The organism is Phyllobacterium endophyticum (assembly GCF_003010935.1).
Classification (GTDB): Bacteria; Pseudomonadota; Alphaproteobacteria; order Rhizobiales; family Rhizobiaceae; genus Phyllobacterium; species Phyllobacterium endophyticum.
The window spans coordinates 797,373-1,685,424 of the sequence record NZ_PGGN01000001.1 but is presented as its reverse complement, the minus strand read 5'-3'; the positions used below and the strand labels follow the sequence as shown (position 1 = coordinate 1,685,424).

Annotated in this window: 798 protein-coding genes, 8 tRNA genes, 1 other RNA gene, 9 pseudogenes and 2 riboswitches; of the genes and pseudogenes, 312 read left to right on the top strand and 504 right to left on the bottom strand. The window is 56.8% G+C overall.

The window, feature by feature from the left end:
• Both CU100_RS07875 and CU100_RS07870 read right to left on the bottom strand, forming a co-directional pair.
• Positions 1-905 (bottom strand): hypothetical protein (locus CU100_RS07875; RefSeq protein ID WP_106715896.1); only part of this gene is annotated, 905 nt, incomplete at its 3' end.
• A gap of 11 nt (positions 906-916) precedes the next feature.
• A complete protein-coding gene (locus tag CU100_RS07870; RefSeq protein WP_245418940.1) occupies positions 917-1,420 on the bottom strand; it encodes a hypothetical protein in 504 nt (167 codons plus the stop codon).
• Here CU100_RS07870 and CU100_RS07865 point away from each other — a divergent pair.
• The 5 genes from CU100_RS07865 to CU100_RS07845 all read left to right on the top strand — a co-directional run bounded on the left by CU100_RS07865 (position 1,412) and on the right by CU100_RS07845 (position 7,904).
• The gene (locus CU100_RS07865; protein WP_342588297.1) at positions 1,412-2,212 is read left to right on the top strand and encodes a TetR/AcrR family transcriptional regulator; all 801 of its coding nucleotides are present in this window, start codon (positions 1,412-1,414) and stop codon (positions 2,210-2,212) included. The genes CU100_RS07870 and CU100_RS07865 overlap by 9 nt on opposite strands.
• Positions 2,178-3,341: an isovaleryl-CoA dehydrogenase gene (locus CU100_RS07860; protein ID WP_106715894.1), complete on the top strand. Its 1,164-nt coding sequence runs from the start codon at positions 2,178-2,180 to the stop codon at positions 3,339-3,341. The genes CU100_RS07865 and CU100_RS07860 overlap by 35 nt, the downstream gene beginning before the upstream one ends.
• 158 nt (positions 3,342-3,499) lie before the next feature.
• On the top strand, positions 3,500-5,107 hold the full coding sequence (locus CU100_RS07855; protein ID WP_106715893.1) for a carboxyl transferase domain-containing protein: 1,608 nt from the start codon (positions 3,500-3,502) through the stop codon (positions 5,105-5,107).
• A gap of 162 nt (positions 5,108-5,269) precedes the next feature.
• Positions 5,270-7,276, top strand: a complete 2,007-nt coding sequence (locus CU100_RS07850; protein WP_106715892.1) for an acetyl/propionyl/methylcrotonyl-CoA carboxylase subunit alpha — start codon at positions 5,270-5,272, stop codon at positions 7,274-7,276.
• Positions 7,277-7,376: 100 nt separating this feature from the next.
• Positions 7,377-7,904 (top strand): Dps family protein, encoded by a 528-nt coding sequence (locus CU100_RS07845; RefSeq protein ID WP_106715891.1) that lies wholly within the window; start codon positions 7,377-7,379, stop codon positions 7,902-7,904.
• Between the two features lie 39 nt (positions 7,905-7,943).
• Here the strand turns inward: CU100_RS07845 and CU100_RS07840 are convergent, their stop codons facing one another.
• Together CU100_RS07840 and CU100_RS07835 are read right to left on the bottom strand one after the other, a co-directional pair.
• A complete protein-coding gene (locus CU100_RS07840; RefSeq protein WP_146141816.1) occupies positions 7,944-8,174 on the bottom strand; it encodes a hypothetical protein in 231 nt (76 codons plus the stop codon).
• Between the two features lie 245 nt (positions 8,175-8,419).
• Positions 8,420-8,686 carry an SEL1-like repeat protein gene (locus tag CU100_RS07835; RefSeq protein WP_106715889.1) on the bottom strand — a complete coding sequence of 89 codons (267 nt, stop codon included), beginning with the start codon at positions 8,684-8,686 and terminating at the stop codon, positions 8,420-8,422.
• Between the two features lie 455 nt (positions 8,687-9,141).
• Here CU100_RS07835 and CU100_RS07830 point away from each other — a divergent pair, with 455 nt between their 5' ends.
• Positions 9,142-9,489, top strand: a complete 348-nt coding sequence (locus CU100_RS07830; RefSeq protein WP_106715888.1) for a DUF2147 domain-containing protein — start codon at positions 9,142-9,144, stop codon at positions 9,487-9,489.
• Positions 9,490-9,752: 263 nt separating this feature from the next.
• Positions 9,753-10,154 (top strand): GFA family protein, encoded by a 402-nt coding sequence (locus CU100_RS07820; protein WP_106715886.1) that lies wholly within the window; start codon positions 9,753-9,755, stop codon positions 10,152-10,154.
• Between the two features lie 417 nt (positions 10,155-10,571).
• On the opposite strand, the gene CU100_RS07815 is transcribed toward CU100_RS07820, so the two are convergent.
• Positions 10,572-11,273 carry a glutathione S-transferase N-terminal domain-containing protein gene (locus tag CU100_RS07815; protein WP_106715885.1) on the bottom strand — a complete coding sequence of 234 codons (702 nt, stop codon included), beginning with the start codon at positions 11,271-11,273 and terminating at the stop codon, positions 10,572-10,574.
• Positions 11,274-11,452: 179 nt separating this feature from the next.
• Between CU100_RS07815 and CU100_RS26780 the strand changes: the two genes are divergently transcribed.
• Both CU100_RS26780 and CU100_RS07810 read left to right on the top strand, forming a co-directional pair.
• The gene (locus CU100_RS26780; protein ID WP_170113757.1) at positions 11,453-11,617 is read left to right on the top strand and encodes a hypothetical protein; all 165 of its coding nucleotides are present in this window, start codon (positions 11,453-11,455) and stop codon (positions 11,615-11,617) included.
• A gap of 182 nt (positions 11,618-11,799) precedes the next feature.
• A complete protein-coding gene (locus tag CU100_RS07810) occupies positions 11,800-13,266 on the top strand; it encodes an AMP nucleosidase (protein ID WP_245418965.1) in 1,467 nt (488 codons plus the stop codon).
• 64 nt (positions 13,267-13,330) lie between these two features.
• Here the strand turns inward: CU100_RS07810 and CU100_RS07805 are convergent, their stop codons facing one another.
• Positions 13,331-14,098 (bottom strand): VOC family protein, encoded by a 768-nt coding sequence (locus tag CU100_RS07805; RefSeq protein WP_106715883.1) that lies wholly within the window; start codon positions 14,096-14,098, stop codon positions 13,331-13,333.
• 77 nt (positions 14,099-14,175) lie between these two features.
• Here CU100_RS07805 and CU100_RS07800 point away from each other — a divergent pair, with 77 nt between their 5' ends.
• Positions 14,176-14,622, top strand: coding sequence for a MarR family winged helix-turn-helix transcriptional regulator (locus CU100_RS07800; protein ID WP_106715882.1), 447 nt, complete (start codon positions 14,176-14,178; stop codon positions 14,620-14,622).
• Between the two features lie 167 nt (positions 14,623-14,789).
• Complete coding sequence (locus tag CU100_RS07795) at positions 14,790-15,788, top strand: endonuclease/exonuclease/phosphatase family protein (protein ID WP_170113756.1); 999 nt, start codon at positions 14,790-14,792, stop codon at positions 15,786-15,788.
• Positions 15,789-15,820: 32 nt separating this feature from the next.
• On the opposite strand, the gene CU100_RS07790 is transcribed toward CU100_RS07795, so the two are convergent.
• Complete coding sequence (locus CU100_RS07790) at positions 15,821-17,488, bottom strand: electron transfer flavoprotein-ubiquinone oxidoreductase (protein ID WP_106715880.1); 1,668 nt, start codon at positions 17,486-17,488, stop codon at positions 15,821-15,823.
• Between the two features lie 256 nt (positions 17,489-17,744).
• Between CU100_RS07790 and CU100_RS07785 the strand changes: the two genes are divergently transcribed.
• The 3 genes from CU100_RS07785 (at position 17,745) to CU100_RS07775 (ending at position 20,579) form a co-directional block, all read left to right on the top strand.
• Positions 17,745-18,356, top strand: a complete 612-nt coding sequence (locus tag CU100_RS07785) for a hypothetical protein (RefSeq protein ID WP_106715879.1) — start codon at positions 17,745-17,747, stop codon at positions 18,354-18,356.
• 52 nt (positions 18,357-18,408) lie between these two features.
• Positions 18,409-19,236, top strand: coding sequence for a uracil-DNA glycosylase (locus CU100_RS07780; protein ID WP_106715878.1), 828 nt, complete (start codon positions 18,409-18,411; stop codon positions 19,234-19,236).
• A gap of 95 nt (positions 19,237-19,331) precedes the next feature.
• Entirely contained in the window at positions 19,332-20,579 is a 1,248-nt protein-coding gene (locus tag CU100_RS07775) for an MFS transporter (RefSeq protein WP_106715877.1), read from the top strand.
• 3 nt (positions 20,580-20,582) lie between these two features.
• Here CU100_RS07775 and CU100_RS07770 read toward each other — a convergent pair whose 3' ends face one another.
• Entirely contained in the window at positions 20,583-21,497 is a 915-nt protein-coding gene (locus CU100_RS07770) for a DMT family transporter (RefSeq protein ID WP_170113770.1), read from the bottom strand.
• A gap of 265 nt (positions 21,498-21,762) precedes the next feature.
• Here CU100_RS07770 and pepN point away from each other — a divergent pair, with 265 nt between their 5' ends.
• The 3 genes from pepN (at position 21,763) to CU100_RS07755 (ending at position 27,822) form a co-directional block, all read left to right on the top strand.
• Complete coding sequence (gene pepN / locus CU100_RS07765) at positions 21,763-24,408, top strand: aminopeptidase N (protein WP_106715875.1); 2,646 nt, start codon at positions 21,763-21,765, stop codon at positions 24,406-24,408.
• Positions 24,409-24,659: 251 nt separating this feature from the next.
• Entirely contained in the window at positions 24,660-26,981 is a 2,322-nt protein-coding gene (locus CU100_RS07760; RefSeq protein ID WP_106715874.1) for a PAS domain-containing sensor histidine kinase, read from the top strand.
• Positions 26,982-27,072: 91 nt separating this feature from the next.
• Positions 27,073-27,822, top strand: coding sequence for a hypothetical protein (locus CU100_RS07755; RefSeq protein ID WP_106715873.1), 750 nt, complete (start codon positions 27,073-27,075; stop codon positions 27,820-27,822).
• 40 nt (positions 27,823-27,862) lie between these two features.
• Here the strand turns inward: CU100_RS07755 and CU100_RS07750 are convergent, their stop codons facing one another.
• The 6 genes from CU100_RS07750 to CU100_RS07725 all read right to left on the bottom strand — a co-directional run bounded on the left by CU100_RS07750 (position 27,863) and on the right by CU100_RS07725 (position 39,081).
• Positions 27,863-30,826, bottom strand: a complete 2,964-nt coding sequence (locus CU100_RS07750; RefSeq protein ID WP_106715872.1) for a bifunctional [glutamine synthetase] adenylyltransferase/[glutamine synthetase]-adenylyl-L-tyrosine phosphorylase — start codon at positions 30,824-30,826, stop codon at positions 27,863-27,865.
• On the bottom strand, positions 30,823-32,223 hold the full coding sequence (locus tag CU100_RS07745) for a sensor histidine kinase (RefSeq protein WP_106715871.1): 1,401 nt from the start codon (positions 32,221-32,223) through the stop codon (positions 30,823-30,825). Before CU100_RS07745 ends, CU100_RS07750 begins: the two co-directional genes overlap by 4 nt.
• A complete protein-coding gene (locus tag CU100_RS07740) occupies positions 32,220-32,909 on the bottom strand; it encodes a response regulator transcription factor (protein WP_106715870.1) in 690 nt (229 codons plus the stop codon). Before CU100_RS07740 ends, CU100_RS07745 begins: the two co-directional genes overlap by 4 nt.
• Positions 32,910-33,056: 147 nt before the next feature.
• The gene (locus CU100_RS07735; RefSeq protein ID WP_106715869.1) at positions 33,057-34,586 is read right to left on the bottom strand and encodes a Do family serine endopeptidase; all 1,530 of its coding nucleotides are present in this window, start codon (positions 34,584-34,586) and stop codon (positions 33,057-33,059) included.
• 138 nt (positions 34,587-34,724) lie between these two features.
• Positions 34,725-35,306 (bottom strand): invasion associated locus B family protein, encoded by a 582-nt coding sequence (locus CU100_RS07730; protein ID WP_106715868.1) that lies wholly within the window; start codon positions 35,304-35,306, stop codon positions 34,725-34,727.
• Positions 35,307-35,322: 16 nt separating this feature from the next.
• Positions 35,323-39,081, bottom strand: a complete 3,759-nt coding sequence (locus tag CU100_RS07725; protein WP_146141815.1) for a YadA-like family protein — start codon at positions 39,079-39,081, stop codon at positions 35,323-35,325.
• 363 nt (positions 39,082-39,444) lie between these two features.
• Between CU100_RS07725 and CU100_RS07720 the strand changes: the two genes are divergently transcribed.
• Entirely contained in the window at positions 39,445-40,335 is an 891-nt protein-coding gene (locus CU100_RS07720) for an MBL fold metallo-hydrolase (protein WP_106715866.1), read from the top strand.
• 2 nt (positions 40,336-40,337) lie between these two features.
• Here CU100_RS07720 and CU100_RS07715 read toward each other — a convergent pair whose 3' ends face one another.
• The 42 genes and pseudogenes from CU100_RS07715 to CU100_RS07510 all read right to left on the bottom strand — a co-directional run bounded on the left by CU100_RS07715 (position 40,338) and on the right by CU100_RS07510 (position 71,695).
• Positions 40,338-40,814, bottom strand: a complete 477-nt coding sequence (locus CU100_RS07715; protein WP_106715865.1) for a cytochrome c-type biogenesis protein — start codon at positions 40,812-40,814, stop codon at positions 40,338-40,340.
• Positions 40,811-42,799, bottom strand: a complete 1,989-nt coding sequence (locus tag CU100_RS07710; RefSeq protein ID WP_106715864.1) for a heme lyase CcmF/NrfE family subunit — start codon at positions 42,797-42,799, stop codon at positions 40,811-40,813. Before CU100_RS07710 ends, CU100_RS07715 begins: the two co-directional genes overlap by 4 nt.
• Positions 42,796-43,242, bottom strand: coding sequence for a cytochrome c maturation protein CcmE (ccmE, locus tag CU100_RS07705; protein WP_106715863.1), 447 nt, complete (start codon positions 43,240-43,242; stop codon positions 42,796-42,798). Before ccmE ends, CU100_RS07710 begins: the two co-directional genes overlap by 4 nt.
• The gene (gene ccmI / locus CU100_RS07700; RefSeq protein ID WP_106715862.1) at positions 43,239-44,411 is read right to left on the bottom strand and encodes a c-type cytochrome biogenesis protein CcmI; all 1,173 of its coding nucleotides are present in this window, start codon (positions 44,409-44,411) and stop codon (positions 43,239-43,241) included. The genes ccmE and ccmI overlap by 4 nt, the downstream gene beginning before the upstream one ends.
• An 82-nt stretch (positions 44,412-44,493) precedes the next feature.
• The gene (locus CU100_RS07695; RefSeq protein WP_106715861.1) at positions 44,494-45,138 is read right to left on the bottom strand and encodes a hypothetical protein; all 645 of its coding nucleotides are present in this window, start codon (positions 45,136-45,138) and stop codon (positions 44,494-44,496) included.
• Positions 45,135-46,058 carry a hypothetical protein gene (locus CU100_RS07690; protein WP_106715860.1) on the bottom strand — a complete coding sequence of 308 codons (924 nt, stop codon included), beginning with the start codon at positions 46,056-46,058 and terminating at the stop codon, positions 45,135-45,137. The genes CU100_RS07695 and CU100_RS07690 overlap by 4 nt, the downstream gene beginning before the upstream one ends.
• A gap of 257 nt (positions 46,059-46,315) precedes the next feature.
• Positions 46,316-46,744, bottom strand: a complete 429-nt coding sequence (locus CU100_RS07685; protein WP_106716065.1) for a hypothetical protein — start codon at positions 46,742-46,744, stop codon at positions 46,316-46,318.
• 73 nt (positions 46,745-46,817) lie between these two features.
• On the bottom strand, positions 46,818-48,119 hold the full coding sequence (locus CU100_RS07680; RefSeq protein ID WP_106716064.1) for a sensor histidine kinase: 1,302 nt from the start codon (positions 48,117-48,119) through the stop codon (positions 46,818-46,820).
• A 151-nt stretch (positions 48,120-48,270) separates the two neighbouring features.
• Entirely contained in the window at positions 48,271-48,942 is a 672-nt protein-coding gene (locus CU100_RS07675) for a response regulator transcription factor (RefSeq protein WP_106715859.1), read from the bottom strand.
• A gap of 28 nt (positions 48,943-48,970) precedes the next feature.
• Complete coding sequence (locus tag CU100_RS07670) at positions 48,971-49,225, bottom strand: hypothetical protein (RefSeq protein ID WP_106715858.1); 255 nt, start codon at positions 49,223-49,225, stop codon at positions 48,971-48,973.
• A 90-nt stretch (positions 49,226-49,315) separates the two neighbouring features.
• On the bottom strand, positions 49,316-49,534 hold the full coding sequence (locus tag CU100_RS07665) for a hypothetical protein (protein ID WP_106715857.1): 219 nt from the start codon (positions 49,532-49,534) through the stop codon (positions 49,316-49,318).
• A gap of 33 nt (positions 49,535-49,567) precedes the next feature.
• Positions 49,568-53,410, bottom strand: coding sequence for a baseplate multidomain protein megatron (locus tag CU100_RS07660; RefSeq protein WP_106715856.1), 3,843 nt, complete (start codon positions 53,408-53,410; stop codon positions 49,568-49,570).
• Between the two features lie 20 nt (positions 53,411-53,430).
• On the bottom strand, positions 53,431-53,889 hold the full coding sequence (locus CU100_RS07655) for an NlpC/P60 family protein (protein WP_106715855.1): 459 nt from the start codon (positions 53,887-53,889) through the stop codon (positions 53,431-53,433).
• Entirely contained in the window at positions 53,886-54,764 is an 879-nt protein-coding gene (locus tag CU100_RS07650) for a DUF2163 domain-containing protein (RefSeq protein WP_106715854.1), read from the bottom strand. Before CU100_RS07650 ends, CU100_RS07655 begins: the two co-directional genes overlap by 4 nt.
• Positions 54,761-55,390, bottom strand: a complete 630-nt coding sequence (locus tag CU100_RS07645) for a DUF2460 domain-containing protein (RefSeq protein WP_106715853.1) — start codon at positions 55,388-55,390, stop codon at positions 54,761-54,763. Before CU100_RS07645 ends, CU100_RS07650 begins: the two co-directional genes overlap by 4 nt.
• Before the next feature lie 10 nt (positions 55,391-55,400).
• A complete protein-coding gene (locus CU100_RS07640; protein WP_106715852.1) occupies positions 55,401-55,991 on the bottom strand; it encodes a phage tail tape measure protein in 591 nt (196 codons plus the stop codon).
• Complete coding sequence (locus CU100_RS07635; protein WP_280951587.1) at positions 55,958-56,206, bottom strand: rcc01693 family protein; 249 nt, start codon at positions 56,204-56,206, stop codon at positions 55,958-55,960. Before CU100_RS07635 ends, CU100_RS07640 begins: the two co-directional genes overlap by 34 nt.
• Positions 56,203-56,541 (bottom strand): gene transfer agent family protein, encoded by a 339-nt coding sequence (locus tag CU100_RS07630; protein ID WP_106715851.1) that lies wholly within the window; start codon positions 56,539-56,541, stop codon positions 56,203-56,205. The genes CU100_RS07635 and CU100_RS07630 overlap by 4 nt, the downstream gene beginning before the upstream one ends.
• Positions 56,541-56,954: a phage major tail protein, TP901-1 family gene (locus CU100_RS07625; protein WP_106715850.1), complete on the bottom strand. Its 414-nt coding sequence runs from the start codon at positions 56,952-56,954 to the stop codon at positions 56,541-56,543. The genes CU100_RS07630 and CU100_RS07625 overlap by 1 nt, the downstream gene beginning before the upstream one ends.
• Positions 56,955-57,038: 84 nt before the next feature.
• On the bottom strand, positions 57,039-57,452 hold the full coding sequence (locus CU100_RS07620) for a DUF3168 domain-containing protein (protein WP_106715849.1): 414 nt from the start codon (positions 57,450-57,452) through the stop codon (positions 57,039-57,041).
• On the bottom strand, positions 57,449-57,604 hold the full coding sequence (locus CU100_RS26775; RefSeq protein ID WP_170113755.1) for a hypothetical protein: 156 nt from the start codon (positions 57,602-57,604) through the stop codon (positions 57,449-57,451). The genes CU100_RS07620 and CU100_RS26775 overlap by 4 nt, the downstream gene beginning before the upstream one ends.
• Positions 57,605-57,937 (bottom strand): phage head closure protein, encoded by a 333-nt coding sequence (locus CU100_RS07615; RefSeq protein WP_245418939.1) that lies wholly within the window; start codon positions 57,935-57,937, stop codon positions 57,605-57,607. It lies immediately after the preceding gene.
• The gene (locus CU100_RS07610) at positions 57,937-58,506 is read right to left on the bottom strand and encodes a head-tail connector protein (RefSeq protein WP_106715848.1); all 570 of its coding nucleotides are present in this window, start codon (positions 58,504-58,506) and stop codon (positions 57,937-57,939) included. Before CU100_RS07610 ends, CU100_RS07615 begins: the two co-directional genes overlap by 1 nt.
• 950 nt (positions 58,507-59,456) lie before the next feature.
• Positions 59,457-59,822 carry a hypothetical protein gene (locus CU100_RS07600; protein ID WP_106715846.1) on the bottom strand — a complete coding sequence of 122 codons (366 nt, stop codon included), beginning with the start codon at positions 59,820-59,822 and terminating at the stop codon, positions 59,457-59,459.
• A 16-nt stretch (positions 59,823-59,838) separates the two neighbouring features.
• A complete protein-coding gene (locus CU100_RS07595; RefSeq protein WP_106715845.1) occupies positions 59,839-60,369 on the bottom strand; it encodes a hypothetical protein in 531 nt (176 codons plus the stop codon).
• Positions 60,370-60,636: 267 nt separating this feature from the next.
• Positions 60,637-61,872, bottom strand: coding sequence for a phage major capsid protein (locus CU100_RS07585; protein ID WP_106715843.1), 1,236 nt, complete (start codon positions 61,870-61,872; stop codon positions 60,637-60,639).
• 159 nt (positions 61,873-62,031) lie between these two features.
• Positions 62,032-62,343, bottom strand: coding sequence for an HK97 family phage prohead protease (locus tag CU100_RS27635; RefSeq protein ID WP_407070299.1), 312 nt, complete (start codon positions 62,341-62,343; stop codon positions 62,032-62,034).
• 111 nt (positions 62,344-62,454) lie between these two features.
• A complete protein-coding gene (locus CU100_RS07570; RefSeq protein ID WP_106715842.1) occupies positions 62,455-62,688 on the bottom strand; it encodes a DUF7683 domain-containing protein in 234 nt (77 codons plus the stop codon).
• A gap of 71 nt (positions 62,689-62,759) precedes the next feature.
• Entirely contained in the window at positions 62,760-63,095 is a 336-nt protein-coding gene (locus CU100_RS07565) for a colicin E3/pyocin S6 family cytotoxin (RefSeq protein ID WP_210204079.1), read from the bottom strand.
• A 162-nt stretch (positions 63,096-63,257) separates the two neighbouring features.
• Positions 63,258-63,497 carry a hypothetical protein gene (locus tag CU100_RS07560; RefSeq protein WP_106715840.1) on the bottom strand — a complete coding sequence of 80 codons (240 nt, stop codon included), beginning with the start codon at positions 63,495-63,497 and terminating at the stop codon, positions 63,258-63,260.
• A gap of 11 nt (positions 63,498-63,508) precedes the next feature.
• A complete protein-coding gene (locus CU100_RS07555) occupies positions 63,509-64,087 on the bottom strand; it encodes a hypothetical protein (protein ID WP_106715839.1) in 579 nt (192 codons plus the stop codon).
• A 161-nt stretch (positions 64,088-64,248) separates the two neighbouring features.
• Positions 64,249-64,479: a DUF7683 domain-containing protein gene (locus CU100_RS07550; RefSeq protein WP_106715838.1), complete on the bottom strand. Its 231-nt coding sequence runs from the start codon at positions 64,477-64,479 to the stop codon at positions 64,249-64,251.
• A 53-nt stretch (positions 64,480-64,532) separates the two neighbouring features.
• Positions 64,533-65,615: a colicin E3/pyocin S6 family cytotoxin gene (locus CU100_RS27060; RefSeq protein ID WP_210204078.1), complete on the bottom strand. Its 1,083-nt coding sequence runs from the start codon at positions 65,613-65,615 to the stop codon at positions 64,533-64,535.
• Positions 65,616-65,621: 6 nt separating this feature from the next.
• Positions 65,622-65,884: pseudogene (locus CU100_RS07540) on the bottom strand (HK97 family phage prohead protease); the annotation flags it as partial.
• Positions 65,885-65,891: 7 nt separating this feature from the next.
• The gene (locus tag CU100_RS07535) at positions 65,892-66,383 is read right to left on the bottom strand and encodes a hypothetical protein (RefSeq protein WP_106715836.1); all 492 of its coding nucleotides are present in this window, start codon (positions 66,381-66,383) and stop codon (positions 65,892-65,894) included.
• Positions 66,380-67,471 (bottom strand): hypothetical protein, encoded by a 1,092-nt coding sequence (locus CU100_RS27175; RefSeq protein WP_245418964.1) that lies wholly within the window; start codon positions 67,469-67,471, stop codon positions 66,380-66,382. The genes CU100_RS07535 and CU100_RS27175 overlap by 4 nt, the downstream gene beginning before the upstream one ends.
• Positions 67,472-67,486: 15 nt before the next feature.
• A pseudogene (locus CU100_RS07530) lies at positions 67,487-67,980 on the bottom strand (HK97 family phage prohead protease); the annotation flags it as partial.
• Positions 67,970-68,338: a DUF6107 family protein gene (locus CU100_RS07525; protein ID WP_106715835.1), complete on the bottom strand. Its 369-nt coding sequence runs from the start codon at positions 68,336-68,338 to the stop codon at positions 67,970-67,972. The gene CU100_RS07525 and the pseudogene CU100_RS07530, both read right to left, overlap by 11 nt.
• A gap of 1 nt (position 68,339) precedes the next feature.
• Positions 68,340-69,503: a phage portal protein gene (locus CU100_RS07520; protein WP_106715834.1), complete on the bottom strand. Its 1,164-nt coding sequence runs from the start codon at positions 69,501-69,503 to the stop codon at positions 68,340-68,342.
• A 38-nt stretch (positions 69,504-69,541) separates the two neighbouring features.
• The gene (locus tag CU100_RS07515; protein ID WP_106715833.1) at positions 69,542-70,834 is read right to left on the bottom strand and encodes a DNA-packaging protein; all 1,293 of its coding nucleotides are present in this window, start codon (positions 70,832-70,834) and stop codon (positions 69,542-69,544) included.
• Positions 70,716-71,252 carry a hypothetical protein gene (locus CU100_RS26550; RefSeq protein WP_146141814.1) on the bottom strand — a complete coding sequence of 179 codons (537 nt, stop codon included), beginning with the start codon at positions 71,250-71,252 and terminating at the stop codon, positions 70,716-70,718. Before CU100_RS26550 ends, CU100_RS07515 begins: the two co-directional genes overlap by 119 nt.
• A gap of 71 nt (positions 71,253-71,323) precedes the next feature.
• Positions 71,324-71,695: a type II toxin-antitoxin system PemK/MazF family toxin gene (locus tag CU100_RS07510; protein WP_106715832.1), complete on the bottom strand. Its 372-nt coding sequence runs from the start codon at positions 71,693-71,695 to the stop codon at positions 71,324-71,326.
• 371 nt (positions 71,696-72,066) lie between these two features.
• Here CU100_RS07510 and CU100_RS07505 point away from each other — a divergent pair, with 371 nt between their 5' ends.
• From CU100_RS07505 to CU100_RS07495, 3 genes are read left to right on the top strand one after another with little or no spacing between them, the layout of a single operon-like run.
• On the top strand, positions 72,067-74,220 hold the full coding sequence (locus CU100_RS07505; protein WP_106715831.1) for a transglycosylase domain-containing protein: 2,154 nt from the start codon (positions 72,067-72,069) through the stop codon (positions 74,218-74,220).
• Between the two features lie 36 nt (positions 74,221-74,256).
• On the top strand, positions 74,257-74,841 hold the full coding sequence (locus CU100_RS07500) for a DUF1214 domain-containing protein (protein ID WP_106715830.1): 585 nt from the start codon (positions 74,257-74,259) through the stop codon (positions 74,839-74,841).
• Positions 74,834-75,379, top strand: a complete 546-nt coding sequence (locus CU100_RS07495) for a DUF1254 domain-containing protein (RefSeq protein ID WP_106715829.1) — start codon at positions 74,834-74,836, stop codon at positions 75,377-75,379. Before CU100_RS07500 ends, CU100_RS07495 begins: the two co-directional genes overlap by 8 nt.
• A gap of 24 nt (positions 75,380-75,403) precedes the next feature.
• Here the strand turns inward: CU100_RS07495 and CU100_RS07490 are convergent, their stop codons facing one another.
• Positions 75,404-75,595: a hypothetical protein gene (locus tag CU100_RS07490; RefSeq protein WP_106715828.1), complete on the bottom strand. Its 192-nt coding sequence runs from the start codon at positions 75,593-75,595 to the stop codon at positions 75,404-75,406.
• A 309-nt stretch (positions 75,596-75,904) separates the two neighbouring features.
• Between CU100_RS07490 and CU100_RS07480 the strand changes: the two genes are divergently transcribed.
• Positions 75,905-76,864, top strand: a complete 960-nt coding sequence (locus CU100_RS07480) for a DUF2336 domain-containing protein (RefSeq protein ID WP_106715826.1) — start codon at positions 75,905-75,907, stop codon at positions 76,862-76,864.
• A gap of 2 nt (positions 76,865-76,866) precedes the next feature.
• Here the strand turns inward: CU100_RS07480 and CU100_RS07475 are convergent, their stop codons facing one another.
• The 3 genes from CU100_RS07475 to CU100_RS07465 all read right to left on the bottom strand — a co-directional run bounded on the left by CU100_RS07475 (position 76,867) and on the right by CU100_RS07465 (position 80,105).
• Positions 76,867-77,214, bottom strand: coding sequence for a DUF1491 family protein (locus tag CU100_RS07475; RefSeq protein ID WP_106715825.1), 348 nt, complete (start codon positions 77,212-77,214; stop codon positions 76,867-76,869).
• A 151-nt stretch (positions 77,215-77,365) separates the two neighbouring features.
• Positions 77,366-78,244 (bottom strand): peptidoglycan-binding domain-containing protein, encoded by an 879-nt coding sequence (locus CU100_RS07470; protein WP_170113754.1) that lies wholly within the window; start codon positions 78,242-78,244, stop codon positions 77,366-77,368.
• Positions 78,219-80,105 (bottom strand): PAS domain-containing sensor histidine kinase, encoded by a 1,887-nt coding sequence (locus CU100_RS07465; RefSeq protein WP_106715823.1) that lies wholly within the window; start codon positions 80,103-80,105, stop codon positions 78,219-78,221. Before CU100_RS07465 ends, CU100_RS07470 begins: the two co-directional genes overlap by 26 nt.
• A gap of 284 nt (positions 80,106-80,389) precedes the next feature.
• On the opposite strand from CU100_RS07465, the gene CU100_RS07460 reads away from it, so the two are divergent.
• Both CU100_RS07460 and CU100_RS07455 read left to right on the top strand, forming a co-directional pair.
• Entirely contained in the window at positions 80,390-80,848 is a 459-nt protein-coding gene (locus tag CU100_RS07460) for a DUF5330 domain-containing protein (RefSeq protein ID WP_106715822.1), read from the top strand.
• A gap of 189 nt (positions 80,849-81,037) precedes the next feature.
• Positions 81,038-81,478: a SufE family protein gene (locus tag CU100_RS07455; RefSeq protein WP_106715821.1), complete on the top strand. Its 441-nt coding sequence runs from the start codon at positions 81,038-81,040 to the stop codon at positions 81,476-81,478.
• 70 nt (positions 81,479-81,548) lie between these two features.
• On the opposite strand, the gene CU100_RS07450 is transcribed toward CU100_RS07455, so the two are convergent.
• Together CU100_RS07450 and CU100_RS07445 are read right to left on the bottom strand one after the other, a co-directional pair.
• Positions 81,549-82,340, bottom strand: a complete 792-nt coding sequence (locus CU100_RS07450; protein WP_106715820.1) for a DUF6456 domain-containing protein — start codon at positions 82,338-82,340, stop codon at positions 81,549-81,551.
• A complete protein-coding gene (locus CU100_RS07445; RefSeq protein WP_106715819.1) occupies positions 82,337-82,792 on the bottom strand; it encodes a helix-turn-helix domain-containing protein in 456 nt (151 codons plus the stop codon). Before CU100_RS07445 ends, CU100_RS07450 begins: the two co-directional genes overlap by 4 nt.
• Before the next feature lie 195 nt (positions 82,793-82,987).
• On the opposite strand from CU100_RS07445, the gene CU100_RS07440 reads away from it, so the two are divergent.
• A complete protein-coding gene (locus CU100_RS07440; RefSeq protein WP_106715818.1) occupies positions 82,988-83,311 on the top strand; it encodes a cytoplasmic protein in 324 nt (107 codons plus the stop codon).
• Between the two features lie 142 nt (positions 83,312-83,453).
• Here CU100_RS07440 and CU100_RS07435 read toward each other — a convergent pair whose 3' ends face one another.
• Positions 83,454-83,891, bottom strand: coding sequence for a MucR family transcriptional regulator (locus CU100_RS07435; protein ID WP_106715817.1), 438 nt, complete (start codon positions 83,889-83,891; stop codon positions 83,454-83,456).
• A gap of 394 nt (positions 83,892-84,285) precedes the next feature.
• Between CU100_RS07435 and msrB (CU100_RS07430) the strand changes: the two genes are divergently transcribed.
• Both msrB (CU100_RS07430) and CU100_RS07425 read left to right on the top strand, forming a co-directional pair.
• Positions 84,286-84,690: a peptide-methionine (R)-S-oxide reductase MsrB gene (gene msrB / locus CU100_RS07430; protein ID WP_106715816.1), complete on the top strand. Its 405-nt coding sequence runs from the start codon at positions 84,286-84,288 to the stop codon at positions 84,688-84,690.
• 86 nt (positions 84,691-84,776) lie between these two features.
• Positions 84,777-86,882 (top strand): S9 family peptidase, encoded by a 2,106-nt coding sequence (locus CU100_RS07425; protein ID WP_106715815.1) that lies wholly within the window; start codon positions 84,777-84,779, stop codon positions 86,880-86,882.
• Between the two features lie 39 nt (positions 86,883-86,921).
• On the opposite strand, the gene CU100_RS07420 is transcribed toward CU100_RS07425, so the two are convergent.
• On the bottom strand, positions 86,922-87,851 hold the full coding sequence (locus CU100_RS07420; RefSeq protein ID WP_106715814.1) for a DUF2182 domain-containing protein: 930 nt from the start codon (positions 87,849-87,851) through the stop codon (positions 86,922-86,924).
• Between the two features lie 15 nt (positions 87,852-87,866).
• Positions 87,867-88,502 carry a DUF1326 domain-containing protein gene (locus CU100_RS07415; RefSeq protein WP_106715813.1) on the bottom strand — a complete coding sequence of 212 codons (636 nt, stop codon included), beginning with the start codon at positions 88,500-88,502 and terminating at the stop codon, positions 87,867-87,869.
• Between the two features lie 335 nt (positions 88,503-88,837).
• On the opposite strand from CU100_RS07415, the pseudogene CU100_RS07410 reads away from it, so the two are divergent.
• Both CU100_RS07410 and CU100_RS07405 read left to right on the top strand, forming a co-directional pair.
• Positions 88,838-89,275 (top strand): annotated as a pseudogene (locus tag CU100_RS07410) (cysteine rich repeat-containing protein); the annotation flags it as partial.
• A 146-nt stretch (positions 89,276-89,421) separates the two neighbouring features.
• The gene (locus CU100_RS07405; RefSeq protein ID WP_106715811.1) at positions 89,422-89,760 is read left to right on the top strand and encodes a metallophosphoesterase; all 339 of its coding nucleotides are present in this window, start codon (positions 89,422-89,424) and stop codon (positions 89,758-89,760) included.
• A gap of 79 nt (positions 89,761-89,839) precedes the next feature.
• Here CU100_RS07405 and CU100_RS07400 read toward each other — a convergent pair whose 3' ends face one another.
• The 3 genes from CU100_RS07400 to CU100_RS07390 all read right to left on the bottom strand — a co-directional run bounded on the left by CU100_RS07400 (position 89,840) and on the right by CU100_RS07390 (position 97,498).
• Entirely contained in the window at positions 89,840-93,019 is a 3,180-nt protein-coding gene (locus tag CU100_RS07400) for a GH92 family glycosyl hydrolase (RefSeq protein WP_210204077.1), read from the bottom strand.
• 125 nt (positions 93,020-93,144) lie between these two features.
• Complete coding sequence (locus tag CU100_RS07395) at positions 93,145-96,513, bottom strand: GH92 family glycosyl hydrolase (protein ID WP_106715810.1); 3,369 nt, start codon at positions 96,511-96,513, stop codon at positions 93,145-93,147.
• Between the two features lie 271 nt (positions 96,514-96,784).
• Entirely contained in the window at positions 96,785-97,498 is a 714-nt protein-coding gene (locus CU100_RS07390; protein WP_106716060.1) for a L,D-transpeptidase, read from the bottom strand.
• A 413-nt stretch (positions 97,499-97,911) separates the two neighbouring features.
• Here CU100_RS07390 and CU100_RS07385 point away from each other — a divergent pair, with 413 nt between their 5' ends.
• A complete protein-coding gene (locus tag CU100_RS07385) occupies positions 97,912-98,790 on the top strand; it encodes a branched-chain amino acid aminotransferase (RefSeq protein WP_106715809.1) in 879 nt (292 codons plus the stop codon).
• Positions 98,791-98,956: 166 nt separating this feature from the next.
• Entirely contained in the window at positions 98,957-99,556 is a 600-nt protein-coding gene (locus CU100_RS07380; RefSeq protein ID WP_106715808.1) for a superoxide dismutase, read from the top strand.
• Between the two features lie 79 nt (positions 99,557-99,635).
• Here the strand turns inward: CU100_RS07380 and CU100_RS07375 are convergent, their stop codons facing one another.
• The 4 genes from CU100_RS07375 to CU100_RS07360 form a co-directional block, all read right to left on the bottom strand.
• Positions 99,636-99,911, bottom strand: a complete 276-nt coding sequence (locus CU100_RS07375; protein ID WP_210204076.1) for a BrnA antitoxin family protein — start codon at positions 99,909-99,911, stop codon at positions 99,636-99,638.
• Positions 99,874-100,149 carry a BrnT family toxin gene (locus CU100_RS07370; protein WP_106715807.1) on the bottom strand — a complete coding sequence of 92 codons (276 nt, stop codon included), beginning with the start codon at positions 100,147-100,149 and terminating at the stop codon, positions 99,874-99,876. Before CU100_RS07370 ends, CU100_RS07375 begins: the two co-directional genes overlap by 38 nt.
• 221 nt (positions 100,150-100,370) lie before the next feature.
• Positions 100,371-101,615: an ATP-binding protein gene (locus tag CU100_RS07365; RefSeq protein WP_170113753.1), complete on the bottom strand. Its 1,245-nt coding sequence runs from the start codon at positions 101,613-101,615 to the stop codon at positions 100,371-100,373.
• Entirely contained in the window at positions 101,612-102,136 is a 525-nt protein-coding gene (locus CU100_RS07360; protein WP_106715805.1) for a hypothetical protein, read from the bottom strand. Before CU100_RS07360 ends, CU100_RS07365 begins: the two co-directional genes overlap by 4 nt.
• Positions 102,137-102,390: 254 nt before the next feature.
• Here CU100_RS07360 and CU100_RS07355 point away from each other — a divergent pair, with 254 nt between their 5' ends.
• Positions 102,391-103,143 carry a sulfotransferase-like domain-containing protein gene (locus CU100_RS07355; protein ID WP_146141813.1) on the top strand — a complete coding sequence of 251 codons (753 nt, stop codon included), beginning with the start codon at positions 102,391-102,393 and terminating at the stop codon, positions 103,141-103,143.
• Here CU100_RS07355 and CU100_RS07350 read toward each other — a convergent pair.
• Positions 103,140-103,781, bottom strand: a complete 642-nt coding sequence (locus tag CU100_RS07350) for a response regulator transcription factor (RefSeq protein WP_106715803.1) — start codon at positions 103,779-103,781, stop codon at positions 103,140-103,142. The genes CU100_RS07355 and CU100_RS07350 overlap by 4 nt on opposite strands.
• 201 nt (positions 103,782-103,982) lie before the next feature.
• Between CU100_RS07350 and CU100_RS07345 the strand changes: the two genes are divergently transcribed.
• From CU100_RS07345 to xth, 8 genes are all read left to right on the top strand, one after another.
• Complete coding sequence (locus CU100_RS07345) at positions 103,983-104,255, top strand: hypothetical protein (protein ID WP_106715802.1); 273 nt, start codon at positions 103,983-103,985, stop codon at positions 104,253-104,255.
• 307 nt (positions 104,256-104,562) lie between these two features.
• The gene (locus CU100_RS26545; protein ID WP_146141812.1) at positions 104,563-104,772 is read left to right on the top strand and encodes a hypothetical protein; all 210 of its coding nucleotides are present in this window, start codon (positions 104,563-104,565) and stop codon (positions 104,770-104,772) included.
• A 211-nt stretch (positions 104,773-104,983) separates the two neighbouring features.
• Complete coding sequence (locus tag CU100_RS07335; protein ID WP_146141811.1) at positions 104,984-105,187, top strand: hypothetical protein; 204 nt, start codon at positions 104,984-104,986, stop codon at positions 105,185-105,187.
• Between the two features lie 158 nt (positions 105,188-105,345).
• The gene (locus CU100_RS07330) at positions 105,346-105,699 is read left to right on the top strand and encodes a hypothetical protein (RefSeq protein WP_106715799.1); all 354 of its coding nucleotides are present in this window, start codon (positions 105,346-105,348) and stop codon (positions 105,697-105,699) included.
• 171 nt (positions 105,700-105,870) lie between these two features.
• Complete coding sequence (locus tag CU100_RS07325) at positions 105,871-106,320, top strand: c-type cytochrome (RefSeq protein ID WP_106715798.1); 450 nt, start codon at positions 105,871-105,873, stop codon at positions 106,318-106,320.
• A gap of 6 nt (positions 106,321-106,326) precedes the next feature.
• Positions 106,327-107,256, top strand: a complete 930-nt coding sequence (locus CU100_RS07320) for a cytochrome c (protein ID WP_106715797.1) — start codon at positions 106,327-106,329, stop codon at positions 107,254-107,256.
• 131 nt (positions 107,257-107,387) lie between these two features.
• Entirely contained in the window at positions 107,388-108,353 is a 966-nt protein-coding gene (locus tag CU100_RS07315; protein WP_106715796.1) for an aliphatic sulfonate ABC transporter substrate-binding protein, read from the top strand.
• A gap of 96 nt (positions 108,354-108,449) precedes the next feature.
• Positions 108,450-109,220 carry an exodeoxyribonuclease III gene (gene xth, locus CU100_RS07310; RefSeq protein WP_106715795.1) on the top strand — a complete coding sequence of 257 codons (771 nt, stop codon included), beginning with the start codon at positions 108,450-108,452 and terminating at the stop codon, positions 109,218-109,220.
• Between the two features lie 174 nt (positions 109,221-109,394).
• Here the strand turns inward: xth and CU100_RS07305 are convergent, their stop codons facing one another.
• Positions 109,395-109,973, bottom strand: coding sequence for a type I secretion C-terminal target domain-containing protein (locus CU100_RS07305; protein ID WP_170113752.1), 579 nt, complete (start codon positions 109,971-109,973; stop codon positions 109,395-109,397).
• A 154-nt stretch (positions 109,974-110,127) separates the two neighbouring features.
• On the opposite strand from CU100_RS07305, the gene CU100_RS26765 reads away from it, so the two are divergent.
• From CU100_RS26765 to CU100_RS27625, 3 genes and pseudogenes are all read left to right on the top strand, one after another.
• The gene (locus CU100_RS26765; RefSeq protein ID WP_170113751.1) at positions 110,128-110,274 is read left to right on the top strand and encodes a hypothetical protein; all 147 of its coding nucleotides are present in this window, start codon (positions 110,128-110,130) and stop codon (positions 110,272-110,274) included.
• 1,385 nt (positions 110,275-111,659) lie between these two features.
• Positions 111,660-112,283 (top strand): annotated as a pseudogene (locus CU100_RS27630) (M10 family metallopeptidase C-terminal domain-containing protein); the annotation flags it as partial.
• A gap of 63 nt (positions 112,284-112,346) precedes the next feature.
• A complete protein-coding gene (locus tag CU100_RS27625; RefSeq protein WP_407070314.1) occupies positions 112,347-113,066 on the top strand; it encodes a calcium-binding protein in 720 nt (239 codons plus the stop codon).
• A 198-nt stretch (positions 113,067-113,264) separates the two neighbouring features.
• On the opposite strand, the gene CU100_RS07290 is transcribed toward CU100_RS27625, so the two are convergent.
• The 15 genes and pseudogenes from CU100_RS07290 to CU100_RS07210 form a co-directional block, all read right to left on the bottom strand.
• Complete coding sequence (locus tag CU100_RS07290; RefSeq protein WP_106715792.1) at positions 113,265-115,358, bottom strand: prolyl oligopeptidase family serine peptidase; 2,094 nt, start codon at positions 115,356-115,358, stop codon at positions 113,265-113,267.
• A 919-nt stretch (positions 115,359-116,277) separates the two neighbouring features.
• Positions 116,278-116,577 (bottom strand): annotated as a pseudogene (trxA, locus tag CU100_RS27620) (thioredoxin); the annotation flags it as partial.
• A gap of 59 nt (positions 116,578-116,636) precedes the next feature.
• Positions 116,637-118,409 (bottom strand): ABC transporter ATP-binding protein/permease, encoded by a 1,773-nt coding sequence (locus tag CU100_RS07280; RefSeq protein ID WP_106715790.1) that lies wholly within the window; start codon positions 118,407-118,409, stop codon positions 116,637-116,639.
• Positions 118,410-119,181: 772 nt separating this feature from the next.
• Positions 119,182-119,607, bottom strand: a complete 426-nt coding sequence (locus CU100_RS07265) for an ExbD/TolR family protein (RefSeq protein WP_106715787.1) — start codon at positions 119,605-119,607, stop codon at positions 119,182-119,184.
• A 10-nt stretch (positions 119,608-119,617) separates the two neighbouring features.
• A complete protein-coding gene (locus CU100_RS07260; RefSeq protein ID WP_106715786.1) occupies positions 119,618-120,358 on the bottom strand; it encodes a MotA/TolQ/ExbB proton channel family protein in 741 nt (246 codons plus the stop codon).
• A gap of 15 nt (positions 120,359-120,373) precedes the next feature.
• The gene (locus CU100_RS07255) at positions 120,374-121,276 is read right to left on the bottom strand and encodes a TonB family protein (RefSeq protein ID WP_106715785.1); all 903 of its coding nucleotides are present in this window, start codon (positions 121,274-121,276) and stop codon (positions 120,374-120,376) included.
• Between the two features lie 3 nt (positions 121,277-121,279).
• Positions 121,280-123,424 (bottom strand): TonB-dependent siderophore receptor, encoded by a 2,145-nt coding sequence (locus CU100_RS07250; protein WP_106715784.1) that lies wholly within the window; start codon positions 123,422-123,424, stop codon positions 121,280-121,282.
• A 543-nt stretch (positions 123,425-123,967) separates the two neighbouring features.
• Positions 123,968-124,900, bottom strand: coding sequence for a Csu type fimbrial protein (locus CU100_RS07245; protein ID WP_170113750.1), 933 nt, complete (start codon positions 124,898-124,900; stop codon positions 123,968-123,970).
• A gap of 8 nt (positions 124,901-124,908) precedes the next feature.
• On the bottom strand, positions 124,909-127,215 hold the full coding sequence (locus tag CU100_RS07240) for a fimbria/pilus outer membrane usher protein (protein WP_245418938.1): 2,307 nt from the start codon (positions 127,213-127,215) through the stop codon (positions 124,909-124,911).
• A 64-nt stretch (positions 127,216-127,279) separates the two neighbouring features.
• Complete coding sequence (locus tag CU100_RS07235) at positions 127,280-127,999, bottom strand: fimbrial biogenesis chaperone (RefSeq protein WP_106715781.1); 720 nt, start codon at positions 127,997-127,999, stop codon at positions 127,280-127,282.
• A 22-nt stretch (positions 128,000-128,021) separates the two neighbouring features.
• A complete protein-coding gene (locus tag CU100_RS07230) occupies positions 128,022-128,495 on the bottom strand; it encodes a Csu type fimbrial protein (protein ID WP_106716058.1) in 474 nt (157 codons plus the stop codon).
• Between the two features lie 371 nt (positions 128,496-128,866).
• Positions 128,867-129,823, bottom strand: a complete 957-nt coding sequence (locus CU100_RS07225; RefSeq protein ID WP_106715780.1) for a calcium-binding protein — start codon at positions 129,821-129,823, stop codon at positions 128,867-128,869.
• On the bottom strand, positions 129,820-131,223 hold the full coding sequence (locus tag CU100_RS07220; RefSeq protein ID WP_146141808.1) for a hypothetical protein: 1,404 nt from the start codon (positions 131,221-131,223) through the stop codon (positions 129,820-129,822). Before CU100_RS07220 ends, CU100_RS07225 begins: the two co-directional genes overlap by 4 nt.
• Positions 131,224-131,340: 117 nt before the next feature.
• Positions 131,341-136,728: a M10 family metallopeptidase C-terminal domain-containing protein gene (locus CU100_RS07215; protein WP_106715778.1), complete on the bottom strand. Its 5,388-nt coding sequence runs from the start codon at positions 136,726-136,728 to the stop codon at positions 131,341-131,343.
• 226 nt (positions 136,729-136,954) lie between these two features.
• Positions 136,955-137,860 carry a LysR family transcriptional regulator gene (locus CU100_RS07210; protein WP_245418936.1) on the bottom strand — a complete coding sequence of 302 codons (906 nt, stop codon included), beginning with the start codon at positions 137,858-137,860 and terminating at the stop codon, positions 136,955-136,957.
• A 769-nt stretch (positions 137,861-138,629) separates the two neighbouring features.
• Here CU100_RS07210 and CU100_RS07205 point away from each other — a divergent pair.
• The 7 genes from CU100_RS07205 (at position 138,630) to CU100_RS07175 (ending at position 147,952) form a co-directional block, all read left to right on the top strand.
• Positions 138,630-140,783, top strand: coding sequence for a TonB-dependent receptor family protein (locus CU100_RS07205; protein WP_210280711.1), 2,154 nt, complete (start codon positions 138,630-138,632; stop codon positions 140,781-140,783).
• A gap of 32 nt (positions 140,784-140,815) precedes the next feature.
• Positions 140,816-141,745, top strand: coding sequence for an ABC transporter substrate-binding protein (locus CU100_RS07200; RefSeq protein ID WP_106715775.1), 930 nt, complete (start codon positions 140,816-140,818; stop codon positions 141,743-141,745).
• A gap of 6 nt (positions 141,746-141,751) precedes the next feature.
• Positions 141,752-142,765: a FecCD family ABC transporter permease gene (locus CU100_RS07195; protein ID WP_106715774.1), complete on the top strand. Its 1,014-nt coding sequence runs from the start codon at positions 141,752-141,754 to the stop codon at positions 142,763-142,765.
• Positions 142,762-143,763, top strand: coding sequence for a FecCD family ABC transporter permease (locus CU100_RS07190; RefSeq protein WP_106715773.1), 1,002 nt, complete (start codon positions 142,762-142,764; stop codon positions 143,761-143,763). The genes CU100_RS07195 and CU100_RS07190 overlap by 4 nt, the downstream gene beginning before the upstream one ends.
• Positions 143,756-144,562: an ABC transporter ATP-binding protein gene (locus CU100_RS07185; protein ID WP_106715772.1), complete on the top strand. Its 807-nt coding sequence runs from the start codon at positions 143,756-143,758 to the stop codon at positions 144,560-144,562. The genes CU100_RS07190 and CU100_RS07185 overlap by 8 nt, the downstream gene beginning before the upstream one ends.
• A gap of 105 nt (positions 144,563-144,667) precedes the next feature.
• Positions 144,668-144,835: a shikimate kinase gene (locus CU100_RS07180; RefSeq protein ID WP_106715771.1), complete on the top strand. Its 168-nt coding sequence runs from the start codon at positions 144,668-144,670 to the stop codon at positions 144,833-144,835.
• Positions 144,836-145,483: 648 nt separating this feature from the next.
• The gene (locus tag CU100_RS07175) at positions 145,484-147,952 is read left to right on the top strand and encodes a phosphocholine-specific phospholipase C (protein ID WP_106715770.1); all 2,469 of its coding nucleotides are present in this window, start codon (positions 145,484-145,486) and stop codon (positions 147,950-147,952) included.
• A 521-nt stretch (positions 147,953-148,473) separates the two neighbouring features.
• Here the strand turns inward: CU100_RS07175 and CU100_RS07170 are convergent.
• The 7 genes from CU100_RS07170 to CU100_RS07140 form a co-directional block, all read right to left on the bottom strand.
• A complete protein-coding gene (locus tag CU100_RS07170) occupies positions 148,474-150,792 on the bottom strand; it encodes a glycerophosphodiester phosphodiesterase family protein (protein WP_146141807.1) in 2,319 nt (772 codons plus the stop codon).
• A gap of 172 nt (positions 150,793-150,964) precedes the next feature.
• Entirely contained in the window at positions 150,965-151,738 is a 774-nt protein-coding gene (locus CU100_RS07165) for an inositol monophosphatase family protein (RefSeq protein ID WP_106715768.1), read from the bottom strand.
• Complete coding sequence (locus CU100_RS07160; protein ID WP_170113749.1) at positions 151,719-152,471, bottom strand: DUF1868 domain-containing protein; 753 nt, start codon at positions 152,469-152,471, stop codon at positions 151,719-151,721. Before CU100_RS07160 ends, CU100_RS07165 begins: the two co-directional genes overlap by 20 nt.
• Positions 152,461-153,534, bottom strand: a complete 1,074-nt coding sequence (locus CU100_RS07155) for an ABC transporter substrate-binding protein (RefSeq protein ID WP_106715766.1) — start codon at positions 153,532-153,534, stop codon at positions 152,461-152,463. The genes CU100_RS07160 and CU100_RS07155 overlap by 11 nt, the downstream gene beginning before the upstream one ends.
• 32 nt (positions 153,535-153,566) lie before the next feature.
• Complete coding sequence (locus tag CU100_RS07150) at positions 153,567-154,385, bottom strand: ABC transporter permease (protein ID WP_106715765.1); 819 nt, start codon at positions 154,383-154,385, stop codon at positions 153,567-153,569.
• On the bottom strand, positions 154,385-155,260 hold the full coding sequence (locus tag CU100_RS07145) for an ABC transporter permease (RefSeq protein ID WP_245418935.1): 876 nt from the start codon (positions 155,258-155,260) through the stop codon (positions 154,385-154,387). Before CU100_RS07145 ends, CU100_RS07150 begins: the two co-directional genes overlap by 1 nt.
• Entirely contained in the window at positions 155,257-156,324 is a 1,068-nt protein-coding gene (locus CU100_RS07140; RefSeq protein ID WP_106715763.1) for an ABC transporter ATP-binding protein, read from the bottom strand. The genes CU100_RS07145 and CU100_RS07140 overlap by 4 nt, the downstream gene beginning before the upstream one ends.
• Positions 156,325-156,471: 147 nt before the next feature.
• Here CU100_RS07140 and CU100_RS07135 point away from each other — a divergent pair, with 147 nt between their 5' ends.
• Positions 156,472-157,608, top strand: a complete 1,137-nt coding sequence (locus CU100_RS07135) for an ROK family transcriptional regulator (RefSeq protein ID WP_146141806.1) — start codon at positions 156,472-156,474, stop codon at positions 157,606-157,608.
• Between the two features lie 342 nt (positions 157,609-157,950).
• Here CU100_RS07135 and CU100_RS07130 read toward each other — a convergent pair whose 3' ends face one another.
• Both CU100_RS07130 and CU100_RS07125 read right to left on the bottom strand, forming a co-directional pair.
• Complete coding sequence (locus CU100_RS07130; RefSeq protein WP_170113748.1) at positions 157,951-161,460, bottom strand: autotransporter domain-containing protein; 3,510 nt, start codon at positions 161,458-161,460, stop codon at positions 157,951-157,953.
• A gap of 515 nt (positions 161,461-161,975) precedes the next feature.
• Positions 161,976-163,502, bottom strand: a complete 1,527-nt coding sequence (locus CU100_RS07125; protein ID WP_106715760.1) for a helicase HerA-like C-terminal domain-containing protein — start codon at positions 163,500-163,502, stop codon at positions 161,976-161,978.
• 327 nt (positions 163,503-163,829) lie between these two features.
• Between CU100_RS07125 and CU100_RS07120 the strand changes: the two genes are divergently transcribed.
• Entirely contained in the window at positions 163,830-164,195 is a 366-nt protein-coding gene (locus CU100_RS07120) for a DUF2267 domain-containing protein (protein WP_106715759.1), read from the top strand.
• A gap of 176 nt (positions 164,196-164,371) precedes the next feature.
• On the opposite strand, the gene CU100_RS07115 is transcribed toward CU100_RS07120, so the two are convergent.
• Positions 164,372-165,136 carry an SDR family oxidoreductase gene (locus CU100_RS07115; protein WP_106716057.1) on the bottom strand — a complete coding sequence of 255 codons (765 nt, stop codon included), beginning with the start codon at positions 165,134-165,136 and terminating at the stop codon, positions 164,372-164,374.
• 185 nt (positions 165,137-165,321) lie between these two features.
• Here CU100_RS07115 and CU100_RS07110 point away from each other — a divergent pair, with 185 nt between their 5' ends.
• The 5 genes from CU100_RS07110 to CU100_RS07090 all read left to right on the top strand — a co-directional run bounded on the left by CU100_RS07110 (position 165,322) and on the right by CU100_RS07090 (position 170,560).
• Positions 165,322-166,764, top strand: coding sequence for a methylmalonyl-CoA mutase subunit beta (locus CU100_RS07110; protein ID WP_106715758.1), 1,443 nt, complete (start codon positions 165,322-165,324; stop codon positions 166,762-166,764).
• A 1-nt stretch (position 166,765) separates the two neighbouring features.
• Positions 166,766-168,898: a methylmalonyl-CoA mutase gene (scpA, locus tag CU100_RS07105; RefSeq protein ID WP_106715757.1), complete on the top strand. Its 2,133-nt coding sequence runs from the start codon at positions 166,766-166,768 to the stop codon at positions 168,896-168,898.
• Position 168,899: 1 nt separating this feature from the next.
• A complete protein-coding gene (locus tag CU100_RS07100) occupies positions 168,900-169,892 on the top strand; it encodes a magnesium transporter CorA family protein (protein WP_106715756.1) in 993 nt (330 codons plus the stop codon).
• Positions 169,893-169,964: 72 nt separating this feature from the next.
• The gene (locus CU100_RS07095) at positions 169,965-170,186 is read left to right on the top strand and encodes an AbrB/MazE/SpoVT family DNA-binding domain-containing protein (RefSeq protein ID WP_106715755.1); all 222 of its coding nucleotides are present in this window, start codon (positions 169,965-169,967) and stop codon (positions 170,184-170,186) included.
• Positions 170,183-170,560 (top strand): type II toxin-antitoxin system death-on-curing family toxin, encoded by a 378-nt coding sequence (locus CU100_RS07090; RefSeq protein ID WP_106715754.1) that lies wholly within the window; start codon positions 170,183-170,185, stop codon positions 170,558-170,560. The genes CU100_RS07095 and CU100_RS07090 overlap by 4 nt, the downstream gene beginning before the upstream one ends.
• A 50-nt stretch (positions 170,561-170,610) precedes the next feature.
• On the opposite strand, the gene greA is transcribed toward CU100_RS07090, so the two are convergent.
• The gene (gene greA, locus CU100_RS07085; RefSeq protein ID WP_106715753.1) at positions 170,611-171,084 is read right to left on the bottom strand and encodes a transcription elongation factor GreA; all 474 of its coding nucleotides are present in this window, start codon (positions 171,082-171,084) and stop codon (positions 170,611-170,613) included.
• Positions 171,085-171,165: 81 nt separating this feature from the next.
• Between greA and CU100_RS07080 the strand changes: the two genes are divergently transcribed.
• A complete protein-coding gene (locus CU100_RS07080; RefSeq protein WP_106715752.1) occupies positions 171,166-172,509 on the top strand; it encodes a TIGR03808 family TAT-translocated repetitive protein in 1,344 nt (447 codons plus the stop codon).
• Here CU100_RS07080 and CU100_RS07075 read toward each other — a convergent pair.
• On the bottom strand, positions 172,502-173,521 hold the full coding sequence (locus CU100_RS07075; RefSeq protein ID WP_106715751.1) for an asparaginase: 1,020 nt from the start codon (positions 173,519-173,521) through the stop codon (positions 172,502-172,504). The genes CU100_RS07080 and CU100_RS07075 overlap by 8 nt on opposite strands.
• Before the next feature lie 93 nt (positions 173,522-173,614).
• On the opposite strand from CU100_RS07075, the gene CU100_RS07070 reads away from it, so the two are divergent.
• On the top strand, positions 173,615-174,355 hold the full coding sequence (locus CU100_RS07070; protein WP_245418934.1) for a DUF3750 domain-containing protein: 741 nt from the start codon (positions 173,615-173,617) through the stop codon (positions 174,353-174,355).
• A gap of 1 nt (position 174,356) precedes the next feature.
• On the opposite strand, the gene CU100_RS07065 is transcribed toward CU100_RS07070, so the two are convergent.
• Positions 174,357-175,523, bottom strand: coding sequence for an acetyl-CoA acetyltransferase (locus CU100_RS07065; RefSeq protein ID WP_106716055.1), 1,167 nt, complete (start codon positions 175,521-175,523; stop codon positions 174,357-174,359).
• A gap of 212 nt (positions 175,524-175,735) precedes the next feature.
• Between CU100_RS07065 and betC the strand changes: the two genes are divergently transcribed.
• From betC to betB, 3 genes are read left to right on the top strand one after another with little or no spacing between them, the layout of a single operon-like run.
• Entirely contained in the window at positions 175,736-177,256 is a 1,521-nt protein-coding gene (gene betC / locus CU100_RS07060) for a choline-sulfatase (RefSeq protein WP_106715750.1), read from the top strand.
• A gap of 14 nt (positions 177,257-177,270) precedes the next feature.
• Positions 177,271-178,920: a choline dehydrogenase gene (gene betA, locus CU100_RS07055; RefSeq protein ID WP_106715749.1), complete on the top strand. Its 1,650-nt coding sequence runs from the start codon at positions 177,271-177,273 to the stop codon at positions 178,918-178,920.
• 52 nt (positions 178,921-178,972) lie between these two features.
• Entirely contained in the window at positions 178,973-180,436 is a 1,464-nt protein-coding gene (gene betB / locus CU100_RS07050; RefSeq protein WP_106715748.1) for a betaine-aldehyde dehydrogenase, read from the top strand.
• 1 nt (position 180,437) lies between these two features.
• Here the strand turns inward: betB and CU100_RS07045 are convergent, their stop codons facing one another.
• From CU100_RS07045 to CU100_RS07035, 3 genes are all read right to left on the bottom strand, one after another.
• Positions 180,438-180,875: a type II toxin-antitoxin system VapC family toxin gene (locus CU100_RS07045; protein ID WP_106715747.1), complete on the bottom strand. Its 438-nt coding sequence runs from the start codon at positions 180,873-180,875 to the stop codon at positions 180,438-180,440.
• Positions 180,875-181,120 carry a type II toxin-antitoxin system VapB family antitoxin gene (locus tag CU100_RS07040; protein WP_106715746.1) on the bottom strand — a complete coding sequence of 82 codons (246 nt, stop codon included), beginning with the start codon at positions 181,118-181,120 and terminating at the stop codon, positions 180,875-180,877. The genes CU100_RS07045 and CU100_RS07040 overlap by 1 nt, the downstream gene beginning before the upstream one ends.
• A gap of 78 nt (positions 181,121-181,198) precedes the next feature.
• Positions 181,199-183,460: an AGE family epimerase/isomerase gene (locus CU100_RS07035; protein ID WP_170113747.1), complete on the bottom strand. Its 2,262-nt coding sequence runs from the start codon at positions 183,458-183,460 to the stop codon at positions 181,199-181,201.
• A gap of 186 nt (positions 183,461-183,646) precedes the next feature.
• On the opposite strand from CU100_RS07035, the gene CU100_RS07030 reads away from it, so the two are divergent.
• Together CU100_RS07030 and CU100_RS07025 are read left to right on the top strand one after the other, a co-directional pair.
• Positions 183,647-183,723, top strand: a tRNA-Pro gene (locus CU100_RS07030).
• 26 nt (positions 183,724-183,749) lie between these two features.
• A complete protein-coding gene (locus CU100_RS07025; RefSeq protein WP_106715745.1) occupies positions 183,750-184,391 on the top strand; it encodes an alpha/beta hydrolase family protein in 642 nt (213 codons plus the stop codon).
• Between the two features lie 983 nt (positions 184,392-185,374).
• Here CU100_RS07025 and CU100_RS07015 read toward each other — a convergent pair.
• The 20 genes from CU100_RS07015 to CU100_RS06920 form a co-directional block, all read right to left on the bottom strand.
• Positions 185,375-186,157: an ATP-binding cassette domain-containing protein gene (locus CU100_RS07015; protein ID WP_106715743.1), complete on the bottom strand. Its 783-nt coding sequence runs from the start codon at positions 186,155-186,157 to the stop codon at positions 185,375-185,377.
• Positions 186,154-186,969, bottom strand: coding sequence for an ABC transporter ATP-binding protein (locus tag CU100_RS07010; RefSeq protein WP_106715742.1), 816 nt, complete (start codon positions 186,967-186,969; stop codon positions 186,154-186,156). Before CU100_RS07010 ends, CU100_RS07015 begins: the two co-directional genes overlap by 4 nt.
• A complete protein-coding gene (locus CU100_RS07005) occupies positions 186,966-187,781 on the bottom strand; it encodes an ABC transporter permease (protein ID WP_106715741.1) in 816 nt (271 codons plus the stop codon). The genes CU100_RS07010 and CU100_RS07005 overlap by 4 nt, the downstream gene beginning before the upstream one ends.
• Positions 187,778-188,758, bottom strand: coding sequence for an ABC transporter permease (locus CU100_RS07000; protein ID WP_106715740.1), 981 nt, complete (start codon positions 188,756-188,758; stop codon positions 187,778-187,780). The genes CU100_RS07005 and CU100_RS07000 overlap by 4 nt, the downstream gene beginning before the upstream one ends.
• Before the next feature lie 76 nt (positions 188,759-188,834).
• Positions 188,835-190,451 (bottom strand): ABC transporter substrate-binding protein, encoded by a 1,617-nt coding sequence (locus tag CU100_RS06995; RefSeq protein ID WP_106715739.1) that lies wholly within the window; start codon positions 190,449-190,451, stop codon positions 188,835-188,837.
• A 14-nt stretch (positions 190,452-190,465) separates the two neighbouring features.
• Entirely contained in the window at positions 190,466-191,593 is a 1,128-nt protein-coding gene (gene ppaT / locus CU100_RS06990; RefSeq protein ID WP_245418933.1) for a pyridoxamine--pyruvate transaminase, read from the bottom strand.
• 207 nt (positions 191,594-191,800) lie between these two features.
• Entirely contained in the window at positions 191,801-192,679 is an 879-nt protein-coding gene (locus tag CU100_RS06985) for a transglutaminase family protein (RefSeq protein ID WP_106715738.1), read from the bottom strand.
• A 76-nt stretch (positions 192,680-192,755) separates the two neighbouring features.
• Positions 192,756-195,158, bottom strand: a complete 2,403-nt coding sequence (locus CU100_RS06980; RefSeq protein ID WP_106715737.1) for a circularly permuted type 2 ATP-grasp protein — start codon at positions 195,156-195,158, stop codon at positions 192,756-192,758.
• A gap of 88 nt (positions 195,159-195,246) precedes the next feature.
• Positions 195,247-198,588: a transglutaminase family protein gene (locus CU100_RS06975; RefSeq protein WP_106715736.1), complete on the bottom strand. Its 3,342-nt coding sequence runs from the start codon at positions 198,586-198,588 to the stop codon at positions 195,247-195,249.
• A 239-nt stretch (positions 198,589-198,827) separates the two neighbouring features.
• Positions 198,828-199,964 carry an ABC transporter ATP-binding protein gene (locus tag CU100_RS06970; protein WP_106715735.1) on the bottom strand — a complete coding sequence of 379 codons (1,137 nt, stop codon included), beginning with the start codon at positions 199,962-199,964 and terminating at the stop codon, positions 198,828-198,830.
• 37 nt (positions 199,965-200,001) lie between these two features.
• On the bottom strand, positions 200,002-201,390 hold the full coding sequence (locus tag CU100_RS06965; protein WP_245418932.1) for an NAD(P)/FAD-dependent oxidoreductase: 1,389 nt from the start codon (positions 201,388-201,390) through the stop codon (positions 200,002-200,004).
• Positions 201,391-201,407: 17 nt separating this feature from the next.
• Positions 201,408-202,268 (bottom strand): PfkB family carbohydrate kinase, encoded by an 861-nt coding sequence (locus tag CU100_RS06960; RefSeq protein WP_170113746.1) that lies wholly within the window; start codon positions 202,266-202,268, stop codon positions 201,408-201,410.
• Positions 202,268-203,110: a sugar phosphate isomerase/epimerase family protein gene (locus tag CU100_RS06955; RefSeq protein ID WP_106715732.1), complete on the bottom strand. Its 843-nt coding sequence runs from the start codon at positions 203,108-203,110 to the stop codon at positions 202,268-202,270. Before CU100_RS06955 ends, CU100_RS06960 begins: the two co-directional genes overlap by 1 nt.
• A gap of 13 nt (positions 203,111-203,123) precedes the next feature.
• On the bottom strand, positions 203,124-203,984 hold the full coding sequence (locus CU100_RS06950; protein WP_106715731.1) for a carbohydrate ABC transporter permease: 861 nt from the start codon (positions 203,982-203,984) through the stop codon (positions 203,124-203,126).
• The gene (locus CU100_RS06945) at positions 203,981-204,937 is read right to left on the bottom strand and encodes a carbohydrate ABC transporter permease (protein WP_245418931.1); all 957 of its coding nucleotides are present in this window, start codon (positions 204,935-204,937) and stop codon (positions 203,981-203,983) included. Before CU100_RS06945 ends, CU100_RS06950 begins: the two co-directional genes overlap by 4 nt.
• 24 nt (positions 204,938-204,961) lie before the next feature.
• Positions 204,962-206,287, bottom strand: a complete 1,326-nt coding sequence (locus CU100_RS06940; protein WP_106715729.1) for an ABC transporter substrate-binding protein — start codon at positions 206,285-206,287, stop codon at positions 204,962-204,964.
• 82 nt (positions 206,288-206,369) lie between these two features.
• A complete protein-coding gene (locus CU100_RS06935) occupies positions 206,370-207,383 on the bottom strand; it encodes an SIS domain-containing protein (protein ID WP_106715728.1) in 1,014 nt (337 codons plus the stop codon).
• 169 nt (positions 207,384-207,552) lie between these two features.
• Complete coding sequence (locus CU100_RS06930) at positions 207,553-208,575, bottom strand: LacI family DNA-binding transcriptional regulator (RefSeq protein WP_106715727.1); 1,023 nt, start codon at positions 208,573-208,575, stop codon at positions 207,553-207,555.
• Between the two features lie 268 nt (positions 208,576-208,843).
• Positions 208,844-209,722: a proline iminopeptidase-family hydrolase gene (locus CU100_RS06925; protein WP_210280724.1), complete on the bottom strand. Its 879-nt coding sequence runs from the start codon at positions 209,720-209,722 to the stop codon at positions 208,844-208,846.
• A gap of 125 nt (positions 209,723-209,847) precedes the next feature.
• The gene (locus tag CU100_RS06920) at positions 209,848-210,609 is read right to left on the bottom strand and encodes a helix-turn-helix transcriptional regulator (RefSeq protein ID WP_106715725.1); all 762 of its coding nucleotides are present in this window, start codon (positions 210,607-210,609) and stop codon (positions 209,848-209,850) included.
• A 135-nt stretch (positions 210,610-210,744) separates the two neighbouring features.
• Here CU100_RS06920 and CU100_RS06915 point away from each other — a divergent pair, with 135 nt between their 5' ends.
• The 12 genes from CU100_RS06915 to CU100_RS06855 all read left to right on the top strand — a co-directional run bounded on the left by CU100_RS06915 (position 210,745) and on the right by CU100_RS06855 (position 223,340).
• On the top strand, positions 210,745-211,638 hold the full coding sequence (locus CU100_RS06915) for a proline iminopeptidase-family hydrolase (RefSeq protein WP_106715724.1): 894 nt from the start codon (positions 210,745-210,747) through the stop codon (positions 211,636-211,638).
• Between the two features lie 57 nt (positions 211,639-211,695).
• Positions 211,696-212,634, top strand: coding sequence for an ABC transporter permease (locus tag CU100_RS06910; RefSeq protein ID WP_106715723.1), 939 nt, complete (start codon positions 211,696-211,698; stop codon positions 212,632-212,634).
• 26 nt (positions 212,635-212,660) lie between these two features.
• Positions 212,661-213,482: an ABC transporter permease gene (locus CU100_RS06905; RefSeq protein WP_210280723.1), complete on the top strand. Its 822-nt coding sequence runs from the start codon at positions 212,661-212,663 to the stop codon at positions 213,480-213,482.
• Positions 213,479-215,239, top strand: a complete 1,761-nt coding sequence (locus tag CU100_RS06900; RefSeq protein ID WP_106715721.1) for a dipeptide ABC transporter ATP-binding protein — start codon at positions 213,479-213,481, stop codon at positions 215,237-215,239. Before CU100_RS06905 ends, CU100_RS06900 begins: the two co-directional genes overlap by 4 nt.
• The gene (locus CU100_RS06895) at positions 215,236-216,750 is read left to right on the top strand and encodes an ABC transporter substrate-binding protein (protein WP_106715720.1); all 1,515 of its coding nucleotides are present in this window, start codon (positions 215,236-215,238) and stop codon (positions 216,748-216,750) included. Before CU100_RS06900 ends, CU100_RS06895 begins: the two co-directional genes overlap by 4 nt.
• Positions 216,751-217,117: 367 nt before the next feature.
• Entirely contained in the window at positions 217,118-217,555 is a 438-nt protein-coding gene (locus tag CU100_RS06890; RefSeq protein WP_106716052.1) for a DoxX family protein, read from the top strand.
• Between the two features lie 167 nt (positions 217,556-217,722).
• Positions 217,723-219,270 carry an MFS transporter gene (locus CU100_RS06885; protein WP_106716051.1) on the top strand — a complete coding sequence of 516 codons (1,548 nt, stop codon included), beginning with the start codon at positions 217,723-217,725 and terminating at the stop codon, positions 219,268-219,270.
• Between the two features lie 75 nt (positions 219,271-219,345).
• Positions 219,346-219,558: riboswitch (cobalamin riboswitch) on the top strand.
• 246 nt (positions 219,559-219,804) lie between these two features.
• Entirely contained in the window at positions 219,805-220,611 is an 807-nt protein-coding gene (locus CU100_RS06875) for an ABC transporter ATP-binding protein (RefSeq protein WP_106715718.1), read from the top strand.
• A complete protein-coding gene (locus CU100_RS06870; RefSeq protein ID WP_106715717.1) occupies positions 220,611-221,558 on the top strand; it encodes an ABC transporter substrate-binding protein in 948 nt (315 codons plus the stop codon). Before CU100_RS06875 ends, CU100_RS06870 begins: the two co-directional genes overlap by 1 nt.
• Positions 221,559-221,626: 68 nt before the next feature.
• Positions 221,627-222,637 (top strand): FecCD family ABC transporter permease, encoded by a 1,011-nt coding sequence (locus tag CU100_RS06865; protein ID WP_106715716.1) that lies wholly within the window; start codon positions 221,627-221,629, stop codon positions 222,635-222,637.
• A 65-nt stretch (positions 222,638-222,702) separates the two neighbouring features.
• Positions 222,703-222,942 carry an antitoxin gene (locus CU100_RS06860; RefSeq protein WP_106715715.1) on the top strand — a complete coding sequence of 80 codons (240 nt, stop codon included), beginning with the start codon at positions 222,703-222,705 and terminating at the stop codon, positions 222,940-222,942.
• The gene (locus CU100_RS06855) at positions 222,939-223,340 is read left to right on the top strand and encodes a type II toxin-antitoxin system VapC family toxin (RefSeq protein ID WP_106715714.1); all 402 of its coding nucleotides are present in this window, start codon (positions 222,939-222,941) and stop codon (positions 223,338-223,340) included. Before CU100_RS06860 ends, CU100_RS06855 begins: the two co-directional genes overlap by 4 nt.
• Here the strand turns inward: CU100_RS06855 and cysQ are convergent.
• The 6 genes from cysQ to CU100_RS06825 form a co-directional block, all read right to left on the bottom strand.
• A complete protein-coding gene (gene cysQ / locus CU100_RS06850; protein WP_106715713.1) occupies positions 223,335-224,144 on the bottom strand; it encodes a 3'(2'),5'-bisphosphate nucleotidase CysQ in 810 nt (269 codons plus the stop codon). The genes CU100_RS06855 and cysQ overlap by 6 nt on opposite strands.
• Before the next feature lie 188 nt (positions 224,145-224,332).
• Complete coding sequence (gene cysN, locus CU100_RS06845; RefSeq protein WP_106715712.1) at positions 224,333-226,282, bottom strand: sulfate adenylyltransferase subunit CysN; 1,950 nt, start codon at positions 226,280-226,282, stop codon at positions 224,333-224,335.
• On the bottom strand, positions 226,282-227,187 hold the full coding sequence (gene cysD, locus CU100_RS06840) for a sulfate adenylyltransferase subunit CysD (protein WP_106715711.1): 906 nt from the start codon (positions 227,185-227,187) through the stop codon (positions 226,282-226,284). The genes cysN and cysD overlap by 1 nt, the downstream gene beginning before the upstream one ends.
• 270 nt (positions 227,188-227,457) lie before the next feature.
• Positions 227,458-227,916 (bottom strand): RbsD/FucU family protein, encoded by a 459-nt coding sequence (locus tag CU100_RS06835; RefSeq protein ID WP_106715710.1) that lies wholly within the window; start codon positions 227,914-227,916, stop codon positions 227,458-227,460.
• Between the two features lie 20 nt (positions 227,917-227,936).
• On the bottom strand, positions 227,937-228,863 hold the full coding sequence (gene rbsK / locus CU100_RS06830; protein ID WP_106715709.1) for a ribokinase: 927 nt from the start codon (positions 228,861-228,863) through the stop codon (positions 227,937-227,939).
• A gap of 153 nt (positions 228,864-229,016) precedes the next feature.
• Positions 229,017-229,091 (bottom strand) — tRNA-Gln (locus CU100_RS06825).
• A 517-nt stretch (positions 229,092-229,608) separates the two neighbouring features.
• On the opposite strand from CU100_RS06825, the gene CU100_RS06820 reads away from it, so the two are divergent.
• Complete coding sequence (locus CU100_RS06820) at positions 229,609-230,601, top strand: MraY family glycosyltransferase (RefSeq protein ID WP_245418930.1); 993 nt, start codon at positions 229,609-229,611, stop codon at positions 230,599-230,601.
• Here CU100_RS06820 and CU100_RS06815 read toward each other — a convergent pair.
• Complete coding sequence (locus CU100_RS06815; RefSeq protein WP_106715708.1) at positions 230,598-232,466, bottom strand: polysaccharide biosynthesis protein; 1,869 nt, start codon at positions 232,464-232,466, stop codon at positions 230,598-230,600. The genes CU100_RS06820 and CU100_RS06815 overlap by 4 nt on opposite strands.
• A gap of 559 nt (positions 232,467-233,025) precedes the next feature.
• Between CU100_RS06815 and CU100_RS06810 the strand changes: the two genes are divergently transcribed.
• Entirely contained in the window at positions 233,026-234,213 is a 1,188-nt protein-coding gene (locus CU100_RS06810; RefSeq protein ID WP_170113745.1) for a DUF2793 domain-containing protein, read from the top strand.
• A 786-nt stretch (positions 234,214-234,999) separates the two neighbouring features.
• Here CU100_RS06810 and uraH read toward each other — a convergent pair.
• The 7 genes from uraH to CU100_RS06770 all read right to left on the bottom strand — a co-directional run bounded on the left by uraH (position 235,000) and on the right by CU100_RS06770 (position 242,456).
• On the bottom strand, positions 235,000-235,353 hold the full coding sequence (uraH, locus tag CU100_RS06805; RefSeq protein WP_106715706.1) for a hydroxyisourate hydrolase: 354 nt from the start codon (positions 235,351-235,353) through the stop codon (positions 235,000-235,002).
• Between the two features lie 9 nt (positions 235,354-235,362).
• On the bottom strand, positions 235,363-235,875 hold the full coding sequence (gene uraD, locus CU100_RS06800) for a 2-oxo-4-hydroxy-4-carboxy-5-ureidoimidazoline decarboxylase (protein ID WP_245418929.1): 513 nt from the start codon (positions 235,873-235,875) through the stop codon (positions 235,363-235,365).
• Between the two features lie 164 nt (positions 235,876-236,039).
• Positions 236,040-238,358: a xanthine dehydrogenase molybdopterin binding subunit gene (gene xdhB, locus CU100_RS06795; protein ID WP_106715705.1), complete on the bottom strand. Its 2,319-nt coding sequence runs from the start codon at positions 238,356-238,358 to the stop codon at positions 236,040-236,042.
• Positions 238,355-239,908: a xanthine dehydrogenase small subunit gene (xdhA, locus tag CU100_RS06790; RefSeq protein WP_106715704.1), complete on the bottom strand. Its 1,554-nt coding sequence runs from the start codon at positions 239,906-239,908 to the stop codon at positions 238,355-238,357. Before xdhA ends, xdhB begins: the two co-directional genes overlap by 4 nt.
• Positions 239,909-239,996: 88 nt before the next feature.
• Positions 239,997-240,497, bottom strand: a complete 501-nt coding sequence (locus tag CU100_RS06785; protein ID WP_106715703.1) for an ureidoglycolate lyase — start codon at positions 240,495-240,497, stop codon at positions 239,997-239,999.
• Entirely contained in the window at positions 240,494-241,411 is a 918-nt protein-coding gene (gene puuE, locus CU100_RS06780) for an allantoinase PuuE (RefSeq protein ID WP_106715702.1), read from the bottom strand. The genes CU100_RS06785 and puuE overlap by 4 nt, the downstream gene beginning before the upstream one ends.
• A 457-nt stretch (positions 241,412-241,868) precedes the next feature.
• The gene (locus CU100_RS06770) at positions 241,869-242,456 is read right to left on the bottom strand and encodes a biotin transporter BioY (protein ID WP_106716048.1); all 588 of its coding nucleotides are present in this window, start codon (positions 242,454-242,456) and stop codon (positions 241,869-241,871) included.
• A gap of 106 nt (positions 242,457-242,562) precedes the next feature.
• Between CU100_RS06770 and CU100_RS06765 the strand changes: the two genes are divergently transcribed.
• Positions 242,563-243,462, top strand: coding sequence for an MBL fold metallo-hydrolase (locus CU100_RS06765; RefSeq protein WP_106715700.1), 900 nt, complete (start codon positions 242,563-242,565; stop codon positions 243,460-243,462).
• A gap of 16 nt (positions 243,463-243,478) precedes the next feature.
• Here CU100_RS06765 and CU100_RS06760 read toward each other — a convergent pair whose 3' ends face one another.
• Entirely contained in the window at positions 243,479-243,742 is a 264-nt protein-coding gene (locus CU100_RS06760) for a hypothetical protein (protein WP_106715699.1), read from the bottom strand.
• Positions 243,743-243,958: 216 nt separating this feature from the next.
• On the opposite strand from CU100_RS06760, the gene CU100_RS06755 reads away from it, so the two are divergent.
• Both CU100_RS06755 and CU100_RS06750 read left to right on the top strand, forming a co-directional pair.
• Complete coding sequence (locus CU100_RS06755) at positions 243,959-245,614, top strand: family 20 glycosylhydrolase (protein WP_106715698.1); 1,656 nt, start codon at positions 243,959-243,961, stop codon at positions 245,612-245,614.
• 2 nt (positions 245,615-245,616) lie between these two features.
• Entirely contained in the window at positions 245,617-246,252 is a 636-nt protein-coding gene (locus CU100_RS06750; RefSeq protein ID WP_106715697.1) for a hypothetical protein, read from the top strand.
• 135 nt (positions 246,253-246,387) lie between these two features.
• Here CU100_RS06750 and CU100_RS06745 read toward each other — a convergent pair whose 3' ends face one another.
• The 4 genes from CU100_RS06745 to CU100_RS06730 form a co-directional block, all read right to left on the bottom strand.
• Entirely contained in the window at positions 246,388-247,185 is a 798-nt protein-coding gene (locus CU100_RS06745; RefSeq protein WP_106715696.1) for a DUF1499 domain-containing protein, read from the bottom strand.
• A gap of 175 nt (positions 247,186-247,360) precedes the next feature.
• Positions 247,361-249,715, bottom strand: coding sequence for a phosphocholine-specific phospholipase C (locus CU100_RS06740; protein ID WP_170113744.1), 2,355 nt, complete (start codon positions 249,713-249,715; stop codon positions 247,361-247,363).
• 76 nt (positions 249,716-249,791) lie between these two features.
• Positions 249,792-252,992 carry an alkaline phosphatase family protein gene (locus CU100_RS06735; RefSeq protein WP_106715694.1) on the bottom strand — a complete coding sequence of 1,067 codons (3,201 nt, stop codon included), beginning with the start codon at positions 252,990-252,992 and terminating at the stop codon, positions 249,792-249,794.
• A gap of 65 nt (positions 252,993-253,057) precedes the next feature.
• Positions 253,058-254,053 carry a coiled-coil domain-containing protein gene (locus CU100_RS06730; RefSeq protein WP_146141803.1) on the bottom strand — a complete coding sequence of 332 codons (996 nt, stop codon included), beginning with the start codon at positions 254,051-254,053 and terminating at the stop codon, positions 253,058-253,060.
• Positions 254,054-254,363: 310 nt separating this feature from the next.
• Here CU100_RS06730 and CU100_RS06725 point away from each other — a divergent pair, with 310 nt between their 5' ends.
• Entirely contained in the window at positions 254,364-254,726 is a 363-nt protein-coding gene (locus tag CU100_RS06725; protein WP_106715692.1) for a hypothetical protein, read from the top strand.
• A gap of 224 nt (positions 254,727-254,950) precedes the next feature.
• Positions 254,951-256,345 (top strand): aminotransferase, encoded by a 1,395-nt coding sequence (locus CU100_RS06720; RefSeq protein ID WP_106715691.1) that lies wholly within the window; start codon positions 254,951-254,953, stop codon positions 256,343-256,345.
• Between the two features lie 43 nt (positions 256,346-256,388).
• On the opposite strand, the gene CU100_RS06715 is transcribed toward CU100_RS06720, so the two are convergent.
• The 8 genes from CU100_RS06715 to CU100_RS06680 all read right to left on the bottom strand — a co-directional run bounded on the left by CU100_RS06715 (position 256,389) and on the right by CU100_RS06680 (position 270,290).
• On the bottom strand, positions 256,389-259,067 hold the full coding sequence (locus tag CU100_RS06715; RefSeq protein ID WP_106715690.1) for a TIM-barrel domain-containing protein: 2,679 nt from the start codon (positions 259,065-259,067) through the stop codon (positions 256,389-256,391).
• A gap of 330 nt (positions 259,068-259,397) precedes the next feature.
• Positions 259,398-260,126, bottom strand: a complete 729-nt coding sequence (locus CU100_RS06710) for a polysaccharide deacetylase family protein (RefSeq protein ID WP_407070313.1) — start codon at positions 260,124-260,126, stop codon at positions 259,398-259,400.
• Between the two features lie 92 nt (positions 260,127-260,218).
• Positions 260,219-262,888, bottom strand: coding sequence for a pyruvate, phosphate dikinase (ppdK, locus tag CU100_RS06705; protein WP_106715688.1), 2,670 nt, complete (start codon positions 262,886-262,888; stop codon positions 260,219-260,221).
• A 148-nt stretch (positions 262,889-263,036) separates the two neighbouring features.
• Complete coding sequence (smc, locus tag CU100_RS06700; protein WP_106715687.1) at positions 263,037-266,495, bottom strand: chromosome segregation protein SMC; 3,459 nt, start codon at positions 266,493-266,495, stop codon at positions 263,037-263,039.
• Positions 266,496-266,576: 81 nt separating this feature from the next.
• On the bottom strand, positions 266,577-267,287 hold the full coding sequence (locus CU100_RS06695) for a DsbA family protein (RefSeq protein WP_106715686.1): 711 nt from the start codon (positions 267,285-267,287) through the stop codon (positions 266,577-266,579).
• Positions 267,288-267,428: 141 nt separating this feature from the next.
• On the bottom strand, positions 267,429-267,929 hold the full coding sequence (locus CU100_RS06690; RefSeq protein WP_106715685.1) for a DUF721 domain-containing protein: 501 nt from the start codon (positions 267,927-267,929) through the stop codon (positions 267,429-267,431).
• Positions 267,930-267,955: 26 nt separating this feature from the next.
• Positions 267,956-268,930, bottom strand: a complete 975-nt coding sequence (locus CU100_RS06685) for an SDR family NAD(P)-dependent oxidoreductase (RefSeq protein ID WP_106715684.1) — start codon at positions 268,928-268,930, stop codon at positions 267,956-267,958.
• A 49-nt stretch (positions 268,931-268,979) separates the two neighbouring features.
• Positions 268,980-270,290: an O-antigen ligase family protein gene (locus CU100_RS06680; protein ID WP_106715683.1), complete on the bottom strand. Its 1,311-nt coding sequence runs from the start codon at positions 270,288-270,290 to the stop codon at positions 268,980-268,982.
• 86 nt (positions 270,291-270,376) lie between these two features.
• On the opposite strand from CU100_RS06680, the gene mutY reads away from it, so the two are divergent.
• Both mutY and CU100_RS06670 read left to right on the top strand, forming a co-directional pair.
• On the top strand, positions 270,377-271,453 hold the full coding sequence (gene mutY / locus CU100_RS06675) for an A/G-specific adenine glycosylase (protein ID WP_106715682.1): 1,077 nt from the start codon (positions 270,377-270,379) through the stop codon (positions 271,451-271,453).
• The gene (locus CU100_RS06670; protein ID WP_106715681.1) at positions 271,450-272,061 is read left to right on the top strand and encodes an HAD family hydrolase; all 612 of its coding nucleotides are present in this window, start codon (positions 271,450-271,452) and stop codon (positions 272,059-272,061) included. The genes mutY and CU100_RS06670 overlap by 4 nt, the downstream gene beginning before the upstream one ends.
• A gap of 9 nt (positions 272,062-272,070) precedes the next feature.
• Here the strand turns inward: CU100_RS06670 and CU100_RS06665 are convergent, their stop codons facing one another.
• Positions 272,071-273,204: a site-specific DNA-methyltransferase gene (locus tag CU100_RS06665; RefSeq protein WP_106715680.1), complete on the bottom strand. Its 1,134-nt coding sequence runs from the start codon at positions 273,202-273,204 to the stop codon at positions 272,071-272,073.
• 205 nt (positions 273,205-273,409) lie between these two features.
• Here CU100_RS06665 and CU100_RS06660 point away from each other — a divergent pair, with 205 nt between their 5' ends.
• On the top strand, positions 273,410-274,096 hold the full coding sequence (locus CU100_RS06660) for an HAD family hydrolase (RefSeq protein ID WP_106715679.1): 687 nt from the start codon (positions 273,410-273,412) through the stop codon (positions 274,094-274,096).
• Positions 274,097-274,133: 37 nt separating this feature from the next.
• Here the strand turns inward: CU100_RS06660 and CU100_RS06655 are convergent, their stop codons facing one another.
• Positions 274,134-274,745 (bottom strand): hypothetical protein, encoded by a 612-nt coding sequence (locus tag CU100_RS06655; RefSeq protein ID WP_245418928.1) that lies wholly within the window; start codon positions 274,743-274,745, stop codon positions 274,134-274,136.
• A 143-nt stretch (positions 274,746-274,888) separates the two neighbouring features.
• Between CU100_RS06655 and thrC the strand changes: the two genes are divergently transcribed.
• Genes thrC through CU100_RS06635 form a run of 4 tightly spaced genes read left to right on the top strand, consistent with a single transcriptional unit; the run spans position 274,889 to position 281,112 of the window.
• Positions 274,889-276,295, top strand: coding sequence for a threonine synthase (gene thrC / locus CU100_RS06650; RefSeq protein WP_106716046.1), 1,407 nt, complete (start codon positions 274,889-274,891; stop codon positions 276,293-276,295).
• Complete coding sequence (locus CU100_RS06645) at positions 276,296-277,591, top strand: M16 family metallopeptidase (RefSeq protein ID WP_106715678.1); 1,296 nt, start codon at positions 276,296-276,298, stop codon at positions 277,589-277,591.
• 20 nt (positions 277,592-277,611) lie between these two features.
• Positions 277,612-278,196, top strand: coding sequence for a GNAT family N-acetyltransferase (locus CU100_RS06640; RefSeq protein WP_106715677.1), 585 nt, complete (start codon positions 277,612-277,614; stop codon positions 278,194-278,196).
• 36 nt (positions 278,197-278,232) lie between these two features.
• Positions 278,233-281,112, top strand: a complete 2,880-nt coding sequence (locus tag CU100_RS06635) for a putative bifunctional diguanylate cyclase/phosphodiesterase (protein WP_106715676.1) — start codon at positions 278,233-278,235, stop codon at positions 281,110-281,112.
• 29 nt (positions 281,113-281,141) lie between these two features.
• Here the strand turns inward: CU100_RS06635 and CU100_RS06630 are convergent, their stop codons facing one another.
• Positions 281,142-281,744: a YqgE/AlgH family protein gene (locus CU100_RS06630; protein WP_106716045.1), complete on the bottom strand. Its 603-nt coding sequence runs from the start codon at positions 281,742-281,744 to the stop codon at positions 281,142-281,144.
• 173 nt (positions 281,745-281,917) lie between these two features.
• Here CU100_RS06630 and CU100_RS06625 point away from each other — a divergent pair, with 173 nt between their 5' ends.
• Positions 281,918-282,718: a protein-disulfide reductase DsbD domain-containing protein gene (locus CU100_RS06625; RefSeq protein ID WP_170113743.1), complete on the top strand. Its 801-nt coding sequence runs from the start codon at positions 281,918-281,920 to the stop codon at positions 282,716-282,718.
• Between the two features lie 70 nt (positions 282,719-282,788).
• The gene (locus CU100_RS06620; protein WP_106715674.1) at positions 282,789-283,274 is read left to right on the top strand and encodes a peroxiredoxin; all 486 of its coding nucleotides are present in this window, start codon (positions 282,789-282,791) and stop codon (positions 283,272-283,274) included.
• 96 nt (positions 283,275-283,370) lie between these two features.
• On the opposite strand, the gene rnhA is transcribed toward CU100_RS06620, so the two are convergent.
• The 10 genes from rnhA to coxB form a co-directional block, all read right to left on the bottom strand.
• Positions 283,371-283,826 (bottom strand): ribonuclease HI, encoded by a 456-nt coding sequence (gene rnhA, locus CU100_RS06615; protein WP_106715673.1) that lies wholly within the window; start codon positions 283,824-283,826, stop codon positions 283,371-283,373.
• Complete coding sequence (locus CU100_RS06610; RefSeq protein ID WP_106715672.1) at positions 283,823-284,803, bottom strand: homoserine kinase; 981 nt, start codon at positions 284,801-284,803, stop codon at positions 283,823-283,825. Before CU100_RS06610 ends, rnhA begins: the two co-directional genes overlap by 4 nt.
• Before the next feature lie 8 nt (positions 284,804-284,811).
• Positions 284,812-285,813 carry a 4-hydroxy-3-methylbut-2-enyl diphosphate reductase gene (ispH, locus tag CU100_RS06605; protein ID WP_183635561.1) on the bottom strand — a complete coding sequence of 334 codons (1,002 nt, stop codon included), beginning with the start codon at positions 285,811-285,813 and terminating at the stop codon, positions 284,812-284,814.
• 50 nt (positions 285,814-285,863) lie between these two features.
• The gene (locus CU100_RS06600) at positions 285,864-286,664 is read right to left on the bottom strand and encodes an SURF1 family protein (RefSeq protein WP_106715670.1); all 801 of its coding nucleotides are present in this window, start codon (positions 286,662-286,664) and stop codon (positions 285,864-285,866) included.
• Entirely contained in the window at positions 286,657-287,052 is a 396-nt protein-coding gene (locus tag CU100_RS06595; protein ID WP_106716044.1) for a DUF983 domain-containing protein, read from the bottom strand. Before CU100_RS06595 ends, CU100_RS06600 begins: the two co-directional genes overlap by 8 nt.
• Before the next feature lie 133 nt (positions 287,053-287,185).
• On the bottom strand, positions 287,186-288,064 hold the full coding sequence (locus tag CU100_RS06590; protein WP_106715669.1) for a cytochrome c oxidase subunit 3: 879 nt from the start codon (positions 288,062-288,064) through the stop codon (positions 287,186-287,188).
• A 56-nt stretch (positions 288,065-288,120) separates the two neighbouring features.
• Positions 288,121-288,723 (bottom strand): cytochrome c oxidase assembly protein, encoded by a 603-nt coding sequence (locus tag CU100_RS06585; RefSeq protein ID WP_106715668.1) that lies wholly within the window; start codon positions 288,721-288,723, stop codon positions 288,121-288,123.
• Between the two features lie 172 nt (positions 288,724-288,895).
• Positions 288,896-289,840 (bottom strand): heme o synthase, encoded by a 945-nt coding sequence (cyoE, locus tag CU100_RS06575; protein WP_106716043.1) that lies wholly within the window; start codon positions 289,838-289,840, stop codon positions 288,896-288,898.
• A gap of 62 nt (positions 289,841-289,902) precedes the next feature.
• Positions 289,903-291,555, bottom strand: a complete 1,653-nt coding sequence (gene ctaD / locus CU100_RS06570; protein ID WP_106715666.1) for a cytochrome c oxidase subunit I — start codon at positions 291,553-291,555, stop codon at positions 289,903-289,905.
• A gap of 39 nt (positions 291,556-291,594) precedes the next feature.
• On the bottom strand, positions 291,595-292,440 hold the full coding sequence (gene coxB / locus CU100_RS06565) for a cytochrome c oxidase subunit II (protein WP_106716042.1): 846 nt from the start codon (positions 292,438-292,440) through the stop codon (positions 291,595-291,597).
• A 431-nt stretch (positions 292,441-292,871) separates the two neighbouring features.
• Here coxB and CU100_RS06560 point away from each other — a divergent pair, with 431 nt between their 5' ends.
• Positions 292,872-293,339 carry an invasion associated locus B family protein gene (locus tag CU100_RS06560; RefSeq protein ID WP_407070312.1) on the top strand — a complete coding sequence of 156 codons (468 nt, stop codon included), beginning with the start codon at positions 292,872-292,874 and terminating at the stop codon, positions 293,337-293,339.
• Between the two features lie 82 nt (positions 293,340-293,421).
• On the top strand, positions 293,422-294,834 hold the full coding sequence (gene tldD, locus CU100_RS06555; protein WP_106715664.1) for a metalloprotease TldD: 1,413 nt from the start codon (positions 293,422-293,424) through the stop codon (positions 294,832-294,834).
• Here tldD and CU100_RS06550 read toward each other — a convergent pair whose 3' ends face one another.
• From CU100_RS06550 to aroC, 9 genes are all read right to left on the bottom strand, one after another.
• Entirely contained in the window at positions 294,835-296,064 is a 1,230-nt protein-coding gene (locus CU100_RS06550) for a class I SAM-dependent RNA methyltransferase (protein WP_106715663.1), read from the bottom strand.
• Positions 296,065-296,076: 12 nt separating this feature from the next.
• A complete protein-coding gene (locus CU100_RS06545; RefSeq protein ID WP_106715662.1) occupies positions 296,077-296,814 on the bottom strand; it encodes a TlyA family RNA methyltransferase in 738 nt (245 codons plus the stop codon).
• A 9-nt stretch (positions 296,815-296,823) separates the two neighbouring features.
• Positions 296,824-298,743 carry a 1-deoxy-D-xylulose-5-phosphate synthase gene (gene dxs / locus CU100_RS06540; RefSeq protein WP_106715661.1) on the bottom strand — a complete coding sequence of 640 codons (1,920 nt, stop codon included), beginning with the start codon at positions 298,741-298,743 and terminating at the stop codon, positions 296,824-296,826.
• Between the two features lie 75 nt (positions 298,744-298,818).
• Complete coding sequence (locus CU100_RS06535) at positions 298,819-299,757, bottom strand: pirin family protein (RefSeq protein WP_106715660.1); 939 nt, start codon at positions 299,755-299,757, stop codon at positions 298,819-298,821.
• 70 nt (positions 299,758-299,827) lie between these two features.
• Positions 299,828-300,082, bottom strand: a complete 255-nt coding sequence (locus tag CU100_RS06530; protein WP_106715659.1) for an exodeoxyribonuclease VII small subunit — start codon at positions 300,080-300,082, stop codon at positions 299,828-299,830.
• A gap of 3 nt (positions 300,083-300,085) precedes the next feature.
• Positions 300,086-301,012 (bottom strand): histone deacetylase family protein, encoded by a 927-nt coding sequence (locus CU100_RS06525; protein WP_106715658.1) that lies wholly within the window; start codon positions 301,010-301,012, stop codon positions 300,086-300,088.
• A 106-nt stretch (positions 301,013-301,118) separates the two neighbouring features.
• On the bottom strand, positions 301,119-302,402 hold the full coding sequence (locus CU100_RS06520) for a cystathionine gamma-synthase family protein (protein ID WP_106715657.1): 1,284 nt from the start codon (positions 302,400-302,402) through the stop codon (positions 301,119-301,121).
• A gap of 104 nt (positions 302,403-302,506) precedes the next feature.
• A complete protein-coding gene (ribB, locus tag CU100_RS06515; protein WP_106715656.1) occupies positions 302,507-303,610 on the bottom strand; it encodes a 3,4-dihydroxy-2-butanone-4-phosphate synthase in 1,104 nt (367 codons plus the stop codon).
• Between the two features lie 16 nt (positions 303,611-303,626).
• The gene (aroC, locus tag CU100_RS06510) at positions 303,627-304,721 is read right to left on the bottom strand and encodes a chorismate synthase (RefSeq protein ID WP_106715655.1); all 1,095 of its coding nucleotides are present in this window, start codon (positions 304,719-304,721) and stop codon (positions 303,627-303,629) included.
• Between the two features lie 168 nt (positions 304,722-304,889).
• Between aroC and CU100_RS06505 the strand changes: the two genes are divergently transcribed.
• Positions 304,890-305,144, top strand: a complete 255-nt coding sequence (locus CU100_RS06505; protein ID WP_106715654.1) for a DUF1344 domain-containing protein — start codon at positions 304,890-304,892, stop codon at positions 305,142-305,144.
• Here CU100_RS06505 and CU100_RS06500 read toward each other — a convergent pair whose 3' ends face one another.
• The 4 genes from CU100_RS06500 to CU100_RS06485 form a co-directional block, all read right to left on the bottom strand.
• Positions 305,145-305,774, bottom strand: a complete 630-nt coding sequence (locus CU100_RS06500) for a histidine phosphatase family protein (protein WP_407070298.1) — start codon at positions 305,772-305,774, stop codon at positions 305,145-305,147. It lies immediately after the preceding gene.
• Positions 305,743-306,561, bottom strand: coding sequence for an enoyl-ACP reductase FabI (fabI, locus tag CU100_RS06495; RefSeq protein WP_106715653.1), 819 nt, complete (start codon positions 306,559-306,561; stop codon positions 305,743-305,745). Before fabI (CU100_RS06495) ends, CU100_RS06500 begins: the two co-directional genes overlap by 32 nt.
• A gap of 92 nt (positions 306,562-306,653) precedes the next feature.
• Positions 306,654-307,574, bottom strand: a complete 921-nt coding sequence (locus tag CU100_RS06490; RefSeq protein WP_106715652.1) for a DnaJ C-terminal domain-containing protein — start codon at positions 307,572-307,574, stop codon at positions 306,654-306,656.
• Between the two features lie 122 nt (positions 307,575-307,696).
• The gene (locus CU100_RS06485; protein ID WP_342588296.1) at positions 307,697-308,167 is read right to left on the bottom strand and encodes an RT0821/Lpp0805 family surface protein; all 471 of its coding nucleotides are present in this window, start codon (positions 308,165-308,167) and stop codon (positions 307,697-307,699) included.
• A 50-nt stretch (positions 308,168-308,217) separates the two neighbouring features.
• On the opposite strand from CU100_RS06485, the gene pdxH reads away from it, so the two are divergent.
• Positions 308,218-308,829 (top strand): pyridoxamine 5'-phosphate oxidase, encoded by a 612-nt coding sequence (gene pdxH, locus CU100_RS06480; RefSeq protein WP_106715651.1) that lies wholly within the window; start codon positions 308,218-308,220, stop codon positions 308,827-308,829.
• Here pdxH and CU100_RS06475 read toward each other — a convergent pair whose 3' ends face one another.
• Together CU100_RS06475 and CU100_RS06470 are read right to left on the bottom strand one after the other, a co-directional pair.
• Positions 308,830-309,582, bottom strand: coding sequence for a crotonase/enoyl-CoA hydratase family protein (locus tag CU100_RS06475; protein WP_106715650.1), 753 nt, complete (start codon positions 309,580-309,582; stop codon positions 308,830-308,832). It abuts the gene before it with no gap.
• A 9-nt stretch (positions 309,583-309,591) separates the two neighbouring features.
• Positions 309,592-311,367 (bottom strand): acyl-CoA dehydrogenase family protein, encoded by a 1,776-nt coding sequence (locus tag CU100_RS06470; RefSeq protein WP_106715649.1) that lies wholly within the window; start codon positions 311,365-311,367, stop codon positions 309,592-309,594.
• Between the two features lie 229 nt (positions 311,368-311,596).
• Between CU100_RS06470 and CU100_RS06465 the strand changes: the two genes are divergently transcribed.
• Positions 311,597-312,766, top strand: a complete 1,170-nt coding sequence (locus tag CU100_RS06465) for a glycoside hydrolase family 25 protein (RefSeq protein WP_245418926.1) — start codon at positions 311,597-311,599, stop codon at positions 312,764-312,766.
• A 3-nt stretch (positions 312,767-312,769) separates the two neighbouring features.
• On the opposite strand, the gene purD is transcribed toward CU100_RS06465, so the two are convergent.
• Positions 312,770-314,041, bottom strand: coding sequence for a phosphoribosylamine--glycine ligase (gene purD, locus CU100_RS06460; protein WP_106715647.1), 1,272 nt, complete (start codon positions 314,039-314,041; stop codon positions 312,770-312,772).
• A gap of 139 nt (positions 314,042-314,180) precedes the next feature.
• Here purD and ubiA point away from each other — a divergent pair, with 139 nt between their 5' ends.
• Positions 314,181-315,176: a 4-hydroxybenzoate octaprenyltransferase gene (gene ubiA, locus CU100_RS06455; protein WP_106715646.1), complete on the top strand. Its 996-nt coding sequence runs from the start codon at positions 314,181-314,183 to the stop codon at positions 315,174-315,176.
• Positions 315,177-315,210: 34 nt separating this feature from the next.
• On the opposite strand, the gene CU100_RS06450 is transcribed toward ubiA, so the two are convergent.
• From CU100_RS06450 to CU100_RS06440, 3 genes are all read right to left on the bottom strand, one after another.
• The gene (locus tag CU100_RS06450; protein WP_106715645.1) at positions 315,211-315,783 is read right to left on the bottom strand and encodes a DUF6101 family protein; all 573 of its coding nucleotides are present in this window, start codon (positions 315,781-315,783) and stop codon (positions 315,211-315,213) included.
• Positions 315,784-316,003: 220 nt separating this feature from the next.
• Complete coding sequence (locus CU100_RS06445) at positions 316,004-317,419, bottom strand: FAD-binding oxidoreductase (protein WP_106715644.1); 1,416 nt, start codon at positions 317,417-317,419, stop codon at positions 316,004-316,006.
• Positions 317,416-318,414, bottom strand: coding sequence for an L-threonylcarbamoyladenylate synthase (locus tag CU100_RS06440; protein WP_170113742.1), 999 nt, complete (start codon positions 318,412-318,414; stop codon positions 317,416-317,418). Before CU100_RS06440 ends, CU100_RS06445 begins: the two co-directional genes overlap by 4 nt.
• 165 nt (positions 318,415-318,579) lie before the next feature.
• Between CU100_RS06440 and CU100_RS06435 the strand changes: the two genes are divergently transcribed.
• Complete coding sequence (locus tag CU100_RS06435) at positions 318,580-318,960, top strand: hypothetical protein (protein WP_106715642.1); 381 nt, start codon at positions 318,580-318,582, stop codon at positions 318,958-318,960.
• Between the two features lie 31 nt (positions 318,961-318,991).
• Here CU100_RS06435 and glyS read toward each other — a convergent pair whose 3' ends face one another.
• From glyS to CU100_RS06415, 4 genes are all read right to left on the bottom strand, one after another.
• Positions 318,992-321,286: a glycine--tRNA ligase subunit beta gene (gene glyS / locus CU100_RS06430; protein ID WP_106715641.1), complete on the bottom strand. Its 2,295-nt coding sequence runs from the start codon at positions 321,284-321,286 to the stop codon at positions 318,992-318,994.
• A complete protein-coding gene (locus CU100_RS06425) occupies positions 321,286-322,281 on the bottom strand; it encodes a glycine--tRNA ligase subunit alpha (protein ID WP_210280722.1) in 996 nt (331 codons plus the stop codon). The genes glyS and CU100_RS06425 overlap by 1 nt, the downstream gene beginning before the upstream one ends.
• Before the next feature lie 91 nt (positions 322,282-322,372).
• Positions 322,373-324,175 carry a tetratricopeptide repeat protein gene (locus CU100_RS06420; RefSeq protein ID WP_106715640.1) on the bottom strand — a complete coding sequence of 601 codons (1,803 nt, stop codon included), beginning with the start codon at positions 324,173-324,175 and terminating at the stop codon, positions 322,373-322,375.
• A 129-nt stretch (positions 324,176-324,304) separates the two neighbouring features.
• The gene (locus CU100_RS06415) at positions 324,305-325,321 is read right to left on the bottom strand and encodes a polyprenyl synthetase family protein (protein ID WP_106715639.1); all 1,017 of its coding nucleotides are present in this window, start codon (positions 325,319-325,321) and stop codon (positions 324,305-324,307) included.
• Positions 325,322-325,496: 175 nt separating this feature from the next.
• Here CU100_RS06415 and CU100_RS06410 point away from each other — a divergent pair, with 175 nt between their 5' ends.
• The 6 genes from CU100_RS06410 (at position 325,497) to moaB (ending at position 329,130) form a co-directional block, all read left to right on the top strand.
• Positions 325,497-325,718: a putative signal transducing protein gene (locus tag CU100_RS06410; protein ID WP_106715638.1), complete on the top strand. Its 222-nt coding sequence runs from the start codon at positions 325,497-325,499 to the stop codon at positions 325,716-325,718.
• Between the two features lie 3 nt (positions 325,719-325,721).
• A complete protein-coding gene (locus CU100_RS06405) occupies positions 325,722-326,495 on the top strand; it encodes a tRNA1(Val) (adenine(37)-N6)-methyltransferase (protein WP_106715637.1) in 774 nt (257 codons plus the stop codon).
• A 74-nt stretch (positions 326,496-326,569) separates the two neighbouring features.
• On the top strand, positions 326,570-327,427 hold the full coding sequence (locus CU100_RS06400; RefSeq protein ID WP_106715636.1) for a S49 family peptidase: 858 nt from the start codon (positions 326,570-326,572) through the stop codon (positions 327,425-327,427).
• A 79-nt stretch (positions 327,428-327,506) separates the two neighbouring features.
• Positions 327,507-327,692, top strand: coding sequence for a hypothetical protein (locus CU100_RS06395; RefSeq protein WP_106715635.1), 186 nt, complete (start codon positions 327,507-327,509; stop codon positions 327,690-327,692).
• Between the two features lie 5 nt (positions 327,693-327,697).
• Entirely contained in the window at positions 327,698-328,576 is an 879-nt protein-coding gene (locus tag CU100_RS06390) for a 4-(cytidine 5'-diphospho)-2-C-methyl-D-erythritol kinase (protein ID WP_106715634.1), read from the top strand.
• A gap of 2 nt (positions 328,577-328,578) precedes the next feature.
• Positions 328,579-329,130 carry a molybdenum cofactor biosynthesis protein B gene (gene moaB, locus CU100_RS06385; RefSeq protein ID WP_106715633.1) on the top strand — a complete coding sequence of 184 codons (552 nt, stop codon included), beginning with the start codon at positions 328,579-328,581 and terminating at the stop codon, positions 329,128-329,130.
• On the opposite strand, the gene CU100_RS06380 is transcribed toward moaB, so the two are convergent.
• Positions 329,127-329,675 carry a glycosyltransferase family protein gene (locus CU100_RS06380; protein WP_106715632.1) on the bottom strand — a complete coding sequence of 183 codons (549 nt, stop codon included), beginning with the start codon at positions 329,673-329,675 and terminating at the stop codon, positions 329,127-329,129. The genes moaB and CU100_RS06380 overlap by 4 nt on opposite strands.
• Positions 329,676-329,783: 108 nt before the next feature.
• Here CU100_RS06380 and CU100_RS06375 point away from each other — a divergent pair, with 108 nt between their 5' ends.
• Together CU100_RS06375 and CU100_RS06370 are read left to right on the top strand one after the other, a co-directional pair.
• Positions 329,784-330,935 carry a PA0069 family radical SAM protein gene (locus CU100_RS06375; protein WP_106715631.1) on the top strand — a complete coding sequence of 384 codons (1,152 nt, stop codon included), beginning with the start codon at positions 329,784-329,786 and terminating at the stop codon, positions 330,933-330,935.
• Between the two features lie 164 nt (positions 330,936-331,099).
• Complete coding sequence (locus CU100_RS06370) at positions 331,100-331,759, top strand: ribonuclease HII (RefSeq protein WP_106715630.1); 660 nt, start codon at positions 331,100-331,102, stop codon at positions 331,757-331,759.
• A gap of 191 nt (positions 331,760-331,950) precedes the next feature.
• Here the strand turns inward: CU100_RS06370 and CU100_RS06365 are convergent, their stop codons facing one another.
• The 9 genes from CU100_RS06365 to CU100_RS06325 form a co-directional block, all read right to left on the bottom strand.
• Complete coding sequence (locus CU100_RS06365) at positions 331,951-332,436, bottom strand: F0F1 ATP synthase subunit B (RefSeq protein ID WP_106715629.1); 486 nt, start codon at positions 332,434-332,436, stop codon at positions 331,951-331,953.
• A gap of 11 nt (positions 332,437-332,447) precedes the next feature.
• On the bottom strand, positions 332,448-333,086 hold the full coding sequence (locus CU100_RS06360) for a F0F1 ATP synthase subunit B (protein ID WP_106715628.1): 639 nt from the start codon (positions 333,084-333,086) through the stop codon (positions 332,448-332,450).
• Between the two features lie 104 nt (positions 333,087-333,190).
• Positions 333,191-333,418: a F0F1 ATP synthase subunit C gene (locus CU100_RS06355; protein ID WP_008125314.1), complete on the bottom strand. Its 228-nt coding sequence runs from the start codon at positions 333,416-333,418 to the stop codon at positions 333,191-333,193.
• Between the two features lie 114 nt (positions 333,419-333,532).
• Complete coding sequence (locus CU100_RS06350) at positions 333,533-334,285, bottom strand: F0F1 ATP synthase subunit A (RefSeq protein WP_106715627.1); 753 nt, start codon at positions 334,283-334,285, stop codon at positions 333,533-333,535.
• 49 nt (positions 334,286-334,334) lie between these two features.
• Positions 334,335-334,745 carry an AtpZ/AtpI family protein gene (locus tag CU100_RS06345; RefSeq protein WP_183635560.1) on the bottom strand — a complete coding sequence of 137 codons (411 nt, stop codon included), beginning with the start codon at positions 334,743-334,745 and terminating at the stop codon, positions 334,335-334,337.
• Between the two features lie 602 nt (positions 334,746-335,347).
• Positions 335,348-336,580: a cell wall hydrolase gene (locus CU100_RS06340; protein ID WP_106715625.1), complete on the bottom strand. Its 1,233-nt coding sequence runs from the start codon at positions 336,578-336,580 to the stop codon at positions 335,348-335,350.
• Positions 336,581-336,919: 339 nt separating this feature from the next.
• Positions 336,920-338,389, bottom strand: coding sequence for a ribosome biogenesis GTPase Der (gene der / locus CU100_RS06335; RefSeq protein ID WP_106715624.1), 1,470 nt, complete (start codon positions 338,387-338,389; stop codon positions 336,920-336,922).
• 19 nt (positions 338,390-338,408) lie between these two features.
• On the bottom strand, positions 338,409-339,089 hold the full coding sequence (locus CU100_RS06330; RefSeq protein WP_106715623.1) for a tetratricopeptide repeat protein: 681 nt from the start codon (positions 339,087-339,089) through the stop codon (positions 338,409-338,411).
• Between the two features lie 152 nt (positions 339,090-339,241).
• A complete protein-coding gene (locus CU100_RS06325; RefSeq protein WP_106715622.1) occupies positions 339,242-339,823 on the bottom strand; it encodes an NnrU family protein in 582 nt (193 codons plus the stop codon).
• A gap of 152 nt (positions 339,824-339,975) precedes the next feature.
• On the opposite strand from CU100_RS06325, the gene CU100_RS06320 reads away from it, so the two are divergent.
• A complete protein-coding gene (locus tag CU100_RS06320) occupies positions 339,976-341,010 on the top strand; it encodes a polysaccharide deacetylase family protein (RefSeq protein ID WP_106715621.1) in 1,035 nt (344 codons plus the stop codon).
• A gap of 19 nt (positions 341,011-341,029) precedes the next feature.
• On the opposite strand, the gene sbmA is transcribed toward CU100_RS06320, so the two are convergent.
• The 5 genes from sbmA to CU100_RS06285 form a co-directional block, all read right to left on the bottom strand.
• Positions 341,030-342,283 carry a peptide antibiotic transporter SbmA gene (gene sbmA / locus CU100_RS06315; RefSeq protein WP_106715620.1) on the bottom strand — a complete coding sequence of 418 codons (1,254 nt, stop codon included), beginning with the start codon at positions 342,281-342,283 and terminating at the stop codon, positions 341,030-341,032.
• Positions 342,284-342,541: 258 nt separating this feature from the next.
• On the bottom strand, positions 342,542-342,805 hold the full coding sequence (locus CU100_RS06310; protein ID WP_106715619.1) for a DUF1127 domain-containing protein: 264 nt from the start codon (positions 342,803-342,805) through the stop codon (positions 342,542-342,544).
• An 11-nt stretch (positions 342,806-342,816) separates the two neighbouring features.
• Positions 342,817-343,407: a TetR/AcrR family transcriptional regulator gene (locus CU100_RS06305; RefSeq protein WP_106715618.1), complete on the bottom strand. Its 591-nt coding sequence runs from the start codon at positions 343,405-343,407 to the stop codon at positions 342,817-342,819.
• A gap of 1,306 nt (positions 343,408-344,713) precedes the next feature.
• The gene (locus CU100_RS06290) at positions 344,714-345,874 is read right to left on the bottom strand and encodes a YbfB/YjiJ family MFS transporter (protein ID WP_106715615.1); all 1,161 of its coding nucleotides are present in this window, start codon (positions 345,872-345,874) and stop codon (positions 344,714-344,716) included.
• Positions 345,875-346,061: 187 nt separating this feature from the next.
• Positions 346,062-346,652, bottom strand: a complete 591-nt coding sequence (locus CU100_RS06285; protein ID WP_106715614.1) for a class I SAM-dependent methyltransferase — start codon at positions 346,650-346,652, stop codon at positions 346,062-346,064.
• 182 nt (positions 346,653-346,834) lie between these two features.
• Here CU100_RS06285 and CU100_RS06280 point away from each other — a divergent pair, with 182 nt between their 5' ends.
• Both CU100_RS06280 and CU100_RS06275 read left to right on the top strand, forming a co-directional pair.
• The gene (locus tag CU100_RS06280) at positions 346,835-347,194 is read left to right on the top strand and encodes an ArsR/SmtB family transcription factor (RefSeq protein WP_106715613.1); all 360 of its coding nucleotides are present in this window, start codon (positions 346,835-346,837) and stop codon (positions 347,192-347,194) included.
• Positions 347,191-347,673, top strand: a complete 483-nt coding sequence (locus CU100_RS06275) for an SRPBCC family protein (RefSeq protein WP_106715612.1) — start codon at positions 347,191-347,193, stop codon at positions 347,671-347,673. Before CU100_RS06280 ends, CU100_RS06275 begins: the two co-directional genes overlap by 4 nt.
• Before the next feature lie 6 nt (positions 347,674-347,679).
• Here the strand turns inward: CU100_RS06275 and CU100_RS06270 are convergent, their stop codons facing one another.
• From CU100_RS06270 to CU100_RS06245, 6 genes are all read right to left on the bottom strand, one after another.
• Positions 347,680-348,696, bottom strand: coding sequence for a phosphoglycerate dehydrogenase (locus tag CU100_RS06270; protein WP_106716038.1), 1,017 nt, complete (start codon positions 348,694-348,696; stop codon positions 347,680-347,682).
• A 102-nt stretch (positions 348,697-348,798) separates the two neighbouring features.
• On the bottom strand, positions 348,799-349,215 hold the full coding sequence (locus CU100_RS06265; RefSeq protein WP_106715611.1) for a GFA family protein: 417 nt from the start codon (positions 349,213-349,215) through the stop codon (positions 348,799-348,801).
• A 29-nt stretch (positions 349,216-349,244) separates the two neighbouring features.
• Positions 349,245-349,994 carry a DUF899 domain-containing protein gene (locus CU100_RS06260; RefSeq protein ID WP_106715610.1) on the bottom strand — a complete coding sequence of 250 codons (750 nt, stop codon included), beginning with the start codon at positions 349,992-349,994 and terminating at the stop codon, positions 349,245-349,247.
• Between the two features lie 28 nt (positions 349,995-350,022).
• Positions 350,023-350,508: an SRPBCC family protein gene (locus CU100_RS06255; protein WP_106715609.1), complete on the bottom strand. Its 486-nt coding sequence runs from the start codon at positions 350,506-350,508 to the stop codon at positions 350,023-350,025.
• Entirely contained in the window at positions 350,505-350,834 is a 330-nt protein-coding gene (locus CU100_RS06250; protein ID WP_106715608.1) for an ArsR/SmtB family transcription factor, read from the bottom strand. The genes CU100_RS06255 and CU100_RS06250 overlap by 4 nt, the downstream gene beginning before the upstream one ends.
• A gap of 69 nt (positions 350,835-350,903) precedes the next feature.
• Positions 350,904-353,756 (bottom strand): ATP-binding protein, encoded by a 2,853-nt coding sequence (locus CU100_RS06245; RefSeq protein ID WP_106715607.1) that lies wholly within the window; start codon positions 353,754-353,756, stop codon positions 350,904-350,906.
• Between the two features lie 284 nt (positions 353,757-354,040).
• On the opposite strand from CU100_RS06245, the gene CU100_RS06240 reads away from it, so the two are divergent.
• Both CU100_RS06240 and CU100_RS06235 read left to right on the top strand, forming a co-directional pair.
• Positions 354,041-354,565, top strand: a complete 525-nt coding sequence (locus CU100_RS06240) for a hypothetical protein (protein ID WP_106715606.1) — start codon at positions 354,041-354,043, stop codon at positions 354,563-354,565.
• Positions 354,566-354,604: 39 nt separating this feature from the next.
• Positions 354,605-355,243 (top strand): isochorismatase family cysteine hydrolase, encoded by a 639-nt coding sequence (locus tag CU100_RS06235; RefSeq protein ID WP_106715605.1) that lies wholly within the window; start codon positions 354,605-354,607, stop codon positions 355,241-355,243.
• A 99-nt stretch (positions 355,244-355,342) separates the two neighbouring features.
• On the opposite strand, the gene CU100_RS06230 is transcribed toward CU100_RS06235, so the two are convergent.
• The 7 genes and pseudogenes from CU100_RS06230 to CU100_RS06200 all read right to left on the bottom strand — a co-directional run bounded on the left by CU100_RS06230 (position 355,343) and on the right by CU100_RS06200 (position 360,552).
• Positions 355,343-355,825, bottom strand: coding sequence for a YybH family protein (locus CU100_RS06230; RefSeq protein ID WP_106715604.1), 483 nt, complete (start codon positions 355,823-355,825; stop codon positions 355,343-355,345).
• Between the two features lie 64 nt (positions 355,826-355,889).
• Positions 355,890-356,783 carry an enoyl-CoA hydratase/isomerase family protein gene (locus tag CU100_RS06225; RefSeq protein WP_106715603.1) on the bottom strand — a complete coding sequence of 298 codons (894 nt, stop codon included), beginning with the start codon at positions 356,781-356,783 and terminating at the stop codon, positions 355,890-355,892.
• Positions 356,777-357,501, bottom strand: a pseudogene (locus CU100_RS06220) (SDR family NAD(P)-dependent oxidoreductase). Before CU100_RS06220 ends, CU100_RS06225 begins: the two are co-directional and overlap by 7 nt.
• Positions 357,502-357,562: 61 nt before the next feature.
• Entirely contained in the window at positions 357,563-358,843 is a 1,281-nt protein-coding gene (locus tag CU100_RS06215; protein ID WP_106715602.1) for an epoxide hydrolase family protein, read from the bottom strand.
• Between the two features lie 213 nt (positions 358,844-359,056).
• On the bottom strand, positions 359,057-359,458 hold the full coding sequence (locus CU100_RS06210) for a cupin domain-containing protein (protein ID WP_106715601.1): 402 nt from the start codon (positions 359,456-359,458) through the stop codon (positions 359,057-359,059).
• Between the two features lie 242 nt (positions 359,459-359,700).
• Positions 359,701-360,036, bottom strand: coding sequence for a four-helix bundle copper-binding protein (locus tag CU100_RS27155; protein WP_106715600.1), 336 nt, complete (start codon positions 360,034-360,036; stop codon positions 359,701-359,703).
• 177 nt (positions 360,037-360,213) lie between these two features.
• On the bottom strand, positions 360,214-360,552 hold the full coding sequence (locus tag CU100_RS06200) for a hypothetical protein (RefSeq protein ID WP_146141802.1): 339 nt from the start codon (positions 360,550-360,552) through the stop codon (positions 360,214-360,216).
• A 233-nt stretch (positions 360,553-360,785) separates the two neighbouring features.
• On the opposite strand from CU100_RS06200, the gene CU100_RS06195 reads away from it, so the two are divergent.
• Complete coding sequence (locus tag CU100_RS06195) at positions 360,786-361,115, top strand: ArsR/SmtB family transcription factor (RefSeq protein ID WP_106716037.1); 330 nt, start codon at positions 360,786-360,788, stop codon at positions 361,113-361,115.
• Positions 361,112-362,341 carry an arsenite efflux MFS transporter ArsK gene (gene arsK, locus CU100_RS06190; protein ID WP_106715598.1) on the top strand — a complete coding sequence of 410 codons (1,230 nt, stop codon included), beginning with the start codon at positions 361,112-361,114 and terminating at the stop codon, positions 362,339-362,341. Before CU100_RS06195 ends, arsK begins: the two co-directional genes overlap by 4 nt.
• Positions 362,342-362,407: 66 nt before the next feature.
• Here arsK and CU100_RS06185 read toward each other — a convergent pair whose 3' ends face one another.
• From CU100_RS06185 to CU100_RS06125, 13 genes are all read right to left on the bottom strand, one after another.
• Entirely contained in the window at positions 362,408-362,863 is a 456-nt protein-coding gene (locus CU100_RS06185) for a DUF6766 family protein (RefSeq protein WP_245418925.1), read from the bottom strand.
• 109 nt (positions 362,864-362,972) lie between these two features.
• Positions 362,973-363,518: a Holotricin-3 precursor gene (locus tag CU100_RS06180; protein WP_106715597.1), complete on the bottom strand. Its 546-nt coding sequence runs from the start codon at positions 363,516-363,518 to the stop codon at positions 362,973-362,975.
• A gap of 162 nt (positions 363,519-363,680) precedes the next feature.
• Entirely contained in the window at positions 363,681-365,306 is a 1,626-nt protein-coding gene (locus CU100_RS06175) for a GMC family oxidoreductase (RefSeq protein ID WP_106715596.1), read from the bottom strand.
• The gene (locus tag CU100_RS06170; RefSeq protein ID WP_106715595.1) at positions 365,303-366,832 is read right to left on the bottom strand and encodes an FGGY-family carbohydrate kinase; all 1,530 of its coding nucleotides are present in this window, start codon (positions 366,830-366,832) and stop codon (positions 365,303-365,305) included. The genes CU100_RS06175 and CU100_RS06170 overlap by 4 nt, the downstream gene beginning before the upstream one ends.
• Before the next feature lie 28 nt (positions 366,833-366,860).
• A complete protein-coding gene (locus CU100_RS06165) occupies positions 366,861-367,703 on the bottom strand; it encodes a class I fructose-bisphosphate aldolase (RefSeq protein ID WP_106715594.1) in 843 nt (280 codons plus the stop codon).
• Positions 367,615-369,420: a glycerol-3-phosphate dehydrogenase/oxidase gene (locus CU100_RS06160; RefSeq protein WP_106715593.1), complete on the bottom strand. Its 1,806-nt coding sequence runs from the start codon at positions 369,418-369,420 to the stop codon at positions 367,615-367,617. The genes CU100_RS06165 and CU100_RS06160 overlap by 89 nt, the downstream gene beginning before the upstream one ends.
• Positions 369,421-369,431: 11 nt before the next feature.
• The gene (locus CU100_RS06155) at positions 369,432-370,427 is read right to left on the bottom strand and encodes an aldo/keto reductase (RefSeq protein ID WP_106715592.1); all 996 of its coding nucleotides are present in this window, start codon (positions 370,425-370,427) and stop codon (positions 369,432-369,434) included.
• Positions 370,424-371,434, bottom strand: coding sequence for a sugar-binding transcriptional regulator (locus tag CU100_RS06150; protein ID WP_106715591.1), 1,011 nt, complete (start codon positions 371,432-371,434; stop codon positions 370,424-370,426). Before CU100_RS06150 ends, CU100_RS06155 begins: the two co-directional genes overlap by 4 nt.
• Before the next feature lies 1 nt (position 371,435).
• Complete coding sequence (locus CU100_RS06145) at positions 371,436-372,425, bottom strand: ABC transporter permease (protein ID WP_106716035.1); 990 nt, start codon at positions 372,423-372,425, stop codon at positions 371,436-371,438.
• Positions 372,426-372,447: 22 nt separating this feature from the next.
• Positions 372,448-373,989: a sugar ABC transporter ATP-binding protein gene (locus CU100_RS06140; protein WP_106715590.1), complete on the bottom strand. Its 1,542-nt coding sequence runs from the start codon at positions 373,987-373,989 to the stop codon at positions 372,448-372,450.
• Positions 373,990-374,062: 73 nt separating this feature from the next.
• Positions 374,063-375,091 carry a substrate-binding domain-containing protein gene (locus CU100_RS06135; RefSeq protein ID WP_106715589.1) on the bottom strand — a complete coding sequence of 343 codons (1,029 nt, stop codon included), beginning with the start codon at positions 375,089-375,091 and terminating at the stop codon, positions 374,063-374,065.
• A 230-nt stretch (positions 375,092-375,321) separates the two neighbouring features.
• Entirely contained in the window at positions 375,322-375,690 is a 369-nt protein-coding gene (locus CU100_RS06130; protein ID WP_106715588.1) for a YciI family protein, read from the bottom strand.
• 166 nt (positions 375,691-375,856) lie between these two features.
• Positions 375,857-376,918 carry an alkene reductase gene (locus tag CU100_RS06125; RefSeq protein WP_106715587.1) on the bottom strand — a complete coding sequence of 354 codons (1,062 nt, stop codon included), beginning with the start codon at positions 376,916-376,918 and terminating at the stop codon, positions 375,857-375,859.
• Positions 376,919-377,015: 97 nt separating this feature from the next.
• Here CU100_RS06125 and CU100_RS06120 point away from each other — a divergent pair, with 97 nt between their 5' ends.
• Positions 377,016-377,891 (top strand): LysR family transcriptional regulator, encoded by an 876-nt coding sequence (locus CU100_RS06120; protein ID WP_106715586.1) that lies wholly within the window; start codon positions 377,016-377,018, stop codon positions 377,889-377,891.
• A gap of 64 nt (positions 377,892-377,955) precedes the next feature.
• On the opposite strand, the gene guaA is transcribed toward CU100_RS06120, so the two are convergent.
• From guaA to CU100_RS06100, 4 genes are all read right to left on the bottom strand, one after another.
• Positions 377,956-379,530: a glutamine-hydrolyzing GMP synthase gene (gene guaA, locus CU100_RS06115; RefSeq protein ID WP_106716034.1), complete on the bottom strand. Its 1,575-nt coding sequence runs from the start codon at positions 379,528-379,530 to the stop codon at positions 377,956-377,958.
• 166 nt (positions 379,531-379,696) lie between these two features.
• Positions 379,697-380,347, bottom strand: a complete 651-nt coding sequence (locus CU100_RS06110; RefSeq protein ID WP_407070297.1) for a 5'-methylthioadenosine/S-adenosylhomocysteine nucleosidase — start codon at positions 380,345-380,347, stop codon at positions 379,697-379,699.
• A complete protein-coding gene (locus tag CU100_RS06105) occupies positions 380,337-380,792 on the bottom strand; it encodes a TspO/MBR family protein (RefSeq protein WP_106715584.1) in 456 nt (151 codons plus the stop codon). Before CU100_RS06105 ends, CU100_RS06110 begins: the two co-directional genes overlap by 11 nt.
• Positions 380,793-380,829: 37 nt before the next feature.
• Positions 380,830-382,119 (bottom strand): RsmB/NOP family class I SAM-dependent RNA methyltransferase, encoded by a 1,290-nt coding sequence (locus CU100_RS06100; RefSeq protein ID WP_106715583.1) that lies wholly within the window; start codon positions 382,117-382,119, stop codon positions 380,830-380,832.
• A gap of 119 nt (positions 382,120-382,238) precedes the next feature.
• Between CU100_RS06100 and CU100_RS06095 the strand changes: the two genes are divergently transcribed.
• Both CU100_RS06095 and CU100_RS06090 read left to right on the top strand, forming a co-directional pair.
• On the top strand, positions 382,239-382,505 hold the full coding sequence (locus tag CU100_RS06095; protein WP_106715582.1) for a type II toxin-antitoxin system Phd/YefM family antitoxin: 267 nt from the start codon (positions 382,239-382,241) through the stop codon (positions 382,503-382,505).
• On the top strand, positions 382,505-382,891 hold the full coding sequence (locus CU100_RS06090) for a type II toxin-antitoxin system VapC family toxin (RefSeq protein ID WP_106715581.1): 387 nt from the start codon (positions 382,505-382,507) through the stop codon (positions 382,889-382,891). The genes CU100_RS06095 and CU100_RS06090 overlap by 1 nt, the downstream gene beginning before the upstream one ends.
• Positions 382,892-382,954: 63 nt before the next feature.
• Here CU100_RS06090 and katA read toward each other — a convergent pair whose 3' ends face one another.
• Positions 382,955-384,451 carry a catalase KatA gene (katA, locus tag CU100_RS06085; RefSeq protein ID WP_106715580.1) on the bottom strand — a complete coding sequence of 499 codons (1,497 nt, stop codon included), beginning with the start codon at positions 384,449-384,451 and terminating at the stop codon, positions 382,955-382,957.
• Between the two features lie 142 nt (positions 384,452-384,593).
• Here katA and CU100_RS06080 point away from each other — a divergent pair, with 142 nt between their 5' ends.
• Positions 384,594-385,523, top strand: coding sequence for a hydrogen peroxide-inducible genes activator (locus tag CU100_RS06080; RefSeq protein WP_106715579.1), 930 nt, complete (start codon positions 384,594-384,596; stop codon positions 385,521-385,523).
• Between the two features lie 17 nt (positions 385,524-385,540).
• Here the strand turns inward: CU100_RS06080 and CU100_RS06075 are convergent, their stop codons facing one another.
• Both CU100_RS06075 and CU100_RS06070 read right to left on the bottom strand, forming a co-directional pair.
• Positions 385,541-385,966 carry an MAPEG family protein gene (locus CU100_RS06075; RefSeq protein ID WP_106715578.1) on the bottom strand — a complete coding sequence of 142 codons (426 nt, stop codon included), beginning with the start codon at positions 385,964-385,966 and terminating at the stop codon, positions 385,541-385,543.
• 20 nt (positions 385,967-385,986) lie between these two features.
• On the bottom strand, positions 385,987-386,913 hold the full coding sequence (locus CU100_RS06070) for a LysR family transcriptional regulator (protein ID WP_106715577.1): 927 nt from the start codon (positions 386,911-386,913) through the stop codon (positions 385,987-385,989).
• 104 nt (positions 386,914-387,017) lie between these two features.
• Here CU100_RS06070 and CU100_RS06065 point away from each other — a divergent pair, with 104 nt between their 5' ends.
• Entirely contained in the window at positions 387,018-388,064 is a 1,047-nt protein-coding gene (locus CU100_RS06065; RefSeq protein ID WP_106715576.1) for an SDR family oxidoreductase, read from the top strand.
• A gap of 7 nt (positions 388,065-388,071) precedes the next feature.
• Here CU100_RS06065 and CU100_RS06060 read toward each other — a convergent pair whose 3' ends face one another.
• The 3 genes from CU100_RS06060 to CU100_RS06050 all read right to left on the bottom strand — a co-directional run bounded on the left by CU100_RS06060 (position 388,072) and on the right by CU100_RS06050 (position 391,318).
• Positions 388,072-388,611, bottom strand: a complete 540-nt coding sequence (locus CU100_RS06060; protein WP_106715575.1) for a DinB family protein — start codon at positions 388,609-388,611, stop codon at positions 388,072-388,074.
• Between the two features lie 17 nt (positions 388,612-388,628).
• Complete coding sequence (guaB, locus tag CU100_RS06055; RefSeq protein ID WP_106715574.1) at positions 388,629-390,134, bottom strand: IMP dehydrogenase; 1,506 nt, start codon at positions 390,132-390,134, stop codon at positions 388,629-388,631.
• Between the two features lie 200 nt (positions 390,135-390,334).
• Complete coding sequence (locus CU100_RS06050; protein WP_106715573.1) at positions 390,335-391,318, bottom strand: MBL fold metallo-hydrolase; 984 nt, start codon at positions 391,316-391,318, stop codon at positions 390,335-390,337.
• A 235-nt stretch (positions 391,319-391,553) separates the two neighbouring features.
• Between CU100_RS06050 and CU100_RS06045 the strand changes: the two genes are divergently transcribed.
• Both CU100_RS06045 and CU100_RS06040 read left to right on the top strand, forming a co-directional pair.
• Entirely contained in the window at positions 391,554-392,957 is a 1,404-nt protein-coding gene (locus CU100_RS06045; protein ID WP_106715572.1) for an MFS transporter, read from the top strand.
• An 80-nt stretch (positions 392,958-393,037) separates the two neighbouring features.
• Positions 393,038-393,736, top strand: coding sequence for a class I SAM-dependent methyltransferase (locus tag CU100_RS06040; protein WP_106715571.1), 699 nt, complete (start codon positions 393,038-393,040; stop codon positions 393,734-393,736).
• Between the two features lie 51 nt (positions 393,737-393,787).
• Here CU100_RS06040 and CU100_RS06035 read toward each other — a convergent pair whose 3' ends face one another.
• The 3 genes from CU100_RS06035 to CU100_RS06025 all read right to left on the bottom strand — a co-directional run bounded on the left by CU100_RS06035 (position 393,788) and on the right by CU100_RS06025 (position 397,089).
• Positions 393,788-394,534 carry an RlmE family RNA methyltransferase gene (locus tag CU100_RS06035; RefSeq protein WP_106715570.1) on the bottom strand — a complete coding sequence of 249 codons (747 nt, stop codon included), beginning with the start codon at positions 394,532-394,534 and terminating at the stop codon, positions 393,788-393,790.
• Positions 394,535-394,553: 19 nt separating this feature from the next.
• Positions 394,554-396,008, bottom strand: a complete 1,455-nt coding sequence (locus tag CU100_RS06030) for a Ppx/GppA phosphatase family protein (protein ID WP_106716033.1) — start codon at positions 396,006-396,008, stop codon at positions 394,554-394,556.
• A gap of 148 nt (positions 396,009-396,156) precedes the next feature.
• A complete protein-coding gene (locus CU100_RS06025; protein WP_106715569.1) occupies positions 396,157-397,089 on the bottom strand; it encodes an NAD-dependent epimerase/dehydratase family protein in 933 nt (310 codons plus the stop codon).
• Between the two features lie 227 nt (positions 397,090-397,316).
• On the opposite strand from CU100_RS06025, the gene CU100_RS26755 reads away from it, so the two are divergent.
• Complete coding sequence (locus CU100_RS26755) at positions 397,317-397,490, top strand: hypothetical protein (RefSeq protein ID WP_170113741.1); 174 nt, start codon at positions 397,317-397,319, stop codon at positions 397,488-397,490.
• 204 nt (positions 397,491-397,694) lie between these two features.
• Here CU100_RS26755 and CU100_RS26535 read toward each other — a convergent pair whose 3' ends face one another.
• Positions 397,695-397,991, bottom strand: a complete 297-nt coding sequence (locus CU100_RS26535; RefSeq protein ID WP_146141801.1) for a hypothetical protein — start codon at positions 397,989-397,991, stop codon at positions 397,695-397,697.
• 250 nt (positions 397,992-398,241) lie between these two features.
• Between CU100_RS26535 and CU100_RS26750 the strand changes: the two genes are divergently transcribed.
• The 6 genes from CU100_RS26750 (at position 398,242) to CU100_RS05995 (ending at position 401,661) form a co-directional block, all read left to right on the top strand.
• On the top strand, positions 398,242-398,382 hold the full coding sequence (locus CU100_RS26750) for a hypothetical protein (protein WP_170113740.1): 141 nt from the start codon (positions 398,242-398,244) through the stop codon (positions 398,380-398,382).
• Between the two features lie 236 nt (positions 398,383-398,618).
• A complete protein-coding gene (locus tag CU100_RS06015; RefSeq protein ID WP_106716032.1) occupies positions 398,619-398,828 on the top strand; it encodes a hypothetical protein in 210 nt (69 codons plus the stop codon).
• Positions 398,829-398,879: 51 nt separating this feature from the next.
• Positions 398,880-399,143 carry a hypothetical protein gene (locus CU100_RS06010; RefSeq protein ID WP_245418924.1) on the top strand — a complete coding sequence of 88 codons (264 nt, stop codon included), beginning with the start codon at positions 398,880-398,882 and terminating at the stop codon, positions 399,141-399,143.
• A 330-nt stretch (positions 399,144-399,473) separates the two neighbouring features.
• Positions 399,474-399,683, top strand: coding sequence for a cold-shock protein (locus tag CU100_RS06005; protein ID WP_091881096.1), 210 nt, complete (start codon positions 399,474-399,476; stop codon positions 399,681-399,683).
• Between the two features lie 237 nt (positions 399,684-399,920).
• Positions 399,921-401,177, top strand: coding sequence for a D-amino acid dehydrogenase (locus CU100_RS06000; protein ID WP_106715567.1), 1,257 nt, complete (start codon positions 399,921-399,923; stop codon positions 401,175-401,177).
• 160 nt (positions 401,178-401,337) lie between these two features.
• The gene (locus CU100_RS05995; RefSeq protein ID WP_106715566.1) at positions 401,338-401,661 is read left to right on the top strand and encodes an RcnB family protein; all 324 of its coding nucleotides are present in this window, start codon (positions 401,338-401,340) and stop codon (positions 401,659-401,661) included.
• A gap of 50 nt (positions 401,662-401,711) precedes the next feature.
• Here the strand turns inward: CU100_RS05995 and pbpC are convergent, their stop codons facing one another.
• From pbpC to CU100_RS05980, 3 genes are all read right to left on the bottom strand, one after another.
• Complete coding sequence (gene pbpC, locus CU100_RS05990) at positions 401,712-403,796, bottom strand: penicillin-binding protein 1C (RefSeq protein WP_106715565.1); 2,085 nt, start codon at positions 403,794-403,796, stop codon at positions 401,712-401,714.
• On the bottom strand, positions 403,796-409,249 hold the full coding sequence (locus CU100_RS05985) for an alpha-2-macroglobulin family protein (RefSeq protein WP_455363805.1): 5,454 nt from the start codon (positions 409,247-409,249) through the stop codon (positions 403,796-403,798). Before CU100_RS05985 ends, pbpC begins: the two co-directional genes overlap by 1 nt.
• An 87-nt stretch (positions 409,250-409,336) precedes the next feature.
• Positions 409,337-410,212, bottom strand: a complete 876-nt coding sequence (locus tag CU100_RS05980; protein ID WP_106716030.1) for a LysR substrate-binding domain-containing protein — start codon at positions 410,210-410,212, stop codon at positions 409,337-409,339.
• 95 nt (positions 410,213-410,307) lie between these two features.
• On the opposite strand from CU100_RS05980, the gene CU100_RS05975 reads away from it, so the two are divergent.
• A complete protein-coding gene (locus tag CU100_RS05975; protein ID WP_106715563.1) occupies positions 410,308-410,490 on the top strand; it encodes a hypothetical protein in 183 nt (60 codons plus the stop codon).
• Positions 410,491-411,016: 526 nt separating this feature from the next.
• On the top strand, positions 411,017-411,148 hold the full coding sequence (locus CU100_RS27470; protein WP_280951581.1) for a hypothetical protein: 132 nt from the start codon (positions 411,017-411,019) through the stop codon (positions 411,146-411,148).
• A gap of 68 nt (positions 411,149-411,216) precedes the next feature.
• Here the strand turns inward: CU100_RS27470 and CU100_RS05965 are convergent, their stop codons facing one another.
• From CU100_RS05965 to urtA, 11 genes are all read right to left on the bottom strand, one after another.
• Positions 411,217-411,426, bottom strand: coding sequence for a formate dehydrogenase subunit delta (locus CU100_RS05965; protein ID WP_407070296.1), 210 nt, complete (start codon positions 411,424-411,426; stop codon positions 411,217-411,219).
• A 37-nt stretch (positions 411,427-411,463) separates the two neighbouring features.
• Complete coding sequence (gene fdhD, locus CU100_RS05960; protein ID WP_106715561.1) at positions 411,464-412,396, bottom strand: formate dehydrogenase accessory sulfurtransferase FdhD; 933 nt, start codon at positions 412,394-412,396, stop codon at positions 411,464-411,466.
• Between the two features lie 2 nt (positions 412,397-412,398).
• Positions 412,399-415,278 carry a formate dehydrogenase subunit alpha gene (gene fdhF / locus CU100_RS05955; protein WP_106715560.1) on the bottom strand — a complete coding sequence of 960 codons (2,880 nt, stop codon included), beginning with the start codon at positions 415,276-415,278 and terminating at the stop codon, positions 412,399-412,401.
• Positions 415,279-415,288: 10 nt separating this feature from the next.
• A complete protein-coding gene (locus CU100_RS05950) occupies positions 415,289-416,845 on the bottom strand; it encodes a formate dehydrogenase beta subunit (RefSeq protein ID WP_106715559.1) in 1,557 nt (518 codons plus the stop codon).
• The gene (locus CU100_RS05945) at positions 416,842-417,315 is read right to left on the bottom strand and encodes a formate dehydrogenase subunit gamma (protein ID WP_106715558.1); all 474 of its coding nucleotides are present in this window, start codon (positions 417,313-417,315) and stop codon (positions 416,842-416,844) included. Before CU100_RS05945 ends, CU100_RS05950 begins: the two co-directional genes overlap by 4 nt.
• Before the next feature lie 102 nt (positions 417,316-417,417).
• On the bottom strand, positions 417,418-418,314 hold the full coding sequence (locus CU100_RS05940; RefSeq protein ID WP_106715557.1) for a LysR family transcriptional regulator: 897 nt from the start codon (positions 418,312-418,314) through the stop codon (positions 417,418-417,420).
• Positions 418,315-418,376: 62 nt separating this feature from the next.
• A complete protein-coding gene (gene urtE, locus CU100_RS05935) occupies positions 418,377-419,072 on the bottom strand; it encodes an urea ABC transporter ATP-binding subunit UrtE (RefSeq protein ID WP_106715556.1) in 696 nt (231 codons plus the stop codon).
• A gap of 59 nt (positions 419,073-419,131) precedes the next feature.
• Positions 419,132-419,878, bottom strand: a complete 747-nt coding sequence (gene urtD / locus CU100_RS05930) for an urea ABC transporter ATP-binding protein UrtD (protein ID WP_106715555.1) — start codon at positions 419,876-419,878, stop codon at positions 419,132-419,134.
• A 3-nt stretch (positions 419,879-419,881) separates the two neighbouring features.
• Positions 419,882-421,063 carry an urea ABC transporter permease subunit UrtC gene (urtC, locus tag CU100_RS05925; protein ID WP_106715554.1) on the bottom strand — a complete coding sequence of 394 codons (1,182 nt, stop codon included), beginning with the start codon at positions 421,061-421,063 and terminating at the stop codon, positions 419,882-419,884.
• Complete coding sequence (gene urtB / locus CU100_RS05920) at positions 421,060-422,685, bottom strand: urea ABC transporter permease subunit UrtB (RefSeq protein ID WP_106715553.1); 1,626 nt, start codon at positions 422,683-422,685, stop codon at positions 421,060-421,062. Before urtB ends, urtC begins: the two co-directional genes overlap by 4 nt.
• Before the next feature lie 96 nt (positions 422,686-422,781).
• Complete coding sequence (gene urtA / locus CU100_RS05915; RefSeq protein ID WP_106715552.1) at positions 422,782-424,080, bottom strand: urea ABC transporter substrate-binding protein; 1,299 nt, start codon at positions 424,078-424,080, stop codon at positions 422,782-422,784.
• Between the two features lie 309 nt (positions 424,081-424,389).
• Here urtA and CU100_RS05910 point away from each other — a divergent pair, with 309 nt between their 5' ends.
• On the top strand, positions 424,390-424,728 hold the full coding sequence (locus CU100_RS05910; protein ID WP_106715551.1) for a TIGR01244 family sulfur transferase: 339 nt from the start codon (positions 424,390-424,392) through the stop codon (positions 424,726-424,728).
• 3 nt (positions 424,729-424,731) lie between these two features.
• Here CU100_RS05910 and CU100_RS05905 read toward each other — a convergent pair whose 3' ends face one another.
• On the bottom strand, positions 424,732-425,922 hold the full coding sequence (locus tag CU100_RS05905) for an acyl-CoA dehydrogenase (protein ID WP_106715550.1): 1,191 nt from the start codon (positions 425,920-425,922) through the stop codon (positions 424,732-424,734).
• Between the two features lie 135 nt (positions 425,923-426,057).
• Between CU100_RS05905 and mutL the strand changes: the two genes are divergently transcribed.
• The 3 genes from mutL to CU100_RS05890 are packed head-to-tail and all read left to right on the top strand — an operon-like array spanning position 426,058 to position 428,665.
• Complete coding sequence (gene mutL, locus CU100_RS05900) at positions 426,058-427,914, top strand: DNA mismatch repair endonuclease MutL (RefSeq protein ID WP_106715549.1); 1,857 nt, start codon at positions 426,058-426,060, stop codon at positions 427,912-427,914.
• Positions 427,915-427,971: 57 nt separating this feature from the next.
• Positions 427,972-428,208 carry a DUF2093 domain-containing protein gene (locus CU100_RS05895; RefSeq protein WP_106715548.1) on the top strand — a complete coding sequence of 79 codons (237 nt, stop codon included), beginning with the start codon at positions 427,972-427,974 and terminating at the stop codon, positions 428,206-428,208.
• A gap of 1 nt (position 428,209) precedes the next feature.
• Complete coding sequence (locus CU100_RS05890) at positions 428,210-428,665, top strand: hypothetical protein (protein ID WP_106715547.1); 456 nt, start codon at positions 428,210-428,212, stop codon at positions 428,663-428,665.
• Here CU100_RS05890 and lpxK read toward each other — a convergent pair.
• From lpxK to CU100_RS05835, 11 genes are all read right to left on the bottom strand, one after another.
• Complete coding sequence (gene lpxK / locus CU100_RS05885; RefSeq protein WP_106715546.1) at positions 428,660-429,691, bottom strand: tetraacyldisaccharide 4'-kinase; 1,032 nt, start codon at positions 429,689-429,691, stop codon at positions 428,660-428,662. The two genes, CU100_RS05890 and lpxK, sit on opposite strands and share 6 nt — an antisense overlap.
• On the bottom strand, positions 429,688-431,010 hold the full coding sequence (waaA, locus tag CU100_RS05880; protein ID WP_106715545.1) for a lipid IV(A) 3-deoxy-D-manno-octulosonic acid transferase: 1,323 nt from the start codon (positions 431,008-431,010) through the stop codon (positions 429,688-429,690). The genes lpxK and waaA overlap by 4 nt, the downstream gene beginning before the upstream one ends.
• Positions 431,007-431,780, bottom strand: a complete 774-nt coding sequence (locus CU100_RS05875; RefSeq protein ID WP_106715544.1) for a lysophospholipid acyltransferase family protein — start codon at positions 431,778-431,780, stop codon at positions 431,007-431,009. The genes waaA and CU100_RS05875 overlap by 4 nt, the downstream gene beginning before the upstream one ends.
• 31 nt (positions 431,781-431,811) lie before the next feature.
• Complete coding sequence (locus CU100_RS05870; RefSeq protein ID WP_106715543.1) at positions 431,812-432,060, bottom strand: DUF4170 domain-containing protein; 249 nt, start codon at positions 432,058-432,060, stop codon at positions 431,812-431,814.
• Positions 432,061-432,099: 39 nt separating this feature from the next.
• Entirely contained in the window at positions 432,100-432,909 is an 810-nt protein-coding gene (locus CU100_RS05865) for a 3'(2'),5'-bisphosphate nucleotidase CysQ (protein WP_106715542.1), read from the bottom strand.
• Positions 432,896-434,239 (bottom strand): TldD/PmbA family protein, encoded by a 1,344-nt coding sequence (locus tag CU100_RS05860; protein ID WP_106716029.1) that lies wholly within the window; start codon positions 434,237-434,239, stop codon positions 432,896-432,898. Before CU100_RS05860 ends, CU100_RS05865 begins: the two co-directional genes overlap by 14 nt.
• 133 nt (positions 434,240-434,372) lie before the next feature.
• Positions 434,373-435,275 carry a patatin-like phospholipase family protein gene (locus CU100_RS05855; protein WP_106715541.1) on the bottom strand — a complete coding sequence of 301 codons (903 nt, stop codon included), beginning with the start codon at positions 435,273-435,275 and terminating at the stop codon, positions 434,373-434,375.
• A 14-nt stretch (positions 435,276-435,289) separates the two neighbouring features.
• Complete coding sequence (locus CU100_RS05850) at positions 435,290-436,594, bottom strand: M16 family metallopeptidase (RefSeq protein ID WP_106715540.1); 1,305 nt, start codon at positions 436,592-436,594, stop codon at positions 435,290-435,292.
• Positions 436,591-438,063 (bottom strand): M16 family metallopeptidase, encoded by a 1,473-nt coding sequence (locus CU100_RS05845; protein ID WP_106715539.1) that lies wholly within the window; start codon positions 438,061-438,063, stop codon positions 436,591-436,593. Before CU100_RS05845 ends, CU100_RS05850 begins: the two co-directional genes overlap by 4 nt.
• Before the next feature lie 49 nt (positions 438,064-438,112).
• Positions 438,113-438,670: a 16S rRNA (guanine(966)-N(2))-methyltransferase RsmD gene (rsmD, locus tag CU100_RS05840; protein ID WP_106715538.1), complete on the bottom strand. Its 558-nt coding sequence runs from the start codon at positions 438,668-438,670 to the stop codon at positions 438,113-438,115.
• Positions 438,671-438,684: 14 nt separating this feature from the next.
• Positions 438,685-440,502, bottom strand: coding sequence for a pseudouridine synthase (locus CU100_RS05835; RefSeq protein ID WP_106715537.1), 1,818 nt, complete (start codon positions 440,500-440,502; stop codon positions 438,685-438,687).
• Between the two features lie 119 nt (positions 440,503-440,621).
• Here CU100_RS05835 and CU100_RS05830 point away from each other — a divergent pair, with 119 nt between their 5' ends.
• Positions 440,622-441,053: a nucleoside deaminase gene (locus tag CU100_RS05830; RefSeq protein WP_106715536.1), complete on the top strand. Its 432-nt coding sequence runs from the start codon at positions 440,622-440,624 to the stop codon at positions 441,051-441,053.
• 24 nt (positions 441,054-441,077) lie between these two features.
• Here the strand turns inward: CU100_RS05830 and CU100_RS05825 are convergent, their stop codons facing one another.
• From CU100_RS05825 to CU100_RS05800, 6 genes are all read right to left on the bottom strand, one after another.
• Positions 441,078-443,978 (bottom strand): autotransporter family protein, encoded by a 2,901-nt coding sequence (locus tag CU100_RS05825; protein ID WP_106715535.1) that lies wholly within the window; start codon positions 443,976-443,978, stop codon positions 441,078-441,080.
• A 154-nt stretch (positions 443,979-444,132) separates the two neighbouring features.
• Complete coding sequence (locus tag CU100_RS05820; RefSeq protein WP_106715534.1) at positions 444,133-444,801, bottom strand: hypothetical protein; 669 nt, start codon at positions 444,799-444,801, stop codon at positions 444,133-444,135.
• 186 nt (positions 444,802-444,987) lie between these two features.
• On the bottom strand, positions 444,988-447,906 hold the full coding sequence (gene ileS, locus CU100_RS05815) for an isoleucine--tRNA ligase (RefSeq protein WP_106715533.1): 2,919 nt from the start codon (positions 447,904-447,906) through the stop codon (positions 444,988-444,990).
• Between the two features lie 272 nt (positions 447,907-448,178).
• Positions 448,179-449,021: a MipA/OmpV family protein gene (locus tag CU100_RS05810; protein ID WP_106715532.1), complete on the bottom strand. Its 843-nt coding sequence runs from the start codon at positions 449,019-449,021 to the stop codon at positions 448,179-448,181.
• Positions 449,022-449,127: 106 nt separating this feature from the next.
• Positions 449,128-450,108, bottom strand: coding sequence for a bifunctional riboflavin kinase/FAD synthetase (locus tag CU100_RS05805; protein ID WP_106715531.1), 981 nt, complete (start codon positions 450,106-450,108; stop codon positions 449,128-449,130).
• Positions 450,109-450,120: 12 nt separating this feature from the next.
• A complete protein-coding gene (locus CU100_RS05800; protein ID WP_106716028.1) occupies positions 450,121-450,969 on the bottom strand; it encodes a TIGR01459 family HAD-type hydrolase in 849 nt (282 codons plus the stop codon).
• Positions 450,970-451,128: 159 nt separating this feature from the next.
• On the opposite strand from CU100_RS05800, the gene CU100_RS05795 reads away from it, so the two are divergent.
• The 4 genes from CU100_RS05795 (at position 451,129) to groL (CU100_RS05780) (ending at position 454,681) form a co-directional block, all read left to right on the top strand.
• Entirely contained in the window at positions 451,129-452,133 is a 1,005-nt protein-coding gene (locus CU100_RS05795; RefSeq protein WP_106716027.1) for a cation diffusion facilitator family transporter, read from the top strand.
• On the top strand, positions 452,130-452,441 hold the full coding sequence (locus CU100_RS05790; protein ID WP_106715530.1) for an ArsR/SmtB family transcription factor: 312 nt from the start codon (positions 452,130-452,132) through the stop codon (positions 452,439-452,441). The genes CU100_RS05795 and CU100_RS05790 overlap by 4 nt, the downstream gene beginning before the upstream one ends.
• Positions 452,442-452,680: 239 nt before the next feature.
• Entirely contained in the window at positions 452,681-452,977 is a 297-nt protein-coding gene (groES, locus tag CU100_RS05785; RefSeq protein ID WP_106715529.1) for a co-chaperone GroES, read from the top strand.
• A gap of 57 nt (positions 452,978-453,034) precedes the next feature.
• Positions 453,035-454,681 carry a chaperonin GroEL gene (gene groL, locus CU100_RS05780; RefSeq protein ID WP_106715528.1) on the top strand — a complete coding sequence of 549 codons (1,647 nt, stop codon included), beginning with the start codon at positions 453,035-453,037 and terminating at the stop codon, positions 454,679-454,681.
• Between the two features lie 90 nt (positions 454,682-454,771).
• Here the strand turns inward: groL (CU100_RS05780) and CU100_RS05775 are convergent, their stop codons facing one another.
• Positions 454,772-455,176 carry a winged helix-turn-helix transcriptional regulator gene (locus CU100_RS05775; RefSeq protein WP_106715527.1) on the bottom strand — a complete coding sequence of 135 codons (405 nt, stop codon included), beginning with the start codon at positions 455,174-455,176 and terminating at the stop codon, positions 454,772-454,774.
• Between the two features lie 86 nt (positions 455,177-455,262).
• On the opposite strand from CU100_RS05775, the gene CU100_RS05770 reads away from it, so the two are divergent.
• Complete coding sequence (locus tag CU100_RS05770; RefSeq protein WP_106715526.1) at positions 455,263-455,823, top strand: NADPH-dependent FMN reductase; 561 nt, start codon at positions 455,263-455,265, stop codon at positions 455,821-455,823.
• A gap of 31 nt (positions 455,824-455,854) precedes the next feature.
• Here the strand turns inward: CU100_RS05770 and CU100_RS05765 are convergent, their stop codons facing one another.
• Together CU100_RS05765 and CU100_RS05760 are read right to left on the bottom strand one after the other, a co-directional pair.
• Positions 455,855-456,208, bottom strand: a complete 354-nt coding sequence (locus CU100_RS05765; protein ID WP_106715525.1) for a VOC family protein — start codon at positions 456,206-456,208, stop codon at positions 455,855-455,857.
• 9 nt (positions 456,209-456,217) lie between these two features.
• Complete coding sequence (locus tag CU100_RS05760; protein WP_106715524.1) at positions 456,218-456,628, bottom strand: SRPBCC family protein; 411 nt, start codon at positions 456,626-456,628, stop codon at positions 456,218-456,220.
• A gap of 138 nt (positions 456,629-456,766) precedes the next feature.
• Between CU100_RS05760 and fumC the strand changes: the two genes are divergently transcribed.
• Both fumC and CU100_RS05750 read left to right on the top strand, forming a co-directional pair.
• Positions 456,767-458,158 carry a class II fumarate hydratase gene (gene fumC / locus CU100_RS05755; protein WP_106715523.1) on the top strand — a complete coding sequence of 464 codons (1,392 nt, stop codon included), beginning with the start codon at positions 456,767-456,769 and terminating at the stop codon, positions 458,156-458,158.
• Positions 458,159-458,264: 106 nt separating this feature from the next.
• Complete coding sequence (locus CU100_RS05750) at positions 458,265-458,651, top strand: DoxX family protein (protein WP_106715522.1); 387 nt, start codon at positions 458,265-458,267, stop codon at positions 458,649-458,651.
• Between the two features lie 60 nt (positions 458,652-458,711).
• Here the strand turns inward: CU100_RS05750 and msrA are convergent, their stop codons facing one another.
• The 6 genes from msrA to CU100_RS05720 all read right to left on the bottom strand — a co-directional run bounded on the left by msrA (position 458,712) and on the right by CU100_RS05720 (position 464,131).
• Entirely contained in the window at positions 458,712-459,401 is a 690-nt protein-coding gene (gene msrA, locus CU100_RS05745; protein ID WP_106715521.1) for a peptide-methionine (S)-S-oxide reductase MsrA, read from the bottom strand.
• Between the two features lie 17 nt (positions 459,402-459,418).
• Entirely contained in the window at positions 459,419-459,913 is a 495-nt protein-coding gene (gene msrB, locus CU100_RS05740) for a peptide-methionine (R)-S-oxide reductase MsrB (protein ID WP_106715520.1), read from the bottom strand.
• 114 nt (positions 459,914-460,027) lie between these two features.
• Positions 460,028-460,726, bottom strand: a complete 699-nt coding sequence (hisG, locus tag CU100_RS05735; RefSeq protein ID WP_106715519.1) for an ATP phosphoribosyltransferase — start codon at positions 460,724-460,726, stop codon at positions 460,028-460,030.
• Positions 460,723-461,853: an ATP phosphoribosyltransferase regulatory subunit gene (locus CU100_RS05730; protein WP_106715518.1), complete on the bottom strand. Its 1,131-nt coding sequence runs from the start codon at positions 461,851-461,853 to the stop codon at positions 460,723-460,725. The genes hisG and CU100_RS05730 overlap by 4 nt, the downstream gene beginning before the upstream one ends.
• Before the next feature lie 5 nt (positions 461,854-461,858).
• On the bottom strand, positions 461,859-463,373 hold the full coding sequence (gene hisS, locus CU100_RS05725; protein WP_106715517.1) for a histidine--tRNA ligase: 1,515 nt from the start codon (positions 463,371-463,373) through the stop codon (positions 461,859-461,861).
• A 101-nt stretch (positions 463,374-463,474) separates the two neighbouring features.
• Entirely contained in the window at positions 463,475-464,131 is a 657-nt protein-coding gene (locus tag CU100_RS05720; RefSeq protein ID WP_106715516.1) for a DNA-3-methyladenine glycosylase I, read from the bottom strand.
• Between the two features lie 186 nt (positions 464,132-464,317).
• Here CU100_RS05720 and CU100_RS05715 point away from each other — a divergent pair, with 186 nt between their 5' ends.
• A complete protein-coding gene (locus tag CU100_RS05715; protein ID WP_106716026.1) occupies positions 464,318-465,106 on the top strand; it encodes a L,D-transpeptidase in 789 nt (262 codons plus the stop codon).
• An 85-nt stretch (positions 465,107-465,191) separates the two neighbouring features.
• Here CU100_RS05715 and glcF read toward each other — a convergent pair whose 3' ends face one another.
• Genes glcF through CU100_RS05700 form a run of 3 tightly spaced genes read right to left on the bottom strand, consistent with a single transcriptional unit; the run spans position 465,192 to position 469,237 of the window.
• Positions 465,192-466,523 carry a glycolate oxidase subunit GlcF gene (gene glcF, locus CU100_RS05710; RefSeq protein ID WP_106715515.1) on the bottom strand — a complete coding sequence of 444 codons (1,332 nt, stop codon included), beginning with the start codon at positions 466,521-466,523 and terminating at the stop codon, positions 465,192-465,194.
• A gap of 2 nt (positions 466,524-466,525) precedes the next feature.
• The gene (gene glcE / locus CU100_RS05705; protein WP_106715514.1) at positions 466,526-467,737 is read right to left on the bottom strand and encodes a glycolate oxidase subunit GlcE; all 1,212 of its coding nucleotides are present in this window, start codon (positions 467,735-467,737) and stop codon (positions 466,526-466,528) included.
• Positions 467,738-467,740: 3 nt separating this feature from the next.
• Positions 467,741-469,237 carry an FAD-linked oxidase C-terminal domain-containing protein gene (locus tag CU100_RS05700; RefSeq protein WP_106715513.1) on the bottom strand — a complete coding sequence of 499 codons (1,497 nt, stop codon included), beginning with the start codon at positions 469,235-469,237 and terminating at the stop codon, positions 467,741-467,743.
• Between the two features lie 97 nt (positions 469,238-469,334).
• On the opposite strand from CU100_RS05700, the gene CU100_RS05695 reads away from it, so the two are divergent.
• Positions 469,335-470,069: a metallophosphoesterase gene (locus CU100_RS05695; RefSeq protein WP_106715512.1), complete on the top strand. Its 735-nt coding sequence runs from the start codon at positions 469,335-469,337 to the stop codon at positions 470,067-470,069.
• A 10-nt stretch (positions 470,070-470,079) separates the two neighbouring features.
• Here CU100_RS05695 and CU100_RS26745 read toward each other — a convergent pair whose 3' ends face one another.
• Positions 470,080-470,220: a hypothetical protein gene (locus CU100_RS26745; RefSeq protein ID WP_170113739.1), complete on the bottom strand. Its 141-nt coding sequence runs from the start codon at positions 470,218-470,220 to the stop codon at positions 470,080-470,082.
• Positions 470,221-470,398: 178 nt separating this feature from the next.
• Positions 470,399-471,097, bottom strand: a complete 699-nt coding sequence (locus CU100_RS05690; RefSeq protein ID WP_106715511.1) for a type 1 glutamine amidotransferase — start codon at positions 471,095-471,097, stop codon at positions 470,399-470,401.
• A 72-nt stretch (positions 471,098-471,169) separates the two neighbouring features.
• On the opposite strand from CU100_RS05690, the gene CU100_RS05685 reads away from it, so the two are divergent.
• Positions 471,170-471,790: a hypothetical protein gene (locus CU100_RS05685; protein WP_106715510.1), complete on the top strand. Its 621-nt coding sequence runs from the start codon at positions 471,170-471,172 to the stop codon at positions 471,788-471,790.
• On the opposite strand, the gene CU100_RS05680 is transcribed toward CU100_RS05685, so the two are convergent.
• Positions 471,780-472,679, bottom strand: a complete 900-nt coding sequence (locus CU100_RS05680) for a DMT family transporter (protein ID WP_106715509.1) — start codon at positions 472,677-472,679, stop codon at positions 471,780-471,782. The genes CU100_RS05685 and CU100_RS05680 overlap by 11 nt on opposite strands.
• A gap of 132 nt (positions 472,680-472,811) precedes the next feature.
• Here CU100_RS05680 and CU100_RS05675 point away from each other — a divergent pair, with 132 nt between their 5' ends.
• The 6 genes from CU100_RS05675 to CU100_RS05650 all read left to right on the top strand — a co-directional run bounded on the left by CU100_RS05675 (position 472,812) and on the right by CU100_RS05650 (position 478,611).
• The gene (locus CU100_RS05675; protein ID WP_106715508.1) at positions 472,812-473,249 is read left to right on the top strand and encodes an Lrp/AsnC family transcriptional regulator; all 438 of its coding nucleotides are present in this window, start codon (positions 472,812-472,814) and stop codon (positions 473,247-473,249) included.
• Positions 473,250-473,269: 20 nt separating this feature from the next.
• Positions 473,270-474,004, top strand: a complete 735-nt coding sequence (locus tag CU100_RS05670) for a 16S rRNA (uracil(1498)-N(3))-methyltransferase (RefSeq protein ID WP_106715507.1) — start codon at positions 473,270-473,272, stop codon at positions 474,002-474,004.
• Positions 474,005-474,156: 152 nt separating this feature from the next.
• A complete protein-coding gene (locus CU100_RS05665; protein WP_106715506.1) occupies positions 474,157-475,530 on the top strand; it encodes a glutamate--cysteine ligase in 1,374 nt (457 codons plus the stop codon).
• Between the two features lie 111 nt (positions 475,531-475,641).
• A complete protein-coding gene (locus tag CU100_RS05660) occupies positions 475,642-476,385 on the top strand; it encodes an SDR family oxidoreductase (RefSeq protein WP_106716025.1) in 744 nt (247 codons plus the stop codon).
• 77 nt (positions 476,386-476,462) lie between these two features.
• Entirely contained in the window at positions 476,463-477,407 is a 945-nt protein-coding gene (locus tag CU100_RS05655) for a phosphoribosylaminoimidazolesuccinocarboxamide synthase (protein ID WP_106715505.1), read from the top strand.
• A gap of 70 nt (positions 477,408-477,477) precedes the next feature.
• Entirely contained in the window at positions 477,478-478,611 is a 1,134-nt protein-coding gene (locus tag CU100_RS05650) for a DUF937 domain-containing protein (RefSeq protein WP_106715504.1), read from the top strand.
• 121 nt (positions 478,612-478,732) lie between these two features.
• Here the strand turns inward: CU100_RS05650 and CU100_RS05645 are convergent, their stop codons facing one another.
• Positions 478,733-479,020, bottom strand: coding sequence for a DUF1127 domain-containing protein (locus tag CU100_RS05645; protein WP_170113738.1), 288 nt, complete (start codon positions 479,018-479,020; stop codon positions 478,733-478,735).
• Between the two features lie 203 nt (positions 479,021-479,223).
• Between CU100_RS05645 and CU100_RS05640 the strand changes: the two genes are divergently transcribed.
• Positions 479,224-480,180, top strand: coding sequence for a LysR substrate-binding domain-containing protein (locus tag CU100_RS05640; RefSeq protein ID WP_106715502.1), 957 nt, complete (start codon positions 479,224-479,226; stop codon positions 480,178-480,180).
• 1 nt (position 480,181) lies between these two features.
• Here CU100_RS05640 and CU100_RS05635 read toward each other — a convergent pair whose 3' ends face one another.
• Positions 480,182-480,769: a DUF2585 domain-containing protein gene (locus CU100_RS05635; protein WP_210204075.1), complete on the bottom strand. Its 588-nt coding sequence runs from the start codon at positions 480,767-480,769 to the stop codon at positions 480,182-480,184.
• A 118-nt stretch (positions 480,770-480,887) separates the two neighbouring features.
• Between CU100_RS05635 and xseA the strand changes: the two genes are divergently transcribed.
• Entirely contained in the window at positions 480,888-482,471 is a 1,584-nt protein-coding gene (xseA, locus tag CU100_RS05630; protein ID WP_106715500.1) for an exodeoxyribonuclease VII large subunit, read from the top strand.
• A 160-nt stretch (positions 482,472-482,631) separates the two neighbouring features.
• Here xseA and CU100_RS05625 read toward each other — a convergent pair whose 3' ends face one another.
• The 3 genes from CU100_RS05625 to CU100_RS05615 are packed head-to-tail and all read right to left on the bottom strand — an operon-like array spanning position 482,632 to position 485,793.
• Positions 482,632-483,729, bottom strand: coding sequence for an ABC transporter substrate-binding protein (locus tag CU100_RS05625; protein ID WP_106715499.1), 1,098 nt, complete (start codon positions 483,727-483,729; stop codon positions 482,632-482,634).
• Positions 483,726-485,126, bottom strand: a complete 1,401-nt coding sequence (locus tag CU100_RS05620) for a sensor histidine kinase (protein ID WP_106715498.1) — start codon at positions 485,124-485,126, stop codon at positions 483,726-483,728. Before CU100_RS05620 ends, CU100_RS05625 begins: the two co-directional genes overlap by 4 nt.
• Positions 485,116-485,793, bottom strand: coding sequence for a response regulator transcription factor (locus CU100_RS05615; RefSeq protein ID WP_106715497.1), 678 nt, complete (start codon positions 485,791-485,793; stop codon positions 485,116-485,118). Before CU100_RS05615 ends, CU100_RS05620 begins: the two co-directional genes overlap by 11 nt.
• Before the next feature lie 466 nt (positions 485,794-486,259).
• Between CU100_RS05615 and CU100_RS05610 the strand changes: the two genes are divergently transcribed.
• Positions 486,260-487,357, top strand: a complete 1,098-nt coding sequence (locus tag CU100_RS05610) for an AbrB family transcriptional regulator (protein ID WP_407070295.1) — start codon at positions 486,260-486,262, stop codon at positions 487,355-487,357.
• A gap of 23 nt (positions 487,358-487,380) precedes the next feature.
• Here the strand turns inward: CU100_RS05610 and CU100_RS05605 are convergent.
• Positions 487,381-487,457, bottom strand: a tRNA-His gene (locus CU100_RS05605).
• A gap of 221 nt (positions 487,458-487,678) precedes the next feature.
• Complete coding sequence (locus CU100_RS05600) at positions 487,679-488,134, bottom strand: phasin (RefSeq protein ID WP_106716024.1); 456 nt, start codon at positions 488,132-488,134, stop codon at positions 487,679-487,681.
• A gap of 303 nt (positions 488,135-488,437) precedes the next feature.
• Between CU100_RS05600 and CU100_RS05595 the strand changes: the two genes are divergently transcribed.
• Both CU100_RS05595 and CU100_RS05590 read left to right on the top strand, forming a co-directional pair.
• Positions 488,438-491,587 (top strand): PAS domain S-box protein, encoded by a 3,150-nt coding sequence (locus CU100_RS05595; RefSeq protein ID WP_106715495.1) that lies wholly within the window; start codon positions 488,438-488,440, stop codon positions 491,585-491,587.
• Between the two features lie 264 nt (positions 491,588-491,851).
• The gene (locus CU100_RS05590; RefSeq protein WP_106715494.1) at positions 491,852-493,735 is read left to right on the top strand and encodes an AsmA family protein; all 1,884 of its coding nucleotides are present in this window, start codon (positions 491,852-491,854) and stop codon (positions 493,733-493,735) included.
• Between the two features lie 97 nt (positions 493,736-493,832).
• Here CU100_RS05590 and CU100_RS05585 read toward each other — a convergent pair whose 3' ends face one another.
• From CU100_RS05585 to CU100_RS05555, 7 genes are all read right to left on the bottom strand, one after another.
• Positions 493,833-494,195 (bottom strand): endonuclease domain-containing protein, encoded by a 363-nt coding sequence (locus CU100_RS05585; RefSeq protein ID WP_245418957.1) that lies wholly within the window; start codon positions 494,193-494,195, stop codon positions 493,833-493,835.
• Between the two features lie 229 nt (positions 494,196-494,424).
• Positions 494,425-495,243 (bottom strand): ABC transporter permease, encoded by an 819-nt coding sequence (locus tag CU100_RS05580; protein ID WP_106715493.1) that lies wholly within the window; start codon positions 495,241-495,243, stop codon positions 494,425-494,427.
• 1 nt (position 495,244) lies between these two features.
• Positions 495,245-496,156: an ABC transporter permease subunit gene (locus CU100_RS05575; protein WP_106715492.1), complete on the bottom strand. Its 912-nt coding sequence runs from the start codon at positions 496,154-496,156 to the stop codon at positions 495,245-495,247.
• Positions 496,157-496,169: 13 nt separating this feature from the next.
• Entirely contained in the window at positions 496,170-497,318 is a 1,149-nt protein-coding gene (locus CU100_RS05570; protein WP_106715491.1) for an ABC transporter ATP-binding protein, read from the bottom strand.
• 69 nt (positions 497,319-497,387) lie between these two features.
• Positions 497,388-498,479, bottom strand: coding sequence for a polyamine ABC transporter substrate-binding protein (locus CU100_RS05565; RefSeq protein WP_106715490.1), 1,092 nt, complete (start codon positions 498,477-498,479; stop codon positions 497,388-497,390).
• Between the two features lie 169 nt (positions 498,480-498,648).
• Positions 498,649-499,590 (bottom strand): DMT family transporter, encoded by a 942-nt coding sequence (locus CU100_RS05560; RefSeq protein WP_106715489.1) that lies wholly within the window; start codon positions 499,588-499,590, stop codon positions 498,649-498,651.
• A gap of 144 nt (positions 499,591-499,734) precedes the next feature.
• Positions 499,735-501,177: a helix-turn-helix domain-containing protein gene (locus CU100_RS05555; RefSeq protein ID WP_106715488.1), complete on the bottom strand. Its 1,443-nt coding sequence runs from the start codon at positions 501,175-501,177 to the stop codon at positions 499,735-499,737.
• 258 nt (positions 501,178-501,435) lie between these two features.
• On the opposite strand from CU100_RS05555, the gene aceA reads away from it, so the two are divergent.
• Both aceA and CU100_RS05545 read left to right on the top strand, forming a co-directional pair.
• Complete coding sequence (gene aceA / locus CU100_RS05550; protein WP_106715487.1) at positions 501,436-502,725, top strand: isocitrate lyase; 1,290 nt, start codon at positions 501,436-501,438, stop codon at positions 502,723-502,725.
• Positions 502,726-502,754: 29 nt separating this feature from the next.
• On the top strand, positions 502,755-502,988 hold the full coding sequence (locus CU100_RS05545) for an SMc00767 family acetate metabolism repressor (protein ID WP_100000043.1): 234 nt from the start codon (positions 502,755-502,757) through the stop codon (positions 502,986-502,988).
• A 191-nt stretch (positions 502,989-503,179) separates the two neighbouring features.
• On the opposite strand, the gene CU100_RS05540 is transcribed toward CU100_RS05545, so the two are convergent.
• Positions 503,180-503,425, bottom strand: a complete 246-nt coding sequence (locus CU100_RS05540) for a hypothetical protein (protein ID WP_106715486.1) — start codon at positions 503,423-503,425, stop codon at positions 503,180-503,182.
• A gap of 747 nt (positions 503,426-504,172) precedes the next feature.
• Between CU100_RS05540 and CU100_RS05530 the strand changes: the two genes are divergently transcribed.
• From CU100_RS05530 to CU100_RS26530, 4 genes are all read left to right on the top strand, one after another.
• Complete coding sequence (locus CU100_RS05530) at positions 504,173-504,892, top strand: Crp/Fnr family transcriptional regulator (protein ID WP_106715484.1); 720 nt, start codon at positions 504,173-504,175, stop codon at positions 504,890-504,892.
• A 345-nt stretch (positions 504,893-505,237) separates the two neighbouring features.
• Positions 505,238-506,671, top strand: a complete 1,434-nt coding sequence (locus tag CU100_RS05525; RefSeq protein WP_106715483.1) for a glutamine synthetase family protein — start codon at positions 505,238-505,240, stop codon at positions 506,669-506,671.
• Positions 506,672-506,845: 174 nt separating this feature from the next.
• A complete protein-coding gene (locus tag CU100_RS05520) occupies positions 506,846-508,132 on the top strand; it encodes an NAD(P)/FAD-dependent oxidoreductase (RefSeq protein WP_106715482.1) in 1,287 nt (428 codons plus the stop codon).
• Between the two features lie 231 nt (positions 508,133-508,363).
• The gene (locus CU100_RS26530) at positions 508,364-509,470 is read left to right on the top strand and encodes a calcium-binding protein (RefSeq protein WP_146141800.1); all 1,107 of its coding nucleotides are present in this window, start codon (positions 508,364-508,366) and stop codon (positions 509,468-509,470) included.
• Between the two features lie 86 nt (positions 509,471-509,556).
• Here the strand turns inward: CU100_RS26530 and CU100_RS05510 are convergent, their stop codons facing one another.
• From CU100_RS05510 to CU100_RS05495, 4 genes are all read right to left on the bottom strand, one after another.
• Positions 509,557-510,681 (bottom strand): beta-ketoacyl-ACP synthase III, encoded by a 1,125-nt coding sequence (locus tag CU100_RS05510; RefSeq protein WP_106715480.1) that lies wholly within the window; start codon positions 510,679-510,681, stop codon positions 509,557-509,559.
• 123 nt (positions 510,682-510,804) lie between these two features.
• The gene (locus CU100_RS05505; protein WP_106715479.1) at positions 510,805-511,647 is read right to left on the bottom strand and encodes an oxidoreductase; all 843 of its coding nucleotides are present in this window, start codon (positions 511,645-511,647) and stop codon (positions 510,805-510,807) included.
• Positions 511,648-511,862: 215 nt separating this feature from the next.
• Positions 511,863-512,612 carry an SDR family oxidoreductase gene (locus tag CU100_RS05500; protein ID WP_106715478.1) on the bottom strand — a complete coding sequence of 250 codons (750 nt, stop codon included), beginning with the start codon at positions 512,610-512,612 and terminating at the stop codon, positions 511,863-511,865.
• A 38-nt stretch (positions 512,613-512,650) separates the two neighbouring features.
• Positions 512,651-514,126, bottom strand: coding sequence for an aldehyde dehydrogenase family protein (locus CU100_RS05495; RefSeq protein ID WP_106715477.1), 1,476 nt, complete (start codon positions 514,124-514,126; stop codon positions 512,651-512,653).
• A 446-nt stretch (positions 514,127-514,572) separates the two neighbouring features.
• Between CU100_RS05495 and zwf the strand changes: the two genes are divergently transcribed.
• The 3 genes from zwf to edd all read left to right on the top strand — a co-directional run bounded on the left by zwf (position 514,573) and on the right by edd (position 518,641).
• Complete coding sequence (gene zwf, locus CU100_RS05490; RefSeq protein ID WP_106715476.1) at positions 514,573-516,042, top strand: glucose-6-phosphate dehydrogenase; 1,470 nt, start codon at positions 514,573-514,575, stop codon at positions 516,040-516,042.
• A gap of 12 nt (positions 516,043-516,054) precedes the next feature.
• Positions 516,055-516,753 carry a 6-phosphogluconolactonase gene (gene pgl, locus CU100_RS05485; protein WP_106715475.1) on the top strand — a complete coding sequence of 233 codons (699 nt, stop codon included), beginning with the start codon at positions 516,055-516,057 and terminating at the stop codon, positions 516,751-516,753.
• Between the two features lie 61 nt (positions 516,754-516,814).
• Complete coding sequence (edd, locus tag CU100_RS05480; RefSeq protein WP_106715474.1) at positions 516,815-518,641, top strand: phosphogluconate dehydratase; 1,827 nt, start codon at positions 516,815-516,817, stop codon at positions 518,639-518,641.
• Between the two features lie 164 nt (positions 518,642-518,805).
• Here edd and CU100_RS05475 read toward each other — a convergent pair whose 3' ends face one another.
• Together CU100_RS05475 and CU100_RS05470 are read right to left on the bottom strand one after the other, a co-directional pair.
• Complete coding sequence (locus CU100_RS05475; protein ID WP_106715473.1) at positions 518,806-519,768, bottom strand: GlxA family transcriptional regulator; 963 nt, start codon at positions 519,766-519,768, stop codon at positions 518,806-518,808.
• Positions 519,769-519,937: 169 nt separating this feature from the next.
• Positions 519,938-520,837: a bifunctional methylenetetrahydrofolate dehydrogenase/methenyltetrahydrofolate cyclohydrolase gene (locus CU100_RS05470; protein WP_106716023.1), complete on the bottom strand. Its 900-nt coding sequence runs from the start codon at positions 520,835-520,837 to the stop codon at positions 519,938-519,940.
• Positions 520,838-521,032: 195 nt separating this feature from the next.
• On the opposite strand from CU100_RS05470, the gene CU100_RS05465 reads away from it, so the two are divergent.
• Entirely contained in the window at positions 521,033-522,286 is a 1,254-nt protein-coding gene (locus CU100_RS05465; RefSeq protein WP_106715472.1) for a sarcosine oxidase subunit beta family protein, read from the top strand.
• Positions 522,287-522,291: 5 nt separating this feature from the next.
• Here the strand turns inward: CU100_RS05465 and CU100_RS05460 are convergent, their stop codons facing one another.
• Complete coding sequence (locus tag CU100_RS05460) at positions 522,292-524,538, bottom strand: GumC family protein (RefSeq protein WP_106715471.1); 2,247 nt, start codon at positions 524,536-524,538, stop codon at positions 522,292-522,294.
• A 297-nt stretch (positions 524,539-524,835) separates the two neighbouring features.
• Between CU100_RS05460 and CU100_RS05455 the strand changes: the two genes are divergently transcribed.
• Positions 524,836-526,089, top strand: a complete 1,254-nt coding sequence (locus CU100_RS05455; protein ID WP_106715470.1) for a lipopolysaccharide biosynthesis protein — start codon at positions 524,836-524,838, stop codon at positions 526,087-526,089.
• Position 526,090: 1 nt separating this feature from the next.
• Here CU100_RS05455 and CU100_RS05450 read toward each other — a convergent pair whose 3' ends face one another.
• From CU100_RS05450 to CU100_RS05440, 3 genes are read right to left on the bottom strand one after another with little or no spacing between them, the layout of a single operon-like run.
• Positions 526,091-526,951 (bottom strand): DUF6492 family protein, encoded by an 861-nt coding sequence (locus tag CU100_RS05450; RefSeq protein ID WP_106715469.1) that lies wholly within the window; start codon positions 526,949-526,951, stop codon positions 526,091-526,093.
• Complete coding sequence (locus CU100_RS05445; protein WP_245418923.1) at positions 526,948-527,712, bottom strand: WecB/TagA/CpsF family glycosyltransferase; 765 nt, start codon at positions 527,710-527,712, stop codon at positions 526,948-526,950. The genes CU100_RS05450 and CU100_RS05445 overlap by 4 nt, the downstream gene beginning before the upstream one ends.
• The gene (locus CU100_RS05440; protein WP_106715467.1) at positions 527,709-528,899 is read right to left on the bottom strand and encodes a glycosyltransferase; all 1,191 of its coding nucleotides are present in this window, start codon (positions 528,897-528,899) and stop codon (positions 527,709-527,711) included. The genes CU100_RS05445 and CU100_RS05440 overlap by 4 nt, the downstream gene beginning before the upstream one ends.
• A gap of 144 nt (positions 528,900-529,043) precedes the next feature.
• On the opposite strand from CU100_RS05440, the gene CU100_RS05435 reads away from it, so the two are divergent.
• From CU100_RS05435 to CU100_RS05410, 6 genes are all read left to right on the top strand, one after another.
• Entirely contained in the window at positions 529,044-530,015 is a 972-nt protein-coding gene (locus tag CU100_RS05435) for a glycosyltransferase family 2 protein (RefSeq protein WP_407070311.1), read from the top strand.
• On the top strand, positions 529,984-531,291 hold the full coding sequence (locus CU100_RS05430; RefSeq protein ID WP_106715465.1) for an O-antigen ligase family protein: 1,308 nt from the start codon (positions 529,984-529,986) through the stop codon (positions 531,289-531,291). The genes CU100_RS05435 and CU100_RS05430 overlap by 32 nt, the downstream gene beginning before the upstream one ends.
• A 69-nt stretch (positions 531,292-531,360) precedes the next feature.
• Positions 531,361-532,176 (top strand): pyrroline-5-carboxylate reductase, encoded by an 816-nt coding sequence (gene proC / locus CU100_RS05425; protein WP_106715464.1) that lies wholly within the window; start codon positions 531,361-531,363, stop codon positions 532,174-532,176.
• A gap of 37 nt (positions 532,177-532,213) precedes the next feature.
• Positions 532,214-533,047, top strand: coding sequence for an urease accessory protein UreD (locus CU100_RS05420; protein ID WP_106715463.1), 834 nt, complete (start codon positions 532,214-532,216; stop codon positions 533,045-533,047).
• Between the two features lie 30 nt (positions 533,048-533,077).
• Positions 533,078-533,380 (top strand): urease subunit gamma, encoded by a 303-nt coding sequence (locus CU100_RS05415; protein WP_106715462.1) that lies wholly within the window; start codon positions 533,078-533,080, stop codon positions 533,378-533,380.
• Positions 533,381-533,389: 9 nt separating this feature from the next.
• Positions 533,390-533,695, top strand: coding sequence for an urease subunit beta (locus tag CU100_RS05410; RefSeq protein WP_106715461.1), 306 nt, complete (start codon positions 533,390-533,392; stop codon positions 533,693-533,695).
• 92 nt (positions 533,696-533,787) lie between these two features.
• Here CU100_RS05410 and CU100_RS05405 read toward each other — a convergent pair whose 3' ends face one another.
• Both CU100_RS05405 and CU100_RS27465 read right to left on the bottom strand, forming a co-directional pair.
• Positions 533,788-534,171 (bottom strand): hypothetical protein, encoded by a 384-nt coding sequence (locus CU100_RS05405; protein ID WP_106715460.1) that lies wholly within the window; start codon positions 534,169-534,171, stop codon positions 533,788-533,790.
• Positions 534,172-534,225: 54 nt separating this feature from the next.
• The gene (locus CU100_RS27465; RefSeq protein WP_280951579.1) at positions 534,226-534,348 is read right to left on the bottom strand and encodes a hypothetical protein; all 123 of its coding nucleotides are present in this window, start codon (positions 534,346-534,348) and stop codon (positions 534,226-534,228) included.
• On the opposite strand from CU100_RS27465, the gene ureC reads away from it, so the two are divergent.
• The 5 genes from ureC to ureG are packed head-to-tail and all read left to right on the top strand — an operon-like array spanning position 534,347 to position 538,324.
• Positions 534,347-536,059 carry an urease subunit alpha gene (gene ureC / locus CU100_RS05400; protein WP_106715459.1) on the top strand — a complete coding sequence of 571 codons (1,713 nt, stop codon included), beginning with the start codon at positions 534,347-534,349 and terminating at the stop codon, positions 536,057-536,059. The two genes, CU100_RS27465 and ureC, sit on opposite strands and share 2 nt — an antisense overlap.
• A 10-nt stretch (positions 536,060-536,069) precedes the next feature.
• On the top strand, positions 536,070-536,585 hold the full coding sequence (locus tag CU100_RS05395; protein WP_106715458.1) for a DinB family protein: 516 nt from the start codon (positions 536,070-536,072) through the stop codon (positions 536,583-536,585).
• Positions 536,582-537,052 (top strand): urease accessory protein UreE, encoded by a 471-nt coding sequence (ureE, locus tag CU100_RS05390; protein WP_106715457.1) that lies wholly within the window; start codon positions 536,582-536,584, stop codon positions 537,050-537,052. The genes CU100_RS05395 and ureE overlap by 4 nt, the downstream gene beginning before the upstream one ends.
• On the top strand, positions 537,015-537,704 hold the full coding sequence (locus CU100_RS05385; RefSeq protein ID WP_106715456.1) for an urease accessory protein UreF: 690 nt from the start codon (positions 537,015-537,017) through the stop codon (positions 537,702-537,704). The genes ureE and CU100_RS05385 overlap by 38 nt, the downstream gene beginning before the upstream one ends.
• Positions 537,701-538,324 carry an urease accessory protein UreG gene (gene ureG, locus CU100_RS05380; RefSeq protein ID WP_106715455.1) on the top strand — a complete coding sequence of 208 codons (624 nt, stop codon included), beginning with the start codon at positions 537,701-537,703 and terminating at the stop codon, positions 538,322-538,324. Before CU100_RS05385 ends, ureG begins: the two co-directional genes overlap by 4 nt.
• Here the strand turns inward: ureG and CU100_RS05375 are convergent.
• The 6 genes from CU100_RS05375 to CU100_RS05350 all read right to left on the bottom strand — a co-directional run bounded on the left by CU100_RS05375 (position 538,307) and on the right by CU100_RS05350 (position 544,062).
• Positions 538,307-539,326: an LLM class flavin-dependent oxidoreductase gene (locus CU100_RS05375; protein WP_106715454.1), complete on the bottom strand. Its 1,020-nt coding sequence runs from the start codon at positions 539,324-539,326 to the stop codon at positions 538,307-538,309. The two genes, ureG and CU100_RS05375, sit on opposite strands and share 18 nt — an antisense overlap.
• Positions 539,327-539,422: 96 nt before the next feature.
• On the bottom strand, positions 539,423-539,626 hold the full coding sequence (locus tag CU100_RS05370; protein ID WP_106715453.1) for a hypothetical protein: 204 nt from the start codon (positions 539,624-539,626) through the stop codon (positions 539,423-539,425).
• Between the two features lie 337 nt (positions 539,627-539,963).
• Positions 539,964-540,323, bottom strand: a complete 360-nt coding sequence (locus CU100_RS05365) for a hypothetical protein (protein WP_106715452.1) — start codon at positions 540,321-540,323, stop codon at positions 539,964-539,966.
• A 790-nt stretch (positions 540,324-541,113) separates the two neighbouring features.
• Positions 541,114-542,385, bottom strand: a complete 1,272-nt coding sequence (locus CU100_RS05360) for a glycerate kinase type-2 family protein (RefSeq protein ID WP_106715451.1) — start codon at positions 542,383-542,385, stop codon at positions 541,114-541,116.
• Between the two features lie 4 nt (positions 542,386-542,389).
• Positions 542,390-542,701 carry a Dabb family protein gene (locus CU100_RS05355; RefSeq protein WP_106715450.1) on the bottom strand — a complete coding sequence of 104 codons (312 nt, stop codon included), beginning with the start codon at positions 542,699-542,701 and terminating at the stop codon, positions 542,390-542,392.
• A 62-nt stretch (positions 542,702-542,763) separates the two neighbouring features.
• On the bottom strand, positions 542,764-544,062 hold the full coding sequence (locus tag CU100_RS05350; protein ID WP_106716022.1) for an amidase: 1,299 nt from the start codon (positions 544,060-544,062) through the stop codon (positions 542,764-542,766).
• Positions 544,063-544,281: 219 nt separating this feature from the next.
• Between CU100_RS05350 and CU100_RS05345 the strand changes: the two genes are divergently transcribed.
• The 3 genes from CU100_RS05345 to CU100_RS05335 all read left to right on the top strand — a co-directional run bounded on the left by CU100_RS05345 (position 544,282) and on the right by CU100_RS05335 (position 546,968).
• Positions 544,282-544,425 (top strand): DUF1127 domain-containing protein, encoded by a 144-nt coding sequence (locus tag CU100_RS05345; RefSeq protein WP_106715449.1) that lies wholly within the window; start codon positions 544,282-544,284, stop codon positions 544,423-544,425.
• A 404-nt stretch (positions 544,426-544,829) separates the two neighbouring features.
• Positions 544,830-545,651 carry a helix-turn-helix transcriptional regulator gene (locus tag CU100_RS05340; RefSeq protein WP_106715448.1) on the top strand — a complete coding sequence of 274 codons (822 nt, stop codon included), beginning with the start codon at positions 544,830-544,832 and terminating at the stop codon, positions 545,649-545,651.
• Positions 545,652-546,710: 1,059 nt separating this feature from the next.
• On the top strand, positions 546,711-546,968 hold the full coding sequence (locus CU100_RS05335) for a hypothetical protein (RefSeq protein WP_146141799.1): 258 nt from the start codon (positions 546,711-546,713) through the stop codon (positions 546,966-546,968).
• Positions 546,969-547,340: 372 nt separating this feature from the next.
• Here CU100_RS05335 and CU100_RS05330 read toward each other — a convergent pair whose 3' ends face one another.
• From CU100_RS05330 to CU100_RS05300, 7 genes are all read right to left on the bottom strand, one after another.
• Complete coding sequence (locus tag CU100_RS05330; RefSeq protein WP_106715446.1) at positions 547,341-548,081, bottom strand: TfuA-like protein; 741 nt, start codon at positions 548,079-548,081, stop codon at positions 547,341-547,343.
• Between the two features lie 9 nt (positions 548,082-548,090).
• Positions 548,091-549,347, bottom strand: coding sequence for a YcaO-like family protein (locus tag CU100_RS05325; RefSeq protein WP_170113736.1), 1,257 nt, complete (start codon positions 549,345-549,347; stop codon positions 548,091-548,093).
• 76 nt (positions 549,348-549,423) lie between these two features.
• Positions 549,424-549,963, bottom strand: a complete 540-nt coding sequence (locus tag CU100_RS26740; protein ID WP_106715444.1) for a hypothetical protein — start codon at positions 549,961-549,963, stop codon at positions 549,424-549,426.
• A gap of 112 nt (positions 549,964-550,075) precedes the next feature.
• On the bottom strand, positions 550,076-550,318 hold the full coding sequence (locus tag CU100_RS05315) for a hypothetical protein (RefSeq protein ID WP_106715443.1): 243 nt from the start codon (positions 550,316-550,318) through the stop codon (positions 550,076-550,078).
• Between the two features lie 35 nt (positions 550,319-550,353).
• Complete coding sequence (locus CU100_RS05310; protein WP_170113735.1) at positions 550,354-552,327, bottom strand: BTAD domain-containing putative transcriptional regulator; 1,974 nt, start codon at positions 552,325-552,327, stop codon at positions 550,354-550,356.
• 462 nt (positions 552,328-552,789) lie between these two features.
• Positions 552,790-553,038, bottom strand: coding sequence for a hypothetical protein (locus CU100_RS05305; RefSeq protein WP_106715441.1), 249 nt, complete (start codon positions 553,036-553,038; stop codon positions 552,790-552,792).
• Positions 553,039-553,124: 86 nt separating this feature from the next.
• Complete coding sequence (locus CU100_RS05300) at positions 553,125-553,913, bottom strand: helix-turn-helix domain-containing protein (protein ID WP_106715440.1); 789 nt, start codon at positions 553,911-553,913, stop codon at positions 553,125-553,127.
• A 400-nt stretch (positions 553,914-554,313) separates the two neighbouring features.
• Between CU100_RS05300 and CU100_RS05295 the strand changes: the two genes are divergently transcribed.
• From CU100_RS05295 to CU100_RS05275, 5 genes are all read left to right on the top strand, one after another.
• The gene (locus tag CU100_RS05295) at positions 554,314-555,486 is read left to right on the top strand and encodes an MraY family glycosyltransferase (protein WP_170113734.1); all 1,173 of its coding nucleotides are present in this window, start codon (positions 554,314-554,316) and stop codon (positions 555,484-555,486) included.
• 26 nt (positions 555,487-555,512) lie between these two features.
• On the top strand, positions 555,513-556,346 hold the full coding sequence (locus CU100_RS05290) for a glycosyltransferase family 2 protein (RefSeq protein WP_106715438.1): 834 nt from the start codon (positions 555,513-555,515) through the stop codon (positions 556,344-556,346).
• Between the two features lie 62 nt (positions 556,347-556,408).
• Positions 556,409-557,017: a YdcF family protein gene (locus CU100_RS05285; protein ID WP_106716021.1), complete on the top strand. Its 609-nt coding sequence runs from the start codon at positions 556,409-556,411 to the stop codon at positions 557,015-557,017.
• Entirely contained in the window at positions 557,014-558,297 is a 1,284-nt protein-coding gene (locus tag CU100_RS26735) for a hypothetical protein (protein ID WP_245418922.1), read from the top strand. The genes CU100_RS05285 and CU100_RS26735 overlap by 4 nt, the downstream gene beginning before the upstream one ends.
• A gap of 12 nt (positions 558,298-558,309) precedes the next feature.
• A complete protein-coding gene (locus CU100_RS05275; RefSeq protein WP_106715437.1) occupies positions 558,310-558,903 on the top strand; it encodes an LbetaH domain-containing protein in 594 nt (197 codons plus the stop codon).
• Here the strand turns inward: CU100_RS05275 and CU100_RS05270 are convergent.
• The 3 genes from CU100_RS05270 to CU100_RS05260 are packed head-to-tail and all read right to left on the bottom strand — an operon-like array spanning position 558,897 to position 562,611.
• Positions 558,897-560,111: a glycosyltransferase gene (locus CU100_RS05270; RefSeq protein WP_106715436.1), complete on the bottom strand. Its 1,215-nt coding sequence runs from the start codon at positions 560,109-560,111 to the stop codon at positions 558,897-558,899. The genes CU100_RS05275 and CU100_RS05270 overlap by 7 nt on opposite strands.
• Complete coding sequence (locus CU100_RS05265; protein ID WP_106715435.1) at positions 560,108-561,361, bottom strand: glycosyltransferase family 4 protein; 1,254 nt, start codon at positions 561,359-561,361, stop codon at positions 560,108-560,110. Before CU100_RS05265 ends, CU100_RS05270 begins: the two co-directional genes overlap by 4 nt.
• On the bottom strand, positions 561,358-562,611 hold the full coding sequence (locus tag CU100_RS05260) for a glycosyltransferase family 4 protein (protein WP_210280709.1): 1,254 nt from the start codon (positions 562,609-562,611) through the stop codon (positions 561,358-561,360). Before CU100_RS05260 ends, CU100_RS05265 begins: the two co-directional genes overlap by 4 nt.
• Positions 562,612-562,971: 360 nt before the next feature.
• On the opposite strand from CU100_RS05260, the gene gmd reads away from it, so the two are divergent.
• Together gmd and CU100_RS05250 are read left to right on the top strand one after the other, a co-directional pair.
• The gene (gene gmd / locus CU100_RS05255; RefSeq protein WP_106715434.1) at positions 562,972-564,042 is read left to right on the top strand and encodes a GDP-mannose 4,6-dehydratase; all 1,071 of its coding nucleotides are present in this window, start codon (positions 562,972-562,974) and stop codon (positions 564,040-564,042) included.
• Positions 564,026-565,027, top strand: a complete 1,002-nt coding sequence (locus tag CU100_RS05250; protein ID WP_245418921.1) for a GDP-L-fucose synthase family protein — start codon at positions 564,026-564,028, stop codon at positions 565,025-565,027. Before gmd ends, CU100_RS05250 begins: the two co-directional genes overlap by 17 nt.
• A gap of 80 nt (positions 565,028-565,107) precedes the next feature.
• On the opposite strand, the gene CU100_RS05245 is transcribed toward CU100_RS05250, so the two are convergent.
• From CU100_RS05245 to CU100_RS05220, 6 genes are all read right to left on the bottom strand, one after another.
• Positions 565,108-566,388 carry a polysaccharide biosynthesis/export family protein gene (locus tag CU100_RS05245; protein ID WP_245418920.1) on the bottom strand — a complete coding sequence of 427 codons (1,281 nt, stop codon included), beginning with the start codon at positions 566,386-566,388 and terminating at the stop codon, positions 565,108-565,110.
• Positions 566,389-566,396: 8 nt separating this feature from the next.
• Positions 566,397-568,565 (bottom strand): GumC family protein, encoded by a 2,169-nt coding sequence (locus tag CU100_RS05240; RefSeq protein WP_106715432.1) that lies wholly within the window; start codon positions 568,563-568,565, stop codon positions 566,397-566,399.
• A gap of 48 nt (positions 568,566-568,613) precedes the next feature.
• A complete protein-coding gene (locus tag CU100_RS05235; protein WP_106715431.1) occupies positions 568,614-569,405 on the bottom strand; it encodes a response regulator transcription factor in 792 nt (263 codons plus the stop codon).
• 401 nt (positions 569,406-569,806) lie between these two features.
• On the bottom strand, positions 569,807-570,466 hold the full coding sequence (locus CU100_RS05230) for a PIG-L deacetylase family protein (RefSeq protein ID WP_106715430.1): 660 nt from the start codon (positions 570,464-570,466) through the stop codon (positions 569,807-569,809).
• Positions 570,463-571,275 (bottom strand): sugar phosphate nucleotidyltransferase, encoded by an 813-nt coding sequence (locus CU100_RS05225; RefSeq protein ID WP_106715429.1) that lies wholly within the window; start codon positions 571,273-571,275, stop codon positions 570,463-570,465. The genes CU100_RS05230 and CU100_RS05225 overlap by 4 nt, the downstream gene beginning before the upstream one ends.
• Positions 571,272-572,567 (bottom strand): class I SAM-dependent methyltransferase, encoded by a 1,296-nt coding sequence (locus CU100_RS05220; RefSeq protein WP_106715428.1) that lies wholly within the window; start codon positions 572,565-572,567, stop codon positions 571,272-571,274. Before CU100_RS05220 ends, CU100_RS05225 begins: the two co-directional genes overlap by 4 nt.
• 324 nt (positions 572,568-572,891) lie before the next feature.
• On the opposite strand from CU100_RS05220, the gene rfbC reads away from it, so the two are divergent.
• Entirely contained in the window at positions 572,892-573,431 is a 540-nt protein-coding gene (gene rfbC, locus CU100_RS05210; protein WP_106715426.1) for a dTDP-4-dehydrorhamnose 3,5-epimerase, read from the top strand.
• Here rfbC and CU100_RS05205 read toward each other — a convergent pair.
• From CU100_RS05205 to CU100_RS05180, 6 genes are all read right to left on the bottom strand, one after another.
• Positions 573,395-574,759 carry a DUF4910 domain-containing protein gene (locus CU100_RS05205; protein ID WP_106715425.1) on the bottom strand — a complete coding sequence of 455 codons (1,365 nt, stop codon included), beginning with the start codon at positions 574,757-574,759 and terminating at the stop codon, positions 573,395-573,397. The two genes, rfbC and CU100_RS05205, sit on opposite strands and share 37 nt — an antisense overlap.
• 28 nt (positions 574,760-574,787) lie before the next feature.
• A complete protein-coding gene (locus CU100_RS05200; RefSeq protein WP_106715424.1) occupies positions 574,788-575,858 on the bottom strand; it encodes an NAD-dependent epimerase/dehydratase family protein in 1,071 nt (356 codons plus the stop codon).
• A gap of 137 nt (positions 575,859-575,995) precedes the next feature.
• On the bottom strand, positions 575,996-577,339 hold the full coding sequence (locus CU100_RS05195; protein ID WP_106715423.1) for an apiosidase-like domain-containing protein: 1,344 nt from the start codon (positions 577,337-577,339) through the stop codon (positions 575,996-575,998).
• The gene (locus tag CU100_RS05190) at positions 577,332-578,702 is read right to left on the bottom strand and encodes a glutamate-1-semialdehyde 2,1-aminomutase (RefSeq protein WP_106715422.1); all 1,371 of its coding nucleotides are present in this window, start codon (positions 578,700-578,702) and stop codon (positions 577,332-577,334) included. The genes CU100_RS05195 and CU100_RS05190 overlap by 8 nt, the downstream gene beginning before the upstream one ends.
• 135 nt (positions 578,703-578,837) lie before the next feature.
• Entirely contained in the window at positions 578,838-580,034 is a 1,197-nt protein-coding gene (locus CU100_RS05185) for a glycosyltransferase family 4 protein (RefSeq protein ID WP_106715421.1), read from the bottom strand.
• 126 nt (positions 580,035-580,160) lie between these two features.
• Positions 580,161-581,414: a polysaccharide pyruvyl transferase family protein gene (locus CU100_RS05180; RefSeq protein WP_106715420.1), complete on the bottom strand. Its 1,254-nt coding sequence runs from the start codon at positions 581,412-581,414 to the stop codon at positions 580,161-580,163.
• Between the two features lie 331 nt (positions 581,415-581,745).
• On the opposite strand from CU100_RS05180, the gene CU100_RS05175 reads away from it, so the two are divergent.
• The 4 genes from CU100_RS05175 to CU100_RS05160 all read left to right on the top strand — a co-directional run bounded on the left by CU100_RS05175 (position 581,746) and on the right by CU100_RS05160 (position 585,860).
• On the top strand, positions 581,746-583,227 hold the full coding sequence (locus CU100_RS05175; RefSeq protein ID WP_106715419.1) for an oligosaccharide flippase family protein: 1,482 nt from the start codon (positions 581,746-581,748) through the stop codon (positions 583,225-583,227).
• Between the two features lie 31 nt (positions 583,228-583,258).
• Complete coding sequence (locus CU100_RS05170; RefSeq protein WP_106715418.1) at positions 583,259-584,245, top strand: glycosyltransferase family 2 protein; 987 nt, start codon at positions 583,259-583,261, stop codon at positions 584,243-584,245.
• A 208-nt stretch (positions 584,246-584,453) separates the two neighbouring features.
• Entirely contained in the window at positions 584,454-584,750 is a 297-nt protein-coding gene (locus tag CU100_RS05165) for a hypothetical protein (RefSeq protein WP_106715417.1), read from the top strand.
• 3 nt (positions 584,751-584,753) lie between these two features.
• A complete protein-coding gene (locus CU100_RS05160; protein WP_106715416.1) occupies positions 584,754-585,860 on the top strand; it encodes an NAD(P)/FAD-dependent oxidoreductase in 1,107 nt (368 codons plus the stop codon).
• Positions 585,861-586,117: 257 nt separating this feature from the next.
• Here the strand turns inward: CU100_RS05160 and CU100_RS05155 are convergent.
• A tRNA-Phe gene (locus CU100_RS05155) sits at positions 586,118-586,193 on the bottom strand.
• A gap of 192 nt (positions 586,194-586,385) precedes the next feature.
• Here CU100_RS05155 and CU100_RS05150 point away from each other — a divergent pair.
• Complete coding sequence (locus CU100_RS05150; protein ID WP_106715415.1) at positions 586,386-587,474, top strand: Gfo/Idh/MocA family protein; 1,089 nt, start codon at positions 586,386-586,388, stop codon at positions 587,472-587,474.
• Here CU100_RS05150 and CU100_RS05145 read toward each other — a convergent pair.
• From CU100_RS05145 to CU100_RS05110, 8 genes are all read right to left on the bottom strand, one after another.
• Positions 587,471-588,610 (bottom strand): Gfo/Idh/MocA family protein, encoded by a 1,140-nt coding sequence (locus CU100_RS05145; protein WP_106715414.1) that lies wholly within the window; start codon positions 588,608-588,610, stop codon positions 587,471-587,473. The genes CU100_RS05150 and CU100_RS05145 overlap by 4 nt on opposite strands.
• Positions 588,611-588,674: 64 nt before the next feature.
• Positions 588,675-588,884 (bottom strand): DNA gyrase inhibitor YacG, encoded by a 210-nt coding sequence (gene yacG / locus CU100_RS05140; protein WP_245418919.1) that lies wholly within the window; start codon positions 588,882-588,884, stop codon positions 588,675-588,677.
• A gap of 13 nt (positions 588,885-588,897) precedes the next feature.
• Positions 588,898-589,524 carry a Maf-like protein gene (locus CU100_RS05135; RefSeq protein ID WP_106715412.1) on the bottom strand — a complete coding sequence of 209 codons (627 nt, stop codon included), beginning with the start codon at positions 589,522-589,524 and terminating at the stop codon, positions 588,898-588,900.
• Positions 589,525-589,558: 34 nt separating this feature from the next.
• A complete protein-coding gene (infA, locus tag CU100_RS05130) occupies positions 589,559-589,777 on the bottom strand; it encodes a translation initiation factor IF-1 (protein WP_008122731.1) in 219 nt (72 codons plus the stop codon).
• A gap of 129 nt (positions 589,778-589,906) precedes the next feature.
• On the bottom strand, positions 589,907-590,383 hold the full coding sequence (locus CU100_RS05125) for an arsenate-mycothiol transferase ArsC (protein WP_106715411.1): 477 nt from the start codon (positions 590,381-590,383) through the stop codon (positions 589,907-589,909).
• A gap of 8 nt (positions 590,384-590,391) precedes the next feature.
• On the bottom strand, positions 590,392-590,874 hold the full coding sequence (locus CU100_RS05120) for a UPF0262 family protein (protein ID WP_106715410.1): 483 nt from the start codon (positions 590,872-590,874) through the stop codon (positions 590,392-590,394).
• 4 nt (positions 590,875-590,878) lie between these two features.
• Complete coding sequence (hisD, locus tag CU100_RS05115) at positions 590,879-592,171, bottom strand: histidinol dehydrogenase (protein WP_106715409.1); 1,293 nt, start codon at positions 592,169-592,171, stop codon at positions 590,879-590,881.
• Between the two features lie 10 nt (positions 592,172-592,181).
• Positions 592,182-592,619: a DUF2948 family protein gene (locus tag CU100_RS05110; protein WP_106715408.1), complete on the bottom strand. Its 438-nt coding sequence runs from the start codon at positions 592,617-592,619 to the stop codon at positions 592,182-592,184.
• A 112-nt stretch (positions 592,620-592,731) separates the two neighbouring features.
• Between CU100_RS05110 and CU100_RS05105 the strand changes: the two genes are divergently transcribed.
• The gene (locus tag CU100_RS05105) at positions 592,732-593,073 is read left to right on the top strand and encodes a hypothetical protein (RefSeq protein WP_106715407.1); all 342 of its coding nucleotides are present in this window, start codon (positions 592,732-592,734) and stop codon (positions 593,071-593,073) included.
• 11 nt (positions 593,074-593,084) lie between these two features.
• On the opposite strand, the gene murA is transcribed toward CU100_RS05105, so the two are convergent.
• Entirely contained in the window at positions 593,085-594,374 is a 1,290-nt protein-coding gene (gene murA, locus CU100_RS05100; protein WP_106715406.1) for a UDP-N-acetylglucosamine 1-carboxyvinyltransferase, read from the bottom strand.
• Positions 594,375-594,921: 547 nt separating this feature from the next.
• Here murA and CU100_RS05085 point away from each other — a divergent pair.
• A tRNA-Thr gene (locus CU100_RS05085) sits at positions 594,922-594,996 on the top strand.
• A gap of 26 nt (positions 594,997-595,022) precedes the next feature.
• On the opposite strand, the gene CU100_RS05080 is transcribed toward CU100_RS05085, so the two are convergent.
• Genes CU100_RS05080 through CU100_RS05065 form a run of 4 tightly spaced genes read right to left on the bottom strand, consistent with a single transcriptional unit; the run spans position 595,023 to position 598,522 of the window.
• Positions 595,023-595,922 carry a PfkB family carbohydrate kinase gene (locus CU100_RS05080; RefSeq protein ID WP_170113733.1) on the bottom strand — a complete coding sequence of 300 codons (900 nt, stop codon included), beginning with the start codon at positions 595,920-595,922 and terminating at the stop codon, positions 595,023-595,025.
• A gap of 4 nt (positions 595,923-595,926) precedes the next feature.
• On the bottom strand, positions 595,927-596,778 hold the full coding sequence (locus CU100_RS05075; protein ID WP_106715402.1) for a BtpA/SgcQ family protein: 852 nt from the start codon (positions 596,776-596,778) through the stop codon (positions 595,927-595,929).
• Positions 596,779-596,820: 42 nt separating this feature from the next.
• Positions 596,821-597,570, bottom strand: coding sequence for a GntR family transcriptional regulator (locus tag CU100_RS05070; protein WP_170113732.1), 750 nt, complete (start codon positions 597,568-597,570; stop codon positions 596,821-596,823).
• A gap of 49 nt (positions 597,571-597,619) precedes the next feature.
• Positions 597,620-598,522, bottom strand: a complete 903-nt coding sequence (locus CU100_RS05065; protein ID WP_106715400.1) for a LysR family transcriptional regulator — start codon at positions 598,520-598,522, stop codon at positions 597,620-597,622.
• A gap of 131 nt (positions 598,523-598,653) precedes the next feature.
• Here CU100_RS05065 and CU100_RS05060 point away from each other — a divergent pair, with 131 nt between their 5' ends.
• Both CU100_RS05060 and CU100_RS05050 read left to right on the top strand, forming a co-directional pair.
• Positions 598,654-599,271, top strand: a complete 618-nt coding sequence (locus CU100_RS05060) for an FMN-dependent NADH-azoreductase (RefSeq protein ID WP_106715399.1) — start codon at positions 598,654-598,656, stop codon at positions 599,269-599,271.
• Between the two features lie 462 nt (positions 599,272-599,733).
• Positions 599,734-600,180, top strand: a complete 447-nt coding sequence (locus CU100_RS05050; protein ID WP_106715397.1) for an MgtC/SapB family protein — start codon at positions 599,734-599,736, stop codon at positions 600,178-600,180.
• 4 nt (positions 600,181-600,184) lie between these two features.
• Here CU100_RS05050 and galE read toward each other — a convergent pair whose 3' ends face one another.
• Positions 600,185-601,177, bottom strand: coding sequence for a UDP-glucose 4-epimerase GalE (gene galE / locus CU100_RS05045; RefSeq protein ID WP_106715396.1), 993 nt, complete (start codon positions 601,175-601,177; stop codon positions 600,185-600,187).
• Between the two features lie 121 nt (positions 601,178-601,298).
• Between galE and alc the strand changes: the two genes are divergently transcribed.
• Both alc and hemA read left to right on the top strand, forming a co-directional pair.
• Positions 601,299-602,309 (top strand): allantoicase, encoded by a 1,011-nt coding sequence (gene alc / locus CU100_RS05040; RefSeq protein WP_106715395.1) that lies wholly within the window; start codon positions 601,299-601,301, stop codon positions 602,307-602,309.
• Positions 602,310-602,437: 128 nt separating this feature from the next.
• Positions 602,438-603,715 (top strand): 5-aminolevulinate synthase, encoded by a 1,278-nt coding sequence (gene hemA / locus CU100_RS05035; RefSeq protein WP_106715394.1) that lies wholly within the window; start codon positions 602,438-602,440, stop codon positions 603,713-603,715.
• 7 nt (positions 603,716-603,722) lie between these two features.
• Here hemA and CU100_RS05030 read toward each other — a convergent pair whose 3' ends face one another.
• Both CU100_RS05030 and mscL read right to left on the bottom strand, forming a co-directional pair.
• Positions 603,723-604,889, bottom strand: a complete 1,167-nt coding sequence (locus tag CU100_RS05030) for a pyridoxal phosphate-dependent aminotransferase (RefSeq protein WP_106715393.1) — start codon at positions 604,887-604,889, stop codon at positions 603,723-603,725.
• 114 nt (positions 604,890-605,003) lie between these two features.
• Positions 605,004-605,408, bottom strand: a complete 405-nt coding sequence (gene mscL / locus CU100_RS05025) for a large conductance mechanosensitive channel protein MscL (RefSeq protein WP_106715392.1) — start codon at positions 605,406-605,408, stop codon at positions 605,004-605,006.
• Positions 605,409-605,616: 208 nt separating this feature from the next.
• On the opposite strand from mscL, the gene CU100_RS05020 reads away from it, so the two are divergent.
• Positions 605,617-609,105 (top strand): hybrid sensor histidine kinase/response regulator, encoded by a 3,489-nt coding sequence (locus tag CU100_RS05020; RefSeq protein WP_106715391.1) that lies wholly within the window; start codon positions 605,617-605,619, stop codon positions 609,103-609,105.
• A gap of 26 nt (positions 609,106-609,131) precedes the next feature.
• Here the strand turns inward: CU100_RS05020 and CU100_RS05015 are convergent, their stop codons facing one another.
• Positions 609,132-609,776, bottom strand: coding sequence for a response regulator transcription factor (locus tag CU100_RS05015; RefSeq protein WP_106715390.1), 645 nt, complete (start codon positions 609,774-609,776; stop codon positions 609,132-609,134).
• 224 nt (positions 609,777-610,000) lie between these two features.
• On the opposite strand from CU100_RS05015, the gene pip reads away from it, so the two are divergent.
• Positions 610,001-610,954, top strand: coding sequence for a prolyl aminopeptidase (pip, locus tag CU100_RS05010; protein WP_106715389.1), 954 nt, complete (start codon positions 610,001-610,003; stop codon positions 610,952-610,954).
• A gap of 2 nt (positions 610,955-610,956) precedes the next feature.
• On the opposite strand, the gene CU100_RS05005 is transcribed toward pip, so the two are convergent.
• Positions 610,957-611,400, bottom strand: coding sequence for a VOC family protein (locus tag CU100_RS05005; RefSeq protein WP_106715388.1), 444 nt, complete (start codon positions 611,398-611,400; stop codon positions 610,957-610,959).
• 120 nt (positions 611,401-611,520) lie between these two features.
• Complete coding sequence (locus CU100_RS05000; RefSeq protein WP_106716018.1) at positions 611,521-611,937, bottom strand: hypothetical protein; 417 nt, start codon at positions 611,935-611,937, stop codon at positions 611,521-611,523.
• 146 nt (positions 611,938-612,083) lie between these two features.
• Between CU100_RS05000 and CU100_RS04995 the strand changes: the two genes are divergently transcribed.
• Positions 612,084-612,431, top strand: a complete 348-nt coding sequence (locus tag CU100_RS04995; protein ID WP_106715387.1) for a DUF952 domain-containing protein — start codon at positions 612,084-612,086, stop codon at positions 612,429-612,431.
• Complete coding sequence (locus CU100_RS04990; protein WP_106715386.1) at positions 612,428-613,516, top strand: quinone-dependent dihydroorotate dehydrogenase; 1,089 nt, start codon at positions 612,428-612,430, stop codon at positions 613,514-613,516. The genes CU100_RS04995 and CU100_RS04990 overlap by 4 nt, the downstream gene beginning before the upstream one ends.
• On the opposite strand, the gene CU100_RS04985 is transcribed toward CU100_RS04990, so the two are convergent.
• The 5 genes from CU100_RS04985 to CU100_RS04965 all read right to left on the bottom strand — a co-directional run bounded on the left by CU100_RS04985 (position 613,513) and on the right by CU100_RS04965 (position 617,041).
• Positions 613,513-614,868 (bottom strand): MATE family efflux transporter, encoded by a 1,356-nt coding sequence (locus CU100_RS04985; RefSeq protein ID WP_106715385.1) that lies wholly within the window; start codon positions 614,866-614,868, stop codon positions 613,513-613,515. The genes CU100_RS04990 and CU100_RS04985 overlap by 4 nt on opposite strands.
• Positions 614,869-614,956: 88 nt before the next feature.
• Positions 614,957-615,454 (bottom strand): CAP domain-containing protein, encoded by a 498-nt coding sequence (locus CU100_RS04980; protein ID WP_245418918.1) that lies wholly within the window; start codon positions 615,452-615,454, stop codon positions 614,957-614,959.
• An 81-nt stretch (positions 615,455-615,535) separates the two neighbouring features.
• Positions 615,536-615,802, bottom strand: coding sequence for a DUF6460 domain-containing protein (locus CU100_RS04975; RefSeq protein WP_106715384.1), 267 nt, complete (start codon positions 615,800-615,802; stop codon positions 615,536-615,538).
• Between the two features lie 20 nt (positions 615,803-615,822).
• Positions 615,823-615,896, bottom strand: a tRNA-Gly gene (locus CU100_RS04970).
• A gap of 53 nt (positions 615,897-615,949) precedes the next feature.
• Positions 615,950-617,041 carry a 2'-deoxycytidine 5'-triphosphate deaminase gene (locus CU100_RS04965; protein ID WP_106715383.1) on the bottom strand — a complete coding sequence of 364 codons (1,092 nt, stop codon included), beginning with the start codon at positions 617,039-617,041 and terminating at the stop codon, positions 615,950-615,952.
• A gap of 83 nt (positions 617,042-617,124) precedes the next feature.
• Positions 617,125-617,204, top strand: a riboswitch (SAM riboswitch).
• Positions 617,205-617,266: 62 nt separating this feature from the next.
• Between CU100_RS04965 and CU100_RS04960 the strand changes: the two genes are divergently transcribed.
• The 3 genes from CU100_RS04960 (at position 617,267) to CU100_RS04945 (ending at position 619,479) form a co-directional block, all read left to right on the top strand.
• Positions 617,267-618,460, top strand: coding sequence for an O-succinylhomoserine sulfhydrylase (locus tag CU100_RS04960; protein ID WP_106716016.1), 1,194 nt, complete (start codon positions 617,267-617,269; stop codon positions 618,458-618,460).
• Positions 618,461-618,790: 330 nt separating this feature from the next.
• The gene (apaG, locus tag CU100_RS04950; protein WP_106715381.1) at positions 618,791-619,183 is read left to right on the top strand and encodes a Co2+/Mg2+ efflux protein ApaG; all 393 of its coding nucleotides are present in this window, start codon (positions 618,791-618,793) and stop codon (positions 619,181-619,183) included.
• Positions 619,183-619,479 (top strand): hypothetical protein, encoded by a 297-nt coding sequence (locus CU100_RS04945; protein WP_106715380.1) that lies wholly within the window; start codon positions 619,183-619,185, stop codon positions 619,477-619,479. Before apaG ends, CU100_RS04945 begins: the two co-directional genes overlap by 1 nt.
• A 76-nt stretch (positions 619,480-619,555) precedes the next feature.
• Here CU100_RS04945 and CU100_RS04940 read toward each other — a convergent pair whose 3' ends face one another.
• Genes CU100_RS04940 through CU100_RS04930 form a run of 3 tightly spaced genes read right to left on the bottom strand, consistent with a single transcriptional unit; the run spans position 619,556 to position 622,708 of the window.
• Complete coding sequence (locus CU100_RS04940) at positions 619,556-620,560, bottom strand: Hsp33 family molecular chaperone (protein ID WP_407070294.1); 1,005 nt, start codon at positions 620,558-620,560, stop codon at positions 619,556-619,558.
• On the bottom strand, positions 620,553-621,491 hold the full coding sequence (argF, locus tag CU100_RS04935; protein WP_170113731.1) for an ornithine carbamoyltransferase: 939 nt from the start codon (positions 621,489-621,491) through the stop codon (positions 620,553-620,555). The genes CU100_RS04940 and argF overlap by 8 nt, the downstream gene beginning before the upstream one ends.
• Before the next feature lie 11 nt (positions 621,492-621,502).
• Positions 621,503-622,708 (bottom strand): aspartate aminotransferase family protein, encoded by a 1,206-nt coding sequence (locus tag CU100_RS04930; RefSeq protein ID WP_106716014.1) that lies wholly within the window; start codon positions 622,706-622,708, stop codon positions 621,503-621,505.
• 486 nt (positions 622,709-623,194) lie between these two features.
• On the opposite strand from CU100_RS04930, the gene CU100_RS04925 reads away from it, so the two are divergent.
• Positions 623,195-623,719: a GcrA family cell cycle regulator gene (locus CU100_RS04925; protein WP_106715378.1), complete on the top strand. Its 525-nt coding sequence runs from the start codon at positions 623,195-623,197 to the stop codon at positions 623,717-623,719.
• Positions 623,720-623,770: 51 nt separating this feature from the next.
• Here CU100_RS04925 and phoR read toward each other — a convergent pair whose 3' ends face one another.
• Positions 623,771-625,048 (bottom strand): phosphate regulon sensor histidine kinase PhoR, encoded by a 1,278-nt coding sequence (gene phoR / locus CU100_RS04920; RefSeq protein WP_106715377.1) that lies wholly within the window; start codon positions 625,046-625,048, stop codon positions 623,771-623,773.
• Between the two features lie 83 nt (positions 625,049-625,131).
• On the opposite strand from phoR, the gene ppk2 reads away from it, so the two are divergent.
• Complete coding sequence (gene ppk2 / locus CU100_RS04915) at positions 625,132-626,046, top strand: polyphosphate kinase 2 (protein WP_106715376.1); 915 nt, start codon at positions 625,132-625,134, stop codon at positions 626,044-626,046.
• On the opposite strand, the gene CU100_RS04910 is transcribed toward ppk2, so the two are convergent.
• Positions 626,018-627,850 carry a glycosyltransferase gene (locus CU100_RS04910; RefSeq protein ID WP_106715375.1) on the bottom strand — a complete coding sequence of 611 codons (1,833 nt, stop codon included), beginning with the start codon at positions 627,848-627,850 and terminating at the stop codon, positions 626,018-626,020. The two genes, ppk2 and CU100_RS04910, sit on opposite strands and share 29 nt — an antisense overlap.
• A gap of 303 nt (positions 627,851-628,153) precedes the next feature.
• On the opposite strand from CU100_RS04910, the gene CU100_RS04905 reads away from it, so the two are divergent.
• From CU100_RS04905 to CU100_RS04895, 3 genes are all read left to right on the top strand, one after another.
• Positions 628,154-628,993: a transporter substrate-binding domain-containing protein gene (locus CU100_RS04905; protein WP_106715374.1), complete on the top strand. Its 840-nt coding sequence runs from the start codon at positions 628,154-628,156 to the stop codon at positions 628,991-628,993.
• Positions 628,994-629,117: 124 nt separating this feature from the next.
• A complete protein-coding gene (locus tag CU100_RS04900; RefSeq protein ID WP_106715373.1) occupies positions 629,118-630,773 on the top strand; it encodes a lysine--tRNA ligase in 1,656 nt (551 codons plus the stop codon).
• Between the two features lie 33 nt (positions 630,774-630,806).
• Positions 630,807-631,190: a VOC family protein gene (locus CU100_RS04895; RefSeq protein WP_106715372.1), complete on the top strand. Its 384-nt coding sequence runs from the start codon at positions 630,807-630,809 to the stop codon at positions 631,188-631,190.
• Here CU100_RS04895 and CU100_RS04890 read toward each other — a convergent pair whose 3' ends face one another.
• The 6 genes from CU100_RS04890 to CU100_RS04865 all read right to left on the bottom strand — a co-directional run bounded on the left by CU100_RS04890 (position 631,191) and on the right by CU100_RS04865 (position 639,388).
• Entirely contained in the window at positions 631,191-632,081 is an 891-nt protein-coding gene (locus tag CU100_RS04890; protein ID WP_106715371.1) for a thermonuclease family protein, read from the bottom strand.
• A gap of 13 nt (positions 632,082-632,094) precedes the next feature.
• Positions 632,095-632,736 (bottom strand): S24 family peptidase, encoded by a 642-nt coding sequence (locus CU100_RS04885; protein WP_106715370.1) that lies wholly within the window; start codon positions 632,734-632,736, stop codon positions 632,095-632,097.
• A gap of 148 nt (positions 632,737-632,884) precedes the next feature.
• The gene (locus CU100_RS04880; protein WP_106715369.1) at positions 632,885-635,104 is read right to left on the bottom strand and encodes a 3-hydroxyacyl-CoA dehydrogenase NAD-binding domain-containing protein; all 2,220 of its coding nucleotides are present in this window, start codon (positions 635,102-635,104) and stop codon (positions 632,885-632,887) included.
• An 11-nt stretch (positions 635,105-635,115) separates the two neighbouring features.
• Positions 635,116-636,324 carry an acetyl-CoA C-acetyltransferase gene (locus CU100_RS04875; RefSeq protein ID WP_106715368.1) on the bottom strand — a complete coding sequence of 403 codons (1,209 nt, stop codon included), beginning with the start codon at positions 636,322-636,324 and terminating at the stop codon, positions 635,116-635,118.
• 27 nt (positions 636,325-636,351) lie between these two features.
• Positions 636,352-637,524: an acyl-CoA dehydrogenase family protein gene (locus tag CU100_RS04870; protein ID WP_106715367.1), complete on the bottom strand. Its 1,173-nt coding sequence runs from the start codon at positions 637,522-637,524 to the stop codon at positions 636,352-636,354.
• A gap of 70 nt (positions 637,525-637,594) precedes the next feature.
• Complete coding sequence (locus CU100_RS04865) at positions 637,595-639,388, bottom strand: acyl-CoA dehydrogenase C-terminal domain-containing protein (protein ID WP_106715366.1); 1,794 nt, start codon at positions 639,386-639,388, stop codon at positions 637,595-637,597.
• 436 nt (positions 639,389-639,824) lie between these two features.
• Here CU100_RS04865 and CU100_RS04860 point away from each other — a divergent pair, with 436 nt between their 5' ends.
• The 3 genes from CU100_RS04860 (at position 639,825) to CU100_RS04850 (ending at position 645,022) form a co-directional block, all read left to right on the top strand.
• Entirely contained in the window at positions 639,825-643,121 is a 3,297-nt protein-coding gene (locus tag CU100_RS04860) for a peptidoglycan-binding protein (RefSeq protein WP_245418916.1), read from the top strand.
• 174 nt (positions 643,122-643,295) lie between these two features.
• Positions 643,296-644,228: a sulfite exporter TauE/SafE family protein gene (locus tag CU100_RS04855; protein WP_106716013.1), complete on the top strand. Its 933-nt coding sequence runs from the start codon at positions 643,296-643,298 to the stop codon at positions 644,226-644,228.
• A complete protein-coding gene (locus tag CU100_RS04850) occupies positions 644,225-645,022 on the top strand; it encodes a TIGR02186 family protein (protein ID WP_106715364.1) in 798 nt (265 codons plus the stop codon). The genes CU100_RS04855 and CU100_RS04850 overlap by 4 nt, the downstream gene beginning before the upstream one ends.
• On the opposite strand, the gene CU100_RS04845 is transcribed toward CU100_RS04850, so the two are convergent.
• Positions 645,019-645,936 (bottom strand): methyltransferase domain-containing protein, encoded by a 918-nt coding sequence (locus CU100_RS04845; RefSeq protein WP_106715363.1) that lies wholly within the window; start codon positions 645,934-645,936, stop codon positions 645,019-645,021. The genes CU100_RS04850 and CU100_RS04845 overlap by 4 nt on opposite strands.
• A 5-nt stretch (positions 645,937-645,941) precedes the next feature.
• Positions 645,942-646,997 (bottom strand): hypothetical protein, encoded by a 1,056-nt coding sequence (locus CU100_RS04840; RefSeq protein ID WP_106715362.1) that lies wholly within the window; start codon positions 646,995-646,997, stop codon positions 645,942-645,944.
• Between the two features lie 238 nt (positions 646,998-647,235).
• Here CU100_RS04840 and CU100_RS04835 point away from each other — a divergent pair, with 238 nt between their 5' ends.
• Complete coding sequence (locus CU100_RS04835) at positions 647,236-648,198, top strand: NAD(P)H-dependent flavin oxidoreductase (protein ID WP_106715361.1); 963 nt, start codon at positions 647,236-647,238, stop codon at positions 648,196-648,198.
• A 6-nt stretch (positions 648,199-648,204) separates the two neighbouring features.
• Here the strand turns inward: CU100_RS04835 and CU100_RS04830 are convergent, their stop codons facing one another.
• The 3 genes from CU100_RS04830 to CU100_RS04820 form a co-directional block, all read right to left on the bottom strand.
• A complete protein-coding gene (locus CU100_RS04830; RefSeq protein ID WP_106715360.1) occupies positions 648,205-649,014 on the bottom strand; it encodes an FAD binding domain-containing protein in 810 nt (269 codons plus the stop codon).
• A 13-nt stretch (positions 649,015-649,027) separates the two neighbouring features.
• Positions 649,028-651,373, bottom strand: a complete 2,346-nt coding sequence (locus tag CU100_RS04825) for a xanthine dehydrogenase family protein molybdopterin-binding subunit (protein ID WP_106715359.1) — start codon at positions 651,371-651,373, stop codon at positions 649,028-649,030.
• Positions 651,374-651,457: 84 nt separating this feature from the next.
• Positions 651,458-651,946 (bottom strand): (2Fe-2S)-binding protein, encoded by a 489-nt coding sequence (locus tag CU100_RS04820; protein WP_106715358.1) that lies wholly within the window; start codon positions 651,944-651,946, stop codon positions 651,458-651,460.
• A gap of 269 nt (positions 651,947-652,215) precedes the next feature.
• On the opposite strand from CU100_RS04820, the gene CU100_RS04815 reads away from it, so the two are divergent.
• A tRNA-Thr gene (locus tag CU100_RS04815) sits at positions 652,216-652,291 on the top strand.
• Between the two features lie 563 nt (positions 652,292-652,854).
• On the opposite strand, the gene CU100_RS04810 is transcribed toward CU100_RS04815, so the two are convergent.
• The 4 genes from CU100_RS04810 to CU100_RS04795 all read right to left on the bottom strand — a co-directional run bounded on the left by CU100_RS04810 (position 652,855) and on the right by CU100_RS04795 (position 657,901).
• Positions 652,855-655,176, bottom strand: a complete 2,322-nt coding sequence (locus CU100_RS04810; protein WP_106715357.1) for an FdhF/YdeP family oxidoreductase — start codon at positions 655,174-655,176, stop codon at positions 652,855-652,857.
• A gap of 37 nt (positions 655,177-655,213) precedes the next feature.
• Positions 655,214-656,038: a formate/nitrite transporter family protein gene (locus CU100_RS04805; protein WP_106715356.1), complete on the bottom strand. Its 825-nt coding sequence runs from the start codon at positions 656,036-656,038 to the stop codon at positions 655,214-655,216.
• 73 nt (positions 656,039-656,111) lie between these two features.
• Positions 656,112-657,335, bottom strand: coding sequence for an oxalate decarboxylase family bicupin (locus CU100_RS04800; protein WP_106715355.1), 1,224 nt, complete (start codon positions 657,333-657,335; stop codon positions 656,112-656,114).
• Positions 657,332-657,901, bottom strand: coding sequence for a Dps family protein (locus CU100_RS04795; RefSeq protein WP_106715354.1), 570 nt, complete (start codon positions 657,899-657,901; stop codon positions 657,332-657,334). Before CU100_RS04795 ends, CU100_RS04800 begins: the two co-directional genes overlap by 4 nt.
• 278 nt (positions 657,902-658,179) lie before the next feature.
• Between CU100_RS04795 and CU100_RS04790 the strand changes: the two genes are divergently transcribed.
• The 3 genes from CU100_RS04790 (at position 658,180) to CU100_RS04780 (ending at position 660,784) form a co-directional block, all read left to right on the top strand.
• Positions 658,180-659,691 carry a sensor histidine kinase gene (locus CU100_RS04790; RefSeq protein WP_106715353.1) on the top strand — a complete coding sequence of 504 codons (1,512 nt, stop codon included), beginning with the start codon at positions 658,180-658,182 and terminating at the stop codon, positions 659,689-659,691.
• On the top strand, positions 659,688-660,332 hold the full coding sequence (locus tag CU100_RS04785) for a response regulator transcription factor (protein WP_210204074.1): 645 nt from the start codon (positions 659,688-659,690) through the stop codon (positions 660,330-660,332). The genes CU100_RS04790 and CU100_RS04785 overlap by 4 nt, the downstream gene beginning before the upstream one ends.
• 83 nt (positions 660,333-660,415) lie before the next feature.
• A complete protein-coding gene (locus CU100_RS04780; RefSeq protein ID WP_106715351.1) occupies positions 660,416-660,784 on the top strand; it encodes a response regulator transcription factor in 369 nt (122 codons plus the stop codon).
• Positions 660,785-661,454: 670 nt separating this feature from the next.
• Here the strand turns inward: CU100_RS04780 and CU100_RS04770 are convergent.
• Together CU100_RS04770 and CU100_RS04765 are read right to left on the bottom strand one after the other, a co-directional pair.
• Positions 661,455-662,702 carry an efflux RND transporter periplasmic adaptor subunit gene (locus tag CU100_RS04770; protein WP_106715349.1) on the bottom strand — a complete coding sequence of 416 codons (1,248 nt, stop codon included), beginning with the start codon at positions 662,700-662,702 and terminating at the stop codon, positions 661,455-661,457.
• Positions 662,699-665,873: pseudogene (locus tag CU100_RS04765) on the bottom strand (efflux RND transporter permease subunit). Before CU100_RS04765 ends, CU100_RS04770 begins: the two are co-directional and overlap by 4 nt.
• Positions 665,874-666,677: 804 nt before the next feature.
• Between CU100_RS04765 and CU100_RS04755 the strand changes: the two are divergent.
• Positions 666,678-667,847, top strand: a complete 1,170-nt coding sequence (locus CU100_RS04755) for an efflux RND transporter periplasmic adaptor subunit (protein ID WP_106715347.1) — start codon at positions 666,678-666,680, stop codon at positions 667,845-667,847.
• Positions 667,847-670,951, top strand: a complete 3,105-nt coding sequence (locus tag CU100_RS04750; protein WP_106715346.1) for an efflux RND transporter permease subunit — start codon at positions 667,847-667,849, stop codon at positions 670,949-670,951. Before CU100_RS04755 ends, CU100_RS04750 begins: the two co-directional genes overlap by 1 nt.
• A gap of 1,101 nt (positions 670,952-672,052) precedes the next feature.
• On the opposite strand, the gene CU100_RS04745 is transcribed toward CU100_RS04750, so the two are convergent.
• Positions 672,053-672,418, bottom strand: a complete 366-nt coding sequence (locus CU100_RS04745) for a hypothetical protein (RefSeq protein WP_146141797.1) — start codon at positions 672,416-672,418, stop codon at positions 672,053-672,055.
• A 740-nt stretch (positions 672,419-673,158) separates the two neighbouring features.
• Between CU100_RS04745 and CU100_RS04740 the strand changes: the two genes are divergently transcribed.
• From CU100_RS04740 to CU100_RS04730, 3 genes are all read left to right on the top strand, one after another.
• Positions 673,159-673,419 carry a hypothetical protein gene (locus CU100_RS04740; protein WP_106715344.1) on the top strand — a complete coding sequence of 87 codons (261 nt, stop codon included), beginning with the start codon at positions 673,159-673,161 and terminating at the stop codon, positions 673,417-673,419.
• 237 nt (positions 673,420-673,656) lie between these two features.
• A complete protein-coding gene (locus CU100_RS04735; RefSeq protein ID WP_245418915.1) occupies positions 673,657-674,232 on the top strand; it encodes a DUF5666 domain-containing protein in 576 nt (191 codons plus the stop codon).
• A gap of 82 nt (positions 674,233-674,314) precedes the next feature.
• Complete coding sequence (locus tag CU100_RS04730; protein ID WP_106715342.1) at positions 674,315-674,851, top strand: RNA polymerase sigma factor; 537 nt, start codon at positions 674,315-674,317, stop codon at positions 674,849-674,851.
• 35 nt (positions 674,852-674,886) lie between these two features.
• On the opposite strand, the gene CU100_RS04725 is transcribed toward CU100_RS04730, so the two are convergent.
• Positions 674,887-675,444, bottom strand: coding sequence for a winged helix-turn-helix domain-containing protein (locus tag CU100_RS04725; protein WP_106715341.1), 558 nt, complete (start codon positions 675,442-675,444; stop codon positions 674,887-674,889).
• Positions 675,445-675,739: 295 nt separating this feature from the next.
• Here CU100_RS04725 and CU100_RS04720 point away from each other — a divergent pair, with 295 nt between their 5' ends.
• The 6 genes from CU100_RS04720 to CU100_RS04695 all read left to right on the top strand — a co-directional run bounded on the left by CU100_RS04720 (position 675,740) and on the right by CU100_RS04695 (position 682,486).
• Positions 675,740-676,744, top strand: coding sequence for a LacI family DNA-binding transcriptional regulator (locus tag CU100_RS04720; RefSeq protein ID WP_106715340.1), 1,005 nt, complete (start codon positions 675,740-675,742; stop codon positions 676,742-676,744).
• 150 nt (positions 676,745-676,894) lie between these two features.
• On the top strand, positions 676,895-677,830 hold the full coding sequence (locus CU100_RS04715) for a carbohydrate ABC transporter permease (protein WP_106715339.1): 936 nt from the start codon (positions 676,895-676,897) through the stop codon (positions 677,828-677,830).
• The gene (locus tag CU100_RS04710) at positions 677,830-678,687 is read left to right on the top strand and encodes a carbohydrate ABC transporter permease (RefSeq protein WP_106715338.1); all 858 of its coding nucleotides are present in this window, start codon (positions 677,830-677,832) and stop codon (positions 678,685-678,687) included. The genes CU100_RS04715 and CU100_RS04710 overlap by 1 nt, the downstream gene beginning before the upstream one ends.
• Positions 678,688-678,705: 18 nt before the next feature.
• Positions 678,706-680,043 (top strand): ABC transporter substrate-binding protein, encoded by a 1,338-nt coding sequence (locus tag CU100_RS04705; RefSeq protein ID WP_170113730.1) that lies wholly within the window; start codon positions 678,706-678,708, stop codon positions 680,041-680,043.
• Between the two features lie 191 nt (positions 680,044-680,234).
• Positions 680,235-681,857 carry a sensor histidine kinase gene (locus tag CU100_RS04700; RefSeq protein ID WP_106715336.1) on the top strand — a complete coding sequence of 541 codons (1,623 nt, stop codon included), beginning with the start codon at positions 680,235-680,237 and terminating at the stop codon, positions 681,855-681,857.
• Positions 681,857-682,486 (top strand): response regulator transcription factor, encoded by a 630-nt coding sequence (locus tag CU100_RS04695; protein WP_106715335.1) that lies wholly within the window; start codon positions 681,857-681,859, stop codon positions 682,484-682,486. The genes CU100_RS04700 and CU100_RS04695 overlap by 1 nt, the downstream gene beginning before the upstream one ends.
• A 91-nt stretch (positions 682,487-682,577) precedes the next feature.
• Here the strand turns inward: CU100_RS04695 and CU100_RS04690 are convergent, their stop codons facing one another.
• The gene (locus CU100_RS04690; protein WP_146141796.1) at positions 682,578-682,781 is read right to left on the bottom strand and encodes a hypothetical protein; all 204 of its coding nucleotides are present in this window, start codon (positions 682,779-682,781) and stop codon (positions 682,578-682,580) included.
• Positions 682,782-683,621: 840 nt separating this feature from the next.
• On the opposite strand from CU100_RS04690, the gene CU100_RS04680 reads away from it, so the two are divergent.
• The 4 genes from CU100_RS04680 to CU100_RS04665 all read left to right on the top strand — a co-directional run bounded on the left by CU100_RS04680 (position 683,622) and on the right by CU100_RS04665 (position 687,595).
• Positions 683,622-684,674, top strand: coding sequence for a type III polyketide synthase (locus tag CU100_RS04680; RefSeq protein WP_106715332.1), 1,053 nt, complete (start codon positions 683,622-683,624; stop codon positions 684,672-684,674).
• Positions 684,671-685,177 carry an isoprenylcysteine carboxyl methyltransferase family protein gene (locus CU100_RS04675; RefSeq protein WP_106715331.1) on the top strand — a complete coding sequence of 169 codons (507 nt, stop codon included), beginning with the start codon at positions 684,671-684,673 and terminating at the stop codon, positions 685,175-685,177. The genes CU100_RS04680 and CU100_RS04675 overlap by 4 nt, the downstream gene beginning before the upstream one ends.
• Positions 685,178-685,226: 49 nt before the next feature.
• Positions 685,227-686,708: a DHA2 family efflux MFS transporter permease subunit gene (locus tag CU100_RS04670; protein WP_106716012.1), complete on the top strand. Its 1,482-nt coding sequence runs from the start codon at positions 685,227-685,229 to the stop codon at positions 686,706-686,708.
• A gap of 113 nt (positions 686,709-686,821) precedes the next feature.
• Positions 686,822-687,595, top strand: a complete 774-nt coding sequence (locus CU100_RS04665; RefSeq protein ID WP_106715330.1) for an alpha/beta fold hydrolase — start codon at positions 686,822-686,824, stop codon at positions 687,593-687,595.
• A 104-nt stretch (positions 687,596-687,699) separates the two neighbouring features.
• Here the strand turns inward: CU100_RS04665 and CU100_RS04660 are convergent, their stop codons facing one another.
• From CU100_RS04660 to CU100_RS04635, 6 genes are all read right to left on the bottom strand, one after another.
• Positions 687,700-688,161, bottom strand: coding sequence for a hypothetical protein (locus CU100_RS04660; RefSeq protein ID WP_245418913.1), 462 nt, complete (start codon positions 688,159-688,161; stop codon positions 687,700-687,702).
• Positions 688,162-688,813: 652 nt separating this feature from the next.
• Positions 688,814-689,812, bottom strand: a complete 999-nt coding sequence (locus CU100_RS04655) for a bile acid:sodium symporter family protein (RefSeq protein ID WP_106716010.1) — start codon at positions 689,810-689,812, stop codon at positions 688,814-688,816.
• 170 nt (positions 689,813-689,982) lie between these two features.
• The gene (locus CU100_RS04650) at positions 689,983-690,780 is read right to left on the bottom strand and encodes an inositol monophosphatase family protein (protein ID WP_106715329.1); all 798 of its coding nucleotides are present in this window, start codon (positions 690,778-690,780) and stop codon (positions 689,983-689,985) included.
• Positions 690,781-690,808: 28 nt separating this feature from the next.
• Positions 690,809-691,870 (bottom strand): ABC transporter ATP-binding protein, encoded by a 1,062-nt coding sequence (locus CU100_RS04645; protein ID WP_106715328.1) that lies wholly within the window; start codon positions 691,868-691,870, stop codon positions 690,809-690,811.
• Positions 691,867-694,095: an ABC transporter permease gene (locus CU100_RS04640; RefSeq protein WP_106715327.1), complete on the bottom strand. Its 2,229-nt coding sequence runs from the start codon at positions 694,093-694,095 to the stop codon at positions 691,867-691,869. The genes CU100_RS04645 and CU100_RS04640 overlap by 4 nt, the downstream gene beginning before the upstream one ends.
• 98 nt (positions 694,096-694,193) lie before the next feature.
• Complete coding sequence (locus tag CU100_RS04635; RefSeq protein WP_245418912.1) at positions 694,194-695,222, bottom strand: ABC transporter substrate-binding protein; 1,029 nt, start codon at positions 695,220-695,222, stop codon at positions 694,194-694,196.
• 195 nt (positions 695,223-695,417) lie between these two features.
• Here CU100_RS04635 and CU100_RS04630 point away from each other — a divergent pair, with 195 nt between their 5' ends.
• Complete coding sequence (locus tag CU100_RS04630; protein ID WP_106715325.1) at positions 695,418-696,425, top strand: LacI family DNA-binding transcriptional regulator; 1,008 nt, start codon at positions 695,418-695,420, stop codon at positions 696,423-696,425.
• Between the two features lie 10 nt (positions 696,426-696,435).
• Here the strand turns inward: CU100_RS04630 and CU100_RS04625 are convergent, their stop codons facing one another.
• The 3 genes from CU100_RS04625 to CU100_RS04615 form a co-directional block, all read right to left on the bottom strand.
• Entirely contained in the window at positions 696,436-697,440 is a 1,005-nt protein-coding gene (locus CU100_RS04625) for an inorganic phosphate transporter (protein ID WP_106715324.1), read from the bottom strand.
• On the bottom strand, positions 697,440-698,084 hold the full coding sequence (locus tag CU100_RS04620; RefSeq protein WP_106715323.1) for a DUF47 domain-containing protein: 645 nt from the start codon (positions 698,082-698,084) through the stop codon (positions 697,440-697,442). Before CU100_RS04620 ends, CU100_RS04625 begins: the two co-directional genes overlap by 1 nt.
• 94 nt (positions 698,085-698,178) lie before the next feature.
• The gene (locus tag CU100_RS04615) at positions 698,179-699,693 is read right to left on the bottom strand and encodes an MDR family MFS transporter (protein WP_106715322.1); all 1,515 of its coding nucleotides are present in this window, start codon (positions 699,691-699,693) and stop codon (positions 698,179-698,181) included.
• A 130-nt stretch (positions 699,694-699,823) separates the two neighbouring features.
• On the opposite strand from CU100_RS04615, the gene CU100_RS04610 reads away from it, so the two are divergent.
• The 4 genes from CU100_RS04610 (at position 699,824) to CU100_RS04595 (ending at position 703,688) form a co-directional block, all read left to right on the top strand.
• Positions 699,824-700,324, top strand: a complete 501-nt coding sequence (locus CU100_RS04610; protein ID WP_245418911.1) for a MarR family winged helix-turn-helix transcriptional regulator — start codon at positions 699,824-699,826, stop codon at positions 700,322-700,324.
• 149 nt (positions 700,325-700,473) lie between these two features.
• Positions 700,474-700,914, top strand: coding sequence for a MarR family winged helix-turn-helix transcriptional regulator (locus tag CU100_RS04605; protein ID WP_106715321.1), 441 nt, complete (start codon positions 700,474-700,476; stop codon positions 700,912-700,914).
• Positions 700,915-700,930: 16 nt separating this feature from the next.
• The gene (locus tag CU100_RS04600; RefSeq protein WP_106715320.1) at positions 700,931-702,142 is read left to right on the top strand and encodes an HlyD family secretion protein; all 1,212 of its coding nucleotides are present in this window, start codon (positions 700,931-700,933) and stop codon (positions 702,140-702,142) included.
• Positions 702,135-703,688 carry an MDR family MFS transporter gene (locus CU100_RS04595; RefSeq protein WP_106715319.1) on the top strand — a complete coding sequence of 518 codons (1,554 nt, stop codon included), beginning with the start codon at positions 702,135-702,137 and terminating at the stop codon, positions 703,686-703,688. Before CU100_RS04600 ends, CU100_RS04595 begins: the two co-directional genes overlap by 8 nt.
• A gap of 229 nt (positions 703,689-703,917) precedes the next feature.
• Here the strand turns inward: CU100_RS04595 and CU100_RS04590 are convergent, their stop codons facing one another.
• The 12 genes and pseudogenes from CU100_RS04590 to CU100_RS04545 form a co-directional block, all read right to left on the bottom strand.
• On the bottom strand, positions 703,918-704,484 hold the full coding sequence (locus CU100_RS04590; RefSeq protein ID WP_146141795.1) for a DUF6990 domain-containing protein: 567 nt from the start codon (positions 704,482-704,484) through the stop codon (positions 703,918-703,920).
• A pseudogene (locus tag CU100_RS04585) lies at positions 704,484-706,388 on the bottom strand (hemagglutinin repeat-containing protein); the annotation flags it as partial. The pseudogene CU100_RS04585 and the gene CU100_RS04590, both read right to left, overlap by 1 nt.
• Positions 706,389-706,460: 72 nt before the next feature.
• Positions 706,461-707,036: a DUF6990 domain-containing protein gene (locus tag CU100_RS04580; protein WP_106715316.1), complete on the bottom strand. Its 576-nt coding sequence runs from the start codon at positions 707,034-707,036 to the stop codon at positions 706,461-706,463.
• A complete protein-coding gene (locus CU100_RS04575; RefSeq protein ID WP_146141793.1) occupies positions 707,036-708,568 on the bottom strand; it encodes a hypothetical protein in 1,533 nt (510 codons plus the stop codon). The genes CU100_RS04580 and CU100_RS04575 overlap by 1 nt, the downstream gene beginning before the upstream one ends.
• Before the next feature lie 465 nt (positions 708,569-709,033).
• The gene (locus tag CU100_RS26725; protein ID WP_170113728.1) at positions 709,034-709,192 is read right to left on the bottom strand and encodes a hypothetical protein; all 159 of its coding nucleotides are present in this window, start codon (positions 709,190-709,192) and stop codon (positions 709,034-709,036) included.
• A 52-nt stretch (positions 709,193-709,244) separates the two neighbouring features.
• A complete protein-coding gene (locus tag CU100_RS04570) occupies positions 709,245-710,165 on the bottom strand; it encodes a hypothetical protein (protein WP_106715314.1) in 921 nt (306 codons plus the stop codon).
• A gap of 49 nt (positions 710,166-710,214) precedes the next feature.
• Positions 710,215-710,364 (bottom strand): hypothetical protein, encoded by a 150-nt coding sequence (locus tag CU100_RS26720; protein WP_170113727.1) that lies wholly within the window; start codon positions 710,362-710,364, stop codon positions 710,215-710,217.
• Between the two features lie 131 nt (positions 710,365-710,495).
• Positions 710,496-711,095, bottom strand: a complete 600-nt coding sequence (locus tag CU100_RS04565) for an imm11 family protein (RefSeq protein WP_146141792.1) — start codon at positions 711,093-711,095, stop codon at positions 710,496-710,498.
• 1 nt (position 711,096) lies between these two features.
• Entirely contained in the window at positions 711,097-720,189 is a 9,093-nt protein-coding gene (locus CU100_RS04560) for a hemagglutinin repeat-containing protein (protein WP_106715312.1), read from the bottom strand.
• A 57-nt stretch (positions 720,190-720,246) separates the two neighbouring features.
• Positions 720,247-721,968: a ShlB/FhaC/HecB family hemolysin secretion/activation protein gene (locus tag CU100_RS04555; protein ID WP_106715311.1), complete on the bottom strand. Its 1,722-nt coding sequence runs from the start codon at positions 721,966-721,968 to the stop codon at positions 720,247-720,249.
• A 15-nt stretch (positions 721,969-721,983) separates the two neighbouring features.
• Entirely contained in the window at positions 721,984-722,592 is a 609-nt protein-coding gene (locus tag CU100_RS04550; RefSeq protein ID WP_106715310.1) for an invasion associated locus B family protein, read from the bottom strand.
• Positions 722,593-722,760: 168 nt separating this feature from the next.
• Positions 722,761-724,140 (bottom strand): FAD-containing oxidoreductase, encoded by a 1,380-nt coding sequence (locus tag CU100_RS04545; RefSeq protein ID WP_106716008.1) that lies wholly within the window; start codon positions 724,138-724,140, stop codon positions 722,761-722,763.
• Between the two features lie 147 nt (positions 724,141-724,287).
• Between CU100_RS04545 and CU100_RS27460 the strand changes: the two genes are divergently transcribed.
• Entirely contained in the window at positions 724,288-724,422 is a 135-nt protein-coding gene (locus CU100_RS27460; RefSeq protein ID WP_280951578.1) for a hypothetical protein, read from the top strand.
• On the opposite strand, the gene CU100_RS04540 is transcribed toward CU100_RS27460, so the two are convergent.
• Positions 724,419-724,616, bottom strand: a complete 198-nt coding sequence (locus CU100_RS04540; RefSeq protein WP_106715309.1) for a hypothetical protein — start codon at positions 724,614-724,616, stop codon at positions 724,419-724,421. The genes CU100_RS27460 and CU100_RS04540 overlap by 4 nt on opposite strands.
• Positions 724,617-724,822: 206 nt before the next feature.
• On the opposite strand from CU100_RS04540, the gene CU100_RS04535 reads away from it, so the two are divergent.
• The gene (locus CU100_RS04535; protein ID WP_106715308.1) at positions 724,823-725,749 is read left to right on the top strand and encodes a transglutaminase-like domain-containing protein; all 927 of its coding nucleotides are present in this window, start codon (positions 724,823-724,825) and stop codon (positions 725,747-725,749) included.
• A 218-nt stretch (positions 725,750-725,967) separates the two neighbouring features.
• Entirely contained in the window at positions 725,968-726,183 is a 216-nt protein-coding gene (locus CU100_RS04530) for a hypothetical protein (RefSeq protein ID WP_146141791.1), read from the top strand.
• 250 nt (positions 726,184-726,433) lie between these two features.
• Here CU100_RS04530 and CU100_RS04525 read toward each other — a convergent pair whose 3' ends face one another.
• The 8 genes and pseudogenes from CU100_RS04525 to ffs form a co-directional block, all read right to left on the bottom strand.
• Complete coding sequence (locus tag CU100_RS04525) at positions 726,434-727,579, bottom strand: ABC transporter substrate-binding protein (protein WP_183635484.1); 1,146 nt, start codon at positions 727,577-727,579, stop codon at positions 726,434-726,436.
• Positions 727,576-728,736, bottom strand: a complete 1,161-nt coding sequence (locus CU100_RS04520) for a CaiB/BaiF CoA transferase family protein (RefSeq protein WP_106715306.1) — start codon at positions 728,734-728,736, stop codon at positions 727,576-727,578. Before CU100_RS04520 ends, CU100_RS04525 begins: the two co-directional genes overlap by 4 nt.
• Positions 728,733-728,834 (bottom strand): annotated as a pseudogene (locus CU100_RS27140) (amine oxidase); the annotation flags it as partial. The pseudogene CU100_RS27140 and the gene CU100_RS04520, both read right to left, overlap by 4 nt.
• Positions 728,835-728,998: 164 nt before the next feature.
• Positions 728,999-730,243: a lytic murein transglycosylase gene (locus CU100_RS04510; RefSeq protein WP_407070310.1), complete on the bottom strand. Its 1,245-nt coding sequence runs from the start codon at positions 730,241-730,243 to the stop codon at positions 728,999-729,001.
• Between the two features lie 13 nt (positions 730,244-730,256).
• Positions 730,257-730,862: a recombination mediator RecR gene (recR, locus tag CU100_RS04505; RefSeq protein WP_106715304.1), complete on the bottom strand. Its 606-nt coding sequence runs from the start codon at positions 730,860-730,862 to the stop codon at positions 730,257-730,259.
• A 169-nt stretch (positions 730,863-731,031) separates the two neighbouring features.
• Entirely contained in the window at positions 731,032-731,355 is a 324-nt protein-coding gene (locus CU100_RS04500) for a YbaB/EbfC family nucleoid-associated protein (RefSeq protein WP_106715303.1), read from the bottom strand.
• A gap of 17 nt (positions 731,356-731,372) precedes the next feature.
• Positions 731,373-733,181, bottom strand: a complete 1,809-nt coding sequence (locus CU100_RS04495; RefSeq protein ID WP_106715302.1) for a DNA polymerase III subunit gamma/tau — start codon at positions 733,179-733,181, stop codon at positions 731,373-731,375.
• A 105-nt stretch (positions 733,182-733,286) separates the two neighbouring features.
• Positions 733,287-733,383, bottom strand: an RNA gene (gene ffs / locus CU100_RS04490) — signal recognition particle sRNA small type.
• 68 nt (positions 733,384-733,451) lie between these two features.
• Between ffs and CU100_RS04485 the strand changes: the two genes are divergently transcribed.
• Positions 733,452-733,856: an HIT family protein gene (locus tag CU100_RS04485; RefSeq protein ID WP_106716006.1), complete on the top strand. Its 405-nt coding sequence runs from the start codon at positions 733,452-733,454 to the stop codon at positions 733,854-733,856.
• A gap of 51 nt (positions 733,857-733,907) precedes the next feature.
• Positions 733,908-734,849 (top strand): NAD(+) diphosphatase, encoded by a 942-nt coding sequence (gene nudC / locus CU100_RS04480; protein WP_106715301.1) that lies wholly within the window; start codon positions 733,908-733,910, stop codon positions 734,847-734,849.
• Between the two features lie 3 nt (positions 734,850-734,852).
• Here the strand turns inward: nudC and CU100_RS04475 are convergent, their stop codons facing one another.
• Together CU100_RS04475 and CU100_RS04470 are read right to left on the bottom strand one after the other, a co-directional pair.
• Complete coding sequence (locus CU100_RS04475) at positions 734,853-735,716, bottom strand: prephenate dehydratase (RefSeq protein ID WP_183635485.1); 864 nt, start codon at positions 735,714-735,716, stop codon at positions 734,853-734,855.
• 12 nt (positions 735,717-735,728) lie between these two features.
• The gene (locus CU100_RS04470) at positions 735,729-736,460 is read right to left on the bottom strand and encodes a 3-deoxy-manno-octulosonate cytidylyltransferase (RefSeq protein WP_210280638.1); all 732 of its coding nucleotides are present in this window, start codon (positions 736,458-736,460) and stop codon (positions 735,729-735,731) included.
• Positions 736,461-736,720: 260 nt separating this feature from the next.
• Here CU100_RS04470 and CU100_RS04465 point away from each other — a divergent pair, with 260 nt between their 5' ends.
• The 8 genes from CU100_RS04465 to CU100_RS04430 all read left to right on the top strand — a co-directional run bounded on the left by CU100_RS04465 (position 736,721) and on the right by CU100_RS04430 (position 747,654).
• Positions 736,721-737,425, top strand: a complete 705-nt coding sequence (locus CU100_RS04465) for a c-type cytochrome (RefSeq protein ID WP_106715298.1) — start codon at positions 736,721-736,723, stop codon at positions 737,423-737,425.
• 139 nt (positions 737,426-737,564) lie between these two features.
• On the top strand, positions 737,565-739,454 hold the full coding sequence (locus CU100_RS04460; protein WP_106715297.1) for an extracellular solute-binding protein: 1,890 nt from the start codon (positions 737,565-737,567) through the stop codon (positions 739,452-739,454).
• Complete coding sequence (locus tag CU100_RS04455; RefSeq protein ID WP_106715296.1) at positions 739,451-741,322, top strand: extracellular solute-binding protein; 1,872 nt, start codon at positions 739,451-739,453, stop codon at positions 741,320-741,322. The genes CU100_RS04460 and CU100_RS04455 overlap by 4 nt, the downstream gene beginning before the upstream one ends.
• Positions 741,323-741,352: 30 nt before the next feature.
• Complete coding sequence (locus CU100_RS04450; RefSeq protein ID WP_106715295.1) at positions 741,353-742,456, top strand: microcin C ABC transporter permease YejB; 1,104 nt, start codon at positions 741,353-741,355, stop codon at positions 742,454-742,456.
• Positions 742,456-743,595, top strand: coding sequence for an ABC transporter permease (locus CU100_RS04445; protein ID WP_106715294.1), 1,140 nt, complete (start codon positions 742,456-742,458; stop codon positions 743,593-743,595). The genes CU100_RS04450 and CU100_RS04445 overlap by 1 nt, the downstream gene beginning before the upstream one ends.
• On the top strand, positions 743,592-745,223 hold the full coding sequence (locus CU100_RS04440) for an ABC transporter ATP-binding protein (RefSeq protein WP_106715293.1): 1,632 nt from the start codon (positions 743,592-743,594) through the stop codon (positions 745,221-745,223). Before CU100_RS04445 ends, CU100_RS04440 begins: the two co-directional genes overlap by 4 nt.
• Positions 745,220-746,176 (top strand): 2-hydroxyacid dehydrogenase, encoded by a 957-nt coding sequence (locus CU100_RS04435; protein ID WP_106715292.1) that lies wholly within the window; start codon positions 745,220-745,222, stop codon positions 746,174-746,176. Before CU100_RS04440 ends, CU100_RS04435 begins: the two co-directional genes overlap by 4 nt.
• A gap of 101 nt (positions 746,177-746,277) precedes the next feature.
• The gene (locus CU100_RS04430) at positions 746,278-747,654 is read left to right on the top strand and encodes a serine hydrolase domain-containing protein (RefSeq protein WP_106715291.1); all 1,377 of its coding nucleotides are present in this window, start codon (positions 746,278-746,280) and stop codon (positions 747,652-747,654) included.
• A 9-nt stretch (positions 747,655-747,663) separates the two neighbouring features.
• On the opposite strand, the gene CU100_RS04425 is transcribed toward CU100_RS04430, so the two are convergent.
• The 3 genes from CU100_RS04425 to CU100_RS04415 form a co-directional block, all read right to left on the bottom strand.
• Entirely contained in the window at positions 747,664-748,536 is an 873-nt protein-coding gene (locus CU100_RS04425; RefSeq protein ID WP_106715290.1) for a C40 family peptidase, read from the bottom strand.
• Positions 748,533-748,883 carry a MarR family transcriptional regulator gene (locus CU100_RS04420; protein ID WP_106715289.1) on the bottom strand — a complete coding sequence of 117 codons (351 nt, stop codon included), beginning with the start codon at positions 748,881-748,883 and terminating at the stop codon, positions 748,533-748,535. Before CU100_RS04420 ends, CU100_RS04425 begins: the two co-directional genes overlap by 4 nt.
• 100 nt (positions 748,884-748,983) lie before the next feature.
• The gene (locus CU100_RS04415) at positions 748,984-750,354 is read right to left on the bottom strand and encodes a leucyl aminopeptidase family protein (protein WP_106715288.1); all 1,371 of its coding nucleotides are present in this window, start codon (positions 750,352-750,354) and stop codon (positions 748,984-748,986) included.
• A 132-nt stretch (positions 750,355-750,486) separates the two neighbouring features.
• On the opposite strand from CU100_RS04415, the gene CU100_RS04410 reads away from it, so the two are divergent.
• A complete protein-coding gene (locus CU100_RS04410) occupies positions 750,487-751,320 on the top strand; it encodes a tetratricopeptide repeat protein (protein ID WP_106715287.1) in 834 nt (277 codons plus the stop codon).
• A gap of 68 nt (positions 751,321-751,388) precedes the next feature.
• Here CU100_RS04410 and CU100_RS04405 read toward each other — a convergent pair whose 3' ends face one another.
• The 9 genes from CU100_RS04405 to CU100_RS04365 form a co-directional block, all read right to left on the bottom strand.
• Positions 751,389-752,417 (bottom strand): type II secretion system F family protein, encoded by a 1,029-nt coding sequence (locus CU100_RS04405; RefSeq protein ID WP_106715286.1) that lies wholly within the window; start codon positions 752,415-752,417, stop codon positions 751,389-751,391.
• A gap of 10 nt (positions 752,418-752,427) precedes the next feature.
• On the bottom strand, positions 752,428-753,441 hold the full coding sequence (locus tag CU100_RS04400) for a type II secretion system F family protein (protein WP_106715285.1): 1,014 nt from the start codon (positions 753,439-753,441) through the stop codon (positions 752,428-752,430).
• Positions 753,442-753,462: 21 nt separating this feature from the next.
• Complete coding sequence (locus tag CU100_RS04395) at positions 753,463-754,944, bottom strand: CpaF family protein (RefSeq protein WP_106715284.1); 1,482 nt, start codon at positions 754,942-754,944, stop codon at positions 753,463-753,465.
• A gap of 16 nt (positions 754,945-754,960) precedes the next feature.
• A complete protein-coding gene (locus tag CU100_RS04390) occupies positions 754,961-756,250 on the bottom strand; it encodes an AAA family ATPase (RefSeq protein WP_106715283.1) in 1,290 nt (429 codons plus the stop codon).
• Between the two features lie 43 nt (positions 756,251-756,293).
• Positions 756,294-756,974, bottom strand: coding sequence for a CpaD family pilus assembly protein (locus CU100_RS04385; protein ID WP_106715282.1), 681 nt, complete (start codon positions 756,972-756,974; stop codon positions 756,294-756,296).
• Positions 756,975-756,988: 14 nt separating this feature from the next.
• Positions 756,989-758,593, bottom strand: coding sequence for a type II and III secretion system protein family protein (locus CU100_RS04380; protein ID WP_245418910.1), 1,605 nt, complete (start codon positions 758,591-758,593; stop codon positions 756,989-756,991).
• A gap of 3 nt (positions 758,594-758,596) precedes the next feature.
• Complete coding sequence (gene cpaB, locus CU100_RS04375; RefSeq protein ID WP_106715281.1) at positions 758,597-759,391, bottom strand: Flp pilus assembly protein CpaB; 795 nt, start codon at positions 759,389-759,391, stop codon at positions 758,597-758,599.
• A gap of 147 nt (positions 759,392-759,538) precedes the next feature.
• Positions 759,539-760,063, bottom strand: a complete 525-nt coding sequence (locus CU100_RS04370) for an A24 family peptidase (protein ID WP_106715280.1) — start codon at positions 760,061-760,063, stop codon at positions 759,539-759,541.
• A gap of 36 nt (positions 760,064-760,099) precedes the next feature.
• Positions 760,100-760,315 carry a Flp family type IVb pilin gene (locus CU100_RS04365; protein ID WP_245418909.1) on the bottom strand — a complete coding sequence of 72 codons (216 nt, stop codon included), beginning with the start codon at positions 760,313-760,315 and terminating at the stop codon, positions 760,100-760,102.
• A 327-nt stretch (positions 760,316-760,642) separates the two neighbouring features.
• Here CU100_RS04365 and CU100_RS04360 point away from each other — a divergent pair, with 327 nt between their 5' ends.
• The 15 genes from CU100_RS04360 to CU100_RS04290 all read left to right on the top strand — a co-directional run bounded on the left by CU100_RS04360 (position 760,643) and on the right by CU100_RS04290 (position 774,860).
• Positions 760,643-761,032: a pilus assembly protein N-terminal domain-containing protein gene (locus CU100_RS04360; protein ID WP_245418908.1), complete on the top strand. Its 390-nt coding sequence runs from the start codon at positions 760,643-760,645 to the stop codon at positions 761,030-761,032.
• 121 nt (positions 761,033-761,153) lie between these two features.
• Positions 761,154-761,747, top strand: coding sequence for a TadE/TadG family type IV pilus assembly protein (locus CU100_RS04355; RefSeq protein WP_106715278.1), 594 nt, complete (start codon positions 761,154-761,156; stop codon positions 761,745-761,747).
• A gap of 62 nt (positions 761,748-761,809) precedes the next feature.
• Positions 761,810-762,403, top strand: coding sequence for a TadE/TadG family type IV pilus assembly protein (locus CU100_RS04350; protein WP_170113726.1), 594 nt, complete (start codon positions 761,810-761,812; stop codon positions 762,401-762,403).
• A gap of 86 nt (positions 762,404-762,489) precedes the next feature.
• Entirely contained in the window at positions 762,490-763,734 is a 1,245-nt protein-coding gene (locus CU100_RS04345; protein ID WP_106715276.1) for a phosphopentomutase, read from the top strand.
• Positions 763,727-764,617: a bifunctional DNA-formamidopyrimidine glycosylase/DNA-(apurinic or apyrimidinic site) lyase gene (mutM, locus tag CU100_RS04340; RefSeq protein WP_106715275.1), complete on the top strand. Its 891-nt coding sequence runs from the start codon at positions 763,727-763,729 to the stop codon at positions 764,615-764,617. Before CU100_RS04345 ends, mutM begins: the two co-directional genes overlap by 8 nt.
• A gap of 16 nt (positions 764,618-764,633) precedes the next feature.
• On the top strand, positions 764,634-765,407 hold the full coding sequence (locus CU100_RS04335; RefSeq protein ID WP_106715274.1) for an enoyl-CoA hydratase: 774 nt from the start codon (positions 764,634-764,636) through the stop codon (positions 765,405-765,407).
• A 231-nt stretch (positions 765,408-765,638) separates the two neighbouring features.
• Positions 765,639-765,905: a 30S ribosomal protein S20 gene (rpsT, locus tag CU100_RS04330; protein WP_106715273.1), complete on the top strand. Its 267-nt coding sequence runs from the start codon at positions 765,639-765,641 to the stop codon at positions 765,903-765,905.
• Positions 765,906-766,804: 899 nt separating this feature from the next.
• A complete protein-coding gene (gene dnaA, locus CU100_RS04325; RefSeq protein WP_407070309.1) occupies positions 766,805-768,298 on the top strand; it encodes a chromosomal replication initiator protein DnaA in 1,494 nt (497 codons plus the stop codon).
• Positions 768,299-768,472: 174 nt separating this feature from the next.
• Positions 768,473-769,591 carry a DNA polymerase III subunit beta gene (dnaN, locus tag CU100_RS04320; RefSeq protein ID WP_106715272.1) on the top strand — a complete coding sequence of 373 codons (1,119 nt, stop codon included), beginning with the start codon at positions 768,473-768,475 and terminating at the stop codon, positions 769,589-769,591.
• Between the two features lie 20 nt (positions 769,592-769,611).
• The gene (gene recF / locus CU100_RS04315) at positions 769,612-770,775 is read left to right on the top strand and encodes a DNA replication/repair protein RecF (protein ID WP_106715271.1); all 1,164 of its coding nucleotides are present in this window, start codon (positions 769,612-769,614) and stop codon (positions 770,773-770,775) included.
• Positions 770,776-771,018: 243 nt separating this feature from the next.
• Complete coding sequence (locus CU100_RS04310; RefSeq protein ID WP_106716002.1) at positions 771,019-771,723, top strand: glutathione S-transferase family protein; 705 nt, start codon at positions 771,019-771,021, stop codon at positions 771,721-771,723.
• Positions 771,724-771,936: 213 nt separating this feature from the next.
• Positions 771,937-773,565 carry a chaperonin GroEL gene (groL, locus tag CU100_RS04305; RefSeq protein ID WP_106715270.1) on the top strand — a complete coding sequence of 543 codons (1,629 nt, stop codon included), beginning with the start codon at positions 771,937-771,939 and terminating at the stop codon, positions 773,563-773,565.
• A 107-nt stretch (positions 773,566-773,672) separates the two neighbouring features.
• Positions 773,673-774,116 (top strand): SRPBCC family protein, encoded by a 444-nt coding sequence (locus CU100_RS04300; protein WP_106715269.1) that lies wholly within the window; start codon positions 773,673-773,675, stop codon positions 774,114-774,116.
• Positions 774,106-774,435: an ArsR/SmtB family transcription factor gene (locus CU100_RS04295; protein ID WP_183635486.1), complete on the top strand. Its 330-nt coding sequence runs from the start codon at positions 774,106-774,108 to the stop codon at positions 774,433-774,435. The genes CU100_RS04300 and CU100_RS04295 overlap by 11 nt, the downstream gene beginning before the upstream one ends.
• A gap of 131 nt (positions 774,436-774,566) precedes the next feature.
• Positions 774,567-774,860 (top strand): GYD domain-containing protein, encoded by a 294-nt coding sequence (locus tag CU100_RS04290; protein WP_106715268.1) that lies wholly within the window; start codon positions 774,567-774,569, stop codon positions 774,858-774,860.
• A gap of 10 nt (positions 774,861-774,870) precedes the next feature.
• Here CU100_RS04290 and CU100_RS04285 read toward each other — a convergent pair whose 3' ends face one another.
• The 4 genes from CU100_RS04285 to CU100_RS04270 all read right to left on the bottom strand — a co-directional run bounded on the left by CU100_RS04285 (position 774,871) and on the right by CU100_RS04270 (position 777,483).
• Entirely contained in the window at positions 774,871-775,089 is a 219-nt protein-coding gene (locus CU100_RS04285; protein ID WP_106715267.1) for a hypothetical protein, read from the bottom strand.
• Positions 775,090-775,153: 64 nt separating this feature from the next.
• Positions 775,154-775,573, bottom strand: a complete 420-nt coding sequence (locus CU100_RS04280) for a pyridoxamine 5'-phosphate oxidase family protein (RefSeq protein ID WP_106715266.1) — start codon at positions 775,571-775,573, stop codon at positions 775,154-775,156.
• Positions 775,574-775,676: 103 nt separating this feature from the next.
• Positions 775,677-776,945 (bottom strand): DUF2778 domain-containing protein, encoded by a 1,269-nt coding sequence (locus CU100_RS04275; RefSeq protein WP_106715265.1) that lies wholly within the window; start codon positions 776,943-776,945, stop codon positions 775,677-775,679.
• Positions 776,946-777,246: 301 nt separating this feature from the next.
• A complete protein-coding gene (locus tag CU100_RS04270) occupies positions 777,247-777,483 on the bottom strand; it encodes a hypervirulence associated TUDOR domain-containing protein (protein ID WP_245418907.1) in 237 nt (78 codons plus the stop codon).
• A 198-nt stretch (positions 777,484-777,681) separates the two neighbouring features.
• Between CU100_RS04270 and sugE the strand changes: the two genes are divergently transcribed.
• From sugE to CU100_RS04250, 4 genes are all read left to right on the top strand, one after another.
• Positions 777,682-777,996: a quaternary ammonium compound efflux SMR transporter SugE gene (sugE, locus tag CU100_RS04265; RefSeq protein ID WP_106715999.1), complete on the top strand. Its 315-nt coding sequence runs from the start codon at positions 777,682-777,684 to the stop codon at positions 777,994-777,996.
• Between the two features lie 65 nt (positions 777,997-778,061).
• A complete protein-coding gene (locus CU100_RS04260) occupies positions 778,062-778,832 on the top strand; it encodes a molybdopterin-synthase adenylyltransferase MoeB (protein ID WP_106715264.1) in 771 nt (256 codons plus the stop codon).
• Between the two features lie 3 nt (positions 778,833-778,835).
• Entirely contained in the window at positions 778,836-780,092 is a 1,257-nt protein-coding gene (locus tag CU100_RS04255; protein ID WP_106715263.1) for an aconitase X, read from the top strand.
• On the top strand, positions 780,089-780,493 hold the full coding sequence (locus CU100_RS04250; protein ID WP_106715262.1) for an aconitase X swivel domain-containing protein: 405 nt from the start codon (positions 780,089-780,091) through the stop codon (positions 780,491-780,493). The genes CU100_RS04255 and CU100_RS04250 overlap by 4 nt, the downstream gene beginning before the upstream one ends.
• A 157-nt stretch (positions 780,494-780,650) precedes the next feature.
• Here the strand turns inward: CU100_RS04250 and CU100_RS04245 are convergent, their stop codons facing one another.
• Complete coding sequence (locus CU100_RS04245) at positions 780,651-781,652, bottom strand: 2-hydroxyacid dehydrogenase (protein ID WP_106715261.1); 1,002 nt, start codon at positions 781,650-781,652, stop codon at positions 780,651-780,653.
• Between the two features lie 185 nt (positions 781,653-781,837).
• On the opposite strand from CU100_RS04245, the gene CU100_RS04240 reads away from it, so the two are divergent.
• From CU100_RS04240 to CU100_RS04220, 5 genes are all read left to right on the top strand, one after another.
• The gene (locus tag CU100_RS04240; protein WP_210280622.1) at positions 781,838-782,386 is read left to right on the top strand and encodes an SH3 domain-containing protein; all 549 of its coding nucleotides are present in this window, start codon (positions 781,838-781,840) and stop codon (positions 782,384-782,386) included.
• 124 nt (positions 782,387-782,510) lie between these two features.
• Positions 782,511-782,843, top strand: coding sequence for a hypothetical protein (locus tag CU100_RS04235; RefSeq protein ID WP_106715260.1), 333 nt, complete (start codon positions 782,511-782,513; stop codon positions 782,841-782,843).
• A 139-nt stretch (positions 782,844-782,982) separates the two neighbouring features.
• Complete coding sequence (locus CU100_RS04230; protein WP_106715259.1) at positions 782,983-783,714, top strand: TylF/MycF/NovP-related O-methyltransferase; 732 nt, start codon at positions 782,983-782,985, stop codon at positions 783,712-783,714.
• A gap of 116 nt (positions 783,715-783,830) precedes the next feature.
• Positions 783,831-785,873 (top strand): acyltransferase family protein, encoded by a 2,043-nt coding sequence (locus tag CU100_RS04225; protein ID WP_106715258.1) that lies wholly within the window; start codon positions 783,831-783,833, stop codon positions 785,871-785,873.
• A gap of 304 nt (positions 785,874-786,177) precedes the next feature.
• On the top strand, positions 786,178-786,954 hold the full coding sequence (locus CU100_RS04220; RefSeq protein WP_106715257.1) for a metallophosphoesterase: 777 nt from the start codon (positions 786,178-786,180) through the stop codon (positions 786,952-786,954).
• A 21-nt stretch (positions 786,955-786,975) separates the two neighbouring features.
• On the opposite strand, the gene CU100_RS04215 is transcribed toward CU100_RS04220, so the two are convergent.
• From CU100_RS04215 to CU100_RS04190, 7 genes are all read right to left on the bottom strand, one after another.
• Positions 786,976-789,300 (bottom strand): polysaccharide biosynthesis tyrosine autokinase, encoded by a 2,325-nt coding sequence (locus tag CU100_RS04215; RefSeq protein ID WP_106715256.1) that lies wholly within the window; start codon positions 789,298-789,300, stop codon positions 786,976-786,978.
• An 81-nt stretch (positions 789,301-789,381) separates the two neighbouring features.
• On the bottom strand, positions 789,382-790,326 hold the full coding sequence (locus CU100_RS04210; protein ID WP_106715255.1) for a glycosyltransferase family 2 protein: 945 nt from the start codon (positions 790,324-790,326) through the stop codon (positions 789,382-789,384).
• Positions 790,316-791,299: a glycosyltransferase gene (locus tag CU100_RS04205; protein ID WP_106715254.1), complete on the bottom strand. Its 984-nt coding sequence runs from the start codon at positions 791,297-791,299 to the stop codon at positions 790,316-790,318. The genes CU100_RS04210 and CU100_RS04205 overlap by 11 nt, the downstream gene beginning before the upstream one ends.
• Positions 791,296-792,303, bottom strand: a complete 1,008-nt coding sequence (locus CU100_RS26715) for a glycosyltransferase family 2 protein (protein WP_170113725.1) — start codon at positions 792,301-792,303, stop codon at positions 791,296-791,298. Before CU100_RS26715 ends, CU100_RS04205 begins: the two co-directional genes overlap by 4 nt.
• Before the next feature lie 45 nt (positions 792,304-792,348).
• Positions 792,349-793,521, bottom strand: a complete 1,173-nt coding sequence (locus CU100_RS26710; RefSeq protein ID WP_170113724.1) for a glycosyltransferase — start codon at positions 793,519-793,521, stop codon at positions 792,349-792,351.
• 148 nt (positions 793,522-793,669) lie between these two features.
• Positions 793,670-794,458 (bottom strand): endo-1,3-1,4-beta-glycanase ExoK, encoded by a 789-nt coding sequence (exoK, locus tag CU100_RS04195; RefSeq protein ID WP_106715253.1) that lies wholly within the window; start codon positions 794,456-794,458, stop codon positions 793,670-793,672.
• 250 nt (positions 794,459-794,708) lie between these two features.
• The gene (locus CU100_RS04190) at positions 794,709-795,077 is read right to left on the bottom strand and encodes a hypothetical protein (protein WP_106715252.1); all 369 of its coding nucleotides are present in this window, start codon (positions 795,075-795,077) and stop codon (positions 794,709-794,711) included.
• Positions 795,078-795,330: 253 nt separating this feature from the next.
• On the opposite strand from CU100_RS04190, the gene CU100_RS04185 reads away from it, so the two are divergent.
• From CU100_RS04185 to CU100_RS04160, 6 genes are all read left to right on the top strand, one after another.
• Positions 795,331-796,581, top strand: a complete 1,251-nt coding sequence (locus tag CU100_RS04185; RefSeq protein ID WP_106715251.1) for an O-antigen ligase family protein — start codon at positions 795,331-795,333, stop codon at positions 796,579-796,581.
• Positions 796,582-797,075: 494 nt separating this feature from the next.
• Complete coding sequence (locus CU100_RS04180; protein WP_106715250.1) at positions 797,076-797,753, top strand: sugar transferase; 678 nt, start codon at positions 797,076-797,078, stop codon at positions 797,751-797,753.
• 122 nt (positions 797,754-797,875) lie between these two features.
• Positions 797,876-799,207, top strand: a complete 1,332-nt coding sequence (locus tag CU100_RS04175) for a UDP-glucose dehydrogenase family protein (protein WP_106715249.1) — start codon at positions 797,876-797,878, stop codon at positions 799,205-799,207.
• A 40-nt stretch (positions 799,208-799,247) separates the two neighbouring features.
• Complete coding sequence (locus CU100_RS04170; protein ID WP_106715248.1) at positions 799,248-800,327, top strand: glycosyltransferase; 1,080 nt, start codon at positions 799,248-799,250, stop codon at positions 800,325-800,327.
• Positions 800,328-800,373: 46 nt separating this feature from the next.
• Positions 800,374-801,552: a glycosyltransferase gene (locus CU100_RS04165; RefSeq protein ID WP_106715247.1), complete on the top strand. Its 1,179-nt coding sequence runs from the start codon at positions 800,374-800,376 to the stop codon at positions 801,550-801,552.
• Positions 801,549-803,009: a lipopolysaccharide biosynthesis protein gene (locus CU100_RS04160; protein WP_106715246.1), complete on the top strand. Its 1,461-nt coding sequence runs from the start codon at positions 801,549-801,551 to the stop codon at positions 803,007-803,009. Before CU100_RS04165 ends, CU100_RS04160 begins: the two co-directional genes overlap by 4 nt.
• On the opposite strand, the gene CU100_RS04155 is transcribed toward CU100_RS04160, so the two are convergent.
• The 4 genes from CU100_RS04155 to CU100_RS27455 form a co-directional block, all read right to left on the bottom strand.
• Entirely contained in the window at positions 802,911-804,290 is a 1,380-nt protein-coding gene (locus CU100_RS04155) for a polysaccharide pyruvyl transferase family protein (RefSeq protein WP_106715245.1), read from the bottom strand. The two genes, CU100_RS04160 and CU100_RS04155, sit on opposite strands and share 99 nt — an antisense overlap.
• Before the next feature lie 49 nt (positions 804,291-804,339).
• Positions 804,340-805,314, bottom strand: a complete 975-nt coding sequence (locus CU100_RS04150) for a hypothetical protein (protein ID WP_106715244.1) — start codon at positions 805,312-805,314, stop codon at positions 804,340-804,342.
• Between the two features lie 158 nt (positions 805,315-805,472).
• The gene (locus CU100_RS04145) at positions 805,473-806,516 is read right to left on the bottom strand and encodes a glycosyltransferase family 2 protein (RefSeq protein WP_106715997.1); all 1,044 of its coding nucleotides are present in this window, start codon (positions 806,514-806,516) and stop codon (positions 805,473-805,475) included.
• Between the two features lie 167 nt (positions 806,517-806,683).
• Complete coding sequence (locus tag CU100_RS27455) at positions 806,684-807,073, bottom strand: exopolysaccharide production repressor protein (RefSeq protein WP_280951576.1); 390 nt, start codon at positions 807,071-807,073, stop codon at positions 806,684-806,686.
• Positions 807,074-807,835: 762 nt separating this feature from the next.
• Between CU100_RS27455 and CU100_RS04135 the strand changes: the two genes are divergently transcribed.
• Entirely contained in the window at positions 807,836-809,110 is a 1,275-nt protein-coding gene (locus CU100_RS04135; protein ID WP_106715243.1) for a polysaccharide biosynthesis/export family protein, read from the top strand.
• A gap of 26 nt (positions 809,111-809,136) precedes the next feature.
• On the opposite strand, the gene CU100_RS04130 is transcribed toward CU100_RS04135, so the two are convergent.
• Positions 809,137-809,976 carry an aspartyl/asparaginyl beta-hydroxylase domain-containing protein gene (locus CU100_RS04130; RefSeq protein ID WP_106715242.1) on the bottom strand — a complete coding sequence of 280 codons (840 nt, stop codon included), beginning with the start codon at positions 809,974-809,976 and terminating at the stop codon, positions 809,137-809,139.
• 125 nt (positions 809,977-810,101) lie between these two features.
• Entirely contained in the window at positions 810,102-810,731 is a 630-nt protein-coding gene (locus CU100_RS04125) for a 2-phosphoglycerate kinase (RefSeq protein WP_106715241.1), read from the bottom strand.
• A gap of 165 nt (positions 810,732-810,896) precedes the next feature.
• On the opposite strand from CU100_RS04125, the gene CU100_RS04120 reads away from it, so the two are divergent.
• From CU100_RS04120 to CU100_RS04105, 4 genes are all read left to right on the top strand, one after another.
• Positions 810,897-811,787, top strand: coding sequence for an NAD(P)/FAD-dependent oxidoreductase (locus CU100_RS04120; RefSeq protein ID WP_106715240.1), 891 nt, complete (start codon positions 810,897-810,899; stop codon positions 811,785-811,787).
• A 124-nt stretch (positions 811,788-811,911) separates the two neighbouring features.
• A complete protein-coding gene (locus CU100_RS04115; RefSeq protein WP_106715239.1) occupies positions 811,912-812,664 on the top strand; it encodes a COG4280 domain-containing protein in 753 nt (250 codons plus the stop codon).
• Positions 812,664-812,903 carry a hypothetical protein gene (locus CU100_RS04110; protein WP_342588291.1) on the top strand — a complete coding sequence of 80 codons (240 nt, stop codon included), beginning with the start codon at positions 812,664-812,666 and terminating at the stop codon, positions 812,901-812,903. The genes CU100_RS04115 and CU100_RS04110 overlap by 1 nt, the downstream gene beginning before the upstream one ends.
• A 46-nt stretch (positions 812,904-812,949) precedes the next feature.
• Entirely contained in the window at positions 812,950-815,070 is a 2,121-nt protein-coding gene (locus tag CU100_RS04105) for an acyltransferase family protein (RefSeq protein WP_245418906.1), read from the top strand.
• Between the two features lie 54 nt (positions 815,071-815,124).
• On the opposite strand, the gene CU100_RS04100 is transcribed toward CU100_RS04105, so the two are convergent.
• Complete coding sequence (locus CU100_RS04100; protein WP_106715994.1) at positions 815,125-815,835, bottom strand: DNA helicase; 711 nt, start codon at positions 815,833-815,835, stop codon at positions 815,125-815,127.
• Between the two features lie 379 nt (positions 815,836-816,214).
• A complete protein-coding gene (gene irrA, locus CU100_RS04095) occupies positions 816,215-816,646 on the bottom strand; it encodes an iron response transcriptional regulator IrrA (RefSeq protein WP_106715237.1) in 432 nt (143 codons plus the stop codon).
• Between the two features lie 420 nt (positions 816,647-817,066).
• Between irrA and fabA the strand changes: the two genes are divergently transcribed.
• The 3 genes from fabA to fabI (CU100_RS04080) are packed head-to-tail and all read left to right on the top strand — an operon-like array spanning position 817,067 to position 819,662.
• Entirely contained in the window at positions 817,067-817,582 is a 516-nt protein-coding gene (gene fabA, locus CU100_RS04090; RefSeq protein ID WP_106715236.1) for a 3-hydroxyacyl-[acyl-carrier-protein] dehydratase FabA, read from the top strand.
• A gap of 34 nt (positions 817,583-817,616) precedes the next feature.
• Positions 817,617-818,843 (top strand): beta-ketoacyl-ACP synthase I, encoded by a 1,227-nt coding sequence (gene fabB, locus CU100_RS04085; protein ID WP_106715235.1) that lies wholly within the window; start codon positions 817,617-817,619, stop codon positions 818,841-818,843.
• A 3-nt stretch (positions 818,844-818,846) separates the two neighbouring features.
• Positions 818,847-819,662, top strand: coding sequence for an enoyl-ACP reductase FabI (gene fabI / locus CU100_RS04080; protein WP_106715234.1), 816 nt, complete (start codon positions 818,847-818,849; stop codon positions 819,660-819,662).
• A 149-nt stretch (positions 819,663-819,811) separates the two neighbouring features.
• Here fabI (CU100_RS04080) and CU100_RS04075 read toward each other — a convergent pair whose 3' ends face one another.
• The 9 genes from CU100_RS04075 to rimP form a co-directional block, all read right to left on the bottom strand.
• On the bottom strand, positions 819,812-820,828 hold the full coding sequence (locus tag CU100_RS04075; protein ID WP_106715993.1) for a class I SAM-dependent methyltransferase: 1,017 nt from the start codon (positions 820,826-820,828) through the stop codon (positions 819,812-819,814).
• 80 nt (positions 820,829-820,908) lie between these two features.
• Complete coding sequence (pnp, locus tag CU100_RS04070) at positions 820,909-823,050, bottom strand: polyribonucleotide nucleotidyltransferase (protein WP_106715992.1); 2,142 nt, start codon at positions 823,048-823,050, stop codon at positions 820,909-820,911.
• A gap of 214 nt (positions 823,051-823,264) precedes the next feature.
• The gene (gene rpsO / locus CU100_RS04065) at positions 823,265-823,636 is read right to left on the bottom strand and encodes a 30S ribosomal protein S15 (RefSeq protein WP_106715991.1); all 372 of its coding nucleotides are present in this window, start codon (positions 823,634-823,636) and stop codon (positions 823,265-823,267) included.
• A gap of 48 nt (positions 823,637-823,684) precedes the next feature.
• Positions 823,685-824,656, bottom strand: a complete 972-nt coding sequence (truB, locus tag CU100_RS04060) for a tRNA pseudouridine(55) synthase TruB (protein ID WP_106715233.1) — start codon at positions 824,654-824,656, stop codon at positions 823,685-823,687.
• A gap of 1 nt (position 824,657) precedes the next feature.
• Positions 824,658-825,116 (bottom strand): 30S ribosome-binding factor RbfA, encoded by a 459-nt coding sequence (gene rbfA / locus CU100_RS04055; RefSeq protein ID WP_106715232.1) that lies wholly within the window; start codon positions 825,114-825,116, stop codon positions 824,658-824,660.
• A 96-nt stretch (positions 825,117-825,212) separates the two neighbouring features.
• Complete coding sequence (infB, locus tag CU100_RS04050; protein WP_106715231.1) at positions 825,213-827,924, bottom strand: translation initiation factor IF-2; 2,712 nt, start codon at positions 827,922-827,924, stop codon at positions 825,213-825,215.
• Positions 827,921-828,586: an RNA-binding protein gene (locus tag CU100_RS04045; RefSeq protein ID WP_280951575.1), complete on the bottom strand. Its 666-nt coding sequence runs from the start codon at positions 828,584-828,586 to the stop codon at positions 827,921-827,923. Before CU100_RS04045 ends, infB begins: the two co-directional genes overlap by 4 nt.
• A gap of 1 nt (position 828,587) precedes the next feature.
• A complete protein-coding gene (gene nusA, locus CU100_RS04040) occupies positions 828,588-830,189 on the bottom strand; it encodes a transcription termination factor NusA (RefSeq protein ID WP_106715230.1) in 1,602 nt (533 codons plus the stop codon).
• Positions 830,190-830,255: 66 nt separating this feature from the next.
• Positions 830,256-830,924: a ribosome maturation factor RimP gene (gene rimP / locus CU100_RS04035; protein WP_106715229.1), complete on the bottom strand. Its 669-nt coding sequence runs from the start codon at positions 830,922-830,924 to the stop codon at positions 830,256-830,258.
• 268 nt (positions 830,925-831,192) lie between these two features.
• Here rimP and CU100_RS26705 point away from each other — a divergent pair, with 268 nt between their 5' ends.
• Complete coding sequence (locus CU100_RS26705; RefSeq protein ID WP_170113723.1) at positions 831,193-831,357, top strand: hypothetical protein; 165 nt, start codon at positions 831,193-831,195, stop codon at positions 831,355-831,357.
• Between the two features lie 26 nt (positions 831,358-831,383).
• Here CU100_RS26705 and CU100_RS04030 read toward each other — a convergent pair whose 3' ends face one another.
• The 17 genes from CU100_RS04030 to CU100_RS03950 all read right to left on the bottom strand — a co-directional run bounded on the left by CU100_RS04030 (position 831,384) and on the right by CU100_RS03950 (position 850,007).
• A complete protein-coding gene (locus CU100_RS04030; protein WP_106715228.1) occupies positions 831,384-832,901 on the bottom strand; it encodes a tripartite tricarboxylate transporter permease in 1,518 nt (505 codons plus the stop codon).
• A 9-nt stretch (positions 832,902-832,910) separates the two neighbouring features.
• Positions 832,911-833,393, bottom strand: coding sequence for a tripartite tricarboxylate transporter TctB family protein (locus CU100_RS04025; protein ID WP_106715227.1), 483 nt, complete (start codon positions 833,391-833,393; stop codon positions 832,911-832,913).
• On the bottom strand, positions 833,390-834,340 hold the full coding sequence (locus CU100_RS04020) for a Bug family tripartite tricarboxylate transporter substrate binding protein (RefSeq protein ID WP_106715989.1): 951 nt from the start codon (positions 834,338-834,340) through the stop codon (positions 833,390-833,392). The genes CU100_RS04025 and CU100_RS04020 overlap by 4 nt, the downstream gene beginning before the upstream one ends.
• 229 nt (positions 834,341-834,569) lie before the next feature.
• Entirely contained in the window at positions 834,570-835,268 is a 699-nt protein-coding gene (gene trmB, locus CU100_RS04015) for a tRNA (guanine(46)-N(7))-methyltransferase TrmB (RefSeq protein ID WP_106715988.1), read from the bottom strand.
• Between the two features lie 19 nt (positions 835,269-835,287).
• On the bottom strand, positions 835,288-836,553 hold the full coding sequence (gene metK, locus CU100_RS04010; RefSeq protein WP_106715987.1) for a methionine adenosyltransferase: 1,266 nt from the start codon (positions 836,551-836,553) through the stop codon (positions 835,288-835,290).
• Between the two features lie 181 nt (positions 836,554-836,734).
• Complete coding sequence (locus tag CU100_RS04005) at positions 836,735-837,148, bottom strand: helix-turn-helix domain-containing protein (RefSeq protein WP_106715986.1); 414 nt, start codon at positions 837,146-837,148, stop codon at positions 836,735-836,737.
• A 98-nt stretch (positions 837,149-837,246) separates the two neighbouring features.
• Complete coding sequence (gene lnt, locus CU100_RS04000) at positions 837,247-838,833, bottom strand: apolipoprotein N-acyltransferase (protein WP_106715985.1); 1,587 nt, start codon at positions 838,831-838,833, stop codon at positions 837,247-837,249.
• Positions 838,834-838,897: 64 nt separating this feature from the next.
• Positions 838,898-839,995 (bottom strand): hemolysin family protein, encoded by a 1,098-nt coding sequence (locus tag CU100_RS03995; RefSeq protein WP_106715226.1) that lies wholly within the window; start codon positions 839,993-839,995, stop codon positions 838,898-838,900.
• A gap of 5 nt (positions 839,996-840,000) precedes the next feature.
• Entirely contained in the window at positions 840,001-840,498 is a 498-nt protein-coding gene (ybeY, locus tag CU100_RS03990) for an rRNA maturation RNase YbeY (protein WP_106715225.1), read from the bottom strand.
• A gap of 17 nt (positions 840,499-840,515) precedes the next feature.
• The gene (locus tag CU100_RS03985; protein WP_183635487.1) at positions 840,516-841,547 is read right to left on the bottom strand and encodes a PhoH family protein; all 1,032 of its coding nucleotides are present in this window, start codon (positions 841,545-841,547) and stop codon (positions 840,516-840,518) included.
• A 28-nt stretch (positions 841,548-841,575) separates the two neighbouring features.
• Entirely contained in the window at positions 841,576-843,015 is a 1,440-nt protein-coding gene (gene miaB, locus CU100_RS03980) for a tRNA (N6-isopentenyl adenosine(37)-C2)-methylthiotransferase MiaB (RefSeq protein WP_407070293.1), read from the bottom strand.
• A 10-nt stretch (positions 843,016-843,025) separates the two neighbouring features.
• Complete coding sequence (locus CU100_RS03975; RefSeq protein WP_106715224.1) at positions 843,026-843,874, bottom strand: lysophospholipid acyltransferase family protein; 849 nt, start codon at positions 843,872-843,874, stop codon at positions 843,026-843,028.
• A gap of 1 nt (position 843,875) precedes the next feature.
• Entirely contained in the window at positions 843,876-844,379 is a 504-nt protein-coding gene (gene rimI, locus CU100_RS03970; RefSeq protein ID WP_106715223.1) for a ribosomal protein S18-alanine N-acetyltransferase, read from the bottom strand.
• A complete protein-coding gene (gene tsaB, locus CU100_RS03965) occupies positions 844,376-845,059 on the bottom strand; it encodes a tRNA (adenosine(37)-N6)-threonylcarbamoyltransferase complex dimerization subunit type 1 TsaB (RefSeq protein ID WP_106715222.1) in 684 nt (227 codons plus the stop codon). Before tsaB ends, rimI begins: the two co-directional genes overlap by 4 nt.
• Positions 845,060-845,191: 132 nt before the next feature.
• Entirely contained in the window at positions 845,192-845,704 is a 513-nt protein-coding gene (locus CU100_RS03960) for a DUF3859 domain-containing protein (RefSeq protein WP_106715221.1), read from the bottom strand.
• Positions 845,705-845,709: 5 nt separating this feature from the next.
• Entirely contained in the window at positions 845,710-847,887 is a 2,178-nt protein-coding gene (locus tag CU100_RS03955; protein WP_106715982.1) for a malate synthase G, read from the bottom strand.
• Between the two features lie 104 nt (positions 847,888-847,991).
• Positions 847,992-850,007: a hydantoinase/oxoprolinase N-terminal domain-containing protein gene (locus tag CU100_RS03950; RefSeq protein ID WP_106715981.1), complete on the bottom strand. Its 2,016-nt coding sequence runs from the start codon at positions 850,005-850,007 to the stop codon at positions 847,992-847,994.
• Between the two features lie 159 nt (positions 850,008-850,166).
• Here CU100_RS03950 and CU100_RS03945 point away from each other — a divergent pair, with 159 nt between their 5' ends.
• Positions 850,167-851,129 carry a cation diffusion facilitator family transporter gene (locus CU100_RS03945; RefSeq protein ID WP_106715220.1) on the top strand — a complete coding sequence of 321 codons (963 nt, stop codon included), beginning with the start codon at positions 850,167-850,169 and terminating at the stop codon, positions 851,127-851,129.
• 28 nt (positions 851,130-851,157) lie between these two features.
• Here CU100_RS03945 and CU100_RS03940 read toward each other — a convergent pair whose 3' ends face one another.
• Entirely contained in the window at positions 851,158-852,396 is a 1,239-nt protein-coding gene (locus CU100_RS03940; RefSeq protein WP_106715219.1) for a DNA recombination protein RmuC, read from the bottom strand.
• A 113-nt stretch (positions 852,397-852,509) separates the two neighbouring features.
• Between CU100_RS03940 and def the strand changes: the two genes are divergently transcribed.
• Genes def through truA form a run of 3 tightly spaced genes read left to right on the top strand, consistent with a single transcriptional unit; the run spans position 852,510 to position 854,780 of the window.
• Positions 852,510-853,040: a peptide deformylase gene (gene def, locus CU100_RS03935; RefSeq protein WP_106715980.1), complete on the top strand. Its 531-nt coding sequence runs from the start codon at positions 852,510-852,512 to the stop codon at positions 853,038-853,040.
• 10 nt (positions 853,041-853,050) lie between these two features.
• Positions 853,051-853,980: a methionyl-tRNA formyltransferase gene (fmt, locus tag CU100_RS03930; protein ID WP_106715979.1), complete on the top strand. Its 930-nt coding sequence runs from the start codon at positions 853,051-853,053 to the stop codon at positions 853,978-853,980.
• Positions 853,981-853,994: 14 nt separating this feature from the next.
• Positions 853,995-854,780 carry a tRNA pseudouridine(38-40) synthase TruA gene (truA, locus tag CU100_RS03925; protein WP_106715218.1) on the top strand — a complete coding sequence of 262 codons (786 nt, stop codon included), beginning with the start codon at positions 853,995-853,997 and terminating at the stop codon, positions 854,778-854,780.
• Here truA and CU100_RS03920 read toward each other — a convergent pair.
• Together CU100_RS03920 and dapE are read right to left on the bottom strand one after the other, a co-directional pair.
• Entirely contained in the window at positions 854,732-855,343 is a 612-nt protein-coding gene (locus tag CU100_RS03920; RefSeq protein WP_106715978.1) for a hypothetical protein, read from the bottom strand. The two genes, truA and CU100_RS03920, sit on opposite strands and share 49 nt — an antisense overlap.
• An 11-nt stretch (positions 855,344-855,354) precedes the next feature.
• On the bottom strand, positions 855,355-856,542 hold the full coding sequence (gene dapE / locus CU100_RS03915; RefSeq protein ID WP_106715217.1) for a succinyl-diaminopimelate desuccinylase: 1,188 nt from the start codon (positions 856,540-856,542) through the stop codon (positions 855,355-855,357).
• 102 nt (positions 856,543-856,644) lie between these two features.
• Between dapE and CU100_RS03910 the strand changes: the two genes are divergently transcribed.
• The gene (locus CU100_RS03910) at positions 856,645-857,670 is read left to right on the top strand and encodes a 2-dehydropantoate 2-reductase (RefSeq protein WP_106715216.1); all 1,026 of its coding nucleotides are present in this window, start codon (positions 856,645-856,647) and stop codon (positions 857,668-857,670) included.
• 110 nt (positions 857,671-857,780) lie between these two features.
• Here the strand turns inward: CU100_RS03910 and CU100_RS03905 are convergent, their stop codons facing one another.
• The 3 genes from CU100_RS03905 to dapD form a co-directional block, all read right to left on the bottom strand.
• Entirely contained in the window at positions 857,781-858,155 is a 375-nt protein-coding gene (locus tag CU100_RS03905; RefSeq protein ID WP_106715215.1) for a hypothetical protein, read from the bottom strand.
• Positions 858,155-858,694 carry a lipid II-degrading bacteriocin gene (locus CU100_RS03900; protein ID WP_170113722.1) on the bottom strand — a complete coding sequence of 180 codons (540 nt, stop codon included), beginning with the start codon at positions 858,692-858,694 and terminating at the stop codon, positions 858,155-858,157. Before CU100_RS03900 ends, CU100_RS03905 begins: the two co-directional genes overlap by 1 nt.
• 392 nt (positions 858,695-859,086) lie before the next feature.
• The gene (dapD, locus tag CU100_RS03895; RefSeq protein ID WP_106715213.1) at positions 859,087-859,941 is read right to left on the bottom strand and encodes a 2,3,4,5-tetrahydropyridine-2,6-dicarboxylate N-succinyltransferase; all 855 of its coding nucleotides are present in this window, start codon (positions 859,939-859,941) and stop codon (positions 859,087-859,089) included.
• Between the two features lie 150 nt (positions 859,942-860,091).
• Between dapD and CU100_RS03890 the strand changes: the two genes are divergently transcribed.
• Positions 860,092-860,934, top strand: coding sequence for an LOG family protein (locus CU100_RS03890; protein WP_106715212.1), 843 nt, complete (start codon positions 860,092-860,094; stop codon positions 860,932-860,934).
• An 81-nt stretch (positions 860,935-861,015) separates the two neighbouring features.
• On the opposite strand, the gene CU100_RS03885 is transcribed toward CU100_RS03890, so the two are convergent.
• Entirely contained in the window at positions 861,016-861,741 is a 726-nt protein-coding gene (locus CU100_RS03885) for a pyrimidine 5'-nucleotidase (RefSeq protein WP_106715211.1), read from the bottom strand.
• Positions 861,742-861,990: 249 nt separating this feature from the next.
• On the opposite strand from CU100_RS03885, the gene CU100_RS03880 reads away from it, so the two are divergent.
• Positions 861,991-862,668, top strand: coding sequence for a GGDEF domain-containing protein (locus CU100_RS03880; protein ID WP_170113721.1), 678 nt, complete (start codon positions 861,991-861,993; stop codon positions 862,666-862,668).
• An 8-nt stretch (positions 862,669-862,676) separates the two neighbouring features.
• On the opposite strand, the gene phhA is transcribed toward CU100_RS03880, so the two are convergent.
• Positions 862,677-863,510, bottom strand: coding sequence for a phenylalanine 4-monooxygenase (gene phhA, locus CU100_RS03875; RefSeq protein WP_106715209.1), 834 nt, complete (start codon positions 863,508-863,510; stop codon positions 862,677-862,679).
• Positions 863,511-863,628: 118 nt separating this feature from the next.
• On the opposite strand from phhA, the gene CU100_RS03870 reads away from it, so the two are divergent.
• Complete coding sequence (locus tag CU100_RS03870) at positions 863,629-864,111, top strand: Lrp/AsnC family transcriptional regulator (protein ID WP_280951573.1); 483 nt, start codon at positions 863,629-863,631, stop codon at positions 864,109-864,111.
• Here the strand turns inward: CU100_RS03870 and argB are convergent, their stop codons facing one another.
• Positions 864,112-865,014, bottom strand: a complete 903-nt coding sequence (gene argB / locus CU100_RS03865) for an acetylglutamate kinase (protein ID WP_106715208.1) — start codon at positions 865,012-865,014, stop codon at positions 864,112-864,114.
• A 160-nt stretch (positions 865,015-865,174) separates the two neighbouring features.
• Here argB and CU100_RS03860 point away from each other — a divergent pair, with 160 nt between their 5' ends.
• The 3 genes from CU100_RS03860 to CU100_RS03850 all read left to right on the top strand — a co-directional run bounded on the left by CU100_RS03860 (position 865,175) and on the right by CU100_RS03850 (position 867,067).
• A complete protein-coding gene (locus tag CU100_RS03860; protein ID WP_106715207.1) occupies positions 865,175-865,714 on the top strand; it encodes a sigma-70 family RNA polymerase sigma factor in 540 nt (179 codons plus the stop codon).
• Positions 865,711-866,421 carry an anti-sigma factor gene (locus CU100_RS03855; RefSeq protein ID WP_106715206.1) on the top strand — a complete coding sequence of 237 codons (711 nt, stop codon included), beginning with the start codon at positions 865,711-865,713 and terminating at the stop codon, positions 866,419-866,421. Before CU100_RS03860 ends, CU100_RS03855 begins: the two co-directional genes overlap by 4 nt.
• 94 nt (positions 866,422-866,515) lie before the next feature.
• Positions 866,516-867,067 (top strand): fasciclin domain-containing protein, encoded by a 552-nt coding sequence (locus tag CU100_RS03850; RefSeq protein WP_106715205.1) that lies wholly within the window; start codon positions 866,516-866,518, stop codon positions 867,065-867,067.
• Between the two features lie 88 nt (positions 867,068-867,155).
• Here CU100_RS03850 and yihA read toward each other — a convergent pair whose 3' ends face one another.
• The 4 genes from yihA to rpmH all read right to left on the bottom strand — a co-directional run bounded on the left by yihA (position 867,156) and on the right by rpmH (position 870,392).
• Complete coding sequence (yihA, locus tag CU100_RS03845) at positions 867,156-867,788, bottom strand: ribosome biogenesis GTP-binding protein YihA/YsxC (RefSeq protein ID WP_245418951.1); 633 nt, start codon at positions 867,786-867,788, stop codon at positions 867,156-867,158.
• A 173-nt stretch (positions 867,789-867,961) separates the two neighbouring features.
• Positions 867,962-869,815: a membrane protein insertase YidC gene (gene yidC, locus CU100_RS03840; protein WP_106715203.1), complete on the bottom strand. Its 1,854-nt coding sequence runs from the start codon at positions 869,813-869,815 to the stop codon at positions 867,962-867,964.
• A gap of 32 nt (positions 869,816-869,847) precedes the next feature.
• Positions 869,848-870,210, bottom strand: coding sequence for a ribonuclease P protein component (gene rnpA / locus CU100_RS03835; RefSeq protein WP_106715202.1), 363 nt, complete (start codon positions 870,208-870,210; stop codon positions 869,848-869,850).
• Between the two features lie 47 nt (positions 870,211-870,257).
• Positions 870,258-870,392 (bottom strand): 50S ribosomal protein L34, encoded by a 135-nt coding sequence (gene rpmH, locus CU100_RS03830; protein ID WP_040853797.1) that lies wholly within the window; start codon positions 870,390-870,392, stop codon positions 870,258-870,260.
• Positions 870,393-870,643: 251 nt separating this feature from the next.
• On the opposite strand from rpmH, the gene CU100_RS03825 reads away from it, so the two are divergent.
• Together CU100_RS03825 and CU100_RS03820 are read left to right on the top strand one after the other, a co-directional pair.
• Positions 870,644-872,143, top strand: coding sequence for a sensor histidine kinase (locus tag CU100_RS03825; RefSeq protein WP_106715201.1), 1,500 nt, complete (start codon positions 870,644-870,646; stop codon positions 872,141-872,143).
• A 14-nt stretch (positions 872,144-872,157) separates the two neighbouring features.
• On the top strand, positions 872,158-873,618 hold the full coding sequence (locus CU100_RS03820) for a phospholipase D-like domain-containing protein (RefSeq protein WP_106715200.1): 1,461 nt from the start codon (positions 872,158-872,160) through the stop codon (positions 873,616-873,618).
• Here the strand turns inward: CU100_RS03820 and CU100_RS03815 are convergent.
• On the bottom strand, positions 873,590-874,435 hold the full coding sequence (locus tag CU100_RS03815; protein ID WP_106715199.1) for an endonuclease/exonuclease/phosphatase family protein: 846 nt from the start codon (positions 874,433-874,435) through the stop codon (positions 873,590-873,592). The two genes, CU100_RS03820 and CU100_RS03815, sit on opposite strands and share 29 nt — an antisense overlap.
• 178 nt (positions 874,436-874,613) lie before the next feature.
• On the opposite strand from CU100_RS03815, the gene CU100_RS03810 reads away from it, so the two are divergent.
• On the top strand, positions 874,614-874,886 hold the full coding sequence (locus CU100_RS03810; RefSeq protein WP_106715198.1) for a hypothetical protein: 273 nt from the start codon (positions 874,614-874,616) through the stop codon (positions 874,884-874,886).
• A 10-nt stretch (positions 874,887-874,896) separates the two neighbouring features.
• Here the strand turns inward: CU100_RS03810 and CU100_RS03805 are convergent, their stop codons facing one another.
• Both CU100_RS03805 and CU100_RS03800 read right to left on the bottom strand, forming a co-directional pair.
• Positions 874,897-876,180, bottom strand: a complete 1,284-nt coding sequence (locus CU100_RS03805; RefSeq protein ID WP_106715197.1) for an NAD(P)/FAD-dependent oxidoreductase — start codon at positions 876,178-876,180, stop codon at positions 874,897-874,899.
• 101 nt (positions 876,181-876,281) lie between these two features.
• Positions 876,282-877,208: a LysR family transcriptional regulator gene (locus tag CU100_RS03800; RefSeq protein WP_106715196.1), complete on the bottom strand. Its 927-nt coding sequence runs from the start codon at positions 877,206-877,208 to the stop codon at positions 876,282-876,284.
• Between the two features lie 123 nt (positions 877,209-877,331).
• On the opposite strand from CU100_RS03800, the gene hglS reads away from it, so the two are divergent.
• The 3 genes from hglS (at position 877,332) to CU100_RS03785 (ending at position 883,018) form a co-directional block, all read left to right on the top strand.
• A complete protein-coding gene (gene hglS / locus CU100_RS03795; protein WP_106715195.1) occupies positions 877,332-878,738 on the top strand; it encodes a 2-oxoadipate dioxygenase/decarboxylase HglS in 1,407 nt (468 codons plus the stop codon).
• Between the two features lie 80 nt (positions 878,739-878,818).
• A complete protein-coding gene (gene amaB, locus CU100_RS03790) occupies positions 878,819-880,330 on the top strand; it encodes an L-piperidine-6-carboxylate dehydrogenase (protein ID WP_106715194.1) in 1,512 nt (503 codons plus the stop codon).
• A 264-nt stretch (positions 880,331-880,594) separates the two neighbouring features.
• Positions 880,595-883,018 carry a bifunctional diguanylate cyclase/phosphodiesterase gene (locus CU100_RS03785; RefSeq protein WP_106715193.1) on the top strand — a complete coding sequence of 808 codons (2,424 nt, stop codon included), beginning with the start codon at positions 880,595-880,597 and terminating at the stop codon, positions 883,016-883,018.
• Here the strand turns inward: CU100_RS03785 and CU100_RS03780 are convergent.
• Positions 882,981-883,661 (bottom strand): superoxide dismutase, encoded by a 681-nt coding sequence (locus CU100_RS03780; protein WP_106715192.1) that lies wholly within the window; start codon positions 883,659-883,661, stop codon positions 882,981-882,983. The two genes, CU100_RS03785 and CU100_RS03780, sit on opposite strands and share 38 nt — an antisense overlap.
• Positions 883,662-884,186: 525 nt before the next feature.
• Complete coding sequence (locus tag CU100_RS03775) at positions 884,187-885,050, bottom strand: LysR family transcriptional regulator (protein WP_106715191.1); 864 nt, start codon at positions 885,048-885,050, stop codon at positions 884,187-884,189.
• 91 nt (positions 885,051-885,141) lie between these two features.
• Between CU100_RS03775 and CU100_RS03770 the strand changes: the two genes are divergently transcribed.
• Entirely contained in the window at positions 885,142-886,032 is an 891-nt protein-coding gene (locus CU100_RS03770) for a DMT family transporter (RefSeq protein ID WP_106715190.1), read from the top strand.
• A 504-nt stretch (positions 886,033-886,536) separates the two neighbouring features.
• A tRNA-Arg gene (locus tag CU100_RS03765) sits at positions 886,537-886,613 on the top strand.
• Between the two features lie 48 nt (positions 886,614-886,661).
• On the opposite strand, the gene CU100_RS03760 is transcribed toward CU100_RS03765, so the two are convergent.
• Positions 886,662-887,888: a glycosyltransferase family 4 protein gene (locus tag CU100_RS03760; protein WP_106715189.1), complete on the bottom strand. Its 1,227-nt coding sequence runs from the start codon at positions 887,886-887,888 to the stop codon at positions 886,662-886,664.
• Between the last annotated feature and the right edge of the window lie 164 nt (positions 887,889-888,052).

Below are 888,052 nucleotides of genomic sequence, written 5' to 3'. Positions count from 1 at the left end.
ACGATAACATCATCCTTCAAGGTCGAAACGTCGCCCTGGACAGTGGAAACGTCTCCCTTGAGGGTCGAGACGTCTCCTCTCACCACGATAACATCATCCTTCAAGGTCGAAACGTCGCCCTGGACAGTGGAAACGTCTCCCTTGAGGGTCGAGACGTCTCCTCTCACAACGATAACATCATCCTTCAAGGTCGAAACGTCGCCCTGGACAGTGGAAACGTCTCCCTTGAGGGTCGAGACGTCTCCTCTCACAACGATAACATCATCCTTCAAGGTCGAAACGTCGCCCTGGACAGTGGAAACGTCTCCCTTGAGGGTCGAGACGTCTCCTCTCACAACGATAACATCATCCTTCAAGGTCGAAACGTCGCCCTGGACAGTGGAAACGTCTCCCTTGAGGGTCGAGACGTCTCCTCTCACAACGATAACATCATCCTTCAAGGTCGAAACGTCGCCCTGGACAGTGGAAACGTCTCCCTTGAGGGTCGAGACGTCTCCTCTCACCACGATAACATCATCCTTCAAGGTCGAAACGTCGCCCTGGACAGTGGAAACGTCTCCCTTGAGGGTCGAGACGTCTCCTCTCACCACGATAACATCATCCTTCAAGGTCGAAACGTCGCCCCGGACGGTGGAAACATCTCCCTTGAGGATCGAGACGTCTCCTCTCACAACGGAAACATCGACTTTCAAAGTCGAGACGTCGCTCTGTACGGTCGACACGTCTCCCTTCAAGCCTGAGATTCCGCTGAGGATGGCCTCCAGCTTGCCGTCCATCTTCTCAAAAGTTCTCTCCAAGAATGCGACGCGCTGTTCCATAGGATCAAAGGTGCCACTTCCGCCACCGGACTTCAAGGTTTCTCTGGCTCGCCGCGCTTCGTTCAGGTCGAGTCTGGACTTTGTCATTTTCGCAGGTTTCAGCCATTGCCCTTGAGCCTGGCATTGCAAAGCTTGTAATAGCCGCCGCCTTTTTCAATCCAGCGCATGCCGCCAAGCGTTTTTGCTGCCTTGTTGACATGGTATTGCGCCACGCAGGTATGCATGCGTGCCCGAGAAGGCTTTTCGTTAGCGAATTTAGCGGCGATCGATGTCGGGAAAGTCGTTTGCGAGGAACCGGTCTTGACCTCGGGCTCAGCTTGTCTGACCTCCGTTTGCGGTTTCGCATCGACAGCCTTGGCTTTTTTAGCGTCTTCGGGACTAGAGAAAGCGGATGCATCTCCTGCGGCAGCCGGGTCCGTACATTTCGTTTTGCGGAACTCGCTCCATGAAATCCCTTCTGCTTCGCCGGCACCTTGTGCCGCTTTATATTTGATGCTGCATTCTTTCATGCTCAAGGCGCTCGCAGGCGAGACAATGAAGAAGGAGAATAGGGCAAATGCGAGCATGGGAAGTGTCTGGTGGGAGAATGATTTGTGGGTCATGAAATCAGTCCTGAAACAATGATAAAATTGCCTGTAATAGCTGACCCTACATGCATCCCTTCGCCGCCTCTATCCATACCTTCGTCTAGCAACAGCACCCTTGAATTAATTGAACGTTCGTTTTATTATCTGGCCATGGCACGCACGACCGGATCAGATGGAGAAAGAACACGCAGCGCAATCGACACGGCGGCCAAGCGTCTGATTGCCCGCGTCGGCTATGAGGCGATGTCGATGCGACAGCTCGCTGATGAGGTGGGCGTGCAGTCCGCTGCTTTCTATCGCTATTACCCCAACAAACAGGAACTGCTGTTTTCGGTCATGCGCAACCACATGGATTGTGTACTGAGCGCCTGGGACGCCGAGAACGGGAAAGGCCAGACAGCGCTCAAGAGGCTTTCCACCTTTATTCGCTTCCACATTCGCTTTCATGTGGAGCGCCGCGACGACGTGCACATAGCTAATATGGAGTTACGCAGCCTCAATCCAGAAAACCGGGCAATTATCGTCGAACTGCGCGCGCGATACGAGAACAGTCTTCGCGATATACTCGACGATGGCGTGGATGCCCGCGAGTTTGCGATCGATGATATCGCGCTCACAACGCGGGCCATTATCGCGATGATCACAGGCGTGACAGCGTGGTTCAAACCTGGCGATCGCCTCAGCGTGGATCAAGTCGCCGAAAAATATGTGTCGATGGGACTGCGCCTTGTTGGTGCCAAGAACATCGCGACAACTAAAGCGGGAGGACAAAATGTATCAGTCGGGCCTAAAATTCGGACTCTCTGAGGAGATCGAGGCACTGCGCGAAACGGTGCATCGCTTTGCACAGTCAAACATTGCGCCTCTGGCAGCAGAGACGGACAGGAACAATCAATTCCCCGTGCATCTCTGGCAAGAAATGGGAGCGCTCGGCCTGCTCGGCATGACCGCCGACCCCGAATATGGCGGCTCCGGCCTCGGCTATTTGGCTCACGCTATCGCCATGGAAGAAATATCGCGCGCGTCGGCGTCGATCGGCCTGTCCTACGGCGCGCACTCCAACCTGTGCGTCAACCAGATCAACCGCTGGGGTACCGACGAGCAAAAGACCAGATATCTGCCAAGGCTCTGCTCCGGCGAACATATCGGTGCACTGGCCATGTCGGAACCGGGCGCCGGTTCGGACGTGGTGTCAATGAAGCTGCGGGCCGACAAGAAAAACGACCGCTATGTGCTTAACGGCAACAAGATGTGGATCACCAATGGACCCGATGCCAGCACGCTCGTCGTCTATGCGAAGACGGACCCAGCAGCCGGATCGCGCGGCATGACGGCATTTCTCATCGAAAAGGACTTCAAGGGTTTCACTACCGCGCAGAAACTCGACAAGCTTGGCATGCGCGGCTCGAATACCTGTGAGCTCGTGTTCGAAGACTGCGAAGTACCGTTCGAAAACGTACTTGGCGAAGAGGGCCAGGGCGTCAAGATCCTCATGTCCGGTCTCGATTATGAGCGCGTGGTCCTGGCGGGCGGGCCACTTGGCATCATGGCCGCATGTCTTGACGTGGTCGTGCCATATGTGCATGAGCGCAAGCAATTCGGACAGGCGATAGGCGAGTTCCAGCTGATGCAGGGCAAGCTTGCCGACATGTATACGACGATGAACGCCTCGCGTGCCTATGTCTATGCGGTCGCAGCGTCATGCGACCGGGGTGAGACCACGCGCAAGGACGCCGCCGGCTGTATCCTCTACGCGGCTGAAAAGGCCACATGGTGTGCGCTCGAGGCAATTCAGGCGCTGGGCGGCAATGGCTATATCAATGACTATCCAACAGGACGGCTCCTGCGCGACGCCAAGCTTTATGAAATCGGAGCGGGAACAAGTGAAATCAGGCGGATGCTCATCGGGCGCGAGATGTTTGCTGAGAGTTTGTGACGTAAAAGGGGATGAATGGCAAAGCCGCGATTTATTGCCATTTAATGAGCCTGTCTTGCTCTTGCCATTCGTGGGAATGGTTATGTTCTTACCGCGGACCAGGCTTGGGTAGGCCTGGAGCTCGGTTGCAATATCAAGTTGATCCGGCAGGAGACCGCATGACCCTGATTCAATCTCAGATCGATACTGCATCGGAAGTTTTTGCCGCCAATGCGCAGAGGATGCGCGGGCTGGTTGAAGATATCCGCGCCAAGGCGGAACTGGTCGTGAAAGGCGGCAGCGACGAGGCGCGTGCGCGGCACACTTCACGCGGCAAACTCCTGCCCCGAGAGAGGCTCGCGCAATTACTGGACCCGGGCTCGCCCTTTCTGGAGATCGGGCAATTCGCGGCATGGGGCATGTATGACGACAATATTTCGTCTGCCGGCATGATCGCGGGGATAGGCCGCGTATCGGGCAAGGAAGTGATGATTGTCATCAACGATGCCACGGTCAAGGGCGGCACCTATTTTCCACTTACCGTCAAGAAGCATTTGCGCGCGCAGGAAATTGCGAGCCAGAACAATCTGCCATGCATCTATCTCGTGGATAGCGGCGGGGCAAACCTTCCAAACCAGGACGAAGTGTTCCCGGACCGGGACCATTTTGGCCGAATATTCTACAATCAGGCCAATATGTCGGCGGCGGGTATCCCGCAGATTGCCGTCGTCATGGGGTCCTGCACGGCAGGCGGCGCCTATGTGCCGGCCATGTCCGAAGAGACAATCATGGTCAAAGGTCAGGCGACCATCTTTCTTGCCGGACCGCAACTGGTGAAGGCAGCCACGGGCGAAGAGGTTTCGGCCGAGGACTTGGGCGGCGCCGAGGTGCACACGCGGCAGTCCGGTGTTGCAGATCACTATGCGGCTGATGACGCCCATGCACTCGCCATTGCCCGCCGTATCGTTGCAAACCTGAATCGAAAGAAAGAGATAAGCCTTGATCTTCGCAAAGTGATTCCGCCGCTTTACGATCCACATGAACTCTACGGTGTGGTTCCTGCCGATATACGCCAGCCCTATGATGCGCGCGAGTTGATCGCGCGTATTGTCGATGGGTCGCAGTTCGATGAGTTCAAGCAGAACTACGGTACTACCCTGGTGACCGGCTTTGCCCATCTGTATGGAATACCGGTCGGCATCATTGCCAACAATGGCGTCCTGTTTTCCGAAAGTGCACTGAAGGGCACGCATTTCATCGAACTTTGCACGCAGCGCGGCATCCCTTTGATCTTCCTGCAGAACATCACCGGCTTCATGGTCGGACGTTCCTATGAGGCCGGGGGCATCGCAAAGGATGGTGCGAAACTCGTCACCGCCGTTGCGACTGCCCGCGTGCCAAAGGTAACGATGATCGTCGGTGGCTCCTATGGCGCAGGCAATTACGGGATGTGCGGCCGTGCTTTTTCACCCCGTTTCATGTGGATGTGGCCAAATGCGCGCATTTCCGTAATGGGCGGCGAACAAGCGGCCACTGTTCTGGCTCTCGTCAAACGTGAAGGCATCGAGCGCAAGGGCGGCGAATGGCCCGCGGCGGAAGAGGCCGCTTTTCGCGCGCCGATCCTGGAGAAATACGAGCGCGAGGGTCACCCTCTCTATTCGTCGGCGCGGCTCTGGGATGACGGCATCATCGATCCGGCGAGAAGCCGCGAAGTATTGGCGCTATCGCTCTCCGCCGCACTTAACGCTCCGGTGGAGGATACACGCTTTGGCATGTTCCGGATGTAGGAGACCGTATGCAAATACATAAGATGAACGTCTGATGCGATTTTGTTCGCTTGCGCTGCCCAGGGACCAGTAGGTCCGCTGCGTCCGGTTCTCGAAAACCTCACCAGCTGGCTCATCAGGCCGAATTTTCGAACGATCTCCAAGGAGTGAGTGATGACTAGAATGTTTTCAAGAATCCTGATTGCCAATCGCGGGGAAATCGCCTGCCGGGTTATTCGCACGGCGCAGCGCATGGGTATAGGCACCGTCGCCGTGTATTCCGATGCGGATGCGCATGCGTTGCATGTTGCCATGGCCGACGAGGCCGTCAATATCGGGCCGGCGCCGGTTACCGACAGTTACCTGCGTGCCGATCATATCATAGCGTCGGCGCTCAAGACCGGCGCTGAGGCTATCCATCCCGGATATGGCTTTCTTTCCGAAAATCCAGGTTTCGTCGATGCGGTTGTCAAGGCAGGGCTGGTCTTCATCGGCCCGTCGGCAGATTCGATCCGGGCCATGGGCCTCAAGGACGCAGCGAAGCGCCTGATGGAAAAGGCCGGCGTGCCCGTGGTTCCCGGCTATCACGGCGAAGCGCAGGAACTGGTGGTGCTTGCTTCGAAGGCGCGCGAGATCGGCTATCCGGTTCTCATCAAGGCACGCGCAGGCGGTGGCGGCAAAGGCATGCGCAAAGTGGACAATCCTGACGATTTCGCCGAGGCGCTGGGCAGCGCGCGGCGTGAGGCCAAGAGCGCCTTCGGCGATGACCGCGTGTTGGTGGAAAAATATATCTCCAAGCCCCGCCACATCGAGGTGCAGGTCTTTGGCGACAATCATGGCAATGTGGTGCATCTCTACGAGCGCGATTGTTCGCTGCAACGTCGGCATCAGAAGGTGATCGAGGAGGCCCCTGCCCCCGGGATTACCGAGGAAATGCGGGCGGCGATGACCAGTGCGGCAGTCAAGGCAGCGCAGGCGATAAACTATTCAGGCGCGGGAACGATAGAATTTATCGTCGATGCCACGGAAGGGCTTCAACCTGACCGCTTCTGGTTCATGGAAATGAATACGCGCTTGCAGGTGGAGCATCCGGTGACCGAGATGATTACCGGGCTCGACCTTGTAGAGTGGCAATTGCGTGTTGCGGCAGGCGAGAGGCTGCCGTTAGCCCAGGAGCACATCCCGCTGAACGGACATGCCATGGAGGTGCGGCTTTATGCGGAAGATCCAGCCAAAGGTTTTCTGCCGGCCATCGGCACGCTGCATCACCTGTCGTTTCCTACCGCCGTGCAGGAGGGCGACGTTCGCATCGAAACCGGTGTCCGGGCCGGCGATACGATCTCACCCTATTACGATCCAATGATCGCGAAAATTGTTGTGCATGGCGCCGATCGTTCGTTTGCGCTTGCTGCGATGGGAAGTGCGCTCAACCAGACCGAAATAGCCGGGACAACGACGAATGCGCCATTCCTCTCGGCGTTGATCGATCATCAAAGTTTTGCGACCGGCGACGTCGATACGGGTCTGATCGACCGCCAGCTAGCGCAATTGACTGTTCCCGCGACCATCCAGGCCGGCATGAAGGAACTTGCCATCCTCTCCGCCAGCGGATTGCTCAAGCGACCGGTCCACGGCGATCCGTGGACTGCCCTGCGCGGCTACGCCCATCATGGCGGGCTCGCTTATCCCGTGACCCTCGAAGAGGGCGGCCAAACCACCCGGTACGATGTCACTGTTCGAGAAGACGAGCGCTATGCGATTTTCGGGCCAGACTTTTCCGTCGAGGTCCGTGTACGGCACGATAGGCCCAACTGGCACATCACCGGTCGAAACATAAATTTGCGGGCGAAGATCGTGACTATACCCCATGGCATCGCAGTGCTGGCGGGTCGCACAGCAGCAGCCTTCAAAATTGCAGATCCCTTCCTGATGGCTGAGCAGGCGGGAAGCGCGGGCGACCGGCTTACTGCACCCATGCCGGGTCTGGTAAAATCGGTGCGGGCGGCAGCGGGCGATCTGGTCAGGAAAGGCCAGATATTGCTGGTGCTCGAGGCCATGAAAATGGAGCATTCCATCACCGCACCGCATGATGGGAAGATTGCCGAGATCGTCGCGGAAAACGCACAGGTGAAGGAGCAATCATCGCTGGTGCGGTTTGAGGAAGCACCTCTCAATACAACCACGAATTGAGAAGCAATGGTAACAAGCGCGTGCTAGTAATCGTTGCGGCGCTTGATCGATCGGGCGTCCACGTCGAAAACTTTTCCCTCCACTGTCAGAGAGATCGACCATGCCAACAAAATCCCTACAGACAATCAGGCGCGCGCCAACTGCCACTCCCACAGACCTTGGTGCCGATGCGACGCGTGACATTGCGCCTGCACTGAACGCGCTGCTCGCCGATACCTTTGCTTTGTATTTGAAGACGAAGAACTTTCACTGGCATATGAGCGGGCCGCACTTTCGCGATTTCCATCTGATGCTCGATGAACAGGCAGCGCAGATTTTTGCCATGACAGACGTTCTGGCTGAACGCGTGCGCAAAATTGGCGGCACGACGCTGAAGTCGATAGGACAGATTGCCGGGCAGCAGCGCATTGCGGATAACGATGCCAATTTCGTCACCCCGGAAGATATGCTGGCAGAGCTTCGCGACGATACGAAAAGCTTCATCGGCTATCTGCGCCAGGTCCACGAACTTTGCAGCGAGTACCGCGACAGCGCGACAACCAGCATCGTCGAGAACTACATCGACGAAGCCGAGCAAAGACACTGGTTTCTGTTTGAAGCAACGCGCGTGGGACCGGCGGCCGTCTGATACATTTGCGATTCAGCTCCAGCTGCAATGCAGCTGGAGTCAGTCATTGGCCTTGGCCGGCCGCATTTTCCTGCTTTGTCCATCGGAGATGAGCGCTTCGACCGCGGAAATGTTGAGGGCCAGTGCGGCAATCTTTTGGAGCGTATTGTTATCCGGAAACGTCCTGGATTTGGCGGACATGAGGATCAGCCTTTTCTGCGCATCCGCCAGTCTCGACAATAATTCCTCGAGATCGCCAAGCATATCTCCCTGGTCTTCATCAAGATTCATGCGTTCGCCCCAGACCATTACCCAATCGCATCGCCGCTCGCGCAGGATTCACGATGTTCTGCAAGTGCACGGATGCCATGAATACATCCCGTTCACTTGAGACCATCTCCCTATGCCTGCAAGCGAGCCTCTCGCCGCGCAGCGCCCGCATATTACCCGCTGCCTAAGCATACCTCCGGTTGCACGTCGGACGATATCGCGTTCTGATTGAGTTCACAATATCGGATTGTGGACGAGGCAAACTGTTAGTGGGATGTCATCCATTCGCGTGCCGCCCGCAAAGCCGAGGCGATGTCGGGCTTGGACATTGATTGGGCAACTTCCGCCCGCAGCTCCGCTGCCCGATCGCTGCCCTTGATAGCGGCGATGTTGAACCATTTGTGAGCTGCAACAAGATCGATGGGGCAGTCGCGACCGGTCGCATACATGATTCCCATTTCAAAGAGGATGTCTGTCTTCGCCGAACCACCGGCATGTCCACTATCTGAAATTTGAAGATCAAACCGCGCCATTTTACCCAACCCTTTGTTGAACCCGCATTGTTACTTGACAAAAGCCCTGTTAGACTTCCGAGAACCGTTCTGTTTGTTTATGAACGTGCTCTTCTGATGCTTTCGAGAATGCAGCAGAGGCTTGAAATTGCTGTTAAGGGGCATGATTAACTGAGACCAAACAAAATAAAAACAAGTCGTAAACTTTGGATTCCGTTAAATATAAGACTTCAGCAAGTACGGGGTTTTCCCAAAAATTCGGCTAAAATTCAAAGCCCGAAATTCAAGCATTCAGTAACCAACTTTCAGTTTCGTGAGCGAGTGACCACTGGAAACTTCTCACCTGATGGGCGTTCGGGAAGCCATTCTATGCGATGCGGCCAGCCAAACCTTTTAATGCAAGCCACTTGTTTTACGTTTACGTTTGCGTAAACTACGCAGGCATTAGCGACGTTTTGAGTATTTGGGAGGTAAGTATGAAGCACAAATTATTGCTGGCCTGCACAGGCCTTGTTCTTATGATGGGCCCTGCCGTGGCCGATGAGCCGATCGTTGGCTCGTGGAAGCGGCCCAACGGTACAATCATCCAGTATTCGTCCTGCGGGGCTGATGCCTATTGCGGCACAGTTTTGACTGGGGAATACAAGGGCAAGTCGATCGGCTCGATGTCGGGCAAGGACGGGACCTACAAGGGCACGGTCAACAAGCTCGATGAAGGCAAGACCTATAATGGCAAAGCAGTCGCCAGTGGCAGCAAACTGTCGCTCTCGGGTTGCGTTATGGGCGGATTGATCTGCAAGAGCGAGAGTCTGACGCGTCAGTAGCTTTCGCGTATGGGCTCGCCAGGTATGGATCGACAGGTGCCGGCGGACAGGCACCTGTCTCCAGTCTCCAGTCTCCAGTCTCCAGTCTCCAGTCTCCAGTCTCCAGTCTCCAAACAGCATCCCCTTGCCGCTTGGGCTGGCGCAACAAAAAGATCGTACGCGCTTGACTTGACCCGGCAGTCATTGTTATTTCACCATATGGTTATTTATCCTGTTAGTTGATTGTGGACCAGCTCGCGCCTGGTCGCAGCGGGAGGACACCGGTGAAAAAGACGTATCACGGAAGTTGCCATTGCGGCGCCGTCCGCTTCGAGGCAGATATCGATCTCGACAAGGGTACGAGCAAATGCAACTGCAGTTTTTGTTCGAAAACCCGCTTCTGGAAGGCGTTCGTCGAAGAAAATGACGTCCGGATGACCGACGGACAAGAAAATTTGACCGAATACCAGTTTGGCAGTTTGACGATCGTCCACTCGTTCTGCCGGACGTGCGGCATCAAACCTTTCGGACGTGGAGAAACGCCGGACCTCGGTGTTTTCTACGCAGTAAACCTCGCCTGCCTTGAGGATTTGGCGGTTGAGGACCTGCTGAGTGCGCCGCTTGAGTATCAGGATGGCAAACACGATTCGTGGGGCGAAACACCCTCAGAATTCAGGCATTTGTGAAAAAAGAAGCAATACCAGTTGGGCGTTTTGAAATATTCATGGCAGCTTATTCAGGCGTTTTAGACTAAGGTATAATTGCCTACTTCCATGCTTTGGCGTATCTATCAGCTTTCAGCGTGTAGTTGTTTCGAAATGCCAAATATTGCTACTCTTTATCCTGCATTGTTGAGCTAAGTAACTGTCACTTGCATGCTCCTCCCTCATGCAAAGCTGATCGAAAGACCGGGAGGCAAGAATAGATTGCAGGCCCCTTCTGCTTTATTCTCTGGTATATATCGCCCGCTTGGGCTCAGTAATGCAGGACCAAGGTGCCCGAACAGATCCTTCGCTGGTTACGGGCAAACAGGCAGTCATGGGTGTCCCTCCATGACTGCCTTTTTGTTTTTGTCTGATGTGATGGTGTGGGGATTTCGCGGTCTAGCGCGCCGTCTGACCGAACAGGATCTTCTTGGCTTCCTCATCGTCGGCAATGTTGCGACGTTCGGCCTTGCCGACTTCTACCCCGCGCTGAACGGCAGGCCGGGAACCGATCGCTTCGAACCAGCGCTTGAGATTGGGAAAGTCATTCAAGTCCTGACCTTGGTTGGCGTGTGAAATCGTCCAGCCGTAGGAAGCCATGTCGGCAATGGAGTAATCTCCTGCGAGATAGTCCCTGCTCTCGAGACGTCGGTTCATCACGCCATAAAGACGGTTTACCTCATTCGTGTAACGGTTGATGCCATACTCGATCTTCTCTGGCGCATATTGGCGGAAGTGGTGAGCCTGACCTGCCATTGGACCCAGACCGCCGACCTGCCAGAACAGCCATTCTTCAACCTGAACGCGCACACGTTCATCCTGCGGGTAGAACCTGCCGAACTTGCGGCCGAGATATTGCATGATCGCTCCCGATTCGAAGACCGAGATTGGTGTTCCGCCCGGACCTTCAGGATCGACTATGGCTGGCATGCGGTTGTTGGGGGCGATCTTGAGAAACGATGGCTCGAACTGGTCGCCCTTGCCGATATTGACGAGCTTCAAATCATACGGAACGCCCAGTTCCTCAAGCATGATGGAGATTTTCCAGCCATTGGGCGTCGGCCAGTAATGGAGTTCTATCGGCTTTGTCTGTGTTGTCATGTCAGTCTCCGGGAGAAATGAAAAGCTCATGGCAGAACATATGGTTCTGTCCGCCGATCACAAGTGCGGGAAATCAATTCTGGTTGAACGCGCGATGAATGAATGCATCAGCTTTCATTCAGCCCGGCTGCGGCAATATCGCGAAATAGCCCATTCACAAGGATCCGGGAACCGACCAGATGATACAGTCTACGGCAAATCTATCGCTGCTTTTTCTGCGGGCGCTGATATTCTCTGCCATCCTGGTTGGCCCGGTGGTGGCTTTTGCCGCAAGCTATGAAGGGCGCAATCCATCAAACGGCGGTATCGGACTTGTTCTCCTCGTCAGCCTGCAAAGAGTTTGACGTTTCCCTGCACTTCAACGGTCACGCGCTGGTCGTTCCACCCCGCCACTTCACGGCAAGGTCGAAAACCTCTCTGCTCCTTGTATCCGAATGAAAAGCCCCATACCATTCCGGGCTAAAATTGGTGTACGACCTAGAGCATGGACAAACGAATCGGAACCAGGAAGCCCGCCGCCATCAGCATGCCGGACCATGTCCAGGCGCGGGAATTTACAGACGCCAAGGCAGCCGTTCAGGCATTGGGCGCCCTATATGAACGCAACACCAAGTTTTTGCGCGACGCATTCGACATGGTGGCACGGGGCGAAGCCAGAGATGCGCTGCATTTTCGTGCCTTCTACCCGGAAGTGCGCCTTTCCACGTCGAGCTATGCCCAGATCGATTCACGCCTGGCATTCGGACATGTATCGGCTCCCGGCCAATATGCGGCAACGATCACACGTCCCGATCTTTTCGAGAGTTACCTCGAAGAGCAGATACGACTGCTGATCCGCAACCATGGCGGACCGGTAACGGTGCAGGAATCGACAACTCCGATTCCAATCCATTTTGCTTTTCTCGAGGGCACGCATGTGGATTCGTCGATCGCCGACGCCTTCACCCGTCCGTTGCGAGACTTGTTCGACGTGCCGGATCTTGCGGCGACCGACGACCGTATCGTCAATGGAGAATATGAGAACGACGATCTCGACAGTATCATGCCGCTTTCGCCCTTTACGGCGCAGCGCGTGGATTATTCCCTGCACCGGCTCTCGCACTATACGGCAACGCGGCCCGTGCATTTCCAGAACTATGTGCTCTTCACCAATTATCAGTTTTACATCGACGAGTTCTGCGCCTTGGCTCGTGGCCTGATGGCGAAAGGTGGCAGCAGCTATGAACGCTTCATCGAACCCGGCAATCTGATTACCGAAGCGGGCGATGACACCCCGACATCTGGCGTGCCCATTGGACGGCTGCCGCAAATGCCCGCCTATCATCTCGTGCGCAGCAATGGATCCGGTATCACCATGGTGAATATCGGCGTCGGCCCGTCCAACGCCAAGACGATCACAGATCACATCGCCGTCCTTCGCCCGCATGCCTGGCTGATGCTTGGACACTGTGCAGGCCTGCGCAACACGCAGGCTCTCGGCGATTACGTGCTGGCACATGCATATGTGCGTGAAGACCACGTGCTGGATGACGATCTGCCGGTCTGGGTGCCCATTCCAGCGCTTGCCGAAGTTCAGGTGGCGCTCGAGCAGGCAGTCGCCGAAATCACCGGGCTCGAAGGATATGATCTGAAGCGCATCATGCGCACGGGCACGGTTGCCACGATCGACAATCGCAATTGGGAGCTTCGTGATCAACGCGGCCCGGTCAAGCGGCTATCACAGTCACGGGCGATTGCGCTGGACATGGAATCCGCCACCATCGCGGCGAACGGGTTTCGCTTCCGCGTGCCCTACGGGACGCTATTATGCGTTTCCGACAAGCCGCTGCACGGCGAATTGAAGCTGCCTGGAATGGCGACCGAATTCTACAAACGGCAGGTGGCGCAGCATTTGCAGATCGGAATTCGTGCGCTGGAAAAGCTGGCCGAGATGCCCCCGGAGAAACTGCACTCAAGAAAGTTGCGCAGTTTCTACGAGATGGCCTTTCAGTAGCTGGTTGGTGGTGCCGTCTGAACCACCAACCATGAAAATCGTGAGACCATTCGCTGGCTGTCCCTCAGGCGCGAGGTCCAAGAAGCGCGAATGACACGCCTTGAGGATCGACCGCCTGCAGGACCCACTGGTCCCCTGGGACCTGGACCGGTCCGAAGACGACCTTTCCGCCCTTGTCGTTGATGCGCGATTCAGCGGCGGCGATGTCGTCGACGCAAATGTAATAGCACCAGGCCGGCCGGGACGAGGGCTCCGGATTGTTCATCATGGCACCGAACATCTGCCCATCGCGCTCGACGAGCTGGTAGGTACCCATCGCCCCCATGTCCATGGCTTCGCCTTTGGTCCAGCCGAACAGGGCGGAGTAAAATTCGAAAGCACTTTCCCAGTCGTTTGTGTTCAATTCGTGCCAGCCGACCGTCCCCGGTGTCGGCGGCGTGGGTACATTCGGGCGATCATCCATCAACGGCTTGAACAGCTGGAAGGAGGCGCCCTGCGGATCGGCGACTATGGCAAATCTTCCCGTATGGGGAATGTCCGTGGGCTCCACGTGAACCTTGCCACCCGCAGCCTTGATGCGGGCAACCATCGCATCGACATCATCGACAAGAATGTGGCCGGACCACATTGCGTCGACGCCAGTTACACATGCATCATTGGTGGCCATGAGCCCGGCAACATGCGTGCCATCAATGGTCAGCAGAGTGTATTTGACGCTTGGATTGCCGGAATCCTTGGCTCCCCACCCAACGACATGCTTGTAAAAATCTTCCGCAGCCTGCGGGTCCGCAGTCAGCAGTTCATACCAGATGAATGTTCCTGAATAGCTCATGCTAATCTCCCAATTTCCATATCCGGGGGTTCCGCCAAATGACTTGACTTTTACGTTGATATCAACATATATGGGCTATGTCAAAGCCGATTTCAGTTCCTTACGAAACAACCATCCATGTCCGCGACACGTGCCTGTGCCTTGCGGTCCAGCGGGCTGCGCGTGCCCTCGCGCGCCGCTTCGATGAAGCTTTGCGGCCGTATGACCTGACTAATGGGCAGTTTTCGCTGCTGATGTCGCTGAACCGCCCCTCGCCTCCCAATCTGAGTTCGGTCGCGTCCCTGCTGGCGATGGATCGGACCACACTGACCGCCGCGCTCAAGCCTCTTGAGCGCCGTGGTTTGATTTCGGTCGCGGTCGACCCTCAAGACAAGCGCAGCCGCCGCATGGCGTTGACACCGGCCGGCATGCAGCTGCTATCGTTGGTCCTGCCGATCTGGAAGGATTCGCATGGGAGACTTGAAGGACTGCTCACAGGCGGTGAGCACGATCAACTATTGAACGGCCTCAAGAAGCTGCTGTAGATCGATCTGGACCTAGAGACCAAGACAGCACTCAGTGGCGCTCGAGTTCATATTTGAAATATGGGCAGCCATCTCCTCGATGCACCGGTCTGCGGCGCTGCAGGTTCACCAAGTGTGCATCCGCGATCCATCTTGATTGCGTCGCAATTGCCGGTTTAATGCAGTGCATGACGACAAAGAACAAATCGTGGGTGGCACTGGCAGCCGTTTTGGTACCGGTCATGTTCTCAGTACCGCTGGTGCTCGGATTTTTCGGCGCGGCACATCCGTTCTTCGACGCCTTCGCCCATTTTCGCATGCACCTTGCAATCCTCATGGCTATTGCGGCTGTTCCGGCTTTGATCCTGGGATTGTGGCGCGAAGGCCTCATGGCAATGGTGCTGGCGCTGACAGCACTTGGCACGGTGCTTATACCCTCTCCGGCCCCGCCGGCCGAAGCCGGAACGGCTCAGCCACAATACAAGCTGATGCAGTTGAACCTGCGCTATGACAATCGCCGGCAGGCCGATGTTCTCAGGTTGATCGCCCGCGAAGCGCCTGACGTCATAACCCTGCAGGAGGTTTCCACGGCCTGGCGGCCACGACTCAAAGGAATAGAGGAGCGATATCCCTACAACCTCTACTGCTCCAACCGCAGCCATATTGGCGGCGTTGCAATCCTGTCCCGCCGGCCATTCGCCCTTGGAACGACACCACAATGTGTCGATAGTCTGATCGGTCTTGCACGCATCGATTTCGGCGGGCGTAGCGTCATTGTCACGGCGCTTCACCTGGACTGGCCTTGGCCCTATTCGCAAGCTGCAAATGTCGCAACCATCAACCCGTACCTGGAGCGGCTGCAAGGTCCATTGATCATCGCTGGCGATTTCAACGCTACGTCTTGGAGCCAGACGCTCAAGAGCATCGGCGACGCCAGCAGGACGACCTCAGCCGAGGGGCTGCGCCCGAGCTGGCTTATCAACGGAACATTGGCACGGGGGGCGCGCTGGATTGGCTTGCCAATCGATCACATTCTCGTTTCGAACCGCATTATCCAAACGCGAGTCGAAACACTCCCACCTGTCGGCTCGGACCATTTGCCGTTAATGTTACGCTTTTCGATCAGCGGCGTCGATGACGCCGGTCCGGACCAGCAAACTGTGATGCTGGAGAAGCCCAAGCAATAATCTCTCGCAGCTGCATTGTTCGTGCAATCACATCACATGTTTTGGTACACCGGGCCTTCGCCGCCTTGTGGCGGTACCCAATTGATGTTCTGATTTGGATCCTTGATATCGCACGTCTTGCAGTGGACGCAGTTCTGCGCATTGATCACGAATTTCGGGCCCGTCGTCTCTTCCACCCACTCATAGACGCCGGCAGGACAATAGCGCGCCGAAGGACCCGAGTAGACGTCTAGCTCCGATGATTTCTGCAGGCCCATATCCTTGACGATCAGGTGTACAGGCTCATTCTCCTCGTGATTGGTGTTCGACAGGAACACGGAGGACAAGCGGTCGAAAGTCAGGACGCCGTCGGCCTTTGGATAGGCGATCGGGGCGTATTTACTAGCTGGTTCAAGGGAAGCCGCGTCGTTCTTGCCGTGTTTCCAGGTGCCGAACGGCGACCAGCCGCCGAATATCGTGTTGAGCCACATATCGATGCCCCCGAGCATGACGCCGCCTATCGTGCCGAGCTTCGACCACATGGGCTTCACGTTGCGCACGCGCTTGAGATCCTTGCCGATCTCGCTCGAGCGCCAGGCATTCTCATAAGCGACGAGTTCGTCATTGTTGCGGCCCGCAGCAATTGCTTCCGCGACATGTTCAGCCGCAAGCATGCCGGACAGCATCGCATTATGCGAACCCTTGATGCGCGGCACATTGACGAAGCCGGCCGAGCAACCAAGCAGCGCGCCGCCGGGAAACGAGAGTTTCGGTACCGATTGCCAGCCACCTTCGGTGATCGCACGCGCACCGTAGCCCAAGCGCTTGCCACCTTCGAAGATGCCGCGAATGGCGGGATGGGTCTTGAAGCGCTGAAACTCCTCGAAGGGGGAAAGGTACGGGTTCTTGTAATTGAGATGCATCACGAAGCCGACCGCGACCGTATTATCCTCCAGGTGATAGAGGAAAGAGCCGCCACCCGTTTTCATATCCAGCGGCCAGCCGAAAGAATGCTGCACGAGCCCAAGCTTGTGCTTCGCCGGATCGACCTGCCACAGTTCTTTCAGTCCGATACCGTATTTCGCAGGCTCCTTGCCCTCGTCCAACTGAAATTTGTTGATCAACTGCTTGGCAAGCGAGCCGCGAGCGCCTTCTGCGATCAGCGTGTACTTGCCGAGCAAGGCCATTCCTCGTGTGTAGGCCGGACCGTGGCTGCCATCCTTTTCGATACCCATGTCGCCAGTTGCGACGCCCACAACCGCGCCATTTTCGTTGTAAAGCACTTCCGAACCGGCAAAGCCCGGATAAATCTCGACGCCAAGTTCTTCTGCCTTGGTCCCGAGCCAACGGCACACATTGCCGAGCGACACGATGAAATTGCCATGGTTGTTCATCAAGGGCGGCATGGCGAAATTTGGCAGGCGCAGCGAGCCGGAGGGACCGAGAACCAGAAAATGATCCGCCGTCACGGGCGTCTTGAAAGGATGGCCGTCCTCGTCACGCCAACCCGGCAGCAGCTTGTCGACACCGATTGGATCGACAACCGCGCCCGAGAGGATATGAGCGCCGATCTCGCCACCTTTTTCAAGCACGACCACCGACAGTTCCGGGTTGATCTGCTTGAGTCTGATCGCTGCGGACAGACCCGCCGGCCCACCCCCCACAATGACGACATCAAACTCCATGCTCTCGCGCTCTGGAAGTTCGGTTGTCTCGCTCATGCAATCCTCCTGATAATCATTCCCGGCGCACTTTTCGTGCAGTGTTTTGACGCGTTGTAGCGCAACAATAGCTGTAAGTTATAGCCAGTCACGCGCTCCAGATGCGGCCAATTGCCCTCATTCCACGACGAATCGTGAAATCTATAATTACTCTAACGTAAACGTCAATATTTATCCGTTTGCGCAAGAGTTGCGTGGCCTCTCGATTCAGTCATAATTCAGGCGTCGTCTCGCATACCGACCAAAGGGAGGCCTGATGAAATCGTTCCGCACGATCCGGGGGCTTGGTGGTACGCTCGCCAGGTGCATGCTTGTCGCCGTTTATGCGGCAAGAGCCTCGGCGCAGGAGGACCCGAGAATCTGGATTGCCGGTCCCTATTCATTCTCGGATGAACTTGGAGGTTTCATCATTCGCTCCATCAGTGGCACGGGAACGCTGCAGGATCCCGTCATCCTGACTGAGGAATTTCCTTCCGTGGTGCCGACGACACTCGTCATACGTACCGAAAAGGTCACGCAGCTCAACCCGAGCGAAGATGCGGGAATTCTGTTCTATCTGCGTGTCCGGGCAACCAATAGCAGCGGTCATCCCTGGGTCGAATTCGAGTTTGAATTGCAGGAACAGATGCACGTGCCGAGCGATTATGGCGACGGCCTCTCTTTTTACCAGCCGGGCGACAAGCGAGGCATTATTCGCTCCACCGGTTATGGCACTTACAACGATAATTTCGAGCCATATGATCGCATGGTGTTTCGGGACGGCAAAATCGATCCCGGCTTCGGTGCAAGCTTTGATTTCCCGATAGCTGATTTTACACCCAAGCGAGTGTTCTACCTGGTGCAGGAGCCGCGTATCCCATCCTCCTAGGTCTTGCATTGACGCGCGCAATTTGCGAGTTCAAAGGCAGAAGGATTACACATTGGCCGATATACGCGAACTATTGCACTTCTTTGCAGAAGCAGGCGTTGATACACCGCTGGTAGACGTACCTGTGGACCGGTTTTCGCAAGCCGCCGCAAGGCGCGCACCAGCGGCTGCCCCTGCTCCGCGCATACCTGATCCGCAATCGAACCCTGAAGGGACTGCAGCGCGCCCGCCTGCACCGACCACGCTTGCCAAAGCTTCGGTACCCGACGACGCGAAGATCGCCATGGCCCGGCAGCTTGCTTCGAGTGCGGCAACGTTGGAAGAATTGCGCGAGCAACTTGCAGCGTTCGATGGATGCAACCTCAAGTTCACCGCCAAGAATCTTGTGTTCGCTGACGGCAACCCTGCTGCGCCGATCATGTTCGTGGGCGAAGCTCCGGGCCGCGAAGAAGACCTTGAAGGTGTGCCGTTCATCGGCCGCTCGGGACAGCTGCTGGATCGCATGTTTGCTTCCATCGGTCTTGACCGGACCAGCGTCTATATCGCCAACAGCATTCCATGGCGTCCACCTGGCAACCGCACGCCGACGCCGCTTGAAACGGAGATTTGCCGCCCGTTCTTCGAACGCCAGATCGAACTCGCCAATCCCAAGCTGCTTGTTGCCCTCGGTGGCCCAGCCGCCAAGGCGCTTACCAATGCGACGGAAGGTATCTTGCGACTGCGCGGAAACTGGAAAACCCACCTGACCGCATCCGGAATCCAGATTCCCGTGATGCCAACGCTTCATCCAGCCTACCTTTTGCGAAATCCCGCCCAGAAACGCTTTGCGTGGCGTGATTTCGTCAACGTGAAGTTGCGGCTGCGTGCGCTAACGGATTAGACCTTGGCGCAAAACTGGAATGGCTGTGTCGTATTTTCAAGCTCGCCGATCGCTTGAAGCCTGTAGTTTCGAACGCTGAAACGCAGGAAAATCATATGTTTCGCCAGCTCTTGCCGATTGCGGCGCTATTGACCAGCACATTTCTGATGCTGACGGCAGGGGGTCTGGCGGGAATCCTGCTCCCCCTGCGCGCCGGCATGGAAGGCTGGTCGCCGACCACGGTCGGCTGGCTTGGAACCGGCTACGCACTCGCATTCACCGGCGGCTGCATCATCGTCCCGCGTCTTGTGCGGCGCGTTGGCCATGTACGGGTCTTTGCAGTGCTCCTCACTCTTCTGAGCATGTCGATGCTGATGCATGGCCTGATAATCGACCCCTGGGCCTGGACCCTGTTCCGGGCACTGGCCGGGTTTTCGCTCGCAGGCAGCTACATGGTGATCGAGAGCTGGTTGAACGAACGCGTTACGAACTCGACGCGCGGCATGGTCTTTTCGATCTACATGATAGTATCGATGATAGGTCTGCTCGTCGGCCAATATATCCTGCCGTTTGGCGACCCGTCGACACAGGTCCTGTTCATGATTGGAGCCTTGATCTATGCGAGCGCCCTGGTGCCGACAGGTCTTTCAAATGCCCAATCGCCTCGCCCGCTGACACAGGTGTCGCTTGATCTACCCGGACTTTACCGAAAATCGCCAGCCGCGTTGATCGGCTCGCTCCTGGCGGGGATCATCGCCGGCGCATGGAACTTCCTTTCAGCGATTTACGGGCGGGAGATCGGCCTCTCTACCTTTGGCATTGCGACTATGATCGCGAGTTCGATGATCGGCGGAGCAATCTTCCAATATCCGATCGGTCGCATCTCGGACTTTGTCGACCGGCGTTACGTGATGGTTGTGGCCGGGATCGGTGGCGTGGCGATCTCGCTGACCATGATAATGGTACAGCCCACCACGCCTTGGGTGATCTACACGCTGATGTTCGCCTTCGGCACGGTGCTGTTTCCCATCTATTCGCTCAACGTAGCACACGCCAATGACTTCGCCGAGCCAAGCGAATTCGTCAAGATATCGAGTGGCCTGCTGATTGTTTACGGCGTTGGCAGCATGATCGGTCCGCAAATCGCAGGACGGCTGATGGACTTGAACGGGCCGACAGGATTCTTCATTACGATGGCGATCAGCTACGCGGCTTATGGAAGCTACGCGTTCTGGCGCAGCCTGCGCCGCGCGTCGCAAGCCCCCTCGGAACGGCCCGATTTTGCCATCCGCCCGCATGACCGGCCGCAGACGCCCGAGACATTCCAACTGCATCCGCTCAGCGAGGCCACGCAGGAGGATTGATCCCTATCCCTGTGGTGTGGAAACTTTGCGAGCGCGTGCCCGCGCAAGGCCCAGCCGATGCTCGCGATAGATGATAAAGATGCCGGCGCTGATGACGATTGCCGCTCCGGTCACCATTTCAGCAGTCGGGATATCCCCGAAGAGCAGATAGCCAAGCGCAAGGCCGAGCAGCATGGACGTGTATTCGAATGGCGCGATCGCCGACATGTCTGCATGGCGATAACTCTCGGTCAGAAGAATTTGGGCGACGCCTCCGGCTATCCCGGCAAGGATAAGGCACACGGCCTGGAAAGTCGTCGGCCAGACCCAGCCAAACGGCAGGCTGACCAGCGCAATGATGCTCGATGCTATGGAGAAGTAGACCACGATGGTGGGGGTTCTTTCGGTCTGCACGAGTTTGCGCACCAGCAGCATGGCTATGGCCGCAAGCCCTGCCCCGCCCAAGGTCGCCAGGGCGCCGACGGCCTGATCGGCGCCAAACTCTGTTTCGCCGGTGAAGAACGACATGCGCGGCCATAATATGATGACCACGCCAATAAGACCGACACAAACCGCTGACCAGCGATACAGGCGCACCGTCTCGCGCAGGAAAATGGCACTGCAGACCACGGTCAACAGCGGCGTCGCGTAGCTGATGGCGATCGATTCGGGCAGAGGAAGCTTTGTCAGGCCATAAAAGCTGAGGCTCATGGCGCTGACGCCGACCAAGCCGCGCCAGAAATGGCTGAAAGGCTCGTTCGTCTTGAATGCGACGCCAAGTTGACCCTGCCACGCTATGAAGGCAATGACCGGGAAGATCGCGAAGAACGAGCGAAAGAACACGAGCTGGCCCGCCGGTATTCCATCCGACGCCTTCAGCAGGCTCGACATGCAGACAAATACACACACTGACGCCACCTTCAGGCCGATGCCCAGCATGACATTGGTGCTGCGCACGCGATCTGTAATCAGTGGTTCACCTTTTGGAGGGTGAACGAGAGTAGACAAAGCTGGTTATCCTTGAGGAAAGTGCATTTGGTGTGGCTGATATAAAACCGCATCTGATATATCTTTAGGACGATTCAAGTGACCCTGTCAGTAGGCAATCATTCACATTGCGTTTGTAACCCAAACAAATCGGCATTTGTTGTGCGCCACACGAAAGATGGATAGGGTCGCCGCCATCAATAAGGACAATTAGACAATGCGCACTGATACTGGCCAGGTATTTCATCTGGAAGATTACAAGCCCACCGATTTTCTCGTTCCCGAAACCCATCTCGATTTTCGCCTCCATTCCGAGCGCACGATCGTCAAGTCCACATTGCAGATCAAGCGCCGGGAAGGCGTCGCCGCCGGAATTCCCCTCATCCTCGATGGGGATGAGCTCAAGCTTGTTGAAGTCAGAATCGACGGTGCTGTTCTCGGCGACAATGCCTATGTGGCTACGCCGGATCGTCTGGAGATTCGCGGCTTGCCTGACAATGGCGTTTTCACACTCGAGATAACAACTGAGGTGGATCCGACGGCAAACCGCCAATTGACCGGACTGTACCGGTCGAGCAACGTTTATTGCACCCAGTGCGAGGCGGAAGGGTTTCGCCGCATAACATATTTTCTCGATCGCCCGGATCTGCTCTCTGTGTACACGGTGCGTGTCGAAGCCGCGCAAAGCGAGGCACCTCTGCTTCTATCGAATGGCAATCCTGGAGATAAAGGAATACTTGCAGATGGCCGGCATTTTGCCATCTGGCACGACCCGCATCCGAAACCTTCCTATCTCTTCGCACTCGTTGCGGGCGATCTGGGCGTAATCACCGATACATTCACCACCGCCTCCGGCCGTCATGTGGACCTCGGCATCTATGTGGAACACGGCAAGGAGGCACGCGCCTTATATGCCATGGATGCGCTGAAACGTTCGATGAAATGGGACGAGGAGGTTTTTGGCCGCGAGTATGATCTTGACGTGTTCAATATCGTTGCCGTGTCCGATTTCAACATGGGCGCGATGGAAAACAAGGGGCTAAACGTCTTCAATGACAAGTATGTTCTGGCGGATCCCGATACTGCGACAGATTCCGATTATGCGGGTATCGAGGCGGTCATTGCCCATGAGTATTTCCACAATTGGACTGGAAACAGAATCACTTGCCGCGATTGGTTCCAGCTTTGCCTCAAGGAAGGGCTGACCGTTTACCGCGATCACGAATTTTCCGCCGACATGCGTTCACGTGCCGTCAAGCGCATCGCCGAAGTGAAAGGCCTGAAGGCGCATCAATTTCCCGAAGATGCCGGGCCGCTCGCTCACGCGGTGCGTCCGCGCCAGTATCGTGAAATCAACAATTTCTACACGTCGACTGTCTACGAGAAGGGATCTGAGGTCGTACGCATGATCCGTACCATTCTTGGGCCGGACCTCTTCCGCAAGGGCATGGATCTTTATTTCGAACGCCACGATGGCGATGCGGCAACCATCGAAGACTTCATCAAGGTCTTCGAAGATGCGTCCGGCGAGGACCTGAGCCAGTTTGCGCTATGGTACGATCAGGCCGGTACACCCAATCTCGCCATTACCTATGACTACGATCAGGCAACCAGGAGCTTCGAGATCGAAATCGAACAGTCTTTGAAGCCGACACCGGGACAGCAGTCGAAAAAGCCCATGCATATCCCCGTGCAATTTGCGCTTCTCGGAGCCAAGGGGCGTGAACTAAAGCCTCGCTCGGTAAAGGGCGGGCTGGTCAGGGATGATGTCATTCATCTGCGCAAGCGCAAGGAACGTTTCAGCTTTTCCGGTATCTCGGAACGGCCGGTTCCTTCACTGCTGCGCGGCTTTTCAGCCCCCGTGACCCTGACGAGCGAGTTGACCCGGACTGACCTCGCCTTCCTTGCTCGTAACGACAGTGATGAAGTGACGCGCTGGCAAGCCCTCACCCAATTGCTGAACGCCAAGCTGACGAGCAATGCGAAACGCGTGCGCGGGGGAAAGCCCGCGACGATCGAAAACTCATCCATCAAGCTGCTTGGCGAGATCGCCTTCAATATTAGTCTGGATGAGGCGTTCCGGGCTTTGTGCCTCAGCATCCCGTCCGAGAGCGACATCGCACGTGAACTCGGTGCGAATATAGATCCCGACGCCATTCTTGGCAGCCGCGATGCGCTTATCGGTGCGGTCGCAGAGGCGCATGCAGCAAAGTTCGAACAAGCCTATGACGAACTGGAGCAGAGGGGCTCGTTCAAGCCGGATGCGGCTGGAGCCGGGCGGCGGGCTCTGCGCAATGTGCTGCTCGACTATCTCAGCATCGCCGAAGGCAGTTCAAAGCGGGCCGCGGCGCAGTTCAAGAACGCGGACAACATGACGGATCGGGCTGCGGCACTTGGCGTTCTCGTCCAACGCTTTGGCGACAGCGATGCAACAAACCACGCGCTGCAGGCGTTCGAGGCGCGTTTCGGCAACGATCCGCTGGTCATGGACAAATGGTTCGTGGTGCAGGCTATGCAGCCCGGGAAAGGTGCATTGGACAAGGTTCGTGAGCTGATGACTCACAAGCTGTTCTCCCTCGATAATCCCAATCGAACGCGTGCCCTGATCGGCGCATTTTCCAGCGGCAATCAGACAGGCTTCAATCGTGCCGATGGCGCGGGCTATGCATTCTTTGCAGAGACAATTCTAACGATCGACAAAAAGAACCCGCAGCTTGCCGCTCGGCTTCTGACGGCGATGCGTTCATGGCGATCCTTTGAACCGGTGCGGCGCGAACATGCCCGTCATTCGCTGGCGACCATTGCCACTGAGACCGGACTTTCGACCGACGTGCGGGATATCGTGGAGAGAACGCTCGCCTAAGTCGTCGTCTCGAGGGTTATCCACTGCCTCTGTCGTGTGCATCCTCGGGCATCGCCCGGGGGTATTGCGAGTCAATTCAACGAGTTACAGCTCGCGGTTTATTAATAGTTTCTGGACGCCACAAGTATTGATAAATATTTAACAAAAGGACTAGACACGCAGAATCAGTTTTGATTCACTACAGGTGCTTCGGATGTGCGGCGTGCCGAAGCAAATCACTGATCATAAAGGTAAAATGAGGGGGCCATTCAATGGCAAATGCGGACGCGTATCGCGCGCCGACGGGGAAGAATTATGCCAGAAGCCGGAGCAATGCGCGGGGGCGCAACCGGATTTCGGGGCACATAAAGCTTCTTGCCGATCCTGCCTATGGCAAATTGCTCGCCGCAGAACCGTATCTTCGCCGGTCCATTCCGCCCCTCATCATCGTGTTCCTGTTCGCGCTTGCCGTGGCGCGTTCCATGTCGCTCCTTGACTGGCGTGACGATACGGAGCGCACAGCCCGTGCCACATTGTCGATGGCTGCCAGTCATGTTGCGAGCGTCATAGACAATCGCATGAATGGCAATCAGAAATTGAGCGCCGGCGATCTGCAGAACATCATCAGCGAAATGCGTGCGAGCGAGCTTGTGCCCTCGGCCATGTGGTTCGCGGTGACCAACGCCGAAGCCAGCATCGTTGCTTCATCCGATAGCAGCGATCACTGGCGCAACAGGAATCTTGAAAGTCTCGTAACCGAGGGGCAACCGCTTTTCCTCTTCGGCGACCGGGCCGGGGCGATGCCGGTGAAGGTCGAAGGTACCCCTGCCCTCGCCGCCTTCGCCCGTTCCGGCAATGGCGCCTATTCTGTGTTCGTCATGCATCCGGTCGGCGCCGTCTTCGCTGAGTGGCGCCGCATCGTTTCCGTCAACGTCACGATGTTTGCGGGTACGGCAACTATCATGCTCATCGTGCTTTACGCCTATTTCAGCCAGGCGGCTCGTGCCCAGGATGCCGATGAACTCTACCAGCACACTCAGGCGCGGGTCGACACGGCGCTGGCTCGTGGCCGCTGTGGTTTGTGGGACTGGGATATGGCGCGCGGCCGGGTGTACTGGTCGCGGTCCATGTATGAAATGCTGGGTTATGAAGCCCACGATGCTATTCTTTCGCTCGGTGATATTTCATCCATCATCCATCCGGACGACGATAAGCTCTATAGCCTTGCGGCGCAGGTAGCCGCGGGCGAAATCAGCCAGATGGACCGTGTCTTCCGCATGCGCCATGCGGAAGGTCAATGGGTATGGATGCGCGTGCGTGCGCAGGTCGCGGATGCCAATGTCGGCGACCTGCATCTCGTTGGGGTGGCTGTCGACGTCAGCGAGCAGCACCGTTTCGTGCAGGCGACGGCCCAGGCGGATCAACGCATCCGGGAAGCGATAGAAAGCATCTCCGAAACGTTCGTCCTTTGGGACGCGGACAATCGCCTTGTCATGTCGAACAGCAAGTTCAACGAATATTCAGGGCTGGCCAACGAGTGCCTGCTGCCGGGCATCGGCCGCGAGGAGCTCGAGCCTCGCATCCGTGCCGTCGCGCTTGAAAAGCGCATGGCAAACGCAAATGGGCGCAATGGCGCGCTGACGTTCGAGCGGCAACTGGCCGATGGCCGATGGCTGCAGGTCAACGAGCGGCGAACCCAGGATGGCGGGCTCGTGTCGGTTGGCACTGATATCACGCAATTGAAAGTCCATGAAGAACGGCTGGTCGAGAGCGAGCGCCGCCTCATGGCGACGATTCACGATCTCAGTCTCGCCCGCAAGTCCGAGATCGAGCGTACGCTGGAGCTTACCGAACTCAACAGCAAATATGCCGTCGAGAAGGAACGTGCCGAAGCGGCGAACCGGGCAAAGTCCGAGTTCCTCGCCAATATGTCACACGAATTGCGCACCCCGCTCAACGCCATCATCGGCTTCTCGGAGATCATGCATTCGGGCACATTCGGCGCGCTCGGTTCGGACCGCTACGTGGAATATGTCCATGATATTCATACCAGCGGCAATTATCTTCTGAACGTGATCAACGACATACTCGACATGTCTAAGATCGAGGCCGGGCATTTCTCGCTGGACCGCGAGGAGATCGACCTTTGCCCGCTGATCCGCGAGACGGTGCGCGTTGTGTCGCTGCAGGCTCAGGAAAAAGATGTGAAGGTGGAGACAAGGATCGCGGAAACCGTGACACTGAATGCCGACCGCCGCGCCATCAAGCAAATCCTGATCAATCTCTTGTCGAACGCGGTGAAGTTCACCGACAAAGGTGGGCGTATCTCGGTTCGCGCGCGAAAAGTATCGGATGCACTTGTCTTTACCATAGAGGACACCGGCTGCGGTATACCCAAAGAAGCGCTCAAGAAAATTGGGCAACCTTTCGAACAGGTCGAAAATCAGTTTACAAAGTCTCATGCAGGTTCTGGACTAGGTCTCGCAATTTCTCGCTCCTTGACGCAACTTCATGGCGGAGCTTTGAAAATACGCTCTACAGAAGGCGTCGGTACAATTGTTTCTGTTCGTATACCAACCAAAATATCTTTATAGCGGACAACCAATGAATTATTTCTTGAATATCTAACTATCAAATAGCTCATTTTTACTGTATAGTCCTCCTTTCTACACGGGGAGAACTGTCATGTTGAAGAAATTCTCATGCCTGCTGCTTTTGAGTTGTGCCGTTGCCATACCACCTCCAGCCTCTTTGAAAGCACAGCAAGTCGCACCCACGAACATCACCGAGGGGACTTGTGACGTCGAGGTTCCGATTACTGGTGATTGGGACGTGTGGTATGAGATCACTGCGGTGAAAGGAAACGGCCTGTTTCCAACTCATGTCCATGACGGGATCGAGTGCGTGACCACTATCAAGGGCACTGGCTTCTGGTGGATGGCGGAAAAGGGTGGCACGACGACGAAAGTCCCCACGAACGCAACTTTCCTGGTGCCCGATCTCACCGTCCATACAGGTGGAAACACTGACGGGGGCGAGATGCACTATCTCTCGACTCATGTCATGCGGGCCGGAGCGCCCTTCCGAGATATCTGCACAGCATTGGGGGCTCCAACCAGCATGATCGCAAATGTTGCATCATCTAACCCGTTCAAGGTCATATTTCGGAATCAGAAGGTGACGGAACGACCTTTCAAGGCGAAGCAGTATATCAAGACCCTGGGCTCAGGAGCCAGCGATACGGTTTTAAATGAGCAGGGCCCGAGCTACATTGCAGCGGTTGACGGTCCGTTGACACTGAAGTCAAGCGGGGCAACGCGAACGCTGCAGCCCGGCGAAGGATTTCTTCTACTCGCCGGTGTGACTGAAATGATCGGCAACGCCGGCGAGGCCCCTGCGAGAATGGCCGTTCTGCAGATCAGCGAATTGAAGTAGTTGAATCGGCCACAACAGGCCCGCCCGCATCTGCAAGGCGCTATGATTTTTGCATGCTCCTAAGCAGGGCATTGAATGTCTTCCGCACCGATCGTGCGGTCTCCGACAGCTGGCTTTCGACACGCTTCATATCGGGCAGATCGCAGGCGCGGCAAAGCAATTCGCCAAGACCGGGCGGAAAGTCTTCGGGCCTGGTGTCATCGTCGAGGCAGAGACGGATGAGTTGGGTCACACTGGTATAAAGGTTGGCGGCTTGAACCAGATCGTCGGCCATCGCCGGGTCTACGAGGGCTGGATTGAGTTTGCCCAGCACCTCGGCCGTCGATTGCGCGATAACCGGCCCCTCCACATTGCCGGTAAGCACGGCGAACTGCGCGATGAATTCAAGGTCGATGATACCGCCAGGTACCAGCTTCAAATCCCATGCGTCTCGCGGCGGCTTCTCTGTCTCTATCAGCGCCCGCATGTCGATGACATCTTTGGCGATCCTTGCAGTGTCACGCTTCAACGCCAGGATGTTGGTAACTTCCTGCTCGATTTCACCGAAGAAGGCCGCATCCCCCGCAACCGGCCGGGCGCGCGTCAGCGCCATGTGCTCCCAGGTCCAGGCGTCCGTTCGCTGGTACTTGCGAAACGCATCGATATGGGTGGCGACAGGACCTTTGTTGCCTGAGGGACGCAAGCGGAAATCCACCTCGTAGAGAACGCCCTCGGCGGTCGGCGCGGAAAGCGCGGCGATCAATCGCTGGGTCAGTCGCATGTAATATTGCGACGCCGGGAGCGGCTTTCCGCCATCCGATTCTTCGGCGTTGGCGTCATGGTCGTAGAGCAGGATGAGATCGACGTCGGAGCCCGCTGTCAGTTCGCGGCTGCCAAGCTTTCCCATGCCGAGAACGGCGATGCGACCGCCTGCGATCTTCCCATGCTTGCTGGCAAATTCGTCGATGACAGCGCGCAAAGAACGATCGATGACCAGATCGGCAAGATCCGAGAAGGCCTTGCCCGCGCGTGCGCCGTCTATTGCCCCTGTCAGTAGCCGTATTCCTATTAGAAAGCGGTGCTCGGAGGCGAATATGCGCAGGCGATCGAGGACGTCCTCGAATACCTTCGAGGGGCCGAGAAAGCCCTCAAGGCGTTCGGCCAGATAGGCCCGCGTCGGTACATCGGCGAAGATCGCAGGGTCGAGCATTCCGTCGAATATATGCGGCTTGCGTGTGATGATACTTGCAAGCCGCGGCGCAGCGCCCATGATTAGCACCAGCAAGTCGAGTAGACGGGGATTGGATTGCAGCAGACTGAACAACTGGATACCCGCCGGCAGGCCCTTGATCATCTCGTCGAAGCGCATCAACGCCTCGTCCGCCCGGCTGGTCACGCCGAATGCCCTGAGCAGGACCGGTGTCAATTCTGTCAGGCGTTCGCGCGATTCGGCTGACTGCGTGGCGCGGTAGCGGCCAAAATGCCAGGTTCGGATCACTCGGCAAATGTCGCTCGGGCGTTTGAAGCCAAATTTTTCCAGCGTTTTGAGCGTATCGGGATCATCCACATCTCCGGTGAAAACCAGATTGCCGGTCTCACCAGTCAGGTCCTGCGCCTGCTCGAACAGCGCAGCGTAATGCATTTCGACGGCCTGTAGCGCGTGCCTGAAATCCTCGGCGAAGGTCTCGCCGTCCTGGTAACCCATCATATGGGCCACCCGCAGAAAATTCTCGTCATCCTCCGGCAGCGTATGCGTCTGCTCGTCGGCGATCATCTGTATGCGGTGCTCGACGTCACGCAGGAAGCCATAATGTTGCACCAGAGTATCGCGTGCCTCGATGCTGATCCAACCCAATCCATGCAGCGCCGCAAGCATATCGACGGTGCGCGATCCGCGCAGCTGTGGGAAACGGCCCCCGGCGATCAATTGCTGCGTCTGCACGAAAAACTCGATCTCGCGAATACCTCCGCGGCCGAGTTTCACATTGTGGCCGCGCACTGCAACTTCGCCGTGGCCTTTATGTGCATGGATTTGCCGCTTGATAGAGTGGACGTCGGCGATTGCTGCATAGTCTAGGTACTTACGCCAGACATATGGCGCGAGCTCGGCCAGAACACGCTTTCCCGCATCGATATCGCCTGCCACCGGACGCGCTTTAATCATGGCAGCACGTTCCCAATTTTGCCCTCGGCCCTCGTAATAGTTGAGCGCAGCAACAACGGGTATGGCAAGCGGAGTTGAACCTGGATCTGGCCGCAGCCGTAAGTCGGTGCGAAAAACATAACCATCCGCCGTGCGGTCCTGCAGAATGCGGACGAGGCGGCGCGTCAGGCGCGAAAAGGTCTCTACATTCTCATAGGGGTCGATAATGGCGGGGCTCCGTTCGTCGATAAAGACGATGAGGTCAATATCGGACGAATAGTTCAGTTCGAAAGCACCGAGTTTACCCATGGCCAGAATGATCCAGCCGGAGTCCTTTGTCGGGTGTGTCGGATCGGGCAATTTGAGCTTGCCGGCTTCATGTGCATCGCGCAGCAGAAATCGCACAGCTGCACCGACGCATTCCTCGGCAAGCCGGGACAGCCACAGCGTTGTCTCGCTGATCGAGAACAATCCGGAGAGATCGCCGAGTGCGATCAGCACGTGGCTTTCCAGCTTCAGTTGCCTGAGCTCCGTCATGATGCCGGCTTCCGTGACCTTGTCACCCCGGGAACATGAAGCGATCTCCTGCATCAGTTTTTCGAGACGTGTGGAAAGTGGCTCTTCCAGCAATGGCTCGATAATTGCCGGGCGGCGCAGCAGGACGTTTCGTAGATAGGGCGAGAGATCGAGGACGACGGAAAGGAAGCCCGCAGCGGACTTGTTGTCGTTCAGAGAACCAATTCCGGAGCACTGTTTCTGGGAGGCACTTTCGATAAGCTCCTGCAAAAGTGCTGCAGCATTCTCACTGTCGAGTGGCGTCAGCTTACGCATCTCGCTGGAAAAGAAAGGCTTACCCTCAAGATCAGCCGCCCCTGCCCTCATGCATGTTCCTCTCCCACCGGAAACACAAGCGCAGCTCGCAAACCCGGCGCATTATCCGTCAGCTTCAGCGTACCACCGTGCAATTTCATCACAGCCTTGGCAAGGCTCAATCCCAAGCCAGATCCCGGTTGCGAGCGGCTTTCCTCGAGACGAACAAACCGCTCTGTGGCGCGTCCCATTTGATCCGCCGGAATGCCGGGCCCGTTGTCGGCAACAACGACCTCGATCTTTTCGCCCTCTTTCTTGACGCTGAGCGTTACTTCGACGGGAGTTTCACTGGCGCCCGCATACTTGATTGCGTTGTCGACCAGATTGGAAATGGTCTGGCCGATCAGTTCGCGGTTGCCCCTGACTGGTGTCTGATCCAGCGATCCGAGTATCAGTTTCACGCCGGCTTCCTCGGCCGACGGCTCGTATAGCTCAAACACGTCTTCGGCGATCGTCGATAGCGCAACAGGCTCCATCGTCTCGGTCGAATAACCGGACTCTAGTCGCGAGATCATCAAGATGGCATTGAATGTCCTGATCAATTGGTCGGAGTCGCTGATCATGCCTTCCATGGCTGCGCGATAGGCCTTCGTGGTCTTGGCGCCAGCCAGTGCGGATTCGGCGCGATTATGCATCCTGGTCAGCGGCGTCTTCAGATCATGGGCAATATTGTCGGAAACATGCCTGACTCCCTCGTTCAATTCCTGGATACGCGCCAGCATGCCATTGAGATTTTCCGCCAGACGATCGAACTCATCTCCGGATCCGCTCACCGGAAGCCGGCCTGCCAGATCGCCGCCCATGATGCGCTGCGACGCGACGGATACCTCATCGATACGCTGTAGCGCTCGGCGGCCAACAAAGAACCATATCAGGAAAGCACCGACGCCCATGATGCCGAGGGCCGCCATGAGGGCACGGCGCACGACAAGCCGCACCTGCTCCGGTTCACCGAGATCACGGCCCACCATGACCCTGATGCCATTCGACATGACGATGACGCGGGCAATGGCCGTGTGCACCTCCGGGTCGTTGCCTTCGTTATAACGTTCGTAGGTGATCGGTCGCTTGATCCAGCCTTCAGTCTGCAGCACACCGGTTTCGATGCTCCGGACATTGCCGGCAACGATGCGCCCCACCGGGTCCGTCACGAGGTATAGATAGGCTCCTGGTTGCCGCCCGCGCCGGTCAATCGTGCGCACAAGGCCAACGATACCACCGCGCTGATAGGCTTGGCCGATGCTTTCGATTTCCTCATTGATTGCCGTTTCCGTCTGAGCGGTCAAAAGACGCACGGACGAGCTGGTGATGTAGAACACCAATACCAGCGCGCAGATCGTAAACAATATCAGGTAAAGGGCTGACAGCCGCACAGCTGTCATCTTCATCATGGTTCGGAAGCGGCTCATGCATCGGTACCGGCGGCGGCTTTCAGCATATAGCCGGCTCCACGCACGGTGTGCAGCAGGGGCGTATCGAAGCCCTTTTCGATCTTGCCCCGCAAGCGGGAAACATGCACGTCGATGACATTGGTCTGTGGATCGAAATGATAGTCCCAGACGTGCTCCAGCAGCATTGTTCGCGTCACGACCTGTCCGGAATGGCGCATAAGATATTCCAGCAGGCGGAATTCGCGCGGCTGGAGAACAATGACCCTTCCTGCCCGTTTGGCCGTATGCGACAGCCGGTCGAGTTCGAGATCGCCGACACGATAAACAGTCTCGGCCTCCTTGGGGCTCGATCGCCTTTGCAGCACTTCGATGCGCGCCAGAAGTTCGGAGAAGGCATAGGGCTTCGTCAGATAGTCGTCGCCTCCCGCCCTCAGGCCGGTGACGCGATCGTCTACCTGGCCGAGAGCAGAAAGTATCAGCGCCGGGGTATCATTGCCCTGGGCCCGCAAAGCAGCAATCACGGAGAGGCCATCGCGGCGGGGCAGCATGCGGTCGACAACAAGCGCATCATAGGAGCCGTGTTCGGCGAGCGCGTAACCCGTTTCACCATCGCCTGCAATGTCCGCCGAGTGGCCCGCCTCGGCGAAGGCCTTTTCCAGATAGCGGGCAGCTTCGCGATCATCTTCGATTACGAGTATCTTCATGGCGTCACATTAAGCCGGAATTGATGAATGAGTTAAGTGTCTGCGAAAGAAAAGGGGCGGCAGATTATCGAAGGATCTGCCGCCCTTGTGCTTTGGCGCCAACGGGGGTGGGGATGCAGCGCCGCCGCAACCTTTATCGGAGCAAGATCAGCCCTGATTGATCGGCAGGGCAACAAACCGCGACTGGTCGTTTGTCTGCACCTGAAGAAGGACGGCTTTGCGGCCCGTCTTCGACGCATCGGCAATCGCTGTATTGATGTCCGCTCCGGTCTTCACAGGCTTGTTGTTGACAGAGACGATGATGTCACCTGTCGTGATGCCCTTGTCGGCAGCGTCGCCCTGGCGGTCGACGTCCGTCACCACAACGCCCTTGCCATCGTCGGATGGCATGACCGTAAGGCCGTAATCGTCCAGTGCCGAAGGTGTCGCCTGATCCTCCGACTGCGGAGCGGCGTTGGCCTGCTGTTCGTCTTGCGGATAAGGCTGGACCGCGACACTGATGGTCTTGGCTGCGCCCTTGTGCCATACGGTCAGTTCCGCATTCTTGCCAGCGCTGATCGCGGCGACTTTCTTGGCGAGGTCGCGCGGGTCACTGACGGTCTCGCCATTGACCGCCGTGATGACATCACCGGCCTGAACGCCTGCCTTGGCCGCTGGGCCGTCCGGCTGTGGCTCTGAAACAAGTGCGCCCTTCTCTTCGGCAAGGCCAAGAGATTCGGCGATCTCCTTGCTGACAGGCTGAATCTGTACGCCAATCCAGCCGCGAGAGACAGTACCGGTCTTGATCAACTGGTCGACGACGTTCTTGGCAGTGGTCGCGGGTATAGCGAAAGCGATACCGACACTGCCGCCGGAAGGCGAGAAGATCGCGGTGTTGATGCCGACGACTTCACCGTTCAGATTGAATGCCGGACCGCCGGAATTGCCCCGGTTGACGGCCGCGTCGATCTGCAGGAAGTCATCATACGGGCCTGCTCCAATATCACGGCCGCGGGCCGAGACAATACCAGCCGTCACAGTACCGCCAAGCCCGAAGGGATTGCCGACTGCAACCACCCACTGCCCTACGCGGATCTGGTTGTCGTCACCGAATGTCACATAGGTGAATTTGCGCTTGTCATCGACCTTGAGCACAGCAAGATCGGTGCGCTTGTCCTTGCCGACCAGCTTGGCGTCAAGTTCGGTGCCGTCATTCAGCACGACCGTATAGGCACTGCCATCCTCGACCACGTGATTATTGGTCACGAGGTAACCGTCTTCAGAGATGAAGAACCCTGAGCCCTGAGCGGTCGGGCGAACGCGGTCCGGACGATTGTGATCGCGCGGCGATTTGCGCGGCTCCATGCCACGCGGGCCGGGACGCTGACCGAACTCGTAGAAGAAGCGCTTCATGGGGTTGTCGTCGGGCAACTGGTCGAGCCCGGGGATGCCAGAACCATCGTCGGCGGTGTCGTGGATAGCGCTCTTGACGCGAACGCTGACGACAGCGGGGCTGACCTTCTCGACAACATCGGCAAAGCCTGGCTGTTGCGGAGCATCTACACGCACAGCCTCGGCCTGTGCAGGGCCGATCGCGCTAAGCGGGCCGGTTGCCAGAAAGCCCCCGGCGAGAGCTGAAGACAACAGGGCTGCTGCAATGCCCGTGCGGTAAACAGAGGACTTACGTTTGTTCGACATGTATGTATCTCCTTGGATATCTGGTCGACCTTTGGATCGACTTGTAACACCAGTGATACAGATAGGAACCTTACGCTGCTATTTCCGCATCATGACAAATTTGTAAGGTTTGCCGCGTGTTTTTCCGCAAACTTCCCGTTACTTGATCGCCGCCAGCGCGGCCGACAAGCCCGCCAGTGGCGCATCGAGGACAATGGCCGTCCCTGCTGCATTATCATATGAAATCCTTACATCTGCCTCTTTGGCGATTTGCTCACGCAAGAGCGGGCCGACAGGCAGGTACGCCACGCAGACCTTGCCATCGCAGCCTTCGGCAGGGATCGTCACCGGCTCGTTCCGTCCGGACAACTCCAAATGCAGATACCTGCTGGCACCCGGTTCATACCGCGTGCGCAAGATCATCAATGGCTTGCCGCCTTCGCTCGCCGCCAGCGACCAGCTGAAAGCAAACTGGCCATCGGCGTCCAGGATTGTTTGGGTAACGTTGCAAATCTTCTTCCTGGTCTTGAGGTTTTCATCGCAGCGCAGTTCCCAATTTTGAAATGGGTGGATGATACGGCGGTATTTGCCGAGTTCCGCTCCATCGGGAATGGATACTTCCGATGGCTTGATCGAGAATGCTGACGAGATAGCCTCCTGTCCGGCAGCGGGAGGGGACGACCAACCGGACAGGAGCAGACAAGCCAGAAAGAAGGGGCGTTTCACAGCTTGTCTGAACACGATAACGGTCCTGCCCCTAGTTGAGAGTGAAGCTGACACCTGCACCAACACCGACTTGACCATCGCTGGCTGCACCAGTGACATTGGCGCGGACCTTGCCTGATTCGCTGGTGTAACCCGCGCCGAAGGCCATGGCAGCCTGATCTCTCCAGACACCGCCGCCCATGGCAACACTCAACTTTCCGGGCGTACTGTCATAGCGCAGGGACGAGGCAGCCAGACCGATCGCGGCAGCCTGGTAGGCTTCCTTTCGTGCCACACCGATATCCGATGAAAGGCGCGCAAATCCGTCATTCACATCAGTTGTAAGCTTATCGATCCTGCCGTTGACATTGGTGATCTTGCTATCGGTGTAGCTGGTCGACTGGTTCAGCGTGCTAGCTGTCACAGTATTGGTGTAAGCCTTCGATTGATCGAGATACACATTGCCGAGGTTGGCGGTCTCGGCCTTGAGCTGCCTGACATTGACAGCATCATTGTCCGCCTTGCCCGCTTGAAGATTGCTGATCAGGACCGGCGCATTCGGATCTGCACCCTGCAATGAAACTTCATTGGTCTTGCTGCCATCGGGATTGAGCTTGTATTTGACCGCATTCTCGTCCAGCACTGCGATCTTCTGGTTGGTATCGTGCAATTGCGAACCATTCACTGCATCTGTGGATGTCGGATTCACGTCACCTGCCTGGAGATCGGTAATCTTGTTGGTACCGCTCGCAACCGGATTGACGGGCGCAATCTTGGTTCCGCCGCCACCGCCGCCGTGAACTGCGGTGAAGCTCTTCTTGCCCTCGTCCCAGCGCAAGGCGTCGAGCCGCGAAGCTTCGAACCGAGTGTTGAGGTTTGTGACCAGATCATTGACGTTGGTGATATTGCTGTTCAGGCCGCCAAGGGCATCGCCGACATTGGTGAACACGTTGACTGCGCCCGTCGTACCATCCCCGGCGATACTTGCAATATTGTAAGTCGGACCCTTGAGGAGACCGCCGCCGCTGATGGCCGTACCGCCGCCAAGGAAGGTCGCGAAGCTGTTCGACGTGGACCAAAGCTGCGAGCCGTTGACCGCATCCAGAGAATCGATTGCCACCCTGCCATTGGCGAGATTGGAGATGACTGTACCAGTTGCCCCTGCACCGGCCAGCTTGATCTTGCTATAGTCCACGATCTCTCCGGGGTCGAGTTCGCCATTTCCGTTCTTGTCGTCCCAGGCATATTTCACGGCAACATCGCCAAGTGACTTCCCGGTCGTCGCCAGCCCCCTGAGTTGCCCGAAATTGACTGCATCGGTGTCGTTCTCGCCGTCCTTGACATTGGCGATCTTGTTCGGCCCCGATCCGCCATGATTTGCCGAGAACGCGTTGGTAGTCGCATCCCACAGCAGCGCATCGTTTTTCAAGTTGCCGATGTTCGTGTTGATCGTGGTGATGGCACCCGTATTCGTCGTAACCTGGGTATCCAAGTGCCCAAGAGCCTCCGCGACCGTGTGCACGTCCTTGGTCTGGATGGTATAGGTTGGCGACTTGATTGTGCCGTCTGGATTTACTGCAGCCCCACCGCCGAGGATCGTGGCAGTCGAATTGCTCACACCAAAAAGCTGCGAACCGTTGACCGCTTCAAGTGAATCGATCGCGATTTTGCCATTGGCGAGATTGCCGATGGTCGTGCCCACGTCTTTGCCGGAGCTATCCTGGCCCCTCAGCTTCGACTTTGTGTAGTCCACCTCACCCTGATCGACCAGGCTATTATTGTTGGTGTCGGTCCAGGAATATTGCAGCGACCGGTCGGCCAACGATTTCACCGCCGCTGTTCCGACATCCTTGAGGCCGCTTAACTGACCGACATTCACTGCGTCCGTGTCGTTCTCGCCGGCCTTGACATTGGCGATCTTGTTCGGCCCTGCCCCGCCATGATTTGCCGAGAACGCGTTGGTAGTCGCATCCCAAAGCAGCGCATCGTTTTTCAAGTTGCCGATGTTCGTATTGATCGTATTGATGGCACCCGTATTCGTCGTCACCTGGGTGTCCAGGCCCCTCAAAGCCGCCTCGACCGTGTTCACCGTCGTGTTCTGGATGGTATAGGTTGGCGACTTGACTGTGCCGTCTGGATTTACTGCAGCCCCACCGCCGAGGATCGTGGCAGTCGAATTGCTCACACCGTAAAGCTGCGAGCCGTTGACCGCTTCAAGTGAATCGATCGCAATCTTGCCATTGGCGAGATTGCCGATGGTCGTGCCACCTGCCCCCAGCAGCGTGATGCGAGTCTTTGGGTCGCCGATCTTGCCGTCATATTGCACGGCGCGGTCGGTCAAATTGCCGACATTGTTGGTTATACTGGTGATATTACCTTCATTCTTCGTAATGCGCGTCTCATGCCCGGTCACCTTGTTGTCGACCGTCGTCAGTTGCCCCACATTGACTGCATCCGTAGCATCAACGCCAGCATCAAGATTGATCAACCTGCGCGGCCCTTTCTTGCCGGCGGTCGTTCCGGCAATATCGACGGCCGCGCCATCGAGTCCCTCAGCAACAGTGATGTTTGCCCCCGGCAGTGCCTGTTGCACGAGTCCGGCCTTGCCGTTCGTAATATTGGCGATATTGCTTGTGTTCGTAGTGATATCGCCTGTGTTCTTGTTAATAGCCGTCTCATTGGCGGTCACCCTATCGCCCAAGGTGCCAACCGCCGAATTCGTTGCAAAGAGCTGCGAACCGTTGATGCCGTCCGTGCTCGTCTTACTAATTCGGCCAGCAGCCATATTGGTCAGTTGGCGTCTCTGATCAAACCGTCCGATGCTGACCGTGCCTGGCACAGCAGTACCAGTCCCGGCCCCGGCTGGATCCGCCTTATCGGCGATGCCCGCAAAAGTGTATGGTTTTCCATTGATAGTTACGTCGCCAACAGCGACCGCTTCTTCTGACACGGCACCCGCGCCGAGGGCCACGCCGCCCCCAACCTTGACAATGGAATTGGCTCCAAGAGCCGTTGCGAAGCTCTTCTTATCCTCGGTAACTGCATAGCGGCCGAGGGCGACGCTAAACTCTTCAATGGCTTGTGCGTTTGCACCAATTGCTATCGACTCCAGAAGCGTATCGTCCTTATCCGTTGGCAGGCTCGGTCCGGTCGAGATATAACCGGTCTGCGCATTCCGACCGATGGAGATATTTCCTTGTGATGTGCTGCGCGCATTGTTGCCAAACGCGATTGAGCCGTATCCCAGTGCCTGGGTTGCCGCGTCACCGATCGCCATGCTCTTTGTCGTCTGATTGTTCAGCCCGATAAAGCCCCCATTGACGTAAAGCTCGCCGCCAAGTGTGAGAGAGTTGGAGGAGAGGCCATTGGGGGTCGAATTAAAGAACAATACGTGGTCTATTTGCGTATTCTTCGTATCCGGCGAACAGTTCGACGTAACGCCTGCGACATTCGTCAATACGGGAGGTGATACGAAAACCGTCCCGATCAGCGGGACAGGGGTGGGTCGCATACTGATAAGTCCACAAGTCAAACCTGAGCCAGGGTTGATGAATATCCCGTCGCCATCGGCTGCATTGGCCTGTTGCGCTAGTCCAACCCCCATCGCAAGCGCGGCAGCCGCGAGGCCCGGCAATCCCGGTCCCTTGTTGCGTTTCAAACCAAGCAAGCGGCAGGCCATGCGCAGCATCGCCATGAGGCGGCGACGCGCCGAGCGTCCACGCGGGGCGGCCCCAAAACCGGTCTTGCCGATATTCGCCGCTAGTTGAGGTATTACGCTTAATCGATTTAATAATAATATAACATTTCTCATAATCGCTCCGCCGAATATATATTTTAGGTAATATGCACACGTCAATGGTGTAGGTATGTTATTTATACTACCATGGGACGAAAAACTGAATACTGATGCTCACAATAATCGAGCGTGTTAAGTACATTCTGGCACATATAGCCAGAATCACAACGACATCGTCAAATATTATTACGCTCAGATATACCAGACTGATATATGACACAATGAAAAAAATTAGTTTACGCGTGTAACTTTAGTTTAATTAGTAGCTGTGCACCGGGACTGCCGATATCTGCACGTTCTCTACACCACTCCGTATATTCCAGGTTGAATTCTTCGACTTTTACCTGAACATTCGAAACACAGCTTTTGGAGTTCATCATGTCAGCTCTCGGATCGACCTTGCGCGTTCACCGGCCTTATCCCCGGGTTCTCGCCTTCTATGATGGCCGCGTAGACGGGGTGCGCGCTTACTCGGATGAGCCGAACTGGCTCGACGATGGCGCCTACTCACTTGGGGTTTGTTCCTACGCGGTGGTGTCCGGTCATGAGGCGCTGGTCTATGACACGAGCATTTCGCTGCCCCATGCGAGGATCATCCGCAAAACGCTGGAAGATGCCGGGGTTCGCAATATAAGGGTCGTGCTCAGCCACTGGCACACGGACCACATCGCCGGGAACGAGGTTTTTGCCGATTGCGAAATCATCGCCAATGATCTGACCGAGCAGGCGATGCGTAACAACCGCATCAATCTGGCAAATCGAACACCGCCGATTCACCCGCTGATCATGCCGAACCGCATTTTTCATGAGACGTTGCAACTGAGAATTGGGGAGGTCGAGGTGGAATTGCGCCATGCCGATATTCACAGCCATGACGGGACGATCATGATCCTGCCGCACCTCAAGCTGATGTTCGCCGGCGACACGCTCGAAGATCCTGTCACCTATGTCGCTGAACCAAAGCGACTTGAACACCATCTGCGTGATCTTGATCGCATTGCCACCTGGAACTTCGAAAAGATCCTGCCCAACCACGGTGCGGAGGAGGTTATCGTCGCGGGTGGTTATGAGCCAGGCCTGATCGGAGCGACACGCAGTTACGTGCAAAAACTCCTGCGGCTGAGGCACGAGCCCGAGCTTGCCAACATGGAGCTTCCTGCCTTCATCGCCGACGATCTGCGCTCAGGTTCAATCCGGTATTTTGCGCCCTACGAGGCGGTTCACCGAGAGAACGTGAAGGCCGTTCTGTCTGGCTACGCCGACGAATAGGCTCAATCTCCGGTCCCGGTGAAGAGCTTGTGCAGCTGTTGATTCTCTTTCTCGGAAAGCGGCGCCGTATCAACTGAAGTCGCGCGGCGCCGGCGGATCGAAATAATGATCGCAACGCCGCCCGCAAGCAGAACCACGATGGGGAACCCCCAGAGCAGCAGCGTGCTCGTCTGCAAGCGCGGCCGGAGCAGGACGAATTCACCATAGCGCGCCACGAGGAATTCGAGCACCTGCTCGTCCGTATCGCCGGCGACCAGCCTTTCGCGAACGAGCACGCGCAGATCCCGGGCAAGATCGGCATTGGAATCGTCGATTGATTCGTTCTGGCACACCATGCAGCGCAATTCCGCTGAGATGTTGCGGGCGCGTTTTTCAAGCACGGGGTTGGACAGCATCTCGTCCGGCGACAGGGCTTGCGCGCCAGTTGCAGCAAAGCAAAGCGCGAGGCCGAGGGCCAGGGCTGCAACCAGCCGTCTCATGCGACGGTCCGTGCTGGCTGTGGCTTTCGCTTCGCCCTGTTTGGCGCGCCAATGCGCAGCCGGCGGTCGAGCAGTGACATGCAGCCGCCAATCATCATGACCATCCCGCCGAGCCAGATCAGGGTAACCAGCGGCTTCCACCATATCCTGACCACGATCCCGCCATCCTTGGCCGCATCGCCGAGCGAAACATAAAGCTGACTGAACATGAATGTCTTGATGCCAGCCTCGGTCGTCTGCATCTTGCGAACAGGGAAGAAACGCTTGGCCGAGAGAAGATCGGTCACCGGCTGCCCTTCGTCGTTCATGATTGTGAACCTGCCCTGGTCCTCGGTGTAGTTCGAACCTTTCACAGCATCGACACGATCGAACCGCAGCGTATACCCACCCGCGCGAATGCCATCGCCAGGCTTCATCACCAGCACGCTTTCAGTTGCGAATGTCGTTGTGGCAACGATGCCAAGAAGGGTGACCCCGAGGCCAAAATGGGCAAATGCGGTGCCGAAAACCGAGCGCGGCAGACCGATGATACGTTGAAAAGTGGCACGGGCCGACGCCTTGCCAAGGCCGGCTTTCAGCCAGATATCGGTCACGGCGCCCAGCATGAGCCAGGCAGCGAGGCCGATGCCGAAGGCCGCCAGCACGCCAGATGCGGAGGTTTTGTAAAGAACCAGTGCCACGACAAGCAGTGCGAGGAAAAAAGCCGTCATCAACCGTTGCGCCACGGCGAGGATATCGCCGCGCTTCCATGCCAAAAGCGGCCCGAATGGAACGGCGGCCAGCAGCGGGATCATCAACGGCCCGAAAGTCAGATTGAAGAATGGTGCACCAACGGAAATCTTCTCGCCGGTCAGCGATTCCAGCAGCAAGGGATAAAGCGTGCCGATCAGCACGGTCGCGGCCGCGGTGGTCAAAAACAGATTGTTGAAAACCAGCGCACCCTCGCGCGAAATAGGCTGAAACAGGCCACCCGGAGCCAGCGTCTGCGCTCGCCAGGCGAACAGCGCAAGCGAACCGCCGATGAAGAGCACGAGGATCGCCAGGATGAACAGCCCACGGCCGGGATCTGTGGCAAATGTATGCACCGACGTCAGCACGCCCGAGCGCACAAGGAATGTGCCGAGCAGCGAGAGTGAGAAAGTCAGAATCGCAAGGAGAATTGTCCAGATTTTCAATGCCGATCGCTTTTCCATGACCAGCGCCGAATGCAGCAGCGCCGTTCCTGCAAGCCAGGGCATGAACGATGCGTTTTCGACAGGATCCCAGAACCACCAACCACCCCAGCCGAGCTCATAATAGGCCCAGTAGGAGCCCATTGCGATACCGCCGGTCAGGAATATCCAGGCAGTCAGTGTCCAGGGCCGCACCCAGCGCGCCCAGGCGGCGTCGATGCGGCCGTCGATCAGCGCCGCAACCGCAAAGGAGAAGCACACGGAAAAGCCGACATAGCCGAGGTAAAGCATGGGCGGGTGAATGGCGAGGCCGATATCCTGGAGGATCGGGTTGAGGTCCCGCCCTTCCACCGGGGCAGGATTGAGCCGCGCGAAGGGATTGGACGTGCCGACGATGAAGAGCAGGAAGGCACTGCCGATCCAGGCTTGTACGCCGAGGACATTGGCCTTCAGCGCCGGCGGCAGATTATTGCCGAAATAGGCGACGAGAGCGGTGAAGAAGCTCAGGATCAAAACCCAGAGCAGCATCGAGCCTTCGTGGTTGCCCCAGACTCCCGTGAACTTGTAGAGCATCGGCTTTTGCGAGTGCGAGTTTTCAAAGACATTCTGCACCGAAAAGTCCGATAGAACGTGGGCAGAGGTGAGCGCCGCAAAAGAAAGCGCGATCAGGGCAAACACAGTGAATGAAGCGGGGACCGCGACAGCCATCATGCGGTCATCGTTGCGACGTGCGCCAAGCACAGGCAACACAGCCTGGATGATCGATAGCGCCAGCGCCAATACCAGCGCGAAATGTCCGAGTTCGACGGTCACGGCTGCTTGGCCTCCCCCTGCCAGACGCCCTTGGCCTTCAGGCTGTCGGCAACTTCCTTCGGCATGTAATTCTCGTCGTGTTTGGCTAGAACGCTGTCGGCCACGAAAGCACCGCCAGGCATGAACTTGCCTTCGATAACGACGCCTTGATCCTCGCGGAACAAATCCGGCAGAATGCCATCATAGGTCACCGGAACACTTTTTACATGGTCCGTGACCGAGAACCTGATCTTCGTGCCATCGCCGCGTACGACACTGCCCTTTTCTACGAGACCGCCGAGACGGAAACGCGACTCCGATTCCACATCGGACGACTGAATATCGGAAGGCATGCGAAAAAACGCGATCTTCTGCTGCAGCGCGAATAGCACCAGGGCCGCCGCAACCGCCAGAACAAGCAGTCCGCCGCCGATTACCGAGAGCCGCTTCTGTTTGCGCGTCATCGATTGGTCTCCGGTTGGTCCGGTTCGTCCGCAAGGCCGAGTTCGCTCGCCACCGCGTCCAGTCTTGCGATCTTGTCCGCAGCCAGCGCTTTTCTCGCCCGCGCCAATGCGTCAAGCGCGTCGTTGGGCCGGTTGAGAACCACATAGGACCGGACGAGCCGTTCCCAGCCTTCGATATCGTCAGGCGATTGTTTCAATTTCTCGGCAAGGTTCGCCACCATGCCTTCGATCATCGCGGCGGGATCCTGGTTGTTCATGCCCGCTGCGGCCTCGACCTGCGAAGCATCGGGACCCGTTTTCTCCACGTCGCTGACGTCGGGCGCATCACCTGCAATCTCTTGATCAAGCCTCGTCAAGGCGGCCTGCGCCTGATCGCGCCAGGGAACATCCGCAGGCGCCTCCGCCAGGAGCTTACGGATAAGATCCCGCGCCTCCGGCAGGCGGCCCTGCTGCATCCAGCCATCGATGATGTAGAATTGCGGCCGCATATCGCTCGGATCGAGTTCAAGAGCATGCTTCAACACCGCCTCGGCTTCAGGAGTGATCTTTCCATCGGCAGCGGCTGCCATCGCCTGACCCAGTCCGAGCTGGCGCGCTGCGCTGTCGCCATTGAGGCGGATCGCGTGCCTGTAGGCGGTCACGGCATCGGCCGGGCGGCCAAGCCGCAAATATATTGGCGCAAGCACCTCCCAGCCTTGACCATCGTCCGGGTTGAGCGTGAGGTGGGCTTCGGCGCGCGCGATCAGTTCTGCGGGCGTGCTCTGGTCCGCCGGCTTCGCGAGGCGTTCAGCCAAGGGTTGCGCCGGCAAGTCAGGCGAGCCCGTCTTCGCGTATATCCCCCAGGAAATCAACGGGATGGCGAGAACTGTTGCGAGCGTGAGCCACTCGCGCGTTGCGCTTTTCGTCGGCCGGACGAGCGCCTTGTCCTCCTCGACAGCCTTGGCTGATTTAAGAAGGCGGCGTCCGATTTCGGCGCGTGCCTGCTCGCTGCTGGCAGGGTCGATGAGACCGCGCTTTTCATCGGCATCGAGTTCGCGCAGCTGATCGCGGTAGACCTCGACATCATATTGATTGTCCGAGACGGGCGCATGGATGCGCCGCGTCAACGGCAGAAGCACAAGCAGCGTCGCAACTACGGTAAGAACAGCAGCGGAAATCCAGAAAACCATGGGTGAGACATACCCCCACCCCCGCGTAAAATCCAAATGGATTTAAATTGATAGGGCAATTCGCCGCAAAGGTTGGAACAGTTCAAAGCTCCAGCGGGAACGGCGTGGGCTCCCAGATATGCTCCATCTTGTGTGCCTTGACGGTGGCCTCCTCCCATTGGTGGAGGGTTTTTGCAATAAACTCCCTGTCGCTCGCCTCCAATGCCGGAAAAAAATCAGGTGCAACCTTGGTAAAATATGGCTCTATTCTCGTGTCCTGCGGCCGCAACTGCAAAGCCTTGCTGAAATCGCCGAGAGCTGCGGCCACGAATATGTTGGTGAATACGCGATCATCAAAATGACCATCAAACGTCGTCGACTTCGAGCGCTCGTGTGCGATGTAGTCATCGAACGTCTTCATTGCCCGAAGCCGTGGCAAGGCAATTCCTTCAATATGGTTCCTCATGGCCGTAACGGTATCTGGTTTGGTTACATCCCACATGCCCACAGATTGGTCGAAGAGCCATACAGGATTCCATCCCAGCATTATGTCCTTTTGTGCAGGCACAAGCGGATAAGTAACAATGTGCGGTTCGAACGATCGTTTGTCGCTACTCCGATCAACAAAGACGCCGCGCAATATGTGGTGAACCGGCTTGACAATGAGAAATCGCCCAATGAGCACCAGATCCGAATGACGGGCAACAAGAGGCATCAACGCCTCGTTGACTTGGGCGGTTGTGGTCATTTCCAGTACTCATCAAAATTGATTTCGACAATGATAATATCTGTAAGCTTGTTGTGAATCTTGTGAACAGCGTTTCGCATCTCGATTGCTCGGGGAACGCTGACGCCCGCTCGCCCCGTTTTGAAATCATGGACACATACACGATTATCCCGTTCAGGACCCAGTATATCAATTCGAACAGTATTCTTGAGGCCGTACTTGGCAAGATAATCAGGGTTTTTATCTGCTGCAATCTCCTCCGCAAACTTTAAATACGATCGTTCGGTGCGCAAGATGTTGGGATAATTTGCGTTGGCGAGCTTCTTCAAATTCGCATGCGCAGCTGTGCCAAACAACCACGGCGTCTCGTAGTCAGACGGCGGTTCAGCCCTTTTGACCGCCTCGTTTGCTAGCGACTGGACGATGCCGATTTCCGGGCAATATCTTTTGACCTCATTCTTCGTCAACAGTTTGACAGTTGCCTTCACTCGCCTTCCTGGCTGGAGTTGATCGTCCTCACCCCAGTCCTTCGGACGAAACAGCAGGACCGGCTTGAGGCTCGGATCCCGCTGATTGGAGAGCCGGTTATATTCGGCAATGGCATCTTCTGCGGGTAACAGCCCGGTGGAACGTCCTCCCTCGCGCAAAAGGTGAGGTGCAAGCAGGATGCCAGAACCCGTTCCTCCGCCGGCTATGCCGCCGCTTCCACCGCCACTCAAGGCCATGGGGGATGAAAGCGGGTCTTCACGACGCATGTATACCGGCTGCACCAAGCCTGAGGATCCACCACTCTCACCGGTCCATTGCCCGCCGTCTGGATTTCCCGCGGGAACACGGGGCTGGTCGGGATGGAAATTCGCCTTGCGTCCGAGAAAATATGAATCGACGATATCCAGGAAACCCTCGTTCATCCTGATCTCGGCCCTGATCAGGGCCAGCATTGCGGCATCCGATTGAGGGGTGTGAATTCTCATTTTCGCAGCAAGGATCCGCTGCTTAGTGGAAATTCTCAGCAATAGCTCTTCTAACATACTATGTCCGTTTCTATGAAAATATTCCTATTACCACTCGCAATTTGACTGCTGTGCGATAATTATCCGCTGAAAAGGAAAAGATGTCCGGAGCACTGTCAGCCGCGAGGGTTGCTCGCGGCTGACTTCGTCCGATTAAAAAGAGATTGCCTAGCTGCGTCCGGACCTTAGGTCAAAGGCGTCCAGCTGCCGTCCTCGTTCCGGCAAGCTGTGCCTCGCGAGGATTGCGGTGTACCGTCGATGCGCACGGTGTGCGTGTATTGGCGGCAATTTTGCGAGCCGACCTGATAAGGCTGCGCCGCAACGACTTCGCCACTGCGGCTGCCGCTGCTGTTTTTCCATTCGATGGTCTTGCCTGCTGGAGAATATTCCAGCGCCTGATATTCGGCTTGCAAGGCCCGCTTGCGATCCGATGCGTCCAGAGATGGGTTGTTTCCGATCAAACCATTGCCGAGCGCTGCGAGAACCCCCGTCGTAGCCGATTTCGAGCCACCCGTCAGTTTGCTCAGCGTACTTCCGCCGTTGTTTTTTGGAGCTGTGGAGCAGCCGGCCAAAACAACAACGACAAGCAGGGAAATGACTATATGAAATTTCATCATTGGTCCGTTTTAGGGTATCCTTTGCAGTGGCCTTTTATGGCCCGATAAGCCGCTCGCTTGCAAGCTCGATTCAGGTGCCCGCGACCGGAAGTGTCAGCCTCGCCGCCAGACCGCCAAGCTCGGCGCTTCGTTCCAGCCGGAGCGTGCCGCCATATTCGCGCACCGTATCATGAACGATCGAGAGGCCGAGACCCGTTCCCGGCTTGGTCTCGTCGAGACGTTTGCCGCGTGTCAGCGCATCCTTTATCTGCTCTGGCGCCAGACCATCGCCGTCATCCTCGACGCTGATTTCAAGTCCGCTATCGACTTTCGCAAGTGTAAGCCGAATGACCTTGCGGCCCCATTTTCCCGCGTTTTCCAGGAGGTTCCCGACCACCTCCTCCAGGTCTTCCTGCTCTCCGGCAAAGATGGCGTCATCCATGTAGTTGTTGAATTGGACCTCCATCTCTGGGTTGAGCTTTCTCGTTACCCGCACCAGCCGCCCGAGGATCGGCGTGACCGGCGCGCGAAACACCACGCTGTCGCGCTGTGCGGCTACCCGGGCGCGTTGCAGATAATGCTGCACCTGAACCTGCATGGCTTCGCTCTGCTCGGCAATAAGCCGTCCTTCCGTTCCGCCGATGGTGCGGCTTTCATTCACGAGCACCGACAGGGGCGTCTTGAGCGAGTGTGCAAGATTGCCGACCTGCGTGCGTGATCGTTCCATTATGCGGCGATTGTTTTCGATGAGGGCGTTCATCTCGCGCGCCAGCGGTGCGATCTCGTCGGGCAAACGTTCATCGAGCCTTGAGACTTTGCCCTCGCGGATGTCAGCGAGGGAACGGCGAACACGATCGAGTGGCCGCAAACCGAAGAGGATCACGGCGGCGTTGATCAACGTGCCGCCGAGACCGAACACACCGAGATAAAAGTAAAGCGTATTGCGGAAATGAGCGATCTCGCCTTCGACCTCGCTCAGATTGCCCATGACCCTGAACCTGGCAACGCGATTTTCCGCATCGAGCACGACTTCGGTTTCGACCACGGAAAGCTGCTGGCCGTTGGGGCCCGGTTCCACGTAGGAACGCTGGAAGGACGTGTCGAAGGGAACATTGAGGGTCGAGGGAGAGTCGATTTCACGATCGCCGAGCGAGACCGATTTCAACGAACCCTTCAAATTGTCCGCAACAGGTTCGACGGACCAGTACCAACCGGAAAGCGGGCTTGAATAGCGTACCTCTCCGGGGTCTGGACGGCCCGCAAGCGTACCGTCATTGACGCTGACTGATGCGATCACACTGAAGAGATGGGCGGACAGCAATTGCTTGAAGCTTTGCAGGCGCGATTCGCCATAGATGGTCGAGATGATGGTGGCGATGGCGACGAAGGAGATTACAGTCCACAACGTCGAGAGCATGATGACGCGAAGCGATAGGGAACGCAGGCTGGGAAGATAGCCGGTCAGCGGGATTTTCACGCGTCGTCCTGCCTTTTTCTCGAATCCAGGCCTGATAAAGCGCCCGCCAGGCCGGGATCAAACGCCTCTATGACCTGTTGTCCTGCGATTTGATCCGGTACCCCATGCCACGGATGGTTTCGATGAGATCCATGCCCATTTTCTTGCGCAACCTGCCAACAAATACTTCGATCGTGTTGGAATCCCGATCGAAATCCTGGTCGTACAGATGCTCGACGAGTTCTGTCCGGGATACTACCTCGTCCATGTGGTGCATGAGATAGGACAGGAGCCGGAACTCGTGTGACGTGAGTTTAAGTGCGGTACCATTGACCGTTGCCTTCGAGGTCTTCGTGTCGAGGCGCAGCGGTCCGCAGGTGATCTCCGATGAGGCGTGGCCGGCGGCACGCCGGATCAGCGCACGCAGGCGTGCCAGGACCTCCTCGATATGGAAAGGTTTGGCGACATAATCATCGGCACCGGCGTCGATGCCGGCAACCTTGTCGCTCCAGCGATCGCGCGCAGTCAACAGGAGGACCGGCATGACCCGCCCGTCCCGGCGCCATTTTTCAAGAACGGTAAGCCCGTCCATCTGCGGCAGGCCGATATCGAGGATCACCGCATCATAGGGCTCGGTGTCGCCAAGAAAATGCCCCTCCTCGCCGTCGGAAGCCTTGTCCACCACATAGCCGGCATCGGTCAAAGCTTCGACCAACTGACGGTTGAGGTCGCGATCATCTTCTACGACGAGTATTCTCATTCAGGATTTCCTTGCCGGAGGAAGGCGATCAATTCGCGGGTACAGCGACTTCCACGCGGCGTGGACGTTCGCCATCCTTGCCGGGGATGAGCACGACCACGACACAGACTTCTTTGCCGTTCTGCACGACAGAGGTTGCCCGTGCAAGTGTACCGCCCTGCGAGTCCGCCACCCGTTGACCGACCGAAGAACAATCCGCCGCAAAGGCAGGCCCGGCGTTGAGAACGCCGGTGACCAAGATCAGAGCCGCTATGGGCAAGGAGATAGAAAGGTGTTTCATCATGGGATCATTAGTAACGGTTGCTGTCTGAACGATGAATGAACAATCGGTAATGTGGCTGTCAGAAATGCCACAAGTTCACGACTTTTAACATCATATTTCTTTACGTGTAATGAGCGTCGTGGCGCTCACACGTCCAAAAAGTGCGACAATCCCGCTGAGCGCCGTTATGAACTGGGTTATTATATCTGACAAAGACCCTTGATCGATACCCGTGGCAGGCACCTGGACGAAGCTCGAACATGAAAGCAGGATCGTTACAATTGACGCCCAGATGGTCTTCGACAGGTACCAGGGTTTTTCGATGCTCATGATAAATTCCTTTTTCAGATGTTATATTTGAAATCAATCGATTGGTAATTTGCGGCGGGCAGCGCGCCCGGGTCCGACAATGGCTGAAATCATTGCAACGCTGAAATCGATCTCGGACGTCAACCCACCATGATCGGATTGTCGCTGGGCGAGACCATACGTCCAGTTGGGCTTTTCCACTTCGAGGGATCGAACCAGTTTCTCGTCTTTGCGTATTTCCACGCGATAGAGTTCACGCTCTTCGCCCAAGGGGAGATCAGGTGCGAACCAACTGTCGGCATCGATCCGTCCACGCCTCACCCAGCTGATGTGGACGTCACCGTTCGCCTCCGTCCGCGAGCGGATGTGAACAGGTTCGAGCGGCTGCAATGCGCGAAGTCCCCCGGCCCGTTTCACGGTGGTGAAGTACTGGTCGGTAAAGTCCTCCCCTGAGGCCCCGATACGCCAGGTAAGATCGAGACCGGTCTCCTCCGGCTTTAAGCCGGCCGGGGAGACAGCGTTGTTGATAAGGACGAAAGGCGTTCCTGAAGGCCTCGACTGTGTGGCCTCGCGTTCCGTACCGCATTGACCCCGCAGCAGCCCGCTCAATCGCCATACATCGCTTTCGACTTCTTCGGCATCGAGAAACTGCAAGACCTCCCAGCTACCCTCCGGAGCGGCCAGCAGCGCGGAGTTGGCACCGTTCAGAACTTGCGACAGGGAAGCTGAACTCAGTTCACCGTCGTAGAGCCGCACGGTAAGTGATCGAGCCTTAAGCACCCTGCCACTTGGCCCGGCGGCCAGCGGCGCAGTTAGTTCGCCCATCACCCCACGATGGGGTACCAGAGTTCTTTGCTTGAAATCGGTTGCTTCGGGTGAAGCATAAACGCTTGTCCCACCCCAGGGCTCGGCAAAAGCCGCGATGCGAAACTGATCGGACGGTCTTTCGACGCCCGGCCACATCGGCAAGTCCAGAAGCTCGAAATGCGGCCTGCCGCGAACCGAAAGGCGGCCGCCGTCCGGGGGAGACGGCAATACTCCCCGAACCGGGTATCTTATCTGTTGCGGCAATGCTCGTGCCTCGACGCGGCGCGTCAAGCCATCCTCGATGGACGTGACCACGAAATCCGGTGCAGACGTGTTTCCGGAAATTCTCACCCGATCCCCCGGCTTCAGCGCAATCTGCTTCCACGGCAGCTCGAACGACGCTGTTCGCCGCGTCGCCCGGCGCGTCTGCAGCGCCTCCTCGACCAGCGATTTCGCCTGCGCGGTATCTATCATGCCTGGGAGCCCTATGTTCTCCGTGCCTCTGCCGTCGAGGCGTTCGGCAAAAGTCATCGCCGCCTGATAGTCCAGCATGGGATCCCTATAGGCCATTTCGATGCGGGCCGGTTGTTCTGCAAGCTCCTGCATGCGCCAAACGACAGGTCCATTCTCCTCCTGCTCGACAAACTCTTCGATGAGCGGGGCCTTTACCTCCATGTGCACGGCGCTGCGAAAAGCCAGGCTGTTGCCGCTCTCGAAACTGTCCACACCATAGAGAGCTAACAAAGGCTCGATAGCCGCCCGGGCGCTTGTCGGCTCCTCGATGACATAGCCGCTGACAAATCCATCCACGCGGCCTGTATCGATCTGGGCCGCGCCGAAATCGCCAAGAATCGCTTCCAGAAGTTCGTCGAGCGGGACACCCGAAAGTCTTCCGTTCAACCAATGTCCTGTCATCCAGTTGTCGCCATCGGACCATAGCGTCCGGTTCAGCGGAAACTCCGGATATGGGCGTGTATCCCAAGCCCACGCATAGATGCGGTCAGGATCAATCATGCCGTCGGCGTCAGCCGTCTTCCAGTGGTTGAAGTGCGCACGCAGGAAGCGGTTTTGCGCAAGATCGCTGCGGCCGTGGTCGGAGAAATAGGGATACGCGCCTTCCGAGGATTTCATATCGGGGAAAACATTTGGCTGATTGGGACCCTTGTCGGCGGCGGGGCAGCCCAATTCCGTTAGCCATATTGGCTTTCCCCGCGGTTGCCATGCGGTCGGCACCGCGCTTTCCACGCCGCCTTGCCTGTTATGATGTCTGTTGCTCCACCATGAGTTCAGATCCTTGTAGCGATAAACCCAGGCTTTGCCTGCACCATCGGTGATGGGCGTTCGGGTTCGTAGGGTGCGATCAAGGACCGATCTGTAGTACCAGTCGAAGCCCTCGCCCGAGGCAATCTGACTCTGCAATCCGCTCAGGTCGTACGGCGAGTTGAAGCCGTCGGGATTTGGAACGCTGTAATCTCCATCGCGCCAGTCGCTCAGCGGCATGTAATTGTCGATGCCGATTGCATCGATCGCCGGATGCGCCCACAGCGGATCAAGATGGAAAAACACATCTCCTGATCCATCTTGAGGGTGGTGGCCGAAATATTCCGTCCAATCGGCACCATAGGTCAGCTTGCAGCCTGGTCCGAGAACATGCCGGAGATCGCCTGCAAGCTCGCACAAGCCATCAACGAACGGAAAACCGTTTGTCTGGTCCCGGACCATCGTCAGGCCGAACAACTCGGAGCCGACGATGAATGTGTCTACACCGCCGGCACATAGAGCGAGATGCGCTAGATGCAGCATGAATCTGCGATAACCCCAGTCGTCCCGGTTTCCTGAAAAGCGAACCTTGTTGTTTCTGGTTTCAAAATCACGGGACTTGGCGGTGCCGAGGAACGTAGCGATCTCGGCACTGGCAGCTGGGGTCGTGTTCGGACTACCCGGCCTGTACGGCGCCGGATGACAGGTGATGCGTCCGCGCCACGGATAAGCTCCCTGCCTCGGTCCACCATAGGGATCAGGCAGGTTGTTGTCTGATCGGATATCCATCATGACGAATGGATATAGCGTGACGCTCAGGCCACGAGCCTTGGCGTCAAGAATGGCATCTATGACGCTTTCATCGGAGGGTGTACCGCCATAGGCGGCGCCCTTGTCTGCGCGGGAGATCAGATGAGCCTGTAATCGCGAAACGCCGCCCGCCCGCCAGGTACTGCTTTCCCTATGGCCTGCCCTGTCCATAACACCCGGCTTGATTGCGCATTCGGCTGCACGCAAGTCGGCGCCAAACCACGGCACCACGATTGCTACGTGTTCCAGCGAAGGACAAAGCCGCTGGAGTTCATACATCGAGGCGTTCCAATCGGTAGCGCCCCTCAGGCAATTGCGGTTCAGGCCCTTCGTCTTGCCCTTCGACGGCTCGCTCGTAACGAGATGCGGCGAAAGCCCGAACTCTGTTGCACCCGGAACGAGGGCCACCGCTTTGAGGTCGCGCGCCACGCTGTTCACGCTCCGCACCACTTCGAACTGGAATTGCGGAATTCGGTTGCCATAATCGTCAAGTGGAAAGCGATCGAATACGACATAAGCCGTGTCGCGATAGGCCGGCGCGTTGCCCTGACCCTGCTTCGCTTCAATCAGCGGATCAATGGGCTGGCTTGTTGTTCCGTTGTAAACGCGAGTGGTACAACGCGTCTGGTCAAGCTCCTTCCCGTCGACCCATATGCGGCGGATCATGCTGATCTGACCTTCGGCTACAGCGATAGCAAAATTTGCGAAGTAATTATACTCGGTGACTTTTTGCCTGCCCTTGCCGCCCTGACGCGACGTGGTTTTCGCTTCTTCGAAGCGGGTAGCCCAAATGAGCGTGCCGGATATCCTTACCGAGCCGTAGACTCGGGGCAGCGCCGCGCCTTCCTCGGCCGACATAGGGCGCATCGACGACATGCGTGGGCCTTCGATAGTCCGGCCGAACAGCGCCTGGTCGATGAGATATCCGCCGACCGATGCGACAGCGGAGCCGATAGCTGCGGCCACCGTTCCCGACGTCGTAAGAGCGCCAACTGCGGCTGTCAGAACAAGTGTTGCCATGTGCTGAATTCTTTCTGGAACTATTGGTAAGTGGTGGCTTGCGTTGCTGCTGCGCGATCGGGAAACGTGAATACGCCGGCGATACGCTTGCGCCATTGCGGAACCAGGGCTGAGTCCATCACACTGTGGCCCTCATAGGCGTGAATGAACCGATCCTCGTCCGAGAGAATTCCGAGGTGTTTTGCAGCCATACCATCGCGCCATCGAAACACCAGAAGATCGCCGGGCTGCGCATTGGCCAATGGCTTTTCATTCATGTGCATGCGCCCTGCCTCAAGCAGCGGATCGCCTATGTTCGTCTCGGCCCAATCGGCGGAATAGGCAGCAACCACTTGCGGCTCCTGCCCGTAAAGCGCACGCCAGATGCCGCGCACCAGTCCGAGACAATCGCTGCCAACCTGACATCTCGAGCCGCCATGCCGGTAAGGCGTGCCGATCCACCGCCGGGCTTCTGCCATAACGTCCTCGGTTATGCTCATGGTACCAACGGCTTGCCGTCGAAAATGCCTTGGCCATCGGCATAATTATAGGCAGCATCATTGCCGGGCAGATGCGGGAAGCCGCGAAAGTTCGCGCTATTGGAAAACTTCGCCTTGCACTGCGCAAAGCTCTTGTCGCATCCAGGTTTCAGGGAAAAAACCTCCCCAATCTTCATGTCGGGTATCGATGCGTCACGCAGGCAGAGCCGTGTGCCGTTCTCAGCCGCGACCTGATTGAGGACGACGTTACTGCGCCGGACATCAACTCCTGATATCCACGTCAAGACGCCATTGTCGAACCAGCCGCCGCTCGGAGGTTGAAGCCCGGTTGCTATCATCTCGCGGTCGGACAGGATGGCCGCCACTGTTCCTGTCTGACTTCCCGCAACATAACCGCAGCGGTGGTCGCCAAGCTGGGCATCGCACTGTCTGGTAATGCGCCGGCCCTTGACCTTGTCGAGATCGGCGGAACTGCTTTTCGTTTCCGCCACGAACTTCCTGCCCGATCGCGTGATCGTGCCGATGCGTGCGCTTCGCAGCAGGGCTATCTGATCCGGCGATGCCCAGTTGACCAGGAAGGTCTCGACCACGGCTCCGTCAAACGCCCCGCCTTCGATGTCGGCGTCGGTGATACTGACGGAAGACAGCGCACCCTCGATTTCGGCACTGTCCACTGCGAGCCCGAGCGAGCTTGTCGCTTCGCTGGCGCTGAACCCTGTTTGCGGCCCGCACGAGACACCGGCGACAATCAAATCCCGGTCGTGATCGGTGAAGCCGTGGATAACCCCATCTTGCCTGCGAACAATCCAGCAAAAACAGTGGGTTGTCACTTCACCTGCAAGATGTGATTCAAGTGCCGGCGGAATCTTGCTCATGCCTTTACCTCGACGATCGGTATGGTTGGTATTTCCCCGGCCGCGAACGATTTTATGCTGATAGTCAGCCGGTCCGTGTCGAAACGCGATGGGACGTCAAAGTTGAATCCCGCCGTCACTCTTGCGCCGGTAGGCGGTATTCTATCCTTTCCAAAGATAATTTGGCCGGTGATCAGCTCCACCGTGAAATCCCGCGCCTCCAGCTTCTCGACACCATTTACGGCGACACGCACGCTACCCCCCTGCGCCTTGGTAATCGTCCGGACATACTCGCCATAGTGCTTGACCAGTTGGAACCTGCCATTGATCCCATCCCCCTTGCCGAGATTTTGGTCGCCCGCCGCCGGCTTCTGGCCGGACCGGCACGAAAGATGGTCGAACGGATCGCGGAAACGGAACGCATGAAGCGATCCTCGCCGCGCCTCGAAGAATGTCATGACTTCGTCCAGATCAGCCAAGGAGCGGACGCCTGTCCCCGCATCGTAATGGCGTCGCGACTGAGCCCAGCGTGCATTGCGCTGTTCGAAGCCGGACGTCAGCGGGACAATCTCGTTGCGCCACTCCGGACCCCCGGTCGCGCCAAAGGAAACGCCGGCGGGAAAGCGCACGTCGTGAAAAACTACCATGGGAAAGTTCCTAAAAAGTTCTGGCGCCCTTGCGTGCCGCGCGGGCAAGCATGCCAGTGAGTTGCGCCTCCGATTTGCGGAAGGATGTTGCGTCGGGTGTCGATACGTTGAAGACCACCTGCACCGGCGCTCCCCCGCCTTGCGCCGCGACGCCAAGGCGTCCGTCCGCGCCCCGTGTCAACGGCATGACCGCTTCGGTCCCCGCTTCGCCCATCAGGCCGAGTGAACCGTCCGCGTTGAAATAGGTAGGACTGGAGACAATTCCGCCCTTGGCAAAAAAGGTCGGCCTTTCGGCTGGTATGGGGGATGTACCGTAAAACGCTCCGGGCTCCCGTTTCAGCCCTCCAACAAAGCTGGAAAACAGACCCGAAGCCAGATCCTGCAGCGGTTTCAACCCTGCACTCAAACTCATGCTCGCGATATTCAATGCCAGCTGTTTAAGAACATCGCCGAGGTCCTGGCCGCCGATCGCCGCAGCTTTGAGCGAGTTCGTCAAGGTGCGCCCGAAAAGCTCGGATTTTTTCTGCAAAGCATCAAGGGCGTCATCTATACCCTTGGTATCGCCTTTTATCTCAAGCTTGAGCTCAGAATTGTCGGGCATTGCATCTCCTGTTCTCTATCCGGGAAGGCTTGCATCAATTGCGCAAGGTCATTGCGGGTCGGTGCGGTATGGCTTGCAGACCTGCGAAAGGCCGCATTGAGTTCGCGGGGTGTCATCGCCCAGAACTCGGTGGAGGACAGCCGCAACACACCCAATCCCGCCGCCATCATCTCCAGCCAGGGGAACGGCTCGAGGTGATTTTCCTCGAGTTTCAACGGTTTGACCCGGTTTGCTCCAAATTGGAGTCACCGAAGGTCGCGCTCAAAAGCTCACCAACGATGCGAGCGAAGCCGGTAATTCCTCCTTCGGCGCGCATCTGGGCAATCTCCTCGGGCGTCACCTGGTTTCCTCCTCCGCGCAGTCCCGCCGCGACGATTTTGAGGATATCGGCCGCCGAGAGTGCGCTTGTCGAAAAGCGTTTCAGCAAGACGGCGAGGTCTTGCGCGCCGAATGCATCTTCCAGCTCCGCAAGAGCGCCAAGCGTCAGGCACAATGTCCACTCACGGCCATCCAGTGTGGCGCTGATTTCGCCCCTATGCCGGTTCACCATCATCCGATCTCCTTGAAATTGATCGGCCCGGCAGATTCGAGCGCAATCTCGAAAGTGACCTCGCCATTATATGCGCCGCCATATTCCAGCGCCGTGATCTGGAACAGCCCTTGCAACGTGCCGAAATCGGGCAAAATAATTTGCCATGCAGGAATGTCTCCATTGAAAAACGCCTGACGGAACAACGCATCCGACTGGGCATCCTTGAAGAGGCCGGAGCCGCTGACCGAGGCACGCTGCACTGCGCTGCCTCCGAGCAATTCCCGCCAGCGCCCGACTGCGTCAGCGTCGGTTACGTCCACCGTCTCGGTGTTGAAGGCAACGCGTTTCGACTTCAAGCCGGCACAGGTTACATAATTGCCGCTGGCATCGGCGACCTTCAACAGAATATCCTTGCCTCTCTGGGCGCCCATTTGACATCCTTTCAAAATGTATGCGGTGCACGGCTTCGCTCATCGAGAGCTTGTCGAACCACGCGTGGGTTGTTGTTAACTTGTTCAGGGGGTCGTGATTTCTTCGGTCACCGCACGGTAGCGCAGGATCCCGAGATAACCGTCCCGGTTGTCTTCCGCGCGCCCCTGCGAATACTGTAGTCCGAGGTTCACCAGCCGGTGTCCGGCAAGCGTAAGCGCGGATCGTTCCAGCAGCCGGTCGATAATGTTCATGATGGCGAACACCGATTTGCGGCCGCTCGCCCGGTTCCAGACATTGAGCGTAAACAAGTGTTCGCTGCCGCGCTCGGTCGCCGTACTCCAATCATAGATATTGGAGTTACCGAGCGTGACGTAAGGGAAGTCCGTCCCGTCGGGCACACGATCAAAGACGCGATTTTCGATGAGTTTCTCCAGCGCCACATCGCCCCTCAACAGCGCGAGCAACGCCTTTTGCAGTTCCAGCCCGGCACTGGTCATGACTTGATCCTTTCGGCAGGCATGCGCGTGCTTTGCGAAATCCGGGTCTGATCTTTTTCAGTGCTGACAGGCGCATCCTCCGCCAGTTCTATCGCCTTCCAGCGCAGCGTCTGGATCAAATCTGCGACGGTCATCTGCATGGTGATTTTCATTCAAAGCTCCTCGCGCGCACGACAGACCAGATAGCGGCCGCTATCGTCGGGGTCGTGCATTGTCACTATTCGAAATTTGCGCAGGCCTTTGCGCAGCCGCATGGCGGTCCCGATATCTCTTCGCATCCGTAGTGTGATGCGGTGCGTAACTTCTGGCATATCCTGGTCGCCCAACATCCGGAGGCCGGATCCCATCGGCTCGATCTGCGCCCAGATACTGGCAATCTCGACCCAGTTCTCCACGAGCTCGCCGGCTTCGTCACTGGTGACTTCGGGTTTCTCGAGCAGAAGCTCCCGCGAGAGGCTGCCCGGATCGATGAATAGCGTCGCCATCAGAGTGACACCCTGCGCCAGAGGCCGACGGCCCGTTCGAAGGCCGAGGGGTAGGAAACTGGCTGCTGTGCCGAGCCATAGACGCCGCGAAACTCGTACCAATGGGCAACGAGCGTCGATATCGCATGGCGCAAGGCTTCCGGGACGTCGGCGCCCGTTTCGCCGAACCCGGCCACGAAATCGATCTCCAGCCCGCTGAGCGGCAGGGCCGGCCGGCTACGTGCCGCAAGATAGAGCCGCGCCGGCCTCGCATAGCCGCTCAGATGCAGATCGTCCCCGGCAATCGGAACCGGCGTACCATCCTCGATATATGCAGTCACAGCGACCACGGAACGAACCGGATATTTCGCAATCCGCACGATGCCGTTCTTCGGCCAGCTGTCGGGGTAGAGACGCCATTCCTGGCTGATCAGCGCGAGACCCGTCTGCATTTCCAGCGTTTCCCGCGCTGCCTTGATCAGTCCGCCGAGAAGTACATCTTCGCTATCATTGTCGAGGCGTAAAAATTGGCGCACCTCCGCCAGCGTCACCGGCTCGACAGCCGGCGGCTTGATCATTGTCATGGTCATGTTTGGGGGTCCTGAATTTTCGGCAAAAATGTTTCACCACGGCCTACACAGCAGCGATGCCTGCAGACCGCAATGTCGACTACGATGTATAAAAACTGGCGGGCAATGGCTTGCCCCAAATGCCTCGATTAGCCGCTTGGCAGATTATCGCAGGTTTCTATCTTCCGTTGCCTATCGTGCGCCATGTTGACGATGATCGTCGATTCAAAGGACGCATCGTGCACTTGATAAAGTGCAGTCAGCAAGAAGTCCGCAACCTTTCGAAAGCTTTCCGGTCCCGGGCTTTCGAAAGTGGTTCGATAGTTTCCTTGCGAGCCATCGGTTGAAAACCCTAGCTTTGCCAAGGCAGCAACGCCCTCCGTCCACACGCGGTAATAACCGGGCCTGCGCTCCTTAGGCCCATAGAACCCGAGGAAGCCTCACACAACATGCGCTTATCGTTGTCAATGAAGCGACATTGAACGTAACGTTTGACTTGCCGGCAACTGAAAGGACCAAATAACGATCAAGCTCCGTCTCACGACTGCTGCTGGAATGTATCTGCGCCAGTCTTGCAATCACAGGACATCGATGAAGTTCCAAAAAGCCTGGCAGCCCCTCGCCAACAAGCCTGTTGCCCGTAGAACTCACCGATGTCGGCAAAAATCCCGATAGATATTACGAGCGCCGTAATGAGCATGGCTCGCAGCGTCAAAACTGCTCAGTATAGAGATCGGGTGCAGTGCCGTTTATCCCGAACAAAACGCTGGTCATTGATTTATCTCAGTCGCACTATCAACTCGTTCCATAGTCTCAAGCTAATACGTTCGACAGCGCCGTCAATTCGGCAATGGTCTTAGAAATATCCGATTGAAAACGACAAGCTCACATGCGTCCCGTCGAGCATGCACGTAGTGTGAATCAAGAGTCCGGGCTTGATAGATATTCTTGCGTGCACGCCTTAAATGAGTTTACCCAATTCGCTTTCTATTGATGCTCAAATCAGAGAATACGATAATAAAGTCTCCGCCAGCTATAACGGAGAATAAACATAATTTATAACCAAAAAAATCATTCCGAATTTTTACATCAATATTTCTATCTTCCGCAAACATTTTGAAATCTTCATGTGAGAACGCTTCATCCGCACTGTTAAACAAGATTATACTTCCAACAACATTTTGAACGCTGCCGGACTCAATGATGAAGTAGGCACAGCCTAGAAATTCTAACGCAAAGAAATCACTAATATTGGGATCAAACAATTTAACAATTACGTCCGGATGCTCAAACGAAATCGCACGTATCTCGCAATCTCCAAAATCAATACTCTCCATCCAACAACTCCTCTTTTCATCGCAGTCGTATTGCGGGGCCTCTAACTCCGTTCGTCCACAAATGATACTCCCCTTCCTTAAAATGATGGCCAGGAAAATCCAAATCATAAATCGGTATTCCGGAACGGTCGAAAAATCGTGTAGTTCTCCCATTCGTCCATGTTCCCCAAGGCTCACCTACTGTCGGTGAGCCAGCCAAAATAATCTCGCTTTCGCTACCGAAAGTTTGACCTGCATCTAATCGCCGGGGAAGATTTACACTACCACCGAAACGTCCGTGGCCGGCATCAGTACGTGCGCTGGTTGTTGGCCTCTTAGTTGAACCAACAACAATTCCATCAATCCCTCCTCCACCATCCGTCCATTGCCCGCCATCCAAATTTCCGGCGGGCACACGCGGTTGGTCTGGATTGTATTTTTTGACCCAGATCTGGAAAGGCTCATAGAGTAATGAACGGCTTTTCAGTTCACTGTTCTCTTGAGCCAGACTTCCCAGCCACAGAAGGTTATGTTCCCGCGGCGGACTACGCTTCAACGCCTCGATCAAGACCTCGTTGGCCTTGATATTCCAGAGTATTCTCAGCTGATGCGAATTGTGTGGCGCTGCCGTTGGATGTGCGCTCCGGAAACTACTGGATTGGGTGAAATGAGCAATTCGACAAGGTGCCTAGGAAGATTTAGCGTGTGCCATTCTGGCCAGGACTCGCCTGAATAATGGTTTTCGAGGACCGGAGCGCAGCGTACATATGGATACGTGAGCACCGGACCGCAGAAAACGCCATTTGCCGGCCGTCCCGGCCAGAATGGTTGAGGATCAGGCCGCGAACTTCAACAGCTTGATCGCATCAAAATCCTGCACGCCGCCGCCGACACGTTTGGTCGTGTAGAACAGTACGTACGGCTTGGCGGAATAAGGATCGCGCAGCACGCGCACGCCGGTGCGATCCACCACCAGATAGCCTCTTGCAAAATCACCAAAAGCAATCGGCGTCGCCTTGTCGGCGATGTCCGGCATGTCCTCTGCTTCGACGAGCCCGAAGCCAAGCAGCGAAGCCTGGGTACCCGGCGTTGCGGGCGGCGTCCAGAGATAATTGCCGTCCCTGTCCTTGAGCTTGCGGATTTCGGCCTGCGTCTTGCGGTTCATCACCCATTTGCCGTTCTGGCGATATCCGGCTTTGAGCGCATAGATCGTATCGAGCAGGACATCGGAAGCATCGGCGACAGGAAACTTGCCTGCAACGCCGGTGGAAAGCGAACCGAGCTTGCCCCATGCCCACGCACTTTCGTCTACGACGTCATAGGTCAGGAAGCCGCGAGGCTTGTTGATGCCGTCGCCCGTGATGAAAGCCTTGCCCTCCTGTTCCGCAAAGGCCGTCTCCACTTCCGTCGATATCCACTGCTCCACATCGACAGCACCATCATCGAGCAAGGAAGATGTTGCCGCCGGCATGGCATAGAGTTCCATGGTGGGGAACTGTAGCTCCGCCAATTTGGAGCCGTCGGTCTGCGGGCGGATTTCCGCTTCGCTCACCCAGCCAACCGAGGGGCCTTTGATGGAGTAGGGTTTTTTCAGCACCGAACCGGATACCTGTCGCACCGAAGCAATATTCCGGATCGGCGATATCTGCGCCAGGCGTTGCCCTATTTCCCTCTCCAGTTCCGGCGGCACCAGATAGCCGCCATCGCTTGCCGAACCGATCGTATGTGCCTTGGTCTCGATGACACGCAGGGCGCTTTCATCGCCGCGCCGCACATAGGTTTCGAACGCGTTCTTGTGCTCGGGTGAGGACACCTGGCGAACACCGCCATCCAGCGCCGGGCGCGCCTGTTTCAATTCCAGCCGATCCATGGCGCGCTTTCGCGCATCCAACTCAGTGTCCAGGCGCTGCATTTTCTCGGTCGTCAGAACATCGACTTTTCCACCTTTTTCGAGCGTACCGAGGCGAAGATCGTTCGTTGCCTTGTATTCGTGAAATGTGCGGGAGAAACCTTCAAAATCTTCAGGGCTGCTTAAGGTCTTGGTTTCGAGCACGTGGTTGAGATCACTCATTGGTCTTCCTTTTCGTTGTTGGACTCAGGGTAAGAAATGCGCACAACCCCGCCGCCCCGCTCCGGCAGTCCGGGCGAAGTTTGAAAGGTTGCTATGCGGGGAAATCCTGTTTTCAGGATGGGTGTCGTGTCAGATTTTGCTGCGGCGGAGTATTGCGGGCTAGTGGCTTCGGCGGTTCGTATTCCGATATGTCGACGCGTCTGAGGACTCTATCGAGACACATGCGAATGCCGTCTCTTGCGAGAACCAATGCCGGCGCGCCATCAGTCCTGGCCTTGGTGGTCTTGCGCGAACAGAGAGCCCGTCGATGGCGCCGGAGCGCATCAGTTCCAGCACTTCGGACGCCTTGGCGACACCCTTGGCGAGCTTGCCCTCGACATAGAGCCCGCGCCTGTCTTCGCGAATGTCCGGCATGGCGTCGGCGGGCAGCGCCAGGCCCTTCACCTGCCCCACCCGCGCCGATGGCAGCATCGGAAAGGTCACCACCGAGATTTCGAATGCGGATGCCAGCGCCGCTGATAATATACATTACGTACAAATGGAAATATTTTATGAAAATATCAAATCCTCATCATATGATACCTATTCATAATACTCTATCGAACAGTCGAACTTTTCAATATCGACCATGATGCCAAATTTTTCAAATATTTTTTTATTAATCTCGTTATCTACTCTATATACATCATACAAAAGCGGATCGTCGTCCGGATGGTCAAGAATACTTAGAAAAAACTCGACATCATCGTGCAAAAACTCAAAACGATTAACAAGGGCGTCCCCTTCTTTCTCAAATAATGCTATCGCTCTTGGCATATGGATTCTCCTTCAAACTTGCGCTCGCGCTTGCACGACGCGTCCATTCATCAAATCTATAAAATGCAATGTCACTCAGGCGTCGTCCTACCTGGTTTAGCCTTTCCCTTTTTACCTGGCGTCCGCTGCCCCGTTTGGGGATCATATTCGCCCAGATGTTTACCCTTCTTGTCGTATTTTTCAAGCGTTCCGTGCTGACGGTCCCACTCATAAATATTGCCGTCGTTGTCTTTAAATCGCCGTCTTCCTGCTTTGTCCTTAGCCTGTTCCAACCCTCGAATCCCTTTAATTTGATCCGCTGATTTGGGTGCAGGAAAATATTTGTGATCAGGGTTTTTCCTGCCCTCGCTCAGCACCACATTATTCATGCCGCCGGAGTGCATAGTGGCGGCGGCATCCTCCAGCATACGGCTATCCATGGGCTCGCCGTTTATCGTGCCGTGGTCCAGTTCAAGCGAGCCGTTATCGCCAGGGCTCAGCTTGAACGTAACCGTGTCGCCACCTGGCGTGTCGATCGCTACATATAGTCTTCAAAGTCCAAGGGTTATCACCCTTGCGTTATGACAGGGTCACTCACCTTGCAGATCATCAAGTCGGTCCATGATATCTGGATATTGCCGAGCTACCACCTCGAGCACTTCGAAATATTGAGCAGCCATAAGCTTACCTACCAAATTTCGTAAAGTATCGAGTGCCTCAGCATTTCGATCAGCCTGCCTATCAATCAAAAACCCATTAAAATCTTTGGCATGCAGGAGTATGATCTTAGCGATTGCATCAGCATCTTCCCGGCTAATTGGGTTCACCACGTATTTTCTCCTCAATATCCGAATATTGACATACACTCAGCAAGGCATCTGTGAAATGGTGCCCCATCCAATGTGCGGGTGGGCAATGTACTAATGCATTTTTCAATACAAATTTTTTTCGCGTCGGGGTATAACAATCCCGTCAGTTGAGTTGAGCGTCTTAAAGAGTTTGCCACTTGGCGAGTTGTAGGCCTTGTAGTTTTGCCTTGTTTTGGTCGGCTTTCTGAACTGCCACCTCTGTTGCTTGCAAGCCGATCATTTCGGTTATCGCTGCCCCATCTTCGATCGAACGCCTCCTGCGTGAGCGGCTGGCCACTCGCGCCGCCACCCCCGCCATCCGTCCACTGCCCGCCATCGGGGCTTCCCGCTGAAACGCGCGGCTGGTCGGGATTGTACTTGCGGTACCAGATCTGGAACGGCTCATAGAATGTCGAGTGGCTTTGCAACTCGGCGTTCTCGTCTCTCAGCCGCGCCAGCCAGCGGCAGTTGTAATCGCTTTGCGGCGAACGTTTCAGCGCCTCGATCAGGACCTCATTGGCCTTGATGTTCCACAAAAGCCGGTGCTGGTTGGAATAGTCCCTGTCCGGCATGGCGTCGGCCGGCGATCTTGAAATATATTTATCCCATCAGTTTCCAAGGTTCACTAAGGTGCTAGTTCGTCCGCAACACCTTAATCCGCCTCACCTTCGCCTTGATAGTCTTAAGAGATAAAAAGCCCATCGTCGCAAACAATCATAATAGGGGTTAATTTTTATTCAGAATATTCCACGTAGCAATTGTATTTGTTGATATCAACCATGATGCCAAACCGCTCAAATATTATTTTATTACTTCTTTCATCGATTTTGTACACGCCGTAAAGGAGCGGATCATCTTTGGGATGATTAAAGAGCTTCAAGAAGAAATCCAAATCATCATGTAAAAACTCAAATTCATTGATCAATAGACCTTCTTTTTCATACAATGCAATTGCTCTCGGCATTCATTATTTCTCCTCTTTATAAATTAATTCGATCGATTTTTACGTTTTAATTTTCAAGGCTCTGTCGTTCTCGGCTTAGCCTTCCCCTTTTTCCCTGGAGTCTTCTCTCCAGTCTGTGGGTCATATTCACCGAGATGTTTGCCCCGTTTGTTGAATTTTTCAAGCGTGCCATGCTGGTAATCCCACTCGTATATATTGCCGTCTTTATCCTTAAATCGCTTTCGGTCATTTTTGGGGTCAGTCTTGGTTAAGTCTGGAATCCCTTTAATTTGATCCGCTGATTTGGGTGCAGGAAAATATTTGTGATCAGGGTTTTTCCTGCCCTCGCTCAGCACCACATTATTCATGCCGCCGTAGTGCATAGTGGCGGCGGCATCCTCCAGCATGCCGTCGTCCATCGGCTCGCCGTTGAACGTGCCCTGGTTCAGTTCAAGCGTGCCCCAGTCGCCGGGGCTCAGCTTGAACGTAACCGTGTCGCCATCCGGGGTTTCGATGGCGACGTCCCTTGAAAAGCTGTCACTGTGACCGGTGACGCGCACCGACGAGCCGTCGGGTGCGTTGAACGTCTGATCAATCGCTGCCCCGCCTGCCGGACTCGTCATGGCGAAATAGAATCCGCCTGTGCCCAGCGCGGTTCGCACGGCCCCACGTGCAGCGGCTGCTGCGGCCTCCTTGCCGAGCTTGCGGAGCGTATAGTCGCGCGCGGGTGCCGCAGCACTTACTGCAGCTTGCGCGGGTGTTTTTGCCGTATTTGCTGTCGATGCCGCAGCGTTCTCCGGTTTTTCCCTGGCCCCGCCCGATCTTCGATCGAACGCCTCCTGCGAGAGCGGCTGGCCACCCCCGCCTCCCCCACCTCCATCCGTCCACTGCCCGCCATCGGGGTTGCCCGCTGAAACGCGCGGCTGGTCGGGATTGTACTTGCGGTACCAGATCTGGAACGGCTCATAGAGCGTCGAGTGGCCTTTCAGCTCGGCGTTCTCGTCTCTCAGCCGCGCCAGCCAGCGGCAGTTGTAATCGCTCTGCGGCGAACGTTTCAGCGCCTCGATCAGGACCTCGTTGGCCTTGATGTTCCACAAGAGCCGGTGCTGGTTGGAATAGTCCCTGTCCGGCATGGCGTCGGCGGGCAGGCTCTTCACCTACCCCACCCGCGCGACAAGCAGCATCGGAAACGTCACCACCGAGATTTCCCAAAGGTCGGCTTCGTGGATATGGCGGATGCCGCCGCCATCCGCCTTGGCCTTGATTGTCTTGCGCGAACAGAGAGCCCGTCGATGGCGCCGGAACGCATCAGTTCCAGCACTTCCGCGGCCTTGGCGACACCCTTGGTCAGCTTACCCTCGACATAGAGCCCGCGCCTGTCTTCGCGAATGTCCGTCCAGGTGCCGATCGGCTGGTTCGGATCGTGCGGGCGGTTAATTTAGAACGTGAAGTCCCGCTTCTTCGACCGCATGATAGATGTTCTGGATTTTCCCTTGATCCTTCGGCAAAAAAATGTCAGTCCTGTCAAACCCTCCAAACACTCTGACTTCATACGCGATGAAATACATATCAAACCTGTGCTTTTCTCTCAGGCTGTTTTTAATCACCTTTTCCAATACTTGATTGTAGCTATCAAACTTCCTCATTGGGCTTGGGTAGTTGCAGATTACCCCTCCCGAGGACAAGGTTTGATAAAGCTTGAGAAACCTCTTTTCTCCGACATTGTACTCATCTAATTTGCCGCTCGAACGCGCGAGAGCATAAAACATGATCTCGCTGTCAGCAGCCTCGTCGCCACCCATCCAATGATCAAATACTGAGACGATAAAAGAAGGAATGCCCTGTGCAATAAGGCCATTAATACCCTCGTCCCTTTCAAACTCCGGAAACAGGCCAGCATACGGCGATAGCGCTTCGTCTCTCACTCAAGCATCCTCATTTTCCGCAAGAACCGACCGTCCTCAGTTATCGTTCCGATACGGTTGCCAAGGCGATCTAACAGTTTCCATACACCATCGTGCGCGTCAGTTGCAGCTTTATCTCTTGAAATGAAATAACTGGATTTCGGATCCCGAAATGCAGTTTCACCCTCTATCTTCACTCGTTCATTAAATCTTGAAAGATCAATTCGGTCATGCTTTTGCAGCTTATCGTTTGGTCGCTTGAATGCCATTTCATCGCCCGGATCGGGCGCACCTGCAGCGACCGGAGGTATTTGTGGCCGATTGGGCCGCGGTAGCGGCACTTCCAGAAGCTCGCGATGTCTGCTTGGCGGCGCATTATTCAACGCGGGGCCGCCATTGTGTCCGAATACTTCGCGGTTTAGCTCCTGTATTCTCCCTTCCGCTTCCCGGGCTCTGAACTCGTTGTAACGTATTGCGCCTTCGACGCCTTCATATGCTCCAGGTCGTGGTTGCCAGTTCGGATCGCGTTGTCGCACCCGGCCGATTGCGTTATCTGCTTCTCTCCCAGAGCGGTCCAGCCGCACCGCCTGCTCAGGCGTTATTTCCACATTGCGGCCAGCAATATTTCGGATTATCGCGCCGCCGCCGCGACGCCCGCCTCCCCGGCCTTGCACTGGTTGCACCGGTGTGCCATCCGGCGCCTTCGCGCCGGTATCCGGCGTCTTCGCTGGCAGAGCTCCGCCAAAACGCCCGCCTCTTGAACCAGTGCCATCAGGCTTTTCCTTGGGCCCGCCTGATCTTTGGTCAAACGCCTCCTGCGTGAGCGGCTGGCCACCCCCGCCGCCGCCCCCGCCATCCGTCCACTGCCCGCCATCGGGGTTGCCCGCCGAGACACGCGGCTGGTCGGGATTGTACTTGCGGTACCAGATCTGGAACGGCTCATAGAGCGTCGAAGGGCCTTTCAGCTCGGCGTTCTCGTCTCTCAGCCGCGCCAGCCAGCGGCAGTTGTAATCGCTCTGCGGCGAACGTTTCAGCGCCTCGATCAGGACCTCGTTGGCCTTGATGTTCCACAAAAGCCGGTGCTGGTTGGAATAGTCCTTGTCCGGCATGGCGTCGGCGGGCAGGCTCTTCACCTGCCCCACCCGCGCCGATGGCAGCATCGGAAACGTCACCACGGAGATTTCCCAAAGGTCGGCCTCGTGGATATGGCGGATGCCGCCGCCATCCGCCTTGGCCTTGATCGTCTTGCGCGAACAGAGAGCCCGTCGATGGCGCCGGAACGCATCAGTTGCAGCACTTCCGCGGCCTTGGCGACACCCTTGGTCAGCTTGCCCTCGACATAGAGCCCGCGCCTGTCTTCGCGAATGTCCGTCCAGGTGCCGATCGGCTGGTTCGGATCGTGCTGCCACAGCATGCGGATGCCGGCAGCACCACGTGTCCGGATCGATTTCAGAAACGCCCCGGCTTCAATCGCGTCCTTGCCGAGGTCGACCTCGCCGAACAGGCTGGCATAGCCGGAAAACCTGCCATCCTCCGCGACGGTTTCGACGGTCAATCCCGTGTATTTCTTCTCAAGGCGCGGCAGAAATTGCCTGTTTGTTCTCGTATTAACGGACATTGGCGATATCCCTCTTGCCGGAGGCATCGCTATCGATTTGCGGAAGCCTGGTTTCACCCATCCGCGCGGCGATGCGCGCGAAAATACCGAGTGCCGTCCAGGCGGCGAGACTTGCTGCGGCGGCGCCCATCAGCATCAGTTCGCCTTTGCCGAGTTCGCCGCCGATATCGAGTTCGGCCGCTATCTTGACCCCGGCTGCGCCGCCGAAAGCCAGGCCGCAGACAATGCCGACGAGAAAGCGGATAGCCGCTTCGCTCTTGTCTTTCGGCAGCATGTAAGCGAGGGAAACGGCGGAGCCTGCAATGGCTCCCGCCGCCTTTGCCGCCAGGATTAAGGCGGCATCGGACCAGTGTGTCATGTCATTCTCCCTTCGAGGTGTATCCGACGGCTTCGCGCTTTTCGTCGTCGGTCAGGAACGGCGCCGCACCGATCCGCTGCCAGAGGGCGTCCCGCTCCTGCGACAGGCCATCGACACGGTCGAGGTCCGGTTCCAGCCGCAGGTCCTCGCCATAGACCGGACCGAGCCAGTTGCTGATCGCCTTCGCCGTGCGGGTCACCAGCGGGATGACAGTCAGGCGGTAAAAGGCGCGGTTTGCTTCTGCGTAATTGGCGTAGGTGTTGTCTCCCGGGATGCCGAGCAGCATCGGCGGAATGCCGAATGCCAGCGCGATATCGCGGCTCGCGGTGTTCTTTGCAGCGATGAAGTCCATGTCGAGGGGTGACAAGCCCATGCTTTTCCAGTCGAGCCCACCTTCCAGCAGCAGCGGACGCCCGGCCTTCGCGGCGCCCGTATAACCTTCTTCGAGTTCGCCCTTCAGCCGCTCGAACTGGTCTTCCGTCAGGTGGCTGGTTTCGCCCGGCGCATAGACGAGCGCCCCGGAGGGCCGCGCCGAATTATCCAGCAGCGCCTTGTTCCACGAGCCCGACGCGTTGTGGATGTCGAGTGCCATCAGCGCCGCTTCCAGCGGAGCAAAACCATAATGATCGTCGAGCGGATGGAAGAGCTTCAGATGCAGCCCGTGTCCTTCCTCGAGCGGGATCGTGCGCTTCTGCGCCCCTACGCCGTAGTTCAGCGCAACCGGCCAGCCATTGTCATCGGCAAGGATACGGACGCGGTCCGGCCGCAACAGGTGCAGTTCGCTTGCGTCGCCACTGCCTTGGACGCGTTCCAGATAGGCGTTTCCCGACAGGAGGATATGACCGTAAAGGCCCTCGAAGAAGCTCGCGCCGTCGGTGCCGCGATGCGGGCTGGTCAACAAGTCGAGCAGCGGGTGTTCACTGTGCTCGGCTTTGCGCTCATAGAGCAGCCAGGGCGTTGCGGCCGCCGCCTCAGCCAGGTGCCTGACACAGCGGTAGGCTACGGGATTACGCATGAAGCCTTGCCGCGACAGCCCGACATAACCGCTTTGCGACCAGCGCGCCTCGCGGTCGAATTGCAGGGCGACGAAGCCCTGAGCCGACTTCTGCTGCAGATACGGGTTCTCGTTCGCAGCGCGTCTGCGCCACGGCCAGTTAAGTGCCATGAAGGTCTTCTTTCTATCTTTGTGAAAATTTGGAGGGTCTAGCCCACCACCCGGACCCTCGGCCCGGTCTCGCGCCTGCCGAATAGATCGCTTAGTGCCCAGACCAGCGCGTCCACGCGGTCCGGCGAGCGTCCGCTGGACAAACCATTATGTGTGAAGTCGCACATCTCGTCTTCGAGCATGGCAAGCCGCGCAGCGTGGCGCACCCTGCCCTGCTCGTATAGCGCAGCGATCGGTTCGGCCCGCAGGGCCTTGCCGCGGTTGGCCCTCACCTTGCGCACCGGAACGTGTGGATCCTCCGCCGCGATGACGGCAGCAACCATGTCGCCGCCCTGGTTGACCTCGGCGACGATCAGGTCGGCTTTCAGCCGGTGATAAAGCGCGATAGCGCGCCGCGCCCATTCATGCGGCTTGGCTGGTGCAAAACTGTCATCTGCCAGCACCCATCCCATTCCATGTTCATCGATGCCGGCAGCCACGATACCGCAGGCGTCGGATTTCTTCGTCGCGCTCGCCGGCGGATCGATCGCTATGACGACCCGCTTCAATTCGGGAACGTCTGGCGAGAAGACGCTTTCCATCAATATTCTCGACCAGAGCGCCCCCTCTCGTTCTTCGATCAGTTCGCCGTCCAGTTCCTGCCTTCCGAGGCGGGATCCGCCGTAGAGATTGTTGACATGGCTGACAAAGCCCGGGGCCAGATTCGCCGCATTCTCCTGCATCCTCATACGCCTCACCTGCACCGCCGGATCAGCGAGCATGTGCTTGAGCAGCGGCAGAGGTCTTGGCGTCGTTGTCACAACCTGTTTCGGGCTCAGTCCCAGGCGCAGGCCGAATTGCAACATATCCCAGGTTTCCTGGACGTTTTTCCATTTGCACAATTCGTCGCACCAGGCGGCATCGAACTGCGGGCCGCGCAAACTGTCGGGGTCTTCGGATGAAAACATCGAGGCGGTGGCGCCGTTTGCCCAGAGGAGGCGCCGCCTTGTCATCTCGTAGCGCGGTCTCTCCGCGCGGGACACTTTCATGATGCCCGACGGACCATCGATCATCACCTCCCGCACATCCCCCAGTGTTTCGCCCACAAGAGCAATATTGCAGGAGGCTCTGGTGGCGAATGGCCTGTAGGCCTGCGCCACGCCGTTGACCCATTCGGCGCCCATTCGGGTCTTGCCGGAACCGCGCCCGCCAAGGATCAGCCAGGTCTGCCACTCACTGCGCGGCGGTAGTTGCGTCACCCTGCCCTGGCAGATCCATTCCGGATAAACCGCCTCCGCTTCCTGCAGGCTCAGATTCGTTGTCGACCAGCTCTCTTGCGCGGTTTTGAGCAAGCTCCTCGATCCTCTCGTCAATGCGCTTCAGGACGGCGCGAAGATCATCGGCCGAAAGAGCGCTGCTGCTTTTTGCCCGCCCCGCCGCGAAGCGATCCTGCAGGTCGGTAACCTTGTCGATGGTTCGGGCAAGCAGGGCCAGGGCATCGAGCCGCGCCTTGCTCGTGATATCACCCTCGAGCCGCGATAGCGTTTCAAGCTCTCTGCGCAGGAGGTCCATGATCTTGCGCGCATCCCGCAATTGCCGGTTGTCGCGCTGCATGTCCATGAAGGAGAGTCCGTCATGGAACAGCCCCTTGAGAAACTGCTCTTTCGTCAGTCCCATCACGGTCGCGATTTCGCCGGCCGAAATGCCGTATTCGCGGCACAGGGCAAAAGCGCTGCGCCGGCGCATGGCCATCACAAACTGAACTGTCATGAATTGTTCCTGAAGTGAAAAATGCCGGATCGGACAGGTCTTGCAGTCACAATTCCGACGATGACCAATTCCTATAGGACAACCGTCACGCAGTCAAGGACTATTTTCCTATTTTTGGCGTTAATTATCGCCGTTATTTGGGCGGCAACATGGTCGACGACGGATGGATCAACTTTATCAACAATCTGGCCAGCACCCGCCTTTATGTCGAGCACGCGAACCTGCCCGCTCAATGCACGTCCGGTAATCTTTTTCGTGCCTGTTATCTCGACGGATATGCCCAAGTTTCTGGAGAAATTTCCATCGCTTCTGATGGGAACAACGATCATCGTTCCGGTTGCGCGGTTGAACATGAATGATGAAATCGCCAATGCGGGGCGTCGCTGTTGTTCGTGGCCCTTGGTGGGTTCGAAATCTACCATGTAGATATCACCACGATTCACTCAGATATTCCCTCCCCGGCAGATGGCATGTCCAGCCAGGCTTGTTCTTCGTCTGAGCGTGAACCGAGAAATCACACTGTGCCAGCATGTCATCCAGATCATATCTTGGATATTCAATATGTCTGGTCACAATTATTCTGTCTCCCTCAATGGTAAGGTCGATCTCTCATTGCGTAACAACTGTTTTCCTGCGGTCGATGGACAATGCGACCGCTGCCCCTTTTGCACTATGAAAAAAGGCGCTACTCTTCTTCTGGGACGGAAAGGCCGAATAAACGCGTCAGCAGCCGCCTTCAGAAGCTGTTAAGCGTAATCGGCTACACCATATCTCTCTGGAGATATGGCTGACGACAGGGCAGGCAAAGAAGTTTATGGATGAGCCAGGGCCAGACAAAGAACGCAAGCGATTCAAGGTCTCGCCGCTGCTGGGGCTTGATGCCTGGATCGACTCTACCCTCTACGAAACCCGGTTCCGGCTAGCGGAATTCTGGGAAGATACCACCATTTTCTTTCGGCGCTTCCATGTCACGGGCTGGCGGAGGGCGATCTTCGAAGTTCTTGGTGAAGGCTTCACATGGGGCACCGCGGGATCGGTCGTGATGCTTACGCTGGCGATTCCGGCCTTTCACGAGACTGACAAGAACTGGCGTACTCGCGACGATTTCGCCGTCACCTTTCTTGATCGCTATGGCAACGAAATCGGCCAGCGCGGCATCCTGCATCGCAGCGCCGTGCCAATCGATGAATTGCCTGACCACGTCATCAAAGCGGTTCTCGCGACGGAAGACCGGCGTTTCTTCGACCATTTCGGCATTGATTTCCTCGGTCTGTCACGCGCGATGACCGAGAACCTTCGCGCCAATTCCGTCGTCCAGGGTGGCTCGACCATTACACAGCAGTTGGCGAAGAACCTGTTTCTCACCAATGAACGCAGCATCGACCGCAAGATCAAGGAAGCATTTCTCGCGCTCTGGCTCGAAAGCAATCTGAGCAAGAAGGAAATTCTCCAGACATATCTCGACCGGGCGTACATGGGCGGCGGAACATTCGGCATCGCTGCTGCCTCCGAATTCTACTTCGGCAAGAGCGTCAAGGACGTCAACCTCGCCGAAGCCGCGATGCTGGCGGGCCTCTTCAAGGCTCCGGCGAAATATGCACCGCACGTCAATCTGCCGGCGGCGCGCGCACGCGCCAACGTGGTTCTGTCCAATCTCGTCCAGGGCGGATTGATGACCGAGGGCCAGGTCGTTGGCGCACGCCGCAACCCGGCCACGGTGGTTGACCGCGGCCGTTCGGAAAGTCCGGACTATTTCCTCGACTGGACGTTCGACGAGGTCAAGAAAGTTGCGCAGAAAATGCCGACGCACACGCTCGTCGTCCGCACCACGCTCGACACCGGCATACAGAAGGCAGCCGAAGAATCGGCGGAATACCATCTTCGCCAGTTCGGCAAGGAATATCACGTCACGCAGGCTGCTATCGTCGTTCTGGAAAACAACGGCGCCGTACGGGCGATCGTTGGCGGTCGTGATTATGGCGAAAGCCAGTTCAACCGCGCCACGGCGGCGCTCAGGCAGGCAGGCTCGTCTTTCAAGCCCTATGTCTATGCCGCCGCCATGGAAAAAGGCATGACCCCGAAGACGCTGGTTTCTGGCGGGGCCGTTTCCTGGGGCAACTGGTCACCGCAGAATTATTCGCGCCAATATCTTGGAAAGATCGACCTGACCACGGCGCTCGTCAAATCCATCAACACCGTGCCGGTGCGTCTTGCCAAGGACTATCTGACGACAGCGCCGATCGTGGCCCTGACCAAGGCGTTCGGCGTCGAGTCGCCGATCAGCTCGCACAAAACCATGGTTCTCGGGACATCGGGCATGACCGTCATGGACCAGGCAACCGGTTACAACGTCTTCGCCACTGGCGGTATCGCGGGCCTGCGCCATCCTTTTACGCAGATCCTCAACCAGAACGGCGATCTTCTCTGGGATTGGAAGAAGGACGGCGCCAAGCCGCACCGGGTTCTCTCAGCGGCGGCCGCCGACAATATGAACATCATGCTGTCGCAGGTGCCGGAATGGGGCACAGGCCGACGGGCAGCGCTGCCGATGACCCGTGCGGCCGGCAAGACAGGCACCACGCAAAGCTATCGCGACGCGTGGTTCGTCGGCTTCACCGGCAATTTCACGGCAGCCGTCTGGTTCGGCAATGACAACTTTACGCCGACCAAGGAACTGACCGGCGGCACTCTTCCGGCCATGACGTGGCAGCGGTTCATGAACTACGCACATCAGAATATCGACCTGAAGGCCATTCCGGGCATCGACCCGGCCTTGCCCAAACAGGACAAGGTCGCGGCAGCAAAGGCCGATACCACGGCAGTTGACGACGATGTATTGAAGGCGGAAGAGCGGCCGCGGCCACTCTCTGGGGCCACCGCTGCGGCAGTGCGCGACATCGGCCAGGCACTCAAAGCGGCTCCGCAGCTCAAACTGCCGATCCTCCCCGCCAAAGTGTCCGCGCTTTGATTGCGTGCAACGGTACTCGCGTGTACTCCTGATTCCATGCTTCGAAATGTTCTCCTCGCTTGTCTTGCGCTTGTGATTGCCGTCGGCGGTGGCACGCTGAGCGCCTGGTATGCGGTAAACCGTTTCGATGGGTTCGGCGCTCTGACTGTCGGCCAATGGACCGGCCATCCAGAGGCTGGAACACCGCTTTCCGATCCCTATGCCAAGGCGCGCGCGGCGCGCGAGGGTGCCTTTCCGCTCGGTTCAGCCGAGGGCCTCGCCTTCTACGCCTATAGCGATGAACAAGGACGGGCGCTCGACAGGCGTTGTTCCTACACCATCAAGGGGAACAGCCCGAATTCCCGTTTCTGGACCCTCTATGCGGCCGACCGATCCCTCATCCCGCTCACCCCCGGCATGAACAGGCTGCCTGCGCTGCATTCAAGGCAGATATTCCGCCAGGGCGACGGACAGTTCGTGGTTCTAGTTTCACCCAAGGCACAACCGGGAAATTGGTTGGCCACTGCGGGTGCTGGACGGATGGTTCTGGTCTTGACGCTCTACGACACACCCGTCGGCAGCAATTCTGGCCTCGTCGACATGACCTTTCCGGCGATCATGAGGACCGGCTGCGATGGCTAAGCTCTTTCGCGCCCTGTTGGTCGGTCTCATCGGTGCGGGCCTCGTTCACATCGCGGTCGTGCTGCTGGTACCCTATTATTCGGATCGCAACGCGTGGTCGCGAATCTCAGCCTATGGCGAGGACTGGCGGTTCCATCGAGTGACGCCGCAGGCGGTTCCCGGCACGGTTCCGCTCGCCCTTGACCCGCTGTTCCGGGCGACCGCCTGCCGGTTCGACATCGAGGACCTGCCTGCGCATATTACCGGCATCGGCACCACGCCATACTGGTCTGTCTCCGTCTATAACCGGCAAGGCGAGAACCTCTATTCCATCAACGACCGCACGGCGATAGCCGATCAACTCGATCTGGTCATCGCGACACCTCTGCAGATGATCGAACTCAACAAGACCAAACCGGCCGCGGCAGCCAATTCCGTCCTCATCGAAGCGGACTTGACGGAGGGCTTTGTCGTCATCCGCAGTTTCGTGCCGGACGCTTCCTGGGAAGAGCAGGTCGATGGCTTCCTGAAGAGCGCGAGCTGTACTCCGCTGCTCTGAAAAAGCGCGCCTTGGGCAAGCGGATCAGCCGGGCTGCGGCACCCTGTCAAAGTATCGGTGCTGGGATTTTGGCTTGTTGCGCTTTGGAGCTTCCTGCGCATAGCGCTCGTAACGTACGCCGGTGAATATCATGATTTCGGCACTTGTCTGCCGCTTGGCATCTGAAACGGGGCGGCGCCTGGTTGCGCTGCCTGGAAATGTGATGACAAACCCCATATCGTCCATCCGTTTTAGGATGTGTCGAAATTCGCGATCATGACGAGGCGTAAACGGTGGTTTTCGGGAACCGGAGCGTACTTGAAGTACTTGAGCACCGGAAGCACAGAAAAGTGCCGTTTGCAGGCCGCCATGGCGTGAATATCAACGCATCCGAGTTCGTTGATTTCCTTGATACGCCGATGCTTACGCGCGCACGATTTGCGCCATAATTTCATTAGACATGCCGATGGTTAACGGGTTGCTAACGCTTCGCGGCTAATTTTAGTCGTCGCTTAATGTCGTACTGCGTCTCGTGGAGTTGTGTTCGTGAAGTATCCTGAGTTTCGGGCGCTTGAAGACCGCAGTAGCGGCAGCAAGGCTGACGATCTCCTGACCGCGTCGATTACCGCCTTCTGCTGTGTCGCAAGACCGGCAAAGAGCGATGCGCAGCAGCTTGAGGATCTCGCGGTTCCCCTGCTCGCTCTGGCATCGCAGCGCGTGCGGCGCCATGCAGCAGCCGCACTTTCCGAATTTTCGCATGCGCCGAAACGGCTCATCGTCGCGCTTGCCGAAGACGAAGTGGATATATCCGCGCCATTGTTGTTGCGCTCGCCCGTCCTTGATCCCTCAGACCTGATCGGCATTATCGACCGTAAGGGACTTGGCCACGCCCGGGCCATCGCACGGCGCGATATCGACGATCCAGAACTTCTGCGCGTCCTGCACGGGTTTAACGATCCGGCGATTGAACGTGCACTGGCGCTTCGATCGAATTCCGTCCACAGCGGAGAGACTGACATGCAAGATGCCCTCCCCACACAGGAATCGCCTCGTTTGCGTGAAACGCGTGAGGCGCTCAAGGCTTTGATGCGCGATAGCGATAAAGGCTTCTCCGGTGATCAGGCGCTGGCCGAACATCTCGTCGATGCGGCTCTTCTCGACCAGACCGCATTGTTCGAGCAGGAGTTTGCGAGAGCGCTCGCGCTTGATCCCGACAGCGCGAAACGCATCATCGGCCACGGCCTCAATGCCGAATTGACGATAGCGCTGGCGTCACTTGGTCTGTCTGCCGAAGCTGCACATCTTGTCCTCACAGGCCTGTTTGGCCTCGTGCACAAGGATCTGCACTCATTGCGGCTCTTCGTGCAATCCTATCGGCAAATCGACAAGGATAAGGCGCAAGCGACCGTCGAGCGCTGGAAAGTACGGGAGAATTCGCAGAAATTGCGGCAGAAACTGCGCGAGATGGCAGCCGATTTCGAAAAAGGAGCCCGCAAGGTTTCCTAGGTTCAATCGTCAGCCACCGGGAACAACTCCGAACGATCCCCGCGATAGTCCTCGATCTCGACGATCCACAAATCCCGATCCCAGCGCTTCTGCTTTTCCAGATCGTCATTGATCTCCATTTCGGCCACGCCAGCCTTCAAGGGCGTGAAAAGCCGCTCGCCCGGTTTCGTCTCGTCATAGGCCATCTGCGGCGCCGGGCCGAACAGATCATAGCTCCCGTCGCCATTGCGGAACTTGATAAAGATGGCACCGGCCTCCGCCGCACCCTTGTTGCTCAGCGCTGCAAACGCGCCGGTGCCGTTGACACGACGCATCAACGCGGAGACCCAGAACTCAGATGTCAGGCGCATGCGGTTTCTCTCTCTGGGAGATTCAGTCGATGCCGATTATCTCCCTGGTAGGAGAAAAAGGATTATCCTGAATTTAGCGTCTTTGCCAAATTCATGGTTTTAAACACCGGAGCGCAGAAAAACGCCATTTGCAGGCCATCATGGGCCGAATTCAGTTTATTAAACCTATTTCCTGCATCTTGGCGAGCAACTTTTGGTCCGGCTCGCCTGTTACGGGCAGGCGGAACAGCTTCTGGAACTCGCTTACGGCGCTCTTGGTGGAGGTGCCCACCTTGCCGTCGATCTCGACCATGTCATTGCCGAAGGCACGCAGCCCGGCCTGAACCCGCACGATGTCAGCCGGTTGCAACTGGCCAGCGCTTGGCGAAGAGATATCGGCCTGCGACGGGCTGGTCGAGACCTTTTGGATAGTCGCCTTTTCGGCGGAGGGCTCCGGCTTCTTCTCCGGCACGGCAATGCTTGCGGTGGTTTCGCTGGCATTGTCGACAGCCTGCTCAGGTTCGATGCCCATGGCAGCGGTTGCCTTGCGATAGGCGTCGATGGCGGCTCGCGTGCCCTTGCCCGATATCCCGTCGACAGTGCCGCTATAGAACCCAAGCGCCAGCAGTTTTTGCTGCAACTTGGCCACTTCCGGATCGCCGCCGGGCGCGAGGACCGGATCGCCATTGATTGCGGCAGCTATCGGATCCGGGTTCGGCTGCGGGACGGGAACTGATTTTACCTTGCGAATGGGTGCATCGGCTGGCTGTGCCTTCGGCGCGTTCCCCTGCAGCGAGGCGCTGTCCTGCCTGACCGGCTTGAAGACGAGTTCCGGGCGGGTGCGAAAGAACACGCCCTCGTGCACGTGCGGTTGATACCACAATGCGTTGGCGGATATGAAACCGACCGTGACCACGAAGGCCGTCGTGCCGCCGGCAATGCCGGGGTTGCTGACGATAAGCGCGGCCGTGGCGAAGAAAGCCGCAGCGAACCTGCCGCGTCTCGGAGCACGCCGTCTGCTGGTGCTAGGCCGACTTACGGGCTTCCGCATGGGAACCTCCCTCGATACCGCTCTCGATTTTGAATTCAACGACGTTCTCTTGTTCATCGGAAAAAAGCTCGATCACCGGGCCATCCAGCGGAATACGCACGACGACAACCGTTCCCTGGCCTGGAACACTATTGATCTTGAGGTCGCCGTCATGCAGCCCGACAAGTCCCTTGACCGTCGCAAGGCCGAGCCCCGTACCTTCGTGGTTGCGGGTATAATCGTTCTGCACCTGCCGGAAGGGCTGGCCCAATGTCTTCAGGTCTTTTTCGGCTATGCCGATACCCGTATCGCTGACGGAGAACGCCAGCATGTTGTCTTCGATCAGTGCATCGATGGTGACGACGCCGCCGCTCTCGGTGAACTTGATTGCATTCGAAACAAGGTTGATCAGCACCTGATTGATCGCGCGGCTGTCGGCGACGACATTGCCGATGCGGGGGCTGACGCGGTCGCAAAGTGTCACGCCTTTTTGCAAGGCCTGGTGCGCCATCATGTCGTGCACCATGGAGACCGCATTCTTGAAGGCGAAGCTCTCGGTGAAGATCGGATAGGTACCGGCCTCGATCTTCGAAACGTCAAGGATAGCGTTGACGACGGAAAGCAGGTGATTGCCCGACTGGTTGACAAGCTCCACGTATTCGCGCTGGCGGCCGTCGGGCAGCTTGCCGCAAATCTCCTGCAGCAGCACATCGGAAAAACCGATGATCGAGTTGAGCGGCGTGCGCAGTTCGTGGCTGACCGAGGCAAGGAAGCGCCCCTTGGCAATCTCGGCGGTTTCAACCTCCCGGCGTGCGATCACCAGCGCGTTGCGGTCTGCAACGGCCTGCGAGATGTCCGTGGCGACGACGACGAAGCCCTCGCCGGCACTGTGGGGAACCGCGTGCAGGCGATAAGTGGCGTACCGGACGCTATGGGCGTGTTTGGCTGTCGCGCCGGGGCCGACGCAGCGCAATTTGATCTCGGCGGCCGCACTGGAAGCGCCGTTCTTCATGTCCGACAGGAGGCTTAGGAACTGCACGCGATCGGAAACGTGCACGCGTTCGAGCAGCGGCGTGCCGATCAGAAGATTGCGGGCGATTCCGAACTGGTCCTGCGCCTTGGCCGAAAGCGAAAGAATGGCCCCGTTCGTTCCCAGGTTGAATACAACGCCGTCGATAGCGCTCTCAAGATCGGCGACGCGATCATCGCGGCGGATGGCGGCGGCGCGTGCCATGAACGGGCTGTTTGTCCTGACGACGAGTGTCGCCACATAGAACAATGAAGCAAGGAGCGCGATAGGCGACAGGCCAACGCTTTCGCCCGCTGGCAATGCGGCGGTCAGCAGTGCCGCCAGCACCGCAATTGCGCTACCGCCAGCCACGCGAAGGGATTTTTCACTGCGGCAGACGAACCAGGCTTCAAGGGGAACGGCCGCTGCCATGATCCATAGCAGCAAATTGGTGGATGGTGCGGTGACGCCGATTGCGGCAATAGACAGGCAATAGGCCAGCAGTGCGCTCATGCCCACCGATGTGCTGTTCTTCGAAACTGAAAGTGCGCCGCAAAAAATCATCGGAAGCGCAAGGGCACCGGCGATGGCGCTCAAGGTAACGTCAAGTTCGCCGGCAAGCGAATGACTGCTGATCAAGGCGATCGCAAGCATGAGCGGCATGCCGAGAAAGGCGCCGGCCATGCGCGCGTCACGCCCGGTGGCAGCACCAGAGACGGACGGACTGACCCAGCGCCTGCACAGGCTTGTGTAGCCCGCCGCAATTTTCGATTGTGTGTCGGAGTTGATCGGCACCAATTTCTTCCTGCTTTCCGCAAAGTACCGGCCGTGGCCAGGTGCGTCGCGGTCATTTCCGGATGTTCTTTGCAACATTCCTGTCGCCGTTAACTTTTGCAGATGAGGCTTTAAGGAAAGGATAAAGCCGGTGCCCGCGACGTCGTGCGGACCCGCTTTCGAGCGATTGTGACGGTCATGGTAAATGAAGGGTTTCGGCTTCGGGCGGCTTTGCCGTTCGAAACGCGAAACCTCGGTCTGTGCCCTCAACGAATGTTAATCCTTCGTTTCTATGATCACTCAAATGCAGCAATGCGTTTCAACGGGTTTTTGCCGCGTCTATGCCAGTGTCTCATCACAGGGCACTATAGAGGACTGCTGAAATGTTCTTTCTGATCAGGTTTGCGATCAAGTTCTGTTTCTGGATGATGTTGATCTCCTTGTTCATTCCGGTAAGCCCGGAGAACCGGCCGCAAGGCGCTGCCCAGCCCGGTCCGATAGAGGCCTTCCTCGCAGCTCAGGAGACGATCAGCGATCTGAGCGATTTCTGCACCCGCAAACCGCAGGCATGCGAGACCGGCAAGGCCGCACTTTCCAGCGCCAGCGCCCGCGCGGGCGAGGTCGCCAAGGTCGGCTATGATTATCTCGATGCACGCCTCGGCGAGAACGCGAAAAAGCCCGGCACGCAGGAGTCCGATGCACAATCCGCCGAGGGCGACGCCATAAAAGCCAAACTGCGCGAAATGGCCCTGCGCGAGATTCTCGACGCGGCCACCCGCCAGCGCGAACAGGCGAACGAGATTGACGACAAGACCCGAACCGGAACAGTTTCCCGGAATTGATACCGCTTTTTCGATTCATACCGTGACGCTGGCAATCCGGATCACTATATGTGACTGAGGAGCCGTTGGAAGTCGCTGCAGCGAAATGGCGTGGTTACAGGGTCAAGTGGCTTCGCAAAGCCGCAGGACTTTAACGCCAGATGATCGCGTGGTGGAGTTTCAAGGACGGGCTCTGGAAGGAAGTGATGCATGGCCCAGACTATTGATGATATTTTTGCCGATTTCGATTTTCTCGACGATTGGGAAGACCGCTATCGCTATGTCATCGATCTCGGCCGTGACCTGAAGCCCTATCCGGAAGACGCACGGGATGCCGCGCACAAGGTCAGGGGCTGTGTCAGCCAGGTTTGGCTGAAGAGCACCCTCAACGATGACGCCGATCCGGTCATTGAACTCGTCGGCGATTCCGACGCTCATATCGTACGCGGTCTCGTCGCGATAATGATGGTGCTTTACTCCGGCAAACGCGCGTCCGAGATCATGGCGATCGATCCGGAAGCCGTGCTGAAGAAGCTCGGTCTTGACGAACATTTGACGCCGCAGCGGTCAAACGGATTGCGCGCCATGATCGGGCGCATCCGCAACGAAGCGCAAAACGCGCTTGCCCCTGCCGCAGTCACCCAGCACTAGGCTGGTATTGTTACCCGCCGGTTTCAAGCCAGATCGGTTGCAACAAAATCATATCTGCGCCAATTCTCCCCTAGTTCATGATCGGACGGTAGTCTTCGCTGCCCCAGTGGATGATGCGGGGCCTGCTGCGAGACGGCGCGGCCGGGTGATAATGCCGGTCAAGCACTGCCAATGCGGTTCGCAGGATCAGCTTTGCCGAACGAACCGGCCACTGGCGTTCGCGCTCCACCAGTTCAAGCCCTTTCAAGAAACAGCACACGTCTATCAACACACCAGACAGTTCCGGGCCGACCGCGTCCAATGCCCGCTCGACCCTCAGGCGAGCCGCGAGAGCAGCATCGGTGATCTCGAGCACGCCATTGCCGCGGGAGCCGGAACCCGTCAGTTCCCAATTGACGCCTATCGACGGCATCAAATTGCCGAGAGTGAAATCGGACCGCAGTCGCTCGCCCGCCTTGAATGCCTCTTCATCGATAAATGGCCGGCCTTTGGCGTCCTTTCGCTTGCGCAACATCGTGAGCGGCGACTCCGCGTCATGTCCTGGGGCCGATAATGAACCACTCCTGTCGGTCACCGTAATCACTGCGTCGCGCCGGTGCTGACCGGCATAGGGATCGTCAGGCCGCTCCAGGCGCCGCAACCATGCACGCCCTTCCGGGTTGATATACGCCCTGCCCTTGCACAAGCGCGCCAGCCCTTCGTTCAACACAACTTTCAAGCAATCGCGTGCGGCCGAAATCGTCCCGTGCGCTCCACTTTCGAGCATTATTTTCCCGCCATCCTGCGTTTCGCCAACCGCCGCGTCACCCTTGGCAATGAAGCGCAACAGCCGCGCCATCTCCCTGTCGCCTGGTCCCATCATGCGCGCAACCTTCCGCTTTCCACAAAAGCAACCCTGATGATATTCTCAATCGTCTGAATGATCCGGTCGAACTCCAGATCCTCGCGCATGTCCTCGATCAGGTGACAGGCATGATTGACGGTGCTGCGGTCCCGGCCGAATGCGCGCCCTACCTCGGCCATGGTCAATGCCAAGGTGACATGCGCGACATACATCCCGACCTGACGCACGCGCGCTACCGACCGCTCACAGCGCGAGTGGGATCGCAGGTCGCGTCCGTCCACATTGAAAAAGGCCGACAGAATATCGAGGACACCGTCGCATAAGCGAAAAAGGCGCTCGTCGGCCGGCGCTTCTTCATTGACGACTACCAAAACGGGCCGTGTACACCGGCGGCGTCTGGCCTTCAGCGTATCGACGATAGCCTGCGCTTCGGCTCCGGAGCGGATCAGACGGGGCAAACTGGAAGACATACTCACTCCACTTCAATGTAGGAATATCTTCTTATAGATGTCCGATCAAGAACGTGGATAAGTTTTCTACCATCTGCGCGTCAAGCCTCTGTTCCCCCACAGTATTTTCTTTTCCGGCATAAGTTAATAGGACTTTTATCCTGCCATGGCGGTCTCGAGTCATACTCCATTCATCCCCAAACAAGGAATGGACACATGGATGTGAGTGATTGGTATGAACAACGTGGCGCGTTCCTCGTCGAAAGGGAAAAACGGGCGAGCGAGGCCAGACAACGCCTGGTCCTGCAAATCCTCTGCAATACTGATCTGGATCAACTGATCGGCAGCGACGACAAATCGAAGTGTCACATGTGCAGGCGTCTGAGACGTTTAGTCGAGCGCGAGCGCCTCAAAGGCGTATCCGGTCACTGGAGCTACGATCTCAATCGTCACATTGGCTTGAAGCAGGCGCTCGATACGTTGAAAAGTTCTATGCGCCAAAACATCCCGGCAGACGCAGCCACCTCGCGTGGCGCATAGGTTCGCAGTGACAGGCCTGCCGGTTTTCGATCTCTCGGCACTACACCGCCATTAGCATCGTCACGCTTTTTAAACGAAGCCCACCCGCCAAAAGCAGAACGGCGCCTGATGGCGCCGCTCTGTCATTATAGTGGACTTGGCTTCAAGCGGCCTTTTTGCGCTTGCGGCCCAGGCCCATGTTCTTTGCCAGGCGCGAACGTGCGGCTGCATAATTCGGAGCGACCATCGGATAGGAAGGATCGAGATCCCACTTCTCGCGATATTGTTCAGGAGTCAGATTGTAGTGCGTCATCAGGTGGCGCTTCAACGACTTGAACTTCTTGCCGTCTTCGAGGCAGACAATAAAATCATCCGCGACAGACTTCTTGGGATTGATAGCCGGCTTTGGCTTTTCCTGCACGGCAGCTACTGTTTCCAGACCGCCGCCAACCCGGCCAAGCGCCGCATGAACATCGGCGATAAGGCCAGGCAGATCGCCAGCCGGCACCGAGTTATTGCTCACATAGGCAGCAACCAATTCTGCTGTAAGTTCCAGCAGCACGTCACTACCAGTTGTGTTTGAATTGTCGAACGTGGTCATCTAAGTCCAATTCCTTCGTCTAATTTGAAATTCGGATAGGTAGATTAAAATCACCAATATAAAGTTCAGGAGCAGCGAACTCTCCTGCGTCATTGGCAACAATCTATTCCGTATTTCGTGAATTTGTCAAATCAATACTTCGGTTACATAAGAAATATTTCAACTATTTCCACAGGCGGAGAGTATCAGGAGACAGCGGGAAATAGACTCAAGAAAGCCGAAATCTGTATGCATGTGCATTAACAAGGATACGCATGCAAAAGGATTTGCGGCATACAACTAAGACAAAAAATGGCAAAAATGAGGAAAGAAGGGCGAGGCCGAAGCATTCTACAATAACGGATATTGCTATGTGTAGTGTTCGTGCCTACATCTGCGTCAAAAGGAACCAACGATGAACACAAGAACATTCAAGGTCGTCAAGACGGATGCGGAATGGCGCGAGCAGCTGACGCCGGAACAATACCAGATCACGCGGAACCACGGGACGGAACGCGCTTTTTCCAGTCCGAATTTCGATAGCAAGCTCAAGGGCCTGTACAAATGCGTCTGCTGTGATCGTCCGCTCTATCGCTCTGAAAACAAATATGAATCCGGCACAGGCTGGCCTAGTTTCACCTCGCCGGTAGAGCCCGATGCCGTCATTGCTGTTGAGGATCGCTCCTATGGCATGCTGCGAACCGAAATAAAGTGCGCCGATTGTGATGCGCATCTCGGGCACGTCTTTCCCGACGGCCCTCCCCCGACCGGCCTGCGCTATTGCATGAATGGCAACGCCTTGGTCTTCGATCAGGATTGATCATCCTGCAAGTTGCTTTAACCTGTGCTGACCTCATTCTTTCCGGCGGATTTTTCTGTCCGCCTTCTATCAATTGAAAGTTTTCCATGACCCATACGCCACGTTTTGCGAGCATCCCAGCGCCTCGATCCGAAAAAAAGCCCGTGTCCGATACGCGACATGGAATCACTCGCACGGACAATTATGCCTGGATGCGAGCCGACAACTGGCAGGATGTCTTTCGCGATCCCACGACGCTCGACCCCGCGATTCGCACGCATCTGGAGGCGGAAAATGTCTATCAATCCTCGCTGATGGCGGACACGAAAGACCTCCAGACCAGACTTTTCGAGGAAATGAAGGGCCGGATCAAGGAAGACGATTCGTCTGTGCCTTCCAAGGATGGCCCCTACGCCTATGGAACATCCTACAAGACCGGTGGTCAGCAGCCGCGCTTTTTCCGTACCCCGCGTGATGGCGGCGCAGAGACGATGCTGCTGGATGGCGATCTCGAAGGGGAAGGCAAGGCCTATTTCCGCCTGGCGTCCGCCGATCATTCGCCCGATCACAGCAAGATGATCTGGGGTTTCGATGACAAGGGCTCCGAATTCTTCACGTTGAAAATACGTGATCTCGGAACATTGCAGGATGGTGCCGAGACTGTCAGCGATACGACAGGCGGCGGCGTCTGGAACGCCCGGTCGAATGGCTTTTACTATACACGCGTCGATGCCAATCACCGGCCATCCCGCCTGTTCTATCATCAACTCGGCCAGGCGGAGAGCGAAGATCGCCTCATCCACGAGGAGAAGGATCCGGGATTCTTTCTCGGCGTCGGCGGCAGCACGCTCAACGACTTCGTTTTCATCGACATTCACGATCACGAGACATCGGAGATCTGGCTCATTCCCGCGAACGACGCCTTCGCCGAGCCAAGGCTCGTCGCAGAGCGGCAGGCAGGCGTTGAGTATAATCTTACGGAAGGCGGCGACGTTTTTTACATTCTCACCAATGCCGATGGCGCCAAGGATTTCAAGATCATGAGCGCCCCGGTTGGCGCGCCGGGAAAGTCCAACTGGACCGAGGTCGTTCCGCACCAGGCGGGGCGGCTGCTCCTCGGCCATTCGGCCTATACCAACCATCTCGTCTGGCTGGAGCGTGAAAACGGCCTGCCGCGCATCATGATCCGCGATCGCCATTCGGGGGAGCAACATTCGATCTCGTTCGACGAAGAGGCCTATGCGCTCGGTCTGCAGGGCAGCGCCGAATATGACACGGAGATTATCCGTTTCTCCTATTCGTCCATGACCACGCCTTCGCAACTCTATGACTATAATATGCGCACGCGCGAGCGCACGCTCCTGAAAACGCAGGAGGTTCCTTCCGGCCACGACCCGGACGATTACGTCACGCGCCGCCTGCTTGCGCCGGCCCCCGACGGCGAGATCGTGCCCGTCTCGATCGTCTACCACCGGGATACGAAGATCGATGGGTCAGCGCCATGCCTGCTATACGGCTATGGCTCCTATGGCATTACCATTCCGGCGAGCTTCAATACCAATTGCCTGTCTTTGGCGGATCGCGGCTTCATCTATGCCATCGCCCATGTCCGTGGCGGCAAGGACAAAGGCTACGACTGGTATGAAAACGGCAAGCGTCTGAAGAAGAAGAACAGTTTCAGCGATTTCATCGCCGCCTCGGAACACCTCGTCGCGCAAGGCTTCACCAGCCATGACCGCATCGTCGCGCAGGGCGGGTCCGCAGGCGGCCTTCTCATGGGCGCGGTGGCCAATATGGCGCCGGCAAACTTCGGCGGCATCATTGCCGAGGTGCCCTTCGTCGATGTGATCAATACGATGCTCGATGACACGCTGCCGCTGACGCCTCCGGAATGGACGGAATGGGGCAATCCCATCACCTCCGCCACCGACTACGCCTACATGGCCTCCTATTCGCCCTATGACAACATCTCGGCGCAAGACTATCCGCCGATCCTGGCTGTCGCTGGCCTCACCGACCCGCGCGTGACTTATTGGGAGCCGGCAAAATGGGTGGCGAAGCTGCGTGAGATCAAGACAGACGATAATCCTGTTCTCTTCCGCATCAACATGGACGCAGGCCATGCCGGCGCGTCAGGCCGCTTCTCGCGGCTGGAAGAAGTCGCCTATGTCTATGCATATGCGCTGAAACTCGTCGGCAAGACTGGAGCCTGAGCACCCGCCCGCAAGTCGCTGCGCCTGGGGTGGAAGGCTCTAGGACAGCCGTAGCAGCAGGGTTTCCGACAATGAACCGGCGATGGTCGTCGCCAGGATCCATAATCCTGCCAGGCCCAGCGCTGCACCGGCCAAACGCGACAGCGTGCGGCCGATCGGGACGATTTTCTCCGCCAGCACGTAGATGGCTATGAGTGCGATCCAGAAGACATTCATCACGCCGCCGACAAAAAGCAGCGCCATCAGCGCCCAGCAACAGCCAACGCAGTATACTCCATGGCGCAATCCCAGCATCAGTGAGCCCCTGGGCTCGCGCCGAAATCCGCCATGCCGCTGGATGAACTGCAGCGGTGCCTGGCATTGACGCAGGCACGCATCCTTCAATGGCGTCCACTGATATAGCCCGATCACCACGAGCAGCACGCCGCTGAACAAGCCGCTCGCGCTCGACATCATAGGCGTCAGCAGCAGAGCTTTTTCGAGCGCCCATTGTCCGAGCGTCGCCAGCAGGGCGAAGCCCACCCATGCCAGCACATAGCCGGCGAAGAAATATCCGGTGGCCGCCAGCGGCTTGCCCTGCAAGGCGCTTTGCCGCCCCACCCTTGCATAGAGCAGCACCATCGGGGCAGCGGATGGTGTCATCATACCCACCATCATGACGATCCACATGGAAAGCATGACGGCAAAGTCCGTCGGGCTCCAGGGCCGGAAAGCCGGCGTCAGCGCCATTCCGGTCTCACCCGCGCCCATGTTGATTCCCGGCATGTCCTCCATTTCCGAATGGTCCATTGCCATTCCGGGCATCGCCATTTCCGGCATCGCCATGCCGCTGGCGTCCATGCCGCTGACGTCCATGCCACGGGCCAGCCAGAGGATGTATAGCCACGCGATCGCTGTCAGCATCGCAATGGAGAGTGCAACAATGGTGCGATCGCGTCGCAGAATGGCTTCGAGCGCCGTGTCAGCCATGGCCAGCCTCTCAACCTAATGCACGACGCCGCTTTCCGTGATGTGCAGATGAGCGAACTGCGCGTGAGAATCCGGAATGGAAAGCTTCAGCGGACCTTGCGTTTCGGCCCATCCACGTCCGACTTCGCAGGTATCATATTCGAAGCCGTTGGGCAGGTTTATGCGCGCGCGATGCTGCTGTCCCGTGACGGGATTGAGGATCGGTTCGCCATGCGCTTCGATCCACCCGGGTACAGCCAGCCGCGCATTACGGCCGTCGACATCGACTTCGAAATCTATCTTCGTGAATACGGGATCGTGAAATGTCTCGAAAGTCGTCGAGAATACCTGGAAGAAAGTCGCGCCCGGCTCGGTATCCAGTCCGCTCATGATGCGAAGCAGCGCTTCCCGCTGTTGTGGAGAGGCACCCTCGTCGACAATCGGAACAACTTCACCCCGCCCCTCGTGAATGGCGCCTGGCCACGCCACGATGATGGCGCATCTCAAACCGTCGAGCTTCGTTTCACCGTGGTGGCCCTGGTCGATTTCTACACCGAGGACGGCGCAGCAGTTTCCATGCGTGGGCAGCGCGTTGAACTGGCAAGGGCAACCGTAAGCACAGTTGCAATGAACGAATTCGCGTCCCACAAGTGTCCATTTGATATCAGCCATGTTTTCCTCCCAAGATCGATGCCTGATGCTCTTGAATACCTCCTGCTCCTGTAGGCGATTAGGCGCTCGAACTTGTCGTTTGTCCAGCTTCTTGCCATTCCGCCCGCATGATGTAGTGGGTAGCCCACGCGCTGCGAGCGGAAGCCGGGCCTGCCGGTGCCGCGCATTCGCGTTACTGTAACGTACTGTCCTTTGCCTCCTGATGCGTGGCAGGTTCTTGCCGGGATCGCGTTCAAGGGAGAGGTTCGATGGCCCGTGAAATCAACAATCATCGAGGCGGGCACGTTGGCCTTCTCGTCAAAGCCATGTGCATGGCAGGTTTTCTGGCCGGTACAGCCGCCGCCCAGCAGCCCACGGCCGCACAGCAAAGCGCCATCAAATCCGCCTGCCGCTCCGATTTCATGGCGCAGTGCTCGGGCGTAACGCCCGGTGGTCAGGCCGCGCTTTCCTGTCTCCAGCAACACAATTCGTCCCTGTCGGCAGCATGCCAGGCCGCCATCGGTGCGCTTGGGCCGGCTAAATCCGCACCGGCAGCATCTGCCACATCGCCCGCCACGGCACCGGCGACGGCTCCCGCTGCGGCTGCCGCGCCCGCAGTTCCGGCCTTTACCCCGCGCGAGGAGATCGCCATCGTGCGCCAGTCCTGCGGCCCGGATTTCCGCAGATTGTGCAGTTCGGTCGCTCTGGGCGGCGGGCGCGCCATCGCCTGCCTCAGGAACAATCTCGCCAGTCTCTCCCCTACGTGCCAGAAGGTGCTGAGCGCGGGACGCTGACAACCTCACGCCACGTTCACTTCGGCGTGGCTTGAGCTTTCGCGCAGTTACGCGCACTTGGAAAAGAGCTATAATGCCAGGTCACACCATTTTGGTTTTGGCTACCATTGTCGTTCCCTAGGTATTTGCGCTCCGGAGGTTGTTGAATGAAGAAAAGCACGTTCGCTTTGATGCTTGGCTTGAGTTTTCTGGCGCAGCCCTTCTTCTTCCTAGGCGACATGTCACAGGTGCAGGCCGCCGTGCGCAAGAATGTCAGCGAATATGCCGGTCAGCGTTGCAATACGCCGCCGCGCGGCTCCGGCATCATCCTCGGCCAATATACCGGCACCACCGACAACCCGATCCTTTCCATGGGCGGCGACGACGTGACGGTCTCCTTCTTTCGTTGCTTCACCTCCATGGCAGAGTGCCAGGGCTGGCTCTACACCCTGCGCAGCAAATACACCGACGGAAATTCGGTTCTGATCAGTTGCAGGAAAAGATAGGTCTCACGCGTCACTCCGAAGCCCACGGAACCCGCAGCGCCATTCGCGGCGATGCGGGCCATTTGCTGTCGCCCCTGGTTCAAACGGGCGGGCATCTGTCGCCCTTGCCCTTTGGCACGCAGGGCGGGACGTCCGGCTTGACTTCGACTGGCTCCAGTTTCGCTTCCGTTGTGCCGGTTTTGACCTCGGGTTTGACATCTGGAACGATCGGCGCATCGATGATCTGCACGCTTGATGCCTCCTTTGCGGTTGACTTGCTATAGTCGGCAGCGGGCCCAGATGGAGGTGTGAGTTCAGGCGCCGAGCCCCATTCCGTCGGCTTGTCGGAAAGCTTGAAGCTCAATTTGCCTCCGTGTCTGATCTTGTCGAGCGGCAGCCAGGTCCCCTTGTATTCCGCATCGCCGAGTTTCATCTCGGAGATGTAACGCATATCGTCGAGCATTGCCTGTTTGTCGGTTTCGATGCGCAGCTTCTTGCCATTGCCGAGCCAGACGGTCGCGCCGGAGAACTGCGGCGTGGATACCGCCATGCCCGGCGCGGAGGGGATGACCGGATAAAGGCCGAGCGCCGACCAGACATACCAGCCGGAGGTTGCGCCCATGTCATCATTGCCGGGTAGACCACCCGGTTTTAGCGAGAAGTTCTTCCGCATGATGACCGGGATGATGTACTGCGCGTGCTTCGGCGAACCTGCCCAATTGTAAGCCCAGGGTGTCTGGAAGGCCGGTTCATTGCCGATGTAGTATCCGGACGAACCCTCGCCGCCGTTCAGGTCAATTCCGGACGGCTCATCGGCCAAGCTGAACGACTTGTAGGAAAACAGGGTGTTCAGCCGCTCTATACCTTTCTGCTTGCCACCGAGCTTGTCGATTAGCGCCGTCCAGTCATGGCCAAAAGCCCAGATGTAGTTCTCCTCTGTTGATTCGTGAAATTCGCCGGATGCCCAGTTTCCCTCGTCATCTTTGGCACGCAGCCGCATTTGATCTGCGCTGTCGTCAAATATGTTCTTCCAGTTGGAAGCACGATTGAACAGCGTGGTAATATCCGCCTGATCGCCCCCCGCTGACGGAAGGCCAGCAAGAAAACTACCGATCGATTGGTCTGTCGTAATCATTTCGATCGTGTTTGAGGACGCGTGATCCGAGTTCCTCGCGGATAGATAGTTTTTTGCAAGATAGGCCGCCAGTCGTCCGCTGCCGGCGCTCGACTTGTCATTGCACTTGCTGTCCGCATCGAACGCCGATCGCTTCATGAATTTACGGGCGTTCTCCAGATCGAAATTTTTCGCTCCGAACACGTAGGAACCGGCAACGACATTCGGTGCATGATCGCCCTCCATGGGCGTCGTGTCTTCGCTGCCATCGACCCAATGGGGAAATGCGCCGCATTGCTGCGCATCGGCAACCAACGATTGCATCATATCGCTGGCCTCATCGGGCGCTATCCAAGCCAGCAGCTGCGCCTGGGAACGATAGCTATCCCACATGGATAAGCCTGAGTAATGCGTCTTGTAGCCGGCATCCTTGCCGTCGACCTTGAACTTGTAGTTTGCCACGTTTTCGGTGGCACGCACGGGCAGATCGCCGCCGCTGACCTGCTTCATGCTGCGATACTCGCCGTTAACGTCACTGAAGACGGTCGGGCCGCTATAGACACGATATAGAGCCGTGTAGAACTGCGTCAGCTTGTTGGTGGCGTCGGCCTGTTTGTCCTGCGGCACCTTCTTGAATTCTTCTGGCCTGGCGAGATCGAGCTGGATTGTATTGAGCCGCTGGTTCCAGATATCCAAAGACCGCTCTTTAACAGCATCAAATGACCACCCAGCATTTTCCGTCTCAAGATTGAGTTTGGCATTGGCCGCACTGACCGAAGAAATACCGATCTTCACCTGAACGCTCTTGTCCGCATCTGCCAGATCGAACTGGAGTGTCGCAGCATCGTTGTCAACGGAGGATGTCCTGAGAGGCTTGTCGAAAGCGGCATGAAAATAGACGGGCTGTTTCCATGTTCCGCCACAGAAAGCAGGCGCGATGGCCTGACCCGAGACCGATTTCTTGTCGTCAGCAAGTTTGACTGTGACCGGGCTGGAACCGCCATCTTTGCTCGTATTGTTGCGGCTTGAGTCGATGATCAGGAAAGCCTTGTCCTTGTCGGCAAAGGTGAACCGCGTCATGCCGGTGCGTGTCGTCGCTGTGAACTCGCTGTTGATGCCATTGTCAAATTTCACCTGATAGTAACCGGGCTCAGCTTTCTCGTTGGCATGATTGTAGGATATGCCGCTCGTGGATATTGCAGAACCCGAATCCTTCGGCAGCATGGCAACAGCACCCTGCCCGCGGCAACCGGGTCCGTTTAGATGTGTCATGCTAAAGAACTGTATCGACTTATCGTCATAGTAGTAACCGCCTGAGCCCTTTCCCCAGCCCTGGCCACTTCCCTTCGTGTCAGGTCCGAAACTCACCATGCCGAACGGCGTCTGCGCGCCGGGGTTGAGATTGCCGGAGTGCCCGCCGCCGGTTTCGGTATCCGTTGTTCCAACAAACGCATTGACGAACTGCGTCAGGGCCATGTCCACGCGCGGGTTCCTTAGCCCGTCCATCTCCGCCTCCAGTTCCGCAAAGCGCTTGGTGAACTCCTGCGCCAAGGCCGCGCTGAGTTTACTGGCGGTCTCGAGCTTCTGTGCAAATTCGGCGATCCTGGCAGTCAAGGTCTCGATCATTGCCGCATTCGTGGTCTTCGTCAGGGCTAGGCGATGGTTCTCAATGTCACCTTTGATCGCCCCTATGTCTTTTTGCGACGTGGCAATCGCGGCCACGAGATCCGTGCGCAGCGCGATGACCTCAATGGACATTTTTTCCAGACCGGCGATGCGGGTGGCATCTTCCTTGCTGATCTTTGGTTCAGCTTGCAGCTGGGCAACCTGAACCTGCAGCTTTTCCACCTGCGGCAGTAATGCTTCAAGTGCCTTTTGCGCCGTTTCAAGACCGCTCACCCGCGTCTCGACGCCGTCCAGCCTGGCACCCTGTCCGGCAATGCGCTTGTCAAGCTCTGCTCGGAATTGTGCCAAACTATCGCGCAGCTCGGCGATCGTTGCGCCATCAGCTTTTCTGCCTGTCTCAAGAGAGGCGACGCGCTCCGTCAGCGCCTCGAATGCGCCATTGGATTGGGTATCGGCTGGCGGGCTCTTGTCGTCGCCGTCGCAGCCCGTGAGCATGGTCGAGGCGAGAAGTCCAGCCACGAATATCCGTCGTAATGTCATTGTTTCCTCCAAATGAATTTCTTGAAAATTTGTGAGACAGCCGCGATATCCTTCCGCGCATCACAGGGCCGCCGACGGCGGCCCTGTGATCTCTATCTCAGCAGCGGGGTTCACTTACCCCGCGTTCACGGCTTGACGGGCGCGGCGGCCGTTGGCACAGCAGCGGCGACCTTGCCGGGAGCTGTTTTCCCGAGCAGTTCGAACTCGGCAATTTCAACGGCGCCGGTACCAAGCTCCAGCCGGTAACGTGCATAGGTCGCCGGTGTCTTCAGGGCGAAGGGACGCGTCTGGCGCGGCCACAGGAACGCCTCATCCTTGCGCTCATCGAGAGTATCCCATTTCGTGCCGTCATCGGAACCCTTGAGTATCCAGCTCCTGGGGCTGGTTGCCAGGTCTACCATGCTGGTCAAGGTGTAGATGCTGACTGGCGTCGGCGTTTCGTCCTTCTTCAGGGCGACGTCGATCTGCGCCGCTCCAGAAGCACTCGTCCAGGAGGTAGCGGACGTGCGGTCGACCAGATTACCAGAACCTGCCGGCGTGCTGGCAGTCAGCTCGTAGCTGCCCTGCGGCAGCAGCGATTGCAGCGGGGCGGGTTTGATAGACCCTAGCGTGATCGAGGTCGGAACGTCGTCTTCCCCGGTTCCCCATTGTGACGGATTGGGACCCATGTCGAATTCGAGCGTCCCGCCTTTGGCGATCTGGGAATGCAGGAGATAATTATGGCGGACAGGCCTGCCGTTCAGGCGCACCGCCTGCACATAGCGATTGCTGGAACTGACATTGGGGGCCTTGATGACCAGCTTGCGTGAAATATTGTCGAGGCCTTTGAGCCAGATGGTCATTTTCGGGAAGTAAGGTGCCCCGATGGCATATTCCGGCCGGCCCATGCTGACGGGATAAAGCCCCGTGGCGCTCAGAACGTACCAGGCCGACATTTCGCCGTTGTCCTCATCGCCGATATAGCCGGTACCGTCGGAAACGCCGTTCTTATCGAAGCCGGTGAAATACAGCTTGTCCATCACGTCGCGCAGATATTTCTGACCACTGGAAGGCGACCCCGCATAATTATACATGTAGATGGAATGATGCACGGTCTGATTGGAGTGCTGGTATTCGCCGACATTGGCGAGTTCATGGACTTTCGCGGCTTCGTAAATTTCGTGGATGATACTGCCATAGCTGCCCCCATCAAGAATAGGTGCGGTCGTGAAGAATGCATCAAGCTTTTCCCTGAGCTTGTCGCGCCCGCCATAGAGATTGGCGAGACCTTGACCGTCCTGGGGGGCCAGGAACGCGTAAGACCACGCGTTGCCTTCTGTATAGCCATAGCCCCAGGTCTGCGGCGTATCGGGGCCGCTCGCCCAATCCCCATCTGTTTCCTTCGTGCGAAACCAGCCGCCCGCCCAGGTACCGGCAGAGGTTGCATCGAAGATATTGGGATAGCTGATCGCCCTATTCGCAAGGTAAGCGGCATCATCCGGCTTGTCGAGTTGCCCTGCCAATTGAGAGATGCCGAAATCGTTCAGATAGGCTTCAAGAGACCACGCGACAGATTGGCCATCTCCCGGCTTGTAGCCATAGAAAGGCATTTGAAGCATGCCTTTGCGGCCCCTGCCGTGTTCGTCACCAACACTGGTGGCATTACGCAGCATGGACTTGTAAGCAGCGTCGATATCGAAATTCCGCACACCCTTCATGTATGCATCAGCCAGGACCACATCCAGACTGGTTGCGACCATGGAATCCTCGTAACCGGGATTGGACCAGCGTGTCGTCCAGCCGCCATCCTTGTAGCCATTGACGAACCCGTCGAGCATCTCGCCGGCTTCATTAGGGTTAAGCAACGTATAGAGTGGCCAGGTTGTGCGGTAAGTGTCCCAAAAGCCGTTATTGACCCAGATCTTGCCTTTCTTGATTTTATCGGTGTCCGTGTAAGGGCTGGAATATTTCGCTTCATATTTGCCGTCGGCGCCCTTGACCCTCTCCCAGGCGGAATTCGGATAGAGGAACGAGCGATACATGTTCGAATAGAGGATGATCTTCTGGTCTTCGCTTGCGCCCTCGACCTGTATTGTGTTCAGCCTTTCATTCCATGCGGCTTCCGCCAATGCCTTCACATCGTCAAAGGAATTTGCGGCAATTTCCTGGTTGAGATTGTCTTCGGCCTGTGCCTCGCTGATGAACGAGGTTGCTATGCGCATGCCAATGACCTTGGAACCAGCGGGGGTTGCGAATTCCACCCACGAGTTGTTTTGGGAACTGATGATTTTGTTGTCAAATTTCATGAAAACGTACATGGTCGGGGTCATGCTGGGTGCTTCGTATTTGGTAACGCCCGACGCTGTGCCCTTATCGCGGTCGACTGTAAGCGTGCCGCCATAGGTATTGAACCTAACACCGGTTTTTTCCGAAGCATCGGGTGCCGTGATGCGGAAATAGGCGGCGTGATCGGTTGGCGTGATTTCTGTCTTCATGCCGTTGTCGTAGGTCACACTATAATAATGCGCTGTAGCGATCTGGTTCTTGCGTTGAAACGCATGATCTGTGGCATTGGCGGCATCTATATCCGGCGTAATCAGCATGGCCTGACGATTGCCAAGATGCCGGCTTGCCTCATGCGTCACCATGAAGCCTTCCATCGTATAATCCTTGTCACCGTGGTAGAAAATACTGCTCCACACTCCGGTATTGACCGGCGACCACATATTGAAGCCGAAAGGCATGGCCGTTGCGGGAAAAGTCGAGCCCTTTGCAAGATCGCCGGGATCAGCCGAGCCGCGCGTGGTATTGACATATTGCGCAAGCTTTTCGGGATTGAACGTCAGCAACTTGACCTCCGCCCCCAGTTCCGCAAAGCGCTTGGTGAACTCCTGCGCCAAGGCCGCGCTGAGTTTACTGGCGGTCTCGAGCTTCTGTTCAAACTCGGCGATCCTGGCAGTCAAGGTCTCGACCATTGCCGCATCCGAGGTCTTGCTCAGCGCCAGGCGATGGTTCTCAATATCACCTTTGATCGCACCTATGTCTTTTTGCGACGTGGCAATCGCGGCATTCAGATCGGAGCGCAGCGTGGTCACGTCATCAGACAGCTGCTTGAGACCGGCGATGCGGGTGGCATCTTCCTTGCTGATCTTTGGTTCAGCTTGCAGCTGGGCAACCTGAACCTGCAGCTTTTCCACCTGCGGCAGTAATGCTTCAAGTGCCTTTTGCGCCGTTTCAAGACCGCTCACCCGCGTCTCGACGCCGTCCAGCCTGGCACCCTGTCCGGCAATGCGCTTGTCAAGCTCTGCTCGGAATTGTGCCAAACTATCGCGCAGCTCGGCGATCGTTGCGCCATCAGCTTTTCTGCCTGTCTCAAGAGAGGCGACGCGCTCCGTCAGCGCTTCGAATGCGCCATTGGATTGGGTGTCGGCTGGCGGGCTCTTGTCATCGCCGTCGCAGCCGGCAAGCATGGTCGAGGCGAGAAGTCCAGCCACGAATATCCGTCGTAATGTCATTGTTTCCTCCAAATGATTTCTTGAAATTGGTTTGTTCTTCAAAAAGCGGCGCGCCTTGCGCGTGAGGCTGCAATCAGCCCCGCTTGATAGTCCGCGCTCCTCCCAAGCCGGTTTCAAACGATTAAAACGAGTTTTCGACCTAATTCTGTTACTGCGAGTGTGTCAATTCACCTTAAGTCCAAGAGAATGATTTAATTCACGGCATAAGACATGTAAAAAATAAGGGCCGGCGGATTTCTCCACCGGCCCTTCGCGCTGCTTCTCGAAGCGCCTATGCCACCAGAACCGGGGTCTTGTTCGGCACGCGGTCGTAGAGGTCGATTATGTCCTGGTTGATCAGGCGAACGCAGCCCGAGGACACGGCCTTGCCGATCGACCACCATTCGGGCGAGCCATGCAGGCGATAGAGCGTATCGACGCCATCCTTGAAGAGATAAAGCGCGCGGGCGCCGAGCGGGTTCTTCAGCCCGGGCTCCATGCCGCCGTTCCTGGCACTGTACTGCACCAGTTCCGGCTGGCGGGCGACCATCTCATCCGGCGGCGTCCACTTGGGCCAGTGGCGCTTCCACTGGACCACGGCACGGCCGGACCAGGCGAAACCGTCCTTGCCGATGCCGACGCCATAGCGGATCGCCTGCCCGTCTTCGCGCACCAGATACAGGAATTTGTCGGCCGTATCGACGACGATCGTGCCCGGCTGCTCGCCCGTCGGATCCTGTACGATCTGACGCAGATAGCGCTTGTCCATCTTGTCGATCGGGATAGCCGGCAGCATGAAACCGCCATCCTCGCGGGCTGAATACATGGCCTGGAACGAGGCGAACGCCGGGTCGACATCCATCTGCGGCGTCGCCAGCGGGTTGCCGTAATCGTCGACCTGAATGACCGGCATGTCATTGCGGATCTGGGCACAGCCTGCCAGACCGGCAGCGGCTGTGGCGGCCATGGCCGTTAGAAAACCGCGACGGGATAGTGTATTTTGCATCATTTAACCAAAATTGTGACGGGATGGGTGAACAGGAAGCTCGTTCGCCTAAACGCACAATGAATATGGCGGCTAACCGATTACAATAGGGCGCAAACAAGGCGGCCCCGAGACTGTTGCCGCGCCGCAACAAAAACGGCGCGGGCAACGGAATTCTTCAGTCAACTGCGGATAAACACTTTGTGAGAACGCCGGGTATCTCTCCCCTTTGCGGGAGAGAAAGGATTGTCCTCGGTTCAGCCTCTCCGGTAAATCCCTGGAAAATACGAGTGAGGTGGTAGTACGATGATTGCAGATCGCCTCTCTTGCGATTTCTGCCACTTGGCGAAATGGCTAAGATGCTGAAATCGCTTTCTCCCCCGCAAGGGGGGAGATAAGGTGGCAAAAACTACCAGCAGGACGGAATCAGAATCATGGCGGTCAATACTCAAGCCCAAACAGCGACATGGACCTATGTCGACGGCGACTGGTACGAAGGAAACGTGCCGCTCATCGGCCCGCGCAGCCATGCGATGTGGCTGGCCTCGACGGTCTTCGATGGCGGGCGCTGGTTCGAAGGCGTCGCGCCCGATCTCGACAGACACTCGGCCCGCGTAAATGCGTCCGCAATTGCGCTTGGCCTCATGCCGACGATGAGCACCGAGGAAATCATCGGCCTCGCCAAGGATGGCCTGAAGAAATTCGACGGCGATACGGCCGTTTATATCAGGCCGATGTACTGGGGCGAGCATGGCGGCTACATGGGCGTCCCGGCCGATCCGGATTCGACGCGTTTCTGCCTATGCCTCTATGAAGCCCCGATGATCAAGCCGAGCGGCTTCTCGCTCACCGTCTCGCCTTTCCGCAGGCCTACATTCGAGACCATGCCGACCAATGCCAAGGCCGGCTGCCTCTACCCGAACAATGCCCGGGCGATTCTCGAGGCGCGCTCGCGCGGCTTCGACAATGCGCTGGTGCTCGACATGCTCGGCAATGTCGCCGAGACGGGTACGTCGAACATTTTCATGGTCAAGGAGGGTCACATCTTCACGCCGGCGCCAAACGGCACGTTCCTTTCAGGCATCACCCGCTCTCGTACCATCGATGTGCTCGCCGATTATGGTTTCCGCACGACGCAGACGACCTTGAGCGTGCAGGATTTCCTCGATGCCGACGAGATATTCTCCACGGGGAACCATTCGAAGGTCGTGCCCGTTGTTCGCATTGAAGATCGTGTTCTTCAGCCGGGCCCAATCGCCAGGAAAGCACGGGAGCTCTACTGGGAATTTGCTCATTCCACCCCGAAGATTTAATCTCAGAACGCGGCCGGACCGGAAATATTGATCCGCGTCGCATTGCTCCTGAAGAAATACGGCCCTATGTAACAAGCGCAGGTTTTGTCAGGATTGGCGTCCATTCCCAAAAAGGGCCCGCCCGGGCCAGCCAATCCCGGCACAGATTACCGAAGAGGAGACTTCCATGGCTTTCGAATTGCCCGCACTGCCGTATGATTACGACGCACTCGCACCCTATATGTCGCGCGAAACCCTCGAATATCACCACGACAAGCACCACAAGGCCTATGTTGACAACGGCAACAAGCTGGCTGCCGAAGCCGGCCTCGAGAATCTTTCGCTCGAAGAGGTCGTCAAGCAATCCTATGGCAAGAACGCCGGCCTCTTCAACAATGCCGGCCAGCATTACAACCACGTGCATTTCTGGCAGTGGATGAAAAAGGGCGGCGGCGGCAAGAAGCTTCCGGGCTCGCTCGAGAAGGCTTTCGAATCGGATCTCGGCGGCTATGACAAGTTCCGCACCGATTTCATCGCAGCCGGCACCACGCAGTTCGGCTCCGGCTGGGCATGGCTCGCCGTCAAGAACGGCAAGCTTGAAATCTCCAAGACGCCCAACGGCGAAAACCCGCTGGTTCATGGCGCATCGCCAATCCTCGGCGTCGATGTCTGGGAGCATTCCTATTACATCGACTATCGCAATGCGCGTCCGAAATATCTCGAGGCATTCGTCGATAATCTGATCAACTGGGATCATGTGGCGGAAATGTACGAAAAGGCCAGGTAAGCGGCGCCTTACAAAGCACTACGGCCCCGTCACCGGCGGGGCCTTTCTGTTTTAAACGCTTGCCAGACACCGGATTGTTTCAGGAACGGTCATGGGCTTTGACATACGCTTTCAAGATCTCTTGCATACGCGTAAGGTGTCCCTTTCCCTGACTTTTGAAAAACTCGAACACATCCGGATCAAGTTTCAGGTGAACGGATCGAGGCTCTTTCGGCTCGACCACGCGGGCATTCGCCCAAAAGTCCGGCCCGAGGTCTTCACCTTCGAGGGGTGTAGGATTGCGGGATAGCTTCCCCTCCTTGTTAAAGTTTTGCAGGTCATCGAGTGATGCGCGCTTGATATTGGTCCTCGTCAAGTTGACCTCCTTTCCAAGCTGTGATGAGGCGGGTAACCTCGTTTCGACTCGCGTGGACAACGATGAAACAGTCGTCCTCAACCATACCTAATGAAATAAACCGTTCTTCCCCATAGTCTGCCCTATCATCTCTTTTGGTCAGCACGGGGCCTCTAAAAATCAAAGCCGCATACAAAAGGTCAACTCCATGCTTTTGTTTCACTTGTCGGCGCTTGTCTTCATCCCATTCGAACTCCAATGCGGCCGCTCCTTAATCAATGGGTAATCAAATCTACTTCGCAGAACACAAACATGAAATGTGGGATAAGTGTACACTATTTTTGTACACTCCGCAAGGCTCGCCCATGGATACAAGGACCCTTTGACAGCCGTAAAGACGCTGCTTCTTTGCATTGAACGTGCCGAAACGATAAAGCTACGACGCCGCAATTGCATTGATCAAATGATCGATAAGAGCTTTCATCGGACCGAATACGTGATGCGCACCGATGTCCCCGCCCCTGGCTTCGAGCTTATCTCCAGTTTGCCTGCCATCGTTTTCATCAGTTCGACGCAATTCGTCAGGCCAAGCCCGACATGTTTGCCTGCCTTTGTCGAAAAGAATGGTTCGCGCACCTTGGCCAAGAGTTCCTGGGTCATGCCCGAGCCGTTGTCGCTGACAGTCAGGATCAATAACGGTCGGCGCAGAAACCTTTGATGGATGACAGCGCTGATCGTGATGACCTGGTCTTCGCGCCCGGCGACAGCGTTGGTCGCGTTGCGCACGAGTTCATCGATCAGCAGATGAAATTGCGAGGCGGGCACGAGGGTCTCACGGGCCTCGATATCCGCCTCGACTGCCAGGGTGTTTTGGCAACCCCGCGCGATATCACTGATGATCCGGCCAAGGGGCGAGAGTTTTGCCTGATGTCTCGCATGTCCGATGATCATCAAGCCTTCATTGATCGAATCAAGCTCGACCACTGTGCGCATCGCCGCGTCTGTCATCTCCAGCGGCGGAGGTATCGGGCCGTCGAGATAGCCGAGGAAAAGGCGCAAGGCTGCGATCCGGGTGCGGGTCATGTGGGCGAACAGCAGCGAAAAGGACTTGATGTGCTGGTCCTTCTCCCGCGTCGTCTTGTTGTACTGATGTATGGCGATGACGCTCAGCAGCAGGGCGGAGAGTGCCGCGAAAAGACGCAACCGATTGCGTGCCGCGTCATTGGCGATCTGTACCGCTACACTGAGACCCTGGCTCGAATTGACGGTCGTGCTGGACAATCGCACGAGATAGCGATCGGTAGAGATGATGGACTGCAGCGCTTCCTGATAGTTCCGGCCGCTGACGGCGGCGGGCAGAAGCACAGCATCGATCCCGGCAATCAGCCCTTCGAGTTCAGCCTGGTTTTCCGGACCGAGAAAAAACTTGACGTATTCCAGACGCGACAGCAACGACAGATTGAATCGCAACAATCGAGAGGACATCGCTAGTTGGGGCACGCTCTTTCCGGTCTGCCGTGCAAGTTCGAGAGCCCCTGCAATCCGCGCCACGTGTTCCCGGGCTTGCCAGACGCGTGAGCGAATCTCCAGCGCTTGGCTGGCGATGATCTCGCTCCTCTGCCTGTAGGTCTCAGTGCGCGCCAATGACCAGACACTCAGCCCGAGTGAAAGCAACAACCCGGCGTAAAGTACCATTGGCAGCAGCGTGCTAATCGGACGTTTCATTGGGCAGATTGTACCGCCACGACAAACCAGACCCATATCGACTTACGCCCGAGCACATAGGCTTCGGGTAATTCCTGCAGCGGCCAGATCAGGTAGAGAGGCCCCCCGTCATCAACTGACAATGGCCGGTAGGTTTGATCGGCCGAACAAAGCCCGCTGCTCCGGTCCTCGTCGACGCATTTCTGTTCGAGGGCAAGAATAGGCGAATAGGTGTCGATCTCGGCGGCGGTCACCCGGGCCATGAAATCGTTGTATGCCTGCACTTCGAATTCCGTTGCGCCGGAAGCATTGGTTCTCGCCAGAATGTCCTTGAGCAGCGGGCCACGAAAACTGATCGTCTTCTGTCCACTCCAGGGTGTAGCAGTCACTCGTTCGCGCAAGGTGAATTCGTTTCGCAATTGATCGATGGAATACATCGTCTGCGCCTTTCCCATTCCTCGAATGGTCAACGAGTCGGGATCAGGCGCTTGGGCCGCTGCCGAACCCGTGAAAAGCAAGCCAGTGATCAACAGGGCGGCCATCCTCGATACCAGATGACCAGAAAACTTGCGCCCGCCGAAAATATTCCCAGAACGAGATTGCGGAATAATTATTATCAAAGTAAATCTCACAATGGCGATTTAAAAACTGAACCATTATACTTTAGTATAAGACATTTATAAATTTAGCAGCGAGACTTTTGATAATTGCCGCAATATTCCTCCGTTCATAAATGCATAAATGAGAACGATCATCAACAACTATTTATATATGATATATCAAAGAATTTTTTCGTTTGAGAATTACCGATGATAAGTGCGATCCGGGTTTGTACACGCCAATGTTATTAAAACTCTGGTGTGTTCCAAGATCATTATCAACGGCTTACGAGAAAATGATGGAAAAGCGAGGGGATTTCATCGTCTTCGGAGAGCCTTATTGCAATTGTTACCTGGATACTGCCGTCTTTAGTTCCGGCGATGACAACAGCGCCCGGCCTTTTTCACAAGTGACGGATGACCTCCTGAAACTAAGTTCTACAAGTCGGGTATTCGTCAAAGAAATGGCCCACCACGTCGTGGGGTATATCGGAGATGAGGTTTTCGAGAGAGGTGAGAATACTTTCCTTATAAGAGACCCTCGACTTTCCATTCCTTCGCTATACACGATCCTGAACGACTACTCGGAGAGAGACACCGGATTCGACAGCCAACTCGAACTTTTCGAGAAGACAAGAATCAGAACTGGTCGGGTTCCCGTCGTCATCGATGGCGAGGCGCTCAGACAAGATCCTGTGCGCGTCGTCACTGCTTATTTCGGCGCACTGGGACTTGACCCAATGCTCGATGCACTCAACTGGCAAAAGGGCGGACGGTCAGATTGGGCAGGACGCGAGGAATGGCATACGGCCGCCGGCAATAGTACTGGTTTCGCGCCGCCGGCGTGTGAACCTGATCTCGACCGGTTTCCACTGCGTGTTCGGCAAACGATTGAACGGTGTTTACCGATCTACGAGCACCTGCTTGGTTTCGCCGTCCACGGCGGTTAAATGCTGTTCGGCAACTGCCCGAACTTCAAAAGTTTTGCTCGTGCACGCTTGTAATATCGTTCGGCTGAGGCCGCGTCTATTTCGAGATGCTCGCCCAGCTGGTCGAAAATCACCTTGCGGCTGATATCGGCCGGTCTTTGCATCATCCATTGCACCGCCTCCTGCTCGCGCGGCGAAAGAACCGCGTGGTAAAGTTCCGGCGCAACGCTTGTTTCATGCATCAGTCCGACGCAACGCCCGTGATCAGCTATGGTCTGGAGGACCGCTCCCATCGTGCCGGGCTTGAGACTGTTCTTGGCGATATAGCCGGCGACGCCAAGCCGCTGGGCGTCTTCCCATTCCTGCGCGCTTTCCGAACCGGTGATGACCACATGGATCGCCGTCGGCGTCCGGCTCACAATCGCGCTGATCGTCTGGATGCGGTCTACCTCCGATCCCGGGTCGTAGCCGGGCAGGCCAGGATCTATGAGGATGAGCGCAAACTGATTGGTGCGGATCAGTTCCAGCGCCGTCTCCATAGTGGCGGCAGCGTGGATGACGCACGCCGGAATTGCAGCCTGCATTTCGCGCACGAGTGCGAGACGCATCAGATGCTGGTCCTCGACGATCAAGATATCCTGCAAGGAATCGGGGGGCATTCTTAAAACCAGTCTTCAACAATCAATGAATTCAAAAGCCTGCTTATATCCCGATTCGACCAATCGCTTATAGGGACAGCGTTGTCACTTTCGCGCGATCATGATTCGCTCCATTACGGCGATATGAAAGCCACTCACATATATCAGGCGCCGCAGATATCAGCGCCCTTTGCCAACAACGATAATTCTGCGAGAGCCAGGATGGAAACCATACTCTTGATGATCGCCATGAATTATCATGAACTGGCATGGAACGAGGTCGTGAAGCTTTCCAGGTTAAGCGATGAATACAAGAGACTTGGCATAAAGCATCATCTGATAGACAAGCGCCTTGTCATAGCCAAGGAAATCGAGCAGCGGCTGAGAAACGATCTGCTCCGCTGCCCCACGAAAGATATAAAGAACGCTGCCGCCAAGGTCGTGCATCTACGCCGGACCTTTCAGCAGGAAGATGCAACAAAGCGAGGCGAGTGAGCGCCTGACTTCTCACGACTATCCCGGCGGCATTGTCGCTTGTTGCACATGGAAGCGGCCCCGCCATTGGCGGGGCCTCTTTACTTCATAGAGCACGGAAATCACGTTGTCCGGTCGTAAAGCGTTCATGTCCGGCTAAAGCCTGATGCGCCCCTTTTGCTGCCTCATTCCGGAAACAGTGCAGAAACGAAACACCACCGGCCGGAAATAGGGCCGAAACATCCATGTCGGATAAGTGGTGCGTGGATAGTTTCACCCCTGCATCTGCAGGTCTCCCCTCTGCACCTACCCAAGGAAACCCAAGGACATGAAAACTTCTCTCTATACGGCTCTCGGCCTCGCTGTTGCCCTCGCGGTCTCGGTTCCCGCACTTGCCACCAGCGCAAGCGCTGCTGAACCGATCCATCACCGGCATCATGTGGTCCGCCATCACCATTATCATCGCCACCATGTCGTGCACTCAAGGCATCACGTATGGCACAAGCATCACGGCAAGACCGTCTACAAGCACGTATAAGGCGCGCTACGGCAGTTGCAGCGTCCTGCGTGGCCATTGATGGCGCCATTGCCGGTTGTCGCGCCGATGACCGGCATGGTCCGTTTCCGTCACCTGGATTATCTGCCAGCCAAACTCCATCGACCTAAAAAATCAATAGCTTATCCTTTAGTCTATGATACTTTAGGCCTGCATTTATCGGCACGCCGGGTGCCGGGATTTGGGGGACATCGTGAAAAGAAATTCATTCGCGCTCTCGTTTGTCATTGCCGCCGTCATAGCCGCCTCTCCTGCCGCAGCAGAAACCGCAAACCTGCGTATAGGACTGAGGATAGTTTCTCCCGCCGAGCGCGCTCCGATCATCGAATATCGCTCACCCAATTACGTGAAATTCCAGAAGAAGCGCGTCGGTTCGCGTCTGGCTTCACGCATTTGAACAACCGGTTCTGAAAAGTGAACGCCTCCTGTTGATCTCACCTTCATTGACGCCGGATTATTCACTTGGCGTTCATGGAAAAAGTCATAGCTTTTGAACTTCAAGGGACAAGACCGTGGAAAACCTTTGCGAAAGGAAGGTTCTCACTGGAGGAAAGAATGAAAAAGCTAATCTCAACGCTAAGCGCGGTGCTCATATCTGTCGGAACACTCGGATCCATCGAAACGGCAAGCGCCGCACCGATGACAATTCAGCAGCCCGTCGAAATTTCGAGCACCGCACAGAACCCGAACGTGCAGACTGTTCATTATCGCGACCGGTGGGAGCGACGGCATCATCGCTGGCACAGGCGGCATCATGGATGGGACCGCCGGCACTATGGCTGGCGCCGTCATCATCGCTGGGAACGTCCGCGCTATTATAGTGACCGGCCCTATTATCGCAGCCGCGACGAATGGCGGGATCGCCCGTACCGCTCGCGTTATCGCAGCGGTATCTATTTCGAGTTCTGAGATTGAACTGAGCCCCGGTGACCTCCGGGGCTTTTTTCGAAGCGTTTAGCAACGTCCTGCAAACGAAAATGTGATCGCGAGGCCCGCGTGCATTTCACGATGCATGATCTAAAGTGCCAGCCGGAAACCCTTGAAGCCACACCACTTTAGCCACAAGAGTCGGAGATCCCCATGACGAGACTGATTTCTTTTGCCGCGGCGCCCCTGCTTGCCATCGCGGTCCTGTCGGCATCGGCCAGCGCCGACCCGATTGCCGACCGCCAGGCGCTCATGAAGGATCAGGGCAAGACCATCGGCAGTATCACGCCGATTATCAAGGGCGAAAAGCCGTTCGATGCCGACGCGGTGAAGGCCGCATTGACACACCTCAACGAGGACGCGCAAAAGATCGACGTGGCGACACTGTTTCCTGCCGGATCGGACAAGGGCAAGACAACCGCTTCGCCGAAGATATGGGAAGACAATGCCGGCTTCGTGGCTGCCGTCGGAAAGTACAAGAAGGATGCAGCCGCCGCGGCCGAAGCCAACCCGGCGGACCTCGAAAGCTTCAAGGTCGTTTTCAATCAGGTTGGCGAAAACTGCGCCTCCTGTCACAAGGCATTCCGCATCAAGAAAGACTAGCCAGGAATGGTGCGCAAGCTCGCATTGCTCGTCATCATTCTGGCGCTGGTGGGCGGGGCTGCGTTCTGGTTCCTCTCGGCGCCCGCCCGCGTCGATCCGGCAAAGCTTGCCGCGGCGGCTCCGGGTGATCCGCAGCGCGGCAGCCTCGTCTTCTGGCAGGGCGGTTGTTCGTCGTGCCATGCGGCACCGGGCGCCAAGGGCGACGCGCGGCTCGTGCTGGCCGGCGGCCTCAACCTTGTCACGCCGTTCGGCACGTTCGTGGCGCCCAATATTTCACCCTCGACCCAAGGTATCGGCGACTGGTCCTTCGCGGATCTCGCTAATGCAATGATGGAAGGCGTCTCGCCGGATGGCAGGCACTTCTACCCCGCCTTCCCTTACACATCCTACGCACGCATGCAGGTGCAGGATATTGCCGATCTCTACGCCTTCATGAAGACCCTGCCTCCGTCCGGCAATGTCGCCGGGCCGCACAAGCTGAATTTTCCTTTCACCATCAGGCGCGGCATAGGCCTGTGGAAGCGGCTTTATCTTTCGCCCCAGCCGGTCCTGGCCATCGCCAATGCCACCGATGCGGTCAAGCGCGGTCAATATCTGGTGGAAGGCCCCGGCCATTGCGGCGAATGTCACACCCCTCGCGACGCGCTCGGCGGGCTGGACAAGACGCGGTGGCTCGCAGGCGCCAGATCGCCCGAAGGCAAGGGCGTCGTTCCCAACATCACCGGCGGCGAAGGCGGCATCGATTCCTGGTCTGAAAAGGACATTTCCTACGCGCTCGAAAGCGGCTTCACGCCGGATTTCGATTCGCTCGGCGGCTCGATGGCCGATGTCGCCCTCAATACCGCGCATCTCGATCCTGCCGATCGTGACGCCATCGCCGCCTACCTGAAAGCCGTCCCCGCACATCCGAACGGGTATCCCGCGACGGCGAAGTGATTTCGCCGCTTCCCGTAAAAACAGGCATTATTTTTCCGTTGCGGGCAATTGTTCGCACGTTGTGACGTCGCTGCCGCCGATCCTTTGCGCCATCCTTTCAAGGAAGATCAACCTTTGAAAGGACGCCCCATATGTTCAATCGCAGACAGACCCTTGTCCTCATGGGAGCCGCCGCCGCAGCTGCCCTGCCCCTTGCTGCCCAAGCGGCTCCCGAGCAGTTGAAGACACTGCGCATCGGCTGGCAGAAAAATGGTGTTCTGGCGCTGGCAAAGGGCAATGGTGCGCTGGAGAAGCGCTTTGCGACGCGCGGCATCGATATAAGATGGTCCGAGTTCTCGTCCGGTCCGCCGCTGCTCGAAGCGCTTGGCGCAGGCGCCATCGATTTCGGCCCGACTGGCGATGTGCCTCCCCTTTTCGCGCAGGCGGCAGGCGGGAACCTCGTCTATGCCGGAACCTATCGCGGCCCGCCGGACGGATCGGCCATTCTGGTCCACAAGGACGCGCCCATACGGTCCATCGCCGATCTGAAGGACAAGCGGATCGCCTTCAAGCGAGGGTCGAGCGCCCATAATTTCACGGTCAAGGCTTTGCGGACTGCCGGCTTGACGCTGGCTGACATCAGCGCATCCGACCTTGCGCCTTCCGATGCGGCCGCGGCCTTTACCTCGGGCCAGGTCGATGCCTGGGCGATCTGGGATCCCTATCTCGCCGTCGCCGAAAAGCGCCCCGAAGCGCGGGTTTTGGCGAGCGGAAAAGGCATCGTCGAGTCCTGGTCGTTCTTTCTCGCCAACGGAGGCTTTGCGGAATCTGACGGCGATATATTGGCGGATCTTCTCGATGAACTTCGTCTCGTCGGCAAGTCGGCGCAGGACAATCTCGATGAAACGGTGCGAAACCTCGCAAGTATTACCGGCGTGCCGGAGGATATACAGAGGGTCGTCCTGACGCGCGAAGGAGCGGATCTCGGCAAGGTCGCCGCCGTTTCGCCCGAAGCGATAGCCTATCAGCAGGAACTGGCAGACGAGTTCTTCAAACTCGGGATCGTGCCGAAGCAGCTTGATGTCAGCCGGATCGTGTGGCGCCGCAAGCAGGCCTGAATGCAAATCGGCGATGAAGCCTTGCGACAAGGCTTCCATTGCGACCGGCTTTATCCCATGATGCAACGACACACCGTCAACGCATCACCGGCTTAAATGAAGATCGCTACATTCAACGTGAACGGTATCAATGGCCGGCTCTCCGTGCTGCTGCGATGGCTTGCAGAAGCCGAGCCGGACGTCGTCTGCCTGCAGGAACTCAAGGCGCCGCAGGAAAAGTTTCCGCTGCAGGCAATCCGCGCCGCCGGCTATGGCGCAATCTGGCATGGGCAGAAAAGCTGGAATGGCGTTGCCATTCTGGCAAGGGATGCAGAACCGATCGAGACGATGCGCGGACTTCCGGGAGATGCCGAGGATACGCACAGCCGCTATATAGAGGCGGCCGTGAACGGCGTGCTGATCGGATGCATGTATGTGCCGAACGGAAACCCGGCGCCCGGTCCCAAATTCGACTACAAGTTGCGCTGGTACGAACGCCTGTCGCAGCGGGCACAGGACCTCATCGCGACCGGCGCGCCTGTTGTCCTTGCGGGCGATTACAACGTCATGCCGACCGAGCTCGATGTCTACAAGCCCGAGCGCTGGACCGACGATGCGCTTTTTCGGCCCGAAGTCCGCCAGGCATTCGCGCAGCTTGCCAGCCAAGGCTGGACCGACGCCATTCGCCACCTGCATCCCGACGAAAAGATCTACACCTTCTGGGACTATTTCAGGAATGCATGGGGACGCAATGCCGGGCTGCGGCTCGATCACCTCCTGCTCAGCCCCTCGATCGCCAGCCGGTTGAGCAGCGCCGGCGTCGATCGGCACGTCAGGGGCTGGGACCATGCCAGCGACCACGCGCCGGCATGGATCGTGCTTGATTGACCTGTGCGGCGGCAAGCGCCGAGGAAGCCGGCATAGCAGCGACCCGCAGGCCCAATCGGCGCCAGGCGCGTGGCTGACCGCCGCGCGGGCCCGGCTTGCTCTCCGAGAAAATCCGGCAGCCTCCTCCACCGGTGCTGTCGGCGCTGGCAGCGTGAATCCGATCGGCGCGGGTACTTAAAGAAATGCCGGCGGCGAAACCACAAGGGTTGATGAAGTCTCTGAATGTACGTGCGGCACTTGCGACCTTTCAATGATCCCGATTGGTGAATCATGACTGTGCGGGAACACCGTATCGGCGAAAATCGTAGTCGTAAGAAGAAAATCCGACGCATCGAGCGACGAAACACCAAGCAACCCGATCCAGAAATCGCTGGTTTTGTCGCCATTGGTGTCCACGAATATTTTGACTCCATAATCCTCGACAAAGTCGTAGCGTATCTCGCCGGCCGTTCCTGAAAAAGCCTCCTTGCCAATGTAGTGCACGTGGTTGCCCTTGTCGGTGGCGCCGTTGGTCAGTATCCCCGACAAATCGATGTGATCGCCTTCCGCATGGCTGAAATCACAGATTTCGTCGCCGCCCCTTTGCGTAGCGCTGCCATTGTCGCCGCCAGATATACTGTCGATGAATCCAAAGAAGTCTCCCCCGGATCCACCGTACAGACGGTCGTGTCCTGGGCCGCCCCATAGGAAGTCGTCCCCATCCATGCCATAAAGCACATCATCGCCGGGACCACCAACTACGATTTCGGGCATTGGGCCTCCGATTGCAATACTTCTGGTCGGTTTTCCTGTCGCAGGATCGATACCAGGTTTGCCCCAGATTCGTTTCAATTCGCCCATGTCATTCCCCTTCGTTGCACGGTTGAAGTTTAACCGGTGTATCGGCCAAAATCCTGGATCGAATGCAGTGAACCTGTCCGTTCTCGAGGTAAGGGTCAATCACGACTTTCGAATGATGATGCTTGAACTGCTGGTGCCGCCGCTAATCCCTCGGACGCCATCGATGTTGACCTTCAACATTGGCATCACTGCCGAGGCGCTCAAGTTCGGGTAACAAGTTTCGACACTGATCTTATAAGCGAGCAAAAGCTGCATACGTGTTGAACTCATGTCGGATGTTACCCGGCGCCACCCCGCGTACAAGCCCGTCTATTGCACGACGGGAGCGAAGCCCTTTAGACCTCACGATCACGGATGATTTTAACAAACCGGCCGCTAGTAGCCAGATTTTACTTTTTTGGATTAAGTATAGAAAAAACTAACTCACATAATCCGGTGATTTGTCTCACAATACATTGCTATCTTTCAATAATTAATTTCATCAGTGTATTAAAGGAAATCATTGTGAGCCTCACACCTGAACTTTCCACGTCAGTCAGCACAACGCCGGATCGCGTGGACCATAATAAGCTGGATCACGATCACCCGGGTCGTGATCACAGCCACGTCGTCTCATTCAAGTCCGATGACGGTCTGGGCGAAGGCGATCGTCCCAAGAGCACATCCTTCGATGATTTGATCAAGGTCATGGTCAATCCGGGATATAAAGGGGTGGTCCACGACAATCCGCTGGAAACGATCAAGGTAGATGGTTCAACCCTCGGGCCCCTTTGGAAGGCGACTCTTCAAGCAGCCTTGAGTGCATGGGAAGCTGTTGTGCCGGTGGCATTTTCAGTGGAGGATGGTGGAAAGGCGGATTTGCGTGTCGTTGATGATCAGGGGAATTTGTTCAACATAGCTAAAAAGTTCGTAAGTGTCCAAAGAGGAATTGCTTTGCGGGATTATGATCAGGCCACCCGCGGCCGTGCCATATATCATGTCTACCTTCATGAACTAGGGCATGCTCTTGGGCTCGGGCATCCCGGACATTATAACACAGCTGTTACCTTCAAGGCGGCAGCTGGAAATGTTCACGATAACTGGCAGAACGCCGTTATGTCCTATTTTAACCAAGGCATTGCTGAAACTGGCCGCGACTCTTGGCTTCCCGTAACGCCGATGCGAGCAGACGTTGAGGCATTCATTCAGCTCTACCATTCTCATGTCGATGGAAATGGCAAGAGAAGCTATAATGAAGTTTTACTCAATACCGGCAATGATAATTATGGCTTTGGAGCTAATGCGCGGAAAGGATATCGCCTTAGCAATACCGATGAGTATATTGACCTTGAGCCTGACTTGTTAGCATCGGCGGATCGATTCAAAGCTAATATGCTCAGAGAGATGCCGTCAACACTTGCTGGTCTTACCGACGACCAAATAGAACAACTCACATTCGCCTTGACTGAATATCAGTCAATCGACGTCGCGGCTTGGGAAATCATTTTTAAGATCACCTTCTCCGAAAAAGATCGAGAGTTTATCGCAAGGGAACGGCTGCTTTTAGAACCTTCCCGTGTGAAAGTGCTCGATAAGGCGTTGCCACAACTCCTAAACCCCTTGCGCCGGGATATCGGCTTCACAATTCACGACACCGGCGGCAGGGATACCATTGATTTCTCAGGCTCCACGCATGGTACGGTGCTTGACTTGCGTGCCGGGCATTTCTCCTCGGTCAACGGGCTGACCAACAATGTGTTTATATTCGCTGGGCACAATGCCGATCAGTCGGATTATTATATCGAGACCGGCATTGGTAGCAGCCATGATGACCGGATTACTGGCAATGATGGAGATAATACCCTCTCCGGTAATGAAGGAGACGATACGCTCGACGGCGGCGGCGGCAATGACATTCTTTATGGCGGTAAAGGCAAGGACAGGCTGACCGGCGGAGCCGGCGCGGACACGTTCGCTTTTACCGACATTCTCGATAGCAGACCGGACAACAGCGACACCATCAGCGATTTCAACCGGTCGCAGCATGACAAGATCGACCTGTCGCGGATCGATGCCGATGGCGACGCCAGCAATGGATTGACCGCGTTTCGTCTTAGCCACACAGGTCCCGGGCGACCTGGAACAAACCGAAAAGGCTTGCTGTGGCTGGTTCACACAATCAAGAAAACGTTCATCAATGGCGACATTGACGGCGACGGCAATGCCGACTTCACCATCAATCTCGGGGGAAGGGTCAGTCTTCGCGAAGAGGACTTCAATCTGACCGATCCGGCCAGCGCAGGATTATTGCCAAAGGGCGCAGGCCCCGATTTCGATGCTCCGGCAAATCATATCGAAATTGGTACGGATGGCGCCGACAATTTTAGAACTCTTCGTGGCCCTACTCATTTCGTAGGGGGAGCTGGTATCGATACAATTGACTACGCTGGCGATGATGCTCTATCCGTCAACCTCGCATTGAATCGCGGGTTGGGCGGTGGTGCCAACGGAGATACGTTCGACAGTATCGAAAATCTTATTGGCGGCGCGGGAGCGGATTTTTTTGTTGGTAACCAGCTAGATAATGAATTCTGGGGCAATGACGGTGGTGACAGGCTGCTTGGCGGCGGCGGGAAGGACAGGCTGCACGGTGGCGCCGAACAGGATACGCTGGAAGGCGACGATGGCGATGACACACTTTTCGGCGACGACGGCGACGATAAGATCGTCGGCGGCTTGGGCCGGGATATTCTGATTGGAGGAAGCGGCACCGACAATTTCTACGGCAGGTTCTCCGAGTTCGCAGGCGATATTATCACCGATCTGTCGGCGGGCGAGAGCCTGCATATCTCCGATGTGCTGGCCAATGAACTTTCATTTGCCGTCAATGGGAATTTGCTGACACTCAAGACTGGCAGTTCCTCAGCGACACTGACGCTTGGAAACGAGTTTTCTGGAACTTTCGTCAAAACAGTGGGACATTATGGTGGGGTGGACCTCACTTTGACGGCGCCCGCACTGGCCTGAGGCTCTCTTTGCCGGCATTGGTTCTGGAACGCTGTTTCGGGATCGATGCCGGGAACCCTATAAATCGATTTGTAACACACGGCGGTCTGAACAGCATCTACGCTGCCGTCGTGCTGACGACAAAGGGAAATCCAATCTCGTGAGCTGGAAAAACTAAGCGACGGCCGGTATCTTCCGGCCGTCGCATGGCCTATTTGACTAGGGCGTCCAGCCAATGGCATCGCGTAGAAATGCGTAGCCTAAGGCGATAAAACTTGCCGTTTCCTGATTATCCTTGCCGCTGCCGTGCCCGCCCGTTGCCTGCTCGTAGTAATGGGCAGGGTAGCCAAGATGCTGCAGCTTGGCCGCCATCTTTCGCGCGTGGCCCGGGTGAACCCGGTCATCCTTCAATGTCGTCGCAATCAGGATAGGTGGATAGGGATGTCCTGCTTCAGCGGTATGGTAAGCGGAGATTTGCTGCATGAATGCCCAGTCATCAGGATTGTCCGGATCGCCAAATTCGTCGATCCAGCTTGCCCCCGCCAGCAACTTGCTGAAGCGGCGAAGGTCAAGCACTGGTACAGTACAGAGCAGAGCGCCAAAATGTTCCGGATAGCGCGTAAGCATGTTGGCGATGAGCAAGCCGCCGTTGGAGCCGCCTTGTGCCGCGATACGCTGAGGAATTGTGACGCCGCGACGCACCAGGTCTGCGGCAACTGCCGCGAAATCGTCGTGCGAGAGTTTTTTGCCCGCTCGCCGTCCCGCTTCATGCCAGGGCACGCCGAACTCACCGCCGCCGCGGATATTGGCAATGACATGAGTTCCACCCTGTTCGAGCCAGAGTTTGCCAACGCCTATATTATAACCCGATTCCATTACAACGCCGAAACCGCCATAACCGTAAAGATGAACCGGTGCGTTGCCGGTCTCGCCCGCGGGTCCGACCTGCGTATAGGGTATTTTCACGCCGTCGACCGAGATCGCCTCATGGCGGGTAACGACAAGACCTGACGCGTCGAATCCCGCCGGGCTGCTCTTGAGGAGAACCGGCGCAGCAAGATTGGCGGGATCAGCGATATTCAATAATTGTAACTGCGCCGGCGTAAGCGGATCCTGTACGGAGACGAGAATATCGCCGTTGCTTTCTTTGAAATCGGTGTCGAGCGGGCCGATATGGACGGTGCCGTGGCAAGGCAATACATCAATGGGTCTGCGCTTCCATCCGATCGCCGAAGGTATCAGAATCTCATATCGGTGGATGAGATTATCAAGGACGGCGAGGATGAGATTGCCCTTGTTCCAAAAATGGCCCAGCAATATTTTGCGTTCCTCAGGCTCAAACAAAAGCTCGAAATTGCCGCGCCCTTCAAGGAACGCCGACAGTGAGATACTGATCAGACTATCACCGGAGAAGACAACATCGCCTGCTGCGTAAGGCCGGCGCGGATTTAGCAGTAACCTGTCGCCGAATGCCGACATCCCTGCATCCGTCGGAATGTCGATTTTTTGTTGCGGACCGGAAAGGTCGCCAAGCCAGATATCTCCATCGAGCATCGACCGGTACTCGGAAAACCATATACGCGGTTCCTCGACCGTGCGGTCGATGTGCGCTCCGGCACCAAGACTTGCGGCATCGGCCCCAAAGATCACAGGTGCGACAAGCGGATCCGTTCCGCGCCGCCACAACCGCACGCTACGCGGATATCCGGCACGTGTTGCCATTCCTTCGCCAAGTGTGCTCTGCAGCAGAACGGTGTCGCGATCGATCCAGGAAACGCCCCCCTTGGCTTCAGGCAATATAAAACCATCAGCCACAAAGCTGCGGGTGACAAGATCATATTCCCGGTTGACCGAAGCATCGCTGCCACCCCGTGACAGGCTGATTATGACGCGTTCGCGTCCTGCATCTCTCGGTTCGATGCTGGCGCCCGCCCAGACCCAATCTTCACCTTCGGCGCCGGCAAGCGCATCAAGGTCGAGCAGAACATCCCAGACGGGCTCCTCCGTCCGGTAGGATTCCAAAGTGGTGCGCCGCCATAAGCCGCGTGGGTTGTCAGCATCGTTCCAGACATTATAGACGTAACCACCCAGTCTCGAAATGCCCGGCACTTTGTCCGGTCGGTCCAGCAAAGCGGCGAGCGTGTCTCGCTCGCCCTCAAATCGCGGCGTGGCAAAGCGGGCGATGGTTTCGGCCGAACGCGCATTCGCCCAGTGAAGTGCTTTTTCGCCGTGAATCTCCTCCAGCCACAGGTAGGGATCATCATCCGGTTGGGCGATAGTCGGGAGGTTTCCAAGAAGGGTTGCGTCAAGCATGTGGCAAGCCTTTCTGCGCTGCGGCGGCTTGGATAAGGTCTATGAGGAAATCGGTTTTCTGACCGTAAAGGCGCAAGGCCTCATCCTCCCGTTGCTCCTGCTTGGCAAAATGTTCAGGATATCTGCTTCGATGCTCCTCTTGCACAGATTCGATTATGGAGTTCGCCCGAGCCTCAAAAGCATCGTGTTGCGGTCCAGGTTCATCAGGCCATTCACCGAGTTCCTTCAACCGCTCCGCATAGTCTTGATGCATCGCTTTTTCCCTCTCCTCCTGCATCACGACATCTTCCGGTGTCATGGCCAAAGAGATTGCAACGCGCCCTATCCAATACAATTCCGCCAACGTTGACGCCTCGATCTCTTCGAGCGGAGACATCGCGCCTTCGGCCAGTACTGCCAGCCTTACCAATGCCGAGTAGCCGTGCTCGGCAGCGATCGCATCGGTAGCAGCAACCACATCTTTCCTCAGCTTCCGCCAGTCGGTCCCATCCACCAGTTCCAGGCCGTTGTGGAAGGCCGCCAGCCGCTCGATAAGCGGTGTTAGCGGCCCTTCTGGCGTGGTGAATTGCAGACCCTCTTCACCATACAAGAGATGCAGGATGAATTTTCTGGTGACCTCGGCAAGGTCAGCGCCGGGGATAATGGCCTCCACAATTTTCAGGGCATGCTCGTCATTGGAAAGGAAGGCGTCCCACTGCCGGGGCAAGCCGTGTTGTTCAGCGACTTCCGGACCGTTCTGCAGGAAAAGCGGGGCAACGCGCCGTCCCTGTTCCGCCGCCGCAGCCATATTGGCACGCAGTTTGTCAAGAAGCTGCTGTTTCAAAGCGGCGTCGTTGTTGAAACATGGCGATGTGGTCAATGTGGCCAATGTGGTCAGATCGGGTTCCGTTGTTTCAGTGAGATCGTCGAGAAGCACGCGCAAGCGTGTTCGTGTCGTGGCATGGTCGCGATAGGCAATTTCACCGCCCGGCTTGAAAAGGATCAGCGTAGGAATACCCTGCACACCGTATTGTTCGGCATATTGCTTGTTATCGTCGACATTGACTTTGACGACCTTCGCACGGCCGGCATATTCAGCGGCAATATCCTCAAGCAGCGGTGCAATGGCGAGGCAGGGCCCGCACCATGGCGCCCAGAAATCGAGCAGCACGGGAATTTCCGATTGAAGCACATCGGCTTCAAATGCCGCATCGCTTGTATCAATGATGTAATCGCTCATGATAGAGCATCTCCTTTTGGTTGTTAGGGATCGGTTAAGGATAAGGATAAGGATAAGGATCAGGCGGCGTCGATCTCGCCGGACGTGGGCCGCACCAGGTGCGCCGGCAAAAGCTCGAAAGCGCCGCCCGGCAAAAGACGCAAGGCATCGGTGTGGTAGGCCAGCAGGTCCTGTCTGTGGCCGACGCTGACGAGCGTTGAACCTGAGCGCTGCAGCGCAGCGTAAAGGGCCTTTTCGGTCGCGCTATCCACGGCGCTCGTCGCCTCGTCGAGAAAAACGAAGCGTGGGCGCGCAATCAGAACCCGGGCGATGGCGATGCGCTGCTGTTCGCCAAGCGAGAGGATACGGCTCCAGTCCTTGATGGCGTCGAAGCCACCATGACGCGTTGCGACATTCGAGAGTTGAACCTCGTCAAGTATGGCCTGAAGTTCTGCATCATCGAGGCTCGAAGCGATGGCTGGGTAAACGAGCTGGCTGCGCAGATCGCCCAAAAACATGTAGGGCCGTTGCGGAAGGAACAGCGTCTCGCCTGAAGGAGGCAGGGCAACAGCCCCGCTGCCCCGGTTCCACAAGCCGGCGATCGCCCGCAATAGCGCACTCTTGCCGAGGCCGGTCTGCCCGATGATTATCAGGTGGTGCCCAGGACGCACTTGCAGCGACAGATCACGGACCAAGACCCGCTCGCCGCCCGGGGTTGCGAGCGTCATCTTGTCGATGACGATCAGTGCGCTTTCCATGCGCAGGATACGGCCGCCCGCAATGCTTTGATCAACTCCGAGGGACTCGACCTTTTCATCGATCTGCGCAAGACGCGCGATTCCTGGAAAGCTACTCGACAAGTGAGGCAGGAGATCAACAAAAATCGTCAACGCGCCGAGCAAGGAAGTTGCTGCAAAAGTGGATTGTGCAATCGTGCCATAGTCGATCGCGCCGGCCAAATATTGAGGGACAAGGCACAGGACAGGCACGATCGCCCACGCCACGCTCATTCCCCCGTTGGAAAGCGTGACCCACGTGCCATAGACAAGGCTGATCAGTCTCTTGTGTGTGGCAAGCCCAAGCCGCCGCAAAATATGCTGCTGTTCAGCATGTTCGCCTTGGTAAAAGGCAATCGTTTCAGCATTGTCGCGGACATTCAAAAGCCCGTAGCGTAGATCGGCCTCGGCAACGGTAATGTCGAATTGCTGCTTGATGGTGGGCTGAAAAAGCTTGAAAGTTACGATAGATTGAAAAATCGCGAAAGACACGACCGACATGCTCAGGACAGTGGAGATCGAGCCCATGATCGACATCTGTGTGATCATCGTGGCAATGGCCCCTATAGCAATGAATGGCAGACTCAGCATGGTTGAGCAGAACGCTATCGTTTCCTGCTGGATCCGCTGATCGGGATTATCGATGGAATTGTCTTGCGTGATCGCATAATAGGTCCGCCGCGCCAGATAGCGCTCGGAAAGATGAGCGGCAAGCCACTGCCGCCATTGCAGCTCGACACGGCCGGTCAGGTATCTCATCCCGACCGACAATAACAGCAGAAGGGCCGTCAGTGCCGTTTCGAGGATTAACAGCGGCCAATATTCGGCAGCGTTCTTTGCGATAAGAGCGTTGGTCAGGTCTTTAGCAGTGTAGGATTGCCAGATTTGCAAGGGAATACCAACGGCGATGGTCAAGACGGCAACAGCAATGATCAGCCACGATTTCCTTGCTTCAGGCCGCTTCCAGTACGGAGACCACAATCTCCAGAGCCGAAGGAAAAACAGCCGGTTCAGTCGGTACTCGGCAGGATTGTCCGCCAGTTTTTTTGTTTCTGCCGCTGCGGTATCAATGAGCATTGTTACTCCTCGGCACTCCTTCTGAACAGTGATGCTCGGGATTTAGATCCGTAGATCTGGAGTGCGTGCAATTGTTAGCGGCACAAGAGGTGCCAAAAAATCATTACAATACTTGGTAACTCGTTATGAACAGCGCCAAATAGCTTATGGTGTGCTTAGCGCAGCAAAATATTTCACATACAACAAATAGAAATAGTCGATGCGTTGCTTAATCACCGCCTCTATGAAGAGTATGATGATGGCTGTTATTCACTCAATAACAGGATGGTAGCCCCGATAATTGTTATAAATTATACCGTTCTAAAATTTAAACACTGGCAAATAGTTTTTCCTTTTAGCTCTTCGGTTTCGATCTCCACGTTTCTCAGCCAGAGTCGCAACTTACTCGAGCCGTACTTTGCCGAAAATCATGCCGAGAATGAGGCAGAAAACACCCGCTACGATTAAAGTTCGAAAAGACGCACAGGTGCGGGCAACCTTGAGCAATAACCTGGAACATACAAACCTCGGTTGGCCGGCAGGTCGGTCCAGATGGCATTCATCCCGACCGTCAGTACCAACAGAAGGACCGTCAGTGCCGTAACGAATGTCAATAGCGGCCAATATTGGGCAGCGTTCTTTGCGATAAGAGCGTTGGTCTGGTCTCTCGTGATGTAGGATTGCCAGATTTGCAAGGGAATACCGACGGCGATGGTCCAGACCGCAACAGCAATGATCAGCCCCGATTTCTCTGCCTCGGGCCCCGTCGGGTTTGTTCATGCTGATCTCATTTTCATTGCGCGCTGCCATTTTCCAACTTCGCCTCGGTGACGAAATTGATCTTGCCGAGCCCTGCGCGCCTCGCCGCCGAAAGTACGACCGCCACGCTCTCATAACGCGCGGACTTGTCGGCAAAGAGCTGGAGCGCCGGTTTATCGGTACGCGCCGCAGTTTCGGCCAGCTTCTGTTCAAACACCGCCTCGTCGACGACGGATTTGTTCCAGAGAATCGAACCGTCCGGGCCTATATCGACAGCAATCGGATCGGGTTGCGGATCCAGCCTCTCGTTCGTCTCCCGGGGCAATTGGATGGAGACGGCATGGTGGACGACCGGCAAAGTCACCATGAAGACAATCAGAAGAACAAGCATCACATCGATCAGCGGGGTCATGTTGATTTCGGTCAACATCTCATCGTCGGGATCATTGGAAAAAGCCATCTTCTCTCCTTTACGCGGTAGCGCGCGGGATCGACACCACGGCAGCCGGTTGCGGATGGCGCGGATCGACTCTCGGCTTGCGGGCTTGCTTTGGTCTGTATTGGCTACCGGTCAGAAAGTAGATTTCGATGTCGTGACTGAAACGGTGGAGTTTACGCGCCACCCCCCGGTTGCCGCGGGTCAGTATATTGTAGCCGAGCACCGCAGGGATCGCCACCGCGAGACCGAAGGCAGTCATGACCAGCGATTCGCCCACTGGTCCGGCGATCTTGCCGATGCTGGGCTGACCTTCCGTGCCCATGGCAAGCAAGGCGTGGTAGATGCCCCAAACCGTGCCGAAAAGACCGACAAAGGGCGCCGTGGTCCCGATCGAGGCAAGGATGGCGAGACCGTTTTGCAATCGTGCCAATTGCTCATCGAGCGCGGTGCGTAAAGAGCGTTGCAGCCATTCCTCCGTGCTGAAGCTGCTCGCCAGACGCGGACGGGTGTCTGCGTCCTGCGTCTCGCGCGCCGCATCCACCAAAGCGGCATAAGGGCTGCCGCTGCCAAGCAGATGTTCCGCCTTGTCGATGGAGGTCGCCTGCCAGAACAGGGTCGCCTCGCGGCCTCGCCGGTGCAGGAGAGCCAACTGGACCGACTTATGAAGGATCACGGCCCATGAGAGGACAGACATTGCCGACATGATGCTGGCGATTGCCTTGGTGACCCCGTCGCCTTCTGTCCAAAGGTGAATAAAACCATATTCTTGCATGATCACTTCTTTCAATTATTCGAGATTGAAAACAACAGGCTGCGTCTTTGTCACGTTCGGGGGTCCGGAACCCTGTAGAGCCGCCCTGACCGCCGCGGCGTCAAAAAAATCATAACCGCTGCTGACCACAACGACCGCACTCACGATGCGTCCAGACGCGCCGGTCGTAAGCCGTAATTTCAGGCTGCCTTCAAGCCCGAGACGTCTGGCCTTGGGCGGGTAATTTGCCCTGATCGGCATGCTCCAGGCGGCGATGCGGCGGCTCTGTTCGACATTCGCGCCCTCATTCTGTGCCGGAGCGATGTTTGCAGCGGCCGCGGCCGCCGCCTGTCGTTGCGGCCTCACCGGTCGCTTTGGCAGCGGTTTCTTCACCTTGGGTTTTTGAACCGCAATCTTTTCGGCTTGCGGCTTCTCCAGCCTGACCTGCTTCACCGGTTCGGGTGCCGGCTCGGGCAGGGCCAGAACCGGAACAACCGGTGGATCCGGAACCGGCTCCTCGACGGCAATTTCAGGCAAAGGCGGCGTCTCGGCAACCGGCTCGGGCGGCGGCATCTCGACCGGAGGCGCTTCGGCAACCGGCTCGGGCGGCGGCGTCTCGGCCGGAGGTGCTTCGACAACCGGTTCGGGTGGAGCCGGTTCCGCAACTGGCTCAGGCAAGGGTTCCGGTTCGGGCGGAGCAGCAGGCGGCGCAACCAGCATAGCTTCGATTGACTCGCCGCTGACAAGCATGCCCCCGGCGATTGCCGCCGTGTCGATCCGGGACGCATTCTGCACCACGCCGGCAACTCCAGCCACGTGCAAAAGCGTTGCAACAACCATTGCGGCAACCGGCCCGGCACTGCCGCTCGACAGTTTCGGCATCGGCGCGATGGCCGGCATGGGCACCGGCTTTTCTATGGCGGCGGCGAGACCTGGCATCTCCTAAAACTGGACCGTTCCAGTCAGAAGGATAGTGCGTGCGGGCTCAAGGTTGACGAAATTACTAGCCACGTCGGTACTATAAAGGCGGCTGTTCAAAAGGTTTTTTACGCCGAGGGTCAGTGACGCCTTGTCGCTTTTCCAGTGGATATTTGCGTCAACGCCAGCTTGGGCAGGAACGACATATTTTAAGTGATTGGGTACTTCACTACGCGCCGTTACCCCGAGGGCAGCACCGAGGCCCTGCCATCTTCCATCCTGGATGTCGTAGCTCACCCACGCGCTGCCAAGATGCACGTCGTATTCTTTCAGAGAAGAATCGCCTTCCCCACCCCTATTGATTTTGGAAAAGCTGTAATTTGCTGAAACATTCCATCCGGCAGCAAACTCGCCGGATACGTCGAGTTCTACACCTTGCGACACAACTGTCTTATTCGTAAGGATAACCTTGGTAGGATCCTCACCTTCACTATCGGTTGTCCAACCGCCTTCGCTCTCGGTCCTGAAGACTGCGCCGGTCAAAAAGAGCCTGTCATCAAGAAGATTGACCTTTACCCCTGCCTCGATCGTCTCCCCTGTCTCGGGCGGCAGCGCTCCGTCAAAATGGTAGAGAGGGTTAAGATCCTGCGGTCGAAAACTATGCTGCCAGCTCGAATAGACAGCAACATCGTCGGTGACTTGTACTGAAACACCGAGATTGGGTGTCCATGCTTTCGATGGATCCTCATTTATCGTGACGCCGTTGTGCGCTATGCTCGCCAAAAGCGTGATCTTACCCCATTTTATCTGGTCCTGAATAAAAAACCTGGTCGCCTCTTTTTCGGTCGATTGCTCTGTTCGAATGGGCAGGCTACTCGGGACCGGGGGCAATTGCGGGTCGGTATAGAACAGAGGGGCTGCTCTTGCACTTCGTATGTCTTCATTGCTTTTTGCATATCGCCCCCCCATCGTAATCGTATGTCCGAGGGGCCCGGTATCCAGTTCGCCGGTTAACTTGCTATCGATACTCCATTGACTGGATTCAATCTGCGATCGAAAGGGGAAGTACAGAGGTAGAGCAACGAAACGATAGGTAGCTATATCGAGGTTCATTTGCTGATAATCAGCCTTGGCACTGAAAATCAGACCATTGTCAAAATGATGCTCGACATCGGCATAGACATGCCCGCCTTGAATGTCGCTACCCTCCTGCCTGTTTCCGACAAAGCCGGTCGGGGCCACCACGCCGTCCGGACCCAGAAAGGCCGTAGGGCTTATCGGTGCACGCATTTTGTATAGTTCTCCGCCAACCAACACGTCCGTGCCGCCATTGCTCCAGTCGAGCGACGGTGCAATATAACCCCCGGCCGTGCCATCATAGCCGCCGAAATTTTCCCTGTCCCGCTCCCCGGAAAGGACCATGCGGTAAGTCAGGTTTTTGTCATCGGTGACTGGCCCGGTCATGTCGATACTTGATTTCAGATGACCGAACGATCCGCCTTCAATGGTAAATTCCCGCAAGGGCTCCTTCTGCGGCCGTTTGAGAATGACGTTGACAATGCCGCTCGGGGCCATTGGCCCGCCAATCAGCGCGTCGGCACCCTTCAGGACTTCAACTCGAGCAACACCAGCCATCGGTCGAATCGTTCCCGCCATTGTCCCCGTGAGGCTCAGTGGCGCATCACCATTCGTCAGAACCGAAGCAGTAAAGTTTCTGATCTGGATGCTTTGATTCGAATCAACGAAAACACCGCTGACATTCCGCACTGCCTCGACGACCGACCGCGCTTGCTGGCTTTTGATCAAATCCTTCGTGACAATTTGCACCGATTTTGGGATTTCGCTGAGCGGCGTATTCGTGAAGGTCGCCGAGCTTGTGCCCTCGGCTACAAACCCCTTGTCATTTTGACCGGCGTTTACATCACCACCGCCAGCCTTGTCGGTAACGGTGATCGTCGGCAATTCATCGGCGCTTGTCGTGCTGGCCTTTCGCACCTTGTTTTTTGTGGGCGATGCCGTTGTCTTGGCGGGCTTTGCCACCTCCTGCGAGTTGGCCGCGCCACCAGCAAGGGCGAGCGCGAGAGCCGAGACGGAAATAACGGCTGATTTTCTGAATGTTCTGAACTTTTTGAATATGTCTGTATGTACCGCTGCAGTATTAATAGGCATTATTACTCCTCGGCGCACTCTTTTGATCTGTAAGATCTGGAGTGCGTTAAATTGTTAGCGGCACTCGAAGCGCCAAAATTAGAAACTTGCTTATATAATATGAAATACAATATGAGAAAAAAGCTTATTCCGTAATATTCGTAAAAAACCTTTCATATACAACATATCGAATAAGTCGAAGCGGTGTGCTTGTCACCGTCTCGATCATGATCTGTTTCTTTTGACCGATATTTTCTCGGTAACAGAAAGGTAGCTTTCCGGGAGCGCTGTAAAAAGATATCGTGTTCTAGAGTTTTCAGGCGGTTAGAAAATTTTTACCTTTGGCGTTTCGGATTCGATCGCCGTTGCGACTTAGGTATTGAGTATTGCGGCCGCAACGAAGAAATAAGTGTTTTTGAAATGTTATCAGACTATGAACGGCCGTCGCCATGATCCGACAGACATGTCAGAAACAAAATCAGCCTCTCGGCGCTGCTCGCGCAAGTCGTCCAACACACTTGATGCATGTCAGATTGCGTCGAGGCCCCGCCGACCTCATATCAATCAATACGTAACCGTCACTATGACCGTATCGCTGTATACACCCGGCGTTGGCGTCGTTTGCGGTAGAATGCGCGCATATATCGGAAGGTTCTGTGCGGTGCCAGCACCCGTGCCACTAACGGTATCCGCACCATCCGTCGCTCCCCACGGCAAGCTTCTTGCCGCGTTTCTATAGAGCCCATAGGTGACAAACTCACTTCCCTTGGTCATGCGCCGCGCCGTCGGCCCCGCATTCGCGCCGCCAGAACCAAGCGCCACGACATAGGGCGTCGATGGCGAGCAATTGACGGTTACCTGTCCGTCCTCGTCGATAGTCGAATCCAAAATGCCATGTTTGCCAAAGTCGATGTCGTATGCTGAGACGAAACACTGCTTTGTGTTCTGAAAGCTGACGGTAAAATCCGTTGTTGCCTGAGTGCCTACAGAGCTTGAGCAACCTGCTCCGTCATCCCAACGATAACGAAACTGCGTCTGCGCGCCGGAAAACTGCGAAGAATAGCTGCCTGGCGGAGCCGTCTTCTGGTTGGCCAGAACCTGGCCATAAATTGTCACGGTCGCCGATCCCCTGCCGAGCAAGGCAGGAATGTCAACCATGAATTCCGGCGGCGCGGAAGCCCAGGACCAGGAGCCCCAGACCACTTGCCGCGCAGGCTCCTGATAAAGATTGTAAACGATCGGTATCGGGCCTGTCATCGTTCGGCCCAAAGCCGTGCTGCCGCTGCTTCCAGCATTCAGATTTGGGCAGACCAGAATGCGCCGGAAAGCGCCGGCAATTGCAGAACAGTTTACGGCCAAGGTGGCGGTGCTGTTGATGGGAGCGCCGGAGAGTGTATTTCCCGAAAATACCATGCTGGTCGTGTTGAACGTACATGATTGCGCTAGGGCTGTGGTGGGCATCATATTCACGCCGAGAAAGAACAGAAAGCCGATCACGCAAGTTCTCATGAGCAGACTGCCTTTCCAATCTTGACCTGCGTCCCAGGCTGCGGCTTATAGGCAAATTGTGCCCGGCAGCTTTTTCCGTCGAGAAGGTCAACCACAACGCTGTTTTGTGCAGCAAGGACCTGGATATAGGCGTCGCCCCCATACCCAACCACGAACTCTTTGGCTGAACCCTCCACATGTCCGCGAAGGCCCGTTTCCAGTGCTTTGCCGCCGGAATCAACTAAGCTGACCAAGGCTCCCGGCGTATTGGCGACATTGAAATCAACGACGACGCCACTGTGGCCGGCAGGCACGACGATGTCCCGGGTCGAATCGATGCTGGCATCGATTGGCAGGCTGCGCGGGTCGATAGCCACAGTATTAGGCTCGTAGGATCGAAGATTTGGCACCAGCAGCCGTCCACTGCCGTTAGTGCGGCCCGCCGGCCTGTTCTCATAAAGCACATCCACACCGGGTTCCCCTACATCGACGACAGCAAAGGCGTCATCAATGCGGTTCGTTGCGAAAACCCCTCCTGCAGCAACCGCAATCGCACCGTCCACCTGTCCGTTGGCATGGACGCCGCCATCGACTTGCTGGACACTTCCTTCAACCCGGGCATAGCGGCCGCGATAGCTCACCGCCGCGGACCGGTCGGGCTTGCTCCCTTCGCTCGTCCGCAAGTGCCAGCCATAGCTGCCAACTTCCTGCTGTTCCGATTTTGCGATGTCCACGAAGCCTGTGGGGCCATCTGACGTCTGCTCATAACCGGTCGATATATTGATATCGTGATCCAGCGGTATGGTCACACCGGCGAAAACGCCGAAACTGTCCCGGCCTTCCAGATCGGCGAAAGCAGTTGCGTAAAGGGAACTGCTTTGGAAGAATGACTGTCCGTAGGAGACACCGACAATTTTGCTGTTGCCGCCGCTATCGAGGCTTTGTTGCGCATAGGAGAAGCTCAAATTGCTGCGATCGAACGGTCCGGGCATGAAAACGCTCATTTGTGCCAGCGTTCGCGGCACGCGAGCACCGAGGGAGGCAGCGCCGAACGTGGGCACTTCGGCGGAGACAGATGCGATATCGTCATAATCGCCAAACGCATGCTGCAGCCGGGCGACTAGCGTATAGCTGCCTTGGGCAAGTTCCACCGATCCGTCAAGGAGTGCGCCCCTGCTGCCATCATGACTGCTCCCCGAAGCCGCGACGGAAGCAACGCCATAGGCGCTTGAAGGAAATACCGTGCCGATTCCTCCATTGAGGAGATCGGCTCCGCCTTCGAAATGACCTTCGAGCGTCAGCCAGTTGGTGATACCGTACCGCGCCGTAACCTCGCCCATAAAACCGCCATCGTAGTCATTGGCTTGGGAGGCATAGTTGCGGCGCGGAAATCCGATCTCGGTTGAAAAATCGAGCAAGCCCTGCCTGATCAGGCGGCTGGACGAATAGAAGGGCAGTTCCGTCCGGGTCTCGCGTCCGAGCGCGTCTTTCAGCACAATTTCTGCCTTACCCTGCCCGGAAAATACAGGGAAATTCGTCACTTCGAACGGGCCCGAGGGAACGGTCCCGCTATAGGATTTGACGTTCTGCGTGTAGACCTCGAGGGTCGAGGGCACGGCCGCTGTCCCGGCAAGAATGGGTATGGGTAATGTCACCAGGTCGGATCGTAGCGAGAAGTTTCGCTGGATTTGCATTCCACCCAGGAAAATCGGGCGTGTCCAGGGCAGGCCGCCCGTGACGAAATCACCCGCCCGGTAGGTCATGAGACGCTCGGGATCGGAATAGCCCCAGGTCGTGTTCAATCTGCGTACTCCCTCGATGTCGTCCTCCGATGTATTCGCGGCGAATGATTGATTGAGGGTGCCAAAAGGACTGAAGAAACGCGCGTCGAAGTCGCCGGAAATGCCTTGGAATACTTTGATGTTCCTTTCCACGAGATTGGGAGTGCTGGCGAAGAGGGAGTAATTCAGCACAACTCCGTAGCTCGACTGGGGTTTTTGGAGGTCCGCGCGGGGTTTCGGACCGATATCGATGATTTTTGCTGCGCGCGCCTTGTCAATTGTCGAGATATAAAGACGCTGCGTCTCATTATCGACCCGGTATTGCACGTTCGGTAAACGGTTCACCCTGATCGAACCGTCGGTTCCCAATGCTCCCGGATCGGGCGCCATGCCTACTTCGCGCAGTTCCTCTGGTCTGACTGACAATCCGCCATCCGGCATTTGTTTGAAAGCACCGATCATTCCCGTCGACACATTGTTTATGAAGACTTCCAGATAAAGATCCTGCGCCTTGATATTCTGCGGCATGACTTTACCGCTCATATCTTGCCCCAGTGCCCGTCCAGCGATCAGCGAACAAGAGCTGATGCACAGACTCGCTGCGAATTTAACGGCCACTGATCGCAATGTTGGCATCGAATGGACCCGACTCGCTTTGAACCTTGAGTGTGACCGGGCCCGGATTGATAGATTTCTCAGCCTGAATCGGCCAATGTGTGCTAGCTCCGCCGAGTACGTAGCCGACCAGGCCCTTATGGCCAGCAACGAAGTGGCTTCCCTGCAACAACCGTACATCCGCGAGCCTTAGCCTGGTGTCGCCGGTATTGTGTGCGGTCAGCACAAGCCCGCCTTTGGATTTGACGACACCCCAAGCCACCTTGGGGGGCGACGCGTCTTCGCTCTTGAAGAAAACTGGAATTGAATAGCGAACGACAAGACTGACCGTGCCGGCTCGCTTGCGCGAGGGATCCGGCAATTCATCAACAACGACGCGATAGGCTTCCTCTTTTGCAACCGGCTGTCGTGTCAGACGCAGGACGCGTGCCGCGTAGTCCTTGTTGGCCGGAAGGCTGGTAAAAGGAGGACTGACGACGACGTCCCCGGTTGGCTCAAGGTGATCCTCCCCATCGCTCTGTGTCCAGCGGAATACCCGAATCTGCACATTCAAGGGGCGCTGGGCTTCATTTGTCAGGGTGATGACGCCGGCAGTTTCCGGCGCAACCAACTCAAGACTGGTCGGAGAGACGCGTAACGAGGCAGCGTATGCACTTGCAGTATAGGGCACGAGTAGGCTCATGGCGCCGATGCCATACAGCATGGATCGCATTTCTTTTTCCCTTTTGAATTGCTCAGTAGTTAACGGTGATTGCTACTGTGTCGGTATAGTCACCCGGCGCGGGCGTTACCTGTGGTAAAACAAGTCCGTAGACATTGATGGACTGGGTCGCGCCGTCTCCCGTTGCCGATAAAGTATCCTTACCGATGGTTGTTCCCCACACGTCGTTGTGGTTGGCGTCCCGGTAGAGATTATAATCAATCGTGCCGGTCTTCGTGCCGGTCATCTTGCGGGCGGCAACCGTCGCACCAGCCCCGATTCCCGCATCCAGGCCCACATTGTAAGGCGTACCCGTTGTACACTGCACATTGATCTGGCCGGTCTTTTCAACATTCGTGTCAAGAACCCCATGCGAACCAAAATAGAGCTCGCTAGCGGCTGCCAGTTTGCATTCGCTGGTTATGGTTATTCTGACACCTAATTTTTCAGCTACAGCCGCTGCCGCTGGCGACTGCGACCACAAACATGAAGCAAGAATGGCTGCGATGCATCGGAAAGAACTTGTTGTGTTCACAGGTCAACTCCATTTTGAACTTTTAAAAAACGTGAATTGATGCCGGGAGGACCAGCTCGGCGCCTGGCAAAGGCCTCCATTCATCGAAACAACGATCCCATGAAATGCCTTTTGCAAGAAGGCCGACAATGGCAATTCACTGTTTGGCAAAGGCATACAATAGGGGGCAATTTCCATAAGCCGAACCAGCGGAATCCAGCACGAATCCTGTCGCGGGCCGGCCACTATGAAATAATCAGTGCGCAAGCTGGCTTCTTCAGGCGGCCTCACAGGGCTGGCAACGTGACTCAACTGAGGCACGTCTCGCCATTTCCGGATGTCCGGGCGGCGGCGCGATCTCAACCCTAAGCGAGCCGGACATCACCATTTTGTTTTACGTCCACCGTGAACGCAGCGTAACTTTTATCGAGCAAGGTCAATGTCGAGTTTCCATCGGTGATGATGGTGGTGCTCGGGTCGATGCCGGACTTAGTGTGGTGGAGAAGATCATCCAATGAGCTGAACATCCCCTTGGCGAAGGTAAGGACATCCTTGTCCCCGGCATGAATATTGAAGTCGGTTATGACGTCATTACCCCAATCGGCTGTGTTGAGAACAAATGTATCATTACCAAAGCCGCCGGACAGGGTGTCGTTTCCCTTGTCGCCGTACAGAGTGTCATTGCCCAGTCCGCCGTAGAGCGCGTCGTTGCCATCGCCTCCCCACAGCGTATCGTTACCGCCAGCACCAATCAGAACATCGCTGCCTGCGTGTCCGTGCAACGTATCGTCGCCATTCGCGCCAAGCTGGTAGGCTGGTGATGCGCCTGTGGTGACAGACTTCACCTGCTTCGTCAGGTCGATATTACCAGACCGCGATTCCGAGAATTTGACTGTCTCTATATCGTGCAGTTCCTTCAAACCGTTTGCGCCGGTCCTGTCATAAAAATAAAATGTGTCGGGAGCCCCACGAATGATGTCATAGTCTGCCTGCCTACCGGCCAGCTGAACGGTATCCGATCCGGGATCGCCAAATACGATATCCGTTCCATTACTCAGCTGAAATTGATCATTACCGCCAAAGCCTTCAAGAACATCATCGCTGGAGCCGTCTCGCAGCAGGTCCGTTTCATTGTCCTCATAGCCAAGAATAAAAGCTGGTTGACCAAAATGGTCACTAGTAGCGGTCTTTTTATCCTCCACCCAGTCAGACTTGCGAGTGTCGCTGTCCAGCATTGAAAGTACAACCACGCTGTCCGGGTCCATCTGCTCATAAAGAGCCGAGCCATGGATACGCTCAATCGCATCACTGCCTGCCGTCAAACCATGCGTGATCCATCCGACGCTAAGAAGACTTTCATTGTCGAGAGGAATTCCAACAATCTTCCGATCTTCATCGTAGGTATTATCAAAATAACGAGATTGTTATTGCCAGATGTTACATATGGTTTTATATTGTCAAATATATTTCTGTATTTTGTGACAATATTTTCGAGGTTTTTGTTGTATTGCGCAATAACAGTCTTGTCGGTCTCCCCATACCTTGAAATATCCAGCATTTCTCTGAAAGCATCTGCCATCAAACCTGGAAATACTCCGGTAAATACACTTTTAATCAGCAATGCGATGGCCGTGCCGACAAACCCTATTCCTTTGAACGTGGTGTCAGTTCTTAGATGAGCAAGCGCACTGAATGTGGCGCTAAGCCCGCCCTCATCCACCAACTTCCCGATATTTTCTTTTTTCGAATCTCCATCGAATATTTTGGCGCGTTCGGCGTCGCTTACCTTTGGCAATTCTTTCTTGAGCATCGGAATAATCCTGCCGAAGATTTGCTTGAAATCGTCCGACGGCGGCAGGTTCGTTTCATGGGAAAATAGACCATAAACGGGATCATTCTCGGCACCGAAATTCAGCAGATTCTTGTCGCTTGCATTTGGGGAGATAGAACTTGCATCGAACCCGACGAAATGGGCGTCTTTGAAGAAACCGTCAGCGAGATCCTTCACGTGATATTCAATGCTATTGGTGATCGCTCCTCCCAGACTGTAGCCGGCGAAAATGATGTGATCCGGGCTGATTGACGGTTGCGCAACAGAACGCACGGCTTTCATGAGATAGTTCAGGCCGAGCGCAACGGACATATTTGCTTCGCCATCAATCTCCGCCAAATCCGCCGCCCGGTTGGTACCGAGCGCTATCATTGCCAAATCAGTGATGGCACCGTCATGATCATATCTGGCAAGAACCTGCACTTGCGTGCCGCCCTCTGGCGATATCCTTCGGATAATGCTGCCAGCGGTGTCGCCAACGGCGTTAAAGCCTCGAAAAAACCCGCGATTGTCTATAGGTTGCGTCAAGTCGCTTGCGATAGGCTGGCCGTTGTCTCCGAGATAGCTATTGTCCAGACCAAGTGCCGAAAGGTTGGCTGCCGTTATGTGAAGCGCGTCCAGCACATGCTGTTTTTGATCCCTGGTTATTGCGCCGTTGCCTGCGTTGAAACCTGGCGCATCGCCGCCAATCTGCTTCCAGCCTGCAAATTCGCCGGATAGTTCGAGCTGTCCCTTTGTCGGATCGGCCTTCATGCCCGCCGGCAGCAAAAAAGTCTTGAAATATGGCTTGGCCTCGTCCGCCGTCATGAATGTCAGTTCGGCCAGATTCATCAAGCCCCATGCAGTCTTTCTCGTCTGATAAGATTGCTCATCATTGAAATAACTCATCATCAAGTCCTCTTCTGGAGATTTGGAGAGCGCCCCGCTTTTGCGGTCCATAGGCCCGCGCGAAAACACCCCGCCCTCGGCGGTTCGCGCGTAAAGGGTTTCTAAGGATGAATGGCAGTGTCAGCCGATGTGGAAGTTGCTGGCCGACAGTTGGAGGCCCCTGCTAAGAGTGGCGAACCGCACCGCTGCATCTCCTCCAACACCATCATGATCATAGAAAAGAGCACCATTCTTCTGATCATAGATAATCCGGTTGGATGGGGAGTCTGCGGCACTGCCGGTATGGAAGGCCTCGGCGGATAAGGGTCCGCCTGGCGCAAGCGCGGCAAAGATCGCCGGATCAAGCTGGATCATATCCTCGCTGGTGGAAAAATCGGTAATGGTATCGATATTATTGGGTGCGAGCAGACTATTAAAGACGAAAGTGTCTTGCCCTGCCCCGCCCGTCAGCCGATTATTGCCGGAATTGCCGGTGATCACATTGTCAAACGTGTTGCCTGTTCCATTGATCGCGGCCGAACCCGTCAAGGTAAGAGCCTCGACATCGCCCTCCGTCTGCGAATTCATATTGTAACTTACCGAACTGAGCACCAGATCATGGCCATTTGTCCCGCTTTCGATGACGCTGTCCTGGGAATCATCGACAATATAGGTGTCATCGCCGTCGCCGCCGGTCATGGTGTCGGCATTCGCCCCGCCGTCCAGAACGTTATTGCCGGAATTGCCCCTCAGAATATCCGGCTGTTTATAACCCGTAGCGTTGATATTGGCAGAACCGGTCAGCGTCACATGATAGAGATACGCGGCAATTCTGACCTGATGTTCTTTGGCGAGGCTGAAATCAACCGATGATTCGACGATATCCTTGTTGATGTAGTGACCATCTTTAGAATCAGCTGGCCCTGCATCAACGTAATCATCTTCATTATCGACGATAAATGTGTCGGAGCCGCTGCCGCCATACATTTTGTCAGCGCCCTTGCCGCCATCCAGTATATCGTCGCCATTGCCGCCATTGAGAATGTCATCGCCATCGCCGCCATAGATCGTGTCATTGCCATTGCCGCCATAGAGCGTGTCCTCGCCATCGCCGCCAAAAAGCCTGTTATTACCCGAATTACCGGTGATCACATTGCCGAACTCATTGCCGGTGCCCATAAGATCGGCACTGCTGGTCAGCGTCAGATTCTCGACCTGCCCCAGCACCGTTTTCTTCGAACCGAGATCGAAATCAATTGACGACCGGACCTCGTCGATACCATTGCCATTGGTATCGTCAACCACGTCGCCCGCGTCATCGACAAAATAAATGTCATTGCCGATGCCGCCGCGCATGATATCCGCCCCGAGCCCGCCATCAAGCTGATTATTGCCGGAATTGCCGGTGATCACATTGGCTAATCTGTTGCCCGTTCCATTGATCGCGTCTGACCCGGTCAAGGTAAGATCCTCGACATCGCCCTCCGCCTGCTTATTCATATTGAAACTGACCGAAGAAAGCACCAGATCATGGCCATTTGTCCCGCTTTCGATGACACTGTCACGGGAATCATCGACAATATAGGTGTCATCGCCATCGCCGCCGGTCATGGTATCGGCGCTTTGTCCACCGTCCAGAATGTTATTGCCAGAATTGCCCTTCAAAATATCCTTCTGGTGATAACCCGTAGCGTTGATATTGGCAGAACCGGTCAGCGTCAGAATATGGAGATATGCATCGCTGGCCTGCTTCGCATTGGCGAAGCTGAAATCGACGGAGGATTCGACGATATCCTGATTATAACCGGGCCCTGCATCAACAGAGTCACCTTCATTGTCGACGATAAAGGTGTCTCTCCCGGCACCGCCATACATTTTGTCAGCGCCCTTGCCGCCATCCAGTATGTCGTCGCCATTGCCGCCATTGAGAATGTCATTGCCATCGCCGCCATAGATCGTGTCATTGCCGTCGTTGCCGATGAGCGTATTATTACCGGAATTACCGGAGATCATATTTCCAAGCTCATTGCCGGTGCCCTTAAGATCGGCACTACCTAGCAGCGTCAGATTCTCGACCTCCCCGCGCACCGTTTTCTTCGAACCGAGATCGAAATCGATTGAAGACCGGACCTCGTCAATACCGTCGCCATTGGCCTCATCGACCACATCACGCGCATTATCGACGACATAGATGTCATTGCCGCTTCCGCCGCGCATGGTATCGGCCCCGAGCCCGCCATCAAGCGTGTCATTGCCAGCCTGACCCTCAAGAACATTATTGCCCGAATTGCCGGTGATCACATTTCCGAGCTCATTGCCGGTGCCGGTGAGATCAGTACTGCCGGTCAGCGTCAGATTTTCGACCTTCCCGAGCACCGCTTTTGCCGGAGCAAGGTCGAAATCGATCGAAGACCGGACCTCATCGATGCCGTCGCCACTGGCCTCATCGACCACATCACGCGCATTATCGACAACATAGATGTCATTGCCGCTGCCACCACGCATGGTATCGGCGCCCAGCCCGCCATCAAGCGTGTCATCGCCAGCCCGACCGTCGAGAACATTATCGCCGGAATTGCCGATGATCACATTTCCGAGCTCATTGCCGGTGCCCGTGAGTTCAGCACTGCCGGTCAGCGTCAGATTTTCGACCTTCCCGCGTGCCTGGGCAGAACCCAGGTCAAAACTGATCGAAGACCGGACCTCATCGATGTCGTCGCCATCGGCCTCATCGACAACGTCGCCTGCATTGTCGACGATATAAATGTCATTGCCGATGCCACCACGCATCGTATCGGCGCCGAACCCGCCATGAAGCGTGTCATCGCCAGCCCGACCATCGAGAACATTATCGCCGGAATTGCCGATGATCACATTCCCGAGCTCGTTGCCCGTGCCGGTGAGATCATCACCGCCGGTCAGCGTCAGATTCTCGACCTGCCCGCGTGCCTGGGCAGAACCGAGGTCAAAACTGATCGACGAGCGGACGCCATCGATACCGTTGCCGCCCTCCTCATTGACAACATCGCCAATCGAATTGATCACATAGATGTCGTTACCGCCCAAACCGGTGAGAACATTGTCGCCGGAATTGCCGGTCAGCACATTCTCGGACCCATTGCCGGTGCCATTGATGTTGGCGCTACCCGTCAGGGTCAGGTTCTCGATCTGCCCGTGCACCTGGGCTGAGGTCGCAAGATCGAAATCAGTCGACGAAACGATCGTGTCATTGCCGTCGGTGCCGGTCTCGTCAATCGTGTCGTCGGCGCTATTGATGATATATGTGTCATCACCATCGCCGCCGCGCAGGATATTCTTTCCCTTGCCGCCGTCGAGGATATTATTGCCGGAATTGCCGGTCAGCACATTGTCCAGCGCATTACCGGTCGCATCGATGTTTGTAGTTCCGGTGAGGGCAAGATTTTCGACATCACCCCCGGTATCGGCAAGGCTGTAGCTGACCGAGGATTTGACGAGATCGTTACCATTGCCGCCGGCTTCATCGACCTTATCGCCGCTATTGTCGACGATATAAGTATCGTTGCCTGTACCGCCACGCATCGTGTCGGCACCTGCGCCGCCATCAAGAATATCGTTGCCGCCTCTGCCGAAGAGAATATTATTGCCCGCATTGCCGGTGATCACATTATCAAGTTCATTGCCAGAGCCATCGATATCAGCCTTGCCCGTCAACAGCAGTTTATCGACATCGCCGACCGCCTGTTGTTGATTACCGAGATCGAAACTCACCGATGCCTCGACCAGATCGATGCCATCAGTGCCGCTTTCAACGACCTTGTCGCCAATGTTATCGACGATAAAGATATCGTCGCCATTGCCGCCAATCATGGTGTCGGCACCAGCACCGCCGTCAAGCACATCGTTTCCATCGCGGCCATCAAGGATATTATTGCCGGAATTGCCGGTAATGACATTGCCACGCCCGTTGCCGCTGCCATTCACATCGCCATTGCCGGTCAAGGCAAGGTTTTCGACCGAACCCTTCACATGGTTCGTATCGGTCAGATCAACGGTTACCGATGAATTGATGACATCCGTTCCAGATGTGCCCGTCTCATCCACTATGTCGCCCGCGTTATCGACGGCATAGCTGTCATCGCCATTGCCGCCGACCATCAAATCAGCGCCCCCGGCCCCGTCGATCAAATCATTGCCGGCGCCGCCACGCAGCACATTGTGCACAGCGTTACCGGTGATCACATTATCGCCGCTGCCGCCAATGGCATTTTCGATAACAGCGCCGTAGGCAATCGTCACATTGTTCTTCAATGTCCCGATATTGGAAAAATGGCCCTCGCGCAGATCGATTGCCTGCTTGGTCGAAAAGCCGGAAACGTCGAGTGTGTCGATGCCTCCGGCATCCCAAAGGGACATTATGGGAGCCGGATTTTTGGCAAAATCATAAATATCAAGGCCGGTATTGGTGTGAAAGCCATAGGTCGTATCGCCAAGTCTTGTCTTGGTGTTTGCTCCGTAAATGTGTTGAAGCGCAATGACATCATAAAGCAATGGCGTGTTGGCGCGGGCATCCCTGCCATTGTATTGCATTGCATAAGTGTTAAAATTAGTTACGGAAACAGGAAGATCGTTGCGTGTGCTATAGTCGGTTGGATCCACAAGACTGCCCCGCATGTGAGCAAAGCCAACCGTGTGGCCAACTTCATGAAATAATGTGCCGAACGCCTTTTGACCGTTGCGGATATTGTCATCGGTATAACCGTGCACGGTAATTAACCCGTGTCCGCGACCGATGGTGCCTGTGCCGCCGCCGCCCTGATCATCCAGTATCTGGATTTTAAAGTCGGCATCGTCCGTTTGTTTTCCAGGGGTGAGTTCTGTAAACGTTATGTTTGCGACGTCTGCGATTGACGCCAGCATCTGACGTACCGAATCGTAGTAGGTCGCGGTGGGAACAGCGAGAGCGGGCCCGCCCGAAGTTTTGTTCGTTTTACGGATGCCCCAAGTGACGTGCTCAGGCCTGTTATCCCAAGGGACACCTCTCTTTATGGCGCCGAGTGCCATGTCCATGTCCATGGCTGCATTATTATCGGTGGTATTGCTATTCGCAATTGCCGAAAGTCCATACTGGCCTTTCAGACCACTGCTATCGAGATAGAACACCCCGCTTCTCGGTGCTGTATATGTGATTGAAGTAATGCCCGGATCGCCGCCCGGTACCATTTGATTGATCGTTTGCTGAGGCTTTCCGTCAACCATGATATTATTTTGGTGCCAAGCGGCGTCTGTTTCGGGGATAAGATTTCCCTCGGAATCCCGCAGCTTAACGACCGTTTGTGTCGCCAGATCCGATTTTTTATCGCCAATGCCAACCACAGTGAAAGTATAAATCTTTCCCCTTTCAAGCGTGACCTTGTACCAGTCATGGTCTCCCGCATTTTCGAATTTTCCATGAACAAACTCGCCCCCGGTTGTTAGCGCGTTGGCAGGCACTTCGTAACTCGTATCCACGCCGGCAGCGGCATCGTTGGTTTCAATCATTGTCGGCATTTCGGGCCTCCCGGGATGATACTAATGTTGCAATCATCCCGCAGATTTTCACGAAATCCCATTTGAGAGTATGCCAACAATCTTGATTCACCGTATGGAGAAACCAGACAATGGGTCCGATATCCTCACGGATACAGACGCCATTGAATGCCGGTGTTCACGCCAGGTGCACAAAGATGAAAGGGCTGCCGATTGGCCACCCCAATTCGGCTATCGGAACTGACGGTCATGCCCCCGTGCGAATACCGTGCTCCGATTGCATCTTGATAAGCAGGTCGATAAAAGCTCGAACTTTGGTGGCGCGGTAGCGCGTCGCCGGAAAGACGGCGTGGATGCCAGCTGTCGGCACGCTCCATTCGGGTAAGATTTGTAAAAGACGGCCCTTCGAAATGTCCTCTGATACAAGATATTCGGGCAAGATTGCGAGCCCGCCCCCTGCCAACACCGCTCCGTAGACGGCGGGCATGGCGTCCACCATAATCGATGCAGAGGCATGCAAAGTCTTCACTTCGCCGTTCTGATTGGTCAATTCCCAGACATAAGGCTCTTCCAGAGCCGTATTTGCCACAAATGGCAATATACCCAAATCTTCCGGTTGCAGGATTTCAGCAGTCCTAGCGGCAAAGCCTGGTGAGCAAACCAGATAGCGGTGAATCGAGCCAATCCTGCGCGTCCGATGGCTGGAGTCCGCAAGGTCCCCGATGCGAATAGCAATGTCGATCTGTTCCGCGATAAGATCGTGACCTTTGTCGCTCAAGGTCACTGCGGCCCTGCAAGTAGGGTAGAGCTCCGTGAACTTTGCGACCGCCGGCACGATCAGGCAGTGCCCGTAGGCGACTGGTGCAACGATCCGCAGCAAACCCATGGGCATTTCAGTACCTTCGGCCAGTTCGTCAAATGCGAATTCGACTTCGCGAAGTATACTGCTGCAGCGGCTGTGAAACGCCCGTCCCGCATCGGTAAGATAGATCCGGCGGGTATTGCGCACCAACAGGGCCGTCCCTGCTTCCTCTTCCAGTTTCGCGACCTGCTGGCTCACGACCGCCTTCGTAATACCCAACTTATCGGCCGCAGCCGTAAACGAACCGGTGTCAACGACGGCGGCAAAATATGCCATCCGGTTAAAATTCATATGAAGTCTCATGATACGCAATGCCGTTTCAGTTTTAGTTTCCTAGTCTGTCGAGCCGATCCGCATCGCTTGCGCTGCAAAAATCCCGCTGACTGAGACGGCGAGCGTTCGTCTAAATTGAAGTTCTGGGATCGCATTCCTGAAAGCAGTCCAGTTATCATTCCGCGTCGCGCGAGCAAATCCAGACTTTAGGTGCATAGTTGCACGGCCGACCAGGGACCACGGCCTGCAGGCGTCGTCGACTGGAGGAACCCGCTTCCCGCATCCGCAGTGAACTGCCTCAGGTTTCCCGGGAACTTGCGGAGATGACTTCGGGAACAAGTGTGCTTGAACGTAAGCCGCGTAGGAGATGTGCTCTTGTGTCAACGCTCGACCGACTTACTCGCCTGTCAGCCATCTGCACTTACATGCGAGGCTGAGAAGTTGCTCCGGATCGGCGTATGGCATGCCACGTCAGATGGCTTTGAAGCCGGCGTTGCCGGAAACGATCGTGGGTATGCGTGCCTTTCATGCCAGGTTATATGCATTGTAATATTTGCACCTCCGTTGTAGTAAGCGCATATTGACGAATATTGAATATTTTTGAGGTACTTATGAATTGCCTGATAAATCAAATCGAATTGGCTGGTTCAGCACTTTCTGAACGTCGATAATCCCTCTCGTTATTAAAACTGCCAACCCGCGCTATCGGGAGAGCGATATTTCGCCTCCACGTGCAGGTTTCTCCTAAATTTCCTGAATTCACCAATTTTATACAGGATATTCCATTTTGCATAAGACGTACTTAGCCATTGCTCTCGCCCTTTTTTCCTCGACCACATCCAGTCACGCACAGGAATCCGCTCTTGAGGGAACGTCGATCCTACTGGACACCATCACGATCACCGGCAACTGGTTAGACCAGCCGAATGCCGAAAAGGTCCTGAAACATCCCGGCGCTCGCACAATCATTGACCGCAAGCAATTCGAAGAAGGCGGCGCTAGCAACATACGCGACGTACTCAGGATGGTCCCTGGAGTGCAGGTACAAGACAGCAATGGTACGGGGGGAAGTGACGTGTCGCTCAATCTGGGCGTGCGTGGACTGGCCTCGCGTCTGTCACCAAGATCCACCGTATTAATGGACGGCGTTCCGCTCTCCTATGCACCCTACGGCCAGCCGCAGTTGTCGCTCTTCCCGCTTACATCCGGGAACATCGAAGCGGTCGATGTCGTACGCGGAGCAGGTTCTGTACGCTACGGACCGCAAAATGTCGGCGGTATCATCAATTTCGTCACCCGTCCGATTCCTGAGGATTTCAGCGCGGAAGTCTCATCGGGTGCTGACATCGTCGGAGGCAATGGCAACGTCAAGGCAACGCCGAATTTCTTCATCGGCGGCACACATGATAGCGGCTACGGCGGTGCTATACTTTATTCCGGCATCCACGGAAAAGGTTATCGGGATGGTAACGACAAGTCCGACATCGACGACATCATCCTGAAGGGTGCCTATGAGTTTTCCGATACGGACAAGCTGGCTATCCAGTTCCATCACTATGAAGGCGGAGGCAGGATGCCGGGCGGCCTGACAGCGAAGGAATATGCAGAGGACCCATACCAGTCCAAGCGCCGTTATGACGAATTCACCGGCCGGCGCGACGACATTTCCCTGCGTTATCAACATGACGATGGAGAGAACAATTTCGAGCTGTTGACTTATTATGTCGACTCTTTCCGCGGCAGCCATGTGGAACAACAAGGCACGGGCGCCAACGCCAATCGGTATCGCCTTAACGCCGCTCCACGCGACTATGAATATTTTGGCATAGAACCACGCTATTCCCGGCTGTTTGAAACTGGCCCTGTAACTCAGGAGGTGACGATCGGTTATCGCTATTTACGGGAGGAAAGCTCCGAGACTGCTTCCCGCACTGCATTTTATGACCGGTCGTCCGGCATCGATCCGAACGATCTTGCCCAAGGCATCTATCAAACAAGCAAAGGCGGAACGACCGCGCATGCCGTCTATATCGACGACAAGATCGAAATTGGAAAATGGACGGTTACACCCGGCATTCGCTACGAAATGATCGATACGCATAATAACGTTACGGATTTCAATAATGGCAATGTGACCAGGGCAATCACTCCGGAGATAGATGCAAGCGAGGCGCTGCCGACGATATCGCTGGCCTACAAAGTCGACGGTTCATGGACACTGTTTGCCAATGCCGGTGTTTCCTTTGGTCCGCAACAATACAGCCACCTCGCATCAACAACCGAAGGTCTGCATCCGGAAAAGGCCACAACCTACGAAGTTGGCACCCACTACCTCGGCGAAAATTGGAGCGCCGAGCTGACCGTTTTCAACATTGATTTCGACGAAGAACTCTTTCTTGGAAGGTCTGTTTTCGGTGAGGGCGTTTGGACGAATCTTGGAGCCACGCAACATCGTGGTGTGGAATTCGCAGGCCGTTATGATCTGAGCGACCTTTCTCCTGCACTCGATGGCCTGTCCTTGTCGGCGACCTACACATATACGGACGCTACTTATGAGGCAGGCGCATTCGAAGGTCGTGATCTTCCATTATATTCCCACCACGTCGGTTCGATAGGTGCGCGCTATCAATACGACGATTGGGTCCTCAACGCCGACATTCTCGCTCAGTCAAAACAGCATGCCCCCGGGAATGCCGTTGAGGGGGCAACCTACGTGACGGAGGAGGATTCGACGGGGCGGTATGGCGATATTCCTGGCTATGCAACGGTGAATATGCGTTTGGCATATCAGCCTGAGGGTAAAAAGCATGCCCCGAAATTGGCATTTGGGGTGAAGAACCTGTTTGACAAGGAATATTTCACACGTGCGATCGACAACAATGGCGGCAAGTTCGTCGGCCAAGCGCGCACCTTCTTTGTTAGTGCATCAGTGGCGTTTTGATAACGGGCCGTAAGAAACCGAGCAGGGCTAAAATGATCGATCTCACCCGGCGCAGGATAAATTTTGCCCTGGCAGCAGCTACGCTGACCAGGCTTCTTCCGGCGGTCAGCACCGCCAACGCACATGACGGGGTTCGCGTCATCGCACATCGATTGGGCTCCACCGAGATCACGGGCACGCCAATCCGCGCGGTCGCGCTCGAGTTTTCCTTTGTCCAAGCAATGGATGCACTCGGTTTGGCTCCGATCGGCATCGCTGACGATAATCAACCACTGCGTATTCAGCAGTTGCTCGGCAAAAAAGTCGACTATAGCTCTGTTGGGACCCGACTTGAGCCAAATCTCGAACTGGTCAGCGCATTGGCTCCGGATCTGATTATCGCCGACGAAGTGCGCCATACGGCTATCTACGGGCAGCTCAGCGCAATCGCGCCAACGATTGTGCTCAATAGCTGGGAAGGAGGTTACCAGACGATAAAGGACAATGTCCTGGTCATCGCCTATGCATTGGGGGATAAATCAGAAGGCGGTAAGGCAATTGCCGAACATGAGGCAGTCATCGCCAGCCTAGTGGCACAAATTCCTGCAGGCGAGAAGCGGCGATTCCTGCTCGCCGTTGCCGGTACCGGTTCCATGAGCCTCCATACGTCGTCCTCGTTCACCGGTTCAGTCTTCAAGGCCATTGGGTTGATCCCGGCCATTGAGTCACTTGATGCCGTTGAAAGTGGCGCCGGACTGGAGCGGCTGATCGCCGTCAATCCCGACGTTCTGCTGATTGCAACCGATCCCGGTGGCACCGTCTTTGATCAGTGGAAGGACAATGAAGCCTTCGTAAATATTTCCGCGGTCAAGGAGGGGAAAGTCTTCGAGGTCGACCGCAATCAGTTCTCCCGCTTCCGCGGGCTGAAGACGGCGGAGATGATTGCAAGGGAAGTTCTTGCAAAGGTCTATAGTGACAGTTGAACCGCAATGAGCCGGGAACGTGCGCACCCGATGGCGCGCAACAGCAGCAAGCCAGTCCTTATCGGGTGTTTGCTCGCTATTGGGCTCGCAGCCATAATGATTACATCGGTTTCGGTTGGCGTTTCCAAATTGCCGATACATCGTGCGCTTGCCCTGCTTGCCTCGCCGGATGGTACACCGGACAGCGCGCTGATCTGGAATGTGCGTATGCCGCGTATTGTCCTTGCGCTACTTGTCGGCGCGAACTTGGCAATGGCGGGTGTTCTTATCCAGACACTGACACGCAATCCACTGGCATCGCCTCAGACATTCGGTATCAATGCCGGAGCGTCGCTGGCTATTGTCCTCTGCCTCATTGCTCTGCCACAAATGGGAGGTGCCAGCACCGTCTGGCCCGCATTTGCGGGTGCTGCGGCAGTTGGACTGGCCATGTGGGCACTTTCCGTCTCGGGGACCATCACCGACATGAAACTGGCACTTGCCGGCATCTCCATACAACTGGTGCTTGCTGCCCTCGTGCAGGCAATCCTGATTGCGAACAACGCCGCACAGGATATCCTCTACTGGCTGGCAGGGTCGATCAACGGAGCGCAGTGGGGAGAGGTTCGAATCATTCTGCCGTTCACCGTCATGGGCGGTGGGGCCGCGCTCCTCGCCGGACGGCATTTCGGGGTTTTGGAGCTTGATGAAACAACGGGGCTTTCGCTCGGCCAGAATGCGAAGCGCGTTGGTGGCCTTGCAGCCTTTCTCATCGTCGTTCTTGCGGGTTCCGCCGTCGCGGTCAGCGGTCCAATCGGTTTTATCGGTCTTCTGGTGCCACACTTTGTGCGGCGTCTTGCTGGCGGTGATCAACTTACATTGATCGTACTCAGCGCCATAGCCGGCCCCCTCTTGCTCAATTCGGCTGATCTTCTCGGGCGCATCGCGGCATTCCCTGCAGAAATGCCGGTCGGCATTGTCACCGCTCTCCTTGGCGCGCCGGCATTTCTCTTGATTCTGTGGAGGCAAAGGGCGAAATGAGCACCATGACCGGAACCGACATGCGTGCATTGGTGGTCTGCATTGCTGTCGCCGTTCTCATCGCGGCAATTGCAATGCTCGCGATGGCGGTCGGCGCGGTGCCCTTGAGTATCGGACAGGTGCTTGATGGCATTGGCGGCGGCAAGAACGCATTCATCGTCACTCAGTACCGCGCACCACGCGTGGTGATTTCAATCCTCTCGGGAGCGTCGTTTGGGATTGCTGGCGTTCTTCTACAAGGCGCGCTTCGCAATCCGCTTGCGTCACCCGACGTCGTTGGTATCACGAAATGGGCAGGGCTAGGCGCTTTTCTGGCGGGGCTTATGACACCTGCGGCCTGGGCCATCTGGGCGATACCGGCAGGCGTCATGCTGGGCGCCATCAGTGGTGCAGCACTCCTGCTGGCATTAGGTCGCAGTTTTGGTGGGGGCATGACAGCGCTCGCGCTTGTGGGAGTTGCGCTCGGTATGCTGGCACAGGCGCTGATGCAATATGTGATGATACTTTATCCGAGCAGGACAGACCAATCCATGGTCTGGCTCGCAGGCAGCGTCTATGGGAGTACAGTGGTAGACGTCCTTGCCCTGACCCTCTGGTTGCTGGCGTGCCTTCCGTTGGTGTTGCTGGCTGCCGCTCGCCTTGACGCTGGCGGCTTTGGTGACGACACGCTGATCAGCCTCGGGATGTCGCCGGGGCTAATGCGGAGCGGGCTTATACTCACATCGATTGCACTGTGCGCGGGCAGTGTCGCAAGCGTCGGCAGTATGGGCTTTCTGGGCCTGCTTGCACCGCACGCCGCGCGCCTGCTGGTTGGTTCGCGCGCAAAGCATCTATTGCCTGCGAGTGGGCTGATTGGAGCCTTGACGCTTTCTGTAGCTGATCTTATCGGACGGTTGATCGCGTTACCGAACGAAATTCCAGCGGGGATCGTAGCTGCTGTGATCGGCGGTCCTTATCTCATTTTTCTCCTCGTAAAGGAGGCCGGACGTCATGACTAGAACGATGCAATTCCGGCTATCGGGAGAACAGCTCACACTCGGCTATGCCGAAACCCAGGTACTTCGGGACATCGACGTTTCTATTCCGGATGGTCGGATCACCGCAATGATCGGGCCTAATGGCAGCGGCAAATCAACCTTACTAAAAGCACTCGGACGTTTTATACAACCCTTCAAAGGTGTGGTTTATCTTGACGGCAAGGAAATCTCGCAAATGTCTAGCCGGCAGGTAGCGCGAAAGCTCGCGCTTCTGCCACAGAGTCCGATATCGCCGGATGGATTGACCGTGCGGCAGCTCTGCCGTTTCGGTCGCCATCCTCATAAGGGATTATTTTCCCGCTTCAGCGGACATGATGAGGAGATGGTGGAAACAGCTCTTGCAGCGACCAGCATGACTGAGTTGGGCGAGCGTCCGCTTGATCGCCTTTCCGGCGGTCAACGTCAACGGGCGTGGATTGCTATGGCACTGGCCCAGGAAACCGCGATCCTGCTGCTTGACGAGCCCACGACCTATCTGGATATTGCCCACCAGTTCGATGTGCTTGAACTTCTAAAGGAGCTCAACCAGAAGCATGCCCGCACCGTGGTTATGGTCGTTCATGACCTCAATCACGCTGCTCAATATGCCGATCACATTATCGCAGTCGCGGACCGCCGTATTTATGCAGTCGGAAGTCCTGCCGACCTCTTGACGCAAAGCTTGATAAAATCCGTTTTTGGCGTCGAGGCGCATGTCATTCCGCACCCGATCAATGGAACACCCTTTTGCCTGCCTTATGCCTCGGTCAGCCACGCTTAATGCATTGTTTATATCGATCAGGATACCAGATCTAACTGGCTTTTAGCTTCCCCTTTTCGGACTAGTCTCTAACTCAAGCGGCTCATATAGGGGGTCGTTGCGGATATCAGATTTAGAGACTGCGGCGAGCCGTATTTTCGTGACGGCGAGCGGCTGGTGCTCGCGCGGCTCCTTGCCGGACAACCGAAAGTGGTGGCGACCGGCGGCGGCGCCTTCACGAATGCCGAGACCCGCGCACGGATCGCTGAGCAGGGAATCTCGATATGGCTATAGCGGCATCGGCCTGGCGCTCGCTCGAGGGTTTCATTCGGAGAGGATTTGCCTTGTCGCAAGCGGCCATCGCGAGCGGCAGCTCTATTGCCCGCTGGTCCTGAGTGTATGGGACGGGCCAGCGGGCAACCCAAAAGGCAGATCAGAAGATGCCAGGTCCTCCGGCCGCAAGATAATTATTGGGTATCTTTGCCCAATGCTGCCATTTCTTGGTCTCGGGATCATATTGATAGGGGAAAATCATTTGCCGTGCCTGTTGCTGGACGGACAGCCGGTTCTAGTGATCCGTTCTTCGACAAAGCGGCAAGACAAAGCGGACAAATGCGCTGATCCGGTCGCCGGAGTTCATCAAGACCGACATGGCCGCCACGCACCATGACTGATCCCGAACGGGCCGGCCGGCTCGCAACGCGAGGTCTTCGCGCCGGTGGCGGGCCATCCGGCACGTGCCTCAGTCCAAATCCGTTCGGCCTAGACTTTCGTTGAATTGACCGGTGGTCCTTTCCACTACACAAATTTGCACTCCCATCTCTGGACAATTTTATGTCGAGGAATTCTACCTTGAGGATTTTTCCACCTCCCGCAATTCGCTGTATTTGAAAATATCTCTGGCGCTTTGGCGCCTTTTCCCATTTGAGGATCTATAGAATTATGACTGCTATCGACCGCCGTGAATTTATGAAGATGATGGGTGTGACCGCAGCGGGCACAGCGGGCCTCAGCGCAATGCCTCCAGCTATCCAGCAGGCCCTCGCCATCGAGCCCAACAGGGTCACTGGAACTATACTCGACGTCGAGCACGTGGTGATCCTTATGCAGGAAAACCGATCGTTCGATCATTATTTTGGCACCTATAACGGCGTACGCGGCTATACGGACCCTCGCCCGGTCGTATTGCCATCGACAGGTAAGGCAACGTGGTTTCAGCCGAATTCCAACAAAGCCATCGCAAGCATGACGGCCGAAAAGCGTTGCGGTGTAGATCCAAAGGCGGAATTCGTTGCTCCATTCCATATTGATTACGGCAAGAATGGAGAAAACATACGTGGCACCCATCACGGGATGGATTCGGGGATAAAGGCTTGGAACAAGGGAAGCTATGACCGGTGGCTTGAAGCGAAAAAAGATGTGCTGGTGATGGGGCATCTCAAACACCAGGACGTGAGCTACCACCGGCATCTTGCCAATTCATTCACGATTTGCGACCATTACCACTCCTCGGTGCATGGCGACACATATCCAAATCGGTTGCATTTGATGTCGGGCACAGCGTCTGACCCGAATGGGGGGTTTCTGAAAAGGATCTCGGGTGGCCATGCCTGGAAGACCTATCCCGAGCGAATAGAAGAATTCAACGCACTGCCAGCCAACAAGACGAAAAAAATCAGCTGGCGAACCTATCAGGGTGGAACCGGCCAAGCTTTAGACTTTGCAACTGATAACTTCACCGATAATGCGCTGGAAACCTTCAATGCCTATCGCAATAAACCGGTCAAAGGTTGCTTTTGGACGAATGGACGCTGCTATTTACCCGATCCGATTCATGAAACTCCATTATTCAAGGAAACATTTCTTAAGTTTTTGAAAGATTTTTGCGTAGGAAAGGAAGTCAAAGTTGATCATGGCAAGCTGGACGCGCTGACAAAAAAAGGCGTAACAAACCGTACGCTTTACGAATTTGAGTTCGATGTCTGGCGTAATAAGCTTCCAAATATTTCGTGGATAGTTGCACCACAATGCTACTCCGAGCACTCTGGAGGAAGCACCAGGGGCGCTTATTACATAAACAAAGTTTTGAGTGGCCTCGTTGCCAATCCGAAAGTGTGGAGCAAGACTGTCCTTATCCTCAACTATGATGAAAACGATGGATATTTTGACCATATCGTGCCGCCCATGCCGCCCGTGACCGGTGCGGATGGTGAAGTGTCCTCCTCTTTGCAAGACAGCCTCAAGCATGAAATAGATGGGCGGAATCCCCTTGGCTTCGGGCCGCGCGTACCCTGTATAGTGATATCGCCTTGGTCAAAGGGCGGTTGGGTGTGTTCACAGGTTTTCGACCACACATCCGTGCTCCAATTCCTTGAGGCACGATTTGGCATTGCGGAACCCAATATTTCCGACTGGCGGCGCGCGGTCGCAGGTGATCTGACTTCGGCCCTTGATTTCGGCAAGCCTGATGCAAAGACGACAGGCCTTGTCAAAAAGGAATTTAACCGCCGCGGTCCATTATTTTCCAAGTCGCCCACTGTACCTGCAGACAACACCAAGAATCTTCCTAAAGTGGACAATCCGCTCACATGGTTTGCCTCAAACCAGACATCGAACCTTGACGGCACGCGCAAAGCGCGACCGTTGCCCTATTACTTTAGCGTCAACGGCACTATCGATGCGCAAAACAGCAAGCTCAATCTCTGCTTGTCCACGAGCTCCGCAGGCGTCTCTTTCTATGCCTACGATAACGTTTCCGCCGGTGCTCCGAAGAGATATACAGTTGTGAAGGAAGAACCTTTGAACCCTGAACTACCCATATCCGACAAGTATGGGTTTTCTATCCATGGTCCGAACGGCTATCTTTATGAACTGGAGGGCAACAATGACGCAAATATCGATGCCAAGATCACCGTCTATGTTGGTGAAACTGCCATCGACCCCTGGCAGGACCTTGAGCTTTATCTCGATATAACCGGTTGTTGGAAAGAAGGCCGCTTTCTCAAGATATCCAACAAATATTCGCCAATATGGGGTGCCGATGGTACGCCGCAAGACTTCATCATGGTACCACTCCCGATGGATCAGACAGGCTATACCAGGAAGGTCGTTCAGATTCCCACAAGAGAAGCTTGGTACGATGTGACAGTCGAATTTACCGACAAGCATGGAAAAACAGCCGCTCCATTCAAGCGGCGCATCGCCGGACACATCGAAAATGGTGAGCCCAGCCGAACTGATCCGTTCTTAACAATAGACGATCTTCCCGTAGCAACGGTCGACAAAAGGCCGCCCGTCGAAACCGCCGGCAGCCCTGCTATACCTGCCACCTCACTATCGGCCCATCCGAAATCATCAGGGCAGTTTTTCATCGAAGAAAGTTCGACACCTTCCATTCGGTTCATCGAATAAGATGGGAGGATCTCGTCCATGCCCGGATGGCTCCACGAGGAGCGTACTTTAGAGTCGGACCGTGAGGGTGGAAGAAACCGGGATCGAAGCCAGCGCGATGGCTACCTTTTTATCGTGGATTTGTTCCTCTGATCTCCACAAGCCATGTTACGAGCCTCATAACGCCTATTCCGTCCTTTTCGTCACCGACGCTATGGCCTTGGTGACGGTCTCCCTTTTTCATGACTGCTGTTTGCCGGGTTGTGCCTGAGCCTATCCAAACACGCTTCGCAGGCTCGTACGTCTTGGCGCGAAGTCCCAGGCGCGGTTTTCGCCAGATCCCGGGGGCAGGGCAAGTAGCAAAAACGCGCGACGCTCCCGCATCGTCATCGACCAGGCATGGCAGTCGCGTCATCCCTGCACAGCCCGGACAGGAATGATGCGGCCGTTCAAGGCTCGCCGATGAGGAAGCCGGAACCGAGTCGAACGCGCTCGCAAGGGGGGTGTTTGCGCAACGACAAAATTGTGAGGGCCCGTGTCTTTCATTGAAGTGCAACCGGCGCGGTGTGCAATAGTACGGGCCCTGGAACTTCCGAATTGCCTGACCATTCGCCATTGCATGAGGGTGCTTGACCGTCGGGAAAGCTCAGCGAGTTATGCATCAGCCGGTTTTTACCATCAGCAGAGCGAGTATAGAGTACAATGTGCGATCGTTCGATCGCCACTGCCGGAAGCCCATACGAAGTAGTATTGGGAACCCAGGTGAGTTCGCTCCATCCCGTTCCATTAAATGTCATACACATAATGGATTCCTCGGCGAATTGAAAACCTGACAGGAAAACAAACAATCTTCCGTTAAACGGGATGGATGTAAATTCCGTACCTCGTACCAGTTGCGCCACTGCATGCTTCGCGCCGATCTTTACTGCCCAAGGAACTCTCATTTGGTAGCCATCATAGAGAGAATATAGTAGTCTATTCTCAAAATCCTTGAACAGCACAACAACACTTCCGCCAAATGCAGATGCCGCGGGTGACCCGCCTATCTTGTAACCCGTTTGAACCGGCTTCACTTCAGCTCGAAGGCCCCCATGGCCAAGGGTCCGTCCACGGCTTAATTGCCCCCAATATCCAAGGCGACCAAGCGTCAATGTTTCAAGTACATTGAAGTTATTGCCAAAGTAATGCAGGTAACCATCTGATGTGGCGATCGCAGGACGGCCGCGACTGTAGAGGTTTTGCCCTGGAGACAATGCCCATTCACCGTCCGACATAGTAGATCCGTTGAAATTCTTGAAGAGCAACTCATGGTAGTTTGATCCCGCCCGCTCAAAGAAAAGATAGCCTTGACCATTGAATTGGGAAAACGCAGCGCTGCTTGAATTTGAATCCGTCTGCCAAGTGAGCGGGGTGCTTCCGATGGTTGCAGTAACGACCTTACCGTTGTCGCGGATGATGCTATGGTAAGGCTTCATCTGGTAATCAAATGCAAGTACGGTCCTCAGAAGGGGGGAGTAAGGCCAAAGCGCCGATCGCCCATGAGTTTTAGCGATGGCTTGGGCGACCGCATCTTCGTCATCGGTTGTAATTATGGTGTTGGTCGGCTTGCCCTTGTCTGTTCCGACGATGAAATTGACATCAAGGCGTCTGTCAATCTTGTCGCCTCCTGTCAGCTTATCGGACAGTTCATAGCAGCACGCGCCGATTGAGCCGATATAGAAGCCGTCTTTCGCTGCAATTGTCTGGCCCTTTGTTCCTTCTTTGACATGCGGTATCCGGTATCCCGGACTTGTCCCCGGATGCACACGGGGATAATCCGGGACTGCATGGAGAGATCCCAGCGCTACTTTACCTTTTGCCCTCTCATATTCTGGCTGCAGCAGGTGTGCTGGATCTTTCACGTTGAGTTCAACACCGATCCTTACATCTTCGGCTTTGATCCAAAGTTCGATGGATTGCGTGTAAGGGTCTGTAATCTTGCCTATGGTCTTGTTTTTGGTATTATCAATGAGCTCTTGCAAGGTTTGAGGACCATAGTAGGGATAGGCTAGGGGATCGGGAGCCGATTCATCAACGCCAGCTGCTTTCTTGGCTTTTCTTAGCGTCTCCCGGTATTCGTCAGGCGTTGGAAACGACCATGCGGGGAATTTGATGATCGTGAATTCTGCCGCTCGCAACCGGGCGCCATACCCCTGATTATAGTCGCGTTGGTCCTTGTAAATTTCTTGAAGAACATATTCGGTGGCAGCAGGATCAACTATGTGAAAAAATACGACCGTTGACATCCGGTTGTCCAGATATTGATCATAAAAGGTCTTGACACTTTCGACATAGTAATTGGTTACGTTGCCTGTGTCGCTGCGATTTGACGAATTGGGATTATCCAGCAACTTCAGGAAACGAGCCCCCTTGTCAGTTGCCGGATTGCCTTTTTCATCGTTGTCAACCCAATTAAGGTCAACCACTTTAGGATTATAGCCCGTTGGATTGGGCTCGTCGGGATAGAATTTATTAGGATTACCGGTGTTACCGGGCTCCTGCCTAAAAACGTCGGTCAAGCGCCCATAGGTTGCATCGTGCATCAGCACAGGGACACGATCCTTTGTCAGCCGCACATCTAATTCGATCCCCGGAATACAGGTTTGATCGGCCGCCAAGGCCGCGCCGATACTATTTTCCGGCAGACGGTTGTCATTGGAAAGCCATAGACCACGATGCATGACGGTCATAATCGTGGTATTGCGAGGATTTTTGGTCTGTCTGATTACCTCTCGCGGATCATAACAGGCCGCATCGGCGGGAGCCGTATGGCCGATGCACAAGGCAAGGGCAGCTAGTAAAAGACAAATCCTAGATCGCAATTGAGCCTCCTGAACAATTTGTAAAAATATTAATTGAAATATTTGTATTCAGCTCTGGACAATTAATATTTGTTAACTCATATCCCTTACTGACATCCACTAACGTTTAATGCACAACGCGCGTCATTAAAATACTACTAACGTATCAATTGAGAATATACTTCCCGTTATACTATACTAAGACAAGCTTTTGTTTCGCCTGCTCAATCCAGGGATGCATTCCGCAGGTGAAATTGAAGGGTGCACCATCCGCCGCCGTCTCCCAATCCAATGAATGCATCAAGCCCAGCTCATCGGCTATGATCGCGCCGGTGCAAACATCCCAAAGGTTTTCACCGAAACCAAGATAAAGGTGCGCATGACCGGACAGGACCTGCAGGAGGCTTGCGGTCGCACTGCCAAGATTGCGCTCGACACCTGACAGATGATCGCGAATGAACTGGCTTGCCTCGGTGTCGAGGCCGCCTGCGCGCAATCCCGGCGCGCACCCGGTAAAAACAATTGGCGCGACCGGGCTTGTCTTGCACGGTGGCAAAGTGAACACTTGACCGTTGAGCCTTACGCCCTGCCCCACAACAGCCGAGAGGGTGATGCCCATAGCTGGCGCATGCACAATGCCAGCTGCAGGCTTGCCGTCCTGCAACAGACCGATCGATATGGCCCACCACGGTAGATCATGCATATAGTTGGCGGTGCCATCAATCGGATCAATGACCCAGAGCCGTCCCGAGCTGCCGCTTCGTTGCGCGCCTTCCTCACCCAGAAATGCGTCGCTCGGAAATGCCTGGTGAATGGTCGACACGATCAACGCTTCGACGGCGCGGTCGGCCGCGGTCACGATATCAAGCGGCGCCTTGGCCTCAACGACCAGTCTGTCTGGCGTTTGCTGGAAGTGCTTGGCCAATTCTCCAGCCTTGCTTGCGACGTCACCCAGAAATGCAAACATGATGATTATGCCCCTTTGCCTTTCGCAGATAGAAACGCCGGTGGAAGGCAAACATGTCGTTGAAAATACAGAATTCCGGAGCGCCGAGAACTATTTCTGCGCTTGCGGAGGGCAAGACGTTTTCGATCAGCCGCATCAATTCTTCCTGTTGCGTTTCCGAAAGGAACCGGATCGCATAGGCGATGCTGAGATGGAACTCATAGGTCTCATGACGTGGGTGGCGGATGTTGAGGAGTCTGGACAGCCGATCGCGCAATTCACGCATTTCTGCCTCGATAGGGGCCCGCGCGGGAACGAGACGAAGCGTGATGCCATTGAGAAGCGGCCTTATCCCGCTCAATTGCATCTGCAGCGGCAATTCGCAACCAAGGTCGAAGTGAACCAATTTCCTGTCGAACAAATCGTTGCATTCGGCAAGCGTTGCATCCAGCGGTAAGTCGTATGGCCACAATCCGGGCTGCCGCACCTGGTCGCAAACGCCTTCGAATATGGTCATGTGCCAGCTTGCGGGCGGCAGTAGAGCAAGAAAGGCGGCGAATTCCGATTGTGCCAATGCATCATACAGTGCCTCAAGCGGTACGCGCAGCGCGCTGTCCGCTGGCAGGTGGCAAATGATCGTATTGCCGGGAAATGGCCGCACGCTCCCATCGGGATTGAATTTTGTTCCGACGCCTGAAGGCGCAATAGAGCTTTCCGTCCTGTTTGACAGGATTTTTTCGGTATTAATGGGCAAGAACGACCTCTTTGATGAATTCCGACTTGATCGCTTCAGTTTGTTTTACTGGAAGCCAATCGGTTGAATGTGTTTGCTGTGCTGTGGGAGCGCCACTTACGGAAAGAGCGCCCATCTCGTTGTGAAGCCGCTTCTGTGTAGCCGCCGAAGTAAGCCAATCGATGAATAACAGGGCCGCAGCCTTGTGTTTTGCATTGGCCGCAATACCGACGACATTGCCGCCGCCCGGCATGCCAAACCTGGGTATATAGAATTGCATCCGCTTATCGATTTCGCCCTTCTGCTGCAGCGCAGCGAGGTGATCGGCCCAAGCGGCGACTATCTGGAATTCTCCACCGTTCAGCCGCGTCAGGCTGTCGGCATTCGATGCCGTGAAACCGTAACTTTCCTTGTTCGAGGTGAACCAGTCCCAAGCCGCGTGATAGTTGCCACGTTCAAGATCCCCATTTGCTACAGTGACGCGAACCACTGCCTGAATAAGGGCGTTACCAGCACCACCACCGCGGGGATCATTGAAGGCAAAATCAAGCGGGTTCTGTTTGATCCACTCGGTAAATTCCGCGAAACTTTGCGGCAAAGCGGCAGCGCTGATGCGGGAAGGGTCATAGGCTAAACCGGTCTGATTGCCCCAGAACGCCACGGCATAGCCCTTGCCGTCCCCTCCATTGATCTTCGTGCGCAACTCGCTGTAATTGGGCAGCCCGGTCAGCGGGCCGGCAAACATTGCCGTGACATCGATTTTTGGCAATTGGTCGCCCCCGATGGAAATCACGTCTATATCGCCCTGCGGCCTGTCACGCTCGGCCAAGAATTTACTCAGATTGCCATCTGGTGTCCCATCGGGAATGGTGACCTTGATGGAGTAGGCCTTCTCGAATTCGCGCACCAGCTCGCGAAATTTCGGCTGCGTGTACCATTGATACCAGACTACCTGACCTTCCGCTTTGGCTTCCGCCACAATGTCTTCCCAAGGCCTGGAGGCAAGCTCGCTCGCATCGGCCGGGAGAGTTCCCGAGAGGCTAACCATAGCGACGGCGGCAATTGAAATAAGGTGCTTGAACATAATATGACCTTTCTATTGATTGCGTTCCGGATTTACCCCTTGCCACCGGAAATGATAGCGCCTTCGCTCTTGAGCATACGTTCAAGCAAAAGCATGAGGACGACGTTGGGAATGACGAGGACAAGCGAGACGACCGCTGCGTTTGGCCGGATAAAATTATAACCGAGATAAGAATAGAGGATCGTTGGGACAGTCGTGAAATCCGGTGACCCAAGAACGAACGACAGTGCGAATTCTTCAATGCTCTGGATGAAGACGATAATCAAGGCGGCAAGAATGCCGGGTTTGAGGACCGGGAGATAGGCCGTTGAGAAGCACTTCAATGAACTTGCGCCAAGGTCGCGGGCAGCATCGACAAGATCTTGCCGCACTTGGGAAAAAGAGGTCGTGAGGATGCGGATTGCATAGGGCAAAAAGAGAACGCTGTGGCCAATGGCAATGCCGGTGAATTTGGAATAGAGCCCAAGTCTGAACAACATGGCAGTGAAGAAAAGCGCGATCACGAAGCCTGGCAGAACCAGCGGAAGCAGTGAAACAAGCTGGACTAACGGCTTGAGCCTGAACTCCAGCCGGCCAAGCGCATAGGCTGTTGGCATGGCGAGCACCAGGGTTATCACCGCGACGGTTGGCGCGAGCAGATAACTGTTAACGAGCGCTCCGGCAAGATTGGTTGTTTGCCACATATCCACCCATCGTTGGAAGGAAAGCTTCGGCGGAAACAGGTCCGGGTAGCTCCATGGATAATCAGGATCGACCAGCGACCAGAGAATGGCCATGCCGAATGGTATACACAGCCAGACAATCAAAATCGGTACGAGGAAAAGTGCAAACCATCTGTTCAGCTTCTGCATCACAGCCACCTGCGCGCAATGGCCAGTTTGCTGATGGCGACTAGCAGAAATGAACCGGTAAGCGCCACGATCATGAGTATGACTGCCACGACCGCGGCCTCGTTCCATGAGCCGAATTCATGCTGGACGGTATACATGTGCTGAGCGAGCGAACTGACACCTGTCGGGCCAGCAATGACCTGAAACGAATAATCTCCTGCCGCACCAATAAAGACAAGACACAAGGCAGCCTGCAATGCCGGCAGCGTCAAAGGCAAAATTACCTTGAAGAACCTTGAAAAAGTACCCGCACCAAGGTCACGGGCGGCATCCAGAAGATCGCCGTGGATGGCACGAACAGATGACGACAGGAGCAGAAGCGCAAACGGCATATTCTTCCACACTTGTAAGAAAATGACGCCGAGTCCGTACCGGTCGTTTTGCATGCGTAGTGGCTTGTCGATCAGGCCAAGGCCAATGAGGGCTTCGTTGAGAAAACCATGAAATGAGATGACGTTGACGAAGAGAAAGGCGGCTACAAGGCCGGGAACCAGCAAGGGCGCGCGGAACAACGCGCTTACGCTCGCCGAACCCGGAAAAGGTGTACGCAGCCACAATGCTACCGGATAGGCGAGCGCCGTTGAAAGCAACGCCGATGCAAAGGCAATTCTCAAGGAATAGACAACGGAACTACCCAGAATCGGGCTCGCAGTCTGTTTTGCCCAGAACTCGAGCGAAAAGCCGCTCGCACCTGAGAAGTTGAAATAGCCAACGGATTGGGCAACGGCCATAGCAAGGACGCTTCCCACGAGAAGGACGATCGGGCCTATCCCCGGCAGGAGCAGCATGATGAGCAACATCCTCCGTCGCGATGCGGGATTCCGAGCTTCCATCATGCCGCCTCAAGAAACGCGATATGGGTGGGATCGACGTGAAAATCCTGGATAGAACCGATTGTCAGGGGGCCACGGGTCTGAACCCGATATCGCGGCCCGCCCATCGCTCCTTCCACGAAAACGTCCGTCACATTCCCCTGGAAGGCTTGTGCAAGCACGCGCACCGAAAATGTGTTGTTCGGCGTGGACGAACTGTTGGCCACAAACCGGGCATCCTCCGGTCGCCAGCAGACATAGATACTTGAGGCGGCAGGTTCAGTGGCGGAACTGACTGCCAAGCGACCCAGGCCAGTATCGATCAGCCACTTGCCGTCGCCGTCGCGGCCCACAACGTCCGCTTTCAGTATATTGGCAGCGCCAATAAAATCGGCGACGAAACGGTTGACCGGCCGGTGATAAAGGTCCAATGGCGTTCCGATTTGTTCGACTCTGCCAGTGTTGAGCACAACTATACGGTCGGACATGGCCAATGCTTCCGCCTGATCATGGGTAACATAGATGGCAGTGAAGCCTTGCTCCGACTGCAGCGCCCGTATCTCGAAACGCACTTGCTCGCGCAATTTCGCATCAAGGTTCGACAGCGGTTCATCAAACAGGATCACGCCAGGTCGCATCGCGACGGCGCGGCCGAGCGCGACGCGTTGCTGCTGTCCGCCCGAGAGCGCCGAGGGCAACTTCGCCGCCTGCGATTCAAGGTCAACCTGCCGAAGTGTCGTCGCCAGCCGTGCAGCACAATCAGCTTTGCTGACTTGCTTCTGTCTTGGACCGAACAGTATATTTTCGCTCACGGTCAGGTGGGGGAAAAGGGCATAGGATTGGAAACACATGGCCGTGTTGCGCTGCTCCGGTGAGAGCTGCGTAATGTCCTTGCCATCAATCAGGAATTGACCCGATGTGATCGGGTGAAAACCCGCAATGGCTTTGAGCAAAGTCGTTTTGCCGCATCCGGAAGGGCCAAGCAGGGTAACGAATTCCCCTGAGGAAATATCAACATTGATTCCATCAAGTACGCACATGCCATTAGCGAAAGTCTTCGAAACACTTTTAATGGAAAGAGATGCCATATCACCTCGCTGACGCCGAAAAATGATTTTGAGTATCGGGTTCTAAAAAAGAACGGTTCAATGTTTTATGTGGTGGTGATACATTAAATTCATGACGTGAATATAACAAGTAGTTTCTTTGTTGGCTCGCAATATCGAGGAGTGACGTTGACCAAGCATTTGCGCCCGGAGGGCATTCGACTAACGGACGTCGAATTTGCTGTGCTCCGCCACATTCGTAGATATCCCGGCCAGAGCCGCACGCAAATTGCCCGCCACCTCGGGGTTTCGAAGTCATTGCTGACGAAGGCTGCCGGCAATTTCCGGGCGATCGGCCTGGTAAGAGAGGAGCGTTCCGTCCCTCAAAGCGGGGAACGAGGCCAGCCTGCGGTTCGGATGTGGTTGATGAAGGATGCGTATCATACCATTGGTATTCATCTAAGTGGCACGCAATACTCGCTTGTGCGCACCGACCTCGACGGAAATGTGGTCGAGGTCAGATTGCCCTCCATCGAGGGTGAGATAGACGCTATCGTCGAAACGATATTGCACAATGTCCGGGATCTCCTGGAAACATCGCAAGTCCCGGTTCTTGGGATCGGCATGGCGATTCCGGCGATTGTAAACGAGGACGGCGCCTTGTTCGAGGTGACGCCGACACAGGCGAAGCTGCCATTTCAGCGTCTTGCCAATGCCATGACTGACCACTTCGACCTGCCGGTCTATTGGGATAATGGCGCATACTGTATTGCAAGTTTTGAAGCGCAACGGTCGGGTACTTCCAGCAAATGTCTATTCTACATCACGCTCGATTTCGGCATCGGCGGAGGAGCGGTGTACGAGAGCAGATTACTCCGTGGAGGCTTCAATCAGGCAGCAAATATAGGCGCGCTTCTTCCTGAGACCGGTCCGCGGCCGAATCTTGTCGATTTGGCTCATTACCTTGACGTGTCCCTGGAGGTCCTCAATGAACCGTATCTGACGGGACTGTTAAAACAAAATGACCGCAAGCTGGGTGATTGGATCTGCGAACGGGGAAGACTGCTTTCCTCACCTCTTGCCAGTGTCGTTCAACTGATCAATCCCGATACGATCATTCTGGGTGGGTTCTTTCCCCGGGAAATATTGGAATTGATGCTTGCGCAGATCGACCTCGGAATTCTTGACACCGAGGGACGTAAGCCCCTGACCAAACCTGATCTTCGTGTAGCCACATTGCTTGGATCTTCGGGATTGGCACAAGCATCTGCCCTGCTCCCCATTTCGGCCCGGCTTCTGGGACAACGTATGATTAGTGCATGCTAAACCGTCCTCTTCGCAAGCAGAGCGCGGCGCAGCCGTTAGCATCGGCGGATCGATTCAAAGCACGCAATGCCTCGACGACCGACCGCGCTTGCACTGAGGGGAAATGCCTAAACCGGGCACTTTTCTCAGTCGCTGGCTAACTCGTCAGAAAACGGGATTCGCTTATCCTTTCGAAAGAGGTGATGAATAGCGTTGTGCGGATATTACAGGCTTGCTTCGAACTATTGGCGCAAAGCCGCTGCAACATCATCAATGTCGCGCCGATGCTCAGCTGCTTCGAAGCTCTGCATCGGCGTGGATATAAATCGGACTTTATTCCTGGCTTTAGCCACCCAACACCCCTCAGAACCTTACCGTCAGATCAGCCTTGAGCGCATTGTTGCTGGCACTCTCGGAGAACTGCCCGCTATAGGTCAGGCCGAGCGTCGTCACGTTGCCAGAAATCCCTTTCGATGGGCTCAGCGTGAAGTCGAACCCCGCCTCGACAATGCCGGTATCCCGCGCGACGGCCAAGCCTTTGACGTCGAAGGGCTGGCCGCCGGCGAAGGCAAGCTTTGCGGCCGGCGTCACGTCACCAAAGGCATGGCTCCAGCCGAGGAGCCCCCGCGCCGTCAGGCTGACCCGGTCGCTCAGCGCAAACTCGCGCGATGCGCGAAGCCCAAGCGTCGTGGTGGTGAGATCGGTCGTTCCGCCCAGCCCGCTCAGGTTGCTGATCCCGCCGTTCTCCTGGAAGCCGCCGGTCTTCAGATGCACATAGCTTGCCGCGGCGAAGGGCTCGAAATCGGCATAGGCGGATCTCACCGCATAGCCGAGCTCGCCGAAAACCTGCACGCTCTTCGCATCATAGGAAGCGCTGTGGCGATTGACGAGATCGCCAAAGACCGCCGTGCGGTCCGCGTCGATCTCGTTCTGGCTGAGCGCCGTGCCGAGGCTCAAGCGCAGATTGTCCCACGCGGTGCCGCCATAAAGCCCGACAGAATAGCTATCCACCGAGGCTTTCGAAGTGCCGCTGTCGAGCGAGGTGTTGCCATAGCCGGCCAGCACACCCATGCGCCACGTCTCGGCCACCACGCCGTCGAGCCCGGTGACGAAGCCGCCGGTGTCGCGGCTGTAGCCCGCCGCATTACCGTCGCCTGCCGCATGCGCGAAAGCGCCATAGGCCTCGCCCCACAGGGCAGTCGTGGCTGGCGGCGGCGTTACCGCGTCGAAGGCGTCGCCAGTCTTCGTGCCTTGCGCCGGAGCAAATGCCAGCGGCGCAGTGGTTGCCTGCTCCTTGACGGTCACCCCATTGAAGGCCGCGCGCATGCGGTTCTGCGCCGCATTGCCGATCGCGCTTGCATCCCTGGCAAGCACGCCGGCCAGTGTCGGGGCAATGAGCCCTTCATTGATCGCCAAAGCGACAGCAGCGGGCATTTCCTTATTTTCGGCAACGACAATCATGTCATGCAGCGGATTGCCAAATCCGCTGTTGTCGATCCCGCCGAGCAGCGCCCGTTCGTTGTAGGTCGAACCAAGCGAGGCAAAGGCGACATCGTTGCGGCCAAGCGTGGCCTTGACGCTGATCGCGTCGTAGCCAAGGCTTGCGCCGATGAACACATAGCGTGGTTCGACCGCATCGAACATGCCGGTTACTCCGTCACCGGCGGTCAGAATCGTATAGGGACGGTCGCGCAACGCAACCAGATCAGAAGGCGACAGGGCTTTCCCTCCGGCTTCAGGTCTGATGCTGACAATGCCGCCGAGCAGATAGGCCTTGCCTTCTGCATCGATGCGGTCACTTCCTCCGCCGGCCACCTCAACCTCGTAGACACTGCCAGGTTTGAAGGTTGCATCTCCATCCACACGCAATATGCCGATCGAATGGCCTGGCGCAACCGCACCGCCAGCATTGGCGGAAAGCTCCGCAAGTTTACCAGTGCCGGCAAGCCTGCCGCCGGAATTGACAGCGACCCTGCCGCTCGAACCATCGAGGCTGGCGAGGCCACCATTCAGCACAAGATCGCCCGTCGTGCCGGTCCCGCTGACCCGCAGCTGCCCGCCTTTGTTGACGCTCACATTCGCCGCCGTCCCATCGACGGAAAACCGGCCCGTATCATTGACGAAGGCGTTCGAGATGATCGAAGCTTGCTCGGCAATGGCAAGCTCCCCGCCATCGATGATCGTATCGCCGCGATAGGTGTTCTTGCCAGCAAGCGTCAGCGAACCCAAACCGGATTTGGTGAGCCCGGCTTCGTAGGTTTTGGTCGAGAGATAGCCGGTGCGGGATTCGCTGGACAAATATTCGGACGCATTCTCGATCAATTCCGCCATACTTGGATCTGCACTAGCTATCGCCATCGCCAACGAACGCTCGTCCTTATAGGCGGAAAGGAAATTGGTGTAATCCGTTGCTGTACTAAAGGGGCCAGTCCAGTCAGGGTGCTGCTTCTCGTAGAGCGCAAGCAGAGCCGATGCCACCGGATCGGCTTCGGCAGAAGCCAGAGCGGCCCGCAGCTTTTGGCCTGAGAAACCCACCGGAAGGTTGGCCGCAATCGCGTCTTCCAGCAGTTTCTTGGCGGCGGGAGATACGTTCATGTAGCGCTCGGTCAGGCGGATGAAGGTCTCGGATTTTTGCGGATCTGGAGCTCCGGTCTCCCAACGCTTTTCGCCTTTGCGTTTGGCCCAGGCGGTGATCTCAGCCTTCTCCTCCTTTTGCCGCTGGTCGAGCGCCACCTGGCTGATGTCGTTAGACCAGGTGTCAGAAACCCCCGCACCCAGATTGGCGTTGAACCGCGACAGGAACTGGGCTGGACCGTTCATGGCTTTGGCAATATCGATGCGACCCCAACCAAACTTGGCGTCGGCACCCGCCTCGCCTATATCCGTTGCCGTGGTCAGCATGATCTGACGAATTTCGTTGTTGCCGAGGCCAGGAAAGCGCTGCATCAGCAAAGCCAGCGTCGCGGAAGCATGGGGCGTCGCGGACGATGTCCCGCCGGCACTAGCATAACCATCATCAAGACTTGTGCTTGTGGAGCCATCACCGGGAGCGGAAATACACCAGTATTTTGCTGCTCCGCATTTATTGCTATAGCCCAACTCTTCAGGAGCATTCAGATTGGCAACGGCGACCCAGTTCTTCTCAAGTTCTGGCCTGTAATGCGGCAATATCGGCGTAATTGCAGGATTGGCCGTTCGCTCATTATAGCCAGCGACAACCTGGATCACGCCGGCATTTGCAGCATCGGCCATCGCATCCAGATAGGAAGGCTTGGGCGCACGGGCATAAAACCCGTTGAGATAGTTCAAGCTGCCTGTAACTCCCGGTGATTGGCCCCAGCTATTACTGATGATGCGCACACCGGATTCGACCAGCGCCTCCTGCACAAGCTTGAAATACTCGTATGGCCTCGTCGCAAATTCGAGATCATGGCTGTCGTTGAGCCCGGTGCTGCCGATTACCAGATCCGCGCCATAGGCCAGGCCCATCATAGGAATTCCATTACGGGCAGCGCCAAGAAGCCCTGCCATTTTTGTGCCATGCCCATCCTTTGGATCGTCGCCGCGAATATCGAACGGTGTTCCGTCGGCATAGGCGCCGGTAAAGCTCAAGACCTTGATGTTCTTGTCCTTGAATTCAGGGTGGCTCACTTTCGTGCCGCTATCAAGGAGACCGATGGTAACGCCCTTGCCGGTGATACCTCGAGCAAATGCCGCTTCAGCATTGATGGCTGCAAAACCCCATGTTCCCTTGAATTCCGGATCGTCGCGCCAACTCTGCATAGCCGTATCGAGATTATCCGTTCGGCTGCCATCCGCGTTGAAATATTTCCCCAGCTCCTGCGCCACCGCGGGAACTGCAGTCATGGCCATGGCGATCGCAGCTGCTGACACAAACGAAAGCAGCTTGCACCGGGTGCGTTGGAATGATGGTGAGAACGGAGAACGGGCGGAATCCGCCCCTGAAAATGCATACATGAAAAGCGTCCTTTGAAAATATCGGGCAATATGAATTACAAAAATGGCTGGTACAGCCTTGCGGTTGTATACCGTTGTGTCAACTGCCTGAATTCGAGGCACGATTATTTAATATGCATGTTGCAAGAAAACACACACTTTCAAGTTGTTAGATAGATACCTTAATCGCTAAAGTTGCCCTGGTCGCACTTGGCAGTACGGCGTACTCGCCAGCATCGGTGCCCTGCGTGGTTCGACAAGCTAACCATGACAGAACTGCGTTGATTGCAGCAAGCCAGGCTCTGCAACGTTGACGGATAACATGCAGCCCACCAACCTTTCCTCATGGTGAGCTTCATCCTGAGCCTGTCGAAGAGCGAACCACGCACAGGGCAGCTGCAAATTACGGCAGGGTTTTCGTCAGATATTGGCTATCGCCGGCTGAGGCTGCCCAATATCCCGCGCACCAGAGCCCGCCCGAGCGAACTCCCGACTGATCGCACGACCGATTTCATTGCGGCTTCGGCGACCGTCTGGCGGGCGCGCGGCTGACCGCCGCGCGGGCCGGGCTTGCTCTCGCCTCCGAGAAAATCCGGCAGCTTCCACCCGCCGGTGCTGTCGGCGCTGGCTTCCTGCACCTCGGGCTCGGCCTTTGCCTGTTCCGCCTTCTTCTGCAAAAGCTCATAGGCGGATTCGCGGTCGACCATCTCGTCGTATATTCCGGCCACGGGACTGGCATTGATCAGGGTCTGGCGTTCGTCGCTGGTCAGGGGTCCGATGCGCCCCGCCGGCGGGCGGATCAATGTCCTCTGCACCATGGACGGCACGCCCTTGTCGGCGAGCGTCGATACCAGCGCCTCGCCCGTTGCAAGATTCGTGATGGCTTCGAACGTGTTGAATGCGGGATTGGCGCGGAATGTGTCGGCGGCGGTCTTCACCGCGTTCTGCTCCCGGGGCGTATAGGCCCGGAGCGCATGCTGCAGGCGGTTGCCGAGCTGCGCCAGCACCGTCTCCGGCACGTCAAGTGGATTCTGCGAAATAAAGAATACGCCGACGCCCTTGGAACGGATCAGGCGCACCACCTGTTCGACGCGGGTCAACAGCGCTTTCGGGGCTTCGTTGAAGAGCAGGTGCGCCTCGTCGAAGAAGAATACGAGGCGCGGCTTTTCCGGATCGCCGATTTCCGGCAATTCCTCGAACAGCTCGGATAGAAGCCAGAGCAGGAAGGTCGAATAAAGCCGCGGGTTCATCATCAGCTTGTCGGCGGCAAGCACGCTGACAAGGCCGCGGCCATTGGTGTCGGTGCGCATGATGTCGGCGATCTTCAATGCGGGTTCGCCAAAGAATTTGGTGCCGCCCTGCTGTTCCAGTACCAGCAGCGAACGCTGGATCGCACCGACCGATGGTTTGGTGACATTGCCGTAGCGCGCCGAAATTTCTTCGGCGCGCTCCGCGATGTTGACGAGAAGAGCCTGCAGGTCCTTCATGTCAAGCAAGAGCAGCCCCTCCTCATCCGCGATCTTGAACGCGATGTTGAGAACGCCTTCCTGGGCTTCGGTCAGGTTCATCAGGCGCGATAGAAGCAACGGGCCCATCTCGGAAACCGTGGCGCGGATCGGGTGCCCCTGCTCGCCGAAAATGTCCCAGAAGATGACCGGCGAAGCGGAAAGCTCATAAGGGTCGAGCTTGATGTCGGCAGCGCGCTTGACGAGGAAGTCCTTGTCTTCGCCCTTGGCTCCGATGCCAGACAGATCGCCCTTGATGTCGGCACAGAAAACCGGAACACCGGCTTTTGAGAATCCCTCAGCCAGAACTTGCAGAGTAACAGTCTTGCCCGTCCCGGTTGCGCCCGTCACCAGACCATGCCGGTTGCCGAATTTCAGCAGCAGAGATTCGGCCTGGTTGTAGGTGTCGTCGGGCTTGCGGCTTGCGCCAAGGAAAATACTGTCATCGGCCATGTCGTTCCATCCTCGTCACGAAGTCACTCACCAAGGGTATAACCAGCCAATTTCCGCGCGACAATGCCTCGGAATTTTATCACGTCGGATTATTGCAGACGTTGCGCCATTTCTGAAATGCGAACCGACTGGAAATCTGGTGCTCTTGCGCAGGATCATGCGTGCTTCGCGCGAGAAAGCGTCTTTTTGGCACTGAAATTTCGCCCTCCAGCTGTATTTTGATTGTAGGAGGTTGAGCGGTGATCCAGATTGACAACAGGACCTTGTGCGAAAGAAAATTCGCGCATATTACGTAAACGTAATTATATCAGACGGGAGATTGGACTTATGGACGAACTTATCGCGCGCATTTCCGCCAATGTCGGCACCGATCCGGAAACGGCTCGCAAGGCTGTCGGCCTCATCCTGGCGTTCCTGCAAAAAGAGGCTCCGGCCGACAAGGTTGACCAGTTGATCGCCGGCGTTCCCGGTGCGGAAGCGGCCATTGCCGAAGCCAACAATAGTGGTGGCGGTCTTTCCGGCCTGATGCCAGGCGTCATGGGCCTTGGTTCCAAGCTGATGGGCATTGGTCTCGGCATGGGCGAAATCACTGGCATCTCCAAGGAAACCATTGCTTTTGCTCGTGAAAAGGCTGGCAGCGGTCCGGTCGACGATGTGGTGAACTCGATCCCCGGCCTGAGCCAGTTCGTTTGAACCCGTTCCATCGGCAGACCCGAAGACGCGCGCTTTTCGGCGCGCGTTTTTGTTTTGCAGGCAGTTGGAAAAACCTGGTATCAAGCTGAATATTTTAGATAATTCGATCACCAGAGACATTATGAGCAGAGCGAAGGTTTTCCTGATGGCCAAGGGATTGGCTCTAGCCATTTCTTTCAGGTCCGGTTGATCGACACACCGCCATCCACTAGCAAGGCCGAGCCAGTGGTAAAACTCGACGCGTCGGACGCAAGGTAGAGCACTGACCTGGCGATTTCTTCAGGCATTGCCCGTCGCTTAAGTGCATGCAATCCCTCGACAAATGCCAGTTTCTCCGGCGTGTCGACCCAAGCCTCGGCGAGGCTCGTTGCGGTTCCGCCGGGCAATATGGCATTAACTCTGATCCCCTGCGGCCCGAGCTCTGCGGCAAGTGTCTTCATCAGGCCGATGACCCCTGCCTTGCTCGCGGCATAGGCCGCGGTACCCGGCATTCCCACCGTGTAGCCGACAAAGGTCGACGTGAAGATAAGCGAGCCGCCGCCGCGTCTTTGCAGCGCGGGGATCTGGTATTTAGCCCCGAGGAAAGCTCCCGTCAGATTGACGTTCAGGGCCTCTTGCCAGCCAGCAAGCGAAACGTCCGGCGTCGGTCCCATTTCCCCATTTGTGCCGGCATTATTGAAGGCGATGTCCAGACCGCCAAAAGTGCTTTCCGCCAGTTCAACCAATGACTTGGCATAGGCTTCGTCACGAACGTCGCCTGCCAGAGCGATAGCTTTCCCACCATCCCACTCGATGAGCGCCGCCAATTTGTCGAGCTCCTGCTGGCGTCGTGCTGCCAGGACAACATTGGCGCCTTCGCCGGCAAAAAGCCTTGCAGTCTCATAGCCGATTCCGGAACTCGCGCCGGTGACGATGGCCGTCTTTCCAATCAGTGTGTTCATTCTTTCGACCTTTCGAGGTTGGAGAGGCATCAGCCTTTCACGCCTCCGTCTCCCCAGCCACCCGAAACCTGATCGAACGAAGAATGTCCCGCTCCAGTAAGTTGAGCCAGCGGCGCTTTGCTTTATTGCGAAGCAGCATGGTTCCCCCTAAAGTCGCGAAAAGAATACCGTAACCGGGAGAAAGCATGGACGCGTCACTGCTCAAGGAAATTGAATTTGCGTCGATTGACCGGCAGGCCTGGGTTAAACTTGCGCAAAAAGCCCTTAAAGGCGCGGAATTCAATGAATCGCTCATTTCGAAGACAGACGACGATATCTCCGTCGAACCCCTTTATGAGCGGCGGCGCACGGCCCAGCTGACCCCGCGAAGAAATCCTCTGAAACCATGGCATGTCGTTCAGCGCATCGACGATCCGGACCCGGTACGGGCCAATAGGCAATTGTTGGAAGAACTGGAGAACGGAGCAACTGGGATCGCCCTGGTCTTCGAGGGCGCGCCCAATGCGTTCGGCTATGGACTTCCTTCCACACGCGAAGCGGTCGACAAGGTGCTCTACGGCGTTCATCTCGACATGGTGCATCTGCGCATGGACGTGCATCCGAAAAGCCGTGCCTGCGCCGATTGGTTCGTGGATTACATGCGCCCGCGTGACGTGAACCCGAGCACGCTTAGCTTTTCCCTGGGGATCGATCCCGCCGCCACGCTCGCCGGGACAGGCCGCTTGCGTATGAGCCTTGCCGCGCTCAAAGCCTCTCTGCCGCAGTCGTTGTCGGGCTTCTTTTCATCTGACCTGCCCGGAATCGTGCTGGAGGCGGACGGCCGTGTCTACCACAATGCCGGGGCGACGGAAGCGCAGGAACTCGGCGCCATGCTTTCCATCACCACGGGGCATTTCCGTTTGTTCGAAGAGGCCCGCCAGCCCATCGTCTATGCGGCTCCGCATATCGGCTTTGCTCTGTCGGTCGATCAGGATCAGCTCCTTTCGATGGCCAAGATCCGGGCTTTGCGGCGGCTGTGGGCGCGGTTACAAGAAGCCTGTGGCAGCATGCGTCCTTCGCAGGCAACCATTCACGCCGAGACTTCGTATCGGATGATGACGAAACTCGATCCCGAAACGAATATCCTGCGAACGACGATCGCCGGGTTTGCCGCTGCCACAGGCGGCGCAGATTCGCTAACCATACTGCCGCACACGATAGCCCATGGATTGCCGGATGCGCCCGCGCGGCGCCTTGCCCGCAACACCCAGCTAATCCTTGCTGACGAAAGCAACCTCGCTTTTGTTGCGGATCCTGCACGTGGGTCAGGTGCGATCGAAAGTCTGACGGAAAAGCTTTGTGAGGCCGCCTGGAGGGAATTCCAGACGCTGGAGCGCGACGGGGGCATCTTGCAAAGCCTCGTCGATGGCAAGTTTCAGGCCCGTATCGTGGAAGCACGCAGGAAGCGGTCGAAGGCGTTTCTCGCGGGCAAACGAACGATCATAGGCACCACGCTTTTTCCCGCGAAGCAGGAGCGCCCGGTCAAAGTACTCGATGCTCCCATCATGCCATTGCCGACGGACGGCGTCGTTCATTGCGAACCGCTGACCTTCCCGCGTCTCGACGAAACTTTGCAGGCTCCTGAATAAAATGAAGATTCCGGATTTCACCACGATCGATTGGCAAGAGCCGAAAACCGTCGCCCCCACGCCGGAAGGCACGGCATGGCGAACTCCAGAGGGTATCGACGTCGAACGCATGTATGATGAACCTGCGCTTGCAGGCTTGCCGCATCTGGACACTTATCCCGGTGCCGCGCCATTCATCCGCGGGCCCTACCCGACCATGTATGTGCAGCAGCCGTGGACGATCCGGCAGTATGCCGGATTCTCGACCGCCGAGGAATCCAATGCCTTTTACCGACGCAACCTTGGCGCGGGCCAGAAAGGCCTCTCCGTTGCCTTCGATCTCGCCACCCATCGCGGTTACGACAGTGATCATCCCCGTGTTGCAGGCGACGTCGGCATGGCTGGCGTTGCCATCGATTCGATCCTCGATATGCAGCAGCTATTCGACGGTATTCCGCTTGGCGAAATGACCGTCTCAATGACCATGAACGGCGCGGTGCTGCCAATCCTGGCGCTCTACATCGTTGCTGCCGAAGAACAGGGAGTGAGCCAGAATCAGCTCGCCGGAACCATTCAGAACGACATTCTGAAGGAGTTCATGGTTCGCAACACCTATATCTATCCGCCGCAGCCCTCGATGCGCATCGTTTCGGACATCTTTTCCTATACGTCGGAAAACATGCCGAAGTTCAACTCGATCTCGATCTCGGGTTACCACATGCAGGAAGCGGGCGCGACCGCTGATCTTGAACTTGCCTACACGATCGCCGATGGCATCGAATATGCACGGGCCGGCGTCGCGGCGGGTCAGGACATTGACAGTTTCGCACCGCGTCTTTCCTTCTTCTGGGCCATCGGCATGAATTTCTTCATGGAAGTGGCGAAGCTACGCGCGGCGCGCCTGCTCTGGGCGGTGCTGATGAAGAAGAACTTCAATCCCAAGGACGAACGTTCGCTCTCCTTGCGCACCCATTCGCAAACGTCCGGTTGGTCGCTGACAGCTCAGGATCCTCACAATAATATCGTTCGCACCATGATCGAGGCCATGGCTTCGACACAGGGGCATACTCAGTCGCTGCACACCAATTCCTTCGACGAGGCTCTGGCTCTCCCAACAGATCACTCGGCTCACATTGCCCGCAGTACGCAACTGGTATTGCAAAAAGAGTCCGGTACGACCCGCACCATAGATCCGTGGGGTGGTTCGTTTTACGTCGAGCGGCTTACGCATGACCTGGCTGCCCGTGCCCTCGCCCACATCGAGGAGATCGAAGCGCTGGGCGGCATGGCCAAGGCCATAGAACAGGGTATTCCAAAGATGCGGATTGAAGCCGCCGCCGCGCGAACCCAGGCACGCATAGACAGCGGGCAGCAACCCGTCATCGGCGTCAACTCTTACCGGCCATCCGAGGAAACGGAAGTGGACGTACTCAAGGTAGACAATGCCGAAGTGCGTGCGCGTCAGCTCTCCAAACTACAGCAGTTGAAGGGGACGCGCGATGTTGCCGCTGTGGATGCTGCTCTAGCCGCCCTGACGGGCGCCGCTGAAACCGGTTCGGGAAACCTTCTGGATTTTGCAATCAGAGCCGCGCGAGCCCGCGCGACGGTTGGCGAGATTTCTCTCGCCCTTGAAAAGGTTTACGGGCGGCATGTCGCTGAAATGCATACAATTTCCGGCGTCTATCGCAAGGAGGCCGGCAAGAGCGAGATCATCGATCGCGTGGAGGCCAAGGCGGCAACTTTTGAAAGACGCAACGGCGGGAAGCCCCGCATTCTTGTTGCCAAGATGGGTCAGGATGGTCATGACCGCGGTCAAAAGGTAATTGCCACTGCTTTTGGCGACCTCGGCTTTGATGTCATCGTCGGCGCAATGTTCCAGACCCCGGACGAAGTTGCGGAGCTCGCCGTTGAAAGCAATGTCAACATTATCGGCGTATCATCGCTGGCGGCGGGGCATCTGACCCTTGTACCGGAGCTTAAGCAGGCGCTGAGACGGCACGAACGCGACGATATACTCATCGTCGTTGGAGGTGTCATACCGCCACAGGATCATGAAGCTGTGCTGAAGGGCGGCGCCACTGCCATTTTCCCGCCCGGAACCGTGATCGGTGAAGCAGCCGAGAAACTGATCGATACCTTGCTGGATTCGCTTTGAAATGATTTATGTCTATACGCTGGAAGACGACTATCTCATGCCGAGTGCCGCTCTCCCGGGTGCTGCACTGCCCGCGAAGGCGGTCTGGATCGATCTCATAAATCCAACGCGCGAAGAAGATGACCAAGCCGAGGCTTGGACCAAGGCGGCCATACCAACGCACGAGGACATGATTGAAATCGAAGAGTCCAGTCGCTTCTACGCCGAGAACGGTGCGCAATATCTGACAGCTTCGATCCTGCACTCTACCGAGTTGAAACATCACGGCATCGCCCCGGTCTCTTTCATATTGACCGGGAAAATGCTCGTGACCGTGCGTTACACGGATCCCAAGGCGTTCACCCTGTTCATCGGTCGTGCGACCAAGCCGGGAAACGGTCTCATTACTCCTGGATGCGGCGGCATCAGCGTCCTCTTGGGCTTGATCGAGGCGGTGACCGACCGTATCGCAGACATTCTTGAAGGTGTAGCCGGCGAAATCGACGTTAATTCCCATGCGATTTTTCGGCGATCGGAAAACGACAAGCCGATGACAACCAAGAACTTCAGGGACAGTCTCAACAGTATCGGTATCCAGGGTGCGTTTCTGTCCAAGATTCGCGAGAGCATTGCGGGCGTCAGCCGACTCCTCGTCTACCTGGCGGCCATTCCGAACGAGAACCTCAACAAGAGGGATACGCGCGCTACGATCAAATCGCTGGAGCGAGACACCCAATCATTGAGCACCTATGTCGACTTCCTGTCCAACAAGGTGACCTTCCTGCTCGATACGGTCGTCGGACTGATTTCGATCGAGCAAAACGCCATCATCAAGATTTTCTCCGTCGCCGCTGTCGCTTTCATGCCGCCGACGCTGGTGGCATCCATCTACGGCATGAATTTTCATTTCATGCCGGAACTCGATGAAGTCTGGGGCTATCCTATGGCCATCGGCGTAATGGTCGCCTCGGCGGTAATCCCCCTGCTGATCTTCCGCAAAAAGGGCTGGTTGTGAGACCACGATCTCCAGCTTGTATGTGCCATACACTTACGTTATACCTCTCGTTATAACATCGGAGTTAGGGCCATGAATGTAACCGTGAGGAAAATCGGAAATTCGGAAGGGGTTATCCTCCCGAAGGATGTGCTTGAGAGGAACCATCTGAAGGCTGGAGATCAGCTGGAAGTCATTCAAACTGCCGACGGCATAATTTTGAAGCCTACTGACGATTCGTTCGAACGTCAGATGGAAGCCGCACGCAAAATGATGGACAAGTACAAGACCGTTTTTCAAAAGCTTGCTGAATGAGTTGGGAATTCCTTTCCCGCTTGTCAGTGGAAGCAATGCATGCGGAGCAGTTGCACCGTCATGGCGGGGCTCACGGTTTGAGAGACGAAAATGCCCTCGAATCGGCTTTGGCTCGCGCCGAAAACAAATCTAACGATGGCGATCCAGCAGCGCTAGCCGGAGCTTACATGTTTGGCTTGGCCAGAAACCATGCCTTTGTCGATGGAAACAAGCGTACGGCGCTCGCCGCAACCCTCGCCTTCCTCGTGATCAACGGCTATGTGCCGACTGCCGATCCCGGTACACTTTACACGTTTGTGATGAACGTCGCCGCTGGCGAAATTGACGAAACAGGCGCGGCAGCTTTCTTCCGCGATCATACCGAGCCCGTGTGAAAATGCCTTAATTGGACCGTTTGCACTTCGCTGCATGACTGACAATCAACTCAGGGCGCTGTGTTGATCGCCGTAATTTCCCACTCGTGATCATTCAGCACAAAACTATCACCAACGGATTTACCGAACATCGCCTTCGCCATGGGCGACACGTGCGAGATCTTGCCATGGCTGGCGTCCGCTTCGTCCTCTCCGACAATCGCCCAGGTTTGCGTCTTGTCGTCCTCATCGGCAATCGTGACTGTCATGCCGAACCGGACGACCTTGCTATGCGGATCGGGGCGGGAGATTTCGGCTGATTCCCTGCGGGCGTTCCAGTAGCGCAGATCGCGCGAAGCTCGCGCTATCGAATCGCGGTCAGCCTCCGCGTTACCTTTTGCCAACGCCTCGTGCGCGGCGGCAAGTTCGGCATCTATCAAAGCCAGACCCTTCTCGGTCACCAGATTCCTGTGCGGGCTTAGTGGGCGCTCGCCGAGATCGATCGAAGAGTTGCTGTCGTCTTCCTTCGTGAAAGCTCTGCTCATCGAACGAAGGTATGCCTTGCTAGGCCCTACAGCAAGTGCAATCCTCCGTCGCGCCTCTCATTGTCTTCCGCGGATAATTCCATGATCGACCGACGCATATTCCTGACTGGTCTGGCCGCGCTTGCCGGGACCGGCATTCTGCCACAAAGGACGGAAGCGCAGGCTTCGTCGGGAATGATCAACGCCGCCGAATTCGGCTTGAAACCGGGGGCCCCTGATGATCAGACGGTCGAGCTGAATGCCCTGCTGGTCAAGGCGAGCTCGTCGGGTCAGCAGATATTCCTGCCACCCGGCACCTACATTGTCTCCGGCGTCCAGGCTCCAGGTTATGTCAATCTCAGTGGCGTTCCCGGGAAGTCACGGCTTCTGTTCGGAGGCAGGTCAGCGTTGATGACGGCCAGCGGTTCCACCTATATCCAGCTCAGCGGTCTTGTCATCGACGGCGATGGGCGGCCTCTGGGCGAAAGTGTTCGGGGGCTGTTGGAAGCCAGCAACGTGCCTCGTCTTGCGCTGGACGATTGCCAGATTGTCGGCGCGCGCAGGAATGCCGTCGATCTGTTCAAATGCGGCGGACGCATCGAGCATTCGCGCATCTCCGGCGCCAGCGATGCGGCCATTTTTGCGGCGGACTCTACGGGACTTTCGATCAGCGGCAACGAGATCAACGATTGCGGCAATGGAGGCATCATCGTCCAGCGTTACGACCAGGGGCGGGACGGCACGATCATCAGCGGCAACCGCATTGGCGGGATCAGGGCGGATGCGGGCGGTACCGGCCAGAACGGCAACGCCATCAATGTCTTCCGCGCGAATAATGTAGTTGTTTCCAATAATATCATCAACGACAGCGCTTTTTCCGCCATCCGTGGCAATAGCGCCAGCAATCTCCAGGTTAGCGGCAACAACTGCACCGCGAGCGGCGAGACTGCGATTTATTCGGAGTTCGCCTTCGAGGGAGCAATCATAGCCAACAATCTCGTCGATGGCGCCGCCAACGGCATTTCCATGGTCAACTTCGACAATGGCGGGCGGCTTGGCACATGCAACGGGAACGTTGTCCGCAATCTGGCATCGAAAGGCCCCTATCCCGGCACGTTCGGCATCGGCATAAGCGCAGAAGCAGACATCTCGATTGCGGGCAACGTCGTCGAAAATGCTCCGCTTTACGGCATTCAGCTTGGCTGGGGCGCCTATATGCGCAATGTCATTGCAACAGGCAATATTGTCCGAACCTCGGGCGAAGGCATCTATGTCAGCGTCGTCCCGGGAGCGGGCTCGGCTATTATCTGCGATAACATCATCCAGGGTTCCCGCAATGGCGGCATCGTCGGCCATAGCTGGAGTGATATCACCGCGAGAGACCTGACCGCAAAGGGCGCACAGATCTATCCGAACCTTACCGTGGAACGGAATATCGTCAGTTGATGTCCGCGTCTGTCAGTGCCTCCGTCGGGCTAATCACACCGTAGGTAATTCCGTTCCAGTTGCGCATTTCGCGGTCGGCGAACCTATCGAGCTTCGACTCCAGCTCATCCTCGTTGCGATAAATGCGTGCCAGGACCGTGGCGATTATTGCCTCGGACCCCCGCGCGCTCCCGTCATCGCACTTGATTGCTATGCCGAGCCCGAGCTCCGGCAAGGCGCCGGCGTAGACCCCTTCAGCGCCACCCTTCACGAATATGCGCTTTGGAGCCATCTCCATTAGAAGCGTACAGGCGCGGTTGGTGCCGGCAACATAGAACGGTGCCGCCATTGCGGCTTCGAGAAGGCGCCGTGCCGCCGCGGCACGGCCCGGCTCGAGACCTGCTCCCGTCGCCATGCGGGCGAAACCATGTGCGAGGTTCCTCAAGGGAATGGCGTAAGTCGGGATAGAGCAACCATCGGTGCCGCAACGATCCAGCGCGTGTGGTGCGCCGGTGACGCTCTCCATCACATCGCGCACCAAATCCTGTTCGGGCGAGCCCAGGGCAGAATAGCCGCGCGTCTCCTTGCCCAGATGGCGGCAGGTGCACAGGAACCCTGCATGCTTGCCCGAGCAGTTATTGTGCAGCGGCGTCGGCTCCTGGCCGCTTCTGGCCAGCGCGATGAGCACAGGCTGTTGCGCTGGCCAATGCGTTCCGCATTCGAGCGCCGAAACATCCAGCCCGGCACGAGCCAGCATGTCAGCGGCCTTCGCCACGTGCTGCGGTTCGCCGGAATGCGAGGCGCAGGCCATGGCAAGTTCCTCATTCCCGAAGCCATAGGCATCCGCTGCACCGCTCTCCAGCAGCGGCAATGCCTGGATCGCCTTGATCGCGGAGCGTGGAAAGGTCGGCCGCTCGATGTCGCCGAGCGAAAAGACGATCTTGCCGTCGCCGTCGGTCACGATCACCGCGCCACGATGGCGGCTCTCGACCGTCTCGCCGCGAAAAACTTCAACCAGTACCGGATTGCTCATCGTGCCCCACATTCCCTGGGATGTTGACCTAAATCAGCCGGAATCCATGGTGTTATAAGGTGGTCCGTTCCCCTTTCCAATGGAGAAAGCCGCGTGCTCAAATTATTCCTTCGTCTGGTGCTCGTTGTTTTCATTGTCTTCATTCTTCCTTCTCTGGCCGCAATTGGTTGGTGGATGACCCAACATCATGAGGACAATTGGCGAAGCGCTGACTGGAGCTCCAGCGGTGTTATTCGTACCAAGCCAGAAATTAACGAGTCGGCGATCTACATTCTCGCCGCTCGAACCGGAGGTTTAAAAGGTGCTCTGTCTCTGCATTCGTGGTTGGTCATAAAGCGGGCTGGTACGACAAGCTATGACCGTTATGATGTTGTCGGCTGGGGAATACCGGTGCGCAAGAATGCCTATGATGCCGACGGGCGCTGGTATTCCAATAAGCCGTTTGTCGTGCGTGAATTTCATGGCGCCGAAGCGGAAACTTTAATTCCGAAGATCCAAGCTGTAATCGATGAATATCCTTACGGAAAGCCAGGTAACTACACGATCTGGCCAGGCCCAAACTCAAACAGTTTCGTTGCACATGTTCTCCGTTCCGTTCCCAAGATGGGAATCGTGCTGCCATCAAATGCAGTCGGGCGCGATTTTCCAACGGCTGGCAAGTTATTTGAAATTGACGACGATTGGCAGAACTTTCACGCTACGTTTTTCGGATATGCGGGCATTTCCGCCGGTTCTCGCAGCGGATTCGAGATCAATTTGCTGGGCTTGGTAGCGGGTGTGGATATTTTGAATCCGGGACTGAAGGTTCCCGGATTCGGCAGGATCGGCTTTTAGATCACTTGATACGCTCAAGCACGGACACGTAATTCGCCACAGCCGCGCCACCCATGTTGAATATCCCGGCGAGTTTGGCGTTTGGCACCTGTATGCCACCTGCTTCCCCCATCAATTGCATTGACGAAAGCACGTGCATTGAAACGCCGCTGGCGCCAATTGGATGACCCTTGGCCTTGAGGCCGCCAGAGGGGTTGACGGGCAAGCGTCCGCCCATTTCCGTCTGGCCCTCGAGTGCTATCTTGGCCCCCTCGCCGGGCTTTGCCAGTCCCATTGCCTCATACTCGATCAATTCGGCAATGGTGAAGCAGTCGTGCGTTTCGACGAATGACAGATCGTCTACGGTCACGCCCGCCTGATCGAGCGCACGCTTCCAGCCCTCCGAACAACCCTCGAACAGCAAAATGTCGCGCTTTGAAATTGGCAGGAAATCCTGCACGTGCGCGGCTCCGCGGAACGCGACGGCACGCTTCATCTTCAGGGCGGTTTGCGTATCGGTAAGAACCAGTGCCGCTGCGCCGTCGGAAACCAACGAGCAATCAGTCCGTTTCAGCGGCCCGGCGACGAAAGGGTTCTTCTCGCTCTCCTGGCGGCAGAAATCATAGCCAAGATCCTTGCGCATCTGCGCATAGGGATTGTTGACGCCGTTCCTGTGGTTCTTGGCGGCGATCATCGCGAGCGCATCGGACTGGTCGCCATGCTTCTGGAAATAGGCAGCCGCAATCTGGCCGAAAACACCAGCGAAACCGGCAGGAATCTCCCCCTCTTCCCGAAGATACGATGCTTTCAGCAGATTTTTGCCGATCTCGGGTCCCGGCGTCGACGTCATCTTTTCGACACCCACGACCAGCACCACCCTCGCGGCGCCTGCACGGATTGTCTTGATACCCTGATGCACGGCTGCCGATCCGGTCGCACAAGCGTTCTCCACCCGCGTGGCCGGCTTGAAGCGGAATGCATCGCTGGCCTGAAGAACCAGACTGGCGGTAAAATCCTGTGGTGAGAAACCGGCGTTGAAATGCCCGAGCACGATCTCATCAACATCGCCGGGGCCGATGCCCGCGTGATCGAGAGCACCGACAGCGGCCTTTACGATCAGGCTTTCAACGGTTTCCCCCTCAAGTTTCCCAAACGGCAAATGCGACCATCCGACGATACACGCTGTCATTTCCATTCCTCCAAAATCTCTCCGTTCACGTAGACACGAATCGCCGCCGCTTCAAGGCGAACCTTCATGTGCCGATTGTTTCATTCTGCGTCTGGTATCGACAGTCTGAAATATCGGTCGTCATGCGCTGCACAATGGCGTAACTGAAACAGCGAGCGCCATTGCCATATGGAAAATGCCATACAGACGAATTAGTCGCTGCCGGAGCCTGCATGAAGCCCAATATTCTCATCCTGATGGTCGATCAGCTGAACGGAACCCTATTTCCGAATGGTCCTGCGGATTTCATCCATGCACCCCACCTGAAAGCTCTGGCGCAGCGCTCGGCCCGCTTTGCCAATACCTACACCGCTTCGCCGCTCTGCGCTCCGGCCCGCGCTTCGCTCATGTCGGGACAACTCCCGTCGCGTACTCGCGTCTATGACAACGCCGCCGAGTTCGTGTCGGATATTCCGACATACGCACATCATCTTCGCCGCGCCGGCTACTATACCGGACTTTCCGGCAAGATGCATTTTGTCGGACCGGACCAACTGCACGGGCTTGAAGAGCGGCTGACCACGGATATCTATCCGGCGGATTTTGGCTGGACGCCCGATTACCGCAAGCCCGGCGAGCGCATCGACTGGTGGTATCACAATCTTGGGTCCGTCACCGGCGCAGGGGTGGCCGAGATCACCAACCAGATGGAATATGACGACGAGGTGGCGTTTCACGCCCGGCAGAAGCTCTATCAGTTGTCCCGCGAGGCGGACGATGCATCGCGGCGCCCGTGGTGCCTCACCGTCTCGTTCACCCACCCGCACGATCCGTATGTAGCGCGGCGGAAATATTGGGACCTTTATGAGGGTTCGCCTGCACTCGATCCGCAGATCGGCGCCATGGCGTTCGAGAACCACGACCCGCACTCGCAACGGCTTCTGGAGGCGTGCGAGCATACGGCTTTCGATATTACCGCCGAACAGGTGCGCCGGGCGCGCCGGGGCTATCTTGCAAACATCTCCTATATAGACGACAAGATCGGCGAAATCCTTGAAGTCCTGCAGGCGACGCGCATGCTCGACGACACGATCATCCTGTTCACGTCGGATCATGGCGACATGCTGGGCGAGCGCGGCCTGTGGTTCAAGATGAACTTTTTCGAAGGCTCGGCGCGTGTTCCATTGATGATCGCGGGCAAGGGCATCGATCCGCAACTGATCTCCCAGTCAGTTTCCACGCTCGACATAAATCCAACGCTCGGCGCCCTTGCCGGTATCGACATCGCCGAAATTCTTCCGTGGACGGACGGCGAAGACTTGACACCCCTCATGCAGGGCAAGGGGCGTCACTCGCCTGTTCTGATGGAATATGCGGCGGAAGGCTCCAGCGCCCCGCTCGTTTGCATCAGAGACGGCAAGTACAAGTTCGTGCATTGCGAGATCGATCCGCCGCAACTCTATGATCTTGAATCGGATCCGCGCGAATTGGCCAATCTCGCCAGCGACCCGGCGCACGCTGAACTGCTCGGCAATCTCATGGCAAAGGCCCGGCAGCGCTGGGATATGGCTCAGTTCGATACTGACGTGCGGGAAAGCCAGGCGCGGCGTTGGGTTGTCTACGAAGCGTTGCGGAATGGCTCCTACTATCCGTGGGACTATCAGCCGTTGCAGAAGGCATCGGAGCGCTACATGCGCAATCATATGGACCTGAACGTTTTGGAAGAGAATGCCCGCTATCCGCGTGGCGAGTGAGCAAGAAAAGCACTATGGAAGCAGATTTTGTCATCATCGGTTCTGGGTCTGCGGGGTCTGCCATGGCCTACCGCCTGTCGGAGGACGGCAAGCATTCGGTGATCGTCGTTGAATTCGGCGGTACCGATATCGGGCCGTTCATCCAGATGCCGGCTGCTCTCTCCTTCCCGATGAACATGAGTACCTATGACTGGGGCTTTACGTCTGAACCCGAACCGCATCTCGGCGGGCGCAGGCTGGTAACCCCGCGCGGCAAAGTCATAGGCGGATCATCCTCGATCAACGGCATGGTGTATGTGCGCGGACATGCGCACGACTTCGACCATTGGGCGGAAAGTGGCGCGGCCGGCTGGTCCTACGCGGATGTGCTGCCCTATTTCAAACGTATGGAGCATTCGCATGGCGGCGAAGCCGGATGGCGCGGCACCAACGGCCCTATGCATGTGCAGCGCGGGCGGAGGGACAATCCGTTGTTCCACGCCTTCGTCGATGCTGGCAAGCAAGCCGGCTTCGAAATCACCGAAGACTACAATGGCTCGAAGCAGGAAGGCTTTGGGGCCATGGAGCAGACGATCTATAAAGGACGTCGCTGGTCCACGGCCAATGCCTATCTTCGACCCGCGTTGAAGCGACAAAACGTGAATCTCGTCAATGGCTTCGCGCGGCGTATTGTCGTCGAGAATCAACGCGCCGTCGGTGTCGAAATCACGCGTCGCGGCAAGATGGAAACCATTCTGGCCCGCCGCGAGGTAATCGTGGCTGCGTCGTCCATCAACTCGCCCAAGCTCTTGATGCTGTCGGGCATTGGCCCGGCTGCTCACCTCAGAGAGCATGGAATCGAAGTCGTCGCCGACCGCGCCGGTGTCGGCCAGAACCTCCAGGACCACATGGAGGTCTATATCCAGCAGGAGAGCCTGAAGCCGATCACGCTGAACTCCAGGCTCGGGCTCATCTCCAAGGCAATGATCGGCGCGCAGTGGCTACTCTTCAAGACCGGACACGGCGCTACCAACCATTTCGAATCCGCGGCATTCGTCCGGTCGAAGCCAGGCGTCGATTATCCTGATATCCAGTATCATTTTCTCCCCGCGGCTATTCGCTACGATGGCAAGGCGGCGGTGAAGGGCCATGGCTTTCAGGCCCATGTCGGACCGATGCGCTCAAAGTCCCGCGGCAGCGTTACACTTCGCTCCGCCGATCCATTCGAAAAGCCCAGGATCGTTTTCAACTACATGTCACATCCGGACGACTGGACGGATTTTCGCCACGCCGTGCGCCTGACACGCGAGATATTCGGACAGGCAGCGCTCGATCCTTATCGCGGTCGCGAGATTTCGCCGGGTGACCATGTGCAGTCGGATGAAGAAATCGACGCCTTCATCCGCGAACACGCGGAAAGTGCCTTCCATCCCTGCGGCACCTGCAAGATGGGTTCGGCCAACGATCCGGCGGCGGTAGTGGACCCGCAGTGCCGGGTGATCGGCGTCGAGGGATTGCGCGTCGCCGACAGCTCGATCTTTCCGCGCGTCACAAACGGCAATCTCAACGCTCCTTCGATCATGACCGGGGAAAAAGCCGCCGACCATATTCTTGGGCGCGATCCCCTGCCTCGTTCCAACCAGGAGCCGTGGATCAATTCGCGGTGGCGGGAGAGTGACAGATGAATGGCGATGCTGCACTTCCGCTCGATATGAATTTGAACTCAGGAGAACTCCCATGCGCGCACAGCCCAAGGCATCACACTTCATCAATGGGCGCTTCGTCGAAGACAAGGAAGGCAAGCCGCTCGATGTGATCTATCCGGCAACGGGCGAGATCATTGCCAGGCTCTTTGGTGCAACGCCGGCGCTTGTCGAACAGGCCGTGCAGGCCGCAGCAGCTGCTCAACCGGCTTGGGCCGCGTTGAAACCCGTCGAGCGTGGCCGCATCCTGCGTCGCGCTGCCGATATCCTGCGTGCCCGAAATGCAGAGCTGGCCGAGCTTGAAACGCTCGATACGGGCAAGGCCATTCAGGAAACGCTCGTTGCCGACCCCGCCTCCGCCGCAGACGCGCTGGAATTCTATGGCGGCATCATTGCGGGGTTCAACGGTGAGATGATCGAGCTTGGCGGTTCCTATGCCTATACGCGCCGCGAAGCCTTGGGCGTATGTGTTGGCATTGGTGCATGGAACTACCCGATCCAGGGTGCGGGCTGGAAATCTGCCCCAGCGCTCGCAGCGGGCAACGCCATGATATTCAAGCCTTCCGAAAACACGCCGCTCTCCGCCCTTGCCCTTGCCGAGATCTACAAGGAAGCCGGTCTGCCCGATGGGCTTTTCAATGTCTTGCAGGGTTTTGGCGATGTCGGCTCGCAACTGGTCGATCATCCGCTGGTGGCCAAGGTTTCGCTCACAGGTTCGGTCCCTACGGGCAGGCGCGTTCTGGCACAGGCCGGGTCGCACATGAAGCACGCCACCATGGAGCTCGGCGGCAAGTCGCCGCTGATCATCTTCGATGATGCGGATGTGGAAAATGCCGTGGGCGGCGCGCTGCTGGGTAACTTTTATTCGACCGGCCAGGTTTGTTCCAATGGCACTCGGGTTTTCTTGCAAGGCGGCATAAAGGATCGGTTTCTCGACCGCCTGACGACGCGCACGAAAGCCATCCGACTTGGCGATCCCCTCGACCCCGATATCCATCTCGGTCCGCTGGTAAACGCGTCGCAGCGCGACAAGGTCGTGTCTTACATCGAAAAGGGCAAGGCCGAGGGCGCAACGCTGCATTTCGGCGGCGGCGTTCCAAAAATGCAAGGCTTCGAGGGCGGGTGTTTCGTTGAACCTACCATTTTCACCGACGTGACTGACGATATGGTCATCGCACGCGAGGAGATATTCGGCCCCGTTGTGGCCGTTCTCGACTTCCAGGACGAGCAGGAAGTGATTGCCCGCGCGAACGATACGGAGTTTGGCCTCTCGGCCGGCGTGTTTACCAAGGATTTGTCGCGCGCCCACCGCGTGATCGGCCAGCTCAAGGCCGGCACCTGCTGGATAAACACCTATAATCTCGCGCCGGTCGAAATGCCGTTTGGCGGCTTCAAGCAATCCGGCGTCGGCCGTGAAAACGGGCTGGCGGCGCTTTATCACTACAGCCAGATCAAGTCGGTCTATGTGGAGACGGGCGACGTGGAAAGTCCCTATTGATTCAGGCGGAGACGATATCCGTCAAAGGAAAGTCATCGCCCTTATATAATAGCGAGACATTGTGAGCCTTGGCGCATGCATAGGCAAAGCAATCGCCAAAGTTCAATCGAGCAGGATGGGCCACGGCACGTCCATAGTTTCGGCTGGCTTCAATCGCTATGCGATGCATGGCTGCGCCAATGGGAATTTCTGTAGCATCGATGGCTTCAATAAATCTTGCTACGTGGATTTGTGCCTGCTGGATAAAAGAAGGCAACGTTGGTAATTGATCTCCGTGTGCGCCAATGAATTTTTTTCGCGCCAATCCTATGACCGCCTCATATATTGACAATGATGAATAGATTACGGGGCTATTCGCTTGTTGGATTTTGGAAAGAAGGAATTCCGCATCCTCCTCATCCCCCAAAATGGCGACAATAGCCGAGGCATCCAGAAACATCAAAGACCATCCCAGCCTTCATCCATAAAGGCCTTCATATCGAAATTCGGATCGTCCGGTCCCATGGCTTTAACATCATCCTGAATCTTCCTTATGCGTTCACGCAAAGGTATGCTTTTGCGTGCGTTTTCGAGCTCGTGCTGCAATGCAATCTTGACGGCCGCCGTCTTGGTCGGCGCCTTTATCGCCTGCTGCACTCGTTTTGCCAACGCATCGACTTCGCTGTCTCTGATATAAAGCGACATGTTACGCTTCCCACGTCCATTTTCCGTATATTCGAATAGATGTAAGTGTATATTCCTACGAAAGCAAGGCAGCAGGGCCTACCGAGCCTCCTTGCCGACATAGTCGAGATATTGCGTCAGCGCGCTCACCAAATGATAGAAGATCGAGGCTGGCACATCTTCAGCCCTGGCGCGGCCGGTTTCGTCGATGAGATCGATCCACAGCCCCTTCGGCGCCGGCTCGATGTGCCAGCGGAAGAGGCGGCCGACGCGCGCCTCCACTTCCGGCTTCAGGTCGGGACCGCCATTGCCGTCAAGCGCCATTGCCGCCTTGACCGCTTCAGTCTGCGGCCAGCTTCGGGAGTTCGTGTCCAGCGGCAGGCCATGGCGGGATACGGCGCCATAGGCAAGGCCCGTCGCCCGGTTCAATCCATTGGCGATCGCTGATGAATAGAGCTTGCGGGCAAAGCGGATCACGTCCTTCTGCCCGGATGCGGCTGCGAAAGTGATCAGAAGCGAGGCCCATTCGAAATGGTGCCCCGGTTCGGTCCATTCTCCCTGCTCACCCGGTGCGCGTTCCCAGTCATTGCTGAAATACTCACCCAGCGTCCAGGTTTCCGCATCGAACATGTGGTGGCGGAAAAGATCGACGATGCGCGCCGCCCGCTGCAGGAAGTCGCGATTGCCGGTAACCGCGTGCCACGCAAGAAATGCCTCGAGCAGGTGCATATGCGGATTGGAGCGCCGCAGTCCTTTATCTTCCGGCGTTTCCAAAAATCCCGTCAGCCGGGCGTCAGCCAGATATTCGTCGATGAACGCGAATGTCTCGGTACCAAGCGCCAGCGCCTTCTTGTGACCAGCCTTATGAGCGTGAGCGAGCGCCAGCAGCACAAATGACTGATCGTAGGCGTCCTCGGTAGCATCAAGAACCCCACCCTCTGGACTGAACGTTCTGATCCAGCCACCGCGGTCCGTGCGCCCATTGGCACAAATAAACTCGAGTCCGTGGTCGATCAGCGCGTGTGCAGGTCCATCCCATCCCATTTCGTGTGCCACGGCAAAGGCGTAGATTTGCCGAGCCATGGTGCGCATTCGCTTGGGTTTGACGATCGGTGTTGCGTCAAAGGACATTACCTCGTGAAATCCGCCATGGCGCTCATCGACGCCGGCGGTAGACCACAGCGGCAAAGTTTCCTCGAAAAGCCAGTGGCGGACCCGGTTGCCATAGGCCCCAACGTGGGGAAGGCGATCCTGCGCGGGCGTGAATTTGGCCTCAAGGCGTCCAGTTTTTTCCAGTTGCTCGACAACCTTGCGAACATTCTGGCTTTCGCTGACCGGCGCAACGAATGTGGCGTCGGCGGTTGCAACCACGGCGGTGTCCCGAAGGCCCACTGCAGACAGCAACCGGCCATCACTGCGCAGGTAACTGTGCTCGCAATCGATTGCCACGACGTCGCCCACGATCACATTGCCGTTGCCATCGACCGAGCCGGCCTCCAGCAGCGATTGCCACGAGCCGAGATCATTCCAGCGGAATTTCGCCGGTACGAGAGCAATGTCCGAAGCTCGTTCCATAATTGCATAGTCGACCGAGATCGACGGGACCGCCTGGTAGAGATCATGGGGCAGATATGTGCCAGATATATTCGTATCGGCCTGATCCAGCGCGGCGACTGCACTTTCCCAGATGTCTGCGGCGTGCCTCTTGAACGCGTCGCGCATGACGCTGGCACGGAAAAGGAAAATACCTGCGTTCCAGAGGAAGTTCTCCGATTCGAGATATTGTTTTGCAATCTCTTCGCTGGGTTTCTCGACAAACCGCACGACGTCGCGAATGCCCTCGATCTCTGGCCCAACCTCAATATAGCCGTAGCCCGTTTCGGGCCGGTCCGGATGAATACCGAAGACGACAATCCGTCCGGCTTCGGCCGCTTTCACGCCGTTGTCTACAGTTTTCCAGAATTCCCGGTCCGTGGTGATCTCGTGATCTGACGGCACCACAAGCACAAGGTCATCGCCGTGTTCCCGGAGCGTCACCTCCGTGGCAATCACCACGGCCGACGCCGTATTGCGGCCCATCGGTTCGAGGATTGCTCGGCCACCGGCAAGGTCGATGCCTGCCAGATCCTGGCTGATGCGGTCTGCGTGGCGTTCAGAGGCCAGCAGATAGACAGGGACGGAAATACCGGACGATCGGGCCGCCATGCGCTTGACGGTGCGCTGCACCATTGAGCCGAGGCCAGAGAAATTGTGGAACTGTTTCGGGAAGTCCTCGCGTGACAATGGCCACAGCCGGGAGCCCACACCGCCGCTCATGACGAAGCTGATGATCTTGTGCTTTTCCGTCGCTATCAATTGCATTCCCGCGTTCCGAGCGTCCCCAATAAATGCTTTTCCAACCGATACAAGACTTTGGCCGCTGATTACAGTAGGCAAATCGGTTGTTTGGAGAGTGAACTCAACTTACCACTCGCACAATTGAGAATGTGCGCAGGAAACAGCTTGCGAGCGTGGGAACCGGACGTTATATACCCGCAATACTGGTCACGGAGTGTAGCGCAGCCTGGTAGCGCACGTCGTTCGGGACGACGGGGTCGGAGGTTCGAATCCTCTCACTCCGACCAGTCGTTGAAACAATGAAATCTCTGACATGCGCGAAAGATTTCTGTTCGACGGCGCTGAAGATGCCGCCGTTACCATCCTTCTTGCCCACGGGGCGGGCGCGCCAATGGATTCTGCATCGATGGAAGCCAGTACGAAGGCACTTGCCTCAGCAGGTTTTCGCGTTGCCCGTTTCGAATTTGGCTACATGGCGGAGCGCCGCATATCGGGTGCGCGCAAGCCTCCGCCCCGCGCCGAAACACTCCAACCCGAATATATTGCCGCGGTCACCGAATTAGGGGCAACTGGCTCGCTGATCATCGGCGGCAAGTCGATGGGCGGCCGGGTCGCCAGCATGATCGCGGATGATCTCTATTCATCTGGCGGGATTACCGGGCTTGTCTGCCTTGGTTATCCTTTTCACCCGCCGGGAAAGCCCGGGCAGCTCCGTACCAAACATCTTCTCGAGCTAAAGACACCGACCCTGATTTGCCAGGGAACGCGTGACGAGTTCGGCACAAGGGAGCAAATCACGAATTATCCGCTCTCCAGCAGCATTGAGTTTTTCTGGCTAGAGGATGGCGATCATGATCTGAAGCCGCGCAAGAACGTCTCCGGCTTCACCGCTGCCGATCACCTCAGATCGATGGCGGGCACAGTCGGGGCATGGGCAAAGCGCCTGCGAGCTTAAAAAAGAGCCGGGCTGAAGAGCCCGGCCTAATTGTGAAGGTCATAAACCTCCAGAGGGGAACAGCCAGCACGGAAATGGGAGGAGGACCGCGCTGACTGAGCTTGATGTAGTACCGGAATTACCGGATTTCAATGACCGGATTGACGCAGGCAAGGGATCGGTCCGGGCTTCCGAAGTAACCCGCCCGACCCTGTGAACAAGGAACGAACAGCCGTGTTGTGAGTTGACAGCTAAGCAGTACAAAAAGACAATCGAACGAGTCGCCGGCGATATTCGGCAACAAGGCTCCGGTACCGCGTGCGGGTTGCCCGCGAAAAATCGAGCCTTCCAATGAAGAGGGACTAGTGTGTCCATGAACAGTCACTACGCACTCATTTTGGCGATGCTCACGGCCGTCGCCTGGACCGGAACGCTTGTATATTTGTTCAAGAAATGGAGTCACGGCCAAAAGTGACCTTGGGCTCACGCAGCGTCGAAGCGGATCTGTCGGGAACCAACCTCATACCCTGGACGTTTGGCTGCATCGGGTAGGCGTTGAGCGAGATCGACCTGCATCCCGATAGAGGCCCAAGATTGTCCACCGGTTTCAACGGTGAGTAATCTGGGCCTCACTTGTGAAAGAAAGTACGTGCGCGCCTTAGGGCGCCCTGTCCTCGGCCGAAAACCAAGGCTCTGTTCGCTGACATTCCGGCGCGGGTCGTTTGTCCAGATCGGCGAAGGTCCCAAGAAAATTGCCGCAGCGGCTACAGATGATGGCACTTGAATCCGACAGGTTCCGCCGCACGGCGACCATCACCGCTGTGCATTTCGCACATTCAAATTCCGGATATGAAGAGTTTGCCATATACTCGTTTATTCCAATTTTATGGAAAATTGGATTCAGGAATTCGGGGTACGAAGGATTAAGCCGCAGCCTAGACCTCAGGGGCCCGGCCTATCAATATGATCGAAAAGCCCGAGAAACCGGGCATTGGGGGACAATCTCAGTCTGCCAGCCGCGGCACAGCCTGAATCAACGAGCGAGTAGTCTCCGACAGGGGGCTGACCAAAATGGCCTCTGTTCCGCCGCTTTCGACGATCCGCCCCTCGTCCATAACGATCATCCTGTCGGCAAAGGCCCGCACGACAGCAAGATCATGTGAGATAAAAAGGTAGGCGACGCCCCTCTCCTCCTGAAGATCGAGCAACAGGTTGAGAATTTGCGCGCGTACCGAAACGTCCAGCGCCGATACCGGTTCATCGAGTACGACGAGATCCGGACGGGTAAGGATAGCGCGAGCGATGGCAATGCGCTGGCGTTGTCCCCCCGAGAGTTCGAGCGGCAAACGCTGCCGGAATTCACTGCCGAGCCCAACGCGTTCGAGAATGGCATCAACGGCGGCGTCGAAATCTCTCGGTTCTGCAAGCGCGTGTATTCGCAGCGGATCTTCCAGGATGCGGCGAACGGTGGCACGCGGATTGAATGCCGCCAGCGCGTCCTGAAATATCATCTGGAACCGGGGCCGCAGACGCCGGAGGGACTCGCCGCCAAGCGCGGTAATATCCCTTCCTTGAAAGATGATTGAACCATTGTCAGGCTTCGCAAGCCGCATGATCAGCCTTGCCAGCGTGGTCTTGCCGGAACCGGAAGCGCCCACGACGGCAAGGGTCTCACCCTGCGCAATCGAGAAGGTGACGTCCTTCAGCCCCCCCGACCCGCGATCTCCAAACCGCCTGGCAAGATTCTTGACCTCCAGGACCGGCAACGCCACTGCGCCTTCTGTCATCGCAGTCCGCTCATGTCGATTTCAGCCATATCGACTTCAGCAAGCCGCTTCCTCCGCGGTGTTGCGAGCGAGACATGCGTGCTGATCAGCGCTTTGGTATAGGGATGCTCGGGTTGGCGTAGCACCTTTGTAGTCTCGCCGATTTCTACAAGTCTGCCTTTGTAAAGCACGGCAATCCGATCGGCGCGCTGCGATGCAAGCGCGATGTCGTGGGTGACGAACAGCAGCGTCAGCCCACTCTCCCGCACCAGTACATCAAGCAGATCGACGATATGCTGCTGCACGAGCGTGTCGAGCGCACTGGTGGGTTCATCGGCGATGAGCAGCGAGGGTCTGCCGGCCAAGGCAGCGGCAAGCGCGATGCGCTGCCTTTGACCCCCGGAGAATTCATGCGGATAGCTGTTGAGCCGGGACAACGCCTTGGGAATGCGGACCCGGTCGAGCAGTTCCACCGCCCTTACCCGCGCTGAGATCCAGCCGGTGCCCTGATGGGTCATGACCACTTCGGCGATCTGGTCGCCTACACTCATCACAGGATCGAGGCTGCCGTTCGGATCCTGAAACACGACGCCGATGTCCTTGCCCGGCCTTGGCTTCTGCGGGAGAGCTGGAAATTCGATCGCCCCCAGCGTCGTTGCCGATGTTGGCAAGAGACCCGCGATGGCCATGGCGAGCGTTGACTTGCCCGAGCCACTCTCGCCGATTAGCGCTAACCTGCCGCCTTTGGCCAGGTCGAGAGACACTCCCCTCAAGGCGGCAGTCCTGCCATAGCTGACATCCAGATTCCGGACATGGACGTAAGTATCTGTCATGGTTGCAATCTTTCCCTGTGCGACAGCCCTCGTCCGAGCAAATGAATGCCGAGCACCGTAACCACCAGCGCAATGCCCGGAACAATCGACAGATAAGGCGCGGAACGCAGGACGGTTCGTCCTTCGGCGATCATGCTTCCCCAGGTCACGCGGTTGGGATCGCCAAAACCAAGGAAAGACAGGGCAGCTTCAATCAGGATTGCAGCAGCGACCGAAATGGCGGCCAGCGATGCCGTGGGGCCAAAAGCATTGGGAAGTATCTCACGGAACGCAATTTCCAGCGGGCGCATGCCAAGCGTGCGGGCTGCCGCAACAAAGTCCCGCTCGCGCAGAGACAATACCTGCGCGCGTGTGACACGGGCGGCTTGGGTCCAGGTGCCGAGGCTGATGGCGAATATCAGCGTTGGAACACTTGGGCCGGTGGCGCTGATTGCTGCCAGGGCAAGCAGAAAGGCCGGCACGGTCTGAAACGCCTCCGTGATGCGCATCAATACCATATCGGCGATACCACCGAGGAAACCGGCGAGCGTGCCAACAATACTGCCGGCACTCAACGCAACAGCGGCCGAGAAGAGCGCAACCAGCAGTGTCGTTCGCGTGCCATGCAATAGCCCTGCAAGAACATCGCGGCCGAGCCTGTCCGTCCCAAGCATATGCGCTTCGGAAGAAAACGGCCGCAGCATGGGCTCGCCGGTAATCGCCAGCGGATCGCCTGGCGCGATTAACGGCGCCAGCAAAGCCATCAGCACAAGAGCGACCAGCAGAACGCAGCCTGCACGCCCTTCGAGGTTCAACTGCCGCCACCGTTTCATCGTCCCACCCGCACACGAGGATCAAGCTTTCCATAGGCAAGGTCCACCAGGAGATTGACTGTTATCACAGTGATAGCGCTGCACAGGATCACGCCAAGCAAGAGCGGCGTATCGCGGCGGGCCACCGCCTCCGCGGCCAGCCGGCCGAAGCCGGGTATTGCGAATACGCTTTCCACTACCACGCTGCCACCGAGCATCGCGGCTGCCTGCAATCCAAGCATTGTCACCACCGGAAGGACCGCGTTGCGCGCTACATGCCGCCACACGATACGGTTGCGGCTCAGGCCTCGCGCTTTCAATGCCTGTACGAAAGGATCGCGCCAGACCTCGTTCATCCGGTCGCGCATGAGCCTGAGATAGAGCGCGAGGTAGACCATGGCGAGCGAGGCGACCGGCAGGATCAGGTGCCTACCGATATCTCCCATGCGCGAGAACCCGGTCTTGCCTGACGCAATCGATTCAATTCCCCCGATCGGCAGCCAGCGCAGGTCGACGGCGAAGATCACGATGAGTACCAGACCAAGCCAGAAACCCGGCACGGCATAGAGCGCCAGCGATGTGGTTGACAGAAAGCGGTCGCGAAACGATCCGGGATTTGCTCCAGCAATCACTCCCAGAAGCGATCCGAGAAAGAACGCCAGCGCCGTGGCGACACCCATCAATAGCAGCGTAATCGGCAGGCGTTCCAGTATTACCGAAGCAACGCGCCGCTCGAAAGCGCTAGACCAGCCAAGATCGCCTTGTACCAGTGCCGACGCATAGGCCCTGAAGCGGTGAAGCGGTCCCTCGTCGAGTTGCCATTCCTGACGAAGTTGCGCCAACTGATCCGCATCCATGGCGCCGGATCGGGCGACGTAGGCATCCACCGCATCGCCGGGAGCCGCCTCGAGCAGGAGAAAGCTCCCGACCAGCACCACGGCGAGAACCGGAAGCGCAGTCACTATACGTCTCAGGAAGAAGGCAAGGAGAGGCGGCAAGGAGAACTCCGGTGGACGCGCTTACGGGTCGAGTCTAAAGGGACAGCTGGACAACCAGCAGTCAACTCCAATTGCATCACTCCCTCAACCAGACATCTGCCCAATTCGAAACGGCCCAGCGAGGATTGTTCGAGACATTCTGCACGCTGTCATGCGCTACGGAGATGAAGGAAAATTCAGCGACATTGATGAGCGGAAGGTCATCCGCCACCTTTCTCTGCAACTCCTTGTACAGGTCGGCGCGCTTGGCGGCATCGATCTCCGAGGCTGCATCCTTGATCAGCCTGTCCACTTCCGCATTGGCATAACCATACTGATTGGAAAATGGCACGCCCGCAGGAAGACCGCTTTCGAACAGGATCGTTGTCGAAATTGCCGGATCGGAGCGGTAGACCGGCGTCGCAACCGTGATGTCGAAATCGTGATCTGTGTAAACGGCCTTCAAGTGTGCCGGCGTGTCGTTGCTGACCACCCGCGCGTCGATACCAATCTTTGCGAGCGCCTGGCGAAGATAATCGCCGAACTGCTTTGTTTCGTTGAAGAAAGGTGCCGGGCGCAATTTCAGGGTGAAGCGATTTCCGTCGGCACCGCGCTTGTAGCCCGCCTCGTCCAGCAATGCTTCGGCCTTGGCCGGATCGAACGCGTATGTCGCGGTGTCCGGCTCGTAGAACGTCTTGTCATAAGCCGGGATCGGCCCAGTCGCAGATTTGGCATAGCCAAGGAAGATCGTCTTGACCACGAACGCATGATCGATCGAGTGAGCAAGAGCGCGACGCACTCTGACGTCTGCGAGTTCCTTGCGCCGATGGTTGATTTCGACGATGAGCTGATACGTCAGCGCTTCATAGCCGTTTGGATATACTTTCAGTCCAGGCACTTTGGAGATCCGCTCAAGATCGGCGAGCGGCACGGCGGAAAAAGCGGCGAGCTGGATTTCCCCGGCTTCCAGCGCATTGCCCGCCGCCGCGCGGTCCGGCAGGATTTGATAGACGATCTCATCGAGTAGCGGCGCGTCCTTCTGCCAATAGGCGTCGTTGCGCTTCAGCAGGTAGTATTCCCCCGGCTTGTACTCGCCGAATTTGAAAGGGCCGGTGCCGACCAACTTCTGGTTCGCCGGGTTCTTGGCAATGTCCGTGCCCTCGTAGAGGTGCTTCGGCAGGACCGAAGTTACCACCGGCAGCGCGTTTCGGATCAACTGGAATGGCGTCGGTTGTGAAAACTTGAAAACAGCCGTGTGGTCGTCCGGCGTTTCGACGCTTTCGAGATTCTTGAACACCACGCGTCCGAGGTTCTGCAGCTTCCTCCAGACTTCCAGCGCGGAGAATGCCACATCCGCCGAGGTGAATGGCTTGCCGTCATGCCAGGTCACGCCGTCGCGCAGCTTGAAGGTCGCGGTATGCCCGTCGGCCGATCCTTCCCAGGATATGGCAAGACGCGGTGCAAGCCCGTCGCTGCCCTCGTATGATTGTTCGGCCAGAGGCTCGATCACCTTGCTGGCGACGAAGAACACACCATTGGAGGCGACGATGGCGGGGTTGAGATTTGCCGGCTCGCTGTCCCCGGCCACGACCAGACGTCCACCTTTGACAGGTGCCGCAGCCAGCGCGCCCGCCCGATTGGGCAAGATCACCATCGCTCCGGCACTCGCGGTTGTTGCGAGAAAACTGCGCCTGTTCAACAAGATACGGGACATTGTTGCAAATCCTCTCAGTCGGCGGAAAAGGGTTCGGCCAGAATGGCGGTCAACGCGGCAATGAACTGCCGGGCAAAGTCCGGCTCTGCCGAAGCGCCCATGTGGCCGACGCGGAGCACCTTGCCCGTCGTCTCGCCGCGACCAAGCGAGACAAGAATGCCGTGATCGTGCAACAGGCGATCGCGCAGGGCGACGTCGCTGACGCCCTGCGGCACCTTGAAGACAGTCGCGGTGGGCGAGCAAAAGGCTTCCTGCTTGGGCCATAGGGGCAATCCAAGTTCAAACAGGCCCTTGCGCGTGATCGCCGCCGTCACCGCGTGGCGGGCCCACACGTTTTCGGGTCCCTCTTGTGCATGTCGGTCCAGCGCCGCGTCCAGCGCATAGATCTCGCTGACGGAAGGGGTGACGGGAAATGGCTTGCCGGGTTCCGATGCGTTCCTCCAGGCCAGAAGGCTGAGGAAAGAATTCCGCGGAGCGTCCGGGTTGGCTTGGATCTTGGCCCAGGCACGTTCGCTCAGGGCGATCAGGCTCAGACCGGGCGTGCTGCCAAGGCATTTCGACGGCGACGTGATGAAAATATCGGCGTGAGCCTCCTCGGGATGCACGCTCATCCCTCCGAAGGACGACACGGCATCGACGATCAGGCAGGCGCCATGTGACGCGACGATCGCACCTATTTCGTTCAGGGGATTCAGCGTGCCGCATGGCGTTTCGTGATGGCAGAGGGATACAACGGAGATGTCGGGCCGCCTCGCCAATGCCTCGCGCACGACCTGCGGATCGATAACATCATCATAAGGAACCGCTTGTTCGATGACCTCCTTGCCATAGCGGCCTGCCCAGGTGTCAAATTCTCTGCCGTAGGGCCCGGAAACGAGGTTCAGAACCACATCGTCGGCAGCGATCAGAGCCGCCGCAGCGGCTTCGATCCCGAGGATGGCCTCACCTTGCATGATGACCGGAGTGGTTTCGGTTCGAAGAGCCTTGCGCAGCTTTTCGGTAACTTCGGCATAAAAGGTCTGGAACGCGGGATGATAATCGTAAAGTACCGGCGACCCGAGCGCTTCAAGCACTTCCGGATAAGCAGGAACGGGACCGGTGGTGAGCATCAAAGGCGGAATGGCAAGCATGGTGCCGACCATATTCCCGGGAATTCCAGAAACCAAGAAAAACCGTTTTAAGATTCCATCCGGCCGGCAAATTCATTCAGCGTGGTTCGACAAGCTCACCATGAGGGATGCTGCGTTCGCAGGGAGAACTAATCCGCAACGTTGCCGATTGCTTGCAAACCAGCTCACCTCCCTTAAGGTCAGCTTGTCGAACCACGCACAGCAGCATTGCGCTTAATTTCACTCCAGCGGAATCACGTCGACCGATTGCTTGCCCTCTTGCGAGCCGCTCGTCTTCAAAATGCCAACGATGGGCGAAACGTCCGCATAGTCCCGACCGTAACCGATGGTGATGTGATCGTTCCCCGCCGCCATGTCGTTGGTGGGGTCGAACTCCTGCCATCCCGCCTCGCGTCCGCACCATGCGCGCACCCAGGCGTGCATGGCATCCGCTCCTTCCAGCCGCTCCTTGCCGGGTCGGGGAATCGTTCGCAGGAAACCGCTGACATAGCCTGCGGGAATGCCAAGCCCGCGGAGCCCGGCGATCATGATGTGGCTGAAATCCTGGCAAACACCGGCCTTCAGATCGAAAGCCTGACGCGCCTTGGTCCGCACGTCCGTCGCATCTCCATCATAGGTAAAATCCGCATGGATGCGCCGGTTGAGATCGTGGACCAGTTCCGTCACGGTTCGCGCATTCACGCGGCTTTGCGCGGCGTAGGCGGTTATGTCAGGGTCGATTGCTGCATGGGTGCTCGTGGCGAGGAAATGATGCGGCGCATCGGCGGCGACCGACCAGACGCTGCGAATCTCTTTCTGCAGACCGGCCAGATCAGGGGAAACATCCAGCATCGTCTGCGGTCGCGTGACATTCACACGGGCCGTCATGGTCACGTCGAGCGTCTCATGCGGGTTGCGATAGACGATCGAGGTCACGTTGGTTGAGAAGAAATCCGTGAACTCGGAGCGTTCCGCAGAAACCGGATCGACCGAAAGGCTCGATGCGATAATGCGTTGCACGCCGGGAATCGCCTGCGGCATGACGCGAATGTGGTGCCGCCCGCCCGCAGCGGACCGCTCGTAATCGTAGTGAAGATGAAGGCGAATATTGTAAAGCATGCAACCGTTTTCTGTTCTGCCGCAATGGAAGGCGCCGATCTATCGTCCCCTCAACGGGAGAAAACCGGCCCCGACTTCACGCGAAATAGGTGTCGGAGATCATATCGTAAAGATTTCCCATTTCGAAAGCGATCGTCTCGAGCTTTTCAGGCGTGAGTTCATGCGCCTCCATGATCGCGAGCTCCGTATGCAGACGCAGTACCTCCTTGGAAAACAATGGCATGTGGGTGTTGGCGTCGCGCGACGGGAGCAGGCTGAACTCTGTCTTGAGCGCATCGAGCTGAAAGATGATGGACCGCGGGTTGAGCGGATCGAGCGCCAAAAGGTCGAGCACACTCAAACGGCCCGAATAGACGCTGTACTGGCGCCTATGGGTCATGACGCTGTCGCCGATCTCCAGCAGCATCTCCAGCGAACCTTCCGCCGCATCATGCCGCGACAGCGTTGCCAATACGCGCGCCATCTGAATCCCACGCTCGAGCCGCCTGCCGATTTCGAGGAAGCGCCATCCTGTGAACCGATACATGTTCTCATGCACGAGCCCAGAAAACCCGGCGAGCTTGCGCAGGATGATCGTCATGGCGCGCGTTGCATCATCGCCAGGCGAAACTGCATCCGTGAAGCGGTGGATCGTCTTGGACAGGTCGCGCAATGCAAGCCAGCCGTCGGGCGAAAAACGGTCGCGGATACGGCCGGCGCTTAGCATCGCACCGTCGATGGAACGCTGCAGTCCCTTTGGAATCGCCGCATCGAGATTGACACCAAGCGGCTTTAAATAGGCACGCATCTCGTCGAGCAACGGAGTTTCCATATTCGCAGCTTCGGCATAGCGGGCATGGCAGGCGCGCAGAATACGGGCAGTTCCCTCGGCCCGTTCTATATAACGGCCCATCCACATCAGGTTTTCGGCGGCGCGACTCGGCAACGTTCCCGGGACATTGCGCCGGAATGTGTCGTCTTCGCGCGGCAGCAATGTATCCCTCGCTACAGGTCCGCTCGAGGTGATCCAGACATCGGCGGCCTGCCCGCCCCGCTGCATGGCAATGGCCGCCGTATCCATGGTGCGCCCGACGCGGGCAAACCCGCCCGGCATGAAGCTCCAGCCGTCCTTGTGGCGTGCCGCAAAGACGCGCAGCACGAAAGGCCGGGGTTCCAGCTTGCCGTCGACGTAAACCGGCGTGGTCGAGAGCTTGACTTTCTCCTGGCCGACCAGCCCGCGCCCGTCCTTCTCCAACCGCGCGAGAAGCGCCGCCCTCGCCCCGGCATCGAGCGTGGATCCAAGCACGGTGGCATCGACGTCCTCGAACGGCAGCCGTGTCGACAGCGCCGGGCCAACCATCATATGGTCGAGGCGATCCATGACGTACTTGCGCTCCTTGTCCTGACCACACCACCATGTGGCGATGCTCGGCAGCGCCAGTTCGCGATTGTGCAGCGCCTTCGAAATTGCGGGCAGAAAAGCCAAAAGCGCGCGCGTCTCGAGAATTCCCGAGCCAAGCGCATTGACCAGCGAGACCGATTGCTGGCGCAACGCGCTGACAATGCCCGGCGTGCCGATCCAGGAGTCCGGCTTCAGTTCCAGCGGGTCCATATAGGCAGCATCCATTCGCCGCCACAGAACGTCCACGGGCTTGAGGCCCGATACGGTCCGCACCATCGTCCTGCCCTTGCTGACGGTCAGGTCATCGCCCTCAAGAAGCATGAAGCCCAGATAGCGCGCGATATAGGCGTGCTCGAAATAAGTCTCGTTGTTGGGTCCAGGTGTCAGGATCGCGGCACGTCCCTGCGGATCTGTGACCAGGCCCTGCATGGCGTCGCGGAAATCCTTGAAGAAACCCGCAAGCCGATGAACATTCATGGCGTTGGAAACGTCGGACAATGCGCGCGTCGTCGCAACCCTGTTTTCGAGCGCGAATCCGGCTCCGGAGGCCGCTTGAGTGCGGTCACCCAGTACCCACCACTGGCCATTCGGCGCTCGCCCGAGCTCGAATGCGCAAAAATGCAGGAAATGGCCGCTAGCCGGTTTTACGCCTGCCAGCGGGTGCAGGAACTCCGGGTTGGAGGCAATCAGGTCTGGTGGCAATATCCCGTCGCGAACGAGTTTGGTCTCGCCATAGATATCCGCAACGATGTCTTCAAGAAGATCGGCGCGCTGGGTCAGGCCCTTGGTGATCGATTGCCAGTCCGCCTCATTGATCAGGATTGGGATATGGGCCAGCGGCCATTCGCGTTCCTGTGTGCCGTTCTCGTCATAGACGCGGTAGAACACGCCGGCGTCCAGCAGGTACTGGTTCGCCCGGGCAAAACGCGTCGCCAGCTTCTCGGGACCGATCTGGTCGAGGGTGTGAAGCAGAACCTCCCAGCCCGGACGCACTTTTCCGGACGGGTCGATCATCTCGTCGGCTACGCCTGCCAGCGGCGTATAGCTTGCAAGCAAGCCTGGGATGGAAAGTGGTTGAACTTTATTCACTTGTGACATTTCATTTATGTGGGATCTACATTAATTCTAGGCGAAACATTCGACGAGGATTAACGCTTCCTCGGAAAGATAAGCGGCTTCGGCAATACTAGCCCTGCCTCGGACGCCTCAAATCCAGCGTCAGCGGGAACTCGCCCGAAGGTTGCTCCCGCCTTAATTCATAGGCGCCAGCCGTGTGTCCGCGCGGCTCGAAACGCGTCAGGCGCCGCGCCTCGGCCTCGTTCGAATTCACGGGGAACGTATCATAGCTGCGGCCGCCCGGATGTGCGACGTGATAGACACAGCCGCCGATGGCGCGTCCCGACCATTGATCATAGATGTCGAAAACCAATGGCGTGTTGACCGGGATCATAGGATGCAAACCTGATCGCGGCTGCCACGCTTTATATCGGACGCCGGCGACGGCGGTACCCTGCGTATCGGTCATTTTCAGCGGAACTTCGCGGCCATTGCAGGCAACGCTGTGCCGGGCCGGATTGAACCCCTCCACCCTTACCTGCAGCCGCTCGACCGAACTGTCGACGAAGCGGACGGTTCCGCCTATCGCGCCCTGCTCGCCCATGACATGCCAAGGCTCCAGCGCCTGCCGGAGTTCGAGCTTGACGCCTTCATTTTCAATCTCGCCGCAGAACGGAAAGCGAAACTCCAGCTGCGCCTCAAACCATTCCGGGCGGAAGTCGAAGCCGTTCTGCCGCAAATCGGCCAGTACGTCCAGAAAGTCGTGCCAGACGAAGGCGGGCAGCATGAAGCGGTCATGCAGCGTGGTACCCCAGCGCACAAAGCTACCTTCAATGGGCTTGTTCCAGAACCGCGCGATGAGTGCCCGGACCAGCAGTTGCTGCGCGAGACTCATCCGCGCATTGGGTGGCATCTCGAAGCCGCGAAACTCGACAAGGCCCAGACGCCCTGTCGGGCCATCCGGCGAAAACAGCTTGTCGATGCAAATCTCGGAGCGGTGCGTATTGCCCGTTACGTCCACGAGCAGATTGCGGAACAGCCGGTCAACGAGCCAGGGCAGCGGCGGCGTGCCTTTGCCCGGCAGCGGAACCTGCGCCATGGCGATTTCCAGCTCGTAGAGACTGTCGTGGCGTGCCTCGTCGAAACGTGGCGCCTGGCTGGTCGGTCCGATGAACATGCCCGAAAAAAGATAGGATAGCGAAGGATGGCGCTGCCAGTGCACGACAAGGCTTTTCAAAAGATCGGGCCGGCGCAGGAATGGGCTGTTGTTCGGTGTCTCGCCGCCAACGACGACGTGATTGCCACCGCCGGTTCCCGTATGGCGGCCATCGATCATGAACTTGTCGGCGCCGAGACGCGTCTGCCGCGCTTCCTCGTAGATCGCAGTCGTCGTTTCGACGCATTCCCGCCAGTTCGATGCCGGATGGATGTTCACCTCGATGACACCGGGGTCAGGCGCAACGCGAATGACATTGATGCGAGAATCCTGCGGTGGACCATAACCTTCGATATGGACAGGAAGACCCAGTCTTGCTGCTGCCGCTTCCGCCGCGCCGACGAGTTCGAGATAATCTTCCAGCGCTTCGACCGGCGGCATGAATACGCTCAGCCGTCCGTTGCGCGGTTCAACCGAGATGGCTGTGCGCACCGCGCCGCCGATTTCACCGAGTTCCTGTTCAACCCGCTCCTGTTGATTGCCTTCGGCCGCCGTGAACGAGGCTACAGCCTGCGGTGCATCCCGCGCAGCTGCTGCTTCGGTCTCGACGCCTGCATCCGGCAGAGGACCCCGCTCAACAGATGGATCGACCTGAACGATGAAGGGATATTGCGAAGGCGGCACATGCGGCAAGGAACCGAGTGGCAGGCGATAGCCGACGGGACTATCGCCCGGCACCAGAAAAAGCTTGCCACGCCGTGTTGTCCATTTTTCGCTGCGCCAGCGCGGACCCGCAGCCGCCTGGCTGTTCCAGCGCTGCACGGGCAGGACAAAGCCCGTCGGCTCGGTTAGTCCCCGCTCGAAGACGCGTGCCATGCGGCTGCGCTCTTCCGGGTCCTTGAGCTTTGAATTGGATGGGTCGACATTGGCCGGGAGATTGCCTTCCTTGACGATCCACTCCGCGGGATCCTCATAGGCGGGAGCCACCATCTCGTGTTCGATGCCAAGCACCTCGGCCATGCCGGTGAGAAGCTTGCCTGCATCATCCGGCTCGATCCTGACCTCGCTGTTTTCGGTAGCAATCAGATCCGGATTGACCCAGATAGGCTTCCCATCCTTGCGCCAGTAGAGCGAGAAGGTCCAGCGCGGCAGGCTTTCTCCCGGATACCACTTCCCCTGCCCATAGTGCAGGAAACCACCCGGAGCGAAGCGTTCTCGCAGGCGGCGGATCAGCGTGTCGGCTTTCTCGCGCTTCGTCGGGCCGACAGCGTCCGTGTTCCACTCACCGGATTCGAAGTCGTCGATCGATACGAATGTCGGTTCGCCGCCCATTGTCAGGCGCACGTCGCGCTCGTTTAAAAGCGCATCGACCTTCTCACCGAGAGCGTCCAGTGCAGTCCACGATTCATCGGAGAACGGCTTGGTGATGCGCGGGTGTTCGGAGACACGGGTAACGCGCATGTCGAAGCCAAACTCGACATTTGCGGGTTCCGCCATGCCGGAGATGGGCGCAGCGTTGCGATAATGTGGTGTCGCGGCAAGCGGTACGTGACTTTCACCGGTCAAGAGACCTGACGTCGGGTCGAGACCTATCCATCCTGCACCCGGCAGATAAACTTCGCACCAGGCATGGAGATCGGTGAAATCCTGGCTGGTGCCGGCCGGTCCGTCCAGCGAAACAAGGTCGGGCTTCAACTGGATCAGATAGCCGGATACGAAGCGCGCGGCGAGCCCGAGGTGGCGAAGCGCCTGGACGAGCAGCCAGCTCGAATCGCGGCACGAGCCCGTGCGCACGCCAAGAGTAATTTCGGGCTCCTGCACGCCGGTTTCCATGCGGATGACATAGCCGACTTCGCGCTGGATACGCGCGTTGAGGTCTACCACGAAATTCACCGTATTGGTCGGCGTGCGATCGACTGTCGCGAGGAAGTTCGACAGAAGCGGGCCAATCGGCTCCGGCTTGAGATAGATCGACAGGTCGTCACTTATGTCTTCGGGATAGGCAAATGGCCACGTTTCGGCCACCGGCTCGACGAAGAAGTCGAACGGATTGTAGACAGTCATATCGGCAATAAGGTCGACTTCGATCTTCAATTCCGTGACGGGATCCGGAAAGACGAAGCGGGCAAGGAAATTGCCATAAGGGTCCTGCTGCAGATTGACGAAATGGTTAGCTGGACTGACCTTCAGTGAATGACTGAGTACCTTTGTGCGTGAATGAGGGGCAGGCTGCAGGCGGATCACTTGCGGCCCGAGCATGATCGGGCGGTCATATTTATAGTGGGTCAGGTGATAGACTGCTGCGTGGATTGCCATGTCGCCTCAAATTTTTTTGTGAAATGCTTGTCTTGAGGGACCGTAGCCTACTCCATGTCTTTGTTAAATGTCCTGTGCCAATAAATTTAGCACATCAGGCCCGTGCCGCATTAACGGGCTTGCAATTCGGGCTCCATGAGACCCAGACCAAGCTCCATGTATGGTTATGCTGAAGGTCGTCTCCAGAACGCGATCACTCTCCGGCCAGCAGTGGTTTCGCGCTCAATCACCGGACCAAATCACATCACTTCCAAGACGTGTGGTTTGATTTGCGCTACGCACCTCGTGGTCGCGGAGCCATTGGCATCGAAGACGTGGATGTCCTGCGCGCGGGCGGTAAAGCGGATTGTGTCGCCCCTTGCGTAGGAGCCGCTGCCGTCAACCTTGATCAGGTATTTTCGCTCGGAGGCCTTCATATCGACATAGAGAATTTGCACTTCTCCGAGGTGCTCTACGAAATCGATGATACCTGTAAACACCGGGCCATCCGTTGTTGCATCAGCGATCCGGGTATTCTCAGGACGAACACCGATGCTGATCCGGTCTCCAGCGGAAATGCCATCGGGCAGTTGCCCAAAATCAAGAGCGACACCGCAATCCAATGAGCATTTTGCTGCGCCGTTCGCCTCCCTTTCCACCTTGCCGTCCAGTATGTTCATCGATGGGGATCCTATGAACTGGGCGACAAAAAGGTTGGCCGGGTTCTTGTAGAGTTCGATGGGCGTTCCAACCTGCTCGATATATCCGTCCTTGAATACAACAATGCGATCGGCCAGCGTCATGGCTTCGACCTGATCATGGGTCACGTAGATCATCGTCACCTCGGGCATGCTTTGCTTCAGCTTTGCAATCTCGATCCGAGTGGCAACCCGCAAGGCGGCATCAAGGTTGGACAATGGTTCGTCAAACAGAAAGACGCGCGGATCGCGAACGATTGCGCGGCCAATAGCAACCCGCTGCCTTTGTCCCCCGGAGAGCGCCTTTGGCAACCTTTGCAAATAGTTCTCCAATTGCAGAATTGCCGCCGCATTGCGCACCCGTTTGTCGATTTCAGCCTTCGACAAGCCGGCTATTCGCAACCCAAACGCCATGTTTTCAAAAACCGTCATGTGCGGATAGAGAGCATATGACTGGAACACCATGGAGATGCCGCGCTTGGACGGCGCCACATTATTGATACGCTCGCCGTCAATGATCAGATCGCCTGACGTGATGGTTTCCAAACCCGCAATAGAGCGGAGCAGTGTGGATTTCCCGCAGCCCGAAGGGCCGACAAAGACGATGAATTCACCCGATCGTATGTCGAGGTCTATCCCGTGGAGAACCTCGAGGTTCGCGTAGGATTTGCGTATGCTTCTCAGTGACAAGTCGGCCATGGTTCCGTTCCTATAATTGCTTTCAACCGCGCGACGTTCAGGGAGCCAGGCTGGCCAGGAACCGCGTAATGAAGTCTGGCTTTCGGTTGATGATTTCTGCATCGTTCTTGCGTCGAATGGCCCGGCGGACAATTTTGGCGCCCACATAGCGCAAGGGCTCCGGGGGCAGCTTCGTGCGACGCTCGATGCCGACAAGTCCGCACCTGCTCCATCTGTCATCCTTTGCCAGCACAAGGCTCGCCATGATGCGTCCGGCGACAGGCGCCTGGGCAATTCCCGTACCGTTGAACCCTACAGCGTAGAAAATGTTCGGCTCGTTTCTCAAATGGCCGAAAACCGGAAGATGCTCAGCCGTGCAGTCGATCGGCCCGCTCCAATCGTAATGGACCGGGATTTTCTTGAGCTGAGGATATACCCGATGCAGCTCACGAATATTGTCGAGACCATTGTCTCCACTGCGGTTGAAGCTTGAATCTATGCGGTCCCGATAGGAGATGCCGCCCGTCCCCCGACCGAAGATGACCTGACCTGACGGTGTGCGCTGATAGTACAGTACATGCTGCTGTGCATCGCAGATGGATGCGCCGCCAACCCAGCCGATCTCGTTCAGTATGTCGGCGGCGGGTGCCGTAGCGATGACCTGACTGCTGACCACATAGAGATAGGGGTGCAATTCCGGTATGGCCGAAAGCCATGCATTGGCGGCGAGAACGACCTTGTTGGCGGACAATGTGCCTTGGGCTGTCCGCAACCTGGCTGTCTGCCCCGGGGTAATTTCGAGAACGGGGCTGCGTTCATGGATCACAACCCCTTTTGAAAGTGCGAGTTGACGCAGACCTACCGCAAGCTTGGCGGGCTGGACGGTACCTGCTCTGTCCTCGATGATACCGGTATAGGATGCTGATGACCCTGTGCGCTGCAGAATGTCCGCGCTATCAAGCTTCCGAAAATGCCCCTCGCCCAATGACCGGCAAAGGTCGTAGGCTTTCGACCAGGCTCCCTCCTGAGCAGTCGAGCTTGCGGTCCACAACCAGCCATCGAGCCGCAAATCCATGTCGATAATGCCGGTATCCTGCAGGGACTTGAGTTCCTCGATGGCGTCGGCCGTGGCGCGGCATAGCATCAGTGCATCATCTTTACCCACCAGATCCCGCATCATATCGATCTCTGCGAACCAGCTATGGACCTGACCTCCGTTTCGGCCTGAAGCACCGGAACCGCAAAAATCGGCTTCAAGAATTGTTATGCGCGCGTCCGGGGTTTGCTCCTTTATGCGCAGTGCCGTCCAGAGCCCAGCGTAACCTCCGCCGACGATTGCGACGTCGCACGCCTGGGTTCCTTGAAGAGGAGGAGTAACGGCATCCGCGCCTATACTCTGCAGCCAAAAAGAGCGGTCTCCTTGTGCTGCCACAACAGGTGGTCTCATTTTGATGCTATTCATGCTCAAGCCCTTTGCGCCGTGCGGATGACGCTGTCGTATTTTTCCAGAAGCCATTGCGGAATTGGCAGGATCTCTTGCGGGAACCCGCCAAGATGCGTGCATGTCTCCGACGCTCGCATGGCCGAGCGATGCAGTGAGGCTGCCTCGGCTTGTCCTTCAACAAAACGCGACGCGAGAAATGTCGCGATAAAGCTGTCACCCGCACCGCATGTGTCGACGACGGCTACCGGCACCGAGCCCGCGGAAAATAACTCGCTGCCATTGTCATAGAACGAACCGCGCTTGCCGCAGGTAATCACCACCTGCTGCGCACCTGCCCGCTTGAAGGTTTGGACCAGCGGTTCGACCGGTTCCGCCGGATCGTCAGGCCCGGATGCAAAAACGAGCGGAACGTCGTCGAGGGGCAAGTCAAGATGCCGTGTCGAGAGGTCGACGCTGAATCTCACGCCGTCCGCCACGAGCTTGCGCACCAGATTTTCGTTTGAATTCGTACCGAGATGAACCCAATCCGCACTGAGAAGTTCGTCGTAGTATTCGCTTCTTGGATAGAAGTTCGCGCCGACACCGAGCGACTCGAGCAGGAAACGCCGCTCACCCGCGTCATCCGCCAGCAATGTCACCGCTGAACTGCCGTCGGCTATCTCCACGTCGCTTCGCTCCAGGCCCGCATGCTCGATCGCCTCAAGCATGATCTGCGCTTCCTCATCACGCCCCAAGGCACCGAAATAACGGGCATTGTAACCCTGTCGCTTCCACTGGACCGCAACATTGAGGGCATTTCCTCCGACCGTGACAAATCCTTTGGTCAGATAGGCATCAAGACAATTATCGCCGACAGCGATCAGGGTGGGACTAGCGCTCATTATTGGTCCGCACGATCGAGAAGAGGGGCAATTGCTTTCAAGGAGCGTTGCCAGGCTGGAACGGGATCGAGTGCATATGAGCCATTGCCAAAGGGCTCGAACGTCAGTGTCCCCGCAAAGGAACTCGCATCGAGTTGGGCCAGATAGTCGTGCAGAGGCAGGTTGCCGTCGCCCCAGACCAGATGACCTGCCGGCGTCCCGTCGACAATGTGTACATGGGTAAGGCGCTTGCCGAACCTGTCGATATAAGCAGCGACATCGTCCTTCGCCGTTGCCATCGCAACCAGATCGAGGACCACGTCGATATTGTCGGCGTCGATCTCACGCCAGAAGGTCGAGAGTTCATCGGCGTTGTTGACGATGTTGCTTTCGGTGCGCTGCAAGGGTTCGAGAAGACAGGATATTCCAAGGCGCTTGGCGTGAGCGGCGATCTTGCTGACGGACTCAATCGAATTGGCCCATGCATGCTCACGGCTCTCGCATTCAAAACCGCGACCAGGCGTGAGAAACAGATATTTTGCCTGCAGTTCCGCACAGATTTCCGCGGCTCGGAGGAAGCGCTCTACGCTCTCCTCGCGATAGGCCCTGTCACCCGAGGCAATGTTGATGGGATAGAGCACCTGCTCCGGCGTGAAGCAATGAACCGTCAGCTGATTGTCTTCGAGAATGGATCTTACCTCCAAGAGGCGCGACCGGCTGTCGTGGAAGAGATCGAGATGAGGCGCAATTCCCCAAAGTTCCATTCGCTTGAAGCCCATGTGGTGAATCTGCTCCGCCACCCATCGAAACGGATGGTGCTGAAAAGAGAAATTCGCTCCGATAAGCTGTTCATGTCTTAACATTCCGGCTGCTCCATTATTTCCCGATGCCTTCGGCGAGGCCTCGAATGAAGAAGCGTTGCGCGGCAAAAAATACGATGACGATGGGAAGTGCCGACAAGGTCATAGCGGCAAAAACCACGGCGTAGTTTGTTCCGTGTTTCGACATGATCGATGTCAGGCCGACAGGCAGTGTCTGAAGATCGGCACCGCTCGTGAATATCATCGCGAAGAGATATTCGTTCCATGCAAACAGAACGTGCAGAATGACACAGGACACCAGTATCGGCTTGCACAGCGGCAAGATCACGCGCCAGAATATCTGTCCTTCGCTCGCACCATCCATGACGGCTGCCTCGTCGAGATCACGTGGCAGGCCGAGCATATAGGCGCGGATGAGAAAGGTCGTGAATGGTATGCGGAAGGCAGTATAAAGGATGATCAGTGCCCAATAGGTATTATAGAGGCCCAGATCCTGCATCATGCGCACAAGCGGAATGACGGCCACCGTCGGGCTCAGCATGAGGCCGCCGAGCACGATGCCGACGAAATACGGCTTTCCCGGAAGCTTCGAGCGCGTCAGGCCATAGGCAGTCCAGGCGCTGATCAGCACCGTGCAGACCGCCGACCCAAGAGTGACGATTATGCTCGTTGCAATGTAATTGCGTATGCCCTGGTTCCACGCGGATATGTAGTTGCCAAGCGTGAAGTTCGTCGGGAGCGCGAAAGGATTTCCGAAAATCTCCGAGTTGCTCTTGAAGCCGTTCAGCGCCATCCAGATAAGAGGATAAATGACGACGACGCCGAGACTGACAAGAAAGGTGACGAGGCAGGCTTTCGCCAGCACCTGAACAAAATCGGTGCGCTCCGTCTCGAGGGATCTAAGGTCAACGCTCATAGATGAACCCTCCGCCGCTTCGTGTACCAAAGCTGTCCGAAGCCGGTCAGCAGAGTTATGACAAAAATGAGGGATGCAACGGCCGCGCCATAACCGAAGTCATTCTCGATGAAGCCCTGTTGATACAGCCATGTTCCCAGTACCTGGCTGCTATTGTTGGGCCCGCCAGCCGTCATGACCATGACTTCGTTGAAGACCTGGAAGGCGCCGGTAATCGTGACGATCACCATAAGCGCCGTCATTTCTCGGGTAAGAGGCATGGTGATGCTCCACAGCCGGCGCCAGGTGCCTGCTCCGTCCATGATCGCTGCATCGTATAGTTCCCGCGGTATTTTCTGGATCGCAATCCCGAACAGCAGCGTCGAATAGCCGAAACCCTGCCATTGGCTCATGGCTATGATCGCATAGATCGCCGTTTGCTCTTCGCCCAGCCACGCACGTGACCAGTTCTCCAATCCAATTTGCGTAAGAGCCGAGTCGAGCAGACCGATGTCCGGCTGATAGATGAAATAGAACAAAAGGCCCGTGACGGTGATCGAAATCGCAGAGGGTATGAAGTAGACGGCCCTCCAGAACCGACGCCATTTTTCGTTGTCTAGCCCCTCGATTATCGCTGCCAGTACGAATGCTCCGAACACCTGGAATATGATCGATATGACGGCATAAAGCGTATTATTGAGCATCGCCGTCCAGACGATCGGGTCGTCCTGCAGACGCCGGTAATTGTCCAGACCGATGAATGCCGTCTCGCCGGTGAAAATATCCTGGCTCTTGGTGCTTACCACGAAATTATCGATGATCGGATAATAGACGAACCAAAGGATGAGCACGAAGGCTATGAATACCCAGCGCAACGACAGCAACGTCGCCAGCATGCCCGCGTGATCCGGATCGGCCTTACCTCGCAAGGTGAAGCCGGCCTTTGCGGCTTCACCCTTATAGTCCTGCTTCATGACAGTCATTGCCTGGCAGCTTTCTTACTTTGAAGAGGCCGCAGCTTTCTTCACCTGTTCCATGACCTGCTCGGGAGTCTGCGAGCCGCCAATGAGTGCCTGCAGACCCGAAAGCCAAGCAGCCGCCACCCGCGGTGGATTGGCGGTATCCAGCCATGGCATCAGATACGAAGAGTCGGCGATGATCTTCAGGCCGCCAACGACCGCCGGGTTCATCGTGTCCGCAGAATAGCCCCCGACTGTCGCACTTGGCTGACCGTAGGGCGGAGCCGAAAGGATTTTGCCGTTTTCAGCCGAAGTGGCGAACTTCATGAAATCGATGGCGAGCGGAATGTTCTTGGATGCGGCATTGATCATGTATCCTTCCGGCGCGCCTTCGATCGACTTCACGTCGCCTTTGGCATCCTTCGGAGCTGGCAATTTGAAGTAGCCGAAATCCTCTCTCTTCAAAGCACCATCAGCAGTACTCTGATCGAATTCGATGATTTCCTGATAGTACATCGCAGACTTGGCATTGCTGAATTGCTGCAACGCCGATGCATATGACGAGCCATTTGTCCCTGCTCCGTCCGAGCATTCGTCGATCAGCTGCTTGAATTGCGTCAGACTGACGATATAGCCCGGGTCGGTATAATCGGCTGTGGCTGGTTTGAAGTCCTTCTCGAGAGTCGCCTGTGGCACGTTATAGGCCAGAAGCTGCCCCGCATAATGGACGGCCGGCCAGCCTTCCTTGTTGCCGAACGAAATCGGCGTGACGCCTGACTTGCGCAAGGTTGCGCAGGCGCTGAGCAATTCATCGAAACTCTTCGGCTCCGAAACCCCTGCCTTTTCGAAGAGCGGCTTGCTATAGCCCATGAACTTGGCGTCAAGGTATAGTGGAATGCCAAAGAGCTTGCCATTGTACTGGAAGGCGGAAACCGCGGCCGTCGCGAGTTCCTTGCCCCATGCGGTGTTCGGACCGATCACCTCTGTCAGGTCGACAGCGCGATTGCCACGCACGAAGTTTTCGCCCCAGCTCCCAGTCCACGTGAAGTAAATGTCTGGCAGGGAATTGGAAGCCACAAGCGCCTTTGTCTTGCCCTTCACACTGTCGTCGCTCTCCTGGATGAGCTCGACTTTTACTCCCGGGTGCAGCTTTTCATATTCCTTCGCCACATTCACGAAAAACGGGGAAAGTTGCTGTAGACCGAACTTGGTCAAAATGCTGACAGTCCCCGAATATTCGACTTTTGCATCGGGATCCGCAACAACCGGATCCTTTGCCCATGCGGCGCTGGCGCCCCCGGCAATCAGCCCGGCTGCCACGAAAGAAGCCAGACTTGTGGTGCTCAAAAACGTGTTGCTTTTCATTTCGCAGTTCCTCTCTTTGGTCTTTCGTTTTCTTTGATTGCATGTGCGATCCCCGATCCGGGATTGCCGGATCGGGAACAGCTCAATATTCGACGCGCTTGTAATAGCGGCGCGTCGTGAGTGGATGGTCGCGCAGGACTTCCAGGTGGGCGCTCAAGCGCTCCAGCATGGTGGCAAGTATGACGGGAGAGATCAGCTTGCGCGTCTGGTCGGAGACGCCTGGCAGCTGCACTGAGGCTGCATCCAGAACACGCACCTTGTCCGTGTAGCGTTTTGCGAAGTTTTCGACGCGGTCGGCCAACGGGCGGCAGGCATCCTCGCCTTTGAAAATGAACAGGCTCACGCCGGGCTCAACCAGTTCGAGCGTGCCATGGAAAAAATCGGACGCATGCACCGGACGCGTGCGTATCCACTGCATCTCCTCGAGAATGCACATTCCATAATAGTGCGCCTGAGGCCAGACCGAACCGGCACCCGTGAAAATGTGATAATTCTCGTCCTTGATCTCTTTCGCCAGCGTCGCAGCGCTCGCCTCATAGTTCTCTTTCACAGAGACCAGCAGTTCCGGCAGCAGCTTGAGTTCCGCCACGGTCTTGTCGAAATCGGCGTATTCGCCACGTTCAGCAAGGAGCGCGAGAACGATCAACAACGTTTGCAGGTAGAAGGACTCCGAGGACGTATCGTCTTCGGCAAAATTGGTGAAGTTGTAATCGGCATCGAGACCCAGCGGCGTGTTCTTGTGCCCGGTAAGCGATAGTGTCTTGACGCCCCTCTCCTTCAGGAACGACAGAAGCTGAACGCTTTCCTTGGTCGTTCCGGATAGAGACGGTAAAATGACCAGGGCTTTTTCGTCCAGACCGGCGGGGGCTTCAAGAACGACCTGAGCAGGAAACGCTGCCGCTACCGGAAAGACTGTCGAGGCACGCGCAAGCTCGATCGCTGGCTGTGTCAGAAATTGCACACCGCCCGTTCCCATGAAGAACACGCGTTCCAGACCATCATCAAGCAATTTGCGCATCAAGACGCGTACGTCTTCCGCAACTGCAACTGCGCCACGTTGTATGTTCACAAAGCGATCTTTATCGAAGTTGAGCATTAAAACCTTCCCGTTTGCGCATTTCAAGATCCGCCCCCAAGGGCATGATCCGGTCTTGTGCGAATGTTCGTTAAACCGTGTGAGATCGATCTCACATATATTTAACGCACAAGATTTTATGGCTGACAAGTGGCTTTCTTGGATTTTTTTCGTGTCGACTGGACGTGCCTTAACCCTCGGGTCTGCGGCTGACCGACCCTCGTACTAACAGCCTGGTTTCAAACCGAATTTGTTCGGATGGACGGCTTTGTCCAGAGAGCTTTTCGAACAGGAGCCGAGCTGCTGCAAGGCCGATTTCCGAAACAGGCTGTGCCACGACTGTAATTTGGGGATCGGTAAACGTCGCCAGATTGAAGTCATCGAAACCGACGAGCGATACGTCATGCGGTATCGAAATTCCCATCGCGCGAAAGGCCAGCAGAGCACCTTGGGTCATCAAACTGTCGACGGTGAAAAGCGCGGTTGGCGGAACCTTCTGGCTGAACAAACGAATGGTTGCATCGATCGCGTGTTCCACAGTTGACTGAGATACGGAAATCATCCTGTCATCGGGAGTGATACCACCGGCCACGAGCGCGTGCTGATACCCGCTCAAGCGCTCGCGGGAGGTGAAGATGCGCGTGTCGTCCTGCAAAAGGCCGATGCGGCGATGCCCCATCGAGATCAAATATTCTATGGCCTTGCGCGCGCCCCCTTCGTTGTCGACCAGGACACTATCGCATTCGATGCCTTGCACCACGCGGTCGATCAGGACAAGCGGTACGTTTTCTTCTATGAGGCGCCTTAGATGGAAATTGTTCTCGTCAGAGGTGGGCGCGACGATAAAACCCCGAATGCTGAGCGACTGGAGGCTCGCCAGCAAAGAGACTTCTTGTTCCAATTGTTCTTCGCTGCTGCCGATAATGAGATTGTATCGATTGCCACGAGCCAGCACCTCGATATCGTGCGCAATCCGGGCAAAGAAAGGGTTCTGTATATCTCCCAGAATGCAGCCAATGATCGGCAATTGGCCGTTACGCAGGGCCTGCGCCAGGCGATTGCCCCGATAGCCGAGCTTTTCCGCTGCGTCACGAACTCTCTGAGCCGTCTCATCACCGACATAACCATAGCTGTTAAGAGCACGAGCAGCCGTCGCGCGTGAGACGTTTGCAAAGGCTGCCACATCCTTCAATGTCGCCGGTTTTTGAGCCATTTCACCCTTCTCGAAAGCAAGCACATTCCGCTACTTTCGATTCTTTATCCTTGGCTTGCCGGTTAGCATAGGCCGAGCACAAATGGAATTCGGTACCGCAAGTGCGTGAGCCGCGCCGGCGTTGCCCAGCAGACTGTGTGAATAGGCATGGCTCGGATTGCCGAAGATCGTCGAGGTCGGTCCCTCCTCGATAATGCGGATGGGCAGGAACGTACAAGTTGTATTTACACGGCCTTGTGGCCAAGTGCGATATCATCTTGCAACGGCTCTACGGAAGATCATTCGAATTCAGAAATTCCCCTACTGTGCCAAGACACAATTCCTTTTCCTCGACATGCGGCATATGACTGGATTGCTCGAAGACGACCCACCTTGCACCGGAGATCTTTTCCACATAAGGGCGTACAACTTCCGGCGTCGCTTCGTCATGGCGGCCGGAAATGACAAGCGTCGGCGCCGTAATAAGAGGCAAACGATCTACGATGCTCCAATCTTTCATTGTTCCGATGACATGGAACTCGGTCGGACCGTTCATGTTGCGGTAGACCGTGGAGTCCTCGTCCATGATCGCAAATGTCCGGGCGACTTCTGGTGGCCAGGGCACAATCCGGCAAACATGCCGATTATAAAAGGCACGGGACGCTGCAAGATATTCCGGATCGGTCAGCGTTCCTGCTTGTTCATGTCGCAAAAGAGCAGACTGAATCTCGTTCGGCAGCTCGCGGCGCAGTCGATTGGCCTCCGAAACCCACGTGTGCATGGAGGCCGGAGAGTTAGCGATAACGAGTGCTTTCAAGCCATCCGGTTGACGCACCGCGTGTTCAGCGCTGAGCATACCACCCCAGGATTGACCAAGAAGCGCGTAGCGATGGTGAATGCCAAGATGGTGCAACAGCGCGTCAAGTTCCTCCAGGAAAAGAGAGACGGTCCAAAAGTCCGCTCCCTTCTCCGGCAAGCGCGTCGAGTTGCCGTTGCCGAGTTGATCGTAGTGAATGACTGCGCGACCCGTCGCCAAGGCTATGCCTTTGAAGGAATCGACATAATCATGGGTACAGCCCGGTCCGCCATGTATAACGACAAGCGGCAGTTTGGGGGAGTCGAGCGATCCCGTTACACGGTACCAGGTCTGGTAGTCGCGAAAGGGCATGTAGGCTTCTGTTGAACTGACCGCTTCCACGTTCTCTTCTCCATCCGATCTGATCCAGTGGAGAAAATGATAGCGGGCAAGGCCTACGGACGGCAGCTATCAATAGTTATAGGATAGGTCACCGGTCAATCCAGCAACCGGTAATGGGCAGCGCGAACAACTGCCTGGACCCGGTTTTTTGCTCCGAGTTTCTTTGCAGCGGCATTCAGATGCATGACGACCGTGGGCACGGACCGCTGGATTTGCCGTGCGATCTCCTTGGCCGACAGACCATCGGCAGAATAGCGCATGCATTCGCGCTCCCTTGCGGTCAGACGAATGGCAGCGCAACTTCGCGCCTCCTCGCCGAACAATGAAAATGCTGCCTCATGAAATATATTTGCCAGTAGGCCGAAATCGGCAAGGTAACGTGTGGCGTCCCGCTCGAAGCCCTTGTCCGCGCCAAAGCGTACGCCTGTCACCGTCGCATAATCCCCGCGAAGCAGGTGGATCGGTACGGTCGTGCCGCAAAGCATGTTCCGTTCACGCAGATAATGCGCCACGGGCGCATGATCGTCGTTCATGAACCGGTTGATGACAGTATCCGCTTCAACGCTATAGTTCCAGAAAAACGGCGTGGTTGTTCCAACCGCCTGTTGCTGAACCGGATCGATGCGGAAATACTCTCTTTCGCACCAATATTCGCGCATTTCGTCCGGAATATTTCGCAATTCGAGCAGCGACGGTATCATCAATGCGCCCGTGTGGTCGAAAGGAACTGGCGTATAGTCGTAGATCAGCGCATCAAAGCCAAAGACCTTTATCGCTTCGAAAGCTCTGTCAATTCTGCCCTCCAGCGTCTCCGGCGCATCGAAACGAACTTTGATGTCATGAATGTCATTTAGCATTCTGCGTCCCACGCTCAGAAAATCCGCCCGGGTTCGACCCTATCACTTCTTATAGCTGGTGTTGAGAGCAGATATATCTAAAATTTAACCATGCTTATTTCTTGAGCAAGCGTGGGCCGTGCGGGGGACAGGACGATGTGGCGTGAAATTCCGCCGGACGATCGGTTCGAGGTACAGGTTGATGGCTATCGCGTCGTCGCCTACAGCTTTGGCAGCGGTGATGAAGTGGTCTTCTGTCTCAACGGGGGGCCGGGATTGCCTTGCGATTATCTGCGTGAAGCCCACTCCTGCCTCATCGATCGCGGCTACAGGGTCGTCGCATTCGATCAGCTTGGCACTGGCGCTTCCGACCGGCCGCATGACGACACGCTGTGGACAATCAGCCGATATGTCGAAGAGACCGAAACCGTGCGCAAGGCGCTTGGCCTCGGGAAAGTGCATCTGCTGGGACACTCCTGGGGCGGCTGGCTTGGCATCGACTACGCTCTGGCCTACCCGCAAAATCTGAAGTCCCTGGTTCTGGCGGACACCGTAGCCGACATGCCCCATCTGATCTCCGAGCTTGACCGGTTACGATCAGCCCTCGGCTCGGAAACGGTAGCCATGATGCAAAAGCACGAAGCGCAAGGCACGCTCGATCATCCGGAATACCAGGCGGCAGTCACCATTCTCAATTATCGTCACGTCTGCCGGCTGCCAGACTGGCCGGCTCCCGTGCGCCGTTCGCTGGAAGATTGGAACATGGGCCCTTATGGCACCATGCAGGGACCGAACGAGTTCCTTTACACTGGCAATCTGAAGGATTGGAACAGAATACCCGATCTCGCCGACATGCACGTTCCAACACTTATCATTGTCGGAGAACATGACGAGCTTACACCTGCCTGTGCCCTGCGCATGAAACTTGCGCTTCCCGACGCAGAGTTGAAAGTCTTTGCCAATGCCAGTCATATGCCATTCTATGAACAGCCGCAGGACTATTATCCTGTTCTGTTGGATTTCCTCTCGCGACACGGGACTGTACAATGAGTCCGGCAAGACCGTTTGAGACCAGAAACAGCAGACGAAACAGCTGGATGCCTATCGATGCATCGCTATAAGTTCATCCTTCATCGGCCGGTGCAGTTTTTGCCCGTCATTTTCGGTGTCAGCCTGATCACGTTCATCCTCGTGAGACTCATTCCAGGCGATCCGGCACGCGTACTGCTCGGCGCACGTTCGACACCGGCAGCGCTTGCGAATATTCGCGCTCAGTACGGTTTGGATGAGCCCCTGTGGCTCCAGTATTTTTACTTTCTCAAAAACCTGGTCAATGGCGAGATGGGGAAGTCCATCCTCTACAAAATCGACGTTTTGCCGTTGATCGCCACCAGAATAGAGCCGACCGTCACTCTCATACTGTGCAGCGTTATATTGTCTATTCTCATAGCCCTACCCCTTGCCGCGATAGCATCACGCAATCAAGGCAGTTTACCGGACCATACGGTACGCATCTTCTCCACCTTGGGTATCGGCTTCCCGCCGTTCTGGCTGGGCCTGATGCTCATGATCCTTTTCAGCGTCAAGCTCGGTATCTTGCCGGTCTCGGGTTACGGGGAAACCTTCGGCGACAAGCTGGCACATCTTGTACTTCCCTGCCTGACGATCGCGCTCTCGCTTTCGTCGGTTCTCACGCGCAGCCTGCGTGCAAGCATGATTACCGAGTTGCAATCGGATTTTGCAACGGCGGCGCGCGCCCGTGGCATGCCGGAGAGTATCGTCTTCTGGCGCCACGTGCTGCCGAATTCGCTTGCTCCCGCCGTCAACCTCCTGGCGGTCAACATCGGCTGGCTGATCGGCGGAACAGTCGTTGTCGAGAGTGTATTCGCCATTCCGGGCATGGGTCAGTTGCTCGTGCGGGCGATTTTCTCGCGCGACTACATGGTGGTTCAAGGCGTGGCGATGATCTTTGCCTGCGGCACGATGCTGGTGAATTTTATCGCAGACATCCTGACGGTCGCCATCGATCCGAGGGTGAAACTGTGAGCACTGTCCATGTTTCCGATTGGAACTTGCGCTGGAGCCGGTGGCTGGGCCAACGCGTGACGCTTGCCGCTGGAGTGTCCATCCTGGCATTGTTCATCTTTGCCGCCATCGCTGCACCATTGATCGCGCCCTATGATCCTATCGTGCACAATAGTGAACTGCGCCTCGTGCCTCCGTCCCTGTTTCACCCCTTCGGCACAGATAATTTCGGGCGTGATATCCTGTCACGCGTCATATGGGCGACCCGCATCGATCTGCAGATCGCCTTTCTCGGGGTCATCTTTCCTTTCCTCATCGGCACCATCCTTGGAACGATCTCCGGCTATTTCGGTGGTATGGTCGATATCATCTTCATGCGGCTGATCGATGTCGTACTGGCCTTCCCTTTCCTCGTCCTGATGCTTTCGATCATTGCCATCCTCGGACCTGGCCTCAGCAGTTTCTACATCGCCATGGCGCTCGTCGGCTGGGTATCTTATGCGCGATTGATCCGGACGCAGATGCTCGTCCTCAAGAACAGCGATTATGCTGTCGCGGCAGTAAGCCTCGGCTTCAGCAATTCACGCATCATGTTCCGGCACCTGTTGCCGAACGCGATAGCCGGCTCGATCGTATTCTCGATGTCGGACGCTGTTCTTGTTCTCTTGAACGGCGCTGCGATCAGTTATCTCGGACTTGGTGTACAGCCTCCTCTTGCCGAATGGGGCGTGATGGTGGCGGAAGGTCAAAGCTTCATCAGCACAGCTTGGTGGATCACCTTTTTCCCGGGCCTGTCCATTGTCGTTCTCGCCTTCGGCCTCAGCCTGTTGGGCGACGGACTCAGCGAAACACTGGGTGCGCGCCAATGACATCTCCCTTGCTGTCGATCCAGGACCTGACTATCACCGCGCAACTCGCAGGTGAAACGCGCACTCTCATCGACCATGTTTCTCTCGATCTCGCCCAAGGGGAAATTCTGGGTCTCGTCGGTGAAAGCGGTTCCGGCAAGAGCATGATTTGCCGCTCCCTGGTGCAACTCCTGCCCTCGCGCGCCATCAAGATCTCAGGCGGCGCTGTCATGTTCGAGGGGCGCGACCTGACTACACTCGACGAGGCCACGATGAGCACGATCCGCGGCAGCGAGATAGGCATGATCTTTCAGAATCCGACGAGCCATCTCGACCCGGTGATGCGGGTCGGAGACCAGATCGCTGAAGGCATCCGCTATCATCAGGGGGCTTCGAGAGCGGAGGCGAAGAAGGCTGCCATCCAGATTTTACAGCAAGTCGGCTTACCGGATCCCACAAGGCAACACGACAATTATGCGCATGAGTTTTCAGGCGGCATGCGTCAACGCGTAATGATTGGAGTTGCTCTATCCTGCAACCCGAAAATCCTTATCGCTGACGAACCAACCACGGCACTTGACGTAACGGTCCAGGCGCAAATCCTGCGCCTGCTTCTGGACATACGTGATCAGCGGGGCTTGTCGATTATCCTCATCACGCACGATCTCGGCATCGTCGCACAGACATGCGATTCCATAGCTGTGCTGCGTGGCGGAAAACTGCTGGAACATGGACCGAAACGCTCGCTTCTGGCAGCGCCGAAAGATCCATACACGATAGACCTTATAGCAAGCCATCCTTCCATGCCGGCACCTGGCGGCGACGCTCCCGAGGAGAAGCCGCAGGCGGCGCCACCTATCCGCACGCCTTCTGCGCCCTTGCTCGAGATTGATGATCTCGTTGTCCGGTTCCCAGCATCCGGTAACGGTCTTTTCAGTGGTACCGGGAAGTTTGTCACTGCGGTCAACGGCGCCAGCCTCCAAGTCATGCATGGCGATACGATTGGCATCGTCGGCGAATCCGGTAGCGGCAAAAGCACGCTTGCCCGCGCAATCCTCGGCCTCACGCCACTCACTTCAGGACATGTCACTTTCGATGGTATCGACCTTGCGCTGCACCGTGCCAAGGCGCTGGCGCACTTGCGCAGGGAAACAGCGATGGTGTTTCAGGATCCATACAACGCGCTCAATCCGCGGTTGACGGTTGGCGACATGCTGGCGGAAGTGCTCAAGGTCCAGAACAAAACCACCGGCGACAAGCTCCAGAGCAGGATCAACGAACTGCTTGACCTCGTCGGTCTGGAGCGCGCATTCGCCGGCCGGAAACCATCCACCATGAGTGGGGGACAATGCCAGCGTGCAGGCATCGCGCGCGCATTGGCGGTGGACCCAAGGCTGATCGTCGCCGATGAATGCGTTGCTGCGCTTGACGTTACAATTCAGGCGCAAATCATTGATCTGTTCCGCGACCTGAAACAGAAAATGAACCTGACCCTGATTTTCATCGCCCATGACCTCGCCATCGTGCGCAATCTTTGTGAGCGGGTGGTGGTGATGCATCGCGGGACGATCGTCGAACAAGGCAGATCCGACGAGATCTTCGCAAATCCAGGTCATCCCTATACCGCCGCGCTGATCAGCGCGATTCCGGATATCAACCCCGACAAGCGGTTGGCGCGTCTGGATCAAGTTCTGCAGGCTGAGCAGGTCGTCTTTTCCATGGGGGACGAATTCCCCGCCACGATCAATAAAATAACAACGAGGGAACTATCATTATGAACAGGAAATGGATGAGGATTGAAATCGCGGCAGCCTTGGCGATGCTGACATTTGGCGCCAGTATTGCCGAAGCTCAAGGCGTTCTTACCATCGGCAGGCGCGAAGACAGTACGACGTTCGATCCAATCAAGTCGGCACAGAACGTCGACAATTGGGTGTTCTCGAATGTCTTTGACGTTCTCGTGCGCGTCGACAAGACCGGAACGAAACTGGAACCGGGTCTTGCAGAAAGCTGGACGATCTCCGAAGACGGATTGACCTACACATTCACGATGCGCGACGCAAAGTTCTCCGATGGTTCGCCGATAACGGCCAAGGATGCTGCATTCACGTTGCTGCGCATCCGCGACAACCAAGGTTCGCTCTGGAGTGATTCCTTCAAAGTCATCGAAACCGCTGAGGCCAAGGACGACAAGACACTTGTCGTCAAGCTGAAGACTCCATCGGCACCATTCCTCTCCACCTTGGCGCTGCCAAACGTGTCCGTCATACCGCAGAAGGGTATGGAAGCGCTCGGCGAGGAAGCTTTCGCTGAAAAGCCGATCGCTTCCGGAGCATTTGTGGTCAAGGAATGGCGTCGCGGCGACCGCGTCATCCTTGAGAAAAACCCGAACTTCTGGCAGGCTGATCGCGTCAAGCTCGATGGGGTCGAATGGATTTCTGTTCCCGATGACAACACACGAATGTTGAACGTTCAGGCTGGTCAGCTCGATACGGCGATTTTCGTTCCTTTTTCCCGCGTGGAAGAGTTGAAGAAGGACCCGAATCTCAACGTCGAGATCGACACATCGACCCGCGAAGATCATCTTCTGATCAATCACGAACATGGTGCGTTGGCCAAGAAGGAGGTTCGCCAGGCGCTCGATATGGCGATCGACAAGAAAGCCATCGTCGACACGGTGACCTTCAATCTCGGTGAGGTCGCATACTCCTATGTTCCAAAAGGGTCGCTCTATCACTACGCCGACAATCTTCAGCGGCCTTACGATCCGGAAAAGGCCAAGCAGATGCTCGCAGATGCGGGCGCCAGCGGCTTGTCGCTGAACTACGTCGTCAATGCAGGCAACGAAACCGACGAGCAAATCGCCGTATTGTTGCAACAGCAATTGCTGAAGGCCGGCGTGACGGTGAACCTGCAAAAGGTGGACCCGAGCCAAAGCTGGGATATGCTGATTGCCGGCGATTACGACATCTCGGTGATGTACTGGACGAACGATATCCTGGATCCGGACCAGAAGACAACATTCGTTCTCGGCCACGACACCAACATGAACTACATGACCCGCTACAAGAACGATCAGGTCAAGGATCTCGTCGCGGCCGCCCGTCTCGAACAGGACCCGGCAAAACGTGAGGCGATGTATGTTGATTTGCAAAAGATGGCGAAAGCCGACGTCAACTGGATCGATCTTTACTACAGCCCCTACATCAATGTGACACGCAAGAACATCGAGAACTTCTACCAAAACCCCTTGGGAAGATTCTTCCTGGAGGACACGGTGAAAAACTAAGAGCTATGACGGCGGCCAGTTCTATCTCTGGCCGTCGTCTTCCTGTCTCCGTAGAACGGGAAGCATGACCTTCGGTGTGATCGAGGTTGCTTCGCAGCCAGTCGTTCTAGCCCTCAGCGGGAGACTTGAAGGTCGCCGTGGTTGACAGGGTCCGCCTGCATATTTGCCCGGATAACAGAACTGGCAGCTTGGTGCGAAGTCTTTCAATTCGCGCATCGGTGAAAAAAATACTCTCCACATTGTAGGATTGGCGCGGCGTTCGCCGTCCTTGTTGCAGGACGAAGGCTTGAAGGCAGAATCGACTGCCAAAGCTGATCGGCAGGTCGTCGGCTTGACCGTTCATCCGCTTGGACAAGGAGAGTAGATGATGAATAGATCCGCCATGTTATGGTCAGGCCGCGCGCTTACGTCATTGTTTGCGCTTTTTATGCTGCTGGCATCGATATCCCCGAAATTGTTGGGCCTGCCGGTGGCCGAAGAAACGATGGCACAATTGGGCTGGCCCGCAGGCTACTCTCATCTCATCGGCCTCATAGAATTGGGCTGCCTCGTTCTTTACCTTTTGCCGCGAACAAGCGTCCTCGGCGCAATCTTGATGATGGGCCTGCTTGGTGGAGCGATGGCAACCCAGATAAGAGCCGAGAGCCCCCTCTTCAGTCACGTCTTTTTTAGCCTCTATCTTGGCTTGTTCATGTGGGGCGGCCTCTGGCTGCGTGATGCACGGCTAAGGGCGGTATTCCCTTTCCGCCCCGCTACACATGTGGCACAAGATGCGGGGCCAGCCGCCCTCGAAGCAACCGCATAGGGGACCTCGCCCCCGCAGCAATAAATTTTAGTCACCACGGCGATTGACGGTCGGGGCAAAATCAGTCCATGCGGGCGCCGGTTTTCGAAGGCCGGCACCAGCGGATCTCCCGACGTGCCCGTCATGGACGTTCTGAACCAAACATCTTCCAGATGGGGAGGCATTTCATGCATGAAGAATTTCCGAAAGGCGGGCAGCTCGCCGGGCGTCGCGAATGGATCGGGCTGTGCGTGCTATCCATTGCCTGCCTGATCTACTCCATGGACCTGTCAGTGCTGTTTCTTGCAATGCCGGCGATCATGGCGGATCTTGATCCATCTGCTTCGGAGCTCCTGTGGATCAACGACATATACGGATTCATGGTCTCCGGCTTTCTCGTTACGATGGGCACGCTTGGAGACAGGATTGGCAGAAGACGCGTTCTGCTGTTCGGCGCCTTCGCGTTCGGTGTGGCATCGGCCTTGGCCGCATTCTCAAGCACATCACAGCAACTGATCATCTCGCGAGCCCTCCTCGGCATTGCGGGAGCAACGATCGCTCCTTCAACTCTTTCTCTCGTCGTCAACCTTTTCCAGAATGAGGCCGAGCGAACCCGCGCCATCGGCATCTGGGGTACGGCCTTCGCATTGGGTGGCCTTGTCGGGCCGTTGATCGGCGGGGGCCTGTTGCAGTATTTCCATTGGGGATCTGTATTCCTGATCAACATCCCGGTCATGGCAGCGCTTCTCATCGCGGCACCGTTCCTGCTACCGGAATACAAGAACGATGAAGGGGGCAAGCTCGACCTTCTAAGTGTTCTTCTTTCCCTGGCGACAGTGCTTCCGGTCATCTACGGCTTCAAGCACATGGCCGCCTATGGGTTCGAGGTCAGCCAATTGGTACCAATCGCGATTGGAATCCTGGTGGGCGCATGGTTTGTACGCCGGCAGAAAAAGCTTGAGCATCCCTTGATCGATCTCGCGCTCTTCCGCATCCCGGCTTTCACCGCCTCGTTGATGGTCAATCTTGCCGGCGTATTCTTCGTTTTCGGCGTGTTTCTTTTCCAGAACCTGTTTCTTCAGCTCGTGCTTGGCCTTTCGCCGCTCGAAGCGGCGCTCTGGTCCATACCGTCAGCTTTGATCTTCACGATCATGTCCCTTCAATCCTACCGGGTCATTAATCGCTTTGGCCAGGTTAAAACCATTCTTCTGGGCTTGCTGGTCAATGCCATTGGAACGGCCGCCATGGCGATTGCGGCTTATATGGAGAGCCTCCTCGGCGTACTGGGCTCAAGCATGCTGGTCGGCCTGGGATTCGTTCCGGTCATACTGACCACGACCGGCCTGATCGTCGGTACCGCTCCGCCGGAGCGGGCAGGCTCCGCCTCGGCCCTGTCCGAGACCGGCGCGGAATTCGGCGGGGCGCTGGGTGTCGCGCTGCTTGGCAGCATTGGAACCATCGTCTATCGCATGTCGATGCAGGACGTTGACCTTTCGGGGCTTAGCGATGCGCAGGCGCTCGCTGTTTCAACCACCCTTACCGGTGCAGTCGAAGTTGCCAAGACCTTGGGCAATGAAGTCTCGCCGGTTTGGCTGGACACCGCGCGCAGCGGTTTCTCGCTCGGATTCGCCGTCTGCTGTGCCTTGGCAACTGTTACATTGGTTCTGTTGGCTGTCATTGCGCGCAAGGTTTATGCAACGTCACATATAGACGAGTCTGCCGTAGCGGCACATTGACCAGCGGCTCCATGAGCCGCGACCGCTCTCCAATGTGTGTTTCACCAAAAGAGGTTCCATTCGGGCGTTCTTTCATCTACTGATTATCGCGATGGTTTCTCCGGCATGACTAATCCGGGGATGAAAAGGGAACACGGTGAGGCGTACCCATAAGGGACCGAAACCGTGGCTGCCCCCGCAACTGTAAGCGGCGAGCGATGCCCGACTATGCCACTGATCGCAGATCGGGAAGGCAAGGCAAAGCTGAGACCCGCGAGCCAGGAGACCTGCCATCGCCAATTGAAATTCGAACCGGACGGGGTGTGCCGGGAGCGATGCGATGTTTCTCGCTTCAGGCCCGACCCCGGGTCTCTATGCCTCGATGGCGGCGATGCATCGTGCGTTCCTGATCCTGTCCCTGGAAAGGACGGGAATGAACGCCTCAAGAATCCCCTCGCTATGCTCATGTACTGCCCTCCAGTTATATCTGCCCTTTACAAATGTTATAACGTTACGTAAAAGCCGCAGTGTTTCACCTTCCGGAGAGTTTCGCTCATGGGCCATGTAGTACTCAACGCCGATGGCGCGACCTATCGTATCGCCGGGGAAACCTTGGTCGCCGAGGCCTCCCTGACCGTCCAATGCGGGACCCGCCTTGCGATTATCGGTCCCAATGGCGCCGGCAAATCGACTTTGTTGCGGATGCTTGCGGGACTTCTGGCACCCACGTCAGGCGCCATATATTTCAATGGCGCCAGCTCAGTTCGCCTGACGGCACGCGAGCGCGCCCGGATGTTTGCCTTTGTCGGCCAGAGCGATGCGCCCGAACTGCGGCTTCTCGTTGAAGACTACGTCTCGCTTGGACGCATCCCGCATGCGGGTGCTTTCTCCAGGGCCATGGACCGCGAGATCGTTGCGGAAGCGTTGCACTGCGCGAAGGTTTCCCAGTTTGCGCGACGGGCCATCGGCTCGCTCTCGGGTGGTGAGCGTCAGCGGGTGCAATTGGCGCGGGCAATTGCCCAGCAGCCGGCCGTGCTGTTTCTCGATGAACCAACCAATCATCTTGACCCAGGGGCGCGCAGTGAACTGCTGTCGCTGGTTGCAGGGCTGAACGTCACGACCATCGCAGTCCTGCACGACCTGCCCTTGGTCGCGCCCTTCGCCACCCAGGTCGCAGTCATGCATCGGTCGCGGGTGGTAGCCACTGGCACCCCCGACGAGACGCTCACCCCGTTGATCGTAGGGGACGTCTTCAACCTCGAAATCCTGCGCCTGCGCCATCCCTCGCACGATCGCGACCTCATGGTCTTCGAGACGCAGGTACCATCTTTGTTGTCCCATCCCCACGCACGGAGCGCTTGATGAAAAAGATCGTTCTCGCCTTGGCGCTGAGCCTCGTGCCGGCGCCCGCCCTGGCCTTTCCGGTTACGGTCGACAGCTGCGGAAAGCCCCTGACTTTCGATGCCGCTCCCAGGCGAGCCGTTATCCAGGATCTCAATATGAGCGAAATGGCCTTCGCGCTTGGTCTGCAATCTTCGATGGTCGGAGTAACAGGTATCACCGGCTGGTACAAAGTGGACGACACTTTCAAGAGCAAGCTTGGTGCGATCCCGGAGCTCGCGTCGAAAGAGCCGACGCTGGAAAACCTCGTTGCGGCTGACCCCGATTTCTTCTTCGCCGGCTGGTACTACGGGATGAAACCGGGCGGTGATGTGACGCCCGATACACTCGCACCTTACGGCATAAAGACGCTTGTCCTGACGGAAAGCTGCGTCCATCTCGACAAAACCCGCCCGCCGGCCTCCATGGACCTGCTCTATGGCGACATGGCGAAGCTCGGCAAGATATTCGGCAAGGAACAGCAGGCGGAGGCGCTGATTTCCGGTTGGAAGGCCGAGCTTGCCGAAATCGGGAAGAAAATCGGCGGCAATGGTCAGACCAGGGTTTTTCTTTACGATTCCGGCGAGGACAAGCCGTTCACGGCTGGCAAGTTTGCGATGCCGACGGCCCTGATCCATGAGGCAAGCGGCATGAACATAATGTCTGACATGGAGACGAGCTGGGGCACCACCTCATGGGAGACAGTTGCAACGCGCAACCCGCAGTTTCTCATCCTGCTCGATTATCAGGACGGCGCAGGCTATAAAAAACTGCTCGACTTTCTTCACGCGCACCCGGTGATGAAAGAAACGGACGCCGTGAAGAACAACCGCTTTGTCGCGCTTCGCTATGCCGAACTCACACCCGGACCAGCCAATATCGAAGCCATAGCGAAGATCGCCAAAGCCCTGCATCCGGAAGCCTTCTGAGAGTTCGCTCCTCTCGCAAGGGGAGAGGACCGGCATCTGACATCCCTACGATATGAGAACTTGTTCCAATGGATCGTTTCCACAAACGCATGATACTTGCCGCAGGTGCGATCCTCGTCGTCATCCTGGCGTTGCTGTCCATTGCCTATGGTTCCACGGTCGTGCCCCTGCCGGACGTTCTGAATGCCCTCGCCCATGCGGCTGGGCTTGCCGATCTGACGGCCACGACGCCGGTCGAGCGTATCATCGTAGATCTGCGCCTGCCCCGCGTCATATTGGGCATCTGCGTGGGCGCCGGTCTCGGCATTGTCGGCGCAATGTTGCAGACTGTCACACGCAACGATCTGGCCGACCCGTTCCTGTTCGGCCTGTCCTCGGGTGCCGCGGCCGGCGCCGTCTCGGTGATAAGCCTGTTCGGTGACCGGTTCGGCATCTGGACGCTACCGGTCGCAGCGTTCAGCGGCGGCATGCTCGCGGCCACGATTGTGCTGCTGCTGGTGCGGCGAGTACTTGGCCAAGGCCCGGAACGGATGATCCTGGCAGGACTTGCCGTATCCTTCCTGTTTGCAGCTCTGACCAATTACATGGTGTTTTCCGGTGATCAGCGGGCCGCGCACTCGGTCATGTTCTGGACGCTTGGCGGGCTCGGTCTCGCGCGCTGGGAAAACCTGCCGCTGGCAGCGTTTGGTCTGGCCGTCATCCTCGCCTACGCGCTTCGGAACCACCGCAACCTCGACGCATTCCTCGCGGGAGAAAACACGGCCGAAAGCCTTGGCGTACGCGTCCACCACACGCGCAACATCGTGTTCATCATCTGCGCGTTCTCGACGGCAATCTTCGTCTCCGTCGCAGGCGTGATCGGCTTTGTCGGACTGATGATCCCGCATATCGCACGGCATCTTGGCGGACAGCTGCACGCCGGTCTTGTCGTAACCTGCGCACTGCTGGGTGCAATGCTGATCCTCCTGAGCGATCTGGCAGCACGCCTGCTGCTTGCCCCGCAGGAACTGCCTATTGGTATCGTTACCAGTTCCGTCGGAGCTTTCTTCGTCGTGACGCTGCTGCTGCGCAGGCGGTAGGTCTTGCAAAGGCCCGAACTGCGGCATATGTTCAGGCATATGCCAACAAGTGGTGAGGTGCAGCCATGCGAGAACGCCAGGTGAAATTGTTTCGCAACGGCCGCAACCAGGCCGTTCGAATTCCGGTCGAATTTGAAATGCCCGGTGACACCGCGATCATGCATCGCGAGGGTAACCGCTTGATCATCGAACCTGTGAAGCGGCAGACGTTGAGTGAAGTGTTGGCAAGCCTCGAGCCTTTAGACGAAGATTTCCCTGACATTAGTGACGACGATCTGCTCCCACTTGATGATGTTGACCTATGAGTCACATCTATATGCTCGATGCCAACATCATTTCAGAATTCGTTCGTAGTCCCCATGGCGACGTCGCCAGTAAAGTGAACGACAACGAAGGGCCACGATTCTGCACAAGCATCATAGTGGCTGCTGAAATTCGCTATGGAGTGGCCAAGAAGAAATCGGACAAACTACGCGTGAGGATTGAGGCGATCTTTTCTGCAATCGATATCTTGCCGTTTGATCACCCGGCGGATCATCACTACGGTAGAATACGGGCCGAGTTGCAGGCGTTAGGGACACCCATCGGCGCCAACGATCTCCTGATAGCTGCGCATGCCTGCGCCACAGGAACAATACTCGTCACCGACAATCTGCGGGAGTTCAGCAGGGTTCCGGGCCTTCGAACCGAGAATTGGTTATAGCTTGCCGCGCGCGACAAAACTCGGATTGGCGAAGTCGGCGTCATTGGCCTGGTTACGGCGGCCATAGGTCAGCGGCTTCCCGTCGAGTGTCATTGTCATTCCGCCCGCGGCCCGCAACACTGCATCACCCGCCGCGGTGTCCCATTCCATCGTACGGCTGAGCCGTGGATATATATCCGCCTCGCCCCGTGCGAGCAGGCCGAACTTGATGGAAGAACCCACCGACACGCAATCGGCGACGGGATGATCATTTAGATAATCATCGGTCTCGGTCGTACGATGCGAGCGGCTGGCGACAGCGACCATTTCCTTGGGCGCTGCCCGGCACGCAATATTCTTGCGCGTGATGATGCGTCCGGCATGATCGACGATCACTTCCTGCGCACCCTCCGGTCCGCCAGTAAACAGCCAACCCCGCACTGGAGCATAGACGACCCCCATAACCGGAGCCCCATGTTCGATCAGCGCGATATTGACAGTAAAGTCGCCATTGCGATTGACGAATTCGCGGGTGCCATCAAGCGGATCGACCAGATAAAAGCGAGCGCCGAGATCGCCGGGAACGTGCCCACCGGATATTTCCTCCTCCGCCACGATAGGAATTTCGGGCGTTGCATCGCGCAGTGCTTTGGTAATGATGACTTCCGCCGCCCGGTCAGCTGCCGTTACCGGCGACCTGTCGTCCTTGAGTTCGACATCACATCCCTCTTCATAGATGCGCAGAATTTCGCGTCCGGCGGCGATCGCTGTGGATTCGAAGGTCGTGAGAAGATTGGAGTGGTCAAGAAGCTGAGGAGATTTCATAAACGGGTCCAGATTATGCTGCGAGAATTGCCGCCTGACCCTCCGCCTTGTGGGGAGGGAGGCTGCGAAACAGCAGGGAGGGGTTCTCTGCAACTGTCAACCAGTGCATCCACCTTAGTTTTCGAGAAAAGCCCCTCCCCGGACCTGCGGTCCGTCCCTCCCCACAAGGGGAGGGTAAAGAGCAGAGCTCAAATCGACCACGAACTCTGATCGTAGTTGAAGATGATGCCGTGCTCTACAAGAAGCTTTTCAACCTCGGAAGCAAGCTCTTCTGTCGTCCGGCCAACGGTCTCCAAGTGCAGTTCCGGATCGTCCGGCGCCTCATAGGGCGAATCCACTCCGGTAAAATTCTTGATCTCGCCGCGAAGCGCCTTGGCATACAAACCTTTCGGGTCTCGTTTCGCGCACTCTTCGAACGGCGTATCGACAAAGATCTCCAGGAATTCGCCCTCGCAGAGAAGCTCCCGCACCATGCGGCGCTCGGCGGCAAATGGCGAGATGAATGAGACCAGAACAATCAGCCCGGCATCCACCATCAGCTTGGCAACCTCGCCGACGCGGCGGATATTTTCGACCCGGTCCTCTTCGGTGAAGCCAAGATCGCGGTTGAGACCGTGACGGACATTATCTCCGTCAAGAATGTAGGTGTGCTTGCCAAGCGACGACAGGCGCTTCTCGACAAGGTTGGCTATGGTTGATTTACCTGAGCCCGAGAGTCCGGTGAACCACACGACAGCCGGTTTCTGGTCCTTTTGCGCGGCGCGCGAAGCCTTGTCGACATCGAGCGCCTGCCAATGCACGTTAGAGGCGCGGCGCAAGGCGAAATCGATCATTCCAGCGCCGACTGTCGCATTGGTCAGCCGGTCGATCAGGATGAACGAACCCGTCGAGCGGTTCGATTTGTAAGGGTCGAAAGCGACAGGCTCCTGTGTCGAGATATTGACCACGCCCACTTCGTTCAGATCAAGCGATTTCGCCGGAACCTCGGCAAAACTATTGATATCGATTCTATATTTGAGATCGGTGATTGTCACGGTGACCTGATCGGTCTCTGTGCGCAGGATATAGGAACGACCGGGAATAAGCGCGTGCTCGGCGAACCAGACAACGCTGGCGGCGAACTGGTCCGCGACTTCGGGCCTCGCCTCCGGTGCCACCAGCATGTTGCCACGCGAAACCTCGATCTCGTCATCGAGAACGATCGTAACCGCCTCGCCCTCGCCAGCACTTTCAAGATCCCCATCCCATGTGACGATACGCTTGACCCGCGAGGATTTGCCCGACTTGGCAACCACGACCTCATCGCCCGCCGAAACGGTCCCCGATGCTATGGTACCCGAGAAACCGCGGAAATCCAGATTGGGCCGGTTGACGAACTGCACCGGAAAACGGAACGGGCGCGCAGTGTCGGCGCTATCCAGAGGGACAGTTTCCAGATGCTGCAAGAGCGCCGGTCCCTTGTACCAGTCGAGGTTTTCCGAAGGACCAATGACATTATCCCCGAAGCGCGCCGATAGAGGAATCGCCTGTATCGTATTGAATCCGAGTCTGCTCGCAAACGTTTGATAATCCGCGACAATTTCATCGAACACCTCCTGCGAATAACCAACGAGATCGATCTTGTTTACGGCGAGGACGATATTGCGGATGCCCAGCAGCGACGCGATGAAACTGTGGCGTCGCGTCTGGCGTAGTATGCCCTGGCGCGCGTCGACCAGCACGATGGCGAGGTCAGCCGTCGAAGCGCCAGTGGCCATGTTGCGCGTATACTGCTCGTGACCCGGCGTATCGGCAACGATGAACTTCCGCTTTGGCGTCGAGAAAAAGCGATAGGCGACATCGATGGTGATGCCTTGTTCGCGCTCGGCTTCCAGCCCGTCCACCAGTAATGCCAAATCGATGTCTTCGCCATTGGTGCCGTGCTTGCGGCTGTCCTTGGTGAGCGCCGCCAGCTGGTCCTCGAAGATCAGCTTGGTGTCATAGAGCAAGCGTCCGATGAGCGTGGATTTGCCATCATCGACCGAGCCGCAAGTGAGGAAACGCAGCAGCGATTTCTTTTCCTGTTCGGCCATATAGGCGCTGATTTCCTCGGCAGCCGAATTTGGCGGCGACAGGTCGATTTGGGCCAGCTTGCTCATCAGAAATAGCCCTCGCGCTTCTTCTTTTCCATTGAGCCCGCCTCGTCCTTGTCGATCATCCGGCCCTGTCGTTCCGATGTCCGCGAAACCAGCATTTCGCTGACGATTTCCGGCAAGGTCGTAGCGCCGGATTCGACTGCGCCGGTCAGCGGATAGCAGCCAAGCGTGCGAAACCTCACCATCTTCTGTTGCAGCACTTCCCCTGGAAGCATTTCCATCCGTTCATCGTCACGCATGATCAGCATGCCATCGCGTTCGACGACCGGACGGCTTGCAGCAAAATACAATGGTACGATCGGAATTTCCTCCTGCATGATGTACTGCCAGATATCGAGTTCGGTCCAGTTGGAGATCGGAAACACCCGTATCGACTCACCCTTGGCGACGCGGGTATTGTAAATCTTCCACATTTCCGGCCGCTGGTTCTTCGGGTCCCAGGAATGCTGGGGGTTGCGGAACGAAAAAATCCGCTCCTTGGCGCGCGACTTTTCCTCGTCGCGCCGGGCGCCGCCAAAGGCTGCGTCGAAGCCATATTTGTCGAGCGCCTGGCGCAGCGCGACGGTTTTCATGATGTGGGTATGGGTGTTGGACCCATGCGTGAAGGGACCAATCCCCTGTTCTATGCCTTCTTGATTGCTATGGACAAGCAGATCAAAGCCCAGCCGCTGAGCTTCTGAATCGCGAAACGCGATCATCTCCTTGAATTTCCACGTACTATCGACATGCAGGAAGGGAAATGGCGGCTTGGCAGGATAGAACGCCTTCATCGCCAGATGCAGCATGACGGACGAATCCTTGCCGATCGAATAGAGCATCACAGGATTGGAGAAAGTCGCCGCGACCTCACGAAAAATATGGATTGCTTCGGCTTCAAGACGCTGGAGATGCGTCAGGTACTTGGTCATGAAAACTACTATCCACTTTCGATGCCGGAAAATCGGACGCAATAAAATTCCGTCTGACTCATGCGGCGTTTGGTATGGCGCCATTACTGCGCGCAACATAGTGGAACGGCCCTGACATAGGAAAGGATGGTTTAACAACGGACACAAAATCCGCGCCAATTTATTGCCGCGAACGACATTTTATCAGAATGCAATTCCAGTGCAAGGCAAGGCCGGAACTCGGTAATTCTGAAACCGGCAATCAGCGGAAAATCAATCCCGCCGCTCGCATTATCGGGCCTCTTCCGGAGGAATCACGCCCTTCGTCAGTATGAAGCAGCCATAAAATCGCCGTTCGCCGGTCGCGATGACGCAGTAGGCGTTCTTGGCATGCTCATAGAAATCCATCCGGTCGATCGAGACCATAGGCCAGTGCTTGCCTTCTGCCTGGTCGATCTCGGCCTGCATCTCCACCTGGACATCGGGGATCTCATCGGGACTACCGACGATTTCCATGCGCGCTGCAGCGTCATCGATGAACGTATCAAGCGGCATCACCGAGAGAATGGCACGCGCGGCCCTTGGCGCTGTAACAGCGTCGATGCGCAACAATCGGCCGAGTCGTGTCTGCCGCGCGATGGAATCGCCAGGGAAATTGGTATCGCATATGACCAGCCGGTCGCCGTGTCCCATTGCCCTGAGAGCATAGAGTACGTCCGCATTCAGCAATGGATCGAGGTTCTTGAGCATGTTTCCTCCCGATGAACTGGTTATCTTGTCTGTGTCACGGACCGGTCGAATTCTTCGGCCGTCGCATAGGATTTCTGCGTTCCCTCGCGAGTGATAGAGTCGGCGGCATAGAGCGCCGCTTTCTTCAGCGAGGCTTCGAGTTCGCGGCTCTCGACATAATAGCGCGCAAAGCTGCCGATGAAAGCGTCGCCGGCCCCCGTCGTGTCCTTCGGCTTGACCTTGACAGGCTCAATCAAGGTCGAGGATTCCGCTGTGATCAGGCGCGCGCCGCGCGAGCCAAGCGTGACGATAACCCTGCGAATGCCTTTGCCGATCAGGTATCGCGCCGCAGCCTCGATCTCTGCATCGCTCCCGGTGGGCATGCCGGTCAGCAATGCCAGTTCGGTTTCGTTGGGGACGAGGAAGGTAGCCTTGGTGACCTGCGTCGGGTCGAGGTCAGGTGCAGCCGGCGCGGGATTGAGGATAGTTTCTATGCCATGCCGATCGGCGAAATCGATTGTGTAATAGACGGTCTCGAGCGGCACTTCCAGTTGCATCAGGATCAGGTCGCACTGCTTCAGGTCCTCGGCCGCTGCATCGATATCGGCGGGCTTCAGGTCATTATTCGCGCCCTTGATGATAAAGATCGAGTTCTCGCCGCTCGCGTCGACGAAGATTGGTGCGACACCGCTCGACTTGCCAATGACAGTCCCGACATGGGAAATGTCGATGCCGTTGCTCTTGAGGTTGTCGATGGTGCTTTGGCCAAAAACGTCATCACCAACCTTGGAGACCATCATCACCTTGGCGCCAAGCCTCGCCGCGGCGACCGCCTGGTTGGCACCCTTGCCGCCGAAGCCCATCGAAAATGCCGGCGCCTCCAGGGTTTCCCCGGGGGCAGGCATACGGATGATCGAGGTGACGAGGTCAGTCATATTGCTGCCGACGACCGCTATGCGACGCACCATGTGTGATTCCTCTACGGGCAATAGTCTTTCTGCACCCGTTCTATAGCAATGATTGGCGGGAAGGGAACAGGTCTTGCTGCGGTCGGTTGTGAAATGTAGCCGTCAAAGCCGCTTTCGGTACGCGTATCGATGCGGTGTGCGCGACAGGATCACTGGCTGGGGCGGGAGGGTTCGAACCTCCGAATGGCGGTACCAAAAACCGCTGCCTTACCACTTGGCTACGCCCCAAAGTATCAGCGCCGATTTTGATTATCCGCGTGACAGCGCGGCCTTATAACCTCTGCTTCCCGCTTGTGCAATGTGAATGATCGGAGAGTTTGTACCTTCTGGCACTTGTTTCCAGATATTTTCCATGCCGGCACGGCGGGGCTTTGAACTTAAGTCGGGGTTCTGTTCAGAAATACATATCGATAGGCTGGAGCGATATTGTGTTTTGACGGCAAAGCAGCAGCACCGTGCCAGCCGTGCAATCAGGGGGATGGGCCTCCCTGGCTGAGGCATACGGCCAATATGCTGTCAAAACTTGGAGTGAAGCGAATGTGGTATCGACCGCTGCGCATCACCCTAGAAGTGCGAAAGACCCGTACGAGCTGGCTACTCATAGTACGGGTCTCATTCACACTAACCTAGGAATGGGAGGTGGGCTTCTGCCTGCCTCCTATCCAAGCTGGAATATAACACTTCTCAAGAATTTTCCAAGAGTGCTAAGTGACCACTCCGAGGTCGTATATTACGGGAATCAGCATTGGCTGCCATCATCACTACTTTTCTTGTCGCTGCCGTTTCGAGTGCGGTCTTGCTGGCGATCATCATGCGGGCGCTTCCTGCAGATTTCCTTGGTGCGGCGGTCACCGAACGTTCGAATCACACGCAGCCGGCGCAGCAACTGGGCGGGCTCGCCATTGTTCCCGTGATTATTGCATCACTATGGGTCTTTGGCTCCGCAGCCGGCCTTGACCGGCAGTTCCTTTATGCGACAACCCTTGCGTCTGCCTTGTTGTGGATCGTGGGTTTCCTTGATGACCGCCATCATCTGCCGGAGACAATCCGGCTCGCTTCGCAACTCGTTGCTTCGGCGATTGCCGTGTATGGGCTCGGGGAAGACTTTCAATTGCTGCCGGAATTTTTGCCGTTCCTGGTCGAGCGCGGGCTTCTCATTCTCGCCCTCGTCTATTTCATCAACCTGACGAACTTCATGGACGGGCTCGATCTCATGGTCGTCTCGGGCCTCGGCATACCCCTCGCCCTGCTTGCCGGTTTCGTCATACTCGGGTTCGCCTCGCTTCCGACCGGTAGTCTCGCCGCTTCGATTGCCGGGGGACTTGCGGGGTTCGCACTTTTCAACCGGCCGAAAGCGAGCGTTTTTCTCGGCGACAGCGGCAGCCTGCCCCTTGGCCTTCTCGGCGGCCTCGCCTTCTTTCGGCTTGGTCATGATCTGTCCATCTGGGCCGGGATCATTCTGCCGCTGTTCTTCATCGCCGATGCCACGTCCACACTCTTGATGCGGCTGGCGGCCGGCGACAATATCTTCGCCGCCCATTCCAAACACGCCTACCAGGTTGCCAAACGAGCGGGCTGGCACGTGTGGAGCATCATCTTCGGCGTCAGCCTGCTCAATCTCGTTCTCGGCGTCAGCGCTATTGGCGGAGCACAGGAGGGCGCGCTTCGCGCCGCTTCTATCGTTGCGGCACTCGCGGCCGTTGTGCTTGTCATTTGCAGATTTCGGGGAAGACTTTAGGAACTGGCGCAGTCGAACAGCAGCTTGCGAACGGCATCCGCATCCTGCCTCTCGATCAGTTCCTTCAATTCAGCCACGGCGCCGGGCAGATGACCCACGGAATTGACGTTGCGCTTGGCGCGTAGAATCTTCGAATGAATAGTCGGCGAGACTGAAACCGGGTCGTAAAAGAGCTCTTCATGCAGCTTCTCCCCGTCGCGGATGCCGACGGTGACGATCTCGATATCCCCCTCGGGATTTTTGTTGTCCTTGATCGTGAGGCCCGCCAGCAGGATCATGTTTTCCGCAAGATCGCGGATACGCACGGCCTCGCCCATTTCCAATAGGAGGATATCGCCTCCTTCCGAAATCGCGCCCGCCTGAATAATCAGTTCCGCGGCTTCGCGCACCGACATGAAGTAACGCGTCATTTCATCATGCGTAACGGTCAACGGTCCGCCGTGGGCAATCTGTTCGCGGAACAATGGGACGACCGAGCCGCTTGAACCGATCACGTTGCCGAAGCGAACGGAGACGAATATCTGACCGCTCCCCTGCTTGCTCGCTTCGTCGCCATGATAGCGGACGATGAGCTCGGCCCAACGCTTGGTGGCGCCCATGACATTCGAGGGCCGAACCGCCTTGTCCGACGAGATAAGCACGAAGTTCCGTACTCCCGCCTCGCGCGACAGTCTGGCGAGTACTTCCGTGCCGATCACGTTGTTGCGGGCACCTTCGACAACGTTTTCTTCCACCAGAGGCACATGCTTGTAGGCCGCGCAGTGATAGACATTCTCGATGCCGTGCGTCGCAAGCACGGTCCTGATTAGCGGCGCATCGGCGATCGAGCCAAGCACCGGAATGACAGTGCAATCGCTGACCGCGGCGAGTTCCCGATGCAACTGATAGATACTGTGCTCGTTGACGTCGAAGATCACCAGCTTTGCCGGGGCAAGCTTTACGATGGTACGGCAAAGTTCCGAGCCGATCGACCCGCCGGCGCCGGTAACGAGAACGGAGCGGTTTTCCACGGTCTTGTCGAGCAGGGCAGGATCAGCCGGTACGGGCGAGCGGCCAAGCAGATCATCGATATCGATGTCGCGCAAATGACTGATCAGGTATTTTCCTGCGGTCAGATCGGAGATCGCAGGAAGAATCCGGACCTTTACGTCCAGCAGCTTCAACCTGCCGATCAAACGACGGCGCTCTATTCCACTCAAGGCCGAGGTCGTCACGATCAACTCGTTGATGCCAAAATTATCGATCAGGGTTTCGAGCTGCGATGTCGGGTAAACGCGTATGCCAAGAATATCCATGCCATGCAGGCTCTTGTCATCGTCGATGAAACCCGCAACGAAAACCTCATTCTGTGATCTCAACGCATTGGCAAGCTGCCTCCCCGCATCGCCCGCACCAAAGATGAGACACTGCCGCGCCAGGAGTTTTTCACGCATCGGGCTCCACAAGAGCCACTTGGCGGCAAACCGGCTGCCACAGATGAGCGCGATGCTCAGTACCCAGTAAAGGAACGGTATGGCCCGGGGCACACCCTCGGCACCGGTCATCAGCGTCAGGAAGGCGAGGCAGACCCAGAGAATAACCGATATTGTCACTGCCTGGATCATCGTCCAGATCGCCTTGTCCGGCAGATATCGGATGACGGAGCGGTAGAGCCCGAATCGCACGAACACCGGCACCCCGATCAGCGGTGCAGCTATCATGAGGAGAGCCTGTTCGCTATTGGGCACGAAAAACTCGCTGAACCTCAGCAGATAGCTGAGCCAAACGGCGAAAGTCAGCGTGACCATGTCGAAACCGACAAGGAGTACCTGCTTGTAACGACGCGGCATCATCGAGATGCTTTGCCGATAGTTTTCCAATTTCATTGATCCTCGGCTTTGGAGAATAAAGGCATGTCGGTTCGGTGAGTCCTCACCTAATACAAATGCAAGACCAGTAACATAGGGCGTTATAAATGCAATGGCGGTTTCGCCCCTCAACCAGGGCGTGCTTGGAAATCAACAGAAACCGAGATATGATACGGTCTGGAGTAAGCGGCAGACTTTCGTCCACCCCTCCCTTCCTAGGTTATGAAATGGACCCGGATCACGAGAGACCAGCTCGTCCGGGTCTTTTTCAATTCTAGGGTGATGCTAAATGGTAAATACCACACAGTTCACCTCCGTTCACCGGCGAGGCCCTCGCCTCGGTCGGAGCGGCCAATCCCCTCCAAATGCCTCGCTGGCTCGATGCTGCTGCTTTCGCCTGTAACCCTTGAAGCATGAGTTGAATGCACGTTCTGCACAGCGAATGCATGGTTGTATCCATCGGCCCGAAACACCTTGCGGGTTGTTGTCCCGCGCCTTCCCTCGCTGGCGGTTTATCCAACAATTCTTCGGCGGCATTAAACTCGGCGCTCCCGATAGTGACTGGAAGGACAGCCTGATGGACCAGACAACGAACCTTAATTTGCCCTATATTGCGCCGGCGCAGGCGCAGAAGCATGTCACCCACAATGAAGCCCTCCGCGCGCTCGATGCGCTGGTTCAGCTTTCGGTGCGAAGCCGCCGCGTCGCCGCGCCGCCGCAGGAACCTGTCGAAGGCGATCGTTATGTCGTGGCGCCAGAGGCATCGGCACCCTGGGCAGGCAGGAACGGCCAGATCGCCTCATGGCAGGATGGCGCCTGGGCGTTCTTCCAGCCGCAGGAGGGGTGGCATGCCTTCGTCATCGACGAACACAGGTTCGTGGTGTTCGATCGCGCGTCCTGGCGTGAAGTGGCGGGCGGTACCAATCCCGTGGAAGCCGTCGGTATCAACATGGTCGCCGGCGAGGACAATCGGCTGGCGGTGAGGAGCCCCGCTTCGCTGTTCGACCATGTTGACGGCAGCCATCAAATGAAGATCAACAAGGCTGATGACACGCAAGTCGCCTCCCTGCTTTTCCAGTCAAACTACGAGGGCCGGGCCGAGATGGGTACGATGTGGGGGCGCGAGTTCCGCATCAAGACCAGTGCAGACGGCGTTCAGTGGCATGAAGTCATGGTCGCGGACAGTTCGACCGGGGCAGCGCGCTTTCCATCCGGCATCATTCATGCAGCAACGGGCAAACGGCAGTCCGGGCTCATGCTCCTTCCCGGAGCCCCAATGGGCACCGCAATATTCCAGCCTCGCAGCCAAGGCACGGGTGCGGCCAAACTCGCCTCGATCGGCGCAGATATCGTGACTTTCACGACCAATGCCGCCGGAGAATTCTTCAGCCCTGCAATGCGCGGCCGGTCGATGGTGCGTATCTGGAATGTGACAAAGACACCCGCGCAATCAGCCTTCGCCAAATGGGATAGTGCGGCCAACCAGTTGCAGGTGAGCAGCGCCGGCGATGTCGCGGCATGGTCTGCGGGCGATACGATCCAGCTTGGCGATCCGCTTGCCAGCCTCATCGCCGTTGATGTTTCGCCCGTCATGCAGAACATCTTGGGCAGTGCTTTTGGGCAGGATGCACTTCTGCTTGATACGGGCGATGGGGGGAATATCACCCTCGCCTGCAGTGATCCGTCGCCCGCGTCCGCTTGCAACCTCGTCTATTTCAAGATCGATGAGACCCGCAGCTTCAGCGTGATCGGATTTTACGGGTGAAAGTTGCTGCAGTGCGTGGTTCGACAAGCTCACCATGAGGGCGCTTTCGCATATTGTCACCCTCATCATTGGTGTCATGTGTGTCCAAAACCCCAGCATTTACTGGGCTTTTCCTTGTCAGTAGTGTCGTTAGTGTTGTATGCATAAAAAAACGGATCAGGTCAGGAACAAAAACAAGCCGGAACTCAATCACCACAAATGGTGAATGAAAACGGTCAGCAGCAAACGGCTTGGCGGAAAAGCTGTGATCTAAATTTGCGACGGTCGGTCGCTGTTGCGAATCCCTGCTTTGGGTGACACAGTGGCAAAGCAAGAGGGGCAACCGATTTGCGTCGATCACCCCTCCAGTCCCCGGACAAGTGGGGGAGCCAACTGAGGCGAGGGCCTGCGGTTTTTATAGTCTTTTGCAAGGAGACGCCGCAGGTCTCGTTCAGCACGGTCACTCTCGGTGACTCACGCTGATGAAGCAATGCCTCAAAGGACCTATCCAACGGCAATTACCGATATTCACCGATCTGTGGATAACCCGTGCGCAAAGGCGGTCAAACAAAAAATATCCCACTAGGACAGGCAGTGGGACGAAAAACCAAAACATTTATTTTCGGTGTGATATCATGTTAGGAAGGTGGAAAACGCCCCATGAGGGAGGTGGGCTGATTGCAGAGGGAGGTGGGCTGATTGCACGATAGTCACTCGCCTCGGTGTTCGTGGCTCCTGCAAAACCACAAACAACCCTCATGGTAAGCTTGTCGAACCACGCACAGTAGTAATGCAGGAAAAATCCTCTCAACTTCCGCGGTAGGTCGAATATCCCCACGGCGTCACCAGCAGCGGCACGTGATAGTTGCCGTCTGCATTCGCTATCGAAAACCGGATAGGGATGTCGTTAAGGAACGGCGGATTGTCTCGCGCAATTTGCGATGCCTTGAAATAATCTTCGACGAAAAACGTGAGTTCGTACTGTCCAGCCGTCATCTCATCCGGTGATAGCAGCAGGTCATCGGTCCTGCCGTCAGCATTGGTGACAAGGGTCTTGAGCAGGTGGCGGCCGTTCCTGTCGATCCGGTGCAGCGTCAACGCCATGCCGGCAGCCGGTTTTCCCGCCGCCGTATCGAGCACATGTGTGGATAACTTTCCCATTAAAGCCTCTCATGCAATTAAATCATCGAGGCGAAAGCGTGCGATCAAAGCGATCTGTCGCAGCGCTTCGCTCACTTCCTCGCCCGAATTGTTGTTCAGGCGCTGGCGGAAGGCCGCCATTATGGAATGCTTGTCATGGCCCCGCACGGCAAGAATGAACGGAAAACCAAAACGGCTCTGGTAGGCATTGTTCAGGCGGTGAAACTCCTCGAACTCGGCGGCGGACAGACGGTCCAGGCCTGCGCTCTTCTGTTCGCTCGTCGATTCCACTGTCAGGTCACCCTGGCGTGCTGCCTTGCCCGCAAGGTCCGGGTGCACGCGAATAAGCCTGAGTTGCGCCACCTGCCCCGCCGCGTTCACAGCAGCGGCCATCGCCCTGTGCAGATCGTCGATACTTGCAAAGGGCCGCAACCGCGCGGCGGCCTCCGCCACCCAGGGCGAATGCTCGAATACGCCGCCAAGCGCCGCAACGAAGCGCGTGGCGTCAAGGGAGTTGAGTTTGTCCAATGTCATATGCTGCATAGACGTTCCAATATCGCAGGATAGCGATGCTGCTGTGCGTGGTTCGACAAGCTCACCATGGGGAAGTGGTAGATTGCACAACCATCGTCGAACTGACTCCCTGCAACGCACTTACCTCCCTCATGGTGAGCGTGTCGAACCAAGCACGACATCATTGCTGTTGATCATACTCGGATTGCTCCCTTTGCATGACTTACCGCCCGCAAGACCGCTTCCGGCGTCGCCGGTGCATCCAGCTGCGGCACCCGGCCATGGATCGAGGCGATGGCGTCGCGAATGGCCAGCCAGACAGAAATACCCAGCATCAGCGGCGGTTCGCCGATCGCCTTGGAGCGAAAAACAGTCTCCTCGCGGTTCGGCATATTGTCGAGAATACGCACATTGAACTGAGGCGGCACGTCGCGCGATCCTGGAATCTTGTACGTCGAAGGCCCCACGGTCCGCAGTTTTCCAGCCTTGTCCCACCAAAGTTCCTCGCAAGTCACCCATCCCATGCCCTGCACGAAAGCGCCTTCGATCTGGCCAAGATCGATGGCCGGGTTGAGCGGGGAACCGACATCCTGCAGGACGTCGGCGCGCAGGCAGCGGGTTTCGCCTGTCAGCGTGTCGACAGCAACTTCCGCCACGGCAGCACCATAGCTGAAATAGAAGAACGGCCGCCCCTTCATCGTCTTGCCATCCCAATGGATCTTCGGCGTCGCGTAGTGTCCGGCTTCGGAAAGCTGAACGCGCTTGGCCCAGGCCATCTTGGCCAGCTCACCGAACGATATCGATCGATTGCCAGCGTGAACACGGCCTTCGCGATAGATGATGACCTCCTCTTCGACGTCGAAATATTCGGCCGCCACACGTGTCATGCGCGACTTTATTGCCGTCGCTGCCTTGAAGGCAGCCATGCCGTTGAGATCGGACCCAGTGGAGGCCGCCGTTGCGCTTGTGTTGGGCACCTTGCCTGTCGCGGTGGACGAAATGCGCACCATGTCGAGCTCGACCTGGAACACTTCGGCCACCACCTGCGCGACCTTCACAAAAAGGCCCTGCCCCATTTCGGTGCCGCCATGATTGAGGAAGATCGACCCGTCGAGATATACATGGACAAGGGCACCTGCCTGGTTGAGCGAGGTCAGATTGAACGAGATACCGAATTTGATCGGCATCATCGCGAGGCCGCGCCGGATAAGCGGATTGGTGGCATTGTGCCCGTCGATCTCGGCGCGGCGGTAGTGCCACTCCGCCGAACTCAGCACCGCGTCCGTCACTTCGGCAAGGCGATTATCCTCCACCTGCTGGCCATAGGGCGTCATGTCGCCCGTCCCCTCGCCATAATAGTTGACCGCACGGACGATATTGGGATCGAGCCTCAGTTCCCGGGCAATCGTATCGATAACCGCCTCGATGGTGATTATCCCCTGCGGTCCGCCAAAGCCTCGGAATGCCGTGTTCGATACCGTATTGGTCTTGCAGGCATGGCCGATGAAGCGGGCATTCGGGATAAAATAGGAATTGTCCGTATGGGTCAGTGTACGCGTGATCACCGGTCCCGTCAGGTCCGGAAGATTGCCGGCGCGAGCCAGGTATTCAACGTCAAGACCGAGAATTTGGCCTCTTTCATTCACGCCGACTTTCCAGTTGGCGACATAGTCGTGGCGCTTGCCGGTCGCGATCATGTCATCGCGGCGTTTCAGGCGCATCTTGCATGGCCTGCCGGTCTTTGCAGCTACCAGCGCGGCCGCCCCGGCAATGATCGTCGGCTGACTTTCCTTACCGCCAAATCCGCCGCCCATGCGCCGTACCTGGCATTCGACCGCGTTGGCATGCACACCGAGAATACCCGCAACGTGATGCTGCACCTCGGTCGGGTGCTGGGTCGAGGAATGCACCAGCATTTCCCCGTTTTCGCCGGGAATGGCATAGGCAATATGGGTTTCCAGATAAAAATGATCCTGTCCGCCTATCCGCAATGTGCCGGATAAGACATGCGGCGCACTCGCCAGCGCCTTGTCTACATCACCCTCGACGACTTCCTGCGGCGGCAGCACATAAGACTTGCGCCTGTGTGCCTCCTCGATATCGAGAATGGGCTCGAGCGCTTCGATATCGAGCTTTACCTTTTTTGCGGCGCGATAGGCGGTTTCAAAATCGCGGGCCGCGACGACCGCGATTACCCGTCCTTCGTGATCGACGACACCTTCGGCAAAAAGCGTCTCCCCATGAAGGATCGGGCCGACTTCATTGTGGCCGGGGACATCCTTCGCGGCCCAGACACCGGCAACACCTTCCATCGCCAGCGCGTCGGAGGCATCAAAGCCGTTCAGCCTGCCATGGGCGACCGGCGACAGGACGAAAGCCGCATGCAACGTCCCAGGCAATTCCGGCATATCGTCGATGTAATTTGCCTCGCCCGCCACATGACGCGCCGCGGAATCATGGGCGATGCCTTTGCCGACTATGCTGCGCTGGACAATCTTGGCATCAATGTTCATAGCGCGATGACCTCCACTGTCTCTCCGTTTACATCGCGCCAGAAGCGCTCGGCGAGGTTCGCTGCGACCCGCAATCGATACTCGGCGCTGCCGCGCCAGTCACTAAGCGGCTGGAATCGCGCGGTGATGGCAGCGGCGCAGGCTTCTATCGCATTCTGGTCGAAGTTCGTGCCGACCAGCGCAAGTTCGGCGCGTGCAGCACGCTGCGGCGTCGCGGCCATTCCTCCGAAAGCGATGCGCGCGCTGCGAACCTGCCCCTCTTCCCGTATGATGGAAAAGGCGCCGCAGACGGTCGAAATATCCTGGTCGTAACGCTTGGAGATCTTGTAGACGCGAAACTCCTGCCCCTCGACAGGCTTCGGGATAGACACGGACGCGATCACCTCGTCGTTTCGCAGTTCAGTCTTGCGATAATCCAGAAAGAAATCTTCGAGCGCCATAAAGCGATGACCGCTCGAGGAGGCAAGCTCGACTTCGGCTCCGAGCGCTATCAGCGCGGGCGGTCCATCGCCGATCGGGCTTGCCGTGCCTATATTGCCGCCAATCGTTCCCATGGAGCGTATCTGGGTCGAACCGAAACGGCGAATCAACGTCGCGAAGGAAGGATAATAATCGGCGATGCTGGAGAGAATCTCTTCCCACGTTACCGCCGCACCGAAGCTCAGATGATTTTCAGTTTCGCGAATGGCGCGCAACTCACGTACATGGGCAAGCGAAATGACTTCGTCCCAGTCGGAATGGTAGTCCGCAAGGGCAACGCCGAGATCCGTTCCGCCGCCGAGCAGGATGGCACCCGGTTTCTCCTGGCGCAGTTCAAGCAGGTCATTGAGTGTCTGGGGCTGGTGAAACGTCGAACCGGAGGCGGAAATCGTCTTGCGGGGCTCGATTTTCGCGAAGGCAGCGGCGTGCGGACCGTCTATCGCCGTAATCCCGGCCTTGCGCGCTGCTTCGACGATCGGTCGATACCCGGTACAGCGGCACAGATTGCCGGCCAGCGCATCGTGGATATCTGCGTCATTGACCTCCGCCATGGTTGCAGGACCTGACGCTGCAATCTCTGGCTCTGCGGCGCTCTTCCCGGCGGCAAGACCTGCCCCCGCAGCGCTTTTTCGCGCTGCAAGACCTGCCCCCGCAGCGCTTTTTCGCGCTGCAAGACCTGCCAGTGAAATCACGATGCCGGGCGTGCAGAAGCCGCATTGCGAAGAGCCGTTTTCGGCCATGGCTGCCTGGACCGGGTGCAAATGTTCGGATTTCAATCCTTCGACAGTCACCAGCGCGCGGCCGTCGATCTGTCCCATGGCGAGAATGCAGCTGTTGGCCGCCTGGTACTGTACCTCGCCGTCCCCATCGTCCTCACCCCGGGCTTGCTGAAGGGTAGACCGGGGATCACCGATCAGCACCGAGCAGGCACCGCAATCACCTTCTGCGCAGCCCTCCTTCGTGCCGGTCAGTCGCGGCCCGCTCCGCAGCCAGTCAAGCACTGTCGTATCCGGCCGAACCGAAGCTTCCTGCTTTTGACCATTTAGAAAAAAACGTATCGTTTGTGACATAGCTCCAGCTTCAACCGGCCGGGCTTGGGCGTCAAGGGAAATGCCATCTATCTCCCCTCTTGTGGGGGAGAAAGCGATTGCGGGCTATCTATAACTTCGCAATCCTGTAAACCACATCGCCGAAGACGTGCTCTTCGAGATTGTCACCTTCGCCGCCACGATCGACAATGAGAAAATCCGAGGTTTCCTCAAGGGAAATCAGTGGGTGATGCCAGGTGTTGCGGGCATAGTTGACGCCCTGATGGCCTTGGCACAGAAAGGCGGATGGCGTACCCGGCCTGCCGCCTTCGTCCTTGGCCACCACCACAAGGAACGGGCGCCCGCTCAATGGAAAAAACGCCTGGCTGCCAAGTGGATGACGCTCCAGCATTTTAATGTCGATGGGAGGCGCAAAAGACTTGCCTCGAAAGATATTCACGAGCACCCGCGCGCTTTCGCCCGTAATATCGACATGAGCGAGATCGTGATAACGCTCGGTGGTGCCGCCGTTGATCAGGCGCATGTCAGCCCCTGCCGTCTCGATCACATCACCGAAGGGTGCAAACGCTGCCCTGGTCAGTGGCCGGGCCTCGAGGGTGACGGTTCTCATGCGCCGCCGTCAAAAGGCTGATGTTCGTGCCAATGATTGGCGATATCGATCCGCCGCGTTATCCACACATCTTCGTGGTGCTGCACATAATCAAGGAAACGCTCCAGCGCTGCTGCCCGGCCTGGACGCCCGGCCAGGCGGCAGTGCAACCCGACCGACATCATCTTCGGCGCCCCATCTTTGCCCTCGCGATGCAGCACGTCGAACGTGTCCTTCAGGTAGGTGAAGAACTGGTCGCCGGAGTTGAATCCCTGAGGCGTCGCAAAGCGCATGTCGTTTGCGTCGAGCGTATAGGGCACGATCAGGTGCGGTCCCTTTGGCCCCTCGACCCAATAGGGCAGTTCATCGGCGTAGCTGTCCGAGGAATAGACAAAGCCACCCTCTTCCATGACGATCTTCAGCGTATTGTCGGAGGGCTTGCCCTGATAAATCCCGAGCGGACGCGACCCGGTGATCTCCGTGTGCAGCCGCACCGCCTCAAGGATATGTCGGCGCTCCAGTTCCTCAGGGAAATCCTTGTACTCCAGCCAGCGCAACCCATGGCTGGCGATTTCCCAATTGGCCTCCTTCATCGCGGCAACAGCTTCCGCATTGCGGGCCATGGCGAGTGTAACGCCATAGACGGTCACGGGCAGATTGCGGTGGGTAAACATGCGCCACAGCCGCCAGAAACCGGCGCGCGATCCGAATTCATAGATCGATTCCATGTTGAGATTGCGCTGGCCCGCCCAGGGTTGCGCGCCGACAATCTCCGACAGCAGCGATTCGGATGCGGGATCATCGTCGAGGATCGAGCTTTCTCCCCCCTCCTCGTAATTGATCACGAACTGCAGGGCGAGCTTGGCGCCACCCGGCCATTTCGGGTCGGGCGGATTACGGCCATAGCCAATCAGATTGCGGGGATAGTCTGGCATTGAGGGAGTGGTGTTACTTGGAATGCTTTGGCTTGTCGTCGCGACGTTCATCGCGTGTGACGAACATCACAAAGGCCACCATAAGCAGCCCGCTTACCGGCATTATCATGAAGAGCATAAACTGTTCCACTGTCACGGTTTTAACCCTTTCAATGTCTGTCTTGCGCATAAATGTAGTGCAGTCGCGGCCATAACACAAATGGCTGCGCCGATTACGATCAAAGCACTTGGCCCATTTGCATTATAGATACTTGAAGCCAGCGGCGCCAAACCGCCCACGGCCCACAAGGCAACAGATAATCCATTGAGCCAAGTCGCCGTGAGCTTTCTCTGCTCATTATAAACCGTCGCCAAACGTCCAATATAACACCAGTCAAAAGCGACAATTATAAAAAATACATAGTGAAAAAACGGCGGATTATAAACAAAGCGCCGGTCTAGCCGGCGCTCTGCTGTATCACCGGCGCTTGAGCAAGGAGCCCACCGCCGGAACGGTCGCAGCAGCCAGCGCGAGCTTCAGCATATCTCCAACGATGAAAATGCCGACACCATAGGCCAGCGCCTTGTCGAAGCCGAACAGATAGGCCATCCACAGGAAGCCCATGCCGAGGATAACCAGTTCCGCGGCGAACATGGCCGCGCCGAGCATCAGCGGACTGCGCGCAAAACCCTTGTCGGCAGCACGGCCGACGATCCAGGCGGCGGCAATATAGGACAAGAGGTAACCGCCAGTCGGGCCGACCATATAAGCAAGACCAATGCCCTTTTCCGGCGTTCCGGTGAATACGGGCATGCCGAGTGCCCCCTCGAGGAGGTAGAGCGCCATGGTCGCCACGGCAAGGCGCGAGCCATAGGCTGCCGATATTGCGAAGACCGCGAAAGTCTGCATCGTCACGTTGACGAAGACCATGTCCACTTTGGTCTTGGCGGCAAGGGTCATCAGCGCAGTGCCGGCGAGGGCCAGAGAGACAAACCATACTGCTTTCGCAAGTTGGCCTTCCGGCTGGAACGTTTCGGCGAGCGAGCGGGTCCGGGCAGCAATCATTTTCTTAACCTCCACAATGGCTTTCGCCAGTTCATGAAAATGTATATTGAGGATCATGCCGCGCTGCAATACGTCGAAAGCCGCATAACCAGGTGTATTCGAAAAAATGAATCTCGTTTTCGACAAGGTATTTGCGCCGCACTACGGCGAAGCCATTGATATCGCGCCGAATGTCAAACGTATCACGGTCAACAATCCGAGCCCCTTCACCTTCCACGGCACGAATTCCTACCTGATCGGAAAAAATTCCCTCGCGCTGATCGATCCGGGCCCGATCGATGAAGCGCACAAGGCCGTTCTTCTGCGGGCGATCGGCGGGCGCCCGGTCAGCCACATTTTCGTCAGCCACACCCATCGCGATCATTCACCCTTGGCCAGCGTTCTGAAAGATGAACTCGGCGCTCTCGTCGTTGCCGAAGGGCCGCATCGGCCCTCCCGTGCGTTGCACCTCGGCGAAGTCAATCTTCTGGATGCAAGCGGCGACACCGGTTTCATGCCGGACATACGCGTCGACGACGATGCGCTGATCGAAGGCGATGGCTGGGCGCTTCGATCCATTCACACGCCTGGCCACACGGCAAATCACGTGGTCTTCGCGCTTGAAGGCTCGGGCATCCTTTTCTCGGCAGACCATGTCATGGCATGGGCAACATCCATCGTCGCGCCGCCCGATGGCTCGATGTCCGACTACATGGCCTCGCTGGACCGGCTGCTCGCACGCCAGGACCGCGTCTTCCTTCCTGGTCATGGCGGCCCGGTCACCAGGCCGAAAACATTCATGCGCGGCTTGAAAGCACACCGGAAAATGCGCGAGCGTGCCGTGCTGGAGCGGGTGAAACGAGGCGACCGCACCATCGCCGAGATGGTCAGGGTAATCTATCGCGAAACCGATCCTCGCCTGCACGGCGCCGCCGCCCTGTCCGTACTCGCCCACCTTGAAGATCTGGTTGCGCGCGGCCTCGTGCAGACCGAAGGTAACCCGGCGGTCGACGGCATCTATTGGTAGTTGCCCGCAGCGAACATTATGGGCCGTAATATTGAGCGGAAAAGTGTTTGAGCCGCGACCAACCCTTGAAGATCTGGTTGAGCGCGGCCTCAGACCCTGGGCCTCCCTCATGGTGAGCTTGTGAACCACGCACAGCAATCTGCCCAACTGCAGAGCGAAGCCAACCCAGCTGTTGACGGGGATTATTGGCTCCAGCCAGCACCAAGATTTGATTGGTATTGCTTTTTAGCCAATTGGTCTGCTGCATGAACAGCACGCGGGAAGACGATTTTTCAAACATTGTCGAAAATCGCAATATCCGCGACTTTCGTCGGATTGCGTGCGGTTGTCCAAAAATCCAATCTAAGACCAATCCGCACGCTTAGGCCGGGCAATTTTGATTTCGGTTATTCAAGACTGTCATGGTTCAGGCAGCACACCACAAGGCCGATTTGCGGCCATTCAATTTATACGAAGCGATGTTTCACAATGGTAATTAAGTAAGAGGTTTCATTTGATGAAGAGAAAATTCAAAGGTGCAATAGAATACCCCGCCCGGTTCGTCATTCACATTTGTCTTGCGTTGGCGTTATTGGTTCAGCCGGCATTTGCGGGTAAAGCGCCCCCTAACAAGCGGTTCCATTTGCCGACCTTTCAGCAAATAAAGTCGCTTGATGGCGAATTCACTCTCAAGGATGAAAGCCGCATCGTTCTGAAAAAGGATGATGCGCAGCTTGTTGCTGTTCTAAACGCCCCGCGCGGTTGGGCCGAGAAGCTACGCTACGCAACGGGTTTCCCGCTTAAGATAATCGTTGATTCTGCTCCCGTGGCCGGTGACATCGTTCTCGACAAGGACTCAGGCGGAAAACTCGCGGAAATGGCCAAATCTGCAGTGTTGTCGACGCAGCCAGGCAATAGCAAAGCCACGAAAAAAAACATCGGCAGCAATGTACTGCAAGAAGGCTACTTGCTTGCCATCGGCAAGGATCGCGCCGATGTGACCTATGTTGAAACCATGGGAGCCCTGCGCGCGCTGCAATCCCTGACATTGATGCTGATGACCGATGGCAAAACCGCCGGCAACCACCGGACTATCGGGGCGGCGGATGTATTCGATTATCCGCTTTATGAAAACCGACGCATCATGCTCGACGTTGCGCGCTTTTACCTCCCTACGGATCAGCTCATTGGCATCATGGACAAGATGAGTATGCACAAGTTGAACGAGCTCCATCTGCACTTGAACGACAGTGTGCGAGAAATGGGGCTTGCCGACTTGCTCAATCCAGGTGGCAACCCGCCAAAAGCTGGATTTTTCCGGCTTTACAATGAGGACAAACCCAGACCGAAACTTTGGCCCTCTGACGGGCTCGTCTACACCAAGAAAGATTGGGCAAAACTTGAGGCGGCCGCCCTCCGCTACGGTATAAAGATCATACCGGAATTTGACGCGCCAGGCCACGCGATGGCATTTGCTAAAGACGAACCCAAATTACGATACGCCGCGAACAAAGACACTATCGATACCAGCGATTCAAAAGTAGCTGTGGATTATTTCACGACGCTCATTATGGAGTTCCGGCCATGGTTTAAATCGGACACAATCCATATTGGCGGCGACGAAGCTTGGGGAAACAAGCACGTTTCGACTGTAAACTACATCAACGAGCTATACACCAACCTACTCAAACCAACGGGAAATCTTGAGGGATTCAAGCATGTCTGGATATGGTATGAAGCCAAGCTTGCCAACGGTAAATTCACCGAGTCCATCAACGACATCAATCCAAATATCAATATCGCCTATTGGGCGACCGTGGACCCTTTGCCGACCAAAAACAGCAGGCTCGAAGAAATCAAGAAACGACCAGCCAAGTGGATCGACGGTGAGGGCCTATCGTTTTATGTCGTTCCGAAAATGCCCGCCGGGTTCTCACCGGATGGCATTGATCCCGGCGAGGCCTATGCCTATTACGGGGAAAGGCTGAAGCGATACCAAAACCAGGGAACCATCCCTGATGGTATTCAACTATCGCTATGGAACGATGTATCCAAGCTAAATGGGCTGACCTCGGATGAAATCACGCCACATTGGGGAAGAGCATCGCCGCCATGGGATTCGTCTCCTGGCGGGGTCTCATTTACGATGGCAGCAATAAGGTTGTTCCCATAAGCATGTCGGGTTTCGGTAATTTGATATCGGTTTCCCAGGAACTGTCATCTTATTGGGTGCGTGATCGTTTTCCCTACGTTGACGGCGGTCAGGCGTTGCAGGTCTTGTTGGATGCTTCGCGGCATCTGAAGTTGCAGACGCCCATCCAGATCAACATACCCTTTACCGATCTTAGGTTGAGCCTTTTTACGCAGACGACCTACGAAAAATCCGCTTGGGACTGGATGGCCTGGGATATGGAAGATATGACCCGTGCTTTCCGCGGACCAAAGCGACTTGATGGTGCTTGGATTACCAGGAACCCACAATCTTCATCCGGCGGGTTCGTTGCTCTTGAACTGCCAGGCGAAGGTAATGGGTCTTATTACCGCCCAGGGTTTATTTGTCGCGATATTGGTTTTGCACTGGGTGAACGGAAACAATCCGCCTGCGACACCGATACATGGACCGAGCCGCTAGAGGTCAAGAATCTGACCGCCATAGAAAAGAGTGGCGCTGGAACGCTTAAATTAGTCAAGCCGAAGGCTTTCAACGGGTATTTCGGCCTGTATGACGGTAAGCTCCTTTTGCCGCGCAGCAGCGATTTCAACAAGCGTGGCCCGACTTTTGCCGGCGGCACAGTTGAATATTATGATTGATGGCGTGACAGCTTTCCTTGGCAGACGCATTCGCGGCCGGTCGTGGATAGAACAGTGACTTGATCATCTCCTCCCCTTCGTGGGGGGATAATCACAATCCAGGCATTTGACGGGGTGTAAAGCGCCCCTTCAAGTTCACTGCGCCGGCTCGGCTGTTTCCTCTTCCGGCTGGACGCTCTGAACCTCGGCGTCGAGCGCGGTCATGAATGCGGTGATCCGGTCGGCATTTTCGCCGAGATCGTGAATACCGTAGCGGGAGACAGAGCGCATATCGACATAGGTCGTGTCGCCCTCGTCGGAGAGGCGGATAACCACGTCGCTGGTGAAGCCCAGGAGCCAGGTTCTCGCGACCACTTCGAGCAAGATTTCCTCATCGACACCGGGCTCGCCCTTCTGGCTCGCGATCTTCCAGTCATTATTGCCGATGACCTTGGTTACTGCCGAAAGAATTCGGTCGGGCGAACCGTCATAGCGGCGCCCCGTCACTTGTGGATAGGCGGTCGATTGAAGCGCGCGGCTCCCCCGGTCATTGACCAGCGGGTTCATGCGCTCGGTTCGCTGCCCCGCGGCAAACAAGTCAGGCGGATCGGTGATATCAGTGGACACGTCATAGATCGTCGGCAGTGCCAGCGCCTGATAGAGCGTCGTTGCGAAGGGCGCGAGGACGATGAGCGCGATCACCACCCCCCAGAAGGCACTCGGAAAACCGCGATCGCCGCGGCGCCAGACGCTGGTGAAACCGTTGAATGCGAGAAGAAGCGCAAGCAGGGCGAGGCCGGCGACAATGGCGAGGAGCCAGAGAAACTCCGGCGTTTCGATACGTTCGAAGCGGTGGCCAAGCCCTGAAAGCACGAAGAGTATCGCGCTGAGGAATGCGATGCGCACCGACCATGTGGCGGAGATCGATCGGCGGCGTCGAATGTGCGGTCGCATGAGTTCCTGGCATTGCTGATAACAATATAACAGCTACAAGCAAACGCATCGGGAGACAAGCAATCGAACCGGATGTGCATTATTGCGCGGCATGCCGCGAGGAGGCTGGCCTCGTCCGCACGCCCTTGCGCGAGAGTAGAACCAGCAAATCCGTGTCGTCTCGGCCAACAGCGTTCTATGCACCCACCCAGTCGTATAGCCGGCTTGCCGCGTCATATCGCGTACCGATGGCGGGATCAGTCTTGCTCATGACGCCGTTTTCCAGATGCCCGGCATAGCGGCGCAGATAGTTCGTGCCAGCCTTGTCGATGAATGCCACGTCGTACCAGCCGTCCCTGGTGGCGGTGCTGATCGACGCGGTTTTGGCCGCAACCGTCACGGTGTCACCCGTATAGGCGTTGATCATGGTCAGATCGCTATTGCCTTTCGGCCAGGCGCCGAAATCGAAGCGGACTTTTGTGGCATTGGCCTCCGCCCGCACGTCAACGATATCGGCGATCAATCTCTGGTTGGCATCGTGAAATTCGCTGAGATACCCGTTCGGGGCGTGAACGGCGAATTCGTATTTGCCGCCGCGATCTTTCACAAGATCGTACTCGTCCGATAGCGCGACCGGCGCGTCCGGCTTCGCGGCCTTCGTCAGTGCATAGAACCATGCGCCGCGCCCCTCGTCCGCCTTTACATAGGAATAGACGTTGAGCGCCACACCGATGCTGCCCCTGTTGCGGAACGTCAGCTGGAGTTTGTCGGCTTTTCCGTCATTCTCCGTGATCGAGGCGAAGACATTGAAATCATAGCCGAGCGGCAGGAGGGCCACCTGATCCCACGCCTGTTTACGCCGCGTATCATTTTCAAGGTCGATGGAAACATCGGCGTTCCGGCTCTTCGTTGTATAACGGGCGAGTTTGGCCTTCAGTTCATCCTGTTCTGCCTTGGTCAGATAGGCCGGGATGGGTTTTGCCGCAGCCACTGCCGCGTCCAGCCGTTCTTTGCCCGCCTTTGCCGCCGTGTCGAGCTTGGGGGTAAAATCGAAAGCGCTGGTCAAGTCGCCACAAATTGCGCGGCGCCAGGAAGAAATGTTGGCAAAATTCGAGCCCTCCGTGTGCAATCCCCTGGCGCCAAGCCAGGCATCAAGAAAGCGCAATGTAGAGGTATGGTCGAAGAGCTCGGAGCAGACCCGCCCGCCCACCGTCCAGGGCGAAACGATGACACATGGTACGCGCGTGCCAAGACCCATTGGCTTGCTCTGATCCGTTATCGCTGCCCCCCTGCCATCCGTACTCCGCACAACGCATTCCGCATCGACATTCGTCACGTCATCCGTCTTGGGAATGGAGATGCCAACGGAAACCTTGCCAACCCCCTCGGTCCCGCCAACCTTACCGGGAGCAGGCGCAAGCGCCGGCAGCGGTGGCATGGGCGGTGGAACGTGGTCGAAAAAGCCGTCATTCTCGTCATAATTGAGAATGAAAACCGTCTTTTTCCACACGTCCGGATGGGCGGCGAGCACCTTCAATATTTCATTGGTATAATATTCCCCGAAATGCGGTGAGATGCTGTCGGGATGCTCGCTGAATGCAGTCGGCGCGACAATCCATGAGACCGCCGGCAATGTTCCGGAGGCGACATCTAGCTCGAAATCCGATGGCTTGTCCGGATCGGTGCGCAGGATCGTATTGGGGCTGGCGCAGCGCTTGAAAATCTCGTTCGTCCGGTCATTCCAATATTGCTTGAAATAAATGACGGTATTGTCCCCGAAATCCCCGGTGAACTCGCCCGGGTTGATGCCAAGATCATCGATGCCGTTCTGATAGAATTTCCAGTCGATCTTCAAATCCTGCAGATGTTCCGGATAGGTTTTCCAGTCGGGTTTGATCGCAGAATTCTTGCTCCCGGTAAAATATGGATTGACCGGAAGGCCTTTTGCGGTCCCGGACCAGAAATGCGAGCGGTTCGGGTCTGTGCCGGCAGGCACGGAGCAATGATAGCCATCGCAGATCGTGAACGCCTCGATAAGTTTATGATAGTAGGAAAGGTCCTTGGCTGCATCGAGATGGGCCATTGTCGTGAGATTCTTCTTGGCGGCGATCCAATTGTCGTTCCAGCCGGATCCAACGGCCTTCAACCCGTCGTCGTAGCTGTGGGGCAAGCCGAAATCCTTGGATGCATAGTCCCCCGCTGACTCCTCGCCGCGCCGCACCTGGAAGGGCTTGATGACTTTCCTTGTTCCATTGGGCTGGGTGAAAACGGGATTGCCGTTGCGAAGCCGCAGCGGCCGCGGGTCGCCGAAGCCGCGCACCCCGCGCATCGTGCCATAATAATGATCGAAGGAGCGGTTTTCCTGCATGAGGAAAATGACGTGTTCGATATCCTTGAGAGAGCCGAGCTTGCAATGGGCTGCCGCGCTCAAGAGATCGTCGATCACCGTGGATTGCGCCAGCGCTTCCTGCATGTAGGAGGAGCAAGCCGCGAAAGCCGAAGCACTTGTGCCGGCAAGACCCAGCATCTTGATGAACTCGCGTCTGTCCATAATCCATCCGTTGAAAAATGCATTGAACATGGGAAAGCCGGGCGGCCTCTTGCCGTCCGGCTGAACGCAGCTGAGGTCAGCTTGTCGCTGCCTCGTAAATCCTCGTAATCCGATTGTATTTCATACCGATTGCCGGATCTGTCTTGCTGATCTTGCCGTTTTCGATATGCCCTGCAAAGCGGCGCAGATAACCGGTCGAGACTGGCTCCAGGATATTTTCGGAAGTATTGTCGACAAACGAAACATCATACCAGCCATCTTTTGTGGTGATGGTGATGGACTTGGCACCCTTATCCAGCGTTACGTTATGTTTCGTATAGGCATTGGTCATCACCAGTTTGCCCTCGGCGTTCTCCGGCCAGACTAAATCGAAGCGCACGTGCTTGCCATCGTCCAGCGATGTCATGTTCACGATCTCCGCAATGAGATTGTGCGTGTAGTCACGTGCGTCCCCCTGGAATTCGCTCAGGAAGCCGTTCGGACCGTGCACCGCAAGTTTATAATTGCCGTCACGCTTAAGGTTTTGTGCACCCAGATCATAGTCGTCGAACAGCGTAACGGGCACGCCGTCTTTTCCTGCCTTTGCCAGCGCATAGAACCAGGCTCCGCGGCCTAGTTCGAACCGGTTATAGGAATAAACATTCAGCGCAACGCCGCTGCTCCCCCTGTTGCTGAAGGAAAGGCGGAGTGTGTCCGGCTGCTCGCCGCCTGCGGACGTGACGAGGGAGGAGAATACACCGAAATCGTAGCCAAGTGGCAAGAGCTCGGCCTGTCCCTCATCCTGTTTCTTGCCGGTTTCGCCGGCATTGTCCCTGGCAATATCGGTGCTGGCATCTTCATACTTTGGCTGACTCAATTTGAGTTCATCCCGCTCGATCTTTGTCAGGCCGAGATATTCCGGAACCGGGTTGGCCGCGATAACCTTGGCCGCGGCATCCAGCCCTTCCTTACCTTCCTTTGCAAGCGTATCGAGCTTGCGGGTGAAATCGAATGCACTGGTAAGATCGCCGCAAATGGCACGGCGCCATGACGAGACGTTTGCAAAATCCGTGCCAGCCGGTTGCAGGTTTTTGGCGGCCAACCAGGCATCGAGAAAGCGCAAGGTCGATGTGTGGTCGAATAGTTCCGAGCACACCCTTCCGCCAACGGTCCAGGGAGAGATGATCAGGCACGGCACGCGATTGCCGAGCCCCATGGTCAATTGATCCCTCGGCGTATCGGGTAAGAAACGCTTGTCCTGGGGTTCCGAATCCTGCACCAGCTTGACGGCGTGCTCGGCATCGGGGTTTTTCGGATCATTTGAAAATACGATTCCCTTCGAGACCTTGCCCGCACCCGTCATGGCCGGAAGCGGTGGCAAGGGCGGCGGGACATGATCAAAGAAACCATCATTCTCATCATAGTTGATGATGAATACGGTCTTCTGGAAAACCTTCGGGTTGGCAGCGAGCACCCTTAAAATCTCGCTGACATAATACTCGCCAAAATGCGGCGAGATACCCATTGGGTGTTCGCAAAAGGCTTGCGGCGCGTTGATCCATGACACCGCCGGCAGCGTGCCGTTTTTTACATCCTGTTCGAACTGCGAAGGAACATTGGCAACAGTGCGCAGCACAGCATTGACGCTCAGACCTCGCTTGCGGATTTCTGTTGTCTCGTCTTTGTATTGCTTGAAGTAAAGCAGTATATTATCGCCAAAATTACCGAAAAACAGGTCGCCGCTAATGCCGTTTTGGTAACATTTCCAATCGACCTTCAAATCCTGCAGTTTTTCCGGATAGGTTTTCCAATCCGGGCGCTCCCCAATCATGCTGCTGAAGAAATCGTTGGTCGTCCAGCCACCGGCCGTTCCGGTGACGAAATGTGCACGATTAGGGTCAGTTCCTGCGTGGGAAGAACAATGGTAGCCATCACAGATGGTGAAGGCCTGTGCGAGCTTGTGATAGAAGGAAATGTCCTTGGCGGTATCAAGATGAGCCATGGAATCTTGCCCTTTGGCGAGCATCCATTGATCGTTCCAGCCACCATTGATGGCGTCTCTCCCGTCTTCATAAGAGTGCGCGAGTCCGAAGGCTTGATATTCGCCAGCCGACTTGTCCCCACGCCTGATCTGGAATGGCTTGATGTAACCGGCATTGGCGAGCCAATCGACAATCTTGGGAACGTATGCCTTGATCTCCTCTCGCTCGATGAATTTGAAGGGAGTCTTGGCGAGAAGATCGGCAACGAGATTAGGAGAACTCAAATATGGCAGCAGCGAATAGATGCTCTTTAGCGGCAGGGCAGCCAAATCCGGGATGAATGCGATCTCCTTGGGTAACGGATTGACGACGTCTCCTATCTTCGTTGTCTCGTGCCAGCGTGCGAAGGATTGTACCAGGTGAAAAATTTCCGCTGGCTTCGGCAGCCCTGTCGCCAGTGACGGCAGGGTTTTTACGGCGGCCGGCCAGGCTTTTTTCACTTCGTCAACATTGATCAGATTGGCCAGCATCTTCAACAGCATGTCAAGAATTTGCTGGCCTGAAAATTTCGCTATCAATCCCTTGATTGTAGTAACGTCGAAGGAACTGCCAGGCATTTTCTTCAATTGCTCGGCAATGAACTCCGCTACAGCAGCATTGTCCAGCAAGGAGAGGACATAGGCTTTTACCAGGCCCGCCAATGTTTCATCGATGTCTTTCGTTTCGAACAATGAAAGGCCGCTCTTCAAATCCTCGAGCAGTTCGGGAATAGCTTTTCCAACCATCTCCCGCGGGAGAATATTGTTCCATTGACCCTTGATGACGTGAGCGAAGAAATCGTCGCGCAAGCTGTCGATTTGCGGATTTATCTGTCCGGCATAGTTTGGCAGAACTTCGCTGATCTTTTGTTTCAGTTCGTGCTTAATGGTTTTGGCATCTGCGCCCGCGATTGAAGATTCGAGCTGAGCCCAATTGGCGTGAACGATCTTATAGATCGCAGCTGAAATCGGCGGCACTTTCTTCTGCTCGAAAACGGAACTGCCATCCCTCAGCTGCAAGGGCCGCGGGTCGCCAAAGCCGCGCACGCCGCGCAACGTGCCGTAGTAATGATCGAACGAACGGTTCTCCTGCATGAGGAAAATCACGTGATCAATGTCCTTCAGCGATCCGTTCTGGCAATGGGCCGCGGCACTCAGCAAGTCGTCGATTGCGGTGGATTGTGCCAGCGCTTCGTGCATGTAGTTGGAACAGGCGGCGTAGGCAGCGGCGCTCGTGCCGGCAAGACCCATCATCTTGATAAAATTACGTCTATCCATGGATATTCTATCACCTTATAAAATAATACTAATAAAAATTCTTGGCAAATCTTTGAGATAAAATATTACTTGCAAGACCTTTCGGCAAGCTTGGCCAGCGCGTCTGTGACCTTCTTCAGCGTTTCATCCGATATTTTCAGCCGATCCTCCGTCGCAGCGAGCTTTTCGCCGGTCTCCTTGAGCGCCACTTCGGATGCCGTCAGCTTCTCGCTGGTCACCCTCAGCGTCTCTTCGGTTGTCGCCAGCTTCTCGCTGGTCTCCGTCAGCTTTCCTTCGGTTGCAGTCAGCTTCTCGCTGGTCTCCGTCAGCTTTCCTTCGGTTGTCGCCAGCTTCTCGCTGGTCTCCGTCAGCTTTCCTTCAGCTGTCGCAAGGTCCTTTTTGGCTGTTGTCAGTTCGGTATCGGACTTCGTCTTGGCCGCGTCGAAGTTCAGCTTCGCGCTATCCCGTTCCGCCGTAAGGGACGACTTTTCTTTGAGGAGACCATCGCGTTCTTTGATCAAACTCGTCTTGTCGGAGACAAGGCCGTCGCGTTCTTCGATCAGCTTCGATTTGTCTGAGGCAAGGCCGTCGCGTTCTTCGACCAGCTTCGACTTGCCTGAGGCAAGGCCGTCGCGTTCTTCGATCAGCTTCGACTTGTCTGAGGCAAGGCCGTCGCGTTCTTCGACCAGCTTCGTCTTGTCGGAGACAAGGTCGTCGTGTTCTTTGATCAGCTTCGTCTTGTCTGAGGCAAGGCCGTCGCGTTCTTCCATCAGCTTCGACTTGTCTTCGATCAGTTTCGTCTTGTCTGAGGCAAGGCCGTCGCGGTCCTTTGATATCGCCTTACTCGTTTCATCGGATTGCTTGAGTTTCTTCTCACCCACCTCGATCTGAGTGTTAGCGTCGCCGACCTGTCCCTTCAATTCTGCATTCTTCTTTTCAAGCGCTGCCTTGGCTGCCTCGGACTTCGCCAGTTCAGCCTTTAGTTCGTCATATGTGGATTGGGCAACCTGGTTTGAGTTCTCCGAGGCGTTGCATGCGGAAACCAACACGAGCGGCAACAATAAATAAAATCGATATCTCAAAATTCTTCTCCGGAAATAAAACAAAAAATCGCTTGATTAAAAATCTATGCTTGAAAGTGTACCATCCTGTTCTGCGAGGTCAACAACAAGGATGCCCACGCGGGGGGATAATTCATCGTAGGACCCGTTTATTAAGGTCTGATGACATTTCCGCGGGTCAGGCCAACTTTCGCGCCCCTTGCCGCAACCTTTTGGCACCATTTACACTTTATGAGGGTATCCGGTGTCACAGTGATGACATGATCACCGTCCTGATTCGGACACTTGTTTTCGGGAAACCAGAGGGCGGCGTGCAGACCGCGTTGCGATAATGAAGATACCAGGACCGGACGACCTGCCTGAGGCTGGCAAAGCGGTTTCGCTCGAAGTCGTGGAGATCGAGCTTGCGCTCGGCGCCCAGGATATCGTCGCCGACGGTTTCGAGGGCGCTTTGCACAAAGCGGCCGAACTGGTCAATGGCGAGGTGATTTTCAATGTCCGGGCGCCGGAGCATGGCGACCAGCAACGTATCGCCGCCATCTCCGTATCCGATGGCACCTCCGACCAGCTCGTCTATGTGATGCTCGGCAACGACGGAACGAGCCTGACCGTGACCCCGGACCAGCCCGAGATTGCTTCGCCAACGAAACTCGGAATGGACTTTGCCGCGCTGATCAGACGGTTCCGAAGTTAGATCGATTTCAGGCCTTCCCGGAAGGTGTCTGAACATAAATAAGCACAATTGACACGGGATTCGACAGCTTTGACGCCAAATCGGTCTGATTTGGCGCAAGAATCTACACCTTGAGTTGAATTTTTGGTGTTAAAAGTTGCAACCGCTCTTTCTTGCCGACCCGCTTTGCGCTTTCAATCGCAACTGGCTAAGCTCGGGCATCTTCTCAAAGCCGGAGTTTTCAAATGGCGAATGGCCACCCCCTCACCAATGTCCAGCAGCGCGATATGAACGCGGTTCTGCACCCCTATACGCCCCTGCACAAGCTGCACGAACTCGGCCCGCTGGTGATGGGTCACGGCAAGGGCGTCTATCTCTACGACACGCAGGGCAAGGAATATATCGAGGGCATGTCAGGCCTCTGGTGTGCGGGGTTGGGCTTCGGCGATGAAGAGATGATCGACGCCGCTACCGAGCAGATGCGTACCCTGCCCTACTACCATCTGTTCGGCGGCAAGGGCATTGAGCCTGCGATCGAACTTGCTGAAAAACTTAAGGAAATCGCGCCAGTGCCGATTTCGAAAGTGTTCTACACGTCTTCCGGCTCCGAGGCCAACGATACGCAGGTCAAGCTCGCCTGGTATTACAATAATGCGCTTGGCAGGCCGCAAAAGAAGAAGATCATCTCGCGCGTCAAGGCCTATCACGGGGTGACCGTGATGGCCGCGTCGCTGACCGGCCTGCCCGGCAACCACAAGGGGTGGGACCTGCCGGTGGACCGCGTTCTGCACACCGATTGTCCGCATTACTACCGCTTCGGCCTCGAAGGCGAAAGCGAAGCGGAATTTGTGGCCCGAATCGCCAAGTCATTGAAAGATATGATCGAACGGGAAGGTCCGGATACGATTGCCGCCTTCATCGCCGAGCCGGTCATGGGTGCCGGGGGCGTACTGGTTCCGCCGTCCGCCTACTTTGCGGCGATCGAGCCGATCCTCCGCGAACACGATATTCTCATCATCGCCGATGAGGTCATCAATGGTTTCGGCCGTACGGGCAACTGGTGGGGCAGCCAGAGTGTCGGCATGACGCCGACGACGATTTCCGCAGCAAAACAACTTACGGCGGCCTATGCACCACTTGGCGCGGTTCTCGTCCCCGAGGAGGTGTACCAGGCCTATGTCGACCACAGCTCCCAGCTCGGGAGCTTCGGCCACGGCTTCACCTACGGCGGTCATCCGGTTGGCTGCGCGCTCGGCGTCAAGGCCATAGAGATCTATCAGCGCCGCAATATTGTCGAACAAGTACGGGCACTTACGCCTACTTTCGAGGCAAGGCTGGCGCAGGTGAAGGATCATCCGCTGGTTGGCGAAGTGCGCAATTCCGGTCTGATGGGCGCGGTCGAACTCGTCGCCGACAAGAAGACGAAACGTTCGTTCGATCCGGCGCATGGGGTGGCCCCGCAGCTTGCGCGCTTCCTCGAGGGACACGGCGCTGTGCTGCGCGCCATTGGCGACAGCATCGCCTTTTGTCCTCCAATGATCATTACGAAGGACGAATTGAACGAGTTGTTCAACCGTTTCGAAAAGGCGCTTGCCGACACGGAAGCCCATGTTTCGAAAAACGGCCTGCGGGCGGTTTAAAAATAAAAGGGGCGGGTTTTTTCACCGCCCCTTTTTCGTGTTGTCACCGGGTCGTTAGTACGACGTTCTGCTTTTCACCAGCTTTTATCCTTATATAGGTCACGGGGTCTTTAAGGCCTTCTCTCGTGCTAGGCGCCGTCTCATTGCCCGCAGCCCAGCCCGGGCCGGCGGCGTGCTTGAGCGCATCCAGCGTTCCCAGTGAAGTCGCAGGCTGACCATTGACCGAGACTGCGCTCGCCGTCGAACCATATATTTTCACAAGATAATATTCGGTCTCCGGTTTGTACCTACCTTCCGGCGCTGCCGTTTCAAACTCGACCTTGTTGTCCGATTTCTGTGCCGAGAAAAGCTGGCTGAAATAGACGCCGTTTTCGTAGTCATAGGTTTTGCCATCGTCGTTATAATATTCGAACGACGTCCGCTTGGTATCGGGATAGACCTCGATATCGAGCTGTGTCAGCGGCTTTTCGCCGACATACTGCATATCCGGCTGCATCGGGATGATAGCGCCCTGGCGGATGAAAAGCGGAAGATCGGTCCAACCATTATTGAGGCCGTACTTTTCACCCTTCCCACCCTCATGGATGGCTCCCCAACGCCAGTCGATCCATTTACCTTCAGGATAGTAGATCCATTTATCCTTTTGTCCCTGTTGTACCACGGGAGAAACCATCAGCCATTCGCCAAACATCCAGCTGTCGACATGATTGCGCACATTTTCATCGTTTGGCCAGTCGAACAGCAGCGGTCGCACGAGGCCAACGCCATTCTTCCGGCGCTGATGTTCATAGCTATAAATGTAGGGAATCAACTTGTAGCGCAGCCGGATCGCCGCAACGGCGGGTGCCTCTCCCTCACTATAATACCAGGGTTGACGCTGCACTGCGTTGTCGCCATGAACACGGAATATCGGCGTGAAGGCTGCAAATTGCACCCAGCGGGCGTAATCTTCATAGCCGGTGCCGCCGCCAGGCAACGTTCCCTTGCCATTCCTGAAACCACCCCCATCCATTGTCCATTGCTGGGCGCCGGCATTGATTGCGCTCAACATGCGCTGGCGCTGCAAGGCCATGCTTTCGAAGCCATTGTCGATGTCGCCCGACCACAGACCATGGGCATGCCGCTGCGCGCCAAGGTAGAAGTTGCGGTTGATTGACCAGACCCGCTCATTCGAAATAGCGCGTTGACCGTCATAGAGACCGCGCTGCATATCGAGGCCTTCGGTCTCGTTGCCTTCGTCGGTCGCTTCACTCGAATCTGCCTCGTCGTTCCACCAGCCCTTGATTCCGCCGTCGAAGACGTTCTTGAGCTGTCCGAAATACCAGGAGCGGACGGCCGGCTTGGCGAAGTCCACGTGCCGCATCTGAGTGCTGGTGAAGTAGTCCTTGAATATCGGGGCTGTCGGCATCCAGTAGTCGTTCTGCTTGAGGAAATTGCCTTCTTCGGAATCGACCGCCACACGCGGTTTCAAGATAGCGGTCAGCTTGATACCTTGCTGCTCGGCAAAGAGCCGCATATTGTCATCAGCATTCTGTGGCCTATTGGGACCCATACCGGGAAACCGCTCGGTGTTCCATTGGAACTGTGCGTTTGGAACCTTCGTCCCGCTGCTATCCATACCTCCCCAGTACGTCCAATCCAGATCGAACGTGAAGGCATCAATCGGAATATTCCGTTCGCGATATCCTTTGATAATATTGCGGAATTTGGGTTCGGTCATTCCTTGCAACTGGCCCGAGCCGTTTCTTTTGTCATTCCATGCATCGTCGGCACCCCACTGGCTATTGGTAAAGCCCATGGCCCACTTGGGAAAAAGTGGCGTGCGACCACTTATCTTTGCCATAGCTCCGAATATTTCAAAAGGCGTTCCAACCATGAGGTAGGCATCGACGTCGGGCTTTGAATTCCGGGTAAAATCAATATATCGCTTGTTGGCGAGATTGACCGTGCTCTTGCGGCTGCCCATCGTATCGACGAGGACACCGTATCCCGCCGTGCTCCAGACGAACGGTGCCCCGGCGTGGCCCTGTCTGCCTGCTTTCAGGTCCTGTGCCCGATCCCGGTACAGATTTTCGGATCTTTCCTCTGCCCCATCGGAGTTGACGCCGTAAAGCGTGTCCTCGGGGTCATGCCTGACAATCACATCACGATTTTTCAAATCTTCCGTTTTGAGCGACATCAATACCTTTTTGGTGCCATTGATTATCTCGATCGTGGAAGTCCTGGGGATCCAGCGGGCGGTATTCTGCCCAGCGATCAAATCCGCGCCTTTGCCCGGCAACGACTTGACTTCATAGGGCACACCAAACTTTATTGAAGGGTCTATTACCCTGGTGGCGGACGTTGCTACTCCATCGGGCAGAAAATGGACACGAAACGCGTTTGATGCGACAGCGCGCACCTCAAGCACATCGTTCTGCAGTTGAACATCGAAACCGCCCGGCCTCGGCGTAATGGTGTCCTCATTGATGGGCCGGACTGCCGTGAGCTCGGCTGGCGTTTCCCCCTTGTCTCCTGTCGCACCTTTGTCGCCCGCAGGGCCTTTGTCGCCGGCGATGCCCTTGTCCCCGGCTTGACCCTTTTCACCAGGTTCACCCTTCTGAAGTTCGAAACTTCCGCCTATCTGGCTGGTATTCTGTGGTGCATGCGAATCCTTGCCGTTGCAATTTGCCAGGCCAGGCAACAGCAGCAACCCAAGCGCGGTGATATGAATCCTGTTCAAAATTTGTCCTCCTAAAAACCGCGCCGGAACATGATCTGCAAAAGCTGATTCAAGTCGAACGAAACGGATGACAGCTGGCGCATAGCCCCGCTGACCCGGTTGACCCTTGCAATGAATATCTGTTTGGAGCGTGTTGGAAATGAATGGTGCGGCAGCGATACTGCGTAAAACAGCCGGCGAAACATGGCATTAAAAATCAGATCTTTTTCTCGAAGCCCTCCCAAGCCGTATAGCGCAACCGAGCGCAACGCCAAACTGCACAGACTGTGCCAGAGCTGTCAATTAGACCAAAGGCTATTTATTTCGCTGGTCGCATAAACTATTCTGGGTTCAGGCGCCGGGCAGGATCGGCCGTTCGCTCGTTTGCACATCGCCCAAGCGGACAAATCGAAAACCCTTGAGTTTCAGCGCAAGTATGCCTTGTACCACGCCGGACCCGGAGGAATGGGTCGGTTGATTGATATGGGCGATGATCACATCCCCATCCTTGGCGGCTGAGATGCGCTTCTCGACCTGAGCGGTCATCAGCGAAGCCCCTATGTCGGCATTCAGTGAATAGCCGGCGACACGATAACCCATATCGTGAACCAACGTCACCGCATCGTCACTGTAGCGAGCGGTGGCATCCCGGTACCAAAAAGGTTTGGCCAGCGAGATGGCAGACATCGCATCTACCCCGCCTTGAATCTCCGCGCGGATTGCGGGCAATGAACCAGCCGTTTTGAGGCCGAACATCGTCGGCTGGTTGTCGATAGCTGGTATATGGTCACGCCCATGGTTTTCCAGCTCGAAAAGTTCGGGGTGGGACTTCATGACGGCAACCGCTGACGCATTTTGCCTTAGCCAGCGGCCGGTTACGAAAATTGTCGCCGGAATCCGGTTATTAACAAGCGCATCCAGAATGCGGTGGTCAGTTTGCCCGGAACAGGCATCCAAGGTCAAAGCGACTTGAGGCGCGGCATCGCCGCCCTTCGCAATGAAGAGCTTGGGTTCGACGAAGTGAGGATGTTCACTTGCCGACGCCGTGAGGACGAAAGCACACATGAAGATTGACGTCATGACCAATATAGTTGAACGCATTTTTCACCGCCGCACTGTGGGTTCGCGCGACTAGCGCGCGGAACAGAGCGAATTTGTGGCGGATGTGCGGGTCAGCCGGTCTTCGCTTTTGCCGACGCCTGTGCAGCCGCAAGCCGCGCAATCGGCACGCGGAACGGCGAGCATGACACATAGTCCAGCCCGACGTCCTCGCAGAAATGAATGGAAGCGGGATCGCCGCCATGCTCCCCGCAGATGCCAAGCTTGATTCCCGGCCGCGAAGTCCTGCCCTTGTCAGCGGCAATCCGCACCAGTTCACCAACTCCATCGATGTCGATCGACACGAATGGGTCTTGCTCGATGATTCCCTTCACCTGGTAGGTCATCAGGAACGAAGAGGCGTCATCGCGAGAGATACCAAAGGTCGTCTGGGTCAAATCGTTGGTTCCAAAAGAGAAAAACTCGGCAACTTCGGCGATTGAATGCGCTCGCACAGCTGCACGCGGCAGTTCGATCATGGTTCCAACCAGATAGTTGATCTTGATATCGGTTTCCTTCATCACATCGGCGGCAATTGCATCGATGCGTGCCTTGACGAAATCGAGTTCAGCACGGAGCCCGACAAGCGGCACCATTATTTCCGGCTCGACAGGAGCACCCGTCGACTTCGCCGCCTCGACAGCAGCCTCGAAAATCGCCCGCGCCTGCATTTCAGCGATTTCCGGATAGGAAATAGCAAGGCGGCAGCCGCGATGACCCAGCATCGGATTCGTTTCGTGCAGACTATCGGTCCGCTCGCGCAGCTTATCGGCACTAACGCCCATGGCGGCGGCGACTTCCGCGATTTCCTCGCCGGTTTTCGGCAGGAACTCATGCAGAGGCGGATCCAGCAACCGAATTGTAACCGGCAGACCATTCATGATTTCGAACAATTCCACGAAGTCGGAGCGCTGCATTGGCAAGAGCTTGTCGAGCGCGGCACGGCGGCCCTTTTCGTCTGCGGCGAGAATCATTTCGCGCATTGCAACAATGCGCTCACCCTCGAAAAACATATGTTCGGTACGGCAAAGCCCAATGCCTTCAGCTCCAAAGGAACGGGCTGTGCGCGCATCGACTGGGGTTTCAGCGTTCGCGCGCACTTTCATGCGACGCGTCTTGTCCGCCCATTCCATGATCTTGCCAAAATCGCCGGAAAGCTCGGGCTGCAACATGGGCACTGCGCCCTTCAGCACCTGGCCAATGCCACCGTCGACTGTGATGATGTCGCCCTTCTTGAGCACGACGCCCATCGCAATCAGAGTTTCGTTGCGGTAGTCGACGCGCAGCGAGCCGGCGCCGGAGACGCAAGGTTTTCCCATGCCGCGCGCCACAACCGCCGCATGGCTGGTCATGCCACCACGCGTGGTCAGGATCGCTTCGGCGGCATGCATGCCGTGAATGTCTTCCGGACTCGTTTCGATACGCACCAGAATGGCCTTGCGTCCATCGGATTTCAGTTGTTCAGCGTCTTCCGACGAGAATACAATTTCACCTGTGGCTGCACCGGGGGATGCTGGAAGACCTGTTCCGATCACGTCTCTCTCAGCGCCAGGATCAATGGTCGGGTGCAACAGCTGATCAAGGGAGGCCGGGTCGATCCGAAGGACCGCGTCCTCGCGTGAAATCAACCCTTCTTCAGCCATCTCGACGGCAATCCTGAGGGCCGCCTTGGCAGTGCGCTTGCCAGAGCGCGTCTGAAGCATCCAAAGCTTGCCGTTCTCGATCGTGAATTCGAGATCCTGCATGTCGGCATAGTGTTTCTCAAGCCGTTCCGAAACAGCCACAAATTCGGCAAACGCCGCCGGCATGATCTTTTCGAGTGAAGGCTTGTCCGAACCCGCGGCTATGCGCGCTTCCTCGGTGATATTCTGTGGCGTGCGGATACCGGCGACAACGTCCTCGCCCTGTGCATTCACCAGGAACTCGCCATAAAGTTTTTTCTCGCCGGTAGATGGGTTGCGGGTAAAGGCAACGCCCGTCGCCGAACGATCGCCCATATTGCCAAAGACCATCGCCTGGACGCTGACGGCCGTACCCCAGCTCTCCGGGATGTTGTGCAGACGGCGATAGGTGATGGCCCGGGCGTTCATCCAACTCGAAAACACAGCGCTTATTGCGCCCCAAAGCTGCTTTTCCGGGTCCTGCGGAAACGGCTCTTCGAGTTCTTCCTCGATCTTGGCCTTGTACAGCGCAATGATATTCTTCCAATCATCAGCCCCCAAAGCCGTATCGACGTCATGGCCGAGATTGGCTTTCGTGTCTTCGAGGATTTCCTCGAACACCGAATGATCGAGCCCCATCACCACATCGGAATACATCTGTATGAAGCGCCGATAACTGTCGTAGGCAAAGCGTGCATCGCCGGTTTCGCGGGCTATGGCCTCCACGGTCTCATCGTTTAGCCCAAGGTTCAGTACCGTATCCATCATGCCGGGCATGGAAGCCCGCGCTCCGGAGCGCACGGAGACCAGCAGTGGCTTCGCCCCGTCGCCAAAGCTGCGCCCCGTAATGGCCGCAATATGGGCAAGTGCTTGTTTCACTTCCGCTTCGAGCGTGTCAGGATATTTTCGCCCGTTGGCATAGTACCAGCCGCAAACGTCGGTCGTGATGGTGAAACCAGGAGGAACCGGCAAACCCAGTGCGCACATCTCGGCGAGATTTGCACCTTTTCCACCAAGAAGGTTTCGATCACTGGCGGAACCTTCCGCCTTGCCATCACCGAACGTGTAAACGCATTTTACCATCTGCAGCCTCCCTGCCGCCAAAGCACAAGAGAGGTCTACGCGATGAATTCGTCAAGCACCATCGAAAAATGCTGCAATGCAGCATTCAAATCGATTAATAGGGTAAATCAGCGTTAAGTGTTGAAATCCTTTGTCATTTGCCGAAGGATCAGCTCGCCTCACGCAATTGCTCTGCCGTCTGCAAATCGACAGACACCAGCTGGCTCACGCCTTGTTCGGCCATGGTCACGCCAAACAGCCGGTTCATCCGGGCCATGGTGATAGGATTATGGGTTATGACGACGAACCGGGTATCCGTGGAGGCGGCCATTTCATCCATAAGATTGCAGAACCGCTCGACATTGTGATCATCGAGCGGTGCATCCACTTCGTCGAGGACGCAAATGGGAGCCGGATTGGTCAGGAACACCGCAAAGATCAGCGCCATTGCAGTCAAGGCCTGTTCGCCGCCTGAAAGAAGCGTCATGGTCTGGGGTTTCTTGCCGGGCGGTCGGGCAAGAATTTCGAGGCCCGCTTCCAGCGGATCGTCGGATTCGATCAACTGCAATTCCGCGGTACCGCCGCCAAAAAGATGCGTAAACAGACGCTGGAACTGGACATTGACCACTTCAAAAGCAGCCAGCAGCCGCTCGCGTCCCTCGCGGTTCAAGCTCTGGATAGCCTGGCGCAATTTCTTGACCGCCTCGATGATATCCTCACGTTCGCTGATGATCGCCTCCAGACGAGCCGATAGCTCTTCCTGCTCCTCTTCGGCACGAAGGTTGACAGCGCCAAGGCGCTCGCGTTCCAGCTTCAGCCGTTCAAGGTTGCGTTCGATGGCGTCGACATCCGGCACGGGGTCATCCGGTCCCAGCCCAGTCAGCTTCATCGCCTCATGCGGCGCGCAATTCAGCGCCTCGACAATACGAGTTTCGGCTTCCTTGCGCCGCTCCTGCGCAGCGGCCAGCCGTTCTTCAGCGCGGGCCCTGCCCTCGCGGGCGGTTGCCAAAGCCTGGATCGCCTCAGTCGCCGCACGGTCCAACTCGCGCTGCCTGTTCTCTGCAATGGCAAGCTTGTCGGCAGCATCGCTGCGAAGCGTCTCTGCCTCGGCCAGCTGTGAAAGCAGCCTCCTGTTGCGTTCGGCAAGCTCGTCAGGAGCCTCAGCGAGGTTTTGGGCCTCACGCTCCGCTTCCAGGCGCCTCTCGCTCAGCGATCTGATCTGGCGGTCTGCATTGTCGGCGCGGGTCACCCAAGTCTTGCGCTCGTCGCCGATGGCTTCGAGCCGGCGCGTGCGATTTTCCGCCTCACGGCGCAGACCATCATAAACGGCGCGCGCCTCCGCCAGCCCAGCGCGGTCAAGCGCGACCTCGCTCATCAGATTAGCGAGGCGGTTATTGATCTCCTCGATGTCGGCAGCGCCTGCCAGGCGTGTTTCCGCCTCGACAAATTGCTCCTGAGCTTCCTCCAGGCTTTCTGCAAGACGTGCCTTGCCTTCTTCCAGCGCAGCACGGCGGCTGGACAACTGTCCCGCAGCGCGTTCGGCAGTGGCAAGCGCTTCACGCGCATCAGTCACAGAACGCTGTCTGCCACGCCACCCATCGCGGGCAGTCCGCTCCGCCTCAACAGCTTGCCGCACGCCTGCTTCGGCGGCCTCTATCCCCGCTTCCGCAGCGCGCAACGCCTTCGTTGCCTCGACAACTTCGAAATCGAGCTCGGCGAGGCGGTTCTTCTGGGCGAGGCGCTGCGCGGCCGGCGTTGGAGCATCAGCGCTCGCCGTATAACCGTCCCAACGCCATAGCCCTCCGTGCAGACTGACCAGTCGCTGGCCCGGTTTCAAGTCAGATTGCAGCCGGGCGCCTTCCGTTTCGCCCACGACGCCGATCTGCGCGAGACGGCGTGCCAGTTGACGCGGCGCGCGGACGAATTCCGCGAGGGACCGTAGCCCTGCCGGTAAAGCAGGGTCCTGTCCAGGATCGCCGATTTCACCCCAAAAAACCGGCGCGCTCTTGTCGATCGGCGCATCAAGATCTTCCCCCAGGGCAGCACCGAGCGCGATTTCGTAACCCTTATCGACCTTCAAGGCCTCGACTACTGCCGGAAAAAGGTCTGATCCGCCAATATTGATCATCCTGGCAAGCGTATTCGCTTCCGTCTCGATGCGGCCAAGATTGCTCCTCGCATCCTGGAGCGGCTGGCGTAGTTCTGCCTCGAACCGGCGGGCGGTCTCCACGGCTGCTTCAGCCGCGAGCGCGGAGTCTTCTGCCTGCTCAAGCGCAGCTTCCGCCGTGTCTACCACGGCTTGCTTTTCGGCTGGATCAGCCAGCGCGGCGATCTGCGCTGCGACAGCCGACAGATCGCGATCCACATCGCTCAATTGGCGCATCAAGCGGTCGCGCCGCTCTACACTCTCTCGCAAATTCCGCTCGACCTGCGCACGTTCGGCGGACGCCTCTGCCCGCTCGGCAGTTACCTTAGCCAGGGCGGTTTCGCTTTCCCTCAACTTCGCATCGGCCCGCTCGAATTCAGCCCGTGTTTCTATTTCGCGAGCACCCGCGTTGGCGTTTTCTTGGATGAGCGACCGTTCCTCCGCCTCAAGACGTGCAAGAACATCGGCATTGTCGCGCACCATCTGCTCTTCACGTGCGATGTCGGCAGTGAACTGAAGCAGGCGTTTTTCCAGTTCGCTCTGCCGGGCGCGAACACGTTCAGCCTCCTCGTTCAACTGTGAGCGAGCAATGGTCAATCTCTGGACTATGGCAGCGGCCTTGGCTTCCGCTTCACGTAGATCGGGCAATTTGTGGGCGCCAACCGCCTGCTCCTTGGCGGCATTCATCTGCCTTTGCGCCTGGTCCCCAACACCGGATGTAGCTACAGAAAGGATCGACTGCGCTTCGCCTTCCTGTACCTTGGCGACGGACCACTTGAGGTGCAGAAGGATTGCTTCCGATCGGCGGATATCGGCGGACAGGCTCTTGAAACGGTTTGCCTGGCGCGATTGGCGCTTCAGGCTTTCGATCTGCGTCTCAAGTTCGCCTACGACGTCCTCGAGCCGTTCGAGATTCTGCTCCGCTGCACGCAATCGCAGTTCGGCCTCGTGGCGGCGGGTATGCAGGCCGGATATGCCTGCTGCCTCCTCAAGCAAGGCCCTGCGGGCCTGAGGTTTTGCCTGGATAAGTTCGCCAATGCGCCCCTGGCCCACCATCGACGGCGAACGTGCGCCCGTCGACTGATCTGCGAACAGCAATTGCACGTCCTTGGCCCGCGCATCCTTGCCGTTGATACGATAGACCGACCCTGACTCGCGCTCTATGCGCCGCGAAACTTGGAGCTCATCCGCGTTGTTGAACGCCGAGGGCGCACTTCGGTCCTGGTTGTCGAGAAAGAGCGTGACTTCCGCAGTGTTGCGAGAGGGCCGAGTGCCTGACCCGGAGAAGATGACATCGTCCATTCCGGAAGCGCGCATGTTCTTGTACGAGCTTTCGCCCATTACCCAGCGCAATGCTTCTACAAGGTTGGATTTGCCGCAGCCGTTAGGACCCACAACGCCGGTCAGGCCGCTTTCGATGACAAACTCGGCAGGCTCAACAAAGGACTTGAAGCCGAGGAGGCGAAGTTTGGTGAAGCGCATCAGATGCCCTTTCCATCAAACACCGCCATCCCACATGACGGGGCGGACACGACAAGGCGCCCCCCGGAAATCCGATGGCGGTTACTTAAGCAGTCCGTCGATAATCGCTGACATTTCGTCAACCGAAAGGGCTCCCGAGTACCTTGCTCCATTGATGAAGAAAGTCGGAGTGGAATTCACTCCAAATTCATTTGCGCCGCGCTCACGTACAGCATTCACATCATCCAGAAGTTTTTGGTTCGTCAAGCAAGCCTTGAAGGACTCCTGTGTAAAACCGGCCAATTTGGAGATTTGCAGCAAAGGTTCTTCTGCGTTGGCGGCCCCGGCCCACTGTTCCTGCTGTTTGAAGAGGACTTCTACCAAGGGATAGTAGCGCTCTTCAGGCGCGCAACGCGCAAGCATGAAGGCAGCCGCCGCGCGCGGATCAAAGGGAAATTCGCGCAGGATAAGCTTGGCCTTGCCCGTATCGATGTACTTTTCCTTGATCGTTGGCAGCGTGGTCGTCGAAAAATGTGCGCAGTGAGGACAAGTCATCGATGCATATTCAATGATCGTTATCGGCGCATCCGCCTTGCCCATGACGATATCTTTCAACGTGCCAGGAGCAAGCAACTTGGCCTGGTCCACCGTGCCCGCCGAAGGCGGGACCTTTACATCCGATTTATTCGGCTCAGGAGCGGCGGCAGGTGCAGTGTCTTGTGCCCGGGCCTCAGTGCCAGCGGCCAAGGCGATGGCAGCTGTTGATACGGCAGCAAGCGCCAAAAGGTTTCTGCGGGTCAGCAATTCACTCATTGATTTCACCTGTCTCCGGTATTGACCAAGGTATTCGAAGGGACTCGTATAGCCCGATGCCAGTTTCTTTAAGGCACCTTATGGGTTCTGTCTTTGAATTTTTCGTGATGCAACATCAATGACTTCATGCTGCCTGAGGATTCACCGCTTGATTTTTTCAGCGTGGACGCTTTGACCGAGCCGTTGCAGAGCCTCCCGCAGACTGTCATCCTCGATGGGAGCAACCGAACGACTGATCTTTTCGGCGGTTGCTGTATCGACCGGCGGCAGCGTTCGGCGTTTCGCGACAGGTTGTTCGACCGGCTTTTGCTCGATCTTTAGCCGCCCGACTGCTGCAAAACCGAGAAAGGCGTTCACACGGCTGATTATTTCGCCGGTTTCATGTTGGATCCTCATGGCTGTGAAACCCTGGCAGGCAACCACGAGCGTTGCCGGCTGGAACGGGTCGTCCTCATGCGCTCGGCGCGGCCAAATGAGCTTGAGCGGCCTTGATTGCGTGCCCAGTCCTTCCCCGACAACCTCTTCCCAAGCCTGGACAAGCTCAATCGTGATGCCTGCACGTTTGCGCAACACAGGGTCAAGAATTCCAGCGGCCGGATCAGCAAGCGGGCGAAAGCCCTTTTTACTGCGATCATCGCTCATGCGTCGCGCCTGCTTCAAGGGAAGTGTCAACGGCCATTATACCCGCGGAACCATTCAACAAACAAAGGGATACCTTCTTCAAGCGCAGTAGAAGGCGAAAAACCGAGATCACGAGCAGCCAGATCGATGTCTGCATAGGTACATTTTACGTCAGCGGGCGGCATGGGTTCAAATCGCTTGATGGCACTGCGACCACAGGCTTCTTCGATGATCTCGATAAAGCGCATCAGGGCGACGGGCTTATTGTTGCCGAGATTGTAGATCGGCGCTGTTCCTCCGGGATTGGTGAGGATACGATTCACGGCACCAAATACCCCGTCCACAATGTCATCGATGAACGTGAAATCACGCTGCATGTCGCCGTGATTGTAGACCTTGATCGGCTCACCTTGGAAAATGGCGTCTGTAAAAAGCCATGGAGCCATATCCGGACGGCCGTAGGGTCCGTAGACCGTGAAGAAACGCAGCCCTGTCGAGGCCAAATTGTGAACATGGCGGTAAGAATGAGCAAGAAGCTCGGCCGAGCGCTTGGTTGCGGCATAGACCGACACCGGATGATCCACGGGGTCGCTTTCGCTGAAGGGCACCTTCTTGTTGGCACCATAGACCGATGAGGAACTGGCATAGACAACGGGCGGCCGCTTCCGCATCTTCAGCGCCCGTTCGAAAATCGCCACCTGACCATGCACGTTGGCGTCGACATAGGCTGCCGGGTTTTCAACTGAATAACGCACGCCCGCCTGTGCTGCCAGATGAACGATAACATCAGCATCGGCGCCATGTTCGATCGCGTCGGAAAGTTGCTCCGGATCGGCAATGTTTGCCCTATGGAACTGCACGTTGGCGTCACCGGTCAGCGCTGAAAGTCGAGCCTCCTTAAGTGCCACGGGATAATAATCATTGAGATTGTCGACCGCAATCACGTCGAAGCCTTCGCTCGCAAGCCGCTTCGCGACATGAAAACCGATAAAACCCGCTGCTCCAGTAACAATAGCTTTCATAAACCAGCCACATCATCCAAAATTCATCTTGCCAACGGCATTTCTATCTTCAGGCGATCAAAGCCTGCTTGTCCGCTTCAGCCCGAGCCGCAACTTCAGGTATGGACAGGTAGGGCGAAGTTCCAGATATCCAACAGATCATGATAGTCAGGTAAATGAAGACTGCGTCCGTTGCATCGTGACCAAACATAATACCGAACATGCCTGTGATCACATAACTGCTTACCAGCAAGAGGGAAATAGCCGTTGCGAGATCGCGCCCTGGCCCCGGTTCTTTTCTTCGCGCGGCGACCACCGGAGCCGCAAGGAGCGCAAGCACTGCAAGCACGCCCAATAATCCCGCATCAACGGCGGCATTCAAAAAGCCGTTGTGAACATGCGTGAAGGTCATCTGCTTCTCAGGGGGCAAGTCCAGGATCTCATTGACCAGCGTCATTCGATTTTGCGGGCCATGGCCAATAAACGGCGAAGCCAGAAGTGCCTGCCGGGCGGCCGACCAGAGCATCAGACGAGCGTTGAGGGAACTTATATCGTCCGGCTGATGATCAAGTTGAACGATATCGTTTTCGAGTGCGTGGAAGCGCTCGGTGACCTTGATTGCTCCTACGGCGACGATGCCGACGATCAGCACAGTTCCAACGACTTTTGCTGCGTTTGTAACCGTTGGCAGTGTTTGGCCGCGCAAGTACCAGTACAGAATCACAAAGTGAACCGGCATGACCAGCCATGCGGAGCGTGTCGCTGACAGGAAGGCGCAGACCAGCCCGCAGGCAAAGCCGGCGATCGCGATGAAGCGCTCGATCTTACTTTCGGAATGAGCATTGAGTAGCGAAATGCTGCCGAACAGCACTGCAAACAACCCGAATACAGCAGCGTTTCCCGCACCGCCCTCGGCTCTGGCGGACAGGACCGTTGTCTGAACGATGCTGAACAGGAGCGAACCCATCATTCCCACGCCAGCACCTATAATCAGGAACGGAAGCAATCGGCCGGGAAGGCTGACACGCAGCCTCGGCAGAACTGCCCATATCGCGAGGAACGGAATCATCTTGAGGATGAAAGCACCACCCTTTGCCGGGTTGGGATGGAGCAGCACCGAAAGGATGGTCACCAGCACGTAGAATGTGAGACAAAAGGCGACAATCTTGTCCGTTCGGTTCATCTTGAAGGCAAATCGCCTGGCCGCAAGCGAGACGAGCGCCCACATGAAGGCGCAGACCAGCGTTACAGATGTTCCGCTTGCCAAAAGACCCGGGAACAGCGCGAAAACGAAGGTAAAAAGACGATTATTTCTGTCAATGCCAATGAAATGCCCCTTCGTGGGAAGCATTATCGCCTTGGTTAGTTGATCTGAAAGCATTTAAATTTCCGGAGGAATATGACATTCATGCTGGCAACCGATTTGTAACACCCCGACAGAGACCCGTGTAGCGTAGTTTGGAACTGATGCAACCAATAACCGCCCGCTCGCTCGTCTGGTATGATTCTTATCACAGAACTCTACCATGGCGCATTTCGCCGCGCGAGCGCCGCTTGGGTGCACCGATTGATCCCTACCGCATCTGGCTCTCCGAGATCATGTTGCAGCAGACCACGGTAGAAGCCGTCAAATCCTACTTCCTTGCCTTCACCAAGCGGTGGCCAACGGTTGGCGATCTCGGGGCAGCCAGTCAGGACGACGTCCTGCGCGCCTGGGCCGGCCTTGGTTATTACTCACGCGCGCGAAATCTGAAAAAATGTGCCGATATCATCGTTTCAGAGCACGGCGGACGCTTTCCGTCCGATCTTCCCGGCCTTAAATCCCTCCCGGGGATCGGGGACTACACGGCGGCCGCAATTGCCTCGATCGCGTTTGATGTGCCGGCAGCGGTTGTCGACGGTAATGTGGAGCGCGTCGTAACGCGGCTTTATGCTATCGCTACGCCCCTACCACTTGCAAAAACTGAAATCCGCATGCGTATGCAGGCGCTTACACCTCAGGAGAGATCAGGGGATTTTGCGCAGGCAATGATGGATTTAGGCGCAACGATCTGTACTCCAAGACGGCCTGCATGCGCTATATGCCCCTTGAATGACAATTGTCAGGCGCTACAAAGCACCGACCCGGAGTTATTTCCGGTGAAGGCGCCCAAAAAAGAGAAGCCCATTCGAGTCGGTGCGGCTTTCGTTGCACTTGCCGATGATGAGATTCACCTTCGCAGCCGTGTTGAAACAGGCCTGCTCGGGGGCATGTCGGAAGTTCCAACGACGCAATGGACGGCACGCGTCGACGGGGAAACAGGGCTGGATGCTGCTCCTTTTGCGGCAAACTGGATTGCCGCCGGCAGTATCAGCCATGTGTTCACCCATTTCGAACTGCGTCTTAATATCTACAAGGCCGATGAGGTAGAGAAAGCGCATGTATCAGGTGGCTGGTGGGTGAAAGTCGCAAATCTGGGAGATGAAGCCTTGCCCACGGTCATGAAAAAGGCCATTGCAGCCGCCGTTCCAGATGCGTTCGCCAGGAGAAGAAAAGCAGGATGACACAGGTCAAGCATATCGTTTTCGACATCGGCATGGTTCTTATCCACTATGATCCGGACGCAGCGTTCCGGGATATCATTCCGGATGCCACCGAGCGCAAGTGGTTCTTCGACAATGTCTGCACCCATGATTGGAACATCGAGCAAGACCGCGGACGGAATTGGGCGGAGGCGGAAGCGCTGCTCATTGCAGATTTTCCTGACCGCGAACATCACATACGCGCATTCCGCCGGAACTGGCACATGATGGTTCCCCATTCTATCGATGGAAGCGTTGAGATAATGCGCAAGCTGATTGCCGACGGGCAGGACGTCACGATGCTTACCAACTTCGCCTCGGATACGTTACGGGAGGCTTGGGAGCGCTACCCGTTTCTGACCGAGAGCCGCGGCGTTACGATTTCGGGGGATGTCGGCCTGCTCAAGCCGGATAAGGCGATCTACGACCACCACGTCGCCACCTTCGGTCTTGAACCATCCGCAACGCTTTTCATCGACGACAGCCCGAAGAACGTTGCCGGCGCTCAGGCGGCCGGTTGGCAGTCGATACGATTCATTGATCCGGAAACGCTCAAGTCCGATCTTGGTAACCTCGGAATTCGCGTCTGATCCTGGAGTTTATCCGCCAGCGGAGATGAGCCCGGTGCGTACCAGTTTGCGCAGTTCGTCAATCGGCTTCAGCACGCCAGCATCTTCGAAGTGCCAGAACGTCCAGCCATTGCAAGCGTCGAGCCCCTGCGCTTTGGCGCCCATGCGATGGATCGATCCGGCATCGCCACCATTGGTTACCGAACCATCGGCGCGGACAATTGCAGCATGACGCCTGCGCGCGTCGCTCAGGACCACACCAGGCTTCAGCATGCCGGATTCGACAATGCTGCCAAATGCTACGCGCGGCTCGGCCCGTTTGCTGGTCATCACGGTGAGATCGGCACCCGCTAGTGTATCCACCGCAGCGATGCGAGCCGTCGCAGCATCGATATATTTCTGTTCCCGCTCGATACCGACAAAATGCCGTCCGAGCCGTTTGGCGACGGCACCGGTTGTTCCCGATCCGAAGAACGGATCGAGAATGATATCCCCTGGTTTCGATGAAGCCATGAGAATCCGCGCCAGCAAGGCTTCGGGTTTTTGGGTTGGGTGTATCTTGTCGCCATTCTCATCTTTAAGACGTTCCCCGCCTGTGCAAATCGGAAAAAGCCAATCCGAGCGCATCTGAAGATCGTCGTTGGCAGCCTTCATGGCCTCGTAGTTAAAAGTGTAGCCCTTTGATTTCTGATCGCGCGACGCCCATATCATTGTCTCGTGGGCGTTCTGGAACCGGCGGCCGCGAAAATTCGGCATTGGATTGTTCTTGCGCCAGATGATGTCATTGAGCATCCAGAATCCGAGATCCTGCATAGTCGCGCCGACGCGGAAGATGTTGTGGTAGGAGCCAATGACCCAAATCGTTCCGTTTGGCTTCAACACGCGGCGGCATGCGAGAAGCCAGGCGCGTGTAAAGGCATCATAGGCCTGGAAGCTTTCAAACTGGTCCCAGTGATCGTTGACCGCATCAACCTTTGACTGGTCAGGCCGATGCAGATCGCCCTCGAGCTGAAGATTATACGGCGGGTCTGCAAAGATAATATCGATCGAATGATCGGGCAAACGGTTGAGAGCGGCGACGCAATCGCCTTTGAGAATAGTGTCGACCCAGGATGTTTGCGGCGCTGCCTGAGGCAGATCATTCAAGAGACGTACTAAGGACATATGATACTCGATTACTGGAGACGCGTTACACAAGGTATGGTTACCGCACACGGTAAATATCGCGTTAAGCGCAAACGGATCGCATCGATAAGACGCAGGGACCAGCTTTGACGCAACGGCCATATGAGTGTACTCGATGCCCGACATCCCCCAACGAACTTCGCCGCACCTGTTGCGGCAACTTTTCACGAACAGGTATGACTAAATGGAACCCCAACTGATTATTTTCGACTGCGACGGCGTGCTCGTCGACTCTGAAGTTCTTGCTGCGCAAGTGGAATCTGAACTTCTGACGCAGTCCGGTTATCCTATCGAGCCGGAGGATATTGCAGAGCGTTTTGCTGGCCTGACCTGGACGGATATTCTGCTTCAAGTAGAAAAAGAGTCTGGCATCCCGATCTCTGCCTCCCTGATCGAGGAGTCTGCGCGGCAGATGGACCACAAATTGCGTGACGAGCTCAACGTGATCGAGGGCGCCGAACAAGTGATCGCCGCCTTGACTTATCCCAAATGCATCGCTTCGAACTCGATCAGTTCTTCATTGAAGATGATGCTTGAGCAAAGCACGCTCTACGATCTCTTTGCACCGCATATTTTCTCAGCGCGCGAGGTCGGAGCACAAAAGCCAAAGCCAGCTCCAGACGTTTACCTTTTTGCAGCAAAGCAATTCGATGTAGACCCAGCCCGCTGCATTGTCATCGAAGACTCAAGCCATGGCGTCCACGCTGCCCGAGCTGCCGGTATGCGGGTGATCGGTTTTACAGGCGGCGCCCACACTTATCCGGGACACGCGGACAAGCTCACCGATGCCGGAGCAGAGACGGTGATCAGCCGTCATCGCGATCTGCCAGCCGTCATCGAGGCGATGTCCGTTTGGTCCGAAGCGGTCTGAAGCAAAGAGCTGAATGGCTGGCGTGAGCCAGCCAGCCTCACTTGGGCTTCGATTTGCCCTTGGACGCCGTTTCCGGGCCTTCATCAAATCCGATGAACACCTGAATATTTTGTGCTGTGGGTTTGGGGAAGCTCACAGCGGAATCGTTAAAAACGAACTGTGTCGCAGCGTTCGCATCACTGGCCGAAACAGCCTGTTTGTGTAAGGTGGAATAAAGAACATCGGTGCCCTGGATGACTGCGACACGAATGGGCACAGTGATCGTGCCAGGCGCGAACTTTGGACCGGGAACGATCTTGCCTGCAACGGCTACATTCATGGTCATGGTCGTATCGTTAGACTGACATGAACGGGTCTGGTTGGAGATCGAGGCCTGAAAAACGAGGTTCTCGGGCGTCTTGTCGGCTTTGCCGTAGCTTGTCAGGACGGAGGTACCCTCGCGGATCGTCACGGTAGGACAGAACGCAGTCAGTTCAGATGCTGTTATACGTTTTTGTGCTTCCGCAGTCTGTTGCGCTCGCTCGCTGTTCGGATCGTCTGCGTTACTCCCGCTGGTGGAGCAACCGGCAAGACCCAGAGCAAAAATCATTGCGCAGATAGGGGCGCAAAGTTGATAGAAGGGCAGAGATTTTTGTGCTTCTGACTTCATGAACTGAACTTTCCTTGAAGAACGAACCTTGACGAACGAGCGTGTTCTATACCAACGGTAGGGAAATAATGCGACCGGGCATTGCGGCCTTTTTTGACAAGGGTTGCGACCGCACATTCCAGCGAAAACATGAGGCGAGCGAGATGAAATATGTGAGTACCCGTGGAGAGGCGCCGGTTCTAGGCTTTTCCGATGCGCTTTTGTCCGGCCTTGCGCGCGATGGCGGGCTTTATCTTCCGGAGCAATTTCCACAGTTTTCGCCAGCCGAAATCCGCTCCATGCGTGGCAAGAGCTACGCGGAAGTTGCCATTGAGGTGCTGACGCCCTTCGTTACCGGCGATCTGGATCAAGCTGATTTCGAAGAGATGGTACATGAAGCCTACGGTACTTTCCGTCACGAAGCGGTCTGCCCCTTGGTCCAGACAGGGCATAACGAGTTTGTACTTGAACTCTTTCATGGCCCGACCCTCGCCTTCAAGGATGTCGCCATGCAGTTGCTGGCGCGACTGATGGACCGCATCCTTTCCGAGCGCAATGAGCGTGCTACGATTGTTGGAGCCACTTCCGGTGACACGGGGGGCGCGGCAATCGAAGCATTTGCCAACCGCGACCGCACCGATATCTTTATCCTGTTTCCGCATAATCGCGTTTCGCAGGTACAGCAGCGACAGATGACGACATCGGCGGCAGCGAATGTCCACGCACTGGCCATTGACGGGAATTTCGACGATTGCCAGTCCCTGGTCAAAGGCATGTTCAACGATCTTGTCTTCCGTGATTCCCTTTCTTTGTCCGGCGTGAATTCAATCAACTGGGCAAGGATCATGCCGCAGATCGTCTACTATTTCACGGCTGCGGTGTCGCTCGGGAGCCCTGAGCGGCCGATCTCTTTCACCGTTCCGACGGGCAACTTCGGCGATATTTTCGCAGGCTACGTCGCAAAACGCATGGGCCTTCCGATCGATCGTTTGGTGATCGCGACCAATGATAACGATATTTTGTCCCGAACGATCGAAACCGGGATCTATGAAACTCGCGGCGTGTTACACACAACATCACCTTCGATGGACATACAGGTTTCTTCCAATTTCGAACGCCTGCTCTTCGAAGCGCATGGCAGGGATGCCGCCGCGGTCCGGCGATTGATGAGCGGTTTGAACCAATCAGGCAGCTTTACGATTGCCGACACTGTGCTTGCTGCAATCCGTGCCGAGTTCGATGCGGGGAGCTCCACGACAGCTGAAACAGACCAGGCGATTGCAAATGTATTGAAGCAATCGGGTTATCTGCTTGATCCACATTCGGCAATCGGTTTGAAAATCGCTCGGGAGAAGGCCGGGAAGGAAACCCCAAGCGTGGTACTCGCCACAGCACATCCGGCAAAGTTTCCCGATGCAGTCGAGGCTGCAAGCGGTATTCGTCCTGCTCTTCCCCTATGGCTGGGTGATCTCATGCAACGAAAAGAACAGTACACGGTACTTCCCAACGACCTTAAAAGTGTGGAAGAGTATGTCCGCCGACATTCAAGAGCGGCGGGTAAGGAGCATTGAATGGGCGTTGAAATCAGTCGCCTCTCCAACGGTTTGACGATTGCGACAGAGACAATGCCGCATGTGGAGAGTGTAGCCCTTGGCGTCTGGGTCAAGGCGGGATCGCGAAATGAGGCGAAGAACCAACACGGTATAGCTCATCTCCTCGAGCATATGGCGTTCAAAGGGACCGAAAATCGTTCTGCGTGGAAAATCGCAGCCGATATCGAAGATGTAGGCGGTGAGATCAATGCCGCCACCAGTGTCGAGACAACGTCGTACTACGCTCGTGTGCTGCGCGATGACATGCCTCTGGCTATCGATATCCTTACCGACATCATGACCAGTTCAAAGTTCGATGCGGACGAGCTGGAGCGCGAAAAGAACGTCGTGATGCAGGAAATCGGAGCAGCGCACGACACGCCCGATGATGTCGTCTTCGACCGCTTCACCGAAGCGGCGTTCCAAGAGCAGACCATCGGCCGAACGATCCTTGGTACACCGGAAACCGTACAATCGTTCTCTTCCGCGGACCTTCGCGGCTATATGGATGAGCAATATAGCGCCGAGCGCATGGTCGTTGTTGCAGCTGGCGGTGTGAGACACGATGAATTCGTGCGGGAAGTCGAAAAACGTCTCGGTTCCTTCCGCTCCAAATCAACCGCACCGGAACCAGATCTCTCGCAATATGTTGGCGGCGATTTCCGCGAGCAACGTGACTTGATGGACGCGCAAGTGGTGATCGGCTTTGAAGGACGCGCTTATCACGTCCGCGACTTCTACGCATCGCAGCTGCTCGCCATGATCCTTGGCGGCGGCATGTCCTCCCGGCTTTTTCAGGAAGTACGCGAAAAGCGTGGTCTGTGTTATTCCGTCTATGCCTTCCATTGGGGTTTCTCCGATACCGGCATTTTTGGGATTCATGCCGCAACCGGTCGCAACCATCTTAAGAAGCTCGTCCCTGTCATTCTCAATGAGTTGCACGAAGCTGCCCGGAACATAAGTCAGGAAGAGTTGAACCGCGCACGTGCTCAATATCGAGCCAGTCTCTTGATGTCGCATGAGAGTGCCGCTAGCAGGGCCGGGCAAATTGCGCGACAGATGCTGCTCTACGGGCATGCAGTCTCGACTGAGGAACTCGTCGAGCGTTTGTCGAAGATTACCACTGAGCGTCTTACGGATCTTGCGGGCCGCCTCTTCCTGGATACAACGCCGACCGTAGCCGCCGTGGGTCCGGTCGGTTCGCTGATGAAATTCGCCGACGTCCGCCAGGGGCTTACTACTGCAACAGCAAGTCCCCGAAAAATCGCGGTCTGACGGCTAGAGCCTCGAAGGCCATGATCGCCCTGCCCTTCCTGAAAAGCGCTGCGCCGCCCCTGCAGGGCGAGCGGCTCTATTTGCGTCCCCCGCAACTTTCCGATTACCGCGCATGGTCAAGCCTGCGTGCACAGAGCCGGGAGTTCCTCTCGCCGTGGGAACCTCTATGGGCGGCCGACGATCTGGAGCGAGGAGCCTTCAGGCATAGAATCCGTCACTATGACGAAGAAGCGGCAGCTGGAACGGCGCATCCCTTCTTTCTTTTCCGCAATAAGGATTCGCGCCTGCTTGGCGGTATCACGCTCGGCAATATCCGCCGCGGCGTCGGGCAGAATGGCATGATCGGGTACTGGATCGGCGAACCCTTTGCCGGACAGGGTTTCATGCATGAAGCGCTGAAACTGCTCATACCCTACGCTTTTACCAAGGTACGGTTGCACCGGCTGGAGGCTGCCTGTATCCCGAGTAATGAAAGATCAATCCGGCTTCTCGAAAAAGCCGGATTTCAGAGGGAAGGACTGCTACGCTCCTACCTTAAGATAAATGGTACGTGGCAAGATCATCTGCTCTTCTCGATGATCGAAGACGATTTGCGGCGCAAGTGAATAAAGGTTGTATCGGTGGGATTATCGACGGGACGAATGCTGAAAGGCTTATCGCGGATTTTTGCGCTCGTCATTGTGCTGATTTCCATGCAGTCGGCAGCAAGTGCATTCGAGACGATCAAAATCACCAAGGAAAGCACGGCGCTCGATCTTTCCAAAGCCGTCGAGGTCTACCGGAACCAGGGCGAAACCTTCCAGGTTTCCACCGCACCCGGCACTAACGGGATCGTCAGGCGCATCGAGGTGCCTGCGAATGACAAACGCTCGACCGGAGACTGGGCGGCTTTCGCTCTCGCCAATCCGACGGACGAGCAGATCGACCGGTTGATTGTCGCGCCGCATTTCCGACTGGTCGGCTCCGGTTTTATCTGGCCGGATCTCGGTTCAACCCGAATTGCGGCCATCACACCGAGTGAAGGGTTCGCGCTGGACCGGCAGGCGAGCGAGGATGCCGATATTTTCTTGATCACACTCAATCCAGGAGCGGTGATCACCCTGGTTGCCGAACTCGCTTCGCCCAACCTGCCGCAGGTCTATGTCTGGGAGCCCAACGCTTACAAGGACACGGTCAATTCCTATACCCTGTACCGTGGCATTCTGCTCGGCATTGCCGGCCTGCTGGCGCTGTTTCTTACCATTCTGTTCGTCGTCAAGGGCACCTCGCTTTTTCCCGCAACGGCCGCATTGGCATGGGCGGTGCTCGCTTACATCTGCGTCGATTTCGGCTTTTGGAACAAACTGATAGAGATAACGCCTGGCAACGAACAAATGTGGCGCGCTGGAACCGAGGTGGCTTTGGCAGCCACGCTGGTGATCTTCCTCTTCACCTATCTCAATCTCAACCGCTGGCACGATAATTTCAGCTATGGTGCTCTGACCTGGATTCTCGGGCTGGGCATCGTCTCTGGGGTCGCAATCTTCGATCCACCGATTGCCGCCGGTATCGCCCGTTTCTCCTTCGCGCTGACAATCATTTCCGGCATCGTTCTGATCGGTTTCTTCTCGTTCCGCAGCTATGATCGCGCGATCATGTTGATACCGACGTGGATACTTTTGCTCGTATGGTTGATGGGCAGTTGGCTCACCGTTTCCGGAATTCTCGCCAATGATATTATCCAGCCAGCGCTTGCGGGAGGGCTCGTTCTCATCGTTCTCCTGATTGGCTTCACTGTCATGCAGCACGCGTTTTCCGGTGGCGCGCTGCAACAGGGCCTGTTCTCGGACGTGGAGCGCCAAGCGCTCGCAATTATCGGGTCCGGCGACATCGTCTGGGACTGGGATGTGCCGCGAGATCGCGTAGTCACCACTCCGGACCTCACCAACTTTCTTGGAGCCTCTGCCAGTTCGCTGCACGGAGCAGTCCGCAACTGGCTGCCGAGCTTGCACGCCGATGACCGCGATCGTTTTCGCACGACGCTAGACGTTATCCTGGAGAATAGACGCGGCCGAATTTCGCAAACATTCCGGCTAAGGGCCAATGATGGTCACTATTACTGGTACTCACTAAAGGCGCGGCCTGTAATAGGATCGGACGGCGAAATCGTCCGTTGTGTCGGTACGCTGATTGATGTGACCGAACAAAAGAAGGCCGAAGAGCGTCTTCTTCACGACGCTGTTCATGACAATCTGACGGGCCTTCCTAACCGCGAGCTTTTCCTTGATCGCCTGGGCTCCGTCATCACCATGGCGCAGACCGAAAGCAAGATTCGCCCGACTGTTTTCATAATCGACATTGACCGCTTCAAACAGGTCAATGACGGCCTCGGCATGTCTGCTGGCGACACGTTCCTTCTGACCATCTCACGCCGCCTGCATCGCCTGTTGCGGCCGCAGGATACACTCAGTCGGCTGTCAGCGGATCAGTTTGGTCTCATTCTGGTTTCCGAGAGCGAACCTGCCAAGATTGCTGCATTCGCTGAAGCGGTGAAGCAAGCTATTCGTGCCCCCATTGCCTTCTCCAAGCGCGAAATTGTCCTGACTGCATCGCTAGGCCTGATTACATGGACGAGCGGCAGCGCCGCCTCACCAGAGGACCTGGTCAAGGATGCAGAATTGGCAATGTTCCAGGCCAAACGATTTGGCGGCGACCGCATCGAGCCGTTCCGGCCCGCCTTCCGCGCCGTTGGCAGCGACCGGCTCCAGCTGGAATCGGATTTGCGCCGCGCCCTCGAACGCCGCGAGATCCACATGGCATATCAGCCAATCGTCCGACTGGAAGACAACAGCATCGCCGGATTCGAGGCTTTGATGCGCTGGGATCATCCGCGCCGCGGTTCCATTCCACCTTCGGAGTTCATTCCGATTGCAGAAAGCTCCGGGCTGATCGTGCAACTAGGTCTGTTTGCCATGCAGCGCGCAGCGGAGGATCTCGTCACCTGGCAGCGCAATCTTGGAGCTTCGCCGCTTTTCGTATCGGTCAACATTTCCAGCGGTCAGTTGATCCGTCAGGATTTGATAGATGACGTAAGGTCGGTGCTGCTGCAAACACAGATCGATCCCGCGAGCCTAAAACTCGAACTGACGGAGTCGTTGATGATGGAGAATCCCGAGCGCTCCAATTACGTGCTCTCCAGCATCAGGGCCATGGGTGTCGGTGTTTCCCTTGATGATTTCGGAACAGGATATTCCTCCCTCTCCTACCTCACCTCGTTCCCGTTCGACATGATCAAGATCGACCGTTCATTCCTAAAGGCCGACCAGCCACAAAAGGTAACGTTGCTGCGTTCGATGATCAGTATGGCCCATGATCTCGGCCTGTCCGTTGTAACGGAAGGCATCGAGAACGAAAGCGATGCTCTGCAACTCCGTCAGATGGGCTGCGAGTATGCACAAAGTTTCATGTTCAGCCCGCCATTGACTCTCGACGTTGCCACTAAACTGCTGCGCGAACAGTTCCAGCAATCGAAGGCATCCTAGAGAACAAACCGTCTGAGGACTTAGCTGATCTAGGCGTGACCGGCGACGCTGGCCAGCCTTGATGGGTCAACGCCCATATATGCGAGGATGCGGTCATACTTGCTGTCAATATCCGTGTCGAACAGCAGTTCCTGCGGTGCCTTGCACGTCAGCCAGCCATTATTGGCAATTTCGGTTTCGAGCTGGCCCGAGGCCCACCCAGAATAGCCCAGGGTCATCAGCGCTTTCCGCGGCCCGCGTCCGCCGGAGATAGCGCGGAGGATATCAACAGTTCCCGTCAGGCAAATCTCCTCCGCCACCGGCATGGTCGAGTCCGTGAGGTAGTCGTCGGAATGGAGTACAAACCCGCGCCGCATTTCGACAGGGCCGCCGTTGCGCACGAGAAAATCCCGTGTGCGTTCGGGCATCATGATTGCCTGCTGCTCGTCGAGTACGCCAAGTTGAACAAGAATATCTGAAAACTCCATGTCCTGAACACGATTGATGATCAATCCCATGGCGCCTTTTTCCGAGTGCGCGCAGATGTAGATTACCGAGCGCGCAAAACGGCTGTCATCCATCCCCGGCATGGCAAGGAGGAACTGACCATTCAGAAATCCCGTCTCTTTGTTGGCGTCTCTGAAAATATCCATGACAATAAGGGTACCAAGGATTCTGTAAATGACAACGGCTTTAGGTAACGAATTGTAAATGATGCTGAATTGGAGAAGCAGGCACACCCCTGCGCGCAATTTCTCACACAGAAATGATGAGCAAACTCAGTCGCATCCTTGATCGCGCCCAAAAGGCCTGCAATGGTCTGAACATGAGAATACAACTGCTACTTTTTGCCGCTACGCTCGCGTTTGCGACGCCTGGCCATACCGCCAGTTCCGATTGGACCAAAACGCCCGGCGGCAACGTCAGACTTATCGTTGACAATCCTGGGCAGCCCGCGCCGGAAATGCGCGGAGCTATAGAAATCCAGCTTGATCCTGGCTGGAAGACTTATTGGCGGGAACCGGGCGACGCGGGTGTGCCGCCGGAACTGGACCTCGCCGGGAGCACCAATATCAAAAGCTACGTCCTGTCGTTTCCCACGCCGCACCGCTTCGAGGAAGGGCGCACTCGCTGGGCCGGATACAAGAAGCCGGTTTCTCTGCCAGTCACTTTTACATTGATCGATCCTGGCAAGCCCGCTTACCTGAAAGGCCACGCATTTCTCGGGATTTGCGAGACAATCTGCATTCCCGTCAAAGCGGAGTTTGACTTTGCAGTCGACAACACCAGAGAAACCAATGCGCTAACTAGAACGCTGATCGATTCTGCATTCGAGCAATTGCCGGGCGAAGCGTCAGCGACATTCGGCGCATTAAATGCGATACGTCAAGACGATCGCGTGCGCATAGCAGTTGCTCTGCCTCCTGAAGATGGCGATGTGGATCTTTTCGTTGCAGGCGATGGTACGGTCACGCTGGGAATGTCCAAACTAAAGACGCGTGAGGCAAGCAAGGCTGTGTTCTCGGTGCCTGTCATATCGGGAAAAAACAAGAGAACACCTCCACTGAACTACACGCTTGTTCAGGGACAGAATGCGGTCTCAGGAACAATAAGCGTGGAGGAATAGTGTTCTCGACTTTACGAGACAATCGTCCTATGCGCCATCAGACACATCACCCCGATAAGGAAGCAAATACATGACGATCCAGGTAGGCGAGCGTTTGCCCGAAGCAATATTCAAGATGAAATCAGACGACGGTGTCAGAGAAGTCCGCTCTGACGCTTTGTTCGGGGGCAAGAGAGTTGTTCTGTTCGCGGTGCCCGGCGCATTCACACCAACTTGCAGCATGAATCATTTGCCCGGCTACCTCGAGAATCGCGATGCCATCCTGGCAAAAGGGGTGGACACGATCGTCGTGGTCTCCGTCAATGATCCACACGTCATGGGCGCTTGGGCGAAAGCGACAAATGGTGAAGGCAAGATACAGTATTTGTCGGACGGGAATGCCACCTTCACCAAAGCCGTAGGCCTCGATGTCGATCTGGCGGCTGGCTATATGGGCGTACGCTCCAGGCGCTATTCGATGCTTGTCGAGGACGGGGTGCTCAAGCAGCTAAACATCGAAGAGACAACCGGTCAGGCGACAACCTCCAGCGCCGCGACCATCCTGCAGCAACTTTGACATAAAGTTGCTCATGGGGGCGAATCCATTTGGTTCTGCCCCCGCCACCCAGACCACGCCTCCCACTCAAGCGGAACTGAGTTCTCCAGTGGTCAATCAAGCTTGCGGTATTCGCTTCTGCTTGAACGGAGCCATCCCTGCGCGAGCCAATTCATCGGCTCGTTCGTTCTCGGGGTGTCCAGCATGACCCTTGACCCAATGCCAGACGACCTTGTGACGCTTGCGCGCTTCATCCAATGCTTGCCAGAGTTCAGCATTTTTGACCGGTTTTTTTGCAGCGGTTTTCCAGCCATTGCGTTTCCAGCCGTCGATCCATCCCGATATCCCATCGCGGACATAGACGGAGTCCGTGTAAAGGTCGACGTGGCAAGGCTCTTTCAACGCATTCAGCGCAGAGATCGCGGCCATCAATTCCATGCGATTATTGGTTGTGTCAGCCTCCCCGCCGGAAAGCTCTTTCTCGTTGTCGTTCCAGCGCAATACGGCGCCCCAGCCCCCCGGGCCGGGATTTCCCGAACAGGCTCCATCGGTGAAAGCTTGTATTTCCTTCACGTCCTCGCTCCCTCCAGGGCAAGACCGTATTCCTCAGGGGATTTGATCTGGCGGTGAAAGCGCATTCTCCTGATGTACTCCATCGGATCTTTCTTGACGACCAGACTACCTTCCGGCGTATTCAGCCAATCGTAGAGCCTCGTCAACATGAACCGCAGCGCCGAACCACGTGCTAGAATAGGCAGGCTCGCCGCCTCGTCATCAGAGAGAGACCGCACGGAAGTATATCCACGAAGCAAAGCGGCACCCTTCGTTAGATTGAAGGAATGATCCTTCTCGAAGCACCAGGCATTCAGGCAGACAGCGACGTCATAGGCGAGTAGGTCGGTACAGGCGAAATAGAAATCGATGAGCCCGGACAGCCTGTTCCCAAGGAAGAATACATTGTCTGGAAATAGATCGGCATGGATTACGCCCGAAGGCAAGTGTGAGGGCCAATTGGCCTCAAAGAACGCGAGATCGGCTTCTGTTTCGTTTGCAAGGCCGAACTCCACCCGATCCGCCCCAGCCTTGGAATTGTCCCATAGCGGCCGCCAGCCATCGACCGAGAGCGCGTTTCGACGACGCATCGGGAAATCCTCGCCCGCCAAGTGCATCCGCGCCATGGCCTCACCCAAAGCATGGCAATGGTGCACGGTCGGACGGCGCATCCACATCCCTTCGAGGAACGTGACGATTGCGGCGGGACGCCCGGCTAGCTCGCCAATGCTCGAACCGGACTTCCGGTTGACCGGCAGAGGACAGTTGATACCCTTGCCCGCCAAATGACGCATCAGACCCAGAAAGAACGGCAAATCATTGCTGTTCACCCGTTTCTCATACAACGTCAGAATATAAGACCCAGTGCTCGTGTGCAGCAGATAATTGGAGTTCTCGACGCCTTCGGCAATGCCCTTGTAGGAAAGCAAGTCACCGATGTCGTATTCCTTGAGGAAATACGCGAGCTCGATTTCGTTGATGTCAGTGTAAACGGCCATATGGGTTCTTACCGGCTGCCGTTGACGAAAGCCATGTCGGCGCTCGTCAGTTCCACATCGCGCAAATCGCGCATTACATGGAAGTTCTCGGTTTCGATGGTTGTTTCCGCTAGTTCGATGGACACAAGATACCGGTCCGAGAATGACTGGATGATTTCATCGACAATAATTTCAGGCGCGGATGCCCCGGCGGAGAGCCCAACCACCGAAACGTCGCCGACTCTTGACCAATCGATGTCGCTGGCTCTTTGGACCAGCAGCGATTGCAAGGCTCCTGAACGCTCGGCTACCTCGACCAGTCGCTTCGAATTGGAAGAATTCGGCGCACCGACAACGAGGAAAAGATCGCAGCCCGGTGCCGCCGCCTTGACGGCATCCTGGCGGTTTGTGGTTGCGTAGCAGATCGATTCCGCGGCTGGAGCGGTCAAGGCTGGAAAACGCCGCTGCAAAGTCGCAATGATTCCCGCGGTATCGTCGACGGAGAGTGTCGTCTGTGTGACGAAGCCGAGATTGTCCGGATCCTGCGGAACATAGACTTCCGCGTCATCGATGGTTTCGATCAAAGTCACCGCCCCGTCCGGTAACTGGCCCATGGTGCCGATCACCTCAGGATGGCCGGAGTGGCCAACGAGAATGACGTGCCGTCCGAGTCGCTGATGACGCATGGCCTGTTTATGAACTTTGGATACCAATGGGCAGGTCGCATCAAGATAAAAGAGGTTCTTGCTCTCGGCGTCGGTTGGAACAGATTTCGGTACACCATGTGCGGAAAAAACGACGGGCTGACTGCGATGCTCCGCAGGTATTTCGTCGAGCTCTTCTACGAAAACGGCACCCCGGGCTTGCAGGCCTTCGACGACATAGCGGTTGTGTACAATTTCATGTCGAACGTAGACAGGCGCGCCATACTTTTTCAAGGCCAGCACCACGATCTGGATGGCACGATCCACACCGGCGCAAAACCCGCGCGGCCCGCACAGGCGGATTGTCAGTGGTTTCTTTTGAGCCATCGATTCAAGTCTCATGGAAGAGTTGCGGTGTCGTTGGAATTGGGCGGCATTTAGCGGGAAGTCAAGTCCGAAGCTTGAGATTGATCGGCTTCCGGGCCGCTTGGATCCTTAGGATGGTATCGTTGCCAAAGGGAAACGCCGGCCACCGCGAGGAGCGTCATTGCGAGACCATACCAGGTGATCGCATATTGCAGGTGGCTGTTTGGCAAGTCGATAATCGTGACACCGCCAACTGGCAGCCCGCCCGGATTGGAGGTCTTGTCAGCATCGATGAAGAACGGGATCAGTTTATCATCGGCGATTCCTGATTGCCCCGCCATCACCGGGAGGTCCTTCCAATAATAGACATTTCTCACGAGGTCGTTGTTCGGCACAACGGAAGAAGGCTTCTCAGCCAGCGGATTGCGGGCGAGTCCGGTGATCGTCACCTGTCCCTCGATCTGGCCAGCAGGCCGAGTAACCGAGTTCTTCCGATCATAAGGCACAAAGCCGCGATTAATGAATACCGCACGACCATCATCAAGCAAAAGCGGCGTATAAATGTAAAAGCCGGAGGTACCGTCATAGGTTGCGAAATAGTGGCGCTCGCGGTCGTTGAGCAGCCGTCCTGTGACAGTAACGGTGCGATAATCGACGTCCCTCTGGGTTGCCCAGATAGTCTCGACATCGGCAAGAGATACCGGTTTCGCGTGGGTTCTGGCTTCTATCTCAGCCAGCAAGCTTTCTTTCCAGAACAGGCGTTCGACCTGCCACGTACCAAGGGCAATCAGAATTGCGAAAACAATCGCTCCCAGAATGAACTTCATCCAAGGGAAACCCTCACTTCGCAGTGCCTTAGTTATCTCAGTCATGGCAGGCCGATAGATCAAGCCGCCCCTCGGCGGCTTTGTGTTTGTATTGCAAAGCGATCAGGACACCCTTCATCCAGCGCAAGCTCAACAAAGAGAGGGCAAGCGCCAGGGGTATCCACAAAATGAAGTGCAACCACAAGGGCGGATCAAACGTCACCTCCATCCACAGAGCAAGGCCCACGACGATAAACCCGACCAGGAGCATCACCAGAACCGCGGGCCCTTCCCCGGTGTCTATAAATGAGTAGTCAAGTCCACAGCTCGAACAACCCTTGGCCGGCTCAAGAAAGCCATTGAACAAGTTCCCCTGCCCGCATCGCGGGCAGCGCGCCTTTAGACCGGCAGTGACCGGGTAGACTGTCGGATACAGTGCCGAATCTTCGTTCATTGTCATTCGCTCTCGAAGCTGGAAAGGAAGTTCTGGCTTTGCGGTCTTCCTTCGATAGTTGCCCAGAAATGTGCTGAAAAAGAGAGAGCGGCCGTGTTCCCACGACCGCCCGCAAGAATTTAGACGAATTCGCCTATTCCACTGCTATCGGAGCACCCCATGATGCCCAGACATAAATCGAGAAGAACAGGAACAGCCAGACCACGTCCACAAAGTGCCAATACCAAGCGGCCGCCTCGAAGCCGAAATGCTTTGATGGTGTAAAGTCACCGCGGAGAGAACGAAGCAAGCATACGGCCAGGAAAATCGTTCCGACGATGACGTGGAAACCGTGGAATCCCGTGGCCATGAAGAACGTCGCACCGTAGATCGAATCCTTGAACGCAAACGGAGCGTGAATGTATTCGTAAGCCTGCACTGAGGAAAAGAGCAGACCAAGCAGCACTGTGAGTGTCAGGCCAGTGATCAAGCCCTTGCGATCACTGTGGATCAGCGCATGGTGCGCCCATGTGACCGTCGTGCCAGACAAAAGCAGGATAACCGTATTATAAAGCGGCAGGTGCAGGGGGTCGAGAACCTCAATACCCTTTGGGGGCCATACACCGCCGGTGAAGGCCGTCCGCGCTACTTGCGCTGCTTCTCCTGGAAATAGACTGGCATCGAAGAACGCCCAGAACCAGGCGACGAAGAACATCACTTCTGACGCGATGAACATGATCATGCCGTAGCGCAGATGCAACGACACGACGCGAGTGTGATGACCTTCCTTGCTTTCCTTTATCGTGTCGGACCACCACCCATACATCGTGTAAAGTACGATCGCGACACCTATCAGCAATATCCAGGGGCTTGTCAGGTTGGCGTTGAAAAGGACAAGTTCGCCACCGCTGTGATAACGCATGTAAGCAATGCCACCGATGGCGAGAACGAACGCGCCTACCGAGCCAAGGAAGGGCCACGGGCTGGGATCGATAATATGGTAGTCATGGTTCTTTTGGTGCGTATCGGCCATTCTAACCCCCGCAAGGTCTGTTTATTGGTTGGGCGCCGGCAATGAACCAGCGCTGTTTAGAGCTGTCCTGAATTGTCATTCTTCTTGGCCCCGGCGTTAGCAGCAACTGGTGCCGGCATTGGGATTGGAAAGAATGTGTAGGACAGGGTGATTGTGTTGACGCCCTTCAATTCGGGGGCATTTACAATGTCCGGATCGACAAAGAAGACGACTGGCATCTCGAGATCTTCGCCCGGCTGCAGGACAGTGTCGGTGAAGCAGAAGCACTCGACCTTGTTGAAATAGGCTCCTGCCGCCTGCGGCGTCACATTGAATGAGGCTCGTCCCGCAGTCGGTCTTTCAACAATGTTTCTGGCGTCATATTTGATCAGCTTCGTCTCGCCGATATTCATGGTGACCTCACGCTGCACTGGTTCGAAACTCCACGGCAGACCACCAGATGTATTAGCGTCGAAGCGGACGGTGATTTTCTTGTCGAGTATTGTATCGGACATCTGATCGACCCGCTGGGTCGTACCGCCATAACCTGTGACCTGACAGAACATCGCGTAGAGAGGAACGGCAGCAAACGCCATGCCAACCATGCCGAAGAAAAAGGCAAGACACGCGATCGCAATAGTCCGGTCCGAAACCTTTCGCTTCTGTACAGCGGCGCTCATTGCAAAGGCCTCGTTACAGGCGCTGTCTGAGAGTGGTTGGCACCAATCTTCGCCCACGTGCCGACATAAACAACAATCACAAACGCAGCCAAGGCCAACGCCAATGCCAGGGAACGGCTGCGCTGTGCTTTCTTCTGCTTGTCCGTGAGAGTTACGAGATCGTTACTCATGTTCATAAGCCCGCTACCAATAATGCTTTGCTCACCAGAATTTCGCCGAGAAGTACCGCGTAAAGGCTGAACAGATAAAAGATGGAAAAAGCAAACATCTTCTTTGCGGGCTTAATCATCGCGTCACCGACCGGAGCCTGCCAAACCGTCCAGGCTGCAGAGAGGAATGCAACTCCCATTGCCGCAGAAAAAACGCCGTAGACTGGACCCGCGAATCCCATCACCCAAGGGAGAATCCCGACAGGTGCAACGAGAAGCGTATAAAGAAAAATCTGGAACTTTGTCGATGCCGGACCTGCAACGTTAGGCATCATCGGTATCTTCGCCTTTTCATAATCATCCGACATGAACAGCGACAATGCCCAGAAGTGCGGCGGCGTCCAAAGGAAGATGATCAGAAAAAGCACGACGCTTTCCATGCTGATCGAATTGGTCACCGCGGCCCAGCCTATCATGGGCGGGAATGCACCCGCCGCACCACCGATGACGATGTTCTGCGGCGTCGTACGCTTCAGCCACATCGTGTAGATAACCGCATAGAAGAAAATGGTGAAGGCGAGGAGAAAGGCCGACAGGTGATTGACGAAAAGGCCCAGCGTCACAACGGAGAAGGCCGAGAGCAGAAGGCCAAACGTCAGCACTTCCTGGCGTGAGATACGACCGGCAGGAATCGGCCGCCGGGAGGTACGCTTCATCACGGCGTCGATGTCGGAATCGTACCACATGTTGAGTGCGCCGGAAGCACCTGCGCCCACGGCGATACACAATATGGCGATGGCCGCCAAAACCGGGTTGATCTGCCCCGGAGCCGCCATCATCCCGACGAAGCCGGTGAAAACAACTAGCGACATCACGCGCGGCTTGAGCAGCGCGACATAATCCGATGCACTGGCTTCCGAGAGGCCAGTGCTCGAACTGATATCTGCGTTCTTCTCAATAAAAGCCATTCGATCTGTCTTGTCTTTTGGCGGACGCCGGGACCCTCTGAAATCAGTCCCGGCACCCATCGTTACTTGATCCGCGGAAGCTGCTCCCACTGGTGGAACGGCGGAGGTGAAGAGAGCTGCCATTCAAGCGTCGTCGCACCCGCACCCCAAGGATTGGCACCTGCCTCGCGCTTCTTGGCGAAGGCCTCGAACACGCCAAACAGGAAGATCAGAACGCCAACGCCGGAGATGTACGAACCAATCGACGACACCTCATTCCAGCCTGCGAATGCATCCGGGTAGTCGATGTAGCGACGTGGCATGCCGGCGAGACCGAGGAAATGCTGCGGGAAGAACACGAGATTGACGCCAATGAACATTACCCAGAAATGCGTGTGCGCAATCTTGTGGTTGTACATGTAGCCGGTCATTTTCGGGAACCAGTAGTACCAGCCAGCGAAGATGCCGAACACAGCGCCCAACGAGAGCACGTAGTGAAAGTGCGCGATCACGTAATAGGTGTCGTGCAACGACCGATCGAGACCTGCATTGGCGAGCTGAACGCCGGTAACACCGCCGACGGTGAACAGGAAGATGAAGCCGATCGCCCAGACCATTGGCGGCTTGAACTCGATGGAACCACCCCACATCGTAGCGATCCACGAGAAGATCTTGACGCCCGTCGGTACCGCGATGACCATCGTTGCAAAAACGAAATAGCGCTGGGTGTCGAGGGAAAGCCCGACAGTGTACATGTGATGCGCCCAGACGATGAAGCCGACAACACCAATGGCAACCATGGCGTAAGCCATCCCTAGGTAGCCGAAGATCGGCTTTCTAGAGAAGGTCGATACGATGTGGCTGATGATGCCGAACGCGGGAAGGATCATGATGTAAACTTCCGGGTGGCCGAAAAACCAGAAGAGATGCTGGAACAGAATGGGATCGCCGCCGCCTTCAGGCGCGAAGAAAGCGGTTCCGAAATTGCGGTCTGTCAGCAGCATCGTAATGCCACCGGCTAGGACAGGAAGCGCCAGCAACAGCAGGAACGCAGTGATCAGGACCGACCAGGCAAACAGCGGCATCTTGTGCAACGTCATGCCGGGCGCGCGCATGTTGAAGATGGTCGTGATGAAGTTGATGGCGCCAAGGATCGAGGATGCACCGGCAATATGAAGCGCGAGGATGGCGAAATCCATCGCTGGGCCAGGCTGACCGGATGTCGAGTATGGCGGATAAATCGTCCAGCCGCCGCCTGTACCGAACCCGCCGGCAGGGCCAGGTACGAACATCGACAGGATCAACAATAGGAGAGCGGGCGGAAGCAGCCAGAACGAGATATTGTTCATCCGTGGGAATGCCATGTCGGGCGCGCCGATCATGATCGGAACCATCCAGTTGGCAAATCCGCCAATGAGTGCCGGCATGACCATGAAGAAGATCATGATCAAGCCATGTGCGGTGGAGAACACGTTGTACATCTGCTTGCCGGCATCGATAGCGGCGTCGCCTTCGTAGCCGTATACCATGGATGCAAGACCATGGAATATCTGGATGCCAGGCTGTTGCAGCTCGGCACGCATAGCGATCGAGATCGACCCGCCGATGATACCGGCGATGATCGCGAAGATCAGGTAAAGCGTGCCTATGTCCTTGTGATTTGTCGAATTGACCCAACGCGTCCAGCCAGTCGGCTTGTGAGCGTCGTGTGCTTCGTGAGCTGCAGAACCTGCCATCAAAGTGCTCCCGTTCCTAATTTAATCGCGTGAAGCGGCTTAGTTGCCAGCTACGCTTACATTCTTGTCTGCGTCGATCGCCGCGGCCAGTGTCTTGTACGCGCCAGGAAGGTCTTTCCCCGCAGCTGTGAACCATGCGTCGTACTTATCCTGGGAAACGACGTGGATGGCGATCGGCATGAAGGCATGATCCTTGCCGCATATCTGCGAACACTGACCGTAATACATGCCTTCCTTGTCCGCCTTGAACCATGTCTCATTGCTGCGGCCGGCAACTGCATCCATCTTCACGCCGAAAGCAGGCATGGAGAACGAGTGGATGACATCTGCGCCAGTCACCAGCAGCCGCACAGTCGTGTTAACTGGAACAACCATTTCATTGTCGACGGCCAACAGACGCGGATAGGCCTTTTTGTCTTCCTTCCCCGTCGCCGCGCGATCGGTCTCCTTCAACATGACGGAGTCGAACGACACGGGAGCCTCGCCAGCCTGATATTCGTAACCCCAATACCACTGATAGCCAGTTGCCTTGATCGTGAGCTTCGGGTCTTCAGGCGAATATTGAGCCGTCAGCAACTGAAAGGACGGGATCGCGAGAAATAAAAGGACGACGACAGGACCTACCGTCCAGATAATCTCAACCGCCGTATTGTGACTTGTCTTTGACGGAACCGGATTCGCGCTGGCGCGATAGCGGAACATAACCCAAGCAAGCAGAACCATCACAAAGAGCGTAATCGGAACGATAAACCACAGCGTGTAGCGCTCGAACCAGATGATTTGCTCCATGATTGCCGAAGCTGCTGGCTGGAACGTCATCTGCCAAGGCTCCGGCTGCGCTGCATGAGCGGTTCCGGCACTCAACAGGCCACTCAGGACACCCATCAGTGTGACAATATTCTTCTTCACCTAGAAATCTCCCGAATGAAGCATTGATTCCATACACTAGGACCGGGCAGCATGTTGGCCCGGTATATGCCGCGTTCAAACCACACATTAGCTTACATCGCAAGGAAGGCGAACGTGATCTCATGCGGCATTTTTGCGCGCGGGTTTTCTGCTGGCGGCCCCTAACTGCCCGAACACACAGTTTTTTCTTTTCTTGCAGGCATTTTGCGGTGCGACGGCCCATCTGGCTCACAATCCGGCCATTTTTCGGCTACACGACATCTTGCCGGGCCCGCTATGCTGGGGAGCATTCGCGCGGCATTCTTTCCATCCCGGGCGCAGCAGTCTAACGTCTGGATGATTCGTTTGGAGCCTACATGTTCTCTTTCGCGCTACGTAGCATCGCCGCCGGTCTGCTTGCCCTGTCAATGGCTGTTGTTGCGGGTGCCGCAATGGCGGCCCAGCAAAGCGGCACGGTGAAATCCACTCATGGGGCTTGGTCGATCCTTTGCGACACGCCGGCAGGCGCGAAATCGGAACAATGCGCGCTGATTCAGAACGTCGTTGCGGCGGATCGTCCGGAAATGGGCCTCTCCGTGGTTGTATTGAAGACTGCGGACAACAAGGCGAAAATCTTGCGTGTCCTTGCTCCTCTCGGTGTGCTCCTGCCCAATGGCCTTGGACTCAATGTGGACGGCAAAGATATTGGCCGCGCCTATTTCGTTCGCTGCTTTGAAGATGGTTGCTATGCCGAGGTTATTCTGGAGGATCAGCTAGTCCAGACGTTGAAGACCGGCAAGGCTGCGACATTCATCGTCTTCCAGACACCGGAAGAAGGTATCGGCATTCCGGTAGAACTCAACGGATTTGGCGAGGGCTTCGACGCTCTCCCGTGATTTTCAAACAAGATTGCGGTTGTCGTAGGCGTCTGGAAGGCCTACATCCGGTTCATACGATATAGTTGAACCGGACCCATCCATGAAAAGCCTCATCGACAGTTTTGACGCGCCCCGCGAAAAAGTCCTCGAAACCGTCCAGCGAAGCCTTGACGGGGCTGACGACGGCGAACTCTTCATTGAGTACAGGGAGTCAGAGGGACTTGCCTTCGACAATGGCCGTCTAAAAAACGGTTCATTCAATCAGGATCAGGGTTTTGGCCTGCGTGCTGTCGCCGGCGATTCGGTGGGATACGCTCACGCAGGTGAGTTGTCGCTCGGCGCGCTGAAGCGTGCTTCGGATGCGGCTTCAGCTGTACGAAGCGGATATGCCGGAACTTATACTGCGGCTCCTCCCGGAACCAATCGCAGCCTTTACAGCGACGAAAATCCACTTGGCTCGCCAAGTTTCGAGGCGAAGGTAAAACTTCTTCAGGAGATCGATGCCTATCTCCGGGCAAAGGATGCGAAGGTGCGGCAGGTTTCCGTTTCGCTCGCAGCTTCCTGGCAGCAGGTAGAAATCCTGCGTGCAGACGGGCACTTCGTGCGTGACGTTCGCCCCATGGTGCGCCTTAATGTATCCGTTGTGGTCGGCGATGGCGAGCGGCAGGAAAGTGGCACTTACGGAGCGGGTGGTCGCAAGGGCTTTGGCGAATTTATCGTCGCAGATAAGTGGCAATACGCTGCCGATGAGGCGTTGCGTCAGGCCTTGGTCAATCTAGAGGCCATACCCGCACCGGCTGGTACATTCGACATCGTGCTTTCCAGCGGCTGGCCGGGCGTGATGCTTCACGAGGCGGTAGGTCACGGTTTGGAAGGCGATTTCAACCGTAAGAAAACGTCGGCTTTTGCAGGATTGCTTGGCCAGAAGGTCGCATCGAAGGGCGTGACTGTCGTCGACGACGGCACAATCTCCGAACGGCGTGGCTCGCTTACTGTCGACGACGAAGGCATGCCGACCAACAAGACTGTCTTGATCGATGACGGCATTCTTGTTGGCTATATGCAGGATCGGCAAAACGCGCGACTTATGGGAATGGAACCCACCGGCAACGGGCGTCGCGAATCCTATGCACATGCGCCGATGCCTCGCATGACGAACACGTATATGCTTGGGGGGGATAAGACCCCGGAAGAAATCATCGCCTCTGTCAAGAACGGCATCTATGCCGTTTCTTTCGGTGGCGGACAAGTGGACATCACCTCCGGCAAATTCGTGTTTGGCTGTACCGAGGCGTACATGATCGAGAACGGCAAGCTCGGCGCACCCGTCAAGGGCGCGATGCTGATCGGTAATGGACCCGATGCGATGCAACGTATTTCCATGATCGGCAATGACCTGCAACTTGATACGGGTATCGGCAATTGCGGCAAGGGCGGCCAATGGGTTCCGGTTGGCGTCGGTCAGCCGCATTTGCGTATGGATCAGATGACCGTAGGCGGTACGGCAGTTTGATTACTTCTTGCTGAGCAGTGCTACGGCTTCGACGTGCGATGACCATAGAAATTGGTCGATTGGTACAACGCGGTCAATTCTGTATCCACCCTTGACGAGGATGCTCAAGTCGCGGCCGAGTGTGACGGGGTTGCACGATATGGCAACCACTTTCGGTATCGTGGATTTAGCGATCTCCATTGCCTGCGCTTCCGCGCCCGCACGAGGCGGATCGAATACGAGGCCGGAATAAGGCTTCAACTCCCGTGCCAAAAATGGCCGCCTGAACAAGTCACGGCGCTCCACCGTAACGGGTTTCAGACCCTGGACATAACGGATGCTACGGTCCATCGCATCAACGGATGGCTGCTCGCCCTCAACAGCATGTACCGCCGAATTCTCCGCCATTCTGAATGTAAAGGTGCCTGAGCCACTAAAAAGATCGATCGTCCTTTTGACCTTGGCCAGATGAGCAGTCACCAACTCAGACATGGCCAATTCGGCTTGCATCGTCGCCTGGAGAAAACCTCCGGCGGGCAGAAACACCGGAACTTTGCCGAATTGGACGATGGGCTTTCGCGGCTCCACGATGATTTCGCCTTCAAAGCTCAGCCTGGCAAAATCCTTCTTGATAACCAATGCCGTTAGAGCCTGGCGCTTCGCGGCGTCGGGCGCGCCGCACCCCGTGGCCATGATATCCAGACCTGAAGCCGTCGACGTCACTGTCAGCTTGAAGGCTTTCATACCGCCACCAAGTACAGCAACCACCTCGCGTAGATCATCAAGACGCGAAACGATCTCGGGCACCGTTACCGAACATTCGACGATATCGATTAGTTCGTGACTGAGATGTCTGTTGAAACCGAAAACGGCACCGCGCTCACTCGTGCGGACCGCAAAAACCGCACGGCGCCTCGTCTGCGGCGCACAGGCCACGAGCGGATCGAGAGTGAAATCCAAGCCCCTGGCTGCAAGTGCATCCTGAACGAGCGATCGTTTCCACTTTCTGTAGGCGCCGTCTTGCCAGTGCTGCAGGGTGCAACTGCCGCACTCTTCAAAGTGCCTGCATGCGGGTGCGATGCGCTCAGGCGAAGGTTCCAGCAGCGCCATTAGTGTGGCGCGCCCATTTTCCAGTGCCACATTGGCGACCTCGCCAGGCAACGAAAACGGCACATAGGCGCTTCCTGTCGAAGTAATGGCAATGCCGTCACCGCCGGCGCCCATCCGTTCGATTGTTACGCGCGTACTCATAGAATTGTCTTCTCAATCTCGGCTTTTCAAGCCAGCCAGCAGAAATTCGCGATTGCCATCGCCGCCCTCGATGGGCGAAGGGCACTGCCCGAGGGCTTTCCAGCCCGGCAATCCATCCAGCCAGTTCCTTAGATCATTTACGACACGTTCGCCATCCTTTGGATCGCGCAAAATGCCTCCCTTGCCGATTGCTTCGCGTCCCGCCTCAAATTGCGGCTTCACCAGAAGTACACAGTGACTGCCCGGCCTTGCCAGATCTAACGCGGGTGGCAACGCGAGTTTCAGTGAAATAAAGCTAACGTCGGATACGACAAGATCTATCGCGCGACCTCCAAGATGCTCCCGAAGGAGTTCCCGCGCATTCAACATTTCGAGGTTGGTGACGTGGATGTCGGCCCTCAGGCTCTCATGCAGCTGACCATGGCCAACATCTACCGCAAACACGTGATCCACACCACGTTCGAGTAGAACCTGTGTGAACCCACCTGTCGACGCACCGATGTCAAGGGCCACCCTTCCTTTGACGTTGATGGAGAAAGTATCGAGGCCCGCAATAAGCTTGAGCGCCGCGCGAGATACATAGGTGCTGGCCGGGTCATCAACGCTGATTGCGACGGTCCCGCCGAATGTCGCACCGGGTTTGGTGATCACAGCACCGTCGACCTGCACAGTACCGCGCATAATGGCGTCCCGTGCTCGCGAGCGGCTGGCAAAAAGCCCCTTTGCCACCAGAAGCTGATCAAGGCGCATCAACCTGTCTTACGCACGGGCGGGAGCGGCCATATGGTGGCGTCCGAGCGCGGCAAATACTGCTTGGACGATGCCGACGCTATCGAGACCCGCACACGCGTAGAGATTTTCCGGTTTGGCATGATCGAGATAGAGGTCCGGCAGGACAAGCGTGCGGACACGAAGGCCATTGTCTAACAATCCGTCGCGGCTCAAAAAATGCAGAACGTGCGATGCAAAGCCGCCGACTGCGCCTTCCTCTACTGTAACCAGGACCTCGTGCTCCCGGGCAAGGCGACGGATCAAACCCTCGTCGAGAGGCTTGGCGAATCGAGCGTCGGCTACGGTTGTCGATAGTCCCGAGGCATCTAGCTCATCCGCTGCGGCCAGACACTCTTGCATGCGGGTTCCAAACGAGAGGAGGGCGATCTTCGATCCTTCGCGCACAATTCGGCCCCGGCCGATCTCTAGCACCTGCCCCCGCTCGGGCAGATCGACACCAACACCGTCCCCGCGCGGATAACGAAAGGAAATCGGACCCTCGTTATACTCTGCTGCCGTACGCACCATGTGGCGCAATTCGGCCTCGTCGGACGCGGCCATCACGACGAAGCCGGGCAATGCCGCAAGGAAGCCCGTGTCGAATGATCCTGCATGGGTTGCGCCGTCAGCGCCGACCAGCCCGGCCCTATCTATAGGAAACCGTACCGGCAAGTTTTGCAACGAGACATCATGCACCACCTGGTCATAGCCACGCTGCAGAAAGGTCGAATAAATTGCGGCAAAAGGCTTATAGCCTTCACTCGCCAGACCGGCCGCGAACGTTACTGCGTGCTGTTCCGCGATACCAACATCGAAAGTACGCCCGGGGAACGCCTCGCCAAAGAGGTCTAGTCCGGTTCCGCCCGGCATAGCCGCTGTTATTGCAACGATCCTATCGTCGTGCCGCGCCTCCTCGATCAGGCTGGTAGCAAAAACCTTTGTATAGCTTGGCGCATTGGCGGGGGGCTTCGCCTGAGCGCCCGTAATGACGTCAAACTTGTTGACGCCATGATACTTATCCGCAGCCGCCTCGGCCGGTGCATAGCCTTTGCCCTTTTGTGTAACGACATGGATCAAGACCGGGCCATCCATCGTGTCGCGGACATTCTTCAGCACCGGAAGAAGATGATCGAGATTGTGACCGTCGATCGGCCCGACATAGTAGAAGCCGAGCTCTTCGAACAGGGTTCCGCCCGTCCAGAAGCCACGCGCATACTCTTCCGAAAGGCGCGCCTTTTCCTGCAGGAATTTGGGAAGTTTCCTGGCTAGCTGCTTGGCAGTTTCGCGGAAGGAACGATAAGCGCGGCCCGAGACGAGGCGTGCCAGGTACGCGCTCATTGCACCTGCAGGCGGCGCAATCGACATATCATTGTCGTTGAGAACAACGATCAGCCGCGCGTCGAGCGCCCCGGCATTATTCATAGCCTCGTAGGCCATGCCCGCGGACATCGCGCCGTCGCCGATAACCGAAATCACATTGCGCTTAGTGCCGGACAAATCGCTGGCCACTGCCATTCCAAGTCCTGCGGAGATGGACGTGGATGAATGCGCAGCGCCGAAGGGATCGTACTCGCTTTCACTGCGCTTGGTAAATCCGGAAAGGCCTCCCTCCTGCCGAAGCGTGCGGATACGGTCCCGCCGTCCCGTCAAAATCTTGTGCGGATAGGCCTGATGCCCGACATCCCAGATTATACGGTCGTGCGGCGTATCAAAGACATGGTGGAGTGCAACTGTCAGTTCGACGACACCCAGGCCCGCGCCAAGGTGCCCTCCTGTGGTAGACACCGCGTCGATCAGCTCTGTGCGGAGTTCCTGCGCCAATTGTGGCAGTTCCGACTCTGGCAATCGGCGTAAATCCAGAGGAACTTTAACGCGGTCCAGCAGGGGTGTTTCGAAGTTTTTGGCCAAAGCGCAGGTTCCGGTTACAAGCTCAATTGCTGCCGTTCCCTAAAGGAAAACCCGCCGACCGGCAAGGAGCGGTGTTTATTGCTCCATGGGTCGGTTTTCAGGCAACGGTATGAATTCTTCCTCGTCGCCAGGAACGATATCGAAACGACCTGTTCGCCATTCTTCTTTTGCCTGCTCGATCCGCTCGTGGGATGAAGACACAAAATTCCACCAGATGTAGCGTTTGGACGGTAGAGCAGCGCCTCCAAACAACATGAAATGGGCTCCTTGTGGAGCACGCACGATGATCTCGTCGCCAGGGCGGAACACCAATAAACGGTCTGCGGCAAAGGATTGCCCTGCCACTTCCACCGAACCGTCCAGCGTATAGATTGCCCGCTCTTCGGCAATGTTGCCTGGCAATTGGATGTGGCTCCCGGGATCGAGACGAATGTCCACGTAAAGTGTTTCGGCGTGCTGTTTGACTGGCGAACCTGCGCCGTGGAAGCGGCCCATGACGATACGTGCTTCCATACCTTGTTCGCGCAGCATCGGCAGTTCACTCACTCCTGTATTGGCAAAGGCGGGATCAATCTCCTCAAGATGATCTGGCAGCGCCAGCCAGGTCTGTAGCCCGGAAATGGGCAGTGGCTCTGTCCGCAACTCCTCCGGCGATCGTTCCGAATGAACGATTCCCCGCCCTGCAGTCATCAGATTGACGTCACCCGGTTTGATGACCATCTCCGTGCCGAGGCTGTCGCGGTGGCGTATGTTCCCATCGAAAAGATAGGTTACAGTCGACAGACCTATATGCGGATGCGGCCGCACGTCGAGAGCATCGGTCGGGCGAAGGATTGCGGGCCCCATCCGGTCGAAGAAAATGAAGGGTCCCACAAGCCGGCGCTTGGCGCTTGGCAAGGCCCGCCGGACCTCAAGTCCACCGATATCGCTGGTGCGCGGTATGATCAGCGTTTCGATTGCGTCGATCGCTGCTATGTCACCTATCTTGGGATCTGGGCAGGGGGAAAAACTCATTCGCGCTACTCCGGATGGGTCAATGTCCTAGCATAACGGTTCGTCACAGCGCTGAACAGCGTGCCCAATTTCATTCGGGATCAAGCGGCTCCGTGCCGACGGGTTCACCGTTCCGGCCAAGACGGATCTTCTGAACCTTGTCCTCAGCAGCACTCAAAAGCATATCGCAATGCTTCTTGAGGGCTTCGCCGCGTTCATATATCCGGATAGACTGTTCCAGCGGGACATCACCACGTTCCAGATCATCAACTATTTTTTCCAGCTGATCGAGAGCCTGTTCGAAGCTCATGGCAGCGATATCGGTATTGTTCTGTACATCGGCCATGCTTCATCCTCCCATCAAGCGTCTGATATGCGCGCCCGCCGAGAGCGACATACCTTTGAGGTCGTAGCCGCCTTCCAGAAGGCTGACAAGGCGGTTTGACGCATAGCTCCCAGCTCTTTCCATCAGGGCGCCAGTCGCCCAGTCGAAATCATCCTCGTTCAGATTTATTTCCGCCAACGGGTCCCGGTGATGGGCATCGAAGCCGGCAGAAATAATAATCAGCTCCGGCCGAAACGCGTCGATAGCGGGCAGGATGCGCGTGTTGAATGCCTCTCTGAAATGGTCGCTACCGGTCTGCGGACTGAGAGGCGCATTGATGATATTGCCAGCGCCCGTCTCGTCTTTGGCTCCGGTGCCGGGATAAAGCGGCATCTGATGCGTCGAGCAATAGAGAACCGACGGGTCCTCCCAAAAGATGTCTTGAGTGCCATTGCCGTGGTGCACATCCCAATCGACGATCGCAACACGTTCAATCCCATGGGCCTTTTGGGCGTGCCTGGCTGCAATTGCGGCGCTGTTGAACAGACAAAAACCCATCGCTTTGTCGCGCTCGGCGTGATGGCCGGGTGGCCGCGAAGCTACGAAAACATTATCTGCGCTGCCGTCGAATACATCGTCCACCGCGGCATTGGCTGCACCAATTGCCGTCAAAGCGGCCTGCCAGCTCTTAGGGCTGACGGTGGTGTCCGAATCGACCCGAGTCATACCTTCCTCGGGGATCATGATGCGCACGCGCTCGCGGAAGGTTTCAGGATGTGCATATAGAATTGTCGACTCGTCGCCCATTGGCGATTGAACTCTGTCCAGCGCGTCGAATGCGCTGTCTTCAAGAACCTTGCTCAATGCCCGCAGTCGATCCGGGCGTTCCGGATGACCAGCCGGGGTCAAATGTTCCAGATAAATCGGGTGCGTATAAAGGCGGGTTACCATGAAGTCTTTCTGTAACAGCAAAACGGCACGAGCATGACAGGTTGTCGGGTGATTTCCTTTAGACAATAGGCAAGTCAGGAGGTTTTACGCCACGTGAACTGACTGTTCAGGCTACACTGAGGGCTTGCGTCAAATCAGCGATCAAATCGTCAGGATGTTCAATGCCGATTGATAGCCTGATGGTTGAATCGAGCACTCCTATGCGCTGGCGCACGTCAACGGGCACACCCGAATGCGTCATCGTTGCCGGATGACTGGCGAGCGATTCGGTGCCTCCGAGGCTTACCGCGAGTTTCAATATCTGCAGCGCGTTCAGGAACTTGAACGCTGCCGGCTGGCCACCCACGATGTCGAAAGAGAATGTCGATCCCGCGCCGGTGCACTGAGCGGCAAATGTTTTCCCAAGGGTAGACAAGGGGTCGTGGTACGGCAGATAGTGTATTTTCTCGACCTTAGGATGATCGCGGAGGAAGTTCGCGATCGCCAAGGCGTTATTGTCGGCCTTTTCCATGCGGATACTGAGCGTCTCGAGCGAACGACCGAGCATCCAGCATGAATGTGGATCGAGCTGTGTACCAATTGCGCCGCGCAGCGCCTTGACCTGTTTCATTACAGCTTTCGAGCCTAGTGCTGCACCGGCAATCAGATCGGAATGGCCACCAACATATTTTGTCAGGGAGTATAGGGAGATATCCGCGCCGTGCTCGATTGGCCGTTGAAACACCGGCCCCAGCAAGGTGTTGTCGCAAGCGATTATCGGTCGGTGCCCCTGCTTTTCTTCAATAGAATTCGCGATACGGCGGATCATTGCCACATCTACAAGGCTGTTTGTCGGATTGGCGGGCGTTTCGATAAGAATAACCGAGACACGGCCCTTTTGCATCGCCTCTTCGGCCGCAGCATGGACGGAGCTTTCGTTTACGCCATCCGCAAAGCCAACGGCAGCGATACCCATATTGAGAAACGTCTTGGCGAGCAGCGTTTCCGTACCGCCATAGAGTGGCTGCGAGTGGAGGATTGAATCCCCCGGACGAACGAATGCAAATAATGTGGTGGCAATCGCCGACATGCCCGATGAAAACACCGCGCAACTTTCCGTACGCTCGTAGACCGCCAGCCTGTCCTCGACTATCTCGCTGTTTGGATGATTGAAACGCGAGTAGACCAGCCCCGCCCCTGTACCTGCAGGCGGCTCGCGCCGTCCGGAAACAAAGTCAAAAAAATCGCGACCTTCTTCCGCTGATTTGAATACGAACGTCGAGGTCAAGAACACAGGTGGTTTAACGGCTCCCTCCGATAGTTCCGGGTCATAGCCGTAGTTCAGCATCAGCGTCTCAGGATGCAGTTCGTGATTGCCGATATGCGTTTTGGAGGGGTGGGGAGCAGTCATGGCGGTCTCCTCGCTGAATGAGCCTTCCGCGAGAATATATTAAATCCGGCGACTGTTCCTTGCTATTTTCAACCAGCCTTCGCAAGAAGATGGAGCGCAGGTCTTCAAATAATGTCGGTTTTTGTGATCTGGATACCAAAGCCTTCAAGCCCGACATAGTGCCGTTCGCGCGACGACAACAGACGGATCGACGTGATACCAAGATCCTTCAATATTTGAGCGCCGAGGCCGATTTGACGCCATTCCTCTTCGCGCACGCGCGCTTCTGCGTGAGCTTCGCGCTCCTGCAGCGCCGCACGGTTGCGGTCATCATCCCGGCCAACACCAACCGATCCTTCGCGCAGATATACGATGACGCCCCGCTTTTCCTCGGCTATGCGTTTCATGATACTGTCGAGCGTGTTGCGGGCGCCGAAGACGTCGCTCAGCACATCCTCACGCTGCAGACGAACCGGAACATCCTCGCCATCTCGGATGTCTCCATAAACGATGGCGGCGTGGTGCATAGGCTCCCAGGGAAGTGCGTAAGTTATGGCCTTTGCCCGACCGGCGCATGTATCGATCTCGTACTCTCCAATCCGCTCGATCAGGGTTTCCTTGCGCTGGCGATATGCGATGAGATCGGCAACTGTCACTTGCTGCAGGTTGTGAGTTTCGGCAAAGCCTGCGACCTGGGGACCACGCATGACCGTCCCGTCGTCATTCACCAACTCGCAAATGACGCCGACTGGCGGCAGCCCTGCGAGCTTGCAAAGGTCCACAGCGGCTTCCGTATGGCCGGAGCGCATCAATACGCCCCCTTCGCGCGCTACCAGCGGAAAGATATGGCCGGGTCGCACGAAATCAACAGCGCCTGCATTTGGATTGGCAAGATTTCTGGCGGTCAATGTGCGATCTTCAGCCGATATCCCGGTCGTGGTGCCGTGTTTGTAGTCGACAGTTACTGTGAATGCAGTGGAGTGGGGAGCATCATTGTCCGCCACCATTGGCGCAAGATTCAAACGTTTGGCATGTTCGCGTGTCATCGGCGTGCAGACAATGCCCGAAGTATGGCGAACGATGAAGGCCATCTTCTCGGGCGTGCAGTGAACTGCCGCGACGATGAGATCGCCCTCGTTCTCCCGGCCATCGTCATCCATGACGACAACGATTTCGCCGCGCTCGAAAGCGCGTAGGGCATCGACGACCCGTTTTTGATTGTAGGCCATATGAGTGTCCCCTCGATTAGATACGGCCAGTCTGGCCGCGATGTCTGAGATAATGATCCGCAATGGCACAGGCAACCATTGCTTCGCCGATCGGCACGGCACGTATACCAACGCAGGGATCATGCCTCCCCCTGGTCATGACCTCGACTTGGTTTCCGTCCGCATCGATGCTGCGACGCGGCGTCAAAATCGATGATGTCGGCTTTACGGCGAAGCGCGCTACAACCGGCGCACCGCTTGAAATGCCGCCCAGGATGCCACCTGCATGATTGGACAGGAAGATTGGCTTGCCGTCGTTGCCCATGCGCATCTCGTCGGCGTTCTCTTCGCCGGTAAGCCTCGCAGTATCAAAACCATCGCCAATCTCTACGCCTTTGACGGCATTGATCGACATCAGATTGCTCGCGATATCCTGATCAAGCTTGCCATATACCGGTGCACCGAGCCCTGCGGGAACGTTTTCCGCCACTACTTCAACAACAGCACCGATGGACGATCCGGCTTTGCGGATGCCATCGAGATAAGAGGCGAAGACATCCACAGACTGGAGATCCGGAGTAAAGAATGGATTGTTGCCCACCTCATCCCAGTCCCAGCGGCTGCGATCGATGGAATGGATGCCCATACCAACCAGTGCGCCACGCACAAGGAGACCGGGCACCACTTTTCGCGCTATCGCACCGGCGGCGACGCGTGCAGCGGTTTCGCGCGCCGACGAGCGGCCACCGCCGCGATAATCGCGAATGCCATACTTCACGTCGTAAGTGTAGTCGGCGTGACCCGGCCGATACTGGCGGGCGATGTCGCCATAGTCCTTTGAGCGCTGATCGGTGTTCTCGATCATCATCGAAATCGGCGTACCCGTCGAAATCATCGTCATGCCGTCGTCCTGCAGCATGAAACCGGACAGAACCTTGACCTGATCCGGTTCGCGGCGCTGCGTTGTATATCTCGACTGACCCGGTTTGCGCTTGTCCAGATAGGACTGGATTTCCGCTTCCGAGAACGAGATGCCGGGAGGGCAACCATCTACGACGCAACCAAGTGCAAGGCCATGGCTTTCACCCCATGTAGTGACGCGAAAAAGATGACCGAACGTATTGTGCGACATGAGGGCTACCTGCTTTTATGAAGGCGTTTTATGAGCGTTTACTCCTGTGGTCAAACCCGCCGTTGAAATTCCTTCTTCCGACACGAAAAAAGCAATTCTTTCGCCACAAATAGACGATCTAACTCCCAAGATCGGTCGCATCCGAGTTTTACAAAGAGGGAAATTATTATGCGCTTCATCGTCGCGGCATTCATGTTCGTTGCCTCCATTCTTCCCGTTGGCGCGCTTGCTGATGATGCACAGGGCACAATCACCAAAATCGATGAAGACAATTCGACAATCACGCTTGATGACGGCAAGGTCTACAAATTACCGGGCGAATTCGATCTGAGCGTCATTGAGCAGGGAATGAAGGTGACGCTGATGTTTGATGTCGTGAACAAGGAGCGCTTCATCACCGACATCGAGGAGACGACTGAATAGCTATACCCAGGTAAGCTGACCGTTCTCCAGACGTAGAATGCGGTCCTGGGTGATGACCAAATTTGCAGCATCGTGTCCGTCGAGCTTGTTCACCATCTGAAAGATTGTTCGTAGGCAACCGCCGTGGCATACGCACACGGTGGGCCCCGTCACTTCCGAGAGCCAGCTTGCGACCCTCACGCCCAACATCGCGTAACTTTCTCCTCCGGGCGGTACGAAGTTCCACTTGTCTCTCGCCCGCTCTTCCACGAGTTCTGGCGTTTTGGCAGCGATATCTTCGATGAAAAGCCCCTGCCAGTCGCCGAAACTCACTTCCATCAACCGACGATCGAGTCGATAGGCCGCTGGATCAAGTCCCATGCGCGTTCTTATGCGCTCCATGGTCTCTCTCGTACGCCGAAGAGGGCTTGCAACAAAATCGAACTCGGCGCCGGCGCCGATCAACGATTTCATCAAGTCGCCATTGCGGTCGGCCTGGGCGCGGCCCCGGGCGTTGATATCAACGTCTGCCTGCCCTTGGATACGCTCCGTCACGTTCCAGTCCGTCTCGCCATGACGCGAAAAATAGATCACCGAGTCAGGCAAAATCACGGGAACTTCAATCCTTGACGACAGAGATATCCGGCGCATCGACCGCTTTCATGCCAACGACGTGATAACCACTATCAGCATGATGTATCTCGCCCGTGACAGAGCGCGACAGGTCGGAGAGAAAATAGAGTCCGGCATCTCCAACTTCTTCTATGGTGACCGTGCGGCGCAAAGGTGCGTTGTATTCGTTCCATTTGAGAATATAGCGGAAGTCACCAATGCCCGATGCTGCAAGCGTCTTGATGGGACCTGCAGATATTGCATTTACCCGAATATTGTCCGGGCCAAGATCGACAGCCAAATATTTGACGCTCGCCTCAAGCGCTGCCTTGGCAACACCCATGACATTATAATTCGGCATGACCTTTTCCGCGCCGTAATATGTCAGCGTCAGGATTGACCCGCCTTCAGTCATTAGTTTTTCCGCCCGCTTCGCCACAGCCGTCAGGGAGAATACGGAAATCAACATTGTTTTGGTAAAGTTGGCTTCCGAAGTATCGACATAGCGGCCAGTAAGTTCGTCCTTGTCGGAAAAACCAATTGCATGCACGAGAAAGTCTATCTTGCCCCAATGAGCTTCGAGATTAGCAAAACACGCGTCAATCGTCGAAGCATCCGAAACATCGCAATGACCGCATAAAAAAGCGCCGAGCTCCTGTGCCAAGGGCTCGACGCGCTTTTTCAACGCGTCACCCTGGTAGGTGAATGCAAGTTCGGCACCAGCATCGTGAGCTGCCTTGGCAATGCCCCAGGCGATCGAACGATTGTTGGCGACACCCATTATGAGCCCGCGTTTACCCTGCATCAAACCAGCTTTGGCGGTCATATACCAACCCTTCATGAGACTTATGATTGATGTGGGGTATCGCACAGCAAGCGCCGGGCTTCAAGCGCGGTATCCAATCTGGTTTTGGATTTTCAATGATCGGAATCGCGCAAAAAGGCCTCCAAAGCGGGATCTCCATGTTCAGGCAACATGATGCGAACGTGGGCTAACAGATCGCCGTGACCATCCGGCTTCTTGGGCAAACCCTTGCCTTTCAGCCGTAAAACCCTGTCGGAACTGGTCCACGGCGCAACTTTGACTGCTACACGGCCATTGAGGGTTTCGACTTCCTGCCGTGATCCGAGGGCGGCCTCACGCAACGAAACAGGAAGTTCCACGTGAAGGTCCCTCCCCTCGACGCGGAATTTTGGATGCGGTTTGAAACGGATTGTGACCAAAGCATCACCGGCCGTGCCGCCAGCAACAGCTTCACCCTGGCCCTTGAGGCGAATCGTTTGGCCGTTTTCAACCTGTGCGGGCAGTTTGATCGCCAGCCGCTTGCCATTCGGAAATATGGCCTCGACCTTTTCGGCGCCTGCAGCCTGCTCAAGCGTGATGTCGATCGTTGCCTGGAGATCGGCGCCCTTTCGAGGAGCAGTGCGACGAGCGCCGCTACCGAAGCCAGCCATGCCGGACTCGCCGAATAGACTGCTCAGAATGTCCTCAGCGCCCAAGCCCGATGTCCCGCCGCTACGGAACTCAAAGTTCCCTGGCCGACGCCCCCCGCCGAAACCAGCAAACGGGTCGCCGCCCGCGCTCGAGAATCCTTCGAAACCCTGCGGCGCGCGCTGCTTGCCTTCTGCGTCGATTTCCCCGCGATCAAACTGGCCGCGACGCTCCTTGTCGCCGATAATTTCATACGCCTGGTTGATCTCGGAGAATTTCGCCTGCGCCTTCGGATCATTCTGATTTTGATCAGGATGATATTTCTTGGCGAGCTTGCGAAACGCCGACTTTATTTCCTCGGGCTTCGCCGTCTTGGCGACGCCCAGCACGCTATAGGGATCGCGCATGTGTCTGCCTTTCTTCGCAAAAGAAGCGAGATATCTTGGGATTCCGCCGCTATATGCTCACGAATAGGAAGAAATTCCAGAGATCAAGTTGAAAAAGTCGAAAAACTTGACGGTTTATACCGCTACATAGGCGCGAAGGATTTCAATGTCCACTGACCACCATTTTGCATGCAGGTTTCGCCCTTGTAGATCATAACGCCATCAAAGGATTCGCGTGAAGTCTGGAATTCGCGACAAAGACCGGCATCATCCTTCTTCTCGGCGATCGCCGTGATCGTACCTTGGCTGCCTGTCTCGGGATTGGACCACGGTACAGGTTTGTTGCCCCACTGCGTGAAGTTCAGCGCCGAGACTATATTGCGTACTGTCAGTTGATCCGACGACCCTTTGTTGTCGGCCGGCTGTGCGGCGGCAACCGAACCAGTCACCGTCGCCTGATCCGGTACAGCCTTCTCCATGCTGAAATCCTTCATGGCGCATCCAGATAGCAAGCATAGCGAAACGGCTGCGGACAAGCCCTTGAAGGCGTCGCGCCAATGATGTTCTTTTACACCGAATTTCTTGCTATCAGATCGTAGAAACGCCAAACACATACCTCTTCATAACAAGGTCAACCCGAAATGACTATGGGACTATGGATTAAATGAAGTTAACAACAGATGACTTCACGGAGAAATCCGAGCCTTTCGCGCTCTTCGATGATTGGTTGAAAGAAGCCAGCGCAACCGAACCGAACGACCCGAACGCCGTTGCCCTGGCAACTGTGGACGAGGAGGGCTTGCCTGATGTACGCATGGTCCTTCTGAAGGGGTTTGATAGCAAAGGATTTGTTTTCTACACGAATTTCGAGAGCAGAAAGGGACGCGAGATTCTCACGTCAATGAAAGCGGCAATGTGCTTTCACTGGAAATCCTTGCGGCGTCAGGTTCGCATACGCGGCCCTGTTGAGATTGTCAGCGATGAAGAGGCCGATGCATATTATGAAACGCGTCCCCGCGGCAGCCGAATAGGTGCATGGGCTTCGAAGCAGTCGCGACCACTCGAAAGCCGTTTCGCTCTCGAAAAGGCGGTGGCCGAATTTACTGCCCGCTATGCAATCGGCGAAATACCCCGCCCGGAATACTGGTCTGGCTTCCGTATACGTCCGACTTCCATTGAGTTCTGGCATGATCGACCATTTCGCTTGCATGACCGGGTGGTCTTTGAACGGGAGTCAACCAACGACGACTGGAGAAAGACGCGCCTTTACCCCTGATCAGGTCTTTTTGCGCGTGAGAAATGCCATCAGGGCATTTCTTGCCTCATCCGACTGCAGGCGCTCGGTGAAATGACTTGCCTCCAGTTTGATACGCTCGACCACCTCTTCTCTCGGCTTGCGCAGAAGGTCACGCGAGATTTGCATGGCCTCTGGTGGCTTGGCGGCGATTTCTGCCGCCACCCTTAGAACAGTGGTTTCCAGCTCCTCAGCTTCTACCAGCTTGTAAATCATTCCGCACTCTTTGGCTTGTGCCGCATCCAATCCTTCGCCCATCGCAAGGAAAGCAAACGCTTTTTGATGCCCCATCAGCGCCGGAGCGAGCAGGCTTGAACCGGCTTCCGGAACCAAACCAAGATCAACGAAAGGTGTTTTGAAGAACGATTGCGGTGTGGCGAAAGTCAGGTCGCAGTGGAAATGGATTGTTGTGCCGATACCGATTGCGAGTCCATCCACACCTGCGAGCATAGGCTTCTTCGCCCCTGCCAAAGCTATGAGAAAATCAAAGACTTCAGTGCCCATTTTGCCCGTGCTGGCAAAGGCCATGAAGTCCTGCAAATCATTGCCGGACGAGAAGGCGCCCGGCAGCCCGAGGAACACATGAGATCGGATCGAGCTGTCGGCGTCGCCGTCCAGTATGGCCTCCGTCATCATCGTGTACATGGCTCGCGTGAGAGCGTTTTTCTTCTCTGGCCTGTTCATCCGGATGATCTGAACAGCGCCAGTTCGCTCTACTAGAATATGGTCAGACATTGATTTTCCTCATGAGCCAAGAGCCATACGCGCATCGAGCAGGCTAGGTGCGCCATGTATGATGCGGTCTTTCAAGGTTGAAGTTTCGGACAGTAGATTTTCCGCGAAGAAACGTGCCAGAGCAGTTCGCCCGGGGTTCTGCCCCGCCAAAGCTCCTTTTGCGAGATAGGTCGCGCCCGCCGCAAGGCCGAAGAGCCGCAAATACGGCGTCGCGCCCGCATAGGCCTCTCTGATCTGTCCAGCCGTGATTGCCCGCTGAAGCCAAAGGCTGGCCTGTTCCAGATCGTTAAGACCCGTTTGGAGACGTGTTGCCGTTTGCCGCAAATCAGTGGTGTTCAGTGCCCCTACGGCATCTGCAACGTTCCGAAGTTCGGCGATATAATCCTTTACATGCTCGCCCCCGCCCAACTGTAACTTGCGCTGGACAAGATCAATTGCCTGGATACCATTGGTCCCTTCGTAGATCGGGGCGATGCGTGCATCTCGCAGAAACTGCGCAGCGCCCGTCTCTTCGATGTACCCCATGCCGCCATGAATCTGGATACCAATCGAGGCTACATCGACGCCGACATCGGTGCAAAATGCCTTCGCTACCGGCGTCAGCAAATTCGCCCGATCAGCCCACCACCGTGCGTCGTCTCCGGTGCCTGTCTTTGCCATGTCAAGCGCATGGGCGCACGCGTAAGCGATAGAACGGGCTGCTCCTGTGAGACCCTTCATTGTCAGCAGATCGCGCTGGACATCCTGGTGTTCAATGATCGGGCTCATCCCCTCTCCAACCCAACCTGGAGCGCGCATCTGCCGGCGCTCTTGCGCATAGGCCAGAGACTTCTGGTATGCCGCTTCCGCTACGGCAACGCCTTGGATGCCGACTGCGAGACGGGCATTGTTCATCATCGTGAACATGCAGGCGAGCCCGCGATTTTCTTCGCCTATCAGCCAACCGACGGCCCCCGCCTCCCGATCATTCGCAAAACCGTCGCCATAAATCATGGTACAGGTTGGAGAGCCATGTATCCCCATCTTGTGCTCGATGCCGCCACAAAAGACATCATTGCGGGCGCCAAGAGTGCCATCCTCGTTCACCAGAAATTTGGGCACCAAGAACAATGAAATGCCCTTCGTACCCGCCGGTGCATCTGGAAGCCGCGCCAACACCATATGGATGATATTCTCCGTGAGGTCATGTTCGCCGTAGGTAATGAAGATCTTTGTACCGAATATTCGGTAGGTACCATCGTCAGACCGCTCTGCTCTTGTCCTCAGGGCGCCTACGTCCGAGCCCGCCTGCGGCTCGGTAAGGTTCATCGTGCCCATCCATTCACCCGATATGAGCTTTGGCAGATAGATTTGCTTTAGCTCGTGCGTCGCATGCGCTTCCAGCGCCTCGATTGCGCCTAGCGTCAAGGTCGGCCCGATTCCAAAAGCCATCGACCCCGAATTCCACATCTCGAACGTGGCGATCGCCAACATCATCGGCAGGCCTTGCCCCCCATATTCCTCCTCGCCGGTCAAGCCATTCCAGCCACCTGCGATCCAGTCCCGATAAACGTCTTTCCACCCGGGCGGCATGGTGACTTCCGCATCCTTCAAGGGGGTCCCATGCCTGTCACCAACCTGGAGGAGCGGGGCCACGCGAGTGGATGCGAATTTACCCGCTTCTTCAAGAATGGCATCGATCAAATCATCCGACAGATCGCCGAAGCGGCCTTGTGCGATGGCATCTTCCAGGCCAGCAATTTTCTTCAAGGTGTGGGCCATCTCGTCGACAGGCGGGCGGTACATCGATCACAATCTCCTCATCTGGTGATACGGCACATTGCAACTTCGAGCCCTTCCCAGGCAAGCGTATTTTTACGTAAACGTAAGATATCTGAATATCAGCCGGTAAATGCCAAGTCGAAGGTGTCCTTCAATTAACGGTGGCTAACTGTTTTTTAACCGCGAAGGGGCGAGCATCGTTCGGTAGTATCGGAGTTGGAGAGTTGTTCGCGATATGTGAGGGAAACCCCATTTGACGGTCCGCGTATGTGCTTTTGCGATGTTAGTTGCCGCCCTGCTGACCGGCGGCCCCGCCAGTGCGACTTCAGAGTTTCGCTCGGCATGGGAAAACCAGCAGCGGGCGATCATTCTTGACGGGTACGAACAGAATTCATTCAACCTCGTCGAGATCGTTAAAGATCCACGTATCGCGGCGTTTATCCACAAGGGCTCGGACGGGCTTCCTGCCAACTACCATTGCAACCGCATTGCCGACCAGATGCAGCAAGAACTCTGCAAACGCATATGGCGCAATTATTCGGTGTCGCGCGAGCTTTATCAGACGCGCCGCCAACTCGCCAAGGCACTCGGATTGAAATGGGGAGCCTATCATCTCGGCCGTCCCGGCAAACCCATCGATCAAGCCAATCACTTTATCGATTACACCGATCCGGCCGCCGATGAATTGATGGCGATCGATATCGAGGACAATGATCCTGAAAAGTTCATGTCCTTGCAAGACGCTCAAATCTTTGCCGAACATGTGAAGTTCCGCACAGGGCGCTACCCTGTTCTGTATACAAACGGGATGACGGCCAGATATATCGCCGACCATCGACTTGAGTTCCCCATCTTGTCGCGCCTGCCGCTCTGGTATGCTCGTTACAAATCGGATATCGCGCCGCATTTTCCAAAAGGCAACTGGCAGGATTATGCCCTTTGGCAATTCACTTCCCAGAACAATTGCAGCGAGCGAAACTGCCCCTACCGTCCGCCCGGGACCAGCCGCGACATCGACGTCAACATCGCCGACATGACTGTGACCGAGCTTAAAAGGACATGGCCATTCGGTGGGCTCGTCGACGCGGTGCCACCTGATAATCTGCCGACACCACGCGACAAGCCATCCTATCAGCAACCCGTACTCGTCGCTTCGGCCGAGCCCTTGCCCCCGATGGCGAAGCAGGCCGTTGACAAAACAATCACGGCTTCGGTCGCGGACAAGTCATCGGGAAAGCTGGGCGCCAGATATCTTAGCGTGGACGCATTGTCCCTCGCGCTCAGCAAGTCGGTTTCGCGTCAGTTCGATCATTCCTACGAAACCTTGCTCTTCAGAATCACGACGGCATGCTTGAAGAAAACCAACGTGGCAGTGGACGTGTCAGACCGCATCCGGCACCCTGCCCTGCTCCCGTTTCTTTAGAAGCTATTCACGCTCGATTGCCCGCCAGCCTATGTCGTGGCGGTAAAACCCCTCCGGCCAATCAACCTTCGCGACCACGGCATAAGCCGCCTGCTGCGCTTCCCGAACGGTCTTCCCGGACGCCGTCACGTTCAGCACACGGCCGCCGTTTGCTATCAGTTCGCCATTCTTCTTCGCAGTTCCCGCATGGAAGATCTCGACGTTGGCCTGGTCCCCGGCCTCTTCGAGCCCTCTGATCACGCTACCTTTTTCCGGTGCCGCGGGATAACCCCTGGCGGCCATGACCACCGTCAGCGCCGGATCGTCGTTCCATCGCGCGGACATTTGATGAAGCCCGCCATCGGCGGCAGCCTTCAGCAGCAGCAGCAAATCGTCCTTCAGCCGCAACATCAATACTTGCGTCTCCGGATCGCCGAAGCGCGTGTTGTATTCGATAAGTTTCGGCCCATTCCTGGTGATCATCAGACCCGCAAACAACACGCCGCTAAAGGGCGCACCAATCTCGGCCATGCCACGCATCGTCGGCTCTATGAGATCGCGCATAGTGAGGTCGACCATTGCTTGCGTCATCACCGGTGCCGGAGAATAGGCCCCCATGCCACCAGTGTTGACGCCGGTATCGCCGTCGCCAACGCGCTTGTGGTCCTGCGCCGTACCGAAGGGCAGCGCTGTCTTGCCATCGCAGAGACAAAAAAAACTGGCCTCTTCGCCCTCGAGATATTCCTCGACCACGACTTCCGCGCCTGCTCCGCCAAATGCCCCCTCGAAGCAGGCATCCACGGCATCGAGCGCTTGCTGAAGTTCGAACGCGACGGCCACACCCTTTCCTGCTGCCAGCCCGTCGGCTTTGACGACGATCGGCACGCCTTGCTGTTTTATGTAGGCCTTGGCCGATTCAGCTTGGGTGAAACGTTGATACGCCCCCGTCGGAATATCGAATTGAGTGCATAGGTCTTTGGTGAACCCTTTTGAGCCTTCCAGCCTTGCCGCCGCCTTGGAAGGGCCGAATACTGAAATCCCCGCAGTGCGCAGATCGTCGGCGATTCCTGCGACCAGTGGCGCTTCGGGGCCTACCACGACAAAATCGATCGACTTCCGGCGGCACAAGGCGATGATCGCGTCATGGTCGGCGGGATCTACTGCAATGCATTCCGCTACATTTGCGATACCTGGATTGCCGGGCGCACAATAGAGCTTCGACAAAATCGGCGAGGCAGCTATCTTCCACGCGAGCGCATGCTCGCGGCCACCTGAACCTATCAGCAAGACGTTCATCGAATTCAGCTCCGCATTAGTGAGTATGTGGGTTTCGGTATGGTGTCACGCCTCAGGGGTCAAGCACACACCGCAGATTTTGCCGAGAAAAACTGCCTATTGCGCTTGACTGGGGCGATGACCGCTGCAAGGTCAGATCATGACATCAGAAAAAGACGTTATCCAATCTGCACAAGGCCGTGGCCGCGTCTTCGACGCGCCATCGGGCCATTGGGTTTACCGGACGCTCCCCAACTGGCTCTGGCCCTATGCGCAGTTGGCCCGCTGGGACCGTCCGATAGGATGGTGGCTCCTGCTATGGCCGTGCTGGTGGGCGACAGCGCTCGCCGCAGCTGCCGGTGCAAAGGTTGGTGGTCCGCTCTGGTCGGTACTGCCTTCGCCCTATCATCTGGCGCTCTTTCTGATCGGCGCTATTGCCATGCGTGGCGCCGGCTGCACCTATAATGATCTCGCTGACGAAGACATAGACAACAGGGTCGCAAGAACGCGCTCGCGCCCGCTTCCGTCAGGGCAGGTTACGCGCAAGCAGGCGAAGATTTTTCTCGTTCTGCAAGCCTTGATTGGATTAGCGGTCGTGCTTCAGTTCAACCGGTTCACTGTGTTGCTCGCCGTCGGATCTCTGGTGATCGTGGCAATTTATCCATTCATGAAACGAATCACCAATTGGCCCCAACTTGTTCTGGGCCTTGCATTTTCTTGGGGTGCACTGGTGGGTTGGTCCGCGCATTTCGGCTCACTCGACTGGCCGGCGGCGCTTCTCTATGCGGGATCAATCCTGTGGGTGATCGGCTATGACACGATATATGCCCATCAGGACAAGGAAGATGATGCACTCGTTGGCGTACATTCAACCGCCAGGCTGTTCGGCAACCGCACGCGCGAAGCGCTGATCGTGCTCTATGGAGGAGCGCTCGCGTTGTTTCTCGGTGCCTTCGCCGTAGCGGAGGTCCCGATGCCTGCGGTCGCCGGTCTGCTCGCGGCAGGCGCGCACATGTACCGGCAGATAATGACGCTCGATATCGACAACCCCAACGAGTGCCTGCGGCTGTTCAAGTCCAATACCATCGTCGGCTGGCTGATCTTTTTAGGCCTAGTATTTGGCGGCTTGTGGACTGTCGTCAAACCGCTGTTCTGAAGGCGAACCCCACGTTCCCACGACCAGCTCAAACCTATTTTCCGCCTTGGGCGATGATCTCCTCGCCGCCGATCACGAGACGCATTCCAAGATCCCCCATCTTGCGACGGGCAAGAAAACGGGGACGACGCCGGCGGGGTTCGCGGCCCTGACGCCGCTCCTTCGGCGCTGCAACGGCAACCGGTCCGATACTCTGGTCAAGCTGCCGCGCGACGCCATCTTCCTCGACGAGCATCATGGGCAGTTTGAACAACGTTGACCAGGAACGCCAATCAGCGGCGATGTCATTGAGGTCATGGGCCACCAGCAGCGGCACCGACAAAAGCGGGTCCGTGTGCATAAGTTCCAGTGTCACCGTGATATCGCCGAGTTCGTCCTCGGCAGCGCGCGCCGTCACACCTAGAAAGGCGCAGGCTGGCAAGGCAAGCGAGACGGGCAGGTGACTTGCCGGAAGCATTCGTTTCACCACTGCGCCTCGTTCGTGCAGCGTGAAAGTAACGTCATCCCGGTCATCGCGCGTGGCGTAAGTGACCGTCTGTGGCAGGTGGAATGGGTCAAGCCGGAATTCCCGGCCTGCCCAAACCGGTTTGGCTCCGGTTTTCTTCATGTGACGCCTTCTGTCGATCCTGAGAGCCGGTTTTCCGGTCTTCTCTGTACTTCCCTGTAGAGCGGACCATTTTCCGGTCTCGTTAGGGCAACAATAGGCGCCGACTCTCCCAATCCCGCTTAACGAACTGGGTTAACTCTTTCTGATTAGGTGGGATGGTTATCGAAACGCAACCAGCAGCAAGGTTCCGGTAATGGGTATGAATAGATGATTGACGAAATCAGATGACTTTTCCGGGATTCATGATCCCCGCAGGGTCGAAGGAATTCTTGATCCGGCGCATGAGGTCGAGAGCCACGGGAGACTTCGTCTCCGAAAGCTCCTTGCGCTTCAATTGACCGATGCCGTGTTCTGCCGAGATCGAACCTTCATAGGCACGAACGATATCGTGGACGCGCTTGTTGACTTCGACCCAGCGATCGAGAAACGCCTGCTTGTCGGCGCCTACCGGCTGGGAAATATTGTAGTGCAAGTTACCATCGCCCATATGCCCGAAGGAAACGATGCGTGCGCCCGGTACAAGATCGAGAACCGCAGCATCGGCTTCGGCAATGAAATCCGGGATGCGGGCTACGGGAATTGATATATCATGTTTGATCGAGCCGCCCTCCGGCTTCTGCGCCTCGGACATCGCCTCGCGCATGTGCCAGAAGGATCTCTCCTGCGCCGTACTCTCGGCGATCGTTGCATCTTCAACGAGGCCGGTTTCGAATGCCTCGGTCAAGATCGCTTCGATGGTTTCACGCGCATCCTCAGCGGAGCGCGACGAGGAAATATCAATCAGAACATACCAGTTGTGCGGCTCCTGCAGCGGATCGCGCACGCCGTCCGTGTGCGCCACAGAAAATTCGACGCCGATACGTGGCATGAGTTCGAACCCGGTCAACGATTGGCCAGCATGGCTCTGCGCGAGGCCCAAAAGCTTCAGTGCATGATCTGGACTAGCGAGACCGGCATAGGCAACGCCCTTGCCCTTCGGCAGCGGGAAAAGCTTCATGACGGCCGCGGTAATCACGCCGAGCGTACCTTCAGCGCCAATGAAGAGATCCTTGAGATCATAGCCGGTATTGTCTTTTTTCACAGTTCTAAGATCGTTCAGGATCTCGCCTGTGGGCAGCACCACTTCGACACCAAGACAAAGTTCGCGCGTATTTCCATATGCCAATACAGCAGTACCACCCGCATTGGACGATAGATTGCCACCAATTTGGCAGGAACCTTCCGAGCCAAGAGATAGGGGAAACAACAGGCCGGCCTGTTCGGCCGCCTCCTGCAACTTCTGCAGGACCACGCCCGCTTCGACGGTGGCGAGGTTCCCCGACGTGTCGATGGAACGGATCCTGTTCAACCGTGATAGTGAGAGGATGACCTGGTTCCCGCTTTCGTCCGGCACTTGTCCACCCACGAGGCCCGTGTTGCCGCCTTGGGGAATGATGGGCGTGCCAGTTTCAGACGCAAGCTTGAGGATTGCGGCAACCTCCTCAACCTGCGCCGGGCGCAACACCAATGGTGCCTTGCCAAGGAACTTATCTCTCGGTTCGATGAGATACGGCCCGATGTCCTGCTCAGCGCTCAACGCATAATTCTCACCGACAATCTCAGTAAAGCGTCCGATCAGCTCCGGTGTCAGTGTCATTTTATCTGTTCCATCTCGTTGATCGAGAGTCCGCGGGGCGCGGCAGCACGGGCGAGCCTGTCATTGATCGCCTCCCCAAGACCATCGAAGGGAATAGGTTCTACTGCAATCACGCCGCCGCCGGGGCTGTCCAGGCGTTTCATGAAATCGAAGAGGTTGGCTGCAGCTTCGCGCAAATTCCCCGCCTCGCTGAGGTTGAGACAAGCCGCGGCATGCTCGGCACGGCTCACGCGCCGCGGGCCAAAGGCGAGCAAGGCCTCGCCCTGCCGCACATCTTGTACATTGAGCCGCAGGTGTGCTGATGGCGCATAGTGAGATGCCATCATTCCAGGGGCCAAAATGGCGGCACGCTGGTCAAGCCGATGAACTTTTCTCCCAAGAACTGCCTCGATATCTTCCGCGGCAAGACCACCGGGACGCAACAGCAAGACATCATCTCCCTGCACTTTGACAATCGTCGACTCCAGCCCGACCTCTGAAGGACCCGCATCGAGGATGAGGGCGATCCTGTCACCAAGATCATCAGCGACGGCTTCCGCACTCGTGCCGCTGATCTTTCCGGAAATATTGGCACTCGGCGCCGCTAGAGGCTTGTCTACCGCCGCAATGATTCTTCCGGCAATCCCGCGTGGCATCCGCAAGGCGATCGTATCGAGCCCGGCCGCTACGAGTGGGTGAATTCCGGAGTCTGGTTTCAAGGGGACGACCAGCGAGAGCGGACCGGGCCAGAACATGTCCATCAACTCTCGCGACAGTGGATCGATCACGGCATAACGTTCCGCCATGACGATATCCGACACGTGGCAAATCAGCGGATTGAAATGCGGTCTTCCCTTTGCTTCGAAAATCTTGGCTACCGCGTCGCCATTGGTCGCGTCGGCTGCGAGCCCATATACGGTCTCGGTCGGAATGGCGACGAGTTCACCCCCGGCGAGCGCAGAGACTGCCGTCAGGATTGCTTCCTCATCCGCTGCAAGAACTAGTGCCAAAGCCATCTCCGATCGGGTGCAATGCCTACACGAAGGTGATCAGTTTCTGCAAGTGTCACCTCATGAACAAGCCGGATGACATAATGCATAAAATTGAGTGCATCTTGAACAAAGCTTGGCAACAAATGGCTGCTAACGATCACCCAGCAAAAAAGAACAGGGACAGGTGTAATGCTTCGCCAAATCATCGTCGCAGCGACTATCGTGCTGAATACAGCTGCGGCCGAAGCGGGCAGTTCCATTGACTACGCCGATGGCTCCGCCAAGCCCAATTCCGTCTCCTATATCGGCTATGACAGCTTTGACGCAGATGGCAATCCGATCTGCACGCCCTGCTTGGTTCAGAAGGCCAAAGAGGCGGCTCGGCTGAAGGCCTATGCGGAGCGCCGCCAACGGTCCCGCGAATATATGGCCCGACTGCAGGGCAACGGCACACAGCCCGGGTCTGTAATGGCCGCCAACGCGTCACCGGTTGTGCAGCCCGGCCAACCAGCTCCAGCGAAAGTTATTGCCGATGTCGGCGAAACGCCGTTGCGGGCCGGTGTGCAATAGACAGACGCTAACAACAGCTTCTATCTGCTTGTCATCCCGCAATTTTCGAGAAATCCGCCACCGTGTTTGTCGCCGCCCGAATACGGGCGAGCAGTGCCAGGCGATTGGCCCGTATATCGGGGTTGTCGTCGTTAACCAGCACTTTCTCAAAGAATGAATCAACTGGTTCACGTAACGCGCTAAGAGCAATCATGGCGCCGGAAAAGTCTTCGTTTTGAATCGCTTGTGCCGCTCGGTTCTCAGCTTGATTCACGGCTGAAGAAAGCTCCCGCTCCTCTTCCTGCGTGAAGAGCGCGGCATCGACGACCGGAGAAATCGGCGTACCCTTCTTTTCCTCTGCACTTAGAATGTTCGCCGCACGCTTGGTACCCGCCAGAAGATTCTTGCCGTCTTCTGTGTTGAGCAAGACCACCAGTGCCTCGACCCGGCGCGTTATCAGTAAGAGGTTATCAGCGCCTTCAGTCAGTACGGCATCGATCAGGTCATGTCGCGCGCCAAGATCGCGAAGGTGCACCTTCAGTCGTTCATGCAAAAAACTAAGGAGATCAAGGAGAATCGGCTGTGACCTCTCGGAGAGCTGTCCTCGTATCCGCTTTTCGAAACCGGAGATGGCATTGGTGACATCCTCCTCCCCGTCGACATCACCCGAATTCTGTGCCGCCTGGTCTTCCTCAAAATGTTCGATCCGCTGTTCAATCTTCTCTTCGCGCATCTGAATGAACGCGGATTGAAATAATGGCAGCAGCTCGACTTTCCATTCGCTTGAAAGCAGCAGACGGATTACACCAAGCGCCGCGCGCCGGAGAGCGAAAGGATCTTTCGATCCCGTTGGCTTTTCGTCGATAGACCAGAAGCCGACGAGCGTGTCCAGCTTGTCGGCAAGGGCAACGGCGACTGAGACCGGGTCGCTTGGCACAAAATCCGAAGGCCCCTGCGGCTTGTAATGTTCCTCTATGGCCGCCGCAACAGAAGGGTTTTCCCCCTGCAACAGCGCATATTTACGGCCCATGCCACCTTGTAGTTCCGGAAACTCTCCGACGATTTCGGTTGTAAGATCGGCTTTCGCCAGAACCGCGGCCCGCATGGCCAGGACAGGATCGGCACCGACCAGCGGGGCGATTTCACGCGCGAGGCCCTTGATCCTGGTGACACGTTCGCCCTGTGTACCGAGCTTGGCATGAAAAGTAACGTTCAGTGCATCGAGCCGCGCCATGCGTTGGTCCAGCGGTTTCTCGAGATCAAGATCGAACTTGATTGCGGCCGGGGCGAGCGTGTGCATGTCGGGCAAATCATGCTGGTCCGTGTTCCAGAAATACAGCGCGTCAGAAAGGCGCGCACGCACGACTTTACCATTGCCGTGCGCGATTTCCCGGCCGCCATCCGACGCTTCGATATTCGAAACGAGAATGAACTTGTTGGATAGTTTGTCGGTCTCGCCCTGCTTGCGTGTGACGAAGCATTTCTGGTTGGTCTTGATGGTCAGGCGAATGACTTCCGGGGGGATCGCCAGGAATTCCTCCTCGAATTCCCCCATAAGCACCACCGGCCACTCAACGAGTCCGGATACTTCTTCGAGAAGCGCGTCATCTTCGACCAACTCAAGACCGGACGCGAATGCAACGTTCTGCGCATCGGACAGGATTATTTCCTTGCGGCGATCCGCGTCGAGTACAACCTTGGCCTTTTCGAGCTTGGCGACATAATCGTCGAAACGGCGCACGATTATCGGTTGACCGTCGCTCAAGAAGCGATGGCCATAGGTGACGTTGCTTGCCCGTAGGCCATCGACTTCGAACTCGACAACGACGGGCTCTTCGGTTTCGGGACCAAATGTGCAGACGATCGACTGTAGTGGACGCACCCAGCGCAGACTTCCGGGCTTGGACGAAGCTCTGCCCCAGCGCATCGATTTTGGCCAAGGAAATGCGGTTACGATCTTCGGTATGACTTCTGCGATGATCTCTTCTGCGTTGCGACCGGGCCTTGTCAGATGAGCGACGTAAAAATCACCCTTCTTCGGATCAGTGTGTACGTGCGCTTCCGAGATATCGGCGAGACCGGCTGAACGAAGAAAGCCCAAAATGGCCTGCTCCGGGGCGTTGACGCTCGGCCCCTTGCGATCCTCATGCACGTCCTTGGACCGAGCTGTCAGCCCGCGTATGTCCAGCGTAAGGCGGCGCGGCGTCCAGTAGTGCCCAGCAGCCTCGTAAGTAAGACCGGCCTCGACCAGCGCGTCGGTCACGAGTTTCTTTAGATCGCCGGCTGCCTTGCGCTGCATACGGGCAGGAATTTCTTCCGAGCGAAGCTCAAGCAAAAGATCAGGCATCACACAGACTCGCTTCTAAGATTGGCGCCGCCGGCCTCCGTCAGCAGGAAGGCCTCGCCACATTGCCGAGCGAGATTGCGCACGCGCAAGATATAGCTCTGGCGTTCGGTCACGGAAATAACACCGCGAGCGTCCAGGAGATTGAAGGCATGCGAAGCCTTGATGCATTGATCGTAGGCGGGCAGCACCATCTTGTGCAGCGGAGCGTTATCTCCGCTTTTGGGCGCTCCCGCACGCAAGAGCGCCTCGCACTCGGCCTCTGCATCCTCGAAATGCCGCAGGAGGACCGCTGTGTTGGCGTGTTCGAAATTGTGCCGTGAATATTCCTGCTCAGCCTGAAGAAACACATCGCCGTAAGTGACTTTCTCGTCGCCTTCCAGACCATTGAAGTTCAGGTCATAGACATTGTCGACACCTTGCACATACATGGCGAGGCGTTCGAGGCCGTAGGTCAACTCGCCGGAAACGGGAGCGCATTCAATGCCACATACCTGCTGGAAATAGGTGAACTGCGAGACCTCCATCCCATCGCACCAGCACTCCCAACCGAGCCCCCAGGCCCCCAGCGTCGGACTTTCCCAGTCATCCTCAACAAAGCGGATATCGTGCAGGCGAGGATCAAGGCCTATTGCGCGCAGAGAGCCGAGGTATAATTCCTGCAGATCAGGCGGTGAAGGCTTCATGATCACCTGATATTGATAATAATGCTGCAATCGGTTGGGGTTTTCGCCGTAACGTCCGTCCTTGGGCCGACGGGAAGGCTGCACATAAGCCGCCTTCCATGGCTTTGGTCCGAGCGAACGCAGGGTGGTCGCCGGATGAAAGGTGCCAGCACCAACCTCCATGTCGTAGGGTTGCAGAATGATGCAGCCGTTCTCCGCCCAATAGTTGTGAAGCGTGAGTATCAGACCCTGAAATGAACGGGTTGGATGCAAATTTTCAGGAAGTGAAGCGGTCACAGGACGGCCTTTTCGACGACAGGAAACAGAGGGCATGATTTCGTTTTCGAGCATGACCTTATCCGGAAAGTCATGCGGGATCATGCTCTAAGACCTGCACAACAGCCGGTCAAGCGAAACGAACCGCTCAGCCCTTCTTGTCGGGAGCAGGCGCCGGTGCGGGTTCGGCAGGCGGTTTTACGACATCGTTGCCATTTCTGGCGACGCCGGGATCCTTCTCATCAGGAAGGCCGTTCTTGAGTTTTTCCTCGATCTTCACCAAATCTTCCGGCTCGGGCTTGGAATCGCGTGCATGCGCCCACTGGAACGTTGCTTCCAGCTTGCGGCCCGCGCGCCAGTAGGCGTCTCCCAGGTGATCGTTGATCGTCGCATCTTCGGCGCGCAATTTCACTGCCTGCTCGAGCTGTGTAACGGCCTCGTCATAGCGGCCAAGCCGATAATATGCCCATCCAAGGGAATCAACGATATAGCCATCCTGGGGACGGGCTTCCACCGCCTTCTTGATAAGTCCAAGGCCCTGCTCGAGCTTGATATTCATGTCGATCCAGGAATAGCCGAGATAATTCAGCACCTGCGGCTGGTCAGGATAGAGTTCAAGCGCCTTGAGGAAATTCGGCTCGGCCTTGTCCCACTGCTTCAGACGCTCATAAGCGATCCCGCGCTGATAAAAAATCGTCCAGTCGTTGCGGTTAGGCTCCTTCAACATGCTGACAGCCTGATCGTAGGTTTCCGCTGCCATCTTATAGTTCTTGGCCTGCGAATATATGCTTCCTTTCGCAAGATAGGTGCGCATATCGCCTGGCTCGCTCTTGAGCAGGCCGTCGAGGTGCTCAATCGCCTTATCATTGCGCTTCATGATCGCCAGATTGATGGCGAGCTGCATTTGCGCGTCGCGGCTATAGGCAGAATCAGCTGAAATCTTGCCGAAATAATCGATAGCTTTTTCCTGCTGTTCAAGCTTGGCGCTGATGTCGCCGAGCTGGTACAGCGTAGCGTCGTGGTCGGGTCTGAGCGGCAATGACATTTGCAGATAGAGTTTCGAGAACGCTTCACCACCATTGCGATTGATGGCCGTCGCTACCGTATAGAGCACTTCGGCAGCACCCTGCTGCGGCGTTTGTATCAGTGGCTTGATTGCTTTCGCAACGGCAAGTTGCTTGCCGAATTCGGTCAGCACCATGCGGCCAGAAAGCACTTCCGAAGCTTGCTTGACCAGCGCCTGGGCGCCGTCCCTGTCACCCGAGCGCATCTTGAACGATGCATAGGCTTCGACGAGACGTTCGTACGTGTCTGGGGCAGCAGCAACATTTGCCTTGTCGTCGATTGCGCTCTGGTAGAATTTCTCGGCCTTGTTTTTCTGACCCGCCATGTCGGCAATCAGTGCAGAATTGTAGGTCTTGAAGAGCGTGAATCCTTCAGGACCCTGCAGCTTGTCGATCATCGCAAGCGCTTCGTTCGGCTTTCCGGTGCCCGCCTTGGCCCAGGCGGCAATGAGGCCGGTTATCATGCGGTCGAGATCAGATTGCAGCGACAGCATCATCAACGTGTCGACCTGACGGTACTGCTTCCTGTTGAGGGCGTCGATACCCAGCGCCAGCCGTGAAAACCGCTCGATCTCAGGCACCGACTTGAGCTGCTCGGCAAGCGGCAACGCCTGCTTGAACTGGCCGTTGGTCAGGAGAACCAGCATCAGGCTCTGGCGCAGCTCGGTATTCTTGGGATCATAGGCCAGTGCCTGCCGGTAGAACGAGGTGGCGCTATCGAAGTCATTGCTGCGCTCGGCGGTGCGCGCCGAGAGAAACGCGCCGGATAGCGTCCCGGCATTCAAGGTCGGCGTGCTGTTGGTTGCCGCATGCGCCGGCACGGCCCCGGCGACAAACGCAGCGAGCGTTGCGCCCATAACCGAGCCAAGCAATTTACTACGCTGCATAACAAAACCTCTTTATTCTCAAATCGAGATGATTGTACGAATCCTCAAGAAAACCATGGCCTTTTTACGGTTTTCGCTCAAGATCGATCCAAAGTTCCCGGATTATGGCTCTCTCCCTCGGGAGTTCCGTCAATTGACCCGGCTGATGCAGAAATCGATGACTTCAAGCAGCGCATCCTTCTGCGGCGACTGATCGAGTGGAGCGAGCGCATCCCGGGCAATGCCGCCAAAATGCCGGGCCCGCTGGATAGTATCACTTAATGCACCGTAACGAGTCATCAATCCTTTGGCTTTTTCCAGACCCTTGTCGTCATTGGCGCCATTTTCCAGTGCCTCCTTCCAGAAGAGGCGCTCATCGGGTGTTCCGCGCCGGTAGGTGAGCACAACCGGCAGGGTGATTTTGCCCTCACGGAAATCGTCGCCGGTATTCTTTCCAAGGTCCCGGGCATTGCCGCCATAGTCAAGTGCATCGTCCACGAGTTGGAAGGCAAGTCCCAGATTGAGGCCATAGGAACGAAGCGCCTGTCGGTCCGTACGCGACGCGGAAGCTATGATCGGTCCGACTTCAGCTGCGGCTGAGAAAAGCGCTGCGGTCTTGGCCTTGATTACTGCGAGATATTCGTCTTCGGTGGTTTCGAGATTTTTTGCGGCCGCAAGCTGCATGACCTCGCCTTCCGCAATGACGGACGCGGACGTCGCGAGCACATCGAGCGCCTCCAGCGAGCCGACATCCACCATCATCTTGAATGCCTGGCCAAGTAAAAAGTCGCCGACAAGAACGCTGGCCTGATTGCCCCAGATCATGCGGGCTGTGCGTTTTCCGCGGCGCAGATCGCTTTCGTCAACCACATCGTCGTGCAGCAACGTAGCGGTGTGCATGAATTCCACGCTGGTCGCCAGCTTGACATGACCGTCGCCCCTGTAGCCGAACATGCGTGCTGCCGCGAGGGTGATCATCGGACGCAGGCGCTTGCCGCCCGAAGAGATCAGATGGTTTGCAACCTCCGGAATCATCTCGACGTCTGATCCGGCTTTGGACAGGATCAGTTCGTTGACACGGCTCATATCGGCGGTAGTCAGATCGATCAGCGGCTGAACCGATCCGTTATTGTTTTTCTTATCGTCAAGACTGACAACGACGCCCAAAACGAAACTCCTGCGGTTCGGCCATGATGCGGCGACACCTTATTTTGACAGGCTTTATCCCGCAAGCGGCGAATTGGCGCGCAAATTTTACGTGATCGCTGTAAATTCGTGATAAGCCAACCCAGCCCTACAAATAGGCCGTGGCGCAGTGCGTCACCCCAAAATGGTAGTCAAAATGATCGAAATCCTGCGCACCAATGACCCGGTTCTAATCTCTTTTGTCGAATCGCTGTTGAAAGAAGCCAATATCAATCACTTTATTGCAGACTCCAATATGAGCGTTCTTGAAGGCTCGCTGGGCATTCTCGGCCGCCGTGTCATGGTCGATAGCAATCGCGAGAATGAAGTCCGGCAATTGCTGATAGATGCCGGCATCGAGCAGGAGCTTCGCAACTAACCTATGAGTGTAACAGACGCTCCGCATACCAAGGACGCATTTCATCGCGGCAGATTTTATCTGTTGCAACCCGCAGCCAAGGGTCACCGCTCGGGCGTCGATGCAATGATCCTTGCCAGTGTGGTGCCGAATGATTTTGCCGGTCGTATTGCCGATCTTGGCGCCGGCGCTGGCGCTGCGGGCCTTGCGGTCCTCTCACGCTGCCCGGCCTCCACCGCGGTCTTGATTGAACGTTCCAATTTCATGGCCGAATTTGCGCGGAGTTCACTTGCACTGCCCGAAAACAACGCTTTCTTGGATCGTACGCAAGTCGTCCAGGCAGATGTTGCCTTGACGGGCAAGGCGCGTGGGGAGGCGGGCCTTGTCGACAACAGCTTCGATTTTGCCATCATGAACCCGCCATTCAATATGCCAACTGACCGCGCGACCCCGGACCCTGTTAAGGCCGAGGCTCATGTGATGACGAAAGACATGATGGAGCAATGGATAAGGACAGCCGCTGCTATCGTCAGGCCTGGCGGATTTATCGGGATTATAGCCCGCCCAACATCGATCACCGATCTGCTTGACGCCCTTGAGGGTCGTTTTGGCGGCCTGATTATCGTCCCGGTTCAGCCAAGGCCACAGGATGCCGCCATTCGTATTGTCGTCAAAGGTATCATGGGCAGCCGCGCGGGGCTGTCCTTGTATCCTGCACTTGTTCTGCACCATGAGACCGGAAACGAATTTACCGACAGGGCTATTGCTATCAATAATGGGCTGACGTCGCTGATTTAGACTTTGTTACCATTGTGATTTCCTGCGCACGGCCTACATGGTCCTGACGACTATTCTCAAGAGAGGAGACACGCTTGGCTCGATTCATCCGGAAATTATTGCCCCGTCGCTGGCGTCCCGACTATCAGGAAATTCCGGTTGTTCGATTGCACGGTACGATCATGTCCGGCGGCGGTCCCTTCCGGCAGAATCTTTGCCTGTCATCGACGGCAGCCGTACTTGAAAAAGCCTTCGACGAAAAAGACGCACCTGCCGTGGCAATCTCCATTAATTCCCCAGGCGGCTCGCCAGTGCAATCGCGGCTGATCTACAGGCGCATTCGCGATCTGGCGACGGAGAAGAACAAAAAGGTTTACATGTTTGTCGAGGACGTCGCGGCGTCGGGCGGCTACATGATCGCTGTGGCGGGTGATGAAATTATTGCCGACCCGTCGTCGATCGTCGGCTCTATCGGCGTGGTCACGGCAAGTTTCGGATTTACTGAACTCATCAAGAAAATCGGCGTCGAGCGCCGAGTGCATACAGCCGGCAGGAACAAGGCCACGCTCGACCCGTTCCGCCCCGAGAACAAGGAGGATATCGAGCATCTGAAGGCGCTTCAGCTCGAGATTCACGAGACGTTCATCGATCTTGTCAAGGAGAGGCGCGGCGAGAAGCTGAGCGACAATCCAGATCTGTTCACTGGGCTTTTCTGGACTGGAACCCGGGGTCTAGAGCTCGGACTGGTTGATGGCCTTGGCGATATCAGGTCGTATCTCAAGGCACAGTACGGACCTAAAACCCGTTTGAAACTGATCACGCAACCGCGCGGCATCTTTGGACGCAAGCTGCCTTCCACAGAAACCAGAGTTGAGTCGCTCGCCTCCAATCTGGCCGACGGCGTAGTTACCGCTGCCGAGGAACGCGCACTTTGGGCGCGGTTCGGATTATGATCTGAGCATTGCCAGTTTTGGCAAGCTCTTCGCGCCGTGCTATTGATAGGCGGAACATCTGGTTTTCGAGGTTGGGACGATGCCACAGCTAATCTTTTTTGCCCTTGTCGGCTTTGCTGCCTTCTACGGGTACCGCTCGTTCAAGAAAGAAGCGCAACGCGTTTCGGAGCGCGTGCGCGAGGCTGAGAAGGAAGTGCAGAACCGTGCGCAGGGAACTTTGGTACAGGATCCCGAGACCGGCGAATACCGCCTGCGCGAAGACTGATTGCAATGCTGGACAGTGTGGAGCGTACGACCAGCCTGATTGCACCCGCCAAGATCAATCTGGCGCTGCACGTGACCGGGCGCAGACATGACGGCTATCATCTTCTTGAAAGCCTCGTCGTGTTTGCCAATTTCGGCGACCGGGTAAGCGTCAAACGATCGCTGGTCGACAGGTTCGAAATATCAGGTCCATTTCGCGGCGACCTGCCCGAAGACGAGACAAATCTTGTGATCAGGGCCAGGAACGCGCTTCGTGCCCGCTTTCCCGACAAGGCTGATCCTGTTTCCATTCACCTCGAGAAACATCTTCCGATCAGTTCCGGCATTGGCGGCGGATCGAGTGATGCGGCTGCGGCCTTGCGAGCGCTGGCGGCACATTGGAACATCGAACCGGATGGTTTGAGCGAAATCGGCCTGCGCCTTGGCGCAGACGTGCCCATGTGCCTTGAGGGCAAGCCGCTGATCGCGCGCGGTATTGGAGACGAGATCGAACCGATCGCCGCCTTTCCCCACCTTCCAATGGTGCTCGTCAACTTCGGCATTTCTATTTCGACACCACAGGTGTTTGCAGCCCTGGACAGAAGGGACAATCCGCCCCTGCCCCCGCTGAGGTCAAGCCCCTGCGCCGATGACGTTTGTGCCTATCTAGCAGCGACTGAGAACCACCTTTTTTCCGCTGCCGAAAAGCTCTGCCCGAGCATCGGCATTACGCTGGTTGCGCTGCAAGGCACCGGCGCACGCCTTGTCCGCATGTCGGGATCGGGCGGTACATGTTTTGCGATTTATCACAGCGATGAAGATGCGAAGCGTGCGGCTGCGGCACTCCGGCAGCGCCACCCGGACTGGTTCGTCGCCGCCACATATTGCGCTGCGGAAGGAGGTTGACCTTGGCCCGGATCGATGAGACACGCCCTTTCCTGCCTGTAAATATCGCGGTATTGACCATTTCCGATACGCGCACATTGGAAGACGACAAGTCGGGGAGCACCTTGGCTGAACGGCTTCTCGCCGCAGGTCATACACTGGCCGACCGGGCCATTGTCACTGACGACCGCGATAAAATTCGCAACCGAGTTGTCTCCTGGTCTAAAGACCCGGCAATCGATGTAATCATTACCACCGGCGGCACCGGCTTTACGGGCCGCGATGTGACGCCGGAAGCATTGGAGCCCATCTTCGAAAAACGCATGGACGGCTTTTCCGAAGTTTTTCACCGTGTGTCATACGACAAGATCGGCACGTCCACCATCCAGTCACGGGCAACGGGCGGCGTCGTCAACGCTACCTTCGTCTTCGTGTTGCCGGGCTCACCAGGCGCCTGCAAGGACGCCTGGGACAATATCCTGCAATACCAGCTGGACTACCGCCATATGCCATGTAATTTCGTTGAGATCATGCCGCGACTGGACGAACATTTGGCGCGCGGCGGCAAAGACTAACTTTTCTTCAGCGGGGCCGGTATGATTTCCGCGCGAAGCCGCTTCATGGCAAGGCCGCGAGCAATATCGGACGTTTTTTTACCTGGGCTGAACAAAGCCATCGACTGACGCTTTGAGATGAGCAACCCGTCAGCGAGGGGACTGCCCGGAGAGAACACGCGGCTGAGAAAAGGCCTGCGATGGGTATGGGAGCGGGTGAAACAGGCTGGCCCTTGCATCCGCTCGGCGTGAACGGCCACCGGCTCGATCCACCCGTCCAGAAGCCTCGCCCCCGGCTCGAGAAACAGGAACCACTCGCTTCTCGCGCGCCTGAAGCCATCGATAAGCGTCTGATCCTGGAGGAAGATACAGCCAGCAGCATCGGCCACACGGTGGGTCTGATCGACGGAGCCGTGATCGATGATGATCACATCGCTCAAAACACCCTCGACAGCGCCTCCGACCAGGCCGCCAAGCGTCCTCGCCAAAGCCTCATCCGAATTATGGGTTTCAATCAGGACGGAAATCATGAGGAGCCAATATCCCATAATCAGAACAAATTCCATCACTCCTTTCGGCGCAGATTGTTCTTGCTTTGTTCCATAAGTTTGCTAGGAATACATTCATGTTTCGGCCAATCGCGACTCGCTCGCACTTTGCCAAGGAGAACACGGATGAACATCGTGATGCAGGCGGACAAGGCGGCCTTTGGGCAAGGCCGCGCACAGCATGCCAATTCACTGATCGAAGAAGCTGGGATGCGGGTAGGTCAGGAACGCCGGCGCGGACGAGGAGCAGGCATCAATCCAACCGGCAGGTTCGAAGCTGAAACCCGCCATGTCTACGATGATGGTTGGGAAACCATCGAAGATTTACCGCCGTTCAAGACCGAGGTTCAGATCGAGAAGCCACGCACGATCATTACCCGCAATGACTCGCCCGACATTAGCTTTGACCGCTCAATCAATCCCTATCGCGGCTGCGAACATGGCTGTGTCTATTGTTTTGCGCGTCCAACCCATACTTACATGGGACTTTCTGCGGGGCTCGATTTTGAAGCGAAACTCTTTGCCAAGCCGGACGCGGCGAAGATGCTGGACAAGGAACTCTCGAAGCCCGGCTATACGGCGAAGTCGATCGCCATTGGCACCAACACCGATCCCTACCAGCCCGTGGAGAAAAAATGGCGAATCATGCGGGATATCCTTCAGGTACTGGAGGCACATCAGCATCCCGTTGGAATTGTTACGAAATCTGCACTTGTCATGCGCGACCAGGATATATTGGCCCGCATGGCGGAGAAAGGTCTCGCCAAGGTAGCACTGTCCATCACCACACTGGACGGGAAACTTGCGCGCACTATGGAGCCCCGCGCTTCTACACCGACGCGGCGTTTGCAAGCACTGCGCAGTTTGTCGGACGCTGGGATCCCGGTCAGCGTGATGGTCGCACCGGTCATCCCGGGTCTCAACGACCACGAGATCGAACGAATTCTCGACAGCGCTCATGCCATGGGCGCGCTGGAGGCGGGCTATGTGCTTTTGCGCCTGCCGCTGGAGGTCAGCCCGATATTCAAGGACTGGTTGCTGCGCAACTATCCGGACCGTTATCGTCATGTGCTCTCGCTCGTTCGCTCGATGCGTGGCGGGAAGGACTACGACGCGGAATGGGGCAAGCGCATGCGCGGTGAAGGTCCCTACGCCTGGCAGATCGGCAGACGGTTTGAAATAGCGGCCAAGCGGCTCGGCATCAATGTGAACAAGCGGCGGCTGCGGACTGATCTTTTTGCCGCAACGCCTGGGACCGAACAATTGTCGCTGTTCTAGGCAAGGTGCATGACCGAAGAAAACATACGAGGAAGCAGCAACAATAACAGTAACTTACCTCCGTCAGGCATTGCCCCCCTAGCCTGACGTGACCTTGGGTAGCAGACCCCATCCCTGCCCAAGGACTTGCAGAGAATCAGAACGAATGCGAGGCTCGTCGCAACATGGCTCGATTGCGTTCTGATTCTCTGCTTATTCCTCATGAACCTGGCAAACCGGATTTTGCCAGTGAGCGGAAGCTTATCCGCAGCGGAATCGAATTTGTGGCGGGAATCGACGAAGCCGGACGGGGTCCGCTGGCAGGTCCTGTTGTCGCCGCCGCTGTCATTCTGAACCCGAGAAAAGTCCCCGACGGGCTCGACGATTCGAAACGGCTGACACCGCAACGGCGAGCAGAACTCTTTGATATCATTGTAGATAAGGCACTTGCCTGCGCCGTCGCGAGTGTGTCTGCGCCGATGATCGATGCATCCGACATATTGAAAGCTGCGCTTGAGGCTATGCGCCGGGCAGTATGCGGGCTGGCGATCCAGCCTGGTCATGCACTCATAGACGGCCGCGACGTGGCTCCGGGGCTGCCCTGTCCGGCGACGGCCCTGATCAAGGGCGATCAACGTTCAGTTTCGATCGCTGCGGCGTCGATTCTCGCCAAGGTGACACGCGATCGAATGATGGCGCAGACCGGCAAGTATTTCCCTCTTTACGGTTTGGAAACGCACGTCGGTTATGCAACGGAGTTCCATCGCAATGCCATGGAGACGCACGGACCAGTCGTCGGACTACACCGGTTCAGCTTCTCGCCTCTGAAAGAGCGTCAGGTCTGATATTCAACCTGATACACGCAAACTTCCCGCGCCGGTTGATTTTTTAGAGCCAAAACCTGGCCTTTTGCTGCCAAAACCTTCGATTCTGATTCTAAGAAGGCGTTTTCCGCGTCAGAACCTGTGCGAGATCAAGCCATAGCAAAAGAAAAGCCGCCTTTCGGCGGCCTGGTCCAAGTTCAATTTTCCCGTTCTCAGTTAAGGCGGGATTTTACTTCAGTCAGTGATGACTTGAAGAAGTCGGCGGACGTCTTGGCATCCACCTTGTCGGCCAGAATACGGCTAGCCGCGGCGACTGCGATATCGACGGCCGAAGCCCGAACTTCGTTGACTGCCTCGGTCTCGGCCTGGGCGATCTTCTGCTCGGCGAGCTTGTTGCGGCGGGCAACGTATTCTTCGGTTTTCTGTTTGGCTTCCTGAAGAAGGCCCTGCGCTTCGCGTTCGGCAGCGGCGACGATCTCGCCCGCTTCCTTTTCGGCTTCCTTGCGCTTGCGCTGGAATTCGGCGAGCAGGGATTGTGCTTCCTCGCGAAGGCGGCGAGCTTCTTCCAGTTCATCCCGGATCTTTTCGGCGCGGCCATCGAGAGACTTGCTGACGACAGCGGGAACCTTGAGGTAGACCAGCAGCGCGAGGAAGATGACGAGGCCTACGAGGGCATAGAATGTTGCGTCGAGTTCCATTGTGATTCTCCTCAGCCCCGGACAGCTTTGACCGCAGCGGAAATGCTCGCCTTGTCGATGCTTCCGCCAAGGATCTTTCTGATGATCTCGGAAGCGGTATCTTCGGCGATCGTTCCGACTTCGTTCATCGCCTTGTCCTTGATGGCGGCAATGCTGGCCTCGGCGTCGCTCAGTTTCTTTTCGAGAGCCGCAGAGACTTCTGCCTGTTCAGCGTCGGCTTTCGCCTTGGCTTCATCGCGGGCTGTCTGGGCAATGCCGCCCGCCTTCTTCTTGGCGTCGGCCAATTCCTGCTCGTAGGCAGCAAATGCCTCGTCCGATTCCTGCTTCATGCGAGCAGCCTGATCAAGATCGGTGGCGATGCGATCACGCCGCGTCTCGATGATGCCGCCAATTCGAGGCAGAATCACGCGCGACAGGAACAGATAGAAGACAGCAAATGTCAGTGCCAGCCACAGAATCTGCGATGCAAAATGGCTGGAATCGAATGGCGGGAAAACGCCTTGCTGATGCGGCACACCGGTTTCAGTATGCGTATCGGTAGCATGAGCATCAGGCGTCGCGCCCGGAACGGCCGTTTCGGCTGCCCCATGCGTGTCGGTCTGAGCGATGGTTTCCGTTGTGGATGCGGCGTAGGCCGAAGACACAAACATTATGTAATCCCCTTGAAATCGGGCGTTTCCCAGAATCAGCAGTGTAGCCTGCTGCAAATAAGAAACTGGCCGCGCCAGGCGCAGCCAGTATCAAGCCGTCGTGATCAAACAGCGAAGAGAAGCAGAAGAGCGATGAGCAGCGAGAAGATGCCCAGAGCTTCGGTAACGGCAAAGCCGAATACCAGACGGCCGAACTGGCCATCGGCTGCTGATGGGTTGCGCAACGCACCGGAGAGATAGCTGCCGAAAATGTTGCCGAGGCCGAGGGCCGTTCCGGCCATACCAAAACAGGCAAGACCTGCACCGATGTACTTTGCTGCTACCGGATCCATATTAAACTCCTTTTAGATCGATTCATCATTGATAGATTGCATTTGGCGGAAACCGCCGGTGAAGTCTTTGGTCCATGCCAGGCTATCGGAGTCGGGCAAGAACCAATTCTGAAGTCAGTGGCCGCCAGGATGAACTGCGTCGTTCAAATACATGCAGGTAAGCACTGTGAAGACGTAGGCCTGAAGGAAAGCCACCAGGAATTCGAGACCGGTCAACGCCACGGTCATCGCAAGCGGCAGAATCGCGCCGCCTATGCCGAGCGCGCCGAACGCGCTGAGCGAGGCAACGAAGCCGGCAAACACCTTGAGCGTGATGTGACCAGCAAGCATATTGGCGAAGAGACGAACCGAAAGGCTGATTGGACGGGAGAGAAACGAGATGATCTCGATGGGCACCACCAGAAGCAGCAGCGGCGCGGGCACGCCTGACGGGATGAACACGCCAAGGAACTTGAAGCCATGCTTTGCAAAACCATAGGCAAGCACGGTCCCGATAACGAGGACGGCGAGCGCAAAGGTGACGATGATCTGGCTGGTGACCGTGAAGAAGTAGGGAAACATGCCGAGCATGTTGGCAACGAGCACGAACATGAACAGCGAAAACACGAACGGGAAAAACTTCATTCCGGCGTTGCCTGCCGATTCGCGCAATGTCGAAGCGACGAATTCATAGGCCATTTCAGAAATGGACTGTAGACGGGTTGGAATGAGGCCACGATTGGACGAGGTCATATAGAGGAAGGCGGAAGCGACACCGATCGTCGCAACCATGAAAGCCGACGAGTTGGTAAAGGATAGATCAATTCCGCCCACGTTGATGGGAATCCACTTGGCGATATGGAATTGATGAATCGGATCGTTGGACACGCTAACCTCGTCTCTCTTGCATCATTCCCGCAGGCATCGCCCGCAAGATCTATTCCGGTTTGTCGCGCTCTGAGTCCTTTATGGACTGCAAACCACGGTTCTCCGCCACCCGTCCTGCGGAGCGCAGGATATTCAGCGTCCCAGCACAAAAACCCAGGAGGAGCAGAATGATCAGCCCCCAAGGTGAAGTACCCAAAAATCGGTCAGCTAACCAGCCCAACCCCGCACCAACCAGAACACCGGCGATAAACTCGCTCGACAATTTCATGGCCTGCGCGACACCGGAGGCGGTTTCCGTCCCCTTGTCGTTTGAACCGGACTTTCGCGCTGCATGGCTGGAAACAAGTTTTGCTTCCAGCGAGCGGCGACGGCTCTCCAGTTCCTCCGAAGTCAGCATCTTCCCGGCATCCGGCGTGCTACCGACAGAACCTGACTTATCGGGATCCTTACCCGTGGCCAATGGCATGTCCTTTACACGCTGATGCGAGGCTTCACCCCCGCTTCGAAGTCGCGCGCAACATATTGTTACGATCCGCGCTAGTCAAGGCGCAGACCCGAGAGTCTGGAGGGTAATTTAACCGGGAAAATTCAATATATTAGCCAAATATGACTATATGTCTCACCTCTTGATCGAAGTTTTGCACCCGAATCCCTGCCGATCATGCCGATATGGAGCATTTGAACGCCGCCCGGCCACGACACTTTCCGATGTCGCGCAGTCTGGTTCAACCCTGCGTTTCTTGCAGGTCGCACCGAACCAACCGTAAATGAAAACGGACGGCATGAAGGAGTTTGGGGGTTAGAGCAGAAAGCACCGAGCCAGCCGGTGCATCGAAGGGATGGCCACTTCGACCTTTGGGCAGGCCCTGCCCTCAAATCTGGAGGTGAGTGATGTGGTATAAACCGCTGAGCGTCACCCTGATAATGAAAAGAACCCGGACAGGCTGGCAAGTCGTGTCCCGGGTTCAATTCAGATAATCAGGAACGGGGGACGCGCGAAAGCTCGTTCCCCACTCCAGAAGCAATATAGCAGCTTTGCCGTTGTTTCCAAGCGTCCGAAAATCAAATCCAGCCGCCACCGTAAGTGCGGTAGAATATGTGCTGGCCGATCTTGTCGATACGCTTCATCGTATGAGCCCACATCGCCCGCACGTAGACTGCGTGATAGTGCGTGGCTGAACCGATCTCGGGCAGGAATATTCGTCCTGAGGTGACGGCCATGGCAACTTCCTGCGCCACTTTCCATTGTTTGGGTTCGGTTACGTTCAGCTTTCGCCCTTCGCAGGCAAAGGAAAACTGGCACCGGTTGATCCAGTCATCGTTCTGATAAACGACCTTGCAGATGGTTTTCGGATAGGCGGGATTGCGCACGCGATTGAGAATGACCTGCGCGACGGCCGCCTGACCTTTGACACTCTCGCTTCTCGCTTCAAAATAGATGGCGGTTGCCAGGCACTTCTGTTCTTCCTTGCTGAACACGACGGCAGGCAAGGGCGTCGCCAGCCAGTCATGATCGCCCGCGCCGAGTTGCGGAATGAAGCGGCCCGTGGTTTTCGGTTCGTTCAGGATCGTATCAAAGGGAGATGTCTTGGAATAATCCGGAGCCGCCGGCGCATAACCGAGGGCGAGTATGTCCGGCTGGTTGTTGGTGACGAGGCTCGCCAGCATCGGCGGGAGATCCTGCTCCAGCTTCTCCGGGGCGCGATTGTGAAACGCGAGTGCAATCTCGATTTCCTTGCCCGCGATCTTCGGCTTGGCGAAGGCCATCTCGACCTCCACGCCGTGAGTGGGACGCATCAGCATGCTCTGCCGCTGCAGAATCGAACCGGCGCTGAAGGCCTTGGGCGGAGCTTTCTTGCTGATCGAGACAATGCGTCCCTGCTTTTCAGCACGATTGATGCGATCTTCGTCCGGCGTGGCGCCCGGTGCCTTGTGCGAGCCATTGATGACGATCGGGCCAATACCGGGAGCATTGATACCACTCGCGGGAATGCTGGACGTGATCGCCTTTTCATCAACGAAGGACATATTGGCCTTCTGGATCGATCCGGCGGGAGACTTTTCGAGATAGGCCGTCCACCGGCCCTTACCGGATTCTGCCCCGGACAACATACTCGCCATGTCCTGATAAGCGGTGACGGTCGGCGACAGAAGGTAAATTGCGGCTCCGATGACCAGTGGCCCGATGATCTTGCGGTCCGTATGCTTCTTCCGAGCCCAACCGCGGGCTTGAATTTCCGTTAGAGCTTTCAGCCGGGAACCCGCCCGCAACAACCCAGACAAACGCACGCCCATACCCCACTCGCAACCGAATAATTCTGGTTGTAAAAATGAAGCATTAACCTTGATGGAGGGTTAACGAAGTGGGGAGAATTCGATCGAAGCGACAGTTCAACCTGGGGCTCAATGGTCCATGCCAATTATCTCTCCCCTTGTGGGCGAGAAAGGATTTTCTTGGATTTAGCCTCTTCCTAGATCCTTGGAAAATCCAAGTGAGGGGATAATTCCGGGGGGCAAATCCCCTCTCTGGCGATTTCTAGCACTGAGCAAGTGCCAAGATGCCGAAATCGCTACCTGGGCGAGCCACGGATCTCGCCCGCCTTCGGCCCCAAAGGGGGAGATAGGGGCGCCGCCCTAACGCTTCTTCTTCGCCCGTCCGGCAAAAGGATTGTCCGAGGTGCGGAGCACAAGGCGGATGGGCACGCCCTGGATATCGAACGTTTCCCGTATCCCGTTGGACAGATAGCGCACATAGGATGTTGGAAACGCGTCCGGACGCGAGCAGGAAATGACGAAGCCCGGGGGTCTGGTCTTGACCTGCGTTATATACTTGATCTTGAGACGGCGGCCAGCGACGGCGGGAGGCGGATGATGCGCCAGAACGCCTTCCAGCCAGCGGTTAAGGCGGCCGGTGGAAATGCGGCGGTTCCAAATCTCGTCCGTCGAGGCAACAGCGGCCATGAGCTTGTCGATGCCCTGGTTGCGCTCGCCTGAAATCGGTACGGCACGGATGCCCCGGATCTGCGGCAACAGACGTTCGGTCTTCTCGCGCAGATCGGCGAGGACCATCTGGCGGTTTTCGACGAGATCCCACTTGTTGAACGCTATGACCGGAGCGCGGCCTTCGCGAATGATGAGATCGGCGATCTGCAGGTCCTGCTTCTCGAAGGGTATGGTCGCGTCAAGCACAATAATGACGACTTCGGCAAAGCGAATGGCACGCAGCGCATCGCCCACCGACAGCTTTTCCAACTTGCCCTGAACGCGCGACTTGCGCCGCAAACCGGCAGTATCGAAAAGCTTGATCTTGCGGCCGTTCCATTCCCAATCGACAGAGATGGAGTCGCGGGTGATACCGGCTTCCGGCCCCGTCAGCAGCCGGTCTTCGCCGAGCATCGTATTGACAAGGGTGGACTTGCCGGCATTGGGACGGCCGACAATCGCAATGCGCAGCGGCTTGGACGCATCATAGGCCGGGATATCCTCAGCGTCAGGATCGTCGATATCGTCGCCGATCAGTTCATCGAGGGCGCGGGGAACGGCAGGTATGTTGACGGCGACGCTGTCGTCTGCTTCGTCCTTCCTGTGCTCATCGGGGAAGACGCGCTCTTCGCCCATGATCTCGACGATTGCATCGCGCAGGTCTGGAAAGCCCTGGCCGTGCTCCGCCGAAATCGGCGTAGGCTCGCCGAGACCGAGCGCATAGGAATCATACATGCCGGATTCTGCACCGCGCGCTTCGGCCTTGTTGGCGACGAGGATCACCTTTTTGCCCGAGCGGCGCACGAGATCGGCAAAGGTGACGTCGGTCGGCGTGATACCTGCCTTGGCATCGACAAGGAAGAGGATGAGATCGGCTTCGCCAATGGCAAGCTCGGTCTGGGCGCGCATGCGGCCTTCGAGCGATTCGCTGTCCACTTCTTCGAGCCCCGCCGTATCGATGACATCGAACTTCAGGTCATAAAGCTTGGCGCCATGGACGCGGCGGTCGCGCGTGACACCGGGAAGATCGTCGACGAGCGCAATCTTGCGGCCGACGAGCCGGTTGAACAGGGTCGATTTACCGACATTCGGACGGCCGATTATTGCGACACTAAAGCTCATCGGCTCTCAAATTCCTATCTTAGCCCGCCGCAGCGGCAGGTGTGGCGCCGGTGCTCTTCAACAGATCGAGCATCGTTTCGGCAAACTGGCGCACATTGGCCGGTGCAGCCTGATCGTCCGAAATCTGCTGGAACAGCTTGGTCGCATCTGCACCGCGCCCGGCCTTCCAGGCGGCGAGGCCCAGCACTTCGCGAGCGGAATGGCGCATCGGATTGCTGTCTACCGCGAGCGCCTCGGCGCGGGACGCCACGTCATCATAGGAGCCGGTGTCGACGAGGATGAGGGCGGCGCGCAGCTTGGCAAGATCGCGAATGGACTGCGGGACGGACGTATCTGCGGAGACCTTGTCGAACGCCGCGACGGCACCGGCAAGATCACCCTTCTGGGCGATGACGCCGGCAGCGCGCATGCGCGCCAGCACCGGATAAGCGCCGTAGCCATCCTTTTCCAATTGATCGAGCGTCTTCAACGCTTCGTCGTTCTTGCCGTCGCGCACAAGGTTCAAGGCAGCGAGAAACTGGTCACCGGACTGCGAGGCCTGCTTTTCGGTCCAGTATTCGTAAAAGGCAAAGACCGCCGTGCCGACAACGAGAGCCACGACCGCACCGATCAGCAGCGAGCCATAGCGGCTCCAGATCGCCTTTGCCTTGTCGGAGCGCAGTTCTTCATTTACCTCACGGAAAAAGCCGTCGTCAGTCATGGTGCCTCTGGATGGCCTTGCGCCACCTTGTCAATTGCTAGACGCGCGAAAGCAATGCTGCCCCGCGCATGGAATAGGCGCTTTTAGTCGGAAACTTCGCAGGATGTAAGTGGCAAACGCAAATTACGCAAATATCGACGCAGCCCTGATCATCATAGTGGCGGAACGCCGATCAGAAGCTCATGCAATCTCCACACGAAGAGCACGTAGAGCACGAGGCCGATGGCGATGGCGATAACGTCGTTCGAGACCGGACCTGGAACGATGTAAGGCGCCGCAAGCCCTGCCCGCTCCTGCCGCTTGATGGCGATGCGATCGACCACTGCCCAGGCGAGAACCGACAGGAACAGGATGAGGGAGGCGAGATCGCCATTGGCGAGGAGATGCGCCAGCGCCCATGTCTTGATGGCGATCAGCATCGGGTGCTTGAGCGCCGGTTTCATGCGTCCCGGCCTGGCGATGAAGATGCCGAGGAAAATAAAGGCAAAGAGCATGAGCAGCGCGGTGATATGCTTCATCCAGACCGGCGGCTCGTACAGCACCGGCGCGTCGGGCCGTGCCATTCCATAGCCCCACACGAGAAGGACGAAACCGATGAGCGAGATGACCGAGTAGAGGCCCTTCCACGTATTGTCGCCCCATTGTTCGATCTTCGCGAGACGCCATTCAGGCGCGGCGATACGCACCGAATGAACACCAAGAAAAACAATGATCCCAAGGATGAATATGAGCATGGCCGTCCTCCCCCAATGTAACGACCGGAAGATAAACCCATGCGGGTCCGGTTAGAAGCAATATTGCTTGCGGTGCATCGCCGCGTCCGATCATCGCCACATTTGACCTTTAGCCAACATGCTCCCTCCCCGGAGCCTTCGTCTTCCCCATCATGCGTTCGATCTGCACCGTCCTCGCCGCGTCCGCCGCGTTCCTGTCCCTGTCCGCCCTGGCGAATGGCGGCGCGGAATTGCGCGGTTCAATCGGCGTCAGGCCGCAATATGTGCTGATCTCATTCGACAATTCGGGCAACAATGACTTGTGGGACCGCAGCCGCGCGCTGGCGCAGCGCTCCAATGCGAAGTTCACCTATTTCCTCTCCTGCGTATTCCTGATCGACCGCAACGACCGCAAATCCTACAAAGCGCCGAACGAACCTGCCGGGCGCTCCAATATCGGCTTTGCCGCCTCGAAGGAGGATATTGCCCGGCGGCTCGACAATATCTGGCGTGCCCGCAACGAGGGCAACGAGATCGCAAGCCATGCCTGTGGGCATTTCGACGGCAAGGTATGGTCGAAGGCGGACTGGGAAGAAGAATTGACGACATACAAACAGGTGCTTGGCGATGCCTGGAGCAAGTATGGCGACGGGCCGGAACCCGAAGGCTGGAGAAAATTCGTCGACACGGAAATACGCGGGTTCCGCGCGCCTTACCTTTCGGAAAGTCCAGCGCTGCTTTCAGCCTTGAGGGACAAGGGATATGTGTTCGACGGCAGCGGCGTATCGCGCGGCCCGGCCCTGCCGCTGCATGCCGGCGGGCTCTACCAGTTCGGATTGCCGACGATAGACGAGGGGCCGAAGAACAAGCCGGTGATCGCCATGGACTATAATCTCTTCGTACGCCATTCGGGCGCGGTGGAGCGCCCCGATCACACGGATGAATTCGAGAACCGCGCCTACCACGCCTTCCGGGGCGCCTTCGAGCGCCAGTACGATGACAAGCGCATTCCGTTGCAGATCGGCCTGCATTTCACGCTGATGAACGGCGACGCCTATTGGCGCGCGCTGGAGCGATTCACCAGCGAGGTTTGCGTGAGAACGGATGTGCGCTGCACGACCTATAGCGAATATCTCAAGGAGACCGGCGGCTTAACGCCGGTGGCGGGAGCGGAACTCGTGAAACCGGCAGCGAGCGGCGGGATCTGACCGCCGCCGCAATCAAAGGTCAGGCCTCTTCGGTCTGCGTTCGCAGATAGTGCTGGTCGATCTCAGGCAGCGGCTCATCGTAAATCACCGCTTCAAAAGCGCGTAGACGCTTATAGATAGAGATAAGTTCGACGATCGTCGTCCAGGAATTCACAAGATACTGGAATGAAGACGTAACTTGTGAAAACGCACCGCTGATCTGGTTCATGGTGCCAAGAGTGATCTTGCCTGCGACGATCGACGGGATCAGAACGATCAGCGAGAAGATATTGTCGGTCTGCAGATAGAGATATCGAGCGACGTTGAAGTACATGTAGTGGAAATAGAGCCGGAAGTAATTGCGACGAACATTGGCAAAAAGATCCGCCACAACAGGTGGCTGAGCCCTGTCTTCGTGGTCTTCGCCGTAGACGAGTTCCTTGCGGTATGCTGCTTCCACACGCTGGTTGCGAAACTGCAAGCCCGGCAATTTCACGCCGACACCAGCAAGCACCACCGTTCCGAATATCGACCAGAAGACCGCGGCGAAAACAAGCGGGTGCGGTACTTCCCCGACAATGGGCAACTCAGTGATATTTGCAGACAGGGCGATCAGGACGGGTACGAAAGCAATGAGGGTCATGAACGAGTCGATGAGCCTTACGCCGAGGCCCTCCATCGTTTCGGCAAAGCGCATCGTATCTTCCTGAACGCGCTGTGACGCTCCCTCGATGTGCCGCAATTGGCTCCAGTGCGACATGTAGAATTCGTTCATGGCCGTGCGCCAGCGGAAGATATAGTGGCTGACAAAAAACGCCAGCAACACGCTGACGGTGACGCCGACAAGAGCAACGCCGAGGAACTGGCGTACACCCTCATAGAACTGTTCGTAGGTTACAGGTGCCGACTTGGACACTGCAGCCTGGATGAGATTATAAAACGGCCCATACCAATTGTTGACGGCAACGCTGACCTGAACCTGGAAGTAGGTGACGAAAAGGATGAACGCCGATCCTAGGACCGACCAGTGCTGCCATCTGTGCGGCGAGTACCACGCCCAGAAAGCAGCGAAGATTGCGACGACGATTGCAAAATAGATGTAGAACCAGATGAATGCCGGCGACCAAAAGCTGGTTATGCCGATGATGGGCGGGGCGTCGGGGGCTGCGGGTGGCAAACCGAAATGGGCACCTAGACCTTCGCCTACGAAGAACCAGAAGAGAACAGCCGCTAGCGCCCAAAGCACGGCGGAGGTGAAGAATAGCTTTGGCCTGGGGAAAAATGAGACAAACACGGTGGATTCCTCGAATGAAAGTCATGCAATAGCTCGTGTTACGACTTGCACGAACCTAACAGCATGAATAGGGCAAAGAAGAAGCCACGGTAATTAAATTGCTGTAATGATCAGAGATCGTTGCGGAATAACCGGGATGAACACCAGCGGCGATGTCTACAATGCCGGGTGCTCATGGGCCCATTGCGATAGAATTTCTGCGATGACTGCGTCTAAAGAGAACTTGGGTTGACGCTGCGGCATTGCTGCCGCGCGGCATCATTCACCGGCTTTACTACGGCGCCCATCCAGCTCAATCGCCTGCGCACGCGAAATGCCGATATCCTCAAGCATGCGGTCGCTCAAGTTCGCCAGCGGGGCGTCTTTTGTGCGGGCCGAAAGCCTGGTTGCGAAGACGCTGCGTATGTAGTCCGCAACCCCTTGCAGCAGGACTGTCCGGCTTCTGTCGCGGGAGGAGAGGCCGCGGCGGGCCCAATAATTGCGGTCGAACTCTAGTAGACCAGTCGTCTCTGAATGGGCCATGATAATAGCTCCTATCTTTGGGCCAGGAGACCATCGAATATCGTGGTCTTGAAGCGTTGAAGAGGCTTGATACTTCCTTCCCCCTTCATTCTGACCAAGGCGCCCTCATAGGCGTCGATCAGGAAGGCGGCAGTCTCGTCCGGATCAAGATGCTCCGGCAATTCTCCGGTGTCGCGGGCCTCGCGCAGCACCGCCGTGAAATCATTCTGCCAGGCAGTGAACGAGCGATGCAACTCCCGCTGGAGAACCTCGCTATGGGCGGCGATGGACTGGGACAGGTTGCCCAGCAGGCAACCGCAGGTTGGATCGCCAGTCCCATATTCCGCTTCATAATATTCGAAATAGTCGCGCAAACGGCGAAGCGGCGACTTTGTTTTGTCGGCAAGCAGAAGTCTCGTCCTGATTTTCTGATTGTCGCTGCAATAGGAGGCGAGCACCGCCGAGGCGAACTCCTCCTTGCTTGCAAAGAAATGATAGAACGAACCCTTCGGCACGCCCGCCGACTTGAGGATGGGTCCTATACCCGCCCCCTCATAGCCATGGGACAGAAGCGCCGTCAGCCCCTCGGCAATCAGAACCTCGCGTGTGTCAATCTTGCTCATGGGTATATAGTAGACCAGTCGTCTCGCCAATGCAAGAGGGGAAATGCGGGTTGGGGCAACTTGGCCAAGGGGGTTACGGCGCTGGTCTGGTGTGGGGGCAGTAATTGTTGCATTGCCGATGTGCGTGGTTCGACAGGCTCACCATGAGGGAGGTCGAGCTGAGGTTAGATGGGATGGGTGATTGCAGGAGCCAGGATGCTATGATTGGGGAGCCGCAAATAGGTCACGCGTGGAAGGAATTGTTGCATCGCCGTTGTGCGTGGTTCGACAGGTTCACCATGAGGGAGGTTGAGCTGGGGTTAGATGGGATGATGATTGAGATGAGTTAAGTTCATTGCTGGAGTCAGGATGCCATGACTACGGGACGGTCTCGCGAGGCGCCAGCAATCATTGCATCGCTGTTGTGCGTGGTTCGACAGGCTCACCATGAGGGAGGTTGAGCTGGGGTGAATAGAGATGGTTGGGTTGGGTTGGGTTGGGTTGAGCTGAATCGAGTTGTTGAAGAAGCCGGATTGCCATGGACAAGGGTCCGAAATGGTCTCGCGTGGGGCCAAGCGATCGCTGCATCGCCGATGTGCGTGGTTCGACAGGCTTACCATGAGGGAGGTGGGTGGGTTGGGTTGAGGTTGCGAAATGCCGTCCTGTGGCGTGGGCTGAATGTGGCCCATTCCTTGCAATTTTGCATATCGGTAAAATGCTCGGCATTTTCGCAAGGCCTTTTGGAAACGACCGCTTTAAGCTGGCCACGCTCAACGGAGTTTGAAGAATGGTTCGCTATCTATTGATGTCCTTCGCATATATCGCATTGCAAACAGGTCCCGCCCACGCGGGCGGCACGTCATTCGAAGGGACGTGGCACCAGATTGCTTCCAACGCCGGCGCATGCCGTACATGCGCAGTTGAATTCAAATTCGCGGGCACATTGCTCAGCGTGAATGCGAACAATGGATGGAAGGCCACTGCCCAAAATGTTTCAGAGTCGTCCAGGTCGGCATCTGCGAACGGCCATTGGAGCAAGGACGCTGGTCATCTGGCGGCTTCGCCGTTCAGGGCATTCTTCGAGATTGTGGATTCCCGCTTGTTCATGAAAATGCTTGTTCGGAAGAAGGACGGATCGGTGATGGCTATAAAAGCCATTTTCGAGCGACCGTCTCAACCAACGGCATGATAGCTGTTTGCATTCAGCTGCCGCACAGCCGTTGAGGATCGATTATCCGCCCTTGCCCACAGGGCGGCTCGCTTTGGTGAGCTTGTCGAACAAGCACACGTGTCATGCGATGTGAACAACCAAAACACACGCCAATCATCAACGCTTTTGCCGGCCAGCCGAATAGGCAAACAGAGCGGCGATCACCAGACCCGCCGCGGCTGCGAGTGTGGCAAGGGTGAAGTCGCCGGTGATATTGGCGACATACCCCCCGATCAAGGGGCCGATGATCTGGCCGACGCCGAAGGCGGCGGTCATCACCGCCATGACGCGGCGGGGCGAATGGGGAAGCAGCACACGCCCGGCCTGAAAGCCGAAGGCCGTGATGACGATGAAGGTGACGCCGAGCAGAAGGCCGCCGATGAGAGGCCCTCCAGGCGACGGCAGGACGACGCTTGCCGCGACACCTATGGCCTGGACGGCGCAGCCGAGCGCCAGCGACACGAACGGGCCGGCGCGCCGCAAGAGCGGTGCCCACAAAAAGACGGATATTGCGCCCGTTGCTCCCGTCACGAACCAGACCAATGCTTCCAGCAATGGGCCGCCATGGCTCGAGCGCACGATAGCGATGATGAATGTCGCCGTGATGATGTAGCCAAAGCCAAAAAGGCCATAGGCGATGTTGATCTTGATGAATTCCGGCGTCCAGGCGACAGGCGGTTCCGCCCTCGCCGCTCCCTCGCGCACCGGGCCTTCGCGGATCAGCGCGAAAACCGCGACAAGTCCGACAAGTGAAAGAATGGCCGCGCCAACCCAGTCTTCGCGCCAGCCATGACCGCTGGCGGAACTTGCGGCAACAAGCACGGAGGAAACGGCTATCCCCGTGCCAACGCCGCCGAAATGCACCGCCTGCAGGTCCTGACGGTTCGCGGCAGCGAGGTGGCTGAAGACAATGGTGGCGGTAAACACCAGCATGAATGCACTGGCGATGCCAGCGAGGAAGCGGATGACGGAAAAGAGCATCACGCCATCGGCGACACTCATGGCGAGGCAAAGCGCAGCGCTTGCGGTCACGGATGCATAGACCAGCGGGCGCTCGATGCCGGACGCCCAGCCGAAGCCTGCGATGACTGCACCGAGGAGATAGCCGCCATAGTTGGCCGACGCGATCACTCCCGCATCGCCGGGCGTGAGCCCAAGATCGCTCATCATGCCGGGCAAGATAGGCGTGAAGATAAACCGGCCGATGCCCATGCCGACCGCCATGGCAACGAGCCCCCCAAGAGCGAAGCGAACGGGAGATGGAGCGGCTGGATTCATGCGCCGGACATTATCGCCGCACCGCCTGCTGACAAGCCAATAAATTTGATCGATTGGCAATTTCAAGTGATCGGTCGAGTAAGGATTGGCTGTGCGCGGTACGCCTTCCGCTCGCGATGACCGATGTCGCAGTCGCTGCGCTATCGGATCAAACCGCGTCTCTCATGCTGTTGCCACCCTGGGATGGTCATCCAAGCGTTTGCCTGATTTCCGCGCCGCGACGGGTGATCCGATAGACCGCTGCCGGTGGCAGATTGCAGAAGGCGCGGCCAATGCACACGGCTTCAAGGTCCAGATCCTCCAGCACGGCTTTAGGCACCGGACAGCGGAAGCCGTAGGTGAACTGATAGAACGCGCCATCGCCGCGCAGAATGCTGAACGCTCCGCCGAGGATCGAAGCGACCTTGTCGGGCATGCTGAGGAATGGCAAGCCGCTGACGACAGCACCCGCGGGCTCAGCCTTGAACAAGTCCCGTCCGCCGAGCTGACATGCATCCATCTGCAGGACTCGCATGCCCGGGAAGCGCCTCTGCAGCAATCGCGCGAACTCGGCGCCGTATTCAACCAGCGTCAGGTTGCCGGGGGTCACGCCGCGCGCCAGCAAGGCATCGGTAAAGACGCCGGTGCCCGGCCCGAGTTCGAGCACGGGACCTGATGCAGCGCCGATCTCGCTGGTGATGAGCCTTGCCAATGCCGCGCCCGACGGCGCGATCGCGCTGACCCTGGACGGATTGGTGACCAGAGCACGAATAAAGGTCCACACATCGTTTGTCGTCATGAAACTGTTCCAACCCGTGTTCGCTGCCTGATTCGCCCGGCGGCGCGGGCATCAGCGGCCTCAATTGCGCAAACATTGCGGCCTTTTGCAACCGGCGACGAAATTTTGCCCGCCGCTTGCCATTACTTAGGAATTATCCTAAGTGTTATGACGACCGAACCTCGCGACACAGGGAACGACCAATGAGCGGCCCCGCAACTGGAGCATTATCTCAAGTACCGCCACTGGACGGAATTTTCCGCGCTTTGTCGGACCCTACCCGGCGCCATGTCCTGGAACGTCTTGGCAACAGCCCCGCCTCCGTCAGCGAGCTTGCCGAGCCTTTCGACATGGCCCTGCCCTCTTTTGTCGCACACCTGAAAATCCTCGAGGGATGCGGGCTCGTCATCTCCAGAAAGAAAGGAAGGGTGCGGACATACAGGCTCGCGCCGGAACCGCTGAAACCGGTGGAAGACTGGCTGGCGAAGCAACGTCAGCTATGGGAACGCCGCCTCGACCAACTCGACGACTATCTCATGACCTTGAAGGAGCAGAACACATGAACACGACTTCGATCATCCAGCCCGATCCCAAGCTTGATCTCGTCCTCGAACGGGTCATCGATGTGCCGCGCGATCTCGTGTGGAAGGCATGGACCACGCCCGAACATATCGTCAAATGGTTCACCCCTGCACCCTGGTCGACGAAGGAATGCGAGATCGACCTGCGGCCCGGCGGGATGTTTCGCACGATCATGGTTTCGCCGGAGGGACAGGAGTTTCCCAACCTCGGCTGCTATCTGGAGGTGGTGCCGAATGAAAGGCTGGTGTTTACCGACGCGCTGCTGCCCGGCTACAGGCCCTCGGACAACCCGTTCTTCACGGGCGTCGTCTCATTTGCGACCGAGGGAAGCGGCACCCGTTACACCGCCATCGCCATCCACCGCGACGAAGCGGGAAGGAAGCAGCACGAGGAAATGGGTTTTCACGACGGCTGGGGAAAAGCGCTCGACCAGCTGGTGGCTCACGTGAAGACGATGTGAGCCAACTCAGCGTACCGAAACCGAGCGCCGTCCATCGGCGATGACGCAGGCAGCGGGCAGATCGCCGCCGTCGAAGACGGAGACGACTGTTCGTGCCGCGACCATGTTGGTTCGCGCCAGTGCCTCGGCGGACGATCCCGCCGAGTGGGGCGTGGCGACGACGTTCGGCAGTGCGATAAGTTCGTCCGACACGGGTTTGAACCCGGGATCACTTTCGCTGACATAGACGTCGAGACCAGCTCCGGCGATCCGGCCGGATTTTAGCGCATGCAGCAAATCGCTGTCATTGACCAGCCCGCCGCGCGCGGTATTGATCAGCACTGAGGTGGGTTTCATGAGCGCGAGCGCAGCTTTGTCGATCAGAAAGCGCGTTTCGGGCGTCAGGGGCGCGTGAACGCTGACATAGTCGCTCTGGCGCAGCAACGTCTCCATATCCACATAGGTAATGCCATTGGCCTCACCATATTCCCGGTCGGGACGTGGATGGCAGACAAGAATGCGCGTTTCGAAACCCTTCAGGCGTTGCACCAGACTTTTGCCGATGCGGCCAAGGCCGATGATGCCGACGGTTTTTTCCGAGAGATCGGAGCTGATCAGAATGGACCAGTTGCCTGACAGCATGCGGTTCTGCGATTCGCGCAGGCGGCGCGCGACTGCGAGGATCAGGCCGATCGTGTGGTCGGCGACCGAGGCGTCATTGCCGCCGGCACCAATCGTCAGGACACGCCCAAGGTCTTTCACCGCGCTGACATCCACGCGCTCATAGCCCACCCCGCGCCGGGCGAGCACCTGAAGAGCGGGGAGCGCAGCCAGCAATTCACGCGTGACGTAAGCCTGTCCGACGATCCAGCCACTCGCGCCCTGGAGCAGGTCTACCAGCTGCGGCGTTGCAAGGCCGCCATCGCCCTGGCCTTTGTGCCATTGGACGACTTCGACCTCGCACCCGTGCTCCTTCAGATAAGCGACGGCGCCATCATCAAAGAATGGGGACGTAACAACAACGCGTCGATGGGAATTTTTCATGATCGTCATTCGATTGGTGGAGACAGAATCATACTGGCGATACATCACACCTGCACGATTATCAAATCGGAATCCTGATCATGATTGTGCCGGGCCCTGTCTCTACCTCGGCGGCATTTTCTCGAAATGTTGCAGCGAGGGATCGACGCGGTCCCATGCGTGGCCGCGCACCGTATAGGTCACGGCGTGCGGCACGTACCGGCCCGGGTCATCGAGACTGGCGGCATGCACGGTAAAGAAATCAGGGTTCGCGACGGAGGTCAGATAGACCGGCGAACCGCAGGTGGGGCAGAAGGAATGGGTCTTGACGTTGCCATTGTCGCCGGCGACTTTCCAATGGCTGGCTTCGCCCTCCACCATCACATTCTGCCTGCCGGCAAAGGTCAGGTACGAACCATGACCCGTGCCGCTCTTGTGCTGGCAGTCGAGGCACTGGCAGTCGTTCATGAAGATCGGATCTGCGGAAATTTCGTAACGGATCGCGCCACAAGCACATCCGCCCCTGTAGGGCTCACTCATTTTTCATCTCCCGTTTGAAGGATAGCTGTTCAGGTTCTGCTGTATTCGTCGTGGCGGCGCCACCAGACACCATCTTCGTTGCGTCCCCTCGGAGCACGATCGAGCCACTGGTACATGCCCCAGAGGCCATCGAGACCACGCGCATAAGCGGAATAGGTGTGGTAAATCACGCCATCCTCCAGCACGAAGGCGCTCATGCCCGGCCGCTCGCGCGCATACTCGTCGGCACCTGTTCCCGACATGGCAGCGAAAGCGATCTCGTCGGGGGTTGCGGGTTCCAGCTTCGGCTCGCGGACATAATTATATTCGATGCCTTCGCGCTGTTGCTTCTCGGTAAACGTGACACTGAAATCCGCATTGAAGTCGCTGCCGAACGAGGATGCCCAGGGGAAAGTCCATCCCATCCGCTTCTTGTAGGCCTGAAGTTTTGCCATAGGTGCCCGCGAAACAGGACCGAGCGTCACATCATGATTGGCGAGGTGGACGACGGAACGGTCAAAGCCGTCGGCTATTGCCGAGCAGGATGGACACCCGGCGGTGTAGTCCGGCCCGAACATGAAATGGTAGATGAGGAGCTGCGAGCGGCCCTGGAAGAGATCGGGGAGCGAAGCGCTTCCCTCGTCGGTCTCGAAGCGGTACTGCTTGTCGATCCTGACCCAGGGCAGTTCCTGCCTTCGCTGCGCCAGCTCGTCGCTGCGGCGTGTCAGGTCTTTTTCCTCCTCGAGCAGCTTGAGCCTCGCGTCGAGCCACTCTTCACGCGAAACGACCTTGTGTTGCATGGCAAACCTCCTCGTTGTCGTGTCTCCGCTAGTTCAATTTTTTGGATGAAACCTCGTCAGTGACGAGAGCGCCGATACCAGGAACCACCTTCTTCCAGCCCGCGCTCATATTCCTGAAAGCGGTATCGTTGTTCGGGAGCACGAATCCCGAATGGACAAGGCCAAGGCGCGTGCCGTTCTCCACCCGGGCAAGAACCCACGTGACGACGGTGTCCAACGGCGAGCCATATCCGACATTGTCCGCATGGCCGCTCTGCCAGGAATAGACGAGCCGCTCGTTTGGCACCACTTCCAACACCTCGCATCGTATGAGGCCGTCCCATTTGCCGGCCGGCGTCGTCTGGAACGTGAAGCGTTTGCCTTGTACCGCCTCAAAACCCGTTGTCGGCATTCCCAGCCAACGGGTGATCAAATCGCCGGTCGTCAACGCCTTCCAGATGGTCTCGGGCGAATGCGGAAGAACTTCTTCGACCGCAATTTCCCGAGTGCCCGACTTCACAGCGGCATCGTTCATGGATCCATCTCCTTCAATAGTGTTCTGAGGTCGGCAAAGCGCTCGCGCCAGAAGAGACCGTAGTGGCTCATCCAGTCGACGAGCGGCTCCAGACCTTCGGGCTCGGCGCGGTAGTAGACATTGCGCCCCTCCGGACGCTCGGCGACCAACCCGGCCTGTTTCAACGATTTAAGATGCTGGGAGATGGCGCCCTGCGTCACGCCGCTGCCCCGCGTCAGCTCGGCAACCGTTATCTCACGGGAGGTGACGATCCGTTCGAAGACGGCGCGTCGTGTCGGATCGCCCAAAGTTCGCATAACGGCATCTATGGCGGTTGTTTGTGTCATGCCATTACATTAGCCGTCACTAATTCATTAGTCAACACTAATTTATAGGAGCGTCTGCGACCTCAACGATCAGCTCAACTGGTCCAGTATGCTCTTGGCCCGCTTCACACTCGGAGCGGCGAAGCCTTCAGTCATTCGCCCATAGACCGGAGCAAGGACCGCGAGCGCCTCGGCATCTTTACGTTGCCTCTGCAAATGCCCGGCGAGACTGGTCGCCGCGGAGAGTTCCCAATAGAGCGCTTTCTGGTCATTCGCCTGTTGCATCGAACGACGGTACATATCCTCTATGACCGATGGATGATCCGTATCACGCAGTGCCAAAAGATCGCCCTTTGTCCTCAACATTTCCGGCACGAACCACCGGTAATCCGTCTCTATCGCGAAGCGAAGTGACGCCTCGATTTCGCAAAGCCCATCATCGACGCGGCCCATCGCGCCGAGTGCCGCGGCGAGTTCTGCCCGGAAAAACGGATAGAACAGCAGGTACACCGCTTCCTGCATTTCGGCGAGACCGGAGCGCAAGGGCCCGACGCCTGCTTCCGGCTGGCCACGCCTCGCCAGGAGACTACCCCTTACACAAAGGCCAGCAGCATAGAACGGGCGCAGCGCGTGCTTGTAGGCATGATCGACAAGCTCCTCGCCATATTCCCTCGCCCTGTCCAGCTCACCCAGACCAAGGGAAACGAACCCCGCCGCCCAGGCGAGAGCGACACACAGGACGAAGGGTTGATTGGTGGCGCGGGCCTCTTCGATGGCGCTTTGCGATGCGCGGGACGCGGCGTCCAGACGGCCTTGCGACATGAGGTTGACTGTGTCGTGAGCCAGGGCCGAGGCACGTACGTCAGCCCCGAGCCGCATCATATCGATACGCCGTCTTACGACAGGATATTGTCCAACAGCCCATTGAAGCCGCTCGCTGGCCTCGTTGTGCTCCGCCAGATAGGTCTGCGGTATCCCGACCAGCCAGGCAGCCGTCGCCCGGAACTGAAGATCGCGACCCCGGGTGACTTCTTCATATTCGCGGGCGAAGGCCAGCGCGTCATTCAAGGCCATCGAGCGGGCAGAAAAGAGCCACAGGCCGCAAGTCAGGCGCTGCTGATAGTCGAAATCCTGAAACTGGCGCGCGAGTGCCAGCGCACGTGTCAAAGTATCGCGAGCGTGGGCGCTCATTCCTTTCGTATAGATCAATGCAAAACCGAGACTGCATCTCAGAACCATTTCCGAGCGTGTACCAGCGGCGTCACCGATCTGCGCCAATGCCGTGTCGGCCCACTCGCTGGATTCCGCAACGAGCGACAGGGCTACCCAGAAGTCACTTGCGATAGCGGCGAGTTCGACCCCGAGGGCAGCGTCACCACCCGGGGAAAACGCCCAGTTCAGGGCGGCGCGAAGATTGTCGACTTCCCGGCGATAGCGGCCAAGTTCATCTATGGCGGACTGAAGCTGATCATCGGTCGCGAAGGGCGCGAACAAGGCCACACAGAATCGCGCGAGGCGGCGCACGACCTGTTCATGTTCGCCGCTCTCTGCCAGTTTCTCGAGCGAGTAGGCGCGGACGGTCTCGAGGAGCCGCCAGCGCTGGGCGGCTTCCGTTCCATCCAGCGCCACCAGCGACTTCGACACAAGGTTTGAAATGCCAAGTGCGACCCATGATTCCGTCTGGTTCGCGATGGCAGTTGCAGCTTCGAGCGTGAAACCGGCGGGAAAGATTGCAAGTTGCCGCAGCAGGCGCCGTTCCGTCTCGGGCAGCAGCTCATAACTCCAGTCCAGCGTGGCGCGCAGCGTCTGGTGCCGTGGCAGCGCGGTGCGCCGTCCGCCGGTCAGCAATGCAAAACGGTCGTCGAGGCGTCCGGCAACCTGCTGAATGCCAAGGCTGGCGGCTCTTGCCGCGGCGAATTCTATCGCGAGCGGAATGCCATCGAGCTGCCGGCAAATCGCCGCGATGAGGGGAAGCTTTTCAGCCTGCGGTCCGAAATCCGCCTGCAGCGACCGCGTCCTCGCTATGAACAGCTGTACAGAGCTATGTTCGAGCACATTGCCCTCTGCCTCGACCTGCTGTGCCGGAACGTCCAGCGCCGGCACGCGGTAGACATATTCGCCCTCTATGCGCAAAACTTCCCGGCTGGTCGCAAGGACTGTCGCATGCGGGCACAGGCGCACAAGGGCTTCTGCCATTCTCGCGGCCGCATCGATTACGTGCTCGCAATTGTCTAGGACAAGCAGGACCTTGCGGTCACCTACGACACGTGCCACCGATTCCGGTGACATTTCATCGCCGCCGCGCAGCTGCAGGTTGAGCACACTTGCGACCGTGGATGGCACCAGATCCGGATCCGACAGAGAAACCAGCTCGACGAACAGAACGTCGCTCTCGACGGTCGGAAAGACCCTGCGAGCCACCTCGGATGCCAGGACAGTCTTGCCTATGCCGCCTGGACCGGTCAGGGTCACCACCCGGTAGGCCGAAACCAGATCACACAGATGCTGAACGGCCATTTCCCGGCCGATAAGAGCGGAAGCCGCAACGGGCACATTGGTGAGAAACGGATGGATTGCGGCCCGCGGTCTGTTGACCGGCTCGACATGCCGGGGTTGGTTCTCCTGCCGGATTACCCAATCGCCGAGCAGGCGATAGCCCCGTCCGGAGTCCGTTTTCAGCATGCCACGATCCGGGCCTAATGCCTTGCGGATGGCCGATATGTGAACCTGGATAGTATTGTCCTCAACGTTGAGACCCGGCCAGACGCGCCGCATGAGATCGTCTTTGGTTACCAGCTCGCCCCCTGACTGGACGAGAATTTCGACGATTTCGAAAGCACGGCTACCGAGTGGAACGGTCAATCCGCGCGCACGGAGCTCCCGCTGAGCGAGATCAACCTCCCATCCGCTGGACTCGAATACGAGTGGATTGTTCTGCTGCATTGCAATTAGCGATCTCACCCCTGGGTCTTTTTATTTTTAGTTGAGAAGACTTTTATGGGCAAGCGCACAAAGGAGTTATCGACTGCCCAATACCGCCCGATCCAGGCTGGCATTTACCTGGCTGCTTCAGGATATTTCAGCAATCGCAATAGTGCTTAAGTCGACCGCCAATTCATCGCGCCATACCCTTGATTTTGCCAACTTGGCCGACGCGCCTGGAGAACATCCGGCCAGCGTCGTTCCCATGGCACGCAGTAACCCTCTTCGAGATCAAGGAGCACGACATGAGCGAATATGAAGTCGTTGATTCAAGTTTCACAGCACTCATCAACGCGCCAATCGAAAAGATCGACATTCCAAAATGGTGCTTCTCGCTGTCCGAGAAAGAATATCAGGGCTGCTCGCCGGCCCATATCGCCGCCGGCTTCACCACTGCGCCGGATGGCAGGCGGATGTCGATCAACGTGGAAATCATCGGTGGCAGCCTGATGGTCCAGCACTATGTCGAAACGCTTGGACAAAAGGACCACCTGATCCTGGAGTCCGTATCCGACATCTTCACCCCGACGGGCAGAACGACGCTCGACATCCTCTGGGAACTGAGCGTCAGGCCAATCGACAGTCGCACGTGTGAATTCACGAATCACGTTCGCTCGAAGGCGACCGACGAGTTCAAGGACTTCCTCGATCGCCAGGGCATCCCGTTCGATATTTTCCGTGCCCAGCGCCAGCCGATGTCCATAGCGCACAACAAAGGCGAGACGCCGTTCTTCGCCGCCAGCATCGAACGCGCCGCGCTCAGGAATTGAGTGCGGTCCATGATCAAGAAACAATGACAGGAGTCAAGAATGTCACAGGCAACTTATAGCAAGCAATCGACGGCTCTCCTCTTTGTCGACCCGTACAATGACTTTCTTTCCGAGGGTGGCAAGATTTGGCCGCGCGTGAAAGAGGTCGCCGAGGAGGTAGGGCTCATCGAGAACCTGAAGACCATCAATCGCACCGTGCGGGAGTCAGGAATGCGGGTCTTCATCGTGCCCCACCGCCGCTGGGAGCCAGGGGACTATGAATGCTGGTGCCACCCCAATCCGACCCAGTTGGGAATCATGAAAAGGCATTCCTTTGCGCGGGGAGAATGGGGCGGCGACTGGCACCCCGATTTCGCGCCGAGACCGGGCGATATCGTCGTCAAGGAACACTGGGCGCAAAGCGGGTTCGCCAATACAGACCTCGACCAGCAATTGCGGCAGCACGGCATTACGCATGTCATCGTCGTGGGACTTCTTGCCAACACCTGCATCGAGTCCACGGGACGCTACGCGATGGAGCTGGGTTTTCACGTCACATTGGTGCGGGACGCAACAGCTGCTTTCACCCATGAAATGATGCATGCCGCGCACGAACTGAACGGTCCCACCTATGCGCACGCCATATTGACGACCGCCGAACTGGTCGCAGCCTTGCCCACTGCTGTCGATGCGCAATAGGCGCACAATGGTATTCATGGAAGAGGCGGTCCCCGAATGGAGACCGCCTCTCATTTGTTTGCGGCGCCGCAAACCTTGGACTGCCTCGCCTGATGCGGCTCAAGCCGGCGCCGACAAAGGCGCGCCGAATATCATGCGCTGGTACTCGGCCAGAAGTGCCGGCTCCTCGATGGAACCGTGATGGTGAAACTGCCGCCAGTTGCCATCGACCCGGATGAAGAGCCTTGAGGTTCTGATGCGAAGCTCGAGATTAGCCTCCGGAGTTCTGCAAAAACCCCTTTCGCGCCCGACGAACAGATGCCAATCTTGGCCGCCCTGGGTCGAATGGGCCTCGAAGGCCACCTTTACCTCTGCCTTGCCCTCGAACAGGATCGAATAACCTTCCCTGATGGCATTCCAGCCCAGACGTATGCCACCGATCGGATTGTCCATGCTGGCTCTTTCGTCGTCGAGCCAGCTGGTGGCAAGCGCATTCATATCGCGAGCGTTGAACGCCCGGTAAAATCCTGTGATGGCATCCAACGGACTGCCGTCCCCGGCCTGCGGCTCGTCGCCGGAAATTTGAAGAAGATGTTCTGTCATCGGTTCAGACCTCCTGTCATCAAATGGGAAGAGTGGCCGCGGTGGCGGCCTTCTCCAGATCTGGTTACCTCGGAGCCAACGTCCCCGTGTAGTAACCCAGTTTCGCTTCGATTTCCCGGTTGGTTTGCAGTCCGAGCTGCATCAGCTGCGAAATCTTTTCCTGCGCCTCGGGACGTTGTACCGAGGTTATGAATGCATCCCACCCCGCTCCGATCTCCGTGTCGGATGGCAGGCTTGCCACGTCGACAAGACGTTTCGTCTCTGCGATCGCATGACGATCGAACCTCGAAATTCTTGTGGCGAGCGCATCAACAAATCCATCGAGTTCCGCATCGGCAAGCGACCGGTTGACGTAGCCATACTTCTCCGCCAGATCGCCACCAATGTCTTCCGCGCCCAGAAGCACCTCAAGCGCCCTGCCGCGGCCGATCAGCGTCGGAAGGCGGGCCATCGGACCGCCGCCGGGAACAAGAGCGGCGCCGACCTCCCATTGGGAAAGGACAGCGTTCTCACGGCTGGCGAAACGCATGTCGCTAGCCAATGCGAGTTCGCTTCCAACGCCTGTCGCCCGCCCGCGGATGAGGCTGATCGAGACCACTGGCGAGCGGCTCAACCTTACCAGCATGTCCGGTAGCGGATGCAGGCCCGTGGGCCCCGACGGCAAGCCCGTGGATTCGGACAGAGGCGGGACGAAGTCATAGTGGGTGATGAAGAAACCCGGCACGGCACTGTCAAACACGACCACCCTTACATGCGGATCCGTCTCGATTGCCGTAATGACTTCATTGAGCTGGGGTATCGTGTCCGGGCCGAAAATGTTGAACGGCGGATTGTCGAACGTTACGCGCCAGTATTCGGGCGTGCGGCGATCCACGCGGACCTGCCGTCTGGCCGACAGCATTTCTTGTTTGACGCCTGCCTCGACGGTTTTCGCCGATTGATCCGCGGCGCTTACCATTTGCCCAGATGTGCGCCGCCATCGACGTGCAGCACCTCCCCGGTCACATGTGGCGCTTCGGTCAGGAAAACGACGGCGTCGACGATTTCCTGCACGGAGGATATGGCACCCATCGGAGATAGACCTTGCAGGAATTCCTTCGGGTCATTGTCGTGCAAGGGCGTGTCGACGATACCCGGAGCAACGGCGTTTACCCGTATCTTCTCCTTGACGAACTCCATCGCAAGGCTCTTCGAGATGGCGTTGATGCCGCCTTCGTCACCATGGACAATGAAGCGTTGACGCCTGCTATCGGGTGGTCCGCCAGCGATGTCGTAATGCTTACGATACTGCCGCCGGATTTCTGTGCCAGCATCTGTTTTATGGCCAGTTGCGTGAGATGGATGAACCCGTCGATATTCGTCGACGAGAGCTTGCGCATATCGTCCGGCGTGAATTCCAGAAACGGTTTCGTCAGAAACAGTCCGGCATTGTTGACCAGCGCATCGATAGAGCCGAAACGACTGATCGCCGTCTGTGCGACCTTGGCGGCGGTTGCCGCTTCGCCGATATCGCCATCGACCAGGGCGAGATGCCCCGCCTCCCGGAAACGTCCTGACCCGGTTATTCTGCGGGAGGTCGCAACAACGTTGTAACCACGTTCGAGAAAGGTGTTCACGAGCCCAGCGCCAATGCCCTGGGATGCACCCGTAATGAGAATTGTTTTCTGAGTAGCCATTTTAGCCTCCTCTAGAGTTGCGGGGGGAGGACGCGCACCCGTCGGGCGCGTCCCTGATCGATCAGATCGACTGGCGCAGCGGCCTGAATGCGGCCCTGAGCTCGGCGCTGAAAAGCTGCGGCTGTTCCCACGCCGCGAAATGACCGCCTTTGTCGACCTCGTTGAAATAGATGAGGTTGTGATAGGCGCGCTCGGCCCAGCTCTTCGGCGCCTGGTAGATTTCACCCGGGAACACCGTCACGGCAGCGGGGATGGAAATGTCGACGGCATTGAAGTTATTGGCGTTGTTTTCCCAATAGAGGCGAGCGCCGGACGTCGCCGTTCCCGTAAACCAGTAAAGGGAAATATCGTCGAGCATCTCGTCCTTGGTGAGCACGCGTTCGGGATCGCCGCCGCTGTCTGTCCAGTCCGCGAACTTGTCGTAAAACCATGCGGCGAGGCCAACGGGCGAGTCGTTCAGCGCATAGCCAAGGGTCTGCGGGCGGGTGACCATCATGAGCGCGTAGCCGGACCCCTTCTTGTAGAGGTTGTCCATCTGCTCGTAGGCGGCTTTCTCTTCGGCGGAAAGTCCGGCAGGCGCCGGCTCACCATCGGCGAGTGCCTTGGCAATGTCGGGCGGAACAGTTGCCGGCATGTTGACATGAATGCCGAGCAGCCCCTTCGGAGCCTGCCGTGCCATCACGTCCGAGATGACCGAACCCCAATCGCCGCCCTGCGAGACGTAACGGTCGTAACCCAGGCGGCGCATCAGTTCGTCCCATGCGCGGGCGATGCGGTCGGGACCCCATCCCGTCTCTCTCGGGATGCCCGAGAAGCCGTAGCCCGGCATGGACGGGAGCACCAGATGGAAGGCGTCATCCGCGCTTCCGCCGTGCGCTGTCGGATCGGTCAGCGGACCGATCGTCTTGAGCAACTCGAACACCGACCCCGGCCATCCATGGGTCATGATCAAAGGCATGGCATTGGCATGCCGGGAACGGACATGGATGAAGTGGATGTCGAGCCCGTCGATCTCGGTGATGAACTGCGGGTGAGCATTCAACTTTGCCTCGGCCTTGCGCCAGTCATAGGCCGTTCCCCAGTGGCGAACGAGATCCTGGACTTTGGCCAATTGCGCGCCCTGGGACCGGTCAGTGACCGTTTCGCGATCAGGCCAGCGGGTCGCCGCCACGCGCTGGCGAAGTTCGACGATCTCTTTTTCGGGGATTTGGGCGGTAAAAGGACGGATATTAGTGTCCGGGGTGGCTGCCTGCAGTGACTTTGGAAGCAGGCTGAGGGTTGCGGCAGCTGCCATCGAGGCAAGCAGTTCCCGCCGTGTGGAGGATAGTGATATTGCTGACATGATTTTCTCCTTTGGCATCGGAATAGAAATCGGCAAGCAAAGGGTATGGCGCGGGGTTCTCAGCGTCGACTTAAGCGATATTAGGATATCTGAAATATTCTGAAGCGAACCGATGCCGAAGCCGGGAGAGGTCCCCCGACCGACCTGGCCAAGACTTTGCAAATGCCGAAAGCGATGCCCCGTCCGCGATCGCGATGGGGCTGAATGTGGGACCTACTTGGCAGGCACCACGGTGGGCTTTCCTTTTTCGAGGATGTAGGTGGCAAGCTCCGACGATTTTCCGTTGCTGACGTTCTTCGCCAGGTGAACGGTTCCCGCCGGAATGAACAAGGTTTCGCCGGCCTTGAGGGTTACCGGTTGCCTGCCCTCGAGCTGATATTCGAGCGAGCCCTCGATAACATAGGCGACCTCTTCACCGGGGTGAGAGTGCTTTATCGAGACTGCTCCCGGTTCGAAGTCGACGCGAACCTGACTGACCTCCCGCCCAGGTATGCTGATATCGCTTTGTAGCAGATCGGTTCGCTGAACTTGCTGTTGCTGCGCGGATGAATGATCCAGCGATAGTCCACTGCCGGCGATCATCAAGGCGGCAGCGATAATGCGGGTAACTCTCATGCGATCGTCCTTCCATGCGTTAAAGTGGCGAATCCACTGATCACGGCGCACTTAAAACGAGGAAATGTATGGCTGATGTGTCGGGCGAGCCGGACCATTGTAACTTCATGTACGCAGGCAGCGCCGGATACAGGAAGGTACAATTCGGATTTCAGCGATTGCGCTGTTTGGGACTATTTGGACGATCGGAATTCAAGTAGAGAAACGCACGGGCGGCGCCACCCGTGCGGTTCTCTCTCAGGTCAGGCGGCCATCCTTCTGCAGGACTCAGCGCAGCGGCGGCAGGCGTCGACACATTCCTGCATGTCGCCTATCCTCTCGCAATCGTCGGAGCATTCGGAACATATCTCAGCGCATTCGCGGCAGACGTGCGTATGATGCGGGGAGCCGATGAGCATGAAGTGCGCCGAAGTCCGGCAGATTTCCGCGCAGGCGAGCATCAAAGTGAAGTGCTCCTTCTGTGTGTGTTCGCCGCCCATCTCAAGGCAGTATCCGGTTGCCGTGGAAAGGCAAGTTGCATAGCAGGACAGGCACTCGTCGATGCAAGCCTTCATCTCAGCGTTCAAATGATGTGTCATGACAGTTCTCCTTGTGTTTCCAGTGTGCCTGCTTGTCCAGCCCCGCCGTCAGTGCCTGCGGGGCAGCAGTCCGGCTTGCTGGCGCGAGCATGTGCATATTGGATAATCATTGCGTAATTTCCGTTGAAGCGTGCCATCGCCAGAGAGGTGGCGCGCAGGTTTGAATCCGTCTACCGATCAGATTACCTGCGGGGGCCGATCGAGCCGGTTTGTCGCCGGGCCGACGTTCAACGTGTTGGTAAGGTCACCAACCCGCAGGCCTGCCGCGGCAATAACAAATGGCGGCGCATCGATTTCTGCCGCAACCCAGCAGTGGGCGATCGAACAGCAATGGATCTGGTAATTGGAAGGATGCTTGTGCCCGCCATCAATCCGCTGTTGGCTCACGCAATCGGCAACAGTATTGCGCGAAGCCGCATCGTGGCCATCGGCCCGCACCGTCACCGCGCCGGCAGATAGCGCAACTGCCATAAGGCAGGCGATGAGGATGCGAGTAAAGCGCGCTAGAACAGTCATGGTCGGCGGCCTCCGCCTGCCAAACGGCGGCAGGCGCATATGGTTCCAACCTGACTTCGCCCCTGATACAGCCCTTGCGCGTCTAGGAGCAGCAGCCGGCCTTATCAACAGCAGGAAGGCAGCAGGACGAAGGAGCCGCGGCCTCGTTGCGGAAATCCGTGCGCGAAGGGATGGTCATCCTCTTCATGATCGGCTACCAGTATTTCAACATCTTTTGAGATATTGAGGTAATGATGAACGAATTGCAAGCCCTCGCCGCCTTTGGGTCGCTTTCGCAGGAAACCCGGCTTCGAATTGTTCGCTTGCTCGTCAAAGCGGGACCGGATGGAATGGCCGCTGGCGCGGTCGGCGAGGCCATGGGCGCGTCGTCGTCGAAAACTTCTTTCCATCTCAGCCATCTCGAACGGGCGGGACTGATCCGGTCAAGGCGCGAGGCACGCTCGATCATCTACAGCGCCGCCTACCCTGCCCTCTCCGGCCTGATCGAATTTCTCATGAAGGATTGCTGTCAGGGACGGTGCGATCCTGCAGGCAATGCCTGTGCCGAAACCTGCGAAGCATGAACGCACGAACGGCGTTTCATGGTATCTTCAGGCTTTTCACCCAAAGCCGGCTCGCCGTAGCGGGACTAGGAGTGACGCAAATCATCGGCTATGGCACGCTCTATTACAGCTTCAGCGTTCTCGCACCGTCCATGGGGGCGGACTACGGCCTTGCCTCCGACTGGGTGTTCGGAGCGTTCTCCGCATCGCTGCTTGTCAGCGGCCTGGCCTCTCCGTGGGCCGGACGGTGGATCGACAGGTACGGCGCCGGCGCCATCATGGCACCTGGATCGGTGGCTGCCGCCGCCGCCCTTGTGCTGTGCGCCCATTCGGCGAACATACCAAGCTTTTTCATCGGCCTTGTGGCGATCCATCTCGCATCGACCTTCGTTCTTTACAACGCAGCCTTTGCCCTGCTGGTGCAGATGGACCCGGAAACGGCGCGGATTCGCATTACTCACCTCACGCTGATCGCCGGGTTCGCGTCAACTATCCTGTGGCCCGTGACGACCGAACTTCATGCCTACCTCTCATGGCGCGAGGTCTACGATGTCTTTGCAGCCGCCCATATCGTCGTTTGCCTGCCGGTGCATTCATGGCTGGCAATGCTATCACGCAGCCAAAGAAGGCTCGCGAACAGAACAATGGCGTCGACAGTCGAACCCATGCTCTCAAGCGAGCATATTCGCGCCGGGTTCATCCTTATGGTCTGTGGCTTTGCGTTCCTCGGATTTGTCAACGCGGCAATCCTTATCCACATGCTGCCCATTCTGGCGGCGCTGGGACTTGGGGGCGTCAGTGTCCTGGTAGGCACCCTGTTCGGTCCGGCACAGGTGGCAAGCCGGCTGATCAGCCTTCTGAGTGGCAATAAGTTGCGCCCTCTTGCCCTGGCGCTCATCTCCACGGGTTTGATGTCGGGGGCAGTTGCACTTCTGCTATGGACCGGAAGCGCGCTGACTGGAGCGGTGGCTTTTGCCATTCTGTTCGGCCTCGGCAGCGGCCTCTCGAGTATCGCGCAGGGAACACTTCCGCTCGCCCTGTTCGGCAGTCACGGCTATGGCGAACGCATCGGCAAATCCACTGCAGTCAGGCTCATTGCATCGTCGGCCGCGCCCTTTGTCTTCGCATTCATCCTGCATCGGGCCGGTATCAGCCTATCCCTGACAATATGCGTCGGATTCGGAATAATGGCTGCCGTGTCATTCGCGCTGATCGCCCGGCTCCAGCGACGGCAAGATGAGCGGTAAGGGTGCAGCAATAACGTTCCTGCAGATTGCGGCACCTGAACTTCTGCGGTGCCGCGGCGCGCCGTCTCAAGCGGACTCAGGATGGGGCTGTGCGTGACCATGTTTTCGCAAATATGTCTCATCGATCTCAGCCAGCAGCTTTTCTGCCTTTTCTCCACCATTCAGACGGATGAGAGCGTCGATCTTTGCTTCCATGCGGTCGTCATTTTCTTTCGATGCCGGCGAGCCGAGGTAAAGAAAGTATGCCAGGCCGACGACCTGCCATAGCAATTGAAGGAATTCCGATTGCCAATTCTCGAATGTGTCGCGCAGCATCGTGACCAGATAGTCCGATACGATCGGGCTTTGGCCGTGCTCGGCAGTTTCCGAAACGTAAGCGTACCAGCCGAATAGCCAATGAAGGAATATGCTGACCCCGAAGAAAAGCAGGGTCAGCCAAGCGTAAGCATAGCGGTGGAATACATTGGGACGTGTCATGCGGATCGGGTCCTTATCGTAGGCTTGGTAAACCCGCAGCTCCATTCAAGGTTCCACAAAGCTGGGGCGAGCAGCACCCTTTGCTACCCGCTCCGGCTTCAGCCGGAATGCTTCCCGGCCGCGATCCGCCACATGGATTGTTCAGGGGGATGCCCTACTGCCTCGCATCCAGAAGGGCATCGATACGATCGACCTGATCGTCCGTAAGGGTGCGGCCAAACGCTGATTCAAGGTCCGCAACAGCGTCGTCAAGCGCCTGTTCGCGCAGTGCCGGATCGGTCAGAGCCATGGCTTCATCCCGGCTGCGCTCGTACGTCGCGATCTTGCCGACCGCGGAGTTTGGCGCAGCTCGGTCCCTGGCCCGCGCCGACGCATGGGCAGCGTTCAGCGCGCCAAGGCCGTTATCATCGCCATCGTCGTCATCGTCGACATCGACAGAGGCCTTGTCGACTTTTGACTTGTCATGAGCCTTGGCTGATTTGCCACGGTCGGACGACTTGCCGTGATCTCCAGCGCTCTTGCCCTGTCCACCGCCTTTGCCATTACCCTCGCCGCCGCCGCTGCCGCCCTTGCCATTGCCGCCACCATCCTTGGCCAAGGCCGCACCCATGGAACCGGGATGATCGATCGGGAAAGCTACGCCTGCAACGAACAAGCCCAGGCAGGCTGCTGTGACGAGACTTCTCTTGATTATAATCATTTTCAATCTCCTTCCATGCCCCTAGTTGACACGCGGCAACTTACAATTGTCGGGGGAGCGGGAAATCGGACCAAAGTCTGAACATCGCAACGCAACGGGCCCTGATTGACATTTTCGCCGCAAGGGAAGTTCCAAACCAGAGTCAGTTCTCCGCGCGGCGTCTTATTTATCGGCGAGAATGAGGTTGGCTGCTTTTTCGGCGATCATGATAACAGGTGAATTCGTGTTTCCTGAAACGATCGACGGCATTATGGAAGCGTCGACCACACGCAGCTTTTCCAGACCGCGAACCTTCAGATTACTATCGACTACGGCGAGGTCGTCGCTGCCCATCCTGCATGTTCCGACGGGATGAAAGATCGTCGTTGCGATATCGCCAGCGCGGTGGATCAATTCCTCATCGCTTTGATATTCGCGACCAGGCAGCATCTCTTCGGGCCGGTACCTCATGACGGCCTTTGCCGCCATGAGATTGCGGGCGTGACGGATGGACCTTGCGGCGAGCAGCCTGTCACCGACCGTCGAGAGGTAATTTGGCTGGATGTCCGGCGCAACACACGGCTCCGGCCCTGAAATATGGACGGTGCCCCGGCTTTCCGGACGCAGATTGCACACCGAAACAGTCACTGCAGGATAGCGATGCAAGGGCTCGCCAAGGCGATCGGTGCTGAGCGGCTGTATGTGGTACTCGAGGTCAGCCGTCGCCAGCGCCGGATCGCTTCTTGCGAAAATACCGAGCTGGCTGGGCGCCATCGATAGCGGACCGGAGCGCCGGAGAACATATTCGAGGCCCATGGCGGCTCTCGAAAAAAGATTGTGATAAAGCTGGTTCAGCGTCTTCGCACCTTCGATGCGGAACACGGTACGTATCTGCAAATGATCCTGCAGATTTCCTCCGACGCCGCGCAGCTCATGGTTCGGCTCGACGCCTGCACGCGCCAGAATGCCGGGATCTCCGACCCCTGAAAGTTCGAGAATCTTGGGCGAGTTGATGGCTCCTGCCGAAAGGATGATTTCTCCCGCTGCCGTCGCAATGCGGGTTCTGCCCTGCAGGCGGTAGCGGACACGTACCGCGCGCTTGCCATCGAACTCGAGCCGTTCGACCTCGGCCCCGGTGACAACGCGAAGGTTGCGCCGCTTGAGCGCCGGTCGCAGAAACGCCCTCGTCGTGTTCCAGCGGAATCCGCCGCGTTGGTTCACCTCGAAATATCCCGAGCCCTCATTGTCGCCTGCATTGAAATCGTCGGTCTTGCGAATGCCGAGCTCTTCCGCGGCATCGCGGAAGGCGTCGAGAATGGGCCAGGAAAGCCGTTGCCTCTCCACCCGCCATTCCCCACCCGCCCCATGCATGGAAGAACGCCCGCGATAATTGTCCTCGGACTTCAGGAAATACGGCAGGACGTCATCCCAGCCCCAGCCTGTATTTCCCGCCTGCCGCCAATTGTCGTAATCGGCGGCTTGCCCACGCATGTAGATCATTCCGTTGATCGAAGAGCATCCGCCAAGGACCTTGCCGCGGGGATAGGGCAAGGAGCGGCCGTTGAGACCAGGCTCCACCGCCGTCCTCATCATCCAGTCGGTGCGGGGATTACCCATGCAGAAGAGATAGCCGATCGGCACATGAATCCAGTGGTAGCGGTCGCTGCCTCCAGCCTCGAGGAGGAGTACTCGATTTTTCGGATCGGCGGACAGCCGGTTAGCAAGGACGCAGCCCGCCGATCCCGCTCCTATGATGATGAAGTCGTAGACCCCTTCGTCGCGCGCGTCATCTTGGGCACGCGAATTCACGCTGCCACCTCCGTTGCGGATGCTCCGCTCCCTGCCATGCGCCGCCAGATCGGTGCCATTGCATCGGCGATATCGAGGTAGAGCCGGTAGCGATAGTCGTAGTGCGCCGAGCGCCGTGCGTCGGGCTTGTAATGGCGGTCAGTTGAAACCATCGCATTGGCGCCAGCCTCAAAATCGGCAAACATGCCAACGGCGGCTCCTGCGGCGATCGCCGCACCGAGGGCGCCGGTCTGGCTCGAGCGGGCGACCGTGACGGGTACACCCAGCACATCCGCAAAAATCTGCGGCCAGAGCAGGCTGCGCGAACCGCCTCCCGACAGCACAGCCCCGTCGAACCCGGCACCCGCGGCGCGCAGGGTTTCGATATGTTGGCGATGGCCGAAGGCGACACCTTCCAAGAGAGCACGGATCAGATGCGCCTTCGTGTGCCAGCCGGCAATTCCATAGAACGCGGCTCGCGCATTGCCATCCTGCTGCGCTCCATAGAGGAACGGATGATAGATCGGATCATTGATCGCCGGCTCAACCGAGGAGGCAAGTTCGCAGCACACATCGAATGGCGAGCGTCCATCCGGCTGCTTGCCTGGAAAGAATTCGCGCACGAACCATTCGAGATTGGCGGCGGATGTAGCGCTGGATTCAATTGCCATGTAGCGATCGCGATCGAAGGTCGATGACATGAAGACTGGCCCCTCCAGCCGGGGCTGGCCGATGATCACCTGATTGATGCTCCAGGTTCCGGCAATGATGGAAGCCGCGCCCGTGCGTGTGACGCCCGAGCCGATAGCCGAAGCGACCACGTCGAAGAACCCGCCGATGACCGGCGTGCCCGCGGAGAGACCTGTTTCTGCCGCCGCCGCTTCCGTCACCCTTCCGGCTATGTCAGCACTTTCGATCAGTGGCGGCAGCATATCCATGCAGTCACCAAGCCCGAAGGCGGCCATCAGGTCACGATCATAGTCGCGCCCCGAGACGTTCAGCAGCCCGCAACCCGCCATGTCGGACACTTCGCTGACGCGCTGGCCGGTGAGCCGGTTGACGATGAAGTCCTTGCAGAGGAAGACCGTACCGATTCTCCCGAATGTTTCCGGCCGATGCCGTTTGATCCAGGCGAGCAATGTTGGTGTCTGGGAAGGCCAGGGGCGCTGCAGACCGATGGGATATGTACGATCGCCGACGCCTTCGGCCTGCCATTCCTCGACAAGACCGGCTGCCCTTGTATCGAGCGACTGGATGGCGAGCAGCGGCTCCCCCTGCCGGTCAAGCGCATAGAGCCCGTTGCCATGGCCCGCGCACCCGATGGCCGCGATTTCCCCAGGCTTAATGCCGGCCTGTTCGATACATGTGCGAATGACCAGCTTCGCATTAGTCCAGAGTTCATCAAGGCCCCGTTCGACATGGCCCGGGTAGGGCATGTTGCTATGCCCCTCCTCGGCAACCGAGGCGATCTCATTGCCCTGCCGGTCGAAGATCACCGCCTTGATAATCGTATTGCCGGCATCCAGCCCCAGAAGATATTTTCCCATTCCGAACCCCTCCTCAGGTCCTTGTTTATCAGCCTTGCTGATAGCGCGCGTAGGCGTCCTCGCCTGTGGCATCGTCATGAATGATTGCCATGAGTCCACGCACCACGGCACCCGGGTTGGAGTGCTGGTAGATGTTGCGACCGTAAACCATTCCCATCGCGCCTTGCCGCATCAAGGCTGCCGATTTGTCGAAGACGGCTCGCAAATCTTCCTTTCCGCCGCCCCGCACCAGTACCGGGCAACGCGCCGCCTCGACAACCCGGTGAAAATCCTCGGCGTTCGTCGTCGGATCCGCCTTGACGATATCTGCGCCCATCTCGCGGGCAAGCCGGGTCAGCGTGACGATCTTGTCCGCGTCGCCATCCACCATATAGCCTCCGCGTTCGGTAACCGGCTGCATGACGAGGGGTTCAATCATCAAAGGCATGCCATATTTCTCGCAATCGGCACGCACACGCGAAATGTTCTCGACGCACTGACGGAACAGGTCTGGCTCGTCCGGCAGCATAAACAGGTTCACCACCACGCAGGCCGCGTCGAGTTCGATAGCACCGACCAGCGGCTCGGCCTGATTTTGCAGAACGGCCCACATGTCGCGATGGCGGACAGGATTATAGGGGTTGCCCATGTCGATGCGCATGACGAGAGCCGGCTTTTCCTTGCCTTCGACGTCCTGGAGAAGATCGGCCTGGCCATAGTTCATCTGGATCGCATCCGGAGCGGCGGCAACCAGCGTCCCGACAACATCTTGCATATCCTCAAGACCATTCAGGAAAGATGGTTCATTGCACACGCCGTGATCGATCGCCACGTCGAGGCAGCGCCCGTTGCCGAACAGCCGGTTCATCCGGGCCTTGCGGTTGTTTCGCATATCGTACTCCTTGTTCATTGCGTGCTGTAAGTGTTTCGAGGTCTATGCCGTGTCGGGTGGCGAGAAGATCGAGGAACCGAGACCGTTCTTCAGCCTTGCGTGCCGCTGGCCAGTGCTTCTCATCGGCGATCAGGTCGAGGGCCACATCCGTCGTGGCGAGCGATAATTGTCCGCTGATGGCGAGGGTTGTTCGTCTCAGCAGGAGATCATCGAGATGTTCGACGCATTCATGGCGTATCAGGAAAAGCATCTCCCGGGTGGAGTAACCGGAGCCTGGCATTGGCTCGTCCGGTCCGCTGGCGATGAAGCCGGCAATCAATGCGGCGGCGGTGCCATATCGTTCGAAGAGTTCGATCGTTCGCGCTGGCGCAAGGCCCGTTGCGGAAGACGTGCGCGCTATCCAGTCTCCGGTATCAGCCGGGAAATTGCGCCCGCCGCCAATGGAACGGTCTGCCGTGGTCAGATGGCGGGTTTTCCGCAGGCGCTCCAATGCCATGTCCGCAGCGAGCTCTCCAAAGGAGCGGAACGTTGTCCATTTGCCGCCAATCATGCACAGGACCGCGCGACCGCCATCCGATTCGATGAAGGTGCAGAAATGATCGCGCGGGATTCGCCCGGTGAATTTGTCCTTGCTGGCGGGAAGCGGCCTGACACCGGAGAACTGATAGACGATTTCCTCCGGCCGAATCCGGATATCAGGCAACACGAAGGCGAGCGATTGCAGGATATAGTCCCGTTCCTCGGGAGTGCAGACCACAGTTGCGGGGTCATCGATACGGATATCGGTGGAGCCGACCAGCACCTTGCCGAGATAGGGAAACAGGATGCAGACGCGGCCATCCTCATTCTCGTAATAGATCATATGGCCATCGAGCGCCTTGGCGAGTTCGGCATTGTCGATAATCAGGTGCGAGCCCTTGGTTCCGCCCATCAGCGGCGCGGGCCGGGTTTCCGGCGAGAACAGGCTGGCATTGGCGATGTCGATCCAGCCGCCCGTCGCATTGATGATGAGTGCCGGCTCCACAGCCGTTGTCGTGCCGCCAACATGGTCCCGGACAACAAAGCCCCCGGCAGGATTGTGCTGGAGCTCGGCATAGTTCAGGGCATGAGCGCCCGGTGCTCCGGACAGTCCGTCCTGCAGCAATTCAATTCCGATACGTTCCGGGTGCCTGACCCACGCATCGTAGTAGGTTGCAGAACTCTTTACCGCAGGGTTGAGCTCGGGCCATTTGGCAAGTGTTGCCTGCCGTCCGCGAAACCGATGACGAGGCATCAGGGCACGCTTGCGCGTCAGGAAATCATAGATGCTCAACCCTGTCTTGATGGCGATAGCGCCACGGCGGCTCGGTTCGCGGCCGAGCCCAAGGAAGCGAACCAGCCCATTTGCAAGACCGGAGAAGATATCGAAAACAGGAACCATCGTTGGCAGGGGCGCGATAAGATGCGGCGCGTTTCTCAATAGCCGATCGCGCTCGACAAGCGATTCCCTCACCAGATTGAACTCGCCGTTTTCAAGATAACGCAGGCCGCCATGCACCATCCGGGACAAGGCGGAACTGGCACCGGAACAATAGTCGTTCTTCTCCACGAGCAATACGTCGAGACCCTGAAGGGCAAGCTCACGGAACACACTGATACCGTTGATACCGCCGCCCACGACACACACGTCCACCTTCGGACTCCGGCGAAGCCCGTTGAATATCTCTTCACGATTCATGATGCAGCCCGTTACCTGTCCATATCTGCAAGTTTCACTGCGATGGCCGCGTCGATGGCCGAAAGGTCTTCTCTGCCGAGCCGAATTGTCCCGGCTTTTGCATTCTCCAGCGCCTGCTCCGGATTGCGCGCGCCGCACAGCGCAAACGTCACCCCTTCCTGCGCCAGGGTCCAGGCGATCACCGTCTGTGCAATGCTCGCATCGTGCCTGCTGGCTACCGGCTGAATCGCTTCAGCGAACTCGCGGGCCTTCAACCTGTTATTGACCGAGAAGCGGGCATTGTCTTTCCGCTGATCGTCGCCGGAAAATGTGCGGTCAGGATCCACCGTTCCCGAGAGCAGGCCCAGCGCGAGCGAGGAATAGCTCAAGGTCGAGACATCGTTCTGGCGGGCCGTTGGCAACAAGTCCTTGGCCATCTCCCGGTCAATCATGCTGAACCTTTCCTGGATAGCATCAAGGGAGCCGGTTGCAATGTAGGCGTCCAGTTCGGCCGCGCTGAGATTGCTTGCTCCAATTGCGCGGATCTTGCCTGAACTGCGCAGGTCCTCCAGCGCCCGAACGGTTTCCTCGATCGGGGTTGTGGGGTCCTGCCAATGGGTGATGTAAAGATCGATATAGTCCGTGCCCAGCCTGGCCAGGCTGGTTTCGACCTCATGGAAAATCGCGTCGCGTCCAAGATAGCGGTGGACGGGCTTTTCATCCTGGTCGAAGAAGTGCCGGCCTTTATCCGTATGCCAGACGAGACCGCATTTTGTGGCAATGACCGCTTTGTCGCGCCGGCCCTGAAGGGCTTTACCCACGATCTCCTCAGACCGTCCCAGCCCGTAAGCGGGTGCAGTATCGATCAGAGTAACGCCCGCGTCCAGTGATGCGTGAATGGCCGAGATTGACTGCTTTTCATCGGTTCCGCCCCACATCCAGCCACCGATGGCCCATGTCCCGAGCCCGACCGCAGAGGCTTGCACGCCTGATCTGCCTATCGAACGCACCAATTGATCACCACTCATGCCAAGGCTCCTTCGGCCGCCGCAATATCCAGAATACGCTGTCCAGTCGCTTCATCTGTGACCAGCGTATCCAGATGGTTGCCACGCATGATGCTGAGGATCGGTCGTGCCTTGTTTGGTCCGCTTGCAACGCCGATCTTGCTTGGGATCGAGGCGAACTCCCGTAATGTCAGGGAGACAAGGCAATCATTGAGGCTATAGGCGCAGACCTCGCCCCGATCGTCGAGCAGATGGGCCAGGAGTTCGCAACTCGCGCCTGACTGCTCTATCGACTGCCTGTCGGTGCTGGAGGATGGATGCAGGTCGTAATAGCTTGAATCGTCGGTCAGGATCGAGCCGATGCCGACAAGCGCCACCTTCGCCTCTCGCGCCCGTTTGAATACATCGGAAACCGAGCGCATGTTGATCAGCATCGCCCGTTCTGCGGCGCTGTCAGCAAAGAGCGGCGCGTGAATCTGATAGGCGCGACCACCGAGCTTGTCCGCCATGGATGTCGAGACATGGTTCACGTCGGTATAATGCTTGCCTTGGACGCATCCCGTAGCCGGGACAACTTCCACGTTGAATGAACGTGGTGCGCGCAGGCCGGCGACGACGGCGCTGACGCCCTTGCCGCCGGTGATGCAGATCGTGTCACCATCGGCGATCTCGTCGAGAAGCAGGCGTGCTGCGGCCTCGCCCACGGCCTGAAGCGCGGTCTGCGGATTGCCCGAAACCGTCGGCACGACGATGGCCCGGTTGATCCCGCCGAGTGCCAGCAAGCGCTCCTCCAGATCAATCAATGGTTCGACGGGGGATTTGATCTTGATTTCCACTAAACCAAGCTGCCGGCCACGCTTGATGAGGCGGTTCACTGTCGGTTGCGAAACGCCGAGCTGGTCCGCAATCTGCGCCTGGGTGAGACCCTCCAGGAAATGCAGTACCAGTGCCTGATGCATCTGCCGCGCGATAACGATTTCTTCGCGGGGCGCCGAGGACGGTTTTGTGTTTAGTCTGACGATCGTCATGTCAGGAAGCCTTGCGCTTGTGCAGAAAATGATCGATTGAGACGGCACCAAGCAGAATGCACCCCTTTATCATGTCCTGCCAGTAGACCGATACATTGAGCAGGACCAGAGAACTGGTCACGACCGACAGCAATGCTATCCCAAGAATGGCGCCAAGTATCGTCCCCGAGCCACCGTTGAGCGATGCGCCGCCGATGACCGCAGCGGCGATGATGTTGAGTTCCATCCCGACGCCGAATGTCGGCGTCGCGGCGCCAAAGCGCGACATGTAAATCACCCCGGCAAAACCCGCGAGCGTCGAACAGAGCACGGTCACCCAGAATTTCACGTGGTTTGTCCTGATGCCGGAATAGAGCGCGGCTTTCTCGTTGCTGCCCGTGTAGAACACCTTGCGCAGCGCCGTTGCACGCCTGAGCAGAAAATCGAAGAGAACGACAACGGCGACGAATATGATGATGACATAGGGCAGACCGTGGAAACTGCCCTGGCCGACTGCCTTGAATGCCGGGGGCAGCGTAAAGAGCGAGAGCGGCGTTCCCTTGGTGATGATCAGGCACAGGCCGCGCACGATGACCATGCCGGCGAGCGACGTGATAAAATGATTGAGCCCGACTACGGTGACGAAAAAGCCCATGACGGCGCCAATCAGCGCGCTTGCGAGAATACCGATGAGTGAAGCACTCCATGGATCGAGCCCCGCGAGGAACAGCGAGCCCGACAGGACCATCGCGAAACAAACCACGGACCCGACGGCAAGGTCGATGCCGCCTACGATAAGCAGGATCGTCATTCCGACGACCACGATCCCTTCCACGGAAAAGCTCATCAGCATCGCGCGGAAATTTCCGAGTGTCAGAAAATGCGGCGATGCAAAGCTCATGGCTATGCAAAGAGCCAGGATGATCGCGATCAGCCCTGCCTCCCGCATCGAACCCAGTCTTTTCCAGGACGGAGCCCGCACGGCCTTTGTCCCCATCGTCTCAGCCAGCATTTGCTTGTCTCCCATACTGTTCTCAGGCGGCATGTTCTGATGCCCGCCGGTTTTGTGCATTTTGCGCATTCACGCCCGACGCGAGCCGGATGACCGCTTCTTCGTTCATCGCTTCCGCATCCAATTCACCAGCCACCGTGCCCTCGCGGATGACAATCACCCGGTCACACAGCCCGAGCAGTTCCGGGAGTTCGGAAGAAATGACGATAATTCCAATTCCCGACATGGCAAGTTCTCGCAGCAGCGAGTGGATTTCGGATTTTGCGCCGACGTCTATGCCACGCGTCGGCTCGTCCATCACTATGACCTTGGGCTGGACCGCGAGCTGCTTGGCAATTGCAACCTTCTGCTGGTTACCGCCGCTCAGCGAGGACACCGGTGCATCGACGCTGCCCATTCGGATGTTCAGTTTCCTGGCAAAGTCGCTGGCGAGCGCTGCTTCAGCACCGGCGTCGATCAACCCAAGGCGCCCGGTAAGCGCGTCGAGGTCAAGAACCGAGATATTCCGGGCAATCGACAGATCCAGGAATACACCGGAGCCCTTGCGATCTTCCGACAAGTACACGAGGCCGGCCTTCACCGCGTCCGCATAGTTTCTTATCGCCTGCGGCTTGCCATGGAGCAGGATTTCGCCGCTCGTAATGGCTCGCAGGCCGCAGATACCTTCGGCGATTTCCGTGCGGCCGGAGCCAATGAGACCACCGATGCCAAGGATTTCGCCCTTTGTCAGGTCGATGTTCACACCCTGGAAGCGCTGGCCGTCGCCCAGAGCGCGAACAGAAAGAACCATCTCGTGCGATCGCTCCCCTTCTGCCTGCTTGGATGGATAGAGTTGGGTGATCTCGCGACCGACCATGAGACGGACCACGTCATCAGGCGTAAGATCGGCGACGGGCCCGGTCGCCACATAGCGGCCGTCACGCAGAACGGTCACCCGATCGCAAAGTTCGAATATTTCGGCCATGCGGTGGCTGATATAGATGACCGATATGCCGTTGGCCTTCAAACCGCGGATGATCTCGAAAAGTATGCGCGTTTCCGCTTCTGTCAGCGCGGCGGTCGGCTCATCGAAGATGAGGACACGGCAATCGAGCGTCAGAGCCTTGGCGATCTCCACCAGCTGCTGGCTGGAGATCGGCAAGTCGCCGACCTTGCGCCGAACGTCGATTGGTGCGAGCCGGTTCATGACGTCTTGTGCCTCGCGCTCCAGCTTGCGGTAGTTCATGAGCAGCGAGCGCTGCCTGCTGGTGGTTGCCATGAAGATGTTTTCCGCAACGCTCGCGTCCGGACAGAGCGCGATCTCCTGGTGGACCAGTCCCAGACCAAGCGCCTGCGCAGCCGAAGGTGAAGCGATCTTGACCGGATTGCCCTCGACAAAAATCTCTCCATCATCCGGCTGCAACACGCCGGCGATGATGTTCATGAGCGTTGACTTTCCTGCGCCGTTCTCGCCACAAATCGCATGAATCTCGCCCTGATCGAGGCTGAAACTCACACCCGTCAGTGCTTTCACCGCACCGAAATGTTTTGTGACGTTGCGGATATCGAGAACCGGATTTCGCATGGCGCACTTCTTCCAACTGGCTCGGGCAAGGATGGCTACCCGGACTTGCCGTCCGGATAGCCGGTTGCAATGCCTATTCCTCGATACCCTTGGTGCCCCGACGCTTGAGGTATTTGTCCCAGAAGAAGTCGTCCGCATTTTCGGCGGTGACAATGGAAAGCCCGTTGTCCACGAAAGGAATGCTCATCGGATTGAACCCTGCACGCTTGGCGTCGTTCATGGGATCGATCAGTTCCGGATGCTTGGCCAGCCAGAGCAGTATGAAGCCCATGTAGCCCTGCATGCCCTGATTGGGATTGATCGAGCCGAAGACTTCACCGGCCTTGATCATGTCCAGAATGTTGGCGTTGACGTCCGCACACATGACGAGAATCTTGCCGCCGCTTTCCTTGTTTGCCTGGGCGGCGCCGATGGCCGAGTTCGCCTCCGGCATGAACACGGCCGCGAGGTTGGGATTTGCCTGGATGATACTCATCAGGCCCTGATAGGCCTTCGTCGGATCCTGGTTCGATGCCGCTCTGCCAACGAGCTTCATGTCGGGCCACTTCGCCTTTATACGGTCGATGAACGCCGTGACGCGCTTGTCGTGATTGTCCTGGCCGGGATTTTCGAGAACGGCGTATTCGCCCTTGCCTCCGAGCTTCTCGGCAATGGCATCGGCGGCATAGGTACCCTCACGTATATTGTCGGACGTGATGAAGGAAATCCGCTTGGATAGCGGCGAATCGGCCGCAAATGTCACCACCGCCGTACCTTGGCCGATCGCGCGGTTGATCGGTTCAATGAATGGATCCGAGTTCATCGGGTGCACGAGAATGCCAGCGGGATTCTGCGCAAGCGCCTGGTCGAAGCTGGCGATCTGCTTGTTGACGTCATATTCCGGTGTTCCGGTATAGGCCGTTTCGCAACCAAGCTGCTTGCCCGCCTGCTTGAACATTTCGTAGACGGGGAACCAGTATTCGACGCCAGAAACCATGACGTTCATGACGTATTTTTCGCCGGGCTCGCAGCGAAACGGCGATTCTTCGGCAGCTCGCACTGGAGCAGCGGAATACGCCATGACCAAAACTGCCATGGCAGTTGTGCTTAAAAAAGTGCGCAAGTGTCCTCCTCGAGGCCGAAGCCCCTCCCGTTGGTTCCGTGGTGCCATCAAAGGCGGCCACTATTTGTGATGACGACCGGCAATCCTCCTCGAATGCCGTCAACGATCAATCAAACCCAAAGGGAGGTAGTTGTCAATATAATTCAAGCAATGAATTTTAATTCATGCGGTGGCCTGACCGGGCATCTGGCGCGTCACCATTGGATATGCGCGAGCCCGGCGTCAGAACCTCACTGGAAATCAGCCATCTCGTATAGCGGCCGGATTTCAATCTCGCTCGGACCGGGCATCGGATTGGGGCAACGCTTCACCCAGGCAACCGCCTCGTCCATGTCCTTGACTTCCCAGAGCCAGAAGCCGGCGACCAGTTCGCTTGTCGCGGCAAAGGGCCCGTCGATCACGGTACGCCCGGGCCCGTCGAAGGCGACACGCTTGCCCTCCGACGAGGGCTTGAGACCGTCACCGGCGAGCAGAACGCCGTCATTTCGCAGCTCATCGTTGAACGTGCCCATCGCCTCCATCATCGCCATCGTCTCCGGCGTCGGGAAAAACCCCTTCTCGCTGTCGACTGTCGCTTTTACCAACACCATTACACGCATCACCTGTCTCCTGTTTAAGCCGTCTTCCCGGCTGCCATTGGAACGACGAATGGAGTCCACACAAACCGACATCGTCGTGCAAAATTTCTCCGACATTGGGCGCAAGGAGACGCGAGTTGTCCAGCTCCAGATCGCATGAGCTGGAGCTGGATGGGCTGGCGAAATACTAATCGTTCAGGGCGGGGTAGTCGGTGTAGCCACGTGCGGTGCCACCGAAGTACGTGTTGTGGTCTGCTTCGTTCATTGCTGCATTGGTCTTCAGCCGCAAGACGAAGTCGGGATTGGCCAAGACCATCTGGCCATAGGCTTCGAGATCGGCCAGACCGGAAGCCACGTCTGCTCCGATCTGGTCGCGCGGACGACCTGGCCGGTTCAGGATCAGCGTTTGGTGCCAGAGCTTGCGAATATCGGCCAGCAATGGCTCGTTGCCCTGATGCATGATGTGCACATAGGCGAGCCCGAGCTTGTCGAGTTCAGCAGCGAGATACCGGTAGAGGTCCGGCCCTTCGGCGCCTTCGTCAATACCCCATGTCGTCGTGCCGGGGGAAAGACGGATCGCGGTGCGATCGGCGCCGATCTCCCCGGCGATCGCCGAGGCGACTTCGATGGCGAAACGGGCGCGGTTCTCGATGGAACCGCCATATTCGTCCGTGCGCGCGTTGGCGCTCGGCGCGAAGAACTGCTGCACGAGATAGGCATTTGCCCCGTGTATCTCCACGCCATCGGCGCCCGCTTCGATCGCCGAGCGTGCCGCACGGCGGAAATCGGCGACGGTCTGGCGCACTTCTTCCGTCGTCAATTCGCGCGGAGCTGGAATGTCCTGCATCCCGGTCGCGGTGAACATGCCTGTCCCCGGAGCGATCGCGGATGGCGCGACGCCCTGGCGGTGATGCGGCGTGTTGTCGGGATGCGACATGCGTCCGGCGTGCATGAGCTGGACGAAGATGTGGCCGCCTTTGTCGTGTACGGCGGACGTGATCTTCCGCCAGCCGGCGATGTGCGCGGGAGTGTAGATGCCAGGGGTGGTGAGATAGCCCTGGGCGTCATCCGAGGGCTGTGTGCCCTCCGTGACGATCAGGCCGACACCGGCGCGCTGGGCATAATATTCGGCAGCCAGCTCTCCCGGCGTACCGTCGTAGGACGCACGGCTGCGGGTCATGGCCGCCATGACAAGCCGGTTGGCAAGCATGTAGCGGCCCATGCGGATCGGATTCAAAACTGGATTCATGGGGGTTCTCCATTCGTTGGAAGCCTCTTGTCCACCATTCCGTTATCGGGATAAATATAGCAAAACTGAAATCATCTTTCCATTGATGGAGCAATCAATGAGTCACCTGAATGACATGGCGCTGTTCGTGGAGGTGGCGAGAGCAAGAAGCTTCCGGAAGGCGGCCGAGGCTCTCGGCATGCCAAACTCCACCCTGTCGCGGCGTATCAGCGAACTGGAGAAGGCGATCGGCTTGAGACTGCTGCATCGCACGACGCGCAGGATTGAGCTCACCGAGGCGGGCCAGCTTTATTATGAACGAAGCAAGCGAATCGTCGAGGAGGCGCGGCTCGCGCACGAGCAGCTCGGGGCAATGTTGGAACAGCCAAGCGGTGTCCTGCGGGTTTCGCTCCCGGTCGATTTCGCTATTTTCTATCTCACGCCGATCATTGCCGATTTCGCCCAGCACTATCCCGGCATCACGTTTGAATTCGACCTCACTCCACGCCGCGTCGATTTGATAGCCGAGCCGTTCGACGTGGCGATCCGCATGGGAAAACTGGAGGATTCCGGTCTGATCGCTCGCCTGATCGGGCGGCATTCCCGCTATCTCTATGCGTCGCCAGCCTATCTGCAAGCGACAGGCGAGACTGCAACACCGGCGGATCTCGCGGAGCGTGAATGCATCTGCATGCCGCGAGCCGCGACGTGGAATCTACATCAGGGGACGGACAGAATGGATGTCGGCGTTCGCGGCCGCTTCACAGTCAACAGCGTTGGAATGATCCGGGCATTGGCGGTCAACCACCAGGGCATTGCCCTGCTTCCCGAGAGGATCGTTGCCGATGACCTCGCCTCCGGCAAGCTCCAGCGTATCCTGCCCGAATGGGAGGGGTCGCCGGTCAGCATTTACGCGGTCACCGAAACTCGCCTTATCCCGGCCAAGACGCAGCGCTTTATCGAATTCCTGTCTTCAAGACTGGTGGAAACTTGAGGAGCAGATTTGAACGCCAATCACTCGATGTGGACTTCGTTGCAGATAACTGCCGCGGCTCCACTCATTCCCACTCGATTGTGCCCGGCGGCTTTGAAGTGACGTCATAAACAACCCGGTTGATGCCCTTGACTTCATTGATGATACGGGTCGCGGCCTGGCCGAGGAAACTCATGTCATAGTGGTAGAAATCAGCAGTCATGCCATCCACCGACGTCACGGCACGTAGTGCACAGACGAATTCATAGGTGCGGCCATCGCCCATGACACCGACGGTCTGTACCGGCAACAATACGGCAAACGCCTGCCAGATGACGTCGTAAAGACCGGCCTTGCGAATCTCATCCAGATAGACCGCATCCGCCTCCCGCAGGATATCCAGCTTCTCGCGCGTGATGCCGCCGGGGCAGCGGATCGCCAGACCTGGTCCCGGGAACGGATGACGCCCGATGAAATGGTCGGGCAGGCCAAGCTCCTTGCCGAGCGCACGTACCTCGTCCTTGAAGAGTTCACGGAGGGGTTCGACCAGCTTCATGTTCATGCGCTCTGGAAGTCCGCCGACATTGTGATGCGACTTGATCGTCACCGACGGCCCGCCGGTGAAGGAGACACTCTCGATCACGTCGGGATAGAGCGTACCCTGTGCCAGGAAATCTGCCGTCACCCCATCCTTGGCAAGCTTTTTAGCTTCTTCCTCAAAGACTTCGATAAAGAGCCTGCCAATCGTCTTGCGCTTCTTTTCCGGATCGGCTTCGCCTTCGAGCGCATCAATGAACCGATCCTGCGCATTCACGAGAATAAGCGGCAGGTTATAATGTTCGCGGAACATCTGAACGACGTCCGCTGCCTCATTCTTGCGCATCAGGCCGTGATCGACGAGGATGCATGTCAGCTGGTCGCCCACCGCTTCATGGATAAGCAAGGCTGCAACGGATGAGTCGACGCCCCCCGACAGGGCGCAGATAACCTTTTTGTCGCCGACCTGCTTGCGGATGAGGTCTACAGCTTTTTCACGGTAAGCCGACATCGACCAGTCGCCCTTGATCCCGGCAATGCGGTGGACGAAGTTCTCAAGCAGCTTCGCCCCATCCGGTGTGTGCACGACCTCCGGGTGAAACTGTACCGCGTAATATTTCTTCGCTTCGTTGGCGATCGCAGCGTACGGCGCCCCGGTGGACGTGCCGACGACCTTGAAGCCATCGGGTATCTGCATCACCTTGTCGCCGTGGCTCATCCAAACCTGATGGCGCGTGCCCTTGGCCCAAACGCCATCGAACAGCGCGCATTCCTCCTGAATATCGAGAAATGCACGGCCGAATTCGCGGTGGTGTCCTGCTTCCACCTTGCCGCCAAGCTGGGCGCACATGGTTTGTTCGCCGTAGCATATCCCGAGAACGGGAATGTTCGCATCGAAAATATCCTGCGGCGCACGCGGGCTGCCGATGTCAACCGTGGAGTGCGGGCTGCCGGAGAGGATGACGGCTTTCGGATCGATGCGATGGAAAGCTTCGCCTGCGGACTGGAAGGGAACGATCTCGGAGTAGACGCCGGCTTCACGCACGCGCCTTGCAATCAGCTGCGTTACCTGGCTGCCGAAATCGACGATGAGAACTGTATCTGGATGAGTGGGAGTGTTCATGGCGGGCATTTAAAGCAAATGACGAGTCGGCGCAATGGGTTACTGGCGCCTGTGACGAAAGTGATTCCGATCGTTCACGAGATGGATGAGGCGACTGCAATTCTGGTGCGGTGACGCAGATTTCAGGAGATCGAACGTTCCAGCGTTGTGATATATAGAAGAACGGTTAGACAATTATGTCCTGCGCCTCAATTGCTGCCGCCATTGCCTCGACAGCGCCCGCCAGCTTTTCATCGATCACATGCAGATACTCCTTCCAGTCGTCAACATGACGAAGGTCTGCCGAGCCGTCGGAAATGCCGCGCAGGCCGATGAGCGGAAGCTCGAAGCGCTGGCAGGCGCGCAGCACGGCGAATGTTTCCATCTCGACCATGTCGGCGCTGATGTGGTCATAGGTGCTGCCGGAAACGATATTGGCGCCGGTCGAAAGCGACGCTTCCTTGACGCCTGGTATGCGCAGGGGAAGCGGTATGGTGACGGGGATATCGAGGAATGGAGTAGCGCCCTTCTGGAATCCGAGAGCCGATGCATCCATGTCGCGGTAGGAAACGCTGGTCGCCTGGTAGACTTCCGTCTGCTCGAGCGTGCGGGAGCCAGCCGAACCCAGCGATACGACGAGGTGCGGCAGCGACCCGTTCGCCGCCAGGCTTGCCAATGTCGCCGAGACGCTTACCGCTGCCTCTACCGGGCCGACACCAGTTATCAGCGGCGTAAACAACCGCTGCAAATGCGGGCCATACTCGGCATCGACAGCCATGACGAAGAGGATGCGTTTGCCAGCGATCATGACCATGTCCTCGAACATATCAGCTGGCATTGAGCCACCACAGCGAGGCATTGAGCAGCGTCGCGAACGCGACCCAAAGCAGGTAGGGAATGAACAGGACCGCCGAGATCCGCTCGGCGTTCCACGTCGCTTTGATGAAGCCCGCAATGGTGACAAGCAGAAGAACGATGACGAGGAGCGCAAGGCCCATCTGCTGGAACCCGAAAAATGTCGGAGACCAGAGGAAATTCAGTGCCAACTGCGCCCACCACAAGGCCTGCGGAAAGCTCAACCCCCGGTCCCACACCCGCCACCCGGCGATGGCGATGAGGACGTACAGTATCGTCCATACCGGGGCAAAAACCCAGTTTGGAGGATTGAAGGCAGGCTTGGCGAGGCCGGCATACCATTCACCGGGAAGCGTGACGTAGCCAATGGCGAGACCGCCGCCGACTACCAATACCAGAAACAACGGAAGCGCCTGGGAGCGGGACATGCGTAGCCTCTCTTCTAGATCGTCAACTCATGTAGCTTTATTTTTCGCGTCTGAGAACCGAAATGAAAAACCCGTCTGTCGACGTGGACAGTGGGGAAAGAATCGCTGTTCCGTCCTTGAACAAGGGTCGGAATCGTGACTTTGCTGAAACCGCCTGCTCCCACAGTGGCTGCGTATCGATGACGCTGTAGCTGCTGTTTGCTGCAAGAAATGCCGCAACCTGATCGCCATTCTCGGGCGCGAAGAGCGAGCAGGTGATATAGACCAGCCGGCCGCCGGGCTTCACGTAAGCTTTTGCCGCGTCAAGTACCTCGCGCTGCTCCACCTCGCGCCGCTCAAGTTGCTGATCACTGAGGCGCCACTTCGCATCGGGCCTGCGCCGCCAAGTGCCGGAACCGGTGCAAGGTGCGTCGACAAGAACCATATCCATCTGCGCTTCGAGTGGCAGAAGATCGCCGACATTGGCATGCGCCTGCGCATTGCGAACCCCTGCCCGCTTCAACCGGTCGAATATGGGGGCAAGGCGCGCGCGTTCGGCGTCATAGGCGTGGATCTGCCCCTTGTTTTCCATTTCCGCGGCCAACGCGAGAGTTTTTCCGCCTGCTCCGGCGCAATAGTCCAGAACCTGTTCGCCGGCCTTGGCGTTGCCAAGCTTTGCCGCCAATTGGGAGCCCAGATCCTGGACTTCGAACAGTCCGCGCTGGAAGGCCGGTTCTGCCTGGACATTTGGATGGCGACCCATGGCACGCAATGGCGGCACGCGCACTGCGGTTTCAAGCAGCGGCGCAGGGTTGGCACCGGCTCTCGCGAGTTCCTTGAGAACTTTGTCGCGGTCGGCCTTCAAAGTATTTACGCGCAGGTCCACGGGCGGGCGGTCGCTGAGTGCCGCAGCCTCGTCTGCCCATTTGTCTCCAAAGACAGCCTGAAAATGCGGAATGCACCATTCGGGTACGTCGGCGCGGATATTATCCGGGGCGGACGCCGGATCACGTTCGCCCCAAAGCGCCACGCGGTCGGCCTCCAGCGGTTCAGGCGCAAATTTGTCGCCTTCCAAAGCCGTGTTGACGTCTTCAATGTCGAGTTCAGCATCGGAAAGCAGGACCCCAAAGGCGATGTGTCGCGCCGCGTCGCTATCCATGCGCCAGCCAAGCGACAATTTCCGCCGAAGCGCGTCATAGACGATATTGCCGATGACCGCACGGTCTCCAGCACCGGCAAAGCGGTGCGACAATCCCCAATCCTTCAGCGCATCGGAAGCCGGGCGCTTACGGTTCTCGATATCTTCCAGAACTTCGATTGCCGCCTGCAGGCGTCCACCAAGTCGCATGTGCATTCCTTTGTTTAATCAAGAGTGTCGCATACATGGCCGTAACAAGAAAAGAAAGCCGGAGCATGAAGCCCCGGCTTTTCATTGACTAAGTGGCTACATGCAGCTACTTTCCGGTCATGAAGATAGTCTCCATCCGCGACGCCAAAAATCACTTGACCGAACTTGCGCGAGAAGTCGAAGCGGGCGAGACGATAGTTGTTACCCGCAATGGACGCCCTATCGTTGATCTGGTGCCGCATCAAAAACGCGGCGGCATCGATCTGGCCTCCGGCGAGGCTTATCTCCGTTCCAAGGGTGTTACGAATCCGGTACCTTTCATTGCCGAAGACTTCGACGCACCGCTTCCCGAAGACTTCCTGCTGAAAAGTCAGTCCGGCAGCTGATGCGCGTCCTTCTAGATACGCATATCGTGCTGAGCCTACTTCAGCGAAGCTTGGCCAGGCAACATCCCAAAATTGCGTCCCGCTTGACCGACCCATCGAGCGAGGGCTTCGTCAGTGCCGCAAGTCTTTGGGAAACAGCCATCAAGACACGCTTGGGGAAGCTTGATCCCGGCATGCCACTGGAACTCATCGCAGGCTATATCGAAGCGACCGGACTTTCCATCCTGCCCATCCAGGCAGGTCATGTAATCGCCGCTGCCGACCCCGAACCTCCGACGCGCGATCCATTCGATCGATTGCTGCTGGCGCAATGCTCTGTCGAAAACCTGGTCCTTGCTACGATAGACCGGGCGCTTGCTGGCCATCCATTGGCCATGAAGATCTGATGACAAAGCCGGAGCATGAAGCCCCGGCTTTGTGATTGTTACGAGAATGGATTTCAGTGTCGATTACTCGGCAGCGACGCCTTTTTCTTCCTGCGAGATAGCGCTCGCCTCATAGCCATGCGCTACTTTCAGCGCCGCACGGACACCCGCTTCGTATTCCGGGTGGATACGGGCAAAATGAACGAGCTGCCGCTCGATGATCTCGCCCGGAACGCCATCCATCGCCGCAGCAATGTTGGAGAACAGACGCGACCGCTGACCGGCGTCGAAGAGGTTGAACAAGGCAGTCACCTGGCCGTAGTCGTCATTGCCGAGGCGATGATTGTAACGATCGGCATCTCCGGAAAGCTTCAGCGGCGGCTCTTTCGCCGATGGCTGTTCTGCTGCGCCGGAGAAGCTGTTCGGCTCGTAATACGCATCCACATTGCCGGTCTTCTGGCCGAAGAAATTCATCTGGCCATCCTTGTGGTAATGGTGCACGGGGCATTTCGGCTGGTTGACCGGAAGCGCTTCGTAATGCGTGCCGAGCCGATAACGGTGGGCATCCGCATAGGAGAAAACGCGGGCCTGCAGCATCTTGTCCGGCGAGTGGCCGATGCCCGGGACGACGTTGGAGGGAGAAAATGCCGCCTGTTCAATCTCGGCGAAGTAGTTGTCGGCATTGCGATTGAGCTCCATGACGCCGATCTCGATCGGGGGAAATTCGCCATGCGGCCAGACCTTGGTGAGATCGAACGGATTGTACGAGGTGCGTTCAGCTTCGGCTTCGGTCATGACCTGGACCTGCACCGTCCATTTCGAGAACTCGCCACGTTCGATACCACCGAACAGCTCTTCCTGATAGGTTTCGCGCGACTTGCCAATCAGGGCTTCGGCCTCGGCATTGGTGTAGAACCTGTGGCCCTGCTGGGTCTTGAAGTGGAACTTGACCCAGAAGCGCTCGCCACTGTCATTCCAGAACGAATAGGTGTGCGAGCCGTAGCCGTTCATGTACATCGGTGCGACCGGCAGCCCGCGATCGGACATGAGGATCGTGACCTGATGCAGGCTTTCCGGCGACAGCGACCAGAAATCCCACATGGCTGTGGCGGAGCGCATATTCGTGCGAGGATGGCGCTTTTGCGTGTGGATAAAATCGGGGAACTTCAGCGGATCGCGGACGAAGAAGACCGGGGTGTTGTTGCCAACGAGATCCCAATTGCCTTCGCTTGTATAGAACTTGAGTGCGAAACCACGTACGTCGCGCTCGGCGTCAGCTGCGCCAAGCTCACCGGCAACAGTGGAGAAACGCAGGAGCAGCGGCGTTTCCGCACCTGGCTGCAGGACCTTCGCCTTGGTATACCGGGAAATGTCTCCGGTGATCTTCAGCGTACCATATGCGCCCCAGCCCTTGGCATGGACAACGCGCTCCGGAATGCGTTCGCGGTTCTGATGCGCCAGCTTTTCCAGCAGCTGATAATCGTCCAGGAGAACAGGACCGCGCTCACCGGCAGTTCTCGAATTCTGATTGTCGGATATTGGTGCACCGGCAGTTGTCGTCAATGTCGGACGGTCAGCCATTGGGCTTCTCCCCTTTGATCTCGCAGTTGGACTAGTTTGCAATCGCGGGCGCATCGCACCGTGATTTGGATCGCACCATAGAACCATTCCAATCATAGTTTCCAATTGTTTTTAGAATGATTATTGATAGGATAACCTTATCATGTTTTCCGTTCGTCAGATGCGCTACTTCGACATTCTCGCCAACACGCTGCACTTTCGCAAAGCTGCGGAAATGGCGCGAATATCCCAGCCGGCGCTTTCAGCCCAGATCGCAGAAATGGAACTGCTTCTTGGTGCGCCGCTGTTTGAGCGCACAAGGCGTACCGTTGTGCTAACGGACATGGGCCGCCGGCTTCTGCCGCGCATACGCAGCATCCTCGATGAAATTCGCTCGCTCGAAGAACTAGCCGGACAAAGGCGCGGCATCTTGCGGGGCCGTCTGCGGCTCGGCATCATTCCGACAATCGCTCCTTACCTGCTGCCGCTGTTGGTGCCGGATCTTCGCGAGACATATCCCGACCTCACCATCGAACTGCGCGAGGCGGTCACCTCCAAGCTCGTCGAGGATTTGCGGCTTGGCGATCTGGACGCCATCGTCGCCGCCCTGCCAGTCGAGGGAGAAGGCACTGTCGCAAGGCCGCTGTTTCGCGACCGTTTTCTGATCGCAACCTCAACCAATGATATCGACGTTCTCACTTCGCCCATGACGCAGGAGGACGTCGCGCTGCAGAGGCTGCTGCTGCTGGAAGAAGGTCACTGCCTGCGCGAACAGGCGCTGGCGGTGTGCAGCAATGTGAAGCAACGGCAATTGGTCAACTATGGTGCGACCAGCATGACGACGCTGCTGCAAATGGTCAGCCATGGCATGGGACTGACGCTGATCCCGGAGATCGCCGTACGCACCGAAGCAAGCCGCAACAATGTCCGCATCGTCGCCTTTGCGGACCCGGAACCATCACGTGAGATCGGGCTGATCTGGCGAAAGCAGAGCGAACGGCGCGATGACTTCGAGGCGCTGGCTGTTACCATCGTCGATTGCAGCCGCCGCTTGATGATGTCTGCCAGCGAAATGAACGATCTCGCAGCTTAGGTCGCGTTCTGGGCCGTCTAAACGACAGGCGGAACAGCGAGGTGGAGGGCAAGCATCACCCACAACGCCCCGTTGAGGATGAAGCTCAGGACGAAAATCGGCTGACGTAAGGCAAGCCGGTTGGACGTGAGGTGTACGAACGTATGGATTGCACGCGTTGCCACAAAACACCATGCAATGACGACAGCGAGCAAAGTGGCGCCATTGACGGCATAGAGCGCCAGGCAGACCACGAAGAAGAGCATGGGCAATTCGTAGAGATTAGTCAGATTGCGGACGGTCGCCACGCTGACCTCCGGCTCCTTCAGGGGGAGCTTGAAATCTCGCGCACTCGCCTGACCAGTGAGGACTGCCTGCCTGCGGCGAAGGAAAAGGACGGCGTAAACACAATAGATCAGGAAAGTGAGCGCGATCATTGGCCAGAAAATTGCGGTCTGTGACATGCGGTGCTCCGTTGGTTGATCTATGCGTTCATTTCAGGGACGCGCATCGAACGCAAGCCCGGGACCTGCCTGAAATTCGATGCCAGATGATCAATGAAAGCCCGGACCTTGCGCGGCAGGAACCGAGCGCTGGCATAAACCACGTGGATATCCATCGGCGCATAGCTGTATTGCGGCAAAATCCGCACCAGCCTGCCTGAATCGAGCATTGATTGCACAAGCGGCGCCTGTACCCCGCCGATACCCAGACCGGCGCACAGGACTTCATTGAGGACGAAAGCATTGTTGGCAAGGAAGGTAGAGCGGACAATCGCCGTCACCGGGCCACGAGGGCCAATCAACGGGACCGATTCGCCCTGCGGCGACCATGAGAACCTGACATAGCGGTGACGAATCAAATCGTCTGGTGTTTCGGGTTGGCCATGGTCGGCGATGTAAGCTGGCGAGGCCACGAGAATTCGCTCGAACGTTGCGACCTTTCGGGCAATCAGATCAGAGGATTTCAGGTCTCCCAGCCTAACTGCAACATCGACGCCCTCCGCTATCAGATCAGCCAGCCGATCGTCGAGGACAAGCTCGATCGTCAAGTCCGGATGCAGGCGCTGAAAAGCGATGATAATGGGGGCGAGGTGCATCTGACCGAAGCCAACAGGGCCATGGACCCGCAGATTGCCTTGCAATGCCGATGACCGCGCATTGGCACTCTCTTCCGCTTCGTCCACTGCCTGCAGGATCTGGCGTGCGTGCTGATAGTATGACTCGCCGCCTTCCGTAAGCGCGAGCCGGCGCGTCGACCGGTGCAACAGTCGCACATCCAGGTGCTTCTCAAGTGCCGCTATTTGCTGACTCACCGCTGGCTGCGTCAAACCCAGCGCACGTGCGGCAGCGGACAGTGTCCCTAGTTCCGCAACGCGAACAAAGGTCTTCATAGCCCCGAATCGATCCATGGCATCCTCAAAGTTTGACTTATGAATGCTATCACTTCTTGTGCAGTACGCAAACTTTTCCGCATGTTTCATACTCCGTTGGAAATCGAACTGGAGTAACGAACATGACCAAAAAGGCAGTAATTGTCGGTGCCAACGGGATCATCGGCAGCAATTTGACGGCCCATCTCGCGGCACTGGATTGGGAGGTGGTTGGCCTGTCACGGAGCGGTGGAAATACGAGCGGCAATGTCAGCCACATTGCGGTCGACTTGCTTGATGCGACCGAGGCCAAAGCGAAGCTCGCGCACCTGACCGACGTGACGCACATCTTTTATGCGGCGTATCAGGACCGGCCCAGCTGGGCTGAGCTCGTGCCGCCAAATCTCGCCATGCTAGTGAACGTGGTGAACGCAATCGAGCCGGTTGCGCCACGTCTGGAGCACATCAGCCTGATGCAGGGTTACAAGGTGTATGGCGCTCATCTCGGCCCGTTCAAGACACCGGCACGCGAATCTGACGCCAACCACATGCCGCCGGAATTCAACATCGACCAGCAGGATTTTCTGGAAGCGCTACAGAAAGGAAAGCGCTGGACATGGTCGGCGCTGCGACCTTCGGTCGTGATCGGCTTCGCGCTCGGCAACCCCATGAACCTTGCTTCGGTCATCGCCGTCTATGCCTCGATGTCAAAGGAGCTCGGTATTCCGCTGCGGTTTCCGGGCAAGCCCGGCGCCTATGACAGCTTGCTGGAGATGACGGATGCAGGCCTTTTGGCACGTGCGACCGTTTTCATCGCGACAAACCCACGATGCGGCAATCAGGCGTTCAACATCAACAATGGCGACCTCTTCCGCTGGAGCGAGATGTGGCCGAAGATTGCGCGGTTTTTCGACCTGGAGGTGGCGCCGCCTCTGCCAATGTCATTGAATGTAATCATGGCCGACAAGGAAGATTTGTGGAAACAAATGATCGAGAAGCATGACCTCGCCAAAACACCGTACAACGATGTGTCGTCCTGGAGTTTCGGCGACGCGGTCTTTGGCTGGGATTATGACTTCTTTGCCGACGGCACGAAGCTGCGCCGCGCCGGATTTCACGACTATGTCGATACAGAAGAAATGTTCATGCGCGTGTTCAGCGACCTTCGTGAAAGAGGGATCATCCCGTGACAATAGATCACTCGGTGAATGGCTCGCCCTGACGACGCACCTTATCAGCATTCAGAAAGAACTCGTCGAGCTGAGGCGGCGGGACACTGGTTCCGGCCAGCATGGCATGGGCCTGCCCACGATGGTGGATCTGATGCACGAACAGGTGCGAGAGCAGGAGATAGACCGGCTCTTGTGAACTATCGCCGTTGCCCCAGCTGATCGACACGATGCGATCGAGATCTTCGGGTTGGAAATCGTCACACAGCCCGATAAGACTATTATCGAACTCTATCTGCGCACGTTTGAGGTCCGGTGCTCTGGGATAGGGAACATCGCCGATGAGGTCGATATTGCTGCGCCCTTTGCCGATCATATCCGCCATATACATATGGTCGACGATGAGATTGTGATTGAGCGTCAGCTGGATGGACGGAAAGAAGCTGGTACGCTCTTGAGCAAATTCTTCGTCAGTGAGCTGTTCACAGGCACTCAATAGCCGGTAATTCGACCAGGCGCTGTTACGCGCCATGGCCGAAAAATGTTCGCGAAGGGCGGTATCAGACATCGCCCTTCACCGTGGGATCAGTTGCCGCCGGGGTAGTTGGGACTTTCGCGGGTGATCGTGACATCATGGGTGTGGCTTTCGCGCAGACCTGCATTGGTGATGCGAACGAATGTAGCCTTTTCGCGGAATTCTTCCAGATTTTTTGCACCAACGTAACCCATCGATGCTCTGAGGCCGCCTGCAAGCTGATGCAGAACGCCTGAGACCGGGCCTTTATAGGCGACCTGACCTTCGATGCCCTCTGGCACGAGCTTCAGTTCGTCGCGCACTTCAGCCTGGAAATAGCGGTCAGCCGAGCCCCGCGCCATTGCCCCAACCGATCCCATGCCGCGATAGGCCTTGAAGGAACGTCCCTGGTACAGGTAGACCTCGCCAGGGCTCTCCTCCGTACCGGCGAGCGCAGAACCTGCCATGGCAGCGGAAGCGCCGGCGGCAAGCGCCTTGGCGAAATCGCCGGAATACTTGATCCCGCCATCGGCGATGACCGGTACGTTGGACTTGTGTGCTGCTTCGACGGCCGACATGATCGCCGAAAGCTGCGGCACGCCAACACCGGCGACGATGCGCGTGGTGCAGATCGATCCCGGTCCGATACCGACCTTGACCGCATCGGCGCCCGCATCGATCAGCGCCTGCGTACCTGCGGCAGTGGCGACATTGCCGGCGATGATGCGCACCGCATTCGACATCTTCTTGGCCCGGGTGACGGCGTCGAGAACGCGCTGCGAATGGCCATGCGCAGTATCGATGACGAGGACGTCGACACCGGCAGCAATCAGCCGCTCGGCGCGCTCGAAACCATCTTCGCCGACACTCGATGCCGCAGCAACGCGGAGCCGCCCTTGCGAATCCTTGGCTGCGTTTGGATTGAGCTGCGACTTTTCCATGTCCTTGACCGTGATCAGGCCAACGCAATAGCCCTTGTCATCTACGACCAGCAGTTTTTCGATGCGGTGCTGATGCAAGAGCCGCTTTGCCTCTTCGTGCTGAACGTTGTTTTCCCGCACCGTAATGAGATTTTCGCGCGTCATAAGTTCGTAGATCTTCTGCGCAGGATCGGAGGCAAACCTTACATCGCGGTTGGTGAGGATACCGACGAGGCGGCCCGGTTTGCGGCTGCCCTCACCCGAATTTTCAACCACCGGAATGCCGGAGATACCATGCGCCCGCATCAGCGCCTGCGCGTCGGCAAGCGTTGCGTCGGGTCCGATGGTAACAGGATTGACGACCATGCCGGATTCGAACTTCTTGACCTGCCGGACTTCCTCGGCCTGCAACTCGGGGGCGAGATTGCGATGGATGACGCCCATGCCACCGGCCTGCGCCATGGCAATGGCGAGGCGCGACTCAGTGACCGTGTCCATAGCCGCCGAAAGCAGGGGCAGGTTCAGCTCGATATCGGGAGCGATGCGGGTGCGGATGTCCGTCTGGCCCGGCATGACCTCGGAATGACCGGGCTGGAGCAGGACATCATCAAATGTCAGTGCCAGCGCGCCTGTCGCGGATTCAACGATTTTTGCCATGACCAATTTCCTTGCAATCTCGGTAATACGACTAAAGGGCGCCACTGTGGTGGAGCGCCGATCAAGTTCTGTTCAAGTGAATTGGCACGGGCTGGTAACACGAATATGTCGCTTTGAAAAGCTCAAAACGCAATTACTGGCGTTGTAACCGCAACGCTAGCGCATAATGTTGTGCCTACCTCACGGATCCACCGGTCAGGTCAAACATCGAACTGATAGGTGACCGGAACGAACCGATAGCCAACTTCCTGTTTTTCTACAAAGCCGACCCCGGGGAACGGCATATGGTAGCCAATGAACGGCACCTTGTCCGCCGCAATCATGTCGAAGACCTTCTTGCGCGTCGCCGCGCCCATAGCCTTGTCTGTATCAAAAGCGACTTCCCAGTCCGGCCTCTGCAATGATGCGACGTAATGATTGGCCGTATCAGCTGTCAGAACAAGGCGCTTGCCTGCTGATTCTACATGGAAAATCATGTGCCCCGGCGTGTGGCCGTAGGCCGCCTCGCTGGTGATTCCGGGAACCACGGCGTCGCCAGCCTTGATGAACGTGAACTTCTCGGCAAGCGGCTTGACCTTGGCATTGACGGCTTTGGCATTGCCCTCGGCCGACGTGCCTGTTCGGGCAGTGTCAGTCCAGAGATCATACTCGATCTGGCCACCGACATAGCGGGCGTTCGGGAAGCCAGGCGTCTCCCCATTTATCAGGCCGCCGATATGATCGCCGTGCATATGCGTGATGACGACAAGTGTGACCTGGTCCGGTGTGTAGCCGGCTCCCTTCATATTGGCTTCAAGCTGGCCAAGGCCATTCTGGCGGCCACCTTCACCAAAGCCCGTATCGACAAGCACCAGATCAGAGCCGGTATTGATCAGAACCGGAGTGAAGCCATTGACTATTTTCGTTTCGGGCAGGAAATTTGCGCGCATCAATTCGGCGACAGCCTCCTGACTTTGATTGGCGCCGAACGTCGGAAAAGGACCGTCGCCGGGTCGAAGCCCGTCGAGGAGGGTCGTGATCTCGAAATCGCCCAGCTTGAACCGCTTGAACCCGGGAGACTTTACATCGGATTGGGGAACGGCTGCTTGCGCATCGCCGGAAATGACCTGGGACATGGCCAATCCGCCAGCCATGGCGCTTGACGCTAGAAAGAGGTTGCGACGGGAAATCTCGTATGCAGACATGGGATCATCTCCTGGAGGCATTTGAGTTAGGCAACAGGCGCCGCGGCAACATCGGCAGCTGTTGCTCCGTTCCTGCTGAATAGCCCAAAAATGACCTTGGCTGGATCACTTCTGATTGATCGCCGCTTGAGCGCACCTGTCGCGAGTGGTATCGGACACGCATCATGGCGAACCGAGTCCCCCTCCCCACGATTTGCCGCCTGCTTTCTCATATTCTTGAGAACTGGAATTCAGCTTGAACCGTGTCGTTCCCCTTGTCCTTGCCGTCGCCCTGTTCATGGAGAATATGGATTCGACCGTCATCGCAACATCGTTACCGGCCATCGCCGCCGATATCGGCACCAGCCCGATCGCGCTGAAGCTCGCGTTGACGGCCTACCTCGTATCGCTGGCGGTCTTCATACCCGTCAGCGGCTGGATGGCCGACAGGTTTGGCGCAAAGAATGTGTTTCGCGCCGCCATTGTCGTCTTCGTTCTCGGATCGATAGCCTGCGCCGTTTCTGGCTCGCTGCTCGCCTTCGTGGTAGCGCGCTTTCTACAAGGTATTGGCGGTGCGATGATGACGCCCGTTGGCCGCCTCGTGCTGGTGCGTTCGACGCCTCGCAACGAACTTGTGGGAGCGATGGCATGGCTGACCATGCCTGCACTCATCGGGCCACTCATCGGCCCGCCGGTCGGAGGTTTTCTGACGACCTATTTCAGCTGGCACTGGATATTTCTGATCAATGTTCCGATCGGCATCATCGGCATCATCGTCGCCACGCGCTATCTACCGTCCATCGAGACGCTGGTGCAGCGTCCCCTCGACGTTCCGGGCTTCTTTTTGAGCGGTATTGCTGCTTCGGGCATCGTCTTTGGCCTGTCGGTCGTCAGCCTGCCAGCCCTGCCGACATGGGTGGGATTGGCGACGCTCGCTACTGGGATCGTCTCTGCGGCACTTTATCTTTTCCATGCTCGCAGAACCGCCGAGCCGCTGCTCGCACTCAATCTCCTGGACAATCAAATCTTCCGGGCGGCAATCGTTGGCGGCAGCCTTTTTCGGATCGGGGTCGGCGCCATACCCTTCCTCCTGCCGCTGATGTTTCAGATCGGCTTCGGACTGACGCCCTTCCAATCCGGAATGATCACATTCGTGTCGGCGCTGGGAGCGATGAGCATGAAGCTCGTCACCAAGTGGTTTTACCGAAAAACCGGCTTCCGCAACTCGCTGATGTATGGCTCGTTCGTCGCCGCCATATTCGTTGCCATCAACGGGTTTTTCACGCCGGAGACGCCTTACTGGATAATGATCCTGCTGCTTCTTGCGGGCGGGTTTTTCCGTTCACTGTTCTTTACGGGGACGAATGCTCTCGCCTATGCGGATATTCCGAATGAACAGACGAGCCAGGCAACGCCGATCAGTTCCGTTGCCCAGCAGATTTCCATAGCGCTAGGCGTCGCCGTCGCGGGCGGTCTCCTCGAAGTTACGACCAAGATTCACGGCGGGCCGCTACAGCTCTCTGATTTCCACATCGCCTTCTTTGTCGTGGCGGCGATATCGGGACTGGCATGCCTGTCGTTCCGAACGTTGGGCCCGGACGCGGGTTCGGAAGTATCGGGGCACCGGCCGCTGATGAAAGCGGCGACACCCGCGGAATAGACTCCATATGCCGCGCGCCAATATGGCTGCGCTTGCTTATGTACTTTGCATCGATATGCCAGACGGAGCGATGATCTAACATGACGGACGAAGACCATTTGCCGAATGTGCCCGACAGCGGAGGCGCCTTCAACAGCGCCCATGCGCGAACTTACGCTGAGGGCCCACCGAGACAAGTACCAGGCTTTGCTGGCCTTCACCGCATGTCCTCTATGCTGCTCGCGGAGCGTGTCCCGTTGCAAGGAAGCCTTCTCGTTCTGGGCGCAGGGGGCGGGTTGGAATTGAAGTCTTTTGCCGACGATCATGCCGGTTGGACGTTTGACGGCGTCGACCCTTCGGCCGATATGCTTCGGGTAGCTGAACAGAATGTGGAGCTGCACTCTGCGCGTGTGCGCCTCCACGAGGGTTTCATCGATTCAGCACCAATGGGACCGTTCGACGGCGCTGCCTGCCTGTTGACGCTGCACTTCGTTCCACGCGAGCAACGCCTCGATACGCTCTGTCAGATCCAACGCCGTCTGGCACCGGGTGCACCATTTGTCGTCGCTCACATCAGCTTTCCGCAAACGGAGCCGGAGCGGTCACTTTGGATTGCCCGTCACGTCGCATTCGCTGGAATCAACCCCGCCAACGAGGAAAGGGCCAAGCGGGCCATCGCTACCAAGCTGACGATTCTGTCGCCTGAAGAAGACGAGGCTTTGCTGCGCGGAGCAGGTTTCTCAAACGTCAGCCTGTTCTATGCCGGCCTCAGTTTCAGGGGTTGGGTGGCATACGCATAATTGTTCTAGTTGCATCGCCGGACCCTCGATTTCGTATTGTCTACGGCCAAACTACAGACCGCGATGATCTTCATCTGGTTGATCCCGATCGTCCGGCAACCCCTTGAAGTCCCTTGCCAGCAAGTAGAGCTCGACCGATTCTGCACGGGACGCCGGAGGCTTGACGTGATGGACGGATTTGAAGTGCTTCTTGAGGAGTGTGAGCACTTCATTCTCGGTTCCGCCCTGGAACGTCTTCGTCAGGAAGTGCCCGCCGGGGCGCAGCACCGAAACCGCAAAGTCGGCGGCTACTTCGCATAAGTGCGTGGTGCGGATATGGTCGGTGCGCCGGTGGCCGGTCGTGGGTGCGGCCATGTCGGACAGGACGATGTCCGGTTGGCCGCCCAGCGCTTCCATGAGCCTGTCCGGTGCGGCGTCATCGAGAAAATCCATCTCGAGCAAGGTAACGCCCGGCAGTGGATCTATGTGGAGATAGTCAATGCCGACGACCGTCGGCACGTCTTGCGGAGAACCGACGATCGACGCCGCAATCTGGCTCCAGCCACCGGGAGCCGCACCAAGGTCGATGATGCGCTGTCCTTTTTTCAGGATCTTGTAGCGATCATTGATCTCGATCAGCTTGTAAGCTGCGCGCGAACGATAGCCATCCGCCTTCGAGCGTTGCACATAGGGATCGTTGATGTGACGCTCCAGCCAGCGGCGCGACGATTCCTTGATCGTGCCCGCCTTCTTCTTGATCTTGGTGTGCAGTCCGCGCGTGCCTGTGCCGCCTCGTCCCCCTGTCGTTGTCTTAGCCATAAGGGCCCCTATTCCCGGGTCATGCGGTTGCACGCAACCAGCGATTGCGCCACGCGCCATCACGCGACATGAGTTCAGTCAAAATACCTTCGCGCAGGCCCCGGTCCGCCACCCGCAGTTTCTGGCTGGGCCACACATTGCGGATCGCGTCGAGAATGGCACAACCGGCAAGTACGAGATCGGCCCGGTCAGCACCGATGCAGGGATTGGCGACGCGTTCATCGAAGCTCCACGACAAGAGCTTGCTGGTCATTTCCGTGACATCATCATTCTGCATCCAGATACCATCGATGCGCCGACGGTCATAGCGCTCAAGGCCGAGGTGAATGCCCGCGAGAGTGGTGACAGTGCCGGATGTTCCGAGCAGATGAAAGTTCTGGCTCTTGACGAGATCTCCGAGCTTGTGGCGCTCGGAGAACTCCTCGATCAATCCCGCAACATGATCGACCATGACCGCGAAATTGTCGGAGGTCACGTCCCGCCCGCCGAAACGCTCGGCCAAGGTGACGACGCCAACGGGAAGGGACGTCCAGGCGATAATGTGCTCGGCAAGACGCGGCGAGCGGCGTTCGGAAACATCAATCAGCGCGATCTCCGAGGATCCGCCGCCAATATCGAACAGAACGACCGCGTCAGTCTCCCGCTCGACCAGCGTTCCGCAGCCCGATACCGCCAACCGGGCTTCGGTCTGCCGGTTGATGATCTCGAGTTCGAGGCCGGTTTCGCGCTTGACCCGGTCCAGAAACTCTTCGCCGTTCGAAGCCTGGCGGCAAGCTTCGGTGGCGATAAGCCGCGCCCGGCGGACGTCGTGACTGTCAAGCTTGTCCCGGCAAATCTTGAGAGCTTCAACAGCTCGGTCCATGGCGTTGTCGTTCAAACGCCCGGTGGCGCCAAGCCCTTCGCCAAGACGAACTATGCGGGAAAAGGCATCGATAACGCGAAATTGCCCCGGTCGCGTCGGAGAGGCTACGAGAAGGCGGCAATTGTTGGTACCAAGGTCCAGCGCTGCATAGAGGGGCGCCCCCGCATATCTGGATTGAACACGCTGGACTTCCCGCGCCGGCGCAGGCTGGCTTGGTTGCACGGCTACGGTTGGGGATGCCGCAGTGGCAACTTTGACGCTGGACCGGCCGCGGCGGCGAAAGCGGTTGGGCCGCCGCTTCTTGCCTGTCCTGGCTGGAACGACTGTCGAAGCGTCTGCCGCGCCAGGCTGAACTTGCGCTACAACAGGTTCATCCGGCGAAACAGGTGTCTGTTTCGACTTCCCGCGCTTTCTGCGGCGCGCACGTTTCTTGTGGTTCTTGTCGAAGCGTCCTTCGCGGGAATCGGACGGATTTTCCTGCCTGTTCTGGGCAGGGTTGCCGTGGGGCCCGGTTCCTTCCTTGGCGAGACTTCCGGTGCCGTTGAGCACCTCGCCATCACCAGACGCCCCTCCATTCGACGCGGCGAGCGCATCTCTCTCGGGGTCTTTCAAATTCTTATCCTTCAAGCGCCGCGCGAACCACAAGGACGCAAGCAGGACGCTTTTCAATTAACGTTGGATATAATGTAACATCATTTGCCGATTATCCAAGAGACCATTTGACTTCTATCCGGAGGGCAGTCCAACCGGCGCTCCTATATCAACGAGCGCGAGCTATCCGGTATACTTCCTCAAGTTGCGAAGGTGTATCCTCAACGGCGTCCCAGCCTGTTTCCCGGAGCTTGGCCGAACTTGCCACGAGATCTTCATTCAACTTCTCCCAGCGTTCGCCCTGCCGTGTCACGCGAGCCGCGAGGTTAAGCAACCAAGGCGGGCAGGAAAAAATCCCGGGACTACGACCCAGCCCGCGTCGCATGGCGCAAAGTATCTGCGGAACCGTAACCGGCAGCTTGTCGGAAACGATGAAAGTGCCCGCATCGGTTGTGGGTTCGTTGAGGCAGTGAATAATTGCCCTGCATAGCGCAGAACGATCGACCAGGGACCGGCGTCCCGACAGCGCCCCCAGAGGCAAAGGCAGTGGTAGTGCTGCAAGCTTCAGGAGCATGGCAAGATTGCCCTTGGCACCCGCTCCATAAACGAGAACAGGCCGCAGGATCGTATAATTGCCCTTTGGCATCGCGGTCGCGATCTCGGCCTCGGCAGCCAGTTTGGCCTGCCCGTAATCGTTCGACGGCGCCGGCAGGTCGGTTTCTTTGACGATACCTTTGTGAGCGCTCGCACACTGCGCGCGAATCGATGAGACAAAGATAAACTTGCCGGAAATTACCTTGTGGGCGGCTTTCGCAAGTTTCGCAGCCAAAACGCAGTTGACTGCCCGGTAGGCATCAGCGGCGCCGGAAAGCTGGGTATGCGCAATTGCCGCGAGGTGCACGACATGCTCGACGTCCTCGAGCAAATGTCGAAACATTTCATCGGGATCTCCGGGCGAAAGCAATTGCCTGCTTTGCCCATTCGAGCCATCAGCGGAACGTGTGGCGCTAATCACTCGATATCCGGACGCTTCCAGCTGGCTAACCAGTTCCACGCCGATGAAACCTGAGGCTCCTGTTACAAGGACCACGCTCCCCGTCATTTCTACCCTTCCAAGCGTCGCAACAGGACGTTTTCATATTATTGCGCTTAACGGAATTAGATCGAAAGGGCTAGCCGCCGCCAATAGGGGCCCACGACGTGATTGTGGTAACCTCAGAGGTACAAAGGATATCGTGATCTTTTGCTCCCTGCTTCTCACACATGTTCTCGTTGATAATTCGCGCCCAAGTTGTATTAAAGCGCCTGCACAATCTTGAGTCGTCTCCTATGTCCGAGAATGATCGTCAGCCAGTAAAATTCGTTGGTGTCTTGCTACTCGCCGCTATTCTATTGGCGTTTCTTGTTCTTGTCTGGCTGATCGGCGCCGCATTCGCAGGGTCAGGCGTTCCGAGTGGAAACCTGGTGGAACGAATGATTTACACCAGCGTTTTGGTGGGCTGACAGCGTTGTCCGTCAGCGGAGGCTTGGCACCGGCTTAGCTTTTGCCCTCCCCGGGGCGGTGCCAAGCCTCACCTTCAGAGGAGTAACATGGAGGTTTCGATGAACTCGCGCGTTGCCAGCTTCTGGATGAACTTTGCAATGTTCGCCACATTCATAACGCTTCTGCTTCTCCTAAATCCCTGACGATTCTTCGGCCAAATTTGGCTAGACCGACCACGCCACCCTGGCGCAGAACTGCTGCGCAGAGATGGCAAACGGGATTTGATTCAAAGAGGCGCTGCCGGAGCAGCGCCTTTTTTTCAGATCAGGCGGTTTTGTTCGATGAGCTGGCGTGTGCGCCGCAACTTCCCGTCGCTGTCCAACACCTCGCGCCGAGGAGGCTTCCTCGCCGGAGGTATCGTTATTTTCACGGGTGTTTCCTGAGATGAGGCGACCGGTTTCTTGATCTTCTTGAGCAAGTTCAAAGCATGGATCAACATCTTCTGGGTCCTCCAATGCCATAAAGCCTGTACCGGATCGATGATGCGGTGAGGGTCTTTCGGCTATGTGGCTGATGTCGATAATTCTAGCATAAATCCGCCCCTTCCGATAGGTATCCAGGGAGCCGCAATTAAACCGCAAATGACAGTGAACACTGTTGCTCGTCTTTTGGCCAGGCTTGGCACTTCGCGGCGTCAGAGGTTCTCGACCCGCCAATCTCACTCCAAATTGTCGAAGCACGCCCACTCGTATCAAGCCGCAGGAGAGTACCATGGCCAAAGGTCAGCAGCGCAGCAATCGCGAAGTACGCAAACCCAAGAAGGAGAAGGTCGCTCCCAAAGCCGATGTTCCCTTCAGCTCCATGATCAAGAAGGCGGAAAGTGCGGCGCCGAAAGCGAAATCCAAGGCCTGACTTTTCCCTATAGCCCAGCCGCGATAGGCAGACCGGAGACGTTGGAACGCAGATGGGATGACCATCTGCCACAGAACCGGTTTTGCCCAGCGTCTGCTCGCACAACATCGGAACAAGGCCCGCACAATGACGGACCGGGCCAATTACAAGTACCATCGCGAATGTGAACAAAACAGGAACAAATTCCTTTCCATATATGCACGGTTGTGGCAATCTTCGTGAAAAAGGAGATTCTGATGAACGCCATATCCAGACAACCGGACGACGAAATTGAAGAGGCTCTTGCCTATCACCAGGGCGATGCACGCGCCACAATTGCGGCCCTACTGGCGGAGCGGGATTTCCTTTTGCGTGAGATAGAATATGCCTCTCTGGCCATGTCCTACGGCTTCGCCCGGGGTTGGAAGCCTGGAACAGGCTCGGCACGCCAAAGCACTGCACGATAGACTTGAGGGACTTCACGTGCGATGGTTGCATATCCAATAATGCGAGATGCGATGAAACATAGTCCGAAACAGATGCCTGAAGTTGGCGTACACCCAAAACGGGTCCTGAGCCCTTCAGAGCAGAAAAGTCTGGCAACCACTGCTGCCGCTTCAGCAATCATCAATGATGAAACACATAAGTGGGAAAGCAAGACGGCGCGCCTCAAGGCATTACGGCTTGCCAAGGAAGCTGAAGAGCAGGCTGAGATCGCTGCACGTCCACCGGCTGCTCCCAAAGCAAAGAAAACCACCCGGGCCGCTGCCAAGGCCAAGTAGCAGCAGCGCAGACACCTGACGTCTTCCGATCATGCGTCCTAAGGCGTACCGGCTGCGCGCCAGTGCCTGCCGGCGAAAATATTTCCAAATAAAAAGAGCCCGAAAAGACTGGAGAATAGACTTTAGTCGATCGATCCGAAATTATTTCTGGGGTCTTGGCATTGACGAAACAGGCACTTGGCACTATGTATGCCCTATCGGTATTTGGTAGTTAGTAATAAGTTTTATTGCGCCACAGGCGCTCTGAAAGATCCTTCTTCAAAAATCGAGCTAAAAACTGCATGGCGCGTCGTGCCCTGTATTAAAATATTTCCATTGAAAGGGTTCATCATGAGCACTGGAACAGTAAAGTGGTTCAATTCCACAAAGGGCTTCGGCTTCATTCAACCAGATGACGGTTCAGCAGACGTATTCGTACACATCTCTGCCGTTGAGCGCGCTGGCATGCGCAGCCTCAATGACGGTCAGAAGATCAGCTTCGAATTGGTCCGTGACAACAAGTCCGGCAAGATGACTGCTGATCAGCTTCAGGCTGGCTGATAAATAATTCGTCTTTCGCGGTCTTTGACCACGGATGTACTGGCACTGATAGCAAAGATGAATTTGAGAAAGGTCGGGTTTTCCCGGCCTTTTATTTTGCCCGGACTTTACTTCGGTGCCGCAAAGCAAGACATTTCGGCGCATGGAACAGAAATGACTGGAAAGAAGCAATTCCGCGTCAGTAGAGTGCGGGTCATGAGCCCTTCCAAGGGTCTTGTGTGAAGGAGCCTCCCGGTTATGAAAGTACTCGTCCTTGGCAGCGGCGTCGTCGGCGTCACATCGGCGTGGTATCTGGCGCAGGCCGGCCACGAGGTTACAGTCATCGACCGCCAGCCCGGACCTGCGCGGGAGACGAGCTTCGCCAATGCCGGGGAAATCTCGCCAGGCTATTCCTCGCCGTGGGCAGGGCCAGGCGTGCCGCTGAAGGCCATCAAATGGATGCTGATGCATTTCGGCCCGCTTGTCGTCCGGCCGAAGTTCGATCCCTACATGGCGCTTTGGCTCGCCAAGATGCTGCGCAATTGCACCTCCATGCGTTATGCCCGCAACAAGGCGCGAATGGTCCCGATCGCGGAATACAGCCGGGATTCCCTCAAGGCGCTGCGCTCCGAGGTCAGCATCTCATATGATGAACGGACGCAGGGAACCCTGCAGCTCTTCCGCACGCAGAAACAACTTGAGGGAAGCGCCGGGGATATCGAGGTCCTCAAAAACTTCGGTGTTCCCTATGAACTGCTCGATCCAGCTGGATGCATCGCGGCTGAGCCGGCCTTGGCCAATGTCAAAGGCAAGTTTACAGGAGGTTTGCGGCTTCCAAACGATGAAACCGGCGACTGCCAGATGTTCACCGAAAAGCTTGCCGCGCTTTGTGTCGACGCCGGTGTCACGTTCCGGTTCAACACGACGATCACGTCGATCAATACCAGCGTGAGCCGTATCGCCAGCGTATCGACCGAGACAGAAGAACTGACAGCCGACGCCTATTTGGTGGCTTTCGGCAGCTATTCGCCCTTTCTCTTGCGCCGCATCGGAGTGTACATCCCTGTATACCCGGTGAAGGGCTACTCGATCACCGTGCCGATCACCAACGAAGATGCCGCTCCGGTTTCAACTGTCATGGATGAGACCTACAAGGTTGCGATCACGCGCCTCGGCGATCGCATACGCGCCGGCGGCACCGCTGAAATCTCCGGTTATGATCTCACCCTGCGCGAGAAGCGTCAGGCAACCCTCATGCACTCGGTCGGCGACCTGTTCCCGAAGGGCGGAGATCTGAGCGAAGCAAGCTTCTGGACGGGCCTGCGGCCCATGACGCCCGACGGTCCCCCGATCATAGGCGGCGGCACGAAATATTCGAACCTATACCTCAACACGGGCCATGGAACCCTCGGTTGGACAATGGCATGTGGATCGGGCCGTGTTCTGGCCGATCTAATCTCCGGAAAATTACCGGACGTGGACCCCCAGCCGCTCAACATCAGCCGGTATGACTGACGTCACCCTATCGAACTCCGAGTTCGACTAAGCTATTAGAAACATTACGAAATATTTCGATTTCCATTCAGTTCTCGTTCACCTCGACAGGCATAGAACCGGGATGTCCCAGGACAACCCGTGGTTTCAGTCAACACCACGCAACTGACGAGGAAACGAAATGAAAAAGATTGCTTTGGCAGCGATTGCCATCTCCCTGCTTGCGACTCCTGCCGCCTTTGCCCAGCAGCAGTATCATAAGGATCGCCATCATGGACACCAGCAAAGGGAAGTCACCGTCAAGAAAAAGATCGTGGTCAAGAAGACCCGCTGGTCGCGTGGGCATGCGATTCCCTACAATTACCGGCGCAATGTCGTACGCGACTATCATCGCTACCATTTGAAGACCCCGCCGCGCGGGTACCAGTGGGTCAGGGCGGACAATGATTACGCATTGATCAGCATTACCTCGGGAATCATCTCGGCGCTCGTTCACGCGCGCTGATCGAAGCCGCGATTTAAGGGTGGCGCCGCGTGGCGCCGCCTTTTCAAGCCTCAATCGACGAATACACGGACACTTGCCGCCCGTCCGACAGCATCGATAACAGTCAATGTCGAATAGCCACCGCCGTCAGGCTTCCACTCGTTGGTGCGGCGGCGCGACATGTCTGGCAGCGGCCTTCCATTGGCCAGCCAGCGGAACGGCGCGCGTCCGCCCTGCAGCTTCAGCGCGAGAGGCATGATTTCGCCACCAGCTTTTGCTCCGAGCTCAACGCGGGCGCCTTCCGGCGGATAGACGATCTGCGGAGCGGGTTCGCGGGTGAACGAAGCAGGCAAGCCACTGGAACTGACCGAAAACCGCCGCTGACTGATCGGCAACTGTGCCTGCGCGATCCGGGTTGCGCCCGCTGGGGCAGCTGGCAGAGGCGTGATGGCGATCCCGGATTTTGCGAATCCTTCAAACAGAATGGGTGCAGCCGATCCGTAGCCCGTCAGGCCAGGCACCGCGCCGTTGTCCGGCCGCCCGACCCAGACGCCCAGCACATAATTGCCGTCGAAGCCAATGGACCAGGCATCGCGATATCCATAACTTGTGCCGGTCTTGTAGGCGATGCCACGCTGGCCGGAACCGACCGGCGGCATAACACCCGCCAATATATCGGCAACGGTCCAGGCGGCAACGGGTTCAAGCAGCGGCTCGCCCTCGATGGGGCCGGGCATATCCCGGATCCCGTCGCCGAGTTGCATCGGCCTGCCTCGGTTTCCGAGCCCCGCATAGAGTTGCACGAGGTCCTTCAGCGTAATCCCGACACCGCCAAGGCCGATGGCGAGGCCCGGGGCTTCATTTGGCGGCAACACGGGTCTCACATCAGAACGGCGAAAGCGCACCATCAACCGGCTCGGGCCGACAGCGTCAAGCAGGCGGACGGCCGGGACATTGAGCGACAATTGCAGCGCCTGCCTTACACTGACATCGCCCTGATAGCTCATATCGAAATTGCGCGGCCTGTAGCCGAAGAAATCGGCGGGCCGATCCTCTATGATCGTCTCCTGACTGACCAGCCCATTCTCGAAAGCCAGGCCATAGATAAAAGGTTTGAGAGTTGAACCGGGCGAGCGATTGATCCGCGACATGTCAATCCAGCCTGAGCGGCTTGCATCGAAATAATCGGCGGATCCAACATCCCCGACAATTTCCCCGGTGCGAATGTCGGCCATGACCATGGCGACGGAAACCTTCGGCCCCAGCTTGCCTGCTGCGTTCCTCGCGACTGCTTCAAGTTCCTGCTGGATCGAGCGCCGCAGAGTTGTCAGATGCTGGCTGACCGATGGCTGCCTGCGCCGGGCGGCTTCCGCCAGATGCGCAGCGTGGGCCGGCAGTTGCAGACGGCGCGCCGGGATCGGCGCAAGCGCCGCGCGCTCTGCCTCACCTTCGCCGACAACCTGTTCAACCGCCATCCGGTGCAGCACGCGGCCACGCGCCGCTTCGGCCAGGGCGAGATTGCGGTCTGGCCTTCGTCTTTCGGGCAATTGCGGCAGGGCGACGAGCAGTGCGGACTCCGCCACGGTTAGTCGGCGTGGCTCTTTGCCGAAATAGGCAAGACTTGCAGCACGAACGCCCTCAAGATTACCGCCATAGGGAGCGAGCGACAGATAGAGGTCCAGGATTTCCGCCTTGCCAAGCCTTCGCTCTATTTGCAGGGCGCGAACCAATTGCTGGAACTTCGCGGTGAACGAGCGCCCCTCGCGCGGTTCGATCAGCCTTGCCACCTGCATTGACAGGGTAGATGCGCCCGAGACAACGCGGCCATTGCCGACGAGTTGCAAGGCTGCGCGTGCAAGCGCAAGAGTATCTACGCCCCCATGCCGCAAGAAGCGCTGATCCTCATAGGCGATGAGCATGCGAACGAATTGCGGATCGACATCCTTTGCCTTCGTACCGAGTCGCCAGCGGCCTTCTGACGTCGCAAAAGCCCGGAGCAATTGTCCATTCGCATCGAGAACTTCGGTTGAAACCTCCCTCGCCTTTTCCAGAGGTGGAGGAAAGGCTCCATCGGCCAGGTCCAGGCCAAACGCCAGCAGCGTGGCCAACACCAGATTGGCCGAAATGCCGATGCAAAGTTTACGCGTGGACCACATTATTGTGCTGCGACGACCTCCATGCGACCGGTTGCCGTGCGCGCGGAGAACTGCGGGCGGTACATGTCCTCCACACTGGCTGCAGGATGATCGTAGGTACCCGGTGTCACCGCGCGGACCACATAGGCCAGCGTGATTTCACCATTATTCCCCGTTACCCGATCGAATGCCGCCACGAAGCGATCGCTGCGGAACTCCGTATGCGCGGCCTCCACTTCACCGATCCAGTCGAAGTTGGACAGGCCGGCGCTGTTGACCAGGCCGGGATTATCGATCTCAAACCCGGCAGGCAGGAGATCGGTGATGAGCACGCGTGATGGCCAGCTGTTGGTCTCCGTCACTTTCAGGACAACCACATAGCGCTCGTTTTGTCTGGCTTCGGTGACATTCGCCTCCTTGCCATCAAGCGTGTAGTAGGTGCGCTCGATGTTGAACCCATTGCCGCCTGCAGGAAGGGGCTGCGATGGGGACGCCAGTGTCGTCACCACGGCGGACACGGGTTCAGCGGTAGCATTGGTGATTGTAACCGGCTGGGTCAGCAGCTCATCGCCGGTCAACCGTGCGGCATAGCCACCGCTATGAGCAGCGCCGTTGATATCGAGCTGCAGGTCCTTGTCGCCGTCCTGGACAGAACGGGCTGCAAGCAGCATCCATGCTTGTTCCTGCGTGCTCGTATAGACCTTATGTTCCCATTCGTTGGCAACGATCCTCGACAGTTGCGGGATAATTGGCGGGACCGGCCAGCTCTCGGCGGCAAGCGCCAGCACCGCAGCATCATCGCGGAGCGACGAACCGTAGTCCGAGCGCACGAGACTGACATTGGTCACGGTGGTCGCCTGATGCAGCGCATTGGTGAAGATGCTCTGCGAACGCTGGGAGTCGCCGTAAAGCGACAATGCGGCGGCAAGGTGCGCGCGTGACAAGGGCGTCGGGAACTCGCCAAGCTTCGTGTCGGCATAGTAACGCAGGTCACTGATGGCAGCCTTGCGATTGCGGGCCAGCACGTAGAGCGAGTAGGCGATCTCGTTGCCCTGATCCTTGACATTCACGTCGTAGCTCAAGGAATTCTGCAGGTTTTCAAGCGCCTGTACGAGGGCTTGATCCGGCACATCATACTTCTGCTCGCGGGCGCGCGTGAGGAAATCCGTGACATAGGCGTCAAGCCAGAGGTCACCGGTGCCTGGAGCCCACAGCCCAAAGCTGCCCGAGGAGGCCTGGTAGGACAAGACACGGTAGATTGCCTCCTGCACGCGCTTCTGAACCTCGCCATCTTCAGTAATTCCGGACTGCTTGGCGAGTTCGCTCATATAGAGTAGCGGCAGGGCGCGGCTGGTCGTCTGCTCGGCGCAGCCATAGGGGTAGCGATCGAGCGTCATTAACAAGGCCGGAATATCGAAAGCAGCCGAGCGGGTGACGCTAAGGCTGACTGATGCCCCCTGCAAGACGCTGCCGGCCAGCAACTCACTGTCCACCTTGAGGCTGCCATTGGGTGCAAGATTGATTGGCCTGCGAACGGTCATCGGCAAAGTCGCGGGCCGGACAGGGACATAAAGGGTTTGTTCGAGCGACAGACCCGCGGCATTCGACAGTTTCACCGACACAACACCGTCTCCCGGCTGATTGCCTGTCAGTGGCAGCGTGAGATTAGCCTTGCCGCCGGTAGCCAGAGCGACGGTCTGCGAGGCGCCCGGCTGGTCGACCTTTACCGGAGGGTTGCTCGTGATCTGCACTTGATAATCGCCGGCAGGCGCATCCGTATTCGCGATATCGAGCCGCAGGGCTGCCTTGTCGCCCGGTGCAAGGAATTTTGGAAGGCTGGCTGTGACGACCACCGGATCGCGGATAACCACGTCGGAGGTTGCGTGGCCGACACCCGACTTCGACCATGCGACAGCCATGACCCGCGCAGTTCCGTTGAATTGCGGAATATCGAAGCTGACACTGGCCCTGCCCTCCGCATCCAGCCTGACCGGCCCGGAGAAGAAGGCAATCAGCTTTTCGGTGGGGGGGTTTCCCTGCATCGGCATCTGCGCACCGTCGCCGCCGGTGCGGAGCTTGCCTGTCGCGCCCTGCGAACCATCTATCAGGCGGCCGTAAAGATCGCGTATCTCGAGGCCTAGCTGCCGCTGGCCGAAGTACCAGCCGTCTGGATTTGGCGGTTCATAGCGGGTCAGATTGAGGATACCGACGTCCACTGCCGCAACCGTGACAAAGGCTGTCTCGTCTGCCCCGGCACCAGTGACCTGAAGGGCGATGTTCAGCGGTTTGCGCGGCTCGGTCTTCGCCGGCATATCCATATTCAGCGTCAGTTTGCGATCGCCCGGGTTGACGTTGAGCCATTTGACGCCGATGGCGCGCATCGGCATATGGGTTTCCTGTGCATCGCCCGGCCGGAACAGAGTGGCCGTAACGTAAGCGCCTGCACCCCAATCGGCGGTGACCGGAATCTCGATTTCACCACCTTCCGCGGGGATGCTCGCCCGCTTCGTCACGAGCAAGCTCTCGGCACCAACTGTTACCAGGAGCTCCCCGGCGAATCGCGGCGATACTTTCAGCTTTGCCGTGTCGCCCGGGGCGTAATTATCCCTGTCGAGGGCGATCTGAAGGCCATCCGGCGTTTCGGTGGAGGTGGCCGCGACGTAGTAGCCTGCATCGAACTCGACGCTGGACGCCGGACCGTCGACGGCCGCCGTCTCAACTTCCAGGCGGAACTGGCCCCAGGTGATGGGAACCGAAATCTCGGCACCGTCCGCCGTGGCATTCACGACACCATTTGCGACCTGTTTCGTCGAAAGGATCGGTTCGTATTTCCATGAATTGCCATCGCGATACCATTGGTAGTTGCGCTCGACGCCGACCAGTTTCCACTGAAGCCCCTGCAGGGGCTGTTTCTGACCATTTTCGTCGACGGCGACAACATGGAACTTACCCACGGAGTTTTCAGCGAGAGCACCGGAGAATTCCGGTTTGATGCCGATCATCGGCCCCTGCTGCCTCACCGGCAGCGTCAGGATGCGTTCAACCGCCCGTCCGCCCGCTTCCTGCATGCGCACGACAATATTGGCATTGAGCAACTGCGTCGTTGACGGGACATCCGCCAGCGAGACATCGAACGTCGCTTTACCGGCATCGTCCAGCGGCTGCAAATCCTCAAGCGGAACGCTGGTGCTTTCATTCGCCTCCTCATCGGCAAGGCCGAAGAAATAACCCTTGAACGCTTCGCTTTCATGCGTTGGCTTCAGTGCAACCTCGCCTTCAAGTTCAAGACCGGCCGCGGGCGCGCCATAAAGAAAACGGCCGTCGACCTTGATCGGATTTGGCTTGCCGACTTCGATGAACCTGGCGTCGCTGGTCAGATCGAATTCGACGCGGTCCGGCACGAAGTCTTCGACCAGAAACTGCTTTTCTGCAATCGGCGAGCCCTTCGGATCGGTAAATATCTGCATTGTCCATGTGCCGCGCATCGAGTTGGCCTGCAGCTCCAGGTCGAGCGTGTGGCCGCCAAGGTTGGCGCCGTCGCTGACCATGCGGCGATCTTCGACGCCATCAGGCCGTTTGAACACGAATGTCAGGGGCAGTTTTTCAACCGCGTTTGCGGCGTTGTCCCGGGCGAGCGCGGACGCATGCACCGTTTCACCGGCGCGATAGATGCCGCGTTCGGTCCACGCCAGTATGTCGATGGCGCCCGGCGCGGCGCGGCCCGTAACGCCGCGATCCGAGAGGTCGAAACCGGCGCGCGTCATATCGAGGAAAACGTAGTCCGCATCGCCATTTTTTGCCGTGATGACGGCGGGGGCAGTCGATGCGGTGCCGCGCATCAATCCCGCAGTAAAGGTGGCGCGGCCTTCGGTATCGGTGACGGCAGTACCGAGGATCTCGTTGTTTTTGGCAAGAAGCTGAAGCTCGACGCCGATGAGCGGCTGTGCCGAGGCGAGTGAGCGGGCAAACACATTGAGCCCGTCATTTCCCGCATAGGTGCTGAGCCCGATATCGGAAACCACAAACCACTGGGTAGCCTGCGCGTCCCATTCGTCATTCTTCGCGTCGGGCGACACTGCCGTCAGGACGTAGACGCCGGGCTTGCGCTGCGGCAGGGCTTCATCGACGGGAAAGCTGGTGACAACGTCCCTGTTCAGTTCCGATTGAAGGTCGATGGTTCCCTGCCAGACGAGTTCGCCCGATTCATCCTGCAGGCGCTGGGCACTATATCCATCCATCTGTGTCAGGAACTGGGAACTGGTCAGGAGTGGGGCGATGCCGCGGTCACCGATGCGATAGAGCTTCAGATTGGCGCTTGCCGTATTGACCGACACGATGGGAATACCGCGACGTGCCGTGCTCGGCAGCACGAAACTGTCGCCTGTAAAGCGCACCATGGCCGAGCGGTCCTTGATGTAAATATCCAGGTCGACCTGTGCTTCAAGGGATTCGCCCACCGCCGATGGCAGGCCGGGACGAAGTGCCAGCTTGTATCGCTGGCCGTGATCAAGGCCCTCGACGCAAATCTCGCTGTCCTTGGCCTCCATAGCCTTCGGCGCTGCTCCGTTCAATGTCACGAAGGGTGCGTAATCCGTGCCCGTTTTTACCAGCGGATCGGAGAACTGGACACAAGCGCGCGGACTGGCGCTATCGGCGTCAATGGTGTGATTGGTGACGCGAAATCCCTGCCGCGACCTCAGATCGAGGTAAGCCGCCTCGACCGGCCCGGCCTTTACGAGCGCGAGGCTGGCCTTGTAGGCGTCAAGTGCGGCACGGTAGTTTTCCGAATCTTGCAGCGCCTCGGCCAAAACCGCCAGCGCGTCGGCGCGGCTCTGTACCGTGCGCGTCAACTGATAGCCATTGAGCGCGGCGAGAGCAGCTTGACCCGCCATATAGGTATTCTTGTCGGCGCGATTGGCAGCGCGCGCCGTCTCCAGCCAAAGCGCACCATCGTCGGGAGTAACCGCCAGAGCGCCCTTGAAGGCGTAGAGTGCGGTTTCGATACTTCCCTTGGCGAGTTCGGCACGTCCGGTGGCAATCAGGCCGTCGACGCCTTGCGTCTTCTGCTCGTCGGTCAGGGTCAAACTTGCCTTCACCTGCCGCGCGTCCTGCAGCAATTGGTCCGACACGAACTGCAGCTTCGGCGGGGCGCCGATATCCGGCTCGTCAGCGGTCTCCACGACTTTTCCGGCGATCGAACCCGGAGCCGGTTTAAGCTGGTTGAAATCAGATTTCAGAAAGCACCATTTCACCTTAGGGTTGTAGGTGAAAGCCTTGCAGGAATTGTCGGCGAGACAGACGAGTTCGCATTGATCCTGCGTGACATTTTGCTCCGTCCGCAGGTCGAAACCGAAATAATCGCTATCCTTGGTCGTTGCGACGTCGCGATTCATTTCCGCGGCGCCGGCCGGCGCGGAAAGTGCAAAGAGAGTGAGAAGAATGGCCGAAAACCCGACAATTGCGCGCATAGACATCATGTCCTCCCACCGCTACTCGCATTGAAGTCGGCACTCTTCAAACTTCGGTATAACTTGTCAACAGACATGCGGAGCAAGGCGAGCCTAGTGTTTGATTTCGCTTCGTATCCAGCGCTGGAATTGCCGCACTTGCAAGCTCGGCACGCGGCTGTTTGGCGAGACCAGCCAGTAACCGACAGAGGAAGGCACCCGCATGGGAAACGGCGCGACCAACCGGCCGTCGGCCAGTGCGTCTTCGACAAGAAGATCCCATGCAAGCATGATTCCCTGCCCGCTGATTGCCGCATCGAGCCCGAGCCATGGGTCCGAGAACGTCGGTCCATCAAACGCCAGTTCCCCGGAAATACCCGTCGCCAGCTGCCATTCATCCCAGCTGAACATCGGGTTCTCGTAACAAATGATCGGCTGGTCGAGAATATCGGCAGGCCCGCTTAAACGTTCTGCGAAGCTGCGTGTGCAAACTGGAAACATATTCTGCGGCAACAAGCGCTCCGGTTCACCGTCCTGCCAGTCACCGCTGCCAAGCCGGATGGCCAGATCGATGTCCGAATTTTTCAGGTCAACAATGCCAGGAGATGGATCAATACGTATTTTGAGATCAGGATAGGCCGCACGCAGGCGTCCAAGGCGAGGCACAAGCCATTTGGAGGCAAATGTGGGAGCGACCGAGAGCAATAGGGTCTGGTCAGTGCCATCGGCCATGGCAACAGCTCGCGAAAGGGACTGAAAACCCTCCTCCAACCGGGCAAGAAAACCTCTGCCGAAGGAGGTAGCGATCAGCCCGCCTCGCGTCCGTTCGAAGATGACGTGGCCGATTTGTGCTTCGGTGCGGATCAATTGCTGACTGACCGCGCTCGGCGAGACGGCGAGTTCCTCAGCGGCCTTGGACAGGGAGCCGAGCCTGCCGATCGCTTCCACTGCTTTCAAGCCGTTAAGATGAACTTTGTTCAGGTTCTTCATGAAGATTTTCTTGATCATGGTATCGACAATCTGGATTGCAGATGAACCATTTTCCCATCAAATATCGTGCGTGTGGAGCACATGGGAGATGATAGATGAAGATTTTCTTTCTTCCAAGAGCATTCGCCAAATGGCTACGCGCCAGTCGGACAAGGCTCGGCGATACAGACTGTGGCAACTGGAAAAGCGATCCGCTTGCACATCCGGTACTTCAGGCCATGGATCTTGATCAACTGGCGGATCTGCCGTTCAATCCATGCGAAGTGCGCCGGCAATAGGAGCTGACTAGCCCGTCAAGCGCCGTGCCGCCACCGCGATGTGCCACTCCCACCAAACGAAGCATAGACTGGACGCAACGATGAGAATAGCGCCTAGGAAGACGTTTAGTTGCGGCACTTCATGCCAGATGAGGTATCCATAAAGGAACGCCCAGATGAGGCCAGTGTATTCAATGGGCGCGAGAGCTGACGCCGGTGAGCGGGCTGGGTTCTTGCCCGATCAGTCGACGAAGCATGGAGAATCTGCGGGGATGACTGGAATAATTGCTGCTGGGGGTAGCAAGAAGACGTGCCGATTCCAGCTTGCTAACTGTAATAAATCGGAGCGTGTTTTCATTAAAACTCTAATGACTTCGAGCAGCCTCACACCTTCTGCACCCTGACTTAACGCTTTGTTCCATAATGAATTTTGGCGAACGTGCGAGCTATTGTTGCGCGTGCGTCGTTGCTGCATAGTCATGTCATCCAACGAAAACAATGGCCGGCAAACGATTAGGCGCATAAAGGTTATGGGTCAGGAGCGCAGATGCTGAGGGATGACAGGAACACCAAGGCGGACTACGAGCCCTATATGACGCGCTCAGCACCTTACGTCGTCATTCTCCTTGTGTGGCTTCCCCTCGTCCTTGTTCTCGGCAGGCTCTTTGGTAGCCATTGAACCACGGCGAAATCTTCGCAAACGCCGAAACATTCGTAGGTCAACGCCATCCGAAACTGGCTCAACCGTTAACTCGCGCCGGAAACGAGCCCAGGTTTGCGTATGTGTTTCGCCGCCTCGATGACGAGAGGATCAAAGCCGTCACCACCCTGCTCGAGGATCGCGAAGAACTGCTCCCGCATGCGAGGCTCCCAGAAATGATTGATGTGATCTGCAACGCCCGCCACAGCCTCATCTTTGGGTTGGGTATGGAAGAACGTCGCTATCTGATTTGCCATGTAGACAAGCTTCGTTGCTGTCGACTTGTGACTTTCACTATCCATATTGCACCAGTCTAACAGTTGGACTTTGTACGAGGGTCGACGCCGCCGGGTCAGCATTGGCGTTGGGCATCGCATCGATTGCCTTGGTTTTGACCTGCTCAACTGCGGAAGGTACGCGCTCGGGACATGTAAAAACGTCGAATTCGTCTCCGCGCACCAGTGCAACAAGGGTCATGCCGGCGGCCTGCGCCGTTCGTATGGCAAGTGCTGTCGGAGCTGACACCGCAATCAGAACGGGAGCCCCGATGATAGCGGCTTTTTGCACCATCTCTATGGACACACGGCTGGTGATGACGACCGCGCCGGTTTTGCCAGCGATGCCGGCCCGGCAGAGCGTTCCGGCAAGTTTATCCAGCGCATTGTGGCGGCCGACGTCTTCGCGTGCAGCGACGATGCCTTTGCCCGGAACATAAAACCCGGCCGCGTGAACGGCGCCGGTATCGCTGTGCAGCGGCTGAACCTGCGACAGCAACTTTACCGCTTCGGCTATTTCGTCCGGCGTCAGCTTGAGTTTGGCCCGAGCCACCGAAGCGACAGGTTTCAGCGCCTGCTCAATCGATTCGATCCCGCAAAGGCCACAGCCGACGGGACCAGCCATTCGCCTGCGGCGATCGGTTAATCCCTGGCCAGCTTCGCCGGCCAAACCTATCTGAACATCGATGCCCTCGTCATGCTCTTCAACTGCAATCTCGTCGATTTCGGCAAGCTTGGAAACAATGCCTTCCGACAGACTGAAGCCGACTGCAAAATCTTCCATATCGGCCGGACTTGCCATCATGACGGCATGGGTCGTGCCATTGTAGCTAAAGGCGACCGGAGTCTCCTCAGGTACCATCCGGCTGTCGGTCTCATAAACCTCATTCCCGCCCTTCACGCGGCGAGTAATGCGGGGCACGATGAGCCGTGTTGGCCGCTGCTCGGGCATCGTTATTCCGCCGCGTCGAGCACAGGAGCAATCCGGCGGCTCTGTCGCGCCTGCTCGTCATACTCAATCTGCCACTCGCTCGGACCATTCGAGGCACCAACCTGTACAGCCGTTACCTTGTATTCAGGACAGTTGGTTGCCCAGTCCGAGAAATCGGTGGTGATGACGTTTGCCTGTGTCGTCGGATGGTGGAAGGTCGTATAGACGACGCCGGGCGAGACGCGATCTGTGATGAGCGCCCGCAGAGTCGTCTCGCCCGCGCGGCTCGTTATCTTGACCCAATCACCATCGCGAATTCCCCGCTGTTCGGCATCGTGCGCGTGAATCTCCAGCCGATCCTCTTCGTGCCAGACGACGTTATGCGTGCGGCGGGTTTGCGCTCCGACATTGTACTGCGAAAGAATGCGTCCCGTGGTCAGCAGCAGCGGGAAGCGCGGACCTGTGCGTTCGTCCGTCGCGACATATTCGGTGCGGATGAACTTGCCCTTGCCACGTGCAAAGCTGTCGATGTGCATGATGGGTGTTCCCAAAGGCGCCTTTTCGTTGCATGGCCACTGCACCGAGCCTTCCCTGTCAAGCAGATCGAACGACACACCGGCGAAACTTGGCGTCGTCAGCGCGACTTCATCCATGATTTCGGACGGATGACCGTAGTTCCAGTCAAGCCCCATCGCCCTGGCAAGGTTCTGGGTGACCTCCCAATCTGCGTAGCCGTTGAGCGGGCTCATGACCTTGCGCACGCGGTTGATGCGGCGTTCGGCATTGGTGAAGGTCCCTTCCTTTTCTAGGAAGGTCGAACCCGGCAGGAAGACATGGGCGTAATTGGCAGTTTCGTTGAGGAAGAGATCGTGCACGACGACGCATTCCATGGCGGCGAGACCGGCAGCGACATGTTTTGTATCGGGATCGGACTGGAGAATATCCTCTCCCTGTATGTAGATGCCCTTGAACGTACCGTCGACGGCCGCGTCCAGCATGTTAGGGATACGAAGACCAGGCTCGTCCTGAAGCTTGACGCCCCAGAGCTTGTCGAAAATATCCCGAGTAGACTCGTCGGATATGTGCCGGTAACCCGGCAACTCATGCGGGAAGGAACCCATGTCGCAGGAGCCTTGCACATTATTCTGACCACGGAGCGGATTCACGCCCACGCCTTTTCGGCCGATATTGCCGGTCACCATCGCAAGGTTGGCGATGGCCATGACCGTCGTCGAACCCTGGCTATGCTCGGTGACACCGAGGCCATAATAGATCGCGCCGTTGCCGCCGGTGGCGAACAAACGTGCGGCCTCGCGCAGGGCCTGCGGATCAACGCCAGAAAGCTGGTGGATGGCTTCCGGACTATGTTCCGGCGAAGAGACGAAGGCCGCCCAATCCTGGAACTCGTCCCAATCGCAGCGCTCGCGGATGAACTTCTCGTTGAAGAGGCCTTCCGTGACGATCACGTGTGCCATCGAGGTTACGACGGCCACGTTCGTTCCGGGACGCAATGGAAGATGCTGTGCCGCCTCGACGTGAGGCGAACGCACCAGATCGATGCGGCGGGGATCGACCACGATCAACTTGGCGCCCTTGCGCAAACGCTTTTTCAACCGCGAAGCAAAGACAGGATGCCCATCGGTCGGATTGGCACCGATGATCATAACGACGTCGGTATGTTCGACACTGTCGAAATCCTGCGTCCCGGCTGAGGTACCGAAAGTCTGCTTCAGGCCATAGCCCGTGGGCGAATGGCAAACGCGGGCGCAGGTATCGACATTATTGTTGCCGAAACCGGCGCGTACCAGCTTCTGGACGAGGTATGTCTCCTCATTGGTGCAGCGGGAGGAGGTGATACCGCCGATCGAGTTGCGACCGTACTGATACTGGATGCGGCGGAACTCGTTTGCAACGTGCTTGTAAGCTTCTTCCCAACTGACTTCACGCCATGGATCGGAGATCTTCTCGCGGATCATCGGATTGAGAATGCGGTCCTTGTGAGTCGAATAGCCGTAGGCGAAGCGGCCCTTGACGCAGGAATGGCCCCGATTGGCCTTGCCATCTTTCCAGGGCACCATGCGAACCAATTCTTCACCGCGCATTTCCGCCTTGAAGGAACAGCCGACACCACAATAGGCGCAAGTCGTCACCTTCGAATGTTCCGGCTGGCCGATCTCGATAACCGATTTTTCGGTCAACGTTGCCGTAGGGCAAGCCTGCACGCAGGCGCCACATGAAACGCACTCGCTATCGATGAAATTTTCATGCATGCCTGGCGAAACGCGGCTGGAGAAACCGCGGCCTTCGATGGTCAGAGCGAATGTACCCTGGACTTCTTCGCAGGCGCGCACACAGCGCGAGCAGACAATGCACTTGGCAGGATCGTAGGTGAAATAGGGATTGGAATCGTCCTTCGGCATCCAACGATCATTGGCCACGTCATGCGCCTTGGCGAAGACGTGATTATCGCCCTCATAGCCGTAGCGCACATCACGAAGGCCGACGGCGCCCGCCATGTCCTGCAATTCGCAATCGCCATTGGCGGCGCAGGTGAGGCAGTCCAGCGGGTGATCGGAGATATAAAGCTCCATGACACCCTTGCGGATATTCTTCAGGCGCTGCGTTTGCGTGTGGACAACCAACCCTTCCATTGCCGGCGTCGTGCAGGAGGCTGGCGTGCCATTGCGGCCTTCGATCTCGATCAGGCAGAGGCGGCAAGAGCCGAACGCATCGACCATATCGGTGGCGCAAAGCTTGGGAACCTTGATGCCGGCTTCCATGGAGGCACGCATGATCGAGGTGCCCTCCGGCACGGTAACCTCATTGCCGTCAATGGTCAGCGTGATCATCTTTTCGGAAGGAGATTTCGGCGTACCGTAGTCGATTTCTTCGATGAGAGACATGAAACAGCTCCTATTCCGCCGCTACAGCGATTGGCGCGGGGCGGAAATCTTCAGGAAAATGGGTAAGTGCGCTCATGACCGGATATGGCGTGAAACCGCCAAGCGCACAAAGTGAGCCAAATTTCATCGTATTGCACAGGTCCGTCAGCACCTCGATCTGCTTTTCCGGCTCGATATTGGCGGAGATGCGATCGACAACCTCGACGCCGCGCGTCGAACCGATGCGGCAGGGAGTGCACTTGCCGCAAGACTCGACCGCGCAGAACTCCATGGCAAAACGCGCCTGCTTGAGCATGTCCACACTATCATCGAAGACAACCAGCCCGGCATGACCGATGAGACCGTCCCTGGCGGCAAAAGCCTCGTAATCGAACGGTGTATCGAAAAGTTCACGCGGGAAATAGGCACCGAGCGGACCACCGACCTGGACTGCCTTCACGGGACGTCCGGTTGCCGTGCCGCCGCCAATATCTTCGACGATCTCACCGAGCGTCAGACCAAAGGCCGCTTCGAAGAGACCACCATGCTTTACATTGCCTGCGATCTGCAACGGGATGGTGCCGCGAGAACGGCCCATGCCAAAATCCTTGTAAAAAGGAGCTCCCCTATCAAGAATGACGGGCACCGAAGCGAGCGAAATGACATTGTTGATGACGGTCGGTTTACCGAAGAGCCCTTTGTGAGCCGGGAGCGGCGGCTTGGCGCGGACAATGCCGCGCCGGCCTTCGAGGCTTTCGAGCAGCGCGGTTTCCTCGCCGCAAACATAGGCACCAGCGCCAACGCGCACCTCAATATCGAAAGAATAGGCGGAGCCCAGCACCGAAGCCCCGAGAACGCCTGCCCTGCGCGCTACTTCAAGCGCTTCGTTCATGACAGAGATCGCGTGCGGATATTCGGAGCGGGTATAGATATAACCTTTGGTTGCACCGACGGCGATGCCCGCAATGGCCATGCCTTCGATCAGCACGAAGGGATCGCCTTCCATGATCATGCGGTCGGCGAAAGTGCCGCTATCGCCTTCATCGGCGTTGCAGACGATATATTTCTGTGTTCCTGCGGTATCGAGGACTGTCTTCCACTTGATGCCGGTCGGAAAGCCTGCACCGCCGCGACCGCGCAATCCGGATTCCGTCACCTGTGCGACGATCTCGGCCGGGGTCAACTTGAGTGCATTCTCAAGACCCTTCAGGCCATCATGTGCCCGATAGTCCTCCATGGAAACCGGATCTGTGATGCCGCAGCGCGCAAAGGTCAGACGCGTCTGTCTTGCCAGGAAGGGATGATGATCCGTAAGGCCGAGCCAGAGAGGATGAACCCTGCCCTCGGCCATGCCATTGTCGAGGAGAGACGCGACGTCGGAAGCCTTTACAGGACCGTAAGCAACGCGGCCGTTCGGCGTTTCGACCTCGACCATGGGCTCCAGCCAATACATGCCGCGCGAACCATTGCGGACAATTCGCGCGTCCAGGTTACGGGCCTGAAACTCGTTTTCAAGAGTCTTGGCCACCTTCTCGGCGCCGAGAGCCAAAGCACCGGAGTCACGCGGAACGTAAAAGGTAATGGTCATAGCCGGACCTCCGCCGCGATTTCGTCGAGTTGCACTGCGTCAAGGCGTCCGATTACATCGCCATCCAGCATTGCGGCAGGTGCGCAGGCACAAAGGCCGAGGCAATAGACCGGTTCAAGCGTCACCGCACCGTCGGCAGTCGTGCCATGCCAATCAATTCCGAGTAGCTGGCGCGCCCTGTCGGCCAGCGCATCGCCGCCCATCGATTGGCAGGCCTCCGCGCGGCAGAGCTTCAGCACATGCCTGCCTGAAGGATGATCACGATAGTCATGATAGAATGTGAAAACGCCATGCACTTCGGCGCGGGAAATATTCAAGGCTTGCGCAATTAACGGAAGCGTTTCCGGCGGAACATAGCCGAATTCGCCCTGCAACTCGTGCAGAATCGGCAGAAGCGGGCCTTCCTTGCCTTTAAGTTGATCGATAATGCCTATCGCTCTGCTGGCGATATCGGTACTTGCGCTCTGCATATCTGTGCAAGGCCCTCCCTTGTTTCTCCCACTTCTTAGAACAGATCAAAATTAGCCGCAGAAATCAATATCGCAGACCCGTTGCTCGATAGGAGATTTCTATCATACTGCATCCATGCTGAGCGCCAGCGCACGCGCTTCGTGCAGCAAGGCGGACACAAGAGGCGTATGTGGCTCACGATCAGCTGCGACAAGACCAACGAGATGGCGTGCATCCGGCTTTACGATCGGTATCGCGCGGATCGGCTCTGCGAAGCCCAAGGTCTCGGCCAAATTGAGCGGCATGATGCTTGCCCATTTTCCGGTCCTGATATGGGAGAATAGCACAATCATGGAGTTGGATTCCAGTGTCGGATGAACCTCGACGCCTGCCTCCTGCAAATGCTTGTTTATGAGGCGGCGATTTTGCATATCCATGGTGAGAAGGCAAAGCGGCAATTGTCCAACTTCCGACCATGTGACGGACTTCCGGTCGGAATAGCTGTTACCCGAAGAGGTGATCAGTTGGTAACGCTCCGTATAGAGCGGTACGGACGTCACTCGTCCGAGCGGCTCATTGTCCAGATAGCTGATCCCGATATCGATCTCGAAATTGCTGAGCAGCGTCAACACTTCGAGCGATGTTCGTGAGGTTACCGAGAATGTGACGTCGGGGTGCTTCTCGCGGAATGGCGTCGTCAGCCGCGAGACCATGGCAAGTGCCGTGGGTATGGCGGCGATTTTCACGTGCCCGGCAAGACCGAAGCGGGCTGCCCGGATTTCCTCGCGCATCGTGCGGGTATCACCAACGATACGGCGTGCCCATTCGAGAACGCGCTGACCTTCCGATGTCAGGCCCTTGAAGCGGGAGGCGCGCTGAACGAGGACCACCCCGAGCGTGTCTTCAAGCTGGCGGATGGCCGCAGAAAGCGTCGGCTGCGTGACGCCGCATTCCTCCGCCGCCCGGCCAAAATGTTTGTGGTGCGCCAAAGCAATGAAAAATTCCAGCTTGTCGATCATGCGGGGTTGCTCCTCTGAAGCGACCCTAACGATGACCTCGCGCAATCAGCAAGCCAAGTTTTTCAAACGGTCAGAAACTTGCGCACTTCCGGCCTGTCGAGGCTGGCAGCATCGCCGGAATGGACAATCTCACCCCGGTCCATAATGTAAACGTGGTCTGCAAGTTCGCGGCAGAAGTCGAGATACTGCTCCACCAGCAGGATTGCCAGACCGGCCTGGTCGCGCAGGAACTCGATGGCGCGACCGATATCCTTGATAATGGAAGGCTGAATCCCTTCAGTGGGCTCATCCAAAACCAGCAGCTTCGGCCGGGTCACCAGAGCTCGGCCTATTGCGAGCTGTTGCTGCTGACCACCGGAAAGATCGCCACCACGCCGGCCGAGCATCGTCTTGAGCACCGGAAACAGCTCGAAAACTTCCGTGGGGACGTTGCGATTGCCACGGCTGGCGGCGGCGAAGCCGGTGGCGAGGTTTTCGCGCACGGTGAGCAGCGGGAAAATCTCGCGGCCCTGGGGTACGAAGGCAATGCCGGCGCGCGCGCGATCATAGGGTGCTTTCTTGCCGAGCGCCGATCCTTCGAAACTGATCGAACCGGAGGAAAGCGGGTGCTGGCCGACAATAGCCCTGAGCATGCTGGTCTTGCCAACGCCGTTACGCCCCAGAACACAGGTGATCGATCTTGGCTTCACTTCCAATGAAACGCCGCGCAATGCCTGTGCGGCGCCATAGTGGAGGGATGCATTTTCAACCATCAGCATGGTAGAGTTCCTTGCTCATTTGGCGCAATTCCGGACGCCACTTTTCCTTGAAATGGGCCTTAGCGGCCCAGATAGACCTCGATCACACGCTGATCGTTACTGACGAAATCCAGCGACCCTTCGGCCAGCACCGATCCTTCGTGCAGGCAGGTTACCTTGACGTCGAGTTCGCGGACAAAATGCATGTCGTGCTCCACGACCAGAACGGAGCGGGTCTTGGCGATCTCACGCAGTAGCTTGGCCGTTTCCGCGGTCTCGGCATCTGTCATACCCGCCACCGGCTCGTCGACCAGCAGGAGCTTCGGATCCTGTGCCAGGAGCATGCCGATCTCGAGCCATTGCTTTTGCCCATGGGAGAGATTAGCCGCCAACCAGTCGCGTTTGCCGTTCAGACGGATTGTATAAAGGATATCTTCGATTCGCTCGGCCTCATTGGCGCTCTGGCGGTGAAACAGTGCTGAAAATGCCGAACGCGGGCCGGAGAGAGCCAGAACCAGATTGTCTTCGACGGTGTGGCTTTCGAAAACTGTCGGCTTCTGGAACTTGCGACCGATCCCGAGCAAGGCGATCTCGGCCTCGTCGTGCTTCGTCAAATCCACTTCGCCGTTGAAGTTGACTTCGCCGCAATCGGGCCTTGTCTTGCCGGTGATGATGTCCATCATCGTGGTCTTCCCGGCGCCATTCGGACCGATAATCGCGCGCATTTCTCCCGCCTGCAGCACCAGCGACAGATTATTGATCGCGCGGAACCCGTCGAACGAAACCGACACGCCATCGAGATAGAGTAAAGTGTCCTGCGCTTTCATCGTCTACTCCGCAGCCTGAGGTTCGGTAAGCTGCACGTTTTCGTTGGCAACCGGAGACTGGGACGTGCTGTCCCTCTTTTGCGCGGCGCGATCAGCCAGTCTGGTCCTCCAGGAGCCGTAGAGGCCAAGGATGCCCTTCGGCAGGAACAGGGTGACGACTATGAACAGGGCTCCGAGGGCAAACAGCCAGATTTCGGGAAACGCGGCAGTAAAATAGGTCTTGCCGAAATTCACCAGCACTGCGCCAATGATGGGTCCGACGATCGTGCCACGTCCGCCGACGGCGACCCAGATGACCGCTTCGATGGAGTTGGCAGGTTCGAACTCCGACGGATTGATGATGCCGACCTGCGGTACATACAGTGCGCCGGCGATGCCGGCCATCATGGCGGAAATGGTCCAGACAAACAGCTTGTAGCGATCCACGCGATAGCCAAGGAAACGCATGCGGTTTTCCGCATCGCGGACACCCACGAGAACCTTGCCGAGCTTGGATCGAATGATGAAGCTCGATACAAAAACGGCAAGCGCCAGAAAGAGGGCTGTTGCGGCAAACAGGATCGAACGGGTGGAGCCTGCCTGGACATTGAAGCCGAGTATATCCTTGAAATCGGTCAAGCCGTTGTTACCACCGAAGCCCATGTCGTTGCGGAAAAAGGCGAGTAGCAGCGCATAGGTAAGCGCTTGGGTGATTATCGACAGGTAAACACCGGTGACGCGGGAGCGAAATGCCAGCCAGCCAAAGCCAAAGGCGAGCACACCTGGAACGAGAACGACCATAAGCGCGGCGAACCAGAAATTATCGAAACCATACCAGAACCATGGCAGTTCCTTCCAGTTGAGGAAGACCATGAAATCCGGAAGCACGGGATCGGCGTAGACGCCGCGCGGACCGATCTGACGCATCAGGTACATGCCCATGGCATAGCCCCCCAGCGCAAAGAACGCGCCGTGGCCGAGCGAAAGTATTCCGCAGAAACCCCAAACGAGATCAAGTGCTACCGCCAGCAACGCATAGGTCAGATATTTGCCGATCAAGGAAACGAGATAGGTCGGGATATGAAGCGGTGAGCTTTCCGGGAGCAGCAGATTCGACAATGGCACCAGGAAGGCAATTGCGACGAGCAGCGCGATCGCCACACCGCCACGCCGGTCCACATGCGTGAAAAACCATTGGGTGATCATGCCTCTATCGCCCTTCCCTTGAGTGCGAAGAGACCACGCGGGCGCTTCTGGATGAACAGGATGATGAGCACGAGCACCACGATCTTGCCGAGGACAGCTCCAGCGAATGGCTCGAGGAACTTGTTGGCGATGCCGAGCGACATGGCGCCGACCAGGGTTCCCCAAAGGTTACCGACACCACCGAAAACAACAACCATAAAGCTGTCGATGATATATCCCTGACCGAGATTGGGGCTGACATTGTCAATCTGGCTAAGTGCGACACCGGCTATACCGGCGATGCCAGATCCAAGGCCGAAGGTGAGCGCATCGACCCAAGGGGTGCGGATGCCCATGGACGAGGCCATGCGGCGGTTTTGGGTGACTGCACGCATGCGCAAGCCGAGCATGGTCTTCTTCAGAACCAGCTGCAGAATGGCGAATACGGATAGCGAGAAGACAATGATCCACAGGCGCGACCATGTCAGCGTCAAAAGCCCCAGATCGAACGATCCGGCCATCCAGGAAGGATTGCCAACCTGGACGTTGGATGCGCCGAACCAGGACCGGATCGCCTGCTGCAGCACGAGCGAAATGCCCCACGTAGCGAGCAATGTTTCAAGTGGGCGTCCATAGAGAAAGCGGATGACGCCGCGCTCTATGACCACGCCAACTGCGCCGGAAACGAGGAATGCGGCGGGAAGAGCAATAAGCAGCGAGTAGTCGAACAGGCCTGGAGCCGATGTGCGAATGATCTGCTGGACCACGAAGGTCGTATAAGCGCCGATCATGACCATCTCGCCATGTGCCATGTTGATGACGCCCATGACACCGAACGTGATCGCAAGCCCTATGGCCGCAAGCAACAGCACCGAACCCAGCGAAAGACCATAGACGATGTTCTGGATACCGTTCCACAGAGCGAGCTTGCTGTTGATACTGGCTATGGCGGCCTTCGCCGCTTCGCCAACCGGTCCCCCGACGCTTTCGAGGGGAGTAAGCAGGCCTAGTGCATCGCGACTGTTGCCGGCGCTGACTTCAGCTATGGCGGCGACCTTTACCTCGTCAGTCGCTTCGGAATTCAATACCGCCGCAGCTTTTGCCTGCTGCATGAGTGCTTTGACGCCTGCATCCTTCTCCGCTGCGATCGCCTGATCCAGGAGCGGGATCGACCCCGGATCGCGGGTCTTCAGGATGGCTTCGGCAGCCGAACGGCGCTCGGCGATGTCATCGCTCATCAGTGTCAGACCACCGATTGCAGCGGCAATATCGCGGCGCAACCGATTGTTGACCTTGATCTTTTCAGCGGCCGAGCGCGGTACCGGATCGAGCTTTGCACCCGTCAGCGGATCGCTCGCCGCATAATCCGCACCCTCACGTTTGCCGAGAAAGACAGTCTGGTCGGCTTTCGTCACGTAAAGATCGCCCGCGCCAAGCGCATTGAGGATCATGGATACGCGCGGATCGCCTGTCCTGACCAAATCAGAGACGGCTTTCGTCGTATCGTCGAAATTGTCGCCGGCAAGCGCCTGGATTAGCGGCCGCAGCTTCTCGTCACCGCTGGATTGCGCACTGGCCCCGGCAGCGTGGAAACACAATCCCAGCATCAAAAGGAGTACGGACAGCGAACGATTCAATTGCATCAGTCGATCCTGTGTGTTGGCGTTCGGCGAGGAAGCTCCATCCCCGCCGCAGCGGAGATGAAGCCAGTCTCAGGTGACCGGAAGGGTGTCGCCGGTTCAGTTCGTAACGCCGCCGCACTTACCGCTGGCGATATTGAAATTGCCGCAGGACATGGGCTTGCGCCAGTCGGAGATCAGCTCTTTCGATCCAGGAAGATAATCCGACCATTCGTCGCCAACGACGAGGCCGGGCGTTTGATAAACGATGTCGAACTGACCATCGTCCTGGACTTCGCCGATCAGCACGGGCTTGGTGATGTGGTGGTTGGGCATCATGGTCGCGTAGCCACCGGAAAGATTTGGAACCGACGTTCCCACGATCGTATCGATCACGGCGTTGGAGTCCGTGGTTCCGGCGGCCTCGACCGCCTTTACCCACATGTTGAAGCCGATATACGTCGCTTCCATAGGGTCATTGGTGACGCGCTTATCGTTCTTGGTATAAGCGTGCCACTCCTTGATGAACTCGGCGTTCGCATCCGCATCGACCGACTGGAAGTAGTTCCAGGCGGCAAGGTGACCGACGAGCGGCTTCGTATCGAGACCAGCCAATTCTTCTTCACCGACGGAGAAGGCGACGACAGGAATGTCTTCGGCCTTGATCCCCTGGTTGGCCAATTCCTTGTAGAATGGCACGTTGGCATCACCATTGATGGTCGAGACCACCGCAGTTTTCTTGCCTGTGGAGCCAAACTTCTTGATGTCGGAGACGATCGTCTGCCAATCGGACTGGCCGAATGGCGTGTAGTTGATCATGATGTCCTCGTCCTTGACGCCCTTGGCGTTGAGATAGGCTTTCAGGATCTTGTTCGTGGTCTGTGGATAGACATAATCGGTGCCGGCGAGTACCCAGCGCTCGACACCCTCTTCCTTGGCGAGGTAATCGACAGCGGGAATAGCTTGCTGGTTCGGGGCTGCGCCGGTGTAGAACACATTGCGCGAGCTTTCCTCGCCCTCGTATTGAACAGGGTAGAACAGCATCGAGTTCAGCTCTTCGAAAACCGGAAGGACCGATTTGCGCGAGGAAGACGTCCAGCAGCCGAATACGGCAGCGACTTTATCCTGCTCGATCAACTGGCGCGCCTTCTCAGCAAATAGCGGCCAATCAGATGCCGGATCGACCACGACGGCCTCGAGCTTCTTGCCGAGAACTCCGCCTTTCTTGTTCTGCTCGTCGATCAGAAACAACATCGTATCCTTGAGCGTCGTCTCGGAAATCGCCATCGTCCCCGATAGCGAGTGCAGAATGCCGACCTTGATCGTGTCGTCCGCCGCTTTGGCGGGCGGCAGAGCCAGCGACGCGCCCATGGCGGCGGCTGTCAAAGTCCCGATAAATCTGGCTGGTAAATTGAACATTAACGCAATCCCCTTTTTTGGTTGTATGTACCAAGGGAGTGAAAGCAATGACCGTGCCAATTGTGAAGGGGCACGTCAGGCTTGTAATTTTCTCATGTTTTTCAGTGAGTTGTGGAGAGCGCGGCTGAATTTGCGCCGCTCAGTTTTCTGTCGCCCAATTACGACCAGGTTCAATCAGCTTATACTTTCGTCATATAGATTAATCTGCTTAATTTATAGGCGCACGACTAGGCATGTTCGGTTTGCATGTGGCATTGCCCATCGTTTGATGTATGCTGGCGGTAACATCCACGCTTCCAAGGACATAAAATGGATATCCGTCAAATTGACGAAGGCTTCGCCGTGACCGGCCAGATTTCACCGGACGATGTGCGCGACATCGCCGCCGCGGGCTATCGAGCCCTTATTTGCAATCGTCCCGACGGTGAATCCCCCGACCAGCCGGACTTCGCCGAGATCTCGCGGGTTGCCCAAAAAAAAGGCATTCCGATCTATTACGTTCCCGTCGTTTCCGGCCAGCTGACGCAGGACGATGTTGACGCGATGGCTGCTGCCCTCGACGAGGCCGACGGCCCCGTTCTCGCCTATTGCCGTTCGGGAGCGCGCTCGACGAACATCTATGGCATCGTCCAGCAGCAAAAAGGCTGACGTTCAGAAGAACGCCTGAATGCCGGTTTGTGCCCGGCCGAGTATGAGGGCGTGCACGTCATGCGTGCCCTCATAGGTGTTAACGGTCTCAAGGTTCTGCGCATGACGCATGACATGATAGCCGATCTGGATGCCGTTTCCCCCATGCATGTCGCGGGCCACCCGGGCGATATCGAGCGCCTTGCCGCAATTGTTGCGCTTGATCAGGCTGATCATCTCAGGGGCCACTTTGTCTTCGTCCATCAAGCGTCCAACACGCAGCGAAGCTTGCAACCCGAGTGCGATTTCCGTCTGCATGTCGGCGAATTTCTTCTGGAAGAGCTGGGTCGCTGCCAGGGGCCTGCCGAACTGCTTGCGGTCAAGCCCGTACTGCACAGTGCGCTGCCAGCAATCCTCCGCGGCCCCCATGACACCCCATGAAATGCCATAGCGTGCGCGATTGAGACAACCGAACGGGCCTTTCAGACCGGAAACGTTCGGCAGTAAATGCTCCTCACCCACCACCACACCGTCCATGACGATCTCGCCGGTGATCGAGGCGCGCAGGGAAAGCTTTCCACCGATCTTCGGCGCCGAAAGCCCTGCCATACCTTTTTCCAGCACGAATCCACGAATCTGTCCCTCATGCGCATCGGACTTGGCCCAGACGACGAAAACATCGGCGATAGGTGAATTGGATATCCACATCTTGGAGCCGGACAGGCGATAACCATCCGCAACCTTTTCGGCGCGCGTCTTCATGCCCGCAGGGTCCGAGCCGGCATCGGGTTCCGTCAGGCCGAAACAGCCGATCCATTCGCCGGAGGCCAATTTCGGCAGATATTTCCGGCGCTGTACTTCGGAGCCATAAGCGTAGATCGGATACATCACCAAGGAAGACTGGACGCTCATCATGGAGCGATAGCCGCTGTCGACCCGCTCGACTTCACGCGCGACCAGGCCGTACGCCACATAGGATGCGCCCGCCGTACCGTATTTTTCCGGCAGTGTCACGCCGAGAAGGCCGGCTTCGCCCATCAGCCTGAAAAGATCAGGGTCGGTCTTCTCTTCCAGATAGGCCTCTTCGATACGCGGCAAAAGTTCCCCTTGCGCGAAGGCGCGGGCACTGTCGCGGATCATACGCTCGTCTTCCGTCAATTGATCTTCCAAGAGAAAGGGATCGGTCCAGACAAAGGACGGCTTCGAATTGGCCATGCGTTTCCTCCTTGATGTGCAGGAAAGACCTATCATCAAATTTATGACCAAAGCCAGACAGACGTTCCAAATGTTTCCTGAGGACATTCAATCCTCCGGATTTCCGCAGAAGGGCGAATCCGGTATAGGTTTTCGATGGCCATCAGACAGCTCACCGAAACAATCATCAACCAGATCGCCGCGGGTGAAGTCATCGAACGACCGGCGAGCGTCGTGAAGGAGCTAGTCGAAAACGCCATCGACGCCGGTGCGACACGCATAGACATCGTAACTGCCGGCGGCGGCAAAAACCTGATCCGCATCACGGACAATGGATCGGGTATTTCCTCCAGCGAGCTGTCCCTTGCGGTTTCACGACATTGTACGTCGAAGCTTACCGACAACGTCAATGACATACGCGCGCTGGGGTTTCGCGGCGAGGCGCTACCATCGATCGGCTCAGTATCGCGCCTCTCTGTCAAATCACGCGTTGCGGATGCGGACTCCGGCTTTGAGATCAATGTTCACGGCGGGCGAACGGATGGACCACGACCGACGCCAATGAATAACGGAACCATTGCCGAAGTGCGCGACCTTTTCTTCGCGACGCCCGCCCGGTTGAAATTCCTGAAGACAGACCGTGCCGAGGCAACAGCCATCAGTGACGTGGTCAAACGCGTTGCCATCGCCTTTCCGCACATCCGTTTTTCCATTGCCGGGAGCGACCGCACACCCCTCGACCTTGCCGCAACCGGCGCCGGTTCCACCGGTATGCTGGAGCGCATTTCGCAGGTGCTGGGCCGGGAATTTCCCGACAATGCTATTGCTATCGACGCCTTTCACGATGGTGTGCGGCTGACTGGTTTTGCAGGAATTCCAGCATTCAACCGCGCCAACAGCCTCCAGCAATTCGCCTATGTGAACGGGCGTCCCGTTCGCGATAAACAGATCTGGGGTGCGATACGCGGTGCCTATGCGGACGTGATGTCACGCGACAGGCACCCGGTCGTCGTGCTTTTTCTCAACCTTGATCCGGCCCTTGTCGACGTAAACGTCCATCCGGCAAAAGCCGATGTGCGGTTTCGTGATCCCGGTCTCGTACGGGGTCTGATTGTTGGCGCTATCCGTCAAGCGCTTGGCCAATCGGGTATCCGCGCGGCGAGCAGCGGCGCTGCGGCAATGCTGGATGCTTTCCGACTTGGCGGTATCGATGCTTTCCCGGCCGCTAACCCCCAGCGCTGGCAGAGCCCTGCTGCCGTCAACCAGAACTACAATGTCCGGCAATCGCCTTATCGGCCACTCGAGACTGAGCAAGCCGCCCCACATGGCGGCGGATTCGCAGAAACGGCTCAAACCTTCCTCTATGATGGTGCGACGGCTCTTGCCGCGGACACGCGTGCCGGGATGGCCGAGCCTGCACAAGAACTGCTATCGGCGCCGCTCGGTGCTGCACGGGCGCAGATCCATGAAAATTACATCGTGTCACAGACTGCAAACAGTCTTGTGATAGTCGATCAGCACGCGGCCCACGAGAGACTGGTGTACGAGGCACTGAAGAACGCGCTTCATTCGAAGCCTTTGGCCGCGCAGATGCTGCTCATTCCCGAGATCGTTGATTTACCTGAAGACGACGTCGGACGGCTTCTTGCTCACGCGGAAACCCTGGCACGCTTCGGTCTTGGAATTGAGTCCTTCGGACCAGGCGCCGTCGCCGTGCGTGAAACTCCCGCCATGCTAGGGGAAATCGACGCGCAGAAACTTATCCGCGACCTCGCGGATGAGATCGCAGAACATGACACGTCCGATGGCCTCAAAGCTATCCTCGACCACGTCGCCGCGACCATGGCGTGTCATGGCTCCGTTCGCGCAGGACGGCGCTTGAAACCTGACGAAATGAATGCCTTGCTGCGCCAGATGGAGGAAACTCCGGGCTCAGGTACCTGCAATCACGGTCGCCCCACCTATATTGAACTGAAATTGACAGACATCGAGCGCCTGTTTGGCCGCAGGTGAGTCTTGACCCGCATGACCGGGCACGCCTAAATGAACAGATGAAAGCGGAACGCACTAATGAACAGATTTGAAGGCCCTGGCTCGCGCGAAGCCAAGATTCGCTATCTTGACGGCGACTTTCAGGTCCTGTCGCCGGGTGCCTTCGTCCTGTGTTCCGTTACTTCGGAAAAGATCCCGCTCGATGAATTGAAGTATTGGAGCGTCGGACGGCAGGAAGCCTACGCCGACGCGCGGATTTCGCTCGAACGCGAGATCGAGATGAATCCGGCCTTGCGCCAACGTAGCAAGGCCTGACATGCTAACCCGGCGCGGCGCGGTCTTGTCGCTTCTCGCATCCGTGATGTTGACGAACGGTTGCACGACACAAAGTACGGGGCCGGAGCCCGCCTATGGTGGGCCGACGAAGACAATACGCGGCTACCTGCGGGGACCGCCCTACGCTGTGCTTACGCCGAGCTCCGTGGTGTCAGTAACCGCTTACGATGCGACCGGCGGCAATTCTTCGCACATGGCGAAGATCGGCGGGACCAGCTTCACGCTAAACCGCACCGGTTACTTTCCGGTTGAATACGAGATCGAAATCCCGGCGAGTACGTCAGTACCGCGCGTTGCGCTTGCCGTCGAGATTCGGCGCGCCGGGAGTGTTCTGTTTTCGAACGACCGCAACTTCAGTCAGACGACCGGGCGCAACCTGGACATTCCGATGCGCGAAGCACCACCCAGGATACGCAACTTCCGCGGTCGGCTATAAGCGCTTGAGCGCGCGTGTTCTGGCTCTGTCCCGCGTCTCCTTGATAATGCGTGATGCGGTGTTCGGGTGGCCGAAAACAAGGTCCACCTCGAGGACCAGCACTTGGGACGTAAACGCCCTTACGGCAGGACTTCCATCCAGTAACCGCACCTGGTCTTTTGCTGTCGTGATCAATGTCAGGCCGTCCCTATCGGCGTCCTTCAACAGATCGGAGACTTCCTCATCCTTGTAAGGATGGTGATCGGGAAACGATCTTGTCTGCACGACATTGGCACCGGTTTCCTCAAGTGTCCTGAAGAACTTAGACGGATCGCCTATACCGGCAAAAGCGAGAAGAGGTTTATCAGAGATCGCCTCGGGCGTTCTGGGCTTGAGAATAGCCTCATAGACGGGCTTTGCGGCACGTGCGGCATTGCGTACCAGTTTGTCAGCGCCATTGGCCGTGCCGATCTTCAACAACGCATCGGTTCGGACCAACTGGTCAGTCAAAGGCGCACGCAACGGGCCACCAGGAAAGACGTGACCATTGCCGATGCCACGCCCCGCATCTACGACCATCAAGGCGAAATCGAAGTGGAGGCGCGCACTTTGAAAGCCATCGTCCATAATGATGAAGTCACATCCGGCTCCCTGAAGTGCCCTTGCTCCGGCAAGACGGTCAGTGCAGACGACGACCGGAGCATGGCGTGCCAGCAGCAGGGGCTCGTCTCCCACGTGGCGCGCGCTATCTTTGTCCGGGTCTACACGGTGCAGGCCCGAGAAAGCTCCGCCGTAGCCGCGCGAGACGATACCGGGTTTAAGGCCGGCCGCAACCGCAGCCTTGGCGAATGAAATCGAGGTTGGCGTTTTGCCGGCACCTCCGAGGGTGAAGTTGCCGATGCAAAGCACCGGCAGCTCTATGCTGGGCGGCTTCGCGCGGCGAATTCGCCGCCCGGCGATTTCGCCGTAGATCTTCGATACAGGACTCAAGACCCGAGCGCGCCAATCCGGTCTTTCCCACCAGAATGGAGGCGCCTCACTGGTCATTTCCAGCCGCCTTCCCGATTGCTCAGGCGCGCTTGCAGGACCAGAGGCTGAATGAAGGGCTCGAGTGCCGCGATGGTGCGTGTCAGCGAACCGCGCATATCCTCGACAGTTTTCAGACCCGCCTCGATCATGATCTGGCGTTCGGCCGGATTATTGAAGAGATAATTGACCGCGCCCGCCAGCATGTCTTTGTCGCGGACCAGTTTGGCGCCGCCATTCTTGATGAGACGCTGGTAGGAGTCGCGGAAGTTCTGAACATTACGTCCCGATAAGATCGCCGATTTCAGCATTGCCGGTTCGAGAGGGTTTTGCCCGCCTTGAGCCGTCAAGGATCGACCAACAAAGGCGATTTCGGTGAGGCGGAGATAGAGTCCCATGTCGCCTATCGTATCCCCAAGATAGATGTCGGTATCGGGCGCGATTTCCTCGCCGCGGCTGCGCAACGCCACTTTCAGGCCCATTTTTTCTATGTCCGCCGCAATTTCCAGTGCGCGATCCGGGTGGCGTGGCACAATGATGGTCAACAAGTCGCGATGCCGCGCCTTGAGCATGTGGTGTACCTGTGCAACCACTTCCTCCTCGCCCTTATGCGTGGAGATTGCCGCCCATGTCTTGCGCGAACCAATCATTCGCTGAAGTGCCGCGAGTTCCGCTTCATTCACCGGCGGAACGGCCGTATCGACCTTCAAATTTCCGGAGACCGTTACGGGTCTCGCGCCCAAGGCGCGGAACCGTTCGCCATCGACTTCGGATTGGGCGACGACATGGGCAAGATTTTCAAACAGCGCTTCGGCGATGGACGCACGCTTGTGCCATGACGCGAAGGAGCGGTCCGACAGACGGCCATTGACCAGCACCTGAGGAACGCGCCGCGTGCCGAGCTCAAGTATGGTCATCGGCCAAATCTCGGATTCGCAAATGACAGCGAGATCCGGCTGCCAGTGCGTCAGGAAGCGATCCACCGCAGGCTTCAAATCAAGCGGAACATACTGATGAATAACGCGGTCGCCGAGCCGCTCCTGAACCATCCTGGCGGAGGTGACAGTACCGGTCGTCAGCACAACGTGGATCCCGGTATCGATAATTGCTTCCACCAGCGGGGTGACGGCCGAGGTTTCCCCCACACTCGCCGCATGAACCCAGACCAGCGGGCCGGAGGGACGGGCAACGCTGGCATTGCCGTACCGCTCCCCGTGGCGGCCGCGCTCTTCCTTGCCCTTGCTGGCACGGAAGGCCACGTAAGCGCCGACAATCGGGAAGGCTGCTGCGCCGACCCATCGATAGGTGCTCAGGACGAAGCGGGCCCAGCGTTCACTCATGCCTTGCCATCCACGAGCTCGTGCACCCGAACGGTGTTTGCATTCAAGCTGTCGGTCAATTCAACGCGCTTGGCTTCGAGCATCGCATCGTCAGCGTCCTCGGGTACGAAGATGGGGTCACCGATAATCAGCCCCGACTTGCCGAATGGCAAGGGAATGGTAGTCTTGTCCCAGCTCTTTTCAAGCACCTTGCGGCGAGACGTCAGATAGCAGATCGGCACAATTGGACGGCCGGACAATTTGGCAAGAAGGACGACGCCGATGCCGGATTCGCGTGGCGTACCATGGGGAATATCAGCGATCATTGCTGCGGTCTTACCCTCCTTGAGAGCTTTCTTCAATGCAAGCAGCGCTCGTGCACCGCCTTTCTCCGTGCCTCGCGCGCGCTCTCGCCCGCCCGAGCCGCGCACGATTTCAACGCCGAACCGTTCGGCAACACGTGCGTTGAGCTCGGCATCCTTGCTCTTTGAAAACATCGCGACAAAGCGCACACCGCGCGGCATGAGAAATGGCGCCATCAGGTGCTGGCCATGCCAGGCAACAGTGATGAACGGCTCGCCGCCGCGCTTCATGTCCTCAAGATCGGAAGAGCCGGGAAGCCTGGGATTCGTGGCATTGACCAGCCGGAAAAACTGCGTGATCAGAAAAACGATCATGGAGCGGACCAGGGGTGAATTCGCCAGCGGGCCGCGTATCCTCCGCCAAAAACGTTTCAGCATGCCGCTTTTGCGCCGGGGACTTTTCGTCGTCGCTGAGCTGTGTTCAATCATGCCGTTATGAACTCGTGATAGCACGAGGCGATCAACCCGACTTCCCCGTCACGGGATCCAGCAATTTGTGCATATGGACGATGAAATATCGCATGTGAGCATTGTCGACCGTCTGCTGCGCCTTGGACTTCCAGGCACGCTGTGCGCTCTCGAAATTGGGATAGATGCCCACGATATCGAGCTTGTCGAGATCGCGGAATTCCACTCCGCCCAATTTCTTGAGCTCGCCGCCGAAAACGAGATGAAGCAGTTGTTTCTCATCCGATGTCTTGTCGCTCATGGGGCCCATCCAACTGATCGATCTTAAGGTTATGTCTGTTTATCCGAAGGTGCTTTCGGCGACAACGGCCAACATGTTATCCATTAGTAGACCGCTGGCGGCAACCAGAGCACCGTGCTTGTAGTCACCGATACTGCTATTGCGAACGCCGTAGGTGAGTGGCTGACCCTTGGTTGTCAAGACATTGCCGCCTGCCTCAGAAAGGATGAGATCTGCGGCTGCGAGATCCCAATCATGCGAGTTCGGACGCACGAAAGTACCAGCAAGATCGCCGCGCGCCACCATGGCGATGCGGTATGCGAGCGACGCCACATGTGGAGAATGTTCGATCGAAGCCAGGAAGTGCTGGGGCAATTTTTTCAGGAAGCCCCCGGGCCCGGCGACCTTGAATGGCTGGCTTTCGGCTTGAACGCGTATTGTCGTACCATTCTGTTGCGATCCGAAACCGGGCAACGCCGTCAGTGTCTCGTCACGGGCAGGACATTCGAGAACACCGGCAACCGGCCGTCCTTTCTCGATGACGGCCACACTGACGCACCAGACGTCCAGTCCTTCGATGAACGCGCGCGTTCCGTCGATTGGATCAACGACGAAAAACCTCTGCCTTGGTGAGGCAACCCGCTCATCGAGCGTCTCTTCGGAAATCCAGCCATAGTCCGGCCTGGCTGTCAGCAACATGTCCTTGAGGTATTTGTCGGCAGCGAGATCGGCTTCGGTGACGGGCGAATTGCCGGTCTTCATCCATGTTTGGGGCGCCTGCTTGAAATAGGACAGCGCTATCCGTCCAGCGCCTCCGGCCGCCTCGCGTATGAGTTCAAGATCGTCGCGATTTTGCTTAGTTGCCGGCAAGAGTCATGCCTTCGATCAGGAGTGTCGGACTGGCGATGCCAAAATCGCGGTCGATATCATTGGCCGCAGTGAGATTAAGGAACATCTCCTTGAGATTGGATGCAATGGTGACTTCGCTCACCGGATAGGCGATTTCCCCGCCATCGATCCAGAAGCCCGATGCACCGCGGCTATACTCCCCGGTGACCATATCGACGCCATGACCAAACAATTCAGTGACATAGAAGCCTGTCCCGACCGCCTGGATCAATTCTTCCGGCGTGCGATCACCGGGTTCGATGGCGAAATTGGTCGATGATGGTACTACTGTCGAGCCAGAACGAACGCCGCGGCCATTGGTGGTCAGGCCCAGTTCCTTGGCCGTCGACGTGGACAGGAACCAATGCTTGAGCACACCATTCTCGATCATGGTGAGCGGGACACCTTCCAGACCCTCGCCATCGAACGGGCGTGACGACGGCCCGCGAACCCGTAATGGGTCGTCGGTGACATTGATCGACTCGGCAAGAATTTTTGTCCCCATGCGGTCCTTCAGGAAGCTCGTCTTGCGCGCGACGGACGCGCCGTTGATAGCGCTGGCGATATGGCTGGCAATGCCGCGCGCAACGCGCGGATCGAACACGACATTGACACGACCAGTCTTTGCCTGACGCGCGCCCAGCCGCTTGACGGCGCGCTCGCCCGCAGTCCGGCCAATAGATGCGGCGTCTTCCAGCGCATCGTAATAGATGCGCGATGAAAAATCATAGTCGCGTTCCATGGCCGTGCCGCTTCCCGCAATGGCGCTGACCGAGCGCGAGAACCGGGACCCCATATATTGCCCGGCGAAGCCCCCCGAGGTGACAAGCACAAGCCCTCCCATCCCAGCTGAAGCCGATCCGCCGCCGGAATTCGTGACGCCCTCGACAGCGAGGGCTGCTTCTTCGGTGGCTAGAGCCGCCTGCGTCAGTTGCGCTGCATCGACGGTAGTTGCGTCATATAGTTCGAGATCGCGAATGTTGCGCACGAGATTTTCAGAAGCCGCAAGACCTTCAAAGGCATCGTCCGGAGACACCTTTGCCATGGCAACAGCGCGTTCGGCCAAGACTTTCGGATCCGCGCTTGCGTTGGCGGAGATACTTGCCACCTTCCTACCAACGAAGACTCGCAATGAAAACTCGTCACTCTCCGAGGATTCGGTCGACTCGACTTTTCCAAGCCGGACACTCACGCCCGTCGAGCGCGAACGCACTACAACCGCATCGGCAGCATCCGCGCCTGCTCTCTTTGCGGCCTCGACAAGCGCCGCTGCATTGTCGACGAATTCGCGAGAATTGACTGGCTCGAGCATTTTCATCCTTGAGGGTTGATTGCATGACAGGATGCAAGGATTTCACCAATGGAAATCAAATCTATCCCTCCTATATGGTGCAAATCAGGGCCGATCAAGGCAAGGTACGGCATGATTTCCCAGATCCGGCCCACTATTCGAGTTCACGGTGCTCGACATAGGTGATAGCCGCGTCCACAGCGCGTTTCAGTTCGTCCTTGATGGCGACAGACTCGTTCAGCACCTGCTCGACACGCATAAAGTCCAACACGCCAAAACGGGCAACGCTCGGACGCAGAAAAATAGCGGGCGGATCGTTGCGTAATCTTGTCGCGATAATCGACTGCATCATCAATTGGCTTGCGCCGAACATCGCCTCTATCGACGAGGGTTGCTTGCCAATGTCACCTTCGGGACCACCGATGACATCGATTGCAATGACGAAGTCAGCTTTGCCCTTCAGATGATCGAAGGGAATCGGATTATAGATCCCGCCATCGATGAGAATACGCTCGTCGCGCAGCACTGGCCGAAAGAGTGCGGGTAACGCGGCTGACGCCGCAATCGCGCTGTAGAGATCACCCTCGTCAATCCTGACTTCTCGCTGGCCATAGAAGTCGGTAGCGGTGACGCTCAGCGGGATTTGCAGTTCTTCGAATGTCTGCGGGATGGCGACCGGGAGAAAACCCTTGAGCACCCTTTCGATGTTGAACTGACTGAAACGAATGCCGCCACCCAGCATTTCGCCGAAAGAGGCGGGACGAAGCCGCCAGAGTCGCGCCGCTATTTCGCCCCGGCGTGACAGGGTAGCCACTGCATATTCACGCATCTGACGGCCCGACATGCCTGCCGCCATGCCCGCGCCCATGATGGCGCCTATGGAAGAACCGGAGATAGCCGTCGGCTTGACCCCGAGTTCATCAAGCGCCTCGATGATATTGATATGCGCTATCCCTCTCGCCCCGCCGCCTCCTAAAGCTATGGCGAAGGTTGGACCAGCAACAGCGCTGTCACCTCGGGTTGTTCCTTCCGTATCTGCCAGATCGCCTGCGATCATGACGGTGCAGCCTCTCAGGTTTGTGGCGGTCCTACGATCAGAATGGCCGGTTCGGTCTCGAGCAGTTTCTTTGCTGCCGCCTTGATCTGGTCCAGTGTAACGGCATTGATCAACTCGGCGCGCTTGTCGATATAATCTCGTCCGAGTTTTTGATCCTGGAGACCGACAAGCGTGCTGGCGACTGCGGAAGAGGAGTCAAGATTGTTAACCGCATAGGATCCGACGAGGTATTTCTTGGCTTCAATGAGTTCTTCCCGCGTCGGACCATCTTTGGCCATCCGCGCGACTTCGGTTTTCAGAATCTGCAACGTTTCGCCGGCACGATCGGCTCGCGTTGCCGTATTTACCATCAACGCCGCCATATGGTCCCGTGTCACCAGATTTGAACCGGCCGAATAGGCAAGACCGCGCTTTTCCCGCACTTCATTGTAGATGCGCGAGGAGAATGTTCCGCCGCCCAAGATGTGGTTCATGATATAGGCGGGAAAGAAATCCGGATCTTGGCGACGAACCCCGGGATAAACCATGGAGATGGACGTCTGAGGCAGAGCGTAATCCACGCGTGTCGTCTGGCCAAAAGTAAGCTTCGCCTCGGCGATTGGCACAAGCTGCGCTTTCTCGGGAAGACTGCCGAAGACCTTGTCCAGAAGTGGAGCGAGTTCCTCCGGACTGATTGAGCCCACAACGGCAACAATCAGATTATCCCTGCCAAAATTGCGCTTGTGGAAGGACTTGAGGTCGTCATGCGTTATTGAAGAGAGGCTGGCCTCCGTACCCTCCGAACGGCGTCCATAGGGGTGATCGCCGTATAGTGCTTCTGCGAATTTACGCCCGGCAATCGCGTTTGGGTCGCGCTCGGAGGACTTGATGCCGGCGATAACCTGCTGGCGAATTCGATCGATGGGTGCCTGGTCGAAACGAGGTGCGTTGACCGCGAGTGCAAGCAGATCCACGGCCTCGTCGCGCTTGTCCGCCAGCATCCGAATGGAGCCGCTGATGTTGTCATCGTCGGCATTAAAGCCCATCTCCGCACCGACATCGTCAAGCTTTTGCTGAAACGTATCGGAAGTGAGATCACCCGCGCCTTCATCGAAGAGGCCTGTCATCAAATTGGCCAGGCCCTCCTTGCCGTCGGGATCCTGGCTGCTTCCGCCCTTGAAGGTAAAACGCATAGAAATCAGCGGAACAAAATCGTCTTGAACGAGCCAGGCTTTGATCCCTTTCGGCGAAACGACTTCCTTGATTTCCACTGCGTACCCTGGCGCAACACCGAACAAAACCAGGACAACGGCGGCGGCAACTCGCTTCATGATGGTCATTGTACGATCCCCTGTGCCGGCGTCTCTGGTTGTTCCTGTGTTTCGCCGGACGCAGGTGCTTCCGCTCGCACCTTCTCGTCCGGCTTGCCATCCTCCGGCATCAGGTAACTGGTGACGGAGCGGCTATCAACGAGATAACGTTTGGCCACGTCCTGTATGTCTTGAACCTTTACCTTGCGAATCCGGTCCGGCCACTCCTGAATATCTCGTATCGTCTGACCTGTTGAGAGGGTCGAGCCATAGATGCGCGCCATACCAGCCTGACTGTCGCGAGCAAAGATCACACTCTTGAGGAAGCGATTGCGCGCTTTCTCCAATTCGCCCTCAGTTACGCCATCCTTGATGATCCTGGCGATCTGCGCGTCAATGCCTGCTTCAACCTCGGTCAATGTCCCTGCGCCGCGCGGCGCGCCGTAGACGGCAAAACTACCCTCATCAAGCGAACCGCCCTGATAATACGCGCCGGCGTTGGCCGCACTTCCCTCGCTCACGACCAGCGCTTGATAGATGCGGCTGCGGTTTGAACCGCCGAGAATTTCGCTCAGGAGGTCAAGCGCCTCCGCCTCTCCCGGTTTGGCACTTGCGTATGACGGAGCCAGCCACATCTTCTGGAAACTCGGTTGGGAAACGCGCTGATCGGCCAGAGAAACCGTGCGCTTTGTGTTTTGTTCAGGCTCCTGCGGGCGCTCGCGTTTTCCAACCTCTGCGCGACGAGGCACCTTGCCATAGGTTTTCTCTGCCAACGCCTTGACCGTAGCCAGATCGACATCTCCCGAGACGACAAGCGTAGCGTTATTGGGCGTGTAATACTTTACGTAGAATGCAAGCGCATCCGCGAGATTCAACTGCTGCATCTCGTGCAGCCACCCGATGACCGGTGTTCGGTACGGATGGTTCTGATAGAGCGTCGCATTGACCTCTTCTGCGAGCAAAGCGGAGGGATTGCTGTCCGTGCGCGAGCGTCGCTCCTCAAGCACGACGTCGCGCTCGGTCTTGACCACATCCTCATTGAGAATGAGGTTTTCCATACGATCGGCCTCGTAGGTCATGACCATTTCAAGAGCTGATGGCGCGACCTGCTGATAATATGCCGTATAGTCGTATGAGGTAAATGCATTCTCCTGCCCGCCAATTTCGGCAACCTTGCGCGAGAACTCACCTGCAGGATAGTTCTTGGTGGCCTTGAACATCAGATGTTCAAAGAAGTGAGCGATCCCGGATTTGCCTGGTTCTTCATCCGCCGACCCCACGTGGTACCAAACCATATGGGTAACAACCGGCGCCCGGTGATCCGGGATCACGACGACCTCGAGACCGTTGTCCAGGTAGAACGACGATACATCATCCTTGCTGGTCGTCTCGAAAGCCTTGGCCGATTCTGCATTTGCTGGAACGAAGGAGTAAAACGGGAGGGCGAGGGCGCCGGTCAGGACGACAGCCGCAACGATGCGGCCAAGGGCGGAGGACATTCAAATCGATCCAGTTCTGTTTTGACGGATAGCGATACAAACGCAGTCTTTACGACTTCAATGTGACAAGTCTAATGATTGTTCCGCCATAAGGGCGTTCTTCGACAACGGCAAAGCGCCCATCGAGTTCGACAACGGCGTCGGCTTCCTCTTCCAGCACCAACAGTGATTCCGGATGGAGCCATCCACCCTCAAGCGCGGCCCTAAACGCCATTTCTCCCAAGCCTTTGCCATAGGGCGGATCAGCAAATACGAGGTCGAAAGGTTCTATGGTACCGGCATCTCCTAGCTTTGTCGCATCCCGCCGGAATATCTTCGTGCTACCGAGCAGACCGAAAGCTTCGACATTGGTGCGGATCAGTCCACGCCCTTGAGCCGATTCTTCGATGAAGACTCCATAACGCGCACCGCGAGACATTGCTTCGAGCCCCAGGGCGCCTGTCCCAGCAAAAAGGTCTAGAACACGCGTCGCCTCGAACTTTCCCGGATAATTATGCACCAGAATATTGAAGAGGCTTTCGCGTGTTCGATCAGTCGTCGGCCGTATCGTATTGGTAGCCGGCGCCGCCAATGCGCGACCGCGAAATTTCCCGCCAACGATGCGCATCGCTTCCGGCCCTGCTATTTAGGTTTGCCGCTGCGAGGCGGGCGGGCTGAGCCACCGCCGGAACCACCTCTCGATGGTCCCTTCGGACCACCATATGGCCGGTCTCCACTCCGGCTATCCTGCCGGCCGGGCGAGCGCACCGGTTTGCCACCTGCACCATATGGTCGTTCTGAACGGGCCGGACGATCTCCTGCCGCAGGATTGTCTCGCCTTGCCTCGCGTTCCTTCAGTTCGGCGCGCTCGCGCTTGCCGACCCGGGGCGGACGATCCGGGCGGGCTCCATCGCGCGAACCTTCAGGCCGAGAGGAAGCAAAGGCGCGTTTCGGACGTTCAGCATTGTCCCCTTCGCTACGTGGAGGACGCGCCGAAAAACTGCGTGGCTTTTCACCGGCAGTTGACGAACGATTACTGCCGTGACGCTCGCCGGCGGGGCGCTCGCCCGCAGCCCTGGCGGAACCTTCACCAAAACGTTTCGGCTTGTCGGCACGCGAATTCTCCGACCGGCTTCGCTCATCTCGCGCTGCCACGGCCTTGATCCTTGCCTTTCCCATGGGGCGGGCGCCCGGCGCCATCCAGACATTGGCACCGCGGGATTTGCGAGGAGCGGCAGCTTCGTCCTCCTTGCGCTCCCGATCAGCCTTCGACGAGACACCATGCGGGGAGCGCGGCTTTCGATCGTCTTCGCGCGGTGCACGGGCCGGGCGATCATCGCGACCGCTGCGAGGCACCGCCGGCCGCTCATTGCGATCCGTGGTCCAGCGTGAAAGAGACTCCTCGCGCTTATCGTCCTTGGATTTGCGCGGACCGCGCGCTTTTGCAACCGGCGCGCTCGATATCCATTCGGATGTGCGACGTTCGGGACGCTCACTTGGTTGTTGTACTGCCTCGCCCTTTACCGCATCGTTGGAGAAGACGTTGATGATCGGAGCGTCGAAATCCGCGCCGGATTCTTCGATCAGCCGCTCGCCGAGCTGATCGCGCAAGGTCCGGCCATTCATTTCGCGGACCGAGCCTTCCGGCAGATCGCTGAGCTGGAACGGACCATAGGAAATGCGGATCAGCCGGTTGACCGAAAGCCCGAGCGCACCAAGCACATTCTTGACCTCGCGGTTCTTGCCTTCGCGCAAGCCGACCATGATCCAGACATTCGAGCCCTGCTCGCGCTCCAGATGAGCTTCGATAGCGCCGTAGAACACGCCATCGACGGCTATGCCATCTTTCAGCGTATCGAGCTTTTCCTGCGTGATGCTGCCATGGGCACGGACGCGGTACCGGCGCAGCCAACCAGTCGATGGCAATTCAAGCGCACGCGAGAGTCCGCCATCATTGGTGAGAAGCAGCAGCCCCTCGGTGTTGATATCGAGACGGCCGACGGAAAGCACTCGCGGCATATCCTTGGGCAAGGATTCGAACACGGTCTGGCGCCCTTCCGGATCGCGGTTCGTGGTCACCAGGCCCGCCGGCTTGTGATAGAGCCAAAGACGCGTGCGTTCTTTTTGCGGCAAAGGCTTGCCATCAACTTCAATGCGGTCCGCGGCAACTACGTTGATTGCCGGGCTTTCGAGCCGCTTGCCGTTAACCGAAATCCGGCCTGCAGCGATCATGGTTTCGGCTTCACGGCGTGAGGCGATGCCGGCACGCGCCAGCCGCTTGGCTATACGTTCGCCTTCTTCGACCGGTGCTTCTTCCTGCAAGGGCTTTCGCGGGCCGAGGCCGCGCTTGGCGGGAGCAGCATCATCGAACTTGCGCGGACTCCTGGCGCGATCGCCGGTATCGCTTCGCTTTTCGAAGGAGCGTTTGCCGCCCTTCCCGTCATCTTTTGAATTTGTCATGGAATGTTTGCCTTTCAGCGGGGCTAACTAACAGCTAAGACGTTTTCTTGCGAGTAAATTCTAAGGGACTCTTCGATTACTCCAACGAGGAGCGCTACGTGACCCAAAAAAACGATCCAATGAGTATAGCGCTGACGGAAGCCCATTGTGCTGCGACACGAGGCGAGGTGCCTATCGGTGCAGTCGTGGTCAAAGACGGGCAAATTATCGCGCGGGCTGGCAATCGGACGCGCGAACTCAACGATCCAACGGCACATGCGGAAGTTCTTGTCATTCGTGAGGCCTGCCACAAGCTCGATGACGAGCGCCTTACCGGATGCGATCTTTATGCCACACTGGAGCCCTGCACCATGTGCGCGGCGGCGATTTCGTTCGCGCGTATCAGGCGTCTCTATTACGGGGCGCAGGACATCAAGGGCGGAGGTGTGGAGAACGGCGCGCGATTTTTTGCTCAGCCTACCTGCCATCACGCACCTGAGGTTTATTCCGGATTCCAGGAGCAGCAGGCGGAGATCATGCTGAAAGAGTTCTTTCGCTTGAAACGGCTGTAGAAGTGGCTTGATCGAGTGCGAGTGCTAGAAGCGAACCGTCAGGTCCGCGCGAAAACCGTGATCCTGGACATCGCTGGCAATCTCACCCTGATAAGACAAACCGAACGTGGTCGCGGGTGCCAAAGCCATATCGAGTCCAAACTCCAACAGAGCGGCATTCCGCGAGATGGGGAGACCGGAAATTCCGAAATCATCCATGCCGGCAAAGGCAAGCTGCGACGATGGAGTGACATCGCCAAAGGCATGGCGCCACCCGGCCATGCCACGCAATGTGACGTCCGCCGCGCCAAGCGGTAGTTGCGTCGACACGCGCAGCCCCAGAACAGCAGATGTAACGTCATCGTCGGACGCGGTACCGGCAAGCGCCGCTGAACCACCCGTTTCTGTGAAGCTATCAAGGTGAAGATCGGCATAGGACAAATTTACAAAGGGCTCTAGTGCTGCGCTTTCCAACTGGATGGCATAGGCAAGTTCTCCGAATACCTGCGTCGTTCCGCCCTCATAATCTGCAGTCAATATCTCACTTGTTCCGGTGAAGGGAACCGATCGGTCCGTTTCCACGTCGTGCCACGTATACATTGCACCGGAGCGGAAATGCAGCGCGCCGACGGAAGCACCGCCATAGACGCCAAGATGAAAATTATCGATGTCGGCCGAAGCTTCAAGGCTCGCCTGGTCGATGCTGGTGCGGCTGTAGCCGGCCAGCGCTCCAACACGTGCGGTGTGGTTGATCTCGACATCGCCGCCAACCAGAAAACCTCCGAGGGAGCGCTCAAGGCCTGGTACCTGCTCATTGGTGTTCCAGTCAGCCCAAGAGCCGAAGCCCTGTCCCCAAACAGATAACCTGTCCCCGGCAACCGGGGGCTCGGCGCCATCTGGTCCATAGGCCATGACCGGAATCGCGGGCGCGGCAACGCCGTCCAGTGCAGCGCGGAGCCTGTTATTGGCAGCCTCGCGTATAAAACGGCTGTCTTCAAGCAGCACAGACTTGAGGGAGACGTGAATCTCTCCGGGCAACCGGGCGAATGTCAACGGTGCCATTTCCTGGTCGAGACCCAGCAAATTTCCAATGAGGGTATTATCATCCAGCGCAGGGGTGTTCGCCACAAAATCGTCCAGAGATCGCGCCGCGCTGCGCTGGTTGGGTGTTTTGGCAAGCGCGGCAAAATCGATATCGTTTCGGCGCAGTGTCAGCACCACGTTGTTCATATCGTAGGCAAGCGAGGGATCGAGAAACTGAAGGTTAGATGACACGCCCGTGAACCGGGTGCCACTTAATCCGCCCGCAGCCGAAAGAATTGTATAGGGCGTCTGAACTCGCCATAGGCCCGCCGACGCGATGACATCAACTTGGCCCCCGCTCAGATTTGCGTTCCCCGCCACCAATGTCCTGTCGCCAGTTCCGGCCGCGTCGGTCTCGACCTGATAGATCGACCCGGTATTGAAGGTCAGATCGCCGCCAATCCGCAGCGTGCCGACAGAATTACCTGGGGCAAGAAAGCCGCCATTATCGATTGCAACACCACCGGCGGTACCTGTTCCGCCAAGCAGACCCTGACGAACATTGATCACGCCGCCGAGCACGCCATTGACGATAAGGGCGCCGTTGCGAAGATTCGTGGTGCCCGTGAAGGCGCTGCTATCGCCGGTCTGAACCGTCGTACCCGACAGCACGTTGAATGTGCCTGAACCGCTCATTTCCGCCGAGAGCGTATAACTTCTCGCGAGATCAAGGTTGAATGTACCAGCACCAGCACCGAAGGAGATGCTATTTGTTTCGAGCGCGCCTCCCAAAATGTTGAGTACGCCGGTCGATCCGGCCGTGGAAGCGATGCGGATGACAGGGGCTGTCACTCTAGAGCCCTTGGTTGCAGTCAAGGTTCCCGCACCGGACTCTCCGACAATCAATTCCGACGCGGCGGAAACTGCGGACCCTTCGTCCGAAATGTTGATCGTTCCAGTTCCTGTATCCGAACCGATGCGGATAAACGGACTTTCAGCAGCAGCACCGCTGCCGACGTTCAAGGTTCCGGTGCCGGAATTGCCGACCACGATTTCCGATGCGGCGGAGATTGCTGTCCCCTCCCCGACAATGTTGACATGTCCGGTCCCAGCGCCGGCAGCTATATTGCTGGCAGGAACGCCAGCGCCCCCTCCTACGTCGATTCTGCCGAGACTGTGGAGCGAGCCGCCATCCGCCACTTCCAGCACGCCCGAGCCGCCGAGTCCGACAAATAGATAACGGCCCGGTTCGAACACCGACTTCGCACCCTGGATAGTTACCGTGCCATTGCCTCCGGCCGAACGTCCAATAATCGTGACCGTGTCAACTGAAACGCGACCACCATTCACGACAGCAAGTGAACCTGTACCTCGGAGGCCAACAGACATCCGGTCTCCAGCCTCCCAGAGTGAACCAGCGCCATCTACTCTAACCTCGCCCGAGGCACCCGCCTCTACGCCTAAAGCTGTTGCTGGGGCGGCGCCGGTACGATCCGGACCCGAGTCGAAAACCCGAGCACCTCTCTCGATGACAAGAGAGCCTGTTCCCGCATCGCCGATCAGGAGGTAATTGCCATACTCAAAGGATGAACCTTCACCCCTGACCGTTATGCTGCCGATGCCGCCCAAATAACGGCCGATTTTCGTCTCCAGGTAAGGAGGAATGAATTCGACATGTGAGAGATAGGCGTCACCGCCATCGCTTATGATTACTGCGCCTGTGGCATTGCCACCGACGTAAAGTGCAAATCCGACGTTCCAGGGGCTGGATTGCGGCCCTGGATCAGACCGAATTCCGCTTTCCACTTGACCGCTCGTGATGATTTGCTGCGCGAGAACTGGCTGGGCAAAAAAACAGACGCCAAGACTGAGGCTCCGACCGAGGGAGCGAATGCTGCTACGCTGTGACTTGGCCTCCGCCATGTGAACACCCAAACATTCGCGGGCGATCCCGACCTCTGGTCGAAAAGCATAGCACTTTAGTAGTATAATCTACAACGAACGTTTTAGATGTAATTAGTTGTATCGCGGGCACCAGCGGCGTCACGCATGCCATCCCAATCTGGCGAGCAGGCTTTTAGTTCCAGGGGATGAGGTTTTTCAGGCTGAAGCCTTTGTCCTTGCGGGCGGCGGCCTTGCGTTCGCGCTCCTTCTTCGCCTCATCCTCGCCCAGTTCATTGGCTGCGGCGGTCGCGGCGGGCGCGCGATATTCCAGCGGAGGCTCGCTCAAATAACGCCGGGTGGTCGGTGATCCCGCTGTCGAAGCCAGTTTGCGCGCGCGAAAATCAGCGCCTGCAGTGCTCTTCGAGCCCTGATTGGCGGGCGTATTATCATTGAAGAACCCGTATTCAGACTTGGCTGCGGGCTTCTGAGCGACGGGCATATCGTTCTCAACTTCGGGCACGAAGTTTGGGTTGTTCTGATTGGCTGTTGCTGTATCCCGGATACGCTTGCGGCGTGCCTCAGGCGATTCCGGCCAATTGGCGCTACCGCTTGTGACGACATCATTCTGCGGCGCCGGCAATTGCGCTATCTTGCCCTCAGCCGGGCGAACAAGTTCCGGCCTCGGATTATAAGCAATCTGGTTCTTCTTCTTGGGACCGAACGATGCGAGGTTCGACACGTCGTCGAGGAGTTGACTGCCGGCAGTCTTGTCCGTGCCATAGGTGGGCGACGACACGCAACCGCCAAGCGCCAGCGACGCAACCAGTACACCGAAAACCGTAATGCGTCCGTTCAAATCCATACTCACTTCCGACCCATGTCCGGGCAGTTCTGACTGCCGATCAATTATGCTTGATCTATGCCCTGCCTCTAAAATCAGGCAACTCAATGGCAAGCCTTTTACATGAGGCCAATTACATTAAGCAAGTCTGTGGACAGGTTTACCAAAAATATGGGGATCACTTGTCCAGCAAATCCCCATTCTTCGCTAAATAGCCAGTCTCCCAAGTTTTTCCAATTCGTGCAGTGCGGCGGCATCGCGCGCGGAAACATCCGGATAGACCGGGTCCAGGCCGACATCATGCGTGTAACGCCATGACCGCGCGCATTTCATGCCCGTTGCACGCTGCGATACAACAGCAACGCCCTTCACATCATCGGCAACGAATGCATCCAACGGACCCTTGTCGCCTTTGATCGTGATATCGCTGGTGATGCAGATCTCGGCCATGTCAAGACCGCTGACGGCAGCAAGCAATTCTGGATCCGTTATATAGACCAATGGTGCCGCCTCCAGCGACGAACCGATGGTTTTCTTTGCTCGCTCCAGTTCAAGCGCGCCAGTGACGACACGACGAACATCTTTCACCTTGCGCCACTTCTCGGCAAGCAGGTCGTTCTTCCATGCACCAGGCGTTTCACGGAATTGTTCAAGGTGCACCGACACGGCTTCCTTGTGGAGATCCAGCCACGCCTCCTCCATGGTGAACGGCAGCATCGGCGCAAGCCATGTGACGATACGATCAAAAAGATGGCGCACAACCTGCAACGCAGCTTTGCGCTTGAGGCTCGACGGAGCATCGCAATAAAGTGCGTCCTTGCGGATATCGAAGTAGAACGCCGAAAGCTCGACATTCATGAAATCGATAAGCGCGCGAGTGATACGCTTGAACTCGAACGAGTCATAGCCGGAGCGTACGACCTCATCCAGTTCGACAAGCCGGTGCAGCATCAGCTTTTCGAGCTCCGGCATGTCGGCATAGGCAATTTCGTCACCTTGATCATGAGCGAGCGTGCCAAGCATCCAGCGTATCGTGTTGCGCAATTTGCGATATGCATCGATATTGGTCTGGATGATGTTCTTGCCGAGACGCTGGTCTTCCCAGTAATCGGTGGTCATGACCCAGAGGCGGAGAATATCCGCACCGGAATCCTTGATGACGTCCTGCGGCGTGACCGTATTGCCGAGAGATTTCGACATTTTCCGCCCTTCCTCGTCCATGGTGAAACCATGGGTCACGAGGGTGTCGTAAGGCGCACAGCCACGGGTTCCGCAGCTTTCCAATAGGGACGAATGGAACCAGCCGCGATGCTGGTCCGAGCCCTCCAGATAGACATCGGCAGGCCATTTGAGATCCGGCCGGTCTTCCAGCGTGAAGACGTGGGTCGAACCAGAGTCAAACCAGACGTCGAGAATATCGCGAACCTGCGTCCACGGTTCATTGGCCTTGTCGCCAAGAAAGCGTTCCCTCGCACCTTCGGCAAACCATGCGTCGGCACCTTCCTGCTCGAAGGCCGCCAGAATGCGCGCGTTGACCGCATCGTCCTTGAGAACGTTACCATTGTCGTCAGCGAACACACAGATCGGCACGCCCCAGGCACGCTGGCGTGAGAGCACCCAATCCGGCCGGTCCTCGATCATGGCGCGCAGGCGGTTCTGACCACCCGCGGGAACAAAGCGTGTCTCGTCGATTGCGGCAAGGGCACGGGAACGCAGCGTGGTCTGATCGCCGAGGTCCTTGTCCATGTGGACGAACCATTGCGGCGTGTTGCGGAAGATGACCGGCTTCTTCGAGCGCCAGGAATGTGGGTACGAGTGCTTGAGGCGGCCTCGCGCAAAGAGCATGTTACGCGCGATGAGTTCGTCGATGACCGCCTTGTTGGCATCGCCCTTCTTGCCATTATCGTCCATGACGCGAGCTGGCCCACCTTCGCGATCGGGACCAAACCCCGGCGCATCCTTGGTGTAGTAGCCTGCATCATCGACAGTGAACGGGATTGCCGAAGAAATGCCGCGAGCTTCAAGGTCGCGAGCAGCATCGGTCCATGCATCGAAATCTTCGCGGCCATGACCCGGTGCCGTGTGGACGAATCCAGTACCTGCGTCATCGGTAACGTGATCCCCCGCCAGCAGAGGAACGGGGAACTCGTAACCGCCTGCGAGGCCTTCGAAAGGATGCGCCAAGGTCATTCCGGCGAGTTCCTCAGCCGAAACGGTCCGCAAACGCTTGAAAGTCAGCTTGGCTTTCGTTGCGGATTCTTCGGCAAGCGCATCGGCAAAGATCAGCTTTTCACCCGGACGTGGACCGAAATCATTCTCCGCCGTCTGAACTTCATACAGGCCGTAACCGACGCGTGGGGAATAGCTGACCGCACGATTGCCGGGTATGGTCCAAGGGGTTGTCGTCCAGATGACGACGTGAGCCGACGCTAAATCGTCTGGTCCCTGGGCAAACGGAAACTTCACCCAGATCGTGTCGCTTTCGACATCGGCATATTCGACCTCGGCTTCGGCCAGCGCCGTACGCTCGACCACTGACCACATGACAGGCTTGGAGCCGCGATAAAGCTGACCAGACATGGCGAATTTCAATAGTTCGCCGGCGATGCGGCTTTCCGCATGGAAGGCCATCGTCGTATAAGGGTTTTCGAAATCGCCTTCAATGCCGAGGCGCTTGAACTCCGCGGACTGGATCTTTATCCAATTGGCAGCGAACTCACGGCATTCCTTGCGGAATTCGTTGATCGGCACCTCGTCCTTATCCTTGCCCTTGGCGCGGTATTGTTCCTCGATCTTCCACTCGATCGGCAAGCCATGGCAATCCCAACCCGGTACATAGTTGGAATTGTAGCCGCGCATCTGAAACGAGCGGGTGATGACGTCCTTGAGGATCTTGTTCAGTGCGTGGCCGATATGGATATTGCCATTGGCATAGGGTGGGCCGTCATGCAGAACGTAAAGCGGACGCTCCCTGGCATCCTCGCGCAGCCTCTTGTAAAGGTTCATGTCCTGCCAGCGGGCAACGAATTCAGGCTCTTTGGCGGGCAGGCCAGCGCGCATGGGAAAGTCCGTCTGCGGCAAGTAGAGAGTTTTCGAATAGTCGAGTTTCGTGGACGTGTCGGTCATATTTCCAGCTTGTGATAGGGCCCGCGCGTTATCGCGGCGGGCAAAATTGGGAGAAATCATCTAAGCGCAAAGGCGCCGCCCCGGACCCTTCCGCACCGCGAAGCCGAAGCTTCACGAATGCGCCAGGGCCGGGCCACTAATTCGTAGTATTCGAACAGGTATGGGCTGTGCGCCAACCCAGCAAACGTTTTTCATGCCGCGCTTTTAGCAATCACTGCTGTCAGAATAAAGGGGCAGGCGCAATAAACTTCGCGTGCGCGGTTACCTGTCGACTATAGAGCGAAGTCGAAGCGGTAGGTTGCCTGTACACCCAGCGTTGCCTGATTGGCCGAACCGCGCTCCCTTACAAGGCTTGAATCCGCCGCCGGACCCATCAACCTGTTATATTCGGCATAGGCGCTCGTGGTAATCTTGTCCGTTGTCTGCCAAGTGATCTGGCCACCAACGCCGAGCGATTTGAGCCCGCCGCCGGGCGAATAGCGGGCAAGACCCGACGCAACGGACTCGCTGGCGGAAACGCCATAGAACTCCTCGAAATAGTCCTTGGAAGCCACCGTCGCACGCGGACCGGCAGAAACACGCACTGTGGGTGTTATGTCCTTGAATGCATCAATCGCAAAATCCGCTACCACGCCATCATGCGCGCCGATACCCCGCCGCACCTCGACACGCCCGCGGATATTGTCTGTCGGATAGAATTCGGCGAAGCCGCCGACCTCCACGCCCCAATCGACATCGTGGAGACCTTTTAGATCATCAGAATCACCACTGTCGCGGCCGGTGATCAACTTGCCTGTGAGACCGGCGCGGAAAACGCCCGTATCGATGAAGCCGAACGAGGCATTGTCGTTGAGCGAGGAAAAGCGCACCGAACGTCCGGCTCGGCCAAGAGAAATGACGGGGGCTGCGCGGAGCATATAATCTTTCGCACCCTCGTAGCGCGGAGCAACGAAACCCTTTGCGCCAAGCGTCAGGTACCAATCGCCCGACCACCAATGTTCGCCGCGCGGTGTGCTGGCTGTCTGGTTTTCAGGATAATACTCATCAGCGAGAATGGGTGTGGAAGTTGCAAAGGCGAGCGCTGCCGAAAGCACCGCGATAAAACGAATGGACATGAAAAAAACTCCGAAAGATCCTGCCGTGGGAGGCGGCAAGCCTGAGACCAGACTACGAAATGATAGATAAAATTGGATTGATTTCTATGGTAAACGATTTACGAAATCAGTCGAAATTGATCCTTTGGTCGAGAGGCGAGAGCGGCTTGACACCCTTCAACAAGGCACGCGCTTCCTCTTCGTCACGCCTGATCTGCTGCAACATCGGCTCGAGGCCCTCAAACTTTTCTTCGCCGCGAAGATAGCCGAAGAACGACACGGCGCAGACCTCGCCGTAAAGACTTGCTGCGAAATCGAAAACATATGTTTCGAGCAGCGGCTCGCCATCGATGTCAACTGTAGGACGGCGGCCGAAACTTGCCACACCATCGTAGAGTGTGCCGTCAGCCCTGCGAAAGCGCACGGCGTAAATGCCGTGTTTCAAATGGGTCTCGGGTGGCAGAACCATATTGGCCGTTGGAAAGCCGATGGTGCGGCCCAACTGCTTGCCGGCGATGACTTCGGCCCTGATCCGGTGTCGATAACCGAGAAGGCCTGCGGCCTCTACTACTTTTCCGTCGCCGAAGAGCTCGCGAATCCGGCTGGACGAAACGGCCTGGCCGCCTTCGTCGCGGAAGGCATCAACCAGGGTGACATGAAAACCGCGCCTCTCACCGGCGTCCATCAGGAAGGCCGGACCACCCTGGCGATTCTTGCCGAAGTGAAAATCGAAGCCGGTGACGATGCGGCTCGCACCCAGCGCAGCAACGAGAATCTGATCGACAAAATTATCCGCCGTCAATTGTGAAAACTCGCGGGTAAACGTGCATTCCACCACAGCATCGAAGCCGAGTGCCTCGAGAATCAATGCCTTCTCGGCCGCCGGTGTCAGTCTGTCGACTGGCTGGTCCGGCACGAACACGTTGCGCGGATGTGGTTCGAAAGTCAGGACGAGAGATGGTTTTCCCGCTTCACGAGCGGCTTCGAGAGCGCGCTCGAGCACCGCCTGATGGCCGCGATGCACTCCATCGAAATTGCCGATCGCGACCACGGCACCCTTTAGATGCTCGGGCACATGGTTTGGATCGCTCAGACGCAGGATCGACATGAACTTCTGACCTCAGGCCAACATGGGCATCGTGGCTACGGGATTGCTGCCGTGCTTTTTCAGGAATGCCTGCAGCTTTTCCAGATCGTGGACACCTCCCATGACATAATCACCCGCATGAATCCCACCTGAGATATAAAGAGCATCGATCCCGAAAAGGTCCGCGCCCTTGATATCGGTCAACATGCCGTCGCCGATGGCAATGACGCGGGCCCGATCGACCCTTTCGCCGCGCGACTCCTCAGCCGCAGCGACGGCGGCCTCGTAGATCGGCCGATGCGGCTTACCAGCGATCAGAGTCCGTCCGCCAAGCTGACCGTAATCGCGGGCGAGCGCTCCTGCGCACCAGATGAGCCGGTGACCGCGCTCGACGACAATATCGGGATTGGCGCAGATGAAAGGCAAGTCGCGTGAGCGAAAACGGGTCAGCATCTCCGCATAATCTTCAGGTGTCTCCGTCTCATCATCAAAGAGCCCGGTGCAGACGACAACGTCAGCTTCGCGTTCTTCGACGAGCTCGACGTCCAGCCCCTCGTAAAGCGTCTCATCACGCTCGGGACCAAGGTGAAAGACACGGCGCGGCGCAGCGCGGATCAGTTCACGCGTCACGTCACCAGACGTGACGATACGGTCATAGGACGATTCAGGGACGCCCAGCGAGTGGATCTGTTGCGCGACGCTGTCAAAGCGGCGCGGAGCATTGGTAATGAGCACGACCGTCAGACCAGCTTGCCGGGCCGCAACCAGGGCGCCGGACGCAGACGCGAACGAGTCGACGCCGTTATGCAGAACGCCCCATACATCGCATAGCAACACATGATAGCGATTGGTAAGTTCATCGAGGCGCTGCAAGTGTATCATGTCGGTCATGCCGATCCTTTCCGAGAACCCAAAGCCCGTCATCGCTTACCCGATTGCATGAAATGTGTCACCCATGATCGTCGGCGATTGTTTGGCCGCAGCATCATTGACTGCATACATATGAACATGTATTTATATGTTATCAACGCAGGGCAAGCCATGTCGCATTCACACGAAGGTCACGATCACGCACCGAAAATCACAGCAGATAATCAGCGCAAGGTGCTGATCGCGTTTTTCATTACGTTTGCTTTCATGATCGTCGAAGTCATCGGCGGTCTGTTGTCCGGATCGCTGGCGCTCATTGCCGATGCAGGGCACATGGTGACCGATGCAGCGGCGTTGGCGCTTTCCTACGCAGCATTTCATTTCGGCAAGCGCGCCGCCGATGAACGGCGCACATTCGGTTATTTGCGCTTTGAAGTCATTGCCGGGCTGATGAATGCCATCGCGCTCTTCGCCATTCTCATCTGGATCACCTATGAGGCCATCGAGCGGTTCCGCAACCCGGGCGAGGTTCTGGCGGGACCCATGCTTATCGTGGCTACCATAGGCTTGGCCATCAACATTGCTGTATTCTGGATACTGACGCGCGGTGACAGCGAACATGTGAATATCAAAGGAGCCATTTTGCACGTGTTGGGCGATCTCCTCGGTTCCGTTGGAACGATCATCGCCGCGGTCGTCATTTATTATACTGACTGGACGCCGATTGATCCCATCCTTTCGGTATTTGTCTGCCTGCTGATCCTGCGCAGCGCTTGGGCACTCTTACGCAACTCGATGCATATCCTGTTAGAGGGTGCACCGGCGAATGCCAGCCCGGAAGAGATTGAACAGCATCTGAAACAGACCGTTCCTGGCCTCGCCAATGTCCGCCATGTGCATGTCTGGATGATCACGTCCGGCAAGGCGCTTTGTACATTACACGTCTTGCCCGCCGCGAACGCGGACCCAAGGCTGCTGGTCAAACATGTCGAAGTCGAGCTCAGGACAAAATTCGACATCGAGCATTCCACAGTCGCAATTGATTGGCCGGATACGACCACCGACGATTGTTGCCTGGGCGCCGAGATAGGCGGCGATCATGGGCACGAAGAACATGACCATGCGGATCATGACCATGCAGCGCATGACCATGATCATGAGGGACATAAACATTGAACAAACTGGCGATCCCATCGCAGCTAGATACGATAATCCTCGCCGAAACATTCCGGCTGCTCGGCGATCCGACGCGCCTGCGCATCCTGTTCTTCTGCCTCGACGAGCCAAGATCTGTCGGCGACATAGCGGCGAGCCTCGACCTGTCGCAATCGCTGGTCAGCCACCACTTGCGGCTATTGCGCGGCGCACGGCTGGTACGCGGCAACCGGCAGGCCAAGCAGATATTCTACGAGCTTGCCGACAGGCATGTCAGCGACATGCTCGTCGACATGGCGCACCACGTATGCGAAGACAGCGATGAATGAGCGTCCTATTGGAGGCTGCCTTTTGTCCCTGCCACGTGAATCCTGTATCGCTTGGCCCAAAAAATCAGCTGCCTTGAAAACTGTTGTCATGAATATTTCGCATGGCTTTCCCTTGACTCTTTTTCCCCTTCCCACTATCTCCGAGCGCAGTTAGCACTCACCCATGTCGAGTGCTAATAACGCGGATGGCGCTGCCGTCCGCGACATCGTTTTGTCACCAACCATCAAGGGTTCTAACCATGGCCAAGACCAAGTTCCGCCCGCTTCATGACCGCGTCGTAGTACGCCGCGTCGAATCCGAAGCGAAGACCGCAGGCGGCATCATCATTCCGGATACTGCCAAGGAAAAGCCACAGGAAGGCGAAATCGTCTCCGTAGGCACCGGCGCTCGTGACGAAGCAGGCAAGCTCGTACCATTGGACGTCAAGGCAGGCGATCTTATCCTGTTCGGCAAGTGGTCCGGTACGGAAGTCAAGATCGGCGGCGAAGACCTGCTGATCATGAAGGAATCCGACATTCTGGGTATCCTCGGCTAATCACCGTCATTTCAACAAAATTTCGATCAAACCGGGTTCAATCCCAGGAGAGATAAAATGGCTTCTAAAGAAGTAAAATTCGGCCGCGACGCGCGTGAGCGCATGCTGCGCGGTGTCAATATCCTTGCAGACGCTGTCAAGGTAACGCTCGGCCCCAAGGGTCGTAACGTTGTCATCGACAAGTCCTTCGGCGCTCCGCGCATCACCAAGGACGGCGTAACCGTTGCCAAGGAAATCGAACTTGAAGACAAGTTCGAGAACATGGGCGCACAGATGGTTCGTGAAGTCGCTTCGAAGACGAACGACATTGCCGGCGATGGCACCACGACGGCTACTGTTCTCGCCCAGGCTATCGTTCAGGAAGGCGGCAAGGCCGTCGCTGCCGGCATGAACCCGATGGATCTGAAGCGCGGCATCGATCTTGCTGTTGCTGAAGTCGTCAAGCAGCTCGGCAAGAGCGCCAAGAAGATCAAGACTTCGGAAGAAGTTGCGCAGGTTGGCACGATCTCTGCCAATGGCGAGACTGAAATCGGCGAAATGATCGCCAAGGCAATGCAGAAGGTCGGCAACGAGGGCGTTATCACCGTCGAGGAAGCCAAGACCGCTGACACCGAGCTCGAAGTCGTCGAAGGCATGCAGTTCGACCGCGGCTATCTCAGCCCTTACTTCGTCACCAACCCTGAAAAGATGGTTGCTGATCTCGAAGACGCTTATATCCTTCTGCACGAGAAGAAGCTTTCGAACCTCCAGGCTCTTCTGCCGGTTCTTGAAGCTGTTGTTCAGACCTCCAAGCCACTCGTCATCATCTCTGAAGACGTTGAAGGCGAAGCTCTTGCTACGCTCGTCGTCAACAAGCTGCGTGGCGGCCTGAAGATTGCTGCTGTCAAGGCTCCTGGCTTCGGCGACCGCCGCAAGGCCATGCTGGAAGACATCGCGATCCTCACCGGCGGTCAGGTCATTTCCGAAGATCTCGGCATCAAGCTCGAAAGCGTCACGCTCGACATGCTCGGCCGCGCCAAGAAGGTGTCGATCACCAAGGAAAATACCACGATCGTTGACGGTCATGGCAAGAAGGGCGAAATCAACGCTCGCGTCGGCCAGATCAAGCAGCAGATCGACGAAACCACTTCCGACTATGACCGCGAGAAGCTGCAGGAACGCCTTGCCAAGCTCGCTGGCGGTGTTGCCGTTATCCGCGTTGGCGGTGCAACGGAAGTAGAAGTGAAGGAAAAGAAGGACCGTGTTGACGACGCTCTCAACGCAACACGTGCTGCTGTTGAAGAAGGTATCGTTGCTGGTGGCGGCGTTGCTCTCCTGCGCGCTTCGGCTGGTCTCACCCTCAAGGGTGCAAATGCCGACCAGGACGCTGGCATCAACATCGTTCGTCGCGCTTTGCAGGCTCCGGCTCGCCAGATCGCAACGAACGCAGGCGATGAAGCATCGATTGTCGTCGGCAAGATCCTTGAGAACAAGAAGGACACCTACGGCTACAATGCGGCCAATGGCGAGTACGGCGATCTGATCGCTCTCGGCATCGTCGATCCGGTCAAGGTTGTTCGTACTGCTCTGCAGGATGCTGCATCGGTTGCTGGTCTCCTCGTCACGACGGAAGCCATGATCGCCGAAGCTCCGAAGAAGGACAATGGCGGCGCTCCCCAGATGCCAGGCGGCGGAATGGGCGGCATGGGCGGTATGGACTTCTAAGAAGTTCACCTCTGAAACATATGAAGAAGGCGGGTTTCGACCCGCCTTTTTTATGTCGCTACCGTGCCAGAGGCACAGATGATGGATGTCTTACTCTGCCGCGTCAGCAAATCCGGGCCGTACGCCGGCATCATGAGCTGCGTCGAAACGGGCTCTTGCCTCGCTGACGCGTTGCTCGTTCTTGATTGCCCAGTCGCCCAGTCCCCGAAGCGGCACCAGCAGATCACGGCCAAGATCGGTCAATTCGTAATCCACACGTGGCGGAATGGTCGGATAAACCGTCCTTGTGACGAAACCGTCACGCTCGAGGCCCCGTAGCGTACTCGTCAGCATCTTCTGAGAAATCCCGTTGATGGCCCGCTTCAACTCATTGAAACGCATCGAACGATTGCCAAGATAATTGACGACCAGCACCGTCCACTTGTCGCCCACCCGCGTCAGGATGTGATGAACCGCCGTGCAGGCGGGAGTTACTTCAAAGTGGCTCGGTTTCAAAAAAGTGCCTCCTTGCGGCTTTCAGGCAGTCACTTATATAGCGCCGGTCACAATTAGTTACCATCCCAAGACAAGGATTTCTCGACATGGCTAAAGCAAAGATCGGCATCATCGTTGGCAGCACGCGCATCGGCCGTTTCGCCGAAACTCCTGCCAAATGGATTGCTGGACTAGCGGACAAGCGCGACGATATCGAGGTTGAGATCCTCGATCTGCTCAACTACCCAATGCACTTCTTCGGCGAAGAGCGCACGACGACTGCTCAAACCGAAACGGCAGAGCGCTGGAAAAAGAAATTACGAGAGTTTGACGGCTACATTTTTACCGTCGCTGAATACAACCACGGACCGACGGCTGTTCTGAAGAATGCGATCGACCTTGGAGAATTCGTCCACAAGCCGGTTGGATTCGTCGGTTATGGTGGCGTTGGCGGTGCCCGCGCGGTCGAACAGCTTCGTCTCATCTTCGTGGAAATGAGCGCCGCTTCGGTCAAGACCGGCGTTCACATCGCCTTCCAGGAATATCTGAGCGTGATCAAGGGCGAGAAAAAGCTTGATGACTATGCTCACCTCAACGAAGCGGCAACCAACCAGCTCGATCAGCTTGTGTGGTGGGCAAACGCCCTCAAGGCGGCACGAGCCGCCTGATCAGGCTGTGAGCGGCTGCGCTGGCGGCCGCTCACTTGTCCGACCAGACCGCAAGTTCATAACCCTCCGGATCTGTGAAATGGAACCGGCGCCCCCCGGGGAAATCGAATATCGGTTTGACGATTTTACCCCCGGCGCTTTCGACGCGCTTCAGCGTGTCGCCAAGATCATCGGCAAACAGGATCACCAGCGGACCACCTGGCTTGCCCCCTGCCGACCTTGCGAAACCACCTTTGAGATTACCATCGGAGAATTCGCAATAGTCAGCGCCATAATCCGTGAAAGTCCAGCCAAACGCATCGCCGTAAAAACCGCGTGCACGTGCAATATCCTTCACGTTGAATTCGACATAATCGATTTGCTTGTCCTTGCCGGAAGTGCCCATTGTTTCACCTCATGCTATCAGTTGCGCCTCAAGCAGATCCTTGAGCCTTTGCAAATCCCGCATCACCCAGGCTGCATCGGCCGTAAATTTCTCGTCATCCATTCCGGGCAGGCGGAACAGAGTGAAGATCACCTCGGAGCTTTCGCCGTTGGCGACCACCCGCAACGGAATATAGACTTCCTCGCCTGTTTCAGTCGTTACCCAGTGATCAAGCACGCCGACATTGTTCGGGGGGGCAAAGCGAAGCCTAAGCTTGCCGGCGGGGCCATCCCCTACCCACTCGTCCCCTGACTTTTGCAAGCCAGACGATAGGCCGGACGCCCATTCGGGTAGGTTTTCCGGTGTGCTTACATAGTCATAGACGTCGTTCCAGTTTCTCTGAATCGAAACCTGAAGGGTCCGCGCTTCATGTGTCGCCATCGGTTGGTCCTCCCGAAGTGCTCTAATCGATTTTAACTTAGCACGGCATCGATTCCAGACCAACATTCACCCTTCGAACCTTGCCTCACGTGGAGCTTCGCAGTAGTGCTTGCGCGAATCCCACAGGAACAGTGAACGATGAGCCCTACGCGCACCGAAACAGACACTTTTGGCCCGATTGAAGTTGCCTCAGACCGATATTGGGGCGCTCAAACAGAACGTTCGTTGCATAATTTCAAGATCGGTGGCGAGAGAATGCCAATTCCACTCGTACGCGCCCTCGGTATCGCCAAGCGTGCCGCCGCCGAGACCAACATGGCACTTGGCAAGCTCGACGAAGTAATCGGCCGGGCAATCACAGTTGCGGCCGAGGAAGTCATCGAAGGCAAGCTCGACGATCATTTCCCGCTCGTTGTCTGGCAGACGGGTTCCGGCACCCAGTCGAACATGAATGCGAATGAAGTCATATCCAACCGGGCGATCGAGATGCTCGGCGGCACCAAGGGTTCGAAAAAGCCGGTGCATCCCAATGATCACGTCAACATGAGCCAGTCATCGAACGACACGTTCCCGACAGCGATACACATTGCCACCGCCGTTGAGGCCACTGAACGTCTCTACCCTGCGCTTGATCACCTGACAGAGGCTCTTGCCAAAAAGGAGAAGGCGTTTGCCGATATAATCAAGATCGGTCGCACCCATACGCAGGATGCGACGCCGGTCACACTCGGACAGGAGTTCTCCGGTTACCGGGCTGCGCTCGAATTCGCCCGCAAGCGCATCGAACAGAGCCTTGCCGACGTCTTTCTGCTAGCGCAGGGTGGTACAGCCGTCGGCACCGGGCTCAACGCGCCGGTCGGTTTCGATACGGGCTTTGCCGAAGCCGTTTCCGACATTACTGGGCTACCCTTCAAAACGGCTCCGAACAAGTTCGAAGCATTGGCAAGCCATGGTGCATTGGCGAACTTCCACGGCAGCCTCAATGCGCTTGCGGCGGACCTTTTCAAGATTGCGAACGACATCCGCTTTCTCGGCTCTGGTCCGCGTTCGGGCCTCGGCGAACTGAAACTGCCGGAAAACGAGCCTGGCTCGTCGATCATGCCCGGCAAGGTCAACCCGACACAGGCCGAAGCCTTGACCATGGTCGCCGCACAGGTGTTCGGCAACCACACAACAGTAACGGTCGCTGCGAGCCAGGGCCACTTCGAGCTAAACGTGTTCAAGCCGGTCATAGCACTGAATGTGCTTCAGTCCATCCGCCTGCTCGCAGACTCAATGGTGTCCTTCGCTGACAATTGCGTCGAAGGAATTGAGGCCGATGAGGTCCGCATCAAGGACTTGCTGGAACGCTCACTGATGCTGGTTACCGCATTGGCTCCCGCAATCGGCTATGACAATGCAGCCAAGATCGCCAAGACTGCGCACAAGAACGGCACGACATTGCGCGAGGAAGCGCTTGCCAGTGGACACGTATCAGCTGAGGATTATGACCGGCTCGTGCGTGCAGAACGGATGATTGCACCCGAGTGAGTTGGGAAAACACAGGACAGTGAACAATCTGTAGAGAAAATAGTGGCTTTGTTTGACAATCGAATTTAGCTATGGGAGGTCAACGCCAACCCGGAGAAAATCTCGCATGTCAAACAATGCTCTAGTCACGCTAATCAGCCGAATACTGCTTTCGATTTTGTTTATTCCGGCCGGTTTCGGCAAGCTCACCGCTATCGCGGGCACTGCGGGATATTTCGCCTCCAAAGGCCTGCCACTGCCAACAGTCACAGCTGTCATCGTTGGGCTCGTCGAACTTCTTGGCGGTCTGGCAGTTCTTGTCGGCTTTCAGACCCGCTATGCTGCAATCCTACTTGGCCTATTTACCATTGCCGCTGCATTTGTCGGTCATTTGGTGCCATGGGACATGGCGAACCAGATCAATTTCTACAAGAATCTTGCTATAGCCGGTGGTTTCTTCGTTCTCGCCCAGTATGGCGCCGGTGCACTTTCGGTTGACGCCAAGCGCGGCTGATCACCCTACACCGATGACATAAAGGCCGCGTCATGCGGCCTTTATTCTTGCCGGTGCGTTTTAGTTCGACGCCTTGGCGTCGCTTACCAGAACAGGCTTGTCCCGGTAAACTTGGGGGAACAGCTTGCTCAGGTTTTCAATCTTCGGCAAATCATAGTAGGCGATATAGGGCTGCGTCGGATTAATCGTGGCATAATCCTGATGGTAGGCTTCAGCCGGATAGAACTTTTCCAGCGACGAGACCTTCGTGACGATCGGGTCCGAATATACTTTCGCCTTGTCGAGTTGAGCGATGTAGGCCTTTGCGATCTTCTCCTGGTCGGCGCTTGTCGTGAAGATGGCAGAGCGATATTGCGTCCCGGAATCCGGTCCCTGACGGTTCAATTCTGTCGGATTGTGCACCACCGAGAAGTAAACCTGCAGGATCTTGCCAAGGCTGACGGCATCAGGATCGAAGGTCACCTCCACCGCTTCAGCGTGCCCGGTATCGCCGCCACTGACGGCCTCGTAACTGGCAGTCTCTTTCTTGCCGCCTGAATAGCCGGAGACGGCACTGGTGACGCCCTTCATGTGCTGATAGACGCCCTGCACGCCCCAGAAGCAGCCGCCGGCGAGAACAATCGTCTGGCTCTTGGCCGACGTCGTTTGATCGAGCGCAGGCGGTGGAACCATTGTGACGCTCTCACCGGCAAGAGCGTGACCTGGCGCCAGCAGGATCGCCGTCGCGAAAAGTAGTTGATGAAGTTTCATGGGATCTATCCTCCGGCTCAGGCGGCTGCGGGTTTGAATTTCAAGGCGACACCATTCATGCAGTAACGCAGACCAGTCGGCTTGGGACCGTCGTCAAACACATGTCCGAGATGGCCGCCGCACCGATGGCAGGAAACCGCTGTTCGAGACATGCCGAATGAACTATCGGAGTGCTCGTCGACCGCGCCCTTCATCGGCATCCAAAAGCTCGGCCATCCGGTGCCGCTATCGAATTTCGTTTCGGAATTGAAGAGTGGCAGATCGCAGCCGGCGCAGGCGAAAACGCCCTTGCGTTTCTCCTGGTCGAGCGGGCTGGAAAATGCTCGCTCCGTACCGTCCTGACGCAAGACCTCATACTGCTCCGGCGTCAGACGCTTTCTCCATTCGGCATCCGTATGCTCGACTTCGAACTTGCCTGCAGCGTTGGCATTGCGCGCTCTCGCGAGGCGCGCAGCTGCAAACGCACCAAGGCCTGCGATAGCACCGCCAAAAAGCGTTCGACGTGTCATCATGGCTGAACTCCCTGTGCCAGTGATACCGATTATAACCGGTCTCTGCAGGGAGATACGTAAGGATGGCCGCAAAGGTTACACAACCGGACCGGAATCACGGAGAGTTGATGAAAGTTAGATTTTCAATAAAGAACTCTCGATACGCCGCGACAATTCTTCGACCGAATTTTTCTCGGCTGTGCCACGGGAGGAAACGAGGCAAGCTTCCGATTTCAATATGATCCCGTCTTCAAGAATCTTGAGATGATTTGCGCGAAGCGTTGAGCCTGTCGTTGTAATATCCACAATGATATCCGCGGATCCCGATGCCGGAGCTCCCTCGGTCGCCCCAAGGCTTTCGACGATGCGATAAACCTGAATGCCATGCATCTGCGAGAAGAATTGCTGTGTCAGGCGCCAATACTTGGTAGCGATGCGCAGGCGGCGGCCGTGGCGCTGGCGAAAGTCAGCGGCGACATCATCAAGATCTGCCATGGTGGAGACGTCGTACCAGACGCCAGGCACTGCGACCACGACATCCGCCTGGCCAAAGCCCAGCCGGGCTTCGATCCGAACGCGTTCGTCGGCAGACGACAATGTCTCGCGGATCAGATCTTCACCTGTTATGCCAAGGTCAACACTGCCATAGCCGAGCTCACGTGCGATTTCAGAAGCGGAGAGAAACAGGATATCGAGATTGCTTTGACCCTTCACCTGCGCCCGGTAGTTCCGTTGGTCATTGGGCAGGATCACACTAAGCCCGGCGCTTTCAAGCACACCAAGCGCCTGATCCTTGAGCCGGCCTTTGGATGGAAGCGCCAATGTAATCGTCATTGCGCATCTCCCGCGATCTTCTCAAGACGATCGAGCCAGATCGAGAAACCGACGCCTGGAATCGATCCAACGGCGCCCAGCATAGTTAGAAGACGATCGTATCGCCCGCCACCGACGACCGCGCCGAGATCAGCATTTTTTACCGCGCGGGTCTCATAGACGAGACCCGTATAGTAGTCGAGCGGGCGGCCAAAAGCAGCGTCATAGATGATCGTCTCTTTTCCAAGGCCCGCCTCGACTATTGACGCGGCACGTGCTTCGAACTGCTCAAGCGCCGGACCGAGGTCGAACTCGTTGGCACGGGCGAAGGTCAGCAAATAACCGGCGGCAGATTGAAGCGGCACCCGGATAGCAAGAAAGTTCTGAAGAGCGGAAAAGGCCGCTGCAGGCAGGCGTATTGAAGCCAGCGTTGTTTTTTCGATCAGCCGTCGGGCGATCTCTGCGGGCGCGCGGCCTGCCGCCGGCGAGAGACCGGCGATCCGCATGTCCTGTTCGAGCTCTGTTGCCAGTCCGGCTTCGTCGCCTTGCTCCACAAGGAGGGCCAGGCGATCAGGCAGGGCGTCGTTCTGACGATCAGACGAAAGGCCGGCCAGCAAGCTCCTCAACTGACCTGGATTGCCAAAGGCACGCGCCAGTTTTTTCTGCCAACCCCGCGGCAGACCAAGCGCTGCCAGCACAGCCTCGAAAATGGCCTGGTCACCCAGTAAAGTTTCAAGCTGAGCCTTGGGGACGACGAGACGGACTGCAGCTATGGCATCGGCTAGCGACCGCGCATCGGCACGGGCACGATTGGCGTCGCCGAGGTCTTCGATGCCGGCCTGGAAGAATTCGTTTCCTCCCTCGCGGCGCTGCCGGAAGACTTCGCCCAGATAGGCGTAGCGTTTGGGGGTCGCGGCATTGCGTTCGATGTGGTTGCGGCAGACGGGAATCGTAAACTCCGGTCGCAGGCAGAGGCTTTGGCCGTTCTCGTTCTCGGTGAGAAATATACGGCGCCGCAGGTCCTCGCCTGCCATATCCAGAAACTGGTCAGCAGGCTGGATGACAGGAATATCGACAAGTTCCGCATTGCGGCTTGAGATCAATGCGGCAAGTTCACCGGAAAAAGCTGGGGCGCGCGAAGCGATCATCGCCGTTAAAGAGCCTTCATGGCGTTGACACGATCTTCCGCCTGCGCATCGAGTATCTTTCGGACCTCGACGACGAGATCGGTCTCCTTGGCGGTGATCTGCGCCGGGCGGCTCTCGCGCCAGGTCACATTATCCTCGATGTCAGCGGCGAGGCGCGCGCCCTCGACCAGATCCTTGATCTGTACTTCACCCAAATCTCGCTCTTGCGAACCCTGGATGATGACGCAAGGCGCGCCGCGACGATCGGCGTATTTCATCTGCGGCTTCATGCCGGACCCACCAAGATACATTTCGGCTCGGATTCCGGCCTGCCGCAGGTCCGATACCATTTTCTGATAGCGGCCAAGACTGGCTGTATCCCTGTCCATCACCAGCACGACAACTGGGCCGATATTGTCGGACGTATCAAGCTTGCCGAGGTTCTTCAGCGCTGTCATCAGCCGCGAAACGCCAATCGAGAAACCGGTTGCTGGGACCGGCTCGCTGCGAAAGCGGGATACAAGCCCGTCATAGCGACCGCCGCCGCCGACGGAGCCGAAAACAACCTTCTCGCCCTTTTCGTTGGTAACGTCGAATAACAGCTCTGCTTCAAAGACGGGGCCGGTATAATATTCCAGACCGCGCACAACGGATGGATCAATCTTGACGCGGCCTTCATACCCCGCGGCAGAGCAGAGAGCCTCTATGGTTGAAAGTTCGGCAACACCTTCCGCACCCTTGACGTTGCCGGTAACCACGCGTTCGAGACTGGCGATCGTTTCGCCGCCAGTTGCAGCGCCGGCTGATATGAAGGCTAGAACCTTCGAGATGGAGGTCTCATCAAGACCGGCGCCCTTGGTGTAATCTCCGCTTTCGTCCAGGCGACCTTTTCCGAGTAGTTCGGAAACGCCCGCGGCGCCGAACTTGTCCAGTTTGTCGATCGCGCGCAGTACAACGAGGCGCTTTCCGGCGCTTTCGTCGCCGCCAAGTCCGATTGCCTCGAGCACGCCGTCCAGCACCTTGCGATTATTGACGCGTATGACGTAATCGCCGCGCTGGATGCCCAGCGCCTCCATGACGTCAGCCATCATCATGCACATTTCCGCATCCGCCGAAACGGACGGCGCGCCGACCGTATCGGCGTCGAACTGCATGAACTGGCGGAACCGGCCGGGACCTGGTTTTTCGTTGCGGAAAACCCACCCGGCGCGGTAGCTGCGATAGGGTTTCGGGATACTCTCGTAATTCTCTGCCACGTAACGAGCCAGGGGGGCTGTCAGATCATAACGCAGCGACAGCCATTGTTCGTCGTCGTCCTGAAACGAAAACACGCCTTCGTTGGGACGATCCTGATCGGGGAGGAACTTGCCAAGCGCATCGGTATATTCGATCAGCGGTGTTTCAACCGGCTCGAAACCATAGAGTTCATAGACTTTGCGGATGTCTGCCATCATCTTTTCAGCAGCGCGCAGATCATCGGGCACACGATCCACGAATCCTCGTGGCAATCGTGCCTTAACTCTATCTGCCTTGGTTGCCATGATGCTGATCCGAACCTGAAATGTCTTGATTGCTGAAGCGGGTTTGCTCTAGCCGATCAGTGCATCAAGGGCAAGGATTGATGACGCCGCGCAAGGACCGACTATGATGGCAGCGCGGGACGTTTGAAGTCTTTACGGAGCTTTTCGATTTCGGTACGGCACTTGCAACCTTCGATGTGGTCGTTGACGAGGCCCATCGCCTGCATATGTGCGTACATCGTCGTTGGACCGACGAAACTCCAGCCACGCTTCTTCAAATCCTTGGACAGGCGGGTCGATGTCGGTGAGATGGGGTTTGCAACAAGCGTCTTGTAGTCGATTACCTTGGGCCGTTCCTCCGCCGATGGCTCGAAGGACCAGAAATAGGCGGCAAGCGAGCCCGTTTCCCCTACTAGTTCGATCGCCCGTTTGGCATTGTTGATCGCCGAGTTGATCTTGCCGCGATGGCGGATGATGCCCGCATTGGCAAGCAGCCGGTCGACATCGTTCTCGTCATAACGGGCGATGCGGCGATAATCAAAATTGTCGAAAGCATCACGAAAATTCTGGCGCTTGCGCAAAATGGTCAGCCACGAAAGGCCCGATTGAAATCCTTCGAGGCAGATCTTCTCGAACAAACGCGTGTCATCGGTAACCGGCCTGCCCCATTCATGATCATGATAGTGAACATATTCCGGAAGAGTGCCCGGCCAGAAGCAGCGGGTAACGCCATCCTCACCAGTGAGCAGGCCTGTCTTCACTGGAACATCATCTTGCATTTCGCCCTCCCTTTGCGCTTCATTCGTCGTTAACCAGTTTTGAAAACCGGCCGGTAACCAAAACAAATAGTTTCGGCGATCAATCGCATTTTATTGCCCGCGATTCACTTTTCTCTACCCCAGCGCAGGCAAACTCAATCCGAAAACTGACAAATCCTGTCAGCAGTGTTTTTCGAGAACATCCAGATGAGAACTGCCTTACTGCTTCTGACATCCTGCCTGGCGCTGGTCGCTGTTGCGGATGCGATAGCAAGCGAGCGATATGCAACAAGACCGCCCGTCGTCATGAGCCCAGACCTCACGGCGCCCTGGGTGATGCAATTGCGCCAGAGGCCTGTCGGAACGCCGGTCAACCAGCGGGGCTATGTTGTCTTCAGCGAGCCGTCGGCACGGGCAATCAAGCCGCGAGATCGCCGCGCAGTGCGCCGCTCCGTCGATGCAAATCCTTCACTTCGTGAAGTTTCATTTCAACGGCCCGAGGAGCCGACCGGTGATCCTCAACCAAAAAAGCGGGGGATGGACCCAAGATTCCTGCCCCAAACGGTCTCATATGAGGGGCCGGAGCAGCCGGGCACGATTGTAATCGATACGGCGCAACGGTTTCTATATCTGGTCGAGCCCGGCGGGACTGCACAACGCTATGGAGTCGGGGTTGGCAAGGAGGGCTTTGGCTGGTCCGGCACCAACACCATTACTCGCAAGGCAGAATGGCCTGACTGGTATCCGCCCGCGCAGATGATCGAGCGCGAGCGAAGAAAGGGACGCATCATACCGGCGCACATGGAGGGCGGCGTTGCCAATCCGCTTGGAGCGCGAGCACTGTATCTTGGCTCCACGCTTTATCGCATCCACGGCACCAACGCGCCATGGACGATAGGTCAATCTGTATCGAGCGGCTGTATTCGCATGCGCAACGAAGATGTCACCGATCTCTACGAGCGGGTGAACGTCGGCACCAAGGTCATTGTCAGATAGGCAACTTGGTCAGGTTTTGGGGGCCGGCACCGGGGGCGGTGCCGGGAACTGGGCAGGGGTTCGGTCGAATCCCTGCCCTCTTTACCTATTCAGCTGCCTCCCGGCATGATCTTGGCGCCAGCACATTTTCGGGCCTTGGGCCGCCATAGGCCCAGTCAAGCAGTTCCACCGTGTGAACAATCGGCAAGTTGGAACCGCTTGCGATCTGGGTGATGCAGCCGATATTGCCCGTTGCGATCAGGCTGGCACCCGTCGCTTCAATGTTCCTTACCTTGCGGTCACGCAGGGTCAGGGCAATATCCGGCTGCATGATGTTATAGGTTCCAGCGGAACCGCAGCAAAGGTGTCCTTCGGCAGGTTCCTTGACGATGAACCCCGCCGATTTCAGCAAGTCCTTGGGCTGGCGGGTGAGCTTCTGCCCGTGCTGCATAGAACAGGCTGAATGATAGGCAACGGCAAGGCCGGCAGGCTCTTTGGGCTTGGGAAGCTCCAGTGTGGTCAGGTATTCGGTGATGTCCTTGGCGATGGCCGAGACACGTGCAGCCTTGTCCTTGTAAGCCGGATCCATCCGGAGCATATAGCCATAATCCTTGATCGTGGTGCCACAGCCGGAAGCGGTGATCACGATTGCATCAAGCCCGCCCGCATCAAGCTCGCGGGTCCAGGCGTCAACATTCCGGCGGGCATCTTGAAGTGCCTCTTCTTCACGGCCCATGTGGTGCACAAGCGAGCCGCAACACCCCTCGCCGTTCGGCACTACGACTTCGATGCCAAGCCGCGTCAGCAGCCGGATCGTCGATTCGTTGATGCCGGGTTTCAGAACAGGCTGGGCGCAGCCAGTGAGGATGGCTACCCTGCCCCTCTTTGCCGCCGCTGGCGCGTGTGAACCTGGCTTGGCAAAGCGCGACTTCGGCGCTGTGATTTTAGGTGCGAGTTCAAGCATAGCGCCTATTGGCTTCAGTGCTGGCAAGGATTTGAACAGCGGCGCCAGAGGGCGGCCAAGCCTCGCGGCAGCGAGGGCAAAACGAAAGCGCCCGGGATTTGGCAGGACGAATGCCAGCAAAGCCCGCGTCAGCCGATTGATCACCGGGCGCTTGTAGGTTTTCTCAATATGAGCGCGGGCATTGTCGACAAGGTGCATGTAGTTGACGCCCGATGGGCACGTGGTCATGCAGGCAAGGCAAGACAGGCACCGGTCAATGTGCTTGACGACCTGTTCATCCGCAGCACGTCCGTTTTCCAGCATATCCTTGATCAGGTAAATGCGGCCACGCGGGCTATCGAGTTCATTGCCGAGCGTCACGTAGGTTGGACACGTAGCAGTGCAAAAACCACAATGCACGCATTTGCGCAGTATCTTTTCGGATTCCGCGACGCCTGGTTCGAGCAATTGTTCGGGGGTAAAGTTCGTCTGCACCTCTATACTCCTGCGACCATGCGGCCGGGGTTCAGTATCCCGCTCGGATCGAATTGCTGCTTGAGCCGCTTCGACAGCGCTGCCAGCGGCGCAGGCTGCGGTTCGAAGACTGGCAATGCGGCACGCACGCTCACCGACGCCCGGACGAGAGTGGCATGACCTCCGCCGTATTTGCGGATCAGTGCACGCACAGCTTCGGCTTCGGGTTCGCCCTCCATGCGCAGCCACACGAGTCCACCTTGCCAGTCATAGAACGCATCGACCGCAGCACCCATGCGCAAGGATGCGACGAGCTTATAAGCTTCCATCGGTACCATCGAAACGCGCCAAACCGGCCGCTCGGTGCCGTCGGCAAAGGGAATGACATCCCTGACTTCCCGCCAGAGCCTGCGCGACGTTTTGCGGGAAATCTCATGAATGGTTCCGGCCGACGCCAAAAGGCCTTTCAGCATGATAGCACGATCATTGACTGACGGAGCAAACCCCTCAAGGCGGAGCAAAGTTGCGGCTTCCCCCGTGAGTTGACCTTCGATGACGCGTGGGGCGACATTTGCAGGAAGATGAGCGGCGGAGGCGACTTCGCCACTTGAGCCCATTGCCATTGCCATGGCACGCGCCGCTTCATCATCGGTGAGTCCGCGCACCACGAGCGTGGTTTCGGTTTCCGGCGCCGGCAGGACCTTGACCGTGATTTCAGTGGCAATACCGAGCGTGCCCCAGGAACTGGCCATGCCCTTGGACAAATCGTAGCCCGTCACGTTCTTGACGACCCGGCCGCCGGATTTGAATAATTCTCCTCGCCCCGAGACGACACGCACCCCCAACACATGATCGCGTGCCGAGCCATATTTCAGCCGGCGCGGTCCGCACAGATTGGTTGCAAGCAAGCCGCCGAGACTTCCCTTGCCCGAAGGCTGCGCCAGAAGCGGACCGTAGTCCATCGGCTCGAACTGGAACGCCTGACCGTTGGCCGCGAGCAAGCTCTCAAGTTCAGCGATGGGCGTGCCCGCTTTTGCGCTCAGAACAAGTTCATCCGGCTCGTAGAGCGTCACACCGGAATAGCTTGACAGCGCAATCGTATGCTCCGTCTGCAATGGCCGGCCCAGAAGGCGCTTGGAACCATGGCCTATCACTTCAACCGGCGCATTTTCGGAGAGCGCCCATTGGACAGCATCGACAATCTCGCCCTCGGTTTGTGGAGAAAATATCGTCAAAGTCTAGAATCTCGGAATGTCAGGGAATGGCAATTTCCCGCGATGGACATGCATGCGGCCAAGCTCGGCACAGCGATGCAATTGCGGAAAAACTTTGCCAGGGTTGAGCAGGTGTTTCTCATCGAAGGCGCACTTGACGCGTATCTGCTGATTGAGATCGACGTCATTGAACATCACCGGCATGAGATCCCGCTTTTCCACGCCGACTCCGTGCTCGCCTGTCAAAACGCCGCCAACCTCAACGCAAAGTCGCAGAATGTCGGCGCCGAATGCCTCGGCCTTTGCTAATTCTTCCGGCACATTCGCATCATAGAGAATGAGCGGATGCAGATTCCCATCGCCAGCATGGAATACATTCGCCACCCGCAGACCGTATGTTTCCGACAGGCGCCGCATGCCTGCCAATACCTTCGGCAGTTCCTTGCGCGGGATCGTGCCGTCCATACAGAGATAGTCCGGTGAAATGCGTCCGACGGCAGGGAAAGCAGCCTTGCGACCTGCCCAAAACACCATGCGCTCTTCTTCGTTCTGCGAGACCACGCACGTCGACGCTCCGTTCTCGCGCGCGATAGTCTCCACCATGTTGATCAAGTGATCGACCTCGACCGATGGGCCGTCGAGCTCGATAATCAGCAGCGCCTCCACTTCCAGCGGATAGCCTGCATGCACGAAATCCTCGGCCGCGTGTATCGCGGGGCGATCCATCATTTCCATGCCACCAGGAATGATACCGGCTGCAATGATATCTGCGACGCACTTGCCGGCCTGCTCACTTGTAGGAAACCCGACCATCAGTGCACGGGCGGTGGTTGGCTTCTGCAGTATGCGCACGGTCACCTCGGTGACGACGCCAAGCAATCCCTCTGAACCCGTCATCAGGCCAAGAAGATCATAGCCTTCGGTGTCGAGATGCTTGCCGCCGAGCCGGATCACTTCACCGCTGATCAACACCATCTCGAGACCAAGCACATTGTTGGCCGTAAGACCGTATTTCAAACAGTGAACGCCTCCGGAATTTTCCGCGACATTGCCGCCAATCGAACAGGCGATCTGAGAGGAAGGATCAGGCGCATAATAGAACCCCTCATGCTCGACCGCCTTGGTGATGCCGAGATTGGTTACACCGGGCTGCACGACCGCGACACGATTGGGATAGTCGATCTCCAGTATCTGATTGAAGCGCGACATGACCAGCAGTACCGCGTCTTCGAGCGGCAACGCACCCCCGGACAGGGAAGTGCCGGAGCCGCGCGGCACAACCTTCACATTGTTTTCATGACAATATTTGAGGACTTGCGAAACCTGCGCAACAGTTTGCGGCAGAACCACCACGAGGGGCAATTGTCGATAGGCGGTCAGAGCATCGGATTCAAACACCCGCATTGCATTGGTGGCGTCAACGACACCCTCGCCGGGGACGATCGTCTTCAAAGCCGCAATGATGGCCTCGCGGCGTGCCATGGTTGCGTCGTCGGCCTTAGGCATCAGTAGTCCGGACATGAACCTTCCCGTACGCTGCTAGTCCAACCTCTGGTGGTATGACATTATCAAAGGACATATCGCACAATTGGCATCGCAATTGAAAGACAATTAGGCAATGAGGACCGTAGAGTTCAAACATGCACGCGGACCAGAGCGTCTTCGAATTTTCGCTATTGGCGATGTGCATGGCCGGCTTGATCTGTTGCAGGAGATGCACAGGCGCATCCAGGCGGAGAATGAGAAATCGCCACCATTCGACTGGGCAATCGTCCATCTCGGCGACTATGTGGATCGCGGCCCGGATTCGAAAGGCGTGCTTGATCTCCTTGTCAGCGCACAAAGGAAGACGCACCGGATGCTCGCGCTTGCCGGGAACCACGACATCGGCTTTCTGGAGTTCCTTGCGACCGGCGCGCCCGACGGAATCTTCGCTCACAATGGCGGTCGACAGACGGCGCTCTCCTATGGCATTTCCATCGATTTCGGCGATCTTCGATCTATAGCAGGGGGGCGGGACGCGCTGCTACGCGCGGTTCCCTCTGGCCACGTAGAATTTCTGCGCGGGCTGAAGCGTTCAATGGCGTTCGGAGACTTTTTCTTCTGCCATGCGGGCATACGGCCGGGCGTTGATCTTGATTACCAGGATCCGGAAGATCTCGTGTGGATCAGGCAGCAATTCCTTGCCGACTCCCGGCTTTATTCGAAGGTTGTCATCCACGGCCACACGCCGGTCACGGGTATAGAGGTCAGGCCAAACCGCATCAACCTCGACACAGGAGCTGTATTCAGCGGTCGTCTCAGCGCGATTGCGATCGACGCCGGCGAAAAGTGGTTCCTAGAAGTGATGTAAACCAGGAGGATCAGCGGAACGATGTGCTGACGCCGTAGCCGTCGCTGGATACCCTATGGCCGCCTGCGTCGACCGAGAACAGACCTGCGCCCACAAACAGGATCGCCGAGAGCATCACGGCAGTTAAAAGTGCGGCACTCTTGGTGGTCATTTGAGCGTTTCCATCGGTTTCTATTGGCCTGGCTTCATGCCAGTTAACCAGCGTGGCCAATAAAGGACACAAGGATTACCAACTAGTGAATCAAAGACACGCTCCGCATGAATCGCGACATGCCACTTCATTCGGAATTTGGCTGTTGCAGAGTTGCAACTGGGACGTGATCGAATGCTTAGATGAGGGCTACCCAAGCGCGCGCAAGCGCCAGACCGGCGGCATCGGCAGCAGCTCCATGGCGCTCTGCATGCGTGTGGTAATCTGTGAGCCAATCCGCTTGCATATCCACGATCTGATCGTGAAAAACACGTGTCCAGTGGTCGACGAGACCGGTGTCGGCCTCAAAGTGAAACTGGATGCCATAGACCGCCCGGGCGAGACGGAATGCCTGGTAAGGAGTTTTGGCGCTCCTGGCGAGGTGCACCGCGCCTTCAGGAAGCGTGAAAGTATCGCTGTGCCAGTGAAAAATCGGAAACTGCCGGGGTACAGCGGAAAAGACTGGATCGGAGGAAGCCTCATCAGTGCCGGTCACTTCGTGCCAGCCGAATTCGACCGGACGACCCAGAATATTTTCGGCGCCGTAGCCGCGGGCGACAAGCTGACTGCCGAGACAAACCCCGAGCACAGCCTTGCCGGAATCGCCGAAGCGCTTGATAAGTCGTGCCAATGTAGGAAGATAGGGGTGGGTATCGTCGGCAAGGGCATTTTGATCGCCGCCAAGTACGACCAGCGCATGATGACCCGAATCGCCCTCCGGCAGGATTTCGCCAAGGTAGGGCTGACGCAGGTCTATTGTAGCGGCTGCTTCTTCCAATGCGCGGCCGACCTGGCCGAGACCCGTATCCTGATAATTCTGAACGACGAGAACCCGCATACAGCCTGCCTGATGATCGCAACAATCGGAGTTCTCCGATAGCATGCGACCTAGAGAGTCGGAAGCTGCCAAATGACCCTGCAAAACCGCGTGACACCTTTTGGCGATATTGTCGCTGTGCCCCATCGTGGAGCGCTGATGGGAAATCGTGGCATCATCCACGATCCTGCGACGCGTACCTTGCTGAAAAGGCGCTGGGCGACGCGGGCATGGATCATCTGTGTGTGCGAATTCAAAGGTGTTCGGCGCGAGGTCATGGCTCGCCGAAGCTGGACCGAGTTGTTCTTTCTGGATGAAGCGACAGCGCTCGCTGCGGGACACAGGCCATGCTTTTACTGCCAGCGGCGACGGGCGAAGGAATTCCAGGCCGCCTGGGCTAACGGGAATGAAACATCGATCCAGACTGCGCCGGCGATGGACGCGGTCCTGCACAGGGAGCGGCTTGACGCAAAGGGCGGCAAGCGACGGCATTCCATCGAGGGTCAAGCGGGAAATCTTCCAAACGGAACGATGATCGCCTGTGGTGAGGACACCTACGTCATAAAGGACGGCATTACCTATCTCTGGTCGTGGGAAGGGTATTCGCGTTCCGATCCACCGACCCGCGATGTCAAGCTTCTCACGCCGCCTTCAACCGTACGGTCGCTGCGTGCGGGATATCTCCCGTTCATTAGCTTGACCTTCAAGCGCTGATGTTTGCAGGAATCGGCCTGCGAAGCGACCAGCCAAGGCTCGTGCCGGCTGCAGCAATAAGAATGGCAGCCGAACCGACGAGCTGACTTGGTTGCAATGCATGTCCGAAGGCGATGTAGTCCACCAGTATCGCGGCTACCGGATAGATAAATGACAGAGATCCGGTGATGTGCGTCGGCAGCCTCTGTATGGCGCTATAGAGCAGAATGTACATGAGGCCGGTATGAACCACGCCTATCGTTACGATACTGCCCCATTGTCCCATTCCTTGCGGCAAGCGAGTGAAATCTGCAAAGGGCGCAAGCATGACAATGCCGACGCAAACCTGAATGAGCGCGATGAGATGCGGCGAGGTTCCCTTCAGGCGTTTCGCAACGATCGAGGCGACCGCATAGAGGAAGGCCGCGCCGAGCGACAGGGCAATCCCCGCCATATAATCCGAACCGCTATAGACACCACCAGGCTTGGCCTGCACGATCAGCAGCATTCCCGCGAAGGCAAAACCCAACCAGAATAGCTTGGTCCCCGTCAGCTTTTCCTTGAAGATCAAAGCGCCCAGGGCAACCAGCATGAATGGCTGAACGTTGTAGACTGTCGTCGCGATGGCAATGGATGCACGTGGATAGGCGGCGAATAACAGCACCCAGTTCAGGACGATCGCGACACCGCCGATCGCTGCCAACCCGAACAGCTTCGGCGAAACCGCGTCACGCCTGAGCAGACCGAGCAACATGCAGACCGCGAGCAATGTTACGGCGCCGATGGCACAGCGCCAAAATACGACTGACAATACTGGCTGACCTGACATCAGGACGAACCAGCCGATGGTCCCTGATATGACCATCGCGGCAGTCATTTCGGCCCCGCCTCTGAAAATGTCCCTGTCCATGGTTCCCGTCCCTTGATTTGATTGCGCTAGACTATGGGAGAGAGCCGGGTTTAGATATAAGTTCGATAAGGATGAAATGAGCAAAACCCTATTTAATGAAGGCAAACTCTCCTCCGTGCCTTAGGAAACACCATGCTTGACGATCTGGACAGGACTATCATTGGAATTCTGGTGGAAGACGCGCGTATCTCGCTGAAAGACCTTGCCAATCAGGTTGGATTGTCTTCGCCCAGCACGGCGGAGCGGTTGCGCCGCCTTGAAGAAAGAAAGGTGATCCGGTCTTTTACCGTCGATGTCGATCCCGTAGCGCTCGGTTACAATCTCACGGCAGTCGTACGGGTAAGGCCCTTGCCCGGCATGCTGCACATTGTCGAAAAGCTGATTCAGGAAACGCCCGAAATCACCGAGTGCGACAAGGTCACAGGAGACGATTGCTTTATCGGCAAGCTTCAATTTCGAACGATGGAACAACTCGATATGATACTTGACCGGCTTGCGGAAAGAGCCGAGACAAACACCTCCATCGTCAAGTCTTCGCCTGTCAGACGCCGTTTGCCGCCGCTGTCGTGACAAGCTGATCAGGATACCAAATGCGCGCGAACTACAAGATGCAGAGGCTCTACATTGAAGGGGATCTCGTTGCCGGAACCTCCGTGGCAGCAGGCCCGGACGCGGTCAACTATCTCTGCAATGTGCTGCGAATGAAGGATGGCGATGAAATCCTCGTCTTCAACGGGCGACAGGGCGAATGGCGCGCCTCGCTGCGATTGGAAGGAAAAAGGAAGCTTACAGTCCAGCCGCTGGAGCAGACACGCGAGCAACCGGCGAGCCCTGATCTGCTTTATTGTTTCGCGCCCTTGAAGCAGGGCCGGCTCGACTACCTTGTTCAAAAAGCGGTCGAAATGGGTGCGGGAGTTTTGCAGCCTGTCATAACACAACACACGCAGGTCACACGCGTTGGCATCGAGCGAATCGAGGCAAACGCAATCGAGGCTGCGGAGCAATGCGGGGTGCTGGCGATCCCGCGTATATGCGAGCCCATAAAGCTCGAAAGACTGCTTGAAAACTGGGACCGAACGCGTCGCCTCATATTTTGCGATGAGGGTCACGAGACACACAATCCGCTACCACTGTTGCAATCGCTTCCGCGCGGGCCTCTGGGCGTTCTCATCGGTCCGGAAGGCGGATTTTCCGATCTGGAACGCGAGAGGTTGCGAAAATCCCCGTTTGTCACCGCTATTCCCCTCGGTCATCGTATTTTGCGAGCCGACACGGCGGCTGTCGCAGCACTGGCCTTGATCCAGGCAACCATCGGCGACTGGTGAGCGCTCGACGCTCACAGGAATAGAACACCCCAACAGGGCCTTCTGGCGATTGTGAATTACTCTTGATACAATCATCAGCGAAATTTGCTTGCGCTCATCCGCGAAAACGGTCAATCACGCGCGACGATCCTATCACTCGGAAAGCACCATCCATGGCGCGCGATACGACAGACGAAACACCGATCTCCGGTACCGAAGAGCTGGCAGCCTATCTTGCGCAAGGTTCGAGACCGAAATCAGAATGGCGCATCGGCACCGAGCATGAAAAGTTTCCCTTCTATACGGAAGACCACAGCCCGGTTCCCTATGACGGGCCCCGGGGAATTCGTGCGATTCTGGAGGGAATGAAGTCGAAACTCGGGTGGGAAGCCATCATCGACGAGGGGAACATCATAGGTCTTGTCGAACCCACCGGTCAGGGCGCTATCTCGCTTGAACCGGGCGGGCAGTTTGAACTCTCCGGTGCACCGCTCCTCACTATTCATCAGACGTGCCGTGAGTCCAATGCGCATCTGGCGCAGGTGCGCGAGATCGCCGAACCGCTCGGCATCCGTTTCCTGGGCGTCGGTGGCAGTCCAAAGTGGACGCTCGCCGAAACGCCGCGCATGCCGAAGTCACGCTACAATATCATGTCCAACTATATGCCCAAGGTTGGCAAAGATGGGCTTAACATGATGTACCGGACGTGTACGATCCAGGTGAATCTGGATTTTTCGTCCGAGACCGACATGCGCCGCAAGATGCAGGTCTCGGTGAAACTGCAGTCGATTGCCACGGCGCTTTTCGCCATGTCGCCTTTCACCGAGGGCCGCCCGAACGGTCTCCTCTCGTGGCGTTCGAACATATGGCGGGACACCGATAATAACCGGTCAGGCGTCTTGCCCTTTATTTTCAACGAGAATTTCGGTTTTGCCGATTATGTGGAATGGGCGCTCGATGTGCCGATGTATTTCGTCATGCGTCATGGCCGCTATCACGATTGTACCCACGTGACGTTCCGGCAGTTCATGAATGGCGCCTTGAAGGATTCCATCCCGGAGAGCACGCCAAATATGGGCGACTGGACAAATCATCTGTCGACGCTTTTCCCGGAGGTGCGGCTCAAGCGTTTTCTCGAAATGCGGGGCGCCGACGGCGGGCCATGGCGGCGCATTTGCGCGCTTCCGGCATTCTGGGTCGGACTGCTCTACGACGGCGAGGCATTGGATGCGGCAGAAGCCATGACCGCTGACTGGACCTACCCGGAAGTACAGGCCCTGCGGGACGAAGTACCGGCGAAAGGCCTGAGCGCGACATTGCGCAACAGGTCGGTGCATGAAATTGCACTTGACGCGCTGGCGATCTCGCGTTTGGGGCTGAAAAACCGGGCAAAACTCAACAGCGAAGGCTTCGATGAGACGCACTATCTCTCCTCGCTGGAGGAGGTGGTGGCACGTGGAACCACATCGGCCGAACAAATGCTGTCGCAGTATAATACGGCATGGGGCAGTTCCGTCGAGCCGGCGTTTCTTGAATACGCCTATTAAGGGCCGTGTCAGCCCCCAGTCGTGTCGGGGAGAGCGCGCGATAGATGTGGGCGGATCGGTTGAACCGGCTTTCGCAGAGTACCTCGATTGAATTGGGTGGAGATCAAGTCCTTGAGCAAAACAATCCTTATTACTGGCGCCAGCAGAGGAATCGGCCGCTCTGCAGCAATACTGGCCGGTCAACGCGGGTGGTCGGTAGGCGTCAACTATGTGGGCAACAAAGCTGCCGCCGATCAGGTCGTGAATACGATCATCTCGGCGGGGGGCAAGGCGAAAGCCATCCAGGGCGATGTGGCTGTCGAGGCGGATGTCCTTTCCGTATTCAAACAAGCTGCTGAACTGGGCCGCCTCGACGGAGTTGTCGTGAATGCGGGCATTGTTGCTCCTGGTTCGCGGCTGATGGATATGGACGCGGATCGCATGCGCCGGATTTTCGAAGTGAACGTCCTTGGCGCCTATCTCTGCGCACGCGAGGCCGTCCGCTATCTTGCCCGCTCGCGGGGCGGCAATGGCGGGTCGATCGTCCTTTTGTCCTCTGCGGCGGCGAGGCTTGGCGGGCCAGGCGAATATGTCGACTATGCTGGATCGAAAGGTGCCATCGATACGCTGGCCATCGGGCTCTCCAAGGAAGTCGGACCTGAAGGTATTCGCGTCAACGCGCTTCGACCCGGTTTGATCGAAACCGATATCCATGCAAGCGGCGGACAACCGGATCGTGCACAGCGTCTTGGCGTTACAGCGCCCCTTGGACGCGCTGGCACCGCCGATGAAGTGGGCGAATCCATCGTGTGGCTTTTGAGTGATGCTTCATCCTACGTGACGGGGTCGATCCTCGATGTTACCGGCGGACGTTAGAGCCTGAGAATTGTGACTCCCGTTGCCCGCCATATGTGTTATGCGGGGGCACCTCATTCCATGCGGATTTCCGAACCATGCCGAAACACAAAGCCCTGTCCGAAGCTTTTATCCCCGAATTGCCAAACTATTATAAAGGCAAGGTTCGGGAGAATTACGATCTTGCGGATGGCAGGCGGGTCATCATAGCCACCGATCGCATCAGTGCATTCGATCGCATTCTTGCGTCCATACCGCTGAAGGGCCATGTGCTGACGCAGACGGCGCGTTTTCAATTCGAACAGACCAAGGATATCTGTCCAAACCACGTGATCGAATATCCCGATCCCAATGTACTGGTTTGCCGAAAGTTGACAATCCTGCCCGTGGAGATTGTCGTACGCGGCTATCTTGCCGGAACAACCGGAACATCGATCCTGACGCTCTACAAGACGGGCAGGCGTGAGATGTACGGCTTCACCCTGCCCGACGGCATGCAGGACAACGAAAAGCTGCCTGTTCCCATCATCACCCCTACCTCGAAAGCTTTCGATGGCGGGCACGACGAACCCCTGACCGCTGACGAAATCCTCAACCAGAAGCTTCTCAGCGAGGAGCAGTGGAAAACTATCACCACCTACGCACTGAAACTCTTTGCGCGCGGTCAGGAGATCGCCGCCAGCCGTGGCCTCATTCTTGCCGATACGAAGTATGAATTCGGTACCGACGCTGAAGGCAATATCGTGCTGGCCGACGAGATACATACGCCGGATTCAAGCCGCTACTGGTTTGCTGACAGCTACGAGCCTGGCAAACGGCCCGTCAGTTTCGACAAGGATTTCGTACGCAATTGGGTTGTCGAACGCTGCGATCCGTACAAGGACGACATTCCAGCGATTCCGGAAGACGTGATCGACGCGACAACACAGGTCTATATTCAGGCCTACGAGAAGATCACTGATCGTAAATTCGAAGCTGGTGATCCCTCGGTTGATCCATTGGAGCGAATTCGCAGCAATTTGGCGAAATATTTTCAACGGTAGAAAAGCATTGAAGTCCTTATATTTACGGCGCTAAGCTTCGAGGGTATCAGCCCGGAGGAGGATCGGCGCCATGAATCTCGTAGACATGTTCGTGAAGGCACAAGGCGGACAGGCCGTCGACGCACTTTCCAGCCAGTTCAATCTGTCCCAGCAGCAGACGGTGGCCGCCCTGGAGGCACTCATGCCGGCATTTTCGCAAGGCCTGCAGAGGAATGCTGCCGATCCGATGGGTTTTGGTGGCTTCGTTCAAGCCCTTTCGGCGGGCCGTCAGGTCAATTATTTCGATAATCCGCAAGCAGCCTTCGATCCGTCGGGGATTGCCAACGGAAAGAATGTTCTTGACCAGCTGTTCGGATCGAAAGATTTGTCCCGGGCCGTTGCCGATCATGCGGCCGCTGTTTCGGGGGTTGGTGCGGATACGTTGAAACAGATGTTACCCGTCATCGCCTCCATGATGATGGGTGGTCTTTACAAGAAATCGACCGGCCAGTTCGCAGCTTCGGGACTTGGCGGCGGCAATGTTATCGGAGATTTCATCGAGCAGATGATGCGCCAGGGCGGCAGCCAGCCAACCGCTACGCAGCAAGGCGCACCCGGCGCAGGCGCCAATCCATGGGGCCAGATATTGGAGAGCATGCTGGGCGGAGGCGCTGCAGGCGGGCAAACGCAGCAGCAAGGCCAGGGTAATCCGTTGGGAAACAATCCCCTCGGCAAGATATTCGAAGAGATGATGAAGAATGCTGGCGGCGCGGCGCAGCAGGCCCCGGCTCCGCGCGGCAAGGCCGCTCCGCAAGATACTGCCCAAACGCAAAATCCGTTCGGTGATAATCCCCTCGGGAAGATGTTCGAAGAGATGATGAAGGGTGCCGCCCCCGGTGGCCGCTCGCCGCAAGACCTGCCGCAGGACGATGCACCGCGTGAGACGGCCCAAGGTCAGAACCCATTTGGTGACAATCCGCTCGGGCAGATTTTTGGGGAGATATTCGGTGGTGGCGCGCAGCAACCTTCTCCAGCGCCGCAATCACCTCAGCCGCAACGGCCGAAGGCCCAGCAAGGAACGCCTGCGCCCGGCCCATCCGACAATCCGCTCAAAGACATACTCGGGCAGATGTTTGACACCGGAAAACAGGCGAATGATCAATACCAGAAGGGTGTAGAGTCTATTTTCGAGCAATATAAACGCGGCATGGATCGCTACCGCTGAAACCGACCCAAGAAAAAGCCCGGCCACCTGCATAAGCAATGTGGGCCGGGCAGGAGGCAGGCGAGGCGCCGGGAGGGGATTCCGGCGTGAATGGGCGCCTGCTAAACAGTCAATCGTCAGCCTAGATGATCGAGCGGGCAGCACGAATACGTGACCGTACATCGGCCAGGGCGCCCAATCGTTCACTTGGATCATCGAGAAGCGAGGTGCCAATTGCCGAATGCAGATCGGCACGGGTGATGCCGATATCGTGCAGCATCTCGTCGTTCCACTCGCCGAGGCTCATGATCGTTTTGCGATTGCGGCGGGCGACGATCATGCGGTTGACAAAGTTGGCGGCCTGCGACGCAAACGCTGCGATCGTGCGGGCGAAACCTGTTGCTTCAGTCATTCTCGTTGTCGTCGTCATCGCCGTTACTCCTTTTGAATGGCGATCAAGAAAGTTAAACCGCGCGAAAACCATTTCCGCGCACCACGCCACATGCCACTGGTGTGGCACTGACGCTTCCTGAACATCTGTAGATTGATGCATAATAATTGATTATTCAAACGAATGTTTTTAATGTAAACGTTCAATAATAATGATGGATCAACCATATCGGGAACTTTGCCATGAACGCACCGCTTGATCTCGACCAATTGCAGACCTTCACCGCCATTGCCGATCTGGGTAGTTTTACGAGAGCTGCCGACAAGGTGAACAAGACCCAATCCGCCGTTTCCATGCAGATGCGCCGCTTGGAAGAACGCGTTTCCAAGTCCCTTTTCGAGCGCGATGGGCGCACCAATCGCCTTACTGAGGATGGGGAGCGCCTGCTCGCCTATGCTAGGCGAATGCTGCAACTCAACAATGAAACGATCGCCGCCTTTGATGATACGCAGTTGCAAGGCCATATTCGTATCGGCACACCGGACGATTACGCGGACCGTTTCCTGCCGGAGATCATGGCGCGGTTTTCCCGTTCCAATCCCCGCGTCGAACTCTCGGTCGTCTGCGAACCCACGGTAAACCTCGACGAAATGATCCGAAAGGGTCAGCTCGACATAGCGCTTGTAACGCAATGCGATGAGCAGCGCCGTTCAGAAGTCGTCCGGAGCGAACAGTTGCTATGGGTCACCTCGGCGCATCATAATGTTCATGAAGAACAAGTACTTCCGCTCGCTGTCGGGCGGCCTACCTGTATCTGGCGCGCCGCCGCCGTCGACGTTCTGGACTCGATGCATCATGACTATCGCATTCTCTTTACCAGTTGGTCGGCGACCGTCCTGGCAGCAGCGGTCTTGGCTGGTCTCGCCGTATCCATCCTGCCCGAATGTGCCTTACGCCCGGGGATGCGTGTTCTAACGGAAGCCGATGGTTTTGGGCGCTTGCCGGAGTTCGGCATTGGCATCATGCGCGGTCACACGAAGCCGTCGGCGATTGTAGACGCATTGGCGCAGCACATTGTCGAAAGCCTCGACAATCTGTCCATGCCTTCTCCCGTCAGCGTCAGCCAAGCCTCGGCGCCGATCATGGCAAATCAGCGCCTGCGCCAGGTTCGCGCGGCCGAGCTCGTTCCTGGCTGGTAAACTACATGCCCTGCCAGATCTTAACCGCACTGACCGGATAAAGCAGCATAAGGATATTGAGGCTCAGATTATCTCGGATAACCCACGCCGCCAGCAGTTCGAAGAAGATCGCCAGCACGATTGTCAGCCAGAGAGGGGCTCTGGCGGCGAAGAAAAAGCCAAGCACCATGAACAGCATATCGCTGACGGAGTTCAGGACACTATCGCCGACATATCCAAGCGCAATCGTAGCCTCGCGGTAACGATTGATAACCATGTCGGTATTCTCGAAGATCTCCCATGCCGCCTCGACAGCAACTGCCATTAGCAGTCGCTGGCCAATCGGTATTTTACCGGCGATGATCCAGAAAATGCCGTAGAACAGGAAGCCGTGGATTATATGCGAGAGCGTGTACCAATCGGCAATATGCTGTGAATTGTCGGGCGAGTTTGTCTCGCCAACCCACAATTTCACATTACCGCAGGTGCAGATCGGATTGCGGCCCATCAGCAGGAGTATCACGGCAGCCGCCGCGATCATCAAACCTGCGATCAACAAGTAATGATGCATTTTCAATGACTTGGTTCTAGCGGCAGCATCCACTGGCATTTTTGCATTTCCCCCTTTTCCCACCATTGCGGATAGTTGAAATTTGGGGGACTGGCAATGTTTCAATCGGGGATTGCCGAGACTTGTACCTTGGACAGGGCACGGTTAGGAATAGCGCATGAGCGAAAAGCCCGAATCTACATCGAATGTTGCCGAATTTACCGTCTCCGAAATATCCGGCGCATTAAAGCGCACGGTCGAGGACACTTTCGGTCACATCAGGGTTCGCGGCGAAATCTCCGGATATCGCGGGCCGCATTCGTCAGGCCATGCCTATTTTTCGCTGAAGGACGACAAGGCACGCATCGAGGCGGTAATCTGGCGGAGCGCCATGAGCCGGCTGCGCTTCCAGCCCGAAGAAGGTATGGAAGTCATCGCCACCGGCAAGCTCACCACATATCCCGGCTCTTCCAAGTACCAGATCGTCATCGAACAGATGGAACCGGCAGGCGCCGGCGCACTGATGGCGCTGCTCGAGGAACGCAAGCGCAAGCTCGGTGCGGAGGGGCTTTTCGACGCTTCCGCCAAACGGCGACTGCCTTATATGCCGCGCATAATCGGCGTGGTGACTTCGCCTACGGGCGCCGTAATCCGCGACATCATCCACCGTATCGCCGACCGGTTTCCACTGCATGTTCTTGTCTGGCCGGTGCGGGTGCAGGGCGAAACCGCAGGCGCCGAAGTTGCCAACGCGATCAATGGTTTCAACAGGTTAGAGCAAGGCAGCGCCCTTCCCCGCCCCGATGTGCTCATCGTGGCGCGCGGCGGCGGAAGCTTGGAAGACCTATGGGGCTTCAATGATGAAGCGGTCGTGCGGGCGGTCGCCGCGTCACATATCCCCATCATTTCTGCTGTCGGTCACGAGACCGACTGGACGCTGATCGATCTTGCCGCAGACGTTCGCGCACCGACGCCGACAGGTGCGGCGGAGATGGCAGTACCAGTCAAGGCGGATCTCCGGGCGCAGGTCGCGACGCTCGGCGCAAGGCTTTCCTCCGGCATGTCCCGCTATCTCGACCGGCGCCGCGAGATCCAGCGGGCGCTTGCCCGCGCCCTGCCTTCGGCGGACCAGTTGCTGGCGCTTCCACGCCGCCGCTTCGATGAAACGGCAGGCCGTCTGGGACGCGCCCTGCAGGCGAACACGCAGAAGAAACGCGGCGAATTCGACGGCTGCGCAAGGCGATTGTCGCCGCGTCTTCTTGAGCAGACACTTCGCGAAAAGCGCCTTGAAATCAAGCGCTTGGAAAGTCAACTGCCACGCTGCCTCGCGGCCTTTCTGCACAAGAGGCGGGGACTTTTCGATCGGACGGCCGCGCGCCTTTCGGTCGAACCTGCCGCCCGGCTTGCACAAAGGGACCGGCTACATCTGCAGCAATTGGAGCGGCGCCAGGTCCAGGCTGTCAATCTGCTGCTCGACCGCACCAAACGGCGTAGCGCGGAGCTCGAACGTTTGTTGAAAACGCTGTCATATCAAGGGGTTCTGGAACGGGGATTCGCTGTTGTCCTTGACCCGTCAGGCACGCCCGTAAAGCGTGCGGCCACGGTCACAGCCGGAGATGAACTGACGATCAAGTTTCGCGATGGGAACGTCCAGGCGGTCGCGCAAGGTGGTGAAAACCGTCCAGAACAGCCGAAAGCGGAGCGCCCCTCCCCGGCAAAGAAATCCCCCGTTCCCGCAGGATCACAAGGCTCGCTTTTCTAGTTACTCGCGTCGTCACAACTATTTTTCCCGCCGAAGTTGAAAAAGCAGCGCCAAAATCGAGCGTTTTCGTTTCAAACCCGATATTTCTCGCGCGAGAACGGCATTGTCTCATCCGATCAAGTTGCGAATCCCGCCAGAGACGGGTGAATTGTGACCTTCGCTACTCGCGCATCCAGGCCGGGCTGTTCAACTCAATCATAGATTGTGCCCAGTCTTCGATGAACCGCTGGCGTTGTGCTCTGTCCTGAACGGCGAGCAATGCAGGACCGATGCGGATCGGCTGGGCGACGCCGGACTCTTTCAAGTTCTGCGGCCCATCGACCCCGGGCGGCAGTTCGCCACTTTCGGTGAAATAAAACGCATTGGTCCGCGCCACGGACTGACCCCGCTCAGACAGGAGATAATCGAGAAACGCGGCTCCAAGATCGGCTCGCGCTGCGCCCTTTGGAATAAGCGCGCCGCGGCTCAGGACAAGCGTATAGTCGCGCGGCACGACGATTCGTAAATCAGGGTGGCGCTGCGCAGCGTCGTAGGCGTAGGAGCCAAGCATGTTGTAGCCAATGTAGAGATTACCCCTGGCGACTTCCTCGAGGATTTCGCCTGTGCAGCAACGGGCGACAGCGGAGGCGCGCGCCATGCTTTCCAGGAGACGGCCAAACACGGTCGTCGTCTGGCGCGCATCATTGAAGGCGAGCAGATAGCCGATGCCGGACAGACGGATATCGTAGGTGCCGACACGGCCGCGATAATAGTCGAGCCGCTCACGCAGGAGATCCGCAAGTTCGACATGGGTCCGGGGGACTTCGGCGGGCGGAACCTTGTTCGAATTATAAACGAAAACCGCTGGTTCGTAAGTGAAACCAAAGACCTCATCGCGCCAATTGGCCCATTCGGCAACGCGAAGCGTCTCCGGCGAGTTATGCTCGGTTGCGCAGCCATCATTGGCAAGCTTGAGCAGTTGGTCGACGGATGACGACAACAGGAGATCGCCGAGCGGCTGGTGCTTGCGGCAGGCTTCCGCGGCAAGGGCATTCAGCTCGTTGGTCAGATATTCGATATAGACGATCGACACATTCGGCGTGGTTTGCTGGAAATCCTCGATCAACGGTTTCATCGCAGGCAAATCCGTCGTCGAATAGATCGTGAGTTTGCCGGTCTCGCTTTGCGGTGCGGAGAACTCGGTTTTGTTGTCTTCGGCGGCGAACGCCTGCACGGTGGTCAACCCGGCCAGGATCAGCACGAGAAAAAGCCGGATCATTTCACCTCACCTTTGTATAACGGCACGGTCAGGACGACCGTAAAGCCTTTGCGGCCACGAGCATTAAAGCTCAATGTCCCGCCATGGGCCTTGGCGACTTCCTGAGCGATGGCGAAGCCGAGCCCCGAACTGCCCTCATGGGATTTTGACGTGGCAAAACGTTGCGTGGCCCTTGCCCAGCTCTCCGGCGGAATACCGGGGCCATCATCCTCAACCTCGACGAAGCCTTGCATGGCGCTGGCGCGTACCCGCACCTCTAGCCGCTGGTCTGTGCCGTGCCGTAACGCGTTGTCGATCACGTTGACGATAGCTTCGCGCAGACTGACCGCATCACCGAGGATGATGGGCCTCTCGTCGGGCGCTTCGAAGGATATGACGATATCTGGATCGACCGTGATCGGAATTGCGGCGCGATAGGCACGCCTTGCCACATCGACAAGGCTGACGGGCTCCAATTGGACTGAGTCGGCGCGGTGGATGACCATCGCATGGCTGAGCAACTGATTGGTCAGCCGCGACAGTTCGCTGGTCCTCTCCTTGACGCGGTCGAAATGCTGGCGCCCGGCCTTGTCGAGCCTGCCCGCGCCAAGAAGATCGATCTGCGCTGTCAGCGCGGTCAATGGTGTACGGATTTGATGTGCGGCATCGGCAATGAAGCGCTGCAACAGGTCCACGCGTTCGTTCAACCTTCCCATGAAATGGTTGATGGAGCCGACAAAAGGGTCGAGTTCACGCGGCACATCGACACTGACAGGCGTAAGATCGTGCGGATCGCGGCTGCGAACCTCCGTTCCGAGCCGCTCCACCGGCTGCAGCGCATAGCGGATGGCCAGCATGGCGCCGGCAAAGGCCAGAAGGCTCATGACGAAGACGAGGATCGTCGCGCGAAGGGTAAGCTCCCTCGTCAGCGCGAGACGCGCTTCGTTCGTCTGCGCTACGATGACGTAGGCCCGGCCCGATACGGCAGGATCGGCAAGAACACGTGTCGCATGGGCGATGCGCACGGGTTCTTCCTTGTAAAAGCCCTCTTCGACGTTCAGGACGTCTTGCGCGCGCTCCAATGGCGTCGGTGTTTTGAGATCGTCATAGCCGGTGAGGGTCTGGCCATGTGTATCGATGACGCGGTAGAAAATGCGGTCGCGATCGGCAAGACCGAGCAACTCGAAGGCGGAGGTCGGCAGCCGCGCCGTCAATATTCCATCCTCGACCGAGAGACTTTCCGCCATCTGCAGCGCTGCGCCGACAAGCAGGCGGTCGTAGGCCTTGTTCGCCGCGGTCTCGGCATAATACCAGGCGGCAGTGACGAGCAGCGCAGCGCCGATGCCAAGCACGAACGAAATGCGCCGGGCAAGGCGCGCGAACAGTGATGGCTGCTTGCGGGCCACCTCAGGGTGCATCGCCGGGCACCAACTGATAGCCGAGGCCGCGCACCGTGACGATGTTGGCCCGCGCGCCCTCCAGCTTCTTGCGCAGACGACCGATATAGAGTTCGATCGCATTGGCATTGGCCGCCTCGTCGAAACCGAAAATCTGATCCAGCAGTTCGTCCTTGCTGAACACACGGCCCGGCCGGGCAACGAGTACCTCGAGCAGGGTCAATTCGCGGCGTTTCAATTGCACCTCGCGCTTGCCGACATGCACGGATCTCGATGCGCGATCGACGGCAATATCACCGCATTTGATCAGATTGGTTGCCTCGCCGCCCGTGTGCCGGCGCATCAAGACACGCGCCCTCGCCTCCAGCTCGCGGAAGTCGAAAGGCTTTACGAGATAATCGTCGGCGCCGAGGTCAAGCGCTCCAACGCGGTCGTCGATCTCCGAACGCGCCGTCAGGACGAGGACCGGCACGATATTGCCGGACTTGCGGATGCGTTTGAGGATTTCGAAACCGTCCATGCCCGGCAGCATGACATCGAGGATGACCAACGCATACTCGGTAAAATCGATGATCTCGGAGGCGTTGCGCCCGTTGGTCTCCCAATCGACGGCATGGCCTGTCGCTTCGAAACGCCTGGCGATGGCCTCTCCGACATCGAGCGTGTCTTCAACGAGCAATATACGCATGGCGTTTCATTGGCATGAAACAGCGAGCGCCGCAAACGCAATAATGGGCCATCTCCCTTTGTGGGGGAGATAGGATTTTCCTGGATTTAGCCGCTCGCTAATCCTTGGAAATCCAAGAGAGGGGATAGTTCAGTGAGGCAAATCCCCTTGTAACTTGGCTTCACCGCCTTGTGCTAGACTAGCGCTTGCGGAGGCAGGTGAGAGTCCGCAATCCCCTTGGGCGCATAAGCCCGTCAGAGAGCATGGACCTTTGCCTGCCTGCGGATTTTCCAAGGATCAAATACGCTAAACTGGGTGGACGGCGCGCGACAGAAGATTATTCTGCGGCCAACTTTGTTTGAGGCTGGTGGGACATTGGGGCAATGATAGTTCGTGATGCTTTTCCAAATGGCTTCCACACATGTATGCCGCTTCGGCAACGTCGTCTCAATACGCAGCGCCTCGCCCGGCTCTCCAACGGTTCCCGATGAATGTTCCTGATTGGATGGGCCGTATCCTCAGCGGCGGATTGAGCCGCCGCGGAATGGGACTGCAATGGGCAATCCTGCTCGGATTGTCGATCCTGTTCTTCCTGCTTCTTCTGGCGGCACGCCTGCCGGCAGCGCTTTTGCTGGGACCCATGGCAGCGGCCATTGCTGTTGCCGCTGCGGGCGGTTCGATCCGCGCGCCAATCCGTCCTTTCATATTGGCACAGGGGGTCATCGGTTGCCTCATCGCGCGAACCATACAGCCTTCCACACTCACCGAGATGCTGCGCGACTGGCCACTTTTCCTGGCGGTCATAGGCGCAGTCCTGCTGGCGAGCAACACGCTGGGGTGGCTGCTGACGCGCTGGCAGGTGCTGCCGGGCACAACGGCACTTTGGGGCTCATCACCCGGTGCTGCATCGGCCATGACGCTGATGGCCGAGGCTTTTGGGGCCGACATCCGCCTGGTCGCGTTCATGCAGTATTTGCGCGTGGTATTCGTGGCAGTCGTCGCATCCGCCGTGTCGGGCATATGGGTCACAGCTCCAGCGGGGCCGGCGCAGGAAACCGACTGGTTTCCTGCAATTGCGGCGGTCGATCTGATTGAAACGCTGGCGCTGATCACGCTGGGCAGTCTGGTTGCCGTGCGGTTGCGCATACCGGCGGGACCGCTTCTGGTCCCGATGATCATAGGCGTTATCCTGCAAAACACGGGCATGATGACGATCGTCTTGCCGCCCTGGCTTCTGGCTACGAGCTACGCACTGGTTGGCTGGAACATCGGCTCACGCTTCACGAGGCCGATCCTTGCTCATGCGGCACGGGCGTTGCCCCGCGTTGCCGCCTCCATTCTGACCTTGATCGCGATCTGCGGGGCAATCGCGGCCGTTCTGGTATGGGCTGCCGATATCGACCCGCTTACGGCCTATCTTGCGACCAGTCCCGGCGGCGCCGACTCCGTCGCGATCATCGCAGCTTCCAGCGATGTCGACGTAGCGTTCGTCATGGCGATGCAAACGTCGCGGTTCATCATCGTGCTTTTGACAGGACCGGCCATCGCCCGCTTCATCGCGAAACGAACGGGACATGGGAGCTGAACGGGCGGGATAGGTTAGAAAAATGGTACGGACGGGTGGATTCGAACCACCGACCTCAGGAGCCACAATCCTGCGCTCTAACCAACTGAGCTACGACCGCATAACACCATTTTTGACAGGCGTCACATACGAAGGATTCAGGCTTTTTGCAAGGGTTCGATGCAACAAAGACAGGCACAAACTGAAAAAAGAAAAAGGCCGGGGGAGGATCCGGCCTTTTTCCATCAGCGCAAGACCAGGCGGGAGGAGCCATGAAGTCTTGCTTCCCCTACGGCCGGGAGGAGGAGTGCCGTTGGGGTATTTCTTCCGTCAAATCGCCAATCAGGCGACCTTGACGTCCTTGATGGCCTTCTCGACAGCCGACTTGACCGGCGCGGAGATTTCTTCAACGGCCTTCGAAGCAACGGCCTGCAATTCCTTGGCCTGACCTGTGAGAGCCTCGGCCTGCTTGCGGACGAACGCACTCTGAAGCTCGATCACTTCGCCGAACGACTTGACGCCGATCAGCGCTTCGAGATGTGCGAAGCTGGCTTCCGTGTTGGTGCGCAGAGCAGCCAAAGCCTTCAGCGAAAGAGCTGCGCCATTGGACTGGACAGTTTCGAAAGTGGTTTCAAGTGTCTTCTGGGCAGCTTCAGCCTGATCCTTGATCTTGGCATAGGCTTCCTTGGACTGGGCAACACCCTTTTCAGTGAATTCGCGAACCTGGTCGGTTACGGCGCTTGCATCGAATGAAGGGATCGAGAAAGCATCGGCAGTCTGTTTCGTGGTCTTGCTCATGATAGGATCCTTCCTTGGTGCAGACGGTCGCTTCGCCCCTGCAACTGATTTGATGGACCCAATATAATACCGATTATTGTGCATTGCAACATTTATTTTGCAGCGCACCATTCCATACCTCTCCGCACGACCGAATTTATATGTGGAAGGTTGTACTTTCCCCTCTGAAGTTAACTAAACCAAGAGAAAGACATGTAAGATAGGCGGCTGCGAGTAGACGTGCGACGACGCGATCATTATTAACAAAGTCTTAAGAACATCGCGAGGATGCGACTGTTCAGATCGGAGCATGCTGGTCAGTAGATGGCGCCTGAGACCTACCCATTCATTGAAATTGCCGTCCTGGACGAGATACGCGAGCATTTCGCCAATGGCGATGCGCTGGTCGTCATTTCACCGGACCTTCAGAACGTCATCTGGGCCAACGGCCAGGGTGCGGCGGCACTTGGCTATGGCTCCATCGACGAAATCCTGAGCGGCGGCGCCGCTCTCGGCATTCAGGCGCAGCGGCAATTGATGGCCCTGGACGGTTTTCCCGCCATCGGCCACGGGCGGACTGTTTCATTGCGCGTCGCCTTCGGGCTTTCAAGCCCCATGCTGACTTTTCAGGCAAGCGACGTGACCTTGCCGCGGGGCGAGCAGGCAATCCTTCTTTCACTCGCCAATGGTGCCTGGGCGACAAGCAGCGAGGAAGAGATTGCCGCGCTGGCGATCAAGGGTCTTGGAGATCAGACAACGCACGCGGCCATTGTCGATGCGAGCGGAACGATCGTCGCCGCCTCGCAGCACTTCGGCCGGCTCGGCTTGGGCGACAAAGTTCTTGGCGATCTGGTGCGGGAGGTTCGGCTTGAGCGAAACCGCCTCGTCAAGCGTCCGGCACAGACTGCGACTGGCACTATCGCCGCGGGCATGGCGCGGTTGACCGACAGCCCGGCGCTGCATCTGCTGCTTGCAATCGAACCGGAACCACGGGAACACGCGACGCCAAGCAGAGCTGCACCGCAAGAACCTGCCGTGCCGGCGGCGCCTGTTGCGGATGCAGTAATCGAGGACGCAGCGAAAGACATCGTGCAGGCGGCGCCGGAACATACGGAAGCTATCGCGCGTCCCGCGTTGGATGCAGATTTGTCCGATAGAGCACCATCGGACGCGTTCCGCTACACGCCGTCGGAAACGCCGGTTCGCTTCGTCTGGAAGGTGGACGCGCACGCAAATTTCAGCGAGATTTCGCCCGAATTCGCCGCGGCTGTCGGACCGCAATCCGCATCGATCATCGGCAGGCCCTTCCGCGAGGTGGCTGCACGCCACGGCTTCGACGAGAATGAGGAGATTGCCGAGCTGCTCCAGCGACGCGATACATGGTCTGGCCGGACGGTAATGTGGCCGATCGAAGGAACCAGCCTGCGCGTGCCGATCGAACTTGCCGCGCTGCCGATCTATTCACGCGACCGGGCGTTCCTGGGCTTCCGCGGCTTTGGCGTCGCGCGCATGGGCGATGTCGTTGCCGACGCGAAGGCGAGCGGCAAACCGCTGGATGTTGTGGCGGTGGTGGGCAAACAGGCAGCCGCGCCGGACGATGCGTTCAACGGCGAGAAGCCGGCGCTGCATATCACTCCCGACACGCCGGACAACATCATTCCCTTGAAGCCGCAGCGTGGGCTGCGCGACGACGGAAGATTGAACGATGCTGAGCGCAACGCCTTTCGCGAGATCGCCGAGAGGCTGCGCCGCGAAGTGCTGGCCGATAATCCAAGGCGCGAAGAAGCGGTTCCCCCCGGGCCCGCAGAGGCGATTGCCCAGCCCGCACAGGCGGTTGCCACGCCGGTCGAGCCCGCGCCCGCTGCCAGGTCGGAAGCACTGGTTCCAGATGCGGAGGTCGTCGGCCCGGGGTTCGCCCGCATGGATGATACGGAAGCCGATGCCCCCGCGTCGACGGAGGATTTTGCCGAGGATATCCGCGAGCAGGTGCGGCAGGGTGTCGACACGTCCATCCTCGCCGCACTGCCACTGCCGGTTCTCATCCACCGGCATGGAGAATTACTCTACGCGAACGCAGCGCTGTTGCAGTTGACATCGTACGGGTCGGCGCAAGCCATCAACGATGCCGGCGGCTTGAGCATTCTTTTTGCGGATGATGCCGAGGGCAGCGGCGACGAGGACGAAGCGGGCATGAACCTGCGCCGCAGCGATGGGTCCGTCGCGCGCGTGCAGGCGCATCTGCAGGCGGTCCGCTGGGACGAGAACGTTAGCGAGACCGGCGAGCGCGCGCTGCTGCTTGCACTTTCGCCGCAGGTGCAGCCAGCCAATCACTTCGAAATGAGCGAACGGCAACTCCTGCAAACGCGTATCGACGAGCTCACCGCCATATTGGACACGGCGACGGACGGGGTCATTCTGCTCGATTCCGGCGGCGCGATCCGCTCTGTCAATCACTCGGCCGCGGCGCTCTTCGGCTACGAGCCGGATGAGGTGACGGGCAAGCCCTTTTCGATGCTGTTTGCGGTGGAGAGCCAGCGCGCCGCAATGGACTATCTGAACGGGCTTTCGGAACATGGTGTCGCCAGCCTGCTCAATGACGGGCGCGAGGTGATCGGCCGCGAGAGCCAGGGCCGCTTCATTCCCCTGTTCATGACCATCGGCAAGCTCGACGCCTCACAGGGCTATTGCGTCGTCCTGCGCGATATAACCCATTGGAAACGGGCGGAAGAAGAACTCTTGAATGCCAAGCGTGAGGCCGAGCGTACATCTGCCCAGAAGAGCGAATTCCTGGCCCGTATCAGCCATGAGATTCGCACGCCGCTCAATGCCATAATCGGCTTTTCCGAACTGATGGCGGACGAGAAATTCGGGCCTATCGGCAGCGAGCGCTACCGCGAATATCTCAACGATATCAGCAGGTCCGGAAACCATGTCCTCTCACTGGTCAACGATCTTCTCGATATCTCGAAGATCGAGGCCGGCGCGGTCGAGATGGAATTCGAAGCGGTTTCGCTCAATGACGCCCTGACGGAAGCCGTCGCGATCATGCAGCCACAGGCCAATCGCGAGCGCGTCATCATACGATCGAGCCTCACCTCGCGCCTGCCTGACATCGTCGCCGACCACCGGTCGATCACGCAGATCGCGCTCAATCTCCTGTCAAACGCCATCCGCTTTACCGGGCCCGGAGGACAGGTGATCGTCTCCACCAGCTATGAACAGAGCGGCGATGTGCTGCTGCGCGTGCGCGACACCGGCATTGGCATGACGCGGGCCGAGGTGGAACAGGCGCTGCGGCCGTACAAACAGATTACCACGCCGAACCATCCGCGCAGTGACGGCACCGGGCTGGGACTGCCCCTGACCAAGGCGATGGCCGAGGCAAACCGTGCCAATTTCACCATCGATTCCAACCCGGGCCGCGGCACGATGGTCGAGATCACGTTTCCCTCCACAAGGGTGCTGGCGGAGTAGAGTCGCAAGGTTCGATATGGCGACGCCGGATGGCGCAAGCCCCTGGCCTGATGACCAACGACTGATCCCGCACCACCAACGAAAACCCCTGCCAGCGCCGTGGTGGAGTATCTTGAACCCATACAGTACCTGCGGGCGGTCCGCGTTAAAGTCTGATATATGGCGTTATCGTCCTTGCATTGCATGGCGCTCTTGCTAAACCATGTGGTCTCGGGCGGAAGCATGATTTTCTGGTGAAGAAGGCACAAGACTATTGGAAACCTCATGTCGTTTCTGAGGCCAAGGAACCTCCTCGCAACGGCCCTGCTGCTCGCACTTGCCGCTGCGGGCGTGGTGGCGGCGTTGCCTTTTCTTGTCAGCACCGACCTTATCCGCGCCAGGCTTATCCAGGAAATCAGCAACTGGACGGGGTATAGCGTCGAGTCGCGCCAGACACCGCAGATAACTTTCTTTCCCGCCTTCACCGCTTCGCTGGGCGACATCACCATTCGCAACCCCTGGCAAAGCGAAGGCGCCCCGTTCATGCAGGCGGAGAGAATAGAAGTTGACCTTTCGCTCCTTTCCGCGCTGCTGGGTAAAACCGAATTCACCGAAACCAAGATCGTGCGGCCGCGATTTGTCATCGATGAGCCGATCAAAAGCCTTTCTGAGATTGGCGAGGCGCTTTCAAGGAGCGATGGCCGGATCGGCGATGTCGTGCGGGAAGCCCGCGCTGCGGTGGAAGCCAATCCCGCCAAGCCGGACATGAGCACCGTCTCGTCCCAGCCGTTCGGGCGCGTGCGGCTCGAAGACGCGATGGTGACTTTCAAACGGCCAATCAACGGCGCCGAGGAACAAATCTCCAGTATCAGCGGTGTCTTCGACTGGCCGCAGACCTCGGGGGTCGCCAGCTTCCAGGGCAAGGCGATCTGGCACGGCGAGGAAACGGAAATCGACAGTTCCGCAACACGGGCGCTGCTGCTGCTTGCCGGCGGCACCAGCCCCTTGCAGGTCAATATCAGCTCGACACCCCTGACGCTTTCGTTCAACGGCTCCGCCAATATTTCGAAGGACCAGTTCTTCGAAGGGACGCTTTCGCTGACATCGCCATCACTCCGGCGAACGCTTGAATGGTCACGCATGGCGACGATACCCGGGGCGCCGATCGGCAGCTTCGCTCTGGATGCCTCCGTTTCCGGCTCGGCGACGCGCATGAAGCTGGACGGCCTGACCGCGACGTTGAACGACAATCCGGCCAAGGGGGTGATCGAAATCGTGCTCGACCAGGGAACGCCCAGCGTCACTGGCACGCTCGCCTTCGACACGCTTGACATTCATTCGGTGTTTGCCGGCTTCATGCCCCTGCCCGATGGTTCGACAGAATCGGACGCAGTGATCGACAGTGGTTTCCTGAAGCAGCTCAATCTCGACCTGCGGGTTTCGACACAGGTTGCAACCATTGGAACGATAAACCTGTCGAAAGTCGCGGCAACGGCCCAAATCCGCAACGGGCGCGCCATGTTCGACATAGGCGAGGCCACAGCCTTCGATGGATCCGTTGCTGCCAGCTTCCAACTCGCCGACGAGGGCGATGGCGCGACAACGGGCGAGTTGCGTCTCAACGGCACTGACGTGAACAGTGCTTCCATCGCGGCGCTCATGGGGTTCGGCTCGCGATTCCAACTCGGCAAGGGCACGATGTCGCTCGTCCTGAAAGGGCCGATATCGCGTTGGTCATCGGCGCTCGCCAACGCCAAGGGAACATTGTCGATGCGCTTCGGCAGCGGGCAGATCCGCAGCCTGGATTTCAACAGTCTTCTGAGCAAGGCCAAGACGGACCGTTTTTTCAGCCTCAACGAAAAGACCGACGCGTGGCTGGCATTCGACCGGTTCGAGGTCAAGGCCAATATCATGGACGGTGTCGCTGCCCTCGATACGGCGCAGATCGTAACCAAGTCAGGCACCCTCAGCTTTGCCGGCATCGTGACGCTGATCGGCAAGAGCCTCGCACTGACGGGCGACTTTGCCGCACAAGGGGCCGCAGCCGCAACAGAGACTGCGGGTGGCACGGCGGAAGCGGCAAGGCCGCAGATGACGGCAAATCATACGCGCTTTTTCATAGGCGGTTCGTGGGATAATCCGTTTATCTCGCCTATCATTTCCCAGTAGACGAAAGTCGGCTGGTGTAAGTCTTGGAAAACGTATTCTTCTGGATTGCAGGAAGAGCGCTTCCACCATCTCCCCCCTTGTGGGGGAGAAAGCGATTTCAGCATCTTGGCCCTTGCCAAGTGCTAGAAATCGCAAGAGAGGGGATTGGACCCACCTTATCGTTTGCTCGCTTCATACAATATCTGCGAACATACCCCGTCCAGATTGCCAAAATCTCATTGTTCCAGAAACGTAGCGTCTTGAAACCTGCCGCTTCCAAACGTCTATCCCGCTCCAAATCTGAACTTGATCCCGAGTGTTGGCTGCCATCCAGTTCTACGATCAGCTTTGAACCAAAGCAGGCAAAATCCGTGATATAGCTGAGAAGCGGCGCCTGCCGCTTGAATTTTAAACCACCAAGCCGGTTGTTTCGGATTGCTTGCCACAAGAGATTTTCTGCCAGGGTCGCGTCTCTACGCATTCCCCGGGCATAGGTCCGCACCTTTGGTGGGATATCCTGCCTGATTGCTTTGATCCCCTCTCTTGGATTTTCTAAGAATTTAGCGAGATGCTAAATTCAAGAAAATCCTTTCTCCCCCACAATGGGGGGAGATAACCAGTGCCATATCTTGAAGCGAATTGACTGCGACACAACGAACGCAGAGTTGCATTCGACCAAGAATAAGAGGCCGTGCAGTTGTCGTGAGTTGTCAGTTCCGTGCGGCGGTTTGTTCGTCGCGGGCCCTTTGAACCTCGCGGCGCTTGTTGGCTATGGAGGCGATGATTACGCCGATCGTAACGATGGCGATAAGGATGGTGCAGGCGGCGTTGATCTCCGGAGTCACTCCAAGGCGCACCTGCGAATAGATACGCATCGGCAGCGTCGTCGCGCCGGGACCAGAGGTAAAACTTGAAATCACCAGATCATCGAGCGACAGAGTGAAGGCGAGCATCCAGCCCGAGACGACGGCCGGCAGGATCACGGGCAATGTTACCCTGAAGAAGGTCGTAACCGGCGTTGCACCCAGGTCCATCGCCGCTTCCTCGAGCGAGCGGTCGAATGAGACCAGTCGCGACTGCACGACGACGGCGACAAAACACATGGAGAAGGTGATATGCGCGAGGATCATCGTCCAGAGGCCGCGGTCGAAACCTATTGCCACGAACAGAAGCAGCATGGACAGACCCGTGATGACCTCCGGCATGACCAGCGGGGCATAGATCATTGCAGAGAACAGCAGCCGCCCGCGAAAGCGCGTATAGCGACTGATGGCCAGAGCGCCAAGCGTGCCGAGAACAGTCGCGACGCTGGCCGAGACAAGGGCAACCCGGATCGTTACCCAGGCCGCGTCGATGAAGCTTTGGTTGTGGAACAGCGAGACGTACCATTTCGTCGAGAAACCGGCCCATACGGTAACAAGCCGGGACTCGTTGAACGAATAGATCACCAGGAGAACGATCGGCAAATAGAGGAAGGCGAAACCGAGAACAAGCGAGGCGATGTTGAAGCGGGACCAAGTGGTGTTCATCTTATTTCTCGCTTTCCTGCACCCGCGCCTCGGCACGCTGGAACAGCACGATCGGCACGACCAGCAACAGCAGGAGCACGACCGCAACAGCCGACGAAACGGGCCAGTCGCGGTTGGAGAAAAACTCGTTCCACAGGGTCTTGCCAATCATCAATGTCTGCGAGCCGCCGAGCAGATCGGGGATAACGAATTCGCCAACCGCCGGAATGAAAACCAGGAAACACCCGGCTATGACGCCCGGCAGCGAAAGCGGAAAGGTTATCTTCCAGAATGCGGATATGGGCGGGCAGCCCAGGTCCTCGGCTGCTTCAACCAGCGAATAGTCCATCTTCTCCAGCGCCGAATATATCGGAAGCACCAGAAACGGCAGGTAGGAATAGACGATGCCTATAAAGACCGCCGTATTGGTATTGAGAATATTGAGCGGCGTGTCGATCACATTGGCCCAGAGCAGGAACTGGTTCAGCAGCCCTTCAGGCTTGAGAATGCCGATCCAGGCATAGACGCGGATCAGGAAACTCGTCCAGAAAGGGAGGATCACCAGCATCAAGAGCGTCGGCCGGATCGTCGCGGGAGCGCGCGCCATGCCATAGGCGATGGGATAGCCGACGATGAGCGTCAGAATGGTTGAAACAGCGGCGATAAACAGGCTGGAAAGGTAGGCCTTGTAATAGAGAGGGTCCTCAACGAGCCAGATATAATTGTCCCATGAGAACTGGGCGAAACTTTGCCTGAGACCTTCCCAGCCCGAAAGGAGATTGAACGCCGGCGTATAGGGCGGGATTGCCATCGCGACTTCGGACAAGGAAATCTTGAAGACGATGACGAAGGGAATGAGGAAGAATATCAGAAGCCAAAGATAGGGAACGGCTATGACCAGCCGGCTTGCGACGGAGGATATCAACTTGTGCATGACATCCCCCTCCTCACGCGGTCAGCACGATACCGGCGTCGGTATCGAAATTGACCCACACCGTATCATCGTACCCCAGCGGGTCTTCGACGGTTCGCACTGCGTTGAGACTGGCGGCCTTGATGATCCGGCCGCTCTCGAGTTTGACATGGAAGACTGTCATGTCACCGAAATATGCGATGTCGTACAGTTCCCCTTGCGCAGAGTTGACTGAGGGATCAGCCGGCGGCTTGCGGCTGACGCGGATTTTTTCCGGCCGGATGGCAAACCCGACGGGCTGCCCGGCGGTGAAGCTCTTCGAAGCGGAATCGGTGCGGATGGTCAGGCTTTCCGGTGCGACGGCAATATCGATCTTGCCACCGGCAACCGAAGCTGCCGTGCCTTCGAACATGTTCACATTGCCGATGAAGTCGGCGACGAACTTGGAATTCGGCGCTTCATAGACTTCCGCGGGCGTCGCTACCTGCATGACCTTGCCCTTGTCCATGACCGCGATGCGATCGGCCATCGTCATGGCCTCTTCCTGATCGTGGGTGACCACCACGAATGTCAGGCCGAGCTTCATCTGCAGGTCCATCAACTCGAACTGGGTTTCCTCGCGCAGCTTCTTGTCGAGCGCACCAAGCGGCTCGTCGAGCAGCAAAACCTTTGGACGCTTGGCCACGCAACGCGCAAGCGCAACGCGCTGGCGCTGCCCGCCGGAGAGCTGGTGCGGCTTGCGCTTGGCGAACTGCTCGAGCTTTACGAGCTTCAGCATTTCCGCGACGCGCGCCTCGATATCCGCCTTGGCCATGCCCTCCTGCTTGAGACCGAAGGCGATATTGCCTTCGACGGTCATGTGCGGAAAAAGCGCATAGGACTGGAACATCATGTTGACCGGACGCTTGTAGGGCGGGATGCCGCGCATATCCTGGCCATCGATAAGAATACGGCCAGAGGTCGGCTCCTCGAAGCCGGCCAGCATGCGCAGGAGAGTCGACTTGCCGCAGCCGGATGCGCCGAGCAATGCAAAGAATTCGCGATTGTAGATATTGAGGGACAGGTCATTGACCGCGGCGAAATCACCGAACTTCTTGGTGACGTTCTCGATGGCAATGAAGGGCTTGGCTTGCGCGTCATTCCAGGGTGCGAATGTCCGGCGGAAACTTCCCAGTGATTTCATGATTTGCCCCGGTCTTTATATCCTGATTTCAAAAGACCCCGGCATCGGATGCCGGGGTCTTTTTGCGGGTTACTGCCCGGTGACCACTTTGGTCCACAAGCGCGTCACCACGCGTTGCGTTTTCGTGTCGTAGGGTGTGACAGTAAAGAGCTTTGCCAGCACCTCGGGTGTCGGATAGACCGCGGGATTTTCGAGAACCGACTTGTCGATCATCGCCTGCGAGGCCTTGTTGCCGTTCGCGTAGGAGACGAAGTCCGTCGCCTTGGCGGCAACTTCCGGCTTCAACATGTAGTTGATGAACTCATGCGCTTCGGCAATGTGCGGCGCATCGGCAGGTATCGCCATGACGTCAAACCACATTTGTGCACCCTGGGCAGGAATGGCGTAGTCCACATTTACCCCTGCCTTGGCTTCTTCTGCACGGCTTTTGGCCTGGAGGATATCACCGGAATAGCCGAGGGCGAGACAGATATCGCCGTTGGCCAGGCCATTGATATATTCGGACGAATGGAACTTGCGCACGTAAGGGCGGATCGATTCAAGGAGCGCACCGGCCTTGGCGAGTTCATCGGGGTCCTTGCTGTCCGGATTGAGACCGAGATAGGCGAGCGCGGATGGCATGACGTCGGAAGCCGAATCGAGGATATGGATACCGCAATCCTTGAACTTCGCTGCCATCTCCGGTTTGAACAACACGTCCCATGTGGGCTTCTCATCGGAGCCCAGGATCTGCTTCATCTTGTCGACGTTGTAGCCAAGGCCGGTGGTCCCCCACATGTAATCGACGGAATACTCGTTGCCCGGATCGTAGGTCGCGATGCGCTGATTGATGACGTCCCATGTATTGGAAAGGTTGGGCAGCTTGGATTTGTCCAGCTTCTGGAAAACGCCCGCTGCAATCTGGCGCTGCAGGAAATTCGCTGTCGGGACCACAACGTCATAACCCGTGCCGCCGGCAAGCAGCTTCGTCTCGAGGATTTCATTGGAATCGAAGGTATCATATACGACCTTGATCCCCGTTTCCTTGGTGAATTCTTCAAGGAGTACCGGATCGATATAGTCCGACCAGTTATAGACGTTGACCACTCGGTCCTGAGCCCAGGCGGAACTTGCGAGCCCGAGCGCCAACGTAGCCGTCAACAGTGCAGTCTTAATTCCCATTTATATCTCCATGATGCCAGCACTGCCAAGTTTGGCAACGCCGCGGGTTCCCTATTGTTCCTACCTTTTTAGATTGCAGCGTGTTCGTCAACTGGCTTGAGGCAACACCCGGCCGAAAATTGCGCAAGTGCGAGATTTGGTGGTGCAGCGCAGTTGTTTTGCGGAGCAGTTACGACCAGCGTGCGGCGGCCCGGCGCTGGCGGCTGTACTCCCAGCCAAAATGCACGAGAAGGGCCGCAAGAATGATGGCCCCGCCGATGACCGTTCGTGGCGCCGGGACCTCGTCATGCAGGAGCCATACCCAGACCGGCCCGAGCACGGGTTCGAGCGTGCTGATGAGTGCCGCAAGTGCGGAAGGAATGAGCCGTGCTCCGCTGACGAAAAACGCGAGGCCAAGCCCGAGATTGACCGCGCCGAGGGCGAATAGCAGCCCAAAATCGCGAGCATCGACGGCAAAGCGATCCGCCATCATGGAAGCGAAGCAAGCTGCCATGGCGACGCCGAGGAAAACAGCCGGCGTCATGCGCAGGTGGGCCTTGCGGCGGGTGATGACGGTGGCGATGGCGAAGGAAATGGCGATCAGCAGCGCCAGCATGTCGCCGATGGGCGAAACGGCCCCGTCGAGCGAATCCGACACCATGATCGCAACACCGGCAATGACCACGGCAATGGCGATCCAGGTCGCGGCACCGATGCGCTCGCGAAACAACACCCATGAAATCAAGGCTGCGAAAAGCGGAACGCCAGCCTGAAGCAGGAGCACATTGGCGACCGTGGTATAGGACAGCGCGATGATGAAGCATGACGAGGCGGTGGCAAAGCAGATGGCAACGCCCACGCCCGCCAGTCCCATATTCTGGAACAACCGCCATGTCCCGCGCGGGCCATCGCGTACCAGCATGAAACCGATGAGAAACAGCGCTGCGAAGACGGAGCGCCAGAAGACGATCGTCCAATTGTCATCGGCTTCGACAAAGCGCGTGAGTGCACCACCGGTGCTCCAGGCGATCGCCGCCCCGGCCACAAGCAGGCAGCCCAGCGCCGCCTCCGACGAGGTCTTGGCGGGGTCAGGCCCGGCGACGGGCGGTAGCGGGACGGCAGAGAGACTCATGGACGCAAGAATGCCAAGCTTGCAGCGGTGGTTGAGTCTGGAAAACGACCGTTGATTGTCGGTTTAGCGCCACGATGCCGCTATCGCGAACGTCAGTTGAGCTGCATCAGGGCGAACATGTGCCTGCGCCATGACAAAAAGATCTTATTGGAAATCGAACGCGCTCAGCCCTGTGACCATCTCATCGAGCCCCAGCGGCCGTGTCACCGGCGGTTCGGCGCGGGAAAGGCAGGCAGCACGTTCGCACAGGCGGCACGCGGGGCCCACAGGCGTCGAGCCAACGAACTTGCCGAGCGGCGGCGCGCTGATGCTCCTGTTGCCGAGCGCGCCGCCATAGACGGTCTGGTCGGCGAATTCGATATCTGTGCCAAGAAGAATGGCGGTGCGGCGTGGGCGCTCGTTGAAAGCGCCCTGCGGGCCTTCAAGCGTACGGGCGATCGTTAGAAACTCGGCGCCATCCGGCATTTCCAGCGCCTCTACAAGGATTTGCCCGGGCTGGGCGAATGCCGCGTGAACGGGGAGCCTTGGGCAATCGCCGCCAAAGCGCGACTGCGGGAAACCTTGCGCCCCTGCCCTGCGGAAGCGATTACCCGCGTGATCGACCTCCAGCATGAAGAAGGGAATGTCTTGTCTGCCGGCAAGGGTCGTGAGGCGGTTTGCCGCCTGTTCAAACGAGACATTGAAGCGCGAGCGCAACACATCGACATCGTAGCGGGCACGAATGGCGGCGGCCTGAAACGACTGGTACGGCATCATCAGCGCATGCGCCGCATAGCGCCCGAGTTCGAATCGCGCGATACGCCTCGCCTCGTCGGACGACAGCTTGAGGTCATTGATTTCCGCTGCGATGATCACCTGCATGCGCATGAGCGCCGCTTCCATCGCTACTTCGCGCAATTGATCGAAGGGCGAAAGCCGCTCGGAAATGAACAGGCGCTGCGAGTGACGGTCGTAGCGGCGACGCCAGTTCGGCATTGTCGCCACCGGAAGCACCCGCACCGAAATGCCGTGTTCGCTCTTCAACCAGGCTTTTAGCGCGCCGAGCAGATCGTCACCGGGCTTGATCAGGCTGGTGAAACTGTCAACCTCACCCTCGATGCGGGGGAAATGATTGGGCCGGCGCTCGAGCAACTCGCGCACTTCGTTCAGGGGCAGACGCGTGGCCGACAGGGCCGGGGCACGCCCATCCCTGGCGAGAAGTTCCGACAGATCAGAGAGCCTACCCTGCTGTTCCTTGTAGGCGCGGTAGAGCTTGACAATTCCAGCGGCAGCATTCGGCGCCGCATCGCTGATTTCGATGAGCTCCTGGTCTCCCGGCAATTCGCCATTAAGCAGCGGATCGGAAAAAACCTCCTTCAGCGCAACCATGGAGGAACCGGTCTCCATCTGCAGCGTATCGAGCTCGATCTTGTAGGTTGAGGAGAGTTTCAGCAGCAATTGAACCGTCAGCGGGCGCTGGTTGCGCTCGATGAGATTGAGATAGGACGGCGAAATACCCAGAGCCTCGGCCATGAATGTCTGGGTCAGGCCCCGCTCATTGCGGATGCGCCTGATGCGCGGACCGGCGAATATCTTGCCCTCAGCCATTGAGCCTCACTGTTGCGTACATCGTGATGATGACAAGATTTTACACATTTCGCTTCCATGCCAGAATATTACAACATTTACAAATTTACAAACGCGATTTGTCAAACACACAACAGAATAACTCGATAAATTGGCCCAAACACGCGATTTTTCTGGATGATATCGCGCTGCAATGTAAATCTAGTCACATCAACGCAGTCTTGAAACTGTGCCTATTGAACAGGCTGCGGCGAGTTAAAACGCTTCGTGGAGATTATAATGACTGATTTTTACAACCTGGTACCAAACGCACCGGAGGGCCGCTATGACGGAATCGCACGCCCCTATTCACCTGACGATGTCCAGCGACTGCGCGGCTCGGTTCAGATCAAGTATACTCTCGCTGAAAACGGCGCCAACCGGCTCTGGAAGCTCATCCACGAAGATGGTTTCGTCAATGCACTGGGAGCTCTTTCGGGCAACCAGGCTATGCAGATGGTTCGTGCAGGCCTCAAGGCGATCTATCTTTCCGGATGGCAGGTTGCTGCCGATGCAAACACGGCTTCAGCCATGTATCCTGATCAGTCGCTCTACCCCGCAAATGCGGCGCCGGAACTGGCCAAACGGATAAACAAGACGCTGCAGCGCGCTGACCAGATCGAGACGGCCGAGGGAAAAGGCCTTTCCGTCGACACCTGGTTCGCGCCTATCGTCGCCGATGCGGAAGCCGGCTTTGGCGGACCGCTCAATGCGTTCGAAATCATGAAAGCCTTCATCGAGGCAGGCGCTGCCGGCGTCCATTATGAAGATCAGCTCGCTTCGGAAAAGAAGTGCGGACATCTGGGCGGCAAGGTGCTGATCCCGACCGCGGCGCATATCCGCAACCTGAATGCTGCGCGGCTCGCTGCCGACGTGATGGGTACGCCGACCCTGGTCATCGCCAGAACGGACGCGGAGGCTGCCAAGCTCCTGACGTCGGATATCGACGAACGCGACCAGCCATTCGTCGATTACGATGCCGGACGCACGACCGAAGGTTTCTACCAGGTCAAGAACGGTCTTGAACCTTGTATCGCACGTGCCGTCGCCTATGCCCCTTACTGCGACATGATCTGGTGCGAAACCTCAAAACCTGATCTGGAACAGGCAAGGCGTTTTGCCGAAGGCGTGCGGAAGGAACATCCGAACAAGCTTCTCGCCTATAATTGCTCGCCTTCCTTCAATTGGAAGAAGCACCTGGACGAGGCGACGATCGCCAGGTTCCAGCGCGAGCTCGGGGCCATGGGCTACAAGTTCCAGTTCATCACGCTTGCCGGCTTCCATCAGCTGAATTTCGGCATGTTCGAACTCGCACGCGGGTACAAGGATCGGCAGATGTCAGCCTATTCGGAGTTGCAGGAGGCGGAATTTGCGGCGGAGGTCAATGGCTACACCGCGACCAAGCACCAGCGCGAAGTCGGCACCGGCTATTTCGATGCGGTTTCGCTGGCCATCACCGGCGGCACGTCATCGACGACGGCGATGAAGGAATCGACCGAGACGGCGCAATTCCGCCCGGCCGCAGAATAGAACAACGGAAATCCCAAGGAGGATAAATCATGGCACCGCAGACACGCGTAAAGGAACGGGCCGAAGAGCAGTCATCGGCCATGAACACAGACCAGCAGGCTGTCATTCGCATGGTCGCCAATGACCTGCACCGGCTCAACCAATCGGTGATGAAAGCGGTTGACGCCGGTGTCTCCGTGGAGCTTGTCCGCTCCGCCCGTCATCATGGCGGCGACGGCAACTGGGGCGACCTTCTGATCCCTGTCGTGGTGACAAGACAGTAGCCTTGCCGTCATTTGGCTCGGTCTGGAGCCAGAAGGACGAGGCGAACCGCCCGCGAACAATCGCGGGCGGTTTTGTCAACCCAAGGGTGCGTGGTCCGGCGCCTAGCCGGACCACGCAACGATGATTGAGCGGCTTTGGCCCCACGCGGCGAACCGAAGGACGTTCGCACCACAGCCTTCCAATCACCGGTTCAGTTCAAAAACAAGCGCCTTATGTTGATGGCCGATACCATCGAACGATCCATCCGCTGATCAGCGGCATAGGCAAGCGCGAGCCCGATGATCGCCCTGGTGGTTTCGTCGGTCGACCACCCTGCTTCTGCCGCCTCGTCCGCAAGCATGTCGATCGAGCGGCGGAATTCTGCGTCCAGGGCCAACTGGCAGTCGAAGCCCCGGTTTGGATAATCAGTGGGACGCATCGGTTTCTGGATACTCATGTTCTCCTCCCCATGTCATACATGCGTTGCCGTCAGCCTGACAGTCTAGTAGCACCTCAAGAATCTCAAATGCATGCGCTCGCGCCTTTTGGCTTTACGAAGAGCATGTTTTCTAGCAAATTTACCCTTGGTCAGGGCCGATACCAGATAGTCCCTCGGGTAGCCGTCGGCATCGGCGTCCACTTGCTCAACATATCGCTTCTGGCAATAGGGCAAGATATTGTACCCGGAAAAATAGTAAACGTTCTCCATTCAAGTCTACCCCTTCAGAAAGAGCTAAACAAAAGCACGTGATGAATATTTAAATTGTACTGCATCAATATAATTAGTTAATTGTGTCCGTCAAGAGACATATAAGTTCCGTAAGGAAACGTTACTGAAAGTATGTATCTGCACCGCAAACCCTGCCGTTCACGTCCGAGTTGTACAGGGCACGTCGGTACACATTGCGCAAGAGGGCCTGAGCCTACTCAACGGGCGGACCGACGAAATCAAGGATAATCGGTCAAACTATATACGTTGATCGATGCAGGGTTAATCAAGTTTGTGAAAGTAAATTTTTCTAAGCTTGTAGTTTGCAGTATAATACACACTAATAAAATTCAGGCCTTTTCTTCAGCAATATATCAAAGCTGAGGAAGCGTGATTGTCCATCAGCGGACAATGCATTGTGCCTTTTTTTTATTTCGATATTTATGCCGATATGGTGCGCTGGATTCACTTTGTTCCCGGCGGAAAGGGAATAGGATGCCAGCACAACAATCCGCGTTTGAGAACAAGCTTCTCAGGCACATGCGTGCGGATGATTTTGCTTTGTTGGCGCCCTATCTCGAACCGTTGCAATTGCCGCTGCGGCAGGTACTCGAAAAAGCACACACACCCGCCACTGACGTTTTCTTCCTTGAAACGGGATTGGCATCCATCGTTGCCAAGATACCGGATGGCCGCGACATCGAAGTGGGAATATGCGGAAATGAGGGTGCAACCGGCATTGCGGTCATTCTCGGAGCGAGCCAGTCACCGCATGATGTTTACGTTCAGATGGCCGGTTATGGCCACAGTATCAGCGCGGACCGGTTTCGCGAGGCGATAAAGGCCAGCACCTCGCTCCGCGACCATCTGCTGCTTTTCGTGCAGGCGATGATCGTCCAGACGGCCTCGACGGCGCTCGCCAATGGCCAGGCGGATGTCTCCTCCCGGATGGCCCGCTGGCTGCTGATGGTACATGACCGAGCCCATGGGCCCGACATTGTCCTTACCCACGAATTTCTCTCGATCATGCTGGGCGTGAGACGGCCCTGGGTGACTGAAACGCTGCATGTACTCGAGGACAAGCGGTTGATCCGCTCAAAACGCGGGCTGATAACCATAATCGACCGCCCGGGCCTGATTGCGGAGGCCAACGGCTTTTATGGCGTAGCCGAAGCAGAATTCAAGCGACTTCTCGGGATCAATCTGCGCCGCTAGCGCCGCAAGACGAGTGGCCGACAATTTTCTTTGTCGCGCTTCCCATGTCACAGTTGTTTGCTCTATCATCCCGCCACCAATCAAATCTGGTGATGGGGGTGCTGACCTGTTAATCTGGTCAAATGGGTATGAGGTCAATCGTTCGTTTACGGGGTGCAGAGGCGGCGATGTTTATCGATTGCCAAGCCTGTGCAACAGAGTAGGCGAGCGCAAATACCTCCTGCGGGCTCCGACACGGCCTTGCCAAGTTACAGTATCGAACCTCTCGTCCGGAGGTAACACCCCTCCTCTCACCTTCTTGCCGTTTCAGGCACCATTTTCATCCTATTAGCAGGTCCGTACCCCATGCCTTCAGAAACTCCTGAGAAAAAACCTGCACGAAGCACGCCGCGGCGGCGAACGCCTGCCTATGTCAAGGCGACCCGCGGCGTGAAAAACTGGCGCGAGGCATCCGAATGGCTCGCCTGGCGGGATATCGAGGATATCGAATGTATCACCCCTGATCAGGCCGGTGTGGCGCGCGGCAAGATGATGCCATCGAAGAAGTTTACTTCCAATACGTCGCTCGCGCTGCCGTCCGCGGTGTTCATGGCGACGATCTCCGGCTCCTATCCGGAGGACGGGCATGGCTTTTCCTATCCGGAGGATGATGGCGATCTGAAGCTTATGCCCGATCTTTCGACGCTCTCGGAAGTTCCGTGGGAAAGCGACCCGACGGCGCAGGTCATCTGCGATCTCGTCAACAAGGACGGTGAGGCGGTGGAATTTACGCCGCGCAACGTATTGAAGCGCGTCATGGCCGCCTATGCCAAAAAGGGCCTGAAAGCGGTGGTCGCACCGGAAATCGAGTTTTACCTTGTCAGGAAAAACCCGGATCCGGATTATCCGCTGACGCCACCGGTCGGGCGCTCGGGGCGAGCCATTGGCGGCGGCCAGGGTTACTCCATCGCTGGAGTCAATGAATTCGACGAGCTGATAGACGATATCTACCACTTCTCCGAAAGCCAGGGGCTCGAGATCGACACGCTGATCCATGAGGAAGGCGCCGCGCAGCTGGAAATCAACCTGCGGCACGGCGATCCGATCGAACTTGCCGACCAGGTGTTCCTGTTCAAGCGCACCATCCGCGAAGCGGCGCTCAAGCACGACATGTATGCGACCTTCATGGCAAAACCGATCCAGGGCCAGCCCGGCTCGGCGATGCACATTCATCAGTCGATCATCGACAAGAAGACCGGGCGCAATGTCTTTTCCAACCCTGATGGCACCGAAAGTCCGGCATTCCGCCACTTTATAGGTGGCATGCAAAAGCACGTCCCCGCCTCGCTGGTGATGTTCGCGCCTTATGTGAATTCCTACCGGCGCCTCACACCTGCCGCCTCCGCGCCGGTGAACGTCAAATGGGGCTACGACAACCGGACGACAGCATTTCGCGTACCGAGGTCCGACCCTGCGGCGCGGCGTGTCGAAAACCGCATCCCCTCTTCCGATGCCAACCCCTATCTGGCACTGGCGGCATCGCTGGCCTGCGGCCTGATCGGCATGAACAACAGGCTTGAGCCGGATGAGCCCGCATCGACGACGGTCAACGACAATCTGATCGAATTGCCGCGCGGGTTGATCGAGGCAACGATCCTGTTCGAGCAGGACAAGGAACTGGTGGCCATGCTGGGCGAATCCTTCGCCATCACCTACGCCGCAATAAAACGCGCCGAGTTCGAGACCTTCATGGAAGTCATCAGCCCGTGGGAACGCGAGTTCCTGCTGCTGAATGTGTGATGCCGCTTATCTTCCCTTGCGGAGGAGATAACGAGGGGATTTGCAATCATCGGACTACCCCCTCACTGGATTTTCCAAGGATTTAGCAAACAGGCTAAATCCAGGAAAATCCTTTCTCTCCCGCAAGGCGGGAGATAAACGCAGCGCCAGTATTTCCTAATCGGATCGCAAAATATGCCCTACCAATCGCCCATTTCCCCCGGCATTTCCTGGTATGAAACCGCGGTTTCCGACCGCACCGAATATCCGGCGCTGGACGGATCGAGAAGCGCCGATGTCGTTATCATTGGCGGCGGGTTCACAGGTCTTTCCGCCGCCGTGCATCTTGCTGCGACCGGCGCCGACGTCGTGCTGCTGGAGGCGTTCCGGTTTGGCGACGGTGCATCGGGGCGCAATGGCGGCCAACTCGGCACCGGCCAACGCGCCTGGGCTGAAGAACTCGAGGCGCAATATGGTTTTAGCCGCGCCAAGGCGCTGTTCGACCTTGCCGAGGAGGCGAAAGCGCATCTCCTGCAATTCGCCGAGACCCACAAGATCGATATCGAATATGTGCCGGGGCAGATGTCCGTGGTGCACAAGAAGCGCTATCTCAAGCTCTATCGCGAACATGCCGAACTCATGGCAACGCGTTACGGTTATCCGCACATCCACTACATGGATGCGAATGAGACGGCAGAGCGACTTGGCTCGACCCGCTATCTCGGCGGCACCTATGACAAGGGCACCGGCCACATCCAGCCGATGAAGCTCGTCGTCGGCACCGCGCGCGCTGCTGCCAAGGCAGGTGCGCATCTCTACGAGAACACCGGGGTGACCGGGATCAAATCCGAAAACGGAAGGGTGACGGTCACGACGCCTTTCGGCAATGTCACGGCTGCCAAGGCACTGATCGCCGTCAACGCCCATGGCGGCGATCTGGAACCGGTCAGCGCCGCGCATGTGATGCCGATCCGTTCGTTCATCGGCGCGACCGTGCCGCTTGGACCCGATAGTCCGGTGCTGCCCGGCGGCGAGAGCGTCGACGATTCCCGTTTCGTCGTGCGCTATTTCCGCCGTTCGCAAGACGGACGGCTGCTGTTTGGCGGGCGCGAGGCCTATACGGCGGACAATCCGCTCGACATCAGTACGCATATCCGCCGCCAGATTGCCGAGATTTACCCGGCGCTGGCCGACGTGGAAATGACGCAGGCCTGGGGAGGATCGGTGGGCATCACCCTGCCGCGCCAGCCTTTCGTGCGCGAGGTCATGCCGAATGTCATCTCGGCGGGCGGCTATTCCGGCCATGGAGTGATGCTGTCGAATTTCGTCGGCAGACTCTATGCGGAAACTGTGGCGGGCAATCGCGACCGGCTGAAATTGCTTGAGGACTTGAATATTCCCGCCTTCCCCGGCGGGCGAAAGTTCCGCGCGCCCATGTTGTTTCTGGCTCTGAGCTGGTATGCACTGATGGACCGGATATAGACTTCTGATTTTTGTAGTAGCAAATTGGTTATTATGCTTGGCATTCAAGTAATTGTTTGCAATACGTATTTCCGATGTCGGTTCTTGATTATAATTAATACTTTGACATAAATAATTAGGTGTATACACTTTATTACAGCGACTGTCGGGGTTTCAAGGCCCCATTCCGGTGACCGCCCCGCAGCCCGAGAGGGCAGCGCATGCCTTCTCACCAACGGGAGGGTTTTAGTCATGGCAAACGTTTTACCAGCAGATATTCGTGCTATTCTTGGAATAACGGCGACAGTCTTTGATATGGGAACTCGCGGGGTCGATGGGCGGCTGGGAACGGCGGGAAGCGATTATTATTACGGTGATGCCGGGCTTGACACCTTGAGCGGCGGCGGCGGAAACGATTACATCGAGGGTGGCACATCACCAGTTGGAGGTGTCCTTCCCGAGGTGTTGAATGGTGGCGCTGACAACGACACCGTCGGCTACTTCAATGCAAGCGGGGCCGTAACAGTGAATCTTGTCGCTGGCTTGGCCGGAACTGCTACGGGAGCGGACGGCTTGGACACGTTGCTGGGTTTCGAAAACGTTGTCGGGTCCAACTACAACGATACGCTGAATGGCGACCTGAATGCCAACATGATCTTCGGCATGGACGGCGATGACAAAATCAACGGCAATGCAGGAGACGACAAGCTGTATGGCGGTGAAGGCGTCGATATCATTCACGGCGGTCAGGGGAACGACCAGATCTATGGCGACGGTGGCAGCGACCAGCTTTTCGGCGACGACGGCAACGACACGTTCTATTTCAATCTTGGACAGAACAGTGTCAATGGAGGCGGCGGGACCGATACTGTCGACTATACCGCTGCATATGGCAAGGTAACGATTCATCTCGACGGCAATAGTCAGGGTGCAACCAGCGGCGGCACAGACACATACACCTCTATCGAAAATGTGATCGGCAGCATTTACGGTGATAATCTTTATGGTAACAATCAGGCAAATACGCTCATCGGTGGTCGCGGAAACGACGATTTCTGGGCGGGCGATGGAAGAGATACGATGGATGGCGGCGCGGGCGATGACCAGTTCCATTACGCTAGTCTTGCCGCGCTAGATGGGGATAGAATCAACGGGTTCACCTACGGCTATGAACAGGATAGGGTTGTCCTTACCGGCTTAGGTGTTAAATTTGTTAACATCATCGTAGATGAGGTTATAGGCGGTGTTTTATACTACAAAATAACAGGTGTCGGCCCAGACTATACTGCAGAATATACTATTGCTATCGACGGAAAAGGGTCTCTTTTTCCACGCGAAGAAGACGTATTCACCCTATGAGCCATCCGGCATAGCCATTCTGATTGGATAGATCCGACAATAGGGAAGGATACAACTTGGACCCTTCCCTAAAGAGGCAGAGCTCCTCAAACCTTCCGCACGATCACGCTGCCCACCGAATATCCCGCGCCGAAGGAGCAGATAACGCCGAGGCTCCCCGGCGCGAGGTCGTCGGAATATTTCGAAAAGGCGATGATCGAACCGGCCGATGAGGTATTGGCATAATCCTGCAGGATGTTGGGCTGTTCGCCGGGTTCCGGCTCGCGGCCCAGCACCTTGATGCCGATGAGATCGTTCATGCCCTTGTTGGCCTGATGCAGCCACAGGCGCGAGAGGTGCGCCGGGGCGATATTCTCGTCGGCAAGGTGGGTGAGGATGAGGTCGGACACGATCGGCACCACCTGCTTGAAGACCTTGCGGCCTTCCTGCTTGAAAAGCATGTCGCGGCGGTCTGTCATATGGCCTTCGCGCGTGCGGCGCAGGAAGCCGTTATTGTTGCGGATATTGTTGGAAAATTGCGTGAGGCAGCGGGTCGAAACAATTTCGAAACGGTCCTTGGCCGTCGCGAGATCATCGCGCTCGAGCAGCACGGCTGTGCAGACATCGCCAAAGATGAAGTGGCAATCCCGGTCGCGCCATTCGAGATGTGCCGAGCAGATCTCCGGATTGACCATGAGGATCGCACGGGCGGAGCCGGAGCGGATCATGTCGGCTGCAGCCTGGATGCCAAAGGTCGCCGATGAGCAGGCGACGTTCATGTCGAAGCCGAAGCCTTCGATGCCCAACGCCTGCTGCACTTCGATGGCAATGGCGGGATAGGGACGCTCGTGATTGGAAGCCGCGCAGATCACAGCATCCACCTCGGAGGCGTCCTTCCCGGCTTTGGCCAGAGCCAGACTTGCCGCATGCACCGCCATCTGCGCCATGACGGACAGGTCCTCGTCGCTGCGTTCAGGCAGAACCGGGTGCATTATTTCCGGATCGAGTATGCCTGACTTGTTCAGCACGTGCCGGTTTTCGATGCCAGACGCGCGGACGATGAACTCCTCGTTGGACATCGTCATCGGCGCGCGCGTGCCTGCGGCGATCTCGTCAGCGTAAAGTTCGTTCTGCCGCGTGGCATAGGCGTTGAATGCCTCCACCAGTTCGGCATTGCTGATGGATTGTTCCGGCGTGAAAACGCCCGTACCGCTGATGACAACTTTATGCATGGCGTTTCCAGGTTTATTTTTATCAAAAGCGATAGAGAATACCCGCGTTCCGCGCAAGCCGCCGACATGACGGAGTTGCACGAAAGCGGGTAGCCTGGATTTTCCATGCAGCCGTGCCTGGCTTCAGGCGTCTGGAAAGTCCGCGCCCAGAGTGACCTTTTCCCAGGCATCGAAGTCCTTCTGAAGGTCGGCGATCTTGGCGCGGGCGTTTTGAAGCGCCTGTTTGCCGAGCAGCAGGCGCAGCGGCGGTTCACTGGCTTCAACCGCCTCAACGATAGCCTTGGCCGCACGGACCGGATCGCCCGGCTGATTGCCGCTGATGTTGCGGATCATCTCGGCGCGCTGACCGGAGGTTGCGCGATAATCCTCGATCGTGTGCCTGGCTTCATTTGCCGAACGGCCGGCCCAATCTGTACGGAACGGGCCAGGCTCGACGATCAGGACCTTGATTCCGAGCGGCGCGACTTCCTTTGACAGGGCCTCCGAGAGCGCTTCGACAGCGAACTTGGTCGCAGTGTAGAAGCTTACGGCCGGGTTGGCGACGAGACCGCCCTGGGAGGAGATATTCACCACGGTGCCCGAGCGCTGCTTGCGCAGGAGCGGCAGCACGGCGCGCGTCATTTTTGCAAGGCCCCAGACGTTGATCTCGAACATCTGCCGCACTTCTTTTTCCTCGCTCTCCTCGAAGGAGGCGAAATAACCAATGCCTGCATTGTTCACGAGCACGTCGATGCGCCCGAAGCGTTCCGTCGCGGCCTTGACGGCGTTCTCGATATCTTCGGCACTGGTTACGTCCAGCTTCAGCAATAGCGCGTTGTCCTCATGGCCTTGGGCAAGGTCTTCGATCTGCGCCACGTTGCGGGCGGTGACAACGGTCGGATATCCAAGCTCGAGCGTATGGCGCGCAAGTTCGCGGCCAAAGCCGGTGGAACAGCCAGTGATGAACCAGACAGGTTTCGATGTCATGTTGATGTCCTTGAAAGATGGGAGCGCCACGGGGGTCCGAGTGGGCCAGGGCAGCACAGGGGGAAATTTGGCTACGCTAGAGCAAGTCCGTTGTCACGGAATTGCTCTGATCCTTCGTTTTGCGCAATTCCGGACGGAAAACCGCTTCGCACTTTTCCTGGACTTGCTCTCTCAATGTAGCCCACCGCCCACATGTTTCAAGGTCTATCGGGCAATCAGATGCAGCGGCCGCCATCAACTTCGAGTGCAATCCCGGTGATGAACTCGGCCTCGCTAGAGGCAAGCCACAATGCCGCATTGGCAACATCGAGCGGCGTTGACAGCCGGCCAAGCGGAACCGTGGCCTTGAACTGCGCACGCTTTTCCGGAGTATCCTCACCCATGAACAGGCCGAGCATGGGTGTTTCACCGGCAACCGGGCAGAGGCAATTGACCCTTATGTTCTTGGGCGCAAGCTCGACCGCCATGGATTTCGTCGCGCTGATGGCCCAGCCCTTCGACGCGTTATACCAGGTAAGCCCCGGACGCGGACGCAGCCCAGCCGTGGAGGCGGTCGTGATGATCGAGCCGCCGCCCTGCCTTTCCATGATCGGCACGACGGCAAGCGCCGCATAGTAGATTGCCTTCATATTGACGCCGGTGATGAGGTCGAACGTCGCTTCGTCGACGCCGAGCATGGGGCCATTGCGATGGGTGAAGCCGGCATTGTTGATCATGATATCGATACGGCCAAATGCGTCCATGGCTGACTTGACCATCAGTTCCACATCCTCCTTGCGCGTCACATCGGCATGGGCGGCAATGGCGCTCTTGCCTATCTCTGCTGCGACCTTCTCCGCTCCCACCAAGTTCAGATCAGCCACCACGACATTTGCGCCTTCCGCCGCGAAGCGCTTGGCCATCGCCTCGCCGAAACCCGATGCGCCCCCGGTGATGATTGCTGTCTTGCCTGCCAAACGCTTCATGTCGTCTCCTCATGCGTGGTGATCTGAATTCTTTGCGGTTAATCGTGACGAAAGACGATCGTCTTGGTCGCGGACATGTCGTAGAGCGCTTCGAAACCTTTTTCGCGCCCATGGCCGGACTTCTTGAAGCCGCCAAACGGCAGTTCGACGCCGCCGCCCGCGCCATAGGCGTTGACATATACCTGCCCCGCACGCACGCGCTTGGCGACACGGTGCTGGCGCGCGCCATCCCTGGTCCAGACGCCTGCGACGAGGCCATATTCCGTTTGATTGGCGAGCTTTATGGCCTCCTGCTCGTCGCCAAAGGCGAAAAGCGTCAGCACCGGGCCGAAGATTTCCTCCCGCGCAATGGAAGCGAGGGGGTCGACGCTGCCGAAGAGCACCGGCGCAACATAGAAGCCGTTCACCGGCGCGTCGGCATGAACAGACCCGCGAGCGATAATCTCGATACCAGCCGCCTCGGCCGACCTGACATAATTTTCGACCCTGCCCTTTTGCGCCGGATTGATCATGGAACCAAGGTCGAGATCGGCATCGTGCGGTCCCGCAACGAGCCTGTCGAAACGTTCGCTGATCGCGGCGGCGACGTCATCATAGATGCTGTGCTCGATGAGGATACGGCTGCCTGCCGAACAGGTCTGACCGCCATTCTGGATGATGGCATTGACGAGTACCGGGAGCGCCTGCCCGATGTCAGCGTCAGCGAAGACGATCTGAGGTGACTTGCCGCCAAGCTCCATCGTGACGCCGCGATTATTGCCGGCTGCCGCCTGCTGTATGGCCGTGCCTGTGGCGGGAGAACCGGTGAATGTCACGTAATCTATGCCAGGATGCGCCGAAAGGGCTGCGCCCGCCTGGCGGCCATAGCCGGTGATGACGTTGAGGACGCCGTCCGGAAAACCCGCCTCAAGGGCGAGTTCGCCGATGCGGATTGTCGACAGCGATGCGTCTTCCGCCGGTTTGACGACCAGCGTGTTTCCCATGGCAAGCGCGGCGCCAACCACACGCGCCATGATCTGCAGCGGGTAGTTCCAGGGAATGATCCCCGCGACGACGCCATGTGGCTCGCGCAGGGTGAGCGCCGTATAGCCTTCGAGAAACGGGATCGTATCACCGTGGATCTTGTCGGCGGCGCCGCCATAGAATTCGTAGTAGCGAATGGCTGCAGCAACGTCCGCACGACCCTGACGAACAGGTTTGCCGGTGTCGCGCGATTCGAGCGCCGCCAGCTCATCGCCGCGCTGCTCGATCAATCGTCCGAGCCTGGTCAAAAGCCTGCCACGCTCGAATGCCGGCATCCGCGACCATGGGCCGTGGTCGAAGGCTTCGCGCGCCGCACGAGCGGCGCGATCGACATCATGTTCATTGCAAGCCGGAATTGTCGCGAAGGCCACCCCATCGGATGGACACACAACGGCAATCGTTTCATGGCTCGATGCAGCGACGTGTCTGCCATTCACGATGTTCAGGAAATCCTTATCCTGCGCGACAACTCTGGATAGATTTTCGGCCATGATCACTCCCATTCGTTGCGAGCCTATTGAAAACAGTGCGAATTGGGAATGCAAAAGCGTTGCGACGCGAAACGCTGCGACCCCTTGCCAGACGCATTCAAGTTCTCCCTGGTTTTCTGATCAACGACGCAGGGCAGTCCCGGCCTCCAGCCTGTGCAGCATATCGCGACGCTCTCGAGAGAGCCGGGCTTGCTTTGTTGTCAAAAGTTCATCGTCCATGCAATATCGTAGGCGAACAACTGGTTCGGACGGCAAGCGAGTTTGCCTGGAATGGGCGGCGACAGGGTGGCTGCCGAAATCACGTGGAAACGGCTATCGCATGAGAAAATGTGCGAATTACCAATGCATTTTGACGCAGCAGACGCATCAGGACTGGCCATTCTAAATCGATTAGATTATACAAACCTGCGCCCTCTGGCGCATTCAGGCATAGCGAGACTCTTTCAATGACAAGTCAGATAATCCCGGTTGATCCCTTTGATTGCATTGTGTTCGGCGGCACCGGCGACCTCGCTGAGCGCAAGCTGATCCCGGCACTTTATCAGCGCCAGCGCGACGGACAGCTTTCGGACCCGACCCGTATCATTGGCGCATCCCGTTCGCCCATGTCGAATGAGGATTACCGGAAGTTCGCCGAGAGCGCGATCAAGGAATTCGTCAAGCCGACCGAATTCGACCAGAAGCAGGTCGATCAGTTTCTGGCGCGGCTATCCTATGTTGCGGTGGATGCGACGTCCGACAATGGCTGGGAAGAGCTGAAAGCGGAGATCGGCAATGATACGAGGCGCATCCGCGCGTTTTACCTTGCAGTCAGTCCTTCGCTCTTTGCCGATATATCGAGCCGGCTCAAGAGCTACAAGCTGGTCCACGACCATACGCGCATCATCGTTGAAAAGCCGATCGGACGTGACCTTCAATCGGCGATCGCGCTCAACGACACGATCGGCCACGTTTTCCACGAACAGCAGATTTTCCGCATCGATCATTATCTCGGCAAGGAAACTGTCCAGAACCTGATGGCGCTGCGCTTCGCCAACGCGCTCTACGAACCTCTGTGGAATTCGGCTCATATCGACCACGTGCAGATTACAGTCGCTGAATCGGTCGGGCTGGAAAATCGCGCCGGTTATTACGATACGGCGGGTGCCCTTCGGGACATGGTGCAAAACCATATCATGCAATTGCTTTGCCTCGTCGCGATGGAGCCGCCGGCATCGATGGATGCAGATGCGGTGCGCGACGAAAAGCTGAAAGTTCTGCGCTCGCTGAGCCCGATCAACTCCAGAAACGCTGAAGAACTGACGGTTCGCGGCCAATACCGCGCGGGCGCTTCTTCCGGCGGTGCGGTGAAGGGCTACCTGGAAGAGCTGGAACACCCGAGCAATACCGAAACATTTGTCGCCATCAAGGCCGAAATCGCCAACTGGCGCTGGGCCGGCGTACCCTTCTATCTTCGCACGGGCAAGCGGCTTGCCTCGCGTGCTTCAGAAATCGTCGTTTCGTTCAAACCCATACCGCATTCGATATTCGGCGAAGGCGCCGGGCGCGTCGTGGCCAACCAGCTGGTCATTCGCCTGCAGCCGGACGAGGGCGTGAAGCAGTGGATGATGATCAAGGATCCGGGTCCAGGCGGCATGCGCCTGCGTCACGTGCCACTGGACATGACCTTTGCCGAATCCTTCACGGCAAGAAGCCCTGATGCCTATGAAAGGTTGATCATGGACGTCGTGCGGGGCAACCAGACGCTGTTCATGCGCCGGGACGAGGTGGTTGCAGCATGGCAATGGGTGGACCCGATCTTGAAGGCCTGGACCGAGAATGACCAGCCGCCCTACGGCTATACCGCCGGAACGTGGGGCCCGTCCGCAGCCATTGCGCTGATCGAGCGCGACGGCCGCACCTGGCATGAAACCTGATCGGGCAAGCTGATGGCACATAACCTGCACAGTTTCGCTGATGGCAATGCGTTAGCCGAGGCTTTTGCTTCCGTTGTTGCCGAACGTCTTGCCGCGGCCTGCGACGCTCGCGGCAAGGCAGTGCTTGCCGTTTCGGGCGGAACGACCCCTGCCCGCTTTTTCAAAGTGCTTTCGCTGAAAGACTTGCCTTGGGAAAAGATCACCGTAACTCTCGTGGACGAGCGTTTCGTACCGCCGACCAGCGATCGTTCGAACCAGAAGCTGGTGGCCGGCACGCTTTTGCAGAACAAGGCCGCCGAGGCTCCATTCATCGGCCTTTATAACGAAGCGCCGGATGCAGAGGCAGGGGCGGGGATAGCGGCGCAAAATATTGCAAAGCTGGGTCAGCCGTTCGACGTCGTCATCCTCGGAATGGGCGGCGATGGGCACACGGCATCCTTCTTTCCCGGCGGCGATCGGTTGAGCGACGCGCTTTCCACCGAACAGCAGGCACTCGTATTGCCGATACACGCGGAAGCAGCGGGCGAGCCAAGGCTGACGCTGACGCTTCCGGCGATCGTGAACGCACGCTTTGCGGCGCTGCATATCGAGGGCGCAGGCAAGCGCACGACACTTGAGAAGGCGCTGGGAGCCGGTGCAACGGCGGACATGCCCATACGCGCGATATTGCGACACGAGCCGATCAAGCTCGAGATATTCTGGGCACCGTAGAAGCCCCAGTGATTGCCGGTAAGGCTCCCAAACTTCCGGCGACGCTATAAGGAGATATATTATGACCGTTTCTCAGCGGGTGAGCAGTATTACCCAACGCATCTGCGAACAATCGCGGCCGACGCGCGATGTCTATCTCGATCATTTGCGCGAGGCGGCGTCACGTAAGCCGAAGCGCAGCGCCCTGGCCTGTGCCAATCTCGCGCATGGATTTGCCGCCTGCAGCCCATCGGACAAAGCGGCGCTGGCCGGCGATGTCATAGCCAATCTCGGAATCATCACTTCCTACAACGACATGCTGTCGGCGCATCAGCCGTTCGAGACGTATCCGCAGCTCATCAAGGCAGCCGCCAAGGAAGCTGGCGGCGTGGCGCAGGTTGCCGGCGGCGTGCCCGCCATGTGCGATGGTGTTACGCAAGGGCAGCCCGGCATGGAGCTTTCCCTGTTTTCGCGCGACGTGATCGCCATGGCGACGGCCATTGGCCTGTCGCACGATATGTTCGACGCTGCGGTTTATCTCGGCGTATGCGACAAGATCGTGCCCGGACTTGTCATCGGCGCGCTTACATTCGGGCATTTACCGGCAGTGTTCATCCCTGCCGGCCCGATGACCACCGGCCTGCCGAACGACGAGAAAGCCAGGACGCGCCAGCTCTATGCGGAAGGCAAGGTGGGGCGCGACGAGCTTTTGGAATCAGAGTCCAAGTCATACCACGGTCCGGGCACCTGCACATTCTATGGCACTGCGAACTCGAACCAGATGCTGATGGAGATCATGGGGCTCCACATGCCGGGCTCTTCCTTCATCAATCCGGGCACTCCCCTGCGAGACGCGCTGACACGAGAAGCGGCAAAACGGGCCCTCGCGATAACGGCGCTTGGCAATGAATATACGCCGGTGGGCGAAATGATCGACGAACGCAGCATCGTCAACGGCGTTGTCGGCCTGCATGCCACGGGGGGCTCGACCAATCATACGATGCACCTTGTCGCCATGGCCGCCGCCGCCGGCATCAAACTGACGTGGCAGGACATTTCCGACCTATCCGACATCGTTCCGCTGCTTGCACGCGTCTACCCCAATGGTCTTGCCGACGTGAACCATTTCCATGCGGCCGGAGGCATGGGCTACATCATCCGCGAACTTTTGGATGGCGGTCTGCTGCACGAGGACGTCAAGACTGTCTGGGGCGGAACCGAAGGTTTGCGCGCCTATACGATCGAGCCGAAGCTCGGCGAAAACGGCACGGTGGTACGCGAACCTGTTGCCGCGGAAAGTGCCGACAAGAAGGTGCTGTCGACCTGCAAGCAGCCATTCCAGGTGACGGGCGGCCTGAAGATGCTCAAGGGCAATCTTGGAACAGCTGTGATCAAGACATCCGCAGTGAAAGCCGACCGTCACATTATCGAGGCGCCTGCGCTCGTCTTCGATAGCCAGGCGCAACTCCAGGATGCGTTCAAGGCAGGAAAGCTCGACCGGGACTTCGTAGCGGTCGTGCGTTTCCAGGGCCCGCGCGCCAACGGCATGCCCGAACTGCACAAGCTGACCCCTGCTCTCGGCGTGCTGCAGGACCGCGGTCACAAGGTGGCGCTCGTCACAGACGGGCGCATGTCCGGCGCCTCCGGCAAGGTTCCGGCAGCTATCCATGTCACACCGGAAGCGCTCGACGGTGGCATCATCGGCAAGATCCGCGATGGCGATATGGTACGCCTCGATGCCGAGACGGGCACGCTCGACGTGCTCGAAGATCCGGAAGTACTGGCTGCGCGTCCGACGCCTGACGTGGACATCAGCCACAACAGCTACGGCATGGGCCGCGAACTGTTCACCGCTTTCCGCAACGTGGTTGGCCGGGCGGATCACGGCGCATCGGTGTTTGGCCTTTAGCCGGATTGCCAAGGTAAACGCATTCAACCATGGCATCGCTGCTGTGCGTGGTTCGACAAGCTCACCATCAGGGACTTGGGCGTCGCAGGGAGAAAGATGATTGCCGGCGCCAGGCCGAAAATCTTGCATAGAACACCGATCTTGAACCTATGGGCTCACAAAGATCAATAAGTGGTGCGGCGCTCGTCCGAGGGTGAGCGACCGAACTGCGCCCGGTAGCTTTGAGCAAAATAGGAATGCGATGTGAAACCTGTCGCCAGCGCCACATCCAGAATCGGCGAGTGCGTCTGCCGCAACAGTTCGCGGGCCCGTTCAAGTCGCAGGCTCATGTAGTAGCGGCCGGGGGTCATATTGAGATGACGCAGGAACAGGCGCTCCACCTGGCGAACGGATAGGCCGACTGCCTTCGCCAATCGCACGGCAGATTTCGGCTGCTCGAGATTATCGGCCATGAGTTCGACGATCTTGCGCAGCTTTTCGGATTTGCCGGTGAGATCGCGCTCGGGGCCTACACGCTGGCGGTCGGTCTGCGAGCGGATGCGCTCGTGATGAAACTGGTTCGCTACCTCATTGGCAAGAGCGGGACTGAAATCCTGCTTGATGATTTCGAGCATGAGATCGATCGATGTGGTTCCACCGGCGCAGGTATAGCGCTTGCGGTCGATTTCGAAGACATTGCCGGTGCACTCGATCTGGGGAAAGCGTTCCTGGAATCCAGCACGATTTTCCCAGTGAATGGTGCAGCGGTGTCCCTCCAATTGCCCGGCCTCCGCCAGAATATAACTCCCGACGTTCAGCCCGCCAAGAACAGCGCCGCGACGCCCGAGGGTGCGCAGTGTTGCAATGACCTTCGGCTTATCCTCGAATTCCGTTGTCAGGCCAGCGCAGATGAAGGTGATATCGGCAGGGGGAAGATCGGCGAGCGCGTATTGCACATTGATTTCGAGTCCATTCGAAGCCCTGACCGCTGTGCCATTGGCGGATACTGTAATCCACGAATAGAACGCCTCTTCGGACATGCGATTGGCGGTGCGGATCGTATCGATGGCAGCGGCGAGGCTGAACATCGGAAATCTATCGACAAGCAAAAAGGCAAATGTTCTGGTGATCTTAAGTGCTTCTGGCATATGTTCTTCCAGGCTCTGTTAGTATCCGTGCCGTGACCACCTGCAACCGGCTCATTCCGGCCGATCCACCTGGCTTGGGACAAAGGCCGCTTTTAGCTTGCCCTGACCTTTCAATCCCAGGAGACCCTAACCGGATTTTCTGTTCGAACAAGTTGAAGCAGGTTTCTTTCTAGAACCTAGGTGGAGCCTTGCCCGCAGAACGATAGGCGGCAACGAGCGTATTGGCCATCAGCATGGCGATCGTCATTGGTCCGACACCGCCTGGAACCGGGGTGACGGCACCAGCAACGGTCGCCGCTTCGGCGAAGTCCACATCGCCGACAAGCCGGGTCTTCCCTTCGCCTTTTTCCGGCGCCGGAATGCGGTTTATGCCCACATCTATGACAGTTGCGCCCGGCTTTATCCAATCGGCCTTGACCATTTGCGGCCGGCCAACCGCAGCGACCAGAATATCGGCGGTCCGGCAAAGAGCAGCCAAATCCCGGGTCTTGCTGTGTGCGATCGTGACCGTGGCGTTATGCGCGAGCAGGAGATTGAACATCGGCTTGCCGACGATATTGGACCGGCCGATGACCACTGCGTTCAGGCCGGCAAGATCGCGGCCGAGGATACGTTCCAGCAAAAGCATCGATCCCGCCGGCGTGCACGGAACGAAAGCCGTCTCGATCTCGCCAGTGCCGAGCTTGCCGACATTGACGAAGTGGAACCCGTCGACATCCTTGTCGGGCGATATGGTCTGGATGATGAGTCCTGAATCGATATGCTTCGGTAAGGGAAGCTGAACCAGGATGCCGTGGATGAGCGGATCGGCATTGAGGCTTTCGACCAGCGCGACCAGATCGTACTCGGACGTGTCCTCCGGCAGAGTATGCTGTACGGAATGAAAGCCGCATTCGCGCGCCTTGCGGCCCTTGGAGGCGACATAGACTTGACTGGCAGGATCCTCGCCGACAATGACGACGGCAATGCCGGGCGTTACTCCGCTCGTGTCGATCAGATCGGCAGCGCTGGCCTTGACCTTCGAAACCACGTCCTCGGCAGTTTCCTTGCCATTGATCGTCACTGCCATGTGCTGCTCCTGGAATTCGCTGGGGGCTGGCGCCATTCTGTTGATTTTGAGCGTCAACAATACCGCCATAACGGCGTTCACTGACGCAATAGCGAAAGCGTATCTGAAGGGCAATGCGATCATACGACGCTTGGGCTTGGCGAATGACATGAATCCAAGCATGATCGGCAAACCCACTCGAGTCCGGAAACCTTTATGCGCTACTCAGCTTTCAGTCTTTTCAAAAATGCCCTCAACGGCAACAAGGACTGGAAGCCCGCCTGGCGCAAGCCAGATCCCAAGCCCACCTATGACGTGGTGATCATCGGCGGCGGCCATGGGCTCGCAACGGCTTATTACCTGGCGAAGGAACACGGCATACGAAATATTGCCGTTGTGGAAAAAGGCTGGCTTGGTTCTGGAAACATTGGCCGCAATACGACCGCGATCCGCTCGAATTATCTCCTGTCCGAGAACCAGCACTTCTACGAAGCATCGATGAAGCTCTGGGAGACACTGTCTCACGGCTTGAATTACAACGTCATGTTCTCCCAGCGCGGGGTGGTCAATCTCGCTCATTCGCTGCCGCAACTCGATGTCTATGCACGGCGCGGCAATCAAATGCGCCTGAATGGAATAGACGCCGAATTGATGAACCCGCAACAGATCAAGAAGCTCATTCCCGGCCTCGATATCAGCAGCAACGCGCGCTTTCCAATTCTCGGCGGGCTCATGCAACGCAGCGCGGGTACGGCGAGGCATGACGCCGTGGTCTGGGGCTACGCCCGCGCGGCGGACCAGCTTGGGGTGGACATTATCGAAAATTGCGAAGTCACGAGCTTCCTGAAGGATGGCGACAAGGTTACCGGCGTCATGACCACGCGCGGGCCGATCAACGCGGCGAAGGTGGGCTGTGCCGTGGCCGGCCACACAAGCGAACTCATGCGGCGGGCGGGTATCGACAGGCTGCCACTCGAATCGCATGTGCTGCAGGCATTCGTCTCCGAAGCGCTGAAGCCGGTTGTCGATACGGTGGCAACATTTGGTGGCGGACACCTCTATTTCAGCCAGTCGGACAAAGGCGGCCTGGTCTTCGGCGGCGATATCGACGGCTACAACTCGTACGCGCAGCGAGGCAATCTTCCTGTGGTGGAAGACGTGATGAGCGAGTTCGTCGCACTCATTCCGGCGCTGGCGCGGGTCAAGCTGTTGCGCTCATGGGGCGGCATCATGGACATGACGATGGATGGATCGCCCATCATAACGACCGGTCCTCTTCCAGGCATGTATCTCAACACCGGCTGGTGCTATGGCGGCTTCAAGGCGACGCCGATTTCAGGAAAATGCTTTGCATGGACTATCGCCAAGGACGAGCCGCACCCGCTCTCGGCGCCGTTCACACTCGACCGGTTTTACCGCGGCTACGTTATTGACGACAAAGGGCAAGGCCCTACACCAAGGTTGCACTAAACAAGTCAGCCGGCACGTCGGTTCAGGACTTCGCGCAGCTTGGCGATCTCGGCCAGCATTTCCTCGACATTCGAATTGTCATGATGGCGCGGCTCCAGATGAGCGTCCGCATGTTTGTGAGGCCTTTCGGCGATTGCCGCCTCCTCGACCGCTGGATCTGGCGAGGGCCCTGTCATCATGGCGCGGGTCTGGGCGCGGCGGATAGCTGCACCGAGGCGCGATTCGGATGGAACTGCTGATGACGGGGTGGCGCTTTCCGGCGAAACGACACGCCTGCCGCCGGATGGCGGCACCGGATCAACCGGGGCATCGTCATCCACATAGGTCACAGCGCGATTTCCGGCGCGAAAGCTCTCGATCATGCCGAGCAGGATGGCGATTGCGAGACCCGCGAGCAAGCCGCCGACCAAGCCGCCAATGGCAACGAGCTTGCGCGAACCACCGGTGCTTTCAAGTGCAGGACGTGCCGGGGATATGACCCGGATATTGGTCGTGTTCATGCCCTCGAGTTCGCCTGTTTCCTTCGCACGCAAAAGAAAGGCTTCATACACCTCGCGTTTGGCGGTGACTTCGCGCTCAAGCTCGCGCAGCTTGATCATGTCCTCGTTGTTGCTGGCGGTACGGGCTTTCAACTGCGCCAGACGAGCCGAGAGATCCTGTTCCTGCTGCATCGAACGCCTAAGTTCCACCTGCACAGACGAGGCGATGCGGCTGAGTTCGTTGCGGATCTCGCTGCGGACACCGCTTGCCTGCGACTGCGCCTGGATAAGCTGGGGATGCCGGGGGCCGAGCTTCGTGGCGAGACCATCCGCCTGTTGCTTCAACGCCCCATATTGCGAGCGGAGCGCGACGATAACGCCGGAGCGGAATTCTTCCGGCAGCGTGTTTCCGAGGACGCCCTCCACGGAGGCATTCCTGATCGAGTCTGCCTGCGCCTTGAGCCGGATCGTCTGGTTGCGCGCCTGCGTGAGCTCATCATTGGTGCGCGTGATTTCATCATCGCTGATCAAACGCCCTTGCACGTCGACAAGATCGTTCTCCGCCTTGAACCTCTGCACGGCATTTTCCGCATCCTGCACGCCAGCGCGAAGATCAGTGAGGCGAGCCGTCAACGATTCTGTCGCCTGCCGCGCAGTATCCGACTGGATGTTGCCCTGCTCCTCGCGAAAAACATCGGATACGGTATTGGCGATCAGCGCTGATTTTTGCGGGTCGCGCGACTTGACGGTGATGTTGAAAATGAAATTCTTGGCGCTGCGCTCAACCTCAAGATGATCGTAGAGGTTGCGCAGGAGCAATGTTTCGCGCGCCGTCGGATCGGGCGTGCTGTCTGTCGAAAACAGGTCCTGGATCGACGCGACGATGCCCCGGTCCTTGAGGTCGCCGTTAAACTCGGGGTCGTTCGCAAGTCCGGCGCGATCGATCACCTTGGTCAAGACGCTGCTTGACTGGATGACGCGCAGCTGGCTTTCCGCGATAGCCAGCGAGGCGTCCACCGGCAATTGGCTCGACGCTATTTCCTTGTCGACGATCTTCAAGTCCCGCGGATCGACTAGCACTTCGACGGTGGATGAATAGAGCTTCGGCAGGGTCATCGCGTAGCCGACACCAAGCAGCGTGCCGATGATCGTCGTCGCAAGGATCAGCGCCTTGGAACGGCCGATGCGATTGATGACGATACGCGGATCGACGAGTGGCCGCCATTCGTCATTCTGATACCCCGCGGGCCGGGCTTCCACCTTGCGCGGTGGCGAATGCCTGACGGGAACAGGCGCAATGACCGGTTCCGCCGGAGAAGCGACGGGCTCCGGTCCGGGCTCTGAAAGTGGCGTTGCTGCCGGATTTCCGACTCTGTCACGGGATGGCTCCGGCGCAGCTGACGCAGGCTCTTCGGCCGGAGGCGATGGTTCCTCGACAAACGCCTTGTCCCTCTCGGCGGCATCGAAGCGGCGGTTGAGCTCCGCCTTGATCGCCGCCATATCGGCGCGCATACGATTTATCGCGTTCTGCTCGGCTGCTTCAGGGTTCAACTCGCCGGGCGTTTCGTCCAGGGGCGGCTGCGGAAATTCGCTGCCAGCGGCGAGACGCAAAGCCCGCATGCGGTGGTAGTGATCAAGGTTATCTTCATCGCGCAGCGTCGTGGTGACCCGTTCGGGTTCGGCCTCGAGCTTATGCTCGGGCTCGGGCTGACTGGCAAACGAGAGTAGCGAGCGTCGCGGCCGCTTTGCCGTTTCGTTTTCACGATTACTCATTCGCACTTCAACTCCACGCTCGCCCGGCCGACGCGATTCAATAGAGGACCTAGATCCGCAGTTAATTCAACCTAAAGTTCTATGGAAAATAAAACGTTAATTGTCGAAGTTTCCCGTCTCATCGAGGTGTCATATCGACCCACAAATTAAAGCCTGTCGCTTCAGCATAGCCTTCATAACACGTCTCAATCTAAGAACACGAGCCGTTAAGTCTTTTGATGTAAAAATCCGCCGCGACTTCGCGCCTGGCGCCAGACCGTCAGGGATCGTCCAGGGCATATCCGGCAGGGAACAGAATTGGTTGCAAGCTATCTCAAAGCCAATGCAGAGCTTGTCCGCAACTATTTCTCGGTGATCAGCGGCTCGGCGGGACGGCTGGTCATTTCACTTGCCTATTTCGTAGCACTTGCAAATACCCTATCGATTGCGGAGTTCGGCCTGTTCGCAACCGCGTCGGCGACGGGCGTCGTGCTGTCGCGTCTCGTCTCGTTCGGCTTCGTTTCACCGCTCTACCGGATTTCTACCGTCAAGCCGCAACTGATCGGCGCATACACGGGCGGCTACCTGGCGGCGGTGGTTGTGTCATTGCCCATTTTCATCCTTGCAGCATACCTGACGCATTTGTTCTTTTTCGGCGCGGATCTTCCCCTTGGGACCTTCGCTGTGATCGTCGCGACCGAAGCCTTGCTATGGCGTTCGTTGGAGGTTGTCGTCATCGTCAATAACGGCCTCAATCGCTTCGGTCGCGCGGCATTGCTGGTGATTGTCGGAACAGCGTTGCGCGCGATGGCGGCGGTGCTTTTTGCGTTTTCTACGATAGCCAACCTTGCAATATGGAGCTGGTGGTATGCGGGAGCGAATGGAGTTGCGCTTGCCGTCGCGGTGCTGTTCTTCTATCCGCGTGTGCGGCTCCGGCTTGTCCCCAAGCTCTACCGGCGCCGGCTTGCCGATTCCTTCGCGGTTACGGGCGCGGAAGTATTGTTCTATGTTCAGTCGGAAATGGACAAGCTGCTGGTGCTTGCGGTTGGCGGCCCCCAGACCGCCGGTGTCTACGCCATCATCATGCGGCTTGTCGATTTGACCGCCCTGCCCGTGCGCTCGTTCAACATGATGCTCGTGCAAAAGTTGATGCGAACACCGGACATGCTGAAATCACTGAAAATTCGCGGCGGGCTGGAGCTGGGCGTGTTTCTCGTATCGACGCTCGGATTGGCCGCGCTTGCCATTTTCCTTGCCATTTTTCCGCAGGCACTTGGTGCGAACGTCGCATCCGTGGTTTCCCTCCTGCCCTTGGTGCTGCTGGTGCCGGGCTTGCGCAACCTGATCGAATATCAGGCCGAAATTCTGTATGCCCGAGGGCAATCAGGGCTTCGTGCGCTCAATCTTGCACTGCTCGGAGGGGCCAAGGCTGCGCTGCTGTCATGGATCCTCGTTACCTTTCTTGATAGCCACGACTGGATGATCTGGCTCAACGCCATGTTCGCGCTGCTTTATCTCCTATCGGCCTTTCTGACCTATCGCGCCATCAGGAAACCGGCGCGGCGCGTTTAAGCTACGCCAGCAGTTTCCGGATGCGCGCCGTATCGTCGCCGATAAAAGATTGCATGCCAATCGCCACCTGTTCAGGCGTCATCGCTTCAATGAAGGCCAGGAACTCCGTGTCCGTCGGCGCGGGCGCGAACCAGTAGACCCGGCAGAATTCGGCTGCGTCGTGATAATGACCTGCCGCCATCAGCACTTCGTCGGCGTAGCGGCCATAGATCATGCACTCGGAAAACCGCCGCGAACGTCCGATAGCAGCGACCCAATGGCGGCCGGTGACTTTCTCGATATGCTCGCACATGGTCAGCAAAGCGTCGCGCCGCCAGGCGATCAGCGTACCGATATAATCGTGTCCTGCCGGACTGACGGGCACGATACCAAGCACTTGTCCCGCATGTTCGGACCAGATGCGCTGGTCGCCGGGTACTGGACGCAACAGGTCGCCGTCTCGACGGAACAGTCGCAAATCGCTGCCACGCCAGACCGAGGCGCAATCGAAAGGTTTCAGGAAAGCGACGTCCGAATCGATGTAGAAGAAGGCTTCATCATCAACAAGTGCTGCAATGGCGATGCGTCGGAACTGCTGCACGTGCCAGCCGCGCAACGGCATTGTCCGTGCTGAAAGCCAGACGCGGCGGCGACCGAAGTTGCTGGGATCGGGGAACGGCCTGATCCAGCGTGGCAGCAGATCATTTTCGTCGACGACGACCCGGCGAGGACCTTCGAGCTGCCTGAACAGCGGAACATCCCGGTGCTCGACCAGGATATAGTGCCTGGAATAACCGGTGACGAAACGATCGATCGTTTCGCACAAGAGCCTGCAGCGCTCGAAATCAGGCGCATAACTTGCGGTTACAAGTGCCGTTCTCATTCGCCTTTGCCGCCCTTCAGTTTTGCCCGCATGACGCGTAGCAGGAAAAGCGGATTGCCGACAATGTAGCGATACCACAAACGGCGGGGTTCTTGAGCAAGACGGTAAAGCCATTCGAAACGAAGCTTTTGGACGATCAGTGGCGCCCTCGGCACGGCACCTGCCGTGAAGTCAAACAGCGCGCCAACGCCGAAGGCCAATGTGCAATGCTCCGCCGTGAGGCGCCTTCCCATGAACATCTCCTGGCGCGGGACGCCCATGGCGACGAGCAGGATGTGCGGGTGATACTGTTCGAGATCCTGCAGAATACGAGGCTCGTCTTCCGGCCGGAAAAAACCGTCACTGATGACACGGACCTCGTGTCGAGGCGCCATCCTCCCGAACCTCGCCGCGGCCTCTTTGACTACGCCAGGCCGCGCCCCAATGAGTCCAACCCGCATGGGACTGATTTCCGCCTTCAACAACGCCGGAATGAAATCAGTGCCATTGAGATTGGCCGGAAACCGCGCCCCATGCAGCATCTTCGAGGCGATATCCACTCCGAAGCCATCTGGAAGAACGAGAAAGCGGTTCAGTGCCTCTCTGAACTCCGCGCTTTCCTGAGCCAGATTGGCATTATGTGCGTTGAGCCAGGTGACGAGGGCGAAGCGATCATTGACGATACGCTCTCTCACGGCCTCGATAGCTTCCGCCCAAGGCAGTGCCACGACCTGTACGCCGAGAATGGTGCGGCGCGGGAGATCAAGCCTTGCCAAACTCACGCGGCCGCACGCCCGCTTGAGAGCTGCGTTTCGAGCCGTTCGAGCCCGAGCCTCAATTGCTCATCGAAGCGCGCCAATTGCGCGGTGCGAAACGCATCTCCTGGCTGTGTCAGGTCCTCGCCTGCGCGCACGCGTGCCACCATCGCATTGACGGCTTTGGCAAAATCCACCGGATCATCCGCGACGACACAATTATCCGGAACATCGGCGATGCCGCGTACGGACAACGCGGTTGCGACGCTCGGCAGTCCGAGTTCGAATGTCTCAATGGTCTTGAGTTGCACACCGCTTCCGGCGCGGCTGATGAGGGGTATGACGGCGCAGCCGCAGACGAAGTCGGTGGCGTCCGGTACGCGTCCCGCGAAGGTTACGCCGGGCCATGCGGCTTTGAGGCCGGCAGGCGTGCTTCCGGCAACGGTGACACGAATAGACTTATCCAGCTTGGGTGCGACATGACGCAGGAACCATTCAAGGCCAATGCGGTTGGGCTGCCACGTCCAGGTACCGATCAGCCCGATGTCGCGTTCTATCTTACGCCCCTCTTTGTTTGCCGGCGCTGTGCCCGTAACGAGAGGCAGCGCCGCCGCGCGGCCGCTTCCCGCCAAGCCAAGCGCTTCGATGTCGTCGTCCGCCAACGTGAAGACGAACGACGCCGCGCGGCACAACCGCTGTTCAAGGCCGCTCAGGAGCCGCGACTCCCGGCTGAACAGATATTTCTGGACGGCGCCCGTTGCCGCATCAGCGTTTTCGCGAGCCGACCGATGTTCCACATTATGCGCCACGAATATCTGTGGCTTGTCGGCGAAACAATCTTCGAATGCGCCAGCCAGCGGCACTCCGTTCAGGACGTAGGCATCGAAGGGACCAACTGCGGCGATGGCAGCCTGAAACTTTTCCCTCGTGATGACGCGCAGCTTAACCGACGAAACTGTCAGGCCCGACAGAACAGCCTTGCCGAGCCAGCGCAACTTTTGCGAAAGGTTCGCGGTGTCGTTGCGCACATCGACTTCACCGAGAACGATCGTATTGCCGGGATCGAGCGGCTGGCTGCCCGGCCAGACAAATCCAAGCACGGTGACGCGAGCACCGGCACGCGCCAGGCCGTCGACAATCGCCTTGTTGGCAATCTCGTAGCCTGTCGTTGGCTTACCGTCTGGAACAATTGACGTTACGAAAAGCAAATGCATCTATCGACCGCCCACGAACTTTTATCTCTCACTATTGGATTTGATCGCAGAATGTAATGAAATGTTGAACAAGCAACCCGTATAAGTTGCAACCATGGATAACGGATACATATTCCGGTGACGGATCTCGAGCTTCAAGGCAATATCAGCATCGTGGCGCAATCCCCCGAACTTGAGCCGGGAGCGATCGAGGTCGTGGTGACATTGCCGACGTTCAAGCGTCCCGAGCATTTGTTGAAGACCCTCGAATCACTGAACGCACAGGTGACGGAACGGCGTTTCGCAATTGTCGTCATCGAGAACGAGGCGGAGAAGCGCGAGGGCGCTGCGGTTGTGCAGCCGCTATTCGAGAGGGGCGAGTACCACGGTCTGGTGATTGTCGCTCACGACCGTGGCAATTGTAACGCCTATAATGCCGGCTGGGCGACGGCGCTGAAGGCATTTCCAGGTTTTTCGTCGCTGCTGGTTATCGACGATGATGAAATCGCCGATCCGCATTGGCTCGAGAACATGTGCAAGACGCGCGAAACCTATGGTGTCGAGTTCGTCGGCGGGCCGCAACTTCCGGTCTTCGCCAGGCCGGAACATGCCAGATGGTCGACACACCCGGTTTTCAGCCCCCATCATACCCGTACCGGGCGCGTACCCATCGTCTATTCGTCCGGCAATCTGCTGGTTGGGCGCAATGTGCTAGAGGCCATGCCGTTCCCCTTCCTCGATCTCGCTTTCAATTTCATGGGCGGCGGGGATTCCGATTTCATCAGCCGCAGCGTCGTGAAAGGCTTCACCATCGCCTGGTGCGCGGAAGCCCCGGTTTATGAAACCATTCCGGCCCGGCGTGTCGAAGCCGACTGGATCAGGGCACGGGCGCTGCGCAATGGTGTCATTTCCACGCTGATCGAAAAGCGCAAACGTGCCGGCGAACCTTTCGGCGGTACGAGGACTGCCCTGAAGAGCCTTGCCTTGCTTGCCGTTTCTCCGCTGCGGGCTGCAATGAAGATCGCGCAGACCGGTTCGATGTCGATCGGCATCTATCAGGTTTACGTTGGCCTTGGCCGCGTTCTGGCGGAATTCGGATATTCGAATGAGCAGTATCGGCAACCTGAGAAGAACTGACGCGGCACGCCCGCTCCCGTTGCGACTGGTCGCCAGCCTTGTGGCGGCGCTGATCCTTTGCGTGCTGTTGATCTCGTTCCGCCCGTTCCAGCCGGCGAGTACGGCAATTGCAGGAAGCGGCGGCGATCTCGTCAACCAGCTCGGTTTCGGTGCTTTGGGCGGCATAGCCGTCCTGGCGATGATGGTACTTGCCAATCCGCGGACGCTTCTTGCTCTGATCAGTCCGATGTGGATATTGATGTTCGGCTTTCTTTTTCTCTCGACCTTTGCGGCCATCGATCCCGCCGCCGCACAAAGGGCGGTGCTTTTCACGTTGATCGCGGTTCTGTGCGTAGTGGCTGTGCTGGCGCTGCCACGGGACGCCGACGGCTTTTCGCTGGCACTTGTCATAGCCGCCTTTGCCGTGCTGATCCTGTCCTACGCCGGGCTTGTGGCCGTTCCAGACCTCGCAAAGCACACAGCCAATGAGATCGAAGCTCAACACGCCGGCCTCTGGCGCGGCATATTTGCGCACAAGAACATCGCGGGGCCGGTGATGGCGGCGTTTTCATTCGGTGGTATCTACCTCATCCGTCGCGGCTGGCGCGGCATAGGCATTGTCCTGCTCGTCCTGGCGCTCTGGTTTGTGGCGCATACCGGATCGAAGACTGCAACGGCACTGGTGCCTATAGTGGTCTTCCTCGTGATGTTTCCGAACATGTTTGGCTTTCGTCTGCTCGCCGCGCTGCTGATCGCCGCTGCATTGACCGGATTTTTCTTCTTCACCATAGGGACATTGTTTTTCCCGGCCACACACGACCTCCTGGTGCAGATCGGCGCGGACACAACATTTACCGGCCGTACGTCCATCTGGCAGTTCGCTCTGGAGAAGCTGTCGGCAAAACCATGGAGCGGCTATGGTTTCGAGAGCTTCTGGGAGGCACTGGTCGTGCGGCAGGCGGAGAACCCGAGTTATTACCTGGATTGGGACGTGCGCGGCATCGTGCACGCACATAATGGCTATCTCGATATTGCTATCGCGATGGGGTATCCGGCAATGATCTGCGCGCTCATTGTCCTCATCGTGCTGCCGCTTGTCGATTATGTGCGCTGCCTGAAAAAGCGGGAGAATGTTTTCGCGGCAGATTTCTTCATGATGTGCCTGACCTTTGCGCTGATGAATGCGTTTCTCGAAAGCTTCTTCTTCCGGCGTGCCGACCCGGTGTGGCTGCTGGTCGTCATGGCTTGTTTCGGGCTGCGCATGACCGCGCGTATTCCCATCGCAACCCGGACCTAAATTGCCAGCGCCTGTTGACCCGGCATATCCGAACAGATCAAAGTGCCGCGACATCTGCGGGAGAATGCAATGAGCGATAAACTGGTTCTGGTCGGCTGCGGCAACATGGGGTTCGCCATGCTCAAGGGCTGGCTGGACGCGGGGATATTGACGCCTGAGCAGGTAACAGTGGTCGAGCCAAACGATGCGCTGCGCAAACGGGCAGCAACGCTTGGTGTGAATGGTCTCGCGAATGCCAGCCGGATAGAAGACGATCTGTCGCCACGCATCATTCTCATCGCGGTCAAGCCGCAGGTGATCCGCGACGTGCTGCCCGCCTATGAGCGCTTTGCCAGCGATGCGACATTCGTGAGCGTCGTAGCGGGAGTGAAGGTCGCCTTGTTCGAGCAGTTTCTTGGCGAGACAGCCGCGATTATCCGCACCATTCCCAATACGCCTGCTGCAATCGGCAAGGGCATGATCGTCACGTTCCGTAATATGAATGTGGGCGATGAGGACGCCGAATTTGTCGACGTTCTATTGAAGACAAGCGGGAAAGTCGCGGCGGTGGACGACGAGAAATTGATTGACGTGGCCACTGCGGTGTCGGGCTCCGGCCCCGCCTATGTGTTCCATTTCATCGAATGCCTGACCGAGGCGGCCGTCGTTGCAGGGCTCGAGCGAAAGACCGCCGAGATGCTGGCGATGCAGACAGTATACGGTGCCGGCGTACTTGCTGCATCGAGCGAGGACACGCCGACGAAGCTGCGCGAGCAGGTTACGAGCCCCAAGGGCACGACGGCGGCGGCCTTGGACGTGCTGATGGGGCATGACAAGCTGAAACGGCTGATGATCAGAGCCGTCTTCAAAGCGCATCAACGCGCCATAGAGCTCGGCACCCATTGAGCTTTCGAAAGCTCCGCCATTGCGTTAGCGTGCCGGGATGATTGTGCATCCATCGCCTGATCCAGGCACCGAAGCAAGGCCGCAGCGCGCCTTCGGAGCGGCGCATCTTGCCGTAAAGCCTGTTGACGGGCGCACGCGTATCGGAACGCTCTATCAAGAAGGCTGCGCCAAGATTCTCTTACCCATCACCGACGACGATTCTCTCGAAGCGGTGATGGTCAACACCTCCGGAGGGCTGACCGGCGGCGACGAGATGCACTGGAAATTCGACACTGCGGATGATTGCAAGGCACAGGTGACCACGCAGGCTTGCGAGCGCATCTATAAATCATCGGGCGGTGTGGCAGATGTCGCGAGCACCATTCGCATTGGCGAACGATCATCACTTGCCTGGCTGCCACAGGAGACAATTTTGTTCGAAGGGTCGGCGTTGAAGCGGACCCTGACTGTCGAACTCGCCGCCACCAGCCGAGCCCTCATCGTCGAGCCGATCGTCTTCGGTCGCAAGGCAATGGGCGAGGACATACAAAACTGTTCATTCCGCGATCGCTGGCGCATTCATCGCGATGGCAAACTTATCCACGCGGAGGATTTCGCAATCGGACCGCAAAGTGCGGCGATGTTGGAGCGCCCCGCCCTGCTCGGGGGGATGCGCACGATGGCCACATTGCTGCTGGTGGACTCAAGCGCCGAACGGCACCTTGAAGCGAGCCGAAAAATAATCGGAACAAAAGGAGGGGTTTCCTTCTGGTCTGGCAAGCTTCTTGCGAGGCTGATCGATGGCGACGCCTATTCGTTGAGAAAAAGGCTGGTGCCATTGATCGAACTGCTCAACGAAACGGCAGGCGTGCCTAAAGTCTGGTCAATTTAGGGAGGAAACAAATTTGGCCAAGGGAATAGAATGAATCTGACACCACGCGAGAAGGACAAACTTCTCATTTCGATGGCGGCTATGGTCGCCAGACGCAGACTAGAACGAGGCGTAAAGCTCAACCATCCGGAAGCGATTGCGCTCATTAGCGACTTCGTCGTCGAAGGAGCTCGTGATGGCCGCTCCGTCGCCGATCTGATGCAGGCGGGAGCGCATGTCATCACGCGTGAACAGGTGATGGAGGGTATCCCTGAGATGATCCATGACATACAGGTCGAGGCAACGTTTCCCGACGGCACGAAGCTTGTCACCGTGCACGAACCGATACGTTAGGGCGCGAGCATGATCCCGGGTGAAATCATCATAGCAGCAGGCGAAATCGAACTCAACGCCGGCGCCAGCGGGCTAACATTGAAGGTGGCGAATACTGGCGACCGGCCCGTGCAGGTGGGGTCGCACTACCATTTCTTCGAAACGAACGCGGCACTGGTTTTCAACCGCGAGCAGGCACGCGGGATGCGTCTTGATATTGCAGCCGGTACGGCGGTCCGGTTCGAGCCGGGACAGGAGCGCGACGTTACGCTCGTGCCCCTCGGAGGGAACCGGACCGTGTATGGATTTCGGCAGAAGGTCATGGGAAAGCTTTGACTCGTCGGCTTGCACCCAGACAATCGACAAGAAGCGACCGGGAAACCGATCGCGACCTACATAGCAGCTATGGGTTGGTTGAGGTTCGCCAGTCAGCTTGGCTTCTTGGTCACCAGCGTCAGGAGACCCTTGGAATCGAGGCTTGCAATGACGACCGCTGCGGAAGTGAGCCCTTTTTCTTTCAAGGCGGCGGAAACTTGTGGCGATTTGTCGATCGAACTGCGAAGTTTCTGAACGTCGGCGTCGCTACGCTTGGCGAGGGCATCGTTTACCTGCGTCTTTGTTGCATCCGGCAGTTCATCGATATCAACGATGTTGATCGTGGTGATGGGCGTGGCACCGGGCTTCGCCTGGGTTTCGCTCTTCGGAGCCGCTGGTTCCGCGGCTGGAGCCTGCGGCGTCGCGGTCTGAGCATAGGCGACAGAAGTCGCAAGCGGGAAAGCCGCACAGATCGCGAGGGCTATCATCTTTCGCATCGTTTTTCCTTTCACGAGATTGGCGAACGATCATCTAGTGATGACGGGCGCACTTCACATGCGGAATTCGATCTCAAGCGGTCGGGGATCGGGTTTTTTCAAGGCAATATCACGGTCGAAATGTGGCACAAGTCCGGGGCCTTTCTCACGATAGTCCACACCAGAGGGGATACTCATGCCCGCTAAAATCACCCGGGCCGCCTACGCCCGCATGTTCGGCCCAACGACGGGCGACAGGGTCCGCCTCGCCGATACGGAGCTTTTCATTGAGATCGAGAAGGACTTTACAGTCTACGGCGAAGAGGTGAAGTTCGGCGGGGGCAAGGTCATCCGGGACGGAATGGGCCAGAGCCAGACCGCCCGCGCCGATGGTGCCGTCGACACCGTGATCACAAACGCACTGGTCGTCGATCATAGCGGCATCTACAAAGCGGATGTCGGCCTGAAGGATGGGTTGATCATTGGCATTGGCAAGGCCGGAAATCCCGATACGCAGCCCGGTGTGACGATCATTATTGGCCCTGGCACGGAGATTATTGCCGGGGAAGGCAAGATTTTGACCGCAGGCGGCATGGACGCCCACATTCACTTCATCTGCCCGCAGCAGATCGAAGAAGCAATGATGTCGGGCATAACGACGATGTTTGGCGGCGGTACCGGCCCGGCGCACGGAACGCTGGCGACGACATGTACGCCCGGACCGTGGCATCTGGGCCGGATGATCCAGTCCTTCGACGCCATCCCCATGAATCTCGGGCTTTCCGGCAAGGGCAACGCGTCGCTGCCAAAAGCGTTGGAGGAGATGATCCTTGGCGGGGCGTGCTCTTTGAAACTCCATGAGGATTGGGGCACGACGCCGGCAGCGATCGACAATTGCCTTGCGGTTGCCGACCAATACGACGTTCAGGTGATGATACATACAGACACGCTGAATGAGAGCGGATTCGTGGAAGACACAGTCGCGGCGTTCAAGGGCCGGACGGTTCACGCTTTTCATACGGAAGGCGCCGGCGGTGGCCATGCGCCTGATATCATCAAGATATGCGGGCTTCCCAACGTCATTCCGTCTTCGACCAACCCGACGCGGCCTTACACGAAAAACACTATTGCAGAACATTTGGACATGCTGATGGTTTGCCACCATCTGTCGTCATCGATACCGGAAGACGTGGCGTTTGCCGAAAGCCGTATCCGCAAGGAGACGATCGCTGCAGAAGATATCCTGCATGATATCGGCGCATTTTCGATCATTTCTTCGGACAGTCAGGCGATGGGCCGGGTTGGCGAAGTCCTGATACGCACTTGGCAGACCGCAGACAAAATGAAACGCCAGCGCGGCAGCCTGCCTCAGGAAACCGGCGACAACGACAATTTCCGCGTCAAACGCTATATTGCGAAATACACCATCAATCCCGCCATCGCCCAAGGCGTATCGCGGCATATCGGCTCCATCGAGGTGGGCAAACGCGCCGATCTCGTCTTGTGGAATCCGGCATTCTTCGGGGTGAAGCCGGACATGGTACTGCTTGGCGGCTCGATTGTCGCGGCACCGATGGGCGATCCAAACGCTTCGATCCCCACGCCGCAACCGGTACATTACCGTTATATGTTCGGCGGCTACGGCAAGAATGTCAGCAATTCATCCGTTGTGTTTGCAAGCAATGCATCGATTGACGCTGGATTGCGCCAGTCATTGGGCATCGACAAACAACTTGTCGGTGTGGAAAACACGCGCAGCGGTATTTCCAAGGCTTCGATGATCCACAATGATGCCACGCCGCATGTCGAGGTCGATCCGGAAACCTACGAGGTGCGCGCGGACGGCGAGCTTCTGACTTGCGAACCGGCAACGGTGCTGCCGATGGCGCAGCGATATTTCCTCTTTTGAGTGCGGTGGGATGAAGGATCATTTCAAGCGGCTTGCCCGCTATAACAAATGGGCCAACGGGCGGATCTACGAAGCAGCCGCGGCGCTGGACGCCGAGGACTACTTTGCGGACCGGCGTGCTTACTTCAAGTCGGTGCATGGCACGCTCAACCATCTCCTTGCGATCGACAAATTGTGGTTAGGGCGCCTGACAGGAGAGCCTTACGTTCCGCCGTCCCCCAACGTCATCCTGCACGATAATCTGGATGCTCTGCGGAAGGCGCGGGCCACCTGTGACGATCACCTGATCGAAGCGGTCGATGCATTGGATGAAAGCACAATAGTGGGTATCTTCAGCTGGGTGACGATGGAAGGCCAGCCCTACACGTCTACATTTGATCGCTGCCTTACGCAGATATTCAACCACCAGACGCACCACCGCGGCCAAGTCCACACCCTGTTGTCGCAGCTTACTGGAGACGCCCCGCCCATCGATTTCTTTTTGTGCATGAACGATGATTTCAGTCCAGAGGGCGAAAACCAATGAGGCGCGTCACGAACCATGCCCACGCGGGACATTATCAGGGAACGCCCTTCGACCATATCGTACTGGCGCATGACGAGCGGCATCTACGGCGCAAGGTGCTGATCCTGTCAGAGGGCGAACATATCCTTGTCGATCTACCCGAGGCTATCGCCTTCGAGCATGGCGACGTGCTTGTACTGGAGGATGGAAGGCTGGCCGAGATAATCGCGGCGACCGAAGCGCTTTATGAGATCACGCCGCGGGATGGCCGGCATCTCTCGGAACTTGCCTGGCATCTCGGGAACCGTCACCTGCCCGCGCAGCTCGAAGAAAACCGGATCCTGATCCTGCGCGATCACGTAATCAAGGCGATGCTCGAAGGTCTCGGAGCAAAAGTCACCGAGATCAACGCACCGTTCCATCCGCTGCATGGGGCATATCATGGCGGGCATGGGCACTCGCATGCCCATGATCATCATCATGGATAACAACACCGCCCTGCTTCGCCTGATGACCTGGCTTTCTCCGGCTTTTCCCGTGGGGGCATTCTCCTATAGCCATGGCATAGAACGCGCGGTGCATGACGGCGTGATCGGTGACAAGGTGTCATTGCAGCTCTGGCTCGAGGATTTGCTCAGCCACGGCTCCCTCTGGAATGACGCGGTCTTGTTCGCCGAGACTTGGCGGAACACCACGCACGGCATCGACTGCCTCGACACGTCGGAGCTCGCGCAGGCCATGGCAGGTTCGAAAGAGCGGCATATGGAGACAATGCTGCAGGGTAGTGCTTTCCTGCAAGCTATTGGACATTGGGGCCACGCGAATAGCAAATCCATCAAGGAGATGGCCTATCCTGTCGCCGTCGCCATGGTTGCCGCTCAGAACGGCATTGCCTGTCAGCCCGCTTTGTCAGCCTTCCTGCATGCAATGCTGTCCAACCTCATACAAGGTGCCGTTCGCCTGGTACCGCTTGGGCAAAGTCATGGCGTATCGCTGATGGCGGCTGTCGAAAAGGATATTCTTGACGTGGCAGAGCGTGCAATGAGCTCAAGCCTGGATGATCTCGGTTCGGCCGCCATCATCTCCGACATCATGGCCATGCAACATGAAACACAATATTCGAGGGTATTTCGCTCATGATTTCGCAAAACGGACCGCTTCGCATCGGCATTGGCGGACCGGTGGGCTCCGGCAAGACGACCGTCACCGAGATGCTGTGCAAGGCGCTGCGTCACCGCTATTCCATCGCGGTCGTGACCAATGACATCTATACCAAGGAAGATGCGCTTATCCTCAACAGGCTCCAGGCGCTGCCCGAAGATCGCATCATGGGTGTCGAAACCGGCGGCTGCCCGCACACGGCGATCCGCGAGGACGCAACTATCAACCTGCAAGCCATTTCCGAGATGAACAAACGTCACCCGGATCTGGACATTGTGTTCATCGAATCGGGCGGCGACAACCTAGCGGCGACATTTTCGCCTGATCTCGCCGACTTGACGATCTATGTCATTTCGGTATGCCAGGGCGAAAAAATACCGCGCAAGGGTGGCCCGGGGATCACGCGGTCCGACTTGCTGATCATCAACAAGAAAGACCTCGCGCCCTATGTAGGAGCCGATCTGGACGTGATGGACGCCGACACAAGGGTACAACGCGGACCCAAACCCTATATATTCACCGACATGCTGCGACGGAACGGCCTCGACGAAGTAATCTCCTTCATCGAGGCGGCGGGAGGGTTACGCCAGGCGGCTTAGCGGCGCCGATTCAGGCTGACTGATCAAGACGTCGGCAAGAATCTTATAGGATCTAATTCTCGCAGGGTGATCGAAGATCTGGCCGGTGACCATGATCTCATCTGCTCCCGTGCGCAGGATGAAATCCTCGACCCCGGCTTTCACCGTTTCGGGTGAGCCAACCACCGAGCACGACAGTGCCTGGCGCAAAATCGCCTTTGCGTGAAGGTCCAGCGTCTCTTCATAACCTCTGACAGGCGGGGGTAATGGTCCTGGATTGCCGGTGCGCAGATTGACAAAGGCCTGCTGCTGCGAGGTTTGCAACAGCCGCGCTTCATCGTCGGTATCCGCGGCGAAGACATTGAGGCCGAGCATGACGTAAGGCTTGTCAAGATATTCGGAAGGTTCAAACCTGGCGCGATAGAGCTCGATTGCCCGCTCCATCTCCGCCGGAGCGAAGTGCGACGCAAAGGCGTAGGGCAAGCCGAGAGCGGCGGCAAGCTGCGCTCCAAAGAGACTGGAGCCCAGTATCCACACCGGAACGTTGGTTCCGGCACCGGGGACTGCAATGACGCGCTGCCCCGGCTGCGGATCACGGAAATAGCTCATCAACTCGACGACATCCTGCGGGAAGCCATTGATATCCTGATCAAGGTTGCGACGCAGCGCCTGTGCCGTGATCTGATCTGTGCCAGGTGCGCGCCCGACACCCAGGTCAATGCGCCCCGGGTGCAAGGAGGCCAATGTGCCAAAGGCTTCCGCGACCATGAGCGGCGAGTGATTCGGCAGCATGATTCCGCCGGCACCAAGCCGGATTTTAGACGTACCGGACGCAACATGTGCGATCACAACAGCGGTCGCAGCGCTGGCGATTCCCCGCATGCTGTGATGCTCGGCAAGCCAGAGGCGATTATAGCCGAGGCGCTCGGCATTCTGCGCCAGGTCCAGCGAATTGCGAAGTGACTGAGCGGCATCGCTGCCAGCGACAATCGGTGAGAGGTCAAGGACGGATATTGGGGTCATTCGCTAGATATAGGTGATCAACGGGTGCGAACAATGATGGCGCGCCTTTTGGTGATTCACAAATTTTGAAGCTTGGTTGAAGGAAGGTGCAGGATGTCAGGGATGTCCGGGGCCGGACGATGCAAGACGCAGTTCCATGCCGACGACGGCGCGCGTTTCCTGAGACAATTGTTCATCGGACTCCCGGATCGCGGTCTCGATGAAATAGGCGATCATCTCGAAACCCTCATCATCGGCAAGCGTGCACAATTTCGAAAGTTCAGTTTTCAGGATTTCGAGTGTTCGTGCTTTCTTGTTCATGCTGTTCTCTCCATGCCCCGCGAACCGCAATAGTGGGTTGAATCCCACTCGTTATATTCTCAGCTGAAATGCCCAAAGCCATGCCACTACCCTGCCGGTCAACAATCTTCCCCGAGGTTTTCGGGAGATTTGCAACAGTGGTTAAGCGGCATTTGTTGGTTGATTCACGACCTACATAAACCATTAATCTCAAAATACTCGCGTTGAAAAGCCCCAAAATTCATACAATTGTTCGTGAATACTTCACTGAACTCATAGAATTTTCTTAAAATTCTATTTACTGTCTGGCAAAGCGATGAATACACTATATATTTTGTGCGACTATCGAATTATAGTCTCAATACCCGGAAAGTTGCACGCGCGCTTTTCCGCATATTTCTTTTGAGCCGGATGCTTCCGCCTTGTCGATGAGGCCAGAAGCAAGGTCCGATACAATTTCTATAGCTGTGTCCTCAGGCACTCCGGTTTCCTGCATTCCGGCTCTCATCGCCGCTTCACTGGCTTCGTCAGTTCCGCAAATATATGCGCGGGCCTCCAATAAAGCAGCCTGCTCGAACTTCCTGTTGCTGACTTCATTAACTTCGTCCGGCGCATACACCTGTTCTTTGATGCTGAACGCCTGAGCGGTCGTGATTCCAGTTGTTGATGCAGCTATCGCTGCGGCCAAAACGAATATTGATGATTTATAGAAGCGCATTCTCCTGCCCCTTCCCAATCATGCCCGAATCTGGCGCAGTGCGCCTCGTTCATTGATTATTAACGGATGGGGACTGCTTCCGTTCCTGAGGTTTAGTCAAGTAGGCGTGATTGAAGCGTGACGCGCACTCACGTCATGCTGCATTGCACAAGACGCAATGCTGCTATGCAATATTAGCTGTATTAAATCAGGCTAGTTGAGTTATCTTGAGATCAGGAATTTTCGACAGCGCCACCTCCTCCCGGCCCTGTCGAAACGGACGGTCTCTTCTCCTCCCAGAAGACCCTCCAAGACCAACGAAACCCACCGCACCTCCTCCCGCGGTGGGTTTTGTTGTTTTCGGTACCTCAGAACCTTTCAGATGTGAGTCAAGAACGCGAGACGCCGCCAGCGGGTGTACGTGCGAGCGGCGCTCAGCCAATAATGGGCATGTGGGTTATTCGATCATTGAGCGGCCACAGGTTTGGTCGACGCCGCCGAAGCGGCGGTGTCTCCCATAGCTGGTTCTTTTGAAGGCGTGGCGCGCTGGGTCAAGGACTTGGGCGGCGGTACAAAATGCGTGTCTTTGGCCGGCGACGGGCCTGCGGGGGCCGTGGCTTTCGGTGCCGTAGTACAGCCTGAAATAATCAACAGCGACAGGGTGACCATGGACAGAGCTAACCGCATACGTCTTTCCTTTTGTATAGACTGCGCCAGTCGCGAGCAGCCTTTAAATGACAGTCAGCGATGACGCTGGCTAGAATCGGCACCTGTTGAGCACTCAAAGATGGCGATTAAGCGTCAACCATGTTCAGCGAACGAGGATGGCGCGCAGATCGTTGACGTTGGTCCCAGTAGGGCCGGGAACGAACAAATCATCGATAGCGGCAAAGGCGGTCCAGGCATCATTGCGGTTGAGGTGGGCCGAGGCATCATGTCCTTTGGCGAACAAGCGCCCGACGCTCGTGCTGTCGGCAAAGGCGCCGGCATTGTCTTCCGACCCGTCAATACCATCCGTATCGGCGGCGAAAGCAGCGATGCCTTCTGCCCCGTCTATATCGACAGCAAGTGAGAGCAGGAACTCACTGTTGCGACCGCCTTTTCCCTTGCCGCGAACCGTCACCGTCGTCTCTCCGCCCGACAGAATGACCACAGGTTTCCTGAACGGCTGATTCCTGGCCAGAACATGCTTTGCCAACGCAGCGTGGACGTGGGCCACTTCACGCGCCTCCCCCTCGACCGCATCGGAAAGAATAACTGCTTCGACCCCCATGCTGCGGGCTTCCTTGGCGGCAGCTTCTAGTGACACTCCCGCCGAGGCGATCACGCGATGTTCGTGGCTGGCAAATACTGCGTCGGAAGGTTTTGGCGCGTCGGCGTTTCCCGAATGCAGATGGGCTAGCGCGGCCGCGGGAAGTTCGAGATCGTAGCGCTCGACTATCTTCAAGGCATCCTCCCGCGTCGTTTCATCAGCCACAGTGGGTCCGGATGCAACGTAGGCCGGATTGTCGCCGGGGATATCGGAGACGATCAACGAATAGACCTGCGCAGGATAGGCTGCAGCCGCTAGCCGCCCGCCCTTTATGGTCGAAAGGTGTTTGCGTACTGCATTCATGGCGGCTATTGGCGCGCCTGACGCGAGGAGCAGTTTATTTACGGTGATTTCATCCTCCAGTGTCATGCCACGCGGCGGGGATGGCAACAGCGCAGAACCGCCGCCTGAAATCAAGGCAACCACAAGGTCGTCTTGCGTCAGCCCAGACACTGTTTCGAGCAGGCGCTTCGATGCGACGAGACCCGCAGCATCGGGAACCGGATGCGATGCTTCGATGATCTCTATGTATTCGCACGGTGCTCCGAACCCGTATCGTGTGACAACCAGACCTTCCAGCGGCGCCTCTCCATATTTGGCAGACCAGGCTTTCTCGAAGGCGCTTGCCATCTGTGCCGAGCCCTTGCCCGCGCCGATGACGATTGTGCGGCCCTTTGGCTTGGATGGAAGGTGCGCCGCAACAATCCGTTCCGGATCAGCTGCTTGAATGGCAGCTTTGAAAAGCCTTGTGAAAAATTCCTTGTCTCCCATTTGTTCAAACTTCCATATCAAAGACAAAAACACCGTTGGTGCCATCTACAGTCGAGGAAACGATTCGTCCTGCAATCGCCTGATGTTCGCCATGGACGAGATAGGCGTCCCGCGCCGCGGCATCGTCAAAATCCAGAATGAAGCCTTCAGAATATCCCTTGTCCATGCCTTCTTCGGGGCTGACATTCGGACCCCACTTGATCATCAGCGCCCCCGGCAGCTTTGCGCACAGGATTTCAAGATCGCCATAGATGGAGAGGCGCACCGACGATGGCACCTCGTCACGAAATCGGAGAAACACGCAGTGCCGGATCATGAATCGAACTTTCTCTCAAAGATGCACATACTGAAGGATTTAACAGTTCGCATATGCCACGATTATATGGCTTTCGATAGAAATTCTTCCATGGAAAGCGCCATGGAGAGCAGCCGGCGATCTGCACCATGCTGCGCCATGAGCATCAGCCCGCCCGGTAAAGCCAGCCCTGGCATAGGCAGCGTGATTGCGGGGAGATCGAATTGGTTGGCGATCTGCGTGTTGCGCAGAAGCAGCGCTTCCGCCTGTTTGTAAGCCGTTTCGTCGCCGCTCACCGATTCCAGGGTCGGCGCCGCAATCGGTGTTGCCGGCAAGGCAAGGACGTCGATTCCGGCGATACGCCGGTCCATTTCCCGCATCAGCGTCTGGCGTTTTTGCATCAGTGCGATGTAATCGGACTCGGATACTCCGAGCCGGCGCAGAAGAGGGCGCTGGACGCGCTGATCGATATCGAGTGTCTCGTCGTGCAACCATTGGGCATGAACGCGGCTTCCTTCGATACCGGCGATCGAACCGATCGCCGTCGCATCGGCCAAAGCCTCGATGAGATCGTCCATAGCAAAGTCAACTATCACCGCTCCCGCATCCGCGCCCACCTGCAGCGCGCGAGCGAAGGCGGCGGCAATCGGTTTCTCCATTTGCGTCAACAAGTGCCCATGGGGGACACCTATGCGAAGGCTATGCAACGATGCTGGTTTTTCGTATGTGATCGCTTCCCCAGCCATCGCGGCATCGGCGATGGCGCAATCATGGACCGACCGGGCCAAAGGGCCGATAGAGTCGAGGCTTGGCGACAACGGGAATGCGCCTTGCTTCGGTACACGCTTGGCCGTCGGTTTAAACCCGACTATGCCATTCAGCGCTGCCGGTATGCGAACGGAGCCTCCAGTATCAGATCCGATGGATATGTCGCTGGTGCCCTCCGCAACCGCAATTGCAGCGCCGGTCGAAGATCCGCCCGCCACACGACCCGGAGCAACGGCGTTCGAGGCTGTGGGGTAATGGGGATTCAGCCCGACGGCGGTGAAGGCGAATTCAGTCATGATCGTCTTGCCAATGATCACTGCTCCCGCATCACGCAATCTTTTTACAATGACGGCGTCGGAGATTGCGGGCTTGGCCGAGCGCCGGATGATGGAACCAGCCAGGGTCGGTTCGCCGGCAACGTCGAAAAGATCCTTGATGGACACAATCCGTCCGTCGAGTGGTCCACGCGATGCACCTTCGCGCAGACGCCGATCGGCCGCATCTGCCTCCAGACGAGCGTTCTCTCTATAGATCTTAACGAATACGCGCTCATCACCATTGCGCGCGGACAAACGCGCCAGTTGTTCCTCTAGCCTGTCTCGGACGGGCGTTATCGGCTGTGACAATGGTGATTCCTGGACAGATCGAAGGCTTCGATGACCAGTCATATAGCCGTAAGTCCATATCGATGAAAAGCCCTGCTGCGACAGCTGACAAGTGGCGAGCAGCGCTATGCACGGTTGGCAATGCTGCTCTGCAACATCTGCATTTTTAAATCGATGCAAACTCCCGCATAGTTCCTTTCAGGGAGGGCAAATAAAAGGGGTAAGACCATGAGCCTTCGCAATCGTATCCACCAATATCGCCAGTACAGGCAGAATCTTCACGAGTTACGCTCCTGCACGGACCGTAATCTGGCCGATCTGGGCATCGCACGCTCCGACATTCGACGTATCGCCTGGATGGCCTGCGTCTAAGAACTTTTCATGATATGCGAGTTGACAGCGCCGCGGCCGCCAAGCTGCCGGCGCTGCCTGTTTAATTAAATTTTTAGCATCTTGGTTAACCGGGCCACTCGCGCGCGCCAGCCATTGACGCAACGCGTGATTTCGCCGGTATTTGCTTGTCATTCCACGATAAAATAGACAGCCGGCGCCTTGGATCAGCGTGATCGCCTGCGGATCGCAGGACAATTCCTCGCTTTTCATGTCACGACCGCGTCACGCGGCTTTCATTAATCCTCTGTTAATCAACACGGGTAGCGGGGGCTTACAGCCGCGTTGCAGCAAATGAATAAAAGAACTTATTGGAACAGGAATCGCAAACGCAAATAAATCCTGAAGAGAAATACTCTTCTCATCAAAGGGCGTAGGGAACTATTATGAGTGGAACAACACCTGACCATAATCATTATGCATCCAAAATAGCCGGAGAATCAAAATTCAAAAGCGGCATCTTCATCTATGCCGAATCAGGAGTAGTATTTCAGGGCCTGGTTCAGTCTCTAGAGCGAACATTTCCTGACATTGACGTTCATCTGTCCAGCAAGTTCGTGGAGGTAGACGACTTTGACAATGATATCGGTCTAGTCCTCGTCCATAGCAGCTTCGTTGCCGATCCGGCCGAATGCGTCACACGTTTCAAAAAGCGCTTCCCAGGCGCATCGATCACAATGATGATCGACGAAAACAACGCTGGCGTACAGGAACTGAACAGCCTTTTCGACAGTCGCCAGGTTCAGGGTCTTCTTCCTTTTAGCCTCAAGCTTGATATCTGGCTTGCCGTTATCTGGCTTCTGCTGAATGGCGGCGAATATTATCCATCAGCGATCATGCGCTCGATCGAAAAGAACTCGAACGGCATGCAGGGTGCTCAAGGACACGGCTTCGGCAATCAGGCAAAGAACAATTCGGGAGTCGGCAAGCAGATAAAGACGTTGACGCTGCGCGAAACCCAAATCCTGGAACTGCTCTCCGAAGGCTTGCAGAACAAGATCATTGCAGACCGCCTGTCGCTTTCCGAGCATACGGTCAAGGTTCATGTGCACAACCTTATTCGCAAGCTCCGCGTTCACAACCGTACGCAGGCCGCGGCGGTGTACCGCAATAGCATGGACCAGGAGGCGTACCAGCCCCCTTTTAAAGCGTACGGTACCGGGATGAGCCGCATGGACGGCTCGCCAGACTTGGCCCGGGCCGTATAATCAACCGTGGGCAACGACAGTTTGCCAGTGGCCTTTATCAACAACTGACGAGCACCGAACCGGTGCTCGTCCAGCGTTTTGTCCGTCAAGCAAACACCTGCCGTGAGTGCGAGTCGAGCCATCTCCTGCTTACTGCGCACGTCTGCCCTGACCCATAATCATTGTATTTACAAAATGTTCGGGAGCAGCGGCGTCGCATGAACTTGGTTGATGCATGCTGTTCATCCATATGACGGCCAAAGATGATGGTCGCGAACTTCTCCGGTTTCTTCTTTCGTTTGATACTCGCATCGACGCTCGAGATCGATCTCATCGTTCATATTGCTACAGAATATTGAGAATTGGCTATGGTGCGGCATAGTTCGACTAGCCGCCGGCTCGCTTGCCTCCCAGGGTGCAGTCAAAGAACGCCACGAAGCAGACACTCTCCCGATAAGGCGAAACCTCCGATTCCAGAGCTACAACAATAATTACTATGGATTCTATAGTACTGTTAATCAATTTTAATTATTGACGAAAAGTCAATATACTATAACTTATTTGCAAAAATCGAATCAAAAAATATGCAATACCAAGAATAACTGCAAATATAAATCGAGTAGTTTAAGACAAGGCAGCGTTTGTATTGTATTTGAGCTATGGTCAAGTCTCGGTGCGATCAGAGGAGCGCAGGTTATATGGCATATAACCACGATCTTGGAAGTAGGCCACAGGCATCTTCTGATATCGCAGAGGCAAGACGTTGGTGAATGGGGTCATTGGGGGGCCCGAGTGATGCCGTACAGAAAAGAACCGCTGAGCGAACGGCGGAGAAAAAACACAGCGGGAACAGGCAGCCTTCTCTACGGGACGGTGATGCCTGTTATCCCTGCGATTGCCGGGCTCTCGGTCCAGTTCCCGGCATTGGCCAGAATTCTTCTGGCCACGCGTGGCAAAGAGTTTCTCCGTTGCATAGCCGGTTACCAGGTAGAGAGCAGTTGCCGGCCATAGCGCCGGTCCTGCCCGAGACCAGACAACAGGAACAATGCAATCTCATGCAACATTTGCCCAAGGGTATTTATGCGAAATCGCCTACAGACATTCTGTCCCTCAAAGACCGTGCATTCGCGGATCGTCAATGCACTGTGGATTGAGTTTGGCGGGACACCATGGAACATGCCGCCTGACTGGGAGCCTGAACGCGCATGGGCGCGGCAGCTCGACCTGACACTGATACCCAATCTCGGTCCGATGTCGGTCGCGATTCTGGACCAATGGCTTGCCGCCGGCGACGATGAAGATGATGACGGAAGCGAGCGCCCAAGCGAAACCGGCTGAACAAACTGAAGCATCCGACAAGAAAAAACGCGCCCCAGAGGGCGCGTAATCTTTGGCTTTTGCCTGTCGTTTTCTGAACTTTGTTTACTAACTAAACCCCCTACTTGGGTCAGTGCTACGCCGAAATTCTGACTTACTGTTAATAGAATTTTCAGAACTTCGGCGTAGGTCCCCCACTGACTGCCCGCTTGCTCCCACACACGCTTGAATGTTTTTTGTTTTGTTTTCATGCGTTAAACTTGCGACCACATGATGAGGTTATGTTTCAACCCGTTACGCAAGCGTGACTCAAAGGCGGTTTTTGAGCTTTTTTCCACAGAGTCACGTAATTAAAAGGAACTAGGCGCAATTAGAACGAGCAATTCGTTCGATTCAGAGCCGGAGCTTGCCCCACTGGGACGTTTCATTGAACTGCCAGTCAGCAAAATCAGCGGCCGGCTTTGTGAGCGCAACTGCGTCCGGGTTGTTCAGCAAGACATCGAGCAGCGACTGGGCATCCTGCCGCTTGATATTCCTGATGTACGGTTTCAGTCGCTCGGCTGCCTGGTCCACCTCAACCGAGACGGCATCGAAAACCCGCTGCCACGTACGTTCCTTGAAGAATACGCGATCAGCGCGAATACGAATCAGCTGGCGTTCCTCGGCGGTGATCGAGCCAGCGGCAAATGCCGCATCGAGGCTCGCATCGACAGTGACCATCGCCTCGCTAAAAGCAAGATAGCCAAACTCGGCGGGCGCATGGACCTGCGCAACCGCAGCATCGTCCTCCAACCCTCCGAAGGCATAGCGCTCGAATACTTCGCCGATACCGATCATGCCAAATGGATGGCACTCGGCGGCGCGCAAAGCGCCCATGCTGGCCGCGCCATAGACAGCGACGCCGCGTGACAAGGCGTAAAGTATCTCCTTGTGCCAAACTGCGGCGACGTCTTCAAACCGCCCGTCGACCAGTCCGATGGCGCGGAAGCCCTGATCTACTGCATGGGTGATATCACCGCATTTGGCGGGGCCGCGGCAGGTCAAATCATGTTCCGGCAGCACGCGATCTTCACCGCCTCGCACAGGGACAAATTCCGTTCCAGAAAGACTTGGGCCCGCAAACAGGATCTTCATCGCCCGCCCCTATTGCCGGAGCATGGCGTTGAGCGCACGCCCGCCAAACCGATGCTTGCGAATGCCGGCCGGACTCTCGAGTTCGTTGACCAAAACACGGCAGACCGACATGCCGTAATCCTCACCGCCCATCGGAACGACAACGACGCTTGCGATGCCTCGCCGGCGCAAGGGCTCAAGATAAGTTTCAAGGCTGGCGCGATTCTCTGGTTCTGGCTCGTCGAACCGCCAGTGATCCCTTGGCTCGGCATGGATATAGACACCGAGATCCGGCGCAAGGCGCTGCGCATATTCGGAGGGGTCGAAATCATCGCGCGCACCGGAAATATTGGTGATACGTGTCTGTGCCGCTTCGGTTATGGCTCGCATCGCTGCAACGCGCGGCGACAAATGGCAGCCGTAGCCAGCGGCAAGATCGAAATGCAGATAAGTACCATGCTGTGTCGCCGGGCTGATCGTCGCCATGAAGACCGGCAGGCCAATATCCGACGTCACATTGAACAGCCGCAGAACGAAATTTGCCGCGGCGATCCGCTCGGCCAGCCAGTCTATGCCGCTATCGCCGAATACAGCCGGATCGACGCAATGTGCCTGCACACCGGCGTCGCGTTGAAAGCGCCATAACTCGGTCGCATCGCGCTCGACACGCTCGCACAATCCGTGAATGACTGCTTCCAGCAGGCAATTGCCCGAGGCAAGGCCATCGGTCGACTGGCAATAATGCCAGGATTGCCGTGCCGAGGTGAAATCGAGTGAGACAAGTTCACGCGGTACAAAAACCGGCTGTTGTTTCAAAAGGTCGAAGCCTTCGAGCCAATAATCGTTTTCATCGGCTCCCGCCTCGTCCGCGCCGCGCATCAACAGCATACGCCCGTCAAATACATCGTGGCCGGCGTCGAGTAACTCGCGGCGGCTGGCGGCAAAGGAAGCGAGTGGGATATCTTCGGCAATGGCGATTTCGGCGGCTTCCATCACGGCGGAAGCGCGGGCATGGGCGGCGCTGATGCCTTTGCCCTGGCTGACGGCCAATGTGCGACTGTTAGGACGCACGGCCATCCACACGGGAATGCCGATCCGGTCAAGGCCGGTCACCTCGGCCATCCGGACGATGCCCAAACGGGGAAAGTGCGGCCGCAACCGGCTGACGGTTTCGTCCGCATCAATCAGTCTTGTCGACGACGGTTCTCCCGGGCGGAAAGCAGAACGAAGGTTCGCTTCGTCTGCCGCCAGCCGGTCAAGAACCGGAAGCTCGGCCAATGGTTTCATTGCCACTCCATCGGGCCGTAAAACACGCATTTATTGCAAACTATCCAAATGCTGGATAACGCGCTTGCAACAGTATTTAGTTTAGTGCCGCGGGACCAGCGGAATGCGCCCTTTCCGACGGATTGGTGCGGTACCCACTAGCCACAACCGGACCGGCAGAATGCGCCCGTTCAGATGGATTGCTGCGATACACGCTGTCCACAACCGGACCGGCGGAATGTGCACGCTCCGATGGATTGCTGCGATAGCCACTGAACAGAACCGGGCTGCTGGAGTGTGCACGATCGGATGTTTCATCCCGTGCCTTCATTGTTACAACGATATCTGCTTCTTTCGATGCAGGGCCAAAGAAATGCGCACGGTCCGACGGATCATTCCGCCTGCCCGCCGTCATCACCATACCGCTAGAATGAGCGCGATCAGCAGCGTCACTCCGGCTTGCATCGGCAGCAAAGATATTTCCGGGTCGATTGGCAATCGAATCAATGAATTCAGTGCCAGCCAGTCCCGATGAAGCAATTAAATCACGATCGAGAGGCTCGACCGTTTGAGTTTCCGAATCAACGAGCCAAAGCGCGTTCGTTTCTGGATCATTCATGATGTAAAACGTTGCCATGCGAATAACCTTTCTATGAAGGAGAGCCCACATGGCGAACGTATGACGATTCTATTTTAGATCAAGAAAAGAATTGTCTCATCTTGTTTTCCGCTCGTATTTTAGTTTGTTTTTATTTTTTGTCAGGTCCGTTAGAGTGCATTTTAGTATCAGCCGCCGACCGACTGTCCGTAGCAACAGCAATATTTATTCCCTTAACTACCGACACCCCATTTTTTCGCGCCTCTTTGACGTCCTTAAAAAAATCGGAACCCTGGAGATCGGCATCCGTCAGTTGTTCGACACTCTTACTCTGTACATCAACCAACCACAGTTCGTCTTTTCCGGCTTCGCCGACAATGAAATACTTCGCCATGCAGATGGGTCCTTTGATGAGATTGGAACTGAGAACTATTGGAATCCTGCTTCGCGCAGAGACGCCTCATATTTTTGACGTTGTTCGGGAATTCTGAGAGACATATTTTTGATCCAATCCCCGACTCGGAAATCTGGATTGTCTTCCAAAGATCGTTGTCTCCATTCACTCGCCTTTTCCCGCTCACCGAGCATGGCCCAACAGGCGGCCATGGGCCGGGCTGCAGCACGCGGGTTTTGCATACGCTGGATGAAGGCAATCGCTTCTTCATAACGATCAAGATCGTGAAGCGTCCCAGCACCGACCCAGTAATAATAGTCCGGAGCCAGAGGGTTGAGCGCTATCGCCTGTTCAATTTTTTCGAGCGAAAGATCAAGGTATCCGTAATGATTGAGCGCGTCCGCGTAGTCTGCAAGGAGATCGGCATGCTGCGGATTAATTGACTCGCCCTGGTCGAAATATTCCAGGCTATCGTCGAATTTGCCGAGATACATACTGATGGTGCCAAGTTCGCGCAACGGCCGCTCATCATCCGGATCGGCCGGTGCAGCATGCCTAGCGATTTGTTCGCCCTCAAGCAGGATGTCTTTGTCCTTCCGCGCCAATACCAACCACTCTCGCTGCATTGTTCGCGCGATACCGCTCAGTGCAGGCACAAAGTCAGGAGCCGCCGTTAAGGCGTTCTTGAACGATTGCCGCGCCTGACGGAGTTTGGCAACGTCGAGTTTTTCAAATTCTCTCTTGCCTACAAGGTACCAGTAGTAAGCGTTCGGATCCTGGTAAAGCTTGTTGTAGCGGTCGAGTTCGGACTTCTCGATGACCGATACGACGGAGAGGATGATGCGGATCGACAGCTGGCGGTATTGCTGCTCGGGCAGGACATAATCGAACTTCTGCTTTTCGGCCCAGACGATTTCCTGCGTAGCAACATCGACCAATTTCACCGACAGGAAGCAGAAACCGTCGCGGCGCACGATCTTGCTGTCGACGGCATAGTTGACGCCGAATTGCGCATTCAGCCCTTCGAAACTGTCGATGGGAGATTCGGTGACCACTCTCCTGGACGTATAGGGTGCGACAACCGAGAGCGTACGCAGTCGGCAAAGCCCGATGGTGATATCGTCTACCAGTGAGGCTGCAAGTTGCTCCATCGGATCCGCTGCATTGTGCGGCATATAAAGGACCATGACGCGCGGCAGGCCGGCCCTTTTGTTCTGCTCGAGCTGGGTCGTCGCCAGGATCGATTGCGGGGTCTGGATTTCGACGCCATTGGTAACGAGCGGAGGAGCCGGCTGCGGCAGGATGAGGGCTCGCGTTGTCGCTGGTGAAAGTTTGGGCAGCAGTTTCTGGTAAAGTTCGATGGTCTCTTCTTCCGGATCGACATCAAGGTCGTCACGGAGCTTCTTTGCGCATTCGCGGAATGTACGCTCGACCTTCGCGATCAAACCAAGTTGCGATGCGGTCTGCATCAACGTGCGATAGCCGACCTCCTGATAGGGATCGATCTCGATCAGCTTGCGGGCACATTGGCGCTTTTCATCAATGCTGACGCCAACAGGCTGGTTGACCATTTTCAACAGTGTCGCCGTCAGATCATCGCGCAGTTTGACGCGCTGAATATCCAGCCATTCGTCGAAATCGGAATTTTGTGGCTCATTCTGAGCAAGCACATCGCCGGTATAGAGATTGGCGAGACTGAGAACGGACTCGATATCGCCGAGCTGCGCATATTCAAGATAATCAAGCAGGTCGATGCTGAGCAGCTCGGCCTTCACCTGTGAAAGGTTCAGATAGACATAGGATGCATCGCCCTGGATAAGATTGAGGCCGTATTGCTCCTGAAACTTGCGGATGCGCGCCAGACTCTGGCGCAAATTCATGGAAGCGTGAGCCTGATCCGTGTCGGACCAGAATACCTGGGAAAGCTTGCCCCGTGAGACAGAATGATTGGGGTTCTCGAGAAGCAGATAAACGACGATACGCAAAAAGTTCGCGGGTATGCGGGGCACGAGTTGCCCACCCAGACTAACAGTTGCCTCTCCAAAAACCGTCAGCTTCATTCCGACCTAAACCCCGGATTTATATGTTTTTTTGAGTATGTAGCCCTGTCAACTTATTTGATGCGATTTTGTTGTGCCATCTAACTCTACTATAGCTTGAAGTAGTTCACTATAGGGGCCATTAGCACAAAGTCTAATAACTATGAATTAAGGCTTTCCCCAAGGCAAGCACAATTACCCGGCCGAAGGCCCGTTCCAAGGGGATTTTATGCCAATTCCGGGATTAGGCCTTGGCGTTGCCTTGGGCAGCCCCGACAGGACGGCCGCATCAATAATTAATCCGATTGAGTCACCCAAATACTACAATTCCAAATATTCGCGCAAATGTGCACAGGAGTTATCCCCTGGAGGGAAAGAGGACGGGAATATTAACTCTACAAGTTTGTTGTTGGAGCAGCCCACCCCCACAGGTCAGAACGCGCGTCTGATCTCGAATATCGCCTTGGCGATTGCGATATCGGCTTCCGAGCCCGCGCTTTCGGCTGTCGTTCTGACGAGATGCTCCGCAAGCTCTGACAGAGCGAGAGCGACCTCAAACCTGTCCCAACCGGCGTTCAGCGCATCATCTGCCAGCTCCTCGAATGCTGCTCTGAGAGCATCCTTGCATTCGAGCGTTCTGTTCGCTTGATCGTCGAACCTATGTGGCTGTGCTATCGTCATGCAAAGATTTTACAGCCGTTACCGGACCATACAAGAAGGCAATTCGAGGTAGGATTGACCTCTAAAGGCTTAAATCCGCCGAGCCGTCAGTGCACCGCTGTCGTGTCGAACGGTTTCATCCCATGAGGATTCATGCTGTTACGGTAGATTGCCGTTGCCTGGGTGCGGTTATGGGCGCGCAATTTGCGGATCAGATTGTGCACGTGAACCTTGACCGTGTGAATCGACAGAGTGAGCCGGTCAGCAATGATCTTGTTCTGCAGGCCTTCGGATAGAAGCTGCAATATTTCGTGCTCACGCAATGTAAGTGTCTTGACGGGCCAGGCGCGGCCAGCTGCTGCACGGTCCGGTTGGCTTTGACGCTGCGGCACGCTTACGGGAAGCACGCCAGCTGTTTTTTCCATCGAGCGTATGACATTGGAGGGATAATAATCGCCGCCATTCAGCAACAGCCAGACCACCGCCAGCCACACGTCGAGTTTCAAGTTGAAAGGCAAGAGACCCTGGATCGTCTTGCTGTCGAAGAGTCGGGTAAACTCCTGAATCGATGCGCTGTTCTCATCGATCATCAGCGTCACGGAAGCATTCGGGAAACGCATCTTGCAACGGGCGATGCAATCGACGACGTCCACCGCAAAATCGGCGTGGAGCAGGACGAGGCCTACATCGCCGTCTTGAGTATCCGGGTCACCGATGCTGTTGGCCAGGCTGACCCGGATATCCGGGAATGTCCTTTGGAGCGACTGCATCAAACCCTGGAACACAACTCCGGCTTCGGCATAAATGAAAATGCCGCTTCGGAATTTGGTCCCGCTCTCAACCGGGGATCCCTGCTGGATATGGTCAGTTCCCATACGCGCAACTGTCACACTCATGTTCACACCCTACGCTACCTGATTAAAGAAGTAGTCCCCTTGTACTTGTCTTATTGGAAAGAGATTTTTGAAAGGCCTACTTCAATTCTGTTCTATGCTGCAAATACTTGCGGATCAGCGAAGCTAATTAACCAAACGTGACGCGACCGTGACGCAGAGAGGTCACAGGACTGTCCAGAGCTCATTTTTAATCAGGATAAGCCTTTATACGCGTGATTCCATTAGTCCAAAGGGACATTGGCAAGAGACTGAGGCTCATCCATCAGGAGGAAGCGCTTCTCACTTCTCCTAAATGGTGCGTCTTCAGGGAGGGCGCTAATCTCCATGAAAAGCATTCCGTACAGCCGTGACGAGGTGAACACATCTCGCACAGGGGATGCATATCAACTGGGGGTGTGTCTTGTTTGTTTGGATCACCAATTGTCTAGCGGCCCTGGCAGTCAGCGCCTTGCTGATCGTCGTGCTGAAGAATGTCGCGCACGCATGGTCACTTGTGGACTATCCTGACAGGCGAAAGCTGCACGATGGCGTAGTGCCCCTGTGCGGCGGCATCGCTATTTTCGCGGCATTTGCGATGGTCATGCTCGTTCTCGGAAACGCAACTCTGCTTCCCTTGACCTTCTGGGCCGGCCTGCTGATCACAATGTTTGTCGGCATTGTGGATGACCGCAATGAACTCTCGGCGGTCAAGCGCCTTGCGGCGCAATTCGTTGCGGCAGTCATTCTGGTCAATCCCCTTTCGGGATCGACCATTGTGACCGGCATCGCACTTCCGCCTGCCCTTCTGAGCATTTCTTTCCCGCTCCTCACGGTCGTGGCCATTTTGTTCGTCGTAGGCCTTATCAACTCCTGGAACATGATCGATGGCATAGACGGACTGGCGGGCGGGAGTGCGGCCGTTGCGCTCTTCTGGCTCGCTGTGATTGCGGCCTGGAAAGGCGCTGGCGACCTGGTACTCCCTACAATCGTGCTTTTGGCTGCCGTCGGCGGCTTCCTTGTGTTCAACATGCGCAGCCCCTGGCTCTCGCGGGCCAAGATATTTCTCGGAGATGCGGGCAGTACGACACTTGGCGCGGTAATCGCCTATCTGGTGACCAGCCTTTCCACGCACTCGCACATCGCTTTCTCGGTGCTCCTGTGGATCGTTGCCGTACCAGTCATCGATACGCTCAGCCTTATCGTGCGGCGACTTTATGCGGGCCGCAGTCCGTTGGCGGCCGACCGGTCCCACCTGCACCACCTCCTGCTCGACAGATCGATCCCGCCGCGCACGACAACGAATATCATTCTTGCAGCATCGGCGCTCTGTGGTGCTATCGGCTGCTTCGGCATCATGATCGAGGCATCGAATTATCTCATGACCGTCGCCCTGCTGATACCGCTCGCTGTGCATTCCGGCTTTGTATTTGTGACGAGCGAGACCGGTACGGAATGGGTTCAGCAGTCCCATTCGGTGGCGGTTGCACAGCTGGCACCAATACCGCCAGCGCCCATGCGCGCGGAAATCATGAGCCACACGGCAACGCCGCAGAACGCCAACAACAACCCCGGCATGTTCTCGGACGCCGTTTAAGTCAGTCACAAGCGTGGAGTGATCCCTTGTCAATATCCGTTCTGATCATGACCCTGAATGAAGAAGACAGCTTGCCGGCTTGCCTGGCATCGTTGACCTGGTGCGACGATATCGTTGTCCTCGACTCCTACAGTACCGACCGCACCCTGGAAATCGCCAAGGCGGCCGGCGCACGCATCTTCCAGCACAAATACGAGACCGAAACGAAACAGCGTATGTATGGGCTGAAAGAGATCGAATTCAAGCACAAGTGGGTTTACATGCCCGACGCAGACGAGATCACTCCGGATGATCTGCGTGACGAAATGCTGGCTATTGCGGCCGATCCCGATAGGCCTGAAGCAATGTTCAGCGCGCGCTACAAGAACATGTTCATGGGGCGCTGGATCAAGCACAGCAGCCTTTATCCGACGTGGATTACACGACTATGCCGCCCGGAACGCATTCAGTATGAGCGTGAGTGCCACTCACGCCCCGTCGGAGACGGACCGACCGGACGTTTGAAGTCTCACTTCGTTCACTACAGTTTCAACAAGGGAATGACCGCCTGGTTCGACAAGCACAATCGCTATTCGGGATTTGAAGCGCGCGAATCGCTACAGATCCTGCGCAGCAAGAAAATTCCGTGGACCTCCTTCTTCAGCGCAACTCCGGAAGCCCGGCGGCGTGCACTCAAGGAGTTGTCCTACCGGGTACCGTTCCGCCCGGCGGCGCGGTTCGCCTATATGTATTTTCTCCGTGGCGGCTTCCTCGATGGCTGGCAAGGCTATCATTACTGCCGGCTGATCGCGTCCTATGAATATATGATTGTCATCAAGATGCGGGAATTGCAGCGGCGAGAACTCGGCCTTTCCGTATGACTTCTGCGCAAACTCAACCCGCAGCAACAATCCGGCCACGCTCAGCGCGCCTGCAGTCGCGGATGTGGCTGTTTGCAGGTCTGAGCCTTGCGGCAGCATGTCTTGGATCGGCCTTTCCGCTGGCTCTCCTTCTTGCCAACCCGCTGCTGACGATCCGGGATCCGATTGCCAAGGCTGACGTGATCGTCGTTCTTGGCGGCGATGGGCCCTCGCGCGCTGCCCGCGCCGCTGGTCTTTGGCTCATGGGTGTCGCGCCGAAGGTACTCGTCAGCGGAGACGGCGATTGTTACTGGATAAGGGAAGCGATGATCGACCGGGGGGTCGACAGAAAATCCATTACCGTCGAATGCCAATCGGGAACGACTTGGGAGAATGCGGTTTTCTCTTCGCCAATTCTCAAGCAGATGCATGCTCGAACCGCCGTTCTGGTAACGAGCTGGTATCATTCACGCCGCGCTATGGCGAGCTTCGAGATGGCGTCGCAAGATATCCACTGGATGTCTGTTCCAGTAGAGCCCCGCGAGCCACTACGAAAAATCGCCTTTGGTCCGGATGGAATTCAGATCCTGAAAGAATATCCAAAGACTGTCTGGTATTCTATTCGCCGGGTACTTGGCTTGGAGACAGACCGCGTCCCTGCTCCGTTCCCCTCGCGGGAGGCAAGAGCATGAATTGGCTGGTGACATGGCTGATGCTGGCTACAGTTCTCATGCTCCTCGCATGGGGAATGTTACGGCGCGAAAGGATCTATCAATTTCCTTTTCTGGTCGGCGTGATCACATTTGCCTTCATTCTTCCACAGATTCCGGGCTTGGCTGACGATCGGTTTCTTCCGGAAGGTGGATATGCCAAGACGATTGCCTTCACGATCGTCTGTCTTGCGATGTGCTGGTTAGGGTGGTCCTCCAATGCCAGGCCCTTCAGCTTCTTTCGTTGGGATTTCAGGGAAAAGCGCCTTCTGATGGCCTCGTTCTTCTTCTCCGTCACGGGAGCGTTTTTTTACTACAAGCTCAGCCGGCTACCGGGAGACGTGACGGTTGGGGTACAGATGAGTGGAGCTCCGGTTGCATACCTGTTTTTTGCAAGGTTCATGAACTATGGAATGGCGATTGCCGTTCTCTGCTTCGCCCGCCGCTATTCGTGGACTGCCGCTTTCATCATCGGCGTCGATCTGATCTTTTATTTCGACCGTATCGTCGTGACGGGCAAGCGGGCCGAAGCCGTGGAACTCGTCATGATGTTCGCCCTGGCGTTCTGGTTCTACAGGGGCTGGGTCGTACCTCGGACAATCATGTTGGGCGGCGTCCTTGCCGGTACGTTATTAATGAACAGCATGAGCGACTATCGCACCATAACGAGAGCGAACTCGTCGCCCGCGTGGCAGGACATTGCCCAGATAAACGTTGCCGCAAACTTCGATGATCTGTTGAAGAGTGGCGGTCCCGAAATGCGTAACGCCATTTGGCGCATCCATCACACGGAAGAAACCTTCGACTTCGACTATGGCAAGTTCCATTGGAACAGGCTCATCTTCAATTACGTACCAGCGCAGCTTGTAGGTTCGAAGATCAAAGAATCGCTCATGATGGAGATGCCCGCCGCGGCGCGTGACTACGATCCACTGACAGGCACGACCGAGACAGGGATGGCGGATGCGTTTCAATCGTTCTGGTATTTGGGCGCACTGAAATTTCTTCTTCTGGCCTATGTAATGAGCCGCTTGTGGGCCTCGGCAAAGAGCGGAGAAATGTCGGCGCAACTCGTCTACATCTTCTCCATCGTGCCTGCCATTCATGCCATATCACACCAGACGGACTGGGTTTTGACTGTTTGGGTGCACATGCTGATATTCCTGCTTCCAACATTGGCATGGTGCCGAAACCGCGCACCGGATATTCACCCATACTATTCTAGAATGGCTCATTCCCTTGCCTTTGGCGCATCCCGGTAGGAAAGTCATACTATGCGATCACGCTATAGCGATCCGACATTCGACAATACCGCACAGCCGCTGCCGCGCATGGGTGGGGCAACGTTTGCTTTTCGCTTCCGGCTCGTGAGGTTATTTTGGGCGGCCTGCTGGACATTGTTCGCAGCGTGGACGCCTTCGTTCTTCAGCCCCTGGCGGGGTTGGCTGCTCCGGCGTTTCGGAGCCCGCATTCACTCCACCGCAATCGTGCGCAGCAGCGTCAAGATATGGTGGCCGGGAAACCTGACAATGGGACGGCATTCGTCCATGGGACCTGGTGTCATCTGCTACAATGTCGCCGAAATCACGATCGATGACTTTGCCATCGTGTCACAACGCTCGCACCTGTGTACCGGCACGCACGATGTCAATGATCCGGCGTTTCCGTTGAAGAGCAGGCCAATTTCGATCGGCTCCAATGCCTGGGTTGCGGCCGAGGCGTTTGTCGGACCGGGTGTAACCATTGGCGAAGGAGCGGTACTCGGGGCCAGAGGCGTGGCCTTCGGCAAACTGGAGCCATGGACCATTTATGCAGGAAATCCGGCCAAGCCAATCAAAGAACGCAGCCGGGATGCGGCAATTCAATGATCCGCCGCGGCTACGAGCGTGTTCTGCCCCGGTAACATGGTGCGCTTGCCTCTTCCAACTGAATTATAGCCCTGGATAAGCACTTCAGCGATGCGCGGCCATGTGTAGTTCTCGCGAACAAGCCGCTGTCCGTTCTTTCCCATCGTCGATGCCATTGTGGGGTCATCAAGGACCTGTGCAAGCGCATGCGCAACATCCACCGGATCGAGACGAACGACTATGCCGGCATTGGCAGTTCCGACCTCAGGAAAGTGACATGCATCGCTGATCACGGAGGGCAGGCCGCATGCGAGAGCTTCGGTGATCGCGATACTAAAGCCCTCCTGGCGGCTCGGAAGGCAAAAACAGCCGGCATCGACCAGCGCGCGCAATTTGTCCCTGCCATAGATGGGCCCTGTCAAATGAACGCGATCCGAAAGGTTCAACTGATCGATCTGGGCCACGAAACTCTCTCGCGCACCGCCATCCGGTCCTGCAACCACGAGATCGGCGTCGGGATGCGACGCGGCGATCAGGCTGAAAGCCGTTCCGAGAATATCCAATCCCTTCTTGGTATGCAGCCGTGACAGAAACAGAATGATACGTGTTCCCTCACGCAGGGATAACCGCTCGCGAAAATACCCCTTCTGCGGGAGATCGGTGAACTCCTCGAGGAAAATGCCGTTTGGAACTGTGAGATTGGGCACTTTCAAATGAAGGGGCTCTAGGAGCCGGGCTTCGTCGGCATTGAGCGTCACCAGAAAGTCTGCCTGATCGAGCATCTTCCGGTACCCCAAAAACAGGGCAACGCGCTTCTTCAGCTGCTTTTGCTTCATGCTCCATGCGTCGAGCATGCCGTGCGGTTGGATGCAATATGGTATCTGCTTTTGTCTTGCGATACGTGCGGCGCTCCTGAGGACGGGCTCCCACACACCATGAATGTGAACGAAGGAGGCGCCCTGCAGCACCTCGCGCAACGCCTTGGCGCCATCGACGCACAGCAACTGCTCAATCCGGCCTGGATCGTCAAGCAGGTGCCACTGAATATGCGAGAACAGGGGCACATCGTGAGCAGATTGGAATGCACGCTGTCGAACGTCGGCGCCGCCATAGCTGACAATGTGGACATCATTGCCAAAGGCCGACTGGGCTGCTGCCAAGCGCACGCAACTACTTTGAGGGCCGCCTTGGGATGGGTCTATCGAGGAAATAACGTGTACTATCTTCATGCGACACGCCCCGTGGATGCATGTGGCTGCCCCGGAAGGATAGACAATGCCCCGAGCAACCGTTCACCGTATCGCTTCACGGTGAAATCCGCAGCGCGCTCGACAGCACTTGCGGACATCGCCGCGCGCATCCCCGCATTGTTCGCCAGGACAGAAACAGCCTTGGCTATCGCTTCACTGTCACGAATAGGAACTATGAAACCGTCAATTCCGTCCCGTACGATGCTTCCCGCGTTTTCAGTGCAAATCACCGGCAGACCGGCCGCGAGCGCTTCATAAATTGCGGTGGCTGATCCTTCGCATATGGAAGGAAGCAGAAAGACGTCTGCCCATGCATATTCGGCTGCCATGTTCCCGCGTGGTACGATCCCGCGCAGTTCGACGTTCTTGGAGAGTTGCGCCGTGATGGCTTCAGGAAGGTTGCTAGGGCCCGCCATTCGGAATGTTGCGGATTTTCCAACCAAACGCGCTGCTTCTGCGACATAGGGAGAGCCTTTGCGCAAGCCCACCTGCCCTACCGTCAGCACGCGCAACGGACCGCCAATCCGAATGACGTCCTGAGCCGGGAACTGCGGATCGACGCCATATGGGACGAGGACGCACCGTTCTGGCCTGCCACCGCGCGCTATGACGTTGCGAAGAACGAACTCGGAGGGGCATACAATGATGTCCGCAAGTTCCCACTCTGCTTTTTCGCGTGATGCAAAGATACTGGCGTGCTGATTGACCATGTGAGGGCCGGCCCAATCTGGAAAACTTTGTTGTTCTCTGGCGACCAGTTCCTCGACCACGTCTCGAGGCGCGATCATCTGTTCGACTGCAGTCCACATGCCCTGCTGTTTCGCGGCGGCCATCTGTTCCAACGCGTCTCCGGCAAATGCATAGAGACCGGCCGCACCATGAAAGCCGCTATCAGCGACAAGACGCGAGAACTCCGAACCTGCCCAGATGGCGTGGTTCGTCTCGTCGATTACATTCGTCAAACGAAGGCGGAGTATGGCGGAGCGAACACCAAAACCCGGAAAGGTTGAAATCAACTCGGGGTCCACACCCTTTGGCACACGACCGACAAGGCGCTTTACGGACGACGGAAGCATGCGCTTCGGCAATCCGTTCACAACACGCGGCCAGCCTTTCGTTGCGCAGATATCCGTATAAAAGTGAGCAAGCTGCCCTTCGGACGCGAAGATGCGCGGCACCGCGTAATGCATGCGCGCGCCCAACTGACTGACTACGACGGTGCCTGTCATTCTGCAGGCCCGTAAGCCGAGGATTCCGTCGTCAGTACCGTTTGCTGCTTGAAACGGAGCATTACCTCCGACCAGGCGCTGACGGCATTTTCACGCGAGTACATCGTGTCCAGAACACGTCTTGCTTTTTCCCCCATTTGCATGCGGCGCTCTGGAGCGTTTTTCATATCGACAATCAGGTCCGCGAGTTTCCCGCCTTCCCCGATTTCGACTGCCGCACCGCAATCTGCCGAGGCGACGACGCGCGCCACCTCGCCGTCACGATCCCCAATGAACAGCGTCGGCCGACCGGCGGCCAGAACTCCGTAGAACTTGCTTGGCACAATACAGTGCTCCAGTCGGGGAATAAGCGAGACGATATGTGCGTCGGCGGCGCTCAGGCTCTCGGCAATGTTCTCGGCGGGCTGGAGCGGTTTGAAAACGACATTCTTAAGTTCACGATTGCGAACGATTTCCTCCACGTGATCGCGCCGTTGGCCGCCGCCAATCAGCAAGAACTGGATTTCGTCATGATCCTTCAGGAGAACCGCTGCTTCAAGCAATGTCGAAAAGTCGTGGGCGCGGCCGAAATTGCCCGAATAGCCGATAACGAACTTGTCCTGCAGCCCCCAAAGGGTTCGCAAACCATTGGCTGCTGGTGCGACAGGATAAATCTCTTCACCATCAGACCAATGATGCATGACCGACACGTCGCTCAAGCCACGGTCGCTGAGGTAGGATGCCATCGCCGCTGTGGGACAGACGATCATCGCCGATTTGCGCATCGACCAATCGCGCATGGCTCTGCTGATGCTGCCCGACACGCTTTTGTTCGGGAGAACACCGAGTTCCATTGCGACTTCCGGAAAGAGATCCATGACCCAGTTGATCATCCGCGCGCGGCGCCAGCGGATTGGCAATGCGGTGGTCACAGAAAGCAAAGGAGGATCCGTACAGACAACGCAGACGTCGCCGCTCTTGAGGTTGAGCAGGCACCAGACGAATGCGGATATATGGAACGTTATATAGTCGATGATCCTGCCAAAGATGTTACTGCGGCCAAATCTGGTGGCCCAGAGGCGTTCGACCTTGAGGCCTGCAACCATTTCTTCGGCCGGCAGTGTGACATTGGAATGATCGTGAAGCGTTCGGCTGGCGATAGCAGTCACTTCAAAACCGCGCCGAGCCAGCGCGATCGCAAGTCCCGAGACCATACGGCTCGTTGCTGATTGATCAGGATAGAAATACCGGTTCGCGAAAACAATTTTCATATTGGATGCCTCAACCCAGGGCCGTCTGTCAGACACAGATTCTTGCTTTTGAGTGTGGCAGTTCCGGACCGGCACGAACAAGTTCAACAAAGGCACTACGGTTACGCGCGGTAGCCCGCCCAACCTACGCCTTACGGAGAAGTCCGGGCGGATTCTCGCTCCTTTTAGCGGCTCCGGCTTGCCCGATAAGCCTCGTATTCCCTCAGGTTGGGAGCCGGTCCTATCCCTATTGCCGAAGTGTTTCCCGATGGGCGGCATTTATAGTCAACGGGAGTGGCTGGGCTGGTTCGTCTCGTCGGAGAGACGCCGACAAGCGCGAACCAAAACCTGCACTGAATGAACGAGATCGGGAAACGACGAATGACCGCGAAAACCGCATTGATCATTGGCGTTACGGGACAGGACGGCGCGTACCTGAGCGAACTGCTGCTCAACAAGGGCTATATCGTCCATGGTCTCAAAAGACGATCGTCTTCCTTCAATACGGCTCGCATCGACCATCTGTATCAAGATCCGCACGACGACGATGTTCGCTTCCGGCTGCATTTCGGAGACCTGACCGATGCGACCAACCTTTGCCGCGTTGTGCAGGAAGTTCAGCCGGATGAAATTTACAATCTCGGCGCACAGAGCCACGTGCAGGTCAGTTTCGAAACGCCGGAATATACCGCCAATTCCGATGCCCTTGGCACGCTTCGCCTGCTTGAAGCCATGCGTATCATGAAAATCGAAAAGACCTGCCGTTTCTACCAGGCCTCGACATCAGAGCTATTCGGCAAGAGCGTCGAAGCCCCGCAAAGCGAAAAGACGCCGTTCTATCCGCGCAGTCCCTACGCTGCCGCGAAGCTTTACGCCTATTGGATCACCGTCAATTACCGCGAAGCCTACGGATTTCACGCATCGAATGGCATCCTCTTCAATCATGAAAGCCCAATGCGCGGCGAAACCTTCGTGACGCGAAAAATCACCCGCGCGGTCGCTGCCATCGAGCTCGGGTTCCAGGACAAGCTGCGGCTCGGCAATCTCGACGCAAAGCGCGACTGGGGTCACGCCAGGGACTACGTCGAGGGCATGTGGCGTATCGTGCAGCATGAAACTCCGGACGATTTTGTTCTTGCGACCGGCGAAACGCATACGGTTCGCGAGTTCGTCGAGAAGGCCTTCGGCAACGTGGGCAAGGAGATCGAATGGTCTGGGGCCGGCGTCGATGAGATCGGTTATGACCGGAAGTCCGGCAAAGAGCTGATCGAGATCGATCCCCGTTATTTTCGGCCGACTGAAGTGGAGCTGCTGCTTGGGAATCCCGAGAAAGCCCGCGAGGCGCTCGGCTGGAAACACACGATCTCATTCGAGGAGCTGGTCTCCGAAATGGTCGAATCCGACATGCGCAACATGATGCGCGAAGAAGGGCGAAATGATCTCTATGGTTGAGCAAGATAATCACTCCTTTGACCTCCGGCACAAGCGCGTATGGATAGCAGGGCATTCCGGTCTCGTGGGATCGGCGTTGACGCGGCGACTGCAGTCGGAGGGGTGCGAACTTCTGACGGTTTCGCATGATGACCTCGATCTGACGCGGCAATCGGAAACGGAAGAGTGGATGGCTGATGCACGTCCTGATGCCATCTTCATCGCAGCCGCAAGAGTTGGCGGCATCATCGCGAATTCTACGTATCCGGCAGATTTTCTTTACGACAATGCCATGATCGCCATGAACATCATGCGAACGGCGCACAGGCTTGGCGTTCAGAAACTGTTGTGGCTTGGATCAAGCTGCATCTTTCCGAAGTTTGCAGAGCAGCCGATTCGAGAAGCGTCCCTGCTGACCGGGGCGCTCGAACCGACCAACGAAGCCTATGCAGTTGCGAAGATTGCCGGCTTGAAGCTTGCCGAAGCCTATGCCCGCCAGTACGGCCGAAAGTTCATCACGGCGATGCCGACCAGTCTTTATGGCCCCAACGATAATTTCGACCCGCAGAACTCTCACGTGCTGCCCGCCCTCATCCGGAAGATGCATGAAGCCAAGATGTCGGCAAACCCCACGGTGGTTGTATGGGGTACGGGGACGCCAAAACGGGAATTTCTACATGTCGACGATCTGGCCGACGCGTGTGTCTTCGTGATGAAACACTACGCCGACGTGGAATTCATCAATATCGGCTCCGGCGAGGAGATCTCCATTCATGATGCGGCAGTCCTGATTGCACGGATCGTTGGTTACGAAGGCTCGATCGTTTTCGACACATCCAAACCTGACGGAACGCCACGAAAGCTGCTGGATCCGACACGGCTGCAGAATATGGGTTGGCAGCCAAGCATCGGGCTCGAGGCAGGATTGACCGACGTTTACCTGCGCTGGCAGCAATCCATGCTTGCTCCTTATGACGCGGCTCCGCTCACCTTGGCAGCCAAATAGGCTCAAGCCACAGCCCAACAAAGAAAACAGCCAGGCGAACCTGGCTGTTTTCTTTTGTACGAAGTCTCTCTACCCGTGCATCAACCCGGCGCGTTGATACTGTTTGCTGCCACGTCCTTCGGCACAGTCAGCTGTGCACGCAGAATGTCGCCGGCCCTGATCGGATCATGTTCTGTCAACTCGGATTCCTGATACTCGCCATTGACAATACGCGCGACCGAGAACGTCAGTTTCACCGTTTGATCTCGCGTTGTCGCACGCTGGGCAGTCGCACCGATCTCCGCCATTGTTTGCACAATGAAGGCCAAGCGCTTCTTGAGACGGATAATGTCGATCTCGATATCCCGCAACTGGTTCGCCGCCTCGTTTGCCCGCTGCTCATTAAGTGCAAGAAGCCGCTGTCCGATGGCGTTTTCATTTTGCCGGGCGCGGGCGAGGAATGAACCGAACTCGAGTGCATCGCGGCGCATCGCAGAGAGTTGCCGCTGGCTGTCACGCAACGTCGATTGAGCTGTGAGCCCCTGAGATACGAGTTTCTCCGATGATCCAACATTCTGCTCCAGGAGCGAAATTTCCTCGTTGCGCAGCTTCGTGCTCTTTTCCAGCGTATCGATTTCTTCGCGATAGTTTTGTTTCTGGTCCTGAAGCGCCTTGGCTTCGCTGCGCAGTGCAGACAGTCTGAGATCGTATATCCTGCGTTCGGATTCCACGACGTGCTGGCGTGCCTGCAGATCGTCGGTGACAATGTCCTTGTCCAGAACGTATTCGAAGGGCTTCTCGTCGAGTTCCGCCTGCAGTCGGGCACGCCTGACATCCTGGGCGAACAATTGCAGCGATGTATCGGAATAGTCCTGACGCGCACTTACCAGTTGCGTCCCGGCCGTATCCATCTTGTCTGCCGCGTCTTTCAGACCACCGCTCAACGCAAACAGCTCGAGTGCGATCATGCCCGGGCGGAATTCGTACTTGCCCGGCTTCTGGACGTCTCCGATGACGAAAACCGGTGCATATTCCTTCATCGCAACGGAGACGGAAAGACCGGGAATGTGCTGGAGCAGCCCTGTGCTGATCGTATTGCTGATCTCGGTCATGGTGCGGTTTGCAACGGGAACATTGCCCAAAATGGGATATCCTATCGTCCCCTCGACGCTGACGGGAAACGTTCCGGACAGACCTGCGTCGCCATATACCGTAACCAGGAGAACGTCGCCGGATACTACCTTATAAGGCTCTTCCTCTGCCGCCCAACCAGACGACATCATCGGCGACAACAGGATCAACGACGACAGCGCACACGCGGTTAGCAGCCTGTTGGCGCGGAGTACCAGTGGCGGGCGCTTGTTCTTTTGTTCGTTCAACATTGTGAACCTCATACCTTTGCAGTGGTAGTCGGGCGGGCTTTCGTATAGCCGGCGATTTTCTTGACGACCTGCCCCGAGACAAGATGGGTCGAGGCAAGCGGCGCCCTCAACGAAACCGGGCGGCTGTGATGATCGCTATTGAGAACTATGCCACTGACCTTTCGCCCGTCTGCACGTAATCTGGTTATTGCCGTGATCACGTCCTCCATCTTGGCGGTATCACGACGCACGACCAGAACCGTGGTGTCCGCCAGCGATGCAGCGCGTATCGCATCTGCGCTGTTTGAGAGAGCCGGTGTGTCGATAAGGACGATATCGTACTGCCGCTTGAGCTGGGCGATCAGCTTGCCAAACTGCTCATGGCCAAGAAGGAATTCCGCCGGCACCTGGCAGGTTTGCGTCGCCACGAAATCGATAGACGATTCCGGGTCGTGCTGGACGGCTGCTTCGAGCGTGTGCCGCCCACGAATTACCTCTTCGAGATAAGGACCGAACTGATCGCCGAACTCATGCGCGACCATCGGGTTTCTGAAGTTGGCATCAACCACGATCGTCCTGATCCCTGTGGCAGAAAGCGATCTGGCAAGTCCAGCGACGACCAGGGTCTTTCCCTCCTGATCCCCGGCCGATGTTATCGCAATTGCGCGTGCGGCCTTGGTTGATGCCGACAGCAACAATTGTGCCTGGAGATCCGCAATTGCGCGGCCAAAGCCTGAATTGCCGTCCGTAACCATGCGTGCTGCTTCTTTTCTCTCGCGGACCGACAATTGCGGTATGCGCCCGATGATCGGCAACCGTGCTGCTGCTTCCAGAGCAGTACTCGAGCGGATGGACTTGTCCCGCATCTCTCTGAAGAAAGCTGCTGCCATGCCGAGGCAAACGCCACTAATTCCGCCCAATGCAAGCCATGATGGCAGGTGCGGGCTGACCTTTGACATTGCCGGGACGGCTTGCGAAATCATCCGTGCTTCGGCGGTGGCGATGCCATCCTGCTCGATGGTCTGCTTGTAGCGTGTCAAATAGCTCTCGTAGATCGCACGGTTCGCCGCGGCTTCACGATCGAGCTGGTCAGCCTGAACACTTGCCTTGTTGGCCGTCGACATGCTGTCCTGCAGTTCTTTCAGATTTGCCTCAACCGACGCCTGCTGAAGATGCGTGACATTGATCTCGTTCCTGAGGCTATCGAGAATTTGCTGAACTTCGACGCCGATCTGGGTCTTGAGCGATTCGAGCTGGGAAGTCAGTTGCGGCAACTGCACGCTCTGGGTGGCGCCGCTTTCCCTGATCTGCTGTATCTGTCTTTCGATACGGGATTGTTCAGTCCGCAACGCCAGGATGGCAGGTGAACTCAGGATTTCAGACAGGGCAACGCCCGAATTGTTCTTGGACGCCTCGATCGCCGTCGACAGCCGGGCTTCGGCACCTGCAAGCTTGCCGCGCAAGGTGGCAAGTTCAGCATTGAGCGCTGCTATCTGCTGAGACTGGAGCGTCATGCCGTTTGCCTTCACCAGTCCGGATTTCTCACGGAAATCGGCCGCGGCGCGCTCCGATTGCTCGAGCGTAGCGCGAAGACTGGTGAGCTTGCCGCCCAACCATTCGCTGACCCGGCGTGTAGCCGATGTCTGCAAGTCGATCTGATAGTTGAGATAGGCCTCACCGAAGGCATTGGCGACAGCGGCCGAATATTCAGGATTGTTGGCCTGGTAGCTGATATAAATAGTATAGGACCGGCCGTCGTTGACAACGTCGAGGTTGGACAGAAGGCGGTCGATTCGCATCCGATCCGACGGGGCCGATGCATCGCTGGCAACGGCCACCCTTTGTTCGGGGGGTATCATATTGCCGCTTGGGTCAAATCCTTGACCATCAAGATCCGCCAGCACCTTCTCGGCCATGGACCGTGAACTGATGATGTCCAGCTCTGTTCGTAAAACAGGGCTTTCCTGCGGGAGTGGCGACACTACCGATTCATTGGGAAGTGCCTGCAACTTGCGAACGTCAAGCGCGAGGATCGCTTCAGAACTGTACTTGGCCGGCTTTGCCATGTAACCCAATATCGCCAAGCCGATGCACAGGGCGATGGCCGACAGAACTGTAGGCCACCTGTTCATCAGAAGCGCAAGGATGCGCGATAGCGGCATCCCGCCCTCGGAAGGCAAAACTTCAGAAACGATCATGATTAGTACCTCTGAAAATCAGATATCGAGTGGCCGACCTTTGTCCGGTCAGAATCTGGATTCATGCGGAATCATGTCGCTGATCTTGTATGCAACCTCGGTCCGGTTCGTGGCACCCAGCTTTTTCATGATGTTGCGGATGTGAACTTTCACCGTGCTTTCGCAAAGGTTCAGTTCGTAGGCGATGATCTTGTTTGCCTTGCCGCGCCGAAGACCTTCAGCAACTGCGGACTGTCGTGCGGTAAAGGATGTCGTGATGTGACGGAACTCGTCGCTTCGACCACCAAGCAGCTTGCGCAGGCTCAACACACTACTTGCTGGGACAAACTTCCCACCGGCGATCGCGAGCTCAATAGCCTGCATGCAAATCTCGATACCAACGGTGGTCGGTATATATCCGCGTACGCCAAGCTCAAGAGCCTTCAAAATGAATGTTAGATCATCATTGTCGGCGACGACGACAACGGCCGCAGTTTGAAACGTTGCAACGAGCTCACTAATCTCGGCAGTAAGATTGGCGTCATCCAGCGTTCGATTGCCCGTGTTTATCAACACCGCGCGCAGATTTGATATTTCTTTTTTAGATGCCTGCCATTCTTCCAAACTGCCGAACGTAAATACTTTGAGGCCTATATGATGATTGATCAAGGCCTGTGCCAGGCATTCGCGTTCGAGAGCGCGCTTGTCTACAATCGCCAAGTAGTCATCAGGACTATATTTTTGGAATTGACGATTGTCGTTATACCTATCGGACGATTGCTGATTGTTATTTACGATGATCTCACGATCAGTTGGTTCTAATTCGCTTTTGCCCAAGCGGGATGGATGAGTATTCTCCATTTTATTACCCCAATTTTTATCTTTTGTTGCGAGTTGATCTATTGAACGCGCATAAACACGTCCAGCCGCACTTCTTTTTCACGATTATTAATTTACGCTCTTTATTTGTTAGTGTCTTTAATCCTCTTATAATTCCTTCGATGGCGAAAAAATCCGCGGCCTAGCCAGCTATAGCCCACCTCCATAAGCTGGATTAATTCGTGGCAGGCGCTTATTAGTACATTCTCCGCAATTTCGATGCTCAACTAAGCACATAAGAAAAAGTTTATACTTTAGAATATTGCAAAACTGCGCTTTTGCCCGTCAGCCGAGCAGCGATTCGCTGCCTTTTTCGTGGGTGATTCGGGTGGATTCGGAGACGTTGCGCGTAATCTCAGCCGGCGTGGCCGATACGGCCTGCATCAACCTATCGACAATGACAGCTTCCGGTTGGTGAAGGCTTCAGCAAAACGCTCTTCCGCACGGCATTCCATGCCGCGGAGCCGGGCTAAGCCCGTGAATGTCAGTTCGTCAAACCAGTCCTTGGAACGCTGCGTGCCAAAATGCTCGAGAAGAAGTTGTGTTTTCCGGTCCATGATGCGAGCTGTGAGCGGCATATAGGTATTGTGCTGCGCCAGGTCGCCATCCCATTTGGGAATCTCGTATTCCAATACAAGATGATCGCGAAAGACGTTGGTGGTAAGACGATTGACTTCCCGGTGATCCTGATGCGCATCATCACGCGCGTGGGTAAAGATCACGTCCGGAGAGATCCGGTCGCGCACGCTATTGAGCCAATGCTTGATGGTGCGGGATTGATCGGGGAAGTAACTGTCTTCAAAGTTGGCAAGTTCCACCCTGCGTGATGCTGCGCCTTCAAGGAAGGCCAGGGCGGACGCGTTCGCTTCGCTTGCACGGGCGCCGGACGCGCTCAGCACGCACCAATGAACATCAAGCAGCACGCCATCCTCGATGAGTCGCAGGATTGTTCCCCCCGCTCCGATTTCGATGTCGTCCGAATGAGCTCCCAGACAGAGAACGGAAAGGCGCTCTCCGCGCCTTGCCAGAGGCAATTGCCTCATAGCGATTTTACCAGGCGGATGTTCGAGCCGTCCTTCAACGCTCCATGGGCTGTCCAAGGCATTTCCCCGCGTTCAACCATCTCCTGCAGCGCTTGCCAGTCGCGCAGAGTGTCCATTGAACGCCAGAATCCTTCGTGCTTGTAGGCCATCAGCATATCGTCTTTTATCAATCGGCTGAAGGGTTCGAGTACGAGTTCCTCGGACTCGCGCATATAGTCGAATATCTCGCCGCGGAAGAGGAAGTAGCCGCCATTTATCCAGATGTCGGACCGGTCAGAGGAGCGAAACTCACGAACGCGTCCGTCTTCAGCGATATCCGCCAGATGATAGGTGAGCGGCGGCCGTACGGCGAGGAAGCAGGCGATTTTTCCGCTGGCTTCGAACTTCTCGATCATATCGTCGAGGTCCACATTGCTGAGGCCGTCGCTATAATTGGCGAGGAAGATTTTCTCGTTTTTCACCTGGTCGCGTACCGCCCAGAGGCGCTCGCCGATATTGCGCCAAATACCTGTGTCGATCAGCGAAATCCGCCAATCCTTCTGCGATTCCCCGAGCACCTCAACATTGCCATCGCCCGTGACCACGCAGTCGGAGAATGTCTGCGGCCGGCAATTAAGGAAGAAGTCCTTGACGACATTGGCCTTGTAACCAAGGCAGAGGATGAAATCATCGTGCCCGTAATCGGCATAGTACTGCATGACATGCCGCAGTATGGGCTGGGATCCCAGCGGGATCATCGGTTTAGGAACGTTCTCCGAATATTCCCGGATGCGAGTGCCCATGCCGCCACAGAACAGAACTACTTTCATGGCTTGAGCTCCTTTGGGTCGATGACCGCTACACCTGGAATGGGGACAATGAACTTGGCGCCCCATTCCTGCACATGCCGCATCTGCGCAACGATTTCGTCCTTGAGATTCCAAGGCAGGATGAGGATGTAGTCGGGTCTCTTCAGATCAATCGCTTCAACCGGTTCGATCGGTATATGCATGCCCGGCGTATAGCGGCCGTGCTTGTAGGGATTCCTGTCCACCGTGAAATCAAGGAAATCTGTTCCGATCCCGCAGTAGTTGAGCATTGTGTTGCCCTTGCCGGGCGCGCCGTATCCGCAAATAGTCTTCCCCGCCTCTTTTGCAGCGATCAGGAAGGACAGGAGCTCGCGCTTCACCTTGCGGGCGTTCTCGACAAACGAAGTATATACCTCGATCCGGTCGAGACCCGAGTTGATCTCGTTGTTCAATACACGCTCGACGCTGGACTGGGTTGGACGCTCGCTCTCCAGATGCGCGAGGTGCACGCGCAACGAACCGCCATGCGTCACCAATTCCTCTACATCGATGATCTTCAATCCGTGCCGCTCAGCCATAAGCTGGATCGTGAGGAGCGAGAAATAGGAGAAGTGCTCGTGATAGATCGTATCGAACTGGTTTTCCGCGATCAGTTTCTCGATATGAGGAAATTCCAGCGTGATAACGCCTTCAGGCTTAAGAAGAATTTTCATGCCGGCAACGAAATCATTGAGATCCGGCACCTGGGCAAGCACATTGTTACCGGCGATCAGATCTGCCCTCAGACCTTCTCCGACCAGCTCCCGCGCATATCTTTCGCCGAAGAATTCCACGCGAGTCGGGATGCCCTTCTCAACCGCTACCTTGGCGACATTGGCTGCCGGCTCCACGCCGAGCACGGGAATATTCAATGGAAGAAAGTGCTGAAGCAAGTAACCGTCATTGCTGGCGAGTTCGACGACAAGGCTGTCACGGCCAAGATTCAGCTGCTCGGCCATCTGATGACAATATCTCTTCGCATGCGCGACCCAGCTCGTGGAATAGGAAGAGAAATAGGCATATTCTTCGAAGATAGCTTGCGGGCTGACATACTCGTTCAACTGTACAAGCAGACATTCCTCGCACACGAAAACGTGGAGCGGGTAGTAGGGCTCCATAGTGTCGAGCAACTCACGCGGAACGAAGCTCTCGCAAGGAGGCTGCATTCCAAGGTCGATGAAGGTGTGTTTCAAACCGGTTCCGCACAGGCGGCAGGAGTGCACCTTATCGCCTGGGCGTTCTGCCAACAAAACAGCATTGGTTTGAATGTTCATGCCTTCGCTCCTGATCATCACGTGTCATCACCTGCCGCGCAGAATTTCGGCAAGCGGCGCCCTCATGACCAAAGTTACGGCGTCCGGCACGCACGGGCGATATGACAATGCGATCAGTGGGCTCATCCGAACGGTGGATCGTCCCCTTACAGCACGTCCCTCAAACGGAGTGCGGCTTTCGCTGCCGGACGGGCTGCCTGCCTAGAGAACGTCGACAACGTTGCCTGCTCCCACAGCGACGCTACCTCTTATTGTGAGTTTCGCGCCCGGGCAGAGTTTGACAAAATCGAATCTTCAAAGCTGGATCGAGCGAAGGCGGTTGGAATGCGATTTACCGAGACGAAACTGAATGGCGCATGGCTGGTCGAAGTCCTTCCGATCTCCGACGACCGTGGATCGTTCGCCCGAACATTCTGCCTCAATGAGTTCAAGGAACACGGCCTTGAAACAAGGTTCGTGCAGCACAGCATGTCGCATTCCGTCAGGAAACACACGCTGAGGGGAATGCATTTTCAAGTAGCGCCACATGAGGAGGTAAAAGTCGTTTCCTGCATCCGCGGCGCCATAATGGACGTGATCGTCGACTTGCGGCCCCATTCCCCTACGTGCCGGCACTGGGCAGCCTATGAACTTTCTGAGAGCAATGGCCGCCAACTTTACATCCCCAAGGGCTTTGCCCACGGGTTCCAGACTTTGCGCGACGACGCAACGGTTTCCTATTTGATATCGGAGTTCTACCACCCGCAAGCATCAACGGGCGTCAGGTGGGACGATCCTGCTTTCGGGATAGAGTGGCCGGCACTGCCGAGTGTCCTCTCAGACAAGGATCAGGTATGGCCACTGATGGATGTCTCACCCGCCTGAGGGGGCTGCTCACTGATGTCGGCGAGCAGGCCATTGGCCAGAAGCAGTTGCGCGGCGCGAGCGATATCACGGAAGGACATGCCTGAACGTCGAGTGATATCCAGCAGCGTATGATTGCCATCCGCCAAGTTGAGCACCCATAAATATCCCATCGCGGTTTCACCTGCAGATTTATCGCCGCCCAAGGCCGAATAAAGGCCGCGCCTCCCGAGCTGGGGCTCGCCTTTCGGAAAGAGGTTAAGGGGCGTCCAGTTCATCTCCAGTATATCGATGGCTTCCATGATCATCCGATAGGATGAAGCCAGATGTTCCGGCGAGATAAAATCCAGATTGTCGGCCGAGGTGTGATATTCGGGAAACGTTCCGAAGGCGCTTCGCTGGAAGAGCCCCACCGGAAGGTTGAATCCGGGCGAACAATATTGGCGCTCGTCGTAACCGTAGGGACTGAACTCGCTGATTGTTCCATGCCTTTCGTCCACGCTCAACACGTATTCCATCACCTGATCTATAACGGAGTTGCCCCGACGGCTTCGCTTGTAATTGGGTCCGCCGCCGTCGCCAACACAGGAAACGATCAAGCCGTGGTCAATACTGGAGACCTTGTGCTCATTGCCCGCAAGCCATGTGAGCGCACCGATCGTTCCAGGCGCAAAAAGAAAGCGGTAATTGTACCGTGTTTTGCGCGTGCGCAACGCTTTGGCGAGACAAGCCAGCAATGCGAGCCCCGAACAATTGTCATTGGCTAACGAGGGATGGCAGATGTGAGCCGAAAGTAGAACATCCCTGTCCGTGTGACCCTTATGCACGTATTCGCCATAGCTAAGGTGCCCATCCCGCTTTTCGGAATCGATGTAGACCTCATAGTTCCCGTCTTCGAGCTGCGCAAAATCATCATGGGCCATGCAGAAGCCCCACTGCTCGTTATAGTATGAAGTTCTATAGGGAATAAGGCTGGGTTGTTCGGGCAGGGTGTGGATATGCGATTTCAGTTCGCCGAGCGGCATCGTCTTCTGCACGGGAATACTATAGCCCAAAACGTGAAGGTTATTCTCGGCTAGATCTAGCACCTTCTCGCCTGACGGATTCTTGATGTACGCGTCGCGTATGTTCCATTCCTGTGGCACCGTCCAATCGAGTACCGGTGTACCGGTTGGAACCTCGTATTGGGTCAGATCGATCTGCTGGCCAAGGATTTGCAGCGTTTCACGCACGCCATCCCCGGTTATGCTACGGCAGATCGGAAAGAGCCTGGCGGCGAGAGCGTAAATGCGGATTCCCACATCTACCTCGGCGTCGCCCGTCGACCTGATTGTATCGAACGATACCATAAAGCTGTTCATGGCCGACTCAAAGCCGTCATATGACAGCATCGGCCAAAGCCGGATGCCGCGACGACGATGGGACACGGCGCAGGCTCTGATTGAGAGTACCCTCGTCCAGAGACTTCCGGATATGGCTGATCCGCTGATATCGCGGACCCTCGAACTCCTGAAGGGTCAAACCTGCACTCATGTAAGCCGCGTGCAACTGCTCCGCGCCGGCTTTGGCATCCCACACGGGCTTGAATGCCGGAAGTATTCTTGCGATCTTTTCGAAGCTTACCCGATAGGAACGTGTGTCGGGGCCTGCATCATCAGCGAATTCCAGACGGCAGCCCGGTACGACCTGCGCCACGATCTCTGCAATTTCCCTTATCCGGTAATTATGCGCCGACTGGCCGACGTTGAATGCCTCATTATGGACCTTTTCCTTCGGAGCTTCCATGGCGGCAAGAAATGCCCGGGAAATATCCTCGATGTGGACGATTGGGCGCCAGGGCGAGCCATCTGACTTCAGCAGGATCACACCCTCAGTGACGGCCCACGCGACCAGATTGTTCAGAACGAGATCGAAACGCAACATAGGCGACAGACCGTACGCTGTCGCTGGCCTCAGATATGTGGGCGTGAAGTTGTCGTCGGCGAGTTTCGCGATATCTTTTTCAGCGAGGACTTTCGAGGAGCCATAGGCCGTCACCGGATTTAGCTGGCCGGTTTCGTCGATCATTCCCTCGCCGGACTTGCCGTAATTGCTGCAGGACGATGCAAAGAGAAAGCGTGATACGCCGGCTTTTTTTGCTGTTTCGGCGAATTTCACACTGCCGCGATGATTGATTTCGTACGTGATATCGGGGTTGAGATTACTCAGCGGATCATTCGACAATGCGGCGAGATGGATGACTGCGTCAAAGCCCTTGAGATCACTCACGGTCACGTCTCGCACGTCCTTGCACAGCGCCGGCACATCGGCAATGGAACCGCCGGGCGCGTAGGAGCAACTGCGATAAAGCTCGGCGTCGTAACCGTGAACCTCATGGCCCGCTTTCATCAGAAAAGGCGCCATCACTGTTCCGATATAACCGCGGTGTCCTGTAACAAGCACTTTCATTCTGTACGTCCTTCCGGGATAGCTGTTTTTCTCCTGGAAGGTACTGAGGAGGAGGCTGAACCGCGAGAGAGGAGTTCGGAGGAACGTATGCCGTCAGAACTACACTTTCGGCAAATGCGCTACGCCTTTTGCTGGACCTAGCCTCTCTTCGTCAGAACCAGCACCCAATCCTCGAAGCCTCCGGAGTTGGCGGATCGAGGCACTTCGAAGGTCACAATCCCCTGCTGTCCGATGGCTCCAGCCTCAGGTTCGTCCATATAATTACCGGAAGCCGGATCGTACCAGCGTGCAAGCCCGACGGATTTGGTTAACGCATTTGTGTCGATGGCGACAGACCTTTGTCCGGACAAATAGAGCACAGCCAAGGTGCCCTCCCTCGTCAGCGCGCCCAAGGCGTTACCCTTGGACGATTGTCCTCGTTTTGCCAGAAGTCGGCCGCGTTCGGGCTCAAGTTCCCACCAGGGAAGTGGGTCGAAAAGGCGCTTTAGATGGGTGATGCTCTGCGAGCCGCGGCTTGCCAATGCATCCTCCCACGTCCCTGCCACGTCATAAAGGCCAGGCCCCGCGAAATGCCAAAGTGGGTTGTTGCCGAATATCTGGCCGCAAGCGCCTGACAGAATTGTGCCATACGCGTTCAGGCGAAGCGATTGCTCATCCGATCCTCGCTCGTTCTCGTAAGGACCCTCGATAAAGAAGAATGGAATCTCCGGTCCCGTGCTCGCACGCTGGAGCGCGCGATCGATGATATCGTCATAAGCATAGAGCGTGTCGAGCTTGAACCAAGGCACCCCCGCCCATTCCATACTGCCGAGCGTATCCGGTCCACGGTGAACAGTCTGGAGAGCTGACGGATCGATGTCCGATATGCCGCGCGCAAGCTCATCCACCAAACTCTTGTCGGGCGTATCATAGTCGCCGCCTTGGACCCAGACGATATTCGGGTATTTGCGAAATCTCTCGCCAAGATAGCGCCCGTAGGTTCGCATCGCTTCGGGTCCCGCCGCCTGGACTTCCCGAAACCAGCCTTCTGGCCCTCCACCGGAGCCTAGATAGGATGGAACAAGCAGAACGAGGAAACCGCGTTCCCTCGCTCGATTGAGAATCCAGTCCGCATCGTTGAAGTAGCTTTCATTCGGCTTGGTGAAATCTCCTTCCACCATAAAAGGCGCTCGCTTGTAAAAATTGCGCGGCGCGTTGCGGCTGAACCGATGTTCGATAAGCGAAACAAGAATGGTGTTGAAGCCCCGGCGCTGCCGATCAGCGAGATACTTGTCAGCGTCCTCGCGGGAAAGATCTCCGATCAGCGACCATGCAGCCTCGCCCGTGATCAGGAACGGTTTGCCAGTCGCATCTTCAAGATAGCGGCGATTTTCCGCAACCCGAAGGGGAAACTTGGTCCCCTCAGCGTGAACGCTCAAAGGCATCAGGATCAGCATCACCAGGAGCAGATAGCGCCAGCACCGCGAAACCACATCAATCATACGTTGCCAGTTCCCGTTCACGTACAGGCGCCGGGCTCTTGTTGAAGCGGCGGAACACAACGTCGGACGGGCGGCCTACGAGGTAGTTTTCAACACCGTTTTCGAGTGCCTGTTTGTAAACCCCGAGCGAACCGTCAACTGCCTCGATCGTGCGCGCGACGTCCTCATCGCTATGCGTGTAGCTGACCACGAGCGAAGGCATAAGCACGCCGCGCTTTATGGTTTCCTGCAGGAATAGTGTTCGGAATGCCTGAGACTGCGATTTGTTCTGGTCGCGTGTAGCATAGGTCAGGCAGCAGGATCGGCCAGTGACCTGGAAGAATTCCGCGAGGCCGAGACGAGATACCACCTGTTCTATACCGGCTCTCAGGGCTTCACCCTGACGGTACAGATGGTCGATGACAGGCTCGTCCTGGTAAATGCGCATCGTCGCGATGGATGCCGCCATTGCATGCGTTTCCGCGCCATGAGTCGTGGAAAGCAAGAACACACGCGGGCTGCCCGTCTGTTCAAGACCACCAAGTTTCATATACTCGCGTTTGCCGGCAAGCGCCGAAATCGAGAAGCCGTTGCCCAGTGCTTTGCCAAAGCAGGAAAAATCGGGCTGGATATCATATAGTTGTTGAGCGCCGCCGGCGTGCCAGCGAAAACCCGTGATCATTTCATCGAGAATGACCAGCGCGCCATTTTTGTGGCAAATATCCCGCACCGCATGGAGGAAGTTATTCTTTGGATCGTCACCACGTGACGGTTCGAGAATAAGTGCGGCTATTTTTCCCGGGTACCGGTTAAAGAGAAGGCGCACGCTTTCAAGATCGTCATACCGAAAGTCGACCGTAAGGTTCCGCACGGCAGCCGGAATGCCTGCGTTCATCTCGGTGTCACCGATAAACCAGTCATCCGTGGAAAAGAATGGATGATCGGCGCACCGTGCGATGATGTCCCTCCCGGTCACCGCCCTCGCGAGCCGTACCGCGCCGGATGTCGCATCCGATCCATCCTTGCAGAACTTGACCATTTCTGCGCCGGGAATAGTCGCAAGGAAGGTTTCCGCACATTCTACTTCGATGCTGGCCGGCCGCGTAAAATTGCAGCCGAGCTGGAGTTGTCGCGTCGCTGCCTCAAGAACAGGCCCATAGGCGTGACCGAGGCCTACGGACCGGTTGCCCATGCCGTATTCGATGTATTCGTTGCCATCGACATCCCAGACATGACTTCCCAGGCCCCGCGCAATGAAACCTGGCGAGAGGACGGGATATTGGTCGTCTCCCTTTGCGTAGGTATGGGCGCCGCCTGGTATGAGACGATGCGCCAGCGGACGTAGCCGGTTTGATTTTTCAAAGTTGCCGATCGGTGCGGCCATGTGACAAACCTCAGTTTTCGAATTCATTGCCTCAGCGTGTCGAACGCGCTTCAAACTTTGTTCCAGAATAGAGCGCTCTGTCGGTGAACTCACTTCGGCAATTCAGTCACCGGCAGCCCCAAAAGAAGTACTGCTTCAGATTCTTTCCCGCATCACCCGGAGCCAGTTCTTGATCGGCTTTGGAATGAACGTCCGCAATGCGGGCCGAAGGCCTTTCGGCAAAGACCATTCCTCGATATCGAGAGGCGGCGCTATTTCGAAGCGCCCTTCGCTGACCTGCTCAATCACATCAAAGTAGCGCCGCGCCATGGAGTCGATGGTGAATACCTGTTCTGCCTTCTGCCGGGCGGCCAGCGAAAGTGAGCTTGCAGTCTCTGGATTGGTGGCGATCTTTGTAATAATACGCGCTGCTTCCGCCGTGTTGCCGATCGGAAAGAGATAACCATCCACTCCATCGTCGACGATCATACTGGTCACACCGCGAATGCGTGAGACCACGGGTATGCACCCGGCAGCCATCGCCTCGGTCAACGTCAGGCCGAAGCCCTCGAACCGTGATGGCATGACCATGACGTCATGCTCGAAAAGGAGCTTCTGTACCTTACTCGGATGCACTGCACCCAGAAATGTGACGCGTCCGGAATGACGCGCCAGCTTCAATTTCAGAGCCTTGAGGTCCGGCCCGTCGCCGGCAACGGTCAGGTGAATCGACGGGTCGAGCTTGTCCAATATTTCAGGAAGCCAGAATACTCCTTTGGAAGCATCTTCGACGCGTCCAAGGAAGATGGCGCGGAGCGGCTCGGTGGTCCTCGCCTTTCGCTCGATCGTTCTTGAAGACCGGGTCTCGGCCGCATGGGGAATGGAAAATGTCCGTTTGGTTGGGAAGCCCATCGCCTGGATCAAATCGTCCCTGATGCGATCCGAAACCCCTACGGCCGCGTGAACATGGTCGCGAACGGACAAAGCTGCCGCATAGGTTCCTGCCGTGATGTTGTGCACGATCATGATGCGCATGACTTCGTCAGGCAAATATCGCGCGATATTGGTCTGGACACGATCACTCAGAACATTGATGAAGACACCATCGAAACCACCCGCAGCAATTGCCTGCGCCAATGCCCTCGCCTGATCGCGCTCCGTCGCCATCCCGTCGATATCGAGGCTGTTGCCGAGTGCAAATTCGGGGAACCATTGCGGCTGCTTCAAGGCTTCGCTTTCACCCATTGCCAGCCAGCAGACCTCAATACCGTAACCGGCCAGGCCCTCACGCAATTGCTTGAAAACGGTGTACGTGCCGCCAATGTGCGGATGTACAAAATAAGCGAACTTCATCGAACACTGTCCCTGCTAGAAAGCTTGGTACTCCTGGTGGTATCGTAGCCGCGACTACCTCTCCGCTGAACGCTTCACGAGGGGTGAGCGGGACAGCACTTTGACCGAAGCCATCAACCGATCGGTTTATCCAACTGATGGCGGCCCCACCTTCGAAACGATCGTAGGCGCGACGCGACCAAGGTGCGACGGACGGCGCAAAAGCTCGAGGAGTCGCGCCTCTTGGGTCGAAAGGCGCCTAGCGAACTCCTCGTCCCAACTCAGTATTTGCCTGCGCAGATCCGATTGCTGCTCGAGCGCCTTGCGAAATTGCTCTTTAAGAAGATCCAGGTCGAATGTCTCAATGGACTGGCAAAAATCATCCAGTTTCATTTCGGACATAAGCGAGCGATTCTTGATTGAATATTCCAGTGATATCGCAGGGCGCCCGAGTTTCAACGCGCTGACGAGGTTGTGATACCGGCTAACCACAACAAGGTCGGTTTTGACGATCTCGGTCATGAGTTCCTGCAACGTGTGGGTTCCTCCGGCCGACACACGATCACCGATAGGCCCTTTGGCCGACTTCAGCCCTTGGATGAAATCATCGATCGCGGACCGGTCCCCATCATCACCAGTCAGGAGCCGCACCCGAAATCCATTGTCCAGCAGCCACGAAACAAAGTCATTGAGGTTGGCCAGATAGCGCCGATAGATGTCCTCGCGGTTTGTATTGCCTCTTGACCAGCCGAAATAGGACATAACTCCCACACCAACGGTGATCGCATCGCCATCACGAGGCATAGGCGGTGGCATCGCGCTCAAACTGAAGACTATGTCGGGATAGACACCATCCTGGGAGACATCAATGCCAATGCTCTGCATGAATTGCTTCGAGGCGACATCCCGGTAGGAACGATACGATGCCATTCGCGCTGCACTTTTCATCAGGAACCGGCTGAGCCAGTGGTTGATCGGCCCCGCGCCGATACAGACAAAGAAAATGTCCTTGCGTAGCAACCAGCCAGCCAGGCACCACTTGAACACCATGAAGGGCCACCCGAACGGGCTGTCCTGAAAGTCGTCCAGGAAACCTGTGCCCGGAACTATTATTACGTCCAGCTTTCGTGTCTCACGGATTGCGTGCCAAATTCCCAGTAGACGATAAGGCACGCGCAGCAGCGCCCGGTTTATTTTGGCCGCGGCGGATTCTTCATTGATCGGGGGAGTAAGGAACCTGGAGGGTACTCCATACGCCTCTTCGACCCGTCTAGGCTCCGGGCATATACAGGTGACGTCTTTGTCCAAGCCAACGCGCCGGAGAAAGGCGATTGCCGATTCTAGCGAGGCATCGTTTCCGCTATTCCCGCAGCCGAAGAGCCCAAATAGACCAATCTTCATAGCGTGCCCTCTGGGGAATTATCTTCGAACGAATAAAACACTTGTAGCCACACGTCTCGCTTCTGGAGGCTTATAATGGTCTTTTAAGCCAGTCGGGACCATCTATCCTTTCGGGGGAGGAGGGCATTCCGGCGTCGCCATACAGCTCGTACGTCTTGAAAGCAGGCGTGAAACTGTCGGGGCCGATTTCCACGCCATCCGTTCGCCGCGCACCGATGATATTTCCCGCGTTTACGCCGCTTTAGTGTGGGAGCTACGCCCATTAGCTGCATTTCATTGAAAGCGGGATCGGCTACATTGTGTGCGTTCGACGCAGGAGAGGCACGAATCGATGAAATATGTACGCCGTGCCTTTTTCATGGCAACGCTGGGGCAGTACCTTAGCATTGTCATAAGTCTTAGCTTCATTGTTGTCATGTCCCGCATGATGGCGCCAACCGAAATTGGTCTGTCAGTCATAGGACTTAGCGTGACGACGATGGTTTTTTCGTTACGCGAATTCGTGGCATCCGATTTTCTGATTCAGCTCGACAAAGTCGAACCGCAGGACGTATGCACCGCCCGCACGGTAATGGTCTGTTTCACCTGCATTCTGGCAATCGGACTCTTTCTCGCGTCCCCTTGGCTAGCCCAGTTCTATGAAAACGTTTCACTGAAGCTGTTTCTCTGGCTGACAATCACGGCAGCGGTGATCGAAAGTCTGGCGGCCCCGAACCTGTCCCTTCTGCGGCGAGATATGCAGTTCGGCACCGTTACGCTCATAGATACCGTTCGCCTTTCAGTGAATGCTATTGCAACGATTGGTTTTGCCATGCTCGATTGGGGGTTTGTGAGCTTTGCGATCGGAGCACTCGTTGCAAGCATTGCCTCAACGGCATTGACCCTTGCGGCACGTCAGTTGTGGTGGAGCTTCATCCCTTCCTTCCAATCGCTTCCTGCGCTGACCAGGTTCGGCCGATACAGAGGTGCGACCAGCGTCGTTGACCGTCTGTATGATTCACTGCCGATGGTTATGTTAGGCAGCATCATGTCGTCTGCAGCTGTTGGCCGCTACAATCGCTCAGTCACAATATCCAATCTTCCCGACAAATTGGTTCTGTCGTCGGTATTCTCGGTGGCATTTCCCGCTCTGGCGGCGGGCGTCCGTAACAATCTGGACATTAAACCATCTTATCTGCGTGCTCTTGGTTTCATTAGCGCGGTCTATTGGCCAGCGCTCTTGATGGTGGCAATAATTTCGGACCCGATTGTACGGCTGGTTCTGGGTCACGGATGGGAAGACGTCATACCGATTGCGAGATTGTTGACCCTATCATCTGTTTTCTTCTTCCCAGTGGTGCTTACCTACCCGTTGCTGATTGCGTTGAATGCCAATCGTTCAGCATTTGCATTCAATATGATCTCGCGAGTATCTTCCGCTGCTATTCTGTGTATCGCTGCCTTCTTTGGGGTTACCGCGATCGCCGCGAGCCAATTCATCAGCCTGCCGCTGCAGATGGTGCTATGCTTCATCTTTGTCCGGCGCTACATCCGTTTCGAGTGGTGGGACCTTTACAAAGCAATCCTGCCCAGCTTCCTGGCAAGCCTATCGGCCATTACCGGCCCACTGCTGGTTGCGGCATATCTCGGCTTCCGGTTCAACTTCACGGCAGCTGAAACGGTCCTTGTCTGCTTTCTTGCAATTATTGGATGGTTCATTGGGCTGAAGGCAACGCGCCATCCAATTCTCAACGAGATAAACATTGTTTTTACGAGTATCGCTGAACGAATTCGGGCGTGGAGACCGTATCTCCTGAAGAGTGCGCAGAGATAGGCTGGTCTGCAAGAAATGGGAGTATAATGCAATGCCTCGGATAGACGTGGCAATTCCCAACTACAATTATGGGCGTTTTCTTCGTGGATGCGTAGAAAGCGTGCAGAACCAAGACGTTGCCGATTTGCGTATTCTCATTATAGATAACGCCTCGACGGATGACAGCGCCATTATTGCCCGGGAGATCGCGGCATCTGACCCTCGCGTCGAACTTTGTCTAAACACAATAAATCTGGGCGCGCATGCTTCGTTCAACAGAGCGATCGACTGGGCGGAATCGGATTATTTTACGATCGTATGTTCAGACGACTGGCTCCCGATGGGATCATTGAGAAAATCCGTTTCGGCGCTTGACCGATATCCTGACGCAAATCTCGTGTTCGGCGAAACGATGTTCATCGAGGACGGCAAATCGCTTGACCATGCTCGCGGAACGATGACCTCAACCGAACAGTATATAACCGGTGGTGATTTCCTTTACTCCTTCTGCGAGACCGGTCGCAGTCCGGTACGCGGTCCCATGACCGTGGTAAGAACGGCCGTCCAAAAGCGGCTTGGATATTACAGACCAGACCTACCTCATACGGATGACATGGAAATGTGGATGCGATTCGCCGCCGCTGGCGCAGTCGTGAAGCTCGATGACGTTCAATCGATCGTGCGCATTCATGGCGCCAACCAATCGGCTATTCTGCAAAATGTGCATCATTGGAATGTCGAATCGGAGGCAGCGTTCGAGGCGTTCTTCAGGGATCATGGAGCATCCCTTGCCGATGCCGATCTAATGCTTCGAAAAGCTCGGCGGAGCTTGAGTGACAGAGCCTATTGGTGTGCGGTATCGCACTTTTTGCGCGGCGACCCAGGCGTTCGCGAATTGATCAACTACGCGATCAGACTTCATCCAATGAGCGCACTTTTGCCGCCCATCGGCTATCTTTGGCGAAGACCGGACCTGATTAGCCGCGTGAAACAATTATTCGGCGGCAGACGCATAGCAGACGCAACGGGGTCCATTTGACTTCATCCGCTGCTCTTAATCGACAGAGCCGGATTCGTCGTTTCGGGTTACACGCTGCAAAGTATGAAAATACACTCCAATATCATTAGTTTGGCGGTTTGATTACCCGCTTTTGTATTAGCTTGATACCCGTGAAGCCAATTATCGCTTGAACGAATAAAGGTGCTTAATAAGTCAGCTTTGCGTTGAAGCGTTGGACCGGAAAACCATGATCGAAGACGAACAGATCCGCATTGAACTCATGGCCACCCAATTCTGGCTGCGCGCCCTGTTCATGCATATGGCAACGGGAACGCCACCCACCTCCATTTCCGTCCAGGAATATCTGACCGAACTCAAGAATTCGGCACCCCAGGACTACGGCAGTAGCCTTTCCCCCGCAGATTGGGACAAAGAGCATCTCTTGCACTATCCTTGTTATGAACGCATCGGGCTCCAGATTATCGAAACTCTGCAGAGCCTGGAAAGGAAGCTGGCGCCTTTTGCCGTGCACGGAGGTCACTGACGATTGGAACGGGTGGGATGCGTCGTCGCCGGTGCGGGCGTTGTCGGGCTGGCGATCGCGCGGGCTTTTGCGCGCCGCGGAATTGAGACCCTTATCGTTGATGAGGCCGACACAATCGGCACAGGTACGAGTTCGCGCAACTCTGAAGTAATTCATGCCGGCATATATTATCCCAAAGGCAGTTTAAAAGCGCGTCTTTGTGTCGAGGGCCGTAACGCTCTATACGCGTTCGCGGAAGCGCATGGCGTCCCGCATTCGCGCTGCGGCAAACTTATCGTGGCCACGGACGCAACCCAGATCCACGCGCTTGGTACGATAGCAGCGAGCGCAAGAGCCAATGGCGTTTCGGATCTCGAGTTTCTATCGAAGCTGCAAGCCTGTCAGCGCGAGCCAGAACTAAGGTGCACCGCGGCACTGTTCTCGCCGTCGACCGGGATCATCGACAGCCACGGGCTGATGTTGGCGATGCTGGGTGATGCGCAAGACCATGGCGCCGTCATCTCCTATCGCACCCGAGTGGCCTCAGCGGAATCCATCAAGGACGGATTGCGGATCGAAACGGTCGACATCGCCACTGGACACTCTTTCGAGCTGCAAGCATCCGTCTTCATCAACGCCTGTGGCCTTCACGCTCCATCCATTGCTTCATCCATCAGTGGACTGGCACCGAGTTTCGTACCCCAGCCGCGCTTTGCGAAAGGCAACTATTTTTCGGCGGCGGGCAAGACGCCGTTCAAGCACCTGATTTATCCCGTGCCGGAACCTGGAGGGCTAGGCGTTCACCTCACCCTCGACCTGGAGGGGCGCATGCGGTTCGGCCCTGATGTCGAGTGGGTCGAATCTATCGACTACAGTGTCGATCCTGGACGCGCGGACCGCTTTTATGATGAAATACGCAAATACTGGCCTGATCTTGCCACCGGTTCGTTGCAGCCCGCCTATTGCGGGATTCGGCCTAAACTGAGTATCGACGGCGAACCAGTGACCGATTTTATCATCCAGGGTCCCGCGACTCATGGAATTGGCGGGCTGGTTAATCTATTCGGCATCGAGAGCCCCGGTCTCACAGCTTCGCTTGCAATCGCTGATCACGTATCCACTATGGTGTGAAGCTAATCAGGGGCTCAACTCGCGGCAGCGCCGAAGTATGAAGCTCTTCTTCAGTGCCGCTTGCACAATGATTCTTTACCGAACCGGAGATTTCTCGACTTCCATAAAGCTGTGCTGCCGGCATCGACCCGCAATTCAGCAACACCCTGAATTCATTTTTTAAGATAGTGACGTGAGGCCTGAACGCATCTGTTCCGGGGAAACCGTGTCAGACGCCACATCGACATTGTGGCTGCAGCCGATGGTACTGAGAAAAGTGGTGCCCAGACGCGGATTCGAACCACGGACACGCGGATTTTCAATCCGCTGCTCTACCAACTGAGCTATCTGGGCACTCCGTGGCGTTTCCGTTATCCGGCAAGCCTTTCGACGGGTTGGCTTTTCCGTCAGAAGCGCGTGGGTTATAACACTAAAAATCCTGCTGTCCAGCATCAACTCGCGAATTTTTTGCCGTTTTTCTGCCTCTTGCCAAGGGCATGCAATGGTGCGTTTGTTTGAGGCATTAGAGACGGGATTCGTTGTTGCATGACTGAGATAGGGGAGGACAAGCGCGTTGGGGATCAGGTCTTTGGTTGGGGGATCATTGGAAGCGGGGACATCGCGCGACGATTTGCATCAGACCTGACGCTCATTCCAGACGCTGCACTTGTAGCCAATTACTCGAGAAGTGCGGCCGGTGCAGAAGAGTTCCGGGGTGCTCATGGCAGTCACCGCGCGTATTCCGATCTTGATTTGTTTCTCAGCGACTCAGCCATTGATGCGGTTTATATCGCCACTCCCAATTCAATGCATCTGGCGCAGGCGCTGAAGGCCGTTCGCGCCGGAAAAGCTATCCTTACAGAAAAGCCGCTCGCCCCTTCCCACACGGAAGCCTCGGTTATCCAGCGCGAGGCAGCGCGGGTGAAGGTCTTTGCTATGGAAGCGATGTGGACGCGGTTTTTGCCGGCCATTGTCGCGGCTAAAGCGAAAGTTGATGCAGGGGAAATCGGAGCCATCCGCAAAATTACCGCGGAGCTCGCCTATGAACACGAATACGAGCCTGAAAGCCGCTATTTCAACCGCTCCCTTGGAGGGGGTGCCAGTCTCGATCTTGGGATTTATTGTGTATCGCTCGCCATGCATTTCCTCGGCCAGCCACAAAAAATCTCGGGCCTCTGGCACGCTGCGCCAAATGGCGTCGACATAAGTTCGCGGATCACCCTGCATTATGACGAAGCGGAAGCGCAACTCGCTTGCGGGTTTGACCGGGACGGAGCCAACCATTTCGTCGTCGAGGGTACTCAAGGGACCCTGCGCCTGAATGCGCCGTTCCTGAAAGCGCAGCGGCTAACGATTTACCGCGGTTTTGCCCAGAACGCGCCTTTCGGACCGCTCCCCGCACGGTTCGGCTTCTTAGCCAAGATTTACGATCGTCTTCCTTTACCCGGGCGCAAAGTCGAGGAATACTCGTTCGATGGTAATGGACTGCAATTCGAAGCGATGGCGGTAATGGACGCCATGCGTAGCGGCGCACGGAGCGTGCCGATCATGCCGCTTCCAGACAGTATCAATGCATTGCGCGCTATCAACATCGTCTTGGCACAACCGGCGGCACCGCAGATCATCAAGCTTTAGAACGTGCTGCGCATCCTGTAGGGTTGCGGCAGCGAGCCGCCCCTGTTCAGTGCCAGCACAAGTTCGGTGATGTGCAGGGCAACCCTCCCCGAGTTAAACATCGGGGTGCCTCGTTCGATAGCAATGGCTTGCGCCGCAATACCCCCGGCAAAATCGATCTGCGAAGGGTAGGCCGGAAGTTTGATCCGTTTTGCCCGGCTGGCGTAACGCATTTTCCGCCCCGGCAAGGGCTTGCAGCGCAAGAAGCGAGCCAGGCGGACCTCGGCAAGGTCTGCAAGCTTTGTTCGCATTGTACGGCCTTCTCCGGTGGTTTCGCGATAGATCAGCGAGCGGTGATCCCACAAGTCGACTACAGTCAGCGTCCCGCTATCGCCCAGGATTGTCAATGAACGGTCGCGTGGTGCAGCAAGCCCGCAAGTGACCCGGGCAATGACACCCGAGTTGAAGTGCAGGCAGCCGACAGAAAAATCAGACGCCATCTCGATCTGTTCCGTGCCGGGACCTTTGTCCGGAAAGGTGAGCGCGGAGAATGCAGTAAGGCTGTCGACGGGCCCGAACAGGGACACCAGCCATGACAAGGCATAGCCTGCGTGCTCGAGTGTGCACCCGATTTCGAATTCATGCAGACCCGGCCACCGCGCACCCGAGACCGACCGCCACCCCTGCCAGTTCGCCCGGAATACGGGGCCGTCTTCCATCTGGGCATAGACCAGCCGCGGCTTGCCGATGCCACCGAGCGAATCCGCCGCCAGTCCGTACGCATCGCTCAAGGCATTGGCGGGTGCAGATCCCAAAACGAGATTCAAGCGTTCCGCTAGCGCCACAAGCTCCGCCGCTTCTCCGTAGCGCATGGCCAGCGGCTTTTCACAATAGACATGCTTGCCCGCTTCGAGCGCCTGCTTGGACAATGAATAGTGGCTCTCGGGTGTGCTGAGGTTGACAACAATTCCGACGCTCGGATCAGCCAGTATCGCTTCGAAATCCTGATAGGTGGCGACTTTGTAATGATCGGCGAACTGCTTCAGGCGTGCAGAATCCCGATCAAAAACGCCGGTAAGCACAAGCTCCGGGTGATTGGCAAGCGTAGTCATGTAATAGTCGGCCACGAAGCCGGTGCCGACGATGGCGATCTTCATGAGGGCATCCCCGTTCTGACAGGGGCAGGATTAACTGCATGAAGTGAAAAGAACGTGAAGCGTCTCAGCTATCCAGTTCATCGTCGCTGTCGTCTGCACTTTCAACGGCGGGCAACACATAAGCGCCCGTCAACCAGCGGTTGGGATCAACGTTACGGCAGCGTGCCGAGCAGAAGGGATAGTGATCTCGCTGTGATGGCCTCTTGCATTCAGGACAAGGGCGGGTCGGCCGCAAAGGCGTGACATTCGCCGAGCGTTTGTTGTTATCAGTCAATGGACAAGTTCCGCTAACGAACTGAGGATTGCCAATTGGCGTAAACCGGATAGCCTTCACCATGCAGAAGGCTGGCGGTTTCATAAAGAGGCAAGCCTACAACATTGCTATAAGAGCCAACAAGCTTGACAACGAAGCCACCTGCAAGCCCCTGAATCGCATAGCCTCCGGCTTTGCCGCGCCATTCACCGGACGCAAGATAGCTCTCCAATTCCTCGCGGGAAAGACGTTTGAAGCGAACGCGTGTCTCGATCAGATCCTGGCGCTGCTTGCCCTTCGGCGTTACAAGGCAAAGCCCCGTGTAGACACGATGTGACCGTCCGGAAAGCAATCGCAAGCAAGCGGTCGCATCGTCGAGGATTTCTGCCTTGGGGAGAATCCGGCGGCCCACGGCAACAACGGTATCGGCCGCTACGATGTAGCACCCGCTGAGTTCCGTATCGCTCTTCAGCTCTTCTGCCACCTTCTCGGCCTTGATGCGAGCCAAGCGGCGCGCCAGAGAGCGTGGATGTTCGGCACGCAAAGGTGTCTCGTCGACATCAGCGGGCAACAGTCGGTCGGGCTCGATGCCAATCTGGGCCAGCAGCGCCAAACGGCGCGGCGAGCCCGATGCAAGAACGAATTTGTGCTGGTCGCTCATTGACGTCGAAACTTCCTGCGAAACGCGGAGCTGATTATTTGAAGCGATAGGTGATGCGGCCCTTGGTCAGGTCATAAGGGGTCATTTCGACGAGAACCTTGTCGCCGGCCAAGACGCGAATGCGGTTCTTGCGCATGCGACCAGCCGTGTGTGCGATAATTTCATGGTCATTTTCGAGCTTTACCCGAAACATCGCGTTGGGCAACAGCTCCGTCACGAGACCAGGAAACTCCAATACTTCTTCTTTCGCCATGCGTAGTGCTATCTCCGATAAGGGAATTTTGTGGTCATGCTCGACCGCAATTTTGCGCGGAACCTATAGTATTGCGCATCATTTGTGAACAAGGGAGTTTGAAGCAAATTTGCAGGCTGCACAGGAGGTTCATCCGGTGCTGCCAAAACGCTCCAGTATATGATGTTTCAGATTTTCCCGAACGTCGCGATAAGCATCCAGAATTTGATTTCGACGCCCACGCACCAAAGTTGGGTCAGGCGTCGGCCAATACTCCACATGCACGGATTTGGTGCGCGTCAACTCCAATGCCATGTGGTGTGCCTTGGGAGACAATGTAATGATAAGATCAAAATAATCATCTTCCAGCTCTTCAAAAGTGCGGGGCTGGGCTGAAGCTTTCTTTAGGCCGACCTCCTCGAGTACCGCATCGACAAAGGGATCCGGTTCGCCCTTTTCGACGCCCGCAGACGCAATGTAGACCTTCGAAGGCAGCAAGCTGCGAGCCAGCGTCTCCGCGATCGGAGATCGAATTGAATTCAAGCCGCATATGAACAAGACTGCACCTGGCAATACCGGCTTTTCTAGGCCGTGTTCATCCGGCAGTTTGTCCGGCCCATGTGGCATGGCTTCGCCTAACCCCGCCAATGCAACACACAAACCAACGTGAAGAGGCGGCGGGCGGTGTCGAAATCCACCTCGATCTTACCGTTCAAACGGTCCATCAAAGCCTGTGACCCTTCGTTGTGCAGACCGCGACGTCCCATATCTATCGCCTCGATCTTGCTGGGACTGGAAGCGCGGATTGCCTCATAGTAGCTTTCGCAGATCATGAAATAATCCTTCACAACCTTGCGCAACGGCGTCAACGACAGGATGTGCGTGACCACTTCATCGCCATTCTCGCGTGCGATGGCGAAGATCAGTCGGGATTCGACCAGCGAGATCTTCAACCTGTAGGGGCCGCTTCCCTCATCTCCAACCGGGCGAAAGCTGTTTTCTTCGATCAGATCGAAGATCGCGACAGCACGTTCATGCTCGACGTCCGGCGTAGAACGGCCGATCGTCTCGTCCAGTTCCACATCGATCAGCCGGGCCATGTCCGTCGCTGTCATCATTTCCCTACAGGTTCAATCGGATTGCGACAGAGTTGCCATGGGCATCGAGGCCTTCAGCCCGCGCGAGTTCGATCGCTGCCGGGCCCAGAGCACGAAGCTGCTCGACCCCCAGCTTCAGGATCGAGGTTCGCTTTACATAATCGAGAACAGATAGGCCGGAAGAAAAGCGCGCCGAGCGGGCTGTGGGTAGAACATGGTTGGAGCCGCCGACATAGTCACCAATGACTTCCGGCGTATACCGTCCAAGGAAGATTGCTCCAGCATTGCGCACGCCGGCCATTAGAAGTTCGGGATCATCAGTCGCTATCTCAAGATGCTCGGCAGCGATCCGGTTGACGAGCGGCAAGGATGACAGAAGGTCGGAAACGAGAATGACCGCGCCATAGTCACTCCAGCTGGCACGCGCGGCCTCGGCGCGTGGCAATGTGAGCAATTGGCGTTCCACAGCTGCGACAACGGCATCGCCGAAGGACTCGTCGTCAGTGATCAATATGGATTGCGCTGCACTGTCGTGCTCGGCTTGTGCCAGAAGATCTGCGGCGATCCAGTCCGGATCATTGTTGCTGTCAGCAACGATCAAGACCTCGGATGGACCAGCGATCATATCGATCCCGACCCTACCGAATACGCGACGCTTGGCGGCCGCCACATAGGCGTTGCCGGGACCTATGATCTTGGCGACAGGCGCGATAGTCTCGGTGCCATAGGCCAGTGCGGCGATGGCTTGTGCTCCACCAACGCGATAAATCTCGGAAACACCGGCAAGCCGGGCTGCAACCAGCACCAGCGGATTGAGCTTTCCGTCCGGCGAAGGCACGACCATGACGATGCGCTCGACGCCTGCAACTTGCGCGGGAACGGCATTCATGAGAACTGAACTTGGGTAGCTTGCCGTTCCCCCGGGAACATAGAGCCCAACCGACTCGACCGCCGTCCACCGCGAGCCAAGTTCCACACCGAGTGCATCCGTGTAGCGGTCGTCCTGCGGCATCTGCCGCGCGTGGTGCGAGTGGATGCGATTGCGCGCCAGTTTCAGTGCTTCGACCGTCTTCGCGGGTGCAGATGCCACAGCAGCATCAATCTCGGCCGAGGTAATTGCAATGCCATGCTGTACAAGATCAACCCGGTCGAAGCGTTGTGAATAATCGATCAGGGCGGAATCGCCCTCGGTGCGGACGCGATGGATTATATCGGTAACAACGCGATCCACATCTTCCGAAGCCTCACGTTTGGTAGCCAGAAATGCAGAAAACCGTGATTCAAAATCGGGCTCAGTCTGTCTCAGCACAAATGCCACGCAAATGCTCCTAATCGTCGTGTTCGGGTTTGGACGTGGTCTCCCAGGCAGGACCCAGATCTGTCAATTGCGCCTCGATAGCTTCCACTTCCAGCCTCAGCGCTTTGCCAGCCGAAAAAGTCAGTTCCACAATACCTGACGGCGCTTCGCCCGGAATAAACCGAATTGCCAAAAGCGAGAGTATATCTTCCTTGTGTTGTCGATCGATGCCGGCTGCTTTGACGCTATTGACCCGGTCGAACAACAATGCCGTGCGGCGGCGTACGAAGCTACGATGCCGTTTGCCATCGGCAGCCAATTCCCAGACGAAACGATTCACACCTACAACAAGCTTCTTCTCGGCGGCCAAATAGTCGATATCGCCGACTTTCAACAAAGAATCCTGCAGATGTGCAGACAGTATCCGCAGATCTTCCTCATCAAGCGCGATGAGTTTGAGATTTTCCATGTCTAACCTTTGCATCATGAACAGGTCGCACCGCCAAATGGCGGTACGTCACTCTCCTGTTAGAGGAAAGTGCGGACAAATGGAATTATCCGCTTGGCAAAATCGAGCGCCAATGGAAAGGATGTTGGAGGCCGTCGAGCTCCGCCTGTTTGTCAATGAGCGCTCTGTCATCGCAGTCAACAGAGAGAAGAGCGGGGCAAACGCCAAAAACCTGGCGCTCGGTGTCACTGGTGTTGTGTTTTGGCCAGCTCTTTTCCTGATGGACCCTAAATCACCAGAACGCGTCGAAATCGACGCATTGCGTAACCGAAATTTGGTCTTGACCGATATTGCCAGGACGAAAAACTGTCCTCAGCCCAAATCACAGCTCGATGACTACTATAAAAAAACTCAAATCGATACCTTCGAGCGGTGGCAGAGGCTAACGGCAGCGCCTCCTGCGCCGGTGCGCTAGGCTAACTTGAGTTAGTCGCTTATGCGTTCGACGACAGCGCCGCAACGCGTCAGCTTTTCCTCGAGCCGCTCAAAACCGCGGTCGAGGTGATAGACGCGGTTGACTGTCGTCTCACCTTCGGCAGCAAGTCCGGCAATCACCAACGACACGGAAGCGCGCAAATCCGTGGCCATGACCGGCGCACCCTTGAGCCGCTCGACGCCTTCTATCGTCGCCGTCTGACCTGACAGTGAGATCTTTGCCCCCAGGCGCGCCAGTTCCTGCACATGCATGAAACGATTTTCGAAGATTGTTTCGGTGATATGAGAGGTACCCTTGGCTTTTGTCATCAGGCCCATGAACTGAGCCTGAAGATCGGTTGGAAAACCGGGAAATGGCTGGGTTGTTACATCGACCGGCATGATACCGTGACCGTTGCGAACGACACGCAAGCCGGAATTCGTCTCCGAAATTTCGGCACCGGCCTGCCCGAGAGTTGCCAATGCAGAGCTTAGGAGGCCCGCGTCGGCGCCTTCCAAAATAACATCACCACCGGTCATCGCGACGGCCATTGCATAGGTGCCGGTCTCGATGCGATCCGGAATGACGCGAACGCGTGCTCCGGACAGGCTCACCACGCCTTCCATGGTGATGGTAGACGTGCCTGCGCCACTAACCCGAGCTCCCATGGCATTCAGGCAATCAGCGAGGTTGACCACCTCGGGCTCCTGCGCAGCATTTTCAATGATTGTTTCGCCCTTTGCGAGCGTTGCCGCCATCATCAACACGTGAGTCGCGCCCACCGAAACCTTTGGGAATACATAGCGCGTGCCGATGAGGCCGCTCTTGGCCCTGGCCTTCACATATCCGTTCTCGATGTCGATCTCTGCGCCGAGTGCACGCAAGCCATCGATGAAAAGATCGACCGGGCGCGTGCCGATTGCGCAGCCGCCCGGCAGCGATACGGTTGCCACGCCCATGCGTGCAAGAAGTGGACCTACGACCCAGAAACTGGCGCGCATCTTCGAGACCAGCTCGTAAGGTGCTGTTGTATCCACGATATTGCGCGCGGTGAAATGGATGGTGCGCGAATAGGCACCGTCCTGGCGCTCGCGGCGGCCGTTGACGGAATAATCGACGCCATGATTGCCGAGAATACGAATCAGCTGCTCAACGTCGGCAAGGTGCGGCACATTCTCCAATGTCAGCGTGTCGTCCGTAAGAAGCGATGCGATCATCAACGGCAAGGCCGCGTTCTTGGCACCCGAGATCGGAATGACGCCATTGAGCTTGTTACCGCCAACAATCTTGATGCGATCCATACTGTGTCACTTTCGCGGGGAAGTACCCGTCCTGTCGTTGAGACTCTTTGCAGAGCCGGTTGCTGTAAACCATCACACGAAATGGTTCAAGAAAGGCTTATGCCGTTGCGTGCGGACCAGTCACGATTCCTCGCGGGAGGAAGTGGAAGCGTTTTTGGTAGAAGCAACAATCCCTTCGTCACGCTCATCCGCGTTTCCGGACCGGCGCGAGCGCGACTGATGTTTTCGCCGCGCTAGATTTGCTCGCAACTGTTCGCACCGCCGTTTCTCACGATCGATCTGTTCGGAATTTGGGTCTTTAGGGGGCGAAGTCATGTCCTGTCTCATATTCCGGGTGAACCGTCACATCATTTTTTCGGCACGAAAAGACGGTTTCGACGCGATACGCATAATTCGGCCAAGAGATTGCGATTGCTTGCTTGCGATTTCAGCAATGATATGGCAGAAGTCCGCCGCGTTCGCAAATCGGCTGCAACTCAGGTAGAGCACTTCGCCTTGAGGTGATATACAAAGGAAGCCGATAACGATTTGCATGTGACATGGACACGCTGTTGTAGCTCAGTGGTAGAGCGCGTCATTGGTAATGACGAGGTCGGGAGTTCAATCCTCCCCAGCAGCACCATTCCTCCCGCTTGTTATGCAGGATCGTTACGCGCCTATCAAATCCGCGAGTTCTTGCCGGCTGGGCAGTGCCGTAAACGCACCCCGCCGTTGAGCAGTCAGGGCAGCGGCACTCTGCGCTAGGTTGATTGCATCGTCCTGTCCCAAGCTCATCGCGAGCCCCGCTGCGAACACTCCGCAAAAAGTGTCGCCGCAACCCGTCGTATCGATTGCATGTACTTTTGGTGCTGGATATTCGCGAATCGTTCCGTTGCAATCAGATGACAGACACCCGCCTGCACCAAGGGTGACGATCGCTGTGGAGGCGCCTATTCTACATAGAGCCGCAGCGGCTTCTGCGGGCTGGGAAAGGCCGGTCATTGCCTCCGCCTCACCGCGATTTGCGATCACTATATCGCACATGGGCAAGAGAGGCCCCACCTCCCACCATAGTGGAGCAGGATTGAATATGGTCAATGCACTTGAGGCAGTTGCGGCGGCAAGAGCGGCCAGCGTGCTCGCCTGTGTGAGATTGCCCTGTAGAATCACAACATCATCCGCCTGGCAATCTCGGGCAAAAACCTCGGCCTGATCCACACTCAAGGCAGCCGCACAGCTTCCCGAGGTTACAATGCTGTTTTCACCATCAGGCAGCACCATCAACAGCGAGAAATCGCTGGGATTGGGCATATGATGCAATAGAAGACCGGCAAGACCTTCCGCGCGTAACGCCGCCGTAATTTCTTCTCCCTGCGCATCCTTCCCGATTGCGCTATGGAATATGACCCCCGCGCGTGCGCGCGCCGCCGCGACTGCCTGATTCAGGCCCTTGCCACCAGGCGCACGGCCAATTCCACGGCCGAGCAGCGTTTCTCCCCTTTCCGGAAGCCGCGACACCTGCAGCGTAAAGTCAAGCCCGGCATTGCCAAGAACGCGCACCTGACCCACCAGATCAGCTCCGCGCTTTCTTGACGGCCCGCATAAACACCTGCAGCCGGTCTGGATCGACCGGGTTCCACCACGCGCCCTCATGTTTGAGGTAACTGGCAACTATTACCGCGTCGGCAACGGTGAAAATGTCGCCCACATTGTCCGGTGTGACACCCGAACCCACAGCTACGGGCAGCGATGTTCCGGAGGCGATCGTCTGCAATTCATCCATGGTGGCGCTGTCGCCGGTGCGCTGGCCAGTCGCGATTGCAACATCTGCATCGAAGAACTCGTTGTCGCGCGCGAGTTCGGTAATCGTGCGATCGCCTGTAATGGCATGGGCGCCGTGCTTGACGTGAACATCGGCAAAGATGCGGACGGATTTAGCACGCAGCCACGCCCGGTAGCGGGCTGCCTCACCCGCCGGTCCGTCCATCAGGCCTTCATTGGCTACATAAGCATTTGACCATTGATTGACGCGAACGAACGCTGCACCGGCGGCCTTGGCAACAGCCAAGGCCTGGATCGCTCCATTGGCAAGTACGTTTACCCCGATCGGCAGGCCGCTCTGGCGGCGAACCGCATCGGTCATGACCGCCATTGCGGCAGCGGTTTCCGGCCCAAGTCGATCAGGTTTGGCAAAGGGGATGTCACCGTGGTTCTCGACGATCAGACCATCGACACCGCCATCCCTATAACGCTCTGCTTCAGCTACAGCAAAGGCAACGACATCTTCCATGGGCTCTCCATCGTAGTTCGGAGAACCCGGGAGCGGCAGTGAATGGATGACGCCGATTACGGCCTTGCGCCGACCGAAAATTTCCTTGATGGCATTAGGCTTGGCGCGATAGATGGACTTCGGTTGAGAGGTCATGATGGTGCTTTCTACGTTATTGTTGGCGGCGCGCGGCTATTGTCATGACCGGGCGAGTCCGACCTGGAAGCTGTAACGATCTGCCCGATAATGCAGGACGACATATTCGACTGGCTGTTTCGCCGAAGTCCAGGACGTGCGATGACAAACCAGAATGGCGGCCGGTCGTTTCAATCCCAGCGTCTGCGCAAGATTGGTATCGGCAATGGTTGCTTCGATTCGCTCGTGGCCGCCGGTCAATGCGACGCCGGCAGTTTCTTGCAGCCAATTATAAAGTGATCCCTCATCGAGATTTGCGATTGTAGGCAGGCCTGCTCGTTCGAACGCGACCGGGGCAAGATAAGTCCGCGACGTCGCCATCGGGCTGAGGTCAGCGAGTAGAACGCGTTCTATCTCGAGTACCGGAGAATTAGGCGATATCTTCAACTCTGACGCCACAGACGGACGTGCAAGGGTAAGTTGTGAAGAAATCGTGCGATAACTCGGATTCAACCCTCTCGCCCTCATGTCTTCAGAGAAGGAGGAGAGACGGTTGAGTGGCCGTTCTACACGCGGCTCGATGACGATTGAACCGCGACCGGATTTGCGGCTTATCAATCCTTCCGTCTCTAAAAAGTCGAGAGCCGCGCGCGAGGTGGTCCGGCTAACACCGAAGCGGCGATTAAGCTCGGCTTCCCCCGGGAGCGTTTGACCCGGCCTGAAGGTACCGTCCTCGATCGCTCGTCGCAGCCGCTCAGCGATCTGCGACCACATCGGCGTCCGGCTTTCTGTGAGATCTGTTTCGTACCACATGGGATCAAACAACATAACGTCATGACATTTGTCAATGGTTGTGGATTGATTATTCGAAAGTATCCAGTTCCATTTTGAAGCGCTCGACCAGCCACGTTGCTGCCGGTCCGAGAGGGCTATCCACCGGATAGAGGGCAAGCAAGGGATAGGAAGCATCAGGATAAGGCTCGAGATCAAGATGCACGAGCCTGCCTTCCGCCAGGTCGTCCTTGACCATCCATTTCGCCAATCCACCCCAGCCGAGACCCGCCAGCATCAACTGGTGCTTGGTTCCAACATCGGTCAATCGCCACGTCTTATAGGCAAAGACGCCGAAATCCCGGCCCTTCGTCTGTTCACTCAGATCGGTTACGACGAGTTGCACGTGATCGCGTATGAATGAGAGGGGCACTGGGCCATCGTAAAGGGCGAGAGGGTGATCGGGGGCTGCGACCGGGGTCATTGCTGTTTCACCAACCTTTATCGATACCAGCTGGTCATAAACCAGCAAGGGCGGGCCTCCGATACCGAAGTCGACTTGTTTTTTCAGGACCAGATCCCACACCATGCCGAGTGCACCTACGTGCAGTCGAAGGCTCACGGTCGGAAACTGCAGTTGAAAAGATTTCAGTACCGTCGTCAGAACAGGCGAAGGCAGCGTAACATCGACGGCAACAGCCACTTCCGCCTCAAGCCCTTGCTTCAACCCTTCGGCGCGCGAGCGCAGCCCCTGTAGCACCGCAACCATGCGCCGCGCATCTTCAAGCATAGCAGTGCCATTGTCAGTCAGATGGGGTTCACGGGTTCCGCTTCGTTCGAAAAGCTGAAGTTCCAACTGCGCCTCAAGATTTGCGATTGTGTAACTGACAACCGACTGAGAACGGTTGAGCCGCCGTGCCGCAGCCGAAAAGCTACCTGTTTCCGCGACTGCAACGAATACCTGCAGTTGGTCGAGCGTCGGGTTTGGTTGCATGCCGCAGCCTATCTATGAATTCGATGGATCGGATCGATATTTTCACAGTTTTCTTAATGAGAGTCGACCACCAAATTACGTTCACTGCCGTCTCGTTCGGGGACGACTAATTCATCGAAGGAGCTTAGGCCATGTCTTCCATACTTCTCATTACATCGAGCCCACGCGGCTCAGCATCTCACTCGACGCGCGTCGCCACTGAGCTTGCACTGAAACTCCAAGCCAAGAAGCCGGGCGCAAAAATCACAACGCGCGACCTTGCAAATAATCCGCTTCCACATATCGATGCTGATTATGCGACCGGCATCTATACACCTGCCGAGTCCCGTTCCACGCAGCAACAAAGCGTTGTCGGGGTATCGGACGCCCTGGTCGATGAGTTGCTTGCAGCTGATGCGATCGTTATCGCGACCGGCCTCATCAACTTCAACATTTCTTCAACGCTGAAAGCCTGGATCGACCATATCGCACGCGCAGGCAAGACGTTCAGCTATGGCGCGGATGGCCCGAAAGGCCTGGTAACGGGCAAGAAGGTCTATCTGGTAATCGCGTCGGGAGGCGTTTATTCGAGCGGCCCGGCCGCTTCGTTCGATCACGCTACGCCATATCTGAAGGCCACGCTTGGCTTCCTGGGCATGACCGACGTCGAAGTCATTCGCATCGAGGGTGTTGCGATGGGGCCCGAGGCTGAAGAAAAGGCTGTGACCTCGGCACTCAACCTGACCGGTAATCTGGCGCTGGCCGCCTAAGGGCCAACGTCGGAACGAGAGAGGCGGGCCCACGGCCCGCCTCTTTTCGTGTCTGAGAACAAGTGAAAGCGCGCTTTAGCTGCGCCTGACGGCCTCGGCTTCGTCCAGCCGTTTTAATTGGTCAAGGAGACTTTCCGGTATCGTATCGTCGATCTTGTAGATGCCTGCAGCACGAATTGCCGATCTATAAGACGATTGCGAGATTTGTCGCCTCAAGATACGTGAAAGCTCTCTTTCGTTGGTCCGGTTAATGCCGTCCATCGTGGCCTAAACTCCAGCTTTGCCTCGTTGACTAGAACCCGTTGTCGACGAGGAAGGTTCCCCCTTTTCCGATCTTGAGCCGTCTAAAGCAATGTGTCGCTCCGACGCAGTCTTTAGTCGTATCCGGTTTTCCCCGTCCGCGGCGGAACTGTCTGCGTGACCACAGCGTTGAGAAGAGAACTCGCCATCGGGGGAAATTATTTGATCGAGACATTTCAATATCTCAATTCCTTACCTGTGTTCCCGCATGCCTTCGCACTCGCCATCGCGTATATTCTCGCGTTTCCCATCGGACTGGAACGCGAACGCGAGGAGCGCAGTGCTGGCGTAAGGACGTTTCCCATAGTGGCTCTGGCGAGTTGCGGATTTATTCAAGGAACTGAAAGTGTCACCAGTGGCAATCCTGAAGCGACCGCTCGCATTATCGAGGGCCTGATCACGGGCGTTGGATTCATCGGTGGGGGCGCAATTCTTCAATTGAAAGATTCGGTACGCGGTACCGCTACGGCAGCGAGCATCTGGTCGACCGGTGCCATAGGCGTCGCTGTAGGACTTGAAAGCTACGACGTCGCAATCATCATCGCCATCTTCACCTTTCTCTCGTTGCGCTTGCTGCTGCCATTAAAAAAGGAACCAAAAGAGGATTAGCGCGTCAGCGTCGGGTATTGCGATGTTGAAGAGACTTTTCCCAACGAAGGGCGGATTCCACGATTTTATCAAGATCGTCGAGCTTAGGTTCCCATCCCAGGTTTGCCCTGGCCTTGCTGCTATCGGCGACGATGGAAGCAGCGTCACCTGGCCGACGGCCAGTCAGGCGTGCATCGATGGGTGCACCGTGCACGCGCTCCACGCTTTCGATCACTTCCTTCACGGAATAGCCGCGACCGTACCCGCAATTGGCGATCATGCTACTGCCGCCCTCCCGCAGCCGCTCGAGCGCCAGACGGTGTGCTGCGACGAGGTCGCTGACGTGAATATAGTCGCGCACACATGTACCGTCAGGCGTCGGAAAATCGTGGCCGAAAATCTCCATATAGCGCCGCTTTCCAAGTGCTGTCTCACAGGCAACCTTGATCAAATGGGTCGCGCCTTTGGTCGATTGGCCAGTCCGCCCCTTTGGATCAGCGCCGGCAACGTTGAAATAACGCAGGGCCGTATAATGAAAATCATGCGCGGCCGCTGTGTCGCGGAGCATCCATTCCGACATCAGCTTTGAAACACCATAAGGCGACTGTGGCTGAGTTGGAACCTCCTCCGTGACCGGAGTCATCCCCCCGTCGCCATAGACTGCTGCCGTGGATGAAAAGATGAAATTCTTCACATCGGATTTCACAACGGACTCGATAAGCGACCGGGTCTTCGACGTATTGTTCTCGTAATAGGCGAGAGGGTCGCGAACTGAATCAGGTACGACCACGGATCCTGCAAAATGAATTACCGCGTCGACATAGTTGCGCTCGATTGTCTCGCGGACGAGACTCTGGTCGCCAATATCACCGACAACAAGCTTGGCCTCACTTGGTATCGCCCAGTCGAATCCTGTAGAGAGGCGATCAAGAACGACCACTGATTCGCCAGCATCCAGCAACTCCCAGACCATATGGCTGCCGATATAACCGGCGCCTCCGGTCACCAAAACTGTCATAGCCAAGCCCCTCGATCTCCATTTGTGCCGCCTTGCGCTCATCTTGCCGCATTTAGACAGGTGTGCAAAGCTTGTTACCGACGCGATATAGATACAGTAGCTATCAGGACAAATTGTAACAATGGTGTCTTCAACCAAATTGCTGCCCGAGTTTGCGACAACTCTAATCAACCTCGCCTCTGCCGGACTTGGAGCCCAGGCGATTTTTGCTACAGACGAGTTTTTTGCCCCCGTCGAGCGGATGCTTTTCGATGCACCGGCAGTTTTCATCCCAGACAAATATGATGACAATGGCAAATGGATGGACGGTTGGGAATCACGCCGCAAGCGTGGACCCGGCCATGATTTCGCTGTCATAAAGCTGGCGGCGCCCGGAGTTATCCATGGTTTCGACGTCGACACCAGCCATTTCACCGGAAATTATCCGCCGGCCTGTTCGATTGAAGCATGCATGTGCGAAGGTGAACCGACCGTCACCACCATCTGGTTCGAGATCCTGCCGCAAACTCCCCTCGGACCTTCAAGCAGCCATTTCTTCGCGTGCACCGACAAGGGAATTTGGACGCATCTGCGCCTGCGCATCTATCCCGATGGCGGTATTGCACGCCTGAGGGTTTACGGTGAGCCATGGCGCGACTGGTCGGAAGTTCCAGCCGATGAAGAAATAGACCTGGCCTCCGCGTTGAGTGGCGGGCGAGTCGTGGCATTTTCCGATGCACACTATGGCGCATTGCACCGCCTCTTGTCTCCGGGCCGCGGCCTCAATATGGGCGATGGATGGGAAACCCGACGACGACGCGAGCCTGGTAATGACTGGATTATCGTGCGACTCTGCCATCCTGGCCAGATCAGCCGCATTGTCGTCGACACGGCCCACTATAAAGGAAATTATCCAGATCGCTGTTCAGTACACGGTGCCGATCTCGGATCGGTCTCGGGTGAACTCTCGCAGTCGATCGTCACGTCCTCCATGTTCTGGCCGGAGATCTTGCCCGAAAAGAAGCTGTCAATGGATGCCGTCCACGACTTCGGCTCGCTTGATCTTGTATCAGCAGGCCGGGTCAGTCACGTGCGCCTGAATATATTTCCCGACGGGGGTGTCAGCCGCCTGCGCGTCTACGGTACCGTTTGATGAAATTTGCCTGCGCTTTGAACATTTCGTGATGAAGGTTACACTGGAACCGTGGCAAATTGCCCATAATCTCATCATGGATTTTGGCTGGTAAAAACGCTAGTAAGTTCATGATACAGGAGCAATTCATGGACTATCGTCGGTTTTTCGAAGACGCGATTGACCAGTTGCACGCTGAAAAGCGCTACCGGGTCTTTGCTAATCTTGAACGAATCGTTGGGAAATTCCCGCGCGCGCTTTGGCGCGACGCTGGAAAAACCCGCGAAATCACGGTCTGGTGCTCCAACGATTATCTTGGGATGGGGCAACACCCCGACGTTATAAGGGCGATGCATGATGCGTCGAGCCGTATGGGCTCTGGCGCAGGCGGCACGCGTAACATCTCCGGCAACAACCACCCCCTTGTTGAACTTGAGCTGGAATTGGCCGATCTCCATCAAAAGGAAGCGGGCCTCGTTTTCACCTCAGGTTTCGTCTCCAATGAAGCTTCCATTTCGACTATCGCGAGGCTCCTGCCGAATTGCCTCATTTTCTCCGACGAACTGAACCATGCCTCGATGATCGAAGGTGTGCGCCGTTCGGGTGCGGAGAAGAAGATATTCCGCCACAATGATCTTGCCCATCTTGAGGAACTCTTGAAGGCAGCAGGCAAGGAACGCGCGAAGTTGATCGTATTCGAATCCGTCTATTCGATGGATGGCGACATCGCTCCGATCGCCGCCATTGCCGATCTGGCAGAAGAATACAACGCAATGACCTATATCGACGAGGTCCACGCGGTCGGGATGTATGGCAGTCGCGGTGGCGGCATTACGGATCGAGAAGGCTTGTCCCACCGCATTGACATCATCGAAGGGACGTTGGCCAAAGCCTTCGGCACCTTGGGCGGCTATATCGCAGGCTCAAGAAGCGTGATCGATGCGGTACGCTCTTACGCGCCGGGGTTCATCTTCACGACAGCGCTTCCTCCAGTCATTGCGGCCGCGGCAACGCAATCCATCCGGCATCTCAAAGTGTCTCAAGAAGAGCGGCGCATGCATCAATGTCAGGCTCAACTTACCAAGGATGTGCTGGCCCAGGCCAATCTTCCTGTTATGAAGTCAGAGACGCATATTATCCCGATCCACGTAGGCGACCCTGAATTATGCAAGAAGGCCAGCGACCGCCTGCTGGAACGTCATGGCATCTATATTCAGCCAATCAACTATCCGACAGTTCCACGCGGTACGGAGCGATTGCGCATTACGCCGACGCCGTTCCACACGAATGAGCTCGTTGTTGAATTGAAGGACGCACTGGTTGAAGTCTGGATGGCGCTCGGTATTCCCTTCTCGAAGGACAGCGCGCCATCGGTAGAAATCAGTGAACGCGTCGTGACGCTCGCAGTTTCGAAGGCAGGCGGCTAAATCCGGTTCAGCGATTCCGGATCCACTCTGCAAGGCGCTCCGCCGCCACTTCCACCTGGTCTATCCGCCTGGCAAAGCAAAGTCGCAGAAATGCTGTGCCGCCATCTCCGAAGGCCGTTCCGGGTGCCAGACCGACTTTGGCTTCGTCGACGATATCAAACGCCGCGCGGTAGGAATCCGTGATGCCCTCGATGCCGAAAAGCAGATAGAATGCTCCGGCGGGGGGCGAGAGGCGCACCTTGCCCGTTGCCGCAAGCCTTGCGCAAAGCATATCCCGCGCCTGACGTGCCCGCTCCACCTGCATGCGAATGAAATTATCACCCTCTTCGAGAGCCACAACCCCGCCGCGTTGCATGAATTGAGCAACGCCTGAGTTCGAATATTGAATGAGATTTTCCATCGTCTGCCCTAGCGAAGGGTGTATTGCAAGCCATCCCATACGCCAGCCAGTCATCGCCCAGTTTTTTGAAAAACTGTTGACGAATATGATCCGTTCATCCGGTTCCATCACATCCAGGAAGGACGGAGCGCGGCGTGCACCATAGTAAAAATGAGCGTAAATTTCATCTGCGATGATCCACAATCCATGATGACGGGCGATCGCGAGAATCTCTTTGAGCGTTTCGACGTCCGCGGTCCAACCAGTTGGATTGGAAGGCGTATTGATGAACAGCGCCTTGGTTCGCTGAGTGATAGCATTGCGTATCTTTTCTGGATCGAGTGTCCAGCCATTTCCATTGAAATCCTGTGTCACCGGGACGGGAATGGCGCCGGCTACTCCTGCGGCAGCCGCAAAATTTGGCCACGCTGGCGAGAGATAGATAACTTCATCCCCCGCTCCAGCTGTCGCCTGGATCGCCAGTTGTATCGCATGCATGCCAGAGCCGGTGACATAGAAGTGCTCGGCGGGGAGAACTGCATCGAAATGCCTTTTGTAATAATCGGACAGAGCCTGCCGCAGTTCGGGAATTCCCGCTTGCCATGTATAAAAGGTCTCACCTCTAGCGAGACCATTGTTGGCCGCATCCCTGATGAAATCAGGCGTCGGCAGATCGCCTTCGCCCGCCCAAAGTGGAATGACATCCTCTTGCCGGCGGCCATGGTTCATGACCGCAACGATGCCGCTCTCCGGCGCTGCCGCCGCCTCCTGACGCAAGTGCTCAAAAAGACCCATCAACTGCTCCACTGGTACTGTGGCAGGGGTAGTCCAATCGGTGACTTTTAGCACGCGTATATTTGTGATGATCCCATCAGTTCAAGTGATGACCCGTTGGTCAACGAGCACCGCCTATCGCCTCGCGAGTAGATCTCGTATCTCGGTAAGGAGAACCGCTTCTTTCGTAGGCGTAGGGTCAGCCGCTACTTCCTTTCTCTTGAAGCGGTTCATGGCCTTGACCACCATGAACAGCACCCAAGCGATGATGAGAAAGTTTATGAGGAGGGTGATGAAATTTCCATAGGCGATGGTTGCTCCCGCCTCTCGCGCTGCCACCAGGGTTGGAGCGGGCGCACCCGAAAGCTGAAGGTAGAGATTGCTGAAATCGATGCCGCCAGTCAGCAGTCCTATGATTGGCATCATGATATCAGCGACAATCGACTCAACAAGTCTGCCGAAAGCGCCGCCAATGATCACGCCGATGGCGAGATCAACCATATTCCCCTTCAAGGCAAATTCTTTGAATTCCTTCAGCATGATATACCACTCTCCAGTATTGTGTGTTAATGCAAGCTGTCTATGCCAGTGATGCTGTAAAGCACCCCGGAGAGTAACAGAAGTTTTTGAATTATTAATAGGGCGTTTGCCCTTTCTACAAGTATTAGTGCCGTTGCTAGTTCAAGTGAGCCCGGCCACGATTTATTTGGACGAAAGCCGTTAACGTTGGGGACGGAAGGTTTGGGCCATGATGAGCTTGGCTGCATTGCTGGTCGTGCTGGCTTATTTTACCACGCAGTATTTGGTGATCAAATGGGCGAGCGGCCTGAGCAATCCGCGAACATCCGTGCGTCGGGCAATTTACTGCTTGAGCGTGGCAGCAAGTGGCAGTTCCTGGGTTTATTTTGGCTCCGCGGGCTACGCAGCCAAGCACGGTCTGGAGTTCGTCGCACTCTATATTGGCATCGTCCTGGCTTTCACACTTGGGTTTCCACTTCTGCAGAAGATCGTCCAACTGTCCAAAGCCGAAGGCATCAAATCTATCTCCGATTTTATCGGCGCTCGTTACGGCAAAAGTTTTTCGGTTGCCGCCGTCGTCACTGTCATCACCACGATCGGGCTCATTCCGTACATCTCCCTCCAGATTACGGCCGTTCATTACCTGATCGATATTTATTGCCATTCTTTCGATGACACCGATCTTCACGCGGAGGTCGGCGTACATATTGTGGTCGCTTTGGTGGAAATCGGCATCGCTTTTTACACAGTGTTTTACAGTGCCTATAGGCCACATTTCAAGGAACAGTATGACGGCTTGGTTCACGCGCTGGCATTTGCAACATTGGTCAAATTCGTTGGGCTTATCGTTGTCGGCGTCGCCGCAGTAACTTTCCTGTACGGGTCACCATTTGAGATCTTCGCCCGGGTTATTTCCAAGCGAGAGCAATTGCCTGTGTTCCAGGCACCACTGTCAGTGAGCAATAGTGTAGGTTTCATATTGATTGGGGCTGCATCGGTGTTACTGCTACCCAACCAATTTTACATGACGATTGTACAGAACCGGGACGATTCTGAGTTGCGCGCGGCGCGTTGGTTCGTTCCGCTACTGCTCTTGTGCTTTGGCATCTTCATTCTGCCCTTGGCCGCGATCGGGTCAACGGTCCTGCCACAGACGGCGTCCGCAGATTTTTACTTTCTCTATCTGCCTCTCGCCGCCGGACAAAACTGGCTGGCCACAATCGCACTCGCCGGAGGTTTACCCGCTGCAACTACAATGATCATAGCTCCCTCGATATTGCTCTCGATCATGATCTCCAATGATTTGATCCTGCCGGGAATGTTGAGACGTATCAGGCATTCATCATCCGATGAGCCGAAAGACTTCACAAAAATCATTCCCAACATAAGGCGGGTAGCTCTCGTGGGAATTTTGGTTGCAGCATTCGCCTATCAATTTCTGATTTCGATAAAGATCGATTTTGCGGCCATGGCACTCGTATCGGCGATTGCAGTCATACAACTCCTGCCCCCGCTTGTCGGAGGACTAGTATGGCGACGAGGTACGGCACGCGGCGCCATATGGGGGATGGTATCGGGTTTTGCGGTTTGGGCGTATACAATGGTTTTGCCCACGCTTTTCGACGCGCAAGCGACGTTCATGGCTCATGGACCATTCGGCATCGAGATGCTTCGCCCGCATTCTCTGTTCGGGCTGGACTTGAGCGGCTTTATGAATGGCTTGGTTTGGAGCCTTTCTGCTAATCTTGGCTTCTTCATTGCCGGGTCCCTTTCGCGAAGCGCTACACCACTTGAACGTATTCAGGCGTCGATCTTCATTCCCGAGAACACATTGTCCCTGGACGCTATCGGGAGCCTTCAGCCAAGCGTCACGATCAATCAGCTCAAGGTAACCATCTCGAAATATGTCGGTACCGAACAGGCAGACCTGGCATTCAACACGTTTCATAGGGAGCAGAACATTGCGCTTGACGACAACGAAGCTGCAGACTTCAAGACTGTCCATTTCGCTGAACAAATGCTGTCCAGCATCGTAGGCTCACCATCAGCTCGCTTGATCCTATCGCTTGCCATGGGCCCCACCGGGCCAGCCCAGCGCCGAGCCCAGATCGTTCTTGATCACGCGACCGATGCGCTCGCGCAGAACCGTCACCTTCTGCAGACCGCGCTTGATCAGATGGATCAGGGGATTTGCGTCTTTGATCGGGATTTTCGGTTAAGTTGCTGGAATACGCAATTCCGCCTGATCCTTGATCTCCCGAAGGAATTGCAACGGATGGGAACCCCTCTCAACCGCATCGTGGCCCATCTCGAGGAGCGAGGGGATCTCGCGGACTCGGGCGGCAAGACCTTTGTCGAGCAGTCGGCGGGCCTCTCGATGCCTTGGCGGATCAAGCTGCAAGGAACCGGGCAAACTATCGAAATTCGATCCAATCCGATGCCCGACGGCGGTCTGGTGACGACGTTTACCGATGTTACCAGTGCAGTCAACGCCGACAATCTGCTGCGCCAGACGAATGAGTCTCTCGAGCTACGCGTGCGCGACCGCACTGCGGATCTTATTTTGGCCAACCAGCATCTGGCCAAGGCACACCGGCGCGCCGAGGAGGCAAATGCCGGTAAAACGCGCTTTCTGGCGGACGCCGGACACGATATTCTGCAACCTCTAAACGCTGCCCGCCTCTACTCTTCGTCGCTGGTTGAGCAACTTGGAGATTCGTACGGCAAGGAACTTGCCAACAACGTCGACTCCTCACTCGAGGCTGTAGAGTCCATAATCAGCGCATTGCTCGATATCTCTCGTTTGGATACCGGTGCGCTGAAGCCCGTCATCTCGGTTTTTCGTCTCGACGCATTATTGCTGCAGATTGCGCGCGACTTTGCGCCAAGCGCTCGAGAAAGAGGTCTCGATTTGCGGGTGGTTCCGAGTTCGGCAGTTATAGCGACAGATCGCAATTTGTTACGAAGACTCGTTCAGAACCTCGTGTCGAACGCGGTCAAATATAGCCGATCGGGTAAAATCCTGATCGGAGCCAAGAGGCGCGGCAAATTTGTGGAACTGCAAGTTCTCGACACGGGCATTGGAATTCCGAAGGAGAAGCTCAACGATATATTTCGAGAGTTTTCACGTTTGCCGGAAGGGATGAAGGAATCGGATGGCTTGGGTCTGGGGCTTTCTATCGTCGAGCGGTTCGCCCACATTCTGGGCCTGCCAATCACCGTTCGTTCGAAGCTTGGCAAGGGATCGATGTTTTCAATATTGGTAGAGACCTCAAGCGTGAAAGTTCTTTCTGCCAATGAGTCTGTGCAACCAGTCAGAGCGTCGAGTGCGCTGACTGGCCTTGCCATTCTATGCGTTGACGACAACGAACAGTCTCTGGCCGGAATGCAAGCGTTGCTGACGACCTGGGGCTGCCATGTTCTGCCGTTCAGAAGTGGGGAGGCGCTGCGGGCTTATTGCCGTGAGAATCCTGGTTCAGTTCCATACGTAATCCTCGCTGACTACAATCTGGATAACGAAAACGGACTTGAGCTCATTCAACACACCCGCGACAACTTTCAGCGACATCTCAAGGCAGCGCTTATCACGGCTGATCGCTCCGATGAGGTGCGCGAACGCGCGGCTTTGGAAGACGTGTCGATTATCAACAAGCCGGTTCGTCCGGCCATCCTTCGGGCGCTACTCTCGCACTTCAGCCAGGCAATTGCAGCGGAATAGGTAGAGCGAATGCTATGCTCCTAAGCTTAAAGAAGAACTTCTTCCTTGAAGCGGGCTAAACGTATGACCGCCTGGGTTCGGCTTTCAACGCCAAGCTTATAAAGGACGCCGGATACATGGGCCTTGATCGTTGCTTCGGAAACGTTGAGCTCGTGCGCGATCTGTTTGTTCAACATACCGTCTGCCATCAAGCCAAGTACCCGCCCTTGCTGAGGCGTCAGTTTTCTCATGCACATTATGAGCTCGACCATCTCTGGATCGAGTTCTCCAGCCTCATCCCCGAGGAGTGGGGACCAAATTTCACCCTCAAGAATAGCCTTGACGGCTTCGTTTATCGTTTCAGGACTTGAGGACTTCGGAATGAACCCCGCAGCGCCGAGCGCGAGGGCTGCCCGAATAGTGACTGCATCTTCGGTAGCAGAAACAATCGCAACCGGAACCAGGGGTTGCAGGGCACGCAAACTGATCAGCCCTGTAAGGCCTCCGACCCCGTTCAAGGACAAGTCAAGCAGCACAAGATCGATGTCCGTAGACTTCTCAATAAGCGCTTTCGCGCTCTCAAGGTCGCCAATTTCGATTATCTCGACGTTGCTTGCTTTCGATGTAAGCGCAAGTCTCAGCGCACCCCTGAACAGAGGATGGTCATCGACAATAACAAATGTATATTTCATGATACAAAGTCCTTAAATTAAATAGCGGACCGTTCTAATCCAAAAGCCGTAATGCTAACGACTAAAGCCAATTTGACTGATATATCAAGAGTGTTTTAACGCGCGTCAAAGTTTTGTTAGCTGAGCTTGCCGCCAAGTTGAGGCTAATTCCTTCAAATGCCTTGGCAAAACCTTATTCCCGAGCGATTATTCGGCGTGGGGATAATTCTTTGAAAGCGGGATGGATGATTACAAATACTCTTTACTCTGAGACACAGCCCTATCTGGAACAGATGCTGCAAGTATCAGAATTGCACAGCATTCATATTGAAGAATGCGGCAACCCAGCCGGGAAGCCGGTGATTATGGTCCACGGCGGGCCCGGCGGCGGGATAAATCCCACCATGCGGCGTCTGCATGATCCCGAACGTTATCGCATCATTCTTTTCGATCAGCGCGGTTGCGGGAAGTCCACGCCCCACGCGGAACTGAGAGAGAATACTACATGGGACCTCGTTGCCGACATGGAGCGTATCCGTGAACATCTCGGCGTAGACAAATGGCAGGTCTTTGGCGGATCCTGGGGCTCGACTCTTGGTTTGGCCTATGCACAGACTCATCCCGATCGCGTTCGGGAACTGATCTTGCGCGGCATATTTATGATCCGCCGCTTTGAAATTGACTGGTTCTATTCCAACGGTGCCAGCATCATCTATCCAGACCGGTTCGAAGCCTATCAGGAGCATATCCCTGAAGATGAGCGGGGAGATATGATTGCCGCCTATTACAAGCGCCTCACGGACCCGGACCCCGCGGTCCAGCTGGCTGCGGCAAAATTGTGGGCGCGCTGGGAAGGGTCCGCCTTGTCGTTACTTCCTGATCCGGCACGTGAAGAAGCCTTCGGCAACGAACATTTTGCGATCGCCTTCGCCCGGATTGAATGCCATTACTTCCAGAACAAAGGTTTCTTCGAGACGGACGATCATCTCTTGCGGCATGCCCATCTCATCCGGGATATTCCAGGCGTAATCGTACATGGCCGTTATGACATGTGCACACCGCTACTCAACGCTTGGCACTTGAAGAAGGTATGGCCCGAAGCTGATCTGCGCATTGTCGAAGACGCGGGGCACGCGGTGAGCGAACCTGGCATCGTGCATGAACTTATTGCTGCGACCAAGCGCTTTGCTGCTGGCTAGTGCTAGGCGGCCAAATGTTTGCGCCGGGACTTAACGACCCAGAGGTGTCCGAACGGATCAGTAAGGACACCGGCACGGTCGCCGCTGTCCAACGTCTCAACTTCGTTGCGCAAGCTGCCACCCTCTTCGATTGCGTGATGCATGACACTATCGACGTCGTCAACGTGGATATCCAGCATAACAGGCGTGGCCCCTATGGCGTGAATTGATCGAGGGCCGCCAAGCGATGCATCTGCATCGCGTCTGGGGTTTGCGCCAACAATCATCACCACGGACGCGCCCATCCTTAGTTCAGCGGCAATCAGTTCACCATTATGTAAGTAGGGCAGTCCGAGAACTTGTGCTCCGAATACATTCTCGTAGAAATCCAGCGCCCTTTGCTGATCGCCATGGCGTACAAAGAGCCGTATCGATACTTCTCCAATCAATCTTGGCACTGCAATCATTTTACGCTCCCAGGAAAGAATCCAGAGCGACTAAAGTCTACCACTCTTTCGAACAAATCAAGAACGAACGTAACCCTGTACTCTCTCCTCCTGCCACTCTGCTGTCACTCGAAATGGTGATCACGTTTTTTGCGGTGACTGCGATCCTGGATTGGCGCCTTTCTCCTCATTCTCGAAATCCCTGGCAATCCCCATGAACCGGCGGAGAAATTTTTCCATGTAGCTCAAGCCTTTCTCGAAATCTTCCTGGGATGGCAGAGCATCGCGCACCACCGGCGGCAGTTTACCTATGCTGGCTACCGCATCTTCGAGTTTTGTCACACGCGCCTTCAGATCTGCTATGTCCTCATCATAGGCGGCGCGCTCCTCCACCGCCATTTTGCAGATTAGTTGCCCGGACTTCTCATGACAGATCGACATCTGCCCCGTCTTGTTGTTCATGCGTACATAACCATCGTTAGTCTTTTGCAAGGTATAGCTTGGCGCTTCCTGCGCTCTGGCGGGAAGCAGACATAACAAGCCGACCAAGATCGCCATAAAACAGATCCGTATGCTGGACATGGATTTGCCTCCAATGTTTGCTTTGCAAATCATACGCCGAAACCGAAAGTTCGGCGAGATTTCTGTTATCCATAGCAGTCTATGCTTTGAGGATTTCGGTTTTGCGTCTAGTAAATGCGCGTATGACACACCTGATTTACAAGATTGCCTCACGCGCGCTTTGGCACGCTGCCGAAGCTAAGGGCGTGTTCGATGGTGCGCCCATCGACCATGCGGACGGGTATATCCATTTTTCAACTGCGGCTCAGGTTGTCGAGACGGCCGACAGGCATTTTGCTGGTCAGAACGATCTTCTGTTGATCGCCATCAAAGCCGACAAGCTCGGTCCTGCGCTCAGATACGAAGCCTCGCGCGGAGGCGATCTCTTCCCGCATCTGTATGGACCCTTGCCACTCGATGCTGTCCTGTGGATGCGCCCATTGCCGCTTGGGGCGGATGGTAAACATGAGTTTCCGGAGCTCCCGGCATGAGCGGATTGTTTCAGTCCATCGGCCGCAAAATGCTCTTCACGCTCGACCCGGAAGATGCCCATAGTCTTTCCATCAAAGCGTTGAAAACCGGCATCGTCCCCGCCTGCAAACCCAACAACGATCCGGCTCTTCGTGTCGCAGTTGCCGGCCTGAGCTTTCCGAACCCCGTTGGAATGGCCGCAGGATACGATAAAAATGCCGAAGTTCCCGATGCACTGCTACGTCTGGGCTTTGGTTTCACCGAAGTTGGAACGCTCACGCCAGTGCCACAATCCGGCAATCCAAAACCCCGGATATTCCGTTTGATCGAGGACAACGCCATAGTCAACCGGCTGGGCTTCAACAATGAAGGCCACGAAGCGGCGTTCCGCCGATTGCACGATCGGCGTTCCCACCCAGGGATCGTTGGCGTAAACATTGGCGCCAACAAGGACTCCAGTAACCGCGTCATGGATTACGTGAACGGCATCCGCCGGTTTCACTCGCTTTCCAGCTATTTCACCGTCAACATTTCTTCTCCCAACACGCCAGGTTTGCGCGACATGCAAGCGCGGGACAGCCTCAAGGAGCTACTCGGCGAAGTGCTTGAGGCCCGCGATGGACAACCGGGTGCGAAACGTCCTGTCTTCCTCAAGATTGCCCCGGATCTGACAGAATCCAGCCTTGACGACATCGCTGCGGAAGTGAGCCTGCACCCTCTTGACGGCTTGATTATCTCCAACACGACGCTATCACGCACGGGGCTGAAAAGCGTCAGAGATTCAACTGAAGCAGGCGGTCTTTCCGGTTCACCTCTTTTTGCGCGCTCGACCATTGTCCTCGCCAAGATGCGCCAGCGGGTTGGTACTGATCTTCCGATTATCGGCGTTGGCGGCATCGACAGCGCCGCGACTGCCATAGCAAAAATTCGGGCTGGCGCAGATCTGGTGCAACTCTATACCGGAATGGTCTATAGCGGGCCCAGTTTGCCCGGCGATATCATCAAGGGTATGTCAGCATCTATGAAGCGTGATGGCGTCAGTACTATTGCCGCTCTGCGTGATTGCGACGTCGAGAGTTGGGCATCAAGGGAAATCCCGGCTTAATTGGCAAATTGAAGCCTTGCCCGGCTCGGCAGGATCGATAGGAGTGAGATCCCGCGCAGTCCGAGAAAGAGATGCAGCGCCAACCAAAGCCCATGATTGCCCCAGAATTGCGGCAGTATCAAATAGGCTGCGAAATAACCAAACAGGGACAGGATCATCATGTTGCGCATGTCGCGTGACCACGTCGCACCAATAAAAACGCCATCCATATGGAACGCAAGCAGCCCTACTACAGGCGCCAGAGCCGCCCATGGCAAGTAAAGCGACGCCATTGCCTGCACCTCGTCCGACTTGATCAGGAACGCGACGATAGCGTTGCCAAAGACGAGGAAAAAAACGGCCATCGAAGATGCCAGCATCAATCCCCACAGGAATGACAACTTTATGCCGCGATCGAATGCTGGGCGATAATGAGCACCCACGGCACGCCCGGATATCTGTTCTGCAGCGGTGGTCACACCATCAATCAGATAACCCGAAATCAAAAGAAAGTTCATCAGAACCGCATTTGTAGCCAATGTCACAGCGCCCGCGCCAGTTCCTGCGCGGGTAAAATAGGCATAGGCGATCAACAGGAAGAATGACCGGAGCATGATATCCCGGTTTACCGCGAACATGCGGCGGATCTCATGGGTGTCGAATATGCGAGCTCGAGTTGGATTTGGAACGGCTCGAAACTGCAGGTAGATCATGACGAGTCCCACGACCAGGGCCACGGTTTCGCCGAGTACCGTTCCCCACGCGATGCCTGCCACTCCCCAGCCGAGAACAAGGCCGAACCAGATTGTCATTACAACGTTGACGCCATTCAACAGCAATTGCAGATAGAGGCCCTGCATGGCCTTTCCCTGACCCAGCAAAAGTCCCAGTATTGCGAAATTTCCCAGCGCCATAGGTGATGACAGCAGGCGAATGGAAACATAGGTCGACATGGCATTCGCGACAGCATCGTCGGGGTTCATAAAGCTGATTGTCGCCTGTAATATCAGGGGCGTCGCTATGATGAACAGCACACCGGCGAGCGCCGCGATGCCGATAGCCCGCCAGAAAACCGCCTGCTGTTCCACATTGTCGTGCCGGCCCATCGCTTGCGCGACTAGACCCGTGGTTCCGGCACGCAAAAAATTCATGGTAGAGAAGAGGAAGTCGAATACGAGAGCGCCAATAGCAAGGCCACCGAGCAGATGCGGGTCGCCAACCTGGCCGATGACGGCGGTGTCGACCAGACCGAGTAGCGGCGTCGTAAGCGATGCCAGCATGACCGGAATCGTGATCGCCAGCATCAGCCTGTTCGTCACCTCAAATGGACGAACAATTTTTGATCCTGGCGGACGGGACATTTCGATCGTCATGAAACACCGGAGATTTGCAACCAAAGGGCTGTGAAGCTCTATGCCATCGCCGCCCCTTCTTTTCCAGTGCAATCGCTGCTAGCGGGGCCTAACCGGCCAAAACCAACGCCCAGTACCTTTGAGTGCTGCCATTGGCCGCTTCCGCATATGCGAGGCCAAACCGTGTAAACTTTGGATCAAGCATATTGCGCCGGTGCGGAGGTGAAGCCATCCATCTGGCAAAGAGCTCGTCCATACCCATGCGACCCATTGCTATGTTCTCCGCGGCAATACCACGAATCTCACCGTCCCTGATTCGAGAGTTAAAGCTACGGCCCAAGCCTGTCGTGTGGGCCATGCGCCCGGCTCTGGCCATGTAGCCCGCCTGCTGCAAGGCGGCATGCTCGAGCACTGGATCGATCTTCAGTTCACCCACCCCGTTCGCAGAGCGGATTGCATGCACATTAGAAACAGCGGAGACGGAAGCACCCGCAATTTTTCCTGGCGTTCGCGGCGCGGTTTGGCAGGCAGGCAATAGCGGGAGCGCGGCGACCGCCGCCATACCGAAAAATCTGCGGCGAGTTAAATTGACGAATTTTTTGGACATGAGCGGTTCCTGAAGGTGATCGCACGCCGATTAGCCGGGAATTGTGGCCCATTCACGTTAATCGAGCCAAGGCTTCCATGATCAGCGGCGATAGCTCAGGATTCGCAAGATGATGAAACAGGGAATGACCACCACGGCGCCCAAAAGAAAATAAGCCGCAAACCGTTCAATGGCTCCAAAGCCCAGGTTCCAGATCCGTCGGAGAAAGTTCTCGAAGCCATAGAGAATATCGATTGGTGACCAGTCGAAAGCGCTCATGACGACACCGACCACAAGGGAGACCAAGATGAGCTTCGCAAGAACACGTCCCGGCGAATCTCCCAAGAAGCGGTTTATTCTTTCAGACATGTTTTCTCCGCCTTGGAAAATGGAGCGGGTGAAGGGAATCGAACCCTCGTATGCAGCTTGGGAAGCTGCCGTTCTACCATTGAACTACACCCGCATCTGCCTATCAATGTTCGGTGAATACCATTCTTGTCAAGCACCACCGAATTTTCATTTGAAGTGCTTCGACAATTTCAGGCCCTGTGCTTGATAATTGGAGCCGAGATCGGTGCCGTAGAGGGCTCGCGGGCGCTCTAACATATGCTCATAGATGAGGCGTCCCACAATCTGGCCATGTTCCAGTATGAATGGTACTTCATGACTGCGCACTTCTAGTACCGCGCGACTTCCAGTTCCACCCGCAGCGGTATGGCCGAAACCAGGATCGAAGAATCCCGCGTAATGAACGCGAAACTCGCCAACCAGAGGATCAAAAGGTGTCATCTCGGCCGCATAGAGCGGCGGGACGTGCACTGCTTCACGCGAAACGAGAATGTAGAACTCGTCTGGATCGAGCACCAGTTCGCGCGCACCCCGATCATGGATTGGTTCCCAAAAATCGAAAAGGTCATGCACACCGCGTTTATCGACATCAACGACGCCGGTGTGGTGTTTGCCGCGATAGCCGACGAGCCCATTCGCATCGCCCGTCAGGTCGATAGATAATGCAATGCCCCCGCCGGAGATATTCGGCGTATCGGAGGCGACAAGAGTTTCCGCCGCATGCAAGGCCGTAAGTTCCACCTCGTCCAATTGGGCGCGCCCGGTGCGGAAACGGATCTGGGATAGACGCGAACCAGTCCTTGCCACGATGGGGAAGGTGCGCGGACTGACCTCAAGATAAAGCGGGCCATGATAGCCGGCGGGTACCTTGTCGAACTCCTGCGCGCCATCGACTATAACACGCGTGAAAATATCGAGGCGGCCAGTCGAGCTCTTTGGATTGGCGGAGGCAGAAACCCTGTCCGGCAAATCCAGGCTCTCGAGTAGGGGTACGATATAGACGCAGCCAGTTTCGAGGACTGCACCGTCTGTGAGGTCGATTTCGTGCAACTTGAGACGCTCTAATTTGTCAACGACTGCGGTTCCCGGCCCCGGCATGAAACTGGCGCGAACACGGTAAGCTATCGTACCGAGCCGAAGGTCGAGGCTTGCAGGCTGGATCTGATCGCTATCAAATTCGCGGGCAGTCTTCAAAGCTCCCGATTGATATAGCGTCCTGATGCCGCTATCCGCCAGAATGCCCGCTCGATGTTCGCTCATGTCAACCGCCAGAACTATTCAAAAACAGACAAAAGCTTTAGCGCCTCGCCCGGTTGACGCAAGTCGCCAAGAGGATTAAAGCACTTTTATCCCGTGGTGATTTGGCCGGCCGGCTTGCAGCCACGTTAAATAATTTGCTAAAAGAGGCCCGGTCTCGTCCGGCCTTTTTGCGATTCACGCAAGGCCGGTTTTTTATTGGCCAGATTCTGGCAGATTGAGAAGACGATGACCAAGAACACCACCCGTAAATTGCGGCCTGCAACTCAACTTGTCCATGCCGGAACGCTGCGTTCTGGTTTCGGAGAAACGTCCGAAGCGTTGTTCCTGACGCAAGGCTTCGTCTATCCGAGCGCGGAAGCCGCAGAAGCCCGCTTCAAGGGCGAAGAGCCGGGTTTCATCTACTCCAGATACGCCAATCCAACGACCGACATGTTTGAAAAGCGCATGTGCGCATTGGAAGGCGCTGAAGATGCGCGTGCCACCGCTTCGGGCATGGCTGCCGTCGCCGCTGCAATCATCTGTCAGGTAAAATCAGGTGACCACGTACTGGCTGCGCGAGCAATGTTTGGTTCTTGTCGGTACATCATCGAAACGCTTCTGCCACGCTATGGCGTGGAATTCACATTGATCGATGGATCGAAGATTGAAAACTGGCAAAAGGCAGTTCGCCCGAATACCAAGGTGATGTTCCTGGAAAGCCCCACCAATCCAACACTCGAGGTGATCGACATTGCCGCTGTGGCAAATATCGCAAACTCCGTCGGCGCCAAACTCATTGTCGACAACGTCTTCGCAACGCCGCTTTTTCAGAAGCCGCTCGAGCTTGGCGCCCACATCGTCGTCTATTCCACTACGAAACATATCGACGGACAGGGCCGCTGTCTTGGTGGGGTGATCCTATCCGATAAGCAATGGGTGGACGAGAACTTGCATGAATACTTCCGTCACACTGGCCCTGGCCTCAGCCCATTCAACTCATGGGTGATGCTGAAGGGCATGGAAACCTTGGTCGTACGTGTCCGGCAGCAAACGGAGAGCGCGGGGAAAATTGCTGACTTTCTCGCTGACCATCCGGCGGTGTCCAAGGTCATTTATCCAGGACGTCCCGATCACCCTCAGGCCGATATCATAGCGAGGCAGATGTCGGGCGGCTCGACCTTGATCGCCTTCGAAGTCAAGGGCGGGAAAAAGGCGACGTTCAACGCCGAGAACAAATTGGAGATTATTCAGATATCCAACAATCTTGGCGATTCCAAAAGCCTGATCACACATCCTACCACCACCACCCATAAGAACCTCACTGACGATGCTCGTGCAGAACTCGGTATTTCAGATGGATTGTTGCGGTTGTCAGTCGGGCTGGAGGACACGGACGATCTGATAGAAGACCTTGACGTTGCTCTCAAAGGGGCTCTTTGAAGATTGAAAACATGCTGCGCCGGGTCTCCGGCGCGGCCTTCTCCCAAGCTCTGGTCATTGGCTTGCCCGACGCCATCTACGTTCGGCACTCCAGGAAGGACGATGTCTTGCCTTTCCAAAGTGTTCTGCTTGAAGAACATCAGGAATCGACACGGCCAACTCTGCGTTTTTTAGCGACTAATTAATAGAATTGCTTAGCTCCAGCGGACGGCTTCGCCTTTATATTAGCGACAAGAGGGCTGATCACGAAGGATTTAAATTCATCCCTCTCTGGAGAGTTGACGCGATGAAGTTGACCCGCGATATCAGGGAAACGGACTGAGAGAAGGTATGTATAAGGCCATAACCCGCGATATCGAGGTGACTGTAGAGCCGTTTTATCTGGAGGAGCAGTCCAATCCGGAAGAGAACAGGTATGTCTGGGGATATCGCATCACGATCGCCAACGACTCCGAAGCCACCGTTCAATTGCGGGCTCGATACTGGAAGATCACCGACGGTAATGGCCACATGGAAGAAGTGCGTGGTCCTGGGGTTATCGGTGAGCAACCGATCCTCAATCCCGGCGATTCTTTCCAATATTCGTCCGGTTGTCCGCTCACTACGACGTCTGGCGTCATGGTGGGCCGATATACAATGCAAACCGATGCCGGAGACCGCTTTGATGTTGAAATACCAGCGTTCTCGCTTGACCTCCCTGATCAGCTGCGCACATTAAACTGATGATAGAAACAAACCGTACCCAATCGCCTTACGTCAAGGCTCTGGCATGTTCTGCCTTCACCTTCGCGCTAGCCCTATGCGCGCTTTATCTCGGCTATACATTGCCCAGCTTCACGACGAGTACCGAAGCGGTAAGCCAGTTGCTGGCACTGGTTATGGTGCCCGGCCTCATAGTCGGACTGCTTGCGAAGAAATCGACCAAGGCGTGGCCGATTTGGCTGATCATTTGCACGTTTGTGGCTCTTTTGGTGGTGATTACTATTGTCCACGAAATAACTGCGCCGATGCGAAGCTGATCAGAACTCCGTTTTTAAAACGAGGCTCTTACCTGTTTGGCATTACACTCGATCTCCCCCTTTAAGGCCATTCCAATCAATTTTTTGGCAAAAACTCTGCAGGATCGAATTCATACTCCGTAGAGCAAAATTCGCACGTCACACTAATTTTTCCGTCTTCAATGCTGTCGGTAATTTCTTCGGCTGTGAAGCCGGACAGCACGCCGGCGATCTTCTCGCGTGAGCAAGAGCAATCGTCGTTGACCGGTACGGCGTCGAAAACGCGCACGCCACGCTCATGAAACAACCGGTATAGCAACCTTTCAGCCCCGACGTGAGGATCAGTCAATTCCGAGCTTTCGATCGTAGCGACCAAGGCCTTTACCTCTGCCCAATCATCGTCTTCGAGGAGGTCGGATTCGTCGTCCTCGTCGGCCTCTGGCCCGTCTCCCGCGGGCAGGTCGCGCTGACGCATCCGCAACTCGGATTCCGGTAGAAATTGCACGATAAGCCCACCGGCCCGCCATTGCTCGACCGGTTTGCCGTCTTCGCCGCGCTCTATGAGCTTCGCAACGGAAAGGCGGAGATCGGTCGGAATCTGTTCCGACTGACGAAAATAGGTCTTGGCGATCTCTTCAAGATTGGACCCATCGAGAGCAACGATGCCTTGATAGCGCTGCGTGTACTCGCCTTGATCTACCGTGAGCGCCAGAGTCCCGCTACCCATCAGCTCTACCGGCGACAGCCGATTTTCGGCGATGGCATCGGCCAAGCGTTCGTCATCATAGCGCGCATAGGCCCGAACCGAATTCGGTGTACGAAAATCGACCACCAGCATATCGACTGGTCCATCCGACTGCGATTGAAAAATAAACTTCCCCTCGAACTTGAGCGAAGTACCGAGCAGCACCGTTAGAACAATGGCTTCAGCCAACAGCCTAGCCACCGGCTCCGGATAATCGTGACGGCTTAAAATGTCATCAAGCGTCGGGCCCAGTTGAACGGCACGTCCACGCGCGTCCAGCTCTTCAACCTGGAACGGAACAACCGCATCATCGCCTGCGAAAATGTACTCGTCACCGCGGATCGACGTATCAGGCACTTGCGCGACCTCCCTCAAGACACCAGGCAAGAATAGCCTTTTGTGCGTGCAATCTATTCTCCGCCTCATCGAAGACAACTGAATGCGGTCCGTCAATGACCGAGTCCGTTACTTCTTCCCCGCGGTGCGCCGGTAGACAATGCATGAAGAGCGCATCAGGACTGGCATGCTTCAATAATGCGTCATTGACCTGGTAGGGCATGAAAACATTGTGACCACGCGCCCGGCCTTCCTGTCCCATCGATACCCATGTGTCAGTAACGATACAGTCTACTCCTTCGACTGCTGAAACAGGATCGGTCGTCAATCTGACCTTGCCACCAGCTCGCTTGGCCCAGGCAAGGTATTTTTCGTCGGGTTCACTGCCTTCCGGAGTTGCGATGTTTAGATTAAAGTCGAAGCGTGCAGCAGCCTCGATCAAGGAATGCAGCACGTTGTTGCCGTCGCCAGTCCACGCAAATGTCGTGCCTTTGACCGGCCCGCGATGTTCCTCGAAGGTCATGATATCGGCCATGATCTGGCACGGATGGGTATCGTCGGTTAGCGCATTTATTACTGGTACAGTGGCATTTTCGGCCATTTCGGTCAGACGCTCATGTGTCGTCGTGCGCATCACGATGATGTCGACATAACGCGACAGCACCTTTGCCGTATCGGCAATGGTCTCGCTGCGACCCAGCTGCATTTCAGAACCTGTCAGCATGATCGTCTCACCGCCAAGCTGCCTCATGCCGACGTCGAACGATACGCGTGTACGCGTAGACGGCTTGTCGAAAATCATCGCCAGAACCTTTCCGGCAAACGGCTTCTCAAGGCTACCAGCTTTTAGCCGCGTTTTGCGTTCCCGCGCATCGTCCAGAATGAGACGTAAGTCGGCCCGAGAAAGCGCTGAGAGGTCCGTAAAGTGACGGATGTCTTGTTTGATCATCATGCAACCTGTCTTTAAGCGCTTTTCTGTCTCGGTGTGACAGACAGACGTTCGGCTGCTGCTTCGATTCGTGCGAGAGCTTCGCGGACATCCGCTTCAGTTGCAACCAGTGGTGGCAGAAGGCGAACGACGTTGTCGCCGGCACCGACGGTAAGTAAATGTTCGTCACGCAACGCTTGAACCATTGTGGTGTTTGGAACGCGACACTTCAGTCCGATGAGGAAACCACGGCCGCGCACTTCGGAAATGGCTTCCGGATAACGATCCGAAATCGAGGCGAGCCCCTGCTTCATGATCAGTGCGACGTGCTGCACCCGCTCAAGGAATCCTTCTTCCAAAATCACATCCAGCACAGCATTGCCGACCGCCATAGCAAGTGGATTGCCGCCATAGGTGGTACCATGTACGCCCGCTGTCATGCCCTTGGCGGCTTCGGCAGTCGCGAGACATGCACCAAGCGGAAAGCCACCGCCTATGCCCTTGGCAACAGCCATGATATCCGGCTGGATCCCTGACCACTCATGAGCGAATAGCTTGCCGGTGCGCCCCATCCCCGTTTGCACCTCATCGAGAATAAGTAGCAGGCCATGCTCATCGCAAAGACCGCGCAAAGCGCGCAACTCCTCCTCTGGTACTGGTCGAACACCACCCTCGCCTTGAACCGGCTCGATCAATATGGCTGCTGTTTCGGGCCCTATAGCCGCCTTAAGTGCGTTTACATCACCAAAGGGCACTTGATCGAAGCCTTCAACTTTAGGTCCAAACCCTTCAAGATATTTAGGCTGCCCGCCGGCCGCGATCGTGGCCAGGGTTCTGCCGTGAAAAGCCCCTTCAAAGGTGATGATGCGGAACCGCTCGTGCTCACCATTGACATAATGATAGCGCCGGGCTGTCTTGATCGCACATTCCAAAGCTTCCGCACCGGAATTGGTAAAGAAAACCTTGTCAGCAAACGTATTATCTACAAGACGCTGTCCCAGACGCTCCTGGCCCGGTATTTCGTAAATATTCGACAGATGCCATAGCTTGTCCGCCTGGGCCTTCAAGGCTGTGACAAGGTGCGGGTGTGAATAACCGAGGGAGTTCACGGCTATACCAGCGGCGAAGTCGAGGTAGCGAATGCCGGAATCGGTAAAAAGCCAAACGCCCTCACCTCGCTCAAAGCGCAGATCCGCACGAGCATACGTGTCGTAAAGCGGTTGCGCGCGTGCGTCCGTCATGTCTTCAGGGCCTCCAAAACCCATTTTTCAAACCTGCTGATTACAAAGAGGGAACCGGCAGCGACCAAATCAAAAAGCCGCCCCACAATGCCATTTTGGGGGCGGCCACGCCGTTAATATCGTCATTCAAACTGCAATTGTCAAATGAACACTTCAGAGTGTCTCGACACCGCCGCCCACGATATTCTGCAAGAGATGATTTGCAACCGAAGCGAGTAAGCGCACAGCCGCATAACGAGTCTTTTTTGCAACAGTTGATCGTGCAAGTTGGGGAAAACCGTAAAAACCCACGTTGGGATGCCCGACCGACTCTTGTCACAGAGTCGTCCCATATTGTACGTTGTGAAAAGAAATAGCTAGATTTCGTGCGGCGTCCTCGTCATCTGAATAGATATAGTGTCAGGCCAATCTGGAGCAATCCAGATGCGAGGAAGGATTCAATCTACCGTCCGCACAAAACTGAGCCCCATTTGGAGCTAGGAAACGATGAACTGGACAGATGAGCGCGTAGAGCAGCTGAAGAAACTTTGGGCCGAAGGTCTAAGTGCAAGCCAGATCGCAGCACAACTGGGCGGTGTCAGCCGCAATGCTGTCATCGGCAAGGTACATCGGCTGAAGCTGTCGGGACGCGGCAAGTCCACCTCGACCCAGACACGCAGCAAAAAGGTCAACACCACCGCGTCTGGCGGCCATCGTAGCCCCGGGTCCCTGGGGCACATGTCGAGCCGGGTCGTGAATCGCAGTGTAGGCGCGACAGCATTGCAGACAGAATACAGCACCGACCTTGTTGCCCACACTGTCACGAAAACCGTGACTGACGTCGTCGTTCCTATCTCTCGACGTCTTGAGCTCGTTCAGTTGAGTGAGCGGACATGCAAATGGCCAGTCGGGGATCCTCTGCAGCCGGATTTCAATTTTTGCGGCAATGACGTTGGAGAATCCGGACCATATTGCACCTATCATTCGCGTCTGGCATATCAGCCCGCGTCGGATCGCCGCCGCATTCGGTGATGTTGTTATTACAGATGTTCATTCAAGGGCGCCGCATGGCGCCTTTTTCTGTTATGTACGCTCAAGTTTTTGAGGTTCGAACATGACTGTGAACGAAGAGCCCTCGCCGACTTTTGATCGAACTACCAGCCGGGCTCGATGGCGGGTAAGGATGTGCTTTACTATGGCGAGACCGAGTCCCGTCCCTTTCTGCGCTCTACTGGTTTCCAGGCTGACGCGGTAGAAGCGCTCGGTAAGCCGCGGTATGTGCTCATCAGGTATTCCCGGTCCGAAGTCCTGAACGCTGGCTTTGATGGACTCACCAGCGCGCTTCAGTTCCACGATGATCTTCTTCCCGGACTGACCATATTTGCAGGCGTTCTCGATCAGGTTCTGGAATACCTGAGTCAGTTCGTCGCGGTCACCCAATACGCTTACTGGACCCGGCTCGATGTGCCGCTCTATTTCCACGCCGAGATTAGTGGCAAGTGGCTTGAGGGAATCGGCGACATGATTGAGCACTGTGGTTAGATCCACCTGGTCCTTCACGGCTATGTGGGCCTTCATCTCGATGCGGGACAGTGACAGGAGGTCATCGATCAGCCGTGCCATACGCTCGGCCTGTTTCTGCATGATCTCAAGAAAATTGTCGCGCGCTGCTTCATCATTGCGTGCCGGACCGCGTAACGTCTCAATGAATCCGCTGAGCGACGCCAGAGGGGTGCGAAGTTCATGACTGGCATTGGCGATGAAGTCGGACCGCATTCGCTCAAGCCGATGCGCTTCGGTCTGATCGCGGAATGATAGCAGATATTGTCGGTTCGCTCCGCCCGCTTGATCGAGTAGGAGCACGGTAGCACGGTACCAGCGTTCCACCGGCACGCGCTCGAAATAGTCGACTGATCGCGGCAGCGCATCGGCCATTACGGCTTGGACAAGCGTCTGCATTTCTGGCGCGCGGAAATGCATCAATAGAGCACCGCCACGAGCCAGGGGCGGGAAAGCACCATTGGCTGCCGGGTTGACAAAAAGGATCGTCCCCGCATGGTCGAAGATGATAAGTGGATCCGGTAACTGGGCTGCTAGCTGCTGACCTGACAGCCGGAAGACTGCCGGCTCGTTGAAATTGGCATTGGCGTACGGATCAGCAGTGCGCGGGAGTGCTGCAGAGAGTACGATGATAGCAAGGTAGACCATCATCAGGATACCAAAGCTTAACCACCAGGAAGCGCCAGAACTCAAAACTAGTGCTGTGATGAAGGCTGCGGCTCCCAGCAAAAAGCGCGCCTGGAACAGCCTATCCATCGCTCTTTGCCGCAATGCCAAGCCTTCCGGCCCCCATATTGTCATGCGTTAAACTCCTGCACTGCAACCTTTTTCGCCTCTGGACGACGCAACGCTCTCCCAATAACATGCCTTTGTGTCAATTGAGGATGAGTGCCTTGGGTAAAGATTCAAAAAAGAAACCGGAGCGCCTTAAATCGGCAAAATCGACACTCAAGCTTAATATCGATGGCAGAACACGCAACTTCGACATCGACAATCCGAAGTTGCCGGACTGGGTAGAAGACGGTGCGCTGGTATCGGGAGATTTCCCCTACACCGACAAAATGTCTAAAGACGAATATGGCGAGACACTCGAACAGTTACAGATACAGTTGGTCAAGATGCAGTATTGGCTGCAGGACACGGGCCAGCGCGTCATGATAATTTTCGAAGGCCGTGATGCGGCGGGTAAGGGCGGGACCATATTCAACTTGCGCCAATATATGAATCCGCGAAACGCGCGCAATGTGGCCCTGCCGAAGCCCAGCGAGACCGAACGTGGACAATGGTATTTCCAGCGCTACGTCTCGCACTTCCCCACCACGGGGGAGTTCGTTACGTTTGATCGCTCGTGGTATAATCGCGCCGGCGTCGAGCCGGTCCTCGGCTTTTGCACGCCGGAACAGCATGAATCCTTTCTCGAGGAAGTACCCGGCTTCGAACGCATGATCGTGGCAGATGGTATTCACTTTTTCAAGTTCTGGCTCAACATCGGGCAGATCATGCAGCTGAAGCGCTTTCACGACCGCAGGCACAGTCCGCTCAAGAACTGGAAATTCTCGCCCATCGATATTGCCGGCGCTGAGAAATGGGATGATTACACCAAGGCCCGCAACGAGATGATGGAACGGACCCATACGGCGCATGCTCCGTGGACTATCGTTAAATCCAATGATAAACGCCGCGCCCGCCTCGCAGTCATTCGCAGAATTCTGCTGAGTTTGCCGTACGAGGGCCGCAATATAGATGTGATCGGGAAAGAAGACCCGTTGATCATCGGCTCGGGTCCGGGTTTTCTCTAGCAAACGGGCGATGCGGCGTTTTTTCCCAAAGGAAGGGCTTTGTACAGAGTTGCTTGACCGCTCGCCACGCCGCCATCGACATCATGAGCCAGTAGAGCGGAACACAGCGCAATATCGGGCCCTTTATCCGTTTACCCGCGGTACTGCTCCTACCAAGCGCATGAAACGACAGAAATCCCATCGTGATGTTCATGAAATCGAACAGAAGGATGCTTCGGTTGGTTATACTGGTATCGTAAAGAATGAGACTGAACACCGAGTATGCCATAAAAACGAGCATGAACGGATAGAGGAGTGACGAGACGATCAAACCAGCAGCTAAGCCATGATAGACAAGAAAACGCCGCGGACCGAGGTCCCTGAAAAGTCGCACCGGATGCCGCATCTCGACAAGCCACGTTTGTGTCCAGCCCTTAAGCCAACGTGTCCGCTGCCGCAGCCAGACTGCCGCCTCCGTCGGTGCATCCTCAATCGTTGGCAGGGACAGCATCTCGACCCTAAATCCGGAGCGCACCAGACGGGTACCAAGTTCAGCGTCTTCAGTTACGTTGTAGGGATCCCAGCCACCAACCGCAATCAAACATTCACGCCGAAAATGATTTGAACTTCCGCCAAGTGGCAGAACAAGTCCCTTGCTTGCCAGCCATGGAAGAAGTCCAAAGAAATTCGCGGCGTATTCGAAGGCAAACAGGCGGGCAATCCACCCTTCATGCGCATTGGCAATCACCAGTGGAGCTTGTAGACATGCCAGATCTCCTTCTGCCGCGGTGAAGCGCTGCCACGCCTCTGCTAGTTGATCGGGGTGCGGACGGTCTTCCGCGTCATAGACTACGACAAACTCGCCGTTCACCAGTTGCAGTCCGTAGTTGAGCGCCTTCGGTTTGGTTCGAGGTCCCAGGCAAGGAACCGGAACAACCTTGAAACCGTGGGGCAATCTTTGACTCTCGAATGCAGTCAAAGTGGCAGTGTCGTCAGCTTCGCACAGGAAGAACACCTCAAGCCTCGAAAGTGGCCAGTTAAGCTGCTTCATGGACCGGATCAATTGCGGAACCACGTCGACCTCCCTGTATAGTGCAATCATGACGCTATAAACGGGAAGTTTGCGCATCGCCGCGGCTGGACGAACTGCAGTCACTCTTGTATCGGCTGCCCTTATTGCCAGTATGCGCAGCAGAATGCACGCCACAAAAAACAACGAGAATATCATGTGAAGAATACACGATAGGCTGGAGGGTGCCATTGCGATACCGGACAAGATTGCGGCCCCTATAAGCCCGACAAAGATACCCTGTCTGCCGGTCAGTACGATCCGAGCGGAAAATCCATGGTTTGCCACCTCGACCATGTTCAAGGCGTTCGCAAGCAGTGCGTTCTCATGGCGCGTGCGCAAAAACTCAGAGAGGTGCGAGCGCGTTGTGATGCGCAGCCGAAGCGCCATATCTCTGCTTTGCGCTAGCTGCGTTTTGAGTACTGGCAGATCTCGCATGGTTGGCGCGATATAGATCAGTATTTGACGATTGGCTGTAACGACAAGCGCATGCCTTATCTGGATGAGCCAGGCGAAGGCTGATGCAGTGGGGGCGATGACCCCTACATCTGACCTTATTTTATCGAACAGCAATCCCGTCTCTTGCGCTAAAGCTCCGCTGATGAGTTCTTCGTCGGCGTCGTCCGACGCATAAAGTTCGTCGAGAAAGGATGTCGCGTTATCAACAGAACGGCGAAACGCCGCTATGATCGACGTCTTTGCCATGCCGCCATGTGACAGACGCGCTGCAAGAGAACTCGCAATCCCATTCGACATCGAGAAGCGCTACGACAACAAGACCATGGTCGCGACATTCGGCTTGATCACTGTAAACATCTGAGCCCTGTGTAAAAATTCCATTTGAAATACCCTCAACTTGAAATTGAAATTATGAGAATACAAATACCTTTGGTAGTAAATTAACTTCTTTTTGTTGACTGACAAAGCATCTACTAATACTTGAACTCTAATACGCCACCGATGTCATGCATTTTTTTGCTGAACGACATCCCGATTTGTCGCAATGCCTCAAATCATGCTAGCGTCTTGCCCAGATCCCCTAGTTAAAACGAGTTCCAGATGCACCTGCGCGCACTCGCCACTCTCGCCTTCATCGTTGTGCTGCCATTGCCACTACAAGTTCATGCTGAGTCTGATTTTCCTAATTATTGGGATGGGCGTGAGCACGTCTCCAAACCGGATCTTTCTACGATCGAACGCATTCGCTTTCTGACGAGCGTTGATTATCCGCCGTTTAACTTCCTCGATAGTACCGGCCGCATTTCCGGCTTCAACATCGATCTTGTCAGAGCAATTTGCGAAGAACTGGCCGTCACGGCGATTTGTCAGATCGAAGCGCGCCCTTGGAACGAATTGCAGCAGGCGTTGGACAGTGGTGAGGCTGAAGCCATCATAGCTGGTCTGCGCCCGACGGCGGCGTTGCGCCAGAAGCTGGCCTTTACGACGCCCTATATAAGGCTTCCTGCTCGCTTTGTTACACTGAAGGGAACCGCACTTTCGGAGCCTCTCTCCGACGCGCTTGTCAACAAGACCGTGGGAGTTGTTGAGGGTTCCGTTCATCAGATCGTCTTCGCGGATTATTTCCCGCACGGCCATTGGGTGGGCTATCCTTCGCGTGATCTCATGTTGAAGGATCTGCAAGCAAAAAAGATCGACGCGGTATTTGGCGATGGATCTGACCTGTCCTTTTGGATCGGGAGCCTTGAATCGAACAATTGCTGCGTATTCGCTGGCGGGCCCTATATTGCGCCGCAGTTTCTGGGAGACGGCATGACGATTGCGACTGCAAGGGACAATAGTGAGCTCGTCGATGCCTTCAATTTCGCTCTGAAAGCCTTGGAAGAAAAAGGCACCACATCAGAACTCTATCTCCGCTATTTTCCGGTTGATTTTTATTAGGGCGGTCGATCACGTAAAAATCAAGCGTGGATCTGCTCCAGGCCGATACTGACAATTGACGCCAATGACGTCGCGCCATAGTGTCCGCGCGCCTTGATACATGGCAGGAACACAGGAAAAACGAATGATTTCGCGACTTGAGACCCAAATCGAACTGAGCCCCGAGCTGATCGAGGCGGCTGCAGAGGCCAAGGCGTGGCCATTCGAAGAGGCGCGAAAGATCATCAAACGATATGAGAAGACTGGCTACCCGGAAACGATATTGTTTGAGACGGGATATGGGCCTTCGGGGCTGCCGCACATCGGCACGTTCGGCGAGGTCGCGCGCACATCCATGGTGCGTCACGCCTTTCGCGTGTTGACCAAAGACAAAGTCAAAACGAAGCTTCTGTGCTTCTCCGATGACATGGATGGTATGCGCAAGATTCCAGATAGCGTTCCAGACCCCTCTGCGCTCGTGCCGCATCTGCACAAGCCGCTCTCAGCCGTGCCCAATCCTTTCGGTGGCGGGTATAGTAGTTTTGCAGACCACAACAACGTCATGTTGTGCCGGTTCCTCGACACGTTCGGTTTTGAGTACGAGTTCGCCAGTGCTACGGAATATTACAGATCCGGACGCTTTGATGAGGTATTGCTGCGGGCGGCCGAGCGCTATGGCGAAATAATGGAGGTGATGTTGCCCACGCTCGGGGAAGAGCGCCAGGCCACCTACAGCCCTTTTCTGCCCATCTCGCCCACCAGCGGTCGGGTTCTCTACGTGCCGATGAAGAATGTGGACCCTGCGCAAGGTACGATAACGTTCGACGACGACAACGGTGTGGAGACAACCCTTCCCGTCACCGGTGGCAACGTCAAACTGCAGTGGAAGCCTGATTTCGGAATGCGTTGGGCAGCACTCGGGGTCGATTTCGAGATGTTTGGCAAGGACCACCAGACAAATGCAATCGTGTATGACCGCATTTGCGAGATTCTTGGAGGCCGTGCTCCCGAGCATTTCGTCTATGAGCTTTTTCTAGACGATGTTGGCCAGAAAATATCGAAGTCGAAGGGGAACGGCATCAGTATCGACGAATGGTTGACCTATGCGCCGACGGAAAGTCTCGGACTTTATATGTTCCAGAAGCCAAGGACGGCAAAGCGCCTATATTTCGATGTCATTCCCAAGGCAGTGGACGAATATTTTACGTATCTCTCGGCCTACGGACGCCAGTCGTGGAAGGATCGGCTGAACAATCCCGTTTGGCATTTACATAACGGCAATCCGCCTTCGGTCGAGATGCCCGTGCCGTTTGCCCTTCTGTTGAATTTGGTCAGCGCTTCCAATGCCGAGAACCGTAGCGTGCTTTGGGGTTTCATTTACCGGTACGCACCGGGCGTCACACCGCAGAACAATCCGGAACTGGATGACCTCGTGGGCTACGCTATTCGCTACTTCAACGATTTCGTGAAACCAACAAAGAAATTTCGGACACCTGATCAAGTGGAACGGCTGGCACTCGGGGCAATGGACAAAATGCTCGCAAGCTTGCCGGACAATGCCGATGGAAGCATGATTCAAAATGCCATGCTGGACGTAGCCCGCAGCATCGAACGATATCAGGATCACACAAAAACAAGCCCCGAGGGAGGGCCCGGCGTGTCCGTTTCGTTCTTCCAGATGCTCTACGAGGTGTTGATCGGTCAGGAACGCGGCCCGCGTTTCGGCTCGTTCGTTGCGCTTTACGGTATTGCCGAAACACGCGCGCTGATCGCGAAAGCGCTTGCTGGGAAACTATCTTGAACTGGTGGGCACGACAATTTTCTGGAGGGATGAATGATCGATCATACAGGTGTCGTTGTGAGCGATTTCGAGCGAAGCAAGCGGTTCTACAAGGAAGCGCTCGCTCCACTTGGATACGAGTTGCTCCATGAGGTTCCCGCTTCGATTACCGGGAGCGCGGATGTGGCAGGCTTTGGTGAGGGCGGCAAGCCCGACTTCTGGGTAACCAACGGCGACCCCAACAAGCCACCGCTCCACATCGCCTTTCGCGTCAAGAGCCGCGATATCGTTGACGCATTTCATGCCGCCGCCATAGCGGCTGGAGGTAGAGATAACGGACAGCCCGGATTGCGCCCGCACTATCATCCCAACTATTATGGCGCGTTCGTTCGCGATCTTGATGGACACAACGTCGAGGCTGTTTGCCACGAAGCGTGACTATTCCGGGCGCGGCGGGAACGGAGCGTTTGGTACAGCCAATGGCGGTGGAGCCAATAGTGGCTCTGCCTGCGGCTCCGGTACATCACTTATAGAGGGTATGGGCAGGTTGGCTGAGGCCGGCAGCGCTGCGGGCGGACTGCCGAATATACCCAGCTTGGCCTCCTCGGCTTTCTTCATCATCTCGGCCATCGGCGTTCCATCCTTCGCACGGGCCCAGCCATTTTGCACCAGCCACCCTGCGATATCCATATCGCCGAGTTTACAATGCGTGGCGACGACGTCATTGGGCGGCTGTCCCGGCACATTGCATTCGATGGCGCGAGAGCGCAACCAGTTGCGGAATGCTGTACGTGCGGCCATGCCGCACGGCCATGCATTACCGCCCTCGAAATTGCAGGTCTCATCCGGATGAACCGCCTCAACTCCGTCGAGCGCGATCCGGTAACCGGCCGCTTCGATAGTGCCTGCTGCTGTCGCGACCGGACGATGGAGAAGTGTCGGTTTGGCGGTGCCGTCGACAGGCGCCGGAGGTGATTCCGGCGCAGAAACTACTGGAGGATTGCCAGCCATCGTCTCAGGCACGCTCAAGGGCGCGCGAGGCTCCACCCGCTCCAGCGGTGCCGTGGCGCTATCCGAGGAAGCCATTGCATCCGGATCGATCTGGCGCGCCTGAGGCGATGTAACTCTCCCCTGCGGCTGTACAGCTTCCTGTGCCACTTCCGGTGCGACGCCCGTCATCTCGTCGGGTAGCTCAAAGTTCTCGGGTGTGATGTCGACGCCTTGAGTACCAACCCTCGTTTCGATGGCACCACTGAAAGGGGCGACGAATGCGTAAACCAGCCCCAAAGCTACCAGGACAGTCAGGACATAAAGTGGTAGCTGGCGCATGTAGAGTGGGTTCCTATTGGCTTGCCCACAAGATTCGGGCGATCCAATCAACATGCGCCGCATCGAAAGTGCGGGTGGGATGCTCGGCATTCATCGATTGCAACTCGATCGTGCGGGGCGTCTGCCGCGCGAGTATCTTTGCCATGACCTCCCCATCTTTCGTACGCACAACCACGCGGTCACCCCGTCGCACTGCTGCTCCCGGGGCAACGATGATCGTATCGCCATCGCGATAGAGCGGCAGCATGGAATCTCCCGATACTTCCAGTGCATAAACCGCGTCCGCAGGTCCAACCGGAAACTCGACAACATCCCATCCTTGACCTACAGGAAAGCCGCCGTCGTCGAAAAAACCGCCGGCGCCCGCCTGCGCGAAACCGAGCAGCGGTACGGAGCGTGTCGCGCCAGCAATCCCGTTGCTGGCCCTGCCGAGAACGAGCGTCATGAATTCGTCGAGCGAGGCGCCCGTAGCTTCCATGATCTTGGCCAACGACTCGGTGGATGGCCAACGCGCGCGACCATCCACAGCGTATCGTTTGGATTTGTTGAACGTTGTGGGATCAAGCCCGGCACGTTTCGCCAGTCCCGATACGGAAAGCGAGTGGCGTTCAGCCAGCGCATCTATGGCCGCCCATATGCGGTCATGTGAAAACATGATGATATCCAATAAGGAAAAAATACCTTCAGTTCTGTTTTATAAAGGTCCTCTGCAAAAGTCGAGCAAAATTACGGAAAACTTTCTCATTTTTCGCTTCTCCGCTGGTGTAAGCGGAGAAGACTAACTCCTCCCCGCTTTGATTTTCTCACGCAGCTTCTTTTTTGCCTTCGACGGAGTAGGGATTGAAACGATCGTAGAAAGTTTCACCCTTTTCGGCCATTTCGAGCAAGAGCTTGGGCGTCCTGAATTGGGCGCCGTACTTGCGCTGCAGCCCTTTGGCGATTTCCACAAACTTTGCTGCACCCATGCCATCGATATAAGACAACGTTCCACCCGTATAAGGTGCGAAACCGAAGGCCAGGATTGATCCCACATCGGCCTCACGCGGATCGGTGACGATACCCTCCTCCATGACGCGTGCCGCTTCGAGAGCGATCGTAAAGAGGAAGCGCTGTTTCAGCACCTCGACGTCAATCTTGTCAGCGTCCTGTTGTGGGAACAGGGTCTTCAACTCGGGCCATAGATGCTTTTTGGCAGGCTTCGCAGGATAATCATAGAAACCTTTGCCATTCTTGCGTCCGCGCCGGTCATATTTATCCACAAGCGTGTTGACCAGCTCAATATGGCGTGGATCGACAGCTTTCTCGCCAAGATCCACCACCGCTGCCTTCATGATCTTCTGAGCCAGATCTATCGCGGTTTCGTCGCCGAGAGCCAGGGGGCCGACCGGCATTCCGGCCATGCGGGCGGCATTCTCGATCATGGCCGGAGGAACGCCTTCAATCAGCATGTTATAGGATTCGGACATGTAGCGTAGGACACAACGGTTGACATAGAAGCCGCGCGTATCATTGACGACGATTGGAGTTTTCTTGATGGCCCGCACGAAATCGAGCGCCACGGCCAACGCCTTGTCGGAAGTCTTCTTACCTAGAATGACTTCAACCAGCATCATCTTGTCGACGGGCGAGAAGAAGTGAATGCCGATAAAGTTCTTGGGACGGCTCGAAGCTTTGGCAAGCCCGGTGATCGGCAAGGTCGAAGTATTAGAGGCATAGATCGCCGCAGGCTTCAGCACCGCTTCCGCCTTTTCTGTCACCACTCGTTTGACTTCGCGGTCCTCGAACACTGCCTCGATGACAAGATCCGCCCCATCAAGATCGGCATAGTCGGCGGACGCCGTGATCAAACCAAGCAGCACGTCCTTTTCTTCGGCGGTCGCCTTGCCCCTTTGCATCTCTTTGGTGATGAGATCGGCAGAATGGGCTTTTCCCTTTTCTGCTGCTTCAACGCTCTGGTCGAGCAGCACGACCGGAATACCCGCCTTGGCGGTGACGTACGCAATGCTTGCGCCCATGAAGCCGGCACCCACGACGCCGATTTTCTTGAGCCTCGTCGGTTTGATATCGGCTGGACGTCGCGCGCCCTTGTTCAGCTCCTGCAAGGAGACGAATAGCGAACGGATCATCATCCCGGCTTCGGTCGTCTGCAAAATCTTGGTGAAATAGCGCTGCTCGATTTTGAGCGCCGTGTCGAACGGCACGAGCAGGCCCTCATACACCGATTTGAGAATCGACGCTGCACCCGGATAATTGCCATAGGTCTCGCGGCGCAGGATCGCCGTGGCGGCCGGCCAGAGATTTGCGCCCGCAGCTGAGTAAATCGGGCCACCTGGAAGCTTGAAGCCCTTCTCGTCCCACGGTTGCACCGGCTTCAGACCTGCCTTGATCATCTTCTTGGCTGATTCAACCAGCTTCTTGGCCGGGACAACTTCATGTACCAGTCCCATCGCCTTCGCACGCGAGGCTGTCAGGCTGGAACCTGTTGTCATCATCTGCAACGCGTCTTGCTGGTTCGTAAGTCGTGGGACGCGCTGTGTGCCGCCGGCACCGGGGAAAATGCCGACCTTTACTTCAGGTAGTCCCATCTTCACTGCAGGATCATCCGAGACCACACGTCCATGGCAGGCGAGTGACATCTCAAATGCACCGCCCATGCAGGTTCCATTGATTGCCGAGACCCAAGGCTTTCCGCTTGTTTCGAGCTTCCGGAAAAGGCCGCCCATTTTGCCTGTGTTTTCGAATAGAAGCTCAACTGCTTTCTTCTGGTCCCTTGCCTTTTCGTCATGAAAGAGCTGGAACATGCGCTTGAGCATGGTCAGATCCGCACCACCCGAGAACGTGTCCTTGCCAGAGGTGATAACGGCGCCCTTGACGGCATCATCCTTGGTGACGCGATCAACAATGGTATCGAGTTCCTTCATCACCTCTTCGGTGAAAACATTCATGGACCTATCGGGCATATCCCAGGTCACAAGGGCAATGCCGTCCGCGTCTACATCAAGTTTGAAGTTTGTATAGGTCATATTTCTTCCCCTCAGACGCGTTCGATGATCGTTGCAGTGCCCATGCCGGCACCAATGCAAAGCGTTACAAGTGCAACATTGAGGTCTCGGCGCTCCAGCTCATCAAGAACGGTTCCAAGGATCATCGCGCCTGTAGCACCAAGCGGGTGCCCCATCGCTATCGCACCACCGTTTACGTTGATCTTGTCCCGAGGGATGTCGAAGGCCTGCATGTAGCGCAGAACCACCGCGGCGAAAGCTTCGTTCAATTCGAACAGGTCGATATCCGAGATTTTCATCTTGGCCCGCTTCAACAATTTTTCAGTTACGTCGACTGGCCCCGTCAACATCAGCGCCGGATCAGATCCGATGTTGGCGAACGCGCGTATACGCGCGCGCGGCTTGGCATTGAGAGACCTGCCAGCGCTTTTGGACCCCAGCAACACACCAGCTGCGCCGTCGACAATGCCGGAAGAATTGCCCGCATGATGCACATGATTGATTGCCTCGACTTCCGGATGCGCCTGTATGCCGACGGCATTGAAGCCACCCATCTCACCGGGCATGACGAAAGACGGATTGAGCGATGCCAAGGCCTGCATATCCGTAGTCGGGCGCATATGCTCGTCGCGATCGAGGATCATCAATCCATTCTGATCCTTGATTTCCAACACGGAATTCTTGAAGTAACCCTTGCTCCACGCCTCGCCGGCCCGTTTTTGGCTTTCTACCGCATAGGCGTCAACGTCGTCACGACTAAAGCCATATTTGGTTGCAATCAGATCAGCGGAAACGCCCTGCGGCATGAAATAACCTGGCAAGCCAACCGACGGGTCCATATACCAGGCGCCCCCGGACATGCCCATGCCGACGCGCGACATGGATTCGACGCCGCCTGCGATAACGATATCATCGGCGCCCTGCACGATCTTGGCAGCGGCAAAATTGACCGCATCCAGGCCCGATGCGCAGAAGCGCGAAATCTGCATGCCAGGCGCCTTGAAATCATACCCTGCTTCGAAAGCGGAGGAGCGGGGGATGACCGCACCCGCTTCGCCCACAGGATCGACGCAACCATAAATAATGTCATCGACCAATCCCGTGTCGAGACCGTTGCGATCGCGCAGCGCTTCCAGAACATGGGCGCCCAGACGAACGGCGGGCACTTCGTGCAAACTGCCATCCTTCTTACCCCTGCCGCGCGGCGTGCGGACGTGATCGTAAATATATGCGTCAGCCATTATATACTCCCTGTCAAAATCCACAGCTCAGAGGCTGCGGGCGATCAAAAGCTTCATGATTTCGTTGGTCCCGCCATAGATCCGCTGGACGCGCGCGTCGCGGAACATTCGGGCAATCGGGTATTCATTCATATAGCCATAGCCGCCGTGCAACTGCAGGCATTCATCGACCACCTTGTTCTGCAAATCAGTCAACCAATATTTGGCCATCGAGGCCGTCATGGGATCGAGCCCACCATTCAAATGACGCTCGACACAATGGTTGTAGAACACCCGGCCAATCGTCGCTTCTGTCTTGAGCTCGGCCAGTTTGAATTGCGTATTCTGGAACTCTATCACCGCCTTGCCGAAAGCCTTGCGATCCTTGACGTAATCTGAAGTAATCGCGATCGCGCGCTCCGCCATGGCGATAGCAGTGCCGCCGATCTGAAGCCGTTCCTGTGGCAATTGCTGCATGAGTTGGACGAAGCCCTGGCCTTCCTCCGTGCCTAGTAGACTGGACGCGGGAACCCGAACTTCATTGAAGAACAACTCGGATGTGTCGTTCGATTTCAAGCCAACCTTGTCGAGATTCCTGCCCCGCTCAAAACCCTGCTGTCCATCCGTCTCCACAATGAAAAGCGACGTGCCTTTTGCGCCCTGTGCCGGATCGGTCTTGGTGACGACGACGACAAGGTTGGCGAGTTGTCCATTGGTAATAAAGGTCTTCGACCCGTTGATGACGTAATGATTGCCGTCCTTCCTGGCGCTCGTCTTGACACCTTGAAGATCGGAACCGGCGCCTGGCTCAGTCATGGCAATGGCGCCAATCAGTTCTCCCGTCGCCATCCTCGGCAGCCATCTCTGTTTCTGGTCTTCGGAACCATAGTGCAAGATATAAGGAGCTACGATGGAATTATGCAGTGCTATGCCGAAGCCATCGACGCCGACATGGCTGATCGCTTCGAGAATTGCGGTTTCATGTGCGTAGGTTCCACCGGCACCGCCATATTCTTCGGGCATGGAGGCACAGAGAAGCCCGTTTTTGCCGGCGAGTTCCCAAACAGAACGGTCGAAAATCTCCTGCTTTTCGAAGCGATCATAGTGGGGCAGCACCTCGGTTTCGAGAAACTTTGTTGCCATCTCTTGCAGCATCACGACATCGTCAGTCTTCCAGTCGGGTATTGGAACACCAAGAACTTCTTCAGGTCGCAGACCCATAACAATCCTCCCGCGATCAAAATTTGAGAAGCCGCGAAGCCTGCGGCCCCAAGTCAGCGTCAACGGATGCTTAGAAGGCTTCCGCTGCAAGCGCCATCATCGTATCCGCCCCACTCTGAATTCTGGCCAGATGCGCTGCCGTTTCCGGCATGACTCGTTCCATGAAGAACTTGCCCGTGACCAATTTGGTTTCGTAGAACGCCTCGTTGTCGGCACCTTCGGCAAGCTTGGCTTGTGACGCATCGGCGATGCGCGCCCACATATACCCCAATGCAACCAGTCCGAAGAGATGCATGTAATCGGTGGAGGCAGCACCGGCATTATCCGGGTTCGTCATACCATTTTGCATCAACCACATGGAAGCGGCTTGCAGATCGTTAAGTCCCTTTTTCAGATGCTTTGTAAAGAAGGATAGCTTCTCGTTGCTGCGGTTCTCTTCGCAGAAGTCACCAACTTCCTTGAAAAAAGCCATGACTGCGCGCCCACCGTTGGCTCCGAGCTTGCGGCCGACAAGGTCAAGGGCTTGAATACCATTTGCGCCTTCATAAATCATCGCGATACGCGCATCGCGCACATACTGGCTCATGCCGTGCTCTTCGATGTAGCCGTGGCCGCCGAAAACCTGCTGTGCCATGCATGCGTGCTCGAATCCCTTGTCCGTCAGCACGCCCTTCAGAACAGGCGTCATCAGTCCGAGAATATCATCGGCCAGTTGCTTCTCGCTCTCGTCCGAAGAACGATGCGCCACGTCCGACTTCAATGCAGACCAAAGGATGAAAGCCCGGCCGGCTTCATTGAACGACCTTATCGTCAGGAGAATGCGACGAATGTCCGGATGAACGATGATCGGATCGGCCTTCTTGTCTGGTTCTTTCGGACCCGTCAGTGCGCGTCCCTGTACGCGTTCACGCGCATATGCAGCAGCGTTTTGATAGGCAATTTCGCCAATCGACAGGCCTTGCAGCGCGACGCCAAGCCGTGCTTCATTCATCATGGTGAACATGGCACGGAGGCCCTTGTTTTCTCCACCAATCAGATAGCCGGTCGCCTCGTCATAATTCATGACACAGGTCGAATTGCCATGAATGCCCATCTTCTCTTCGATGGAGCCGCAGGAGACGCCATTGCGTGTTCCTGGATTGCCATTTTCGTCGATATTGAACTTGGGCACGATGAACAGCGAAATGCCCTTTGTACCTTCCGGCGCACCTTCGATGCGCGCGAGCACCAGATGGATAATATTTTCGGCCATGTCGTGTTCGCCGGCCGAGATAAAAATCTTCTGGCCCGATATTCTGTATGAGCCGTCAGCGTTCGGTACTGCCTTGGAGCGCAGCAGACCAAGGTCAGTCCCGCAATGCGGTTCCGTCAGGTTCATGGTGCCTGTCCATGCACCTTCGGTCATCTTCGGCAGGTATGTCTGCTTCTGCTCGTCGGTGCCGTGGGTCAGGATAGCCGCGATCGCGCCCTGCGTGAGGCCAGGATACATGACCAGCGCCATGTTGGCGGAGGCCATGTATTCGCCAACAGCCACGTGGAGAGCATAGGGCAGACCTTGGCCGCCGAATTCCTGTGGCACGGCGAGGCCAACCCAGCCGCCTTCGCGATATTGATTGAACGCTTCCTTATAGCCCCTTGGCGTCGTTACCGAGCCATCCTCGTGTCGAATGCAGCCTTCGTGGTCCCCTACCTGATTTACGGGGAACAACGTATTTTCGGCCAATTTTGCGCCTTCAGCGAGGACGGCCTCGACGATATCTGGCGATGCATCACCGAACCCAGGCAAATTACCGTAACGTTGAAAACCGAGAACATCGTTCAAGATAAACAGCGTGTCGTCAACAGGCGCGCGATAGCTCGGCATCAGCTTCCTCCAAACATAGCAAAAACGGCACGCAAGCAAGGGCGCCGTTGAGATGTTGTCGACCCTATCAAACTTTGACGTTTGCGTAAACGTCAATCTTGAAAAATCATTCGGTGTTCAACCCATTCTCGCGTTGTCGGCTTCCGAAATTGCGCCGACGCTCTGGATCTGACATCCGCTATCGAGTTCCAGACTGGATGCATGAATTTAACCTTTTCCACCGAGCTCTTAACCAGTTGTTTACCACGTTTCGCCAATGTCACGATGACGGTGAACCGTGTCTATGTGTGATTTTGTTTTTCACGGCTTGTCGGATCGCATGGGGCGCAAGCCTCGCGCTCTCCGGTTTGGCCCGACGCGCATAGCGTTACCGGCCGTTTCCCCAGAGCAATGAAATTCCATCCGCCGGTGGCGGCAACTCGAGCAGCAGACGTCCATGACAAACCAGAGGTCACTAATGGAACAGGTCAATGTGAATCGCGCACGCCGTGATGCTACGTCGCTGGATAGTCTCAACCGTACCCTTGAGGATCTTGAACGACAGTTGCGTACTGCGATTGAGCCAAGGAGTGACGATTTTTCTGACAACGAGGATATTGCTGACCGATTTGCTGCCCTCGCCTCACGCGCAGGTCAATTGGCTGCACCCCGTCACGTTCCCGCAGCGCAGGTTTCGGGATTACCCAAGTATGACCTCTCGGCGGTTGCTGCTCAACTCAAGCAGCTCCGCGAGGAGACGGAGAAGGAAGTCAAAGCGTCCATAAACCAGGCAGAGCCTCACAACGAAACGATTGGCCGGCTCAGCCAGTCAACTTCATCAAACGATCGACTGTTCAACCGTGCTTCCGCGAGCCGGCCCGAGGCCAGTCACCTTTCCTTCCTGCGTGGAGACCTCGACGAGTTGAAACGGACCGTCAATCTGCTGGCCCGCGAAGAATCACTGCAAAGCCTCGGCAATCGTTGGGATGCGATCGATGAACGCTTCGATACGTTTACGCAACGGAACCCTTCGGCTCATGTAAGCAACGCCTCTCTGCCCGCCAAGTATATGCAGCAGATCGATGAACGCCTTGACGAAATCAGCCGCGCCATCGTTGCTACCTCGCAGGCAACCCTCAGCCAACCGGCCGAAGTCGACGCTTTCGAAAGGTTGGAGGCGCGTATCGCGGCTCTTGCCTCTGGCGAGCGCAGTTCCGATACGATCCTCAAGCGTATGGGAGAGCTTGCCGAACGTGTCGAACACCTCACCGCCCAGAGCAAAGAACCAGCAATCAATCTAGACATCTTGTCGGAACAACTCGCGGCTGTCATGCGCCATTTGCAAGGCGCGCCGGCTGCGATCACCATCTCCGACTTCCGCGACTTGGAAGACCGCGTGCTGCAAATTATCGCGAAGCTTGAAACCATGCCGCAGCCAGCGACTGATCCCACCTTTGTTGAGAAAATTGACCGGCGCTTTGAAGAATTGACGCGCCGCCTCGACGACCACCATGTCATGACCGAGAACAGCGATATTCGCCTTACCGACACAATCGAATCCCATTTTGAGGACATGGCACGCTACATCGCGCAAAACTTGCCTCAGACTGAAGATACGCACCACGCCATCCGTAGCCTTGAGTTACAGATTGCCGGTTTGGCCGAACATCTGGTTCAGTCGAACAATCGTCAGGCAGAGCTCTCCGCGATCCCGCCCAGGCTCGACGCGATCGAAGAATCCATGGCCGCAAACCGTGATTTCGTGATAGAGGCTGCGCGCAATGCTGCGGCAGAGGCGATCCGCACTACTGGCAATTTCAGCGAACATGATAGCGTGATCGCCCGAGAACTGGCCGACGACCTCAAGACACTCGAAAAACTAGCGCGTAAGTCGGAGGAACGAAACAGCAAGACATTCGAGGCAATTCACGACACCTTGCTCAAGATCGTTGACCGTCTCGCCTCGCTGGAAAACGGCCCGATGCCCGTTTACAGACCAATCGCGGCACGCGCCGAGGAGACATCCATCGCGGAATTGCCTGCGATGAAGGCTACACTTGCCTACGATCCCGCTATGGATGTTAGCCCTGCTCCCGATACGCTCGCACATTCTGAGACCGCCGAACCCTTACCTGAAGTGACCCTCGCTGGTGACCCTGCAGTGTCAGCAGTGGAGCCTAGCGAAAAGAAGTCATTGTTCGGCAGCCTCGCCCGAAGCCTCAAATCACGGAACAAGCAGGAAATCCTGCCTCAAGACCCGGAGATTGATCTCGCCGGGGCGAGTGGAGAGGCCGACGGAAAGCTCAACATCCACTCGGACATACTCAACCGCCCGCTTGAACCTGGTTCCGGCATGCCCGATCTCAACTCAATCCTGAAGCGCGTTCGCGATGAGCGCAAGGATGTACCGGTTGCTGGCGACGCATCCTCGGGCAAGGCCGATTTCATCGCCGCCGCTCGGCGCGCCGCCCAGGCGGCCACGTCGGAAGTAGAAAGTCAAAAACACGTATCATCGGATGAAACCGATACTAGGAGAGCCGGCCTCTTCTCGCGCCATCGCAAACCCATTCTGCTTGCGATAGGCGCAATCATGATCGCACTCGCCGGTCTGCAGTTGAAGAACGCCTTCTTAAATCAACCGGCAGCGACAGACACACCGACCATTGACCAGCTTGCGGCACCCCAACCCGCAACAGAATCGCGTGTGTCAGCTCAGCCAGCGGGACAGGCAGATGCACCGGCTTCCGTTCAGAATGGAGCAACTCAGGAGCGGGCTGCGTCCCAACCAGCGCCTGCCAGCGTCGAGGCTGTAATCGCCACGCAACAGGCAACACCATCAACGATCGATGCCTCACGGTCGCCAACGGCTGCTGTGAGTGCACCGACTGCTGCCATTCCTTCAATCCCCGTAGAAGCCGGGCCGGAGCCTCTCCGAGTGGCTGCATCCGCTGGCGACAGCAAGGCACTTTTCGAGATCGGGAACCGCTACATGGACGGTCGAGGCGTCACCCGCGACTATTCCAAAGCCGCCGAATGGTACAACCTTGCAGCGGAACGCGATTTTGCTCCGGCACAATACCGCATTGGCAATTTTTACGAGAAGGGTCTTGGCGTCGCCCGCGATCTAGCGAAGGCGAAGAGCTATTATCAACTTGCTGCCGAACAGGGAAATGCCAGTGCCATGCACAATCTTGCAGTTCTGTTTGCTGGCGGAATTGAGGGCGCAGCGCCGGACAACGAAGCAGCTGTCCGCTGGTTTACGCAGGCCGCCGAGCTTGGGGTAAAGGACAGCCAATTTAATCTTGGTATTCTCTCGGCGAAGGGCGTGGGCATGCCACAGAACCTCGAGGAGAGCTATAAGTGGTTTGCGCTTGCAGCCATTGCTGGCGACAAAGACGCGGCGCAGAAGCGAGACGACGTCGCCAAGGCCATGTCGGATGGGCAGTTGGAGCGCGCGAAAGCGGCAACTGAACTTTGGAAACCCAAAGTACTAAGTCCCGACGCCAATGCTTTGAACGTTCCTGACGGGTGGGTGGAGAGCGAAACCACTACAGGTTCGATCGACATGGAAAAGGCGATCCGGAATATCCAGCTGATCCTGAACAAGCATGGTTACGACGCTGGCGGTTCGGACGGAAAGATCGGTTCCAAGACGCGCGACGCAATAATGGCTTTCCAGAAAGACAATGGACTGAAGCCGACGGGCAGTATCGATAAGGACCTTGTGCGTAACCTGCTCCAAAAAAATGGCTAGGTTCTGGCGATAAATGGCGGTTACGACACGCCGGGTTCGCGTTTGAACCGGTGTGCTTCGGCCGCTTTAGTCAAAGTTTGACTCCGGACCTTCTACCGGGCAAGAAACCTTAAAGAATAGCTGTTATGTGATATTGCGCTAGTGTCCGCCACCACATTGGGTTTGGGGTTCATATTGGGTATCTACCTGCCTATAGCCGAAATTTCGGTCAACGTGTTCGTTCTCTTTTTTATGGGCGCGGCGGTAGGGTTCTTGTCGGGCATGTTTGGTGTTGGCGGAGGATTTCTGATCACCCCTCTGTTGATCTTCTACAATATCCCGCCAGCAGTAGCCGTTGCTACAGGCGCAAATCAGGTTATCGCCTCGTCATTCAGCGGCGCTCTAACCCATTTCAAACGGGGAACGCTGGATTTCAAGTTGGGCTCCCTGCTGGTCGCAGGTGGTATCGCGGGGGCTGCGCTGGGAATTTACGTGTTCGTACTGTTACGGGAACTTGGACAACTCGATCTCATCGTCTCGCTCCTATACGTCATATTCCTCAGTACGGTAGGCGGCCTCATGTTATATGAGAGCGTTCAATCCATGCGGCGGACAAGAGCTGGACAGCTCGCTAACCTGAAGAAGCCAGGTCAGCACAATTGGGTGCATCGTTTGCCGTTCAAGATGCGCTTTCGTGCATCCAAGATCTATGTGAGCATCATTCCCGTTCTGGTGCTCGGCGGGGCCATCGGTTTCCTCTCGTCGATCATGGGCGTTGGCGGCGGTTTCATCATGGTTCCGGCGATGATTTATCTGCTAAAGGTGCCGACCAATGTCGTCATCGGGACGTCGCTTTACCAGATCGTGTTCGTGACGGCGTTCACGACAGTGATGCAGGCAACCACGAACCGGTCGGTAGACATAGTTCTCGCAATGCTGCTGATGACGGGGGGTGTGATCGGAGCGCAATATGGCGCGCGTATCGGCCAGAAGCTGCGGGGCGAACAGTTGCGCGCGCTACTGGCCATGCTGGTATTGGCTGTTGGTCTGCGCCTTGCCATCGAACTCTTCGTTACGCCGGACGATCTTTATTCGATCAGCATTGCGCTCGCCTCAGGCTCGTCATGAGTGCCCTGTCATCCGCGTTCCTCACATTGGTCCTCGCGCTCGCTGCAGTAGGTGGAGCTGGTGCGCAACAGTTGCCCGGCAACAAGGAAACGGTCGAGATAGGATTGTCCACTGACACGATCGCGATTACATCAGGTTTCCGCGGTACAGATCTCACCGTATTCGGTGCCCTCGACAATGCCGACCCGCTGATCCAGCGGCAAGGAAGATACGATATCGTGGTCGTTCTGGAGGGGCCAGCGCGGGATTTCGTCGTACGGCGCAAAGACAGATTCTTCGGAATATGGGTCAATGCTGAATCTGTCTCGTTCCAACATATCCCCGCCTCCTATTCGCTTGCATCAACCCGTAACCTTCAGGACATTGCGTCTCCGAAGATATTCGGGCAGTTGAGCCTCGGCGTGAACAATATTTACTACGAACCGATGCCGGATGGCTTTGGGTCCAGTCAATCGCTCAAGGAGTTCACCAAGGAACTCCCGCGGCTGAAACTCAAGCAGCGGCTTTACAACCAACGACCGGGCGATGTGCAGTTCCTGTCATCCACACTGTTTCGGGCAACCTTGTCGCTGCCAGCCAATGTGCCTGTAGGCAAGCATGTCGCACGCGCATACCTGTTCCGCAATGGTGAGTTCCTACGGGAGAGCGCAACGAGCCTCAACATCGTCAAAGCGGGACTCGAATTTCGTATTTATCGCGCTGCCAATCAGTACAGCCTGCTTTACGGGTTCTTCGCAGTATTCCTCGCAGTTGTCACCGGTTGGATGGGCCGGCTCATATTCCGCAAGGACTAACCCGGGACAGGTCCGGCCACAACAATGAGCCCCGACAGTGGTTGCCCTCGATCAAGCCGAATATCCTCTCGACGAATGCTCACAACGCACATTGAATGTTCGGACAAAAGCCGATGCACGTAGCTTTCCGAATGGGTATAGCGCAGCGATGGCTGCAGGATCATTTCATCTTCACCTGAGTGAGTCTCGACCGAGAATGCAAACAAGCCATCAAGAGTCAAAGCCCTCCGGACGTTGACAAAAGCACGGTGAAGGTCCCCAACATAGACAAATACGTCGGCTGCAATGACGAGATCCACGCTTCGCTGAGGCATCACGAATTCGTTGACATCACCTTTGGTGAGACTGTCGTAGACTCGCTTGTCGGCTGCCTTCTGCAGCATTGCATCCGAGAGATCGACACCGGCCAGGAAATCGCAGCGCTCTCGAATGTGCGAACCTATCAGGCCAGTGCCACAACCAAGATCGAATACCGACTGGTAACGCCGGTCTGGTGCAGACTCCTCGATGGCTTTCGCGAGCAAGTCGGGAACGCGATAGTCCAATTTCTCCAGAAGGGCGTTATCGAACGTTGGTGCATAGGCGTCGAATAACGTCTCTACATAGGCCGGCGGCGGCGCTTCGGGTACGGCAGCATACCCGCTCGCTGCGAGCTTCAATCCCGCGCCGAAGCGGTCATCGGGATCAAGCTTCAGCAGTTTACGCCAGGCAACTACCGCAGCCCCCTCATCTCCAGCCGTTTCCTGCATTTCACCAAGACGAAACAGACCTGCAGTCCACTCAGGCGTTATCTCGAGCGCCTGCCGCATGAGATCGGCAGCCGCGACGTGATCGCCCGATTCGAACAGCATATCAGCGTAGGATGCGCGACGATCGGCAATCAAATCGCCCGAAGAAAGGAATGCACGTTCCATGGTTGCTAATTCGTGACCTGGACACGAATGGAAATGATATCCACCGAATGTCCAGTCTGGGCTATATCCGAATTGATCTTGATGGAGCCGCCAGCAGACGGCCTCTCGTCTGCTGGGAACTGTTTCTGCACAAGATATTCGCCGCTCGCATCCGAAACATCGAACCTCGTGCGGCCGCAGTCACCAAGGGCGCCGAAATCGCAACTTACCGCCATCTGCGTCCGAGTTCCGTCTTCACTCTTGGCGACAATATCGAACATTGCGTTCTTGCCGGCGAGCTGTTCGAGAACGCCCTGACCGACTTGGAAAATAATCTCGTCGGATTCGCCCGGTGATTTTATGCGTAAATACTTCGCGACCTGGTCGCCCGTGATCGTCGCCGTTGCGCGTCCTGAGACCGAGACCTGGGTCGTGTCGGACGGATCAAAGATTGTGATCCAGCTGCCTTCCGATGGCAGTTGGCCCTCCTTCAGCGGTTCATGACTACCTGTTGTAGCTGGATTACCCGTACTTGGAGCAACGCTCGACGGCTTTGTATTTATAGTTCCCGACGCGACGAGCCATAGAAGGCCGAGTGCAAGAGCGAGTATGACGAGGGTGATTGCGAGCTTGGCAATGCCACTCGCCTTCTTACGCTCCTTGTTCCGTTTTAATCTTGGACGCAGCCGGTCCGGGCGATAATTGTCAGCAACGGCCGACCGGTCGGATGCCGGTTCAGGCGCGTCCAGTTCAGGCTCCCGCAAAGTGTCGATAGAGGGCTCAACTCTTGCTGTAGATGGTTCAGGCTGAGAAAGTACCGGTTCGAGTCTTTCAGCGATGGGAGCCGGAGCAGTAGGCGGCGCTACTGAACCTGTCGACTGAACTTCATTCTCAATTCGTGTAATTGCATCTTTCAACCGTTCGCGACGCTCGTCTCGCTGCTCATCGTCCAGCGCTCCGTTAGCTGCTAGCGAGCGCTCATGCGCACTCCAAGCCGACTCGTAGACCTTCTGCCGGATCGCAGGATTTCCGAAATCGGCCTTGGCCAACGCATTTCGGATTGCATGTTCGATCGCTTCCAACTGGACGGTTATCCCTCTGATGTGGCCTCACGGTTGCAGGTTAGCCATAACGCATCCCACTGCTTATTCAAGACTCTCGCGGCGCAATGATGGCCAGCCAAACGTTGTGAACGCTGATGGACCTGCTGAGTTTCCGCCGCAAATTGCGCAAAAGTGAGCAAACAAGGTTTGACTTGCCCAATTCGGAAGGTCTGGTACAAGAGTTACGTTTACGCGAACGTCAAATATGGAGCTGAATATGGCCTTGCCGGAGATTCTCGAGTCAAAGCTTCGCATCCCGGTGGTCGGTGCTCCATTGTTTATCATTTCCCATCCAGGTCTGGTGGTCGCGCAGTGCAAAGCCGGAATAGTCGGTTCTTTTCCCGCTTTGAACGCCCGTCCGGAAACCCAGCTTGACGATTGGTTGGCTGAGATCACGGAGAACCTGCGCAGTCACGACGAGAAAAATCCTGATCGCCCTGCCGCGCCTTTCGCCGTGAATCAGATCGTCCACAGGTCGAACAAACGGCTCGAACATGACTTGGCGGCATGTGTAAAATACAAGGTACCCATTGTTATATCGTCGCTTGGTGCAGTTCCGGAAGTGAACCAGGCCATTCACTCCTATGGCGGTATCGTATTGCACGACATCATCAATAATCGTCATGCGAACTCGGCTATACGCAAAGGAGCCGATGGGTTGATAGCGGTTGCAGCTGGTGCTGGCGGGCATGCCGGAACGCTCTCGCCTTTCGCCCTTGTGCAGGAGATCCGCGAATGGTTTGACGGGCCCCTGCTTCTATCAGGCGCCATCGCCACCGGTAGAGCAGTTCTCGGAGCGCAAGTCATGGGAGCCGACCTTGCCTATATCGGTTCCCCTTTCATCGCGACCGATGAGGCGCGCGCGGTCGAGGGATACAAGCAGATGATCGTCGAGTCCGCTTCCTCGGACATCATCTATTCAAACTATTTCACCGGCATCGCCGGCAACTATTTGAGACCCTCCATAGCCAAAGCTGGAATGGATCCCGACCATCTACCCGATGCGGACCCCACAAAGATGGACTTCGAGGCCGCAACAACCGGGGCCAAGGCCTGGAAAGACATCTGGGGATGCGGTCAGGGAATCAGCGCAATCAAGGAGATCGTCCCCACAAGCGACTTGGTTGCGCGCCTGGAAAGGGAATATCACGCGGCCAAGGCAGCACTCTGCGCCACGTAAACAGAGCTACATCGGTCTGTTCGCGATTTCCGCAATCGCCCGTCTCGCCATGACCTTCACGAGATTGGCTCGGTAGTCAGCAGAAGCATGCATATCGGACAGGAGGCCGTCCGGGTTCACTATGAGGCTGTCGAGTGCCGCAGAGCTGAAATTGCTGGCTAAAGCTGCCTCGGCATCTATGAGCCTGAAGACACCGTTTTCGCCCGCGCCAGTCACCGCAACGCGAATGACATCGCCGGACCTGGCCACGAATACCCCCGCCATGGCGTAAAGCGAAGCCGGATTGGGAAACTTCTTGTAAGCTGCTCTATCCGGCGCGATAAACTCCACTGCCGTTATGATTTCGCCAGGCTCCAACGCCGTCTCGAAAAGACCAACGAAGAAATCCGATGCGGGAATGGAGCGCTCATTGGTAATGATCATCGCATCCAGCGCCAACATGGAAGATGGGTAGTCGGCAGCAGGATCATTGTTGGCGATCGACCCGCCAATCGTTCCCATGTTGCGAACTTGCGGATCACCGATATGAGCCGCAAGGCTGACGATGGCCGGGCAAATCTTTGCCAGTTCCTCATCGATGGAGACATCGTAATGGGTCGTCGCTGCGCCAATGCGCACCGTCCGGCCACTGATTACGATACCTTTCATTGCTTCGATTCGCCTCAGGTCGATTACATCGCTCGGCGACGCCAAGCGCTGTTTCATGGTCGGGATGAGCGTCATTCCGCCGGCTAGAAACTTGCCGTCTTCCGCCTCGGACATGAGCCTTGCACCCGCTTCAACAGAGGTAGCACGGTGGTACTTTGTCTCATACATGGCACGTGCCCCCTTACTTGATGGCCTGAATGGCGTTCCAAACGACTTGCGGCGTTGCCGGCATCGAAAGCTCGTTGCTGCCAATAGCGTCGGTCAGTGCATTGATCACAGCTGGCGGCGAGCCGATTGCCCCTGCCTCGCCGCACCCCTTAATGCCGAGCGGATTGGATAGACAGGGCGTTTCGGTCGTCAAAATTCTGAACGACGGCAGATCAAATGCCCGCGGCATCGCATAGTCCATGTAGCTCGCCGTCAGCAGTTGGCCACTTGCATCGTAATGCGTGCCCTCAAGCAATGCTTGTCCAATACCCTGCGCCAGCCCCCCATGAACCTGCCCCTCGACAATCATCGGGTTGATTATCTTGCCGAAATCATCCGCGGCGACGAATTGCACTATCTCCGTCACCCCTGTCTCGGGATCGACTTCCACCTCGCAGATATGACAGCCGCCGGGGAAAGTAAAATTGGCGGGGTCGTAGAACGCGCCCTCCTTGAGCCCAGGCTCCATGCCCGAGGGCAGGTTGTGCGCGGTGTAGGCAGCCAGCGCCACCTGGAACCAAGGCAGAGACTTGTCGGTGCCTACCACCCTGACGTCGCCGTTGTTGATCTCGATGTCGGCTTCGTCCGCCTCGAGCAGGTGGGCTGCGATTTTCTTTGCCTTCGCCTCTACCTTATCCAGAGCCTTGACGACCGCCGACATGCCAACGGCACCTGAGCGCGAACCATAGGTTCCCATGCCCATCTGCACCTTGTCAGTGTCGCCATGCACGATCGAAACACTTTCAATCGGCACGCCGAAGCGTTCCGTTACTAATTGGGCGAAGGTGGTTTCATGCCCCTGCCCGTGTGAATGCGAGCCGGTAAGGATTTCGATTGTCCCCACCGCATTGACGCGAACTTCCGCGCTTTCCCACAGCCCGACACCTGCACCCAGGGAACCTACTGCCGCCGAAGGCGCGATACCGCATGCCTCGATGTAACAACTCATGCCGATACCGCGCAGCTTTCCACGTTTTGCTGCCTGTTGGCGGCGCTGCTCGAACCCGGCGTAATCCGCCGCTTGCATGGCAGCATCGAGCGTGGCGTCGAAGTCTCCAGTATCATAGTTCATGATCACGGGCGTCTGATGGGGAAATGTGCGAACGAAGTTCTTCCGACGAAGCTCGGCCGGCGATACATTCAGTTCCCGCGCCGCTGTTTCCATAATCCGTTCAAGCACAAAAGTGGCTTCGGGACGCCCTGCGCCACGATAGGCATCGACTGGCGCGGTGTTGGTATAAACCGCCTTTACGTTCGCATGAATGGCCGGAATATCATATTGGCCGGAGAGAAGCGTTGCATAGAGATAGGTCGGTACCGAACTTGAGAACAACGACATATAGGCGCCGAAATTGGCAATCGTCTGGACCTTCAATCCAAGGATCTTGTTGTTCTGATCGAAAGCAATCTCGGCATGGGTGACGTGATCTCGGCCGTGCGCATCGGCCAGGAAGCTTTCGGTGCGGTCGCCCACCCACTTGACGGGAACGCCCGTCTTCTTGGAAGCCCAGAGACAGACGACCTCTTCTGGATAGATGAATATCTTGGAACCGAACCCGCCGCCGACATCTGGCGCAATGACGCGCAGCTTATTTTCTGGTGCAACATTATAAAAAGCGCTCATCACGAGCCGAGCGACGTGCGGGTTTTGTGAAGTCGTCCAGCACGTATAATGATCTTCCGCAGCGTCGTACACACCAAGAGTAGCCCGCGGCTCGATAGCATTAGGTATGAGGCGATTGTTGACGATGTCGAGCTTCGTCACGTGCACAGCTTTGGCGAAGGCGTCGTTTGTCGCCATTTCATCGCCGAGATCCCAGTCGAAGATCATATTGTTCGACGCTTCCGGATGTATTTGCGGCGCACCATGCTTGAGCGCCTCGACTGCATTCACCACTACGGGCAGTTCATCATAGGATATGTCGACGGCCTCGGCAGCATCCCGCGCCTCGCCCTTGGTGTCAGCTATTACGAGCACGACCGCATCTCCGACATAGCGGACCGTGTCAGTCGCCAGCGGCGACCAAGCTCCCATATTCATGGGGCTGCCATCCTTGGAATGTATCATCCAACCGCAAATGAGATTGCCGATGCCGTCCGCTTTCAATTCACTACCGGTGAGGACGCCGATGACGCCAGGCATCTTTTTGGCTTCCTCGACGTTTATTCCGGCGATCCTTGCGTGGGCATGGGGACTGCGCACAAACACCGCATGCTTCATGCCGGGCACCACCATATCGTCGGTATAGCGGCCCTTGCCTGTCATAAATCTCTTGTCTTCCTTGCGAAGGACGCGAGCTCCAATACCTTCAACACCCATGGCTTATCTCTCCCTGCTGCAGGCGCTTCGCCGAAAACCTGAGGTGGGACTTCGGCAAACGGCTGCTAAACTGAATTCAGCTATTCAGGCTGCCTCGCTTGGCGCCTTGCGGAGTTTGTCCGATGCATCGAGCACGGCTTTGACGATGTTGTGATAACCAGTGCAGCGGCAAATATTGCCTTCAAGCTCAAGACGCACAGTCGCCTCATCAAGCCCCTCCGGATGGCGCCTGATCATGTCGGCAGAACTCATGATCATACCAGGTGTACAAAATCCACACTGAAGTGCATGGTTTTCGCGGAACGCAACCTGAAGCGGGTGCAATTCGCCATTTTGACTGAGACCTTCGATAGTGGTTACCGAGGAGCCAGAGGCCTGGGCCAAGAGCATTGTACAGGATTTGACCGCCCTGCCATCGACATGCACCACGCAGGCACCACATTGTGATGTGTCACAACCTACGTGGGTGCCAGTCAGGCCAAGATTTTCACGCAGGAAATGTACGAGCAGCGCGCGATCTTCGGCTTCGCCTTTGACAGCCCGGCCATTCACAAACAGTTCCACTTTAGCCATAGGTCCCTCCCAGAACATTGACCGACGTGCCTCTTCCGGGCCTCACAGGTCCTCGATCAAAGATTAACTGCTCCGGCGGACTTGTCTATCGGCAAAATAGAAAAATTCTAAATGAGCGTCTTCCCATAAAGCGGAAGGGGAATCTATGGCGCCATCAACATAACCTCTTGCCATCTCCGGGCTTGCAATCGTTGTCCAATGAAGGTATCAGGCGCGTCATCCGCCGGTACATCGTGATGGCCGATTTAAGGATCGGGAACATGTTCCCCGCCGCTTTAGCTCAGTTGGTAGAGCACATCATTCGTAATGATGGGGTCAGGTGTTCGAGTCACCTAAGCGGCACCATTTTCAGCTTTGCGACTGCATTGCTACCACTCATTACCGCGACCTACAAAAGCTCCAACCGATTTATAGCTGATATTTGCGTGACAGTTGGCTTCGCCTGTCAACTCAATTGCGCGAAACGGTTCTGAGGCGACTCCGAGCTTCTTACGCTTCAATTTGCGCCACGGTTTCTTGATTAGCGTCGGTAACCGGCTCCTAATGCAGCGCCGCGTCCAAACGTCGGATTTATGGGATCGCTGCAGTCTTTGTTGCCTGTCGCGTCGATGAACACGATTGATGTTCGTGGAGTGAGGGGCAGGATTTCGGCACCCTTTTGCCTCTAGTTCTAATACGAAGCTGTCTGTACCGCACCGGCGTAACGCACCACGCCCCGGGGAGGGCAAAGCTGGCCATGCTCCAATTGAAAGCCATAAATTTGTGCTGATCATGGTCGGACGCGCCGGGAAGAACAGATCGCCAAAAGCGTTCTACGACCCCTGACTGGAACTACTAGAAGATCCCGTCGCGTCCTAGGCCTGTTGAAAGAGCAAGACTGGGCGGTTACTGACGACACAAAAGGCACCTCACACACGACCTCCATCCGGCGCAGTCGCAAGCCTGATGCGGATGGGAATCGACTTGAATCCAGGAGTTCCGGAGCGACGGTCGTAGTGCGACAAGGCGATCAGGCCGTTCATCTCCGGGTAGTATCCGGCTGCGGAACCGCGCGGGATATTATACGCGATTGCAGTGAGCCGGCGGACCAGGCGTCGGCGGTCATCGATCTCAGCAGCGTTACGGGCTGCTTCAACGTCAAGTATATCTCCGTCAGCCAAACCCCTGCTGGCCAAATCGTCGCTATTGAGAAAGATGACATCTCGCCGCCCGAACACGCCCCTGTAGCGATCATCCATACCGTAAATGGTAGTGTTATACTGATCGTGGCTGCGAATGGTCGTCAAAGTAAGGAGGTCGGGATCCGACAGCTGAGGATCTTCATCAAGGCTTGCGGTGACCAGGAACTGGGCTTTCCTGGCTGGGGTTCGCCAATCGCGGTTGGAAGCTGGAATGCTCAGACGAAACCCGCCTGGTTGCCGTATCCTTGCGTTGAAATCATGGAAGTCCGGAAAAACGACCTCGATCTTGTCACGGATTCTGTCGTAGTTTTCGATCATTGCATCCCACGCAATGGCGTGCCGGCTTCCAAGGGTGGCTTTTGCGATACCGGCAATTACAGCCGGTTCAGAACGAACCTCTTCGCTGGGCGGTTTCAGAAAGCCTCGCGATGCATGGACCATCGACATTGAATCCTCGACGGTCACGGATTGTGGACCGGTCGCTTGAACATCCGAATCCGTACGGCCGAGTACAGGCAACAAGATCAACGTCTTCGCGGTTAGCAGATGTGAACGGTTGAGCTTGGTCGTTAGGTGAACCGCCAGATCAAGCTTGCGCATGCCGGCGAAAGTCGCCTCGGGGTCGGACATTGCCACAGCGAGGTTCCCACCGAGGCAGATGAGTGCTTTTGACCGGCCATCCTGGATAGCTTCAATCGCCTCAACAGCATTGTGCCCTTTTCCCGCAACCGGGCGAAAACCAAAGGCGCGTTCCATGCCATCAAGCAAGGCGGCGCTGGGCGCTTCGGTGATACCTACGGTGCGATCACCTTGAACATTCGAATGACCTCGCAACGGGCATATGCCGGCGCCCTGGCGACCGATATTTCCGCGCAACATCAGAAAATTGGCGATCTGCTGCACGTTGGAAGTACCGTTCCTGTGCTGCGTGATCCCCATGCCGTAGCAGAGAATGACATTGCTGGCCTTCAGGTAAACGTCGCCCGCGCTTTCGATGGCCTTCTGCGTGAGACCCGAGATCGCCTCGACATCCTCCCAGGCAGTCGCATCGATGTCGGCTTGCAAGGCATCGATGCCATCCGTGTGCTCGGCGATAAAACTGCGATCGAGCAGGCCGCTTCCGCCATTGTCAATGTCCTGTCTGTCGCGCTGGAAAATTCGCTTCATCATTCCCTTGAGAACTGCAACGTCGCCTCCTGGTCGCACCTGGTGATAGGCCGATGCGATCTCTGTCGATGACAAAGTTGCCATCTCGACGGCACTTTGAGGTGAAGCAAATCGCTCAAGTGCCCGCTCCTTGAGCGGATTGAATACGACTATCGGAACGCCGCGCTTTGCGGCTTCCCGCAACGTCGTCATCATGCGTGGATGATTAGTACCGGGATTGTGCCCAAAACTGAAGATCGCATCGGCATGATCAAAGTCTTCGAGCGTGACAGTGCCTTTGCCAACGCCGATCGACTGCGGCAGCCCGACGCTCGTCGCTTCGTGGCACATATTGGAACAGTCGGGAAAATTATTAGTCCCGTAAGCCCGCACGAAAAGTTGAAAGAGGAACGCGGCTTCATTCGAAGCCCTGCCAGAAGTATAGAATTCGGCCATGTCCGGTTCGGGAAGTTCATTGAGCGCCGCGGCGATGATCCGGAAGGCGGCGTCCCATTGAATTTCCACATAGGTGTCCAAAGACGAATCATAGATCAGCGGGTGAGTCAGCCGCCCCTGATTTTCGAGCTCATGATCATGCCAATCCCACAGTTCTGTGAGAGTGTGAGATGCAAAGAATGAAGGTGTCAGACGTTTGGCGGTCGATTCCCACGTTACAGCCTTGGCACCGTTTTCGCAGAACTCAAACGACGATGTATGCCGCGGATCAGGCCATGCGCAGCCCGGACAGTCAAATCCGTCGGGTTGATTGACCTTCAAGAGTGTCGCAGCGCCCTGCGCAACGATCTGCTGTCGTGAGAGGCTCTCCGCTACCGCCTTCAACGCTCCCCAACCTCCGGCAGGCGCATCATATCTTTCAATTCCGTCGGGTCGTTTGCTGGCCATGGTAAATTCGCTTTCGAACAGTGTTGATAGGGTGTGTTCAGCTATTCCTGCTGACCGGAGGAGTTGTCCGGCGCGCCGCGAGCGTTGAAGTGGCCTGTGCAGTGCCTGCGAATTGCACCCAGTATCCGCCGGCCACCATGATCCCGCCGCCAACAATGTTGCCCAAGGTGACAAATACCAGATTGTGCAACGCGCCGTATACACTGATGGTCGCAGGATGAGGGCCGAGGAGTGCCAGTGAAAAAGCGAACATGTTCGCCACGCAGTGTTCGAAACCAGCGGCTACGAAAATCATGATCGGCCAGAATATCAAGAAGACCTTTGCAGCATCGTTTTCAGTTCGATAAGCCATCCAGATTGCCAGGCAAACCAGCCAGTTGCATATGATGCCGCGTGCAAAAAGCTCATGGGCCGGGGCACTGATTTTTGCCGCAACCGCTGCAAAAAAAGCCGGACTGCCGTCGCCGAGAAGGACACCTCCCCCGCCAAGTTTAAAAAGCACGGCTAGCAAGAATGCTCCAGCGAAATTGCCCAGCCAGCACAGTATCCAAACACGCAGGAGGTCAATCAGACCAGTCTTGCCGCTCAGAAGGGCAAGCGGCATATACATGGCCATACCTGTGAAAAGTTCAGACCCGGCAAAGATGACGATCGTGAGTGCCGACGCGAAAACGGCACCCATCACGAGATGACTCCACGCAGGATCGGCATGAGCGCCGACGGTAAACATGATGATATCGCCGAAGCCGATATATGCACCCGCCATCGCCGAGCCGACGATGAATGAAATCGGGTTAGCCGTTAGTGCGCTGGACTTTGACCTGCCGGATTCGGAAAGTCTGGAAATTGCTTCTTCGTACATGGCAGTTTTCCTAGGGAGTAGTGTCATTGAGATGTTTTTTGGCTCCGCCAAGATTTGTGGCGTCGACCCTCGGCTAAGCGGAACCCACGACGGGCTGCTTGCCTGCTTTTAAAGCCTTCATAGTCGCAGCGTCGAAATTCAGATGCCCCGAGACGAGTTCTGGTGGCGTTAGCGCCAGCCACTGATTGAGGGACACATCCGCATAATGGTCACTTTTGAACATCTCGAGAAACACAAGCGGCTTGTCGCCAGTGTTTTCGACGTAATGACCCGTCGCGAATGGCACATAGCCTACGTCCCCGGCTGCGAAATCGAACGTGCGAGAGGCACCGTTGGCCGCAAACACACCCATTCGTCCGATGCCTTGAATATAGTATTGCCATTCATCGGTGTTCGGGTGCCAGTGCAACTCTCGCATGCCCCCGGGCTCGATTTCCACAAGCGCTGCGGCAATCGTTTTCGCCGCGGGAAAATTGCGCGAGTCTGTTATGCGCACAGTGCCTCCGGCGGATTTTATGGGAGTCTGTGAACTCATCCGATGTACGAACCCGTTTGGGACTGTTGTCGCGCCAGCAATCCTGTCGCTGTCAAGGCTCCCCGGAACGGGCAGATTGAAGATGTAGCGGTCACTGGGTGCCGGGAGATGATCGAAGCTAGCTGCAGGCACGCCGAAATTCTTGGCCAGAATGCTCTTGGGTATATGCCGGAACCAGTCGCTCAGCAGGAATGTGCTGTCTTCATCAAAACCGCCATCGTCGAAAACAAGCAGAAATTCGCAACCGTCGGGCCCAAGCCCCTGGATGGAGTGCGGCGTACCGGATGGAAAGTACCAGATATCACCAGGACCAAGATCGCCGACGAAATTTCTGCCATCGGGATCGACAGCTGTAACTCTGGCAGTTCCATAAAGTATGTAGGCCCATTCGCCTTCTTTGTGCCAGTGCAACTCTCGAACACCGCCGGCGTTCAGCCGCATATCAACACCGGCGATGCTCTTGGATATTCCAAGTTCCCGTTTCGTAACCTGGCGGGTCCAGCCCGCGGCGTATTGTTTTGTCGGCGCATCCGCGAAGGAGAAGCGCAGGTTGGGCAAGGTGCCGGCATCGGTAGCCGGTGGATTGAGAATGTCGGGATTTTGGACGTCCCGATCGGGATTTCGCGGCCCAGGGTCATCGCCGCCCACGTGGGAACCTTGCGGTTGGGGCAAGCCCGCGGCAAAACTCGCTGTCCCTGTGGCGGCAACAACGCCTCCTGCAGATAGTGCCAGGAGTGCCTCACGACGGTTGAAAGCGTTCATTTTGTCAGCCTTTCAGGTAGTGTCGTTGGCGCCTGCAGTGCCGCAGCCGTTGTGGGGATCGACCTGAGGTGCGCACGCCACGCTTCGACGAGAAACCAGGTTCGGCCATCGGCCTCGTCGATCCATGTCTCGAAATATTCTGCCGTCTGGAAATCCCAGTGCATGTCGCAGACATCGCGGGTGGTGCGCAGGAATGAAGAGAGCTGCCTGTTGTCGCTGGCAAGTTCGGTCAACATCTCTGCGGGCGTGAGATAGTCGGTGTCGTTATCGGCAAGTCTTTGAAGACGCCCGATATGACCAATCGAATGGAGAGTTGTGCCTCCGAGTTCGCGGATACGTTCGGCGATAATGTCTGTAATCGAAAGTATCTGTTCGGCTTGTTCGTCCAGCAGAGGCTGAAAGATACCAAAACCCGTCGGGGCCATGTGCCAATGAAAGCTTTTCGTCTTTAGGTATAAGGCGAACGTGTCCGCAAGCAGGGTCGTCAGGGCCGCCGAAACTTCGGCGGCAGCATCACTTGGGTAGGGTGACCTCACATGGTTATCTGTATGAATTGACAGGCTCATTCAACGGCCCTTTCCTGTTCTGCGTATGTTTGCTGTCTGTTGAATTGACCCTAGGACAAGCTTGCTCGCGCTGACAGTGGATACTCGTTTCGATTAAGTTATACTTGAGTATAGGACGGAGAATTTTACATCGGCTCGAGGTGTTGGCGTGCGCGAGGCGAACAGCAACACCGCTGGGAGCGCCTGAAATTTTCAGCGACTTCGCGCTACTTAAGATTGTGCAGCCATGCAACCAATCTGATATAGGCCGGTCGGAACGGCTATTTGGGGACTTTCGCATGGCGAGATTTGCACCGCTAGCTGCAGCTGTCATAGCTGTAGCGGTTTTCATTCTTGATACTCTGACGACGTTTGACATCGCCATCGCTGTTCTCTACGTCGTCGTCGTACTGCTCGCGCTCAATTTCGCCGGAAAGATCGAGCTTGTGGCGATTGGTGCCGGTTGTATGGGGCTGACGCTCCTTAGCTTCCTGCTGTCACATGGGCACCAACTCCCGGCTGACTCCATTGGACGATGCTTGGTCAGCCTCGCTGCTATCGGAATAACAACTTTTCTCGCTTTCAGGGTAAAGGCGGCGATTGGAATTTTGGCTGATAGCGAGCAGCGTTACCGGTCGATATTCTTGGCGACCGGTGTCGGTATCCTTCAGATGGACTTCACAGGGTTAAAAAACGCTTTTGACAGGTACAAGTCCAACAATGTGCAACGCATTGATGATATCGAGCGACGCGAGCCCGGCTTTGCCCGCAGTGCCTTGAAAATGTTCAAGCTGACCAATGCCAACAATACTGCCCTGAACATGTTCAACGCCCCAAATGTTGGCGCTCTTGAGCTGCTGCTGCCGTCACTTGTTAGTGAGGATATGGAGGGAAAAGTATGGAAGTTGCTGGCGTCCCTATGGGCCGGAAACCAGAGTTATGAAGCCGAAGCCGTTTTGAAGATGTCGGACGGTCGCCAACTGATTTTTCTCTACAATGTAGCGGTGCCCTTCGATCGGCCAGCTCTCGACATGGTCTTGATCAGCATCATGGATGTCACAGCAAGAAGAGAAGCTGAAAACGAACTCCATGCGGCGCGTAGTCAGTTGGCGCATGTCGCGCGCGTCGCTACCCTTGGAGAACTGACGGTATCCATTGCCCATGAGTTGAACCAGCCTTTGGCAGCTGTGGTCACAAACGGAGGAGCTGGCCTGCGTTGGCTCAAGCGAGAAGTGCCCGATCTGACGAAAGTACAATCGTCGATGGAATCCATGGTAGCCGATGCAACCCGCGCCAGCGATGTCATCAAGCATTTGCGCGGATTGTCGGTCAAGTCGCCCCCAGACCCCGACAATGTTGATTTGAATGAGGTCGCCGAGGAGACAATCACGCTGCTGCAACGCGAAATCGATATAAACCAGGTGAGTTTGAGAGTGGATCTTGCAGAAGATCTGCCAAAGGTCGTCGGTGATCGGGTGCAGCTGCAGCAGGTTGTTCTCAATCTGTTGTTGAACGCGATTCAAGCCATGGCGCATGTACCTGAGAGCCGGCGAGAGCTACTGGTGAGATCCTCGCGAGAGGAAAGCGCGGTCCTGTTCAGTGTGCATGACACCGGTCCGGGCATTCCTCCTGAGATCTCTAGTAACCTCTTCGATCCGTTTTATACAACGAAGCCGGACGGAATGGGCATGGGTCTGTCGATATGTCGGTCAATCTTGACCGTGCACGGCGGGGGCATAAGTGCAAGTTCGGAACCCGGAGCGGGAACCACATTCGAATTCACCATTCCATTCAACAGGGAGATCGGATGATGGCCGAACTCACAACGCCAATTGTCTTCGTCGTTGACGATGATCAGCATTTGCGAGAGGCCTTGGGCAACCTTTTCGCATCTGTGGGCATGCGCGTGGAACTGTTTGGCTCAACGGCGGAACTTCTCGCTCGCCCAGCCAAGATTTCTGCCGAGAGCTGCCTTGTTCTCGATATTCGGCTGCCAGGTGTCAGCGGCCTTGATTTTCAGAATCAATTGGCGAAACTGGGTAACAATATCCCCATCATCTTCATGACGGGGCATGGTGATGTTCCGATGTCAGTACGGGCCATGAAAGCAGGTGCTCTCGACTTTCTCACCAAACCGTTCCGGGATCAGGACATGCTTGATGCGGTTGCCAATGCACTGGCCCTCGATCGATCTCGCCGAGAAAGTGACGGCGCGCGCTCTGCACTGATGACGCGGTATGAAAGCCTGACGGCTCGTGAGCGTGAGGTGATCGCTCTGGTGACAAGCGGCTTGATGAACAAACAGATTGCAGGCAAGCTCGGTGTCAGCGAGATAACCGTTAAAATTCACCGTGGTCATCTTATGGAGAAAATGGGCGTTCGGACACTAGCGGAACTCGTCAAGGCCTACGAGGCGCTTCGGCCTGTGTTAGACAAGTCAGGCAAAACCTAAACATGAGTATGATATCTTCTTGTTCCCGGCTAGTGCATCTAATTCACCGATAGTCACAGGTTTTATTACTTGGAAGATTGCTGGTGCACCGTTCGAAATCCATAGCCGTCGTTGAAGACGACGCGTCGCTCCGCGCCGCCATGGAGAACCTGATAAGCTCACATGGGCTTAACGTTTATACATTTGTTTCCGCAGAAGCGTTCCTCGCGCAAAGGGCTCACATCGAAATCGACTGCCTGATAACCGACGTGCAAATGGACGGAATGGGCGGGGTAGAGTTATTCCATATCCTGCTCAAGATTGGCGTCCCAACTCCGGTGATCTTCATTACGGCGTTCGAAGATGAACGAATCCACAAGAAGGTGATGGCGGCTGGGGCAAAGGGTTTCTTTCGAAAACCATTTGAAAGCCAAGCCATCATCGATTGCATCGATCATGCACTAACCAGGTAGCATCCGGTTCATCAGTTGCGGCTGTCTCATGGTCCAAAGCGCCATACCGGCGACGCGGCCATTGTACCTTGACTCAAAAAAACGCCCTCCAAATTTGAAGGGCGTTTCGATGCTCATTATCGTGGATGACCGTATCTTTCGGTCAGCCTCGATACCTTAGCGCAACGGATCCGTCGAATCTCGTGCGGCCATGGGCTTTTCCGAAGGTTGCTTCTCCATGCGGCTTTTGAAGAGATAATCGGGATTGGGTGTTCCCTCGTATGACTCGTGTTCCGAGTCCAACCGATCCAAACGGGCGCTGGTGGCTGATCGGCTCTCGTGGGAAGCGCGAGCCCCCCCCGATTCGTGGGAACCGTGTGAACCGCCTGAAGCGGCAAAAGCGGCAGCGAATGGAGTTGAGATGAAAACGGCAGCGATTGCCGTCCGAATGATTAGCGAGCGCATTTTGGCGCCTCCACAAGTAACAAGGGCAATAGCGTCACCCTTCTTCCTAAGATCGTCCAGTTCCGTCCTGTCACATTGTATTACTCAATGCCGGCGGTTCCCGACCTACAAGTAAATATTATAATATCCCGCCGTATTGTGCAAATTAATTAAAGTTAATATTTAGTTATACATAATTTCTACGTCAGTTCTATATCGATTTTACGTGAATATACTAGCTCAATCGTCACACGGGCGGCGTTTCCTCAGGCTCGACTTGTACAGGGCTACCTTCCACCAGTTGCACTGGAGGATTGCGTATCACCAGATCACCCTGTTTCACGCCGTTGGAGACTTCGACTGAGGTTCCCAGATCTCTCGCTACAATCAACTTGCGAATGTGCGCTACACCATTCTCAACGACCGCGGCCTGCAATCCCTCAGCATTGAAAATGAGGGCATCGGAGGGTATCGAAACGCTGGGCGTCTTGCGCGGAACCTGGAGCTGGACCGTGCAATAGGTGCCTGGAGTGAGAAGGCCGTCAGGATTGGGCAAGTCGATTTCTGTCAGCAAGGTTCGGGTGCCAGGCTGCAAGGAATCGGCGATCCGTGTGACTGTTCCGCTAAAAGTACGGCCAGGAATTTCGGGAACCTCTACCACCGCCTTGTCACCGGGGCGAACACCGAAGGCTTCGTCCTGGGGCACGAACACTTGCGTGCGTATGACGTCTCCCTGCATGATGGCAAACAGGAAAGTGCTGGTGGTCGTGTCAGCCTGTACAAGGCTGCCCTTGTCAATGTTGCGCTGGGTAATGACACCATCGAACGGCGCGATGACCTGCTGGTATAGCCTTTGCTGATTGAGCACCTCCAGTTGGTCTTGCTGCGCCTTCACATTGGCTTGCGCGACGCCCACCGTTGCCTGTTGGGCTTTAAGGGTCTGCACGTCGATGGTACCCTGTTGTTGCGTTATCCAGCCCTTGGCGACCAGTGGTTTGTCCCGGTCCCATGTGACCTGTGCGAGGTCTGAATTCGCCTGTGCCTGTTTCAAAGCAGCCTGGAGCTGACCCAAGGTAGCCTGCCCTCCGAGGATTTGGTCGTCGAGTTCCGGTACGGCGATTTTGGCGAGGAGCTGCCCTTTCTTAACGTGATCTCCGATATCCACTTCCCGCTCTTCGATGTACCCGCTTGCCCGAGCGAATATTTGAACTTCTTCGAAGGCCGACGTGGTTGCGGGAAGGCTGATGTCCAGGGTTTCAGAGCTCGGCTTTATCGCGACGACGTGCACCGATGGCACGAAATCGCGCAGTTGGTTGGCCGTGGCAACAGCCTCCTCGGCCCGCGAGTGATGACCCCACGCGCCAAAAGCAAGCATCGCAACAAGCCCGGATAGAGTACCAAGCCCCACAAGCCACGCTGCCCGTCCGGGCGACTTCTGGAGTTGCGGCTTATAGGTCTGGTCAATCCGTTTATCCGACGGTTCTAAGGGTTTCATGCTGGTTCCTCGTTGAATACGCCGTGAGCTGCCTTGCCGTCCTGTCCGCTGCGCAGCATGGCAAACAGGTAGGGTACGAAGAGAAGTGTCGTTGGAGTTGCGAAAAGGAGACCGCCAATCACTGCGCGGGCCAGGGCGGCATTCTGCTCCTCCCCAGCTCCACCTATGGCCATCGGAATCATGCCGACGATCATGGCCGTCGCGGTCATCAGGACGGGCCTGATGCGGGTATGCCCCGCGTCAATGGCCGACTGAAACGCCGATTTACCGGCCAGCTGCTGCTCTCTGGCGAATGTAACCAGCAAGATCGAATTGGCTGACGCGACACCGACTGCCATGATCGCCCCCATGAGCGAGGGCACGTTCAGAGTCGTGCCGGTTACGAAGAGCATCGTCAGAATGCCGCAAAGCGTCGCCGGCAAGGCCAGGATGACCACGAACGGATCTCCGAAATTTTGATAATTGACGACCATCAACATGTAAACGAACACGGCGGCAAACAGCAGGCCGATCCCAAGATCAAGGAACGCATCGTTCATGCTCTGAACCTGGCCGGCGACCTGAATGTAGTTGCCAGGAGATAACTGCTTTTGCATATCCGTGACGATCGCGTTGATCTCGTTGGAAACACTCCCGAGATCACGACCCTGGACACTTGCGAAGACTTCGTAGAGAGGCTGAACGTTTGCCTGGTTGCTATTGGTGGGTAGAGCGCTTCGCTTGAATGTCGCGACGTTGCCCAAGAGACCTGGCACCTGCGCTCCGGCCGTGGATATGGTTGACGACACAGGCGTGTTGCCGAGGTCATTTATAGAGCTGATCTTCGATTCGGGCGTTTGGACAGCAAGGTAATAGGGAATGCCCGTGGCCGGATCGGTCCAGAAATTAGGTGATACCTGCTCGGAAGAACTCAGGCTGACATTGATGTTCGTAGCGATGGTGTTCGCATTCAACCCAAGTTGCGCTGCACGCGTTCGATCGATGATCGTATCGAATGCAGGCGCATCAACTTCCTGTTGGAGGTGAGCATCCGCAATGCCAGGTATGGCGGCAATGCGCCGCTGAAGCTCGGTTGCCACGCGCAAATTCGTGGCCCGATCGTAGCCCACCGTGCGGACATCGATTTGAGCCGGGAGGCCGAAATTGAGGATCTGCGTGACGATGTCCGCCGACTGGAAGTAGAACAGGACGTCTGGAAAGGCTTGCGGTAATGCTGCGCGCAATTTCCGCACATAATCGGCAGTAGGCGCGTGACCTTGTTTCAAGGCGACAAGAATCACGCCGTCGTTCACACCGATAGTCGAGCCGTCGGTGAATGCAAGGTTGTATGAACGCGCGGGCAAGCCGATATTGTCAACAACGAGCTGGCGGTCGCTGTCAGGTATGATCTGACGGATTTTGTCCTCGACTTGCTGGAAGATGCGTTCTGTCGTTTCGATCCGAGTTCCGGCCGGTGCCCGGACATGAAGTTGGATTTGCCCGCCATCGATGACAGGGTAAAAATCGCGACCCACGAAAAGCAGCAATATCGCTCCGAGGGCCAAGACCGATACAGCCACCACAGGCATGATCAGGCGCCGCGTAAGCAGCAATCTCAACAAGCCGACATAGCCAACGCGCATAGCCTCAAACCCATGCTCAAATCGTGCGTGAAGTCGGGCGAACCGGCCTGTCGACTGGTGACGCTGCTCGCTTTTGAGAAGCAACCCGATCGAGATCGGTGTGAGCGTTCTGGAAAGGCCGTAGGACGCCAGCATTGCAAACACGACGGCGAGACCTAGGGGGGTGAAGAGATACTTGGCAGGCCCCTCGAGAAAGACGACCGACGTGAACACGCAGCTGATGGCCAAGGTCGATACCAACGTCGGTATCGCAATTCCGGCGGCTCCGTGGAGCGTTGCCTGGGCCAGAGAGTTCCCTTCTTCCGTCAGCAGGCGATGGGTGTTTTCGATCGTTACAGTAGAATCGTCCACGAGTATTCCGACTGCCAGCGCGAGCCCTCCCAGAGTCATTGTGTTTAGCGTCTCGCCGCAGAAATACAGCGCTATGACCGACGTCAGGATTGCGAGAGGTATCGTGATCATGACCACCAATGTGGATCGCCACGACCCCAGAAACAGCAGGATCATCAAGGCAGTCAGAGCAGCCGCGATTGCGCCTTCGCGAAGCACAGCTGCAATGGACTGCTTGACGAATACCGACTGATCGAAGATCTCCTTGATCTGCATGCCCGCTGGCGCGGACGCGCGCGCTGTGATCAAAGCACGACGCACCGCATTGACCACTTCCAACGTCGATGCATTGCCGTTTTTGATAACACTCAGAAGGACCGAGCGGCGGCCGTCCTGGCGAACGATGTTTTGCTGAACCAGCCAACCATCATGAACCTGACCAACATCCTTTACGAAAACCGTCGCTCCATTGACGACTTTCACCGGGATGTCGTTGAGCTCGTCGATGGTTGCCGGCGTGGCGTTGGTGCGTACCACATATTGAGTGTCGCCGATCTTGGCCGTTCCGGACGGCAGCGTCAGGTTTTGCGTGTTGACTGCATTGACGACATCAAGTGGCGTAAGGCCCTTGGCGAGGAGCTTCGAGGGATCCAGGTCAACCATGATCTGTCGATACTTGCCGCCAGCGGGTGTTGGAAGCGTGATCCCGGGAATCGGCGCCAATTGCTGGCGAATCCGGTAGATGCCATAGTCATAGAGCTGCTGCTCGTTGAGCGTGTCGGAACTCAAGCTGATCTGCAGGACCGGTACGCTGGAAGCGTTAAACTGCACCACAAGCGGCGCCTGAATTCCGGCCGGCAAGAGCGCGCGGATCGCGTTTGTCGCGGAAACGATCTGCGCGATTGCCAAATCCAGATTGACGTCCTGCTGAAAGTAAATCTTCTGGATGGAAAGGCCGCCCAGCGTCTGCGCTTCGATATTCTTGATGCCGTTGACATTGGAGCTGATCGCATACTGGCTGTAAGTGGTAACGCGCTGCTCCATTTCCGGGGTGCTGAGACCGCCATAGCTCCAGATCACCGATACAACGGGAATGTTGATTTCCGGAAAGATGTCCGTTCGCATCTCGTAACTTGCGACCCCGCCAAGAAAGATTATCAAGGCGGCCAACACGTAGAACGTGTGCCGGGAACCGCAGCGCGAATCTGACAATACCCATTGGTGCAGAGTCCTGTTGTGCTTGAAGGCTCAGGGGGAGAAGCTCGACACCTTGTTGTCCCGAACTCCTGCCACAGGAGGGTGGCTATGTCAGACTACCGAGGCGGCCTCGCTGGCTCCATCATACACACGTGGCAGGTTATTATTCGCTTGTCTTATCGGTTCATACTTTGGTTTCGGGTCGCGCAGGCGGGTCGAACTCGAAGATCTCGCGCAATCTCGATGAATCCTCAGGATTGGCGGGCTTTTTGGCTTTCCGGTGCCATGGCGGCGTGACATTTGCAAAATTTCGTCACGTGGCGATCACGACAAACTGAATTGCGACCGCTCCCCGTGAGGCCATCTAAGCTTAGCACGTGATCGTGCTTCTATCATGCATCGTCCTTGTGGTGACTTGCTTGTGCCAACGGGCCTGCGTTTTGTTGTTTGCTTTGCGAGGATACGCGAAATGCTTGTGAAATCATTATCCATTGCGTCTTTGACACTACTGTCGAGCCTGCCTCTGTCGGCATGTATAGACAGCGGGAATCACGGGTCCCATAGCGATCTTATTAATACTGCAGCCTATGAGGATAACTACACAGATGGTCTTTTCGACGGCCATCTGCATCATGACCATAGCATCGACCATGGTCGCAGCGGACATGCGGAAGGATCCGGCAGATATGCGGGGTTCGGCAAACGTCAGGCCAATTAGCCGACTCATTAAACGCCTTGCTTGCGGGTGGCCACGAAGAATTCTTTATGAACGGGCGGCGCCAGGGCTCACACGGATAACCGACCCGCAATAGAGTTGGAGCACAACATGCATCGTTCAGTTCGAAATGGGGTGAGCATCGCGTTAGGTGTGGCGATGCTAGGCGCAGCTGGAGCCTATTGGCTCACCAGCCGCGAGGCTATCGCTGCAGTCGCGCCGGCTCCTGCAAGCATACCGGTGCAGGCCGCAGTGGCGGTGCAGGCCGATGTGCCCGTCTTCCTTGACGGTCTCGGAACGGTTCAGGCATTCAATACCGTTACCGTGAAAGCCAAGGTGGATGGCGAACTCCAGCAAGTGCTCTTCACCGAGGGACAGAGCGTCAAGAAAGGCGATCTGCTGGCTGTCATCGACCCTCGCCCCTTTCAGGCCGCGTTCGATCAGGCATCAGCCAAGATGGTCCAGGATCAAGCGAACCTGGACAATGACAAAATCATTCTGCAGAGGGACAAGAAACTTACCGCCCAGGAATTTACGACCGTAGAAACCACGCAGACACAGCAAAGCACCGTCGCGCAACTTCAAGCTCAAATTGCGCAGGATGCTGCCGCGAAAGATGCCGCCGCCGTATCGCTTTCCTATACACAGATGATCGCTCCAGTCGATGGACGCACGGGACTGAGGCTGGTCGATCAGGGGAACTATGTACATGCGACGGACACAACCGGCATCGTGGTCATTACGCAGACGCAACCGATCTCCGTCGTATCGACACTGCCAGAAGACGACTTGGCGGCTGTGCGTGCAGCTCAGGATGCAGGCACGGTCAGTGTAACGGCCTACTCCCGTGATGGTAGCGCAAAGCTGGGGACGGGAACGCTGTCGGTCATCGATAACGAGATCGACCAGACGAGTGGCACCATGCGATTGAAGTCTACGTTTCCCAACATGGGCGAGAAACTTTGGCCGGGGCAATTCGTCGACATTCGGTTGCAGGAAAAGGTCGTTCATCAGGCGATCACGGTACCTTCTGCTGCGCTTGAGAGAGGTCAGGACGGGTTCTTCGTTTACGTGGTCAACCCGGATGACACAGTGGAAGTTCGTTCGATCAAGCCCGGACAAATTTCCTCCGGACGCGCACTAATAGAAAGCGGCCTTACACCTGGCGAGCGCGTTGTAACTGCCGGGCAATATCGTCTCGAGGCGGGCTCGAGAGTTTCGGTAGAAGCCATGCCTGACAAGACAACAGATGTAAGCGATGCCGATAGGGAGGGGGATTGATGTCGATCTCTCACTGGTTCATCCAGCGGCCCATCGCAACGTCGCTGCTCATGCTGGGTATATTGGCGATCGGCTTGGCAACTTATCCACTGCTGCCCGTAGCGCCGCTGCCGCAGGTCGATTTTCCAACCATTCAAGTCTCCACCCAGTTGCCGGGAGCTAGCCCGCAAACGATGGCATCTTCGGTCACCCAGCCGTTGGAGCGGCAGTTCGGCGAAATTTCCGGTGTTACACAGATGACGTCTGTGAGCACACTCGGCAGCAGCTCTATCACGCTGCAATTCCAATTGGACCGCAATATCGATGGCGCAGCGCAGGATGTGCAAACCGCGATCAACGCCGCTGGTGGCCAGCTGCCAAGCAATCTCCCCTCTCCGCCGACCTATCGAAAGGTGAACCCTGCTGATCCTCCCATCCTGGTACTTGCACTTACGTCAGATACCTTGCCATTGACCCAGATTGATGATTTCGCCGAGAATGTTCTGGTGCAGCACATCAGCCAAGTCTCCGGTGTGGCGCAGGTGTCGGTCTTTGGTCAACAAAAACCAGCAGTTCGAGTCCAGGTTGACCCGCGCAAAATAGCCGATCTCGGACTGTCATTGGAGGATATACGCTCTGCAATCATCGCTACCACGACCGATGCACCAAAAGGTAGCATTCAGGGAGCTCTGCGAACCTATACGCTTTACGACAATGATCAGCTTTTGGCTGCGGGCCCATGGAACGACGCAATCATTGCTTACCGGAACGGCGCACCAGTTAGAGTAAGCGACATCGGCCGGGCTATCGACGCGCCGGAAAACACCCAAATTGCGGCCTGGGCTGACGGCAAGCCGGCCATCCTGCTACCAATTTCAAAACTGCCTGGCGCAAATGTCATCGAGACCGTAGAGCAAATAAAAGCTTTACTGCCCCAACTGCAGGCAATAGCCCCGAAAGCGCTGCACATAGCTAGTCTGAGCGACCGTACGACGACCATTCGGGCGTCGGTGACGGATGTAAAATTCACCCTTCTGCTAACGATCGCCCTAGTCATCATGGTGATATTCGTTTTTCTGCGGAACGTCTGGGCTACATCGATCCCAGCGGTCACTGTCCCTCTCGCGCTCGTGGGCACTTTCGCGCTCATGTACGCACTAGGGTTCAGCCTTGATAACCTGTCATTGATGGGACTGAGCATCGCGGTAGGTTTCGTCGTTGACGATGCTATAGTCATGCTGGAGAACATCCAGCGTCATATGGAAGACGGCAAATCGGCACTGGAGGCTGCCAAGGATGGATCAAGAGAGATTGGCTTTACGATTATCTCCATCAGCCTCTCCCTTGTTGCTGTCTTCATACCCATCCTGTTTCTTGGCGGAATCGTTGGCAGGCTCTTTCATGAGTTCGCTATAACAGTAACCATCACCATCGCCGTATCGGCACTTGTGTCGCTGACGCTGACGCCAGTCATGTGTGCCCGTTTTTTGCAAAGCGAAGGCAGTATCAAACACGGCAGACTCTATCGAATTTCGGAAAGGGGTTTCGACGCTCTTCTGAGCGGTTATCGCACTACGCTCGACATTGCCTTACACCATCATCGCGTCACGTTTGGCATCTTTCTGTTGACGCTGGTGGCCACCGGTTATTTGTTCATTAATATCCCGAAGGGCTTTTTTCCAATCCAGGATACCGGTTTGATCACGGGCCTGCTGCAGGGTGCACAAGACACCTCTTTTGCGGAGATGGCGCGCCATCAGATAGAGATCGGCAAAGTGGTCTCCAGCGATCCGGGAGTTGCTTCGGTAGGGATGGCAGTCGGTGGTGGCTCGGGCAACACGCTCAATACCGGTCGAATGTTCATCACACTGAAGCCCCGGAATCAGCGAGACGCTACGGCAAGCGAAATCATCGGACGCCTGCGCCCCAAGCTCGCACGCGTCGAAGGTGTGAAGCTTTTTCTGCAGCCAGCGCAGGATATCAACGTGGGGGGCCGAAGTACTGCCACCCAGTTTCAATACACGATCCAGGATGGCAATGCGGACGAATTAAGCAATTGGGCTCCAAAGCTCCTGGCAAAGCTAATCACGCTTCCCGAACTCACCGACGTTGCGACGGATCAGCAATCCGACGGGGCAACCGTCACACTTGACATCGACCGGGATCAAGCAGCACGGTTTGGCATTTCGCCTCAGGCGATTGACGACACCCTCGACGATGCGTTCGGCCAACGGCAAGTCACTCAATACTTCACCGACCTCAACAGTTATCATGTCATTCTGGAACTGCCGCCACAGGTTCAAAGTTCACCGCTTGCTATCAATGAGCTCTATATCAAGTCACCGCTGACTGGCGCGCAAGTCCCGCTCAACGTGCTCGTAAAACAATCGACGCAGCCGACGACAGTTCTGGCGATCAATCATCAAAGTCAATTTCCTTCGGTGACGTTGTCATTCAACCTCGCACCGGGTGTAGCCTTGAGCGAGGCCGTTGCGGCGATCCACCGGGGCGAAGCGGATCTGGGAGTGCCACCAACCCTGATCGCAACCTTCCAAGGCAATGCGCAGGCTTATCAAACGTCCTTATCGAGCGAGCCCCTGCTTGTGTTTGCGGCTTTGGCTGTGATCTATATAATCTTGGGTGTTCTTTACGAAAGCTATGTCCATCCCCTGACGATCTTGTCGACGCTACCATCTGCGGGCCTTGGAGCGCTCGTCATGCTGTGGACCTTCGGCTTCGACTTCACTGTGATTGCCCTCATCGGCGTCATACTCCTTATTGGCATCGTCAAGAAAAACGGCATCATGATCGTTGACTTCGCTATTGCTGCCGAGCGGGACCATGGCTTGCGCCCAGAGGAAGCAATCCGCCAGGCGTGTTTGCTACGCTTCAGGCCGATCATGATGACCACCATGGCCGCCTTGCTCAGCGGAGTTCCCTTGATGTTGGGTCATGGTACCGGGTCTGAACTGCGGCAGCCGCTGGGATATGCCATGGTCGGGGGCCTGATCCTGAGCCAGGCAATGACTCTATATACCACGCCCGTTGTCTATCTGTACCTCGACAGGCTGAGCCGCTGGAAGTTTGGTCAACACTCGAGGCGGACAGTCGATGTCCAGGATTGACTCCTTGCCGCGATCGCTTGGCGAATTCTTGCAACACATGCGAAATGTCAGGACCCTTGGCCGGCCACCGGCACGGCAAACACGAGGTGAATCTGGCCGCCCGAGCTGCTTTGTCGACATACGTTTCCGTAATGCTGGTTATCGCGGTTGTCCTCGCGGTAGGTCGACTCGGCGGCCATCTCTGGCAACACGAGCCATCGACGTTTCATTTCTCACCCCATGCCTCAGATCCACGCAACTGTTGAGTGTTTAAGTGGAGGCAGACCGACTGCAAATACGGCCTCGGCAACCTTTCGACTCGGCCGTGCAATCGCCTCTGTACTTATCGCTCTGATTTCGGGCACCGGTTCGATGGATTCAGTGCGGTTCTCACGTCCTTAGAGCCACGGCACTGCTCGCTTCAAAGCGGCAACAAGCAATGGATTGGCTAGGATCGACAGGATCGCACCGGCGGGAACAAGGCAGCGCCCTTCTTCCGGCAAGAGTTTGAGATCTAACCCAATCCGACGAGAATAAACGAAGGGTCGCAATGCGCGAGAGAGCTCGCGAGACCTGGATGAACTGTATAGCTAAGGAAACGTGGAATAACCGTTTCCCACGACCAACATGAGAATTGCGAAAGTAGCGATTTTGAGAATGTACGGGCGAGGCGCCCTGGATAGTGGGCGTTGCAAACCTGCCGCAGCGAAAAACGAAAGAGGCACAAAGGCAAGGATGGGTCAGCTCGATCCCATCTTGAAGCCAATGGCATGATAGTGCTCGAACAAAGCAGACTGGGCTTAGGGAACATGCGCTCAGCTAAGCAAAACTCGGTAAATCCAGTCGAACCCGATGGTGAGAGCGACCGAGCCAACAACAGTCATCAGCAAAATGATCTCCGCCAAGTCCATGTGCGGCAGGTGGTCGTTGAGAGGGCGACGGAAAGACTTTTGCACTTGAGCCTCCTTAAAAAACGCATGCATTCAGGGCATTAGTGGCCTGAGTGAGAACGACGAGAGTTGTCAGCGGTGGATCGTGGCCGGGTATCCCGAATTCCAGATGCCTTCGGATTCAGGTCCGTGCTCCCATAATTGGGGTACGGACCCGAAAGCTTAGGAAGGATTATTGGCAGTATTCATTATAAAGAGGCGCGCTCCAACGGAACGGATACTCACAGGAGTAGTATGGGCCCCAATAATTATCATCATGGGGGAATCCCCTGAAGTGGTCTCTGCGGTCCGCAAAACGGCTGTGGTTCATCGCAAGTCCATGTGCGCTGTTGAAGATACCGCCCCGGCCAAAAACGGCTCCTCCGTGAAAGCCGTTGTCCCTTGCGCCGAAGTCTCCTCGACCACCAACAAAGCCTTGACCGCCATGATCGCCGCCGGCATGACCGCCGCCGCCGTGAGCCATCGATTCAGTTGCCGAGCCTACCGCGACCATTGCACCGAGAGCGGTTATCATTAGAATTGATGCTGACTTTCTCATAATTCACTCCTTGAAAGCTTCCAATGTGAAGCTGACCGAATATGAACCCGGCAAGTCTTTCCTGGTATTATACGTAGGTTTATCTGGTTAGGACTTATGGTTGAAGGTTCTTTCAAGTTGTCGGAAGTATTTTTGCCGCACTGCTTCCACGGAACATTTTTGCTTTTGCGCGGCGGTTCGCATAGCTCCACTCTACCGTTTGTTCATCGGCGGCTACACGACGTGTTCCGCTAGCGCTGCCTTTTGCGTTTTGGCTTGCTCGCAGTCCATCTAGAGTTCGAATCTGAGAAATGAACGAGATAACGACACCGATCTGGCTCTAGTGACGTAAACCTAAGTATGAATTGATCAAACCAGCGCATTAGCCACGCGCACCTTGGGATGATGGAGCATGTATGTTGTTTCGGCAATACTATTGGGAGAACACAAGCTGCACTGGGTGGTGACGATGGATACCGATCCACCATCCCATAACCTGAAGGGCCTGATGCTATGGAGAGACTCGACACAATTTGGCTCATGCTATTCCTGATCGGTTCAGCCGCTATCGTGACCCTCGCATTTGCTACTGGCGATATTTTCGCTCTGTATTGAACCGTTCATCCGAAGATGTTCTTCGATATCGATAAAGACCGGGAACCGCCGGCGGTGGACAATGTTCAGCGCGACGCGACGGAACTGGACGGTCTTGAAAATGAGGGGCGACAAGATTCCCCTTCATACTTCTGGAGAAGCCTCAAATGCGCCCTTTCATCCTGAAGACGGCACTCACGGTCTTGTTCGTTTCCAATTCCTTCGCGGCAGCTTTTGCCGCTCCACATGGCCTCAGCGCAGAAGCATTCCATAGTCTGCAAACGGGGCGGCCCGGTGTCGACGGCAACCGGGATTCTGGCCGCGTCGGCACGACCAGTCGGTCCTATACGTCGGCAAGCCGAATGGACATGAATTCAGTTGGTCAGGCGACAGCGACCTTGGGCAACACAAGGATAAGAGTTCGCTAGCGACGCCGATCGGGCCAGCCTGCTTGGTCGAGCATCGAATGCAACTAAATGGCGGGCCCGCGAAGCGCTGAAAGCAGAGGCAATCTCGTCGAGCAGAATAAGCAGGGCCGCAGTGTTGCCGTAAAATCTGGAGAATCAAGGATGCATATCACGTTCAAAAGACAACAGTTACTCGCTCTTGCTCTTGGAACAGCAGGAGCCATCGCGCTAACTCTGCCGGCCAACGCGCAGAGCACAATGATGCAATCGAGTAAGCCCCTGGCAGCCGTACAAGCATCCGGCCACGTCAATATACGCGGTGTAATTACAAGCCTCGCGGGTAAGTCGCTGGTGGTCAGGACCCGGGAAGGTGGCGATGCAACGGTAATTTTGAACGACGATTGCCTCATCAACAGCGTTACGCCGGCTTCGGTAAAGGATATCAAGCCGGGAGATTTTGTTGGCATCTCCAATGTGCCGAAAGCCGATGGTGTCAGCAGCGCTCTCGAGGTCGTTATCTTCCCAGCCGCTCTCAAAGGTACAGGCGAAGGCGATCGTCCCTGGGACTTGAGGCCCAATAGTAGCATGACAAACGCCACCGTTGCGAATGCCGTAACAAGTGTGGATGGGCGGACTGTCATGGTTACTTATCGTGGCGGACAGAAGAAGATCGACATCCCCGAGACTACGCCGATCGTAACCCTTGAGGTTGCTGCACCAAAGGATCTGAGGGCTGGGACAAACGTTTTCATCGCCGCAGATCATGCTAACGACGGCACACTAACAACGCATCGTGTCATTTACGGCAGCAATGGGGTTGTCCCGCCGATGTGAGTTCATTTCCTGAGGGAGGTGCAGATCTATCGGTGCCTACTTCACTTGAGGGAACGGCCACCGTCGCTTTCAAGGACGATTTATGACCGACAAAGCCCAAATCAAGGCGGATCTATCCCGGTGTCTGCGCCGTCTTTGGCGCTTTGGCGCGGTCCTTTCCCTCAGTTCTGGTCTGGCCGAGGCGCTTGTTCAAGCAACTTGCATTCGCGGGCTTGACGGTTCGCCCCATTTCGACAACCGCAACGTTGACTACGACTTTTTTGCGATCCTATATTCGATTTGGCAGAAACCTGCGTTTATTCTCGGGAAAGACGTCGCCATACCTGCGATGGATGATGGGATCCTGCGCCAGTTGACTGCACTTTCAGATGCATATCGCGCTACCGTGTACCTCGCCTATGTCGAACACCTGTCATATGCCGAAATTGCCAAGGTTCTTGCCATACCGGTGAGCACCGTCAGGAGCCGCCTCACCTGCGTTCGGGTTATGCTGGCCGAAAAAGATCGAAATCAAAGAGCGAGCTGCCAAGGGGAAGGCAGTACCGGAGCGCTGCTGCCCAGCCGGACGAGCGCCGGAAAGGCAGTTGTATCGCAGGCTCACCCAAGACAAAAGAAGTGAGTTCTGCTGCGGGGCCTAGTTCGTCTCGCCCGCACTCAATCGGTCCGTCCCCCACTGCCCAGAATCTCGCTTGCCGCCAAGTCAGACCGTCTCGCTTGCAGCGTCGCCAAAGCATTGCGCAACAGTTGAAAGCCTAACTGGACTTGTCCTTCTGCAAAGATCAGAGCATCCGTTGGGTGCGTGTCCGTTGTTTGCGCTGACAGCGAGCTTTGCCAGCCGAGTGAGCCAGACGTATACGTCAAATCCACCTTCGCAACAAAGCAATAACCGCGCCCTGGAACGCTCATTATGTAACGTGGGCCCGTCTTGGTGTCCCGCAATACCTTTCTGAGATTTGCAATGTGGACGCGCAGGTTCGTGTCCTCCACGACAACGTTGGGCCACGCGCGATCAATTAACTCTTTGTGTGAAATGACTTCGCCGGGGCGTTCGACTAGAGCGATCAATATTTCAAGCCCGCGGCTACTGATGGCAAGCGGCTCTCCGTTGCGCTGGAGAAGCCTTTCTTTGCCGGAAAGTTGGAATGGACCAAAAACAAAAACGCTGCCTGGCGATGCGCTTGGAGCCAGACTGGCGGCGGAATTCAGCGTCATTTGCCTTGTCCTCCTTCTTCTTGCCACCAACTCTTCTGGTAAGACCAAAGCTAGCACCCGCTTGAGCGGTGGTCGGTAGACTGCAATAGCCTATGCAGAACGGCTGCCGGAGCCAAATTTTCAGGGCGCACTATTTCGTCAAAGCGCAAAATCCTCAGCGCTCCTTTGCACCGGCTAAGTATCTATGAAACTTTGACACTCCTACCATAACATAACTGTCAGCGCAATACATTGCGCAATTTGCGCAAACTTGGTAGGTGATGTGGAGCGAAGTCGAGAGCAGGATTGCGGTTGAATGGCAAGAAAACGCGTGACGTTACAAGATCTTGCAGACGCGCTCGGAGTTTCGAAATTTTCCGTTTCAAGAGCTTTGTCGGGCAAACCCGGCGTGGGGAAAGATACACGGCGCAGAATTGAAAGCGCTGCGAGGGACATGGGCTATCCGTTGACACCGGAGCAGGCGTACAACAAAGGACAAATATGGTTCATGCGCCAGGAGATTGATCGTGTCAGCACCGAGTTGTGGTCCAACATCCTATTGGGTGCCGAACAGCAAGCCGAAGCTTACGGATATACAGTCGTACCGAAGCAGGCGCACAGCCTCTTCGACGGATCGTTGGATGAGGCCGTTGTTGGATTGATCCTAGCGGTACCCTATCCTGATGAGATCTCGGGCACTGCAAGCGGGTTCAACCTCCCAGTGGTTTGCTCGGGATATGCAGGACCACTGGAGCACATCGATCAGGTTTCGGGAACAGATTGGGAAGCTGGCGTCACCATCGCGCGCTATTTGGCAACGCTGGGGCATCGGAAGTTTGCCTTCGTTCACGGAGACGCAAGATTGTTAGGCAGGGCCGAGAGATTTCGCGGCTTGTGCGACGGCGCCAAGGAAATTGGGGGAACTGTCGACGATCTTGTATTCGATGAACAGGCTGGGCTGCGCAAGCCCCTCATCGCGTACATGGATGCCGGGGGCAAACCAACTGCGCTGTTTTGTGCACATGACGGCATAGCTGTGAGCGTCATTTCGGAACTGGCCCTTCTTGGCATTCGTGTACCTGACGATGTTTCTGTAGTTGGCTTCAATGATTTCATATCTGCCTCGCAGGTAGCGCCAAGCCTGACAACAATAAGGACACCTCACGTGGAGATGGGAGCAGCGATGTCTCGTTGCATTATTGACAGGGTTTCCAATCCGCGCTTTCGAACAGTACCTCCTCTTCGTATTAATCTTGTGCCGGAATTGATCATACGCGAATCGACCGGCCCCGCTTCGCCGGTCCCGTGGCAACGAAGATAGACGGCAGCTTAAACATACACAGCGGAACCGACCTCATCACAATCGATAGAAGACGCCGTAAGCATGTTCGCCAAGACTATGACTCACATCGATAGCGGGTTAACATAGGCTGGTTGCGGAGGGGCCGCGCAGCAGCCTTGGGGGAAAGGCATGGGGCACCACGATGTCAGCGATGGTAAAACCTGTGCGGGAGGACGCCGGGAAAAGTACCTTGCGCAACTAGGAAGATTTGCGGATTATTGTTTCGTTCCTCTAACTGTTTTACCCACCATAACCCTTAGCGTCGCAATATTGGGTTTTCCACTGTTGCTGTCATTGATCATGAGCTTCGTTGCCTGGTCGATCGATGAACCCGTCTGGGAAGCTGAATTCGTGGGATTGCGCAATTATAGGGATCTTCTTGCAGACCCGGTATTCGTTGCAAGCCTTTTCCTCACGCTTGGCTATACTGCTGCGACGGTCTGCTTGGAGATCGTGGTCGGCCTGGCAATTGCCCTGCTTCTCAATCTCAATCTTCCATACATTCGCTTCTTTCGAGTAGCGTTGATCGTGCCGATGATGGTTACCCCTATTGTTGCTGCGCTTTGTTGGAAGCTTCTTCTCGATCCCACCTATGGCCTTGTCGACTACCTGATGCGGTCACCAATCATCTGGCTAGGCGACCCGATGCTGGCGCTTATCACAGTGGGCGGGGTGAGTGTGTGGCAGAATGCGCCCTTCGTGGCCCTTCTCGTCTTGGCGGGTCTACAATCCTTGCCAAAGGATGTGATGGAGGCGGCAACAATCGACGGCGCAACTAGAATAGCGCAGTTTCGACACATAACATTGCCATTCCTGTCACCGTATTTGCTGGTGGCGCTATTGTTACGAACCATTTTCGAGTTCAGGGCATTCGACAACGTCTATGTAATGACGGCAGGCGGACCAGCTAACGCAACCCTCGTGCTTTCGATCTACGTCTATCAAACATCCTTTTTCAGTTTTGACCTCACGCTCGCTTCAGCTGCGTCATGGGTAATGTTGTTGGTCGTCCTTGCGACCTGTCTGTTTTTGATCGCAGCGATGCGTAGAAGGGAGCCCGACTGATGCGATTTTCCAGTAGATCCTATCGAACAGGCTTCTACTACGCCTGCGTCTATGGCTCTTTGATCTGCTTGCTTGCGATTTTCCTGCTGCCCCTGCTATGGCTGCTTGGACTATCGCTGAAAACAAGGGAGCAGATTTTCACGACGCCACCACTTTTTCTGTGGTGGCCAACGTTGGAGAACTACGTCGCAGTACTGTCTGAGGGGAACTTTCTGAATTCCTTCTGGAACAGCTTCTTGGTAACGGCGTCAACAGTTTTGGTGTCGCTGTTTGCCGGCGTACCTGCCGCCTACACCATCGCCAGATATCGCTTCGCTGGTCGCCAGCTCATTTTCTTCTCGCTCCTGGTAATGCGCATGTTACCGCCAATCGCGGTGCTTTTGCCACTATACGTGATGTTCAGCCTCGGGGGCCTGATCAACTCACGAATGAGCCTCATCTTGGCTTATACAACATTCAGTCTTCCCCTCGTCGTGTGGATAACGCGTGACTTTTTCAAAGGTGTTCCACGGGATCTCGAAGAAGCTGCCTATGTGGATGGGGCGTCTCGGTTCGGCGCGTTTTTCAAGATCGCCCTCCCCTTGGCCAGGCCGGGTATTACCACCGCCGCCATTTTGTCGATGCTTCTTGCCTGGAATGACTTTATCTTCGCGGCAATCCTCACCAATAGTGCAACGCGTACGTCGCCCGTTCTTCTGAGCACTTACGCAGGTAGCGAGACAGGAACAGATTGGGGAGCTATTGCCGCCTCGGGCATTCTGGTGCTGGTGCCGGTGATCGTGTTCTCCCTAGGCGTGCAAAAGCACCTTGTCTCTGGCTTGTCGTCAGGGCCGGTAAATGATGCTAGGGTCCGATAACGGGTGATGGAGGGAGCCATGTCCGGTTCAAACAAGACTGGCCTGATTAGTCGACGCGCGCTTATCGGATCCACCCTGGCCGGCTTCAATCTTGCCGCGCTCGGCTCAGCCAGGACAGCGAGCACGGCATCGGGGGAGAAACCCGCCAAACTCCTTGTCCTAGGCGACAACGCATCCTGGAAAGGAACAATCCTTCAGGACGCAATCCCTGCCTTCACAAAAGACACCGGCATTGATGTCGAGTATGTGCAATTGCCGATGGAAGCGCTTGTCGTACGCTGTCGGGCCGAAATGTCAGGTCAAGGACCCACAAGCTTCGATATTGTGCAAATGGGTTCCTCCATGGTTGGATGGATGCACCCCTATGTTGAAGACCACAAGAGTTTGTTGTCAGCCGCCGCGGGCCAACATGCATCTGATTTCGACATCAGTGATTTCGCGCCCCGAACGCTTGATGCAGTGTCCGTCGATGGCAAACTATGCGGCATCCCCTATCGCGCAACGGTGTACATACTCCACTACCAGAAGGAATTGCTCAAGGCGGCAGGCTTTGCGGGCGCGCCCGCGACATTTGCCGAATTTCGGGCTGCCGCAGAGGCTCTGACACGTCGAGGTGCGCCCTATCGGTACGGGGTAGGAACCTGCGGTCGTCAAGGACCTGCAATCAGCAACCATTTCTGCCCGTTCTTGCTCTCGAACGGCGGCTCGTTCTACGACCTTAAGACGAGGACGATCCTGATTGACACAGAAGAAGCCATTGACGCATTGGAGTATTACGGGGATTTGATGACAAAACACAGAGTCATGCCCCCGGAGGCGGTAACGTGGGAATGGGACGAGATAATTGCGAATGGTCAGAATGATCGCTACGCCATGTCTATCACGCTGAACGCTTCAGGAACCCCATTGAACAAGTCAAAGGGCTCAAAAACAGCCGGGCGATGGGATTGGGCGGTCGTGCCCGGTTCCCAGAGACCTGAAGAGAGCAAAAGTCCATTCTTCGTATGGTCGTTCGCCGTACCATCCGCATCAAGAAACAAGGGGTGGGCTTTCGAATTCATTCAGCACATCACGAGCAAGGAATGGGCACGCCGATCCATGGAGAAGGGAAACGCTTCGGCTCGCCTCTCCGTTTTGACGGACCCGGATATCGTGGAAACCTACGGCTGGACTGCGGCTGCCGCTGCACAAATGAAAACGGCTCAGGCCAATCCAAATGACGCCCACTGGGGCTCCCTTGAACTTGATCTGCGCGCTGGCATTTCAGGTACACTGCAAGGGCAGACGACCGCCAGAGTTGCACTGCGGGCTGTCGCGGACAGCTGGAGGCGCAAATTCGATCGCCTAAAGCTGTGATTACACCCACACTCAATGCTGGAGACGGCGCGTTGTGGCGTTTTCCCGGTTTGGTCGCTGCCCGGCGAAGTGACGATGGCAACAACCTTTGCCGTTGAGGCTACATCGGCTTAACAATTATTTACATCTCGAAACTTTCCTTTCTTCACCCGCGGGCATTTCCTTACACCGGCAGGGCCGAAGAGGGTGAAATGTCCACGATTAAGACAAGAACAGCGATCGCGAGAGAAAAAATTGGCCTCGCCAGATCTGCGCGGCCGGCTAAGGTGCCCTTTTATGTCATCTTGCGTTTCGCTTGCCAGTCAAGATACTCGAGACCCGCTGCTGGCATCATTGCTGCGGTCGTTTTTCTGCTCGACGCCCTGACAAGCTTGGACATCGCCATTGCCGTGCTTTATGTGCTCGTGGTGTTGCTATCGCTCAACTTCGCGACGCAAACGGGCCTTGTTGTAATCGGTTCTGGTTGCATCGGGTTGACCGTCCTGGGGTTTTTGATCTCGCATGGGGATGGGTTGCCTGCGCTTGAAGACTCATTGGGACGTTGCTTCGTCAGCGTTGCTGCCATTGGGATTACAACACTTCTCGCCGTCAGGGTAAAAGCTGCGATTGCCGTTCTGGCTGAAAGTGAACAGCGTTATCGCACAATTTTTCTAACGACGGGAGTTGGCATTCTTCAGTTGGATTTCACACAACTCAAAGCGGCCGTCGACAAGCTCAAAACCGCTGGCGTGAGGGATATCGATCATGCCCGCAGCATGGACTTGGAATCTCCCATCGGGGAGCCAAATACCATAAGGCTGATCAACGCGAACGATACGGCACTGAAGATGTTCAATGCCGCAGATATCATCGCACTTGAGACCATGTTGCCCAAACTCATCAACGCTGACGTCGACAATGCATGGAAGTTCCTTGCGGCAGTCTGGTCTGGCAAGTCGAGCTACGAAGCCGAAACAATCATCGACGATGCGCAAGGCAGGCAGATGGCCGTTTTATACAACGTCGCCTTCCCTGCGAATCGTCCCGCCCTCGATATGGTTTTGCTAAGTATCATGGATGTGACCGGCAGGCGGGAAGCCGAGAACCAGCTCCACGCAGCGCGAGCGGAGCTGGCACATGTCGCCCGGGTCGCCACCCTTGGCGAATTGACGGTCTCGATCGCTCATGAGCTCAATCAGCCCCTGGCAGCTGTGGTTGCCAATGGAGGAGCCGGTTTGCGCTGGCTACAACGAGACGTACCAGATCTCGAGAAAATCCAGTTGTCGATGGAAGGGATGATCGCCGATGCACATCGGGCCAGCGAGATCATCAAGAACCTGCGCGCTCTATCGGCGAAATCACCGCCGAAGTCCACCCACGTCAACCTCAACGAAATTCTTGATGAGACGGTGGCGCTTGTGCGACGCGAAATTGACATCCATCAAGTAAGCTTGCAGTTCCATCTCGCCACCGACTTGCCCGGGGTCAATGGGGATCGCGTGCAACTGCAGCAGGTAATTCTGAATTTGGTGTTAAACGCCATTCAGGCGATGACACACGCGGCGGGCAACACTCGCAAGCTGCTGATAGAAACGTTCGCCGAAGAACGGGCCGCCCTTGTTAAGATTCACGACAATGGCCCGGGTCTGACGCCTGAAACGCGAACGAAGCTATTTAGTCCCTTTTACACGACCAAGCCAGATGGCATGGGCATGGGGCTGTCGATTTGCCGTTCCATTGTGAATGCGCATGGCGGAAGCATCAGTGCAAGTTCCAAACCAGGGGCAGGCACCATTTTCGAGTTCACCATACCGCTGGTACAAGGGACAGGGTGATGGACGGACAAGGATCACCACTCGTCCTTGTCGTCGACGATGATGCACATATGAGAGATGCACTGGGAAATCTTTTCGAGTCGGTCGGCTTGAATGTCGAAGTGTTCGGCTCCACGTCAGAATTGCTTGACCGTCCCTCCAAGGTTTCTTCGGGCAGCTGCCTTGTCCTTGATATCAGGCTGCCCGGAGTAAGTGGCCTCGATTTCCAGGACAAGCTCGCTCGCCTTGGCACCAATATCCCCATCATATTCATGACCGGCCACGGTGATGTCCCAATGTCGGTTCGGGCAATGAAGGCGGGCGCCATCGATTTTCTCACCAAGCCGTTCCGCGACCAGGACATGCTTGATGCGGTTTCCAATGCGCTGATTCTCGACCAGGCTCGCCGCACAAGCGACGGCGAACTTTCCGCGCTGGTGAAACGCTATGAGAGTCTGACGAGTCGGGAGCGCGAGGTTATTGCCCTGGTGACAAGAGGCCTGATGAACAAGCAGATCGGGTGGGAACTCGGCCTGAGCGAGATAACGGTTAAGATCCATCGTGGACACCTGATGGAGAAAATGGCCGTGCGAACACTTGCTGAACTCGTCAAGGTCTATGAAGCCATCAAGCCAGTTTTGAACAAGTAGTGCCAATACCACCGTAGAACAACGACCGTCGCGAGCAACGTCAGGTCAGTGGCTGAATCAGCCGAACTAAGCCACCAGCCAGTGAGTCGTGTCACGCCGCGCAGCTGTCATATTGCATAAGCAGTCGCTCGTAGTGCAACGGGTAGTTGATGCGAACCCATTCAGTGGCGCCGCGCAAATATGCGATTTCGACCACACGGTTGAGATCAGCTTCCAAGTCGTGGACTTTGTGCTCCAACTTATCGATCCGACTGGTAGTTGCCACCGCATCTTGATCTATTGTGCTATTTGTCATCTTCGTTTCTTCCATCGTTTCGGTTTTGGCTATGGACGAGCGTGGTTTGCATTGCAAAGCCCGTTGCAGACTTGTTGTTCAACGCGTCGCTTCGCTCCGTTATGTCTCTTGCGACCGTCGTTCTGGTCAAGAACAACAACTACTACACCTTGGCGTGCCTTTTTCTGGTATAAGGGTTATTTTAAATGGAAGAAATTATACATCGCGTTTGATTAGGTATACTCTTGTGTAGAGCCGAGAGGCGATGCTGCTCCGCACGAACCGGCAATCGCCGTCAAAAGCAAACCAACAAAGATACTGCCGAAAGACAAAAGACCGTCCGGGAGGGGCTCGGACGGTCTTTTGCGGGCCAGCGTTTGGCCGCGCTTCAACGGGCGGAAAACGTTGAAGTATGGTAGCCGGGGGAACTACCAGCCTGTCGGTGTGGGTGACAGCGCATTGGAAGGAATACATCGATGCCGATGAGTGCGTAAGTATACGTTGGTATACTGCGATTAAACCAAAGCCCAATCTCAAATTCTCCACGGAGAACGCAGCGCGTCTTTCGCGAGGTGAGTTCACAACATCTATCTTCACTTCTTGCCTCGAGCCCTTCTGGGAAGCGGCCGGTGGCGGGGTTCAGATAGAGTTACACGTCCTAAACCAATGTATAATACGCGCATGATCGTGCTGGTACTACTTCAAAGCTGAGTTCAACTGCACCGGATATTTCCGGCTTTGGAGTAAGTCATGCCAAGTGTCCGCACCGTGCAACTACCGTCGAACAGACATGCCTTTCAGGGTCGTGATGGCAGCACCTTTGCAGCATCGAGAGCGTCGGCACTACCGGCAGGAGTATCGATGCCCGGAGCCGTGAAACTGGTCTCCGTCGCCACAGCCGTGCCCGCTCACATTATTGAGCAACGTGACGCCGCTGTCGCCGCTCATCAAGCGTTTTCGGCGCGGTTCAGGGACTTCGATCGTCTGGCAAAGGTATTTGAAAGTTCAGGCATTCGTAAGCGCTACGCCGTCAAACCGTTAGAATGGTATCTGCAGCCCTTGGGATGGCCTGAAAGAAATGCTGCTTATATCGAGGGAGCGAGCAGTTTGTTCGTCTCGGCGGCCATCAGCGCCTTGGAGAAGGCGGGTATCAGGGGACATGAGGTGGATACCGTGGTGACAATTTCATCAACCGGTATCGCGACTCCAACGCTGGAAGCGCGCGTGGCTCGCCAAGTGGGATTTCGCGACGATATCGAGCGCGTTCCCGTGTTTGGCCTGGGCTGTGCGGGTGCTGTGTCGGGGTTTTCCATTGCTTCGCGACTGGCAGCATCAAGACCTGGAACGATCGTCTTGTTGGTTGCTGTTGAACTGTGCACATTGGCATTCCGAATGGACCAGCTTACCAAAGCCAATATAGTGGCGAGCGCGCTTTTCGGTGATGGCGCGGCGGCATGTGTTCTTGCGGTCGCAAACGAGGGAATCGCCGCGGTGGAAATGTCTGGCCAGCACACTTGGCCCGACACACTCGGCATAATGGGATGGAGCGTTGACAAACAAGGGCTCGGCGTCATTTTTGATCGCGCTATTCCACCCTTTGCCGAACAGCACATCGCCCCTGCTATTTCCGAGATCGTCGGGCGCTCAGGACTCGCACTTAGTGATATCGATCGGTTTGCCTGTCATCCCGGCGGGGCGAAAGTTCTGGTCGCTTTAGAGGCGGCGCTTGGCCTTGGTCAAGGCGCTTTGAACCATGAGCGCGACGTATTGGCCGAGCATGGGAATATGTCGGCACCCACGGCGCTGTTCGTTCTGCAGCGTCTCATCGAAGCGGGTTTGCCATCGCGCACCTTGCTTACCGCCATGGGACCGGGCTTCAGCGTCAACTGTGTTTCACTGAAGAGAGCAGCATGATCGCGACATTTGCGCTACTTGGCTTCGTTACTCTCGAGCGTCTTGGCGAACTCTTGCTGGCAAGGCACAATACGAGAACTCTCATCGCAAAGGGCGCCTACGAAGCTTCGCCCGGTCACTACCCGCTCATCGTTGTTGTTCATGCCGTTTGGCTAGCAGGGATGTGGGTCTTCGCCGGCGACAGGCCTATTGCGGCAGAATGGTTTGCTGTTTTCATTTTGCTCCAGGGGATGCGATTGTGGGTCCTCGCAACATTGGGCGAACGCTGGACTACACGCATCATCGTCTTGCCCGGACGGCCTCTTGTAAGGACCGGACCGTACCGTATCTTTTCGCATCCAAACTATGTCGTGGTAATCGGAGAGATCGCAATTCTCCCCTTATGTTTCGGGCTTGTCTGGTATTCCCTCGTCTTTTCCCTCATCAACGCCCTTGTTCTTGCGGTAAGAATCCGGACGGAGAATTCTGAGCTTTTGGAGCTGCGCCGTGACGCGGGGGCCTGACGCGGACGAAGCTCAGCCAAGTCGTTCAACCTGGCTCAGCTTCTTCGCGATGTGCATCGGGATGTTCATGGCCATTCTCGACGTTCAGATTGTGGCGACGTCGCTGCCGACCATCCAGGGCGCTTTGAACATCAATCCGGATCAAATGAGCTGGATACAGACTGCGTATTTGATTGCAGAGATCATTGCTATTCCACTAACGGGATTCTTGACCCGCCTGCTTAGCATGCGCCGGCTTTTCGCATATGGTGCATTGCTGTTTACCGCAGCTTCCGTCGGATGTGCACAGAGCGAAAGTTTCAATGCCTTGCTCCTCTGGCGGGCCATACAGGGATTTTCGGGCGGTACCTTGATCCCCACTGTTTTTTCCGCGGTTTTCCTGTTGTTTACTCCTAGACATCAAAACGTTGCCACGACAGTCGCCGGTGTCGTTGCAGTGATGGCTCCCACTGTCGGCCCGATCGTAGGTGGGTGGATTACCGAAACGTACTCCTGGCACTGGCTGTTCCTGATCAATGTTGCCCCGGGGCTGTTAGCAGCCGCATTGGCAGCTTGTTTACTCCCGCGCCAGACATTCGAGTTGAAGCACTTCCGTTCAATTGATTTCAGGTCGTTGGCAATGATGGCCACTGGTCTTGCAGCGCTGGAGATAGCTTTGAAAGAAGCCCCGCAACGCGGTTGGTCGAGCTCGGTTGTCCTGTCGCTTTGTGCATTCAGCATGATCACTCTGACCGCTTTTACCCTCCGGACATGGTACTCGCTTACGCCCCTTGTCGACTTGCATAATTTCAAAGACCGTAACTTTGCCCTTGGCTGCATTCTGAGCTTCGTCCTGGGATTCGGCCTATTCGGGTCGGTCTATCTCATGCCGGTGTTCCTAGCTTACGTCAGGGGGCGCAACGCCTTGCAAATAGGCGAGACTATGCTTGTGACTGGTATGGCGCAGCTCATGATTGCGCCCTTAGCAGTCATGCTTGAACAGCGCCTCGACGCCAGATTGCTTTCGACCATTGGTTTCCTGTCATTCGCGATTGGCCTTGGGTCGAGTTCCCTGCAAATTCCGCAAACCGATGCTGCCGGGATGTTCTGGCCGCAAGTCGTGCGAGGCATGGCAATCATGATCTGCCTCCTTCCGCCAACGCGCCTCGCGCTTGGCAACATCCAAGACGAGCGGATACCGGATGCCAGCGGTCTGTTCAATCTGATGCGCAACATAGGCGGCGCGATAGGGTTGGCACTGGTGGACTCGGTGATCTACACCCGGTCGGCCACGCACGGTGTCGCAATCGTAAATGGTCTCCTGGCCGGCGATGCACGAACGCAGGCGTTCGTTGGGATGGCTCCTGGTGCGGCCGCGGACATGTCGGGCAAGATTGATCTGATTGCTCAGACTATTTTCAACCCGATGATAGTAAAGGCTGCGCTGGTCCAGGGCATCAACGATGCTTGGGCCGTGCTTGCGCTAATTACCCTCGTACCTTTGTTGTTGATCATGCTTGCCTACCCGATTCAGCCGAAAGCCCGCCTATGATTGATTGAGGAAGCCGCCAGCCGCACCCAGACTATACGCATGTATAATCGATAATAATCTTTTCACACGCTAATCACAAAGGAGATCAGACCAAACAATGCTGGAGGCATGACATGACTATGAACAGGCGGGCATTTTCGGTTGCCCTCGCCGCTGGCGCGGTATCGTTGATATCTTCCCGTGGCATGGCGGCGCGGACGCCCCCAGCCTTGGCTCGGAACGTCGTCCTCGTCCATGGCTTGTTTGCAGATGGATCGTGCTGGTCGGAAGTGATTGCTCGCCTTCAAGCCGCCGGGATCAATGTTACGGCCGTTCAAAACCCCTTGACGACGTTGCCTGAAGCGGTGGCATCCGCTGAGCGGGTGCTCGCCCAGCAGGATGGCCCGACGGTCCTCGTCGGACACTCGTTTGCGGGAATGATCGTTACAGAGGCAGGTATGCATCCAAATGTTTCAGCACTCGTCTATGTTGCGGCAAGGGCGCCGGATGCGGGTGAGGATTACCCGGCGCTGGCGAAGACGTTCTCCACGCCCCCTGCCACGGCGGGCATTGTATTCAATGGTGACGAGGGGCGCTTGAGCGAAATTGCGTTCCTACGCGATTTTGCCGGTGACCTGCCTGAAGCAAAGTCTCGAGTGCTTTATGCAGTACAGCAACCATTTCAGAAAGCTCTTCTGGCGGGCCGGACGACCCAAGCGGCATGGCGGTCCAAGCCGAGCTTCTATGCGGTCTCTACAGAAGATCGCACGATAGATCCGGACCTGGAGCGTTTCATGGCCAAACGCATGGGAGCCAAGACGATTGAAGTGAAGGCGAGTCATCTGTCGCTGATCTCAAAACCAGACGAGATCACTAAACTCATCCTCGAAGCGACCGGGCGCACATAGCTAGGGGACGTGAGCAAGTGGCGTCGCCTATAAGAGCCGCTTAGCACCGTTGCTTCGTCCGCTCCGGTGCACACTCCCGAGTCACCATTGTGTTCGGTGTTGAATCAGCCCGCTGCCAAAGGGGCAATTTCGCGCCGCACGTCGTGTAGTGCTGTATCACAAAGGCGGGCGTTACCGGCCCTGTCGGCCTCGCGAGCTCGCGCTAGTCCCGCCAAGGCGTGTTCGCCTTCCGCCCCCTCACCAGCTTGTGCCTCCGCATGCGCGATCGACTGAGGTGTAGGTTCGTGATGGAGACCCGCAAATTGGCTCTCGGGGAGTGTAGGTCCAGCTCCGGCAGTGGCTTCAAGTACAGCGTCGACCCGCCCCTGAAGGGCTTCAATCTCTTTAGTACAGGGACCCGCGTGTGCGGTCGAAACAAGCTCCAAAGCGACGACCGCCTGGACGCCGAATACGATGGCGAAAACGCGGGCCAAACTTCGGGATTTGGATTTCGACGCGTGTGAGACTGACCTTGCATCACGGGTACACATCGCAGCAGCATTCTTTGGATTTAGCAGATCGGTCAAAGCCTGGGTCCTTCCCACTGGTTGAATCGAGCACTTGCAGAATGTCAATATGAAGCAAACTAGCGCTCCCGCACTGAATGTTCCATCATACCGACGTGCCGGTAAATAACCGGGTTGTTTGAGTGAGTTATACGTTGGATTGATATTGACGGTTATGTTACGTCGCCAGAGAATCGGGTTGCTAAAGTGGCCCATCGGAAAGGACCACGGCGCTCCGGCTGCCGGAGGTCGAGGACAGGATCAAACGCTTGCACCAGACGCCGCAAAAAGCATCCTGTTCGAAAGCTCTTCTAGAAAAGACTTGAAGCCGGAGATCGGCGCCGTCTTCAAGTTCGCTAGATGAACTGCCAGTTCCTTCGGACGCATGGTCAGCAGTTCAGTGTAGCCTTTCGCGTCGACGGTCGTGTCAAGCGCAGAGCGGGACGCTCGGCGATCAGCTTGCCGCCAGGCATGTACGCCAACTGATTGTCGTCAGACGCTTGGCGAGCATCCAGCCACCATCCGCCGCGAGGGCGCCGCGATGGCCCCAACTGGCATCAATGGTACTCCGCTCAGGACGATCAAAATGGAGAAGATATACATCATTCGTAATGATGGGGTCAGGTGTTCGAGTCACCCAAGCGGCACTATCTTCACGCCTTCCAAAAAAAGTCTACGAGACAGGCACGTTCTCCACCTCGGCCTCTTTTATGAACTTCGCTCTTGCATACCGGTGGGCAATGGAGGCGCAGACGATAAGCTGTATCTGGTGAAAAAGCATGACCGGCAGGATGATGCTGCCAATGCTGCCCCCGGCAAAAATCACATTTGCGATCGGGAGTCCGCTCGCCAGGCTCTTTTTTGACCCACAGAATGTGATTGCGATTTCATCCGGGCGGGAAAATCCAAGCAGGCGGCTGCCATACATGGTAGCGGCAAGGACGATCGCTAGGATAGCTATGTCAATAATTATCACCACGGCCAGGTCCCGTAAGGATGTCGTTTGCCACAATCCTTCATTTACGGATTCGCTGAACGCCAGGTACACCACCATCAAGATCGACCCGCGATCGACCGGCATGAGGATCTTGCCTTTGCTTCGGATGTAATTTCCAATCCAAGGTTGAAGCACCTGGCCCAAGACAAAGGGCGCCAGCAACTGCAGGAGAATGGCCTGGAGTGCGTCTAGCGAAAAGCTTGTATGTCCGCCCGCAGTGAGCAAGATGCCTGCCAGCAAGGGCGTCAGGAACATGCCAAGGATGTTCGAGGCCGACGCGGCACAGATCGCGGCCGGGACATTGCCGCCTGCCATCGATGTGAAGGCGATCGATGACTGTACCGTTGATGGCAACACGCAGAGAAAGATTATTCCGGTATAAAGTGAAGGCGGCAATATCTGGGGGACCAGAGCGCTCGTGGCCAATCCCAACAAAGGGAACAGGATGAAGGTCGCAGCCAATATCGTGAGATGCAGTTTCCAGTGGAAGAGACCTGCGACGACCACTTCGCGTGATAGCCTCGCTCCGTGCAGGAAGAAGAGCAGCGCGATCGCGAGCTTTGTTGCCGTTCCGAAATAATCCGCCGCAACGCCGCTAATCGGTATGATCGAGGCGAGAAACACGGTCGCTAAAAGAAGAAGGGTGAAGGTATCCGGTAGGAAACGTGACTTCATTATTATTCCGGTCAGCAGGTGCTGCAGGGTTGCTGACATGCGGCAGTTCGGCATGTCTTTGACGGAATGATCTTGCGGTTCTTGAAAGCAAGATCGATAAAAAGGAGATAACATCAAATGCCGGGATTGTCCCTTCACTTATCCGCGCAATCTTGGAAGGCTTCGTAAATCTACAGTCCTGCGATGGCCCGCAGATCATTGACGGCACCACTGGCGGCGGCGAGCACCGGTGATCCCTTGGTAAGACCATCACCTTGCACGGGGAATGGGTGGTGCCAGCCGCCGGCCTCCTTGACCAGGCAATAACCGGCCAGACAATCCCAAGCATGCATATGAGGCTCGTAGTATCCCACGAGGCGTCCGGCGGCCACATATGCCAGCATGAGCGCACCGGAGCCGTTACGTATAAAATTACCACCGGCGTCGAGGAGTTTCTCGACTATCGAAGCGACCGCGGCAGGCGTCACATGATGATTGGCACCGATACCTGTCACTGCGTTGCGGATATTGCGACTCTCATCAAGCCTGAGCGACTTGCCATTCAATGTCGCACCCATTCCCATGGCCGAGGCGTAAAGTTCATCGTTGCAGGGAACATAGATCACACCAATGGCAATTTCTTCGCCTCGCAGCGCTGCGATCGAGATGCACCATGTGGGCATTCCGTTAACGAAGGGACTGGTCCCGTCAATCGGATCGACAACCCAGGTATAATCGGACGTGCCTGCGCTGACGCCATATTCTTCACCAATAACAGCATCACCCGGAAAGCTTGCGGCAATCCGGCTGCGTATCAACTCTTCCACTTCGCGATCGGCGATGGATACCACATCCTGCGCATCCGCTTTGGTTTCAATCACCAGCCGTTCACGCGCATTGAAGTAACGAAGGGCGATTGCGCCGGCTTCGAAGGCCATGCTTCGAGCTAGCGCGAAACGTTCCTGAAGTTCATTCGCGGGCAATGTCATGAAAATAATTCCTTTAAAATCGAGATGTTCAATTGTCGATAATGGCAATACCACGGGGGTGGAAACCGATACTGACATTCGTTGCGGGTGTAAGGTTTCTGTCCACAGCGGGGTCCACAACGAAGAGCGTGCCTGCCTCGGTTTCAACTTCGTATTCTACGTGGTCGCCGAGATAAGCGGCATGCCGGATACTGCCGGGGAATGCCGCGGCCTCGGCAGCATCGAGTGTAATCGCGTTGGGCCTGACGGCGATCTTCGCCGGGCCAGGCCGCGCACTCCGGCCAGGAACTGAGTGCTCCAGTCTGGCAACCCGGATAATTGCCTGGCCGCCGTCGCTCCGCAGGACTTCGCAAGGCACCACATTGGCCTCGCCGATGAAATCGGCAATGAATGACGAAGCTGGCGCTTCGTAGAGTTCCCGCGGCGAACCCTGCTGTGCCACGGCGCCGTCCTGCATGACGACAATTCGATCTGAAACCGCCAGCGCTTCTTCCTGATCATGGGTGACATAAACGGCAGTAAAACCGAGCCGTTGCTGCAACTCTCGGATCTCCGTGCGCACGCGTCGGCGCAGGCGAGCGTCGAGGTTCGATAGCGGCTCGTCCAGCAGAAGAACTTGCGGTTCGAGCACCAGTGCGCGCGCAACAGCGACCCGCTGCTGCTGGCCACCCGAAAGTTCTGCCGGTAGCCTTTGCCCATACCCGGCCAGTCCGACTTGCTTCAATCCGTCCTCGGCGCGAGAGCGGGCTTCATTCTTGTTCATCTTGGACGATTCAAGCCCGTACACGACATTCTCGAGCACTGACATGTGCGGGAATAGTGCATAGGATTGGAACACCATGGAAACATCCCGCTCATTGGCGGGCAGCATGGTGACATCCTTGCCACCGATGAGAATGCGCCCGGAGGTCGGATGCTCAAGTCCTGCCAGCATTCGCAATGTCGTCGTCTTGCCGCAGCCGGAAGGTCCAAGCAACGTTACCAAAGTACCGGGCTCAATGTGGAGCGAGAGGCCATGGATTGCGGTGAAGGTCCCGAACTGCTTTCTGACATTGTCGAAAACGACGGATCCGTTGCTGTGAGTCGTCATGATGCGGCCTTTTCTTGGGGTGTGGCAGATGGCACGAAAGCTGTCGCGACCCGGTTTTCGCGACGCAGCCTGCGTTCCCCCACCAATAGTTGGAAAAATGTGATGATGACGATCATGACAATGATGAGCATCGACGAGTATGCAACGGCAACACCGTATTCACCATTCTCGACGAGCCCCACGATGTAGGATGTCGCCATGTTGTATTCGGCACTGACCAGAAATATCACAGCGCTGATGGATGTGACCGCCCGTACGAACGAATAAACGAGAGCCGCGACGATTGCCGGGCGAAGCAATGGCAGGATCACTTTGCGCATCGTCCGGAAACTTGTGGCGCGCAGTGTCAACGAGGCTTCGTCCAGGCTTTTGTCCAATTGGCTCATCGCTGCCACACCGCCTCGCACGCCGACTGGCATGTTACGAAAAACGAAACACGCAACGAGGATAAGCGCCGTGCCAGTCATCTCCAGCGGCGGCAGATTAAAGGCCATGATATAGCTTATGCCGATTACGGTGCCTGGAATGGCAAAGCTCATCATCAGCGCAAATTCGAACACGTTGCGCCCGACAAATCGCTGCCTGACAATTAGATAGGCGGTCAGGAGCCCTACTGCTGCCGTCAGCGGCGCTGAGATCAGGGCGATCTCGATAGTTGTCCAGAAGGAATTCCATGCGACCCCGGTCCAAGCGAAAGCGCCATTCTCAAAGGTGAACGAGAATGCGCGGCGATAGTGCTCGAAAGTCAGCGTATTATCGAGGCCCCAGGTACGCACGAAGCCACCGAAGAAGATCATTCCATAGATCACGAGCGTGAACAAAACCCAAGGTATTACAACTGCGTGAATGCCGATCGAAAGGGGCCTTGGCAGTGCGATATGAGCGCCGGAGTCGCCTTTCCCTGTGACAGTCGCAAAGCTCTTCCCCGCAAGCCACACCCGTTGCGCGAGGAACGCCGAAAGTGTGAAGAACAGGAGGATGATTGCCAGGACCGCAGCACGCGACGGGTCATTTTGTGAGCCGACCACCGCGAAGAATATCTCGGTAGACAGTACGCCATGGCTGCCGCCAAGCACCAGCGGGTTGCCGAAATCTGCCATGCTCTCGATGAATCCAATCAGAAATGCATTGGCGAGCCCGGGCTTCATCAACGGCAGGGATATCTTCCAGAATGTGCGCCAACGGTCGGCACGCAAGGTCTGCGATGCTTCTTCCATGGACGGGCTGACACCCTCGACGACACCAATGAGTACGAGAAATGAGATTGGAGTGAACGACAGTACCTGTGCAATCAAGATCCCGGTAAGGCCGTAGAGCCAACGCCCAGGCTCGATGCCGAACAAATTCGAGAGTTGCTGCGTTACCACGCCGGCACGACCGAACAGGAGGATCAGTGCGAGCCCGATGACGAATGGCGGCGTGATGATCGGCAATATCGTTAGAAGCCGCAAACCCTTTTTAAACGGGAAGCGCGTGCGTGTTGCAACGAGCGCAAAACAAAGACCAACCATAGTCGAACCGAAGGCGGCGAGAATGGCAAGTAGCAGGGTCCGCCAAGCTATGCCACAGCGACCGCCGCCGATTACACAATCAAGACTCCAGATGGATGGATCCTGTATATTGCGGACGAAGCCGGATGGATCGAACGAGCCATCAAAGCTCTGGAAGGCACCAATGAACATGCTGCCCACCGGATAGAACACGAATATACTTACCAGGAAAATCAGAAGAGCGATCGAACTGATGACAAATGCGTCGCCGCGAAGAACACCCCGCTCCGCGAGACCGAAAGAAGACATCAGGATGAACGACAACGCGACCAATCCAGCCCCGGCTCCCATCGAGGGTTGTCCCTGCTCCAGGGCACCAAAAAGACTCTCGCTGATTGTCCAGGTCCAGCCAGTGAACCCGATAGCAAGGCCCTGCAATACGAGAAAGACAATACCAGCGGCACCCGCAGCGACCAGCAAGTGGGAACGGAACGACGAAACTCTGAACGCTCTCGCCGCGAGGCCGGCGGCGAAGATGAGTGTGATGATGGCAAGCGTCCAGCGGCCATGACTGATAGCTTGTACGAGGGCTGGACCCTCGGCAGACCCGGCAGGGAAATTACTAACCCAGTCCAAAGCGAAGAAGCCGCTTTCAATTCTGTACCAAGGCACGGCGACCAAACCGGCCAAGCCAATTCCGAGCGCAATACTAAGTCTTCGGTCGCTACGTTCCATCACGCCACTCGCCGTTGCAATTCATGAAAGATATTGGTGGCCGATCGCACGTCCGGATCCTCTGTGAACCCGAACGCGCATCGCAAAATGCCAGAGGATCAGTTGGCGCTTGCGCCGATCTCCCTGTCCCAGCGATCGAGCAATTCCTTCCGCTTGTCAGGGTCGCCATACGTTTTGAAATCGTAATCGATCAGTTTTATGTCCTCGAATTTTGGCGCTTCTGGCGGGACAGTTGCCGATTTATTTGAAGGCAATTGAAACGACTTTGCCTCCTTCATGTGCGATTGTACCTCGGCAGTCAAAGCCCAGTCATACCACTTCTTGGCCGCATCGAGATTTCGCGCGCCCTTGACGATCGACATCGATCCGATTTCATACCCAGTACCCTCGCAAGGGGCGACCGCCTTGACCGGAAAACCTTCCGCAATTTGGGCAACGGCATCATGCATGAAGACGATGCCAAGCGCCGTTTCTCCACGTGCGGCCGCCTTCACCGGAGCGGAACCCGACTTGGTATATTGCGAAACATTCGCGTTCAATTGCTTGAGATAGTCGAAAGCTTTGTCCTCGCCCATGATTTGTACAAGGGAAGCTAGCGCCGTGTACGCTGTTCCGGATGAATTTGGATTGGCAATCTGGATTTCACCCTTGAAAGATGGGTCGACGAGGTCCGCCCAGCACTTGGCTTCTTTCAGGCCCTTTTTCTTGACGATCTCCGTATTATAGCCCCAGCCGAGCGCACCGGCGTAGACACCTACAGTCTTGTAGCCAGCACTTTCTGCCTGCTTCTTGGCCCAATCCTGCAATTGCTCGAGCATTGGAGACTTGTATTCCTGCGTGAGACCTTCTGCTGCAGCTTGCAGATGCGGATCACCCGTGCCTGCCCACCAGATATCGGTCTTGGGATTGCGCGCTTCAGCCCGGATTTTGGCGTAGGTTTCCCCGGAAGACAGGCGAACCATGTTAACCTGAATACCGGATTCCTTTTCGAACATGCCCTTCATCAATTCACAGATGACGACATCGGCCGAACAGATCAGGTTTAGGTTCTCCGCAGCGCGCACTTCGGTTGGTACAATTTGAAAACCGACAGCGAAGGCGGCGGCTATGGCCAATGTGGAACGCATGTTTATCCTCCCTTTGAAAAGCGGCACCTCCATGCCGACGCTGTTTTGCAAGCGTGTGCAAAACTTCTACATGATTCATGCGCTTGTCAAGTCCGCAAGCGACTTTAGCTCACGTATAAGTCAATTATGACGGTTGCAGCGTCAAGCACACCCGTGCAATATGTGCTTGGAGGAGCAACCTTATGATCAAAGCCAGTGACTAAAACATTTGTCAGCGCCGACGACGTGGCCAAGCGCGCCGGCGTTTCCAGATCCGCGGTATCTCGTACATTTACTCCCGGCGCCAGTGTGTCGGACGAAACGCGCCAGCGCGTCATGGAAGCCGCTGAAACATTGGGCTACCACGTCAATCAGCTTGCGCGTGGTTTGATGCGCAGCGAAACCGGAATCGTCTGTCTCGTTGTCTCGGAAATGGATACCCCATATCGTTCAAAGTTGGTCCGGGCCCTGACCCACGAACTTCAAAAGGCAGGCAAAATTTCGATGCTGCTCAATGCCGATCGTTCGGACGGCAGCGTCGACGCCGCGCTACGCCAGACGCTGCACTATCGCGCGGATGCCTCCATTCTGCTGTCTGGCCTGCCTGACAAGGCCATTACCAAGCTTTGTCTCGACAGCGGTCAGCGCATTGTTCTGATTAATCGCGACGATGACATTGACGGACCGCTACGGATAAACATCGATGACAAACAGGCCGCGAGAGTAGCGGTAAGCGCGTTCTTGCGTGCGGGCTGCCGCCGCCTCGCGCTAGCCAATTCCGATGTTGGAACACCAAGTCTGATGGCGAGGGAACGTGGCTTCGTTGCGGCCGCGGCGGACTATGGGTTAGATGTGATGGTTGTGCGCCATGGCAACACGATTTATGAAAGCGGCCGCCATATCGCACAAAGTCTTTTTGCGCGGCTGGACCCGCCTGATGCAGTCTTCTGCGTCAATGACTTGATGGCGTTCGGGCTGATGGATGGCGCGCGGCATGATTGCGGTTTGCGAATCCCGGAGGACGTCTGCGTCATCGGTTTCGACAACATAGAACAGTCGGCTTGGGCTTCCTATGAACTGACGACGTTCTCTCAGCCGGTGGACGCTATCGTCGAAAACAGCGTCGCTTGGCTACGTCCCGGCAATGATAGCGAGAGTATCCGTACGATCGAGCTTCACGCGCCGATTGTCTGGCGAAAATCCATCGCGCGCAAGGTGTCATGAGAGCACGAATCTAGTTGCCAACACCAGCCAGCAAATAGAACAGGGCCGAGATAAGAGCAGCTGCTGGCATGGTAATGAGCCAAGCGATGAGGATATTGCCTGCCAATCCCCAGCGAACCGCGGAGACACGGCGCGCCGCGCCAACGCCGATGATCGCACCCGTAATCGTATGTGTCGTGGAGACGGGAATACCAAGCCAAGTTGCACCAAACAATGTCAACGCACCACCAGTTTCGGCACAGAAACCCTGCATCGGATTAAGCCGCGTAATCTTCGATCCCATCGTATGAACGATGCGCCACCCGCCAAAAAGCGTACCGAGGGCCATTGCCGATTGGCAGGAAATCACCACCCAGAAAGGAACACTGAATTCGGTCCCAAGATGTCCTTGAGAAAAAAGCAGGACAGCAATTATGCCCATTGTCTTCTGTGCATCGTTGCCGCCATGGCCGAGCGAGTATAGTGAAGCAGACACGAACTGCAGGTTGCGAAATGTGCTGTCGACGGCAAAGGGTGTCTGACGAACAAACGTCCAAGACACGATAATCACGAGCAAAAGGGCAAGAAAGAACCCGATCATCGGCGACATGAAGATTGCGCCGACAGTCTTTATTAGTCCTGTCCAGACGATGGCGTCTCCCCCTGCTCGCACCAGGCCCGCCCCGACCAGGCCGCCAACAAGGGCATGGGACGAACTCGAGGGTATGCCGAACACCCACGTGACGATGTTCCAGATAATGGCGCCCATCAGCGCGGCAAAAATCAGGCGCGGCGTGACGATATGAGGATCGATAATCCCGGTCCCGAGTGTTTCGGCCACATGCAGTCCGAAGAACAAAAAAGCGATGAAGTTGAAAAACGCCGCCCAAAGTACAGCATATTGCGGCCGCAGCACTCGCGTTGACACAATGGTCGCGATTGAATTTGCCGCGTCGTGAAGTCCGTTAAGGAAGTCAAAGAAAAGCGCAACTGCGATGAGACCTGCCAAGAGGGGGAAGCTCAGCGCGACATCCATCAAACGTTCTCGATCACGATTCCGCTGATTTCATCTGCAACGTCTTCAAAGCGATCGACCACCTTCTCCAGTTCGCTGTAAATCTCGCTGCCTATGAAGTAGGCCATCGGATTCGAGTTGCCATAACGTTGAAACAGGTCCTTCAGCCCCTCATCATGGAGATCGTCCGCCCGGCCTTCGACGCGCACGACCTCTTCGGCAATGGCGCTCAATCGTGCCGAATGGGTCCCTACCCGGTTGAGAAGGGGAACCGCCTCGGCAATTAGACCGGCGGCCTCGACGATGAGCACACCCATCTCACGCATGCGGGGATCGAAGCTGCTCTGCTCGAACAGACGGATTGTCTTGACCGTTTTGTGCATCATGTCGATTGCATCATCCATCGATTGAATCAGATCCTTGATGTCACCGCGATCGAACGGTGTGATGAAACTGCGCCTTACAGCGAGAAGAACCTGACGCGTGATTTCGTCTGCTTCATTTTCAAGTTCGATGATTCGTTGGCAATGTCGCTCAAGGTCGCCTTCCGCCGCTAGAAGAGACTTCAGCGAACCGGCGGCCTCGACCACCACACGAGAATGTTGTGCGAAAAGATCGAAGAAACGGTCCTCGCGAGGCAACAATGCGCGAAACAGGTTCATCATGACAGCAACGTTCTCATGAGCGCTCCCAAGCGGATGACGCATCAAGTGATAGCTGCATTGATCGGTCACTTCAACTGGAGCGCGCACCACTCGCTCATTCACCGGCCTTAGTTTTCATTGCAGTCGGAAGAAGGGTCGGCCTAAGCATGAGCGCCGCCAGCAGCCCCGTCAAAGCAAACCCGGCCGAGGTCAGGAAGAGCGGCGTAAAAGCCGCTGTATAGCTTTCGGCAACTGCTAGCCGTGCGGCCTCCGGCAACGCGCTTAGCATTCTGGGTGTCAACTGTTCGATATTGCCGACACCGGGAATTGTTACTCCGACGCGGGAAAGACTGGCAGCGACAATCGCGCCATAGATCGAAATGGCGATCGAGGCCCCACCCATGCGCGACAGCGTCACCGCTCCTGTGGCTGCCCCGACGTCCCGGCTCTCCGCTGCGTTTTGCACGCCGATGACGGGAACCTGCTGTCCAAGCCCGATTCCGATGCCATGCATGGCCATCAATATGCCTATGAAAAACACGGGGGTTCCGGCCTCAACGTGGGTGAACAGCACAAACGCGAGCAAGCTCAAGGAAAGACTGGCAATGGATTGAGGTTTGTAGCGGCCCGTCGTCGAGATCAGCCGCCCGCCCATCAGAGACCCACAAACAATGCCGCCGGTCAAAAGGATGAAGAACACCCCCGCCTGCGAGGGTGACAGGCCCGTTGTCGTCTGCAGGTAGAGCGCGAAGTAATTGACCATCCCGATAGCAATAGCCCCGCTGGTAATCGAAATCACAAGTAGCAGGGAAAATGTGGGATTCCGGAAAAGCGAAGGAGGAACGATCGGCTCCATTGCGCGACGTTCTACGAAAACCCAGCTCGTGGCGCACACGAGGCCAAGCGCAATAATGATGAAGCTTTGGGCCGACAGGATCGATCCGAACAGTTCGGAGCTATCGGCAACGAGTACGATGCTGCTTGTGGTCAGCGCCAGTAATATCGCGCCAGCGTAGTCAATCTTTGGCTTCCGCTCGGGTTTGCGATAGGGAAGTGTCGTGAAAAGGCCGGCCAAGACAATGATCCCGACGGGGATATTCACGAGAAATATCGATCGCCAGCCGAAAAGATCGCTCATTGCACCGCCAAGTACTGGTCCGATGGCGCCCGACGCCATGAGTACAAGACTTGAATAGCTCTGGTAACGCGCCCGTTCGCGTGGCTCGAACAGATCGGCGTTGATTGAAAATATCGATACCATGATACCGCCGCCGCCAAGCCCTTGCAGCACTCGCGCCGCGATCAGCGTGTTCATCGAAACGGCAAGGCCGCACACGGCAGAGCCCACCGTGAATATTGCTACCGCCGACATCATCACATATTTGCGGCCAAAAAGGTCTCCAAGTTTGCCATAGACTGGCATCACGGCACTTGAAGCAAGCAGGTAGGAAGAACCGATCCAGCCGAACCGTTCCAACTGGCCGAACTCGCCAACGATTGTCGGCAGGGCAGTCGAAACGATCTGATTGTCCAGTGTCGCCATGAACATGGCTGAACTCAGGAAGAAGTAGATGACGAGCCGCAAACGGTGGTCCGTCACGAGCGGCGCGGGAGATGCTTGCATGTCCATTGGTTGGGGTATCCGAAATTGATATTCGCAATACCTGTGCTATTAGCATACAATTGTCAACAGCATTATAATGCTGTTTGCATATTGCAGATGGTTGACGTATCCATGTGCGGAAAATACGAAAGGTGCCATGACAACACATCAAAGTGAAACGACCGACCGGATCGACCACGACATCGTGCATATAGGTCAGGTAATGACCCGAATGCGTCTTTTGATGGGCCGGAGGCTTATCGGCCGTCTGGCAGTTCAGAACGTTGCGCCTGGTCTCGAACTCTCTCACCTTGACGTACTCGACGCCGTGAAACGGGCCGAAACGACGGGCGAAGTGACGGTTGGTACGATTGCTGAAATTCTTCGCATCGATCCATCGCGGGCCAGCCGCATCGTTGCAGAAATGGTGACGCGCGGGGTGATACGCCGCAAAGCCTCGCAAGCTGACGCGCGGCGTATCGTGGTCGTAATCACGGCGCTTGGACGCAAGCTGCTCTCAGAAATCAAAGCGCAGAAGCTCGCCATCGTTCAAAGTATCGTCGAAGACTGGCCCGCCGAAGAGGTCGAAGCCTTCGCGGCGCTCTTTGACAAGTTCATAAGCGGGTTCGAGCAGAAGGTCCTTCCACGCAAAGATTGATAGCTTGGTCGTGACGGGCCTTCTTTCACGATTTGTTGAAAATCGGACCTCGGTTTTTTGTGACTGAGGCGCGGTTCGCACCTTTAAACTCCCAAGCACCCTTGCTATATGCATAAATGTTATAAGCACCCTTACGAGTTTGCCCCGATATGGACAATGCACCGACATTGAGCTTTCTGCTGCACGAAGTCGCACGATTATTGCGAAAACGCTTCGAGCAGCGCGCCAAGGATCTCGGTCTCACCCGATCGCAATGGCAAACGCTCGCGTACCTCTCCAAGAACGAAGGGATCCATCAAGCTGGACTGGCTGAACTCCTGGAAATCGAGCCTATCACGTTGGTGCGTATTCTGGACAAGCTTGAAGAGCGTAGCTTGATCGAGCGCCGTAGACATCCAACTGACCGGCGCATCCGGTTGCTGTTCTCCCGGGAGGAGGCAAAGCCCCTGCTCGAAGGCATCCGTCGTGTTGCAGAGCAAACCCGCTCTGAAGCACTCGCCGATGTCCCTAATGCTGACCGCGAGCATCTCATTCGAACATTGACCACTATGAAATCGAATTTGATCGACGCATGCCAAGCGCCGGTTTAGGACAAAGAGAAAAATCATGGCTGACGGTTCACCACGCATTCCTGCCAGTAAAGAAGCCAACGCGCCCAGCGATGCCGCCATGGAGAAGCCTAGCACGGCCGCCGATTCGGTGGCTGCAGACCCCTCGACTAAAGCCGGTTCGACGCCTGTGTCTCCCGGGCGAGCACGGCGCAACTTGAAGCGCCCGCTGCTGTTCGCGCTTCTGCCCGCTCTTTTGATCATTGGCGGCTATCTCTACGCGACCGGCGGACAAGTGATGGCCACCGACAACGCCTATGTTCAAGCCGATATGGTGGGTGTTTCAACAGATGTTTCCGGGATCGTGCAGTCTGTGGATGTTCGCGATAATCAGCAAGTCAAGCAGGGCGACGTATTGTTTCGTCTGGACCCCGCACCTTACGCGATTGCGCTTGCGGGCGCCAAGGCACAGCTCGGCGTCGTGCGCAATCAGATTCTCAACCTCGAAGCCAGCTATAGGCAGTCCCTTGCCGAGATTACGCAGGCCCAGGCCGACATCCCTTTCTTTGAAAAATCGTTGCAGCGCCAGCAAGACCTGAACGCGAGTTCCTTCGCATCGCGCGCGACCTATGACCAGGCCAAGCACGACCTGGACGCGGCACTGCAAAAGGTTGACGTGGCCAAGGCGGAAGCGGCGGCGACCCTTGCGCAGCTTGGAGGCAATGCAGATCAGCGCGTGGAGCAGAACCCTTCTTATCTGCAGCAGCAATCGGTTGTCGACAATGCCCAGCGCAATCTAGACCACACAATCATTCGTGCGCCGTTCGACGGCATTGTCACCAATGTGAGTTCGTTGCAGACCGGCGCGTACCTTCAGGCATCGCAAGCGGGCTTCAGCCTTGTTTCCACGACCCACATGTGGATCGCAGCCAGTCCGAAGGAAACCGAACTGACCTATGTTCGAACTGGCCAACCAGTCTCGATCAGCGTCGATACTTATCCCGGCGTCGAGTGGAAAGGTACGGTCGCCAGCATCAGCCCGGCGTCCGGCTCAAGCTTCTCGCTGCTCCCCGCCCAGAACACGACGGGCAATTGGGTAAAAGTGGTCCAGCGAATTCCCATGCTCGTCAGCATCGATGACATGGCAGGCAAGCCGCCATTGCGCGTCGGCATGAGCGTCACTGTCGGTGTGGATACAGGCCATGCCCGCGGCCTTCCCTCATTCGCGACTGATCTCATCGACTTGTTCGGCAGCAAGGACCATGTCTGACATCAGTCCAGTTCCGGATAACGCGCCTGCCATTGCCAATCGCGGCGCAATAACCGCCTGCGTCATTCTCGCGGTGATCATGCAGGCGCTTGACACCACAATCGCCAATGTGGCCCTGCCTTACATTCAAGGCAGCGTGTCTGCTAGCGCGGACCAGATCAATTGGGTTCTCACTTCCTATATTGTCGCTGCAGCGATCATGACGCCGCCCTCGGGTTTTCTCGCTGCACGCTTCGGCCGCAAAAACGTGCTTTTGACTGCCATCGTTGGCTTCGTCGTTGCATCGGTATTGTGCGGCCTCGCCCAGTCGCTGCCGCAGATCGTCGTCTTCCGCCTGATGCAAGGCCTCTTCGGCGCATCGCTTGTGCCGCTGTCGCAAGGCATATTGCTCGATATCTACTCTGTAGAAGAGCGCGGCAAAGCCATGGCGCTCTTCGGCGTCTCGGTCATGGTGGGTCCAGTCCTCGGCCCGGTCATCGGCGGCTGGCTCACCGACAATATCAGCTGGCGCTGGGTGTTTTACATCAATGTTCCCATCGGCCTACTGGCATTCTTCGGCATCGTGGCTTTCGTTTCGGAAACGGCAAAGGAAACCGCCGCGAAACTCGACTGGTTCGGCTTTGGAACCTTGAGCCTGGCCATCGCGACATTGCAGCTCTTCCTGGACCGCGGCGAACAGCTCGACTGGTTCTCGTCGGCTGAAATCCAGATCGAGGCGCTGATATGCGCCGGTGCGTTCTATCTCTTTCTCGTTCACACGTTCACTGCAAAGAAATCCTTCGTCAATCCGCGTCTCTTTCTCGATCGGAATTTTTCGGTCAGCATGTTCTTCATTTTCGTCATAGGTGTAACATATCTCGCTTCGCTTGCACTGATGACCCCCTACCTGCAGACGCTGATGGGCTATCCTGTCATCACTGCCGGCATTGTCATGGGACCGCGTGGCCTCGGCACGATGGCATGCATGTTTATCGTCGGACGGTTGATCGGCAAGGTGGATACCCGGCTGCTTCTGGTTCTCGGCTTCAGCCTCACCGCATGGGCCATGTACGACATGACGGGGTGGACACCCGACGTGTCACAATGGACCATTGTGTATGTGGGCTTCATCCAGGGTGCGGGACTGGGTTTCCTGTTCGTGCCTTTGACGACCATAGCCTTTGCTACCCTCCCCGCATCGATGCGCGGCGAAGGCACCGGCCTCTATAATCTGTCGCGCAATATCGGCTCAAGTGTCGGCATAGCCGTCGTCGCCGCCCTGATCACCGAAAATGTGCAAAGCAACCACGCCTCGATTGCCGCCTATGTGACGCCTTTCAACCACGCGTTCAACGCGCCGGCGGTGATGCAGAACCTCGATCCGCTGAATGCAACAGGTCGCGCTGCCCTTGACGCCATGATCACCACGCAAGCAACGATCATCGCCTATATGGACGATTTCAAACTTCTCATGATCATGTCACTGGTATCCATCCCGCTTGTCTTGCTCCTGCGCAAACCATCCGCAAGTACCGCCTCCGCCGACCATGCCGCGGTGATGGAATAGGCCGCAGGCGGTGACATAGACAGGTCTCGGAAGGGGCGGGGCCATAGTTCAGCGGGCCAATATCATGACGGATCCGCCCGATTGTTAAAAATGCAAAGCTTACCGTCAGTGACGATCGCCCGTAACGCACGAACTGCCCGAGCCAACGTTGAAGCCAAACGCAACGACTAGGCGCAACTAGATTGTCGTTGGCGGGAAAGCCCCCTTGACAACCGTTGACCCGCCAACGCTACTCCGTAGATATGCGTGAAGAGGTATCTTTTGCGATCTCCACAGCGCGGTCGATCATTTCCTTCGAGATATACGGCACAAAGCCCAGTCTGTCGCCCGCCTCGAAGCTACGCTGGTAATAATCAAGTTTGTCCACATCGCCAGCGAGGGCAAGCGCGGCGAGGTGATACAAAGGTTCCGTGCCTTTTGAATCAGCCGGCAACTCACGCAGCCGTTTCATGGAGGATTCAATGTCTTGTTGTCTCGACCATTCGATCAAACGATTAGATAAAACGCGAATGTCTTCAAATGTAAAGTCGGTCTGGCGAAGGTCTTCCTGTCCTGTGATGAATGGCACATGCTCCCATTTTCTGGAGGATATCTCTGCAACAGCACTAATGAAATCCGATGGTGACATAGAGAAATAACATAAAAGTCTCTTTCCCTCTCTTCTTGGCTCCAATCGCAAAATGACTTGAACGAGAGTTTTGCCAAGACCATAAATGGCATAATGATCTCTGCCCTCGTCTTTTCCTATACGCCAACCGAGTTCTTTAAAGGCAAGGTGAACATCATTTTTAAGCATCACAGCGCCCCCGGAAAACGTTGTTCGAATATTGAGATGCCATTTGGGTAACCTTGGTCTTTTAAGGCTACGCCGGGCGTCAACTTAAGCTGAAATGCGACATGTCCAGTCGGGATCGAATTCCCGTCCCGTATCTGCGGGAAGATATCGCTTTGTCGGATTGAAAGACCGGCATCACCGGTCTTGACCTCGATAATACTCACCTTGCCACTTGGCGTTCTGAAGATGATATCCGGTTTGCAGTAGCCTACCCCGCAGGCACTTTTGAAAATCGGGTTCTCTCCAATAGTATATCCCGCATTTTTCAGTTGCTTGACCAAATCATCGACAAAAGCTTTGTGATGTTCGTAATGGTCCTTGATCGTCAGCTTTGGCCGCGCCGCCCTTTCAAGCTGCGCCGCCTTCTCGACCGCCTCGATCTTCTTCAGTGCTTTGATCTTATCGGCAATTTTCAGCGTTGCAAGGCCAGCGCCTGCCGCCGGTGCGGCGACCTTGACGGCAAGGTCAACGACAAGGCCGGAAAGCGCCTTGCCGGCCGCTTCATAATCGCTATTGGCCAGCGCCTTGACATAAAGCAGGGATTTTTCCTGCAAGCCAGCGGCCGTTTCCACGCCATATTTCAGCGCCGCCGCCTTCGGGTCCTGGTAGAACTCGAACGCGACGCCGGACGTGGTCTTCATCAACCCGGATGGGTTCGATACCAGAGCGATGAATTCCTCGCCCTGCTCGCCCGCGCCCTTGATTAACCCCTTGGCAAACTTGTCGCCATTCAGCGGAACGCCAGCGACCTGATTGTAAAGCGTCAGTCCCAGCGCTTCGATGCAGCCAAGGCGGTCATGGATGACAATCGCATCGCCCTTGATTGTCTTGATGATGCAATCAGCGGCATGAGCGGACGGCACAATCCATTCCCACAGAAAGAATGTATCGCCGCGTTGCTCGCCGCATGCACCCGACTGCAATTGCCGCAAAGCATCGGCCGGGTCGATATCCTTACTGCGGATCGCCTTTGCCAGCGCCGGTTCGCGTACATGTTCGAGCACGCCGCCGATGATTTCCGTGACGGCAGCCCCGGCCTTCAATGCCGCCTTCACACTCTCCCCCGACAGATACACTTCGAGATCGACGTGCTTGTCCCTGGTGATCTCCATCGCCGCGTCGGGGTCGCGGTTGAGTTCGGACAGCGGTGGGGTTGTGCCCGCTTCCTCAAGCTTTGCCTGTTTTTGCAGATCGGTGATTTCGATCGTTCCCGGCCCCACCGTCGCGCGCACCTTCTGGCGCGTGTCGTCGAGCTTGTAGCTGCCCTCCAGCACATCATTGCGCGTTGGATTGTCCGGGTCCGGCTTGTGCGATTTGCCGGTCACATCGATGGAAAGATCGACGCTGCCGCCCTCGAACCGCTTCTCGCCGTCAAAACCCTTGTGGGTCAGCGTTGCGGTCTTGAGCTTTAGGTCACCATCGTCCGAGACGATCTGGCCGGCGTCGATCAGCGTGTCGCCTTTGACCTCCACATCCATCCTGTGTTTCGACACGAGGCCTGACTGCTCGGTGATCCAGCTGGTGGTGCCCGAACCGCGCCCACCGGATGGGTTGAGCGAGGAGGGAGAGAGATTGGAAAGCTGATCGCCAAGGTCCGGCATGCCACCCGACAGAGACGAGCCGAGATCGAGCGAGCTTGAAAATTGCATGCCGAAACCGGCGGATTTGTCTTTGCTGGTGCCCGTATCGGGCACGGAGATGATCGTCAGGTCCCCGCCGATCCTCGCCTTGACATCATCGGCGGAAACCACCGCGCCCCGCAAAATCGCGTCATTGCCGACATCAAGCTCAATATGTTTGGCGTTGACATGGGCGTTAAGCTGCGTGGTGCCGTTGGAATTGGAACTGCCCGAGCCAAAGTTGAAGCCAAGCGCAACGCTAGGCGCAACTAGATTGTCGTTGGCGGGAAGCCATTGACAACCGTTGACACGCCAACGCTACTCCGTAGATATGCGTGAAGAGGTATCTTTTGCGATCTCCACAGCGCGGTCGATCATTTCCTTCGAGATATACGGCACAAAGCCCAGTCGGTCGCCCGCCTCGAAGCTACGCTGGTAATATTCAAGTTTGTCCACATCGCCAGCGAGGGCAAGCGCGGCGAGGTGATACAACGGTTCCGTGCCTTTTGAATCAGTCGGCAACTCACGCAGGCGTTTCAGCGCCGGATCAACGTCCTGGATTTTTGCCCATTCGATCAGACGTTCTGACAATGCCCTGATATCTTTGAACGTGTAATCTTGCTGGATTAAATCTTCGTCACCACGTACCAACGGATTATGCGGGTGCTTCTCAGTATTTCTATGAAATATTTTTGTGCAAGCACTCGTAAATTTTTTTGTTGTGACTGATCTGACGCATGCAAGCCTCTTGCCTCCCCATATGGGACGTAATCGTGGAATTATTTGCAGTTGAATATTCCCAATATCAAAAATGGCATAATTATCACCAGCATCGTCTTTGCCGGTTTGCCAACCCAGCTTTTTAAAGGCCAAAACAATATCATTCTGCAGCATCAATGTGGTCCTGGGAAACGTTGCTCATAGATTGGAATACCGTTAGGATAACCTTGATCTTTTAGAGGAACTCCCGGAATTAAACCGAGATCAGCGGCTGTTTTTCCTGTCGGAACAGAATTCCCATCCCTAATTTGCGGGAAGATTTCACTTTGCCTGATTGAAAGGCTGGCATCTCCTGTCTTCACTTCGACAATGCTAACCTTGCCGCTTGGTGTTCTGTAGATGATGTCCGGTTTGCAGTGGCTTGTTCCACAGGCAACTTTGAAATATGGGTTCGCTCCAACTTGATAACCTAGATCCTTTAATTGCTTGACCAGATCATTCACAAATGCCTGATGATCGACCTTATGGTCCTTGATCGTCAGCTTTGGCCGCGCCGCCCTTTCAAGCACAGCCGCCTTCTCGACCGCCTCGATCTTCTTCAGCGCCGTGATTTTATCGGCAATTTTCAGCGTTGCAAGGCCAGCGCCTGCCGCCGGTGCGGCGACCTTGACGGCAAGGTCAATGGCTAGCCCGGAAAGCGCCTTGCCGGCCGCTTCATAATCACCATTGGCCAGCGATTTGACATAAAGCAGGGATTTTTCCTGCAAGCCAGCGGCCGTTTCCACGCCATATTTCAGCGCCGCCGCCTTCGGGTCCTGGTAGAACTCGAACGCGACGCCGGACGTGGTCTTCATCAACCCGGATGGGTTCGATACCAGAGCGATGAATTCCTCGCCCTGCTCGCCCGCGCCCTTGATTAACCCCTTGGCAAACTTGTCGCCATTCAGCGGAACGCCAGCGACCTGATTGTAAAGCGTCAGTCCCAGCGCTTCGATGCAGCCAAGGCGGTCATGGATGACAATCGCATCGCCCTTGATTGTCTTGATGATGCAATCAGCGGCATGAGCGGACGGCACAATCCATTCCCACAGAAAGAATGTATCGCCGCGTTGCTCGCCGCATGCACCCGACTGCAATTGCCGCAAAGCATCGGCCGGGTCGATATCCTTACTGCGGATCGCCTTTGCCAGCGCCGGTTCGCGTACATGTTCGAGCACGCCGCCGATGATTTCCGTGACGGCAGCCCCGGCCTTCAATGCCGCCTTCACACTCTCCCCCGACAGATACACCTCGAGATCGACATGCTTGTCCCTGGTGATCTCCATCGCCGCATCGGGGTCGCGGTTGAGTTCGGACAGCGGTGGGGTTGTGCCCGCTTCCTCAAGCTTTGCCTGTTTCGTGGGATCGGTGATCTCGATCACGCCCGGCCCCACCGTCGCGCGCACTTTCTGGCGCGTGTCGTCGAGCTTGTAGCTGCCCTCCAGCATATCATTGCGCGTTGGATTGTCCGGGTCCCGCTTGTCGGATTTGCCGGTCACATCGATGGAAAGATCGACGCTGCCGCCCTCGAACCGCTTCTCGCCCTCGAAGCCCTTGTGGGTCAGCGTTGCGGTCTTGAGCTTTAGGTCACCATCGTCCGAGACGATCTTGCCGGCGTCGATCAGCGTGTCGCCTTTGACCTCCACATCCATCCTGTGTTTCGACACGAGGCCTGACTGCTCGGTGATCCAGCTGGTGGTGCCCGAACCGCGCCCACACCGGAAAGATCGTTCACACCGCCTAAAAGCCCGCCAGCCAGCGCATGCAGCGCCACCCGGCCAGGCCCGCCTTCGGCCCAGAATGCCTTGTCCGCATCGCTGGTGGCACCATGTTCGAGCTGGCTCGCCCAATCGCCGGTAACCCTGGCGGCCTTAGCGGCAGCGTCGTCATAGAGCTTTTGCGTCTTGTATTGCTCGGCAAGGATGGATTTTAGCTCGGGAACATCCGGCAGTGAGGTGTTGGTATCGCTGGTATCGCGGTTGAGAGAGGCGATATCCTGCGTCTGATGGTCAGGATTCGTGATGATGATTTCGCCCGGAGAAATCGCCGAAAGCGCTTTGCCGGTTTCATTTTCTCCCTGATGCAGATGTGGCGAGACAATGAGAGCCGTCCCGTTTATCCCCCCGCCCCAGCTATCGGCGTTCCATGTGGAAATGAGTGTCGATATCTGCGGTTTCCAGCGTGCCAGTTTGAAGCAGGTTCGCCTCTTTCGGTGCCTTCGAAGTAATCAGGCCGCCGGTAAGCTTGGTCTTGCCCGCCACATTGATATCAAAGCCATCGGTGGCTCGCATGCGGGCGGACGTGCGCTAGCTATTCGGCTGCTACGGACGGAGTGTTCAGACCTTACATCTCGCTGGTATAGGGCAGGAAATCGAATCTTCCCTCGCGCTCCAGCAGTACATGTTCGCAATAACGATCGATGGCTTCGGCCGGCTCGGAAAGAATGCGCATGTTCTCGATATGTGCATCCTTGATGTGATAGATTACGCCGTCTTGCATGCCATCCGCGTTTTTCACGAAGAACACATCGCCCTCGCGCCCGGCGGGGTTGGGGCCCGCCGCCATGAACATCATGAAGCTGATATAGGCGTATTTGCGGTCGAACGGCGTCGGCACAATGCCAAGCCGATCCTCCAGCCAGGGGATATAGCGCTTCTTGTAGCCGCGGAAATTCTTGAGATAACCATCCCAAGATTGCCATGGCCTGCCGACGGGATATGGCAGAAAGCGCGAATATATGCCAACGACCTCATCGTCCGGAATATCCATGCCATCGAAGCGGGTATAATAGGCCTCGCGGATCGGCAGCGGCAGGCTGAGTTGACGCTGTTCAGCGTGATTGGGTTTGCCGTCGCGCTTGGTGAGAAACGCCGTTATTCGGTCAATATTCGCCTGATAGTCGGGATCGGAGGGATTATCGCCCCAGAAATCGCGGCTGATAAGCACCACCTTGTCGCGCACCTCAAGACCCATATGCAATGCTGGCAAGCCGCCGTCACTGCGTCGTTTAACGCGCACAAACAGCGGCCCGCCCGCCATCAAAAGCGCGCCGGTGCGCGGCTGGTGCTTGCAGGTCAGTTCGAACAGCCACTCCTTGCCTTTTGCGATCGGCGTATAGTAATCGGGTGCTACATCGTCGGACCGTCCAAAAATTGCATCCTTCACATCGCCGGAAAAATCAGAGATGTGCGTCCAGCAACCGAGAACCTCCGTGTAGAGACCACCTTTCAAAAAATCCGCTTGGGAGATTTGAGCATAAGTCATCCCCCCCGCTCCTTAGCCCATTTGATAATCTGATTGTTGAAGCGCTGTTCTATATCCAGATCGAATAAAAGCCATCGCCGGAGCCGGCAAACAGGCCGGATTTCTTCTGCTGCGTCTGAAGCGCATGGCCTTCTTCCGCGCCGATCACCGAAACGCTGTCGCCTTCGACATGGATCGTTTCGCCGGCTGTGACCTTCAAGCCGGAGATGACGGCGTTTTTGCCCGCGTTCAGGGTGATGGTACCAGGGCCCGATGATCAACCGAAGCGGACGATTGTCGTTGGCACATGAGAGCCCTAAGCACGTAGACCGCTGACGCATCAAAGCTCAATCATTCTGTGCAAAGCCGAAAGTCCAGTCCGGTGAAGCCACCCCGTTCAAGTGTTATTTTGACGCGTTCGCTGACGATGAGGGCTGTTGGATATCGTTTGATACGGAAAATGTCGTGCCCAACAGCTTTCGCTGGATCTATGATCAGCTTGATGACCGAATGATAATCGCCCGCTCTATCCGGGCGGACCGGGTCGTCGGGAGTAAAGATACTAAAAACGGATTTTCTCTCATCAAAACAATCGATAAAGTTATCAGTTGCCATCGCATAGTAGTGTGGACTTGCTGATGGCTTTTCAGGAATAGCGACTGCATAATAATACAACCCATCGACAAAGAACAAAGCGTCCTTCAACGTGGCGCTCACGATGGGTACATCGTGTGCCGCTATGGTAAAGTCCATCGCACTACCGTCGGCCGGACCAAATTCGTTCATGTCGAGGATGAATTTATCCTCTCCTAAAGCCGACAAATGCGCCACTCCATCTGCTGTTGTAAACTTCCAGTCATCGCCTGATTTAAGTTTCATTCCTCTGACATGCCCCAGATACCAGCGGCATGGAAAATCAATGTCATCGCGTAAACGATAAAATCTTGCCATATCATCCACGCCCTTTTGTCAGCCAGTTATTGACCTGCGTCCCCGGGGTAACTGCTTCTTGCCGAATTTTGTTCAATGTGTTTTCTAACGCGGTTCGGTATTCTGGAGTGTGAGGCTTTATGCCGGATAAGGCATCTTTAAGCTTATCAAACACATATTCATGGTATTCCCGCGGATGTGGTCCTTTATGCCCGGGCACATGCACTTTATTGACGGCATCCTCCAAATTCATATCCGCATCTTTGAATATCTGTTTGAAGAGCGGTGTCCATGGTCCCCCAGCCGCGGTTGAAATGCAATTCTTGTTGGTGCAGATATGATGCTCATGTTCTCCCTTGGCACGCACGATCACCGAGACCGCAGTGATACCCGCGCCAGCGATATATTTCATGTCCGCGATTTCAGTAGCGCTGAAGCCGTTCCGCTCGCCAAGCTTCGTCAGATATTGACTAAGCTCGTCCTTGACCGTGCCAAGACCGGATGCGACGTCCGCCGTATATTTGTCGTAAGCAGCAAGTCCGTCATTGCCGAGCGCCTTTAAGATAGCACCGCGCGTCAATTGATGCGTTAGTCCGCTCCACGCCAGAGCTGTTTCGCTGCCGCTGTGATCGCCGATACCGATCGTGCCGTCGAGTTTGCGGATTGCATTGGCAATGTCGGCTATTCTCGGCAACCAGGAGTCTTCGGTACCGCCGCCTTGCACGCGCAGACGAACGCCATTGGCGAGGATTTGCAGGCATTTCTCGTACTCGTCATCGGAGAGCGTGTAGCCGCGTCCGTCGACGCCGGTGTAAGCGCATCCTGCAGTCTGGGCGTGCGCACTCGATACAATGAGATCGAGCAGATTGAATCCCTGTTTCCCGCCTGCACAGCCCAGCACCTGTGCAAGATCAAGGTTCTTGCTTTCAATCCCCTCAAAAATATTCGTCAGCTTCTTGGCAGCTTCTGCTGACAGGTTGCCGCTGTCTTTGAGGCTGCCGGTCATTTCAGTAATGATGTGACTAAGCGATTTGCCGATCACATCGAGCGCATCTGCTGCCGCCTTCACGCTCTCGCTCGACAGATACACCTCGAGATCGACATGCTTGTCCCTGGTGATCTCCATCGCCGCATCGGGGTCGCGGTTGAGTTCGGACAGCGGAGGGGTTGTGCCCGCTTCCTCAAGCTTTGCCTGTTTTTGCGGATCGGTGATTTCGATCACGCCCGGCCCCACCGTCGCGCGCACTTTCTGGCGCGTGTCGTCGAGCTTAAAGCTGCCCTCAAGTGTATCGTTGCGCGCGGGATTGTCCGGGTCCGGCTTGTGCGATTTGCCGGTCACATCAATGGAAAGATCGAGGCTGCCGCCCTCGAACCGCTTCTCGCCGTCAAAATCCTTGTGGGTCAGCGTTGCGGTCTTGAGCTTGAGATCGCCATCGTCCGAGACGATCTTGCCGGCGTCGATCAGCGTGTCGCCTTCGACCTCCACATCCATCCTGTGTTTCGATACGAGGCCTGACTGCTCGGTGATCCAGCTGGTGGTGCCCGAACCGCGCCCACCGGATGGGTTGAGCGAGGAGGGAGAGAGATTGGAAAGCTGATCGCCAAGGTCCGGCATGCCACCCGACAGAGACGAGCCGAGATCGAGCGAGCTTGAAAATTGCATGCCGAAACCGGCGGATTTGTCTTTGCTGGTGCCCGTATCGGGCACGGAGATGATCGTCAGGTCCCCGCCGATCCTCGCCTTGACATCATCGGCGGAAACCACCGCGCCCCGCAAAATCGCGTCATTGCCGACATCAAGCTCAATATGTTTGGCGTTGACATGGGCGTTAAGCTGCGTGGTGCCGTTGGAATTGGAACTGCCCGAGCCAAAGTTGAAGCCGCCGGTGAGGCCGATATTCGGGTCCGTGATACCAAGACCAGCCGAGACGCCGAGATTGGCACCCGCACTTTTATTGCTGGATGAGGCTGAATTGGTTGCCTGCGCGCTTTCGAGGACAAGATCGCGCCCGACCTTGAACTTGATCTTGCCGGAGTTCTCATCTGCGGGATCGGAAATATCGTTGCCTGCAGCATTGACCCCGGCAGTCATCTGCACGCCCTTGCCGATGAGATCACGCCCTGCATCGAAATCGATCATATGTCCGGCGCGAAGCGTGGTCGGGATCGGTATGGAGGTCTCGCCCTGGCTTTTTTGCTTCTCATAGGTAAACCCTGCTGTCAGCGACACCGAGGCAAGATTGCCGCCCTTGGCGATATTATCCAGCGCGTCATAGGCCTTGAGGGAAGCAAAGGCGGCATTGGCAGCACTATAGCCGTCGGAGACCTTGCTGACTTTCTTCGCCGCATCGGTGACGCTCTGCGCGGTGGAGGCAACACTTGATGAAACTGACAGCGAAACCCCGGCGAAGAGCTTCTCATGCATCGCCTCGTAATTGGTCTTGTCCTGAACGGACAAGAAGTTCATATCGCGCCCGGCACGCGGGGCAAGATCGTGCTCCGCCGAAAGCTGTCCGCCCTGGCTGTTCAGATCCCTACCAGCGGTGATCTTCAGATCATGTCCGGCGGAGAGCGACGACACCGCATTGGTGTTCGATCCCTGCCGCGTGCTGTCGGTCGCCGAGCCGTAGCCTATGCCGATCGAGACCGAGCCATCGCCGGAGTTGACTTGCACGCCAAAGCCGGAGCGCTTCTGCTGCTCCGATTGCGACATGCTTTCCGCGCCGGGGAGAATGTTCACATCGCGCGTTGCATCGAGCACGATGTCGTTCTTCGCATCGACATTGGAACCGATGATGTTTATGTCGCTCCAGCGCGCGTTCAGCGTCACATCCTTACCGGCAGAAAGCTGCGACCCGGCATTCAGTGTCGAGCTACTCGCATTGTCTTTTTGCGACTTGCCCCAGATCGAATAAAAGCCATCGCCGGAGCCGGCAAACAGGCCGGATTTCTTCTGCTGCGTTTGCAGTGCATGGTCTTCTTCCGCGCCGATGATCGACACGCTGTCGCCTTCAACATGGATTGTTTCCCCCGCTGTGACCTTCGAGCCGGAGATGACGGCGTTTTTGCCTGCGTTCAGGGTGACATTGCCCGTGGCATCAAGGTCAGATCCGACAGTGCGTTCATCGTAGCTGTCGAGCGATGCGGACTTCTTGGTCAGGAAGCCCTTGCCGCTGGATTTGTCATGGCGTTCACGCGTGTCCTTGCCCGAAGCGACGACGAGATCACCACCAGTGGTGATGTTCAGGTCCGCCTTTCCGTTGTCATTGCCCACTCTCAGCTTCGATGCCGATATTGTCGTGTCGCCGCCCGAGGTGACATCGATACCCTGCCCGCCGGCGATGGACGAACCGACAGCTGTTGATGTTTCGGTGTGGGTGGAGGACTTGCTGGAGGAAAAAACGCGCTTCTTGCGGGTTTCCGTATCAACGACAGAGCTGTCCGTGGCTTCGGCAATTGTAACATCGTCGGAAGCTTTAAGATCAACCTTGCCGGCGGCCTGAAGCTTCGAGCCGATTATGCTAAGATCATGGTCGCCGTCCTTGGCATCATTACCGGCATTTGCAGTGATGCTGCCGCCAGCAATGATTTCCGAGCCCGTATGGTTGATGGAAGAGGAAGAGTTTCCGCCCGCCTTCGTCGCGCTTTGATTTTGCGCGGCGGTGATATTGATGTCGTCACCGGCTTTCAGCGCCACATCGCCGCCAGCCCTGAGCTTGGTGCCCGACAGGAGAATATCGTCGCCCGCCGTGATCTTCGTACCCGCGCCCGAGAGAAGTTCCGACTGTTGCTGCCATGTGGAATTTCTGTTGCCTATTCTGTGCGTGACATCGGCGGTAACGACATTGGCCGAGCCGTTGGTGGCCGCTACATCCAGCGATGTTCCGGCCTTGACGGAACTGCCGATGACATTGACATTGTCATTTGCCGCAATCGACAGGCTGCCGCCAGTTTCGACCTTTGCCCCGGTCGCATATTGCGAGCCTTTGTTGTCAACCTTCACGACATCAAGCGTGATGCCTTTGCCTGTCAGCGCCGCATTGCCGCCCGCCGCGACCGTCGCGCCCTGGACGGTGAGATTATCATTAGCGTGCAGTGTCACATTGCGGCCCGCCTGAACACCGCCATCAGGAATGACCACATTGGTTCCGGCGACATTCAGCGTGCGGGCCTTTAATGTCATCGATCCGGATGCGGAAAGATCGGCATTGCCGCCCGCGATGAAACTGCCCCCATCCGCCTTGATATTGGTGGCGGCGAGTTTGAGGTTGGCCTTGGCGGCAATGACACCGGAATTATTGACATTGCCGACGTTCATATCGACCGAGCCACCGGAGATGAGTGCCCCGGCAACGGTCAAATTGGCTTTGTCGGTGTTGGCAAGATAAACGACCGGCGCAAGTACCTGGACGCCTTTTACGGTCTGCTTGACATAAAGCACGACCGATTGCGTCAGGGCCGCCACCTGGTCGGGCGAAAGCTGCTCGCCAATTTTGAGATTGTGCGCTTGGGCATAGGCAAGGCCATTGTCGAGCAAGGTCTTCATCTGCTCGATTGCGTCACTGCCGGGGATGAAAGATCCCTTGCCAAGACCCTGCCCGACAAGCCGGCGCATTTGCTGGTCGATCAGCTGGTTCTCGAAATAAGCATCGCCCAGAAAGGGAACACTGCGCTCGGGCTTATAGCCGATGCGCTTCATGAAATAGCTCGAGCCATAGAATTTGCCGACGTCGAGGAAGGCCGCGCGGGTTTCGTAGAGAAAAACCTGGCCCGGTATCGTCCCGCCAAAGCCGCCCGATTGCGGTTTGGGCGAAATGGCGGAAAGCTTTTCCATGAAGGCTGCAACGGCTGCGGGGGAAAGGGGTGCCGAAGGATTAGCACCCGCGTCGAGACTTGCCAGCGCCGGATTGGGCGTGAACAAAGCCGCCCCGGCGGTCAGGTCCCTCAGCGAAGAGATCGGCTGCCTGGGATCGACCCTTTCGGAAAGCTTGGTACCGCTCGCCAAATTTTCGGGTATGGCGTTGTTGACGATATTGAATGTTGTCTTGAGCTCCCCTGCCGCCTTGATAGTGCCTGGCACGGCATTGATCATCTCATCCCGGGTCAGTTTCGAGACGCCCTCGCCGAGATCGTTCAAAACATTGCGATTTCCTGCCGCATCGTAGACTTCGCACCCGCCCTTTGCCTCACACTGTGTCAAAGTGGTACGATGGAGGGCAACACCGAGATTATTAAGTGTCGTGCCTGCGAAGGTGGCATTGCCGCCGGCTTCGATCGAGCTATATTCATTGTTCAACTCTGTCGCATCGACAGTCAGATTGCGACCTGTCTGGATAAGCGCCTGTGGGCCGCCATCGCCCGTCAGGCGGTCTTCATGAACCGTCTGGCGAAGCTGCGTATTGTCGTCCCACCGGAAAGACCAGGCGAATTGTTTCGCCTTGTTATGACGCAGTAAGATCTTGGTTGGTCGATTCGCATCAACAACAAGATTGCCATCTTGATCTTTCGGCAGCTCGGCGCGTAGCCAAGCCAACATTTCGCCATCGCCATGAAAGCTCTTTGTCCAATTCCACGGCATCTCGCGGTCCGGAGCCGTGTTTCCTCGGGTACGGAATGAAGTACCGTCAGCAAAAGTGATGATGCCGTAGAGTCTGTTTGCCCACTCTGCGGAGCTTAGTTGAGACTCTCCGGGGAAAAAGGGCTGCTGCGGTTTATAGTCGGGATCGTCAAACAATATCCCCACAGGCTTGCCCCAAGTCTCCGGATTGATCACGAATTTGGTGACAACATCATCTGAAACCAGAACTCTTTCCCGGGTCGGCGCTGCCGACCGCCTGTTCGTCAGCTTTTCGGTAAAAATCCTTGCATCGTTTTCGGCTTTTATCGTGCCGGAAATATTGGTTATGGAACGGTTCTTGCCATCATTGTCATTAGCGGCAATCTTGAGATCGCGCCCTGCAAGAATCGCGCCTTGATCATTCACAACATCGCCCGGGACCAAGAGCTTCATGTCCCTGCCGGAATAGACGAGCCCTTCTGACGTGTTGGTAAAATTGCCGGCAATGTTGAACGTCAGATCGTTGCCGGCAGCAAATTGTCCCCTGTTCTGCAGCGAGGCGAGCGTCACAATCAAATCGTTCTGCGCCAGAACCGCTGTTGCCGCCGTGGTGATGATTGTTACGGCTTTCAGATCGATATTGCCGGGGCCACCTTCCGTGGTGATCGCACTGAGCACCGTGTCGGACAAGTCGAGGTTATCGACACCGGAAAGCGTCAATCCCCCGAAGGTAAACGCACTGTGATCAAGCTTTGCATTCGCCGCGTTGATGAAAAGCATCTGCGATGTGGCAACTTTGCTGCGATTGTTGCTGAGATCGATGCTCTTCGCTCTTAGCGAAATATCCCCTTGTGCAACCGTGGTTCTGTCGAGGCTGATAGCCCCATGTTCAGCAGCAAGTGAGACAGCGCCATGGCTTTGCATGGAATTATAGGTGAGGTTGAGCAAAGCCCGGGCGTTGAGATCGCCGCCGCTGGTGAGACTGTCCGCCGTGATGGATCCGGCTGTCGCCTCCAATGTCATGGAGCCCGCGTTTGACACGACCAGATCGTTCCGGCTGGCAGCAAAATCGTATCCGGAAATAAGCTTGTCGATCGTTATCGAAGCCGCTTTCAAGATAGTTGCAGAGCCGGAAACCGATTGTCCGGTCAGGCTTATGGCCTTGCCAGCAATGAGGCTCAAGGCTTGCTGACTGACAGCATTAGCCGCAATATTCTGCGCCGCAGTCGCGCTTGATCTGCCTGCCGAAAGTAGTCTACCGGCGTCGATATCATTCACCGTCGCAACAAGCGTCAGATCGCCGGTGGTGCCGAGAACCACCTTACCCGATTTTTCCGTTGCGAGAAAATCCACCCCCGAAACAATTGACCCGGCCCTGATGCCTGAACCGGTGATGCTGACATCGTGCCCGCCACGAAGATACTCGCTGACGTTGGTGTTGGCGCTAAGGGTGATCTTGTGCTTGGCCTTCACGCTTTGCGCGACGAAATTGTCTGCGGTGACCGTCAGTGCGCCAGCTGAGAGCAATACTCCGCCATCGATATTTCCCGTCAAAGCGGTTAGGGTCAGATCACCGGTATTGGTCAACACCAAGGAACCCGACCGTTCCGTTGCAGCAAAATCGATGCCGGAGATAATCGACCCCGCTTTTATGCCCGAGCCGGTAACACTGATATCGCGGCCGCCGCGCAGTACATTTTTGATATTGATATTGCCGTTGATGCCAATGGATTCGTCGGCTGTGATCGTATTGCCGGTCAAGCTGGCGGCGGTAATGTTTAGTGCGCCTGCCGAGAGCAGTGTCGCGAAATCGATAGCGCCCGATGCGGCGTTGAGCGTCAGATTCCCACTCTTGGCCAGAACAATGGATGGCGCGGCCTTGTGTGTGTCGAAGGTCTTCGCGAAATCGACACCCGATGCGATCAGGCCGGCGGAGATACCACTGCCGATTATCGCGACGTTCCCGCCGCCCAGGATTTGTCCGCTGACAGCTACCGCGCCGCTTAGTGTGATGGTCTTTTGACCCCGGACGTCTTGCGCATCAATCCGACTTGCGGTCAGGGTTAAATCGCCCGCCGCTGACAGCAATGTTCGCACGTTGACCAAGCCTGAAGTGGCGGTCAGCGAAACGTCTCCCGCATCGGATACAATGCTGTTTGCTGCGATGGAAGCAGCTGTCGCGGCGATATTGCTCGTCGCCTGCGCTGCGCCGGCAACAGCGATCTTGCGCGCCGCTTTCAAGTTCATGCTGTTCGTGCTTATGAGCGAGGCGGCGCTGATCGATCCGGCGGCGTTGATCGTCATGCTGTTGCCGCTCTTGGCTAAGGTGCCAACCTCAACATCCCCGGATGTGCTGGCGACAACGAGGTCACGTCCTGCATCCAGTCTTTTAGCCGAGACACCTGCCGCCGCCGATAGCGTGATATTGTGCAGCACTGTTGCCTCACCGGTGATAGATAACAGGCCCTGACCTCCATCGAGCACCATTTCCTCATCGCCAGCGACAGTATCCAGCGTAATTCCCTTGTCGGCATGAACCAGGACACGCTTTTTCGACGTGATACTCTTGGCGGCAACGCTGTTTTGCGAGCGCATGGTGACGCCCGCTGCTCCCGAAGCACTGCCGATGGAGATTTTGCCATCGGCCGAAAGCGACAGTTCGCCCGCGCTCGCGGCCATGTTGCCGCGCATGCGCACACCAGCGCCTTTTTCGGTGACGACAAGCTTGATCGTATCCGCTTGCATTGCGCCGAGGGCCGAACCATCGATGGCAAATTCCGGTGCACCCGAAATTGCAGTCAGCGCCGTCGCGTCGCGTGTGGCGTAGCTAAACTTGTTGCGGCCAGCCGTCAGGCGAAGATCCTTGCCATAGATTTTGCCATTGACCTGAACCGTGCGGGAGACGACGTCGAACAGATCGACCTTGCCATCGCCCGTAGCAAAATTGGCGTCTCTGCCGCTAAACGTGATATCGCCGCCATCAACATTAAAGCCGCCCAACCTACCGTCGGAGGTAATGTCAGGCTTGCCCGTTGTCAGTGTCATGCGCGGTGTATTGATAAAGCCGCAGCCATCACAGGTGATACCGTTCGGATTGGCGATGATCAGGTCGGCTTTTGTGCCGAAGATTTCGATGGGGCCGTTCAAGGCGCTACGACTACCGCTCGTCACCTCATTGAGAATGACACTAGCGGGTCTGGAGGATCGCAAGTGCGGATTGCCAGGCAAAGTTCCACCGAGTACCGAAGGACCGCCAACCTCGCTTTTGAAGTTGTTGAGAATGACGCCTGGCTGGTCAACGTTGAACGCGTTGTACTTGTTGTGGGAAAGACCCATCGAATTTGGCGCAACAATATCAACCAGAGGCACATTGTTGGGCGCTGTTGTGACGGTCGGTTGGTTGCTGGCGGGTGCACTGCCATCTGGAGTGATTTGCTGGGCCTGAACCAATGCTGGTTGCAGGCCGAGGAGACCGCTGAGAAGCATGGCAAGAAACTGCTGGAGCGGCTTGCGACTGCGGGACAACGTCGCGCCCTTGGGCACATATTGCTTCGTCATGAAATAGTCTCGTTTTTCAAAAGTGTTATCAAGCTGTGGGCGCCTGGTCAGGGGCGGCTAAAACCGTAAAGAGGTGTTGAAATATAGGAGGCCGCCATTCCCTGTTCCGGTGCTGCTCGCCAAAATGTCCGAGTAACCTATGTCGACGCCCAGTCTTCCGCCGGCAGTTCGAATACCGCCAGTCCAGCCCGTGATGTCTCCGCCATCCACGCCAAACCGGTGTCGAGAATAGATATGGCCGTAGTCGATACCGACATAGGGGCGCAGTTCGCCAACAACTTTCACCATTGCAGGACTGGCTTGCCACGGCGTGATGCGCCAAAGGAGTTCATTGCGCACGAAGAAGCCGTTATTGCCGAAGAGCTGAGCTTCGCGTGCGCCACGCACATTGCTGCTGCTGCCAAGGGAAATTTGCTCGGCGCCAAATAGATTATCCGGTGAATATTGGCCCGTTATTGTTGAACTCAGCTCAAATCGCTGCTGGACTAGTTCAAAGGGGCGCGTTGCATTGATCGTGGCGCTGAATTTGGAAAAACGGGGATCGGCCTCTCCGGCTCCGGGTTCACCTTTTTCGACAGATCCGAACAGGTCGATCCCTTGATCGAAGCTTGCATCGAAGACCCAGAACCCATTTCCCATTCGGCGCGAATGGGAGATGCCGAGGCTGCCGACCGTGTACTGTCGAGTACCGACATCGATCTTGCTGCCAAGCATGAAATTGTTGGTTTGCTTGTAGGTCAGACTGGTTTTGACGGTCGTGATGGAATCCTTGTCGCGCCCCACGACGCGGTCGACACCAATTCCCGCCTGCCCGGAATCTCCAGAAGTATCGGGTGTCGAGAAGTTGGCCGGAACGCTGCTCTTATACTCGTACCAGGAGCCATTGGCCGAGAACGTCCAGTAGCCATAAGGAATACTGAAACTACCCGAATAGCTGTCACTTTTGCCGTGACCATCATTGCCCCAGGGGTAATCAGGTCCCGAGTGTTCGTACGCGAGTGAAAGCTGTTCATTGAGCCCGAGCAGGCTGTCCCCCGTAATCGACGCCGCGCTCTTGGAAAGCCCCGTTGAATACTGCCCGAGATTGCTGTTCGACGTTGAGAAGTGCAGCGGAAAACCCGGATTGTTTTCAACGTTCAGTATCGACGTGTCCACGTTTTTGCCGGGCAGCATCGCGGTCTTGGCGTTGTTGGAAGCGAGCCGGTTGATTTGGTCCAGCCCCTGTTCGACGTCGCGTATATTCGTCAGCGTTCCTCGCAGGGCCGGAAAAGCCGTGGCCAAAAGATGGGATTTTGGCGCCGGATGGCCATTGAGGTAGATGTCTGCGAGCCTACCCTCGACGACGACCAGGCGCAGCAACCGCGTCTTGCCAATATCCTGTTCCGGCACATAGGCGCGCGATGTGATGAAACCTTTGTCCAAATAGAGGTAGGTCAGATCGCGCAGCACTGCATTGATCTCGGCGAGCCCGACGCATGTTTTCTCGTATGGCTTGACAAGTGGTGCGACCCTCTCAGCCGAGAATTGGCTGATGCCCTCCACCTCGACCCGGTCAACGGCGAAGCACTTGCCCGCGGCAGGCTGCAGAGTGTCCACCTCTTGCGTAGACGTGACTGCGTTCTGCGGCGTCATCTTCTTCAACGCCTCAATTCGCTGCGTCTGCTCCTGGAGAGCCTTCTCTCTTGCGAAATCATCCGCGGGTGTCTGGGCGATACCCTGCGCTATTGCGAACAGTTGCAAAATGACGGCGGCGGTCACGATGCGGAGCCGGAAGGTCATGGCCTAGCCCTCATTTTATTCGGAACCCGCAGGTTTCTGCAGAGCGGTCAATGCGTCCGTCAGGCCCTTCAGCGAAAATTTGATGTTGACGTTCTGTCCATTCATCAGGCGCAGGCGAGCACCGCCACTCGCTCCCTTCTGCAGGGCAGCGACGACTTTCGTGTCCAGCTTCTGCTGAATCCAGCATCCCGATTCGTTGCAGTTGCGGTAGCTGGATTCACTAACGGAGATACCGTCGACATCGATCATGAACCCTGAAGGCAGGAAAACATTGAGCGGCACCAACGCCGTCAGGAGAAGGCCCGCCGCTTGCTTCTTTGCCGGATCCGCCACTGTTCTGGCGATGGCAAGCGTCAAGACGTTGACGTCTTTGTCGCCTTGCTTGACCTGAGCGACTTGCGCAACTTCGCAATTTGGAACAATTGAATTGTCAGCAGCCCTGACGCCTAAGCAACGATAAGACCAATCCTGATACTGGACCGATCGCACTTCCGGCTGAATGGCTGTTTGAGTCGGCGTCTTCGGAGATTGCGGAACCAATTCGGGCGCTTGCTGTGCAGAAACCGTGTTGATAGTAGCCAGAAAGGCTAACGCAATGAGACCGCAAAAATTTCTCAAATACATAATCTCACATTTAAAATTCTATTGAAAAATCGAGTATTCAAAGGCGGCAAAAAACCGCCGCTTACGTCGGTGATCAGCAATAACTCAAGCGCGAACAGGCAAACGCCCGCATCAATATAGCAAAGGTTACAGTCAGATTGACCTAAACGTCAATCAACCGCTTACACGTCAGTTGGCTTCCTTGAGATCGCCCAGCAGCGTCGGTATCAATTCGGAGACCGTAGGGTGTATGGGAACGGCCCATTTCAACTGGGCATATGTCGCGTCCACGTTCATGATATCGAGAATGCCGTGGATCGCCTCGTCGCCACCAGTCCCAAGTATGGCGGCACCAAGAATTTTTTGCGTATCGGCATCCGCCAAGACTTTCATGAAGCCCTGCGTCTCATCCTTTTCCACTGCTCGACCGACGCGGGTCATCGGCCTTTTGGAAATCAGTGTTGGCCGCCCTGTTTTTCGCGCCTGTGCCTCGGTGAGGCCCACCCGGCCAAGCGGCGGATCTATATAGAGCGCGTAGCCGAGAATACGATCGCTGACCTTACGGTCTGCGCCGTCCAGGAGGTTTGCAGCTATGATCTCAAAGTCATTGTAGGCGGTGTGCGTGAACGCGCCGCGCCCGTTGCAGTCGCCGAGCGCCCACACGCCGGCTACATTCGTTTCGAGCCCATCGTTCACCTGTATATAGCCGCGATCATCGGTCTCGATGCCAGCGCGCTCAAGTCCCAGATCATCCGTGTTGGGCCGACGGCCAATCGCCAGAAGAACATCTGAGCCAATCACGGTCGGCGAACCGGCCCTGCAATCGACACCGACTTCCGCGCCCTCAGAATGACGCTTGAACGATATACATTCGGCATCGAGCCGTATGGAAATTCCCTCGCCCTCGATAATGCCCTTGATGGCTTCGGATACGTCCTCGTCCTCGCGTGAAATTAGCCTGGGACCCTTCTCGACGATGGTCACCTCAGCGCCGAAGCGCCGATACATTTGCGCGAATTCAAGGCCTATATAGCTGCCGCCGACGACGACAAGATGTTTCGGCACCCTGTCGAGCGCCAGCATGGACGTATTGGTCAGGATGTCGACGTCATTGATACCAGGCATTGCCGGAACGTTGGCCCGACCGCCGACATTGATGAAAATGCGCTCCGCTGCGAAAGCTTCGCCGTCAATTTCGATCATGCGGGGCCCTGTAAAACGAGCGTGGCCCTGGATAACGGTGCAGTTTTGCATGCCGCGCAGGTAATTTTCAACGCCAGTGCGCGCATTGTGGGTCACTGTGTCTGCCCGTTCCTTGATGCGCCTCATGTCAATGCCAACAGGCGTATCGATGATCACCCCGAAATCGGCGCTCCGCCGTGCCAGATGCGCAGCATATGCGCTGGCGACGAGGGTTTTGGTGGGCATGCAACCGGTATTGACGCAGGTGCCCCCAAACAACTTGCGCTCGACCATGAGCACGTTCATGCCGGCGCCCGTCAGGCGCCCCGCCAGTGACGGTCCCGCCTGCCCGGCTCCAATGATGATTGCATCGAAGGCTTTCGTCATCCAGGCACCATAAATCACGACCGATGTTACGTCACCCGTCCGATTGCTAGATTTAGTAATGAACATAAATGACGTGTGAACGCGGGGTTCAGCCGACGTTCACATGCACGACGATACGCTTTGCCAAATTACAAAGGGGTATCTGTCATGCTTGTTCAGCGTCTTGGCATCGTTTTCCTGATTTTCGTTACGTTTGCATTATCGTTCGGCAGTTTCATCAACCACGCAAAGTCAGGCCGTGGCGGTCATCAGTCTGGCAATTTGATCCAGGTGCACAACTAGCGTCGATCATGCCATGCCTTCTCCGCCGCATCCAGCCTGTCCAGAAGGTCCTGGAGCGCTTTGGGAATGCTGCGATCTGCCTGCGACGGCTTGGCCGTCTCGGCCACGCTCCGAAAGTCCGGGTCCATGACCTGCCGGCGTAACACATCTGCGGTACGCGGGCGGGCACCTTGATACTTTGCAGTCATCATCATCCCGGTCACTCCTGTGCCGGTACAGTCTGAACCGGCAACCTTTCTCACCGATTAACTTTGGTCCGGCAGATTTGTTTCAAATTCTCCCGCTTTATGGTCAACAAAAGCTGAATCGATCATTTTCCTTGCAGGTCCATAAAATTCCCCGCCGCGGAACTTGCGACCGTCAGTCGCGTTCTCATCAAAAGCTCAAAAGGAAAGCGCTGATGTTGATCCGTGTCGGTTATGAGATAGCAATTCGATGCAACGTACCTACCCCTATGACGACTTATCTCAACCTTGAATCAGCACGCGTATCAGACGTTCAGTGCGAGCGCGGACCAACTGCGACGCCAGGAGTGAAGCTCGAAACATTCCGTGATCTCTTCGGAAACAACTGCATAAGAATGCTCGCGCCCTCCGGGAATCTGTCGTTGAAATACGATGCCGTAGTAAAGGACGACGGGCTGCCGGATGCCGTCGATGAGAATGCACAGGAGCATCGCGTCGATCAGCTCCCGACCGAGTGTCTGCCCTATCTCTCAGCCAGCCGCTATTGCGAAACGGACGAGTTGAGCAATCTGGCATGGGGTCTGTTTGGACACATGAAACCGGGTTGGGCGCGGGTCCAGGCGATCACCGATTATGTCAACCAGCGCCTTACGTTCAGCTATGGCTTCGCCCGCTCGACGCGCACGGCGGCTCAGGCCCATGAAGAGCGGGTTGGCGTTTGCCGGGACTTTGCACATCTCGCCGTCGCCTTCTGCCGCTGCATGAACATACCCGCGCGTTACGTGAACGGCTATATGGGAGATATCGGCGTTCCGGCCGATCCGGCACCAATGGATTTCAATGCTTGGTTCGAAGTCTATCTTGGTGGGAAATGGCATACGTTCGACGCTCGTCACAACCAGCGCCGCATCGGCAGGATCGTGGTTGCTCGCGGCCGCGACGCCGCCGACATCCCTTTGATTCATACGTTCGGGCCACATGAACTCACGACTTTCAAGGTCTGGACCTTCGAGGAGCACGATCCTTCCTTTGCCAGTCAACGCTTCGAGAAAATCTCACTGGTGACGCCATGGTTCAGCCAACGCTGGTCCCGATTGTCCCGGCACATTCGCGAACGGTCGGAAGCCGAACCCACGACCTGATCATGGACCCGGCAATCGATTTGACGGCATCTTTGCCACATTCGGGCGCCGACAATCCTTAAGCCGCTCAAATGCGGGTGAATTTTTTCGATTTGCCATGCCATAATTGAGCGGGTATTTTATTCCTCGTCGGGGTCTACATTAATACTGAAAAGGGTAAAGTTTTCATGCCTTTCGATAATCCCCACAAACCAATGTACTCCGAGGATGACTGGAATATGATGCAGGCCGCATATAACAAGGCGGCGCAGACGCTTGTGGTGAAATCAAGCTCGGATGAAGAGGCAAAGATCATTGCGGAAACCGTGATGACGGCTTTCAATCGCGGCAACCGCGACGTCAATTCCCTGGCTGCTCTCGCGGTGATCACAGCGATCAACACCCACCCAGGCGTTACTGGGCTTCATCTCGATGAGCCAAAGAAATATGCGTAGCGTTGCCATTCACTGATCCACGAGAACTTTGACTTTCACGCGTGATTCCGGCACATCAAAATGCATTGAATTGCAGACGGGTGCGGGAAATGAAACGTGTGATTTATGCAATGCTGATGAGTTGTGTCCTTATATCCGGCTGCGGTTCCTACGCCACCTGGACACCGAGGGAAGCCGAGAGGTCCGTCGTCAACCCCGCCGATTGCCAGAAGGGCGTCGGCGTATGCCCGGGTCAGTACGGACGCGCAGCTCAGATGCGCCGGGAATGATCTGCCCAGCTTTGCTGATAAAGTCTATTCAGATCGTCGACGATATCTGAAGCACCGTGCCGTTTGAGAAGACCGACGTTGAGGCGGTCGGAAGCGGCGTGCTGAAAGCCCATATACCCATTGTGACGCGGACGCACCCAGGCAAGCTCGAGCGTATCACGCGTTGCGGCATAAAAGTTCGTCGTTCTTGCGTTGACGATGTCGTCCTCCCAAGCATCCGCATGGCCAGGCTGACCGCCGGCGAATGCATAGGGTCCTCGTTGTATGTCGCCGCGGGCTATCCAGTAGGCAAAGTCGATTGCAACGTCCTGGTTTGGCGAGAACGCCGAAACCCCGATGCCAGTGCCCCCAAGCGCCGAACCGGCTGGCCCCCCGTAACCTGCGGCGGGGATATTGGCAAAGGCCACGAGGTGATTCCCGAAACCCTTGATGGCGTAGTTGACGTAGCCATAGATCAACGGCGAACAGGCGATGCGCGAGCCGGGCTCAGCCATTCTCTCCAGCACGGCAATGGGATCCATTTCGAAGCACGCCGGTTCGATCATCGAAATGATCTCACCGATCATCTCCACCGCGCGAATGCCGCTCTCCCTGCTGATCAACTCGCCGGTGACAGCACAAGGCCTGCCGAGATTGCCGGTCAATGTATAAAATGTCATCAGTGAGTGGGGCGGACGCATCGGCAAAAGGACTGTTCCCGCCCGCGCCAGGGGACCTAAATGGTCCCAGCTCGCGGGCGGAGATTCGAGCAGATCAGGACGCCATGCACAAACCTGCGCCGCCGTATCGATTGGAAACGCCCATTGTCTTCCGTGCCAGTTATAGCTTGGGAACGATTGCCCGACACTGCCCGTGGCAAGGGATCGCAGTTCGGCCTCTCTCCCCGGGACATCAAGCGGCGCGAGACAATTTTCGGCAGTGATCTGCCCGACATGTGGATGATCGATGACGATCAGATCATATTCACGCGCCAGTTCCTCGACGGGAAATGACTCGAAATCCTGCAGGGAGCGCTTCTCCCAGTCGATAGCCACGCCGGTCTGTTCTTTCCAAAGCCTCGAACAGGCCACCATCGGGTCATAGCCGCGCGGATGACTCCAAGTCATGCCTTTCAGCTTTATGGTCAAAGGCCAAACTCCTTGCGAAGGGCTTCGCTGTGTTCGCCGATGCGCGGTGCTGCGCGGTCGAATTTTGGGCGCAGGCCGTTGACCCGGATCGGCGAGCGGGTTGTGAGAATGGAAACATCATCGTCCCGACTGACCGTCTGAAGCATGTCGAGCACCTTGAAGCCTTCGCTTTGCAAAAGTTCTTCCCAGTTCAGCACCTTGGCGCACCAGATGTCCGCCGGCTCCAGGATGGCAAGCCAATATCCGGTGGTCTGGGTCTCGAGTTTTGCGGCGATGATACGCTTGATGTCGTCGCGGGCGGTAAACCAAGAGGCGGGTTTATCACGGTACGGTGCCAGTTCGTCCAGCATGAGGAGGTCAGCAAGCTTCGGTAGAGGCGTCATGGCAAGCGCCAGATAACTGTCCTTCGTTTGATAAACGCCGTATGGCGCAGAAAGATAGGCGTGAGCGCTGCGAAAATCCGAACGCTTCGGTGGGCGGCGGCCATCGTTGAGATGCGTCGTCAACACTTCGAACTGGAAGTCCACCAGCGATTCCATGAGGCTTGTTTCGATGTGACTGCCCTTACCGGTGACGCCGCGCCGCACCAGGCAGGCCAATATGCCTTGCACGATTGCCGCGCCCGCCAGCATATCGCCGACTGCGAGGCCGAATGGTACAGGACCTTGACTCTCATCGCCATTCAGCCACATCAGGCCCGAACGCGATTGCGCCAAAAGATCCTGGCCGGGACGAGAAACCCACGGTCCTTCATCGCCATAGCCGCTAATACTCGCATAAACGAGACGCGGGTTGAGCGCCTTCACCGCTTCGTAATCGAGACCCAGGCGCTGAATGACACCGGGCCGAAAATTCTGGATGAGCACGTCGGCCTTGCCCAGCAGGGTCCTCAGGGCAAAGAGATCTGCATCATTCTTCAGATCGATCGCAAGGCTCTCCTTTGCGCGATTTATGGCATGAAATATCGTCGAATCGCCGCCAATTTCTGTATCGCTCAGGTAGAGCCTGCGTGAGAGATCGCCGCCATCCGGCCGTTCGATCTTGATGACTCGCGCTCCGAGATCCATCAAGCGCAGCGAAGCATAGGGCCCCGAAAGGAACTGGCTCATGTCGACGACGAGCAGTCCAGCCAGTGGCAGGTCATTTTCGGTGGTCATCGTTTCTCGGTCTTTCCAACGAAGTCAGCAGGATTTTTGTATTTCGCCGTCTGGAGGTGCTCGCGGTAGAGAACGAGCTCGACCTCGTAACACAACCTCCCACATCTTCTCTTGTGAATAATATTTTCACATATGAGTATTGATGGCAAGCTCGAAAATCGTCGCCGGTAAATCACCCGGTCAGACGGACAGGCGTACGCCTGTCTATCCCGTGGCAGGGTCAGGTTGTGCAAGGCAAGAGAGGGAGGGCCCGGCTGACCGGTTACCTGATCGCCTGGATAAGATCTTTGTCGGGAAAGCAGGTTGGCGCCAAGCCCTGTTTTTCCTGCCAGTCTCCGATGGAGCGGCGGGTCTTGAAACCTGGGAAACCATCGGCGCCGCCGGCATCATAGCCCTTCGTTTCGAGCTTTCGCTGAAGCCCTGCAATATCCGACCGATATAATCCGCCGACGTCGCCCCAAACGGTCGAGAATCCTTTTGCGCCATGCGCAATACGATCTCCAACATGCCCGATGAACAGCGCGTAGAGATCGCTCATGTTGTATTCCTTGAGCACATAGAAATTCTTGGTGACAATGAAGGCTGGACCGTGACGTCCCGCCGGCATCAACAGGAAGCCTTCACGTTTGGCCTCGCCGGATGGAAACTCCGTTCCGTTAACTCTGGCAATGCCGAGCTTTTTCCATGCGGCAAAAGGTTTGCCCTGGTCTGGGCCCTCCAGAGCACAACTGACACTGGCTGGCACCGTCACCTCATATCCCCAATCACGGCCCTTCTGCCATCCATACTGCGCAAGGTAATGCCCTATGGACCCGAGTGTATCCGGCACTGAATTCCAGATGTCACGCTTGCCGTCACCATCGAAATCCACCGCATGTGCCAAGTACGAGCTTGGCATGAACTGGGGCTGGCCCAAGGCCCCCGCCCAGGAACTCTTCATGCTAGGCGCATCGATAAAACCTTTTTGCACGATCTCCAGAGCGGCCAGAAGTTCCTCGCGGAACATTTCCCTGCGCGTCGCCATGAAAGCCTTCGTGCCGAGCACTGTAAATGCATTATTGGGGATTTTGACGCTGCCATAGCCGCTTTCGCGGCCCCAGATTGCAAGCACGATCTCACCCGGAACGCCATATTTGCTCTCGACTGCATTGAGGATGCGTGCGTATTGACCGGCGCGAGCAGTCCCGCCCGCAGTGACGGCGTTGATGGTCTTGTCGTTGAAATATTTGCCGGGCGAACCGAACTCGGATTGTGTCTGCTTCTTTGGCGTCTGAGCCTTTTCGCCCGGCACAACCAGATCTGGCAGGTCAAAATTGAGCGATACACCCGCAAAGGCCCGGTCGAAGGTAGCCTTCGATATGCCTTTTGCCTCGGCTTCCGGCCAAAAATCCCGAGTGAGCCAAGTTCGAAATTGTGCCTGAAGTTCCGGTTTCGTTGCGGCCAGGGCTGAAAAGCAAGAGAATATTGCGATCGACGCCACAAGGACGAAACTCAACGGGCGTCTGATCAAGGCGTTCTCCCTATAGCGATGTTCGGGCGCGCAGAGCCGCCGTCAATGTTCCTTCGTCGAGATAGTCGAGTTCGCCGCCGACAGGTACGCCGTGGGCGAGTCGCGTGATTCTCACGTCGAAGCTCGAAAGCTGGTCGGTGATATAGTGCGCAGTCGTCTGTCCTTCGACTGTGGCGTTCACCGCCAGAATCACCTCCTTGATCTCGCCTTCCGCTATCCGGCCGACGAGCGTCGAGATGTTGAGGTCATCGGGGCCGATGCCGTCCAGCGGCGACAGCCTTCCTCCAAGCACGTGATAGCGCACGTTCATCGACCCGGCACGCTCGAGCGCCCAGAGGTCGGAGACATCTTCTACGACGATGAGCGTTGCCCGTTCGCGGCGCGGATCTGTGCAGATCATGCAGGGGTCGGACGTATCGACATTGCCGCAGACCGAACAGATGCGAACCTTGTCGGCAGCATCCTGCATGGCAGAACCAAGCGGGATCAGCAGCGCTTCCTTCTTCTTGATGAGATGCAAGGCGGCACGGCGCGCAGAACGCGGCCCGAGCCCCGGCACTTTCGCCAGGAGCTGGATCAGGCGTTCGATTTCGGGACCGGCGATTCGTTTCGACATGGCGTGGGTTTAGAGCAATTTAGCCTATTAGGGAATTAGAGACCGCTCGGCGCACAACTGTTGCGAAAGTGCTGCTGAAGAGCACAACCCTGCATGCGTTGCTGCCAACCTTCAGTATGTCCAGCCGATACTGTCATCTCTTCCAATAAACGTGTGGTTGCCGCCTGCGCTAGAACGGAAGCTTAAATCCTGGCGGTATCGGCAGACCGGCGGTCAGCGCCTGCGTTTTCTCAGCCATGATGGCTTCGACCTTCGACTTGGCTTCGTTGTGCGCCGCGATGATCAGATCTTCGATGACCTCGATGTCGTCTTCCTTGAACAGCGACGGATCGATGCTAAGGGCGGTCAGCGCTCCCTTGCCGGAGAGCTTAACAGTCACAAGGCCGCCGCCGGCCTGACCCTCCGCCTCAAGTGCCGAAATTTCTTCCTGCATGGCCGCCATCTTGGCCTGCATTTCCTTGGCCTGTTTCATCATGCCCATAATGTCACGCATGGGAAAACTCCTGTTGTTCAATCGTCTTCTTCGATGGGCGCCAGTGTATCACCACCAGTAGCCGCACCTTCGATCATTTCGCTGTCCGTCAGTCCCGCTGGCGTGGAAATGCGCACATTTATAATCTTCGCGCCTGGGAATCTCGACAAGATAGCCGCAACATCCGGATCTGACCTTGCATCGCTCAAAAGTGAATCGCGTTTCGCGGTTTCAGTTTCGTTGATCGTCGCTCTGCCCTGCTCGCGCGACAGCGACACCATCCAGCGAATGCCGGTCCATTCACTCAGCCTCAGCGACAGATCAGCCAACAGAGTCTTCGGCGCATTATCCGTCAAATTGATTTCAAGCCGCCCGGGCCTCATGCTGACGAGCCGCACACAATTCTTGACCATGATCTTGAACTGCATGTCGCGGTGCTTTTCCGCCAGCGCAATAATATCCTCTATGCTGTTGACAGGCACCGCAGGCGCCGGCTCTTCAACTACCGTCGGAGCGATCGGCTCTGGCCTTGGTTCTTGCTCTACAAGACGCATGGTGGCGCCACCATTTGAGCTGACAGAACCGCGCGCCGAAGCGACCGCATCTGCAGAATGTGCCATGGCCCCACCGCCATTGCCGGGACGCGGCCCATCACTCCGCGGAGCCGAAGCGGTAAGTGGTCCACTCTCCTCCAGTGATTTCAACGCCTCGTCCAGTGTTGGCAGGTCGGCGGCGTGGGCAATCCGGATCAGCAGCATCTCTGCCGCCTGCACAGGACGGTTGGAATTGTCTACCTCGGTTATGCCTTTAAGCAGCATCTGCCAGGTGCGCGACAAAACCCGAATGGACAGCTTTTCGGCAAAATCCCTGCCGCGAAGACGCTCATCTTCCGATAGGGAAATGTCATCGGCCACGTCGGGCGTAAAACGGATACGCGTCACCAGATGATTGAAATCGGCGAGATCGGTCAGCACAACGCTCGGGTCTGCACCCACATCATATTGCGCACGGAATTCGCGCAAGGCAGACGCAACATCGCCGCGCATCAGCATTTCAAACAAATCGATGATGCGGGCCCTATCCGCGAGGCCCAGCATTGAACGGACCGCCTCGGCACCGACGGTGCCCGCGCCGTGAGCAATGGCCTGGTCGAAGATCGAGAGCGAATCACGCACCGAACCTTCGCCCGCCCGTGCAATCATGCTGAGCGAAGCGTCGTCGACGCTGATTGCTTCGAGATTGGCAATCTTCTTCAAATGCCCGATCAGCAAACTTGTCTCGATGCGGCGCAGATCAAAGCGCTGGCAGCGCGACAAAACCGTTATTGGGACCTTGCGGATTTCCGTGGTGGCAAAGATGAATTTTACGTGGGGTGGCGGCTCTTCGAGCGTTTTCAACAAGCCGTTGAAGGCCTGATTGGAGAGCATGTGCACTTCGTCGATGATATAGACCTTGTAGCGCGCCGAGACTGGGCGATAACGCACCTGCTCGATGATCTCGCGAATATCGTCGATACCCGTATGAGACGCCGCATCCATTTCGATGACGTCGACGTGCCTGCCTTCCATGATCGGCTGGCAGTGTTCTCCCAGCACGGAAAGATCGATTGTCGGCTTGTCGGTTCCGGCGGTTTTGTAATTGAGTGCGCGCGCGAGGATACGCGCCGTTGTTGTCTTTCCGACGCCGCGGACGCCGGTCAGCATCCACGCCTGCGCAATGCGACCGGTCTCGAACGCGTTGGTCAGCGTACGGACCATCGGCTCCTGCCCGATCAGATCAGCGAAATTCTGCGGGCGATATTTGCGGGCGAGCACGCGATAGGCGCTGTCTGCCGTCATGGTGATCATTCCGCTCCTGATTGGTCTCGCGTTGCGCCAACTTTGGACCGCCATGCACCGCAGCGTCAATGCCATCGATGGCTTTGACACAGGCAAGGTGACAAAGAAGAAAGGGTGGGAGGCTGGCACGGCGACCCGTGCCAGGCTCGTTGGGGCTGCTTCCTTCCGGACCTGACCCGGTTGGCGAGTGGCTCGTCCACCACCAACCTCCCGAGGCTCATATCGGCAATTCGTATGCAAAAAGCAAGCATGCAGCCAAAAAAACTGATACTTTTCGCAATCATGGTGTTCGAACTCAATAGCAAGCTTGCAACTGATACGTTTTCCATTGCCCGGCTGGGTCTGTGCGACCTGCGCCTGATGAATGATTGCCGCTGGCCATGGCTGATCCTGGTTCCGATGCGCCCGAGCATCTGCGAAATCCACGAACTGACACCGCTCGATCAGACGATGCTCACGTTTGAGGCGGGAATAGCCGCGCAAGCTCTCAAAGCGGTAACCAACTGCGAAAAGATCAACACCGCCGCGATCGGCAATATCGTCCGGCAGTTGCATTTGCATGTCATTGCGCGCAACAGCGGGGATCCGGGCTGGCCCGGACCGGTCTGGGGTTTTGGAACGCGCGAGCCCTATGCGGAGAAAGCAGCAAAGGACTTTGCGGACGCCATACTCAAGGCTATTTGATCAAACAATGTACCTGGCTCCCGCACTCGGGACTTTCTGGAGTTCCCATCCATGCCTTTTCGCCTCTTCGATGCTCCCGATATGGAGCCAAGCCACTTCGTCGGCTTCGCCGGAAACAGGATCAACCGTCATTCAGAAAAGCGAAGCGACGATGTAGTGGCCACTGCACTCGCCAACGGCAAAGCTCGTATTCTGCTCACCGGCCAAGGCCAGGTACTGGTCATGGGCGGCAACATGGCAAGCGCGCTGTTCAGTTTGCAAGAGGCGGAGCCACTGCTGCCCCTCCCGGAGAGGACTATCTATCTTGGTATGCTGGACGATGCCCCAATCCTTGCGTCTCCAAGCGATTTCGACTTTGCCGGTTTGCCGGATACTATCAAGGCTTTCGACTACCGCTCGGTCTATACGCAGGGCCTTATCCCGCCAGAGCAGCTTGGCGCGATGGCGCAGGCCGTGTCGCTGCTGGCATGGCACGAGAACCATAGATATTGTGGCCGTTGCGGCACCGAAACCCTTATGCGGGATGGCGGTTACCGGCGCACGTGTCCCAATTGCGAAGCGCAGCATTTTCCCCGGACCGATCCGGTCGCGATCATGATGGTGGTGCGCGGGGAAAAATGCCTCCTCGCCCGCGGCGCACATTTCGGCCCTGGAATGTATTCCTGCCTGGCTGGGTTCATCGAGCCAGGCGAGACGATTGAAAATGCCGTTCGCCGGGAGACGTTCGAGGAAACGAACCTGCCGGTAGGGCGCGTGCTTTATCACGCCAGCCAGCCTTGGCCCTTCCCTTATTCATTGATGATCGGCTGTCATGCGGAGGCGCTGTCAGACGAGTTCACTCTGGACAAGGCCGAACTTGAGGATGGACGCTGGTTCTCCCGCGACGAGGTGGTTACGATGCTCGATCGCACCCATCCCGGCGGGCTGATGACCCCGCCTCCCGGAGCGATTGCAGCACACCTCATCCGCAGCTGGGTAGAGAGCCGGGGCTAAGCGCTAATCTTCCGCGCCTTGAGTGCTCCGGAACGTCGTGTCAGCAGGATACACGCCCAGAATGCGCACTTCTCTGGAAAAGAACTCCAGTTCGTCGAGTGCATGAGCGACATTCTTGTCATCCGGATGACCTTCGATGTCGGCATAAAACTGCGTTGCCGTGAACTTTCCGTCGATCTGGTAGCTCTCGAGCTTCGTCATGTTCACCATATTGGTGGCGAAACCGCCCATCGCCTTATAGAGCGCCGCCGGAACGTTGCGGACCCGGAAGACGAAAGTTGTCATCATCAACTTGTCGGACGTGCGCGGGGCCCATTCCTTGGTTTTGGTCAACACAACAAAGCGGGTTACATTGTTTTCGGTGTCTTCGACATCTTCTTCCAGGATGTCGAGACCATAAAGACTTGAGGCGAGCCGCGGCGCCAGGGCCGCCATTGTCTTGTCCTTGACCTCCGCCACGAGACGCGCCGCTCCCGCCGTATCGCCGGCGATCACCGGCTTCCAGCCGTTTTGGCGGATATATTTGCGGCATTGGCCGAGCGCATGGATATGACTGTGGACCGAGGTGATCTCGCTGCGTGTTGTGCCTGGCAGCACCATCAGCTGGAAATGGATCGGCAGGAAATATTCGCCGACGATATGCAGGCGTGATTCCGGCAAGAGGTGATGGATGTCGGCGACACGACCGGCAATGGTGTTCTCGATGGGAATCATGGCGAGGTCGGCCGTGCCGCTTTCCACCGCGTTGAAGGCATCCTCGAAGGTCGGACAGGGCATGGGTTCCATATTCGGGAACATGTCGCGGCACGCCGTATCGGAGTTCGCGCCCGGTTCGCCCTGGAAGGAGATGCGATTGGTCTTTGCCATGATGAAAATGCCTTAGTGGGAGGTCAGAATATCTCGTGCCCGTTCGAGGTCTTCAGGGGTGTCGACGCCAAGCGGCACCGAATCGACAATTTCCACATCGATGCGCATGCCAGCTTCCAGCGCGCGTAACTGCTCCAGCCGCTCGCGGCGTTCCAGCGGCGACGGTCCGAGGCCAACAAAGCGCTCGAGGGCCGCGCGGCGGTAGGCGTAAAGCCCGATGTGATGGTAAAGCGGCCCTTCGCCCCAAGGCGCGGTCGCGCGGGTGAAATAGAGCGCACGCAGTTGGTCCTTGCCTTTCGGCGAGCCGACGATCTTCACGACGTTGGGATTGGTTTTCTCGTCGTCCCGGCGGATTTCGACCCCGAGCGTACCGATGTCGGCGGGACCATTTTGAAGCGGCAGTAGCGCGCGCCTTATGATCTCCGCCTCGATGGTCGGCAAGTCGCCCTGGACATTGACTATCGCGTCGATGTTCCTTTCGGGATCGAGCGCAAGCAAGGCTTCATAAATGCGGTCGGAACCGGATTCGTGATCATTGCGCGTCATGACAGCCTCGAGTCCGTAGGCTTCAACGGCTGCCTTGACCTCCAAACTATCCGTTGCGACCACGGTGCGACCCAGACCGGAAGCCATCGCGCGTTCCGCGACATGCACGATCATCGGCTTGCCGGCGATGTCGGCCAGAGGCTTGTCCGGGAGCCGCGTCGAAGCCATTCTCGCCGGTATAAGTGTCAGTATTTTCATCATCCCAAACACACCTACGGTGTCAAAAAGTCTCAGGCAGAACCGCCCTTATATGTGTTGCAAGTGTTGAGCAAAAGACCTAGTTTCCGCGCGATCACGAGGGGACTCTTGTCGAAAAATGCAGTGACCTGCATTGACCAGATATTGAGAACCTAAGCAAGTGCGCTGAACACAAAGCTCCGGCATTGCGCAAGCAAGCGCCGTCATGAACTTTGTATCCAGTGTACTTGAACAGGACACAAGTGGAGCAATGATCGACGATGGAATCGAGCGCGTTCAACAAATATGCCATGGCGTTTCTGGCAACCGTTTTCGTTGTCATGTCGGCAGGCATCCTGTCCGATGCCCTTTTCGATACGCATGCTCCTGAAAAGCCCGGCTTTATTATCCAGGCGGCCGAGCCCGAAGCAGGCGGCGCAGGCGGCGAAGCTGCCCCGGTCGCGGCGGTTCCTATTGCAACGCTGCTCGCCTCCGCCGATGCCACGCGCGGCGAAGCAGTCTTCAAGCGCTGCCAGGCCTGCCATACCGGCGAAAAGGATGGGGCGAACAAGGTAGGCCCCAATCTCTGGGACATCGTCGACCGCCCGATTGCAACGCATCCAGGCTTTGCCTATTCCGGCCCGATGAAGGATTTCTCCAAAGGCGGTCAGGAAAAATGGACCTATGATCACCTCAACCATTTCTTGACCTCGCCGAAGGGCTATATCAAGGGCACGGCGATGGGCTTTGCCGGTGACAAGAAGGACAACGAGCGGGCTGACCTGATCGCTTATCTGCGCACACTCTCGGACAACCCGAAGCCTCTGCCCGCTGCCGATGCTGCTGCGCCTGCGGGCGACGCGGCTGCGCCTGCCGGAGATGCTGCCAAGCCCGCCGAGGGCGCTGCACCCGCCGCACCCGCTGGCGGAACACCAGCCGAAGGAGCCGCGCCTGCTGCTCCCGCTCAGCCTGCGCCTGCCAACTAAGCCGAATAGCTAAATCGTCGAAAAGCCGGGTCATCGCCCGGCTTTTTGCGTTTCTATAGGGTGTTTTTTCCTTGGAGGCCTGTTCTCTGCCGCATTTTCTCTTAGACTGATCCGCAAAGAGAACCTGTGGAGACCTGATTTGCGATTTCGCCCTTTCCTAGCCAGCCTCGCCCTTCTCGCCGTTGCTGTGGCCGGCACCTTTCAGATTGCACAGGCGGCCGAACCGGAGTGGCGCAGCGCGACAAGTGTTTTGGGCGAGCCCAAATACGGGACGGAGTTCAAGCACTACGATCATGTAAACCCGAGCGCCCCGAAAGGCGGAACCCTCAACCAGACCGCCAACGGATCATTCGATAGTCTCAACCCGTTCGTCGTTCAGGGTAACGCGGCAGCCGGCCTGCCACCCTCGGGCAATCCGATCGGCGGCGGCCTCCTTTACGATACGCTTCTTAGTCAGTCGCTCGATCAGCCGGCGACCAATTATCCGCTGATCTCAGAGGCAATCGCCTATCCTGACGATTATTCATGGGTGAAATTCCGGCTCAACCCGCTGGCCAAATGGCACGATGGACAGCCTATCACGGTCGAGGATGTCATATGGTCGTTCGACGTCCTGAAGAAGCAAACACCCCTTTACAACAAATACTATCATGACGTGACCAAGGCCGAGAAAACCGGGGAGCGTGAAGTGACGTTCACGTTTTCCAGTGGCGGCAATCGCGAATTGCCAAGCATCATGGGCGATTTTCCTGTGCTGCCCAAACACTGGTGGGAGGGGACCGATTCGGCTGGCAAAAAACGCGATATCACCAAACCCACGATGGAGATCCCGCTTGGATCCTCCGCCTACAAGATCGAGAGTGTGGCACCCGGCAAGACGATCGTCTGGAGCAGGGTTGCCGATTACTGGGGCAAGGACCTTCCCCAGGAGATCGGCCGTAACAATTTCGATCGCATTCGCTATGAGTATTTTCTCGACCAGAATGCCTCCTGGGAAGCTTTCAAGAAAGGCGGCTTCGAGGACTACCGCGGCGAACCAAGCATTGGCCGCTGGATGCGCGGTTATGACTTTCCGGCCTTCAAAAGAGGCGACGTGATCAAGGCGGTATTCCCGCTGCGATCCTCCGGCCGCATGCAAGGCTTCCTCATCAACACGCGGCGCGACAAGTTCAAAGACCCGAAGGTGCGTGAAGCCTTGAACTGGATCTATGACTTCGAGAGCATGAGCAAGAATCTGTTCTTCGGCCAGTACAAGCGTATCAACAGCTATTTTGCCGGGTCCGAGCTCGCATCCAGCGGTTTGCCGGGCGGCAAGGAACTCGAGATCCTGCAGAGCGTGAAAGGTGACGTGCCTGAAGAAGTCTTCACCAAGGAATTCAGATTGCCGGTCTACGACACTCCGCAATCACAGCGCGAGAATCTGCGCCATGCAGTGCAGCTGTTGCGGAACGCCGGTTACGAGCAAAAGAACGGCAAGCTCGTCAACACCCAGACCGGGCAGCCGCTGACGATCGAGTTTCTGGCGGATGATCCCTCGGACGAGCGCATCATCGGTCCTTTCATTGGTAATTTGCGCAAGCTCGGCATCGAAGCGAACATTCGCGTCGTCGACAGCGCTCAATACACGGCAAGGATCAACGATTTCGATTTCGATATCACGACGCCGGGTGTACTGGCCCAGAGCCTGTCGCCGGGCAACGAGCAGCGCGACTTCTGGGGTTCGGCCGCAGCGGACACGCCGGGGAGCCGGAACTACATGGGCATCAAGAACCCGGCCATCGACAAGCTCGTCGACCGGGTGATTTTCGCGAAGGATCGCGACGAGCTTGTCGCAGCCACGCATGCGCTCGACAGGGTGCTCCTCTGGAATTATTACGTGGTCCCTCAATGGTACGATGACCGGATAAAAATCGCCTACTGGAACAAATTCGGCATTCCGGAAAAGCAACCGGAATATATAGGCATCGACCCGTTCTCGTGGTGGATCGATACAGCCAAGGAACAAGCCCTGAAGGCGCGCGCCGAATGACGCGCCTCACCCGCCGTGATCTCCTGAAGGTTTCGAGTGCGACGATGCTGACGGCAATGGCACCGCGCCTTGCGCTTGCAGAGGTGGCGACGGACGTTCCCTTGCATGGGCTATCCGCATTTGGTGAACTGAAATACCCGAAGGATTTTGCCCATTTCGACTATGCCAGCCCCGACGCGCCGAAGGGCGGCACCTTTGCCTTTTCGCCGCCCACCTGGATTTTCAACCAGTCGCCGCAGACCTTCAATACGCTGAACACGTTTTCGCCCAAGGGTGATGCTCCACCGCGCATGGAACTGTGCTTTGACACGCTGATGGCTTCCGCACTCGATGAACCTGACTCCATTTATGGACTTGTGGCGGAAACAGTCACTGTTTCCGCGGATCGAAACACCTTCACGTTCAAGCTGCGGCGGGAAGCGCGTTTTCATGATGGAACGCCGATCATCGCTGAGGATGTCGTTTTCAGCTACCAGACGATGCAAAAGAAGGGGCACCCCGAGCTACTGCTCCTCCTGACCGAGATGAAGGAGGTCGTGGCCGAGGATGAGCACACCGTGCGTCTCGCCTTCACCGGCAAGCATTCGGATCGCGCCATTCTCGACATCGCCGCGGCCATGCCAGTTCTGTCCAGGAACTGGTACGCAACCCGTGATTTCGAAGCGTCCACTCTTGAGCCGCCACTCGGGTCCGGCGCCTATCGCGTCGCGAGGGTTGCCGTAGGCCAAAGCATCGAATACGAGCGGGTCACTGATTATTGGGCACAGAATTTGCCGATACAGCGCGGCTTCAACCATTTCGCCCGGATCAAGATCGAGTTCTATCGGGATCGACAGCCGGAGTTCGAAGCTTTCAAGAAGGGCGATATCTTCTGGCGCAAGGAGGCCACGGCCAAGACGTGGACTACCGAGTACAACTTTCCGGCTGTACAACAGAACCGCGTGGTGAAACGACAGTTCCCGAGCGAAAAGCGGCCGCAGATGCAGGCATGGGCCATCAACCAGCGCCGCGAACATTTCCGCGATCCGCGTGTTCGCGAAGCCATTGCGCTGTGCTTCGATTTCGAATGGACGCAGAAAAACCTCTTCTACGGAATGTACGAGCGCTCGCAATCGCTGTTCGAGAATTCCGATTTCCGTGCATCGGGAAAGCCGTCGCCGGAAGAGCTGGCTCTCATGGAACCCTTTCGGGACCGATTGCCTGAGGGTATTTTTGGTGATGCCGTCGTTCAGACGCCCTCGGACGGCTCCGGACGAGACCGGAAAAACCTACGAAGGGCCGTGGAACTCGTAAGCGAGGCGGGGTTCAAACGCGACGGCAACCGCTTGGTCGACGGCGCGGGCAAAACGCTGAATTTCGAAATGCTCATCCAGGCCGAGGTCTTCAGCCGCGTCTACTCACCCTTCATAAACAACTTGAAGGCCATCGGCATCAATGCGTCGCTACGTCTGGTCGATCCCGCGCAATATCAAATCCGCTTGCAGGACTTCGATTTCGATGTGATCGGGATCGCCTATTCGCTAAGCGCCACGCCGACGAGAGAGTCGCTGGAGACGATGTTCGGCTCCCGTGCGGCCGGTATTCCGGGTACGACGAATTTTCCCGGCATCGCGGATCCAGTCGTGGACGCGCTGATAGCGAAAGTCAGTGAGGCACACTCCCGGGCGGAATTGATTTCGATCCTGCGTGTTCTTGATCGCCTCTTGCGTGTAAGACGCGACTGGATTCCAAATTGGTACTCAGCGAATCATCCGGTCGCCTATTGGGACATGTTCGGCTTCAAGGAGCCAAAGCCCGATTACGGTTTTCCGGTCGAAACGTTGTGGTGGTTCGACGAAGCAAAGGCGAAGGCAATTGGCAGGGTTTGATGGTTCAGCGACGATGAGAGGGAGCTCCTGATGGGAGCCTATATTCTCCGCCGCCTTGTTTTGATGGTTCCCACGCTATTTGGGGTTCTACTTGTCTGTTTCGTCATCGTACAATTTGTTCCCGGCGGCCCGGTAGAGCGCATTATCGGCCAGTTGACCGGCCAGGGCGGCAATGCCCTGGACCGCATTGGCGGTGGCGGTGCGGACCTGGGTCAGGGTCAGGACCAGCTCGGCCTTGGCGAGGGCAACTCGAAATATCGCGGCGCACAGGGGCTTGACCCGGCTTTCATCGCCAGCCTGGAAAAGCAATTCGGTCTCGACAAGCCGCCGCTGGAACGCTTCGGTCTTCTGATGTGGAACTATGTCCGTTTTGATTTCGGCAAGAGCTATTTCCGCGATATCAGCGTCATCGATCTCATCAAGGAGAAGCTTCCCGTCTCCATATCTCTCGGCCTATGGATGACGTTGCTTTCCTATATGATCTCCATACCGCTTGGAATTCGCAAGGCGATCAAGGACGGATCGACCTTCGATATCTGGACCAGCGGAATCATCATCGTGGGCTATGCGATCCCGGGCTTTCTGTTCGGCATTATGCTGATCGTTTTCTTCGCCGGGGGTTCGTTCTTCGACTGGTTCCCCTTGCGCGGGCTGACCTCGAACAACTTCGCCGAGCTATCGCTCATCGGCAAGATCGTCGACTATGCGTGGCACCTGGCGCTGCCGCTAACAGCCATGCTGCTGTCCGCCTTTGCCACAACAACTCTGCTTACCAAAAATTCGTTCCTCGACGAGATTCGCAAGCAGTACGTCACAACCGCGCGTGCCAAGGGACTGAGTGAACGCAAGATCCTCTATGGGCATGTATTCCGCAATGCAATGCTCATCGTCATTTCCGGTTTTCCGAGCGCCTTCATTTCCATCTTCTTTACCGGCCAGCTCTTGATAGAGGCAATATTCTCACTGGATGGGCTCGGTCTGCTCGGCTACGAATCGATCATCAACCGGGATTATCCCGTGGTCATCGCAACCGTTTATATCTTCGCGCTTGTGGGAGTCGTCGTCAGTCTCCTTTCCGATCTCCTCTATACATGGATCGACCCGCGTATCGATTTTGAACGGAGGGATGTCTGATGACGAGCGAGGTCTTGCGCGCGCCAGCCATTCCGGTTCGACGTCCACGCCTGTCGCCGCTCAATGCCCGGCGCTGGCAGAATTTCAAGGCCAACCGCCGCGGCTGGTGGGCGTTGTGGATATTTCTTTTCCTGTTCATTGCCTCGCTGTTTGCCGAGTTCATCGCCAACGACAGGCCGATCCTCGTTTCTTACAAGGGTGATATTCTCTTCCCGGTTCTCGTTGATTACCCGGAGGAGAAGTTTGGTGGCTTCTACGCGGTTACCGACTATCGAGACCCGGTAATCCAGGACGAGATCAATGCCAATGGCTGGGCGATCTGGCCGCCTGTGCGATACTCATACCGCACCGTCAACAACGAGCTGCCCGATACTGCGCCATCCAAGCCCTTTTGGCTTTATACGGCCGAAGAGCGTTGCGCCCGCTATCCGCAGGGCGTCAACGATCCCAATTGCACCTTTGGCAACATGAATGTCTTCGGTACCGACGACCAGGCGCGCGATGTCTTTGCCCGTGCCCTATATGGCTTCCGCATCTCCGTGCTGTTCGGCCTCATCCTCACTGCTGCTTCCGCTGTGATTGGCGTCACCGCCGGCGCTTTGCAGGGTTATTTCGGCGGCTGGCTTGACCTTGTCGCGCAGCGCTTCATCGAGATATGGTCCTCGGTTCCCACTCTCTACCTGCTCTTGATCATGGCTTCCATCCTGCCGCCCGGCTTCTGGATCCTGCTTTGCATCATGCTTCTGTTCTCCTGGGTCAGCTTCGTTGGCATCGTCCGGGCGGAATTCCTGCGCGCGCGCAATTTCGAATATGTCAATGCAGCGCGCGCCCTTGGAGTGCGGGACCGTACGATCATGTTCCGTCATCTGTTACCCAATGCCATGGTGACGACCTTGACGTTCCTCCCCTTTATTCTCAATGGATCGATCACTACCCTGACCTCGCTCGATTTTCTCGGCTTCGGCCTGCCGCCCGGTTCGCCATCGCTCGGCGAGTTGCTGGCGCAGGGCAAGAACAACCTTCAGGCGCCGTGGCTTGGCCTCACAGGTTTCATCGTCATATCGCTCATGCTCTCGCTGCTGATCTTCGTCGGTGAAGCGACCCGTGACGCCTTTGACCCGCGCAAGGCCTTCAAATGAATGAAGCTCCCCTCCTTTCCGTCCGCGATCTCTCGGTCGCCTTCACCCAGAACGGCCGCGAGTCGATCGCTGTCGATCGCATCTCGTTCGATATTGCTCAGGGCGAAACGGTTGCGCTGGTCGGCGAATCCGGTTCCGGCAAGTCGGTGACCGCGCTCTCGGTGCTCAAGCTGCTGCCATACCCACCGGCTTCCCATCCCTCCGGTAAAATCCTCTTCGAAGGAGAGGATTTGCTCGACAAGGACGAAACAGACCTGCGCCGTGTTCGTGGCAACGACATTACGATGATCTTCCAGGAGCCGATGACGTCGCTCAATCCGCTTCATCCGATTGAAAAACAGATCAGCGAAGTGCTGAAATTGCACCAGGGTATGGGCGACAAGGCAGCGCGGCAGCGTACTTTGGCGCTTCTCGAAGAGGTAGGCATTCGCGAGCCGGAAAAGCGCATGAATGCTTATCCGCACCAGCTTTCCGGCGGTCAGCGTCAGCGCGTGATGATCGCCATGGCGCTTGCAAACAAGCCGAAGCTGCTCATCGCCGATGAGCCGACCACCGCGCTCGATGTGACCGTGCAGGCGCAAATCCTCAAGCTGCTGGCGGACTTGAAAGCCGCGCAGGGCATGTCGATGCTCTTCATCACCCATGATCTTGGCATCGTGCGCAAGATCGCGGACCGCGTCTGCGTGATGACCGGGGGCAAGATCGTCGAGACCGGCCCGACGAAACAGATATTCGATAACCCGCAACACGCGTACACGAAACACCTGCTTGCGGCAGAACCGAAGGGAAACCCGCCAGCCGCCGATCTTTCGGCTGATCCGGTCATGCGCGGTGAGAACGTGAAAGTGTGGTTCCCGATCAAGCAGGGCTTCCTGCGCAGGACCGTTGATCACGTGAAGGCGGTCGATGGTATCGACGTGACCATCCGCGCCGGACAGACGCTCGGTGTGGTGGGGGAATCAGGTTCGGGCAAGACGACGCTTGGTCTCGCGCTCTCGCGGATGATCTCGTCGGAAGGTGTGATCCGGTTCGGCGAGAAGGACATCAATCAATATTCGTTCAAGCAGATGCGGCCACTGCGGCGCGAACTACAAATCGTTTTTCAGGATCCTTACGGCTCTCTTTCACCACGCATGTCGGTTACGGACATCATTGCTGAAGGCCTGCAGGTGCATGAGCCGAAGCTTTCGGCGGATCAGCGGGATGCGCGTGTGGTCGCCGCGCTCAAAGAAGTCAATCTCGATCCTGAACACCGATTCCGTTATCCGCACGAGTTCTCCGGTGGCCAGCGCCAGCGCATCGCAATTGCCCGTGCCATGGTGTTGAACCCGCGTTTCGTCATGCTGGATGAGCCTACATCGGCACTGGACATGAGTGTTCAAGCACAGGTCGTCGATCTCCTGCGCTCGTTGCAGCTCAAGCATAATCTGGCTTATCTTTTCATCAGCCACGACCTCAAGGTGGTCAAGGCACTTGCCAATGACGTTCTGGTCATGCGCAATGGCAAGGCAGTGGAATATGGGCCTTCGCAGGAGATCTTCGAACGGCCCAAGAGCGACTACACAAAAGCCCTGATGGCGGCGGCTTTCAGGATAGAAACGGCTGAACAGGGAGCGGTGAGCGAATGACGGGCAGCGATAGCACGATATTGTTGGCGGTGACAGGCTGGGACCCGGATGTCTGGCAAAGCGAATTCGCCAAGGCTGCACCTGGCCGCAAGCTTGTGCTCGATACCAAAGATGCAAACGAAAAGATTCGCTACGCCCTGGTATGGAAGCAACGGCCCGGATCTCTCATGGGCTTGCCCAAGCTTGAGGTCATCTTCTCCTTGGGTGCCGGCGTTGATCATATCTTCCATGATCATCAAATCCCGGATGTTCCTATCGTACGCATCGTCTCGCCGGATCTCACGATGCGCATGAGCGAATATGTCGTGTGGCAGGTGCTCGACCATCACAGGCTCGGCCTGCGCTATCGCCAGCAGCAGGCGCAAAAAGTCTGGCACGAGGATCGCCGTCAACCTGCAGCCCATGAGGTGACCGTCGGTATTCTGGGTCTTGGTGTGCTTGGACGTGATGCCGCGCAGAAACTGCGAAATCTCGGCTTCCGCGTCAGCGGATGGAGCCGCCGGCTGCAAACGATCGAGGGCGTCACGAGCCATTTCGGCAAGGACGGACTCAAGGATTTCCTGAGGGATGTCGACATCGTCGTCTGCCTGCTGCCATTGACGCCCGAAACCAAGGGCATTCTGTCGATGACCATGTTCGCACAGATGAAGGCCGAGGGTCCGCTTGGCGCTCCCGTATTGATCAACGCCGGTCGCGGCGGCTTGCAAAACGAGCCCGATATTCTTGCCGCGCTCGATCGGGGAATGCTCTCGGCCGTGACGCTCGACGTGTTCAAAACCGAGCCCCTGCCGAAGACCAGTCCGTTATGGACCCATCCGCAAGTTGTTATCACGCCCCATGCGGCCGCAAGCTCCAGCCCGCAGGCGCTCGTTCCGGAAATCGTGGCGCAGCTTGAATCCTATGAGCGCGGCGAACCATTGAAGAACATCGTGGACAAAGCCGCACAATATTAGCCGAACCTTGTTGCCTTGGATCGTCAGTTGTGGATTGACACGGATCGGCTATGACGTTTACGTAAATGTGGTATTTTAAATAACAATTTTTGGGTGGAGTAATGTTTTCAAAAATCCTGCGATGGCTTTTCGCCGTCATTGCGCTTGCTATTATTTCGGCTGCTGGCTGGCTCTATGTCGCGCCGCCACCAATAAGCCGGATCGCCGCGGGTTTCACCGCAAAGATCCTGTGCTCTAATGTGTTCCTGGGCCATAGAAATCCCGATGAGGTGCTTGCGCAAGACGTGCAATCTGTCGGCAATCCCGTTTTGAAGCTGATATCCTATTCGGTCGATGAAAAGGCAGCCACGGTTTCCGCGGGGCTTTTGGGCTTCGTCGGCAGACAGACCGCCGTCTATCGTCCCGGCCTTGGCTGCACGCTGGCTCCCGATGGCGACGTGGCGGCTGTCAAAGCGATTGACATCCCGGCAGCCTCCCCGGTCATGGACGGCAATGCACCCTGGCCACAGGGCGACACCGTCTCCAATGCCCAATCCACCAAAGTGGCAAACATTCTCGACGATTCAAGCCTGACCGGACCTGGCTTTCGCGCCGCCGTCGTTGTCAAGAATGGCCAAATCGTCGCTGAGCATTATGCGAAGGGCTTTTCCAAGGAGACCCCGCATATCAGCTATTCCGTGGCGAAAACGATCAACGCCGCTCTCTTGGGAACGCTGATAAAGAACGGCAAATTATCGCCTGAAGATAAGGGCTTGTTTGACAGCTGGAAAAATGATGAGCGGTCGCAAATCCGTATTGCCGACCTGATGTCGATGTCGAGCGGCCTGGACTACAATGAAGAAACCGGCGATCTCAACACCCGCAATCAGATGCTTTTCCTTAAGTCGGACATGGCGGGCTTTATCGCATCGTTTCCACTTGTTCATCCAATCGGGCAAGTCTTCAACTATTCAACTGGCACAAGCGTGCTCTTGTCACGTATCTGGCAGAACGCAATCGGCGATCCCGCCGCCGCACTCGAATGGCCAAGAAAAGTGTTGTTCGAACCCCTTGCCATGCACAGTTCCGTTTTGGAAACGGATGAGAGCGGCACATTTGCCGGCGGAAGCTATGTTTATGCCTCCGCGCGCGACTACGCCCGTTTCGGCCAGTTTCTGTTGCAGGATGGCGTCTGGAACGGCAATCGAATCCTCCCCGAAGGCTTTGTCAGCTGGATGCACGATCCAAGCGAAGCCAGCAAACGCTACGGCAGAGGACAGGTATGGGTAAAGGGTCCGGATGGCGGCGTTGCCGACGATGAGAACCCCGATAAAGGCTATGACCTTCCCGCTGATACTTTCTGGCTGCTTGGCTTCATGGGGCAAAGCGTGACGGTCATACCGTCACAAGCTCTTGTCATCGTGCGCCTCGGTCTAACGCCGGATTCGGCACGGTACAAACCGCAGGCAATGGTCCAGGCAATCATGAAATCGCTCTAGTATCGGAGGCTATAGCCGCCGTACCGCCGTCGGCTTGCCGTAAAGGTAGGCGATGCGATCGATCGCCTCGCGCAGCGGTTCGAGGGTCACACTCATCGTGTGGCCACTCGCATGCAGTACCATGGAGTGGCTGGCCATCATCGCGGCGTGACCGGCCCAGAACAGGAAATCTCCCCGCTGCAGGTTATGGTAATTGCTGTCCGGTTCGATCACATCGCCGATCGACGCCGCCTGCATATCCGAATCGCGCAAGACACTTTGCCCTGTCATCAGCAACGAGAGCTGGATGAGGCCCGAGCAATCGATGCCAAAACCGGAAACACCGCCCCAGAGATAGGGCGTGTGCATAAGGGTCTCCGCGACTGCGACATGATCATCCGTCACCTCATCCATTGGTACAAGATGTTTGGCGATGATCGCCTCGCCGCTTGGCAGCATGGCATATAGCGTGCCTCGTCTCTCCTGCCCGCCCGTCACCGTAACCAGGGATCCCATGGACAACTCCCTGGTACGAGGCAGCTTCAGGTCTGAGCCAGGGTATACAAAGGTTCTCGGTGCGATGACGATATGCGTCGGTTCATCGGTTCGGACGTCGAGCGCCGTATCGATCACGTAGCCGACATAGCCGTCTCGTTCGTTCTGAATCCAGCACCAGCCATTGTCGTCTTCGAAAACGAGCACATCGTCCCCATGGAGGAACTGCGTCGTTATGCTCGCATTGCCGCGCGGCTCGGAGCGGACATCCACGACCGGGTCGGCGATGCGCATCGGCTCTCCGGCGACAAACCGATCCGCTTCTACCAGACCGCGCAGAGTTTCATCCGCAAGGTCGGGGCGGAATGCATTCAGGCGCTTGTCCAGATCTACACTTACAACGTTCAAAGCGGCAATCCTCTCGCTTTGGCGATCACCAGATCACCGAGCCGTTCAACATAAAGCGCACCCTTTACCGTTCTCTTGACGAGAACATTGCGCCGGTCCTTCTCGTCGCGGTGCCGATCAACCAGACCATAGGAACCCATTGTGTCGAGAGCGCGGGTGATGACGGGCTTTGTTACGCCGAGCTTCGCCGCCATGGCGCGTATCGTGTGCGGCGGCGGCTCCAGATAGACTGTCAGGAGAATGGCTAGTTGGCGCATGGTCAGATCGTGAGCGTCGTCCCGCACTTCCGAAAGGGCTATTTCCTTCCACAGTGTCAGTGCCTGAAGCGGTCTCAGCTCCACGTTCATGAACGGCGCCCGGGATCATTTCGGTTCCGTTCCATTCTAGCCATCCTGTTCCAGGATACAAGCAGGTCGTGCATTGCTCCAGTTTTACAAAGAAGCGACCCTATCTCGCGGGGTAGCGCTGTTTAAGAAGACGATAGAGCGCCCGAATCGCCTGAGCCTCACCGCCTATTGGCGCGTGGGGCTTTTCCACCGGATTCCAGCCAAAAATGTCGAAATGCGCCCATATCTTCGCCTTGGCCACGAAGCGTTGCAGGAACAACGCAGCCGTGATCGATCCGGCAAACCCATCGGTTGTCACATTGTTGATGTCCGCAATGCGCGAGGAGAGTTTGGCATCGTAGGGCTGCCATAGCGGCATGCGCCAGACCGGGTCGGCCACCGCCTCGCTCGCCGTCGCAACCTCGAGAGCGAACGCATCGTCGTTCGTGTAGAATGGTGGCAGGTCCGGCCCGAGTGCCACGCGCGCCGCGCCGGTCAGGGTTGCCATATCGATCAGGAGTTCAGGTTCGTCATCATCGGCCAGCGCGAGCGCATCGGCGAGGACCAAGCGTCCCTCCGCATCCGTGTTTCCGATCTCGACCGTCAGGCCCTTGCGGCTGGTCAATACATCTCCAGGGCGGAACGCGTTGGCGGAAATCGAATTTTCCACCGCCGGAATCAGCACGCGCAATCTGACCGGCAGCTTCGCATCCATGATCAGCCCGGCCAGCGCCAATACATTCGCAGCGCCGCCCATATCCTTCTTCATCAGGAGCATGCCGCTTGACGTCTTTATATCGAGGCCCCCGGTGTCGAAGCACACCCCCTTGCCGACAAGCGTCACCCTTGGCGCATTCCTGTCGCCCCAAGCGAGATCGATCAGCCGAGGCTCCTGGCTTCCTGCGCGGCCCACCGCATGGATCATGGGGAAATTCTTCGTGAGCAGATCATCGCCTTTGACCACGCTCAAAGTTGCGTTGTGTTCCTCGGCAATGGTTCGGACAACTGCCTCGAGCGCCATGGGACCCATGTCGTTGGTTGGCGTATTGATGAGATCGCGCGCCAGCGTGACAGCCTTGGCAAGACGCTTCACTTCTTTCTGGTCGGCGCCATCCGGGAATGTCAGCGTGACCTCGGCGTCGTCCTTCTTGGTGTAGCGGGTGAACTTATATCCGCCCAGAAGAAACGCCAGCGCGGTAAGTTCCGGCTCCCTGACTGCGCCGGCAATGTGCCACTCACCTTTTGGCAAGCCGCTGGCGAGTTTGCCCGCGACGAGCCGAACGTCGTCCTTGCCAATGCCGAACAGAGCGCCTGAAATCTCGCCGTCATCTCCCGGAATGGTCAGAACGCGGGCCGCCTGGCCGTCAAAACCGTTGGCCTTTGCCCATGCCAGTGCAGCACTGCTGACACCGGAGCTCTCCAATCCGCCACTTTTCACGAACCAGACTGGTTTGCTGTCCCCTGTCGTCCCCACTTTGATATCGGTAGCCATGACACTCTCTTCTCAATCATACTTTTTCGCAGCGCCTCGCATCATTAACGGTCCGTTAGGGTTAACAGAATATTTCTAAGCCATGGGAATTGTTAACGCACAGGTGATTTTGTGCTGCAGGTGGGGCAAATTATGACAAAAGCTGGCATTATTCAATGTAATCGCCGCTTCATTTACGCCGCTGCAATCGTCGCTCTGGCGTCCGGAATTTCCGGCTGCTCAACGACCGACAAGACCACGACAGGATCGATCTCCCCGGCCGCGGTCAGCGCTGGCTCGCTTCCTACGGGCAATTTCGATCAGATGAATCAAGAGCAACTGATGCAGGCGTCAGCCAGCCTCGGAAAGCGCTACGAGGCAAATCCGAAAGACCAGGCTGCTGCATTGAACTTCGCCACCGTCTTGCGTATGACCGGACGCAGCGATCAGGCGCTTGCCGTCATGCGCAGCCTCGCGATCGCGTACCCCAAGGATCGCCAGGTACTCGCCGCCTATGGCAAGGCGCTTGCGAGCACCGGCGAGTTCGATGCGGCGCTCGACGCGCTTCGACGCGCGCAGACGCCGGAATATCCGGACTGGAAACTGCTTTCGGCGCAAGGCGCGATCCTCGACCAGATGGGCAAGACGGGCGAGGCGCGGGACCTATACAAGCAGGCGCTGATCATCAGCCCCAACGAGGCCTCGATCCTTTCAAACATGGGCATGTCGTATGTGCTCTCCGGCGAACTTGCGACGGCGGAAAAGTACATGCGGCAAGCCAATAACGGAACAGGCTCGGACAGCCGAGTGCGTCAAAATCTGGCGCTGGTCGTTGGTCTGCAGGGCCGTTTCGACGAAGCCGAGAACATTGCAAAGCAGGAGCTTTCGCCGCAGCAGGCGCAGGCCAATGTGCAGTATCTGCGCGCGATGCTGTCACAGCAGAATTCCTGGAAAATGCTGAAAGACAAGAAACAACCGAAGAGTTGAACGTCCGGCACCAACTCGATTGTGAAAGCCGCCCATTGAGGCGGCTTTTTGATGTGCCGGTAACGCGGCTACTTCTTTGTTGTTGCCGGGCCGAATATGCCGCCTTGCTGCTGTATCTGGATTACAGCCGGGCCCAGAATGACGCAGAATAGCACGGGAAGCAAAAACAGGATCATCGGCACTGTCAGCTTCGGCGGCAGTGCCGCGGCCTTTTTTTCGGCAGCCATCAGGCGCATCTCGCGGCTCTCATCGGAAAGAACGCGCAATGCGCTGCCGATAGATGTGCCATAGCGCTCGGACTGGACCAGCGCCTGCACGACGGATTTCACGGTTTCGAGTCCGGTACGGATCGCGAGATTGTCATAAGCCTGGCGGCGTTCCGGCAGAAAGGAAAGCTCAGCATTGGTGAGCACAAGTTCCTCCGCCAGATCGCCGGATTGGACACCGATCTCCTCCGAGACCTTCTTGAAAGCGGCCTCGATCGACATGCCGGATTCTACGCAGATCAGCATCAGGTCCAACGCGTCGGGCCAGGCCTCCTGGATCGACTGCTTGCGCTTGCTGGCGACATTCCTGACATAGAGGTTCGGCAGGTAGAAGCCGACATAGGCGCCCGCAAAGCACGCGACCAGCCGGATGAGCGTCGACTTGTCGGCAAGCCCCCCAAGGCCGAATATATAGAAGACTGCCAGACCAAGCGTGACGAACGGCAGACCAAAGCGCGCCGCAAGAAAGATGTTCAAGGCATTCTGCCCGCGAAATCCCGCCATACGAAGCGCGGAAAGGGTCTTCTCGTCGGCGAGTGCCCGCTGGAGATCGAGCCGTTCAACGAATTGCCGGACGCCCTGTCGTTCTGTCATTCGGAGCGAACCGCCCGCATTCTTACGCCGGTTGTCGCTTTCCGAAGCAAGCCGCGCCCGCTCTCGAGATCTGATCTGGTCACGCTCAAGGGCAACCGATTTCATGCGCGACTTGAGGCCTGCTCCCGAAAGCATGGGCATGAGAAACGTGACGAGCGTCGCAAAGATCGACACCCCGACGAGGATCGCAAAGAGGAATGCCGGGTCCTGGATGGCTTTAGCAAAGGCGTCTACCATGCATCTCTCGCTAGAATTTGAAGTTGATCATCTTCTTCATCACCATGATACCGATCGACATCCACGCGCCGGCACAGGCCAGCAAGAAGTTGCCGGAGCTGGTGTTGAATAGGATCATTATGTATTTCGGGCTCGTCAGATACACCAGGAACGCGACGATGAACGGCAGCGCTCCGATGATATACGCCGAGGCCTTGGCTTCCATCGACAGCGCCTGGACCTTGGCCGCCATTTTTTTCCGGTCGCGCAGAACGCGGGAAAGATTGCCCAAAGCTTCCGAAAGGTTGCCACCGGCCTGCGACTGGATCTGGATCACGATGCCGAAGAAACTCGCTTCTGCGCATGGCATGTATTCCGACATGCGCATCGCAGCCTCGGGAATGCTGACGCCAACCTGTTGATTATCGACGATACGACGGAATTCACCGCGCACGGGCTCCTGAGCTTCCTGTGCGATCAAGCGAATTCCGTCGTTCAACGGAAGGCCGGATCGAATGGCGCGGACGATTACATCGATGGCATTCGGGAATTCATTGAGAAATGCCTTGATGCGGCGGCGGCGGCGGAAATAGATGAACCAGCGCGGCAGGCCGAGAGCCCCCGCCAGAAACAGGCCAGGAGCGAGATAGAGAGGCGATCCGAACAAGAGGCCGAGAACAGTGGCGACGATGCCTGCAAGCGCCGAGTAGAGGTAGAACCTCGGCATCGTCACTTTCATGCCTGCCTGCTGGATCAGCATCTTCAATGGCGGCGATTTGATGTTCTTGTCCCGCAGCTTCTGGCGCTGCTCGAGGTCCTTCAATGTGTCCTGAACAGACTTGCGGCGTTTGATTGCCTCCGCCTGCTTGTCACGCACGGTGAACTTGCCAAGGCTGTCCGTCGCGGCGAGCTTTACCTCATTCAACCGCTCCTCGGTCTTTTTCTGCGAGGCGATGGATTCGAAAAAGAAGACGTAAGCCAGAGCCGCAACGGCAACCACCACCAGAGCAACGAAACCAAGCTGCGCGAGATCAAGCCCGAACATGATTGAGCCCCGGTCGCGCCATCATGGCTTTGCCGTTTCCATGGAGTCGAGCGCATTGGCGAGGCGGCGATCTTCGTTGTAGTACCGCGCCCTTTCCCACATATGCGGCCGGGCGATGCCGGTGGATACATGCTTGCCGATCAGGCGGCCGTTTGCATCCTCACCGGTGATTTCGTAGACGACGAGATCCTGCGTGATGACGACCTCGCCCTCCATGCCAACCACCTCGGTGATATGGGTGATACGCCGGGAACCATCGCGCAGGCGAGCCGCCTGGATGATGATGTCGACCGACCCGACGATGATCTCGCGGACCGTTTTTTGAGGAAGCGCGAAGCCGCCCATGGCAATCATGGATTCCATGCGGCTGAGGCATTCACGCGGGCTGTTGGAGTGGATCGTTCCCATGGAACCGTCATGACCCGTGTTCATCGCTGAAAGCAGATCGAATACTTCAGGCCCGCGGACTTCGCCGACGATGATCCGCTCGGGGCGCATGCGCAGGCAGTTCTTGACGAGATCGCGCATGGTGATCTCGCCCTCGCCTTCAAGGTTCGCCGGCCTTGTTTCAAGACGGACGACATGCGGCTGCTGGAGCTGCAACTCGGCAGAGTCCTCGCAGGTGATGATACGCTCGTCCTTGTCAATATAATTGGTCAGGCAGTTGAGAAGCGTCGTCTTGCCCGAGCCTGTGCCCCCCGAGATCACGATATTGCAGCGTACGCGGCCAATGATCTGTAACAATTCGGCGCCTGCAGGAGATATGGCACCAAAGCGAACAAGCTGGTCGAGTGTCAGCTTGTCCTTCTTGAACTTTCGAATGGTCAGGACCGGCCCGTCGATGGCCAGCGGCGGCGCGATGACGTTGACGCGCGATCCGTCTGGCAGACGAGCGTCGCAGATCGGGCTGGACTCATCGACACGCCGTCCGACCTGACTCACGATGCGTTGGCAGATGTTGAGCAATTGTTGATTGTCGCGGAAGCGGACGCCGGATTCCTGCACCTTCCCGAGCACTTCGATATATGTCTTTCGCGCGCCGTTGACCATGATGTCGGCAATGTCATCGCGAGCCAGTAACGGCTCGAGCGGGCCATAGCCGAGAACATCATTGCAGATATCGTCGAGGAGTTCTTCCTGCTCTGATATCGACATGGCGAAGTTCTTGATCGCGATGATATCGTTGACGATGTCGCGAATTTCCTCGCGGGCGACCTCGGGGTCCAGCTTCGATAGTTGCGCAAGATCGATCGTATCGATCAATGCGGCGAAAACCTGCGACTTTGTATCGTAATAGGCTTCGTTCTTTTCCCGGAGCGGCACCACTGGCTTGACGGTTTCGACCGGTGAACGCTTCGGCTCCAATATATCGCGCGGTAGTCCTGCAGGGGCGCTCAGCCCGGCCGCGACGGGCATTGCGGTCTCGAGTACCGGCGAGCGAAACTCCTGCGTCTGGTTTGCACCACCACCGCCGAACTGGGAATTGCCGCGTTTGCCAAACATGATGTCTCTTACTCGTTCACGACTGTTTCTTGCGCTTCAACCGGGAAAGGACGGAAGAAAGCCCCGGCTTGCGCTTGGGCTTCAGCGTCATGCGTCCCGTCAGGATATGCGCGATCTCGTTAATGCTCTGAACGATGGGGTTCGCCCCGTCCGTTTCCGCCAGCATCCGGCCATTGTTCGCCGCGTTGCCGAACAGCGCAGGATCGAAGGGGATCGTCGCGACGGGGAGAAGCCCGAGCGGACTGCAAAAATCGAGAGGTGCGATTTCCGGACGCTTGGGGACATTGACCTGGTTGAGGATCAACCTTGGCGGAGCATCATTGGGCCGGAGCTGCTTGAGCGTATCGAGCAGGTTCTTGGTGTTGCGCAAGTTTGCCAGTTCCGGTGATGCAACGATGACAACCTCGTCGGCCCTGGCAAGGGTCGTGCGTGTCCAGCCATTCCAGGTATGCGGCACGTCCAGGACGACGTGGGGTACCGAACGCTGCGCCACGTCGATGAGGTGCGCAAACGAATCGTCGCGGAAATCGAAGACACGTTCCAGTGTGGATGGTGCAGCGAGCAATGAGAGATGTTCGGCGCATTGTGCGAGCAGCCGGTCGAGATAGACATCGTCGATGCGCTCCGGTGAAAACACGGCCTCGGCAATCCCCTGGGCCGGGTCCTGATCGAAGTTGATGTTGGCGGTACCATAGGGCAGGTCCATGTCGGCAATCACGACTTCGTTCTTGAAAAGCGACGAAATTGCCCAGGCGATATTGTGGGCCATGGTGGAGGCACCAACGCCGCCCTTGGCGCCGATGAAAGCGATCGAATGGCCGAGCGGCTTTGCTTCCGGATCGACGAAAAGTCCGCCGATGACCCCGATGATCTCCGATAGATCGATCGGAGCGACCATATATTCTGAGATGCCGTTTCGGATCAGTTCGCGATAGAGCCATACATCATTGAAATGTCCAATGATGACGACCTTGGTTGAAGGGTCGCAGACCTCTGACAAGGCCGCCAGGCTCTGCAGCATGTCGCGCGGAGCCGCCGACGTCTCGAGCAGGATAAGATTGGGCGTCGGCACAGTCTGAAAAAGCTCGACAGCGGTATCGACGCCGCCCATGTGCACCTGGACATGGGTCTTCGCCATCCGCCTGTCATCGCTTGCGCGGGCGATCTGTCGTGCGACATTGTCGCTTTCGCAAAACGCCTGGATGGAAATCCGGGGTATCGGCCGGTGTGCGTGCAGGTTCATCGGAGGAGAGGGTTCGCCGCCATCTCCCGCCTTGGTATCTTTGTCGAAGGCCACTTGACTCATTTTATCGTTCCGCTTCTCGAAATGTCGCTCGTTCGCTCCGGGCCTAGTATTCGACTTCGCGTCCGGTGCTCATGACGGGCGTCGGGGCGTTTCTGTAATCGTCGATCACCACGATCCGCCGTTCCGCATCGATCGGGGATGTGGCGCGCGGTCCCAGCAGGTCGGCCGGATTGGCGAGCTGTGCAGCGAAATTGTTCTGACTGGCGCAGCCGAAATTGGCGTAGTGCCTGTTTGCAGCGGTTTCGAGTAGATCCTTGGGCCATTGGCCGCATTTATTGGTGGAGGCTGTCATTGCCGAATAGGAAAGGCGTATGGGTGCGGATTCCTCAGGCCCCGCCTGATAACGTTCGCTGGAGATGTTGAAAGGCTTCACCCCGTTTTTGCGCAGGGTCGCTGCGATATCACCGCGCAGTCTTGCGGCAGCGCGTCCATTGGCGGAGCCTTCTGGAACAAGGATATGGATGACGCCGGAACCGTTCGAGCGGTAGTTGGCCGCCGCGTGCTCGACGATGCTGCGCTGCGTTATCGACAGCCTTGTATCCGCGTGGCCGACGGGGATGTCCGCGACCTGCTCCTTCTCCGAGATGATGATCGGATGATTGGTGCGGTAATCGTCGGGAATACCCGCGGTTACATCGCGTTTCTGGGCGCAGCCTGCAAGGAGCGTCACCGCCAGCAGGACCAGGATCGGCTTCATGCGGATTGTTGTGCTTGCGTTCGACATGATCCGTTTCCCGTTCATTTGTAGATATATCCAACAGTGCCTTCGTACTGGCCCGCCGGCAGGCTGGCCTCGTTCGTGCCGTAGACGCGATTGACCTTGCCAAGGAAAATACCGGCGGCGTCACTCGCAGGATTGAGATTGTCGTCGGGTCGGGCAAGCGCAGAGCGAGCGACCGGACGGACGAGGTAAGGAGTGATGATAATTACCAACTCGCTCTCATTGCGGACGAACTCGCGACTACGGAAAAGTGTGCCAAGAATTGGAATCTTGGACATTCCTGGAAGGCCAGATATCGCGGATCGGTTTTCATCCCGCATGAGTCCGGCGATCATCATGGACCCTCCTGAAGGAAGTTCCACAGTCGTGTCTGCAAGTCGCTTGCGAATGGATATGAGATTCGTCGAGGGCGCGGGTGCCCTGTTTTTGTTAAAGAACCCATCAGCATGAGGGTTTCCGCCCGCAGCCAAACTCACGGAACTCTCCATCGTGGGTTCAGAAACCGATGTGCGGACCTTCAAACTGATCCGTCCCGGTGACAAGACAACGGGAACGAATTCGAGCCCAATTCCGTACTCGATCTTCGAAATCTCATAGGCGGAGCGTTCAACACCAGTTCTGGAATTCTCTGTTACGCTTTGCCCGGTAATGAGGTTGTATTCGCCACCTACCTTGAATGTAGCCTGCTGACCGGACACTGCCGTCAAGGATGGCTCGGCCAGTGTCTTCATAACCCCGGCGCTCTCCATGGCATTGAGATAAGCGTCGATGGTCGTACTGCCGATCGAAATGGGAGCGGATATTCCTGTGTTGGACAGCGCTTTGCCTGCTAGCGAGGCAAGATTGTCCGAGCTGAAAAAGATACCGTCGGACTTGGTGGAACCGATGAGATTGACGCCAAGCTGCTTCATCACGGTTCGGCTGACTTCGGCGACAGTCACCTTCAGCGTGACCTGATCATCACCGGCGATTTGAATCAGATTGACGATCTTGCTCTTCTGCCGCGCTTCGTCATTGTCGCCGATGACGACGCTGGTACCACCACCACCGCCACTGACAGAACTCTGCTGATACTGCCCCGTCGTCGCCTCGCCGCCTGAAACAAGCAACGTGGCGAGATCGGTCGCCCGCTTCGCATCGAGCGGTGTCTGGACCGAACCTGTCAGGATGACGTTGTCGTTCATCAACTCGACTTTGATATTCGAGTCCGGAATGTATTTTTTCAACGCATCTTCAAGTCCGGCAACGTCGCGTTCGATCACGAGGTCGAAGCTTGCCAGTTGCTCTCCATTGGGACCGAAAACGAAAATATTTGTCTGTCCGACCTGCTTGCCGAAGAGATAGATACGGCGCGCCGTCCGGGTCACCGCATCGGCAACTGCCGGATTCGCCACGAGAATGTCATAGGCATCGGCCGGAAGATCGACCACGAGCGATTTGTTGAGGCCGAGATTGATGCGCTTGTTGACGCCCTGGCCCTGGTTGAGCCGCACGACGTTGCTCTCGGCAAGCGCCGTTCCTTGCGTCGGAGGAAGCGCCACAGCGCAGCCGGCGACGATCGCCACGGCGGTGAGTGACCGAAGGAAACGGTATTGGAACATGGTCTTCGTCTCGTTTCCCATTTGCTATTTCCGCCCAAGGATTTCGGTTACCGTGCCCGACTTGATCAGCTTCACATTGCCTGCGCGTCCGGGGGAGTTCACGAGGTATTCGGCACCGGGGCCTGTCTGTTCCTGCGCGTCCTGAACGGAGCGGAGAACCAATGACAGGCGCGCGGCCATTTGCTGCGCGACAGTCAGGATCTCGGCCTGCTCCGGCGTGAGCTCGAGCGTAGCCGTGGAACCGACCTTGGTCTTTTCGCCCTTCTCGTCTTCCTGGATCGTCTGGTCGATCGCCAGCACGCGAATGTTGCTCAGGATGGTTTCGGTGGCGTATTGCTTTTGCTCGCCTTCCATCTGTCTGATCATGATCACGTCGACGTAGTCGTCAGGCAGGATAAATCCGCCTGCGCTGGTTTCGGCGGCTATTTGCGTAGCGACAGCACGCATCCCAGCGGGCAATTGCGCCGACATGAAGCTCTGGCCCTTGCCGATCAACTTGGCTTCGCGGATCGGTTCGCCCGGAAAAATCTGCAAGCGGACTGTCGATCCCTTCAACTCCTCCTCCGCATTGGGGCGGTCGGAGCGCTTGATGTAGCCATCGGCGATAGCGGCGGCAGGCCATTGCTGCCAACGCATCTGGCCTTGCATTTCGGCGCCAACGCCGAGGTTCTCGGTGGCAACGAGAACATCCTGCAACTCGATCTGGGGAACCGCCTCGGCAACGACCGTGACATTGGGCTTCATTTGCGTGGCTATATAGCCAGCCGCACCTGCAGCGGCGACCGCTACAACCAATATGATCAGACGAGCTTTTTGCATTGATTGCGCCCCATTAGACTTTCGTCTTTGATACTTAAGGCGCACATTGACTTGGCAATCGTGTAATTAAGGTTAACGCTTTGCTTAAAAGTATGATTAACGGCGCTTAATATTTACCGTTTCAGCAGGCAAATGCACTGCGAATGATCAATTCTGCGCAAGGCGCTCCACAACCCACAAGCCCAACGGCGATGACGGGAAAACCAGCAAGCCCGCCAAACCTAGCGCTATACCATAGGGAACGCCTTCGTCCTTTTTTGCAAGGCGCCGAAGAAATTCGAACTTTTGAGTGTAAGCCTGGGCCAGGAACGAGCTGCGATACCGCAAGATCGCCAATGTCAGCATCCCGCCGAAGACCGAAAGGCTTAATAGATACTGCACCAATTCGAGGTTCCAACCCAGCCAGATCGCGGTGGCAGTCATCAGCTTCGCGTCTCCGCCTCCCATCGTTCCCGCAGCGAACAGAGCGAATGTAGCAGCCAGAACCGCCGCGCCGGCGACAAAGTGCATGCCGTAAACATCCCATGGCATGCCGGTCAGAGGCGCGAGCACCGCAAAAGATAGTACAAGAACAAGCGAAACCCTGTTTTGGATCGTCATCGACAGAAGGTCTGACGTGGCGGCAAAGACCATGGCAAAGGGGAAGATGACGAGAATGGCTGCTTCAGTCATGGTTCCGTTCCACCGCACTGGTCGACATGTGCCTGGTCATTGGTTCGAGGCCTTAGTTAGATCTTGAGCGAGGCCCGTGTACAATTCCCCGACGGAAGTGCCGAGCATGCCTGCCCCGACCATTATGCCAAGACTGATGATCGAGGCGATCAGCGTGTATTCGATGGCAGTCGTCCCTGATCTGTTCCGCAGCCAGCCGGCAAACGCCTTCAGGATGATATTTACCGGAAGTCTCATATCGATCTCGTTCATGCCTCTGGCGTCCGCGTCGCCTCGAAAACTAGAGTGCCCCCATTGCATTCGGCTTAAGAAATACCGTTAGGGAACAGTAAACACCATGTAACGCCTGACCGCGTCTCCAAGAGGTAAAAGCTGGCAATCCGATTTGTTTCAAATTCTAGGAATCGGCTGATCTGCGTTCAACCGGCTGGAACGGGATATTATACTTAATACTATTCCTCCCGGTTTAAGCCTTCCTTCACCAATCGCCGCCATGGTTGATTTGACATTTTTTAGAAGGCGATCGCCATGGTTCCCATCAAAAGCCTAAGTATTCGTTCTTGTGGGCTCGCAGCCGTAATGGCTCTGGCCGCCGCTGTGCCGGATATGGCTGCCGCCGATACAGGCATCCACATCGTGATGAACCAGGCAAGAATCCTCAAGCTCGCGCGCCCTGCCGATACGGTGGTCGTCGGGGACCCGGAAATTGCCGATGCTGTCGTCAAGGACGCACGGACCGTCGTTTTGACCGGCAAGGGCTTCGGCATCACGAACATCGTCATCATCGATGCCGACGGCGCCGCTATCGTTGACGATCAGGTCATGGTCAGCCGCAGCGTTGCCAATACGACCCGCGTCTACCGCCGCGCCTTTGTGCAGACGCTATCATGCACGCCCTACTGCGAAACTGCGCAGAAGACGGAAGCGGAAAAGGCATCGGATACTCAGATCGGCGGAGGTGGCGGCTAGGCCGGGCGCCATATAGGTTTAGAAACAGTAAATCTATCTCCTGCAATTTGCGCCTGCCATCAAACGAGATTCTAACGTCTCGCCTGTAAGACTTCCCCGGTGCTGATTGCGCGGGGAAACAATGTTCGGAAAAGTCCATAAGTTTATCGATGATTGCCAGTCGGCCAAAAGCGTTGGTGGCGTGCCGGAAGGCGCTCAACAGCCGCTTGCCGCCCGGTTCCTGCTCAACAGGCGTGGCACGGTTGCCATCGAGTTCGCGCTCATTGCCCTGCCGTTCTTTCTGCTGATCTTTGCCATCATCGAAGTGAGCCTGAGCTTTACCGCCCAGCAGGTGATGGCGAACACAACGGACGATATCGCGCGCCAGGTGCGCACCGGAGAAATCAAGGCACTCACCTTGACGCAGTTGAAGCAGATGGTTTGCAGCAGGCTCCTGATGCCGGCACCAAACTGTCCCGACCTGTTCGTCGATCTGCGCACCTACGCAACCTTCGCGGCTGTTCCAAAGACCCTGCCTTTGCTGCCCAACGGGGACGTTGACGCGACAGGATTCAATAGCACCCCTGGCGGAGCCAACACCATCAATCAGCTGCGGGTCTTCTATCGCTGGCCGATATTCACCAACCTCATGCAGCCTCGTCTCGAGAGCATCGATGGTACCGGCAAGACATTGCTCCTGTCGACCGCAACCTGGAAAAACGAGCCGTATCTCTAAAGCGACGTGAGCCTTCTGCCTGGGAAAGTATGTGCCGCATGAACGCCAATAAGAAACAAGCAATGGCTATGATGAACCTGTTGAAGAATGCGCGTGCGTTGCTTAAGGACAAACGCGGCGTCGCGGCGATCGAATTCGCGCTCATCGCACCGGTCATGATCGTCCTTTATATGGGCAGCGTCGAGACAACGGCGGGTATCGACCTGAACAAGAATCTCGGCCGCGCCACGACCATGGTGGCGGATCTCGTCACGCGCCAGCCGACAATCACCAAGGCCGAAATCACCAACATCATGGATATCGGGGAAGCTGCGCTTTATCCCTATCGACGCGACACCCCCCAGATCACGATCACGGCCATCAATGTCTCCGCGACCAATGTGGCGACGGTGGCGTGGTCGAGGCGCAAAGTAAATCTGACCTATACGACACCCTACGCGGCCGGCAGTGCCGTGGCTCTCGATGCAAATGTGCTGATTCCGGATACGTCCGTCATCCGCGTCGAAATGAAGATTGCCTATGTGCCGCTGATGGCTTTCGTCATCAACGACACGGTAACGACTGCGGCAGGCGTTTCAGCGGTGGGACTGACCATGCCGAAGACATCCTATGGACGCGTCAGGCAGGGTAAGTCCGTCGCCTGTTCCGACTGCTAGGCGTATTTTCCGTCACTTCGAACCTGGATTTGTCATTGCGCAAGGTTTGACCTATCTGTGGGTTCTTGATCCCATTGGAGTGAGGCATGTCTCGCGCTTTCCTTTTCGTACTCGACTCCTTCGGCATCGGCGGTGCACCGGACGCAAAGGCATTCGGAGACGAAGGTTCGAACACATTTGGCCACATCTACGAGGCTTGCGCGGCCGGACGCGGCGATCGAACAGGGCTGCGGTCCGGTCCGCTTGGACTGCCGAACCTGCAGGCGCTCGGCCTTCTCCACGCGGCAAATCTTGCGTCGGGATTCGCCCTTCCCCCGGGAATTGCCGTTCCCTCGGCACTTTGGGGCGCAGCGGAAGAAGTCTCCAACGGCAAGGACACGCCATCCGGCCATTGGGAGATCGCCGGAGTGCCGGTTACCTTCAATTGGGGCTATTTCCCCCAGCAGATACCTGCCTTCCCCGACCACCTCATCGCGGACGCCATGCGCCTTGCGTCCATTCCCGGCGGGATCGGTAACAAACATGCCTCCGGCACCGATATCATCGACGAGTACGGCGAAGAGCACATCCGCACCGGCAAGCCCATCTTCTACACGTCCACCGATTCCGTCATCCAGATTGCCGCGCACGAGGATCATTTCGGTCTGGAGCGGCTTTACGAGCTCTGTGCAATTGTTCGCAAACTCGTCGATCCGCTTAATATCGGCCGAGTGATCGCACGACCCTTTGTCGGCGAGACGCGCGAAACGTTCCGGCGTACCGGCAACCGCCGCGATTATTCCGTGCCGCCGCCGGAGCCGACCTTGCTCGACCGGTTGACGGCGGCTGGCCGCACAGTCATTGCCATCGGCAAGATCGGAGATATCTATGCCCACAAGGGCGTTGGTCAGGTTCGCAAGGCCAATGGCAATATGGCGCTTCTGGATGAGACATTGATTGCAATGGACGAGGCGCGGGACGGTGATCTCGTCTTTACCAACTTTGTCGATTTCGACATGCTCTACGGCCATCGCCGCGATGTGCCCGGCTATGCGGCAGCGCTGGAAGCCTTCGACCGGCGGCTCCCGGAATTGATGGCGAGATTAGTGCCCGAAGACCTGATGATCCTCACCGCCGATCATGGTTGTGACCCGACATACAAGGGTACGGACCACACGCGCGAGCGCGTTCCCGTCCTCTGCTACGGCCCAGGGCTTCCCCACGCGTCGTTCGGTATTCGCCCGACCTTTGCCGATATCGGCGAGACAATCGCCACCCACCTCGGCATTGAGCCTGGCTTGCACGGCAAGAGCTTCCTGAAGGGAACGGGGGCTCCGTCACCAGATGCCTGAGTTACCCGAGGTTGAAACAGTCAAGCGGGGCCTGCAGCCGGTCATGGAGGGGGCGACGATTGTCGCCGTAGACCAGAAACGTGCTGATCTGCGTTTCCCATTCCCCGAGCGTTTTGCTGAAAGGCTGACGGGCCGCCACATAGGCGCGCTCGAACGCCGCGCCAAATATCTCATTGCTCATCTCGATAACGGGCTCAGCCTCATAAGCCATCTTGGCATGTCCGGCTCCTATCGCATCGAACACGAAGATGGCGGTGAAACGCCGGGCCTTTTTCATCACGATCGCTCCAAGAGTTCGGTTCACGATCATGTCGTGCTGCATCTCGGCACGGGAAGTGGCAAGCGACGCATCGTCTATAATGATCCGAGACGCTTCGGCTTCATGTTGCTTGCGGAACCCGGAGAGCTCAATACGCATCCACTGATCAAGGATCTCGGGACAGACCCGACCGGCAATCGTCTCGATGGCGCTTTGCTGGCAAGGCTCTTCGCCAGTAAGGCCGCTCCGCTGAAGGCAGCGCTGCTCGACCAGAAACTGATAGCCGGGCTTGGCAATATCTATGTATGCGAAGCGCTTTGGCGAGCTGAACTCTTGCCCTCGCGCATGGCGGGTAGTATTTCCGGCGAAAATGGTACGGCAACGGACATGTCGAAGCGACTCGCTCTGGCAATCCGCTCCGTTATCGGCGATGCGATCAAAGCTGGTGGATCGAGCCTGAAGGACTACAGGCAGGCCGATGGCGCGCTCGGTTATTTTCAGCACTCGTTTTCCGTCTATGACCGTGAAGGCAAACCTTGCCCGCGCGCGGGTTGCCATGGCACGGTGTCGCGTATTGTTCAAAGCGGGCGCTCGACATTTTATTGCCCTGTCTGCCAGCATTGATTGGAGGAGATTTCGAATGCCGTACGAAAATATCATCGTCGAGACACGCGAGAAGGTCGGTTTTATTCAACTCAATCGCCCTCAGGCACTCAATGCGCTCAATTCAGCCTTGCTGGCCGAGCTTACCGAGGCGCTGGAGGCTTTCGACAAGGACGACAACATTGGAGCGATCGTTCTTACCGGGTCGGAAAAGGCTTTTGCAGCGGGTGCTGATATAAAGGAGATGTTGAGCCTCCATTTTGCCGACGCCTATCTCGGAGATTATTTCAGCGAGTGGGAACGGGTGACACGCATCCGGAAGCCGCTGATAGCGGCCGTGGCCGGCTATGCGCTCGGGGGTGGCTGCGAACTCGCCATGATGTGCGATTTCATCATTGCCGCCGATACGGCGAAATTCGGTCAGCCGGAGATCACGCTTGGCGTCATGCCAGGGATGGGCGGTTCGCAGCGGCTGACGCGCTTTGTGGGCAAGTCGAAATCGATGGATATGTGCCTGACCGGTCGAATGATGGACGCTGCGGAGGCGGAACGGAGCGGCCTGGTCTCGCGTGTCGTTCCCGCCGGTGATCTGATCGGGGAAGCCATGAGGGCTGCCGGCAAAATCGCATCCTTCTCGCTGCCTGTCGTCATGATGACCAAGGAGACCGTCAACCGCGCTTATGAAACGACGCTTGCCGAGGGGCTGCGGTTCGAGCGCCGCGTCTTTCATTCCATGTTTGCTCTTGACGATCAGCACGAGGGTATGAGCGCTTTTGCCGAAAAGCGTGCGCCGAACTTCAAGAACCGGTGAGATGACCCGTTCCTTCTCGCTCCTCTCACGTCTATACGGAAGGCAGGCGATATGGCGGGACCACATCAGTGCATGTCTTGCGATAACATGGTTTTCAGCGCAGATTCCAAGTTGACGCAAAAGCAAACGTCATCTATAAGCCCGACAACGTTCGGTGGCCCCTTGGCCGCCCTATTATTTTGTGACGGCCGCTTCCATGCTGCCGACTAGCTGACAGAAAAGAGAGGCACCATGGCCAACACTCCTTCGGCCAAGAAAGCGGCGCGCAAGATCGAAGCCCGCACCGAAGTCAACAAGTCCCGCCGTTCGCGCGTGCGCACCTTCCTTCGCAAGTTTGAAGATGCCGTGGCAAGTGGCGATCAGGCAGCCGCTTCCCTCGCCTTCAAGGCGGTCGAACCGGAAGTGATGCGCGCTGCATCGAAGGGCGTTTTTCACAAGAACACCGCCTCGCGTAAAGTGTCCCGTTTGTCGGCCCGCCTGAAGAGCATGACAGCCTGATCCGACACTCCATTTTTATATATGAAAACCCGGCTACTTCTTTAGCCGGGTTTTTTGTTTGTGCGCTTTTTTGGGAATAAATTCGTTTCCCGAGGAAAAGATCGTGCCTTATCAAAACCATGACATGAGGCAGTCACAAACAAGCTAGGACAAAAAGCGTCAACCATGCTTTTTTGAGTATTTTCAATGGGTTACGGAAGGAAGCGGTTACAGTGCAAACCACACGGGGAGAATCTCCGGCCTCAGCCTCTGTCAAGCGATAATTTAATATTTTTTTTCAGGCGCATGAGTCCGCACTGCAACAAAATGGGGAGCCCAAAAAAGGCTTTGAATCCGAACGATTTTTCCCCGCTGGGTCGAAGACAGTTAAAAAAAATGCAAAATCGTTAACCTTTAATTCATCAAAAAACCCTTGGTGCGCACTTGCTCTTCCTACAAAGGTTTTTGTAAGGTCCAGACATCGAAGGGGTGGGGCAAAACCCATTTAACAGGCTTAGTAAATGTAGGGTCGGGCGCAGATTTCATAGTTTGCGTGACGAGTAGATTTTGTCAGTACTCAAGTCCTTGCGATTTGAGTTGTTTCAAAAAATGAGTGAGTAGACGACGCTGGCGCGAGCCGGGCGTGAGTCTTACTGCGCCGAAACTTGAGAGGGATGCGAACGTGGTAGTCATAAGTATTCTGGGCCAAATAAATTCAGTCCGGCACCGCGTCGTCACACCTTCTACCCACTAGCTTCGACCATTTGGCTGACCACAGGGGGTCGGCGCACGATTCAACTTGCATGGCTCGCACCGGGCCGGCGTGAAAGAAACACGGGCACATGTGACCCGATCGACAATATCAGGATGAGGCGATGACAATGACCAGCGGGATTATGGAGGACGGCTCGAAAACAGCGATGATCGCGCTCCATATGGAAGGGGAAAATGTGGATACTGCGGCCAGTCAGGGCGAATTGATTTTCGAGCGCGTCAAACTCAAATTGAAAGCCAAGCTTGGAAGCGAGGTCTATTCGAGCTGGTTCGGGCGGCTGAAGCTCGACGAAACTTCCAAGAGCATCGTTCGCCTATCGGTACCCACGGCGTTTTTGCGTTCGTGGATCAACAATCACTATAGCGACATGATTACGGCCCTGTGGCGTGAAGAAGACGAGCAGACGCTGAAGGTAGAAATCGTTTTCCGCAGCGCCAGCCGCGCCGCCAGGCCGGCTTGCGATACGGAAATCGCCGTTCGCGCTGATCGGGGTCCGCTCACACGCGAAAAGCCGGTTTTTCCAGTCGGAAACACCACGCTTGACAAGAAGGCGCCGGCGCATTTCGCCGATCGTTCCCAGAACTCCGTCTTCGGCTCGCCGCTCGATCCGCGCTACACATTCGATACCTTTGTCGATGGCTCGCCCAATCGCGTCGCCCTTGCCGCCGCACGCACCATTGCTGACGCAGGCGCGAGCGCCGTGCGCTTCAATCCGCTGTTCATTCACGCGTCCGTTGGTCTGGGCAAGACACATTTACTGCAGGCGATTGCCGCCGAGGCACTCAAGCGGCCGGAACGGGCTCGCGTCGTCTATCTCACCGCCGAATATTTCATGTGGCGCTTTGCAACGGCAATTCGCGACAACAACGCGCTTTCGTTCAAGGAGCAGCTGCGCGACATCGATCTGCTGATCATCGACGACATGCAATTCCTGCAGGGCAAGTCGATCCAGCACGAGTTCTGCCATCTCATCAACACCTTGCTTGACAGTGCCAAACAGGTCGTCGTTGCTGCCGACCGGCCGCCGTCGGAACTTGAATCGCTGGACCCGCGCGTTCGTTCGCGGCTGCAGGGTGGTGTTGCGCTGGAAATGATCTCGCCGGATTATGCGATGCGCCTCGAAATCCTGAAGCGCCGTTTGGCTGCGGCCCAGCAGGAGGATCATTCGCTCGACATTTCCCCGGAAATTCTCGATCACGTGGCACAATCCGTCACCGGCAGCGGCCGCGAACTTGAAGGCGCGTTCAATCAGCTCCTGTTCCGCCAGACCTTCGAGCCCAATCTCTCCGTAGACCGGGTCGATGAGCTGCTGAGCCACTTGATGCGCGGCGGAGAAGCCAAGCGCATTCGCATCGAGGAGATTCAGCGTATCGTCGCGAGGCATTACAACGTTTCCAAGCAGGACCTTCTATCCAACCGCCGCACGCGCACAATCGTCAAACCGCGCCAGATCGCCATGTATCTTGCAAAGACGCTGACACCGCGTTCACTGCCGGAAATCGGCCGTCGCTTCGGTGGCCGCGATCACACGACAGTCCTCCATGCTGTCCGCAAGATCGAGGACATCGTTGGCAAGGACCAGAAACTGTCGCAGGAGCTGGAACTGCTCAAGCGTTTGATCAACGATCAGGCACAATAGGTTTATCAACAGAAAGCCAGCGGTATGGCACGGTGTTGCCAGCCGCAGACTTGCTTTTTGCGGTAAATATCTGCCAATTTGCTTGACCTGGGAAAATTGCGTTTCCCTCGCCAGAAAAGTGCGGCAAACCCGCGGTGCTTTGGCTGGAATTGAAGTCAGCGAGACCGGTTTATCATGCGTGTAACTCTTGAACGTTCCAATCTTCTCAAGTCGCTCAACCATGTGCATCGTGTGGTTGAACGGCGCAATACCATTCCGATCCTGTCGAATGTTCTGCTGAACGCCGATGGCGCCAGCCTTGCGCTGAAGGCGACCGATCTCGACCTTGAAGTTACGGAAGCAACCGCCGCCCAGGTCAACCAGGCTGGCGCCACGACGGTTCCAGCGCATCTGCTTTACGATATCGTGCGCAAATTGCCCGATGGCGCGGAAGTGTTGCTTGCAACCAACGCGGACGGCAATTCGATGGCGGTTACATCGGGCAGGTCGAGTTTCCGCCTGCAGTGCCTACCGCAATCGGACTTTCCCGAGCTGACCGCTGGCACGTTCACCCATACGTTCCGCATGCCGTCGACCGCGCTGAAGGGCCTGATCGACCGCACGCAGTTTGCGATTTCCACCGAAGAAACGCGCTATTACCTCAATGGCATCTATTTGCATGCGATAGAGAGCGATGGCGCGCTGAAGCTGCGGGCGGTCGCGACTGACGGTCACCGGCTTGCCCGTGCCGAGCTTGACGCGCCCTCTGGCGTAGAGGGCATGCCCGGCATCATCATTCCGCGCAAAACCGTCGCCGAATTGCAAAAACTGGTCGATGATCCCGACATTGCAGTGACCGTCGAACTGTCGGAGACCAAGATCCGCTTCACCATTGGTTCGGTTGTTTTGACCTCAAAGCTGATCGATGGGACTTTCCCCGACTACCAGCGGGTTATCCCGTCGGGCAATGACAAGAAGCTGACGATCGACCGGCAAAGCTTTGCTTCCGCCGTCGACCGCGTCTCGACGATCTCCAGCGAGCGCGGCCGCGCCGTCAAGCTTACGATCGCCGATGGCCAGTTGACGCTCACCGTCAACAATCCCGATTCAGGCAGCGCCACCGACGAGCTTGCCGCCGATTACGACTCGGATCCGATCGAAATTGGTTTCAATGCCAAATACCTGCTCGACATCACGGGGCAGCTGACGGGGTCGGAAGCGATCTTCATGCTGGCCGATGCAGGCTCGCCAACGCTGGTGCGTGATACGGGCGATGAAAATGCGCTTTATGTGCTCATGCCAATGCGGGTATAGTACCGCGAAGCATAGATTTGATGGCCGATGATCCAGATACGGACGCGGGCAAGCCGGCACGCGTTTCGATCAGCCGGTTGAAGCTTGCCAACTTCCGCAATTATGAAGGCCTGTCGCTGCGGCTGGCGCCGTCTCACGTGGTGCTGACCGGAGAGAACGGCGCGGGCAAGACCAATCTCCTCGAAGCGGTATCATTCCTTTCGCCTGGCCGCGGTCTGCGGCGCGCAACCTATACTGACGTGACACGCAACAATGCGAGCGACGGTTTTGCCATCCACGCCGCCATCGAGACGGCCGAGGGTACGGTCGATATCGGCACCGGCCTTGCCGGAAACATAGCTGGAGATAATGCCCGCCGAGTCCGCATCAACGGAGTGACTGCAAGCGGGGCCGATGAGCTTCTCGACTATTCGCGGATACTCTGGCTGGTGCCCGCCATGGATGGGTTGTTCACAGGACCGGCCGCTGACCGGCGGCGTTTCCTCGACCGCATGGTTCTTGCCATCGATCCGGCCCATGGCAAACGGGTTCTGGAATATGAAAAGGCAATGCGCAGCCGTAACCGCCTGCTTACCGAAGAGCGTGGCAACGATTCTTGGCTCGATGCGATCGAAATACCGATGGCCGAACTTGGCATCGCAATCGCCGCAGCCCGGGCGGAGCTGATGCGCCTGATCAACGGCATGATCGAACGGCTGCCCGATGATACGCCTTTCCCCAAAGCGGATTGCCTGCTTGAAGGGGAAATGGAACAGCGCGTTGGCATGGAAGCCGCGACCGATGTCGAGGAAGGCTTTCGGCGCGCCCTGCATGATGGCCGTTCGCGCGATCGGGCCGCCGGGCGCACGCTTGATGGGCCGCATCGCTCCGATCTGCTCGTCCGCCATCGCCCGAAGGCCATGCCTGCCGAACACTGTTCGACCGGCGAGCAGAAGGCATTGCTAATCGGCCTCATTCTCTCACACGCCCGCCTCACCGGCGAACTTGCCGGCATGGCGCCGATCCTTCTTCTGGACGAAATCGCCGCGCATCTCGATGAGGGCCGCAGGGCAGCATTATTCGACATTATCGATGAACTGGGCGGCCAGGCCTTCATGACGGGTACCGACAAGGCTCTCTTCGGGAGCCTCGAAGGCCGTGCGCAGTTCTTCGAGGTGGCGCATGGCAACGTAGAGCAACGCTGAGCGGGGATATCGCCTGTTTACACGCGATTGACGCGAAGCAGCGGTGCCAACATTTCAAGTGGATACTTGCCAGTATCACGCCCGAAGCCGGAGCTTTTCTACCAGATTGGCCCGGCGTTCGGAACCGGGCCAATTTTTTCTCGCGCGATAGAACACCCGGTTGCCCCGTGCTACCCTCCAGGGGAGAATCGGGCCCGCTGCGGCCCACCGAGATTAACTTCCAGTCACCCGATGGTGTTGCGTATGCCAGACTTATCCGCGTTTCCAATTGCCAGTCGCTGGCCCGCAAAATATCCGGACCGCCTGCAGCTCTATTCATTCCCGACACCCAATGGCGTTAAAATCTCCATTGCGCTGGAGGAGCTCGAGCTGCCTTATGAGCCCCATACGGTCGACATCGGCAAAAATGAGAGCTGGACACCGGAATTTCTGTCGTTGAACCCGAATGGCAAGATTCCCGCGATCATCGATCCGGACGGACCAGGCGGCAAGCCGCTGGGGCTTTTCGAATCTGGCGCCATCCTGCTTTATCTCGCCGAGAAAACCGGCAGGCTGATGTCACAGGAACCTGCCCGGCGCTACGAGACCATCCAGTGGGTATTCTTCCAGATGGCCGCGATAGGACCGATGTTTGGCCAGGTCGGTTTTTTCCACAAGTTCGCCGGACGCGACTATGAAGACAAGCGCCCGCTCGAGCGCTACAGGGACGAGGCGCAGCGACTGCTCGGCGTGCTCGAAACCCGTCTCGAAGGGCGGGACTGGATCATGGACGAATATGGCATAGCCGACATTTCGATGCTCGGCTGGGTCCGCAACCTCGTCGGCTTCTATGGCGCCCGGGACCTCGTCGCGTTCGACGATCTGAAGCGCGTTCCCGCATGGCTGGAACGTGGCCTTGCCCGACCGGCAGTGCAACGCGGTCTTGATATTCCCAAACGGCCGGGTTGAAGCGGGACCTTTCGCAGTTTTCGTCCAGCCTCAGTCGGCCGAGTGATCATAGTGCATCTCCGGCCGTGGTGAGCCCCTATCACCAGTACGAATGCTCTGCCGTCCATGATATCATCCCTGTGGATTCATGCGTGCACTAGAGTGAGTCCTGACGGATTCCGAAGTGTTTCCAGGGGGAACAAAAATCCCTCACGAACCAGGGAGTGAACTACGATGGCTGCAAAAGAAGTCAAATTCAGTTCTGAAGCCCGTGACCGCATGCTGCAGGGCGTCGACATGCTCGCCAATGCGGTGAAGGTGACGCTTGGGCCCAAAGGGCGCAATGTCGTCATCGACAAGTCGTTCGGCGCACCGCGCATCACCAAGGACGGCGTAACTGTTGCCAAGGAAATCGAACTCGAGGACAAGTTCGAGAATATGGGCGCGCAGATGCTGCGTGAGGTCGCTTCCAAGACGAGCGACGTTGCCGGAGATGGCACCACCACGGCGACAGTGCTCGCCCAGGCGATTGTCCTTGAAGGCGCCAAAGCCGAAGCGGCAGGTATGAATCCGATGGATCTGAAACGCGGAATCGATATCGCGGTTGACGCCATTGTCGAAGAACTGAAACGCAACGCCAGAAGGATTTCAAACAATTCCGAAATTGCCCAGGTTGGCGCTATTTCTGCCAATGGGGACACGGAAATTGGTCAGTACCTCGCCGATGCCATGGGCAAGGTCGGGCACGAGGGCGTCATCACTGTCGAGGAAGCAAAAACAGCGGAAACAGAACTTGAAATCGTCGAGGGCATGCAGTTTGACCGCGGCTATCTCTCTCCTTACTTCGTGACCAATCAGGAGAAGATGCGGATTGAGTTCGACGAACCATATGTCCTCATCCACGAAAAAAAGCTGTCGAACTTGCAGGCGATGCTGCCCATCCTCGAGTCCATTGTCCAGGTTGGCAAGCCGTTGCTGATCATTGCCGAGGACGTTGAAGGCGAAGCTCTTGCAACACTCGTGGTCAACAAATTGCGGGGCGGCCTCAATGTGGCGGCCGTAAAGGCTCCAGGGTTTGGTGATCGCCGCAAGGCCATGCTTGAGGATATCGCGATACTCACCGGTGGAACGGCGATCAGCGAGGATCTCGGCATCAAGCTTGAAAGCGTGACGCTCGATATGCTTGGGCGCACCAAGAAGGTCCTGATCGACAAAGAGACCACGACGATCGTCGGCGGCGCTGGCGCAAGGTCGGAGATCGACGGGCGCATTGCCCAGATTAAGGCGCAGATCGAGGACACGACATCTGATTACGACCGCGAGAAACTGCAGGAGAGACTGGCAAAACTTTCCGGCGGCGTCGCAATTATCAGGGTCGGTGGTTCAACCGAAGTCGAGGTCAGGGAGAGGAAGGATCGGGTTGATGACGCATTGCACGCGACGCGGGCGGCGGTCGAAGAAGGCGTGCTTCCGGGTGGCGGAGTGGCGCTGTTGCGGGCAGCTGCGGTGCTTGACGGCATGCAAGGGGGCAATCCCGATCAGCGCGTCGGGATCGAAATCGTACGGCGCGCCATCGAAGCCCCTATTCGTCAGATCGCCGACAATGCCGGCGCTGAAGGATCGCTTATCGTGGGCAAGTTGCGCGAGACCGGGGATTTCGCCTTCGGCTGGAATGCGCAAACCGGCGAATTTGGCGATTTGTTTGCGATGGGTGTCATCGATCCGGTCAAGGTGGTGCGCAGTGCATTGCAGGGCGCCGCCTCCATCGCCGGCTTGCTGGTAACCACGGAAGCGATGATTGCCGAACGCCCCAAGAAACAGCCTGCGGCCGCAATCCCGCCCAGCGCAGCCATGGATTATTGAGCGCCTTTGCGGCACCGGCGAATTGCCCAAGATTGAATAAATATGCAACCATATGGTTGCATATTTATTCTGAGACGGGCATTATAAGAGCAACAGGGAGTTGCCTTATGTCTGATCGCATCGAAAAAAGTATCGAACTCAGCGCACCCATAGAGCGCGTCTGGCGGGCGCTGACGGATTACACCGAGTTTGGTGAATGGTTTCGCGTAAAGTTGGACGGCCCGTTCAGAACCGGAGAAGTCAGCACCGGCCGCATCGCCTATCCGGGCTATGAACATCTGAAGTGGGAGGCAACCGTAACGGCGATGGACGAGCCACATCTCTTTGCTTTCACGTGGCATCCTTACGCCGTCGAACCCGATGTGGACTACTCGAAGGAGACGCCGACGCTGGTCGAGTTCAAGCTCGAGACCGCTGGTGAAGGCACCAAATTGACTGTTGTCGAATCCGGCTTCAATGGTCTCCCACCGCATCGCATGCCGGAAGCAATGCGCATGAATGAGGGCGGTTGGACCGAGCAGATCAAGAATATAAAAGCCCATGTTGAATGAAGGTGCCGGCCGCGATCCCGCACCGCTTTTTGCTGCCTTGGGTGATCGCACTCGCCTGTCGCTGCTGACAAAGCTCAGTGATGGACCAAGCCGCTCGATTGCTGGTCTGTCGGCGGGCACAGACTTGACGCGGCAAGCTGTCACCAAGCATTTGCGGATTCTTGAAGCGGCAGGACTGGTCATCAGCAGCAGGGTTGGGCGCGAGAGCCAATTTGCCCTGCGACCCGAACCTCTCGAAGAATTGCGCGTCTATCTCGAAAGCATTTCACACCATTGGGACGACGCACTGGCAAGGCTTCGGGTATACCTCGATAGGTAAGCATCTACTTACGCTAACTCAGCACTCCGGTGTAATTGCCCGCTTGGGGTCGCAGGCGTATGATCCTTCCGGGCGGGAGGCGGATCAATTCGCGGCCTGTGGTGCAAACCGGACCGCGCCGGAGGTTTGCCATGATAACCTATGTAGTTTTGATCAATTGGACCGAGATTGGCGTCAAGAACGTGCGCGACTCGCCCGCAAGGCTCGACGCAGCGCGCAAGCTGCTGGGCGAGATGGGCGGTTCCTTCAAGGACATTTATCTTACCATGGGAGAGTATGACATGGTGGTCATTGCCGAGGCTTCCGATGACGCAGTGATGGCACGGTTCGCGCTGAAACTTGCTGTGCAAGGCAATGTCCGCACAAAAACAATGAAGGCATTTCCCGAAGCCGCCTACCGGGAGATCATCGCCTCGCTTGGATAGGCACTCCTTTCTAGATGATGTTGCCGAGATTATAGGTGCTTTGCTTGTTCGCCGATTCGGCAATTTCCGCAGCATGATAGAGTGCCACCAATCCGGCGAGCTCGCCCTTGCGCTCCATCAATGGCGTGATATCGACAGCTTCGGCCGGATAGACCGTGTCAAGGATATCGGAAATTTGCGAAGCGACGAGCGCCTTGAGGGCATCGATCTTTTCAGCACGTGTGGCCATGACGTTCTCCTTGCTAAGGTGCTTTCGGGTAAGTCATGGCCCGGAGAAATGTTCCGGGCGCGAACTATTCGATTTTGATCTCGCCTTCGTCCATACCGTCCCAGTAATGCGCGCGCGTCGCATGAACCTTGATCATCACGACACCCGGCGTGTCGACGCCTTCCTTGAACCAGTCGTCGAGATCCGGCGTCCAGTGTTCCCTGAATGCCTCCTTGTCCCGCACCAGTTCGGCTTCGCCTTCCAGCGAGATCGAGAACGCCTTGGCGCCTTGGAACGTCAGGGCTACCTTGGAATTGCCCTCTATATCACTGGTCATGCGCGACTTGTCCCAAGTGAAGAAATAGGAATCGCCATCATATTCGACATCGCGGTTGTTGCTCATCGGCCGGCCGGCGATAGCGCCATTGTCGGTATGGGTCATCAACATGCAGATGTCGATCTCCCGCATCTTCGCCGCAAGATCGGACAGGTTCATCTCGCTCATGATCATCTCCCTTTGAACGCATCGAAAAGGGAGAACGCAAAGCCGGGGCATTGGTTCAAGAATTGCCAGGGCTCATGCGCCGATTGCGGGACAGTCTCCCGGTCTATCTGGAGGCGACGCGCGGCGATCCGGCGGGCAGGCGCGCCACGACGACGAGCTGGGTGATATCGCCCCGCTTGAAGGCGGCGAGAAAGCGTCGGTAGTCCTTGAACACAAGGCACCCGTTCGAATCGCCGCGCGGCCCGAGCATGTAGGTATGCGCCAGGAGACCGTCCCGACCGAAGATCTTGCTGGGATCGACGGGATTGAGCCTTATCGCCTCGACGCCGTGAAAAAGCGCCTCGCGCATCGTCAGTTTATACGTATGCGGCGGCGTCGCACCGCGCATCTTCTTGTGCACGAAGCGCGGATTGTCGAGCATGGGGCCAAGCCCCGAATGCGCTTCGAGCCGCTCGCCATTGGGCATATAGACCGTCGCTGCCGAGATATCGTAGACGGCGGTACGCCCCCGCGAGGCGAGGAGCGGCGCTGGCCGGTAGCTCGGCGCATTATCCTGGATGGCATTGTCCTGCGGTGCATAGGCGAGCATTGGCGGGGCGGCCCGCTTCAAGGTCTTCGCCGTGGGCAGGACCGCATCGCCCGCTGCGCGCCTTGGCCGCATTCCTGGCAAGGGTACAGCGCTCATGTCATCGGCGGCGGCTGGTTCATCCTCGGCGAGGACGAGACTGAACGGGCCCTGTGGCAGGGTACCGACCGGCGGCGGTGAATCCTCCAAGGCTGCCAGCGCAATGGCAGGCGCCGGAGCGGAAGGCGCGGTCACCGGAGGCGCAGCGTCGAAAGCGCTGTAGGTCTGGATCGAGGCGACCTGCATCGTGTCGAGACCAGACGCGCGCGCGCCGAAGGCATCTTCGGCCAAGGGTCCTGTCCGGACCACATCGAACCGTGCACCGAAGGTCTCGGCTGGCAAAGGATGATGGACTTGCGCCATTATCTTCGCAGTTGGCTGGCTCAGCACGACAATATCGCCGGTAGGCGCTATCACCGCACCTTCCTCCATGGTGCTGGCCTGCCAGGGCGTGTGTTTCACTTCGGGCAGGCGCGGCAATTTCGAGGATTTGTATGTGTCGTCCATAGGTCCGACAAGCGCCACGGAATGGGCCGAAAAGGTCCGTTCCGCGTGATTGAAAGCACCGTTACCCCCGGCATGGGAGCCGAAAGCGCCCTGCATGGTCGCCATGGCAACGAGTGCGCCAACCGAAGCCAAGGCACTTGCGCCCGCGAGCAAGGCTGCGGACAGGAACCGGCGGCCGCGGTAACGACCCTTCTCGCCAGAGAGCTTGCCGCCCCTGGCTGTCTTGACTGCAAACCCCATGATACACGCAACCCACGCTCAAACACCAACGCGTCAGCCCGGCAAAACCACTATTCCCATGGCAAAACTGAGGCCAGGGGGAGCGAAAAAACGCCCACGCCGCCATGCTGACTTTATGGAGGATGAAGAATGATGGTTACCAACCGGTTTATGCGGCTGCGAATATTCGAATGAAAATGCGTCAAGCGAGAATGCCGAAGCAGCGCTATTGGCCGGCGACACCGCTCTTGCTGATTGTCATGAAGGCGCCTGCAGCAATCAAGCCCGGGGGCCTGTTCTGAGCTCATGAGCTTATCGCGAGCTATCCTGCCGGCTTGAGCTCCGAAGCACTTTTCAGAACCCTTCCGCCATCGTCCTGCTCGATCATGTAGGCGGGCTCCTCCGGCGACGCTTTGCGCGTGACCTCGACACCTTTGATCCTGCGGGTCACGGATTTGGTGAACTGCTCGACGACCTTGCCGCTGCCCGTGCCATTGGCCCAGTTCCATTCAACGCGCGCGCCTTTGTGGAAGTGCTTCATCTTGGATCCATGTTCCATGTTCCTTCAAAGGCGAAGCCCAAAGAAAGGTTCCTTTCGTCGCAAGCTAGCAAATCGCCTGACAAGACCTCATTTTGCCGCTGGCTTGCCAATCCATACCCTCATCCATACATTATTCCACGGAGGACGGCCTCCACGCTTCCCAAGCGTTTCCAGACAATCCGGGACGGCCCGATCAAACAGTGAAGGATGGTCGTCATGGCCTGGACAATACTCATTCTGGCGGGTCTCTTTGAAATCGGCTGGGCCATTGGCCTGAAATATACCGATGGGTTCACCAGGCTCACTCCCACTATTCTCACCGCCGGCAGCATGATCATCAGCGTCGTTCTGCTTGGCCTTGCCTTGCGTGAATTGCCTGTCGGCAGCGCCTATGCGGTGTGGACCGGCATTGGCACCGTGGGCACGGCGCTGCTCGGCATGTACATTTTCGGCGAACCCGCGACGGTGGTCCGCCTTGTCTGTATCGGGCTCATCGTTGCCGGCATTGGCGGGCTGAAATTTCTTGCGTGATTGCCCGCCCGGAGGCTTTTGTGAAATTGCTTTCTCTCCAGCATGGGGGCGGGTAAAACAGCGTCATGACCCAACAGCAGATCACGCCCCTCACCTCTTCTGAAATCGAGCGCTATGCCCGCCACATAATCCTCGGCGAAGTGGGCGGGCCCGGCCAGCAGAAGCTGAAGCGAGCCCGCGTGCTTGTCGTCGGCGCCGGCGGGTTGGGCGCGCCAGTGCTGCAATATCTCGCGGCGTCCGGCGTCGGCACGCTCGGCGTGATCGATGATGATCGCGTTTCGCTGTCAAATCTGCAACGGCAGATCATCCATTCGACCGAGCTCGTCGGCTCGCCCAAGGTGGAGAGCGCGGCGCGCGCCATTGCCGCCATCAACCCGCACGTGACGGTCGAGGCGCATGAGATGCGTCTTGCGCCGGACAATGCGGCCGATCTCGTCAGCCGCTATCATATCGTCGTCGATGGCTCCGATAATTTCGATACGCGCTACATGCTGGCCGATGTTTGCCTCGAGCAGAAGCGCCCGCTGGTATCGGCGGCGCTCGGACGGTTCGACGGATCGGTAACGACCCTCATGCCCTACGCTGTAAACGCGGCGGGCGAGCCGAACCCGTCCTATCGCGATCTTTTCCCCACGCCGCCGCCGCCCGGGCTTTTACCGGCCTGCGCCGAGGCTGGGGTGCTCGGCGTCCTGCCCGGCGTGATCGGCACGCTGCAGGCGACCGAGGTGATCAAGCTCATCACCGGCATCGGCGAGCCGCTGGTCGGCCGTCTTCTGCTTTATGATGCGCTGAGTTCGAGGTTTGAGACCATCAAGTATAGAGCCCGCAGGCCCTGACGAATGGCGCTCGCGCTTTCCCCTGAACAACGGGAAATTGCCAATGGCGCGCGCGGAGAAGGCGCGGCCATGGCGATGCGTATTGTTGCCGCTACCGCACGTCTGATGGGCGCGCCATCGCTCATTCCCATCGCCTCGGCTCACATTGACGGCGCGCTCTACCACGGCGACAGTGGCACGCTTTTTGCGGAAAAACTGGTGGCAGGCGGCGGCAAGGTTGCAGTCCGGGCCACACTGAATGTCGGCGCGCTTGACCTTACCGGCTGTTCGAAAAACCGGCTTCCGGCCCATGAGCGCGCCATGGCTCGGCGCATGATGGAAGCCTATCGCGCCCTTGGCTGCGAGCCGAGCTGGACCTGTGCGCCCTATCAGGCGGGCCACCGTCCGGCGCCCGGCACGGATGTTGCCTGGGGCGAATCCAATGCCGTGGTATTCTGCAATTCCGTACTCGGCGCGCGCACGAACCGCTATGGCGATTTTCTCGATATCGCCTGCGCCATCTCGGGTTTCGCCCCCTATTACGGCCTTCACCGGCCGGAAAACCGTCGCGCGACGCTGGTCTTCGACGTGTCTGGATTGCGTCCGGCATTCCTGTCGTCGGAAGTCGCATGGCCTATTCTTGGCAGCCTTTATGGACGCGAGATCGGAGATGCGGTGGGCGTGGTCACAGGCATCGCCAGGCATCCTGGCGAGGACGCGCTCAAAGCGTTCGGTGCTGCTTCCGCTTCGGCAGGCGCTGTCGGGTTGTTCCATGTGGCGGGCGTGACACCGGAAGCGCCGGACCTTGCGACGGCCCTGCACAACCAGTCGCCACAAGCTGTGATCAAAGTCACGGCCGAAATGATCGCGGACTCGCGCCGCCGCCTTTCCACGGCACCTGACATGGAGCGTATCGACGCCGTCGCCATCGGCAGCCCGCATCTATCTGTGGCCGAATTCGACCGGCTGGAAAGTTTGATCGGCAAGCGTAAGCTCAAGGTTGCGCTATATGCCTGCACGGGCCGACACGCACTCGTAGCGCTTGAAGCAGACGGGCGGCGGGCGGCGCTGGAAGCGGCAGGCGTCGTCATCGTCGCCGATACCTGCGTCGTGGTCACACCCATCCTGCCGGATATCGAAGGCGCAGTACTGATGACAAATTCCGGCAAATTTGCCCACTATGCGCCCGGCAATACCGGCTATGGCGTCATCTATGGCTCCATGTCCGAATGCGTCGAAAGTGCGGTGCTCGGTCGCCCCGTGTTCGAGGTTGCAGCATGATGGCGGAAGTCCTCGTTTCAGGGCAGCCCGCAAAAGCGCCAGCCCTTGTGCTTACCGCCCCCATCAGCTTCTGGGGAGGCGTCGATCCCAGGACCGGGTTGATAGCGGACGTGCGCCACCCGCAGCATGGCGTTTCGATCAGTGGCAAGGTGCTGTGCCTGCCTGGCACGATCGGTTCATCCTCGGCTTCAGCCGTGCTTTTGGAACTGGTCAGCGCGGGTCTCGCACCCGCCGCGCTCATCCTGCATGAACCCGACGCGATCCTGTTGCTCGGCCTCATCGTTGCGCAGGAGATGGGCTACCAGACGCCGATGGCATTGCGGCTGGACCGCGCGAAATTTGCGGGTTTTGCCGGTAAAAATCTAACAATTGGTAGCGATGGTTCAATTACCCGGGGCTAGGTGCTTCGAGACCATTTGAGAATTCAGCCTGACGAGTCCAGCTGGTGTATTTTTCGAGAACCGGAGCGCAGCGGACTTATTCGTCCGTGAGCACCGGAAGCGCAGAAAACCGCATCAGATGGCCGTCAGGGTGGATTGTCACCGGTCTCGTGGATTGTCAGCGGTCTCGGGGCAGGACCCGGTCGGGCGGGCGATGCCCATCGATAAACGTGCGAATATTGATGATCACCTTTTCGCCCATGTCGATGCGCCCTTCCAGCGTCGCCGAACCCATATGCGGCAGGATCACCACCTTTCCCTGCTTGGCGAGCTTGCGCAGCTTGGAATTGACGGCGGGCTCGTGCTCGAAAACGTCGAGCGCGGCGCCGGAAAGCTTGCCCTGTTCCAGCCGCTCCACGAGTGCGTGTTCGTCGATGATCTGGCCGCGTGCCGTGTTGACGACGAAGGCGGTCGGCTGCATCAAGGCGATCCGCCGGGCCGAGAGCAGGTGGAAAGTCGCGGGCGTCGAGGGACAATTGACCGAAATGATGTCCATGCGGGCCAGCATCTGGTCGAGGCTTTCCCAATAGGTCGCCTCCAGTTCTTCCTCAGTCTTCGGACTCACCGGCTTGCGATTGTGATAGTGGATCGACAATCCGAATGCTTTCGCCCGCCGGGCAACCGCCGTGCCGATCCGGCCCATGCCGACAATGCCGAGGCGCTTGCCCCAGATGCGGCGGCCCAGCATCCAGGTCGGACCCCAGCCCTCCCATTTGCCGTCGTCGAGAAGGATCGACGCACCTTCGACCAGGCGGCGCGGCACAGCCAGCATCAGCGCCATCGTCATGTCTGCCGTGTCTTCGGTCAGCACATTGGGGGTGTTGGTGACGGTAATTCCACGTTTGGCGGCAGCAACGACGTCGATATTGTCGGTGCCATTGCCAAAATTGGCGATGAGCTTGAGATTGGGGCCGGCAGCGGCGATGATCTCTTCGTCGATGTGATCGGTGATGGTCGGCACGAGAACATTGGCGTTGGTGACTGCCTGGATCAGTTCCGCCCGGGTCAGCCGGCGGTCATCGACATTCAGCCGGGCCTCGAAGAGCTCGCGCATGCGCGTCTCGATTGAATCCGGCAATTTGCGGGTAATGACGACCAGAGGCTTTTTGTTCACCAATATTCCCCTCCATATAGCGGCCTTATTGAGACCTCTTTAACCAAGTCATTGCAAACTGCAATCGGTCTTGTGCGGCGCCTCCATCTGTCTATCAAGGCGGCGTACAGAAGACAAAGAAAAATAGGGATCGTTCTCCATTCAGCCGCAATTTGGCTGTTGCAGGTTCGGAACGACGAAGGACTGACTAGTTGAATATTCGCAATTCTCGCCTTTTCATCGTTGCACTTGCGATCGTACTGGCATCGCCGCTGGGCATCCCGGCGCTGGGCCGCGCCAATGCCGCGGCCCAGGTCGGGCCAAGCGGTCTGCCGCTGCCGCGTTTCGTCAGCCTGAAGCCGGGCCGCGTCAATCTGCGGGTCGGCCCAGGCCGCGACTACGCGGTGACGTGGCTGTTCCTGAAATCGGGCCTGCCGGTCGAAATCGTGCAGGAATATGACAACTGGCGGCGAATACGCGACTCGGAAGGGACAGAAGGCTGGGTTTACCAGTCGCTGCTTTCAGGCAAGCGCACGGCTATGACGGCCCCCTGGCAGCGCGACAAGAACGGGGCAATGCTCAATGTCTATCGCAGCCCCGATGATACGGCGAGTGTCGTCGCCAAGGTCCAGCCCGGCGTTTTGGGAAGCCTGAAGACCTGCAATGGAAGCTATTGCCGCGTCGTCTTCAGCGGCGCCAGCGGGTGGATTCGGCAGTCGGATATCTGGGGCGCTTATCCGGACGAGAAGTTCGATAACTGATCGTCAAATTCCCCCAGGCTTGTAGACCGCTGCATCCCCACGCGGCTGAATAACAACTCACGGGATTTGCCGTAGTCTTCGCCGCGGCGAAGATCTGGCTGTGCACTCTTTCAGGAGTTTTTACGTGACGCTCGCCGCCTCCATCCAACTCGCGCTTTCAACCGTCATTTTTTTGCTTGCCGCAACCTGCGCGAAATACTGGGCGCTCGCTCCAGGCACCTTGAAGCTTGTGCTGACGATTGTCTTGTATTCGGCCGGCAATCTGATCATGTTGCGGCTCGTTCGCGAGGTCGGAATGTCTTCGGCCTTCAGCCTTTCAGCCGTCATCCAGCTCATCGCGGTCAACGTGATTGCGCTGGTCTATTTCGGCGAGAAGCTGACGATCACCCAGTCCTTCGGAATGGCATTGGCCATCCTTGCCGTTATTCTTATTACCTTCGGCTCGGCCTCCGAATAGCCCCTAGCGGGCGAATCGACCTCCCCGCTGACAAGTTCTCCGTCCTGCCATGCTATGACCACAACCTGTTGCTTCAACTGCACGGGTTGCATAACGGCACAGACGATTCGAAGAAGGGGCACACCCGAAGGAGAACGTAATGGCTACGATGCATGCTATCGTCAGGCGTGCCCGCCGCATGATTGACGAGTCCCGCCTGAGTACGACGGCACGGTCGGTTCGGCGCGATAGGCTCACCTATCTCTCCCCGCGCAAGTTGAGGCGGCTCGAAGCCGCACTGGATGAAATCAAGAGGCGGCAGGTGGCGGGTGACGTCGCCGAGTTCGGCGTTGCACTGGGCGGAAGCGCGATTGTCCTCGCCACGACCGCAACGAGCCAGGGGCGATGCTTCCATGGTTTCGACGTCTTCAGCATGATCCCTCCCCCGACTTCGGAAAAGGACGACGTGAAATCGAAGGACCGCTATCAGAAAATCGCGAGTGGAAAATCGTCGGGCCTTGGCGGCGACGAATATTACGGGTATCGCGACAATCTTTACGACGATGTCTGCCGCTCGTTTGCGAAATATGGCCTCAATATCGACAATTCCACCGTTGGTTTGCACAAAGGCCTGTTCGAAAACACGGTGCCAAAGGCCAAGATGGAACAGGTAGCGTTCGCCCACATCGATTGCGACTGGTACGATCCGGTCATGTACTGCCTCAACAAGGTCGCTGACAGGCTTAGCCCGAATGGCGTTGTGCTGATCGACGACTATCATGACTATGGCGGATGCCGCACCGCAACCGACGAATTCCTGCGCATGCGCCATGATTTCACCTTTGAAGATGGGGAAAACGTCATACTTCGCCGGACGGGCACCACCGCCTGACCTTCCTTTTCCAGCCGGACAGCATATTGCGCCGCACAAACTTTTGTTGCAACGCGTCAAATTTCACTTATGCTGCCCCGGCAGGAGATTTCCGAGACTGGGAGTTTGACCAGCCTATGAGCGCCGTCACCACATCAAATTCATTTCGCCCCGATATCGAGGGGCTACGTGCCCTGGCAGTGTCTGGAGTGGTCGCCTTCCATTTCGGTCTTACCCAACTTCCTGGCGGCTTCGTCGGCGTGGATATCTTCTTCGTCATATCCGGCTACCTCATCACCAGGCATCTGCAACAGGAAATAGCCAGGCACGGCACGGTCAATCTCTGGACGTTCTATGCCCGCCGTGCCCGACGTCTGCTTCCTGCATCACTTTTTGTCATTCTGGTCACGCTGGTCGCCGGGTATTTCATATTGGCGCCCTCCGAACAGCAGCTCTATTCGAAGGGAGCGCTGTTTGCCTCGACATACATCATCAACCTGTGGCTGATCCGCTGGTCGCTCGACTATTTCGCTGTCGATGCTTCCAATAATCCATTCATTCACTTCTGGTCGCTATCGGTCGAGGAACAGTTCTATCTGGCTTGGCCCGCACTTCTCCTGCTGTTTGCGCGAATGCGCCCCGGAAAGCACGGCGTCCTCTTGCTGATGATCGGCGTTGCCGTGATATCTTTTGCCCTCTGCGCATGGCTGACAACCGTTTCGCAACCCTGGGCGTTTTATTTTTCGCCCCTCCGGGCATGGGAATTTGCCTTGGGCGGCCTTGCGTCAATGGCGGTTCTGAACAACTGGTCCCGGCGCTTTTCCTATTCGCCTGCCATGGGCTGGCTCGGACTGGTCATGATCATTGCAGCCTATCTGAGCGTATCGGAGGAATCTGCTTTTCCCGGGTTCATAGCGCTGATACCTGCAGCAGGGACCGTCATGGTGCTCCTCAGCGGCGTACACGAAAGCCTTCTCGGACCGAGGCGCATTCTTGCGCTTGCGCCGATGCAGCTGACCGGTAAACTATCCTATTCGCTCTACCTGTGGCACTGGCCCGTCATCGTTTATGGAACCATGCTGATCCCGGACCTTACGCTCATACATCGCGTGCTGCTTCTGGTGCTGACATTCGCCCTGTCGCTCTTCAGCTACCATTTTGTCGAGAACCCCATACGGCAGAACAAGTGGCTGGTCGCAGGAACGCGCCGCTCTCTCGTCTTTGCAGGACTGCTCACAGTGACCGGCGTCACGGTCGCCTATGCGAGTGCCACATTGGCCAAACACAACCTTACGCCACAGCAGCAGGCGATCCTGGAAACCGCTGAACGCCCGTCTGCGGTCCGCGCCAAGGATAAGAGTTGCGTGCTCGATCTTGAAACGGTGAAGCCGAAACCTTGCGTGTTCGGCGCGCAGTCTTCAAGCGAAACAGTCGTGCTGTTCGGCGATTCCCATGCGGATCATTGGTCGACACCTCTCGTCGACATAGCGGAGAAGGACAATCTGCGTCTGGTTACCTACCTCAAATCGTCATGCCGGGCGACGCGAATCACGACAAGGGATTCGAAGCTGCGGCGGGAATATACCGAATGCAACGACTGGAGGGAGCTTGCACTCAAGGAGATCCTCGCGATGAAGCCGCGCACGGTCATCATCTCGCAACTCGCTATAAGCAATCTACCCAATGAAATCGGCGATCCGTCGGAGTTTGCGGCGCGGAAACAGCAATGGGCCCAAGGATTGAAATCGACAGTCGAAACGCTTGGCAATGCCGGGATCAATGTGGTCTTCATCAGGGACGTTCCCACACACACATCCTATCTCGACAAATGCGTTGCACGGGCGCTCTGGCAGAAAAGAGACCCGTCGGTCTGTGATACGCCGCGGGCGGCTGCCGCCGATGACAATGATGCTCGAATCGAAGAAGGAATCATCTCAGGCATCAAGAACGCCCGCTATGTGGACATGACCAATTTCTTCTGTAGCGACACGCGTTGTCACGCCATGATCGACGGCAAACTGACCTTCCGCGATCGTCACCACATCGCAACCCCCTATGCCGAGTCGCTCGCTGCGCCTCTCGAGCGCGCAATCTTCAAGCAGTCGATTGCCGGCGGCGTGAAGGTCCAACCGATCAGTGACAAAAACCCCGAGAAGCGTGCGGCTTTCCAGCTGCAATAGTCTGCACTGTCCGGCAAAACCTCCGTGACCACCTCGCGGTTACGCATGCCATCTCGCCGCACCCTAGAGCAAGTTTTGTCTATTCGGGGCCAGTTCTGTTTCGCGGATGGCGAGACAATCCACGCGGAAGGTGGCCAGGCCGATGTTTACCCTCCGGCAGAACGGCTCTGAATAAACAAAATTTGCTCTAGCGGCGAGATTGCATTCGGGGGTGTTTATTAGCTATAAGCCTTTGTTTTAAAGCACCATATTTGGAAACTTGCTTAGACGGGTAAATCCAGTCGCCAAGAGCGGAGAACCACCCTTGAAGAGTCTTCTTGGCTTCTTGCGATCCGACAGACCTGTCCCGCGGGTCGCAAGGCGCCGTCTATCGATCGATATCGCGCAGTCAGCCGTCTACGTCATCGGCGACGTCCATGGCTGCTACGACCAGTTGCTGACGCTGGAAGGCATGATCGCCGAGGATGCGGCCGCGCTGCCCGGAGCAAAGCTCATCATCATGCTGGGCGACTATATCGACAGGGGGCCGTCTTCGGCTCAGGTCATCGATCATCTGATTCATCGCCCGCCCGCCGGATTCCAGCGCATCTGCCTGACCGGCAATCATGACATGGCCATGCTCGACTACCTCGAAAAGCGACTGTCCCTTTCGGAATGGTGGTACATGGGCGCAAACCCGACACTGCTGTCGTATGGGATCGACCTGGAACGTTTGAGAATGGTCCACAACTCGCAGCAGATGCTTGACGACACGATCCGCTCGTCAATTCCGCAGCGGCACAGGCAATTTCTCCGTTCGCTGCCAATCCTGGCCGATGCGGGAAATTTCCTGTTTGTCCACGCCGGAATAAGGCCTTCGGTTCCGCTCAAGCAACAGAGCGATGAGGATCTCGTGTCCATCCGCAGCGAGTTCTACGACAACGCCCATCTGCTCCGGCAATGGGTCGTCCATGGTCATACGCCCATCGAAAACCCCCGCCAGGAGGGACGCCGGTTCAATATCGACACCGGCGCGTTTCACACGGGAAAGTTGAGCGCGCTACGCCTCTGGAACAAGAAGGGCCGGGTGCTGAGCACCTAGGACGTTTCAGCTCAAGGGACGCTAGGCCTTGGGCGGCGCCTTTGGCGAATGGTCGATATAGTAGTTCGAATACCGTTCCATGAAGTGCTCCGAGCTGCCATAGGAGCTGTATTTCGCCAATCGCTTCATATCGACCTTGTTAAGGACCAGTCCGAGGACCTTTGGCGCGATCTCTGTTTCCGATTGCAGTATGGATTTGACCAGTGCGCGCGGCGTAACGCCCCACTCAGCCACCATCACAAAGCCGTCGGCCAGCGGCGCAAAGGCTTTTGCATCGACGACCGGCCCCAGGGGCGGGAGATCGATGACGATATAGTCGAAAACGTTGCGTGCCTCGTCCAGGAGTTTCTTCATGCCCGGACTGGAGAGTATCTCGCTCGTGTGGCGCAGGTTGCGGTGCAGAACTGTCGGGATGATCGCAAGCTTGGTCTTGTTCTCGACCTTGACCGAATTTTGCCATGGCTGATCGTCCATGATGGCCTTCACAAGCCCTCGCTGCGTCGAAAGCGACAGGGCGCGTGACAGGCCGGGATTGCGCAGATCGCCATCGATCAGCAGCGTCTTGGAGCCCTTGGCGGCAAGAAGTCCGGCGAAGTTGGCAGCGATCGTGGTTTTGCCTTCGTCCGGCAAGACGGAGACGACGCCGATTACCTTGCTCTGCTTGCCCTGCAGCACGACGTCGGCCGCTATGTTGACGTTGCGCAATGTCTCGGCAAACAGCGACGAGGGGTTATCGACAGCCAAGCGGATGATGTTTGTCCGGGCGGGCGAAGCCTGGCCCTCCAGGGGGACGGGCGCCTTCCTGGCTTCTGAAATGCCCTCGAGTGTCGGCACATAGCCGAGGAACTTGACGCCGAGAAGTGACCGGACATCTTCACCGACACGGAAGAAGCGCTCGCGATACTCACGCCAGGCGCCAAGGCCTGCACCGGCAAACAGACCGAGCAGCAGGGAGGCTGCAAGGGCCAGTTTCTTCTTCGGGCTCGATGGGTCTGTCGGCGTCGAGGCAACGGAAATCACCCGCGCCTTGGCGATCGGGAACGACTGTTGCTGCGAAGCCTCCTGATAACGGCCAAGGTAGGTCTGGTAGAGATTGCTCAGGGCCTGCGCGTTCTGCTCGAGATCCCTCAGATGGACCAGAGCTTCGTTGGCGCTGGATGTTTTCCCCGTGGCGTTGTTCAGGCCTTCACGCAAGGATGTTTCTCGCGACTGCGCCGCCTCGTACTGGTTGCGGTAGCTTTCCGTTATCTGCTTCAGTTCCTGGAATATCTGACGCGCAACATCTTGTTCCTCCGTGCGCAGACTGACCGCCTGCGGATGATCCTGCCCAAAGCGGCTGACGATCTCCTGCTCACGTTTGGTGATCGTCAGGTAGCGAGCCCTCAGGGTTCCTATCACCGACGTCCCGTTCTGGTCCGACACGACGGCCGCATTATTGACGGCGCCCTCGGGGCCCGAAGCCAATATTGATTGATACTGATTATAGAGCGCTCGGGCGCGTGCGGTGTCGGCCTGCGCCAAGATCAACTGGCTGTTGATGTCCGACAGCTGCTGTTCGGAGACCAGCGCGCCCTTTGCTGCGGTAAGACCATTGGCAGCCCGGTAGCGCTCGACTTCGAGTGCCGCGGCCTGGGAACTTTCCTTCAGTTCATTCAAGCGGCCCTGAAGCCACACGGTCGCCCTTTGCGTCGCATCGAAATTCGCGTCGAGCTGATCGGAAAGGTAAACGTCGGCATAGGCCTTGGCGATTCTTCCCGCAAGTTCCGCGTCGTTGGATGTGAAGGCCAGGTCAATGACGAAACTGCGTCCCTGCCGCTGCACATCGAGACCCGATTGCAGCAACGCCGAGGCATAGTCGCGCTTGAGGTCAGCTGCCGACTCGCCGGTGCTCGCCGGTTTACTGCTGGAAAAAAGCCCGACAATGCCGCGCATCGTCGATATGACCTTCGAAAGGATCGACCGCGGCGGGTTCATGAATATGTCGTCTTCTTCGAGCTTTTCCCTGGCCACTACCTTGTCGGCTAGCTCGGAGGATTTCAGAATGGCGATCTGGCTGAGGATTGTCGTGTCGGTCTGCATGTTGGCAGGAGCCGGGGAAACTTCGTCAGCGAATTTACCAAGATTGTCGTCGAGCAAAATGCTTGTCGCGGCCGTGTAACTTGGTGTGGCGACAATGATATAGACCAGGCCCAGGAGGAGACCCACGCTCGCAGTCAGGATAACCGTTCTCGCCTGCCGCCGGGCAATGGCCATCAAGCGCTCGATGTCGATGAAATTATCTGCGTTTTCCGCCCCTTCGGGGTTTGCCGCCAGTCTCACATTTAGAAGCCGATTACCCTGATGCATTTTACCGCCAGTCTTTTTCTACTCAGTACGATTATTATGTCGTAAACTCACCATGTGGTCGAAATAGTACCGGGCCTTCAATCAACCCGGTCTCTGCAATGCCGGCAATAACCGCCTTAGCCTTATTGCGATAGGCATCGAAAGATGGCGCAGGGCTACAGGGTCGCTCAGGGCAACTCTGACTATCCCTCCGATCGATCGTCGTTTGATGTGCCCGACGAGCGAGAGGAACGATTTTGCCTGCTCAAGGCTACGTGTCCTTCGAGCCTGCGCCGCTCTGGCCCCGGCGTCGAGTTCGAATTTTCCGGTAAATTTCCTGTCTGCATCTAGCATGGAGACGACGTGGTGCAGTTCAAGAACACGCGAGATCGAGCCCGACCTTACGTGATAGGCGTAGCCCACCGAGGGCTCTACGACGCACTTCCCGCCGCTAGCCAGGATCGATGCGAGAAATATATAGTCCTCGCCGATACGAAGCGTTTCGTCATACTGCAAAGAATTCTCCTCGATGAACCGGCGCTCAAAGATCGGCTTCATGTAGCCATAGTTGAATGTAGACTCGAAAACGAGGTTGGACGCTATGAAGTCCGCAAGTGTGATCTCCCCGATTTTCGCGAGATGATCCGCGGGAAACATCGTTTCGCCCCTCGTCTTGCCATCCGCGATCACCTCGATATTGTCCACGGCAGCATTCGCCCCGGCCTTTTCGGCGCGGGCTATCATCGAGGCAAGGCGATCCGGAAACACCGCGTCATCCGAATCGAGCACTGCGATCCACCGGCCCTTCGCATGGGCAAGAGCGGCGTTGCGTGCGCCGCCGGGCCCGCTGTTGCGCTCCAGCGTCACGACAGTCACGCGATCGTCGGCAATCGATGCAGCGACAGCGGCGGTGCTGTCGGTCGACCTGTCGTCGGCCACGATTACCTCGACACCGACCTCGCGCTGGGCAAGCGCGCTTTCGATGGCGCGCAAGATCGTGCCTTCGGCGTTGTAGGCGGCAATGATGAACGTGACATCAGGCTGCACGGGATTTATCGCTCCTCGCCGGTATCATCGCGTCCTGGCCCAGACCATATTGCTCGATTTCCCTGACACCCATCAGCCCGCTGACAGCGCCCGCATGCATGATGCCGCGCAGGAACCATCGGTTGCGGCGGGTTGCGGAAAAGGCGGTCAACAGCGCGACAACCATACAGAACTTCGCCTTGGCGCCTGCAAGCAAGAGCTGGGTACCGCGCTTGACACCTGCGGTTCTGCTCCTGAGCATGCGCCCATGGGTCTGGCCCATGCGGAAGCGCCGCTTGCAAAGCCAGTTGAAGTTTGCACGGCCGGGCGTGACCGGTTCAAACACCCAGGCGTCCGCTGCGAACGAGATCTTGCCGCCTGCCTCGTGCAACTCGCTGAAATACTGCGTGTCTTCGCCGCCCGTTTTTCCGAGCGCCAGGCTGAACCGGCGGCTGCCCAAGGCCGCCGACGAACGTCGCAACAGCACGTTGCACGTATATCCGGTCAGGATTTCATCTCGCACCCAGACGGGAAATGTCGAGTGGAAATCCCCTGTGCTCATCCATTGCGGCGCATCGCTCGCATAAGTTGCCTGAACGGGTCCGAGTACGGCATCGGCATTCGTGTCGCGCGCCTTGGTCAGCAATTGTGCCAGCCATTCTTCCGAGGCGGTCTCATCGTCATCGATGAACGCCACGTAGTCGCCTGTGCTTGCATCGAGGCAGGCATTGCGGGCAAGCGATATATTCGCTGACGGACTGTGAATATACCGCACTTCAAACGGCAGTTCAGGCGCAAGGAGCGCAACCCGTGCTTTGGCGCTGGGTTCGATATCATTGTCGGCGACGATGACCCGGACGCGGCAATTCTCCGGTAGCCTCAGCTTCGCGAGCGAAAGCAGCGTCGCCTTCAGTTCCTCCCGGCGATAGGTACAGACGCAAATGTCGACCCGGATTTCGCCCGCGCTGTTTTGGTGATCATCCAAGCCGGTCATGAGCGCGTATCCCCTCGCCTGCGCGAATCGAACAATTGCAGCCAGAATCCCGTCGACCAGGCAAAATGCATGATCATTGCCGATATCGACGCCAGTGGACCGTAAGGATTGCGTTCGCCCACCGCCAGCCATATTCCGTAGCCCAGGCAGATCGTCACCCACAGGATGGCGGGTACCGCCGCCCACCAGTTTAGTGCAGCAAGAAACACGCCGGCAACAAGGGGAAGGACCATCAGCGGAAGCGCCTGACGAACCTTCGGTATCATGCGGTGCTTCAGGAGATTTTTTGCCCTGCCCCGGCCATATCCGAGATATTGCCTGAACAGCGCCAACGCCGATGAGCGCGGATAATAGACCATGAAGGTCTTGTCGGTCATCCATATGCGCGCACCGATCGCCTTCAGCCGGCAATCGAGTTCGGCATCTTCATTATGGGTGAAATTTTCGTCGTAGCCGCCGACTTGCCGGAATACGGAAATCCGCATCAGCGCGTGATGCCCGTGATCGGTCCAGTGGCCCTTTGCGCCAAGACGATGCCTGGCGCCGCCATTGCCCAGCTTGGAATTCTGCGCGAGGGCTGTCGCTTTCTGGAACGTACCAAACCCTTCGGTCGCCATGCCGACGACGACGGAATCTGCACCGGTCGCTTCGACTTCCTGCAGCAGTTTTTCGCAATAATCGTCCGGATACTTTCCGTGCGCGTCGATGCGGATGAGATAATCACAGCCGTCGCCATAGGTCGCCACCGCCAGGTTGATCGCGGCGCTCTGGATTCGCTTATCGTTATGCAGAAGGATAATGCGCGGATCGCCTTGCATCTTCTGCGTCACGATCTGCTGCGTGCCGTCGCTGCTCCCGCCGTCCACCACGATGATCTTGAGGTCGAAGCGCCGGGCTTCGCCGCCAAGCTTGTCAAGGAGCGCACCGATATGTTCGGCCTCGTTCAGGCAGGGCACGATTACAATGCATCGGCCGGAAAATTGCGGCTCATTGGCGCCTGGCATTGTAGTTGCGTCTCCTGTTTCCGTGTTGCCCTGCCGCAAGCGCGGTCAGGCTGCGACCTGAAGTATGGTGCCTTGCCCGTAAGACTGCGTCAGCCGTCCCAGACGTTCCACCAGCGCCCGACAATTGTTCTGGTCGAACACCCAGGTTTCCCGTTCCTGCGCTTTGACCTTTTCCCGCGCGCTCTCGTAGCGCTCGGCATCGATTGTATCGAAAAGGCCCGCAAGAGCCTTGACGCTCGGTTCCGCGATAGAATAACCGATGTCCCGAGCCCGCAGGAACAACGACGTTTCAGTGTCCTGCATGGCTATCGGCACAGAACCATACCGGCATCCCTCATAGAGCCGGTTCGGCAGAAGCCAGCTGGAATTCTGTCCCGCCTCGTAGAAATCGATGGCCCATGAAAAATGCACCTCGTCATAGATCTTCTGCAAATCTTCCGGATTTGCGTAAGCGCCATGAAATTGCATGAAGGGTTCATCGGCGACGAAGCGATCAAAATCGTCGAACTCCGTATAGGCCGGCCGCCCTCGCAGGACGATCTCGACCCGGCCTTCCATCTTGCGCGAGAAGGCAGACAACAGTTCCAGAGAGCGACGGCAACGAAGGGCTCCGAACCAGCCGATCTTCCAGGGTTCGCCGGCAGCCGGGCTGGAGCCGGTTGCCCGCATTTCCGGCTCCACGAGTTCAAGCACCTTGTTCTCCACGAGCTCCACCGGCAGGTTCATCTGGCCGAAGGGAGCAAAATATTGTCTGACGAATGCAGGCGATGAGGTGATCAGGAGCTGCGCGTTGCTGCCGAGCGTCCGCTCGACGAACCGGAAAGCCTTGCCAGTCAGGTCGCGCCGCAAAAGCAGTCGATGGATATCGAGGCATTCATAAACGATCGGCACATTGGTGGCGAACAGCGCTTTAGCCCGATTGGCAAGCGCAAGCATTTCCAGATTGCGGCCGATGATCACGTCGGGCCGCACAACGCCCTTGAGGCTTGAGCCGAGAGTTAGCGCCGCACGGGCAACAGCGGCGAGACGCTGCGCGAACCTGCCATCGCTTGTTTTACCGAGATCAACCGGAACGACGCCCGCAATCTGTTCTACCGGCGCGCTGCTTCGCGTGAAGCCGGCGAGCGTCACGGTCGCGCCGCCGGCTTGCATCATGATCACCCGGCGCCGCACCGCGGGGTCGGAAAGATCATGCACCAGGTACAGGACATGCAGCATGAAACTATCCCGCAATCGATCTGCACAGGCAGCCTAGTATGGTATTTTTTGCAGTGCAACATTCTCGCTTGCGTGCATCGATATCCATATCGACAATTCCTGCATTATTACCTGAAATCAGGCATGGGTTTGGTGTCATTGCAAAATATCACTTCAACGAACAGGCAACGGATTCTGGAAACTGGCACGGTTCGCCCGGCGCGGTGAATGCGATTCGGCTATACTCGGCCTTTACGGGCGCTTCCGGCATGCTGAAGGCGCCCAGCCAGGATTTCATCTTGTCGCTGGCCCACAGGCTCAAGTATATTTTCTGCGGGTGGGTCGGAAGCGCCGCCGGGTCCGTGACCTCATGCACCAGCTTGCCGTTGACGAAGTAACGCAGGCGATCCTTCTCCCAAACGAACGCGTAATCGTTGAACCCGCTATCTGCTCCTCCGGGCACTTCGACCATCTTCTCGTTGCCGCCCTTGCCGTTGACATATGTATTCAACTGGACCCTGGATGGGTCTTTGCCGAGAAACTCGAAGTCGATTTCATCCCAGGGTTGTTTCTGTGCCGGGCCAATATAGGTGAAGAAACTGGTATTGAAGCCTGAACCCGCGGCGGCCTTGATGCGAGCCTCATAGGTGCCATAGCTGAAGCGCGCCTTCGACTGGATTTCTCCGCACGCGTAGTCGCGATCCTTAGTCTTCTGAGGTGCAAAGCCGAGCGTCAGGGTCTTGTCTTTCACGCTGACCTGTCCCGCCGACCATGTGCAGTTCTGGTGGGCGCCGTTGGACCAGCCATCAGAAACGTACCAGCGCTTCTTGTCCAGGCTGGTGAAATCTTCAACGAAAGACTTGCCGGTATCCTCGGCATGGGCGAGCGAAAATCCGAGCGGGCCAAGTGCAATGACGAGGCTTGAAAGCGCTACCAGGCGTGAAATCGTGGCGACCATCGATCTTCCTTTCTTTATGGAGAAAAGGCACATCAGCAAGAAGCCGAAGTCAGGTTTAATCCGAATTATGCAGAGTTCTTTGCTGCACTGCATCATAACACAACGCGATGCGGCCCCTGTCAACCGCGTATAAAATCGAAAGAAGAACTCCCTTTTTTGTTTTTAATCAATATGTTGGCTCTTGGCGGCCTCATCGGTCACGACGGCCATGCCTTTTTAAGGTCGCATTCGCCCGCTGCCTCATAACTCCTCAATCGGATTTTCGATCCATCTGACCGATGCCATTGATGTTTTCAAAATTGGTGATGGCCTCGTCCATTTCCCGCATGAACGTCACCTGCTTTTCGAGGAATTCGATGCGCTTTGAAAACCTCGCGAGCGACTGCGTAAGATCCTCGACCTGCGCCGAGGCCTTTTCCGTCTCGCCCTCGTTCTCCATGTTTTCGAACGTGAAGGCGGCGGTGGCCGAAGCATCGTCATATCGGCGGCGAAAGCCGTCGCGCTCGCGCTCCGTCTCAAGGACGACGTCCCTGATTGCCCGCTTGATACTCTGGAAACGCGTGGCGTCCGACAGACGATCTCTCTCGGGATTTCTTGTCCGGAAGCCGAAAAGCGCCATCTCTCACCTCATTTCCACACGATCATTCAAACCACGACGGTCTTCAAACCGTTACGCAATGGTTTGTTGCGGTTGCAATCCTGTCAAGTCACCAAACGCATGGGCATTGATTCGACAGCCCGGACAGGGTGCCGCAGCTTCAGCTTTTTTAGTTTTACAATCCTTGCTTGTGTTGCAAGTTCTCGGCGCTCGGACAACAAAAGGAAATCTGTTCCAGAGAAAAACACATTGCTCTCCTACGGACACTGACACGATGAGAATTGCAAAATCCCTGCTGGTCCAGCCAGGCATCAATTTCTGGTACGGTACATTTGCCGTTGCCCTGTCTGTGTTCGTCTTCGCCTATTCCACGATCTTCGGGTTTCTGTCCATTCTGGTTTTCTATGGCCTGTGGTTGCCTCTCATCATGGTGGACTACCGGAAGGTGATCGGCAATTACGCACGTTTCTACTGGGTCTTGCCGTTTGCCATTTTCGCCTGCATGTCTTTCGTGTGGTCGGCGGCCCCGCCTGTCACCCTTCGCGCCGGCGTCCAATATGTAACGACGATCATCTGCGCGCTCATCGCGTCGCGCATCATTGATGCGCGAACCTTTGCTGGCGGCGTCACTGCGGGTGTGGCGCTGGTGCTGCTCTACTCGCTCCTGTTCGGCGAGTTCCACTACGATGCGCTCGACGGCTCCTATAGTTTCGTGGGTGCATTCTCCTCCAAGAACCAGCTGGGTTTTTTCGCATCACTCGGCGTCTATTTCGCATTTGCAAGCTTCTTTGTCCTGCAAACGGGCATCATATGGCGTTGCATCGCACTCCTGTGCGGCCTTCTGTCTGCCTATTGCCTGCTTGCCTCGAGTTCCGCGACCTCCGTCATCGCGACCATCGCGATCCTGGCGGGTACGATCACCATAGCCGTCGTGCTCAAATTCTCGCCGAAGCACCGCCGTTCCTTCTTTATAGTCGGCGTCGGTGTGGCATTGCTGCTGGTGGCAGTCGCTATCAACGCCGGCGCCATTGATCTCATTCTCGGCGCCTTCGGCAAGAATTCGACGCTTACCGGGCGGACTTACCTGTGGCAGGAGGGGTTCAGGGCCTCGCAGCAGGCACCACTCATGGGCATCGGTTATCAGGCTTACTGGGTGCAGGGATTTTCCGAGGCGGAACGGCTTTGGGACGAATTCTACATCACGGCACGCACCGGGTTCCACTTTCACAACACCTATATCGAGGTGCTCGTTGAACTCGGCTATATCGGCGTTGTGATGATTGCCCTGCTTATCGGCGGTGTGGTGGTGGGCTTCCTGCGACGGCTGCTGGTTGAGGAATATACGCCTCAGGGGCACCTCATGTTCGGCATCGCGCTTCTGCTGCTGATTCGCTCGTTCTTCGAGATCGACTTCATCCAGCCCTACACGATCGGGTCGTTTCTGCTGTATTATTCGGCCGGACTGCTGGCGATCCCGCAGCGAGCGACCGTGCGAATCATGAACACAGCCCGTTTAGAGGCGTAACAATTTCGTGATCGCACCTGTCTAATTCCAATGGGCTACGGTTCCCGCGACCGATCCTCACGCTCGCGAAGCTGCTTCTTTGTGCATCGGCTTCCCTATTGCAGCGCAACAAAGCGCCACATCCCCGGGTTGTGAGGAGTTGCATTTTTTGACTGTATTTCTGGCTCTGGGTGGCGCTGGAAGGCCGTGAAAGCGGCCTGATTGGCGGCCAGCGATGCTATATCGGCTAACTCCCGGAAGATCTACCCATGGGATATAGTAGTCGACGAAGTTTCAACTGAATAACCAGAGCATACTACAGTGGAAAAGGTCAAAAATTGGGCAAACTGTGGGCAATTTATAGCCATCACCAAGTATTTCACTGGCTGTAATTTTTTGTGTTGCGATGCACCATATTTTTGATGCAACTTTAGTATTAGCCTCGTTTCAGATATCGCTAGACCCTCTTTTTGATATCGTCGCATCAGCCATTCAGTACGGACCGGAGTTGTGCCATGAGCGATTCAGTCAAATCGACCGAACTTAGCTTTCCCCATATCGATACAGACTTTGACCCCGCTTTAGGAGGGATCCTGAAGCGCGGGTTCGACATTTTCGGCGCGTTGGCGGCACTCATCGCCCTCAGCCCGCTCTTCCTGCTCATCGCACTGCTCGTTCGCTTGTCCAGCGGCGGGTCGGTCTTTTACGGCCATCGCCGGATAGGCCGTGGCGGCACGGTTTTCCAATGCCTCAAGTTCCGCACCATGGTTGAGGACGGAGACGCTGTGCTGGCCAGCTATTTTGCGGCAAACCCCGACGCAAGGGCCGAATGGGAAGCCACGCGCAAGCTCAAGGACGATCCCCGTGTCACGCGTGTCGGCGCTGTGCTCAGGAAGTTGAGCCTCGATGAGCTGCCGCAGATCATCAATATCCTCCAGGGCCACATGAGCCTCGTCGGCCCGCGCCCTGTCGTAAGGGATGAACTGGAGAATTACGGCAACTCCGCCATATTCTATCTCAGGTCACGTCCCGGCCTGACCGGCCTGTGGCAGATCAGCGGACGCAACGACATATCCTACGACAGCCGCGTGGCGTTCGACCGGCAATATGTCGAGAACTGGTCGCTGAAGCTCGATCTGCACATCATCATCAAGACCGTACCCGCCGTCTGCATGGCCAGGGGCAGCTACTGATATCTCCATGAATCGCCTCAACACGTGTTTGTGGCGGTCGGTTCGGTGCCCTTGACGGGGCACAAAAGCGTTTTAGTGCGCGGATCCCCACGTGATCCGCTGTCTTGTACAGGAATCACCCTATGAATTTGACTGTTTTCGGAATTGGCTATGTCGGTCTCGTCCAGGCCGCCGTACTGGCCGAGGTCGGGCACGATGTGCTTTGCGTCGATATCGATGCGGGTCGGGTAGACCGCCTCAACCAGGGTCTGATTCCGATCTACGAACCAGGGCTTGAGAGTCTTGTTCGCGAAAATCATGCAGCGGGCCGGTTGAAGTTCACCACCGACACCGCGGCCGCGGTTAAACATGGGCAGATTCTCATGAGCGCTGTCGGTACCCCGCCGACCGAGGATGGATCGGCCGATCTGCAATACGTGCTGGCCGTCTCCCAATCGATCGGGCGCGAAATGGACGAGCCCAAGATCATCGTCAGCAAGTCGACAGTGCCGGTCGGCACCTGCGACAAGATCAGAACCCGCATTGCCGATGTGCTCAGGCAGCGCGGACGCGAAGACCTCGAGTTCGACGTTGTTTCCAATCCGGAGTTCCTCAAGGAAGGTTCGGCCGTCGTCGACTGCATGAAACCCGACCGCATCATCGTCGGTACCAATAGCGAGGCAACCGAAGCCCTGATGCGCGAACTATACGCGCCGTTCAGCCGCAACCGTGAAAAGATGATCGTCATGGATGTGCGCAGCGCCGAATTCACCAAATACGCGGCCAACTGCCTGCTCGCGACCAAGATCAGTTTCATGAACGAAATGTCCGGATTGGCGGAGCGGCTTGGCGCCGACATCGAGGAAGTTCGTAAGGGCATCGGCAGCGACCCGCGCATCGGCTATGACTTCATCTATCCGGGAATAGGTTATGGAGGCTCGTGTTTCCCGAAGGATATCCGCGCGATGATCCAGACCGCGGAAAGCATCAGTTTCGACGCCAAGATGTTGAAGGCCGTGGACGAGCGCAACAATGCGCAGAAGTCGATCCTGTTCGACAAGGTTCACCGCTATTTCAAGGGCGATCTGAAGGGCAAGGTCTTTGCCCTTTGGGGTCTGGCGTTCAAACCGAATACCGACGACATGCGCGAGGCGCCTTCCCGTACGCTGATGGAGGCGCTCTGGAAGGCCGGAGCCAGCGTGCAAGCCTTCGATCCGGAGGCCATGCAGGAATGCCAGAGCATCTATGGCCAGCGCGACGATCTGCTTCTTTGCGGAACGAAGGAGGCGGCCCTGCGCGCAGCCGACGCGCTGCTGATCGTGACAGAATGGAAGAGCTTCCGGGCACCATCTTTCGATCTGATGAGGGATGCCTTGACGACACCAGTCATTTTCGACGGACGGAACCTTTATGATCCGAAAGTCATTGCCCGCCACGGTCTGGAATATCACAGTATTGGCAGGCAGGCGGCGTAGAGTCATACTCCGGTGAAACCGGATAACAAGGAGCCACGCGATGAATGTTCTTTTTGCGGGCGGTAACGGATACTATCCTCAGTTCAGCGGCGGCGTTCAATCCAGCACGCACCATCTGGTGGAGCAATTGCGCAGCCAAGGCCATGAAGCTGCCGTGTTGGCTGCCTTGTTCGGTCAGGGAATGTTCGGGCTGAAAGCGCGCGCCAAGATGAAAATCATGGGCCAACGCGCGGCCGTTGACAATTTTCCAGGATATCCGGTCGTCAGGGCGTGGTTTCCGTGGGAGGCAGCCGCCTTCGCAGTGGACCGCCTCAAGCCGGATGTCGCCGTGGTACAGTGCCACAAATCCGTGCCCATCGGCAAAGCCCTGGAAGCCGAGGGCGTACCCCTCGTCATCTATCTCAGGAACGTGGAATTCCACGAACTCGCCGGCGACCTGCGCGAGTTGAAGACGGCTCTCTATATCGCGAATTCGGATTTCACCGCCAGAACCTACAAGGAAAAGTTCGGCATCGATTCTACCGTGATCCCACCGACGATCGATCCGGTATTGTACGGTACACCGACGAGCGGCGAATATGTGACATTCATCAACCCCTATAAGGAAAAGGGGTTCGAACTCGCCGTTCGCATTGCCGGTCAATGTCCCGATATTCCGTTCCTGTTCGTTGAAAGCTGGAAACTTGCCGACGATCATCGCGCCAGCATCGAAGAGACCATCGCGCCCTATAAGAATATCCGGCTCGAGAACCGCACCAGCGACATGAAAACCGTCTATGGCCGCACCAAGATCCTGCTCGCACCGAGCAAATGGGAAGAAGCATGGGGGCGCGTCGCCTCCGAGGCCCATTGCAGCGGAATCCCGGTCGTCGGATCGCGCCGAGGCGGGTTGCCCGAGGCGATTGGCGCGGGTGGTCTCATTCTGGACTACGACGCTCCCCTGGATGAATGGGTCGGTGCAATCCGCAAGCTTTGGAGTGACAAGGGCGAATATGATCGGCTGTCGGCCGCCGCCAGGAAGTTTTCTGAACGGCCGCAGATGGACCCGAAGATCCAGTTCTCAACCTTCCTCGGCGTGCTTGGCGAGGCAGCCGGGCATAATGCCAGACAGGTAGCGTGATACTGCTCGGTGTTTCCTGAAGAATACATTGAAAGAATACCCAATAATGAGAGTTGGTTTCGTCGTGGACACGTTTCCCTCATTGTCCGAAACGTTCATTCTGGATCAGGTAAACGGTTTTGTGGAGCGGGGCTTCGAAGTTTGCGTCATCTGCAACCGGAATGCACTTAATGAGAATGTCGGGAGTGCAACCAGCTCGCAGGCGCTTTCCGGCATCGCGGTCCAGTGGTGGGGCAGTCTCGCGGTGTTTCGGCCTTTGCTGCGGAAGCTGCCGGCGATACTTTGGGACAAGGTTTCGACTGCCTTCGATATCCTCTTTGCAAGGAAGCTCCGGAATTTCGATGTCATCATCGCGCATTTCGGCAACAATGGATTGCGCGTTGCCCGTGTGTTGAAGCGGAGGCACCTCGCCGCTCCTCTCGTTACCATCTTTCATGGCCGAGACGTCGGCCGTCCCATGCAGGACAATTCCCTGTGGCAGTATGACGTGCTCTTCAAGCAGGGAGCGCTGCAACTGACGGTAAATGACTATTTCAGGACCGCTCTCGTGAAGGCTGGTGCATCGGCGGAAAAAGTCGTGGTGCATCACATGGGCGTACGGCTCGCGGAGATCGAATATTCCTGGCGCTCCTGGCAGCACGGCACCCTGGAGTTCATTTCCGTGTGCCGTTTGACCGAGAAGAAGGGCATCGAGTTTGCCTTGCGGGCTCTCGGAGAGCTTGCGGCTTCGTCCCCCCGCCTCGACTGGTCCTACACGATCATAGGCGGCGGCGAATTGCAGGATGCGCTGAAGCAATTGGCAAAGGATCTCGGGATTGCAGACAAGGTGACGTTCCTCGGTCCGCGTCCACACAGCGAGGTCAAGCAGCGCTTGCGCCAGGCCCACGTGTTCATCCTGCCAAGCGTGACAGCCGTTGACGGCGACGTCGAAGGTATTCCTGTTTCGCTTATGGAGGCGATGGCAGCCGGGCTGATTGCAGTCAGCACCTATCACTCCGGCATTCCCGAACTGGTCGAGGATCAGAAGACAGGCATTCTCGTACCGGAGAAAGATCCTCCTTCCCTCGCCGCCAAGCTTTCCTGGATCGCGGAAAATCCCGCCGCATGTGAGCACATCGCCCTGGCAGCACGAAAAAAGGTCGAGTCGGAATTCAACGCCGACGTCTTGAATGGCGAGTTCGCGCAAATGATCGCGCGCCTGGCCAACGAAAAGTCAAAAGCGTGAGCGCCGAGCCGCTCCAGTTTGGCCGGATAGCCCTTCGCGGCGGGCTGTTGACGGTCATAGCGCAGGCCATAAAGATCGGCGTCCAGTTCCTCTCGGTCGTTGTCCTCGCGCGTCTTCTCGTCCCTGAGGATTTCGGTCTCGTCGCCTCCGTCAGCCCGATTGTTGCCTTCGTTGCACTGTTCCAGAATCTCGGTCTGCAGCAGGCGGTGGTCCAGCGCAAGGAAATCACCCAGCGCCAGCTGAACCAGGTATTCTGGATGAGCGCTGCCGCAGGCCTTGTCACCACGATGATCGTCATTGCTCTCGCTCCTGCCGTCGCCGCCTATTACGGCGACGGGCGCATGGTCGGCATCACGATCGGCGCCGGTCTGCCGCTCCTTCTTGGAAGTCTGGCGGCAATGCCGCTCAGCCTGATGAACCGGCACCTCCAGTTCGGCCAGCTTGCGATCAACGACGTAGTCACTGCCATTGCGGGGTTTGGTACGGCAGCCTTTGCCGCCTATGCCGGCATGGGCTATTGGTCGCTGGTACTCGGTCCCGCAGCTTCGGCCGTCGTTGGCTTGCTCGCGGCCTGGCGGGTAGCCCGGTTCAGGCCGGACAAGCCGGTGCTCCGGATCGACCGTGATATCATGTCCTTCGGCGCCAATCTGACAGGTTTCAATCTTGTCAATTTCTTCTCGCGCAACCTCGACAATATCCTGATCGGCAAGTTCTCGGGCGCAATCGAGCTTGGTTATTACGACCGCGCCTACAAGCTTCTCCTGTTTCCGTTGCAGAACATCAACCAGCCGCTGACGCGCCTCATGATCCCGCTCTTGAGCCGCATCCAGGACGACAAGAAGCGTTTTCGCGATATCTACATGCAGACCAACTGGGTGCTTGCGGCAGTCACGGTACCGGCGATCGCTGCGCTGACACTGACCTCGACGCAGGTCGTCGGCATCCTCTTCGGCGAGCGCTGGCTGCCCGTAGCCCCGATCTTCGCCTGGCTCGGCATCGCCGGGCTCATCCAGCCCATATCGAGCACCACGGGCTGGATCTTCATCTGCCAGGACAGAACGAAAACCATGTTCCGTTGGGGCATCTATTCTTCGGTCACGACAGTCGTCTCGTTCGTCGTCGGTCTGCAATGGGGTGCTGTCGGCGTCGCCGCCGCCTATGCGATCAGCGGCTATATCCTGCGCGTTCCGGTCCTTGCCGTGCTGGTGCATCGTATCGGCCCGGTGACCGCCATGGATGTGCTTCTGGTGCAGGGCCTTTTCATTGTTTCAGCGCTCCTTGCCTGGGGCGCGTACTTTTCGCTTCCCCTGTCATTGACCACGGGGGCCGACCTGCGCTCAGTCATCCTGGCACTGGTGCTAAATTATGCGATCGCGCTCGCCCTCATGCTGCTGCTTCCCCGCTCGCGCCAAGCCCTGTTCGGCGCCCTTGCCAAGGTCACCGGCAATATCCGCTGAGGGTGCATCGAGCAGCGGCCGGAGGAGCCCTGTCGCTGACATCGCCGAGGCGTGCTCGTCGAGAACGCCCTGAAGCGCGGTCCTGCGATAGTGGTCCAGATTCTGCGTGAAGCTTTTCAATTTCTCGCCGGCTTCTTCCGCCGTCACGGTATCGATGTCCAAGAGGACGTCCGAGACGCCGGTGCGCTTGGCGACTTCCTTGGTCTTGAACTCGTAGGCGATGGGAAGCACGGGAGTGCCAACGCATAGGGACATGATCATCATGTGCATGCGCGTGGCGACAACGAAGTCAAACCCCTTGACCGCCGCCATCAACTGCTCCGGCGTATGGAAGGCGGCGTCGACGCTGACATGCGCTGCGATCTCGGGATCGAGCCCCGCAACGATCGCCTTGGCCGCCTTGGAATCATCATGGGCATATTCCGGCACGCCCTGGCAGGTTGAAAGGAAGGTTACCTCTTTTCCCTGTTCCCTGACGAGGATGGTGACGATATTGCGGATCGCATCGAGATAGCGGTCCATGCCGTTGCCGCCGCCCTTGACGTAGTTCCAGTGCCGGACAGAAATGGCAACGCGGCCGGTCACGGGTGCCCCGTTCGACGCCAGAATTCCAGCTATCCGGTCTGTATCGGCGAGTGCGAACACGGCATCCGCCACCACGTGACATTTGCCCGAATCTGCCACGAGATCGCTTATATGCTCTTTGGACCGGGCGTCGCGCAGCAGGATCAGAGGGCTGCGGTCGAAAACCGGCTTCAGTTCCCGGCGATTATATTCCTTGTCGAATGGTCCCAGCGATTGCGTGAAGAACACAGGATCCTTGCCGAGGATCGCATCTATGCGGAACTGGTTCAGACGCCTTTCGAGATTGTAGTTTTCGACGAGATATGTGCCGCCCGTCGTGATCACCAGGTCGGCGTCGCGGTAGATCGCGAGCGAACGGCGATCCGTTTCGCTGAACAGCGCCTTTGCGGGTTGCCCGCCCCTGGCGAACTTGCGCAACGCACGCAGCACGATCCTGTTATAGAGCGGCTTGATCGCGTTCTTGAGGACATTTTGATCGTAGTTGTACTTGAAGACGGACTCAGACAGGAGTTTGTGAAATTCGAGATCCGGATATTCGCTCGGAGGATAGAGCCTGGCGGCGACTTCCGGTTGACTGTCGAACACCTGAAACTGCAGATCTTCGCCCCAGACGGTTCGCAATATATGCCTGATGGCAAGCAGGATCGCTGCGTCGCCCGTGTTCAGGCAGACAGTATTCTCGACGATGATTTTCATGAAACTCTATTCCGTTGCGGAGCCTTTGACTGCGACTGTAGCTGGGTCGTCAGCGAACAACCGGCTCTCCGTGAAACCGCCGGCGGGATGGACGCGAGACACCAAAGCCCACCTCCATCATCAGACGCGGCGAACGTTTTGCTACTGTGCCCATATGGAATCCGAATGGGTCCTCGACGAATCCGAGCCCGGCACCCCCCGTCAGTGTCACTGCGTTGCCGGCGCCATAGGCACCAAGAACCTCATCAGCCGGGTGCCCGACGAGAAGCGTCAGTTGGTGCTTGAGAAGCCGCCGCATATGGCTCCCCTCGACATATACATGCGGGCCCGATTCTTCATCTACCGGTGTGAGATAGAAAAAGAATTTCAACATCCGCCAATCGTCGAGATCGAAATGGAACTTGTCCTGCGAAGCGAGGTGCTTGTCCGCCGCAGAGGCCGCCTTGGTCGGAAAGCTCCACCAGATGCGCGTTGTGATCAATTTCGCCTGGCCGCCAAGATAATCGGCGGCGATATCAGCCAGTAGCGGATCGCGTTGCACGGCGACGGCAGCTTCGCACTCGAGAACCCGCTCGAAATAATGTCCGCTCAGAATCGAGCGATTGAACTTCTTCTCGGCCTCGGCGTGTTCTCCGGGTAGAAACTCGAGCCGCCGGTCGAAATTGCCGAAGCACGGGGTTTTGCATGCAAAATCCGCAATTTCCCGATGGATTGCATCCGGGAGAACCAGGCCGGAAAACAAACCCGACTTGCGCAGATTGTCGGCGACGGACGTGGCGTCAATCCCGGAAAACATGCTGGGCGCTGCATTCGCGCTTCGTTTGACAGCGCGGGCGCCAAGCCAATGGGCCTTGCGCGCCGGCATGGTGCGTGCAAGCAGAAACATCGGCAGCCAGGCGGGGTTTTCCTTGATATCCACCCAGTAGGTTGGAAGGCGCGCTGCAATCCGCTGAAGTGAACCGCCAGTTCGCGCAATAGCTTCCAGACTTGGGGTCTGAGACTTGTTCGTCTGCAAGTCAGTCATGTCTGCGTCCTCTGTTCGTCCGGCTGCAAATATTCAGCCGCCCGCGTCCACTCGCAATCCTCCCCGGATGTCTCTGATTTTTGCGGCAAGCTTAGTCCATCGATCCTTTTGGTGCAATGCACCATAAGCATAAAGTATGAGTGCGGGGCTTGCCGGCTCTATCTTGCCGCGTCGGGGAAAAGATAACGCGGAGCGGGCAAATCCCCGGTGGGCACCTCATTCTTTCCAGAAGATCTGGTGAAGCCGTCGAGCTTGTCCCTGAGGACACCCCCTATGATGGGAACGATTGCAGATGGATTGGCCAAGCCATAAAATCCCGCTGAAACAAGCCCCTTTTGTGATTTGAGATCCAGAAACTGGCGGTGGTGATACTTGCCACGCATGTGGCGCTCGTGCTCCAGAACAGCCTGCTTCGATCTTCCCGCCAGAAGCCCGCTTTCCAGCAGTAACCTGTCGGCATCGGCGAGTTGCTTCAAATCTTCGGTCCGGTGCCTGCCGCTCAGCGAATCCGCCCGCACCACGGCGCCATAGCCGCAATTGTTGATGACCTGGAACCGCGCATCGAGTGCCAGCGCGCGCGCGTAGAGATCGTAGTCTTCGCCGAGCCGCAATTTCTCGCTGTAACGCAGATCATGGCGGTCAAGAAACTCCCGCCGCATGACAGGCTTCAGAAACCCGAGTTCTCCCCGCTGCTTGTTGGGCCTCGAAATGTTGCGCTCGACGAATGTCGGCAGATCGAGAAACCATCGTTCCGGCGAAAACCTGCGAATTGAAAGTGTGTCGAGGCTGCTGATCCAACGCTGATCGATGAAAGCGATGTTGTCGGCCGCCAAATCCCAGTCCTGTGTCGCCAGAAGCTCAGAAAAACGCCCCGGGAGAAAGAAGTCGTCGGCATCGAGAATGCTGATCAAAGCTGCGGAGGAGCATGAGATGGCGTGGTTGCGCGCAAAGGAGGGTCCCTTGTTCACCTCGAAACGAATGACGCGCAGGCGCCCGCTCCCGTCATCCGTCTCTTCGGCTGTTTTGGCGGTTCCGTCCGTCGATCCGTCGTCCACGACGATCACTTCCTTGACGTACGCATCGTTCAAGGCGGATGATATGGCGGTTGCGATTGTATCGGCTGCATTTTTCGCAGCGATGATCACGCAGACGCTATTGTCCCAATTATCGGTAATTGCCCCTGCCTCAAGTTGTGCGACCATGCAGCCCTCGATCCGACGCTGCACGACCGAACCCCGCATGCGGGTTGATTTTTCTGCGGGAGATTCCGATTGCGAGGCAATGCTGGATCAACCGCGGTTGGTCAGGGGGAAGATACAATTATTTCGCCTCCCCGCAAGAGGCAGAAAGATACAGGGCTTTTTGCCGGTTAGTGCGTTTCAGTCGGTGTGATGGATTTGAACGGCGGCTGCGTATTTGCAACGCCGGCATCAATCTGCCCGGACTGCTTTCTCTCGGAGGGTTTCGGTTTCTCGCGTGCCACAAGGAATAGGACCGCGACGAAATAACCCACCTGGATGACGACGGCGCAAGCCAGCGTCTGGGCAATCGTAGCCCAAAACGATCCGGTCATCAGGTAAGTAGCGATCCCGAATGCGATGAGAACGCCAAACATTCCAACTAAAAAGTTTGGGAATCTCATATTGCTCAGCTCCTGTTCCTTGTCCGGAGAAAAGCGGAAAGTGGGCTTTTTTTCATTTTTATCCTCCCCTTCACGCACGTTAACAGACGCACATGAATACTCTCTTATGGTTGCCAACCCAATCTTAAGAAACCTGTAGAGGTTATATTAAACGATTTCGGCCGGTTATCGTTCCTGTATAACAATTTTTCTTGTTTGTAACCACCGGTTTCAAGGGAAATTCGGGCTCTCTGGAGTATTGCGCCGGTCGAATACAGGAAACAACGCTTACAAAGAATTGTTTTACGTTCAGATACGGTTCCGAGAACAATCCCGGCCAAAAAAAACACGGGATGCTGCGTGGCATCGGGAAAATCACACAATAGCGTGAACCGATACAATCTGCCCGGCCGCCAAGCGGACTATACAATCATCTATATTTAGCCAAATGAATGGGCTTATTCACACTCGACTTGCGAAGGACCAGCGGTATTGAATTCACGATTGCACGCTTTTTGTCCGAATGCACGTGAGAATTGGCGGCTGAGCGCCAAATAACGGGGTTAGTGGCCCGTTCGCAACGGTTTTGGGACGCACCTTCTGTTGCAGTGCACCATTTTTGTGCTACTCTTCGAGTACTCCGCAGAACTTCCCGTCGCGTTCCGTACCTGGGGCGGGATATGCAGCGGCTGCCATTTACCAGTGACGATGCCTTGTTTTCGACAAGCATTGCGTGAAAATTGGTGCTTTCGGCAGGATAGGTGGTCATTTTCGGGTCGCTTCCTCCGGGGTAGATGCTGCACGCATCCTGCAGGCGAGGCTTGGCCGATCCCCCTGCGGAGAGAAGAACGCCGCCGCCAACCGGATCTCGATTAGATTTTACAGGAGTAATTGCAGGAAATGATCCCGATTTCCCCATCCGATGTTTGTTTTGCCGTGCAGGACAGGTTCGCTCTCGCGTTCCGGGTTCTCGGCGGCTGCTTGCTGCTTCTGGCGCTGATGTATGCGCCCGCCGCCCGCGCCGCGGATTACGAGCTTGGCCCCATGGACAAGGTCACCGTGCGGGTTGTCGAGTGGCAAACCGCGGAAGGCACTTTCCGCGAGTGGCCGACGATCACCGGGGATTACAGGGTAGGACCATCGGGCACGCTGTCCCTGCCCTTTGCCGGGGAAATAGAGGCCGGCGGGAAGACCACTTCGGACATTGCCAAGGAAATAGCCAAGAACCTGAGGCAGAAACTGGGATTGGTCGATCTGCCGGAAGCATCTGTCGAAATCTCCGAGTTTCGCCCGATATTTGTTTCTGGAGATGTACAGACACCCGGGAAATACGCCTTTGAGCCGGAAATGACCGTGCTAAAGGCTGTCAGTCTTGCCGGCGGCATGCCGCGTTCTGCGGGCCAGCGCTTTGAAAGGGACTATTTCAACGCACGAGGCGATTACGACGTCATCGTCGCCCAGCATGACCGCCTTGTGGTGAAGCTTGCAAGGTTGCAGGCCGAACTCGCCAACGCGCAGGAAATCAAGGTTCCCGACGATCTCATTCAGAAATCCGAGGCCAAGCGCCTGATTGCCGATGAAGTCGCCATCATGCAGTCGCGGAAGAGCGCGCTGGACCTTCAATTGAATGGTCTCAATGAGCTGAAGACGCTCTATACGAACGAAATCAGTTCACTTGAGAAGAAAATGGACGTCCAGAACCGCCAGATGGACCTGACGCGCAAGGAACTGAAAAGCATTGGCGGGCTGGCGGATCAGGGCCTCGTCGTGAATTCGCGCGTGATGGGTCTGCAGACGTCGGTTGCCGACATGGAAGGCAAGCTTCTCGATCTTGACACCGCCTCCTTGCGGGCCAAGCAGGAAATCAACAAGTCGACCCAGAATGAGACCGACCTGCAAAACGAGCGCAAGGCCGAACTTGCCAACGAAATCCAGGCGACCCAGGCCGCACTCGACGAGAGCAATCTCAAGCTTCAGATGAACAAGAACCTGATGACGGAAGCCTTGGTCAATGCCCCAGCTGCGGCAGGCCAGACCAACAATTCGGACGTCGCCATGCAGTACAGTATTGTCCGCACCTCCAAAGGCAAAACAGAGGAAGTGTCGGCAGAGGAAGGCACCACACTGCTACCCGGAGACGTGGTCAAGGTAAAAATCGATATGGAACGATCCTAGCTCGTAAGCAGGACAAGCACCGGAACTCAGGCGTCGGGCCGGTTTCGCAGGGTCTCGGCTTCGGCATAGAAGCGCTTTTCCCATTCCTTGTGGTTGCCGAGGCCTTCCTGGATGAACGGCGTGAAAAACGCCAGGTTCATCAGCGCCCAGTTCACGAAACGGGCGGGGTATTTCAGCGGCTTGACGAAGTCGACGAAGAGGACGACGCGTGTCTTGTCCGTATGATTCCACGCTTCGTGCTCGTAGGCGTCATCGAAAATCAGTACCTTGCCCTCTTCCCAATGACAGATCTGGTCCTTGACCCGGATAGCGAGCTTTTCGCCGGGTTCCGGAACGATCAGACCGAGATGCAGGCGCAATACGCCGTTATACGGACCCCGGTGGGCCGGCAAATGCTTGCCCGGCTCGAAGATCGAGAACATGGCCGTCTTCAGATGCGGAATCTTCTGCACCGCTTGCCAGGTCTTCGGGCAAGCTTGAATATTCTGCTTGGACTTGACCCCGAAGCCGATCAGGAAAAACGTCTTCCATTGTCTGTCGGTGGATATCGTCCTCACATCCGTTGAAATGTCCTGGAATGCGGGGAGTTCGTTTTTCCGCAGCAGTACCCGATCGAGTTCAGTGCGAATCTCGGGCCAGGCCTTCTCTATCTCGCGTGTCCACGGGAACGTCGCGTTGTCATAGACAGGGGGATTGCCGAATTTCGCATATTTGAGGTTGAGCTTCTCGGCCCAGGCAACGATCGCCATGAAAAAGCGGGTGGTTCTGCTCGGTCGCGCCATGGGCGCAATACCGTCGGTCCCGAACGTCTGCTCGATTTTTGCAGCCTGCGATTGCGTTGGCTTCGTCAAGGTTTCGTCAGTCATGATCATTCCAGATGGTAGCCGCGAAGAGCGCAAAGGCACGGCACTGCGACATCACGTTATGCCAGATCACCGGCGTGTTTTGAAGCGCCATCCGGTCGCAGCGCCGCGTGACCCCAGGCCAGGGTTCAACGTTTCGGTCGCATCTTCAGATGCTCCATTATGTCTCCGGTAAGTTCTTCCGCCGATTCATATGCGTCGACATCGATAACCCTGCAGCCATGCCCGTTCACGAGTTCGGCGGTCTTGCGATCGAACAACAGCGTTCGTTCGAGGAACCTCGAGATCATGGCGCGATTTTGTTCATTGGCGTTGGCGAAGCCGCTATTCTCGTAGATGCGCGCGCGAAGCGTATCCGCGCTTGCGGTCAGCCAGATCGCCGCAACCTCCTTCTGTTGAGGGCCGCTGGTGATGAATGGCCAGAGCGCCGATCCCTCCAGGACCAGCTTCGGCAGACTGGTGTCGCTCACGGTCGACTTGACGAGTTCGGCAACGATCGGCGACATCTTCCGGTGATGCAGGATTATCGATTCCAGGAGTTCATTGGCCTTGAGGATCAGATAATGGTCGGCGACGTGGGTTGGAACTTTCTTGTTCGACTGACGCCACGGCCGGCCCGGATGCCTTGCCAGGCTATCGGTCGAGACACAGCGCCAGCCCAGCTGTTCCGCAAGTGCGGCTGCAACCGCCGATTTCCCGACATTGGATGAGCCACCGATCAGAAGAACTCTCAGGTTCGGGTCGATCCGTATGCTCAATGGCCTGTTCCTGGATGGGGAGGAGAATCCGATACTGTCTATAGTCGACTATTTACCATAACAAAAATTACGCAAGCGGGAACGAACAAGAATTCCTCGGGTTTGACGCCGACCGGGTCCGGCTGCAGGCTGTCGCCCGGGTAGGACACAGGAGCGGCGGAAGGCATGCTGCAGGACGCGATCATCATCGGGGGCAGTTATGCGGGCCTCTCCGCCGCCTTGCAACTTGCACGGGCTCGTCGCCGGGTGCTGGTGATCGATGCTTCGAGGCCCCGCAACCGGACGGCCGAAACATCGCATGGCTTCCTCGGACGCGATGGAAGGTCGCCCGGCGCGATTGCTCGAGAGGCACGCGAACAATTGATGGCATATCCGTCTGTCGAATGGATCGACGGCCGGGCCATCCTCGCCGAAAAGAGCGCCAACGGCTTTTCCATCACCGACGACAGCGGCGAGACCTATCATGCACGAAGGCTGATCCTTGCAACCGGCGTCGTCGACGAGTTACCCGATGTTCCCGGCATCCCGCCGCGCTGGGGCAGGTCGGTTTTCCACTGTCCCTACTGCCATGGATATGAGCTCGACGGGCGCATCGGTGTTCTCGCCGTCTCGCCAGAATCGATGCACCAGGCGCTCATGCTTCCCGATTGGGGCGACACCACGCTTTTTCTGAACAAGACGTTCGAGCCTGACGAGAGACAAGAGGACCAGCTCCGCCAGCGCGGCGTGACCATCGAGCGCGAACCCGTTCGCGAGATCACAGGCGAACGTGCAGATGTGGTGCTTTGCGACGGTCGCGTCATTGCGCTCGCGGGGCTCTTTACCTTGACCCGTACACGCATGGCGAGCACCCTTGCCGAACAGCTCGGCTGTGCCATCGAAGATGACGCGCTCGGTCCCTATTTGCGCACGGATGCGTCCAAGGAGACGACGGTTCCAGGTGTATTTGCGTGCGGTGACGTGGCGCGATCCTCCGGTTCGGTGGCGCTAGCGGCCGGTGAAGGCGCGCTGGCCGGCGTAGGCGCACACCAGTCATTGGTTTTTGACAATCCCTAGGTCGTGTCGAAAGCACGACGTGTAGCAGCCGCAGGTTTTTCCTGTTATCTGTGCGGCGCCCGCCTGAATCTTGACCACTTCGGCTGTATAAGTCCGGACTCACCTGCCCGCACGGATCTCCAACATGACCAGCATGACAACCATCGTCCCGACAATGACGGCAGCTTTCCTTGGCTCCTTCGTCGAAGTCGTCGAAGCGTTCACCATCATTCTTGCGGTCGGTGTCTCACGCAGCTGGCGGCCGGCTTTCATTGGCACGGGCCTTGCGCTTGCGGTATTGGCCGTCCTGATCCTCACCCTCGGTCCGCTTCTCGGCATGATACCCGTGGAACTGATGCAGTTCATCATCGGCACTCTGTTGATCCTGTTCGGAATGCGCTGGCTGCGCAAGGCCATCTTGCGCGCCGCCGGCATCATCGCGCTGCATGACGAGACTGAAGCCTTCGCCAGGGAAACCGATCAGCTCAAACGTCAGGCGGCCGAGCGCCGTGCCGATTTCATCGCGGGAACCGCCGCATTCAAGGCAGTCCTGCTCGAAGGCATCGAGGTCGTATTCATCGTCATAGCCGTCGGTGCAGGGCGTGGCATGTTGGGTTACGCCGCGCTCGGTGCGGCGCTTGCATGTGTCCTTGTGCTCGTCGTTGGCTTCGTCGTGCACAAGCCGCTCGCACAGGTTCCGGAGAATACGCTCAAATTTGTGGTCGGCCTGCTGCTTACCTCGTTCGGCGTGTTCTGGGTGGGCGAAGGTCTCGGTGCCCACTGGCCCGGTGCCGATCTTTCCCTGATCGCGATCCTCGCGGTTCTCGGGGTCTTCTCCTTCGCCGCCGTTCGCGCATTGCGCAATCATCGCGGTGCAAAACTGGAAGCACTCGCCTGATGAACATTGTCCGCACTGCCATTCGGGAGATTTTCGGCATGTTCATCGATGATGGCGCGCTGGCGCTCTGGTCGATGATCCTGATCTTCCTCGTCGCTGCCGCTGTAGAGTTTGGAGGATTGCCTGGCCTGGCTGGAGGTATCATGCTATTGGCTGGCTGCATTCTCATCCTTGCGGAAAGTACATTCCGCGCGGCAAGGAAAAAGCCCCAGGGGCAACGCCGGAGTGAACTAGATTGACAAGCCTTATATTGTCCCCCCGCCTCTCCAAGGCGGTCCCCTTCCCATGCCCACATGGCGTCCAGCCTTGCCATTGTTCGCCCCTTGCGAGGTCATGTTGAACTTGGTTCCGACGCAGAGATTCGCAGATATTCCGCAGGCAGTTGATCCGAACTCCGGTGCTCCGGTGTATCGGCCTGATATCGATGGCCTCAGGGCAATCGCAATCCTGCCTGTCGTTCTCTATCACGCCGGAATATCCGGCTTTCAGGGCGGGTTCGTCGGTGTAGACGTCTTCTTCGTCATATCCGGCTACCTGATGGCCCTGCGGATCATGGGAGGCATCGACAACGGCGATTTCAGCCTGTTGCGCTTCTACGAAAGCCGCATCCGCCGCATCTTCCCGGCGCTTTTCGCGATGATCGCCGCTTCGACACTGATGGCATGGTTCTTCTTCATGCCCGTGGAGTTCGAGTATTTCGCGCGTAGCGTCAAGGCTGCCGCACTCTTCGTATCGAATGTGCAGCTCAACAGGGAAAGCGGATATTTCGACATAAGCGCGCAATTGAAGCCCCTGTTGCACACATGGTCGCTCGCCATCGAAGAACAGTTCTATATCGTCTTTCCCCTGCTGCTCGTCATCATCAACAGAATTGCCCGCAAGTGCGTGACGCCTGTTCTGATAGCCATTTTTGCAGCCTCGCTTGGGGCAAGCATCTGGGGCGTCTACTACAGGCCGGTCGAGGCGTTCTACCTGTCGCCCTACCGCGTCTGGGAGCTGCTTCTTGGAGCCTTGCTCGCATTGGGCGTCGTGCCACGGCCAAAACAGCAGTTCATCGGCGAGATTCTCGCCTGTGCCGGAATTCTGATGATCGGCTTTGCGGTCCTCTCCTTCAATGACGATACTTCGTTTCCCGGGCTCACCGCACTCGTGCCCTGTGTTGGTGCGGCTCTGATCATCCAGGGGAGAGCCGCACGTGGTCCAGCCGGACGATTGCTCACGTCCGCGCCGCTCGTATTCATAGGCCTTGTTTCGTATTCGCTCTATCTGTGGCACTGGCCGATCATCGTCTTCACGCGCTACCTGAATGGTCACGAGCTTTCTGCGGTTCAGAGCGGCCTGCTTGTGGCGATTTCATTCGTGGTGGCAGTTTTCTCATGGCACTTCATCGAGCGGCCGTTCCGCGGGCATACCAGCCGCATACCGCGCAAACCCGTCTTCGCCGCTGCGACGGCGACTATCGCTGCGTTCGTGGTTTTCGGATATTACGTCATCTCGGAAGTCGGGCTTCCGGGCCGTCTTTCTCCCGATGCCCAGAAAATTTATAGCGCTGCCTATGACGAGAGCCCCTATTCCGGTTCGAAGTGCCTGCAGGACACGAGCGGGCGCGGCCCTTCCCTATCCGATATCGAGAAAGGCAATCTTTGCCGCCTCGGAGTCGCAAGGTCGGGGAACGTGAATTTTCTCGTCTGGGGAGATTCGCACTCGGGTTCGATGGCGCCCGCCATCGATGTGGCGGCAAGACAGGCAGGCGCCAGCGGGATTTTTGCCGGCCGGGCCTCATGTCCGCCGCTGCCGGACGTGGAACTGAAAACCGAGAAGGATACATTGCGCTGCGTCGACTACAATGCCGCCGTGCGGGACCTTATCGTCCGCAAGCGTATACCGCTGGTTTTCATGATTGCATACTGGCCCAAATACGTTCTTCGCTCCGAGCTTCCCAACCAGGGTCTATATTTCGATCCCAAGGTCCGTCCACCGTTGGATGATAGATCCGCCCCGATCGCGGCTGCGCTGGACCAGACGCTCGCGGAGCTGAAACGTCAGGGTACGCAAGTCGTTCTTGTGATGGACGTGCCGGAAATGGGGCATTTCATGCCCGAGGCCCTCGCCAAGGCCACGACACGCGGTACTTCCACTGATATCGCCCCATCCTGGACCTACACGTGGGAAAGACAGGCCGCGTCCCGTGACATGATCACGGAATATGCCGCGAAATACGGTGCGACGACTGTCGATGCACTCCAGGCGATCTGTGCCAACGGCCGCTGCGACAGCATGCGCAACGGCCTGCCCCTTTACAAGGATTCAGACCATATCACGGCCACAACGGCACGAAGCTTGAGCTATCTCTATACGCCCGTGTTCAAGTCACTTGCCGGCGCCCTCGGAATTGCAGTCGATTAGACCTAATCCATGCCGCGCGAACAAGCTCTCGGCATCGCGCAAGGGACGTAGAGATCAATTTATGTCGCGAAGCTGCGCCTCACCATTGTGCAGGAAGCAGGCTTTGTTGAACAGCCGGAGATCGACCAAATTGGGAAGGCGAATGTCCCGCATATCTGGCAGAGGTCTTATAGCTGGATCGAACGACCTGTCGATCTGCGAGATGAAAGCCAGAATAACGCCGCTCTCTCTGGCAAAATCGTTCAGAGCGAGGATCTGGTCCGAGAGGGCTGGCTTGCTCCGCTCCTGGTCGAGTATCTGAAGATAGTCGATGACGGCAACTGTTCCCCGTCCAGCTCCTGACAAGTGGCGAATAATGTAATCGGCGCTGATTTCATTTGAAGTCACGATTTCAAGACTGCTGGTAAGGTGATGGCTCTCATCCAACGAGCCAATGTGCTTCCTTGCCTGCTCCTCGGTAGATTCCAGCGTAAAGAACACCGCCATTCGGTTGTCGCGGGCAGCGTCGAGCAAAAGCTGAAGTCCCATCGTCGTTTTGCCCTGTCCAGGGCGGCCGGCCACCAGCAGCAGGTCGCCGTCATTCAGTCGGGACAGCATGGTATTCGACAAGGTGTCTGCGGTGATCCGGGATGAAAGCAGGCTCCATCTTGCAAATCCCTCCTCACGCGCAATTTGATCGAGTGCCTCGTGCAGAGGAACATTATTCTTGCGGACCAGTAGCTTGGCACGGCGTTTCAACTGGAAGACAGGGGCAGAAAGCTTCATCAGGACCTCCATTGCGAGCGGAAAACGCAATCCCTCCTTATGCGGTGCTCGAACAGATGGTTCGATGATGATTGTCACCCCGTATGTCGGATACTTCCCGAGAGGAGGGAGGAGGCGCGGGTCGAGCCTATGCCTTAGAGGTAACGGGCATCATGATTCGCGACAAGCGCAAATGTCGGCTTGTGGCTCGCGGGATTGGACAACGAGCCTCATGGCGCAACGGCCGATGCGTCGCCGCTCGTGCCTACAAGGGCAAATCCGTCAGGGCGTGGCGAAAATGGTGCTTTTCGAGTACTCAAGGCAGCCTAGGTTGGATACGTGAGCTACGAGCGCAGGAAAGCGCCATGAACAGCCCGCCTTGGCGATTATCCCGTCTGGATCAGCCGCGCTTTTTGCGCAGGCGGATGATTATGTCCACATTGACGATTTCCATGCCTTCGGGAACCGGCGGCAAATTGCCCACCATGGTCGAACCGCTCGGGATGTCGATCACTTCATTGTCGCCTTCAACGAAAAAGTGATGATGGTCGGAAACATTCGTGTCGAAATAGGTTTTTGCGCCTTCAACCGCGAGGATGCGCAGCATCCCGGCCTGCGTGAACTGATGCAGCGTATTGTAGACAGTCGCCAGCGAAACCGGCACGTTTGCGCCGAGCGCTTCCTCGTGCAACTCTTCGGCCGAAAGGTGTCGGTCGCCCTTCGAAAAGATCAGGCTGGCAAGCGCGATACGTTGACGGGTCGGCCTCAATCCTGCAAAGCGCAAGCGCTCCTGCAAGGATACGTCGGCATCGATTTCATAAGAAATATGCATGGCCCGCCTGCCACTCCGTTAACTGATATCAGAAGTCACACCACAGACACAGTGTCCGTCGTGTTACATGATTGATATATGCTGTCTTGCAAAACCGATCAATAGGCTGGTTTTACGCCATTGGTTGCATGGCTGATCTGGTTTCCCGGGTAAGATGGGGCCGAGTTCAGGGTCAGGACGCGATGAAACGGCAAGATTTGTACGGTGAAGGCGAGTGAACCTGGAAGACGCGGAGTACCGGAGGGCCAAAATGTCATTTCAAGCCGCTATGGCATGAATATCAACGCGCCCGAAAGTAGGGTTCCATTTGATGCTGGTTTGCTCTATGCAGCGTTTTCAGGCGGAAATACTCTATGCTAGGGTCCGTCCGCGCCGGAACATACGCAGGCGCAAGCCTTGAAGTTACCGATGGGAGAAAGAATGCCAGAACAGAAGTCAAGCTACGGGTATGACGAGCTTCTAACTTGTGCCCGCGGAGAGATGTTCGGTCAGGGCAATGCCCAATTGCCAGCACCACCTATGCTGATGTTCGACCGGATCACCGAGATTTCTGAAACAGGCGGCGAAAATGGCAAGGGCTATATCCGTGCCGAATTCGATATCAAGCCTGACCTGTGGTTCTTCGCATGTCATTTCATTGGCGATCCTGTCATGCCCGGCTGCCTGGGCCTTGACGCCATGTGGCAGCTGACCGGCTTCTATCTCGGCTGGCTGGGCGAACCGGGCAAGGGCCGTGCCCTTTCCACAGGCGAAGTCAAGTTCACCGGCATGGTCACACCGAAAAACAAGCTCGTAGAATATGGCATCGATTTCAAGCGCGTCATGCGCGGCCGTCTGGTGCTTGGTATTGCCGACGGCTGGTTAAAGGTCGATGGCGAGACTATCTATAAAGCAACTGACCTGCGGGTTGGCCTGTTCAAGGAAAGCGCTGCCTGAGCTTTGGCCAGCGCAAGCCTTTAAGGAGATCGCGATGCGGCGAGTGGTTGTGACGGGCATGGGTATCGTGTCCTCTATCGGCAACAATGTAGCGGAGGTCCTGGAATCGCTGCGAACGGCGAAATCCGGTATTGTCTTCGCCGAAGAATATGCTGCGCACGGTTTTCGCAGCCAGGTGAAGGGTGCTCCTACGCTCGATCCCGCCACGCTTGTCGACCGGCGCGCTATGCGCTTCCATGGCGGCGGCACCGCCTGGAATCACGTCGCCATGGATCAGGCCATCGCAGATGCCGGGCTTGATGCAGACCTCGTATCCAACGACCGGACCGGCATCATCATGGGGTCGGGCGGCTCATCCACCCGCACCATCGTCGAGGCCGCGGAAAAGACCATCGAGTCCGGTTCGAGCAAGAAGGTGGGCCCCTTTGCCGTGCCGAAGGCCATGTCTTCGACGGCGTCGGCGACACTCGCCACTTGGTTCAAGATCAAGGGTGTCAATTATTCGATCTCCTCGGCCTGCGCGACTTCGAACCATTGCGTCGGCAATGCCTATGAAATGATCCAATACGGCAAGCAGGACATGATGTTTGCAGGTGGCTGCGAGGATCTGGACTGGACATTGTCCGTGCTCTTCGACGGGATGGGCGCCATGTCGTCCAAGTTCAACGACCGCCCTTCGGTAGCCTCGCGCGCCTATGACAAGAATCGCGACGGTTTCGTCATCTCCGGCGGCGCCGGTGTCCTCGTTCTCGAAGAGCTCGAACATGCCAAGGCGCGTGGCGCCAGGATTTATGGCGAACTCGTCGGCTATGGCGTGACATCCGACGGTGCCGATATGGTCGCTCCCAGCGGCGAAGGCGCTGCGCGTTGCATGCGCATGGCCATTGCCAACGTCAAAGGACCCATCGACTACATCAACCCGCACGCAACCTCGACGCCGGTCGGCGACCTCAAGGAAATCGAGGCAATTCGGGAAGTGTTCGGGTCCGGCAACCAGTGCCCGCCGATTTCGGCGACAAAATCACTGACGGGGCATTCCCAAGGCGCGACGGGCGTGCACGAGTCGATCTACTCGCTCCTGATGATGAACAATGACTTCATCGCGGAAAGTGCCAATATCGAAGAACTCGATCCCGCGTTCGAAGACATGCCCATTACGCGCCGGCGCATAGATAACATCAAACTGAATACGGTTCTGACCAATTCTTTCGGATTTGGCGGCACGAACGCTTCGCTGGTCTTCCAGCGTTACGAGGGGTAAAGAATGGCAGATTTAATGAAGGGCAAACGCGGTCTCATCATGGGGGTCGCGAACAGCCATTCCATTGCCTGGGGAATAGCCAAGGAACTGGCGGATAATGGCTCCGAGCTTGCCTTCACCTATCAGGGAGAAGCGTTCGGCAAGCGTGTCGCACCCCTGGCGGAACAGCTCGGATCGAAATTGCTCTTGCCTTGCGATGTGGAAGACATCGCTACCGTCGACGCGGTCTTCGAAGCGCTGGAAAAGGAATGGGGCACAATCGATTTCGTCGTGCACGCTATCGGCTTCTCCGACAAGTCGCAGCTGAAGGGCCGCTACGCCGATGTGACCACGCGGGATAATTTCAGCCGCACCATGGTCATCTCCGCCTACTCCTTCACCGAGGTCGCCCAACGCGCTTCAAGGCTGATGACCGGTGGCGGCTCCATTCTGACGCTTACCTATGGCGGCTCCACGCGTGTCATGCCCAACTATAACGTCATGGGTGTCGCCAAGGCCGCCCTCGAAGCAATGGTCCGCTACCTTGCCGCCGATTACGGTCCGGAGGGGATTCGCGTCAATGCAATTTCTGCGGGTCCTGTGCGCACATTGGCCGGCGCCGGCATCGGTGATGCCCGTGCCATGTTCTCCTACCAGAAGCGCAATGCCCCTCTTCGTCGAACCGTCGATATCGAAGATGTCGGCCGGTCGGCGCTCTATCTCCTGTCGAATCTTTCAAGCGGCGTAACCGGAGAGATCCACTACGTGGATTCGGGTTACAACATCGTGTCGATGCCGACCCTCGAAGAGCTGAAAAAATCTGACGACGGCAAAGAGTGATTTTTGCGCTGACCCGATACGGATTTGAAACGGGTTTGGCACGCCTTTTTCGAGAGTTCATGCAAGATTCTGCGATAGTTGCGTGAGAAGGGCCTAATTCAACGCCAGATTCTCTACCGCCAGTAGCATTTTAGTTGTGGTGGGTAGAACTACTTCTTGGCTTCGATGATTTTGTAGCCAGCGTTGTCCTCGAGCGGCAGCACCGATTTGAACAGCGACTTCAATCCCGCCTCGTAGGGCATCTGCCGGTTTGCGACGAGAAGCAGCTTGCCACCCGGTTTGAGCCTTTTGGCCGCTGCCGCTATGAAACCCTGGCCCATAGTCGGATCGGCGCTGCGCCCGGCGTGGAACGGCGGGTTCATGACGATCGTGTCGTAAATCTCTGTAATCGCTTCGCTATTCACATCGTGCCAATGAAACGTCACAGGAATTTCACCCGCGATGACGTTCAATTTGGCGGCTTCCAGCGCTTCGAAATCGGCTTCGTAAAGCGCAAGTGATTTCAGCTTCTCCGTATGGTTCAGCACTTCGCTCGCGATATAACCCCAGCCCGCACCAAAGTCAGCCACATGGCCACTGATCCGGCCCTCGAAATGTTTGACCAGCAATGCCGATCCCTTGTCGATCGCCGAATGCGAAAACATCCCCGGGCGTGTCGTGAAGCGTTCGCCCAGCATAGTCGGCTTTGCAACAAGCTTTTGTATTTGCTCACTATTCACCGTCTCCGGCCGCGTGAACCAGAAGGCAACGGCATGGTGTTTCGACAGCCTCGCGGCGACTGGAGCCATGCGGGTTACCGTCTTGTAAAAGCTGTCGACGCCGAGCTTCTTGTCGCCCGAAACAACGATCTGACCGCCGGGTCTGACGTGACCGAGCGCTTGCGCCAGCCAGTCTTCGTTGCGGCCTCTATGCTTGCCGAGTAAGATCAACGCGCCATCAAACTGCTCATCGCCAACTAGTCTCGGCACCGCATCGAAACCTGCTCTCTGCAACGCCAAATAATCTGGCTTGAATGGTTGCAGGCACATAAGGCTCGACTTCCACACATCTGCAACACTTCGCTCTGCCTCAGCGCCGAGAAATAACCATTTGGCATGGTTGTCCGGGAAAGGCAGTATTTCATCCTCAAAAGGCAAGAAGAGCGTTTGCAGAGCGCCGTTGGCCATAGTTTCGTCCATCAATAGAGTATGCATCATGAAAAAAGCGCGCCACGAGGGCGCGCTTTCACTATAACCCGTTCAGAAGATTACTCAGCGTCTTCCTGAGTCTTCTTTTCCTGGGCGATTTCCTTGCCTGTTTCCTGATCGACGACTTTCATCGACAGGCGAACCTTGCCGCGTTCATCGAAGCCCATGAGCTTGACCCAGACCTTCTGGCCTTCCTTGACCACGTCCGAAGTCTTGGCAACACGATCCGAAGCAAGCTGCGATATATGAACCAGGCCGTCGCGAGGACCAAAGAAGTTTACGAATGCGCCGAAGTCGGCGGTCTTTACGACCGTGCCTTCATAGATCTCGCCTACTTCAGGTTCTGCAACAATCGAGTGAATCCACTTGCGTGCAGCTTCGATCTCCTTGGCCGATGACGACGCAATCTTAACTGTACCATCGTCTTCGATGTTGATCTTCGCGCCTGTCTTTTCGACTATTTCGCGAATGACCTTGCCGCCGGAACCAATAACGTCACGGATCTTGTCAGTGGGTATGTTCATGACTTCGATACGCGGAGCAAACTCGCCAAGCTCGGAGCGGCCTTCGGTAATGGCCTTGGCCATTTCGCCGAGGATATGCAAACGGCCATCCTTCGCCTGTCCCAGTGCGACCTTCATGATTTCTTCGGTGATACCGTCGATCTTGATGTCCATCTGCAAGGCAGTAATACCGTTTTCCGAACCGGCAACCTTGAAGTCCATGTCGCCGAGATGATCTTCATCGCCAAGAATATCGGAAAGTACAGCGAATTTCTCACCTTCGAGGATCAGGCCCATGGCAATACCGGCAACCGGACGTAGTAGCGGGACGCCAGCATCCATGAGCGCCAGCGATGTGCCGCAAACTGTTGCCATCGAGGACGAACCGTTTGACTCGGTTATCTCGGAAACCGTGCGGAGCGTGTAGGGAAACTGCTCCTTGGCTGGCAGAACCGGGTGGATAGCGCGCCATGCAAGCTTGCCGTGTCCAATTTCGCGACGACCGGGCGAACCCATGCGACCCGTTTCACCGACCGAATAGGGCGGGAAATTGTAGTGCAGCATGAAGGTCTCTTTGTACATGCCGGTCAGGGAGTCCACATACTGCTCGTCTTCGCCGGTACCAAGCGTGGCGACAACGATAGCCTGCGTTTCACCGCGGGTGAACAGCGCCGAACCATGGGTGCGCGGCAGGAGCCCAACTTCCGAAACGATCGGGCGAACGGTCTTCAAGTCGCGCCCATCGATGCGGCTGCCCGTATCGAGAATGTTCCAGCGAACGATTTTTGCCTGCACCGACTTGAATACAGTTGCGATCTCTTCAGCAGAAAACTCAGGTTCTTCAACGCCTTCGGGGAAGAAATGCGCCTTGACCTTGGCCTTGGCGGCATCAACCGCATTATACCGCTTCTGCTTGTCGGTAATCTTGTATGCATCACGCAGATCAGCTTCGACAACCTTCAGAACGGCTGCTTCAGCTGCCGACAGATCATCTGTCTGGAAGTCGCGCGGCTCTTTGGCAGCGACTTCGGCGAGCTTGATGATGGCGTCTATAACCGGCTGGAAGGCGCGATGGCCGAACATGACAGCGCCGAGCATGACATCTTCGTTGAGTTCCTTCGCTTCCGACTCGACCATGAGAACCGCCTCGCCTGTACCGGCAACGATCAGGTCCAGGCTCGACTCAGGCATTTCGTCGACCGTCGGGTTCAGCCTATATTCTCCACCGATATAGCCGACACGTGCGCCGCCGATCGGGCCCATGAATGGCACGCCTGAAAGCGTCAGTGCAGCGGAGGCACCGATCATCGATACGATGTCAGGGTTGTTTTCAAGATCGTGCTGGATGACGGTCAGCACAACCTGGGTGTCGTTCTTGTAGCCATCGGCGAAAAGCGGGCGGATCGGCCGGTCGATCAGGCGCGAAACTAGTGTTTCATTTTCACTCGGGCGACCTTCACGCTTGAAGTAGCCACCGGGAATTTTGCCGGCGGCGTAGGTCTTTTCCTGGTAGTTCACCGTAAGCGGGAAGAAGTCTTGACCCGGCTTCGGCTCTTTGGCGGAAACCACAGTCGCAAGTACTACGGTCTCGCCGTAGGTGGCCAGAACGGCGCCGTCAGCCTGGCGGGCGATCTTGCCGGTTTCGAGAATAAGCGGACGGCCGCCCCATTCGATTTCAACTTTGTGTTGATTAAACATATCTTGTCCTTCAGTGGAGAAAGGCGCGATCCCTTTGGATAGCAGCATCGATCTCCCGTTTCGATTTAGACCAATCACGGGCAAGACAATTTGCAACTCGTAACGCCGAGTTGCCAGCAATCCTGCCCCATGACCTGTCTCATGGTAGAATTCATTCCTCACCGGAATGAAAGAACCGGCGGAACACGATGTGAATCCGCCGGTCTAGTGCGTATTAGCGGCGCAGGCCGAGCTTCTCGATCAGCGTCTGGTAGCGGCCCTGATCAACCTTCTTGAGATAATCAAGAAGGCTGCGGCGCGTCGAGACCAGCTTGAGCAGACCACGGCGGGAATGGTTATCCTTCTTGTGGTCCTTGAAGTGTTCGGTCAAATTGACAATGCGCTCTGTCAGAACGGCAACCTGGACTTCCGGAGAACCGGTATCGCCTGGCTTCGTTGCGTATTCAGTGATCACTGCCTGCTTGCGTTCAGCGGTTATCGACATCGTACATCCTTTCATTTGAAGAGGAAAACAGGATGCCCACGGCCGGGATGTCGTCCAGCGGGGGCCGGTTAAGCGACTGGCAAAGCCGTCGCTGCGGGCCATATAGTCGAAAATGCGACAAATTACCAGCCGCAAATGATTCTGGCCATTTCAGGCCGTGAATACGCGCTTCGGCTGGAACTGCCCGTGCTCGATGAAACCGATGGCAAGCAGCTTGCCTTTGGCGGTTACGCAAGCCTCATCTGCTTGAACCGGCGCATCACGCCCGCGCAGTATCACGGGATTACCCATACGAATACGGTGCGCCTGATCGTCTGAAACGGCTACCTGCGGGAGGCTTTCAAGCGCCGCGCCAGTGTCGATCAGAAATGCATCCATGACGGAGAACCGGTCGGCAAGCCGCTCATAAGATCGATCCTCACCCTCTTCGTCCGTCGGGACGGGAGGGTGCGCCGCTTCCAATTCCGCAAGGGTGACAAAATCCGACTCGTCGAAGGGTGCAACCCCGGTTCGGCGCAGGTCTGAGATATGGCCATAACAGCCGAGTTCACGTCCCATGTCGCGTGCAAGAGAGCGCACATAGGTGCCTTTGCCGCATTCGACTTCGAAGATCGCGGTTGAATCGTCGGGGCGCTCGATCAGCTCCAATCGAAATATCTCGACTTCGCGCGAGGGTATCTCGACTTCCTCGCCGCCGCGGGCAAGATCGTAGGCCCGTTCGCCAGCGATTTTAATGGCAGAGAACTTGGGCGGCGTCTGTTGGATGACACCGATGTATTTCCGCAGCAACGCTTTGATTGATGCTTCGTCGGGACGCAAGTCCGAGGTCACAGTGACATCGCCCTCGAGATCGTCCGTCGAGCGCTCAGCACCCCAGCTTACGGTAAAACGATATATCTTCGTTCCGTCCATGACGTAGGGAACGGTCTTTGTCGCCTCGCCCAAAGCAATCGGCAGCATGCCGGATGCCAGAGGGTCGAGCGTCCCAGCATGTCCGGCCTTTTCGGCCTTGAACAACCATTTGATCTTGGAGACGGCCTCGGTGGACCCCATGCCCTTCGGCTTATCTAAGATCAGCCAACCGGAAACCGGACGGCCTTTTTTCTTGCGCTGCCGTGACATATTACTCGTTACCGTCGCCACCGTGACCTGGCACGTCGCCCGGATTGGGATCACCACCGTCGTCCTCCTCGTCCACGAGATCGCGGGTGACCTCCGGCTTGCGTAACAGGGCATCTATCTTGGCGTAATTATCGAAGCTTGTATCGATGCGGAACCTGAATTCCGGCATATATTTCATCTGCTTGAGATGGGATGCCGCCCTGCCGCGAATGAACCGCGCGTTCCTGTTCAAGGCGCTGATGACACCTTCACTATCGGCGGCGCCAACAGGCGACACGAAGCAGGTCGCAATTTTCAGATCAGGTGACATGCGGACTTCGGAAATGGCGATCACGGCATTTTCTAGCTTGTCGTCGCGAACATCGCCGCGCTGGAGCACCTGGGAAACTGCGTGACGCACCTGCTCACTGACGCGCAGCTGGCGTTGAGAAGGGCCTGATCCTGTAGCAAAACGAGCCATAAATTTTATCTTATCCCAAGAATGTCATATGCCAATAAACAATGGATCGCCGGTTTTCATTCCGGCGATCCTGTCTGCAAATATTGGGCGCTGCCTTTAAAGCGTGCGGGTGACGTGTTCGACGCGGAAAGCCTCGATCGTATCGCCTGCGCGCATATCGTCGTAGTTCTCGAACGCCATACCACATTCCTGGCCGGCCGGGACTTCGCTGACTTCGTCCTTGAAGCGCTTGAGTGTCTTGAGCTTGCCCTCGTGGATGACGACGTTGTCGCGAATAAGCCGGACACCCGCACCACGTTCCACCTTGCCTTCCGTGACACGGCAGCCAGCAACCTTGCCGACCTTGGTGATGTTGAAGACTTCCAGAATTTCCGCGTTGCCGATGAAGGTTTCGCGGCGTTCTGGCGACAGCAGACCCGACATCGCCGCTTTCACATCGTCGACGAGATCGTAGATGATGTTGTAGTAGCGAATTTCGATACCTTCACGCTCGGCCAAATCACGCGCCTGCTTGTTGGCACGCACGTTGAATCCGATGATCGCTGCGTTGGAAGCCTCCGCGAGAGCGATATCGCTCTCGGTGATTCCGCCAGCACCCGAATGAATGATCCGGGCACGAACTTCGTCGGTTCCGAGTTTCTCCAGGGCACCGGCAATAGCTTCGATCGAGCCTTGCACATCACCCTTGATGAGAAGCGGAAATTCCTTCAGCCCGGTTACTTGCAACTGGCTCATCATCTGTTCGAGCGAACCGCGCGAACCAGCCTGACGTGCCACAGCCTTTTCACGGGCAAGACGTGTACGGTATTCGGAAATCTCACGCGCCTTGGCTTCGCTTTCAACGACTGCAAAGCGATCACCAGCCTGCGGTGGTCCGCCTAGACCAAGAACCTCGACCGGCATTGCCGGTCCGGCATCCTTGAGATTTTCACCGCGGTCATTGACGAGCGCGCGAACACGACCCCACTCGCTGCCTGCGACGATGATATCGCCTGGCCTGAGAGTGCCCTTCTGGACAAGAACGGTAGCAACCGAACCGCGGCCACGATCAAGCTTGGCTTCGATGACGACGCCTTCGGCTGTGCGGGTAGGATCGGCCTTGAGGTCGAGGACTTCCGCCTGCAGCAGGATCGTTTCGAGAAGCTTGTCCAGGCCGGCACCGGTCTTGGCGGAAACTTCCACGTCAAGCGTTTCACCACCCATCGATTCCACGAAGACTTCATGCTGCAACAGGCCATTGCGGACCTTCTGCGGATCAGCGGACGGCTTGTCGATCTTGTTGATCGCCACGATGATCGGAACACCCGCAGCCTTGGCATGATTGATCGATTCGATCGTCTGCGGCATGACGCTGTCATCGGCGGCGACGACGAGAATAGCGATATCCGTGGCTTGCGCACCACGGGCACGCATGGCCGTAAAGGCGGCATGGCCAGGCGTATCGATAAACGTGATCTTCTGGCCGTTCTGTTCGACCTGATACGCACCGATATGCTGGGTGATTCCACCGGCCTCGCCTGAAACGACGTTCGCCTTGCGGATCGCATCGAGCAGCGAGGTCTTTCCGTGGTCGACGTGGCCCATAATGGTGACGACCGGAGGACGCGACACGAATGATGCCGTGTCGTCCTGGACGTTGAAGATGCCTTCTTCGACGTCGGATTCAGCAACACGGCGAACCGTGTGGCCGAATTCCTCGGCGATCAACTGAGCTGTATCCGCATCGATCAGGTCGCCCGGCTTCATCATCTGGCCTTCCTTCATCAGGAATTTGATGACGTCGACGGAACGCTCGGCCATACGCTGGGCGAGCTCCTGAATCGTGATTGTCTCCGGCAGGATGACTTCACGCGCGATTTTCTCGCGGGTTTCCTGCTGCATGCCGCGCTTGAATTTCTCCTGACGGCGGCGCATTGCGGAAAGCGAGCGGCTGCGGCTTTCGTCATTGAGCGCGGTGCCCAATGTCAGCTTGCCGCGGCGGCGTTCATCTTCGCCCTTGACAACCTTCGGTGCGCGAACTTCCGGCTTGGCCGGAGCAGCACTGCTGCCACGGCGGGCACCGGCGGGTCCACGGCGATCGTCATCCTCTTCGGCAGCATTCGGCTTGCGGATCGCTGCCTTCAAGGTTGCATCGTCTGCCGGTTTCAGCTCTGGCTGGCGCTTGCGGGACTCTTCCTCCGCACGCTGCTTGGCTTCCGCTTCCTTGCGAAGGCGCTCTTCTTCCTCTGCCTGCCGGCGAGCGGAAGCTTCACGTTCCTGGGCGCGCAGGGCCTCATCTTCGGCGCGGCGCGCGGCTTCGATGGCCGCCTTCTGCCGATCCTCCGCATCACGGGCTTTGGATCCCTCGAGCGCCTTGCGGCGGGCTTCGAGCTCGGCTGCAGAAAGAGTATTGAGCACCATGCCGGAACGGTCGTTGGGGCGCTGACCGGAAGGCCGATAGGACTGTTGAGCCGGACGCTGCTGTGCAGGAGCTGCTGCCGGACGTGCAGTCGGCTGGGGAGCACTCGTGGCCGCCGGTGTGGTGGGACGCGGCGCTACACTCGGCTGCGGAGCAGCGGGCTGGGGTGCGGGACGCACTGGCGCAGCTACGGGCGCTGGCGTTGGAGCCGCCGCAACAGGAGGTGCAACCTCCGGCTTCTGGTCCGGAAGGCTGAACTTGCGCTTCTTTGTTTCAACGACAACAGACTTCGTACGCCCATGGCTGAAGTTCTGACGCACGGTGCTCTGTTCAACGCCAGGCCGCTTCAGGGTCAGGGTCTTCTTATTGACGCCTAGCGTCTTGTCGTCTGTCGATTTTGTATCGCTCATTCCGTTTCCGTTTCCTTCGCGACAGTTGCCGCTTTAGCGTCGGCCACATCCGTGGGGCCATCGCGAAAATGCTGTAGAAGCCAAGCTCTCTTTAAGAACCCGGCAGCTGCCTTCCCCTTGAGTACGGCAGCATGTATCACATTTACCCCACCCAATGCCAAATCCATTTCACTGCTTTCAAACAATGAAAGGGCGGGTATTTCAGGTCCGCCCGCATAAACAACCGAACGGCGGGCCTGGTCAAGTTTGCGGACGCCATCTTCCGCTGCCTCAAAGGCATGAAGCACGAGTGCGGCGGTGCCGTTGCGGATTGCTATATCCACTTTTGCGGCCCCTGTTACCACAACCCCGGCCTTTCGCGCCAACCCAAAACTGCCCAACGCCGATTTTGCGAGCATCTGGTCCACGGCTTGTCCCAAATTATCGGGAGCAATGACGCTGCTCTTCAATCCGCGCGGAAAGAGCTTTCGCTTGACCGCCTCATCAATATATCGCCGCTGAGCTTTAACCCAACAGCCCCTGCCGGGTAGATTGCGCTTCAAATCGGGCACAACCGCCCCATCGGGACCAGCCACAAACCGGATCATGTCATCCACAGTACCGCTTGTCCGCGTGACAATGCACGTTCTGTCGTTCATCGCCGGTTCCACGTCTGGATCCAAATCAGCCAGCCACCTCTTCTTCGGCTTCTGGTTCGACTTCAGCCGCGGCAAGATCGTCTTCCGTGATCCATCCGGCCTTCAGACGTGCTGCAAGCACCATCTGTTCTGCGTCCGCACGGCTGACCTCGAATGATGACAGAATGCCTGGATAGTTGATTGTCTCACCATCCTTGCGCTCACGCCACCCGGTCAGTTCGTCGACCGCGTAGCCAGCAAAGTCCTCGACCGTCTTGACGCCATCTTCACCGACGGCAACGAGAATTGCGTTGGTCATGCCCGGCAAGTCGCGCAGTTCGTCCGAAACACCCAGTTCCTTGCGGCGGGCGTCCCGCTCCTCTTCGATACGGCCGAGATACTCCTGGGCCCGCTGCTGAATTTCCGTCGCAGTATCCTCATCGAAACCGTCGATAGAGGAAATGTCGTCGGCATCCACATAAGCGATTTCCTCGACGCTGGCAAAACCTTCCGAGGCAAGAACCTGGCCAACCATCTCGTCGACATCAAGCGCTTCCATGAAGAGGTTCGAACGTTCGACGAATTCTTTCTGGCGGCGCTCGGACTCTTCCTGCTCGGTCAAGATGTCGATATCCCAGCCAGTCAACTGTGACGCAAGGCGCACGTTCTGGCCGCGACGACCGATCGCTAGTGATAGTTGGTCATCCGGAACCACAACTTCAATACGTTCAGCGTCTTCATCGAGAACAACTTTTGAAACTTCCGCTGGCTGCAGCGCATTGACGATGAAAGAAGCAGGTTCGGGCGACCAGGGAATGATGTCGATCTTTTCACCTTGAAGCTCTCCGACGACCGCCTGAACGCGCGAACCGCGCATACCGACGCAGGCACCGACCGGATCGATAGACGAGTCGCGGGAGATGACAGCAATCTTGGCGCGTGAACCCGGGTCGCGGGCTACCGACTTGATTTCGATGATGCCATCATAAATTTCCGGGACTTCCATGGTGAAGAGCTTTGCCATGAACTGCGGATGGGTGCGGCTCAAGAAAATCTGCGGACCGCGCTGTTCGCGGCGCACGTCATAAACATAAGCGCGAACACGATCACCATAGCGGAAGGTTTCACGCGGGATCAGCTCGTCACGGCGGACGATGGCCTCACCGCGGCCGAGGTCGACGATCACGTTGCCATATTCAACGCGCTTGACGCTGCCATTGATGATTTCGCCGACGCGGTCCTTGTACTCGTCATACTGCCGGTCACGCTCGGCCTCGCGGACCTTCTGCACGATCACCTGCTTGGCGGACTGCGCAGCGATACGGCCGAAATCCATCGGCGGCAGCTGGTCGGCAAGGAAATCACCAGGCTGCGCGTCGGGATTGCGATCCCGTGCAGCTTCCATGCTGATCTGCGTGACCGGATCCTCGACATTGTCGACCACCTCGAGCAGACGCTGAAGCTTGATCTCGCCTGTCTTGGCGTTGATATCGGCCCGAATGTTGGTTTCCTGGCCGTAGCGCGAGCGAGCGGCCTTCTGAATGGCATCGGCCATCGCCGCAATCACGATTTCGCGGTCAATTGACTTCTCGCGCGCCACCGCATCGGCGATCTGCAGAAGTTCTAGCCTGTTTGCACTGACTGCCATGTTCTTCTCCTTGAAGGTTCCCCTTTGGGGCTCACCATCCCGCTTCTCCCGCGGGTGTATGAAAAATCAAATCTGTTTTGTTTGTTCCTGGTCGGCAGCGGGCATGCCCGTCTCTTCCGCCGTATCGGTGTTTTCTTCCGGGATACGGCCTTCACGCAGATCCTTGTCGCGGCGCAACGCATCACGGATGAGTTCGTCCGTCAGAATAAGCCGCGCCTCGGCAATCATTTCGAACGGCACCTGTACGACGGGTTTGTCGCCATAGCTTGCCTGGTCGCTCTCGATCGTCACTCCATCAGCGGAAACTTCGCCGATCCGCCCGCGAAACTTCTTGCGCCCTTCCAGGACGGCAGATGTATCGATCTTGGCGATGTGACCGGTCCAAGTGGTAAAATCCGACTTGCGCACTAGGGGGCGATCAATTCCAGGCGAAGAAACTTCCAGATGATAGTGGCGATCGATCGGATCCTCGACGTCCAGCACAGGCGACAGGGTGCGGCTGACGAGTTCACAATCCTCGACCGTCATCGTACCATCGTGGCGCTCCGTCATGATCTGCAATGTCAAGCCGTTCAGACCGGAAAGTCGGGTTCGCACCAGCCGAAAGCCGATAGATTCCAGCACCGGTTCAATGATACCGGCAACGCGGGCGTCGATGCCCGTTTCAGTGATGATCCGCTGGTCCGCGCCCTCTGTCGGGGCGGCTTCCCGTTCGGTGTTAGCGTCGTCTGTCACGCAGAGTTTTTCCCTTTTTCGGCGTCAAGAAACAAAAAAGAGCGGGACCGGTCTGGACCCACTCCTGTTCTATCGACCAAGAATATGATGTCTATATACCGAATCGGCTTGGTAGTTTCAAGCGCGGACGTGAATTTCTGCGACTTGTTTACGAATGACGAGGTTCGGCATGCAAATTCGCATGGCTGCCCTGCACTATTGAACCTAATCCAATCGACAACTTCGTCCTATTTATGTTGCAGCGCAATATTTGCCAAAGGATAGTAAAATGTCAAAAGCCCAGAAGCTTTCAAGGATCAGCGGCTTTTTCCGTGCGTTCGGAAGTGCCGTCGCCGTTGCCGAGGCAACACGTCTTGGTCATCAGCCAGTAGCTTCGGACCTGCGTGCACTCGGCATCGATCCGGTACAGTTCAAATCCATCAACCGGAGCTAGACTTCGGTTGATGGATGGCTGATTCCTCAGTCTTCGTTTGCCGCGAGGGCTGCCAGAACCTTGCCTTTGCCACGTGCTCGCATGACGAGTGGTACGACGACGGCACATACGGCCAGCAGCAATAGAATCACAGAAATTGGTGAACTGACCAGAACCGTCAGATCGCCTTGGCTGATCTGCAGTGCACGGCGGAAATGTATCTCTGCCATTGGCCCGAGGATCAGTCCGACCACAACCGGTGCGATTGGATAGCCGAAGCGCCGCAGGAAATACCCGAGCAGGCCAAACAGCAACAGCATGCCAAGCTCGAAGGTCGACGGGTTGGCGCCGATGGTGCCGAGCGTCGCGAAGACCAGAATGCCCGCATAGAGCCAATGTCTCGGGATTGACAAGAGCCGGACCCATAGTCCCACCAGCGGCAGATTTAGAACCAGAAGCATGAAGTTGGCGACAAGCAAGCTTGCGATCAGGCCCCAGACGAGCTGAGGATTGGTTGCAAACAACAGGGGACCTGGCTGCAGGCCGAATTGCTGGAAGCCTGCAAGCATGATCGCCGCCGTTGCGCTGGTCGGAAGTCCAAGTGTCAGCAGGGGAACAAGCGTGCCCGCCGCCGAGGCGTTGTTTGCGGCCTCGGGACCTGCAACGCCTTCAATCGCACCATGGCCAAATTCCTCCGGTTTCTTGGATAACTGCTTTTCCACTGAATAGGACAGGAAGGTACCGATCTCGGCACCGCCTGCCGGCATGGCACCAATCGGGAAGCCAATGAATGTTCCGCGAATCCATGGCTTCCAGGAGCGCGACCAATCTTCCCGATTCATCCAGACGGAACCCTTTACTGGCTCGATCTTGTCTTCTCCCAGGCTTTTTGATGCCGCAACGCTCAGCGTTTCGCCAATCGCGAACAGTGCGACGGCCAGAGTGGTAATCTCGATGCCATCGGTCAGGTCGGGGATGCCGAACCCGAGGCGCACCTGTCCAGACAACCCATCCGCCCCGATGAGACCGAGCGCAAGCCCGATGAACAGTGCAGTCAGGCCGCGCAAGGTCGAATCGCCAAAAGCCGCGGATACGGTCATGAACGCCAGCATCATCAACGCGAAATATTCTGCCGAACCAAAGGACAGCGCAAACCTGACGATCGCCGGGGCAATCAGTGCCAGCGCCATCGTTGCGATGACGCCTGCTACGAACGAGCCAATGGCAGCCGTTGCCAGCGCGGGGCCGCCTCTTCCGGCGCGCGCCATCTTGTTGCCCTCCAGCGCGGTGACGATCGATGCGCTTTCTCCGGGCGTATTCAAAAGAATCGACGTGGTCGATCCGCCATACATGCCGCCGTAATAGATGCCGGCAAACATGATAAGCGAGCCTGCAGGATCGAGCTTGTAGGTAACCGGTAGCAACAACGCCACCGTAAGTGCTGGTCCAATGCCAGGCAGAACACCGACTGCCGTTCCCAGCGTTACGCCAATAAGGGCGTAGAGCAGATTGAACGGCTCGAATGCCACCGCAAAGCCATGCGCCAGAAGAGTAAAACTATCCATAGCCGGTCCTTAAATAAGACGTTCGAGCGGCCCAGCCGGGAGCGACAACTGCAGTCCCTTGGCGAAGATGACCCAAATTATGAATGACAGAATAATGCCGAGAGGAACGGTCATCCACAACGGCCCCTTGCCGAAGCCACGCGCGGTGGCAGCAAATAGAAGACCGGTCGCAATAGCAAACCCGGTTATGTGCAGCAGGAGCATCTGTGCGACGAGACCCGCGACAATCCAGATGACGGGCCCCACTTGCTGTTCCTCGCGTTCGGGAAAATCACCACGCACCGCCTCAAAAGCGGTCCAGACTGCCAGGATAAAAAGACCTCCGGCTATCGTATAGGGGAAAACCGACGGTCCAATCCGCGTTGCGCTACCTCCGGTAGCAGTGGCCGTGCTGTAGGTGATGATCGCAGCAACGATTGCGATTGCAACAGCAATGGCCAGCGCCGCCCGATCAGGGCGGCGCGCTTCGGGAGCTTGCGTTTGGTGTGTCATTTCACAAGGCCGATTTCTTTCAGAATGGCCGCCGTCGCATCAGTATCCTTCTTCAGCTGAGCCTTGAAAGCGTCGCCTGCAAGATAGGTATCGGCCCATCCCTTGGCTTTCAGCTGTTCTTGCCACGACTTTGACTTCACCAGTTTTTCGATATCGGCACTGATGGCGGCTTCCTGTTCCGGGGTGATACCGGGAGGTGCTGCAACCATGCGCCAGTTCTGAATTGCGACGTCCACGCCGCCTTCCTTGAAGGTGGGCGCATCGATGCCTTCGACCTTGGTGTCGCTTGAGATTCCGATGATGCGCAGTGCGCCGGATTTGATCTGGGATTCAAACTCGCCATAGCCGGATATTCCTACAGAGACCTGTCCGCCGAGAATCGCCGCCAATGCTTCGCCGCCACCTGAGAATGCGATATAGTTTACCTTGGTTGGATCTACGCCAACAGCTTTGGCGATCAAACCAGCGGTGATCTGGTCCGTGCCACCCGCCGAGCCACCGGCCCAGGAGACCGAACCCGGATCAGCTTTCAGCTTTTCAACCAGATCTGCCATCGTCTTGATTGGCGATGCGGCAGGAACCACGACCGCCTCAAACTCTCCGGTCAGACGAGCGATGGGCGTGACCTGATCCAGGGTCACCGGCGATGCATTCGTCAAAATTGCGCCAACCATAACATAGCCGCCAACCATCAGTTGCGACGGGTCGCCCTTGGCGGAATTGGCGAACTGAGCGAGGCCGATCGTCCCGCCGGCACCCGGTACGTTCACAACCTGAACGCTGCCAGAAATCTTTTCGTCCTGCAGGGCAGTCTGAATAGTGCGCGCGGTTTGATCCCAACCACCCCCTGGCGCAGCAGGAGCCATGATCTTGTAGTCGGCGCCGAGAGCCTGACCGGACAAAACCATTGCCCCGGCGGCCGCAAAAGCAAGCAACATCTTACGCATTCCGAAATCCCTCCCATGACGGCCATCGGCCATCTCTGTTCTTGATAGGTATATGAAGAACGCGGGAAGGTTCGGATAACGCGACGCAAGTGGCGAGCCGCCAAAGCCTTGCTACGATACCAATATGTTGGACAGCCTCCCAGCGTCTCCTCATCGTCGATGATGATACTAGAAAACTGTCAGGAAGCTGTCACGCGAAATGAAAGGCCCTTTCTCGTAAGGTTCCCTATCAGCGCCTCATGAAAGTGAGATACGCGCCTATCCGGCCCTCGCGATGCGCCTTCTGTTCGTACCGGGTCCCCGGCCATGCTTCGTATGGCTTTTGCCAATCGGCGGCGGTTTCGGCGCGCCATTCAAACTGGCCGTGTGCGTAACAGTGCTGGAGCGTCCAGTTTACGTATGTATCGATATCAGACGCAAACCGGAATGGACTTCCGGCCTTCAGCACCCGAGCGAACCGGTCGAGATTTTTCTGGCAGACAAAGCGCCGTTTCCAGTGCTTCTTCTTCGGCCATGGGTCGGGATAGAAGAGGTCGATTCCGTCCAGGGAAGCGTCCGGCAACCAATCCAGCACTTGCGTCGCATCATCGTCGTGGAGACGAATATTCTGCAGCGGCGTTTCGTGTAGATCGACGACAAGCTTCGCCATGCTGTTGACGAATGGTTCCACGCCGATGAATCCGGATTGTGGGCAGCGCCGCGCCTCGTGCAAGAGATGTTCGCCGCCGCCGAAGCCAATTTCCATCCGTACTGTCTCGACCTCCGCAGAAAACAGACTGCGGAGGTCTCCCGGTGCCGGGGAATCCATGTCAAGCTTGAGGAGTGGCAAGAGCTCATCGCGGATCGAGCGCTGCAAGGGCCGCAACGCTTTACCGCTTCTTCTGCCGAAGAATGCCTCCGTCGAACGCTCTCGTCTTGCCTCGGTCATCGGCATCGCAAATGAGCGCTCAAGCGGCCAAAGCTGACTTCAACTGCTTGGCCAGATCGGTCTTCTCCCAGGAGAATGAGCCATCGCGGCCGGGCTTGCGGCCAAAATGGCCATAGGCGGACGTCTTGGCATAGATCGGCTTGTTCAGATCAAGGTGCTTGCGGATGCCGGTCGGAGACAGGTCCATCACTTTGCGCAGCGCTTCCTCAACCGCAGCTTCCTTGACCGTTCCCGTCCCATGCAGATCCACATAGACCGACAATGGCTGGGCAACGCCGATGGCATAGGCCAACTGAATGGTGCAGCGGTCTGCAAAGCCGGCGGCGACGACGTTCTTGGCGAGATAGCGGGCAGCATAGGCGGCGGAACGATCGACCTTGGTCGTATCCTTGCCGGAGAATGCACCGCCGCCATGTGGAGCCGCGCCACCATATGTATCGACGATGATCTTGCGGCCGGTCAATCCTGCGTCTCCATCAGGACCGCCAATGACGAACTTGCCGGTAGGATTGATGTACCAGACGCAATCATCGGCAATCTTCAGATCTCCCAAAGCCTCGCGAATATAAGGTTCGACCACTTTGCGGACCTTCTTCGAGTCCCAGCTCGCGTCTAGATGTTGCGTCGAAAGCACAATCTGCGTGGTTTCAGCCGCTACGCCATCGATGTAGCGGACGGTTACCTGGCTCTTGGCATCCGGGCCGAGACGTCCGGCATCGCCCTCGCCTTTATGGCGGGCGGCAGCAAGGAGTTCGAGGATCTTGTGTGAGTAGTAGATCGGAGCTGGCATGAGATCCGGTGTTTCACGGCAGGCATAGCCAAACATGATACCCTGGTCGCCAGCGCCTTCCTCGCCCTGGCGGTCGGAGGCATTGTCGACGCCCTGAGCTATGTCGGCCGACTGCGGATGCAGAAGGACATCGATCTTCGCCGTCCTCCAGTTGAATCCGTCCTGTTCGTAACCGATGTCGCGAATGGCGCGTCGGGCAGCGGCCCGAAAGCGCGAGGGATTGATGACGGGATGTCCCTTGGCGTCCTTCAACACGACGCCGTCCTTGTCTTTCTTCAGCAATGTGTCAGGCACACGCACTTCACCGGCGATCACGACGCGGTTGGTGGTCGCCAGCGTTTCGCAGGCAATGCGCACAGTCCACGGGTCTACGCCCGTTTTCCTTGCTTCTTTGTAGATCATGTCTACGATTTCATCGGAAATGCGGTCACAGACTTTGTCTGGATGACCTTCCGATACGGATTCACTGGTAAAAAGATAAGAACTGCGTGTCACGGGGAACCCCTCTTGAAAGCGAACGAATGCTCGACCAGCATAGTCTGAATTGAGCAGCGTAGTCTTTGCCAAGGTCCAGGGGATCAGTCAATTGCTTTCATTTTCAAACAAATGACTGTTTGAGAATATTTTTCCACAGCCGAGAAAAGGAGCGCCTGCGCTCCTCTAACGTTCGTGTGCCTTATTCGTCTTCGTGGCCGAGGGTTCGGACAAGGTCGAGAATCTTCCGCCTGACCTTGGCATCGCCAATTTTTGCAAATGCGCGTGCAAGCTGGATACCCTCGGAGCTGTTGAGAAAGCCAACAACATAAGTCGTCTCACTTTCCTCCTCGAAACCCTTGGGTTTGTCCGACTGCCCCGGCATGTCATCAAAGAAAAACGTGACAGGTACATTCAGTATGTTGCCGATCGCCTGAAGACGGCTGGCACCGACGCGGTTCATGCCCTTTTCGTATTTCTGGATTTGCTGGAATGTTATTCCAAGACTTTCGCCAAGTTTTTCCTGACTCAATCCAATCATGTTGCGTCGCAACCTGATGCGTGCACCCACGTGTACGTCTACGGGGTTTGGTCTTTTCTTATTAGTATCAGTCATAAAAATCTCATTGATATGAAATGAAGCTGAAATGAATTTATCATCAATGTAGCAAGGGGCCAAATAAGGCTTCATACGATAGGGCGCCGCAGGAAAAGTCAACCAACCCTTGCCCTGTGGCGGAAGAAATAAGCCAGCGCTACAACCAGAATGATGCTAATAACAACCCAGAATTGAAAACGGCGGACAGACTCGCCAAGTGGCAGTTCCACTTTGTTCGGAATAGCCACATCTATCACCCCAATAGCGTTCAGTGCCAACGCGTCGATGATTCGCCCATAAGGATCGACCACGGCGGAAATGCCGTTATTAGCCGCCCGCAGAAGCGGCAGTCCTTGTTCGACTGCGCGCACCTGCGCCTGACGGAAATGTTGGTAAGGTCCGGGCGTATCTCCATACCACGCGTCATTCGTGACATTGACGATAACGTTGGCGCGGGGCCCTTGATACGACATTTCCGCAGGGAAAATTGCCTCGTAACAAATGAGCGGCAAAGCTGTAAGATTGTCCATTACGTCAAGCGAGCGTCTCACTGTAGCAGCGGTAAATCCGCCTGGAAGTTCGACGACTTCACTGACACCAAGCCGGCGCAAGACGCTCTCGAGCGGCACGTACTCTCCAAAGGGAACAAGATGCACCTTGTCTGCGGCGGCAGCGATTTCTCCACCGGCGCCGATCACATAGATGGAGTTATAATAAAGCGGAGCGTCATTGCCGCCGGGCGCTTCCATCCGAATGGCACCGGCCAGTAGTACCTGACCGTCGGCCAGAACATCGGCGATACTTTTCAGGGCTTCCGGCGTTTGGGTCAGGATATAGGGAACAGCGGTTTCAGGCCAGACTATCAGCTGAGGTTTTGGTGTTCCCTCTTTCGGTTCCGAGTCGGTCATGGCGAGGTATTTGTCCAATATCCCCCGGCGCGAGTCCGCGTCCCATTTGAGATCTTGCGCTATCGAGGGCTGAACGATGCGGACTTGCGTTCCCCCAACTTCGCTTTTTGCTGAACCCAGGCGGTAGAAACCGAAGCCAGCATGGGCAGACAAGAGGACGAGGACGATAAATACACCCGCCTTTAATCCGCGTCGATCCACGATAAGAGCGGGCATCGAAAATACCATGACGGCCAGAGCATTCATCGCCAGCAGCCCGACAATGACCGACGACTGCATCAGAACCGGAACAGGCATGGCCGCATAGCCTATGGCGTTCCATGGAAATCCAGTGAGAACAAACGATCTCAGCCATTCGGCGATGCCAAAGCCAAATGCCAGCGCGAATATCCGCCCGAGGCCGTCGCTCCACAACAAGCGGGCCAGCGCAGCCGCGAGAGCATAAAAAATTGCGAGCGCCGCGGGTAGCCCGAGAATCGCGAATGGAACCGCCCAGGCGAAATGCGCAGCGTCAACAAGGAGCGCATTGCCGATCCACCATAGACCAAAGGCGAAATATCCAAACCCAAACCACCAACCTATCATTGCCGCGGGCAACAAGCGCCTGATTGGCCGCGCACCAGCATTATCTACTGCACCATCGATCAGCCAAACGAGGATTGGAAACGAAACGAAGCAGACGGCAAAGAAATCATACGGTGGAAGCGCGAAGCTCGCGAGGGCACCGCCAAGAAACGCCAGCGCAATACGTTTCCAGCCCGACAGGAGAATGATTCTGCCAGCCACCCGCTGCATTGCGCCGGCTTCTCTTGCAGTTCGGGACGCCTCGACAGTCACGGGCACAACAGGCCAAAAACGATCATTCAGCGTGGTCCGTCGGCCGATCCGCAATGTCTTCCTGCCTGGCGGTGCGAGGCTGACGGCGTTCTGCATGGCGTAGAGGCACGATGCGTACCTTGCGAATGCGGCGCGGGTCTGCTTCCAGCACGTGGAACTCATAGCCAGGCACCGCCTGCACCATCTCGCCGCGAACGGGAATACGTCCGAGGATCGAGAAGATCAGCCCGCCAACGGTATCGACATCCTCACCATGCTCGCCGATGATGAATCCGGCTCCGATCCGTTCCGAGACCTCATCGAGATCGGCCCGGGCGTCGGCGATGAAAACGCCTTCGGGGTCTTCGACAAGCATTACTTCGTCGTCATCATGCTCGTCCTCGATATTGCCGACGACCATCTCGACGATATCCTCCAGTGAAACCAGACCGTCGGTTCCTCCATATTCATCGATCACGAGAGCAATCTGGATCCGCTGCGCCTGCATCCGGGCCATGAGATCGTTGGCCAGCATCGATGGCGGCACGAAGAGAACCGGTCGCATTAGACTGAGGTCGGAGATCGTTTTTGTGAGATCGACATTGGACAGGTTGAACTTCGCAGCGACGGGCGTCTTCGGTGCGCGAGCTGTGCTCCTGCGCGGGGCTTTGACGCGCGAGATATTGGTAATGTGATTGACAACATCCCGAATGTGAACCATGCCCCGGGGGTCGTCGAGTGTTTCGGAAAACACCGGCATGCGTGAATGACCCGACTCCTCGAAAACCTCGAGAAGATCGCCGAGGGTCGTAGAAATTTCCACCGCCTCTATATCCGAGCGCGGGATCATCACGTCTTCGACCCGCAATTCCCGCAAGCGCAGGATGTTGTGCAGCATGGCGCGCTCTTCTGGCGAAAACGCAGTATCTCCATGCTGGCTTTCGGCCAGGGCTGCATCCAGGTCCTCCCGGAGAGATGTTCCGGGCCGGGCGCGCAGAAATGGGAATATGGCGGAAAGAAGCGAGCGCTTTTCTGATCCTTGCGCTCTGGTAGTACTCTGCCCTTCGGCATCACTCTCCTGCCCCGACATTCCCCTTGCGGGAGCGGCGGCAGAATCGTTCTGGTGCGACGTGTCAGACATGGTCCTCAATCGAATTGGTCGTCAATGACGGATAGCGCATATGGGTCGGGGATGGCAAGATATTCAAGGGCCTTGCGTTCAAGTGCTTCCATCTCTTCGGCTTGCCCATCGCTCAGATGATCATAACCGAGCAGATGCAGAAAACCATGAACGATAAGATGGCTGAGATGGTGGTTGAAGGGCTTGCCTTCTTCCGCCGCTTCCCGCACCACCGTTTCGCGCGCAATGACGATGTCGCCAAGCATGGGACCGGGGGGCTGCCCCGGCTTCAGGTTAAAAGCGGGAAACGACAGGACATTGGTGGGCTTGTCCTTGTCGCGCCAGTCATTGTTGAGTTCCTTGATCGTCGCATCATCGGTGAAGACAAGGCTTAGTTCGCTTGCCGGCTGCTCGCCGCCACTCAGCGTTTTCCAGGCGGCGCCGATCGCCTTCGCCGCCAGGTCGCGCAATACAGGCTCATCGTCCCAGCCATCGGTCTCAACGAGAATATCGATATCGATCAAGACATCACCGCCAAGCGTCAGGGCTTGGCGCCTTCCTTGTCATAGGCGCGGACGATTGCGGCAACGAGCGGGTGCCGCACAACATCGACGTCCGTAAACCGTACCGTGACGATCCCGCTGACGCCATCGAGAATCTTGAGTGCCTCGACAAGACCTGATTTTTGGCCCGGCGGCAGATCGATCTGGCTCGGATCACCCGTAATGATCATACGGCCGTTTTCGCCCAGACGCGTGAGAAACATCTTCATCTGCATGGCAGTTGTATTCTGCGCCTCATCGAGAATGATAGCCGAGTGAGCGAGCGTACGGCCGCGCATGAATGCCAGCGGCGCAATCTCGATGACACCGGCGGCGATTGCCCGTTCTACCTTGTCGGCGGGCATCATATCATAAAGCGCGTCGTAGAGCGGTCGCAGATAAGGATCGACCTTTTCCTTCATGTCGCCCGGCAGGAAACCCAACCGCTCGCCCGCTTCCACGGCAGGACGTGACAGGATGATCCGGTCAACGAGCCCCCTCTCCAGCAGCATTGCCGCGTGGGCAACCGCGAGATAGGTCTTGCCGGTACCGGCTGGCCCGACCCCGAACACCATTTCCGAGCGATCGAGCGCGCGCATGTAAGCGTCCTGTGTCGGCGTGCGGGCAAAAATCGTCTTCTTGCGGGTCGAAATCTGGGCTGCTGCCATTTTGCTCTTGTTCTCCATGGTCGGGAGCGTCAACTGGTCATCGGCGGCGATTGCCATGCGCAACGCGCCATCGACGTCTGACACGGAGATATCGTGGCCCTTCTGCAACTGTTCGTAGAGTTGATCCAGCGCCCGACGCGCCTGCTCCGTTGCGCCAGGCTCGCCACGGATCGCCAGCTGATTGCCTTTGGAACGCACGTCGACGCCCAACTTTTGCTCGATGCGAGCGAGATTTTCATCGAACTGACCGAACAGCGCACTTGCCAGCCGGTTATTGTCGAATGTCAGTACGATATGCGCCAGATCTGAAGCTCCGTGTGGCGCTCCCGAGGGAGCGGATTTCAGTTTTTCGGTGGCGTTCAAACGGCTCTCCTGAATAAGTGTTCAGCCCTTATATAGTCCCATTACTCGCCGAGTTCATCTCCGGAACGCCAATCAGACTGTTGGTCCCGGTGTCGATGATTCGTACATTGATAATGTCGCCGATTCTTGCCCTGTGTACATCGATAATTACGGGTTGTAACCAGGGAGATCGTCCTACCATCTGGCCTGGTGTTCTTCCTGCCTTTTCTATCAGTACATCCATGCTCTTGCCGACAAGGCTGCGTTGAAACGCATATTGCTGTTCGCTCAGCAAAGCCTGCAGGCGCTGCAGCCGATCGTCCTTCACCGCTTCATCGACATGACCGGGCATATCTGCGCCAGGTGTGCCTGGACGCGGCGAGTACTTGAACGAATACGCGGCTGCATATGTGACGTCGCGCACAAGTTGGAGTGTTGCTTCGAAATCTTCTTCCGTCTCGCCGGGGAAACCGACGATGAAATCGCCTGAAAGAGCAATATCTGGACGGGCTTCGCGAATACGATCGATCAAGCGCAGATAATCGGCACCCGTATGTTTGCGGTTCATGGCTTTCAGTATGCGGTCGGAACCGGACTGAACCGGCAAATGCAGGTATGGCATCAGCATATCGAGATCGCGATGGGCGTTTATCAGCGCATCGTCCATGTCCCTCGGATGGCTGGTGATGTAGCGAAGCCGGGCGATCCCGGGAATCTCGGCCAGCCGGTACAGCAACTCGCCTAAACCCCATTCGCGGCCATCCGCTCCCTCGCCGTGCCATGCGTTGACGTTCTGGCCGAGCAAGGTTAGTTCGCGCACACCGGCATCGGCGAGCTTTTCAGCTTCTTTCAGGATTTGTGCAACTGGCCTCGACACTTCCGAACCGCGTGTGTAGGGGACAACGCAGAAAGTGCAAAACTTGTCGCATCCCTCCTGCACCGTCAAAAACGCCGTCACGCCCCGGCTTCTGGTCTGCTCCTTCCCAGGGGCCGGCAGATGTTCAAACTTGTCCTCAATCGCGTATTCGGTTTCTACCACCCGCTCACCCTGCCGGACACGAGCGAGTGCTTGAGGCAGTCTGTGATACGTCTGTGGACCTACGACCAGATCTACAACGGGAGCCCTGCGGGTGATCTCGTCACCTTCTGCCTGCGCAACGCAGCCGGCAACGCCGACAGTCAGTTCGCGACCTTCCTTCGCTCGTGCATCCTTCATCTTGCGCAGACGACCGAGAGCTGAATAGAGCTTTTCAGAGGCCTTTTCACGTATGTGGCAGGTATTTATAAGCACGAGATCCGCATCTTCGGCGGTATCCGTGGGTTTGTAACCCTCCGCAGCCAGGCTGTCGGTCATGCGCTGACTGTCATAAACATTCATCTGACAGCCATAAGTTTTTACATATACCTTGCGCGTGTTCGCGATCAGCGGCGAATGCTCAGCGGTACCGGAGGCCTCGTCCGGTCGATTATTGATAGTCATGTCGTCCATGGGCAGGCTTTTAGAGGTTTTTCGAGTCTTTGAGAATAGCTGACTCACTCTTTGCGTCGTGAGCGCCAAAGTCGCGTTTCATCAGCGATGCTCGCACCATGGCGCGAACCCGGTCCTCCATGGTGCGCGCCAGCATTTTACGATTGCTGTTTGCGTCGATGACAACAGGCTCGCCGAACCACACATCCACGTCGATCGCGCCATGCTTGAGGAGACCAATCAAGCTCGGTCCAAGCGGAACGTCCCCCGGCCAGGCAACGATGGGCCTGTGAAATCTTCCCATCGGCATTCCCTGAACACGCGTATAGGCAATTGCCACGGGCTGCACGACGACCGATCTTGCGCCGGCGTCGCGAATGGCTACCTGTGCTGCCCCGAAGAGCGATGTTTTGAAAGGGAGGACGCGGTTCCCGTCAGAAGTTGTACCTTCTGCGAAAAGAACCATAGCGTCGCCCAGAGCCAGACGGGTTGCGATTTCGCTGGCCTGATGATGGGTCTTGCCGCGCTTTTCCCGCTCGACGAACACAGTTCTCTGAAGCTTCGCCAGGATACCGAACAGGGGCCAGTTAGCGACTTCGGCTTTCGCGATGAATGCTACCTCGTCCAGCGAACCGAGGATGACGATATCGGTCCACGACGAATGGTTGGCCGCCAGCAGAAGCGGCCTCTCCTTTGTTATCTCGCCATGGACATGGACGCGAAAACCGAGAAGACGCCGCACGATCCTGTGAAAGATGATCGGCAAGGTGGCGCGGAGCCGACACTGGGTCTTCAGGAAGAAGAACTGCAACGGAACAAGCAGAACTATGACAAGCACGAAAATCGCCGCCGTGATGGCAAAACGCAGCCAGGCGACCATATCAGCGACTCTTGTCCAGATCGCGGCGCATCGTCAACGCAGCGGAACGCCCGTCAGCAGTTCTGTAATAATCGGGCCGTTTTCCAACCTTCTTGAAGCCCATCCTGCGATAAAGGGCAAGTGCCGCGGCATTCTGTTCGTCAACCTCAAGAAACAGCATACTCGCCCGGGCATTGTGCAGATGACGAAGTGTTGCATCCATAAGTGCGTGGCCGATCCCCCTGCACTGTGATTGGGGCGCGACCGCCAAGGTGAGCAGTTCAGCCTCGTCAAGGACGAGACGTGCAAGAGCAAAACCACCAGGCGGTGCTTTGGGATTGCCCTCTTCGCGGGCGATGAAGCCAAAAACCTTGTCATTCACGATCAGCGCATGAAACTCGTCGTCGCTCCACGGTTGGCGAAATGTCTGCGCGTGAATTCTCGCCAGATACGGTGCGTCATCTCGTGAAAGAGGCTGGATGACAAAAGGTTGCGATCGCCGATTTTCGAAAGGAAAGCCAATCATTCCTCGGCTTTCCTTTTTAGAACGAATCCCTGCTGCGGCTTGACATCAAGCCCGCGCAGATAAAGTGGCCGTGGCGCCTCACCGACAAGCACTGCACCCAGCCGCGCAAACGCCTCTATGCTGGCCGTCGCGGCCGTCGTGGCGATATCCAGCGGCTGGCACAGCTTTTCGTTGATCAACGCCGCGCCCGATCCCGACAAGACATATTCGCCGGCTATGTCCTCCAGTCGTGGCAGGAGCGCCTGGAGTGATGTCACCATGGGATCCGATGCTGCGGAGCCATCCTTACCGAAGAATTGCGCATAGAGTTCATCGCGCCGCGCATCGATGATGGACAGCACCTGTCTGCCTGGAAACGATTTTTGTGCATCGTAAGCCAATGCCTGAAGTGTACTGATGCCAACCGCTTCGCATCCCAGTGCAAGTGCAAAGCCCCGCGCAGTCGATACGCCAACACGGACTCCGGTAAAAGAACCGGGGCCGATGCTAACGGCGATCTTGCCTATGTCAGTAATGGAAAGCATCGCATCAGAAAGTACCTGCTCGATCGCTGCCATCAGGCGCTCCGCATGTCCTTTACCTATGTCCTGGCTCGACTCCGACAGCACGGACGCGGTTTCTACATCGAGAACGGCGACGGAACAAAAATTTGCAGCAGTATCTAACGCGAGCAGTTTCATGCGCTTCGCCTAAACAAGAATCTCGCCGCTAACAAGTAGGTTCGGCATCTAACGCCCCGCTTCTGGCTGGACCGGCAACCTGTAGAACTGCCGAATCGCACCATCGTGGCGGTCGCCAACACCAGGACCAGGCTATGATATCGGGCAGCTTCCGGCAGTTACATCGAATTGTTTCGAAGCCAGTTCTCTGCCCGACGGGTCGCGGAGCAAGATTGTCCATGAACCGGAAACAAGCTCGAAATCTCTCTCGAATACCCAACCCGCGTAGCGCCGCAGGGAAGTGGCATTGTCTTGCCAACTGCTTTTTCCCATCGATCGTCCATCCGGCGTTCTGATCATCGGGTGGAGAACCACGACGACAATGGGGAGGACGATGTCTTCGCTGTTCGGCACTCGATAAAGAACGCCGAAACTCGTGCCGATGCAGGCTCGAATGGTCGTGCTTCGAGTGACGTCGACGGGACCTTCGACCAGCCGGTTCAGTCCCGTTGGCGTGTCGGGCGAAACTTCCGTTCCGACCTCTTTGGCTCTGGTCAGCCCCCAGTCGACGATTTCCACGGTTGGTGTCTGTCGTTCCGCCGCCAGTCCAGCGCTCCACACCATCACAATGGCGAGAAAAGCAGGATATCTGGCGAACCGACCCATTCTTTCTATGCCGTAGCCCGTTTAGCCTTAAGCTCGAGCCGCCGGCGATGTAAAACCGGTTCAGTATAGCCGTTTGGCTGTTCACGGCCTTTAAAAACCAGGTCGCAGGCAGCCTGGAACGCAACCGAGCCATCGAAATCGGCGGCCATGGGACGATAGAGCGGATCCCCGGCGTTCTGCTCGTCGACGATGGCAGCCATTCGCTTTAGCGTTTCGAGCACCTGTGTCTCGCTCGCTATACCGTGGTGCAGCCAATTGGCGATGTGCTGAGCGGAAATGCGCAGCGTCGCGCGATCCTCCATAAGCCCGACATTGTTGATGTCCGGCACCTTGGAGCAGCCGACGCCCTGATCGATCCACCGAACGACATAGCCAAGAATGCCCTGCGCGTTGTTATCGAGTTCGCGCTGAACATCTTCAGCGGTCCAGTTAGGCCGGGAAACAACCGGCACCGATAAGATGTCGCCGAGTTTGGCGCGTTCGCGGTTCTTCAGTTCCGCCTGAATCTTCGCCACATCCACCCTATGATAATGCGTGGCATGCAACGTTGCCGCAGTTGGAGATGGTACCCATGCGGTGTTTGCACCGGCCTTCGGATGCGCGATCTTTTGCTCGAGCATCGCTGCCATCAGGTCCGGTATTGCCCACATGCCCTTGCCGATTTGCGCGTGGCCGGCAAGCCCGCACTCGAGTCCGATATCGACGTTCCAGTTCTCATAGGCACTTATCCAGGCGGCCTGTTTCATGTCGCCCTTGCGGATCATCGGACCTGCTTCCATGGAAGTGTGGATTTCATCACCCGTGCGGTCGAGAAAACCAGTGTTGATGAACACCACGCGATCCTTCGCGGCGCGTATCGATTCCTTTAAATTGACAGTGGTGCGGCGTTCCTCATCCATGATTCCCATCTTCATGGTGTTCGGCTCCATGCCCAGCAGGGTCTCGACGCGTCCGAAGAGTTCGCACGCGAACGCCACCTCTTCCGGGCCATGCATCTTTGGCTTGACCACATACATCGACCCGGCGCGGGAATTCATATGACGCCCGTTCGGTCCTATGTCGTGGAGAGCGGCCAATGCAGTGATCGCCGCATCCATGATCCCTTCAGGAACCTCGTTGCCCTCGCTGTCGAGAATGGCAGGATTGGTCATGAGATGACCGACATTGCGAACCAGCATGAGCGAGCGTCCAGGTATGGTCAGCGGCTTGCCGTCCCTTCCGGTGTACTCCCGGTCTGCGTTGAGTTTGCGCGTAACGGTTCTGCCACTCTTCTGAAAAGTATCCGTCAGGTCGCCATTCATCAGGCCGAGCCAATTGCGGTAGACGATAATTTTGTCTTCCGCATCGACGGCAGCAACCGAATCCTCGCAGTCCTGAATGGTGGTAAGAGCTGATTCAAGCAGCACATCGGCAATATGCGCCGGGTCTGTCTTGCCAATCGGATGGTCAGCATTGATGACAAGCTCGACGTGCAGCCCGTTTTTTACAAGAAGAATTGCAGTTGGCGCTGTAGCTTCACCACGGTAACCGGCGAACTGTTCTTTATCCTTCAAGGCCGTGAGCCCGCTATCAGCTCTTAGCGTGAGGTGGTGATTTTCGACACTTACGCCGGAAACTTCGGCCCACGACACGCCATCCAGTGGCGCACTGTCGTCGAGAAAAGCCTTTGCCCAGTTGATGACCTTGGCGCCGCGAACCGGATTGAACGTCTTGCCTCTTTCCGCACCACCTTCATCCGAAATCGCGTCTGTTCCATACAGCGCATCATAGAGTGAACCCCAGCGCGCGTTGGCAGCGTTCAGCGCATAGCGGGCATTCATGACTGGAACGACCAACTGTGGACCGGCAATGACGGCAATCTCAGCGTCAACATTATTGGTCGTTACCGAAAAAGCCTCCCCTTCGGGCAAGAGGTAGCCGATCTCCCTCAGAAACGCTTCATATTCCTCGTTGCTGTAACCCGTGTCACGCTTCTCCCGGTAGAACGAGTCCAGCTGAAGCTGCAATTCATCACGCTTTTGAAGGAGAGTGCGGTTCTTCGGGGCGAGTTCCCCGACAATCTGCGCAAAGCCAGACCAGAATTGTGCCAAATCGACACCGGCGCCGGGGATGGCTTCGTTGGCCACGAAGTCGTTGAGTTCCTTCGCCACCTTCAGGCCATTGACTTCGATGCGCTCAATCATGGTTCGTTCCTCAATCTTCATAAAACTATTCTTGAACACGCCAGGGCACGGTCAGTCAATTCGTCAATAGCAGCAGATTTCAAGCCGTACCCCGAACGAATGCTTCAGTGCGCGATGCGTGGTCGTCCCGAGGCTGTCGCTACAATCACCGCCTCGATAAACTTGCGTTGATCTTCGACTGTGGCGGCGCTGATGTTGCGCTCGATGCTGATTTGCGCTTCGTCCGTTCCAGCTTCCAGCGCGAGTTGACCGACTTGATGCTTTACCGTTGTTTCAGCAAAAGCAATGGATTCTTCCTCAATCTGGAAGTCCATGACTACCTCGCCCGCCATAACGCGAAAGAGACCCTCCATGGGCTGACTTATGTGGGCTTCAACTGAAACGCTCACTTGCCCAACGACGGCTCCCAAGGCATTTGCCACGTCAGTGTCGGCAGGAACAATGCACTTTGTACCCAGCATGTTTCCGACAGCCGGATAGTAGACCGGTGCCGATGCGCCCAACCCGATCAAAGGCCGGTCGATGTCGAGCCTAGCCCCGGCAATTCCTCTTTCGCCTGAAAGTGCCTGCTGGATTAGCGGGCTCGCGACAATATCCGGCCCGTCAAGCCCGTCCTCGGCGAAGATCGTTTCCAGCACCACTTCAGAAGAACGGCGGATGAGAGCTTGATAGGTGCGGTGAGAAACCTCTTCCGGCGTATCGCATAGCGGGCGACCCGCGCCATCCTTCCGCCGGGCGTAGAGAACAGCACCATACCGCGCTGCTTCGGCATTCCAATTCTTCTGGAGGCCAATGACGTGACAAGCGTCCGATGGGGTAAACCCGGAGAGATGGACCAGTCCCCGGGCGACAAGCCGGTTGACTATTGTCGCCTGTGACATTGACGTCAGAAGCCGGTCAAGCGGCTGAGGTTCCACCGTTATTCGTCCATAGAGTTCAGTTTCATTTTTGCTTAGACCGGTTGCCATCTGCGCCGGGACCCCGGTAAGTAGCGCGAAGCGCCCGTCCAGCCGTCCGGCAGTGGCCGACTTCGCCTGACGCATAAGATGGTCGATGACCAATGAGCCATGTTTGGCCGCGAGTAGAGACAAGGGCACGAGCCGTCGTGGGCCGAGCTTTATGCCCGGAACCATGGCGTTATCGTCGAGAGATACTTCCGAATCTCCGCCAAGGCCGAAAGTGTGCATGGCAACTGCATCGACCATCGTACGGAAGCCGCCAACGGTGGCGCCGTTTGGATCAATCCGGGGCCGCCCCTTGTCGAGTACCGCGACATCGGTGGTCGTACCGCCAATATCGGAGATGATAGCCTCATCAAGTCCTGTCATGTACCGAGCGCCGACAAGGCTGGACGCGGGGCCGGAAAGAATAGTCTCGATCGGCCGATGACGGGCAAAGGCCGCAGAGACGAGAGCGCCATCACCCCGCACGACCATGAGCGGCGCACGGATGCCGCTGCGGTCGAGAAACCCTTCCGTTGCCGCCACCAGCCGGTCGATCATCGCGATGAGGCGGGCGTTGAGTACAGTCGTCAATGCGCGGCGAGGACCGTTCAGTTTCGCAGAGAGTTCGTGGCTGCAGGTGACAGGCAGCCCAGTTTCTCGGCGTACGATATCGCGGGCTGCTATTTCATGTTCAGGGTTGCGGACGGCGAAATACGCGCAGATGGCAAATCCGGTCACCTCTCCAATCAACTCTGGGAGGATCTCGCTCAAGGCACTCGTGTCGAACGGCTGCGGCCGGCCATAGACGTCATGACCACCTGGAATGAATATGACCGGATCCGACCCAAGAGCAGAGCCAAGATCGGCCTTCTCCAGATCGGCTTTCTCAAAGCCAATCATGACGAGTGCTATGCGCCCGCCCTGTCCTTCGACAAGAGCATTTGTGGCAAGCGTGCTTGACATGGAAACAAGCCTGATGTGGGAAGGAACGACAGAGGCCTCAGCCAGAATTCCTTCGACGGCGCCGGCAATCCCTACACTTAGATCATGCCGCGTCGTCAATGCTTTGGCCTTGGCGATGACTCCGCGCTGCTCTGACCAGAGCACCGCGTCCGTATAGGTACCTCCAGTATCGATACCGAGGAAAACTGCGAGTTCTTTTGTGGGTTCAGCCATGATGCCCTGCATAATTCTACGCAGCGTTAACGCATGAATGATTGCAGGGCTAGCACCATTCCGACCATTTGCTGCCGCAGCATGGCAAGATGCGCGGTCGCGATGGAACCCGGAACCAATCGAATCCTCTGACGTTTTCGCAAAGTCAGGGGAGCCACAATGGCATCACAAGCACCAACGGCGCACGCTGGATCGAAAAAAGTGATCTACGCCGCGATCATCGGCAATCTGCTTATCGCAGCCACGAAGTTCATCGCAGCCTTCTTCACTGGCAGTTCCGCGATGCTATCGGAAGGCGTGCATTCACTGGTGGATACCGGCAATGGAGGATTGTTGCTCTATGGCCTACGTCGTGCCTCCAGGCCAGCGGACATAACTCATCCGCTCGGGCATGGACGTGAACTCTATTTCTGGAGCTTCGTCGTCGCGTTGCTGGTATTTGCGGTCGGCGCCGGGGTCTCGTTCTACGAGGGGCTTATCCATATCATGGAGCCGGAGGCCGTCGCCAATCCACTTGTGAATTATGTAGTGCTCGGCTTCGCGATGCTTTTTGAAGGTGCATCCTGGAGCGTTGCGCTCAAGGAGTTCCGCGCGGTGAAGGGTAAGCTGGGCTACGTCCGCGCCGTCCGGCAAAGCAAGGACCCGAGCGTCTTCACCGTTCTGTTCGAAGATACAGCTGCCCTGCTCGGTCTTGTCATCGCATTTATCGGTATCTCGGCGGCCCAGATCTTCGACATGCCGCAACTCGACGGTGTCGCGTCCATCGGGATTTCCCTTGTCCTCGCAACGACGGCGATCTTCCTCGCCCGCGAAACCAAGGGGCTTCTGATCGGTGAATCCGCATTACCCGAAATGGAGCAGCAGATCCTCGACATAGCCAATAGCGATCCGGACGTGCAGAGGGCGAATGGTGTGCTGACCATGCATATGGGACCAAAGCAGATCTTTGCCGGACTGAGCGTCGAGTTCGAAGATCGTGTTCAAGCGAACGAAATAGAAGCGTGCGTAGAACGTCTTGAGGCAATGCTGAAAAAGGCCAACCCCGATATCGTGACGCTGTTCGTCAAGCCTCAGACAGCGGGTACCTGGGAAGTGCGGCGAAGAAAAATCGAAGCCGCCTAGACTTCCTGCGTAGACACTGCCGCAAGCTTTAATCCTCGCCGTCTACCACGCGCAGGCGCAATTGACCCGTCGCCGAGGCCGCCGAGCGCATTGAATCAGGGTCTTTGACGACTTCACCGCCAGGTGCTTCGGCAAATTCGAGGGCCTCTATCTTTTGCCCGCGCTTGGTCACCTTGCTGGAAGAGACGAGAATATCTTCGATATCCTTGTTAGCCTGACCGAAATGCGTCTGCAGGCGGCGTACACGGTCGTCCAGACGCGTGACGTCTTCCATCAGCCTGATGACCTCGCCCTGGATGAGATGCGCCTGTTCGCGCATTCGAACGTCCTTCAGCACTGCTTGTATGACCTGGATCGAAAGCATAAGCAGCGACGGCGAGACAATCACGATACGCGAGCGATGCGCCTTTTGCACAACGGGTTCGAAATTCTCGTGAATCTCCGCGAAAATCGATTCGGACGGCACAAAGAGAAATGCTGTATCCTGAGTCTCGCCATTGATCAGATATTTTTCAGCCACATCGCGAATATGAATCTCGACGTCCCTGCGGAACTGGGCGGCCGCAATCTTCTTGGTGTCGGGCGTTTCGGACTCGCGAATGGAATTCCAGGCCTCCAGCGGAAACTTGGCGTCAATAACAAGATTAGGCGCGCCGTTCGGCATACGCACCACACAGTCCGGCCTGCTGCCATTGGAGAGAGTCGCCTGAAACTCATATGCTCCCTGCGGCAGGCCATCGGCGATGATTGCTTCCATCCGCGCTTGCCCAAAGGCTCCGCGCGTCTGCTTGTTTGCAAGGATTGCCTGCAATTGCACGACCTGCCCGGCGAGAGCCTGGATGTTGTTCTGGGCAGTATCGATAACCGCCAGCCGTTCCTGCAGTTTTGTCAGATTTTCGTGTGTCGACTGTGTCTGCTCCGTCATGGTCTGGCCAATTCGACTCGTCATCCCGTCGAGCCGGTCACGGATCGATTGGTTGAGTTCAGCCTGCCGTGAGCCGAACAACTCGGCCATGGTCTGCATCCTGCCCTGCATCTCTGACTGGCTTTTGAGAATTTCGCCCAACCGCGCTTCCGCATCCCGTGCCCGGTCTTCTGCCTGGATCTCGGCAACGATGCGCATTCGGGTCGCGCGAGTCACCGCAGTGACAGCAAAGAGGCCTGCAAGCGCGGCTGCGATGATTGCTGCAAGCAGTGCAACGCCAAGTGATACAGAACTCGATCCGAGTTGAAAGAGAGTTTGGTCGAGAGAGATCGTCGTTTCCATAAATGTCAGACTAGCCGATTCGGATGGCAAATGTGAGATCAAAACAAGAACATTTTTACAAACGACTTTTACGCCGGATTGACGGTTGAAAGCCGAGATATTAGGTGATGCTCATGTCCATAAAACCACTTGTCATTCTTCCCGATCCACTGCTGCGCCAGATATCAAAGCCGGTCGAGCGTTTCGACGCCGATATACGCAAGTTTTCGGCCGATATGCTCGATACCATGTATGACGCGCCCGGCATCGGCCTCGCGGCCATCCAAGTAGGCGAGCCGCTGCGCATGCTTGTTATCGACCTTGCCAAGGAAGACGAGCCAAGAGCACCGCAGGTCTTCATCAATCCGCACATATTATCGTCGAGCGCCGAGCGTAATGTGTATGAGGAAGGCTGCCTTTCCATCCCCGACTATTACGCGGAGGTCGAGCGGCCGGCACAGGTGCGCGTGTCCTATACCGACATTGAGGGAAAGCAGCATGAGGTCCAGGCGGACGGGCTTCTGGCCACCTGCCTGCAGCACGAAATCGACCATTTGAATGGTGTTCTGTTTATCGACCACATTTCCCGGTTGAAGCGGGAAATGGTGGTCAAGAAGTTCAAAAAGCTGGCGAAAGACCGTCCGCAGAGCCGATTGGCGGTGTGAGCCAATGAGTTTGCGGATCGTCTTCATGGGAACTCCGGAATTTTCGGTACCCATTCTCAACGCTCTGATCGGCCAGGGTCACGAAATAGTCGCGGTGTACAGTCAGCCACCGCGCCCGGCTGGACGACGGGGGCTGGAACTGACGCCCTCTGCGGTACAGCGGAATGCCGAGCAATTCGGGATCGAAGTCCGCACCCCAACCAGTTTGAAATCCGAGGAAGAACAACAGGCGTTTCGCGATCTTCACGCCGATGTCGCGGTGGTCGTGGCTTACGGGCTGATCCTGCCCGCCGCAATTCTAGAGGGGACGCGGCTCGGGTGCTACAATGGACACGCTTCGCTGCTGCCGCGATGGCGGGGAGCCGCGCCTATTCAGCGCGCTATCATGGCCGGAGACGATGAGACCGGTATCATGGTCATGAAAATGGATGAGGGGCTCGATACGGGCCCCGTGGCCATGGCCGAGAAGGTGAAGATCACGGCCGAAATGACGGCGGGCGAGTTGCATGACCAGCTCAGCTTGGCTGGGGCTGACCTGATGGTGCGCGCCATGGCAGCATTGGAGCGCGACAGTCTTACACTTACCCCTCAGCCAGATGACGGCGTCACCTACGCTTCCAAGATTACCAAGGCGGAAACGCGCATCGACTGGAGCCAACCCGCCATCGACGTGCATAATCGTATTCGCGGGCTCGCTCCATATCCCGGCGCGTGGTGCGAGATGGAAATCGGCAATGAGCTCGAGCGGGTGAAGCTCTTGCGCTCGATCCTGGCAACGGGCATTGGCGATCCGGGTACAGTACTTGGCGACGATCTGCGCATCGCTTGCGGCGAAGGTGCAGTTCGCCTGCGCTCACTCCAGCGGGCAGGCGGCAAGATCATGGACGGGCTGGAATTCCAGCGCGGCGCCAAGATCCTCCAAGGGATGCAGCTGCGATGATCGGCAAATTCTAAGTGCCCCGTTATAAACTCACAGTAGAGTATGACGGCACGCCCTATGCCGGCTGGCAGCGCCAGGAAAATGCCCACACGGTCCAAGCCGCCATCGAGCAGGCAATCTTCAGATTCTGCGGCGAGCACGTTGCGCTTGGAGCCGCCGGGCGCACCGACGCTGGCGTGCACGCGATGGCGCAGATCGCGCATGTGGACTTGACCAAGAACTGGAGCAGTTCAAAGGTGCGTGAAGCGCTCAATGCGCATCTGATCGTTGCCGGGGAGACAGTTGGCATTATCAACGTGGAACTGGTCCAGGATAGTTTTGATGCGCGGTTTTCGGCGACCGGCCGCCATTATCTCTACCGTATCGTCAACCGGAGACCGCCCGCTCCGCTCGAAGCATATCGCGCCTGGTGGGTGAAGAAACCTCTTCATGCCGAAGCGATGCACGAAGCTGCGCAACGGCTCATCGGGACCCATGATTTCACTACGTTCCGCGCAACGCAGTGCCAGTCGAAAAGCCCTGTGAAAACGCTGGACTATCTGAGTGTATCACGCAACGGCGAGATCATCGAGATCAGGGCTTCAGCGCGTTCCTTCCTGCACAATCAAATCCGCTCGTTCGTCGGTACGCTCAATGAGGTCGGTTGCGGCCGGTGGGATGCGGACGATGTCACCGCAGCCCTTGAGGCGCGTGACCGAAAGGCATGCGGACCCGTCGCGCCGCCTTACGGTCTCTACCTCGTCTGTGTCGATTATCCGATCACCACGGGATCGGGCAGAGAAATTCCCAGAACATTCTGAAGCAGTATCATCAAGAACAGTGAGCCGAGCACCATCGCCACGAAGAAGGTGGCCGAATAGGCATGGGACTTCTTCAGCGCCACATGGGTCAACCGGTAGGTCAGATACATGATGCCGCCGTAGAGTACGAGACCAAAACCGGTTGCCAGAGCCGGCCATCCTGGCAGCAACAGGCGGGCCAGAGTTGCCGGCACCATGAGCCAGGCGCCGATTGCCGTTCCCCAATTGCTCGCGACGACATACGGACTAAAGCGCTTGTTCAGCCCGAGCCGACGGGCAAGCAGCGCGAAGATGACCAGGGGAATCACCCAGGCCGATAAATCGACGAACGCAACGCGTCCCATGATCGAAAAGCGATTTCCCGCTTCCGGCTGCAACGTGATCATGTCATTGGCAAAGATGATCCAGCCGAGAATGAGCGGCGGCAGCGAGATTGTGATGGCGTGGAATGATTGCCAGAACCCGTCTTCGGAGAAATCCAGCTGGTCGAGACCGTCGGCATGACCGTTCATCATCCGCCAGGCGCCCCATAGATAGCGCTGAATATCGTCCAAGTCCGGCATTTCGCTTGTTGTCATGCAAAGAAATCCGCGATGAACCGTTCGTAAATTTGCGTCAGGGTTTCAAGATCGGCAATCGCCACGCGCTCGTCAACCATATGCATGGTTTTGCCGACGAGTCCAAATTCAACAACCGGGCAATAATCCTTGATAAAGCGGGCGTCCGACGTGCCACCTGACGTGGACAATTGCGGTCGTTCTCCGGTTACGCTTTCTATCGATGACGTCAGGGTTTCGATCAGCTTGTTGTCGTGCGTCAGAAAGACGTGACTCGGCCGGTCGCGCCAGATCAACTCGTAGTTCACAGGCGCCCTTTTGCCGGGGCGAAGCTTGCGACGGCCCGCTGCTTTATCGAGACGGTTGTGAATCTCGGCCATCAGTGTCTCATCGCTCCAGGTATCATTATAGCGAATGTTGAACGTCGCCGTCGCCTTGCCCGGAATAACATTCAGAGCAGGGTTGCCCACGTCGATCGTAGTGACTTCTAGATTACTTGCCTGGAAGTCTTTTGTTCCATTGTCGAGAGCAGGATATAGCAAGCTCTCGAGGAGCATCAGCATACCGGGCAACGGACTGTCGGCCAGATGCGGATAGGCAACGTGACCCTGTATGCCGTGAACGACGATCGTGCCGGACAATGATCCGCGGCGCCCGATCTTGATCATGTCGCCGAGCTTGCCGGGATTTGTAGGCTCCCCAACGATCGCAGCGTCCCAACTTTCACCTTTCGCCTTGGCCCATTCCAGGAGCTTACGGCTGCCATTGATCGAAGGACCTTCCTCGTCCCCGGTGATCAGGAAGGAGATCGAGCCCTTCAGGTCGCGGTTCTTGTCGATATAGCGTCCTACTGCGGCTGCAAAACAGGCGATCCCGCCTTTCATGTCGACAGCGCCCCGCCCATACATCTCGCCATTGTGGATTGCAGCTGAAAATGGCGGATAGCTCCAGGCGGTTTCGTCGCCTACGGGGACGACATCCGTATGGCCAGCAAACATGAGATGCAGACCGTTGCCCGAACGCCTGGCGTACAGGTTCTCGACATCTGGGGTGCCTTCCTCACTGAAGACCGGCCTTTCCACGGAAAAGCCCAATGGTGACAACATGGCCTCAAGGGCTGACAGGGCCCCGCCCTCCGCAGGCGTTACCGAGGGACAGGCAATGAGTTTGGCGAGATTTTGAACGGGATCGGTTGAGGATTTCATGGTCAAATCGATAATGGAAAAGCATGTTCCTGTCACGCGCTGGATAGAGGCTCCGGCATCTGATCTAATGAGATTGAAACTTAGGTGCAGAGACAGCGAACCATGATGGAAAATGACAGCCGCATCGCCGTAGCCGGTGCAGGATCGATCGGCTGCTACGTAGGCGGGCGCCTCGCAGCGGCAGGAAGGACGGTGCGCTTTCTGGTTCGGCCCCAAGCCGAAGCTACCCTTCGTCTAGGGGGCCTCAAGCTCATTGATATCGATGGTCGCGAAAGCCTGCTGGACCCCGCAGACCTGAAACTGACCGTAGACCCTGCTATTGCCTTTGCAGGTGTCGATATCATTCTCGTGACCGTGAAAAGTGGTGCGACAGAGGCGATGGCCAAACTGATCGCCAGACACGCGCCTCCTGGCGCAATCGTGATCAGCCTTCAGAATGGCGTCGATAACGCCGAGGTCCTGCGCCGGAACCTTCCCGCGCAAAAGACAATCATCTCGGGAATGGTGCCTTTCAACGTCATTCAGTCAGAACCGGATCAAGCGCCCCTGACCGTACGGCGCACGACGGCAGGAACCATTTTCATCGGCGATAAATCCAGGGATCTCGCCGATTTTCTTTCAGTGCCAAGGCTTGCCGTCGCGGCAAAGCCGGACATCCAGGCAATTCTCTGGGGCAAATTGCTGATGAATCTCAACAACGCGCCCAATGCTCTATCCAATCTACCGCTTGTAGAACAATTGGCAGATAGAGATTGGCGGCTTCTTCTGGCAAACCAGATCAGCGAAGGACTGAAAGTCATGCGCGCGCACGGAATCGCCGTGGCAAAGGTGCAAGGTGCACCGCCAGCGGTCCTTCCGTGGATTCTGCGCCTGCCGAATTTCCTGTTTCGAATCGTCGCGGGGAAGATGCTGGCCATCAATCCCCACGCGCGTTCCTCCATGTGGGAAGACCTGTCGCGCGGGCGCCCCACAGAGATAGACTATCTGCAAGGCGCGATTATCCGACTTGCCGATCAGAAGCGCATCGAAGCTACAACCACGCGCAAGGTGCTGGCCTGCGTCAAACGGGCAGAGGGACAGCCGCTCAGGAGCCACTCGGTGCAGCAAATCCGGGCGGTGAATATGTAGAAACATCCGTTATTCAGCACGTCTGATCAGTTGAAAGCTCGACTCTCTGGTCGCATCATCATTATCCTTTCACGATAATTGGGGGCATTTCGCCTATTTCCATAATCAGGCTATTCAGGCTTAAAATCAGGGTCAGTGGACAACTCAATCCACCCATCGCAGGTCAGCATCACTACCGTTCTTCCTATGCGTTTGCCGTCTTTCTTTATGAATACTTCTTGATCCCATACGCGCGCGACGTTTGAGTAAGCAACGTCGCCGCTGGGTTCGATCGCATCGTAACCTTTATCAATATGTTTGAAGCGACCAGGCTTGGACGCGAAGGAGAGAATCTCCTCTTTTACGGTGATACGCGACTTGTCTCCGCATTGCGTTGTTCTGTCCCTGAGTAGAGGGGCGATATAAGCAACGAACAACATTGTTAGAAATAGCGCGACTGGGATCGCCACAACGATGCCCAGGATCCACTTCAGCGTTTTTCGCATCAATGACCCGTCCAGGAGACAGGAATGGAGCCTGGCATAGCTATATCGTAGGATGTTCCCGGCAACACGTTTACGGTTCTGGTGAACACTTCTTGCATCATTCCGCGGTGATCGCTCGAGTTGAAATCATAAGTATCGTTCCAAGCGCGAACTTCCCCCTGGAAATTCCAGGTTCCATCTTGGTGACGCGTTATATCCCCTTCCAATTTCAATAGAATATTTCCGAGATACATCGCGGCTATCGCGTTGTCGTCAGCGGTATTATGATTAAATCTGTTTACAATAATGTGTTTTGTGCCGACAAAATTTTGATCTTCTGTGTACTGATTCAGTTGGTTAACCTCATCAAGGGTGACCTCATCCGGAGTCAGATTTAACCCGACCTGATCCAAAGCGACGGTCAATGTTTGGCCATCACCCTTGAGGTAATGCGCCAGGGCCTTGAAGGGCGACGCAATTCCTCCGGACAAAGTGGCATCTGCCTTATCATAGGTCTTTGCACTCTCAGGCGTACTTTTTACCCCGTTGATAATGTCCAAAGGCGTGTTCTTCTTGTCCAGTTGGCGGGGCTGCTGTCTTCCCACGCTTTGATAACAATTGTATCCAGATGTATGGTACCCATTCCTAAATCTCCTTGGTCATGAAAAATATGTTGAAATCGAATTCATCTCTTCAACAGTTTTGCTTAATGGGTCGTGCCGAAAAAATACGTTGCGGAGCTGCTGCTCGCCAAGAAAGGATTTTTGCTTCAGTTCGTTCGTACAATAGCTATTAAATTGACGTAAGAAGTCAAGATAAAGTCATGCGGAATGTCGTGCCACTCATCGGGGATATACGACTCGGCGTTCCGTCTGGCAGCAGATAAGCATTGTAGGGTTTGCGAGCGCGGCTCCCATGATTACTGGAGCGGCAAATGCCTCACCCACCGATTTCAATCGCGCAGCAATTCGTTGATCGAGGTTTTCGAGCGCGTTTTCTCATCGACTCGCTTGACGATCACGGCGCAGTAGAGGCCGGGTCCCGGTTCCCCATTCGGGAATGCTTTCCCAGGCATCGTGCCTGCAACGACGACGGAATAGGGCGGAACTTCCCCATAGAAAATCTCACCGGTTGCGCGATCGACGATCTTGGTCGATTTACCGATAAACACGCCCATACCAAGAACTGAACCTTCGCGAACGATACAGCCCTCGACCACTTCGGACCGGGCGCCGATGAAGCAATTGTCCTCGATGATCGTAGGTCCTGCCTGCATGGGTTCAAGAACACCACCAATGCCGACGCCGCCTGAAAGATGCACATTCTTGCCGATCTGCGCACACGATCCCACACCTGCCCATGTATCCACCATCGTGCCCTCATCCACGTAAGCGCCGAGGTTTACGAAGGACGGCATCAAGATCACGCCCGGCGCGATATAGGCCGAGCGGCGGACGATGGCGTTGGGTACGGTGCGAATGCCCGCCTTGTTGAATTCGGTTGCACCCCAGCCGTCGAACTTCGAGGGTACCTTGTCCCACCAGGCAGCGCCGCCCGGACCGCCCTCGATGATCCCCATAGGGTTGAGGCGGAAAGACAGAAGGACAGCTCTCTTGAGCCACTGGTTGACCTTCCAGTTGCCGTCGGTCTGCTTCTCCGCAACACGAACTTCACCTCTGTCGAGCAGCAACAAGGACGCGTCCACCGCGTCGCGAATCTCCCCGCGCGTTTCGGTGCTGATTGCGTCGCGTGCTTCGAAGGCCGCATCGATCGTCTTCTCGAGGCTGGTCAGATCTGGCTTGGACATTTTGGGATCACTCCATTAAACGGGCGGGTAAGCTAGCAGGGCTACTAATTTAAGACTGCGAGAGGGTCAATCGCTGCGCCATAATCTTGGATGGCAAAACGATATTGATGTCTCTAAGCGCCATAAGTGTCCGCACAAGGAGAAAAACAATTGAACACCGACGAAAAACACAGCTGGACGCCGTTTTCACATTCATCCGAAGCTGTACGCCGCGTGGCAACCGCGCCTGAAACGCCGCAGACCAAATCGGACACCTACCGCCTGGCATTCGCCGATCCTGATTTCATGACGCGGCGCGAACTACGGGCCGTGCGACTGCAGCTCGAATTGCTCAAGCCCGAAATGGCGCTCGCCGAGCGAGGCATCCGGTCTACCGTCGTCCTGTTCGGCGGAGCGCGTATCCCGGAACCCGGCGGGGCTGCCTGGGCTGCGAAAAACGAAACGCAAAAAAAGAACCTTGAAGCCAATTCGCACTATTACGCCGAGGCGCGAAAATTTGCGCAGCTCTGTTCGATATATTCGGGAACGACATATAATCGCGAATTCGTCGTCGTGACGGGAGGCGGCCCCGGCGTGATGGAGGCGGGCAATCGCGGTGCGGCGGACGTGGGGGCACCGACGATCGGCCTCAACATCGTGCTGCCGCACGAACAAGCCCCTAACGCCTATGTGACACCGGAGCTCAGCTTCAACTTCCATTATTTCGCCATCCGCAAAATGCATTTCCTGATGCGCGCCAAGGCAATGGCAATTTTCCCCGGCGGATTTGGTACGATGGACGAGACCTTTGAAGCTCTTACCCTCATTCAGACCGGGCGAATGGAGCGAATTCCATTCCTGCTGTTCGGCAAACCGTTCTGGGAAAAAGCCATCGACTTCGACTTCCTGGCCGAACAGGGCGTGATTTCGCCCTCCGACCGCAACCTGATCACTTTTGTCGACACTGCGGAAGAGGCCTGGGAGGTGATCAGATCCTTCTACGAACTTTCCTGATTATCGTCATTGCCACGGCAATCGTTCAAGCCACGATGCGCGCCGAGGCATCGATGATTTCTTCTAAAGAGGTAAACCGCGTCAAGCAGGAACGCTCAACGCTGTCTGTCCCGGCAGGATGGCGCTGAGGAATGAAGCAAGGTTGTCTGTAACATAGTCGACGTGATCGGTATGCCCTGGATCGCGCTCCCATATTTCCGAGAATGTTGGCTCAAAGTTATGCGGGACGATCAAGACCGTCGTCATTCCGAGGGCTTTTGGTACTGTTAGATTGCGCGCCAGATCCTCGAACATCACGCTACTTGCTGCATCGATATTGTGCCGGGCGAGGAACCGGTCATAGGTTTCCCGCGCAGGCTTTGGCAGCAGTTGAGCGGCGACGATGTCGAATATATCGTCGAATTCATCCAGAACGCCGAGTTGCCGCGCAGCACGCTCGGCATGACCGCGATCACCATTGGTGAATATGAACTTCCGGCCGGGCAACTGCCTGATTGCTATGGCGAGCGAAGGATCCGGCACGAGCCACGAGTAGTCAATGTCATGCACCTTCTGCAGAAAATCATCCGGATCGATGTCGTAACGATCCATGAGGCCTTTGAGCGTCGTGCCATAGTCCTTGTAGAACTGCTTCTGCATTTGCCGCGCATCCGTGCGTGACAATTTCAGGAGATCGGCGACGTAGTCCGTCATTTTAACGTCGATCTGTGAAAACAGGTTGGAATGATGCGGATAAAGGGTATTGTCGAGATCGAAGATCCAATCGGTCACATGTGCAAAATTCAATGGTTCAGGTTGATTTGTCATACGCGATTAAGGTTCCGCCGTTTTCTGGTAGGCAAAAGCGAATTCAGAGATTTCTGTTTCGCTACCGAATCAATAGACGAAAAGAGACCGAACTACGACCGTTTTTAAATTTTTGGATAACATCCGCTTCATCTGTTCCTCGTATTGGTTAAGAGCAGTCCACGAGGTCCGATGTTCAGAGTTCTCTTCAAGTGCGCGATGGTTATGGTCATTTCAGTGGCATGTTCACTGCTGATCACGGGAATCATCATGACCGCCAATGACATGCACGATGTACGAGGCTACATGATCGCAACGATTTGTCCGCTTGTGATCTCTCCCGCCGTTTCGTTCCTGGTATTCCGACAATCGGAAAAGCTGCGTTTGACGCTGGACAAGCTCGGTCAGGTGATGCGGGAACTAGAAGTCACCAACGCAAAATTACTGGAGAAGTCATCACGCGACAGCATGACGGGCCTTCTCAACCGCGAGGCGTTCTTCAACCATATCGAAGACGTTAGACAAAAGCGCGCCAGTTCTCTCCTGATCATTGACGCTGACCATTTCAAGAAAATCAATGATGTCCATGGTCACTACAATGGCGATGGCGCCTTGATGGCGATCGCGCAATGTATCACGGACTGTGTCGGGGACCGCGACAGTATCGGACGCATCGGAGGCGAAGAATTCGCTGTTTGTCTTCCAACGGATGATCAAGCTCTCGTCAAATCCATGGGCGAAAACATCAGGTCGGCGGTGAGCCGCATTGATTTTCGCACTCCCGAAAACCTGCGCCTCCCGCTGAGTGTAAGCATCGGAGGTGTTGCCGGACTGGCGAACAGAACGATCGCCGATCATTTTCAGATCGCCGATCGCAGGCTTTACGAGGCAAAGCGAAATGGGCGTGATTGTGTGATCATCGAGCCCAACATGCAGAATGCAGCTTGAAGTGAGCGCTAAACAGTTGCCGGATCCAGTGGTTCGACATCCTTCCAGCGCGCGATCAGTTTCGCCATGTCAGCTTTCTCGAAAGCATCTCTCAAGGTCCCGAAAGATGGCAAGACAAAATAGACCCGCTGGAACTTGTCGATCTCATAAGCCGTATGCATCACCGTCTCGATATCGAATTCCACATGATGCGCATCGGGGCTTGTCACGGCAAATTGCAATTCACTGAAGGATGACATGAGTCCCGCGCCGAACGCCTTGAGTTGCGCACCCTCCTCCCGCATGAGACCAAACTCGGCGGTATACCAGTAAAGCCGGGCCGCCAGTTGCTCGCCGCCCATGCGGGACGCGGCTCCGCCCTTCTCGCCATAGAGCTGCATGAAATCCGCAAAGACGGGTTGGCTAAGGATTGGAACGTGGCCGAAGAAATCGTGAAACATGTCCGGCTCGACAATATAGTCCAGCTCCTTTTTGCTGCGTAGCCAGTTGGTTACCGGAAAGCGCCTGTTGGCAAGATGATCGAAGAACGGCTCGTTTGGAATCAGCCCCGGAACCGCGACGATTTCCCAGCCTGTCAGCTTGTGGAGACGTTCGCTTACCTCATGGAAGTCCGGTATCCGTTCAAGCAGGCCGAGGGCATTCACACCATTGAGATAGCTGTGATGTGCCAGCTTTTCCGTCAGCTTCGTCTGTCGATCGCACAGGGTCCGCCACACCTCCTGGTCTTCTTCAGAGTAGTCATAGCTCTGTTCGACGGTAAAATCCCGCTTGCAAACCGAATAATTGCCGCGAAGTCCCTGCGCCGCACATTCCTTCGCATAAGCCTCAACGCTGATGGTCATCGGTTCCTCCTCAATCTTCGTTGCTAAAGAATACGACGAGGAAATGAGGGGATTTGACCTAATCCCCTGCATCAACCATTCTCGCGAGTGGATTTACGAACCAACAGGAGATTTTCGAGTGATTTCTTCTCAGCTCGACGCATTTGAAATCAAGATGCTGCAGATTCTCCAGAGCAACGGGCGCGTTCCGATAACCGATCTCGCCCAGTTGATCGGTCTGTCCCCGACACCCTGCGCCCGCAGGTTCGAGCAGCTCCAGGAAAGCGGAATCATTCGGGGCTTTGCCGCGAACATCGACAGGCGATCGATAGGGCTGATGGTCGAAGTCTTCATCCAGGTGCGTCTCAACACGCATAGCGACGAGTCGCCCGAACGCTTCATCGCCGAAATTCAGCGCATGGACGAAGTTTCGTCTTGCTGGACCATGACCGGAGAACATGACTTTCTCCTGCATGTCATGGTTCCGACAGTCGATGATCTCAACGGCTTCGTCATGCACCGGCTCATGCGATTGAAGGGTGTGCGAGACGTGCACACCCAGCTCGTGCTGCAGAATATCAAGGGGCCCGGGAAAATCCCGCTGGATCATCTCAAGAAATGATCAGGGGACAATCAGCGTTCCTGCACCGCGTTCAGTAAAGAGCTCAAGCAGAACCGAGTGCGGGGTTTTGCCATTAAGGATAACGACGCCCTCGACACCGCGGTTGATCGCTTCGATACATGTTTCCACCTTTGGGATCATGCCGCCTGATATCGTTCCGTCCTTGATGAGCGCGCGGGCTTGCGCGACCGAAAGTTCCTTGATCAGTTGCTTGTTCTTGTCGAGAACACCGGGAACGTCTGTCAGAAACAGCAGGCGGGATGCCGCTAGTGCGCCGGCTATAGCGCCAGCGAACGTATCAGCGTTGATATTGTAGGTATGACCATCGCGTCCCGGCGCTACCGGAGCGATAACCGGTATCATCTCGGAACGTGCAAGAAGATCCAGCAGCGTGCGATCGACTTCTACAGGCTCGCCGACAAAGCCCAGATCGACGATCTTTTCGATATTCGAATCAGGGTCGATGATGGTTTTCTTGGCCTTTTCGGCAAAGACCATGTTGCCATCCTTGCCGCATAAGCCTATCGCCCATTCACCTTCGGCATTGATCAAGGCAACGATTTCCTTGTTGATCGAACCAGCGAGGACCATTTCGACGATTTCCAGCGTCTTCGCATCGGTCACGCGCAAGCCGCCCTCAAACTTGGACTCGATGCCCATGCGGGCCAGCATGGAAGCGATCTGCGGCCCGCCGCCATGCACAACAATCGGATTGATGCCCGACTGTTTTAGAAGCGCTATATCGCGCGCGAACGCCTTGCCGAGGGCAGCATCCCCCATCGCGTGTCCGCCATATTTCACGACAACCGTCTTGTTCTCGTAGCGCTGCATGTAGGGCAGAGCGGCAGAGAGCAGACTGGCCTGTATTTCCGCGTTGTGGTCGGCATCTAAGGGGGAGGACATGCGCAAGCTCCAGCTTGGAAAGGACGGGGGTTCTTAACGTCAAAGACGGTTTCCAGCAAACGGGATTTAGGCTCTGTGCCAGCTTTTTCCCATCTCACCATTGACAGCGCGTGCTGCCAGCAGATTTAAATCAGCATTAAAAGTGGGAAACGCCAATTATATGACGCCCGAAGGCATCTCGGAGCTTATTTCGCGAGTCGCGTTACGAGACCGCGCGGCGTTCGACATTCTGTATGCATCGACGAGTGCGAAACTTTTTGGAGTATGTCTGCGTGTCTTGGGGAACCGAACAGAAGCAGAAGACGCGCTACAGGATATCTACGTTAAAATCTGGAACAAGGCAGACCGATTCGCTGTCGCGGACACAAGCCCTATTTCGTGGCTGGTGGCGATCGCACGCAATCACTGCATCGATCTGCTTCGTTCGCGCAAACCCGCGGCGGTGGAATTAAATGCGGCGGCGGCAATTTCCGAGCCCTCGCCCGATCCAGAACAGCTCGCGGTTGCTGGGGGGGAAGCGCGGCGCATCTATGATTGCCTTGGCCAGCTTGATGTGGACAGAGCTGCGGCGGTTCGCGGCGCCTATCTGAATGGAGACAGCTACGAGGCACTGGCAAGCCGATACAAGGTGCCCCTGAATACGATGAGAACATGGTTGCGCCGCAGCCTGATAAAACTGAAGGAATGCCTTGAGGGATGAGCCCGATCGTACCTGATGACGACACGACACCGGAGGGAGACGATTTCGTCGCCGCCGAATATGTGTTGGGCGTGCTCCCCGAGCAGGAGCGTCGGGAGGTTGCGCGCCGTATCGAGACGGACAAGACCTTTGCCCAGCTTGTCGCCCGCTGGCAAAAGCAGTTCGACCCCCTCAACGATGAATTCGACAACTCCGCTGTCCCGCATCACGTGAAAAACCGTATAGATCAGCGGCTTTTTGCTATCGAAGTCGCCGCCACCGCATCCTTCTGGAACAATCTCACCTTCTGGCGCGGACTGGCTTTCGCTGCGCTTGCTTTCGCCGTGATCGGCATCGGCAGCGACTTGAGGGAGCGGTCCGGTACTCCGGACGCGCAGTTCGTTGCGTCGATGGAAGTTGCAGGTAGCCCCGTTCATACGCTGGCAATCTTCGATGAGAGAACCAGAAAATTGAAGGTTACCGTGGTCACTGGCGACATGCCAAAAGATCGCTCGGTCGAGCTTTGGCTGATTGCCGGAAGCGAGCCTCCTATATCGCTCGGCCTGATGGTTTCGCCTGAGGTGACCGAGTTCAATCTGTCACCTCCATTGCTTGCAAAGCTGCGTGAGGGAACGACACTGGCGCTCACGATCGAACCCGTTGGAGGCGCACCGAAGGGCATCCCGACCGGCCCGATTGTTGCCGCTGGCGCAGTACGCCGAATTTAACTCCCCTTATAATTCACGGTTCCTGAAACTTAATCCTCCAGCTTCCGTATCTCCATCTGTCCTCAACCGAGGGGAACAACAATGGAGATGAAGCATGCTGAAGAAATCATTGGGCCTGATCGCACTCTCGACCTTGCTGGTCGCCGGGTCTGCCTATGCCAAGAACCCGACAGTCGGCGGCGCCGCCATGTACGAGAACAAGAATATCATCGAGAACGCGGTGAACTCCAAGGACCACACGACATTGGTGGCTGCGGTGAAAGCGGCAGGCCTCGTCGAGACACTTCAGGGCAAAGGGCCGTTCACGGTATTCGCGCCCACGAATGAGGCATTCGCCGAACTTCCGAAAGGTACGGTGGAAACGCTCCTCAAGCCCGAAAACAAGGACAAGCTGGCCAAGATCCTGACCTGCCATGTCGTTGCTGCCGATGCCTCATCAAAGGCCATCATGAAAATGATCGATGATGACGAAGGCGCACATCCGGTGAAGACCGTGGGTGGTTGCGTATGGACGGCAAAATACAAGGGCAAAAAGATCACCCTGACCGACGAGAACGGCACGGTCGCCACCGTGACCATCGCCAATGTCAAGCAGTCCAATGGCGTGATCCACGTGATCGACAAGGTTCTTCTACCAAAAATGTAAGGCTGCAAACCTGGTTCAACGCGCACAGTGAGCCAGCAATTGCCCCGTGATCCCAAGCTTCTCAGCTTCGGTTTTCGCGGGGCTTTTTTTACGCCCGCTGTTCTTCGAGGAGTTGAGCTATGGCCGCACGGAGCGCATCGAGCCCTGCGCCTTTTTCCGACGATGTCGCAAGGATTTCAGGATAGGCAGCGGCGCGCTTCTTTATCGCTTGAGCAGTGTCTTGCATCAGGCGCGGCACGCCGGCAGGTTTGATCTTGTCGATTTTGGTCAACACGATCTGGTAGGATACTGCGGCGCGATCCAGAAGATCGAGTACCTCGGCGTCGTTCTTTTTGACGCCATGACGTGCATCGATCAGAAGATAGACACGCTTTAAGGTCGTGCGTCCGCGCAAGTAATCAAAGACCAGTCGCGTCCAGGCATCCACCTGTTCCTTGGGCGCTTCTGCGAAACCATAGCCGGGCATATCTACGACCGCGAGGGGCGGAAGATCGCCGTCTTCGCCCGAATGACCATCCGGAACGAAATAGTTCAGCTCCTGAGTCCGCCCCGGCGTGTTCGATGTTCGAGCGAGCCCTTTCTGCCCGATGATCGCGTTGATCAACGAAGATTTCCCGACGTTCGACCGTCCTGCAAAAGCGATCTCCAACGGCCCTTCCGGCGGCAGAAATTTCATGGCGGGAACGCCGCGAATAAAAACCCAGCCTTGTGCAAAGAGCATTCTGCCCTTCTCGATAAGCCTGTCGATGTTCTGCTGCGTTTCGCTCAATTTATTTCCATCCAAATGCCGCGGACTCGATGCCCTGCAATCATTGTTTACTACAGGCTGGTCAACCGCTCAAAAGAAAAGCCCCCAGTCAAGCCAGGGGCTTTGGATTCGCCGGCAAGTCCCGGCTATTCAGCCGGTTTGGGTTTCTTGCGGAACAGCCCTGCAAGATTGTCCCACAGCTCAACCTTGACGCCTTGGCGCTTCATGATGATGCCTTGCTGGATGATCGAGAGCGTATTGTTCCACGCCCAGTAGATCACCAGACCCGCCGGAAAGCTCGACAGCATGAACGTAAAAATCAGCGGCATCCAGTTGAAGATCATCTGCTGGGTCGGATCGGGCGGCGTCGGGTTCATGCGCATCTGCAGGAACATCGTGACGCCCATGATCAACGGCCATACGCCGATCATCAGGAATGCCGGAACAGTCCATGGAATGAGCCCGAACAGATTGAATATCGATGTCGGATCGGGAGCAGCCAGATCCTGAATCCAGCCAAAGAACGGCGCGTGGCGCATTTCAATGGTGACGTAGAGTACCTTGTACAGCGCAAAGAAAACCGGAATCTGGATCAGGACAGGCCAGCAGCCGGCGATCGGGTTGATCTTCTCCGTCTTGTACAGTTCCATCATGGCTTGCTGCTGTTTCACCTTGTCATCCGCGTACTTTTCGCGAATCTCGGTCATTTTCGGCTGAACCAGCTTCATACGTGCCATCGATGCATAGGATTTGTTGGCAAGCGGGAAGAAGAAGGCTTTCAGGATGACGGTCACCGCCAGAATGGCAACGCCGAAGTTTCCGATAGCCTTGTAGAGCCAGTCGATAAGATAAAACATCGGCTCGGTGATGAAATAGAACCATCCCCAGTCGATCAGATTCTTGAAGAGCGGAATATGCAGGTCATTCATATAGGCGTTGATCTTGCCGACCTCTTTCGCGCCTGCGAAGATAAGGTTGTCGGTAGATACTGTCTGACCAGGCTGGATCGTCGCCGGATCAGACAGATAGTCGCTTTGATAGCGCGGACGTCCATCCTCGAAATATGAAAAGCGTATCTTGAACGGCGTTGCTTGTGCTGGAACGAGCGCAGCAGCCCAATATTTATCGGTAATTCCAACCCATCCGCCAGTGGTCGACCGCTCCGGCGCTACTTCCCGTTCTTCTTCAATCGCTGCAAACTTGTATTCGATCAGTTTATCGTTGACCACGGCTATCGGTCCCTCGTGCAGCACGTAGGTGCTTGGATGCAGAGGCTTCGAGAAGCGCGTCACACGCCCGTAGGACGCCAGCGAAACGGGTGCTGCAGTCGTGTTGGTAACAGCGTCCTTCACCGTGAACATGTAGTTCTCGTCGACACTGATCGTCCGCTTGAAGACCAGCCCCTTTTCATTGGTGTAGGACAGCGTAACCGGTGTGGACGACGTCAGATCATTGTTACCCTCGCGGGTCCAGACGGTGGTCGGGCCTGGAACTGTCCCCGTCAGGTCATTTCCCGTAAACCCGACTTCCACGAACTGGCCATCAATCATCTGCGCCGGGCTCAGCAGCTCGATGTTTGGCGAATTGTCGTCGACGGTCTCGTGATAGTGCTTCAGTTGCAGATCATCGAGCCGCGCACCGGTCAAACTGATGGAGCCGCCAAGGCTGGGTGTGTCGATCCTGATGCGCTGCGTCTGACCAAGTGCGGCTGCGCGCGTCAGGCTACCCGCCTTTGCAGCATCTTGCGACTGGCCTGGAACATTGGCATCAGGATTAGCTGGGGTCGACGACGGAAAATTATTCGTTGCATTGCCATTGGTGGCAGTGCCTGCTGGCGCGCTCGCCTGCCCGTCAACACGGGTTTGTCCTTGCCGCGTGGCCTCGATCTGGGCCTGTTCGCGCTGAGCTTCGATCTTGGGGTTCATGTAGAACACTTGCCAAAGCGTCAGAATCACAATGGACAAGGCAATGGTGATGAAGAAATTACGGTTGGTTTCCATTGTCGGTCCTTGGGTCGGTTTCGCCGTACCTGCTAAGGCTTCGTCGAACGCCGGGTCAATATTTTCCTGGAAACCCGTTTGGAGAGTTCCCGTGTCAGGTCAGCGAACGGCGCGTTCAGCGCATCGCGGCGAGCAACGATCACATAATCGGTTCCAGCTTGCATGTCATTAGCAACATTGACGCGCACAGCCTCTCTGAGGCGTCGCTTGATGCGATTGCGGACAACAGCGTTCCCGTTCTTTTTGGTAACCGTGAAACCTACGCGCGGGGGCCCAGCCTGGTCGTCCCGCTCTTTGACTTCGATCAGAAAATAGACGCCGCGGCGCTTTTCTCCGTTCCGAACAGCCAAAAACTCCGCTCTCTTGCGAAGGCGGAGTGGTTTTTGCTCATTCATTCTATAGTGCCAACTCTGGCCAACCGCGCAAATCTGCGCGGACTGCCTTATGCCGACAACCGCTTGCGACCGCGGGCGCGACGCGCCGCGATAACCTTGCGACCACCTGCCGTTGCCATGCGGGCGCGAAACCCGTGGCGACGTGCGCGGACAAGCTTGGATGGCTGATAAGTACGCTTCATTCGTTAAATACCGCGGTGTGCGGCCCTTCTTGTGGTCTGTTCTTTGACAGGAGCATATCAGGACCGCCGTTGGCACATAAATGCACCAATGAATCCGTCGCGGGGGCGGTCAGCCCGGACGTGCGCGGCTTATAGAGGCAGGATGCCGATAAGTCAATTGATTGACGCAATTGAAAAATAGGCAAACCCGCGCAACTGATTTATTGTGCCGGACAAGCATCTGACCTACATCGGAAGCCTATGGAGCATACATGACGGCAACCCAGCACAGGCAGGAGAATGGTAGTGTGCGGTTGCACGCAGGACGGCGTCTGCCCGTGCTAAAACGCCTTTCTGGAAAGCTGTTGCGGCTCACGCTGCTGTTCGGCCTCTTGGCCGAAGTCATGATCTTCGTTCCCATCATAGCCGATATGCGCATTCGGTGGTTGTCCGACCGGCTCAACACTGTCGCTGCCGCGAGTGTGGTTCTTGCTGCCAGCGATGGCGAGGACATTCCACAATCTGTGCAGAATGACGTGCTTCTTGCGACTGGAACGAAGGCGATCGTCTTGCGCGAGAAAGGCGCCTCGCGGCTCCTCGCGGTATCTGAGATGCCGTCCAAGGTGGACAAACACATCGATATCACCGTCACCGATCCTGTTACGGCTATCCGGGATGCGTTCGACACGTTGATCAATGGCGGGGCTCGAGTTATCCGCGTTTACGGACCCGTCGGCGACACCGGAAAAGTCATCGAGCTCCTGACCTCCGACGCGCCCTTGCGCAATGCGATGCTGCGTTACGCCCGCAATGTCGCGCTTATCTCGCTGTTCATATCGGTTATTACCGCAGGCCTCGTATTCCTGACGATCAGTCGTCTGCTGATCCGGCCAATACAGCGTATGAGCGACAACATGCTTGCTTTCGCGAAGGGGCCTGACGACCCGCAGCGCATCATCAAGCCGGAAAATCGCGAAGACGAACTTGGCATTGCCCAGCGGGAGCTCGCCGGCATGCAACACCAGTTGCAGAGGACTTTATCGGAGCAGAAACACCTTGCCGATCTCGGTCTCGCGGTTTCGAAGATCAACCACGACATGCGTAACATCCTTGCATCGGCACAGTTGATATCGGATCATTTGGCCAACACCAGCGACCCGGCAATCCAGCGATTCGTGCCGAAGCTGGTACGCACCATCGATCGCGCCATAAATTATTCGCAGACCGTTCTAGCCTACGGGGGGACGCAGGAAGCGCCGCCGCAGAGACGGCGTGTGAAATTACGCACCATCATAAGCGATGTGGAGGAGATGCTCAGTCTCGATACGAAATCAGGGATAGAATTCAGGAATCTTGTACCGGCGGATTTCGAGATCGATGTCGATCCAGACCAGTTTTTCCGGATTATTTCCAATCTTTGCCGGAATTCCGTTCAGGCTATGACAGCCGATACACGTAGCGGCCCAGCCGTGGTCAAGCGATTGACCATCACTGCCGGCCAGATCGGTACGACCTCTATCATAGGCATTGACGATACCGGCCCCGGATTGCCGCTCAAGGCACGCGAGAACCTGTTTACTGCCTTCAAGGGATCTGCGCGTTCGGGCGGCACCGGCCTTGGCCTCGCTATCGTCCACGAACTTGTACGGGCACACGGAGGAACTATTGAATTGCGCAGCGGCGATGGAGCAGGAACAAGTTTTGAGATCCGTATCCCCGACCAGCCGGTTTCGCTGGCAGAATGGCGTTCTCGCCGGGATTCAGCGTCCTGACATGAAACGCCGCAATGGCTGATTACCTCTTTACCTATTGGCCGCAGATCTTTTTTGTCCTGTCGGTTGTCCTCGGCGTGCCGGCGGCAGTCCACGCCACCATGACCAAAGAGGAAGTACGCGCAGCTATTGGCTGGGTGGGCGTGATTATCCTCTCGCCTGTGATCGGAGCGGTCATTTACGCGGTTGCCGGGATCAATCGTATCAGGCGATCCGCGATCTCATCGCAACGCGAATTCTTGCATGAGATTGGCCAGGATCACTTCATGCGCTTCGATGCGACCCAGCAAAACGTGCATGCCTTGTTCGAGAAGCGTTTCGTTGCAATGAAGACGCTTGGCGATCGTGTCAGCCGTTGTCGTCTGACCACCGCTAACGACATTGACATCCTGCAGAGCGGCGATGAGGCCTATCGCGCGATGCTGGCTGAAATCGAGCGATCCGAGCGAAGTATCCTCGTCGAAACATATATTTTCGACCGCGACAAGATCGGGCTTCGCCTCGCCGACGCATTGATCAAGGCGGTGAAACGCGGCGTCGAAGTCAGGGTGCTGATCGACGCTGTCGGCGCCCGATACTCCATTCCAAGTATCGTCGGCTATCTCGATAAACACGGGGTAAAGGTCGACGTTTTCAATGGCAATATCATCATGGGCCTGCGTCTGCCCTATGCGAATTTGCGCACGCACCGCAAGATCATGATCATTGACGGCCGGGTGGCATTTACCGGCGGCATGAACATCCGCGCGGGCTTCTCGGCCGAGATAGCTGGCGAAGACAACGCTCGCGATACGCATTTTCGTCTGACGGGACCAATTGTCACCGACCTTCTCCACATCGCGTCTGAAGATTGGCGTTTTACCACGGGTGAGAAACTGACGGGGGAGCCATGGCACATCGCTCCGCCCGCGAAACATGCGGGCGAACCCGTGTTTATCCGCGCAGTGCCATCCGGCCCGGATCGCAGTGTTGAAGCCAATCACCGAATGCTCATGGGGGCATTTTCGATCGCTCAGACGCGCATAAGGATCATGTCACCCTATTTCCTCCCGGACCGCGAGCTTATCAGTGCACTCGTCACTGCTGCACGCCGGGGGGTGGAGGTCGATATTGTCGTTCCCGCAATCAACAATCTCAAACTTGTAGATCGCGCCATGACGGCGCAGTTCGACCAGATCCTGAAAGGTCATTGCCGCATCTGGCGCGCCAGCGGAAACTTCAATCATTCCAAGTTGCTCGTGGTTGATGGGCAGTGGGCCTATGTCGGATCGTCCAACCTTGATCCACGATCATTGCGCTTGAACTTCGAGGTTGATCTTGAAGTTATGGACGCGGCGTTCGCATCCGAGGTCGACGGCCTCATCCAAAAGGCGTTGGCCTCGGCGAAGCCCGTCCTCCTGCAAAGCCTTCGGGCGCGCTCGTTCTGGGTGCGCCTGCTCGACCGGATTATCTGGCTAGGCTCGCCCTATCTTTGATCACTTCTGTCTCGGCAATAGCTGATTTGAGATCGATATGTGCCTTGATCGGAAGGTGATCGGACGCGACGCGAGCGAGGGGCGTGTCGTGCACCTCGATAGCCGCAACGAGGCTGTGTGGATGACCCAATACGCGATCGAGCGCCAGCACGGGAAACCGGGAAGGGAAGCTCGGCACGGCATTTTTTGCAGGATCGAAGACCGGCCGCAAGAAATGCAGCGATGATCCCTTGCCAACGCGCCACTCGTTCAAGTCGCCTAGCAGCAAGGTTGGCCGTCCGAGATCGGCGTTGACCGCGTTCAGAATCGCTTCGGACTGCTGCTGGCGGGAATGCCTGAGCAAACCAAGATGCGCAGCGATGATGCGCAGGGGCCCAGCTTCGAGGTCTATATCCACCACCAGAGCTCCGCGTGGCTCTAGGCCGGGTAGCCCAAGCTGTTGAACCCGGCGGACGACGCCTTCGCGGAACAGTAGCAGATTGCCGTGCCAGCCATGACCCTTGGGATAGAGAGAGGTCACCGGAACCGGAACAAGGCTGTTCTCGCGATGCAACCGGACAAGGTCGAGTAGGCCTGTCCTCTCTCCGAATCGCTTGTCGGCCTCCTGGATTGCGATGATATCGGCGCCTATTTCTCCGATGACATGAGCAACGCGGTCCGGATCGAACTTCTTGTCAATTCCAACGCATTTATGAACGTTATAGGACGAAATCAGCAGATCGCTGCGCATCGGGTTCGCTGCGCCGACCGGGCGCTTCTTGCGGTTCCTGACCGCGGCGAGAATACTGGCGGAGACGCTGGGCCTTGTGTGCCGCATCGGCTTCTTGCTGTCCATGGGCTAAGAGATATGATGGGACGGGCAGAATGGCAAGCGCACGAGAGGTGGCGTGAACCATATTGCGCGCCGCCTTAGTCTATCGTCGGGGTGCTCCATCCTCATCGATGATGCCAAAGATCGTTAGAACAAAATTGTCCCAGGCAGGTAAGCGGCGAGCATGACGGTTATTTACAACGAGCGTACAAAATTGATCGCTAACTCGATTGACCGGGCGTCGACCTCTTGCGTTACGGTCGGCGTTTTCGCTCCGGGTGCAGCAGCCATCTACACCATTTCGGGTACAGTGGTTTCATCCTCAATTTTTCTGATCGGAACAGTCATTTGGCTTTTTGCGGCCATCCAGCTCTTTGCATTTGTTATTCTCCCTCTTGCACTCGCTGCCGGAGGATGGGTCATCGTGCTCTTGAACGAACGTCACAACAGGCGATAACGTTATCTGCCTAAAATCTGCTGCCGACGAGATGTGCGAGTTGGGCACCGACTTCGTAATAGCCTTCCCGAATGGTCCGCAAGCCTTGCTCCTTGGGCCGGGTCACCGGTAGGGGCAAATCCGCTTCTCTGACCTTGCCGGCAATATGCTCCGCGAGAATGCGGCCAAACACCGTGCCCGGCGCGATACCCCGGCCATTATATCCGCTGAAACTGATGATGTTTGGCGCCAGCGTGTGGAATCGCGGCAGACTGTCACTTGTCATCCCGATCGAGCCGTACCAACCGGCTTCGAACGTCACATTCTTTATCTGCGGGAAAAGCTTGCGAATGGACCTTGCGGCCCAAGCCTTGTGTATGGCCATGCCCGTGCCGCGCAATGCGCCGACGCTTCCGAAGATCAATCGCCCTGCCCGGTCCATGCGAAACGAGCTGAGGATCTCCTTCGTGTCCCAACCGCCCTGCCTTTCAGGAAGAATTGTTTTCCGGACGTTTTCCGGCAATGGGGCGGTCGCGAAATTGAAATAGGGCAGGTGCAGGAGCTCCGTCCGCAACTCAGGCCAAGGAGATGTCGTATAGGCGTTGGTTGCGACCACGACCCAGTCGGCTGAGACGGTGCCGGACTGCGTACGTAGCCTCCAGCGATCGCCTGAGCGTTCCGTGGCCGCGACCGGCGATTGCGTATAGATCGCGGCGCCAGCACCTAGGGCGGCCTTCGCCAGCCCTCGCACATAGCCCAAGGGCTGGATTGTTCCTGCCCGGTTATCCAATAGCGCCGCAACATAGGCATTGGAGCCGACCTTGGCAGCAGTTTCACTGGCATCCAGCAAGCGGACTGCAGCACCGCGAGCGAGCCATTGTTCGGCCCGCTGTTCAAGCTGCTCCAATCCGTCCTGGCCAACTGCGCAGTGCAGTGTACCTTTTCTCTCTAGTTCGCAATCGATCTCGTATTTGTCTACGAGGTCGAAAACCGATTGTGGGGCGTTGCCCAAGAGCTCCAGAAGGCGTTCGCCATGCGTTTGACCCAATACGCCGGGCAGATCGTTGGGCATTACCCACATGCCCGCGTTGACAAGTCCGACATTCCTGCCTGAACCGCCGTACCCGATTTCTACCGCATCGATAACGGCAACCTTTGTCCCCGCTTCGGCCAGATGGAGAGCGGCAGACAGGCCGGTGAAACCAGCTCCGATGACCGCCACATCCACCGAGATATCCCCCCGCAGCCTTTCCGTCGCCGGCGCAGCCGGCGCGGTCTTTGCCCACAAACCGTGGGAACGTTCGTCATTCAGCATCGGAATCCCCGTGAGACAGTCCGGAAAACCGGCGCATCATCATGCTGTTATAGGATGCGATGCCGACAACGGAAATGAAATTTGTTGAATACATGATGCACTCAACGAATGATCGGCGGCGCCATTTGCCGGTCTTTGACCTGCTCCGCAATCCAGGCGAAGAAGTTTTGAGCCAGTGCATTTTCCTTCTTGTGGTCCGGAACCACAAGATAATAGCTGTTTTCCGTCCGGAGCGGCTGGTCGAAGAGCACGAGCAAACGTTCCGATGCAAGCTCCTGCTCGATCAGGTAACGAGGCAGCAACGCGAAGCCAAGGCCGGCAAGGGCAGCCTCTATCACCATTGAGAAATGTTCGAACCGGTGCCCTTTATATGGACTGGCGATCTCTGCCTGCACCGTTTCGAACCAGGAGGCCCAGGCTTTCGGCCGGGCGGATAAGTGGAGCAGCGGTCCAGAGCGTGCCAAATCGGACGGTGTCTTGATTGGATTGGCCGCGCGAAGTTCCGGACCGCCAACCGGCACGATCAACTCGCTGCACAGATAGGTACAGGTGGCATGCGCCCAGACAGGCTGTCCATAATGAATGGCAAGATCGAAGGGTTCTTCCTCAAAATCAAACGGTTCGGATCGGGACGCAACACTCACCGCCATTTCGGGATGACGGCGCAGAAAGTCCGGCAATCTTGGCATTAGCCAGCGGCTGCCAAAGGTCGGAAGGGTGGCGATGCTCAGGGAAGATGCCGATTGCGAAGCTGCCATGGCGCGCAACATCGTCTCCTCGGTAAGGCCCAGCAGGCGCCGCACTTCCGGAAGGAACTTTTGCCCGGCGTCTGAAAGGACAACCCGCTGGCGGATGCGCTCGAATAACAGTACGCCGATCTGACCTTCGAGCTCGCTCATCTGCCGGCTCACGGCACTTTGGGTCAGGTTTAGTTCCTTTGCCGCCTGCGTGAAACTCCCGTGCCGTGCCGCGCACTCGAATGTTTGAAGAATATCAATGTCCGGGATCAGTCGACGGCTCAACTTCATTCTTGTCTCGCATCAACCCAGTTTGATTCATCGCAATACGCGGGTCCACATCGTATGTATAATCCAGATTGAGCATGACGGCGATGAAATTCGCGGTCTCACCAACATAGCGGAACGATCATTGTGAAATTGACTAATTTTGTCTCAGCAGATGCCATTCGGGCATCTTTCTCATCAGCCATGTCTTCGATGTACCGGACCGAAGTTCCCGCCTATGGCACGCTTTTGTCACTGGTTGCCAAAGTCAATGCCCAGACACTCGCCGCATCTCCCGAGCTGAGGCATAGGCTGGAACAAACCGATACGCTCGATCGGATCTCGGAAGAGCGCCATGGCGCCATTCGCGTGGGAACAGCTGCCGAACTCTCGATGTTGCGCCGGGCCTTCGCAATCATGGGCATGTATCCGGTTGGATACTACGATCTAAGCGAGGCTGGCGTGCCGGTGCATTCCACGGCGTTTCGCCCGGTCAGCGATGCGGCGTTGAAGGTCAATCCATTTCGCGTGTTCACGTCGTTATTGCGGCTGGATCTCATCTCGGACGCCACTCTGCGCGAAGAAGCCCGCAGGACGTTGGAGAGGCGGCAGATATTTTCCGGAAATGCGATCTCTCTCATCGAGAAAGCCGAGGCCGACGGTGGCCTGGATGCGGACGAGGCGACGCAGTTCGTGCGCGAGGTCCTCGAGACGTTCCGTTGGCATGACCGGGCCAGCGTCAGCGGAGAACTTTATAACCGCCTTCACGACGCTCACCGCCTTGTCGCGGACGTCGTGTCATTCAAAGGGCCGCACATCAATCATCTGACGCCCCGCACGCTCGATATTGATGCCGTTCAGGAGTTGATGCCAGCACACGGAATCTCACCTAAGGCAGTCATCGAAGGTCCTCCGGCGCGCGCCTGTCCAATCCTCCTGCGGCAGACCTCTTTCAAGGCGCTGGAAGAAGACGTGTCGTTCCACAACGCTGAAGGTCAATGGGAATCCGGCTCACACACCGCCCGCTTCGGCGAGATCGAGCATCGTGGCATTGCGTTGACACCCAAAGGAAGGGCACTCTACGACCAGCTTCTCGCCAAATCGCGCGAGGTGGTACGCCCCGCGGCCGATGGGTCGAACGCTGATGACTACCTTTCTGAACTCGCTCGCGTGTTCGAAGCCTTTCCGGACGATTGGAACAGCATACGCGAACAAGGACTTGGATATTTCCGTTATTCGGTAGCCGAGTGCTTTCCGCAAAACAGCTTATCTTCCCGCGAGGCCTCCAATATCGCGGCGCTGGTGGCAATGGGAGCCGTTCGGTTCGATCCTATCGTCTATGAGGATTTTTTACCTGTAAGCGCCGCCGGGATTTTCCAGTCCAATCTTGGCGATGATACGAAGCAGAACTTCACTGCAAGCCCTAGCCAGCAGGAATTCGAAAGCCAGCTTGGCGCGGCTGTTCTCGACGAATTCGCACATTATGAGAGCCTCGAACGGGCATCTATCGATGCATGCCTGAGACATTTCAAACCTGTGGCTCTCGCAAGCTAAGCCTGGATATATCAAAATTTCGGGGCGTTTGATAAAAGCGCTGCAAGCCAATTGGCGCATAGACAACAAGGAACGGCAAGATGACCATTGCTCAAGAAGTTCGAATACTCCTCGCCAGGCTCGGTGTTGCCGAGTCAGCGTATACGGGCGGCACCATGCCGTCTTTCAGCCCTGTCAGCGGCGAGAAGGTTGCCGACATCGTCGTCCATTCTGCTGATGAAACGGGCAAGGCGATCGAGCTGTCCCAAGCCGCTTTCCGCGAGTGGCGGCTGGTTCCCGCTCCGAAGCGCGGTGAGCTCGTACGCCTCTTCGGTGAAGAGTTGCGCGCGCTAAAGAGCGAACTCGGCCGCCTTGTTTCGATCGAAGCCGGCAAGATCCCTTCCGAGGGCCTCGGCGAAGTGCAGGAAATGATAGATATCTGCGATTTCGCCGTAGGCTTGTCGCGCCAGCTCTACGGCCTGACAATTGCGACCGAGCGCCCGGGACACCGCATGATGGAAACGTGGCATCCTCTCGGCGTCGTGGGTGTCATCTCCGCCTTCAATTTTCCCGTTGCCGTCTGGTCGTGGAATGCAGCACTTGCTCTCGTGTGTGGCAATTCAGTTGTCTGGAAGCCCTCGGAAAAGACGCCGTTGACTGCCTTGGCCTGCCTCGCCATCTTCGAGCGCGCCGCTAAGCGGTTTGGCGATGTGCCCGCGGGTCTTGCGCAAGTCATAATGGGTGACCGCACCGTCGGCGAAGCGCTGGTCGATCATCCCAAGGTAGCGCTGGTTTCGGCCACGGGCTCGACACGCATGGGCCGTGAAGTCGGACCACGTCTTGCCAGGCGCTTCGCTCGATCCATTCTCGAGCTTGGCGGAAACAATGCCGGGATCGTCTGCCCTTCGGCCGATCTCGACATGGCCGTGCGTGCCATCGCTTTCGGCGCGATGGGAACGGCCGGCCAACGTTGTACCAGCCTGCGCAGGCTCTTCGTCCACGAAAGCGTCTATGACACGCTCGTCCCGCGGCTTAAAAAAGCCTACGAGAGCGTTTCTGTCGGCAGCCCGCTGGATACGTCGGCACTGGTTGGTCCGCTCATCGACAAAGCTGCCTATGAGAACATGCAAAAAGCCCTGAGCGAGGCGGTGGAGACTGGCGGCATCGTGACCGGCGGCAAGCGAGTCGATACAGGCCACGATAACGCCTACTATGTCCGTCCCGCGCTGGTTGAAATGCCCAAGCAGGACGGTCCGGTAACCAAAGAAACTTTCGCTCCCATTCTCTACGTGATGAAATACGACGATTTCGACGAGGCAATCGTTGATCACAACGCCGTTGGAGCGGGTCTTTCGTCGTCCATCTTCACCCTCAATCTTCAGGAGGCGGAGCGCTTCCTCAGCCCGGACGGGTCAGACTGCGGCATTGCCAATGTCAACATCGGCACATCCGGTGCTGAAATCGGTGGCGCCTTCGGAGGGGAGAAGGAGACCGGCGGCGGGCGCGAGTCCGGTTCCGATGCTTGGAAAGCCTATATGCGCCGGGCCACGAACACGGTGAATTACTCGTCGGCGCTTCCACTCGCCCAAGGCGTTTCGTTCGATATCGAGTAGGCACTGCTGCGCATACAGCTGTTCCCGGTGCCGGGCATCGGGGGCAGCTTTTTAAAAGCTCCATACTACATGGAGCCGGTCGCACATCTGTCGGGCGCAATGTATATTTGTGCCAGATTCTCGTAATAATATCCTGCGTTTCTTGTTTGTTTACTTCATTCTTGCCAGCTTCACCCGACTACCACCCAAGTTAGTAGTGTTTTAAGCCGGCCTTAACTGATCACGACATAGCTTCTCCATCAAGCGGGGGCCAAGAGAAGCAGAATGCTAAGCGTATACAATTGTATCGTTAATGAGCACGACTTCCGGCTTGTCCTTCTTGCTGCAGCGGTCTGCACCCTCGCTTCATTCTCAGCCGTCAATCTTCTGCGTCACGCGCGGCGTGCCTTGCACAAGCGGTTCTGGATCGGCGTTGCAGCGCTGGCTTGCGGGTTTGGCATTTGGGCCACACATTTCATCGCCATGCTCGCGTTCTCTCCGGGCCTCCCGCATGGATACAACATTGTCCTCACGTCACTGTCGCTGATCATTGCGATTGCCATGACCGGGCTGGGAACCTATTTCGCCATCGTCAATGAACGCGCGAATGCGGATCTTGCCGGCGGCGCCACGATCGGTGCGGGAATTGCGGCAATGCATTTCACCGGCATGGCTGCCTTCGAAGTCGAAGGCCATATGGCGTGGGACCCGGCTCTTGTGGTCACTGCCGTATTGGCTGGAATTCTCTTCGCCGCGTGCGCGGTACGGGTGGCGCTCATAAAAGGCAGTATGGCAAACCGCCTGTTGGCAACTGCTCTCCTCACTCTTGCCATCTGCGCTCATCACTTCATCGCCATGGGCGCAGCTTCGATCACTCCCGATTCAACTATTGTCGTGCCAGCCGGTACAATCGCGTCCGGGCCGCTTGCCCTCGCCATCGCAATGGGTAGCGTCGTCATCCTCTCTACCAGCCTGACCGGCATCGGCATCGACATACGTGGCCGGCGGCGTGCCCGCGAGATGGAGCGCATGCGCAAGCTAGTTAATGCGGCTGTCGAAGGTCTCGTCATCTGCGACGGTGAAACCATCGTCACGGCAAACGATAGCTTCGCCGAATTGATAGGCATGAGCAGTCGATCGCTCGTGGGTTTGCCGCTCGGCACATTCTTGACCGATGCAGTCCTCGGTTCGAAGTTGCGGGGCGATCAGAACGAGTCCTTTGAAGCCGAACTCATCGCCGCCAGCGGAGTCTCGATTTCGGTGGAGCTAATCGCCCGGGCCGTCGATTTTGGCGAAACACAGCATCGCGCCATTGCGGTACGCGATCTTCGTTCACGCAAGGAAGCTGAGGCGCATATCAGCTATCTTGCCCATCACGATGCTCTGACAGGTCTGCCCAACAGGCGAAGTTTCAACACGAGGCTCGATCAACAGGTTGCGGCAGCTGACATCAATAACGGAAATTACGTTGCCCTCTTTTGTCTTGATCTCGATCGCTTCAAGGAGGCCAATGATCTGTTCGGGCATGCGGCCGGTGATGAGATTCTGCAAAGCGTGGCAAGGACTATCAGCCAGCTATTGGGGCAGAACGAGATGCTTGCACGGCTCGGCGGCGACGAATTTGCCATCATCGTGCCGGGGATCGTCACGCCGAGTGCAGCGAGCCGGCTAGCGGAACAAATTCTTGATGCGCTTCATTCCGAGAACCGGAATTCCCGAGCCGGCTGGATGGTGTCGACCAGTATCGGTATTGCGATCTTTCCCATCGATGGCAATGACCGCGAAACGCTGCTCAACCACGCCGATCAGGCATTATATCGTGCGAAGGCCGAAGGCCGGAACACTTTCCGCTTTTTCGAAGCTTCAATGGGCGTCGAGGCCAAGAGCCGCCGGCTGATCGAACAGGAACTGCGCCAGGCATTGATGCGCAACGAATTGAAAATGGTTTACCAGCCGCAAATGCAGATCGATACAGGTGAGGTTACCGGCTTCGAAGCACTGATGCGCTGGCACAATGCACGCCTGGGCGAAATTCCGCCAACGAGTTTCATTCCGATTGCCGAAGAAAGCGGGATCATCCTCCAATTGGGTGAGTGGGCACTGTTCGTGGCCTGCCAGGAAGCAGCCAGCTGGGAGAAGCCGCTATCGGTGGCTGTGAATGTCTCGGCCATACAGCTCTACAGTCATGATTTCCCGCAAAAGGTGCACAGCGTTCTGCTGCGGACTGGTCTTGCACCGTACCGCCTGGAACTGGAGATCACCGAGACATCCCTGATCAAGGATACGAACCGGGCACTCGCCGCGCTGCGCCACTTGAAATCCCTTGGCGTGCGTATTGCCATGGACGATTTCGGCACCGGGTACTCATCGTTGTCCAACGTTCGTGCATTCCCCTTCGACATGATCAAGATCGACCGGTCCTTCATTAAATCCGTTGACAAGAACGCGCAGGGAGCAGCCATCGTCAAGGCGGTGCTGGGGCTCGGACGCGGCCTCGGGCTGCCGGTTCTGGCGGAGGGTATCGAGACCCCTGACGAGCTCGAGTTTCTCGCCGGGGAATCATGCGCGGCAGGCCAGGGCTTCTATCTCGGTCAGCCGGGACCTATCGAAAACTTCAAACACCTGATTTCAAGCACGGCCAGCTTCGCCGGCGGCATGCAATCAGTTGATGTCATTCCTGAAACTGTTCGCCGGCAAATTCCCAGTTAACGAGCTTGCTGAGAACCGCAGTTACGTGTTTCGGTCTACGATTCTCATAGTCGAGATAATAGGCGTGTTCCCAGACATCGATGCCGACCAGCGCCTTCTTGCCGTCCGCCAGCGGATCACCGGCGTCTTGCATGCCCGCGATCGAGAGCTTGTCGCCGTCCTTGACGAGCCATACCCATCCTGTGCCAAAGACATTGTCGCCCTCGGCGGTCATTTTCTTCTTTAATTCCTCGAATCCGCCGAAACTGCTTTCAATAGCTTGCAGGAATTCACCCTTTGGCGCCGCGGGACCACCCTTGAACTGCTGCCAGTAGAGATTATGGTTCCACGCCTGTGCGGCATTGTTGAAAATTGCGGTGTCTCCATCCTTGTTGGCGCGAATTATCACCTCTTCAAGCGAGAGGTCCGCATAGGGTGTCTTTTCAACCAGAGTATTGAGCTTCTTGAAGTAACCCGCATGGTGCTTGCCATAATGAAGGCCGACGGTCCTTGCTGAAATCGCCGGCGCCAGCGAGTCTTCGGCGTATGGCAGGTCAGGCTGCTTGAAGGGCGCCGCCGCGCGAGCTTTGATAGCTGGCGAGAACAGCGTGGTTACGGCGGCGGCTCCGGAAAGCATCAGCACATGGCGTCGGTTCAACTTCATGTTCATTCTCCTGTTGCTGCGCTACATTTGCACGAAACCAAGTTGACTGAAATCGAAACGTTACGTCCTGCCGGCCCTGCATCGAGCGCTGCCCATCACAATATTTCGATCCAATCGTGAGCATTCCTATCCGTTGGGCGGCGAAGTTCCTGTTGCTCAACCCACATTCGCCATTGAAGCCTTGCCCGGCATCGGTTAGAAACGCTTCGCGCATGAACGATCAACGCGTCTTTCAGGCACCCGTAGCTCAGCTGGATAGAGTGCTGCCCTCCGAATCCTATAAACCATTGATAATAAATAGTTTGTTCCTATTGCTCCCAAAGGATTTTCCGCTGCCGAGACGCACATTTTCTTAGAAGCGGCACGAATTCGCCACTCTCTATCCCTTTCTATAGCTGAGCCTGTCTTATCCCGAACCAGGGCCGCTCGACAATCGACCTGCCGACTTTGCGCCAATGATAATCAACTTAGCATTCCTGAGTGCTCTCCGAATTTTGTCTCTGGCTAGAAAAATGGAAGACCGGACTATGTCATTAGTCCTATCTTCAAAGCAGCTGTCAGATGCTCGGCCAGTAATATGGCCGGCCGCGGCAGGACCAGAGCCCGATGTAATCTGATGTCAGCTGGCGGCAATGCAGGCATGCCATCAGCTTCTGAGAGGATACGCAGGCGCTGTGGACAGGTGCTGGACTTTACGACCGTCACTGCCAGACCTTGCAGCACAATTGCCTCGACTGCGGCTAGGCTGTGGCTGACGAACGCGATGCGCCACGGTCGGTTGGCCGCGTCGAGCGCATCCATCGCCCATTTGCGGAAAAGGCAACCTTCTGGAGAAAGCGCGATGGGCAGGGGATTCATGTGCTCGGCGCGATCCATTTCACCGCTGACCCAGATCGCCTGTTCACGACGAAGCAACTCCCCTTCTCCTTCACCGGCTGGATGCATTGCGATGACGAGATCGAACGATCGCCCGAGCCGAGTCAGCATATGAGCGGTCAAACCGGTTTCCATCTCGATATGAATATTCGGATAAATTTTGGTGAAGGCGGCAATCAAAGGTGGCATGACAGTCATGCCGTAATCATCCATGATGCCTAGCCGCACGCGCCCTTCAAGTTTGTGCTCACGCAGACTGCCCAAAGCCTCTTGATTGAGAACGAGCATGCGGCGCGCGTAGTGCAAAAGTCTCTCACCTGCAGGCGTGAGACCGACCTGAGCGGTGCTCCGGAAAAGCAGCTCGGCGCCTGCCTGCCTCTCCAGCCGTTTCACTTGCATACTAATCGCCGATTGAGTGCGGTTAAGCGTCGAAGCCGCTCGCGTGAAGGAACGGCAATCGGCTACAGCCACAAAAGCTTGCAGCAAATCAAGATTGAGGACCGGGAAGCTCATCGCAAATCACAATCAACTTCATAACATTAATTCCATTTCTTGATTAATAGCTTAGCGATAGCATGGCCGCAAGCTGTTCACCGGAGGTGTCATGGGCGAGATATTGGGTATTGCAGCGGCGTTGCTATCAAGCGTGCTCGGGGGAACATCGGTGGCCGCAACTCGCTACGTTGTCGATTCCATCGATCCGCTCGCACTAGGCGCTTTCCGCTTCGGTATCGGCTTCCTTTTTCTCCTGCCTGTATCCCTGTTAAGTGGTGGACGATGGCCGCGCCGTATTGACTGGGCTGGCGTCGCGGCGCTGGGCGCTCTGTTCTTCGGACTCTTCCCAGTCCTGTTCAATGCATCGCTTATCTATACCACGTCAGCCCGAGGTGCCTTGGCACTATCCACATTGCCGTTGCTAACGATGCTCACTGCGGCACTGCTGGGCATTGAAAGACTCACAACGCGCAAGTTTACTGGCGTGCTCGTGGCAACGCTCGGAGTGGCGGCGGCGCTGCTGACGGATATCTCCAGTGCACCGGCCAATGCTTGGCGCGGCGATCTACTGATGGTTGCTGCCGCCATGTGCATGGCGTTCTACAATGTGTGGTCGCGCCCGTTCATCGCTCGCGCTAGTCCTATAACGTTCGTCTCCATGGGAATGGGAGTGGGCGCGGTTATTCTAATTACAATATCACTATTGAGGGATAGTTTCGAACCGGTCCCGCTATTGAGTTTGCCCTACTGGTCGGCGATCATCTTTCTCGGCCTGTTCGGAGCCGCGATTACCTTTTTCCTTTGGACCTTCGCGCTGGCGCATACAACCCCCACGCGCGTCGCAATATCCATTACAGTCAATCCCATCGCGGCATCGCTTGTCGGAATGCTAATCCTCGACGAGCCGTTTACATTTAACATCATCATTGGTCTTGCCGCCGTTTGCCTCGGGATTGGCTTAGCCACCACCGGAACACGATCCAAAGGAAAGGTGTTGTAGTTGACCCCATTAACGAATTGTCTTCAGAGCCGGAAGGCTTTACGCCTGATCTGCCCCGTGACTGTCCGTCCAGTTTGATGGGCGGTGTTGCCAGAGGCAAACCCGAGTCCATCTCGAGCCGATGCTTATCCCCAATTCCCTTCTCGAATGATGGGCTTGGACCATACCAACTCGTATAGTTCTTGCCGCGTAAATGACGCCATGCCGCTCCTTTTACAGATTCCTGAGTTTCACGGGACGCTGGGTTGAGCCTGGCAAGGTCTTTATCTCAGGTTGAAAGCACCGCACTCGAAATGCGGTGTTTAGCATAGCGTTTGCGTATGGTGTTTGCAGGTCAGCAACAGCGACGTCGGCACACATCAGGCGCATGACGGGATTCGGACCTGTGACCTCTGCCTTCGGAATCCGCACAGCTTCCTTGCACACAACCCACATTCGCCATTGAAGCCTTGCCCGGCATCGGTTAGAAACGCTTTGCGCATGAACGATCAACGCGTCTTTCAGGCACCCGTAGCTCAGCTGGATAGAGTGCTGCCCTCCGAAGGCAGAGGTCACAGGTTCGAATCCTGTCGGGTGCGCCATCTCATCATACACAAGTAGCGAACGTCCAAGGCAAGCCGAGTATTAGTTCACGATAGTGCGCCTGCTCGCCGGCGCGCGCCGACTGCCTCACAAGTCTTCAGGATTATCTTTTTGGCTTCGTTGGCGGCATCCGCCATCCCGATCACTCTGTTTGCGTATTTTTCAGCCGAAAACATTGTTTCTGCATATTGCCGGGCGGCACTGCCGATCTGAAGCCTGTGCGCTTCAGAGTCGTGGAGCGTTTCGAGGGCGGAGCGTATGCCGTCCACCTCCTTGTTCGGGTCCACCTTGATCACACACTCGTCGGGTAACTCCAGATAAAAGCCGGCATCAGTGACTATAGTTGGTTTGCCATGCAGCAGTGCCTCGATGGCCGTCGCTGATGCGCTTTCCAGAACCGGCCAGCGTAGGCAACTTACCACGTCTGCATCTTGCAGGTGTGCCGCCAATTCGTCGTCGTCCACATGGCCCAACAACTCTATTTCGACGCCTTCTTGCACCGCCTGCGTCTCGAGACGGTCTCGGATCGTGTCCGTAACTGAACCCACCATGCGATATATGATGCATTTCCGCAGATTGGACGAACCAATCGCCTTGATCATCGAATGGGAGCGTTTGTTCTCGGTGATGTTTCCGACAGTCAGTATGACGAACTTTTCGTTGTGGGGCGGACGGGCTTCGCGTGCATCGCCCCGGTCATATGCCAGTGCGACCGTCGAGACAGGTCCGGCACACGACCGCAACACCCTGCTGATGTCCCACGCACTATGCGCAATTACTCCACTTGCCATCGCGCATATCCACTCCGTCATCGGCGATGTCCGGCGCGTCCCCTCGATGAAGGATTCTATATCCTTGTATCCGAAGAACGAGAGGGCCGCAGCGTCGCCATACCAGCTTCGCAGGAGCCTTTGTGCTTCAGGAACCTGCGATTCTGCCCACGAGTGAAACAGATTGCCCAGGTAATAATCGTGCAGGCAAACAATGCCCGGATTTTCCGGCAGCCACTCAAGGCAACCCTCATGATATGGGTAGTGATTGCCGATCTGATAAACAGCGAGCGAATCCGCAAGTGCCGCTTCAACCTGCAACTTGTTGTTCCATGCAATCAGCGGTGCGCCGAAGTCATGCGCCGGGAGCGCGAGGAATTTCTCCATCTCGACGCGGACGACGGTGACCTCATGTCCTTTGGCGACCAGCGCCTTTGTGACAAGCGCTGTTGAGCGGCCAATGGCAGACTGTTTCAGTGCCGGTGTGAAAACAACGATCTTCATGCACCAGCGCTAGCATTCAACTGCAGTCACGATCAACAGTTTGCTGCCTTCGCGGCCATATCCATCGAAAAGTCTGAGGTCCCGACTAAAATTTCCCGTCTCGCGATACCCGAGGTGCGAGAGATCGCGCATTATTTTGGGGCTTTAGTGAACTGGGTCGTCCA

Bases quoted from the DNA above. Each gene is read 5' to 3' on its own strand.
- CU100_RS07870 (WP_245418940.1), bottom strand. From the start codon at position 1,420: ATGACCCACAAATCATTCTCCCACCAGACACTTCCCATGCTCGCATTT.
- CU100_RS07860 (WP_106715894.1), top strand. From the start codon at position 2,178: ATGTATCAGTCGGGCCTAAAATTCGGACTCTCTGAGGAGATCGAGGCA.
- CU100_RS07855 (WP_106715893.1), top strand. From the start codon at position 3,500: ATGACCCTGATTCAATCTCAGATCGATACTGCATCGGAAGTTTTTGCC.
- CU100_RS07850 (WP_106715892.1), top strand. From the start codon at position 5,270: ATGTTTTCAAGAATCCTGATTGCCAATCGCGGGGAAATCGCCTGCCGG.
- CU100_RS07845 (WP_106715891.1), top strand. From the start codon at position 7,377: ATGCCAACAAAATCCCTACAGACAATCAGGCGCGCGCCAACTGCCACT.
- CU100_RS07840 (WP_146141816.1), bottom strand. From the start codon at position 8,174: ATGAATCTTGATGAAGACCAGGGAGATATGCTTGGCGATCTCGAGGAA.
- CU100_RS07835 (WP_106715889.1), bottom strand. From the start codon at position 8,686: ATGGCGCGGTTTGATCTTCAAATTTCAGATAGTGGACATGCCGGTGGT.
- CU100_RS07830 (WP_106715888.1), top strand. From the start codon at position 9,142: ATGAAGCACAAATTATTGCTGGCCTGCACAGGCCTTGTTCTTATGATG.
- CU100_RS07815 (WP_106715885.1), bottom strand. From the start codon at position 11,273: ATGACAACACAGACAAAGCCGATAGAACTCCATTACTGGCCGACGCCC.
- CU100_RS26780 (WP_170113757.1), top strand. From the start codon at position 11,453: ATGATACAGTCTACGGCAAATCTATCGCTGCTTTTTCTGCGGGCGCTG.
- CU100_RS07810 (WP_245418965.1), top strand. From the start codon at position 11,800: ATGCCGGACCATGTCCAGGCGCGGGAATTTACAGACGCCAAGGCAGCC.
- CU100_RS07805 (WP_106715883.1), bottom strand. From the start codon at position 14,098: ATGAGCTATTCAGGAACATTCATCTGGTATGAACTGCTGACTGCGGAC.
- CU100_RS07800 (WP_106715882.1), top strand. From the start codon at position 14,176: ATGTCAAAGCCGATTTCAGTTCCTTACGAAACAACCATCCATGTCCGC.
- CU100_RS07795 (WP_170113756.1), top strand. From the start codon at position 14,790: ATGACGACAAAGAACAAATCGTGGGTGGCACTGGCAGCCGTTTTGGTA.
- CU100_RS07790 (WP_106715880.1), bottom strand. From the start codon at position 17,488: ATGAGCGAGACAACCGAACTTCCAGAGCGCGAGAGCATGGAGTTTGAT.
- CU100_RS07785 (WP_106715879.1), top strand. From the start codon at position 17,745: ATGAAATCGTTCCGCACGATCCGGGGGCTTGGTGGTACGCTCGCCAGG.
- CU100_RS07775 (WP_106715877.1), top strand. From the start codon at position 19,332: ATGTTTCGCCAGCTCTTGCCGATTGCGGCGCTATTGACCAGCACATTT.
- CU100_RS07770 (WP_170113770.1), bottom strand. From the start codon at position 21,497: ATGCTGGGCATCGGCCTGAAGGTGGCGTCAGTGTGTGTATTTGTCTGC.
- pepN (WP_106715875.1), top strand. From the start codon at position 21,763: ATGCGCACTGATACTGGCCAGGTATTTCATCTGGAAGATTACAAGCCC.
- CU100_RS07760 (WP_106715874.1), top strand. From the start codon at position 24,660: ATGGCAAATGCGGACGCGTATCGCGCGCCGACGGGGAAGAATTATGCC.
- CU100_RS07755 (WP_106715873.1), top strand. From the start codon at position 27,073: ATGTTGAAGAAATTCTCATGCCTGCTGCTTTTGAGTTGTGCCGTTGCC.
- CU100_RS07750 (WP_106715872.1), bottom strand. From the start codon at position 30,826: ATGAGGGCAGGGGCGGCTGATCTTGAGGGTAAGCCTTTCTTTTCCAGC.
- CU100_RS07745 (WP_106715871.1), bottom strand. From the start codon at position 32,223: ATGAGCCGCTTCCGAACCATGATGAAGATGACAGCTGTGCGGCTGTCA.
- CU100_RS07740 (WP_106715870.1), bottom strand. From the start codon at position 32,909: ATGAAGATACTCGTAATCGAAGATGATCGCGAAGCTGCCCGCTATCTG.
- CU100_RS07735 (WP_106715869.1), bottom strand. From the start codon at position 34,586: ATGTCGAACAAACGTAAGTCCTCTGTTTACCGCACGGGCATTGCAGCA.
- CU100_RS07725 (WP_146141815.1), bottom strand. From the start codon at position 39,081: ATGAGAAATGTTATATTATTATTAAATCGATTAAGCGTAATACCTCAA.
- CU100_RS07720 (WP_106715866.1), top strand. From the start codon at position 39,445: ATGTCAGCTCTCGGATCGACCTTGCGCGTTCACCGGCCTTATCCCCGG.
- CU100_RS07715 (WP_106715865.1), bottom strand. From the start codon at position 40,814: ATGAGACGGCTGGTTGCAGCCCTGGCCCTCGGCCTCGCGCTTTGCTTT.
- ccmE (WP_106715863.1), bottom strand. From the start codon at position 43,242: ATGACGCGCAAACAGAAGCGGCTCTCGGTAATCGGCGGCGGACTGCTT.
- ccmI (WP_106715862.1), bottom strand. From the start codon at position 44,411: ATGGTTTTCTGGATTTCCGCTGCTGTTCTTACCGTAGTTGCGACGCTG.
- CU100_RS07695 (WP_106715861.1), bottom strand. From the start codon at position 45,138: ATGACCACAACCGCCCAAGTCAACGAGGCGTTGATGCCTCTTGTTGCC.
- CU100_RS07690 (WP_106715860.1), bottom strand. From the start codon at position 46,058: ATGCTGGCCCTGATCAGGGCCGAGATCAGGATGAACGAGGGTTTCCTG.
- CU100_RS07685 (WP_106716065.1), bottom strand. From the start codon at position 46,744: ATGAAATTTCATATAGTCATTTCCCTGCTTGTCGTTGTTGTTTTGGCC.
- CU100_RS07675 (WP_106715859.1), bottom strand. From the start codon at position 48,942: ATGAGAATACTCGTCGTAGAAGATGATCGCGACCTCAACCGTCAGTTG.
- CU100_RS07670 (WP_106715858.1), bottom strand. From the start codon at position 49,225: ATGATGAAACACCTTTCTATCTCCTTGCCCATAGCGGCTCTGATCTTG.
- CU100_RS07665 (WP_106715857.1), bottom strand. From the start codon at position 49,534: ATGAGCATCGAAAAACCCTGGTACCTGTCGAAGACCATCTGGGCGTCA.
- CU100_RS07660 (WP_106715856.1), bottom strand. From the start codon at position 53,410: ATGGCAACACTTGTTCTGACAGCCGCAGTTGGCGCTCTTACGACGTCG.
- CU100_RS07655 (WP_106715855.1), bottom strand. From the start codon at position 53,889: ATGAGCATAACCGAGGACGTTATGGCAGAAGCCCGGCGGTGGATCGGC.
- CU100_RS07650 (WP_106715854.1), bottom strand. From the start codon at position 54,764: ATGAGCAAGATTCCGCCGGCACTTGAATCACATCTTGCAGGTGAAGTG.
- CU100_RS07645 (WP_106715853.1), bottom strand. From the start codon at position 55,390: ATGGTAGTTTTTCACGACGTGCGCTTTCCCGCCGGCGTTTCCTTTGGC.
- CU100_RS07640 (WP_106715852.1), bottom strand. From the start codon at position 55,991: ATGCCCGACAATTCTGAGCTCAAGCTTGAGATAAAAGGCGATACCAAG.
- CU100_RS07630 (WP_106715851.1), bottom strand. From the start codon at position 56,541: ATGGTGAACCGGCATAGGGGCGAAATCAGCGCCACACTGGATGGCCGT.
- CU100_RS07625 (WP_106715850.1), bottom strand. From the start codon at position 56,954: ATGGGCGCCCAGAGAGGCAAGGATATTCTGTTGAAGGTCGCCGATGCC.
- CU100_RS07620 (WP_106715849.1), bottom strand. From the start codon at position 57,452: ATGACCAGTGCCGGGCTGGAACTGCAAAAGGCGTTGCTCGCGCTGTTG.
- CU100_RS26775 (WP_170113755.1), bottom strand. From the start codon at position 57,604: ATGAAAATCACCATGCAGATGACCGTCGCAGATTTGATCCAGACGCTG.
- CU100_RS07615 (WP_245418939.1), bottom strand. From the start codon at position 57,937: ATGGCGACGCTATTCATCGATCCGGGCAGCCTCTCGCGGGAGCTTCTG.
- CU100_RS07610 (WP_106715848.1), bottom strand. From the start codon at position 58,506: ATGACCATGACAATGATCAAGCCGCCGGCTGTCGAGCCGGTGACGCTG.
- CU100_RS07600 (WP_106715846.1), bottom strand. From the start codon at position 59,822: ATGGAGAGTATTGATTTTGGAGATTGCGAGATACGTGCGATTTCGTTT.
- CU100_RS07585 (WP_106715843.1), bottom strand. From the start codon at position 61,872: ATGAGTGATCTCAACCACGTGCTCGAAACCAAGACCTTAAGCAGCCCT.
- CU100_RS27635 (WP_407070299.1), bottom strand. From the start codon at position 62,343: ATGCTGCCATCGGCGCGGGTGGGGCAGGTGAAGGGCCTGGCGCTGCCC.
- CU100_RS07570 (WP_106715842.1), bottom strand. From the start codon at position 62,688: ATGCCAAGAGCGATAGCATTATTTGAGAAAGAAGGGGACGCCCTTGTT.
- CU100_RS07565 (WP_210204079.1), bottom strand. From the start codon at position 63,095: ATGCTGGAGGATGCCGCCGCCACTATGCACTCCGGCGGCATGAATAAT.
- CU100_RS07555 (WP_106715839.1), bottom strand. From the start codon at position 64,087: ATGCCGGACAGGGACTATTCCAACCAGCACCGGCTTTTGTGGAACATC.
- CU100_RS07550 (WP_106715838.1), bottom strand. From the start codon at position 64,479: ATGCCGAGAGCAATTGCATTGTATGAAAAAGAAGGTCTATTGATCAAT.
- CU100_RS27175 (WP_245418964.1), bottom strand. From the start codon at position 67,471: ATGCCGGACAAGGACTATTCCAACCAGCACCGGCTTTTGTGGAACATC.
- CU100_RS07525 (WP_106715835.1), bottom strand. From the start codon at position 68,338: ATGACACACTGGTCCGATGCCGCCTTAATCCTGGCGGCAAAGGCGGCG.
- CU100_RS07520 (WP_106715834.1), bottom strand. From the start codon at position 69,503: ATGGCACTTAACTGGCCGTGGCGCAGACGCGCTGCGAACGAGAACCCG.
- CU100_RS26550 (WP_146141814.1), bottom strand. From the start codon at position 71,252: ATGACAGTTCAGTTTGTGATGGCCATGCGCCGGCGCAGCGCTTTTGCC.
- CU100_RS07505 (WP_106715831.1), top strand. From the start codon at position 72,067: ATGGATGAGCCAGGGCCAGACAAAGAACGCAAGCGATTCAAGGTCTCG.
- CU100_RS07500 (WP_106715830.1), top strand. From the start codon at position 74,257: ATGCTTCGAAATGTTCTCCTCGCTTGTCTTGCGCTTGTGATTGCCGTC.
- CU100_RS07495 (WP_106715829.1), top strand. From the start codon at position 74,834: ATGGCTAAGCTCTTTCGCGCCCTGTTGGTCGGTCTCATCGGTGCGGGC.
- CU100_RS07490 (WP_106715828.1), bottom strand. From the start codon at position 75,595: ATGGGGTTTGTCATCACATTTCCAGGCAGCGCAACCAGGCGCCGCCCC.
- CU100_RS07475 (WP_106715825.1), bottom strand. From the start codon at position 77,214: ATGCGCCTGACATCTGAGTTCTGGGTCTCCGCGTTGATGCGTCGTGTC.
- CU100_RS07470 (WP_170113754.1), bottom strand. From the start codon at position 78,244: ATGCGGAAGCCCGTAAGTCGGCCTAGCACCAGCAGACGGCGTGCTCCG.
- CU100_RS07465 (WP_106715823.1), bottom strand. From the start codon at position 80,105: ATGTTGCAAAGAACATCCGGAAATGACCGCGACGCACCTGGCCACGGC.
- CU100_RS07460 (WP_106715822.1), top strand. From the start codon at position 80,390: ATGTTCTTTCTGATCAGGTTTGCGATCAAGTTCTGTTTCTGGATGATG.
- CU100_RS07455 (WP_106715821.1), top strand. From the start codon at position 81,038: ATGGCCCAGACTATTGATGATATTTTTGCCGATTTCGATTTTCTCGAC.
- CU100_RS07450 (WP_106715820.1), bottom strand. From the start codon at position 82,340: ATGATGGGACCAGGCGACAGGGAGATGGCGCGGCTGTTGCGCTTCATT.
- CU100_RS07445 (WP_106715819.1), bottom strand. From the start codon at position 82,792: ATGTCTTCCAGTTTGCCCCGTCTGATCCGCTCCGGAGCCGAAGCGCAG.
- CU100_RS07440 (WP_106715818.1), top strand. From the start codon at position 82,988: ATGGATGTGAGTGATTGGTATGAACAACGTGGCGCGTTCCTCGTCGAA.
- CU100_RS07435 (WP_106715817.1), bottom strand. From the start codon at position 83,891: ATGACCACGTTCGACAATTCAAACACAACTGGTAGTGACGTGCTGCTG.
- msrB (WP_106715816.1), top strand. From the start codon at position 84,286: ATGAACACAAGAACATTCAAGGTCGTCAAGACGGATGCGGAATGGCGC.
- CU100_RS07425 (WP_106715815.1), top strand. From the start codon at position 84,777: ATGACCCATACGCCACGTTTTGCGAGCATCCCAGCGCCTCGATCCGAA.
- CU100_RS07420 (WP_106715814.1), bottom strand. From the start codon at position 87,851: ATGGCTGACACGGCGCTCGAAGCCATTCTGCGACGCGATCGCACCATT.
- CU100_RS07415 (WP_106715813.1), bottom strand. From the start codon at position 88,502: ATGGCTGATATCAAATGGACACTTGTGGGACGCGAATTCGTTCATTGC.
- CU100_RS07405 (WP_106715811.1), top strand. From the start codon at position 89,422: ATGAAGAAAAGCACGTTCGCTTTGATGCTTGGCTTGAGTTTTCTGGCG.
- CU100_RS07400 (WP_210204077.1), bottom strand. From the start codon at position 93,019: ATGACATTACGACGGATATTCGTGGCTGGACTTCTCGCCTCGACCATG.
- CU100_RS07395 (WP_106715810.1), bottom strand. From the start codon at position 96,513: ATGACATTACGACGGATATTCGTGGCTGGACTTCTCGCCTCGACCATG.
- CU100_RS07390 (WP_106716060.1), bottom strand. From the start codon at position 97,498: ATGCAAAATACACTATCCCGTCGCGGTTTTCTAACGGCCATGGCCGCC.
- CU100_RS07385 (WP_106715809.1), top strand. From the start codon at position 97,912: ATGGCGGTCAATACTCAAGCCCAAACAGCGACATGGACCTATGTCGAC.
- CU100_RS07380 (WP_106715808.1), top strand. From the start codon at position 98,957: ATGGCTTTCGAATTGCCCGCACTGCCGTATGATTACGACGCACTCGCA.
- CU100_RS07365 (WP_170113753.1), bottom strand. From the start codon at position 101,615: ATGAAACGTCCGATTAGCACGCTGCTGCCAATGGTACTTTACGCCGGG.
- CU100_RS07360 (WP_106715805.1), bottom strand. From the start codon at position 102,136: ATGGCCGCCCTGTTGATCACTGGCTTGCTTTTCACGGGTTCGGCAGCG.
- CU100_RS07350 (WP_106715803.1), bottom strand. From the start codon at position 103,781: ATGCCCCCCGATTCCTTGCAGGATATCTTGATCGTCGAGGACCAGCAT.
- CU100_RS07345 (WP_106715802.1), top strand. From the start codon at position 103,983: ATGGAAACCATACTCTTGATGATCGCCATGAATTATCATGAACTGGCA.
- CU100_RS26545 (WP_146141812.1), top strand. From the start codon at position 104,563: ATGAAAACTTCTCTCTATACGGCTCTCGGCCTCGCTGTTGCCCTCGCG.
- CU100_RS07330 (WP_106715799.1), top strand. From the start codon at position 105,346: ATGAAAAAGCTAATCTCAACGCTAAGCGCGGTGCTCATATCTGTCGGA.
- CU100_RS07325 (WP_106715798.1), top strand. From the start codon at position 105,871: ATGACGAGACTGATTTCTTTTGCCGCGGCGCCCCTGCTTGCCATCGCG.
- CU100_RS07320 (WP_106715797.1), top strand. From the start codon at position 106,327: ATGGTGCGCAAGCTCGCATTGCTCGTCATCATTCTGGCGCTGGTGGGC.
- CU100_RS07315 (WP_106715796.1), top strand. From the start codon at position 107,388: ATGTTCAATCGCAGACAGACCCTTGTCCTCATGGGAGCCGCCGCCGCA.
- xth (WP_106715795.1), top strand. From the start codon at position 108,450: ATGAAGATCGCTACATTCAACGTGAACGGTATCAATGGCCGGCTCTCC.
- CU100_RS07305 (WP_170113752.1), bottom strand. From the start codon at position 109,973: ATGCCCGAAATCGTAGTTGGTGGTCCCGGCGATGATGTGCTTTATGGC.
- CU100_RS07290 (WP_106715792.1), bottom strand. From the start codon at position 115,358: ATGCTTGACGCAACCCTTCTTGGAAACCTCCCGACTATCGCCCAACCG.
- CU100_RS07280 (WP_106715790.1), bottom strand. From the start codon at position 118,409: ATGCTCATTGATACCGCAGCGGCAGAAACAAAAAAACTGGCGGACAAT.
- CU100_RS07265 (WP_106715787.1), bottom strand. From the start codon at position 119,607: ATGGCTTTTTCCAATGATCCCGACGATGAGATGTTGACCGAAATCAAC.
- CU100_RS07260 (WP_106715786.1), bottom strand. From the start codon at position 120,358: ATGCAAGAATATGGTTTTATTCACCTTTGGACAGAAGGCGACGGGGTC.
- CU100_RS07255 (WP_106715785.1), bottom strand. From the start codon at position 121,276: ATGCCAGGTCTCGCCGCCGCCATAGAAAAGCCGGTGCCCATGCCGGCC.
- CU100_RS07250 (WP_106715784.1), bottom strand. From the start codon at position 123,424: ATGCCTATTAATACTGCAGCGGTACATACAGACATATTCAAAAAGTTC.
- CU100_RS07240 (WP_245418938.1), bottom strand. From the start codon at position 127,215: ATGAGCGGTAAAGTCATGCCGCAGAATATCAAGGCGCAGGATCTTTAT.
- CU100_RS07235 (WP_106715781.1), bottom strand. From the start codon at position 127,999: ATGCGATCCATGCTGTATGGCATCGGCGCCATGAGCCTACTCGTGCCC.
- CU100_RS07220 (WP_146141808.1), bottom strand. From the start codon at position 131,223: ATGATGAGTTATTTCAATGATGAGCAATCTTATCAGACGAGAAAGACT.
- CU100_RS07215 (WP_106715778.1), bottom strand. From the start codon at position 136,728: ATGCCGACAATGATTGAAACCAACGATGCCGCTGCCGGCGTGGATACG.
- CU100_RS07210 (WP_245418936.1), bottom strand. From the start codon at position 137,860: ATGAATTTTAACCGGATGGCATATTTTGCCGCCGTCGTTGACACCGGT.
- CU100_RS07200 (WP_106715775.1), top strand. From the start codon at position 140,816: ATGATCGATCTCACCCGGCGCAGGATAAATTTTGCCCTGGCAGCAGCT.
- CU100_RS07195 (WP_106715774.1), top strand. From the start codon at position 141,752: ATGAGCCGGGAACGTGCGCACCCGATGGCGCGCAACAGCAGCAAGCCA.
- CU100_RS07190 (WP_106715773.1), top strand. From the start codon at position 142,762: ATGAGCACCATGACCGGAACCGACATGCGTGCATTGGTGGTCTGCATT.
- CU100_RS07185 (WP_106715772.1), top strand. From the start codon at position 143,756: ATGACTAGAACGATGCAATTCCGGCTATCGGGAGAACAGCTCACACTC.
- CU100_RS07175 (WP_106715770.1), top strand. From the start codon at position 145,484: ATGACTGCTATCGACCGCCGTGAATTTATGAAGATGATGGGTGTGACC.
- CU100_RS07165 (WP_106715768.1), bottom strand. From the start codon at position 151,738: ATGTTTGCATTTCTGGGTGACGTCGCAAGCAAGGCTGGAGAATTGGCC.
- CU100_RS07155 (WP_106715766.1), bottom strand. From the start codon at position 153,534: ATGTTCAAGCACCTTATTTCAATTGCCGCCGTCGCTATGGTTAGCCTC.
- CU100_RS07150 (WP_106715765.1), bottom strand. From the start codon at position 154,385: ATGCAGAAGCTGAACAGATGGTTTGCACTTTTCCTCGTACCGATTTTG.
- CU100_RS07145 (WP_245418935.1), bottom strand. From the start codon at position 155,260: ATGATGGAAGCTCGGAATCCCGCATCGCGACGGAGGATGTTGCTCATC.
- CU100_RS07140 (WP_106715763.1), bottom strand. From the start codon at position 156,324: ATGGCATCTCTTTCCATTAAAAGTGTTTCGAAGACTTTCGCTAATGGC.
- CU100_RS07130 (WP_170113748.1), bottom strand. From the start codon at position 161,460: ATGGCCATGACTGCAGTTCCCGCGGTGGCGCAGGAGCTGGGGAAATAT.
- CU100_RS07125 (WP_106715760.1), bottom strand. From the start codon at position 163,502: ATGGCCGATGACAGTATTTTCCTTGGCGCAAGCCGCAAGCCCGACGAC.
- CU100_RS07120 (WP_106715759.1), top strand. From the start codon at position 163,830: ATGGACGAACTTATCGCGCGCATTTCCGCCAATGTCGGCACCGATCCG.
- CU100_RS07115 (WP_106716057.1), bottom strand. From the start codon at position 165,136: ATGAACACACTGATTGGAAAGACGGCCATCGTCACCGGCGCGAGTTCC.
- CU100_RS07110 (WP_106715758.1), top strand. From the start codon at position 165,322: ATGGACGCGTCACTGCTCAAGGAAATTGAATTTGCGTCGATTGACCGG.
- scpA (WP_106715757.1), top strand. From the start codon at position 166,766: ATGAAGATTCCGGATTTCACCACGATCGATTGGCAAGAGCCGAAAACC.
- CU100_RS07100 (WP_106715756.1), top strand. From the start codon at position 168,900: ATGATTTATGTCTATACGCTGGAAGACGACTATCTCATGCCGAGTGCC.
- CU100_RS07095 (WP_106715755.1), top strand. From the start codon at position 169,965: ATGAATGTAACCGTGAGGAAAATCGGAAATTCGGAAGGGGTTATCCTC.
- CU100_RS07090 (WP_106715754.1), top strand. From the start codon at position 170,183: ATGAGTTGGGAATTCCTTTCCCGCTTGTCAGTGGAAGCAATGCATGCG.
- greA (WP_106715753.1), bottom strand. From the start codon at position 171,084: ATGAGCAGAGCTTTCACGAAGGAAGACGACAGCAACTCTTCGATCGAT.
- CU100_RS07080 (WP_106715752.1), top strand. From the start codon at position 171,166: ATGATCGACCGACGCATATTCCTGACTGGTCTGGCCGCGCTTGCCGGG.
- CU100_RS07075 (WP_106715751.1), bottom strand. From the start codon at position 173,521: ATGAGCAATCCGGTACTGGTTGAAGTTTTTCGCGGCGAGACGGTCGAG.
- CU100_RS07065 (WP_106716055.1), bottom strand. From the start codon at position 175,523: ATGACAGCGTGTATCGTCGGATGGTCGCATTTGCCGTTTGGGAAACTT.
- betC (WP_106715750.1), top strand. From the start codon at position 175,736: ATGAAGCCCAATATTCTCATCCTGATGGTCGATCAGCTGAACGGAACC.
- betA (WP_106715749.1), top strand. From the start codon at position 177,271: ATGGAAGCAGATTTTGTCATCATCGGTTCTGGGTCTGCGGGGTCTGCC.
- betB (WP_106715748.1), top strand. From the start codon at position 178,973: ATGCGCGCACAGCCCAAGGCATCACACTTCATCAATGGGCGCTTCGTC.
- CU100_RS07045 (WP_106715747.1), bottom strand. From the start codon at position 180,875: ATGTTTCTGGATGCCTCGGCTATTGTCGCCATTTTGGGGGATGAGGAG.
- CU100_RS07040 (WP_106715746.1), bottom strand. From the start codon at position 181,120: ATGTCGCTTTATATCAGAGACAGCGAAGTCGATGCGTTGGCAAAACGA.
- CU100_RS07035 (WP_170113747.1), bottom strand. From the start codon at position 183,460: ATGCAATTGATAGCGACGGAAAAGCACAAGATCATCAGCTTCGTCATG.
- CU100_RS07025 (WP_106715745.1), top strand. From the start codon at position 183,750: ATGCGCGAAAGATTTCTGTTCGACGGCGCTGAAGATGCCGCCGTTACC.
- CU100_RS07015 (WP_106715743.1), bottom strand. From the start codon at position 186,157: ATGACAGAAGGCGCAGTGGCGTTGCCGGTCCTGGAGGTCAAGAATCTT.
- CU100_RS07010 (WP_106715742.1), bottom strand. From the start codon at position 186,969: ATGACAGATACTTACGTCCATGTCCGGAATCTGGATGTCAGCTATGGC.
- CU100_RS07005 (WP_106715741.1), bottom strand. From the start codon at position 187,781: ATGAAACGGTGGCGGCAGTTGAACCTCGAAGGGCGTGCAGGCTGCGTT.
- CU100_RS06995 (WP_106715739.1), bottom strand. From the start codon at position 190,451: ATGTCCCGTATCTTGTTGAACAGGCGCAGTTTTCTCGCAACAACCGCG.
- ppaT (WP_245418933.1), bottom strand. From the start codon at position 191,593: ATGGTCGGCACCATGCTTGCCATTCCGCCTTTGATGCTCACCACCGGT.
- CU100_RS06985 (WP_106715738.1), bottom strand. From the start codon at position 192,679: ATGCTTTACAATATTCGCCTTCATCTTCACTACGATTACGAGCGGTCC.
- CU100_RS06980 (WP_106715737.1), bottom strand. From the start codon at position 195,158: ATGTCACAAGTGAATAAAGTTCAACCACTTTCCATCCCAGGCTTGCTT.
- CU100_RS06975 (WP_106715736.1), bottom strand. From the start codon at position 198,588: ATGGCAATCCACGCAGCAGTCTATCACCTGACCCACTATAAATATGAC.
- CU100_RS06970 (WP_106715735.1), bottom strand. From the start codon at position 199,964: ATGGCCGACTTGTCACTGAGAAGCATACGCAAATCCTACGCGAACCTC.
- CU100_RS06965 (WP_245418932.1), bottom strand. From the start codon at position 201,390: ATGAGACCACCTGTTGTGGCAGCACAAGGAGACCGCTCTTTTTGGCTG.
- CU100_RS06960 (WP_170113746.1), bottom strand. From the start codon at position 202,268: ATGAGCGCTAGTCCCACCCTGATCGCTGTCGGCGATAATTGTCTTGAT.
- CU100_RS06955 (WP_106715732.1), bottom strand. From the start codon at position 203,110: ATGTTAAGACATGAACAGCTTATCGGAGCGAATTTCTCTTTTCAGCAC.
- CU100_RS06950 (WP_106715731.1), bottom strand. From the start codon at position 203,984: ATGAGCGTTGACCTTAGATCCCTCGAGACGGAGCGCACCGATTTTGTT.
- CU100_RS06945 (WP_245418931.1), bottom strand. From the start codon at position 204,937: ATGAAGCAGGACTATAAGGGTGAAGCCGCAAAGGCCGGCTTCACCTTG.
- CU100_RS06940 (WP_106715729.1), bottom strand. From the start codon at position 206,287: ATGAAAAGCAACACGTTTTTGAGCACCACAAGTCTGGCTTCTTTCGTG.
- CU100_RS06935 (WP_106715728.1), bottom strand. From the start codon at position 207,383: ATGCTCAACTTCGATAAAGATCGCTTTGTGAACATACAACGTGGCGCA.
- CU100_RS06930 (WP_106715727.1), bottom strand. From the start codon at position 208,575: ATGGCTCAAAAACCGGCGACATTGAAGGATGTGGCAGCCTTTGCAAAC.
- CU100_RS06925 (WP_210280724.1), bottom strand. From the start codon at position 209,722: ATGCCCTTTCGCGACTACCAGACCTGGTACCGTGTAACGGGATCGCTC.
- CU100_RS06920 (WP_106715725.1), bottom strand. From the start codon at position 210,609: ATGCTAAATGACATTCATGACATCAAAGTTCGTTTCGATGCGCCGGAG.
- CU100_RS06915 (WP_106715724.1), top strand. From the start codon at position 210,745: ATGTGGCGTGAAATTCCGCCGGACGATCGGTTCGAGGTACAGGTTGAT.
- CU100_RS06910 (WP_106715723.1), top strand. From the start codon at position 211,696: ATGCATCGCTATAAGTTCATCCTTCATCGGCCGGTGCAGTTTTTGCCC.
- CU100_RS06900 (WP_106715721.1), top strand. From the start codon at position 213,479: ATGACATCTCCCTTGCTGTCGATCCAGGACCTGACTATCACCGCGCAA.
- CU100_RS06895 (WP_106715720.1), top strand. From the start codon at position 215,236: ATGAACAGGAAATGGATGAGGATTGAAATCGCGGCAGCCTTGGCGATG.
- CU100_RS06890 (WP_106716052.1), top strand. From the start codon at position 217,118: ATGAATAGATCCGCCATGTTATGGTCAGGCCGCGCGCTTACGTCATTG.
- CU100_RS06885 (WP_106716051.1), top strand. From the start codon at position 217,723: ATGCATGAAGAATTTCCGAAAGGCGGGCAGCTCGCCGGGCGTCGCGAA.
- CU100_RS06875 (WP_106715718.1), top strand. From the start codon at position 219,805: ATGGGCCATGTAGTACTCAACGCCGATGGCGCGACCTATCGTATCGCC.
- CU100_RS06870 (WP_106715717.1), top strand. From the start codon at position 220,611: ATGAAAAAGATCGTTCTCGCCTTGGCGCTGAGCCTCGTGCCGGCGCCC.
- CU100_RS06865 (WP_106715716.1), top strand. From the start codon at position 221,627: ATGGATCGTTTCCACAAACGCATGATACTTGCCGCAGGTGCGATCCTC.
- CU100_RS06860 (WP_106715715.1), top strand. From the start codon at position 222,703: ATGCGAGAACGCCAGGTGAAATTGTTTCGCAACGGCCGCAACCAGGCC.
- CU100_RS06855 (WP_106715714.1), top strand. From the start codon at position 222,939: ATGAGTCACATCTATATGCTCGATGCCAACATCATTTCAGAATTCGTT.
- cysQ (WP_106715713.1), bottom strand. From the start codon at position 224,144: ATGAAATCTCCTCAGCTTCTTGACCACTCCAATCTTCTCACGACCTTC.
- cysN (WP_106715712.1), bottom strand. From the start codon at position 226,282: ATGAGCAAGCTGGCCCAAATCGACCTGTCGCCGCCAAATTCGGCTGCC.
- cysD (WP_106715711.1), bottom strand. From the start codon at position 227,187: ATGACCAAGTACCTGACGCATCTCCAGCGTCTTGAAGCCGAAGCAATC.
- CU100_RS06835 (WP_106715710.1), bottom strand. From the start codon at position 227,916: ATGCTCAAGAACCTCGATCCATTGCTGAATGCGGACGTACTCTATGCT.
- rbsK (WP_106715709.1), bottom strand. From the start codon at position 228,863: ATGGTGCGTCGCATAGCGGTCGTCGGCAGCAATATGACTGACCTCGTC.
- CU100_RS06815 (WP_106715708.1), bottom strand. From the start codon at position 232,466: ATGAAATTGGAAAACTATCGGCAAAGCATCTCGATGATGCCGCGTCGT.
- CU100_RS06810 (WP_170113745.1), top strand. From the start codon at position 233,026: ATGGACCAGACAACGAACCTTAATTTGCCCTATATTGCGCCGGCGCAG.
- uraH (WP_106715706.1), bottom strand. From the start codon at position 235,353: ATGGGAAAGTTATCCACACATGTGCTCGATACGGCGGCGGGAAAACCG.
- uraD (WP_245418929.1), bottom strand. From the start codon at position 235,875: ATGCAGCATATGACATTGGACAAACTCAACTCCCTTGACGCCACGCGC.
- xdhB (WP_106715705.1), bottom strand. From the start codon at position 238,358: ATGAACATTGATGCCAAGATTGTCCAGCGCAGCATAGTCGGCAAAGGC.
- xdhA (WP_106715704.1), bottom strand. From the start codon at position 239,908: ATGTCACAAACGATACGTTTTTTTCTAAATGGTCAAAAGCAGGAAGCT.
- CU100_RS06785 (WP_106715703.1), bottom strand. From the start codon at position 240,497: ATGAGAACCGTCACCCTCGAGGCCCGGCCACTGACCAGGGCAGCGTTT.
- puuE (WP_106715702.1), bottom strand. From the start codon at position 241,411: ATGCCAGACTATCCCCGCAATCTGATTGGCTATGGCCGTAATCCGCCC.
- CU100_RS06770 (WP_106716048.1), bottom strand. From the start codon at position 242,456: ATGATTGCTGCCCGGACCCGCTCGCTCGCCGAAACGTTCCAGCCGGAA.
- CU100_RS06765 (WP_106715700.1), top strand. From the start codon at position 242,563: ATGAATCTCGTTTTCGACAAGGTATTTGCGCCGCACTACGGCGAAGCC.
- CU100_RS06760 (WP_106715699.1), bottom strand. From the start codon at position 243,742: ATGTTTGAAAAATCGTCTTCCCGCGTGCTGTTCATGCAGCAGACCAAT.
- CU100_RS06755 (WP_106715698.1), top strand. From the start codon at position 243,959: ATGAAGAGAAAATTCAAAGGTGCAATAGAATACCCCGCCCGGTTCGTC.
- CU100_RS06750 (WP_106715697.1), top strand. From the start codon at position 245,617: ATGTCGGGTTTCGGTAATTTGATATCGGTTTCCCAGGAACTGTCATCT.
- CU100_RS06745 (WP_106715696.1), bottom strand. From the start codon at position 247,185: ATGCGACCGCACATTCGACGCCGCCGATCGATCTCCGCCACATGGTCG.
- CU100_RS06740 (WP_170113744.1), bottom strand. From the start codon at position 249,715: ATGGACAGACGCGAGTTCATCAAGATGCTGGGTCTTGCCGGCACAAGT.
- CU100_RS06735 (WP_106715694.1), bottom strand. From the start codon at position 252,992: ATGGATAGACGTAATTTTATCAAGATGATGGGTCTTGCCGGCACGAGC.
- CU100_RS06725 (WP_106715692.1), top strand. From the start codon at position 254,364: ATGAAGATACCAGGACCGGACGACCTGCCTGAGGCTGGCAAAGCGGTT.
- CU100_RS06720 (WP_106715691.1), top strand. From the start codon at position 254,951: ATGGCGAATGGCCACCCCCTCACCAATGTCCAGCAGCGCGATATGAAC.
- CU100_RS06710 (WP_407070313.1), bottom strand. From the start codon at position 260,126: ATGACGTCAATCTTCATGTGTGCTTTCGTCCTCACGGCGTCGGCAAGT.
- ppdK (WP_106715688.1), bottom strand. From the start codon at position 262,888: ATGGTAAAATGCGTTTACACGTTCGGTGATGGCAAGGCGGAAGGTTCC.
- smc (WP_106715687.1), bottom strand. From the start codon at position 266,495: ATGCGCTTCACCAAACTTCGCCTCCTCGGCTTCAAGTCCTTTGTTGAG.
- CU100_RS06695 (WP_106715686.1), bottom strand. From the start codon at position 267,287: ATGAGTGAATTGCTGACCCGCAGAAACCTTTTGGCGCTTGCTGCCGTA.
- CU100_RS06690 (WP_106715685.1), bottom strand. From the start codon at position 267,929: ATGAGCGATGATCGCAGTAAAAAGGGCTTTCGCCCGCTTGCTGATCCG.
- CU100_RS06685 (WP_106715684.1), bottom strand. From the start codon at position 268,930: ATGAAAGCTATTGTTACTGGAGCAGCGGGTTTTATCGGTTTTCATGTC.
- CU100_RS06680 (WP_106715683.1), bottom strand. From the start codon at position 270,290: ATGCTTTCAGATCAACTAACCAAGGCGATAATGCTTCCCACGAAGGGG.
- mutY (WP_106715682.1), top strand. From the start codon at position 270,377: ATGCAACCAATAACCGCCCGCTCGCTCGTCTGGTATGATTCTTATCAC.
- CU100_RS06670 (WP_106715681.1), top strand. From the start codon at position 271,450: ATGACACAGGTCAAGCATATCGTTTTCGACATCGGCATGGTTCTTATC.
- CU100_RS06665 (WP_106715680.1), bottom strand. From the start codon at position 273,204: ATGTCCTTAGTACGTCTCTTGAATGATCTGCCTCAGGCAGCGCCGCAA.
- CU100_RS06660 (WP_106715679.1), top strand. From the start codon at position 273,410: ATGGAACCCCAACTGATTATTTTCGACTGCGACGGCGTGCTCGTCGAC.
- CU100_RS06655 (WP_245418928.1), bottom strand. From the start codon at position 274,745: ATGAAGTCAGAAGCACAAAAATCTCTGCCCTTCTATCAACTTTGCGCC.
- thrC (WP_106716046.1), top strand. From the start codon at position 274,889: ATGAAATATGTGAGTACCCGTGGAGAGGCGCCGGTTCTAGGCTTTTCC.
- CU100_RS06645 (WP_106715678.1), top strand. From the start codon at position 276,296: ATGGGCGTTGAAATCAGTCGCCTCTCCAACGGTTTGACGATTGCGACA.
- CU100_RS06640 (WP_106715677.1), top strand. From the start codon at position 277,612: ATGATCGCCCTGCCCTTCCTGAAAAGCGCTGCGCCGCCCCTGCAGGGC.
- CU100_RS06635 (WP_106715676.1), top strand. From the start codon at position 278,233: ATGCTGAAAGGCTTATCGCGGATTTTTGCGCTCGTCATTGTGCTGATT.
- CU100_RS06630 (WP_106716045.1), bottom strand. From the start codon at position 281,744: ATGGATATTTTCAGAGACGCCAACAAAGAGACGGGATTTCTGAATGGT.
- CU100_RS06625 (WP_170113743.1), top strand. From the start codon at position 281,918: ATGAGAATACAACTGCTACTTTTTGCCGCTACGCTCGCGTTTGCGACG.
- CU100_RS06620 (WP_106715674.1), top strand. From the start codon at position 282,789: ATGACGATCCAGGTAGGCGAGCGTTTGCCCGAAGCAATATTCAAGATG.
- CU100_RS06610 (WP_106715672.1), bottom strand. From the start codon at position 284,803: ATGGCCGTTTACACTGACATCAACGAAATCGAGCTCGCGTATTTCCTC.
- ispH (WP_183635561.1), bottom strand. From the start codon at position 285,813: ATGGCTCAAAAGAAACCACTGACAATCCGCCTGTGCGGGCCGCGCGGG.
- CU100_RS06600 (WP_106715670.1), bottom strand. From the start codon at position 286,664: ATGACTGAGATAACTAAGGCACTGCGAAGTGAGGGTTTCCCTTGGATG.
- CU100_RS06595 (WP_106716044.1), bottom strand. From the start codon at position 287,052: ATGAACGAAGATTCGGCACTGTATCCGACAGTCTACCCGGTCACTGCC.
- CU100_RS06590 (WP_106715669.1), bottom strand. From the start codon at position 288,064: ATGGCCGATACGCACCAAAAGAACCATGACTACCATATTATCGATCCC.
- CU100_RS06585 (WP_106715668.1), bottom strand. From the start codon at position 288,723: ATGAGCGCCGCTGTACAGAAGCGAAAGGTTTCGGACCGGACTATTGCG.
- cyoE (WP_106716043.1), bottom strand. From the start codon at position 289,840: ATGGCTTTTATTGAGAAGAACGCAGATATCAGTTCGAGCACTGGCCTC.
- ctaD (WP_106715666.1), bottom strand. From the start codon at position 291,555: ATGGCAGGTTCTGCAGCTCACGAAGCACACGACGCTCACAAGCCGACT.
- coxB (WP_106716042.1), bottom strand. From the start codon at position 292,440: ATGGGTGTCCTGAGTGGCCTGTTGAGTGCCGGAACCGCTCATGCAGCG.
- CU100_RS06560 (WP_407070312.1), top strand. From the start codon at position 292,872: ATGGCTGTTGTTGCGGGTGCCGCAATGGCGGCCCAGCAAAGCGGCACG.
- tldD (WP_106715664.1), top strand. From the start codon at position 293,422: ATGAAAAGCCTCATCGACAGTTTTGACGCGCCCCGCGAAAAAGTCCTC.
- CU100_RS06550 (WP_106715663.1), bottom strand. From the start codon at position 296,064: ATGAGTACGCGCGTAACAATCGAACGGATGGGCGCCGGCGGTGACGGC.
- CU100_RS06545 (WP_106715662.1), bottom strand. From the start codon at position 296,814: ATGCGCCTTGATCAGCTTCTGGTGGCAAAGGGGCTTTTTGCCAGCCGC.
- CU100_RS06535 (WP_106715660.1), bottom strand. From the start codon at position 299,757: ATGAGTTTTTCCCCCTGCCCAGATCCCAAGATAGGTGACATAGCAGCG.
- CU100_RS06530 (WP_106715659.1), bottom strand. From the start codon at position 300,082: ATGGCCGATGTACAGAACAATACCGATATCGCTGCCATGAGCTTCGAA.
- CU100_RS06525 (WP_106715658.1), bottom strand. From the start codon at position 301,012: ATGGTAACCCGCCTTTATACGCACCCGATTTATCTGGAACATTTGACC.
- CU100_RS06520 (WP_106715657.1), bottom strand. From the start codon at position 302,402: ATGACTGCTCCCCACCCCTCCAAAACGCATATCGGCAATCACGAACTG.
- ribB (WP_106715656.1), bottom strand. From the start codon at position 303,610: ATGGCCTACAATCAAAAACGGGTCGTCGATGCCCTACGCGCTTTCGAG.
- aroC (WP_106715655.1), bottom strand. From the start codon at position 304,721: ATGTCGCACAATACGTTCGGTCATCTTTTTCGCGTCACTACATGGGGT.
- CU100_RS06505 (WP_106715654.1), top strand. From the start codon at position 304,890: ATGCGCTTCATCGTCGCGGCATTCATGTTCGTTGCCTCCATTCTTCCC.
- CU100_RS06500 (WP_407070298.1), bottom strand. From the start codon at position 305,774: ATGCGCCGGATATCTCTGTCGTCAAGGATTGAAGTTCCCGTGATTTTG.
- fabI (WP_106715653.1), bottom strand. From the start codon at position 306,561: ATGACCGCCAAAGCTGGTTTGATGCAGGGTAAACGCGGGCTCATAATG.
- CU100_RS06490 (WP_106715652.1), bottom strand. From the start codon at position 307,574: ATGCGCGATCCCTATAGCGTGCTGGGCGTCGCCAAGACGGCGAAGCCC.
- CU100_RS06485 (WP_342588296.1), bottom strand. From the start codon at position 308,167: ATGTGTTTGGCGTTTCTACGATCTGATAGCAAGAAATTCGGTGTAAAA.
- pdxH (WP_106715651.1), top strand. From the start codon at position 308,218: ATGAAGTTAACAACAGATGACTTCACGGAGAAATCCGAGCCTTTCGCG.
- CU100_RS06475 (WP_106715650.1), bottom strand. From the start codon at position 309,582: ATGTCTGACCATATTCTAGTAGAGCGAACTGGCGCTGTTCAGATCATC.
- CU100_RS06470 (WP_106715649.1), bottom strand. From the start codon at position 311,367: ATGTACCGCCCGCCTGTCGACGAGATGGCCCACACCTTGAAGAAAATT.
- purD (WP_106715647.1), bottom strand. From the start codon at position 314,041: ATGAACGTCTTGCTGATAGGTTCAGGTGGCCGCGAGCATGCGCTCGCG.
- ubiA (WP_106715646.1), top strand. From the start codon at position 314,181: ATGACATCAGAAAAAGACGTTATCCAATCTGCACAAGGCCGTGGCCGC.
- CU100_RS06450 (WP_106715645.1), bottom strand. From the start codon at position 315,783: ATGAAGAAAACCGGAGCCAAACCGGTTTGGGCAGGCCGGGAATTCCGG.
- CU100_RS06445 (WP_106715644.1), bottom strand. From the start codon at position 317,419: ATGACACTGACACCGGAGCTGATCGGACGCTTTACTGAGATTGTCGGT.
- CU100_RS06440 (WP_170113742.1), bottom strand. From the start codon at position 318,414: ATGGCTTTGGCACTAGTTCTTGCAGCGGATGAGGAAGCAATCCTGACG.
- CU100_RS06435 (WP_106715642.1), top strand. From the start codon at position 318,580: ATGCTTCGCCAAATCATCGTCGCAGCGACTATCGTGCTGAATACAGCT.
- glyS (WP_106715641.1), bottom strand. From the start codon at position 321,286: ATGCCTGATCTTTTGCTTGAGCTTCGCTCGGAAGAAATTCCTGCCCGT.
- CU100_RS06425 (WP_210280722.1), bottom strand. From the start codon at position 322,281: ATGCCCTCTGTTTCCTGTCGTCGAAAAGGCCGTCCTGTGACCGCTTCA.
- CU100_RS06420 (WP_106715640.1), bottom strand. From the start codon at position 324,175: ATGCAGCGTAGTAAATTGCTTGGCTCGGTTATGGGCGCAACGCTCGCT.
- CU100_RS06410 (WP_106715638.1), top strand. From the start codon at position 325,497: ATGATCGAAATCCTGCGCACCAATGACCCGGTTCTAATCTCTTTTGTC.
- CU100_RS06405 (WP_106715637.1), top strand. From the start codon at position 325,722: ATGAGTGTAACAGACGCTCCGCATACCAAGGACGCATTTCATCGCGGC.
- CU100_RS06395 (WP_106715635.1), top strand. From the start codon at position 327,507: ATGCCACAGCTAATCTTTTTTGCCCTTGTCGGCTTTGCTGCCTTCTAC.
- CU100_RS06390 (WP_106715634.1), top strand. From the start codon at position 327,698: ATGCTGGACAGTGTGGAGCGTACGACCAGCCTGATTGCACCCGCCAAG.
- CU100_RS06380 (WP_106715632.1), bottom strand. From the start codon at position 329,675: ATGGAATTTGTTCTGATTATGGGATATTGGCTCCTCATGATTTCCGTC.
- CU100_RS06375 (WP_106715631.1), top strand. From the start codon at position 329,784: ATGAACATCGTGATGCAGGCGGACAAGGCGGCCTTTGGGCAAGGCCGC.
- CU100_RS06370 (WP_106715630.1), top strand. From the start codon at position 331,100: ATGGCTCGATTGCGTTCTGATTCTCTGCTTATTCCTCATGAACCTGGC.
- CU100_RS06365 (WP_106715629.1), bottom strand. From the start codon at position 332,436: ATGGAACTCGACGCAACATTCTATGCCCTCGTAGGCCTCGTCATCTTC.
- CU100_RS06360 (WP_106715628.1), bottom strand. From the start codon at position 333,086: ATGTTTGTGTCTTCGGCCTACGCCGCATCCACAACGGAAACCATCGCT.
- CU100_RS06355 (WP_008125314.1), bottom strand. From the start codon at position 333,418: ATGGATCCGGTAGCAGCAAAGTACATCGGTGCAGGTCTTGCCTGTTTT.
- CU100_RS06340 (WP_106715625.1), bottom strand. From the start codon at position 336,580: ATGGGCGTGCGTTTGTCTGGGTTGTTGCGGGCGGGTTCCCGGCTGAAA.
- der (WP_106715624.1), bottom strand. From the start codon at position 338,389: ATGAGCTTTAGTGTCGCAATAATCGGCCGTCCGAATGTCGGTAAATCG.
- CU100_RS06330 (WP_106715623.1), bottom strand. From the start codon at position 339,089: ATGACTGACGACGGCTTTTTCCGTGAGGTAAATGAAGAACTGCGCTCC.
- CU100_RS06325 (WP_106715622.1), bottom strand. From the start codon at position 339,823: ATGCTCATATTCATCCTTGGGATCATTGTTTTTCTTGGTGTTCATTCG.
- CU100_RS06320 (WP_106715621.1), top strand. From the start codon at position 339,976: ATGCGTTCGATCTGCACCGTCCTCGCCGCGTCCGCCGCGTTCCTGTCC.
- CU100_RS06310 (WP_106715619.1), bottom strand. From the start codon at position 342,805: ATGGCCCATTCAGAGACGACTGGTCTACTAGAGTTCGACCGCAATTAT.
- CU100_RS06305 (WP_106715618.1), bottom strand. From the start codon at position 343,407: ATGAGCAAGATTGACACACGCGAGGTTCTGATTGCCGAGGGGCTGACG.
- CU100_RS06290 (WP_106715615.1), bottom strand. From the start codon at position 345,874: ATGAATCCAGCCGCTCCATCTCCCGTTCGCTTCGCTCTTGGGGGGCTC.
- CU100_RS06285 (WP_106715614.1), bottom strand. From the start codon at position 346,652: ATGACGACAAACGATGTGTGGACCTTTATTCGTGCTCTGGTCACCAAT.
- CU100_RS06280 (WP_106715613.1), top strand. From the start codon at position 346,835: ATGAGCGGCCCCGCAACTGGAGCATTATCTCAAGTACCGCCACTGGAC.
- CU100_RS06275 (WP_106715612.1), top strand. From the start codon at position 347,191: ATGAACACGACTTCGATCATCCAGCCCGATCCCAAGCTTGATCTCGTC.
- CU100_RS06270 (WP_106716038.1), bottom strand. From the start codon at position 348,696: ATGAAAAATTCCCATCGACGCGTTGTTGTTACGTCCCCATTCTTTGAT.
- CU100_RS06265 (WP_106715611.1), bottom strand. From the start codon at position 349,215: ATGAGTGAGCCCTACAGGGGCGGATGTGCTTGTGGCGCGATCCGTTAC.
- CU100_RS06260 (WP_106715610.1), bottom strand. From the start codon at position 349,994: ATGCAACACAAGGTCGTTTCGCGTGAAGAGTGGCTCGACGCGAGGCTC.
- CU100_RS06255 (WP_106715609.1), bottom strand. From the start codon at position 350,508: ATGAACGATGCCGCTGTGAAGTCGGGCACTCGGGAAATTGCGGTCGAA.
- CU100_RS06250 (WP_106715608.1), bottom strand. From the start codon at position 350,834: ATGACACAAACAACCGCCATAGATGCCGTTATGCGAACTTTGGGCGAT.
- CU100_RS06245 (WP_106715607.1), bottom strand. From the start codon at position 353,756: ATGCAGCAGAACAATCCACTCGTATTCGAGTCCAGCGGATGGGAGGTT.
- CU100_RS06240 (WP_106715606.1), top strand. From the start codon at position 354,041: ATGAGCGAATATGAAGTCGTTGATTCAAGTTTCACAGCACTCATCAAC.
- CU100_RS06235 (WP_106715605.1), top strand. From the start codon at position 354,605: ATGTCACAGGCAACTTATAGCAAGCAATCGACGGCTCTCCTCTTTGTC.
- CU100_RS06230 (WP_106715604.1), bottom strand. From the start codon at position 355,825: ATGACAGAACATCTTCTTCAAATTTCCGGCGACGAGCCGCAGGCCGGG.
- CU100_RS06225 (WP_106715603.1), bottom strand. From the start codon at position 356,783: ATGGTAAGCGCCGCGGATCAATCGGCGAAAACCGTCGAGGCAGGCGTC.
- CU100_RS06215 (WP_106715602.1), bottom strand. From the start codon at position 358,843: ATGTCAGCAATATCACTATCCTCCACACGGCGGGAACTGCTTGCCTCG.
- CU100_RS06210 (WP_106715601.1), bottom strand. From the start codon at position 359,458: ATGAGAGTTACCCGCATTATCGCTGCCGCCTTGATGATCGCCGGCAGT.
- CU100_RS27155 (WP_106715600.1), bottom strand. From the start codon at position 360,036: ATGACACATCATTTGAACGCTGAGATGAAGGCTTGCATCGACGAGTGC.
- CU100_RS06200 (WP_146141802.1), bottom strand. From the start codon at position 360,552: ATGACTGTTCTAGCGCGCTTTACTCGCATCCTCATCGCCTGCCTTATG.
- CU100_RS06195 (WP_106716037.1), top strand. From the start codon at position 360,786: ATGAACGAATTGCAAGCCCTCGCCGCCTTTGGGTCGCTTTCGCAGGAA.
- arsK (WP_106715598.1), top strand. From the start codon at position 361,112: ATGAACGCACGAACGGCGTTTCATGGTATCTTCAGGCTTTTCACCCAA.
- CU100_RS06185 (WP_245418925.1), bottom strand. From the start codon at position 362,863: ATGGAGCTGCGGGTTTACCAAGCCTACGATAAGGACCCGATCCGCATG.
- CU100_RS06180 (WP_106715597.1), bottom strand. From the start codon at position 363,518: ATGATTATAATCAAGAGAAGTCTCGTCACAGCAGCCTGCCTGGGCTTG.
- CU100_RS06170 (WP_106715595.1), bottom strand. From the start codon at position 366,832: ATGGGAAAATATCTTCTGGGGCTGGATGCCGGCAATACGATTATCAAG.
- CU100_RS06165 (WP_106715594.1), bottom strand. From the start codon at position 367,703: ATGCGAAACAACCGCAAGGCCCGGATGAACCGGCTGTTCGGCAACGGG.
- CU100_RS06160 (WP_106715593.1), bottom strand. From the start codon at position 369,420: ATGAATCGTGAAGAGATATTCAACGGGCTTCGCCGGAGTCCGAAGGTG.
- CU100_RS06155 (WP_106715592.1), bottom strand. From the start codon at position 370,427: ATGAGTGGTGATCAATTGGTGCGTTCGATAGGCAGATCAGGCGTGCAA.
- CU100_RS06150 (WP_106715591.1), bottom strand. From the start codon at position 371,434: ATGACGATCGTCAGACTAAACACAAAACCGTCCTCGGCGCCCCGCGAA.
- CU100_RS06145 (WP_106716035.1), bottom strand. From the start codon at position 372,425: ATGCTGGCTGAGACGATGGGGACAAAGGCCGTGCGGGCTCCGTCCTGG.
- CU100_RS06140 (WP_106715590.1), bottom strand. From the start codon at position 373,989: ATGCGAAATCCGGTTCTCGATATCCGCAACGTCACAAAACATTTCGGT.
- CU100_RS06130 (WP_106715588.1), bottom strand. From the start codon at position 375,690: ATGCGTGTAATGGTGTTGGTAAAAGCGACAGTCGACAGCGAGAAGGGG.
- CU100_RS06125 (WP_106715587.1), bottom strand. From the start codon at position 376,918: ATGAATCCAGTTTTGAATCCGATCCGCATGGGCCGCTACATGCTTGCC.
- CU100_RS06120 (WP_106715586.1), top strand. From the start codon at position 377,016: ATGAGTCACCTGAATGACATGGCGCTGTTCGTGGAGGTGGCGAGAGCA.
- guaA (WP_106716034.1), bottom strand. From the start codon at position 379,530: ATGAACACTCCCACTCATCCAGATACAGTTCTCATCGTCGATTTCGGC.
- CU100_RS06110 (WP_407070297.1), bottom strand. From the start codon at position 380,347: ATGCCAGCTGATATGTTCGAGGACATGGTCATGATCGCTGGCAAACGC.
- CU100_RS06105 (WP_106715584.1), bottom strand. From the start codon at position 380,792: ATGTCCCGCTCCCAGGCGCTTCCGTTGTTTCTGGTATTGGTAGTCGGC.
- CU100_RS06100 (WP_106715583.1), bottom strand. From the start codon at position 382,119: ATGCGACTTGGTGGACGCCTGCAGGCGGCAATCGAAGTTCTGGAAGAT.
- CU100_RS06095 (WP_106715582.1), top strand. From the start codon at position 382,239: ATGAAGATAGTCTCCATCCGCGACGCCAAAAATCACTTGACCGAACTT.
- CU100_RS06090 (WP_106715581.1), top strand. From the start codon at position 382,505: ATGCGCGTCCTTCTAGATACGCATATCGTGCTGAGCCTACTTCAGCGA.
- katA (WP_106715580.1), bottom strand. From the start codon at position 384,451: ATGGCTGACCGTCCGACATTGACGACAACTGCCGGTGCACCAATATCC.
- CU100_RS06080 (WP_106715579.1), top strand. From the start codon at position 384,594: ATGTTTTCCGTTCGTCAGATGCGCTACTTCGACATTCTCGCCAACACG.
- CU100_RS06075 (WP_106715578.1), bottom strand. From the start codon at position 385,966: ATGTCACAGACCGCAATTTTCTGGCCAATGATCGCGCTCACTTTCCTG.
- CU100_RS06070 (WP_106715577.1), bottom strand. From the start codon at position 386,913: ATGGATCGATTCGGGGCTATGAAGACCTTTGTTCGCGTTGCGGAACTA.
- CU100_RS06065 (WP_106715576.1), top strand. From the start codon at position 387,018: ATGACCAAAAAGGCAGTAATTGTCGGTGCCAACGGGATCATCGGCAGC.
- CU100_RS06060 (WP_106715575.1), bottom strand. From the start codon at position 388,611: ATGTCTGATACCGCCCTTCGCGAACATTTTTCGGCCATGGCGCGTAAC.
- guaB (WP_106715574.1), bottom strand. From the start codon at position 390,134: ATGGCAAAAATCGTTGAATCCGCGACAGGCGCGCTGGCACTGACATTT.
- CU100_RS06050 (WP_106715573.1), bottom strand. From the start codon at position 391,318: ATGTCTGCATACGAGATTTCCCGTCGCAACCTCTTTCTAGCGTCAAGC.
- CU100_RS06040 (WP_106715571.1), top strand. From the start codon at position 393,038: ATGACGGACGAAGACCATTTGCCGAATGTGCCCGACAGCGGAGGCGCC.
- CU100_RS06035 (WP_106715570.1), bottom strand. From the start codon at position 394,534: ATGGCTAAGACAACGACAGGGGGACGAGGCGGCACAGGCACGCGCGGA.
- CU100_RS06025 (WP_106715569.1), bottom strand. From the start codon at position 397,089: ATGACGGGGAGCGTGGTCCTTGTAACAGGAGCCTCAGGTTTCATCGGC.
- CU100_RS26755 (WP_170113741.1), top strand. From the start codon at position 397,317: ATGTCCGAGAATGATCGTCAGCCAGTAAAATTCGTTGGTGTCTTGCTA.
- CU100_RS26535 (WP_146141801.1), bottom strand. From the start codon at position 397,991: ATGGCATTGGAGGACCCAGAAGATGTTGATCCATGCTTTGAACTTGCT.
- CU100_RS26750 (WP_170113740.1), top strand. From the start codon at position 398,242: ATGGCCAAAGGTCAGCAGCGCAGCAATCGCGAAGTACGCAAACCCAAG.
- CU100_RS06015 (WP_106716032.1), top strand. From the start codon at position 398,619: ATGAACGCCATATCCAGACAACCGGACGACGAAATTGAAGAGGCTCTT.
- CU100_RS06010 (WP_245418924.1), top strand. From the start codon at position 398,880: ATGAAACATAGTCCGAAACAGATGCCTGAAGTTGGCGTACACCCAAAA.
- CU100_RS06005 (WP_091881096.1), top strand. From the start codon at position 399,474: ATGAGCACTGGAACAGTAAAGTGGTTCAATTCCACAAAGGGCTTCGGC.
- CU100_RS06000 (WP_106715567.1), top strand. From the start codon at position 399,921: ATGAAAGTACTCGTCCTTGGCAGCGGCGTCGTCGGCGTCACATCGGCG.
- CU100_RS05995 (WP_106715566.1), top strand. From the start codon at position 401,338: ATGAAAAAGATTGCTTTGGCAGCGATTGCCATCTCCCTGCTTGCGACT.
- pbpC (WP_106715565.1), bottom strand. From the start codon at position 403,796: ATGTGGTCCACGCGTAAACTTTGCATCGGCATTTCGGCCAATCTGGTG.
- CU100_RS05985 (WP_455363805.1), bottom strand. From the start codon at position 409,249: ATGTCTATGCGCGCAATTGTCGGGTTTTCGGCCATTCTTCTCACTCTC.
- CU100_RS05980 (WP_106716030.1), bottom strand. From the start codon at position 410,212: ATGAAGAACCTGAACAAAGTTCATCTTAACGGCTTGAAAGCAGTGGAA.
- CU100_RS05975 (WP_106715563.1), top strand. From the start codon at position 410,308: ATGAAGATTTTCTTTCTTCCAAGAGCATTCGCCAAATGGCTACGCGCC.
- CU100_RS27470 (WP_280951581.1), top strand. From the start codon at position 411,017: ATGCTGAGGGATGACAGGAACACCAAGGCGGACTACGAGCCCTATATG.
- CU100_RS05965 (WP_407070296.1), bottom strand. From the start codon at position 411,426: ATGGCAAATCAGATAGCGACGTTCTTCCATACCCAACCCAAAGATGAG.
- fdhD (WP_106715561.1), bottom strand. From the start codon at position 412,396: ATGCCCGAGCAGCGGCCAACACGGCTCATCGTGCCCCGCATTACTCGC.
- fdhF (WP_106715560.1), bottom strand. From the start codon at position 415,278: ATGTCTCTCATCGAAGAAATCGACTACGGTACGCCGAAATCTCCTTCC.
- CU100_RS05950 (WP_106715559.1), bottom strand. From the start codon at position 416,845: ATGACCATTACCTTTTACGTTCCGCGTGACTCCGGTGCTTTGGCTCTC.
- CU100_RS05945 (WP_106715558.1), bottom strand. From the start codon at position 417,315: ATGCAGAGCGCAAGTACCGATATCGCCAGCAGAGCGATAGGCATTATC.
- CU100_RS05940 (WP_106715557.1), bottom strand. From the start codon at position 418,314: ATGATCGACAAGCTGGAATTTTTCATTGCTTTGGCGCACCACAAACAT.
- urtE (WP_106715556.1), bottom strand. From the start codon at position 419,072: ATGCTGATGGTTGAAAATGCATCCCTCCACTATGGCGCCGCACAGGCA.
- urtD (WP_106715555.1), bottom strand. From the start codon at position 419,878: ATGAAAGCGCAGGACACTTTACTCTATCTCGATGGCGTGTCGGTTTCG.
- urtC (WP_106715554.1), bottom strand. From the start codon at position 421,063: ATGATCACCCAATGGTTTTTCACGCATGTGGACCGGCGTGGCGGTGTG.
- urtB (WP_106715553.1), bottom strand. From the start codon at position 422,685: ATGCAATTGAATCGTTCGCTGTCCGTACTCCTTTTGATGCTGGGATTG.
- urtA (WP_106715552.1), bottom strand. From the start codon at position 424,080: ATGTTCAATTTACCAGCCAGATTTATCGGGACTTTGACAGCCGCCGCC.
- CU100_RS05910 (WP_106715551.1), top strand. From the start codon at position 424,390: ATGGATATCCGTCAAATTGACGAAGGCTTCGCCGTGACCGGCCAGATT.
- CU100_RS05905 (WP_106715550.1), bottom strand. From the start codon at position 425,922: ATGGCCAATTCGAAGCCGTCCTTTGTCTGGACCGATCCCTTTCTCTTG.
- mutL (WP_106715549.1), top strand. From the start codon at position 426,058: ATGGCCATCAGACAGCTCACCGAAACAATCATCAACCAGATCGCCGCG.
- CU100_RS05895 (WP_106715548.1), top strand. From the start codon at position 427,972: ATGAACAGATTTGAAGGCCCTGGCTCGCGCGAAGCCAAGATTCGCTAT.
- CU100_RS05890 (WP_106715547.1), top strand. From the start codon at position 428,210: ATGCTAACCCGGCGCGGCGCGGTCTTGTCGCTTCTCGCATCCGTGATG.
- lpxK (WP_106715546.1), bottom strand. From the start codon at position 429,691: ATGACCAGTGAGGCGCCTCCATTCTGGTGGGAAAGACCGGATTGGCGC.
- waaA (WP_106715545.1), bottom strand. From the start codon at position 431,010: ATGAGTGAACGCTGGGCCCGCTTCGTCCTGAGCACCTATCGATGGGTC.
- CU100_RS05875 (WP_106715544.1), bottom strand. From the start codon at position 431,780: ATGATTGAACACAGCTCAGCGACGACGAAAAGTCCCCGGCGCAAAAGC.
- CU100_RS05870 (WP_106715543.1), bottom strand. From the start codon at position 432,060: ATGAGCGACAAGACATCGGATGAGAAACAACTGCTTCATCTCGTTTTC.
- CU100_RS05860 (WP_106716029.1), bottom strand. From the start codon at position 434,239: ATGCTCGAGCCAGTCAATTCTCGCGAATTCGTCGACAATGCAGCGGCG.
- CU100_RS05855 (WP_106715541.1), bottom strand. From the start codon at position 435,275: ATGATCGCAGGCGATCTGGCAGATACGGAAGGAACAACCCGAGGTGAC.
- CU100_RS05850 (WP_106715540.1), bottom strand. From the start codon at position 436,594: ATGACCATCATGAAGCGAGTTGCCGCCGCCGTTGTCCTGGTTTTGTTC.
- CU100_RS05845 (WP_106715539.1), bottom strand. From the start codon at position 438,063: ATGTCCTCCGCCCTTGGCCGCATCGTTGCGGCTGTCGTCCTGACCGGC.
- rsmD (WP_106715538.1), bottom strand. From the start codon at position 438,670: ATGCGCATCGTTGGCGGGAAATTTCGCGGTCGCGCATTGGCGGCGCCG.
- CU100_RS05835 (WP_106715537.1), bottom strand. From the start codon at position 440,502: ATGACAAATTCAAAAGATGACGGGAAGGGCGGCAAACGCTCCTTCGAA.
- CU100_RS05830 (WP_106715536.1), top strand. From the start codon at position 440,622: ATGAGTATAGCGCTGACGGAAGCCCATTGTGCTGCGACACGAGGCGAG.
- CU100_RS05825 (WP_106715535.1), bottom strand. From the start codon at position 443,978: ATGGCGGAGGCCAAGTCACAGCGTAGCAGCATTCGCTCCCTCGGTCGG.
- CU100_RS05820 (WP_106715534.1), bottom strand. From the start codon at position 444,801: ATGGATTTGAACGGACGCATTACGGTTTTCGGTGTACTGGTTGCGTCG.
- ileS (WP_106715533.1), bottom strand. From the start codon at position 447,906: ATGACCGACACGTCCACGAAACTCGACTATTCGAAAACTCTCTACTTG.
- CU100_RS05810 (WP_106715532.1), bottom strand. From the start codon at position 449,021: ATGTCCATTCGTTTTATCGCGGTGCTTTCGGCAGCGCTCGCCTTTGCA.
- CU100_RS05805 (WP_106715531.1), bottom strand. From the start codon at position 450,108: ATGTCGATCCTGCGTCTGAGCGATCCAAACCATGTGCCCGAGCATCTA.
- CU100_RS05800 (WP_106716028.1), bottom strand. From the start codon at position 450,969: ATGATACACTTGCAGCGCCTCGATGAACTTACCAATCGCTATCATGTG.
- CU100_RS05795 (WP_106716027.1), top strand. From the start codon at position 451,129: ATGTCGCATTCACACGAAGGTCACGATCACGCACCGAAAATCACAGCA.
- groES (WP_106715529.1), top strand. From the start codon at position 452,681: ATGGCCAAGACCAAGTTCCGCCCGCTTCATGACCGCGTCGTAGTACGC.
- groL (WP_106715528.1), top strand. From the start codon at position 453,035: ATGGCTTCTAAAGAAGTAAAATTCGGCCGCGACGCGCGTGAGCGCATG.
- CU100_RS05770 (WP_106715526.1), top strand. From the start codon at position 455,263: ATGGCTAAAGCAAAGATCGGCATCATCGTTGGCAGCACGCGCATCGGC.
- CU100_RS05765 (WP_106715525.1), bottom strand. From the start codon at position 456,208: ATGGGCACTTCCGGCAAGGACAAGCAAATCGATTATGTCGAATTCAAC.
- CU100_RS05760 (WP_106715524.1), bottom strand. From the start codon at position 456,628: ATGGCGACACATGAAGCGCGGACCCTTCAGGTTTCGATTCAGAGAAAC.
- fumC (WP_106715523.1), top strand. From the start codon at position 456,767: ATGAGCCCTACGCGCACCGAAACAGACACTTTTGGCCCGATTGAAGTT.
- CU100_RS05750 (WP_106715522.1), top strand. From the start codon at position 458,265: ATGTCAAACAATGCTCTAGTCACGCTAATCAGCCGAATACTGCTTTCG.
- msrA (WP_106715521.1), bottom strand. From the start codon at position 459,401: ATGAAACTTCATCAACTACTTTTCGCGACGGCGATCCTGCTGGCGCCA.
- msrB (WP_106715520.1), bottom strand. From the start codon at position 459,913: ATGATGACACGTCGAACGCTTTTTGGCGGTGCTATCGCAGGCCTTGGT.
- hisG (WP_106715519.1), bottom strand. From the start codon at position 460,726: ATGACGATTACATTGGCGCTTCCATCCAAAGGCCGGCTCAAGGATCAG.
- CU100_RS05730 (WP_106715518.1), bottom strand. From the start codon at position 461,853: ATGATCGCTTCGCGCGCCCCAGCTTTTTCCGGTGAACTTGCCGCATTG.
- hisS (WP_106715517.1), bottom strand. From the start codon at position 463,373: ATGGCAACCAAGGCAGATAGAGTTAAGGCACGATTGCCACGAGGATTC.
- CU100_RS05720 (WP_106715516.1), bottom strand. From the start codon at position 464,131: ATGCAAGATGATGTTCCAGTGAAGACAGGCCTGCTCACTGGTGAGGAT.
- CU100_RS05715 (WP_106716026.1), top strand. From the start codon at position 464,318: ATGAGAACTGCCTTACTGCTTCTGACATCCTGCCTGGCGCTGGTCGCT.
- CU100_RS05700 (WP_106715513.1), bottom strand. From the start codon at position 469,237: ATGTCCGGACTACTGATGCCTAAGGCCGACGACGCAACCATGGCACGC.
- CU100_RS05695 (WP_106715512.1), top strand. From the start codon at position 469,335: ATGAGGACCGTAGAGTTCAAACATGCACGCGGACCAGAGCGTCTTCGA.
- CU100_RS26745 (WP_170113739.1), bottom strand. From the start codon at position 470,220: ATGACCACCAAGAGTGCCGCACTTTTAACTGCCGTGATGCTCTCGGCG.
- CU100_RS05690 (WP_106715511.1), bottom strand. From the start codon at position 471,097: ATGCGGGTTCTCGTCGTTCAGAATTATCAGGATACGGGTCTCGGCCAG.
- CU100_RS05685 (WP_106715510.1), top strand. From the start codon at position 471,170: ATGACCCTGCAAAACCGCGTGACACCTTTTGGCGATATTGTCGCTGTG.
- CU100_RS05680 (WP_106715509.1), bottom strand. From the start codon at position 472,679: ATGGACAGGGACATTTTCAGAGGCGGGGCCGAAATGACTGCCGCGATG.
- CU100_RS05675 (WP_106715508.1), top strand. From the start codon at position 472,812: ATGCTTGACGATCTGGACAGGACTATCATTGGAATTCTGGTGGAAGAC.
- CU100_RS05670 (WP_106715507.1), top strand. From the start codon at position 473,270: ATGCGCGCGAACTACAAGATGCAGAGGCTCTACATTGAAGGGGATCTC.
- CU100_RS05665 (WP_106715506.1), top strand. From the start codon at position 474,157: ATGGCGCGCGATACGACAGACGAAACACCGATCTCCGGTACCGAAGAG.
- CU100_RS05655 (WP_106715505.1), top strand. From the start codon at position 476,463: ATGCCGAAACACAAAGCCCTGTCCGAAGCTTTTATCCCCGAATTGCCA.
- CU100_RS05650 (WP_106715504.1), top strand. From the start codon at position 477,478: ATGAATCTCGTAGACATGTTCGTGAAGGCACAAGGCGGACAGGCCGTC.
- CU100_RS05645 (WP_170113738.1), bottom strand. From the start codon at position 479,020: ATGACGACGACAACGAGAATGACTGAAGCAACAGGTTTCGCCCGCACG.
- CU100_RS05640 (WP_106715502.1), top strand. From the start codon at position 479,224: ATGAACGCACCGCTTGATCTCGACCAATTGCAGACCTTCACCGCCATT.
- CU100_RS05635 (WP_210204075.1), bottom strand. From the start codon at position 480,769: ATGCCAGTGGATGCTGCCGCTAGAACCAAGTCATTGAAAATGCATCAT.
- xseA (WP_106715500.1), top strand. From the start codon at position 480,888: ATGAGCGAAAAGCCCGAATCTACATCGAATGTTGCCGAATTTACCGTC.
- CU100_RS05625 (WP_106715499.1), bottom strand. From the start codon at position 483,729: ATGATCCGGCTTTTTCTCGTGCTGATCCTGGCCGGGTTGACCACCGTG.
- CU100_RS05620 (WP_106715498.1), bottom strand. From the start codon at position 485,126: ATGCACCCTGAGGTGGCCCGCAAGCAGCCATCACTGTTCGCGCGCCTT.
- CU100_RS05615 (WP_106715497.1), bottom strand. From the start codon at position 485,793: ATGCGTATATTGCTCGTTGAAGACACGCTCGATGTCGGAGAGGCCATC.
- CU100_RS05610 (WP_407070295.1), top strand. From the start codon at position 486,260: ATGAATGTTCCTGATTGGATGGGCCGTATCCTCAGCGGCGGATTGAGC.
- CU100_RS05600 (WP_106716024.1), bottom strand. From the start codon at position 488,134: ATGAGCAAGACCACGAAACAGACTGCCGATGCTTTCTCGATCCCTTCA.
- CU100_RS05595 (WP_106715495.1), top strand. From the start codon at position 488,438: ATGGCGCCTGAGACCTACCCATTCATTGAAATTGCCGTCCTGGACGAG.
- CU100_RS05590 (WP_106715494.1), top strand. From the start codon at position 491,852: ATGTCGTTTCTGAGGCCAAGGAACCTCCTCGCAACGGCCCTGCTGCTC.
- CU100_RS05585 (WP_245418957.1), bottom strand. From the start codon at position 494,195: ATGCGTAGAGACGCGACCCTGGCAGAAAATCTCTTGTGGCAAGCAATC.
- CU100_RS05580 (WP_106715493.1), bottom strand. From the start codon at position 495,243: ATGAACACCACTTGGTCCCGCTTCAACATCGCCTCGCTTGTTCTCGGT.
- CU100_RS05575 (WP_106715492.1), bottom strand. From the start codon at position 496,156: ATGCACAAGTTGATATCCTCCGTCGCAAGCCGGCTGGTCATAGCCGTT.
- CU100_RS05570 (WP_106715491.1), bottom strand. From the start codon at position 497,318: ATGAAATCACTGGGAAGTTTCCGCCGGACATTCGCACCCTGGAATGAC.
- CU100_RS05565 (WP_106715490.1), bottom strand. From the start codon at position 498,479: ATGGGAATTAAGACTGCACTGTTGACGGCTACGTTGGCGCTCGGGCTC.
- CU100_RS05560 (WP_106715489.1), bottom strand. From the start codon at position 499,590: ATGAGTCTCTCTGCCGTCCCGCTACCGCCCGTCGCCGGGCCTGACCCC.
- CU100_RS05555 (WP_106715488.1), bottom strand. From the start codon at position 501,177: ATGGCTGAGGGCAAGATATTCGCCGGTCCGCGCATCAGGCGCATCCGC.
- aceA (WP_106715487.1), top strand. From the start codon at position 501,436: ATGACTGATTTTTACAACCTGGTACCAAACGCACCGGAGGGCCGCTAT.
- CU100_RS05545 (WP_100000043.1), top strand. From the start codon at position 502,755: ATGGCACCGCAGACACGCGTAAAGGAACGGGCCGAAGAGCAGTCATCG.
- CU100_RS05540 (WP_106715486.1), bottom strand. From the start codon at position 503,425: ATGAGTATCCAGAAACCGATGCGTCCCACTGATTATCCAAACCGGGGC.
- CU100_RS05530 (WP_106715484.1), top strand. From the start codon at position 504,173: ATGCCAGCACAACAATCCGCGTTTGAGAACAAGCTTCTCAGGCACATG.
- CU100_RS05525 (WP_106715483.1), top strand. From the start codon at position 505,238: ATGCCTTCAGAAACTCCTGAGAAAAAACCTGCACGAAGCACGCCGCGG.
- CU100_RS05520 (WP_106715482.1), top strand. From the start codon at position 506,846: ATGCCCTACCAATCGCCCATTTCCCCCGGCATTTCCTGGTATGAAACC.
- CU100_RS26530 (WP_146141800.1), top strand. From the start codon at position 508,364: ATGGCAAACGTTTTACCAGCAGATATTCGTGCTATTCTTGGAATAACG.
- CU100_RS05510 (WP_106715480.1), bottom strand. From the start codon at position 510,681: ATGCATAAAGTTGTCATCAGCGGTACGGGCGTTTTCACGCCGGAACAA.
- CU100_RS05505 (WP_106715479.1), bottom strand. From the start codon at position 511,647: ATGACATCGAAACCTGTCTGGTTCATCACTGGCTGTTCCACCGGCTTT.
- CU100_RS05500 (WP_106715478.1), bottom strand. From the start codon at position 512,612: ATGAAGCGTTTGGCAGGCAAGACAGCAATCATCACCGGGGGCGCATCG.
- CU100_RS05495 (WP_106715477.1), bottom strand. From the start codon at position 514,126: ATGGCCGAAAATCTATCCAGAGTTGTCGCGCAGGATAAGGATTTCCTG.
- zwf (WP_106715476.1), top strand. From the start codon at position 514,573: ATGACAAGTCAGATAATCCCGGTTGATCCCTTTGATTGCATTGTGTTC.
- pgl (WP_106715475.1), top strand. From the start codon at position 516,055: ATGGCACATAACCTGCACAGTTTCGCTGATGGCAATGCGTTAGCCGAG.
- edd (WP_106715474.1), top strand. From the start codon at position 516,815: ATGACCGTTTCTCAGCGGGTGAGCAGTATTACCCAACGCATCTGCGAA.
- CU100_RS05475 (WP_106715473.1), bottom strand. From the start codon at position 519,768: ATGCCAGAAGCACTTAAGATCACCAGAACATTTGCCTTTTTGCTTGTC.
- CU100_RS05470 (WP_106716023.1), bottom strand. From the start codon at position 520,837: ATGGCAGTGACGATCAATGGCAAGGAAACTGCCGAGGACGTGGTTTCG.
- CU100_RS05465 (WP_106715472.1), top strand. From the start codon at position 521,033: ATGCGCTACTCAGCTTTCAGTCTTTTCAAAAATGCCCTCAACGGCAAC.
- CU100_RS05460 (WP_106715471.1), bottom strand. From the start codon at position 524,538: ATGAGTAATCGTGAAAACGAAACGGCAAAGCGGCCGCGACGCTCGCTA.
- CU100_RS05450 (WP_106715469.1), bottom strand. From the start codon at position 526,951: ATGAGAACGGCACTTGTAACCGCAAGTTATGCGCCTGATTTCGAGCGC.
- CU100_RS05440 (WP_106715467.1), bottom strand. From the start codon at position 528,899: ATGCATTTGCTTTTCGTAACGTCAATTGTTCCAGACGGTAAGCCAACG.
- CU100_RS05430 (WP_106715465.1), top strand. From the start codon at position 529,984: ATGAGCAGTATCGGCAACCTGAGAAGAACTGACGCGGCACGCCCGCTC.
- proC (WP_106715464.1), top strand. From the start codon at position 531,361: ATGAGCGATAAACTGGTTCTGGTCGGCTGCGGCAACATGGGGTTCGCC.
- CU100_RS05420 (WP_106715463.1), top strand. From the start codon at position 532,214: ATGATTGTGCATCCATCGCCTGATCCAGGCACCGAAGCAAGGCCGCAG.
- CU100_RS05415 (WP_106715462.1), top strand. From the start codon at position 533,078: ATGAATCTGACACCACGCGAGAAGGACAAACTTCTCATTTCGATGGCG.
- CU100_RS05410 (WP_106715461.1), top strand. From the start codon at position 533,390: ATGATCCCGGGTGAAATCATCATAGCAGCAGGCGAAATCGAACTCAAC.
- CU100_RS05405 (WP_106715460.1), bottom strand. From the start codon at position 534,171: ATGCGAAAGATGATAGCCCTCGCGATCTGTGCGGCTTTCCCGCTTGCG.
- ureC (WP_106715459.1), top strand. From the start codon at position 534,347: ATGCCCGCTAAAATCACCCGGGCCGCCTACGCCCGCATGTTCGGCCCA.
- CU100_RS27465 (WP_280951579.1), bottom strand. From the start codon at position 534,348: ATGAGTATCCCCTCTGGTGTGGACTATCGTGAGAAAGGCCCCGGACTT.
- CU100_RS05395 (WP_106715458.1), top strand. From the start codon at position 536,070: ATGAAGGATCATTTCAAGCGGCTTGCCCGCTATAACAAATGGGCCAAC.
- ureE (WP_106715457.1), top strand. From the start codon at position 536,582: ATGAGGCGCGTCACGAACCATGCCCACGCGGGACATTATCAGGGAACG.
- CU100_RS05385 (WP_106715456.1), top strand. From the start codon at position 537,015: ATGGGCACTCGCATGCCCATGATCATCATCATGGATAACAACACCGCC.
- ureG (WP_106715455.1), top strand. From the start codon at position 537,701: ATGATTTCGCAAAACGGACCGCTTCGCATCGGCATTGGCGGACCGGTG.
- CU100_RS05375 (WP_106715454.1), bottom strand. From the start codon at position 539,326: ATGACCCCAATATCCGTCCTTGACCTCTCACCGATTGTCGCTGGCAGC.
- CU100_RS05370 (WP_106715453.1), bottom strand. From the start codon at position 539,626: ATGAACAAGAAAGCACGAACACTCGAAATCCTGAAAACTGAACTTTCG.
- CU100_RS05365 (WP_106715452.1), bottom strand. From the start codon at position 540,323: ATGCGCTTCTATAAATCATCAATATTCGTTTTGGCCGCAGCGATAGCT.
- CU100_RS05360 (WP_106715451.1), bottom strand. From the start codon at position 542,385: ATGGGAGACAAGGAATTTTTCACAAGGCTTTTCAAAGCTGCCATTCAA.
- CU100_RS05355 (WP_106715450.1), bottom strand. From the start codon at position 542,701: ATGATCCGGCACTGCGTGTTTCTCCGATTTCGTGACGAGGTGCCATCG.
- CU100_RS05345 (WP_106715449.1), top strand. From the start codon at position 544,282: ATGAGCCTTCGCAATCGTATCCACCAATATCGCCAGTACAGGCAGAAT.
- CU100_RS05340 (WP_106715448.1), top strand. From the start codon at position 544,830: ATGAGTGGAACAACACCTGACCATAATCATTATGCATCCAAAATAGCC.
- CU100_RS05335 (WP_146141799.1), top strand. From the start codon at position 546,711: ATGCGAAATCGCCTACAGACATTCTGTCCCTCAAAGACCGTGCATTCG.
- CU100_RS05330 (WP_106715446.1), bottom strand. From the start codon at position 548,081: ATGAAGATCCTGTTTGCGGGCCCAAGTCTTTCTGGAACGGAATTTGTC.
- CU100_RS05325 (WP_170113736.1), bottom strand. From the start codon at position 549,347: ATGAAACCATTGGCCGAGCTTCCGGTTCTTGACCGGCTGGCGGCAGAC.
- CU100_RS26740 (WP_106715444.1), bottom strand. From the start codon at position 549,963: ATGGCAACGTTTTACATCATGAATGATCCAGAAACGAACGCGCTTTGG.
- CU100_RS05315 (WP_106715443.1), bottom strand. From the start codon at position 550,318: ATGGCGAAGTATTTCATTGTCGGCGAAGCCGGAAAAGACGAACTGTGG.
- CU100_RS05305 (WP_106715441.1), bottom strand. From the start codon at position 553,038: ATGACGATAGCACAGCCACATAGGTTCGACGATCAAGCGAACAGAACG.
- CU100_RS05300 (WP_106715440.1), bottom strand. From the start codon at position 553,913: ATGAGTGTGACAGTTGCGCGTATGGGAACTGACCATATCCAGCAGGGA.
- CU100_RS05285 (WP_106716021.1), top strand. From the start codon at position 556,409: ATGTGGCTGTTTGCAGGTCTGAGCCTTGCGGCAGCATGTCTTGGATCG.
- CU100_RS26735 (WP_245418922.1), top strand. From the start codon at position 557,014: ATGAATTGGCTGGTGACATGGCTGATGCTGGCTACAGTTCTCATGCTC.
- CU100_RS05275 (WP_106715437.1), top strand. From the start codon at position 558,310: ATGCGATCACGCTATAGCGATCCGACATTCGACAATACCGCACAGCCG.
- CU100_RS05270 (WP_106715436.1), bottom strand. From the start codon at position 560,111: ATGAAGATAGTACACGTTATTTCCTCGATAGACCCATCCCAAGGCGGC.
- CU100_RS05265 (WP_106715435.1), bottom strand. From the start codon at position 561,361: ATGACAGGCACCGTCGTAGTCAGTCAGTTGGGCGCGCGCATGCATTAC.
- CU100_RS05260 (WP_210280709.1), bottom strand. From the start codon at position 562,611: ATGAAAATTGTTTTCGCGAACCGGTATTTCTATCCTGATCAATCAGCA.
- gmd (WP_106715434.1), top strand. From the start codon at position 562,972: ATGACCGCGAAAACCGCATTGATCATTGGCGTTACGGGACAGGACGGC.
- CU100_RS05250 (WP_245418921.1), top strand. From the start codon at position 564,026: ATGATCTCTATGGTTGAGCAAGATAATCACTCCTTTGACCTCCGGCAC.
- CU100_RS05245 (WP_245418920.1), bottom strand. From the start codon at position 566,388: ATGTTGAACGAACAAAAGAACAAGCGCCCGCCACTGGTACTCCGCGCC.
- CU100_RS05240 (WP_106715432.1), bottom strand. From the start codon at position 568,565: ATGATCGTTTCTGAAGTTTTGCCTTCCGAGGGCGGGATGCCGCTATCG.
- CU100_RS05235 (WP_106715431.1), bottom strand. From the start codon at position 569,405: ATGGAGAATACTCATCCATCCCGCTTGGGCAAAAGCGAATTAGAACCA.
- CU100_RS05230 (WP_106715430.1), bottom strand. From the start codon at position 570,466: ATGAGGCAATTGCCTCTGGCAAGGCGCGGAGAGCGCCTTTCCGTTCTC.
- CU100_RS05225 (WP_106715429.1), bottom strand. From the start codon at position 571,275: ATGAAAGTAGTTCTGTTCTGTGGCGGCATGGGCACTCGCATCCGGGAA.
- CU100_RS05220 (WP_106715428.1), bottom strand. From the start codon at position 572,567: ATGAACATTCAAACCAATGCTGTTTTGTTGGCAGAACGCCCAGGCGAT.
- rfbC (WP_106715426.1), top strand. From the start codon at position 572,892: ATGCGATTTACCGAGACGAAACTGAATGGCGCATGGCTGGTCGAAGTC.
- CU100_RS05205 (WP_106715425.1), bottom strand. From the start codon at position 574,759: ATGGTATCGTTCGATACAATCAGGTCGACGGGCGACGCCGAGGTAGAT.
- CU100_RS05200 (WP_106715424.1), bottom strand. From the start codon at position 575,858: ATGAAAGTGCTTGTTACAGGACACCGCGGTTATATCGGAACAGTGATG.
- CU100_RS05195 (WP_106715423.1), bottom strand. From the start codon at position 577,339: ATGATTGATGTGGTTTCGCGGTGCTGGCGCTATCTGCTCCTGGTGATG.
- CU100_RS05190 (WP_106715422.1), bottom strand. From the start codon at position 578,702: ATGGCCGCACCGATCGGCAACTTTGAAAAATCAAACCGGCTACGTCCG.
- CU100_RS05185 (WP_106715421.1), bottom strand. From the start codon at position 580,034: ATGAAGTTCGCTTATTTTGTACATCCGCACATTGGCGGCACGTACACC.
- CU100_RS05180 (WP_106715420.1), bottom strand. From the start codon at position 581,414: ATGAAGATTGGTCTATTTGGGCTCTTCGGCTGCGGGAATAGCGGAAAC.
- CU100_RS05175 (WP_106715419.1), top strand. From the start codon at position 581,746: ATGAAATATGTACGCCGTGCCTTTTTCATGGCAACGCTGGGGCAGTAC.
- CU100_RS05170 (WP_106715418.1), top strand. From the start codon at position 583,259: ATGCCTCGGATAGACGTGGCAATTCCCAACTACAATTATGGGCGTTTT.
- CU100_RS05165 (WP_106715417.1), top strand. From the start codon at position 584,454: ATGATCGAAGACGAACAGATCCGCATTGAACTCATGGCCACCCAATTC.
- CU100_RS05150 (WP_106715415.1), top strand. From the start codon at position 586,386: ATGACTGAGATAGGGGAGGACAAGCGCGTTGGGGATCAGGTCTTTGGT.
- CU100_RS05145 (WP_106715414.1), bottom strand. From the start codon at position 588,610: ATGAAGATCGCCATCGTCGGCACCGGCTTCGTGGCCGACTATTACATG.
- CU100_RS05135 (WP_106715412.1), bottom strand. From the start codon at position 589,524: ATGAGCGACCAGCACAAATTCGTTCTTGCATCGGGCTCGCCGCGCCGT.
- infA (WP_008122731.1), bottom strand. From the start codon at position 589,777: ATGGCGAAAGAAGAAGTATTGGAGTTTCCTGGTCTCGTGACGGAGCTG.
- CU100_RS05125 (WP_106715411.1), bottom strand. From the start codon at position 590,383: ATGCCACATGGGCCGGACAAACTGCCGGATGAACACGGCCTAGAAAAG.
- CU100_RS05120 (WP_106715410.1), bottom strand. From the start codon at position 590,874: ATGATGACAGCGACGGACATGGCCCGGCTGATCGATGTGGAACTGGAC.
- CU100_RS05110 (WP_106715408.1), bottom strand. From the start codon at position 592,619: ATGGAAAATCTCAAACTCATCGCGCTTGATGAGGAAGATCTGCGGATA.
- CU100_RS05105 (WP_106715407.1), top strand. From the start codon at position 592,732: ATGGAAAGGATGTTGGAGGCCGTCGAGCTCCGCCTGTTTGTCAATGAG.
- murA (WP_106715406.1), bottom strand. From the start codon at position 594,374: ATGGATCGCATCAAGATTGTTGGCGGTAACAAGCTCAATGGCGTCATT.
- CU100_RS05075 (WP_106715402.1), bottom strand. From the start codon at position 596,778: ATGACCTCTCAACCGAAGTCCATCTATCGCGCCAAGCCTAATGCCATC.
- CU100_RS05070 (WP_170113732.1), bottom strand. From the start codon at position 597,570: ATGTGGTACGAAACAGATCTCACAGAAAGCCGGACGCCGATGTGGTCG.
- CU100_RS05065 (WP_106715400.1), bottom strand. From the start codon at position 598,522: ATGCAACCAAACCCGACGCTCGACCAACTGCAGGTATTCGTTGCAGTC.
- CU100_RS05060 (WP_106715399.1), top strand. From the start codon at position 598,654: ATGTCTTCCATACTTCTCATTACATCGAGCCCACGCGGCTCAGCATCT.
- galE (WP_106715396.1), bottom strand. From the start codon at position 601,177: ATGACAGTTTTGGTGACCGGAGGCGCCGGTTATATCGGCAGCCATATG.
- alc (WP_106715395.1), top strand. From the start codon at position 601,299: ATGGTGTCTTCAACCAAATTGCTGCCCGAGTTTGCGACAACTCTAATC.
- hemA (WP_106715394.1), top strand. From the start codon at position 602,438: ATGGACTATCGTCGGTTTTTCGAAGACGCGATTGACCAGTTGCACGCT.
- CU100_RS05030 (WP_106715393.1), bottom strand. From the start codon at position 604,889: ATGGGTCTTTTTGAGCACTTGCGTCAGGAGGCGGCGGCAGCGCCGGAG.
- mscL (WP_106715392.1), bottom strand. From the start codon at position 605,408: ATGCTGAAGGAATTCAAAGAATTTGCCTTGAAGGGGAATATGGTTGAT.
- CU100_RS05020 (WP_106715391.1), top strand. From the start codon at position 605,617: ATGATGAGCTTGGCTGCATTGCTGGTCGTGCTGGCTTATTTTACCACG.
- CU100_RS05015 (WP_106715390.1), bottom strand. From the start codon at position 609,776: ATGAAATATACATTTGTTATTGTCGATGACCATCCTCTGTTCAGGGGT.
- pip (WP_106715389.1), top strand. From the start codon at position 610,001: ATGATTACAAATACTCTTTACTCTGAGACACAGCCCTATCTGGAACAG.
- CU100_RS05005 (WP_106715388.1), bottom strand. From the start codon at position 611,400: ATGATTGCAGTGCCAAGATTGATTGGAGAAGTATCGATACGGCTCTTT.
- CU100_RS05000 (WP_106716018.1), bottom strand. From the start codon at position 611,937: ATGGCGATCTTGGTCGGCTTGTTATGTCTGCTTCCCGCCAGAGCGCAG.
- CU100_RS04995 (WP_106715387.1), top strand. From the start codon at position 612,084: ATGACACACCTGATTTACAAGATTGCCTCACGCGCGCTTTGGCACGCT.
- CU100_RS04990 (WP_106715386.1), top strand. From the start codon at position 612,428: ATGAGCGGATTGTTTCAGTCCATCGGCCGCAAAATGCTCTTCACGCTC.
- CU100_RS04985 (WP_106715385.1), bottom strand. From the start codon at position 614,868: ATGACGATCGAAATGTCCCGTCCGCCAGGATCAAAAATTGTTCGTCCA.
- CU100_RS04980 (WP_245418918.1), bottom strand. From the start codon at position 615,454: ATGTCCAAAAAATTCGTCAATTTAACTCGCCGCAGATTTTTCGGTATG.
- CU100_RS04975 (WP_106715384.1), bottom strand. From the start codon at position 615,802: ATGTCTGAAAGAATAAACCGCTTCTTGGGAGATTCGCCGGGACGTGTT.
- CU100_RS04965 (WP_106715383.1), bottom strand. From the start codon at position 617,041: ATGAGCGAACATCGAGCGGGCATTCTGGCGGATAGCGGCATCAGGACG.
- CU100_RS04960 (WP_106716016.1), top strand. From the start codon at position 617,267: ATGACCAAGAACACCACCCGTAAATTGCGGCCTGCAACTCAACTTGTC.
- apaG (WP_106715381.1), top strand. From the start codon at position 618,791: ATGTATAAGGCCATAACCCGCGATATCGAGGTGACTGTAGAGCCGTTT.
- CU100_RS04945 (WP_106715380.1), top strand. From the start codon at position 619,183: ATGATAGAAACAAACCGTACCCAATCGCCTTACGTCAAGGCTCTGGCA.
- argF (WP_170113731.1), bottom strand. From the start codon at position 621,491: ATGATGATCAAACAAGACATCCGTCACTTTACGGACCTCTCAGCGCTT.
- CU100_RS04930 (WP_106716014.1), bottom strand. From the start codon at position 622,708: ATGACGGACGCACGCGCGCAACCGCTTTACGACACGTATGCTCGTGCG.
- CU100_RS04925 (WP_106715378.1), top strand. From the start codon at position 623,195: ATGAACTGGACAGATGAGCGCGTAGAGCAGCTGAAGAAACTTTGGGCC.
- phoR (WP_106715377.1), bottom strand. From the start codon at position 625,048: ATGACAATATGGGGGCCGGAAGGCTTGGCATTGCGGCAAAGAGCGATG.
- ppk2 (WP_106715376.1), top strand. From the start codon at position 625,132: ATGAGTGCCTTGGGTAAAGATTCAAAAAAGAAACCGGAGCGCCTTAAA.
- CU100_RS04910 (WP_106715375.1), bottom strand. From the start codon at position 627,850: ATGTCGAATGGGATTGCGAGTTCTCTTGCAGCGCGTCTGTCACATGGC.
- CU100_RS04905 (WP_106715374.1), top strand. From the start codon at position 628,154: ATGCACCTGCGCGCACTCGCCACTCTCGCCTTCATCGTTGTGCTGCCA.
- CU100_RS04900 (WP_106715373.1), top strand. From the start codon at position 629,118: ATGATTTCGCGACTTGAGACCCAAATCGAACTGAGCCCCGAGCTGATC.
- CU100_RS04895 (WP_106715372.1), top strand. From the start codon at position 630,807: ATGATCGATCATACAGGTGTCGTTGTGAGCGATTTCGAGCGAAGCAAG.
- CU100_RS04890 (WP_106715371.1), bottom strand. From the start codon at position 632,081: ATGCGCCAGCTACCACTTTATGTCCTGACTGTCCTGGTAGCTTTGGGG.
- CU100_RS04885 (WP_106715370.1), bottom strand. From the start codon at position 632,736: ATGTTTTCACATGACCGCATATGGGCGGCCATAGATGCGCTGGCTGAA.
- CU100_RS04880 (WP_106715369.1), bottom strand. From the start codon at position 635,104: ATGACCTATACAAACTTCAAACTTGATGTAGACGCGGACGGCATTGCC.
- CU100_RS04875 (WP_106715368.1), bottom strand. From the start codon at position 636,324: ATGGCTGACGCATATATTTACGATCACGTCCGCACGCCGCGCGGCAGG.
- CU100_RS04870 (WP_106715367.1), bottom strand. From the start codon at position 637,524: ATGGGTCTGCGACCTGAAGAAGTTCTTGGTGTTCCAATACCCGACTGG.
- CU100_RS04865 (WP_106715366.1), bottom strand. From the start codon at position 639,388: ATGCCGAGCTATCGCGCGCCTGTTGACGACACGCTGTTTATCTTGAAC.
- CU100_RS04860 (WP_245418916.1), top strand. From the start codon at position 639,825: ATGACAAACCAGAGGTCACTAATGGAACAGGTCAATGTGAATCGCGCA.
- CU100_RS04850 (WP_106715364.1), top strand. From the start codon at position 644,225: ATGAGTGCCCTGTCATCCGCGTTCCTCACATTGGTCCTCGCGCTCGCT.
- CU100_RS04845 (WP_106715363.1), bottom strand. From the start codon at position 645,936: ATGGAACGTGCATTCCTTTCTTCGGGCGATTTGATTGCCGATCGTCGC.
- CU100_RS04835 (WP_106715361.1), top strand. From the start codon at position 647,236: ATGGCCTTGCCGGAGATTCTCGAGTCAAAGCTTCGCATCCCGGTGGTC.
- CU100_RS04830 (WP_106715360.1), bottom strand. From the start codon at position 649,014: ATGTATGAGACAAAGTACCACCGTGCTACCTCTGTTGAAGCGGGTGCA.
- CU100_RS04825 (WP_106715359.1), bottom strand. From the start codon at position 651,373: ATGGGTGTTGAAGGTATTGGAGCTCGCGTCCTTCGCAAGGAAGACAAG.
- CU100_RS04820 (WP_106715358.1), bottom strand. From the start codon at position 651,946: ATGGCTAAAGTGGAACTGTTTGTGAATGGCCGGGCTGTCAAAGGCGAA.
- CU100_RS04810 (WP_106715357.1), bottom strand. From the start codon at position 655,176: ATGGCCAGCAAACGACCCGACGGAATTGAAAGATATGATGCGCCTGCC.
- CU100_RS04805 (WP_106715356.1), bottom strand. From the start codon at position 656,038: ATGTACGAAGAAGCAATTTCCAGACTTTCCGAATCCGGCAGGTCAAAG.
- CU100_RS04800 (WP_106715355.1), bottom strand. From the start codon at position 657,335: ATGAACGCTTTCAACCGTCGTGAGGCACTCCTGGCACTATCTGCAGGA.
- CU100_RS04795 (WP_106715354.1), bottom strand. From the start codon at position 657,901: ATGAGCCTGTCAATTCATACAGATAACCATGTGAGGTCACCCTACCCA.
- CU100_RS04790 (WP_106715353.1), top strand. From the start codon at position 658,180: ATGGCGAGATTTGCACCGCTAGCTGCAGCTGTCATAGCTGTAGCGGTT.
- CU100_RS04785 (WP_210204074.1), top strand. From the start codon at position 659,688: ATGATGGCCGAACTCACAACGCCAATTGTCTTCGTCGTTGACGATGAT.
- CU100_RS04770 (WP_106715349.1), bottom strand. From the start codon at position 662,702: ATGAAACCCTTAGAACCGTCGGATAAACGGATTGACCAGACCTATAAG.
- CU100_RS04755 (WP_106715347.1), top strand. From the start codon at position 666,678: ATGCATCGTTCAGTTCGAAATGGGGTGAGCATCGCGTTAGGTGTGGCG.
- CU100_RS04750 (WP_106715346.1), top strand. From the start codon at position 667,847: ATGTCGATCTCTCACTGGTTCATCCAGCGGCCCATCGCAACGTCGCTG.
- CU100_RS04745 (WP_146141797.1), bottom strand. From the start codon at position 672,418: ATGAGAAAGTCAGCATCAATTCTAATGATAACCGCTCTCGGTGCAATG.
- CU100_RS04740 (WP_106715344.1), top strand. From the start codon at position 673,159: ATGCGCCCTTTCATCCTGAAGACGGCACTCACGGTCTTGTTCGTTTCC.
- CU100_RS04735 (WP_245418915.1), top strand. From the start codon at position 673,657: ATGATGCAATCGAGTAAGCCCCTGGCAGCCGTACAAGCATCCGGCCAC.
- CU100_RS04730 (WP_106715342.1), top strand. From the start codon at position 674,315: ATGACCGACAAAGCCCAAATCAAGGCGGATCTATCCCGGTGTCTGCGC.
- CU100_RS04725 (WP_106715341.1), bottom strand. From the start codon at position 675,444: ATGACGCTGAATTCCGCCGCCAGTCTGGCTCCAAGCGCATCGCCAGGC.
- CU100_RS04720 (WP_106715340.1), top strand. From the start codon at position 675,740: ATGGCAAGAAAACGCGTGACGTTACAAGATCTTGCAGACGCGCTCGGA.
- CU100_RS04715 (WP_106715339.1), top strand. From the start codon at position 676,895: ATGGGGCACCACGATGTCAGCGATGGTAAAACCTGTGCGGGAGGACGC.
- CU100_RS04710 (WP_106715338.1), top strand. From the start codon at position 677,830: ATGCGATTTTCCAGTAGATCCTATCGAACAGGCTTCTACTACGCCTGC.
- CU100_RS04705 (WP_170113730.1), top strand. From the start codon at position 678,706: ATGTCCGGTTCAAACAAGACTGGCCTGATTAGTCGACGCGCGCTTATC.
- CU100_RS04700 (WP_106715336.1), top strand. From the start codon at position 680,235: ATGTCCACGATTAAGACAAGAACAGCGATCGCGAGAGAAAAAATTGGC.
- CU100_RS04695 (WP_106715335.1), top strand. From the start codon at position 681,857: ATGGACGGACAAGGATCACCACTCGTCCTTGTCGTCGACGATGATGCA.
- CU100_RS04690 (WP_146141796.1), bottom strand. From the start codon at position 682,781: ATGACAAATAGCACAATAGATCAAGATGCGGTGGCAACTACCAGTCGG.
- CU100_RS04680 (WP_106715332.1), top strand. From the start codon at position 683,622: ATGCCCGGAGCCGTGAAACTGGTCTCCGTCGCCACAGCCGTGCCCGCT.
- CU100_RS04675 (WP_106715331.1), top strand. From the start codon at position 684,671: ATGATCGCGACATTTGCGCTACTTGGCTTCGTTACTCTCGAGCGTCTT.
- CU100_RS04670 (WP_106716012.1), top strand. From the start codon at position 685,227: ATGTGCATCGGGATGTTCATGGCCATTCTCGACGTTCAGATTGTGGCG.
- CU100_RS04665 (WP_106715330.1), top strand. From the start codon at position 686,822: ATGACTATGAACAGGCGGGCATTTTCGGTTGCCCTCGCCGCTGGCGCG.
- CU100_RS04655 (WP_106716010.1), bottom strand. From the start codon at position 689,812: ATGAAGTCACGTTTCCTACCGGATACCTTCACCCTTCTTCTTTTAGCG.
- CU100_RS04650 (WP_106715329.1), bottom strand. From the start codon at position 690,780: ATGACATTGCCCGCGAATGAACTTCAGGAACGTTTCGCGCTAGCTCGA.
- CU100_RS04645 (WP_106715328.1), bottom strand. From the start codon at position 691,870: ATGACGACTCACAGCAACGGATCCGTCGTTTTCGACAATGTCAGAAAG.
- CU100_RS04640 (WP_106715327.1), bottom strand. From the start codon at position 694,095: ATGGAACGTAGCGACCGAAGACTTAGTATTGCGCTCGGAATTGGCTTG.
- CU100_RS04635 (WP_245418912.1), bottom strand. From the start codon at position 695,222: ATGCGTTCCACATTGGCCATAGCCGCCGCCTTCGCTGTCGGTTTTCAA.
- CU100_RS04625 (WP_106715324.1), bottom strand. From the start codon at position 697,440: ATGGATGTCGCGCTGAGCTTCCCCCTCTTGGCAGGTCTCATCGCAGTT.
- CU100_RS04620 (WP_106715323.1), bottom strand. From the start codon at position 698,084: ATGATGAACCTGTTTCGCGCATTGTTGCCTCGCGAGGACCGTTTCTTC.
- CU100_RS04615 (WP_106715322.1), bottom strand. From the start codon at position 699,693: ATGGACATGCAAGCATCTCCCGCGCCGCTCGTGACGGACCACCGTTTG.
- CU100_RS04610 (WP_245418911.1), top strand. From the start codon at position 699,824: ATGACAACACATCAAAGTGAAACGACCGACCGGATCGACCACGACATC.
- CU100_RS04605 (WP_106715321.1), top strand. From the start codon at position 700,474: ATGGACAATGCACCGACATTGAGCTTTCTGCTGCACGAAGTCGCACGA.
- CU100_RS04600 (WP_106715320.1), top strand. From the start codon at position 700,931: ATGGCTGACGGTTCACCACGCATTCCTGCCAGTAAAGAAGCCAACGCG.
- CU100_RS04595 (WP_106715319.1), top strand. From the start codon at position 702,135: ATGTCTGACATCAGTCCAGTTCCGGATAACGCGCCTGCCATTGCCAAT.
- CU100_RS04590 (WP_146141795.1), bottom strand. From the start codon at position 704,484: ATGCTTAAAAATGATGTTCACCTTGCCTTTAAAGAACTCGGTTGGCGT.
- CU100_RS04580 (WP_106715316.1), bottom strand. From the start codon at position 707,036: ATGCTGCAGAATGATATTGTTTTGGCCTTTAAAAAGCTGGGTTGGCAA.
- CU100_RS26725 (WP_170113728.1), bottom strand. From the start codon at position 709,192: ATGCGAGCCACCGATGGCTTTGATATCAATGTGGCGGGCAAGACCAAG.
- CU100_RS04570 (WP_106715314.1), bottom strand. From the start codon at position 710,165: ATGACTTATGCTCAAATCTCCCAAGCGGATTTTTTGAAAGGTGGTCTC.
- CU100_RS04565 (WP_146141792.1), bottom strand. From the start codon at position 711,095: ATGGCAAGATTTTATCGTTTACGCGATGACATTGATTTTCCATGCCGC.
- CU100_RS04560 (WP_106715312.1), bottom strand. From the start codon at position 720,189: ATGACGAAGCAATATGTGCCCAAGGGCGCGACGTTGTCCCGCAGTCGC.
- CU100_RS04555 (WP_106715311.1), bottom strand. From the start codon at position 721,968: ATGACCTTCCGGCTCCGCATCGTGACCGCCGCCGTCATTTTGCAACTG.
- CU100_RS04550 (WP_106715310.1), bottom strand. From the start codon at position 722,592: ATGTATTTGAGAAATTTTTGCGGTCTCATTGCGTTAGCCTTTCTGGCT.
- CU100_RS04545 (WP_106716008.1), bottom strand. From the start codon at position 724,140: ATGACGAAAGCCTTCGATGCAATCATCATTGGAGCCGGGCAGGCGGGA.
- CU100_RS27460 (WP_280951578.1), top strand. From the start codon at position 724,288: ATGCTTGTTCAGCGTCTTGGCATCGTTTTCCTGATTTTCGTTACGTTT.
- CU100_RS04540 (WP_106715309.1), bottom strand. From the start codon at position 724,616: ATGATGATGACTGCAAAGTATCAAGGTGCCCGCCCGCGTACCGCAGAT.
- CU100_RS04535 (WP_106715308.1), top strand. From the start codon at position 724,823: ATGTTGATCCGTGTCGGTTATGAGATAGCAATTCGATGCAACGTACCT.
- CU100_RS04530 (WP_146141791.1), top strand. From the start codon at position 725,968: ATGATGCAGGCCGCATATAACAAGGCGGCGCAGACGCTTGTGGTGAAA.
- CU100_RS04520 (WP_106715306.1), bottom strand. From the start codon at position 728,736: ATGACCACCGAAAATGACCTGCCACTGGCTGGACTGCTCGTCGTCGAC.
- recR (WP_106715304.1), bottom strand. From the start codon at position 730,862: ATGTCGAAACGAATCGCCGGTCCCGAAATCGAACGCCTGATCCAGCTC.
- CU100_RS04500 (WP_106715303.1), bottom strand. From the start codon at position 731,355: ATGCGTGACATTATGGGCATGATGAAACAGGCCAAGGAAATGCAGGCC.
- CU100_RS04495 (WP_106715302.1), bottom strand. From the start codon at position 733,181: ATGATCACCATGACGGCAGACAGCGCCTATCGCGTGCTCGCCCGCAAA.
- nudC (WP_106715301.1), top strand. From the start codon at position 733,908: ATGCCTTTTCGCCTCTTCGATGCTCCCGATATGGAGCCAAGCCACTTC.
- CU100_RS04475 (WP_183635485.1), bottom strand. From the start codon at position 735,716: ATGGCAAAGACCAATCGCATCTCCTTCCAGGGCGAACCGGGCGCGAAC.
- CU100_RS04470 (WP_210280638.1), bottom strand. From the start codon at position 736,460: ATGAAAATACTGACACTTATACCGGCGAGAATGGCTTCGACGCGGCTC.
- CU100_RS04465 (WP_106715298.1), top strand. From the start codon at position 736,721: ATGGAATCGAGCGCGTTCAACAAATATGCCATGGCGTTTCTGGCAACC.
- CU100_RS04455 (WP_106715296.1), top strand. From the start codon at position 739,451: ATGACGCGCCTCACCCGCCGTGATCTCCTGAAGGTTTCGAGTGCGACG.
- CU100_RS04450 (WP_106715295.1), top strand. From the start codon at position 741,353: ATGGGAGCCTATATTCTCCGCCGCCTTGTTTTGATGGTTCCCACGCTA.
- CU100_RS04445 (WP_106715294.1), top strand. From the start codon at position 742,456: ATGACGAGCGAGGTCTTGCGCGCGCCAGCCATTCCGGTTCGACGTCCA.
- CU100_RS04440 (WP_106715293.1), top strand. From the start codon at position 743,592: ATGAATGAAGCTCCCCTCCTTTCCGTCCGCGATCTCTCGGTCGCCTTC.
- CU100_RS04435 (WP_106715292.1), top strand. From the start codon at position 745,220: ATGACGGGCAGCGATAGCACGATATTGTTGGCGGTGACAGGCTGGGAC.
- CU100_RS04430 (WP_106715291.1), top strand. From the start codon at position 746,278: ATGTTTTCAAAAATCCTGCGATGGCTTTTCGCCGTCATTGCGCTTGCT.
- CU100_RS04420 (WP_106715289.1), bottom strand. From the start codon at position 748,883: ATGAACGTGGAGCTGAGACCGCTTCAGGCACTGACACTGTGGAAGGAA.
- CU100_RS04415 (WP_106715288.1), bottom strand. From the start codon at position 750,354: ATGGCTACCGATATCAAAGTGGGGACGACAGGGGACAGCAAACCAGTC.
- CU100_RS04410 (WP_106715287.1), top strand. From the start codon at position 750,487: ATGACAAAAGCTGGCATTATTCAATGTAATCGCCGCTTCATTTACGCC.
- CU100_RS04405 (WP_106715286.1), bottom strand. From the start codon at position 752,417: ATGGTAGACGCCTTTGCTAAAGCCATCCAGGACCCGGCATTCCTCTTT.
- CU100_RS04400 (WP_106715285.1), bottom strand. From the start codon at position 753,441: ATGTTCGGGCTTGATCTCGCGCAGCTTGGTTTCGTTGCTCTGGTGGTG.
- CU100_RS04395 (WP_106715284.1), bottom strand. From the start codon at position 754,944: ATGTTTGGCAAACGCGGCAATTCCCAGTTCGGCGGTGGTGGTGCAAAC.
- CU100_RS04390 (WP_106715283.1), bottom strand. From the start codon at position 756,250: ATGAGTCAAGTGGCCTTCGACAAAGATACCAAGGCGGGAGATGGCGGC.
- CU100_RS04385 (WP_106715282.1), bottom strand. From the start codon at position 756,974: ATGTCGAACGCAAGCACAACAATCCGCATGAAGCCGATCCTGGTCCTG.
- CU100_RS04380 (WP_245418910.1), bottom strand. From the start codon at position 758,593: ATGGGAAACGAGACGAAGACCATGTTCCAATACCGTTTCCTTCGGTCA.
- cpaB (WP_106715281.1), bottom strand. From the start codon at position 759,391: ATGCAAAAAGCTCGTCTGATCATATTGGTTGTAGCGGTCGCCGCTGCA.
- CU100_RS04370 (WP_106715280.1), bottom strand. From the start codon at position 760,063: ATGACTGAAGCAGCCATTCTCGTCATCTTCCCCTTTGCCATGGTCTTT.
- CU100_RS04365 (WP_245418909.1), bottom strand. From the start codon at position 760,315: ATGAACGAGATCGATATGAGACTTCCGGTAAATATCATCCTGAAGGCG.
- CU100_RS04360 (WP_245418908.1), top strand. From the start codon at position 760,643: ATGGCTCTGGCCGCCGCTGTGCCGGATATGGCTGCCGCCGATACAGGC.
- CU100_RS04355 (WP_106715278.1), top strand. From the start codon at position 761,154: ATGTTCGGAAAAGTCCATAAGTTTATCGATGATTGCCAGTCGGCCAAA.
- CU100_RS04350 (WP_170113726.1), top strand. From the start codon at position 761,810: ATGGCTATGATGAACCTGTTGAAGAATGCGCGTGCGTTGCTTAAGGAC.
- CU100_RS04345 (WP_106715276.1), top strand. From the start codon at position 762,490: ATGTCTCGCGCTTTCCTTTTCGTACTCGACTCCTTCGGCATCGGCGGT.
- mutM (WP_106715275.1), top strand. From the start codon at position 763,727: ATGCCTGAGTTACCCGAGGTTGAAACAGTCAAGCGGGGCCTGCAGCCG.
- CU100_RS04335 (WP_106715274.1), top strand. From the start codon at position 764,634: ATGCCGTACGAAAATATCATCGTCGAGACACGCGAGAAGGTCGGTTTT.
- rpsT (WP_106715273.1), top strand. From the start codon at position 765,639: ATGGCCAACACTCCTTCGGCCAAGAAAGCGGCGCGCAAGATCGAAGCC.
- dnaA (WP_407070309.1), top strand. From the start codon at position 766,805: ATGATCGCGCTCCATATGGAAGGGGAAAATGTGGATACTGCGGCCAGT.
- dnaN (WP_106715272.1), top strand. From the start codon at position 768,473: ATGCGTGTAACTCTTGAACGTTCCAATCTTCTCAAGTCGCTCAACCAT.
- recF (WP_106715271.1), top strand. From the start codon at position 769,612: ATGGCCGATGATCCAGATACGGACGCGGGCAAGCCGGCACGCGTTTCG.
- CU100_RS04310 (WP_106716002.1), top strand. From the start codon at position 771,019: ATGCCAGACTTATCCGCGTTTCCAATTGCCAGTCGCTGGCCCGCAAAA.
- groL (WP_106715270.1), top strand. From the start codon at position 771,937: ATGGCTGCAAAAGAAGTCAAATTCAGTTCTGAAGCCCGTGACCGCATG.
- CU100_RS04300 (WP_106715269.1), top strand. From the start codon at position 773,673: ATGTCTGATCGCATCGAAAAAAGTATCGAACTCAGCGCACCCATAGAG.
- CU100_RS04295 (WP_183635486.1), top strand. From the start codon at position 774,106: ATGTTGAATGAAGGTGCCGGCCGCGATCCCGCACCGCTTTTTGCTGCC.
- CU100_RS04290 (WP_106715268.1), top strand. From the start codon at position 774,567: ATGATAACCTATGTAGTTTTGATCAATTGGACCGAGATTGGCGTCAAG.
- CU100_RS04285 (WP_106715267.1), bottom strand. From the start codon at position 775,089: ATGGCCACACGTGCTGAAAAGATCGATGCCCTCAAGGCGCTCGTCGCT.
- CU100_RS04280 (WP_106715266.1), bottom strand. From the start codon at position 775,573: ATGAGCGAGATGAACCTGTCCGATCTTGCGGCGAAGATGCGGGAGATC.
- CU100_RS04275 (WP_106715265.1), bottom strand. From the start codon at position 776,945: ATGGGGTTTGCAGTCAAGACAGCCAGGGGCGGCAAGCTCTCTGGCGAG.
- CU100_RS04270 (WP_245418907.1), bottom strand. From the start codon at position 777,483: ATGGAACATGGATCCAAGATGAAGCACTTCCACAAAGGCGCGCGCGTT.
- sugE (WP_106715999.1), top strand. From the start codon at position 777,682: ATGGCCTGGACAATACTCATTCTGGCGGGTCTCTTTGAAATCGGCTGG.
- CU100_RS04260 (WP_106715264.1), top strand. From the start codon at position 778,062: ATGACCCAACAGCAGATCACGCCCCTCACCTCTTCTGAAATCGAGCGC.
- CU100_RS04255 (WP_106715263.1), top strand. From the start codon at position 778,836: ATGGCGCTCGCGCTTTCCCCTGAACAACGGGAAATTGCCAATGGCGCG.
- CU100_RS04250 (WP_106715262.1), top strand. From the start codon at position 780,089: ATGATGGCGGAAGTCCTCGTTTCAGGGCAGCCCGCAAAAGCGCCAGCC.
- CU100_RS04230 (WP_106715259.1), top strand. From the start codon at position 782,983: ATGGCTACGATGCATGCTATCGTCAGGCGTGCCCGCCGCATGATTGAC.
- CU100_RS04225 (WP_106715258.1), top strand. From the start codon at position 783,831: ATGAGCGCCGTCACCACATCAAATTCATTTCGCCCCGATATCGAGGGG.
- CU100_RS04215 (WP_106715256.1), bottom strand. From the start codon at position 789,300: ATGCATCAGGGTAATCGGCTTCTAAATGTGAGACTGGCGGCAAACCCC.
- CU100_RS04205 (WP_106715254.1), bottom strand. From the start codon at position 791,299: ATGACCGGCTTGGATGATCACCAAAACAGCGCGGGCGAAATCCGGGTC.
- CU100_RS26715 (WP_170113725.1), bottom strand. From the start codon at position 792,303: ATGCCAGGCGCCAATGAGCCGCAATTTTCCGGCCGATGCATTGTAATC.
- CU100_RS26710 (WP_170113724.1), bottom strand. From the start codon at position 793,521: ATGCTGCATGTCCTGTACCTGGTGCATGATCTTTCCGACCCCGCGGTG.
- exoK (WP_106715253.1), bottom strand. From the start codon at position 794,458: ATGGTCGCCACGATTTCACGCCTGGTAGCGCTTTCAAGCCTCGTCATT.
- CU100_RS04190 (WP_106715252.1), bottom strand. From the start codon at position 795,077: ATGGCGCTTTTCGGCTTCCGGACAAGAAATCCCGAGAGAGATCGTCTG.
- CU100_RS04185 (WP_106715251.1), top strand. From the start codon at position 795,331: ATGAGAATTGCAAAATCCCTGCTGGTCCAGCCAGGCATCAATTTCTGG.
- CU100_RS04180 (WP_106715250.1), top strand. From the start codon at position 797,076: ATGAGCGATTCAGTCAAATCGACCGAACTTAGCTTTCCCCATATCGAT.
- CU100_RS04175 (WP_106715249.1), top strand. From the start codon at position 797,876: ATGAATTTGACTGTTTTCGGAATTGGCTATGTCGGTCTCGTCCAGGCC.
- CU100_RS04170 (WP_106715248.1), top strand. From the start codon at position 799,248: ATGAATGTTCTTTTTGCGGGCGGTAACGGATACTATCCTCAGTTCAGC.
- CU100_RS04165 (WP_106715247.1), top strand. From the start codon at position 800,374: ATGAGAGTTGGTTTCGTCGTGGACACGTTTCCCTCATTGTCCGAAACG.
- CU100_RS04155 (WP_106715245.1), bottom strand. From the start codon at position 804,290: ATGAAAATCATCGTCGAGAATACTGTCTGCCTGAACACGGGCGACGCA.
- CU100_RS04150 (WP_106715244.1), bottom strand. From the start codon at position 805,314: ATGACTGACTTGCAGACGAACAAGTCTCAGACCCCAAGTCTGGAAGCT.
- CU100_RS04145 (WP_106715997.1), bottom strand. From the start codon at position 806,516: ATGGTCGCACAACTTGAGGCAGGGGCAATTACCGATAATTGGGACAAT.
- CU100_RS04135 (WP_106715243.1), top strand. From the start codon at position 807,836: ATGATCCCGATTTCCCCATCCGATGTTTGTTTTGCCGTGCAGGACAGG.
- CU100_RS04130 (WP_106715242.1), bottom strand. From the start codon at position 809,976: ATGACTGACGAAACCTTGACGAAGCCAACGCAATCGCAGGCTGCAAAA.
- CU100_RS04120 (WP_106715240.1), top strand. From the start codon at position 810,897: ATGCTGCAGGACGCGATCATCATCGGGGGCAGTTATGCGGGCCTCTCC.
- CU100_RS04115 (WP_106715239.1), top strand. From the start codon at position 811,912: ATGACCAGCATGACAACCATCGTCCCGACAATGACGGCAGCTTTCCTT.
- CU100_RS04110 (WP_342588291.1), top strand. From the start codon at position 812,664: ATGAACATTGTCCGCACTGCCATTCGGGAGATTTTCGGCATGTTCATC.
- CU100_RS04105 (WP_245418906.1), top strand. From the start codon at position 812,950: ATGCCCACATGGCGTCCAGCCTTGCCATTGTTCGCCCCTTGCGAGGTC.
- CU100_RS04100 (WP_106715994.1), bottom strand. From the start codon at position 815,835: ATGAAGCTTTCTGCCCCTGTCTTCCAGTTGAAACGCCGTGCCAAGCTA.
- irrA (WP_106715237.1), bottom strand. From the start codon at position 816,646: ATGCATATTTCTTATGAAATCGATGCCGACGTATCCTTGCAGGAGCGC.
- fabA (WP_106715236.1), top strand. From the start codon at position 817,067: ATGCCAGAACAGAAGTCAAGCTACGGGTATGACGAGCTTCTAACTTGT.
- fabB (WP_106715235.1), top strand. From the start codon at position 817,617: ATGCGGCGAGTGGTTGTGACGGGCATGGGTATCGTGTCCTCTATCGGC.
- fabI (WP_106715234.1), top strand. From the start codon at position 818,847: ATGGCAGATTTAATGAAGGGCAAACGCGGTCTCATCATGGGGGTCGCG.
- CU100_RS04075 (WP_106715993.1), bottom strand. From the start codon at position 820,828: ATGGCCAACGGCGCTCTGCAAACGCTCTTCTTGCCTTTTGAGGATGAA.
- pnp (WP_106715992.1), bottom strand. From the start codon at position 823,050: ATGTTTAATCAACACAAAGTTGAAATCGAATGGGGCGGCCGTCCGCTT.
- rpsO (WP_106715991.1), bottom strand. From the start codon at position 823,636: ATGGCCCGCAGCGACGGCTTTGCCAGTCGCTTAACCGGCCCCCGCTGG.
- truB (WP_106715233.1), bottom strand. From the start codon at position 824,656: ATGTCACGGCAGCGCAAGAAAAAAGGCCGTCCGGTTTCCGGTTGGCTG.
- rbfA (WP_106715232.1), bottom strand. From the start codon at position 825,116: ATGGCTCGTTTTGCTACAGGATCAGGCCCTTCTCAACGCCAGCTGCGC.
- infB (WP_106715231.1), bottom strand. From the start codon at position 827,924: ATGAGCGATACAAAATCGACAGACGACAAGACGCTAGGCGTCAATAAG.
- nusA (WP_106715230.1), bottom strand. From the start codon at position 830,189: ATGGCAGTCAGTGCAAACAGGCTAGAACTTCTGCAGATCGCCGATGCG.
- CU100_RS26705 (WP_170113723.1), top strand. From the start codon at position 831,193: ATGTCAAAAGCCCAGAAGCTTTCAAGGATCAGCGGCTTTTTCCGTGCG.
- CU100_RS04030 (WP_106715228.1), bottom strand. From the start codon at position 832,901: ATGGATAGTTTTACTCTTCTGGCGCATGGCTTTGCGGTGGCATTCGAG.
- CU100_RS04025 (WP_106715227.1), bottom strand. From the start codon at position 833,393: ATGACACACCAAACGCAAGCTCCCGAAGCGCGCCGCCCTGATCGGGCG.
- CU100_RS04020 (WP_106715989.1), bottom strand. From the start codon at position 834,340: ATGCGTAAGATGTTGCTTGCTTTTGCGGCCGCCGGGGCAATGGTTTTG.
- trmB (WP_106715988.1), bottom strand. From the start codon at position 835,268: ATGACCGAGGCAAGACGAGAGCGTTCGACGGAGGCATTCTTCGGCAGA.
- CU100_RS04005 (WP_106715986.1), bottom strand. From the start codon at position 837,148: ATGACTGATACTAATAAGAAAAGACCAAACCCCGTAGACGTACACGTG.
- lnt (WP_106715985.1), bottom strand. From the start codon at position 838,833: ATGCAGCGGGTGGCTGGCAGAATCATTCTCCTGTCGGGCTGGAAACGT.
- CU100_RS03995 (WP_106715226.1), bottom strand. From the start codon at position 839,995: ATGTCTGACACGTCGCACCAGAACGATTCTGCCGCCGCTCCCGCAAGG.
- miaB (WP_407070293.1), bottom strand. From the start codon at position 843,015: ATGGACGACATGACTATCAATAATCGACCGGACGAGGCCTCCGGTACC.
- CU100_RS03975 (WP_106715224.1), bottom strand. From the start codon at position 843,874: ATGGTCGCCTGGCTGCGTTTTGCCATCACGGCGGCGATTTTCGTGCTT.
- rimI (WP_106715223.1), bottom strand. From the start codon at position 844,379: ATGATTGGCTTTCCTTTCGAAAATCGGCGATCGCAACCTTTTGTCATC.
- tsaB (WP_106715222.1), bottom strand. From the start codon at position 845,059: ATGAAACTGCTCGCGTTAGATACTGCTGCAAATTTTTGTTCCGTCGCC.
- CU100_RS03960 (WP_106715221.1), bottom strand. From the start codon at position 845,704: ATGGGTCGGTTCGCCAGATATCCTGCTTTTCTCGCCATTGTGATGGTG.
- CU100_RS03955 (WP_106715982.1), bottom strand. From the start codon at position 847,887: ATGATTGAGCGCATCGAAGTCAATGGCCTGAAGGTGGCGAAGGAACTC.
- CU100_RS03950 (WP_106715981.1), bottom strand. From the start codon at position 850,007: ATGGCTGAACCCACAAAAGAACTCGCAGTTTTCCTCGGTATCGATACT.
- CU100_RS03945 (WP_106715220.1), top strand. From the start codon at position 850,167: ATGGCATCACAAGCACCAACGGCGCACGCTGGATCGAAAAAAGTGATC.
- CU100_RS03940 (WP_106715219.1), bottom strand. From the start codon at position 852,396: ATGGAAACGACGATCTCTCTCGACCAAACTCTCTTTCAACTCGGATCG.
- def (WP_106715980.1), top strand. From the start codon at position 852,510: ATGTCCATAAAACCACTTGTCATTCTTCCCGATCCACTGCTGCGCCAG.
- CU100_RS03920 (WP_106715978.1), bottom strand. From the start codon at position 855,343: ATGCCGGACTTGGACGATATTCAGCGCTATCTATGGGGCGCCTGGCGG.
- dapE (WP_106715217.1), bottom strand. From the start codon at position 856,542: ATGAAATCCTCAACCGATCCCGTTCAAAATCTCGCCAAACTCATTGCC.
- CU100_RS03910 (WP_106715216.1), top strand. From the start codon at position 856,645: ATGATGGAAAATGACAGCCGCATCGCCGTAGCCGGTGCAGGATCGATC.
- CU100_RS03905 (WP_106715215.1), bottom strand. From the start codon at position 858,155: ATGCGAAAAACGCTGAAGTGGATCCTGGGCATCGTTGTGGCGATCCCA.
- dapD (WP_106715213.1), bottom strand. From the start codon at position 859,941: ATGTCCAAGCCAGATCTGACCAGCCTCGAGAAGACGATCGATGCGGCC.
- CU100_RS03885 (WP_106715211.1), bottom strand. From the start codon at position 861,741: ATGACAAATCAACCTGAACCATTGAATTTTGCACATGTGACCGATTGG.
- CU100_RS03880 (WP_170113721.1), top strand. From the start codon at position 861,991: ATGACCGCCAATGACATGCACGATGTACGAGGCTACATGATCGCAACG.
- phhA (WP_106715209.1), bottom strand. From the start codon at position 863,510: ATGACCATCAGCGTTGAGGCTTATGCGAAGGAATGTGCGGCGCAGGGA.
- argB (WP_106715208.1), bottom strand. From the start codon at position 865,014: ATGTCCTCCCCCTTAGATGCCGACCACAACGCGGAAATACAGGCCAGT.
- CU100_RS03860 (WP_106715207.1), top strand. From the start codon at position 865,175: ATGACGCCCGAAGGCATCTCGGAGCTTATTTCGCGAGTCGCGTTACGA.
- CU100_RS03855 (WP_106715206.1), top strand. From the start codon at position 865,711: ATGAGCCCGATCGTACCTGATGACGACACGACACCGGAGGGAGACGAT.
- CU100_RS03850 (WP_106715205.1), top strand. From the start codon at position 866,516: ATGCTGAAGAAATCATTGGGCCTGATCGCACTCTCGACCTTGCTGGTC.
- yihA (WP_245418951.1), bottom strand. From the start codon at position 867,788: ATGCTCTTTGCACAAGGCTGGGTTTTTATTCGCGGCGTTCCCGCCATG.
- yidC (WP_106715203.1), bottom strand. From the start codon at position 869,815: ATGGAAACCAACCGTAATTTCTTCATCACCATTGCCTTGTCCATTGTG.
- rnpA (WP_106715202.1), bottom strand. From the start codon at position 870,210: ATGAATGAGCAAAAACCACTCCGCCTTCGCAAGAGAGCGGAGTTTTTG.
- rpmH (WP_040853797.1), bottom strand. From the start codon at position 870,392: ATGAAGCGTACTTATCAGCCATCCAAGCTTGTCCGCGCACGTCGCCAC.
- CU100_RS03825 (WP_106715201.1), top strand. From the start codon at position 870,644: ATGACGGCAACCCAGCACAGGCAGGAGAATGGTAGTGTGCGGTTGCAC.
- CU100_RS03820 (WP_106715200.1), top strand. From the start codon at position 872,158: ATGGCTGATTACCTCTTTACCTATTGGCCGCAGATCTTTTTTGTCCTG.
- CU100_RS03815 (WP_106715199.1), bottom strand. From the start codon at position 874,435: ATGCGGCACACAAGGCCCAGCGTCTCCGCCAGTATTCTCGCCGCGGTC.
- CU100_RS03810 (WP_106715198.1), top strand. From the start codon at position 874,614: ATGACGGTTATTTACAACGAGCGTACAAAATTGATCGCTAACTCGATT.
- CU100_RS03805 (WP_106715197.1), bottom strand. From the start codon at position 876,180: ATGCTGAATGACGAACGTTCCCACGGTTTGTGGGCAAAGACCGCGCCG.
- CU100_RS03800 (WP_106715196.1), bottom strand. From the start codon at position 877,208: ATGAAGTTGAGCCGTCGACTGATCCCGGACATTGATATTCTTCAAACA.
- amaB (WP_106715194.1), top strand. From the start codon at position 878,819: ATGACCATTGCTCAAGAAGTTCGAATACTCCTCGCCAGGCTCGGTGTT.
- CU100_RS03785 (WP_106715193.1), top strand. From the start codon at position 880,595: ATGCTAAGCGTATACAATTGTATCGTTAATGAGCACGACTTCCGGCTT.
- CU100_RS03780 (WP_106715192.1), bottom strand. From the start codon at position 883,661: ATGAAGTTGAACCGACGCCATGTGCTGATGCTTTCCGGAGCCGCCGCC.
- CU100_RS03775 (WP_106715191.1), bottom strand. From the start codon at position 885,050: ATGAGCTTCCCGGTCCTCAATCTTGATTTGCTGCAAGCTTTTGTGGCT.
- CU100_RS03770 (WP_106715190.1), top strand. From the start codon at position 885,142: ATGGGCGAGATATTGGGTATTGCAGCGGCGTTGCTATCAAGCGTGCTC.
- CU100_RS03760 (WP_106715189.1), bottom strand. From the start codon at position 887,888: ATGAAGATCGTTGTTTTCACACCGGCACTGAAACAGTCTGCCATTGGC.